The 922746-nt window shown below is 68.7% G+C and carries 743 protein-coding genes, 3 tRNA genes, 1 other RNA gene and 4 pseudogenes (1 of these 751 only partly in view); 388 read left to right on the top strand and 363 right to left on the bottom strand.

The window, feature by feature from the left end; all coding sequences use genetic code 11:
- The 6 genes from SYV04_RS03755 to SYV04_RS03730 all read right to left on the bottom strand — a co-directional run.
- On the bottom strand, window positions 1-738 hold the 5' portion of the coding sequence (locus tag SYV04_RS03755; RefSeq protein ID WP_321544188.1) for an energy transducer TonB. Its footprint begins 42 nt before the window's first position; the window shows 738 of its 780 coding nt (coding positions 1-738); it begins with the start codon at window positions 736-738; its stop codon lies beyond the left edge, outside the window.
- A 181-nt stretch (window positions 739-919) separates the two neighbouring features.
- Window positions 920-1582: a potassium channel family protein gene (locus SYV04_RS03750; protein ID WP_321544187.1), complete on the bottom strand. Its 663-nt coding sequence runs from the start codon at window positions 1580-1582 to the stop codon at window positions 920-922.
- Window positions 1583-1594: 12 nt separating this feature from the next.
- Window positions 1595-3334, bottom strand: a complete 1740-nt coding sequence (locus SYV04_RS03745) for a TrkH family potassium uptake protein (protein ID WP_321544186.1) — start codon at window positions 3332-3334, stop codon at window positions 1595-1597.
- 150 nt (window positions 3335-3484) lie between these two features.
- Window positions 3485-3994: a hypothetical protein gene (locus tag SYV04_RS03740; RefSeq protein ID WP_321544185.1), complete on the bottom strand. Its 510-nt coding sequence runs from the start codon at window positions 3992-3994 to the stop codon at window positions 3485-3487.
- A gap of 81 nt (window positions 3995-4075) precedes the next feature.
- Window positions 4076-6202, bottom strand: coding sequence for a serine hydrolase domain-containing protein (locus tag SYV04_RS03735; protein WP_321544184.1), 2127 nt, complete (start codon window positions 6200-6202; stop codon window positions 4076-4078).
- Window positions 6199-8055, bottom strand: a complete 1857-nt coding sequence (locus tag SYV04_RS03730) for a GDSL-type esterase/lipase family protein (RefSeq protein WP_321544183.1) — start codon at window positions 8053-8055, stop codon at window positions 6199-6201. The genes SYV04_RS03735 and SYV04_RS03730 overlap by 4 nt, the downstream gene beginning before the upstream one ends.
- A 309-nt stretch (window positions 8056-8364) precedes the next feature.
- Between SYV04_RS03730 and SYV04_RS03725 the strand changes: the two genes are divergently transcribed.
- Window positions 8365-10002 carry an ATP-binding protein gene (locus SYV04_RS03725; protein WP_321544182.1) on the top strand — a complete coding sequence of 546 codons (1638 nt, stop codon included), beginning with the start codon at window positions 8365-8367 and terminating at the stop codon, window positions 10000-10002.
- Window positions 10003-10008: 6 nt separating this feature from the next.
- Here the strand turns inward: SYV04_RS03725 and SYV04_RS03720 are convergent, their stop codons facing one another.
- The 11 genes from SYV04_RS03720 to SYV04_RS03670 form a co-directional block, all read right to left on the bottom strand.
- Window positions 10009-11067, bottom strand: a complete 1059-nt coding sequence (locus SYV04_RS03720) for a TauD/TfdA family dioxygenase (RefSeq protein ID WP_321544181.1) — start codon at window positions 11065-11067, stop codon at window positions 10009-10011.
- Between the two features lie 193 nt (window positions 11068-11260).
- Complete coding sequence (locus SYV04_RS03715) at window positions 11261-13177, bottom strand: DUF4129 domain-containing transglutaminase family protein (protein ID WP_321544180.1); 1917 nt, start codon at window positions 13175-13177, stop codon at window positions 11261-11263.
- Window positions 13174-14382, bottom strand: a complete 1209-nt coding sequence (locus SYV04_RS03710) for a DUF58 domain-containing protein (protein ID WP_321544179.1) — start codon at window positions 14380-14382, stop codon at window positions 13174-13176. Before SYV04_RS03710 ends, SYV04_RS03715 begins: the two co-directional genes overlap by 4 nt.
- 9 nt (window positions 14383-14391) lie before the next feature.
- Window positions 14392-15375, bottom strand: a complete 984-nt coding sequence (locus SYV04_RS03705) for an AAA family ATPase (RefSeq protein WP_321544178.1) — start codon at window positions 15373-15375, stop codon at window positions 14392-14394.
- Between the two features lie 23 nt (window positions 15376-15398).
- On the bottom strand, window positions 15399-16241 hold the full coding sequence (locus SYV04_RS03700; RefSeq protein ID WP_321544177.1) for a CheR family methyltransferase: 843 nt from the start codon (window positions 16239-16241) through the stop codon (window positions 15399-15401).
- A 2-nt stretch (window positions 16242-16243) separates the two neighbouring features.
- On the bottom strand, window positions 16244-17350 hold the full coding sequence (locus SYV04_RS03695) for a protein-glutamate methylesterase/protein-glutamine glutaminase (RefSeq protein WP_321544176.1): 1107 nt from the start codon (window positions 17348-17350) through the stop codon (window positions 16244-16246).
- 8 nt (window positions 17351-17358) lie between these two features.
- Window positions 17359-17733: a response regulator gene (locus SYV04_RS03690; RefSeq protein ID WP_321544175.1), complete on the bottom strand. Its 375-nt coding sequence runs from the start codon at window positions 17731-17733 to the stop codon at window positions 17359-17361.
- Window positions 17734-17752: 19 nt separating this feature from the next.
- Window positions 17753-19501 carry a methyl-accepting chemotaxis protein gene (locus SYV04_RS03685; RefSeq protein ID WP_321544174.1) on the bottom strand — a complete coding sequence of 583 codons (1749 nt, stop codon included), beginning with the start codon at window positions 19499-19501 and terminating at the stop codon, window positions 17753-17755.
- A 15-nt stretch (window positions 19502-19516) separates the two neighbouring features.
- Window positions 19517-19960 (bottom strand): chemotaxis protein CheW, encoded by a 444-nt coding sequence (locus tag SYV04_RS03680; protein ID WP_321544173.1) that lies wholly within the window; start codon window positions 19958-19960, stop codon window positions 19517-19519.
- A gap of 3 nt (window positions 19961-19963) precedes the next feature.
- Window positions 19964-22129, bottom strand: a complete 2166-nt coding sequence (locus SYV04_RS03675) for a chemotaxis protein CheW (protein WP_321544172.1) — start codon at window positions 22127-22129, stop codon at window positions 19964-19966.
- Complete coding sequence (locus SYV04_RS03670) at window positions 22113-22502, bottom strand: response regulator (RefSeq protein WP_321544171.1); 390 nt, start codon at window positions 22500-22502, stop codon at window positions 22113-22115. Before SYV04_RS03670 ends, SYV04_RS03675 begins: the two co-directional genes overlap by 17 nt.
- Before the next feature lie 302 nt (window positions 22503-22804).
- On the opposite strand from SYV04_RS03670, the gene SYV04_RS03665 reads away from it, so the two are divergent.
- Window positions 22805-24808: a lysyl oxidase family protein gene (locus SYV04_RS03665; RefSeq protein WP_321544170.1), complete on the top strand. Its 2004-nt coding sequence runs from the start codon at window positions 22805-22807 to the stop codon at window positions 24806-24808.
- Between the two features lie 42 nt (window positions 24809-24850).
- Window positions 24851-25768: an ADP-ribosylglycohydrolase family protein gene (locus SYV04_RS03660; protein WP_321544169.1), complete on the top strand. Its 918-nt coding sequence runs from the start codon at window positions 24851-24853 to the stop codon at window positions 25766-25768.
- A gap of 18 nt (window positions 25769-25786) precedes the next feature.
- Here SYV04_RS03660 and SYV04_RS03655 read toward each other — a convergent pair whose 3' ends face one another.
- Both SYV04_RS03655 and SYV04_RS03650 read right to left on the bottom strand, forming a co-directional pair.
- Complete coding sequence (locus SYV04_RS03655) at window positions 25787-26296, bottom strand: RNA polymerase sigma factor (protein ID WP_321544168.1); 510 nt, start codon at window positions 26294-26296, stop codon at window positions 25787-25789.
- 106 nt (window positions 26297-26402) lie between these two features.
- Window positions 26403-28043 (bottom strand): sigma 54-interacting transcriptional regulator, encoded by a 1641-nt coding sequence (locus SYV04_RS03650; protein ID WP_321544167.1) that lies wholly within the window; start codon window positions 28041-28043, stop codon window positions 26403-26405.
- Between the two features lie 218 nt (window positions 28044-28261).
- Here SYV04_RS03650 and SYV04_RS03645 point away from each other — a divergent pair, with 218 nt between their 5' ends.
- On the top strand, window positions 28262-29914 hold the full coding sequence (locus SYV04_RS03645) for a hybrid sensor histidine kinase/response regulator (protein WP_321544166.1): 1653 nt from the start codon (window positions 28262-28264) through the stop codon (window positions 29912-29914).
- 14 nt (window positions 29915-29928) lie between these two features.
- On the opposite strand, the gene SYV04_RS03640 is transcribed toward SYV04_RS03645, so the two are convergent.
- Genes SYV04_RS03640 through SYV04_RS03625 form a run of 4 tightly spaced genes read right to left on the bottom strand, consistent with a single transcriptional unit; the run spans window position 29929 to window position 32441 of the window.
- Window positions 29929-30654 carry a hypothetical protein gene (locus SYV04_RS03640; RefSeq protein ID WP_321544165.1) on the bottom strand — a complete coding sequence of 242 codons (726 nt, stop codon included), beginning with the start codon at window positions 30652-30654 and terminating at the stop codon, window positions 29929-29931.
- Complete coding sequence (locus tag SYV04_RS03635; RefSeq protein ID WP_321544164.1) at window positions 30651-31541, bottom strand: transporter; 891 nt, start codon at window positions 31539-31541, stop codon at window positions 30651-30653. Before SYV04_RS03635 ends, SYV04_RS03640 begins: the two co-directional genes overlap by 4 nt.
- A gap of 10 nt (window positions 31542-31551) precedes the next feature.
- Window positions 31552-31755, bottom strand: a complete 204-nt coding sequence (locus tag SYV04_RS03630; RefSeq protein WP_321544163.1) for a hypothetical protein — start codon at window positions 31753-31755, stop codon at window positions 31552-31554.
- Window positions 31755-32441 carry a DUF1775 domain-containing protein gene (locus tag SYV04_RS03625; protein WP_321544162.1) on the bottom strand — a complete coding sequence of 229 codons (687 nt, stop codon included), beginning with the start codon at window positions 32439-32441 and terminating at the stop codon, window positions 31755-31757. The genes SYV04_RS03630 and SYV04_RS03625 overlap by 1 nt, the downstream gene beginning before the upstream one ends.
- A gap of 135 nt (window positions 32442-32576) precedes the next feature.
- On the opposite strand from SYV04_RS03625, the gene SYV04_RS03620 reads away from it, so the two are divergent.
- Window positions 32577-32987 (top strand): hypothetical protein, encoded by a 411-nt coding sequence (locus tag SYV04_RS03620; RefSeq protein ID WP_321544161.1) that lies wholly within the window; start codon window positions 32577-32579, stop codon window positions 32985-32987.
- A gap of 9 nt (window positions 32988-32996) precedes the next feature.
- Here SYV04_RS03620 and gspN read toward each other — a convergent pair whose 3' ends face one another.
- From gspN to SYV04_RS03545, 15 genes are all read right to left on the bottom strand, one after another.
- Window positions 32997-34010 (bottom strand): type II secretion system protein GspN, encoded by a 1014-nt coding sequence (gene gspN, locus SYV04_RS03615; RefSeq protein WP_321544160.1) that lies wholly within the window; start codon window positions 34008-34010, stop codon window positions 32997-32999.
- Between the two features lie 4 nt (window positions 34011-34014).
- Window positions 34015-34596, bottom strand: a complete 582-nt coding sequence (gspM, locus tag SYV04_RS03610; protein ID WP_321544159.1) for a type II secretion system protein GspM — start codon at window positions 34594-34596, stop codon at window positions 34015-34017.
- A gap of 3 nt (window positions 34597-34599) precedes the next feature.
- Window positions 34600-36192 (bottom strand): pilus assembly protein PilM, encoded by a 1593-nt coding sequence (gene pilM, locus SYV04_RS03605; RefSeq protein WP_321544158.1) that lies wholly within the window; start codon window positions 36190-36192, stop codon window positions 34600-34602.
- Between the two features lies 1 nt (window position 36193).
- The gene (locus SYV04_RS03600) at window positions 36194-37549 is read right to left on the bottom strand and encodes a type II secretion system minor pseudopilin (RefSeq protein ID WP_321544157.1); all 1356 of its coding nucleotides are present in this window, start codon (window positions 37547-37549) and stop codon (window positions 36194-36196) included.
- Window positions 37549-38223, bottom strand: a complete 675-nt coding sequence (locus SYV04_RS03595; protein WP_321544156.1) for a type II secretion system protein GspJ — start codon at window positions 38221-38223, stop codon at window positions 37549-37551. Before SYV04_RS03595 ends, SYV04_RS03600 begins: the two co-directional genes overlap by 1 nt.
- Window positions 38220-39104 carry a prepilin-type N-terminal cleavage/methylation domain-containing protein gene (locus tag SYV04_RS03590; RefSeq protein ID WP_321544155.1) on the bottom strand — a complete coding sequence of 295 codons (885 nt, stop codon included), beginning with the start codon at window positions 39102-39104 and terminating at the stop codon, window positions 38220-38222. The genes SYV04_RS03595 and SYV04_RS03590 overlap by 4 nt, the downstream gene beginning before the upstream one ends.
- Window positions 39101-39820 carry a pilus assembly FimT family protein gene (locus SYV04_RS03585; RefSeq protein ID WP_321544154.1) on the bottom strand — a complete coding sequence of 240 codons (720 nt, stop codon included), beginning with the start codon at window positions 39818-39820 and terminating at the stop codon, window positions 39101-39103. The genes SYV04_RS03590 and SYV04_RS03585 overlap by 4 nt, the downstream gene beginning before the upstream one ends.
- On the bottom strand, window positions 39817-40248 hold the full coding sequence (locus tag SYV04_RS03580; protein WP_321544153.1) for a type II secretion system protein GspG: 432 nt from the start codon (window positions 40246-40248) through the stop codon (window positions 39817-39819). The genes SYV04_RS03585 and SYV04_RS03580 overlap by 4 nt, the downstream gene beginning before the upstream one ends.
- A gap of 36 nt (window positions 40249-40284) precedes the next feature.
- Complete coding sequence (locus tag SYV04_RS03575; protein ID WP_321544152.1) at window positions 40285-40695, bottom strand: type II secretion system protein GspG; 411 nt, start codon at window positions 40693-40695, stop codon at window positions 40285-40287.
- 55 nt (window positions 40696-40750) lie between these two features.
- Window positions 40751-40903 carry a hypothetical protein gene (locus SYV04_RS03570; RefSeq protein ID WP_321544151.1) on the bottom strand — a complete coding sequence of 51 codons (153 nt, stop codon included), beginning with the start codon at window positions 40901-40903 and terminating at the stop codon, window positions 40751-40753.
- Window positions 40904-40921: 18 nt separating this feature from the next.
- Window positions 40922-42178 carry a type II secretion system inner membrane protein GspF gene (gene gspF / locus SYV04_RS03565; protein ID WP_321544150.1) on the bottom strand — a complete coding sequence of 419 codons (1257 nt, stop codon included), beginning with the start codon at window positions 42176-42178 and terminating at the stop codon, window positions 40922-40924.
- Window positions 42179-42219: 41 nt separating this feature from the next.
- Window positions 42220-44034 carry a type II secretion system ATPase GspE gene (gene gspE / locus SYV04_RS03560; protein ID WP_321544149.1) on the bottom strand — a complete coding sequence of 605 codons (1815 nt, stop codon included), beginning with the start codon at window positions 44032-44034 and terminating at the stop codon, window positions 42220-42222.
- Window positions 44031-46634: a type II secretion system secretin GspD gene (gspD, locus tag SYV04_RS03555; protein ID WP_321544148.1), complete on the bottom strand. Its 2604-nt coding sequence runs from the start codon at window positions 46632-46634 to the stop codon at window positions 44031-44033. The genes gspE and gspD overlap by 4 nt, the downstream gene beginning before the upstream one ends.
- Before the next feature lie 22 nt (window positions 46635-46656).
- A complete protein-coding gene (gene gspC / locus SYV04_RS03550) occupies window positions 46657-47583 on the bottom strand; it encodes a type II secretion system protein GspC (protein ID WP_321544147.1) in 927 nt (308 codons plus the stop codon).
- Window positions 47584-47775: 192 nt separating this feature from the next.
- Window positions 47776-49173 (bottom strand): sigma-54-dependent transcriptional regulator, encoded by a 1398-nt coding sequence (locus tag SYV04_RS03545; RefSeq protein ID WP_321544146.1) that lies wholly within the window; start codon window positions 49171-49173, stop codon window positions 47776-47778.
- 74 nt (window positions 49174-49247) lie between these two features.
- Here SYV04_RS03545 and SYV04_RS03540 point away from each other — a divergent pair, with 74 nt between their 5' ends.
- From SYV04_RS03540 to SYV04_RS03525, 4 genes are read left to right on the top strand one after another with little or no spacing between them, the layout of a single operon-like run.
- Window positions 49248-49673, top strand: coding sequence for a hypothetical protein (locus tag SYV04_RS03540; RefSeq protein ID WP_321544145.1), 426 nt, complete (start codon window positions 49248-49250; stop codon window positions 49671-49673).
- Between the two features lie 3 nt (window positions 49674-49676).
- A complete protein-coding gene (locus SYV04_RS03535; protein WP_321544144.1) occupies window positions 49677-50510 on the top strand; it encodes an alpha/beta fold hydrolase in 834 nt (277 codons plus the stop codon).
- Window positions 50511-50529: 19 nt separating this feature from the next.
- Window positions 50530-51768, top strand: coding sequence for an MFS transporter (locus SYV04_RS03530; protein WP_321544143.1), 1239 nt, complete (start codon window positions 50530-50532; stop codon window positions 51766-51768).
- A complete protein-coding gene (locus SYV04_RS03525; RefSeq protein ID WP_321544142.1) occupies window positions 51765-52145 on the top strand; it encodes a hypothetical protein in 381 nt (126 codons plus the stop codon). The genes SYV04_RS03530 and SYV04_RS03525 overlap by 4 nt, the downstream gene beginning before the upstream one ends.
- A 10-nt stretch (window positions 52146-52155) precedes the next feature.
- Here the strand turns inward: SYV04_RS03525 and SYV04_RS03520 are convergent, their stop codons facing one another.
- Window positions 52156-53970, bottom strand: coding sequence for an amidohydrolase (locus SYV04_RS03520; protein WP_321544141.1), 1815 nt, complete (start codon window positions 53968-53970; stop codon window positions 52156-52158).
- A 102-nt stretch (window positions 53971-54072) separates the two neighbouring features.
- Entirely contained in the window at window positions 54073-54846 is a 774-nt protein-coding gene (locus tag SYV04_RS03515; RefSeq protein WP_321544140.1) for a hydrolase, read from the bottom strand.
- 180 nt (window positions 54847-55026) lie between these two features.
- On the opposite strand from SYV04_RS03515, the gene SYV04_RS03510 reads away from it, so the two are divergent.
- Window positions 55027-56670 (top strand): sigma-54-dependent Fis family transcriptional regulator, encoded by a 1644-nt coding sequence (locus SYV04_RS03510; RefSeq protein ID WP_321544139.1) that lies wholly within the window; start codon window positions 55027-55029, stop codon window positions 56668-56670.
- Here SYV04_RS03510 and SYV04_RS03505 read toward each other — a convergent pair.
- On the bottom strand, window positions 56637-60938 hold the full coding sequence (locus tag SYV04_RS03505; protein WP_321544138.1) for a PAS domain S-box protein: 4302 nt from the start codon (window positions 60936-60938) through the stop codon (window positions 56637-56639). The genes SYV04_RS03510 and SYV04_RS03505 overlap by 34 nt on opposite strands.
- A 137-nt stretch (window positions 60939-61075) precedes the next feature.
- Window positions 61076-62470, bottom strand: coding sequence for an FAD-binding oxidoreductase (locus SYV04_RS03500; RefSeq protein WP_321544137.1), 1395 nt, complete (start codon window positions 62468-62470; stop codon window positions 61076-61078).
- A 212-nt stretch (window positions 62471-62682) separates the two neighbouring features.
- On the opposite strand from SYV04_RS03500, the gene SYV04_RS03495 reads away from it, so the two are divergent.
- Complete coding sequence (locus SYV04_RS03495; RefSeq protein WP_321544136.1) at window positions 62683-63069, top strand: cupin domain-containing protein; 387 nt, start codon at window positions 62683-62685, stop codon at window positions 63067-63069.
- Between the two features lie 162 nt (window positions 63070-63231).
- Window positions 63232-63438: a hypothetical protein gene (locus SYV04_RS03490; RefSeq protein ID WP_321544135.1), complete on the top strand. Its 207-nt coding sequence runs from the start codon at window positions 63232-63234 to the stop codon at window positions 63436-63438.
- 21 nt (window positions 63439-63459) lie between these two features.
- Here the strand turns inward: SYV04_RS03490 and SYV04_RS03485 are convergent, their stop codons facing one another.
- The 5 genes from SYV04_RS03485 to SYV04_RS03465 all read right to left on the bottom strand — a co-directional run bounded on the left by SYV04_RS03485 (window position 63460) and on the right by SYV04_RS03465 (window position 70582).
- Window positions 63460-65121, bottom strand: a complete 1662-nt coding sequence (locus SYV04_RS03485) for a M14 family metallopeptidase (protein WP_321544134.1) — start codon at window positions 65119-65121, stop codon at window positions 63460-63462.
- A gap of 90 nt (window positions 65122-65211) precedes the next feature.
- The gene (locus tag SYV04_RS03480) at window positions 65212-66903 is read right to left on the bottom strand and encodes an outer membrane protein assembly factor BamB family protein (protein WP_321544133.1); all 1692 of its coding nucleotides are present in this window, start codon (window positions 66901-66903) and stop codon (window positions 65212-65214) included.
- 94 nt (window positions 66904-66997) lie between these two features.
- Window positions 66998-68440, bottom strand: a complete 1443-nt coding sequence (locus tag SYV04_RS03475; RefSeq protein WP_321544132.1) for a DUF3526 domain-containing protein — start codon at window positions 68438-68440, stop codon at window positions 66998-67000.
- 11 nt (window positions 68441-68451) lie between these two features.
- Window positions 68452-69867, bottom strand: a complete 1416-nt coding sequence (locus tag SYV04_RS03470) for a DUF3526 domain-containing protein (protein ID WP_321544131.1) — start codon at window positions 69865-69867, stop codon at window positions 68452-68454.
- A 10-nt stretch (window positions 69868-69877) separates the two neighbouring features.
- Window positions 69878-70582, bottom strand: coding sequence for an ABC transporter ATP-binding protein (locus tag SYV04_RS03465; protein WP_321544130.1), 705 nt, complete (start codon window positions 70580-70582; stop codon window positions 69878-69880).
- Between the two features lie 665 nt (window positions 70583-71247).
- Here SYV04_RS03465 and rpmG point away from each other — a divergent pair.
- Genes rpmG through SYV04_RS03450 form a run of 3 tightly spaced genes read left to right on the top strand, consistent with a single transcriptional unit; the run spans window position 71248 to window position 73303 of the window.
- Window positions 71248-71412, top strand: a complete 165-nt coding sequence (rpmG, locus tag SYV04_RS03460) for a 50S ribosomal protein L33 (protein ID WP_321544129.1) — start codon at window positions 71248-71250, stop codon at window positions 71410-71412.
- Entirely contained in the window at window positions 71409-72653 is a 1245-nt protein-coding gene (gene zigA, locus SYV04_RS03455) for a zinc metallochaperone GTPase ZigA (RefSeq protein WP_321544128.1), read from the top strand. Before rpmG ends, zigA begins: the two co-directional genes overlap by 4 nt.
- The gene (locus tag SYV04_RS03450) at window positions 72653-73303 is read left to right on the top strand and encodes a DUF1826 domain-containing protein (RefSeq protein ID WP_321544127.1); all 651 of its coding nucleotides are present in this window, start codon (window positions 72653-72655) and stop codon (window positions 73301-73303) included. The genes zigA and SYV04_RS03450 overlap by 1 nt, the downstream gene beginning before the upstream one ends.
- Window positions 73304-73401: 98 nt before the next feature.
- Here SYV04_RS03450 and SYV04_RS03445 read toward each other — a convergent pair whose 3' ends face one another.
- The 4 genes from SYV04_RS03445 to SYV04_RS03430 all read right to left on the bottom strand — a co-directional run bounded on the left by SYV04_RS03445 (window position 73402) and on the right by SYV04_RS03430 (window position 79056).
- Window positions 73402-74394 (bottom strand): ParB/RepB/Spo0J family partition protein, encoded by a 993-nt coding sequence (locus SYV04_RS03445; protein WP_321544126.1) that lies wholly within the window; start codon window positions 74392-74394, stop codon window positions 73402-73404.
- A 121-nt stretch (window positions 74395-74515) separates the two neighbouring features.
- Window positions 74516-76039, bottom strand: a complete 1524-nt coding sequence (locus SYV04_RS03440; protein WP_321544125.1) for a flavin monoamine oxidase family protein — start codon at window positions 76037-76039, stop codon at window positions 74516-74518.
- 171 nt (window positions 76040-76210) lie between these two features.
- A complete protein-coding gene (locus tag SYV04_RS03435) occupies window positions 76211-77560 on the bottom strand; it encodes a TldD/PmbA family protein (RefSeq protein WP_321544124.1) in 1350 nt (449 codons plus the stop codon).
- Window positions 77561-77571: 11 nt separating this feature from the next.
- Window positions 77572-79056, bottom strand: a complete 1485-nt coding sequence (locus tag SYV04_RS03430) for a TldD/PmbA family protein (protein WP_321544123.1) — start codon at window positions 79054-79056, stop codon at window positions 77572-77574.
- A gap of 171 nt (window positions 79057-79227) precedes the next feature.
- Here SYV04_RS03430 and SYV04_RS03425 point away from each other — a divergent pair, with 171 nt between their 5' ends.
- The 3 genes from SYV04_RS03425 (at window position 79228) to SYV04_RS03415 (ending at window position 83274) form a co-directional block, all read left to right on the top strand.
- Window positions 79228-81357, top strand: coding sequence for an FHA domain-containing protein (locus SYV04_RS03425; protein WP_321544122.1), 2130 nt, complete (start codon window positions 79228-79230; stop codon window positions 81355-81357).
- A gap of 68 nt (window positions 81358-81425) precedes the next feature.
- Window positions 81426-82766, top strand: coding sequence for a cyclic nucleotide-binding domain-containing protein (locus SYV04_RS03420; RefSeq protein ID WP_321544121.1), 1341 nt, complete (start codon window positions 81426-81428; stop codon window positions 82764-82766).
- A gap of 13 nt (window positions 82767-82779) precedes the next feature.
- Window positions 82780-83274 carry a hypothetical protein gene (locus tag SYV04_RS03415; RefSeq protein ID WP_321544120.1) on the top strand — a complete coding sequence of 165 codons (495 nt, stop codon included), beginning with the start codon at window positions 82780-82782 and terminating at the stop codon, window positions 83272-83274.
- Between the two features lie 48 nt (window positions 83275-83322).
- Here SYV04_RS03415 and SYV04_RS03410 read toward each other — a convergent pair whose 3' ends face one another.
- A complete protein-coding gene (locus SYV04_RS03410) occupies window positions 83323-84708 on the bottom strand; it encodes a serine/threonine-protein kinase (protein WP_321544119.1) in 1386 nt (461 codons plus the stop codon).
- Window positions 84709-84904: 196 nt separating this feature from the next.
- Between SYV04_RS03410 and SYV04_RS03405 the strand changes: the two genes are divergently transcribed.
- A complete protein-coding gene (locus SYV04_RS03405) occupies window positions 84905-85297 on the top strand; it encodes a DUSAM domain-containing protein (protein WP_321544118.1) in 393 nt (130 codons plus the stop codon).
- Between the two features lie 9 nt (window positions 85298-85306).
- Here the strand turns inward: SYV04_RS03405 and SYV04_RS03400 are convergent, their stop codons facing one another.
- Window positions 85307-86914 carry a tetratricopeptide repeat protein gene (locus SYV04_RS03400; protein ID WP_321544117.1) on the bottom strand — a complete coding sequence of 536 codons (1608 nt, stop codon included), beginning with the start codon at window positions 86912-86914 and terminating at the stop codon, window positions 85307-85309.
- 146 nt (window positions 86915-87060) lie between these two features.
- Between SYV04_RS03400 and SYV04_RS03395 the strand changes: the two genes are divergently transcribed.
- A complete protein-coding gene (locus SYV04_RS03395) occupies window positions 87061-88032 on the top strand; it encodes a homoserine kinase (protein WP_321544116.1) in 972 nt (323 codons plus the stop codon).
- A gap of 7 nt (window positions 88033-88039) precedes the next feature.
- On the opposite strand, the gene SYV04_RS03390 is transcribed toward SYV04_RS03395, so the two are convergent.
- The 3 genes from SYV04_RS03390 to SYV04_RS03380 form a co-directional block, all read right to left on the bottom strand.
- Entirely contained in the window at window positions 88040-88504 is a 465-nt protein-coding gene (locus SYV04_RS03390; RefSeq protein WP_321544115.1) for a YybH family protein, read from the bottom strand.
- A 69-nt stretch (window positions 88505-88573) separates the two neighbouring features.
- Window positions 88574-89098, bottom strand: a complete 525-nt coding sequence (locus SYV04_RS03385; protein WP_321544114.1) for a hypothetical protein — start codon at window positions 89096-89098, stop codon at window positions 88574-88576.
- 31 nt (window positions 89099-89129) lie between these two features.
- Window positions 89130-91502: a hypothetical protein gene (locus SYV04_RS03380; protein ID WP_321544113.1), complete on the bottom strand. Its 2373-nt coding sequence runs from the start codon at window positions 91500-91502 to the stop codon at window positions 89130-89132.
- Window positions 91503-91527: 25 nt separating this feature from the next.
- On the opposite strand from SYV04_RS03380, the gene SYV04_RS03375 reads away from it, so the two are divergent.
- On the top strand, window positions 91528-91920 hold the full coding sequence (locus tag SYV04_RS03375) for a TIGR02266 family protein (RefSeq protein ID WP_321544112.1): 393 nt from the start codon (window positions 91528-91530) through the stop codon (window positions 91918-91920).
- Window positions 91917-92456 carry a DUF192 domain-containing protein gene (locus SYV04_RS03370; RefSeq protein ID WP_321544111.1) on the top strand — a complete coding sequence of 180 codons (540 nt, stop codon included), beginning with the start codon at window positions 91917-91919 and terminating at the stop codon, window positions 92454-92456. Before SYV04_RS03375 ends, SYV04_RS03370 begins: the two co-directional genes overlap by 4 nt.
- A 9-nt stretch (window positions 92457-92465) precedes the next feature.
- Here the strand turns inward: SYV04_RS03370 and SYV04_RS03365 are convergent, their stop codons facing one another.
- From SYV04_RS03365 to SYV04_RS03350, 4 genes are all read right to left on the bottom strand, one after another.
- Window positions 92466-94265, bottom strand: a complete 1800-nt coding sequence (locus tag SYV04_RS03365) for a hypothetical protein (RefSeq protein WP_321544110.1) — start codon at window positions 94263-94265, stop codon at window positions 92466-92468.
- Window positions 94266-94379: 114 nt separating this feature from the next.
- Complete coding sequence (locus SYV04_RS03360) at window positions 94380-96197, bottom strand: alkaline phosphatase PhoX (RefSeq protein WP_321544109.1); 1818 nt, start codon at window positions 96195-96197, stop codon at window positions 94380-94382.
- A 233-nt stretch (window positions 96198-96430) separates the two neighbouring features.
- A complete protein-coding gene (locus SYV04_RS03355; RefSeq protein WP_321544108.1) occupies window positions 96431-97252 on the bottom strand; it encodes an EAL domain-containing protein in 822 nt (273 codons plus the stop codon).
- Window positions 97253-97402: 150 nt separating this feature from the next.
- A complete protein-coding gene (locus SYV04_RS03350) occupies window positions 97403-98614 on the bottom strand; it encodes a hypothetical protein (protein ID WP_321544107.1) in 1212 nt (403 codons plus the stop codon).
- A 71-nt stretch (window positions 98615-98685) separates the two neighbouring features.
- Between SYV04_RS03350 and SYV04_RS03345 the strand changes: the two genes are divergently transcribed.
- From SYV04_RS03345 to SYV04_RS03330, 4 genes are all read left to right on the top strand, one after another.
- Entirely contained in the window at window positions 98686-99717 is a 1032-nt protein-coding gene (locus SYV04_RS03345) for a zinc-binding dehydrogenase (protein ID WP_321544106.1), read from the top strand.
- A 109-nt stretch (window positions 99718-99826) separates the two neighbouring features.
- Window positions 99827-100453 carry a YfiR family protein gene (locus SYV04_RS03340; protein ID WP_321544105.1) on the top strand — a complete coding sequence of 209 codons (627 nt, stop codon included), beginning with the start codon at window positions 99827-99829 and terminating at the stop codon, window positions 100451-100453.
- Window positions 100454-100455: 2 nt separating this feature from the next.
- The gene (locus SYV04_RS03335; RefSeq protein WP_321544104.1) at window positions 100456-102816 is read left to right on the top strand and encodes an ATP-binding protein; all 2361 of its coding nucleotides are present in this window, start codon (window positions 100456-100458) and stop codon (window positions 102814-102816) included.
- Between the two features lie 5 nt (window positions 102817-102821).
- Window positions 102822-105035 carry a TonB-dependent receptor gene (locus SYV04_RS03330; protein WP_321544103.1) on the top strand — a complete coding sequence of 738 codons (2214 nt, stop codon included), beginning with the start codon at window positions 102822-102824 and terminating at the stop codon, window positions 105033-105035.
- Here SYV04_RS03330 and SYV04_RS03325 read toward each other — a convergent pair.
- The 4 genes from SYV04_RS03325 to purE are packed head-to-tail and all read right to left on the bottom strand — an operon-like array spanning window position 105025 to window position 107522.
- Entirely contained in the window at window positions 105025-105360 is a 336-nt protein-coding gene (locus SYV04_RS03325; protein ID WP_321544102.1) for a protease inhibitor I9 family protein, read from the bottom strand. The genes SYV04_RS03330 and SYV04_RS03325 overlap by 11 nt on opposite strands.
- Before the next feature lie 50 nt (window positions 105361-105410).
- Entirely contained in the window at window positions 105411-105887 is a 477-nt protein-coding gene (ybaK, locus tag SYV04_RS03320) for a Cys-tRNA(Pro) deacylase (protein ID WP_321544101.1), read from the bottom strand.
- Window positions 105888-105891: 4 nt separating this feature from the next.
- Window positions 105892-107028: a 5-(carboxyamino)imidazole ribonucleotide synthase gene (gene purK, locus SYV04_RS03315; RefSeq protein ID WP_321544100.1), complete on the bottom strand. Its 1137-nt coding sequence runs from the start codon at window positions 107026-107028 to the stop codon at window positions 105892-105894.
- Window positions 107025-107522: a 5-(carboxyamino)imidazole ribonucleotide mutase gene (gene purE, locus SYV04_RS03310; RefSeq protein ID WP_321544099.1), complete on the bottom strand. Its 498-nt coding sequence runs from the start codon at window positions 107520-107522 to the stop codon at window positions 107025-107027. Before purE ends, purK begins: the two co-directional genes overlap by 4 nt.
- Window positions 107523-107708: 186 nt before the next feature.
- Here purE and SYV04_RS03305 point away from each other — a divergent pair, with 186 nt between their 5' ends.
- Window positions 107709-108128: a transposase gene (locus tag SYV04_RS03305; protein WP_321544098.1), complete on the top strand. Its 420-nt coding sequence runs from the start codon at window positions 107709-107711 to the stop codon at window positions 108126-108128.
- Window positions 108129-108161: 33 nt separating this feature from the next.
- Here SYV04_RS03305 and SYV04_RS03300 read toward each other — a convergent pair whose 3' ends face one another.
- Window positions 108162-108947, bottom strand: coding sequence for a transposase (locus SYV04_RS03300; protein WP_321544097.1), 786 nt, complete (start codon window positions 108945-108947; stop codon window positions 108162-108164).
- A 362-nt stretch (window positions 108948-109309) separates the two neighbouring features.
- On the opposite strand from SYV04_RS03300, the gene SYV04_RS03295 reads away from it, so the two are divergent.
- From SYV04_RS03295 to SYV04_RS03285, 3 genes are all read left to right on the top strand, one after another.
- Window positions 109310-110602: a hypothetical protein gene (locus tag SYV04_RS03295; RefSeq protein WP_321544096.1), complete on the top strand. Its 1293-nt coding sequence runs from the start codon at window positions 109310-109312 to the stop codon at window positions 110600-110602.
- A gap of 17 nt (window positions 110603-110619) precedes the next feature.
- A complete protein-coding gene (locus SYV04_RS03290; RefSeq protein WP_321544095.1) occupies window positions 110620-111237 on the top strand; it encodes a hypothetical protein in 618 nt (205 codons plus the stop codon).
- 638 nt (window positions 111238-111875) lie between these two features.
- Complete coding sequence (locus SYV04_RS03285) at window positions 111876-112439, top strand: imm11 family protein (RefSeq protein WP_321544094.1); 564 nt, start codon at window positions 111876-111878, stop codon at window positions 112437-112439.
- Window positions 112440-112449: 10 nt separating this feature from the next.
- Here SYV04_RS03285 and SYV04_RS03280 read toward each other — a convergent pair whose 3' ends face one another.
- Both SYV04_RS03280 and cglC read right to left on the bottom strand, forming a co-directional pair.
- Window positions 112450-113898, bottom strand: a complete 1449-nt coding sequence (locus tag SYV04_RS03280; RefSeq protein ID WP_321544093.1) for a vWA domain-containing protein — start codon at window positions 113896-113898, stop codon at window positions 112450-112452.
- Window positions 113899-113982: 84 nt separating this feature from the next.
- A complete protein-coding gene (gene cglC / locus SYV04_RS03275; protein WP_321544092.1) occupies window positions 113983-114483 on the bottom strand; it encodes an adventurous gliding motility lipoprotein CglC in 501 nt (166 codons plus the stop codon).
- Window positions 114484-114734: 251 nt separating this feature from the next.
- Between cglC and SYV04_RS03270 the strand changes: the two genes are divergently transcribed.
- The 7 genes from SYV04_RS03270 to SYV04_RS03240 all read left to right on the top strand — a co-directional run bounded on the left by SYV04_RS03270 (window position 114735) and on the right by SYV04_RS03240 (window position 123496).
- The gene (locus SYV04_RS03270) at window positions 114735-115553 is read left to right on the top strand and encodes an outer membrane beta-barrel domain-containing protein (RefSeq protein ID WP_321544091.1); all 819 of its coding nucleotides are present in this window, start codon (window positions 114735-114737) and stop codon (window positions 115551-115553) included.
- Window positions 115553-116386, top strand: coding sequence for an outer membrane beta-barrel domain-containing protein (locus tag SYV04_RS03265; RefSeq protein WP_321544090.1), 834 nt, complete (start codon window positions 115553-115555; stop codon window positions 116384-116386). Before SYV04_RS03270 ends, SYV04_RS03265 begins: the two co-directional genes overlap by 1 nt.
- The gene (gene gltC, locus SYV04_RS03260; RefSeq protein ID WP_321544089.1) at window positions 116383-118413 is read left to right on the top strand and encodes an adventurous gliding motility protein GltC; all 2031 of its coding nucleotides are present in this window, start codon (window positions 116383-116385) and stop codon (window positions 118411-118413) included. The genes SYV04_RS03265 and gltC overlap by 4 nt, the downstream gene beginning before the upstream one ends.
- A gap of 10 nt (window positions 118414-118423) precedes the next feature.
- On the top strand, window positions 118424-119731 hold the full coding sequence (locus tag SYV04_RS03255) for an MFS transporter (protein ID WP_321544088.1): 1308 nt from the start codon (window positions 118424-118426) through the stop codon (window positions 119729-119731).
- A gap of 9 nt (window positions 119732-119740) precedes the next feature.
- Window positions 119741-120784, top strand: a complete 1044-nt coding sequence (gene plsX / locus SYV04_RS03250) for a phosphate acyltransferase PlsX (RefSeq protein ID WP_321544087.1) — start codon at window positions 119741-119743, stop codon at window positions 120782-120784.
- Window positions 120781-121815 carry a phosphatase domain-containing protein gene (locus SYV04_RS03245; protein WP_321544086.1) on the top strand — a complete coding sequence of 345 codons (1035 nt, stop codon included), beginning with the start codon at window positions 120781-120783 and terminating at the stop codon, window positions 121813-121815. Before plsX ends, SYV04_RS03245 begins: the two co-directional genes overlap by 4 nt.
- Window positions 121816-121990: 175 nt before the next feature.
- Entirely contained in the window at window positions 121991-123496 is a 1506-nt protein-coding gene (locus SYV04_RS03240; RefSeq protein WP_321544085.1) for a sensor histidine kinase, read from the top strand.
- 75 nt (window positions 123497-123571) lie between these two features.
- On the opposite strand, the gene SYV04_RS03235 is transcribed toward SYV04_RS03240, so the two are convergent.
- The 4 genes from SYV04_RS03235 to SYV04_RS03220 all read right to left on the bottom strand — a co-directional run bounded on the left by SYV04_RS03235 (window position 123572) and on the right by SYV04_RS03220 (window position 132742).
- Window positions 123572-128011, bottom strand: a complete 4440-nt coding sequence (locus SYV04_RS03235; protein WP_321544084.1) for a S8 family serine peptidase — start codon at window positions 128009-128011, stop codon at window positions 123572-123574.
- A gap of 252 nt (window positions 128012-128263) precedes the next feature.
- Window positions 128264-129373 carry a hypothetical protein gene (locus SYV04_RS03230; RefSeq protein WP_321544083.1) on the bottom strand — a complete coding sequence of 370 codons (1110 nt, stop codon included), beginning with the start codon at window positions 129371-129373 and terminating at the stop codon, window positions 128264-128266.
- Between the two features lie 18 nt (window positions 129374-129391).
- A complete protein-coding gene (locus tag SYV04_RS03225; protein WP_321544082.1) occupies window positions 129392-131605 on the bottom strand; it encodes a TonB-dependent receptor plug domain-containing protein in 2214 nt (737 codons plus the stop codon).
- Window positions 131606-131728: 123 nt separating this feature from the next.
- Entirely contained in the window at window positions 131729-132742 is a 1014-nt protein-coding gene (locus SYV04_RS03220; RefSeq protein ID WP_321544081.1) for an NAD-dependent epimerase/dehydratase family protein, read from the bottom strand.
- Window positions 132743-132816: 74 nt separating this feature from the next.
- Between SYV04_RS03220 and pcnB the strand changes: the two genes are divergently transcribed.
- Window positions 132817-134538, top strand: a complete 1722-nt coding sequence (gene pcnB / locus SYV04_RS03215; RefSeq protein WP_321544080.1) for a polynucleotide adenylyltransferase PcnB — start codon at window positions 132817-132819, stop codon at window positions 134536-134538.
- Window positions 134539-134612: 74 nt separating this feature from the next.
- Here the strand turns inward: pcnB and SYV04_RS03210 are convergent, their stop codons facing one another.
- Window positions 134613-135515 carry a LysR family transcriptional regulator gene (locus SYV04_RS03210; RefSeq protein ID WP_321544079.1) on the bottom strand — a complete coding sequence of 301 codons (903 nt, stop codon included), beginning with the start codon at window positions 135513-135515 and terminating at the stop codon, window positions 134613-134615.
- A gap of 74 nt (window positions 135516-135589) precedes the next feature.
- On the opposite strand from SYV04_RS03210, the gene SYV04_RS03205 reads away from it, so the two are divergent.
- Window positions 135590-136825: a multidrug effflux MFS transporter gene (locus tag SYV04_RS03205; protein ID WP_321544078.1), complete on the top strand. Its 1236-nt coding sequence runs from the start codon at window positions 135590-135592 to the stop codon at window positions 136823-136825.
- Window positions 136826-137021: 196 nt separating this feature from the next.
- Here the strand turns inward: SYV04_RS03205 and SYV04_RS03200 are convergent, their stop codons facing one another.
- Window positions 137022-138221 carry a DNA polymerase IV gene (locus SYV04_RS03200; RefSeq protein ID WP_321544473.1) on the bottom strand — a complete coding sequence of 400 codons (1200 nt, stop codon included), beginning with the start codon at window positions 138219-138221 and terminating at the stop codon, window positions 137022-137024.
- 42 nt (window positions 138222-138263) lie between these two features.
- Between SYV04_RS03200 and SYV04_RS03195 the strand changes: the two genes are divergently transcribed.
- Window positions 138264-138677 carry a secondary thiamine-phosphate synthase enzyme YjbQ gene (locus tag SYV04_RS03195; protein WP_321544077.1) on the top strand — a complete coding sequence of 138 codons (414 nt, stop codon included), beginning with the start codon at window positions 138264-138266 and terminating at the stop codon, window positions 138675-138677.
- Here SYV04_RS03195 and SYV04_RS03190 read toward each other — a convergent pair.
- Together SYV04_RS03190 and SYV04_RS03185 are read right to left on the bottom strand one after the other, a co-directional pair.
- Window positions 138658-139596, bottom strand: a complete 939-nt coding sequence (locus tag SYV04_RS03190; RefSeq protein WP_321544076.1) for an RluA family pseudouridine synthase — start codon at window positions 139594-139596, stop codon at window positions 138658-138660. The genes SYV04_RS03195 and SYV04_RS03190 overlap by 20 nt on opposite strands.
- On the bottom strand, window positions 139593-140753 hold the full coding sequence (locus SYV04_RS03185) for a serine/threonine-protein kinase (protein WP_321544075.1): 1161 nt from the start codon (window positions 140751-140753) through the stop codon (window positions 139593-139595). The genes SYV04_RS03190 and SYV04_RS03185 overlap by 4 nt, the downstream gene beginning before the upstream one ends.
- A gap of 208 nt (window positions 140754-140961) precedes the next feature.
- Between SYV04_RS03185 and uppS the strand changes: the two genes are divergently transcribed.
- From uppS to moaD, 10 genes are all read left to right on the top strand, one after another.
- Complete coding sequence (gene uppS, locus SYV04_RS03180) at window positions 140962-141750, top strand: polyprenyl diphosphate synthase (RefSeq protein WP_321544074.1); 789 nt, start codon at window positions 140962-140964, stop codon at window positions 141748-141750.
- Window positions 141747-142574, top strand: a complete 828-nt coding sequence (locus tag SYV04_RS03175; protein WP_321544073.1) for a phosphatidate cytidylyltransferase — start codon at window positions 141747-141749, stop codon at window positions 142572-142574. The genes uppS and SYV04_RS03175 overlap by 4 nt, the downstream gene beginning before the upstream one ends.
- A gap of 75 nt (window positions 142575-142649) precedes the next feature.
- Window positions 142650-144266: an RIP metalloprotease RseP gene (rseP, locus tag SYV04_RS03170; protein ID WP_321544072.1), complete on the top strand. Its 1617-nt coding sequence runs from the start codon at window positions 142650-142652 to the stop codon at window positions 144264-144266.
- Window positions 144267-144274: 8 nt separating this feature from the next.
- Window positions 144275-144751, top strand: coding sequence for a septal ring lytic transglycosylase RlpA family protein (locus SYV04_RS03165; protein ID WP_321544071.1), 477 nt, complete (start codon window positions 144275-144277; stop codon window positions 144749-144751).
- A 10-nt stretch (window positions 144752-144761) separates the two neighbouring features.
- Window positions 144762-145496, top strand: coding sequence for a tRNA (adenosine(37)-N6)-threonylcarbamoyltransferase complex dimerization subunit type 1 TsaB (tsaB, locus tag SYV04_RS03160; RefSeq protein ID WP_321544070.1), 735 nt, complete (start codon window positions 144762-144764; stop codon window positions 145494-145496).
- A gap of 52 nt (window positions 145497-145548) precedes the next feature.
- Complete coding sequence (locus SYV04_RS03155; protein WP_321544069.1) at window positions 145549-146577, top strand: aspartate-semialdehyde dehydrogenase; 1029 nt, start codon at window positions 145549-145551, stop codon at window positions 146575-146577.
- Window positions 146578-146703: 126 nt separating this feature from the next.
- A complete protein-coding gene (locus tag SYV04_RS03150; RefSeq protein ID WP_321544068.1) occupies window positions 146704-147567 on the top strand; it encodes an MXAN_2561 family MXYO-CTERM-anchored protein in 864 nt (287 codons plus the stop codon).
- Window positions 147564-148298 (top strand): MXAN_2562 family outer membrane beta-barrel protein, encoded by a 735-nt coding sequence (locus SYV04_RS03145; RefSeq protein ID WP_321544067.1) that lies wholly within the window; start codon window positions 147564-147566, stop codon window positions 148296-148298. The genes SYV04_RS03150 and SYV04_RS03145 overlap by 4 nt, the downstream gene beginning before the upstream one ends.
- Before the next feature lie 9 nt (window positions 148299-148307).
- Window positions 148308-150092 (top strand): PKD domain-containing protein, encoded by a 1785-nt coding sequence (locus tag SYV04_RS03140; RefSeq protein WP_321544066.1) that lies wholly within the window; start codon window positions 148308-148310, stop codon window positions 150090-150092.
- 1 nt (window position 150093) lies between these two features.
- Window positions 150094-150756, top strand: a complete 663-nt coding sequence (gene moaD / locus SYV04_RS03135; RefSeq protein WP_321544065.1) for a molybdopterin converting factor subunit 1 — start codon at window positions 150094-150096, stop codon at window positions 150754-150756.
- 26 nt (window positions 150757-150782) lie between these two features.
- Here moaD and SYV04_RS03130 read toward each other — a convergent pair whose 3' ends face one another.
- A complete protein-coding gene (locus tag SYV04_RS03130) occupies window positions 150783-151694 on the bottom strand; it encodes a hypothetical protein (RefSeq protein ID WP_321544064.1) in 912 nt (303 codons plus the stop codon).
- A gap of 174 nt (window positions 151695-151868) precedes the next feature.
- Here SYV04_RS03130 and SYV04_RS03125 point away from each other — a divergent pair, with 174 nt between their 5' ends.
- Entirely contained in the window at window positions 151869-152618 is a 750-nt protein-coding gene (locus tag SYV04_RS03125) for a dienelactone hydrolase family protein (protein ID WP_321544063.1), read from the top strand.
- A 10-nt stretch (window positions 152619-152628) separates the two neighbouring features.
- Here SYV04_RS03125 and SYV04_RS03120 read toward each other — a convergent pair whose 3' ends face one another.
- Both SYV04_RS03120 and SYV04_RS03115 read right to left on the bottom strand, forming a co-directional pair.
- Complete coding sequence (locus SYV04_RS03120) at window positions 152629-154116, bottom strand: M14 family metallopeptidase (RefSeq protein ID WP_321544062.1); 1488 nt, start codon at window positions 154114-154116, stop codon at window positions 152629-152631.
- Between the two features lie 43 nt (window positions 154117-154159).
- Window positions 154160-155119, bottom strand: a complete 960-nt coding sequence (locus SYV04_RS03115; protein WP_321544061.1) for an AraC family transcriptional regulator — start codon at window positions 155117-155119, stop codon at window positions 154160-154162.
- 55 nt (window positions 155120-155174) lie between these two features.
- Here SYV04_RS03115 and SYV04_RS03110 point away from each other — a divergent pair, with 55 nt between their 5' ends.
- A complete protein-coding gene (locus SYV04_RS03110) occupies window positions 155175-156260 on the top strand; it encodes an alkene reductase (RefSeq protein ID WP_321544060.1) in 1086 nt (361 codons plus the stop codon).
- Window positions 156261-156275: 15 nt separating this feature from the next.
- Here SYV04_RS03110 and SYV04_RS03105 read toward each other — a convergent pair whose 3' ends face one another.
- Together SYV04_RS03105 and SYV04_RS03100 are read right to left on the bottom strand one after the other, a co-directional pair.
- Window positions 156276-156932 (bottom strand): hypothetical protein, encoded by a 657-nt coding sequence (locus SYV04_RS03105; RefSeq protein WP_321544059.1) that lies wholly within the window; start codon window positions 156930-156932, stop codon window positions 156276-156278.
- Window positions 156933-156954: 22 nt separating this feature from the next.
- A complete protein-coding gene (locus SYV04_RS03100; protein WP_321544058.1) occupies window positions 156955-158286 on the bottom strand; it encodes a M50 family metallopeptidase in 1332 nt (443 codons plus the stop codon).
- Between the two features lie 70 nt (window positions 158287-158356).
- On the opposite strand from SYV04_RS03100, the gene SYV04_RS03095 reads away from it, so the two are divergent.
- The 3 genes from SYV04_RS03095 to SYV04_RS03085 all read left to right on the top strand — a co-directional run bounded on the left by SYV04_RS03095 (window position 158357) and on the right by SYV04_RS03085 (window position 161949).
- The gene (locus tag SYV04_RS03095; RefSeq protein ID WP_321544057.1) at window positions 158357-158851 is read left to right on the top strand and encodes a hypothetical protein; all 495 of its coding nucleotides are present in this window, start codon (window positions 158357-158359) and stop codon (window positions 158849-158851) included.
- Window positions 158852-158914: 63 nt separating this feature from the next.
- Window positions 158915-160876, top strand: coding sequence for an acetate--CoA ligase (gene acs, locus SYV04_RS03090; protein ID WP_321544056.1), 1962 nt, complete (start codon window positions 158915-158917; stop codon window positions 160874-160876).
- 176 nt (window positions 160877-161052) lie between these two features.
- On the top strand, window positions 161053-161949 hold the full coding sequence (locus SYV04_RS03085) for a hypothetical protein (RefSeq protein WP_321544055.1): 897 nt from the start codon (window positions 161053-161055) through the stop codon (window positions 161947-161949).
- 19 nt (window positions 161950-161968) lie between these two features.
- Here the strand turns inward: SYV04_RS03085 and SYV04_RS43685 are convergent.
- From SYV04_RS43685 to SYV04_RS03075, 3 genes and pseudogenes are all read right to left on the bottom strand, one after another.
- A pseudogene (locus tag SYV04_RS43685) lies at window positions 161969-162073 on the bottom strand (MopE-related protein); the annotation flags it as partial.
- A 168-nt stretch (window positions 162074-162241) separates the two neighbouring features.
- Window positions 162242-164533 (bottom strand): Kelch repeat-containing protein, encoded by a 2292-nt coding sequence (locus SYV04_RS03080; protein WP_422723905.1) that lies wholly within the window; start codon window positions 164531-164533, stop codon window positions 162242-162244.
- A gap of 177 nt (window positions 164534-164710) precedes the next feature.
- Window positions 164711-167059, bottom strand: coding sequence for a hypothetical protein (locus SYV04_RS03075; protein ID WP_321544053.1), 2349 nt, complete (start codon window positions 167057-167059; stop codon window positions 164711-164713).
- 607 nt (window positions 167060-167666) lie between these two features.
- Between SYV04_RS03075 and SYV04_RS03070 the strand changes: the two genes are divergently transcribed.
- On the top strand, window positions 167667-169712 hold the full coding sequence (locus SYV04_RS03070) for a tandem-95 repeat protein (RefSeq protein ID WP_321544052.1): 2046 nt from the start codon (window positions 167667-167669) through the stop codon (window positions 169710-169712).
- Window positions 169713-169823: 111 nt separating this feature from the next.
- On the opposite strand, the gene SYV04_RS03065 is transcribed toward SYV04_RS03070, so the two are convergent.
- Both SYV04_RS03065 and SYV04_RS03060 read right to left on the bottom strand, forming a co-directional pair.
- Entirely contained in the window at window positions 169824-171203 is a 1380-nt protein-coding gene (locus SYV04_RS03065; protein WP_321544051.1) for a DUF1254 domain-containing protein, read from the bottom strand.
- Between the two features lie 183 nt (window positions 171204-171386).
- Complete coding sequence (locus SYV04_RS03060; RefSeq protein ID WP_321544050.1) at window positions 171387-172619, bottom strand: phospholipase D-like domain-containing protein; 1233 nt, start codon at window positions 172617-172619, stop codon at window positions 171387-171389.
- A 199-nt stretch (window positions 172620-172818) separates the two neighbouring features.
- On the opposite strand from SYV04_RS03060, the gene SYV04_RS03055 reads away from it, so the two are divergent.
- Entirely contained in the window at window positions 172819-173712 is an 894-nt protein-coding gene (locus SYV04_RS03055; protein ID WP_321544049.1) for a VOC family protein, read from the top strand.
- An 829-nt stretch (window positions 173713-174541) separates the two neighbouring features.
- Here the strand turns inward: SYV04_RS03055 and SYV04_RS03050 are convergent.
- From SYV04_RS03050 to SYV04_RS03040, 3 genes and pseudogenes are all read right to left on the bottom strand, one after another.
- The gene (locus SYV04_RS03050) at window positions 174542-176233 is read right to left on the bottom strand and encodes a sulfatase-like hydrolase/transferase (RefSeq protein ID WP_321544048.1); all 1692 of its coding nucleotides are present in this window, start codon (window positions 176231-176233) and stop codon (window positions 174542-174544) included.
- Window positions 176234-176359: 126 nt separating this feature from the next.
- Window positions 176360-176664, bottom strand: a pseudogene (locus SYV04_RS03045) (cold-shock protein).
- Window positions 176665-177197: 533 nt separating this feature from the next.
- A complete protein-coding gene (locus SYV04_RS03040; protein ID WP_321544047.1) occupies window positions 177198-178112 on the bottom strand; it encodes a DUF3396 domain-containing protein in 915 nt (304 codons plus the stop codon).
- A 1542-nt stretch (window positions 178113-179654) separates the two neighbouring features.
- Between SYV04_RS03040 and SYV04_RS03035 the strand changes: the two genes are divergently transcribed.
- Both SYV04_RS03035 and SYV04_RS03030 read left to right on the top strand, forming a co-directional pair.
- The gene (locus tag SYV04_RS03035) at window positions 179655-180011 is read left to right on the top strand and encodes a hypothetical protein (RefSeq protein WP_321544046.1); all 357 of its coding nucleotides are present in this window, start codon (window positions 179655-179657) and stop codon (window positions 180009-180011) included.
- Between the two features lie 211 nt (window positions 180012-180222).
- Window positions 180223-181629 carry a serine/threonine protein kinase gene (locus SYV04_RS03030; RefSeq protein WP_321544045.1) on the top strand — a complete coding sequence of 469 codons (1407 nt, stop codon included), beginning with the start codon at window positions 180223-180225 and terminating at the stop codon, window positions 181627-181629.
- Window positions 181630-181660: 31 nt separating this feature from the next.
- Here SYV04_RS03030 and SYV04_RS03025 read toward each other — a convergent pair whose 3' ends face one another.
- The 3 genes from SYV04_RS03025 to SYV04_RS03015 all read right to left on the bottom strand — a co-directional run bounded on the left by SYV04_RS03025 (window position 181661) and on the right by SYV04_RS03015 (window position 187991).
- Window positions 181661-181969 (bottom strand): hypothetical protein, encoded by a 309-nt coding sequence (locus SYV04_RS03025; RefSeq protein ID WP_321544044.1) that lies wholly within the window; start codon window positions 181967-181969, stop codon window positions 181661-181663.
- Between the two features lie 85 nt (window positions 181970-182054).
- Window positions 182055-187103: an FxSxx-COOH system tetratricopeptide repeat protein gene (gene fxsT / locus SYV04_RS03020; RefSeq protein ID WP_321544043.1), complete on the bottom strand. Its 5049-nt coding sequence runs from the start codon at window positions 187101-187103 to the stop codon at window positions 182055-182057.
- An 87-nt stretch (window positions 187104-187190) separates the two neighbouring features.
- Window positions 187191-187991: a tetratricopeptide repeat protein gene (locus SYV04_RS03015; protein ID WP_321544042.1), complete on the bottom strand. Its 801-nt coding sequence runs from the start codon at window positions 187989-187991 to the stop codon at window positions 187191-187193.
- A gap of 114 nt (window positions 187992-188105) precedes the next feature.
- Here SYV04_RS03015 and SYV04_RS03010 point away from each other — a divergent pair, with 114 nt between their 5' ends.
- Window positions 188106-188432 (top strand): hypothetical protein, encoded by a 327-nt coding sequence (locus SYV04_RS03010; RefSeq protein WP_321544041.1) that lies wholly within the window; start codon window positions 188106-188108, stop codon window positions 188430-188432.
- A gap of 36 nt (window positions 188433-188468) precedes the next feature.
- On the opposite strand, the gene SYV04_RS03005 is transcribed toward SYV04_RS03010, so the two are convergent.
- Window positions 188469-189377, bottom strand: a complete 909-nt coding sequence (locus SYV04_RS03005; RefSeq protein ID WP_321544040.1) for a M12 family metallopeptidase — start codon at window positions 189375-189377, stop codon at window positions 188469-188471.
- A 395-nt stretch (window positions 189378-189772) separates the two neighbouring features.
- Between SYV04_RS03005 and SYV04_RS03000 the strand changes: the two genes are divergently transcribed.
- Window positions 189773-195076: a trifunctional serine/threonine-protein kinase/ATP-binding protein/sensor histidine kinase gene (locus SYV04_RS03000; protein WP_321544039.1), complete on the top strand. Its 5304-nt coding sequence runs from the start codon at window positions 189773-189775 to the stop codon at window positions 195074-195076.
- Between the two features lie 25 nt (window positions 195077-195101).
- On the opposite strand, the gene SYV04_RS02995 is transcribed toward SYV04_RS03000, so the two are convergent.
- The 3 genes from SYV04_RS02995 to SYV04_RS02985 form a co-directional block, all read right to left on the bottom strand.
- Entirely contained in the window at window positions 195102-197336 is a 2235-nt protein-coding gene (locus SYV04_RS02995; RefSeq protein WP_321544038.1) for a hypothetical protein, read from the bottom strand.
- Between the two features lie 142 nt (window positions 197337-197478).
- Complete coding sequence (locus SYV04_RS02990; RefSeq protein ID WP_321544037.1) at window positions 197479-198882, bottom strand: hypothetical protein; 1404 nt, start codon at window positions 198880-198882, stop codon at window positions 197479-197481.
- 23 nt (window positions 198883-198905) lie between these two features.
- The gene (locus tag SYV04_RS02985) at window positions 198906-200576 is read right to left on the bottom strand and encodes a S41 family peptidase (protein ID WP_321544036.1); all 1671 of its coding nucleotides are present in this window, start codon (window positions 200574-200576) and stop codon (window positions 198906-198908) included.
- Between the two features lie 161 nt (window positions 200577-200737).
- On the opposite strand from SYV04_RS02985, the gene SYV04_RS02980 reads away from it, so the two are divergent.
- Window positions 200738-202528 carry a serine/threonine-protein kinase gene (locus tag SYV04_RS02980; protein ID WP_321544035.1) on the top strand — a complete coding sequence of 597 codons (1791 nt, stop codon included), beginning with the start codon at window positions 200738-200740 and terminating at the stop codon, window positions 202526-202528.
- Between the two features lie 34 nt (window positions 202529-202562).
- Here SYV04_RS02980 and SYV04_RS02975 read toward each other — a convergent pair whose 3' ends face one another.
- Entirely contained in the window at window positions 202563-203645 is a 1083-nt protein-coding gene (locus SYV04_RS02975; RefSeq protein ID WP_321544034.1) for a BamA/TamA family outer membrane protein, read from the bottom strand.
- An 18-nt stretch (window positions 203646-203663) separates the two neighbouring features.
- A complete protein-coding gene (locus tag SYV04_RS02970) occupies window positions 203664-205040 on the bottom strand; it encodes an alpha/beta hydrolase family protein (protein ID WP_321544033.1) in 1377 nt (458 codons plus the stop codon).
- A gap of 106 nt (window positions 205041-205146) precedes the next feature.
- On the opposite strand from SYV04_RS02970, the gene SYV04_RS02965 reads away from it, so the two are divergent.
- Window positions 205147-205743, top strand: coding sequence for a TetR/AcrR family transcriptional regulator (locus tag SYV04_RS02965; RefSeq protein WP_321544032.1), 597 nt, complete (start codon window positions 205147-205149; stop codon window positions 205741-205743).
- An 18-nt stretch (window positions 205744-205761) separates the two neighbouring features.
- Here SYV04_RS02965 and SYV04_RS02960 read toward each other — a convergent pair whose 3' ends face one another.
- Entirely contained in the window at window positions 205762-206220 is a 459-nt protein-coding gene (locus SYV04_RS02960; protein WP_321544031.1) for an SRPBCC family protein, read from the bottom strand.
- Window positions 206221-206305: 85 nt separating this feature from the next.
- On the opposite strand from SYV04_RS02960, the gene SYV04_RS02955 reads away from it, so the two are divergent.
- Window positions 206306-206785, top strand: a complete 480-nt coding sequence (locus SYV04_RS02955; protein WP_321544030.1) for an SRPBCC family protein — start codon at window positions 206306-206308, stop codon at window positions 206783-206785.
- Window positions 206786-206797: 12 nt separating this feature from the next.
- Here the strand turns inward: SYV04_RS02955 and SYV04_RS02950 are convergent, their stop codons facing one another.
- Window positions 206798-208549: an amidohydrolase gene (locus tag SYV04_RS02950; protein WP_321544029.1), complete on the bottom strand. Its 1752-nt coding sequence runs from the start codon at window positions 208547-208549 to the stop codon at window positions 206798-206800.
- 202 nt (window positions 208550-208751) lie between these two features.
- On the opposite strand from SYV04_RS02950, the gene SYV04_RS02945 reads away from it, so the two are divergent.
- Complete coding sequence (locus tag SYV04_RS02945) at window positions 208752-210059, top strand: hypothetical protein (RefSeq protein WP_321544028.1); 1308 nt, start codon at window positions 208752-208754, stop codon at window positions 210057-210059.
- A gap of 61 nt (window positions 210060-210120) precedes the next feature.
- Here the strand turns inward: SYV04_RS02945 and rnk are convergent, their stop codons facing one another.
- Window positions 210121-210555, bottom strand: a complete 435-nt coding sequence (gene rnk, locus SYV04_RS02940; protein ID WP_422723904.1) for a nucleoside diphosphate kinase regulator — start codon at window positions 210553-210555, stop codon at window positions 210121-210123.
- A 317-nt stretch (window positions 210556-210872) separates the two neighbouring features.
- A complete protein-coding gene (locus tag SYV04_RS02935; RefSeq protein WP_321544027.1) occupies window positions 210873-211796 on the bottom strand; it encodes a hypothetical protein in 924 nt (307 codons plus the stop codon).
- A 59-nt stretch (window positions 211797-211855) separates the two neighbouring features.
- On the opposite strand from SYV04_RS02935, the gene SYV04_RS02930 reads away from it, so the two are divergent.
- Window positions 211856-213268: a cytochrome P450 gene (locus tag SYV04_RS02930; protein WP_321544026.1), complete on the top strand. Its 1413-nt coding sequence runs from the start codon at window positions 211856-211858 to the stop codon at window positions 213266-213268.
- A 9-nt stretch (window positions 213269-213277) separates the two neighbouring features.
- Here the strand turns inward: SYV04_RS02930 and SYV04_RS02925 are convergent, their stop codons facing one another.
- The 5 genes from SYV04_RS02925 to SYV04_RS02905 all read right to left on the bottom strand — a co-directional run bounded on the left by SYV04_RS02925 (window position 213278) and on the right by SYV04_RS02905 (window position 218574).
- Complete coding sequence (locus tag SYV04_RS02925) at window positions 213278-213907, bottom strand: hypothetical protein (RefSeq protein WP_321544025.1); 630 nt, start codon at window positions 213905-213907, stop codon at window positions 213278-213280.
- On the bottom strand, window positions 213904-214758 hold the full coding sequence (locus tag SYV04_RS02920) for a ribonuclease HII (RefSeq protein WP_321544024.1): 855 nt from the start codon (window positions 214756-214758) through the stop codon (window positions 213904-213906). Before SYV04_RS02920 ends, SYV04_RS02925 begins: the two co-directional genes overlap by 4 nt.
- Window positions 214759-214848: 90 nt before the next feature.
- A complete protein-coding gene (locus tag SYV04_RS02915; protein ID WP_321544023.1) occupies window positions 214849-215232 on the bottom strand; it encodes a carboxypeptidase-like regulatory domain-containing protein in 384 nt (127 codons plus the stop codon).
- A gap of 83 nt (window positions 215233-215315) precedes the next feature.
- A complete protein-coding gene (locus tag SYV04_RS02910) occupies window positions 215316-217085 on the bottom strand; it encodes a M61 family metallopeptidase (RefSeq protein WP_321544022.1) in 1770 nt (589 codons plus the stop codon).
- Window positions 217086-217119: 34 nt separating this feature from the next.
- The gene (locus SYV04_RS02905; RefSeq protein WP_321544021.1) at window positions 217120-218574 is read right to left on the bottom strand and encodes an RsmB/NOP family class I SAM-dependent RNA methyltransferase; all 1455 of its coding nucleotides are present in this window, start codon (window positions 218572-218574) and stop codon (window positions 217120-217122) included.
- A gap of 221 nt (window positions 218575-218795) precedes the next feature.
- On the opposite strand from SYV04_RS02905, the gene SYV04_RS02900 reads away from it, so the two are divergent.
- The gene (locus tag SYV04_RS02900) at window positions 218796-219953 is read left to right on the top strand and encodes an acyltransferase family protein (RefSeq protein WP_321544020.1); all 1158 of its coding nucleotides are present in this window, start codon (window positions 218796-218798) and stop codon (window positions 219951-219953) included.
- Between the two features lie 179 nt (window positions 219954-220132).
- The gene (locus tag SYV04_RS02895; RefSeq protein WP_321544019.1) at window positions 220133-220594 is read left to right on the top strand and encodes a response regulator transcription factor; all 462 of its coding nucleotides are present in this window, start codon (window positions 220133-220135) and stop codon (window positions 220592-220594) included.
- 3 nt (window positions 220595-220597) lie between these two features.
- Here SYV04_RS02895 and SYV04_RS02890 read toward each other — a convergent pair whose 3' ends face one another.
- The 7 genes from SYV04_RS02890 to SYV04_RS02860 all read right to left on the bottom strand — a co-directional run bounded on the left by SYV04_RS02890 (window position 220598) and on the right by SYV04_RS02860 (window position 228315).
- Window positions 220598-222220: a metallophosphoesterase gene (locus SYV04_RS02890; RefSeq protein ID WP_321544018.1), complete on the bottom strand. Its 1623-nt coding sequence runs from the start codon at window positions 222218-222220 to the stop codon at window positions 220598-220600.
- 130 nt (window positions 222221-222350) lie between these two features.
- The gene (locus SYV04_RS02885; protein ID WP_321544017.1) at window positions 222351-223121 is read right to left on the bottom strand and encodes a hypothetical protein; all 771 of its coding nucleotides are present in this window, start codon (window positions 223119-223121) and stop codon (window positions 222351-222353) included.
- Complete coding sequence (locus SYV04_RS02880) at window positions 223118-223819, bottom strand: DUF4956 domain-containing protein (protein WP_321544016.1); 702 nt, start codon at window positions 223817-223819, stop codon at window positions 223118-223120. Before SYV04_RS02880 ends, SYV04_RS02885 begins: the two co-directional genes overlap by 4 nt.
- A gap of 9 nt (window positions 223820-223828) precedes the next feature.
- The gene (gene tmk, locus SYV04_RS02875) at window positions 223829-225523 is read right to left on the bottom strand and encodes a dTMP kinase (RefSeq protein ID WP_321544015.1); all 1695 of its coding nucleotides are present in this window, start codon (window positions 225521-225523) and stop codon (window positions 223829-223831) included.
- A gap of 6 nt (window positions 225524-225529) precedes the next feature.
- Window positions 225530-226246, bottom strand: coding sequence for a VTC domain-containing protein (locus SYV04_RS02870; protein WP_321544014.1), 717 nt, complete (start codon window positions 226244-226246; stop codon window positions 225530-225532).
- Between the two features lie 15 nt (window positions 226247-226261).
- A complete protein-coding gene (locus SYV04_RS02865) occupies window positions 226262-227563 on the bottom strand; it encodes a hypothetical protein (RefSeq protein ID WP_321544013.1) in 1302 nt (433 codons plus the stop codon).
- A 65-nt stretch (window positions 227564-227628) separates the two neighbouring features.
- Window positions 227629-228315, bottom strand: a complete 687-nt coding sequence (locus tag SYV04_RS02860; protein WP_321544012.1) for a hypothetical protein — start codon at window positions 228313-228315, stop codon at window positions 227629-227631.
- A 113-nt stretch (window positions 228316-228428) separates the two neighbouring features.
- Between SYV04_RS02860 and SYV04_RS02855 the strand changes: the two genes are divergently transcribed.
- Window positions 228429-230762, top strand: a complete 2334-nt coding sequence (locus SYV04_RS02855; protein ID WP_321544011.1) for a serine/threonine protein kinase — start codon at window positions 228429-228431, stop codon at window positions 230760-230762.
- Between the two features lie 14 nt (window positions 230763-230776).
- On the opposite strand, the gene SYV04_RS02850 is transcribed toward SYV04_RS02855, so the two are convergent.
- Both SYV04_RS02850 and moeB read right to left on the bottom strand, forming a co-directional pair.
- Entirely contained in the window at window positions 230777-231109 is a 333-nt protein-coding gene (locus tag SYV04_RS02850) for a rhodanese-like domain-containing protein (RefSeq protein WP_321544010.1), read from the bottom strand.
- A 19-nt stretch (window positions 231110-231128) separates the two neighbouring features.
- Window positions 231129-232286 carry a molybdopterin-synthase adenylyltransferase MoeB gene (gene moeB / locus SYV04_RS02845; RefSeq protein WP_321544009.1) on the bottom strand — a complete coding sequence of 386 codons (1158 nt, stop codon included), beginning with the start codon at window positions 232284-232286 and terminating at the stop codon, window positions 231129-231131.
- A gap of 90 nt (window positions 232287-232376) precedes the next feature.
- On the opposite strand from moeB, the gene SYV04_RS02840 reads away from it, so the two are divergent.
- Window positions 232377-232769, top strand: a complete 393-nt coding sequence (locus tag SYV04_RS02840) for a HesB/IscA family protein (RefSeq protein ID WP_321544008.1) — start codon at window positions 232377-232379, stop codon at window positions 232767-232769.
- Window positions 232770-232802: 33 nt separating this feature from the next.
- Here the strand turns inward: SYV04_RS02840 and SYV04_RS02835 are convergent, their stop codons facing one another.
- From SYV04_RS02835 to SYV04_RS02820, 4 genes are all read right to left on the bottom strand, one after another.
- Window positions 232803-233177 carry a DUF488 domain-containing protein gene (locus tag SYV04_RS02835; protein WP_321544007.1) on the bottom strand — a complete coding sequence of 125 codons (375 nt, stop codon included), beginning with the start codon at window positions 233175-233177 and terminating at the stop codon, window positions 232803-232805.
- 42 nt (window positions 233178-233219) lie between these two features.
- The gene (locus SYV04_RS02830; RefSeq protein ID WP_321544006.1) at window positions 233220-236345 is read right to left on the bottom strand and encodes an efflux RND transporter permease subunit; all 3126 of its coding nucleotides are present in this window, start codon (window positions 236343-236345) and stop codon (window positions 233220-233222) included.
- A 9-nt stretch (window positions 236346-236354) separates the two neighbouring features.
- Complete coding sequence (locus SYV04_RS02825; protein ID WP_321544005.1) at window positions 236355-237506, bottom strand: efflux RND transporter periplasmic adaptor subunit; 1152 nt, start codon at window positions 237504-237506, stop codon at window positions 236355-236357.
- Window positions 237507-237694: 188 nt separating this feature from the next.
- Window positions 237695-238210: an acyl-CoA thioesterase gene (locus tag SYV04_RS02820; protein ID WP_321544004.1), complete on the bottom strand. Its 516-nt coding sequence runs from the start codon at window positions 238208-238210 to the stop codon at window positions 237695-237697.
- A 173-nt stretch (window positions 238211-238383) separates the two neighbouring features.
- On the opposite strand from SYV04_RS02820, the gene SYV04_RS02815 reads away from it, so the two are divergent.
- Entirely contained in the window at window positions 238384-238821 is a 438-nt protein-coding gene (locus tag SYV04_RS02815) for a PAS domain-containing protein (RefSeq protein WP_321544003.1), read from the top strand.
- Here the strand turns inward: SYV04_RS02815 and SYV04_RS02810 are convergent, their stop codons facing one another.
- From SYV04_RS02810 to SYV04_RS02800, 3 genes are read right to left on the bottom strand one after another with little or no spacing between them, the layout of a single operon-like run.
- Window positions 238822-239601: a deoxynucleoside kinase gene (locus SYV04_RS02810; protein ID WP_321544002.1), complete on the bottom strand. Its 780-nt coding sequence runs from the start codon at window positions 239599-239601 to the stop codon at window positions 238822-238824.
- Between the two features lie 13 nt (window positions 239602-239614).
- Window positions 239615-240436, bottom strand: coding sequence for a glycerophosphodiester phosphodiesterase family protein (locus SYV04_RS02805; protein ID WP_321544001.1), 822 nt, complete (start codon window positions 240434-240436; stop codon window positions 239615-239617).
- Between the two features lie 13 nt (window positions 240437-240449).
- Window positions 240450-241478: a zinc-binding dehydrogenase gene (locus SYV04_RS02800; protein WP_321544000.1), complete on the bottom strand. Its 1029-nt coding sequence runs from the start codon at window positions 241476-241478 to the stop codon at window positions 240450-240452.
- Window positions 241479-241630: 152 nt separating this feature from the next.
- Here SYV04_RS02800 and SYV04_RS02795 point away from each other — a divergent pair, with 152 nt between their 5' ends.
- From SYV04_RS02795 to SYV04_RS02785, 3 genes are all read left to right on the top strand, one after another.
- Window positions 241631-242710, top strand: coding sequence for a hypothetical protein (locus SYV04_RS02795; RefSeq protein ID WP_321543999.1), 1080 nt, complete (start codon window positions 241631-241633; stop codon window positions 242708-242710).
- A gap of 181 nt (window positions 242711-242891) precedes the next feature.
- Window positions 242892-245282 carry a protein kinase domain-containing protein gene (locus SYV04_RS02790; RefSeq protein WP_321544471.1) on the top strand — a complete coding sequence of 797 codons (2391 nt, stop codon included), beginning with the start codon at window positions 242892-242894 and terminating at the stop codon, window positions 245280-245282.
- Between the two features lie 157 nt (window positions 245283-245439).
- Window positions 245440-246243 carry a hypothetical protein gene (locus SYV04_RS02785; protein WP_321543998.1) on the top strand — a complete coding sequence of 268 codons (804 nt, stop codon included), beginning with the start codon at window positions 245440-245442 and terminating at the stop codon, window positions 246241-246243.
- 21 nt (window positions 246244-246264) lie between these two features.
- On the opposite strand, the gene SYV04_RS02780 is transcribed toward SYV04_RS02785, so the two are convergent.
- On the bottom strand, window positions 246265-247455 hold the full coding sequence (locus SYV04_RS02780; protein WP_321543997.1) for a hypothetical protein: 1191 nt from the start codon (window positions 247453-247455) through the stop codon (window positions 246265-246267).
- Between the two features lie 79 nt (window positions 247456-247534).
- Entirely contained in the window at window positions 247535-249097 is a 1563-nt protein-coding gene (locus tag SYV04_RS02775) for a hypothetical protein (protein WP_321543996.1), read from the bottom strand.
- A 184-nt stretch (window positions 249098-249281) separates the two neighbouring features.
- On the opposite strand from SYV04_RS02775, the gene SYV04_RS02770 reads away from it, so the two are divergent.
- On the top strand, window positions 249282-249647 hold the full coding sequence (locus SYV04_RS02770; protein ID WP_321543995.1) for a metallothionein: 366 nt from the start codon (window positions 249282-249284) through the stop codon (window positions 249645-249647).
- Between the two features lie 27 nt (window positions 249648-249674).
- Here SYV04_RS02770 and SYV04_RS02765 read toward each other — a convergent pair whose 3' ends face one another.
- A complete protein-coding gene (locus SYV04_RS02765; RefSeq protein ID WP_321543994.1) occupies window positions 249675-250277 on the bottom strand; it encodes a zinc ribbon domain-containing protein in 603 nt (200 codons plus the stop codon).
- 93 nt (window positions 250278-250370) lie between these two features.
- On the bottom strand, window positions 250371-251300 hold the full coding sequence (gene nadA, locus SYV04_RS02760; RefSeq protein WP_321543993.1) for a quinolinate synthase NadA: 930 nt from the start codon (window positions 251298-251300) through the stop codon (window positions 250371-250373).
- A 293-nt stretch (window positions 251301-251593) separates the two neighbouring features.
- Between nadA and SYV04_RS02755 the strand changes: the two genes are divergently transcribed.
- The 3 genes from SYV04_RS02755 to SYV04_RS02745 are packed head-to-tail and all read left to right on the top strand — an operon-like array spanning window position 251594 to window position 257732.
- Entirely contained in the window at window positions 251594-254047 is a 2454-nt protein-coding gene (locus SYV04_RS02755; RefSeq protein ID WP_321543992.1) for a PilZ domain-containing protein, read from the top strand.
- Window positions 254044-254835, top strand: a complete 792-nt coding sequence (locus SYV04_RS02750) for a methyltransferase domain-containing protein (protein ID WP_321543991.1) — start codon at window positions 254044-254046, stop codon at window positions 254833-254835. The genes SYV04_RS02755 and SYV04_RS02750 overlap by 4 nt, the downstream gene beginning before the upstream one ends.
- Entirely contained in the window at window positions 254832-257732 is a 2901-nt protein-coding gene (locus SYV04_RS02745; protein WP_422723903.1) for an ATP-binding protein, read from the top strand. Before SYV04_RS02750 ends, SYV04_RS02745 begins: the two co-directional genes overlap by 4 nt.
- 12 nt (window positions 257733-257744) lie before the next feature.
- Here SYV04_RS02745 and SYV04_RS02740 read toward each other — a convergent pair whose 3' ends face one another.
- The gene (locus SYV04_RS02740) at window positions 257745-259199 is read right to left on the bottom strand and encodes a POT family MFS transporter (RefSeq protein ID WP_321543990.1); all 1455 of its coding nucleotides are present in this window, start codon (window positions 259197-259199) and stop codon (window positions 257745-257747) included.
- A gap of 171 nt (window positions 259200-259370) precedes the next feature.
- On the opposite strand from SYV04_RS02740, the gene SYV04_RS02735 reads away from it, so the two are divergent.
- The 3 genes from SYV04_RS02735 (at window position 259371) to SYV04_RS02725 (ending at window position 261469) form a co-directional block, all read left to right on the top strand.
- A complete protein-coding gene (locus tag SYV04_RS02735; protein WP_321543989.1) occupies window positions 259371-259658 on the top strand; it encodes a type II toxin-antitoxin system Phd/YefM family antitoxin in 288 nt (95 codons plus the stop codon).
- Window positions 259655-259993 carry a type II toxin-antitoxin system RelE/ParE family toxin gene (locus tag SYV04_RS02730; protein ID WP_321543988.1) on the top strand — a complete coding sequence of 113 codons (339 nt, stop codon included), beginning with the start codon at window positions 259655-259657 and terminating at the stop codon, window positions 259991-259993. The genes SYV04_RS02735 and SYV04_RS02730 overlap by 4 nt, the downstream gene beginning before the upstream one ends.
- 84 nt (window positions 259994-260077) lie before the next feature.
- Window positions 260078-261469, top strand: coding sequence for a hypothetical protein (locus SYV04_RS02725; RefSeq protein WP_321543987.1), 1392 nt, complete (start codon window positions 260078-260080; stop codon window positions 261467-261469).
- Here SYV04_RS02725 and SYV04_RS02720 read toward each other — a convergent pair.
- Together SYV04_RS02720 and uvrA are read right to left on the bottom strand one after the other, a co-directional pair.
- Complete coding sequence (locus SYV04_RS02720) at window positions 261466-262032, bottom strand: M15 family metallopeptidase (protein WP_321543986.1); 567 nt, start codon at window positions 262030-262032, stop codon at window positions 261466-261468. The genes SYV04_RS02725 and SYV04_RS02720 overlap by 4 nt on opposite strands.
- A gap of 96 nt (window positions 262033-262128) precedes the next feature.
- Entirely contained in the window at window positions 262129-265053 is a 2925-nt protein-coding gene (gene uvrA / locus SYV04_RS02715) for an excinuclease ABC subunit UvrA (protein ID WP_321543985.1), read from the bottom strand.
- A 176-nt stretch (window positions 265054-265229) separates the two neighbouring features.
- Between uvrA and SYV04_RS02710 the strand changes: the two genes are divergently transcribed.
- From SYV04_RS02710 to SYV04_RS02700, 3 genes are all read left to right on the top strand, one after another.
- Window positions 265230-266150, top strand: coding sequence for a DMT family transporter (locus SYV04_RS02710; protein WP_321543984.1), 921 nt, complete (start codon window positions 265230-265232; stop codon window positions 266148-266150).
- A 222-nt stretch (window positions 266151-266372) separates the two neighbouring features.
- Entirely contained in the window at window positions 266373-269342 is a 2970-nt protein-coding gene (locus tag SYV04_RS02705) for a choice-of-anchor D domain-containing protein (RefSeq protein WP_321543983.1), read from the top strand.
- Window positions 269343-269485: 143 nt separating this feature from the next.
- Window positions 269486-270400 carry a metallophosphoesterase family protein gene (locus tag SYV04_RS02700; RefSeq protein ID WP_321543982.1) on the top strand — a complete coding sequence of 305 codons (915 nt, stop codon included), beginning with the start codon at window positions 269486-269488 and terminating at the stop codon, window positions 270398-270400.
- Here the strand turns inward: SYV04_RS02700 and SYV04_RS02695 are convergent.
- The 4 genes from SYV04_RS02695 to SYV04_RS02680 form a co-directional block, all read right to left on the bottom strand.
- Window positions 270397-273570, bottom strand: a complete 3174-nt coding sequence (locus SYV04_RS02695) for a sensor histidine kinase (RefSeq protein WP_321544469.1) — start codon at window positions 273568-273570, stop codon at window positions 270397-270399. The two genes, SYV04_RS02700 and SYV04_RS02695, sit on opposite strands and share 4 nt — an antisense overlap.
- 16 nt (window positions 273571-273586) lie before the next feature.
- Window positions 273587-274486, bottom strand: coding sequence for a metal-dependent hydrolase (locus SYV04_RS02690; RefSeq protein WP_321543981.1), 900 nt, complete (start codon window positions 274484-274486; stop codon window positions 273587-273589).
- A gap of 368 nt (window positions 274487-274854) precedes the next feature.
- Entirely contained in the window at window positions 274855-275397 is a 543-nt protein-coding gene (locus SYV04_RS02685) for a DUF2378 family protein (protein WP_321543980.1), read from the bottom strand.
- Window positions 275397-276293, bottom strand: coding sequence for a phosphatase PAP2 family protein (locus SYV04_RS02680; protein WP_321543979.1), 897 nt, complete (start codon window positions 276291-276293; stop codon window positions 275397-275399). Before SYV04_RS02680 ends, SYV04_RS02685 begins: the two co-directional genes overlap by 1 nt.
- 40 nt (window positions 276294-276333) lie before the next feature.
- On the opposite strand from SYV04_RS02680, the gene SYV04_RS02675 reads away from it, so the two are divergent.
- The 5 genes from SYV04_RS02675 to SYV04_RS02655 all read left to right on the top strand — a co-directional run bounded on the left by SYV04_RS02675 (window position 276334) and on the right by SYV04_RS02655 (window position 286381).
- Complete coding sequence (locus tag SYV04_RS02675; protein ID WP_321543978.1) at window positions 276334-279543, top strand: PD-(D/E)XK nuclease family protein; 3210 nt, start codon at window positions 276334-276336, stop codon at window positions 279541-279543.
- Window positions 279540-283178, top strand: coding sequence for a UvrD-helicase domain-containing protein (locus SYV04_RS02670; RefSeq protein ID WP_321543977.1), 3639 nt, complete (start codon window positions 279540-279542; stop codon window positions 283176-283178). Before SYV04_RS02675 ends, SYV04_RS02670 begins: the two co-directional genes overlap by 4 nt.
- A gap of 9 nt (window positions 283179-283187) precedes the next feature.
- The gene (locus SYV04_RS02665; RefSeq protein ID WP_321543976.1) at window positions 283188-284498 is read left to right on the top strand and encodes an adenylosuccinate synthase; all 1311 of its coding nucleotides are present in this window, start codon (window positions 283188-283190) and stop codon (window positions 284496-284498) included.
- A gap of 12 nt (window positions 284499-284510) precedes the next feature.
- Window positions 284511-285884, top strand: coding sequence for a tetratricopeptide repeat protein (locus tag SYV04_RS02660; RefSeq protein ID WP_321543975.1), 1374 nt, complete (start codon window positions 284511-284513; stop codon window positions 285882-285884).
- A 62-nt stretch (window positions 285885-285946) separates the two neighbouring features.
- Window positions 285947-286381 (top strand): PH domain-containing protein, encoded by a 435-nt coding sequence (locus tag SYV04_RS02655; RefSeq protein WP_422723902.1) that lies wholly within the window; start codon window positions 285947-285949, stop codon window positions 286379-286381.
- A 4-nt stretch (window positions 286382-286385) separates the two neighbouring features.
- Here the strand turns inward: SYV04_RS02655 and SYV04_RS02650 are convergent, their stop codons facing one another.
- Window positions 286386-287189, bottom strand: coding sequence for an FHA domain-containing protein (locus SYV04_RS02650; RefSeq protein WP_321543973.1), 804 nt, complete (start codon window positions 287187-287189; stop codon window positions 286386-286388).
- Between the two features lie 189 nt (window positions 287190-287378).
- Here SYV04_RS02650 and SYV04_RS02645 point away from each other — a divergent pair, with 189 nt between their 5' ends.
- Window positions 287379-288578, top strand: a complete 1200-nt coding sequence (locus SYV04_RS02645; RefSeq protein ID WP_321543972.1) for a carbohydrate-binding family 9-like protein — start codon at window positions 287379-287381, stop codon at window positions 288576-288578.
- A gap of 17 nt (window positions 288579-288595) precedes the next feature.
- On the opposite strand, the gene SYV04_RS02640 is transcribed toward SYV04_RS02645, so the two are convergent.
- Window positions 288596-288850: a hypothetical protein gene (locus tag SYV04_RS02640; RefSeq protein WP_321543971.1), complete on the bottom strand. Its 255-nt coding sequence runs from the start codon at window positions 288848-288850 to the stop codon at window positions 288596-288598.
- Between the two features lie 4 nt (window positions 288851-288854).
- Window positions 288855-291254 carry a DNA internalization-related competence protein ComEC/Rec2 gene (locus tag SYV04_RS02635; protein WP_422723901.1) on the bottom strand — a complete coding sequence of 800 codons (2400 nt, stop codon included), beginning with the start codon at window positions 291252-291254 and terminating at the stop codon, window positions 288855-288857.
- 257 nt (window positions 291255-291511) lie between these two features.
- On the opposite strand from SYV04_RS02635, the gene SYV04_RS02630 reads away from it, so the two are divergent.
- Both SYV04_RS02630 and SYV04_RS02625 read left to right on the top strand, forming a co-directional pair.
- Window positions 291512-292009, top strand: a complete 498-nt coding sequence (locus tag SYV04_RS02630) for a CarD family transcriptional regulator (protein WP_224367340.1) — start codon at window positions 291512-291514, stop codon at window positions 292007-292009.
- Between the two features lie 64 nt (window positions 292010-292073).
- On the top strand, window positions 292074-292745 hold the full coding sequence (locus SYV04_RS02625; RefSeq protein WP_321543969.1) for a hypothetical protein: 672 nt from the start codon (window positions 292074-292076) through the stop codon (window positions 292743-292745).
- Here the strand turns inward: SYV04_RS02625 and SYV04_RS02620 are convergent.
- Together SYV04_RS02620 and SYV04_RS02615 are read right to left on the bottom strand one after the other, a co-directional pair.
- Window positions 292736-293110 (bottom strand): hypothetical protein, encoded by a 375-nt coding sequence (locus SYV04_RS02620; RefSeq protein ID WP_321543968.1) that lies wholly within the window; start codon window positions 293108-293110, stop codon window positions 292736-292738. The genes SYV04_RS02625 and SYV04_RS02620 overlap by 10 nt on opposite strands.
- Before the next feature lie 370 nt (window positions 293111-293480).
- On the bottom strand, window positions 293481-294842 hold the full coding sequence (locus SYV04_RS02615; RefSeq protein WP_321543967.1) for an FHA domain-containing protein: 1362 nt from the start codon (window positions 294840-294842) through the stop codon (window positions 293481-293483).
- A gap of 95 nt (window positions 294843-294937) precedes the next feature.
- Between SYV04_RS02615 and cysS the strand changes: the two genes are divergently transcribed.
- From cysS to SYV04_RS02580, 7 genes are all read left to right on the top strand, one after another.
- Window positions 294938-296416, top strand: a complete 1479-nt coding sequence (gene cysS, locus SYV04_RS02610; RefSeq protein ID WP_321543966.1) for a cysteine--tRNA ligase — start codon at window positions 294938-294940, stop codon at window positions 296414-296416.
- Between the two features lie 7 nt (window positions 296417-296423).
- Window positions 296424-298109 carry a M20/M25/M40 family metallo-hydrolase gene (locus SYV04_RS02605; protein ID WP_321543965.1) on the top strand — a complete coding sequence of 562 codons (1686 nt, stop codon included), beginning with the start codon at window positions 296424-296426 and terminating at the stop codon, window positions 298107-298109.
- A 78-nt stretch (window positions 298110-298187) separates the two neighbouring features.
- The gene (uvrB, locus tag SYV04_RS02600) at window positions 298188-300287 is read left to right on the top strand and encodes an excinuclease ABC subunit UvrB (RefSeq protein WP_321543964.1); all 2100 of its coding nucleotides are present in this window, start codon (window positions 298188-298190) and stop codon (window positions 300285-300287) included.
- Window positions 300288-300295: 8 nt separating this feature from the next.
- Window positions 300296-302236 (top strand): excinuclease ABC subunit UvrC, encoded by a 1941-nt coding sequence (gene uvrC, locus SYV04_RS02595; RefSeq protein WP_321543963.1) that lies wholly within the window; start codon window positions 300296-300298, stop codon window positions 302234-302236.
- A 140-nt stretch (window positions 302237-302376) separates the two neighbouring features.
- Complete coding sequence (locus SYV04_RS02590; protein ID WP_321543962.1) at window positions 302377-302895, top strand: DUF507 family protein; 519 nt, start codon at window positions 302377-302379, stop codon at window positions 302893-302895.
- 54 nt (window positions 302896-302949) lie between these two features.
- Window positions 302950-304569, top strand: a complete 1620-nt coding sequence (locus tag SYV04_RS02585) for an elastin (protein WP_321543961.1) — start codon at window positions 302950-302952, stop codon at window positions 304567-304569.
- A 65-nt stretch (window positions 304570-304634) separates the two neighbouring features.
- The gene (locus tag SYV04_RS02580; protein WP_321543960.1) at window positions 304635-304991 is read left to right on the top strand and encodes a hypothetical protein; all 357 of its coding nucleotides are present in this window, start codon (window positions 304635-304637) and stop codon (window positions 304989-304991) included.
- 2 nt (window positions 304992-304993) lie between these two features.
- Here the strand turns inward: SYV04_RS02580 and SYV04_RS02575 are convergent, their stop codons facing one another.
- From SYV04_RS02575 to SYV04_RS02540, 8 genes are all read right to left on the bottom strand, one after another.
- Window positions 304994-305716 carry a biliverdin-producing heme oxygenase gene (locus tag SYV04_RS02575; RefSeq protein ID WP_321543959.1) on the bottom strand — a complete coding sequence of 241 codons (723 nt, stop codon included), beginning with the start codon at window positions 305714-305716 and terminating at the stop codon, window positions 304994-304996.
- Window positions 305713-305967: a hypothetical protein gene (locus tag SYV04_RS02570; protein WP_321543958.1), complete on the bottom strand. Its 255-nt coding sequence runs from the start codon at window positions 305965-305967 to the stop codon at window positions 305713-305715. The genes SYV04_RS02575 and SYV04_RS02570 overlap by 4 nt, the downstream gene beginning before the upstream one ends.
- Window positions 305968-306081: 114 nt before the next feature.
- Window positions 306082-307404 carry a di-heme oxidoreductase family protein gene (locus SYV04_RS02565; RefSeq protein WP_321543957.1) on the bottom strand — a complete coding sequence of 441 codons (1323 nt, stop codon included), beginning with the start codon at window positions 307402-307404 and terminating at the stop codon, window positions 306082-306084.
- A gap of 19 nt (window positions 307405-307423) precedes the next feature.
- Window positions 307424-308509, bottom strand: a complete 1086-nt coding sequence (locus SYV04_RS02560) for an imelysin family protein (protein ID WP_321543956.1) — start codon at window positions 308507-308509, stop codon at window positions 307424-307426.
- A gap of 12 nt (window positions 308510-308521) precedes the next feature.
- Window positions 308522-309844 carry a hypothetical protein gene (locus tag SYV04_RS02555; RefSeq protein ID WP_321543955.1) on the bottom strand — a complete coding sequence of 441 codons (1323 nt, stop codon included), beginning with the start codon at window positions 309842-309844 and terminating at the stop codon, window positions 308522-308524.
- Window positions 309845-309962: 118 nt separating this feature from the next.
- Window positions 309963-310838 carry a DUF3108 domain-containing protein gene (locus SYV04_RS02550; protein ID WP_321543954.1) on the bottom strand — a complete coding sequence of 292 codons (876 nt, stop codon included), beginning with the start codon at window positions 310836-310838 and terminating at the stop codon, window positions 309963-309965.
- 31 nt (window positions 310839-310869) lie between these two features.
- Window positions 310870-312534 (bottom strand): DUF4091 domain-containing protein, encoded by a 1665-nt coding sequence (locus SYV04_RS02545; protein WP_321543953.1) that lies wholly within the window; start codon window positions 312532-312534, stop codon window positions 310870-310872.
- An 18-nt stretch (window positions 312535-312552) separates the two neighbouring features.
- Window positions 312553-313353 (bottom strand): DUF3108 domain-containing protein, encoded by an 801-nt coding sequence (locus SYV04_RS02540; protein WP_321543952.1) that lies wholly within the window; start codon window positions 313351-313353, stop codon window positions 312553-312555.
- Window positions 313354-313667: 314 nt separating this feature from the next.
- On the opposite strand from SYV04_RS02540, the gene SYV04_RS02535 reads away from it, so the two are divergent.
- Window positions 313668-313883 carry a hypothetical protein gene (locus SYV04_RS02535; RefSeq protein ID WP_321543951.1) on the top strand — a complete coding sequence of 72 codons (216 nt, stop codon included), beginning with the start codon at window positions 313668-313670 and terminating at the stop codon, window positions 313881-313883.
- 15 nt (window positions 313884-313898) lie between these two features.
- Here SYV04_RS02535 and SYV04_RS02530 read toward each other — a convergent pair whose 3' ends face one another.
- Both SYV04_RS02530 and SYV04_RS02525 read right to left on the bottom strand, forming a co-directional pair.
- A complete protein-coding gene (locus SYV04_RS02530; RefSeq protein WP_321543950.1) occupies window positions 313899-314564 on the bottom strand; it encodes a YggS family pyridoxal phosphate-dependent enzyme in 666 nt (221 codons plus the stop codon).
- Window positions 314561-315157, bottom strand: a complete 597-nt coding sequence (locus tag SYV04_RS02525; protein WP_321543949.1) for a Maf family protein — start codon at window positions 315155-315157, stop codon at window positions 314561-314563. Before SYV04_RS02525 ends, SYV04_RS02530 begins: the two co-directional genes overlap by 4 nt.
- 51 nt (window positions 315158-315208) lie before the next feature.
- On the opposite strand from SYV04_RS02525, the gene SYV04_RS02520 reads away from it, so the two are divergent.
- Window positions 315209-316291: a sensor domain-containing diguanylate cyclase gene (locus SYV04_RS02520; protein WP_321543948.1), complete on the top strand. Its 1083-nt coding sequence runs from the start codon at window positions 315209-315211 to the stop codon at window positions 316289-316291.
- 36 nt (window positions 316292-316327) lie between these two features.
- On the opposite strand, the gene SYV04_RS02515 is transcribed toward SYV04_RS02520, so the two are convergent.
- Window positions 316328-317896 carry a peptidylprolyl isomerase gene (locus SYV04_RS02515; protein WP_321543947.1) on the bottom strand — a complete coding sequence of 523 codons (1569 nt, stop codon included), beginning with the start codon at window positions 317894-317896 and terminating at the stop codon, window positions 316328-316330.
- Window positions 317897-318119: 223 nt separating this feature from the next.
- Here SYV04_RS02515 and mreC point away from each other — a divergent pair, with 223 nt between their 5' ends.
- The 4 genes from mreC to rodA are packed head-to-tail and all read left to right on the top strand — an operon-like array spanning window position 318120 to window position 322597.
- Window positions 318120-318971: a rod shape-determining protein MreC gene (gene mreC / locus SYV04_RS02510; protein WP_321543946.1), complete on the top strand. Its 852-nt coding sequence runs from the start codon at window positions 318120-318122 to the stop codon at window positions 318969-318971.
- The gene (locus tag SYV04_RS02505; RefSeq protein ID WP_321543945.1) at window positions 318968-319471 is read left to right on the top strand and encodes a hypothetical protein; all 504 of its coding nucleotides are present in this window, start codon (window positions 318968-318970) and stop codon (window positions 319469-319471) included. Before mreC ends, SYV04_RS02505 begins: the two co-directional genes overlap by 4 nt.
- Window positions 319468-321465, top strand: a complete 1998-nt coding sequence (gene mrdA / locus SYV04_RS02500; RefSeq protein WP_321543944.1) for a penicillin-binding protein 2 — start codon at window positions 319468-319470, stop codon at window positions 321463-321465. Before SYV04_RS02505 ends, mrdA begins: the two co-directional genes overlap by 4 nt.
- 7 nt (window positions 321466-321472) lie before the next feature.
- Window positions 321473-322597, top strand: a complete 1125-nt coding sequence (gene rodA, locus SYV04_RS02495) for a rod shape-determining protein RodA (protein ID WP_321543943.1) — start codon at window positions 321473-321475, stop codon at window positions 322595-322597.
- 10 nt (window positions 322598-322607) lie between these two features.
- Here rodA and mgtE read toward each other — a convergent pair whose 3' ends face one another.
- Window positions 322608-323987, bottom strand: a complete 1380-nt coding sequence (gene mgtE, locus SYV04_RS02490; protein ID WP_321543942.1) for a magnesium transporter — start codon at window positions 323985-323987, stop codon at window positions 322608-322610.
- 37 nt (window positions 323988-324024) lie between these two features.
- Between mgtE and SYV04_RS02485 the strand changes: the two genes are divergently transcribed.
- Window positions 324025-324834 (top strand): PilZ domain-containing protein, encoded by an 810-nt coding sequence (locus SYV04_RS02485; RefSeq protein WP_321543941.1) that lies wholly within the window; start codon window positions 324025-324027, stop codon window positions 324832-324834.
- 9 nt (window positions 324835-324843) lie between these two features.
- Here SYV04_RS02485 and SYV04_RS02480 read toward each other — a convergent pair whose 3' ends face one another.
- Window positions 324844-325179 carry a hypothetical protein gene (locus tag SYV04_RS02480; protein ID WP_321543940.1) on the bottom strand — a complete coding sequence of 112 codons (336 nt, stop codon included), beginning with the start codon at window positions 325177-325179 and terminating at the stop codon, window positions 324844-324846.
- Window positions 325180-325545: 366 nt separating this feature from the next.
- Window positions 325546-325875: a thioredoxin gene (gene trxA / locus SYV04_RS02475; RefSeq protein ID WP_321543939.1), complete on the bottom strand. Its 330-nt coding sequence runs from the start codon at window positions 325873-325875 to the stop codon at window positions 325546-325548.
- 200 nt (window positions 325876-326075) lie between these two features.
- Between trxA and SYV04_RS02470 the strand changes: the two genes are divergently transcribed.
- From SYV04_RS02470 to SYV04_RS02435, 8 genes are read left to right on the top strand one after another with little or no spacing between them, the layout of a single operon-like run.
- The gene (locus SYV04_RS02470; protein WP_321543938.1) at window positions 326076-326444 is read left to right on the top strand and encodes a hypothetical protein; all 369 of its coding nucleotides are present in this window, start codon (window positions 326076-326078) and stop codon (window positions 326442-326444) included.
- Between the two features lie 34 nt (window positions 326445-326478).
- Window positions 326479-327288, top strand: a complete 810-nt coding sequence (locus SYV04_RS02465; protein ID WP_321543937.1) for a cytochrome C assembly family protein — start codon at window positions 326479-326481, stop codon at window positions 327286-327288.
- Between the two features lie 2 nt (window positions 327289-327290).
- Window positions 327291-328607 carry a glutamyl-tRNA reductase gene (gene hemA, locus SYV04_RS02460; protein ID WP_321543936.1) on the top strand — a complete coding sequence of 439 codons (1317 nt, stop codon included), beginning with the start codon at window positions 327291-327293 and terminating at the stop codon, window positions 328605-328607.
- Entirely contained in the window at window positions 328604-329548 is a 945-nt protein-coding gene (gene hemC, locus SYV04_RS02455) for a hydroxymethylbilane synthase (RefSeq protein ID WP_321543935.1), read from the top strand. Before hemA ends, hemC begins: the two co-directional genes overlap by 4 nt.
- Before the next feature lie 11 nt (window positions 329549-329559).
- Window positions 329560-330321, top strand: coding sequence for a uroporphyrinogen-III synthase (locus SYV04_RS02450; protein WP_321543934.1), 762 nt, complete (start codon window positions 329560-329562; stop codon window positions 330319-330321).
- A 10-nt stretch (window positions 330322-330331) separates the two neighbouring features.
- The gene (locus SYV04_RS02445; protein WP_321543933.1) at window positions 330332-330877 is read left to right on the top strand and encodes a hypothetical protein; all 546 of its coding nucleotides are present in this window, start codon (window positions 330332-330334) and stop codon (window positions 330875-330877) included.
- On the top strand, window positions 330874-332658 hold the full coding sequence (locus SYV04_RS02440; RefSeq protein ID WP_321543932.1) for an adhesin: 1785 nt from the start codon (window positions 330874-330876) through the stop codon (window positions 332656-332658). Before SYV04_RS02445 ends, SYV04_RS02440 begins: the two co-directional genes overlap by 4 nt.
- On the top strand, window positions 332643-334466 hold the full coding sequence (locus SYV04_RS02435; RefSeq protein ID WP_321543931.1) for a GspE/PulE family protein: 1824 nt from the start codon (window positions 332643-332645) through the stop codon (window positions 334464-334466). Before SYV04_RS02440 ends, SYV04_RS02435 begins: the two co-directional genes overlap by 16 nt.
- 45 nt (window positions 334467-334511) lie before the next feature.
- Here the strand turns inward: SYV04_RS02435 and SYV04_RS02430 are convergent, their stop codons facing one another.
- The 3 genes from SYV04_RS02430 to SYV04_RS02420 form a co-directional block, all read right to left on the bottom strand.
- Window positions 334512-336041 carry a hypothetical protein gene (locus tag SYV04_RS02430; protein ID WP_321543930.1) on the bottom strand — a complete coding sequence of 510 codons (1530 nt, stop codon included), beginning with the start codon at window positions 336039-336041 and terminating at the stop codon, window positions 334512-334514.
- Between the two features lie 90 nt (window positions 336042-336131).
- Entirely contained in the window at window positions 336132-338210 is a 2079-nt protein-coding gene (locus SYV04_RS02425) for a hypothetical protein (RefSeq protein ID WP_321543929.1), read from the bottom strand.
- On the bottom strand, window positions 338210-340738 hold the full coding sequence (locus SYV04_RS02420; protein ID WP_321543928.1) for a bifunctional metallophosphatase/5'-nucleotidase: 2529 nt from the start codon (window positions 340736-340738) through the stop codon (window positions 338210-338212). Before SYV04_RS02420 ends, SYV04_RS02425 begins: the two co-directional genes overlap by 1 nt.
- 119 nt (window positions 340739-340857) lie before the next feature.
- Here SYV04_RS02420 and SYV04_RS02415 point away from each other — a divergent pair, with 119 nt between their 5' ends.
- The 4 genes from SYV04_RS02415 (at window position 340858) to tesB (ending at window position 345610) form a co-directional block, all read left to right on the top strand.
- Window positions 340858-341529, top strand: a complete 672-nt coding sequence (locus tag SYV04_RS02415; RefSeq protein ID WP_321543927.1) for an NUDIX hydrolase — start codon at window positions 340858-340860, stop codon at window positions 341527-341529.
- An 84-nt stretch (window positions 341530-341613) separates the two neighbouring features.
- Entirely contained in the window at window positions 341614-343077 is a 1464-nt protein-coding gene (locus SYV04_RS02410; RefSeq protein WP_321543926.1) for an MFS transporter, read from the top strand.
- An 86-nt stretch (window positions 343078-343163) separates the two neighbouring features.
- Window positions 343164-344732, top strand: a complete 1569-nt coding sequence (locus tag SYV04_RS02405; RefSeq protein ID WP_321543925.1) for a hypothetical protein — start codon at window positions 343164-343166, stop codon at window positions 344730-344732.
- Window positions 344733-344749: 17 nt separating this feature from the next.
- A complete protein-coding gene (gene tesB, locus SYV04_RS02400; protein WP_321543924.1) occupies window positions 344750-345610 on the top strand; it encodes an acyl-CoA thioesterase II in 861 nt (286 codons plus the stop codon).
- Between the two features lie 4 nt (window positions 345611-345614).
- Here tesB and SYV04_RS02395 read toward each other — a convergent pair whose 3' ends face one another.
- Window positions 345615-346331, bottom strand: coding sequence for an FKBP-type peptidyl-prolyl cis-trans isomerase (locus SYV04_RS02395; RefSeq protein WP_321543923.1), 717 nt, complete (start codon window positions 346329-346331; stop codon window positions 345615-345617).
- A gap of 121 nt (window positions 346332-346452) precedes the next feature.
- Between SYV04_RS02395 and SYV04_RS02390 the strand changes: the two genes are divergently transcribed.
- Window positions 346453-348468, top strand: coding sequence for an amidohydrolase family protein (locus SYV04_RS02390; protein ID WP_321543922.1), 2016 nt, complete (start codon window positions 346453-346455; stop codon window positions 348466-348468).
- Window positions 348469-348477: 9 nt separating this feature from the next.
- Entirely contained in the window at window positions 348478-349791 is a 1314-nt protein-coding gene (locus SYV04_RS02385; RefSeq protein ID WP_321543921.1) for an amidohydrolase, read from the top strand.
- 3 nt (window positions 349792-349794) lie between these two features.
- On the opposite strand, the gene SYV04_RS02380 is transcribed toward SYV04_RS02385, so the two are convergent.
- Both SYV04_RS02380 and SYV04_RS02375 read right to left on the bottom strand, forming a co-directional pair.
- Entirely contained in the window at window positions 349795-351342 is a 1548-nt protein-coding gene (locus SYV04_RS02380; protein WP_321543920.1) for a peptide MFS transporter, read from the bottom strand.
- Between the two features lie 47 nt (window positions 351343-351389).
- On the bottom strand, window positions 351390-352820 hold the full coding sequence (locus SYV04_RS02375; RefSeq protein ID WP_321543919.1) for a cytochrome P450: 1431 nt from the start codon (window positions 352818-352820) through the stop codon (window positions 351390-351392).
- Window positions 352821-352925: 105 nt separating this feature from the next.
- Here SYV04_RS02375 and SYV04_RS02370 point away from each other — a divergent pair, with 105 nt between their 5' ends.
- From SYV04_RS02370 to SYV04_RS02350, 5 genes are all read left to right on the top strand, one after another.
- Window positions 352926-353690 (top strand): HAD family hydrolase, encoded by a 765-nt coding sequence (locus SYV04_RS02370; RefSeq protein ID WP_321543918.1) that lies wholly within the window; start codon window positions 352926-352928, stop codon window positions 353688-353690.
- Between the two features lie 117 nt (window positions 353691-353807).
- Window positions 353808-354929, top strand: a complete 1122-nt coding sequence (pdhA, locus tag SYV04_RS02365) for a pyruvate dehydrogenase (acetyl-transferring) E1 component subunit alpha (protein ID WP_321544468.1) — start codon at window positions 353808-353810, stop codon at window positions 354927-354929.
- A gap of 45 nt (window positions 354930-354974) precedes the next feature.
- Window positions 354975-355961, top strand: a complete 987-nt coding sequence (locus SYV04_RS02360) for a pyruvate dehydrogenase complex E1 component subunit beta (protein ID WP_321543917.1) — start codon at window positions 354975-354977, stop codon at window positions 355959-355961.
- 5 nt (window positions 355962-355966) lie between these two features.
- Window positions 355967-357589 (top strand): pyruvate dehydrogenase complex dihydrolipoamide acetyltransferase, encoded by a 1623-nt coding sequence (locus SYV04_RS02355; RefSeq protein WP_321543916.1) that lies wholly within the window; start codon window positions 355967-355969, stop codon window positions 357587-357589.
- Window positions 357590-357621: 32 nt separating this feature from the next.
- On the top strand, window positions 357622-358251 hold the full coding sequence (locus SYV04_RS02350; protein WP_321543915.1) for a glutathione S-transferase family protein: 630 nt from the start codon (window positions 357622-357624) through the stop codon (window positions 358249-358251).
- 77 nt (window positions 358252-358328) lie between these two features.
- On the opposite strand, the gene SYV04_RS02345 is transcribed toward SYV04_RS02350, so the two are convergent.
- A complete protein-coding gene (locus SYV04_RS02345; protein WP_321543914.1) occupies window positions 358329-358532 on the bottom strand; it encodes a hypothetical protein in 204 nt (67 codons plus the stop codon).
- 201 nt (window positions 358533-358733) lie between these two features.
- Between SYV04_RS02345 and SYV04_RS02340 the strand changes: the two genes are divergently transcribed.
- Together SYV04_RS02340 and SYV04_RS02335 are read left to right on the top strand one after the other, a co-directional pair.
- Complete coding sequence (locus tag SYV04_RS02340; RefSeq protein WP_321543913.1) at window positions 358734-358946, top strand: DUF2795 domain-containing protein; 213 nt, start codon at window positions 358734-358736, stop codon at window positions 358944-358946.
- 204 nt (window positions 358947-359150) lie between these two features.
- On the top strand, window positions 359151-360308 hold the full coding sequence (locus SYV04_RS02335) for a sensor histidine kinase (RefSeq protein ID WP_321543912.1): 1158 nt from the start codon (window positions 359151-359153) through the stop codon (window positions 360306-360308).
- On the opposite strand, the gene SYV04_RS02330 is transcribed toward SYV04_RS02335, so the two are convergent.
- The gene (locus SYV04_RS02330; RefSeq protein WP_321543911.1) at window positions 360286-360855 is read right to left on the bottom strand and encodes a hypothetical protein; all 570 of its coding nucleotides are present in this window, start codon (window positions 360853-360855) and stop codon (window positions 360286-360288) included. The two genes, SYV04_RS02335 and SYV04_RS02330, sit on opposite strands and share 23 nt — an antisense overlap.
- Before the next feature lie 70 nt (window positions 360856-360925).
- Between SYV04_RS02330 and SYV04_RS02325 the strand changes: the two genes are divergently transcribed.
- Window positions 360926-361894 carry a response regulator gene (locus SYV04_RS02325; protein WP_321543910.1) on the top strand — a complete coding sequence of 323 codons (969 nt, stop codon included), beginning with the start codon at window positions 360926-360928 and terminating at the stop codon, window positions 361892-361894.
- Window positions 361895-361987: 93 nt separating this feature from the next.
- On the opposite strand, the gene SYV04_RS02320 is transcribed toward SYV04_RS02325, so the two are convergent.
- The 4 genes from SYV04_RS02320 to gltX all read right to left on the bottom strand — a co-directional run bounded on the left by SYV04_RS02320 (window position 361988) and on the right by gltX (window position 364170).
- A tRNA-Glu gene (locus SYV04_RS02320) sits at window positions 361988-362059 on the bottom strand.
- Between the two features lie 63 nt (window positions 362060-362122).
- Window positions 362123-362193: transfer RNA gene (locus tag SYV04_RS02315), tRNA-Gln, on the bottom strand.
- Between the two features lie 67 nt (window positions 362194-362260).
- Window positions 362261-362650: a hypothetical protein gene (locus SYV04_RS02310; protein WP_321543909.1), complete on the bottom strand. Its 390-nt coding sequence runs from the start codon at window positions 362648-362650 to the stop codon at window positions 362261-362263.
- Between the two features lie 89 nt (window positions 362651-362739).
- Entirely contained in the window at window positions 362740-364170 is a 1431-nt protein-coding gene (gene gltX, locus SYV04_RS02305; protein WP_321543908.1) for a glutamate--tRNA ligase, read from the bottom strand.
- Window positions 364171-364282: 112 nt separating this feature from the next.
- Between gltX and SYV04_RS02300 the strand changes: the two genes are divergently transcribed.
- Genes SYV04_RS02300 through SYV04_RS02290 form a run of 3 tightly spaced genes read left to right on the top strand, consistent with a single transcriptional unit; the run spans window position 364283 to window position 366680 of the window.
- A complete protein-coding gene (locus tag SYV04_RS02300; protein ID WP_321543907.1) occupies window positions 364283-364858 on the top strand; it encodes a hypothetical protein in 576 nt (191 codons plus the stop codon).
- The gene (locus SYV04_RS02295) at window positions 364855-365769 is read left to right on the top strand and encodes a myxosortase-dependent metalloprotease, MXAN_2677/MXAN_2678 family (RefSeq protein ID WP_422723900.1); all 915 of its coding nucleotides are present in this window, start codon (window positions 364855-364857) and stop codon (window positions 365767-365769) included. Before SYV04_RS02300 ends, SYV04_RS02295 begins: the two co-directional genes overlap by 4 nt.
- Window positions 365766-366680 (top strand): myxosortase-dependent metalloprotease, MXAN_2677/MXAN_2678 family, encoded by a 915-nt coding sequence (locus SYV04_RS02290; protein WP_321543906.1) that lies wholly within the window; start codon window positions 365766-365768, stop codon window positions 366678-366680. Before SYV04_RS02295 ends, SYV04_RS02290 begins: the two co-directional genes overlap by 4 nt.
- 15 nt (window positions 366681-366695) lie before the next feature.
- Here the strand turns inward: SYV04_RS02290 and SYV04_RS02285 are convergent, their stop codons facing one another.
- Window positions 366696-368717 (bottom strand): TonB family protein, encoded by a 2022-nt coding sequence (locus SYV04_RS02285; protein ID WP_321543905.1) that lies wholly within the window; start codon window positions 368715-368717, stop codon window positions 366696-366698.
- 238 nt (window positions 368718-368955) lie between these two features.
- On the opposite strand from SYV04_RS02285, the gene SYV04_RS02280 reads away from it, so the two are divergent.
- Genes SYV04_RS02280 through SYV04_RS02255 form a run of 6 tightly spaced genes read left to right on the top strand, consistent with a single transcriptional unit; the run spans window position 368956 to window position 376414 of the window.
- On the top strand, window positions 368956-369522 hold the full coding sequence (locus tag SYV04_RS02280) for a chemotaxis protein CheW (RefSeq protein WP_321543904.1): 567 nt from the start codon (window positions 368956-368958) through the stop codon (window positions 369520-369522).
- Window positions 369519-371147 (top strand): CheR family methyltransferase, encoded by a 1629-nt coding sequence (locus SYV04_RS02275; protein WP_321543903.1) that lies wholly within the window; start codon window positions 369519-369521, stop codon window positions 371145-371147. Before SYV04_RS02280 ends, SYV04_RS02275 begins: the two co-directional genes overlap by 4 nt.
- A gap of 30 nt (window positions 371148-371177) precedes the next feature.
- On the top strand, window positions 371178-372824 hold the full coding sequence (locus SYV04_RS02270; protein WP_321543902.1) for a methyl-accepting chemotaxis protein: 1647 nt from the start codon (window positions 371178-371180) through the stop codon (window positions 372822-372824).
- Complete coding sequence (locus tag SYV04_RS02265) at window positions 372821-373234, top strand: response regulator (protein WP_321543901.1); 414 nt, start codon at window positions 372821-372823, stop codon at window positions 373232-373234. Before SYV04_RS02270 ends, SYV04_RS02265 begins: the two co-directional genes overlap by 4 nt.
- A gap of 9 nt (window positions 373235-373243) precedes the next feature.
- Complete coding sequence (locus SYV04_RS02260) at window positions 373244-373819, top strand: chemotaxis protein CheW (RefSeq protein WP_321543900.1); 576 nt, start codon at window positions 373244-373246, stop codon at window positions 373817-373819.
- A gap of 9 nt (window positions 373820-373828) precedes the next feature.
- Complete coding sequence (locus SYV04_RS02255; RefSeq protein WP_321543899.1) at window positions 373829-376414, top strand: hybrid sensor histidine kinase/response regulator; 2586 nt, start codon at window positions 373829-373831, stop codon at window positions 376412-376414.
- 16 nt (window positions 376415-376430) lie between these two features.
- Here SYV04_RS02255 and SYV04_RS02250 read toward each other — a convergent pair whose 3' ends face one another.
- From SYV04_RS02250 to SYV04_RS02240, 3 genes are all read right to left on the bottom strand, one after another.
- A complete protein-coding gene (locus SYV04_RS02250) occupies window positions 376431-380015 on the bottom strand; it encodes a M1 family aminopeptidase (RefSeq protein ID WP_321543898.1) in 3585 nt (1194 codons plus the stop codon).
- A gap of 11 nt (window positions 380016-380026) precedes the next feature.
- Complete coding sequence (locus tag SYV04_RS02245) at window positions 380027-380935, bottom strand: ABC transporter ATP-binding protein (protein ID WP_321543897.1); 909 nt, start codon at window positions 380933-380935, stop codon at window positions 380027-380029.
- Window positions 380936-381002: 67 nt separating this feature from the next.
- Entirely contained in the window at window positions 381003-381896 is an 894-nt protein-coding gene (locus SYV04_RS02240; protein WP_321543896.1) for a sensor histidine kinase, read from the bottom strand.
- Window positions 381897-382230: 334 nt separating this feature from the next.
- On the opposite strand from SYV04_RS02240, the gene SYV04_RS02235 reads away from it, so the two are divergent.
- The 3 genes from SYV04_RS02235 (at window position 382231) to SYV04_RS02225 (ending at window position 387515) form a co-directional block, all read left to right on the top strand.
- Entirely contained in the window at window positions 382231-384306 is a 2076-nt protein-coding gene (locus tag SYV04_RS02235) for an alginate lyase family protein (protein WP_321543895.1), read from the top strand.
- A gap of 62 nt (window positions 384307-384368) precedes the next feature.
- On the top strand, window positions 384369-385694 hold the full coding sequence (locus SYV04_RS02230) for a nucleotide sugar dehydrogenase (protein WP_321543894.1): 1326 nt from the start codon (window positions 384369-384371) through the stop codon (window positions 385692-385694).
- A gap of 102 nt (window positions 385695-385796) precedes the next feature.
- Window positions 385797-387515 (top strand): TldD/PmbA family protein, encoded by a 1719-nt coding sequence (locus tag SYV04_RS02225; protein WP_321543893.1) that lies wholly within the window; start codon window positions 385797-385799, stop codon window positions 387513-387515.
- Between the two features lie 9 nt (window positions 387516-387524).
- Here the strand turns inward: SYV04_RS02225 and SYV04_RS02220 are convergent, their stop codons facing one another.
- Window positions 387525-388346 (bottom strand): hypothetical protein, encoded by an 822-nt coding sequence (locus SYV04_RS02220; RefSeq protein ID WP_321543892.1) that lies wholly within the window; start codon window positions 388344-388346, stop codon window positions 387525-387527.
- Window positions 388347-388395: 49 nt separating this feature from the next.
- On the bottom strand, window positions 388396-389331 hold the full coding sequence (locus SYV04_RS02215; protein ID WP_321543891.1) for an alkaline phosphatase family protein: 936 nt from the start codon (window positions 389329-389331) through the stop codon (window positions 388396-388398).
- Window positions 389332-389371: 40 nt separating this feature from the next.
- On the opposite strand from SYV04_RS02215, the gene SYV04_RS02210 reads away from it, so the two are divergent.
- Complete coding sequence (locus tag SYV04_RS02210) at window positions 389372-390460, top strand: DUF4388 domain-containing protein (protein WP_321543890.1); 1089 nt, start codon at window positions 389372-389374, stop codon at window positions 390458-390460.
- 5 nt (window positions 390461-390465) lie between these two features.
- On the opposite strand, the gene SYV04_RS02205 is transcribed toward SYV04_RS02210, so the two are convergent.
- The 6 genes from SYV04_RS02205 to SYV04_RS02180 form a co-directional block, all read right to left on the bottom strand.
- Window positions 390466-391617 carry a GTP-binding protein gene (locus SYV04_RS02205; RefSeq protein WP_321543889.1) on the bottom strand — a complete coding sequence of 384 codons (1152 nt, stop codon included), beginning with the start codon at window positions 391615-391617 and terminating at the stop codon, window positions 390466-390468.
- Complete coding sequence (locus tag SYV04_RS02200) at window positions 391614-392768, bottom strand: anhydro-N-acetylmuramic acid kinase (RefSeq protein WP_321543888.1); 1155 nt, start codon at window positions 392766-392768, stop codon at window positions 391614-391616. Before SYV04_RS02200 ends, SYV04_RS02205 begins: the two co-directional genes overlap by 4 nt.
- Window positions 392769-392792: 24 nt before the next feature.
- Window positions 392793-393749: an N-acetylmuramic acid 6-phosphate etherase gene (gene murQ, locus SYV04_RS02195; protein ID WP_321543887.1), complete on the bottom strand. Its 957-nt coding sequence runs from the start codon at window positions 393747-393749 to the stop codon at window positions 392793-392795.
- Between the two features lie 16 nt (window positions 393750-393765).
- Window positions 393766-393957: a 50S ribosomal protein L28 gene (gene rpmB / locus SYV04_RS02190; protein WP_321543886.1), complete on the bottom strand. Its 192-nt coding sequence runs from the start codon at window positions 393955-393957 to the stop codon at window positions 393766-393768.
- Between the two features lie 98 nt (window positions 393958-394055).
- Complete coding sequence (locus tag SYV04_RS02185; protein WP_321543885.1) at window positions 394056-395567, bottom strand: NAD(P)-binding protein; 1512 nt, start codon at window positions 395565-395567, stop codon at window positions 394056-394058.
- An 86-nt stretch (window positions 395568-395653) separates the two neighbouring features.
- Window positions 395654-396190: a GNAT family N-acetyltransferase gene (locus SYV04_RS02180; RefSeq protein WP_321543884.1), complete on the bottom strand. Its 537-nt coding sequence runs from the start codon at window positions 396188-396190 to the stop codon at window positions 395654-395656.
- An 18-nt stretch (window positions 396191-396208) separates the two neighbouring features.
- Here SYV04_RS02180 and SYV04_RS02175 point away from each other — a divergent pair, with 18 nt between their 5' ends.
- A complete protein-coding gene (locus SYV04_RS02175) occupies window positions 396209-396409 on the top strand; it encodes a hypothetical protein (RefSeq protein WP_321543883.1) in 201 nt (66 codons plus the stop codon).
- Between the two features lie 5 nt (window positions 396410-396414).
- Here SYV04_RS02175 and SYV04_RS02170 read toward each other — a convergent pair whose 3' ends face one another.
- From SYV04_RS02170 to purM, 4 genes are all read right to left on the bottom strand, one after another.
- The gene (locus SYV04_RS02170) at window positions 396415-397116 is read right to left on the bottom strand and encodes an HAD family hydrolase (RefSeq protein ID WP_321543882.1); all 702 of its coding nucleotides are present in this window, start codon (window positions 397114-397116) and stop codon (window positions 396415-396417) included.
- A 178-nt stretch (window positions 397117-397294) separates the two neighbouring features.
- Entirely contained in the window at window positions 397295-397783 is a 489-nt protein-coding gene (locus SYV04_RS02165) for a 2-thiouracil desulfurase family protein (protein WP_321543881.1), read from the bottom strand.
- Window positions 397780-398448 carry a phosphoribosylglycinamide formyltransferase gene (gene purN / locus SYV04_RS02160; RefSeq protein ID WP_321543880.1) on the bottom strand — a complete coding sequence of 223 codons (669 nt, stop codon included), beginning with the start codon at window positions 398446-398448 and terminating at the stop codon, window positions 397780-397782. Before purN ends, SYV04_RS02165 begins: the two co-directional genes overlap by 4 nt.
- Complete coding sequence (purM, locus tag SYV04_RS02155) at window positions 398445-399479, bottom strand: phosphoribosylformylglycinamidine cyclo-ligase (RefSeq protein WP_321543879.1); 1035 nt, start codon at window positions 399477-399479, stop codon at window positions 398445-398447. The genes purN and purM overlap by 4 nt, the downstream gene beginning before the upstream one ends.
- A gap of 89 nt (window positions 399480-399568) precedes the next feature.
- On the opposite strand from purM, the gene SYV04_RS02150 reads away from it, so the two are divergent.
- The 12 genes from SYV04_RS02150 to SYV04_RS02095 all read left to right on the top strand — a co-directional run bounded on the left by SYV04_RS02150 (window position 399569) and on the right by SYV04_RS02095 (window position 414798).
- On the top strand, window positions 399569-401929 hold the full coding sequence (locus tag SYV04_RS02150) for a CHASE2 domain-containing protein (protein ID WP_321543878.1): 2361 nt from the start codon (window positions 399569-399571) through the stop codon (window positions 401927-401929).
- Window positions 401930-402001: 72 nt separating this feature from the next.
- Window positions 402002-402652: a Crp/Fnr family transcriptional regulator gene (locus SYV04_RS02145; protein WP_321543877.1), complete on the top strand. Its 651-nt coding sequence runs from the start codon at window positions 402002-402004 to the stop codon at window positions 402650-402652.
- A 1-nt stretch (window position 402653) separates the two neighbouring features.
- The gene (locus tag SYV04_RS02140) at window positions 402654-403409 is read left to right on the top strand and encodes a 3',5'-cyclic-nucleotide phosphodiesterase (RefSeq protein WP_321543876.1); all 756 of its coding nucleotides are present in this window, start codon (window positions 402654-402656) and stop codon (window positions 403407-403409) included.
- A 47-nt stretch (window positions 403410-403456) separates the two neighbouring features.
- A complete protein-coding gene (accD, locus tag SYV04_RS02135) occupies window positions 403457-404305 on the top strand; it encodes an acetyl-CoA carboxylase, carboxyltransferase subunit beta (protein ID WP_321543875.1) in 849 nt (282 codons plus the stop codon).
- Between the two features lie 10 nt (window positions 404306-404315).
- Window positions 404316-405629, top strand: a complete 1314-nt coding sequence (locus SYV04_RS02130; RefSeq protein ID WP_321543874.1) for a bifunctional folylpolyglutamate synthase/dihydrofolate synthase — start codon at window positions 404316-404318, stop codon at window positions 405627-405629.
- A 9-nt stretch (window positions 405630-405638) separates the two neighbouring features.
- Entirely contained in the window at window positions 405639-406922 is a 1284-nt protein-coding gene (locus SYV04_RS02125) for an alpha/beta fold hydrolase (protein ID WP_321543873.1), read from the top strand.
- An 87-nt stretch (window positions 406923-407009) separates the two neighbouring features.
- Window positions 407010-408560 carry an AMIN domain-containing protein gene (locus SYV04_RS02120; RefSeq protein WP_321543872.1) on the top strand — a complete coding sequence of 517 codons (1551 nt, stop codon included), beginning with the start codon at window positions 407010-407012 and terminating at the stop codon, window positions 408558-408560.
- 48 nt (window positions 408561-408608) lie between these two features.
- Window positions 408609-411167 (top strand): LPS-assembly protein LptD, encoded by a 2559-nt coding sequence (locus SYV04_RS02115; RefSeq protein ID WP_321543871.1) that lies wholly within the window; start codon window positions 408609-408611, stop codon window positions 411165-411167.
- Between the two features lie 80 nt (window positions 411168-411247).
- The gene (locus SYV04_RS02110; RefSeq protein WP_321543870.1) at window positions 411248-411598 is read left to right on the top strand and encodes a helix-turn-helix domain-containing protein; all 351 of its coding nucleotides are present in this window, start codon (window positions 411248-411250) and stop codon (window positions 411596-411598) included.
- A 150-nt stretch (window positions 411599-411748) separates the two neighbouring features.
- Window positions 411749-413281 (top strand): hypothetical protein, encoded by a 1533-nt coding sequence (locus SYV04_RS02105; RefSeq protein ID WP_321543869.1) that lies wholly within the window; start codon window positions 411749-411751, stop codon window positions 413279-413281.
- An 84-nt stretch (window positions 413282-413365) separates the two neighbouring features.
- Entirely contained in the window at window positions 413366-414070 is a 705-nt protein-coding gene (locus tag SYV04_RS02100) for a TetR/AcrR family transcriptional regulator (protein ID WP_321543868.1), read from the top strand.
- Window positions 414013-414798 carry an enoyl-CoA hydratase/isomerase family protein gene (locus tag SYV04_RS02095; protein ID WP_321543867.1) on the top strand — a complete coding sequence of 262 codons (786 nt, stop codon included), beginning with the start codon at window positions 414013-414015 and terminating at the stop codon, window positions 414796-414798. The genes SYV04_RS02100 and SYV04_RS02095 overlap by 58 nt, the downstream gene beginning before the upstream one ends.
- Window positions 414799-414816: 18 nt before the next feature.
- Here the strand turns inward: SYV04_RS02095 and SYV04_RS02090 are convergent, their stop codons facing one another.
- Complete coding sequence (locus SYV04_RS02090) at window positions 414817-415818, bottom strand: M23 family metallopeptidase (RefSeq protein ID WP_321543866.1); 1002 nt, start codon at window positions 415816-415818, stop codon at window positions 414817-414819.
- A 176-nt stretch (window positions 415819-415994) separates the two neighbouring features.
- On the opposite strand from SYV04_RS02090, the gene SYV04_RS02085 reads away from it, so the two are divergent.
- The 7 genes from SYV04_RS02085 (at window position 415995) to SYV04_RS02055 (ending at window position 419131) form a co-directional block, all read left to right on the top strand.
- Complete coding sequence (locus tag SYV04_RS02085; protein ID WP_321543865.1) at window positions 415995-416495, top strand: hypothetical protein; 501 nt, start codon at window positions 415995-415997, stop codon at window positions 416493-416495.
- Between the two features lie 12 nt (window positions 416496-416507).
- The gene (locus tag SYV04_RS02080; protein WP_321543864.1) at window positions 416508-417275 is read left to right on the top strand and encodes an endonuclease/exonuclease/phosphatase family protein; all 768 of its coding nucleotides are present in this window, start codon (window positions 416508-416510) and stop codon (window positions 417273-417275) included.
- A gap of 139 nt (window positions 417276-417414) precedes the next feature.
- Window positions 417415-417864, top strand: coding sequence for a phage holin family protein (locus SYV04_RS02075; protein ID WP_321543863.1), 450 nt, complete (start codon window positions 417415-417417; stop codon window positions 417862-417864).
- Window positions 417854-418069 carry a DUF3618 domain-containing protein gene (locus SYV04_RS02070; RefSeq protein WP_321543862.1) on the top strand — a complete coding sequence of 72 codons (216 nt, stop codon included), beginning with the start codon at window positions 417854-417856 and terminating at the stop codon, window positions 418067-418069. The genes SYV04_RS02075 and SYV04_RS02070 overlap by 11 nt, the downstream gene beginning before the upstream one ends.
- Before the next feature lie 55 nt (window positions 418070-418124).
- Window positions 418125-418325: a hypothetical protein gene (locus SYV04_RS02065; protein ID WP_321543861.1), complete on the top strand. Its 201-nt coding sequence runs from the start codon at window positions 418125-418127 to the stop codon at window positions 418323-418325.
- Between the two features lie 30 nt (window positions 418326-418355).
- Entirely contained in the window at window positions 418356-418796 is a 441-nt protein-coding gene (locus SYV04_RS02060) for a hypothetical protein (RefSeq protein ID WP_321543860.1), read from the top strand.
- Window positions 418797-418846: 50 nt separating this feature from the next.
- Window positions 418847-419131, top strand: coding sequence for a hypothetical protein (locus tag SYV04_RS02055; protein ID WP_321543859.1), 285 nt, complete (start codon window positions 418847-418849; stop codon window positions 419129-419131).
- A gap of 95 nt (window positions 419132-419226) precedes the next feature.
- Here the strand turns inward: SYV04_RS02055 and SYV04_RS02050 are convergent, their stop codons facing one another.
- Both SYV04_RS02050 and SYV04_RS02045 read right to left on the bottom strand, forming a co-directional pair.
- Window positions 419227-419994 (bottom strand): hypothetical protein, encoded by a 768-nt coding sequence (locus SYV04_RS02050; RefSeq protein WP_321543858.1) that lies wholly within the window; start codon window positions 419992-419994, stop codon window positions 419227-419229.
- Window positions 419995-420003: 9 nt separating this feature from the next.
- On the bottom strand, window positions 420004-421755 hold the full coding sequence (locus SYV04_RS02045) for a hypothetical protein (RefSeq protein ID WP_321543857.1): 1752 nt from the start codon (window positions 421753-421755) through the stop codon (window positions 420004-420006).
- Between the two features lie 70 nt (window positions 421756-421825).
- On the opposite strand from SYV04_RS02045, the gene SYV04_RS02040 reads away from it, so the two are divergent.
- Together SYV04_RS02040 and SYV04_RS02035 are read left to right on the top strand one after the other, a co-directional pair.
- Complete coding sequence (locus SYV04_RS02040; protein ID WP_321543856.1) at window positions 421826-422941, top strand: hypothetical protein; 1116 nt, start codon at window positions 421826-421828, stop codon at window positions 422939-422941.
- A 206-nt stretch (window positions 422942-423147) separates the two neighbouring features.
- The gene (locus SYV04_RS02035) at window positions 423148-426381 is read left to right on the top strand and encodes a PAS domain-containing sensor histidine kinase (protein ID WP_321543855.1); all 3234 of its coding nucleotides are present in this window, start codon (window positions 423148-423150) and stop codon (window positions 426379-426381) included.
- A gap of 10 nt (window positions 426382-426391) precedes the next feature.
- On the opposite strand, the gene SYV04_RS02030 is transcribed toward SYV04_RS02035, so the two are convergent.
- Window positions 426392-427255, bottom strand: coding sequence for a hypothetical protein (locus SYV04_RS02030; RefSeq protein WP_321543854.1), 864 nt, complete (start codon window positions 427253-427255; stop codon window positions 426392-426394).
- A gap of 97 nt (window positions 427256-427352) precedes the next feature.
- Here SYV04_RS02030 and SYV04_RS02025 point away from each other — a divergent pair, with 97 nt between their 5' ends.
- The 3 genes from SYV04_RS02025 to SYV04_RS02015 are packed head-to-tail and all read left to right on the top strand — an operon-like array spanning window position 427353 to window position 431562.
- The gene (locus SYV04_RS02025) at window positions 427353-429944 is read left to right on the top strand and encodes an adenylate/guanylate cyclase domain-containing protein (RefSeq protein ID WP_321543853.1); all 2592 of its coding nucleotides are present in this window, start codon (window positions 427353-427355) and stop codon (window positions 429942-429944) included.
- The gene (locus tag SYV04_RS02020; protein WP_321543852.1) at window positions 429944-430453 is read left to right on the top strand and encodes a hypothetical protein; all 510 of its coding nucleotides are present in this window, start codon (window positions 429944-429946) and stop codon (window positions 430451-430453) included. Before SYV04_RS02025 ends, SYV04_RS02020 begins: the two co-directional genes overlap by 1 nt.
- Window positions 430450-431562 (top strand): M48 family metalloprotease, encoded by a 1113-nt coding sequence (locus tag SYV04_RS02015; RefSeq protein ID WP_321543851.1) that lies wholly within the window; start codon window positions 430450-430452, stop codon window positions 431560-431562. Before SYV04_RS02020 ends, SYV04_RS02015 begins: the two co-directional genes overlap by 4 nt.
- Before the next feature lie 17 nt (window positions 431563-431579).
- Here SYV04_RS02015 and SYV04_RS02010 read toward each other — a convergent pair whose 3' ends face one another.
- The 6 genes from SYV04_RS02010 to SYV04_RS01985 form a co-directional block, all read right to left on the bottom strand.
- Window positions 431580-431936 (bottom strand): (2Fe-2S) ferredoxin domain-containing protein, encoded by a 357-nt coding sequence (locus SYV04_RS02010; RefSeq protein WP_321543850.1) that lies wholly within the window; start codon window positions 431934-431936, stop codon window positions 431580-431582.
- An 83-nt stretch (window positions 431937-432019) separates the two neighbouring features.
- A complete protein-coding gene (locus SYV04_RS02005) occupies window positions 432020-432751 on the bottom strand; it encodes a NuoI/complex I 23 kDa subunit family protein (protein ID WP_321543849.1) in 732 nt (243 codons plus the stop codon).
- 30 nt (window positions 432752-432781) lie between these two features.
- Window positions 432782-434332 (bottom strand): complex I subunit 1/NuoH family protein, encoded by a 1551-nt coding sequence (locus SYV04_RS02000; protein ID WP_321543848.1) that lies wholly within the window; start codon window positions 434330-434332, stop codon window positions 432782-432784.
- Window positions 434333-436216, bottom strand: coding sequence for an NADH-quinone oxidoreductase subunit G (locus SYV04_RS01995; protein WP_321543847.1), 1884 nt, complete (start codon window positions 436214-436216; stop codon window positions 434333-434335).
- Window positions 436213-437475, bottom strand: a complete 1263-nt coding sequence (locus SYV04_RS01990) for an NADH dehydrogenase (quinone) subunit D (RefSeq protein ID WP_321543846.1) — start codon at window positions 437473-437475, stop codon at window positions 436213-436215. The genes SYV04_RS01995 and SYV04_RS01990 overlap by 4 nt, the downstream gene beginning before the upstream one ends.
- 20 nt (window positions 437476-437495) lie before the next feature.
- Window positions 437496-438014: an NADH-quinone oxidoreductase subunit C gene (locus tag SYV04_RS01985; protein ID WP_321544466.1), complete on the bottom strand. Its 519-nt coding sequence runs from the start codon at window positions 438012-438014 to the stop codon at window positions 437496-437498.
- 270 nt (window positions 438015-438284) lie between these two features.
- Here SYV04_RS01985 and argH point away from each other — a divergent pair, with 270 nt between their 5' ends.
- Genes argH through SYV04_RS01965 form a run of 4 tightly spaced genes read left to right on the top strand, consistent with a single transcriptional unit; the run spans window position 438285 to window position 444816 of the window.
- Window positions 438285-439787, top strand: coding sequence for an argininosuccinate lyase (gene argH / locus SYV04_RS01980; RefSeq protein WP_321543845.1), 1503 nt, complete (start codon window positions 438285-438287; stop codon window positions 439785-439787).
- A 25-nt stretch (window positions 439788-439812) separates the two neighbouring features.
- Complete coding sequence (locus SYV04_RS01975) at window positions 439813-440922, top strand: cysteine synthase family protein (RefSeq protein ID WP_321543844.1); 1110 nt, start codon at window positions 439813-439815, stop codon at window positions 440920-440922.
- A gap of 5 nt (window positions 440923-440927) precedes the next feature.
- Window positions 440928-442163, top strand: a complete 1236-nt coding sequence (locus tag SYV04_RS01970) for an ATP-grasp domain-containing protein (protein WP_321543843.1) — start codon at window positions 440928-440930, stop codon at window positions 442161-442163.
- A 43-nt stretch (window positions 442164-442206) separates the two neighbouring features.
- Complete coding sequence (locus SYV04_RS01965) at window positions 442207-444816, top strand: carbohydrate binding family 9 domain-containing protein (RefSeq protein WP_321543842.1); 2610 nt, start codon at window positions 442207-442209, stop codon at window positions 444814-444816.
- A 3-nt stretch (window positions 444817-444819) separates the two neighbouring features.
- Here SYV04_RS01965 and SYV04_RS01960 read toward each other — a convergent pair whose 3' ends face one another.
- From SYV04_RS01960 to SYV04_RS01940, 5 genes are read right to left on the bottom strand one after another with little or no spacing between them, the layout of a single operon-like run.
- Entirely contained in the window at window positions 444820-446661 is a 1842-nt protein-coding gene (locus SYV04_RS01960; RefSeq protein WP_321543841.1) for an ABC transporter ATP-binding protein/permease, read from the bottom strand.
- Window positions 446658-448964 (bottom strand): M20/M25/M40 family metallo-hydrolase, encoded by a 2307-nt coding sequence (locus SYV04_RS01955; RefSeq protein WP_321543840.1) that lies wholly within the window; start codon window positions 448962-448964, stop codon window positions 446658-446660. The genes SYV04_RS01960 and SYV04_RS01955 overlap by 4 nt, the downstream gene beginning before the upstream one ends.
- 10 nt (window positions 448965-448974) lie before the next feature.
- Window positions 448975-449889 (bottom strand): HTTM domain-containing protein, encoded by a 915-nt coding sequence (locus SYV04_RS01950; protein ID WP_321543839.1) that lies wholly within the window; start codon window positions 449887-449889, stop codon window positions 448975-448977.
- Window positions 449886-450428 carry a hypothetical protein gene (locus SYV04_RS01945; protein ID WP_321543838.1) on the bottom strand — a complete coding sequence of 181 codons (543 nt, stop codon included), beginning with the start codon at window positions 450426-450428 and terminating at the stop codon, window positions 449886-449888. The genes SYV04_RS01950 and SYV04_RS01945 overlap by 4 nt, the downstream gene beginning before the upstream one ends.
- Window positions 450425-457723 carry a non-ribosomal peptide synthetase gene (locus SYV04_RS01940; protein ID WP_321543837.1) on the bottom strand — a complete coding sequence of 2433 codons (7299 nt, stop codon included), beginning with the start codon at window positions 457721-457723 and terminating at the stop codon, window positions 450425-450427. The genes SYV04_RS01945 and SYV04_RS01940 overlap by 4 nt, the downstream gene beginning before the upstream one ends.
- 191 nt (window positions 457724-457914) lie before the next feature.
- Here SYV04_RS01940 and SYV04_RS01935 point away from each other — a divergent pair, with 191 nt between their 5' ends.
- The 3 genes from SYV04_RS01935 to SYV04_RS01925 are packed head-to-tail and all read left to right on the top strand — an operon-like array spanning window position 457915 to window position 472695.
- On the top strand, window positions 457915-463269 hold the full coding sequence (locus tag SYV04_RS01935) for a non-ribosomal peptide synthetase (RefSeq protein ID WP_321543836.1): 5355 nt from the start codon (window positions 457915-457917) through the stop codon (window positions 463267-463269).
- Complete coding sequence (locus tag SYV04_RS01930) at window positions 463253-472000, top strand: non-ribosomal peptide synthetase (RefSeq protein ID WP_321543835.1); 8748 nt, start codon at window positions 463253-463255, stop codon at window positions 471998-472000. Before SYV04_RS01935 ends, SYV04_RS01930 begins: the two co-directional genes overlap by 17 nt.
- A gap of 2 nt (window positions 472001-472002) precedes the next feature.
- Window positions 472003-472695, top strand: coding sequence for a hypothetical protein (locus SYV04_RS01925; protein WP_321543834.1), 693 nt, complete (start codon window positions 472003-472005; stop codon window positions 472693-472695).
- 9 nt (window positions 472696-472704) lie between these two features.
- Here the strand turns inward: SYV04_RS01925 and SYV04_RS01920 are convergent, their stop codons facing one another.
- Genes SYV04_RS01920 through SYV04_RS01895 form a run of 6 tightly spaced genes read right to left on the bottom strand, consistent with a single transcriptional unit; the run spans window position 472705 to window position 478940 of the window.
- Window positions 472705-473490: a GNAT family N-acetyltransferase gene (locus tag SYV04_RS01920; RefSeq protein WP_321543833.1), complete on the bottom strand. Its 786-nt coding sequence runs from the start codon at window positions 473488-473490 to the stop codon at window positions 472705-472707.
- Window positions 473483-474742: a diaminobutyrate--2-oxoglutarate transaminase gene (gene ectB, locus SYV04_RS01915; protein ID WP_321543832.1), complete on the bottom strand. Its 1260-nt coding sequence runs from the start codon at window positions 474740-474742 to the stop codon at window positions 473483-473485. Before ectB ends, SYV04_RS01920 begins: the two co-directional genes overlap by 8 nt.
- A 40-nt stretch (window positions 474743-474782) precedes the next feature.
- Window positions 474783-475601 (bottom strand): thioesterase II family protein, encoded by an 819-nt coding sequence (locus SYV04_RS01910; protein WP_321543831.1) that lies wholly within the window; start codon window positions 475599-475601, stop codon window positions 474783-474785.
- A gap of 10 nt (window positions 475602-475611) precedes the next feature.
- Entirely contained in the window at window positions 475612-477027 is a 1416-nt protein-coding gene (locus SYV04_RS01905) for a Kelch repeat-containing protein (RefSeq protein ID WP_321543830.1), read from the bottom strand.
- A 14-nt stretch (window positions 477028-477041) separates the two neighbouring features.
- Complete coding sequence (locus tag SYV04_RS01900; protein ID WP_321543829.1) at window positions 477042-477713, bottom strand: hypothetical protein; 672 nt, start codon at window positions 477711-477713, stop codon at window positions 477042-477044.
- Window positions 477714-477728: 15 nt separating this feature from the next.
- The gene (locus SYV04_RS01895; protein ID WP_321543828.1) at window positions 477729-478940 is read right to left on the bottom strand and encodes an adenylate/guanylate cyclase domain-containing protein; all 1212 of its coding nucleotides are present in this window, start codon (window positions 478938-478940) and stop codon (window positions 477729-477731) included.
- Between the two features lie 203 nt (window positions 478941-479143).
- On the opposite strand from SYV04_RS01895, the pseudogene SYV04_RS43875 reads away from it, so the two are divergent.
- The 4 genes and pseudogenes from SYV04_RS43875 to SYV04_RS01880 form a co-directional block, all read left to right on the top strand.
- Window positions 479144-479340 (top strand): annotated as a pseudogene (locus SYV04_RS43875) (AHH domain-containing protein); the annotation flags it as partial.
- Between the two features lie 13 nt (window positions 479341-479353).
- On the top strand, window positions 479354-479956 hold the full coding sequence (locus SYV04_RS01890) for a pentapeptide repeat-containing protein (protein WP_321543827.1): 603 nt from the start codon (window positions 479354-479356) through the stop codon (window positions 479954-479956).
- 201 nt (window positions 479957-480157) lie between these two features.
- On the top strand, window positions 480158-482068 hold the full coding sequence (locus tag SYV04_RS01885) for a sulfatase-like hydrolase/transferase (protein WP_321543826.1): 1911 nt from the start codon (window positions 480158-480160) through the stop codon (window positions 482066-482068).
- A gap of 28 nt (window positions 482069-482096) precedes the next feature.
- The gene (locus SYV04_RS01880) at window positions 482097-482567 is read left to right on the top strand and encodes a PaaI family thioesterase (protein WP_321543825.1); all 471 of its coding nucleotides are present in this window, start codon (window positions 482097-482099) and stop codon (window positions 482565-482567) included.
- A 78-nt stretch (window positions 482568-482645) separates the two neighbouring features.
- Here the strand turns inward: SYV04_RS01880 and SYV04_RS01875 are convergent, their stop codons facing one another.
- On the bottom strand, window positions 482646-483209 hold the full coding sequence (locus SYV04_RS01875) for an NADH-quinone oxidoreductase subunit B (RefSeq protein WP_321543824.1): 564 nt from the start codon (window positions 483207-483209) through the stop codon (window positions 482646-482648).
- 7 nt (window positions 483210-483216) lie between these two features.
- Window positions 483217-483585 carry an NADH-quinone oxidoreductase subunit A gene (locus SYV04_RS01870; RefSeq protein WP_321543823.1) on the bottom strand — a complete coding sequence of 123 codons (369 nt, stop codon included), beginning with the start codon at window positions 483583-483585 and terminating at the stop codon, window positions 483217-483219.
- 204 nt (window positions 483586-483789) lie between these two features.
- Here SYV04_RS01870 and SYV04_RS01865 point away from each other — a divergent pair, with 204 nt between their 5' ends.
- Entirely contained in the window at window positions 483790-485340 is a 1551-nt protein-coding gene (locus SYV04_RS01865) for a methyl-accepting chemotaxis protein (protein WP_321543822.1), read from the top strand.
- A 9-nt stretch (window positions 485341-485349) separates the two neighbouring features.
- On the opposite strand, the gene SYV04_RS01860 is transcribed toward SYV04_RS01865, so the two are convergent.
- The 4 genes from SYV04_RS01860 to SYV04_RS01845 all read right to left on the bottom strand — a co-directional run bounded on the left by SYV04_RS01860 (window position 485350) and on the right by SYV04_RS01845 (window position 489393).
- Window positions 485350-485733, bottom strand: coding sequence for a response regulator (locus SYV04_RS01860; RefSeq protein ID WP_321543821.1), 384 nt, complete (start codon window positions 485731-485733; stop codon window positions 485350-485352).
- The gene (locus SYV04_RS01855) at window positions 485730-487307 is read right to left on the bottom strand and encodes an ATPase domain-containing protein (protein WP_321543820.1); all 1578 of its coding nucleotides are present in this window, start codon (window positions 487305-487307) and stop codon (window positions 485730-485732) included. Before SYV04_RS01855 ends, SYV04_RS01860 begins: the two co-directional genes overlap by 4 nt.
- Window positions 487308-487320: 13 nt before the next feature.
- Window positions 487321-488451 (bottom strand): hybrid sensor histidine kinase/response regulator, encoded by a 1131-nt coding sequence (locus SYV04_RS01850; RefSeq protein ID WP_321543819.1) that lies wholly within the window; start codon window positions 488449-488451, stop codon window positions 487321-487323.
- Between the two features lie 123 nt (window positions 488452-488574).
- Window positions 488575-489393: a PHP domain-containing protein gene (locus tag SYV04_RS01845; RefSeq protein WP_321543818.1), complete on the bottom strand. Its 819-nt coding sequence runs from the start codon at window positions 489391-489393 to the stop codon at window positions 488575-488577.
- A 157-nt stretch (window positions 489394-489550) separates the two neighbouring features.
- On the opposite strand from SYV04_RS01845, the gene SYV04_RS01840 reads away from it, so the two are divergent.
- The 4 genes from SYV04_RS01840 (at window position 489551) to SYV04_RS01825 (ending at window position 492225) form a co-directional block, all read left to right on the top strand.
- A complete protein-coding gene (locus SYV04_RS01840) occupies window positions 489551-489823 on the top strand; it encodes a hypothetical protein (RefSeq protein ID WP_321543817.1) in 273 nt (90 codons plus the stop codon).
- Between the two features lie 45 nt (window positions 489824-489868).
- Window positions 489869-491089, top strand: coding sequence for a deoxyhypusine synthase family protein (locus SYV04_RS01835; RefSeq protein ID WP_321543816.1), 1221 nt, complete (start codon window positions 489869-489871; stop codon window positions 491087-491089).
- 24 nt (window positions 491090-491113) lie between these two features.
- Window positions 491114-491560: an OsmC family protein gene (locus SYV04_RS01830; RefSeq protein ID WP_321543815.1), complete on the top strand. Its 447-nt coding sequence runs from the start codon at window positions 491114-491116 to the stop codon at window positions 491558-491560.
- Between the two features lie 143 nt (window positions 491561-491703).
- Window positions 491704-492225 carry a hypothetical protein gene (locus SYV04_RS01825; protein ID WP_321543814.1) on the top strand — a complete coding sequence of 174 codons (522 nt, stop codon included), beginning with the start codon at window positions 491704-491706 and terminating at the stop codon, window positions 492223-492225.
- Between the two features lie 5 nt (window positions 492226-492230).
- On the opposite strand, the gene SYV04_RS01820 is transcribed toward SYV04_RS01825, so the two are convergent.
- Window positions 492231-493031 carry a hypothetical protein gene (locus tag SYV04_RS01820; RefSeq protein ID WP_321543813.1) on the bottom strand — a complete coding sequence of 267 codons (801 nt, stop codon included), beginning with the start codon at window positions 493029-493031 and terminating at the stop codon, window positions 492231-492233.
- 5 nt (window positions 493032-493036) lie between these two features.
- Window positions 493037-495058 (bottom strand): biosynthetic arginine decarboxylase, encoded by a 2022-nt coding sequence (speA, locus tag SYV04_RS01815; RefSeq protein ID WP_321543812.1) that lies wholly within the window; start codon window positions 495056-495058, stop codon window positions 493037-493039.
- Between the two features lie 231 nt (window positions 495059-495289).
- Here speA and clpX point away from each other — a divergent pair, with 231 nt between their 5' ends.
- On the top strand, window positions 495290-496363 hold the full coding sequence (clpX, locus tag SYV04_RS01810; protein ID WP_321543811.1) for an ATP-dependent Clp protease ATP-binding subunit ClpX: 1074 nt from the start codon (window positions 495290-495292) through the stop codon (window positions 496361-496363).
- 16 nt (window positions 496364-496379) lie between these two features.
- Here clpX and SYV04_RS01805 read toward each other — a convergent pair whose 3' ends face one another.
- From SYV04_RS01805 to SYV04_RS01795, 3 genes are read right to left on the bottom strand one after another with little or no spacing between them, the layout of a single operon-like run.
- Window positions 496380-497126, bottom strand: a complete 747-nt coding sequence (locus SYV04_RS01805) for a CvpA family protein (RefSeq protein WP_321543810.1) — start codon at window positions 497124-497126, stop codon at window positions 496380-496382.
- A 32-nt stretch (window positions 497127-497158) separates the two neighbouring features.
- Complete coding sequence (locus SYV04_RS01800; protein WP_321543809.1) at window positions 497159-499075, bottom strand: J domain-containing protein; 1917 nt, start codon at window positions 499073-499075, stop codon at window positions 497159-497161.
- A 21-nt stretch (window positions 499076-499096) separates the two neighbouring features.
- Window positions 499097-500698: an Hsp70 family protein gene (locus SYV04_RS01795; protein WP_321543808.1), complete on the bottom strand. Its 1602-nt coding sequence runs from the start codon at window positions 500696-500698 to the stop codon at window positions 499097-499099.
- A 227-nt stretch (window positions 500699-500925) separates the two neighbouring features.
- On the opposite strand from SYV04_RS01795, the gene SYV04_RS01790 reads away from it, so the two are divergent.
- Window positions 500926-501759, top strand: coding sequence for a class II glutamine amidotransferase (locus SYV04_RS01790; protein ID WP_321543807.1), 834 nt, complete (start codon window positions 500926-500928; stop codon window positions 501757-501759).
- Between the two features lie 139 nt (window positions 501760-501898).
- Entirely contained in the window at window positions 501899-503656 is a 1758-nt protein-coding gene (locus SYV04_RS01785) for an ExeM/NucH family extracellular endonuclease (RefSeq protein WP_321543806.1), read from the top strand.
- Between the two features lie 16 nt (window positions 503657-503672).
- On the opposite strand, the gene SYV04_RS01780 is transcribed toward SYV04_RS01785, so the two are convergent.
- On the bottom strand, window positions 503673-505112 hold the full coding sequence (locus SYV04_RS01780; protein ID WP_321543805.1) for a hypothetical protein: 1440 nt from the start codon (window positions 505110-505112) through the stop codon (window positions 503673-503675).
- 173 nt (window positions 505113-505285) lie between these two features.
- Between SYV04_RS01780 and SYV04_RS01775 the strand changes: the two genes are divergently transcribed.
- The gene (locus tag SYV04_RS01775; protein ID WP_321543804.1) at window positions 505286-506710 is read left to right on the top strand and encodes a serine/threonine-protein kinase; all 1425 of its coding nucleotides are present in this window, start codon (window positions 505286-505288) and stop codon (window positions 506708-506710) included.
- A gap of 20 nt (window positions 506711-506730) precedes the next feature.
- Here the strand turns inward: SYV04_RS01775 and SYV04_RS01770 are convergent, their stop codons facing one another.
- The gene (locus tag SYV04_RS01770; protein WP_321543803.1) at window positions 506731-507399 is read right to left on the bottom strand and encodes a hypothetical protein; all 669 of its coding nucleotides are present in this window, start codon (window positions 507397-507399) and stop codon (window positions 506731-506733) included.
- A gap of 247 nt (window positions 507400-507646) precedes the next feature.
- Here SYV04_RS01770 and SYV04_RS01765 point away from each other — a divergent pair, with 247 nt between their 5' ends.
- Window positions 507647-509074: a serine/threonine-protein kinase gene (locus SYV04_RS01765; protein WP_321543802.1), complete on the top strand. Its 1428-nt coding sequence runs from the start codon at window positions 507647-507649 to the stop codon at window positions 509072-509074.
- Window positions 509075-509101: 27 nt separating this feature from the next.
- Here SYV04_RS01765 and SYV04_RS01760 read toward each other — a convergent pair whose 3' ends face one another.
- The 5 genes from SYV04_RS01760 to polX form a co-directional block, all read right to left on the bottom strand.
- Window positions 509102-509797 (bottom strand): hypothetical protein, encoded by a 696-nt coding sequence (locus tag SYV04_RS01760; protein WP_321543801.1) that lies wholly within the window; start codon window positions 509795-509797, stop codon window positions 509102-509104.
- 14 nt (window positions 509798-509811) lie between these two features.
- Window positions 509812-512991 (bottom strand): TonB-dependent receptor, encoded by a 3180-nt coding sequence (locus SYV04_RS01755; protein WP_321543800.1) that lies wholly within the window; start codon window positions 512989-512991, stop codon window positions 509812-509814.
- Window positions 512992-513112: 121 nt separating this feature from the next.
- Window positions 513113-513835 (bottom strand): myxosortase MrtX, encoded by a 723-nt coding sequence (gene mrtX / locus SYV04_RS01750; RefSeq protein WP_321543799.1) that lies wholly within the window; start codon window positions 513833-513835, stop codon window positions 513113-513115.
- A complete protein-coding gene (locus SYV04_RS01745) occupies window positions 513832-514434 on the bottom strand; it encodes an MXAN_2756 family trypsin-like serine endoprotease (RefSeq protein WP_321543798.1) in 603 nt (200 codons plus the stop codon). The genes mrtX and SYV04_RS01745 overlap by 4 nt, the downstream gene beginning before the upstream one ends.
- A 12-nt stretch (window positions 514435-514446) precedes the next feature.
- Window positions 514447-516192, bottom strand: coding sequence for a DNA polymerase/3'-5' exonuclease PolX (polX, locus tag SYV04_RS01740; RefSeq protein WP_321543797.1), 1746 nt, complete (start codon window positions 516190-516192; stop codon window positions 514447-514449).
- 127 nt (window positions 516193-516319) lie between these two features.
- Here polX and SYV04_RS01735 point away from each other — a divergent pair, with 127 nt between their 5' ends.
- From SYV04_RS01735 to SYV04_RS01715, 5 genes are all read left to right on the top strand, one after another.
- Window positions 516320-516634 (top strand): Rieske (2Fe-2S) protein, encoded by a 315-nt coding sequence (locus SYV04_RS01735; RefSeq protein WP_321543796.1) that lies wholly within the window; start codon window positions 516320-516322, stop codon window positions 516632-516634.
- Window positions 516635-516825: 191 nt separating this feature from the next.
- On the top strand, window positions 516826-517275 hold the full coding sequence (locus SYV04_RS01730) for a MogA/MoaB family molybdenum cofactor biosynthesis protein (RefSeq protein WP_321544465.1): 450 nt from the start codon (window positions 516826-516828) through the stop codon (window positions 517273-517275).
- 192 nt (window positions 517276-517467) lie between these two features.
- Complete coding sequence (locus SYV04_RS01725) at window positions 517468-518397, top strand: acetylxylan esterase (protein WP_321543795.1); 930 nt, start codon at window positions 517468-517470, stop codon at window positions 518395-518397.
- Between the two features lie 332 nt (window positions 518398-518729).
- The gene (locus SYV04_RS01720) at window positions 518730-520148 is read left to right on the top strand and encodes a hypothetical protein (RefSeq protein WP_321543794.1); all 1419 of its coding nucleotides are present in this window, start codon (window positions 518730-518732) and stop codon (window positions 520146-520148) included.
- 120 nt (window positions 520149-520268) lie between these two features.
- On the top strand, window positions 520269-521969 hold the full coding sequence (locus tag SYV04_RS01715) for a Kelch repeat-containing protein (protein ID WP_321543793.1): 1701 nt from the start codon (window positions 520269-520271) through the stop codon (window positions 521967-521969).
- An 11-nt stretch (window positions 521970-521980) separates the two neighbouring features.
- Here the strand turns inward: SYV04_RS01715 and SYV04_RS01710 are convergent, their stop codons facing one another.
- A complete protein-coding gene (locus SYV04_RS01710) occupies window positions 521981-522901 on the bottom strand; it encodes a sigma-70 family RNA polymerase sigma factor (RefSeq protein ID WP_321543792.1) in 921 nt (306 codons plus the stop codon).
- A 110-nt stretch (window positions 522902-523011) separates the two neighbouring features.
- Here SYV04_RS01710 and SYV04_RS01705 point away from each other — a divergent pair, with 110 nt between their 5' ends.
- The 4 genes from SYV04_RS01705 to SYV04_RS01690 all read left to right on the top strand — a co-directional run bounded on the left by SYV04_RS01705 (window position 523012) and on the right by SYV04_RS01690 (window position 532322).
- Window positions 523012-526977, top strand: coding sequence for a bifunctional serine/threonine-protein kinase/formylglycine-generating enzyme family protein (locus tag SYV04_RS01705; RefSeq protein ID WP_321543791.1), 3966 nt, complete (start codon window positions 523012-523014; stop codon window positions 526975-526977).
- Window positions 526978-527126: 149 nt separating this feature from the next.
- Window positions 527127-528125: an ADYC domain-containing protein gene (locus SYV04_RS01700; RefSeq protein ID WP_321543790.1), complete on the top strand. Its 999-nt coding sequence runs from the start codon at window positions 527127-527129 to the stop codon at window positions 528123-528125.
- On the top strand, window positions 528122-531436 hold the full coding sequence (locus SYV04_RS01695) for a CHAT domain-containing tetratricopeptide repeat protein (protein ID WP_321543789.1): 3315 nt from the start codon (window positions 528122-528124) through the stop codon (window positions 531434-531436). The genes SYV04_RS01700 and SYV04_RS01695 overlap by 4 nt, the downstream gene beginning before the upstream one ends.
- Window positions 531437-531914: 478 nt before the next feature.
- Window positions 531915-532322: a hypothetical protein gene (locus SYV04_RS01690; RefSeq protein WP_321543788.1), complete on the top strand. Its 408-nt coding sequence runs from the start codon at window positions 531915-531917 to the stop codon at window positions 532320-532322.
- Between the two features lie 61 nt (window positions 532323-532383).
- Here the strand turns inward: SYV04_RS01690 and SYV04_RS01685 are convergent, their stop codons facing one another.
- The 3 genes from SYV04_RS01685 to SYV04_RS01675 are packed head-to-tail and all read right to left on the bottom strand — an operon-like array spanning window position 532384 to window position 538075.
- Window positions 532384-535515 (bottom strand): efflux RND transporter permease subunit, encoded by a 3132-nt coding sequence (locus SYV04_RS01685; protein ID WP_321543787.1) that lies wholly within the window; start codon window positions 535513-535515, stop codon window positions 532384-532386.
- Entirely contained in the window at window positions 535515-536687 is a 1173-nt protein-coding gene (locus SYV04_RS01680) for an efflux RND transporter periplasmic adaptor subunit (protein ID WP_321544464.1), read from the bottom strand. The genes SYV04_RS01685 and SYV04_RS01680 overlap by 1 nt, the downstream gene beginning before the upstream one ends.
- Window positions 536684-538075 (bottom strand): TolC family protein, encoded by a 1392-nt coding sequence (locus tag SYV04_RS01675; RefSeq protein ID WP_321543786.1) that lies wholly within the window; start codon window positions 538073-538075, stop codon window positions 536684-536686. Before SYV04_RS01675 ends, SYV04_RS01680 begins: the two co-directional genes overlap by 4 nt.
- 163 nt (window positions 538076-538238) lie before the next feature.
- On the opposite strand from SYV04_RS01675, the gene SYV04_RS01670 reads away from it, so the two are divergent.
- A complete protein-coding gene (locus SYV04_RS01670; protein ID WP_321543785.1) occupies window positions 538239-538637 on the top strand; it encodes a MarR family winged helix-turn-helix transcriptional regulator in 399 nt (132 codons plus the stop codon).
- Window positions 538638-538674: 37 nt separating this feature from the next.
- Window positions 538675-539574, top strand: a complete 900-nt coding sequence (locus tag SYV04_RS01665; protein WP_321543784.1) for a TIGR02757 family protein — start codon at window positions 538675-538677, stop codon at window positions 539572-539574.
- 7 nt (window positions 539575-539581) lie between these two features.
- Here SYV04_RS01665 and SYV04_RS01660 read toward each other — a convergent pair whose 3' ends face one another.
- Window positions 539582-542038, bottom strand: coding sequence for a CBM96 family carbohydrate-binding protein (locus SYV04_RS01660; RefSeq protein ID WP_321543783.1), 2457 nt, complete (start codon window positions 542036-542038; stop codon window positions 539582-539584).
- Window positions 542039-542196: 158 nt separating this feature from the next.
- Window positions 542197-543756, bottom strand: coding sequence for a sigma-54-dependent Fis family transcriptional regulator (locus tag SYV04_RS01655; RefSeq protein ID WP_321543782.1), 1560 nt, complete (start codon window positions 543754-543756; stop codon window positions 542197-542199).
- Between the two features lie 218 nt (window positions 543757-543974).
- Between SYV04_RS01655 and SYV04_RS01650 the strand changes: the two genes are divergently transcribed.
- The gene (locus tag SYV04_RS01650) at window positions 543975-544634 is read left to right on the top strand and encodes an FHA domain-containing protein (protein ID WP_321543781.1); all 660 of its coding nucleotides are present in this window, start codon (window positions 543975-543977) and stop codon (window positions 544632-544634) included.
- Window positions 544635-544662: 28 nt separating this feature from the next.
- Here the strand turns inward: SYV04_RS01650 and SYV04_RS01645 are convergent, their stop codons facing one another.
- The gene (locus SYV04_RS01645) at window positions 544663-545457 is read right to left on the bottom strand and encodes an SDR family NAD(P)-dependent oxidoreductase (RefSeq protein ID WP_321543780.1); all 795 of its coding nucleotides are present in this window, start codon (window positions 545455-545457) and stop codon (window positions 544663-544665) included.
- 144 nt (window positions 545458-545601) lie between these two features.
- Between SYV04_RS01645 and SYV04_RS01640 the strand changes: the two genes are divergently transcribed.
- Together SYV04_RS01640 and SYV04_RS01635 are read left to right on the top strand one after the other, a co-directional pair.
- Window positions 545602-546012, top strand: coding sequence for a PaaI family thioesterase (locus tag SYV04_RS01640; protein WP_321543779.1), 411 nt, complete (start codon window positions 545602-545604; stop codon window positions 546010-546012).
- A gap of 1 nt (window position 546013) precedes the next feature.
- Window positions 546014-547216: a metallophosphoesterase gene (locus SYV04_RS01635; protein WP_321543778.1), complete on the top strand. Its 1203-nt coding sequence runs from the start codon at window positions 546014-546016 to the stop codon at window positions 547214-547216.
- 10 nt (window positions 547217-547226) lie between these two features.
- Here SYV04_RS01635 and SYV04_RS01630 read toward each other — a convergent pair whose 3' ends face one another.
- On the bottom strand, window positions 547227-549461 hold the full coding sequence (locus SYV04_RS01630) for an RCC1 domain-containing protein (RefSeq protein WP_321543777.1): 2235 nt from the start codon (window positions 549459-549461) through the stop codon (window positions 547227-547229).
- Window positions 549462-549713: 252 nt separating this feature from the next.
- Between SYV04_RS01630 and SYV04_RS01625 the strand changes: the two genes are divergently transcribed.
- The gene (locus tag SYV04_RS01625) at window positions 549714-551252 is read left to right on the top strand and encodes a phytoene desaturase family protein (protein ID WP_321543776.1); all 1539 of its coding nucleotides are present in this window, start codon (window positions 549714-549716) and stop codon (window positions 551250-551252) included.
- A 2-nt stretch (window positions 551253-551254) separates the two neighbouring features.
- Complete coding sequence (locus SYV04_RS01620) at window positions 551255-552040, top strand: SDR family oxidoreductase (RefSeq protein WP_321543775.1); 786 nt, start codon at window positions 551255-551257, stop codon at window positions 552038-552040.
- An 18-nt stretch (window positions 552041-552058) separates the two neighbouring features.
- On the opposite strand, the gene SYV04_RS01615 is transcribed toward SYV04_RS01620, so the two are convergent.
- Both SYV04_RS01615 and SYV04_RS01610 read right to left on the bottom strand, forming a co-directional pair.
- A complete protein-coding gene (locus SYV04_RS01615; RefSeq protein ID WP_321543774.1) occupies window positions 552059-552469 on the bottom strand; it encodes a hypothetical protein in 411 nt (136 codons plus the stop codon).
- Window positions 552470-552513: 44 nt separating this feature from the next.
- Window positions 552514-553350 carry a peptidoglycan recognition protein family protein gene (locus SYV04_RS01610; RefSeq protein ID WP_321543773.1) on the bottom strand — a complete coding sequence of 279 codons (837 nt, stop codon included), beginning with the start codon at window positions 553348-553350 and terminating at the stop codon, window positions 552514-552516.
- A gap of 207 nt (window positions 553351-553557) precedes the next feature.
- Between SYV04_RS01610 and SYV04_RS01605 the strand changes: the two genes are divergently transcribed.
- Window positions 553558-553794, top strand: a complete 237-nt coding sequence (locus tag SYV04_RS01605; protein ID WP_321543772.1) for a hypothetical protein — start codon at window positions 553558-553560, stop codon at window positions 553792-553794.
- A gap of 25 nt (window positions 553795-553819) precedes the next feature.
- On the opposite strand, the gene SYV04_RS01600 is transcribed toward SYV04_RS01605, so the two are convergent.
- Window positions 553820-554170 (bottom strand): DUF3703 domain-containing protein, encoded by a 351-nt coding sequence (locus tag SYV04_RS01600; RefSeq protein WP_321543771.1) that lies wholly within the window; start codon window positions 554168-554170, stop codon window positions 553820-553822.
- A gap of 288 nt (window positions 554171-554458) precedes the next feature.
- Between SYV04_RS01600 and srmL the strand changes: the two genes are divergently transcribed.
- Both srmL and SYV04_RS01590 read left to right on the top strand, forming a co-directional pair.
- Window positions 554459-555592 (top strand): PheS-related mystery ligase SrmL, encoded by a 1134-nt coding sequence (gene srmL, locus SYV04_RS01595; RefSeq protein ID WP_321543770.1) that lies wholly within the window; start codon window positions 554459-554461, stop codon window positions 555590-555592.
- Between the two features lie 33 nt (window positions 555593-555625).
- Complete coding sequence (locus tag SYV04_RS01590) at window positions 555626-556276, top strand: tetratricopeptide repeat protein (protein WP_321543769.1); 651 nt, start codon at window positions 555626-555628, stop codon at window positions 556274-556276.
- Between the two features lie 199 nt (window positions 556277-556475).
- Here the strand turns inward: SYV04_RS01590 and SYV04_RS01585 are convergent, their stop codons facing one another.
- The 5 genes from SYV04_RS01585 to SYV04_RS01565 form a co-directional block, all read right to left on the bottom strand.
- Window positions 556476-557177 carry a carbonic anhydrase gene (locus SYV04_RS01585; RefSeq protein WP_321543768.1) on the bottom strand — a complete coding sequence of 234 codons (702 nt, stop codon included), beginning with the start codon at window positions 557175-557177 and terminating at the stop codon, window positions 556476-556478.
- Window positions 557174-558718 (bottom strand): SulP family inorganic anion transporter, encoded by a 1545-nt coding sequence (locus tag SYV04_RS01580; RefSeq protein WP_321543767.1) that lies wholly within the window; start codon window positions 558716-558718, stop codon window positions 557174-557176. Before SYV04_RS01580 ends, SYV04_RS01585 begins: the two co-directional genes overlap by 4 nt.
- 194 nt (window positions 558719-558912) lie before the next feature.
- Window positions 558913-560256 carry a sigma-54-dependent transcriptional regulator gene (locus SYV04_RS01575; protein WP_321543766.1) on the bottom strand — a complete coding sequence of 448 codons (1344 nt, stop codon included), beginning with the start codon at window positions 560254-560256 and terminating at the stop codon, window positions 558913-558915.
- A complete protein-coding gene (locus SYV04_RS01570) occupies window positions 560253-561929 on the bottom strand; it encodes an ATP-binding protein (protein ID WP_479691431.1) in 1677 nt (558 codons plus the stop codon). Before SYV04_RS01570 ends, SYV04_RS01575 begins: the two co-directional genes overlap by 4 nt.
- A gap of 3 nt (window positions 561930-561932) precedes the next feature.
- A complete protein-coding gene (locus tag SYV04_RS01565) occupies window positions 561933-562862 on the bottom strand; it encodes an AraC family transcriptional regulator (protein WP_321543764.1) in 930 nt (309 codons plus the stop codon).
- 177 nt (window positions 562863-563039) lie between these two features.
- Here SYV04_RS01565 and SYV04_RS01560 point away from each other — a divergent pair, with 177 nt between their 5' ends.
- Window positions 563040-563777: an SDR family oxidoreductase gene (locus tag SYV04_RS01560; RefSeq protein ID WP_321543763.1), complete on the top strand. Its 738-nt coding sequence runs from the start codon at window positions 563040-563042 to the stop codon at window positions 563775-563777.
- Between the two features lie 12 nt (window positions 563778-563789).
- Here the strand turns inward: SYV04_RS01560 and SYV04_RS01555 are convergent, their stop codons facing one another.
- Window positions 563790-564335 carry a GNAT family N-acetyltransferase gene (locus SYV04_RS01555; RefSeq protein WP_321543762.1) on the bottom strand — a complete coding sequence of 182 codons (546 nt, stop codon included), beginning with the start codon at window positions 564333-564335 and terminating at the stop codon, window positions 563790-563792.
- 115 nt (window positions 564336-564450) lie between these two features.
- Between SYV04_RS01555 and SYV04_RS01550 the strand changes: the two genes are divergently transcribed.
- From SYV04_RS01550 to SYV04_RS01535, 4 genes are all read left to right on the top strand, one after another.
- Window positions 564451-565032, top strand: coding sequence for a DJ-1/PfpI family protein (locus SYV04_RS01550; protein ID WP_321543761.1), 582 nt, complete (start codon window positions 564451-564453; stop codon window positions 565030-565032).
- Between the two features lie 10 nt (window positions 565033-565042).
- The gene (locus SYV04_RS01545; RefSeq protein ID WP_321543760.1) at window positions 565043-566257 is read left to right on the top strand and encodes a J domain-containing protein; all 1215 of its coding nucleotides are present in this window, start codon (window positions 565043-565045) and stop codon (window positions 566255-566257) included.
- Window positions 566258-566390: 133 nt separating this feature from the next.
- Window positions 566391-566861 (top strand): hypothetical protein, encoded by a 471-nt coding sequence (locus SYV04_RS01540; RefSeq protein WP_321543759.1) that lies wholly within the window; start codon window positions 566391-566393, stop codon window positions 566859-566861.
- A gap of 4 nt (window positions 566862-566865) precedes the next feature.
- Window positions 566866-568569, top strand: coding sequence for a type IV pilus twitching motility protein PilT (locus SYV04_RS01535; protein ID WP_321543758.1), 1704 nt, complete (start codon window positions 566866-566868; stop codon window positions 568567-568569).
- A 111-nt stretch (window positions 568570-568680) separates the two neighbouring features.
- On the opposite strand, the gene SYV04_RS01530 is transcribed toward SYV04_RS01535, so the two are convergent.
- On the bottom strand, window positions 568681-569286 hold the full coding sequence (locus SYV04_RS01530) for a biotin transporter BioY (protein ID WP_321543757.1): 606 nt from the start codon (window positions 569284-569286) through the stop codon (window positions 568681-568683).
- 208 nt (window positions 569287-569494) lie between these two features.
- Between SYV04_RS01530 and SYV04_RS01525 the strand changes: the two genes are divergently transcribed.
- The 4 genes from SYV04_RS01525 (at window position 569495) to SYV04_RS01510 (ending at window position 573590) form a co-directional block, all read left to right on the top strand.
- Window positions 569495-570058, top strand: a complete 564-nt coding sequence (locus SYV04_RS01525; protein WP_321543756.1) for an imm11 family protein — start codon at window positions 569495-569497, stop codon at window positions 570056-570058.
- A 286-nt stretch (window positions 570059-570344) separates the two neighbouring features.
- Window positions 570345-571121: a DNA alkylation repair protein gene (locus SYV04_RS01520; protein WP_321543755.1), complete on the top strand. Its 777-nt coding sequence runs from the start codon at window positions 570345-570347 to the stop codon at window positions 571119-571121.
- Window positions 571122-571534: 413 nt separating this feature from the next.
- Window positions 571535-572983, top strand: a complete 1449-nt coding sequence (epsZ, locus tag SYV04_RS01515) for an exopolysaccharide biosynthesis polyisoprenyl-phosphate hexose-1-phosphate transferase EpsZ (RefSeq protein WP_321543754.1) — start codon at window positions 571535-571537, stop codon at window positions 572981-572983.
- A gap of 109 nt (window positions 572984-573092) precedes the next feature.
- Window positions 573093-573590 (top strand): hypothetical protein, encoded by a 498-nt coding sequence (locus tag SYV04_RS01510; protein WP_321543753.1) that lies wholly within the window; start codon window positions 573093-573095, stop codon window positions 573588-573590.
- A 26-nt stretch (window positions 573591-573616) separates the two neighbouring features.
- Here SYV04_RS01510 and SYV04_RS01505 read toward each other — a convergent pair whose 3' ends face one another.
- From SYV04_RS01505 to SYV04_RS01485, 5 genes are all read right to left on the bottom strand, one after another.
- Window positions 573617-574021 (bottom strand): aminotransferase-like domain-containing protein, encoded by a 405-nt coding sequence (locus SYV04_RS01505; protein ID WP_321543752.1) that lies wholly within the window; start codon window positions 574019-574021, stop codon window positions 573617-573619.
- Window positions 574022-574036: 15 nt separating this feature from the next.
- Window positions 574037-575023 carry an aminotransferase-like domain-containing protein gene (locus SYV04_RS01500; RefSeq protein ID WP_321543751.1) on the bottom strand — a complete coding sequence of 329 codons (987 nt, stop codon included), beginning with the start codon at window positions 575021-575023 and terminating at the stop codon, window positions 574037-574039.
- Between the two features lie 147 nt (window positions 575024-575170).
- Complete coding sequence (locus tag SYV04_RS01495; protein ID WP_321543750.1) at window positions 575171-575389, bottom strand: hypothetical protein; 219 nt, start codon at window positions 575387-575389, stop codon at window positions 575171-575173.
- Window positions 575390-575429: 40 nt separating this feature from the next.
- Window positions 575430-575873, bottom strand: a complete 444-nt coding sequence (locus SYV04_RS01490; RefSeq protein WP_321543749.1) for an SRPBCC family protein — start codon at window positions 575871-575873, stop codon at window positions 575430-575432.
- Window positions 575870-576199 carry an ArsR/SmtB family transcription factor gene (locus tag SYV04_RS01485; protein WP_321543748.1) on the bottom strand — a complete coding sequence of 110 codons (330 nt, stop codon included), beginning with the start codon at window positions 576197-576199 and terminating at the stop codon, window positions 575870-575872. The genes SYV04_RS01490 and SYV04_RS01485 overlap by 4 nt, the downstream gene beginning before the upstream one ends.
- Before the next feature lie 146 nt (window positions 576200-576345).
- Here SYV04_RS01485 and SYV04_RS01480 point away from each other — a divergent pair, with 146 nt between their 5' ends.
- Complete coding sequence (locus SYV04_RS01480) at window positions 576346-578184, top strand: RiPP maturation radical SAM C-methyltransferase (protein WP_321543747.1); 1839 nt, start codon at window positions 576346-576348, stop codon at window positions 578182-578184.
- A gap of 25 nt (window positions 578185-578209) precedes the next feature.
- On the top strand, window positions 578210-578689 hold the full coding sequence (locus SYV04_RS01475; protein WP_321543746.1) for a hypothetical protein: 480 nt from the start codon (window positions 578210-578212) through the stop codon (window positions 578687-578689).
- Window positions 578690-578728: 39 nt separating this feature from the next.
- Here the strand turns inward: SYV04_RS01475 and SYV04_RS01470 are convergent, their stop codons facing one another.
- Window positions 578729-579220: a hypothetical protein gene (locus tag SYV04_RS01470; RefSeq protein ID WP_321543745.1), complete on the bottom strand. Its 492-nt coding sequence runs from the start codon at window positions 579218-579220 to the stop codon at window positions 578729-578731.
- Between the two features lie 340 nt (window positions 579221-579560).
- Between SYV04_RS01470 and SYV04_RS43675 the strand changes: the two genes are divergently transcribed.
- Window positions 579561-581237, top strand: a complete 1677-nt coding sequence (locus tag SYV04_RS43675) for a choice-of-anchor A family protein (protein ID WP_422723899.1) — start codon at window positions 579561-579563, stop codon at window positions 581235-581237.
- 129 nt (window positions 581238-581366) lie between these two features.
- Here the strand turns inward: SYV04_RS43675 and SYV04_RS01455 are convergent, their stop codons facing one another.
- The 3 genes from SYV04_RS01455 to SYV04_RS01445 all read right to left on the bottom strand — a co-directional run bounded on the left by SYV04_RS01455 (window position 581367) and on the right by SYV04_RS01445 (window position 586429).
- Window positions 581367-582074: a DUF5953 family protein gene (locus SYV04_RS01455; RefSeq protein ID WP_321544462.1), complete on the bottom strand. Its 708-nt coding sequence runs from the start codon at window positions 582072-582074 to the stop codon at window positions 581367-581369.
- A gap of 52 nt (window positions 582075-582126) precedes the next feature.
- Window positions 582127-582759 carry a DUF6310 domain-containing protein gene (locus SYV04_RS01450; protein WP_321543744.1) on the bottom strand — a complete coding sequence of 211 codons (633 nt, stop codon included), beginning with the start codon at window positions 582757-582759 and terminating at the stop codon, window positions 582127-582129.
- Window positions 582760-582994: 235 nt separating this feature from the next.
- On the bottom strand, window positions 582995-586429 hold the full coding sequence (locus tag SYV04_RS01445; protein ID WP_321543743.1) for an alpha-2-macroglobulin family protein: 3435 nt from the start codon (window positions 586427-586429) through the stop codon (window positions 582995-582997).
- Between the two features lie 54 nt (window positions 586430-586483).
- Here SYV04_RS01445 and SYV04_RS01440 point away from each other — a divergent pair, with 54 nt between their 5' ends.
- Window positions 586484-587047: a hypothetical protein gene (locus tag SYV04_RS01440; RefSeq protein ID WP_321543742.1), complete on the top strand. Its 564-nt coding sequence runs from the start codon at window positions 586484-586486 to the stop codon at window positions 587045-587047.
- 7 nt (window positions 587048-587054) lie between these two features.
- Entirely contained in the window at window positions 587055-587378 is a 324-nt protein-coding gene (locus SYV04_RS01435; protein ID WP_321543741.1) for a hypothetical protein, read from the top strand.
- Between the two features lie 10 nt (window positions 587379-587388).
- On the opposite strand, the gene SYV04_RS01430 is transcribed toward SYV04_RS01435, so the two are convergent.
- From SYV04_RS01430 to SYV04_RS01420, 3 genes are read right to left on the bottom strand one after another with little or no spacing between them, the layout of a single operon-like run.
- Entirely contained in the window at window positions 587389-587784 is a 396-nt protein-coding gene (locus tag SYV04_RS01430) for a hypothetical protein (RefSeq protein WP_321543740.1), read from the bottom strand.
- Entirely contained in the window at window positions 587720-588067 is a 348-nt protein-coding gene (locus SYV04_RS01425; RefSeq protein WP_321543739.1) for a hypothetical protein, read from the bottom strand. The genes SYV04_RS01430 and SYV04_RS01425 overlap by 65 nt, the downstream gene beginning before the upstream one ends.
- A 25-nt stretch (window positions 588068-588092) precedes the next feature.
- Entirely contained in the window at window positions 588093-589403 is a 1311-nt protein-coding gene (locus SYV04_RS01420; protein ID WP_321543738.1) for a serine hydrolase domain-containing protein, read from the bottom strand.
- Window positions 589404-589501: 98 nt separating this feature from the next.
- Here SYV04_RS01420 and SYV04_RS01415 point away from each other — a divergent pair, with 98 nt between their 5' ends.
- Both SYV04_RS01415 and SYV04_RS01410 read left to right on the top strand, forming a co-directional pair.
- Window positions 589502-590014, top strand: coding sequence for a winged helix-turn-helix transcriptional regulator (locus tag SYV04_RS01415; RefSeq protein ID WP_321543737.1), 513 nt, complete (start codon window positions 589502-589504; stop codon window positions 590012-590014).
- A 20-nt stretch (window positions 590015-590034) separates the two neighbouring features.
- Window positions 590035-590841 (top strand): GNAT family N-acetyltransferase, encoded by an 807-nt coding sequence (locus SYV04_RS01410; RefSeq protein ID WP_321543736.1) that lies wholly within the window; start codon window positions 590035-590037, stop codon window positions 590839-590841.
- Window positions 590842-590874: 33 nt separating this feature from the next.
- Here the strand turns inward: SYV04_RS01410 and SYV04_RS01405 are convergent, their stop codons facing one another.
- Window positions 590875-591696, bottom strand: coding sequence for an SDR family NAD(P)-dependent oxidoreductase (locus tag SYV04_RS01405; RefSeq protein ID WP_321543735.1), 822 nt, complete (start codon window positions 591694-591696; stop codon window positions 590875-590877).
- 311 nt (window positions 591697-592007) lie between these two features.
- Here SYV04_RS01405 and SYV04_RS01400 point away from each other — a divergent pair, with 311 nt between their 5' ends.
- Both SYV04_RS01400 and SYV04_RS01395 read left to right on the top strand, forming a co-directional pair.
- Entirely contained in the window at window positions 592008-594467 is a 2460-nt protein-coding gene (locus SYV04_RS01400; protein ID WP_321543734.1) for a tetratricopeptide repeat protein, read from the top strand.
- A 170-nt stretch (window positions 594468-594637) separates the two neighbouring features.
- Window positions 594638-596113, top strand: coding sequence for a serine/threonine-protein kinase (locus tag SYV04_RS01395; RefSeq protein ID WP_321543733.1), 1476 nt, complete (start codon window positions 594638-594640; stop codon window positions 596111-596113).
- Here the strand turns inward: SYV04_RS01395 and SYV04_RS01390 are convergent, their stop codons facing one another.
- From SYV04_RS01390 to SYV04_RS01380, 3 genes are read right to left on the bottom strand one after another with little or no spacing between them, the layout of a single operon-like run.
- Window positions 596114-597046 carry a restriction endonuclease gene (locus SYV04_RS01390; RefSeq protein ID WP_321543732.1) on the bottom strand — a complete coding sequence of 311 codons (933 nt, stop codon included), beginning with the start codon at window positions 597044-597046 and terminating at the stop codon, window positions 596114-596116.
- Window positions 597047-597076: 30 nt separating this feature from the next.
- Complete coding sequence (locus SYV04_RS01385; RefSeq protein WP_321543731.1) at window positions 597077-600538, bottom strand: putative Ig domain-containing protein; 3462 nt, start codon at window positions 600536-600538, stop codon at window positions 597077-597079.
- Window positions 600539-600589: 51 nt separating this feature from the next.
- Window positions 600590-601408: a hypothetical protein gene (locus SYV04_RS01380; RefSeq protein ID WP_321543730.1), complete on the bottom strand. Its 819-nt coding sequence runs from the start codon at window positions 601406-601408 to the stop codon at window positions 600590-600592.
- 107 nt (window positions 601409-601515) lie between these two features.
- Between SYV04_RS01380 and SYV04_RS01375 the strand changes: the two genes are divergently transcribed.
- The 12 genes from SYV04_RS01375 to solA all read left to right on the top strand — a co-directional run bounded on the left by SYV04_RS01375 (window position 601516) and on the right by solA (window position 617440).
- Window positions 601516-602547: an AraC family transcriptional regulator gene (locus tag SYV04_RS01375; protein WP_321543729.1), complete on the top strand. Its 1032-nt coding sequence runs from the start codon at window positions 601516-601518 to the stop codon at window positions 602545-602547.
- Window positions 602548-602564: 17 nt separating this feature from the next.
- Window positions 602565-603014 (top strand): MaoC family dehydratase, encoded by a 450-nt coding sequence (locus SYV04_RS01370; RefSeq protein WP_321543728.1) that lies wholly within the window; start codon window positions 602565-602567, stop codon window positions 603012-603014.
- Between the two features lie 57 nt (window positions 603015-603071).
- Window positions 603072-605747, top strand: a complete 2676-nt coding sequence (locus SYV04_RS01365; RefSeq protein WP_321543727.1) for a putative metal-binding motif-containing protein — start codon at window positions 603072-603074, stop codon at window positions 605745-605747.
- A gap of 131 nt (window positions 605748-605878) precedes the next feature.
- Window positions 605879-607027: an ABC transporter substrate-binding protein gene (locus SYV04_RS01360; protein WP_321543726.1), complete on the top strand. Its 1149-nt coding sequence runs from the start codon at window positions 605879-605881 to the stop codon at window positions 607025-607027.
- Between the two features lie 5 nt (window positions 607028-607032).
- Window positions 607033-608049 carry an ABC transporter ATP-binding protein gene (locus tag SYV04_RS01355; RefSeq protein WP_321543725.1) on the top strand — a complete coding sequence of 339 codons (1017 nt, stop codon included), beginning with the start codon at window positions 607033-607035 and terminating at the stop codon, window positions 608047-608049.
- 2 nt (window positions 608050-608051) lie between these two features.
- The gene (locus SYV04_RS01350) at window positions 608052-608978 is read left to right on the top strand and encodes an ABC transporter permease (RefSeq protein WP_321544461.1); all 927 of its coding nucleotides are present in this window, start codon (window positions 608052-608054) and stop codon (window positions 608976-608978) included.
- Window positions 608968-609795 carry an ABC transporter permease gene (locus SYV04_RS01345; RefSeq protein ID WP_321543724.1) on the top strand — a complete coding sequence of 276 codons (828 nt, stop codon included), beginning with the start codon at window positions 608968-608970 and terminating at the stop codon, window positions 609793-609795. The genes SYV04_RS01350 and SYV04_RS01345 overlap by 11 nt, the downstream gene beginning before the upstream one ends.
- 16 nt (window positions 609796-609811) lie before the next feature.
- Entirely contained in the window at window positions 609812-611236 is a 1425-nt protein-coding gene (locus tag SYV04_RS01340; RefSeq protein ID WP_321543723.1) for a gamma-aminobutyraldehyde dehydrogenase, read from the top strand.
- A 27-nt stretch (window positions 611237-611263) separates the two neighbouring features.
- Window positions 611264-612532 (top strand): 4-aminobutyrate--2-oxoglutarate transaminase, encoded by a 1269-nt coding sequence (gene gabT / locus SYV04_RS01335; RefSeq protein WP_321543722.1) that lies wholly within the window; start codon window positions 611264-611266, stop codon window positions 612530-612532.
- Window positions 612533-612653: 121 nt separating this feature from the next.
- Window positions 612654-614273, top strand: a complete 1620-nt coding sequence (locus tag SYV04_RS01330; RefSeq protein WP_321543721.1) for a flavin monoamine oxidase family protein — start codon at window positions 612654-612656, stop codon at window positions 614271-614273.
- An 82-nt stretch (window positions 614274-614355) separates the two neighbouring features.
- Complete coding sequence (locus tag SYV04_RS01325; RefSeq protein WP_321543720.1) at window positions 614356-616194, top strand: S8 family peptidase; 1839 nt, start codon at window positions 614356-614358, stop codon at window positions 616192-616194.
- A gap of 115 nt (window positions 616195-616309) precedes the next feature.
- On the top strand, window positions 616310-617440 hold the full coding sequence (solA, locus tag SYV04_RS01320) for an N-methyl-L-tryptophan oxidase (RefSeq protein WP_321543719.1): 1131 nt from the start codon (window positions 616310-616312) through the stop codon (window positions 617438-617440).
- A 3-nt stretch (window positions 617441-617443) separates the two neighbouring features.
- Here solA and SYV04_RS01315 read toward each other — a convergent pair whose 3' ends face one another.
- Entirely contained in the window at window positions 617444-618544 is a 1101-nt protein-coding gene (locus SYV04_RS01315) for a DUF2891 domain-containing protein (RefSeq protein WP_321543718.1), read from the bottom strand.
- 88 nt (window positions 618545-618632) lie between these two features.
- Between SYV04_RS01315 and SYV04_RS01310 the strand changes: the two genes are divergently transcribed.
- A complete protein-coding gene (locus SYV04_RS01310) occupies window positions 618633-619184 on the top strand; it encodes a hypothetical protein (protein WP_321543717.1) in 552 nt (183 codons plus the stop codon).
- A gap of 11 nt (window positions 619185-619195) precedes the next feature.
- On the opposite strand, the gene SYV04_RS01305 is transcribed toward SYV04_RS01310, so the two are convergent.
- The 3 genes from SYV04_RS01305 to SYV04_RS01295 all read right to left on the bottom strand — a co-directional run bounded on the left by SYV04_RS01305 (window position 619196) and on the right by SYV04_RS01295 (window position 623292).
- On the bottom strand, window positions 619196-620398 hold the full coding sequence (locus tag SYV04_RS01305) for a hybrid sensor histidine kinase/response regulator (protein WP_321543716.1): 1203 nt from the start codon (window positions 620396-620398) through the stop codon (window positions 619196-619198).
- Complete coding sequence (locus SYV04_RS01300; RefSeq protein ID WP_321543715.1) at window positions 620395-622251, bottom strand: ATP-binding protein; 1857 nt, start codon at window positions 622249-622251, stop codon at window positions 620395-620397. Before SYV04_RS01300 ends, SYV04_RS01305 begins: the two co-directional genes overlap by 4 nt.
- 249 nt (window positions 622252-622500) lie before the next feature.
- Window positions 622501-623292 (bottom strand): glutathione S-transferase family protein, encoded by a 792-nt coding sequence (locus tag SYV04_RS01295; RefSeq protein ID WP_321543714.1) that lies wholly within the window; start codon window positions 623290-623292, stop codon window positions 622501-622503.
- A 169-nt stretch (window positions 623293-623461) separates the two neighbouring features.
- Between SYV04_RS01295 and SYV04_RS01290 the strand changes: the two genes are divergently transcribed.
- Both SYV04_RS01290 and SYV04_RS01285 read left to right on the top strand, forming a co-directional pair.
- Complete coding sequence (locus SYV04_RS01290; protein ID WP_321543713.1) at window positions 623462-624127, top strand: S1 family peptidase; 666 nt, start codon at window positions 623462-623464, stop codon at window positions 624125-624127.
- 47 nt (window positions 624128-624174) lie between these two features.
- Window positions 624175-625194: a metallophosphoesterase gene (locus SYV04_RS01285; protein ID WP_321543712.1), complete on the top strand. Its 1020-nt coding sequence runs from the start codon at window positions 624175-624177 to the stop codon at window positions 625192-625194.
- A gap of 75 nt (window positions 625195-625269) precedes the next feature.
- On the opposite strand, the gene SYV04_RS01280 is transcribed toward SYV04_RS01285, so the two are convergent.
- A complete protein-coding gene (locus SYV04_RS01280; RefSeq protein WP_321543711.1) occupies window positions 625270-626748 on the bottom strand; it encodes a mechanosensitive ion channel family protein in 1479 nt (492 codons plus the stop codon).
- An 82-nt stretch (window positions 626749-626830) separates the two neighbouring features.
- Here SYV04_RS01280 and holB point away from each other — a divergent pair, with 82 nt between their 5' ends.
- Both holB and holA read left to right on the top strand, forming a co-directional pair.
- A complete protein-coding gene (gene holB, locus SYV04_RS01275) occupies window positions 626831-627865 on the top strand; it encodes a DNA polymerase III subunit delta' (protein WP_321543710.1) in 1035 nt (344 codons plus the stop codon).
- Complete coding sequence (gene holA, locus SYV04_RS01270; RefSeq protein WP_321543709.1) at window positions 627862-629181, top strand: DNA polymerase III subunit delta; 1320 nt, start codon at window positions 627862-627864, stop codon at window positions 629179-629181. The genes holB and holA overlap by 4 nt, the downstream gene beginning before the upstream one ends.
- Before the next feature lie 21 nt (window positions 629182-629202).
- On the opposite strand, the gene SYV04_RS01265 is transcribed toward holA, so the two are convergent.
- The 3 genes from SYV04_RS01265 to SYV04_RS01255 all read right to left on the bottom strand — a co-directional run bounded on the left by SYV04_RS01265 (window position 629203) and on the right by SYV04_RS01255 (window position 632774).
- Complete coding sequence (locus tag SYV04_RS01265; RefSeq protein ID WP_321543708.1) at window positions 629203-631332, bottom strand: HEAT repeat domain-containing protein; 2130 nt, start codon at window positions 631330-631332, stop codon at window positions 629203-629205.
- 42 nt (window positions 631333-631374) lie between these two features.
- Window positions 631375-631776 carry a response regulator gene (locus SYV04_RS01260; RefSeq protein WP_321543707.1) on the bottom strand — a complete coding sequence of 134 codons (402 nt, stop codon included), beginning with the start codon at window positions 631774-631776 and terminating at the stop codon, window positions 631375-631377.
- Between the two features lie 200 nt (window positions 631777-631976).
- Window positions 631977-632774: an NRDE family protein gene (locus SYV04_RS01255; RefSeq protein WP_321543706.1), complete on the bottom strand. Its 798-nt coding sequence runs from the start codon at window positions 632772-632774 to the stop codon at window positions 631977-631979.
- A 109-nt stretch (window positions 632775-632883) separates the two neighbouring features.
- Between SYV04_RS01255 and metG the strand changes: the two genes are divergently transcribed.
- From metG to SYV04_RS01240, 3 genes are read left to right on the top strand one after another with little or no spacing between them, the layout of a single operon-like run.
- Window positions 632884-634986, top strand: a complete 2103-nt coding sequence (gene metG, locus SYV04_RS01250; RefSeq protein ID WP_321543705.1) for a methionine--tRNA ligase — start codon at window positions 632884-632886, stop codon at window positions 634984-634986.
- A gap of 5 nt (window positions 634987-634991) precedes the next feature.
- Window positions 634992-635963, top strand: coding sequence for a HEAT repeat domain-containing protein (locus SYV04_RS01245; RefSeq protein ID WP_321543704.1), 972 nt, complete (start codon window positions 634992-634994; stop codon window positions 635961-635963).
- Entirely contained in the window at window positions 635960-636736 is a 777-nt protein-coding gene (locus SYV04_RS01240; protein WP_321543703.1) for a TatD family hydrolase, read from the top strand. Before SYV04_RS01245 ends, SYV04_RS01240 begins: the two co-directional genes overlap by 4 nt.
- Window position 636737: 1 nt before the next feature.
- Here the strand turns inward: SYV04_RS01240 and SYV04_RS01235 are convergent, their stop codons facing one another.
- The 5 genes from SYV04_RS01235 to SYV04_RS01215 form a co-directional block, all read right to left on the bottom strand.
- A complete protein-coding gene (locus tag SYV04_RS01235) occupies window positions 636738-638690 on the bottom strand; it encodes an HD domain-containing phosphohydrolase (RefSeq protein WP_321543702.1) in 1953 nt (650 codons plus the stop codon).
- A 1-nt stretch (window position 638691) separates the two neighbouring features.
- Window positions 638692-640236: a 3'-5' exoribonuclease YhaM family protein gene (locus tag SYV04_RS01230; protein ID WP_321544460.1), complete on the bottom strand. Its 1545-nt coding sequence runs from the start codon at window positions 640234-640236 to the stop codon at window positions 638692-638694.
- A gap of 52 nt (window positions 640237-640288) precedes the next feature.
- Window positions 640289-641431, bottom strand: a complete 1143-nt coding sequence (locus SYV04_RS01225) for a class I SAM-dependent rRNA methyltransferase (RefSeq protein WP_321543701.1) — start codon at window positions 641429-641431, stop codon at window positions 640289-640291.
- Window positions 641432-641559: 128 nt separating this feature from the next.
- Entirely contained in the window at window positions 641560-641919 is a 360-nt protein-coding gene (locus SYV04_RS01220; RefSeq protein ID WP_321543700.1) for a hypothetical protein, read from the bottom strand.
- A 41-nt stretch (window positions 641920-641960) separates the two neighbouring features.
- The gene (locus SYV04_RS01215) at window positions 641961-643556 is read right to left on the bottom strand and encodes an NAD(P)/FAD-dependent oxidoreductase (protein WP_321543699.1); all 1596 of its coding nucleotides are present in this window, start codon (window positions 643554-643556) and stop codon (window positions 641961-641963) included.
- 317 nt (window positions 643557-643873) lie between these two features.
- Between SYV04_RS01215 and SYV04_RS01210 the strand changes: the two genes are divergently transcribed.
- Entirely contained in the window at window positions 643874-644077 is a 204-nt protein-coding gene (locus SYV04_RS01210; RefSeq protein WP_321543698.1) for a hypothetical protein, read from the top strand.
- A gap of 68 nt (window positions 644078-644145) precedes the next feature.
- On the opposite strand, the gene SYV04_RS01205 is transcribed toward SYV04_RS01210, so the two are convergent.
- Complete coding sequence (locus SYV04_RS01205) at window positions 644146-644826, bottom strand: diacylglycerol kinase (RefSeq protein ID WP_321543697.1); 681 nt, start codon at window positions 644824-644826, stop codon at window positions 644146-644148.
- 127 nt (window positions 644827-644953) lie between these two features.
- Here SYV04_RS01205 and SYV04_RS01200 point away from each other — a divergent pair, with 127 nt between their 5' ends.
- From SYV04_RS01200 to SYV04_RS01170, 7 genes are all read left to right on the top strand, one after another.
- Complete coding sequence (locus SYV04_RS01200) at window positions 644954-647758, top strand: golvesin C-terminal-like domain-containing protein (RefSeq protein WP_479691430.1); 2805 nt, start codon at window positions 644954-644956, stop codon at window positions 647756-647758.
- Window positions 647759-647841: 83 nt separating this feature from the next.
- Window positions 647842-648855: a type I glyceraldehyde-3-phosphate dehydrogenase gene (gene gap, locus SYV04_RS01195; RefSeq protein ID WP_321543695.1), complete on the top strand. Its 1014-nt coding sequence runs from the start codon at window positions 647842-647844 to the stop codon at window positions 648853-648855.
- A gap of 42 nt (window positions 648856-648897) precedes the next feature.
- Window positions 648898-650085 carry a phosphoglycerate kinase gene (locus tag SYV04_RS01190; protein ID WP_321543694.1) on the top strand — a complete coding sequence of 396 codons (1188 nt, stop codon included), beginning with the start codon at window positions 648898-648900 and terminating at the stop codon, window positions 650083-650085.
- Window positions 650086-650112: 27 nt separating this feature from the next.
- The gene (gene tpiA / locus SYV04_RS01185) at window positions 650113-650883 is read left to right on the top strand and encodes a triose-phosphate isomerase (RefSeq protein WP_321543693.1); all 771 of its coding nucleotides are present in this window, start codon (window positions 650113-650115) and stop codon (window positions 650881-650883) included.
- 96 nt (window positions 650884-650979) lie between these two features.
- Window positions 650980-651435, top strand: coding sequence for a preprotein translocase subunit SecG (gene secG / locus SYV04_RS01180; protein WP_321543692.1), 456 nt, complete (start codon window positions 650980-650982; stop codon window positions 651433-651435).
- Between the two features lie 79 nt (window positions 651436-651514).
- A tRNA-Leu gene (locus SYV04_RS01175) sits at window positions 651515-651596 on the top strand.
- A 147-nt stretch (window positions 651597-651743) separates the two neighbouring features.
- Entirely contained in the window at window positions 651744-652403 is a 660-nt protein-coding gene (locus SYV04_RS01170; protein ID WP_321543691.1) for a hypothetical protein, read from the top strand.
- A 50-nt stretch (window positions 652404-652453) separates the two neighbouring features.
- Here the strand turns inward: SYV04_RS01170 and SYV04_RS01165 are convergent, their stop codons facing one another.
- Window positions 652454-652870 carry a VOC family protein gene (locus tag SYV04_RS01165; RefSeq protein WP_321543690.1) on the bottom strand — a complete coding sequence of 139 codons (417 nt, stop codon included), beginning with the start codon at window positions 652868-652870 and terminating at the stop codon, window positions 652454-652456.
- Window positions 652871-652960: 90 nt separating this feature from the next.
- A complete protein-coding gene (locus SYV04_RS01160) occupies window positions 652961-653911 on the bottom strand; it encodes a sigma-70 family RNA polymerase sigma factor (protein ID WP_321543689.1) in 951 nt (316 codons plus the stop codon).
- A gap of 96 nt (window positions 653912-654007) precedes the next feature.
- On the opposite strand from SYV04_RS01160, the gene SYV04_RS01155 reads away from it, so the two are divergent.
- The 3 genes from SYV04_RS01155 (at window position 654008) to SYV04_RS01145 (ending at window position 657464) form a co-directional block, all read left to right on the top strand.
- Window positions 654008-654745, top strand: a complete 738-nt coding sequence (locus SYV04_RS01155; RefSeq protein WP_321543688.1) for a 2OG-Fe dioxygenase family protein — start codon at window positions 654008-654010, stop codon at window positions 654743-654745.
- 294 nt (window positions 654746-655039) lie between these two features.
- A complete protein-coding gene (locus SYV04_RS01150; protein WP_321543687.1) occupies window positions 655040-656383 on the top strand; it encodes a hypothetical protein in 1344 nt (447 codons plus the stop codon).
- Window positions 656384-656489: 106 nt separating this feature from the next.
- A complete protein-coding gene (locus SYV04_RS01145) occupies window positions 656490-657464 on the top strand; it encodes a PLP-dependent cysteine synthase family protein (RefSeq protein ID WP_321543686.1) in 975 nt (324 codons plus the stop codon).
- Between the two features lie 83 nt (window positions 657465-657547).
- On the opposite strand, the gene SYV04_RS01140 is transcribed toward SYV04_RS01145, so the two are convergent.
- A complete protein-coding gene (locus SYV04_RS01140) occupies window positions 657548-658579 on the bottom strand; it encodes a hypothetical protein (RefSeq protein WP_321543685.1) in 1032 nt (343 codons plus the stop codon).
- 139 nt (window positions 658580-658718) lie between these two features.
- Here SYV04_RS01140 and SYV04_RS01135 point away from each other — a divergent pair, with 139 nt between their 5' ends.
- From SYV04_RS01135 to SYV04_RS01125, 3 genes are all read left to right on the top strand, one after another.
- Complete coding sequence (locus SYV04_RS01135) at window positions 658719-659357, top strand: RNA polymerase sigma factor (protein ID WP_321544459.1); 639 nt, start codon at window positions 658719-658721, stop codon at window positions 659355-659357.
- Complete coding sequence (locus tag SYV04_RS01130) at window positions 659354-659953, top strand: hypothetical protein (RefSeq protein ID WP_321543684.1); 600 nt, start codon at window positions 659354-659356, stop codon at window positions 659951-659953. The genes SYV04_RS01135 and SYV04_RS01130 overlap by 4 nt, the downstream gene beginning before the upstream one ends.
- Before the next feature lie 445 nt (window positions 659954-660398).
- Window positions 660399-662201 carry a tetratricopeptide repeat protein gene (locus SYV04_RS01125; protein ID WP_321543683.1) on the top strand — a complete coding sequence of 601 codons (1803 nt, stop codon included), beginning with the start codon at window positions 660399-660401 and terminating at the stop codon, window positions 662199-662201.
- 5 nt (window positions 662202-662206) lie between these two features.
- Here SYV04_RS01125 and SYV04_RS01120 read toward each other — a convergent pair whose 3' ends face one another.
- Window positions 662207-663226, bottom strand: a complete 1020-nt coding sequence (locus tag SYV04_RS01120; RefSeq protein ID WP_321543682.1) for an LLM class flavin-dependent oxidoreductase — start codon at window positions 663224-663226, stop codon at window positions 662207-662209.
- 146 nt (window positions 663227-663372) lie between these two features.
- Here SYV04_RS01120 and SYV04_RS01115 point away from each other — a divergent pair, with 146 nt between their 5' ends.
- Window positions 663373-664128, top strand: coding sequence for a YqjF family protein (locus SYV04_RS01115; RefSeq protein ID WP_321543681.1), 756 nt, complete (start codon window positions 663373-663375; stop codon window positions 664126-664128).
- Here SYV04_RS01115 and SYV04_RS01110 read toward each other — a convergent pair.
- The gene (locus tag SYV04_RS01110; RefSeq protein WP_321543680.1) at window positions 664100-664738 is read right to left on the bottom strand and encodes a DUF6992 family protein; all 639 of its coding nucleotides are present in this window, start codon (window positions 664736-664738) and stop codon (window positions 664100-664102) included. The genes SYV04_RS01115 and SYV04_RS01110 overlap by 29 nt on opposite strands.
- A gap of 226 nt (window positions 664739-664964) precedes the next feature.
- Here SYV04_RS01110 and SYV04_RS01105 point away from each other — a divergent pair, with 226 nt between their 5' ends.
- Window positions 664965-667757 carry a DEAD/DEAH box helicase gene (locus SYV04_RS01105; RefSeq protein ID WP_321543679.1) on the top strand — a complete coding sequence of 931 codons (2793 nt, stop codon included), beginning with the start codon at window positions 664965-664967 and terminating at the stop codon, window positions 667755-667757.
- A 100-nt stretch (window positions 667758-667857) separates the two neighbouring features.
- Here the strand turns inward: SYV04_RS01105 and SYV04_RS01100 are convergent, their stop codons facing one another.
- Window positions 667858-668703: an esterase/lipase family protein gene (locus SYV04_RS01100; protein WP_321543678.1), complete on the bottom strand. Its 846-nt coding sequence runs from the start codon at window positions 668701-668703 to the stop codon at window positions 667858-667860.
- A 212-nt stretch (window positions 668704-668915) separates the two neighbouring features.
- Between SYV04_RS01100 and SYV04_RS01095 the strand changes: the two genes are divergently transcribed.
- The 6 genes from SYV04_RS01095 (at window position 668916) to SYV04_RS01070 (ending at window position 674762) form a co-directional block, all read left to right on the top strand.
- Window positions 668916-669581 carry a TetR/AcrR family transcriptional regulator gene (locus tag SYV04_RS01095; protein ID WP_321543677.1) on the top strand — a complete coding sequence of 222 codons (666 nt, stop codon included), beginning with the start codon at window positions 668916-668918 and terminating at the stop codon, window positions 669579-669581.
- Window positions 669578-670378 carry a CoA transferase subunit A gene (locus tag SYV04_RS01090; RefSeq protein WP_321543676.1) on the top strand — a complete coding sequence of 267 codons (801 nt, stop codon included), beginning with the start codon at window positions 669578-669580 and terminating at the stop codon, window positions 670376-670378. Before SYV04_RS01095 ends, SYV04_RS01090 begins: the two co-directional genes overlap by 4 nt.
- Complete coding sequence (locus SYV04_RS01085; RefSeq protein WP_321543675.1) at window positions 670375-671115, top strand: CoA-transferase subunit beta; 741 nt, start codon at window positions 670375-670377, stop codon at window positions 671113-671115. The genes SYV04_RS01090 and SYV04_RS01085 overlap by 4 nt, the downstream gene beginning before the upstream one ends.
- 28 nt (window positions 671116-671143) lie before the next feature.
- A complete protein-coding gene (locus tag SYV04_RS01080; protein ID WP_321543674.1) occupies window positions 671144-672181 on the top strand; it encodes an alcohol dehydrogenase catalytic domain-containing protein in 1038 nt (345 codons plus the stop codon).
- Window positions 672182-672183: 2 nt separating this feature from the next.
- Window positions 672184-673449: a hydroxymethylglutaryl-CoA synthase family protein gene (locus SYV04_RS01075; RefSeq protein ID WP_321543673.1), complete on the top strand. Its 1266-nt coding sequence runs from the start codon at window positions 672184-672186 to the stop codon at window positions 673447-673449.
- A 275-nt stretch (window positions 673450-673724) separates the two neighbouring features.
- On the top strand, window positions 673725-674762 hold the full coding sequence (locus SYV04_RS01070) for a M28 family metallopeptidase (RefSeq protein WP_321543672.1): 1038 nt from the start codon (window positions 673725-673727) through the stop codon (window positions 674760-674762).
- Between the two features lie 17 nt (window positions 674763-674779).
- On the opposite strand, the gene SYV04_RS01065 is transcribed toward SYV04_RS01070, so the two are convergent.
- The 3 genes from SYV04_RS01065 to SYV04_RS01055 form a co-directional block, all read right to left on the bottom strand.
- Window positions 674780-676456 (bottom strand): PAS domain-containing sensor histidine kinase, encoded by a 1677-nt coding sequence (locus tag SYV04_RS01065; RefSeq protein WP_321543671.1) that lies wholly within the window; start codon window positions 676454-676456, stop codon window positions 674780-674782.
- A 52-nt stretch (window positions 676457-676508) separates the two neighbouring features.
- Window positions 676509-676805 carry a hypothetical protein gene (locus tag SYV04_RS01060; RefSeq protein ID WP_321543670.1) on the bottom strand — a complete coding sequence of 99 codons (297 nt, stop codon included), beginning with the start codon at window positions 676803-676805 and terminating at the stop codon, window positions 676509-676511.
- Between the two features lie 173 nt (window positions 676806-676978).
- A complete protein-coding gene (locus tag SYV04_RS01055) occupies window positions 676979-677272 on the bottom strand; it encodes a hypothetical protein (protein ID WP_321543669.1) in 294 nt (97 codons plus the stop codon).
- Between the two features lie 342 nt (window positions 677273-677614).
- On the opposite strand from SYV04_RS01055, the gene SYV04_RS01050 reads away from it, so the two are divergent.
- The 3 genes from SYV04_RS01050 to SYV04_RS01040 all read left to right on the top strand — a co-directional run bounded on the left by SYV04_RS01050 (window position 677615) and on the right by SYV04_RS01040 (window position 679929).
- The gene (locus tag SYV04_RS01050; protein ID WP_321543668.1) at window positions 677615-677872 is read left to right on the top strand and encodes an acyl-CoA-binding protein; all 258 of its coding nucleotides are present in this window, start codon (window positions 677615-677617) and stop codon (window positions 677870-677872) included.
- A gap of 8 nt (window positions 677873-677880) precedes the next feature.
- Window positions 677881-678681: a hypothetical protein gene (locus SYV04_RS01045; RefSeq protein ID WP_321543667.1), complete on the top strand. Its 801-nt coding sequence runs from the start codon at window positions 677881-677883 to the stop codon at window positions 678679-678681.
- A 252-nt stretch (window positions 678682-678933) separates the two neighbouring features.
- A complete protein-coding gene (locus SYV04_RS01040; RefSeq protein WP_321543666.1) occupies window positions 678934-679929 on the top strand; it encodes a PKD domain-containing protein in 996 nt (331 codons plus the stop codon).
- Between the two features lie 9 nt (window positions 679930-679938).
- Here the strand turns inward: SYV04_RS01040 and SYV04_RS01035 are convergent, their stop codons facing one another.
- Together SYV04_RS01035 and SYV04_RS01030 are read right to left on the bottom strand one after the other, a co-directional pair.
- A complete protein-coding gene (locus SYV04_RS01035) occupies window positions 679939-681879 on the bottom strand; it encodes a CocE/NonD family hydrolase (protein WP_321543665.1) in 1941 nt (646 codons plus the stop codon).
- 42 nt (window positions 681880-681921) lie between these two features.
- Complete coding sequence (locus tag SYV04_RS01030) at window positions 681922-683871, bottom strand: gamma-glutamyltransferase family protein (protein ID WP_321543664.1); 1950 nt, start codon at window positions 683869-683871, stop codon at window positions 681922-681924.
- Between the two features lie 86 nt (window positions 683872-683957).
- Here SYV04_RS01030 and SYV04_RS01025 point away from each other — a divergent pair, with 86 nt between their 5' ends.
- From SYV04_RS01025 to SYV04_RS01010, 4 genes are read left to right on the top strand one after another with little or no spacing between them, the layout of a single operon-like run.
- Complete coding sequence (locus tag SYV04_RS01025; RefSeq protein ID WP_321543663.1) at window positions 683958-684173, top strand: hypothetical protein; 216 nt, start codon at window positions 683958-683960, stop codon at window positions 684171-684173.
- A 24-nt stretch (window positions 684174-684197) separates the two neighbouring features.
- On the top strand, window positions 684198-684953 hold the full coding sequence (locus SYV04_RS01020) for a ceramidase domain-containing protein (RefSeq protein WP_321543662.1): 756 nt from the start codon (window positions 684198-684200) through the stop codon (window positions 684951-684953).
- The gene (locus SYV04_RS01015; RefSeq protein ID WP_321543661.1) at window positions 684950-685807 is read left to right on the top strand and encodes a hypothetical protein; all 858 of its coding nucleotides are present in this window, start codon (window positions 684950-684952) and stop codon (window positions 685805-685807) included. The genes SYV04_RS01020 and SYV04_RS01015 overlap by 4 nt, the downstream gene beginning before the upstream one ends.
- A gap of 42 nt (window positions 685808-685849) precedes the next feature.
- Window positions 685850-686251, top strand: coding sequence for a VOC family protein (locus SYV04_RS01010; RefSeq protein WP_321543660.1), 402 nt, complete (start codon window positions 685850-685852; stop codon window positions 686249-686251).
- 3 nt (window positions 686252-686254) lie between these two features.
- On the opposite strand, the gene SYV04_RS01005 is transcribed toward SYV04_RS01010, so the two are convergent.
- From SYV04_RS01005 to SYV04_RS00995, 3 genes are all read right to left on the bottom strand, one after another.
- Window positions 686255-688267: a hybrid sensor histidine kinase/response regulator gene (locus tag SYV04_RS01005; RefSeq protein ID WP_321543659.1), complete on the bottom strand. Its 2013-nt coding sequence runs from the start codon at window positions 688265-688267 to the stop codon at window positions 686255-686257.
- A 267-nt stretch (window positions 688268-688534) separates the two neighbouring features.
- Window positions 688535-692119, bottom strand: coding sequence for an endopeptidase (locus SYV04_RS01000; RefSeq protein ID WP_321543658.1), 3585 nt, complete (start codon window positions 692117-692119; stop codon window positions 688535-688537).
- A gap of 181 nt (window positions 692120-692300) precedes the next feature.
- On the bottom strand, window positions 692301-693803 hold the full coding sequence (locus tag SYV04_RS00995; protein ID WP_321543657.1) for an ArnT family glycosyltransferase: 1503 nt from the start codon (window positions 693801-693803) through the stop codon (window positions 692301-692303).
- A gap of 104 nt (window positions 693804-693907) precedes the next feature.
- Here SYV04_RS00995 and SYV04_RS00990 point away from each other — a divergent pair, with 104 nt between their 5' ends.
- From SYV04_RS00990 to SYV04_RS00940, 11 genes are all read left to right on the top strand, one after another.
- Window positions 693908-695416, top strand: a complete 1509-nt coding sequence (locus tag SYV04_RS00990; protein ID WP_321543656.1) for an FAD-binding oxidoreductase — start codon at window positions 693908-693910, stop codon at window positions 695414-695416.
- Window positions 695417-695596: 180 nt separating this feature from the next.
- Window positions 695597-696613, top strand: a complete 1017-nt coding sequence (locus tag SYV04_RS00985) for a hypothetical protein (RefSeq protein ID WP_321543655.1) — start codon at window positions 695597-695599, stop codon at window positions 696611-696613.
- Window positions 696595-697869, top strand: a complete 1275-nt coding sequence (locus SYV04_RS00980; RefSeq protein ID WP_321543654.1) for a hypothetical protein — start codon at window positions 696595-696597, stop codon at window positions 697867-697869. The genes SYV04_RS00985 and SYV04_RS00980 overlap by 19 nt, the downstream gene beginning before the upstream one ends.
- Window positions 697866-698477 (top strand): methyltransferase family protein, encoded by a 612-nt coding sequence (locus SYV04_RS00975; RefSeq protein ID WP_321543653.1) that lies wholly within the window; start codon window positions 697866-697868, stop codon window positions 698475-698477. Before SYV04_RS00980 ends, SYV04_RS00975 begins: the two co-directional genes overlap by 4 nt.
- A 6-nt stretch (window positions 698478-698483) precedes the next feature.
- On the top strand, window positions 698484-699455 hold the full coding sequence (locus tag SYV04_RS00970) for a fatty acid desaturase family protein (RefSeq protein WP_321543652.1): 972 nt from the start codon (window positions 698484-698486) through the stop codon (window positions 699453-699455).
- Window positions 699452-700681 (top strand): CapA family protein, encoded by a 1230-nt coding sequence (locus SYV04_RS00965; protein WP_321543651.1) that lies wholly within the window; start codon window positions 699452-699454, stop codon window positions 700679-700681. Before SYV04_RS00970 ends, SYV04_RS00965 begins: the two co-directional genes overlap by 4 nt.
- Before the next feature lie 2 nt (window positions 700682-700683).
- Window positions 700684-701292 (top strand): iron-containing redox enzyme family protein, encoded by a 609-nt coding sequence (locus SYV04_RS00960; RefSeq protein WP_321543650.1) that lies wholly within the window; start codon window positions 700684-700686, stop codon window positions 701290-701292.
- 151 nt (window positions 701293-701443) lie between these two features.
- Window positions 701444-702271, top strand: coding sequence for a metal-dependent hydrolase (locus tag SYV04_RS00955; RefSeq protein WP_321543649.1), 828 nt, complete (start codon window positions 701444-701446; stop codon window positions 702269-702271).
- An 86-nt stretch (window positions 702272-702357) separates the two neighbouring features.
- The gene (locus SYV04_RS00950) at window positions 702358-702768 is read left to right on the top strand and encodes an MGMT family protein (RefSeq protein ID WP_321543648.1); all 411 of its coding nucleotides are present in this window, start codon (window positions 702358-702360) and stop codon (window positions 702766-702768) included.
- A gap of 20 nt (window positions 702769-702788) precedes the next feature.
- On the top strand, window positions 702789-703937 hold the full coding sequence (locus tag SYV04_RS00945) for an LOG family protein (RefSeq protein ID WP_321543647.1): 1149 nt from the start codon (window positions 702789-702791) through the stop codon (window positions 703935-703937).
- A 150-nt stretch (window positions 703938-704087) separates the two neighbouring features.
- Window positions 704088-705710 (top strand): right-handed parallel beta-helix repeat-containing protein, encoded by a 1623-nt coding sequence (locus SYV04_RS00940; RefSeq protein ID WP_321543646.1) that lies wholly within the window; start codon window positions 704088-704090, stop codon window positions 705708-705710.
- Here the strand turns inward: SYV04_RS00940 and SYV04_RS00935 are convergent.
- Window positions 705631-707337, bottom strand: a complete 1707-nt coding sequence (locus SYV04_RS00935; protein WP_321543645.1) for a sigma-54-dependent Fis family transcriptional regulator — start codon at window positions 707335-707337, stop codon at window positions 705631-705633. The two genes, SYV04_RS00940 and SYV04_RS00935, sit on opposite strands and share 80 nt — an antisense overlap.
- 164 nt (window positions 707338-707501) lie before the next feature.
- Between SYV04_RS00935 and SYV04_RS00930 the strand changes: the two genes are divergently transcribed.
- Window positions 707502-708692 (top strand): cytochrome P450, encoded by a 1191-nt coding sequence (locus tag SYV04_RS00930; protein WP_321543644.1) that lies wholly within the window; start codon window positions 707502-707504, stop codon window positions 708690-708692.
- A 16-nt stretch (window positions 708693-708708) separates the two neighbouring features.
- A complete protein-coding gene (deoD, locus tag SYV04_RS00925) occupies window positions 708709-709434 on the top strand; it encodes a purine-nucleoside phosphorylase (protein ID WP_321543643.1) in 726 nt (241 codons plus the stop codon).
- Window positions 709435-709438: 4 nt separating this feature from the next.
- On the opposite strand, the gene SYV04_RS00920 is transcribed toward deoD, so the two are convergent.
- Both SYV04_RS00920 and SYV04_RS00915 read right to left on the bottom strand, forming a co-directional pair.
- Window positions 709439-710719 (bottom strand): DNA polymerase beta superfamily protein, encoded by a 1281-nt coding sequence (locus SYV04_RS00920; protein ID WP_321543642.1) that lies wholly within the window; start codon window positions 710717-710719, stop codon window positions 709439-709441.
- Window positions 710720-710768: 49 nt separating this feature from the next.
- The gene (locus tag SYV04_RS00915; protein ID WP_321543641.1) at window positions 710769-711845 is read right to left on the bottom strand and encodes a mechanosensitive ion channel family protein; all 1077 of its coding nucleotides are present in this window, start codon (window positions 711843-711845) and stop codon (window positions 710769-710771) included.
- Window positions 711846-711975: 130 nt separating this feature from the next.
- On the opposite strand from SYV04_RS00915, the gene SYV04_RS00910 reads away from it, so the two are divergent.
- From SYV04_RS00910 to eutB, 3 genes are all read left to right on the top strand, one after another.
- On the top strand, window positions 711976-712896 hold the full coding sequence (locus tag SYV04_RS00910) for a ribose-phosphate diphosphokinase (protein WP_321543640.1): 921 nt from the start codon (window positions 711976-711978) through the stop codon (window positions 712894-712896).
- Between the two features lie 226 nt (window positions 712897-713122).
- Window positions 713123-714256 (top strand): serine/threonine-protein kinase, encoded by a 1134-nt coding sequence (locus tag SYV04_RS00905; RefSeq protein ID WP_321543639.1) that lies wholly within the window; start codon window positions 713123-713125, stop codon window positions 714254-714256.
- 117 nt (window positions 714257-714373) lie between these two features.
- Window positions 714374-716677, top strand: coding sequence for an ethanolamine ammonia-lyase subunit EutB (gene eutB, locus SYV04_RS00900; RefSeq protein WP_321543638.1), 2304 nt, complete (start codon window positions 714374-714376; stop codon window positions 716675-716677).
- Window positions 716678-716681: 4 nt separating this feature from the next.
- Here the strand turns inward: eutB and SYV04_RS00895 are convergent, their stop codons facing one another.
- Both SYV04_RS00895 and SYV04_RS00890 read right to left on the bottom strand, forming a co-directional pair.
- The gene (locus tag SYV04_RS00895) at window positions 716682-717305 is read right to left on the bottom strand and encodes a hypothetical protein (RefSeq protein ID WP_321543637.1); all 624 of its coding nucleotides are present in this window, start codon (window positions 717303-717305) and stop codon (window positions 716682-716684) included.
- Window positions 717306-717392: 87 nt separating this feature from the next.
- The gene (locus SYV04_RS00890; RefSeq protein ID WP_321543636.1) at window positions 717393-718223 is read right to left on the bottom strand and encodes a M28 family peptidase; all 831 of its coding nucleotides are present in this window, start codon (window positions 718221-718223) and stop codon (window positions 717393-717395) included.
- A gap of 262 nt (window positions 718224-718485) precedes the next feature.
- On the opposite strand from SYV04_RS00890, the gene SYV04_RS00885 reads away from it, so the two are divergent.
- The 8 genes from SYV04_RS00885 to SYV04_RS00850 all read left to right on the top strand — a co-directional run bounded on the left by SYV04_RS00885 (window position 718486) and on the right by SYV04_RS00850 (window position 726825).
- A complete protein-coding gene (locus SYV04_RS00885; RefSeq protein ID WP_321543635.1) occupies window positions 718486-719046 on the top strand; it encodes a YqgE/AlgH family protein in 561 nt (186 codons plus the stop codon).
- A 91-nt stretch (window positions 719047-719137) separates the two neighbouring features.
- Window positions 719138-720061, top strand: coding sequence for a DUF6310 domain-containing protein (locus SYV04_RS00880; protein WP_321543634.1), 924 nt, complete (start codon window positions 719138-719140; stop codon window positions 720059-720061).
- A gap of 1 nt (window position 720062) precedes the next feature.
- Window positions 720063-720827: a DUF5953 family protein gene (locus tag SYV04_RS00875; RefSeq protein ID WP_321543633.1), complete on the top strand. Its 765-nt coding sequence runs from the start codon at window positions 720063-720065 to the stop codon at window positions 720825-720827.
- Between the two features lie 1088 nt (window positions 720828-721915).
- Window positions 721916-722284, top strand: a complete 369-nt coding sequence (locus SYV04_RS00870; protein ID WP_321543632.1) for a helix-turn-helix transcriptional regulator — start codon at window positions 721916-721918, stop codon at window positions 722282-722284.
- 115 nt (window positions 722285-722399) lie between these two features.
- Window positions 722400-723374 (top strand): hypothetical protein, encoded by a 975-nt coding sequence (locus SYV04_RS00865; RefSeq protein ID WP_321543631.1) that lies wholly within the window; start codon window positions 722400-722402, stop codon window positions 723372-723374.
- Between the two features lie 555 nt (window positions 723375-723929).
- Complete coding sequence (traA, locus tag SYV04_RS00860; protein ID WP_321543630.1) at window positions 723930-725411, top strand: outer membrane exchange protein TraA family protein; 1482 nt, start codon at window positions 723930-723932, stop codon at window positions 725409-725411.
- Between the two features lie 139 nt (window positions 725412-725550).
- Window positions 725551-726021: a hypothetical protein gene (locus SYV04_RS00855; protein ID WP_321543629.1), complete on the top strand. Its 471-nt coding sequence runs from the start codon at window positions 725551-725553 to the stop codon at window positions 726019-726021.
- A gap of 123 nt (window positions 726022-726144) precedes the next feature.
- Complete coding sequence (locus tag SYV04_RS00850) at window positions 726145-726825, top strand: hypothetical protein (RefSeq protein ID WP_321543628.1); 681 nt, start codon at window positions 726145-726147, stop codon at window positions 726823-726825.
- 22 nt (window positions 726826-726847) lie between these two features.
- On the opposite strand, the gene SYV04_RS00845 is transcribed toward SYV04_RS00850, so the two are convergent.
- Entirely contained in the window at window positions 726848-728011 is a 1164-nt protein-coding gene (locus SYV04_RS00845) for a DUF5011 domain-containing protein (protein WP_321543627.1), read from the bottom strand.
- Between the two features lie 304 nt (window positions 728012-728315).
- On the opposite strand from SYV04_RS00845, the gene SYV04_RS00840 reads away from it, so the two are divergent.
- Window positions 728316-729290 carry an AraC family transcriptional regulator gene (locus SYV04_RS00840; RefSeq protein WP_321543626.1) on the top strand — a complete coding sequence of 325 codons (975 nt, stop codon included), beginning with the start codon at window positions 728316-728318 and terminating at the stop codon, window positions 729288-729290.
- Window positions 729291-729349: 59 nt separating this feature from the next.
- Here SYV04_RS00840 and SYV04_RS00835 read toward each other — a convergent pair whose 3' ends face one another.
- Both SYV04_RS00835 and SYV04_RS00830 read right to left on the bottom strand, forming a co-directional pair.
- Complete coding sequence (locus SYV04_RS00835; RefSeq protein WP_321543625.1) at window positions 729350-729691, bottom strand: VOC family protein; 342 nt, start codon at window positions 729689-729691, stop codon at window positions 729350-729352.
- Between the two features lie 78 nt (window positions 729692-729769).
- Window positions 729770-730474: a DUF3014 domain-containing protein gene (locus SYV04_RS00830; RefSeq protein WP_321543624.1), complete on the bottom strand. Its 705-nt coding sequence runs from the start codon at window positions 730472-730474 to the stop codon at window positions 729770-729772.
- Window positions 730475-730895: 421 nt separating this feature from the next.
- Here SYV04_RS00830 and SYV04_RS00825 point away from each other — a divergent pair, with 421 nt between their 5' ends.
- Window positions 730896-732074 carry a serine hydrolase domain-containing protein gene (locus SYV04_RS00825; RefSeq protein WP_321543623.1) on the top strand — a complete coding sequence of 393 codons (1179 nt, stop codon included), beginning with the start codon at window positions 730896-730898 and terminating at the stop codon, window positions 732072-732074.
- Between the two features lie 36 nt (window positions 732075-732110).
- Here SYV04_RS00825 and SYV04_RS00820 read toward each other — a convergent pair whose 3' ends face one another.
- The 11 genes from SYV04_RS00820 to SYV04_RS00770 all read right to left on the bottom strand — a co-directional run bounded on the left by SYV04_RS00820 (window position 732111) and on the right by SYV04_RS00770 (window position 744948).
- A complete protein-coding gene (locus tag SYV04_RS00820; protein ID WP_321543622.1) occupies window positions 732111-732998 on the bottom strand; it encodes an EamA family transporter in 888 nt (295 codons plus the stop codon).
- A gap of 69 nt (window positions 732999-733067) precedes the next feature.
- A complete protein-coding gene (locus SYV04_RS00815; RefSeq protein WP_321543621.1) occupies window positions 733068-733673 on the bottom strand; it encodes a hypothetical protein in 606 nt (201 codons plus the stop codon).
- A gap of 18 nt (window positions 733674-733691) precedes the next feature.
- Window positions 733692-735461 (bottom strand): sigma 54-interacting transcriptional regulator, encoded by a 1770-nt coding sequence (locus SYV04_RS00810; RefSeq protein ID WP_321543620.1) that lies wholly within the window; start codon window positions 735459-735461, stop codon window positions 733692-733694.
- 79 nt (window positions 735462-735540) lie between these two features.
- Complete coding sequence (locus tag SYV04_RS00805) at window positions 735541-736347, bottom strand: outer membrane protein assembly factor BamD (RefSeq protein WP_321543619.1); 807 nt, start codon at window positions 736345-736347, stop codon at window positions 735541-735543.
- On the bottom strand, window positions 736344-738044 hold the full coding sequence (locus SYV04_RS00800; protein ID WP_321543618.1) for a serine/threonine-protein kinase: 1701 nt from the start codon (window positions 738042-738044) through the stop codon (window positions 736344-736346). Before SYV04_RS00800 ends, SYV04_RS00805 begins: the two co-directional genes overlap by 4 nt.
- Window positions 738045-738130: 86 nt before the next feature.
- On the bottom strand, window positions 738131-740329 hold the full coding sequence (locus SYV04_RS00795) for a LamG-like jellyroll fold domain-containing protein (protein ID WP_321543617.1): 2199 nt from the start codon (window positions 740327-740329) through the stop codon (window positions 738131-738133).
- Between the two features lie 89 nt (window positions 740330-740418).
- Complete coding sequence (locus tag SYV04_RS00790) at window positions 740419-741600, bottom strand: immunoglobulin-like domain-containing protein (RefSeq protein ID WP_321543616.1); 1182 nt, start codon at window positions 741598-741600, stop codon at window positions 740419-740421.
- A gap of 543 nt (window positions 741601-742143) precedes the next feature.
- Window positions 742144-743025: an NAD(P)-dependent oxidoreductase gene (locus SYV04_RS00785; RefSeq protein ID WP_321543615.1), complete on the bottom strand. Its 882-nt coding sequence runs from the start codon at window positions 743023-743025 to the stop codon at window positions 742144-742146.
- Between the two features lie 106 nt (window positions 743026-743131).
- Entirely contained in the window at window positions 743132-743491 is a 360-nt protein-coding gene (locus SYV04_RS00780; RefSeq protein WP_321543614.1) for an iron chaperone, read from the bottom strand.
- Window positions 743492-743596: 105 nt separating this feature from the next.
- The gene (locus SYV04_RS00775; protein ID WP_321543613.1) at window positions 743597-744070 is read right to left on the bottom strand and encodes a carboxymuconolactone decarboxylase family protein; all 474 of its coding nucleotides are present in this window, start codon (window positions 744068-744070) and stop codon (window positions 743597-743599) included.
- Entirely contained in the window at window positions 744067-744948 is an 882-nt protein-coding gene (locus SYV04_RS00770; protein ID WP_321543612.1) for an alpha/beta fold hydrolase, read from the bottom strand. The genes SYV04_RS00775 and SYV04_RS00770 overlap by 4 nt, the downstream gene beginning before the upstream one ends.
- Window positions 744949-745168: 220 nt before the next feature.
- Between SYV04_RS00770 and SYV04_RS00765 the strand changes: the two genes are divergently transcribed.
- Together SYV04_RS00765 and SYV04_RS00760 are read left to right on the top strand one after the other, a co-directional pair.
- Window positions 745169-746230, top strand: a complete 1062-nt coding sequence (locus SYV04_RS00765) for a saccharopine dehydrogenase family protein (protein WP_321543611.1) — start codon at window positions 745169-745171, stop codon at window positions 746228-746230.
- A complete protein-coding gene (locus SYV04_RS00760) occupies window positions 746227-746823 on the top strand; it encodes a TetR/AcrR family transcriptional regulator (protein ID WP_321543610.1) in 597 nt (198 codons plus the stop codon). The genes SYV04_RS00765 and SYV04_RS00760 overlap by 4 nt, the downstream gene beginning before the upstream one ends.
- A 19-nt stretch (window positions 746824-746842) precedes the next feature.
- Here the strand turns inward: SYV04_RS00760 and SYV04_RS00755 are convergent, their stop codons facing one another.
- Together SYV04_RS00755 and SYV04_RS00750 are read right to left on the bottom strand one after the other, a co-directional pair.
- Window positions 746843-748219, bottom strand: coding sequence for a cation:dicarboxylate symporter family transporter (locus SYV04_RS00755; protein WP_321543609.1), 1377 nt, complete (start codon window positions 748217-748219; stop codon window positions 746843-746845).
- Between the two features lie 158 nt (window positions 748220-748377).
- On the bottom strand, window positions 748378-750135 hold the full coding sequence (locus SYV04_RS00750) for a M20/M25/M40 family metallo-hydrolase (protein ID WP_321543608.1): 1758 nt from the start codon (window positions 750133-750135) through the stop codon (window positions 748378-748380).
- 495 nt (window positions 750136-750630) lie between these two features.
- On the opposite strand from SYV04_RS00750, the gene SYV04_RS00745 reads away from it, so the two are divergent.
- From SYV04_RS00745 to SYV04_RS00680, 14 genes are all read left to right on the top strand, one after another.
- The gene (locus SYV04_RS00745; protein ID WP_321543607.1) at window positions 750631-751800 is read left to right on the top strand and encodes an Ig-like domain-containing protein; all 1170 of its coding nucleotides are present in this window, start codon (window positions 750631-750633) and stop codon (window positions 751798-751800) included.
- A gap of 149 nt (window positions 751801-751949) precedes the next feature.
- On the top strand, window positions 751950-752597 hold the full coding sequence (gene pssA / locus SYV04_RS00740) for a CDP-diacylglycerol--serine O-phosphatidyltransferase (RefSeq protein ID WP_321543606.1): 648 nt from the start codon (window positions 751950-751952) through the stop codon (window positions 752595-752597).
- Between the two features lie 218 nt (window positions 752598-752815).
- The gene (locus tag SYV04_RS00735) at window positions 752816-755758 is read left to right on the top strand and encodes a choice-of-anchor D domain-containing protein (protein ID WP_321543605.1); all 2943 of its coding nucleotides are present in this window, start codon (window positions 752816-752818) and stop codon (window positions 755756-755758) included.
- Window positions 755759-755924: 166 nt separating this feature from the next.
- A complete protein-coding gene (locus SYV04_RS00730; protein WP_321543604.1) occupies window positions 755925-756284 on the top strand; it encodes a hypothetical protein in 360 nt (119 codons plus the stop codon).
- Window positions 756285-756397: 113 nt separating this feature from the next.
- Entirely contained in the window at window positions 756398-758626 is a 2229-nt protein-coding gene (locus SYV04_RS00725) for a protein kinase domain-containing protein (protein ID WP_321543603.1), read from the top strand.
- Window positions 758627-758645: 19 nt separating this feature from the next.
- A complete protein-coding gene (locus SYV04_RS00720; RefSeq protein ID WP_321543602.1) occupies window positions 758646-760511 on the top strand; it encodes a serine/threonine protein kinase in 1866 nt (621 codons plus the stop codon).
- Between the two features lie 180 nt (window positions 760512-760691).
- Window positions 760692-761216 (top strand): MerR family transcriptional regulator, encoded by a 525-nt coding sequence (locus SYV04_RS00715; RefSeq protein WP_321543601.1) that lies wholly within the window; start codon window positions 760692-760694, stop codon window positions 761214-761216.
- Between the two features lie 50 nt (window positions 761217-761266).
- Window positions 761267-761758 (top strand): sigma factor-like helix-turn-helix DNA-binding protein, encoded by a 492-nt coding sequence (locus tag SYV04_RS00710; protein WP_321543600.1) that lies wholly within the window; start codon window positions 761267-761269, stop codon window positions 761756-761758.
- Window positions 761759-761872: 114 nt separating this feature from the next.
- Window positions 761873-763417 (top strand): bifunctional phosphoribosylaminoimidazolecarboxamide formyltransferase/IMP cyclohydrolase, encoded by a 1545-nt coding sequence (purH, locus tag SYV04_RS00705; RefSeq protein WP_321543599.1) that lies wholly within the window; start codon window positions 761873-761875, stop codon window positions 763415-763417.
- A gap of 3 nt (window positions 763418-763420) precedes the next feature.
- Entirely contained in the window at window positions 763421-766249 is a 2829-nt protein-coding gene (locus tag SYV04_RS00700) for a tetratricopeptide repeat protein (protein ID WP_321543598.1), read from the top strand.
- A 1-nt stretch (window position 766250) separates the two neighbouring features.
- A complete protein-coding gene (purD, locus tag SYV04_RS00695; protein WP_321543597.1) occupies window positions 766251-767510 on the top strand; it encodes a phosphoribosylamine--glycine ligase in 1260 nt (419 codons plus the stop codon).
- The gene (locus SYV04_RS00690; RefSeq protein ID WP_321543596.1) at window positions 767507-768622 is read left to right on the top strand and encodes an LptF/LptG family permease; all 1116 of its coding nucleotides are present in this window, start codon (window positions 767507-767509) and stop codon (window positions 768620-768622) included. The genes purD and SYV04_RS00690 overlap by 4 nt, the downstream gene beginning before the upstream one ends.
- On the top strand, window positions 768619-769746 hold the full coding sequence (locus SYV04_RS00685) for an LptF/LptG family permease (protein ID WP_321543595.1): 1128 nt from the start codon (window positions 768619-768621) through the stop codon (window positions 769744-769746). The genes SYV04_RS00690 and SYV04_RS00685 overlap by 4 nt, the downstream gene beginning before the upstream one ends.
- Window positions 769747-769808: 62 nt before the next feature.
- Window positions 769809-771035, top strand: coding sequence for an O-antigen ligase family protein (locus SYV04_RS00680; protein WP_321543594.1), 1227 nt, complete (start codon window positions 769809-769811; stop codon window positions 771033-771035).
- A 21-nt stretch (window positions 771036-771056) separates the two neighbouring features.
- Here SYV04_RS00680 and SYV04_RS00675 read toward each other — a convergent pair whose 3' ends face one another.
- On the bottom strand, window positions 771057-771770 hold the full coding sequence (locus tag SYV04_RS00675) for a toxin-antitoxin system YwqK family antitoxin (protein WP_321543593.1): 714 nt from the start codon (window positions 771768-771770) through the stop codon (window positions 771057-771059).
- A gap of 83 nt (window positions 771771-771853) precedes the next feature.
- Complete coding sequence (locus SYV04_RS00670; protein ID WP_321544458.1) at window positions 771854-772921, bottom strand: glycosyltransferase family 4 protein; 1068 nt, start codon at window positions 772919-772921, stop codon at window positions 771854-771856.
- 124 nt (window positions 772922-773045) lie between these two features.
- On the opposite strand from SYV04_RS00670, the gene SYV04_RS00665 reads away from it, so the two are divergent.
- The 3 genes from SYV04_RS00665 to SYV04_RS00655 all read left to right on the top strand — a co-directional run bounded on the left by SYV04_RS00665 (window position 773046) and on the right by SYV04_RS00655 (window position 780540).
- Entirely contained in the window at window positions 773046-774179 is a 1134-nt protein-coding gene (locus tag SYV04_RS00665; protein ID WP_321543592.1) for a glycosyltransferase, read from the top strand.
- A 219-nt stretch (window positions 774180-774398) separates the two neighbouring features.
- Window positions 774399-775793: an undecaprenyl-phosphate glucose phosphotransferase gene (locus tag SYV04_RS00660; protein ID WP_321543591.1), complete on the top strand. Its 1395-nt coding sequence runs from the start codon at window positions 774399-774401 to the stop codon at window positions 775791-775793.
- Window positions 775794-775938: 145 nt separating this feature from the next.
- Entirely contained in the window at window positions 775939-780540 is a 4602-nt protein-coding gene (locus SYV04_RS00655) for a GspE/PulE/PilB domain-containing protein (RefSeq protein WP_321543590.1), read from the top strand.
- 94 nt (window positions 780541-780634) lie between these two features.
- Here SYV04_RS00655 and SYV04_RS00650 read toward each other — a convergent pair whose 3' ends face one another.
- Window positions 780635-783409 carry a vitamin B12-dependent ribonucleotide reductase gene (locus SYV04_RS00650; protein ID WP_321543589.1) on the bottom strand — a complete coding sequence of 925 codons (2775 nt, stop codon included), beginning with the start codon at window positions 783407-783409 and terminating at the stop codon, window positions 780635-780637.
- Window positions 783410-783936: 527 nt separating this feature from the next.
- On the opposite strand from SYV04_RS00650, the gene SYV04_RS00645 reads away from it, so the two are divergent.
- From SYV04_RS00645 to SYV04_RS00640, 3 genes and pseudogenes are all read left to right on the top strand, one after another.
- Complete coding sequence (locus SYV04_RS00645; protein WP_321543588.1) at window positions 783937-784272, top strand: (2Fe-2S) ferredoxin domain-containing protein; 336 nt, start codon at window positions 783937-783939, stop codon at window positions 784270-784272.
- Window positions 784273-784311: 39 nt separating this feature from the next.
- Window positions 784312-784374 (top strand): annotated as a pseudogene (locus tag SYV04_RS43670) (zinc-ribbon domain-containing protein); the annotation flags it as partial.
- 6 nt (window positions 784375-784380) lie between these two features.
- Window positions 784381-784752, top strand: coding sequence for a TM2 domain-containing protein (locus SYV04_RS00640; RefSeq protein WP_321543587.1), 372 nt, complete (start codon window positions 784381-784383; stop codon window positions 784750-784752).
- A 9-nt stretch (window positions 784753-784761) separates the two neighbouring features.
- Here the strand turns inward: SYV04_RS00640 and SYV04_RS00635 are convergent, their stop codons facing one another.
- The 8 genes from SYV04_RS00635 to SYV04_RS00600 all read right to left on the bottom strand — a co-directional run bounded on the left by SYV04_RS00635 (window position 784762) and on the right by SYV04_RS00600 (window position 794958).
- Window positions 784762-785403: a hypothetical protein gene (locus SYV04_RS00635; RefSeq protein ID WP_321543586.1), complete on the bottom strand. Its 642-nt coding sequence runs from the start codon at window positions 785401-785403 to the stop codon at window positions 784762-784764.
- 25 nt (window positions 785404-785428) lie between these two features.
- Window positions 785429-785821: a DUF4150 domain-containing protein gene (locus SYV04_RS00630; RefSeq protein ID WP_321543585.1), complete on the bottom strand. Its 393-nt coding sequence runs from the start codon at window positions 785819-785821 to the stop codon at window positions 785429-785431.
- Window positions 785822-785832: 11 nt separating this feature from the next.
- Entirely contained in the window at window positions 785833-786486 is a 654-nt protein-coding gene (locus SYV04_RS00625; protein ID WP_321543584.1) for a DUF3540 domain-containing protein, read from the bottom strand.
- A gap of 8 nt (window positions 786487-786494) precedes the next feature.
- On the bottom strand, window positions 786495-787541 hold the full coding sequence (locus SYV04_RS00620) for a pentapeptide repeat-containing protein (RefSeq protein WP_321543583.1): 1047 nt from the start codon (window positions 787539-787541) through the stop codon (window positions 786495-786497).
- Complete coding sequence (locus SYV04_RS00615) at window positions 787534-790173, bottom strand: DUF2169 domain-containing protein (protein WP_321543582.1); 2640 nt, start codon at window positions 790171-790173, stop codon at window positions 787534-787536. Before SYV04_RS00615 ends, SYV04_RS00620 begins: the two co-directional genes overlap by 8 nt.
- Complete coding sequence (locus SYV04_RS00610) at window positions 790170-792500, bottom strand: type VI secretion system Vgr family protein (protein ID WP_321543581.1); 2331 nt, start codon at window positions 792498-792500, stop codon at window positions 790170-790172. Before SYV04_RS00610 ends, SYV04_RS00615 begins: the two co-directional genes overlap by 4 nt.
- Window positions 792501-792695: 195 nt before the next feature.
- Complete coding sequence (locus SYV04_RS00605) at window positions 792696-793409, bottom strand: Bax inhibitor-1/YccA family protein (RefSeq protein ID WP_321543580.1); 714 nt, start codon at window positions 793407-793409, stop codon at window positions 792696-792698.
- Between the two features lie 76 nt (window positions 793410-793485).
- The gene (locus SYV04_RS00600) at window positions 793486-794958 is read right to left on the bottom strand and encodes a hypothetical protein (protein WP_321543579.1); all 1473 of its coding nucleotides are present in this window, start codon (window positions 794956-794958) and stop codon (window positions 793486-793488) included.
- 76 nt (window positions 794959-795034) lie between these two features.
- Here SYV04_RS00600 and SYV04_RS00595 point away from each other — a divergent pair, with 76 nt between their 5' ends.
- From SYV04_RS00595 to SYV04_RS00550, 10 genes are all read left to right on the top strand, one after another.
- Complete coding sequence (locus SYV04_RS00595) at window positions 795035-795628, top strand: 2-hydroxychromene-2-carboxylate isomerase (RefSeq protein ID WP_321543578.1); 594 nt, start codon at window positions 795035-795037, stop codon at window positions 795626-795628.
- A gap of 43 nt (window positions 795629-795671) precedes the next feature.
- Window positions 795672-797321, top strand: a complete 1650-nt coding sequence (locus SYV04_RS00590) for a thiamine pyrophosphate-binding protein (protein WP_321543577.1) — start codon at window positions 795672-795674, stop codon at window positions 797319-797321.
- 79 nt (window positions 797322-797400) lie between these two features.
- Window positions 797401-797847, top strand: a complete 447-nt coding sequence (locus SYV04_RS00585) for a hypothetical protein (protein WP_321543576.1) — start codon at window positions 797401-797403, stop codon at window positions 797845-797847.
- A 283-nt stretch (window positions 797848-798130) separates the two neighbouring features.
- Window positions 798131-798616: a hypothetical protein gene (locus SYV04_RS00580; protein WP_321543575.1), complete on the top strand. Its 486-nt coding sequence runs from the start codon at window positions 798131-798133 to the stop codon at window positions 798614-798616.
- Window positions 798617-798627: 11 nt separating this feature from the next.
- A complete protein-coding gene (locus SYV04_RS00575) occupies window positions 798628-799086 on the top strand; it encodes a hypothetical protein (RefSeq protein WP_321543574.1) in 459 nt (152 codons plus the stop codon).
- 107 nt (window positions 799087-799193) lie between these two features.
- Window positions 799194-799571, top strand: coding sequence for a hypothetical protein (locus tag SYV04_RS00570; RefSeq protein ID WP_321543573.1), 378 nt, complete (start codon window positions 799194-799196; stop codon window positions 799569-799571).
- Window positions 799572-799581: 10 nt separating this feature from the next.
- Window positions 799582-800184 carry a hypothetical protein gene (locus SYV04_RS00565; RefSeq protein ID WP_321543572.1) on the top strand — a complete coding sequence of 201 codons (603 nt, stop codon included), beginning with the start codon at window positions 799582-799584 and terminating at the stop codon, window positions 800182-800184.
- Between the two features lie 9 nt (window positions 800185-800193).
- Window positions 800194-801915, top strand: a complete 1722-nt coding sequence (locus SYV04_RS00560) for a hypothetical protein (RefSeq protein WP_321543571.1) — start codon at window positions 800194-800196, stop codon at window positions 801913-801915.
- Complete coding sequence (locus tag SYV04_RS00555; RefSeq protein WP_321543570.1) at window positions 801909-802331, top strand: MerC domain-containing protein; 423 nt, start codon at window positions 801909-801911, stop codon at window positions 802329-802331. Before SYV04_RS00560 ends, SYV04_RS00555 begins: the two co-directional genes overlap by 7 nt.
- 33 nt (window positions 802332-802364) lie before the next feature.
- Entirely contained in the window at window positions 802365-802913 is a 549-nt protein-coding gene (locus tag SYV04_RS00550; RefSeq protein WP_321543569.1) for an isochorismatase family protein, read from the top strand.
- Window positions 802914-802918: 5 nt separating this feature from the next.
- Here the strand turns inward: SYV04_RS00550 and SYV04_RS00545 are convergent, their stop codons facing one another.
- The 6 genes from SYV04_RS00545 to SYV04_RS00520 form a co-directional block, all read right to left on the bottom strand.
- Window positions 802919-803791, bottom strand: a complete 873-nt coding sequence (locus tag SYV04_RS00545) for a metal ABC transporter permease (protein ID WP_321543568.1) — start codon at window positions 803789-803791, stop codon at window positions 802919-802921.
- Window positions 803772-804590, bottom strand: a complete 819-nt coding sequence (locus tag SYV04_RS00540) for a metal ABC transporter ATP-binding protein (RefSeq protein WP_422723898.1) — start codon at window positions 804588-804590, stop codon at window positions 803772-803774. Before SYV04_RS00540 ends, SYV04_RS00545 begins: the two co-directional genes overlap by 20 nt.
- Window positions 804577-805419 (bottom strand): hypothetical protein, encoded by an 843-nt coding sequence (locus SYV04_RS00535; RefSeq protein WP_321543567.1) that lies wholly within the window; start codon window positions 805417-805419, stop codon window positions 804577-804579. Before SYV04_RS00535 ends, SYV04_RS00540 begins: the two co-directional genes overlap by 14 nt.
- A gap of 3 nt (window positions 805420-805422) precedes the next feature.
- Window positions 805423-806346 carry a metal ABC transporter substrate-binding protein gene (locus SYV04_RS00530; RefSeq protein WP_321543566.1) on the bottom strand — a complete coding sequence of 308 codons (924 nt, stop codon included), beginning with the start codon at window positions 806344-806346 and terminating at the stop codon, window positions 805423-805425.
- Between the two features lie 24 nt (window positions 806347-806370).
- Entirely contained in the window at window positions 806371-807687 is a 1317-nt protein-coding gene (locus SYV04_RS00525; RefSeq protein ID WP_321543565.1) for a porin family protein, read from the bottom strand.
- Between the two features lie 66 nt (window positions 807688-807753).
- Window positions 807754-808173, bottom strand: coding sequence for a hypothetical protein (locus SYV04_RS00520; protein ID WP_321543564.1), 420 nt, complete (start codon window positions 808171-808173; stop codon window positions 807754-807756).
- A gap of 72 nt (window positions 808174-808245) precedes the next feature.
- Here SYV04_RS00520 and SYV04_RS00515 point away from each other — a divergent pair, with 72 nt between their 5' ends.
- The 6 genes from SYV04_RS00515 (at window position 808246) to SYV04_RS00490 (ending at window position 814429) form a co-directional block, all read left to right on the top strand.
- Complete coding sequence (locus SYV04_RS00515) at window positions 808246-808590, top strand: Rieske (2Fe-2S) protein (protein ID WP_321543563.1); 345 nt, start codon at window positions 808246-808248, stop codon at window positions 808588-808590.
- Window positions 808591-808684: 94 nt separating this feature from the next.
- Window positions 808685-809242, top strand: coding sequence for a GTP cyclohydrolase I (folE, locus tag SYV04_RS00510; RefSeq protein ID WP_321543562.1), 558 nt, complete (start codon window positions 808685-808687; stop codon window positions 809240-809242).
- Window positions 809239-810675, top strand: coding sequence for an FAD-binding oxidoreductase (locus SYV04_RS00505; protein ID WP_321543561.1), 1437 nt, complete (start codon window positions 809239-809241; stop codon window positions 810673-810675). The genes folE and SYV04_RS00505 overlap by 4 nt, the downstream gene beginning before the upstream one ends.
- 222 nt (window positions 810676-810897) lie before the next feature.
- Window positions 810898-811644 (top strand): sigma-70 family RNA polymerase sigma factor, encoded by a 747-nt coding sequence (locus SYV04_RS00500; RefSeq protein ID WP_321543560.1) that lies wholly within the window; start codon window positions 810898-810900, stop codon window positions 811642-811644.
- Between the two features lie 182 nt (window positions 811645-811826).
- On the top strand, window positions 811827-812567 hold the full coding sequence (locus tag SYV04_RS00495) for a tetratricopeptide repeat protein (RefSeq protein ID WP_321543559.1): 741 nt from the start codon (window positions 811827-811829) through the stop codon (window positions 812565-812567).
- Window positions 812564-814429 (top strand): AMP-dependent synthetase/ligase, encoded by a 1866-nt coding sequence (locus SYV04_RS00490; protein ID WP_321543558.1) that lies wholly within the window; start codon window positions 812564-812566, stop codon window positions 814427-814429. Before SYV04_RS00495 ends, SYV04_RS00490 begins: the two co-directional genes overlap by 4 nt.
- Before the next feature lie 121 nt (window positions 814430-814550).
- Here SYV04_RS00490 and tatA read toward each other — a convergent pair whose 3' ends face one another.
- Both tatA and SYV04_RS00480 read right to left on the bottom strand, forming a co-directional pair.
- The gene (gene tatA / locus SYV04_RS00485) at window positions 814551-814793 is read right to left on the bottom strand and encodes a twin-arginine translocase TatA/TatE family subunit (protein WP_321543557.1); all 243 of its coding nucleotides are present in this window, start codon (window positions 814791-814793) and stop codon (window positions 814551-814553) included.
- 75 nt (window positions 814794-814868) lie between these two features.
- Complete coding sequence (locus SYV04_RS00480; protein ID WP_321543556.1) at window positions 814869-815882, bottom strand: sensor histidine kinase; 1014 nt, start codon at window positions 815880-815882, stop codon at window positions 814869-814871.
- A 193-nt stretch (window positions 815883-816075) separates the two neighbouring features.
- On the opposite strand from SYV04_RS00480, the gene SYV04_RS00475 reads away from it, so the two are divergent.
- From SYV04_RS00475 to SYV04_RS00465, 3 genes are all read left to right on the top strand, one after another.
- On the top strand, window positions 816076-816459 hold the full coding sequence (locus SYV04_RS00475) for a response regulator (protein ID WP_321543555.1): 384 nt from the start codon (window positions 816076-816078) through the stop codon (window positions 816457-816459).
- 65 nt (window positions 816460-816524) lie between these two features.
- Entirely contained in the window at window positions 816525-816851 is a 327-nt protein-coding gene (locus SYV04_RS00470) for an SCP2 sterol-binding domain-containing protein (RefSeq protein ID WP_321543554.1), read from the top strand.
- Window positions 816852-816951: 100 nt separating this feature from the next.
- Window positions 816952-818127, top strand: a complete 1176-nt coding sequence (locus SYV04_RS00465; RefSeq protein ID WP_321543553.1) for a CaiB/BaiF CoA transferase family protein — start codon at window positions 816952-816954, stop codon at window positions 818125-818127.
- 4 nt (window positions 818128-818131) lie between these two features.
- On the opposite strand, the gene SYV04_RS00460 is transcribed toward SYV04_RS00465, so the two are convergent.
- Complete coding sequence (locus tag SYV04_RS00460) at window positions 818132-819223, bottom strand: hypothetical protein (protein WP_321543552.1); 1092 nt, start codon at window positions 819221-819223, stop codon at window positions 818132-818134.
- A gap of 85 nt (window positions 819224-819308) precedes the next feature.
- Here SYV04_RS00460 and SYV04_RS00455 point away from each other — a divergent pair, with 85 nt between their 5' ends.
- Window positions 819309-820448, top strand: coding sequence for an acyl-CoA dehydrogenase family protein (locus SYV04_RS00455; protein ID WP_321543551.1), 1140 nt, complete (start codon window positions 819309-819311; stop codon window positions 820446-820448).
- 5 nt (window positions 820449-820453) lie between these two features.
- On the opposite strand, the gene SYV04_RS00450 is transcribed toward SYV04_RS00455, so the two are convergent.
- Both SYV04_RS00450 and SYV04_RS00445 read right to left on the bottom strand, forming a co-directional pair.
- A complete protein-coding gene (locus SYV04_RS00450) occupies window positions 820454-820741 on the bottom strand; it encodes a hypothetical protein (protein ID WP_321543550.1) in 288 nt (95 codons plus the stop codon).
- 56 nt (window positions 820742-820797) lie between these two features.
- A complete protein-coding gene (locus SYV04_RS00445; RefSeq protein WP_321543549.1) occupies window positions 820798-821214 on the bottom strand; it encodes a hypothetical protein in 417 nt (138 codons plus the stop codon).
- 77 nt (window positions 821215-821291) lie between these two features.
- On the opposite strand from SYV04_RS00445, the gene SYV04_RS00440 reads away from it, so the two are divergent.
- The 3 genes from SYV04_RS00440 (at window position 821292) to SYV04_RS00430 (ending at window position 830715) form a co-directional block, all read left to right on the top strand.
- Entirely contained in the window at window positions 821292-821936 is a 645-nt protein-coding gene (locus tag SYV04_RS00440) for an RlmE family RNA methyltransferase (protein ID WP_321543548.1), read from the top strand.
- A gap of 112 nt (window positions 821937-822048) precedes the next feature.
- Window positions 822049-824616 carry a CARDB domain-containing protein gene (locus tag SYV04_RS00435; RefSeq protein WP_321543547.1) on the top strand — a complete coding sequence of 856 codons (2568 nt, stop codon included), beginning with the start codon at window positions 822049-822051 and terminating at the stop codon, window positions 824614-824616.
- A gap of 48 nt (window positions 824617-824664) precedes the next feature.
- A complete protein-coding gene (locus tag SYV04_RS00430) occupies window positions 824665-830715 on the top strand; it encodes an alpha-2-macroglobulin family protein (RefSeq protein ID WP_321543546.1) in 6051 nt (2016 codons plus the stop codon).
- A gap of 149 nt (window positions 830716-830864) precedes the next feature.
- Here SYV04_RS00430 and SYV04_RS00425 read toward each other — a convergent pair whose 3' ends face one another.
- The 4 genes from SYV04_RS00425 to ssrS form a co-directional block, all read right to left on the bottom strand.
- The gene (locus tag SYV04_RS00425; RefSeq protein WP_321543545.1) at window positions 830865-831902 is read right to left on the bottom strand and encodes an EndoU domain-containing protein; all 1038 of its coding nucleotides are present in this window, start codon (window positions 831900-831902) and stop codon (window positions 830865-830867) included.
- A gap of 103 nt (window positions 831903-832005) precedes the next feature.
- Window positions 832006-833268 (bottom strand): tyrosine--tRNA ligase, encoded by a 1263-nt coding sequence (tyrS, locus tag SYV04_RS00420; RefSeq protein WP_321543544.1) that lies wholly within the window; start codon window positions 833266-833268, stop codon window positions 832006-832008.
- 126 nt (window positions 833269-833394) lie between these two features.
- Window positions 833395-834018: a 5-formyltetrahydrofolate cyclo-ligase gene (locus SYV04_RS00415; protein ID WP_321543543.1), complete on the bottom strand. Its 624-nt coding sequence runs from the start codon at window positions 834016-834018 to the stop codon at window positions 833395-833397.
- A gap of 20 nt (window positions 834019-834038) precedes the next feature.
- A non-coding RNA gene (gene ssrS / locus SYV04_RS00410) (6S RNA) lies at window positions 834039-834232 on the bottom strand.
- A gap of 243 nt (window positions 834233-834475) precedes the next feature.
- On the opposite strand from ssrS, the gene SYV04_RS00405 reads away from it, so the two are divergent.
- The 3 genes from SYV04_RS00405 to SYV04_RS00395 all read left to right on the top strand — a co-directional run bounded on the left by SYV04_RS00405 (window position 834476) and on the right by SYV04_RS00395 (window position 836655).
- Window positions 834476-835411, top strand: a complete 936-nt coding sequence (locus tag SYV04_RS00405; protein WP_321543542.1) for a tetratricopeptide repeat protein — start codon at window positions 834476-834478, stop codon at window positions 835409-835411.
- Complete coding sequence (locus tag SYV04_RS00400) at window positions 835408-836343, top strand: serine/threonine-protein kinase (protein WP_321543541.1); 936 nt, start codon at window positions 835408-835410, stop codon at window positions 836341-836343. The genes SYV04_RS00405 and SYV04_RS00400 overlap by 4 nt, the downstream gene beginning before the upstream one ends.
- 144 nt (window positions 836344-836487) lie before the next feature.
- Window positions 836488-836655, top strand: a complete 168-nt coding sequence (locus tag SYV04_RS00395) for a hypothetical protein (protein WP_321543540.1) — start codon at window positions 836488-836490, stop codon at window positions 836653-836655.
- 1 nt (window position 836656) lies between these two features.
- Here the strand turns inward: SYV04_RS00395 and SYV04_RS00390 are convergent, their stop codons facing one another.
- The 8 genes from SYV04_RS00390 to SYV04_RS00355 form a co-directional block, all read right to left on the bottom strand.
- Entirely contained in the window at window positions 836657-837826 is a 1170-nt protein-coding gene (locus tag SYV04_RS00390; RefSeq protein WP_321543539.1) for an aspartyl protease family protein, read from the bottom strand.
- Window positions 837823-838980 carry a cysteine desulfurase family protein gene (locus SYV04_RS00385; protein WP_321543538.1) on the bottom strand — a complete coding sequence of 386 codons (1158 nt, stop codon included), beginning with the start codon at window positions 838978-838980 and terminating at the stop codon, window positions 837823-837825. Before SYV04_RS00385 ends, SYV04_RS00390 begins: the two co-directional genes overlap by 4 nt.
- A complete protein-coding gene (locus tag SYV04_RS00380) occupies window positions 838977-840092 on the bottom strand; it encodes a DHH family phosphoesterase (RefSeq protein WP_321543537.1) in 1116 nt (371 codons plus the stop codon). The genes SYV04_RS00385 and SYV04_RS00380 overlap by 4 nt, the downstream gene beginning before the upstream one ends.
- Window positions 840093-840104: 12 nt before the next feature.
- Window positions 840105-840938 carry a deoxyribonuclease IV gene (locus SYV04_RS00375; protein ID WP_321543536.1) on the bottom strand — a complete coding sequence of 278 codons (834 nt, stop codon included), beginning with the start codon at window positions 840936-840938 and terminating at the stop codon, window positions 840105-840107.
- Between the two features lie 7 nt (window positions 840939-840945).
- Entirely contained in the window at window positions 840946-841779 is an 834-nt protein-coding gene (locus SYV04_RS00370) for a Fic family protein (protein ID WP_321543535.1), read from the bottom strand.
- 122 nt (window positions 841780-841901) lie between these two features.
- Window positions 841902-843236: an ATP-binding protein gene (locus SYV04_RS00365; RefSeq protein ID WP_321543534.1), complete on the bottom strand. Its 1335-nt coding sequence runs from the start codon at window positions 843234-843236 to the stop codon at window positions 841902-841904.
- Window positions 843237-843313: 77 nt separating this feature from the next.
- The gene (locus tag SYV04_RS00360; protein WP_321543533.1) at window positions 843314-844261 is read right to left on the bottom strand and encodes a branched-chain amino acid transaminase; all 948 of its coding nucleotides are present in this window, start codon (window positions 844259-844261) and stop codon (window positions 843314-843316) included.
- 89 nt (window positions 844262-844350) lie between these two features.
- A complete protein-coding gene (locus SYV04_RS00355; RefSeq protein ID WP_321543532.1) occupies window positions 844351-845292 on the bottom strand; it encodes an AAA family ATPase in 942 nt (313 codons plus the stop codon).
- A gap of 209 nt (window positions 845293-845501) precedes the next feature.
- On the opposite strand from SYV04_RS00355, the gene SYV04_RS00350 reads away from it, so the two are divergent.
- Window positions 845502-845696: a hypothetical protein gene (locus SYV04_RS00350; protein ID WP_321544456.1), complete on the top strand. Its 195-nt coding sequence runs from the start codon at window positions 845502-845504 to the stop codon at window positions 845694-845696.
- A gap of 80 nt (window positions 845697-845776) precedes the next feature.
- On the opposite strand, the gene SYV04_RS00345 is transcribed toward SYV04_RS00350, so the two are convergent.
- Window positions 845777-850018: a response regulator gene (locus SYV04_RS00345; protein WP_321543531.1), complete on the bottom strand. Its 4242-nt coding sequence runs from the start codon at window positions 850016-850018 to the stop codon at window positions 845777-845779.
- 111 nt (window positions 850019-850129) lie between these two features.
- Complete coding sequence (locus tag SYV04_RS00340; protein WP_321543530.1) at window positions 850130-852748, bottom strand: glycosyltransferase family 4 protein; 2619 nt, start codon at window positions 852746-852748, stop codon at window positions 850130-850132.
- A 108-nt stretch (window positions 852749-852856) separates the two neighbouring features.
- Between SYV04_RS00340 and SYV04_RS00335 the strand changes: the two genes are divergently transcribed.
- The 4 genes from SYV04_RS00335 to SYV04_RS00320 all read left to right on the top strand — a co-directional run bounded on the left by SYV04_RS00335 (window position 852857) and on the right by SYV04_RS00320 (window position 858262).
- Window positions 852857-854416 carry a DUF4912 domain-containing protein gene (locus tag SYV04_RS00335; RefSeq protein ID WP_321543529.1) on the top strand — a complete coding sequence of 520 codons (1560 nt, stop codon included), beginning with the start codon at window positions 852857-852859 and terminating at the stop codon, window positions 854414-854416.
- Window positions 854417-854428: 12 nt separating this feature from the next.
- Window positions 854429-856018: a glycoside hydrolase family 57 protein gene (locus SYV04_RS00330; RefSeq protein WP_321543528.1), complete on the top strand. Its 1590-nt coding sequence runs from the start codon at window positions 854429-854431 to the stop codon at window positions 856016-856018.
- A 164-nt stretch (window positions 856019-856182) separates the two neighbouring features.
- Complete coding sequence (locus SYV04_RS00325) at window positions 856183-857634, top strand: trypsin-like peptidase domain-containing protein (RefSeq protein ID WP_321543527.1); 1452 nt, start codon at window positions 856183-856185, stop codon at window positions 857632-857634.
- A gap of 31 nt (window positions 857635-857665) precedes the next feature.
- Window positions 857666-858262 carry an SGNH/GDSL hydrolase family protein gene (locus tag SYV04_RS00320; RefSeq protein WP_321543526.1) on the top strand — a complete coding sequence of 199 codons (597 nt, stop codon included), beginning with the start codon at window positions 857666-857668 and terminating at the stop codon, window positions 858260-858262.
- Window positions 858263-858275: 13 nt separating this feature from the next.
- Here SYV04_RS00320 and SYV04_RS00315 read toward each other — a convergent pair whose 3' ends face one another.
- The gene (locus SYV04_RS00315; protein WP_321543525.1) at window positions 858276-860204 is read right to left on the bottom strand and encodes a GGDEF domain-containing protein; all 1929 of its coding nucleotides are present in this window, start codon (window positions 860202-860204) and stop codon (window positions 858276-858278) included.
- Between the two features lie 170 nt (window positions 860205-860374).
- Between SYV04_RS00315 and pgeF the strand changes: the two genes are divergently transcribed.
- The 8 genes from pgeF (at window position 860375) to SYV04_RS00265 (ending at window position 869123) form a co-directional block, all read left to right on the top strand.
- The gene (gene pgeF, locus SYV04_RS00310; protein ID WP_321543524.1) at window positions 860375-861136 is read left to right on the top strand and encodes a peptidoglycan editing factor PgeF; all 762 of its coding nucleotides are present in this window, start codon (window positions 860375-860377) and stop codon (window positions 861134-861136) included.
- A gap of 62 nt (window positions 861137-861198) precedes the next feature.
- Window positions 861199-862032, top strand: coding sequence for a tetratricopeptide repeat protein (locus tag SYV04_RS00305; RefSeq protein ID WP_422723908.1), 834 nt, complete (start codon window positions 861199-861201; stop codon window positions 862030-862032).
- 22 nt (window positions 862033-862054) lie between these two features.
- Window positions 862055-863296, top strand: a complete 1242-nt coding sequence (locus SYV04_RS00300) for a LysM peptidoglycan-binding domain-containing protein (protein ID WP_321543522.1) — start codon at window positions 862055-862057, stop codon at window positions 863294-863296.
- A 138-nt stretch (window positions 863297-863434) separates the two neighbouring features.
- A complete protein-coding gene (locus SYV04_RS00295; RefSeq protein ID WP_321543521.1) occupies window positions 863435-864556 on the top strand; it encodes a DNA-processing protein DprA in 1122 nt (373 codons plus the stop codon).
- Window positions 864557-864573: 17 nt separating this feature from the next.
- Window positions 864574-867114 (top strand): type I DNA topoisomerase, encoded by a 2541-nt coding sequence (gene topA, locus SYV04_RS00290; protein ID WP_422723897.1) that lies wholly within the window; start codon window positions 864574-864576, stop codon window positions 867112-867114.
- A 155-nt stretch (window positions 867115-867269) separates the two neighbouring features.
- Window positions 867270-868001, top strand: a complete 732-nt coding sequence (locus SYV04_RS00275) for a MotA/TolQ/ExbB proton channel family protein (protein ID WP_321543520.1) — start codon at window positions 867270-867272, stop codon at window positions 867999-868001.
- Between the two features lie 10 nt (window positions 868002-868011).
- Window positions 868012-868533 (top strand): ExbD/TolR family protein, encoded by a 522-nt coding sequence (locus tag SYV04_RS00270; protein ID WP_321543519.1) that lies wholly within the window; start codon window positions 868012-868014, stop codon window positions 868531-868533.
- A gap of 62 nt (window positions 868534-868595) precedes the next feature.
- Window positions 868596-869123 (top strand): ExbD/TolR family protein, encoded by a 528-nt coding sequence (locus SYV04_RS00265; RefSeq protein WP_422723907.1) that lies wholly within the window; start codon window positions 868596-868598, stop codon window positions 869121-869123.
- A 42-nt stretch (window positions 869124-869165) separates the two neighbouring features.
- Here the strand turns inward: SYV04_RS00265 and SYV04_RS00260 are convergent, their stop codons facing one another.
- Window positions 869166-869552: a TraR/DksA family transcriptional regulator gene (locus tag SYV04_RS00260; RefSeq protein ID WP_321543517.1), complete on the bottom strand. Its 387-nt coding sequence runs from the start codon at window positions 869550-869552 to the stop codon at window positions 869166-869168.
- A gap of 266 nt (window positions 869553-869818) precedes the next feature.
- On the opposite strand from SYV04_RS00260, the gene trmFO reads away from it, so the two are divergent.
- The 5 genes from trmFO to SYV04_RS00235 all read left to right on the top strand — a co-directional run bounded on the left by trmFO (window position 869819) and on the right by SYV04_RS00235 (window position 876847).
- On the top strand, window positions 869819-871174 hold the full coding sequence (gene trmFO, locus SYV04_RS00255; RefSeq protein ID WP_321543516.1) for a methylenetetrahydrofolate--tRNA-(uracil(54)-C(5))-methyltransferase (FADH(2)-oxidizing) TrmFO: 1356 nt from the start codon (window positions 869819-869821) through the stop codon (window positions 871172-871174).
- Window positions 871171-872763, top strand: a complete 1593-nt coding sequence (locus tag SYV04_RS00250; protein WP_422723896.1) for a TolB-like translocation protein — start codon at window positions 871171-871173, stop codon at window positions 872761-872763. The genes trmFO and SYV04_RS00250 overlap by 4 nt, the downstream gene beginning before the upstream one ends.
- Window positions 872764-872913: 150 nt before the next feature.
- On the top strand, window positions 872914-873429 hold the full coding sequence (locus tag SYV04_RS00245; protein WP_321543515.1) for a DcrB-related protein: 516 nt from the start codon (window positions 872914-872916) through the stop codon (window positions 873427-873429).
- Between the two features lie 122 nt (window positions 873430-873551).
- Window positions 873552-874991, top strand: coding sequence for an FAD-dependent oxidoreductase (locus tag SYV04_RS00240; RefSeq protein ID WP_340371378.1), 1440 nt, complete (start codon window positions 873552-873554; stop codon window positions 874989-874991).
- Window positions 874992-875458: 467 nt separating this feature from the next.
- Entirely contained in the window at window positions 875459-876847 is a 1389-nt protein-coding gene (locus tag SYV04_RS00235; RefSeq protein WP_321543513.1) for a styrene monooxygenase/indole monooxygenase family protein, read from the top strand.
- 45 nt (window positions 876848-876892) lie between these two features.
- Here SYV04_RS00235 and SYV04_RS00230 read toward each other — a convergent pair whose 3' ends face one another.
- A complete protein-coding gene (locus SYV04_RS00230; protein WP_321543512.1) occupies window positions 876893-877627 on the bottom strand; it encodes a hypothetical protein in 735 nt (244 codons plus the stop codon).
- 186 nt (window positions 877628-877813) lie between these two features.
- Here SYV04_RS00230 and SYV04_RS00225 point away from each other — a divergent pair, with 186 nt between their 5' ends.
- Complete coding sequence (locus tag SYV04_RS00225; RefSeq protein WP_321543511.1) at window positions 877814-878410, top strand: hypothetical protein; 597 nt, start codon at window positions 877814-877816, stop codon at window positions 878408-878410.
- Between the two features lie 61 nt (window positions 878411-878471).
- Here the strand turns inward: SYV04_RS00225 and SYV04_RS00220 are convergent, their stop codons facing one another.
- From SYV04_RS00220 to SYV04_RS00210, 3 genes are all read right to left on the bottom strand, one after another.
- Window positions 878472-878897 carry a hypothetical protein gene (locus tag SYV04_RS00220; RefSeq protein ID WP_321543510.1) on the bottom strand — a complete coding sequence of 142 codons (426 nt, stop codon included), beginning with the start codon at window positions 878895-878897 and terminating at the stop codon, window positions 878472-878474.
- Window positions 878898-878963: 66 nt separating this feature from the next.
- On the bottom strand, window positions 878964-880793 hold the full coding sequence (locus SYV04_RS00215; RefSeq protein WP_321543509.1) for a tryptophan dimethylallyltransferase family protein: 1830 nt from the start codon (window positions 880791-880793) through the stop codon (window positions 878964-878966).
- A gap of 177 nt (window positions 880794-880970) precedes the next feature.
- Window positions 880971-881276: a PilZ domain-containing protein gene (locus tag SYV04_RS00210; RefSeq protein ID WP_321543508.1), complete on the bottom strand. Its 306-nt coding sequence runs from the start codon at window positions 881274-881276 to the stop codon at window positions 880971-880973.
- Window positions 881277-881461: 185 nt separating this feature from the next.
- Between SYV04_RS00210 and SYV04_RS00205 the strand changes: the two genes are divergently transcribed.
- Window positions 881462-882364: a tyrosine recombinase XerC gene (locus SYV04_RS00205; protein WP_321543507.1), complete on the top strand. Its 903-nt coding sequence runs from the start codon at window positions 881462-881464 to the stop codon at window positions 882362-882364.
- Between the two features lie 10 nt (window positions 882365-882374).
- On the opposite strand, the gene SYV04_RS00200 is transcribed toward SYV04_RS00205, so the two are convergent.
- Window positions 882375-882977 carry a CAP domain-containing protein gene (locus SYV04_RS00200; protein ID WP_321543506.1) on the bottom strand — a complete coding sequence of 201 codons (603 nt, stop codon included), beginning with the start codon at window positions 882975-882977 and terminating at the stop codon, window positions 882375-882377.
- A 118-nt stretch (window positions 882978-883095) separates the two neighbouring features.
- Here SYV04_RS00200 and hslV point away from each other — a divergent pair, with 118 nt between their 5' ends.
- Genes hslV through SYV04_RS00180 form a run of 4 tightly spaced genes read left to right on the top strand, consistent with a single transcriptional unit; the run spans window position 883096 to window position 887289 of the window.
- Window positions 883096-883623, top strand: a complete 528-nt coding sequence (gene hslV, locus SYV04_RS00195; protein ID WP_321543505.1) for an ATP-dependent protease subunit HslV — start codon at window positions 883096-883098, stop codon at window positions 883621-883623.
- 12 nt (window positions 883624-883635) lie between these two features.
- Window positions 883636-885030 (top strand): ATP-dependent protease ATPase subunit HslU, encoded by a 1395-nt coding sequence (hslU, locus tag SYV04_RS00190; RefSeq protein ID WP_321543504.1) that lies wholly within the window; start codon window positions 883636-883638, stop codon window positions 885028-885030.
- A 51-nt stretch (window positions 885031-885081) separates the two neighbouring features.
- Window positions 885082-886317 (top strand): acetylornithine transaminase, encoded by a 1236-nt coding sequence (locus SYV04_RS00185; RefSeq protein WP_321544452.1) that lies wholly within the window; start codon window positions 885082-885084, stop codon window positions 886315-886317.
- A 30-nt stretch (window positions 886318-886347) separates the two neighbouring features.
- Complete coding sequence (locus tag SYV04_RS00180) at window positions 886348-887289, top strand: J domain-containing protein (RefSeq protein WP_321543503.1); 942 nt, start codon at window positions 886348-886350, stop codon at window positions 887287-887289.
- Window positions 887290-887298: 9 nt separating this feature from the next.
- On the opposite strand, the gene SYV04_RS00175 is transcribed toward SYV04_RS00180, so the two are convergent.
- From SYV04_RS00175 to SYV04_RS00160, 4 genes are read right to left on the bottom strand one after another with little or no spacing between them, the layout of a single operon-like run.
- Complete coding sequence (locus SYV04_RS00175; protein ID WP_321543502.1) at window positions 887299-888225, bottom strand: hypothetical protein; 927 nt, start codon at window positions 888223-888225, stop codon at window positions 887299-887301.
- Window positions 888222-889403, bottom strand: coding sequence for an SDR family oxidoreductase (locus SYV04_RS00170; protein ID WP_321543501.1), 1182 nt, complete (start codon window positions 889401-889403; stop codon window positions 888222-888224). Before SYV04_RS00170 ends, SYV04_RS00175 begins: the two co-directional genes overlap by 4 nt.
- Before the next feature lie 23 nt (window positions 889404-889426).
- Window positions 889427-890023, bottom strand: a complete 597-nt coding sequence (gene coaE, locus SYV04_RS00165; protein WP_321543500.1) for a dephospho-CoA kinase — start codon at window positions 890021-890023, stop codon at window positions 889427-889429.
- Window positions 890024-890030: 7 nt separating this feature from the next.
- Window positions 890031-890498 (bottom strand): hypothetical protein, encoded by a 468-nt coding sequence (locus SYV04_RS00160; protein WP_321544451.1) that lies wholly within the window; start codon window positions 890496-890498, stop codon window positions 890031-890033.
- A gap of 154 nt (window positions 890499-890652) precedes the next feature.
- Here SYV04_RS00160 and SYV04_RS00155 point away from each other — a divergent pair, with 154 nt between their 5' ends.
- From SYV04_RS00155 to SYV04_RS00130, 6 genes are all read left to right on the top strand, one after another.
- Window positions 890653-891141 (top strand): multiheme c-type cytochrome, encoded by a 489-nt coding sequence (locus SYV04_RS00155; RefSeq protein ID WP_321543499.1) that lies wholly within the window; start codon window positions 890653-890655, stop codon window positions 891139-891141.
- 4 nt (window positions 891142-891145) lie between these two features.
- The gene (yihA, locus tag SYV04_RS00150; protein ID WP_321543498.1) at window positions 891146-891784 is read left to right on the top strand and encodes a ribosome biogenesis GTP-binding protein YihA/YsxC; all 639 of its coding nucleotides are present in this window, start codon (window positions 891146-891148) and stop codon (window positions 891782-891784) included.
- Between the two features lie 67 nt (window positions 891785-891851).
- Complete coding sequence (locus tag SYV04_RS00145) at window positions 891852-893825, top strand: NHL repeat-containing protein (RefSeq protein WP_321543497.1); 1974 nt, start codon at window positions 891852-891854, stop codon at window positions 893823-893825.
- Window positions 893826-893884: 59 nt separating this feature from the next.
- Complete coding sequence (locus SYV04_RS00140) at window positions 893885-895558, top strand: DUF6178 family protein (protein WP_321543496.1); 1674 nt, start codon at window positions 893885-893887, stop codon at window positions 895556-895558.
- 152 nt (window positions 895559-895710) lie between these two features.
- On the top strand, window positions 895711-896997 hold the full coding sequence (locus tag SYV04_RS00135) for an O-antigen ligase family protein (protein ID WP_321543495.1): 1287 nt from the start codon (window positions 895711-895713) through the stop codon (window positions 896995-896997).
- Window positions 896987-898138, top strand: coding sequence for a glycosyltransferase (locus tag SYV04_RS00130; protein ID WP_321543494.1), 1152 nt, complete (start codon window positions 896987-896989; stop codon window positions 898136-898138). The genes SYV04_RS00135 and SYV04_RS00130 overlap by 11 nt, the downstream gene beginning before the upstream one ends.
- A gap of 154 nt (window positions 898139-898292) precedes the next feature.
- Here the strand turns inward: SYV04_RS00130 and SYV04_RS00125 are convergent, their stop codons facing one another.
- Genes SYV04_RS00125 through SYV04_RS00110 form a run of 4 tightly spaced genes read right to left on the bottom strand, consistent with a single transcriptional unit; the run spans window position 898293 to window position 901973 of the window.
- Complete coding sequence (locus SYV04_RS00125; protein ID WP_321543493.1) at window positions 898293-899369, bottom strand: quinone-dependent dihydroorotate dehydrogenase; 1077 nt, start codon at window positions 899367-899369, stop codon at window positions 898293-898295.
- Window positions 899370-899389: 20 nt separating this feature from the next.
- Entirely contained in the window at window positions 899390-900385 is a 996-nt protein-coding gene (locus tag SYV04_RS00120; protein ID WP_321543492.1) for an amidohydrolase family protein, read from the bottom strand.
- Between the two features lie 36 nt (window positions 900386-900421).
- Complete coding sequence (locus tag SYV04_RS00115) at window positions 900422-901114, bottom strand: Smr/MutS family protein (RefSeq protein ID WP_321543491.1); 693 nt, start codon at window positions 901112-901114, stop codon at window positions 900422-900424.
- 49 nt (window positions 901115-901163) lie between these two features.
- A complete protein-coding gene (locus tag SYV04_RS00110; protein WP_321543490.1) occupies window positions 901164-901973 on the bottom strand; it encodes a TerB family tellurite resistance protein in 810 nt (269 codons plus the stop codon).
- A 52-nt stretch (window positions 901974-902025) separates the two neighbouring features.
- Between SYV04_RS00110 and folD the strand changes: the two genes are divergently transcribed.
- The 3 genes from folD (at window position 902026) to SYV04_RS00095 (ending at window position 905244) form a co-directional block, all read left to right on the top strand.
- A complete protein-coding gene (gene folD, locus SYV04_RS00105; protein WP_321543489.1) occupies window positions 902026-902871 on the top strand; it encodes a bifunctional methylenetetrahydrofolate dehydrogenase/methenyltetrahydrofolate cyclohydrolase FolD in 846 nt (281 codons plus the stop codon).
- A 2-nt stretch (window positions 902872-902873) separates the two neighbouring features.
- Window positions 902874-903806 (top strand): ADP-ribosylglycohydrolase family protein, encoded by a 933-nt coding sequence (locus SYV04_RS00100; RefSeq protein ID WP_321543488.1) that lies wholly within the window; start codon window positions 902874-902876, stop codon window positions 903804-903806.
- Between the two features lie 109 nt (window positions 903807-903915).
- A complete protein-coding gene (locus SYV04_RS00095) occupies window positions 903916-905244 on the top strand; it encodes a family 16 glycosylhydrolase (RefSeq protein WP_321543487.1) in 1329 nt (442 codons plus the stop codon).
- A gap of 21 nt (window positions 905245-905265) precedes the next feature.
- On the opposite strand, the gene SYV04_RS00090 is transcribed toward SYV04_RS00095, so the two are convergent.
- From SYV04_RS00090 to SYV04_RS00080, 3 genes are read right to left on the bottom strand one after another with little or no spacing between them, the layout of a single operon-like run.
- On the bottom strand, window positions 905266-905907 hold the full coding sequence (locus SYV04_RS00090; protein ID WP_321543486.1) for a cyclase family protein: 642 nt from the start codon (window positions 905905-905907) through the stop codon (window positions 905266-905268).
- A gap of 23 nt (window positions 905908-905930) precedes the next feature.
- The gene (locus SYV04_RS00085; RefSeq protein ID WP_321543485.1) at window positions 905931-906083 is read right to left on the bottom strand and encodes a hypothetical protein; all 153 of its coding nucleotides are present in this window, start codon (window positions 906081-906083) and stop codon (window positions 905931-905933) included.
- 30 nt (window positions 906084-906113) lie between these two features.
- Window positions 906114-907079: a hypothetical protein gene (locus SYV04_RS00080; protein WP_321543484.1), complete on the bottom strand. Its 966-nt coding sequence runs from the start codon at window positions 907077-907079 to the stop codon at window positions 906114-906116.
- A 316-nt stretch (window positions 907080-907395) separates the two neighbouring features.
- On the opposite strand from SYV04_RS00080, the gene SYV04_RS00075 reads away from it, so the two are divergent.
- On the top strand, window positions 907396-908175 hold the full coding sequence (locus SYV04_RS00075; RefSeq protein ID WP_321543483.1) for a hypothetical protein: 780 nt from the start codon (window positions 907396-907398) through the stop codon (window positions 908173-908175).
- A 15-nt stretch (window positions 908176-908190) separates the two neighbouring features.
- Here SYV04_RS00075 and SYV04_RS00070 read toward each other — a convergent pair whose 3' ends face one another.
- Both SYV04_RS00070 and metF read right to left on the bottom strand, forming a co-directional pair.
- The gene (locus tag SYV04_RS00070) at window positions 908191-908616 is read right to left on the bottom strand and encodes a hypothetical protein (protein WP_321543482.1); all 426 of its coding nucleotides are present in this window, start codon (window positions 908614-908616) and stop codon (window positions 908191-908193) included.
- Window positions 908613-909485 carry a methylenetetrahydrofolate reductase [NAD(P)H] gene (metF, locus tag SYV04_RS00065; protein WP_321543481.1) on the bottom strand — a complete coding sequence of 291 codons (873 nt, stop codon included), beginning with the start codon at window positions 909483-909485 and terminating at the stop codon, window positions 908613-908615. Before metF ends, SYV04_RS00070 begins: the two co-directional genes overlap by 4 nt.
- A gap of 100 nt (window positions 909486-909585) precedes the next feature.
- Between metF and gcvT the strand changes: the two genes are divergently transcribed.
- From gcvT to gcvP, 3 genes are all read left to right on the top strand, one after another.
- Window positions 909586-910677, top strand: coding sequence for a glycine cleavage system aminomethyltransferase GcvT (gcvT, locus tag SYV04_RS00060; RefSeq protein WP_321543480.1), 1092 nt, complete (start codon window positions 909586-909588; stop codon window positions 910675-910677).
- Between the two features lie 25 nt (window positions 910678-910702).
- Window positions 910703-911089 carry a glycine cleavage system protein GcvH gene (gcvH, locus tag SYV04_RS00055; RefSeq protein WP_321543479.1) on the top strand — a complete coding sequence of 129 codons (387 nt, stop codon included), beginning with the start codon at window positions 910703-910705 and terminating at the stop codon, window positions 911087-911089.
- A gap of 81 nt (window positions 911090-911170) precedes the next feature.
- Window positions 911171-914068 (top strand): aminomethyl-transferring glycine dehydrogenase, encoded by a 2898-nt coding sequence (gcvP, locus tag SYV04_RS00050; protein ID WP_321543478.1) that lies wholly within the window; start codon window positions 911171-911173, stop codon window positions 914066-914068.
- An 87-nt stretch (window positions 914069-914155) separates the two neighbouring features.
- Here gcvP and SYV04_RS00045 read toward each other — a convergent pair whose 3' ends face one another.
- Both SYV04_RS00045 and SYV04_RS00040 read right to left on the bottom strand, forming a co-directional pair.
- Window positions 914156-914413: a hypothetical protein gene (locus SYV04_RS00045; RefSeq protein ID WP_321543477.1), complete on the bottom strand. Its 258-nt coding sequence runs from the start codon at window positions 914411-914413 to the stop codon at window positions 914156-914158.
- Between the two features lie 37 nt (window positions 914414-914450).
- Window positions 914451-915188 (bottom strand): EcsC family protein, encoded by a 738-nt coding sequence (locus SYV04_RS00040; protein ID WP_321543476.1) that lies wholly within the window; start codon window positions 915186-915188, stop codon window positions 914451-914453.
- A gap of 157 nt (window positions 915189-915345) precedes the next feature.
- On the opposite strand from SYV04_RS00040, the gene SYV04_RS00035 reads away from it, so the two are divergent.
- Window positions 915346-915816 carry a hypothetical protein gene (locus SYV04_RS00035; protein ID WP_321543475.1) on the top strand — a complete coding sequence of 157 codons (471 nt, stop codon included), beginning with the start codon at window positions 915346-915348 and terminating at the stop codon, window positions 915814-915816.
- A 3-nt stretch (window positions 915817-915819) separates the two neighbouring features.
- Here SYV04_RS00035 and SYV04_RS00030 read toward each other — a convergent pair whose 3' ends face one another.
- The 3 genes from SYV04_RS00030 to SYV04_RS00020 form a co-directional block, all read right to left on the bottom strand.
- A complete protein-coding gene (locus SYV04_RS00030; RefSeq protein WP_321543474.1) occupies window positions 915820-916722 on the bottom strand; it encodes a cation diffusion facilitator family transporter in 903 nt (300 codons plus the stop codon).
- 56 nt (window positions 916723-916778) lie between these two features.
- Window positions 916779-918023 (bottom strand): energy transducer TonB, encoded by a 1245-nt coding sequence (locus SYV04_RS00025; protein ID WP_321543473.1) that lies wholly within the window; start codon window positions 918021-918023, stop codon window positions 916779-916781.
- A 140-nt stretch (window positions 918024-918163) separates the two neighbouring features.
- Window positions 918164-919993, bottom strand: coding sequence for a SpoIID/LytB domain-containing protein (locus SYV04_RS00020; RefSeq protein WP_321543472.1), 1830 nt, complete (start codon window positions 919991-919993; stop codon window positions 918164-918166).
- Between the two features lie 38 nt (window positions 919994-920031).
- Between SYV04_RS00020 and SYV04_RS00015 the strand changes: the two genes are divergently transcribed.
- The 3 genes from SYV04_RS00015 to tnpB all read left to right on the top strand — a co-directional run bounded on the left by SYV04_RS00015 (window position 920032) and on the right by tnpB (window position 922466).
- On the top strand, window positions 920032-921705 hold the full coding sequence (locus SYV04_RS00015; RefSeq protein WP_321543471.1) for a right-handed parallel beta-helix repeat-containing protein: 1674 nt from the start codon (window positions 920032-920034) through the stop codon (window positions 921703-921705).
- 78 nt (window positions 921706-921783) lie between these two features.
- Window positions 921784-922128 carry an IS66 family insertion sequence element accessory protein TnpA gene (gene tnpA / locus SYV04_RS00010; RefSeq protein ID WP_321543470.1) on the top strand — a complete coding sequence of 115 codons (345 nt, stop codon included), beginning with the start codon at window positions 921784-921786 and terminating at the stop codon, window positions 922126-922128.
- Window positions 922125-922466 (top strand): IS66 family insertion sequence element accessory protein TnpB, encoded by a 342-nt coding sequence (gene tnpB, locus SYV04_RS00005; protein WP_321543469.1) that lies wholly within the window; start codon window positions 922125-922127, stop codon window positions 922464-922466. The genes tnpA and tnpB overlap by 4 nt, the downstream gene beginning before the upstream one ends.
- Window positions 922467-922746: the final 280 nt, after the last annotated feature.

Genomic DNA, 922746 nt, shown 5'->3' with positions numbered 1-922746 from the left:
CACCGGGCGGCCGTGACGGCCGAGCGCGGGGGAGAAGCGCCACTGACTGACGGCGGCCGTGGCGGCCGCGTCCAGCTCGGGCACGGAGCGGATGATGCGGGTGTGCTCGGGTTCGACGCGCCCATCGACGCCGACGATGACGCGCACCAGGACCAGCCCCACGATGCGTCGCGAGCGGGCCTGCCGGGGGTATTGAGGAACGACCTGCTTGAGCACTTCAGGGGGCCGTGACACCTGCTTCAGGTCGACGGCCTCGCCGCCCGAGGTGACGCCCAGCCCCGAGCCTTCCCCTGGCTTCGCGGCGGAGCTCACCAGCCCCGCGACGACATTACCCACGGCGCCGGCTCCCAGCACTTCCTCTTCCTCCGCGAAAGCCTCGGGAGCAGGTGCTTCCTCGGGCGGGGCCTCCACCACCTCTTGGGGCACGGGCAGCTTCTCCGGCACCCGCGGCACCACCATCGGGCGGGAAGGACGCGCGCGGGTCCTGGACAGCAGGCGCTGAGGGGCCGTCTCCGGCTGGGCCATGACGGCGGGCGCGGCGGCGGGCGGAGCCACGAAGGTGAGAAGCACCAGCTCCGGCTCCGGGGGCGCTGGAGGCGCCTTCGGCAGGGAGTGGGGGACCGAGAGCGCGGCCATGAGCGCGCCGGCATGGAGGAACGCGGCGATGAGCAGGGCCCATCCCCACCGCTCCCAAGCCCCGGTGCCAGCGGCGCCATCACCCATGCGGAAGAGCCCCACGGAAGGAACCGCCTTTTCCGCGAGGAACCCACTGTCGTCGGAGGGCCCTAGCATTTCGATATTGAGAATCGTTCTCAACTTCATCGGGGCTACAAATATCCCGTGTTCTCAGGCGCGTCAAACCCAGTGGGACGTTCGGGACGCTCGGTATCGCTGGGTATTGCTCGGGGTGAACAACGCCCTAGCTCTTGGGCTCCCAGAGCCGCGCCAGCGCCGCCACGCGCTCCGCCTTGCCCGCCACCAGCAGCACGTCCCCGCCGTTCAGCATGGCCTCGGGGATGGGCTCGTTGAGGAGGCCTCGGTGGTGGATGGCGATGACGTTGAGCCCGTGCGTCTGCCGCAGCCGCAGCTCCTGGAGGCTCTTTCCCGCCGCGTGCTCCGGTACTCGGAGCTCCGCCAACGCGTAGCCGCTGGGCAGCTCCGTGCTGGCCAGCAGGTTGGTGTGCATCAGCATCCGCGCGAGCTGCTCGCCCATCTCCGCCTCCGGGTAGACCACCCGGGAGGCCCCCGCCAGCGAGAGGATCCGCCCCCGCTGCGGGCTGGAGGAGCGCGCCACCACCGTCTTGATGCCCAGCGCCTTGAGCACCGCCGTGCCCAGCACGGCCGCCTCGAAGTCCTCTTCGCCCAGCGACACCACCGCCACCTCCGCCTTGCTCGCCCCCAGCGCGCGCATGGCCTCTTCCGAGGTGCAGTCGGCGCGCATGGCCTGCGCCACCACATCCTTGAGCGCCTCCACGCGCTCCATGGAGCGGTCCACCGCCAGCACCTCGTGTCCGGCCTGGCTCAGCTCCCGCGCCACGCACTCGCCGAACTGCCCCAGGCCCACCACCACGTACGTCTTCATCTGCGCGCCTCGTCAGCCCACGACGATCTTCGTCGAGGGGAAGCTGTAGCTCGAAAGCCCCTTGGACAGCCCCACCGCGAGCGCCAGGGTGAAGGGGCCGAGCCGGCCCACGAACATCTGCGCGCACACCACCAGCTTGCCCGCGGTGGACAGCTGCGGCGTCACCCCCGTGGTCAGCCCCGTCGTGCCGAAGGCGCTCACCGCTTCGAAGAGCACCTCGCGGAAGGGCAGGTGTGGCTCGACGGCGAAGAGCAGGAAGGCCAGGCCGAAGAGCAGGCCCACGCAGATGAGCGTCACCGCGCAGGCCCGGTACACCGTGGCCACCGGCACGCTGCGCCCCATGAGCTCCACGTCGGAGCGGTTGCGCAGCAGCGCTCGGAAGGTGAACACCAGCACCGCCACGGTCGTTGTCTTCACGCCGCCGGCGGTGCCTCCCGGCGAGCCGCCGATGAACATCAGCATCAGGGAGATCAGCATCATCGGCGTGCCCAGGCGCGCGATGTCCACCGAGTTGAAGCCCGCGCTGCGCAAGGAGACGCTCTGGAAGAGGCTGGCCAGGAGCCGCTCTCCGAAAGAGAGCCCGGCCAGGGAGTGGTTCCACTCCAGCACCAGCCACGAGACCGCGCCGCCCACCACCAGCCCCGCGCTGGCGATGAGGGCCACGCGCGTGTGTACGGGCAGGAAGCGCCAGGCTCCTCGCACTCCGCGCGACCGCCACAGCTTCCAATCCAGCAGCGAGGTGACCACCGGGAAGCCCAGGCCCCCAAGCACGACGAGCGCCATCAGCGTGAGGTTGACCGTGGGGTGGCCCACGAAGCGCATCATGTTGTCCGGGTAGAGCCCGAAGCCCGCGTTGCAGAAGGCTGCCACCGAGTGGAAGGCGGCGTAGAAGGCGCGCTCCGAGGCCTCCAGCACCCGCCCATCCGGAGCCAGCCGGAACGAGGGGTAGAGGGCCAGCGCGCCCAGGGCCTCCAGCGTCACCGTGATGAGCATCATGGAATAGAGCAGGCGCTGGAAGCCGTGGACCGTCTCCTCGTCCAGCATCTCCTGCATCGCCCCGCGCGTGCGCGCCGAGAGCTGGCTGCGGAAGGCCAGCGCCAAGGTGGTGGTGATGGTCATGATGCCCAGGCCGCCCACCTGGACGAGGCTCAGGATGACCCAGTGGCCGAAGCCGCTGAAGTAGCTGCCGGTGTCCACCACCGTCAGGCCCGTCACGCACGCGGCGCTGGTGGCCGTGAAGAGGGCCACCATGAAGGGCGCGCCCTGGCCGTCACGCGTGGCGGCCGGGAACATCAGCGCCAGCGTGCCCATCAGGACGGTGAAGAGGACCGAGAGCACCAGCATCGTCAGGGGACGGCGCTGGAGCGCCTCCAGCATCGGCCTCGCGGGGCGCCAGGCCACCGCATCAATGATCTCGCGCGCGAGCAGCCGCAGGACTACCAGCGCCGCCGCGCCCCGGGGGTTGCCCGTGCCCAGAGAGAGCACGACAGGCACCGCGAAGAGCAGGTCCGGCCAGCGGTGGCGCCACAGGCGCAGGCGGAAGGCCCAGGTATCGCGCACCAGCTCGCCGCCGAACGCCGCCACCACGCTCGCGGCCAGGAGCATCGCTACCAGCTCCCGCCAGGGGTGTGCTTGGCCGCGCACGGTGAACTCGAAGAGCACCAGCAGTGCGGCGGTGGCTCGGCTCAGCCCACGTACCCAGTCGCGGCGGCGGCTGCGGCGCCCCGGCCCCTGGGGCGCGGGGGTGAACACGACGGGAGGCTCAGCGGGAGGGGGAGGTGTCGCCTGCGGGCTGGCGGTGGTCATCTCGGAGCGCGGGTTCAGGGCAGAGACCGTAGCCTACCACCCCGGGAGCGCGGCTCGTGGCAGCAAGCCTGCTCGCTTCTCCCCCACGCGGGCTTCTCAGGGATGGCCGCTGCCCCCCGAGGGGAGTCGAATCATGGCGCCCATGATGGCGCGGGGGCGGGGAGAGATCTCCTCCAAGATGGTCCCGAAGACAGGCCACTCATAGGCCTCTTCCTTCACCTGGTCGAAGCGCTCCTGGAACGTAGGGGGCGGCTCCGAGGAGCCTCGCGAGCCCAGGCGCAGCAGCGGCAGGAGGAGGACCCCCACGAAGGCCGCCGCGGTGAGCAGCGCCGAGGCCAGGCGCACCCGGGCGCGGCTGACGCCCACCGGGCAGTCTTTTGTGAGCACCGTGCCGTCCCAGCGGCGGTAGAGCCGCATGCACACCCGACCGGAGGCGCGCGTCACCAACTCTTCGACTTCGGCCTTGTTGAGCTCGCGCACGTTGTAGACGTTGAGCTTGCAGCTCGCGCAGTGGCGCACCCGCTCATCGCCCGTCATGTTCTCCCAGCGCTCGTAGCAGGGAGACGCGATCTGGAGCTGCTGGAGGTCGAACTTCTCGGCCGTCATACACCCTCCCGTCGAACCTCCAGTCTCGCACACCGCGTGAAGGGAGACCATCCACCCACGTGCCGGGGTGTCGTCCACTCACTACGGCGTCGGAGTGCTCTGGAGCATGGCCGGCGGAGGCGGCAGGCCGTTCGCCTGCTCCAGCGCGGCCCGCGCCGCATCCGCGTTGCCCACCTCCTTCTCCCGGGCCGCGAGCGCCTGCCAGAGGGGAGGGGTGTTCGGGTGCAGCTTCACGGCGATGCGCAGCACCTCGAGCGCCGCGGGGTGCTTCTTCGCCCGCGCCAGGAGCTTCTCGGGGGAGAGCGCGTCGGCTCCCGTTGGACGCTCGAAGGCGCGGCGGTACAGCAGCTCCGCGGACTCCGCATCCTCCTCCTGGAGGAGGAACGCGTCCGCCCGGGCGAGCATCGTGGCGACGGAGGCCGGGTGCGTCCGCAGCGCCCAGTCGAGCAGCCGCGTCGTCTCCTCGGGAGGCGTCTTGGGCGATTGCGCCAGCTCGAGCACCTCCTCGGTGAAGTCGGGGTGGAGCGGCACTCCCTGGATCGCGCGCTCGATGGCCTCCAGGCGGGTGTTCATCTCCGGCACCGAGCGGGGCAACACCGGCCGCAGCTCCGGCGCGTTCGCCCTCCGCCAGGGCCCCACGAGTCGGACGATGTCCGCGCGCAGGCCCGGAGAGAACTGGAGCGCCTCCGCGCACTTCTGCTGCTCGCAGGCGCGCAGATAGTCCTCGAAGAAGGGCAGGGCGCCCTCGGCCGGATAGGCGGAGAGGGCCTGGGGGCCGAACGCCGAGGCGATCCGCTCCGCCATGTGCATGCCCACCCGGATGAAGAGGCGCTCGGAGCGCGGGTGGTGGGCCTGCTTCAACTTCTTCTGCGCCGCGCGGGGATCCGCCGCGATCGCCTCGTGCGACAGCAGGGCGGAGGCCTCGGTGAAGGCGCGCGGCAGCGAGCCCGGCTCGGGCGTGAGGCCGTAGCCGGCGCGGTTGAACGTGTAGAAGGCGCGGCCGTACGAGTAGATCCGATAGAGGCCCTCGTGGAGCACCTCGTCCGCCGGGTCCGCCGCATGCACGGCCCGCCGCCGGGTGCCGCCCTCCAGGAGGAACTCGGTGATGGTGGCGATGAGCTCGCGCAGCAGGTCGTCCTGGGCCTCGAGGTTCATCGCCACCGCGATCGCCAGCCGCTCGGCGGGGATGAGCAGCAGGAAGGTGCTCGTCTCGGGCTGCCCGCCCGCGTGCGCGACGATGTAGTGGCCGCGGGTCGGGTAGACGGCGAACCCCATCCCGTAGTCGATGAGCCGGCCGTCCCGCGTCTCCATCGACATCTGCATCATGCGCGTGGTTTCGGGAGTGACGAGCGTGCTGGCCATCACCGCGCGCCCGAACGCCAGCAGGTCCACCACCGACGCACGCGCGCCCCCACCGCCGAAGCGTGACGAGAGGTCCAACCGGTGCGAGCGAGCGATGCCACCGTTCACGGGCCGGTATCCCACGGCGTGCCACCCGTCCCGCGTGCGGTAGTCGTCCATCGCCGCGGTCTTCATGCCGGCGGGCGTGAAGACCCGGCGCGACAGGTATTCGCCGAAGGGCAGGCCCGAGGCCTTCTCGACCGCCGCCCCGAGCAGGTTGTAGCCGTACGTCGTATAGGTGAACTCGGTGCCGGGCTCGACCACCAGCGGCCAGTCCTTGAAGATCGCGATCGCCTCGGCGGTGGTCATCCGCCGCGTGATGCGGCTGTCGTGCGGCGGGTCGCGGTAGTGGCTCACCCCGCCCAGGTGCCCCAGGAGCTGCCGCACCGTGACGGGCCACTGTTTCTCGGGGAAGTCCGGCACCCAGGTGCGGATGTCATCATCCAGGCCCACCGTGCCCGCCTCCACCAGTTGCAGGATGGCGATGGCGGTGAAGCTCTTGGCCACGGAGGCCGTGCGGTACGTCGTCCGAGGCGTGGCCTTGAGCCGCTTCTCGACGTTGCGAAAGCCGAAGCCCGCCGTCCACGCGAAGTCACCCAGGGAGACTCCTACCGAGAGTCCCGCGGGCAGGCGTCCCGCCAGCTGCTCCTGAAGCCGGACCTCCAGGGCGCTCGTCACCTCGGAGGGGAACGCCTCGGTGCCGGGCGGAAGCTGCGGCGGAGGCGCGGCGCGAGCCTTGGGCGCGGCGGAGGCCGTCCACGCCAGGAACACCGTGAGGAGAATCCACGCGCTGCCGCGGAGGCTCACCGAGGGCTCCGGGTCGCCGAGAGCGCGTCATGCCGGACGATCTCCGCCAGCAGCCACGCACCGGCCGCGACGCCCCGGTGCAGCGGATCCTGCAAGTCGGGAGGCAGCGGCGGCAGCGCGACCGGCAGGCACGGCTCCCCGCCGCGCGCCGGGCTGCTCTCGGAGACGAACGTCACGCACCGCTGATCCGCCGGGCCACTCACGGCAATGGGGCGCGGCGGGCTCTGGGAGGCCTCGGCACCGAGCACCACCCATCGCGCCTCCTCGGAGCGCGGGGTCCAGGCCCGGGACGCCGAGAGCACGCGGTGGATGCCGCCCGACAGCGGGTCCTGCGGTGCTTCGGGCAGCAGCAGCGCCACGGGCGGTGCTGAGCGCCACGGGTGGGCCTCATGGGGCAGCAGGTCGCCTCCCACGAGCGTGGCCCAGGCCTCCGCCAGCGCGTAGGGCTGCTCGGTGCGCGGCGTGTCCGACCAGGAGCGCAGGAGCGCCTCCGCCATCAGCTCCCCGAGCAGGTCGAGGCCCTTGCCTCGCGGGTGTACCAGGTCGTCATGCACCAGCCCCCGGGCGTGCATCCGCTGCAGGGAGCCCGTGCCGCCCATGGCCGTGAACATGTCGAAGAACGCGCACCCCTCCTCCTGGGCGATGCGCCGCTCGAGCTCGAGCACCTCGAGCAGATCGGCCCGCTGCTGGAACGGCCGCGATGCATCCGGCCCCAGCACGGCGTCCAGCGGCCCCACCAGCAGACAGGCCGAGCCTGGCGCCGCGGTCTTCACGCGCTGGATGAAGCGATGCAGATCGCGCTCCACCTTCTCGATGGTGGAGCGTCCCCACTGCAGCCGCTTCACCTCGTTGCCTCCGAGCATCATCATCACCAGGGCAGGAGCCCGCGAGCGAAGCTGCTCGGTGACCATCTCCTCGTCCGCCTGGAGGAAGAGGCTGGCGTCCGCCGCGGGCACGCCGAGGGTATCCAGCACGAGCCCCGGGCCACCCCGGTCCAGCGCGACGCCCTGGACGATGGTTCCCTTCCGGTGGGCGATGAGCTCCAGCGCCTTCGCGCCCGGGGGAATCGTCACCTCCGTGCGCTGCTGGCCGCCCGTGTCAGACGGGGTGGTCGTCACCACGAGCTCGCCGTCGATGCGCAGCTCGATCGGGCCCGCGTCCTGGTCCACCCAGTACACCGCGCCCTGGGTCTCTCCTGAGAGCTCGAAGCGCGCGCGGGCCTTCGGCGTGGTGGAGACATGGGAGACCCCCGTCAGCCCCAGCGGCAGGGGCGCCGGCTTGACGTCCCCCACCGTGTACACCTGCCAGCCCGTCGCCGATTGGCTCGACCGCGTGCGGGGGCCGTAGTCGGCGATCCGGTCGACGAGCAGCAGGCCGCGGCCTCCGTCTCCGAACAGGTGGACCAGATCCTCCCGGACGACGTCGACGATGCGGTCCGCGGCGATCAGCGAGTTTCCGAACGCGGAGATCGTCACCCGCGAAGAGCTCGTCCCCGCGCGCAGGCCGTCCAGCGCGGAGAACAGGGGCTCGAGCGCCGTGCGAGCGCAGAAGGGGCCTGCCCACTCGACACACGGGTTCTCCAGCCGCGTGCCGGGAGCGCCCAGCGACGTGGCCAGCTGGTGCAGCTCCTTCTCCCGCTCCGTGCGCTCCGGCAGCCGGCGGGAGGCCGCGGGCGCCAGCGCCCGGACGATCGCCCGCGTCGCGGCGAGTCGCTCCTCGCGGCGATCCTTCGGGGGCGAGGCCACCATGGGCGTGACGTGCTCCGCACCCGGAGTGTGCTCCTCCGAGCGGCGTGGGTGTACGGATACCCAGGCCGTAGCGGCGACGAACAAGCTGATGGCGACAGCGCTCACCCATCCCCCGGGCAGACGCCGCTTGTGAACTCCCGGGCGGGCCGACTCATCCATTGCCGCACGAGTCTACCGGGATGCGCCGCCGGGTCCACCGGGTGGCTCGTTGCTCCGGGAAGGAGGCGCGCACGGGCTCGGTTGCCTGCATGCGATCAGAGCCGCCCATTGCTCTCTGGCCGGGCTGCGACAGAATGCCGATACCAGAATGTTCCGCATGGGCGGCACGCGTCGTGCAACCCTGTTGGGATCGGCCTGCCGGTTCAGGGTCGCCCGGTTCGTTATGATGAGCCGTAACTCGTGAGGTGATCTGCTTTGGGCTACAGGCCTTCTCCCCCTACCTCTCCATCGTCCGACACCGAAGCGCCGAAGAACGAGCTCGTCGGAGGGCAGAACCAGACCGGGAAGCAGCAGGATCCCCAGCTCGAGGCCAGTGTCCGGCTGTTGCGCGCGCTCACCGAGGCGCAGCTCGAGTTCATCCAGGGCAGCAACGCGCGAAAGCTGTTCGATCGACTGCTCGAGGTGCTGCTCGATCTGACGAGCAGTGAGTACGGCTTCATCGGCGAGGTGCTCTACACCGACATGGGGGTGCCGTACCTCAAGACGTACGCCATCACCAACATCGCGTGGACCGATGAGCTGCGCGAGCAGTACCACCGGCTGGCCCCCCAGGGCATGGAGTTCCGCAACCTCAAGACGCTCTTCGGCACCGTGCTCACCACGGGCGAGCACGTCATCTCCAACACCCCGGACGAGGACACGCGCGCCGGCGGCAGGCCCCACGGCCACCCGCCGCTGAAGGCGTTCCTGGGGCTGCCCTTCAAGTCCGGCAAGGAGATGGTGGGCATGGTGGGCATCGCCAACCGCCCCGAGGGCTACGACACCAGCGTCATCGAGTTCCTCCAGCCCTTCCTGGCCACGTGCTGCAGCGTCATTCTCGGCTGGCGCAGCGAGCAGCAGCGCCGCCACGCGGAGGAGATGCTGCTGCACCGCGAGGAGGAGCTGCGGCGCCACCGCGACCACCTGGAGGAGCTGGTCCACATCCGCACCGAGAAGCTGCTCAAGGCCACCCAGGAGCTGGAGAAGCAGCAGGCCCAGCTCATCCTGTCCGAGAAGCTGGCCTCGGTGGGGCAGCTCGCCGCCGGCATCGCCCACGAGATCAACAACCCGCTGGGCTATGTCATGAGCAACCTGTCCACGCTCACCCAGTACGTGGCCACCTTCACGCGGCTGCTCGGCCTCTACCGCGCGTTCGGCACCGAGGTGGGGCCCACGCTGCCGCCCCATCAGGCCGAGGCGCTCGGCCGCATCTGCGCCCTGTGGGAGCAGGAGGGCGTGGGGGAAATCGAGAGCGACGTGAAGGAGCTGCTCAACGACTGTCAGGAGGGCACCCAGCGCGTCAAGGACATCATCCAGAGCCTCAAGTCCTTCATCCGCGAGGAGGCCGGCGAGCCGAGGCTGGTGGACGTGAACAAGGAGCTGATGGGCACGCTGAAGATGATGATGTGGAGCGACCTCAAGCACCGCTGTGAGGTGCGCACCGAGTATGGGGAGATCCCCGCCATCGTCGGCTACCCCACGCAGATCAGCCAGGTGTTCACCAACCTGCTCAGCAACGCCGCCCAGGCCATCGAGGACCGCGGGGAGATCCGCATCTCCACCCAGCAGGAGGGCAACATGGTGGTGGTGCGGATCACCGACTCGGGCGTGGGGATGACGCCCGAGGTGCTCGCCAAGCTCTTCACGCCGTTCTACACCACCAAACCTCCGGGCAAGGGCACGGGGCTGGGGCTGTCGATCAGCTACGGCATCATCTCCCGCCACCAGGGCCGCATCGAGGTGCAGAGCAAGCTGGGCAGCGGCACCACCTTCACCCTGAAGCTGCCGGTCGCGCCCGAGCTGGCGGGCACCCCCGCTTCCAGGGGCACCCCTACCGCGGCCACCGGGAGCTGAGCAGGCTCAGAGGTTGGCCGGGATGTCGAGGACGCGGCGACGGCCCGCCGCGCGGCGCTCGCGCGTGGCCTCCAGCGCGCTGCTGCTCACGTAGGTGAGCAGGCACCAGCGGTCCTTTCCATCGTAGTTGGCGTGGAAGGGCGAGCGCTTGTGCATGCACCGGCGGTTGTCGAACAGGGCCACGTCGCCGGCCTCCAGCTTCACGTGGATGGCCTTGGCCTCCAGCGCGGCGTCCAGCGCGCGCAGGGCCTCGGCGGCCTCCGCGTCGACCGCCCGGTGGATGTCCTGGTCATAGAAGATGTACGGCTGCTCCGCGGTGCCACGCAGCAGCGGCACGTGGTGGGTGCGGTTGCCGCGCTCGTTCACCTCGTCGTAGTCGTACTCCACGCCGTCGGCCAGGAAGCGCGGCTGCGACAGCAGCTCGCGGTGCTTCGGCGACAGCTCGGCCAGCAGATCCTCCAGGCTCGTGAAGGACGTCACCGCCTCGCGCGCCGGATCCGGCCGCAGGCAGGAGATGACGTTGTAGTCCGGCGTCAGCGGCAGGAACGAGCCGTCCGTGTGGAAGAGCAGCTCCGTCTTCGAGCTCTCACCCGACTGCGCCGTCTCGTGCAGTTTCACGGGAGAGTTGTGCTGGATCAGCTCGCCCTCGTTCTGCTGCACCAGCCCGAACGGCTCGCCCAGGGCCTTGGCGATGGCGGCCGACAGCCACTCACCCACCATGAAGCGCTCCATGCGCGGCCGCCGCGAGTCCAGTGGCGTGGGCGGCAGGGACTGCTCCGTCGGCAGCCCCTTGAGGATCAGGAACGGGTAGCGGCTCAGCCCGCTCTTCAGCTCGATGACGGCGCGGCGGAGGGGCTCCGGCAGCGCGTGGAACAGCATCTCCGCTTCCACCAGGAAGCGCTCCGTGTCCGCCAGGGACACCGGCCGGCGCGAGGCGATCGCTTGCTGGATCTGCGCCGCGTAAGGCCGGCAATCCAGGGTAACTCCGGAAGCGCCCTCGGGCGTCGGGACCATCTGAGGAGAGGGGACAACCAGAGGGGAGCGGTATGCGACAGAAGTCGTCATGGCGGAGCCTCGTGGGGATGGTCTACCCCTCAAAGACTTCCATCTATGAAACTCCCGCGCAATGTGTGTTCTCATACTTCCTTGGAGAGCGGGAAATGGCTACTTCTGTAGCATGTTGTGTCATCAAATTCCATCCAACATGAACGCATTTCCAATTTCAATGGAAGCCGTAAAACATGAATAATATCATGTTTCAGGGAATTCGAAGTGCGTGCTCCAGCGCTGTAGCGAGCGCTTCAAGTGCGGACGGGTCCGACACGCCACTTCCAAAGCGCACTTGGCGGTAGAGGGTGAGGAATTGCAAAGCTAAATCCGCGGCGGAATTCCCACGCGCCGCGCGCAGCCTCCGCACCAATTCATCATCGGTTTCTGTGTGGCCTGGAACGAGGCCCGCGTGGCGCTTCATCACGCGGAGGTAGCGCGCGTAGAGCGCGGTCACCGTGGGGTCCGCGCCGCGCATGGCCTGGCGTGGGCGATTCGCGCGCTGGCGCCGTGAGCGGGCCCGCAGCCGCCAGAACGCGAGGGCGGCCACCAGGAGCCACGTCAGCGGAAAGCGGGCCACCGCGCCCAGCGCTTCGAGGGGCGAGGAGAACAGGCGCGAGCTCCAGCGCCGGAAGAAGGAGCCCAAGGCCTGCATCGCGGCGCTGGCGGTGCTCGACCTGCCCGCTTCGATCAGCGCGTCGCGGCTGCGCCACGGCGTCGGATCGAACGCGACGAAGCGCCCCTCGTCCTCCAGGTAAACCTCCACCCAGGCGTGGGCGTCGCGCTCTCGCACGAGGAAGGCATTGGAGAAGGGGTTCTCCTCCTGGGGCACGAAGCCTCCGGCCAGGCGCGCGGGGATGTCCATGCTGCGCAGGAGCGCGGCCATGGCGCTGGCGAAGTAGACGCACCAGGCCGGGCGCTTCTCGCGGATGAGGATGGCCAGGGGGCTGCCCTCGCCGCTCAGGTCCACCGAGAGCGAGTACTGGAAGTTGTCGCGGAACCAGGCCTCCAGCGCCTCGGCTCGGGCGCGAGGGGTGGCCGCGCCGCGGGTGAGCTCCAGGGCCAGGGGGCGCAGCTCCTCGCGCAGCGCCTCGGGCAGTGCGGACAGGGCGGCGTCCGGTGGAGGCTCGGGCGGCAGTTGCTCCCGCTCCGGGTGGCGCAGGGTGAGGGTGGTGCCCTCCTGGCCATCGGCGCGCAGCATCCACCCGCCGAGGACCTGGGGGTAGGCGCCCTCCACGGCGCGGATGCCCGCGGGGGCGGGGAGATAGGGGCGCAGGGACTGCAAGAAGGTGAGCTCGGTGGTGCGAAGCGGCTCGCCCTCGGTCGGCGGCGTCAGCTTCAGCCGCGCTTGATCGAGCGCGCGCGAGGTCGTCCAGCGCGTCCCATCGAAGGTGTCGAGCACCGTCGTCCGCAGCCGCTCGGGGCGCTCTCCCCGCAGCTCCATGAGGAGCCGCACGGTGTTGGGCATGCGCCCTTGCCGCTCGAGGGGAATCTCCGACTGCAGCGCCATGCCCGAGGGCCGGGGTACCTCCTGCATCAGCCGGAACACGGTGTCGGTGAGCACGCCCTCGCTGGCGCGCACGAAGCGCCACATTCCAAAGCTCGTGCCCAGCACCACCAGCGCGTAGAGGCCGAAGCCGAGCCACCCCGCCATGCCGGCCTGGCTCATGCGCCCGCGCGCGAAGGCGACCGCCAGCATGCATACGGCCACGCCCGCCAGCCCCGCGTACACGGCCTCCGAGCCGCGCACGGCGGCGCTGAGCGCCGACAGCAGCAGGGCATAGATGATGGCGTAGTGCCGCCGTCCAGTGATGGCGCTGAATATGGACAGCCCGACCAGCGCCCCGCAGAGCGGGCCCATGATGACCGGAGGGATGGGGGCGGGCTGCGGCCACCTGCCCGACAGCAGGAAGCCCGCGACGCCTCCCACGGCCGCGGCCGCCAGCAGCAGCCGGGGCGAGTAGGGAGGCCGCTTGTCGAGCAGCACGCCCACGAGCAGCAGCACCGCGGCGGGCACGCACAGCAGCCAGCGGTCGTGGGCCAGCGCATGCAGCGCCAGCGCGGCGAACACGGGCAGGCCTTCCACGCCCCGTGCGAGGCGGGAGTCACCCGGCGGAGCTTCGCTCATGGCAATTCCACCACTTCCTCGGGCGCGAGCCCTTGAGGTCGTCTGTCCTGGCGGACCGAGAGCACCCGCACCGCCACCCCGTGCGCCTTCAGCTTGCGGATCAGCTCCGCCCGCGTCTCGTCCCAGTCCATCATCACCAGGATGACGGCCGAGAGTCTCTGGGACTCCGGTAGCAGCGCGGCCTCCAGCGCTCCCACATCCAGCCGGTCCTCCGCCTCCAGGCAGGCGAGGATCTCCAGGATGTGCTCGAAGTGCGCCAGGGCGCGGCCCGCCTGGAAGTGGAACACCTGCGAGCCGGCCGCGAAGATGTCGATGATGTACTCCTGGCGCGCGAGCACGTCGGCGATGCCCGCCGCCAGCGAGAGGCTGCGCTCGAACAGGGCGTCGTCCTTCAGGTCGCGCGACTCCACGTCCAGCACCATGGCGAGGCGGACGAAGTACTCCTCCTGGTACTCCTTCACCACGAGGCGGCCGGTCCTCGCCAGCGAGGGCCAGTGGATGTCGCGCATCCGGTCGCCCTCGCGCCACTCGCGCGTGCCGGCCAGCTCCGTGGACTCGCCCACGCTCGAGGCGATGGGGATGCCGCCCGGCTGGTAGTTGCGACCGTGGGGCACATCGAAGCGCGCCAGGGGTGTGAAGCGCGGGTAGACGAGGAGCCGGTCCTTGCCCGGCGCGCGGCGCGACCACTTCACCAGCGCGGAGGGAAAGAAGCTGGAGGCCTGGAGCCAGGGCAGCTCATAGGCCCCTCGTGTGGGACAGGAGAGCGACAGGCTCACCTCCGCCCGCTCTCCCGGAGCGAGCACCTCCAACACGGGCGGTTCGCCCACGGGCTTGAGCTCCGGCGGCAGGTTGCGCTCCTCCAGCACCACCTTGCGCGCGGGCCGCCGGGTCCGGTTCTCCACCACCACCTGGTAGCGCAGCGTGTCACCGGCGGACACCGGAGGCGGCAGGCGCCGGGCCAGCGAGAGCCGGGGTCGGAAGGGCAGGCCCGCCGTCATTCCCCCCACGAGCGCGGCGGCACAGAAGGAGAAGAAGGCGATTGCCGGCCTCAAGCCCCACAGCATCATCAATGCCGCGGCCCCGGTCGCCCAGAGCATCGCCTGCCCCAAGGGGGTGAGCAGCGCGCGATAGCGATCGCTCAGGTACCGGATGAAGCGATGCTCCTCCGGTGGCATGAAGAAGGACCAGCGACGACGACGGGGCATGTGGGCGGACTAGCGGGGCAGGGGGACGGTGGCCACGATGTCCCGGGTCAGCGCCTGCTTGTCGGTGCCAGCGTACCGTGCGCGAGTATCCAAGACCAGCCGGTGGGTCAGCACGGGCACGGCCAGTGTCTTCAAGTCCTCGGGGAGCACGAAGTCCCGGCCGCTGGCGAGCGCGCGCGCCCGCGCCATGCGGGCGTAGAGCAACGCGCCGCGGGTGGAGACGCCCAGGCGGACGCTGGCGTGGCCTCGCGTCGCGTGGACGAGGCGCAGCAGGTAGTCGGCCACGGACTCCTCCATGCGCACCTCCTCCACGGCGCGCTGCAGCACGACCACCTCTTCCAGGGTACACACCGGCGTGAGCTCGGAGACGGGGGGCGGCCCCTTGCGCTCCAGCAGCAGGGAGCGCTCCTCGGCCTCGGGCGGGTAGCCCAGGGAGAGCTGTGCGGCGAAGCGGTCCAGCGAGGCCTCCGGCAGCGGGTAGGTGCCGTGGAACTCCACCGGGTTCTGGGTGGCGATGCACAGGAAGGGGGCGGGCAGCGAGCGCGTCTCTCCGTCGACCGTCACCTGCTGCTCGGAGAGCCCTTCCAACAGCGCCGACTGGGTGCGCGGCGAGGCGCGGTTGATCTCATCGGCGATCAGCACGTTGGCGAAGATGGGGCCGGGCTTGAACCGGAAGCTGCCGTCCTGCGGGTTGAACAGGGAGGTGCCGACGATGTCGGTGGGCAGCAGATCCGGGGTGAACTGCACGCGCTTGAAGGCCCCACCGATGCTGAGCGCCAGGGCCTTGGCCAGCGTCGTCTTCCCCGTGCCGGGCACGTCCTCCAGCAGCACGTGCCCGCCCGCCGCGACGCAGCACAGCACCAGCTCCAGGGCCTCGCGCTTGCCGCGCAGCGCCTTCTCCAGGTTCCCCAACAGCCGCGCGATGAGGGTACGGGCCTGCGCGGTCTGCTCGGCGTTGGGGGCTGTCGAAACGGGTGCGGGGGCAATGCGCATGGCGGCGCACAGTAGCAGCCTTGCTACCCGCCGCGCTGGGGGGGGCCCCGCCGGCGGTACCAGCTCGACTGATGGAGGTGGACGCGCTCGAAGTCGCTGTCCAGGTGCAGCGTCGTCTCGGCGCCGCCCAGCACCAGGTAGCCGTCGCCGGCGAGCCGGTTCCGCATGCGCCCCAGCACGGCTTTCCGAGTGGGGGTGTCCCAATAGATCATCACATTGCGCAGGAAGATGAGGTCCATCTCCCCGGGCAGCAGGAAGTCCTGCACCAGGTTGAGCGCGCGGAACTCCACCCGGCGGCGGATGTCCTCATGGAGGGTCCACTGCCCACGCTCCTGGCGGAAATACTTCACCAGCAGTCTCGCTGGCAGACCGCGGTTGATCTCCTGTTGCCCGTAGCGTCCCGCGCGCGCGCGGTTCAGCGCCGACTCCGAGAGATCCGTGGCGAGCAGGCGCACCGTCCAGCCCTCGAGCTGGGCCGCTGCTTCCTCCAGGAGCATGGCGATGCTGTACGGCTCCTGGCCGAAGGAGCACGCCGCGCACCAGATGTTCAGCTCCCGTGTCCGCTCCCGCCGCGCCAGCAACTCGGGGAGCACCGTCCCGCGCAGCGCCTCGAACACCGGGAAGTCTCGGAAGAAGGCCGTCTCGTGGTTGGTCAGCGCCTCCAGCACCCGGTGGTGGAACGGGTGGCCCTCCGGTAGGGCGCGCAGCCGCGCCACCAGCTCGCAGGGCTGGGCCAACCCCTCCTGGCGCAGCAGCGGCATGAGGCGCGTCTCCACCAGGTCCCGGGACTGCGGCTCCAGGTGGATCCCCGACAGCCTCTGGACCTGGCGTTGGAGGTAGAGGAAGTCTTCGGCACACAGGGACATGGTCACCCGGCTCCAGAGGGAGCGGTGCCCGGCCGGGGCTGGAGCTCCAGGTCGGGAGCCCGGGAGACCCGTCGGAGGATCTCCGCGCCGAGGCCGTGCAGGGGGACCACCCAGTGCGCCATCCCTGCCTGCATCACCGCCCGGGGCATGCTGCCGACGACGCAGGTCTCGGGCTCCTGGACGAGGATCTGCCCGCCCGCGTCGCTCACGGCCTGGCAGCCCTTCATCCCGTCCTGCCCCATGCCCGTCATCACCACGGCCAGGACGCCCGAGCCATAGACGGCCGCCGCCGAGCGGAACAGCACGTCCACCGCGGGACGGCAGGAGTTCTCCAGCGGGCCCTGGTGGGTCCACAGCCGCGCCCCGCTGCCATCGGCGACCAGCGCCAGGTGGTGGTCTCCCGGGGCGATCCACACCTGACCGGGCAGCACCCGCTCACCGCTCCGGGCCTCCTGAACCCGGAGGGGGCAGAGCGTGTTCAGGCGCTCGGCGAACAGGTGGGTGAAGACCGGAGGCATGTGCTGGGTGACGAGCACGGGGACGGGGAAGTCCGCGGGCAGCGTGGCGAGCACCTCCGCCACCATGTGCGGCCCTCCCGTCGAGGCGCCGATCACCAGGACCGTCACGCGCAGGGGCTTGGGAGGCAGGGGCGTGGGAGTCCGGGCCGGGCTGCTGGGACGCGGCGCGGCCGTGGGGAGCTGGCCGCGCGCATACAGCGCTTTGATCTTCGCGACGAGCTGGGGCTGGACCTGCTCCAGGGAGGACATGCCGTGGAGGGTGGAGGGCTTGGTGAGGTAGTCGTTGGCGCCCAGCGCGAGCGCGTCCAGGGTGAGGTTCCCGGCGCGCTCCGTCAGGGCGCTGAACATCAGCACGGGCAGGTGGGGCGAGTGCTTGCGCACCACCGTGAGCACGTCCAGCCCGTTCATGTCTGGCATCGCCAGATCGAGCAGCAGGACATCCGGCTTGAGCTGCTCGACCTTCTCGATCGCCGTGCGGCCCGTGGGCGCGGTGCCCACCACCAGCAGCTCCGGGTCCCTGCTGAGCATCAGCGCGATCTGCCTCCGGGCGACCGCCGAGTCATCAGCCACGAGGATGCGGATGAGAGCCATGGCGTCACTCAGGAGGGCAGGGAGAAGCCCAGCAGGGCGAGCTTCTCCAGGAGAGCCTCGCGAGTGAACGGCTTCATGACGTACTCATCGACTCCGGCCTGGAGCGCCTGACGGACCTTGTGCATCCCCGTCTCGCTGGTGACCATGAGGATCTTCACCCCCGCGTAGGTTGGGTCCGAGCGGAGCACTTGGACGAAGGCCAGCCCATCCAGCTCGGGCATGTTCCAGTCCACCAGGGCGAGCCCCAGGCCCTCGTGGGCCCGAAGGGCCTCGAGCGCCTGACGGCCGTCGGCCGCCTCCGTCACGGAGAAGCCCAGCTCTCGAAGCAGGCGGCTGATGATCCGGCGCGCCACCCGCGAGTCGTCGACGACGAGCACCTGCACCGTTTTACCTCCTATGCCACTACTTCGCCTTGGCCCGCTCCTGATCGAGGTCCTCGAACTGCAAGACCAGCCGCTGGAGCGCCTGCGCCATGTTCGCCAGATCCACCGCCGCCTTCTGCGTGCTGGTGGCGCCCTCCGTGGTGCTGCTCGCGGCCTGCGCCACCAGGGTGATGTTATCGGTGATCTGCCGGCTGCCCTTGGCCGCTTCGCTCACGTTGCGGAGGATTTCCCCCGCCGTGGCCGTCTGCTCCTCCACGGAGGTGGCGATGGCCGTCTGCAAGTCATTGATGCTGGTGATGGTGGTGCTGATCTCCTCGATGGCCGAGATGACCTCCTCGGTGTCCTTCTGGATGGCGGCGATCTTCTGCCCGATGTCCTCGGTGGCCCGCGCCGTCTCCTTGGCCAGCTCCTTCACCTCGTTGGCCACCACGGCGAAGCCCCGGCCCGCCTCGCCCGCGCGCGCAGCCTCGATGGTGGCGTTGAGCGCCAGCAGGTTCGTCTGCTGGGCGATGGAGGTGATGACCTTGATGACCTTGCCGATCTGCCCGCTGCTGGTGCCCAGCTTGGTGATGGTGCCCGTGGTCTTCTGCGCCACCCCCACCGCCGAGGAGGCCACCTTCGCCGCGCTGTTGGCGTTCTTGGCGATCTCCCGGATGTTGGTGTTCACCTCTTCGATACCGGTGGCCACGCCCTGGACGTTGCGGCTCACCAGCTCGGAGCCGGTGGAGACGTGGTTGGCCTGGTTCGACGTCTCCTGGGCGGTGCCCACCATCTGCTGGCTGATGCTGGACAGCTCCTGCGAGCTGGCGGCCAGCGCCTGCGCGTGGACCGCCACCTCCTTGAGCACGCCGCGCAGCGTCTCCACCAGCGCCTTCTCGCGCTGCTCGGTGGCGATCTTCTCCGTGACGAGCTCCCAGGTGACCATCGGGCCCACGTACCGGCCCTGCTTGTCGTAGATGGCCGTCACCAGGAGCTCCGCCACCTCCGGTCCCAGGCGGATCTTCGTCCGGATGGGCAGATTCTTGTCGCTGGCCAGCAGCCGGCGCTGGTGGCTGGGGTCGCGGTGGAAGACGTCGATGGAGGAGCCCAGCACCTTCTCGGCGGGCACAGGCAGGTGCTTCTCCACCGACTTCAAGAACCGCAGGCAGGCCGGGTTCAGGTAGATGATGTTCAGCGACATGTCCGCCAGCATCACGCTGATGGGGGCGCTCTCGATCATCATCCGCAGCTGCGCCGCCTCGGTCTCGGCCTTCACCTGCTCGGTGACGTTGCTCCATGCCACCACGTAGCCGATGAGCGTGTTGCGTCGGTCGAACACGCCGTTGATGCGCGACTTCAACATGACGCCGCCGAACTCGAACATCGCGTCATGGGGCAGGGCGGTGGGATTGCGCAGCACCTTCTCCACCCGGCTGCTGTTGCGGTGGAAGCGGTGGATGGAGCCGCCGACGACATCGTCCACGCGGATGCCGAAGGAGCTCTCGAGCTCCCTCTCGACGAGCCGCAGCGTCTGGCTGGCCGACTCGTTCATATAGACGATGGTGAAGTCCAGATCGGCCACGAAGAGGTTGGTCTGCGCGTGGTCCAGGATGGCGCGGGCCCCGCTGCCCTCCAGCAGCTCACGGGCCGCGTCCACGACGTTGGGCGCCGAGCCCGGTGCGGGCTTGCGCGCGCGCACCTCGTTGCGAGGCGCCCGGTTGGCGGGGGCTCTCGGGGCGGCGGCCTCGGGGGCGGAGGCGCGGGGAGAGGGTTTGGGCGTGCGAGGCATGGGGCAGGCTCGGGGTCAGGCTTGAGGAAGGGGGGAGATGTCGATGGCGGCGTCCGGCGAGAGCACCAGCAGCAGCGCGTCTTGCAGCTTGTGGACGCCCAGCAGGAGCGCGCGCAGGGGACCGCGCAGGTGCTCGGGCGGTGGCTCGAAGGTCTCGGCGGACACGGTGAGGATATCGCCGATCTCATCCACCAGCAGGCTCACCGCCCCGTCGTCGCCGCGCAGCACGACGTTGGTAGGCTCGGCCTCGGGGGAGCGCTCGGCCATGGCCAGCCGGCGCCGCAGGTCGATGGCGGGGACGATCTGCCCTCGGAGGTTGATCAGGCCCGCCACCTCGGAGGGCGCCAGGGGAATGCGGGCCAGGGGCTGGGCGCGGAGGATCTCCTGCACCCGCTCCAGCTCCACGCCGAAGAGGTTCCCGTCCACGGTGAAGGTACACATCTGGCGGGTGGCGGGCATGGCCTACGCGCTCCTGTCCAGTGGCGCGGCGAGGCCCGCGACCAGCGAGGGGAGGGCGGCGCGCACCAGCCCCTCCACGTCGAGGAACTCGGTGGCGCGACCCTGCACCACCATGGAGCCGAGGACGCCGGCGCGGCGGGAGTGCCGCTGCAGCTCCACCTTCACCTCCACCACGTCCTGGATGGCGTCCACCACCAGCCCCACGTGCGTCTCCCCATGGGCGCAGACGATGACCGAGAACTCTTCCTCCTCCGCGGTGGCTTCTTGGGAGGGATGCCGGGGTTGGCGGCGCCGCTCCTGGAGCATCGCGGCTACCCGCACCAGCGGCAGGAGCTGGCCCCGGTACTGCACCACCTCCATGGCGCCGATGTGCTCCACGCGCGAGGCCGGCAGCTTCTCCAGCCGCGACACCCGTGACAGGAGGATGGCCAGTTGGCCCTCCGGGCCGTTGCGGCACAGGAGGACGCGCTCTCGCTCCTCGCGAGCCTCGGGGGCTGCTGTCCGCTGTCCGACCAGCTGCTCCCGCGCCTCGTTCACCACGCCCACCCGCTGTCCCAGCCCCAGCGCGTCCAGGATGAGCGCGACCCGGCCGTCTCCGAGCACCGTGGCCCCCGCGTAGCAGGTGATGGCCTTGAGCCGCTTCCACAGCGGCTTGACGACGATCTCCTCGGTGTCGTTGATGGCGTCCACGACCAGGCCAAAGGTGCGCTCTCCCGCCTGGAGCACCACGATGGAGACCTCCTCCAGCGCGGCGGGAATCTCGGCGGCGAGCTTCAGCTCCCGGGAGAGCCAGGCCAGCGGCAGCAACCGGTCGCGCAGCCGGAAGACCGGGCTGCCCTGCAGGGAGGTGATGTGGCGCCGAACCTGCTCTCCCTCGAGTCGTACCACCTCCAGCAGGCTGGCCTGGGGAATGGCGAAGCGCTCATTCCGGCAGGTGACGATGAGGGCGGGGATGATGGCCAGGGTGAGCGGAATCTTCAGCTTCACCGTCGTGCCCTGGCCCGGCCGGCTGTGGATGTCCACCGTGCCGCCGATCTTCTCGATGTGGACCTTCACCACATCCATGCCCACGCCGCGCCCGGAGAGGGAGGTGACCCGCTCCGCGGTGCTGAAGCCCGGGGCGAAGAGGAAGGCCAGCGCCTCGCGATCGCTCAGCGTCGCGGCTTGCTCCGCGGTGACCAGTCGGAGCTCCATCGCTCGCTGGAGGATCCGTTGGGGGTCGATGCCGGCGCCGTCGTCGGACAGCTCGACGTTGACCATGCCGCTCTCGTGGTAGGCCTGGAGCGTCACGCAGCCCACGGGCTCCTTGCCCTGAGCCACGCGCTGGGCCGGGGCCTCCAGGCCATGGTCGATGGCGTTGCGCAGCAGGTGGGTGAGCGGATCCATCACCGCCTCGAGCAGCGTCTTGTCCAGCTCGGTGTCCGCGCCCTCCATCTTCAGCCGCACCTGCTTGCCGCAGGCGTGGGCCAGGTCCCGCACCAGGCGCGGGAAGCGGTTCCACACGTTGCCGATGGGCTGGAGCCGCGTCTTCATCACCACCTCCTGCAGCTCGGTGGTGACGAGGCTCAGGCGGTGCGCGCCGGAGGATAGATCGGCGCCGGAGGTGGCCGTGGACAGGCTCTGGAGCAGCTGGTTGCGCGACAGGACCAGCTCGCCCACCAGGTTCATCATCCGGTCCAGCAGCGCGACGTCCACGCGGACCTTCGTCTCCGCCGCCCCCGAGGTGGGGAGCACCAGCTCGGTGGAGGACGGGAGTGGAGAAGCGAGGCCGCCCTTCCGCAGCCGCTGCAGGCGCGCCAGGAGCGACCCGTGTACCGGAGTGCCCTCCGAGCCCGTGGTCTCGATGTGCTGGATGACCTGGCGAGCGGTGTCCACCGTGGCCAGCAGCGTGGCGAGGCACTCGGTGTCCAGCGTGAGCTGGCCCTCTCGCGCGAGCTGCAGCAGGTCCTCGCTGGCGTGCGTGAGCGCCTCCAGGCCCGTGAAGCCGAGGAAGCCACAGGTGCCCTTCACGGTGTGGAGGTTGCGGAACAGGCCGGTGAGCAGCGGCGGCGAGACGGGCTCGGTCTCCAGTCGCAGCAGCCCGGCCTCGAACTGGTCGAGGTTCTCTCGGCTCTCGAGGAGGAACTCCCGGAGGATCTCCTCGCGGGACTCGTCAGCCGGTGGTGCCATGGGCCGCCTCCCGCTGGCCCGCGCCGCTGCGCGACAGAAAGCGCTTCACCACGCCACGCAGCCGCTCTTCGTCGAAGGGCTTGGTGAGATAGAGGGTGCAACCGCTCTCATAACCGCGCGCCACGTCCACCTGAGCGCCCCGGCTGGTGATGAGGATGATCGGAATGTGCCGGGTCGACTCCTGCTGGCGCAGCTGGCGGCAGGCCGAGAACCCGTCCAGGTGCGGCATCTCCACATCCATGAGGATGAGGTCCGGCAGCTCGCGGGTGGCGGTGTCCACGCCCTGGCGGCCGTCCTCGGCCATGAGCAGCTCGAGCTCCTGGCCGCCGAGGATGAACTTCACCGCCGCGCGGATCGTGCTGGAGTCGTCCACGACAAGCACTCTCTTGCCCTGCATGTTCCGACCCCCCGCTGTGCGATCCGTTTCTTCTGTGTTCACTGTGCAACAGCGTATCGCGAGAGCGCTGTCGCGGTGAATGTGGCCTCCAGGGCTGCCTGCTCGTCCGCCCAAGAGTAGCCGAGCGGAGGCACCACGGACCGGAGTCACGCTCGACCCACGAAACCCTCCTCCTCCGGATGGAGGATGTGTGTGATTCTAGCGCTTTCCACTGTGAGTCACATGACAGGGCTGGAGACTGACTCAATGCTTTGTCCAGTCCTTCACGGGGGGTACGCGTGCGCAAGGTCCTGACATGGCTGGGAGCACTCGCGGTATTGGGCATCGCTTGTGTGGATGACGACACGCTCTATTCCGCGACCTGGGTAGAGCCCACCGCTCCCCTGCGCGCGCCGCCGAGCCGTGGAGGAATCGTCTCCCTGTCCCTCAAGAATGAGGGCACCGCCAAGTGGAAGCCGCGCGAGGTGTATGTGATGCCGCGACCCGGTCAGGAGGCGTGGGCCGGTGGCACACTCCACATCTCACAGGATGTAAAGCCCGGCGAGGTGGGCACCTTCCGAGGGGCGCTTGCGGGCCCTGGGGTGGTGGGCCTCCATGAGCTGGAGTGGGGCACCTGGGTCCGAGGCGTCGCCTTCGGAGAATCCCTGAAGACCCAGGTGGAGGTGACCTGCTCCGACGGCACCTTCTGCAATGGTGAGGAGCGCTTCACCAACGGCCAGTGCGTCTCCGGGCCGCCGCCGTGTGATGACGGCGCGGAGTGTACGCAGGACGCGTGTAACGAGGCGACGCGCGCGTGTGAGCACACCCCCACGGGCACCTGTGCGGTCTGCATGGCGAGCTGCGAGCGCGACTGCACCGGCAAGCAGTGCGGTGATGATCGCTGCGGCGGCTCGTGTGGCGCCTGCCCCGCGGGCGAGGCCTGCGCGCAGGGGATCTTCGCGTGCAAGCCCGAGACGCAGCCGGGGACCTGTCGCGCTCCCCTGCCGCTGCTTGCCGAGGGCACGCCGCTGGTGGGCGATCACACCATCGATGGGGACAGCTCCGGAGGGCTCCATCAGGCGGTGCCTTCCTGCAATCGCACCAGCACCGCGGTGGAGACCGTGTACTCCTTCACCCTCACCGAGCGACTGGGGCTGGAGGCGCGCGTCTCCGGCTACGACACGGTGCTGCACCTGCGCAAGAAGCGCGGCGAGGACGGCGCCGCCGACTGCCTGGACAACACGCCCGCGCGGACGATCGCGTGCAGTGATGACTCCTCGCCTCCGGGAGAGTACGGCTCGCGCATCTCCGTGGCGTTGGACCCGGGGACCTACTACCTCATCGTCGACGGCTTCGATGCCAGCAACCTGGGGCCGTTCGCCCTGCAGGTTCGCTTCGCCGCGGAGGGCTGCGTGCCCAAGTGCGATGGCCTGTACTGCGGCGGGAGCGATGGCTGCGGCGGCAACTGTGGCGTCTGTGAGTCCGGCCAGGTCTGTGTTCGGGGCAAGTGCCTACCGAGTCCCTGTACCCCGGTGTGCGATGGCCGGGAGTGCGGTGACGACCAGTGCGGCGGGCAGTGCGGCTTCTGCCCGGATGCGAAGCTGTGCGTGCCGTTGACGGGGAAGTGCGAGACGTTCGCGAAGTGCGACCACCTGCGTCCCACGTGTGAGCCTGGCTGCGGCGAGGGGCAGTTCTGTGGCTCCGACTGCCAGTGCCACGGCGTCAGGGCGCCGCTGCCGGATTTGATGGTCGACGAGGCGCGCCTGAAGGACGAGATCCTCTTCGATACGGTGTTCGTGACCGAGAACTCGTGCGCCAAGGTCGAGGAGTGCGTGTCGGGCACCGGCGCGCGCCGCGTGCTGCGCTTCAGCGTGGAGGCGGTGAACCAGGGCTTCGCCACCCTCACGGTGCCGCAGCCGGCCGAGCGACCGGATCTCTTCACCCTCTCGCCCTGCCACGGCCACTACCACTTCAGCGGCTTTGCCTCCTACGCCCTGCTGGACGGGCAGGGGCGCACGGTGCTCAACGGCCGCAAGCAGGCTTACTGCATGGAGGACACCCAGCGCGTCGCCATGGGGCCCGATGTGCCGTGCTCCAAGCGCTTCAACTGTGACAACCAGGGCATCCAGCGCGGGTGGTCCGACCTGTACGGCAACACGCTCGATTGCCAGTGGCTGGACATCACCGATGTGCCGCCGGGCGACTACCGCCTCCAGGTCACCCTCAACCCCACGCGCGCCTTCCAGGAGCTCACGCTCGACAACAACACCACCAGCGTGCCGGTGACCATTCCGGCGCCATAGTGTCATGTTGACACTTAGTCCTCGGGCATTCGAGAATGCGGTATGACGAACTCGAAGCCCGAGGACTCCTCCGCGCGCATGGAGCGCGCCCTCCTGTCCCTCGACGGTCTGTCCGTGGGGGACGCGTTTGGCGAGCGGTTCTTCCTGCCCGCGCGGGCCGCGATGGAGATGGTGGCGCGGCGGCAGACGGTGCCTCCTCCGTGGAACTACACGGATGACACGGAGATGGCGCTGGGCATCGTCCAGGTGCTGGAGGCACACGGGCGCATCGATCAGGACGCGCTCGCCCAGGTGTTCGGCGTCCGCTACCGCGACAACCGCTACCGGGGTTATGGCGGGACTGCGCACGACATCCTCGAGGCGCTCCACCAGGGCGAGCCCTGGCGCAAGGTCTCCGCGCAGGTCTTCGGCGGCGAAGGCTCCAAGGGCAACGGTGGGGCGATGCGGGTGGCGCCGCTGGGCGCCTACTTCGCCGATGACCTGAACCGAGTGGTGTCCGAGGCCCGGGCTTCGGCGGAGGTGACGCACTTCCATCCCGAGGGGCAGGCGGGAGCCATCTCCATCGCGGTGGCGGCGGCCTGGGCGGCCCAGTGGCCCAAGACGCGTGAGCCCTCCTCGCGGCTCTTCGAGCTCGTGTTGGAGCACACGCCTCGGGGCGCGACACGCCGGGGGGTGGAGAAGGCGCGGGCGCTGCCACTGGAGACTTCGCCCGTGGCGGCGGCGAAGGCGCTGGGCAGCGGGGAGCGGGTCATCTCCGAGGACACGGTGCCGTTCTCGGTGTGGTGCGCGGCCCGGCACCTGGAGAACTACGAGGAGGCGCTCTGGGCCACGGTCTCTGGCCTGGGAGACCGTGACACCACCTGCGCCATCGTGGGGGGCATCGTCGCCCTGAGCGCGGGGCGCGCGTCCATCCCCACGGCATGGTTCGAGGCGCGCGAGCGGCTCAAGCTGCGCGCTTGAGCCGGGCTCGCCGCCGCGTTACGGGCGCTGGCCGCGCTCCTCCAGCACCGCGAGGGCGCGCATCCGCCCGCGGTGCAGCGAGCTCTTCACCGTGCCCTCGGGCACACGCAGCACCTGGGCGATCTCCGGGTAGCTGAAGCCGCGCACCTCGCGCAGCCACAGCACCTGCCGCTGGAGGTCGCTCACCTCCCGCAGCGCGTCTCCGAAGTGCTGCTGCATCTCCTGGCCCACCGCATGCGCCTCGGGGGAGGTGGGCTCCTGCGGCTCGTGGCCCAGGCGTTCGCGGCGCTTGCGCGCACGCAGCCAGTTGATGCTGCTGTTCACCATCACCCGGTGCAGCCAGGTGGTCCACGCCGCGCGCCCGGTGAAGCCCTCGGGCTTGCGCGCCAGCCGGGTGAAGACGTCCTGCACGACATCCTCGGCGTCATCCGCGTCGCCGACGATGCGCCGGGCCACAGCCAGGGCCCGGGTACGATGTTGTCGGTAGAGCTGGGAAATTGGGGGTAACCCGGCGACACCGGCGACCATGAGAAGCCTCCTGAGGGCCCCCGCATAAGGGGCCTACAGGCTTAGACGCCTGAGCCGCCGAAAAGATCTCTGCCCTATGGCGCGGTGCGTGATGTCGGCCCAGGGCCTACTCAGGCTCCTCGTCGGGCTGGGTGATGCCCCAGTCCTTCAGCCGTTTGAAGAGGGTGGAGCGGGCCAATCCCAGCTCCTTGGCGACGCGTCCCCGGTTCTTGTAGCGGCTCAGCGCCGTCTCGATGATCTGCCGCTCCAGCCGCTGCAGCATCTGCTCCAGCGTCATGCCCACAGGCAGCTCCATCGATAGCGCCGAGGAGGGGAGCGGCTCGCGGCTGTACTCCTGATCGAAGGTGATGTCGGTGGCGTCGATGTGGGGGCCCTTGCGCAGCAGCAGCGCGCGGTGAACCACGTTGCGCAGCTCGCGCACGTTGCCGGGCCAGGCGTGCTGCTGAAGCTTGTCCACCGCGGCCGAGGAGAGCTTCACCGTCTGTCCCCGGGGGGAGTAGGTGCGCACGAAGTGCTCGGCCAGCACCGCGATGTCCCCACGCCGGCTGCGCAGGGGCGGCAGCGTCAGGGGGATGACGCAGAGCCGGTAGTACAGATCCTCGCGGAAGCGGCCCTCGCGCACATCGGCCAGCAGGTCCCGGTTCGTCGCCGCCAGCACGCGCACGTCCAGGTGCATGGGACGGCTGGCGCCCACGCGTTTGACCTCTCCGCTCTCCAGGGCGCGCAGCAGCTTGGCCTGCAAGTCCAAGGGCAGCTCGCCAATCTCATCCAGGAACAGCGTGCCGCCGTGGGCCTCCTCGAAGGCGCCCTTGCGCTTCGTGTCCGCGCCGGTGAAGGCACCCCGCTCATGGCCGAAGAGCTCGCTCTCGATTAGCTCCTTGGAGATGGCCGCGCAGTTGATGGGGATGAAGGGCTTGTCCCCGCGCGTGGAGCAATCGTGGAGGGCCTTGGCCACCAGCTCCTTGCCCGTGCCCGACTCGCCCAGGATGGTCACCGCGGCGGTGGAGGGCGCCACCCGCTCGATGAGCTCCACGAGCTGTCGCACGGAAGGATCGCCGCCGATGATGCCGTGGAAGGGTGCCCCCGGCCCGCCCTGGCTCAGCGGCTCGAGGATGAGCTCCGTCTCGCCCACTCGCAGCGTGGTGTGCAGCGGCACCTCGAGCTCGAAGATGCGCGCGTTGCCCAGGAAGGTGCCGTTGGTGGAGTTCAGGTCCACCAGATGGAACACGCCCTCACGCCGAGTCACCTTCAGGTGCCGGCTGGAGATGAACCGATCCTGGACCACCAGCTCATTGGCCGGATCCTTGCCGATGGTGAAGCTCTCGCCGCTGATCTCGTGGATGAGCTCGTTGGAGCCCTGCTTCACCCGCACCTGGGCCGGTGTCCAGCCGTCCTCCGATAACTCCCGCGACTGTACGTCCGTGCGCCGCCCCACGCCGGTGGCGGCCTCGTCCTCGCCGCCGCCGCGCTGCCGGAACACCGCGCGCCACTGGCCCAGGGCGATGTCCGCCCCGTCCGCCAGCTCGCCCTGCGTCATTGGCTTGCCGGCGACGAGGGTCCCCTTGCCCGACAGATCCTCGAGCAAGCAGCGCGTGCCGTCGTACACCAGCGCCAGGTGCTGTCGGCTCACGTCCGGATCGGGAATGACGACGTCGCTCTTCTCCCCGCGGCCCAGCACCACGCGCTCCTGCCCCAGTGCCACCCTGAGCACTTCCTCGCCCCGGCGAAAGAACACCAACTCCGGCATGCCGCCTCCTTCGGATGATGCGCAAGCGATCTAGCATGCCAGAGTGTTGGGTGGGCAACTCAGCAGGTGGGCAGTGCGCTTTCCTCCGGCCTGGGTAGGATGGACTACCTCGGCACGGACCGTGCGTTCATGGGGACAGCAGGACTCCGCGACCGAGGGGCCCCGAATTGACCGTGCCCCGTTGCGATTGCTAAAGCGAAGCGGGCCTGCCCCCTGCAATGACGCCCAGTCCCTCAGCGGATTCTCGTCCTAGCATCTGGATCCTGGACGACAGTCCGACGGAGACGGAGTACATCCGCGCAGCGCTCGCTCGTACCTGCATTATCACCTCCTTCACGGATGGTGAGAGTCTGCTGGAAGCGCTCGGTCAGCAGCCGCTCCCCGATACGTTGGTACTGGATTGGGAGCTGCCCGGCCTCTCCGGCATCGAGGTCTGCCAGTACCTGCGCAACAACCGCGCGACCGAGACGCTGCCCGTGCTCCTGCTGACGGTGCATCACGGGCTGGAGGACGTGGTGAAGGGGCTGGAGGCAGGCGCGAACGACTACGTGTTCAAGCCCTTCCGCCCGCTGGAGCTGGTGGCGCGAGTGCATGCGCTGGTGCGCCGCGAGTGGGTGCGAAAGCGGGCGCTGGCGGATGAGCGTGCGCGGCGAGTCCTGGCGGAGGACTCGCTGACAGCGGTGCAGGAGGCGGAGGAGCGGGCCTGGCGCGCGGAGGCCGAGCGCAGCGAGCTCCTGGCCCGCGAACGGGAGGCCCGGCAAGAGGTGGAGACGCTGGCCCTGGCGCTGCGCGAGAGTGAGGAGCGCCTGCGTTCAGCACTGCAGGCCGCCAACATCGGCACCTGGAGCGTGGACCTGAAGACGGGCCTCGACACGCGAGATGCCGGGGCCAATCGCATCCTCGGACTGGAGGCCGTGGAGACCCGCCAGCCCCTGGAGGACTTCTTCTCCCGGATCCATTCGGAAGATCGGCAGCGAGTCCAGGCGGCCATCCAGCGCGCCATCCATGAGCACCGTGGCTTCGTCGAGGAATACCGCCTCCTCTTGCCGGACGCTGGCACGCGGTGGGTCCGCGATCAGGGCCGCGTCTTGCTGGACGCGCAGGGCCAGCCGACGCACTTCACGGGCGCGATGGTGGACGTCACCGAGCAGAAGCGCCTGGAGGAAGAGACCCGTCAGAGCGCCGAGTTCGAGAGACAGTTGATTGGCATTGTCAGCCATGACCTTCGCAATCCGCTCAGCGCCATCACGCTGACCGTCTCCGCCCTGAAGCGCCAGGCCTTCGACGAGCGGCAGCAGCAACGCATCCACCTCATCCTCCTGGCCGCCGAGCGCGCCACCCGGATGATCCGCGACCTGCTGGACTTCACCCAGGCTCGGCAGGGTGGGGGCATCCGCGTTCAGCGCAAGGCCACGGATCTGCACGAGGTGGCGCGGACGGTGGTGGATGAGGCGCAACTCTCCCGCCCCGATCGAATCATCCAGATCTCGCAGACGGGGAGGGGAGAGGGCGAGTGGGATTCGGACCGGCTGGCGCAGGTCATCTCCAATCTGCTGGGCAATGCGCTCCAATACAGCCCACCGGAGACGCCGGTGCGGGTGGAGACGCGCGGTGAAGAGGATGCCGTGGTGCTGGAGGTCCACAACCGTGGAGCGCCGATCTCTCCGGAGCTGCTCCCCCGGATCTTCGAGCCGCTGGAGCGGGGCACGGCGATCGTGGATCAAGAGAAGGGCAGCATTGGCCTGGGGCTCTATATCGTGCGCCACATCGTGCTCGCCCACGGTGGCACCGTGAATGTTCGCTCCACCGCCACCGAGGGAACGGTCTTCACCGTGAGGCTGCCGCGCAGCCCGCCGGCCGCGCACCCCTAGCCCGGAGGGCAATCTCAGGGCGAGGGAGCCATCGTGACGGAGGCGGCGGCATTGCGCACCGCCTGGGTCGCGGCTTCGGGATCCAGGGGTGAGACTCCATCCAGCCAACGGTCATAGGCCAGGGTGAGGAGCTGGTGTGCCTCGGGCGCTTCTTGAGTGAGGCTGAGCGCCTCGAGCGGCACCTCGGCATTGGCGACCGCGGCGCTCTCCAGCGTGAAGGCCTGCGCGGGCCCACCGCTGGCGGGGACGACGGTGCCCTCCAGCCGCAGGGTCTTCCCCTCCATGCCCAGCTGGATGGGCTCGCCCTCCGCATCCGCGTCCGCCGGCCCGAGTACCAGTCGCGCGCGGCAGTAGGCGGCGGGCGGCGGGTGCAGGGTGCCCAGGGCCAGCGCCTCTCCGTCGGGCCGCTCCAGGCTGATGACATGGGGCGTCCCCAGGCGCCTGGGATGGGACTCGGAGTGGGCATGGGCCGTTCCCACCGGAGAGAGCTGGCGCAACCAGCGCCATGCGCTCAGCGTCGGGCAGGGGATGATCTCCACGCTGCTCACGGTGAGGTACGCGCGGCTCAGGGTGATGTGCTCCCCGCGATCGTTGGTGAACTGGCGCGAGGAGCTCTCTCCCCACGCTCCTTGCTCCGCGTGGAAGGCGAGCCCCAGGTGCAGGCGCAGGCCTTCCTCGCGCGAGCCGCACCCGATGAGGGCAGGGAGCAAGAGCAGGGTGGGCAGGATCGCTGTCTTCATAAGTCGTAGGCCACGGCGGCTTGGAGGATGGGTGTCTGCCGCACGGGGCCGCTCAGCAGGTTGAGGATTGGCGCACGCACCCCAAGCTGGACGACGACATCCGTGGTGGGGCTGTAGAGCACGTCGGGGGAGAGGAAGCCGATGAAGCCTTTTCCGGCGGGATCCGGTACGCCCAGGAGGTCGCTGGCCGCCTCCAGGCGGGTGTCCGCCGCCAGGCGCAAAGCCCAGCGGGGCGTGGGCTGGTACTGCGCCGCCAGCGTGCTCCGCAGGGACGCTCCCCCGCGGAAGCCCATGCGGCCCCGGGTCGGCAGGTAGCCCGTCGCGCTGGCGATGAAGGACCACTCGCCCCGGAACATCGTGTAGGCCAGCCCCGCGAACGGATCCCAAGAGCCAGTGCCGAGCTGGGCATCGAGCGAGAGGGGGCGGCCCTCCGCGTCATGCACCGTGGGCGAGGTTGGCAGCTCGGCGCCCACCAATATGGCGATGAGGTGATCCGGCGAGAACTCCCGATCTCGGAAGACAAAGGCCTTGGCGCTGACCTCCAGGTCGCCGGGCCCCCAAGAGCGTTCGCTCGCCAGGCTCACGTTCCGCACCCCACGGGCCTGCAGCGGGAGCGTGGCGGACAGGAACAGCCACCGCAGGGGCGCGTAGGAGGCCGCCACATCCATGCGCAGCTCACGCAGGGTGACCGCGTCCAGGGTGGCATCTCCCGTTGTCATCCCCCAGGCTCGCATCGTGGCCGCCAGCCGCAGACGGCCGGCGAAGGGCTGCTCGGTGCCCATGGAGGTGAGCGTTGGATCCCCGCAGGCACACGTGGCACAGGCGAAGGCCGCCGGTGCCACGAGGAGCAGGGCCGCCGCGAGGGCGGCCGTACAGGTCTTCACCATTCCAGCGGTCTTACTTCGAGAAGCCGGGAGGCAGCAGCTCGCAGGGCAACTGCCCCGAAGGCGGCCGCGCCAGCGCGTTGGGTTGGTCGAGGCATGCGCTCAAGCCCGGCTTCTCTTCCTCCTCCTTGGGAGGTTCCGGGTCGTCCGAGCACGAGGCCGCCATCAGCGGAACGAGCAGCCACAGCCACCGAGCCTTCATTCGAGCGCGCCGCATCAGTACTTCACCCAGATCTCGTCATTGGCCTGCAGCGAGGTGAGCGCGGTGACGCCCGAGGTCGCCGTCGCCAGCTCCGCGGTGGCCGGGTTGGCGCTGTAGGCCGCGGTCCCCTTCCACACGATCTGCGCGTCGCTGAAATAAACGCTCAGGTCGGAGATAGCCATGGGGACGGTGAACTTGTTCCACCCCGGCTTGCGCGCCGGCAGCACGCGGAGCTCGGGCGCGGGCTCCGCGGCCTGGGACGTCGGCGTGCCGACCCAGTTGGTGGTGGAGATCGTCCCGTCGGCCGCCTTGCAGGTCTGGTAGGTCGGGAAGTACACGGTGGTGAACGGCGCGTTGGGGACCTTGAGCCGAACCGCGAGCTTGTAATAGCTGATGTCCGAGGCGAACACGTCCGCGTCCGCCTTCTGCCAGGTGATGGAGATCACATCTCCCGCCGCGTTCTTCTCGACCGAGACCCGGCCAAAATCACTCTGCATGGGGCGCACCGACGTCACCCCGGCGGGGATCTCCATCTTCACGCTGTACGTGTCGGCCCCCGCGCAGCCGTGGCCCACGTTGAAGGAGAACTCCTGCGTCGAATTGGCGAAGCCCGTTCCCGAGACCGAGATGTGGGCGCTGGCCATTGCCGGCGCGAGGAAGAGTCCCGTTCCCATCATCAGCGCTGCGATTGTCTTGTTCATGCGATAACCCCTCATCGAATTGAGGCCGGGTTATCGCGAGCGGGCTCGCACGTGCCAATGAGTCAAATTGTCGCACGCGGTGGATTCGCGCCTGCCCTAGGCTCGACGGAAATGCGCGACAGAACGAAGAGAGTCTTGGGTTCATGGGCAGCCCTCGGCGGCTGCCTCCTGGTGGTGGCATGTGGCGACTCGACGCCGACTCCTCCCGGGAGCGAGGCGGATGCGGGAGTCCAGGTGCCCGACGCGGGGCCAGGAAACGAGAACCCTTCCACGTGCTCCGTTCCGTCACCCACCAGCTGCCCGGAGCCAGCGCCACGCTATGCGGACGTGGCGCCGATCTTCGAGCGCCGGTGCGTCACCTGCCACGCCGGCACCCCGGGAGGGCCCTGGTCCCTGGCGGACTACGGACACGTCGCGGACTGGCAGGACACGATCCGCACCAACGTGCGCGACTGCTCCATGCCGCCCCCCGACTCCGGAGTCCCCATGACGCTCGAGGAGCGGACCGCGATCCTCACCTGGATCCGCTGCGGCCTCCCGCAGTGAGGGAAGGCCTCAGCGCTTGGGCAGGAAGTTGAGCTTGCCCAGCGAGCCGCTCAGGCGCCCGGCGCGGAACTTCGGGTCGTCCTTGTCCGGAGGGAGGATGGAGAGGCCCAGCCCGGCGGTGCCCAGGTTCTTCACCAGCTCCGGCTCGACGCGCAGCCGCACGTCCATGGCCGGCTCGCTGTACTGCAGGCGCTGCTTGAGCCGCAGCGTGCCCGTGGCCTGAAGCTCCAGCTGGTCGCTGCGCGTACGGAGCGTCTCCACCGTGCCCTGGCCCTTGTCGAAGCGGATGAGCGCCTGCACCTCGCCCATCGGCACGGCGGGCAGGCCGCCCGGGAAGAGCAGGGCGACGGGGCCCGAGCCGGCCACGCCGACGCCCGGCACACTGCCGTTGAGCTTCAGGTTCTGGCCGTCCAGCGAGAACTCGCCGTCGGCCAGCGACAGGTCCGGCTCCCCGGGCTTGCCGTTGGCGCCCGCGGGCCCCGGCGGCAGCGTCAGGTTGATGACGCCGCTCAGGCGGCCCTCCAGGTCCAGCCCGCTGAAGCCCTTGAGGTTGCCCTTCGAGGGGTCCAGGCCGTCCAGGCGCACCTGGAGCTGCTGGGTCTTCAGCCCGCCGGAGACGCCCTTCAGCTCACCCCCCATCACCTCGGCGTGAAAGGCCGCGCCCAGGGGGAAGAGGCTGGGGCGGATGAAGAGCGAGTCGATGATGAGGGGCTCACCCAACTCCGCCGCGCCGATCATCTTCACCTGGTCCGGGTCACCGCTGAGCAGCGCGGCACGCGTCTCCGCGCTGAGCGGCTCGGTCGGCGAGCTGATCTTCACGTTGCGCGCCGTCAGCCCGACGAGGCCAGGCCGTAGCGAGTCGATGCGAACCACATAGCCGGCCTTCAGGCCCTCGGTGGCGATGCGCGCGCGCAGCGCGCCATACGGGAAGGTCAGCAGGAAGCAGGCGATGAGGGCCACCACCGCGAAGGCGCTGTACCCCAATACAACTTTGAAGCCGGAGGTCTTGGTCTGAGTGGCCATGGTGTCACTGCTGCGCCGAAGGCGCCTGCGATTGCTTGAGCTTGTAGGTGGAGACGGTCGTCCACGCCGTCAGGGTGTCGCTGGCCGGGCGCGGCTCCAGGCGCAGGTACTTCACCTTGACGATGCCGGGCCCGCTCTCCACGGACTTGAGGAACTCGGTCAGCTTGCGCAGGTCCACGTCCGTGAAGGTCAGCTCCATGCTGCTCTCCATGATCTTCCCGTCGCCGATGCCCACCTCGCCCTTGGGCGTCATGTTGGGCACCTCGAGCCCGGCGGCCGTGGCCTTGTCCGAGATGTAGGTGAGCAGCGACACGTCATTGCTGGACAGCTGCTGCTCGATGGAGTTCCGCGCCGACGTGGCCTCGTTGTAGCTGGCGGCCAGCTGCTGCACCTCTTGCAGCTTCGCCAGCTTCGTCTGGGTGCGGCTGCGGTAGCCGGCCGCGGTGGTGGTGAAGGTGAACAGGGTGACGAAGAGCGCGAAGGCGATCACCGCGCCGCCGGCCGCCATGAGCAGCCGCTGCTCGCGGCCGCTGAGCTGCTCCCAGCGCGTGCGCAGATCCGTGAAGAGTTGGCGAAAGGTGTTCATGGTCTAGGTCTCCGCGCCAGTCTGCTCGGGGCAGTTCACCTGGATGTCCAGGCGGAAGGTGACGTTCTGTCCGTCGCGCGTCCGCTCCACCTTGCCCTGGTTGACTTCCTTGAAGCAGCGGTGGCCCTTGATGGCCTGCGTCAGCGTGTCGATCTCCTTGGAGCTCTTCGTCTCTCCCTGGAGGATGACGCGCTCCAGATCGATCTGGATGCGGTCCAGCTTCACCGGCACGTCGGCGGGGATGCGCTGCGTGACTTCCGCCAGCAGGTTGACGGCCGAGTTCTTGGGCAGGGCGGCGGCGGGGCTCTCCACACCGCGCAGCATGTTGATGGCGCGGTCGAAGTCCTTCTCACACGAGCCGAGGATGCGCTCGGTCGTCTTGCACAGCACCTGGTCCACCTGCGTCTCCCGGCGGGCGAGCACCGAGTTGCGCACCACGCCACCGGCCACCAGCAGCAACACGAGCGTGGCGGCGAAGGCGGCCAGCAGCCCCACCTTGTCCTTCACGTAGTCGTAGTCGCCCTTGAAGCCGAACTCACCCCGGCGCAGGTTGAAGCGCGGGGCCTTGGCGCCCGAGGCCTGGCCCCGCAGCGCCAGCGAGTACGCCTGGACCGCCGAGGGTTGCGACTCCGAGGGCAGGGTGGAGGCGGCCTCGACCGGCAGCGCCAGCACTCGCGCGGGCATGTGCAGGTCTCGCTCGAGCTGCTCGGCGATGCCCTTGAGGCGCGCGGTGCCGCCGCACAGCACCACGGCGCCCACCTGCCGGCGCGTGCGGGCGGTGAAGGACTTGAAGGTGGGGCGCAGCTCGCGCAGCACTGGCTGCAGGCCGCGCACGAAGGCGGCGGCGGCGCGCTCGGCGTCCGGCCCCTGCGAGGCGGCCACGCTGGCCAGCGCCCCGTACGTCTCCTTCCAGTGGTGCGCCTCCGGCAGCGGCGTCTGGAACTCGGTGGACAACGCCTTGCTCAGATCCTTGCCGCCTCCGGCGAAGGTGCGCGCGAACTCCACGCCCACGCCCGGTCGGCCAATGGCCACCGAGGTGCGCTCGTGGCCGATGTCCACCACCGCCACCGCCGCCATGGCCTCCAGCCCCTCGAAGACGGCGGGCGTCTGCAGGAAGAGGTTCTGGTACGTCACGCCCGGGTGGGTGATGACGCGCGGCTCCAGGTTCAGCTCGGACAGGAGGTCCACCAGCCAGCGCAGCTCCTCCTTGCGCACCACGCCCACCAGCAGATCGCTGCTCACCTTCGGCTTCTGCCCCACCACCTGGTAGTCGAAGACCACCTCGGACAGGTCGAAGGGCAGCTGGCTCTCCACCTCGAAGGGCAGGGCGGCCTCGATGCGCTTCGGATCGACGAAGGGCATCGTGAAGCTGTGCGTGATCAGCGCCGGGCCGGGCAGGGCGACGACGACCTGGTCGGCCTGGAGCGGGTGCTGGGTGAGCAGCTCGCGCACGGCGTTGCGCAGGCTCTCGGTGCGATCGCCCTCGCCCCGGCGCACCTCGGCGTAGGCCTTGGTGGTGTAGCCCCGGATGTTCGACTCGAAGAGCACTCCCTTGACGGAGTAGCTGCCCAGGTCGAGGCCAAGAATGCGGGCCATGTTATTCCTCTCTCCAATACAGGATGCGGCCGAGCTGATCGTCCAGCTTGACCACGGCGGTGATCGTCTTCTGGACGCTGCCCGCCTCACCCACGGACTTGATGGTGAAGGTCTGGCTCTTGTCACCCACGAGCCGGTTGGTGGCCGCGTTGGCCTTGATCGCCGGGTTGATGGCGACGCCCGCGGACTCGACGACGGCGACGAAGTCCTGAACGCTCATGCCCAGAAAGCTGAACATGCGCGCGGAGCGGATGCGGGTGATGAGCTCCTGCATGAACACGGGATCCTGCAGCCGCGGGTCCGGACGCGCTGGGTCCGCCACGGACAGCACGGCCATGAACATCATCATCGGATCGTCCGTGTTGACGTTGGGCCGTGAGTTCACGTCCGGGTAGACGGTGAGCCGGTCCCGGAAGGCGGCCATGAACTGGTCCGTCACGCCGTGGACCCGGTACAGCTCGTCCAGGCTGTCGAAGCGCGCGTTCTTCGCGTCGTAGCGCGGGTCGAAGCGGTCGTAGTGGCCGCCCTCGTCCGAGAAGCCGGAGGCGAACGGGTTGACGGGGTCCGCCAGGTTGATGGCCGACTGCGTCTCGTCCTCGTCCACCCAGTCCTTCAGGGCGATGACCACTTCCTGCGGGGTGACGCGGATGCGGTTGGCGTCGTCGCGGTTGAAGATGAACTCGAAGCGCTTGTCGCCGAACAGGTCCATCAAGCGCGCCGCGGTGGGCAGCGCGTCCGTGGCCAGCGCGGAGAGCCGGTGGATGTTGAGCTTCTCCTCCTCATCCGTGATGGTGGCCAGGAAGCAGCCCTCGAAGCCGCCGAAGGAGCGCTTCATCGGCTGGTCCGACAGCACCGGCGTCTCGCCCTCCTCCATGGTGAAGTTGGAGTCCTGCGCCTGAGCCGGCTCCTCCTCCTTGGCGCTCGCGTCGCTGTTCACCAGCCCCTTGAGCATGTGGCAGTCCACGCGCGCCAGCTTCCAGAGCTGGATGTTGAGCGTGGAGGCCGGCTGCTGGGCGCCGGGAGCCGCCCCCGCTCCGCCGCCCATGAACTGATTCATCATGCCGGCCAGGTTGGGGATGGGCGTGTTGTCCACCTGCTTCTGGAAGCGCAGCAGCAGGCGCCCCAGGCCGATGCCGGAGCGCGCCATGTAGAAGGCCCGCACCTCGTCGCGCTGGTTGGCCGCCAGCTGCAGGTCCACCCGCGTGTTGTAGGCGAACTCGGTGGCCACCACCGTGAGCAGGGTGATGGAGATGACCGCGATGATGAGCGCCACGCCCCGCGCGCGGCGATCCCTCCGCGCCAGGGAGGGCGGGGGAGCGGGCCGGCGACGGGCCGTCTGGGAGAAGAACCTGCGCATCAGAACCTCGGCAGCTCCGTGTTCGACATGATTCGAGCCTGGGTGGTGTAACGCGCTTCCTTGCCGTTCTCGTCCAGCGCATGCACGGTGACGCGCACCCGCGTCGGCAGGATGGACTTCTTCTCGGCCCGGCGCGTGTCCCACTCGTCTTCCCACTCCTTGCGCTCGGAGTCCCAGTACTCGAACTGCACCTTCTTCACGCCCTCGAAGAGCACGTCCGTGGTGCCGCCCCGGTCCATGCGGTCCCCGCCGATGTTGGGGTTGACCCGCCGCTTGAGCTCCTGCCGGCCCTTGGCCCCCTTCTCGGTGGACGTCTCCACGAAGTACTCCACCACCGCCTGGTCGGACTCCTTCGAGTCCGTGTACAGGCGCTGGTGCGCCATCGTGGTGAACATCAGCCGGTCCGCCTCGCCCACGAAGTTGGTGGGCCGATCGTTCTGGTCCCGGTAGCGCTTCGGGTCGTAGCGGTCGCTCACGAAGGCGGAGCCGATCTCGCGCGCCATGCGGTTGAGCGCCACGCGCACCATGCGGTAGTGCCCCGCCTCGCCCTCCACCACTTCCTTGGCGCGGAAGCCCGTCTGGAAGGCCATGGCGACGATGGTGCCGATGAAGCCGGTGATGGCGATCGCCACCATGACCTCCATCAGCGTGAAGCCTCGGAGGGAGCGCCTCATCGCGTATCCTGCTTTCCACGCGGGTTGAAGATGCCGCCACCGGCGCCGCCGCCGCCCAGCGGATTCTGCATGGCCCCGCCGCCGCCGCTGTTCATCCGGTTGAGCCACTCCATGCGGTTGGTGAGCGGCTGGCGCGTCTGCGGGTGCAGCATCTGCCCGTTGGGGCCGGGCACGGGGTTGGGGACGACCGCGCCCGAGGCGTCCACCCACTGGTTGGCCGTCTCCGCGGCCTGCCGGCCCTGGGCCGAGTTGAAGGCGGCGCCGCCGTTGCGGTCCGAGCCCGGGCCGAGCGACACCACGTGCGTCACCACGTCCATGCTCTCCACCAGCGTGCCCTGCTTCCAGGTGACGGTGAGGTGTACCTCTCGCACTGACTGGGTGAGCTGCTCCACCATCTGCGTGAACATGGGCTGCGCCATGCCCGCGGCCATGCCGCCCAGTCCGCCGCCCGCCGGCACGGGGCCGCCGCTGCTCGCGCCGTCCGCGCCGCCGCCGCCGAACATGCTCGCCAGCCCGCCCAGGTCCCCGCCCGAGTCCCCGATGGGCAGGTTGAAGATGGCGCCGATCAGCTGGTCGGGCGACACGCCGTCCGTCTTGGGGGCGATGATCTTCGCGCGCCACTTGAAGTTGGGCCAGCCCTCCTCGGAGAAGTCGCCCGCCTCCTCGTCATCGTCGGCGGGGAAGCCGTCGTCGTAGAGCTGCTGCTCCAGGTCCGTCATCTTCGAGCGGGCCAGCAGCGAGGCCACGGTGAGGTGCTTGGAGTAGACGTGGTTGGAGACAGCGCCGGAGTTGAGATCGAAGATGGCCATCAGCGCCAGCGCCAGGATGGCGAGCGCGATGACCGTCTCCAGCAGCGTGAAGCCTCGTTGGGTGTACTTCATGTGCGAGGCACCTCCAGCTCCTCGGCCACCACCGACACCTTGCCAGTGAGCGGTGACACGGTGAGCGTCCACACGTTGTCCCCCTGGCGCACGTACACCTGGGCCTTCTCCGTGTAGCCCTGGGGGAAGAAGTAGAGGTAGGCCACGCCCTGCTCCACGGCCGTCTTCTGCTGGCGCGTCCACACAGAGAGCGTCACCCCGCCAGGCAGCTCGCGCGGCTCCACCTCCTCGGCGGTGTAGCTGGAGAACTTCGCCGCCTGCTCCACGCGGCCCTGCTCCTGCTCCATCAGCTCCTGCAGGCTGGGCGCGCCGCCGCTGTCGCTGCTGCGGAAGTTGCGCCGCTCGTCACCACCCGAGCGCTTCTCGTCCTCGCGTGAGCGGTTCTCATCCTTGAGGGCCGCCTCCCGGTCCCGCGAGGTCGTCACGCCGCCCGCGGCGCACTCGGCGTGGTACTTCGTCTTGTCCTCGCTCTTGGGGTCCGGAATCTCGAACACCAGCCGGCACGTCTTGCCCGAGAGCGCGGCCGAGTCGTAGAGCGAGCGGATGACGCCCGCCAGCTCTCCGGCGGCTGCCTTGGCCTTGCTGCCGGTGATGGCGCCCACGCTGGTCACCACCGCCGAGAAGAGCACCGCGGCGATCAGCAGCGCGATGCAGATCTCGATGAGCGTCAGGCCGCGCTGGGCCCGCCGCGGGTGAAGGGGAAGAGCACGCCTCATCGCCGAGCCTCCTCGACGCCGCCGCTGGTGATGTCCGCGTCGTCGCCCTGACCGCCGGGCACCCCGTCCGCGCCATAGGAGAGCACGCCGGAGCGCTTGTCGTTGAAGCGGTACACGTACGGGTGGCCCCATGGGTCCACCGGCTCTTTGTCCAGCACGCGCGCCTGCACGAGGATGCCGAAGCCCTCCTGCTCGGTGGGGTAACGCCCCATGAGCCGGTAGAAGGCGCGGAACACGCCGTCCAGCTTGCGGATCTCCGCCCGGGCCTGGCGCTGCTTCTCGCCCAGGGTCTCATCGTTCGTCAGCTGTACCATCACGAAGGCCAGGACCGTGGCGAGCGCGACGACGGCACCGACCACGAGTCGCCCCATCCGGGCCGGACGCGGCGCCATGTCGGGGTTCTGTGGGGTGGTGACGTGCTCGGCCATGGGCTTCTGGGTCCTCGGCTGACGGGAAGAGGGCGACTACTTGGTTCCGCCGGGAGCCGAATCCTTGGAGGAGATGTCGTCCCCACCGCCCGAGGTGCCGTCGGCGCCGTAGGAGGAGACGACGGGCTTGCCGCCCTCGTTCAGGTACACGTACTCGTTGTTCCACGGATCGCGCGGGATCTGCTCCAGCGCCTGCATCTCCACCAGCCCGCGCAGGCCCGTGGCCGTGTCGGGGTAGTTGCCCTTCTTGGTGTAGTAGAGCTTGAGCGCGTTCTGGATGTTCTTGATGTCCAGATGGGCGCGATCGACGCGGGCCTGGTTGAGCTGGGGGATGACCGCCACGCCCACCGCCGCGGCGATGAGGCCGAGGATGGTAATCACCACCATGATCTCGATGAGCGTCATGCCGCGGTTGTGGCGGCGCTGCTGCTTCTTCGTCTTCTCCATGTTCTCCCTCGAGTGACTTTCTGGCAGGGCGATGAGGCCCTGCCGGGACGTTGTGTCAGGGCTCGCCGCGGGTGACTTCCGCCGGAGGTGCACCCGCCTGTGAGTCCGTGGCGTAGAGGACGACGCCCACCGTCAGCAGGGCCGCCGCCAGGGCGACCATCGCCGCCAGGGTGACACGTTGAATCCACCGGTCGAGCGTGTCGTTCATCGCCGCCTCTCTCCTGCGTTACCGGATGACCGAGTTCACCTGCAGAATCGGCATCAGGATCGAGAAGGCTACGAATGCAATCACCGCGCCCATCATCACGATGAGGATGGGCTCGAGCAGCGAGGTGAGGGCGCCGATGCGCACGTTCACCTGCGTCTCGTAGCTGTCGGCCACCGACAGGAGCATCTCCTCCAGCTGGCCGGAGCGCTCACCAATGGCGACCATGTGGTACACGAGCGGCGGGAACTGGCCCGAGCGCTTGAGTGGGTTGGCGATGCTCTCGCCCTCGCGGATGGCATCGCGCGCCTTCTCAATCACGTCCGCCAGCACCGAGTTGGTGATGACCGCCTTGACGATGTCCATGGCGGCCAGCAGCGGCACGCCGCTCTTGAGCAGCGTGGCCAGCGTGCGGGCGAAGCGCGAGATGGCGAGCAGGCGTACCAGGCCGCCGAACACGGGCGCCTTGAGCGCGAACCGGTCCCAGATGGGCTTGCCGGCGGGGCTGCGGAAGTACCAGACGGCGAAGGCGATGGCGCCGAAGAGCGAGGGGAAGATGATGAACCAGTAGTCCTGCAGCGCGTTGCTGAAGCCGATCAGCACCCGCGTGGTGAAGGGCAGGGTGGCGTTCATCGACTCGAAGATCTTCGTCACCTTCGGGACGACGACCGTCATCAGCAGCACGAGGATGCCGCCGCCCACCACCAGCATGATGGCGGGGTAGAGCATGGTGCCGACGATCTTCTGGCGCAGCTTGGCCTGGCTCTCGGTGAAGTCGGCCAGCCGCTGCAGCACCGCGTCCAGGGCGCCCGAGGCCTCGCCGGCGCGCACCATGTTCACGTAGAGCGAGCCGAATATTTTCTGGTGCTGCCCGAGCGCGTCGGCCAGCGATGAGCCCTCGTTCACACGCTGCTTCACGTCCGAGAGCACGCGCTTGAAGCGCTCCTTCTCCACCTGGTCCACCAGCGCGGTGAGCGACTCCACCAGGGTGACGCCCGCGCCCAGCAGCGTGGCGAGCTGCCGGGTGGTGATGGCGATGTCCTCGGTGGTGATGCGGCCGCGCGTGAGCTTGCGCAGGTCGATGTCGCGGGCGGCGAGCTGAGCCCCCGCGCCCTTCATCACCGCCGCGCGGCTGCCCTCGGCCTGGCCGAGCACGTCCGTGAGGAAGATGCCGTCCTTGCGCAGCTGGGCACGCAGCGTCTTGGGCGACTCGGCCTCGAGCAGCCCCTTGACCGTCTTGCCCGCACCGTTGAGACCTCTGTACTCGAAGACCGGCATGGCGATGCACCCCCCAACCCTCCCTCAGGGGAGGGCGGCGGTTAGATGTCCTCCTGCGTGATGCTGAGGACCTCGGCGATGGTCGTCTCTCCCAGGGCTACCTTGCGCGCGCCATCGTCGAGGAGCGTGAGCATGCCCTTGTTGGTGGCGGTCTTCTTGATGGTGGCCGCGTCCACGTTCTTGAGCACCAGCTGGCGCACGTCGTCGTCCACGAGCAGGAACTCGTAGATACCGGTACGGCCGCGGTAGCCGGTGCGGTTGCAGTTGGCGCAGCCGGTGGCCTTGTAGATCTTCTCCACCCCGTAGCGCTGCTTGAAGGAGGCACGCGAGTGCGTCAGCTCCTTGAGCTCGTCGTCCGTGGGGCTGTACTGCACGCGGCAGTCCGGGCACACGCGGCGCACGAGGCGCTGGGCCAGGATGGCCGTGAGCGAGGAGGCCACGAGGAAGGGCTCCACGCCCATGTCCACCAGACGGGTGACGGCGCCCGCCGCGTCGTTGGTGTGGACCGTGGAGAACACCAGGTGGCCCGTGAGCGAGGCCTGGATGGCGATCTCCGCCGTCTCCTTGTCGCGGATCTCGCCCACCATGATGACGTCGGGGTCCTGACGGAGGAAGGCGCGCAGGCCTTGCGCGAAGCTCAGGCCGATCTTCGGGCTGATGGCCATCTGGCCGATGCCCTTGAGCTGGTACTCCACCGGGTCCTCGACGGTGAGGATGTTGAGGTCCGGGGTGTTGATCTTCGACAGGGCGCCGTAGAGCGTCGTCGTCTTTCCGGAGCCGGTGGGGCCCGTCACGAGGATGATGCCGTGCGAGCGCTTGATGACCGACTCCATCCCCTCCAGCGTCGCCTGGCCCATGCCGATCTCGGACAAGTCCAGCAGCGTGGCCGTCTTGTCGAGCAGACGCATGACGATGCGCTCGCCGAACGTGGTGGGGATGGTGGACAGACGGATGTCGATGTCGCGGCCGGCCAGCTTGATGCGGATGCGGCCGTCCTGCGGCAGGCGCTTCTCGGCGATGTTGAGCTGCCCCATCACCTTCACGCGGCTGACGATCGAGTTCTGGTAGCGCTTGGGAGGCTTGATGACCTCCTGCAGCACGCCGTCCACGCGGAAGCGCACCATCAGCTCCCGGTCCATGGGCTCGATGTGGATATCGCTCGCGCGCTCCTTGGCGGCGCGGAAGAGGATGGAGTTGACCAGGCGGATGACGGGCGCCTCGTCGCTGGTGTCATCCAGCAGGTCCTTGGGCTCCTCCAGCTCGTGGGCCAGCGAGTCCAGGTCCGTGGCCTCCAGCTCATCCACGAGCTTCTCGGCCTCGTTGATGGACCGGTCATACACGCTGTTGATGGCGTCCGAGATGGTGGAGGCCAGCGCGATTCGCGGGTTGAGGCTGTAGCCCAGCAGCATGCGCGCGTGGTCCATCGCCGCGGTGTCCAGCGGGTCCGCTACGGCGATGACCACCACGTCGTCCTGCAGGGACAGGGGGATGATCTTCGCCTGCTTGGCGAAGTTGATGGGCACCTTCTTCACCAGCTCCGGGTCCACCTCCTCCAGGAAGATGCGCTGGAGGAAGGGCAGATCGAGCTGGAGCCCGAGCGCCTTGGCCACGTCCTCTTCGGACACGGCCTTGAGCCCGACGAGCACCTCCCCCAGCCGGCCGCCCTTCTCGGCCTGGGCGGTGAGCGCCTCCTCGAGCTTCGCCTCGGAGAGCGAGGTGGTGGCGCGGAGGATCTCCCCGATGGGCCGGCCCGAGAGGAACGCGTGGCTGTGCGCGACGATCTGCGTGGCGTCGTTGCGCGAGGAGGCCTCGGTCGGCAGGGCGGTGGCGGTGGTGGCGTCGGTCGTAAGGCTCATGGGGTTTGCTCTGGCGCTCCCGTGTCCGGCTGGATGCGAAGGCGCTCGGGGGTCTCCGGCGCGGGCACTGATCCATCCGAACCCGGGGGAGGCGGCTGGACTTCCCGCACCTCGGGCTCGGCGCCCATTCCCGGCGGCGGCATGGTCGGCGGCTGCTCACCCGCCGGAGGCACGGGCGCCTGCCCGCCCTGCGAGGGAGCCTCGGAGCCAGGCGTCGCCGCGCTGTTCGGCCGGATGACGCGCTCGCCCGGGCCGCCCGGACCGCCGTTCTCCGCCCGCTGCTGCTCGCGCAGCACCGACTGGTTCATCCGCGACAGCGGGCCCGGCTTGCGGGTGAAGTCGATGGCCACGTCGTAGCCCGGCACCTGCCCGTAGAACTGCTCCACGAACTGCTGCCGCTCCCGCATCTTCCGCTCGAAGATGGTGCGGAAGTCCGTCTGGTCCCGGATGATGTAGGGCGTCAGGAAGAGCAGCAGGTTGGTCTTCGTCTTCTTGCGCGAGGTCTCCCGGAACAGGTGGCCCACGATGGGGATGTCACCCAGCACCGGCACCTTGGCGACCGACTCGATGGTGCGGTCCTGCATGATGCCGCCGATGACCACCGTCTCCTGATCCTTGGCGACCACCGTCGTCTTCGCGCTGCGCTTGGAGGTGGTGGGGCCGAGTACCGGATCGCTGGAGGCGATCTCCTCGGTCTGCTCCGTAATCACCAGGCGGATGAAGTCGCTCTCGTTGATCTGCGGCTTGACGGTGAGCTTCAGCTCCACGTTCTGGCGGGTGATGGGGGCGAACAGCGAGCCCAGGCCGCCCAGACCGCCCAGCAGCGACTGGTTGAGGCCGGTGCCCGTACCGGTGCCCGTGCCCAGGCCGGTGCCCAGCGAGCTGGGCGAGAAGCCCGACTGGAAGGGCACGTTCTGGCCTACGGTGATCTCCGCTTCCTCGTTGTCGCTGGTGAGGATGTGCGGGGTGGAGAGCACGTTCACGTCCGAGCTCTGCTGCAGCGCGTGCAGCACCACGCCGAAGGCGGGGATGTCGATGCCCAGCTTCTGCAGCTCCGGAATCACCGGGCCCTGCAGACCGGCCAGGAAGCCGCCGAAGCCGGCCAGGTTCGCCAGCGAGAAGGAGGGCGGCAGACCCTGCGAGGTGTACTTGGTGCCGAACAGGCCGGGCACCGCTCCCTGGTCCGTGGAGAGCTTGTAGCCGCTGTGGAAGTTGATGCCGAACTCGGAGTTGCGGTCGAGGTTGACCTCCATGATGACGGCCTCGACGAACACCTGGCGGCGCGGGATGTCCAGCTGCTCGATGACCCGGAGGATGTTGCGGTAGTCGGCCTGGCTGGCGACGATGACCAGCGAGTTGGTGGCCTTGTCGGCGGACACCTTCACCTCGCCGGAGAACAGCTCGGCGGCGACAGCGGGAGAGCGGATGTTGCCACCCACGCCCGGAGGAGGCGTGGGGGTGGGGATGCGCGGCCGATTGGCGGTGCCCTGCGCCAGCGTCTGCAGCGTGCTGGCCAGCTCCTCGGCGTCCGCGTTCTCCAGCGGGTAGACGTTGATGCGGCCACCCGCGTCGGTGGGCACGTCCACCTCGCGGATGAGCTGCAGGATGCGATCGAAGGCGGCGGGGCTGGCCACGATGATCAGCTTGTTGGTGCGCTCATCCGGGATGATCTGCGTCAGCGTGACGGAACCCCCGGAGCCCTCCTGGCCGCCAGCGGCGGCGGCATTGGCGGCGGCGATCTCTCCGGGAGAGGCGCCAGGCGAGACGTTGGCGAAGCCGCCCGGGCGCTGGCCGGGGCGCGCCTTGCCCTCGAAGATCTTCTGTACCGTGGCCGCCACCTCCTGCGCGCTGGCGAACTGCACCTGGATGATGCGCAACTCGTCGCTGGAGGCGCGCGTGTCCAGCTGGGCGACGATGCGCTCCAGGCGGTGCATGTTGGAGCCCACGTCGTTGACGATGATGGTGTCCGGCGGGTACGGGATGGTGTCGCCGTCCTTGGACACCAATTGCTGCAGCACCCCGCGCAGCGGCTCCACTTCCACATACCGGATGCGGAAGAGCTTGGTCACCATCTGCTCGTTGGTGGTGTACGGGGTGTTGGCGTCGATGATCGTCGGGATCGGGTTCTGCTTGGCCGAGCGCTTGTCGACGATCTTCAGGAAGCGGCCGTGCGGGTAGACCGACAGGCCGTTGGCATCCAACGACGCGAGGAAGGCGGAGTAGAAGGCGTCCGCGTCGACCTCCACGCGGCCGTTCTCGGGGCCGATGATGGAGATCTTCCCGCGCACGTTCTCCGGGAGGATGAACGTCTTGCAGGTGGCGTCCGAGACGGTCTGCACCAGCTTCTCGATGTCCACCTTGTCGAAGTAGATGCCGTAGCGCGCGCGGCGCCGGGCCTCCTCACAGGTGGGCGTGGTGCGCCCCTCGGGCTTGGGAGCGCCCTCGCCAGTGGCGGTGACGCCCGAGGGCTGCGGGGTGATCTGCCGCTCCCCGGCGGGTGGAGGGGTGTTGCCGGCGGGAGGAGGGCGGCGCTGGGCCCAGGCGGGCGAGGTGGCCAGCGCCAGGCACAGCAGGAGCGACCAGGGCGAGAGCGTCTTCATGGAAGGACTTGCACTGCGGGGGTTAGCGGACGTTGTACGTCTTGCGGATCGGCGCGCCGTTGCGCTCGATCTCGATCTCGATGCGACTGGATTCCTTCAGCTTCGAGTAGACCTCCAGCGCCTTCTCGGGGCTGTTCAAGTCGAAGCCGTTGATGCGGCGGATGACGTCGCCGTTCTGGACGCCGATCTTCGAGTAGATCGAGTCCGGGCGGATGGAGAAGAGCTTGAAGCCCTGCGCCTGCCCATCCTTGAAGGCCGGCACGATGCGGGCCTGCATGGCCACCTCGTTGAGGTTGGCCAGGGTGCGGTCGATCTCTCCACGCGGCACCTCGTACTCGTTCTCGTTGAGGGCGCGGATGCCGTTGCCCAGGCCGCTGTTGGCGGGGCCCGCGGGGCGCGCCTCGGCCACGGGCGGAGGCGTGAAGGTAGGCGCCGGCGCGCTGCCATCGCCGGGCTGCCCGTCGATGAACTCCTTGCGGCCGTTGTTGAGGACGATGACGCGCTCGCGCTGGATGTCGAGCACCTCGGCGCCCTGGATGCGGTCACCCACCATGTACGTCTGCGAGCGCTGGGTGACCATGTCCTGCACGGAGGCGAAGGACCAGAGCTTGTCGGCGGCCACCAGCGTGCCCAGCAGCTTCACCCGCAGGCCGCTCTTGACCGGATCCGCGTTCTCGTCGACCGGCGGCGCGGAGGTGGGCTCCTGCACGGCCACCTCGGGCTCGGGCAGCTTGATGCCAGTGAGCTTCGACAGGCGCACCATGTCGAGCGTCGCCACCTGCTCGGCGGGGCGGGAGCGCTGAGGCGCGCGCGCCGTCGGCTCGGAGACGGGGCCCGGCGCGATGGAGGACTCCACGAACAGGTTCGCTGTTCGCGCCACCATCCAGGCGACGAGCAGGATGAACACCAGGTTCACGGTCCAGAAGTATTTGCGGAAGAAGAGTTCCATCACGCGTCCAGGAAGGCTGCCCAACGGATTGAGCAAGCGAAGTGCCACCCGAGGGCGGCTAAAGAACCCGTGGCTTACGGCCAAGTGCCCGGAATTATTCCGGTACGGGGCAGGTCCCCACGCGAGGGAGCAGGGCGTCGGACGGGCTTGGACAATTTGTCAAAGCCGGGTGGGGGAGGCCGTGACGGGCTGTCATTCGGCGTCCGAGGGGGTGTCCGGTCCCTCCTCCTCACCCGAGGCCTCGCGCTCCAGCTTGCGGTAGATGGTGCGCGCGGCGATGCCCAGCAGGCGGGCCGCCAGCGTCTTGTCGCCCTTGGTGTGGCGCAGGGTCTCGTGGATCACCCGGCGCTCGATCTCCTCCATGGGCGTGCCGATGGGGATGATCAGCTGACCGGCCGAGCCCAGCGGGCCCTTGCGCACACTCTCGGGCAGGTCGCTGGCCTCCAGCACCTCGTTCTTGGCGAGGACGACCGCGCGCTCGACGGCGTGCTCGAGCTCTCGCACGTTTCCCGGCCAGGCGTAGTTCTCCAGAATCTGGAGGGCCTCGGGAGAGAAGCCGCGCAGCGTCTTGCCGTTCTTGGCGGCGAAGCGGCGCAGGAAGGCGTCGGCCAGCAAGGGGATGTCCTCGCGGCGCGAGGCCAGGGCGGGCACGCGCATCTCCACCACGTTGAGGCGGTAATAGAGGTCCTCGCGGAAGCGGCCCTCGGCTACCTCCTTCTGGAGGTCCTTGTTGGTGGCGGCCACCAGCCGCACGTCCACCTTCACCGTCTGGGTGCCGCCCAGCCGCTCGATTTCACCCTCCTGGAGCACGCGCAGCAGCTTCACCTGGGCCGACAGGGGCATCTCGCCCACCTCGTCCAGGAAGAGGGTGCCGCCGTTGGCGCGCTCGAAGCGGCCCTCGCGGCGGGCCACCGCGCCGGTGTAGGCGCCGCGCTCGACGCCGAAGAGCTCCGCTTCGAGGATGCTCTCGGGCAGCGCGGCGCAGTTGACGGCGATGAAGGGGCCCTTGGCGCGGCTGGAGTGCTCGTGGACGGCGCGCGCGGCCAGCTCCTTGCCGGTGCCCGACTCGCCCATCAGCAGCACGGTGGCGGTGGAAGGTGCCGCCTGGCGCAGGGTGTCCATCATCGCCCGGAACGCGGGGGACTGGCCCACCATGGCCTTGCCGCCCGAGGCGCCCATCTCGGCCAGCCGGGCCTTGAGGGACTTGTTCTCGGCGACGAGGGCCTGCTTCTCCAGCGCCTTCTGCACCGACTTGACCAGGGAGTGGCGCTTGAGCGGCTTGGTGATGAAGTCGTAGGCGCCGTCCTTCATGGCCGCCACCGCCGTCTCCACCGTGCCGTAGGCGGTCATCAGCACCACCTCCACGTCCGGGCGGATGGTGCGCGCGGCCTTGAGCAGCTCCTGCCCGTCCATGCCGGGCATCATCAGATCCGTCACCATGACGCTGACCTCCGGCTTGCGCAGGAGCTCGAGCGCCTCGGTGCCGCTGGAGGCGCTCAAGGTGGCGAGCCCCTCGCGCTGGAAGATGCGGGCGACGGAGTCGAGGTTGGCTCGGTCGTCATCGACGACCAGGACCGTGATGGTTGTCATGGGTATGGGGGCCTCTTACCACGGTCCTGCAATCGCTATTCCGGCGCACCGGGGGAAGTAGTAGAACGGAGGGTATGGCACGCGTCGTCCTCTGCTCCACTTTGAGTGTCGTCCTGCTCGCGGCTTGCTACGGGCCCAAAGGCAGCCCCGATGGGACGATCAAGTCGTTCTTCTCTGCGGCCGAGTCCCACAACTGGGAGGACATGGCCGAGATGGTCGACCCGGAGAGCCTGGCGAAGGTGGGCTCCATCCCGGGCGCCGCCGCCTTCTACGAGTCCACCTACGGCAGCAACACCGACATCGACCTCACCATCCTGGAGTTGATCGAGGTCAAGCCGGACGTGGAGGCGGTGGTGAAGTTCAAGTGCCGCGTCACCTTCCGCGAGCTCGGGAAGATGCCGTACTCGGCCGGCTGCTCGGACACCTATACGCTCCGAGCGCACGACGGAAAGTGGTTCATCGTGCTGCCCGAGACGCAGCGCCTGCGGCCCACGCTCTAGGCCATGCCCCACCTGAGCCGCGATGGCTTCGAGCTCTCCTATGACGTGGAGGGCCAGGGCCCTCCCGTATTGATGATCCAGGGAGTGGGCGTCATCGGCGAGGGCTGGCGGCCCCAGGTGCGCGCCCTGTCCCAGGACTTCCAGGTCCTCTGCTTCGATAACCGGGGTTTGGGCAAGAGCGGCTCCGGAAAGGGGCCCCTGAGCATCGAGGCCATGGCGGAGGATGCGCGGGCCCTCATGGATGCCATGGGGTGGAAGTCGGCGCATGTCATGGGCCACTCGATGGGCGGCCTCATCGCCCAGCAGCTCGCGCTGGACTGTCCGGAGCGGGTGCGGAGCCTCTCTCTGATGTGTACGTTCGCCCGGGGCCGGGACGGGGCACGCGTCACGCCGCGGATCCTCTGGATGGGGCTGCGGACCCGGATTGGCACGCGCGGCATGCGGCGGCGGAGTCTGCTCCAGATGCTCATGTCGAAGGCGTACCTGCGGTCCACTCCGGTGGATGCGCTGGCGGACCGGATGGCGCCGCTGATGGGCAGAGACCTCTCGGAGAACCCGCCCATCCTCATGCAGCAACTCCAGGCGATGAGCCGGCACCACGCGCTCGAGCGGCTGGGCGCGTTGGCGCGGATTCCGACGCTGGTGGTGAGCGCGGAGGAGGATCCGATCGCGCTGCCCGCGTTCGGCAAGCAGCTCGCGGCGGCCATTCCCGGAGCGCGCTACGTCGAGATCCCCGATGCCTCACACGCGGTGACGATCCAGAAAGACGGAGAGATCAACGCGCTGCTCCGGCGTTTCCTGGATGAGACAGAGAAGTCCTTGACCCCAGCGGGGTAAGCCCCCGTAATCGCGCGCCATGAAATTCCTGCGAGATCTCCGCTCGGTGATGAACCTCACCGTGCTGGTGGCCGGGCTCGGATACTTCGTCGATCTGTTCGACATCACCTTGTTCGGCGTGGTGCGCTCCGCCTCTCTCAAGGACATCGGGATCACCGACCCGGCCGAGATCCTCCAGAAGGGCATCCTCATCTACAACTGCCAGATGGTCGGCATGATGGTCGGCGGCCTGCTGTGGGGCGTGCTCGGCGACAAGCGGGGCCGCCTCTCGGTGATGTTCGGCTCGATCCTGCTGTACTCGTTCGCCAACATCGGCAACGCGTTCGCCTGGGACGTGACGAGCTATGCGGTCTTCCGCTTCCTGGGCGGCGTGGGCCTCGCGGGTGAGCTCGGGGCGGCGATCACCCTGGTGGCCGAGTCCCTGCCCAAGGACAAGCGCGGTCTGGGCACGACGATCGTCGCGACGCTGGGCATGCTGGGCATCGTCGCGGCGGCGCTCGTGGGCCAGTACCTGCAGTGGAAGACGGCGTACCTGACCGGTGGCGTGATGGGCCTGGCGTTGCTGTTCGCGCGCTTCAAGGTCTCCGAGTCCGAGCTCTTCACCAAGAAGATGGACCCCTCCCGGGCCAACCCCTTCCTGCTGCTGCAGGGCGGGCGCTTCTTCAAATACATCTGCTGCATCCTGATCGGCGTGCCCATCTACTTCACGACGGGCATCCTGTTCACGTTCGCCCCGGAGCTGACCGCGGGCTTGAACGTGCAGGGCACGGTGACGGCGGGCAATGCCATCCTGGCCGGTTCAATCGGTCTGACGATTGGCGACCTGCTGGCGGGTGTCTTCAGCCAGTTGCTCAAGAGCCGCAAGCGCGCCGTGGCGCTGAACCTGTGCGCCGGGTTCGCCCTGATGCTCATGTATGGCCTGGTGCCGGGGCTCACCAGCACCATGGTCTATGTGCTGAGCTTCCTGATCGGCATCACGGTGGGGTACTGGGCGGTGCTGGTCACCATGGCCGCCGAGCAGTACGGGACCAACATCCGCGCCACCGTGGCGACGACGGTGCCCAACTTCGTGCGCGGTTCGGCGGCGATCGCGGCCAGCGGCTTCGGCTTCCTGAAGGGCCACATCGGCGTCTCGAACGCGGCCCTGACGATTGGAAGCATTTGCTTCACCCTGGCGCTGCTGTCGCTCACGCGCATCGAGGAGACGTTCCACCGAGACCTCGACTTCGAGGAGCACGCGAAGGGCGAGGGTCCGTGAAGGGCCGCGCCTCCGTGCCGGGGACCCTGCTGGGAGTCCTCGGCACGGGAGCGTCGGGTGTCGCTGTACTGCCGTTCCTGAGCAACAACCTGACCCGGTCTGGCGAAGGCTTCGCTCTGAGCCTGCTCGTCATCCTCGCGGTGCTGGTGCCCGCCCCCGCGGCCATCCTGGGCGGCTGGATGGGCAAACGGACCTTGCAGCAGGTGGGGGCGGGGTTGATGGGTGTAGTGAGCTTGGGCTGGCTGTCGTTCTCCGCCTGGGCCTTCATCACCGACCCTTTCGGGCTCGGGAACATCAGCCTGATGGTGGGGCTGACCACGCTGGGGATCGGCGCTGTGATGGCGATGAGCACCTTCCTCCTGCGCCCTCGCCAGTAGCCAAGATGACTCAGTTGCGAGGGAGCGACACGGGCGACCAGGCCGGCTGCGCTGGAGCGGCGGCGGGACCCAGCGGGGCGAAGTCTCCCGCCGCGAACACCACCTTGCCACCCACCACCGTGAGTACGGACTCGAGGGACTTGATGTCGTCCTCCGGCACGGACAGGTAGTCGCCGGAGAGGACCGCCAGGTCCGCATACCGCCCCGGCTCCAGCGTGCCCTTCAGCTTCTCCTCTCCGGAGAACCACGCGCTGCCCACGGTCGCCAGCCGCAGCGCCGTCACCCGGTCCAGCCGCGCCTCGGGCGCGTTGAGCGCGGTGCCCCCGAGCGTCTTGCCGGACACCAGCCAGTGCAGCGACAGCCAGAGGTTGTAGCTGGACACGCGCGTGGCATCGGTCCCCAGCCCCACGGGAATCCCCAGCTCCAGCATTCGCTTCACGGGCGGCGTGTGCGAGGCAGCCTCCTTCCCGTACCGGGTGATGAAGTGCTCGCCCTGGAACGCCATGCGGTCCTGCACCGCGATGCCTCCGCCCAGCTTCGCCACCCGCGCCAGGTTGCGCTCGGAGATGGTCTCCGCGTGGTCGATGATGAAGCGCAGGTTCTCCAAGCCCCGCTTCTCCTTCACCCGCTCGATGACATCGAGGATGCGGGAGATGGACTCGTCATAGGTGGCGTGGATGCGGAAGGGCCAGCCCTTCTCCGCGAACAGGGACAAGATCTCCTCCAGCTTCGGCTCCATGCCCGCTTGAAGATCCGGCCTCGGCTCCAGGAAGTTCTCGAAGTCGGCGGCCTCCCAGAGCACGTTCTCGCCAGCGCCCTCCATCTCGTACCCGTTGGGGCGCAGCAGGTCCGCGTTGGTCCCCGGACGCGTCATCGTCGACCACCGCTGGTAGTCCTGCAGCTCCTGGCCTCGCTTCTGCGCGAAGAGGTAGTAGGCGATGCGCAGCGTCAGCTCACCGCGCTTGGCCAGCTCCGTGCCCACCGCGTAGTCGTCCGGGAAGTTCTGCCCGCCGCCGCCCGCGTCGATGGTGCTCGTCACGCCCAGCCGGTTGAGCTCGCGCATGAACTGCCGCGTGGAGTTCACCTGCTCCTCGGGCGAGAGCTTCGGCAAGCGCCCCAGGGTCGAATAGAGGATGAAGGCATCCGGCTTGGCGACCAGCATGCCCGTGGGGTTGCCCTGTGCGTCGCGCTCGATGACCCCGCCCGGAGGGTTCGGCGTGTCCTTGGTGATGCCCAGCACTCGCAGGGCCTCCTGGTTCAGCAGCGCCTTGCCGTACAGGTACAGCACGAACACCGGCGTTTTCGGCGCGGCCGCGTTCAGCTCGGCCACCGTGGGCAGGCGGCGCTCGGCGAACTGGAACTCCGACCAGCCTCCCACCACGCGGACCCACTGTCCGGCAGGTGTGCGGTCCGCCTGGAGACGGACCAACTCCAGCGCCTTGGCGAGGCTCGGGACACCTTCCCAGCGCAGCTCCAGGTTGTAGTTGAGGCCCCCTCGGATGACGTGGATATGAGAGTCGTTCAGCCCGGGGATGACCGTGCGACCGCCCAGGTCGATCACCTGGGTCTCTCCGGTGCGGTACCGCTCGACCTCCGCGTCACTGCCCACCGCGAGGACATTGCCATCCCGGATGGCGATCGCGGAGGCGATCCGGTTCTCCGCATCCAGGGTGACGACCTTGCCATGGTGGAGGATGAGGTCGGCGTGGGTTTCGCCACGGGTCGTGGAAGCGGTGTGGCTGCAGGCTCCGAAGAGGCTGGCGGTGATCGCCAGGACACCGAGTCGATGCGAGGTGCGAGACAGGAGGGTTTTGAGCGAGCGCATGGCGGTTCTCCAAAAAGAAAGCGGGCGCGGAGGCGACGGGGATCCTCGGGAGGGGGGGAAACCCGAGGGAAACCTACCGTCGCTCCGCGCCCAAAGTCCGGGTTACTTGCTGGTGCTCTTGCTGGCGCCGCCCTCGTTGGCGTGCTCACCCAGCATCGTCTTGGCGTAGAAGATGCCCGTGCCGTACGCGCCGCCGTGCTGCTTCGCCAGCGAGGTCACCGCCTCGTAGGTGCCCTGGCGCGCCCAGTCCCGCTGGTACTCGAGCAGCACCTGCATCCAGGTCACCGGGATGGCGCCGGCCTGCACCATGCGCTGCACCGCCATGTCGTGCGCTTCCTTGCTCACGCCGCCCGACGCGTCCGTGACGATGTAGACCTCATAGCCCTCGTCGATGGCCGACAGCGCGGGGCCGATGAGGCACACCTCGGTCCAGAGCGCCGCGATGACCAGCTTCTTGCGGCCCGTCTGCTTCACCGCCTGGATGAAGTTGGCGTCCTCCCACGAGTTCATCGTGGTGCGGTCGATCGGCTTCACGTTCGGGAAGACCGCCGTGATCTCCGGGAACAGAGGGCCGCTGAAGCTCTTCTCCGCCACCGTGGTGAGGATGGTCGGGACATTGAAGATCTTCGCGGTCTTCGCCAGCCCCGTCACGTTGTTGGTGAGCAGCGTGCGGTCGATGGACTGCACCGCGAACGCCATCTGCGGCTGGTGATCGATGAGGATGATGGCCGAGTTCTGCGGGGTGAGCAGGCGCGGGCTGGGCTTGCCCGTGGCCTTCTGCGCGAAAGCGCTCGTTCCCGCTACGAGCATCGTGACGACCAGGGCCGCCAGGGTGGACCGACTGCCGAGGACCTTGAGGCTGTTGCCGACGTTCATTGCTGCTTCTCCTGTGGTCTCGTGCTGAAGCGCACGCACTGTTCCTTATCAAGAGCGATGCCAGTCCTTGGCGGTGCTCAAGTGGCTGAAATTACAAGGGGCCTCAAGGCGCCCTTGCTTCGACACTCCCAAGATGGCATTCCGGCCATACCATTTTGGTGTTGTTGGGAGAGGAAGCACATGCGCTTGGAAGAGCTGGACCTGCGGGAGCTGCTTCAGTTCGAGCCGAAGGGGGGAATCCTTCGCTTCGCGGGCCAGCGGGCCCTCTTGCTCGACGCGGTGGCCCTGGGGCTGCTGCGCAAGCAGCTCATCGACACCCTGGGGCTGGCGGGGGCGCGGGCCCTGCTCACCCGGTTCGGCTATGCCCTGGGCCGACGCACCGCCGAGACGTTGAAGGACTCCTTCCCGTGGGATTCCCCGGACGAGTGGCGGCGCGCGGGAGGTCGCCTGCATCGGCTCCAGGGGCTGGTGATTTTCGAGCCCATCCATCGCGAGGGACCCGTGGAGAATGCCCCTTTCGCCGAGGGGCTCTGGAACGAGTCGTTCGAGGCCGAGCAGCACCTGTTGCACATCGGGCTGTCCGAGGAGCCGGTCTGCTGGACGCTGTGCGGCTTCGCCAGCGGCTACTTGAGCTACGGCCAGGGGCGCCCCATGTACTGCATCGAGGAGCGGTGCCGGGGGAAGGGAGACGCGACCTGCGTCATGGTGGGCCGGCCTCGAGAGGAGTGGGGCGAGGAGGTCGCCGCTCAGCTCGTCTACTTCGAGAAGGATGGTCTCGATGAGACGCTCAGCCGGGTGACCCAGGCCCTGAAGAACACCGAGCGAACGCTGCGGGCAAAGAAGCGGGAGCTGGCTCGGACAGAAGGGGAGGAGGGCCCGAAGGACAGCCTGGGGAAGAGTCCGGCCATGCGGCGCGTGAGAGATCTCGCAGAGCGCGTGGCCCAGGTCGACTCGACGGTCCTCATCACCGGCGAGAGCGGCGTCGGCAAGGAGGTGCTGGCTCGCTTCATCCACGAGCGCTCGGTTCGCGCGGCGGGCCCCTTCGTGGCCATCAACTGTGGGGCGGTGCCCGAGAACCTGCTGGAGAGCGAGCTCTTCGGGCACACGCGGGGTTCGTTCACGGGCGCGACCCAGGACCGGACCGGGCTCTTCGAGGCCGCCCAGGGCGGCACGCTCTTCCTGGACGAGCTCGGAGAGGTGCCGCTCTCGATGCAGGTGAAGATCCTCCGCGCGCTCCAGGAGCGGGAGATCCGCCGCGTGGGGGAGAACACCCACCGCTCCGTCGACGTACGGGTGCTGGCGGCCACCAACAAGGATCTGACCGCGGAGATCCGCGCGGGGCGCTTCCGGCAGGACCTCTACTACCGGCTGCGCGTGGTGGAGATCCGCATCCCTCCGCTTCGAGAGCGGCATGACGACATCCTCGCGCTCGCGCGGATGTTCCTGGCGCGCTCCGCGTCACGGCTCCAGCGGAAGGTGTCCGGGCTCAGCCCCGAGGCCGCCAACCAGCTCCTGCGCCACCCCTGGCCGGGCAACGTGCGGGAGTTGGAGAACACCCTCGAGCGCGCCGTGGTGCTGACCCAGGGCAACTGCATCGAGGTCCAGGACCTGCCCGATGAAATCCGGGGCGCGGTCACTCCGGTCTACACGCCGGACAACCTCCGATCGCTGGAGGAGGTCGAGCGCGACTACATCCTCGCCGTGCTCGAGGCGATGGGGGGCAACAAGCTCAAGGCCGCCGAGAAGTTGAAGATCGGCACGTCCACCCTGTTCCGAAAGCTCAAGCAATATCAGGGCGCCTCGGACGGAACGGGGAGCACCTGAGGTGGGACCCGCCGCAGCTCGGTCACGTCGAAGAAGGAGGTCACCACCATATAGGGCGCCGGCTCTCCCGGCCGTTGGAGCGGCTGGGCGTTGACGATCAGCCACACCCGGGAGCCGTCGGGCCGCTGGACGCCCATGAACACGCTGCGGACAGGTTTGCCGGTGCGCAGCGCCTCCATCGAGGGGTGCTCCGAGCCGGGGAAGTCCGAGCCATCCTCGTGGATGGCTCGCCACCGGGGATCCATCGAGGTGCGGCCCGTCATCTCGTCCACGGACAGCCCGAGGATGTGCTCGGCGCTCGCGTTGGCGGTGAGGATGTTGCCGTCGCGGCTCTGCACGACGATGCCTTCCCAGAGCGCGGTGAGGATGGAGCGGTACAGGGGTTCGCCCTCCGCCCGCGCCAGTGTCTCGGCGGTCGCGGCCTGCTCCAGGCTGGGGCGTGAGCGGGCCCCTCTCCTGAGCGCCTCCGGGGCTTCCACCTCGACGTATCGAGGCAGGTCCACCGTGAAGGTCGAACCCTGCTCCCTCGCGCTGGCCACGCCGATGTGGCCGCCGAACCGGCGAACGATCTGCTGGGTAATCCACAGCCCGAGTCCCAAGCCGCCGTAGTGGCGCTCGGAGACGGCGCGCTCGAAGCGTCCGAAGATGCGCGCCTGGTCCTCGGGGGAGATGCCGATGCCCTCATCCCGCACGCTCAATCGGACCCTGTCCCCGGGCAGGGCCGAGGCGTGGACCTGGATGGGCCGGCTATTGCCGTACTTCGCCGCGTTGGAGAGGAGGTTGGTCAGCACCTGCTCCAGCCGTGAGCGATCCCAGGAGCCCATGAGGGGAGACTCCAGCCTCAGCGACACGGGGCAGCCCGCCAGCTCCAGCTCGGGCCGCAGCCGCGCCACCACCTCCTCCACCAGCGCGGAGAGATCCAGCTCCTCGCACACCAGCGGCATGCGCCCGGAGGTGATCAGCCCCACGTCCAGCAGATCATTCACCAGCCGGCCCAGCCGCTCGCCCTGGCGCTGACAGTGGTTGATCCACTTCGTCAGCCGCTCGTGCTGTCCCACGGCGACGCCCTCCCGCGAGAGGCTCTGCAGCCCGAGCTTCAACGCGGTGAGGGGCGTGCGCAGCTCATGCCCGGCGATGCCGAGGAACTCGTCGCGCAGGGCCACCGCCTCGCGGGCCTCGCGGTAGAGCCTCGCGTTGTCGAGGGCGGAGGCGGCGTGGGCGGCGAACTCCTGGGCGAAGGTGCAGTCATCGCAGGTGTAGGTCCGTTCCGACGAGCCGAGCACCAGCACATTGGTGACGCGCTGTTGAGAGCAGATGGGGATGAGCATGGCGGAGCGCAGGGCGAGCCGCTCGCGGATGAGCCTCCGCTCCGGATCATCCCCGGCTTCACCGAGGCCCGGCTCGTCCAGCGTCGGGATGAGTCGGGGCCTCCCGGTGCGTAGGACCTCGCGGAGGAGCTTCTCATCGGTGGCGCGCAGGTGCTGGCCGCGCCGGACCAGCAGCCTCTCCAGCTCGGGATCCGCATGCGCCGTGGACAGCAGGCCGAGGGTGCCATCGGCCTTGGAGCCGAAGAGCATGGCCATGCTGGCGAGCCCGGGGATGCAGAGCCGGGCCAGCATCTGGAAGGTCTGCTCCTGGTCCAGGGTGGAGGAGAGCGCGGCGCTGCACTCGGCCAGGAAGTGCTGGGCCTCCATGGCGCGCGTGCGGGAGGTGATGTCGAGGAAGCTGGCGATGACGCCGCGAGGCTTGTGCTCCTCGTCGAAGAGGGGGACCGTGGAGGTGAGCAGGGTGAAGCGCCGCCCCCGCAGCTCCACGTCCAGCGTCACGTCGAGCACCTCCTCGCCGGTCGCGGCGGCCCGCTGCATGGGCAGCTCTTCGGCCCGCAGCTCCCGCCCCCTCCGCAGGAACCGCATGCCCTGGACACGTTCGGCCTCGGGTGCGCTGAGCGAGAGGTTGGTGCCCTCGGGGAGGTCCAGCAGTTGCGTGAGCCAGGCATTCGCCTGGATGCGCTGGCACTGGGGCTCCCGAGCGATGGCGATGCCCGCGGGGACGACGTTCAGCAGTGTCTGGAACTCGGCCACCTGGCGCTGAAGCTCGTGGGTGAGCCCGTCTGCACGCCGCTCCGCCTCTTTGCGCAGGGTGTCGTCCGCGGCGATGTAGATGCACCGGCGCTGGCCGCTCGCGTCCACGAGCGAGGAGAGCCAGTACACCACGTCGATGGGTTGCCCCTGCTTGCACAGGTGCCGGCGCTCGCGGGCGGGAGCGCGCTCGCCCCGCGAGGCCGCCCGCAGGTGCGTGAGCAGCTCGTCGCGGGCCTCTGGCGGAGTCGTCGGCAGGAAGTGGCCCACTGCCTCCTCCGCGCTCCAGCCGAAGATGCGGGTGGCCGCGGGGTTCCAGCGGCGGACGGTGCCGTCCCCGTCGAGCACGAGCAGGGCGAGCGGCGCAGCATCGAGGATGGCATCGAGCCCCTGCCAGGCCTGCTCCAGGGACTCGAAGAGGCGGGTACGCTCCAGGGCCTGGGCACACTGGCGGGCCACGGCGAGCGCGAAGGCCTGCTCCGCCTCCGAGAAGTCGCGGGAAGTTTCAAAGCCCAGGGCGAGCACCCCGAGCGCTCGCCCCTCCAGCAGCAACGGCACCGCGCACAAGGCGCCCGGGGGGGCGAACGAAGCACGTCTGGCCAGCATGGGGTACAGGCGCCGGAACGTGGCGGGGGAGTCGAGCCAGATGGACTCCCGCTGCTTCAGGGCGTCGGTGATGGGCGCGGAGAAGTTCAGCGGCAGGCGCACGAAGCACCGAGGGCCCGCCTCGGTGCCGCCTCGGGACGCCAGCATCTCGAGTGCCTGGCCGCTGGGGTCGAGCCGGTACACCACGGCGGTGCGCGCGCAGAGCGCACGGGAGACCTCGCCCATGACCACGTCGGCGACCTGGGAGGGCTGGCGCGCCTCTCCGAGAGCGGCCACCACCCGCTGGAAGTGTTGGATGCGCCCGCGCGACACGTGCTCACCCTGACGCAACTGGTGAACCTCGAAGGCCCAGGCCGCGAGCCCCGCCACGCTCTCGGCGAGCGCCAGCGTGTCCGTGTCGAAGCGCGCGGCCGGGTCCCGCGTGGCGAACGTGAGCACCCCCAGGGTGCGCTCCCCCAGCCGCAGCGGCACCGCCAGGCAGTCCAGGAGCCCGGCCTCCCGAAATGCCAGCAGCCGCGCCTGGTCCGGCGCGAGGGAGGCGGCTACCTGCTCGGAGGGACCGGCGAGCAGCTCCGAGATGCCTGTGAGGGACACCCGCCAGGCCAGGGGCGCGGGCACTTCTCCCGGAGGGCTCGGCGCTGTCCCGCCCGGTTGCCCGAAGGAGGCGACGTGCTCGAGCACCTCGCCGTTCAGCAGGTCCACGTCACACCAGTCCCCGAGCTCGGTGCCCACCAACTGCCCCAGGGCGCGGAGCACGTCCTTCCGCCCGGAGGCCGTGCCCAGTCCCTTGTGGAGCTGACCCAGGAGCGCGACACCCCGGAGACGCTGATCCGCTGCGGGCGGAGGCAGGGCTTGGGTGGACGTGTACCGGCGCTGCGAGGAAGCGAGCCGGTACGTTTCGCACCGCACCGACCGAATGCGTCCCTGGTGGTCGAAGACGGGCGTCAGATGGGCCTGGAAGAGCGTGCTCCCCTCGATGCTGACCGCGTCCAGGGCGGGAAACTCGAACTCGAAGGCCAAGGCCTCCTCCCGCTGGAACACCCGTTGGCACTCCGCACGCCAGAGCTGGACGAGCCTCGAGGGCATGCCGAGCTCCGCGTTCGTCCTGCCGATGAAGAGGGCGGGCGGCAGCCCGGTGACCCCCACCACCCCGCGATTGACATAGAGGTGGCGCTGCTGGCGGTCGAAGTAGGCGACGATGAGGGGAGACTTCGTTGGCTGGAGGGTGGCTTCGGGCGGGCACTCGACCATCCGCCCCCGGAGGCGGCGCTCGTGACCCTGGCGCTTCACCTCCAGGGTGAGCCCGAACACGTGCGAGCGGCCATCCGCCGCGCGGGTGCGGTAGCAGTCCTCGACCTTTACCCCCTTCGCGGCGGCCCGGCACCCGTGGAGGAAGACGTCCTGGTCGGGCGCGAAGACCGTGCGTGCGAGGAATCCCTCCTCGCGCAGCCATCGCTCCCGGGGGAAGCCGAGGCGCCGGGCATGCTCGTCCACCGAGAGGCAGCGCAGGGTCTCCGCGTTCGCCTCCCAGTGGATGGCCACCGGTCTTGTGGGCGGCCCTGCATGGGCGTGGCCAGTCCGCATGATGAACTCCCCCGGGTCCTTTCGTAGCAACCAGGGGGGGCCCTTCACCTAGTCCCCTCTACTTCCCCGCCTGTCGGTGGGGCCGAGAGGCCTCTCAAGCGCTAGGAGCTCCTCGGAGCCCCGCGCCGCGTCCAACCTCAGGCGCCGGAGACCGCCTTCTTGCCCTGCTTCGAGCGCACGTCCACGCAGCGATGGAAGATGTTCTTCGGATCGATCTGCGCCTTGATGGCCGACAGGCGCTCGAGGTTGCCGCCGTAGTAGACCTCCGCCTCCTCGTGCATCGAGAAGTTGAGGTAGCCCTCGGGCATCGCCAGCGGGTGGCTGCTCAGGTGCGCCTTCGCCTTGCGCGTGAAGGCCACCACCTCGGCGTCGATGGCCGGATCCAACCACGTGGGCATCAGGCCGAAGAGCATCTCGGTCTCACGCGGCCAGTAGGCGGTCGCCTGGCGCGGCACGTTGCGGATGGCGCCGCCGTAGAGCTCGATGTTCATCACCGCCATCACCACGCTCGGCGGAACGCTCTTCCACACCTCGAAGTAGGCATCCAGGAAGCTGTTGAAGCCCGCCTCGTTCTCCAGCCCCTTGAGCGAGCCCGAGGTCCAGTAGGCGCGGCGCGGCGAGGGCAGCGAGTGCCAGATGGGGGCGAAGATGCCCTGGAACTGGAAGTAGTCGTACTGCCCCACCGTGTACTGCATGGGAGCCATCTTCTGGATCGGCGCGAAGAGCGCCTCCTTCTCCGCCCGGCTCTGGCTGCCCCAGTGCGCCAGGAAGATGAAGACCACCGGCCCCTGCGGCGTGCGCATCAGGTAGTTGATGCTGACCAGATCATTGTCGTGGCGCAGCTGGTGGATGAAGCGGTTGTACTCGTGGAAGCGGTTCTCCGGGAGGATGATCGAGCCCCCGTAGAACGTGCTCACGTCGAACAGGCGGTGCTCGAACGCGGTGACGATGCCCAGCGTCGCGCCGCCGCCGCGCACCGCCCACCAGAGGTCCGGGTTCTCGGTCTCGCTCACATTGAGGATGCGCCCGTCCGCGGTGACGAGCTCCACGGAGACGAGGTTGTCGATACACAGGCCGTGCTTGCGCGACATGCTGCCGAAGCCGCCGTAGAGCGCGTAGCCCGAGCCCACCGTGTCGGCGAACCCCAGCACGGCCGCCTTCGAGCCCAGCTCGGCATGGGTGAACTTGTCGATGTCGGAGAAGAGGCAGCCCGCCTGCGCCCGTACCGTGCCGCGCTCGCGGTTGATGCTCAGGCCCTTCATGTCCCCCACGTGGATCGTCATGCCCTTGTCCACCAGGGCCTGGCCCGAGGCGGCGTGCCCGCCGGAGCGCACGGAGATGGGCAGCCCTGCCTCCTGGGCATAGCGAAGCGCCTCGGCGACCTCCTCTGGGTTCCGGGGCCAGACCACCATGGCGGGCCGGGCCGACTCGAGGGAGATGTCGAGCTTGGTCGCCTTCTCATAGCCCGCCTCCGCCGGCAGCACGATCCGACCACCAAAGCGCCGCTTGAATGCTTCGAGGCTCGCTTCCATGTTGGAACTCCTAGAGGGTTTGTAATGGAGGGCTGGGAGCCTAGCAGCCCCGCGACGACCCAAGGAACCCGGGGGGGCTTGTCCGGATAGGGGAGGAGAGAGCGGGCAGGGCGGCTTGACAGCCCCTGGCTTCCTCGTAGGGGTGGATCATGGAGTGGGCTGCTCCACGCCGGAGGACGTCCCTAGCTTTCCTTGAATGGAGGGCACACGTCATGAGCCAGCTTGTCACCAAGAAGTTCTCCCAGCCCGATGAGCGACGATCCTTCGTCGAGCACGGCCACGTGGACATCGTCCGTCTCGGCGGACGCACCATGGGGTTGGCTGTCTTCGAGCCGGGGTGGAAGTGGTCGAAGGATGTACAGCCGATCGCGGGGACCTCGAGCTGCCAGGCCGCCCACTCCTGCTACTACGTCTCCGGGAGCATGGAGATCCGCATGGACGACGGCACCCGGAGGACGCTCCACGCGGGGGACGTGGCCTACATTCCCCCCGGGCATGACGCATGGGTGGTCGGCGACGAGCCCTGTGTGTTGGTGGACTTCGAGGGCATGTCGGACTACGCGCAGCGAGAGGAAGAGGCTGCGCCCAGCGTGCAGTGAGCGGTGAAATGCCCAGAACTGGCAACAGCATCGCCCATTCGTGCAGGTCCATCCGGCGGGGGTCGTAGCAACACTTCGCGCATGCCTACGACCAAAGCGCATGCCGAGTGTGGAGAGAGGACCCCTCATCGCCCTGAAGCCCTGGAGCTTCGTGTCGCCGAGATGACGAAGCTCACGCCCGACGTGGCGGACAAGCTCCAGACGGAGGCGCGCTGCTGGCTCATCCAGGCCCAGCGGGATTTTCAGGACGCGCTGTTCGCCCAGGATGGCTCCGACGAGAGCCTCGACCGCTACGCCGAAGCGCGGGCGGAGCTCGATTCGGCGGAGGCCTGGGCGCTGCGCGTGGTCAGGGCCCTGCGCCGTGGGTGACGCAGGGCCCCAGGCCGCCGGTTACTGCACGTTGAAGAAGATGGCGGTGGGCACGCCCCAGTTGCCGCTGGCGTCCTGGCTCTCGACGAAGAGCGTGTGGCGGCCCGGCGTCAGCCCGGAGGTGAAGACGGTGGCCCGCACCGACTCGAGGGTGCTGTTGAAGGCGCCGTCCGTCGGGCTCATCGCGTACGTCGGCGTGCCCGCCACCCACGAGGGCGAGTCGAGGGTGTAGCGCGCCGCGGCGATGGCCTGGGAGGCCTCGGTGCCGCCGTTGGTGCCGTAGCGCGTGTCATTGGCCTGCGCGGTGAGCGTCACCGTCGTGCCAGCCGGCACGGTGGAGGCCGACAGCGTGAGGCTGATCGAGTCCGGGCCCGCCGCCACCTGGTAGGGCCGCCGCGCCGCCTTGAAGGCGTACCAGAGCGCCGGCATGTTCTTGGGGACGATGGTGTTCTCGAAGGTGGTGCAGCTCTCGAAGAACGCCCCGCCCATCTCGAAGGTGTACGAGGCGACGCCCAGCCGCCCGTAGGCGAAGGCGTCCGTGGAGCCCGTGGCCGCGTAAAGGCAGCTGGCCACCTGGCAGGCCTGGTAGCCGTTGAAGTAGTTGAACTTGCGCCCCAGCGTGCGCAACTGCGTGGCGTTCGGCGGCGCCGTGGTGGTCGAGCCCCACGGGTAGAGCACGTAGCCGCCGTAGCTGTGCAGGCTGATCATCAGCCCCGTGGCGTCCGCGGGCGCTGGGTCCGTCGAGTTCGGCCCGCGCTGATCCGGGAAGAGCGAGAGGATGTAGTTCTCCAGCGCCTGCGTCTCCGGCTCCGAGGCGGACGAGCGGCCCCGGTACGTGTCATTGCAGTAGCTGGTGCTCGCGCCCGCGCCGCCCCAGTCGAAGCTGCTGTTGCGGTTGAGGTCCACCCCGTACGTGGTGGTGGTGCAGGAGCCCTGGGTGTTGTTGGTGTTCTTGCGCTTGCTCAGCCCCGTCTCCGCAATGCGGCGGCCGTCCGGGTTGGACTGCACCACCACGTGCAGCTCGTGGTGGTCCAGCAGCCACGTGGCGTCCGCGTCCGTGCCGTATCGGCTCGCCACCTGCTCGGCGAAGCGCGCGGCCAGCTCCGCCGTCGTGTACTCGCGCGCGTGGATGGCGCCCATCAGGAAGAAGCGCGGCTTGGGCCCCGGAATGGACTTGTTCGTCAGCACCAGCACCCGCAGGTCATCGCCGGGGTTGCCGCCCGCCGTCAGCTTGTCCCAGGTGTCGCCGATGTCCTTCCACTCGGCCAGGTTCGGGTAGGTGGCCGCCAGCTGCGCCATGGTGGTGTTCGTCTCGTTCATCGTGCGGTAGCACGCGTAGCCGGAGATGCCCGAGATGGAGAAGTCGGGGCGCGGCGCGTTCATCTGCCGCGTCTGCTCCTCGAGGATCTCCACGCGGCGCCCTTCCTTCACCAGCGCCTGGTACTGCTCGGGCGTGAGCAGCGCCTCCACCGTCTTCTTCTCGTTGTCCACCGCCGCCGTCAGATCCAGCGTCTCCGCCATGCGGTTGAGATCCTCGCGGGAGCGGAACGGCACCCGCGCCACGATGGACGAGGGAAGGACGGAGGCCTCCTCACCCTTGGGAACGGTGGGGCCCGCGTGGGCGGAAAGAGGGGAAAGCGCCAGCGCTGCGACTGCGAGGACACCTGCGGCGGACGACGACATGGGGGAACCTCCTTGGGCTCTTGGCCAGGGGAGGGTTCACACACTAATCCCAGGAATTCTGTTTTATCCAGCTTTCTGCGGGGCGAGTGCTCAGCGCAGGCGCAGGCCGTGGATCCACTGTCCCCGGGTGGCGAGCACCGCCATGTCTCCGAAGATGGCGGGAGAGGCCTCGATGAGGCCGCTGAGCTTCAGCGAGTCCAGCTCCTCGCCGGTGCGCCCGTCGAGCAGGTGGACGGTGCCGAGGATGTCACCCTGGAGGATGAAGGTGTGGCCCTGCTCGTCCTTGCACGCGGTGGGCGAGGACCAGGCGTAGTTGTCCAGGGGCTTGCGCCACACCTCCTCGCCGGTGGCCTTGTCGAGCGCCACCATCAGGCCCTCGGTGAAGCCCGGGCAGCGCGAGAGGGTGAAGAGGACGCGGTCTCCAATGTCGCCCGTGCCCACCAGGGGCGTGGCGAACACGCCGGCGTCCACCTTCTTCGGCGTGCGCGCGCCCTGGCACGGATAGGAGCGCTCCCAGAGGACCTGGCCCGTGAGTCCGTCCAGCTTGCGCAGCCAGGCCTTGCCGCTGGGGCCTGTCTTGTCCACCTCGGTGCCGGTGTAGAGCACGGGGCGGCCCTCTTCGAGCTCCACGGGGATGCTGGCGTCGGTGTCGTCTCCGGCGGGGAAGGCCCACACCGGCTGGAAGGTGCGCAGATCGATCGCCTGCAGCGTGCCGCCGTTGTCGGCGAAGAAGGCCAGGTTGCCCACCACGGAGATGGAGTTCTCGATGCCGTAGTGCGCGCTATCGGTGGGCGTGTAGCGGTAGCGCAGCACCTCGGGGCGCACCTTGAGCGTCAGCTTGATGGCGTCGAAGTTGGTGTTGAGTCGCAGGGCGTAGAACAGCCCGTTCTCACCGCCCAGCAGGTAGCTATCGGTGGCGCGGTTGAGCAGCCCAGAGCTGTCGAAGGCGCCCCAGCGGCGCGGCGAGGCCTTGTCCTTGCCGGACAGGAAGAAGACCTCTTTGTGGGTAATGAGGTTGTAGACGTGCAGCCCGATGGGCTTCTTCTGGGGGATGCCCTGGCCGACGAAGAGCAGCGGGTAGGCGCGAGGGTCCAGCGAGACGCTGCCCTTGATGGGGTTGCCGGTGACGATGGGCGGCCGCGTGGCCCGGCCCGTGCGCAGGTCCAGGAAGTACACCGAGCCATCCAGGGAGCCCTGGATGACCTCGACGAAGCCCTTCTCGAAGCGGCGGCGGCCCAGCTTGCTCATCGAGTGGCGCATGACGTCCGGCCATTGGACGATGACGGGCTGGCCCGTCCATCCCGCGCCGCCACGCCAGGGCGGCTTGCCCGGAGTGGTGTTGGCGGTCCAGACGAGCTCGAGCTTCCGCTCCTTCATGGGGCAGGTGCCCCAGGCGCCGCCGGTGCGGGTGGAGTCTCCGCGGAAGGTGAAGACTCCGGGCGCCTCCGAGTAGCGCTCGGGGAAGACCTGGGCCATCCAGGGAGGAGGCGCGCCGAGCTGCTTGTCCTTGATCGTCACCCGGTAGCTGGCGAGCTGCGTCTCGTTCGCCGCGACGTCGAAGACTCGGGGGGCGGGCCTGGCGGGCGCTACGGGAGCCGGAACTGGCGCGGGAGCAGGGGAGGGCGCGGAGACGACAGGGGGACTGGGGGGCGGAGCGGAGGGAGGCGCGGCCGGAGGCGGCGGAGGCGTGCGGCATGCGACGGCGAGACACAGCACGAGCGCCGCGAGGAGCCCCGTGCGGCGCCGATGATTCCCCGGAGAAGCAATCCGGGCACTTCCCATGCCTTCCGCCACGCGCGCAGCCTAGCCCAGGTGCCCGTTAGGAGCCCGATTCCAGTCAGGGTGGTGGCGGGCAGGGAAGCGAGCAACAGGCGTCTCAGCCGGTAGACGCGGGGAAGCCGGAGCCTCCCACGGGGTAGCGCCGCAGGCGAAGGAGGCCAAAGGTCAGCGCCGCGATCGTGGGTAGCAAGAGGGCGAGCAACCCCACGGCGGCTGCGGAGAGCGCCTCGGCCACCGGCTGTTCCCGCCAGGTGAAGCGTGGCAAGCCGTGATGCGCTTCCGCGCCGAGCACCTGCTGCGCGAAGGCGCGGGGCAGCAGTGCGGAGCGCCAGTCCTCATGGAAGACGCTGACCTGCTGGAGGAAGTGCGCGTGGCGTGAGTGTCCCGTTCCCGCCACGTCCTGCAGCGCTTGCTGGAAAGCCAGCGCAGGGGAGAGGAAACGCAAGGCCCCGAGCATCTGCTGCTGGTGGGTGAGCTGGGTCTGGAAGGATTCGAGGACAGGAGCGGTACGCCGCGCCGCCTCGCTCTGGACGGCCAGGTAGGTGGGAAGGAAGGTGTCGGCCTTGCCGTCCTGGGGAGCCAGCTCTGGGTGATCCTGGTAATAGCGCGCGAGCAGTTGGCTGCCTTCCTTCTCCGCTTCGGCCGCGGCCTGCCGAGCCGCGCCAACCAGTGCCACCCGTGAGGGCACGGGGTAGAGCTGGCTGACGCCCAGCTGTACCGCGGCGGGTATGACCACCACCATCAGGAGCCAGAGGCTCACCAGCAGCAGGGCGTTGGTGGCTGAGCCGCGCCCGAGCGCGTTCACCGCCAGCGCGAGCGCAAACCAGAAGGCACCATAGGCAGCGACCAGCCCCATCCAGGCGAGCAGCCGCGCCATGCCGCCCGAGGCCCCTGTCACGAGGTAGCCCGCGCCTCCCGCCAGCGCGCACAGCCCCAGCACGGTGAGCGCACGCACCACCAGCCGCCCCAGCACCCAGCGGCGCAGGCTGCCGGCCTGGACGAGCACCAGCCTCAGGGTTCCATCCTCGTGCTCGCGTGAGAGCAGATCGAAGGAGAGCGCCAGCACGAACAGCGGCAGCAGGTAGAGGAGCACGAAGGCCAGATCCAGCGAGCCGGTCGAGAGATGCGCGGGGTGATCGAGCGGTTCCTGGCCGAAGTCCGCCACCTGCCCCAGCAGGGAGACCTGGAAGGAGGTGGGCAGCAGATCCAACTGCCCGATGGCGAAGGCGTTCAGCGGGCCGGGAGGCAGGGTGGCCATGGGCTGGACGAGCCGGTTGCCCACGGGGAAGGGACGGGTGGGGCTCTTCCAGGCCGGGATGCTGTCATCCTTCGCTTGGAGGAGGGCCTCTGCCTGATGGGCAAGTTGAGCGCGCCGTGCCGTCTCCTCGGCGGCGATCGCCTCCTGACGGGCGGTCAGCTCATGCGTGAAGCGCCAGCCGTTGTAGAGGCCCAGCACCATCAAGGCCAGCAGGAGCGAGGCGGTAACAATCAGGGTGCGATCGGCCGCGAGCAGGCGCCACTCGTGTCGGAGTAGGGACATGGCATTCCTTCTTAAACAGCGCTCATGCGCGCCCCAGTGCGCAAGGCGAGCACTGCCGTCAGCAGGAGCCAGCCGGCGAGCAGCGCCAGGGAGATGCCCTGATCCTGGAGCGCATGGCTCCAGGGGCGCAGGACGGGTTGGAAGTCCGACACCTCCTGCCAGAGGGCCTTGTTCGCCTTGTAGGTCCAGTCTCCCGTGCGCGAGCGATGAGTGACGGCGTCGTTCATCTGCCGCACCAGGAGCTGTCGGTAGGCCTCCGCCTCGCGGGTGAAGTGGAGGTGGGCCTCCAGGTCCGTGCCGGCCAGCGCCGAGGAAAGGGCGCGCAGGGCCAGCAGCGGCGCCGCGAGTGCGAAGGCGCGGTGCAAACCCTCCTGGCGGCGATACGTCCCCCACAGCTCGCCGAAGTGCAGGGCATGCACGCGGTTGCTGTACTCCTCACCGGCCTGCAACGCCAGACCATCGAAGTTGATGGGCAGCTCTTGCTTGGAGGTCACCCCGTAGCGGGCCAGCACCTCGTTCTCGAGTGCGACTCGCCGTGCGTCCGCCGGATCATGCCCGTTCATGCCCTTCTCGTAGTCCTCGGCGATCCGGCGGCTGAAGCCCTCCACGGAAGGGGCGGGCGCCCACGTGCTCGCCATGTCCGAGGCCAGCCGTGGCACCAGCAGCCCGTTGAGTGCCCAGCATCCCAGCAGGACCACCAGGGACAGGCGCGAGGAGCGGACCGTGGCGCTGACCGCCAGTCCCAGGAAGATGAAGCTGCCCAGGTAGAGCGCGTAGCCCAGCACCAGCACCGCGATGCGGGTGAGCGTGTCCGAGGCGCTGGCTCCCAGCGCGAGCAGCACACCCACCGCCAGCACGAGCAGCGGCACCAGCAAGATCAGCAGCGCCAGCCCCACCCCGAGCGCCTTTCCGAGCACGAGCTGGTGGCGGCGTACCCCCGTGCTCAGCAGCAGCCGTAGCGTGCCGCCCTCACGCTCGGCGGTGAAGGCCGAGAAGGTGAGGAGGATGACGAGCAGCGGGATGAGGAGCTGCAACACGCCCGCTCCGGTGAGTTCGCCAAAACGCGCCGTTGTGGTCGAGTCCATGGCCGGGCGGTATCGCGCCAGGTTCTGCTTGTGCGCTTCCAGGTACACGGCCACCCCGAGGTAGGGCTCCAGCCCTCGGTCGAAAGCGGCCAACGGAGATTCGGGTTTGAAGGCCCACACCCCATAGTGAGCGGCGGAGTGGGGGTTCTTCTCGCCCTGCTCCAGCCACTGCTGGCGTGTGAGGCGGCGACCCTCCTCGCGCTCGGCGCGCGTGGTCTGCAGGTGCCGTGCTCCCGCCACGAGGCCCATGGCGGCCAGGAGTGAGATGAAGACGGCTGCCGCGCGGAAGCGTCCATCCCGGGTGAGATCCACCCATTCCTTGCGTGCGATGGTGAAGATCATTCGGGAGCCCTCACCCACGCATGTGCCGCAAGTAGAGCTGCTCGAGCTCGGCATGCCCCAGCTCTCGCGTGGGTCGGGTCTCCACCAGGCTCCCGGCTTTCATGATGCCCACACGCGTGCCGGACTCCTTGGCCCGGAACAGATCATGCGTGGCCATCATCACCGTCATCCCCTGCCCACTCAGCGCGCGCAGTAGGTCCGACAGCTCGTTCGAAGCCAGCGGGTCCAGCCCGGAGGTGGGCTCGTCCAGGAGCAGCGCTTGAGCGCCCTTGGCCAGGGCGATGGCGATGCCCACCTTCTGCCTCATGCCTTTGGAGTAGGTGCCCACCGGTCGATCCATGGCCTCGGGCGCAAGCCCCGCCCGCGTGAGCCACTCCCCCAGGGTCTCCCTCGGGAGGTTCGGCTGGCCAGCCAGGGCACTGAAGTAGGCCAGGTTCTCCCGTCCCGTCAGCCGAGGGTAGAGCATCACCTGCTCGGGAACGTAGGCCACGCGGCGGCGTACCTCGGCGGCGTTGGCCCGCACCTCCAATCCGCCCACGCGCGCCTCTCCCGCCGTGGGCTCGATGAAGCCCAGGAAGAGGTTGAGGGTGGTGGTCTTCCCAGCGCCGTTGGCGCCCAGCAGGCAGAACACCTCACCTGGCTCGACCTTCAGATCGAGGCCCGCCAGCGCCAGGTGCTCGCCATAGCGCTTGGATAACCCCACTGCCTCAAGCATGGATTACGCCCCTGTCTTTCGGTGAAGGCGGATGGTAGATGCAATTGAGTTGCATGTAAAGAGCGACATCTGGGCTTGATCTGTTTTTGCAACCAGGTTACAGAAAATGGGTCTGATGCGTTCTCCTCTGCTCTCTCTCCAGCGTGCCTGCGCGGCGGCTCTCGCGGTGCTGTGGCTGATGTTGCCGCTGGTGGAGCTCCTCCACGCTGGTGAACACGCGCACCGCTACTGCGCCGAGCACCAGGTGTTCGAGGAGCTGGAGCTCGATGCGCCCAGTGCCCCGACCCCTGCTCAGGGGACCGAGCGTGGGGAGGGGGAGCGGCTCGAAAGCGCGGCGGAGCAGGGGGATGGGCACGAGCGGTGTCCCCTCGCATGGGCAGAGCCGCGGCGAGCCTGGTGTCCGAGCTGCGATATCCCGCTGCGGACTGGCGAGCCTCAGGAGCTCCGCACACTCGCAAGCGCGGCGTGGCATGGCTTTGCCATCCCGCTGCTGGCGCTGGCTCCTAAAGCGTCCCCGCCGAGCCGCTGAGTCTGCTTCGCCGCCACCCCGTAGGTGCCATGCCTTCGGGCAGCCAGGCGCCCGCGGCGGCGTGGCTCGCGCGGCTCACCCCCTGCTTGCTCCCCCCATTCACCGTGCGCGGCGACGCGCACCCGGAGTCACGACCATGCCCAAAGGCAACCGAACCATCATCCATCTCGTCTCCACCGCCGGCACCGGCTACTTCTACACAACGACGAAGAACAAGCGGAAGTCGCAGGACAAGCTCCAGTTCAAGAAGTACGACCCGCGCGTGCGCAAGCACGTGATGTTCGTGGAGGGCAAGCCATGAGTGGCCCCTCCGTGGATCGTCGCCTGCCCACCACCGTCCTCTCCGGTTTCCTGGGGGCCGGGAAGACGACGCTGCTCAACCACGTCCTCAACAACCGCGAGGGCCGGCGCGTCGCCGTCATCGTCAATGACATGAGCGAGGTGAACATCGACGCCCGGCTTGTCCAGGGAGGCGCTTCCCTCAGCCGGGTGGAGGAGAAGCTGGTGGAGCTGTCCAACGGCTGCATCTGCTGCACGCTCCGAGAGGATCTGCTCCAGGAGGTGGGGCGACTGGCCAGGGAAAACCGCTTCGACTATCTGCTCATCGAATCCACTGGCATCTCCGAGCCGTTGCCTGTCGCGGAGACGTTCACCTTCGCCGACGAGTCGGGGCGCAGCCTGTCGGAGGTGGCGCGGCTGGACACGATGGTGACGGTGGTGGACGCCTTCAACTTCCTCGATGACTGGGAGGGCGCGCAGGGGCTCGACGAGCGCGGCCTGGCCGCCGCCGAGGAGGACGAGCGGACCGTGGTGGACCTGCTGGTGGAGCAGGTGGAGTTCGCGGATGTCCTGGTGCTGAACAAGACGGACCTGGTCTCCTCCGAACGGCTCGCCGAGCTCCAGGGAATCCTGCGCAAGCTCAACCCGGAGGCGCGCCTGGTATTGGCGGAGCGTGGGCAGGTGCCGCTCTCGGAAGTGCTCGACACCCGCCGCTTCGACTTCGAGCGCGCGCGCCGGGCGCCGGGCTGGCTCAAGGAGCTGCGAGGCGAGCACGTGCCGGAGACGGAGGAGTACGGCATCCGCAGCTTCGTCTTCCGCAGCCGCCTGCCGCTGCACCCCCAGCGCTTCTGGGACTTCATCCATGGAAGCTGGAAGGGGGTGCTGCGCAGCAAGGGCTTCTTCTGGCTCGCCACGCGTATGGAAGTCACCGGCGTGTGGGCCCAGGCCGGTGGCGCGTGCAGCTTCGAGCCCGCGGGGCTGTGGTGGGCCGCGGTGCCGCGCGAGCAGTGGCCGGAGGAGCCGGAGGTCCGTGCCGAGATCGAGCGCGAGCTGGTGGGGCCCTACGCAGACAGGCGCCAGGAGATCGTCTTCATCACCCGAGATGCCGAACCGGAGGAGATCCGCCGCCAGCTCGAGGCATGCCTGCTGACCCCGAAGGAGCTCGAGCAGGGGCCAGAGGGTTGGAGGGAATGGGAGGACCCCTTCCCGGCCTGGGAGGTGATGCGGACGGACGAAGAGGCTACCGAGGAGCGGAGCGCGTGATGGAGACCGTTCTGCACTCGAGCGTCAGGGAGCCAGCGGTGTGGCAGGGCTCGCACGTCCTCGTCCGGCAGCCCGCGGAGCTCACGGAGATCTACCGCCAGGGGGTCAACCTGTGCGTGTGGCGACGGAGCCTGAGCCCCGCCCTGGGCCCATGGCTGGAGGAGGTCTGCTCCCGGTACACGCTCCATGTCGTCGAGCGGGTGGACGTGAAGCGCGCGGATCTGCGCTCGGCGCTCGCGGAGCTGCCTGACACGCAGGAGCGCGAGGCCTGGAGCGAGGAGCTGCACCTGCTGCTGCAGGTGTACGCGGATCTCTTCGAAGCTCGCTGGCTGGGCGTGCGGCTCACCACGCTGGATCAGGAGATGTGCCCGCGTTTCCACGTGGATCGTGTGGGCGTCCGGCTGCTCTGCACCTATGCCGGGCCCGCCACCGAGTGGGTGGAGAACGCGGACGTGGTGCGCAGCGGCCTGGGGCCGAAGGGCGAAGTGCTGCGCCTGGGAGGACGCGTGCAGCGGCTGGAGCGCTTCGACGTGGCCCTGTTGAAGGGAGAGGCGTGGCCGAAGAACGCGGGCAATGGGGCTGTCCACCGCTCACCCCGTCTTCCGCCGGGCCAGCGCCGCATCATGCTCTCCATCGACGCCGTCGACTGAGGAGCCTTCAGCCTTCTCCCCGGGCGGAGGCATCGCCCGGGGGGGCACTCACCAGAAGCAGTCCTGTCTGACAACTGAACCGGTACGAAACCTCGGGGCTACTCCTCGTCCGGTTCCGCGCCGCCAGCCCCACCCATTCGGGTGATGTCGTCCTTGTTCACCTTCTCCACGTTGAACTTCTGGGCGCTGGCCAGCATCTTCGCCACCGTGGAGTCGAACTCCACCGGGCTGTCGTCCTTCTTGAAGCGCAGGAAGTTGATGCGCGCCACCACGAAGTTGCGCAGGTAGGGGCTCTGCATCCCCTTGTCCTTGAGCGCCGTCACCACCCGCGTCACCGCGTCGTCCAACTCCAGCAGCTTGTCGGCCCGCGCCTCGCGCACCTTCAGCGCCTCGACCATGGGCAGATCCAGGAAGCGCTCCGCCCGCTTCACGAACGGGTGGTACGCACCCGCGGAGAAGCGCGGCCGCTTCTCATAGGCCGCGCCCAGGGTGATGAAGGCCGGCTCCTCGAAGAGGTTGGCGAAGTCCGCCTCTCGCCCCGCCCGCGAGCCCGTCAGCCCCCGGTGCATGCGGATGACCTCCAGCGAGCGCTCCTTGAGGTTGTGCGCCTTCTCCGTGTTCAGCGCGAGGATCTGGTACGCCACGTCCTCCTCGGGCAGCACCAGCGCCACGATGGACTTCGCGCCCAGGAGCCGCGAGGCGTTCAGCCGGTGGTTGCCGTTGGGCGTCCAGTACTTGCCCTCCTTGCGGACGGCGATGACCGGATCCAGGAAGCGATCCAGCCGCTCCATGGCGTTGGCCAGCCGCTTCACGTGCGGCTCGGAGAGGTCGCGCTGGTACGGCGTGGGCTCGACCTTGTCGATGGGCAGCGCCGCGAACACCACCGTGTGGGCGCCCAGCGGATCCCGGTACACGGAGAGCACCTGGCCACCGTCCTCCTGGATGCCTTGGATGAGCTCCGTGGGTTGGGCGGCGGCCTCGCTCGCCACCTCGGCCGCGGACAGCCCCTTGGAGCGGGGCTCTACCTTCTTGCGGCGCGGCTTGCGCGGTGTGGTGCTGCGGGCCTTGGAGGCTGCCTTCTTCGCTGCCATGTCTTCCCCTTGTGAAGCCGTGGACCGCCCGATGCTATGTGAGGCGCAGGGACGGTGCCGCACTTCCTGACTTCACCTCCTGGCCGGCAGTTCACTTCCCACCGGCCAGGAAGAGGGGGCGCTACTTCAGCTCGGCCTGACGCGCGATGATCGACTTCGAGATGTTGAGCGCCGAGACGACGGCGCCTTCCGAGTGGCTGTCGACCGTCGTGTCGCCACCGAAGTAGAGGCGGCCCTGCGGACGGCGCAGGTCATCGGCGAGCGCATCGAAGCGCGAACGCCCGAGCTCCAGGGGCCAGTACGCCACCGCCTGCGGATAGACGAAGATCTCGGAGTACTTGATGTGCTTGCGCACGCCCGGGAAGAGGCCGTCGAGGGCCTCCGCGCTCTTCTCGCGCACCTCATCGAGAGGCAGGTTCATCAGGTTCTGCGCGAACTTCGCGTGCAGCAGCAGGGTGAGCAGCGAGTCCTTCCCCGCGCCCTCGCCCCCCTGCAGATTCGTCACGTCGTAGATGCTGCCCGCCTGGGTGTCCGACAGCATCGTGAGGATGCTCTCGCCGTTCTTGTCGCTCCACAGCGGGACCGCCTCGGGGGCGACGCGGAAGTGGACCTTGATGTAGCTGCCCATCTTCGTCGTGTTGATGGCCTTCCACTTCTCGGCGGTGAGCGCGGGCGAGAACTGGATCCGGCCGATGTGGTTGACGGGGACGGTGACCACGGCCATGCGCCCGGTCACCTCGATGTACTGACGCTCCTTCTCCAGGACGCGCAGCTTCACGCCCGTCGCCGTCTGCTCGATCGCGGTGACGCGGCCCTGCGTCATGATCTGATCCGGGTTCAGGCGGGCGGTGAGCGCCTCGGTGAAGCGGGTGTTGCCGCCGTCGACGTGGTAGTTCTTCTCGCCGAAGCCTTCCGGCGTATCCAGGAAGAGGCGAATCTCATCGATGCCGTCGAGCGCCGCGATCTTGTCCCACTCGATCGCCATCTCCGGCTCGACCGTGGCGCGGATCCACTCGCTGACCTTGCGCGGCAGCTTGTCGCGGCCGATGAACTCCGCGAAGCTGATGCGCAGCAGCTCGGCCAGCTCCGGCGGCAGCGGCTTGCCCTCGTAGTGGCTGGCGTGCAGCTTGGAGTAGATGTCCCAGGCCTTCGCGTTCCACTTGAGGAACGCCGCGCGCTCCTCCGCGTTGAAGATGCCCGCGAGGTACTGATCGCGATCGCCCTCACCCTGGTAGGGGTAGATCTTCCCCTCGAGCCGCACCGTGGAGTGGGCGACGTCCTCGATCAGCGGCAGGTTGAGCTCCTTGAGCAGCGCCACGGCGGGGCTGCGCGCGAAGTACTCCTCCATGTGCGCTTCGGCCGTCATGCCGTCGGCGAAGGTGACCGTCTGGATACGGCCGCCGATGCGAGGGGACGACTCGATGATCAGCGAGTCGATGCCCTTCTTCTTCAGCTCGTAGGCGATGGTGAGCCCCGTCAGGCCGGAGCCAACGATGATGACGGGGGCGTCCTTCTTCGCCGTAACTACCGCGGCCGGTGTTGAGCCGCTGGCGTCGTCGCGCTTCTGTTGAGACCAGCCCGCGCAGCCCTGGAGGGCGAGCATCGCCACCAGCAGGTACGAGAGCCCAAACCACTTCTTCAGCATGTGTTCCTCTCCTCGATTGGTAATACGCGCCGTGAATATAGGAGTGGCACGTAGAGTGCCCCAACAAAGAGAAAGATCTTTGGAGGGGCGCTACGAGGGAGGAGAGGCCATCGCGGCCTGCTGACGTGTCAGCGGGTGCTGCTGACGCGTCAGCGCCAGGATGAAAGCAGCTCAGTCGCCGGAGACGGTGAGCTGCTTGAAGCGGATGGTGGGCGCTCCCGACGAGCCTCGGAACTGCAGGTCGCTACCGATGCCGTCCATGTCCTGCAGCATCTGCAGCAGGTTGCCGGCCACCGTGACTTCCTGGACCGGGTAGGCCAACTCGCCGTTCTCGATCCACAGGCCGTTGGCGCCGCGCGAGTACTCGCCCGTCACCGGATCCGCCCCGCGGCCCAGCATCGCCGTCACGTAGAAGCCGCTCTTCACCTCGCGGATCAGCTCCTCCGGAGGCTTCGTGCCCGGCTCCAGGTACAGGTTGTTGGTGCCGATGTGCGGCAGCGAGTTGTACCCGCGCGCCGCGTTGCCCGTCGTCTTCGCCTTCGCCTTGCGCGCGGTGAAGGCGTCATACAGGTAGCTGCGCAGCACGCCCTTCTCCAGCAGCGGCGTGCGCCGCGTGGCCACGCCCTCGCCGTCGAACGGCGCCGTGCCCAGCCCGCGCTTCAAGAGCCCGTCGTCCACCACCGTCACGTGCTCGGGCGCCAGCTTCTTGCCCAGCTTCGAGACGAAGATGCTCGACTTCTTGTAGATGGCGTTGCCGTCCGCCGCCGCCGCGATGCTGCCCACGAACGAGGAGGCCATCATCGGATCGAAGATGACCGGCACCTGCTGCGACTTCACCCGCTTCGCGCCCAGCATCCGCACCGCGCGCCGAGCCGCCTCCCGGCCCACCTGCTCCGGAGAGTCCAGGTCGCCCAGGAAGCGCTTGTAGTCCATCCAGTAGCTCGTCTGGAGTTGGTCATTCGCCGCGGCCACTGGCGACGCGAACAGGTACACGTACGTGCCCGCGAAGCCCGCCGACAGGCCCTCGCTGGAGGCCACGTACACCTCGGCGACGTAGTCTCCGGCGCCCACGCTGTTGAAGGTGGTGATGCGGGCGTCCACCGCCTTGCCCGCCTTCTCCATCTCCAGCGCTGTCTTGATCTTCCAGTCCCCGGGCAGCTCCGCCACCTTGGGGTCGAAGAGCTCTCCCGTCTCCGACGGCTCGCCCAGCTCCTTCGCCGTGGGCAGCCCGTTGAGCTTGTTGGGCGCCGCCGTTTGCGCCAGCCGCAGCGCCATGTCCACGAAGGTGTCCACCGACGCCGGATCGAAGTCCGACGTGTACGAGAAGCCCAGTCGGTTGTCCTTGGTGATGACCCGCAGGCCCACGCCCTTGCTCGTGGCCTCGGTCAGGTCTTCGATTTCGCCCTCGCGCACGCGGCAGGAGCTCTGCCGCCCCACCTCGAGGAAGGCCTCGGCCTGCTTGGCGCCCTTCTTCTTCGCGCGCTGGACGATCTTCTTCGCGATCTGCTCGTAGTTGTTCACGTGCGATGTCCTCAGGCGACCTTCGTCCCGCCCACCGTCATGTTGTCGATGCGCAGCGTGGGCAGCCCCACGCCCACCGGCACGCTCTGGCCATCCTTGCCGCAGGTACCCAGGCCCGGGTCCGGCATCGGATCACACCCCACGCGCGACACGTTCTTCAGCGCCTCTGGCCCCACGCCGATGAGGATCGCGTTCTTCACCGGCCGGCCCAGCTTGCCGTCCTCGATCTGGTACGCCTCGCTCACCTCGAAGACGAAGTTGCCGTTGGTGATGTCCACCTGCCCGCCGCCGAAGTGCGCGCAGTACAGCCCGCGCTTCACTTCCTTGATGATGTCCTCGGGGTGGTGGTCTCCCGGCGCCAGGTACGTGTTCGTCATGCGCGGCAGCGGCATGTGCTTGAACGACTCACGCCGCCCGCTGCCCGTGGAGCGCTGCCCCATCAGCTTCGCGTTGAAGCTGTCGTACATGTAGCCCTTGAGCACGCCCTTCTCGATGAGGACCTTGCGCTCACCGGCCACGCCTTCGTCATCCACGTTGATGGAGCCGCGGCTGTTGGCCACCGTCCCATCGTCGATGACGGTGACCAGATCCGAGGCCACCTTCTGGCCCACCTTCCCCGCGAACAGCGAGGTGCCCTTGCGGATGAAGTCCGCCTCCAGGCCGTGGCCCACCGCCTCGTGCAGGAGAATCCCGCTCCAGCCCGGCGCCAGCACCACCGTCTGCGGGCCCGCCTGGCACTCGGCCGCGCCCAGCGTGGCGATGGCCTGCCGCGCCGCCTCGCGCCCCACCGACTCCGGCGTGAAGGTGTCGAAGTGGCTGAAGGACACCCGGCCGCCGCCGCCGTAGAAGCCCGTGCGCCGCTCCTTGTTCTTCCCCTCGGCCACCACCTGCACCGAGAGCCGGCACAGGTCCTGCGTGTCCTCGGTGTAGTGGCCCAGCGTGTTGCCCACGGCGATGCGCTTGGTGACGTCCGCGTACGAGCCGTTCACCTGCGTGATCCGCTTGTCGAAGCCGCGCGCCGCCTTGTCCGCCCGCAGCACCAGCTCCGCCTTGCGCGCCACGTCGATGTCCGCCAGCGGCGTGGGGACCTTGTAGTAGCTGGGCGCCGGAGTGCGACTCACCTTATAGCTCTGCTCCGAGCCACCGCCCTGGGCGATCATCGCCGCCGTGCGCGCCGTGCGCAGCAGCGCCGCCTCCTCCAGGTCGTCCGAGTAGGCATAGCCCACCTTGGCCCCGGAGATGACGCGCACCCCAACGCCCTGCGTCAGACCCGTCTGCGCGCTCTTGATTCGCCCCTCTTCCAGCACCACGGCGGTGAGCAGGCCGCGCTCGACATAGACTTCCGCGAAGTCGGCGCCGCGCTCCATGGCGACCGCGAGCAGGCGCTCGAGCTGGGGCTGGGGGAGCAGGGGGGCCGCCGCCACTTGCCGGGTGGCCAAGGGGGCGAGCTGGGCCGGGGTGGGACGCTTCGTCGTCGTCGCCGACGCTCGGGGCATTCGCATTCTCCAGAACACTGTGAGAGGTGGTAGCCACCCTAATGGCGGGGGCTGTCACCCGGCAACGAACAACACACACCGGGTGTTCCAGCCCAACGGCTCTGTCCGCATTCCCCTCGACGGGCGGGCGCTCTAAGATGCCGGCCCGTATCGACTGGCCCCTGTACTCCCATGCCCCCTCGCCGACCGACCTCCTCCCGCGCCAATTCCTCCAGGCCCCCCGCCGGCGCGCCGCAGGGCGATCGCACGGAGCTCAAGCCCTCTCCCTTCGCCAACAAGCAGCCCCGGGGCGAGCCCTCCGCGGAAGAGGAGGACCTGGAGCCCTCCATGGAGAACCCCATGGAGGAGGACTACCACACGTCCAACCACTTCGCGGGCGAGGGCGAGGAGGAGCCCGGTGAGGGCACTCCGGTCGGGGATGATCCCCGGGCCGTCTCCAAGGAGTTCGTCTCCTTGGAGGACCAGGAGCAGGAGGAGGAGCAGACCGAGGAGGACGATGACAACCCGGACGCCACGCGCGCCGGTCCGCCCGTCTCGCTCCACATCATCGAGGGCCCGGACAAGGGCAAGAAGCGGCGCTTCAAGAGCGTGCGCATGGTGCTGGGGCGCGCCAACGGCGTGGACCTGAAGCTGAGCGACCAGTCCGTGTCGCGCCGCCACCTGGAGCTGGTCCACGGGGACACCGGCACGGTGCTGCGGGACCTGGTGAGCGCCTCCGGCACCCGGGTGAATGACGAGCGCGTGGATGAATGCACGCTCAAGCACGGCGACGTCATCTCCATCGGCAAGACGAGCATCCGCTTCGTGGATGAGCTGGAGCAGGTGAAGCAGCTCCGGGCGGAGGCCGAGGCGCGCGAGGCCGAGGCGAAGAAGGCCGAGGAAGAGGCCAAGAAGAAGAAGGAGGAGGAGGCCGCGGCCCGCAAGAAGGCGGCGGCCAATGCCACCGCGGCGAGCAAGGCGGACGTGGATCCGAATGATCCGCGCTTCAACGAGGCCACCAACGCCCGCTTCGTGCCGCCCGAGGGCTTGCGCGACATCCCCACGCGGCGGCCCGGCCGGAGTGGGACGCCGGACACCAAGGTCCTCGTCTATGGCGGCCTGGGCGTGGCGGTGGTGGTGCTGGCGGTGATCATCGTCATCGTCTTCGCCAACAAGGAGCCACCCCCGCCGCCTCCGCCGGATCCGCGCGAGGAGTTGGCCGCCACGAAGATGCAGCGGGCGCGCACGGCCATCCGCGAGGGCAGCTACTCGGACGCGGTGACGCTCATCGAGGAGGCCGAGAAGCTCAAGCCGGGCATCGACGCCGAGGGGCTGGCGAAGACGGCGCAGGCCGAGCAGGCGCTCATCGAGGCGCTCAAGACGGTGCGCGCGCTGATGGCCGAGGAGCGCTACGAGGAGGCGCGCCAGCAGTTGGAGGAGGCGCCCAAGGGCATCACCGCCAAGAGCGACGAGGAGCGCCAGGCGCTGGACAAGGAGCTGAGCACGGCCGAGGCGGGCTTCTACACGAAGCGGCTGGACTCCCTGCTGGAGCAGCGGGACGTGGAGTCGGTGCGCGCGCTCATCGACAAGCTGCCCAGCAACGCCCGGCCGCTCTACCGCGCGAAGCTGGAAGAGCTGGAGATGGCGCTGGCCCAGGAGGCCCAGGACCAGGAGAAGCTGGAGAAGACGAACAAGGTCCTGGCGGCGAAGCGGGCGGCGGAGAAGCGCGCGCAGATCGTCGCCGAGGCCTTCGACGTGGTGGAGCGCAAGTTCGACAACGGCGACTACGAGCGCGCGGTGCTCGAGTGCGACCGCGTCGTCGAGGCGAACAAGGGCGACAACGAGATTCGCGAGCGCGCCCGCAACCTCAAGCGCCTCATTCCCCAGTTCGCCCGCACCTACCAGGACGCCCAGCGCAAGGTGCAGTCGGGCTCGCTGGAGTCGGCGGTGCGGCCGCTGCGCAAGGCCGAGGAGCTCTACACGCAGATCGGTTTCCGGGGCGCGATGCTGGACGCCATCCGCGAGCAGCTGGCCGAGGCCTCGGTGAAGGCGGGCAAAGCCTCGCTGGCGCGCCGGGACATCGCCAGCGCGGGCATCCACTTCCGCGAAGCGCTGCGGCTCAACCCCGGCGACCGGCGCGCCCAGGATGGGCTCGACGGCATGCAGGAAGAGGTGGAGAACCTCTACCAGCGTGCCTACATCGAGCGGGACCGGGATCCTCGGTCGGCAGCGGAAAAATTCAAGATTGTCATCGACACGGCTCCCGAGGGCTCGGAGTTGAGGCGCAAGGCCGAGGTACACCTGAAGGAACTGCAGCCGTGAAGGACTGAGGGTGCGGTAAGGTGCCGCTCCGTTGACGTCCTTCGCTGCACACCTTCGGGAGAGTCGGCATGAGTGAGTCGTCGCTGCGGGAACTCGGGATGGACCTGCTGGAGGAGCGCCAGTTCGAGCGCGGCCTCGCCGTGTTCGCCGAGTCCGTGCGTCGCAGGCCCGCGGATCACCGCTCGCGGCTGCTCGCGGCGCGCTGCCTGGCGGAGTTGGGAGAGCGGGAGCGCGCCGTCACTGCGTACCACGCGTGCGCCGAGGGGTTGCTCAAGCGCGACTACCTGCTGAGCTCGATGACGGCCTGCAAGCTGGCGCTGGAGCTGGCGCCCAACGAGCGCCGGCTGAAGGACACGCTCTCTCGCATCTACGCGCGCGCGTCGCGCAACGCCCCGGGCCGCGCCTCGGTGCCTCCGCCGCTGCCTCCGGATCCCATGTTCGACGGGAAGGTGGAGACGGACCTGATGGAGTTGATGGGCGAGGAGCTGATCGCCCGCGCCATCGAGGTGCTGTCGGCGCCGGACACGGGAGGCGCGGCGGATCCGAACAGCCGGCCGCCGCTGCCGCTCTTCGCGGACCTGGAGCGGGATGCCTTCATGGACCTGGTCCAGCGGATGAGCTGGAAGAGCGTTCCGCCGGGCACCGTCATCAGCCAAGAGGGGGATGCGGGTGACCACCTGAACGTGATCGTCGCCGGCAAGGCGGAGGTGACGCGGCTGGTGGACGGGCAGCGCAAGACGCTGGGCTTCCTGGGCGGCGGCTCCATCTTCGGAGAGCTGTCGCTGATTACGGGCACGCCGCCCACGGCCTCGGTGAGCGCCACGGTGGACACGGAGGTGTTCGAGGTGCGCCGTGAGCACCTCAACGCGGTGGCCCGGACGTATCCGTCGGTGCCGCAGGTGCTGGCGGAGTTCGCCCAGCAGCGCATGGCGCGCAACATGATGGCGACCTCGCCGCTGTTCCAGCAGCTGCCCGAGTCCGAGCGCGCGGCGCTGTTGGGGCGCTTCACGTTCCGGGCGCTGCAGCCGAGGGACAAGGCGCTGACCGAGGGCGAGCTGTCTCCGGGCCTGTTCCTGGTGCTGGCTGGCGAGCTGGTGGTGCAGAAGGACGATCCGACGGGTGGGGTGGTGAGCCTGGGGATCCTCCGCGAGGGCGAGGTGGCGGGGGAGATCTCCCTGCTGACGGGCGTGCCCGCGACGGCCACGGTGGTGGCCACGCGGAAGACGGCCACCGCGTTCATCGACCGCACCGCGTTCGGCGAGCTGGTGAAGGAGTATCCGTCGCTCAAGACGTACCTGGAGCAGCTCTCGGAGCGGCGGCAGAAGATGACGGCCGAGGCGCTGCGGCCCGCGGAGATCATCGACGCGGACGAGCTGGTGATCGAGCCGGACTCGGCAGGAGGGGCCTGAGCGGGCCGGCGCGATGGTGACGCTGACGCGCTCGCGGGCGGTGGGGGTGGTGCTGGCCCTGGTGGTGGGAGGGCTGGTGCTGGCTTTCTGGCCGCGCGAGGAGCCTCCGGTGCAGGAGGCCATTACGCGGAAGATCATCGAGATGACGCGCGCGGCCGAGGCGAAGGACGTGAGCGGGGTGATGGAGGGGGTGTCCGATCGCTTCAAGGGCGGACAGGGGTGGGGCAAGGATCAGGTGAAGGGCGTGATGGTGGCGCAGGTGCTGCGTGGGCAGTGGGTGCGCATCTTCCACACGGGCCTGGAGGTGACCGAGGTGTCACCGACCCAAGGTGACTTCACGGTGAAGTTCATCTTCGCGCGCTCGGAGGCGGAGCAGTTCGAGCAGCTGGCGCAGGAGAGCGTGCTCAACGCCTGGGTGGTGGAGGGCACGTTCGAGAAGGAGCAGGACGGAGAGTGGCGCGTGGTGCAGGCGCGCCACCGCCGGATGGAGCCCACCGAGCTGTTCTGAGTGGAGCGACCGCTGCATCTACCGGGACGAACGGCACTTCAGAGTAGCTCACGGTTCTTCGGATGTTGGCGGACGCTCGCGGACCATGAACGGCCAGTAGCAACGCCCCTCCCACTCGTACCAGTCCCGATCGCATGGAGGTTTGAGTCCGCCGCCATGAACCCAGCAGCCTCCGTTGATCTCCACCAACTCACGAGACTCGCATGGGGCACGCTTCTGTCCCTTGAGTGGACGGCTGGGCACGTCGAGGCTCACAGCGCGTAGTTCGACCGGGCCGACCCCGCCCGGCAGCGCGGAGGCCAGGGCCGTGCTTCCCAGGGCCACGCTGCCTCCATCCCTGCCTGTCTCTAGAGGTTCCTCGCTGGGTTCGCTGAGGGGTTCCCAGGGATGCGGCGCAGGGCGAGAGACGAGGAGTACGACCATCATCCCCAGAAGCGCTACGAGCGGCAGAGGGCGCAGGAGATGGGCCCGCTCGCGGGGAGGTCCTGGACGGGTGGCACGCTCGGTCTCCACCTGGCACGGGTCCGGAATGATCGGCCTGTCGAGGGCTGGCTCTGTGCTCGCCGCAGCCTCTTCCATCTCCTGGGCCAACTGCTCGGCGGTGCCTCGCGCCTCGGGCTCCTCGGAGAGCATGCGCAGGATGAGGCGGTCCAGCACGGGAGCCACCGAAGCCCAGTCACTCGGAGCCAGCAGCCTCGCGGGGAGCGGACGCTTGGGATCATCCGTGCATTCAGGCTCGGTGCGAGGCGGTGGATAGAGTTCAGTCACGAGGCGGTAAGCCATCACCCCCAGGGCATAGATGTCATCCTCGGAGCGGGAGAGGTAGTGAGCCTCGGGGCTTCTACGGAACTTGTAACGGAAGCGCAGCAACTGAGGGCTGCGGTAGAGCTCGGTGCCCGGGGGAATGGCGGTATCGGTGAGGGGGCGGGCACCGGGGTACCCGCAAGCCCCGAAGTCCAGTAGGACGGCATGGCCTTGCTCATTCACTCTGACGTTGTCGCCCTTTACATCCCGATGCACGCCATGCAGATGGGTGACTTGGAGCGCTCGGGCGATTTGGGCCAGCAGGCGCAGCGCCTGGCGCGAGGTGAGCATTCCCTTGGGCGCCCACTCGTAAAGCGTCTTGCCTTCCACCCACTGCAGCACGAGGTAGGGAAAGCGCTGGCCTTGCGCGTCAGTCCACTCCCCCGAGTCCTGAAGCCCAGGCACGTTCGGGTGGTTGAGGCGCGCGAGCAGCTCCTTCTCTCGAGCGAAGCGCTCATCTCCCGGGTAGATGGCCCGCTTCAGGGCGTAGGTACCTGAAGGGAGTCCCTTGGTGTGCTCGACGCGGTAGACCAATCCGTAGCTGCCCTTGTCGACAAATCGGAGCACCCGCCAGGAGCCGATGCGCACTTCCTGCGAAGCAGTGGTGTCCGTGCCAGAGACAGAGGGCATGGGTAGGGCCTCCAGGGTAGGGAGGTCATCCTACCTCATGGGTAGGCGAAAACGCATCCGACATGAGACGTCGCGTGAATCACGCTTTCCGTGACGGCACGGAACTGTCATGACTGCCTCAGAAGATGCGAAGGGCAACACGAATGGCCCATCGCGATGTGCGGTCCCTCCAGGAGCCCAAAGAAGAGGTGAGGTGATGGCGCGCCTGGATGCGGACGTGGATGCGATCTGGAATCAACTCTGGGAGTTGGAGAGCCAGGTCCACCGAGGTGAAACCCTGAAGCTCACGGAGGATGTTCGCGACTTGCTGCGGAGTGCGGCTCCCACGGTGGCTATCCATGCAATGGAGGCCGAGACGGCTCTGGGCAGCACGGAACGCGCCACGGAACTGCTCCGAGAGATTCGGGCACGTGTTCGCGAGGGCTCAAACCGGTTGAGCGATGCCCTGCACCGGATGTACAGCCTTCGTGACGCAGGCGATCTCGATGGCGCGTGCCAACAGATGAGGGACCTCCTCGCTGTCGAGGTGGTCCCCCTGTACCGGGACATTGCCGAGGGACAGTTGGAACGGCTCGCGGAACTCGCGTAACGCTCCCAGTTACTTCAGCAGGGCGTCCGCTTCGGCCTTCCAGGCCTTGGCCATGTTGGCCTGCCCTGCCGTCGTCAGCCGCTTGCTGATGTCCGTCGCCTTGGCCTGGAGTTGATCGAGCGGCACCCCTCGGACGCGGTCGCGGCTCAGCGCGAAGTAGTAGTGCTGGCAGCCCGTCGCGTAGTCGCCCAGGCCGAAGAGCACTTCTCCCATCGCCGCATATGCCTCAGGCACCGGGCCTGCTCCACTGTCCGGCGTCACTTCCGCCAGAACCGCCTGCGCCCCAGGGTAGTCCTTGCGCGCCAGCAGCAACGCGCCCTTGGCGTACTTGGCCCGGGCCAGCGAAGAGCCCTGCACGGTGATGGCCTTGTCATACGCCGCCAGCGCCTCGTCCTGCCGGCCCGCCGCGTCGAGGAGGCCGCCGCGCGCCAGCCAGTAGCGATCATCCCGCTCCAGCGCGCTTACCGTCTTGTCCTCTCCCGCCGACACCTGCACCTCGCGGAAGACGGCCTCGTATGCGTCCAGCAGCGCCAGCGCTCCCGCGTTATCTCCCGCGTGCTGCAGCACCTTCGCGCCCTCCATATAAAGGAGGGGAGCCGTCCGGCGCTTCGCCACCGCCGCCTCGAAGGCCGCACGCGCGCCCGGATCCTTCTTCGCCGCGAGCGCCTTGCCCCGGCCGAAGAGGGCGTAGGGCTCCTCTGGTGCCAGCGCCAGCGCCGCGTCCGCGTCCTTCAGCGCCTCGTCCGCGTTGCCACCCACCAGCGCCAGCTCCGCACGGGCCGCCAGCGCGCGCGCCTTCAGCGACGGCGTCAGCTCGGCCTCGCGTGCCATCACGTCCTGAATCGTGCGCGCCGCCGCATCGTCCGGCTTCTGCTTGAGGTACAGCGAGGCCAGCGCCGCCGTCACCCGTGACTCCAGGTGCTCCGGGTTGGCCGAGGTGGCCCGCCCCAGCGCCTCGCCCGCCTGCGCGAAGAGCCCCTCCTCGAGCAGCGCCTCCCCATAAGCCGTGGAGAAGCGCGGATCCTTCCACGCCGCCTCCGTGGCTTTCGAGTAGGCATGCCTCGCGCCCTGCAAGTTGCCCAGCGCCTGCAGCGTGCGCGCCTGCGCCAGCCACAGCTTCGGGTTGTTCGCTCCGCGATCCCGCAGCGTCTTCAGCGCCTGCTCCGCCTCGGTCGCCTTGCCCTCGGCCAGCAGCACCGAGGCCCGCACCACCTTGGCCCCGTAGCGCTCCACATCCTTGGACTCCAGCGCCTCGGCCCGGGCCAGGTGCTCACGCGCCTTGGCCTCCGCGCCCGGCTGGTGGTGCTCCAGCCACAACTCCGCATGGAGATCCGCGGCCAGCGCATGCGCCCCGTACACGTCCCCATCCACCGTGAAGAGCGCGTCCAGCTCCTGGAGCGCCTTCTGGAGATCCGCTGGGTTGCCGCGCTGTGCCGCCGCCTGGGCCGCCTTCAGCCGCGTGTCCGTCTCCTGGCGTACCCGGCCCCGGTGGACGACGTACGCCACCGCCGCCCCCAGCAGCACCGCCACCAGTCCCACCTGCACCAGCGCGCTGGCGAGGCTCTCCCTCCGCCGGCCCTCCCGCTGCGAGACGCCACCGCCGTCTGCCATGCCCATGCGGACTTTCTCCACCAGAAATTTGAATGGTTTCGGACGTTTATGCCTGATAAGGGAGCCGGGCCTAGATATGTCCGCCCCTGTCGGGTGTCAACGGAGGGGGGCGACGGAGGCTCGGGCGGCTGTCCACTCCGGGAGGATGCGCGATGGCGGTGTACACGGTGCTGAAGCCCGAGGCGTTCGTCCAGGTGGCCGAGGCGTTCGCTCTGGGAGCCGTCAAGGAAGTCGTGCCCATCCCCGAGGGCTCCATCAACACCAACCACCGCGTGGGCACCGAGCGCGGCCGCTTCTTCGTTCGCCACACGACGGTGCGCTCCGCCGAGGATCTCCGCTTCGAGGCGGCGCTGCTCGCTCACCTCACCGAGTCCCACTTTCCCTCGCCCACCCTGGTCCCCACCCAGCAGGGCAAGCCCTTCCTGGAGCTGGAAGGAGGCCGCGTCACCGTCTTCCAGTGGCTGGCGGGCGAGGAGCTCAAGCGCCCCCAGGTGACTCCCGAGCACGCCGAGCGCCTGGGCCTGGAGCTGGCGAAGATGCACCGCATCACCCAGTCCTTCGGCGGCAGCCGGGACAACCCCTACAGCGCCGGGCTGGTGCGCAGCTGGCTGGCGGGGCTGAAGGGCCACTCGGATGACGAGGTGTCCGTCGTCGCCGAGGAGCTGGAGGAGCACCTGCTCCGGGCCGACAAGGAGCGCAACCACGGCCTGGAGCCGCGCGGCGTCATCCACGCGGACCTCTTCACCGACAACGTGAAGTGGCTGGCGGACCGGGTGGGGGCCTTCTTCGACTTCGAGATGGCGTGCCGGGACGCCTACGGGCTGGACGTGGCCATCACCCTGAACGCCTGGTGCTTCGACGGGAAGTACCAGCCGGAGCTGTGCCGCGCCTTCATCCGGGGCTACCAGGACGCGCGACCGCTGGCCGCCGTGGAGCGCGAGAACCTCTTCGGCCACGCGCTCTTCGGGGCGGTGCGCTACACCGCCAGCCGCATCCGCGACTTCCACCTGTCGCCGCTGCCGCCCGAGCAGCTCACCCGCAAGGACTTCCGCACCTACCTGGCGCGGGCGCGGGCGCTGGATGCCATGGGGCCCTCGGGCCTGCGGACGCTGCTGGGGCTCTGAGCGCGGCTCAGATGCCCGAGACGATCTTCCACTCGCCGTCCTGGCGCTGGAAGAGCATCTGCTCCAGCTCGGAGTCGTTCTGGCCCCGGTTGGTCAGCGAGGGCAGCTTCCAGCTCGCGTTCCAGTAGTAGATGGCGGTGGCCTGCTCGTCCTGCACGTCCACCCGGCGGATGCTCAGCTCCACCTTGGGGTTGTCCAGCCGCTGGAAGAGGTTGGACAGGTGCTCGTCCAGGTTCTCGTACGTGAGATCGTCGTCCGTCGTCTCGGTGCCGCCGTCCTCGCGGAAGTTCTTGGACACCAGCGTCTGGATGGCCTTGGCGTCCTTGGCCTCCAGCGCGCTGCGGTAGCGCTCCATCACGGCGAGGATGGCGCGCGTGTCCTCGGTGTCGGCGAGCTCGGTGCCCGGGATGCGCCGGGGAGTGCAAGCCGCAGCCAGCAGCAGGGGAACGATGAGAAGGGCTCGGAAGGTCATGGTCGGTCGCCTCTAAGGGGGCAACCGCCGCGGTGTCAACTCATTCCCCAGCCTTGCCCCATCACCCGCTCAGCCCTTGCGCAGCACCTCGGCGATGAACCGGTTGAGCACCGGCGCCTCGCCATCGAGGATCTTCAAGCCCTCGGCCTGGATGATCTTCTCGCCGATCATCGCCAGCGGCTTCATCAGCAGCGGCAGCTTCAGGGAGATCTCCCCGTCCATGGTGCGCTCGGTCGAACCTCCGATGTCGCGCAGCCGCAGCGTGCCCGTGTTCACCAGCATCTTCGAGATGGCGTTCGAGGTGGGCACGTTGCTGAACGTCAGCTCCTTCTTCTTCCGGTCATACGTCGACGTCTCGATGAAGGCGAAGTACTCGGGCGGCACCTTCTTCGGGCCAATCGCCGCGATGACGGGCTTGGGGCGGTAGCGCACCCGGCGCCGAACCTTGTCGCCCTCGTCCTTGACCTCCAGCGGCTGCACCTCCAGCAGCACCCCGTGGTGCTTGAGCAGGAAGTCGAAGTACCGCGGGTCGAGGATCGCACGCTCTACCTCGTCCACCGTCCCCAGGATCCGCTGCCGCGATTCGAACCGCATACACCCTCCGTGCGCGTTGAAGCGCCTGCGTCTAGCGGAAAGCCTGCCGGGGCACCAGAGGTCCTTGGAAGGCACCATCCTCGAAATCACACCGCGCCATCCACTCCAGGGCCGCCGCCTTGAAGGCAGGTCCAAAATCGGGCAATGCGCCCACCTCATGCCGCACCGCGCCGCAATCTCCGGCGAGGTAGGAGGCCTCCACCAGCGAGCGCAGCGCCTCCCGGCGGATGGGCTCGGGCAGCGTGGGGCCCCCGACTGCGAGCGAGCGGGAGGTGTACTCCACCGCCATCCCGGGCGCCCCGCCCACCTGCTGCACGCGCCGCCCCAGCAAATAGAGGAGGTAGGGCTCCTTGGGGTTCAGCTCCAGCGCGCGAGAGAGCTGCAGCAGGCGCAGCTCGTCGCGGGTGGAGCGGAAGAAGGACTCCACGGCCCTCAGGAGCGAGGGGGACTCCAGCGCCGCCAGCCGGATGTGGGCGCCGCGTGCCAGCTCGGGACTGGGGGCCAGCGCCAGCACCCGCTCCAGGTGGGCGCGGGCCTCGTCCAGCTTCTCCAGGCGCAGCGCCATCTCCGCCTGATCCATGGCCACCTCGGCCTCCATCGCCGGCTGGTCCTTCACCCGCTCGGCCAGGGTGGCGAGCAGCTTGGCGGCGTCGGCGGTGCGGTCCAGCTGGTCCATCGCGGCGGCCTGGCCGATGACGTAGCCGGGCTCCTCGGGCTGGAGCTTCGCGGCGCGCTGGTAGCGCTCGAGCGCATCCTGCGGATCACTCACCAGCGCGTCGCGGGCATCCTCCTGGAGCCGCGCCACCTCACGGGCGCACATGCGCGTGAAGAGGCTGCCGGTGCGGAAGCGCAGGAAGGCCCGGCTGGCCGCGTCCTCGTCCAGCGGCAGCGTGTCCAGGTGGCGCTCCCACTCGGTGACGAGCTCGTCCAGCGAGCGGCCATAGGCCTCCTGGAAGTCCGCGTGCGCGTAGAGCACCCGCACCTTCTCCGCGCCGTAGGTGTCCGCCAGGTAGCGCAGGAAGGAGCCCGCCACCGTGTACGCCCGCGAGGGCGCCGCCTGGTAGAAGCCCTCGGTGCCCATCAGCTTGCGCATGTCCGGGGCCAGCTTGTGGCGGCGCATGCCGGCTGCCCACTGGTGCAGGGTCATCTCGCCCTGGATGGGGTCATCCGCCGCCACCGCGAAGCCTTCAATCACGCCCATCAGTGGCCAGAGCCCGAGGCGGGTGGTGACACGGAAGGGGCCGCTGCCCGCCGGGGCCGCCATGACGTGCGCCAGCTCGTGGTGGAGGCTCGTATGGGGGAAGGGCCGGTCGTTGATGTGCAGCTCGTAGAGCCAGGGCTTGGCGAACTGGGTCCGCCCGGCGCCCACCAGCGCCTGCTTCTCCTCTTCGGTGCGGTACAGGTAGACGCGGATCGTCTCCGAGGGCGCGCCGCCCAGGAAGCGAGAGAGCTGCGCGTGGCGGAACTCCAAGTCGCGCACGGTGCGCTCCACCGCCTCGCGGTCCATGCCGCGCGGGTAGTAGAGGCGGAAGTGGGGGGAGCCGCGCACGCCGCCGAGCTGCTCGGCGAGGTACTCCGCGTTCATCCGCAGCCCCAGGGCGGGGCCGTTCGCCTCGATGAGGACCACCCCTCCCATCAGCAGTGCCACCAACCCCCATGCGCCGAGTCCCAGCTTCGGCCGGGCGAGGCGGCCCTCCGGCACCCTCAGGCTCACCCCGGTGAGCAGCGCCACCAGCCCCGCCAGCAGCAGCGTCTCCAGGCGGAACCAGGCCAGCCGGGGCGTCACCGTCAGCGCCTCGTCATAGAGCGGGCCGGGCAGATGTCCGAGAAAGTGGTTGAAGGCATACACCTGGGGCCCGAAGACGATGGGCCACGCGGTGGGCAGCCCCGAGAGGAGCACCAGGCCGATGTAGGCGAGCACCGCACGCCCGGGCCGCCGGACTCCGAAGCCACAGAGGACGCCCACGGTGGAGGCCAGCAGCGCGGAGGGCAGGGTGAGCAGCGGGTAGAAGCCCACCAGCTCGAACGGATCACACGCCGTGCCCAGGACGGAGAAGAGGGTAGCGCTGAGGAAGGGGGGCACCAGCACCCCCACGTTCAGCAGCAGGGCGGTGCCCAGGGCGAGCGCCAGTGCCTGGGAGGGACGCTCGGGGCGAGGCAGCTCCTTCAGGCGGAGCTCCTCGCCCAGGAGGATGCGGCGCTCCTGCGCGGCGGCGGCGACGCCCACCCCACCTCCCAGGGTGCCCACGGCGATGGAGAGGGCCAGCCCCAGCTCGAAGCCGGGCATCCCGAAGAGGGGCAGGAAGACGAGCGCGGAACCGCCGAGCGCCAGAATTCCTACCACGGTGATCACCGCGGGGCGCCGTACCAGGGTGCGAAGCCGGGATAGCAGGACTTGCCGCATAGGCTCCCCTATACTCCGACCCCGCATGCCCGAACAGAAGACCGGTCCAGAGCAGCGCCAACAGACGCGCGTGCCCATCGAGCTGAAGGTGGACTACAAGAAGCTCAACTCGTTCTTCGCCGACTACACGAAGAACATCTCCAAGGGTGGCACCTTCATCAAGACGAAGAAGCCGCTGCCCATTGGCACGCGCTTCCTCTTCAAACTGACGGTGCCCCAGCGCGAGGAGCCCTTCGAGCTGCTGGGCGAAGTGGTCTGGTCCAAGGGGGATGCCGAGGAGCCGGGCATGGGCATCCGTTTCATCTACAGCAACGACTCGCAGCGCTCCGAGTTCGAGGCCGTCGTCGAGAAGCTGATGGCCGACAGCCTGGGACAGGACCTGACCGAGAAGCTGCTCAACAAGCCCCTCCAATCATGACGCACACCTGCTTTCGCGGCCTGCTGGCCGCGCTGTTGCTCCTGGCCTGCCAGGCACCCGAGGCCGAGGGCAAGCCGCCGGCCGCTCCACGCCCTGCGCCCACGGATGTCACGGACAAGGACTATGAGATGCCGCCGCTGCCGCGAGCGTACGTGCGCCTGAAGGACGCCTTCGGTGGGGTCCACCGGGTGGAGGTGGAGGTGGTCGCCACGCCGCTCTCCCGCCAGCGCGGGCTCATGTGGCGCACGGAGCTGGCCGCCGGCAAGGGCATGCTCTTCCTCTTCCCCGTGGAGGAGGTGCAGAGCTTCTGGATGCGCAACACGCTCATCCCCCTGGACATCCTCTTCATCAACACGAAGAACCAGGTGGTGGGCATCATCGAGCGGGCCGAGCCGAAGACGACCACCCCGCGCTCGGTGGGGATACCCAGCCAGTTCGTGCTGGAGGTACCCGGCGGCTGGTGCCAGTCGGTGGGCATCACCAAGGGCGGCACGGTGGAGTTCGAGGGTGTCTCCGCGATCCCCATCATCCCCTGAGCCGCCGGCTCAGCGCGCGTCCGTGAGCCCCTTGGAGGGCTCCGGCTTGGGACGGGCGAGCAGGCCCGGGTAGGGGCCGAGTTTGCCTTCGCGCGGTCCGGGCAGTGCGTCGCTCACCCCCGTCTCCATTTCGGGGCCGTCTGCGGGCAGCTCACGGTGGACGTTGTCGGCGGGGGCGAGGATGGCATCCCTGCCGCGCGTGAAGCTTTGCTCGCGGACGATCAGCCGGTACGCCTTGTCGAGCTGGATCGCCCGCTCGGGGCTCGGCAGGAGCAGGGTGGAGATGTCCTCGCGGAGCGCCTGCGCGGCCTCGGGGCGGAGCGCGCCGTCCGGGTTGAAGAAGCGCTCGAGTACCTCGGTGTTCGCGCGCAGCTCGTCCCCAGCGCCGTTGTGCTTCAGGTAGTACGCGTATTCGCCGTGGCCGTCGGCGCGCACTGGCTCGCGTACGCCCTCCAGGCCCCGCTGCGACCAGTGGAACCACCCGGCCTGGAACTCGGAGGCGGGGAGCTTGCGGCCAAAGGAGAAGACGCTGTCATCCGTCGCGCCGACGCCGGAGTGGCAGCCGAGGCAGAAGGCGTGCTCCTCACGGCTCTGGGGACGCAGCTGGCCCTGGGCATCCTCGATGAAGCCCTGGAGGCGCCAGCCCGCACCGTTGCCGACGCCCTGCTCGAAGACGCCGCCGAGGGCGCGGGTCTTGTCGGGCGTCTGCTCCGCCTCGCGCGCCTCCCGACTCGCCGCCTGCATGAACGCGCCGTAGCTGATCCAGCCCTTCTTCACCATGTAGCGCAGCTCCTTGAGCCGCGCCGCCATGCGGGGCTTGCCCTCCACCACGTCCAGGTAGCGCACGGTGTGGGCGAACTCCGTGTCCTCGGGGAAGAGGCCCGCAGCGAGGTGAACGGCTTCCTGCTGTTGCAGCGCGCGCGCCCGGCCCACCCAGCTCATGGTGAGCTGAGGGGGCTTCCAGAGGTAGCGCACCTGCTTCGCGGTGGCGAGCTTGCCGTCTCCGTCGAGATCCACCCCGAAGCGCTTCTCCTCGAGGGGCTCGATGGGGACATCCCGGCGCGCCACGAGCGCCTCGAGGATGGCGAGGTTGAGCGTGTACACCGTGACATCCGCCTGGCCGTTCTCATCCTGGCGGAACGCCTCGGGCAGGCGGATCAGCACGTCCCCGAAGGAGCCGTTGGTGGGCCAGAAGGTGCCCGGGAAGGGGTAGTACGCGAACGCGCGCCAGCCGGTGAGGCTCCCATCCGGGCGCACGTCGAAGCCGCGCTCATCGAAGCGGAAGGCGATGTCGGGGCTCCATCCGTCCCAGCGGCCATTGCCATCGAGGTCCCAGTCCTTCGGGACCTTCTGGAGCGTGCGCGCGAGGGCGGGTGCGCCATCCGGGGCGAGGTAGTTGCTCTGGCGGACGTAGGCCAGCAGCTCTGCGTCCGGCATGGCGGCAATGGCCTTGCGGCGGTCCACGAAGAGGTTGGCCCACGGGTTGCGCCGCGCCACCGCGGGGAAGGCGAAGTCGAGCTGCAGGGCCGCGTCATCGATGTAGTTGGGCGCGCGCGACGACTGGTGGCACACGAAGCACGGGTTGTGGATGCGCCCCTGGGCCCCTCGCGTCTTCGTGTAGCACTGCGGAGGAATGTACGGCGTGCGGTGCGAGAGCACGTCGTTGCGCAGGTCCACCCGCGCCTGCGTGGCGGCGTCGGCCGTGGCGCTCGGGGTGCCCGCATCTTTCGAGGACTGGGCCTCCGTGCGGCGGCACGCACTGGCCAGAAGGAGCAGCGAGGAGAGCAGGACAGCGGCGCGCGGCGACATCAGGACAAGACACTCCGGTGAGAAGGAACCGCGGAGGGCCAGGGCCCCCCGCGGAAGGGGTTGCTGCATGGAGCCGAGCCCGGGCCGGCCTGGAGACCGCCCGGGCCCTGGCGCCTACTTCAACGCCGGGAACGGACCGACGACGCCCACCCAGCTCTCACGGCCGGTCGCCTCGGGCTCCGTGAGGCGGTTGGCGTCGCTCTCGCCATAGGGGTGCTGGACGACGGCCGTCAGGTAGCCGTAGCCGTTGATATCCGGGAACCAGCCCGGCGCGGTCGTCTCCGCGCCGAAGGGCGTCGTCATGATGCGCGTGAGCTTGCGGGTGACGGTGTTGAACGACCAGATGGCGTCGTTCTGGTGCCCGGAGCCGGTGTCCTCGCCGATGATCAGCGTGTTGTACCCGCGCAGGTAGGCCAGGTTGTCCGGGTTGGCGAGGCCGTTGACGCTGCACGTGTTGCCCACGTACGGGCTGCCGGCCGTGTAGGTCTGCGGCACGCCCACGAGCACGGGGTACCAGTTCAGGGGCGCGTAGTTGGTCACCACGGTGCCGCTGGCGTTCATCCACGGGCCCACGTTCAGGCCGAAGACACCGCCGCACAGGTTGGTGGCGACGTTGATGTGGTCATCGCCACCCGTCTGCCCGCCCATGCCCTTGGAGATGTCGCTCAGCGCGACGTAGAGCGTGTGGGAGTCGGGGTCATAGGTCATGCCCTCCTCCTTGTTCAGCTCGGTGGTGGCGCCCAGGTAGTTGGCGTAGCGGCGCGTCTCGAGCCGCGAGGCCGCCAGCTCCATGCCCGGCCGCAGCTTGATGCACTCGAGCGTCTCCGAGTTCGCGCCGCGCACCGGCTTGAAGCCCTCCGTCGGGCAGGCGCCCGCGTTCGGCGCCTCCGTCTCGAAGATGTCGGAGAAGGTGATGCGCGGGGTGCCCGCGGGCGGGTGGAGCAGCGCGCGGACCTGGTCGTTCGTCGCGTGGCCGAGGTTGACCCAGTCGACGTCGGCGATGAAGTCCTTACTGCCGGCGGGCGTCGTCTGGTACGCGCGCATGACGTACAGCGTGCCCGCGCTCAGGTCGCCCGCGGTGTCGGCGACGAACATGGAGAGCGTCACGTTGGTGCCGTCATCCGTCAGCAGCACGGTCTTGTTGTCCGGCATCACGAGGGGCAGCTCCATGGAGTGGCGCCCCATGGCGTAGTGCTTCTTGAGCGTGGCCTGGCCGTTCTCGGCCACGGTGGCCTCCACCGCGAAGCCGTAGAAGTAGGGCGAGAACACCGCCTTGAAGTCCGCGATGTCCCCATCCGGGGTGCCGTCCTGGTTGGCGTCCTCGAGGTTCACGCCCCAGTACTGGGCGGCGAGCTTGAACTCGGGGAAGGTGGGCGAGGTGGCCCGGGTGCGCAGGTCGGCCCAGCTGGTGCGCTCCTGCATGAAGCGGGCGTCGACGGGGAACTCCTCGGAGGCCAGGTGCGAGCCCCAGGGCGACTTCGAGCCGGCGCACGAGTACCAGAAGCCATCGATGGGCGAGGTGTCCAGGGCGCGCGTGGCGGTGGCCGAGAGGGCGCCAGTCGCCGGATCCTGCGCGAGGGTGGTCACGAACATCGCGGCGGGGATCGACTCGGTCGAGTTGACCATGAAGATCTTGTCGCCGACCTTCTGCAGGGTGGTGTTGTCGTGGGCGGTGGAGACGACGACCGCGCCCGCGTCATCGCGCAGGGGCTGGCCGGAGGCGGACAGGAGCACGCCCATACAGGTGGCGGGGCTGTTGGCGAGATCACACTGGCGCTCGGGGCGGGAGGGATCCTGGCGACCGCGCAGCAGCGTGGTGAAGCCGATGGAGACCTCGCGACCGTTGACGTTGGCCTTGGTCGAGGCGCGTACCTTGTGCTTCTCGGCGTCGGTGCGGGCAAAGCCCACGTCCTCGAACGAGAGCCACTTCATGCCCTCGCCTTGAGGACCCTGGGGGCCCTGAGGGCCCTCGGTGCCAACGTCTCCGGTGGGCCCCTCCTTGCCAGGGGCGCCCGAGTCGCCTTTGTCACCCGTGCAGGACGTGAGAGCCAGGGCGCCCGCGAACAAGGCAGCCCGTACGGAACGAACCGTTCTAAATGGAGTCATAGGGGATGGGTTCCACTCCCGGGATGGGAGGTGGCCGGAGGTTAGCCGGCATTGAGGGGTCAGGGCGAGATGGGGAGCAGGGTGCGCAGGGCCTCGCGGCGGCGCGCGTCGAACTCTTCCGAGGGACGCGGCGGCGTCAGGGCAGGCCGTGCCACCAGGAAGCCCTGCACGTAGCGGATGCCCAGGGTCATGAGCACGTTCAGCTCTTCCCACGTCTCGATGCCCTCGGCGATCAACGTGGCGCTCACACTCGCGGCGAAATCGACCAGCGCCTTCACCAGGTGCTGGCGGTAGCGATGCTGGTGGATGCCCCGCACCAGCGCCTGGTCCAGCTTGATGAACTGCGGCTCGCTGTGGACCAGCGTCACCAGCCCCGAGTGCCCCGCGCCGAAGTCATCCAGCGCGACGCCGAAGCCGTGCTCCCGCAGCTCCCGTGAGAGCCGCTGCAGTTGCTCCGAGTCGTCGATGACGCTCGTCTCGGTGATCTCCAGCACGAGCTCGCGCGGGTGGATGCCGTGGCGCGCCAGCAGCTCCAGCGTGGAGCCATCCTGGAAGCGTGGATCGCTCAACACGTCTGGACCCACGTTGAAGAAGAAGGGGACGGTTCGGTCCGTCGCCGGCAGCGTGGAGATGCGTCGGAGCGCCGCCGTCCAGCACGCTCGCTCCAGCTCCCAGGTGACGCCCTCCACCCGCGCCCGACCGAAGAGCACCTGGGGAGGAACCTGCGCCGGCCCCAGGCCCCGGGAGAGCACCTCGTATCCGATGGCTGCTCCACTGCGCAGATCCACGATCGGCTGGAAGACGGAGACGATTCGCGGCTCGTCTCCACTCCAGAGCCAGGCGGGTAGGGGGCCTGCAGCGCGGGGCAGAGGAAGGCTCATGACTGGAAGATGTAACGGATCCCTCTGACCCACTCTCTGCCAGGAGAGCAAGCGCCTGGTGCCAAACCCGTGGCGGCGGTGTCACGACCGGGGGCTCGGCTCCCAGAGAGGGAGGCGGGCGGCCTGCCTCGCCTGGGTGTGACAGGGCTGTCAGGACTCCCGCTGGCGCACGGCCGGAGGCGGTGCCTCGGAGCTCTCGGCGATGGGAGCGATGGGGGGCATGGCCTCGGTCTGGGCGAGCGTCGCCTGCGCGGCCACCGCGTCCATCACCTGCCCTTCCTCCATCTGGGCGCTGGAGAGGGCCCGGAAGCGGCGGGACAGCGCCGACAGCTCCGCGGCCTTCAGTTGGGCCTGCCCGCTGCGCAGCGACAGGAGCGCCACGCGGGCCCGGTCCAGTTGCGCCACCTGAGCGCGCAGCCGGGCGAGGATCCGCTCCCGGCGCTGCTTGAGCTCTCCCAGCCGCTCCACCTCCTCGGCCAGCGAGGCGGCGGCGGACTCGAGCTGCCGGCGCGCCACCGCGTCCGTGCTCGCGTGCGCGGCCCGGAGCAGCTCCTCGCGCTCGGCCTGGAGCTCCGACTGCGCGCGCTCCTCGAGCTGGGCCTCCACGCCCGCCCACTCCGAGGCCAGCTCCACGGCGTCCCGCGTCATTCGCGACAGCGTCCGTGCCAGCTCCTCGCGGGCGGGCTCTCGCGGAAGCTGCGCCAGCGACTGGCCGCACTGCCGGTAGATCGTCAGCGCGCGCTGCGCCAGGGTGTGGAAGTCCCCCGAGAGCTGGGGCAGCAGCTCCTCGCAGCGCGCCTCCACCGGATCCGAGGCGAGCGCCAGGTGCGCCGCCACGGAGCTGAGCCCCACGAAGAGGCCGACGATGGCACCGGCCAGCCCCGCCGCCAGCAGCACCGGGGTGGCCCAGTCGGCCAGCCGCGCCACGAGGACGTGGGACACCTCCACGCCTCCCAGGGTGAGCGCGGCGCACAGGCCCGCGCCGAGCACGTAGTTGACGAGGGTGGGGCGCCGCTCGCCCACCTGCCCCTCCTCGCCGCGCTCGTTGAGGTGCGCGCGCACCAGCAGGGCTCCGGCCGCCCCCGCGCTCAGGCCCGCCGTCCACGCGGGCGCCATGCCCAGCGCGTAGGGCAGGGCGGGCAGCAGCACCCCCAGGCCCGACAGCAGCAGCCGGTCCCACTTGTCCCCCTGGGACACGGCCAGCACCGTGCCGGCGATGACCAGGTAGGCCAGGGGCAGGGGCAGTCCCACCGCGCTGGCGCCCAGGTGCAGCAGGCCGGCGCCGGCTCCGGCGGCGAGCGCGCGGCTCACATTCCGCTCGAAGGCTTCACGGTGGTGCAGCTGCAGGACTGTGGCGGACATCGGGCACTCCGACGCGGCGGGAGAGAGAAAGGTTCCCGTGGCAACGCGCGGGCGAATAAAAAGGTCTGTGGATGATGAACTCCGCCCTGCCCGAGACGATGCGCGCGCTGTGCCTCACGGCCTATGACGGCCGGCCGGAGTCCTTGCAGGTCACGGAGATGCCCGTGCCCAAGCCCGCGGCGGGCCAGGTGCTGGTGCGCGTCTCCGCGGCCCCCATCAACCCCGCGGACCTGATGTTCGTTCGTGGACTGTACGGGGTGAAGCGCTCGCTGCCCACGGTGCCGGGCTTCGAGGGCAGCGGCACGGTGGTGGCGGCGGGGAGCGTCGCGGGGCGGCTGCTGGTGGGCCGGAGGGTGGGGTGCATCCCCACGCCGAACATGGACGGCATGTGGGCCGAGTACGTGGTGGTGCCGGCCATGCAATGCCTGCCACTCCTGCCGCGCATCAGCGATGAGCAGGGCTCGAGCATGTTCATCAACCCGTTCTCGGCCTGGGCGATGATGGACCTGGCGCGCCGGGGCAAGCACCTGGCGCTGGCGCAGAGCGCGGCGGCGAGCGCGCTGGGGCGCATGGTGTTGAAATTGTCACTCAAGGAAAACCTTCCACTGGTGAACATCGTTCGCCGCGCGGAGCAGGAGGCGCTGCTGCGCAAGCTGGGCGCCGAGCACGTGGTGAACAGCAGCGAGCCCGAGTTCGAGGAGCGCCTGCGCATCAAATGCCACGAGTTGGGGGTGACGCTGGCCTTCGACGCGGTGGCCGGGCCGATGACGGGCCAGCTGGCCCAGGCGCTGGTCGACGGCGGCACGGTGGTTGTCTATGGCGGGCTGTCCGAGCAGGAGTCCCGTATCCACCCGAAAGAACTCATCTTTCGCCGCAAGAAGATCGAGGGCTTCTGGGTGTCGGACTTCTTCAGCAAGGGCTTCAACAGGGATCAGCTCCGAGCGCTCGTCGGGGTGGCGACGATGGTGGGCAAGGATCTCGAGACGCCCATCCGCGCGAAGCTGCCGCTGGAGTCCGCGGCCGAGGCGCTGCGCATCGCCGCCTCGGACATGACGGCGGGCAAGGTGCTCTTCACGCCCAATGCCTCGACCGATGCGCGTTGAGCCCCCTACGTCATACGTCCATGACTGGGATTGACGCCAAGGTAGCCACACCGCCTGCGTAAGCGGTGCCTTCCTGTTGGGTGTACACTGCCCAAGGGGGGTCACCAACATGGCAACGCACTTTGGGAGCCCGAGGGCTCTGGTGCATGGGCTCCGTCCTCGGCGGGCCTTTGCGCTCATGGTGGGGGTGTGCCTGGCCTCCTCCGCCTTCGCGGAGGAGCTGCCCACGACGCTGCGGGCCTCCATGCTGGTGCGGGTGCTCGCCTACGACCGGAGGATGGGGCAGCAGCCGCCGCCGCTGACCCTCGCCGTCATCCACCGCGAGGGAGATGTGTCCTCGGAGGACCAGGGCCGGGAGCTCAGCGGTGCCCTGGAGACGGTGTCGCGGGGGCGAGTCATCGCCGGGCGCCCCTTGCGCGTGGTGCGCATCGGCTTCACCGACACCCTCCAGTTCCAGGAGAAGCTCTCCCAGGAGCGCGCGGTGGCGCTCTATGTCTGTGATGGGCTGGAGGGAGACTCCGAGCGCATCGCCCAGGTGACGCGACGGCTCTCGGTGCTGTCGATCGCCGGCAGCGAGGCCCAGGTCAACCATGGCCTGGCCATCGGCCTGAGCCGCAAGGGCAACAGCCCCGTCATCCTCGTACACCTGTCGGCGGCGCGCGCCGAGGGCGCCGATCTCGATGCTGGCCTGCTGAGCCTCTCTCGCCTCGTCGAGCCCGAGAAGGAGGTTCACTGACCATGGCGCTCCAGAACCTCTCCCTGAGGGCCCGCCTGGTCCTGCTGGTGGCGCTGCTCTTCGCGGCATTTGCCCTGTTCTTCCTCATCTTCTTCCCGGCGCGCATGGACGAGCAGGCGCGGCACTGGATGCTCGACCGGGCCATGGGGGTGGCCCAGCTCCTGGCGGGCGCGACGGAGCCCGCGCTCGACTTCGGGGATGCGAGCAACGCCCAGCGCCACCTCGAGACGCTGCGCTCCACGCCGGATGCCACCTTCGGCCTGCTGCTGCGGGAGGATGGGACGGTGCTGGCCAGTTGGTATGCGGGGCACGTTCGGCCGATTCCCCGGACGATTCCCGAGGGCGCGTGGATCCTCGGGCAGGAGGCGGTCTCGCGGGTCAACATCCAGACGCGCGGGGGACAGCGGGGCGCGCTGCTGCTGGGCCTCAGCCTCGCCGAGGTGCGGCGGGAGAGTCAGCGCACCCTGCGGCTGGCGGCCATCATCTCCGCGATGATCTTCGGCTTCGGGATGCTGGCGGCCTTCGGCGTGGGCACGGTGCTGGTCCGGCCGCTGGGGCGCGTCACCCAGGTGGCGCTGCGCATCTCCGAGGGAGAGCTTGGCGCCCAGAAGGAATTGGATCTCTCGCGGCGCGACGAGACGGGGACGCTGGCCGCGGCGCTGTCGCGGATGCTCCATCGGTTGTACGAGCAGAAGGCCCTCATCGAGTCGCAGAGCGAGGCTTCCTCCGAGGGCATCCTCACCGTGTCAGGGGAGGGGGCGCTGCTGGCGCACAACCAGCGCTTCCTCCAGCTCTGGCAGCTGCCCCCCGAGCGCCTGGAGGGGCACCACCTGGAAGAGCTCTTCCAGCGCCTCACTCCGTTATTGAGGGAGCCCGAGGTGCTGCGGCGCCTGGCGGACTTCTCGCGGGAGCCTCCTGCCTCGGGCGCGGTGGAGCTGGGGCTGAAGGACGGGCGGACGCTCACCGCCTACCGGGCGCCCATCCAGAGCCAGGAGGGGACGCGCTTTGGCTGGGGGCTCTACTTCCAGGACATCACCGCGCGCCTGGCGCAGGAGCGGGTGCTGGCGCGCAACGCGGAGCTGGAGCAGCGGGTGGCCGAGCGGACCGAGGAGCTGGCCCGGCGACTGACGGAGCTGCGCGAGGCGCAGGAGCAGCTCATCACCGCGGATCGGCGCACCTCCGTGGGCACGCTGGCCGCCGGCGTGGCGCATGAGATCAACAACCCGCTGGCCTACGTCACCTCCAACATCCAGTTCGTCCTGCGGGAGCTGCCCGAGCTGCGGGCGAGCCTCGTGGCGGGTGACTCGGTCCCGGCACGCGAGCCACTGGAGGAGACGTGGCAGGAGGTCGCCGACGCCCTGGCCGAGGCGCGGGAGGGCTGCTCGCGCGTGCAGAACATCGTCCAGGGCCTCAAGTCGTTCTCGCGGGGAGACGACGATACGCGCAAGCCCGTGGACATCTCCCACACCCTGGAGGCGGCCATCGGCATGGCGGCCAACGAGCTGCGCCACCGGGCGAGGCTGGTGCGCGACTACCAGCCGGTGCCGTGCGTCGAGGCCAACGAAGTCCACCTGATCCAGGTCTTCCTCAACTTGCTCATCAACGCCGCCCACGCCATCGAGCCCGGCGCCGCGGACCAGAACGAGGTCCGCATCACCACCTGGAGGGGCGAGGACGGGCAGGTGCGGGTGAGCATCACCGACACTGGCAGTGGCATGTCGCCCGAGGTTCGCGGCCGCCTGTTCACGCCGTTCTTCACCACCAAGCCCGTGGGGGTGGGCACCGGACTGGGCCTGTCCGTCTGTCAGGGCATCATCACCCGCTTGGGTGGGCGCATCGACGTCCACAGCGAGCCGGGGCAGGGCAGCGCCTTCACCGTCGTCATGCCCGCTGCCTCGGTCTCCGCCTCCACGCCCTTCCCGGGGAGCCCCACCGTGAACGTGCATGCCGCGCGGCGCGGGGGGAGGGTGCTGGTGGTGGATGACGATCCGTTCGTGAGAGCCGCGCTGCGGCGGGCGCTCGGGCGGGAGCACGACATCACCCTCGCCGCCAGCGCGCGGGAGGCCCTGGGGCGCATCCTTCAGGGGGGCACCTTCGATCTCATCCTGTGCGATCTGATGATGCCGGAGATGACCGGCATGGAGTTCTTCGCCGAGCTCCAGCGCCTGTGCCCCTCCCAGGCCGAGGAGATCCTCTTCTTCACGGGCGGCGCCTTCACCGAGGCGACTCGCGGCTTCATCGAGACGCAGGCAGGCCGCGTGCTGAACAAGCCCATCGATACCTCGCTCCTGCTCGAGTCGATCCAGGCGCGCCTCGCGCGAAGAGCGCCTTCTGTCGGTTCCCTCGCCGCTCCCATGGTCTGACGCGTATGGCCCCCTCGACCCGTGCTTGCGTGCTGTTGCTGGGAGTGGCCCTGTTCGCGGGCCCTGCCGCTGCCCATCCCCCGGATGCTCCCGAGGAGGCCCCGGTCGACTGGTCCCAGAACCTGTCGCTCGAGGAGTTGCTGCAGATCGAGCTCGCCGCTCCCTCCAAGCAGCGGCAGCTGGCGCGGGAGGCTCCTGGCGCCGCCTCCCTGGTGACCCGCGACCAGATCCGACAGTTCGGCTGGACGAGCCTCAACGACCTCCTCTTCAGCCAGCCCGGCTTCTTCCCCTCGCGCGACTACGAGCGCTCGGTGGTGGGCTCCCGAGGCCTCCACGAGGGGTGGAACAACAACCACCTGCTGCTGCTGGTGGACGGCGTGCCGGTGAACGACCACGACACGGGCGGCGCCTATACGTGGGACGTCACGCCGCTGTTCCTGGTGCGCAGCGTCGAGATCATCCGTGGGCCGGGCTCGGCCCTGTATGGCTCCAGCGCCACGAATGGCGTGGTGGCCATCAACACCATCTCCGCGCCGAAGACCTTGACCGACGACGAGCACCTGGAGGTCAACAGCGAGGCGCGGCTGCGGCTCGGGAACTGGGGGACGGCGAGCGTGGAGGCGGTGGCGGCCACGCGCTCGGAGCACATCTCCGCCGTCCTGGGGTTTCGCTACTACGACTCGGATGGAGTTTCCTATTTGTCCTACGACGGCTCGGAGCGGATCGACGATACGGGCACGCTCCGGCGCTTCCTGGTTCGAGAGCCGCTCGGCAGTCGCTACCTCTACGTGAAGCTGGAGCCCCGCAAGGCGCTGGAGGGGCTGTCCTTGAGCTACCACCAGCAGGCGTGGGAGCAGGGCACCGCGCATGGGTGGTCGTTCTGGGTGCCGGATGCCGAGGAGCCCCTGCGCGAGGGACGCCACCTCGCGGTGCTGCGCTATCACTCGCCGGCCGCGAGCGGGCTCCAGCACGAGTACGTGCTCACGTTCCAGCGGCACGACTACGACCTGGACGTGCGCTTCTATCCGAGCGGGGCGTTCGATGGGTTCTACCCCGCTGGCATGACGGAGAGCCTCCAGACGCGCATGGACGAAGTCTTCGGGCGTGCCCAGCTCTCGGGCGAGCTGGCCGAGCGCCTCTCCCTGCTTGGTGGGGTGGAGTACTCGGTCTTCATGTATGGCGGTGACGAGGCGCATTACAGCAACGTCGACCTGCTCAATACGGGGGCGGGTGCTCCTCCCTCGGATGAGCGGGTGGAGCTCGGCCCGTTCTACGAGGCCATCATCGGCCACCCGGTGAACAACGCGGCGGCCTATGTCCAGCTCGCCTGGAGCCGCTTGTTGGACACACCCCTGTCGCTGACGGCGGGGCTGCGCTACGACCTGAAGTTCTTCGCCTACCGGGACACGACCTCCTTCGACGACCGGGTGAGCCGCAAGGCGTATGAGCAGTTCAGCCCCCGGCTCGCGCTGGTCTACGCCCCCACGGCCACGCTGAGCCTCAAGCTCCAGGCCAGCCGCGCGTTCCGAGCCCCCTCACCCAGCGAGCTCTTCAGCACCAACAGCTGGATGGCGGATACGGATCTCGAAACGATCCTGCCCGAGCGGGTAAGCACCTTCGAGTTCACCGCGGACTGGACGCTGCACCGCCACCTGAGCTGGCGCACCACCGCGTTCCATTCCCGGTTCGAGAACCTGATTGGCTATACCGGCGGCCAGCTGGGCAACCTGTTCTCCCGCCGCTTCGCGGGGGTGGAACTCGAGCTGATGGCGGACGCGGAGCTGGGCGCGCGAGGCCGCCTGATGGGGTTCGGCAACTACAGCTTCGTGCATCTGCTGGGGGAGGTGGATGGCAAGTCCGGCACCACGGAGACCGCCGAGCGCCTGACCTGGGCACCCGCGCATACGGTGAAGGCGGGGGTGAGCTATCGGCTGAGGCGCTTCAGCGCCGCGCTCCAGGGCCGCTACCAGGGCAGCGTCCGGCGTCGGGAGATGGATCGGTTGACGCCGGCCTTCATCGACGCACGGCCCGTGTCCGTGCCGGCCTGGGTGCGCTTCGACTTGAACACGCGGCTCCAGGTCAACGCATGGTCCGCCGTGGGGGTGTCGGTGACGAACCTGCTCAATACCGAGAGCTACCTGGTGCGGACGGGAGATCTTCCCTTCGACTACCGGATGGACGCGCGGCGCTTCCTGATCAGCCTGGAGGTCAATCTGTGAGGCCGAGCCGGGAGTCCTGTTCGATTTGAGACACGGCGGGGTCTCCGGCCAGCGCCTGGGCCTGCGGAGCGGGGAGCGCCTCCACGGTGAACCCGCGGAAGCTGCGCTCGTACACGGAGACCAGCGTCCCGCCGTAGCGCGCGGTCAGCTCGAGGGCCTGGTCACGGACACTGGGGGCCGCGTCCCGGGACGCGGGCTCCCGGAGGCGCACGAGGTAGCGCCCGGAGTGGGGCGCCTCGGTGACAGGCGCGTCGTCCTCCATGGAGGGACCGCAAGCCACGAAACCGAGGCACAGCGAGGCAAGGAGGACCAGGGGGAGCCGCATACGGGCGCGGCTTATAGCTCCAACCGGGGGCGACCTGGCAAGTCGTCTGCTCAGGTCTTGGGGCGGGAGATGGGGCCCGGCTTGCCCTTGGTCACCTTCAGGTAGTCGGCCGGGGCCATGAGGATCTGCGTTCCCCGGACTCCGGCGGACACGGAGATGATGTCGAAGAGCTCCACCGTCTCGTCCACGAAGACGGGGTACTCCTTCTTGCCGCCGATCGCCGTCACGCCTCCACGGATGAAGCCTGTGAGCGGTTGCAGCTCCTTGAGGGGGACCGTGTCCACCTTCCGGTCTCCGCTCAGCCGCGCCAGCGCCTTCAGGTCCAGCTCCGCGTCGCCGGGTACCACCGCCATCAGCACGCCGGTGCGGTCTCCTCGCGCCACGAGCGTCTTGAAGACCTGCTCCGCCGGTAGCCCCACCTTCGCCGCCACCGTCTCGGCGGTCAGGTCGTCGGGATCCACCTCGTACTCGCGCAGCTCGTACTTGATGCCCAGCGTGTCCAGGGCGCGGGCGGCGTTCGTCTTCACGGGCTCAAACCCCCAGGGCCTGGGCGGCGGCCTGCACCCGCGCCAGCGCCTCCTCGGAGGTGGCTCCCACCGCCGACAGGTGTCCCATCTTCCGGCCCTTGCGCGCGTCGCGCTTTCCGTACAGGTGCAGCCGGACTCCTGGCATTGACAGCACCTGCTCGAAGCGCGGTCCGCCCTCGCTCAGCCACAAGTCTCCGAGCAGGTTCACGATGGCCGCCGGGCGCACTACCTCGACGGAACCTAGCGGCAGGTTGCACACCGCGCGCACCGCCTGCTCGAACTGGCTGGTGAGGCAGGCCACCTCCGTGGCGTGGAAGCTGTTGTGGGGGCGGGGCGCCAGCTCGTTCACCAGCAGCCGCCCGTCCTTGAGCAGGAACATCTCCACCACCAGGAGCCCCTCCACCTGCAGGGCATTGGCCATGTCGCGGGCAATCTCCGTGGCCTTCTTCGTCACCTCGGGCGGCAGGGGGCCGGGTAGCAGCGACCACGCGAGGATGCGCTCCTCGTGGTGGTTGAAGGCCGGTGGGTACACCGCCGTCTCTCCGCGCGGGCTGCGCGCCACCAGCACTGACAGCTCGGCTTGCAGCTCCAGCGCTTGTTCCGCCACCACCGCGCGCTCGCCCAGCTCACGCCACGCTTGGGGCGCTTCGGTGGCGGACTTCACAGGCACCTGACCGCGTCCGTCGTAGCCGCCCTCGCAGGACTTCACGAAGCAACGCCCGCCCAGCGCCACCACCGTCGTGCGCAGCGCCTCGGCGTCGTTCACCTCTTGCCAAGGGCCCATGGGAAAGCCGTTCTTCGCCAGCCAGGCCTTCTGACGTCCGCGGTGCTGCACCATCTCCAGCACGGCCGCCGAGGGGCGCAGCGGGGCGTGCTCGGCCGCGGCGTTCAGGGAGGCCAGGGGGATCTTCTCGATCTCCAGCGTCACCACGTCGCACGCGCGGGCCATCTGCGCCGCTGCCCTCGCGTCGCTGAAGTCGGCCGTGTAGCACTGGTCCACCACCCAGCGCGCCGGGCAGGCGGGATCCGGATCCAGCGCCTGCACCTGGAAGCCCAGCGTGCGTGCCGACAGCACCATCATTCGTCCCAGCTGCCCGCCGCCGAGGATACCGATGGTTCCACCAGGGAGGATCGTCTTCATGAGAGCTCCCGATCCCGAAGCACCTCGTCGGTGCGGGCCTTGCGCCAGGAGGCCAGCCGCTCGCGCAGCTCCGGGTATTTGAGGGCGAGGATGGAAGCGGCATGCAGCGCGGCGTTGGCCGCTCCCGGCTTGCCGATGGCCTGCGTGCCCACGGGGACGCCCTTGGGCATCTGGACGATCGACATGAGGGCATCCAGCCCGTTGAGCACCGTGGTGGGCATGGGCACGCCGAGCACGGGCAGCAGCGTCTTGCTCGCCACCATGCCGGGCAGGTGTGCCGCGCCCCCGGCCGCCGCGATGATGACCGACAGGCCTCGCGACTCCGCGGTGGAGGCGTACTCCATCATCCAGTCGGGCGTGCGGTGCGCTGACACGACGCGCACCTCGTGGGGAATGGCCAGCTCGGTGAGGATGTCGATCGCCGGGCGCAGGTACTCCAAGTCACTCTTGCCGCCCATGATGACCCCGACCCAGGGAGTGTCCGCGCTCGCCATGCTGTCTCGCGCCTCCAGTGCGCTCTCCCGCCCAAGGCAGGAAGAACGCGGAGATAGGGCCAGGGGATTCCACCGGTCAACCCAGAATTGGCACAGCGCTAAGAGAGTGCTGATCAGGGGAGCAGGCCCTAGATGTAGTACTCCCTCAGCAGTCTAACGGACACAAGGCTCGTGCATACGGCTAGGATGCCGCCTGTCTGTGCTAATGCTCTAGCAGGTGGGACACGGATTGTCCTACTTACCAAGTTGTCCCATTCTGGCCGCGCGTTCTATAGGCCGGACATAAGCTCTGCTCTCCAGCTTCCTGTTCGACGGGAGTACCACGCGGATTTGACCGACGCGCAGTGGAAATTGGTCGAGCCCTTCGTGCGCGGCAACTCTATCGGTCCACAGCTAATGGTGTATTCGCGGTGCGACGTGGTCAATACCCTGCTCTACGGCTCGCGCACCGGCGTGCAGTGGCGTTACCTGCCGGACGACTCTCCCGACTGGCAGAGCGTGTACTCCTACTTCCGGCCATGGAAGAAGGACGGCACGCTCAAACTCATCCACGGGGTGCTGCGCCGCGCGTCGCGCGTCTGGCCCAGCAGCCTGCTAGGGTCATAGCTCAAGCCAAGCGCTGGGTAGTGGAGCGCACTTTCAGGGGGTTGAGCTCTGAGGCATCCCCTCAAATGACCCCGAAGGCTTGGCGGAAAAGAGGCTGCTGGCTGAGGAGTTGAGCGAATCGCTCGATGAGAGGGCGCAGGCGGTGCTCGGGCATGTTGGGGATGGCTTGGTAGTACATGCCGCCTTGGCGAAACAGTGAGTAGGTGCGACGCTTGTCGGTGTTGGCCTTGAGCTGGCGCGACTCTCACCGGCAGCGCCCAGCAGCGTCAGCAGCGCACAAGCCAAGGCACTGAGCAGCAGCAGTCTGTCCCTGCGCTCAGGCGCTGCGATGCGCACCTGGGACAGTCCCATGCCGAACCTCAGGTCCTTGATGTCCCGGAAGCTCTCCTCGATGGTGAATCTACGGCTGTAGAGCGCCACCAATTCGGCCGCCGAGGCCAAGTGCAGGCTGCTGGCCAGACACCAAGGCTCCTTCATGCCCTTCTTCTTCACGCACACCACCGTGCCCACCTGCGTGCAGTCCGCAGTGACGAGGGCCTGCGGCAGTTTGCGCAGGTGGCCGGCCTTGGGCACCCAGTCTGCCGCCGTGCGCCGCGCGCCCTTGTCGTTGGTGACGGTAATGCACTGACGGAAACGCACCACGTACTCGAAGCCCACCTGTCCCAGTAGGGCGTAGAGCTTCTGGTCGGCGAAGCCTCGGTCCGCCACCAGCGTCACCTTCACCTCGGCGGGGATGGCTTCGCGCAGCCTGAGCACCACGGCGTCTTCCACCTCGTTGCGCAGGCCCCTGAGGGTGGATTTCTGCACGCTCAGCCACACGTAGCATGAGCAGCCTCAGGCAGATTGGCTGGCCGCGTGACCATGGGCATCAACTGTGCTATATGGCACAGTACTGACAGATCCAAATAGGCAGGGGGGCCATGAACCGAATTGTGATCACTCGTGGATACAAACGAGGGTTAAGCGCGGCGAGCCGATATGTCGCCTTCATTTGGGTATTGACATCTGCAGTAGCAGGAGGGCAGGCCCACCCAATTGAATTGGCTGACACGACTCAATCATGTAATAAGTGCCCAACCGTTGCGGTTTCAGATTGGAAAATTGATCTATCGTCTAAGCAAAGCACGGTAACGATTGTCACGGCCAGAGACCCGGTCGACCACAAGCCAGTGGGTTTGGTAATGGCTCCAATCAACTCGTCCGTGGAGTCCGACCTCCTTGGAAGGATTGAACAATCCGGCTGGAATGCCCTCGTGCTCAAGTACCGGTTTGATGCTGTTGGCGGCGGCACTGGACGGTGTGAAACACGCATAACAACAACTGCTCCTCCTAAGATAGAGATCGCCTCCTTTCTTGCCTGGAACTGCCCGGACCCTGAAACGAGGGATAAAGCAATATGCTGGCTTGTGCCCCGATTTCCCGAAGATTTTGTATCAAAGATAGTCAAGGGCTTTACCTACTCAATTGCCGATAGAATTAAATTCTCCATACTTGCCAAGCCCAAGGATAAAGTTCTTGATCCGATAGTCTTCATGCCGCTTGAGTTGGACCCGCCCTCGGACCTTACGAATCCAACACCTAAGGGCTGTGTGGCCAATGGTCGAAATGCCATAGAGGAAGGGATTCAAAACGCAGGGAGACTGCGCTTCCCGTCTCTTCGCGGAACGGCGCTAAGAGTCGCACACCCAGAGTGTCCAGCACTTGGTTCAGTGATGTTCAAATCAGAACTCGCCAAAGACATATACACCATTCCAAGAAAGTCCGCTCAAATTGGTGTTATCGCCTGGAAAGGCACGGGGGAGACGACGATCTCCGCGTCTCATGTCCAGCCCATCTCCCTTTACGCGTCTGATGAGAGCTTCGAGTCCTTTACATTCACCAGCACACTTGGACTGAAGTCACTCAACGTGGACGTCATAGAGGAACCGATGTCGTTCCAGCCTGATGGGGCCGCCAACTCCCTCGTCGTTCATTTCGTCGGCATATCTCCCCAGAGAGACGAAGTAGACGGCGCCTGGAGTTTCATTCCGACTGAACGGGACCACAACGTTGGAATTATTGCAAGACAGGACGATATATTTCAGGAGAAGACATTCGACGAGCAAGAACTGGCGACATGCAAAACAGACCGCACCTGGGCCTACTTTCGAGTTTGCACCAACAGTGCCGGTACGTGCTGCAATCCAACCTCTGTGTTTTTGGCTATCTGCAGGAAGGAAGGCGCGGCTCCTGAATTTTACCCTAGCAAGACTCCTCCTTCCTGGAGCGTTCTACAGCAAGGAAAAGCCTCAAGCGCGGTTGATCGTTGCGACTACGCCGAGTCCGAACCAGATGAGCGCCGCATTCCCAAGAACCGAGTGTGGCTCAAAGTAGCCGAGCAACAATTAGGAAATAAGAGGCGCATCATCTTGGCCTCTGAGTCAGCCCAAGCAACGATCTCACCCGAACAACCTTTTGCTCAGAAGGGGCATTGAATATGAGGGCAGTAGATATGCGAATGGTTACTGCACTAAGCGTGCTCGTCGTAACAACCGCCATGGCACAAACCACTGAGTCCGAGCTCCCTCTTCCCGAGGGTGTCGACCGATTGTGCAGAAAGAAAGGCAACGGAGCAGAGGCTGAGTGCAAAAACGAGCTTGCGCCAATTGTGGAAGTGCGCAGCCTTTCTGCCATGCCAATCTCTCTGCTTATCATTAGAGAAGGCGGCGAAACCCGAATTAGCCCAGCCGCCGGGCTTGAGGTTGGATCTGTATGGTTTACGCCCTTCAGGCCAAGCATCAGTCTGATAGGTAAGGTCGATGATACTCGAATCTATGCACCAAAAACAGGCTTCACCTTGGCTGTCGTGGGATCTGCTGGCGCATTAATTCAGAACGACGAAAAGGAACGCCAACTGACGATTGCCGACCAAGAGATCTCCACCAAGGACACTGCCACAGCGGCATTCTTCAATGTGTCAATTGGCATTCTCGCGGAATGGACATGGAAAGGCGGAGGGCATCTCAATCACGTGGCATTGGGCCTATTAGGTCGCTACGGCTACCTTTTGTCTACACTCGAAAACCGTCCCCAAGTCACTTGGGGGCCGGCTTTGGTCATCGAGCGATGAACATGTAAACAGCTCGCCGCGCCCTGTCCTGACACTGGGCTGACAGGGACAAGGCGCAGGGGCTGAGCAGTGATTTGAATATGTTTCTGCGGAAACGTCACTATGGCCGATTTTGATGGCGTCGAATTCACTACGCCGTAGAGCGAAGTGGGAGCAGTGCTTGAGCACCAACGCCAGGTGCCTCCGCCTAATCCCGGGCCTGATTCAAGGTCCGGAGTTACGGAGCGCATAAGGCGAGTGAGGTCGGGTGCTTGCGCCGCCGAGGTAGTGTCCTGCTGGTGAGCGAGCGTTGCAGGCTGCCGTTCTGAGCGCGCTGGAGGTGTCGTACTCACCGCACGGCGCCTCATTGCCTTCGTGCTCCCGCTCCTATCCTGCTCTGCTCACGTCATCGCAAACGGCCGATTTTGGATCAGGCTTGGGGTAGACGGCGCGGAATGGCAAGCGCACAAGGAGGGGCCAAGCCATGTGCAGCACAGTGCTTGGCGCCATGTGCAGCGATCCTCATGCAGCAATGGCTCATCGCAGCGAATCCACACGATGTAAGGGCGAGCCATGTAGCCGGGGCAAGCCCAATCGCCACACCCGGCACCGAGCTCAACCAACTCGTGACCGTCGGCAAGCCGCGATAGAGAGGCTCGATGCACCCGCGCTTCTTTGAACTGTACGACGATGTCTCTGCCCCGGGGCGCTGGCACCTGGGCAGCCCTACGTCCATGCAGGGCGAAGAGGTGGAAGACTGGCAGTTCACCGATGGGAAGCTGCTTCACATCGAAGGGCGGCTGAAGGTTCCCGTGGAGCATGAGGGCCGGCCCCTGGACTTCTCCGAGACGAACCTGAAGATCCCGGTCGTCCATGTCCGGGTGGCCACCGTGTTCGCGGAGCTTGCCCCCGATGACGTGCAGCTCATCCCCGTGGACATCGAGGGCCAACCGGACCAGTACCTCATCCTGGTGGCCACGCGTCGCGTCCGCTGCATCGATGAAAAGGCGTCCAGAGTGCGGCTCTGGACGCCCGAGGATGGAGTGCCTCACAAGGTCGGGCAGTACCGAGACGTCCGGGACCTGCACATCGACAAGGCTCGGGTCGGGACGACCAAGGTGTTCCGCCCCGAGGGCTGGCTGGGCACCTTGATCATCTCCGAGGACATCAAGGGCGCCCTCGAACGGATGGGCGCCACGGGCGTGAAGTTCGAAGAGGTGTAGGGCAGGGGGCTCAGTACGTCGAGCCCAGGCGACCGAAGTCCTTGAGCGCCTTCGCCTTCGAGCGCTTCACCGCCGAGTTCACCTGCTCGGAGCTCTCCGCCTTCTCGTACTCCTCATATGCCGCCTGCTGCTCGGCCATGTCCGCCGCCACCGCCGGCGCTCCCGCCACCGACGCCGCCTCGTTGAACATCTCCTGGTTCAGCTGGATGAACTGCCGCGCCTCTTCCTTGCGCCCACCCTTCAGCGCCTCCGCCGCCTTCTGGAGATTGGCCGCGCTCCGCGCTCGCACCGCGTACACCGTCGCGTCCTTGTCCTGCCGCGCCAGCACCTCCTCCCGGCGGTCCGTCACCATCGCCGACAGGCTCGCCGCGCTCTCCACCGTCCCATCCTTCATCAGGTCCGTGTACGTCAGCTTCAACCCCGTCACGTTCACCGCTTGGCCCACCGCCCCGCCCGTCACCGTCACCCGCGCCACCACCCGCTCCGTCTGTCCCGCCGAGAAGTCAGGCATCGGCACCCGGACCAGCCGCCCCGCCTGGTGCGCCCGGTACCCCAGCACCTCTCCCAGCGTCACCCCCGCCGGCAGCTCGAACGACAGCTCCACGTTGCGCGCCACCTGCGTCGTCGCCTGCTGCAAGTCCTTCTGGAAGATCGTCGCCAGCTTCCCCGCATCCTCCAGGAAGCCGTACGCCCCCGCCCCGTACTCCCCGAACGCCTGCATCAGGTCCTCGTTGAAGTCCGTCCCCACGCCGATGGAGCTCACCGTCACTCCCTCCGCCCGGATGTCCTTCACCACCCGCTTCAGGCTCTCCTCGTCCGTCACCCCCTCCGTCGGCTGCCCGTCGCTGATCAGGATGATGCGGTTGACCTGGTACGCACGCCGCGCGCTGTTCACCTGGTGCTGTCCCGTCGTCAGCCCCGCGCTGATGTTCGTGCCCCCCTCGTCCCAGATGCCCTCGATGTACTCCAGCATCCGCGCCCGGTTCGACGCCGTCGCCGCCATGCTCGGCAGGCTCTTCACATCCGAGCCGTAGTGGACGATCGCCAGCCGATCCTCGTCCCGCAGCAGCCCCACCAGGTGCCGCGCCGCCTGCTTCGCCTGCTGCAGCTTGTAGCCGCTCATCGAGCCCGACCGGTCAATCACCAGCGCCAGGTTCACCGCGCTGCGTCGCGAGCCCGGCACCTCCGCCCCCGTCACGTCCACCGTGACGAACAGATCCGTGCTGCCCGGGTTGATGTAGGGGTGCGACAGCCGGCTCGTCATCGCCAGCGAGCCATGCGAGGTGCTCGCCGGCGGCTGTGGCGGCAGAGGCGGCTGCGGCGGGGGAGGGGGTGTGGGGACCGGGGTGGCGATGTGGACCGCCGGCGGCCCTGGGGGCGCCACGCGCGGCATGCCCAACACCAGGGCCACCAGCGCGAGTGCTCCGGCCAGGGCCAGGAAGGTGAACGTCTTGTTCATGGCAGGGCTCCTTGAAATCCAGCAGGCCCTGCTAGGACGAACGACGCGCTAAAAAGGTCTAAACGGGCCGCGGGCCCGAGTTTCTCAGCCCTCCGGCAGCGTGGCCAGACCGCCGGCGCAGAAGTACGGAGAATTGTTGTCCCCGAACGTGGCCCGGTACGCCGCCGGGTCCTCCGCGCGCAGCCGCTCCAGCGAGGCCTGGTCCAGCAGCAGCGAGCGGCACTCCATGCGCGCGCGCAATTCCTCCGGAGCGCTCGGCTCCGTCACCTCGCACGCCGTCGCGTCCGCGCCCTCGATGCAGGCCTGGCTGCAGTAGCCCAGGGCCACCGCGTTCTGATCCGGGTTGCGCGGGAAGTCCGCGTCTCGCACGCAGATCAGCTCCACGCAGGACGTCGAGCCGAAGGAGATGAAGTCCTGCCGCGGCGCCACATCCGACTCCAGCACCGGCACCGACAAGATCCCCTGATCCAGCTCCTCTTGAGTGGGCTTCTTCACCAACACGCACTCCTTGCCCAGCTCGGAGGTGACGCTGCACCCGCTGGCCAGCAAGGCGGCGCTCAGGAAGATGACCAGACGCGGAGACATGTCGCATGCACCTCGGGGAAGAGCTGGCGGTGGGCCCGGAAAGCTAGCACACCGGTTCGTCCTGCCAACTCACTCTTGCGGAAGGTGCCCGGAGTGGAATTGTGAAGGAATACCGCAGGGATAGATGCGCAGCAGGCAAGTGCGGATTGGTTGACGGGTAGCGGCGGAGGGCAGATAGGATGCCCTGGCCGTCGACACTCCCGAATACTCGCGAACAGCAGCTCGCCCGCCACCCTACGGAGCCTCCGGAAGTGAATCGCCCTCAGGCTATTTTGCTCGCGCTGTGCCTCTGGCCCGCGCTGGCGCTCGCCCAGACCGACCCAGGAATGGGGCTGGATCTCTCAGAAGACGCCAACAAGACCGAGGAGGAGCAGACGGAAGCTCCTGCCGAGGAGACGGCGCCGCCTCCTGCCCTCTCGACCCCCGCCGCTCCGGCCCCCGAGCCCGAGCCCGTGGTGCCCACGGACATCACTCAGGAGGACCGCGTCAAGAGCGTGCAGCGCAAGGTGTACCTCAAGGCGCGCCGCTTCGAGCTCACCCCCATGGTGAGCTTCTCCATCAATGATCCGTACTACTCCAAGTTCGGCGCCTCGGTGCGCGGCGCCTACTACTTCGCCGACACCCTCTCGGTGGCCGCCCGCGTGTCCGTCATGCAGGTGCTGCCCTCGGATGACGTGAACATCGCCAAGCGCGCCTTCCAGAGCCGCATCTTCCACTCGGTGCCCCAGTGGACCGCGATGGGCGATGTGGAGTGGAGCCCGCTCTACGGCAAGGTGGCCTTCCTCAACTCCATCCTCCACTTTGACGGCTACCTGCTGGGCGGCTTGGGCGCGGTGCGGACGGAGACCTCGGCGCTGCCCAATCGCGGCCTCAACGTGGGCGCTGACCTTGGCCTGGGAATGCGCTTCGTGGCCAAGGACTTCCTGGCCGTCAACGTGGCCCTCATCAACACCTCGTACGTGGATCAGCCCCTGGGTACCAGCAAGGGCGCCATCCAGAACGTCATGACCATCAATGCCGGCATCTCGCTGTTCTTCCCGCTGTCGTCCACGGGACGGGAGGCCGAGTGATGCGCTCCCTCCGACTGATCGCGGCCCTGTGGCTTGCTCCCATGGCGGCGCTGGCCCAGACGGCGCCCGCGCCGGCTCCCGCCTCCGACCCCAAGCCCGCTCCGGCGCCCGCTTCCTCCTCCTCCTCGGAGACCGAGGCGGGTGACGTGTCCGAAGTGGACAAGGACCGGGTGGGCCCGCTGCGCGAGCGCATCCGCCCCGTCTCCGGCCACCTGTTCCTCAAGAAGGGCCGTTTCGAGTTCAGCCCCTCGGCCACCGTGACGCTGCGCGATGCCTTCTTCCGCAAGTACATCTTCGGCGGCACCGTCACCTACCACCCCGCGGAGACGCTGGGCATCAGCCTGCGCGCTGGCTACTCGCTGCCCACGGTGTCCGGCTCGGCGCAGATCTGCAGGTTCGACAACGGCACCGACGGCGACGTGCAGCGCGGCTGCCGCTCGCCTACCTTCGAGCAGCTCGATGGCTCCGCTCCCGGTCAGCTCACCCTGATGGGCGGCTTGGATGTGCAGTGGGCCCCCATCTACGGGAAGATCTCCCTGCTGGCCGAGAGCTTCGCCCACTTCGATCTGTACGGCGTCGGCGGCGTCTCGATGGTGCAGTACAAGGGCCCGCCCGAGAACCCCGCCTCGAGCAGCACCTCGTACACGGCGGTGGGCGGCAACGTCGGCATCGGCCTGCGCTTCTTCCTCAACCGCCACATGACGCTGCGCACGGAGGTGAGGGACCTCATCTACGTGGAGAAGGCCGTGCTGCCGGCCACCACCCTGCGCAACCAGCTGATGTTCGAGCTGGGCTTCTCCTTCTTCTTCCCCACCGCCCTTCCCGAGTCATGATCCGCTCTCTCCGACTGCTCCGCTTCGCGCTCCTCGGGCTCGCGCTGACCTGGGCCATGCCGGCCCCTGCCCAGAGCTTCGAAGGCCTCGATCTGCCTGGCTCTTCGAAGAAGAAGAAGAAGAAGGCCACCCCCAAGAAGAAGAAGACCGCCAAGGGCAAGAAGGGCACGCCCCCGCCGGAGGAGGAGGAGGAGACTCCCGCGGAGAGCTCGCCCCTGGCGACTCCGCCCGCGGCGCCGACGACCACCCCGCCCGCGGCGCCGGCCGGCTCCGGCACCGAGGCGCCCACGCCGTCGCCCGCCGCGCCGCCGGCCGCCGCGCCCGCCGCGGAAGAGCAGGGTGGGCTGGGGTTGGACCTCTCCGGTGACACCAACAAGGGCACCGCGCCGACGATGAGCTTCGATGCGGTGGACGTGTCGGGCAAGACGGCCGACCGCCAGCGCCTGGATGTGGCCATCTCGTTCTTCAAGAACGATGAGTACGAGCAGTCCTCGATGGTCGCCTACGAGATCATCAAGGATCCGAAGCTGGCGGCGCTCCACACCGAGGCCCGCTACGTGGTGGCCAAGGCCCTGTACCGCATGGGCCTGTACCACTCGTCGCTCGGCGAGTTCTCGAAGATCCTCGCCGAAGGTCCGCAGACCAAGTACTTCAAGACCAGCCTCGAGTGGCTCTTCTTCATCAGCCGCAAGACGAAGAACGAGACGGTGATCCTCGATGAGATTGCCCGCTACGCCAACTACGAGTTCCCCGAGAAGTTCCGCAACGAGTTCCGCTACCTGCTGGCGCGCTACCACTTCGTGCGTGGCCGGGCGCTGGATCAGGTGGGCCAGGTGGACGCCGCGGACAAGAGCTTCGAGGAAGTGAAGCGCCTGACGCTGCAGATTCCGCGCACCGACATCTTCTACCCGCGCGCCAAGTACCTCGAGGGCCTGTCGTACTTCCGCAATGGCAGCAAGAACAAGACAGCGGACCAGCGGCGCGGCGACACCAGCATGGTGGCCTCCATCGAGGCGATGAAGGAAGTGGTTCGCCTCACCCGGCCCGGGGGCGTGAAGACGGCGGAGCAGGTGCAGCTCGATCAGTCGCTGCGTGAGCTGGCCTTCATGCAGCTGGCGCGCACGCACTACGGCATGCAGCAGAACCGCTACGCGATCTTCTACTTCAACAAGATCGAGCGCGGCACCAACCAGTGGCTCGAGTCGATGTTCGAGGGCAGCTGGGCCAACTACCGCGTGGGCCAGTACGAGCAGGCGCTGGGCAACCTCATCACCCTGTCCTCGCCCTTCTTCCGCGAGGAGTACTTCCCCGAGGCGCTCATCCTCAAGGCGGTCATCTATTACGAGAACTGCCGCTACCGCGAGTCCTCCCTCATCCTCCAGGACTTCGAGCGCACCTATCTGCCGGTTCACGAGCAGCTGGAACTGCTGGTGAAGAAGGAGATGGACGCCAGCGAGTACTACAGCGTGCTCGCCGAGGTGCAGAAGAAGAACAAGGAGGGGCAGGCGAAGAACGGCACCGACATCATCCTCGAGCGCATCCTCCGCCTGGCGTTGACGGATCAGGACCTGAAGAAGACCAACGACTCCATCCTCGAGCTGGAGTCGGAGATGGATGCCTTCGCGGAGAAGGGCGACACCTTCAAGTACTCCGAGCTCACCAAGGAGCTGCTGGAGGGCCTGAAGGTCCAGCGCACCGGCCTCATCGAGAAGGCGGGCATCATGTCCAAGGGCAAGCTGGAGACGGAGCTCCTGGCGCTCAAGCAGCTGCTGGCCAACGGTCTGCGCATCAAGTTCGAGACGACGACCAAGGAGAAGGAGTTCCTCGAGGAGCAGCTCAAGGCGGGTGGACGCACGGCGATCGTCAAGAAGTACCGCTACTCGGTGGCGGTGGCGGACGATCAGCTCTACTGGCCTTACGAGGGTGAGTACTGGCGAGACGAGCTGGGCACCTACCAGTACACGCTCACCAAGGGCTGCATCGAGCGTGACTCGGCCAACCGCAACGTCGAGACGGCGAGCGAGTAAGCGGGGGGTAATGGAGGAGGTTCCCGGGCGACGCGCCTCGCTGCGCGTCGTCTTTGGCATCGTCGCGCTGGACCTCATCGGGTTCGGCATCCTCATCCCGCAGCTGGGTGTGTACGGGGTGAAGTTCGGGGCCTCGCCGTTCACGGCGGGGCTCCTGGTCTCCGTGTTTTCGCTGATGCAGTTGGTGTTCGCCCCCGTGCTGGGCCGGCTGTCGGACCGCTATGGCCGGCGGCCCGTGCTGCTGCTGAGCCTCACGGGCTCCATGGCGGCCTACCTGCTCTTCGCCTTCGCCCACTCGCTGCCGCTGTTGTTCCTGGCGCGCATCATCGACGGCATGTCCGGGGGCAACATCTCCACCGCGCAGGCCTACGTGGCCGACGTCACCCGCCCGGAGGAGCGCGCCCGGGGCATGGGCCTCATTGGCGCCGCGTTCGGCCTGGGCTTCGTGCTGGGGCCGGCCATCGGCGGCTTCATGGGGGCCTGGGGTGGCAACCTCGCCATCGGCTTGTTCGCCGCGAGCCTGGCCGGGCTGAATCTGGTGCTCACCTTCCTGTTCCTGCCCGAGTCGCGTCGGGTGGACAGCCCCTCCGCCGCCTCCTCCCGCACCCTGCGCGGGGCCGCCCTGGCGCTGCGCATGCCCGTGGTGGGGCACTGCCTGCTGCTCATCCTCCTGTTCACCACCGCCTTCGCGCAGATGGAGGGCACCTTCTCGGTGTACCTGCTGTCGCGCTTCCTCTCCTCCGGGCCCGTGCCCATGGAGGGCGGCCTCTTCTTCCTCTCCGCCCAGGCCAGCCCCGAGGCGCTGGCCCAGGCCAGCCTGCGCACCGGGTGGCTGTTCGCCATGGTGGGCGTGCTGTCGGCCCTCATCCAGGGCGGGTTGATCCGCCGCCTGTTGCCCGCGCGGCGGCAGGAGGAGGGCAACCACCACCCGGGACGCGAGAGCGTGCTGGCCGTGGTGGGCTTCGGGGTGACGGCGCTGGGCCTGGGGCTGCTGCCCCTGGCGCCCTCCTACGGCTGGCTCTTCCCCGCCATGGGGCTGCTCGCGGTGGGCTCGGCCTTCGCCAACCCGGCCATGTCCGCCCTGGCCTCGCTGCACGCTCCGCCCGAGCGCCAGGGCGCGGTGTTGGGTACTTATCAGGCCTTCGGCTCGCTGGGCCGCATCCTCGGCCCCGCCCTGGGCGGGTGGCTCTTCACCGGCTTCGGGCCCGTGGCGCCCTATGGAACGGCCGCCGTGCTCATGGTGGCCGGCCTGGTGCTGGCCCTGTCGCTGGCCTCACGCATGCGATTGCCGGGCGCGAGCGTCGGCCAAAGCTCGTAAGATGGGTTCATGGCGGGCACGCGTGAGGAGATCCAGGACGTCACCATTGCCTTCGATGTGATGGGCAGCGACCACGGGCCCGCCGAGGTGGTGCGGGGCGCCGCGCAGCTCTCCCTCGAAGCACCCCACATCCACGCGCTGCTCGTCGGCGACCGCGAGCAGATCGACGCGGTGCTGGCCGACACCAAGCACCGCGCCGAGCGCATCTCCGTGCAGCACGCCACCGAGGTGGTGGGCATGGACGAGAAGCCCGGCGAGGCGCTGGCGCGAAAGAAGAACGCCTCGGTGGCGGTGGCCGCGCGACTGGTGGCCGAGGGCGAGGCCCACGCCCTGGTCTCCGCCGGCAACACCGGCGCGGGCGTGCTCGCGTGCGCGCGCCACTTCCAGCTCATCCCCGGCGTGCGCCGGGCCGCGCTGGCGGCCGTGTACCCGACGCGCGGCACTCGCGGCGAGAAGGAGGATCCGTTCTCGCTCATCCTCGACGTGGGGGCCACGGTGGAGGCCACCGCCGAGGACCTGGTCACCTTCGCCGTCATGGGCTCGGCGTACGCGCGCATCATCTCGCGCAACGAGCGCCCCAAGGTGGCGCTGCTCTCCAACGGCGTGGAGCCGCAGAAGGGCCCCCCGCGCGTGGTGGAGGCCCACACGCGCCTGTCCTCCATGGGAGGGCTCAACTTCGTCGGCAACGTGGAGGGCGTGGAGATCCCCAAGGGCACCGTGGACGTCATCGTCACCGACGGCTTCGTGGGCAACGTGTGCCTGAAGATGCTCGAGGGCGTCCACGAGACGGTGGTGGAGCTGGCCCGCTACGCCTACAAGGAGAAGCTGCGCTGGCGCGCCGGCCTGGCCATGCTCTCCAGCGGCATCCAGCGGATCAAAGACATCACCGACTGGGAGCAGTACGGCGGGGCCCCCATCCTCGGCTTCGACCGTATCTTCATCAAGGCGCACGGGCGCTCGAAGGCGCGCGCCATCACCAACGCGGGCAAGGTGGCCGCCAAGGCCGTGGCGCACCAGCTGGGCACGGCCATCCAGGAGGGCCTCGCGAAGTGAGCCTGCCGGACCGCATCGATCCCCGGCCTCCCAGGCGCATCTACCGGTGGGATCTCGACAAGACGTACCTGCGCACCGACTTCGACTCGTTCCGGGACCTGGTGCGCACCGCCTTCCAGAAGGCCCACGAGAAGGTGGCCGTGCCGGGCGCCAGCGCGCTCATCCGCGAGCTGGCGGCCAATGGCGACACCCGCCTGTGCATCGTCTCCGGCAGCCCCAAGCAGATGCGCGCCGTGCTGGAGGAGAAGCTCAAGCTCGACGGGGTGAAGTGGGACGAGTTCGTCCTCAAGGACAACGTGGGCAACCTGCTGCGCGGGCGCTTTCGGGCCCTGCGGGGACAAGTGGGCTACAAGCTGCCCGCCATCCTCGACAGCCGCCTGCGCGCCCCCGTCGAGGCCGAGGAGGTGCTCTTCGGAGACGACGCGGAGGCCGACGCCTTCATCTACTCGCTCTACGCGGATCTGATCGCCGGCCGCGTGGACGAGCGCGTGCTCACCCAGGTGCTGGAGGCCGGCGGCGTCTACCCGGATGACGCCGCGCGCGTGCATGCCACGTGGAAGCAGATCCCCGTGTCGGACCCCGTGCGCCGCATCTTCATCCACCTGGACAAGCTCACGCCGCCCGCGCACTTCGCCGCCTACGGCCCGCGCGTGGTGCCCGTCTTCAACTACTTCCAGGCCGCGCTGGTGCTGCTGGCCGACGGGCACCTCACCGCTCCCCAGGTCATCAAAATCGCCGTGGAGATGGTGCAGACGGCCGGCCACAACATCATCACCCTGTCCAACTCGTTCCAGGACCTCATCCGCCGGGGCCTGCCGCTGCAGCAGGCGGCGGTGGCGCTCTCGCAGGCGCTCGAGGGGCCCAACGGGCTGATTCAAGCCATCCGCCCCGTGCCCGACATCATCGCCGCGTTCACCAAGCGCCTGGCCGCGCTGGGCACGCCGCCGCCGCCGCCCAAGGTGCAGGCGGTGGACTATGTGTCCCTCATCTCCCACGCGCTGCCGCGCACCCATAAGGACCGCAAGAAGTAACCGCGGGCCGGGCGCGCTCCGTCTCATTCTCCACAGGTGGGGTTCCTCCCGCTTGGGGCTGGGATTGCTGGGTTGGCCCGGCTGGCACGGCTGTTGTTCAATGCGGGACTGAAAACCATTCCGATTGCCAGGGTACTGCGGGGGGCGGGGACTGGAATGGAGGAGCGCCGGTGCCATGACGATCCGGGGCAAGGTGCTGCTGTTCTCGGCCGTGGCGTTCGCGCTCACCGCGGTGATGGGGGTCGCGCTCATGCGAGGCACCAGCCTGGGCCGGCGCTTTCGGGATCTCTCGGCACAGGCCTATGAGCAGCGCTTCACCTTGAGTCAGCTGCGCGGCGAGTCCCTGGTGTATCTGGACGCCTTGCAGTTGGCGCAGGGGGCTGGGCGGGACACTCGCGCGCTTCGGGCCGCGCAGCTCCGGCGGATCGAGTCCCACTTCGCGCGCTTCCGCATCCTCGCCCAGCAGGAGGAGGCGCTGGAGGGGGTGAGCCGCGAGGAAGAGGAAGAGGAGTTCCAGGAGCTGGAGCAAGAGCTGCTCCTGTGGACCGAGCACTCCGAGGCGCGGTTCCGGCCGCTGCCCGTGCAGCTCGAGCCCCGGGAGAGCCAGCCGCGCGAGGCCATCGACGAGTTCGGCCGCCGCGTGGAGCCGCTGCTGGAGCGGGCGTTGGCGCGAGAGCAGGAGGAGGTCCGACGCCTGGTGCTCAGCTCCGAGCGCGTCGTTCGCTCCGGGCGGATCGCCGCGGTGGCCGTTCCCCTTATGTCCGTGGGGCTGATGTTCGCGTTGGCCTCGACCATTCTGGTGCCGTTGAACCGCCGGCTCCGCTCGCTGCTGGAGGGCGCCGAGCGCATCGGCCGGGGCGAGTTCAACTCCGCCCTGCCCGAGGGCACGCGCGACGAGCTCGGCACCCTGGCCCGGGGCTTCAACCAGATGGCGCGCGAGCTCGAGGCCTCGAATGCGCGGCTGGTGCAGTCGGCCCGCCTCGCCGCCCTGGGGCAGACGGTGGCCAGCGTGGGGCATGAGATCAACAACCCGCTGGCCTATGTCATCAACAACCTCGCCTACGCCCACGAGGAGGTGCGGCAGGGGCGCGAGCCCCGCTCCGAGCAGGAGCGGCAGGCCCTGCTGGAGGCGCTGGCGGATGCGCGCGAGGGGGCCGAGCGGGTGCGCTTCATCGTGCAGGATCTCAAGTCCGTCACCCGCACGGAGGACGCGGGCCACGGCGTGGCGGACGTGGCCGCGGTGGTGCGCACGGTGGCGAAGATGGCCGCCCACGAGCTGCGCGGCCGGGCCCGGCTCGTCTCGGACTGCGAGGGCGTGCCGCCCGTTCAGGGCAATGCCACCCGGTTGGCGCAGGTGTTCCTCAACCTGGTGGTCAACGCCGCCCACGCCATCGCCCCCGGCAGCCCCGAGCGGAACGAGATTCGCGTGGTGGCCCGGCTCAGCGCCCCCGGTCGCGTCACCGTGGACGTGCAGGACACCGGCGCCGGCATTCCTCCGGAGATCCTGGAGCGCATCTTCGAGCCCTTCTTCACCACCAAGCCGGTGGGGGAGGGCACCGGCCTGGGCCTGGCCGTGTGTCGCAACATCATCACCGCCATGGGCGGCACCCTCTCCGTGGAGAGCACGCCTGGCCACGGCACCACCTTCCGCCTCTCGTTGCCCACCGCCTCGGCGGACTGAGGCGCGAAAAGAAGAAGGCGCCGCACCGTTGCTTCCGGTGCGGCGCCTCCTGAACTTCAGGACTTCAGCCGAGCCTTAGCTGTTGCGGCGGCGGCGGCCGAGCAGGCCCATCGCCATCACCAGCAGCGGCAGCATGCCGCCCATGGCGCCGGCGCCAGCGCTGCAGCCGCTGCCGTCCTTGCCATCGACGCCGTCCTTGCCGTCCTTGCCATCCTTGCCGTCGATACCGTCGGCAGGCTCGGCAGGGTTGAACTTCACGCGCTGCACCTCGCTCCAGCCACCGAACAGCTCACCGTCCGTGGCACGCACGCGCCAGGAGTAGGTGTGGTTGTCCTCGAGGTTCTGGTCGCCCTCGCCGTCGGTGATGGTCGCCGAGGTGGTCTCGCCAGCGGCCTGGTCCACCACCACATCGCGCACCTTGGTGCCGAGGCCGGCGTCGGAGAACATCTGGAACTGGTACTTCACGTTGGTCAGGTCGCCCTTGTTGGCCACGTTGCGGGCCAGCAGGACGATCTCGGTGCCCTTGACCTCGTCACCGGAGAGCGGCCCAGCGGCCTCGGCGTTCTGCGGCAGGCGCGGCCCGCCGTTCTCGCTGAGGAACTCGGCCATGTTGCTCACGCCGTCGCCGTCCGTGTCGGCCAGCGAGTCGTCGATGCTCGGGTTCAGGCCGTGCTCCTGCTCCCAGCTGTCGGCGATGCCGTCGTTGTCGGTGTCCGTCCAGCGGGTGAGCAGGGTGATCTGCTTGCTGGCCGAAGCGCCGTCGTCGTCGGTGACGGTGACGGTGATGTTGTACGAGCGGCCGCTGCCATTGGCCTGGTTGCGGCGCGGGGTCCACAGGAGCAGACCGTCGGAGGTGACCGACAGGCCCTCGGGGGCGCCCGTCACGCTGTAGGTGAGCGTGTCGCTGCCCACATCGCTGCCCGCCAGACGCACGGCCAGCAGGCTGCCCGCCTCGACGTTGATGGACGCCGGGGTGTTCAGCGTGGGGGCCACGTTGGTGATGTTCACGTCCAGCTCGGTCTCGGAGTAGCCGTCCTCATCCAGCACGCGCACCTTGGCCTTGTGCGGGCCGTTGGGAGCGTTGTCGCGGTAGATGTTGAGCGCGATCGGCGTGGAGCTGGCGTAGTCGAACGCGCCGTCCCCGTCGAAGTCCCACAGGTAACCGGTGATGGGGTCGGCATCGGCCTGCTCGGCGCCGCTGACGGCGGAGAGGTCGAACGCCACCGCGGACGGCTCCATGCCGCCACCCGAGAGCACGCGGCTCTGGAGCGGGCTGAGCACGGGGTAGGCCTCGGCGATGTTCATGTCGAGCGCCTGCACCTGGGAGACGCTGCCGTCGGCGTCGACGATGCGCAGCGCGTACTTCAGCTCGCCCGCGTCACGCGCGAAGCGGGACAGGGTGATGGCGCCGTCGGTGGCGCGCTCCTCCTCCTCGTCCACGTCGAAGGTGGTGCCGTCGTAGTCGAAGTCCCACTGGATCTTCCAGGGCTTGGAGTTGTCACCGGGGTTGGTGAAGCTGGCGCTGAGGGCCAGCGTGCCACCCTCGACGAGCTCGGTGGTGCCCGCGATGCCGGTGAGCGAGGGGGCCAGGTCGGCCACCGTGACTTCCAGCGTCTGCACGTTGGTGCTCACCACGCCGTTGGCGTCCACCACGCGAGCGGCGACCGTGAAGGTGCCGTCGTTGGCGAAGCCGTGCGTGAGCGAGACGTTGCCCGGCTCGGAGGCGGTGCTGGTGGCGTCCGCGCTGAAGGTGGTGCCGTCGTAGTTGAGGTCCCACTCCACGCGCCACGGCGAGTCCAGGCCCGGGTCGGTGAAGGAGGTGGTCAGGGTGACGCCCTGCTTCTCGTTGGCCGGGCCGGAGACGGCCAGGGCACCGATGGTGGGGGGCACATCCTGGACGTTGATGATCTGCTTCTGCACGGTGGAGCGCACGCCGTTCTTGTCCTGCACGCGCACGGCCACGGTCACCTCGCCGCTGGCGCGGACGATGGCCGAGCCGGAGGCGGTGCCCTGGGAGGCGGCGTTCTGCTCGATGTCCGGGGTGAACCAGCCCGGGAAGTCGGTGTCGATCTGCACCTTCCAGGGGCCGTCGGTGTCACCGTCCGGATCGCTGAAGGTGGCCTCCACGTTCACCGTGTCACCCTCGGTGACGGTGGCGGGGCTGACGGCGATCGCCGTGACGACCGGGGCCTGGCTGGAAGCGGTCATGCTCCACAGGTAGGCGGTGTTGTTGGCCAGCGAGGGGGTGTTGTAGCTGTGCTGAACGGCGGCCGAGCTGCCGACCTGCACGCCCACGGTGGCGCTGGCGCCCTTGTCGAGCGAAGCGCTGCCGACCTCCACGTCCTGGTAGTTGTAGAGGATGTTGGGGCTGCCCTCGAAGAACACCATCTGGAAGCGCAGGGGGTTGGTGCCCGTGCGGGTGTCACGGTGGTGGACGTTGCGCCACTCGATGACCAGCTCGCGGGTGGGCGCCGTGCCCGTCACCGCCCAGAACACGTTCTCGGTGGTGGCGTTGGTGCCCGGGTAGAGGTCATCCCAGTGGATGGCGGCCAGCGTCTGCGAAGCCGCCTGCGGCAGCGCGGCGTTGGTCCAGCTGGGGCTGGCCGACGCGTCGAAGTTGACGAAGCCGTTCATGCCCACGCGCAGCGCGGTGAGGCCGGCGCCACCCGCGAACGGGATGGGGAAGGGCGAGGTGATGGTCGACACGGTGTCGTCGGTCTGCGCCAGGCTGGTGCCGGTGATCTCGCGCCAGACGTAGGGGACCGAGGACTTCACGTACGACTGCACCGCGTTGACGACGAGCGTGTCGCCGCCGGGGAAGGTCAGCGTGTGGCTGCCCGCGGTGCCCGGCTCGAAGTAGCCGGTGTACATGCCGTCGCCCGCGACCTCATCGCCGTACTGGCCGCTGTCGGTCAGGGTCACGGTCTCGCCGCTCGGGGCGACGGTGACCGTGGTGGTGCCCACGGGGTTGGCGCAGTTGACGTTGTAGGCAACCAGCTGCACCGGATCGTACACGCCCACGGACACGGTGTCCGCGATCGGGCGAGCGCGCGTGGCGAAGATCTGGTTGTTGCACGTCATCGAGCCCTTGCCGTCGGTGTCCGCGGCGCGCAGACGCTTACCGGTCAGGGTCTTGGTGGTGTAGGCAGTGCCCGTCACGCCACCGGCGAGCACCAGGTTCTTCAGCTGGCGCCAGTCGCGGCTGGGGTCCTGCGCCTTCAGCAGCGCCACCAGGCCGGACACGTGCGGCGTGGCCATGGAGGTGCCGTCGAAGAAGTCGTAGCCACCGGGGATGCTGCTGAGCACGTCGACGCCAGGAGCGGCGATGTGCACGGTGCGACGGCCGTAGCTGGAGAAGCTGGCCAGCGCGTTGCTCCGGTCATGCGCCGCCACGGCGATGACGTTGGAGACGAAGTAGCCGTTGGGGTAGGCCGTGGTGGTGTCGTTGTTGGCGCCCGCGTTGCCCGCCGCGGCGAGGAAGAGCATGCCGTCGTTGCGGTGCTCGATGATGCCGTCCAGCATCTCCTGGGAGAAGCCGCCGCCGCCCCACGAGTTGCTGGTGGCGATGATGTTGACGGGGTTGTTGGCCCGCGTCTTCATCTCGTGGACGTAGTCGAAGCAGGTGATGGCGTCGGCCAGAGAGCCGCTGCCGCCCGCGTCGAGGAACTTGCAGCCCATGATCTGGGCCGTCCAGTTCACGCCCGCCACGCCCACGCCGTTGTTGCCGTGGCCCGCGATGGTGCCCGAGCAGTGCGAGCCGTGGTCGTTGTCGTCCATCGGGTTACCAGTGCCGGTGATGGCATTGATACCGTGGATGTCGTCGACGTAGCCGTTGTTGTCGTCGTCGACGCCGTTGCCGGCGATCTCACCGGGGTTGGTCCACATGTTCGCCGCCAGATCCGGGTGGGTGTAGTCCACGCCGGTATCGATGACGGTGATGACGCCCGCGGTGCTGCTGCCGGTCGTGATGTCCCACGCCTCGGGGGCGTTGATGTCGGTGTCGGCCACGCCGCCCGACTGACCGGTGTTGTGCATGCCCCAGAGATCGCCCAGGCGGGCGTCGTTGGGCAGCGCGTTGGCATGGGGCGCGCCGACGATGCGGTAGACCCAGTTGGGCTCTACGCGCTCGACGTTCGGGTCCTTCATGTACGCGGAGAGGCCATCCTTCACGGACTCAACGTTCAGCTGGACGAGCTGGAGCTCGGGCTGATTGCGGTAGGTGCGGAGCACCCGGGCGCCAAGGCGCGCGTGCGTCAGGGACGCGGCCAGCGTGCCAGCGCCCTTCTTGAAGCGCACCAGGAACTGGCCCTGCTTGTACTCCGAGCCGTCCTCGGTACGCATCGTTCCCGCGGAGTCCAGCGCGCTGACCAGCTTCGTCGCGGCCGGGGTCTGCTCGGCGGGCTCTTCCTTCTTCGTGCAACCCTGCAACGCCAGGATCGGCCCAAGGACCAGTGCAGCGAAGGTCTTCCGGCCGGGGGCTGCCGGACGGGCGTTCGACTTCACCCAACTCTTCATTAACGGCTCCTGCTTTCTGCTGAGGATGGGAACTACCAGACAGAGGTTTTCTCGGCGGTACCCCTGCCCAACTGGATTACTGATTCAATAATCCAATGTAATTGAGTTCTGTTTAAGCAAAGTTGTCAATAGGACGTAGTTCTTCTTGTCCTGCGAGAATTTTCGCTTCTGGGGATGAGAACAGGGAAAAATTGGAAGCCCAGTGAAACACGTGCGTCACAGCAACTGTGCGGTCCTGGGATTCCCTATTGATTACGGGCAGGAGAAGAGCGCATCGATCGCGGCGGTGGCGGCGGCGACATCCACCGCGGAGGCACTCGCACTGGAAGACTGGGTCCTCAGCACCTCGGCTTGAGAGGCGTTGCGGGCGCGGGCCTCGCGGTCCAGGAAGGGCGCCAGGGTGTTGATGAAGGCCAGGCGCGTCTGCTGATCCTCCTCGGTGCCCTGGGGCAGCTGGGTGAAGCGCTGGCGGAGGACGAGGGCCACGCCGCGCAAGAGCGCGCGGTCGTACTGGGCCATGGCGCGGTTGCGCAGCTCCAGGTTGGAGGCGGCGCCCGTTTCGTTGTCCAGGTTGCGCCAGCAGCGCACCGCCAGCGCCGCGTCATAGGCGCGCTCGTGCGTGGCGGGCCCCACGTCGCGCACGATGGCGGCCAGGCCCACGGGCGTGCCGCGCGCGCTGCCACCCGTGTAGTAGGCCCAGGCGCTGTCGCAGTCCTGCGGCGCGCTGGTGCAGCTGTTCACCTCGGAGTAGGGCGAGATGTAGAAGAACCACAGCAGCGCCGCCTCGATGCGCGCGGCCTGCACGCGGGGCTGCTCGCCGTTGGCGCCCTTGGTGAAGGCGTCGTTGATGATGGGCAGCAGCTTGGACGGGCCCACGCAGCGGTCCGGCGCCGTCTCCGGCACGCCCGCGTCGCGGCACCGCCCGCCGTTGGGGGCCGCCGGGTAGTGGTAGTCCTCGCGGCGCTGCACGCGCGAGGCGATGCCCTCGGGCTGGGTGAACTTGTCCAGCGCCGTCACGAAGTTCTCCTTCGAGGGCGTCTGGCAGTCGCGCCACAGCAGCCCGGCGATCTCGTCGTACGCCGCCGAGCGCGCCACCGTGGAGATGTTCTGGTTGATGGGGTGGTAGGTGTTGTCATCCGAGATGCACGCGGCCCACGCATCCGTGGGGCCGTTGTTCACCTGCGGCTCGCGCGGCCGGTAGTCCGTGGCCGCCGGCTGGCAGCTCGCCACGTCCTCCGTGGTGACGGGGGTCGGCTTGCACTCGAAGGCCGGCGGGTTGACGGGCGGATCGATGGGATCCGACTCGTTGCAGGCGGACATCCACAGCGTCACCGCGGTCAGGCACAGAAGGCGCTTCTTCATGGTGTGGCTCTCCTTTGTTCAGAGGGGGGTGGTTTCCAGGGACAGCAGGACGCCGCGGCCCGGCCCGTTCACGCTCGAGCCGTGGGAGCGGTACGCGGTGTCCGTCACGTTCTCGAGCACGGCGGCGAGGATGAGGCGCGTGCCCAGCCGCCAGGAGGCGCGCACGTCCAGCACCGCGTAGCCCGGCGTGCCTCCCAGGGGGATGCGCGCATCGGAGCGGTCGGCCAGCGCGAGCCGGGTCTGCGGCAGGGCCCAGCGCACGCCGGTGCTCGCCGAGAAGCCCCAGGGGTGGCTCCACGAGAGCTCCGCGGTCCCGTTGAGGGGCGGCACGCGCGAGAGCGGCAGGCGGGGGGCGTAGGGTACCGCGGGGTTGCTGGGGGGCTCGGCGGGGTTGGGGCTCTCTCCCCACGCCCAGGCCACGCCTGTCTGGAGTGTGAGCGTCCAGGGGAGCCTCAGGCGGGCGCTGCCCTCCAGGCCGTAGAGCGAGCTGTCGGACGCCGCGTTGACGAGCTGGAAGCGCGACCACGAGGCGCCGCACTGGGGCGTGGAGGGCGGGCAGTCGGTGACGTTGCGCGGGCGGCGGATGATGGCGCCGTGGAGGCGGGTGGCGAAGCCCCAGCCCTCCAGCGAGAGGTGGCTGGTGCGCAGACGGGCGCCGAGCTCCAGGGTGGTGGCGCGCTCCGGGCCGAGCGCCGCGTTCTCGAACTGGAAGCCCGGGCCGGTCTGCTGGCGCGAGGTGAGATCATCCAGGTTGGGCGCGCGGAAGGAGTGGTCCACGTGCGCCAGCAGCGAGAGGGCCTCGGTGGTGCGCCACTCCAGGCCCGTGTGCCCCACCCACGGCACCCAGGCGCTCTCCACCCGCTGCGTGCCAGACTCGGGGTCCGCCGGGGCGTGCGCCAGCGCCAGGCCCAGTCGCGTGCCCGCGCGGAGGGTGAGGCGCGGTTGGAGTTGCCACGCGCCGTCCGCGAAGAGGCCTCCGGTGAAGTAGCGCGAGCCCTGGAGGTACTGGCCCCGGCTGCGCTGGAGCTCCACGTCCAGCGCGGTGAAGCGGGTGAGGGCCGAGGAGCGCAGGAAGTCCACCGCGCCGTCTCCGCCGAAGGTGAGGTGCAGGGCCCGGCCCGCCAGCGTGAGGGCCCGGGGCGAGAGGCGCACGGTGGTGCCGAGGGTGTCCACGTCGTCCGTGCCTCGGTCCACGACGAAGAAGGCGGGGCGGTTGAAGGTGCGCTGCTCGTGCTGGCGCTGCCAGGAGAGGGTGACGCGCGAGGACGGGCCCTCGGGCTGGGCGCGCTCCCAGGCCACGTAGGCCAGCGTGCGGAACTGCTCTTCGTACCGGAGGCACTCGTCGTAGCGAGAGAAGGGCGGGGCGCACTGGTCCGTGCGGGGGGCGTCGTACTGGCGATAGAGGTACGTGGCGGCGGTGAGGGTGTCCTCCGCCGTGGGGCGCCACACGAGGCGGGCATCGCCGGTGAGCTCGTCGAAGCCGGTTCCGAGCTGGGTGCGTTCGTCGGGCGCGAAGCGGGGGACCTCGGGCAGCTTGCCGTCGCTGGGGTTGAGGACGGTGCCGCCGCTCTCCAGCAGGCCCACGCGCCGGCCTCCGAAGCCCGCGAGGAAGCCGAGCGTCTCGGTAGCGCCCTGGAGCTGGAACCGGCCCCCGCGCTCCTGATCCGCGGTGGCGCCTCGCAGCCGCAGGGTGGGGCGCAGCGGCGTGGGCTTCGTGGGCGGCTCGAGGGGGTGGGCGAGCAGCACCCCGCCCAGTGCGTCCGAGCCGTACGGGGTGGAGGCTCCGCTGCGCAGCACCTCCACCGAGTCCAGGGTGGAGGAGTCGAGGGTGAAGAAGTACTGGTTGGGCCCCTGGCGCCAGGTGCTGGTGTTGAGGCGCACGCCGTCGAAGAGGGCCAGCGTCTGCTGCCCGGTGAGGCCTCGCACGTACGCTGAGCCCTGGGCGTGCGCCGTCTGCTGCACGAAGACGCCGGGCTCCCAGCGCAGCGCGTCCGGGGCGGAGCGCGGCAGGCGGCGCTCGAAGTCCGAGCGGTGGACGGTGCTCGTCGCGCGGCCCTCGGGCGCCTCGGCCGGCTGCGTGGTGTCGGTGACGAGCGTCTCTCGCGCGGGAGGCGGTGCCTCGGCCGCGGGCTCCTGGCCCCAGGCGGCGGTCGCGCCGAGCCACGCCCCGAGCCACACACGGATCAGTGCGAGCAGCGGCAGGCGCGTGATCGAGGGAGGGCTGCGGACCATGGTGAGCGCGGGTGCCGCTCACCTAGCCATGCGCCCGACACCCTGTCCAGAGAGCCACCCCGGCTTCACGGACGCGCGGCGCTTCTCTCGTGGGTTGGGAAGATGGGAATCCCGCGTGCGCGCTCAGGCCTCGGGGGGAGCCAGGGTCTTGTCCAGCGAGAGCATGCCCTCCTGCTGGAACCAGCGCAGGGCCTCGCGGGCGCCCAGGCGCACCGGACGCGGGCGATAGCCCAGCTCGAGCTCGGCCTTCCGCGAGGACACGTAGGCCGGAATCATCAGCGCCTGCAGGAAGGCCGTGTTGATGTACTTGAACAGGTCCGGCGAGAGCCGTCCCACTGTGTCTCCCACGCGCCCCAGAATCCGCACCGCCGTGTCCGGCAGGAAGATGCGCGGCGGAGCCACCCCCGCCTCCTCGGCGATGATCGTCAGCAGCTGGCGGAAGGTGAGGTTCTCTCCGCCCAGGAGGTAGCGCTCACCGGGGCGCCCCTGGCGCATGATGAGCTGGAGCCCTCGCGCCACATCCATCGCGTTCACCACGTTGCAGCCGCCCGTCGGGTACACCGGCGTCAGGCCTCGGGCCACCTGGAGCACGAGCTCGCTCGTGGAGGGCCGCACGTCGTACGGGCCGATGACGAAGCTGGGGTTGCCCGCCAGCACCTCCATCTGAGCATCCGAGTAGGCCAGCGCCAGCTTCTCGGCCTCCAGCTTGGACAGGTGGTAGGGGTTGTCTCCCTCGAAGTTGTAGAGGGAGTCCTCGGTGGCGGGCCTGTCCAGCGTGCCATGTCCCACCGAGGCCACGCTGGAGACCACCACCACGCGCTTCACCCCCGCGGTGCGCGCCGCCTCCATCACATCCCGCGTCCCTTGCGTGTTGGTGCGCGCCACGTCCTTGCGAGAGAACGGGTCGAACCGCACCGTGCCCGCCACGTGGTAGAGGTGGGTGATGCCCTTGAGCGCCGCCCGGAGCGCCGGCGCGTCGAAGAGGTCCCCCCGGGCCTCCTCGTAGACCAGCCCTCGGAGCCCCCGCCGGTCGCTGGCCTCCCGGACGAGCAGGCGTGGTTTCTCACCCTGTGAGCACAGCAGGTGGGCCAGGTTGGCGCCAAGCAAGCCCGTGGCTCCCGTCAACAATGTCTTCATGCGCTACTCCCCTGTAGGGAGGATGCGGTATAGGACGGCTGCCCCGACAGTCCCAATGTCGGGGCCCGAACGCGATGACGCGAGATTCGACCGAAATACCGCCCGCTGGCGAACCTGCACAGCCTGCGCCCGATGACGCGCGCGAGGCCGCCTCTTCCGAGGCACGCACGGCTTCCCAGACCGAGGCCGAGGAGCCCATGTCCGAAGTTGAGTTGGAAACCCAGGCAGAGCCGATGGGCCTGCCCCTCCCGACCGAGCCCGTCGAAGAGCCCCGGGCCGAGTCCGTGGAGAAGTCCCCCGAAGTGCTCGTCCCCGAGCCCGTTCCCCCCGAGGGCGAGCTCGTTGCCCCTACCACCACCCGCACCGGCGAGCCGGCGGAGATCGACCCTCGCGAGCTCGACCCGGACGCCATGAAGGTCGTCCTCCGGCTGCACCAGCATGGCCATCAGGCCTACCTGGTGGGCGGGTGTGTGCGCGACCTGCTGCTCAAGCGCAAGCCGAAGGACTTCGACATCGCCACCAGCGCCCACCCCGGCGAGGTGCGCGCCACGTTCCGCAACTGCCGCCTCATCGGGCGCAGGTTCCGGCTGGCGCACGTCTACTTCAAGGGCGGGAAGATCATCGAGGTCTCCACCTTCCGCGCCAACCCGCTGGAGATGGACGCCAGCCCCGAGGAGGCGCCCTCCGACGAGGGCGGCAATGGCAACGGCAACGGGGGAGATGACCTGCTCATCACCCACGACAACGTCTTCGGCACCGCCGAGCAGGACGCCCGCCGCCGCGACTTCACCATCAACGGCCTGTTCTATGACGTGCCCGAGGGCCGGGTGATTGACTACGTGCGCGGTCGCCGGGACCTGGACGAGCAGTACATCCGCACCATCGGCGACCCGGAGATCCGCATGCGCGAGGATCCGGTGCGCATCCTCCGGGCGGTGCGCTTCGCCAGCAAGCTGGGCTTCGACATCGAGTCGCGCACCTACGCGGCGATGGAGGGCGCGGTGGAGGATCTGCCGCGCTGCGCTCCGGCGCGCCTGCTGGAGGAGACGTTCCGGCTCATCCGCGGCGGCGTGGCGGCTCCCAGCCTCAAGCTGCTGGCGGCGCTGGATGCGCTGAAGATCCTCCTGCCGCCCGTGGACGCCTACTTCAAGCAGCACGGCCGCGAGGGTGAGCGCATCTTCTACGCCTTCGCCGAGGCGCTCGACCGGCGCGTGGCGAAGGGCGAGCCGCTGGATGACGCCATCCTGCTGGCCACGCTGCTGATGCCCATCAGCCGCGCGGCGCCACCCCCGGCGGAGTCCCAGGAGTCCGGGGCCCAGCCTTCGGTGGCGCAGGCCATCGAAGAGCTGCTCGCGGGTTTCGTGCAGAGCGCGCGGCTGCCCCGCCGCATCGCCGAGCGCTGCCGGTTGCTGCTGATGGCCCAGCGCACCCTCACCGGGGAGCGCCGCCGGCGCAGCGTGGCCTTCCGCCGCCACCCGCTCTTCAACGAGGCGATGGTGGTGTTCGAGCTCTCGGTGGAGGCCACCGGGGAGTTCCGCGACGCGCTGCAGGCGTGGAAGAGCGGCGACGTGCCGCCCCAGCGCCCCTCCGAGAGCTCGGCAGGGGAGGGGGAGGGCGTCCGCAAGCGCCGCCGCCGCCGGCGCCGCCGGGGCGGGCGTTCTGGAGGCGCCGAGTCCAATGGAGCGTCCGCCGAGAGCGCTTCGGGAGGCTCCTCGGAAGGTTCTTCCTCCGACTCCGACTCTGACTCCGACGACGCGGGGGACGAGCCCGAGTCCGCTGAGTCGAGCGACGCGTAGTCGCCGCTGTCCCGGGCCGTGGCGCATTGTTTCCTTGTCGGAACAATGCGCCTGCCTTCGGGCGGGTGAGTGCTTCATCCCTCGCGGAACGCCTTGCGGAAGCGCTCGGTCATGAAGTCGATGAACACGCGCGCCTTCCGGGGCAGGTGCTTGCGCTGCAGGTAGACCAGGGAGATGGCGAGTGTGCCTGGCGAGTACGCGTCGAGCACGGTGCGCAGTCGGCCCTCTTTCAGGTCGCCATGCACCAGGGAGCGCGGCAGCCGGGCCAGCCCCACGCCCTCGAGCGTCGCCTCTCGGAGCACGGAGATGTTGTCCACGCTGAGCGTGCCGGAGACGGGAACGACGATGGAGTCCTCGTCTGCCCGGAACACCCACTCGCTGCCCGTCATGCGCAGGCAGTTGTGGCGCAGCAGCTCGTGCGGCTCCTGGAGGGGCGCGTGCCGGGCGAGGTAGCGGGGCGCGCCGCAGATGACGATCCGCTCGGTTCCCAGCCTGCGCACGATGAAGGAGCGGTCCTGGGGATGCTCCCGGATGCGGATCGCCACGTCGAAGCCCTCCGCGAGCAGGTCCGTCTGCCGGTCGGACACGGACAGCTCCACCTGCACACGGGGGTAGCGCTCCGCGAACTCCGCGAGCAGTGCGGCGAGCGGGTGCAGGGCGATTCCCACCGGTGCGGCGACCCGTAGGGTGCCCTCGGGGAGGGGGCTCACGTCCCCGAGGAGATCCGAGGCCTCGTCCGCCAGCGAGAGCAGGTGCGCGCAACGCTCGTAGAGCTGAGCGCCCTCGGCGGTGATGGACAGGCGGCGCGTCGTCCGCTGGATGAGCCGGACACCGAGCCGGCGCTCGAGCGCAGCGACCCGGGTGCTCACCACCGACTTGGAGACGCCGAGTCGGGTCGCTGCTCCCGAGAACGAGTGGGACTCCACCACGCGGGCGAAGACGGTCATCGCGACGAGATCGTCCAGGGAAGCGCTCATGATTGTTCTCCTGGCAGAACAGTGTTTTCGCCCGGCGGCCCTTGGTCAACCCGGAGTTCAACCGTTAGAGAGGTATGATGGTCTCTGCCTCCACTCCTTCCCGGCACTCCGTGCTGATCCTCGCGCTGGGCTCGCTGTGCGCGTTCGCCCCGCTGTCGATCGACATGTACCTGCCGAGCCTCCCCACCATCCAGGGGGCACTGGGGACGAGCGCCTCCGCCGTCCAGCTCACCCTGGCGGCTTTCATCGCCGGGCTGGGCGTGGGCCAGCTCGCCTATGGCCCCCTGTCGGACCGGTTCGGCCGCCGCAAGCCGCTCTTCTTCGGCATCGCGCTCTACATCCTCGCCTCTGTCGCCTGCGCGTTCGCGCCGAGCATCCAATGGCTCATCGCGCTGCGCTTCCTCCAGGCGGTGGGTGGGGCCTCCGGCCCCGTGATTGCCCGGGCCGTGGTGCGTGACCGCTACAGCGGCCGGGACGTCGCGCGCGTGCTCTCCCTGCTCATGCTGGTCATGGGCGTGGCGCCCATCCTCGCGCCCATTCTCGGGGGATGGGTCCTCGAGTTCTCCGGGTGGCGGACCATCTTCGCGGTGCTCTCCCTGCTCGGCGTCGCCACGCTGGTGTTCTCGGTCATCGCCATTCCGCGGGCCGAGACCGCGGCGGGGGCTGCCGCGAACCGTGTGTCCCTGGGGACGAACCTTCGTGCCCTCTTCCAGGACAAGCGGTTCATCGCCGCCACGCTCGCGGGCGGGTTCGCCCAGGCGAGCATGTTTGCCTATATCTCCGGCTCGCCCTTCGTGTTCATGGAGTTCCTCCACGTCTCTCCGAAACACTTCGCGTGGCTCTTCGGGCTCAACGCCATCGGGCTCATTGGGGCGTCGCAGATCAACCGGCGGTTGCTGGCGGTGCGCTCACCCGCGCGCATCACCGTCACGGTGGCGCTCTTCCCGGTCCTGGCGGGCGCCGTCCTCGTGGGGCTCGCGGTCACGGGGACTGGCAGCGTTCCCACCATCGCTCCGGCCCTGTTCGTCTTCCTGTTGAGCCTCGGCTTCGTGTTGCCGAACTCCACCGCGATGGCCCTGGAGGCCCACGGGTCGCGCGCTGGCGTGGCCTCGTCCGTCCTGGGCTCCACGCAGTACGCCATCTCGGCTACGGCCTCGTCTCTCGTGGGGCTGCTCAATGACGGCACCTTGTGGCCCATGGCGGCCGTGATGGGTACGTGCGCCGTGGCGACGTGGGTGACGGCCCTGCTGACGCTCGGCCGCGAGAAGGGCGGGACGCCTGTGCATCAGGATTTGCGGCGGGCCGCCTGAGGTTCACTGGGAGTGTGGCATTAACGCAAGGCACACAGCGTAACAGGCTGAAATTCCTAGAGGCGGATGAGCGCTCACTCCTGGATATCCAGGAGTGAAGTGTGCCTCTGGTCCCAGATATCTGGGAGTGAGCGGCTGGTCCCAGATATCTGGGAGTGAGCGGCTGGTCCCAGATATCTGGGAGTGAGCCCCTTGCTCAGTGCCGGCCCCAGCGGTCGTCATCGTCCGTGGAGTCACCACTCTCCGCGATGTCCGCGGTGGTGATGGCCTTGGAGCCGAAACGCTCGGCGATGCGGTCGAGCGTCGCGTTGAGCTTCGCGCTGCGCGGAGGCGGCGCGTTGGGCGTGGTGAAGAGGCCCAATTGCTGGGGCTCTTGCGCGTCGAACGACTGCACCGACACGCCCGTGAGCCGGATGGGTTTGTTCTCGTGCGAGCGCTCGAGCAGCTCCAGCGCCGCGCGGTAGATCCCCTGCCCGTCATCCGTGGGGGAGGAGAGGGTGGTGCGCCGGGTGATGACGTTGAAGTCCGAGAACTTCACCTTGAGCTGCACCACGCGGCCCTTCACGCCCGCCTTCCGCAACCGCCGGCCCACGCGCAGCGCCTGGGCATGCACGTGCGGTCGCAGGAGGTCCACGCCCGTCAGGTCCTCCTCGAACGTGTCCTCCGCGCCCACGCTCTTGGCGGCCCGGTCTGGCACCACCTCGCGATCATCCAGCCCCTGGGACAGCTCCCAGAGCTGACGCCCGCTCGAGCCCAGGCGTTGCTCCAGCCACGCCACGTCCCGCGCCGCCACGTCGCCGATCGTCTTCAGCCCGGCGCGCTTCAGCTCCTCCTCGGTTTTCGGTCCCACGCCCCACAGGCGCGACACCGGCAGCCCCGCCAGGAACGCCACCGTCTCCTGGGGAGGCACCTCGCGCTGCCCGTTGGGCTTGGCCAGGTCCGAGGCGATCTTCGCCACGAACTTCACCGAGGCAATGCCCGCCGAGGCCGGCAGCTTCAGCTCGTCAGCGATCTCCCGGCGGATGCGCCGAGCGATGTCCGTCGGTGCTCCGAACAATCCCACCGAGGCCGTGACGTCCAGGAAGGCCTCGTCCAGTGAGAGCGGCTCAATGAGCGGCGTGTAGCGCTCGAAGATGGCGAACACCTGCTCGCTCGCCTCCGCGTACGCCGCGAACCGGGGCTTCACCACGATGGCATGTGGCGCTTGCTTCATCGCTCGCGCCATGGGCATCGCGCTGCGCACGCCGAAGGGCCGCACCTCGTAGGAGGCCGCCACCACCACTCCGCGCTGCGCATGCCCACCGACGATGACCGGCTTGCCCTTCAGCGACGGATTGTCCCGCTGCTCCACGGACGCGTAGAAGGCGTCCATGTCGACGTGGATGATGGCGCGCATGGCGGTCATCACTGTAGCGAACCTTCCCGACGGGGCATCGAAATGAAGACCCTCACCGAGTACCTCTGGTTCGAGACGAAGTCGCGGCGCGAGCTCGTCCGCCTCACGGACACCGTGGCGGGGTTGGTGCGCAAGAGTGGCATCCAGGAGGGCATGGTGCTCGTCTCCGCCATGCACATCACCGCCGGGGTCTTCGTCAATGACGACGAGTCCGGGCTTCACGAGGATATCTGGGAGTGGCTCCAGGAGCTCGCGCCCCACGGGCCCGACTACCGCCACCACCGCACCGGAGAGGACAATGGGGACGCGCACCTCAAGTCCCTGCTCGTCCACCATCAGGTGATCATCCCCGTCACCGCGGGGAAGATGGACCTCGGGCCCTGGCAGCAGGTGTTCTACGCCGAGTTCGATGGGCAGCGCCGCAAGCGCGTCATCATCAAGGTGATGGGCGAGTGAGCCCGTGCTGCTGGAGCACCGCGGTAAGGTCCGCAGGCAGAGGGCTCTCCACCTTCACCTGCTTGCCCGTCACCGGGTGCGTGAAGCCCAGCACCTGGGCGTGCAGGAAGAACCGCGTGAGCCCCGGCTCCTCGCGTCCGCCGTAGAGCGTGTCGCCCACCAGCGGCGCTCCCACGCCCGCCATGTGCGCGCGCACCTGGTGCAGCACGCCCGTGAGAATTTGCACCTCCACCAGGCTGTACTCCCCCGCGCGCGCCAGCACCTTGAAGAGCGAGTGGGCCGGGCGCGCTCCCTCCGCGTCCGGCGTGGTGGGCTCCACCCGATCCGGATGCCGGGGGTGGTGGCGCAGGGGCATTTCAATCTCGCCCTCGTCCGCCAGAGGCCCCGTCACCAGCGCCAGGTAGCGCTTGTCCACCTCGCGCCCACCGAACGCCGTGCGCATCGCCTGCCACGCCTCGCGCGTGCGCGCCGCCAGCAGCACGCCCGAGGTTTCAATATCCAGCCGGTGACACAGCCCACCCTCGCGCGAGTCCTCCGAGGCCTGCGCGCACTCGGGAAAGCGCGCCACCAGGGCGTTGGCCACCGTGCCCGTCTCTCCGGGTCGCAGCGGGTGCGAGGGCCGGCCCGCGGGCTTGTCCACCGCCACCAGCGCCGCGTCCTCGTGCAGCACCACCAGCGGGAAGTCCGCGTCCGGCACCGCCTCGCGCGTCTCCTCCTCCCACGCCACGCTGATGCGCTGGCCCACCGTCACCAGCAGGCCCTTCTTCGCGGGGCGCCCGTCCACCCGGACCGCGCCCTCCTCGAAGAGCCGCTTGAGCTTTGCTCGCGACAGGCCCAGCGCCTCGCCCACGAACAGGTCCACCCGCTGGCCCGCCTTCGCGGCCTCCACGTTGAGCGTATGCACCTTCTGTGTACTCACTCGGCCAGTGCCTCGTAGACCTCCTCGGCTGTCTGGAACCGATCATCCGGCTCCTTGCGCAACAGGCGGTGTGCCACCCGCGCCAGCTGAGGGTCGCCCTTCAAATTGATCGCCAGGATTGGCGCCGGCTCCACCTCTAGCACCTGCTGCCACAGCGCGCTCGGAGTCTTCGCGTCGAACGGCGGCCGCCCGCTCAAGAGCTCGTAGAGGATGACGCCCAGGCTGTAGAGGTCCGCGCGCGCATCCAGCGGCTCGCCGAGAATCTGCTCCGGAGACATGTACCGGAACGTGCCCACCATGCGCCCATCCCCGGTGAGGCCTCCGTCATCCGCCAGGAACTTCGCCAACCCGAAGTCCATCAGTCGGACCTGCCGGTCCTCGTCCACCATGATGTTCGAGGGCTTCAGGTCCCGGTGTACCAACCCGTGCCCGTGGATGTACGCCAGCGCCTCGCATACCTGCAGCATCGCATCCTTGAGCCGCCCCAGCCGCTCGGGCCGGTTGAGCTCATCCGTGCGCGCCTCCTGGATGCGCCGCTCCACCAGCTGCACCTTCGGATCCGGCAGGTTGACGGGCACGTCGATGTCCATCGAGCCGCCCGTGTCCGGCTCGTCCACCGCGTCCGCCAGCGCGCGCAGCGACGCCGCGCCCGCGTGTACGCCCACGTCCTCGCTGGGCCCCTCCTCGGCGAAGGCGGACAAGTCGAATGGCGAGGGGCCCGCGTCCTCGTTGGAGTCCTCCGCGTCGTCCTCCGCGGCCGAGTCCCCACCTCCCCATGAGTCGGAGTCGTCCTCCGGCAGGGCGCGCGAGCGCGGCGAGGAGAACGAGCCCGAGGGCGAGCCCATGTCCGTGCCCGCCAGGTCCAGGTAGTTGCGCAGGGTGAGCCCTTCGATGAGCTCCATGACGAGGTAGGGGTAGCCCTGGAAGACGCCCACGTCGAACACCCGCACCACGTTGGGGTGGGCCAGGTCCGCCAGCGTCTCGTACTCGCGCGCGAGCCGGCGCGCCGCGCGCGTGTCCAGCGCGGGCGCCGCCGACAGCAGCTTGACGGCCACGGGATCGTTGGTGCGGCGGTCCAGGGCCCGGTACACGGTCCCGACACCTCCGCTGCCAAGCGTCTCCATGACGCGGTAGGGACCAATCAACTTGGGGGGCATGTGCGGAGACGATCCTACGGAGCAGGTCGCTCCAGGGTCAAACAGCCTCCGGGGCCAGGCGTTGTTCGCCAAAACACCTGTCCTCATGGGTAGCTCCGAGCATGTGCGCCGCTCACCTCCACCCAGCGACCAACCAGGGGCCCGAGGCGACCGTTGGCGCACACTCCCGTGGACGGGGCCCGCCCGTGCCTCTAAGGTGCCACGCTTCATGGAACGCCCCGCTGCCATCAGCGCGCTCGAACAACAGGTCAAGCTCCGTGCGCTGCCCCGCCACGTGGGCATCATCATGGACGGCAATGGGCGGTGGGCGGAGATGCGCGGCCTGCCGCGCCTGGAGGGCCACCGCGAGGGGTCCGCCAGTGTGCGAGAGGTGACGCGCGTCGCACGACGGGTAGGCCTGTCGGCGCTCACCCTGTACGCGTTCTCCTCGCAGAACTGGGCCCGCCCCGCCGAGGAAGTGGCGGGGTTGATGGATCTGCTGCGCGAGTTCCTCGTCAGCGAGTACTCGGAGATCCTCGACAACGGCATCCGCCTCAACGCCATTGGCGAGGTGGACAAGCTGCCGCGCTTCGTGCGCGACCCGCTGGAGCGGCTGCGGGTGGACTCGGCCCACAACCAGGGCATGGTGCTCACACTGGCGCTGTCCTACGGCGGGCGCGAGGAGCTGGTGCATGCCGCGCGGCAGCTCGCCCACGCCGTGGCGCGCGGGGAGGTGGCTCCCGAGCGCATCGCCGAGCAGGACTTCGAGGCTCAGTTGTGGACTCGTGGACTGCCGCCGTTGGATCTCGTGGTGCGCACCAGCGGTGAGTTTCGCATATCGAACTTCCTGCTCTGGCAGATGGCGTATGCCGAGCTCATCTTCGCGGACGTGGCGTGGCCTGACTTCCGCTCGGAGGCGTTCTTGCGTTGCCTGCAGCAGTACCAGCAGCGCGAGCGGCGCTTCGGGCTGACGTCGGCGCAGATCCAGGTCGAGGAAACCCAACGGGCCAAGGCGTGAACGAGAAGAACAAGAACCTCGTCGTCCGAATCGTCTCGGCGGTGGTGCTGCTGCCCGTCGTGCTCTTCCTGTTGTGGAAGGGCGGCGCCTACAGCGCGGGGCTGCTGGGCGTGGCGGCTGCCGCGTGCGCCAGCGAGTACTACACCATCACGATGAAGAAGCTCACCCCGGCCGCATGGGTGGGGCTGGTGCTGGCGGGCCTGGTGCCCCTGGTGCCCCTGCGCAACCCCGAGCACGTGGGGGAGGTGGCCTTCTGGCTCACCGCGGGCGTCTTCTTTTTCGCGTGGACCTACCACCTCATCCGCGGGCCGCTGCCCGAGGCGCCCGTGCGCGCCGCCCACCTCATTACGGGCTTTCTCTACGGCGCGGTGGGGCTCACGGCCCTGTCGGCGGTGCGCCTGCTCGAGAACGGCTTGTCCTGGGTCATCTGCGCGCTGGTGATTACCTGGGCCAATGACACCGCCGCCTACTTCGCGGGCCGCTTCCTGGGCCGCCACAAGCTGTATGTGGAGGTGAGCCCGAACAAGACGTGGGAGGGCTTCTTCGGGGGCATGGTGGGCTCGGTGGGCGGCATGTTCATCGCCCGGGCAGGCTTCTTCCCCCACTTCACCGTGGTCGACTGTGTGGTGATGGGGGTGGTGGGCGGCATCTTCGGCCCCATCGGGGACTTATGCGAGTCGATGCTCAAGCGCGCCTACGGGGTGAAGGACTCGGGCAAGCTCATCCCCGGGCACGGCGGAATCCTGGACCGCATCGACGCGCTGATCTTCAACGCGCCCCTGGTCTTCCTCTACGTGCAGTTCGTCCGGGGCCTGCTGTCGTAGCGGCTGTGTGCTCGGCTGGGCAGTGTGGACGGATGTGCGTTGTCCATCCGGGTCGGCGCGATTAGTGTTGCGCCCATGTTCCAGAGTCTCGGGTTCTTCGCGCTCCTGCTCGGTGTCCTGGTTACGGTCCATGAGCTGGGGCACTTCCTCGTGGCGAAGGCCTGCGGGGTGAAGGTGCTCAAGTTCTCCCTGGGGTTTGGCCCGAAGCTGTTGAGCTTCACCAAAGGGGAGACGGAGTACCAGTTGGCGCTGCTGCCCCTGGGCGGCTACGTGAAGATGGCAGGGGACATTCCTGGCGAGGAGCTGGCTCCGGAAGAGGCCTCGCGGGGCTTCCTGGCCCAGCCGCCCTGGAAGCGCATGGCCATCGTCATCGCCGGCCCGGCCTTCAACCTCATCTTCCCCGTCATCATCTACTTCTTCGTCTTCCTGGGAGACCACCAGGCCGTCTCCACGCGGCTGGGCTACGTCATGCCGGACTCGCCTGCGGCCAAGGCCGGGCTGCACCCGGGAGATGTCGTCGTGGCGGTGGATGGCGAGCGGGTGCGCACCTACGAGGAGATGCGCGACGCGTTCGTGGACCGCTTCGAGCGGCCGATCCCCATCACCGTCGAGCGGGACAAGAACCAGTCCATCATCATGGTGACGCCGATGAAGCGGGTGGAGTCCAGCCCCATCGAGACCATCGAGCGCGGGGTGATGGGGGTGGAGGTCAGCTCCCCCTCGCCCGTGGTGGGCGTGCCTCCCGGCTCGGCGGCGGAGCAGGCGGGGCTGAAGACGTTCGACCGAATTCTCGCCATCAACGGGACGCTCGTTCCGGACGAGGCCACCTTCTACCAGGTGCTGGACAAGCACCAGGGCGCGCTGGAGCTGACGGTGCAGCGCTCCAAGCCAGTGGAGGCGGGCGCGGTGACGGGCCATGTGCCCGAGGTGGTGAAGCTCCGGGTGGAGAAGCAGGCCGACAAGCAGGGGTACGCGGCGCTCGGGGTGGAGACGGCGGAGCTGTACCTGGCGGCGGTGACGCCGGGCAGTCCGGCGGAGAAGGCCGGGTTGCGCTCGGGCGATCGGCTCGTGGCGTTCAATGGCAAGCCGCTGGGCTCCTTCTCGCTGTTCGCCGTGGAGCTCACGGGGCTGGCCGAGAAGCCCTTCGAGCTGACGTGGCGGGGCAAGGAGGGTGAGCGCAAGGAGCAGCTCGCCATGGCGCAGCTCAAGGTGCTGGGCGAGGCGGGGGAGACGCAGCAGCTGGGCCTGGGCGTGCAGGGGTGGATCGCCGAGCGCGCTCCCGCCGAGAAGGTGACGGTGAACATGGGCTGGGGCGAGGCGCTGCAGCAGTCGGCGAAGATCGTCCCCACCATCACCAAGCAGACGGTGAAGGCCATCGCCGGGCTCGTCACCCGAGACGTGCCGCTGAGCTCCGTGGGCGGGCCCATCATGATGTACCAGATGGCCTCTCGGAGCAGCGAGCTGGGCTGGGACTACTTCCTCAACCTGATGGCCATCATCTCCATCAACCTGGGCGTCATGAACCTGCTGCCCATCCCCATCCTGGACGGGTTCCACCTGGTGGCCGCCGGGTGGGAGGCCATCCGCCGCCGCCCCATCCCCGTGCGCGTGCGCGAGGTGGCCAACGTCATCGGACTGGCGATGCTGGTGGCGCTGATGCTGGTGGCGATGTTCAACGACATCACCCGGTGAGCCCAAGCGTGCGGCGGCTCTGGGTGGTGGTGGGGCTTGGAGTGCTGGCGGGCTGCAGCTCGCGCGCCTCCCGGCCCCTGCCTCGGGAGCGTCCCGGGGCCTCCAATCCGAGCACGGGCAAGCCCGAGCCGGAGCCGGATTCGAAGACGTACCTGGGCGAGGGGCTCGCCTCGTACTACGGCCCGGGCCTGCACGGCCGGCCGACGGCGAGCGGCGAGAAGTTCGACCAGGAGGCCATGACGGCGGCCCACCGCAAGCTGCGCTTCGGCACTTGCGTGCGGGTGGTGAACATGGAGAACGGGCGCTCGGTGCAGGTGCGCGTCAACGACCGAGGCCCCTTCAAGGACGAGCGCATCATCGACGTGTCCCTGGGGGCGGCGCGCAAGCTGGACATGGTGAAGAAGGGGCTGGCGCGGGTGCGCCTGTACCGCTGCGAGGAGCCGTCCTCCGCCTTTTCTCCCCCGCGCCAGGCGCTGCCGGGGTAGAGGAGGGGCCGTGCTGCTCGCGCTGGATACCTCGACGCTGTCGCTGTCGCTCGCCCTGGTGGAGCGGGTGGGCGAGGACGTGCGCGCCCTGGAGCACGTGGTGCTCGGGCCGCCGCACAAGCAGAGCGAGGTGCTGCCTGGCGTGGTGGGCGAGCTGCTCGCCCGGCACGGGGTGAAGCTCTCTCAGTTGGAGGGGCTGGCCGTGGGGCTGGGGCCGGGCTCCTTCACGGGGCTGCGCATCGGCCTGGCCACGGTGAAGGCGCTGGCGTACGCGGCGGGGTTGAAGGTGGCCGGAGCCTCCTCCCTGGCGGCGGTGGCGCTGGAGGGGCCCGAGGGCCCGCCGCTCTTCTGCCTCGCGGTGGCGCGCAAGGACGACTTGTACCTGGGGGCCTACCGGCGCAGCGGCAAGAGCGTGGTGGCCTTGGCGCCGGAGACGGCCATGTCCCCCGAGGAGGTGGCCGCGAGGATGGCCGCCGAGCCCGAGGCGCTCGCGCTGGGCCCCGCGCTGGGGGACTACCGCGCCGCCCTGGTGAAGGCGGGTGTCGCGCCCGCTCGGCTGCTGGAGGGGCCCACCTTCCCCTCGGCGGTGGAGGTGGCGCGGCTGGCGCGGCTGCCGGAGTCTCAGCCCCTGGAGGCGCTCTTCGCGCTGGAGCCGCACTACGTGCGCGCCTCCGAGCCGGAGCGCAACCCGAAGTTCCCTCCGCTGCCGGGCCCGGCGCCCACTGCCCGACTCAAGGAAGACTGAGTCCTCCCGCGAGGCTCGCGCGCGGGGCCGGGCTGGCATAAAGGGACGCGCCATGAACGAGAACGCGAGAATCGCCGTGGTGGGGGCCACGGGGCTGGTGGGGCGCGAGGTGCTCTCCGCGCTGTTCGACCAGGGCATTGCCTCCGAGCGCGTGAGCGCGCTGGCCTCGGAGCGCTCCGAGGCGCTGGAGCTGGAGTACGGCGAGGACACGCTGGAGGTGGAGAAGACGACGCCCGAGGCCTTCCGGGGCGTCGGCGTGGCGCTGCTGGCCACCCCCGCGAGCGCCTCCCGCTCCCTGGCGCAGGTGGCGCAGGCGGCGGGGGCGTGGGTGGTGGACGTGAGCCCCGCCTTCCGCGCGGACGGCAACGTGCCGCTGGTGCTGCCCTCCTTCAACCCCGAGGTGCTGGGCGCCGCCTTCAAGGGCCGCATCATCAGCCTGCCCTCGGCGGTGAGCACCGCGCTCGTCTCGGTGCTGGCGCCGCTGCACAAGTCCTTCGGCGTCGTCCGCGCCCAGGTGACGGCGATGATGGGGGTGTCCTCGGCGGGGGTGGGCGGGGTGAGCGAGCTGGAGAAGCAGACGGCTGGGCTGCTGTCGGGGCGCGAGCCGGAGCCGCAGACCTTCCCGCACCGGGTGGGCTTCAACCTGGTGCCACAGGTGGGGGCCTTCCTGGCCAACTCCCCGTGGACGGAGGAGGAGGCCGGCTGGACGCTCGAGGCGGCCCGGCTGTTTGGCGCCCGGGGAGACACGCCCGTCATCGCCGGCACGGCGGTGCAGGTGCCCACCTTCCACGGCCACGGGCTGAGCCTGCACGTGCAGCTCAAGGCGGCGGTGCCGGTGGAGCAGGCCCGCGCCGCGCTCAAGGCTTCCTCGGCCCTCAAAGTGTTGGATGCACCGGCCGAGAAGGTCTACCCCATGCCCATGCTCGTCACCGCGGACCCGACGGTTCACGTCGGGCGCCTGCGCACCTTTCCGCAGGCACCCGAGTGGCTCACCCTCTTCGCGGCGGTGGACAACGCGGGCCGGGGGGCGGCGCTCAACCTGGTAGAGGCCGGCCTCAAGCTGCTCCAGCGCCCCGCCTGACAATTTGGCACAGCCCCCGGGTCCGCCTTGCCCATTTGGCGCGCTCGGGGGGGCTTTCCCGAGGGGAATGCAGGGGGCTGCCCCCCGTTTTCACTGGCCTCCCACTTGCTAGGTTTGCCTTCGTCCATGCGTTACTTGCTGATTGCCCTCACACTCGCCGCGTCCTCCGCCTTCGGCCAGACGGTGGTGCTGACGACTTCCAACAACACCGACTCGCTGCGCGTCCCCAAGGAACCGTGCAATCTGACTCGCACCGTCAACTGGGCCTTCAACGGGGATGCGTCCGCGGTGTGCGAGCCGCTCCGGTTCTGGCTCGTCGCCGGCACCTCGTGCTCGGACGAGCCCAGCGGCACCTTCTATGAGCTGACGAACTACCGGGTGCCCGCCAACGAGCTGCTGACGCGGCGCACCGGCTCGGTCACCTTCGAGGTGAGCAACCTGCCGGACCTCTCGTGCCCCGCGGCGGACACGGAGAAGGAGTACCGGCTGTGTGCCTCCGTCGAGATTTCCAGCGGCCTGTCCGGCTGCAACAACTCCTTCCAGAAGGATGACTTGTCGCTCGTCTACGACGCCAAGCCTCCCTCGGCCCCTTCGATTGGCACCGTGGCGTCGCTGGATCAGGCGCTCTCGGTCCGGGTGAACGCGCCGAGTGACGCCAACCGGCTGAAGCTGACCATCTCTCGGCAGGATGGGAGCGGCTCTCGCTCGGTGACGCAGTCGGTGGACCAGTCGCTCTTCCGCATGGAGAACCTGGAGAACGGCGTCACCTACCGCCTCACGGCGCGGGCGCTGGACGAGGCGGACAACGAGAGCGTGGACTCCGAGTCGAAGGAGGGCACGCCCATCCTCACCCGGGGCTTCATGGATCGCTACGTCGAGGCGAACGGGCAGGAGATGGGCGGGTGCGGGGCGGCGGGGGCAGGTGTCGCGGGCGGCTGGGTGTTGGCCGCCCTGGGATTCTGGCTGTCTTCAAGGAGAAACCGGTCATGAGTCGAGCAGTGGCTCTCGGCGTCGTCGCGCTCCTCGGCGCGCTGCCGAGCCAGGCGCTGGAGGTGTCCGATACGCCCGTGGCGCCCAAGGCGCCCATGCAGTCGCCGCGCACGGGGGCGGTGGAGTTGAAGCTGGGCGGGTACAAGCCGCGCATCGACACCGAGGAGGGGCTGACGGGCCGGCCCTACGCGGACACGTTCGGCGACGAGTCGATGCTGCTCTTCGAGGTGGAGCTGCAGCGCTACTTCTACCAGGGCATCGGCTCGGCGGGCCTGGGCTTCTCGGCCGGCTACGCGGAGAAGTACGCCGACACGCTCACCGAGTCGGGCGAGGTGGCGCTGGAGAAGACGGCCCTCAAGGTGGTGCCGCTGCGGCTCAACGCGCTCTACAAGTTCGACTACCCGGCCTTCCGCTGGCACGTGCCCATCGTCCCCTACGGCAAGTTGGGGCTCGTCTACACGCCGTGGTGGATCAACAAGGGTGACGAGACCCAGCAGGTGGACGGGCGCACGGGCAAGGGTGGCCGGTGGGGCTACGGCCTGACGCTGGGGGCCTCGTTCCTCCTGGACGTGCTGGAGCCGCGGCTGGCGCGCGACTTCGACTCGGACCTGGGTGTCAACCACAGCTACGTGTTCGCCGAGTGGACGTACGCTGAAGTGAACAACTTTGGCAGCTCGGGGCTGGTTCTCTCCAGCCGGCACTGGATGTTCGGGCTGGCGTTGGACTACTAGACCGCTTCTATGAGGTCTTCCTCGTCCCTGTCGCTGAGAGCCCTGCTGTCTGTCCTGTCCGTGGTGGCCGTGGGCTTGTTGAGCCCCGGCTGCCGCCGTGCCGCGAAGCCAGACATGGGGCTGGAGCGCACGGTGGAGGCCGGCGTGCCGGCGGAGTTCGGCTCGGCGCAGGAGGGCGCGCCTTCCGTGAGCTGGGACTTCGGGGATGGCAGCGCCGCGCAGACGGGCGCGCGCGTCTCCCACGCCTTCGCGCGCGGGGGCACGTACACGGTGCGGGCGCTGGATGGCTCGGAGGAGGTGGGCCGCGTGCAGCTCACCGTGGTGCCGCGGCCGGTGCTGCGCGCCATTCCGGCGGATGCCGCCTTCGCCGCCTACATTCCGCAATTGCGCGGGGGCGTGGAGCCGATGCTGGCGCTGATGGGGCGGCTGTTCGGCCCGGACCTGGTGCAGCGCGAGCTGGCGAAGGAGCCGATGCTCCAGCTGGCGGTGGAGAGCGTGCGGGGCAGCTCCCAGGCGGTGGATGCGGAGGAGGGCTTTGGCCTCTTCTCGCTGCCGGACTTCGACGGGGTGGTGGCGATGCTGGGCGTGGCGGATGGCCCGGCGGTGATGGCGGCGGTGCTGAAGGATTTCGAGGCCGATGGCAAGCGGGTGCAGCCGGGCGCGGAGGGCAGCGCGCGCGTGGAGAGCATTACCGGCGAGGAGATGCTGGTGTTCCTCGACCGGGGCTACCTGTACCTGGCCATGCCGGATGCCGAGACGGCGCCGGGCGAGCCGGTGCAGGCGCAGGCGACGGTCGCGATGACGGCGGAGGCGGTGCGCGGGCACATCGCGGGCTTCACGGGCCCGGGGCTCTCCGAGTCCGAGGTGCTGACGCGGCTGCGCGGCCGGGTGCAGGAGGGCAGCCTGTACTTCTACACGGCGGCGCCGAAGCAGGTGACGGCCGAGCGGCTGCCGGTGTCGCTCTCCTCGCTGCGGGTGAAGGAGGACCGGGTGGAACTGGACGGCTTCACGGACTTCGACAAGCCGCTGCCGGAGCTCAAGCCGGGGCCGGTGCCGGCGCTGCTGGAGAAGGCGCCCATGGGGCCGGTGGTGGCGGGGATGCTGTCGGTCCACCCGGGCGAGGTGGCCTCGCGGCTGCTGGGCGAGCCCGGCTCGCCGAAGCGGGCCGAGGTGCTGGCGAAGTGGAGCCAGGAGGGCGTGGACGCCGAGGCGCTGCTGGGCTCGCTGCGGGGAGATGTGACGTTGCTGGTGTACTTCGACGCGCCGGCCTTCTACCGGAACTTCATCACCAACAAGCGGCCGGAGCCTCGGGGCTCGGTGTTGCTGGAGGCGGGGCTGTCGCGGCCCGAGCCGGTGCTGGCGGCGTTGACGAAGACGCTGACCGGGAGCACCTGGACGCAGGAGAAGGCGAAGGGGGTCACGCGCTTCCGGACGCGGATGATGGATCAGCCGGTGGTGTTCACGGTGAGCGCGGACCGGCTGTCGCTGGAGGCGGGCGAGGCGCTGGAGGCGCGGCCTCGGGGAGACGTGGGAGGAGCGCTGCGGCAGCGCTTCGGAGCGAGCGCGTTCGGCCCGAGCCACCTCTCGGTGATGGTGGACGCGGGGCGGCTGCGCGCGGAGCTGGACGCGCCCGAGCAGGTGCCGGGAGTGCCCGCGGCGCAGCTGGGCGCGGCGAAGGCGCTGGGTGGGGCGTTCCTGGATCAACTTCCGCCCGTGGACCATGCCTTCATGGATCTCTCCCTGGAGGAGGGAGGGCTCCGGGTGCGGGGTCGGGTGGTGGTTCGGACGAACTGAGATGGGCTCGGTCACGATTCTGTACTTCGCGGCGGCGCGCGAGCGGGTGGGCACCCAGCGGGAGTCGCTGGAGGTGCCTGGAGGCGTGCGGGTGCGGGAGGTGCTGAGGCTATTGGCCGAGAAGCACCCGAGCCTGGGGCCGCTCTTGCCGCACCTGCGGGTGGCGGTGAACCACGAGTTCATGGACGCGGAGGCGGAGGTGCCAGCGGGAGCGGAGCTGGCGCTGATTCCGCCGGTGGCGGGAGGCTCGGGGCTGTTCTCGGTGGTGGACCGGCCGCTGCGACTGGAGGACGTGGTGGCGGCGGTGTCGGGGGAGGCGTACGGCGGGCTGGTGACGTTCTCGGGTTCGGTGCGCAACCAGACGAAGGGCCGGCGGGTGTTGAAGCTGGAGTACGAGGCCTATCCGCCGATGGCGGAGAAGCGGCTGGCGGCGATCGGCGCGGAGGTCGCGGAGCGCTGGAGCGGCACGCGGCTGGCCATCATGCACCGGGTGGGAACGCTGGTGCCGGGAGAGCTGGCGGTGGTCATCGCCGCGGCGGCGCCTCACCGCAAGGAGGCGTTCTTGGCGTGTGAGCACGCCATCGAGCGGCTCAAGCAGGACGTGCCGATCTGGAAGAAGGAGTTCTTCGAGGACGGCGAGGTCTGGGTGGGGCTGGGGCCGTAGCGCCGCTGCGCTGAAGCCCCAGCCGTTCAACCTTCGACGCCACCGTCCTTGGCCGTGCTGGCCGGGAGCGGCTGCGTGCGCGGCGCACACGGGTAGACCGACTGCCAGGTCTGCGGTGCCGATTCAGCGGGCTGCGCGCTCGGAATCGGAGGGTTGGCGTCTCGCGCGGTACTGTCCAGGGCCACGGTCAGGGGCTTGAGCTGACCGAGCAGGGCGTACTCCAGGCGCTGCTGACAGTCCGCGGGAGGGGTGACGCCGCCCCCGGCGATGAGCTCGCACTGCAACTCGGCGAGGGACTTCGCGGCCTGGAAGCTGGAGGCCAGTGCCTCCGTGAGCTTCTCCCACTGAGCCGCCGTCACCACTTCGGTCCCCCGAGCGAGCGGCTGGGGCGGGCGGGCGAGGGCGCGGCGTGACAGCTCACAGGCGATGGCGACGTGCTTCGGAGCAGGCGTAGGGCCGCGCGCCGCCCGCTGCGAGAACACCGTCAACCCGGCCCCCAGCGCCTCCGTGTCATGCCGGGCCTGCGCCTCCGCGAGCTGACCCCACCAGCCCAGGTGGAGCTCCTGGCACTCGGTAGCGAGCCGGCTGCTCTCGCGTGCCAGATCGGCAATGCCCGTCGACAGATTCACCTGGGCGAACTGGCGCTTGAGGGAACAGACGTCCGAGGTCCAGCGCCTCAGCCCCTCCTGGAGCGACTCCCACTGTCGATCGAAGCGCTTGCCGGACGTCTTGCGCAGCTCCGCGAGGCGCGCTGTCTCCGCGGTGCGCACCGCGGCCTCGATGCACTGCTGCCGGGCCTGAGAGCCCTTCCCCGAGGTCTGCGCGGTCGGGCAGGCCTTGTCGAGCCACGCGCTCAAGACCGTGTCCGAGGCGGCCCAGGTCACCTGGGGAAAGAGCCACACGCAGGCCCACAGGAGTACGGCACAGCGAGCATTCATGGGTTTCGCCATAGAGCGTTCCATCGCTAGGAGCGGTGTACCCAGGGGTCCCCTCCAGAGGAGCGACGAGTCTACCCAAACGCTCACCGTCTCACGTTCGTGCATACCTGTGCGGGGAGTGCCAACGGAGGAGGACGTGCCAGCTCGCGGGGGATGCGTCTAGCATGCCCCCACATGTCGCCTCCCCTGTCCCCCCAAATCCACACCGAGTACCTCGACTACGTCGAGGGCGAGACCGTCTGTCAGGCTTACGTCGCCTACGCCGAGTCGAGTGAAGCGAGGCGTCCCGGCATCCTCGTCGCCCACGCGTGGGATGGGCAGAGCGAGCCCATTCGAGAGCGGGTGGAGCAACTGGCGGGCCTGGGCTACGTGGGCTTCGCCCTGGATGTCTACGGCAAGGGCGTGCGCGGCGGGGTGATGGAGGACAACTCGCACCTCATGGGCCCCTTCATGGCGGACCGGGCCCTGCTCCGCAGACGTCTGCTGGCGGGGCTGGCGGCGGCGAGGCGCCACGAGCGGATCGACCCGGACCGAATCGCGGCGATCGGCTACTGCTTCGGAGGGCTCTGCGCGTTGGATCTCGCCCGCAGTGCCGCGCCGGGGCTCCGAGGCGTGGTGAGCTTCCACGGCTTGTTCCATCCGCCGGCGCTGGGGCCACAGGCGCCCATCCAGGCCAAGGTGCTCATCCTCCACGGTTGGGATGATCCGATGGCGCCGCCGGCGGACGTGCTGGCGGTGACGAAGGAGCTGACGGAAGCAAAAGCCGACTGGCAGCTCCACGCCTACGGCCATGCGATGCACGCCTTCACCTACCCGGGGGCGAACAACCCCCAGGCGGGAATCCAGTACAACGCGGCAGCGGAGCGGCGCTCCTGGATCGCGATGCGCGCCTTCCTGGAAGAGACCCTGAACGAAGGCGCGTGAGGCGACCGCTTCAGCCGCCGATCGGCTCCAGGACGCGCAGGGCCGGGAAGCGCTCCCCGGGCTGGGGCCGGGGGATGATGCCCGAGGCGAAGAGCCCATCATCGCTCTCGGCCTCGCACAGGTACACGGCGATGGCGCCCAGCCGCTGGCCCGTCTCGACGAGCCAGGTGCCAGCGGGGAGGTTCTGGGTGCCGCGCTCATGGCGGGCGCGCACCAGCAGCTCGCCCGCGGCCTCCAGAATGGCGCGGCCATCCGCCTCACGGGCCTCCTCAATCACCGGAACCTCGACAGCGGCGGGTACGGCACGCTCGAGCACACGGGTGCGCAGGCCATGCTGGGCCAGCAGCTTGCCCACGGGTTCCGGCACCGCATACGCCCAGGGCCGATCAACGAAGTGGGTGCCCACGAAGCGCGCGAGATGGGGCAGCGTCTTCTCCACGGGAGCCCCCTCCAGCGTGCGGGGCTCACGGGTGAGAATTCGCGCGGGCGCGGCATGCGGCTCCAGGCGGTAGCGAACAGCGATCCGCTCACGCGGAGTCTCCGCCGCGCGCACCACGGAGCGGATGTCCTCTCCCCGTTCCCCGGCGAGCTGAAGCGCCTCCACGAGCAACTGGTACGTGGTGGCGACACGCTCCTCGAAGGGCAGGTACGCGTAGGCCTCGAAGAGGATGTCGCACCGACCCGTAAGCCCGCGGTAGTTCGAGCCGAAGCGCGGGTGGTGCGTATACGTCATCCACCCCTCGCCGGTGCCGCCCTCGTCCTCGACGAAGTTGCCGTAGAAGAACGTCTCGCGGCCACTGCCAGCGCGGACGCGGCGGGTGAGCTCGGGGAGGAACTGATCCCGCATCAGCTCAATGGGCTCCGGGCGGCAGCTGTCGAAGGGGTGGGGGACGTCGTAGGTGAGGTGGAAGCGGTGAACGGAGCCGTTGGTGGCGTGGCAGTCGATGGTGAGGTCCGGCTCCCAGGGCTGGGCCACGCGGGACTGGAGCAGGCGCATCTCGCCGGCGGACTGGCGCAGGTAGTCGCGGTTCAGGTTGACGCCGGAGGCGTTGGTTCGGGTGCCCACGCCGCGCACGGGGCCGATCTGCCCGTGCAGCTTGGAGATATCCAGCGCGCGGTTCTTCGGGTCGATGCGGTCGTTGCCATCCGGGTTGAACAGGGGCACGACGAGCAGGGTGATGCGCTCGAGCAGGCCGGGGTACTTGCCGTCGAGCAAGTCGCCCACGAGCATGAGGCTGGCCTCCTTGCCCTCCACCTCGCCGGCGTGGATGCCATTGACGACCAGCACGGTGGGCAGCCCGAGGCGGCGCGCGTCCTCGGGGGTCTTCACGCCGTGAGCGGAGAGCACCAGCAGCGGGAGCTCACGGCCCTCGGGGCTCACGCCGAACGAGGTGCGGTGGAGCAAGGGGTGCGAGAGCTGGGAGAGGAAGGCGAGGACGTCAGCGTGGAGGGAGGTCTCGGTCCAGCCACTCGACTCGGCGCGGGTGAGAGGTCTCATGGGGGCGCACACTACAGGCAAACGCCCCCCGAGCCTCGCGTCATCACGCGCTGCGGCGCTGTCGCCGGTACGCACCGGGGGCGACACCCTCCCAGCGCTTGAAGGCGCGGTTGAAGGACGCCTCGCTCTGGTAGCCGACGTGGCCGGCGACTTGGCTGAGGGACAGATCGCTGTCGCGAAGGAACTCGGCGGCCTTCGTCATCCGCCACCGTGCGAGGTACTCCAGCGGAGGCTCGCCGACGAGCGCGCTGAAGCGAGCGGCGAAGCCCGAGCGGGAGAGCCCCACGGTCGCGGCGAGCCCCTCGACGGTCCAGGACTCGGTGGGCCGGTCATGAATGAGCGAGAGCGCCTTGCCGATGTGGGGATCGGCGAGCGCGCGCAGCCCGTTCTCCCGGCAGTCCGTGCTCGCGATGTACGTGCGCAGCGCCTGCACGAGAAGGATGTCCGCGAGCCGGCTCACGACGACGGTGACGCCGGGGCTGCGCGAGGCGCTCTCGGCGATGAACAGCTGCACGGTGGCCGCCAGCGAGGGCGACGCCGCGACCTGCTCGGCGGTGATGTGGATGACGCGTGGCAGCCGCTCGAAGAGCAACGTGCGGGAAGCGGCCCCGAACTGGAAGGCGCCCGAGACCAGGGTGGTGCGGGCCCCGCCGCCCCCCAGGCGAATGGGCTCCGCGAGGCGGGCAAGCGGACACTGGCCATCATCGAGGCGGTGGAGCGGACTGCCCGGGGCATCGCGCAGCGCCTTGATCCCGCCGTGGGGCAGCAGCGCCAGGTCGCCAGCGGAGAGGGAGACGGGGGCCGGAGCCCCTTCAACCTCGAGCAGCGCCCCGCCCCGGGCGACGACGAAGATGTGGGCGGCCTCCCGGTCCGAGGCCTGGATGCCCCATGGCGCGGACAGCTCGAAGCGGCCATACACAAGGGTGGACAGGTGCAGGGTGTTCAGCACGTCGGCGAGGACGTCGGTTGCCTGCTCGTCCTCCGGGCTTGGACGCTCGGTCAATTCTTTTGGACCCAGTGGCATAGCGAGTCCATATCGGCCGGGACACTCAAGAGCCATGGAAAAGCTCTCGAATCTCCTCTCTCCGTTTCGCCTGGGCAGTCTCGAACTGAAGAACCGGATGGTGATGGCGCCGATGACGCGCAGCCGAGCGGTGGAGGGCAATGTCCCGAACCCGCTGGCCACCACCTATTACGTGCAGCGGGCCTCCGCCGGGCTGCTCGTCACCGAGGCTTCGCAAGTGAGCCCTCAAGGTGTGGGCTACATCCGTACACCCGGCCTCCACTCACCGGAGCAGGTGGCGGGCTGGAAGAAGCTGGTGGACGCGGTCCACGAGGCGGGCGGAACGATCTTCGCCCAGCTCTGGCATGTGGGGCGCATGTCCCATCCGGACTTCCACGGGGGAGCGCTGCCCGTGGCGCCATCGGCGATCGCCGCGGACGGCGAGGTGTTCACGCCGCAGGGGAGGACGCGGATGGTGGCGCCGCGAGCGCTGGAGCTGCGCGAGATGCCGGACATCGTCGAGCAGTTCCGGAGCGCGGCCGTGAACGCGAAGGCGGCGGGCTTCGACGGCGTGGAGCTGCACGGCGCCAACGGCTACCTGCTGGACCAGTTCGTGCGTGACGGCTCCAACCGGCGCACGGATGCCTACGGGGGCAGCATCCCGAAGCGCGCGCGGCTGCCGCTCGAGGTGACGGAGGCGGTCATCGGGGTGTGGGGTCCCGAGCGGGTGGGCTACAAGATCGCCCCGTACTTCACCTTGCAGTCGATGTCGGAGAGCGATCCGATCGGGACCTTCACGTACCTGGCCGAGCAGCTCGGGCAGCTGAAGCTCGGCTACCTGCACGTGACGGAGGCGCTCACGGGGATCCTGGCGCCGCCGGCGGGGGCGGAGCGAATCACGCCGATGCTGCGAGAGCGCTTCAAGGGCGCGCTGATCGCGAACGGGAGCTATGACGCGCGCGCGGGCGACGAGGTCATCTCTCGCGGCGTGGCGGATCTCGTCTCCTACGGCGTGCCGTTCGTCTCCAACCCGGACCTGCCCGAGCGCTACAAGAACGGCGCGACGCTCAACGCACCGGATCGCGCGACGTTCTATACGGGCGAGGAGAAGGGCTACACCGACTACCCAGCGCTGGCGTGAGCGCCCTGCACGGAGTCACTGCACGCTGAGGCTGCCCGGCATCTTCTTGAGCGGGGTGCCGCCATCGGACTGCTGCTGCTCCTGAGGAGTCAGGGGCCGCAGCGGCGTGTCGATGCCCAGCGCCTTGCGCCGCGCCGCCTCCTTCTCCCGCGCGGCGGCCAGGGCGCGCGCGTTGCTCTCCTGCATGCGCTCGGGGCTCGGTCCGGCGATGAGGAAGCCCACGGGGGCGCTGAGGAACAGGACGATGACCATCAGCAGCCACCCGAAGTCCCGCAGCCGGAAGCGGGCCACGCGGTCCTTGGCCACCGAGTGCTGGAGGAACAGGTGGAGTTCGCCCTGGGTGAGCCGCAGGGTGGTGCCCTCGGGGAGCTCCACGCTGGCGCGGCCCTCGTGCTGAACGAGCTGGGAGTCGGGTACGGGGTGGAACTCATCCCCGCGCGTACTGCGCTCCAGCTTCGCGGCCGGAGGGACGAAGACGCGGTAGCCGGCCGCGGTGCGCTCGGCCAGGAGGAAAGGCTCCTGGGGCAGGGTGAAACCGTAGAGGGGCAGCGGCGCCTTCTCGTCCGCGGCGGCGTGGACGTGCGACTGATCGGGACCGAAGCTCCAGGCCTCGGACAGGGACTTGCCCCAGTACAGTTCGCAGAAGAGACCGGCGTTCGCTTGAGGTTTCATGGACCGCCCGAGAATAGAGCCTTCACCCCGCGTCGGCAGCGCCCGCGTCGATGGCGGGGCTCCCACCGTCCGGAATTGGTACCAGCCTGGCCGGTGTCCCAGCGTCCGAAGGAGGCACTCCCCCGTCCTGTGGGGAAGGCGACCCTGCGTCTGACACCAGGCCTGGCCCCGCATCAGGCTTGAGCGCCGGAGCGGTCGGCACCCCGGCATCCAGGCCCGGAGTACTCGGCACCCCCGCATCCACCCCCGCGTCCACCCCCGCATCCACTCCCGCATCCAGGGACACCAGGCTCGGGGAACCGCCCGCCGCGCCCGGAGCTTCGGCGGAGGGCAGCGCCCGGCGGACCTCCGCGACGGCCACGGCGAGGATGGCGGCGGTGATGGCCAGGAAGCCAACAGTGTTCGCCACGGTCTCCACGCGGGGCGAGAGGGGCCTGCCACGGGCCGCCTCGATGGCGAGGAACAGGAGGCGGCCGCCATCCAGGCCGGGGACGGGGACGAGGTGCAGCAGCGCCAGCGCCACGGAGATGGCCACGAGCACGCGCAGGAACGAGTCCCGGCCGGTGGAGGCCGCGCCCGAGGACTGGCGCACGACGGCCACGGAACTGGGAGGCTCGGCGGTGAGCTTGGGGCCGGTGACGAGCCCCCAGACGAGGCCCAGGGCCTCTGCGGCCACGCGCTGCGTATGGACCAGCGACTGCGTGAGGGCCTCGCTGGGGCCGTGCTCGCGGTAGACGTACTGCTGGCTCACGCCGATGCGGCCCACGCCGCGCTCATCCGAGCGGGGGCGCACCTGCACCACGCGAGGGTCCCCATGGCGCACCACGACGAGGGTGCGGTCACGGCCGGGGCTCTGGCCGATGATCTCGACGAACTCCGACCAGGTCTTCACCGGCAGCCCATCCACGCTGAGGATGCGGTCGCCGGGGAGCATCTGCGCGCGCGCGGCCTCCGAGCCAGGCGTCACGGTGCCCACGGTGAGCGGCACCACCACGTGGGTGCCCGAGGTGTAGAGCGCGAAGAGGGTGACGAGGGCGAACAGGTAGTTGGAGACCGAGCCCGCCAGGGTGATGACCACCCGCTTCCAGGTCCGCTGGGCCACATAGAGGGTGGGATCGGCGGTGTCCATCCCGGGGACATGGGGGTTGGCGCCGTGGAGGGTGGTCGAGGCGCCGATGGGAATGGCACAGATGACGAACTCGGTGCCGAGCAGCCGGAAGGACAGCAGGGGCGGCCCGAAGCCCAGGGAGAAGCGGGGCACCTTCACTCCGAGCAGGCGCGCGGCGACGAGGTGCCCCAGCTCGTGTAAGGCCAGCAGCAGGCTGAGGGCCAGGAGGGCCAGGAGGGCGTACATCCGCGGGCAGTCTACCCCGGAGCCGCGCGAGGGCACTGCACTCGTGCGTGGGGTTGGTTATGGTGGGCGGGTGCCCACCCGTCGCTCCTTCTCCCTGTCCCTGTTGGCCGCTGCGGGGCTGACCCTCGGCTGTAATGACTTCGTCCAGAACGCGGGCAACTACACGCTGCAGGTCGTCGAGGTGATGCGCGACGACTGCGAGATGCTGAGTTCGCCCGAAGCACCGTGGGACGCCTCAGTGGTCATCACCGGACAGGTGGTGCGCATCAACTTCGCCATCAACCCCGAGCTGCTTGATATGCAACTCGTTGGCCGGTTCCTGGCGGGGGGGGAACGCTTCATGGTGGATGGCACCCGGGGCAATGCCGCGGTCCACGTGCGAGGGCAGGATTGCCTGCTGGACCAGGTGAGCGTTCACCTGGAGGGAACCACGCAGTGCGCCACGGCGTTCGACGGCGCGCTGAGGGTGCGCTACGAGTCCCGGCTCCAGGAGAGCTGCGCGTGTGAGCTGTGGACGCGCTTCGAGGCCGTTCAGGATTCAGCGACGTGCCCTGTTGTTCCTTGAGCGCGGCTCGGGGAGAACCTACAGAATAGGGCTCATCTCGCTGTCACGCTTGAGAGGGAGCCCATGGCTGAGCCGCAGCGTCCATCGCACGAGATCCAATCGGTCCTGACGGAGAACCGCGTCTTTCCTCCACCGGAGGAGTTCTCCCGCCGTGCCCACATCCGGGGAATGGAGGACTACCGCCGGCTGTGGGACGAGGCGGCGAAGGACCCGGAGGCGTACTGGGGAGCGCGAGCGCGCGAGGAGCTGTACTGGAAGGAGCCCTTCCAGACGGTGCTGGAGTGGAAGCCGCCGCACGCGCGCTGGTTCCTCGAGGGCCGCACCAACCTGACCTACAACTGTCTGGATCGGCACCTGCCGAAGCTGAAGGACAAGCCGGCGATCCTCTTCGAGGGAGAGCCGGGAGACAGGCGTCGAATCACGTACGGCGAGCTGGCGGTGCAGGTGAACCGGCTGGCCAACGGGCTGAAGTCGCTGGGGGTGCGCAAGGGAGACCGGGTAGGCATCTACCTGCCGATGGTGCCCGAGGCGGCGGTGGCGATGCTGGCGTGTGCGCGCATTGGGGCGGTGCACTCGGTGGTGTTCGGCGGCTTCTCGGCGGAGGCGCTGCAGGATCGCATGAACGACGCGGGGGCGAAGGTGCTGCTCACCGCGGACGGCGGGTGGCGCAAGGGCGCGGTGGTGCCGCTGAAGAAGAACGTGGACGCGGCGCTGCCGAACATGCGCACGGTGGAGAAGGTGGTGGTGCTGAAGCGGGCGGGAGACGCGGTGCCGATGGGGCCGAAGGACGTGTCCTGGGAGGCACTGGTCGGAGGGCAGAGCGAGACGTGCGAGCCGGAGTGGGTGGAGAGCGAGCACCCGTTGTTCATCCTCTACACGTCGGGTTCGACGGGGAAGCCGAAGGGGGTGCTGCACACGACGGCGGGCTACGCGGTGAGCATCTCGTTGACGACGCGGTGGGTGTTCGACCTGAAGGAGGACGACATCTACTGGTGTACGGCGGACGTGGGCTGGGTGACGGGACACAGCTACGTGGTTTACGGGCCGTTGATGAACGGGGTGACGACGGTCATCTACGAGGGAGCGCCGACGCAGCCGGGGCCGGACCGGTTCTGGGAGATCATCGCGCGCTACAAGGCGACGATCCTCTACACGGCGCCGACGGCGATCCGTGCGTTCATGCGACTGGGGGAGGAGCACCCGCGCAAGCACGACATGAGCTCGCTGCGGCTGTTGGGCTCGGTGGGCGAGCCGATCAACCCGGAGGCGTGGATCTGGTACCGGGACGTGATTGGAGGCGGGCGTTGCCCGGTGGTGGACACGTGGTGGCAGACGGAGACGGGGGGAATCATGATCTCTCCGTTGCCTGGGGCGACGCCGACGAAGCCGGGCTCGGCGACGTTCCCGCTGCCGGGCATCCACGCGGAGATCCTGGACAGGGAGGGCAACCCGGTGCCGAAGGGGCAGGGCGGGTTGCTGTTCGTGACGAAGCCGTGGCCGTCGATGTTGCGCACGGTGTACGGGGATCCGGAGCGGTACGTGAAGACGTACTTCAGCGAGCTACCGGGCAAGTACTTCACGGGAGACGGGGCGCGCACGGACCAGGACGGCTACATCTGGCTGATGGGCCGGGTGGATGATGTGGTGAACGTGGCGGGTCACCGATTGGGCACGGCGGAGGTAGAGAGCGCGCTGGTGGCGCACCCACGAATCGCCGAGGCAGCGGTGGTGGGGCGTCCGGACGACCTGAAGGGCACGGCGCTGGTGGCCTTCGTGACGCTGAAGAAGGGCACACCGCCGTCACCGGAACTGAAGAAGGAACTGGCGACGCACGTGGCGAAGGAGATCGGAGCGATCGCGAGGCCGGACGAGATCCGGTTCGCGGAAGCGCTGCCGAAGACACGCTCGGGCAAGATCATGCGCCGACTGCTTCGAGACGTAGCCGCGGGCAAACAGACAACGGGTGACACGACGACGCTCGAGGACCTCAACGTGCTGGCGACACTGCGCCAGGACGAAGAGTAGCGATCACCCCGGTGAACACGGGCAGGGCGAGTCCTCCACAAGGACTCGCCCGCCCAACACCCGTCGCTCGAGGGCTAGATGACATGCGCTCGCCTTGTGAGCTGTACAGACGGCTGCGGGCTGCGAGAGCCGTACCGGACCCCGAGTTGCGCATCCAACTCGAAGGAGCGTGGGAGGTGCTCGAGCAGGCCTGGCAGCGGCAGGCCGCGCTGGTGAAGTCACTCGCCTCCCGCCGCTGGCGGCACCACTTGCGCCAACGCCCTGAACTGTTGCGCCAGGTACGCGAGCTGGAAGTTCCCCTGGTCGAGGCGCTCACGCATGTGGAACAGCGGCTGGGCAAGGGCGCCTCCCAGCACGTCGCACTGGGGCGACTGATCCACCAACTGGGGGCCCAGCGGGAGAAGCTGGAGACGCTCGTGCTCGAGCGGCGTGGCGGGGTAGGCGAGCGCGGTGAGTCTCTCGCTCAGGCGATCGAGCGGTTGGAGCAGGGATTGCGCGAGCGGCCCGCTGTTACTCATTCCAAGCCCTTTCAGGTCGAGGAAGACAGCCAAGCCACGCGCATCGACTGGCGCGAGCTCCACATGGCGCCTCTTTCCCAGTTCGTCCTCAATGCTCTCTTCACGGGTGCCGTTGCGGGGGGGCTGTTCACGTTCCGCAAGGAAGTCTTGGGGAACGGGATGTGTCTGGCCATCCCGGCGCTGCTCCTGATTGCCTTTCTCACCTTCAATCTGCTGAAGGACCTCGTGAACCGCACCCGAGTCATCGTGACCCGCGACGAACTCACCATCCACAAGACCGCCCTGCCTTGGCCAACCACCCGCAGCCTTTCCAGGAGTCAGCTCGCCCGGCTCGATGTCTATGCGCATAAGACAATCAGCTACGAGAATGGAACCGGAAGCAGAGTCACGACGACCGACTACCAACTGCACGCGGTGGACTGGAAGGGGCGCAGGCAGGATCTGCTCGAGTCATATGACAAGGAGCAAATGGACTGCCTGAAGCGGCTCCTGGATCAGGCGCTGAGGCGCCAGCGGCACAGGAGGGCGCCCCTCGACTGGCGCCTGCGAGGGTGAGGGACAAGCGCCAGCCGAGCTAGGAGTCCAGGGCTGAGAGCTCGGGGGCACAACTCTGGCAGGTGGAGCCGTTGAAGTTGTTGTCCGCCGCGTCGCACACCTCGGGGGCGCCGGGATAGATGGCAGAGCGCTAGTCATTGCCGCGCCCTCTGGAGGGGAGTCACTCATATTGCTGAGTTTCTCGGGATGGAGGCGGCGGGAATCGAACCCACAGCAAGAGGGGCGCAAGACCAGGGGGCGGGTTCACGCAAGCGTCCAACTTGGGCCGAGCCGGCGTGCCGCCAAACCGATCTCAGGGGCTATACAGCTCCGCCGTCGCGTGTGCGAGGGGCCCGATTCCTCCTGTGATGAGGACCTGCCCATCGGGCAGCAACGTCGCCGTGAGCCCGGAACGCGCGGAGGACATCGAGCCTGCGGCAGACCAGGTGCCCGTGGCGGGATCATATATCTCCGCCGTCGAGACCCTGACCGAGCCGCTGAGCCCCCCTGCGACGAGGACCTTGCCGTTGGGCAGCAGCGTTGCGGTATGCCCGTAGCGAGCTGTGGCCAGGGAGCCCGTGGGAGACCAGGTGCCCGTAGCGGGGTCGTATATCTCCGCCGTCTCGTAAGGGGTGAAGCTGAGGCCCTGCCCCCCTGCGACGAGGACCTTGCCGTTGGGCAGCAGCGTCGCTGTGTGGTCGAAGCGAGCTGTGGCCAGGGAGCCTGTGGAGGTCCAAGAACCGGTGTCCGGATCGTAGACCTCCGCCGTCGCGCCAGGGTGGCCGCTAGGCTGTCTCCCTGCGGCGACGAGGACTTTGCCGTTGGGTAGCAGTGTCACCGAGGGCCGATAGCGAGCAGTGCTCAGAGAGCCCGCGGCGCTCCAGGAACTCGTGTCTGGATCGTACAGCTCCGCCTCCGAGATGAAATACCCCCCCACGCCGAGGACCTTGCCGTTGGGCAGCAGCGTCACCTTGAGCTCAGTGCGTGGTGAGACCATGGGGCCCGTGGGGGACCAGGAGCCCGTCGTCGGATCGTACACCTCGACCTCCGAGGGGACGCCTGTGTTGTTGAACCCCATCGTGACGAGGACCTTGCCATTGGGCATGAGGAGGGCCGAGTGCCCCTGGCGATGGGAGGCCATGGAGCCCGTGGCGCTCCAGGTGCCCGTGGCTGGATCGAACACCTCCGCCGCCGGCGTGGGCCAGTCGAAGTAGCCGTATCCCCCCGCCACGAGGACCTTGCCGTTGGGCAGCAGTGTCGCCGTGTGCTCCAAGCGAGGAGAGAGCATGGAGCCCGTGGAGACCCACGTCGCGCATTCCGGCAGCCCGGTGACTTCAAAGGTACGGGTGGTGGACAGGCCATAGGCATTGGTGACGGTGGCTGTCGCGGAGGCAGAGGCACCGGGCACCACGCAGTCGGGGGCGGTCCAGGCAATGCGGCTGACGGTGGCATCGGTCTGCGGTGTACCCAGGGTCCCCGTGCTGGCGCTCCAGGAGAACGTGAGCGAGCTGGCCTGCGGATCCGTCGCCGTCACCTCGAAGGTGAGCTGCTGCGAGGGCAAGGCGGTGAGCGAGGACTGGTACGAGCGGATGAGGGTAGGGGGGAAGCGGTTCGTGGGAGTGGGGGCGACGCACAGGGCGACGGTGCCCGTGGTCTGCCCACCGCGTCCGTCAGAGATGGCGACGATCAGTTGGCAATTGTTGCAGGCGCCCGAGGGGAGCGAGGAGGGCGAGAAGGAGGCAGTGCTGGAGGTGGAGTTCGTCCAGGAGCCAGCGCAAGTCGCGGACCACTGGAAGCTGAGCGCGTCGCCGTCGCTATCGGAGGCAGTGACCGCGACGGTGGTGAATTGGCCCACGTCCAAGCGGGTCTCGGAAGCGGAGAGGGCAGAGACGAGGGGCCAGGAGTTGAAACGAACATCGAGCAAGGCGCTCCCCTCGGAGAGACCATTCACCACGTTGATGGCGAAGGACAGCGAGGAAGAGGCACCCCGCGAATCGCTCACGGTGAGGGTGAGGGTGACCAGGCCCGGGACAGCAGGAGCGGTCCACTGCGTCGAGGGGCTGGAGGCGTTGGAGAAGACGCCATCGGCGGCCGTCCAGGAGTAGGTGATGGAATCGCCCGGATTCGGGTCCTCCGCGGTGGCTTGGAGTGACACGAGAGCGCCAGTCTGGACCGTGGTGGGATTGGCGACGACGGACTGGAGGATGGGGGCTTCGTTGGAGAAGGGCGGGGGAGGATTGACCTCCTGGAGGGTGATGGCGACGAGGGTGGTTTGGTTGTTGCGGATGGTGACGTCGGAGGCAGAGCCCTCGAAGAGCAGGGTATTGCTGGAGTCGAACGCCTGAGCGAGGAATGCGCGCTCCGTTCCGGTGGGGATGTTGCCGATGACGCCACCCCACACGCCATTGGTTGTTACCAGGTCCGTGGTGATGGAGGGGATCCCCGGGCCCGAGGACGTGATGGTGACGCGAGTCACGGACGCGGTGGAGAGCGCTTGGCCCACCGAGACAGCGAACTGAGCAGAGCCCGTCTCCTGTGCCCGGCAACCCAAGCTCCCAAGCGCGAGCCATATGAGGACAAGCGCCAGAAGTCCTGTGAAACGCATGAAGTCACCTCAATGATAGGGTTTGAGGTGACGGTAGAGTTCATTGAGGTGAAGTCAATCTTTCCGCCCCAGGAAGGTGGGCGAACTCCAAACGCAAACACGCTCCATTCAAAGGCATCCAGCACCCTCTCCGCGGGACGGAGAGGGGGCCTTGAAGAGCAACCGGCTTGCGCTCCTTCACTGCAACGGCTTGCGCTCCTTCACACAGGCCTGGATCAGCTCGATCACGCTCATGCTGGTGCCGCCGACGTCGAACTTCTGCTCCTTGAAGTCGGGATACCGGTTCTCCAGGATGCGCCCCTCCGCGACGCAGTCGTTGAGCTGCGCGAGCGCCTCGCTCTTGCGTCCCTTGGAGAGCAGCGCCTTCGCCGAGTCGTAGGCCTTCTTCGGGCCATCGTGGAACCGAAGCTGCACGTCGGCCCGCTTCTGTGGCTCCTGCAGCGTCTCTGCCTTCTGGGCGCACTGAGCCATCACGTCTTGGGGCCGGGTGGGGATGCCGCCCACGAGCACATCGACCGTGGCGAGGCTGGCGTTCCCCTTCACCATCCTGGCGCCTTCCTCCTGGCAGGCCTTGAGCTTCTCCAGCGCGCTCGCGTACAGCTGCTTGCGCTTGCGCAGGTCCGAGGAGGCCGCGGCCGACTCCGACGCCACGCCGGCGGCGGCCAGGGCCTCACCGGTCGTCTTGCGCAGCTCTCGCGCTTGCCGCGCGAACTCGAGCGCCTCCACCATCTTCAGCAACTCGGCGCGCGCCCGCTCCGCGTATGCCGCGTAGCCTGCGTCCTGCTGCTCCAACTCCGCGCGCGTCTCGAAGATCTGCATGACCTCGTCCACGCCCTTCGAGGCCGTCTCGACGTCGCTGTCGGTCGATGAGATGAGCTTCGCGGACTCGAGCTTCTCCTTCGTCATGGCCAGCCGCTCGGCGAGCTGCGCGCGGGCGTCCGCCGCGGACAGGACGATCTTCCGCCGGGTGACGCGATCGCTCAGCTCCGCCATGCGCTCCTTCGTCTCCTTGGCGTACAGCGCATAGTCGCGATCCTTCTTGACGAACTGGGCGCCGGCCTCCAGCACCACGCCGATCTGCTTGATGGCGTTCTCCGCCTCCTGCAGCTGCGCCTCCGAGGGCTTCTCCTTCTGGACCTGGGTGACCAGTGCCGCCGCGTTCTTGCGCGCCTCGTCGACCTTCGCGCGCTGCTGCTGCAGGTCGACTTCGTACCGGCGCCGCTCCATCGTCGCCCGCCCGTCCTTGAGCAGCTGACGCGCTTCGGCGGCGGAGGGGCTGACCGCGGGGTTCTTCGCGTGAACCGTCTCGAGCGTCTTCTCCAGGATGACCAGCGCCGTCTTCGCCTCCTCGAACTGCTCGGGGGTCACGGCCCGCTTCTCGACATTGCGCAAGGCCTGCACGACCTCGGCGCGAGCCGCATCGAGGCTGCGAACCTGGAGCGCCACCTCGACCTCGACGAGCGTGTTCTTCACCTCGGTGAGGTACTGGCTGATCGCCGGGCTCCGCGCGGCCTGCGGCTCGTACTTCTCCACCAGCTTCCGGACGACGAACGCCGCGGTCTTGGCCTCGGCGAGCTGCTCTTGCGTCGGCTTCCTCGCACGGAGCGCCTTGGCGGACGCGACGAGCTCCTCCTGGGCAGGCCCCATCTCCACCTTGACCCGAGAGACACCCGCCTGCACCACGGACTCCTCCATCCGGCGCTTGGCTTGCGTGACTTCGGCGCGGGCCTTCTCCGCCTCCGCGCGATACGCCCGATCGCGCTCCTCGAGCGGCTTGCCCTCGTCGACCTGCTTCTGCAGCGCCGCCACCGCCTTGTCGGTGGCTCCGAACTTCTCGTCCGACCAGGCCTTGTCCAGCTCGGTGAGCGCGGTGGCCAGGGCCTTACGACTCTCGTCCAGGAGCCCTCGCTGCTTCTGGGCCGACAGCTGCAGCCACCGCTCGTCGATCGTCTTCTCGTGACGAGCGACCGTCGCGTCGATCTCGGTGATGTACGTGGCGAACTTCGGATCCTGCTTGGTCAGGGGCCGGCCCTCGTCCGCCAGCTTCTTGAGCGAATCCACCGCGGCCCGAGCCTCGTCCATCGCCTTGGGGCCGGGGTCCTTCTCCGAGAGCTTCGCCATGCGCTCGTTCAGGGGCCCGAGCGCGCCGTCGATGCGCCGGCGGAACTCGTGGATGTGGATCTTGGCTCGGCGCTCGTCGACGTATTCGCGGCGCGTCCGGAGCTCCTTGCGAGCAGCCAGAACGGTCCTGGCGTAGTCGAGATCCGCCGTCTCGAAGCTCGCTCCAGCATTGAGCGCCTCTTTCAGCGCTTCCACCGCCGCGACGGCGGCGTCGAGGTCGGCGTTGCTGGGCGGATCCTTCTCGATCCGTTGAACGGCCGTGGCGAGAGCCGCGCGAGCACTCTCCACGCGCTTCGTTGCCTCCGCGACGGACTTGGCGGCGCCAGCCTCTGGCGGTGCGGCAGAGGCAGCGACGGGGGCGAAGAGGAAGAACCCGATGAGAACCAGGACTGGAGTACGTACCATTTGGGCCAACTTACTACAGCAAGGCTGGGCGCCCCGGCATGTTGTTGACGTCCGTGACGCCCAGGAGAGGCAGGGGCACTGGGCGTGCGAGGGAGCGGCAGGGGAGGGCGGCCGACGGCTCCCCTGCTACCTGTCCGCGCGCCGTGCCCCTCAGGGCACCGGGACGAGTCCTGGGGCCCTGATCATTCGAACCCCGCTGGCATTCGTGGTGCCCGCCACTTGGACGGGGCTGAACTCCCATCGTCCAAGTCTTCATGCCGACCGTTCCCCGTTCTCTCACGATCTAAGTGGAGTTGTGCAGAATCCACTTTCACGGTCATGACAAATTTTCGGCATTCGTGGACGCGAGCATCCGCAGAGGGGGCGGCGCGGCTTCTCCCCTCGCTGGGCTCACTGCTCGCTGTATAAGCACAAGGGCCAATATCCACGGCCTGACCTCTGGGTAGAGGGTGGGGCGCACGCTGGCTGTCTCCAGCGGAGCGCTCAGTGGTGCGGCACGGGGTGCTTGGCGACCGCTCGAACCCGGGCGGCGCCGGCCATCTTTGGGCACGACTTCGCCCACCCCGGAGCTATCTGCCACGCCGTCGGAGCACCTAGAGGAGAGTTCATGTCATGTTTGCTTTCGAGGTGGCTCGCAGCGCCAGCCACCGCATTGCGCGCCGGACTGTTGCTTGGACTGGCTGCGAGCACCCTCGCCGCTTGTAGCGTACCGCCGGAGGCCCAAGACATCACCCGCGAGACGGCGGAAGACACGCCTCTCGAAGTGCATCTGCCGGCCAGCGGCGACGGGACACTCACGTTCAGTATCGTCGACGCGCCGGACCACGGCACGCTGAGTGAGCTCAGCGCTAATGGCGTCGTCACCTACACCCCCGGCGCCGACTACAACGGCGAAGATGCCCTCACCTTCCGCGCCACCAACAGCAAGGGCCAAAGCGCCCAAGCCACGGTGACCATCACCATCACGCCAGTGAACGACACACCCACCCTCTCCTCGGTGGACAACCAGATCATCGCCGAGGACGGCTCGACCGGCGACCTGGCCTTCACCCTGGGCGACGTGGAGACCGCCGCCGACAGCCTCACGGTCACCGCCACTTCCTCCAACACGGCCCTGGTGCCCAACGACCCCAGCAACCTCGTCTTCGGCGGCTCCGGCACCAGCCGCACCCTCAGCGTGGTTCCCGCCGCCAACGCCAACGGCTCCACCACCATCACCCTCTCGGTGAGCGACGGCTCCGCCACCACCTCCACCACCTTCACGGTCGACGTCACCGCGGTGAATGACACGCCCACCCTCTCTTCGGTGGACAACCAGACCATCGCCGAGGACAGCTCGACCGGCGACCTGGCCTTCACCGTGGGCGACGTGGAGACCGCCGCCGACAGTCTCACGGTCACCACCACTTCCTCCAACACGGCCCTGGTGCCCAACGCCCCCGCGAGCCTCGTCCTCGGCGGCTCCGGCACCAGCCGCACCCTCAGTGTGGTCCCCGCCGCCAACGCCAGCGGCTCCACCACCATCACCCTCTCGGTGAGCGACGGCTCCGCCACCACCTCCACCACCTTCACGGTCGACGTCACCGCGGTGAATGACACGCCCACCCTCTCCTCGGTGGACAACCAGACCATCGCCGAGGACAGCTCGACCGGCGACCTGGCCTTCACCGTGGGCGACGTGGAGACCGCCGCCGACAGTCTCACGGTCACCGCCACTTCCTCCAACACGGCCCTGGTGCCCAACGACCCCGCGAGCCTCGTCCTCGGCGGTTCCGGCACCAGCCGCACCCTCAACGTGGTCCCCGCCGCCAACGCCAACGGCTCCACCACCATCACCCTCTCGGTGAGTGACGGCTCCGCCACCACCTCCACCACCTTCGAGGTCGACGTCACCGGTTTTGCGAGCCTCTACTGGATGACTGCCGCCGGCTCGCTGTGGAGGGTGGAGGTGAACGGCACGGATGCTATCGAGCTCAAGACCGGTATCAGCGGGGCATCTTCCGTCGCCACCGACCCGGTAACCCGTACCATCTTCTACAACAGCGGCAGCGCGATCGTTCGAGCGGACAGCGATGGGACGAACCCGGTCGATATCGTGGCGAACGGCGGTTACCCCTCCGGGCTGGCAGTCGATTCGACGAACCGCAAGCTGTACTGGTCCGATTTCAACGGAAGCCGGGTCATGCGCACCGAGCTGGACGGCAGCAATCCAACGCAGGTCGTCGGCGGCATCAATAGCCCGTCTGCCATTGCGTTCGATGTCCCACGCGGCAAGGTGTATGTCATTACCTACAACAACACCAGGCTCGTACGATTCAATCTCGATGGTACCAACCTGGAGACTCTCGCTTCAAACCTGAACGGACTGGGTGTGGGCCTGGCGATCGACTCGAGCGGCGGGAAGGTGTACTACGCGACCCGCGGCGCCAGTATCTATGTCGCCAACCTGGACGGCTCCAACATCACCACCCTGGTGACCAACCAGAACACAGCGCACGGGATTGCCATCGATGTCACGGCCGGGCGGCTGTATTGGGCGGATTGGCTGGGTCAAGCGGTCCGGAGCGCCAATCTGGCCGACGGCAGCGATATCCAAACCGTGAACTCGGGCAGCGCCAGGAACTTGGGCTTGGCCTGGATGCCTGCGCCGTAGCCAGGAGCGGTAACCGGCGGAGCCTTCGTGCAAACGGCACGTTTGTCGAAGGGCTCCGCCGTTCCTGCTGGGCCTACCGGGAATCACGAGCTCGCGCCCGGCGGTCGAGGGTCACTTCGCTCGCGAGATCGGGGGCGGGTGCCAATCTGCGTTGACCGCTTCCTGCTTCGGTGAGTACAGCCGCAGGGTGAGGTTGAACGCGCCCTGCTGGGGGGCTGGCAGCCAGTTCGACCGCCTCGGATCGGTCTCGTCCATGGAGCGCTCGACGTACACCGTCACGGAGCCATCGGAGGGGTCCGGGACCAGGTTGTTTCGCGTGCCCAGCGAGAAGCGGTTGATGGCGTTCGGGACCTGGAATCCCTGCTCGTCGTACATCGTCACGGACCAGAAGGCGTTCACCGGGGGCAGGCTGTTGGCCTCGAAGCGCAACGTGTAACGCATGGCGCTGTCCAGCGGGGTGAGCTTGGAATCCGCGTCCACGTCATTGTAGGCGACCGGGTAGATTGCGTCCTCCGGGAGATTGGCGCCCAGTCCGATCAGGGCAACGATCGCGCGGCGGAGGTAGCTCGTCCCGTAGGTCCCCATCAGCTCGTTCGCGTAGGTCCAGCCATTGGTCAGCGGCGTGATGGAGGTCTGCTTGGCCTTCATCCGGGCGAGGGCGTCGGGGACTGCTTTCTTGAAGGCCGCTTGCACCTCCGCCGGGGCTGCGTTCAGGTCGAACGGCTGGCCCGGGACGAAACCTACCCGCGCCAGCCGTGCGAGGATGGGGTAGTCATTGAAGTGCGCTGGAATCTGGCGCATCAGGTCCGCGCCATAGGCGAAGAACTCCTCGGGCGTCATCTTCTCTACGAGCACCAACGGCTCTTCGCGGCTGATGTCATCGGTGTCTGACCCGATGGGCGGTGGCGGCTGCTGCCCGGCCGCGTAGGCGGAGTAAGGGATGATCTGGAGTCCCTTCTGGAACTCATGCACGCTGGCATAGCTCGATGCACTGCCCGATTCACTGCCGTCGCACTGCGTTCGTCCGATGATCCAGACATACGGCGTCGGCGCGTCGATCCGTTGCAGGTTCAGGGCCGGGTTGATCGTCCCGCTCCACCCCGGACCGACGATGACGAACTCCTGGGCCGCGGTCCCCGTCGTGCGGGGGCCGGGGCAGGAGAAGACGTCCGTCCACATATCGAGCATGGGCAAGAGGTAGTAGCGCCCATCGGCCGGGGGGACCTTGATGACCAGGGGCTCGCGCACGAGATCGAGCCACGCACTCGAATAAAGCGTGTCGAAGTTGGGGCGCACCACGGTGCGGTCTTCCGGCCCCGGGAAGCGCGGGTTGTTCATGAACACGTTGGCCGGGCTTCGCCAGGTGGGGAGGTCGATCTCCTTGACGTTCGTCATCTGCCGGCGCGTCACGTCCATCAACACGAGGGGATAGAGATAGGTGTATCCCTCGCAGCCGATCTCGTATGCGGTCTCGTACAAATCAGCGCTCATCGCCATGGGCTCCTTTTCTTCGAGCGCGGATCGCTCGAAGTTCCATTTGTCGCGAGCGCGGACCCTAATCAGGGTGTCAGGTAATGGATATTGGCCCTAGTGCTTACGCAGCGCGGGCTCAGCCCTGGCCCAGCCGGTCCACGAACCGCACCAGGCCGTGCGGGTGGTGAAGTCGCTCGAGCATCAATTCGAGCGGTCTGCGTGCCTGGCCTTCATCTCTTGGGCGTGTCGCAGATCCTCCAGGAAGAACGCCTCCATCTCCCGTGCGGCCTCCGCGTCCTGAAGCACGAGCGAGCCTTCTTCGAGCAGATTGAAAGACAGCGCATCGTAGTTGATGGAGCCCACCAGCACGAGCTGGTCATCCACCAGCATCGTCTTCGCGTGCATCATGGATGGCTGGTACTCCCAGATGCGCACGCCCGCGGCCAGCAGGGTGTCGTAGGTGGCGCGCTGAAGCACGGTGATGGACTTGTGGTCGTTCTTGTTCCCAGGCGCCAGCACACGCACGTCCACTCCCGCGCGGGCCTGCTCCACCAGCTGCGCGACGAGGGCGCGGTTCGGCGTGAAGTAGGCCTGGGCAATCCACAACCGTTTGCGAGCGGAGCGCACCATCAGCTGCGTCAACCGCTCGGCGTGGGTGACCTCCGGGTTCGCGCTGCTGCCGACAAAGGCCCCCCAGCCCCCCTTCGCCTCGTCCAGGCTGGGCACAGAGGTGGCAAGGCCGGGGAAGTCACTGGCGGGCAACAACTCGCCGGTCGTCTCCTGCCAGTTCTCCGCGAAGGCCTGCTGGAGCTGCGCCACCACGGGGCCCTCGACCCGCGCATTGGTGTCGCGCCACTCCTGCTCGTTGCGTGCCTCCCCCAGCCACTCGTCCTGGATGGCCAGGCCGCCGGTGATGCCCACCCGGCCGTCCACGACGATGACCTTGCGGTGGTTGCGCGCCAGGTTCTCATCCGCGGGCAGCGGGCGGAACAGGTGCGCCTGGCATCCGGCTGCTTCCAGCCTCGGCTTGATCTCCTTCTCGAACGGAGTGCTGCCCATGGGATCCACGAGCACCCGGCAGGCCACGCCAGCCCGGGCGCGCTCGGTGATGACGGAGAGCATCCGCTCCGAAGCGTGTCCAGGGCGCCAGATGAACATGACGATGTTGATGGAGGTGCGTGCGCGGGACAGCTCCTCCTCCATCACGTCGAACACGGCGCCGTTGTTGACCCAGCGCAGATGGTTGCCCGGCACCATGCGCACGTTCACCGTCTGGTAGAGTGCCGTGGCGAACCCTGGGCCACCCGAGTTCACCTCACCGCGCAGGTAGAAGGGTCGTGACTCCTCCTTCGTCTGAGTGCATGCGGTCCCCCCCAACATCACGCTGGCCGCCGCCATGGCCATCGCCCACCGCCGTCCCCGTCCCGTTCTCACCCGAGCCCCCTGAGCCAGCAGATGGCTCTCCGCCGCAAGTCCGTCACCTGTAGGTACACGTGGACTGTCGCGTGGGCGATTGAGGTAAAGCAGGGGCACAGTGGCACGCTGTGGGTTGATCTGCTTGCACGGACTGTCATTGCCGACATCCGCGGCGACACCCGTCGGGGCCCGACCGAGAGTTGGCTAGAGTGTTGGGATGCTCACGCTCCGTGCCGCGCTCTGCGGTGGTGTCCTGTGGATGGTGTTTTCCGGCTGTGCCAGCGCGTCTGCCACGGCGCGCGAGGATGACCTGGAGGCAAAGATGGCGAAGCGAGACAAGGCGGCTCCCTCGACCGTGTCCTGGGTCGATCTGCAGACGCCGGATCCCGGCAAGGCGCGGAAGTTCTACGGCGAGCTGTTCGGCTGGACCTTCGTGGGGGGCGACGATCCCAACACCGGCTTCTACACGATGGCCCAGTTGGGGGGACGCAATGTCGCTGGGCTGGCGAAGCTGCGCGAAGGCTCGCCGTCTCCGCCGATGTGGAGCGTCTATCTGGCCGTCGATGACGCCGACGCGATCGCGCGCAGGGTTACCGAAGCGGGCGGCAAGATCGTCGTTCCGCCCATGGACGTGATGGAGGAGGGCCGGATGGCGTACTTCGCCGATCCGAGCGGGGGGCACTTCGGGGTCTGGCAGGGACGCAAGCACCAGGGCGCCCAGGTCACCGAAGAGCCGGGAGCCATGGTCTGGCACGAGGTGTACACGCGCGATCTGGCCAAGGCGAAGCAGTTCTACATGAGCGTGTTCGGGTTGGGGACGAAGCGCCTGGACGCCGAGGGCATCGACTACTGGACGCTGCAGAAGGGGGAGAGGACCGTCTTCGGGGCGATGCAGATGACGGCGCAATTCCCGCCGGAGGTGCCCTCGCACTGGAACACCTACTTCGCCGTCACCGATACGGACGCGGCGGCGAAGAAGGCCGAAGCGCTCGGCGGCACGGTGATGGCCCCGCCGTTCGACACGCCCTACGGGCGGATGGCTGTGATCGCGGATCCCACCGGCGCGGCTTTCTGCATCATCAAGCCCGACAGGCCACCGGCCGGCTGGTAGGAGCAGGAAGGTTTACAGCTCAGGGTGCCGATCCGGCCTCTCCCAGGTTGCCGGGCGCGCCCAGCTGGCCGGGAGCGGCGCCGACGTGGCAGCCCTGAGACAGCTCCTGGACTGCCCGGAGGCCCAAGCCCTGCTGGGGGATGACATCGACGCTACGTGCTCAAGGGGTAGAGCGCCCGCCGATCTCCGGGAAGCGTTCATAAGTAACCGGGGTGGGCACTCCTCTTCAGGAGCGGGTTGCTCTGTGTGGAATCAGCGGGAATCGAACCCACGCCGGGCGGTGCGAAACCTCTAGCGGAATCGCGCCCTTACCTCGTAGCCGCTCGGAATGATTCGGAGTCGCTATCCCGCCGCGTCCCGTGTCGTCCCATCCCGTTCCGCAGGCTCCTGCGACATACGTGCAACATGGCGGAGCCCGTGGCCTCGTGACGAGCGGCCAGACCGGACACGTCGGGCATGTCGACGCGCGGCCCGTGGCGAGCACTGGGACCTCGTGGCCAGCCTCCAGGCCGGACACATGGACGGGCGCCTCGCGGTGAGCGCTGGGCCTCGCGGTGAGCGTCCACTCGACGAGCCCGCACCTCAACGACGCCCTGAGCCAGCCTGCTTCTGCAGTCTCCTCTCCGAGCACGGCCGCCTCTCATGCCTCGCCGCTCAGCGCGCGGTGGGCAGCCCGCCGCACTAGCGTGGCACGGGGACGATCTGGCGCTGTCTGACGCGCGCGCTCCACCGGCCCGGGCTGAGGAGCCCTCTACGATCGTTTCCAATCCCCCATCACCGGCGAAGGTGAGAACGCCACCGCGCTGCTGATCATTCTGAGAGCCGACGCTTAGCTCGGAATCACGGACGGCGGGGTCGCCGGCCAGCCCGGGGGCGTCGTATTCGTAGCCTGCATCGCGCTCGTGAGAGCCGCATGCATGGCGCTCCAGGTCGCCTGGGTGGCCTGAGAAGAGGCGTAGCCGCCGTCTTGCAGGCCGTTCACCGGAATCTGATTGATGATCTCCGACGGCCACGGGGCATTCTGGCTGGGGTCGTAGCTGAAGTCATAGAGCTCGCATTGCCAGGAGCTCCCATTGTAGCTGGCCACGTACTTGGCGTTGTACTTGTTATCATCGACCAGGGCCCGGATCTCCACGCCGCTGTCATTGGTCGCGAACTGTAGCTGGTGATAGGTGCTCCCCGAGGCGCCGGCCATGATAGCGGGAGCCAGGCTCGTGCCCTGAAGCAGGATGCCTTCGGGGACGCTGAGCTGGCAGATCTCCACCAGGGTCGGCAGCACGTCGATAAGACCCGCCAAGCCGGTGCATACGGCGGCCTGGGGTAGGCCCGGGTTGCTGAACACCATCGGGACCAGCAGCGTCTCGTTGTACGCTTGGTGCTCCTTTTCGATCATGCCGCCCTGGGACATGCCCATCTCGCCATGGTCGGCCAGGCGGATGATCAGCGTGTTCGCCGCCATATCGCCGGTTAGCGCGGATATCATCTCCCCGAGGAGCGCGTCAGAGAGCGTCTCCAGGTAGGCATAGAAGCGAAGGTAATCGAGGGCCGCAGCGCGGCGCTCGGCCTCCTCCGACGCGCCCTGGGCCGCCGTCCAGCGGTAGTTGCCCTGCATGGATGGCTTGTTTGCGAGCTGGTCCGCGCTCAGATCGTAGCTGTCCGGCAGGGTCGTGATGTCCGTGAATGGAGCGACTTGCCAGGGCAGCTTGCCCTTGTTTGGACCGCTCGCAATGGGCAGGTAGCCTGCCGAGGTATAGCCCGCTGGCGACGCGAAGATGTCGTGGGGGTTGAGCAGCGAGACGATGAGGCAAAAGGGGTTGCTCGGGTCGCTCTTGCCGGCCCGCGCCGCGAGCCAGTCTTTGGCGCTGTCGACCGTGCCATTGGGGTTGCTTTCGGTCTTGGTCACGTAGCTTGTGCCCGTCGCGACCCGCGCGTCGTTCCCCCCGTAGCCGGCGCCCATCGTGTTGATCGTGGCTTCGGGGATGGTCACTGGCCCGCTCTTCCATCCGCCGAGATCCATCGCCATGGCGGTGCCGAAGTCCTGCGATGTCCACCCGGGGAAGCCATACGTGGACTGCATGGCGTTATTGTCTGAAAGCTGCTTTGCGCGGTCGGCGTCCTCTTGCTGCTGCGCGAGGGTTTGCCCGCTCTCAAAGCTTTGGTTCAGGTGCCACTTGCCCTTGAAGGCGATATCGTAGGTGATGCCTTTCGGGGCGTAGCTCGCCAGAGCCAACCCCAGGGTGGTCAGGTTGGGATGCGCCTTCATGTTCAGGGTGGCTCCCACACTGTCCACGCCATTGATCATGGGGAAGGTGCCGGTCCAGAGCGTCGCCCGCGAAGGAGAGCAGGCCGTGGTGCTCGTCATCGCGTTGGGGAATTGGACACCGCCTCGCATTAGCGCCCACAAGTTGGGCAGGTTCGTTTTCACCCAGTCCTTTGGCAGGTACTGCGCCGTACGCTGTTGGTCCGTGAGCAAGATCAGCACGTTGGGCTGCTGCTTGAAAGGTCCCCAGAAGCCGTTCATGGTCTCTGCCTTCTTATTCGGGTTACGCGACGAGGGGGCAGTGCGCTTCGGCTGCTCGTCCCTGCGCCCCCCCCGCGTGTTAACTCGCCCCCACGCTACCGCGGTTTCACCGCACGATGGCCGACTTTACTCGTGGCGGCGCTGAGCGCGCTTCAGAAGAAGCCCGAACCGGGGGCGCGGCCCAACCTCACCGTCGGCCGCGCCAACGATTCCCTCGAGCTTGACGGCTGAAAGGGATTTGACGTTAGTCGCTTGAGGGCCGCTCGCGCCTTGCTGGATCTCGAACTCCACCCTCTGGTTCGTGTCCAGGTGACGGTAGCCGCTGCCCACGATGGCTGTGAAGTGGAAAAGACTTCTGGCCCCCCTTCATCTGGCGAGATGAACCCGAAGCCCTTCTCTCCGTGGAACCATTTCACACGACCTTGTGCCATGACTCTTCCGCTCCCTTGCTCGTGCCTGAGCGTCTGAGGGAGTTGAAGCTCAGGGGCCAGGCTGGATATCGCCCTCCTTTCTTCTTTTTGGGGGACTCCCCACTGCGAAGACTCCCTCTCACGGAAGGAGAATCGGAGAGGGGCTTTCGCGAAGGGGAGCCGGTACCGGGGGCGCTCAGAAAGTAACGGTCTCGGGCTCCACGTCGGCCAACACTCGCCGGCTGCCTTCTTTAGCACGCTCAGTTCTTTCGCGGCGTCGTCCCTGCCGAAAGTGCCCCCGAGCCAGCGACGCAGATCCGTCTCCAGCTCTTCGGCTGTCTGGTAGCGGTCGGCGGGCGAGCGCTGAAGGAGCTTGCTCAGCAGGACGCGCAGGCACTGGGGAGCTTTCCCGTTGCCGCTTCGACGTCCTCTTGCGTGTAGGTCGATCAACACCCTCTCAGCAATGGCCCGTCGCCTGCCGCCTCCTCATGGGAAGGCGGCTTGAGCAGGCGTGTACCCTACTTGATTCCACTCGCCCCTACCGAAATAGGCTTTTAGTAGAGAAAGCGCCTCTCCCAGCCGCGGGTGTCTTCCTCGGACTGGCCGAGCATGCGTCCATCTGGATCGCGGAAGAGCCAGGGCTCCAGGACACGGGCCAGTTCCTGGTAGGCTGGCAGCGTATCACCTCGCTCTGTGTCGCCCGCTTCAGGCCATGCGCCTAGGGTGATGAGCACCTTATCCCTGTCCAATTCCTGAACGGTCGTGCCAAGACTGTGGAGCCGTGCGCGCAGCCCCTCGGCGCCACCAAGCTCTCCCAGCACAGGCTGTCCCAGGAACGTGAGCCAAGAGGGGCCTCGCACACGGGTTCCAATGTCCCAGGAGTGATCCGAGGGTGAGTCGTAGACGTCGATGCCCGGATACCGGAGCCAATACCGGGCCACTTGCCGCCGGATGCCCACCAGGGAGTACTCGGCATTAAAGGACAATCCTCCGTGCCCAGAGCAGAGGGGCAAGGGAGCCGCCCACTCCATGGCGAGTTCTCGGACGCGCTCTGGGCCATGCTCCTCCAGGAACTCAGTGGGGAGCCAGAATGTGGCCGCGCAGACCGTGCCCGGATTCTTCGCTACATGAGGAGCTTGGAGATCCTTGCCCCAGTAGTTGAAGCGATACCGGTTATCGTTGTCGGATCCGTCTCTCAGCCGGATGATGGGAAATTGGCGCTCGCGGAGTTCCTTTCGTATGAACTCCCAGCCTCGTTCATTCAGCGGCTGTGGCTCTCCCTCTTCATCTAGGTACCAGCCCAACGCTTGCGGCCCTACGGCACGGACATAGGCCTCCAGCGACTGCAAGATGTTCTCAACGAGTCCCTGATGGGAATGCCGCATGTAGAAGCTGATGCTCAACCCTTCGCGCAGCAGCTCGAAGCCCTCTTGGTCGCGGAGGCGTATCCGAGGGTAATGCTCGGTCATCGGTAAACTCCCAGGTGAGGCTGAACCCGTGCAGGCTCACCACCCAAGGCCTTCTGGTACACCTCTCCCTGGGGCTTGCCAGCATGTGGATTTCCTTCGGGGTACGTTCTCCAATCAGAACGTTTGGAGCTTGATGCACACGGGAACTTGTAGTCGTAAACGTCCTGGACCCGATGAGGTTGTCCTTCGTGGATGACGATGTCGGGCTCGATGGTTCCGCGAAGCTCCGCGCTGCGCCCCTGTCTCAGCAACGTCTCCACCACCTCGCGAGGGAGGTACTCGGCCTTGCCCGTCTCCGGGTCGACTCGATAGCGGGGTTGGATGCTGAAGCCTCCTGGCTTCAACTCGTGGAGCCGTTTCTCGGCACACTGGAGTGCGAGAGCATGCTGCGCTAGGCCCAGTTGCATCGCTCGTGTGATGGGCTGCCCCTTGCTGTCGGTGCCGACGACCTCCTTGCACTCCTCGCGTGTGGGGGAGCGCCCAAAATGTTTGAGCATTACCTCGGAGCGTGCCGCATCCGCACACTCGGCGAGGGCCGCATCAATGCGGGCCCGCGACTCGGAGTCCAGAGAGTGACCCGCGATGACAGCCGCGCCCACCACACTGGTGGCCAACACAGGGACGCTTATCACGGGTAGGGGAGGTGGTCCCGCAGGAGGATTGGGGACCGCTCGGAGTCCTGGCGTGGGCGGGCAGTTGGCCGGGTTCCTGAGGCAGGTGTTCGAAACGGAATCCGGGACCTGAGCATACTGGCTCGGCACTCCGTAGCTGGCTGTGCCACAGGCGGTGAAGAAGAGGACAGCGCTGAGTGCCCTCCACACCGCCCACCCAGATGGATCTTTTCGCTTCATGAAGGGCTTCGTTCCCAAGGTTCTCGCGATTCTACCGAAGTGAGTGCTGCTCCCTCTCCATCCGTTGCGTAGGCCCCCCCGCAGTTGGCGTGGTGTTGAGCCCCAAGCAGCAGGTACTCACAGGCCCAGCCCCTCTGCCATCCCCTCCTGCGAGGACAGCGGCTCAGGCCAGGCGCGGCTCGTGATTTGGTCCCCAAAGCCCCAATTGGGTCCCTACCTGCAGGCGTCATCACTTTTTCATGAGGGTGCAAGACTGGAAGCGGCGGGTTGTTCTGCGTGGAGGCGGCGGCAATCGAACCCGCCGCTCGGAGCTTCTGGCGGGAGCGATCCAACTCTTGGCGGAACTCCGTGGGAGCCCACCGGTAGTGTGTGCCCTGGCGAAGTGTGGCTGGGAAGGGGCAGGTGGGGAAGCACGGAGGGCTCTCCCGACGGAAGGAGCAGGGCGGAACCGAGCTTGCGGCACACGGAAACCAGCCAACCCGCGCGCCAAGGGACCTCGGTCCGCCTGATCGCGGGTCGCGTTTCGGCCCTTCCGTCGTTGCGGCAAAGGGCTGGCGGAGCTCGATACCCCCGTGAAGGTGTGGCTCGATTGCCTTTCCTTCTGCTTGTGGATGACACTGACCTCGTGCCCACTCGCAGCTCCACCTCCCTCTCGTCGCGCCTCGTTGGAATCGGGGGAGTCGCGCTGATCGTGGCCGGCCTCTCCCAGGTCGCCGGGCGCGCCCAGCTGGCCGGGAGCGGTGCCGACGCGGCAGCGCTGCAACAGCTCCTGGACTGCCCGGAGGCTCAGGCCCTGCTGGGAGATGACATCGGCGCTACGTGGTGGGGCCTGTCGTTTGGCACTCACCGGAAGCCTCATGTGGACGAGCGGCGGCCGGGGGTGACTCGGGTCGTGTCCTGGCGGCTGCCGGTCGCGGGAACGACCCGCAGCGGGGTGTTCAAGTTCAAGGGTGTTCTGCGCAGGTATGTCTGGGAGGTCGACGGTACGCTGGAGGTGGGGGGCACCGAGATCCGCACGCGAAGCTGTGAGGTGGTCAGCGGCTCCTGAACGTCAGGCCAGCGCTCATGACGCAGCGCGGACCGCACGGCAGATCTCGCGCACGCATCTGGACGCCTCGATCTGGGTCAGAGCTCGACCATCCTTCGGGGCGGCACGCTGAGCCGAGCGGTCAGCGCTACTTCGCTCTCAAGAGGGGTATGCTCTCTCGAGCATGACCGCGGAGGCGCAGAGGCAGGAGCCCCTCGCCGAGAGGACGCCAATGGCGCCACGCTGGACCGTAGCCGAGTTGGAGCCGAGCTGCCTTCCCCCCGGGACGGAGGTGGGAGCCTGGCGGGTGCTGGAGCTTCGCGGGCGGGGCTCCTATGGAGCCGTCTACCGCGTCGAACGGGTAGGGGAGGGGGAGGCCGGACCCTTCGCGCTGAAGCTGGCCCTGCACCCGGTGGATCCGCGCTTTGGGCGCGAGCTGGAGCTGCTCTCGCGCATTGACCACCCGAATGTGCCCGCGCTGAAGGGCCAGGGGTTGTGGGCTCACCCAGCAGGCCCCTTCCCCTTCATCGTCATGGAGTGGGTAGAGGGAGTACCGCTGTATGACTGGGTTCGTGTGTACAACCCAAGCTGGCGACACTTGATGCGTGTGCTGGCCCAGGTGGCCCGGGCGCTGGATGCCACGCATGGGGTGCATGGGGTGCATCGGGACGTGAAGGGGGCCAACGTGCTGGTGCGGCCTGGGGACGGGAAGGCAGTGCTCCTGGACTTCGGAGCGGGGGATTTCCGAGGGGCACCGACACTCACGAGGGAGGTGCTGCCACCCGGCACGCCGCAGTACCGCAGCCCCGAGGCGCTGCGATACCAGTGGCTCCACTATCGCCACCGTGGCGCGCACTATGCGCCGGGGCCAGCCGATGACATCTATGCGCTGGGGGTAACGACCTACCTCCTCGTCACGTGTACCTACCCACCTCCTGCGATCGATCCAGCGGCGGCGGTGCGTGGCATCCTCGCTCCCAGTCCCAAGCCCAGGTTGCCCGAAGGGGTGGTGAAGGCGTGCCCGGACCTGGCAGGGCTCATAAGTCGGATGCTCTCGGATGACCCCTCTGCGCGGGGCAGTGCAGCGGAAGTAGCGCGGGAACTCGATCGCGCAGCGGAGAGGGCCGGGCGTCAGGCGGATCTGCCCATCACCTGGCGCACCGCCCAGGCGGTTGTCATGCGCACGGACTCCTCGGGCCCACTGCGCTTCGTCCGTGCTCGGGGAGGCGGGCTTGCCCTTGCGGCTGGGATTACCGCTGCCTTGGTTCTCCACGGAGGGTGGAGTGCATGGCGGCAGTGGCAGGAGCCGTCCGAGGCTGAAGTGGCCCGGCAGGCGCATGACGCGGGTGTGGCGGATGCTGGCACCGCGGGCCTCGCGAAGGACGCGCTCACGGCAAGCGTTCGCGTGGAGCCACCCGAGTCCGCCACGAAGGTGTTCAGCGTTGAGGTGCCGAAGGAGCCACTCCCAGGGCAGAAGCGGCCTCCGTGCGATAAGCGCAAGGTAGCGATCAACGGGGGCTGTTGGGGGAAACCAGAAGACTCGAAGCCACCGTGTGCCCAGGGGGACTACGAGTGGAAAGGCGTCTGCTATCAGCCGGTTCTCGCGATGCCAGTGCCAGCCACTTCGGAGCCCCCGTAGCAGACGACGTTGGACACGACGCGGAAGGGCCTCAAGAGCGCCGCAACTCGACGTCTCTGAAAAGAAGCGACCGCGTGCCTGCGTTCGTCTGAAGTGTGACGCTTCGATACTCACCGTCGAGCCCGTTGTCGTGAGCATCCAGCAGCGTGGGAGCGTCCGCGAACGGTCCCTCATCGACCCGATAGTTCAGCACGTTGAGGAAGGCGATTGTGCGCGGCTCGAAGACGTTGTTCTCCCAGTCAACCGGATACATCACCTCGAAATGCAGTTCGTGCGTATCCGCGAGTTCGATGACGCGAAGCAGACGGCAGTCGTGGAAATGGATGTCGCTGAGCTTCAACGTGCCTCCCAACTCGCAGCCGAATGTCCCCGCTACTTTTTCTACTTCAGATCGGCCCACTGCCCTGAATCACACCGAAGCGAGGTCAGCGCTTCAGCTCCGCCAGATCTTGCCGGATCAGAGGGGCCTGGGGGTGCTCGGGCCCCTCGTGTTGCTCGAAGATCGCCAGTGCGCGCTTGAGCTTCTTGATGGCCTCCCGGCCCTTGCCCATCTCCAGGAGGCAGTAGCCGATGTTGGCCACAACCACGGCATATTCGGGGTGCTCTGTCCCATGAGCCTTTGCCGCAAGTGGCAGCGCCCTCTCGAAGTGCAGCATGGCCCGCTTGTGCATTCCCATGTTCATGAGCGAGGACGCCAGGTTCTGATGCAGGTTGCACAAGTGGTCCAAGGGGAGCACATCCAGCCTGGAACTCTCCAGGGCCTTCTCGAAGAACGTGCGTGCTTCCGGCCAACGCTGCAGTTTGAGGAGGATCTCTCCTCGGAGCATGTTCGCCTGGAGTTCCGCCACTCTAGCTTGCGGAGCCTCTCTCTCCTCCGGCGGCATCCGCTCCAGGATCAGCAGCGCGTGCTCGACATGCCGCAACGCGGACGTGGGGGGGACCTCCAGGAGCCGGCACGCGTTGGCCAGCTTCATGTAGTCCTCCGTCAGGCTGAGGGGCGCAGCACTCCTGAGGGATGGATGGAGGCTCACTGCGGACTCGTAGCAGGCGTGGGCTCTGCGAAGCTCCCCCTCCAGCTTGTAGAGGTCCCCCAGCCTGCGGTTGATTTTGCAGAGCGAGAGGGGATCGACGTTCGGCTGCGTCGCCCCGAGCTTCAAGGCTCGAACAAAGACATCCTTTGCTCGCGGGAGATCTTTCTGCTTCTCGAAGATGTCTCCGAGCATGAACAGCGCGCTGAAGAGGTGCCCCTCGCCCAGCTCGGGCTCCGACTCCTGGAGTGACAAGGCCCGCTCCATGCTGGCCTGGGCCTCCTGCAGGGCGCCTGCGCGCCAGTGGATGCCTCCCAGCACGATCAGCGTCTCGGTGAGCTTCTGAGCCGGTGGGGCCTCCTGGGCGGAGTAGATGGACAAGGCTCGCTTGGCATCCGCCTCTGCCTCCGGGAGCTGCCCCGACGAGAACCTCATTTGTGCCAGGAGCTGGAGTACCTCCGCCACCGCGAGACTGGAGGCTCCTCGGAGCCGCTCCCAGATGGCCCGCGCCCGCTCCAATTGGAGGTGCGCCGCGGGCAGGTCTCGCAGATTCAAGAGAACCCGTCCGAGGTTCGCCGCGTACACCGCCACGGCCTGGCTCTCGGGGCCACGAAGGGTCTCGCCGGCCCGCAGGGCCTCCTCGAAGCGGGCCCTTGCCCCACTCAGATTCTCCATCCCCTCCAGGACGAGGCCCAGCTCATTGAGGACGAGATCGGGTCGCTCCAGCTCCACTTCTTCCCTGTGGTCCCAGACCTGATCGAGGAGAGTCCTGGCCCTCTGCCACTCCCGCTCTTGCCGGGTCAATCGTCCCAGCTCGAAACGAGCATGGGACAGCAGGGCCTCGTTTCCTGCCTCCTCCGCGAGGGGAAGGGCCGCCTCGAGGCTCGCCCGGGCCTGCTGCGACTGGTCGAGTTCGCGATAGCAGGCGCCAAGGCTGGTCAGGAGACTACAGAGCAGGGCTGCATCGCGCGTCTCCGCGAGGAGCGCCCGTGCCTGCTCCAGGCAACTGACGGCCTGGGGGTAACTCTCCAGGTGGCGGAGACAGTCCCCGAGCGTCAGCAAGACTGCGATGCGCTGCTGCACGTCCGACTTGAGCTGCTTCTGTAACTGGAGGGCGCGCTCCAGATAGCTCCTGGCTTCCGCCCATTCTCGACGCTGGAAGAGGACCTTGCCCATGAGGATGACACAGGTGAGGACCTCGGACGCGGGGAGCTCGTTGTGGGCGTCATAGATGGACAGGGCTCGCTGGAGTAGCGCACCGCCCTGGTTCTTATCTCCCTGCATGATGAGGGCGGAGGCGAGATTGCTGAGGTCGAGCGCCACCTCGTGGTGGCTCGGACCGTAGAACCTCTCGTCCATGGCAAGCGCACGCTCAAGGTGGCGCATGGCCATGGGGAAATCCTTCATCTCCGTCAGGAGCACGCCCAGGTTGTTGAGCACCCTGGCCACATTGGGATGTTCGGGGCCATGGGTCTGCTCATGGATGGTTAGCGCTCGCTCGAAGCTGGCCCGAGCCGCCTCCCGCTCCCCCTGCTCCTGCTGAACGCGGCCCAGATTGTCCAGCGCTGTCGCCACCTCGGGGTGCATCGGACCAAAGGTCTGCTCGTCCAGTATGAGCGCTCGTTCCAGATAGGCTCTCGCGTTCACGAGATCTCCCTGGTCCTGGAGTACCCCGGCCAGGTCATTTAGATCGACGCCCACGATGTGATGCGCTGGCCCGAGACGCTGCTCGTCGATGCGCAGTGCGTTCTCACAACAGGTGAGCGCCTGCTGCAGGTCACCCAGCCGGCGATGAAGCCCCGCGAGCCCCCTCAAGATGTTGGCGATGATGGGGTGTTCGAGTCCATAGAGCTTCCTGGAGATCTCCAGCGCCTGCTCGAAGCGGGCCCTCGCCTCCCCATAGCCGCCGAGCTCCTCCAGCACCTCGGCGAGATGATAGAGGTCCTCTGCGGTCTTGGGATGGAGGAGGCCAAAGTTCTCCTGGGAGATGCTCAAGGCCCGCTCAGCCTGGGTTCGGGCTTGGTCGAAGCACGCCTGTCGCTGGAGGACGCTGCCCAGGATGGATGCCACCTGACCGATCAACGGGTGGTTGCCAGGTACCGTGGACTCCGCGAGCGCCAGGGCCCGCTCGGCATGTGCTCTCGCCTCGGCGTACTGGCCCCGCTTCATGTCGAGGGCCGCCATGTCGCAGAAGAGGATGGTTGTGGCCGCCTGCCGTTCCTCCTCCTGAGGTGCTTCCTGGACGAGCTTCAGTGCGTGTTCCAGGTGCTCCTGGGCTCCATCGATGCTCCCCAGCTGCAGCGCGACCATGCCTCGGCGATGCCGCAGGTGCGTCTCCTGGGCAGCCTGCGGCGCTGGGGATTCAGCGAGGACTTCCAGTCCCCAGTCGAGCACGTGGCTTGCCATCTCGTACTCCGCTTGCAGCTGCCAGAAGCTACCGACGTGCGCGAGCAGCCCGGGGAGCAACTCCAGGCCGGTTTCCAGCTCCCCGGCCTGACCCGCGACTTCCATGGCATGAGGCAGGAGCACGGAGCACTGGCTCCAGGTCCTCAAGTCATAGGTATCGAAGATGAAGAACCGGTGGATGAGGCCGAGCGCGGTCCTAGCCCAGCGGGCCTGTTCCTCCTCCAAGCGCTCCCTCATCACCACCTGCACCAGCCGGTGGAACAGCAGGTAGTGCTGGTGGACCTGGACGAGGGAGTAGCGCCGAAGCGTGCCGATGACTTCATCCCGCCGCACCTCGTCGGTCACGACTGGGGCCAGTGACTCCGGGAGCAGCGAGGCACCGGCTGCGAGCAGCGCAATGGGGATGGGCGTCGGCGCCAGGAAGGAGCAGAGCGAGAGCAGCGCAGCTCCAGCGGGCTCCTGAGCGTGGACCTGCTCGAAGGAGAGAGACCAAGTGGCGGCGACCGTGTGCGGATAGTCCGGGGGCGCGCCAGGACGGATCAGGAGTTCCTGATGGCGTTGCTTGAAGAGCCGGAGGTAGTCCGTCAGCGACTTCCCCGTCTGCTCGATGTAGGCTGCGGCCTGCTCCAGGGCAAGCGGCAAGCCTCCCAGGGCACCGGTCAGGTGCATGGCGGCGGGTGGATCGTCCTGTCCGGTCCGCTTGCGGAGAAACTCCACAGCTTCCGCGCGGCCGAGCACATCCACCAGCGCGGCCCTGGCCAGCCGGCCCCAGGCAGGGTTCCGCGAGGTAATGAGGACATGGCCCTTGACGGCAGGCGGCAGATAGGACGCCAGCGCGCCGGGCTGCTCCGCATTATCGATGATGAGCAGCCAGCCCTCGTGTCTCTGCAGCCATTGCTGGACGGCCACGATCTTCTGGCGCTGCTCCGGTGCGCTCTTCTCGGGCAGCTCCAGTGTCTCGCTCAAAGCGGCGTAGGAGGTGGCCAGGACGGCAGGGTCGTCGGCACGTACCCAGAGGACATGGGTGTAGTGGCGCTCGTCGAGAGCCTGGCGACAGGCGTACTCCAGCGCGAGCTGGGTCTTGCCCACGCCTCCGAGCCCATGCAAGGCCAGGGGCTGCGGCCGGGCAGGGGCCGCGAGGAAGTGCTCGCGGACCTCCTGGAGTAGGGACTGCCGCCCGGTGAAGTTCGGGTTGCGCGGATAGGGCACGCTCCAGATGACGCCGTGCTCCTCCGTCCGCGGCTCCGGCAGGAGTAGCTCCGCGATGGACGGAGTGAACCGGGAGAGTAGCTCGAAGGCGAAGGCGCTGGCATGCCTCGCGGCCAGCTCCTGTGAGCCGGAGGCATCGGCTTCCGCCTTGGCATCGATGCAATCGGAGATGCCCCGAATCACCAGGGCTTCCACGCGCCTGCGGGCCCGCGTGGCTACCAGGAATCCACGCCCCTCCATCTCCACGGCCAGCGCATCTCCATACTGGGCGCGCAGGAACTGGTAGAGTTCGGAGCGCGTCTCCGCCAGGACTTTCTCACCCGCAGCAATCGGTCCCGCCAGGGTGCGGGGTACCCTGGCGGAAGCAGGGCCGATGATTCGGCGCAGCCAGTCTCCCTTCCGGGCGTTGGCGCGGGCTCGCTGCTCCAAGAGGTAGCTGCTCTCGCCCACATCCGGTCTGGGCTCGAACGCGGTCCGGCTCTTGCCGGACTCGTAGCCATACACCTTCGTGGCAAACACGACGTCACCCAGCGAGACGTCCTTCAGCCCCCCCGCCACGCCGACGAAGAGCGCGACGTGAGGACTGAAGTACTCGAGGGCCCGCTCGGTCTCGCTGGCCGCGCGGAGGTTGCCGGCACCGACTTCCACCAGCAGTACCTCCCAGAGTCCACTCCCCCCGGAGAAGCGGCCTCGCTCATAGATGGTGCCTTCCGGATGAGCCTCCTCCTGGCACTCGCGCAGATGGGCACGCACCGCCTGGAACTCCAGCGGGAGCGCGGTCAGGATCACTGCCCGGTAGGGGGGCGGTCGCGGGTCCCCGTCGATGCGCATGGTCGCATCATCCTCGACCTTCGGGGCGCACGTCACGGGAAGCAGGGAGGGCCACTCGGCCTTCCGGAGCGTGCCCCGCGCCGCGTCCTATTCGCAGTCTCCGGTGATCGGCCCCGCCCTCAAGGGGCCCGCGAGCCAGCCGGAAGCGGGCAGCTCCGCGTTCGCAGGCACCAGCTGCAGCTCGAAGAAGAAGTCCTTGCCCTCATTGAAGTAGTACTTCTCCGTGCTCACCTTCCAGTGTACCGGCTTGCCCTTAGGCGGGGTGAACTCGAGCTGCTCTCCCTTGAGGCCCCACTGACCCGCGGGCTGCTCCTCTCCCGCGGGGCTCAGCTCGGAGATCTTCTTGTCGGGATGCAGGGTGATGCCCACGGGGATTGCGCCAGGCGCATGGAACCACCAGTCGGACGTCTCGCGGAGCACCTTCTCCGTCCCTCCCGCCTCGCCAGCCAGGGCGCCCACCGCCTTGCGCCACTTCACATAGTCCTCCCGGGCCTTGAGCGGCTTGAGCCCCTTCTCGTCCTCGTCGATCTTGGGGAGGATGGCCGCCCGGTTCAGCTCGACGGCCTTCGACAGGTCGGCCAGGGCTCGGAACATCCAGTTGGAGGCGTAGTCACAGGACTCGGCGCTGTCGACCTTGTCCTTGCTCTGGTTCAGCAGGGTGATGGTGCGCGCGCGGTTGAGCCGGGCGTAGGCGTTGTCGGGGTTCTGCTTCAGCGCCTTCTCGAAGAGGCCGTGCGCCTTCTTGTAGTCCCCCTTCTCGTACGCCTTGAAGCCCAGGGCGTTGGAGTCAGTGTCCTTGGCCTGCGCGAGCCCCGGCAGGGCGCTCGCGGCGAGGACGGAGAGCAGGACCAGCAACACACGGGCGGACGGCGGCGGGGAGGAGCGCATACGGGTCGGCTTTGTATCACTCCCCGGCCGCGCCCGTCGGGAGCGCTACCGCAGAAGCGGCCTCCGTGCGAGAAGCGCAAGGGAGCGGTCAACGGAGGCTGTTGGGGAAACCAGATGAGCGAGCGACAAGGGGCCGGCTGGAGCGGCTCGGTCTACGGAAACCACCCTGTTCAAGGTGACGGTCGAGTCGATGGCCACGCCTGGTACTTTCGTGCCAAGTGGGCCGCCTGGAGCATGGAGATCGTGGAGGACACGTCCATCTCCCCCGAGGTGATGCCGGTGGTTGGGCCCGAGCACCCGGGCTGGCTCGTCGAGGAGGATTGGGGCACCTCGCCGGAAGCCAGCCGTATGGATGACGCTACGGCCTGGCAGCTCATCGAACAGACCATCGCCCGCTTCCGGCGCGGAGAACTGCCCTACATCCGACCCGAGCCGCTTTGAGTCCTGCGGCAACGGTGGCAGGGCTCCTTGCCCAGGCTAGCAGCCGTACAGCTTGTGGATCTTCTTGACGTCCAGAGTCGTGAGGCCCGGCTTGTCGTAGGGCTCGGCGAGCTGTGCCCCTCGCTGTTTGGGCACCATGGTGTCTCGGCCATTGTTCGTGAATGCCTGGGCGCCGTAGTGCATGATGGATGAATACTCATAAGGAATATTCTGCGTCGTGCAGTCCTGGCAGACGTCGAACTGGCTCTCCATTCCCCTGACCACGTTCTGGTAGTTCACGGTGAGGTACTGATCGCGATCCGGCCGACTCTGCTCATGATCGAAGCCAAGGGCATGCATGAGTTCATGGACGGCTGTCCCCTTGAACTCACAACCCTGTCCCAGACTGAGTTCCTGAGCGCCTTGCTGGATGGAGCCGATATAAGAGTAGCACCCGTTCCCGAGGATGACGGTGACGAAGTTGGCTTCGGTCGTCTTGGGGACGAAGCGGACACAGGTCTTCGCGTTGTATTCAGCAATCGCGGCATTGAGGGCTGCCCTTTGTGCTGACGGGAGACTGCTGTGGACCTGGTAGGGAACAACGACCTTCCCATTGATCTTGGGCCACTTCTGGTTCGGGTTCCGAATGGCATTCTCCTGGGAGAAGTCACTCATGAGCTGGCTGTACCAGCCAACGACGATGTCTCCCTCGGTGATGGCCAGGTCTCCCCGCTTCACGACGACCATCGGGGACGGCTTGGACGCCCCGGCGCGGATGGCCATGAGGGTCGTGGGCTTCTCATCCCCCATCAATGATTGCCAGGGCGCCAACGGCTTTGACTCGGGCAAGAACTCTGGGGGAGGGGGCATGCCCTTGCCCATGGACTCCTTGGCATGGACCACCATGGCAGGAGCGGCGAGCAGCAGAGCCAAGGCGAGGGGATGAAACAATCGGACTCGTGTCATCGGGTGACTCCGGTAGAGGACATGGGGCTCTTGAAGTGGGGAACGCCCCTCCGCCGGGTAGTGCAACGAGCACGCCAGGAGGCGCTGGAAGCGGGACATGCCGGATGCTCGAGCGCGCTGACACACCCCTGACACGCCGGTGACGTGTCAGCCGCTGGACCCCTTGCGCGAGGTAGGGGCCTCACGAGCGCAGGACGCGCAGTGGGGTTCGTGGGGGGCTGGCCCAGGCCATGACCTCGAAAGGCGGCGGCCTGCTTGCCTCCTCCGTCTCCGAGAGGCAGCGGGTTTACCACCGCAGCAGGCAGTTCAGGCAAGGGAGTACGTCGCGGAGCGGTATAGGCTTCGAGGGGACGAACACGGTTGATACAGCCCGTGTTCTCAATGCGCGCTCAACCATGCTGAACATTCCTGGCTACAAGGTCCTTGGCACGATTCGGGGAACAGGCGCGAACGTGCTCTTTCAGGCGGTGCGTGAAGCCGACGAACTGCCGGTCATCCTCAAGACCCCCATGGCGCCCGCTCCAGGGCCTTCCGAGCGTGAGCGCTACCAGCGGGAGTTCAGGATCCTCCAGCGGCTGGGGGACGTGCGAGGCGTCGCCAGGCCCTACGCCTACGAGCGGATCCTCGAGCGGCCCGTGCTCTTGCTGGAGAAGGTGCAGGGCGAGTCCCTCTCCGAGTGCGTGGGCCAGCCCCTGGCGCTCTCGCGCTTCCTCGTCGTGGCTCACTCCCTGGCCACGACGCTGGCGGAAATTCACAGCCGCAACGTCATCCACAAGGACATCAAGCCCTCCAACATCATCCTCGAGCCTTCCGGGGAGGCCCGCCTCATCGACTTCGGCCTCGCCACGCTCCAGAAGCTCGAGCACCTGGAGGCGGCGCCTGCCCACCTGATCGAGGGCACGCTGGCGTACATGTCCCCGGAGCAGACGGGGCGGATGAACCGGGCGGTGGACTACCGGACCGACTTCTATTCACTGGGGGTCACGCTGTACGAGCTGCTCACGGGCAAGCGGCCCTTCCAGGGCCGGGACGCGCTCGAGTGGTTCCATGCGCACATGGCCCAGGCCCCGGTGCCGCCGCACGAGCTCAACCCCCAGGTGCCGCCGGCCTTGTCCGCCGTGGTGCTGAAGCTGCTCGCCAAGGTGGCGGAGGAGCGCTACCAGAGCGCGGAGGGGCTGAAGGCGGACCTCGAGCGCTTCATGGAGAAGCCGGGCGAGCCCGCGTTGGAGGAGTTCGCCCCTGGCGAGCACGACACACCCAGCCGCTTCCAGCTCCCCCAGCGACTCTACGGACGCGAGCCCCAGGTCGCCGCCCTGCTCGAGGGTTTCAAGCGCGTGAGCCAGGAGGGGAAGCCGGAGCTCTTCCTGGTGAGCGGCTACTCGGGCATTGGCAAGTCCTCGGTGGTGAACGAGCTGCACAAGCCGGTGGTGGGGCAGCGCGGCTTCTTCCTCTCCGGCAAGTTCGATCAGTTCCAGCGAAACATCCCCTTCTCCACCCTGGCGCAGGTGCTGCGCGGGCTGGTGCAGCAACTGCTGGCGGGCAGCGAGGAGGAGCTGGCGAAGTGGCGTGAGCGGCTGACCCAGGCCTGGGAAGGCCAGGGGCAGGCCCTGGTGGAGATGGTCCCTCAGCTCGAGGTGGTGGTGGGCCGCCAGCCCGCGCTCCAGCCCGTGGCGCCCCACGAGGCGCAGCACCGCTTCCAGCGGGTGGTCCGCCAGTTCCTCCAGGTGTTCGCCACCCCCGCGCACCCGCTCGTGGTGTTCCTGGATGATCTGCAGTGGGCGGATCTGGGCAGCCTCCAGCTCATCCAGCAACTGCTCTCCCAGGCGAATCCGCCCCCGGTGCTGTGGCTCGGCGCCTACCGGGACAACGAGGTGAGCCACTCTCATCCGTTGGTGCCCGTGCTGGATCGCATCCGCCAGTCCGGTGCGCGGATGACCGAGCTCAAGCTGGAGCCTTTGAGCCTCCAGCAGAGCGAGCAGCTCGTGACGGATACGCTCCCAGGGGCGACCGCGGAGGTGGTGGCCCCCCTCGCGGCGCTGGTCCATGAGAAGACGGGGGGCAACCCCTTCTTTCTCCTCCAGTTCCTGGGAACCCTGAATCAGGACGGGTTGCTGGTGCGCGCACCCGGGAGCGGGTGGCAGTGGGATGTCGAGAAGGTGCGGGCCAAGAGCTACTCGGACAATGTCGTCGACTTCATGGTGGGCAAGCTGCGCCAGCTCCCCGCCGACACGCAGCACCTGCTGAGGCTGGCGGCGTGCGTGGGCAACTCCTTCCCGCTGAAGATGCTGCGCGCGCTCTCCGGCCAGGAGCACGGGGAAGAGGTGGAGCAGGGACTGGAGCCCGCGCTCCAGGAGGGCATGTTGATGCGCGCGGGCCCGGAGCACTACCGCTTCCTGCACGACCGCATCCAGCAGGCGGCGCACTCCATCAGCTCCGAGGCGGAGCGCCAGGCCATCCACCTGCGCATCGGCCGGTTGATGCTGGCGAGTTTGACCCAGGAGCAGATTCGCGAGGTGATCTTCGAGGTGGTGAGCCAGCTCAACGCGGGGGTGGAGCTGATCGACGAGCCCGCGGAGCGCCACCACCTCGCGCGGCTCAATGCCGAGGCCGGCATGAAGGCCGAGGCCGCGGTGGCGCTCCGTCCCGCGATCACCTACTTCATGGCGGCCTTCGCCCTCATCCCGGGAGACCCCTGGGAGACGGACCATGAGCTGGCCTTCCAGGTGCGACTCGAGCGCGCGCGCTGCGAGATGCTGAACGGTGGATTTCCCCAGGCACGGTCCCTGCTGGAGGAGCTCCTCTCCCGGACGCGGACCCGCGCGGAGACCACGGCCGTCTACTGCGTGAAGAGCCGTCTATGCGTCAACGTGGGCGAGATCCCGGCGGCTACCGCGTGCATGCTGGAGTGCCTGGCGCTGCTGGGCGCGCCGATGCCCGCGCACCTCACCCAGGAGGAGGTGGTCGCCGCTCATGAGGAGGTGGGGAGGTTGCTGGGAGAGCGCTCCATCGCGAGCCTCATCGACCTGCCGCCCATGACCGACCCGGACGTGAAGCTGCAGGTGGAGGCGCTCTCCTCGCTCTTCAGCTCGGCCTATGTTTCCGACGACCGCCTGCTCGTCGTCGTCCTGTGCCGGATGGCCGCCCTCTACCTTCGTCACGGCTTCACGCCAGCGTCCGTGCGGGGACTGGCCTGGCTCGCGGTCATCACGGGCTCCTTCTTCAAGCGATACCGGGAGGGAGAGGCCTGGGGCAGGCTCGCGCTTGCGCTCGTCGATCGCTACGGGCTGGCCCCCTATCGGGCGATAACGCTGATGACCCTGCAGGTCGCCTGCAGCTGGACCCAGCCGCTCCCCGCCTCGCAGGAACTGGGGCTCGGTGCCTTCCATCACGGGCTCCAGACGGGAGACTTCACCACCGCCAGCTTTGATTCCGCGACGATCCTCATGAACCGCCTCGCCATGGGGCACAACCTGGACGAGGTGTACCAGGACACGGTTCGCTACATCGAATTCCTGCGCAAGATCGGGATCCAGGATGCGCTGGACATGGGCCTGTGCAGCCAGCGCTATGTGCAGCAGCTCCGCGGACGATCGCTCTCGTTCGAAACGCTCAGCGGCGATGGCTTCGATGAGCAGGAATTCGAGGCAGTGCTGACGAAGCGTCGCATGAGCTCCACGCGATGCATGTACTGGATCACCAAGCTCCAGTCGCGCTTCATGTGCGGCGCCTATCAGGAGGTGCTCGAGCTAGCGGACAAGGCGGCCGGGCTGCTCTGGTCCATCCATGGCAACCTCCTGGCGAGGGAACTCCACCTCTATCGCGCCCTGGCGCTGGCCGCGTGCATCGAGGGGGCTTCGGCGCGGGAGCGGGAGCAGTCCCTGGCCTCCATTCAGGGGCACCAGCGGCAGCTGGCGGAGTGGGCGGAGGTCTGCCCCGCCAACTTCCGTGCGCCCGAGCGGATGGTGTCAGCGGAGCTGGCCCGGGTGATGGGGCGCTCGGAGGAGGCAACGCGCGCGTATGAGGAGGCCATCGGCGCGGCGCGCGAAAGTGGCGCGACTCACTATGTGGGACTGGCCAGCGAGCTGGCGGCGAACTTCTGGCGCACGCGGCAGGCCCCCATCGTCGCCCATGCCTTCGCGCGAGAGGCCTGGGCGGCGTACCAACAGTGGGGCGCCACTGGCAAGGTCGAGTACCTGGAGACGCGGTGGCCGCAGCTGGCGCCCGCGGAGCCGAAGACGAGCCAGGACACCAGCAGCACGGACTCGATGCGGATCGACGCGCTCACGATCGTCAAGACCCAGCAGGCCATCTCCAGCGAGATCGTCCTGGAGCAGCTGGTCAAGACGCTGCTGCAGGCGGCCATCGAGAACGCAGGGGCTCAGCGGGGGGCCTTGCTGCTGCCGAGCGGGAACACGCTGCAGGTGGTGGCCACCTCGGGGAACTCGACAGGCGGCGTGGCGGTCCAGCCGGACGCGGACGCGCCCCACGAGCTGCCGTGGTCACTGCTCGCCTATGTCCAGCGCACGCGCGAGCATGTGCTCATCGGTGATGTCTCCAAGCCTCATCCCTTCTCGTCCGACGAGCACTTGTCGGGCGGCGGGGCGCGCTCGGTGCTCTGCCTGCCCCTGCTGCGCCAGGAGCAGTTCTCGGGAGCGCTGTACCTGGAGAACAACCTGGCCACCAATGCCTTCAGCCCCTCGCGCCTGATGTTGCTGCGACACATCGCCTCGCAGGCCGCCATCTCCATCGAGAACGCGAGGCTGTTCGCGGACGTGCAGCGCGCCAAGGCGGAGCTGCGCCAGGCCAACGACGCGCTCGAGCAGCGCGTGGAGGAGCGTACGCGGGAGCTCAAGCAGGCCCAGGCCCGGCTGGTGGATACGGCGCGCGAGGTGGGCATGGCGGAGGTGGCCTCCAACGTGCTGCACAACGTGGGCAATGTGCTCACCAGCGCCGTCATCAACCTGGAGATGATGCAGCAAGCGGTGGCCTCCTCCCGCGTCGGCCGGCTGAAGCAGGCGACGACGCTGATCCAGGAGCATCGGGAGGAGCTGGGGAGCTTCCTGGGTAGGGGGGGCCGTGGCGCGAACCTGCCGGACTACCTGGCGGCGCTGTCCGATGAGCTGCTGGGCGAGCAGTCGCGCCTCGGGGAAGACCTGGAGGCGATGGGCCGACACATCGAGCACATCCGCGCCATCGTCCAGGTGCAGCAGACGCACGCCAAGAGCTCCCTGCTGGAGGAGGAGTGTGATCTCACCCAGCTCGTCCAGGACGCGCTGCGCATCCAGCTGGCGAGTCTCCAGCGTCACGGGGTGACGGTCCGCCACGAGCTGGCAGCCGTATCCCGGTTGAAGGTGGACAAGCACAAGGTGCTGCAGATCCTGATCAACCTCATCAGCAACGCGAAGTATGCGTTGGACCCCATTCCCGAGGGGGAGCGGCACCTGGGCGTGCGAATGGTAGTGGACGGGAAGTGGGTGCGGATCCAGGTGGAGGACAATGGGGTGGGGATCGCCCCGGAGACGCGGGAGCAACTCTTCACGCACGGCTTCACCACGCGCGAGAACGGCCACGGCTTTGGCCTGCACTCCAGCGCGCTGGCGGCACAGCTGCTCGGCGGGAAGCTCACGCTGGAGAGCGAGGGCCCTGGCAAGGGCGCCGTGGCCACGCTGGAGCTTCCGCTCGAGAGACACAAGGGGTGAGAAGGGCGTTCGAGTCAGCCCGCGCTCACTGGGACGAAGCGCGGGACCTGCGTGCCAGGAGCAGCAAGTAGAGCAGGAGCGGTACAGCCGCCCCTCCCGCGGAGGAACAGCCCCAGCCCACAGGAGACCGGGGCTCTCTCGTGTCCATGCCGCCGTCGATGACGCCCGGGCCGCCGTCGGTAGTGCCACTGCCGGCGTCAGGGGTGCCAGTCCCAGCGTCAGGAGTGCCAGTCCCAGCGTCAGGAGTCTCGGTGCCGGCGTCAGGGGTACCGGCATCAGGAGTGCCAGTGCCGGCGTCAGGAGTACCGGTGCCGGCGTCGATGCCACCGTCGGTACCGGCGTCAATGCCACCATCCGTGCCGCCGTCGGTACCTGCGTCGATGCCACCGTCGGTGCCGGCGTCGATGCCACCATCCGTGCCGCCGTCGGTGCCGCCATCCGTGCCGCCATCCGTGCCGCCACTCGGTGCGGTGATCAGCACCCCATCCGAGCGACTCGTAACGGTGATCCCATACGGGCTCTGCGCCCGGACGGTGACGTAGTACCGGGTACCGCCTTGAAGGCTCAACCCACCTGAGTAGGCGGAGGTCGAGGTGCCGACCGAGGTGAAGGGCTGTATCAGCTCTGGGGACGAGAGCGTCCCAATGGCCCACTCGTACTTGCCGATCCCCGCGGGATGCGTGAACGAGTTCCAGTTCGCGGAGAGCATGTCGGCGCTGTCCTGCGTGTCGATGTCCGCGTTGGTGATATCGGGCGCCGGACGGTCGTTCACGTTGCCCGCGATGGGCGGAGTGATGTCCGTCAGATTCAAGACCGCTAGGTATCCATCCGGCGCGGTGCTGAGGGTCGGGTCATACGCGGACGCGGCGGGCGATGGGAGCCCCGCGCTCGAGGAGGTCTGTAGAGTCAACAAGAGCCGAGAGGCGTTGAGATGGACGGACGTGACACTGTCCGGGAGATCGCCGCCGAAGAAGGAGACCCATCCCTCTCCTCCGGCGGCGGGGAGCGCCGCCACGAAGCCCTCACGCAAACCAGCCCCGCCTTCCATGATGGCGTCCAACGCGCTGCTGCTCGTCACGGGAAGATCCATCGAGGCCGTCGTCCCACCGAGGTAGGTATTGCCTTGGGCATCGAAGGCAACGCTCACCGCCTCATCGTCGAAGTTCCCCCCCAGCACCCGGGGGCGGGATTGGATCCCATCGGTGGACAGCCACGCGGCGAAGGCGTTCCTTCCCCCAGGAGCGGCCGGCCCACCCAAATCGGTCGAGGTCGTGGTGCCCGCGATGCCGATCTGGTGAGACACGGGTTGCACGGCAATCGCGTTGCCCTCGTCGAGCATCGTGCCACCCACGTAGGTCACCCAGTCCATGGCGCCAGAGGATTGATCCAGCTTCGCCACGAACGCATCGGCGTCGCCGTGGAACGGGATCAGGGGGACGGGCGTGGTGGAGATGAGACTGGAGCGAGTGGTTCCCACCACGAGGAGCTTGTTCGCGTCCACCGCGATGTCGGAGGCCTGGTCCAGCCCTGTGCCGCCGATGATCCGGAAGGGGAGGGGGGACCATGGGAACGTGTCGGGATCGGAGGGGTCCACCTTGAGCACGAAGGCATCACCCGCCCGCTGAGCAATCGAATAGCCGAGGAAGTTGGAGGAGTTCGTGTGTCCGGTGACATAGACGGCGTCGCTCGTGACGGCGACGCCGGTAGCCACCTCGGTGGAGCTTCCATAGAGGTACATGAACCACTCGGGGAACCCGTCCGCGTACGCGATCTTGGCGAGGAAGCCTTCCTCTCCACCCAGCGAGCCTCCGTACACGGGCCCCGCGTTCGTCATGTTCGACGTCTGGGTCGAACCCACGATGTAGATGTCGTTGGTGGGCGTGACGACGATGGCGTTGACCTTGTCGAAGGTGCTGTTGCCGCCATACACGTGTACCCAGACGCGCGAGCCCGTGGAGGTGAAGCGCGCGATGAAATAGTCCTCGGCCGGAATGGTTCCCGCGGCCGGAGGCTCGTTGAGGCTCTGCGAGGTGGTGGTCCCAACGACCAGGATGTCGCCGTTGCTGGCCTGCGCAACGGCGGTGAGGCGATCGGTTCCTAGGCCGCCGACATAGGATCTCCACTGCAGGCTGGCGGCCTTGGGTTGCGCGCCAGCAGCCAGCGGCAGGGCGATGACGAGTGACAGCAGCACCGCGACAGCCAGGCTGGCAAGGGGACCACGGCGAGCAGCAGAAACAGTCCGCGCACGGTCGCTTGCCATGGGCCTCCTCCCTTGCAGGGCTTCACGCTGCTCAGGATGAGGCTGGTCACTGCTGAGTCGGTGGCAAAGGCTCGCGTGAAGCCCTTGCCGTCACGAGCGGAAGGGAGAGAGGGGAGGGAGCGCCAGAACGGGCCGAGCTGGGTCAGCGGGTCAGTGCCTGAACCAACCTGTTCCGATTGAAGGCGTCCGACAAGGTGTCCGTCTTCGTCTGCTCCCGCGCCTCTTCCATGGCCTTCACGAGCTGCTCGGCGTGCTCACGTACCAGCTTGGTGATCTGCTCCTTGTGGGCCTTGAGCTCGACCTCGACCTCGGCCCGAATCTCGGGAGGCAGGGCGGCGATCTCGGCCGCCGAGTACGAGAAGGCCTTCTCCAGATCCACGGCCCACACATCCACGGGCTCGCGGTACCACTCACGCAGGCGCGACTCGAGATCCGTGGAGCGCATGCCGGCGTTGGCGTACTCCCACATCTTCTCCTGCGCCAACGCCTCGCGGATGTCCGGCCCCAGGGGGCCGAAGAACTTGAACTGATGGGTGGAGATGAACGTGTTGAAGATGCGCTCCGTCTTCGACAGGTGGCCGCTCAGGCGGCTGAGCGCGGCCTGGGTGAACTCGCGTGCGCAGGTCTTCTGGGCGGAGGTGACCAGATCCGACTCCCACTTCTCCAGGGCGTCGCGTGAGTCCGAGTAGTACTGCTTGGCCTGCTCGAAGCCGTTGTCCCGGACGAACTCCTCGGCGTCCGCGCGCGTCTGGCTGTAGACCACGAGGACGCCTCGCGAGTGGGTGTCGAGTGAGTTCTTGTACGTCTGCACGCGCTGCTTGAACCAGGGATTCTGCTCGAGCAGGTACTTGATGACCTTCGAGATGCTCCCGAGGACCCTCGAGATCAGCGTGGCGTGCCCGCCGATCCAATCCAGGATGTACTTCTTCGCCATGCCCCCGCCGGGGATCTTCTTGGGCAGGTCGTTGAGGTACACGATGGCCGCGCCCAGGTGCTCGAGGATCTCCCGGCGCGTCGCGGCCACCTGCTTGACCGCCTCGTCCATGGCCTTCTGGGTCTCCTCCAGGATGCGGCGCTCGGCCTCGCTGATGAGGTTGTTCTGGTCGGAGATGGTGCTCCACTTCTTGTTGAGGATCTGGGTGTAGTCCTCGAGGTTCGTCTGGTGGGCGATGAGCATGTCCCGCATGAAGCCGACGTTCTTGGCCTCGAGCCCATTGAGGAACCGGTGCTCCTCGATGAGGACGCGGACGCGGAAGTCCGCCGCGGCGGGGCTGGGCTTCGAGCTGGAGTTGGCGCTGAACACGTCACCGATGTGCTGCACGAGCGCCGCCCGCATCTGCTTGATCTGCTCCTCCCACTGGGACTTCAGGAGATCCAGGCGCGTGTCCTCCAGGATGCGCAGGAGCGCCTCGAGGCCATTGTGGACGGCGTTCGTGTAGTTGCCGATGGCCAGCGGCAGGTACAGGCGCTCCGCTGACTCGAGCTGCTCGTGGATCTCGATGACCTGCCCACCGAGCTCGGTCTTGCGCTGATCGTACAGGCCCATCCCATCACCTCCGGTGTTCGTCCCTACAGACTCTGGACGGAAGAGATTCGCCAGGGTCCTCCATCCAGCCGCTGCAGCTCCCAGGCTGGGCGGACGGCGACCCCGGTGAAGGCGTGGTACTCCCCATCGAACAGGCCGATGTGCTCGACCTGCACGTCCACAGACTCGATGCGAGGCGTGCCCAGGCGCGGGTTCTCGGCGGCGACCAAGCGAACATCCCCCTCCCAGACCACCCGCACATCGCTCACGCGCTGCGAGAGCAGGCGGCAGGAGTGGATCCAGGGCTCGTCCAGCAGGTAGGGGTAGTGGGGGTAGTAGAGCGGTCGGCCATCCTCCAGCGCGCTCGCCCGCCACGTGACGAAGAGCTGCGTCCAGGTGGCCTGGTCCCCAGCCTTGATGGCCGCGATCATCGTCTCGATGACCTGCCGGGGCGAGGCGGTGTCCGGAGGAAGCGCGCTGTGGGTCTTCGTGAGCTCCTCCTCGCCAGCGAACGGGGACTCGCCCTGCTGCTCAATGGTGAGATCGACGAAGGCCTTGTCGCCGAGCGTGGCCGCCACGGGCTCCACGACGAAGCCCGCGACACCCCGGTCCCCAATGATGAGCAGCCGGGGATCGGGCTGGATGCGCCCGATGACGGCATAGTGCTCGGGCAAGCTCGTCGAGACGAGCTTCGTGTAGCGCCGGGCCGCCAGGAGCATTCGTTGGGCCGCTGGGAGGCGGCTCTCGAAGAAGTACCAGGTGTTCCCGATCTGGCTGGTCAGGAAGTTCCGCCCCGCCTCGGAGATCCAGTTCCGGTTCCGGATGACGGGGAGCACCACGTACTTGCCCACCACCGGAGTGCGGTCGTCCAGGAGCGGGTTGAGGCGCAGATCCCCATCCGCCAGGGTCTCCTTCGCCAGGGACTGGAGGAAGCGCTCGCGAGCCTCGCGGGCCCGCTGCTCGATTTGCGCCGCGCGCTGCTCGCCCAGCTCGCGGTAGGCAAGGTCCGCCGGAGTCAGCTCGTAGCGGCGCCCCTCCAGCTTCGTGCGCATGCCCTCCCAGTCCTCGCGGGTGGCCTGCGCGAAGGGCCCTGGGTGGCGCTCGGCCAGGAAGTCCACGCGGGGCTTGGAGGCGAGGTGCTCCTTCAGGGTGTAGCGGCTGTCCATGCTGCGGCTCTGCCAGTTGTCGTCCAACACCTGGGAGCCCTGCTTCTGGAACTTCTCCAGCCAGGCGCTCCAGCTGGTACCGAAGTCGAAGCCGTCATGGGCCATGGAGTCCGGCCCGCCGGAGCCGATCAGTCGCCGCCCCGTGGCGCTGCTGTAGACGCGCTCGGCCCGGATCCGGCCACGAAACTCCAGCGTCTCCCAGCCTTGACCCGGCACGCGCCGCCGGCGGACGGTCAGCGTCACGGGCGTGTCTTCCGTGGCCCCGCGTTCCTCCCAGCGCTTGCTCTCCTGGTACTGGCCCACGAGGGTGGGGCGGAGGCGCTGGAGCTCGCGCAGCTCGGAGGGGAAAGTCACGGGGGTTCCGTCCACCGCGATGATCTGATCCCCCACACGCAGCCCCGTGCCACGGAAGCCGCTGTGCCAGTGGATCCAGCTGACGCGCAGCGCCGGGCTGGAAGGATCCTCGACGGGATGGGTCTCCAGCCCCGTGCTCAGGTTCGCTTGAACGTAGACCTGCTCTCCGGGGGCCGGCGTGGCGGACTCTGACATGGTGGCTCCTTGGGGAGGATAACCCAACCCATACAGGGGGTGAAGCCACGGGACCCGATGGCGCGTCAGCCGGCGGATGCGAGGGCACGCTCCACGTCGGCATGTTGCCGCGCCGCTCCCCGCTTCACGTGGGAGCATCGGGCCGACTACGCTCCTGACCCGTGACTCCCTACACGATGCTGCACCTCGCGCTCGCGGGAGCGTTCTTCGTCCTCGCGATGTTGCATTTCGCGACCTGGGCCGCGGTGAGATCGCAGCGAGTTCAGCTCTGGCTCGCCGCGAGCTTCCTCGGGTTCGCGGTGCTCTCCATCACGACGGGGCTCACCAGCCACGAAGCCAGCGCGATGATCGCCGACACACGGCCCTGGCTCCTGCTCGGCGTCCTGCCGTCGATTCCGCTCCCGTTCACGCTGCTTCGCGTCGCGTGGTCGCTGCTGGATCTGCCGCTCACGCGCTGGCGACGCGTGATGCTGGGAGTGGCCCTCGTGCTCGGTGTGGTGCGGGTGGTCGATGTCTCCTGGTCTCTCTTCACGCTGCCCGAGACCGGGCTGACGGCGGAGGCCCTCTCGCGTGCCACCGCGGGCCTGAGTCTTCCGTTGTTCTGGCTCCTCGCGACGTGCGTGGCAGGGACCTGGGCCGTCGAAGCGGCACGGCTCCTGAAGCGCCGGGGCGCGATGGCGGCTGCCGTGCTCGCCGCGTCCCTGTGCGCGCTCGCGCTCCTCGGCCGTGAGCTCGCTATCGACGCGGGCTGGCTCCAGGGGACCCCGTTCTTCGTGCTCGTGGGGCTTCCCTTCCTGATGCTTGCCTCCACCGCGCTCGCGATCCTCACCGCGCGCTCGCTTCGTGGCGCGGACCTGGGAACCGGCATCCACCGCTACCGCCGGCTCACCCGGCTTGGGCGCGGCGGCATGGGAGAGGTGTGGCTCGCGGTGCGGACCGGGCGCGCGGGGTTTCATCGGCTCGTCGTCCTCAAGCGGATGCTGGATGACGTCCAGGACGACCCGGAGGCCCAGACCCAGCGCTTCATTAGCGAAGCGCGCACCTCCGCGCGGCTCCATCACCCGAACATCGTCTCCGTCTACGATCTCGGGCAGATCGACGGCGCGTGGTTCATCGTCATGGAGTACCTGAGTGGCGTGAACGCGTTCGAGCTCGTCAAGCGCGTCGACGGGGGAGGCACGCTGCCGCCCGAGGTGATCGTCGAGATCGGTCAGCAGTCCCTGCGTGGACTCGCCTACGCGCACGAGCATGGCGTGATCCACCGCGACATCAGCGCGGACAACCTCGTCGTGTCGTTCGACGGCGTGGTGAAGGTCGTCGATTTCGGGATCGCGCATCGCTCCGGCGAGGCCCAGGAGCGCATCATCGCGAAGGTTCCCGTGCCTTCCGAGAAGCGGCTCACGCAGGTTGGCTTCGTCGTTGGAAAGGCCGAGTACATGCCGCCCGAGCGACGCGAAGGCGCTGACGCGACCGCGTCCGGCGATCTCTTCGCGCTCGGCTGTGTCCTCTACGAGCTGCTGTCGGGCGAGCTTCCCGAGATTTCCTCCAGTGGCATCCGGCTTCCGCGCCTGGAGCGAGCCGACGCGCCCCCCGCCTATCAACTGCTCAAGCGGGTCCTCGACGTGGCGCTTCACCTCGAGCCGGGGCAGCGCTATCCCGACGCGAGGGCCTTCCTGCGTGGCCTCGAACCGGTGAGACAGGCGCTCCCGGCGGTCGACCTCACGAGCTGGCTGCGCGAGAACTTCGCGGAGCGATGGACGCGCGAGCGAGGGCTCCTGGAGCTCAGCGATCCCACGCCCGCCGAAGTGGAAGCGCTGCGCACGCGCGAGTCACCCGTGGTGCCCAGCGCGGCGGCAGCGACCACGCAGATCATCGGTGCAGGAGCCACGCCTCCTGTCGATGAACAGAAGACGCGACTCAATCCTCGTGCTCCCGCAGGCCCGCGCCGCTGAGGGAGCACCACCCAGGGGCCCACGGGCGGGAGATTCAGAAGGCCTCGCCTACGTTCAGATAGAACGACAGATCGCTGCCATACGCGACGTCGAGCCGGATGTTGACCGGCACATCCTTCACCGGCGCCAACCGGAGGCCCGCGCCCGCAGCGGGTTTGGGGGCTGACAGCAGCTCCATGTCCAGGCTCCGGCCGACATTGCCGACCGACGCGAACACGACTCCGCCCACGCGCCAGAAGAGGGGAGCCCGGTACTCGGCCTGCAGGGCGAGGTGCTGCCTGTCCCGGAAGCGGCCCTCGAAGTAGCCGCGCATCATCTCGCCGCTGCCGAGCTTGCCCGTGTCGTAGAAGGGAGGCTCGCCGCTGCGCAGCTCGAGGAGCGCGTGCAGCGCGAGGACATGCTGGGCGTAGGGCATCGTCCAATATCCGCGGCTGTCGATGCGCAGCAGGTTGAACTCCGTGGTAGAGCCCAGCGCCGGCTGAGCCGTGCGCAGGTGCGCGCGGACCAGCGCTCCCGTGCGCGGATACAGCGTGCTGTCACGCGTGTCCCACAGCGCCGAGAGGCCGAGCTGAACGGTGGTTCCTCCCCGGGAGCCGGGAACCTCGCCTCGGTCGAGCATGCCTCCGGGAGCCTGGCCCGCCATCCGTGCCACCTGGAGGCGGCCACTCGGGCCTACATAAAAAGCCGGGAAGAGGCGCCACTTCGGGCTGAACTCGAGCTCGTAATAGGTGGGGGTGTAGGGCTCCTTCCCGCTCGCGCTCGTTGCGTTCCCCATCCCGAAGAACTGGTCCGGGAACTTCGCCGCGCTGAGGGTTCCGCCCAGGTGCAGCCGGTCTTCCAGGGCGAAGACGTCGGACGATAGGATTACCGAGAACTGCTTGCGCAGACTCGCGGAGCCCGCGAGGAGAAGCTGCGACTCGCGGAGCCCGCTCTGCTCGGAGGGCTGATGCACGAGCGCGGCCGCGCCGCCGATCAGCCAGCTCGTCTCCGGTTGGTAGGCCGGGAGCGCGAAGGGCACCACGCTGAACCCTCCGTCCTTCGCTTCGCCCTCGGGTGGCTGCTCCTCGGCCCAGGCGGTGGCGCACAGCAGCAGCACGGTGACGATCGTTCCCCTCATGGCAGGCCCCCTCGGCGCTCAGACGTTCTCGTCCAGCCAGTCGAACAGCCGCTGCGACGCGAGCGCGATCGCCCCTGCCTGGCAGTGCAGCGGCGCGGCCTCCTCCTCCGTGAACATCATGAGGTGCTTGGGGCCCTTCAGCGCGTCGTACAGCTTTTGCGATTGTCCCGGCGTCGCGTCCTCCGCGGTGCCCTCCATGATGAGCACGGGGCACGTAATCCGGTCGATGATGGGCTCGTTGTTGAACTCCGAGAGGAGCTGGAAGACGTGCGACGGTGACCTGGCGCCGTGCTTCCACAGCACATCGCGGAGCCAGTACTCCGCCGTCGGCCATCCGCTCGCCAGCCGGTGGATCGCCTGGTCGAACAGCTCGGGCTTCGAGTTCAGCAGGGACATGACGCCTGGCACGAAGCGCTCGAAGTGGCTGGACATCGCCTCCCACCAGCTCAAGACGCCGGGGTTCGCGATGCACAGCGCGATCCGCGAGTCGAACGCCGCGGCACGCGGGGCGAGCGCTCCTCCGAACGACAAGCCCATCAAGAGGATCCGCTTGGGGTCCACGCCCGCCAACCGCTCCGCGACATCGACCACCGGGCTCACCGCGCGTTCCCAATCGGGCCGGAAGGCCAGCCCTTTCTCGCGCAACGCCCTGCCTTGGCCCGGCCCATGGAAGATGAGCGCGTGGTAGCCGCGCTTGTAGGCCCCGTCGTAGACCCACTTCGTCTCCTCGGGCCAGGCGTGCAGCCCCTGGTGGAGCAGGAGGATCGGCGCCGAGGGCTTCGCGTACGGCGAGCGGATGAAGTAGCCGGGGAGGGAAGTTCCTTCGTAAGGGATCTCGATGGGCTGGGCCGGGTAGCCGAGCAGCGAATTCGACTTCTCGAAGGTGGCGGTGGCGCGCCGTGTGGCCTCCAAGAGTCGTGGGTCGCTCCGATCGGTGTAATGCAACGTCGCCGCCCGGTAATAGTTCGCGGCGCGCGCATAGGTCTCTCCCGCGCTCAGCGTATGGCCCTTGCCGTGGGCGGTGTCGGCGACTTTGTGGACGCGCTCGGCCGTCTTGAGCCACTCGTCGAACCAGCTCTTCTCCTCGCCGGCCTGGATTCGTTTCGCCGTCTCGAGGCACTCGCCGATATCGCTCATGCCGCTGGTGGCGTGGCCCAGGTACCAGAGCAGCTGGTTGTCCATGAGCCCGTCGCCGGTGAACCGCAGGTCGTACCAGGCCTCGCTGCGCGGCTTGATCCCTGGAACCTCCTTTGGGGGCTGGGCCACGGCCCGCTGCGTGCCCAGCGCCGCGAGCGCCCCGCCCAGGAACAGTCCGGCCCCGCCGAGCGCCAGTCGCCGCGAGACCCGTGCCGAAGCCTTCCGATCCGCGCTAATCTCACCGCTGCTTGAATCCATGGATTTACTCCGTCGGTTCAATCAACTGATTAAATCAGTAGATCGGACGCGTGGCGGCTGTCAAATCCGCATGGGAAGTTTCAGGAGTTACGGAGGTTTACCCCGCATGGCGGAGAGAAATCAGGCCGTTCGTACCCGCATCCTGCTGGCCGCGGTGACGTGCATCGAGCGGGACGGGTTGGAGGCCACGGGCATCCGGGAGATCGCCCGCGAGGCCGGCGTGAACAGCGCCGCGATCAACTACTACTTCCAGAGCAAGGACAACCTGATCGCCCTGGCGCTGGAGGGCACGCTCGAGGAGGCCTTCGGCGCGTTCCTCAGCGACTTCGACAAGCAGCGGGCCAGCGGGCTCGAGGTGAAGGCAGCACTCGAGAAGGTCCTCGAGGACTACCTCATGCACTCGACGCGGTTTCCTCGCATCGCGCACGCGCACCTGAGGGACGCACTGGTGAAGCAGTCCTACGACGCGATGGCGGTGAAGCGCCTCAACGCGTTCCTTGCGGAGCTCACCCCCCGCATCGCGCCGGCGGTGCCGCACCTATCGGAGACGGCGCTGCGGATCGCGCTCTCGCAGATCTGGGCGGCACTCATGCTCCTGGGGATGCTTCCCGGCCTGTTCCAGGCGTTCGTGCCGCTCAACTTCGACCGCGAGGAGGACCGCCGTGCCTGGGGGCGGCAGATCCTGAAGGTGCTCTTCGGGTAGCAGCGAAAGGAGTACGCGCTAGCCCGCTTCGACGAGCGCCGCGAGTTTGTCGAGAGACATCTGCCAGCCGGTCTCGTTGTCCGCGGGGGGCACGCCAGGCGGTAGCCCGTCGTGTACGGCGAGGACATCGGTGCCACCGTCCGCATCCTCGAGCGTGAACGTGATGGTCATCTCACCTTGCATCGAGGGATCGGTCGTCTCGAACTCGAGCACTTCGACCACCTGCTCGTTCGGTACGAGCTTCACGAAGCGGCCGTGATACGTGTCGGTGTGCGCGGTCGTCTTGCCGGTCGCGGTGGGCGAGTCGTACGTGAGGGAGATCCGGAACGTGCCACCTTCGCGAGCGTCGAACGCATGCACGTGGCTGGTCATGCCGGTCGGCACCATCCACGTCGTGACCGAGCGTGCATCGAGAAGCGCGAGATAGACGCGCGCGCGGGGCGCCTTCACGTGACGACGCAGGCGGGTTGAGCTCATGCCCGAAGCTTAGCACGGGGCACGTAGGGGGTAGGCCCACCGTGCCGGTGCCACTAGAGTCCCGGCTACCTTCATGGGAGGTCGTATGCACGCACGGCGCGGGGAAGAAGTGTCCACGTTCAAGGAGGTCGAGCCAGGCCGTTTCACCTTCTTCCAGCGGGCCACGCTGGGCGCTCCCATCAGCGAGACGTGGCCGACGCTTCGGGACTTCCCTCAGATAGCGAAGATCCTCATTCCCGCCGGGGTCTTTCAATGGGTTGAAGGACACAGCCTTCCGAAGCTCCCAGCGCGCTACCAGCTGACCCTCGGTGACCTGACGCTTCAGGAGGAAATCACCGCCTGCGACGAGCGAGAGCACGCCGTCCGTTACCACCTGCGCAGCCCAGGGCTTGGCATGCAGACGTACTCCGCGGAGATCAAGTTCACCCCCGAGGGGGAAAAGCAGACCGTGGTGGAGTACTCACGAGAGATCACCCTGCAGGCCGGAGCCAGCGTGGAGCCGCTGAAGCAGATCATCGATCAGCAGCTCGTCGCCCTGAAGACGCACTTCTCCAGGCACGCGTAGGCCCTCCAGGACTCAGCAGCACGTGTGTCGTGGCAGGAAGGCCCGGAGGGTTGCTGCTCCCGTATGGGAGGAGAGGCTTCGCTGGGCCTTCGTGGAGAACTCAGGTGCGCGGGGGTAGACGGTGGTTCCACCCTTGATGGTCTCGACCACGCTGATATTTCGCAATGCCTCCGTGGAGACCGTGAGCGGGTTGTCCGACAGCACGACCAGATCCGCCAGCTTGCCCGGCTCCAGGGTGCCTTTGTCCTTCTCCTCGAAGTTCTGGTACGCGGCCCATGCCGTCACCGCCTTGAGCGCCTCCAGCGGCGTCGCGCGCTGCTCGGGTCCCAGCTCCTTCTGGCTGCGCGTGGTGCGTGACACGGCACTCCATACGAGCGGCAGGATGTCTGGAGGCACCACGGGCGAGTCATTGTGGATCGTGTAGAGCATCCCCCGGTTCGCGGTGGAGCGCAGGGGTGAGATGCGCCGTGCTCGCACCAAGCCCAGCGTCTCGTCCCGGTGCCAGTCACCCCAGTAGAAGGTATGCGCCACGAAGAAGGTGGGGATGATGCCCAGGGCCTTCATGGTGTCGAGCTGATCCTCTCGCACCGTCTGCGCATGCACCATGACGGGTCGTCGGTCGGCTGGCCCGAATTTCTGTGTGGCCCGCTCCACGGACTTCAGCATCATGTCCGCCGCCGCATCTCCGTTGCAGTGGATGTGGAGCTGCCGCCCGTTTTTGAAGGCCTTCTCTACCTCCGCGTCCAGCTCCTCCTCACTCAGGATGGGCCGCCCACGGTAGGTAGAGATCTCGCCCGGCGGCGGAATGAGGTAGGGCTCTCGTAGAAACGCCGTCTTGCCCTGGGGCGAGCCATCCTGGGTGATCTTCACGCCGCCCACCTTGAGGTGGCCCACGTAGTTCTCCCGGGGCAGGTTGGGGATCGTGTCGATGTCATCTGCCTCCGTCCACTTCGGAAACATGAGCACGTCGAGGAAGAGCACCTGCTGAGACGCGGCGAGTTGCAATAGCTCGACCGAGCTCTTGCCCGAGATGCCGTCCTCCACGGTGGTGATCCCCAGGCGCGCATAGCGCTGCTGTACCTCGTGCAGCGTCTTCAACAGCCCGGGAATGTCCGGCTCCTGGGGCAACAGTTTATGGAAGGCGTTGACGGCCTCCTCCTCCACCACGCCAGTAGGCTCGCCGTTCTCATCCACCTGGATGACCCCTCCCGGTGGGGCGGACTCAGCACTCACATAGCCCACCGCATTCAGCAGCGGGGTGTTGAACACCGCCAGATGCGCCGAGGTGTGTACGATGCAGATGGGGTGCTTTTCGGAGACTGCATCCAACTCCTCGCGGGTCGGATGCCGCCCCTCCGCCAGCAACGAGTCGTCATACCCACTGGCGAGCACGAGCGTGCCCTCGGGAATGGCTTTCTCCTCGATGTACTTCCGCAGTGCGTTGGCAATGTCCGGGATGCTCTTGATGGTGCCCGCGGGCGGCGGCGACAGATCCGGTGTGCCCCAGTAGAGGATCCAGCCCATGAGGTGCCCGTGCGCGTCGATGAAGCCTGGCATCAGCGTGCGGCCCGCCAGGTCCACCACCTCCGTGTCCGTGCCCTGGAGTTGCTGGAGGTTCTCCCAGGTGCCCACCGCAAGGATGCGCTCGCCCCGGACCGCCAGCGCCTCTACTTCGGGCTGGGCATCGTTCATCGTGAGGATGGTGCCACCCCGGTAGATGCGGTCCGCCATGAGCGGCGTGGAGTCAGCTGTGTGGGTTGTCATGTCTGGCGGTTCCGAGGGATTCGGGGAAGGCCACACCCTACACTGGGAGTCCCTGTCGAAAAGCCCCCGAGTACGCCCCCCTGGCGACAGCTGTGATCAGGCGGAAACAAGAGTTACCAGGGATGCGCCCCTCTAGGCCTTGCCAACCTCTCGGAATCATTGGTGCCTGGCGCTGGCACGGGGCTGGCTATGGGAGGAAGGCATGAACCTGCCCGCCCTGAACAACCGCCCCGTCGTTGCCCGCCTCCCCACCGCCGCCACCGGGAACACGCTCGGTGCTCAGACGCAGAAGGCCTCCGAGCCCAAGAGCGAGAACAAGGCGCTGGGCCACTCCATGAAGGACATGTTCGAGGCGCAGGCCAAGAAGGCGCCCGAGAAGGCCGAGGCGCCCAAGAAGGAGATGCCGGCCGAGTACAAGGAGGCCGTGGCCCGCGCGGACGAGTTCCTCAACCCCAAGTCGGACGAGAAGCGCGGCGAGGACTGGCATGTCACGCACAACGGTCGGGATGGCAAGGCCACGGGCAAGAAGGAGGAGGCCCAGGCCTCCAAGCTGGTGAAGGCCAACGAGAAGCTGGAGAAGGAGGCGCTCTCCAAGCTCTCGGAGGGCGAGCGCAATCAGTACAAGGAGGTGAAGGACGCCATCGCCACCTACCACGACAAGGGCTCGGAGCAGCTGGCGCTGCAGAAGCTGCTCTTCCAGGGCAAGCTGCCCGGAGAGAAGGACCTCAAGGGCGAGGGCACCACGCTGGACCACCTGGCCCGGGCGGCCAAGGGCGATGACCTGGCCAAGGGCGTGCAGCGCGGTGACTTCGCGGGCACGCTGGCCCGGGAGCTGGCCACCCCCAGCTCCATCAACCAGGGCTCCAAGGGCACCTGCGCCCCCACCGCGCTGAGCATCAACCTGGCGGAGAAGAACCCCGCCGAGTACGCGCGCATCTCCGTGGGCCTGGCCAGCAAGGAGGGCAAGGTGGACCTGGCGGACGGAAAGACGACGCTGCACCGCGAGAAGGAGACGTCCTTCAAGGACGACGGCTCCAACCGCTCCATCAACCAGCGCATCCTCGCGCCCGCCCTCATGGAGATGTCCAACCTGGAGCGGGACTACAACGACAAGTCGGGCGATGGCGCCGGGGCCACCTCCGGAGGGCTCGACAAGCTCAACGACGCCATCTCCGGCAAGGACATGAAGTCCTCCGAGTTCGGCGACAAGCAGAAGGACACCGCCATGCGCATCATCGACTCGGAGCTGTCCCAGGACAGAAACGTCATGACGGGCATGCGCTTCGAGGAGCCGGGCAAGCCGCACTCGTTCCACGAGGTGCTCGTCACCGGCACCTCCAAGGACAACGGCAAGGACTTCGTCCACTTCACCAACCCCTGGGGCGACGAGGAGAAGATGTCGCGCGACGACTTCAAGAACCGCGTCTTCTCCGCCAACTACGAGGGGCCGAACCTGGGCGCGCTCGCCCGGGCCACTCAGCTCAACAGCATGCGCCAGGTGACCGTCTGAAGAGGGGCGTCGCACTGGGAGAGAAGAGCGGGGACGGCAAGCGCCCCGCTCCGGTCGAGGGCTACAGGTGGAAGTCGCCAGCCGCCTCGGGCTGGTAGAGGACCGCCACGATGCGCAGCGTGGTGACGCGCCCGTTGGGCAGCGGCCAGTCGATGACGTCGCCCACCCTGAGGCCCAGCACCGCCAGCCCCACCGGCGCGAGGATCGACACCTTCGACTGGGCCATGTCCGCCTCATCCGGGTAGACCAACGTCGCCTCGCGGCGACGCCCCGTCTCCACGTCCTCGAAGAGGATGCGCGACCTCATGGTGACGACATCGGCCGGGATCTGGTGCTGCGGCGTGATGGACGCGCGGTCCAGCTCGAGCTCGAGCAGCTCGGCCGCTTCAGCCCGGGAGCCTTCGAGGTAGCGCTCCACGATGGTGCGCAGGCGGGACATGTCCTCGGTGGTGATGCGCACGGCCGGAGCAGGGGAAAGAAGCGTCATGGAACCCATGGTGAACCTCGACGTTCCGGCCAGGGTGTGGCCGGAAGCGCAATGGTGATGGACGGCTTGGTGGAGGGGGGAGCTGGCTGACGGGCGTGGAGGCGCGCCGTCGACGGGCTGGTTAGGCAGTGACCGTCGAGGCGCGCAAATCAGGGCAGGGCGTCTTCCGGACACACCTCTCCTGAGCGCCGCGCCGAGGCGTCGATGCACTCATGGGAAAGGGAAGTCGGGACAAAAACGCCTCCAAGACAGCTCCGGAACAGATATCCGCGTGGGCGCCGTTCCGCAAGTCCCCGGGAACAGCGCCCTCGGCGGAGAAGCGCGGCTCAGTTGCAGTAGTACGTCGGGGCCAGCTCGAGGACCCGCTGCTCGGCCATGGGAGAGAGCGCGCGCAGGCGGGAGAGGAAGAGGGGCGCCTTCATCCCCATTCCGATGAAGCCCCAGACGTACGAGCGCTCCTGGGCCTCGAGGATCTCCTTCCGCTCGGCCTCCGTGAACTTCCGCTCCGTGGCCTTCTCGAGGGTTTGCACGTCCAGCTCGAGCTGGGCGTTCAAGGTGCCCCGGAGCGCCTGGAGCAGCTCGGCGTACTCGTTCATGGCCGCCTCCACCGTCTCGGGCTCCTGGGCGATGATCTTCTGGGCCTCCAGGAAGTCGAGGCGGGTGTGCTGCGCCTCCTCGAGCCAGTGGTGCTTGAGCATGTTGCAGAACAGGGGATCGAGCTCCTCGCGCTTATTGTCGCGGATGGTCTCGATGTAGTGCTGCTGCGTCATGAGCTCCATGTGGAGGTTGAAGAACAGCACCCCCAGGTTCGACTTCGCCATGATGGCCTTGGCCACCTGGACCTGGTTGTCGAGCAGGGCCGGAGCGACCTTGAAGCCCCGGGCGAACGCGCTGGTGTAGCGCGCGAAGAGCTGCTGGTGCTTGAGCTCTTCCTCGCTGAAGCGCAGCAGCGCGCGCATGTGGGTCGGCTTCCCGTGGAGCTCCAGGCTGGCGCGATGCGCCGCCAGGGCCACCGCGTACTCCTCCAGGAACAGGAACAGGTGGGCGTAGCTGTTGGAGCGGATCTGATTGAGCATCAGCTTCTCCTGATCGCTCAAGCAGCGAATTCCTTCCGTTCCCGTCAGCGCATCCGAGAGGATCCGCCGGCTGAAGTCGATGACAGTGTCCTTGGGCAACAGCTCGTCGATTCGCCAGGACACGCGCTCGGAACTCTGGATGCAGGATTGGTACTCGGAGTCTTGATTGAGCATGCTGGAAGCAGACGACCGTTGCTCAATTCTCGTCAAGGTGTGCTGGAGCGCAGATCCTGATGAAGGGTGCGCGGGCTGTGGCCCGTGATTGGAATCTTATGAACGTCCCGTTCCGTATCGCCACCGGTCCTCGCGGGCTTCCTCTCATCGGAGTCATTCGAGACGTCCGAAAGGACACGCTCGGTTGGCTCATGCGCACCGCCTTGGAGCATGGGCCGGTGGCGCAGTATCGCTTCGGTCCCGGGCGCGCCTATCTGGTCACCCATCCCGAGGGGCTCAAGCACGTGCTGCAGGACCACGTGAAGAACTACACGAAGGACCATTTCAGCTATGCGCTGTTCCGCCGCATCGGGGGCGATGGTCTGATCACCAGCCAGGGCGAGACGTGGCTCAAGCAGCGCAGGCTCGCGCAGCCCGCCTTCCACCGCGCGCGGATTTCGGCGATGGCCGAGCAGATGGTGCGAGCGGCGGCGGAGCTCGCCGAACACTGGAGTGAATCCCAGCGCTCGGGAACGCCGCGCCCCGTGGTGCGGGACATGATGGCGCTCACCTTGCGCATCGTCGGCGAGGCGCTGTTCGGGACGGATGTGCGCGCGGAGGTCGAGGCCGTGTCGGCGGCCTTCAACGTCCTCAGCGAGCAGACGGTGGAGCGGTTCCGCTCGCTTCGGCTCCTCCCTCCGGTGCTGCCCACCGCGTATGATCGAGCCTTCCGCCAGGCCGGCGCCACGCTGAGAGATGTGGTGGGCCGGGTCATCGCGGAGCGCCGAAAGCACCTGGAGGATCGGGGAGACCTGCTCTCCATGTTCATGCTCGCGCGAGACGAAGAGACGGGCGAGCAGATGGATGATGCGCACCTCCAGGCCGAGGTGCTGACGATGATGCTCGCGGGCCATGAGACCACCGCCACGGCGCTCGCGTGGACCTGGGTGTTGCTCGAACAGAACCCGGAGCCGGAGCGGAAGCTCCACGAGGAGCTGGATGCCGTGCTCGGAGGCCGGTTGCCCACGGCCGACGATGTTCCCCGGCTCGTGTACACACGCAGGGTGCTGGATGAGTCGCTGCGCCTCTATCCACCGGTCTACGTCCTGAGCCGCAAGGTGGTGGAGGACGACACGGTCTACGGCTACCAGATACGCGGTGGCGCCTCGCTCGACATGAGCCCCTACGTCACGCAGCGCCTGCCGGAGTTCTGGCCGGAACCCGAGCGCTTCGAACCGGACCGCTTCACGCCCGAGCAGATCGCCGCGAGGCCGAGGTACGCGTACTTCCCGTTCCTCGGCGGCCCGCGTCAGTGCATCGGCAGCAACTTCGCGCTGATGGAAGGCACGCTGATCCTGGCGACGCTCGCCCAGCGCTACCGGCCTCGGATGGTGGCTGGCTACACGCCCAGGCCCGAGCCCCTCATCACGCTGCGGCCGGCCGACGAGCTGCCTTCCCTCATCACCCCTCGAGAGAGAAGCACGACAGCGTGAGGCGCGGGCTCAGCGCTTCAGGTGCTTGATGGCCTCTTCGAGCAACGAAGCGACGCCTCTCTTGGCCACATGCACCACCTTGCGGTTCAACGGGGGCGCCGCGCTCGTGTAGTGCTCGCTCACCTTGTGGTGCAGCTCCGTGGCGCCCCACACCAGCACCAGGTCTCCCCACTCCAGGTCATGCCGGGCCCGGTCCGCCGTGCGGCGCTCCGTGCCGTCCACCATGCGCAGCTCCACCTGACTTCCCAGCCGCGCCTCCAGCTCCTCGCGCACCGCCGGCGAGCCGCCCACCACCACCATGCGCCGCACGCCCTTGCGGCGGCACGCCTCCAGGAACTCCACCACCGCGCGCTGGTTGTCCGAGCCCCCGCACCGCTCGCAGTGCGTCTTCGGCTCCACCAGCAGCGGCTCCCGTCCGCTCGCGTGCGCCACCTGCATGCACGCCGGCGCGCCACACACGCGGAAGAAGCGCTCGGTCAGCAGCGCCTCGGCGCGCTCGAGCTTCTGCTCGCTCATGCGCGCCTTCTTCGGGTTGATGACCTTGGCCTCCACCAGCGCCTCGCGCGCCCGCTCCCGCGAGTCCGGGAGGGTAATCCCTCGCTCGGCCAGCCACTCGTCGATATCGCGGTCGGCGCTCACGGGCGGGGTGGCACAGGCGGCGGCGGGGGGAACATCTCCTCCTGCACGGGCACCAGCCCGAGCGCCTCCCGCACCGGTCCGAAGCTGCGGCGGTGGATGGGTAGCACGCCCTTCTCCTTCATCGCCTGGAAATGCTGCGGCGTCGGGTAGCCCTTGTGCGAGGCCAGCCCGTAGCCCGGGTACTTCGCGTCCAGCTCCTTCATCATCCGATCCCGCGTCGTCTTCGCCAGGATGGAGGCCGCCGCGATGCTCATCGACAGCGCGTCTCCGTGGATGATGCCCTTCTGGGGGCAGGGGCACTCGGGGATCTTGCGCGCGTCCACCAGCGCATAGTCCGGAACCATCCCCAGGCCTTCCACCGCCCGCCGCATGGCCAGCAGCCCCGCGTGGTAGATGTTGATGCGGTCGATCTCCTCTACCTCCGCCACGCCCACGGCCCAGGCCACCACGTCCTTCTTGAGGACGGCGGCCAGCTCCTCGCGGTGCTCCTCATCGAGGATCTTCTTCGAGTCGTCCAACCCCTTGAGTCGGTAGTTCTTCGGCAAAATCGCCGCAGCCGCCACCACCGGGCCTGCCAGGGGCGCCATGCCCGCCTCGTCCACCCCCGCCACCCGCTCCAGGCCCTGCACCCACAATTCCTGCTCGTAGCGCAGCAGGTGGCGAAGCCGCTGACCCTCGGAGCGGTTCTGCTCCTGCCGGGCCCGGATGCGGCGAGCGAGCGAGCGAGCGCCTTGCCGGGAGTCTGCCTCCAGTGCTTCCAGGAGCCCGCGAGGTACCGGTTGGGCTCGCTCGAGGAAACGGTCAGTCAGCTCCGATAGGGGAGTTCGGAGGAGTTCTTCAACGCTCGGCATGACTCCCGAAGGCTAGCGAGCGGAAGATCTCCGGACAACCTATCGTTTCAGGCACGCCCGCCGGACAGCCTACCCTACAGGTCGTGGACTCTACGGGTTGAGCTGCAGTGTCACCGCCCCCGGAATGGGCGAGCAGTGGCAACCATCACACTGCCACTCGACCTCCAGGGGAGGAGAGACCTTGGCTCCGGCCGTGGCGTGGAGCCGCACGGTGCCCGCGCCCAACGACTCGTTCACCGCCCGGCTGATGCCCTCCTCGTTGGTGACTCCGGTGATGCTCTGGTTCGTCTCCAGATGGATGGCGGTGACCGTGGCGCCCTTGACCCGGGCTCCGTCGGCCGTCAACACCTCGACCCGCAGCGTGACGAGCTCCTCCTCGCAGAGGTCCCCCCCATTATCCACCACCGGTCTGTTGTCACACGCCGGCAGGAAGCCGAGGCCGAGGATCACCGCGAGGATGCGCAACCGAAACATGGCCCGAAGGTGGTGCTGCCCCCCTGGCGCGGCAACGTGAACCGTCAGGAAGTCATCGGAAGATGTGCCTGGGCGAAGCGCGCCTAACCCAACGCCTCGTCCCACGCCGCGCCCAGCCAGGCCTGGAAGGCGGTCTTCTGCGCCTCGGAGGGCTTGTCCACCCGGGTGAGGTACACCGCGTCCGCGGGCTTCTGGCCCAGCACCACCGGGAGCTCCATCAGCTTGTCGCGGCGGAACAGCGTCACCCGCACCGTCTCGCCTGGGCGTCGGTCCTCGCACCGGCCCACCAGCCCCGCCCCATCCACCTTGTATCCATCCAGCGCCACCACCTCGTCCTCGGGGTAGAGCCCGGCCTCCATCGCCGGCGAGCCGTCCACCACCATGGACACCGTGGCCTGGCCCCGGGTGGTGAGCCCCAGCCAGCCCTTGGGCTTCACCTCGCCGGTCTTGCGCGCCGGCGGCGTACCGCCCTTGTCCGCGGCCGAGTCGCGCACCCGGAAGCTCACCTCCAGGCCCACGTGCGAGAAGACGGAGTAGTCCAGCTCCTCGGTGGAGCGCACCGCCCGGTCGAAGAAGGACGTCAGGTCCTTGCCCGCCACCTCGTTCACCGCCGCCTCCACGCCTTCCTCCGTCACGCCCGAACCGTCTCCGTAGCGCTGCCACAGCAGGCGCATCACGTCGTCCAGGCCCTTGGCGTTGTCGGTGGCCCGGCGGATCTCCAGGTCCAGCAGGGCGCACACCACTTCGCCCTTGAGATAGTAGGAGATGGCGCTGTTGGGCGAGTTCTCGTCCGGGCGGTAGTGCTTGATCCAGCTCATCAGCGAGGCGTCGGCCAGCGTCTGCACGCGGCGACCCGGCGTGGTGTGCAGGTTGGTGAGCGTCTCGCCCAGGCGCGTGAGGTAGCGCTGGGCGGACATGAGGCCCGCGCGCCGCACGAAGAGGTTGTCGTAGTACGACGTCATCCCCTCGAAGGACCACAGCAGCGTGGTGTAGTTCTCCTGCGAGTAGTCGAAGGGCACCAGGGCGCGCGGCTTGATGCGCTTGACGTTCCACAGGTGGAAGTACTCGTGCGCCGCCAGCGTGAGGAAGTCCTCCCAGCCCCGGCTGCTCTGCAGGCCCGCGCGGGGGAACAGCAGCGCCGTGGAGGCCTGGTGCTCCAGCCCGCCGCGCCCCTTGTCCGACAGGTAGACGAGGAAGAGGTAGCGCCGCATGGGCAGCCCGCCGAACAGCCGCGCCTCGGCCTCGCAGATGCGCTGCAGATCCGAGGTGAGCTTCTCCGCGTCCGCCACCGTGTCGCCCCAGATGACCACCTCGTGGGGCACGCCCGCGGCGGTGAAAGTGTGCGGCGTGTGCGGCCCCACTTCGAAGGGGCTGTCCACCAGTTCGTCATAGTCCGAGGCGATGAAGGCCTCGCCCTGGCGCTCCAGCGCACAGAACGTCCGCCAGCCCTCGGGCTCCTTCACGGTGACGTGGTGGGGCAGGTGGCGCGTGGCCTCCGTATAAAGGAAGAGGGTGGCGCCGTTGAAGTAGCCGTGCGAGCCATCCAGGTGGCTGGTGCGCACCGTCAGCTCGTGGGCGTAGACGCGGTAGCGCAGGCTCACGGCCTTGCCACCCGCGCGGACGCGGAAGGTGCGCTTGTCCACGCGCTGCACGGGGAGTGCCTCGTCGCCCGGGCCCACCGCCGTCACGTCCTGGAGGTGTCGGGCGTACTCGCGGACCAGGTAGCTGCCCGGCGTCCACACCGGAAGCACGGCATCGAGCACCTCGGGCCCCGCCGGGAAGCGCGCCTCCACCTCGAAGAGGTGAGTGTGGGGGCGGGACATGGAGACGCGGTAGTGGACGGCTTCCGACATTGCCAGGGCTCTCCGTTGCGAGGGAGGCCCCAGATTACTTCGCTCGGACCAGGATGGCGCCGAAGAACCCATCCGTTCCGTGGGTGTGGGGCGCCAGCCGCAGGAACGGGCCGCGGCTGACCTTGGCGCCCAGCTCCGCGCCCAGCTCCTCGGCCACCGGGCGCACGGAGAAGTCCGGGTGGCGCGAGAGGAAGTCCTCCACCACCGCCTCGTTCTCCTCGCGGAGGATGCTGCACGTGCCGTAGATGAGCCGGCCGCCCGGCTTCACCATGGCGGAGAAGCGCTCCAGCAGCGCCTTCTGCCGCGCCACCTGGTTCTTCAGCTCCTCGGCGGTGACGCGGTAGCGCGCGTCCGGCTTGCGGCGGTAGGTGCCCGTGCCGCTGCACGGCGCGTCCACCAGCACCCGGTCCGCCTTGTCCTTCAGCGGGGCGATGGCCTCCTCGGCGGGAGCGCCCTCGGGAGGGATGACCTGCGTGCGGGCGTTGTGGACGCCCGCCCGGCGCGCGCGCTTGCGCAGCTCGTCGATGCGGCCCTCGTCCACGTCCAGGGCATGCAGGTCGCCCCGGTTCTTCATCTGCGCCGCGAGCTGCAGCGTCTTGCCCCCGGCGCCCGCGCACGCATCCACCACCCGGGTAGGAGGAGCATCCACCAGCATGCCGAGCAGCTGGCTGCCCTCGTCCTGCAGCTCCAGGAAGCCCTCGCGGAAGCTCTCGAGCGAGAAGACGTTGACGCGCGTCTCCAGCCACAGGCCCAGCGGGGACAGGGGCGTGGGGGTGCTCTCGACGCCCTCCTCGGCCAGGCGCTTCCTCAGGGTTTCGCGGTCGGTCTTCAGCGGGTTGAAGCGCGCGGTGAGCGGCGCCCGCTCGTTCATCGCCTCGGCGGCGCGCACCGCGTCCTCGCCAAACGTCTCCTGGAACTTCGCGGCCAGGAAGTCCGGCAGGGAGGCGGCGATGGGGAAGCGCTTCGCGGCGGGCAGGGCCTCCAGGGCCGCGGCGGCCTCGGGGAGCGCGTTCAGGGCGGCGGCATCCTCGCCCGACAGCGCCGAGTCGCGGGCCACGGTGGGGGTGCTCTCTCCATGGAGGACGCGCGAGGCGGCCAGCCGCAGCACATCCTGGCGAGTGGTCTCCAGCCGCTCGAAGCCGGAGCGCGCGCGGGAGAGCAGGTAGTCCACCGTGCGCTGGCGGCGCAGCAGGGCGTAGACGCGCTCGGACACGGCGCGGCGCTCGGTGGAGTACAGGTGCGCCTTGCGGCGCAGGGTGAAGTCGAGCGCCCGATCCGAGAGGCGGCCCTCGTGACGCACCAGGCCATAGGCCTCCAGGCTGGCCTGCAGCACCAGATCCTCCCGCAGCGGGCGGGTGGAGCGCGCCGAAGCCTCCTCCCGAGGGGCCGCTCGCGAGGGCGCGGGCCGGGAGGCGGACTTCTGGGAAGAAGGCGGGGAGGACCTCTTCGAGGAGGACTTCTTGGAGGCCGGGCGGTGCGGTCGTTTCATGGCGGGCAGTCCGTCGGCCATCGCATCCCGGCTGCCCGGTGGCAAGCACGCAGAAGCACAAGCATGGCCCCCTGGGCAGGCACTTCGAATTGACTGCCTGACTGATTCTTTTTGTCTGGCTTGTAAATCAGTAAATGCCGGAATGCTTGTTCGGAACCCGGGTTGTCTGAATCTCGCAAGTTTTCCTGTTTTCAGTAATAATTGGACCGCAAAGGGGCGGTATGCGCGACAACCGGGAAGACATCCAGAGGCTTTCCAGTGACCTGTACAGCATGCGGGGCATCGGCATCCTGCTTGTCGTGGTCGTGCATGTGCTCGGCGTAGACGCGACCCACGGGGTCCGAAAGCTCTTCGCCGCGGACCGGACCGACCTGCGGGTCGTGGTCGAATTGCTCCACAGCTTCAACATGGCGGTGATGCTGATGGGCTCGGGGGTGGCGGTGGCCGCCTTCGGGCGGGCGGACCTGTCGCTGTTCGACTTCATGCGCAAGAAGGTGAACAAGCTCCTCGTTCCGATGCTGGTGTGGGCGCCGGTCCTGTTCCTCATGCAGGAGCTCACGCGGGGCGCGGTCCACGGGCGCGAGGGCTGGCTGTCGGTGCTACTGCGGATGCCCACCACGTGGTTCCCCGCCTACTCCATCTTCTGGTTCGTGCATGCGCTGGTGGGCTGCACCCTGATGGCGTGGCTGTTCCGCAAGTACGCCGCGTCCGCGCTGGGGCGCTGGAGCGGGGCGGTCTACTTCGGCCTCGCCGTCCTCCTGCACCTGCTGGCGATCCCCTGGAGCGATAGCAGCAACGTGGGCGGCTACGTGGAGATGATCCTGTCCTGGAACCGCTTCTTCGGGCTGGGGCTGCTCGTCTACCCGCTGCTGCCCGCGGTGCGCCAGGCGATCGCCCGGTGGCCGGTGGCGCTCCAGGCGCTGCTGCCCACGGCCTTCTTCGCGCTGATCGTCCTCATCTACGCGGTGTTCCCCGAGGAGCTGTACCCGGTGGTGTGCGGCCTCAACGGTCCCCTGGGCTTCGGCATGCTGTTCTCGCTGATCGTCTTCCTGCGCCAGCGGGTCTCCGAGGGCGGCGCGGCGTGGAAGGAGGCCTGGAGCCGGCTCGTCTTCACGGGCTCCATCAGCATGACGCTCTACCTCTTCCACATCTACTTCGTCTCGGGGATGCGCATCGCGCTGGAGCGCTTGCACCCGGGGATGCCGCTGGCGGTGCATTTCGTGCTCGGGTGCCTCGCGGGCTGCGTGGGCCCCTGGCTCCTCTTCCAGGCCTTCAAGGGCCTGCCGCTGTTCCACTGGAGCGTGGGGCTCACCCTGCGCGTCCCCCGGGTGCGCGCGCCGGAGGGGCAGCCCGCTGAAGGGCTGGCCCAGACTCCGTAGCGGCTCTCGCTTTGAAGTGGAACAGGGCAGGCAGGTGTGGCGGGTGGGTCGTGGCAATCCTCACCACCCGTAGCAATCTGCCACAGCCCCACGGGCTCTCCGCCCTCTGTGCTCGCTCTGAGTGGAGGTTGGCACGGCGCCTGCTCTTCGTTCGGAAAGCCCCAACACGAGGAGGGCCCATGGCGACACATTGGAGGGCGAAGCAGACGGTGCGGAGCAACCCGCTGCGAGCCGAGCAGGCCCACCGGACTCCGCGGCCGCTGCGCGTGCTGCTGGGCGAGGACCAGTCGGGGCTCCGCTCCCTCATCCGCTCCACGCTGATGAGGGACGGCTACGAGGTGCAGGAGGCGGAGGATGGCCCCACGACGCTCCGCGCCCTCGTCGCCGGATTGCTGGAGGAGCAGCCACGCGAGTTGGATCTCCTCATCGCGGATGTCCGGATGCCGGGCTTCCCGAGCCTGGAGCTGCTGGCCCGACTGCGGCGCGAGAACTGGTTCACCCCCGTCATCTTCATCACCTCCTCGGAGGACACGGCGCTGCATGCGGAGGCGGCACGGCTGGGAGCGGCATGCGTACCCGACAAGCCCTTCGAGCTCGCGGACCTGTGGGCACGCATGCGCATGGTGCTGTCACCCGCGTAGGGCTCAGCGCCGCCGGCGGCGCAGCAACCCGGCCAGGGCGAGCGCACCCAGCGGGAGCAACGCGCCCATGGGGACGGTGGCGCACCCGGCGCTGGCGCCGCCCTCATCGGACAGCGGGGGATTCGTCCCCTGCGACGGACCGGGAGAGGGCTGCGGGGTGCCGGTGACGGGAGTTCCTGGCGTGGTCGGCACCTCGCCGGTGTCCGCCTCCGCCACGGCGACCTGGGTGGTGGCCGTGTCGCCGTTGGAGGCTGTCGCCGTCACGGTGTACTGGCCCGGCTCGTTATAGAGGTGCGTCACCTGAGTGCCCTCGGCGCTCTGCCCGTCTCCGAAGTCCCAGCTCACCGTGGTGTCGGAGGAGGGCGGGGTGGCGAGGAAGAAGGCCTGGTGCGGCGCGTTGCCCCGCTCCCCCTCCACGTCGATGCTCAGCTTCGCGGCGGGAGGAGGATCCTCGCGCGGCGCGAGCTGCTTCGTCAGGGTGAAGGAGTCGATCACCCCGCCCTTGGGCGTCCGGAGCTGGGCGGTGAGGGTGCCCTCGATGACGGTGACGTCGAGGAAGCCGAAGTCCGTGTTGTTGCGCTTGGCGCTCCACGCGGGCTGCGAGGCGGAGAATGCGCGCAGGGAGGCGCCGCCGCCGCCCACCACGAGGTAGGGGACGCCACGCTGGCCCGAGGGAGCCCGGTCATTTCCCAGCATGGGGTGGCTGCGCTCGTAGTTGTGGTCATGCCCGGTGAGGACGAGGTCCACGCCGTAGCGCTCGAACAGTGGCCCGAACTCGCGGCGCATGAGCAGCTGCGAGCCGTGCTCGCCGCTCGACCAGGGCGGGTGGTGGAAGTAGACGACCTTCCAGTCGGCGGTGCTGGCCGCGAGATCCGCCTCCACCCACTTCTTCTGCGCCTCCAGGGTACACAGGTCCTTGGAGGCCAGGCCGATGGCGCAGCTCGAGTCCAGCCCCACGAAGTGAACGTGGCCCCAGTCGAACGAGTAGTAGCGCTCGCCGCCGCTGGGGCTGGTGGGCAGGTAGAGGTTGTCCAGGTACGGCTGGGAGGCGTTGGTGACGTACTCGTGGTTGCCGGCCACCGCGAAGAAGGGCACCTCCGCGAGCAGCGCCGCCATGGGGGCGAAGAGATTGTTCTGGATCTCCGCCTCGGTGCCGGACGAGTAGGCGTTGTCACCGAGCGCGACGAAGAGCTCGGGCTGCTGGGTGAGCATGGCGGCGGCCACTTCCTTCTGGCTCTTGCCGCCGGTGCCGAAGTCGCCCACGGCCGCGAAACGCACCTTGCGCGTGCCGGGGACGGGCGCGGTGCTGAAGCGCTTGGGCTCGGTCTTGGCGCCGCAGCCTTCCACCAGGTAGGTGTACTCGGCGCCCGGCGTCAGCCCGGTGAGCACCACGGCATGCACACGCCCGCTTGCTTGCGAGCGGGCGACCAGGTTCGTCGCGCCGTTGATGCCGTAGCGGACCTCGGGCGAGCAGTTGGTGTCCAGCCGGAAGGCCACGGTGGCCGTGTCGGGGCCCACGCGTTGCAGATAGGGCGTACGCGTGAGGGTCGCCGCGTGGGCAGCCCCCGTGGTCAGAGTGAGCGCCAGGGCTAGAGCGCCAAGCGCGGGTACCTTCGCCAGATGCATGAAGCCTCCGACCCAGTGGAGTCTGGGTTCGGAGGCTCAACCGTTCACCGTTGGACCTCCATCCAACCTGGCGACTGGTCAGCAGGCGGACGGAGGAGCCCTCGGGCGGTCGCAATCTCCCGGAGCGGGCCTACTTCTTGATGTCGAAGGAGACGAGCTCCTCGTCGCGCTCGCCCGTCTCCTTCACCTTCCCGATGCCGGGCACGAGCCAGTAGGTGCGGTCTTTGGACTGCTTGTCGAGCCGGCGCCGCTGCAGCTTGATGGCGTTGGTGAAGGTGCCCGCCGGGGTGGACACGGTGTCGTTCACCGCGAGGACGGTCCATTCATAGGTGCGCTCCTTGCTGTCCTGGGAGCCGTCGCCCATGCGGGTCCACTCGGTGATGGTGTCCGCGTGCTTCCAGGTCATCGCCTGCTCACGGGAGATGGACTTCACGGTGGCGGCGGTGCCGCTGGCCGTGGTCCAGGTGGTGGCCCGGATGGGGATGCCGTCCTGGATGTCCTCCTCGCGCAGGCGAACCACGAGGCCGTTGGTCAGCTCCAACTGCCAGGACTGTTCCTCATAGGTCTCGGTGGCGCGTGCCTGGCGGCTGTGGACGAGGACGCCGGTCATCTTCGGCGTGATGTTCGGCACCTCGCTGGGGCCCTTCACCTCCACCGTCTTATGGAAGGTGCCCTGGTTGGGATCGGTGATGAGGTACGTCCAGGTCGAGCCCGTCGTGAGCGGCCAGAGGCTCTGCGTGACGGTGGGCTTGTTCTCCTCTCCAGGCGTCTCCGGGGTGCCCGGCAGCGCCACCGGCCCCCCTGGATTCACGGGCTGTTCTCCGGGCGGCAGGCTGCCCCCGCCACCACACCCCACCAGCCACGCCCCCGCCGCCAACGCGGCCACCACAGCCCTCTTCATACGAGTTCCTCCCGTCCACCTTTGGGGTTCACCGCGGTCCATCGCAGCCCACGCAGGGGCGCGCCCTCCGTCCGGCCCAGCGCCTGGGCGAGGGTCCCGGGTTCCTTCTCTTCCACTTCCAGCTCCAGCCGGCGCCCGTCGAAGTCGAACGCACAGCCCTTCACCAGCACGTTGCGCTCGCCCAGCGCCTTGCGCAGCGAGGCCTCCGCGCCGATGAGGTCATCCGCCTGCGCCGATAGCACCACCCGCTGCTTGGCGACCTTCTCCTCCTTGTTGAAGAAGTCGAGCACCAGCAGCAGCAGGGCGACGAACACCGTGCCCACGCCCGCCAGCCCCAGGCTGCCGTGCCCGCAGGCCATGCCCAGGCCGATCATCAGGAAGAGGATCGCCGCGTCGCGCGGATCCTTGAGCCCCGAGCGGAAGCGCACGAAGCCGCCCAGGCCCACCAACCCGAAGGCCTTGGCCAGGCTGTCGCCGATGACGGCGGTGATGACGGCGGCCGCGGTGCATAGGAGCACCTGGGCCTGGATCATCTCCGACTTGGGCATCGCCCGCCCCATGAGCGGGCGCCAGGGACGCAGCGACAGCACGGCGCCGATGATCACCGCCGCCACCATGCGCGGCAGGATGGCGCCCACGTTCAGCGAGGTGAACTCCTTGCCGACCTCGCTGAACAGCTGCGTGAAGGTAGGTTCCATGGCGCTCACCTAGACCGTGACCCGCGACTCGGTGCTGGCCGCCGGACGCGCCGTGCGCTCGGCCGGGGCCTCGTGCGAGGCGGCGATGACGCCATAGGCGTTGCGCAGGAGCGGCAGTCTGCCGGGCGCGGCGCTCAGGATGCGGACGATGAGCGCCTCGGCGCGTGCCGTCATCGGCAGCCCCTTGAGCGAGGACAGCACCGTGGCCGGCCAGCGCTCCGCGTACTGCTCGCGCAGCTGCCACGCGCGCGGATCATCCAGCCCGTCCAGCGAGTCGATGGCCTCCTTCGTCAGCGGAGCGCCGCGCTCGCGCAGCGCGAAGGCCTCGTCGGTGGTGAGGCCCGTGAGCGAGCGCAGCACCAGCTTGAGCGCCTTGCCCTCGAGCTGCTCGCGCAGGCCGTTGGCGAAGGGCGAGTCCAGGCCGGTGATGCTGCGCAGCACCGAGAGCCGGTCATGGGGCAGCAGCGCCTCGCGGAGCGCGTCCACCCGCTCGCCGCTCAGGCCCGTGAGGCTGCGCGCCACCTCGGCGTACAGCTTCTTCTGCACCCCCAGCTCGCGCACGGACCAGGCCGCCTCTCCGTCCACGCCCGCGAGGCCCAGCAGCACCTCGGCGAGCTTCCGGTCCCTCATGCCGCGCTCGCGCAGGGCCCAGGCCTCGGGGCTGTCGTTGCGCTTGAGACCCGCGAGCACCTCGCCCGGGGCCAGCTCATAGAGCTGCTCGCGCAGCGCCATGGCCCGAGGCGACAGGCTGGTGCCGAGGCTGGCCACCACATCCACCGGCACCACCTTGGCCAGCAGCTCACGCAGCGCCCAGGCGGCCTCGTCCTCCAGCCCCGTGAGGCTGCGCACGGCCAGCCCCGGGAAGCGCTCCACGGCCGCCAGGCGCCGCTGGTGCGCCGCCAGCCCGGGCATGCCGCCCAACATCCACACCGCCAGGGAGGGCTCGCGCACCTCCAGCGAGTCCAGCGCGTGGAAGAAGCGCTCCTCCACGCTGTCCACCGTCACCGGCTCCATCGGCACGGTGTTGGAGGGGGAGATGCGCTGCACCTGGGGCTCGCGCCCCTGCAGCCGCGCCACCACCGCGTCGACGATGCGCTGCTCCAGCACCCACAGCGGCTGCTCGTTGTTCTCGATGATGAGCCAGCGCGACGGATCCTTGCGCGCCATCTCCAGGAAGGACTCGCGCACACGCACCGCCAGCCCCGCGCCCACCAGCCCCTTGCGGCTGTCGCCGTCCGAGCTGCGGCCCTCCTTCAGCTTGCCCAGCCGCTTGCGCAGCCGCGCCAGGTCCGGCTCCACGTCCACGAGGATGACGAGGTCCGGCCAGAGGCCCTTCGAGGCCATGGCGCACGCCGGCGCCAGCTCCTCCATGGGCAGGCCGCGCCCGCCGCCGCTCAGGGCCAGCTGCGAGTACAGGTAGCGATCGCTGATGCACAGCTCGCCTCGGGACAGCGCGGGAGCGATGACCTCCTCGAGCTGCTGCGCGTCGCGCGCCAGGTTGAGGAAGAACTCGGTGCGCGGGCACATCTCCAGGAGCCGCGCGTCGCGCGTCAGCTCCCGGATGCGCCGCGCCGTGGGCGCCTGCAGCTCGCCTCCCTCGCGCGCGTGCGCCACCTTGTAGCCCAGCCGCCGCAGCCGGGCGGCCAGGAGGTTGGAGAGCGTTGTCTTTCCGCTGCCGTCAATGCCTTCGAAGTCGATGAACACGGTGCCCTAGCCCCCAAGAACCCCATCCGCGGCGAAGGCGTGAACCTTCGCCATCCCCTCGGCGAACTTGCTGTACGCCGGCTTCCTGCTCCCCGGGTGGAGCGCCGCCAGCCATGACGGCAGCTCCGCGCCCAGGTGCTTCACTTCCACCACCACGCGCCCGTCCTCGAACAGCGGAGCGCCCAACTGCTCGGGGGTGAGCGTCGTCTCCGACAGCGCCAGCTCGGAGGTGACGTGGTGGAAGCCGATGTCCCGGTCCACCGTCACCCGCCAGGCGTGCGTGGCCTGGTACACATGCCGCCGGTACGTCACCCCCAGCACCGGCAGCAAGCTGCCCCCTGCGATGAGCGGCAGCAAGCGGCTACCCCGCCGAATCACCTGGCGCAGCTCCGAGCGCGGCACCCACACCCGCCGCTTCTGCGTCACCCCGTTGCGCTCGCGCTTCACCTCCAGCACCACGCGCTGCACGCCGCCGGCCCCCATGTCCGGCGAGTACTCCTTGGTACGCACCTTGAGGCAGTCCTCCGGCGTACAGACCGCGCGGTGCGTGAGCGGCAGGCCCGGCTTGTCGAAGTACACGGAGACGATCCGCGTGGGCGGTGGCAGGCACCCGCCCAGCTCCGAGGACAGCCGCGAGCAGAGCTGGAGCGCCTCTTGCGCCTCCAGCACGAGCTTGAACTCACGGCGCAGCTTGGTGACTTCCCCTTCGGCGAACGAGAGCATCTCGAGCCTCCGTCCCTAGAAGCGTGTGGCGAGCTGCAGCGAGTACTCGGTGCCCGGGGCCTCATCCCCCGGACGCAGCGCGCGCTCGGCCTGCAGCTGGGCCTTGAAGGAGTCGGAATAGAGGATGTTGAAACCCCCCACGGCCGCCCAGCCACGCCCCGTCACCTCGCCCCGAAGCTGCAGGGCCTCGCCGCCGAGGAGGGGCTGCACGGCCCACTCCCGCGTCTTGCCCAGCGGCAGCGTGTAGCTCACCAGCCCCATCTGCGCGGTGAAGGGCCCCAGCGCCAACTGCCCGGTGACGGCCTCGCCCGACAGCGCCAGGTTGCCCAGCTCCAGCGTGCCGTCCGCGGCCACCGCGTGCTTCTTCGTGCCCTCGAAGACCTGGGACATGTAGCTGCTGGCCCCCACGGTGAGCGCCTTGAAAGGACGCACGCTCACGCGCGCCGAGGCGTCCTCACTGGTGCGCTGGCCCAGCTCATCCTTCGAGCCCTCGAAGAGGCCGCCGGACACCTTGAGGTTCCACGTCTCCTTCAGGCGCACCTCGCCCATCAGCCCCAGGCGCCGACCGCCCATCGCGTGCGTCTCCGTGAGGTAGTCCTCCACGAGCCCCCGGCGCATGAGCGGCAGGTCCCACGTGGACTCCAGCGTGCGCGCCAGGAAGGGCGCCTTGAACTGGCCACCATAGAGGCGCAGCTGCTTGGCGCTGTCGGACAGCCGCACGAAGGCATCCTTGAGCATCGACTTCGAGGACAGGTCCGCCGTCACCTCGGCCTCGACATATTCGAAGGAGGTCGTCACCCCCAGGCGGGCCGAGGACACCGAGATGGAGCGCGTGAAGTCCTCGCGCTCGTCGGCGCTGGCCCGCGCGAAGACACGCCCGAAGACGCGCAGCTTGCGCTCATGCTTCGCGTCATCCGCCGCGTCCGGGTTCTCACCCAGCGGCTCCACCTTCGCTTCCTTCTTCTTCTTCTTCTTCTTCGGCGCCTCGGGGGTGGCCACGGGCGCCGCCACGTCCACCGCGGGCACCTCGCGCTCCACCGAGGGCAACGCCGTCGTGTCCATCGCCGCCGTCTCGATCGGCGCCTCCTCGGTGGACTCCGGCGCTGCCTCGTCCACTGGCTCCTGCGCCAGCGCCGGTGAACTCAAGAGGACTGCGGCGAGAAGGCCCCGCCAATTCTGATCCGCCCCACGCCCACCCGCCATGCCCGCCTCCACGCCGCAGCCCGCGAGCTTCAGGTGCAACGCGGATGCCCGGCGGCCGAGTGTCCAGCAGGGGACGCGCGGCAGGGCAGGTGCGCCGGTAAGCCCCCGTTCCACGGTCGTTCTCCACCGTGAGAGGGAAGGAATTTTCCCTTCTGGGGTCGGTCGGCTGCCTTACGGACTTACAGCACGGAAGGCTTGTCCGGAGCGGATCCGGTAGAGCTTTCAGCCACCGGCGCGTTCTCGGGAGCGGCGACCGGGGCTTGCGGGCTGGCGTCCGGGGAGGGCGGGGTGGAGGTGGGGACAGGTGCGGCTTCCGCCGCCTGGAGCTCGGCGAGGATCGGGTGGACCTCGGGGGCCTTCTCCTTGCGCAGCAGGCCGCGCACGCCGAACACCAGGGCCAAGAAGGCCGCCAGCCCCAACAGGCTCCAGAGGATGACGCGGGGGATCAGGGTGGGGGCCACGTCGAAGTCCGCGTGCAGCACCTTGAGCCGGGTAGTCCGGAAGCTCACATCCAGCTGGTGGCGGCCATCCCGCTCGGGGATGAACTCGGTGGTCCAGTTGACCGGGCCCTTGGTGAGCGTCCGCACCTGGCCGTGGGTGACGCCGGCCTCGCGCAAGGTGACGGTGATGGGGCCCTCGAAGTCGGCCCCCTCGAAGCTGCCGACGTTCAGCTGGACCTTGAGGGGCTGGCCCTCGCGGGGCACGTCGGGCTGGAGGGCGCCCTGGAGGCGCTCCTCGGTGTCCGACCAGGACAGCTGCAGCACGTTGTTGCGCTTGTCCACGGTGATCTGGTCCGGCTTGCCCAGGGCGACAAGCGGGGTGTCGGCCAGGGCCGTGCCCAGGGCGAGCAGGCTCGCTCCCAGCACCACCCACCGGGCGGCGACGAGACGGCTTTGCCTCCTGGAGTTTCGTAGCCTAAGATGCCGAGCCTCAGCAGCGCCTTCCACTTGAGCTTGCTCCCCCCGGCGAGCAACCCGGGATGAACCCTCAACCCTTCGGCAAATATCAGCTTCTGAAGAAACTCGCCACGGGCGGCATGGCCGAGGTGTGGCTTGCGCGCCAGGCGGGTATCGAGGGCTTCGCCAAGAACGTCGTCATCAAGCGCATCCTTCCGCACCTGGCGGAGGACCGCGAGTTCGTGGAGATGTTCAAGAACGAGGCGCTGATCGCCGCCAACTTCAACCACCCGAACATCGCCCAGGTCTACGAGTTCGGCGAAGCCAACGGCACCTACTTCATCGCCATGGAGTTCATCCACGGCGAGGACCTGGGCCGGGTGATGCGCAAGGCGTGGGGCGCGGGCCAGTGGATCGCCCGCCCGCTGGCCATCCGCATCGTCGCCAGCGCCTGCGAGGGTCTCTACTACGCGCACACGCGCCTGGATGGCGCGGGCCGCCCGCTCAAGGTGGTTCACCGCGACATCTCTCCGCAGAACATCCTGATCAGCTTCGACGGCTCGGTGAAGCTGGTGGACTTCGGCATCGCCAAGGCGGCCGACTCGATGGGCCTGACGAAGTCGGGCGCCATCAAGGGCAAGTTCGCGTACATGGCGCCGGAGCAGGCGGCGGGCAAGGCGCTGGATGCGCGCGCCGACATCTTCGCCATCGGCCTGGTGCTCTACGAGCTGCTCACCGGGGTGCGTCCGCTCAAGCGCGACTCGGAGCTGGCCACGCTGCAGGCGGCGCTCGAGTGCGCCATCCAGGCGCCCTCCGAGGTGGCCGATGTGCCCTCGGAGCTGGACTCGGTGGTGATGAACGCGCTGTCCAAGGCGGCCGATGACCGCTACCGCGACGCGCGGCAGTTCCAGGTGGCCCTCGAGGAGACGCTCGTCGCCCAGCGGTGGGTGGCCAGCTCGGTGCAGATCTCCGAGCTGATGGAGACGCTCTTCGCCGACCGGCTCGAGGAGGAGAAGAAGTCGGGCAACCCGGAGCCCATCGGCGAGGACTCGGTCGCCTCGGCCAACCCGGCGGCGCCCAACCCTCCGTCCGAGCGCATTACGGATCCCGGCTCCAACCCGGGCGGTGGGCGCTCGTCGCCAGCCGCGGACAGGAACTGGGAGGAGCCGCCGGGCGACCCCCAGCGAGGCGAGCGCGGGCGGACCAACGTGGGGGCGCGTCCCAGCACGCGCACCATGTCGCTGGCCGAGGAGATGGCCGAGTACGCGGCGCCCGCCGGTGGCACCTCGGTGGGCCGTCGCCGCACGGGCGAGTCTCCCCGCCGCCCCACCAGCGCCCAGCACACCACCATCGCGCGCACCAACTCGCGCTCGGACATGCGCCAGGCCGACGGAGACGCGCCTCCGCCGCGTCGCACCAATTCGCGCCAGTTGCCCATGGACGAGGACGAGCCGAGGCCCGGGCCCCGGCCCTCGCGCGTGGCGGCGCTCGCCGTCGATGCCCGCGCCCGGTACGACGAGGATCCATACGCCGACCCCGAGCGCACCCGGCTGCCGCCGCGTGAGCGCGAGCGCGAGCGCGACGAGGAGCCCGAGGACTCGTATCCCGACGACATGGAGACGCTGCCGCCGCCGTCTCCGCCGCCGCGTCGCCGCCCCACGGGGCATGTGAGCCGCATCCAGCCGGCCGAGCAGGCCGCGCCACCTCCGCGTCGGCGCACCTCCAGCCGGGTGGACGTGAAGCAGGCGCCGCCTCCCAGGCAGGCCCGGAATGAGGACGACGCGCCAGCACGGGTCATGCAGAAGGCGGAGTCGCGCCTGCCCAAGCTGCGGCTCCCCGCCGAGACCCTGAAGATCGTCTTCTTCGGGTTGGCGGCCGTGGCGGTGGCTGCGCTGATGGTCATCTTCTGGCCCAAGCTGATGCGCAAGCCCATCGACGGCATGGGCGTGTTCGTCTCGGTGGACACCCTGCCGAAGGTGAACGTGAAGGTGCGCCACAGCGACAAGTGCGGCAGCCCCGAGCCCTTCACCGAGCTGGGCCTCACGCCGCTCCGTGCGGTGTCGGGCGCGCACATCCAGGACACCCTCATCCTCGAGAACAAGGAGCAGGGCATCTATGCCGAGGAGGAGGAGGCCCTGCGCTTCGGCGAGCCTGGCGAGACCAAGACCATCAAGCGCGAGTTCCGGCTCGGGCACGTGCGGCTCAAGGTCATCCCCAAGAGCGCGGGGGCGCTGAAGATCACCCGCGACGGGCAGGATCTCGGCCCCTACCTGCCGGGCGGCAAGCTGGAGCTGATGGAGGGCACGCACACGCTGGAGCTGCGTGGCGACAACCTCAAGGAGTCGGTCATGGTCGAGGTCACCGTCAAGGCGAGGGACCTGACCGAGAAGGTCGTGGACGTGTCCGACAAGCTCTGAGGAGAGCGCTTGCCTCAGTAGCGGGGCAGGCGCGGGTCCACGAGCTCTGAGTAGAGATCGATGCCACCGTGGAGCGACACCGCGTCCAGGCCGCGCGCGCGCAGGTATGCCGCGCCATCCAGGCTGCGCACGCCGTGGTGGCAGTAGACGACGACGGGGCGGCCCCGGAGGGCCTCCAGCTCGTCGGCGCGCTCGTCCAGCTCGGGCAGGGGGATGAGCACCGAGCCAGGCAGCGCCACGTAGGCGTGCTCATAGGGAAAGCGCACATCGAGCAGGGCGGGGCGCGTCTCGGCGGGGCCCGCGAGCTGGGCGGCGAGCTCCGCGGGGGCGATCTCCGGGATGGGCATGGGCAGGGGCTCGTGCGGCTCAGGCGGTGGCGCAGAACTGCTCGTAGTCGATGAACTCCACCTTGGCCCCGTCGGCGCACACGGGGCACTTGGGGTCTCGGCGCAGCTTGAGCTCCTGGAAGCGGGTGCCCAGCGCGTCGAAGGTGAGCAGCCGGCCGGTGAGCGGCTGGCCCTTGCCGAGGATGAGCTTGAGCGCCTCGTTGGCCTGCATGAGGCCGATGATGCCGGGCAGCACGCCCAGCACGCCGGCCTCCGCGCACGAGGGCGCCAGCTCCGGTGGGGGCGGGGCAGGGTAGAGGCAGCGGTAGCAGGGGCCCTCGCCGGGGACGAACGTCGTCACCTGGCCCTCGAAGCGGAAGATGGAGCCGTGGATGTTGGGCCGCTTGAGCACCACGCACGCGTCATTGAGCAGGTAGCGGGTGGGGAAGTTGTCCCCGCCGTCGAGGACCATGTCGAAGCCCTCGAGGATGCGCAGCACGTTCTGGGAGGTGAGCCGCTCGGCGAAGGGCACCACCTTCACATCGGGGTTGAGGGCCTCGATGGCGGCCCGGGCGCTCTCCACCTTGGGCTGGCCCTGGCGCTCGCGGGTGTGGATGACCTGGCGCTGGAGGTTGCTCAGGTCCACCACGTCCATGTCGACGATGCCCAGGGTGCCCACGCCCGCCGCGGCCAGGTAGAGCGCCGCCGGCGAGCCGAGCCCGCCCGCGCCCAGCAGCAGCACCCGGGACTTGAGCAGCTTCGTCTGCCCGGCCTCGCCCACCTCGGGGAGGATGAGGTGGCGGCGGTAGCGCTCCTTCTGCTCGGCGGAGAGGACCAGGGGCTTCTCCACGGGGTAGGCGGCGTCGCTCCAGCGGTTGAAGCCGCCGGCCATGGAGGCCACGTTCTCGTAGCCCATGTCCCGCAGGGTGCGGACCGCCAGCGCCGAGCGCGTGCCGCCCGCGCAGTAGACGACGAGCGCCTCGTCCCGGCGGGCCTGCTCCTCGATGCGCAGCTCCAGGTAGCCTCGGGGGATATGGAGCGCTCCAGGCAGCCGGCCAGCCGAGTGCTCGTCTGACTCGCGGACGTCCACGAGCTTCACGGGGGTTCGGGTGTCCAGCAGGCGGCGGACCTCCTCCACGGAGACCTCGCGGATCTCCCGCTTCACGTTGGACAGCAGTTCTCGGAAGGTGGTGGCCATGTGGGTAAGGGTATAACTTGCCGGGAATGGGGGTTCGGTGGCTTTTTGGGTGCCCGGCGTTATAAGGCGCAAGCAAGGAGACAGACATACATGGAAACGACGACGACGACTCCTGCCACTCCCGTGGCCCAGCCTGCCTGGGAGCCCACCCCGCATGTGCCGATGCGGCTGTCCGTGGCGGCGATCAGCCAGGTGAAGGAGGTCATCAAGGCCCAGGGCTTCGAGGGCTACTTCTTCTCGATTCGGGTGGTGCCGGCCGGCTGCAGCGGGCTCGGCTATGACCTGAACCTGGTGAAGGAAGCCAAGCCGAACGACCACATCTGGGAGCAGGACGGGGTGAAGATCACGACCGACGCGCTGAGCAGCAAGTACCTGCTGGGCACGACGGTGGACTACGTGTCGAGCGTGACGGGCGCGGGCTTCAAGTTCGAGAACCCGAACGCCAAGTCGTCCTGCGGCTGCGGCACCTCGTTCACGACCTGATCGCCTCGAAGCGCATGGGGCTGGCCCGCGCCCTCACCGGCGGCGGGCCGCCTCGATGAGCTCGGCGAGAATGGAGCGGTGGCAGGCCGGCTCGAGGATGCAGTCCTTCGAGCAGAGCAGCGTCACCGTCTCCCCTGTGTCCACCCGGGCGGCCAGCTCGGTGATCGTCTCTCGTTGCGCCTCCATCTCGCGAACGTAGCGCTCGCGGTAGGCGTCCAGCGTGATGGGCGTCTGGCCCTTTCCGTGGAAGGCGTCGAACAGCTCGGGGCTGGGCCCCAGGTCGCGCATCCACACGTCCCAGGTCTCCTTGGCCTTGGTCAGCCCGCGCGGCCGGTACCGGCAGATGAGGACGCGGAAGCCGTCATCGGGCTCGGCGGGAACGCACCAGCGCTTGGTCTTGATGGGCATCGTCGCTCAACACTCGAGGGCTCGCATTGATTCACCCCCGCCTCAGGCAGGGCTGTGCTCCCGGCGCTTGAGGACCCGGGAGCGCGCGGACTCCACCAACGTGTACAGCACGGGGATGAAGATGAGGTTCACGAAGGTGGACAGCAGCATGCCACCGAACACCGCCGTGCCCAGCGACTTGCGCGACTGAGCGCCAGCCCCCGAGGCCAGCACCAGCGGCACCACGCCCAGCAGGAACGCGAACGAGGTCATCAGGATGGGCCGCAGGCGCGTCTGTGCCGCGTGGATGGCGGCGTCCACCACGCTCCGGCCCTCGACGCGGAGCTGCTCGGCGAACTCGACGATGAGGATGGCGTTCTTGCTGGAGAGGCCCACCAGCATCACCAGGCCCACCTGGCAGAACACGTCGTTGGAGAGTCCGCGCAGGTTCTGGAGCCCCAGTGCTCCGAGGATGGCCACCGGCACGCCCAGCATCACCACGAGCGGTAGCGCGAAGCTCTCGTATTGCGCGGAGAGCACCAGGAACACGAAGACGATGCCCAGCGCGAAGATGATCAGCACCTTGCCGCTGGCCTCCTTCTGCTCGCGGGACAACCCCGTCCATTCGAAGGCGAAGCCGGAGGGCAGCGACTGCCGGGCCACCTGCTCCATGGCGAGCAGCGCATCCCCGGTGCTGGCCCCGGGCGCCTGCTGGCCGTTGATCGTCGCGGAGCGGAAGAGGTTGTAGTGCTGGATGCTGGCCGCGCTGGTGACGGGCCGCACCGTGACGAGGGACTCCAGGGGCACCATCTGTCCCCCGGCCGAGCGCACATAGAAGGAGCCGATGTCCTTGGGCTCGTTGCGGAAGGGCACCGCCGCCTGCACATAGACGCGGTACACGCGGCTGGCGAAGGTGAAGTCATTGACGTACTGGCTGCCCAGGTACACCGAGAGCGTGGAGTAGATCTCATCCAGCGGCACGCCCAGCGCCTCGGCCTTCTCCCGGTCCACCTGCACATCCAGCAGCGGGGTGCTCGCTGAGTAGGAGGAGAACACCCCGCGCAGCTCCGGGTTGCGGTTGGCCTGGGCCACGAGCCCTTGGGTCACCTGCGCGAGCTGCTCCAGCGACTGGGTGCCCAGCTGGTCCTCCAGGACGAACTCGAAGCCGCCCACGCTGCCTACGCCTCGGATGGTCGGCGGCTGGAAGGGCAGCACGCGCGCCCCACCCACCGAGAGCAACTGCCCGCGCAGCCGATCCACCAGCGCGCCCACGCCCTGCTCCTCCTTCTCTCGCTCGTCCCAAGGCTTGAGGTTGACGAAGAGCGTGCCGGTGTTGCCGCCCGCGCCCAGCAGCGAGAAGCCGCCCACGGTGAAGATGTCGGCCACCTCCGGCTGGCGTCGAAGGACCTCCTCCGTCCGCAGCAGCATCTGGCGGGTGTAGTCCAGGGAGGTGCCCTCCGGTCCCTGCAGCGCGACGATGAGGTAGCCCTGGTCCTCGGCGGGGATGAAGCCGGAGGGGGTGGCCCGGTACAGCAACGCCGTGCCCACCAGGCACACGACGAAGGCCCCCACCACCACCCATCGCAATCGCCCGAGCAGCCGTCCCAGCAGCCGCCCATAGCCATCGCGAAAGGCGTCCAGCGTCTGGTCCACCCAGCGGGCGGCTCGCCACTTCTGGCCCTCGTGCGGCCGCAGCAGCCGCGCCGACAGCGCCGGAGACAGCGTGAGCGCCACCAGCGCCGACAGGGAGATGGAGAAGGCGAGGGTGAGGGCGAACTGCCGGTAGATGGCGCCCGTGGTGCCTGGGAAGAAGGACACCGGGACGAACACCGCCGAGAGCACCAGCGCCATGGCCACCAGCACGCCGGCCACCTGGCGCATGCCCCGCTCGGTGGCCTCGCGCGGGCCCACCTTCTCCTGCGCCATGATGCGCTCGACGTTCTCGATGACGACGATGGCGTCGTCCACCACCAGGCCCGTGGCCAGCGTCAGGCCGAAGAGGGTCAGTGTGTTGATCGAGAAGCCGAACAGGCTGACGAAGGCGAAGGTGCCCACCAGGGACACGGGCAGCGTCGTGGCCACCACCAGCACGCTGCGCCAGCCGTGCAGGAAGACGAACACGACCAGCACCACCAACAGGATGGCCTCCGCCAGCGTGGTGAGTACCTCCTCGATGGAGGACTGCACCGCGCGCGTGGTGTCGAAGGCCGGCTCGTAGGTGAGGCCCGGAGGGAAGGTGGCCTCGAGTCGCTCCATCACCGCCACCACCCCGTCGCGCACCTCCAGCGCGTTGGAGCCCGGGAGCTGGAAGATGCCCAGGCCCACCGCCTCGCGTCCGTTGAAGCGCAGCAACTGCGCGTAGTTCTCCGCGCCCAGCTCCGCCCGGCCCACGTCCCGCAGCCGCACCAGGGAGCCATCCTCCCCGCGCTGCACGACGATGCCGTTGAACTCCTCGGCCGTGGCGAGCTGCCCCAGCGCCCGCACCGTGAACTGGTAGGTCTGCCCCTCGGGAGCCGGCTGCTGTCCCACCTGCCCGGCGCCTACTTGCAGGTTCTGCGCGCGCAGCGCCGCCACCACGTCCTGTGGGGTGAGGTTCCGGCGCGCCAGCTGCGTGGGGTCCAGCCACAGTCGCATGGCGAAGCGCCGCTCGCCGAAGATGCGCACGTCTCCCACGCCCTTCACGCGCAGGAGCGCGTCTCGCAGGTAGACGTCCGCGTAGTTGCTGAGGAAGCCCCGGTCATAGCGGTTCTGCGTGTCGTAGAGGCCAAACGACATCAACAGCTGTGACTGGGTCTTGTTGATGGTGATGCCCAGCGCGTTGACCTGGGCCGGCAGACGCGCGGAGGTGGTGGCCACGCGGTTCTGCACTTCCACCGCGGCGAGGTCCACGTCGTACCCGGGCTCGAAGCTGAGGGTGATGCTGCTGGCGCCTTCATTGGTGCTGTTCGAGGTGATGTAGCGCATGCCCCGCAGGCCGTTGAGCGCGCGCTCCAGCACGGTGGTGACGGCGCTCTCCACCACCTCGGCGGAGGCGCCCAGGTACGTGGCATTCACCGTCACCTGGGGCAGGGAGAGATCCGGGTACTGCTCCACGGGCAGCGCCGGAATGGTGATGGTGCCCACCAGGGTGATGAGGATGGACAGCACGGAGGCGAAGATGGGACGGCGGATGAAGAAGTCGGTGAACATGCGCGCCCCTCACTGCCCCGCGTCCGAAGCTCCGCCCACTCCCGTGCCCTGAGCGCCCTTGGGCTCCGCCGGTTTGGGCACCACGGCCTGGCCGTCCTGCAGCAGCTGCACGCCGCTGACGGCCACCTGAGTACCCGCCTCCAGGCCTTCCAGCAGCTCGAAGGAGTTGCCCTGAACCTGTCCCAGCGTCACGGGCTGGCGCTGCACCACGGTGCCGCCATCTCCCGGGACGACCGTGAAGGCGAAGGACTGGCTGCCGAGCCGCGATACCGCGTAGGTGGGCAGCAGCAGCGCCTGGCGCGTCGCGTACACCACGCGCGCGCGCACGAGCTGTCCGGCGCGCAGGCCCATCGTGTTCTCGAAGGCGGCCTTCACCTCCACCAGCTGGGTGGCTTCCACGGGCGTGGGCGCCACGAAGAAGACCGGGGCGCTCACCAGGAGCTTGTCCTCCCCATCCAGCACCTCCACCGGGGTGTGGCCGGGCTCGATCCGAGCGGCGCGCTCCACCGGCACCTGCACGGACAGCTCCAGCGCCTGGCTCTGGTCCACGCGGGTCAGCTCCGTCTCGGGGGTGACGGAGTCGCCCACCTTCACCGGGATGTCTCCCACCACGCCGGCGAAGGGCGCGCTCACCTGGTGGTAGCCGAGCTGCACCTGCTGCGACTGGATCTCCGCCTCGGCGGCGCGCGCGCTGGCCTCGGCCGAGGAGGCCTGGGCCACGGCCTGCTCATAGTCCTGCCGGCTCAACAGCCCCTCCGCGAGGAGCTGTTCGGCGCGCTGGCGCGTGTTCCGGGCATACTCGCGATTGGCCACGGCCGAGGCGCGTTGGGCCTCCGCCGCGCGCAGCCCCGCGCGCTCGCGCCGGGGGTCCACCACCAGCAGCACCTGGCCCGCCTTCACCTGCTCGCCGGGCCGGACGTGGATGGCTTGCACGTAGCCGCTCACCTGCGGCCGCAGGGTGACGCTGCGGCGGGAGATGAGCTGGCCCAGGTACTCTCCGGTGTCCTGGACTTGCCCGGGCTCCAGCGCCAGCACCTCGACGGGCAGGGCACGGCTGGCGCCCTGCGGCCCCTGCTGTGGGCCCTCCGTGCCCTTGCGGTTCCCACACCCGCTCAGGACCAGGAGCGCAAGCCACGCTCCTCCCACGCTCACCCGTCGCATGCTGCCTCCGCGCCGCTGGGCGTTCATAGGGCGCGCCCAGAGGTAGGAAGCCCCTCGTGTCCCTGCTACGCCCGCCAGGCCCATCCTTCTGAGGGCCGACAGACAGAGTGGGATCGGCTGCTCAGCAGTGGATGGATGGGAGCGGTTTTTCCCAGCTTCCCAAAAAGCAGAGGGCGTTCAGCCTCCGCTCAGTCCAACTCGCCAGGCATGACCTTCAGCCAGGACTGGGACGCGTTGCGGCGCTCGATGCGCTGGGCGCGGCGCTTCTCGGCCTCCTGGAAGGCGACGCGCTCCTCCTCGGTGTCCAGGCGCAACGGCGGCACCATCACCCGCCCACCGTCCTTGTTCAGCGCCACGAATGTCATCAGCGCGCTGGTGGTGAGGGTGCGCTCGCCCGTGAGCGGGTTCTCCGCATGCACCGTCACCCCCACCTCCATGGAGGAGCGGAAGGCGGCCAGCACCCGCGAGCGCAGCAGGGCGATCCACCCCACCCGGATCGGCGCATGGAAGTGAAGGTCGTCCATGGACGCGGTCACCACCACCTGCCGGCAGTGCCGCTGGGCGGCGATGGCCCCGCAGATGTCGATCCACTCCATCACCTTGCCGCCGAAGGCCGCGTTCAGGTTGTTGGCGTCGGGCGGCAGGATCATCTGGGTCATCACCACTTCGGACTGGCGGGCGCTCTTGGCTGCGGTGTCTTCCATCGGACATCTCCTGGGCTCGGTGGGACTCGTGGCCGGCCGGGTATGTTGGGCGGTGGTTGTGCGGATTGCCCTTTTGTACGGGATAGCAGGGTCGGAGGTTGCCCCTGGAGGGAAAGAGCCCTATCCGTCAGAAGATCCTCCTCCTCTTATCCCTGTAGCTGGAGCCCCCCCCAATGGCCTCCGTGACCGCCACTTCGCTCGCTCAAAGCACCCCTGCGTCCACGACTCACGAAGAGCTCTTGCGGCAGGTGGAGCACCTGCCGGAGCGCGAACTGGACACGCTGCCCTTCGGGCTCATCCAGCTCGACCGCACGGGCCGCATCCTCAAGTTCAACCAGACCGAGGCGAAGCTGGCGCGCATCAACCGCGACCGGCAGATCGGCCGCAACTTCTTCGATGAGGTGGCCCCCTGCACCAAGGTGCGTGATTTCTACGGACGCTTCATGCAGGGGCTGCACCAGCGCTCGCTGTACGAGACGTTCGGCTTCGTCTTCAAGTTCGACCACGGCTGGCGCAACGTGGCCATCACCCTGTTCTACAGCGACAAGACGGACTCGGTATGGGTCCTCATCTCGCAGACCTCGGTGACGCCGCCGCCCGGCGGGCGTTAGTCAGTCCAGGAAGGCGGAGACGCGATCGAGGAACTCCTCGCGTCCCTTGCCCCGGCGGATGTCCTGGGTGGAGACATCCAGCACCAGGCAGTCCACGCCGTACTTCTTCTGCAGCACGTGCGGGAAGCTGACGTAGTAGCCGTTGAGGCCGGTGAGGAACTGGCCCTGGATGCCCTTCTCCTCGGCGCGGCCTCGGGTGCGGATGCGGTCGAGCAGCACGTCCACGGAGCCGACCGAGAAGCAGATGACCCGGTCAGGCGGGGCGATGGTGCGCGAGAGGCGCTGGAAGTACTCGTAATAGAGGTCCAGCTCCGCGTTCGTCATGTGCCCCAGGCCGTGCAGGTACTTGGCGAAGATCTCCGGATCCTCGTAGAGGGTGCGGTCCTGCACGCAGCTCTTCTTCACCGAGTGGATGAGCTCGTGGTGCTCCACGCGGCGGATGAGGAACTCGAGCTGGAGCGTGAAGCTCCAGCGGCGCATGTCGGCGTAGTAGTCCTTGAGGAACCGGTTATCGATGACCGGCTCGTCGAAGAGCTCGAAGCCGAAGGCCTGGCTGATCAGCTTGGCGGCCGTCGTCTTGCCCGCGCCGATGTTGCCGGCCAGGGCCACGAAGCGCTTGGCCTTGGGCAGGCGCGCCTTGAGCGCGTTACGGGACTTCGGCGTGGGGGAGGCCACGGCGGCGGGCTCCGGAGTGGACACCGCGGGGGTGGGGGTCGGTGCCGCGGCGGGAGTGGTGGGAGCGGCGGGCGAGGGGCGCTTGCGAGAGACGGTGCGGGGCATGGGCGGGCAGGGGCTAGGGAGCGTGAGGGGAGGCGTCGAGGACCTGCCGCAGCAGATCCGGTCGGTCGGTCATGATGCCGCCGACACCTTCGGCGACGAGGCGGCGCATCTCGTCCGGATCATCCACGGTCCAGACATTGACCCACTTGCCGTGGGCGGCGGTGGCGCGCAGGAAGTCGGCGTCGATGAGCCGCATCTCTCCGAAGTACACGGGCATGTCGATGACGGTGTAGCGCGGATCCACGAAGGGCTGCTCGCCGCTGCGCAGGGCGAGCACGTACTGGACGAGGGCCTCGCGGGGGTAGAAGTGGCAGGCGTCCGGCATGCGGGCGGCCAGGCGCTCGCCCACGGCGTCGTGCTCGCTGCCCATGCAGACCCGCTCCAGCGCTTCTTCCTCGCGCAGCACCCCGTGGAGCACGTCCTCGGTGCCCGGGGTCTCCGGCTTCATCTCCAGGTTGATGCGCAGGCCGGGGAAGGCGCGCAGCACCTCGCGGAGGGTGGGAAGGCGCACGCCCAGGCCTCGGAAGGGAAAGGTGCGGCCCTCGTCGGAGGTGAAGCGGTAGCCGGCATCCAGGCGCTGCAGCTCGGCCAGGGTGAGGGCGGCCAGCGGGCCCGTGCCGTCGGTGCAGCGCTCGAGCGTGGCGTCGTGGGCGACGACGACTTCTCCGTCGCGCGTGAGGTGGACGTCCAGCTCCAGCATCTGCGTGTGGTAGCGCTCCACCGCCATGCGGAAGGCGGTCAGGGTGTTCTCCGGCGCCAGCAAGGCGCCGCCGCGGTGGGCGATGTGGAGGGTGGGCTTCAGGCCCTGGAGGAAGCGGGGGAGGGGGAACGGCATCGGGGGACGGAGCCTACGGGATCAGCACGAGATTTCCGAACTGCGCTCTGTCCTTCATGAGCCGGTGGGCCTGGGCGGCGTCCGCCAGCGGCAGCGTGCGGTCCAGCACCGGCTTGAGCTTGCCCTCCTCGACGAGCTGCAGCACGCGGAAGAGGTCGCCCTTGCTGCCCATGGTGCTGCCCAGCAGGGAGATGCGCTTGTAGAAGAGCACCCGCAGGTCCAGCTTCGCCTCATAGCCCGTCGTCGCCCCGCAGGTGACGAGCCGTCCGCCGTAGGGCAGGCACGCCACGCTCTTCTCGAAGGTGGCGGCGCCCACGTGCTCGAAGACGACATCCACCAGCCGGCGCTGGGTGATGCGCTTCACCTCGTCGAGGAAGTCCTTCTCGACATAGTTGATGGTGTGGTCGGCCCCCAGCTGCCGGGCCCGCTGGAGCTTCGCCTCGGTGGAGGCGGTGGCGATGACCTTGGCCCCCAGCAGCTTGCAGATCTGCACCGCCGCGCTGCCCACCCCGGAGCCCGCCGCGTGGACCAGCACCGTCTCCCCCGGCCGTACCTGGGCGCGGCGCACCAGCATCGTCCACGCGGTGAGGTAGGTGCGGGGCAGACAGGCGGCCTCGGCGAAGGTGATCCGAGCGGGCTTGGGCAGGATGTTCTGTCGGGGCACGGAGACGAACTCCGCGTACCCGCCGCGCACGTGCTCGCCGATGATGCGGTACTGGCGACAGAGGTTGTCCTCTCCGGTGAGGCACCGCTCACACGCCCCACAGGACAGGCCCGGGTTCACCAGCACCTCGGCGCCGGGGGCCAGATCGCCCACCTCCGGGCCCACCCGCTCCACCACGCCCGCGATGTCGCTCCCCAGGATGTGGGGCAGCTCCAGCTTCAGCCCCGGCCAGCCCTGGCGCGTGAAGATGTCCAGGTGGTTGAGCGCCACCGCCTTGACGCGCACGAGCACGTCTCGCGAACCCACCGAAGGCTCGGCGACGTCGGTGTGCTGGAGGACTTGCTCGTCTCCGTGCTGGTGGAACACCACGGCTTTCATGCGCTCCTCCGGATTTCACGTGTGTGTCACAGGAGGGCTGGTGGGCTTCCTTGCCGCCCCGCGCAACCCCCCGGTATAAGGCGCCCCGTATCAGGACGAAGGCTCCGGGACTCTATGGAGCGCTGTGGCGGTAGATCCATAGGAGAAACGCGATGCACCAGCGCAAGATGCTCGTTGCGGCGGCCTGGGTTTCCTTGGCGGGCATCGCCTGTGCTGGCCGCGAGGACCCGGGCACGGAGGACCCGAACGGCTGTACCGGCGTCTGCAACCAGAACGACGGCGGAACGAACAACCCGGACGGGGGGCGCCAGTGCCCCGTGGCCGACAGCCAGGGCCGGGGCCCCATCGGCCAGCTCCGCGCTGACGGGGATCAAGGCCAGCGTGTCCAGCTCTCGGGCCTGGTCGTCACCACGGTGGACAGCTTCTTCCGAGGCAACCAGGGCGATTACATCGCCTACCTCTGGGTCGTGGATCCCTGCTTCCCGAAGGAGGGCATGTACGTCGACAAGTACTTCACCGACCCGGTGACGAACTACCTGCCCGCGGTGGGCGATCAGGTGACCATCGACGGTCTCTTCCGGCGCTACAACTCCACCGGCACGGACGCGGACGACACCACCCGCCACGCCTACCGGCCCGTGCTCAAGAGCGACTTCCGCCTCGGCATCCCCGGCGTCACCGGCAAGCTCAACATCACCAAGACGGGCACCGTCACGGTTCCGGCGGACCTCACCGTGCCCGCCGGCTTCGGCAACGCCACCGGTGGCTCGACGCAGGCCAACCCCGAGTACGGCGGCGCCCGCGTCCACATCCCCGGCCCCATCACCATCACCCACGCCAACCCCGAGGCCCTCAAGCAGCGCCCGGCAGACCCGGCGGACACCACCTACCTGGGCTTCGAGGTGTCCGGAGGTGTACTGGTGAACAACTACAAGACCTTCGGCGAGACCCGCGATGGCGGCTCCACCCGCTGCGACTGGCACGCCCGCGTGCAGGACGGCGGCACCGTCTTCTTCCCCAACGGCATCCGCGGCGTGTGGGACACGTATAGCCACGTGCCCTGTGGGGACGGCGGCTTCAACGCTCCGGATGGAGGCACCTTCTCCAGCTGTAGCTTCGCCGCCCGTGACGCGGGGTACGTGCCTGGCTCGAACCAGCAGTACACCTATGTTCTCTACCCGCAGAACTGCGAGACCGACCTGCCGGGCGTCTTCGACGCGGGGACGCCCTAGGTTGCCCCCACTTCACGCCTCTTGGCTCCCCGAATTACGTGTTTAGGGTAAGCTCCGGAGGCGTCAGGTCCGATCGACCGAACCCACCTTCTTGATCAGCCACGGCGGAATCCCCATTTCCTCCAACTCTCCCCAGACTGCCATCCCCTTTGGCAAGTACCTCCTCATCAAGCGGCTCGCGGTGGGGGGGATGGCGGAGCTCTTTCTCGCGCAGCAGCCCCCCAAGCCGGATCTGGTGGTGCTCAAGCGCATCCTCCCGTACCTCTCGGAGGAGCCGGAGTTCGTCCAGATGTTCCTGGACGAGGCGAAGATCGCCGCGCAGCTGCACCACCCCAACATCGTGCAGGTGTACGAGCTGGGGAAGCTCGACAACACCATCTTCATCGCGATGGAGTTCGTCGAGGGCATCGACCTTCGCCGGGTGGTGCAGGAGGAGCAGAAGTTCAACGCCACCGTGCCCTACGGCGTCGCCGCGGCCATCTGCGCCCAGGTGTCCGCCGGGCTCGACTACGCGCATGCCGCGTGCGCGGTGGACGGCCGCCCGCTGGACCTCATCCACCGGGACATCAGCCCCCAGAACGTGATGATCGCCTACGACGGGCGGGTGAAGCTCGTCGACTTCGGCATCGCCAAGGCGGGCGCCTTCATCGAGGCGCGCAGCAAGCCGGGCGTCATCAAGGGCAAGTTCCTCTACCTCTCCCCGGAGCAGGTGTCCCAGAAGACGCTGGACCACCGCGCCGACATCTTCGCGCTCGGCACGATGATGTACGAGATCACCACCGGGAAGAGCCCCTTCGCCAAGCCCACCACCGAGGGCATCCTCTACGCCATCCGCTCCGAGGATCCGTCGCCTCCGCACCTGCTGCGGGACGACTACCCCACCGAGCTGTCGCGCATCATCATGCGCTGCCTGGTGAAGGACCGGGAGCTGCGCTACCAGCGGGCCGGCGAGGTGCAGGAGGACCTGGAGGCGTTCCTCGCCTCGGGTATCATCCGCCAGAGCACGGACATCTCCGACTACGTCGCGCGGCTGATGGGCGAGGAGGAAGAGCGCACCGTCCTGCACATCCCCATCGCCGCGCCCGCGGGGCGCAAGGACGCGACCCTGCCGATGCCCGCGGGGCGCCGGGAGGGCACCGCGCCGATGGCGGCGGGGCTCACGGCCCGGCCGATGCGTCGGCCCACGGGCGAGGGAGTGGCCGCCCCGCCGGACTATGGCGCCGAGCCGGAGCCGCCCACGCAGATGGCACGGCCTCGGGAACTGCCCGCCTCCCAGACGAGGCCTCCGGCTTCGCGCGATGCGGTCGAGGAGATCCGGCAGGAACTCGAGGAGGAGTTCTCCGAGGAGGACACCGGGGCCGAGCCGGCCCGGGGTCGCGAGGACTTCGAGGATGACGCCGAGGAGAGCACCGCCGTCGGCACCATCCCCGTGGGCTTCCATCGCCCCGAGCCTGGGGAGTCCACCGTGCAGGAGCGCGGCCCGCGGCGCGCTCCCCCGGCTTCATCCGTGGCGGACACGCTGCCGCCGCCTCGCCGCTCCGGCCCTGGGCTGGACCGGGACACGGAGCCGCGCGGCCGGCGGCCCGCGACGCCGCCCTCGCGCCAGGCGCTCGTGGAGGATGAGGAGGATGGCGCCCAGTCCATCTCGCTGACGCAGCCGACGCTCAACCAGCGGCTGCGGCACGACGACGACGAGGGCTCACAGTCCGTCTCCCTGACCCCGGCCACGGTGAACCAGCGGCCGGCCTCCCGCCAGTACGCGAAGCCCGCCCCGGAAGAAGACTCGGTCGTGGACACCGAATCGGGGCTGGGAGAGGGGGAGCACACCGACGCGGCCCACGGCTACGACGAGGATGTGGAGGACGACGAGTCCACCGCCGGTTACGAGAGCGACCTCGAGACCCCCGCGCCGCGAAACAACCGCGGGCTGCTGCTGGCCGTGGCCGCCGTCGTGCTGCTGCTCGTGCTGGGCGGTGGCTTGTTCTGGGCGCTGAACTCCGGCACGTCCGACATGGTGGAAGGGGATGGCCCACCGCCGGCCGTTCCCTTTGCTCCTCCCCAGCCAGGGACACCGACCGATACCGCCCAGGGCAGCGCTCCCCAGCCCGAGCCCGCGCCGCCCGAGGCCGCCGCGCCGCCCGTCGCCGAGGTCGCGCCTTCCGCCGGTACGGGTGAAGAGGGCACCGCCGCGCCCGGCACCGAAGCGGCGCTGGCCAACCCGACAGGTGCTCCGGAGGGGACGGAGACGGGCACCGCCATGGGTGCCGCCGTCGCGGCCACCGGCACGCCGGTTCCGACCGAGGGGACGGGCGCCAACCCCGATCCCATCCCGGAGCCGCCCAAGGGCGTGCAGGTGAAGTTCAAGACCTCCTCGACCACCGCCGTGGTGCAGGTGAACGGCAAGAAGGTGGAGGCGAACAAGGTGCTGACCCTGCCCCCGGGCTCCATCCGCGTGGTGTTCGTCTGCTCCTCGAACAGGAGGCCGAACAAGGGCAGCTTCGTCAAGACCCTGAAGGAGGGAGTGAAGGGCCTACAGGAGTTCTCCATCCCCTGCAAAAAAGGCCAGCGATAACAGGGGGTTGGCCGCGAGTACGGCTCCCTCCCCCAAGGCCGGACAAGTGGGCGGGGGTGCGTTCGAGTGCCCTTAACTCGTTGGAATTCCTAGGTTTTCGCCTTCGGATGTCGCGTTTACACATGTCAGACGGGCTCTTAGAATCCCGCGCTGACCCATGGCGCGCCCGACGAGACAGAAAAACGTAGTCAGGAAGCGGAGTTACCCCGCAGCGCGACTCGCCCGCCAGCAACCGACGGTGCCTGAGCCGAACCGGTTGCTGAAGGTGTGGCGGCGCGTGCTCGAGCGTCGTCTTCGCACGCGTCTGCGCGCGAAGGTGGCGGTCGAGATCCACGACAACACGCACACGATGCTCACCTTCCAGCGCCAACGCGCGATGTTCCGGCTGCGGCTGCACCACATGTTCCTGGCCGCGCCGGACGAGGTGATCCAAGCCCTGGCGGACTTCGTCCGCATGGGTGACGGGGAGGCCAGCACGCGGCTGGACCGGTTCATCGAGCGCAACAAGGCGTACATCCGCCGGGTGTCTCCGGAGCAGATGCGCAAGCGCATCCGGCTGGAGCCGGTGGGGCGGCACCACGACCTGGGCCGGATCTTCGACCGGCTCAACGAGCGCTACTTCCAGAGTCGGATCAGCGCCGCCATCACCTACGGCCCGGCGCCGCGGGTGAAGGGGCCGCGCAAGAGCATCAAGATGGGCTCGTACGCGGCGGACTCGAAGGTGATCCGCATCCACCCGGCGCTGGATCAGCCGGTGGTGCCCCGGTACTTCGTGGAGTGGATCGTCTTCCACGAGATGCTGCACCACGTGTACCGGGCGAGGAAGGGCGAGGATGGACGGCGGTGCGTCCACCCGCCGGAGTTCATGGAGCACGAGCGGCGCTTCCATGACTTCAAGCGGGCCCAGGCCTGGGAGGACGAGAACCTGGACCTGCTGTTGCGCTCGCGCGTCGAGGGGTAGCGCGGCGCGTCGTCCCCGGCCTCAGGGGATGATGAGGCCGCCCGGGCTGCGCCGCTCCGATGGGGCGGCGGGCTCCGGGGCGGCCGGGCGAGAGGCCTGCTGGGGGGTACCGGGCGCGGTGGCGCGCGGGCCGATGAGCAGCAGGGCCTTCTCGAAGAGGAACTCGGCGAAGCGGGAGAAGGGCTCCACGGGCCCGTGGAAGAGTCGGCGGGCCTCGGCGCGCGCCACCTGGGCGGCGCTTGCCCGGCCGCTGCGCTCGAAGAAGTCGGCCATGCGCCACAGCCGCAGGCCATAGCGCTTGCGCACCTCGGGGGTGAAGAAGGCGCGGGCCAGGGAGCGCATCGCCTGCAGCAGCTGCTCCTCGCGCTGGGCCTCGCTGAGCGACAGCGGGCTATGCACCACCTCCTCCACCTTCTGCGTCACCTTGCGCAGCTCCGGCTCGGGGGGCAGCCACTCGGAGATCTCCACTGTCTGGTGCAGGGTGTGGCCCTCGAGGACGCCGCGCACGTCGTCCGGCTCGGGTGGGGGGAGGGTGGGCTCGGAGGTGGCCGGCTGCACGCCATGGTGGCGCAGCGCCGTGTCCAGGTCCTTGGGGAAGGGGGTGCGTGAGCGCAGGTTGAGGGCGGCGGCCTCGGCGAGCAGGGCGGCGCCTTCCTCGCGGGAGAGCTCCACGGCGAGGCCCTTGGAGTCCTTGATGCGCTGGCGGTAGCTGCCGCGCTTCACCTCGGTGAGGGAGAGCTGCATCACGCCGAGCTCATCGGAGAGGACGGCCTGCACCGACTCGATGCCTTCACGCAGGGAGCGGCCGAGCACCAGGGCGCGCCTGCCATCCGTGGTGATGGTGGTGACGAGGGCGGAGAGGGCCTCGGGCTCGGGAGTGCGAGCGGGCTCAGCGGCGGGGCGCGGGGCCTCGGCGACGGCGATGCCCTTGGAGCGCAGGCGGTAGAGGGCCTTCTTGGCCGACTTGGCCAGCGCCTTCACGTTCGAGCGGGAGAGGGCCTCAGGGAGGGCGGTGCTGCCGGCGAGGACGGCGCCCTCGAGGATGGCTTCAGCGAGGGCGGGTGGCAGGGCCTCGACGGAGGCGGAGGGGGCGGCGGCCGGATCCTTCGCGAGGGTGCGGGCCTGCTCCACGGCATCGGGAGCGAGGTTGGGCAGCGGCGCGCCCGAGCGGAGCGCGTCGAACAAGGGACGGGGTTCGAGGGAGGAGGGCATACGGGGTGCTTTCTACTGCACGCCGAGCAAGGAGTGGGGCATGTGCCGTGCTGGCCGCTCACTCTCCCACAGTCGAAGCTCAGCGGCGCCGCACCAGCCAGCTGTCTCCCTCGTGCGCCGCCACGGCCAGCTCCGACTGGAGCCGGGGGCCGAAGATGCGCGAGGGGTGGACGCCTCGCACGAGGAAGTGATCGTAGAAGGTGCCCTGCGAGGCGTAGTCGAAGTCACCCGGCCGCCACTCGGATGGGAAGGTGGGGGGGACCATGTCCCGGTAGCGCAAGGGCGAGTGGGGCGTGAGGGCGAAGCTGAAGTTGGTGACGCCGCCCCGAGCGCGGGCGAGCACCGCGGCGCCATGGAGGAAGACGGGGAAGCGCACCACGCGGGAGCCGGTGTCGTAGATGAGCCCCATCACCCGAGGCTTGGGCGCGGTGGCCGCCACGAGTCCATCCCACTCAGCGGCCTCGCGAGAGAAGGCGCGGAAGCCTCGGCCCAGCACCAGGCCCAGCATCAGCGCGCAGGCAGCGCTCGCCCACAGGAGGTAGCGCTGGAGCGCTGGTGGCGTGAGGGGCACGCTGGCGACGAGCAGCGCGGCGGCCAGGTGCGCGTAGCGCGTGTTGAGATAGTAGATGTACCCGCGGATATCGAAGGGCAGCAGGAAGTAGAGCGCGAGCGCGATCAGCCCCAGCCCCAGCAGCCGGAAGCGCGCCACCGCCCCTTCCGAGCCCGTCACTCGGAACACGAGGCTCAGCCCCAGCCCCGCCAGCGCCACCGCGCCCACGGCATACAGCGCCCACCGATCCGAGCCGTCGTGGAAGAGGTTGGCGAGGACCTGGAACAGCTCCTCCCGGTTCTGCGCGAAGGGCTTGAAGGCGAGGTTCTGCTCGGACAAGAGCGGGCCCCAGGCCTTCCACGGCTGGCCGGGGGCGATGTCCGCGGGCTCGCCGAGCCGCAGCGCTGCCCATCCCAGGAACAGGACCACGCCGGGTGCCACGCCCGCGAGCACGGGGAGGCGAGGCCGCAGCCGCGCGCGCCAGCCCCGCGCCTCGGCGTCCTCGGGCACGCGGGTGGTGAACAGCAGCCAGGGCAGCCCGAGCGCGAGGAAGAAGAAGGCCTGCACGTGGAAGATCAACACGGCGACGAGACACACCGCCAGCCATGCCCCCCACATGCGGCGCCGGGGCACGTGCGTGAGCGTGCGAACGAAGAGGCCGCAGCACAGCAGGGCCAGCGGCAGCGAGGCGCAGTAGTTGACGAAGCCCCACGCGAAGCTGTCGCCATAGGCGAACGGCAGCGCCAGCAGCGAGGGCCACACGGGCCGGTCCAGGGCCCGCAGCAGGAAGGCGAGCGACAGCGGCAGCCCCGCCACGTAGGCGCTGAGGAACAGGCGGTTGGCCGTCTCCAGGGGCAGCAGCCAGTTCAGCGCGCTGACGAGGTAGTAGTAGCCCAGGTACGGGGTGAACGTGTTCCGCGCGTCGAAGAACTGCGGGTAGAGCGTCGTCGGATCATCCAGCCGGTGCAGCACCGAGATGAGGTGCAGGTGCTGGGGCAGGTCCACCATGGGCAACTGCCGCGCCACCCACAGGGGCAGCACTCCCAGCAACAGGGCGGCGGCGTACAGGGCGCGGTCGATTCGGTCGGACACAGGGGCGGGCGGACTGTATGCGCTGCCCCTCCAGGTCGCGAGACAACGACACCGCGCGACTCAGGCGGGTTACAGGTGGGCGGAAGTGTGATAAGGTGCTTGGCAGGAACGGGGTGCTGCGGTATAGGCGCTCGCGTTCGCTGTGTTCAGGCTGTAGCAAGCTGTTGCCCGAAGGAGGATTCAGATGAAGCGCATCGGCATGACGGTGGCTGCCCTGTGGATGGCGGGTGGCGTGCTGCTCGCACCGGGCGTGGGGCACGCTTGCGAGGCCCACGCGAAGAAGGCCCAGGCGGCCACGCCCGAGGTGAAGAAGGACGGCGCGGCCCCGCAGGCGCTCCCGACGCAGAACCCACTGAAGGAAGTGGATGAGCTGCTGAGCGCCAAGTGCCAGTGCGGCAGCAAGGCCGACTGCACCTGCAAGAAGGGCCAGTGCGAGTGCTCCAAGTGCCAGAAGCCCCGGCGCCAGGTGGTGGACGCGCTGCGCGAGTCCACTCCGGCCCTGAAGCTCGAGGACGCGCGCTACGACGCGTCCGCCGGCGTCTTCATCTGATCAGCAGCCACGGCCCTTGAGCCGCTCCTACTCGCCCTCGTCGCTCGCGACGGGGGCGCGTGCGTTTTCGGACACCAGCACCGGCCAGCCGCGGGCCATCGCCTCGCGGAAGAAGGAGGCCAGCTCCTGGCGGCAGTTGTTCACCGCGCCGAGGAACGGGTCCACCAGCGCCTCTTCACCCAGGCTGCGCTGAACGTTGAGCTCCACCGGGTTGCCACACCGCTCGCAGCGGATGGACACCGGGCGCACCAGCGAGACGGGCACGGCGTAGCGGGCAGCGCACTCCGTGCACTTCCACACCAAGGCGCGCTCACCGGCCTCGCGGCGGGCCAGCATCTCCAGCTCGTCCGCCAGGCGCAGCATCGCCGGCAGATCATTCGGAGGCTGGGCGAACACGGCCGACGGGCCGAAGCCCTTGCCGGGCGAGCCCAGCTTGGGCGGCCGATCGCCCTGCAGCAGGGCGCGCAGCCGGTCACGGGCGCGTACGTCGCGGAACTCTGCCCCCGCGAGGGCGCGCTCTACTGCCTCGGGAAGGGGAGGAAGCTCCGGCTCGAGGCGGTCTTCATCCGGCAGCGCGCGAGGGTGCTCGACGACGCGGTGACCGGGCACGGAAAGGAATCGGAATCCCACGCGTGCTCCATCGCACCCTGGCCTTTCGGGCGCAAGAAGCGATTTTCGGGTTGCTGTGAAGGACAACACTCTGTTGTCCGACGACGCCTCGCGTCAGGACCATTCCAACATCCGCTGGAGCGGGGCCCGCGCGGCGTGCTGGAGGTCCGCGGGAAGCACCAGCTCGGGGGTCCGGTCCCGCATGCAGCGGTACAGCTTCTCCATCGTGTTGAGCCGCATGTACGGGCACTCGTTGCACGCGCACCCGTTGTCCGGCGGCGCCGGGATATAGGTCTTCTGCGGCGCCTTGAGCTGCATCTGGTGGATGATGCCGGCCTCTGTCACCACGATGAACTTCTGCTTCGGGCTGGCCACCACGTAGTCGAGGATGCCCTTGGTGGAGCCGATGAAGTCCGCGTGGCGCAGCACCGCCGCCTCGCACTCGGGGTGGGCCACCACCTCGGCCTCTGGGTGCTCCACCTTGAGCTGCACCAGCTTCTTCTCGCTGAAGATCTCATGGACGATGCAGCTGCCCGGCCACAGCACCATGTCCCGGCCTGTCTGCTTCATCACATGTCGGCCCAGGTGCTGATCCGGCGCGAAGAGGATCTGCCGGTCCTTGGGCACCTGGTTGACGATCTTCACCGCGTTGGAGGACGTGCAGATGACGTCGCTCATCGCCTTCACCGCCGCGGAGCTGTTCACGTAGCTCACCACGAACGCGTCGGGGTGCTTGTCCTTGAAGGCCTTGAAGGCCGCGGGAGGGCAACGGTCGGACAGCGAGCAGCCAGCCTTGAGATCCGGCAGCAGCACCTGCTTCGCCGGATTGAGGATCTTCGCCGTCTCCGCCATGAAGTGGACGCCGCAGAAGACGATGACGTCCGCGGTCGTCTTCGCCGCCGCTTGAGCCAGGGCCAGGCTATCGCCCACGAAGTCAGCAACGTCCTGGATTTCACTCTCTTGGTAATAGTGCGCCAGGATGACCGCGTTGAGCGATCGCTTCAGCTCCTGGATTTTTGACTCGTAGTCCGTCTCGGCGCCCATGTCTCCTCCTGCGGAATGATTTAACCGGCCCAGCGGGGAATGGCCAATGCCCGCAAGCGAACCTTTCCCAGCATGCCGGCAAGCCTCAGGTGACTCTGGAATACGTGTCTTTTACGCGAGACAAACAAACCCGACAGGTTTTCCAATGCTCGGAGGAGAACCCATCGGGCCAACTTTTCTTCACTGCGGAAAGCGGCTACGGTTTTGCGTCGCTCCCTTAGCGCCTTGACCACGCCACGGGTGGAGGTCAGGGCGCTCCCTGGCGCGCATGGAGAGGCCGTGATGAGGCAGGCGTGGCAGAGCACCCTTGGCGCGCGCTTCAGGAGGTGTTGATGCTGGCGCATGAGCAGTCGGTGCTCATCGTTCACCCGGACCCGAAGCTGCGTGAGGGTCTGGTAGCAGCGCTAGCTCCTCGGCAGATCATCGCGGTCTCCTCGAGAGATGACGCGGCCCGCACGATGGCGGAGCGCGTGCCGGATGTGGTGCTCGCCGACGCGCTGGAGGCCCGGCGCTTCATCAAGGATCTGGACCGGCTGGCGCCGCGGGCGATGCGAGTGTTCCTGTGTCCGCGCTCGCAGGCCGACGCGATGCGCGAGCTGGTGGACGCCGCGGCCGAGGGGCACGAGTTCCACACGGTGGATCCGACGCTCTCGGTGGACGAGGTGGCGCGAAGCCTCCGCGAGCTGCTGCGCCAGCGCGGCTCCACGCGCGTGCCGGCGGTGGGGCTGGAGGCCTCCTTCTATGTGGACGGTGAGCAGCTGCGCGCCGGCTGCCTGGACGTGGGCAACGAGGGCTTCCTGCTGAAGCTGCCCGTGGACGCGCCCATCGAGCGGCTGCCACCGGGCACGCGCCTGTTCGACTTCCGGCTGGAGCGCGAGGGGCGCGTGGTGCTGCGCACCGGCGGCGGCTTCGTGCGCCACATCGGCCTGGAGCGCGCCCCCGGGGAGGCCTACTTCCGCGTCGGCGTCCAGATCGAGCGCGCGGGGGCCAGCATCGGCTACGTGGAGCTGGCCACCATCGATGACATGGTGCGCGTGGTCGCCGTGCTGCGTCGCGCGCTGCGGCGCCAGCCCACGCTCCAGTGCGCGTTGGTGCAGGGCGTGAGGCGCCGGGAGGACCTCGCCGCCACACTTGTCGAGAACGGCGAGGGCTTCCGCCCGGTGCTGCGGTGCGCGAAGCCGCAGCAATGGTCCGTCGCGGTCGGGGACGTGGTGCAGCTCGTCTTCGACCTGAGCGGCAAGAGCTACCGGGGCTGGGCCAGCGTGCTGCGCCTCGAGCCGGATGCCTTCGTGCTGTCGCTGCCGCGCAACCTGGCCCTGTACCACCGACGCAGCAGCATGCGCTTCCGAGCGGGGGAGGATCAGCCCTTCGCCATCTCGTTCGTGTCGCCGCTGACCGGCGAGCGCATCGAGCACCCGGTGATGGACCTGCACGCGGTGGGGCTGGCGTTCGCCTACGACGCCGCGCGCGAGGTGCTGCCGGTGGGGCTCATCATCGATGACGTCTCGCTGGTGCTGCCCGACGGCACGCGGGCGCCCTGCCACGCGGAGGTGCGCGACAACGCGCCCCTGCTGGACCACACGCCCGGCGACCTGGCGCGCCCCTTCCGCTGCGGCATGCGCCTGCTCAACGTGCTGCCCGAGGCGCGACAGGCGGTCATCAACGCCTTCGTCCAGGCGAGCTGCCCCCAGGTGCGCGACGGGCGCTCCGAGCCCTTCCGCAACATCTGGGGGCTGGTGCAGGCGGTACACCTGTTCCACCCCGACTATCCCTTCGAGGAAGGGCCGCACATGGAGGTGCTGGAGGACACGCACCACAAGCTGGCCACGGTGAACGAGGGGCTGGCGCGCACCTTCGTCTACTACGACGGGCCCAAGCTCATCGGCCACGTGTCCGGGGTACGCACCCACTCGCGCACGTGGATGATGCAGCACCTGATGGTGCTGCCCACGGTGCGCCGGGGCGAGAGCATCTCCCGCGACCTGTCCGCCCTCTGCGTGGACTACGCGGAGGCGCTCGAGGATCTGCAGTACCTGCGCATCTACTGGCGCATCCAGAACAAGTGGCCGGACCGCGTCTTCGGGTGGATCGCCCGCTCCATGCACCGCGAGGGGCTCACCGACCTGCGGACGCTGAACTACACGCGCCTGGCCTTCACCCAGCCGCTGCGGGCGCGCAAGGAGCTGCCCCAGGTGCGGCGGGCCACGGCGGCGGACCTGCAATGGCTGGAGGGCCACATCCGCGCGCGCGGCGACGTGGTGCAACTGCTGGCAGATGACCTGATGGCCCGCGAGGCGGAGCTGCCCACGCTGGCCTCGCGCTACGGCGCCCATGGGCTGAAGCGCGGGCGCTCCCTCTTCGTGGTGGACGGGGACGACGCGCCCATCGCCATGGCGCTGGCCGAGGAGGCCTCGCCGGGCCTGAGCTGGCCGGAGATGACGTCGGCCTTCTCCTACGTCGTGCCGGATCCGCTGCACCCCCGCGCTCCTGAGGCCCGCGAGGCGCTCGCGGTGCGCTGCGTGGACCACTACCGCGAGCAGGGTAAGGGCTCGGCGCTGGCGCTGGTGCAGGATGATGAGGTGGAGAGCCTGGTGTCGCTGGGCTTCCGCTGGCACTGCCGTGTGGCTCAGTGGACGGGACACCGCAGTGTCACGCGCACCTGGCACATGTTGATGGCCGCCGTCTTCGAGCGCCTGCAAGATCGCGCTGCCCGACACATGGGCCGAAACGAGGAGCAAGCAGCTTGAGTGGTTACCTGATGGAGTCGGAGGCGGAGGCTCGGCGGCTCGCGGAGCAGGCGAAGGCGCTGCCAGTACACGGTCACCTGATCACCACGGGCCTGGCCCCGGGCATGAAGGCCCTGGATGCCGGCTGTGGCCCCGGAATCATCTCCGCCGTCATGGGAGAGCGGGTCGGCCCCCAAGGGAGCGTGCTGGGGGTGGATCTGCACCCACAGCGGCTCGCCGAGGCGCGAGCCCACTGTGCCGCGCTGCCCCAGTGCTCGTTCAAGCAGGGCGATGTCCGGAAGATGGATCTGCCCTCCGACACGTTCGACTACGTGTGGTGTCAGTTCGTCCTCGAGTATCTGCCCGACCCGCAGGGTGCGCTGGCGGAGCTCATCCGCGTGACTCGCCCGGGTGGCCGGGTTGTCGTCTCCGATGTGGACGGTATGGGTCAGCTCAACTGGCCTTTCCCTGCGGAGCTCGAGGCGGACGGTCGCAAGTTCGCGGCGGTGGTCGCGGCCGCCGGATTCGATCTCCACGTGGGACGCAAGATGTTCCATTTTTACCGCAAGGCGGGCCTGGAGCAGATCCGAGTACACTTGGCGCCCACGTGGCTCGTGGCGGGCGCGGCGGATGCTCGCTTGCTCGACGACTGGCGCCAGCGCTTCGCGACGCTCGAGCCGCTGATGGTCCCCGCCTTCGGTGGAAAAGAGGCCTACTCGGCCTTCTGTGAGCGGTACCTGGGGCTGCTGTCCGATCCGGATGCCTTGAAGTATTCTGTGCTCCTGATCACGGAAGGACAGAAGCGTTGACGGAAGCAGTACCGCTGAGCCTTCAGCACGAGTTGGAACGGACGCCGGACGATGCTCCTGAGCTGAGCGTCCGCGCGGTGTCCGTGCTGCTGCTCTATTTCCGTCGCGAGTACGGCGAGGATCGCCTGCGCCAGCTCTGGAAGCGCCACAACCTGGGGCTGTCGCTGGAGTACCTGTCGGCGCTGACCAACTTCATCTCCTTCAACTTCCTGCAGCGGCTGGTGGACGCGCTGGTGGCCGAGTCGGGCGATCCAGACTTCACCCGCAAGGCGGGCCGGCTCTGGGCCTCGCCGGAAGCGGCAGGCTTCCTCTTCCACGCGGTGCGCACCTTCGGCACCGCGCGCGCCGTCTACATGAAGAGCGTGGAGATGTCCTCCTCGCTCAACCGTGTGTCCCAGCTCACCATCGAGTCGATGGAGAGTCAGCACATGGTGCTGAGCTACCGCAGCCGCTACCCGGAGCCCAACCGGCACTTGTGCGAGGGGAGGATGGGGCAGTTCGCCTCGGTGCCCACCATCTGGCACCTGCCACCCGCGCAGGTCATGGAGCTGCAGTGCCAGGTGCGCGGCGCCGACTGCTGCCGCTACGAGCTGGCCTGGCATGAGCCGGTGCGCGGCTGGCGCATGGGCGCGGGGCTCCTGGCAGGCGTGGCGGTGGGCACGGGCATGGGGCTCTTGGGGCTGGGGCCGCTGCCGGTGCTGGTGCCCGCGGTGGCGCTGGGCGCGGCCTCCTTCGGAGCGTGGATCGACGCGCGCCAGGAGGTGCGGCGCAAGGACGAGTACCTCGCCGCGCAGAACGAGGGCCTCATCCAGTCGCTGAGGGACCTGGAGCGGCGCTACGACGAGATCTACCAGAGCAACGTGGCGCTGGAGGACCGCGTCGCCGAGCGCACCCGCGAGCTGACCGAGACCAACGCCAAGCTGGAGACGGCGCTCGCCACGCAGAAGGAGCTCATTCGCCTCAAGAGCGAGTTCTTCGACAACGTGAGCCACGAGCTGCGCACGCCGCTCACGCTCATCCTGCTGTCGCTCGAGTCGCTGCTGCAGAAGGACCTGTCCACGCTGCCGGCGCCCATCCGCCAGCACCTGACGACGATGGACCGCAGCGCCCAGCGGCTGCTCAAGCTCATCAACAACCTGCTGGACCTGGCGCAGATGGAGGCCGGCAAGCTGCGGCTGCGCTACCAGCCGGTGGAGCTGCACAGCATGCTGAGCTCGCTGCTGTCGCCCTTCCGGGTGATGGCGGAGAAGAAGGGCATCGCCCTGTCGCTGGAGGGCCGCGCCGTGGGCGCCATCCACGGCGACGCCGAGCGCATCGAGATCGTCTTCCAGAACCTCATCTCCAACGCGCTGAAGTTCACCGAGAAGGGCGCGGTGACGGTGCGCCTGTACGAGGACGAGCTCGCCGTACACGTGGAGGTGGTGGACACGGGCCCGGGCATCGCGCCGCCGGACATTCCGGTCATCTTCGATCGCTTCGCCCAGGCGGACTCCGCCGGCACGCGCCGCTTCGGCGGCTCGGGCATCGGGCTGGCGCTGGTGAAGGAGACGGTGGACCTGCACGCGGGCCGCATCGGCGTGAAGAGCGAGGTGGGCAAGGGCTCCACCTTCCACGTGCAGCTGCCCAAGGGCACGGCCCACATCCGCGAGGACCTGAGGGATCGGCGCGTGGTGGAGCTGCCGGTGCGCCGCGAGCGTCGCTCCTACTCGGGGCTGCCGGCGATCCGCCCGGGGATGAGCGCCTCGGACGTGAACTCACCCGCGCCGACGGCGACGGAGGAGGGGGCTCCCGCGAACGCGCCCCGCATCCTGGTGGTGGAGGACGATCCGGAGATTCGTAGCTTCGTCTCCAGCGTGCTGCGCACGGAGTACCGGGTGCTGGAGGCCGTCAACGGGGACGAGGGGCGCCAGCGCGCCGTCAAGGAGCGGCCGGACATCATCGTCTCGGACGTGATGATGCCCGTCATGTCGGGCCTGCAGATGCTGGGCGTGCTGCGCGAGCTGCCGGAGACGGCGGACATCCCGGTCATCCTGCTGACGGCGCGGCAGGAGGTTTCGGAGAAGGTGGAGGGCCTGACGACCGGGGCGAACGACTACCTGGGCAAGCCCTTCTCGCCGCGAGAGCTGCTGGCGCGCATCGAGGCCCAGCTGCGGCTGCGCGAGGCGGCGGTGCGCGCGGCGGAGAACGAGCGGCTGGCGGCCACGGGCCTGCTCACCTCGGGCTTCGCGCACGAGGTGCGCAACCCGCTCAACGGGCTGATGAACGCCATGCTGCCGCTGCGCGACAGCGTGCTGGGCGAGCGGCCGGATTCCGAGACGGCCAAGGCCATGCTCGAGGTCATCGAGGAGTGCGGCACGCGCATCCGCTACCTCGCCGAGTCCCTGCTGTCCTTCGTACGCTCCAGTGACCGACCGGTGGCGGTGAACCTGGACGCGCTGCTGGACTCCACGCTCAACGTGCTGGCGTGGAAGGTGCCTTCCGGGGTGACGATCGAGCGGGACTACCGGCTGGACATGCCCATCATGGGAGACCCGGGCTCGCTCAATCAGGTGTGGGTGAACCTGCTGGACAACGCGCTGCGCGCGGTGGGCACCAACGGCCGGGTGCGGGTGAGCACCGAGCGCGACGGCGAGACGGCGGTGGTGTGCGTGGCGGACACGGGCGTGGGCATCAAGCCGGAGGACATGGAGCGGCTCTTCCAGCCCTTCTTCTCCACGCGAGCGGCGGGAGAGGGCACGGGGCTGGGGCTGGCGCTCTGCCGGCGCATCGTCCTGCGCCACGGCGGGCACATCCGCATCGCCAGCGAGGTGGGCAAGGGCACCAAGGTCGAGGTGCGCTTGCCGCTGAAGGGCTCGGACACGCTGCTGAGCATGGACCGGCCGCGCCGGCTCGGCTGAGCCGCTGCTCGGTCAGCTGCCCTTGGTAGCCAGGTCCGGAGCGGCGTGCTCGCCCACGGGGATGGGCTTGGCCTCCTGGTAGTAGTCGTGGACCTTGTAGCGGGTGGCCATGAAGGCCATGCCGATGCCGGCCACCACCGCCATGCCCGCGTAGAAGAAGAACTGGGCCGAGCCGGTGAAGATGTTGAGCGCGGCGGCGATGGCCACCGCCACGTTGGCCAGGGTGGTGTTGAGCAGCCACAGGCTCTGCACCACGCTCTTCATCTCGCGCGGGGCCTGCGTGTACGCGAACTCCAGGCCCGTGGTGGACACGAGGATCTCCGCCAGCGTGAGCACGATGTACGGGAGGATCTGCCAGGTGATGTTGAGCGTCGTGCCGCCCTCCATGAGCACCTGGTAGAAGCCGGCGATGACGAACGAGAACGCGCCGATGATGAGCCCCATGGGCATGCGGCGCAGCGGGGTGAGCTCCCAGCCCATCCGCTGGAAGGCGGGGTAGACCACGCCGGTGAGCACGGGGATGAGGATCATCACCAGCGCGGGGTTCACGAACTGCATCTGGCTCGCCTGGAAGGTGAAGTCGCCGACCTTCGGATCCATGGAGCGCGCCTGTACCACCCAGGTGGAGGCCTTCTGGTCGAAGAGCATCCAGAAGAAGGGGATGGTGGGCATCAGCAGCATGTTGATGCGGAAGACGGCGCGCACGCCCTCGATGGACTCCTCGGGGTGCTTCTTGCGCGCGCCGGAGAGCCAGTCCTTGCGGTCCGGTCGCTGGCTGAAGTTGAGGAACGCCGTGCTCATGACCGCGCCGAAGGAGTTCGGGTTGCGGCCGCTGGGCGGGACGACGACGTAGTGGCGCCGGCCGGCCCAGTAGATGATGGTGGCGATGAACATCAGCACGCCGGGAATGCCGAAGGCGACCGAGGGCCCGTAGTTCTTGAGGGTCCAGGGGATGATCAGCGAGGCGAAGAACGAGCCGAAGTTGATGGACCAGTAGAAGATGGCGAAGACCTTCTTCATCAGGTGCTTGTTCTCGGCGGTGAACTGGTCGCCCACCATGGCGGAGACGCACGGCTTGATGCCGCCCGAGCCCAGGGCGATGAGGAACAGGCCCGTGTAGAAGCCGGCGGGGCTGTGCTCGAAGACAGCCAGACAGGCGTGGCCCACGCAGTACAGCAGGCTCAGCCAGAGGATGATGCGGTACTTGCCGAAGAAGCGGTCCGCGAAGTACCCGCCGAAGAGCGGGAAGAAGTAGACCCCGGACATGAAGAGGTGGAAGTACGACTTGGCCATCGCCTCGCGGGCGCCCGGGTCTGGGTTGGCGTTCTTCAGCAGGTAGTCGATGAGGAACACCGTGAGGATGTTCCGCATCCCGTAGAAGCTGAAGCGCTCACACGCCTCGTTGCCGATGATGAAGGGAATCTGCGGCGGGAAGCGATTGCTCGTCGCGGAAGGAGTCTCGGCCATTCGGAGGCGTCTCGGCGGGAGGGTGGGGGTCCAACGGAGCCAACCCTTCGTGACTACCGCACGGGTGAGCCCGGAGACAACCCCACAGCCAGGGGAAGGGGCGAAATCCGTCCGTCCACGGGTAGCGTGGTGCCAGAGTCGGTGCCATCATTGGCACTGGAGGCGCGGCACATGAAGCTGACCGAGGACATCAAGCCGGTGACCTACATGAAGACGCGCGCCGCGGAGCTGCTGCGCGAGGTGAAGCGGTCGCGCCGGCCCGTGGTGATTACCCAACACGGTGAGGCGCAGGCGGTGGTCCTGGATGTCGCGACGTACGAGGCGCTCCGGGACGCCACCTTGCTCCTCCAGCTCACCGCGCAGGGGGAGGAGGATGTCCAGGCAGGCCGCACCGTGCCCCAGGCGGAGGCCTTCGCGCGGGCCCGGAAGCGGCTCGCCCAGCGGGAGCGGCAGGGGTGAGTCCCGAGCGGACCTTCGAGGTCGAGTGGACGCAGGTCGCGCTCACGGACCTGGAAGAGCTGCTGGACTTCATCGCGCAGGACAATCCGGCCGCGGCGGAGGCCGCGCTGGACCGGCTGAGTCAGGCCGCGCAGCGCCTGGAGCAATCCCCCAAGCGAGGGCGGGTCGTGCCCGAGCTCTCCCGGTTCGAGCTGCGGCTCTATCGGGAGCTCATTGTACGGCCCTGGCGCATCATCTATCGCGTGGGACAGCGGCGGGTCTTCGTGCTGGCCGTCCTGGATGGACGACGAGACCTGGAGCAGGTGTTGTTGGCGCGGCTGCTGCGGCGCGAGTGAGCGGCAAGCCCCTTGCCACCAAAGTGGTAATGCCTTCGTTCGCTGCCTGATGCATCACCAGCCCTCGGACCTTGGGGGCTTTTCATGGAAGTGCTGAATCGAATCCTGTCTCGGTTCACGGGCGGCTGGCGGGGGAGGGCCAGCGCGCTCGCCCCGACCGTGGCAAGGCTGACTCCTGCGTCGGGGCCTCGGCCCCTCAACCCCGTGGCGCAGGCCTTCCTCGGAGGGGAAGTCCCGAAGGTGAAGGGCGAGGCGCTCGATGAGGACGAGGCGTGCCTCATCCGCGAGCGCTGGAAGGACCAGGGAGCCTATGCCGTCAGCAACACCGGCAAGCTGCGCATGACGCGCAAGCACTTCTGGTGGCGGCAGCGCGTCGAGGCCCTCCTGGTGCTCCCACCCAAGACGGTCAAGGACAAGGTCGAGGCCTGGCGGCGCTGGCTCGGCGAGTACGAGGCCCACGCGCAGGGGAGGCTCCTCAAGTATGCCGAGCTCCCGAAGGATCCCGGGCCCATTCCCTCCGAGCTGGCCTTGCAGTTGTTCCAGAGCGAGCCCCTCGGAGAGCCGCCCCTCATCGCCTTCCGGTTCATCTTCTCCTACCAGGTCACGTTGCCCGACGGCTCCCAGGTCACCTTCCGCGACGATCCGGTGCAACTGGATGACAAGTATCTGGTCCAGGAGAGCGGTGTCATCAAGACCGGCCTGCCCATCTGTGGCCGCGCGGATGTGGACGAGCTCTTCGACAGCGCGGGCATCACCGATGCCACCGAGCGCAAGGTGATGAAGAAGGTGGCCGAGGGCCTGGGGGGCTTCGAGACGATCAACACCTGTGACCCGGGCTGCGTCTGCGCCGGCTTCGTCCCCCTCATCTCGGGGGAGTCCGGAGAGGGAAGCCTCGCCCAGCTCCTGCGGAGCATGAAGGCCGCGAACCCCTCGGAGTTCGACGTCTGCTTCCGGAGCCTGGGGCTCGATGTCGACAAGCAGGCCCTACGCGTTGTCCAGCCGGACAGCGGCAAGCTGCTTCGGGGCAGGGAGGCCGTGTGCGCCATCGTCGAGGACAAGCGGCTGGCGGCCCTGTTCTACAACGCGGGGAAGAAGTCTCGCGCCTACCAGGTCGCCCAGCTCCGGCTGGCCCGCGAGCTCTATTACCTCGCCCCGCAGGACTTCACGCTCAAGGCCCTGGTGGGCAGCGGCGACAAGGCGGTGTGGGTCACCTTCTCCGGAAAGTACGGTGACGTGCTCCGGTCCGAGGCGGGCAAGGCGGCCCTCATGGATCGCGCCGTCCAGCGGGGAGTCGGCAACGCCCGGCAGACCTTCAAGGAGGCGTGCCTGACCGTCATCCAGGAGAAGGGCCTCTCCTCCGTGGAGGCGCTCGCGCGCTACGAGGTCCTCATCACCCCCGTCCTGCAGAGCCCGGGCAAGGACCGGCTCCGCGTGCTCGAGGACAAGGACCTGAGCCAGCCGGCGGCGATGCCCTAGCTCGGATCGGGCCCGGCCACCGCGGCGGGAGGCTCCGCGGGCTCCAGCGGCTGACCGAGGCAATCCACACCGGGAGCCGGAGCCTGGGTGGCGCGAGGCCGGTACTCCCAGTGCCACGGCTCCGAACTCACCGTGCGCTTGAAGCCGAAACGGCACGCGTTGGCGGCGAGCCACTCATAGGTGGGGGTGCTCTCATCGCCCACCGAGACATCCACCGCCGTGCCGCGCTGGTGATTGGAGCGCCCCGGCCGCGCCGCTCGGGGGCCTAGCCCCTTCCGATAGAGGCGGTACAGGTAGCGCTGTTGGCGCCAGGAGCGGTGGCCGCTGATCACCCACAGCCGGACGCCCTCCGCCCGCGCCTCCGTGTACATCCGCCCGAAGGCCGCCGCCGCGTCATGCCGCAGCCGCTTGCCCCCGGGGATGCGCACCAGCCGCTTCTTCGCGGCGGGCTTCTTGGAGGGCTTGGACGCAGTCCTGCGTTCCGGCTCCGCGGCGAAGGCCGGCGGAGCCAGCAGACAGAAAAAGATGAGGGCGATGCTCCAGCGGAGCAGCGAGAACGACATCTCGACTCCTGACCGTGGGGGCAGGACATTGCTCTCGCGCATTTATTCCGACTTGAGAATGGCCAGGGGAACGCATGCTCCCCTGGCCGGCTGCTCTCAGGACCTCAGGGCCGCGCGCCCCTCTCCCTTGGCAGGAGGGGGAGGGGAGACCACGGACGTCTCCACCCGCTGTCCCACCCGCTGGTGGCGCGCCTTCTTCAGCACGTGCGCCAGGTAGCGCCCGGTGTGGCTCGTCTCCACCTTCGCCACCTCCTCGGGCGTTCCCGTCGCCAGCACTTGGCCACCTCCGGAGCCACCCTCGGGCCCCATGTCGATGATCCAGTCCGAGCTCTTGATGACATCCAAGTTGTGCTCGATGACCAGCACCGAGTTGCCCGCCTCCACCAGCCGGTTGGTCACCAGCAGCAGCTTGCGGATGTCCTCGAAGTGCAGGCCCGTCGTCGGCTCGTCCAGGATGTAGAGCGTGCGCCCCGTGGCCACCCGCGCCAATTCGCGCGCCAGCTTGATGCGCTGGGCCTCGCCGCCCGACAGCGTCGGCGAGCTCTGCCCCAGCCGGATGTAGCCCAGGCCCACGTCCTCCAGCGTCTGGAGCACGCGCATGATGTCCCGGTGCGCGCCGAAGTGGGCGATCGCCTCGCGCACGCTCATGTCGAGCACCTCGGCGATGTTCTTGCCCTTGTAGCGCACCCGCAGCGTCGCCTCGTTGAAGCGCTTGCCCTGGCACACCTCGCACGGCACGTACACGTCCGCCAGGAAGTGCATCTCCACCAACTTCACGCCGTCGCCCTCGCACGACTCGCAGCGCCCGCCCTTGATGTTGAACGAGAAGCGCCCCGCCGTGTACCCGAACGCCCGTGCCTCCGGCGTCATCGCGAACACCTCGCGGATCGAATCGAACACCTTCGTATACGTCGCCGGGTTGCTGCGCGGCGTGCGCCCGATGGGCCGCTGGTCGATGTCGATCACCTTGTCCAGGTGCTCGATGCCGGTGATGGACTTGTGCTTCCCGGGCACCTCGCGGCTCTCATAGAGCTGCCGCGCCAGCGCCGGGTAGAGGATCTCGTTGATCAGCGTGGACTTGCCCGCCCCCGACACGCCGGTGACCGCCACCAGCACCCCGAGCGGAATCTCCACGTCGATGTCCTTGAGGTTGTTCTCCTTGGCCCCTCGGATGACGATCTTCTCCTTGCGTGGAGGGTGCCGCCGGTCGGGCACTTCGATCTCCTTGCGCCCGGAGAGGTACGCGCCCGTGACGCTGTTCTCGTCCTCCATCACCTGGCTCGGCGTGCCCTGCGCCACCACCTGACCGCCCAGCTCGCCCGCCCCGGGACCGAAGTCGACGATCCAGTCCGCCTCCTCCATCGTCTCCTCGTCGTGCTCCACGACGATGACGGAGTTGCCCAAATCGCGCAGGCGCTTGAGCGTGGTGAGCAGCTTGCCGTTGTCGCGCTGGTGCAGGCCGATGGAGGGCTCGTCCAGGATGTAGATGACACCCGTCAGCTCGCTGCCCATCTGCGAGGCCAACCGGATGCGCTGGCTCTCTCCGCCCGACAGCGTCGAGGCGGTCCGGTCCAGCGTCAGGTAGCCCAACCCCACGTCCACCAGGAACGAGAGCCGGCTGCGGATCTCCTTGAGCAGCTCGGTGGCGATCTTCCGCTCGTTCTCCGTCAGCCCCATGTCCGTCAGGAAGCGCAGCGTCTCGGAGATGGTCAGCTTGCTCAGCTCCACCAGTGAGCGCGCGTGGACCTTCACCGCGCGGCTCTCGGGCTTCAGGCGCTCGCCCTTGCACGTGGGGCAGGGCTTGTCGCTGAAGAACTTCTGGTAGTACGTCCGCATCGACTCGGACGTCGTGGTCTTGAAGCTGCGCATCAGCTTGTGGACCAGGCCCTCCCACTCCATCTTGTAGCGGCCGCCCTCGCCCCACTTGACGGTGAACGTCTTACCGTTCGAGCCGTACATGAGCGTCTGCTTCTCGCGCTCGGTCAGCTTGCCGTAGGGCACGTCCAGGTCGATCTTGAACGACTCGGCCAGGCTCTCCACGAAGTCCGCCGTCCAGCCCTCGCCCTTGTTCATGCCGCTGGCCCACGGCTCGATCGCCCCGTCCCGCACCGTGCGCGACGGATCCGGGACGATGCGCTCCGGATCCATCTCCGCCTTGGTGCCCAGGCCGTTGCAGTCGCTGCACATGCCCAGCGGGTTGTTGAACGAGAACGCGGCCGGCGTCAGCTCGCCGAAGGACAGGCCGCACGCGTGGCACGCGTTCAGCTCGCTCATCACCCGGTCCGCGGACACCTCCGCCGTCTCGTCGGTGACGATGAGCGTGCCCTTGCCCTCGCGCAGCGCCGTCTCCACCGAGTCCGTCAAGCGCGTGCGGATGTCCGCCTTGAGCACCAGTCGGTCGATGATGAGCGCGATGTCGTGCTTGGACTTCTTGTCCAGCTCGATGCGCTCCTCGAGGCTCTTCACCTTGCCGTCGATGCGCGCCCGGGAGAAGCCGCGCTTCTGCGCCTCGGTGAGCAGGTCTTTGTGCTCGCCCTTCCGGTTGGTGACGATCGGCGCGAGGATCTGCACCTTGCTGCCCGCGGCCGACTTGAGGATCTCATCGACGATCTGCTGCGCGCTCTGCTTGCCCACCTTGCGCCCGCAGTTGGGGCAGTGCTGCACGCCGATGGAGGCGTAGAGCACGCGCAGGTAGTCGTGGACCTCCGTCACCGTGCCCACCGTGGAGCGCGGGTTGTTGCTCGCCGCCTTCTGCTCGATGGAGATGGTGGGGGAGAGCCCGCGGAGCGTGTCGTACTTGGGCTTCTCCATTTGTCCGAGGAACTGTCGGGCGTAGGCCGACAGGCTCTCCACGTAGCGGCGTTGGCCCTCCGCATAGAGCGTGTCGAAGGCGAGCGAGCTCTTTCCCGAGCCGGACACGCCGGTGAAGACCACGAGCTTCTTCTTCGGGATCTCCAGCGAGACGTTCTTGAGGTTGTGTTCCTTGGCTCCCCGCAGGGTGATGACGTCGGGCTCGGACATGGGCAGGCGGTCTATTACTGAAAAGGTGTTCCGGTACACTTCTTTGTGAAACTTGTGGGTGGAGTGTTCCTGAACACCCGGATTTTCAAGGCGAATCCCTGCCATCAGAAGCAGGCGGGCGACCTTGGGCGCGGCGCTGGGGCGCGGACGCGTTCTGCATTACGGTGCGCGAACCGATGAAGGGTTTCGTCATCCCCGAGCGCTGGCGGGGCACGCCGTTGCTCATGGCCTCCAGCCTGATGTTCGCGTTCATGGCGCTGTTTGCCCGCATGCTCTCGGGCCAGCTGTCCGTGGGGCAGATCGTGTGCGGCCGCTTCGTCGTCGGCCTGCTCTTCCTGGCCGTCTACTACCCAGTCGTGGGGCGCAGGCCTCGCCTCGGTCGCCCCGGCCTCTGGGCCCTGCGCGGCATCTTCGGGGGGGCCTCGGTCTACCTGTACTTCGTCTGCATCGAGCGGCTCGCCGTGGGCCCCGCCGTGCTCCTCAACTCGTGCTGGCCCATCTACGGGGCCATCCTCGGCTTCTTCTTCCTGGAGGAGCGCGTCAGCGGCCACCTCCTGGGCGGGCTGGTGGCGGCCACCCTCGGCGCGGGGCTCGTCATCTGGGCCACCTCCCTGGAGATGACGGCCACCATCTCCTCCTTTGGTATCGGCGCGTGGGCGGGCGTCCTCTCGGCCATGCTCAGCGGCGCGGCCGTCGTCGCCATGCGCGCGCTGCGCAACGAGACGGACGCGGCCACCGTCTTCCTCTCCTTCTGTTCCTTCGGCCTGCTGTTCGGCCTGCCCTTCGCCATCAATGACTGGCGGCCCCTGTCCACCGATACGGTGCTGCTGCTGCTGGGCGTGGGGCTCTTCTCCGCGGTGGCGCAGATGGTGTTCACCTACGCCATGGGCTACGTCACCACCGCCATGGGCGGTGTGGGCTCGCAGATCACCCCCGTCTTCTCCTGGGTGCTGGGCGCGCTCTTCCTCGCCGAGCCCATGGCCCCGCTGGCCATCCTCGGTGCGCTGCTGTGCGTGGGCGGCGTGCTCTGGGGAACGGGGATCCTCGGGCGACTGCTCGTGCCCTCGCCGAAACCCTCGGCGCCCCCCACCCCGTAGCGGCGGGAGCTTTCTCCCGTCCGTTTTCTCGCAATCCGGAAAGAACTTCAGCGCTGCGCCGCCGTGGGCAATCGTCGGGGAGGACTAGGTACCCGTCTTCCACTGCGAGTCCGGATTTTTTCCCTCGGTGACCAGCGCGTTTGCCTCGTTGACTTCTAGGCTGCCTGGCGTGGGCATCCGAGTTGCACAGAGCCTCCCCGTCGGCGTCTTGGGAGGCGGATTATGCGGGGATGGCGGTGGGTGTGGCTGGCGGCGTGGGCGTGCTGGGCGGCGGCGGTAGGTGGGTGTGATCGACCGAGCTCGTACGGCAAGGGCGCGCGTGCTTCCTTCGCCGCCAGGCCTCAGGCGCTCGAGTTCGGTCCGGCGGCGGTGGGCTCCACGAAGACGGTGAAGCTGCGGCTGGCCAACGAGGGGCGCGCGTCCATGCGCGTCGAGAGCGCCGTCTCCAGCGTGCCCAACGTGGAGGTGCCGCCCTTCGAGCCGTTCACCTTGAACGCGGGTGGCGAGCACGAACTGGAGGTGCGCTTCACTCCGGATGTGGAGGGCACCATCCAAGGCATGGTGCTCATCCAGACCGACGCGGATGACGAGGGGAACACCGGCGCCCAGGTGGCCGTCGCCGGCCTGGGCGTCAAGGCGTGGGTCGAGGTGAAGAGCCAGGGGCTCGACTTCGGCAACGTGTCGCTGGACACGGTGGAGGTGCGCGAGCTCAAGGTGCGCAACCCCACCAGCGTGGACAGCCCCCTGCGCCTGGCGGTGGCGGGCGCGGACGCGGATCAGTTCTCCTCCAGCGAGGCCGCGCAGGCGCTGACGTTGAGGGCGGGCGAGGAGCGCACCCTCTCGGTCGCCTTCAAGCCGGGGCGGCTGGGCGCGGCCTCCGCGGCGGTACATGTGGAGGTGTGCCCGGACTGCGAGCCGGCCGTCGTCCCGCTGGTGGGCACGGGCATCGCCTCTCAGCTGGAGATCTCCCCGCTGCGCGTGGACTTCGGCCGCGTGGCCGTGGCCGCCACCGCCGAGCAGAGCGTCATGGTGCGCAACCAGGGCACCGAGCCCATCCATTATACGGGCGCGCAGATCCTCTCGGATCCGACCGGCGTCTTCCGCGTGGTGAGCGCGCCGGCGCCCGCCGGCAACGTGCTGCGGCCCGGTGATGCGGCGGAGGTCCGCGTGGCCTTCACCCCCACGGCGCTGGGGCGCGTGCCCGAGGGGCGCGTGCAGATCCAGGTGCAGACCGTCGGCTCCACGGCCCCCGGCCCCAAGGTGGCCCTGGTGGGCGAGGGCGGCTCCTCTTGCATCTCGGTGCAGCCTCGGGCCATCGACTTCGGTGAGGTGGCCGAGGGCATGTCGGCCACCCGCAAGGTGGAGATCTTCAACCGCTGCCGTGAGCAGGTGATGGTGAGCAACCTGCAGATCGACACCCAGCGCGGCGGCTTCTTCACGCTGGCGCAGGCGCCGGCCAGCACGCCTATTGGTCCCAACCAGGCCACCTCCGTGGGTGTCACCTTCACCCCGCGCCCGGGGGCGGGGCAGGGCGCCGCGCGGCTGGCGGTGACGGTGCGTCAGGGGGGCTCCACCGCGACGGAGGCCGTGACGCTGGCGGGCAAGGGCCGCGTCTTCCAGCCGTGCCAGTACGCGCTCAGCCCGCAGAACGTCGACTTCGGAAGCGTGCCGGTGGGCGCCGAGGTGGCGCTCGCGGTGTCGCTGCGCAACACCGGCACCCACGAGTGCTACCTGGCGGGCCTGCAGCTCGCCGCTGGCTCCGACGCGGCCTTCACCGCCGCGCCAGTGGAGAACCGCGTGCTCGCACCGGGCGGGCGGGCCAACCTGCTCGTGCGGTTCAAGCCTTTGTCGGACGGCTCCTTCGGTGGGCTGGCCGAGGGCTGGGTGAACCACCCGAGCGCCGGCCACCCCACGGTGGCCCTGCAGGGCGCGGGCGTGCAGAGCTGCTTCTCCGTGCAGCCCACCCACCTCGAGTTCGGCCTCACCAAGCTGACGTGCGAGCCGCGCACCCGCGAGCTCGTCGCCTACAACCACTGCTCCACCCCCGTCACGGTGTCGAACCTGGCCGTGGAGCAGCAGACCGAGGAGTTCGTGCTGAGCAACGCGCCCGCGTTCCCGGTGACGATCGCCTCGGGTCAGCAGCTCCGGCTGCGCTCCACCTACGTGCCCGCGGATGACGGAGAGGACGCGGCGGCGCTGCGCTTCCTGCTCGAGGACGGCTCCATGTACACCGCCAGCATGGTGGGCCGGGGCGCCACCCTGGCCGAGCAGACCGACGACTTCATGCAGGAGCCCGAGGCCAAGGTCGACGTGCTCTTCGTCGTGGACAACTCGGGCTCGATGATGGAGGAGCAGCAGAGCCTGGGCGCCAACTTCGCGGCCTTCATGAGCGCGGCGCAGATCGCCGGCGTGGACTACCGCATCGGTGTCACCACCACGGGCCTCGATTCGTCTCCGGGCGGCTGGTCCAACTGCCCCGGTGGCGCCGAGGGCGGCGAGAACGGCCGGCTCTTCCCCGTCGACAACTCCAGCCCGCGCGTGATTACGCGCCAGACGCCCAACGCCGCCGGGGTCTTCGCCAACAACACCCAGGTGGGCGTGTGCCACTGGAACGAGCAGGGCCTGGAGGCCGCCTACCGCGCTCTCTCCGCGCCGCTGCTGCACGGGGTGGATGACCCGCGCACTCCGCAGGTGGACGACGGCAACGGCGATTTCCTGCGCTCCGATGCGCGCCTGGCCATCATCTTCGTCACCGACGAGGAGGACTTCTCCACCCAGGACGTGTCCTTCTATGAGACCTACTTCCGGGCGCTGAAGGACAATGACCCGTCCAAGCTGAGCATCTCCGCCATCGCCGGACCGGAGGACCTGGCCACCTGCTCCACCGCGAGCAGCGCGGGCACCCGCTACATCGAACTGGCCCGCGCCACCGGCGGCGTCGTGGAGAGCATCTGCACCCCGAACTGGGCCGAGTCGCTCGAGAAGCTCTCCTCCACCACCTTCGGCCCCAAGCGCAGCTTCCCGCTGTCCGAGGTGCCCGCGGACACCACGCAGATCGTCGTCACCGTGGATGGGGTGCAGGTGACGCAGGGCTGGACCTATGACGCCAGCACCAACTCCATCCTCTTCGACGTGGGCGCGGCGCCCCCGCCCGGGGCTTATATCGAGGTGACCTACCCTCTGGGTTGTTAGGAAAAACCTGGAAACAGGGTGTTTTTGGGGGCGTCCTGGGTAGGGCGCCCCCAGCGTCTTTTTTGCATTTCACTGTTTCTGTACGGAGTGGGGAAATCTCCCTCGACACGGGCGTTGGGGCGCGGCACCGTGAGGGGACGACCATGCCTCCCGAATCCCTACTTGTTGCAGGAGTGGGAGACATCCATGGGCGCTTCCACCGGGTGGAGGCGTGGATGGATGCGCTTGAGGCGGCGCGCGGTCGTCCCGTGGACCTGGTGCTGGCGGTGGGGGACGTAGAGGCGTTCCGGCAGCCGGATGACCACCGGCGCAAGACGGCCAAGCGGGGCATGCCGGCCGAGTTCGCCGAGTACGCGGACGGGAAGCGGCGGATGAAGCGGCCGCTGTATTTCATCGGCGGCAACAACGAGGACTTCGAGGCGCTGCATGACTCGCCTCAGGGGCTGGAGCTCGCGCCCGACGTGCATTACCTGGGGCGCGCGGGGCTGAGCACTCTGAAGGGGCTGCGCATCGCCTACCTGTCGGGCATCCACGCGCCGCGCTTCTTCGATCAGCCGCTGAAGCGGCCCACCTCACTCGACACGGCGAAGCAGGCCGGCTACTTCCGCACGGCCGAGGTGGAGGGTGTCTCCAGCCTGCGGGACGTGGACATCCTGCTGGTACACGAGTGGCCGCGGGGCATCGTCCAGCGCGCGCGGGACGAGGGGCTGTCGAGCCCACGGCCGTTGCCCTCGTACTGGATCGGCAACCCCATCACCCGCCGGCTGGTGGACACGGTGCGGCCGCGCTGGGTGCTTTGTGGGCACTCGCACAAGGCGTTCGCGATGTCGCTCGGAGGGGAGAGTGGCCGCCCGGTGACGCGCATCGCCTGCCTGGATCAGGCCACCGTGGCGGAAGAGGCGGTGTTCTGGCTGGAGTACGAGGGGCGCGAGGCCGTGCGAGGCGGCTGGGGCGTCTCCGGTCAGGTGGCGTGGAAGGCCGGAGAGCGGTGGAACCTCACGCGCCTGCCCGAGCCGACGGCCTCGGGCTCGACGAAGGAAGGGAGCATGCCTCCCTAGGCAGCCGGGGGCGCGGGAGGCAGCACCACGGAGAAGGTGCTGCCCTGGCCCGGCTCGCTGCGCACCCGGATGTGGCCTCCCATGGCCTGCACATGGGAGTGGCAGACGGACAGTCCCAGCCCGGTGCCCTCGCCCACGGAGCGCGTGGTGAAGAAGGGCTCGAAGATGCGAGACACCACCTCGGGGGCCATGCCCTGGCCGGTGTCACTCACCGCGACCACGGCGTTGCCTTGCGCGTCGGCGCTCGTGGTGACGCGGATCTCGTGCTCCTGGGCGTGGCCCTCGGGAATGGCCTGGGCGGCGTTGATCAGCAGGTTGAGGAAGACCTGGGCCAGGCGGTTCTCGTCCGCGAGCACCGGGGGCGGGGTGCCGTAGTCCTTGTGGATCCGGGCCCGGCGGCGCAGCTCGCCGCTGGCGATGCTCAGCACCCGGTCCAGCACCCGGTGCAGCTCCACCCGCTGGGGGCCCTGGGGCTCGGCGCGGGAGAGGGTCCGCAGCTCCTGGATGATGTGGGTCATCCGCGCGGTGCCCTGCAGGGCCTCGTCGATCGCCTCGGTGATCTCCCCCCAGCCCTCGCGCTCCCCGTCGCGCCGGGCCACCTCGCGCACCTCCGCGGCCACGAAGTGCAGGTTGGCGACGACGGAGGCCAGGGGATTGTTGAGCTCGTGCCCCACGCCCGCCGCCAGCGTCCCCATCGCCGCCATCTTCTCGGCGTGGGCGAGCCGCTCGCGCGCGGTCTGGAGCTCCTGGAGCCGGGCCTGCAGGTCGGCGTTGACGGTGGCCAGCTCGGCGGTGCGCTGGTCGACGCGCTCCTGCAGTCGGCGCTCGCGCACGCGCAGCCGGTGGATGCGGAGCAACACCCCGCCGGCCACGCTCAGCGCCAGGGCCAGCGCGCACGCCACGCGGAAGCCCAGGGTCTGGTGCAGGCGCGGCCTCAGCTCGAGCGTCATCTCCGCGCCCGGCGCCGCTCCTCCGCCATCCAGGTACGCCGCCTCCACGCGGAAGCGGTAACGCCCCGGCGGGAGCTGGGAGTAGTAGGCCACGCGCCGCGACCCGGCCCGCACCCAGCCCTTGTCGAAGCTCTCGAGCTGGTAGCGGAAGCTCAGCCGCTGGGGCGCGCGCAGGCCCGCGGACGTGTAGTGGAACTCGATCTGTCCCTCGCCCACGGGGAGGTTGTCCCACTGGGAATCGGGGACCATGCGCCCGTCCACGAGGAGCCCTTCGATGCGCACCGGAGGAGGCGCCTGGCGCTGCTCCTCCTGGCCTGGGGTGTAGGCCACGGCACCCTGGATGGTGGGGAACCACAGCCTGCCGTTCCGGTCCCGCATCCCCGCGGGAGAGCCCAGGCCGTTGCATTCCGCCGAGCGCATCCCGTCCCCCTCGCCATAGGCCCGGGAGGTGACGCGCGCCCGTTGGCCCTCGGCCACCGCCTCCAGCTCCGCGAGGGCCACGCGGAACACGCCCTTGTTGCAGCTCATCCACAGGTGGCCGCGTCCGTCCGGGAGGATCGCGAAGATGCGATCGTCGAAGAGCCCCTCGGCCGTGGAGAAGTGTCGAAGCTGCCCCTCCTTCCAGCGGTAGAGCCCATCATTGGTGCCGATCCAGAGCACGCCCTGCTCCGCCTCGTGGAGGGCCCGGGGGGCGTGCGGCAACGGCCCCTGCTCGGGTGCCAGCGGGACAGCGCTCCCGTGGAGCAGGTGGACCAGACCTCCGGTGCCCGTGCCGATCCAGAGGCCTCCCACGGCGCTCGGACTCAGCAGGGTGATCTCCGTGCCAGGAAGCCCCTCGGGAGGCGTGAAGGGCTCGAAGCGCTCTCCACTCCACCGGAAGAGGCCCGTCGGGGTGCCAACCCAGAGCGTGCCTCCCGCGTCCACGGCGAGCTGGTACGCCCGCATGTCCCGCAGCCCCTGGTCGGCTCCATAGGAGGTGAAGGCTCCGCCCCGCAGGCGGCTGAGGCCCACCCGCGTCCCGAACCACATGCTGCCGTCCGGCGTCTCGGCGATGGAGCGGACCCGGTCCAGGATGAGCCCGTCACGCGTCGTCCACGTCGTCATCTTCCCGTCGTGCCAGCGGCTCACGCCCCCGCCCACGGTGCCGAACCAGAGGCTGCCGTCACGCGCCTCCAGCAGGGACAGCACCATCTCGTGTGCCAGGCCCTCCGGTGGCCCGTAAGGGGTGAAGGGCGCGTCCTGGAGCTGGTGCAGCCCCCGGGCCTCCGTGCCCACCCAGAGGTTGCCCTCGGCGTCCTCGAACAGCTCGGCCACCAGGCTGCCCGCCAGCGCGTGCCCCGCCGGCAGCACCGAGCGCTCTCCGTTGGCCAGCCGGAGCAGCCCATGGCCCAGGCTGCCCACCCAGAGGCTGCCCGCGCGATCCACGAGGAAGATGGAGTGGGGCGCGCCCGGAGTGCTCGCCTCGGGTACCCGCCGCAAGCTCCCGTTCTGGAGCCGGTAGACGTCTCCCTCCTCGGTGCCGGCCCAGAGCGTGCCTTCACGATCGAACACCACCGCGCGCACCGTCACGTTGGCTTTGCCCTCGAAGGGGAGGGGAGAGGACCACGCGGTGCCGCTCCAGCGCTGCAAGCCGCCCGCGCCTCCGACCCAGATCGCTCCATCCGGGGCCTCGGTGAGCACCTGCAACTGGTCGCTGGCGAGCCCATCGGCCATCCGCCACGTCTGGAAGCGGCCCTCGGAGAGCCTCGCGAGCCCATGCTCCTCCGTGGCGATCCACAAGCTCCCATCGCGGGCAGCCTGGAGATCGGTCGGATCGCCCAGGACCATGCCCTCGGGCGGGTCGATGAGCTGGAAGGTGCCCTCCCGCATGCGGACCAGTCCCTCCTTGAAGCCGATCCACAGCGTCCCGTCCCGAGTGGTCGCCAGGCGGGTGACGGTGCGGCCAGGGAGCCCGGGCGTGTTGCCCTTCTCGAACACGGTGAAGCGCGCCCCGTCGAAGCGCACCAGCCCCTCCCAGGTGCCACCCCAGAGGTAGCCGTCCGGCGTCTGCGCCAGGGCCAGGATGCTGTTCTGCGGCAGCCCGTCCGCCGTCTGCCACGCGTGGTGGGGGAACTGGGACAGCGCCTTGCCCGGCTCCAGGGCCCAGGCGCTCCGGGCCCCCACCAGCACGAGCGCGACGAGCGCCAGGGGCCACAGGCGCGCGAGGGCACCGAGCAGCATCCCGCTCACGCGCGGCTTACTTCGTGGCCTGCTGGCGGAAGACCTCTTCGGCCAGCGCATAGGTGTCGCGCTGGTTGGGATGGAAGCCCGGCCGAAAGTACTCCAGGAAGATGGACACCGCGCGCACCGCCATCCGCGTGGGGCCGAACAGCAGCGTCTTGAGGTCCCTCCACGTGCGCTTGCTCCACAGCACGCCATCCTGCCGAAGCAGCATGACCATGCCCACGCCGATGAAGCCCGCCACCACCAGCGCGCCCAGCAGCGCCCCCAGCATTCGCAGCAGGAAGGAGCCGCTGGTGGCCTTCAGCAGCTCGAAGGCGAGCGCCTTGTGTTCGATCTCCTCGGCCGCGTGCCACTCCCACATCTCCTTCATCACCGGCTCGGCGCTCTCGAGCATGCGGCTCGAGAGGATGATCTCCCCCAGCAGCGCCGTGAGGTGCTCGAAGCCCGCGATGGTGGCCACGCTGATGCGCGAGCCCAGCCTGCGCTCGAACCACTGGCTGAAGATGTGCTCGGAGGCGTTGAGGTAGCCCTCGATCTGGTAGCCCTGGGCCTTGAGGTTCTGCAGGTACTTGGCGTGAACGAAGGAGTGGGTGGACTCCTGCCCCATGAAGCCGCGGATCTGCCGGGCGAAGTCCGGCTCCTCCAGGTTCGGCAGGCGCGCGCGCATCACCCGCGCCATGAAGTCCTCGAAGGAGACGACGAACAGGTTGATGGCGTTGAAGAAGTGGCTCTGCACCGGGCTGCCCGCCAGCCAGTGCTTGGAGATGGAGCTGGGGAAGGAGAACGCCGTGCGCCGGGGCCGCAGCCGCGCCGGATCGAGCGGCCGCGGCTCGAAGCGGGGCATCGCCTGCACGAAGGTGGAGGGAGACCCTGGGCTGAGCCGAGGTGCGACGGCGGCGCTGGAGGCAGTCATGTCGGCTCCTGGATGCGGCGCATGCGGGACTGCGGGGAGACCGAGGCAGAGATCGTGCCGGCCTCAAGTGCTTGAAATATCGAGGGTATTGGCCGAACCGCGCTTCGCGCTTGAATCGACATGGTCGATACTTCCCTGGATCTCGTCCTGCTTCAGGGGACTTGGCGAGTGCTTCGTCCGTGAAGCCCGTTCCTTCAACAGCGAAGGAGGGCGAAGGCGTTACTCCGGGTTCTGTGCCCTGTTGGACAGGGACCAGCCCACGGGAGCAGCCCCGCGGTGCGTGGCAGTTGTAATTCTACGGACACGCTGCAATTTCGTCCAGAGCCTTTGGGGGATTCCCCTGGCTTTCGCGACTTTGGTGCGGAGCGTCATTCCCAGCGGATGTCGAGGTCGAAGTCCTCGGGGCCGTGCCGGATGATGGCGATAGCGCCTCCGTGGACAGCCATGACATCGAAGGCCGAGAGGCACAGGCCCCGGTAGAACTCGGGGGCGATGGGGATGCCGCGGAAGCGCACGCAGTAGTGGCGCGGGCCAAGCTGCTCGGAGGTGCGCTCGCCGAAGTTGCTGTTGCGGCCGATGAACTCGCCGGCCTTGCGCATCAGCCGCTCCGGGCCGACCACGTTGAGCGCGGTGAGCTGGATCTTCCCCAGCAGTGTCTCCCGGTAGCCGTGGAACATGCGCCGGCCCACGGCCTGGAGGCCCTCGGGCAGCGGCTTTTCGGGAAAGAAGCGCCGGGCGAGCCACTCCAGCAGGGCGACATACCGGTCCACCGGCACCTCGGCAGGCATGTCCCGGGTGCCGCCGCACAGCTGGATGACCTCCGCCATCTCCAGGGAGCCGGCCGCCACGCCCACGCCGCGCAGCAGGCCCTCGACGGCACTGTTCTTGAAGGCCCGCGAGTCCTGGCCCATCAGAAGCGTCCCATGAGCACCGCGCCCCGAGGGCCGGCGGATACCCGGAGGGTGGTCTCCTGAGGGCGTGGGTCCTCGCGCCGGCCATGGAGGAGCAGCGGCACGGCCAGGCCGAACGCCGTGCCCATCACCGCGCCGGTGGCCACGTCGGTCAGGTAGTGCTTGTCGGCGCCCATGCGCAGCAGGCCCACGGAGGTGGCCACGGGCAGCCCCACCGCCCAGATCCACCCGCGGTGCTTGTAGCCACGCAGCTCGGCCACGGTGCCCGCCGACACCACCAGCGCGAAGGCGAGGGTGGTGTGCCCGCTATAGAAGGAGAGGTTGTTGTCGGTGGGGTGCGCGGTGAGGCCCTTCTCGTCCTCGGGCAGCACGTGGACGAAGGGGCGCTCGCGGCCGGCGATGAACTTCACCGTCTGGTTGAGCACCGCCGCCAGCACCGCCGACTCGATGATGATGCCCGCGTCCTCGAAGAAGATGCGCCGGTCCGCGCCGCTGCCGTGCGCCAGGGCGTACTGAGCGCCCAGCACGCCCGCCGGGAGCAGGCCGAAGTCGACGATGTTGCTCCAGGTGTCCGCTCGCTTGCGCGCCTCGGGGGTGGAGCCCGCGAGGCCCCGGCCCCAGCGGTCCAGGCGGTTGAGTCGGTCGGTCCCATCGGGCGCCCGGTCGCACCAGCGGCACGTGGCAGGGGCGAGATCGTCCTTGAAGAGGGCCTCGCTGCCGATCCACAGCACGGCCCCCGCGCCGGTGATTAGCCCGTCGCGGGTCCAGTTGAAGCGCAGCTCATGGACCTGGGGTGCGGCCTCGGCCGAGGGGCGCGCCTCCGAGGGCACAGGGGATGCAGCGAGCAGGGAGGCGAGCGCCAGAACACAGTGTGAGGGCAGCACGGAAGGAAGCATAAACGGCCGCACCTCGGACGTTCTACACTCCGCCCACGGAATGTCCCGTCCCAACCGCACCCTCCAGGTCTTCCCCGACGCGAGTCGGCGCCAGCAAGTGCTGCGCGCCGCACGGGAAACGCGCGGCCTGGTGCTGGGAACGGGTTGTCTGACGTGGGACGAATTCGTGAACGCGCTGGGTGGAGCAGGCGAGCTGAACCGGCGCCCGTGTCCGGTCGCGACCTCGCACGTCCTGATGGGCGCGCTGGCGCAGGGGTTGGAGGAGACGCCCTTCGGGGACTTCGTGAACGAGCCGGCCTTCGCGCGTGCGGCGCTGGAGCTGGTGCTCGACATGAAGGCGGGCCGGCTGACGCCGCGCGAGCTGCAGGATGCCATCGAGGTGCTCCCCGTGGAGCGCCGGCCGCGCGCGCGGGTGCTCGCGCGTCTGTATGACGGCTACGAGCGGCGCATGGCGGAGCTGGGCCTGGCGGACCGAGAGGACGTGCTGCGAGGCTCGCGCGAGGCGCTGATGCGGGGCGCGTGGCCCGAGGCCTGGGAGGACGTGGGGGCGCTGGTGCTGCACGGGGTGTACGACGTGCGCCCGTCCGGGCTGGAGCTGCTGCTGAGGCTGGCGACGGTATGCGAGGCGCGGCGCGTCTCGCTGCGGGTGGAGACGCCGGTGGGAGGCTCGCAGGCGGCGGACGCGGCGCTGGCGGCTCTCTTCCGTGCCTTCGAGAACCGCGGCGAGCTCGTGGGCCATGTGGACCTCTTCAAGGCGGACCTCACCTTCGACAAGCGCCCGTTGACCGAGCTGGGGCGACACCTCTTCTCTCCGCGAGTCGCGCGGGGGACGCAGGCGCCGAAGGGCGATGCGCTGCGGATGTGGAGCGTGGCCACGGCACGGGACGAGGCTCGGCAGATCGCCCGCGACGTGCGCCGGCTGGTGTCGGACGGGGTGGCGCCGGACCGGATCGCCGTGGCCTGGCGCGAGCCGGGGCCGGAGGCGCGGTGGATGGCCGAGGCCCTGGAGGAGCTGGGCGTACCGGCGCGCCTGCCCTGGGGTGAGCCGCTGGCACTGGTGGGGCCGGTGCGGCTGGCGCTGGGCCTGCCGCTGCTCGTCGAGGACGGCTTTCCCGCCGAGCGCGTGGCGGAGTTGGTGGCGAGCCGCTACGCCTCGACACTCTCCCGAGGCGCGCCACAGGCACCGGCCACGCTCTTCACGCTGGCGGCGCTGCGGGATGACCGGCTAGGCGCCTCGCGCGGGCGAGGGGCCTACGATGTGCGGCTCGAGAGCCTGGCTCGGCGCATGGTGGCCTCCAAGGACGCGCGTGCTTACTCCGCGCGCCTGCTGCGCGAACGCTGCGTGAAGTTGATCGAGGAGTGCCGCCGCATCCCCACCGAGGCCAGCGCGCTGGAGATGCTCAGTGCCTGGTGGCACGGGGTGCGGCAGCTGGGGCTGATGGACTCGGAGGGCGAGCTGCAGCCGCGCGAGGAGGGCCTGCTGGGCGAGTACGCGCTGGAGGCCCGGGTTCGCGACGATGCCGCGCGCCGGGCCCTTCAGCTCCGGGTGGGCGAGCTGGAGCGGGCGCTGCGCCGGGTGGGAGGAGGCCCGCGCCTGACGCGGCGCACCTTCGGGCGGTGGCTGGCGGACGCGGTGCGGGATGCGCACCTGCCGCCCCGGGGGCCGGCTTCGGGCGCCGTGGAGGTGCTGGACATCCGCGAGCTGCCGGGACGGACCTTCGGCTACCTCTTCCTGGCGGGGATGACGGAAGGGCGCTTCCCGGGCCGCGAGGAGCCGCACCCGCTGCTCGGGGATGCCGATCGCAACGAGCTCAACAAGCACCTGCGGCGCGACGTCTTCCGGCTGACGGGCGGCGAGTTCGACGACCGGGCGCCCTGGCGCCTCACCGAGGATCGGCTGCTCTTCGCCAGCGCGCTGGTGGCGGCCGAGGAGCGGGTGAGCCTGTCCTTCGGGGCGGCGGGGGCGGGAGGGCAGGAGCAGGTGCCCTCGGCCTTCCTGGAGGAGGTGCGGCGGCTCACGGGCTTGAAGTACGAGGCGCGCTCGCTGATGGCGGTGCCGCCGCTGGACGAGGTGCTCACGGAGCCGGAGCTGCGCCAGCGCGTGGCGCTGGAGACGATGGCTCAGCCTCGGCTGCGGGTCACCGAGCCGGATGTGGCGGCGTCGATCCTCAAGCGGCGCTTCGAGGACGAGGTCTGGTACGCCGCCGCGCGAGAGCTGGCGCACGTGGAAGTCGAGCGCCTGCACTTCTTCAGCAATCCCAGCACCCGGGTGGGCCCGCACTCGGGCGCGGTGGAGGGGCTGGATGAGGCGCTGCGGGAGACCTTCCGCTTCGACATCACCCGTCCGCTGTCGGCCTCGGCGCTGGCACGCTTCGGCAACTGTGGCTTCCAGGGCTTCCTGACGTACGGGCTGAAGGTGGCCGAGCCGGAGGAGCCGGGCGAGGAGTTCGACGCGCGCGGGCGCGGCACGTTCTGGCACCGCGTGGTGGAGGAGGTCTTCCAGCGGCTGCAGAAGAAGGGGTTGCTGGGCAAGGGCCTGGAGGAGATCCCGGAGGAGGTGCTGAACGAAGCGCTGGCCGATGCGGTGCGCTACTTCGAGGAGCGCCACCACGTGGGGCACCCGGCGCTGTGGCAGTTGGCCAAGGAGCGGGCGAAGTCGATGGTCCGGCGCATCCTGGCGGACGAGCGGCGGGGCCTGCCCTTCGAGAAGTACGAGCCGCAGGGCTTCGAGCTGAAGTTCGGTCCGGGGGCGGACGAGGACACGTGGCAGAACGTGTTCCTCTACGCGGGCAAGGAGGCCATCTACTTCGAGGGGAAGATCGACCGGCTGGACAAGGGCGCCGAGGACGTGGGCGTCATCGACTACAAGTCGGGCCGGCTGGAGGAGCGCACGCTGCGCAAGCGGCTGCTGTCCTCGGACTTCCAGTTGCCGCTCTACCTCTATGCGGCGCGGGCGAGCGGCCACCAGAAGGCGCGCAAGGCGGCGTGGTTCTCACTGCGCACGGGCGCGGCGGTGCATCTGGACGAGGTGCTTTCACCGCAGGAAGTGGAGGGGATGCTCTCCACGGAGCCGGAGGTGCGCGCGAAGCTGAAGGAGGAGGGTGGCCTCAACCTGGCCAACGCGGTGGAGGACCTGGTGCTCGCGACGCGGGAGGGGAAGTTCGCGATGCGGCCCAAGGACTGCGGAGGGTGCGGCTACCGCGCGGTGTGCCGGATTACGGAGCGGCGGGTGGTGGAGGAGGGGGCATGAGCGAGGTGTCGCCCCTGGCGCTGGAGCGCAACCTCGCATTGATGGCGGGCGCCGGAGCGGGAAAGACGTACAGCCTGGTGACGATGGTGCTGCACCTGCTCGCGGGAGCGCGGCAGGCGGGGCCTCCCGTGAAGCCCGCGCGGCTGTGCATGCTGACGTTCACGGACAAGGCGGCCGCGGAGATGCGCGCGCGCACGCGCTCCCGCCTGGACGCGCTGGCACAGGGCGAGGCGCGGGAGCCGGAGCTGCGCGCCTCGCTGGATCGGCTGGGGCGTCCCTTTCCCTCGCAGGACACGTGGCGCGCGCTGCGCGAGGACCTGGGCGCGGCGACGGTGGGAACGTTCCACTCGCTCTGTGGGCAACTGTTGCGGCGCGCACCGCCCGGACTGGGCATCGATCCCTCCTTCGAGGTGCTCGACGAGCTGGAGGCGCTCGGGCTGGTGCAGGACGTGTGCGAGCGCGTGGTGCTGGACGCGCTGGAGGCGGGCGACGCGCAGGTGCGCGAGCTGTGCCAGGAGCTGACGTTCTCCGGCTCGGGATTCTCCGATGGGCTCGTGGCCTGCTTGCGGCAGGTCTACGGCAAGCTGCGAGAGGAGGGCCTGCGAGCGGCCTCCGCCAGCATCGCCAGCGCGGAGGAGGCCCGCGCGGAGCTGGAGGCGCTCATCCGTGAAGCCTTGGGACACTGCGACGCGGCGCGCGGGCTGGATGCCAAGGGCGAGTGGAGCCGCCTGGTGGGCGCCTTCGAGCGCGCGCTGAAGGGGATGACGCCGGAGAACATCTCCGAGGCGGACCGGCTGTCCTCGCTCAAGGCGGCGTTCCTGGCTGACAACCGCAACTTCGCGCGACTGAGCAAGGGCGCCGCGGGGCCCATCCGGTCGTTGTACTGGCTGACCTTCGGCAAGAGTGATGACTCGGTGCTGCGGCTGGAGGACGCGCTGGCCGCGTGGCGGTCCGCGCCGTTCGAGGCCACCTTCCGGGAGCTGTTGGGCCGAGTGGAGGAGCGCCACGAGGTCGAGTTCTCCCGGCGCAACGTCTTCGACTTCACCGCCCTGCTGGTGAAGGCGCGCGATCTGCTGCGAGACCACCCGCCCTTTCGCCTCCAGGTGCAGCAGCGGATGGGCGCGCTGCTGGTGGATGAGTTCCAGGACACCAACCGGCTGCAATTGGAGCTGGTGCTGCTGCTGGCGGAGCGGCGCGAGGGTGGGCCTCGGCATATCCCCTCGGGCGAGGAACTCCAGAGCGTGCTTCCGCTGGAGCCCGCGTTCCTGTGCGCGGTGGGTGACCGCAAGCAGTCCATCTACGAGTTCCGCGGCGCGGATGTCTCCGTCTTCACTCTGCTGGCGAGGAAGATCGAGTCCGAGGGAGGCGCGCGGGACTTCCTGCGCCACAACCGCCGCTCGGTGCCGGCACTGCTGGACTTCTTCAACCGGGCCTTCGCGGGAGTGCTGGTGGCCAGCGAGCCGCCTCGGCCCTACGAGGTGGAGTACGTCCCGGCGGAGGACGACCTCTCGCCGGTGCGCACCGGGCTGGCGGAAGGGCCCGCCGTGGAGCGGCTGCTCATCGGTGAAGCGGCGTCCACGGCGGAGGCTCGGGATAACGACGCCGAGGCAGTGGCCCGGCGCCTGCGGGTGATGTTGGCCCCGGGCGCGCTTCCGTGCGTGACGAACGAGGACGGGCAGAGCCTGCGCCCTGCTCGGGGTGGAGACGTGGCCCTGCTGCTGCGGACCTTCACGCACCTGGAGGTGTACCGCCAGGCGCTCATTCGCCACGGCGTTCCCCACCGCGTGCTGCGCGGACGCGGCTTCTACGGCGCCCAGGAGGTGCTGGACCTGGCCTCGCTGCTGGCGCTGCTGTCGGACGCGGACGATGCGCTCGCCCTGGCGGCCGTGCTGCGCTCACCGCTGGTGGGCCTGTCGGACGCCTCGCTCTTCCGGCTGACGGGCGAGAACGGGCTGTCGCTGGCGGAGGTACAGAAGCGAGACCTGTCCAAGTTCGAGATTCCCGTGCGCGAGCGGCTCCGGCTGGAGCGCTTCCTGGCGGCGTTGCCATCGCTGCGGCGGGAGCGGGATCGTCTCGGCGTGCGTGCCCTGCTGCAGGTGGCCCTGGACGTGACGGGCTACCGCGAGGCGATGGCGGGCACGCCGTACGCGGAGCAGGTGAGCGCGAACATCGACAAGCTGCTCGCCCTGGCGGGCCGGCGAGACGAGCGGGGCACGGGGGGCTGTGTGGCGTTCGCCCGCGAGCTGCGGATGCTGGCCGACTCGGACCCGACGGAGGCTCAGGCGGATCTGCTGGATGCGGGGGATCCGCGCGCGGTGCAACTGCTCACCATTCACCGGGCCAAGGGGCTCGAGTGGCCGGTGGTGGTGGTGCCCGCGTTGGGAGGCAAGCGCCGCAACACCGGCGCTCGCGCCTACTTCGAGCGGACCCACGGACTGGCCCTGCGGCCGTGGCTGCCGGACACCCTGGCGGACTTCAGCTCCGCCCGCTTCGAGCGGGTGAAGGAGGAGCTCAAGGCCCGCGAACTGGCCGAGTACCGGCGCCTGCTCTACGTGGCGCTCACGCGAGCGCGGGACATGCTCATCCTCTCCGGCTCGGCGGAGCGTGGAGCCTCCGACTCCTGGTGGCACATGCTGGACGGGCGCCTGGACGTGGACTCGGGGCTGCGCGCGCGGGTGGATGATCTGGACGTGGCCAGGCTGCCGCCGCCCGCCGATCCGCTGCCGCCGAGTGAGGAGGCCCTTCAGGAGGCGGAAGGCCGTGTCGAGGCCGCCGTGCAACGTGTCCGGGAGAAGGGCACGCTGCCGGATCCACAGCTTGCCCTCGCCCCGGCTGCGGCGCTCCAGGACTTCATGGCGTGCCCGAGGCGCTATCGCTACGTGCATCAAATGGGGATGCGCGGCCAGCGGCCCTGGGAGCTGCCCGCGCGGAGCATTCCACCCTGGGTCGAGCCCGAGGCCTGGCTGGAGATGCGAGGGCCGGAGCAACTCGTCCCGCTGCTTTTGAAGGACGTGGATCCACGCCTGGCGGAGGCACCGGCCTCGGAGCGTCGCGCGCACTTGGAGACGCTGCTGCGGCGCACGGGCCGGCTCCCGGACGACGAGGGGATGGAGGAGGTGCTGAAGATGGGAGAGCGCTTCCTCGCCACCGCGTTCGCTCGAGGGCTGGCCACGAGCCCGTCCGCGAGCCTCCACCGAGCGCTGCCCTTCGTGCTGGAACTCTCGCCGAAGGGCGCACCGAGCCGGGTGGCGGTGGAAGGCGAAATCGATCTGCTCTGGGAGACCCCGCAGGGGGAGGCCTGGGTGCTGGCATACCGGCCGGGGAAGCGCCACCCGCTGGGTGCGGCGGCGTACGCGCACGAGCTGGTGGCGCAAGGGCTCGCGGCCAGGCGTCTGGTGCGCGACGAAGTGACTGTACGGGTAGGCGTGCTCTTCCTCGGAGAGCCCTCGCCGGAGCCGGAACTGCTCACCATTCCCGGAGGGCTGGAAGAGGCCGCGGGGCGGCTGGAAGAGGCCGTGCGGGCCCTGGCGCGCGGCGATCTCCGGAGGGAGTGGCCAGGGCGGGAGAGGGCAACCTGTCAGGCCCTCCATTGTGGCTTCTCGGAACACTGTCACCCCTCCCCCAGTGCGTGCTAAGGCGGCAGCATGCCGAACGTCGTCGTCGTTGGAGCGCAGTGGGGAGATGAGGGCAAGGGCAAGGTCGTCGACCTGCTCACGGAGCACGCCCAGGTGGTGGTGCGTTTCCAGGGTGGCAACAACGCGGGCCATACCCTGGTGGTGGGCGGGCAGAAGACGGTGTTGCACCTGATCCCCTCGGGCATCCTGCACCCGGGCAAGACCTGCGTGATTGGCAACGGGGTGGTGGTGGATCCGGCGGTGCTCGTCGGGGAGATCGACGCGCTCAAGACGCGCGGCTTCCTGAAGGATGACGCGCACCTGCTCATCTCGGACAACGCGCACGTCATCTTCCCGTGGCACAAGCTGCTGGACACCTACCGGGAGAAGGCTCGCGGGGGCAGCGCCATCGGCACCACGGGGCGCGGCATCGGCCCGGCCTACGAGGACAAGGTGGCCCGCCGCGGTATCCGCGTGAGGGATCTCCTCCAGCCCGCGCGACTGCAGAAGCGCATCGAGGAGCGGCTGCCGGTGGCGTTGGAGGAGCTGCGCGAGCTGTGCCGGCAGGCGAACGAGGCGGTGCCGACGCTGGACGTCGCCACGCTGGCCTCGGACTTCTCCGCGCTGGGCGAGCGGCTGCGGCCCCATGTGGGAGACGCCTCGCTGTTCCTGGCGGGGCAGGTGGCGCGCGGCGCGCGAATCCTCTTCGAGGGCGCGCAGGGCACGCTGCTGGACGTGGACCACGGCACCTACCCGTACGTCACCAGCTCCAACTGCGTGGCGGGCAACGCGGCGGTGGGCTCGGGGCTGGGCCCCACGGCCATCGACAAGGTGATGGGCATCAGCAAGGCCTACACCACGCGCGTGGGCGGCGGCCCGTTCCCCACGGAGCTGACCGACGCGCTGGGCGACCAGCTGCGCAAGGTGGGAGACGAGTTCGGCGCGACGACGGGGCGCCCGCGGCGCTGCGGCTGGCTGGACGGCGTGGTGCTGCGCTACGCGGTGCGCGTCAACGGCCTGGGCAGCCTGGCGCTGACGAAGATGGATGTGCTGTCCGGCATCAAGTCGCTGCAGCTCTGCAACGCGTACGAGCTGGACGGCCAGCGCATCACCGAGCTGCCGGGAGACTACGAGGACCTGGGACGCGTGAAGCCCATCTACGAGACGATGCCGGGCTGGGACGAGAAGCTCGCGGGGGTGCGCACCTTCGATGAGCTGCCCGAGAACGCCAAGCGTTACGTGCGTCGCGTGGAGGAGATCTCCGGCGTGCCGGTGACGTGCATCTCCGTGGGCGCGGATCGCGGCGAGACGGTGCTGCTCCAGAACCCATTCCGCGGCTGACAGGGGGCTGTCATGGTGGCTCGTTGGATCCTCATCGCTTGTGCGACGGCGCTGATGGGCGCGGCGACGCCATCGGCTCCTGCCAAGGCGGCGTTCGAGCAGGGCGAGAAGGCGCTCGCGGCCAACAAGCTGGACCAGGCCGCCGCCGCCTACCGCAAGGCGCTCCAGGAGACGCCGAACTGGGCCCCGGCGCTCAACGGGCTGGGCAGCACCCTCTTCAAGAAGGGCCAGTCGGCGGAGGCCACCGCGCTGTTCAAGTCCGCCACCGAGGCGGACCCGGACTTCAAGCTGGCCTGGTTCAACCTGGGCTACGCCTCGCGCAAGGCGTCGGACTTCACCACCGCGGCGCGGGCCTACGAGCGCTACACCCAGCTCGATCCAAATGATCCGGATGGCTTCTATGGGCTCGGCGAGAGCTACCGCCAGCTCGGCGAGAGCGCCAAGGCCATCACCGCGTACGAGACCTACGTGGCGCGCGAGAAGCGCCCCAGTGAGCAGAAGTGGGTGGAGAGGGCACGTGAGCAGGCAGTGGCCCTGCGCGCGCAGGTGGGAATGCCGGCCGCGACGGCACCGGCGCCCGCCGCGACGCCCACCCCGGCACCCCAAGCTCCCGTGGCACCCGTGGCACCCGTGGCTCCTGTGGCTCCCGCGGTCGTCCAGGCCTCGCCGGGCGTGACGCCCAACACGAACCTCTCCATCACCCGCGGGCGGGATGGCGATGCCCTCATGAAGGAGCGCCGCTACCGCGAGGCGACGTTTGCCTACCTGGACGCGACGCACGCGGATCCGGGCAACGTGGAGGCGCTGTTCAAGCTGGGCAACGCGGAGGCGGTGCTGGGCTACTACGCGCGGGCCATCGAGCACTGGAACCGTGTGGCGCAGCTCACCCCGGATGCCGCCATCCGCCAGAGCGCGCAGGACAACGTGGCCAAGGCCCAGGCCCGGCTGGCGCAGCAGGGTGGCTCTCCGCAGGCGCAGGGCGTGGCGCCGGGCTTCGGCCCGGTGGCGGAGACGACGCGCGCCCAGGCCCGCCGCGCCTACGAGCAGGGCGTGCAGCGCATCCAGGCCCGGGACTACGCGGGGGCGCTCCAGAGCCTCACCCAGGCCATCCAGCTCGAGCCGACGCTCTCGGTGGCCTACACCGCCCGGGGCAGCGCCTACATCGGCCTGCGGCGCTATGCCGAGGCCGCGCTGGACTACGAGTACTCCCTGCGTCTGGCGCCGGAGATGGCCTCCCCACTCTATGGGTTGGGAGAGGCGTACCGGATGCTGGGCCGCAACGCGGAGGCGCGTACCAGCTACGAGCGCTATGCCACCTCCACCGCGCGGGACGTACGAGCGGACCTGCAGGCCGAGGCACGCCAGACCGCCGAGCGCCTGCGTTAAGCCACAGCGAAATTCCCGGCGATCCGGTGGCGCATGTCACCCCGGGTGCTTAGCGTGTCCTTATGGACGGGCACGACTCCGCATCGGGTACTCGGCAGGTTTTTCGTCCTCGGCGTGTCCTGGCGGCGCTGATGGCAGCCGCCGGTATCCTCTGGGTGACAGTGCTGGTGTACCTGTTGCTGAGCTTCGATGACGTTCCGGCGAAGACCTTCTTCGCGGTGATCTTCTTCGTCGTCTTCTTTGGCGTATCGCTGACGTACTACGCGCGCACCCGCATCGTGGTGGATGCGCGGGGCATCACCTATCGGGGCATGGTTCGCACCCGGCGTTTCTCCTTCAAGGAGATCCACAAGGTGGACGTCCTGCCCGGCCCGGTGACGGTCTACGCCATCCGGACCAACGGCGGCTTCGTCAACTTCACGAGCTTCTTCCAGCACCATCGGCGGCTGGCGGCGCTGCTGGTGGAGCGCGCGGGGCTCTCGCCGATGGTCTCCTGAGGCTTCAGCCCACCAGGGCGTAGGTGACGAGCACGCCCGCGAGGGCAGTTGCCGCGCCGAGCCCGATGAACCACCACTCTCCCCGAGGCGTGGGTTCGGGCTCCACCGCGGGCGCCTCCAAGGCCGGTTCGGGAAGCAGAGCGGGCTCCTCTACTTCCACGGGAGCCTGGAAGCGCAGGATCGTCTTCCCCAACTCGATGACGTCCCCCTCCGCGAGATCGGCGGAGCCCTTCACCCGCTGGCCATTGCGGAAGACCCCATTGGGGCTGCCCAGGTCCAGGACGGTGAACGTGGTGCCTTGGCGGAGGATGCGCGCGTGGGAGCGCGAGACGGCGCGGTCGCGCAGGCGGAAGTCCACGCCCGTCCCGCGGCCCAGGTCCGTCTGGGCCTCGGCCAGGACGAAGGTGCGGCCCACGTCCAGTCCGGTGAGACAGGTCAGGGTGGCGGCGCGCGAGGAGGACAGGTCCGCGCCATCGGTGAGCAGGTTCTTGAGCACGGCCATGGTGCCCACGCCGCGCTCGCCACTGTGAGGGGCCTGGAGGACCTTGAGGCGCATCTGCTCGGGCAGCCCCACCACCTCTCCTGGGAGCACCAGCCGAGGAACGCCACGGGGCACGTGTACATCGTTGACGGTGAAGTTCTGCGCGGCGGCCACCGTGAGCCGGACGCCCTCGATGCACAGGGACAGGAAGCCCGGAGGAAGGCCCTCCAGCCGCACCTGGTCCTCGGCGCCCCCTCCAAGCAGGTGCTGTCCTTCCGCGAGTTCAAAAGGAGTGGTGGTGCCCAGGTGCTCGAATTCGAAGCGCATGGCCAGCAGCCAGAGCAATCGGGATGCCGGCTCTCCAGCCCACGACTTTCAAGGGGTTACGGGGCGCTCCCCAGCACGCTCCGCACGGACCATCCACGGGCGTGGACGGACCGTCTCCGCCGCGAGACGGTGGGACTCAGCGGCGGGAACCCAGGGATTCCCGAGTGCCCTGCTAGATTCCCCGGCCCGATGCACCTTGCCCGCCCGTTCCTCTCTCTTCTGCTAGCGCTGACCCTGGGCCTCGTCGCCTGTCGTGACGAACAGGCCGGACCTCGGCCGCGCACCCAGCGCCTGCCACCCCCCACGCAGCTGCGCACCTTGGACGCCGCGCCAGCGGAGCTCACGTTCCGCAGCGGGGCCACCTTGGGTGGAGGAGCGGTGGTGTACCTGGGCTCCCAGGTGACACCCGCGCAGGCCGCGCCCGGCCAACCCGTGCGACTGGCGCACTACTTCCAGGCGCAGCGCGCGCCGCCCCAGGGCTACAGCTTCTTCGCTCATGTCATCGATGCGGCCACCGGGCAGATGCTCATGAACGCCGACCACGAGATTCAGGACGGCATGGCGCCGCTCGCCTCGTGGCCCGTGGGCAAGGTCATCGAGGATGTCCACACCGTGTCGATGCCGGGAGGACCCAGCCGGGTGGTGCTCGGCTTCTGGAGGGGAGATGAGCGCCTCGCCGTGGACGACCCGCGAGCCCAGGACGGCCAGAACCGAATGCTGGGGCCGACGCTGGGCAGTGCCCCCGAGCTACCGGAGTACAAAGTCTCCCGTGCGACGAAGCCGCCAGTCCTCGACGGGGAGCTCGGCGATGAAGCCTGGAAGACGGCCCCGTCGGTGGTGCTGCGCGGCAGCTTCGACGGACAGCCTGCCTCGCTGCGCACCGAGGCGCGGTTGCTCTACGACGACGCGAACCTCTACGTGGCCTTCGCGGTGGTGGACCCGGACGTCTGGGGCACGCTGCGCAAGCGAGACGACCCCATCTACGAGCAGGAGGTGGTGGAGATCTTCCTCGACGCCAACGCGGACGGGCGGACGTACAACGAGCTGCAGGTCTCTCCGCACAACGTCATCTTCGACGCGTACTTCCCGGCCCGGCGCCAGGGAATGGACACGGGCTGGGACTCGGGGATGAAGACGGCGGTGAAGGTGCGAGGGACGCTCGACGACCCCTCCGACCGGGACGACGGCTGGACGGTGGAGATGCAGATCCCCTTCGCCCGGCTGGCGGAGGTGCCCAACGTGCCGCCGAAGAAGGGAGACCGCTGGCGCTTCAACCTGTACCGGCTGGAGCACGTCGAGCGAAGGAACGTGGAAGGACAGGCCTTCTCCCCGCTCTTCATCGGAGATTTCCACGCACTGCCGCGCTTCGGCTGGCTCGCCTTCGAGTAGGGCGAGCGCGCTCCGGGCTACGCGTGCGGAGAGATCTCCCAATGAGAGTCCGCGACGGAGCGCTCGGTGGGATCGCCCAGGAAGCGGAGGAAGCCGCGCAGCTCCAGGGTGTCGATGAGCTCCTCGGCCTCCAGCTCGGAGAAGCCCTTTCGCTCCACGAGGATGTCGCGCATCAGCGATTTGCCACGAAGGTAGCCAACAGGCTCTCCAGGTCCGAGCGAGGCCTTGAGTTCCGCGGTGAGCTGCCTCAGGTCGAGATCGTCTGAAATCATCTCCTCAAGGGTGGGGATGGTGGGCGAGCGGGGCAACTGGGGGGCCAGTGTGAGGCTCCTCGCGCGGAAGGAACCCATGCAGGCGGACATCCTTGCCGTCGCTCTCCAGGGTGACGGCACCGTTCAGATCCGTTCGGAAGCACTCACTCCCCAGCGCTCGATACCGCTCCACGACCTCCGGGTGGGGGAAGCCGAAGCGGTTGCGGCGGCCGACACAGAAGACGACATACCGAGGGCGGGTCCGCGCCAGGAACGGCTCGGTGGAGGAGGTCCGCGAGCCGTGGTGGGGCGCCTTGAGCACCGTCACCGGCCCCACGCGATCGAGCAGCAACTCCTCGCCCGCTTCTTCCACGTCCCCTGTGAGCAGCACGGTGACGTCCCCGTGACGCAGGAGCACCACCACGCTTCGGTCATTCACGCCCTCGATCAGCTCCCGATCCTCGGGCAGCGGAGGCCCCAGCACCTCCAGGGTCGCCTCGCCGAGCACGAAGGCGGGTGAGCCCACCTGGACCTCCTCCACCTTGGCGCCCTGGGCCGCGGCGATGAGCTGTCGAGACAGGGGCCCGTCCGTGCTGCCGGCGGGGAGCCACAGTCGCTCCGTGCGCACCTGTCCCAGCGTGGAGATCAACCCGAGTGCGTGATCCGGGTGGGGGTGGGAGAGGATGGTGAGCGCCAGACGGTCGATGCGTTCGTGGCGCAAGAAGGGGAGGACGAAGCGGGTGCCCGTGTCTCCTCCCTGAGGAACGCCACCTCCGTCCACGAGCGCGTGCTGCCCGCGTGAGCTGAGGACCACCGCGTCTCCCTGGCCCACGGAGAGGAAGGTGATGCGCAGGGGCGCCTGGGGCGTGAGCCACGGTGCGAGGAGCGCCACCGCCACGGCCAGGGGCGTGAGCACGCCCCCCAACCGCCACCGGCCGACCCCGAGCGCCCACGTCGCCAGCCCCAGGGCATAGAGCGCGGAGAGGCCCGCGCCGAAGGGAGGCAGCTCCACCGTGGCCAGCGGCACGGCTGCGAAGAAGCGGGTGAGGACCAGCAGCAGCTCCGAGGCCCAGGCGCCACCCCACAGCACCGGCGTGGCCAGCACCGGAGAGACGGTGAAGAGCGCCGCGCCCCCGGCGGCAAACCCGGTGAGCAGCCCGCACAGCGGCAGACAGACGATGTTGGAGACGAGCCCCGCCAGGCTCGCGCGGCCGAACGTGTTGGCCACGAGTGGCACACTCGCCACCGTCACCGCCGCGCTGGCACAGAAGGTCTCCAGGACGGTCTCCCGCGCGTTCCGGGCCATCCGCACCCATCGGCGCTCCTCGCCCGGCTCGGGGGGCGCGATGGGAAAGGCCCCTCGCAGCGCGGGCGTGAGCAGCAGCAGGCTCAACACGGCGAGGAAGGACAGCTGCAGCGACAGATCCGCGACGCTGGAGGGTGTCCAGATGACGAGCACGATCGCTGCGGCGGCAAGGCTGTTGAGCCCCTCCGCGCGCCGCCACAGGGCCAGGCCCAGCAGCACCACGGTGGCCATCACCGCCGAGCGCACTGCGGGAGTCTGGTTGCCGGTGAACACGACATAGGCCCAGACGAAGGGCACCGAGGCGGGCGCGGCGACCCGGCGCGCATCCATCCCCCGGAAGCGCGCGCCTACGCGAACGAGCAAGCGCCTGAGCAAGGCAAGTGTCATCAGCGCGAGCGCCGCTACATGCAACCCACTCACGCTGAGCACATGGGCCAGCCCGCTGCGAGAGAACGCCTCCTCCAACGCATCATCCAGCGAAGCCCGCTGTCCCGCCGCGAGCGTGAGGAACAGCGCGGCGGAGTCCTCCGAAGGAGCCACCTTCCGCACGGCGTCCGAGAGTCCCTGCTGGGTCCTCGCCACATACCGCCGCCATGCGGGAGCAGGGGAGAGCACCAGCAGCCTTCCCGCCATGACACTCCCACTGAAGACCACCGCCTGTCGTCGCCGCGCCGCCGCGAAGTTCTTCTCACCAGGGTTGGAGGGAGGCTCCAGGGGCTGGAGCTTGGCTTCCACCCGCACCCGCTGATCCGGCAGCAGCGAGGGCCCGCCGCGCAGATACACACTCGCGCGGAACCGCGCCGGGACAGTGGAGTGCGCCGTGCGCCCAGCCCGCGCCACGGCGAGCTGCAGGCGCGTGGAGTCCTCGAACGGATCCACCCGCTCTACCACCCCCTCGAGTACGGCAGGGCCCCCTTGCGCCAGCTCGGGAGGCACCTCCACGCGGCCCTCGAGTCCAGAGAGCCCCGCGCCCATGGCTCCCAGCGCGAACAACACCCCGAGATGGACACCAGGCAGGCGAGCAAGCGCCAGGCCGGCCGTACCCAGGAGAGCCGCGATGATCAGGAATTTCCCGCTGAGGGTGCCCGTTCCTTCGGCGCTAGCAGTAGCGCCAAGCATCACACTCAGTGCAGGAAAGAATAGAGGTCGCGAGCCGAGGTCGCGCCACGCATATCGATCCACACCCCACCCCGCCCGTCCTGTCCCCAGCACCCCACCCACAGCGGAGGGGGGCACACACGAAATCCGACACCGTAGTCGGCTCGTTCAGGAGCGGTCAAGGTCTCGGCAGGGGAAATGTTGCTGATTGGTGTGGTTTGTGGTAGTCATGCCGTGCTTCGTGGCCGGAGCCGGATCATTCAAGGAGGCGGTAACGAGTGCAGACCAGCTTCAAGACTGGTGACAAGGCGGTTTACCCCGGACAGGGTGTAGGCGAGGTGATGGGCATCGAGCACACCGAGGTGGCCGGGCAGCGCCAGTCCTTCTATGTGCTGCGCATCCTGGAGAACGGGATGCGGATCATGATCCCAATCAACAAGGTCGGCTCGGTTGGCCTTCGCGAGATCATCAGCGAGGAGGACGTCAAGCAGGTCTACTCCATCCTCAAGGAGAAGGACATCTCGGTCGACTCCACCACGTGGAACCGTCGCTACCGGGAGTACATGGAGAAGATCAAGACGGGCTCCGTCTTCGAGATCGCCGAGGTGCTGCGTGACCTCTACCTCCTGAAGGGCGACAAGGACCTCTCGTTCGGTGAGCGCAAGATGCTGGACACGGCGCGCTCGCTGCTCATCAAGGAGCTGTCGCTGGCCAAGGACTGCTCCGAGGAAGAGATCGAGTCGGACCTGAAGAAGATCTTCAACATCGCCGCCTAGCACGCACCGCGCCGCTGGCGCATGCTCCGCCCCGGGCTCCCCTCGAGGAACCCGGGGCTTTTTCATGTCCGAAGAACAGCGCATTCGGGAGGAGCGGGAGCAGCGCATCGCGGAGCTGGAGGCCCGGCAGGCCCGGCGCTCGCGCAGCCCGGTGAAGCTGCCGGTGGCGCTGGTGGCCATCGGGGTGAGCGTGGCGCTCTTGTGGATGCAGCGGCTCGAGCTGCTCTACTTCTTCACGCCGCGCACGCCGCTGTCGCTGGGGGCGGAGGGGGACTATCGCTACGAGGCGCTGGTCTCCAACCGTTACGCCCAACTCCACGGCATCCCCACCACGCACGGCGCCTACGAGCGGGATGGGAGCGCCATCTACGTGCTGGTGGGGCTCAAGGAGTCCCCGTTCGTGGTGCGCCGCCCGGTGCTGCCGGGGGAGGACTGGGTGCAGGGCAAGCCCCCGCCGCAGCCGGATCAACGGCCCTTCGCGGTGCGGGGGAGGCTCCTGGTGGAGGAGGATTCGCCGCGCTACCAGGAGGCGTTCGCGCTGCTGCGCTCGAAGGGCGAGGTGCAGCCGGTGGCGGGGCGGCTGTGGATCGTCATCGAAGGGCAGCGGCCGTGGGAGGACTGGGGGCGGGTGCTGGTGGCGCTGGTCCTGGTGCTCTTCATCGGCGCCAATGGGCTGTTCCTTGCCCGAGGCCTACGCCAGGTGGCCTCTCGTCGCCAGCGCGGCCCTCACCAGTAACGGCGGGGAGGCGCGACGGGAGGGGGCGGGGCGACGACCGCCTCGAGCATGCCGCACGCCAGCAGCCGCTCGACGGCCGCTTTGACCTCCTTGGCTGTGGTGCCGCAGCCGTCGAGGTTGCGTGTAGCTTCCGGGAGCGTCCGATCTCCCTCGCTGAACTCCACGAGGAAGAGCCCATCCTCGGCGGTGAGGTTGAAAGGGACTCCCCACGCGGCGCGAGCCGCGTCGAACTGGGCACGCCCCGAGCCCGAGCGGGCCTTCTCGAGCATGAGCTTGTACTCCGTCACGGCCTCGGTGCCCTTCTGGGAGAGCCGGAACTTCTGCGAACGTCCGAAGCGAATCTTCTCCGGGGTCTCGTCGCTCAAGCCACACCTCCGAGGGCAGGTTGCCCCATCCGCTTGAGCCAGCGCACCTGACTCTTCAGTGCCGCGCCCACGCTGTGCCGCGTCCGGTAGCGTACGCCGAGCTCCTGACAGGTCTCTTCGAGCCGCGCCTTGAGATTTTGATGAAAGGGCCCAGCCTCCAGGAACTTCGCCTTCGTTGCTTGCGACAACGTCCACCCGCTCTCACGCCACCGAGGATGCCACCGCTGGAGCCTGGACCCGCGCAGGGCCCATGCCCGCCGCTGCCATCCTCTGTTCAGTGACGCAGGGGTCGTACCACGATGCCTCGGCCGAAAGGAGGCCGGCGACCCCGAACCTGGACAGTGGGTCGCGAAGCTTCATTCCCCGGGAGCTACGGTTGCCCGCCGAGCTGCTGAAGCTCCTTTTTGGCTCGCGCGTTGGACGGGTCGTACTTCAGCGCCGTCTTGAACGACTCTCGGGCGGCGCCCGTGTCCCCGGCTTTCTGCTGGTCCACCCCCGTCAGGGTGTGGAGGTGGCCCAGTTGCTTGCGGAGCTTGCGACCCTGGACGCTCCAGCCCTGGGACAGCTCCTGATCCACGGCGAGGGCGGCGGAGAGGTGCCGCAGGGCGCTGGCGGTGTCCCGAGCGTTGAGGGCCTTCTGGCCCGCCTCCTGCGCGCTCTGGAAGTCGGTGATGCGCGAGGCGAGTGACTCGAGCTGGGCGCTCCGGGCAAGGCTCAGCGCCGTGGCCACGTCTCCCTTCTCATAGAGGGAGATGACGTCCGCGCGCTCCTCTCCAGCGGAGGACTTGGTGCCCTGGGCGCTGGAGCGGGAACCCGACTCCTTCCGGGAGGCGGCGGACTTCGCGCTGATCGACGAGGCGCGGGGGCCCGAGGCCTTGGCGCTGGAAGGCGGTACGATCGGCCTGGCGGCGCGAGATTCTTCTTCGGTCGCACTCGCCGCGCGCTCTTCCTCCGTGGCGGAGGGGGGCGGGACGTAAGCGCCCGACGCACTGTCCGTGGAAGCAGTGCCCTCCGATTCCGGAGAGGTGATCTTCAGGAAGGCGAGGGTGAGCAGGGCCGCCACCGCCGAGCCCACGGCGGCCGCCACGAGCGCCACGCGCGTGAGGCTCATGGCCATGCGCGCGGGCTTCTTGTGGACCGGCAGCGCGGTCAGCGGCACCTTGTCCGACGAGCTGCCCGGCCCCCGCAGCTTCATCAGAGCGTTTCCCAGGGAGATCTCATCCCCGACGCGGATATCGGTATCTCCGGTGAGCTTCACCCGGTTGACGAACGTGCCGTTCTGGCTGCCCAGATCCCGGAGCACGAAGCGCTCGCCCTGCCGCATGAGCTGCGCATGGCGGCGGCTGATGGACGGGTGCTGGAGGCGCAAGTCACACGCCGACGCGCGACCGATGACGAGCGGCCCCTGCTTGACCGGGATGAGCTGGCCCAGGCCGGGGCCGCGCTCCACATAGAGGAAGGCGGGCGAGTGGCCGGGATCCGAGTACTCGTTGGCATCGAACCGGGTGGAGAGCTCGCGGTCCCCCCGGGCATCCCGCCCAGCGCCCGCGCGGCGAGCGGACCGGCGAGGGCCCGCGGGGAACTGGGGCACGCGCTGCGGACGCGGATCATCCTCCTGCAGCGGCGCCACCTCGTCGTCGTCGAATGGCAGCTCCACCTCCTGCTTCTTGGGCGACGGCGCACCCGGAGGGCGGGGAGGGCGAGGCGGTCGCTTGGGGTTGGAGGGGGCCATTCCAAGAACCATTCTCCCAGATTGGTGGCTGACTGTGCCACCTTCAGGAGCCTAGAGTTGTTGCCGTCCGTTGACTGATGAGAGGAACCCTCGCCTTGGCGCAGCCGTCGATCACGCTCTTCAACACGCTGACGATGCAGAAAGAGCCCCTGGAGCCCACCGAACCGGGTGCTGTTCGCGTCTATGTCTGCGGTCCCACGGTCTACAGTTACATACATATCGGGAATGCTCGCACCTTCACCTCCTTCGATGTGGTGGTGAGGTATCTGAGGTATCGGGGCTTCCGGGTGACGTACGTGCGCAACTACACGGACGTCGACGACAAGATCATCAAGGCGGCGCACGAGACGGGGGAGGAGCCGGTGGCGCTGGCGTCCCGCTTCGTGGAGGCGTTCCGGGAGGACGCGCGGGCGCTGCACATGGTGGAGCCGGACGTCTCGCCGAAGGTGAGCGACCACATCCCGGAGATCATCTCCATCATCCAGAAGCTGGTGGACAAGGGCGTGGCGTACGAGTCCCAGGGGGACGTGTACTTCGCGGTGAGCCGCTATCCGGACTACGCGAAGCTGTCCAAGCGCAACCTGGATGACTTGAGGGCGGGCGAGCGAGTGCATCCCGGCGACCAGAAGCGCGAGCCGCTGGACTTCGCGCTTTGGAAGGCGGCCAAGCCGGGAGAGCCGTCGTGGGACAGCCCGTGGGGCAAGGGGCGACCGGGCTGGCACATCGAGTGCTCGGCGATGAGCGCGCGGTACCTGGGCGAGTCGTTCGACATCCACGGGGGCGCGCTGGATCTGATCTTCCCCCACCACGAGAACGAGATCGCCCAGAGCGAGGGCGCTAGCGGCAAGCAGTTCTCGAAGTACTGGATGCACTGCGGCTTCCTGGACATCGAAGGCGCGAAGATGTCGAAGTCGCTCGGCAACGTGGTGCGCCTGAGGGACGCGCTGACGAAGGTGGACGCGGAGGCGCTGCGCTTCTTCTTCCTGTCGACGCACTACCGGCACCCGCTGAACTTCGCGGACAAGGCGATCGCGGATGCCGAGTACCGCATGGAGTACTTCTACGAGACGCTGCGCAAGGTGGACGAGCGCGTGGCGGGCAAGGACTTCGGCAAGGGGCCGCTGCACGGCGAGCCGGGTCGCTTCCTCAAGGAGTTCGAGGCGGCGATGGACGACGACTTCAACGCTCCGAACGGACTCGCGGCGTTGTCGGGCCTGTTCGGGCTGATGAACGAGCTGACGGACAAGCCACCGGTCAAGGACAAGGCGTTGGTGGGCCGCACGCTGCAGGCGCTGCGGGAGGACGTGCGCAAGGTGTCGGGGGTGCTGGGGCTCTTCGAGGATGAGCCGGCGCAGTGGCTGCTTCGGCGGCGCGAGCGGGCGGTGCGGGAGCGAGGCATCGACGTGGCGGAGGTGGATCGGCTGATCGCCGAGCGCAACGAGGCCCGTAAGGCGAAGAACTTCGCGGAGGCGGACCGGCTGCGCACGGAGCTGAAGGCCAAGGGCGTGGAGATCATGGACACGGCGGCTGGCACCACGTGGAAGGTGGCGGCCCCTGCCACCGAGGCCGCCTGATTCGCCCATGATGCGCGCGTGGGCTCTGCTCCTCTGCCTGCTCTGCTTTCCGGCGTTGGCCCAGGGCGTGCCGCTCACCACCTCCTCGGAGAAGACGGCGGCACAGCTCATCGAAGCGCACGTGCTTCGGGGGCACGTGCGCTTCCTCTCGCATGATCTCCTGGAAGGACGAGGGCCGGGGACGCGGGGGGATGCGTTGGCGCAGACGTATATCGCCTCCCAGTTCGAGGTGCTCGGGTTGAAGCCGGCGGGCTCCGATGGGACGTACCTCCAGTCCTTCGAGCTCGTGGGCCTCAACGGTCACCCGGAGACGCTGGCGTTCAGCACTCCGTCGGGACGCGCCGAGCTGAAGTTCCACGAGGAGTTCATCGCCGTCGCCGGGGTGCAGGACTCCGAGGTTCGGCTGCAGGAGTCGGAGCTGGTCTTCGTGGGCTACGGCATCGTCGCCCCCGAGTACGGCTGGGACGACTTCAAGGGCATGGACCTGCGGGGCAAGACGCTCCTCATCCTCAACAGCGATCCGGAGGACGATCCGAACCTCTTCGCGGGCCGGACGCGGCTTCGGTACGGGCGTTGGGACTACAAGTACGAGCAGGCCGCGAAGGTGGGCGCCGCTGGCGCCATCATCCTCCACACCACGCCGAGCGCCGGCTATCCCTGGCAGGTGGTGCAGACCTCGTGGACGGGGGAGCAATTCGAGCTGCCCGCCACTTCGGGCTCGAGCCTCCAGGTGAAGGCATGGACCACGGAGGAGGCGACCCGGCGCGTCGTCCAACTGGGAGGGCAGAACCTGGACACGCTTCGGGCCGCGGCGCAGAAGCGGGAGTTCCGACCGGTGCCGCTGGGCGTGAAGGTCTCCACGCAGTTCCAGAACCAGGTGCGGCGTCGGCCCACCGCCAATGTTCTGGGCCTGTTGCCCGGAAGCGATCCCAGGCTGTCGCGCGAAGTCGTCCTCTACACCGCGCACCATGACCATTTGGGGATGAGGGACAACGCGAAGCCGGGCGAGGACGCCATCTACAACGGCGCCCTGGACAATGCCTCCGGCGTGGCGGCGATGCTCGCGGTGGCCCGGGCCTTCCAGGCCCTGCCCCAGCCGCCCCGTCGGTCCATCCTCTTCGCCGCGGTGGCCGCCGAGGAGCAGGGCCTGCTGGGTTCGCAGTACCTCGCCGAGCACCTGCCGATGCCTCCAGGCCGCATCGCCGCCAACATCAACATCGATGGGGCCAACATCCATGGCCGTACGCGGGATGTCACGGTCATCGGCCTGGGCAAGTCCAGCCTGGATGCCCTCATCACCGGGCTGGCGAAGGCGCAGGGCCGCGTCGTGAAGGCAGACCCGCTCTCCGACCGGGGGTTCTTCTACCGCTCGGACCAGTTCGCCTTCGCCAAGCGCGGTGTGCCGGCGGCGTACTTCGGCAGCGGCATGGACTTCATCGGCAAGCCAGAAGGGTGGGGCAAGCAGCAGCGCGAACTGTACGAGGTCCGCCGCTACCACCAGCCCTCCGATGAGCTGACCCCGGAGTGGGAGCTGAGCGGTGCGGTGGAGGACGTGCGCCTGTTCTTCCTCCTGGGCGCGCATGTGGCGCGGACCCCGGAGATGCCCCGCTGGAACAAGGGCGACGAGTTCGAACTCCCCCGGCAAGAGGCCTTGAAGGCCGTCCAGGAGCAGGAGGCAAGGGGGGCGAAGTAGCCCCGCCTCCGTCCGCTGGCGGGCAAGCGTGCAGGAAGAACCAGCCGGCCATGCGGCCCGGTGTTAAATCACCCGGTCATGCCGGACTTCCAGATCGTCAGTGACCACAAGCCCGAGGGAGACCAGCCGCGCGCCATCGCCGAGCTGACCGAGGGGCTTCTGCGCGGAGATCGCTACCAGACCCTGCTGGGCGTCACGGGGTCGGGCAAGACCTTCACCATGGCGAACGTCATCGCCAACGTACAGCGCCCCACGCTCATCATCGCGCACAACAAGACCCTGGCCGCCCAGCTCTATGGCGAGTTCAAGGAGGTCTTCCCGAACAACGCCGTCGAGTACTTCGTCTCGTACTACGACTATTACCAGCCCGAGGCGTACGTCCCCTCGTCGGACACCTTCATCGAGAAGGACTCGTCCATCAACGACGAGATCGAGCGGATGCGTCACTCGGCCACCCACAGCCTGCGCACGCGCGATGACGTCATCATCGTGGCCAGTGTGTCCTGTATCTACGGCCTGGGTGCGGCGCGCTCCTACGTGGATATGGCCATCAAGGTGGCCATGGGCGAGGACTTGGGCCGCGATGCGCTGATGCGCCGGCTGGTGGAGGCCCAGTATGAGCGCAACGACTTCGACTTCCACCGCGGCACCTTCCGCGCACGTGGCGACACGGTGGAGATCTTCCCCGCCTACGAGGAGGAGCGCGCCGTACGCGTCAGCTTCTTCGGCGACGAGGTGGAGAAGATCACCGAGTTCGACCCGCTGCGAGGTGTCACCCTGGGGTCGCTGGAGAAGATCGTCGTCTTCCCCGCCAGCCACTACGTGACCGAGGTGGACACCCGGAAGCGGGCCCTGCAGACCATCCGCGACGAGCTGTCCGAGCGGCTCCAGCTCTTCCGGAGCGAGGGCAAGCTGTTGGAGGCTCAGCGGCTGGAGCAGCGCACGATGTTCGATCTCGAGATGATCGAGCAGGTGGGCTTCTGCAACGGCATCGAGAACTACTCGCGCCACTTCTCGGGTCGCGCGCCCGGCGAACCGCCGCCGTGCCTCATCGACTATTTCCCGCGCAACATGCTCATCCTCATCGATGAGAGCCACCAGACGATCCCCCAGATCGGCGCCATGTACCGCGGCGACCGCTCGCGCAAGGAGACGCTGGTGGGGTACGGCTTCCGCCTGCCCAGCGCCCTGGACAACCGGCCGCTGAAGTTCAACGAGTTCGAGGAGATGGTGCAGCAGTCCGTCTTCGTCTCCGCCACCCCAGCCGAGTACGAGCTGCAGAAGAGCCGGGGCGTGGTGGTGGAGCAGATCATCCGCCCCACGGGCCTGACGGACCCGGAGGTGGAGGTGCGCCCCGCGGCCAACCAGGTGGACGACCTGCTGGAGGAGGTCCGTGTCCGCATCTCGCGCAAGGAGCGCGTGCTGGTGACGACGCTCACCAAGCGCATGGCGGAGGACCTCACCGAGTACTTCACCGACGTGGGCGTCAAGGTGCGTTACCTGCACTCGGACATCGGCGCCATTGAGCGCACGGCCATCATCCGGGACCTGCGCAAGGGCGTGTTCGACGTGCTGGTGGGCATCAACCTGCTGCGCGAGGGCCTCGACATCCCCGAGGTGTCGCTGGTGGGCATCCTCGACGCGGACAAGGAGGGCTTCCTGCGCAGCCACGTGTCGCTCATCCAGACCATCGGACGCGCGGCGCGAAACCTCCACGGCCACGTCATCATGTATTCGGATCAGATGACGGACTCGATGAAGCTGGCCATCGAGGAGACCAACCGCCGCCGGGAGATCCAGCGCAGCTACAACCAGAAGCACGGAATCACTCCGCGCTCGGTCAAGAGCGCGATCCTGGACTTGTCCGCGCAGTTCTACGACGCCGACCCCTCGGCCCTGCCCATGGCGGCCGACGCCGCCAACGATCTGCTCGAGCCCAAGGAGATCAAGCGCCTCATCGAGGAGTTCACCAAGGACATGCAGCGGGCCGCCGACGAGATGGAGTTCGAGAAGGCCGCCAGCTTCCGTGACCGGATCCTCCTGCTCAAGGACATGGACCTGGGTCTCAAGCCGCCCAGCCGTACGCTCCTGGCCGCTCCCATCAAGCCCGCCGAGGCCAAGGACGAGTCGATGAAGGGACGGCGAGGCCACCCGGCCAAGGGACGCAGGAAGCGCTAGGCACATCCATGGACGCCAAGCTTCAAGAGAAGCTCGACGCACTGCCCACCGAGCCCGGCGTGTACCTGATGAAGGACCGCCGGGGGCAGATCATCTACGTGGGCAAGGCCGTGAACCTGCGCAGCCGGGTGCGCTCGTACTTCAATCGCACCGGGGACACGCGCTTCTTCATCCCCCTGCTCGACACGATGTTGGGCGACATCGAGACGGTGCTCGTCCACAACGAGAAGGAGGCGCTGCTCCTCGAGAACGAGCTCATCAAGAAGCACAAGCCGCGCTTCAACGTGTTGCTCAAGGACGACAAGCAGTTCATCTCCTTGAGGCTCGACAAGACCCACCCGTACCCTCGGCTGGAGGTGGTGCGGAAGTACGACCGGGACGGAGCGCGCTACTTCGGCCCGTACTCGAGCGCGGGCGCCATCCGCGAGACGCTGCGGTTGATCAACCGCTACTTCCACCTGCGCACCTGCACGGACCACGTGCTGGCCAACCGCAAGCGGCCCTGTCTGCTGTACCAGATCGGCCGTTGCCCCGCGCCCTGTGTCTACCCGGTGGCTCCCGAGGAGTACCGCCGCAGCGTGGACGAGGTGGTGATGTTCCTGGAGGGCAAGGCAGGCGAGCTGGTGGACGGCATCAAGGGCCGCATGAAGCGGGCGGCGGGCGAGCTGAAGTTCGAGGAGGCCGCGCGCCTGCGCGACCAGCTCCTGGCCATCGAGCGCAGCCTGGAGCGCCAGAAGGTGGCCACCACCGACTTCAAGGATCAGGACGTGTTCGCCTTCCACCGCGAGGGCGACCGGATCCTCTTCTACGTCCTCTGGGTGCGGCAGGGCCGGCTCAACGGCGGACAGGCCTTCCCCTTCGGCAGCCAGGAGTTCCCCGACGAGGAGCTGCTGCCCTCCTTCGTGAACCTCTATTACGACCAGGGCAGCTTCGTGCCCGAGGAGGTGCTGCTGCCGCTGGAGCCCGAGAGCCTCGAGGCCCTGGAGTCGCTCCTGTCCGAGCGCAAGGGCCAGAAGGTGCGCGTGCTGGTGCCCAAGCGCGGCGAGAAGCACGAGCTGGTGCTCATGGCCGCCAAGAACGCCGAGCAGGCCTTCATCGAGCGCAAGCGCACCAAGGACGAGACGGACCAGGTGCTCTCCCGGCTCCAGCAGAAGCTCAACCTGCGCAACTTCCCGCGCCGCATGGAGTGCTACGACATCTCGCACTTCCAGGGCTCGAGCATCGTCGCCTCACAGGTGGCCGTCACCGACGGTGAGACGGACAAGTCGCGCTACCGCCGCTACAAGATCAAGACCCTGGAGAAGCAGGACGACTTCGCCAGCATGTACGAGGTGCTCAGCCGCCGGCTCAAACGAGGCCTGGAGGAGAAGGACCTGCCCGATCTGTTGGTCATCGACGGTGGCAAGGGCCAGCTCGCCAGCGCCCACGCGGCCATGAAGGACCTGGGCGTGGAGGGGGTGGACGTCGTCGGCCTGGCCAAGAGCCGCGATCAGGAAGTGTTCGACCGGGACGAAGAGAGCGCCCGCAGCCCTGAACGCCTTTTCGTCCTGGGTCGGAAGGACCCCATCGTCCTGCCGCAGAACTCCGCGGAGATCTTCATGCTCACCCGCATGCGGGACGAGGCGCACCGCTTCGCCATCACCTACCAGGCGAAGGACCTGCGCAAGAGCCGGATCCGTTCCGCCCTGGAGGACATCCCGGGTGTTGGCCAGACGCGTCGCAGGCTGTTGCTGCGTCACTTCGGATCACTCAAACGTGTGCAGGATGCGACGATCGAGGAGCTGGCCGAAGTGGTCGGTCCCTCGGTGGCCGAGCGGGTCCATGCCGCCCTCCATGGACATCCCGAGGAGGAGGAAGCAGACCCCGTGCGCGAGGCGTCGTTGGCTGACGCGGACGCCGATTCCGATGAAAAATCCACCGAAGGAGGGTCGCCAGCCGGCTCGGCATGATTAATTTTTCGCTCGGAAATTCAGTGCGAAAAGTGCGCCGGAGCCATGAGGTTCCAGGGGTTTTTCATTGCGGCGTGGCGCGACGCTGTTTTATAGCGATCGCGTTCGACGGCACGCAAAAGAGGGTGAGGGAGCGACACATGAGGCTCTATCCGAAGGTGATCCCGATCATCTCGCGCGAGTGCATCCAGATGTTGATGCAGGACGGGGATATCGAGGTGGAGCCGATGCGGGTGGCGGATGCCGAGATGGACCTGTCGGCGATCATGCGCGAGTACCTGGCGAATGAGGAGCGTGTGAACCAGGCGACGCGCGAGGCGCTGGAGCGTCGCGGGTACGACTACTCCAAGTTCAACCAGGTGAAGCGCGAGATGGCGGACGTTCGCGGCTTCAAGATGGGGGACGAGGGCATCGAGTACGTCATCAACCAGATGATCGAGTTCCTGCTGATCAGCCGGAACGTCGAAGAGGTCTTCGCCCCGGACAACGTCCTGCGCTCGAAGATCCACACGGTGATGAAGAAGCACCTCGATGTGGACGACGAGATCGACAAGGAGGCCCGCTCCCGCCTGAAGCACCTGCAAGAGGGCACCAGCGCCTTCGACATCGAGTACAACAAGACGGTCGAGCAGATTCGCCGCGCGCGGGGCCTGATCTAACGGGGCCTGCCATCCGTCAGCCCGCTGCCTACCTTGTGTGGAAGGGAGGCAGCGATGGCGGGTTCTCTGGTGAGCGTAGTAGTGGCGGGTCTCCTGGCTGCTCCGGCGGCGGGAGACTTTGCATTTGAAGGGCGCGAGGCCAGCGCCCGGACGCGTTCCTCGGTGGGCTTCTTCGCCCAGGGGACGGTGCCGTACCCCAACCAGTACGAGCGCGGTGTGGGCTCGGCGACATTGACCGCCGAGGACCGGCTGGTCGCGCCTGGGGCAACCTACGGAGACAAGGCCCGCCTGGATGCCCGCTTCCGTCTGGGCGCGAGCGAATACCAGGTCGAGCTCACCCAGGCCGGCTTCCCCCCCACTGAGGCCAGCGGCACGGCGCCTGCCAGCCAGCTCCCTCGCCCCGGTCATTCGGTGGAGGGTGGGGTCATTCTTGACCGGGAGCTGAACGGCTTCAGCGGCCTGGGGTGGCCGGCGGCGACCCAGGTCCATGCGGCGGTGGCCGTGTGGGGCGTGGGGCGCGTGCTGCTCAATGGGCAGGTGATCACGGACTCGGCGGTCATCCACGTTTCCGCGCTGTCCCATGGGGCCCAGGCCGACGATGACACCCACCTGCCGCTTCCTCAGGCTCGCGCGGGCGACACGGAGTTGCAGGTGCTCGTGTGGAACCTGCCGCTGAGCGTCGAGCCTCGGGGGTTCATCCAGTTCTCCTTCGACGATGTGGAGATCTCCCTCGCCGATCAGCCCGTGAAGGCCGTGGCCTCGGTGCCCAGCGAGCAGCTGGAGGCGGTGGATGCTCGCCGCACGGCGTCAGTGGGGGGCGCCATCACGGGGGGCACTCCGTTGTCGCCTCCCGCACGTCCTGGAGACGCGGTGGGCGGCAGTGGCTTCGATGCCTCGGCGCCGGCCGTGACGGGGTTGCCGGGTGGGCCGGTCACCCCGGTGAGCCCGGGGCTGCTCAGCGGGCCTGCCTCGCCGGACCCGCTCGTCGTGCCTGGGGTGGTCTTGAGGCCGACGGAGCCTCTGGCGGGAACGGTGACCACCGGTACGCCGGGTGTTTCCAATACGACGATTGCCGGTGCCGTGGGCAGCTCGGTGACGGTGGGGCCGGGGGCGGTGACGCCCGATACGATCAGCGGCACCTTCCCGACCATCGGCGCGCCCACGCCTGCCGCCAACATCTCGGGCCTCATGCCGGGGACTCCGGCTCCGGGTTCGGTGCAGGCCGAGCAGACGCCCATCCCTCCGGGAGCTCCGCCACCGGGAGGCCCCGCCGAGGCCGGCGTGGCGCTGGGGACGTCCGTCCCTCGCGTGTCGGCACAGGGGTCCTTCTCCGTGGTGCCGATCTCCCCGCCGAACTTCAGTGCTTTCGCGGGTACGCCGCAGATGAGCCCGGGCCTCATCGCCACCGTGCCGCCGCTGGGCTCGGATCCGACGACGCCCACGTCGGCGCTGCTGGGCTCGCCCGCGCCGCTCACCGCCGCGCCCGCGCCACCGCTGCTCGGGACGCCCGCACCCCTCAACGCCGCGCCCGCGCCCGCGCTGATCGGCACGCCGGCTCCCGTCAACGCGACGCCGGGGGCGACCACCGCTACGCCCGTGGCTCCTAGCGCGGGAGTTCCTGCGGGCACCGCCGTGACACCGCCAGGCAGCGCGGGTGTCCCGCCGTCCATCTGAAGTGGGTAGCTCCCAGGCCCGGGCGAAAAATTGACCCTTCGCTACGGGCCTGTAGCTTCCTGTGCATGTCGACGTCCGTTGCCGCCTTCGCCGTTCCCGCGACGCCGCGCCACGCGGGTGAAGATCCGCTGCGCGAGGCGATGGAGAACCTGGCGCGGGCACTGCCGGAACGTACAGACGCAGCGGTCCTCGTGGATCTGCTGGAGGATGATCTCCGGGAGGGGCTCGATGCGATGGGCGACCTGGAGTGTCACTTCGCGGATGTCATCGACGCCCTGCGCGTGGAGAAGCCCGCGCCCTTCACGCTGTTGGCCGTGAGCGATGAGCAGCTCGTGCTCCAGCGGCTGGATGCCCTGGTCAGCGTGTTGACGCAGGTGCGACGGCGGCTGTCACAGGCCGCCGGCATGCTCCGCCGCGGTTAGTCTCACACGGACGCGTCCAACATCGCGCCGCCCGTGGTGTCCTCGCGCGAGCTGAGGGTGAGCAGTCGAGGCCGATCCAGCGCCGCGAGGAGTTCACGGAGCATCCCCGTGGCGACTCGCGCCTCTCCCAGGAGCGCGCTGCGGGTGGTGGTATCCAACGACAAGCGATCGAGCGCGTCGAGGATGCGCACCCGACCCACCGTTCCCTCGAGGCCGGAGATGTGGCGGAGGAAGACAGTGCCCGCGCCGCCGCGCAGCCCGAGGCCTCGCGCCACCTCCGCGCCGGCCGCCGCCGCACCGGGGATGTCCAGGACGTAGAGCGCCCAGGCGTGGGCGGCGAGCAACTCGGGCGCCGCGTCACACAGCAGGCCGAGCCGGTCCACCCATGGCATGGCGCTCTGCCGGGGGGCGCGTTCGTACCAGGAGGGGCCGAGCAGGGTGCGCAGATCATCCTGCAGCAGCTCGTTGCGCCACATCTCGGGCAGGCAGAAGGGGGACACCGATGGGTGGCGGTGGTTCCACTCGAGGGACCACTCCAGCTCCGCGTAGAGGGACTGGAGGCAGGACAAGAGCCGCACGTAGCCGTCCCGGTCCACCCGTCCCAGGGAGAGGCGCCGAGCGAAACGCGAGCCCGCCGCCGCTCGAGTCTCCTCCTGGGTGGTGCGCTGGAGCAGCTCCGTCAGCCGGAGCGGCCCCAGGCTCTGGACGTGCCCCCGGCCGCTCATTGCTCCCACTCCCCGGGCGCCCGCCGCCCCGCCGCCGCCGGGTGCGCCACCTCGCTGGTGCTCGGGGTGGGGAGGCTGGCCAGCGATCGCAGCGCGTCTCCCAGCGTGTGCCAGGCCGCGTGCAGCATGTCCTCATCCATGCGGATCGTCACCGGCCCGACGCTCAGGTGGATGTGGCCACAACTGCAGCGCGTCACTTCCGAGGAGGGGCTGCTGGCGAGAACCGTACGTTGGCAGGGGGTGGGTGTCATGGCGGCTCCTTTGAATTGCTATGAATTTGATTCTGATAACCAATTTCAAAATAAGGATGCAGGAAGAAGCGAGGCGGGTCAAGCCGGAGCGGCCCGGCGCCCGCCCTGGAGTGTTCAGAGGGAGTGGAGGAAGCGGACCAGCGCGGCGCGCTCCGAGGCCGAGAGGGTCCGGAAGCGCTCTTTGGCGCGTTCGGCCTCGCCGCCGTGCCAGATGATGGCCTCCTCGAGCGTTCGGGCCCGGCCATCGTGCAGGTAGCCCGCGTAGGGCAGCACGGTCTGCGTCAGTCCCAGGCCCCACAGCGGCGCCGTGCGCCACTCGGTCCCACTGGCGGCCCCATCCGGCCGTCCGTCCGCGAGTCCGGGCCCCATGTCATGCAGCAGGAGATCCGTATAGGGGTGGATGAGCTGCTGGCTCAGCTCCATGAGCGGGTGATCGCCCGTCTCCAGCGTCTCGCGGTGGCAGCTCTCGCAGCCCAGCGAGCGGAAGAGGTCCTCTCCTTTCTGGACCTCCGCGTCATCGAGCGCGGCGCGGGCCGGCACGCCAAGGGTCTGCGCGTAGAAGGCCGCGGCCTCCAGCGTGTCGTGAGACACCTCGTGGGTGCCGTTCGCCTCGGGGAAGAGGGGCGTCGTCAAGCCCATGTCGTTGAAGTAGGCCTCGGCCGACTGCTGGAGCAGGTTGGGGCTGTTGGCCTTCTGCCCGAAGCGCCCCGGAGCCAGTGCGCCGGCTTGAACATCCCAGACCTCGTTGATGCGGCCGGAGATTCCGTCCCCATCGCGATCCCCTGGGTCGGCCAGGGAGTGCAGGGTGGAGGCCTCGACCGCTTCGAGCAGGCCCAGTCCGAAGACGGGGGGCGGCAGGCGCAGCGAGGTCAGCATCCCCGGGGGGAGCGCCGAGCCATCGCTGGGGACGATGGTGACGCGAGGGCTGCGGAGCCGGTAGAGCGTTCCATCGCCATACGCGCTCTCGGTCTCGACCCAATCCAGGGTGACCGAGGCCTCGGGCGTGGAACCGTAGATGGCCTGATCCGCCACCTGGGTTCCCAGCCCGGGCACGGGCACGGAGCCGTTGAGGTGGCTGGGCGTACCCTCGGGCAGGCTGACGCGGACGAGGAGCTGGGTGCGCTGCGGGCCGGAGCCCATCACGGGCATGCCCCGGCCGTTGCGCAGGTGGCAGGCGTTGCAGGAGTTGTTGTTGTAGAGTGGGCCCAGTCCTGGGTTCACCGGGGAGGGGGAGGGGACGAACGCCGCCGCGAAGGCGGCATCCCCCGCGCGGTGGTGTTGGGCGCTCTCGGCGGAGAGGTTGGGTGCCGGTTGGGCATAGGCCAGCGACGTGCGGTCATCGATGGTGGTGGCGCCCCCCGCGCGCGGAGGGGGCTCCGGTTCACCGCAGCCCCAAGTCAGTGTCAGCACCGTCCACAGCGTGAGCGCCCGTCGCATGGTGTCCCCCCGGACCATTCTAGCGCGTCAGGAGCGGCTTGACGTTCGCCTCGAAGGTCTGCTGCAGCTTGCGGATGGCCTCCTGCGCGGCCTCGATCTCTTCCTTGGCATCGGGATTCGTGATGGCGCTGCGGAAGGGCTGGGGAATGGCGGCCAGGGCCGCGATGGAGGCGGCCAGCTCCTGACGGATGCGCGTGTCCAGTGCGGCGTCCTCGCCCTTGACGAAGTCCGTGAGCGCGGGGCCGCGCGCCGTCTCGCCGGGCAGATGGCCCAGGTAGACGTTCTCCACGCTGCGGATGTTGTTGGTGAAGTCGGTGAGCGAGTTGTAGGCGAACTGGCTCTCCACGAGCTCCGGGTCCTTCGCGTCATACGGATCGGCGATCTTCCCGTTGGCGACCTCATCGAGGATGTTGATGATTCCGACCACCATCTCCTGGGCCGCCGTCTCCACGGACGGGTAGGCGGTGTTGGTCGACTGGCCCGCGGTGGTCAGCACATCCCGGTACGGCGGACGGCCGTCCACCGACTGCGTCCAGGCGGATGCCAGTGCGGTGCTCACGCTCTTCAGCTCCGCGGAGATCGCCTTCAGGTACTCGAACTGGCGCGCGTTGAAGTCCCCTACCTGCTTGGTGCGGCCCTCGCCGAACAAGAGGTACTCCACCGTGTGGAAGCCCTTCTGGGTCGTCTGGAGGCTGGCGACGTACGCCGGCGTGAAGTTGTCATTGCTCGCCAGCACCGCGTCCAGGTCCGAGCGGTTCAGCGGCCAGCTGTCCAGGGCCGGATCGTAGCCGAAGGAATCCACCGGCCCGAAGAGAAAGCCCTCGCTCTGCTCCCACGGCTCGCGCGCGGCGATCCATGCGTCCTGCGCCGCGGTGAGCCGGGCGGCGGTCGGCCCGTTCGCGAGTGCCTGCACCGCGACGTCCAGCGTGTTCAGCCGCGTGGCGAGCTGCTGGTACGTGGGGACGACCACGTCATCGGCGAAGTGGACGATGATCTCCTTGTCGAACGAGGACTCGGTGGTGCCCTCGTCATCGGAGCCGCAGGAGGTGAGCGCGAGCGCCGCGGCGAGGACGAGGGTACGGAGCGAAGTAGAGGGCAGGTGCATCAGGATTTTCCTTCAGTAGGAGAAGCCGGTGGAGAGCCGGACGGTGTTTTCCGGCCGGAAGCGAGAGGAGTCGCCGAGGCGGCGGTGGCTGAAGTCGAGCTTCGAGTAGGCCACGCCCGCCAGCGTGTAAGAGGTGCCCACCGTGTAGATGGCGCGGGCGAAGCGTGGGTTGTCGAAGAGTTCGGTGCGCGGGTTGAGCACCGAGTCCGCGTAGTCGAAGCGCACGTAGGGCTCGAGCCGGTGGTCCGTGCTCAGCCCCACGGAGGAGGAGACGTTGAAGCCCAGCTCTGCCCACGCCGCCAGGGCGTGCTCGGCTACCGGGGTGCGAGTCACGTTCAGGAAGTTGGACAGGCGGGCGTTGCGCGCGGAGATGTCATCCGCGTTCTGGAGGTAGCCCCACATGGCCAGCGCCTTGGCGCGCCACGGGCCTCGCTGCGCCGACAGGTGCGCGTCCAGCAGCAGCAGCGGCGCGGAGATGTAGCCGCACGGGGCCACCACCCGGTCATTCGACGCTTCGCACGCCTTCACCAGGTCCGGCTTGGGCCGGTTGCGGGTCGTGTCCCCGTAATAGCCGGAGGCACCGAACACCACTCCCTCGAAGCTCGTGACATCCGCCCGGAGCACCATCGCCAGATCCCTGGCGCGCACCAGCTCGAAGCGGGTCTGGTGCCCCTCGGCCACCCATCGCTGTGAGTTGAAGGCGGTGGAGTCCAGCCCGTTGATCACCTGCGCCGTCAGCTGCACGCTGCCCAGCGACGCCCGACCCTGCACCCCCATCTCATCCCAGGTGTTGGGGATGATGAGCGTCTCCGATTCGGCGCGGATCGTCCCCAGGTAGTCGGTGGGCCGGGAGAACGCGCTCAGCAGCCCCGTCGCCACGTAGAAGCGACCGATCGACAGCGAGAAGCGCTCCCCGAACTCCTTCTTCAGGTAGAGCTCTTCCACCCGCACCTCGCCGCCCTTCTCCACCTCCTGCTCGAACTCGCCGAACTCCTCGTATTCGAGCTCCATCGAGGCGCCGGTGCCTCCGTGCTCGAACTCGACCTCCACCTCGGCCTCCAGCCCGTACTCGGGCATGGAGCCCTCCAGCTCCAGCACCAGCCGCGTCGTGTCGAAAGTCACCCGCGCATCCCGCTGCGCGCCACCCTCGCGGTTCTGGTTCTCGCCGTGGTTGTAGAAGGCGAACTGCAGGTCGGCGTACCCGCCGAACTCGAAGTTGATCTCCGGGCGCTTCTTCTCGGCCTTCTCCTCGTCCTTGTCGTCAGCCCGAGCGGCGGGCGCGGTGAGCAGGGCGGTGGCACACAGCAAGGACAGGAACAGGGAGGGGGAGCGCATCGAACGGCGCGCACCCTACTGGTTTGCAAATGATTTTGCAAACCAGTATCAATTTGAGCACCAAAAAAACTCCCCCGTGCAGGGGGAGTGGGATCGCCTGCTCAGGCGCGGCCGCTGGCTACCACTTGAGGTCTTCCTTGCCCTGGGCGCGCTGGGTCTTCTCGCCGGGGCGAGAATAGGAGGTGAGGGTGGCGCGCACGGCACCCAGGTCGATGGTACCCACGGCCACCAGCGGCAGGCGGCGCGCGTCGTCGGAGATCCACACGTGGACCTCGCGCTTCACCGTGGGCTTGTCGGTGCGCACCGCGGTGCCGGTCAGGTACCAGGCGTCGAACTCGCCGATGGGCAGCGACACATGCTCCCGCTTCATTACCGTGCCCGTCATTCGCCAGAGGCGGCGGATGCCGACCACGTCGAAGCACACGGTCAGGCCCTCCTTCATGGGCAGCTGGCGCAGCAGGTAGATGGCGCCGGCCACGTCCAGGCCGTCCTTGTCATAGGTGTAGTCGTAGCGGCCCGACTTCTTGCCGATGACGTAGTCCACCTTCACGGAGCGGTCCTTGGCGCCGAAGGCCACCTCCACCTTGCGGCGCACCTCGTTCTCGGTGGCGTCCTCGGTGTAGCGCGAGGGCCTCAGCGTCCGCGGGTGCAGGTAGCTCACCGCCAAACCATTCACCCGCCGTACCTTGGAGAAGAAGGTGTTGGTCTTGGCTTCGATCTCCACGGGCAGCGAGCCGTTCTCGGGCCGCTGCACCTTCATGGTCATCTTCCCCGCCTGCGCGCCCAGGGCGTCCAGGTCGAACTCGAGCAGCTCGCCCGGCATGAAGGCGATGGGCGTGCGCAGCTGAGGCAGCGGGTTGGGGCACAGCGGCACGTTCTCCGCGGGCGTGGCGGGCGGCGTGGTGTCCTGTACGTCGCCCTCGGGCACCTGGGCCTGGGCCGCGGTGGCGAGGAGGACGAGGCTGGCCGCGAGAATGGAGCGCATGGAGGTCATCCTTCTTCCAGGAGAGGCGGGGAGGCGGGTTTCACGGTCGGACGCCAGGGCGCTTCGCATATTCGGAATTCTCCCAGCGCTGACGCAGGCGGGTGGTCATGTCCTTGCGGACCTGCTCCCACTTTTCGACATCTTGTTCGATCTCATATCCCGAACGGGCGAGCCTGCGCGCGAGCGCCTGGGCGCCTTGTGGGTCCCCCAGCTTCGCCAGGAGGTGAAGGTACTCATAGTCCTCCAGTCCGTCGCGGATGTGCTTGAGCCGCAGTGACACCACGGGCTGGTGCTCCTTCGTGCCCAGCCGAGAGGGCGTCCCCGGGTAGAAGAGGGTGCCGTCGCCATTGCCTCCGAACTCGAAGATGTCCTTCCACGGATCCTTCGTGTTGTAGGCGAAGACGGTGTCGAAATAGAGCTCGCCATCCACACCGGACAGGAAGGCCAGGGGCCCCATGGCCCGGTTGAGCGTCGCCGGGTGGTCCACCATGTAAGAGGCCCAGCCGGTATAGGCACGCTCCGCCGAGGCGTCCGCGATGGGCCCGCCGTTGCAGCCGTGCGAGTTGCAGCTCTGGTACCACCACACCTTGGAACCCGGAGGGAGCTGCGTGCGCAGCTTGGAGATGGGCATCACCCGGCGGCACGTCTCCGGCCCCGAACGTGGGAAGAAGCAGTTGAGCGTGGGCGTGAGGATGTCCGCGCTTCCACGCAGGGCATCATCCAGCGGCGCGGTGACCAGCACGGGGATGTTGCCGGCCGCGCGGGCCCGCGCGGACTGGGCGCGCACCAGGGGCACGTCCTCCGGCTTCGGCTCGTCCTTCGCGTAGAAGAAGAGCTGCGCGGACCAGCCTTTGCTCCGGAAGTAGTCGGCGAAGGCGCGGAAGTACGCCACCTTCTCCGCGTCGGTGCGCGCCTGCCGGTTGTCGCGAACCTCGGCGGTGGTGAAGCGGGCGCCGGAGGGCAGCAGCCCACCCTCGAAGAAGGGCGCCATCTCCTCCTCGTACGAGCGGAAGTCCACCACCGCGCGGCCCTTCTCGAAGCGCACCGGCGGCCCGGCCATGCTCATGCCGTGCGCGCTGACGCGGTGCTCCAGCAGCGTCCGCGCATAGGTGCGCAGCAGCGAGCGTGCCTCCGGCGACTCCGGGGACAGTCCGTGTCCGCGCGAGACGCTGTAGAGCGAGATGCCGAAGCTCGTCGGCAGCGAGGCCGTCGCCGGCAGCGTGAACGGCTGTACCTCCACCGTGAAGGGGACGGGCGCCACCGCCTTGGCATCCGCCTTCACTTGCAGCTCGCCGCGGTACGTCCCGGGCTCCTGCTCGGCGGGCGCGCACACCTCCACATAGAGCACCGCGGGCAGCGAGCGCTCTCCCGGTGTCTCCACTGGGACCAGCGCGTCCGGCCAGGGACCTGGCTGACCCTGGCTGTTGGACGGCGTCGTGACCTTGAGGAAGGCCTCGCGCCAGAGCGAGGCGGTCAGCGTCGAGCCCGGGCCCTTGAGCGCCAGCGGCTGTGCCGTGACGCGCTCGATATTCCCCGGGAGGACCACCTGCGCGGCCTCACACTCTCCTCGGGCCATGCTCAGCCGGGCCTCGGCGGCACCCTGCACCGCGACGCCCGGTCTGACCTTCACCAGCGGTGACACCACCTTCGGCTCCGGCGATGCGGCCAGCACCGTCGTGAGCACCCACGCCCAACCTGCTCCCATGCCCCCGCCTTTCTCGGCTCAGTTGTCCACGCCCGCCTGGCTCAACGCCACGAGGCGCCCCTGCTTGTACTCGATGAGATCCGCCACGATGGAGCCCAGCACGAAGTCCGCCTCCACGCGCACCGGCACGTGGCTCGGGTCCGTCGTGAAGTACGCGGTGATGTCGCGCTGGGTCTTCAGCTTCTCGGAGAAGTCCGTCTGCAGCTTCAGCCGGAACACTTCCTTCTCGCCGAGCGGCGTCTTCAGCTTCTGCTTGCCCTCCACTTTCGCGCGCATGATGAAGCTGCGCGAGCCGGTGAACACCGGGTAGCTGTACTCCTGGCCCTCGACGAGCCCCCGGTTGCGCAGCGCGAACGTGGCGGCCGCCAGATCCATGGTGCCCGGAGGCAGTTGGTGCGTGGCCTCGCTGGGGGCCGCGCCCTCCTTCTGCCGCACGACGTGAGCAGAGCTGCCGTCGCCCTCGACCTTGATGCGCTGGCGGCGCCGCTTGTTGTTCTCGTCCGCGAAGAAGTCACTGCCCAGCGAGCGCTGGGTGTCCGAGTGCCAGTAGGACACGAACTTGTCCTTGATGGGCCACACGTTGAGGGACGGGTCCGACTTGGCCAGGGAGACGATGGGCCACACCTGCTGGCCCCACTGCTTCATCGGCGCGCCGACGGTGATCTGCGCCGTGCCCGCGGTCACTCCCAGGTACTGGACGCGGTAGAGCGACTGCTCACCGGGCCCGAACGCCTTGTTCGCTTCCTGGGCCAGGGCCGCACCGGACAGCATCATTCCGGACAGCAGTCCCACGAACGCACCCTTGAACCGCTTCTGCATGTGTGTTCCCTCGGGTCCCACCCTCCCGCGTCCGCGGCAGGGCAATGTAGGCAGCACGCCTGGGTCCGCAACCGCCTCACCCAATCACTTCCCACCGGCGTGACATTCCCTGGACGGGGTCTGTCCCCCAGCATTCAACCCCAGCCCCTCTCAAAGGTGGGAGCAGGTAGTAGAGGCGGGCCCCTGCCTGCCTGGTCCCTGGGACCCAGGTGTTTCGGGGAAGCGAATGAGAGCGCGGGTCGGGAACGGCACTGCTAGCCTCGGAGCGCCACGGCGCCCGATGCGCCGCCGCTCAAGTCGAGGAGAGCCCGGTCATGGACAACTTCGATATGGACGATGAGGACAAGGGCAGCAAGAAGGGCAAGGGTGGCGGCAAGGCCATCAAGGAGTTCGACTGCCCGGGCTGCGAGGCCAACAACCCCACCGATGATCCGATCGTCGATGGCTCGGAGGTCCGCTGCAACTACTGCGGCAACGAGTACCAGGTGAAGGTCAACGAGAACGGCCGGCTCAAGTTCAAGGAAGTCTAACGCGCCCGGCGCGGCTCAACCGCGCTCACCGAAGATGGCGGTGCCCACGCGCACCAGGGTGGCGCCCTCTTCGATGGCCAGCTCGAAGTCGTGCGTCGTCCCCATGGACAGGCCCGAGAGCCCGTGCTCGCGGGCCAGCTCGCGCAGCCGCCGGAAGTGGCCGCGCGCCTGCTCCAGGTCCTCCGTGGGAGGCGGGAGCGCCATCAGCCCCTCCAGCCGGAGGCCCGGCAGCGCGCGCACCTCCCGCAGGAATGGCTCGAGTGCCTCCGGGGCCAGCCCGCTCTTGCTCTGCTCGCCACCGATGTTCACCTCGGCGTAGCAGGGCAGGGGTGCCTCGGCTCGGCGCTTGGACAGCTCGCGCGCCACATCCAACCGGTCCAGCGCGTGGAAGGCGTGCGCCACCTTGGCCACGTACTTCACCTTGTTCGTCTGCAGCGGCCCGATGGAGTGCCAGCGCAGCCCCTCCAGCCCGGCCAGCTCCGCGGCCTTGTCCCGTAGCTCCTGCGCGTAGTTCTCCCCGAAGTCGCGCTGTCCGGCCTCGTACGCCTCGCGGATCAGCGCCGCCGGCTTGAGCTTGGACACGGCCACCAGCGTCACCGACTCCACCGGGCGCCCCGCGCGCGCGCACGCCGCGGCCACCCGGGCCTGGATCTCCTTCAGCCGTTGGGCCACCTCGCTCATGTCGCGCTCCAAGGCAGGGGGACGCCCGCGCGCGTGAGCAACTCCAGCGTCTCTCCGAGCGGCAGGCCGATGACGTTGGTGGGGCTGCCCTCCACCGAGGCCACGAGGAACCCGCCGCGCCCCTGCACGGCGTAGGCGCCCGCCTTGTCCAGCGGCTCGCCCGTGCCCACGTACCAGTCGATCTCTCCAGGGGTGAGTGTCCGGAACGTGACGCCCGAGCGCACCACCGTGGAAGCCTCCGTCCGGCCCACGAGGGCTACACCCGTGTAGACGTTGTGGGTGCGGCCGGAGAGCCGTGAGAGCATCTCTCTCGCCTCGGCCCCATCCTTCGGTTTTCCGAGCAGCTCCGGGCCCAGGGCCACGGTGGTGTCCGCCGCCAGCACCCAGGCGGCCGGAAAGCGCGCCGCCACCGCTCGGGCCTTGGCCTGGGCCAGCCGCAGCACATAGGTGTCCGCGGGCTCACCTTCCAGGGGCGTCTCGTCCAGATCCGCCGCGGACACGATGAAGCGCAGCCCCAACTGGGACAGCAGGTCTTTCCGCCGAGGAGAGGCGGAGGCAAGGACGAGGGACGTAGGATCCTCTAGAGTGCGCATGGTGGATGGCTTGGAGCCCTTAGCAGAACCGCGCCTCGGAGTGGACCCCCGATGAACCCCGCTGATCTCCTGTCAGCCATGAAGCGGACGGTGGAGCAGCTCGCTGCGTTCAATGAGATGGCCAAGGCGCTCACCTCCACGCTGGAGCTGAGGGAGGTGCTCAGCCTGGTGATGCAGAAGGTGAGCGACCTGCTGCAGCCGCGCAACTGGTCGCTGATGCTCCAGGACGAGCGCACCGGCAAGCTCTACTTCGAGATCGCCGTGGGCGAGGGAGCCGAGGCCCTCAAGTCGCTCCAGATCTCTCCGGACGAGGGGATCGCCGGCGCGGTGTTCTCCACCGGCAAGGCCCGCCTGGTGGAGGACGTCGGAGGGGACCCGACGTTCGCCCCGCGCTTCGACGAGGCCTCCGCCTTCCGGACGAGCTCCATCCTCGCCGTGCCCCTCATCGCCCGGGAGCGGGTGCTGGGCCTCATCGAGCTGGTGAACGGCCCCAAGGATCCGCCCTTCACCCTGGACGACCTGACGACGCTGACGACCATCGCCGACTACGCGGCCATCGCCATCGAGAACGCGCGCAACTTCCGCCGGATCCAGGAGCTGACGATTACGGACGAGCACACCGGGTGCTTCAACGCCCGGCACCTGCGCGCGCAGCTCGAGCACGAGGTGAAGCGCTCCCAGCGCTTCCACCACCCGCTGTCCCTGGTGTTCCTGGACCTGGACCACTTCAAGAGCGTCAACGACACCCACGGGCACCTGGTGGGCAGCGCGTTGCTCAAGGAAGTAGGGGAGTTGCTGATGAGCTCCAGCCGCCAGCTCGATCTCGTGTTCCGCTACGGCGGCGACGAGTTCGCGCTGCTCCTGGTGGAGACGGCTCCGGAAGGAGCGCTCATCACGGCACGGCGCTTGCGGGATGCGTTCCGCAACAAGCGCTTCATGCAGACCCAGGGGTTGGAGCTTCGACTCACCGCGAGCCTGGGCGTGGCCACCTACCCGGACCACGCGCACTCGGCCACGGACCTCATCCGGGCGGCGGACTTCGCCATGTACGCGGCGAAGGCCCGGGGGAGGGATGACGTCTGCCTCGCGGAGCGGCCCGCCGCTCCGACCAACGAGGCTCCGCCGAACCGCTGAGACGGGGGCGAGAACGCCTCGCCCCCGGGAGTGGACTCAGCTGGCGCCGACCACGCTCTCGATGGCCTCGGTGTTGGTGGACACCTTGCCCGTGTCCTTCAGCGCCTTGAGGAAGGACTGCTCCAGCTCGATCTGCTTGGCGCGCCGGGCCTGCTCACGCAGCTCGTCCTTCTTCTTGGTGAAGTCCTCGTCGCTGGCCTTCTGGCGCTCGGTCACCTGCGCCACCACGAAGCCCTCGCCCACGGGGAACACCTGGTCCAGCACCTGCGGACCCTGTGCCGAGAACGCCGAGGTGATCAGCTGCGGCGCCGGCCCCAGGTAGGGCACCGACTCGCTGCCCGCCGTGAAGCTTCCCGTCTCCACCGCCTCCGGACGCGTCTCCGTCTCGAAGCGCTGGAGCGCCGGCTGGCCCTCCTTCTCCGCCGGGAAGAGCTGCTGCAGCGTCTGGCCACCCTTCGCGGACGCCAGCGCCTTCTCCGCCTCCGCCTTCGCCAGCCCCTTGGCCTGCTCCTGCTTGTAGAGCGTGGTGGCGATCTCGTTCTGCACGTCCTCCAGCTTCTTGTCCGAGGCCGGCTGCTTGATCTCCACCTTCACCAGGTGGATGCCCAGCTTCGTCTCGATGGGCTCCGACACCGTGTTGGGCGCCAGCGCGAACACCGCGTCCGCCAGCGCCGGCTCCAGGCTGGCGCGCTCCACCCAGCCCAGGTCCCCACCGGCCGCCTTCGTGCCCGGATCCTCGCTGCGCTCCTGCGCCACCGCGACGAAGTCCTTGCCGCCGACGATCTCCTGGCGCAGCGCCTGGGCGCGCGCCTTGGCCGCGTCCTTCTGCTCCGCCGTCGCGTCCGGCGCCAGCTTCACCAGGATCTGCCGCACCTTGGCCCGCTCCGGCTGCTGGTACATGAAGCGGTTGGCCTCGTAGTAGTCGGAGACCTTCTTCTCGTTGGCCTTGCGGAACTCCTCGAGCTGCTGCGCCGTCGGCGCCGGCACCTTGTTGGCGTACATCGTCGGCAGGAAGCGCGCGAAGACCACTCGGGCCGTGTTGGCGTCCTTGTCGTAGCGCACGCGCACCTCGTCGTCGGACACCGCCGCGCTGCTGCGCACCACCTCGAGCATCTTCTGCGCCGCCATGTCGCGCCGCAGCTCCTCCTCGAACTGGGGCTCCGTCATCCGGTAGAAGTCGCGCAGCACCCGCTTGTAGCGCTCGAAGTCGAACTGGCCGTTCGTCTGGAAGCTCGGGCTCTTGTGGATGAGCTCGCGCAGCTCCTCATCCGAGGCGACGATGCCGTAGCGCTCGGCTGCCTGGGAGAGCAGCTCGCCGTTGACGAGCTGGTCCATCACCTGCGGCACGATGAACTGGCGCGCCAGGGCCTCGGGGATCGGCCGGCCCTGGTTGCGCAGGGTGTTGATCTGCTGGGTGTAGGCGCGGCTGAACTCCCGAATCGGGATCTCCTTGCCGTTCACCGTCGCGGCGGCGCTGGGCGCCACCGTCGGGTTGCCGCTGCCACCAAAGCCCGTGCTCCCCGGCCCGAACTGCAGCGTGAACACCACTGCAATCCCGACGATGAACACCAGCGAGACGACCTTCCGGAGGTTCAGACCTTCCATGGAACCATTTCTTCGTGCAGGGCGCCGGACAAGCCACTCTCGTGGAAGGACTCGCCGCGCGGGTTTGTTGGATGCCCGGCCGCAGGGTGGTCGATTCGCCACCACCCTCGTTGCAAGGCCTTGACTGCCTAGGACAAGACCCCAGAAAATGCAAGCGATTTACAGTGTTTAGCTGACCCCGACGCTCCCTGCTCCTCTTTCCCTACACGGGCCCTTCCTCCCAGTGCTGTCCCTTCTCAAGCGTTACCGTCAGCTGCTCCTCGTGAGTGGGCTGTTGCTCTACCCCTTGGTCGCCTTCCTGGTGACCGGCCGGCGGGGCCGCGAGCCCAACTTCATCGATCGCACCGTCATCGCGGTTACCTCCCCGGTGCAGTCGGGCCTCAACTGGCTCATCGACGGCGCGGTGGCCTCGGTGCGCGGGTATGTGGATCTGCGCGGCGTGCGCCAGGAGAATGACGCGCTGCGGCTGGAGAACATGCAGCTTCGGGCCTCGGTGCAGGCGCTGGGCGAGGCGCGGGCGGAGAACGAGCGGCTGCGGCAGTTGCTGGCGTGGACGGAGAAGGTGCCAGGGCAGGAGGTCCCCGCGCGGGTGGTGGGGGTGAACCCGGTGGCCAAGCTGCTGTCGGTGCGGATCAGCGCCGGGGAGAACCAGGGCGTCTTCCAGGGCATGTCGGTGGTGACGCCGGACGGCATCGTCGGCCAGGTGATTCGGACCACGGGCAACTACGCGGACGTGGCGCTGGTGACGGATCCGCAGAGCCGGGTGGGCGTGCGGGTTCAGCGCTCGCGAGCGCGGGGCACGGCGGCGGGCTCGGGCAGTGGGCCGCTCAAGCTGGAGAACATGCTGCGCACCGAGGATGTTGAGGACGGCGATCTCATCATCACCGCCGGCACGGACGGGGTGTACCCGCCAGGGCTGGTGGTGGGGCGGGTGGCGAACCTGGAGAAGAAGGAGCACGGCATGTTCCAGGGTGCCGACATCCTCCCCGCGGTGGACACGACCAAGCTGGAGGAGGTGCTCGTGGTGGGCAGTCAGTACCAGGAGGCAGGGCCGGTGGTGGAGGGCACGCGATGAGGTTCCTCGTCTCGGTGGGGCTGGCGCTGCTGCTGCTCACGCTGGAGGCCGTGGTGGTGCAGCGGGCGGGCCTGGTCCTGAGCCGCATCGACGTCACCGTGGTGCTGCTGTCCTTCCTCGCGCTGCGTGCCACGTTGATGGAGGGCGCCTGCTCGGCCTTCGCGGTCGGCTACCTGCTGGACATGATGAGCGGCAAGCCCACGGGCCTGTTCACGTTCCTGGGGGTGTTCACCTTCCTGGTGTGCCGGTTGGTGTCCTCGCTGGTGGACGTGCGCGGCCCGATCGCCTTCGTGCTCTTCACCATGGGCGCTGACGTCGGCCATGGCCTGCTCGCGGCCTTCTTCGGCTGGCTGACGGTGAAGGATGGCTCGGCCACGGCGGTGCTGCCCGGCCTGCCGCTGCAGGTGGCGCTCACCGGTGTCGCGGCGCTCGCGCTCTATCCGCTCCTGCGCAAGTTCGAGGTACGCCAGGAGCGCTCGCAGGTGGGAGGGCTGCTGTGACGCCTCCGACGATTGGAAACACCACCGCTGGCCGCGACCTCAAGCGGCACTTCCTCCTCCTGGGCCTGCTCCTGGTGGGCGGCCTCGTCGTGCTGGCCATGCAGCTCTACCGGCTGCAGATCATCCGGGGCGAGGAGTACTCGGCCAAGTCCGTGGCCAACTTCGTCAAGGAGGTGCGCCTGCGCGCCGATCGCGGCGTCATCAAGGACGCGCGTGGCACCATCCTCGTGGACAGCCGTCCCTCGTTCGACGCCTTCATCACTCCGGCCTTCTGCACCGACTGCTCCACCCATGTGATTCCGAAGCTGGCCGAGCTGCTCGGCTGGGACGCGGAGACGCGCCAGAAGGTGGACGATCAGGTGCGCTCGGCGCGCCGCAACGCTCCGTTTCAGCCGGTGCCTGTGCGCATCGATCTGGCGCGTGACGAGCTGGACCGGCTCAACGCCCGGCGCGACATCCTGGACGGCGTGGAGGTGGTGCCGGTGCCGCACCGCAACTACCGCACCGAGACGGTGCTGTCGCACGTGCTGGGGTACATGAACGAGATCACCCAGGACGAGCTGGACCGGCTCAACGCGGACGGGGCGAAGTACGCCCTGGGCGATTACATCGGTCGGCGCGGCCTGGAGCGCTACTTCGAGTCGCGGCTGCGCGGGGTGGATGGGGTGCGCAAGGAGGTGGTGAACGCGCGCGGACAGACGATCGAGGAGCTCAACGTGAAGCTGGGCGAGCACTCGGTGGTGCCGCCGCAGGCGGGCAGCAACGTGGTGCTCTCCATCGACATGCGGCTGCAGGAGGAGGCCGAGCGCGCGTTTCCGGGTGTCGCTGGCGCGGTGGTGGCCATCGACGTGAACACGGGCTACATCCGCGCCCTCGTGTCGCGGCCGGGCTTCGATCCCAACCTGCTCACCGGCCGTGTCACGCCGGCGCAGATGTCGGCGCTCACCAAGGATCGGCTCCAGCCGATGATCAACCGCGTGGCCGCCGAGCACTACAGCCCGGGCTCCACTTTCAAGGTCGTCACCGCGCTGGCGGCCTACAAGTCGGGCGTGTTCCGGCCGGAGACGACGGTCAACTGCCCGGGTGGCTACAAGCTGGGGGCGCGCACCTGGCGCTGCCACAAGGACGCGGGCCACGGGCCGGTGAATGGGAAGCAGGCGCTCCAGTACTCGTGCGACACCTGGTACTACAAGGTCGCCGACACCCTGGGGCTGGACGCGATCGCCGACATGGGCAAGTCGCTCGGGCTGGGCAGCCCCACCGGCATTGGCGTGGTGGCCGAGGTGCCCGGCATCATGCCCAGCGAGAGCTACCACGACCGGCTCTCGCCCGGTGGCTACACCAAGGGCATGGCGCTCAACAGCGCCATCGGCCAGGGCGATGACAACGTGACGCCGCTGCAGCTGGCCATGGTTTACGCGGCCCTGGCCAATGGCGGCACGCTGCACAAGCCGCAGCTGGTCCAGCGCATCGAGGACCTGGACGGGCGCGTCATGGAGTCGTACGAGCCGCAGGTGGTGCGCAAGGTGGAGATGAACCCCTCGCACCGCAAGTCGATCGTCGACGCGCTGGTGGCGGTGGTGAACGAGCCGGGCGGCACCGCGTACCGTACGCGCCTCAAGGACATCGTGGTGGCGGGCAAGACGGGCACCGCCCAGGTGGCCTCGCTGGGCGCGGTGCGCCTCAAGACGCACCAGATGGAGTTCTTCGCGCGTGACCACGCGTGGTTCGCCTCCTTCGCCCCGGCGGAGAACCCGGAGATCGCCGTGGTGGTGCTCAACGAGCACGGCGGGCACGGTGGCTCGGACGCCGCGCCCACGGGCATGGCTGTCATCCAGAAGTACTTCGACCTGAAGAAGCAGGACGCGAGCTCTCCTCCGCAGCGTTCCAATCAGCCCTACGTCCTGACGTTGCCTCCGGCGCCGAAGCTGGAGGACGTCATGCTCACTCGCGGCGCGCCGCAGGCCCAGACTCCGAATGCAGCTCAGCATTGAAAAGCGCATGGTCCCCCACGTCCCGTGGGGGCTGATCGTCTGTGTCCTGGCCATCGCGTGCCTGGGCATCTGGAACCTCGCCTCGGCGGCACGTGGCTCGCAGTCCGCCTGGACCAGCCAGACGGTCTACCTGGGCATCGGCCTGGGCGCGGCGCTGATGGTGTGCCTGGTGGACTACCGCTGGATCCAGCGGATGACGGTGCCCATCTATGTGCTCAACATCCTGGCGCTCATCGCGCTGCGCTTCATCGGCCACAAGGCCAAGGGCGCTGAGAGCTGGTTCGTGCTCGGCCCCATCCGCGTCCAGCCCGCCGAGTTCATGAAGATCGGCGTCATCCTCATGCTGGCGAAGATCTACCACGACGACTTCCGGCCCAATCAGCCCGCGTATGGGCTGTTGCGGCTGTGGAAGCCGGTGCTGGTGGTGATGGTGCCCTTCGCCATCGTGCTGGTGCAGCCGGACCTGGGCACGGCGATGATGATCGGCCTGTCCTCGATCACCGTCATCCTCTTCGGCAAGGTGCGCTGGTACCTCGTGGCGGTGATGGTGGCGGCCCTGCTGGCGGGCGCGGGCGTCATCTGGAACGACTATGTGCGGGATGCGCCCGAGCCGCGCACCACCATCCTTCGCCACCACTTGAAGAAGCACCAGAGCCAGCGCATCTCCGGGTGGCTGGATCCAGAGGCGGACCTGCGGGGCAGCGGCTACCACGCCGCCCAGTCGAAGATCGCCGTGGGCAGCGGCGGCATGGGCGGCAAGGGCTGGCGCGAGGGCACGCAGACGGGCCTCTCCTTCCTGCCCGAGCAGCACACGGACTTCATCTTCTCCGTGTGGGCCGAGGAGCACGGCTTCCTGATGTGCCTGCTCCTGCTGGCGCTCTATGGAGGACTGTTCTCCCTGGCGCTGGCCGTGGGCTTCAGCGCACGGGACAGGTTCGGCGCCTTCGTGGCCGTGGGCGTCACCGCCATGCTCTTCTGGCAGGTGTTCGAGAACATCGGCATGGTGATCGGCCTGCTGCCAGTGACGGGCATCACCCTGCCGTTGATGAGCTACGGCGGCTCCTCCATGCTGTCGGTGATGCTCAGCATCGGGCTGCTGGTGAACATCAGCATGCGCCGCCACATGTTCTAGCCGGTGGGCGCTAGAAGGCGCGGCCGGCGAGGATGGCGCTGGCCACGGTGAAGTAGATGATGACGCCGGTGACGTCCACCAGCGTGGCCACGAAGGGGGCCGACGCGGTGGCGGGATCCAACCCCAGGCGGCGCAGCAGGAACGGCAGCATCGAACCGCACAGCGTGCCGAACGTCACCACGCCCACCACGCTCAATCCCACCGCCACGCCCACCCATCCGAAGTGGGGGCCGTAGAGCGTCTCGTGCCCGGGCCAGAGGATGATGCGCAACGTGCCCAGCACTCCGAGGAACAACCCCAGGGCGATGCCGCTGACGCTCTCGCGCAGGGCCACGCGCCACCAGTCCACCAGCGAGACATCTCGCACCGCCAGCGCGCGGATGATGAGCGAGGTGGCCTGCGAGCCGGAGTTGCCGCCCGAGGAGATGATGAGCGGCACGAAGGCGCTCAGGAAGACGGCCTGGGCGATGGCGTCCTGGTAGTGGGCCATCGCCGTGGCGGTGAGCATCTGCCCGATGAAGAGCACCGTGAGCCAGCCCACGCGCTTGCGCAGCATGCCGATGATGCCGATGTCCAGGTAGGGCGCCTCGAGGGCCTCCATACCGCCCATGCGCTGGATGTCCTCGGTGGCCTCCTCCTCGGCCACGTCGAGCACGTCGTCCACGGTGATGATGCCCAGCAGCACGCCCTTCGAGTCCGTCACCGGCAGCGCCACCCGATCGTACTTCTCGAAGAAGCTGATGATCTCCTCGCGGTCCGCGGTGGCCGGAATGCTGACGAGCTGGCGATCATGGATGTCGGTGACCGCGGAGTCCGCCTTGGCCAGCACCAGCGAGGCCAGGCGCACGTCATCCAGCAGCCGGCCCTTCTCATCGACGATGTAGAGGACGTTGAGCGTCTCGCGCCCCTGGCCGTGCTTGCGCACGTACTCGAGCGCCGCCGCGGCGGTGAGGTTCCCCGGGATGGTGAGGAACTCCGGCGTCATGTAGCGGCCGGCGCTGCGCTCCGGGTAGCCCAGCAGCTCGCGGGCCACCTTCAGCTCCGCCGGGGCCAGCGTGGTGAGCACCCGCCGGGTGACCTCCGCGGGCAGCTCCTCGAGCAGGCGCGTGCGATCGTCGGGCGCCATCTCGTTGAGCACGTTCTTGAGCTCCTCGTTGCCCAGCGTGCTCACCAGCTCCGATTGCTGGTGCGGCGGCAGGTACTCGAAGGCGAGCGCCGCCATGTCCCGGGGCAGGAGCCGGAAGAGCACGCCGCTGTCCTTGGCGGGCAGATCCTCGATGACCTCGGCCACGTCCGCCGGGTCCATCTCGGTGAAAGCCTCACGCAGCGAGTTCCAGTCCCTGGCGCGGATGAGTTCGTCGAATTCGGGCTTGAGGAGGTTTCCCAGCATCACAATCTCCGCGCGCGGTGGAGCGGGCGCATGGTGTATGAATCGCGCCAGTTCCGGTACGGGATTCTTTCCCAGCGCGGCGGAGGTGACGATGCAGAGCAAGGGTGCCCGGAAGGGCAAAGCTCCCTCCCGTGAGGCGGACACCTCCGCCCCTGCCGCGAAGCCCGAAAAGCCCGAGGCGATCGCAGCTCCAACTTCCCCGCTCGCGGCCAAGGGCGCGGACAAGCCCTCGCTGCCGCGGGTCTCCTTTCCCCGTCCCGAGGAGCGCCGCCCGTCAGGCCGAGGCGAGGAGGCAGGACGTCCGGGAGCCTCGGGTCGCCGAGGCGGCGCGCCCATGCTGGCGCCGATCATCGAGACGCGGGTGGGGGATGAGCCAGAGCACCGGCACTTCCCACGGGCCCGCCTGGCCACGCGCTTCGAGCTGTGGCGAGAGGAGGGAGGAACGCGGACCTTCGCCGCTTCCTTCACCTCGCTGAACGTGAGCGTGAGTGGGGCCTTCCTCGAGAGCACGTTCTTCATGCCCATGGGCACGGAGCTCAACGTGCGCTTCGCGCTGGAGGAGGGGGCAGAACCGGTTCAGGCGCGCGCGCAGATCGTCCGCGAGGAGCGCAACGGCCCCGATGGGCGCAGCGGCTTCGGCATTCGGTTCGTGGAGTTCTCGGGACAGACCGAGGTGTCCCTGGCTCGGCTCTTCCTGGGCATGCGGCTACGGACCTTCGTCGAGGACTATTTGCAGTCCCGGCGCTCCCGCTCTCTGCCCAACGAGCTCGAGCGAGCGGTGGATGTGCTCGCCGCGTGGGAGCTGCTCAAGGCCACCTCGCCGGGAGACCCCTGGCGAGGCGAGTAGGCAGCGCTTTCAAGAAGGCTTCGGCTTATTGTTGGCCGCGAGGTTGCGGCGCCGCTCGGCCTGGTAGTGCGCGGAGCACAGCCCCTTGGAGCGAGACTCGCGCTCACAGCCCGGGACGGTGCAGCGCCGCTCGGGAGGTACGGGCCCCATGAAGACCTTGGGCGGACGTCCACGCTTGCGCATCGGCGCCGCCAGATTTCCGCCCGTGGCTCCCAGGCCACTGTTATGGAGGGCACGAGCCAGCCCTCGACCGATCGCATCCCCGATCGCCTCCGCCCAGGACGCGAGCGCGGGAGGCAGAGCCAGGGCGGGGGAGGAAACGGGACTCTTACGAGGACGAGCCATGACAACTCCTGAAAAACGGAACTCGCGGCTTAAACAAGACAAGCCTACGTGGGCGCTTATTTGGCCTTTGAGGAAAATTCTGTCAACACATGGTTGAAGGATTTGTCCCGACTCGCTCGATCGGTCCCCCCTCTGAGAGGTCAGATCTGTCAAGTGGCCGAGAGAAGGGTTACCTGGCAGGTTCACCCGTGCTGGGGCCATAGACGGTGGAGCGTGACTGGAGCGTGACTGGCGTGACGGGTGAAGGCGAGCTGCGATTCAGGTCTCAAGCGCTTCAGCCCGCGCGAGACGGCGCTGCTCCAACCTTCGTTCACGGCACCTCCGCCGCGCGAGGCATTCGAGCCCCGCGCGGACAGAGGGTGAGGCTTACAGCGACTTGGTGATCTCCGCCTCGATGCGGCCCTTGGGAACCGCGCCGACGATGGTGCCCACCACCTTGCCGCCCTTGAAGACGAGCAGGGTCGGGATGGAGCGGATGCCGTACGTCTGCGCGGTGTCCTGGTTGTCGTCGACGTTGAGCTTGGCGACCTTCACCTTGCCCTTGTACTGCGAGGCCAGCTCCTCGATGGCTGGGGCGATGGCCCGACACGGGGCGCACCAGGTCGCCCAGAAGTCCACGAGCACCGGCGTGTCTGACTTGAGCACTTCCTTGTCGAAATCCCCATCTCCGATGGTCATGATGTCTGCGCCTGCCATGATGTCTCCTTCAGGCCATTGAGAAGCGAGGGCCTGGCTGCTGGCGCGTCTAGTACGCGCCCCGAGGGCCCTGCAAGGCTCGACCAGCCCTTGCCAGCCCCACGCAGGTGAGATGCGGACAGTCTGGGGACGTTTCAAGCAGGCAAGCGCCAAGAGAAGACGGGCCCTTGAAACGGGGCTGATGTAAGCTGGCGGACGTGATGAAGCTCTTTCTGCCTCAGGCTCAGCTCGAGGAGTGGGCGCTGGGGGACAAAGCCGACCTCCGGGACGGAAAGCTGGTGGTGGCGGCGGAGGGTGGCGCCAGCTACCCCACCGTGCCCGCCGTGCATTTCGTGAAGCTGGTCTCCGGAGAGGACACCCACCAGCTGGTGGCCAAGGTGAAGACCGAGCCCCAACTCGCCAGCCTGGGGGCCGACCACCTGGAGACCTCCGTGCTGGTGGGAGAGACCGCCTATGAGGTGGTGCCCGGCTATGTCACCGAGGTGGCCGTGGCCCCTCGCCCGGGAGATAAGAAACCGAACAACGAGACGGACCTTCTGGCCGCCTTCATCTTGAACAAGATGGGCTGACCTGACGGTCGCCCGGGGTTATGTCGCAGCCGCCATGAGTCAATCCCTCGTCTCGCTTGCCTGCCACGCCTACGCCTTCGCGGCGCTGGTGTATCTCGCCTACCTGGTACGCCAGTGGCACGCGCTCGCCCTCGCCGGGCGGGTATTGGTGGGCGGAGGGCTGGCCCTGCATGGCTTGTCCCTGTTCTCGCTGATGGGCGCGCAGGGAGGCATGCCAGTGGGCGCGGCGCAGGGCTTCTCCGCGCTCGCCTTCCTGCTGCTGGCCCTCGGGTTGGTGCTGGATCTGCTCTACCGCAAGCCTGTCATCGGCGCGTTCATCACCCCGCTGGCGGTGGCGGTGCTGCTGCCCGGGTTGTTGCTGCACGGTGGGCAGGCGCCGCTGTCGTCCTCCATGCGCCAGCCGCTGCTGCCGCTGCACATCAGCATCGCGCTGCTGGGCATGGCGGCCTTCGCCGTGGCGGCCGGCGTGGGCGTCATGTACCTGCTGATGGAGCGGCAGGTGAAGGGCAAGCGCTTCGGCCTGCTGTTCTCCCGGCTGCCCTCGCTCGAGTTCCTCGACACCCTCAATCGACGGCTGGTGGTGTGGGGCTTCATCGCGCTGTCCATCACCCTGGCCACCGGCGCCTTCTTCGTCGTGGGCTCCTCACATGGGTTCTCCTGGATGTTGGATGCCAAGGTCCTCGCCACCTTCGTGGCCTGGGGCCTGTTCGCGGCGCTGGCGGGCGCACGCGTCCTGATTGGCTGGCGCGGCCGGCGCGTGGCGCTGCTGACCATGATGGGCTTCGGGTTGGTGCTCGTGTCCTTCCTCTCGTCGTACAACTCCACCATCGGAGGCGGGCGCTAGCCATGGAGCTGCTCTGTATTGGCTTGTCCCACCGGACGGCGCCCCTGAACGTGCGTGAGCGGCTCGCGCTGCCGGAGCCCCGGCAGGTGGAGCTGCTCCAGCGGCTGGCGCAGGCGCCTACCGAGGCGTTCCTCGTCTCCACCTGCAACCGGGTGGAGCTGTACGTGTCATCTCCCGAGATCTCGCAGGCGGGCGTCCGTGCGCGTGAGGCGCTCAGTGAGCTGGGCGGTCCCGAGACGCTGGAGCACCTCTATGAGCACCAGGGCGCCGGGGCGCTGGAGCACTTGTTCCGCGTGGCCTCCAGCCTGGACTCCATGGTGCTGGGCGAGGCGCAGATCCTCGGGCAGGTGAAGGACGCTTTCGAGCTGGGTCAGGGCGCGGGCGCGGTGCGTGGGGTGCTCACTCGCGTGTGCGCCTCGGCCTTCTCGTGCGCCAAGCGCGTGCGCACCGAGACGGCCATCGGTCGGGCGGCCACCTCCATGGCCTCGGCGGCCGTGTCGCTGGCCTCCAAGGTCTTCGATGAGCTGTCGGACAAGACGGTGCTGGTGGTGGGGGCGGGAGAGATGGGCGAGCTGGCCGCGCGGCACCTGAAGCAGGCCAAGGCGGGCCGGGTGTTGATCACCAACCGGACGCTCTCTCGCGCCGAGGCGCTGGCCGCCGAGGTGGGCGGCGTGGCCCGGCCCTTCGAGGAACTGCAGGTGCTGCTCAAGGAGGCCGACGTGGTGGTGTGCTCGACGGCCTCGCCAGTGCCCCTGTTCACCAAGGAGAACGTGGGCGCGGTGGGCAGGGCGCGCCGGTTCCGGCCCCTGTTCATGGTGGACCTGGCCGTGCCGCGCGACATTGCTCCAGAAGTGGCTGAGCTGGACTGGGTAACGGCCTACGACGTGGACGACATCCAGAAGTTCGTCGCCGAGAACGAGGCGGCGCGGGCCGAGGAGGCCCAGAAGGCCGCTGTGCTCGTCATTCAAGAGGTGTCGCGCTTCATGCGCGACCGCGCGGTGCGCGACGGAGTGCCGGTGCTGGCGCGGTTGCGGCAGCGGGCCGAGCAGATCGCCAAGGCCGAGGTGGAGCGCACGCTGGCGGGCATGGGCGAGGGGCTCACCGACAAGCAGCGCAAGAGCATCGAGGCCATGGGGCGCGCCATCGTCAACAAGCTGCTGCACGAGCCCACCGCGAAGCTGCGCGCCGTGGGGCCGGAGCATGAGAGCAACCGGTTGGCGGGCGCCGCCGCCGAGCTGTTCGGTCTCGCCGAGGAGTCGGTGCCCACCGCCGAGGCCGAGAGCGCCGCTCCCACCGCCGCGAGTGGAGGCAAGCGATGAGCCGCGCGGTGCGGATCGCCACGCGTCAGAGCCCGCTGGCGCTCTGGCAGGCCCGTCACGTGGCCGCGCTGCTCGCCTCGCGCCACCCCGGCCTCGAGGTGTCCCTGGTGGAGATGACCACCGAGGGAGATCGCTTCCTCTCGGCTCCCTTGTCCGCCATCGGTGGCAAGGGGCTGTTCGTGAAAGAGATTGAGCAGTCGCTGCTGGATGGGCGCGCGGACATCGCCGTCCACAGCCTCAAGGACATGACGTCGGTGCTGCCCGAGGGGCTGATGCTCGCCGCGGTGCCGGCGCGCGAGGACCCTCGCGACGCGTTCTGCAGCCCCACGGGGCTCACGCTCGATCGGCTGCCCCAGGGCGCCCGGGTGGGCACCTCCTCACTGCGCCGAAGCTGCATCCTGCGATCGCGGCGGCCGGACCTGGAGATCGTCAGCCTGCGCGGCAACGTGCAGACACGGCTGGCGAAGACGAAGGAGCTGGGGCTGGCCGGCGCGATGCTGGCCTATGCGGGCCTCAAGCGCCTGGGGCTGGAGAAGGAGATCACCGAGGTGCTCTCGCCCTCGGTGAGCCTGCCGGCGGTGGGGCAGGGCGTGCTCGCCATTCAGTGCCGCACGGCGGACGCCGAGGTGCGCGGCCTGCTCGCGCCGCTCGAGGATGCGGTGACGCGCGTGGCGGTGATGGCCGAGCGCGCGCTGCTGGCGAAGCTGGAGGGTGGCTGCACGGTTCCCATGGCGGGCCACGCCACCGTGACGGACGGCGAGGTACACCTGAGGGGCTTCGTGGGCCAGCCGGATGGCTCCAAGGTGGTGGCCGGCGAGGTGCGCGGCCCGTCCCAGGAAGCCCACGCCCTGGGGGAGCGGCTCGCCGAGGAGCTGCTCTCTCGTGGCGCACAAGACATCCTTCGCCATTTTGGCAATACCGGCTTCGTTCCAAAGTCCTAGAGTCCGCGCCCGTGGAACGGCGACTCGACGGCAAGCGCGTGCTGGTGACCCGCCCCAAGGAGCGGGTGGAGGAGCTGTGCTTCCTCCTGGAGGATGAAGGCGCGGAGGTGCTCAGCCTCCCCCTGCTGGAGCTCCATCCTCCGGAGGACTCCCGGCCCCTGGCGGCCGCGGCGGAGGCCATCCAACGCTATCGTTGGGTGGTGTTCGCCAGTCCCTCGGCCGTGGAGGCGCTGATGGAGGCGCTTCGCGAGGCCGGCACGGCGGACCGGATGGGCCTCGTGCGGGTGGCGGCGGTGGGACCTCGCACCGCGCGGACCGCCGAAGGCTATGGCCTGAAGGTGGTGGCCGAGCCTCCGGAGGGCACGGGCCTGGGGCTCTACGAAGTCATTCGGGACGATCTGCAGCCGGAGGATGAGGTGCTGCTGCCCGCCGCCGAGGAGGGGCGCCGCGAGCTGGAGCTGGCGCTGCGAGAGCAGGGCGTCCGTGTCACCCGGGTAACGGCCTACCGGAGCACTCCCGCGACGCTGTCTCCGGAGGCGCAGGAGGCGCTGCGGACGGCGCCTCCGGACGTGGTGCTCTTCGCCTCGCCGCGCACGGTGGAGGTGTTCCTGGAGGCCGCTGGCCGGGAGCGACTGGGGCAGGCCCGGGTGGTGGCCATCGGCCCTACCACGGCGGCGGCCCTGGCCCGGCTGGGGGTGGAGGTAGCAGCTGTCGCGGAGCGGCCCACTCCTGAAGGGCTCGTCGACGCCGCCATCCGCGCCGTTCACGGGTAAGCTGCACCCCATGTCTTTCCTTCGCCCCCTGGGGCTGCTGCTCGCCCTGTCGCTGCCCTCGCTCGCCCTGGGCTCGACAGGGCCTCTCCAGACGATCACCGAGCTGGCCCGTGGCTCGGATCGCGTGGTGCTCGCGCGCGTGCTGGACTCACGTGTCCGCGTGCCCGAGGGCAACGTGCGGCAGATGACCACGCTGTTCCGCCTGGAGGTGCTGGAGACGTACCAGGGCAAGGGGCCCGCGGCGGTGGAGCTGGTCCAGGTGGGCGGCAAGAGCGGCTTGTGGGAATCGCGCCTGGCGGGCGATGCCACCGTGACCGTCGGGGAGACGGCGCTGTTCTTCCTGCGGTGCCCGGACCCGAAGGCGGTGGAGCGGTGCGCGCTGGTGGGGTTGGCCGCGGGCAAGCAGACGGTGACATCCGGAGCGGAGGGCGCGCGCCAGGTGCAGCTCAACGGCCGGGTCCAGGGAGGACCCGCGCAGCGTCCGCTCGAAGCGGTGATTGACGAGATCCGGCGGGCGAGTCCGCCTCCGGCGAAGCAGGAGAGGGGCAAGCGATGAACAGGTTGCAATGGACGGTGGTGCTCGCGTGGGTGGCGATCAGCGCCACGGCCTGGGCGGACGAATACCCCTACCTCGGCCACAAGATGCTCAACACGCGGGAGAATCCGTTCTCCTACTACGTGGACAGTCGGAACCAGACTCCCGCGGGCATCTCCCTGAGCTCGGTCATCCAGGCCACCCAGGATGCCTTCCAGGCCTGGGAGAACGTGGGCTGCGCGTACCCGGACTTCAACTACGCGGGGCTCACCAGCCAGAACACGTCCATCAACCCCAACGACGTGGGCAACGCGTTCGACGCATTCAACGTGAGCACCGTCTGGGTCACCAGCAATACCGACCCGTACTACGAGCTGGCGCTCGGTCGAGGGCAGGCGAAGACGGGCTCCATCCCGCTCACCTACGCGGGCTACCTCTACCAGTGCGACATCTTCGTCAACGCGGTGAACTACCTGTGGACGGTGGTGCCGAACACCGACCCGAGCGGCGGACGCACGGACCTTCAGTCGGCGCTGACCCACGAGATCGGCCACTGCCTGGGGTTGGATGACGTCTACAGCCCCACGGAGGCGGTGATGCACGCGGTGCTCCCCGCGGGAGGCAACCGGCGCGCGCTCGACGTGCATGACGAGGAGCACCTGTGCCGTCAGTACCCGGACAACGGCGCGGTGGGCTCGCCCTGTTCGCCGAGCGATCCGTGCAGCAACGGGCTGAACTGCATCCCCTACAACAAGTCGGACGGCGGTCTGCTGTACCGCTACTGCACCAAGAACTGCGCCCTCAACAACCCGGGCGATTGCCCGGATCCCTTCGTCTGTCGGCGCAGCCTGCAGGACGGTGGCACCGCTTGCACCGCCGTGCCCAACGAGGCGATCACCCAGGTGGGCAAGCCCTGCGGCGTCAATGGCGACTGCGGCTCGGCGGTCGGCCTCTGCCAGAATGAGCTGGCGCTGCCCTCCACGGGCATCGCCTGGGAGGACGGCTACTGCCAGGAGTCCTGCTCCCTGGCGCCCAACGACAACTGTCCCGCGGGCTCCCTCTGCACGGCCACCGGCAACGGGAACCGCTGCCTGAAGTCGTGCCGCGTGGGAAGTGGTGACTGCCGCGTGGGCTACACCTGCTCGCCCCTGCCCACGGGCAACGTCTGCGTCCCCAACTGCTACACCGACTCGGACTGCAACGTGGGCAGCAGCAGCCCGACCGCCTTCAGCTGCCGCGTGTGTGACCGGATCTGCTTCGCGAACACGGGGCTCGGGCGCTCCGTGGGCTCGCCGTGCAACCAGACCTCGGAGTGCAGCGCGGGTCAGGTGTGCCTGTTCATCAACAACCAGCCGACGGGGGTCTGCTCGCAGCCCTGCTCCAACGCCGCCTGCGGCTGTCCGGGAGGCTCCACCTGCCGGGCCGTCGGCAACGTGCGCATGTGCATGCGGGACTGCAGCGCGGGCACCTGTGAGCAGCCGCTCGCATGCAACCCGCTGGGGGATGGCTTCGCGTGCCAGCCGGGCTGCCAGAACAACCTCGACTGCCCCTCCGGGTACTTCTGCAGCGGTGGCGGGTGCTTCGATCCCTATGCCCCCACGGACGGGGGTTGCACGCTCTGCGGCAACGACGCTGGCACGCAGCCTCCGCCTCCTCCCCCTCCAACGGATGGCGGCAGCGGAGGAGGGGGCACGCCGGACGGGTGTGGTTGCTCCGGAGGCCCCGCCTCGGCGTTGGTCTTCCTCGCGGCGCTCGTGCTGCTGCTCGGGGTGGGAGGTCGGCGCTCTTGGCAACGCCGCTGAGCACCACGAATCGCAGCCAGGCCGACTTCAGCACGACGTTCGTGCTGGAGGCGTTGGTGGCCCAGGGGCTGCTCGCCCCTCAGCAGGCCCAGGAGGTGCTGGCGCGTGAGCCAGCCGCCCGGGCCCGCGTCCTCAAGTCCAAGGGGCAGGGCAACACCAAGGAGGCGGCACGGTATGACGTGTCGCCGGTGGAGATCGTCGCCGCCTTCCAGGTGCCGCTGCCCGAGGGCCGGGGCGTACTGGATGAGGACCGGGTGACGGAGGCCGCCGCGCGCGCCGCCGGCATGACGTACCGGAAGATCGACCCGCTCAAGCTGGACATGGCGCTGGCCACGCGCACCGTGTCGCGCCCCTTCGCGCAGAAGCACGCGCTGCTGCCGCTGGAGCGTTCGGCGCAGGGGCGGCTCGTGGTGGCGGTGGCCAACCCGTTCGATCGCGAGCTGTTCGAGAACCTCTTCCACCTCACCGGCCTGCCCATCGAGCCGGTGCTGTCCTCCAAGTCGGACATCCTCAAGTCCATCACGGAGATCTACGGCTTCAAGAAGACGCTGGCCCGCGCGGCGGACGACTTCGCCAGCGAGCCGGCGATCGGCAACTTCGAGCAGCTCGTGTCGCTCAGCGGCACGCAGGAGCTGGAGGCCTCGGACAAGCCGGTGGTGCAGGCGGTGGACTACCTGCTGCGCTACGCCTTCGACAACCGCGCCTCGGACATCCACGTCGAGCCCAAGCGTGCCCAGTCCCATGTGCGCCTGCGCATCGACGGTGTGCTGCACACCGTGTACACGCTGCCTGCAGGCGTGCATGCGCCCATCGTCTCGCGCGTGAAGATGCTCTCGCGCATGGACATCTCCGAGAAGCGCCGGCCGCAGGACGGGCGCATCAAGACGGAGCGCGAGGGCCGCGAGGTGGAGTTACGTGTCTCCACGCTGCCCACCGCCTTCGGTGAGAAGGTGGTCATCCGTATCTTCGACCCGGACACGCTGGTGCAGGACATCGCCCAGCTCGGCTTCGAGCCGGACGAGAAGGGCTCCTTCGAGTCGTGGATCGACCAGCCGCACGGGCTCATTCTGGTGACGGGCCCCACGGGCAGCGGCAAGACGACGACGCTCTACTCGGCGCTCAAGGCGGTGGCCGGGCCGGACGTCAACGTCACCACCATCGAGGATCCGATCGAAATGGTGTGGGAGGGCTTCAACCAGGTGCAGGTTCAGCCCAAGGTGGGCTTGGACTTCGCCGGGGCGCTGCGCCACATCCTCCGCCAGGACCCGGACGTCATCATGGTGGGAGAGATCCGCGACGCGGAGACGGCGGAGAACGCCATCCAGTCCGCGCTCACCGGCCACCTGGTGCTCTCCACGCTGCACACCAACGACGCGATCGGCGCGGTGGCTCGCATGAAGGACCTGGAGGTGCCGGCCTTCCTGCTCGCCTCGAGCCTCGTGGGGCTCATGGCCCAGCGCCTGCTGCGGCGCATCTGCGTCCACTGCGCGCAGGAGACGACGCTCACTCCGGACGAGCTGACGGCGCTCCAGGTGCCCATCCCGCTGCTACCCGGCGGGGTGAGGCTGCTCAAGGGAGCAGGGTGCGTGCGCTGCCGCGGCACCGGCTACTTCGGGCGCACCGGCGTCTTCGAGATCGTCAGCATCGGCGCGGAGATGAAGGAGATGATCACCCACGGCGCCTCTCACCATGAGCTGGTGGAGGCGGCACGGCGGGTGGGGATGCGCACGCTGCGCGAGGCGGCGGTGCGCAAGCTGGCCCAGGGGCTCACCACGTTCGATGAAGTGGTGCGCATGACGTCCTCCTGAGCAACACCCCCTCTCCTCGCGGGGGAGAGGGGGAACTCCCGGCGGTTAGAAGCGCGCCTGGAGCAGGGTGTTGAAGCCCAGCGCGTGCGGCTCCTCGAAGCGCGGCTCGGCCACGCCCGTCACGTCGTCCCGGAACGTCGTCCGGTTGTTGTCGTACGTGTAATAGACCTCGCCCACCGCCGCGACCGTCTCCGACAAGTCCCAGCGGAACGTCGCCTTCGCCGAGAGGATCAGGTCCGCCTCGCAGGCCGCGGTGCCGCACGTCTCCGGAAGGATGCTCAGCAGGTTCACGTCCCGCACCACCACGGTGCGCGTGCCCGTCAGGCTCGGCGGCGGGTTGTTGCCACCGCCCGTGAACTCCGGGCTGCGGAAGGAGGCCGGCTGCTGCACACCCACGATGAAGCCCGGGGTGAAGTGCAGGCTCGGCAGGTGGTAGTCCGCGCCCGCCGCGATGAACATCTCCGGGTTGAGCTTCGTGCCCTCCGGGAAGTCACGGTAGGGCGGCAGGCCCGGCACCTCGAACTGGATGAACGACAGGCTGCGGTAGAGCCCCAGCAGGTGGACGCGCAGATAGTTGAACTTCGCCCGCGCCTGCAGCGCCACCGCCGTGGCGTCCTGCGTCACCGTCTGGCCGAAGACGTCCGGGTTCTCCAGCGACTGCGTCAGGAAGCTCCCCTCCAGCGACACCGAGTAGGACAGCCCGCCCGTGTAGATCTCCGGCGCGAAGAAGCGCTGGTACACCTCCGGGTCGTTCCGGTAGAGCCGGAAGTCCACGCTCGTGCCCACCGGCACGCCCACGTGGTACACCGCCTGGCCCGACACGCCCGCCGAGTTCACCGGCGCGCGGATGCCCTGGTTGGCCAGGCCCGGGATGATGCCCTTCTGGAAGTAGCCGCCGCCCGCTTCCAGCCGCAGCGTCTCCAGCAGGTCCACGCCCGCGCCCGCCATCGCGCCGTAGAGCGTCTCCTTCTCGAGGATGAGATCGTTGAGCGCCAGCGCCGTCTTGCCGCCCACGTAGGCGTACCAGCGGTCGCGGGTGATCTGCAGCTTGGCGCCCGGCACGCCCTCGGCCGCGGCGCGGGTGGTGAAGATGCCGCTGCCACCCCAGGAGATGCGGTACGCGTACCCGAGCCGGAAGCGGTCCGCCGACACCGGGAAGCCCGTGAGCGAGATGCCCTCGCGCTCACCCCAGCCCGGCGGCGTGTAGTTCAGCCGGATGTAGCTGGAGTTGTCCCGCAGCGTGACGCCGCCCGAGGGCTGCTCCAGCACGAGGATGGTGAGCGCCGCCTCGGTGGTGAGCCCCTCGAAGAAGGCGGGCATGCGCTTGTAGAGCACCACGTTCGACAGCGTCTCGAAGCCCGAGAAGCGCGTGTTGAAGTTGTCGTAGAACTGGGTGTTCTGGTTGCCCGCGCCGAAGCGCGCGTTGGGGCTGTTGGGCGTCGTCTCGCCCGCCCCCGCCAGGACGTTGTCGTCCGCGAAGACGAAGGACAAGCGGGTGTCGACGAAGTCTCCGGCCCATGCGGGCGCGGACAAGGACAACAGCCCGGTCAGGGCCAGGGTACGCAGCGTTTTCAATTTCCCTCCACGGACGCGGCCGAGCCGACCGCGCCTCCCATGAGCCCCGTTACCGGGGCAAGCTTCTTCGGTGCTGTCTACAGCAAAGCCTTACTCGGCCGGGCACTGCTTGATGGGGCGGGGGCAAGCACCCTCCGGTCCCGGGAAGCAGCAGACATCGTCCGCGTCGCGCGGGCTGATGATCCAGCGCGGCCGGGCGGCGCTCACCTGCCGCAGGTGGCCGGTGATGTTGTAGGTGGCCGTACGCAGCAGCTGGCACTGCTTGGCGGCGTCCGCGTTCGAGTCGTTCTCGTTGCAGTCCACCACCAGGTCCGGCACCGCGTCGCGCGTGACGACGTTGATGCGCGTGCGGCTGTTGAGCGACACGTGGCACTGGCCTCGGTTGATGACGTCACCGTCGGCCAGCACGGCCACGAACTGCTCGGTGCCCGTCATCGTGTGCTCCATGACGGCCTTGGCCGCCAGGGGGACGTCATCGATCGTCGCCCTCACGCTCGCCGTGCCGAACTTCACGCGCACCGGCGTGTCACACCACACGCGCACCTGCGCCGGGCCGTTGACGCCCGTGGTGATCGCCGTCGGGGTGGCGCGCGACTCGAGCGGCGACACGGTGATGACCTGGGTGCGCCGGTCCAGCGAGTCGTCGAAGCCCGCCTCGCGCGGCCCGGGAGCGGCCATCTCCACCACGAACTGGCCGAAGCCATTGTACGTGTTGCGCTCGGCGCAAACCTTCCCCGCGTGCTTGCCCAGCCCGACGATGCAGTTGATGTTGCACGTCCGCTCGGCGATCTCGGCCTGGTTCTCCTCGCCGCAGTACGTGTAGGCGGCGCCGCCGGCGCCGGGGCAGAAGAACGGCACCGAGCCGTCGCCGTTGGTGTCGCAGTTCTCGAAGATCTCGGGCATGCGGACACGGCGCAGCTTCACCAGCGCCGACTCCATGCTCTCCATCTTCAGGTTGCCGTAGCTGTAGCCGCACAGCGAGTCGGTGACGTACGGCGCCACCAGATTGTCCAGGCCGCAGTGGCGCAGGTTGAGCTCCACCACGTTGAGCTGATTGAGGTACTTCTCCCACTCGGCGGGAGGCAGCTCGCGCACCTTCTCGCGGATGATCCACGCCGGGAAGGTCAGCTGCGTGGTGGCCGTGAACTCCTGCACCGAGCCGGAGATGGACCAGAGCAGATCGCCCGGGTACAGCCCCTCGGGGAAGGAGTAGTTGTAGATGTAGATCGAGCCGTAGGTGCCGGGCATGAAGCCCGTGGGCTCGGGGGTGCGGACGTTGGAGCCCGAGCCGGTGTACTCACGCACCTTGCAGGCCGTCAGGTCCGTGACGAAGAAGCCGCCCGGGTCGGTGCCAGTCACCACCAGGGTGGCGAGCTTGCCGTCGTTGGGATCCTTCTTCGACGGATCCCGGGAGTCGTAACCGGGAGGGCAGTTCTGGAGCAGCGGAGTGCCGGACTCGGGCGGCCGGCCCACGGTGAGGAACTGACCGGAGAAGGGCGAGATGCGGTTGTCGTTGTAGACCTCCGGCTCCTGCACGCGCGCCAGCGTGGGCTCCTCGAAGTACACGGGGGCCGTCAGGCCCGTGGCGTAGCTGTGCGTGCCGCTGTCCTGGGGCAGGGAGTTCGGATCGCCGCCGTCCGAGCGGACTCCGCCGTCGGTGTAGCGGATGCCGCCGTCGCTGTATTCGAGCTGGGGCGGCTCGTCCTGCACCCACACGCGAACCTCGCCGTACAGATGCTTCACGCGCACGGTGCCGTCGCCCTGGCCATTCTCGAGCTGCTTCCACCGCGTCTCGTAGGGACCGCTCAGGTTCCCCGGGACGACGCGGAAGGAGACCGGGCCGTTGAAAGAGGTGAGCGGCTCACCGTTGCGATCCAGCGCCGTGATGGCCAGATCGATGTCCATCGCGCTCTTGGGGATGGCGTAGCGGCAGTCCGGAGTGCCGCGCACCGCCACGGGCACCTCGGCCGGAGAGCCGTAGCGCGCGGAGCAGGAGCTCACCACGGACAGCGGCGTGCGGTTGGCGCCGGTGTCGGTGACGGTGTAGATGCCCTTGACCTCGACGCGGAACGAGCCCACGTCGGAGTCGAGGCTCGACCCGTCGATCTTCCCGTCCGTCGAGTAACAGCCAGCCCCCGCGAGGGCCGCCAGGAGGAGCAGTCGCTTCATTACTTCACCCTCCGGCCGATGCGGCCATCCTCGACCACGTTGGCGATTGGCATGGAAGTGGGGTTCTCGCAGAAGTTGCGCAGCTGCGGGGTGAGGGTGCCGCAGGTGGGGTTGTTGCCCGCCAGCGCATCCCGGCAGCCGCAGCGTCCGGTGTAGGGGCCCGGCTCGACGGTGCACAGTTCCTGGATCTTCTCGGCCGACGCGCCGCAGCGCTCGACCGAGTCATCCAGGTCGTCCACGTCGATCTTCTGGGCCGCCGTCAGCTCACCGCAGGTGCAGCTGCCTACGGCCTTGTCCTGCTGGCCCGCGGTGCAGGTGGTCTGGATCGTCTCGGCGGACACGCCACAGCGCTCGACCGTGTCATCGAGGTCGTCCACATCCTCGGTCTTGCCCAGCAGCTCGCGGCAGGTGCAGCTGCCCGCCGTCACTGCCAGGTGCTGCTTGAAAGCCTTCGCCTCGCGGCAGAAGCCACGGGTCTGCTCGTCCACGACCCACTTGCCGTTGACCAGCGTGCCGCAGCGCTCTCCCGTCGAGGACGTCTCGTTGCCGAGGAGGATGTCCTCGCAGGTACACTGGCTCTGCATGTAGCCGATGAGCGAGTCACGCAAGGAGATGCCCGTCTCGATGCGGGTGGTGTTGCGCTTGAGCACCCGGAAGCCCGAGCCGCCCTTGGCGATGTAGTCATTGACGGCGATGCGGTAGGTGCCGTTGGGATCCAGCGGCTTGCCGTTGATCTGGATGTCGATGGCGGGGTTGGCCCAGCAGCGGCTGCCGTCCAGGTCCTCCAGGCACTGCCACGGCGCGTGGCCCTCGCGGCCTTCCTTGGGGCACCACTTCGAGGCGCCGCCGTCGTCCGGATTACAGGCGATGCGCAGCTCGTTGAGCTGCACCTGGGCGCAGTCCATGGTGAAGCGCGCGCCGGAGACCTGGGCCTGGCTGACGCAGCCGCGCTCGGCGGAGCGCTCGGCCACGAAGTCGAACATCTCCTGCACCTCCACGCCGGACAGGTACATGATGTTGATCGTGTTCTCGAAGGGGAACACGTTGAACATCGACTCCTGGGAGACGACGCCCGCGTAGAGGTTGTCGCGGATGCCCAGCGAGTTGGTGATGGCCATCTCCGCCTCGACGCGGCGGCGCTTGCGCATGGAGTCCGCGGCGACGTTGCCCAGGGGCGAGTCACCACCGGTGGAGCTGTTGCGGCGGGCCACGTCCCGGGGCGCGTAAGAGAAGATGGACGTCAGTTGGAGGTTGAAGTCCATGCCCAGGATGTACTCCTGGAGCAGCCCGGTGGTGAACCGGTCCTCCTGGTCCTCGCACTTCTTCATGGCGGCGCGCACGTCAGGCCTCGCGACGAAGGTGCCCGGCTCCCAGAAGACGGAGTCGTCATGGTAGAAGGCGCGCATCGCGTCGTCGCACCAGAGCGCGTCCAGCGGGAAGGCGCGGTAGTCGTGGCTGACGAGCTCCGCCCCGTCCACCGTGGCCTCCTCGGCCTTGGGCACCTTCACCACCACATCCAGGCGGCCCACGTACTTGGAGAAGGCGCCCGAGTGGGTCAGCAGCACCGTGCGGCCGCTCGGATCGATGACGCTCTGCGGCGGGTTGAGCACCACGTGCAGGTGGCCACCGAGGATGATGTCGATGCCGGACACGCCGGGGATCTGCACGCGGACCACGGACTTGAGGTTGCCCTCCTCGCCGGACCACTCGAGGATCTTCCACGGGTTCTTCTCGCGATCGATGAAGGGCTTGGCGCGCTCGTACTCGAAGTAGGCCTCGTAGCCGAGCACCGCGTCCTGGTCCTCGGTGAGGCCCAGGTGGCTGACGACGACGATGAGGTCCGTCACCGGGCGCAGCAGGTCCACGTAGCCGCGCAGGGCCTCGTTCTGCTCCAGCGGCGTCACCTGCAGCGAGTTGCCACCCTCGACGATCGAGTTGAGCGAGGAGAGGTTGGCCATGCCGATGACGCCCACGCGCAGGCCCTTCATCATGCGGATGGTGTAGGGGGCGGTGACGAGCGCGGCGCCGTTGTTGCCAGGATCATTGGGGCTGTCCCAGGCGTAGTTGGCGGCCAGCAGCGGGAACTGGGCGAAGTCGCGCGCCTTCTCCACGAAGTTGAGCGCGCCGGCGTCGAACTCGTGATTGCCCACCACCGCGGCATCCAGCCCGGCGGCGGTGAGGAAGCGGAACTCCGCCTCGCCGTTCTTGAGGTTGAAGATGGGCGCGCCCTGGAAGCAGTCACCCGAGTCCAGGTGCATCACGCGGTCGCCGCGCTGCCGCTCGCGCTTGAGCAGCGCGGCCATGCGGGTGGCGCCTCCGAACGGTCCCGCCTCCGGGATGATCCCCAGATCCGTGTCCGTCTTCAGCGGCGCGAAGTCATAGGGGATGAGCCGGGAGTGGATATCCGACGTATGAAGGATCGTGAGGCGCACTTCCTGACCAGCGAGGTTGTAATCCTCGCCGTCCAGCACCGGCATGCACGAGGTGGAGATCAGGGCGCAGAGGAGGCCGATCAGTGCACGACGCATCAGGTGGTTCCGGGGGCTTTCGTGAAAGGGATGCAGCAGGAGACGGCGCAAGGTACGGGATCAGGGAGTGTCGGGCAAGCGACGAGGGCGGGACGACCCCACCCGCCAAGGAGGCAGGCATGCAGTCAAGCCAGGTGACCGTGACGGATATCGAGATCATCGAGGATTTCTCGTCCACGGCGCGCTGCGACGAAGGATTCCTGCGGATCCGCCGGCTGCGGTGCCAGAACCGCCGCGCGGATGGGTCGGTTTCACCCGTGTACCGGGTGGATGTGGTGGATCGGCCCCGGTTGGACGCGGTGGCGGTGCTCATCTATCGCCGCGGTGCGTCGGGGCTGGAGGTGCTCACGCGCAAGAACCTCCGGCCAGCGGCCTACTTCCGCAGGGGCAAGGAGATGGTGGTGCCGGATCCGAGCAGCTACCTGCTGGTGGAGGAGCTCGTCGCCGGGGTGATGGAGGTGGAGGACAAGGGGGAGGCGGGGGTGCGGCGCCGCGCGGTGGAGGAGGTGCGCGAGGAGGCCGGCTACGAGGTAGGGCCCGAGGAGATCCGGCTGCTGGGTGGGGGCTTCTTCGTGGCGCCGGGGATCATCTCGGAGAAGGTGTTCCCCACGGCGGTGGACGTGACGGGCAAGCAGGCCCGGGAGCCCGAGGGGGACGGCTCTCCTCTAGAGGAGGGCACCCGGCTGCAGTGGCGCCCCATCCAGGAACTGCTGGCGGCGTGCCGACGCGGGGAGGTGCCGGACGCGAAGCTGGAGATCGCCATCACCCGTCTGCTGGCCGAGCAGGCATAGCGCACCACTCAGGTTGGCCGGCGGTACGGGACCGGCTAGGGTGCGCGCCGGTCCTTCTTCTCGCCCCCCGCCGAGGTTCACCGCATGTCGTCGATGCCCTCGTGGCTGCAACAGTTGCTGCCCATCGTCATCCTGCTCGGGGCGATCGCCCTGGTGATCGCGAGCCTGCCCAAGGTCGAACTGGGGCACACGGAGGCCTTCAAGCGCCGGCGCTTCTTCAACTGGTTCCCGCTGGGGATGACGTACGCGTTCCTCTACATGGGGCGCTACAACGTCAACGTGGCCACCAGCGCGATGGGCAGTCGCACGACGAACGAGGACTTCGGCACCATCTTCTTCTGGGGCACCATCGTCTACGGCGTGGCGTTCCTGCTCAACGGCCCGCTGACGGACAAGTGGGGCGGGCGCAGGACGATCCTGATCTCGGCGGCCGGCTCCTCGGTGTGCAACGTGCTGATGGGCGCGGTGGTGTACGCGGTGCTGACGCAGGACTGGCAGCCGCCGGGCGGCTTGGTGGCTACGCTGTCGGTGCTCTACGCGACGAACATGTACTTCCAGAGCTTCGGCGCCGTCTCCATCGTCAAGGTGAACGCGTCGTGGTTCCACGTGCGCGAGCGCGGCGTGCTCGGCGGCGTGTTCGGCATCCTCATCTCGCTGGGCGTCTACTTCGCCTACGACTGGAGCCGGTTCATCACCCAGTCGGCGCCCACCTACTGGGTGTTCTTCATCCCCGCGGTGATCCTCGCGGCCTTCGTGGTGCTGGACTTCTTCGTCATCCGGGACACGCCGGGGCAGGCGGGCCACCGGGACTTCGATACCGCGGATGCCTCCTCGGGAGACCTCGGCCCCCGACTGGGCGTGTTCACCGTGCTGCGCAAGATGCTCAGCAACCCGACCATCGTCGTCATCCTGATGATCGAGTTCTGCAGCGGCTACATGCGCAACGCCATCATGCAGTGGTACCCCAAGTTCGCGAAGTCCACCGGCATCGGTGAGAGCTTCGTCGCGTCCAACTGGGGCATGCTGCTGTGCGTGGCGGGCATCACCGGTGGCATGTTCGCCGGTGTCATCTCCGACAAGGTGTTCGACTCCCGCCGGGGCCCCGTGTCCGCGGTGCTCTATGGCGGTATGACGCTGGGCGCCGTGACCACGCTCTTCCTCATCAACCACGTGATGCTGGGCTGGACGGTCATCTTCATGTCGCTGTGCGTCATCGGCGTGCATGGAATGCTGTCGGGCACGGCGAGCATGGACTTCGGCGGCAAGAAGAACGCGGGCGTGGCCGTGGGCATCATCGACGGCGCGGTGTACGCCGGCACCGCGCTCCAGTCCCTGCTGCTGGGCAAGATCCTCCCCTCGGGGCCGGCGGCCAAGGACCCCAACAACTGGAGCAACTGGCCCATCGCCCTGGTGCCGCTGTCCGTCGTGGGGCTCGTGCTGGCCACCCGGGTGTGGAACGCCCGGCCCCAGCCGAAGGCGGCGCCCCTGCCCACCGCCGCGCCGGTGGCTCCCGCGGACACTTCGCCGCGCACGGGCACCGGCGGATAGGTACTAGGGGGTCAAACTGCGTTCAGGGGCGAACGGCGTTGGGTGGGTGGCTTCATTGTGACAGGAGCGTCACGTAGAATTGAGGCGTGCCACTCGAATCCGCCCCACTGCTGCAGAACCGGTTGGAGGTCCACGATCGGAAGCAGTTCGAGATCAAGCTGGAGTATCAGCCGTCGGGGGCCGACGACGAGACGCGCTATCTCGTCGAGATGTTCCTGTTCCTGCCAGCGAGTCTGAACATCGACGCGGAGACATACCCGCGCGCGGACTTCTACGCGGACATCCACAACTACGTGCGCTTCACCACGCCGGTGATGGGGCTGGATGAGCTGCTGGGCTCGGCGGGCTCGCCGCTGTTGCGCCTGGAGGCGTGGCTGAAGACGGGGATGGGCACCGAGGTGGAGCTCATCTACCAGGCCAAGCTCCTGTGCTGCATCTTCCGTGGGGCGCTGCGCCGCTTCGCCAAGCTGGTGGATGCGCGGTGCGAGCCGGCGGACACCGCGAAGCTGGGAGAGGTCGAGTGGGCCGAGCTGCAGCGCCAGGTGCTGTGCTCGCAGGAGGCGGTGGCCAAGGTGCTGGAGCGCTTCCGCACGTGGACCAAGGAGATCAGCAACCTGCGGTTGCAGGAGAAGACGCGCGCCTCGCTGCGGCTGGTGGACGAGTACATGAGCCTCACCGTGGAGCAGTACTTCCGCAAGGCCGCGGTGGACATGGACTCGCTGCCACGCTCGGGCGTCTACATCGAGCCGCGCAAGGCGCTGATGGCCGCCGTCATCCGCGAGGAGACGTACCGCAAGGAGAACCAGCTTCGCAGCGTGCTGAGCCCCACCGGTGACAACGAGGAGTACATGCACCGGATCGGGTTCCTGAAGAAGTTCTGCATGAACATCCTCTTCCTCTCGGCGCGCCGGAAGCAGAAGCGCCAGGGCTGGGAGGAGGTGCTGTTCGCCATCGCCGCGGGCCTGGCCATGGCGTTCGCCACGGCGGTGGCCATCTGGGCGCAGGCGCGCTTCACCCAGGTGAGCCTCAACTTCTTCATCATCGCCGTGCTGGGCTACATGGTGAAGGACCGCATCAAGGAGGGCCTGCGCCGCATCTTCAGCAAGTTCGCCTCGATGCACCTGCATGACCGCATGGCGGAGATCATCGAGCCGGTGACGAAGAGGAGCCTGGGCACCCTCGAGGAGCGGGTGGACTACGGGCGGGCGGTGAAGGTGCCGGAGGAGGTGGCCGCCATGCGTTGCCTGGACGACTTCATCACCGTGTCGCAGGGCGAGCTGTCGGAGACGGTCATCCGCTACCAGAAGGAGATCGTCCTGGACGCGGAGCTGCTGCCGCGCACGGGGCGGGGGCTGTCGGGCGTTACCGACATCATCCGCTTCAACGTGGAGCGCTTCCTGCGCGACATGGACGATCCGGAGCTGGCGCTGGAGTACGTGGACCTGGAGGACTTCTCGGTGGGCCGGGTCAAGGGCGCCAAGAGCTACCAGGTGGACGTGGCGTTCCGCTTCACCACGGACGAGGCGGACCAGGAGAAGGTCTCGGTGCAGATGGTGCGGCTGGTGCTGGATCGCAACGGCATCAAGCGGATGCTGCGCTTGGGCTCGCGGCCGGATATGCCTCCGCGTCCGGAGCCGTACCGCACTGCCGCCTGAGCTCCTGGGAAGGGAAGATGAGCCGCGTTCTGGAGGATCTGCTGGAGCTCCTCAAGCTGGAGCCCATCGAGGAGAACCTGTTCCGGGGCCGGAGCCAGGATCTCGGCTTCCGGCAGCTGTTCGGGGGACAGGTGCTCGGCCAGTCGCTCTCGGCCGCCAGCCAGACCTTGGGGGCCGAGCGCCACGTCCACTCCATCCACGGCTACTTCCTGCGTCCGGGCGATGCCAGCCTGCCGGTGGTCTACACCGTGGATCGCGTGCGGGACGGGGGCAGCTTCAGCACCCGGCGCGTGGTGGCCATCCAGAAGGGCCAGCCCATCTTCACCATGATGGCCTCCTTCCAGGGGCAGGAGGGCGGCTTCTCCCATCAGGCGAAGATGCCCGAGGTGCCGGGGCCGGAGGGCCTGCCTTCGGACATCGAGCTGCTGCGCCGCCATGCCCACCGCATCCCCGAGCACCTGCGCGAGAAGTTCCTCGGCGACAAGCCGATCGAGATGAGGCCGGTGGCGTACTACGACCCGTTCGAACCCAAGTCGAGCGAGCCCCTCAGGCACGTCTGGTTTCGCGCCAACGGCTCGCTGCCGGAGGACCCGCAGGTCCACCGGTACGTGCTGGCCTATGCCTCCGACTTCAACCTGCTCACGACCGCGATGCAGCCGCATGGCGCGAGCTTCGTGAACCCGAAGATGCAGATTGCCAGCCTCGACCATGCGCTGTGGTTCCACGGGGAGCTGCTCATGAACGAGTGGCTGCTGTACAGCATGGACAGCCCCTGGGCGGGCAACTCGCGGGGCCTGGCGCGGGGGCACGTCTTCACCCGCGACGGGCGCCTGGTGGCCTCGGTGGCCCAGGAAGGGCTGATCCGCGAGCGCGAGTAGCGCGCTACGGCGCCTCCTTGGCGATGTCCAGCAGCTCGATCTCGAAGATGAGGGCGGCGCCACCCGGGACGTCGGGCGGAGCGCCCCGATCGCCGTAGGCGAGATCGGACGGGCACACCAGGCGTGCCTTGCCGCCCACCTTCATGCGCTGCACGCCCTCCGTCCAGCAAGGGATGACGCCGCCGAGGGGGAAGCTGGCGGGCTCGCCGCGCTTGTAGGAGTTGTCGAACTCCTCGCCGTTGATGAGCGTGCCGCGGTAGTGAACCGTCACCTCATCCGAGGCCGTGGGAGAGGTTCCGGTGCCCCCCTTCAACTCCTGGTAGATGAGGCCCGACTCGGTCTTCACCGAGCCGACCTCCTGGGCGACCTTGTCCAGGTAGGCCTTGCTCTTCTCCTTCTCGCCGGAGGCCTTGGTCGACTGGCGGCTCGTGGCGAGCGCCTGGAGCTTCGGCCCGTACTCCTGGATGTCCACGGCGGGCGTCTCGCCCTTCTGCTGCGCATAGATGCCGGCCCGGACGTACTCCAATTCCTCGGGAGTCAGGTTGAAGACCGAGATGCTACGGCCCAGGGTGAGTCCCAGCGCGTACAGCGTCTTCTGGTCCTCGGTCTGCGGCTGACTCGCCGTGGCGGGCGAGCTCTCCGCCGGCTTGGAGGTATCGGACGTGGTGGCGCAGGCCGAGGAGAGCAGCCACACCAAGAGCAGGGGAGAGCGGACGTTCATGCGTCCGACTCTGGCACACGCCGCGCGCGAACTCCCAGGGCGAATGCACGTCCTCAGGAATGCGGCGTTGGCACGCAGGTTCCATAGGATGCGCGAAGCGTATTCACCAGGGAGGGATGAGATGAAGAAGGTACGTGCCTCGGCGCCGTGGGCGCTGGCGGGACTTGGGTTGTTTCTGGCTTCGACCGCGGGGGCGGCGACGGAGCGCACCACGGCGGTGCTCATGGGCAACGTCGCGGGGTACCAACAGGTGGAGTACCTGCCCGACGGCCAGGTGAAGGTCCACTACGAGTTCAACGATCGCGGGCGCGGCCCCTCGCTTGACTCGACGTACCGGGTGAATGCGAACGGGACGCTCGCGGCGGTCGAGACCCAGGGCGCCGACTACCTCAAGGCCCAGGTCAACGAGCGCTACACGGTGAGCGGCACCCAGCACAGCTGGAAGAACTCCGCCGAGGAGGAGCAGCGCGAGGTTCCAGGCGCGGTCTTCTACCTGAGCCTGAACTCTCCGCCCGAGGAGACGGTGCTGTTGATCCGCGCGGCGCTCAAAGCCCCCAACAAGCGCATCGCCTTGTTGCCTACGGGGGAGGCCCAGGTGACTCCCGTGGGGACCTACACCGTCAAGGGCAAGGCTGGCAGCAAGCGAGTGAAGCTCTATGCCCTGACCGGAGTCGATCTGACGCCCAGCTACACCTGGCTCGATGAGGAGCAGCGCTTCTTCGCCTCGGTCTCGGGCTGGATGAAGTTCGTGCGCGAGGGCTTCGAGGATGTGACGCCCCAGTTGGATGGGTTCCAGGAGAAAGAAGAGCGGCGCCTCGCCGAGGCGCGCGCGAAGGAGTTCACGACGAAGCTCGATCGCCCGCTGGCCATCATCAACGCCCGCGTCTTCGATCCGGGCACGCTCGCGGTGGAGGAGGCCCAGACGGTGCTCGTCACGAAGGGCCGCATCACGGCGGTGGGGCCCTCGGCGAAGGTGGCGGTGCCCTCGGGGGCGCGGACGCTGGATGCCCAGGGCAAGTTCCTCATGCCGGGCCTCTGGGACATGCACGTGCATATCAGCAGCGGCGCCGGTGGCCCGCTCGCCATCGCCAGCGGCGTCACCACCGTGCGCGATCTCGCCAACGAGGAGCGCACGCTGAACGATCTCATCTCCGCCGTCGAGGCGGGGCGCGATATCGGGCCGCGGGTGATCCGGGCGGGCTTCATGGACGGGCGCAGCCCCTACTCGGGCCCCACCAAGGTCTTCGTGGACACCGAGGAGGAGGGGCGCAAGGCCATCGAGCACTACGCGAGCAAGGGCTACGAGCAGATCAAGATCTACAGCTCGATCAAGCCGGAGCTCGTCCCGGCGCTGGTGCGGATGGCCCACGAGAAGGGGCTGCGGCTCAGCGGCCACGTGCCGGCGTTCATGACCGCGAAGCAGTTCATCGAGGCCGGCGCGGACGAGATCCAGCACATCAACTTCCTGGCGCTCAACTTCCTGTTCGACAAGGTGCAGGACACGCGCACGCCCGCGCGCTTCACCGCCGTGGGGGAGAATGCCAACGCGCTCGATCTCAGCTCGCCCGCGGTGCGCGAGTTCATCGCGCTGCTGAAGAAGCACAACGTGACGGTGGACCCGACGGTGTCCATCTTCGATGACATGTTCCACAACCATCCGGGCCACTGGAACGCGGGTGCGAGTCCGCTCCTGGGCCGGGTGCCGCCCACCTGGCAGCGGTGGATTCGCGCGGGCGGTGGAGGCCTGCCGGATGTGCCCAAGCACCCCGAGCGCTACCGGGACTCCTTCAATCGTCTGGTCGAATTCGTGGGGCTCCTGCACCGGAGTGGGGTGCATATCGTCGCGGGCACGGACAACCTCTCGGGCCTGTTCCTGGCGCGTGAGCTCGAGCTCTACGTGGCCGCGGGCATTCCGCCCCGCGAGGTGCTGCGCATCGCCACGCTGGGCAACGCCGAGGTCATGAAGCGCGACAAGGAGTACGGGCGCGTGCTGCCCGGCTATGTCGCCGACCTGATCCTGGTGGAGGGCGATCCGACCCTGCTCATGAGCGACCTGCGCAAGGTGCGTCACGTCATCCGTGGCGACCGCATGTTCGAGAGCGCGGCCCTGTTCCGCTCCATGGGGATTGCGCCCTAATCTGGAGGGATGCGTCTCCACCTCCTCCTTGCGCTGCTCCTCGCCGCTCCGGCCCTCGCCCAGTCCGCCCTCTCTCGCGAGGTGGAGCGCCACGCGGCCAGCGTGGAGGCCAAGGTGGTGGGGTGGCGGCGCGACCTCCACGCGCACCCGGAGCTCTCCAACCAGGAGACGCGCACGGCGCAGGTGGTAGCCGAGCACCTGCGTCGCCTGGGCCTGGAGGTCCGCACCGGAGTGGGGGGCACGGGCGTGGTGGGCGTGCTCCGGGGCGCTCGCCCGGGCCCCGTGGTCGCGCTCCGGGCGGACATGGACGCGCTGCCGGTGACCGAGGAGGTGGACCTGCCCTTCAAGTCCACCGTGCGAACCCAGTACAACGGGCAGGAGGTGGGGGTGATGCACGCCTGCGGGCATGACACCCACGTCGCCATGCTCATGGGCGCGGCGGAAGTGCTCGCCAGCATGCGTGCCACGCTGCCGGGCACGGTGAAGTTCATCTTCCAGCCGGCCGAGGAAGCCTCCGGTACGGGCCCGGGTGGAGCGCTGGCGATGCTCCGTGACGGCGTGCTCGAGAACCCCGCGCCCTCCGCCATCTTCGGCCTGCACGTCTTCAGCGGCTACCGCACGGGGGAGGTGGACTACCGGCCGGGCGGGGTGATGGCCAGCTCCGACGGGCTCTCCATCGTCGTGCGTGGCAGCCAGACGCATGGCGCGATGCCGTGGGCGGGGGTGGATCCCATCGTCGTCGCCTCGCAGATCGTGCTCGGGCTGCAGACCGTGGTGAGCCGTCAGGTGGATCTCACCGCCAGCCCCGCCATCGTCACCATTGGCAGCATCACTGGCGGGGTGCGCGGCAACATCATCCCCGACACGGTCACCATGTCAGGCACCATCCGCACCTTCGATCAGGGGATGCGCCAGCAGATCCACGAGCGTGTGCGTCGCGTGGCGGAGGGGATCGCCCAGAGCGCGGGCGCCACGGCGGAGGTGAAGATCTCCCTCGGCAATGGCGTCACCCAAAACGATCCGGCGCTCGTGGAGCGCATGCGCCCCACGGTGCGTCGCGTCGCCGGCAAGGGGATGGTCACCGGTCAGTCCACCACCACGTCCGAGGACTTCTCCGCCTTCCAGGCGCGAATCCCCGGTGTGTTCCTGTTCCTCGGCGTCACGCCCGAGGGCAAGGACCTCAAGCAGGCCGCTCCCAATCACTCGCCGCGCTTCTTCGTGGACGAGCGCGCCCTGCCGGTCGGAGTGCGACTGCTCTCCAACCTGGCGGTGGACTACCTGGAGGGCACGAAGGGACAGGAGCCCACCGCGAAGCCGCGGTAGGGCTCAGCCTTCCGTCTGCGTCTGGGCCATCATCCGGCGGATGGGGATGATGAGCAGGCCGAGCACCACGGCGGAGCCCAGCAGGAACAGCGACGTCTGGGTGAAGAGCGCGGGCATCTCCGCCGGGTTCTCCGGGTTGACGTGGCCTCCCACCAGTCCGGCGATGAGGTTGCCGAGCGCGGTGGCCATGAACCACACGCCCATCATCTGACCCGTGAACTTGCGCGGCGCCAGCTTCGTCATGGAGCTGAGGCCCACCGGGCTCAGGCACAGCTCCCCCATGGTCTGGAAGAAGAAGCTGGTGATGAGCCACCACGGAGACACCCGGATTCCGCCGCCCGCCTGGATGCGCTGCGCCGCGAAGATCATCACCCCGAAGCCGATCGAGGCCAGCAGCAGGCCCAGGGCGAACTTGGTGGGGCTGGAGGGGTTGCCGCCGCGCCGACCGAGCGCGACCCAGAGCGCGGCGAAGACGGGCGCGAAGACGATCACGAAGAAGGAGTTGGCCGACTGGAGCCAGAGCGTGGGCATCTCCCAGCCGAGCACGGTGCGGTCGGTGAAGTCCGCGGCGAAAAGATTGAGGGAGGTGGGCGCCTGCTCGAACGCCGCCCAGAAGATCGTGGCGAAGACGAAGAGGACGAGGATGGCGACCACGCGCTTCTTCTCATCCCCCGTCAGCCCGGCCAGCGTGAAGAGGTAGAGGAAGTAGAGCACGGCCATGGTGGCGATGGCGTAGCCCATGGACTGGCTCACGGCGACCGCGTTGATGTGCAGCATGCCCGCCATTCCCAGCACCACCAGCAGCACCAGCAGGGCCAGGAACACGCCCAGCCCCAGCTTGATCTGCATCTCCTGCCGCGCCTGCACGGCCGGGTCCGGATGGCGGGTGGGCTCGAGGCCGAGCGTACCCAGCCACGGGACGGTGAGCCGGTACTGGATGAGCCCGATGATCATCCCCAGGCCCGCGGCGCCGAAGCCGTAGTGCCAGCCCACCTTCTCACCGAGGAAGCCGGTGACCAGGGGCGCGAGCAGCGCGCCGATGTTGATGCCCATGTAGAAGAGGGAGAAGCCCGCGTCGCGCCGGGCACCGCCCTCGGGGTACAGCTCGCCGACGATGGCGGAGATGTTCGGCTTGAGCAGCCCGGTGCCCAGGACGATGAGGATGAGGCCCGAGAAGAAGGCGGCGCGTCCCAGGAACTCCGACAGGCCGATGCAGATGTGCCCCGCCGCGATGAGACACCCGCCGTACCAGATGGCGCGTTGCAGCCCCAGCAGCCGGTCCGCCACCCAGCCTCCGGGCAGCGAGCCCAGGTACACCGAGGCGGCGTAGATGCCCACGATGGCGGAGGCCTCCGTGCGCGAGAAGCCGAAGCCGCCGCTGGTGATCGCCGCGGCCATGTAGAGCACGAGCAGCGGGCGGATGCCGTAGAAGGAGAAGCGCTCCCACATCTCGGTGAAGAAGAGCGTGGAGAGGCCGCGGGGATGGCCGAAGAAGCGGGTGTCCGCGGCAGCAGCGGGCTGCGTCATCGCGGGAGCGGGAACTCTGTCCATGAAGGGCCGGTGTAGGAGGAGGGCGCACTGTAGCGTGCGCCCCGATGTCAGGTCGAGGCGCGCTGCCGGAAGCGCAGGCGCACGCCGTCGGGCTGCACGGTGAAGGTGTTGACCTCCCGCACGGGAGCGTTGGGGTCTACCACCTCCAGCTCGAAGTGGCGCAGCACCGTACTGGCGACGAGGGCGCACTCGAGCAGGCCGAGGCTGCGCCCCGGGCAGATCCGCGAGCCAGCCCCGAACGGCATCATCAGCCGAGGCGTGTGCGGTAGGGTGTCGGGAGGCGGCTCGGGCAGCCACCGCTCCGGGCGGAAGTGCTCCGCGTCTCCAAACAGGGAGTTGTTCAGGCACGGCGGCCGGGTGAGGCAGAACACCATCGTCCCTGCGGGCACCGCCACCTGATCGATCACCGTGTCCTCGTTGGTCTCCAGGAGGACGGTCGGAACCGGCGAGCGCAGCCGCAGCGCCTCCTGGGTCACCCCTGCCACGTAAGGCAGTCGCTTGAGGTGCGCCGACGTCGGCACGGTCTCCGTGCCCAGCACCGAGTCGACCTCCTGGCGCGCACGGGCCTGCATCTCGGGCATCGAGGCCAAGTAGTGCAGCATCCACGTGATCGTGTTGGCGGTGGTGTCTTCTCCTCCCAGCAGGAGGATCACGACGTTGGCGATGACCTCGTCATCCGTGAGCCGGGCCCCGTCGCTCTCCTCGTCCTGGGCCACGAGCATGGCCTCCAGCAGGGTGCGGGGCTGTTTGGCTCGCTCGGGCTCGCGCTCCATCGCCTTGCGGGCCGAGTCGATGATCTCCAGCATCACCTTGCGGGTCGCCGCCAGGGCTCTGTCCACCGGCCGGGTGCCAGGCAGCAGCTTCCAGTAAGGGAAGGGAGCCACCACGCGATGTTGCAGGGCGGCGAAGATTTGCTCCAGCTGGAGCTGCAGCGTGTCCGAGCCCTTCTCCACTGTGTTCAGATCCAGGCCGAAGCTGACGATGCAGGTGACATCCACCGTGTAGCGCATGATCAACGGAAGGACGTCGACCGTGTGGGCCTCCTTCGCGGCGAGCTCCATTACGCCCCGCAGCCGCTGGGTGATGGTGGACAGCGAGGGGTAGAAGGTCTCCAGGTGCGTGGCCTGGAAGCCGGGGTTGAGCAGCTTGCGCTGGCGGCGCCAGGTCTCACCCTCGGCGGGGAAGACGCCCAGCAGGTTCATGTCCTCCATCACCTTCTCGAGGTTGCGCAGGCGCCGGAAGGTGGCGGGCCGATCGATCAGAACCTTTCGGATTACCTCCGGGTTGGAGAGGACGACGACGGGGCGAGGGCCCATGTGGCAGCGGTAGATCTCCCCGTAGCGCCGGGCCCAGTCCTCGAGGACGAGGTGGAAGGAGGTGGGCTTCATCTCCAGCGTGTTGCCCAGCAAGGGCAGGGGACGGGGGCCGGGCAGGGAGTCCATGCCACGGGGAGTGGAAGGGGTCGCTGTCACTGTCACGGTCGGTCTTTCTTCCGCACCTCAGGGAGAGGGAGGGGGCGGGCAAGCTTCATGATGCCACAGGCGGCAGGTTTCGCTTTCCCGGGCATCCCACGCGCCCGCCGCATGTATCCTCGTAGGGACATGGCCTACGACGACTTCAAGAGCCGCATCCGTGAGGGGTGGCAAGCCACCCTGCAGGGCATCCTGGACCAGGCCCGCTCGCTCGGTGAGCAGGCCGTTCTGGCGTTCGATCTGGACTCCACCCTCTTCGACAACCGCCCACGCCAGGCGCGCATCCTCCGCGAGTTCGGCGCGGCGCGAGGGCTGGCGGGGCTGGACGCGTGTCTGGCTTCACACTGGGACACCGGCTGGGACATGAAGGCCGCCATGCGCAACTGCGGCCTGTCCACCGAGGAGGTGGAGACTGTCTATGACGAGGCCCGCGGCTTCTGGATGGAGCGCTTCTTCACCAGCGAGTACTGCGTGGACGACGCGGCCATCCAGGGGGCGGCGGCTTTCACCCACGCGGTGGTGGCCACTGGCGCCCACCTGGCTTACGTGACGGGCCGCCCCGAGCCCATGCGTGAGGGTTCCGTGGAGGCCATGCGCCGCTGTGGTCTGGCATTGCCCGGCGAGGGCCGCGTCCACCTCATCATGAAGCCCACGGCGCGAGAGAACGACGACGCCTTCAAGCGCGAGGCCCATTCCCAGTTGGGCCGGCTGGGCCGCGTCATCGCCGCCTTCGACAACGAGCCTACCCATGCCAATGACTATCGCCAGAAGTTCCCCGAGGCGACGGTCATCCACCTGGCGACCGACCACTCGGGCCGGCCGGTAAGGCTCCTGGAGGATGTCATCTCCATCCCGCACTTCCTGTTGTTGCCTTGACGCAGTGCGGCCAAGCGTCAGTTTGGCTTTGAAGTCCCCCAGCCGCGCGTTATGAGGCGCACGGCGTTCGACGCTCCGCCGGTAGAGGACGGAGCGACCTCCATGGAGGCTGTCGCGGTGGCCAGCTCGTACTCGAAGGACCTGCTGTTGACGATGTACCGGAAGATGATCCTCATCCGCCGCTTCGAGGAGCGCGCGGGCCAGGCCTATGGCCGAGGGAAGATCGCCGGTTTCTGCCACCTCTACATCGGACAGGAAGCCGTCGCGGTGGGCACCAACGAGGCCATCCGTCCGGATGACTACATGCTCTCGGCGTACCGGGACCATGGCCAGCCGCTGGCGCGTGGCTCGGATGCGGGCATGGTGATGGCGGAGCTGTTCGGCCGCGGCACCGGCTACAGCAAGGGCAAGGGCGGCTCGATGCACATCTTCGACATCGAGCACCACTTCTACGGTGGCTACGGCATCGTCGGCGGGCAGATTCCCCTGGCGGCGGGCATGGCGTTCGCGAGCCGCTACCGCAACGAGGACCGCGTCACGGTGTGCTACTTCGGCGACGCGGCGGCCAACCAGGGCGCGCTGCACGAGACGTTCAACATGGCGGCCAAGTGGAAGCTGCCGGTCATCTACATCTGCGAGAACAACCGCTACGGCATGGGCACGGCCGTCGGCCGCGTTGCCGCGGTGCCGGAGATCTACAAGCGCGCCGCCGCCTACAACATGCGCGGCGAGCCGGTGGACGGCATGGACTGCCTGAAGATGTACGAGACGGTGAAGGACGCCGCCGAGTACTGCCGCGCCGGCAAGGGCCCGGTGCTGCTGGAGGCCAACACCTACCGCTTCCGCGGCCACTCGATGGCCGACCCTGCCAACTACCGCACCAAGCAGGAGGTCGAGGAGGAGCGCAAGAACGACCCGATCCCCAAGATCAAGGAGTTCGCGCTCAAGAAGAAGCTGGGCACCGAGGCGGAGTTCGACGCCATCGATGAAGAGGTGAACACGCAGGTGGAGGCGGCGGTGAAGTTCGCCGACGAGTCGCCGGAGCCCAGCCTGGACGAGCTGTGGCGCGACACCATCGTGGAGGAGGGCGAGGAGGACGTGCGCCCCCGCGAGCGCGTGCTGGGCATGAAGGTGAAGTGGCCTTCGTACCCCTCGGGCCAGGAGCTGAAGGTCACCTGGGATCTGGAGCCGCGTGAGCAGGCCGAGAAGGAAGACAAGAAGGCAGGCCTGATCCGCTAGTGCCCCTCATCCCCACCCTTTACTGAATACGAGCTGGAGCCAACGATGGCCGAGTTGATGTACCGCGAGGCGCTGAACCAGGCGCTCGCCGAGGAGATGGAGCGCGACGCCAACGTCTACCTGATTGGCGAGGAGGTCGGCCGCTACAACGGCGCCTTCAAGGTGTCGCAGGGACTGCTGGATAAGTTCGGGAGCGCGCGCATCATCGATGCGCCGATCTCCGAGCTGGGCTTCACCGGCATGGCGGTGGGCGCGGCGATGGTGGGCCTGCGGCCCGTGGTGGAGATGATGACGTGGAACTTCGCCATCCTGGCGATGGACCAGATCGTCAACAACGCGGCGAAGCTGCGGCACATGTCCGGTGGCCAGCTGCGCTGCCCCATCGTGTTCCGTGGACCGGGCGGCGCTGGCGGCCGGCTCTCCAGCCAGCACAGCCAGGCGCTGGAGGCCAACTACGCCCACTTCCCGGGCCTGAAGGTGATTGCTCCGGCCACCCCGGCGGACGCCAAGGGCCTGCTCAAGTCGGCCATTCGCGATGAGAACCCGGTCATCATGATCGAGGGCGAGCGGCTCTACGCCGTCAAGGGCGAGGTGCCCGAGGGCGAGCACGTGGTGCCCATCGGCAAGGCGGACGTGAAGCGCGAGGGCAAAGACGTCTCCATCATCACGTGGAGCCGCATGTACTACTTCTGCGAGGAGGCCGCGAAGCAGCTCGAGCAGGAGGGCATCTCGGTGGAGATCCTCGACCTGCGCACGCTGCGGCCGCTCGACGAGGAGGCCATCCTGGCCACGGTGCGCAAGACCAACCGCGTGGTGGTGGTGGAGGAGGGGTGGGCGCTGGCGGGTGTGGGCGCCTCGGTGGTGGACATCATCCAGTCCAAGGCGTTCGACGACCTGGACGCGCCGGTGGTGCGAGTTACCGGCCTGGACGTGAACATGTCCTACGCGGCGAACCTGGAGAACGCCACCCAGCCGGACGCCCCGAAGATCATCGAGGCCGTGAAGAAGGTCCTCTACCGAGAGGGAGCCTGAGACGTATGGCCAAGCCCATCGAGATGCCGTCGCTCTCCCCGACGATGAAGGAGGGGAAGATCGTCAAGTGGCTCAAGAAGGTGGGGGACAAGATCTCCTCCGGTGATGCCATCGCCGAGGTGGAGACCGACAAGTCCAACCTCGAGATCGAGGCCTACGACAGCGGCGTGCTGCTGCAGGTCACCGTGGCCGAGGGGGAGATGGCGCAGGTCGGCGCTCCCATTGGGTACATCGGTGCCAAGGGCGAGAAGGTCGAGGCCGGTAAGGCCGCCGCGCCTGCTCCCGCTGCCGCTCCCAAGGCCGAGACGCCCGCTCCCGCGAAGGCCGCCGCGCCCGCTGCTCCTGCTCCTGCTCCTGCGGCTCCGGCCGGCGGTGGCGAGGGCATCGCCGTCGAGATGCCGTCGCTCTCCCCGACGATGAAGGAGGGGAAGATCGTCAAGTGGCTCAAGAAGGTAGGGGACAAGGTCTCCTCCGGCGAGGCCATCGCCGAGGTGGAGACCGACAAGTCCAACCTCGAGATCGAGGCCTACGACAACGGGACGCTCGCGAAGATCGTCGTGGGTGAGGGCGAGATGGCGCAGGTCGGCGCCCCCATCGCGTTCATCGCGGGCAAGGGCGGTAAGGCCGCTGCCTCTGCTCCCGCTGCGGCTCCTGCTCCGAAGGCGGAGGCCCCGAAGGCCGCCGCGCCCGCGCAGAAGGCCGGAGGGCCGTCGGGCGCTCCGCCGCGTCACGAGGAGAAGGGCACCGGTGCGGGAGGTCGCGTCCGTGCCAGCCCGCTCGCCAAGAGGATGGCGCGCGAGCGCGGCCTGGATCTGGCGGCGATGCATGGCTCGGGTCCGCTGGGCCGCATCGTGAAGCGTGACGTCGAGGAGGCGCTGGCCCAGGGCGGGCCCGCGGCTCAGAAGGCTCCGGCCGCTGCTGCCCGTGCCGCTGCGACTCCGGGCGTTCGTCCCGAGCCGCAGGTGGTGCCCATCTCGTCCATGCGCAAGGTGATTGCCCAGCGCATGGCCGAGGTGAAGCCCGGCGTGCCCCACTTCTACCTGACGGTGGACGTGGACATGGAAGCGGCGATGAAGATCCGCGAGGAGGCCAAGGCGCTGGAGTCCAAGGTCTCCGTCAACGACATCATCGTGAAGGCGGCGGCCATCGCGCTGCGTCGCTACCCGAAGGTGAACGTGTCGCTGCAGGGGGATCGCATCCTCCAGTACGGCACGGCGGACGTGGGCATCGCGGTGGCCATCGAGGATGGCCTCATCACGCCCGTCATCCGGGACGCGGACCAGAAGGGCCTGTCGGCCATTTCCGCCGAGTCGCGGGAGCTGGCCGAGCGCGCTCGCAAGAAGGCGCTCAAGCCGGCCGAGTACACGGGGGGCTCGCTCACGGTGAGCAACCTGGGCATGTACGGCATCGACCAGTTCGTCGCCGTCATCAACCCGCCGCAGGCCTCCATCCTCGCGGTGGGCGCGGTGGCGGACAAGGCGGTGGTGCGCGACGGGCAGGTCACGGTGCGCAAGACGCTGACGGTGACGATGTCGTGCGATCACCGCGTCATCGACGGCGCCACCGGCGCGGAGTACCTGCGGGAGTTCAAGACGCTGCTCGAGCACCCGATGCGATTGCTGTTCTAGGCCCGCAACTCACGACGCCCCAGGGAGCCCGCATGACCAGCAGCCGTCACGTTGTCTTCTTCCACGCTCCGAACTCCCGGTCCGCCGGGGTCCGGATCCTGATCGAGGAGCTCAACGCCGAGCACGAGCTGAAGGTGCTCAATATGAAGGCGGGCGAGACGCGCCAGGCGGACTACCTGGCGGTCAACCCGATGGGCAAGGTGCCGGCGATCAAGCACGGGGATGCGCTGGTGACGGAGCAGGCCGCCGTCTACATGTACCTGGCCGAGCTCTACCCGGAGGCGGGGTTGTCGCCCGCCGTCGGTCACCCGCTGCGGGGGCCGTATCTGCGCTGGATGGTGTTCTACGGCTCCTGCTTCGAGCCCGCGCTGGTGGATCGCTCGATGAAGCGCGAGCCCGCCCCGCGTGGGACTTCGCCCTATGGCGACTTCGAGACGGTGATCAGCACGCTGACGCAGCAGCTCGCCAAGGGGCCCTGGCTCCTGGGCGAGACCTTCACCGCGGCTGATGTGCTCTGGGGCTCGGCGCTGACGTGGACCACCGGCTTCAAGCTCGTGCCGGAGCTGCCGGAGATCAAAGCCTACCTCGAGCGGTTCAACGCCCGGCCCGCGGTGGTGCGCGCGCGCGCGAAGGACGCGGAGCTCGCGGCGAAGCAGGCTTGAGCGGGCAAGTTCCCCACGGCCAGTGGGTCTTGGACAGGGTCCCCTAGGGACTGCTTCGCCCTGGGGACCTGTCTTTCTCAGCTCCGTGTCTCGTCCGAGTCCATGTCCTCTTCGAGTTTGCGCTGGGCCTCGGTGACGCTGGCCTGCTGCTCGCGCGGAGTGCCGGTGGGCAATTCCTCCTCATGCTCCTTCGAGCGGCCCTGGATGCCTGGCCATGGCTCCGGCCGGGTCGCTTCCGCGTGCTCGATGTGCTCCACGTAGCCCTTGTCCTTCTTCGCCATGTCGCGCCTCCTGGGAAGTGTCCGTGGCCATAGGGTGGGGTGTGGAGATGGAGGTGGCTATGGCCCCTCCCTGCGCGGGCTCGCTCCCCTGGCTGCTCGGGAGGCGATGAAAAAAGCCCGCATTCGGCCCGTTCGCTGCTTAACTTCCCCCCAATGAACGACGACATGACACGAGCCCAATCCCCCTCTGGATCGGGTGATTTGGAGGCACGTGCGAAGCCGCTCCTCGCGCCGCCCACCTCCGGGTTGCGGGAGGCTTTGCAGGGTGCGGTGTTCCCGCTCTCGGCGCAGCAGCTCACCCGTGTGGCCCAGGAGAATGGGGCTCCCGCCGCGGTCCTCACCCTGCTCGGGGGATTGCCTGGGGGAGAGTTCCGCTCGCTCGAGGCCGTGGAGTCCCACGTCTCGCACGGCTGAGCGCCGAAACCGTTCCCTGTTCGCCCTCCAAGTGGGCGGGCAGGACCCCGCCGGCCTCCCTGAGTAGGCAACGCCTGATGTTGGACGCGATGCGTCAACAGGCTGAGGCGATGGGTGTTTCAGGGGGCGATGAACTGGCGGACTGAAGCGCTATCCTGTGGCCATTCCAGCCGCCGGACACTTCCCTCGGTCTGGATCCTTGCCATGAGCCCGTACGACCTTCCCGCAGTGCTCTATTGCGACGATGACGCCCTGAACCTGAGGGTGTTCGACGCCAACTTCGGGCAGCGCTTCCGCATCTTTCGTTGCTCCTCGCCCACTGAGGCGCTGGCGCTCTTGGAGCAGCGTCGAGGAGAGATCGGCGTCGTTGTCTCCGACCAGCGCATGCCCGGCATGAGCGGCGTGGAGCTGCTGGAGCGCGCCCGCACGCTGGCGCCAGATGCCAAGCGCATGCTCGTCACCGCCTACGCGGACCTGCAGGCGGTGGTGGACGCCGTCAACCGCGGCCAGGTGACGCGCTACTTCGTCAAGCCGTGGGACCGTGCGGAGATGCTCGCCGCGCTCGAGGACGCGCTGAAGATCGCGCGCCTGGAGCTGAAGATCCGCGAGGTCGAGAACCGGATGCTCAAGGCCGAGCGTCTGGCCACGCTGGGGCAGGTGACTGCGGGCATCGCCCACGAGCTGATGGGCCCGGTGGGCTACCTGTCGCAGAACGTGGCCTCGCTGCGCCGGGACATCGAGCAGGTCATCTCCTACGTGAACAAGCACCTGGAGCAGGATCCGGACCGGGGCGTGGGCGAGACGGTGAAGGATCTCCCCTCGCTGATCGGCGACCTGGTGACGGGCACCGAGCACCTGCGCCAGGTGGCGCACGGGCTGAAGGCCCAGGCGCGTGGCGACGAGACAGAGCAGGCCGCCGAGGTGTCCGAAGTCGTCTCCTTCGCGGTGAAGCTGGCGCGCGCCGAGGTGCGCGACCGGGCGCGGCTCAGCAGCAACGGCGAGCCGGTACGGGTGCTGTTCGGCCCGGTGAAGCTCTGCCAGGTGCTGCTCAACCTCGTCGTCAACGCCGCGCAGGCCATGGATGGCATCGGCCGGCCCGGGAAGATCGACGTGAAGTGGGCCACTCAGGACCGCAGCGTCATCATCACCGTCTCGGACAACGGCTGCGGCATTCCCCTGGAACTGCAGGAGAAGGTGTTCCAGCCGCTCTTCACCACCAAGCCGGTGGGCATCGGCACAGGCCTGGGGCTCTCGATCTGCAAGGAGCTGGTGACGCAGTATGGCGGCAAGCTGCGGCTGTCCTCGGTGCCGGGGCAGGGCACGGACATCGAGCTGACGCTCATTCGGGCGCCAATGCCTTGAGCCCGAAGGCGTTGTGGAGCATGCGCCACACCCGATGCAGCGTCTGCGCCTCGCTGGGCCGGGCATGCTCCACCAGCACCGCGCGCCGCTCCTCGTCACCCGCGCGCCAGACCACGAGGATGGCGTAGTGCCCGGAGGAGCGCTCCACCACCTCCACCGCCGTCACGTCATCGAAGGGGATCACCTCCGTGCGCGTGGCCCGGGGGGCCCAGGTCAAGCGCTCCAGGCGGAGCGTCTCGGTATGGAAGTGAAGGACGAAGCGCCGGCGCCCGTGCCGGGCCTCGAGCTGGAACCCGAACCCGAGGAAGGCGGCCGCTCCCAGCGCCAGCACCCCGGGGACAACGTAGGTCCCCGGGACGGCCACCAGCAGTAGAATGCTGCCCAGGCCGCAACAAGCCGCTAGCAGCAGACACAGCTCGGGCAGTACCCGCCGCCCCAGGGGAGGGGGGAGGGACTCTCCGAGCATACGTCCCTCGTCGTAGCGCAGCCGCACGTCTCCCACCCGTGGTGGGATGCGGTTCTCCACGAGTGCGTCGGCGAAGCTCACACCTACAGCATAGGGTGATCGCTCGCCCGGCTCGAAACTCCCTTCGAGCTGTGAGATCCTCCCTCCCGCGATGGATCTGCCGTTCGACACCGAAGAGGAGGAGGGAGAGAGCGGGGCAACACTCGCCTCGACCGTCCTGCTCGTGGACGATGAGACCGTGGTGCTGGATGTCTGCAGCCGGTTGCTCACCCGCGAGCCGGACCTGATGGTCTTGCAAACCACGAGCGCCGAGGAGGCCCTGCCGCTGCTGCAGGACCAACGCGTCGATGTGCTCATCACCGACAAGAACCTGCCTCAGATGAGCGGCATCGAGCTCATCGCCGAGGCCCGGCGCCTCCAGCCGACGCTGGAGGCGATGATGATCACCGGCTACGCGAGCTCCGAGTCCGTCATCGCCGCCTTCGCGGCGGGGGCCAGCGACTACATCCTCAAGCCCTTCGACGACCTGCGCGTGCTGCGCGCCAAGGTGCGCGCGGCGCTCGAGCGACGGGCCGAGCGCGTGAAGGGGCGCGAGATGGCGAGGAGCGTGGCCCGCCAGGCCTCCGCGCTGCTGGAGGCAGGGCAGGATGCTCCGGAGCCCGCCCACCAGGCGCTGGAGATCGAGCTGCGCAACTACGAGCAAGCCGTGAAGAACGGCGCCATGGCGGGACGCGTGGCCGTGGTGGGCAGCCAGCAGGCCGTGGAAGTCCTGCGCGCCGAGGGCTTCCAGGTGGCGGGCCTGCCCGTGAACTCGCCGGACCTGGAGACCGCCGACGTCGTCGTCCTCGAGACGGGCGAGCCGCGGTGGCGGATGCTGGCGGAGATCCTCCAGTCCCGCTCGCCGGACGTGCTGCTGCTGGCCAACCCCCAGGCGGACCTGTCGGACCTGCTCGAGGCCATCGGCCTGCGGCTGGACCTGGTGGGCTTCGGTACCTCCACGGGGACCCAGGCGCTGCCCGAGCGGGTGCGGATGCTGCTGGTGCGTCGCAGCCTCCAGCACGCGCAGAACCGGCTGGCCAGCGCGATGGTCATCTTCCACCGCAGCATCACCCCGCGCTGAAGCAGGGGAGGGCCGAGGCAACTCGGCCCTCTCGGCGGTGCGGACCCGCAAAAGCGAAACGCCCGCTCTCCTTACGAAGAGCGGGCGCCTCAGTGACCCTGCCGGGATTCGAACCCGAGTTTGTGCCGTGAGAGGGCACCGTCCTAACCGCTAGACGACAGGGCCGTTTGTTTTTTCTGCGACCTCAAGTACCGCTTCGGCTTCCTTGCGTCAACCGAAGTTTTCAAGCTGGGGAACTAGGATTCGAACCTAGATAAGCAGAGTCAGAGTCTGCTGTCCTGCCGTTAGACGATTCCCCAAGAACCGCCGTGCTGCGTGCTACCGACGACGCGCTTCCTACTACCACAACTGACAGGGCCTCGTGAACTACCGAGTTTTCTTCCCTGCTTTCGGCTCCGCCTTCTTCACCGGCTTCGGAGGCGGCGCTGCTACGACGACGTAGATGCGAACCTCGTCGTTCGCCTCATAAATGTTCAGCCCCTCGAAATTCTTCCCCGAGGGATTGACGATGTGAACCGCCTTCACGCCCGGCTGGTTCACGACCGACCTGCGAGGGTAGGCCTGAACCGGATACACCGTCCGGTAGTACTTCAGCGTCTCCTCGAAGTCGCCCGCCGCCCGATACCGATTCTCGCCGACCTTCTGCGCGCCATCGGGGATCTGCGCCCCATTCACAACGTCCGCCGCCGCCACCGTCATCCACAGGGAGGCCACCAGCGCCGCCCAGAGCGGGCGCGGCTTATAGAGAGGGCGCATCAGGCTGTCAAGCGCTCGTGCCATGGGCGGACAAGATAGGGCCCTCACCCGGCGGCGTCCACCGCCATCGTGAGGGCCCCAGAAGCACGTCATGCCCGCGACAGCGCGGCGTCCAGGCGGCGCAGCGCCTCGTCCCTGCCCATCAGCAGGAGCGTCTCGCCGATGCCCGGGCTGGTGGTGTTGCCCGTCACCGCCACGCGCACCGGCTGGGCCACCTTGCCCATGCCCACGCTTGCCCGCTCGCTCACGGACTTGATGACGGCATCCAGCGCCGGCACGTTCCAGTCGGTCAGGGCGGCCACGGCCTCGCGCACCTGGCGCACCAGCGGCAGGGACTCCGCCGTGAGGTGCTTGGCGGCCGCCTTCTCGTCCAGCGTCACACCCTGCTTGAGGTAGGGCACGGCCATGTCGGCCATCTCCTCGAGCGTCTTGGCGCGCTCGCGGAAGGCCATCACGAACTGAGGGCCTCGGGGGTCACCCCAGTCGAGGCGGAAGCCGCGACGGTCGAGGAAGGTGGCCAGGCGCGTGGCGATCTGCGCCGGGGGCAGTGTCTTGAAGTACTGCTGGTTGAGCCACTGCAGCTTGTCCGGGTTCCACACGCCCGAGGTGGAGCCCACGTCCTTGAAGTCGAACCACTCCATCATCTGCTGGCGGGTGATGACCTCGTCATTGCCATGGCTCCAGCCCAGGCGGATGACGAAGTTGAGCAGCGCCTCCGGGAGGATGCCGTTGCGCGCGTGCTGCATGACGTCCGCCTCGGGGTGCTTGCGCTTGGAGAGCTTCTCGCGGTCCGCGCCGAGGATGAGCGGCAGGTGGGCGAACCGGGGCGGCTGCCACCCGAGCGACTGGTAGAGCATCAGCTGCGGGAAGGTGGAGTTGACGTGCTCCTGCCCGCGCGACACCAGGGTGATTTCCATCAGGTGGTCATCGATGACGCAGCCGTAGTTGTAGAGCGGGATGCCGTCGGCGCGCAGCATGACCCAGTCATCCAGGTCCGAGTACTCCTTGGAGATCTTCCCCAGCACCAGGTCATCGAACGAGACGGTGCCCTCCTGGGAGGGCATCTTGAAGCGCACCACGGCAGTGCGCCCCTCGGGCACGTCCTTGCGGTCGCGGCAGGTGCCCTCGTACTTGTAGGCGCGGCCTTCCTTCTCGGCCTGGGCGCGGCGCTCGCGGAGCTCCTCCTGGGTGCAGTAGCAGCGGTAGGCCTTGCCCTGGGCGATGAGCTGGTCGGCGTGCTGGCGGTAGGTGTCCAGCCGCTGCGTCTGGAAGTAGGGGGCGTGGGGGCCGTTCTTGTCGGGGCCCTCGTCCCAGTCGATGCCGAGCCACTTGAGGCCATCCAGGATGGCCTTGAGCGACTCAGGGGTGGAGCGCTCCTGGTCCGTGTCCTCGATGCGCAGGATGAAGACGCCGCCGAAGCGCCGCGCATAGAGGTAGTTGAAGAGCGCGGTCCGGGCGCCGCCAATATGGAGGTAGCCGGTGGGAGAGGGTGCGAAGCGTACGCGAGGAACGGAGGCCATAGAGGAGGCGCGGGATAGCAAGGGGCGGGATAGATGGTCAACGCACGTCCAACATGGGCCCGCGCGCGGCTGGGCCCATGGGTTACAATGGACGCATAGGAAGGTACACCCCATGACACTGCGCTCCATGCTCCGCGCGCTCCTGGCCGCCCTGCTGCTGGTAGGGCTGCCCTCGGCCGCCACGACGATGCTCCGGCTCGGCATTACCGAGCTCTCCCAGACCGCCGACACCGTCGTCCACGGGACGGTCCGCCGCGTCGAGAGCCGGTGGAGCGGCGACCGTCGCCGCATCCTCACCGACGTCGAGATCGAGGTCACCGAGGCCCTCAAGGGCAAGCCCGGCAGCACGGTGCTCCTCATCCAGGCGGGGGGACGGGTAGGGGACATCGGGCAGATCGCCCACGGCTCGGCCTCCTTCACGCAGGGCGAGGAGGTGGTGGTCTTCCTGGATCGCCGCGGGGCCTCGGCCTTCCAACTGACCGGCATGGCGCAGGGCAAGTACCAGGTGCGGCATGCTGCGGACACCCGCTCGGCGCTCGCGGTGCCCGAGAACACCCAGGACGTGCTCCTGCTGGACCCGGACACGCGCCAGCCCACCGCTTCCACTCAGCGCACGCTCACGCTGCAGGAGCTGAAGGCCGCCATCCGCACGGCCCTCCAGCAGCCCGCGCAGGAGAAGGCCCAGTGAAGATCGCCGCGTTGATGGTGGCGCTTACGCTGGGGCAGAGCTCGGCTCCCTATGTGCGCAGCCGGGTGGAGGCGGGGGATCCGACCACCCAGTGCCTCTTCTGGACGGTGCCGAAGATTACCTGGTACCAGAACCGCGCCGGCAATGCGGAGACGAAGCCCTCGGGCTCCGAGTTCGATGCCGTGCGCCGCTCCTTCCAGAGCTGGCAGACGCTCTTCGCCGGCTGCGGCAACCTCACCTTCGAGGAGGGGGGCTTGGTGGATGACCGCGACGTTGGCTACGACGTGAAGGCCGATGACAACCGCAACCTCGTGCTCTTCCGCACCAAGCGCTGCTCGGACATCGCCCCGTCCACCGATGCGTGCTGGAAGGAGGACACGTGCGGCAACCTCTACGATTGCTGGAGCAATGACAGCCAGACCATCGCCGTCACCCTCACCACGTACGACGAGAAGTCCGGCATCATCTACGACTCCGACATCGAGCTGAACTCCTTCGGCTTCTACTTCACGACCGCCGACGGCCCCTCCTGTCCTACCGCGCGCGGCGGGCTGAACTGCGTGTCCACCGACGTGCAGAACACCATGACGCACGAGATCGGCCACCTCGTGGGCCTGGACCACACGAACGCGCTGGGCTCGACGATGAACCCGCGGGCTCCCTCGGGGGAGATCTCCAAGCGCAGCATCGACACCGGCTCGCACGACTTCGTGTGTACGACCTACCCGAGGGGCATCGCCAGCCAGGGCTGCATCGCTCCCAACGCCATGGACAGCGATGGCTCCTCTTCGCTCCTGGGGCGCAAGGCGGCCACCGGCTGTGCCAGCACTGGGGCCCAGGCCTGGCTGCCCGCTCTGGCCGGGTGGGCGCTATTGCTGGGGGCCCGCCGTCGCAAGGAGCGCCGAGGGTGATCCGGGCCCTGCCGAGTCTGCTGGTGCTCCTGCTCCTGGCGCCTGTCGCCGGGGCGCAGGGCAACTACCGGCGCACGGTGGTGCCCGGCAAGCCGCTGTGCCTGAACTGGCTCAGCCGCGAGTTCCGCTACCACCAGGACTCCGCCGGCAGCCTGCGCACCCCGCGCGACACCGAGTTCGCCGCCATCGACGCCGCCTTCGAGACCTGGCAGGCGCTGTCCGACTCCTGCAGTGACGTCACCTTCGTCCGGGGCGAGGACGTGAGCCGCCCCGCCGTGGGCTATGTGGTGGGAGCCACGGACAACAAGAACATCATCACCTTCCGGGAGACGTCGTGCCCGGATGTCGTGCCCGAAGAGGACGAGTGCATCTTCGCGGATGACTGCAGCAACGCCTACTCGTGCTGGGATCACGGCGGGGCGACCATCGGGCTGACCACCACCACGTTCAGCTTCAAGAATGGCGTCATCCTGGACGCGGACATCGAGCTCAACGCCTCCCAGCCCCTCGGAGACTTCGGCTTCCTCTTCACCACCGTGAGCTGGCCGCCTTGCGAGGGGTTCTCCTCCCCGGAGTGCGTCGCCACCGACATCCAGAACACCGTCACCCACGAGGTGGGTCACGCCATCGGGCTGGACCATGTGTTCGAGCCGCTGTCCACCATGGAGGCCTCCGCGCCTCCGGGGGAGACGCACAAGCGCATCATCGACTCGGGCTCCGCCGCGGGCTTCTGCGACACGTACCCGCGTGGCTTGCCGCCCACCCAATGCACCGAGACCTCCACCGTGAGCAAGCAGCTCTCCAGCCAGAGCGTCGGCACCGGCTGCGCGGCGGCTCCGGGCTCGCTGCTGCCCGGAGTGCTGCTGCTCGCCTGGGCCCTTCGCTCCCGTCGCGGGCGCCTCGAACCCTGAGACGCCCGCGGTTCCTCAGCGCCGGGGCAGCGCCAGCCGGATGCGGAAGAGGTAGTCCACCGCCACCGGCTGGCCCTGGTAGATGATGGGCTTGTAGACGCGGGACTGGAGGGCCGTGATGACCGCTTGCTCCATGTGCGGCAGCGGCTGGACGACGCGGCAGTTCTGCACGCGGCCTTCCTTGGTGATGGTGCATTTCACCATCATCGTGCCCTGCACCCGCGCGTCGAGCGCCTCACGGGTATAGGTGATCTCCCGGCTCCCCGAGACCTGCTCCGGACGGCTCATGCCCTCGCCGTAGGGCAGGGGCTGGTTCGACGCCGCGGCGAGCACCTTACCCCCCGTCGCGGGCGCCGCGATGCTCCCCGTCTCCGGAGCCTTGGCCGGCTGCGGGGCCGGGGCGTTGGCGGGGGCCGCCGGAGCGATGGGCTCGGCGGGGGAGAGCGAGGTGGGCATCACCGCGGCCGGCTCCAGGTCCGCCGTCCCTCCGGCGAACTCCACCTTCGAGCCACCTCCACCGCCGCCACCACCCCCACCCCCGCCGCGCCGCCTCTGGAGCTTCTGCGAGAGCACCACGTCCCCCGAGCCGCCGGTGATGACGGTCTCGGTCACGTAGCCCTCGAGCGCGAAGGTGATCTCGGCGGTGACGGTGCCGTCCTGCCCTGGGGGAATCTCCAGGACGAACGGCGTCGTGCCGCGCTCCTTGCCCTTGTAGTAGACGCGCGCGCCGGTCGGCTCGCTCATGATCCTCAGGCGGACCATCTGCGGCGCGGCCGGAGCGGGTTGCGGCTCGGGCGTGGCGGGCTTCTCGGGCGGCGGGGCGACCACCGCCGTCGTCGCGGGCGCCACGGGCTTCTCGGGCGGCGGAGCGGTGGGGCGCAGGAAGAGGAACGCCGCCGCCAGGCCGACGATCACCGAGCCGCTACCGAGCCCCACGGCCAGCAGCCGACGCCGGCGCGCCTTGGCCACCGCCTCGGGTACCTCCACGCTGATGTCCAGCGCGAGGGTGGAGGCGTTGGTGTCCTGAGGCGCCGTGTTGGCGAACAGGGGCGAGGGGTGAGGGCCCGTGGTTGCGCCTCCAGCAGGGCGCTTGAACACGCCGCTGTGGCCGCCGGCGGCCATGTTGGCCCCGCGCATCGCCTCCAGCAATTCGTCCATCGACTGGAAGCGGCGCGCGGGCTCCTTCTCCAGGCAGCGCATCACCACCGCTTCGATCTCCGCGGGCACCGGCAGGTACGGCCGCAGCGAGTTGAAGGGCGGGGGTGGCTCCTTGCAGTGGGAGAAGATGAGCTCGAGGTGGTCTCGCGCGATGAACGGCGGGCGCCCCTGCAGCATCTGGTAGAGCACCACGCCCAGCGAGTAGATGTCGCTGCGGGGGTCGGCCACGTTGCGCGCCTGCTCGGGCGCCATGTACTGCGGCGAACCCAGGAAGGTGCCGCTCTGGGTGATCTCCGGGCTGAGCTGCCCCTCGCCCTCGGTCACCGGCGCGATGGACTTCACCAGGCCGAAGTCGAGCACCTTCACCAGATCCTGATCGGACTCGTTGAGCAGGATGATGTTGGCCGGCTTCAGGTCGCGGTGGACGATGCCCAGGCTGTGCGCCTCGCGCAGCGAGCGACAGACCTGTTGCGCGATGTTGATGACCCGGCTCCAGGGCAGTGGCCCCGTCTGGGCGAGCACCTGCGCGAGGGTCCTACCCTCCAGGTACTCCATCGCGATGTAGAAGATGTTGTCCTCGGTCTGCCCATAGTCGATGACCGTCACCGTGTTGGGGTGGCGGAGCTTGGACGTGAGCGAGGCCTCGCGCAGGAAGCGCTGTTGGAAGCCCGGATCCTTCGTGCTGGAGTAGCTCGGGTTGAGGACCTTGAGGGCCACCACGCGATCCAGCGGCGCCTGCATGGCGCGGTACACCTTGCCCATGCCGCCCACACCGATAGGCTCGGTGATGCTGAAGCGGCCATTGAGCGTCCGGCCGATGAGTGGGTCCACTCCAGGGGTTCCCGGCGCTCCGGGGGTCGGGGAGTCACTCTTGATCATTCATGCCCCCTGCCTGCAAACGACATTACGCCTCCATCCACGGTGGCCCAGCGCTCGTATCAAACCACAATCCCCCGTCCTCATGCGATGAGGGCAAGGGCCCACCGTAGCAGGTCGGACCTGTACCCCCAGGCCAGGCAAGGAAGCATCCTGGCGCTGAAGCCCGCATTGACGGTCCTCCGTCCGACAGATTACGTTCTGCACCTGCCCGAGCGTGTGCGCCGGGTGGATCTCCCCGATGGCCGAAATTCCAACAAACCCGGCGGAAGCCCAGGCGCGGCGCGCATCAGTCCAGCAACGGCTGATCAGCCTGGAGAATGAACTGACACGGTTGCGGCGTGAGCTCGCCACCATGTCGGTCGAGCAGCGCCTACCGGGCCTCTTTCTCACCCTCGAGGTGGCGGACACTCACGTGTTGCTGCCCTCCGAAGTGGTGCAGGAAGTGGTCCGACTGGTCGAACTGCAACCCCTGGTGGGCGCTCCCCCACATCTGGCGGGCGTCTTCACCTATCGCGGCGTGACAGCCGTCGTACTGGACCTGGCGGCCCTGCTGGGGGCGCGCCGTGATCCAGGGCTGGATGCGCACCTCGTGGTCTGCAACGGCACCCGTACGGTGGCGCTGCTGGTGGACCACGTGCGTGACATCGTCGAGGCACCGCTGCTGGTCGATGGTGGGACCGAGGCGGAAGCCCGCTCTCCATGGGACACCACGGGCTTGATGGCGGGCCTGTGCCGCACGCAAGAGGGCAGTCTGCGCCCCTTGCTGCGCACCTCCGCCCTGCTCGCGATCCCGGAGGGGACGTGAGCGAGGTGGAGCGAGTCGAAGAACTCGATGAAGCCACGCTCAGCAAGGTCGAGAGCGTGCTGCGCGAGGCGAGTGGGCTGACGCTGGCAACCAGCGTTCGCCGCTCGCTGAGCACGGCACTGCTGCGCGCCGCCGATGCGCGCAAGATGGATGCACAGGCGTTCCTCAAGCAGCTCCTGGCCAAGGAGCCGTCGGTGGTCGCCTCCTTCGTGGAGTACGCCGTCATCGGCGAGACGTACTTCTTCCGCCACCCCGAGCACCTGCACGAGCTGGCCCGCGAGGCCTGCCTGCACAGCGGCCCCTTCCGCGTCTGGAGCGCTGGCTGCGCGACGGGCGAGGAGCCCTACAGCATCTCGATGACGCTGATCGCGGCGGGGCTGTCACTCGACAACATCAAGGTGACGGCCACCGACATCTCCTCCCGGGCGCTGCAGCGGGCGCGCGCCGCCTCCTACAACTCCTGGTCCGTGCGGCGCATCGAGCCGGCCATGGAGCGGCGCTTCCTGTCCGTCCAGGGCGAGGTGGTGACGGTCAGCCCCCAGGCCTGCAAGCCGGTGGAATTCCAGCAGCACAACCTGATGATGGACTCGGCTCCGGTGTCCGAGCAGGACGCCGTCTTCTGCCGCAACGTTCTCATCTACTTCCCTCAAGAGGTGGTGCGCCTGGTGCTGGTGAAGCTCCTGGGCGCCCTCAAGCCCGGCGGGCTGCTCTTCCTGTCCCCCGCGGAGGTGCCCCTCACCAACAACATGGGCCTCGAGGTCATCGAGGTGCAGGGCACGCCCATACTCCGCCTGCCGCGCCACAAGCCCTCCGACGGCGACCGGTCCGGTTCGCGGCGTCCCAAGCTGGATCAGGTGCGCCGGCTGATGTCGTACGCCCCGAAGATGACGCCGCCGCCGGTGCCGCAGCCCGTGGCACCGCCGCCCATGGCGCCGCCGGCCTCGCCGCTGGCGGCCTTCGCCAAGCTCGCCACGCCTCCCACCTCCGGCTCCTCCCTGCCGCCGGTGAGCGCCACGGTGTCCACGCCGCGCTCGGGTTCCGGGCCCATCACTGGCCCTATCTCCAAGCCCATCACCGGCCCCGTTTCCAAGCCCATCACCGGCCCCGTCTCCAAGCCCATCACCGGCCCCATCCCCGCGTCCGTGACCGCGCTGTCGTCCGCCCAGGCAGCCGTGGTGGCACCGCCTCCGGGCTCGCCTGCCCCTCCGCCGGCCGCGCTCACGCCGGATGATGCGCTGCGTCAGGCTCTCGCCGCCGCTCGGGAAGGCAAGTACGATCACGCCGAACTGATGGCGAAGGAGGCCGCGCGCAAGCTCGTTCCAGAGGCCTACCTGTTGTTGGCGATGGTGGCCGAGGCGCGCGGAGACTTGAACGGGGCAGTGGATGCGGTGCGAAAGGCACTGTATCTGGATCCGCAGATGGCGCTGGGCCACGCTACGCTGATGACGCTCTATACGCGGCTGAATCGGCGAGAGGATGCGGATCGGGCGCGGCAGAATGCGCTTCGGGCGTTGGACGGGTTGGATGATGACCACCCCTTGAGGGGAGTCGAGACGGTGACGGCGGGCGGTTTGCGGCAGGCCCTCGCGGCCAGGGGCCGGTCTGGATGGCAGGGGGCGTCGTAAGGCGCATGCCCGCGAGAGTTGGGAGGTAACGTGGAAGTCCAAGGCATCAAGCTGTCCGTACCGGGGCAGGAAGCGGTGGGACGGCTCAGCCTGCGCACCAAGATCCTCTTCATCACGGGCCTGACCGGCGCCCTGGTGGCGGCCATCTTGAGCGTGGTGTTCTCCATCCAGATGCGTGGGGCGCTGCGCAGCGAGCTGGCCACGCGCGCCAAGGTGGTGAGCCTCCAGCTGGCGACCAATCTGGCGGCCGCGACGGTCGGCAACGAGAAGGCCAGCCTGCAGCACGCGGTCGACGCCACGCGGCGCACCATGCCCGAGGTGGCGTACGTCGTGGTGCGCGACCGCAATGACGTGGTGCTGGCGCAGGCGGCCGACGAGGAGTTCGCCAAGGCGGACCCCGTGGCCGCGCCGCCGAAGGACGGCACCGAGAGCCGGGACGTGCGCATCGGCCACCTGCAGGCGCTGGAGAACTCCGAGCCCATCTTCTTCGCTTGGCGCGGGGGCGTCGATCCGGTCGACCCCCAGAAGACGGTGCCCGCGGGCGAGCCGGTCCGGGTGGGCACGGTGCAGGTGGGCATCAAGCTCGACTCGCTCACCTCGGCCGTCCGAAGCGTGGCGTGGCAGGCGCTGGGCCTGTCCCTGCTGGTGCTCGCGGTGTGCCTGGCCGCCGCGTTCCAGGTGTCCCGGCTGTTGACGGTGCCGCTGGAGCGGCTGGCGCATGCGGCGGCGGGCATCGCCGCGGGAGACCTTCGCCAGCAGATCGACGCGCGGGGCAGTGACGAGATCAGCGAGTTGGCGCGCAGCTTCGCCAAGATGGCGGCCACGGTGACGCACCTGCTGACGGACCTGCGCAGCGCCGCGGCGGACATCGAGCGCGAGGCGACCAGCGCGCTGACCACCTCCACCCAGCAGTCGGCCATGGCGCACGAGCAGGCCTCCGCCATCAACGAGACGAGCACCACGGTGGCCGAGATCGCCCAGACGTCGAAGCAGGCGACCACCTACGCCGACTCGGTGATCAGCGGCACCCAGCGCTCCGAGGCCCTGTCCACCGAAGGCCAGAAGGTGGTGTCCGAGAGCGTGGCCGGCATGGAGAAGCTCGGCGAGCAGGTGCGAGCCATCGCGGTGGCCATCGCCGAGCTCAACGAGCGCGCCCTGCAGATCAGCGACATCATCACCACGGTGCGCGACGTGGCCGAGCAGTCCAACCTGCTGGCCCTCAACGCCGCCATCGAGGCGGCCAAGGCGGGGGACCACGGCCGCGGCTTCGCGGTGGTGGCCATGGAGATGCGCGCCCTGGCCGAGCAGTCCAAGGTGGCCGCCAACCAGGTGCGCGCCCTGCTGGGCGAGGTGCAGAAGGGCACCAAGGCGGCCGTGGCCGCCACGGACGAGGGCAGCCGCCGTGCCTCGGCGGCCATGGCGCTGGCGCAGAGCGCTGGCTCCGCCATCCTCGGGCTGGCGGAGGTCATCCGCGAGTCCTCGGCCGCCGCGCGGCAGATTGCGGGCAACACCCGGCAGCAGACGATTGGTGTTGAGCAGATCGCCACCGCAATGAGCGAGCTATCCTCGGCGATGACGGATACCGTCAGCGGCACCCGCCAGATTGAACAGGTCGCGGGCAATCTCACGAATCTATCGAAGCGTTTCTCGGAGCTCGTAGGTAGGTATCAGCTATGAACTTGGCCGGATCGCGCAGCCCGATGAAGGTGTTGATCGTCGAGGACACGAAGACGATCACCAACCTGCTGCAGGTGTACTTGATGGGCTGGGGGCTTCAATTCTTCGACGCGGGCAACGGCGTCCAGGGGTTGGCGAAGGCCCGTGAACTCAAGCCGGATCTCATCATCTCCGACGTGCAGATGCCGGAGATGGACGGCTTCGCGTTGTGCGCGGCGGTGAGGGGCGACCCCTCGCTGCACAGCACGCCCTTCCTGCTGCTGACCTCGCTCAAGGATGAGGCGAGCCGGCAGCGGGGACGGATGGTGGGCGCCAGCGCGTTCCTCAACAAGCCCGTCTCGGTGGACGAGCTGCGCGAGCGGGTGCGCGAGCTGCTGAAGCTGCCCGCCAAGAGCCCGACGGGGCGCTGAGCACGCCAGATGTCCGGTACCGAAGAGAAGGTGGAGATCGACTACTCCGGGCTCATGCGCCGCCTCGACGAGGCGAAGGCGCTGATTGAAGACGCCCAGGTGACTCCGGAGAAGCGCAAGGCCGTGCTGTCCGCACGTGCCCAGGCGCTCGCGGGCTCGCGTGAGGAGGTGCGCCCCGCGGTACTCACGGTGCTCGCCTTCCACGTGGGCGGCGAGCGCTATGCGGTCCCCATCGAGCAGGTGGACCACGTGCTGGAGTCGCGTGGCCTCTGCGGGCTGCCGGGCGCGCCGCGGCATGTGCTGGGTGCGCTCGTCTCCCGGTCTCGGGTGGTGCCGGTGCTGGACCTCCGCCAGCTGCTGGGGCTGGAGGGCGGCGGCATGTCCGACCTGAGCAAGGTGGTGGTGGTGGACGTGGCGGGAGAGGCCTTCGGCATCGCGGCGGAGATGGTGGATGGGCGCCAGGAGCTGTTGCGCTCCTCGCTCTCGCAGCCGCCGCCGGGCCCCTTCCAGTTTCTCACGCCGGACCGGTTGACGGTGCTCGACGTGGTGCAGCTCGGCATCCCCGCCGCCGAGAGGAGAGGGTAGGCACGGCGCATGGATCCGCAGGTGCTCCGCAGCATCTGGCCGATCTTCTCCGCGGAGACGCGTGAGCAGATCCAGGCCATCGGTTCGAAGTTGATGGGGTTGGAGGAGGATCCGACCGGACGCGATCCGGATCTGCTCCCTTCGCTCAAGCGGCTGGTACACAGCCTGAAGGGCTCCGCGGCGAGTCTGGGCCTCTCGGAGATCGAAGAGATCGTCCACGCCATCGAGGATGGGCTGGCGCGCTTCCGCAGCGAGGACCAGCTGCCGCGCCAGGTGGTAGGGGCGACCCTCACCGGGCTGGACGCCATCGAGAGAGCGCTGACGCGCGGGGACGCGGGCGAGGAGCCCGGAATCGAGGACCTGGCGAAGCTGGTGACGGCGCTGCGCTGGGGCGAGACGGCCCAGGCCGCGCCTCGCGCTGGGGCCGAGCGCTTCCGAAAGGAGGCGCTGGAGGCCCTGGACAAGCTGGAGGCCTCGCTGATCCGCCTCGTCTCTCCGAACGTGGAGGACCGGGCCGGCACGGTGCGCGCGGCGGTGGCGCTGGCGCGCTCGCTGAAGACCGGGGCCGAGTCCGCGAAGGAGGCCCGCGTCGTTCCGCTCGCGGAGCTGACGGCGGTGGGCTTCGCGAAGATGGAGGAGCCGGGGGACGTGGCGAGCATCGCCGCCTCGGACCTGTCCGCCATCCTCGTCGACATGCGGCTCATGCTCGCCGCCGCCGAGCCCGAGGCTCCCGCGGCGCCCCCGGAGCCCAAGGCGCACGCCGAGCCGCCTCCGTCTCCGGTGAAGCAGGCCGCCAAGGCGCTGAAGGCGACTTCCGAGGCGGGTTCGGCCTCGAATTCGGCCTCGAGCGCTTCCAAGGGCGCGGACAAGGGCGTGGACCACGCCATCCGCGTCTCGGTGAAGACGCTGGAGTCGCTAGGGCTCCAGGTGGAGCACCTCATCGCGGGGCGCTCGCAGCAGGCGCGCCGCACCGAGTCCCTGAGGGATCTGCTCGAGAATACCCACGACGCGATCGTGAACCTGGAGCGCTCCTCGTCCCAGCTGTCGCTGGCGGGAGGCAGCCCCGCGCTGGAGTCCCTGCGCACCGGAGTGACGGGCCTGCGCGGCATGCAGAAGAAGCTGGTGGAACTCCTGAAGGACTCCACCCGCGAGGGCGAGCAGCTCAACCTAGTAGCCCAGGTGGTGCGCGACGACCTGCGTGACCTGCGCATGGTGCCCTCCAGCCAGGTGCTCGAGCCGCTGCGGCGCACCGTGCGCGAGGTGAGCTCGCGCCTGGACAAGCAAGTGGAGCTCTACGTCACCGGCGGTGATGTGCGGCTGGACCGGCGCATCCTGGACGCCCTGAAGGATCCGCTGCTGCACCTGGTGCGCAATGCCATCGACCATGGCATCGAGTCGCCAGAGGCGCGTCGCGAGGCGGGCAAGTCCGAGGTGGGCCGGCTCTGGGTCCGCGTGGAGGCCCGTGGCACGCGCATCGCCGTGGTGGTGGAGGATGACGGTAGCGGTCTGTCTCCCGCCAAGGTGCGCGCCACCGCCATCAAGCGCGGCCTGCTGACGGCCGAGTCCGCCGCCAAGCTCACCGACGCCCAGGCGGCGCGGCTCATCTTCCAGCCCGGCTTCTCCACCCGTGACGAGGTGACGGCTACCTCTGGACGCGGCGTGGGCCTGGACGTGGTGCTGGCCACGGCGCAGCGCCTCCAGGGCGCGGTCGATATCGGCTACACGGAAGGGCAGGGCACGCGCTTCACCATCGACCTGCCGCTCACGCTCGCCTCCGCGCTGGGGCTGCTGGTTCGCGTGGGCACCACGGTGGTCGCCATCGCCTCCGACGTCGTCGAGCGCGTGTTCCGGCTGGCGCCAGAGGATGTGGGCACGGTGGCCGGGCGTGTCGTGGCGCGCGTGGATGGCGAGCAGCTCACCTTCCTCTCGCTCTCGGAGGCCATTGGCCTGCCCCGGCTGCCGCTGGCGCTGGAGAACGGGCGGATGCAGCCGGTGATGCTGCTGGCGCTCGGCACCGAGCGCGTGGTGTACGCCATCGACGAGGTGACGGGTCAGCAGGAGATCGTCGTCCGCTCGCTCGGCCAGCACCTGCGCGCCGTGTCGCATCTGGCGGGCGCCGCCGTGCTGGATGACGGTCGCCTGGTGCCCGTGCTCAACGCGCCGGAGCTGCTGCGCGCCGCCTCGCCCAGCACGCGCGGGATTGGCACGGGCAGCGAGGTGCGCCGCCCGCGCATCCTCGTGTGCGACGACGCGCTCACCACCCGCTTCGCGATGAAGTCGCTGCTGGAGATCGCCGGCTACCCGGTGGTCACCGCCGCCGACGGCGAGGAGGCCTGGAGCGTGCTGGAGCGGACGCCCTGCCAGCTCGTGGTCAGCGACTGGCAGATGCCGCGGCTGGACGGCGTGGGGCTGGCGCGACGCATCAAGTCCCACCCGACGCTGCAGCGCACGCCCATCATCCTCGTCACCTCGCTCGACAGCCCCGAGGAGCGGGCCGAGGGCCTCGAGGCCGGCGCGGACGGCTACATCGTCAAGCGCGAGGTGGAGCGCGGCAAGCTGCTCGAGCTCGTCCGGCAGCTCCTGCCCTCGCGCTGAGCCGAGGCGCTCGGAGTCAGAGCGCCTCCACCCGCACCGTGTTGTCGTCCGGCTTGCGGTCGATGAGCTTGTAGAGCGGATCCAGCCCGGCCTTGAAGGGCTGCTGGTCCACCACCACGGTGAAGCTCACGTCCTGGGCCTGCACGCGGTGCCGCTCCAGGTAGAGCGGCTTGCCGTCCTTGTCGAGCACGCCCACGTCCACCCAGTCGTCGAGCGAGAGGTCCTTCTCCTCGCCCAGGCCATTGGCCTCCACCTTGCGCGCCTTGGCCGTGAGCTTCACCTCGAACTTGCCGTCCGGCCGCGCGGTGGAGGTGGCCGTGACGGCTCGGTTCTCGTAGAGGGTGATGCGCTCGAAGAGATCCTCGATGAGGTAGCGCAGGTGCTCGGGCGTCACCGCGCGCAGCTCGGCGATCAGCTCGGGCGAGTGGGTGAAGGGCGGCTGCTGGTACGCCGTCTTCTTGAGGAAGGCCGCGAGCGCCTGGTTCACCTTGTCCTCGCCGACGTAGTCCTGCAGCGCGTACATCACCAGGCTGCCCTTGTTGTAGTGGACGTACGCCTGGTTCTCGACGCGCGCCAGGGGCATCTCCTTGTTGCGCTCGATGGCACGGCTGCGCAGGTACCGGTCCAGCTCATGGCGGAGGAAGCGGCCCATGCGCTCGGCGCCGTACTTGCGCTTCATCACCATGAGGGCCGAGTACTGCGACAGCGTCTCCGACAGGAGCGTGGCGCCCTGCACGTTGCCACCGATGACCTGGTGCGCCCACCACTGGTGCGCCACCTCGTGCGCCGTGACGTAGTAGGGGTAGTCCACGTCCTCCGGATCGTCCGGGTCCACCCGCGCGATGAAGCCGATGCTCTCCGAGTAGGGGATGGTGTTGGGGAACGACTGGGCGAAGGTGGCGTAGCGGGGGAACTCGAGGATGCGCACCTGCCGGTGCTGGTATGGGCTGAAGGCCTGCGTGTAGTAGTCCAGCGAGGCCTTCACCGCGTCCACCATCCGCTCCACGTTGTACTCGTGGCCGGGGTGGTAATAGACCTCGATGGCCACGTCGTTCCACTTGTCGCGCCGCACCTGCCAGCGCGCGGAGAGGAACGAGTAGAAGTTCAGGATGGGGCGGTCCATCTTGTAGTGGAAGTAGCGCCGCCCCCCTTCGGTCCACTCCCGCTCCAGGTAGCCGGGCGCCAGCGCGATCTGATCAGGGCTGGTGCTCACCGTGGCCTCGAACGTCACCCAGTCCGAGTCCGAGGTGATGTACGTGTTCATCCGGGCGTTCAGGTCGTTCACGTCCGCCATGCGCTCCTTGTGGGGCAGGCCCATGCGCTTGCGGATGTCCTCATCGCTGAGCTCGGCGCCTTCCGAGTAGCCCAGGTGTGGCAGCAGGTTGCTGTTGAGGAAGCTGCCGTTCTCCACCACCTCGGTGTTCTGAGCGTCGTTCTTGAAGCCACGCGAGGTGTATTCGAGGTCGAAGTGCAGCTCCGCCTTCGCGCCCGGCGGTAGCGGCTCGGACAGGCGGTAGGTGGAGAGGCCGTGCTTCGCGTCCTGCTCGCTCGGCGCCTCCATGCCTGCCACCGAGAGTCGCTTCACGGTGAGCTCCTTGGTGGCGGGGAGCGCCACGTAGATGGCTTTCACCGGCTGGCCTGAGCGGTTCTCCAGGCCGTAGGTACCCTGGAAGTGGACGCGGGCCTCCTGGGGGTAGAGGTCCGTCTGTACCTTCACCGCGACGATGCGCGGCTGAGGCTCCTTTTCGAGGGCCTTGTACTTTCGCTCGTACTCGGCGAGCTCCTCCTGCTCCTCGCGCTCGGTGGTGAAGCGGTTGAGGCGGTTGGTGTTGTGGAAGATGTAGGTACCCACCAGGGCCAAGGCGAGCAGCGACAGCGCCAGTCCGAAGCGCACTGGGTGGGACAGGCGCGCCCGCACGCTCAGGAGCCGCGAGCGCCGGCCCTCCTCCGTACCGCGCACCCAGCCCAGGTGCGCCACCAGCGCGAGCACCACGGCTGTCAGCGCCCAGTACCCCTGGAACCAGTAGAACGGCCGGAGGAACGGCCCATAGCCGTTCATGTCCGAGTACGTATACGGAGGCGTGCCGCCGAACCGGTACAGGTTGTGCTCGAAGCCGAGCTGCGCGGCGAAGGTGCTCACCATCAGGTAGAGCACCATGACGAAGTGCCCCAGGTACTTGTGGTTGACCACCACGTGGATGAACACGGCGAGCACGCACAACAGCCACAGGTCCAGCAGCCGCATGCCGAACAGCTCTTGCAGATAGAGCCCCAGTTCGAACTGGGTGTAGCCCCGCGTGAGCTGGACGAGCATGCCGCAGGCGAGCACCACGAAGGTGAGCAGCACCTGCACGCCCATCAGCGCCAGCAGCTTGGTGACATAGGGCAGCCAGCCGGGAGTGGGCAGCGTGTCCATCAACCCGCTCATGTGCGCGTCGCGCTCCCGCCAGATGAGCTCGCCCGAGTAGAAGGTGATGATGATGACGTGGAAGAGGGAGAAGGTGCCGCCCACCAGCTCCAGCACCATGTACGTCACCGGCCAGGTGTTCGTGCCGTAGATGCTCCCCAGCGCGCGCGAGCTGATGAGGACGAAGAGCACGCCCGCGAGCACCATCACCACGAAGTAGACGTTCTTCACCGTCTCCTTCAGATCGAGCCACGCCAGTCGGGGCAGCAGCCCCAGGAAGGTGGTGGACCGGAAGTCCCGGGTGGCGGGTGGTGGCACGAGAACGGCCGTGGCGGTCTCGGCCTCGCGGGGCGTCTGCTCCTTCGCGCCCTTCAGATCCAGGGCATGGGTGCGCTGGAAGCGCAGGTAGGTGAAGGCGAGGGCGCCCATGCCGATGGCCAGCCACACGAGCCGGTTGACGAGGAACCAGCCCTCCAGGGGCAGGAGCTGCGTGTTCTTCTCGGCCACCGTCCAGTACTCGCTCGCGAAGCCTTGCGCGGACAGGCCGAAGGGATCCACCAGCGCGGCGATCCACTTGGTGTCCAGCTCGGCCAGCAGGTTGCTGCCGACGAGGTAGCCGATGAAGAGCACCACGCTGGCGACGTAGACGGGGAGGATGCGCCGGGTGAGCGTGGCCAGCGCGAAGAAGAGCGAGCCGGTGATGATCAGGTTGGGCAGCACGCTCAGCAGGTACGGCCGCAGGTAGGCGGCGGGCAGGGTGGGCCCCACCAGATGCTTCTGGAGCCAGGGCATGTGGCTGCCCACGAAGGCGCCCAGTCCCAGGCTGCTGAAGATGACGAGCAGGACGAGGAAGGCCCCCAGGAAGCGGCCGAAGAGATACTGGGCCTTGGAGATGGGCGTGGTGAAGAAGAGGGTATGGGTGCCCGCGGCGAAGTCCTGGTAGACGGCCTGCCCCATCATCGCGCCGGTGATGATGACGCCGGTGTAGCCCAGGAAGGCCATCATCATCCCGAGCGAGTGGGGCGAGTTGGCGAGCACCTTGCCGCCGCCTCCCGCGCTGAAGACGACGCCCTCCCAGGCGCCACCCGCCGCGTTCATCGTGATGAAGCCGAGCGCCAGGTAGACGCCGAAGTAGACCCAGGTGGACAGCATCCCCAGCCGGCGACGCAGCTCGAAGAGGGCGATGGCGAGCATGGCGTGCCTCCTCAGCCCTGGGCCTGGAGCGAGGGGGCCGGCGCGTCCCGCACGTGGCCCTTGATGGTGGCGAAGTAGGCGTCCTCGAGATCTGGCTCCACCGGCTCGAAGCCCGCGCCCGGCGCGCTCTCGCTGTAGACGTGGACGCGGGTGCGCCCCGTCACCAGCCGCGTGGAGATGATCTGATACTGGGATTGGAGCGTGGGCAGCTCCGCCTTCTCCACGAAGCGCCGCCAGATGCGGCCGGACAACTGGGAGATGACGGCCTGGGGCTCACCGGTGAGTAGCACCCGGCCCCCGTTCATCACCGCCATCTGCGCGCACAGCTCGTGGACATCCGAGACGATGTGCGTGGAGAGGATGACGATGACGTCGCGGCCGATCTCCGACAGCAGGTTGTGGAAGCGCACGCGCTCCTCGGGATCCAAGCCCGCGGTGGGTTCGTCCACGATGAGCAGGCGCGGGTTGCCCAGGAGCGCCTGGGCGATGCCGAAGCGCTGGCGCATGCCGCCCGAGAAGCTGCCCAGCGGCTTCTTGCGCGCGGCGTGGAGGTTGGTCTGCTGCAAGAGCGCCGCGACCACCTGCTTGCGCTCCTTCGCGTTCCGGATGCCCTTGAGGGTGGCCAGGTGCTCCAGCAGGTCCTCGGCGGCTACCTTCGGGTAGAGGCCGAAGTCCTGGGGCAGGTAGCCCAGCACCTGGCGGACCGCGTCCTTGTCCCGCAGCACGTTGATCTCGCCCAGGGTGGCGCTGCCGCTGTCGGCCTCCTGGAGCGTGGCCAGGGTGCGCATCAGCGTGGACTTGCCGGCGCCGTTGGGGCCCAGCAGCCCGAACATCCCCGGCTTCACGGTGAGCGTTACGTCCGCGAGCGCCTGCGTCCCGTTGGGATAGCGCTTGGACAGGTTCTGGATTCGCAGCTCCATGATGGGCCTCGGCAAAGCGGGGGCCACATCATTGGAACATCCGCGCGCGTGCGTCCACGCCCGTGTATCAGGTCATCGCCGCGGGCAGTTGCAGGGTCAGCTCGAGGCAAGGCGAGAGCCGTACCGCCAGTGTGCCGCCCAGCTTCTGAACCAGCCCGTCCAAGCGCTGCATCATCCTCGCCGGGAGCGGCTGATCCGAAGTCGTGCTCAGGCTCACTCTCCACATCTTCACGGTCTCCCGGGCCTCGATACCGAGGTCCACCTGAGGAGTCCCCGTGGCGGCCAGGCTTCGGGCTAGGGTCCGGGTCAGCAGGAGCAGCTCGGAGTGGAGTCCACGCACCGGCACGGCGGGTGGGGCGCCCTCGGAGCGCAGGGAGAGGTTCTGGGTGCGCGCGAGTCGCTCGAAGGCTCCGCGCAGCAGCGAGAGCAGATCCTCGGGCGCATCGCCGGCCGCGAGGCGCTGCGAGATGAGCGCGCTCATGTCCTGGGTCGCGCCGTGGATGCGCTCCAGGTAGCGCTCCATGGTGGGGGTGAGCTCGCCCGTCATCCCCTTGCGCATCATGTCCACGTAGCCCTTCATGACGAGCAGGGGCGTCCTGAGATCGTGCGAGGCCCGCGAGCGGTTGCGTTCCCGGTACGCCACGGCCTGCTCCAACTGCCGCAGCTCCCGAGACAGGTGTGCCTGTCGAGCCTGGGCCGCCGCTTCCCGTCTCTGGGTAGCCAACAGGGTGCTCGCGAGGCGGGCGAACTTCGCCAACGCTTCCCGCTCCTCCGGACTGCCGCGCTCCGGCACCACCACCAGGGCCGTCCGTTGATCCGGCGCGTGAATCACTTGGAGCGCGCGTGCCTTGGAGAGAGGGGGCGGCTTCAGCCCCGCCTGCGCCACCCGGTCCCGACCCTCATGGAGGGCGATGCCCAGCGCGCCCGTGAGCCGCAGCGCCTCCTGAAGGAGGGCGTCCATCCCCGCCCGCGCCCCCTTCTGAAGCGCTCGCTCGGCTACCGCCGCGAGTACCCCCTCCACCCCCGATGCCCCGGAAACTCCCTGGGCACGCCGCTCGCTCAACGCTCTGACACGCACGCGCCAAGGAATGGGCACGCACCGAGTGCGGCGCAACACTGCCTACCTGAGGTACCGCGCGACATCAGCCAGGGAACGGAACTTCTCATGAGGTCCGCGCGCTACAGCACTTTTTACCGGCCCTCTGGGGCAGCGGTACTCGCGTTCCCAGCAACTTCAAGGGGTTTGCGCTGGCCGGGCGATTGCTAACACAAGTACGGACGGTGGAAGGGGTTGGATGGGAACTCTCGATTACTACACGGCGCTGGTTCGTCTCGCGCCTGCCGCTGTAGCAAAGAGCGCGGTGCGACGGGTTCAGGGCGCGGCTCGGCAGGCGCTCTATCGCCGCCGGTATCCTGTGGATGAGCTGCGGATCCTGCAGGCCTATGGTGCCGCCTCCGCCACGGAGCTGGCGAGCCGGTTCCTGGAGACGCGCCACACCGGCGCGTGGTGCGAGCCTCAGCAGCGTTCGTCCGTGCTCCAGGCGCTCGCGGCCATCCCTGGCGCGAAGGAAAGGGCGCTCGAGCGGGCACAGACGGCGCTCCGCCAGGAGTTCAATGTCTTCGGTACGTGCGTGGCCTTCGGTGAAGGCAAGCCGGTGGACTGGTCCTTGGATGTGTGGAGCGGCTACCGCTTCCCGCTGGAGCCGGTGGAGCAGCTGAAGCTGCAGCGGCACGGCTCGGATCCGAAGTACGCGTGGGAGCTCGGGCGGCTCGACAGCCTGGTGGCGCTCGCGCAGGGCTACTGGGTGGAGCAGGACGAGGCGGCGCGCTCGCGGTTCGCGCGGGCCTTCGTGCTGCAGGTGATCGACTTCCTCCAGGCCAACCCGACGGGCATGGGCGTGCATTGGACCTGCCCCATGGAGGTGGCGCTGCGTGCGGCCAACGTGGCGCAGGCGCTGGCCATGTTCGCCGAGGCGCCCGAGGTGCAGCGGCCCGAGTTCCTCGTGCCCGTGCTGAGCGCGCTCACCGAGCACACCGCGTGGGTGGAGGCGCACCTGGAGGACCGGGGCGCCGTTCCCAACAACCACCTCGTCTCCAACTTCGTGGGCCTGCTGGTGGTGGGCCTGCTCTTCCCGGAGCTGCCGAACGCGCCGAGCCAGGTGGCGCTCGCGGTGAACGGCCTGCGCGCGCAGATGGAGGCGCAGGTACACGCGGAGGGCACTTCCTTCGAGGGCTCCACGCCCTACCACCGGCTCTCGGTGGAGCTGTTCACCCTGGCCTATGTGGTGGGGCTCGGGGCGGGGACCTCCCTGGGCGACAGCTACACGGAGCGGCTGCGGCGGATGTACGGAGCCGCCCGCGCGTGGTGCTCGGAGCAGGGGCTGGCTCCTCAGGTGGGCGACAATGATTCGGGCCGCGTCTTCCCGCTTCGGGACAGGGCCGACCTGGACCATGGCTACCTGGCGCCGCTGGGTGCCGCGCTCTTCTCGGATGGGAGCCTGGCGGGGGGCGAGTTCCCGGACGAGGCAGCCTGGTTGCTCGGTCTGCCGGGGCTGGAGCGCTTCCAGGCGCTTCCTCCCGCACCTCCGCCGGTTTCGGTGTGCTTCCCCGAGGGAGGCTTCCACGTGCTGCGCGGCGCGGGGGCGGTCGTTACCGTCAGCGCGGGCCCTCAGGGGCAGGGCGGGGTAGGCGGACACAACCACAACGACAAGCTCTCCTTCGAGCTGCACCTGGGCGGCGTACCCGTCATCGTGGATCCCGGCACCGGCACGTACACGCGGGATCCGAACGTGCGCAACGCGTTCCGCGGCACCGCCCTGCACAACACGCTCCAGTTGGATGGCGTGGAGCAGGTACCCATCGTGCCGGAGCGCCTCTTCGCGCTGCCCGAGGCGGCGCGCGCGCGGGTGGAGGTGTTCCAGGCCGGGCCGGAGCTGGATCGACTCTCCGTGCGGCACGATGGCTACCGAAGCCTGCCGGCGCCCGTGGGCGTGGAGCGGACCTTCTACCTGGACAAGCGCGAGCGCGTGCTCTCGGTGACGGATCGGCTCGTGGGTACGGGGACGCATGACGTGGTGGGCCGGCTGCACCTGCCGGACACCCATGTGCGGATGCGGGCTCCCTCGCAAGAAGAGTTGCGGAGGGCCTTGCGCGTACCGGAGGCACCGCGCACCTTCGAACCGCTCGGAATGGAGCTGGGGCCGGCGGGTGCGGCCCGGGCGCTGGTGCTCTTCGCGGTGGGGTTGTCACCGCGGCTGGAGCCATCCCGGTACTCGCCAGGGTACGGGCGCGTGGAGCCGGCGATGGCAGTGGTTTACGGGGTGCAGCTGGTGCCCCCCGCGTGGCTGAGGTGGGTTGTCGTTTTCCTGTGAGTTCAAGGTGGTTGGGCTGGGGCTGACCGTGTGGCGCGGCGCCCCTCTGGGAGGGCAAGAAGATGCGAGTGATGGTGAGCCCGCTGGTCGAGATGATTCGCAAGCGGGAGGCGAAGGTGGGGGTGGTGGGGCTGGGCTACGTGGGACTGCCGCTGGGCATGGCGTTCGCGGAGGCCGGCTTCCCGGTGACGGGTCTCGACATCGACAAGCGCAAGATCGAGAAGATCGGCAAGGGGGAGAGCTACATCAAGCACATCCCCAGCGAGCCGCTGGCGAAGCTCAGCAACGAGGGCAAGCTCAAGGCGACGACGGACTTCGCCAAGGCCACGGAGATGGACTGCATCGTCATCTGCGTGCCCACGCCGCTGACGGCCTCGCGTGAGCCGGACATGACGTACATCATTCAGACGGGCGAGGCGCTGGCCCCGTACGTGCGGCGCAACCAGCTCTTCGTGCTGGAGTCCACCACGTACCCGGGCACCACCGAGGAGGTGCTCAAGCCGCTGCTGGAGAAGAACGGCCTGAAGGCGGGCGTGGACTTCCACCTGGCCTTCAGCCCCGAGCGCGAGGACCCGGGCAACAAGAGCTTCAACACGAAGACCATCCCGAAGATCGTCGGCGGCTTCACCCCGGCGTGCCTCGAGGTGGCGCAGGCGCTGTACTCCAGCGCGCTGAAGGAGACGGTGGCGGTGTCCTCCACGCGCGTGGCGGAGCTCTCCAAGCTGCTGGAGAACATCTTCCGCTGCGTGAACATCGCCATGGTCAACGAGATGAAGATGCTCTGCGACCGGATGAACATCGACGTCTGGGAGGTCATCCAGGCGGCGAGCACCAAGCCGTTCGGCTTCATGCCCTTCTTCCCCGGCCCCGGCCTGGGCGGGCACTGCATCCCGATCGACCCGTTCTACCTGACGTGGAAGGCGCGCGAGTACGAGTTCCACACCAAGTTCATCGAGCTGGCCGGCGAGGTGAACACGCAGATGCCGTACTACGTGGTGCAGCGCACCATGGAGGCGCTCAACAAGCACAAGAAGACGCTGAACGGCGCCAAGGTGCTGTGCCTCGGGGCGGCCTACAAGAAGGACATCGATGACATGCGCGAGAGCCCGAGCCTGCGCGTCATCTCGCTGCTCAATGAGAAGGGCGCCGAGGTCAGCTACCACGATCCGTACGTGCCCAAGCTGGAGAAGGGCCACGGCTTCCACTTCGAGATGAGCTCCGTGCCGCTGTCGCCGGAGACCATCGGCGAGTACGACGCGGTGCTGATCCTCACCGACCACTCCTCCATCGACTACGCGATGGTGGTGCAGAAGGCCCAGTGCGTCATCGACACGCGCAACGCCACGAAGATGGTTGGCCCGGGCCGTGAGAAGGTGACGAAGGCCTAGCCTTCCCGGCTGTCAGCCTCCCAGACGAGGGTCCTCGCCGCTCCCACGTGGGGCGGTGAGGACCTTCGATGCATTGCGGGGTGGTTTGGATACAGTGGGCGCGTGAGACTCCGACTCCTCCCCCTGTTGACCGCCTCCGCCGTCCTCCTGGCCGCCGCGCCGCCAGCCGACCCTCGCCAGTCGCTGCTCGAGGCCATGTCGGCGGAGATGACTCGCAACCAGCAGCAGCTCAAGCTCCAGGGCCATGACGCGCCGTACTTCATGAGCTACCAGCTCAAGGACTACGACCAGTCCGTCATCTCCGCCCGCTACGGCGCGCTCTTCCTCGACGACAATTACCGCAACCGCCAGCTCGCCGTGGATGTGCGCGTGGGCTCGTACGACTTCGACAGCTCGGTGCCCGAGGAGATGGACTTCCTGGTCTCCACCAAGGGCACCAGCTACTTCGCCCGGCCGGAGGGCCCCATCGATGACTCGTCGGTGGCGCTGCGCACCTCGCTGTGGCTGATGACGGACGAGAAGTACAAGTCGGCGCTCGTGCAGTTCCTCAAGAAGAAGGGCGAGGACGTCTACACGGTGGAGGACCCCAAGCGCCCGCCGTCCTTCTCGCGCGAGAAGCCGGGCACGCACGTGCAGCCGCCGGTGGCGTTCCCGTTCGACCGCGAGCGGTGGAAGCGCGTGGCGCGCGAGCTGTCGGCCCAGTTCAACGCCCACCCGGAGATCTTCGACTCGGACGTGCGAGTCACCGCCGACAAGATGGTGCGCGTCTTCGTCTCCACCGAGGGCAGCCGCATCGTGACGGAGGAGACGCTGTACGGGTTGCAGATCACCGCCGTGGCACGGGCGGAGGATGGGCAGTTGCTCGATGACGCGCGCATCTTCTACTCGCCCACCGAGGCGGGCCTGCCGAACGAGAAGGAGATGGCGGAGGCGGCGGGCAAGGTCATCTCGGAGCTGCTGGCGCTGCGCAAGGCGCCGGCGATCGATCCGTACACGGGCCCTGCCATCCTGGCGCCCGAGGCGGCGGGGGTGCTCTTCCACGAGACCATCGGGCACCGGCTCGAGGGACACCGGCAGGGGGATGATCGCGAGGGCAAGACGTTCCGCGGGCAGGAGAACAAGCAGATCCTGCCGCCCTTCATCTCCATGTACGACGATCCGACCCTGCGGGCGCTGAAGGGTGATCCGCTCAACGGCTACTACCTCTTCGATGAGGAGGGCGTGAAGGGGCAGAGGGTGACGCTGGTGGAGAAGGGCGTGCTCAAGAGCTATCTGCTGTCGCGCCAGCCGGTGGAGGGCTTCCTGCAGTCGAACGGACACGGGCGCAGCCAGGGCAACCGTCGGCCGGTGGCCCGCATGGCGAACCTGCTCGTGGAGTCCTCGAAGCAGGTGAGCGACGAGCAGCTCAAGAAGATGCTGATCGAGGAGGCGAAGCGGCAGGGCAAGCCCTACGGGCTCATCATCCGCGACATCACCGGGGGCAATACCAACACCTCGGGTTACGGCTACCAGGCCTTCAAGGGCGTGCCGCGCATGGTGTACCGGGTGGATGTGCGGGACGGGAAGGAGTCCCTGGTGCGCGGGGTGGAGATCGTCGGCACGCCGCTGTCCTCGATCAACCGCATCCTGGCCACGGGTGCCAAGCAGGGCATCTTCAACGGCTTCTGCGGCGCGGAGAGCGGCAACGTGCCGGTGTCCACCGTGTCGCCCGCCGTGCTGCTGCAGGAGATCGAGCTGCAGCGCACGATGGAGGGCAAGGACCGTCCGCCCCTGCTCACCAGCCCCTCGGCGGCCGCGGCTCAGCCGGAGGCGAAGAAGTAGAGAACATCGTCACGGGGGAGGCGGAGGCTGCGTGGGTTGTAGCAGTCGCCCCCCCTTGAAGCCCCGCAGGCGGACGTAGCGGCTGAAGTCCCGAAGGAAGAGCTCGGGCTGCAGCCCCACGATCGACGTGAAGGCCACCGGGAAGTCCGGGCCCTTGCTCATCTCCTGAAGGAGCGCGCGCACCCGGTCCTCACCGTACCGGTTCACCAGGAAGGTGAAGGCGTGGTGGGCCGCGCCATAGGCCACGGGCATCTGGTCGGCGTGCAGCTCTTCGGGCCGCAGTAGAGGCTCCCACGTGGGGTGCTCCGCCATGAGGCGGGCCAGCTGCTCCAGCGTGGGCCAGCGGTAGCCCTGGTTGGCCGTGAACGAGGCCATGCCCTCGCGGAACCACGCGGGGATCTTCTTCTGGCGCCACACCCCCTCGTCCGCCGCCTGTTGGTACATCAGGCTGTGCGTCAGCTCGTGGAGCAGCAGTTCATCCATGTCTCGCTGGCTGCCCGCCAGAGGGGTCCAGCTGCCCGGTGCCTGCACGTCCACGGCGTCGTAGCGCGACCAGGCCCTCAGCCAGCGCAGATCGGTGCGCCGCGCCGCCCGCTCCAGGGAGCGGTGATCCGGGTGGATTCGCACCGTGACGGGCTGCTGGAGCATGCCCCAGCGGGTGAGCAGGGGGCTCGCCCGCTCGATGGCCTCGCGGACCATGGCCGCGCTCTTCGTGTCCTGGGGTGGGTACTCCAGGCGGAAGGCGCCCACCGGCGTCTCCAGCGGCTGTTGCTCCTGGAACATCGCCACTCGGGGGAAGGTACACCCTGTCCCCAGCAGCAATGCGAGCATCGCGGCCCACGTCGCTCGCCTGTGGCTCCTGCCCACCGTCACGCGCACCTCACTCCACGTTCAGCCAGCGCAACACCGTGCGGCCCACGTCCGCCACGGTGGCCAGCGCCTCCACCTCCGGCGCCGGCGGGCCGAAGTAGAGCACGGGGACGGGGTTGAGGGTGTGGCTGCGCGTGGAGAGATCCTCCACGTTGCCGTGATCACTACAAATGAGCACTCGGGCCTCCGGCGGGCGTGTGGCCACCACAGCGCGGGCGAAGGCGTCGAATGTGTCCAGGGCCTCCAGGGCCAGCGGGAAGTCCCGCGCGTGGCCCGCCTCGTCCGCGAGGTAGTGCTCGAAGAAGGTGAAGTCCGCGCCCTCAGCCACCCGCCAGAAGACACGCGCGGCCTCCTCGGGCGTGCGCTGGGGCACCTCGAAGCCTCGGGCGCCCGCCTTCGCTCCGGTGATGTCATGCGTGAGGCCCTCTCCCGCGCGTGCGTCGTCCAGCGTGCGCAGCGGCACGCCTCCCGCAGCGAAGGCCAGGGTGGAGGCGGAGGGCTTCAGCCGCCGCAGCGCCGCTGGTGGCAGGACGAACTCGGGGGGCGTGGCGGAGGCGCGGCGGGGCAGCTTCAGCGCGTCCAGGTACGCCGTCGCGTAGCTGTTGGCGAAGGTCGCCGTGCGTCCGGCGGCCACCAATCGCTTGACCAGGGAGCGCTCGGCGAGCAGCGCGCGCAGGGGCGGGTTGGGGTAGCCCAGCACGTGGCCCTGGATGAGGACCGGGGCGGGGTCGCCGGTGAGGATGGCCGTCTGGTTGGAGGCCGACTGGGGGCGGCCCTCCACGCCGAAGGTGGTGTCTACAGGGGTGTAGCTCCCCCCTTCGGGCAAGGGGTTGCCCGGAGCGTCTCCGAAATGGGAGAGCAGGTGGGCCCTGCTGGCAAGTGGGTTCACCGCCGGGTCCTTCCGGCCTACACCCACACCATCGATGAAGAGGAGCGCGACGCGCACGGTCTCTGACTGTATCCTTGAATTTCGGGACCCCGTCACCATGGCCCTCCAAGGCGACCTCTTCAGTTATCCGCTTCCTGAACTCCTGCAGTGGCTGGACGGCTCCCGCAAGACGGGGACGTTGCAGCTCTCGTGGGAGGCAGGCGAGCGAAAGATCTTCGTTCTCTCCGGCCAGGTCATGGCGACCGCCAGCCGGGGGCTTCGCGAGCGCGTGGCCCGGCTGCTGGAGCTGGCCCGGCTGGCCAAGGGCAGCCGCGTGCTGGCGGCCTTCGATGAGACGCAGCGCACACCCGATGTGGAGCAGGCCTTCTCCACGCATGGGGTGGATGTGCGGTTGGTGCGAGAGATCGGTCGCGAGGAGCTGTTCAGCGCGATGATGGACCTGACCATCGCGGGCCGGGGCTCGTTCCACTGGACGGAGGACGCGGACCGCACCGGCGAGGACTGGGTGCCCTCGGACATGAGCATCCGCGAGCTGCTCTTCGAGTCCTTGCGCTGGGTGGACGAGCACGGGGACGTGGACCAGGCCCTGCCCATCGACGCCATGAGCGTGCGCGCCCTGGGGCCGCCGAGCGCGAGCCAGCCGCTGTTGCACCGGGCCATCCTCACGCTGTGCGCCACCCCGCAGAACCTGGGGCGGCTGCGGCTGTCCATGGGTGTGTCGCGCTCCTCGGTCACCCGGCGCGTCTTCGACCTGCTGCGCCTGAAGCTGGTGGAGGTGGAGGGCGCTCCGCAGGTGGAGGCCGATCCGGTGGCGGAGATGCTGGAGAAGGGCGCGGTGCTGGTGCGCGAGGGGCAGTACGACTCGGCGGGCATCATCTGCGCCTCGCTGCTGGCGAGTGACCCCGCGGACCGGCGGGTGCGCGAGTTCGCGCGCATGGTGCAGCGCGAGCACGTGGCGGCGCTCTACGGGGAGCTGCCTCCGGTGGCGGTGCCGGTGCCGGTCCACGACCCGGAGTCCATGTCGCTGCTCAAGCCCGAGGAGCGGCAGATCGCCGGGCTGGTCAACGGGAGCTGGGACGTGTCCACGCTCGTGCTGGCCGTGCCCGCGCGCGAGCTGGACACCCTGCGCACGCTGGCGAAGCTGGTGCGCATGGGCCTGGTGCAGCTCACCATGCCCCTGCGCTGAGGGGGCTACGCCGACTCGGGCAGCCCCACGGCGTTCAGCCGGGTGAAGACCTGCATCAGGAAGTAGAGCGCGAAGGCCGCGTCGTCCACCCGCAGGGCGTCCACCTTGTTGGAGAGCCCCTGCAGCCGGAGCAGATCCGCGCCGTCCACGCGCAGCAGGAAGCCCTGTTGCGCCAGCGAGCCCTCACCCGCGAAGGCCAGCGCCCGGCGCACCGCGTCCATGCAGGCCGTCACGCACGTGCCGTACTGCGCGCCCGCGAAGGCCGCCTCGGCGGCGCGCGCATGGTCGAACAACAGCCCCGGAGCCAGCGCCGTCGCGGGACCCAGCGCGCGCTGCCCGGAGGGAGCTTGCGCGGGCGTGGGCGGAGGCGTCGCCACCGCTGCATCCATCCGTGGCGCCATCGCCGTGGCGCCCGCCACCGCGGACTGCGGGTGCTGGCGCGGCGTCATCGCGGGCGGTTGGATCGCCGCCATCGTCTGCGAGGGCCGCATCGGCAGGTGCTGGCTCAGCTGCGCCTCCAGCCCGGCGCCTGGCGCCACCGGCGTCGGCGTGGGGCGAGGCGCGGGGACGATGCGCTTGGCCCGCAGATCCTTGATGACCAGCCGGGTGATGGCCTTGAGCGCGTCCAGCACGCCCCGGCCGCTGGTGGCCGCCGTCTCGAACTCGGGCACTCCGCGCGTGTTGATCGCAGCGCGGAGTTGCTCCACTGGCAGTACGTTCTCGATGTCCCGCTTGTTCCACTGGATCACCAGCGGGAAGCGGTCCAGGCGGATGCCCTGCTCGAGCAGGTTCTCCTCCAGGTTCTGGAAGGACTCGCGGTTGGAGTCCAACGCCTCCGGCTGCGAGTCCGCCACGAACACCACGCCGTCGGCCCCCTGCAGCACCAGCTTGCGCGTGGCGTTGTAGAAGACCTGCCCGGGCACGGTGTAGAGCGCCAGCCGCACGGAGCAGTCGTTCACCCGCTCCACCTTCACCGGCAGGAAGTCGAAGAAGAGCGTCCGATCTCCCTCGGTGGCGATGGACATCATCTCGCCGCGGTGCGCCGGTCGGACCGTCTCGTAGATCTTCCGGAGGGTCGTCGTCTTGCCCGACAACCCCGGTCCGTAAAAGACGATTTTGGCGGCCACTTCGCGGGCCAACAGGTTCACGCTGCTCACGGTGTAAGCTTACCTAGAACGACTCGGCGCCTTGCGCCAGTCGCCGACGGCACATTGGTGGGGGTCCCCACCAGGTGCTCGGCCGCCAGTAGGGCGAAACAGGCCGCCTCTTTGGCACCTTCCGGGAAACCTAGGGCGTCCAACGTTCTCACCGGCAGCGGGGCCAGCCGCGCCGAGAACCGCTCCATCAGCGTCGGGTTGCGGCTTCCACCTCCAGAGACGTACACCGCCTCCAAGGACCCGTACCGGGGCAGCACATAGGCCTCGTAGGCCCGGGCCGTGGCCTCCACCGTGAAGGCCAGCGCCGTGGTGATGAGGTCCTCGGGCTTGTTCCGGGGCTGCTCCCACAGCCATGTCACCAGCGCCTCGCCGAAGCCCTCGCGGCCGGCGCTGCGCGGCGGTGGCAGCGCGAAGAATGGGTGGGTGAGCAGCTCCGCCAGGATGGAGGGGATGACCGTGCCCTGCCGGGACAGTTGCCCGTCCAAGTCACACTGGAGCTGACCCTGGGTGATGCGGCGCGCCAACCCGTCCAGCACCATGTTCCCCGGCCCGGTGTCGAAGGCGAGGATGTCGTCCAGCCGGTCTCCCACCACGCTCACGTTGGCGATGCCGCCGATGTTCTGGAACGCCCGCACCGCCCCAGGCTTTCGGAACACCACCCAGTCGAAGTAGGGGACCAGCGGCGCGCCTTGCCCTCCCGCGGCCATGTCCCGTGTGCGGAAATCGCTCACCACGGGGATGCCCGTGCGCTCGGCGATGACGGAGGCCTCGCCGATCTGCAGCGTGGAGGGGGTGGCCGAGAGGCTCGAGGGCAGGTGCGCCACCGTCTGCCCATGCGAGCCGATGATGTCCACGTCTCCGGGGCGCAGGCCCGCGTGGGCGATGACCGCCAGGGCCGCCTCGGCGAAGCGCTCGCCCAGCTCGAAGTTGAGCTCGCACAAGGTGCGCGGGTCGCTGACGGAGAGGACGCGCTGGATGAAGTCTGGCGGGAAGGGGCGCGAGAGGTGGGCCACGAGCTTGAGCTGTGCCTGCGCGCCCGTCTCTTCGATTTGACAGAGCACCGCTTCGACCGCGTCCACGCTCGTTCCGGAGAGCAGCCCTACGCACAGGCGCGAGCGACTGGGATCAGCTTTGATGGGACGCCGGCTCATGCTCCGGAGTGTATGCGCTGTGTCTCACGCTCGCTGGGAACGTTTGCGCGAGGGGGCATTCCTTCGGGCCCCTGGCTTCCTGGCATTGACCAGGGTGCGCAGGGTCTGGGTCCTCAGCTTCCCGCGGACCTCCTTCGGCCCCAACCCCGTGAAGTGCATCGCGACCGCCACCTTCACCGAGCCCTCCGCCGCCTCCAGCAGCCGGCGCGCCTCGGGGGCGGGCAGCTCCGTCAGCTCCGCCACCATCCGCGCCGCGCGGGCCTGGAGCTTCGCGTTCGCAGGCCGCACGTCCACCATCCGCCCCCGGTACACCTTGCCCAGGGACACGAAGGCCGCCGTGGTCAGCGCGTTGAGGATCAGCTTGGTGGCCGTGCCCGCCTTCAAGCGGGTGGAGCCCGCCACCAGCTCGGGCCCCGTCGGCGCCAGGATCAGGATTTCCGCCCGCGCACGCTCTCCAGGCGGGTTGCAGCAGACGAGCACCGTCCGCGCCCCACGCTTCCGCGCCTCCTCCAACGCTCCGAGCACGTAGGGCGTGGACGCGCTGGCGGAGATGCCGCACACCACGTCCTTGGGCCCGGCCCGGAAGCGGCGCACCGCCTTGGCTCCGGCGGATTGATCATCCTCCGCGCCCTCCACGGCGCGGGTCAGCGCCCGGCGGCCTCCGGCGATGTGGGCTTGGACTCGAGAGGGTGGGGTGCCAAAGGTGGGGGGGCACTCGCTCGCGTCGAGCACTCCGAGTCGCCCACTGGTGCCGGCGCCCACGTAGAGCAGCCGGCCTCCGACCCGCAACGCATCCGCTACGGCCCGTGCCGCTTCCGCCAGGGAAGGCAGCGCGGTACGGACCGCTCGGACAGCCGCCAGGTCTTCTTGATGCAACCGACGGACGATCGCCTCGATGGAGAGGAGATCCAGATCATCCGCCAGGGGGTGAAGCCGCTCGGTGGGCGGGAGCGCGAGCGAGCTCGGACGCGACTTTCCCACCCTCGAGCGCCCGCGGCTAAGCGGCCTTCACCACCTTGCCCGCTTTGATGCAGCGGGTGCAGGCCAGAACGCGCTCCGTGCGGCCCTCGACGTTGGCCCGAACCTTCTGGAGGTTCGGCAGGGTCCGACGCTTGGTCTTGTTGTTCGCGTGGGAGACGTTGTTGCCCACCAGCGGCCTCTTCCCACAGATGTCACACTTCCACGCCATGACAGCTAACTCCTTGAAAACAGGGGCGATGTAGTCCTAGGCCCGAAAAGAGCGGCGGAACCTACCAGAAATCACCCGAAAATCCAGCCGATCCGCCGCTATCCCTTGAGGGGATTCTTCTTCTTGAGCATCTCCTGCACGAGCCGCGCGGCGCGCATCCCTGAAAGGAGCTCGCCCTCCAGCCCCAGGCCGGGCAGCACCTCGCGGCCGGCGAGGAGGATGTTCTTCGCCGGCGTGCGCTGCTTCAACCCCGTGATCCCCAGGAAGGCTTCCGCCTCGAAGGAGTAGAGCGGATGGGGCATCAGCCGGCTGCCGCGAACCTCCCCGGCGTCCAGGTAAGGGGCCGAGCGCAGCACCCGCTTCTGCTTGGTGAAGGGCATCAGCGCGTCGAGCTGCTCATCGATGCGGTGGGCCAGGGCCTGCATGTGCTCCTCGCCCAGCTCGCGCACGCTGGCGGGCACGAAGGCTCCGGCGCACACCACGCGCAGCGACTCGTCCTCCTTGCCACTGGGCGTGCGGGCCGGGTGTACCTGGACCATGAGCGGCTGCAGCTCCTTGTCTCCGGTCTCCACCAGGAGCAACTCGCCCATGCCTCGGGGCAGGGCTTCCACCGGCACCACCCAGTTCACCGCGAAGAGGATGGACTTGGTGGAGGAAGAGTCCAGTTGCTCCAGCAGGCCGCGGTGCCGCTTGCGGTCCTTGATCAGCCGCCGGATCGCCCCCGAGTCCGTGGCCGCCACCAGGCACGAGGCCCGGTAGAGCACGTCCGAGCGCAGGAGCTTCACTCCGGCGAAGCGGGGCCCATCAAAGGAGAGCTCCTCGACGATGTAGCTGTCGGAGTTCTCTCGGGTGAGCACGTCGCCGCCCAGCTCGGACAGGCGCCTGACGAGCAGCTCGCGCAGGCCATCGTTGCCGCCCGGGTAGCGTTGGGGCGCCTGGAGCGTCTGGGACAGGGGCCGGGTGAGCGCCAGCGGCGAGGAGGGCTCGTCCAGGAAGGTGAGGAAGGGCAGCAGCCCGCGCAGCAGCGCTCCGGGCGGGGTGTTGTTGGACAGCCGGGGGTGCGTCTCCAGGCCCGGGTGCTGGCCGATCTTCTTCTTCAGGCCCCACGTCTCGAAGAAGCCCTCGGGGGGCAGGTGCGGCTGCTCCTTGAAGAAGGCATCGCTCGCCTCGTGCTGGCTGGCGGTGGCGGTGAGCGCGGAGAAGAGGCCCTCGGCCGTCTCTCCGAACTCGCGCGTCAGCTCCCCCCGGCGGCGGGTGGGGTCGGTGTGCAGGTCCACCCGGTGGCGCGGGAGGATCAGCTGCAGCTCGGGGGTGTGGGGGCGCAGGGCGCGCTGCACCGTGGTGGTGATGCCCAGCTCGGTGAACGCCTCCTCCACCACGGGCATCGTCTTGAGGCCCGGGGCAATGGAGGGGACGTAGGGCAGCACGAAGCCGCCGTGCTCGTAGCCGGTGCCCGTGCCGTCGTGATCAATGAGCAGCACCCGGTGGCTGCGCTTGGCCAGGAGCGCGGCCGCGAGCGCCCCACCGACCTGGCTGCCCATGACGATCACGTCGTAGACGTGCCGGGAGGGACCGGAGGGAACCTGGAGTCTGGCTGCTTGCGTCGCCATGCGCCTCGCACACTACACAACGTCCCCGCTTCTGGCGTCTTTCTGATGAGGGGTGTCGGATAGGAGGAGGGCAGGTCGGAGCTGTCTCAGGCCCCCGCACTCGCGGCGAAGTCCAGCCTCCGCAGGCGATAGTACTGGGCGGGAAGCTGCTCGGGCCCTACGCGCCGCACGCCCGCGTCGGTCATCCCCAGGCGGTGGAGGCAGCGCAGGGAAGCGGTGTTGCCGAAGTCGGCCCCTGCCCAGAGTTCCCGCAGTCCCACCTGCTCGAAGGCGAAGCGGAGCACGGCCTGGGCCGCCTCGGTCGCCAGCCCCCGGCCCCAGAAGGCGGGCAGGAGGCCGTAGAGCAACTCGACGTCCTCGCCACCGTCGATGCAGCGGAGCCCGCAGAAGCCCATGAGCGCTCCCGGACGCTCGGCCAGGAAGAGACCGAACTCCCCGAAGCCCCGCTCTCGGAAGTCCTGCTCGCTCACGGTGACCTGCTCCCGGACGACCTCACGGGCGACGGGCTGATCATCCCAGAGGTAGCGGCGCACCTGCGGCTCGTTCCAGAGGTGGAAGAGCGCCTCTTCGTCACTCGTGTGGAAGGGACGGAGCAGAAGGCGAGCCGTGCGGAGTTCCAGCATGGGGGGATCCTCCGGAGGATGGAGTGGGCTCATTCTCGGTGTGACGTGGGGCTGCGTCGACGGAGGACGCAGCGCGCGTTCGAGCTGAACGAGGCGGGGGATGCCGCGAAGGACTGTGCGGCAACCAAGGCAGAGCTGTGCAAGGAGCAGCAGGACCTCGCGAATGCCGCCGTGAAGAAGGCGGCATCCCTGGGGATCAAGATCCCCGCTTCCGCGTGATGGACTCAGGGGCGCCCGGGGGCGTGAGGGCTTGCCCCGAAGAGCCGGGCCTCGAGGTCCGGAGGCAGTGAGGCGAAGTCCGGGGCCGTCCAGTGAGCGCCGGCCTCGCGCAGCACCTCGGCGGGTGTCGTTGAGGTGATGCCCACCGCGAACATGCCAGCCGCGCGCGCCGCGAGGATGCCGTTCACCGCGTCCTCGAAGACCACGCACATCGCGGGCTCCACCTCGAGTGAGCGCGCCGCCGCGAGGAAGATGTCCGGCGCGGGCTTGCCCCGGGTCACCTCCTCGGCGCCGACGACCCGCCGGAAGATCGAGCGGATGCCGAGCCCATCGAGCACCAGCGTGCGGTTGCCGCTAGGCGCGGCGGTGGCCACGGCGAGGCGGATCTCCGTCTCGCGGATCCGGCCCAGGAACGCCTCGGCCCCACGAATGAGCGCCAGATGCGGCTTGTAGAGCGCCCGGTAGTGGGTCTCCTTCTCCTCCGCCAGCTGGGCCAGCTCCTCCGCGGCCAAGGGGCGGCCGAGGAGGATCGGGAGGATCTCCTCGTTCTTCTTGCCGGCGAACTCGCGCTCGAACCGCTCGGCGGTGGCGTTGAGGCCCAGGCGCTGGGAGAGGGCGACCCACGCCTCGGAGTGGAAACGCATGTTGTCGACGAGAGTCCCGTCCATGTCGAAGATGGCGGCGAGCAGAGGAGAAGGCGCGGTCATGGCCCTGGCTTACCGCGTCTGGTTGCCGGATGGGACCGGGAAGTGCCCGGGAGGCTCCTCGCTCGCCTGGGTGCATGGCAAGGCAGCCGGTCCAGAGCCGCTGCCTTGGGCGTGCCTGTTCGGAAATGTCGGGGGTTTTGCGCCTCAAAAGTCCCGACATTTTCGAACAGCCGTTGCCTTACGGCGGGCTCAACTCCTCGTCACTAAGGATGATGAGCCCCTCGGCGTGGAGCAGGGCGGCGGTCACGCCTCGTCCCGCCACCACCTTGTCATCCACGTGGGTGCCCTGGCTGCCGCATGAAGGGCTGCGCTCCTTGAGCACCGCCACCGTTGCTCCGAAGCGTCGCGCCGCCTCCAGCGCCAGCTCCGCGCCGCGCCGGAACGCCTCCGTCCGGTCCTCGCCCGTACCGGCTACCACCGCACGCGCCCGGCCCGCCAGCACCGCCTCGCCCGTGCCGCCGCTGAGCACCACCGCCGGACGGGGGATGCCCAGCCCAGCCCCCGTCTCCGGGCATACGGGCACGACCTCCTTGCCCTCCAGCGCCTGCATCACCCGGCTCGAGCCCTTGGACTTGCCGTCGTACCGGCACGCCTCGCCCAGCAGACAGGCGCTCACCAGTACCACCCGGGCCTCGCGCAGGGCCGCCAGCCGTTCCTCTCGCGTCATTTGGGGGCTCCCGGGCTGCGGAGGCTCTGATCTCCCACTGCGGCTTGCGCGTCCACCCGCGTGCGCGTGCCCTCCAGCGTCACCTTGCCCGTCACCGCCAGCCGCACGGCCAACGGGTACAGCCGGTGCTCCTCCGCGAGGATCCGCGCGCTCAGGCTCGCCTCGGTGTCATCCGGCAGCACCGGCACCGCCGCCTGCGCGATGATCGGGCCCGTGTCCGTGCCCGCGTCCACGAAGTGGACCGTACACCCGGTGATCTTCACCCCGCGCTCCAGCGCCTGACGCTGTGCGTGCAGCCCCGGGAACGCCGGCAGCAGGGCAGGGTGGATGTTCAGCACCCGCCCCGGAAAGCCCGCCAGGAAGTCCGCGCTCAGCAGGCGCATGAAGCCCGCCAGGCACACCCACTCCACGCCCGAAGCGCGCAGCGTCTCTCCCAGCGCCCGCTCGAAGTCGGCCCGCGAGCCGAAGGCCTTGTGGTCCAGCGCCACCGCGCTTACGCCCGCCTTGCGCGCCCGCTCCAGCCCGAACGCAGTGGGCACGTTGGACACGACGCAGGCCACCTCCGCCGGGAAGTCCGCCTGCGCGCACGCATCCAGCAGCGCCTGCAGGTTGCTGCCACTGCCCGAGACGAGCACTCCCAGCCGGGCCCGTCGCGCCGCGCTCATGGCTCGATGACCGCCGTGGCCTCGCCCTGGCCCTGCTCCACGCGCCCCACCTCCGTGGCCTTCACGCCCCTCGCGTTCAGCGTGCTCAGCGCCTGCGCCACGTCCTCTTTCGCCACCACCGCGATGAGTCCCAGGCCCATGTTGAAGGTGGAGAACATCTCGTCGCGTGCCACTCCGCCCAGCCGGGCGATGAGCTCGAAGATGGGAGGCTTCGTCCACGTCTTCTCGCTCAGCACCGCGCGCGTCCCATCCGGCAGGCAGCGCGGCAGGTTGCCCGGAATCCCGCTGCCGGTGATGTGCGCCATGCCCTTCACCTTCACCGCCTTCATCAGCGCCTGCATGTCCCGCACGTAGATGCGCGTGGGCTCCAGCAGCGCGTCCGCCAGCGGCCGGTCCAGGCCCTCGGGTTTCTCCGTCAGCGACAGCTTCCGGTCATCCAGCAGCACCTTGCGCGCCAGCGAGTAGCCGTTGGAGTGCAGCCCCGAGGAGGGCAGGCCGATGAGCACATCCCCCGGGGCGATGGTCCGCCCATCGATGAGCTCCGAGCGCTCCACCACGCCCACGCAGAAGCCGGCCAGATCGTACTCGCCCCGCGAGTAGAAGCCCGGCATCTCCGCCGTCTCGCCGCCCAGCAGCGTACACCCGGCCTGCTCGCAGCCCAGGGCGATGCCCTTGACCACCTCGGAGGCCGCGTCCACCTCCAGCCGCGAGGTGGCGAAGTAGTCCAGGAAGAACAGGGGCTCGGCACCACAGGTGAGGATGTCGTTCACCGACATGGCCACCAGGTCCACGCCCACCGTGTCGTGCCGCCCCGCGAGGAAGGCCACCTTCAGCTTCGTGCCTACCCCGTCCGTCCCCGCCACCAGCACCGGCTCGCGGTACTTGCCCGGCGGCAGGGCGAACAGGCCGCCAAAGCCACCCACGCCGGCCACCACCTCCGGCCGGACCGTGCGCGCCGCGTAGGGCTTGATCCGCTCGACGAAGGCATCCCCCGCGTCGATGTCCACTCCCGCCTGCTTGTAGGTCGTCACGGGCGGCCTTCTACCGGCAAGCCCCCGCCCTTGTCTCGGCCCCCGAAGCGCGGGTGTCGCGTTTGCGGCTACCATGCCCTCCCCGCCGGATGAAAACGTTCCTTTCCCGCCATCGCTTCGAGGTGCTCGCCCTCGGGCTCGCCTCCCTGTTCTGCGCCTTGCATGCCTGGGTGGAGCGCTCGCCCTCCGTCGGTCTCCAGGTGGGCAGCGGCTCGGGGGACAATGTCATCCTCCGTAGCCTGCACATCTTCGAGGGACGCGCCACGGACCTGCAGTTCCGGATTCGAGGCGTGCGCCCGCCCCACCCGGACGTAGTGGTGGTGGCCGTGGACGAGAAGAGCGTCCAGGACTTTGGCCGCTGGCCGTGGCCGCGCCAGCACGTGGCCCGCGCCCTTGATCAGCTCCGCGAGGCCGGGGTGGGCGCTGTCGGCCTGGACATGACCTTCACTGATGAGGTGCGCGACGAGCGCGCCGATGCATTTGCGGATGCGCTGGAGACGCTCGACAGCGCGCTCGCGCAGACGTCCGAGCCGTCTCCCGCGCTCCTGGCGCTCCGAGAGGAGCTGAAGGGCCGCAGCGTGGACAGCGGAGACGCCGCGCTCGCCGCCGCTCTGGCGCGCACTCCCCAGGTCGTCCAGGGCGTCATCGTCTACCCCGACACGGACCTGGAGCAGTTCGCCCTCCAGGCCCAGGAGCGGGAGCCGATGCTCGCAGGCCACCTGGTGCGTCAGTTTCCCGGGAGCGTGCCGGGCTCCCTCCACGAGGTGGACCCTGACACGCTGCGCGTCTGGCGCGGCCACTCCATCCAGGTGCCGCTGCCGGCGTTCGTCCAGGCCGGCAAGCGCCTGGGCCACTTCAACTTCGCCCCGGACTTCGACGGCGCCGTGCGCCGCGTGCCGGTGTTCGCCCTCTTGGAGGGGCCGCGCGGGCTGCTGCCCATGCTGGAGCTCCAGACCGCGGCGGCCTACTTCGGCGCGGAGGTGCAGCCGGAGTACGACGCCGACCTGCGCCAGCTCACCGGCGCCCGTCTGCGCCGCCCGGACGGATCGCTGCTGCCCCTCTATGTGCCCGTGCCCATCAATGATCCGTTCATCCCCGTCAACTACCCGGGCCCGGCGAAGGTGTTCCCCACGCTGAGCCTGTCAGACGTGGTGGAGGGGCGCTTCGACCCGGCGGCGGTGCGAGGCAAGGCGGTGCTGGTGGGCGTGACGCTGGTGGGCAACTTCGACCAGCGCGTTACCCCCTTCAGCGAGCTGGAGCCCGGCGTCTACGTCCACGCCGCCTTCCTCTCCAACATCCTCTCCCAGGACTTCCTCACCCGGCCCCTCGCCGCGCTGCCGCTGGAGATGCTCTTCATGCTCGGCGCGGCCCTGCTGCTCGCCCGCCTGCTGCCCCGGGTCCGCTTCGCCTGGAAGCTGGGCGCCATGGTGTTGTTGGGCGCCGGCTGGCTCGCGGTGGATCAGCTCCTCTTCTCCCGAGGCATTCAGGTGGCCACGGTGCTGCCGCTGTTGAGCCTCGTCGCCTCGGTGTTCGGTGTCGTCTTCCTCGGCTACTTCTCCGTGGACGCGGAGAAGCAGCGGCTGCGCGAGACCTTCCAGCACTACCTGGACGCCAGCGTGATGGAGCAGGTGATCGAGCACCCCGAGAAGCTCAAGCTCGGCGGCGAGCGCAAGGAGCTCACCGTCCTCTTCTCCGACATCCGCGGCTTCACCACGCTCTCCGAGAGCCTGTCGCCCGAGCAGCTCGTCGGCTTCGTCAACGAGTACCTCACGCCGATGACCGACGTCGTCTTCGAGAACGGGGGCACGCTCGACAAGTACATCGGCGACGCCATCATGGCCTTTTGGGGCGCGCCGGTGGATCAGCCCGACCACGCGCTACGGGCCTGTAGCGCCGCCCTGGGCTTCCTGGAGCGCCTCGGAGAGATGCGCGGGCGCTGGCGCAAGGCCGGCCTGCCCGAGGTGGACATCGGCGTGGGCATCAACAGCGGGCCCATGAACGTGGGCCACATGGGCACCGCCAACCGCTTCAACTACACGGTGATGGGCGACGCGGTGAACCTGGGCTCCCGCCTGGAGGGCCTCAACAAGACGTATGACACCCGGATCATCATCTCCGCGGGCACCTACGCCCAGGTTCAGGGCCACGTCACCGCCCGCCGCCTGGGCGTGGTGCGCGTGGTGGGCAAAAGCGCAGTGACTGACATCTATGAGTTGCGCGCGCTGGGGCGGCCCACCGGCATCAACGCCCGGGCCATCCAGGTCTTCGAGGCGGGGGTGGCGCACTTCATCGGCCGGGACTTCACCGCCGCCGAGGCCTCCTTCCGCGAGGTGCTCACCCTCTGGCCCGAGGACGGCCCCAGCCTCCGCTACCTGGAGGAACTCAACACCCTGCGCTGGAAGCGCCCTGGCCCGGAATGGGATGGGGTGTTCACCGCGACCACGAAGTAGGCCCTCACCCTCGATATTTCGGCCCCGCGAAATTTGACCCGGGGGATGGGGGCTGCTTGACTCGGAATTCAGATGGGCGCCGAGGAAACCCTCTTTCAGCGTTTCGGCAAGGAGTTCCCCAAGGGCACGGTCCTCTTCCAGGAGGGCGAGCCTGGCAAGGACATGTTCGTCGTCCAGGCGGGCCGTATCTCCATTTCCAAGAAGGTCCGGGATGTGGAGAAGGTGCTCGCGGTGCTGGGGCCGGGCGAGTTCTTCGGGGAGATGGCCATCATCTCCAACAAGCCGCGCAATGCCACCGCCGCGGTCACCGAGGACGCCAAGCTCCTGGTCATCGACCCGAAGACGTTCGAGGCGATGATCCGCGGCAACTCCGAGATCGCCGTCCGGATGATCAAGAAGCTGGCCGAGCGGCTCTCCGAGGCGGACGCCCAGATCGAGAATCTGCTGCTGGCCGACCCCGCCAGCCGCGTGGTGCATCAGGTGCTCCAGTTCTGCCAGGCGCGCGGCCGGCCCATGGAAGAGGGCATCGAGGTGGACTTCCCCGTGCGCGAGCTGCCTCGGCAGATCGGCGTGGGAGAGCCCGCCATCCGCCACATGCTCGATCGGCTGGAGCGAGCCGGTCTCATCGAGCGCAGCGGTGACAGACTGACCGTGTATGACACGGCCCGGCTGCACGATTTCCTCCAGTACCTGGAGATGAAGTGGAAGTTCGGAGACCTCTAGTGTGAAGCTGCACGTCCTCGGCTGTCACGGCGGCGAGCTGCCCTCGTGTCGGACCACATGCTTCCTCGTGGATGACGTGCTCGCGCTCGACGCGGGCGCGCTCACGAGTACCCTCACGCTGGAGCAGCTCTGTAAGGTGGACGACATTCTCGTCGGCCACAGCCACTTCGACCACGTCAAGGACCTGCCCCTGCTGGCCGACCTGGTGATCGGCCGGCGTGACACGCCCGTCACCATTCACGCCTCGCGCGAGTGTGCCCGCTCCCTGCGCGAGTACATGTTCAACAACGCGCTGTGGCCGGACTTCACCCGCATTCCCACCAAGAAGGACCCGGTGCTGCGCATCAAGGCGTTCCGCGCCGGCAGCACCTTCCAGGTGGGCCGCTACACGGTGCAGTCGATCCCCGTCAGCCACCCGGTGGAGTCCTGCGCGTTCATCGTCTCCAACGGCCAGTCCTCCCTGGCCATGAGCGGTGACACGGGCCCCACGGAAAAGCTCTGGAAGGCGCTCAACCAGGCCAAGAACCTCAAGGCGCTGCTGCTGGAGACGAGCTTCCCGAACGCGTTGCAGCAGCTGGCGGACCTGTCTGGGCACCTTACGCCCCGCACGCTCCAGTCGGAGCTGACCAAGTTCGAGCGCAACGGCACGGATGTGCTGCTCTACCACCTCAAGCCGGCCTTCGTGAGCCAGCTCAAGCGCGAGCTGGCTGAACTGCCAGTGAACATCCTGGAGCTGGGCGACACCTTCGAGTTTTGAGGGTAGGGGTTGACGGCCGGGGCGAGCCGGACTAACCCCGCGCCCCCATGGCCTGGTTCTCCAAAAAGCCCCGTATTGCCACCCGTCAGGAGCCCGCCGAGGAGCAGCCTTCTCGCATGCAGGGCCTGTGGGCCAAGTGCGAGAGCTGTGACGAGATCATCTACCGGCAGGAGCTCGAGAAGAACTTGATGGTGTGTCCGCACTGCGACCACCACCTCCCGTGGACGGCGCGCTCGCGCCTCGCGGGCCTGCTGGATCCCGACAGCTTCGAGGAGTTCGACAAGGAGCTGGAGCCGTTGGATCCGCTCGGGTTCTCCGACTCGAAGAAGTACAAGGACCGGCTGAAGTCCACGCGCAAGAACCTGGGCGAGAACGACGCCTTCATCTCCGGTGTGGGCCGGATTGAAGGCCACCAGGTGTCGGTGGGCTGCTTCGTGTTCGAGTTCATGGGCGGCTCCATGGGCTCGGTGGTGGGCGAGAAGGTGACGCGCGTGTTCGAGCGCGCCTACGAGCTGAAGTGCTCGGCCCTGCTGTTCTCGGCCTCGGGCGGCGCCCGCATGCAGGAGGGCATCTTCTCCCTCATGCAGATGGCCAAGACGTCGGCGGCCATCGCCCGCTTCCGCACCGGCAACAAGCCCTACATCTCCGTCATGCTGCACCCCACCACGGGTGGCGTGGCGGCCTCGTTCGCGTGGCTGGGCGACATCATCCTCGCCGAGCCCAAGGCGCTCATCGGCTTCGCGGGCCCGCGCGTGATTGAACAGACCATTCGCCAGAAGCTGCCAGAGGGCTTCCAGCGCTCCGAGTTCCTCCTGGATCACGGGATGATCGACGCCATCGTCCCGCGCAAGGATCTGCGCGCGAAGCTGGGGCAGGTGCTGGGGCTGGTGGGCTAGCGCTCGGGCCATGGCGCCTCCGCGCACGCCGCAAGAGGCGCTGGCCTTCCTCGCTGGGCTGAACCCCTCCGGCATCAAGCTGGGGCTGGAGCGGGTACACGCGACCTTGGAGGCCCTGGGCCACCCGGAGCGCCGCTACCGGGTGCTCCACGTGGCGGGCACCAACGGCAAGGGCAGCACCTGCGCCTTCGCCGCCTCCGCCTTGCGCGCCGCCGGGCACAAGGTGGGCCTCTACACCTCGCCGCACCTGGAGCGCGTCAACGAGCGCTTCCAGGTGGATGGCGCCGACATCTCCGATGAGGTGCTGGGGTGCCGCATCCTCGAGGTGCTGGAGCGCTGCCCGGACGCAGCCTCCGCCTCCGGGATGCTCACGTACTTCGAGTTCGGCACCGTGGTGGCGCTCTGGCACTTCGCCCAGGAGGCCGTGGACGTGGCCGTGCTGGAGACGGGGCTCGGCGGGCGCCTGGACGCCACCAACGCCACCCAGCCGCTCGTTACCGCCATCACCCCCATCTCCTTCGATCATATGGAGTACCTGGGGCACACCCTGGGGGCCATCGCCGGAGAGAAGGCGGGCATCCTCAAGCCGGGCGTGCCGGTGGTGGTCAGCCGCCAGGAGCCGGAGGCCCTCGACGCCATCTCCCGCGTGGCGGGGCAGGTGGGGGCGCCTCTGTTGCTGGAGGGGCGGGACTTCCATGTGGAGCCTGATCCCGAGGGCGGGTTCGTCTACCGAGGGCCGGAGCGGACCTTGAGGGGCCTGTCCCTCTCGCTGCGCGGACCCCACCAGACGCAGAACGCGGCGGTGGCGCTCGCCGTTCTCGGACAGCTCGACCAACGAGGCATGGCCGTGCCTCCCGAGGCCGCCATCTCGGGGTTGGCCACCGCGCGCTGGCCCGGGCGCATGGAGCAACTGGGCGAGCGGCCAGCCGTGCTGCTCGACGGAGCCCACAATCCTGGCGGCGTGGCCGTGCTGCTCGCCTCCCTGGACGCCCTGTACCCGGGCCGCCGCATCCACGCCGTCTTTGGCGTGGTGGCCGACAAGGACCGCGCGCCGATGATGCGCGCGCTCTTCCCGCGCTGTGCCTCCGTCCACCTCACGCCTCTGGACACTCCGCGCTCCCTGGCCCCCGAGCGCTACCTCGCGGAGGCGCGTGCTCTGTGTGCGGATGCACGTGCGTATGCCACCTTGGACGAGGCCCTGGCAGGCGCAAGGGCTACAGCGGGAGCGGAAGACGTCCTTTTGTGTACGGGCTCCCTGTTCCTGGTGGGAGCGGCCCGCGCCCGATTGTCACGAAACCTTGGCGCATTGCAGCAGCAGCCGTAAATTCTCGGTATGCGCCTCCCGGACGATTGGAGATCCGCGGCTCCCGGCCCGCGAATGCCTACCGTCGATGAAGTCGACTTCCGGGCGCTGTATCAGAAGACGAAGTACGTGGTGGAGACGGCGGACGGCTGGTCGCTGATGATGACGCGCTACCGGCCGGTGAAGCAGCCCTTCCCGCAGCCGCTGTTCGGCGAAGTGCTGCTGCTGGTCCACGGCTTCTCGCAGAACCGGCACGCGTGGACGAGCGGGCAGTTCGTGAAGAACCTGCTCTTCTTCGGCGTGGACATCCACATCCTGGAGCTGCGCGGGCACGGCAAGAGCTCGGTGGCCTTCCAGCGCGAGCGGGCCGCGCGCTTCCGCCGGCCGCTGCCTCCGGACCTGGACTACGGCTGGGACATCGACAGCTACTTCCTCTACGACCTGCCCGCGGCGGTCTCGGGGGTCAAGCGCATCACCCGGCGCGACCGCATCTTCTACTGCGGGCACTCCATGGGCGGGATGCTGGGCTACGGCTACGCCGGCATCCACGACGACTTCGAGGGCCTCATCACCATCGGCTCGCCGGCGGACCTGGGGCGGGGCTTCTTCCTGCTCAAGGCGCTGGCGATGAGCGCTCCGGCGCTGGCCAGCGCCATCGACATGACGCTGGTGGGGCTCAACACCCAGAGTCGGTTGGGGCACCTGGGCCGCTCGCTGCTGTCGCGCGGGGCCCAGGTGGTGAACAAGGAGCTGGGCAAGCGGCTGGCGCCCCAGGAGGATCACCGCGACACCCAGTTCAAGTACGTGCCCGTGGACACGTGGTTGAAGTACGCCGAGAAGCAGCTCGCCCGCGCCGAGGGACACCCGCTCTACGAGCGGCTCGCCGCGCGCATCAACCGACTGAGCAATCCCGCCCGGGTCAGCGCCCAGGACATCCGCTGGCTGTTGCGCGAGGGCGGCGAGCGCGAGCCGCGCAAGGTGCTGGAGCAGTTCGCCCGGTGGATCCGCCGTGGCGAGATGGTCTGTTACCGCACCGACTATGACTTCAAGCGCGGCTTCTCGAAGATCGCCATCCCCATGGCCATCATCTTCGGGGACCTGGATCCGCTGGCTTCGGTCGAGTCCACCCGGAGCGTGTACCGCGCCGCCAAGAGCGAGTACCTGCTGTGGCGACCGGTGAAGGGCAACAGCCACATCGAGCTGACGATGGGGCATGACATCCGGCAGATCTGTTACGACATCAAGAACCTCATGGAGTACGCGAGGACCCACCGCGCCCAGGCTCGGACGCCGGTGCTGCCGCGCATCCGTTAGGCGCCAGGCGGGCACGCCGGGTGGAAAATTGGAGCCAGGGCGGGCTTGCTCTACATTCACGCCCTCTGCAGAAGGAGCGTGGTTTCGATGAAGGCCCTCGCGCTGTGGGTGCTGGGATGGGTGCTGCTGGCGCCCCTCCACGCGCTCGCGCAGGAGAAGGTGGAGCTCAACACCATCACCGCGGTGAAGGTGAGCGGCACCACGGTGGAGATCACCGGCAGCAAGAAGCCGAACTTCACCACCTTCACCATGCCGGATCCGCCGCGGCTGGTCATCGACATCTCCGAGGCGGTGCTCACCCAGGTGCCGGACGAGCTGGCGGTGAACAACGGCTTCATCACCGGCCTGCGCACGGCGAACTACGGCGCGGAGGGCTCGGCCATCGCCCGGGTGCTCATCGGCTATGTGCGCGAGGTGGAGACGGACATCCAGGTGTCCGGCAGCGTGCTGGTGGTGAAGGTGCTGGACCCGGCGGGGGGCACGCGCGTGGCCCAGGCGCCCACCGAGACCTTCCCGACGGACACGAGCCCCCGGCAGACGGAGATCGCCGCCACTGAGGCGGCCCAGGCCGAGCGCGGCGCCCAGCAGCAGGCGGCGGCGGAGGCGGCCACCACGGCCCAGGCGGGGCGTGAGACCCAGGAGCAGGGTGCGGCCACGGCGAAGCTGTCCGAGGAGGAGCGCCGCAAGCAGGAGGAGGCCGCGCGCGCGGAGGCGACCCAGAAGGTCGAGGGCGAGCGCCGCGCGCGAGAGCTGGCCGCCGCCGAGGAGAAGAAGCGCCAGGAGGACGAGGCGCGCGCCACGCTCGAGGCCAAGAAGCTGGCCGAAGCCGAGGAGAAGAAGCGCAAGGCGGACGAGGCCGAGGCCCGTCGCGTGGCCGCCGCCGAGGAGAAGAAGCGCCAGGAAGAAGAGGCGCGTTCCGAGGCCGAGGCCAAGAAGCTGGCCGAGGCGGAGGAGAAGAAGCGCAAGGCGGACGAAGCCGAGGCCCGCCGCTTGGCCGTTGCCGAGGAGAAGAAGCGCCAGGAGGAAGAGGCGCGGCAGCGCAAGGCGGACGAAGTCGAGGCCCGCCGCGTGGCCGCCGCCGAGGAGAAGAGGCGCCGGGAGGACGAGGCGCGTGCCACGGCCGAGGCCAAGAAGGACGCCGAGGCCGAGGAGAAGCGCCGCAGGGCCGCCGAGGCCGAGGCGGCACGGCTGGCCGTGGTGGATGAGCGCAACCGCCGGGAGGCCACGCGCGTGGCCAACGTCGCGCCCCCGTCGCGCCGCGAGGAGCCCGTGAGCGCTCCGTCCTCCGCGGAGGCGAGCATCTCTGTCCGCCGCAAGACGCTGGAGATCGTCGGCTTCCAGCAGCAGGCGGGTGCCTCTCGCGTTTACATTCGCACCAGCGAGCCGGTGCGCTACAAAGTCTCCGAGGGCCGCAACGAGATCGTCCTCGAGCTGGAGAACACGCAGATCGGCAAGGGCAACAACACCCGTGCGCTCGACACGTCCTTCTTCGATACCGCCGTGGCTCGCGTGGACCCCACCGTGGGGCCGGACCGCTCCGTGCGCGTGTCCATCAAGCTCAAGGCGGATGTGCCCGTGCAGACGCGCCAGGAGGGCAACACCATCTCCCTGGACTTCCCCCGCCCGCCTCGTCCCTGAGCCGGGTGCCCGCTCCGGCGCGCTCGCCGCCGCTGAGACGCAAGGGACATGATGCTCCTCCCGGTGACCGTTGCGCTGCTCGTCTCGGCGCAGATCCCCCTGGCCACGCAGATCCAGTTGCCCACCGGCGAGACGGTCGAGCTGGCGGCCGACTACGTCGTCTACGAGCCGGACCAACAGCTGCTCACCGCCCGGGGCCATACCGAACTGCGCACCGCCGAGGTGGTGCTGCGCGCGGATGAAGTCACGTACGACCAGGGCGCGCAGAAGGCCCGGGCCGCCGGCAAGGTGATGTTCGTCAGCGGCCTGTTCGCCGCGGTGGCGGACGAAGTCGACGTGGACATGAAGTCCAACGAGGCCAACGTCAAGGGTGGCCTCTTCATGCAGAAGCGCGGCGTCACCGAGGAGGCGCTGCGCAGCGCGGAGACCCCCGAGCAGCTCCGGCAGATGGGCGAGACGCCCGTGCTCATCAGCGGCACGCGCATCAAGCGCACCGGACCCAACGGCTTCGTGGTGGATGACCTGGCCTTCACCCCGTGCGAGTGCGGCCCCGGTGAGCCCAGCTGGCGCGTGGAGGCCAACGAGGCCTCGGTGGTCATGGGCGAGCGCGCCGTGCTCACCTGGCCGGTCGTCTACGTCCACTCGGTGCCCGTGTTCGCGCTGCCCTGGCTGTACCTGCCCCTGGCCGAGCGGCGCTCCGGCCTGCTCGTGCCGCGCCCCACCTCCTCCGGGCTCAGCGGCTTTGGCATCGAACAGCCCGTCTTCCTCACCCTGGGGCGCAGCTACGACCTCACCTTCACCCCCGGCTACTACACGGGCGGCGGTCAGGAGGACCACAGGCTCTCCGAGGCCGTTACCCGCCGGGAGCCCCGCTTCAACGGCCTGCGCGGGCCGCGCCTGCTCAACGAGTTCCGCTATGTGCCCAGCGAGCGCACCCGCGGCCGGGCGACGCTGGGCCTCGTCTATGACTTGAACCCGCTGCGAGACCCCCGAAGCGGGAACTTCTTCCGAGAGGGTGGGGTGGGGGATGCCCAGGCCCTCGATGTTTCGCGCGGGCTACGGGGAGAGGCCTCCTGGCAGCACGTCCAGGAGATGGGCAGTGGCTTCTACAATCGCATTGACGCCGGCTTCGTCTCGGACGGCTTCTACACGCGCGATCTCACCGCGGACCTCGTCGCCCGAGAGGCCCAGTACCTGCGCAGCACCGGCGTGGTGTACCACCGGGGCGAGGATCACTATGCCGGGCTGGACGTGTCCCTCCGCCAGGACATCCGCTGGGGTTTCCATTTCTTTCGCGATGACCGCGTGCCTGACGCGATCGATGTTCCCGCCGAACAGCGCTCCATCCTCGGTCCCATCACGCTTCAGCGCCTGCCCTCCATCACCTTCGCGCTGCCCGAGCGGCGGATCGCCGGCCGGTGGGCGGCCGCGCTGCGCATGGAGTTCGCCCGCCTGGCGCCGATGACCCGGACCTTTGGAGACGAGGGCGAGGACGGGCTCTTCGATCCCAACCGGGCCCAGGTCATCACCGGCCCGGACGGTCTGCCGCAGGGCGTGCCGGACCCCACCCAGTCCAATGGCATTTTCGACGCCTCGGACCGCGAGGCCCGCAACCGCCTCGACTTCTCACCCCGCCTGTCCACCTCCTTCGGGCTGGGGCCGTTCGTGCGGATGACCCCTTCGCTGGCGCTCCGGCAGGACCTCTATCTCGGCGAGGTCTCCGGGCGCTTCGCGCAGCGCGGCTATCCGCTGGTGGACCTCATGGTGGACTCGGAGCTGGCGCGCACCTACCAGCCTCGCACCACGGGGTATCGCCATACCCTCATCCCCTCCGTGCAGCTGCGGTACGTCCCGGGGGTGTGGGGAGGGGTACCCTCGCCTGGCGCCTCGCCCGATCGCGCGCCGCAGATCTATGACGAGATCGACTCCGCGGTCCCCGTGGGACCCGATGGACGAGGGCAAGGCTTCCTCCACGCGGTGGTAGAGGTGAGCCAGGCCCTCGAAGTCAAAAGGGGAGACCAGCGGAGCGAGGTGTTGCGCCTTCGCTTGGGTCAGGGATTCGACCTGACGCGTCACGCTCCTACCTTCGGCGCGCGTTCCCCAGCGGGGCAGGAAGGACCCGTCCTTCGGGACACCTATGCCCGTCTCAACGCCAGTGCCGGTGTCTTCAATGCCGGAGCCCTGGCACGCTTCGATCCCAATACCTCCAAGATCGCCCAGTTCAGCCTCGATACATGGATTGATAATGGGGAAGGGGAGGCGCTCTATGTCCGTTATGACGACCTGTTGGCAGAGGGTTCGGATCGACTCCGCCGAGGGATTGACGCCCTGGTTGGTCCAGCGGCTGAAAGCCAGGCCCGTGCTCAGTTGCTCGTGACGGGCGTGCGAATGTCGCTCGGAATCGGGCTCGGTCTGCGGTACGAGGCGCTGGTGCAGCCACTCGCTCAGATGCAGTCGCCACTGGCCCAGCAGGTGCTGGGGGTGTCGTACGGTCCGGCGTGTGACTGCTGGCGTATCGAGGGTGTGGCCACGCTGCGCAGAGGCCAGAGTCGTCCTGACTTTGGGCTCAACCTCAGTGTGGCCGGGGTCGGAGCTTTCGGGTCCTAGAAGTTGACGGACAGAGGAATCCCGAGATGCCCCCAGTGGTTGTCTCAAGCCAATTATCTCGCCAGGAGGGCGATATCTTCGTGTCGGAACTCGGAAAACGTATCGGCCAGCGCATCCGCGAGCTTCGCACGCAGCGGCCGGAGCGTTGGACTCAGGAAGAGCTTGCGGAACGGGCTCAAATCAGTGTGTCGTTTCTTTCAATGATCGAGCGAGGGGAGCGCGTCGCCCACGTGGAGACGCTCGCCGCTCTCTCCAATGCCCTGGGCGTAAGCCTGGGTGAGCTGTTCGCAGGTACGGAGCAGTCCCTCGCCCAGACCGAGGATCTGCTCCGGCCGCTGTCGGATTTCGCGCGTGCGCGAGGCCTGACGGCGCGGGATGTAGACCGTCTGCTCGGTGTCGCCCGGGTGATGTTCAACGGGACGCCTGCCTAAGATCGGCGCCGCGGGCCCGCTTACAAGCACCGCGGCGCCGTGGCCTGTCCTTGACTGGACGCAGGGCAGCCCTGGAAGATGGGGAATTGTTGGCTGGGCGTCATCCCCGACGCACGGCCCTGTTCCCTTTCTTTTAAGGAGTGACCTCTGATGCGTCTGGGTCTGGCCTCATGTGTGGTGCTCGCGAGCGCCCTTCTTATGGCGTGCGAGCCCCCGGCCCCCGCAACGCTGGAGTTCGTGGATCAATCTCCCCTTCAGCCGAAGCTGGGAGAGATCACCACGGTGCGCTTCCGGGCGGTCGACAGCCGCGGCATCCCCCAGGCGGGGACCACGGTTATTTTCAGGCTGCAGTCGGAGGTTCCGGGGGTGTTGCTCAACCCCAAGGAAGCCATCACCAATGTGGGTGATGGTGTCGCCTCCACGCAGATCACCGCCACGGGCCGCGTGGCCTCGGTGGTGGTGGTCGCCACCGCGGGCGACAAGGTGGCCCTCAGCCCGGCCGTGAGCTTCGCGGGCGCTGCCGCCAACGCCGAGCAGTTCACCTTCCAGTGCGGCAAGTTCTCGGGCGAGGGCTCGGGCGGTCTGCACGCCATCGGCGCCTACGACGAGACGCGCTACCTGATCGCCGGCGTGAAGGCGAGCTGCATCGCCCACGTGGCCGACCGCAACGGTGACGGCATCGCCGGCGCCCAGGTCTCCTTCATCACCGAGGCGGGCACCATCGGGCCCAGCGCCAGCTCGGTCACCAACGTGATTGGCAACGCGGAGATCCTCTACAAGACGTCCTACCCGCTGCCGGAGGAGACGCAGCCGGGCACCTTCAGCTGGACGACCAACAACGACGCCACGCACACCGGCGAGTACCTGGCCCCGCTGTGGATGCAGCCGTTCTTCTGGACGGAGAACCCGATCCGCGACTACGGCATCCCCATCAACCCGCAGGAGAACCGCCCGGAGCCCCGGCGCGTGGACCCGCTGCGCCCCAACCGCGTGAACAACCCGCGTGACAACCTGGTGGCGATGATCGCCGTCACCACGGGCGAGGAGGGCTACGACGACAACAACAACAACGGCCAGTACGATCCCGGCGAGCCGTTCATCGACCTGACCGAGCCCTTCGTCGACAACAACGACAACGGCACCTGGGACGTGAACGAGCGCTTCGTGGACACCAACGGCAACACCCGCTGGGACGGCAAGAACGGCGTGTTCGACTCCAGCACCCTCATCTGGGTACAGGAGCGCCTGCTGTGGACGGGCTGGCCGCACCCGACCGACCGCACCGAGAGCCCGATCAACCCCACCCCCGTGGTGCGCCAGCTGGACCCCGTGCCGGGCGCGCTCGTCACCATCCTGCACTTCCAGGCCGCCGGCTCCACGTTCCTCCTGGCCGACCCCTGGTACAACCGCATCGCCCAGAACGAGGGCGGCGACGGCTGCTCGGGCGGCGCCATCGGCCCGGTCGTCGTGGAGAACCTGCCCAAGGGCGTGGCCTTCACCTACCCGGCCTTCAACGTGGAGCGCTACCTGTTCCGCGACACGCACGATCCCCAGGGTGACCAGCCCAAGTTCGTGCCGATGATCCCCTTCGAGGTCAACGCTTCCTGCCTCTACACGGCCTCCCAGGAGGGCGGCCACCAGGTGCTGGTGAGCGCTCCGACCATCAAGGGCCAGGTGGAGTAACGCGCAAGGCCATTGACCGGCGGCCTCGCCGTCCGTACCGTCCTCCGCGGCTGATTTCCGAGTCAGTCGGTCGCGGAGGGCGAGTTGAGCCAGCAGCAGAGCAGCAAGACGGCCGAGGCGGGTGCGCGCGAGGGAGACCGACGCCGCACCATCCTTCGTGCCGCCATCGATGTGTTCGCTCGCAAGGGCTACCACGGGTGCCGCATCGCGGACGTGGCGAAAGAGGCGGGCGTGGCCTACGGGCTCGTCTACCACTACTTCAAGAACAAGGACGAGCTGCTCGAGACCGTCTTCGATGCGTGTTGGAGCGGCTTCTTCACGCGCGTGCAGGCGATCTCCGAGGGTGAGGGGACGCTGGCGCAGAAGCTCCAGCGCATCACCGACGTGGTGTTCGAGGCCTTCCGGGTGGATCCCCGGGCGGTCAAGGTGCTGGTGGTCGAGGTGGCGCGTAGCCCCGTGGGCCGGGTGAACCGGCAGACCGCCTTCTCCGACACCCTCAAGCTGTGCTCGGACATGCTCGTGCGGGCCCAGGCCGCGGGCGAGCTGCGCGAGGACGTGGACCCTCGCCTGTCGGCGATGCTGCTCTTCGGCACCATCGAGATGGGCTTCACCTCGCTCGTCATGGGCGTGGTGGACACCAAGGATTCGGACAAGCTGGAGCAGGCCAAGCAGCAGATCGCGAGCTCCTTCCTGCAGGGCGTGCTCACGCAGGAGGCCGTCTCGGAGGTGTCATGGAAGAAGGAACGCGAGAAGTCCGCTACGCGACCCAAGGTCGCCAAGCGCTCGTAACCATCGACCGGCCCCGGGCGCGCAACGCCCTGTCCGCCTCGGTGGTCCAGGAGCTGATGGAGGCCATCTCCCGGGCCGAGGCCGACCCCGAGGCCCGGGTGTTGGTGCTCACCGGCGCCGGGGAGAAGGTGTTCTGCGCGGGCGGAGACCTGGGGCAGATGGGCGAGGGGGGCTTCCTGGGCATGCACGAGGGCCGGCGCGCCTATGCGGCGCTGCTCACGCGCCTCCAGGGTTGCCGCAAGCCCACGGTGGCGCGGGTAAACGGGCACGCGCTGGCCGGAGGGCTGGGCCTGGTGCTGGCGTGTGACCTGGCCGTGGCCGCCGAGTCCGCGGAGTTTGGCACCCCGGAGATCGACGTGGGGCTGTTCCCGATGATGATGATGGCGCTGCTGCAGCGGCACGTGGGCCGCAAGCGCGCGCTGGAGCTCGTCATGACGGGAGACCGGCTGCCCTCGCGCGAGGCGCTGACGCTGGGGCTGGTCAACCGGGTGGTGCCGGCGGCGGAGCTGGACGCGGCCGTGGGCGCGCTGGCCGAGAAGCTCGCCGGCAAGAGTCAGGCGGTGCTGGCCCTGGGCAAGCGGGCCTTCTTCACCGCGGAGGATCTGCCGCTGCCGGCGGCGCTGGAGCTGCTCTCCTCGCAGCTCTCGCTCAACGTGATGGCGGAGGATGCCGCCGAGGGCATCACCGCCTTCCTGGAGAAGCGTCCTCCGAAGTGGAACGACCGCTGAGGCGGACGAGGCCCGCCGTCACGGGCTGGAGGTGAGGGCCGACGCGCCCTCGCCCTGGACGGCGGCGGGCACCGGGGTAGCCGCGGGCTCGCCCGCGGTGGTGGCCAGGCGCGGCTCCGTCGGGGCGAAGAAGTCGAGCTTGAGCAGCGTCAGCCCGTCCACCCAGAGGTCATCCACCTTCACGCCCCAGTGCAGGTGCGGACCGGTGACACGGCCCGTCTTGCCCACCAGGCCCAGCTTCTGGCCCTGCTTCACCTTGGCGCCCTTCTTCACGTCGATCTTCGAGAGGTGGAAGTAGCTGGTGTAGAGCCCGCCGCCGTGGTGGACGATGACGGTGTTGCCCGCGCTGTAGTTCTCGCGCGTCATCACCACCACGCCGTCATTGGCGGCGGTGATGGGGGTGCCCGTGTCGCCGTCGATGTCCACGCCGAAGTGCTGGCTCTGGAGCTTGCCGTTGAAGGAGCGCCGGTCGCCGTAGGGCGCGGTGATGCGATCCTGGCGCGGCCAGGCGAAGTTGCTCTGGAACAGCGGCGCGCGGAAGGACTGGGAGAAGGCGGCGGCGAACGCGGCGCGATCCTCGGCCATACGGGCCTTCACCGACTCGGGCGGCTTGACGTACTTGCCCGCCACCTTGAGCTGGCGCTCGGGGTAGCCCGGCTCCATCACGTCCAGGGTGCCCGCGAGCTCCACCGGGGTGCCCTCGGTCTCGGATTTGCCCACCACCTTCACCTCGGTGGTGCCCACGGGGTGCTCCACGCCGAGCCCGGTGATGGCCTGCCAGACGCCTTCGGCCTGGTAGAAGCGCAGGGCCTTGCCATTGATCGTGCCCGTGGGAGCGCCGCCCAGGCCGCTCACGGTGACGAGCACGGGATCGCCCGGCTTGGCCGTCCCCGGTTGCACGGAGAGGCTCGGGGTGCCGGCCTGGGCGCCGAGGGCCACGAGGCCGAAGGCCAGAAGGGAGAGGCGGGTGAGGGAGAAGGGGGACGAGGTCCGAGAACGGGAGATCGCGGGAGACGCCATTGGGGCGCAGTTGTACACCGGCTTGGTCGCTACTCCGACCCCAAGACGGCAAGGCTCGTTTGGATGGTCGAAGAGCGAACGTCCAAGCGTCAAATGTGGGTGGGTGGCGTTCCGATGGAAGGAGGGGCTGCCTAGCTTCTTGGACGAACTCGCTTCCATCAATGGGGGGATGCTGGATGCCTCGTTCCTATAGCTTCGATCATTTCCAGGTGCCGGCCTCGGAGCCTCGCAGCCGCAGCATGCGGCGCCAGGACAAGCAGCACCTGGCGGACTCGCGCCACTCGCACCCGGAGCAGGACGGGGGCGTCCACTACGGCAAGAGCCACGCGGAGACGGAGGAGATCCTCAAGGCCCGCGCCGCCATGCGCCGCGAGGCCCCAGAGGTCTCGGATGACGTGCTCCCCGAGGAGCCGCCGATCCAGGCCGCGCCTCGCGTGGAGTCGCCCGCGGCCACGCCTCGGCTCAACCGCAACACCCAGCCCATTGGCGCGCTGCCGATGACCGAGGAGCTGCCGCCGCGCGGACGCTTCCAGGACTTGCTGGATGAAGCGTCGCGTCAGCTGGAGGCGATCCAGGGGGGCATCGGCGATGTGACCAAGGCCGCCACGCGCCTGGCCTCGCTGCCGGTCGAGGTGGTGCGGCTGGCCGCCCGTCGCCTGCGTCTCGTCCACGGCTGAGGGCTTGCGGGCGTGGAGCTGACCCTCGTCTCGTACAACATCCACAGCGGCATCGGCACGGACGGGCACTTCGATCTGCAGCGCATCGGAGAGGTGCTCCGGGAGATCGACGCGGACGTCATCGCGCTCCAGGAAGTGGGGGACTTCCGGGGGCAGACGACACGCGAGGATCAACCCGAGCACCTGGCGGATCTGCTGGGCATGCACATGGCCTTCGGGCCGAACGTCGTGCGCCAGGGCCGCCGCTATGGCAACGCCATCCTCACGCGGCTGCCGATCCTCAAGTCGAAGAACTACGACTTGAGCGTGCCCCGCCGCGAGCCTCGCGGCGCGCTGCGGTGCGATCTGGACCTGGGGGCAGGCAAGCAGCTTCACGTCTTCTGCCTGCACCTGGGGCTGTCCATCGGTGAGCGCCGGGCCCAGGAGGAGCTGCTGCTGTCGGCGGACATCCTCCGGGATGCGGTGCGCAAGGATCCGGTGGTGGTGTGCGGCGACTTCAACTACTGGGGCAACAAGCCGGTGCCCTCGCTGGTGCGCCGGGCGATCCACGACGCGGCGCTGGAGCTGCAGTCCCCGGCGCGCACCTACCCCTCGCGGGTGCCCCTGCTGCGGCTGGACCGCATCTTCGTGGACACGGGCGTTCGGCCGCTCTCCATCCGGCCACACCGCTCGGCGCTGGCGGGGGTCGCCTCGGACCATCTGCCCCTGGTGATGCGCTTCGAGGCGCCGGTGCGGGAGGAGTCCCCGGTGGTCTCGGCACCGGTCCAGCTCATCGGCTAGCCTAGGCGCTCCAGCGGCGTTCATTGGCCGACGCTTGCGTCCGCTGGACACTTTCGCCGCGCGATGGGTTGTCGTGGCGGGGACGGGTGCCTAGGTTGGCTCCGTCTGTGGGACAGATGCTGCGCCGGCCGGAGAGCAGATGAACTTGGGGACGGAACAGACGGATCGCGGCATCTCCGCGATCGTCGGACGGATGGCGGATGGATTCAGCCGCCTGGTGTCTCAGCACATCACCCTGGCGCGGATGGAGCTGGCCGAGGATGCGAAGGCCATGGGGCTGGACGTGGCGCGGATCGCCGTGTTCGTGCCCTTCCTGCTGGTGGGCTACTTCTTCATGTGTGGCGCGCTCTCGGTGGCGCTCGCCCCGTGGCTGGGCTACGCCGGCGGGCTGGCGCTGGTGGGGGCCCTCAACCTCGTGGGAGGCATCGTCGGCATCCTGACGGCGCTGTCCCGCATCAAGGCTCGGCAGGTCATGAATGACAGCGCCGAGGAACTTTCGCGCAGCATGGCGGCGCTCACCACGCCGAACGCCATCGCCGCGCCGCCGCAGCCCCGGAACGTGCTCAAGGAGCCCCCTCATGCCCAGTAATGGACAACCCAAGGCCGAGCCTCGTACCCCCGCCGCCGTGCGCGCGGAGATCGAGCGCACCCGCGCGGAGCTGGCCACCTCGGTCAGCGCCCTGCGCCACGAAGTCGCCCAGGCCACCGACTGGCGCGCCTGGGTCCACAAGCGCCCGCTGCTGTGCGTGAGCGCGGCCTTCATGGTCGGCTTTCTGATCGCTCAGCGCCGTTGATCGACCCTTCCTTCACCCAACCAACGTATTTCCCAACCGATAGGAGATGGCCTCGATGGAGATGAATCCGCAGCAGATCCAGGACCGGGCGCGTGAGATCCAGGAGCGTATCGTCCCTCAGATTGAGGAGGCGCGGCGCAACCTGGTGGATCTGAACAGCCGCGCGGTGAGCTTCATCCGCGCCAACCCGGGCACCTGCCTCATCGGCGCCGTGGCCGTGGGCTTCCTCATCGGCAAGATCGCCGCGCGCCGCTAACCCCTTCCTTCGGTCAAACGAGAGACAACCATGGCGAATTATCAGGGCATTCCGAACAACGGCTCGCAGGCCAGCGGCGAGGACGCCGGCTTCGGCCAGCGCGTGGATCAGATCGGCTCGGAAGCGGCGGAGCTGTGGGGCAACGCGCGCAGCGCGGTGAGCGACCTGGGCCAGACGCTGGACATCAAGGGCCGCGTGGATCGCCACCCGTACGGCATGGTGGCGGCCGCGCTCGGCGTGGGCTACGTGCTGGGCGGTGGGCTCTTCACCCCGCTGACGGCGCGCATCCTCCGGCTCGGCGTGCGCCTGGCGGCGCTGCCCTTTGTCAAGGACGAGCTGGTCGGCATGGCCGAGGCGGCGCTCCAGGGTTACCAGGCCGGTGTCGGCAGCCAGAGTGGCGCCGGCGGCCAGACGGGTGCCTCGGGCATCGGAACCTCGCCCCGGACGGGCGGTCCTGGCAACATCAGCTGATCCGTCGCACGCGCACCACAACTTCCCCTCGTAACCCGGAGACCTTCCGCATGTTCAGTACCCGCGACATTCGAGACCTCAAGAAGATGGACAAGGACGATCTGCTCAGCCTGATCGGCCTCGAGACCCGTAAGGGCGCCACCGACCAGCTGCTGCCCGCGCTGGGCGCTTTCACGGTGGGTGTGCTCCTGGGCGTGGGCGTCGGGCTGATGCTCGCTCCCAAGCCTGGCAACGAGCTGCGCAATGATCTGCGCAACCGCATCCAGGGCGGCCAGGACGCGCTCACGGGCGCGGGCACCTCGCGCACGAGCGAGAACGTCTCGCGCAACGTCTGATTCGCCGGGCCACGGGCCGGCATCCTTCGGGCCTCTCTCGGGCGCGGCTTTCGCGCTCGGGCAGAGGCCCGTTGCTTTGCGGGGCGGAGAGGGCGCTACGCGGGCGGGGAGGGGAGTTCCGGGAGCCGGGTGGGCTTGCGGTGGTGCTCGTGATCGTAGAAGCACTCGGGGCCCAGGTGCGCGATGAGCTGGCGCTCACGCGCGGTGGCTTCGGACGTGCCGGCCTGAGCGGGCAGCGCGTAGGGTTGGATCAGGACGGTGTCGTCTCCGAGCTCCTGCCGGGTCTCCGAGGGGAGGGAGGCGAGGCGCTCGCCAAAGAGGCGAACGAAGGGAGGACCGAGGAAGTTACGCCAGGTGAGCCCCACCAGCCCTTCGCTGTAGTCGCGCACGGTGTAGACCTCTGTCGCGGCCAAGCCATCGGGGTCTGGCACGAGGCGCCACTTCTTGCGCTCGTAGTCCGCATCCAGTCCGGCCTGCGCCAGGGGTGAGCCGACGAGCCGCATGAGCGTGAGGACTTGCTGCAGGTGGTTGGACCTCCAGGCGGCTTTCGAGGCCTCCGCAGCGGAGGTGGCCCAGATGAGCTTGCCTGTGTAGGGAGGGTCGATGGGCTTTGCTGGATACAGAATGAGGTAGTCACGATCCGTGCGGGTCGTGACGGTGAGATTGCTTTTCCGCTCGTACAGGTTCACGAGCGCGTCGAAGTCGATGCGGTCAGGATCGAGACGGCCATCGAGAGAGGCCTGCCCGTATTTCATGGGCCGGAACCAGCGGTACGTTTCGAAGGCCCGCTGGAGGATTTCGCGAACCACCGCGCCCGATGGAACACCCGGCGGAAAGGTGATGTAGGTCGTGACGTGCTTCATCGGGCCTGATCAGAGAGGGAAGGAACGTACCGTCGCTTGCCCACGTTCTTCCATTTCACGCAATCGCTTGATGAGGGGGGAAGTCAATCGTGTCGAGCTTTCAGGATGTTTTTTGGAGCGAATCCAGAGTTCGATGGAACCCCCATGCTCGGTCACATAGTCGAGCATGGCTTGAAGGTTCCCCGTGAGCGCCAGCTCCTGACGTCCCTTTACCTCGATGAAATGATAGGGCTGGCCCCACACCAGCTCTCCAGGGGTGGGGTTGCTGGAGACCGCATCCGGGATGAAGCCGCGCTCCGTACCCCCAGGCGGCGGCATCATCAGCGCCCGGTTCTTTTCGTGCCCTCGGGCCTGGAGTACCGACTGCTCGAATGCGGTGCCCTTCTCCTTGTTCTTGAGGATGGTCTCGTACTGCTTGCGCCAGCTCCCGTCGATGTCGAAGCGGAAGCGGGGGTACCGGTCCGGATGGCGGAACTGGTAGTCCACCCACGCCTGCGCCATGTGCTCGGCGCTGCCCGGCTCCAGGCGGATTCCCGCCTCTCCCAGTCGCGAGCCCACCAGCGGCACCTTGCCTCCGCGTCGCAATGCCTCCGCGGCTTCACGCAGGGGAGCCTCCAGCCCCGCCGCCACCCGCCGCAGGAAGGCCACGTCTTCCTCGCTCAGTCGCTGGCCCCGGGCTGCCTGGCGCACCAGCGTCTCCACCTGGGCCGCTTCAGCCGGACTGAGGTGGGAGGCCACCCGCTGCAACACCCGCACCTCGTCCAGGCTCCGGCCCGTCAGCAGCGCAGCCCGCTCCAGCAGCTCCCCTCCACCCGAAAGCGCTCGTCCCGGCACGAAAGGCACCAGCACGCCCACCGCGCACAACAGCCGCTCGTTCGCGTCCAACTCGCGGCCCGTCACGCTGTAGCCCACCAGCAGGCCGGCGGCGTCCGTTACCTCGCCCACGACGGGCAACATGCCGTACAGCAACTCCACCACCAGCTCCTCGGGAGGAGGTCGGTGGTCCTCCGGGGGCGTGTAGTCCAGGTGCGGCGGGGCATACCGTCCCAGCTCCAGCGCCGTGGCCAGGGCACCGCGCCGCGCCAGCAGGTAGAGCGCTACCTCGCTGGGACTCTTACGCACGAAGTCTTCGTCCCTCGTGTGGGTCAACGCCCAGTCCAACACCGCTCCGGTGAGCGCGTCCTGGGACTGGGTGCGCAGCGGATGTTCCGTCAGCAGGTGCCTGGGAGCCACCCGCCGCACTCGCTCTCGGGCCACCTCCGCCCAGCGTCGCTCACCCCACTGGAAGAACTCCTCCAGCTTCGCATCCACCGCTGCCTGGCGCTCCGCTTCATGGCGGTCCTGAAGCTCCCGGGCCACCTTGAACTCCCGGTACACCTCTTCCGGCGTGCGACGCCGCAGCTCCCGGTCGCTCTGGCGCAGCGTCCATAACTGCATCTCCCACAGCACCCGTCGCTCTCGCCTTCTGGGCTCCTCCGCTACCTTGGAGCGCTGCACTTGCTCCTCTCGCTCGCGCAGGAACTCCAGATAGGTCCCCAGCACGGATCTGCCGGGTGTCTTTGCTCCAGAGGTGCCTTCGTTCGGCAGCGTGAGCGCGTCCCTCCTCTGCTGGAGCGTGCGCATCTGCCTCCGGTGGGCCCGTAGCTGCCCGCAGCCCGCGATGAAGCCGCAGCCGTCATCGTACCGGGAGCCCCCCGCGCAGCCCGCTCCCCAGAGGCTCAGCAGCACGAGCGCTATCCGTCGAAGCGTTCGCAGTGTCATGACGCCACGTTACGCAGGCGCGTGCGCGACACTGGAGAACCCAGGGGGTCTCGGGGGTAGACTCCGGGGCATGGCCAAGGACAAGACCTCGAAGCGCCGCTCGGGGTCGGGGAGCAAGTCGAAGTCCGAGACCCGGGCGCCGAAGAAGTCCCCGGCTTCCTCGGGTGGCGTCGTCACCTCCGGACGCAAGAGGACCGTTCCGGGCCCACGCGCCGAGAAGGCGGGGGCATCCGAACAGCCTCAGGCCGGTGAGAGTGATCGCCGGGACACCCCGCGCGATCTGCCCGCCGTCACCGAGGCGCCCACCACGCCGGGCAGCCAGGGACCTCAAGCGCTCCTGGCCCGGATGCGCACCCTGGAGACCCTGGAGACCGCGTACGAGGCCTGGCTGGAGCTGAAGCTGGAGCATGCCGCCGCCCGGTCGCGCTTCCGCGAGGAGCGCGAGCGGCTGGATCAACAGGGCTCCTTCCTCATCGGCGCCGTGCGCGCCGCCGGCGTCGAGCCCAAGCCGAGCACGGACACGGCGCTTGTGCCCGCCTCCCCGGCCGACGGATTCCTGCGCCAGGCCGAGGGGCGCATCTCCCAGTCCCGAGCGGAGCTCGAGCGCAAGGCGGCGGAGTCCGAGGCCCTCTATCAGGAGGCCTTCGGAGAGCTTCGCGCCACCCTGACCGATCGCGTCCGCCGCTACCTCTCGGCCTCGCGCCCCAGCCTCCAACTGCTCCTGCGCAAGGTGGGGGCCACGCGCTCCATCCTCCATATCGCCCGCGTGGGCAGTGATGAGGCCGTGCTGCTCTGTTTCCTGCTCTGTGGCCGGATCCCCTCCCGCTACGGCTTCCTCTTCGATGACTCCACCGAGGACGTCTCGCTGCCGCCCGCGCCCCTCTATGCCGATGAGGGCGTCACCGAGGCGGAGGTTCGTCCCAGCGCCACCGCGCTCGAGGCCCGCGTGCGCGCGCCCAGCCAGGTGCTGCCCCTCAAGGGCTTCCTGCCACTCTTCGTGCCCCGCCCGGAAGGCGGCGAGGACTTCTTCCGGCTGCTGCAGCGCGGGCCGGTGATGGAGGTCGAGGTCGCCGAGGGCTCGGAGTTCCGCAACATCCTCTCGCGCGAGGAGGCAGAGCGTTTCGCGGGCCACCTGCTGCGCCTCAAGCTCGAGGAGAAGATCGAGCTGGAGATCGAAGCAGGGTAGGCGCCGAGCCCGGCTGCTGGCGATCGCCTGCCTGCCGCCCGCGCCCCTCCAGCGTGAGGTCAGCCAGCCACTCGCCGTGACGCCCCTCCAGCCCGCACGCTCCCGGAGGGGCGTCCGCACGATTGCCCCCAACGGCCCCTCGTTGCTGCCCCTTGTCGCGATTGGAACCTTTGACAAGGAGATCTCCACGAGGAGGGAACCGGGTCATGCCGCAGAAGGCCCTAGAGCCCTCGGTCCCATCGCTGGCGATCGAGGACAACACCGAGGCGCCCACCTGGGTGTTTCTGAAGACCATGGCGGCGCTCGCCCCCATGGGGTTGGTCTTCGTGGACCCGCGGCTCCGGATCCTTCACCTCAACGCGACCCTGGCGGGCTACACCGGTATTCCCATCGAGGCTCACCTGGGGCGCGAGGTGAAGGAGGTCATGCCGGACCTCTGGTGCCTGCTGGAATCCCATTACCGCCAGGTCCTGAAGGAGGTGCGGCCGCTCGTCGACCTGGAGTTCCTGGCGGAGATGCCCAAGGCGCCCGGGGTTCGCCGCAACTGGCGCGTCAACTTCTACCCGATACACGACAGGGCAGGGGCCCTGTGTGGAATAGGCACGGTCATCACGGATGTGACCGAGCAGAAGCAGGCGGACGAGGCCCTCAAGGCAAGCGAGCGGCGCTACCGCTCCCTCGTGGAGGCAACGGCCCAGACGGTATGGACGCTCAACGTCCAGGGGGAAATCACCGAGCCTGCTTCGAGTTGGCAGGCCTTCACGGGCCAGACCCAGGCGGAGCAGCGGGGCCAGGGGTGGCTCGCCGCCATCCATCCGGAGGACAAGCCTCGGGTGGTGGCCGAGTGGACCGCTGCCCAGCAGCGGCGCGAGCCCTATCAAGGGGAGTTCCAGCTTCAGCACCATCGCACCCTGTACCGCGACGTCAGCGTCCGCTGTGTCCCGGTCTTCCATGACGATGGCTCCGTGCTCGAGTGGATTGGCGTGGCCGAGGACATCTCCTCCCGCAAGCAGGTCGAGCGGTCGCTGCAGAGGACCACCCAGGCGCTCCGGCTGAGTGAAGAGCACTACCGTACCTTCATCAATCAGAGCACCGAGGGCATCTGGCGCATGGAGCTGACCCCGCCCATCGCCGTGGACCTGCCCGAGGACGAACAGATCGAAGCCATGCTCCGCAGGGGCTACCTCGCCGAGGGCAATGCCGCGATGGCGAGGATGCATGGCCTCCATTCCCCCTCTGCCCTGGTGGGACGCAGGTTGGATCAGGTCTTCGTCCGCACCCGCCCGGCGGACGTCGGGTTCCTGCGAGCCTTCATCCGCAGCGGGTACCGGTTGGAGAACGCGGCCTCGAATGAGCAGGGGCGTGACGGCAAGCTGAAGATGTTCCTCTGCAGCCTGGTCGGGGTGGTGGAGGAGGGCTGTCTCGTTCGTGCGTGGGGAACCCAGCGGGATGTGACGGAGCAGAGCCTCGCCCAGCAGGAGCTGGAGTTCAGCAAGGAGGAGGCCCGCCGGAGCGAGCAGCAGCTGCGCAACATCACCGACGCCCTTCCGGCCCTGGTGAGCTACATCGATCGAGACGAGCGCGTGCTCTTCTGCAATCAGGTTCACGAGACGTGGTTCGGTGTCCCTCCGGAGCAACTCCTGGGCAAGACGGTGCGCGAGATCTTCCGGGAGCGCTATGTGACCGTGAAGGACTGGACCCGCAAGGCTCTCGACGGCGAGACCGTTCGCTACGACACCTCCTACCAGAGGAAGGACGGACAGCGGGTCTGTGTGCAATGCACGTATTCGCCCATTCGCGACGCCCACGGAGAAGTGCAGGGCTTCGTGGCCCACGTCCACGACATCACCGACCGCAAGCAGGCAGAGGCGGAGGTGGAGGCCGAGCGCGCGCGCCTCCAGGACATCCTCATGAGCACGCCTGCCTCCATCAGCATCCTGAGTGGTCCGGAGCAGGTCTTCACCCTGGTCAATCCCATCTTCAGGCGCTTGTCGCATGACAGGGAGCTGCTGGGGCGTTCGCTGGAAGAGGTGTTCTCCGCGACGGGCTCCAACTCCTTCTCCGAGATGGTTCGCCGCGCCTACGAGACGGGAGAACCCATCGTCACCACGGAGGTCGCCTTCAGGGCCAGCCCCCGCCCAGGGACGCAGGAGGAGCGCTTCTTCGACGTCCGCTACCAGCCGTTGCGCGACGCTCAGGGACATGTGGACTCCGTCATGAGCTTCGCGATCGACGTGACCGACAAGGTGCGGACGCGCCAGAAGCTGGAGGAGTGGGCCCACCACCTCGCCAGCCAGGAGGAGTGGCTGCGCTCGGTCCTCGATTTCATGCCCGTCGCGCTGCTGCTGCTGGAGCCGGGGACGGGCCGTGTCCTCTTCGCCAACCAGATCGCCCACCGGATGGCGGGAGGCACCTTCCCCATGGGCGTTCCCACGGAGGAATACGACCGCTTCTACGAGCTGCTGCGCGAGGATGGCACGCCCATGCCCCTCGAGCAGGTGCCGGGGGTTCGCGCCGCGCGGGGAGAGCGCGTCCAGGGAGCGGGGGTGATCTGGAAGACGCCCTCGGGGCGCCACTTCCTCCTCATCGACTCAACGATGATTCCCGCCTCCCATGGTCACCCGGCCACGGCCCTGCTGGTTCTTCAGGACGTGACCCAGCTCAAGCAGATGCAGGCCCAGCTCCAGGCGGCGGTGCGGCTGCGCGACGAGTTCCTCACCGTGGCCTCCCATGAGCTGAAGACCCCCCTGACGCCGCTGCAGATGCGGCTCCACGCGCTGATGCGGGACTCCACGGCCGAGCTGTCGTCCGAGGAGCTCCGCGAGCGGGTGCGCAAGGCGGCGGAGAGCTCGTCCGCGCAGGTCCGCAAGCTCGTCGAGCTCATCAACGATCTGCTCGACGTCGGCAGGCTGACGGAGGGCCGGCTGTCGCTGAGCCTCGAGCCCCTGGACCTGGCCGCCGTCGTGCGCGAGGTGGCCAGGCGCTTCGAGCCTCAGGCCCGCCGCGCCCAGTGCCCCCTCATCGTTCAGGCTCCGGAGGCCGTGGTGGGCGCCTGGGATAGTTCGCGCCTCGAGCAGGTCGTCGCCAACCTGCTCTCCAATGCCATCAAGTACGGGCCTGGCAGGCCGGTGGTGATGCGCGTGGAGCGCCGCGAGGGCCGGGCCCTGCTCAGCGTGGTGGACGAGGGCATCGGCATCGCGCCCGAGAAGCTGGGGCGGGTCTTCGAGAAGTTCGAGCGCGCCGTCTCCCCCCTCAACTACGGAGGGCTGGGCCTGGGGCTCTACATCAGCCGGCAGATCGTCCTGGCCCTGGGAGGCACCATCCAGGTGGAGAGCCAGCCGGGGAGGGGGAGCACCTTCACCATCGAGCTCCCCCTGCTGGGCGCCCACCCCTCGCATGAGGTGGCCGCCAGCGCGGCCTCCCTCGGCTCCGAGGAGTGAGGACGCGCGGCTACTGCGTGCGCACCACGCCCACGTCCGCCGTGCCCGTGAGGATGGCGCTGCCCAGGAAGAGGTTGCTGGACTCGGGGCCGCCCGTGCGCACCGCCTGGAAGGTGACGAGGTACGTCTGCTGCGGATCGGGGAAGGCCGTGCCGGGGATGCTGACGGTCTTCTCCTTCCACTCCGCGGGGAACGCCACGAGCTTGATGAAGTCGAGCGGCGCCGTGGGCACGTTACTGTAGGTGGGCTGTCCCTGCTGGCCGCTGGCGCTCACCGGCACCACGGTGACGAAGCCGATGGTGCGGTCCTGGTTGGAGGGCGGATCAGCGCGATCGAAGGACAGCGGCGTGTTGGCGGAGATGCGCACCACGCCCGAGGCCGGGTGCAGCGCGGCAATGCGCTCCTGCGCGGGCGAGTTCTCCACCACCCCCACATAGCGCTCGCCCGAGCGCTCGGCGGTGAAGGTGTAGGTGGCTCCAGACTGGTAGGTCAGCTTCTCGTCGGTGTTGCTCGAGCGGCTGTAGGCGCCCGCTCCGTCGCTGCTGAGCGAGACGGCCTGGCCGTTCTTGGGCTGCACGGAGACGGTGGCGCCCGTGAGGCCCGAGGGCGTGGAGTTCTCATCCTCGCGCGTGCCCAGGAACAGGAAGGCCACCGTCTGTCCCGGAATCGTCACGGTCGACTGGCCCCCGTCCAGCTGAAAGCCGCCATCCAGGCCCGCCGCGGCCTCGGGAGACAGCGGCACATCCGGGGTGGACAGCAGCGTGCCCACCATCACCGTCTCCGCGGAGATCTGGTCGACGGTCTTCCCCAGGTCGCATGCCAGGGGAACGAGGAAGCAGGTAGCAAGAGCAGAGAGAAGCAGAAGGCGTTTCATCGAATGGAAGTCCTTACCGACAAGGGGCCGGCCCGGCGGAGGAGCATAGCAGTCCGCAGGGGCGGGACCGCGCTGCTCGCGCTATCCTCGCGCCCCCGTGCAAAACCCTCCCGTCCAGTCCTCCGGCCGCCGCTTCCTCAAGCGGCTGGGGTTCGCGCTCCTCCAGGCCATCGTCTTCGGCGCCGTGTTCGGCGGGCTCATGTACGCCCGCGTCCCGCGCACGCAGCTCGAGGTGGAGGGCGCACCCCAGGCCATCCGCGCCCGCCTGGCCGAGTGGATCGAGAGCCCCGAGCGCATCACCTATGACTTCCGCGTCCGCATCCTCGGCGAGCGGCTCCAGCGCCAGCGCGCACGCGAGGCCAAGGCTCCCGATCGGGTGGTGATGGTGACGGTGGATGACGACACCCTGGCCAACGCCCGCGAGAGTGACCATCCCGGCCTGCCGTCCTACCCCTGGCCGCGCGAGATCATCGGCGGCATGACGCGCCGGCTGGTGCAGGAGGGCGCCTCGCTCGTCTTGCTCGATATGGTGTTCCCGGAGCTCAGCCCGCGCGAGTGCTCCACGCGGCAGCTCGCCGCCGAGGGCACCTCCGACGACACGGCCTTCCGCGAGCTGCTCAACCAGGAGCCGGGCCGCACGGTGATGGCCTTCTCCTGGAGCGTGCCTCGCGCCAGCCTGCCCCCGTTCCGGCTGTGGCCGTACCGCGTGCGGCTGGGCATCCACCCCGGACAGCCCCAGGCGCGCGCTCAGGCCCAGACGGTGCTCTCCTCGCAGCGGCCGGCCTTCCTCATCCCCGTTGGCAACAAGGTGGAGGTGTGGGCCGGCGTGGAGGACGAGCGCGAGGGGCAGGTCCTCAGCGCGCAGTTCGGCACGGGCGCGGGGGTGGTGCAGGAGCGCCGCGCCGCCGACGACGCGTGGCGCGTCACCCCGTTGGACCTCTTCGTCTCACTGGCCGAGGTGGAGGTGGAGGGACTGGACCCCACCCGCCTGTTGCAGGTGCGCACCCTCCAGCACCCGGTGGTGCCGCTGCTGGGGCCCCAGAGCCTCTATGGCGCGGTGAGCGGCTTCCCGGATCCGGATGGCGTCAACCGCGGCATGCTCCACCTCGTCAGCTACACGCCGCGCGAGGGCGAGCACCACGTGCTGCCCTCCATGCCGCTGGCCGCGGCGATGAAGGCGGCGGGCACCCGCAAGCTGCGCTACGCCAACGGTCGGCTCCAGGTGGGCGATGCCTACTCCGTCCCCATGGACGAGACGGGCTTCAGCCTCACGCGCTGGGACGCCGGGGACGCGGGGCGCTCGCCGGGCGCCTCGGTGATTCGCTACGTGCGCGCCTGGAACGTCCTGATCAACCTCTTCGACGTGCTCGAGGATCGCCCGCCGCGTTCGGACCATGACCTCGAGGGCCGCACCGTCATCCTCACCAACACCTCCACCTACGCCACGGACTACAAGCCCACGCCCATCGGCAAGGCGACGCCCGGTGGCGCCGTCATCGCCCAGGCGCTGGACAACATCCTCCTGTCCCAGGGCATCACTCGCGCCCCTCCGAAGGTGGATCTGTTCGCGACGGTGATGATGGCCTTCGTGGGCGCCGCCATCGCCCTCATCTTCAGCCGCAACTTCCGCTCCGCCTTCGGCGCCTTCATCTACTTCTCCAGCGGCGCGCTGGCGGGCGTGGGCTACCTCGTGGCGGCCGTCTACGTCTTCGTGCAGGACCAGATGTGGATCGCCGTGGCCGCGCCGCTGCTGGCCATGGTGGGCACCTTCCTGCTGACCACCATCTACGCGGTGCGCACCGAGCGGGAGATCCGCGACTTCGTCAACCACGCGCTCGGTCGCTACGTGAGTCCCGAGGTGGCCCGGCTCGTCACCCGAGACCTCACCTTGCTGGTGCGCCCCGAGCGCCGGCAGATGTCCGTGTACTTCTCCGACATCGAGGGCTTCACCCGGCTCTCGGAGCAGATGGAGCCCGAGCGGCTCGTCCAGTTCCTCAACGAGTACCTCACCGTCATGACCATGGCGGTGCGCTCCTCGGGCGGACAGGTGGACAAGTACATCGGCGACGCGGTGATGGCCTTCTGGGGCGCTCCCGTGCGCACCGACCGCCACGCGCACCTGGCCTGCGAGGCCGCGCTGAAGATGCGCGCGGTGCTGGTGGAGCGCCAGCCGCACTGGGAGAAGACCTACGGCCACCGCATCCAGTTCCGCGCCGGCATCAACAGCGGCGAGGTGGTGGTGGGCGACATGGGCAGCGACCTGAAGTCCAACTACACGGTCATGGGCGACGCTGTGAACCTGGCCTCCCGGCTGGAGGGCGCCAACAAGGCCTATGGCACCTATATGTTGGTGGGCGAGAACACCGCCCAGCTCGCCCGTGACGCCTACGTCTTCCGCGAGGTGGACCGGGTGCTCGTGAAGGGCAAGACGGTGGCCACCCGCATCCACGAGCTGCTCGGGCGCCACGGGGAGATTGCCCCGCGCATGCAGGAGCAACTCGCGGTGTACGAGCAGGCGCTGACGTCCTACCATCAGCGGCGCTTCGACGAGGCGCTCGCGCTGTTCGAGCGCGGTACCTCGGAGTATCAGGACCCCGTGGCGGCAGTTTATGCGGGCCGGTGCCGCCGCTTCCTCGTCACCGCTCCGGCGGAGGACTGGGATGGGGTCTACGCACTGGAGGAGAAGTGATGTTGCCACTCGCGATGACGCTGGGCTTCACGCTGGCCACGGGCGGTGCCGTGAAGCTCGAGCCGCGCACGGTGACCAAGTCGAGCGTCTACCTCGTGAAGTCCCCCAGCTTCCTGTCCCCCCGCGTGTCGCGCGCCGTGCTGCGCGGCGAGCAGGTGCAGGTGGAGCTGCCCGGCCGGGGAAGCTGGTTCGCCGCCCAGGTGGGCGAGGAGCGCGGCTACATCCACGTCACCTACCTCAGCGACAGGCCCGGCGCCTTCAAGGTGACGGGGCAGGCGCTGCAGGGTGAGAGCCTGGTGAACGGCAACTACAACCTCGCGGTGGGAGGCTTCACCGAGGGTGCCGTGAGCGTCTACCGAGGCCAGCACCCGGACGTGGAGGCGGGCTTCCGCCGCCTGGAGGCCTTCATGCCCGCCGAGCCCGGCACGCGCTCGGCCATGCCAGACCCCCAGGCCACCTCGGCGTTCGTCGCCGCGGGCGGCCTGCGCGAGCCGGGAGGTGAGCCGTGAGCTGGCGGCGCGTGGGCGCGGTGGCGGTGCTCGGCGGGATGCTCGGTGCCTGCCATGCGACGGATCGGCCTGCCTTCATCGCCCAGGTGGAGAAGGGCATGGAGGACAATCGGCGGCAGATGAACCGTGACGTGGCCGCGCGCAAGGCGAGCCTCGGCACGCTGACGGCCTCGCTCACCGGCTGCCCCATGGAGCGGCGCCAGGCGTACGAGATGGACGCGGAGCAGGAGTACGCCCTGGGCCGGGCGGTGGCCGCGCGCCAGCTCGCCACGCTCGGGGTGGAGCCGCTGCCCGCCACCGACCCCCTCGCGCGGTACGTGGACCAGGTGGGCCAGTACCTCACGCTGGTGGCGGAGGCAGTGGGCAACTCCAGCGCGCCGGACCGCGCCCACCGCCCCGAGCGCATTCTGGAGAACCGCCCGTGGCCGCTGGCGGGCTACCGCTTCCTGGTGCTGCCCATGGACGAGGCGCGCGCCACGGGGAGCCCCAGCGGCACGGTGATGATCTCCACGGGTTTCCTGCGCAAGCTCCAGAGCGAGGAGGAGCTGGCGGCGGTGCTCGCGCACGAGGTGGCCCACGTGCAGCGTGGCCACGGCGTGGAGGTGCTCAAGGCCTTCATGTGCCACCAGACGGCGCGCCAGGAGTCCTCGGCCGCGCTCCGGGCCTTCGGCCAGCGCATCGAGAGCAACGCCCGGGCGAGCACGGGCGGCAGCGCGCTGCGCAGCTCCAAGGACTCGACGGTGCTCGGCGAGCTGCTGGGCGGCGCGGCGGAAGGGGCGGCCTCGCTGTACCGAGAGGGCTTCCCCAAGGACTTCGAGCTGGAGGCGGACCGCATCAGCGTGAGGCTCCTCGCGGCGGCGGGCTATGACCCGCGCGCGGTCACCTGGCTGCTGCAGCGCATGTCCACCGAGGCCCCTGCGAAGCACGCCTGGGTCCGCACCCATCCGAAGTTCGAGGAGCGGATGGAGACGGTGGGCGAGCGCCTCAAAACGATGGGAGCCGAGCAGCCTCATCCTCCGCAGGAGGCCGTGGCCCAGCGCACGAAGCGCTTCCAGGCGGCCATGGAGCCGCTGAAGGCCCCTCCGGCCGGACAGCAGGCCTCGCGCTGAACAGGGGCGAGCGGGAGCTACTCCTGCTCGTCCGGATCCCCGAAGAACTCGCGCACGGGCTGGTCCTGGGCGATGTGCTCGGCGACCACCCGGCGCATCTTCTCGGGCGTCATGCGCGAGTAGTACACCTCGCCGGGCCAGCCCATGAGCTGGTAGTCCTCACCGGAGAGCGGATCTCGCTTGCGGCCCGTGTCCTCGCGGATGACGACGTTGGGGCCCATGTGGCAGAAGCCATAGCAGCCCCCCCGGTACGCCTCGCAGCGGGGCGCCGCGCCGTGCCGGGCAAGCTCCTCCTTCGCCGCGGCGAACACGGCGTCGGATCCGTTGCCCTTGCAGTCCATGCCTTTGCACACGGACAGGCGGTAGCGCTTCATTCGCGCAACCCTACGGAGTTTGCGCGGGCCTGGGAAGGGCAGGCCCCGCGCGCTCCTTGTTTCTCACTCGCTCAGAAAGCGAGCTACTTGAGCGCCGGAGCGCCCGGCGAGTGGGAGTCGCCCGCGGCCAGCTTCTTGGTGTCGTGGCCGTGGCCCACCTGCGGCGTCTTGAGCTGCACCAGGCCCTCGCCAATGCGCGTGTGGGCCTCCTTGTGTACGTGGTGCGGCTCCTCGGAGCCCTCGCGCTTGTTCCACGGATCCGACGGGTGCGAGACCGGCGCGCCCTTGAGCAGCTTGGGGATGTCGTAGACGAAGCCCTGCCGGTTGTACTCCGGCTTGGTGTGCTCGTTGGTGTCCATGCGGATGGCGTCCTTCGGGCACGCCTCCACGCACAGGCCGCAGACGATGCAGCGCAGCTGGTCGATGACGAACTGGGTGGGGTACTTCTCGATGACGCGCGACTCGCCGTTCGCGTCCACGTGCTCGTACTCACCGGCCTCGATGTAGATGCACTGGGCCGGGCAGATGGTGGCGCACATGTAGCAAGCCACGCAGCGCGGCTTGCCGTCATCTCGAGGAACCAGGCGGTGGAGCCCTCGGTAGCCAGCAGGGTAGGGGACCCGCTCCTCGGGGTACTCCACGGTGGTGACGAGGCTGGTGCCCGTGCGGTCCAGCACCTCTTCCCGCGTGTCGCGCGTGCCGAAGAGGTTGCGCAGGAAGTGGCGGGTGTTGATCGCCAGTCCCTTGAGCAGCTCGGGGAGATAGGACCGCTCGCGGATGTCCGTGCGGGGGTCGTGGCTTGCCTTGTAGGCCATGGGATTCCTTGGTTCGCTTTCTCAGGAAGCCTAGTGAGTGGAGGTGGAGTGCGCACCTGCGTGCGCGCCCGCCGGGGCATGCCCGCCCAGGTTGCTCGTGGCGTGACCGTGCGCCGGAAGCGCGGCGTGGCCGTGAGCCCCCGCCGGCAGCCCGTGCCCGTGGTCGTCGTGACCGGAGCCCAGCGCGCCGTGGCCGTGGCCGTGGCCGCCGCCATGGCCGTGCGACTCCACCGCGCCGCCCTTCGAGGAGAGCGTGAGGGCGATCAGCACGCCGATCTGCAGCAGGCCGAAGAGCGCCAGGTAGCGCAGCGACGGATCCCACAGCACCAGCGCGCCGCTGACGAACACGTTCACCAGGCCCGCGGGCAGCAGCATCTTCCAGCCCAGCGTCTGGATCTGATCGTAGCGGAAGCGCGGGAACGTCCAGCGGATGAGCAGCTGCAGGTAGCAGAGCAGCAGCACCTTGATCCAGAAGAAGGTCCCCAGCGCCGTGGCGTACACCAGCGGGTAGTCGCGCAGCTGGGTGGCCAACCACTCGCCGCCGAAGGGCAGGTGGTAGCCGCCGAAGAAGAGCGCTGCCACCACGCCGGAGAGCACCACCACTTCGACGAACTCCGAGATCATGAACAGGCCGAACTGCATGCCCGAGTACTCGACGAAGTAGCCGATGATCTCCGACTCACCCTCGGGCACGTCGAACGGGGCGCGCTTGGTCTCGGCGAACGCCGCGGCGAAGAAGAGGATGAAGCCCAGCGGCTGCAGGAGGATGCCCCAGGCGGGAAGGCCCAGGTCGAACCCGCCGCCCACGCCCGACCACTGCCACAGGTAGCGCGCCTGGCCCGAGGACTGGCCGGCCTGCACGCCCGCCTGGGCGACCGGCTCGGAGGCCAGGTTGCCGACGATGGTGGGCAGCTGCACCGAGGCGAAGGCGAGCATGATGCCCACCAGCGACAGGCCGAGCGCCACCTCGTAGGAGATCATCTGCGAGGAGGCGCGCACGCCGCCCAGCAGGGCGAACTTGTTGTTGGAGGCCCAGCCGGCCAGCGCCGTGCCGTACACCGCCAGCGAGGCGATGGCGAACAGGTAGAGCAGGCCGAAGTCCGGCGTGGCCACCACCATGTCCACCTTGGCGTCCCACAGCTGCACGCTGGGGCCGGCGGGCACGATGGCGAACAGGGCGAACGCCGGCGCGAAGGCCAGCAGGGGCCCCAGGTTGAAGAGGAACCGGTTGGCCTTCTCCGGAACGAAGGCCTCCTTGGTCAGCATCTTCACGGAGTCGGCCAGCACGAAGGGCAGGCCCGCCAGGTCCATGTTGCGCAGCACCGGCAGGTTGATGCGCGCGCGGTTCGGGCCGATGCGGTCCTGCATCAGCGCGCTCCACTTGCGCTCGGCCAGCGTGAGCAGCGTGGCGATGATCATCACGAAGACGAGCATCAGGAAGATGATGTTCGTCAGCCGGCTGGCCCCGACGAAGAGGTAGTTCTCCGCGAGCGCGCCAACGGCGTAAGCGGAGAGCACCCCGCCGGCGAGCAGGAAGATGATGAGGCCGATGGCGAAGAGAACGGTGAGGACGCGCTTCATTTAGATTCCTCGCACGCGGGGAGCACCGAACTCGCGGTACCCCGGGGGACGACCGTCGGCGCCGGTGGGCAGCGGGTTGATGCCCGGCTTCTCCCGGTCCGGCGGGGACGCCTGATCCCAGTTGAACGAAGCAAGCTCGGCCACCTGCGGGGCCAGCTCACGGAAGACCTCACGCGCGGACGTCCACGCCACCGGGTTGCCCATGGCGCGGCTGAGCTCCGCCACCCAGCGCCAGTGCGACACCGCGTCTCCCTTGGCGGGGTACGCCTTGCGGAAGCGCTGAACGATGCCCTCGGCCTGGACGAAGGTGCCCTCGTCCTCCACGTGGGTGGCCGCCGGCAGCAGCACCGTGGCCTGCGCGGTGACGGGCGACTCGTTGAAGGCCTGCGCCACGAAGACCTCGGCGGCGGCGACGGCCTGAGCGAAGGCCTCCGCGTCACCCGGCACCTCGGTGCCGATGGCGTAGAGCGCCTTCACCTTGCCGTTGTGCAGCGCGGGCGCCAGCTCCTCGAAGGGCTTGAGCGTCAGGCCCAGCCCCTTGGCGATGAACTCCAGGCCCTTGCGGTTGGGGTTCTTGTCCGCCGTCATGAGGTAGTGGTCCGCAGCGCCCTGCGGCCGACCGCCCACGTAGACCGCCTTGGCGCCCAGCATGTTCTTGGCGAAGGACAGGCCCGCCAGCAGGTCCTCGTTGGAGGCCAGCGGCGAGGCCAGCACGGCCAGCTGCGCGGTGTTGGCCACCGGCTGCAGCGCCTGGGCCGCGGCCTTGGCCGCCTCCTGGCGGGTGAGCTCGGGACGGGCCACGTCCTTGCCCTGGGTGGCGCGCCGGCCCACGGAGGCGCTCAGCACGCGGCCCAGGTTCAGGTACTTGTACGAGAGCCGGCCCTGGTCACACATCCAGCTCTTGTTGATCTGCTCGTTCTCGCGCGGGCGGTAGCGGTAGGTGTCCTGCGACATCCAGTCCACGGAGATGTTGCAGCCGCGCGAGCAGCCGGTGCAGACGGACGGGGTGGCCGACAGGAACCACGCGCGCGCCTTGAAGCGGAAGTCGCGGCTGAGCAGCGCGCCCACCGGGCACACGTCCACGGTGTTGAGCGAGTAGTTGCTGTTCAGCTCGTTGCCGGGGAACACGTCGATGCGCTCGTGGCTGCCGCGCCCGAAGACGCCCAGCTGCGGCTCCTTCGGAATCTCGTTCATGAAGCGCACGCAGCGGGTGCAGATGATGCAGCGCTCCTGATCGAGCACCACGTGGGGCCCCAGCACCTTGCGCTTGTTCTTCAGGGCCTTGCCGCCCTCCAGGCGCGAGGGGCGGTAGTCGTACTTCATGTAGTAGTCCTGCAGCTTGCACTCACCGGCCTGGTCGCAGATGGAGCAGTCGACCGGGTGGTTGAGCAGCAGGAACTCCATCACCGCGCGCTGCTGCTCCTTCACCTTGGGCGTGGTGGTCTTCACCACCTGGCCCTCGGCCAGCGGCGTCTGGCACGCCGGCACCAGCTTGGGCGCGTTGGAGGCCTCGATGAGGCAGATGCGGCAGTTGGCCGCGATGGAGAGGCGCGGGTGGTAGCAGTAATAGGGAATGTCCGAGCCGACCTCGCGGGCCGCCTCGATCATGTTCGTCCCCGGCTTGGCCACCACTTCCTTGCCGTCGATGGTGCAGGTGACGAAGCCCGGGTTCTTCGGCGGCGGCGGCTTCGGCGGGCCACCGGCGGGCGGGGGCGGCTTCGGCGGAGTGGTGCTGCTGTGGGCCACCGGCGGGTTGTCCACCTTGGGGCCCGCGGGCGGGTTGGAGGGCTCGGGGCCGATCTTCGCCGCGGGGGTGTCGGTGGGCGCGCCCTTGGGGGGCGGCTGCGCGTCACCGGTCGGCTTCTTGGTGTCGTTGTCGCTCACTGCTCGACCTCGCCGCCGATCATGTTGATCGTGTCAAAGGTGGGAATGAGGTCCGCCAGCATCTTGCCCTCGATGATGTGGGGCACCGCGGACAGGATGGGGAAACCCGGGGCGCGCACGTGGACCTTGTACGGACGGCCGCGCCCGTCGCTCACCAGGTACCAGCCCAGCTCTCCGTTGGAGGCCTCGGTGCAGTCGTAGACCTCACCGGGCGGCACCTGGATGCCCTCCATGACGAGCTTGAAGTGGCTCATCACGCCTTCGATGGTGCCGTACACCTCGGGCTTGGGCGGCAGGGCGATGCGCCAGTCGTCCACGATGATGGGGCCGGCGGGCATCTGCTGCAGGGCCTGGCGGATGATGCTGGTGGACTGACGCATCTCCTCCAGCCGCATGATGTAGCGATCGTAGTTGTCGCCGTGCTCGCCCACCGGCACGTCGAAGTTCAGCCGATCGTAGACCCAGTAGGGCTTCACCTTGCGCACGTCGTAGTCCACGCCGGAGGCGCGCAGGCACGGGCCGGTGTAGCCGAAGTCGATGGCGTCCTCGGCGCTGAGGATGCCGGTGCCCTTCATGCGGTCCACGAAGATGCGGTTGCGCATCAGCAGACCTTCCACCTCGACCAGCAGCTCGGTGATCTTGTCCAGCGACTTGAGGACCTTCTCGCTCCAACCGGTGGGCAGATCGCGGTTGAGGCCGCCCACGCGGCCGTAGCTGGTGGTCAGGCGCGCGCCCGTCAGCTCCGTCACGCGGTCGGTGATGAGCTCGCGGGCCTCGAGCGCCAGGAGGAACGGCGCGAAGCCGCCCAGCTCCAGGCCCGTGGCGCCCACGCACGTGAGGTGATCGTGCATGCGGTGCAGCTCGGAGCCGATGACGCGGATGTACTGGGCGCGCTCGGGGATCTCCAGGCCGATGAGCTTCTCAACAGCGTTGAGAAACCCAAAGTTGTTCATCATCGCCGAGTTGTAGTTGAGCCGGTCCGTATAGGGCAGGCACTGCGTCCAGGTGACGTTCTCGCAGCTCTTCTGGAAGCCTCGGTGGAGGAAGCCGATCTCCGGATCCGCCTTGACGATCGTCTCGCCCTCGAGCTCCACGCGCATGCGCACGGTGCCGTGCATGGCCGGGTGCGAGGGGCCCATGTTGATGTACATCCGCTTCGTCTGGAGGTGCGTCTCCAGCTCCGACTCGTGGGCGTACGCGTCGGTGTCCGGGTTGGGGGCTTCGGGCTGGGGAGCGTGGGGCTTGGAGGGTTCCGACATTGCAGTCCTCAGTGAAGTCCTCAGGCGTGGCCGCTGGTGCCGGGGCCGCGGAAGATGTCCTTGATGGGGCGCTCGGGGATGAGCGGCTGCCGGTCGCGCATGGCGTAGTCCTTGCGCAGCGGGTGGCCCTGGAACTCCTCATAGAGGAGGATGCGCCGCAGGTCCGGGTGGCCCTCGAAGCGGATGCCGTAGAAGTCGAAGGCGAGTCGCTCCCACCAGTTGGCGCCCTTGTAGAGGGGCGTCAGCGAGGGCACCACCGGGTTCGACTCGGTGACGCGCACCTTCAGCCGGACGTGCTCCTTCCGGGTGAGCGAGTAGAGGAAGTAGACGACCTCGAAGCGCGGGTCGTTCTCGGCCAGGTGCAGCCGATCCACGGCATCCACCGAGCCGAAGAGCTTGAAGTTCAGCTCCGGGTCAGTCTTCAGGAACGCCGCCACCTTTGGCAGGTGCTGCGCATGGATGACAGCCCAGGCACCGCCGGCCCGGTCGACGTAGCGCTCCGCGACCGCCTCCGGAAGGTGGGCGGAGACCCTGTCCAACGCGAATGTGCTCAAGGGGGACCCAATGGGAGAAGAATCGGCGGCGTTATAAGGACGCCTCGCCGGGGGCGTCAACGTAAAACCCCCAACCGTGTAGCGCACTTACGCGCGCTAGAAGCACGGATGCACCCCGGGTCCAAACGCACCGGGAGTGGGGGTCCTGGGAGCAGAGGCCCCCTGGTGTTGACCGGGATACCTCCTTCCCCGGTATCCTTTCCATGAAATGAGGAAGTCCTTGAATTACTTCTTTCGGCGCGGGGGGCCGGGCAGATGAGTGCCCAGGCGCTGGGACGGCTGTCGCGCGGGCCCCATCCCGTCCTCTTCCAGCTGCTCTACGAGCCGGGGTTCGCCCAGGATCGCCAGCACGTGCTGCCGCACCTGCTGCGGATCGATGCCGCACATGTCGTGATGTTGGCGCACACCCGCATTCTCCCCAAGGAGACGGCGGCGCAACTGCTGGCGGTGAACCGGGAGCTGGCGGCGCGGCTCGCCGCTGGGGAGTCGCTGTTCGAGCCCCCACCCGTACACCGGGGGCTCTACCTCCTCTATGAGAGCGAGTACATCCAGCGGCTGGGCGGGGAAGTCGGAGGCGCGGCGCATGTGGCTCGCAGCCGGAACGACATCAACGCCACGGTCACTCGCATGCGGCTGCGCGAGGGGCTGCGGGAGGTGCTGGGCGAGGGGCTGCGGCTGGCCGAGGCGCTGCACACGGTGGCGCGCGAGCACTCGCGGACGCTGATGAGCGGCTTTACCCACCAGCAGCCCGCCCAGCCGAGCACCTTCGGCCACTATCTGGCGGGCGTGCTCTCGGAGCTGACGCGCTCGCTGGGGTGGTTGTCGGACACCTGGCCCGGGCTCAACCGCTGCCCCATGGGAGCCGCCGCGGGCGTGGGCACCCACTTCCCCATTGATACGGCTCGGGTGGCGCGGCTGCTCGGCTTCGATGCGCCGGTGGGCAACTCGGTGGACGCGGTGGGCTCGCGCGACTTCGCGGTTCAGGTGCTCAGCGGGCTGTCCCTGCTGGGCACCCTGCTCACGCGCCTGGCCGCCGATCTTCAGTCCTGGGCCAGCACGGCCTATGGCTTCCTCGGCTGGCCGGACGAGCTGGTGAGCACCAGCTCCATCATGCCGCAGAAGCGCAACGCCTTCGTCCTGGAGAACATCCGCGGTCAGGCCACCAAGGCCACCGGCTATCTGATGAACGCGTTGATGGGGCTCAAGAGCGCCCCGTTCACCAACAGCGTCGAGGTCAGCTCCGAGGTGAGCTCCGCGCTGTGGCCGGCCCTGGGCTGCTCGCGCACGGCGCTCACGCTCTCCACGCTGTTGATCTCCCAGGTTCAGGTGAACGCCCCCGCCATGCGCCAGTTCCTGGTGGGCGAGGACACCGTCATGACGGCGCTGGCGGATCACCTGGTGGCCCGCCACGGGCTGGCCTTCCGCTCCGCGCACGAGGTGGTCAGCAAGCTGGCCAGCCGCAAGGTCGAGCCGGATTTGACGCCCGCCACGGCGCGCGCGCTGCTGGAGCCGCTGCTGCGCGAGGTGCTCGGGCGCCCCATCGCGCTCGAGGAGGCGGAGCTGGCGCCCCTGTTGGATCCCGAGGGTTGCATGCGCGCCGCCGCCCATGGCGGGGGGCCTGCTCCCGAGGCCGTGCAAGCACACTTGGAGTCACTCGGAGGCGAGCACGCGCGGTTGCGTGAACGTCTGGCCGGGTGGCAGTCGCAGCTCGGGTCTGCGGACGCCGCGCTGGAAACCGAAAGCGCCGCGTTTCGTTGAAGCTCTCACCCCCCTGGGTACCCTCATGCTCAAGGTCTCGTCCGTCCTGGAATTGATGAAGAACACGCCCCTCGTAGCCCTGAAGGGCCGCGAGGCATCGCGCCCGCGCGCGAGCCTGTGGGCCAAGCTCGAGCTGTCCTTGCCCGGAGCGATGAAGGATCGCGTGGCGCTCAAGGCCGTCGAGGACGCGGAGGCCAGCGGTCGGCTCAAGCCCGGAGGCCTCATCGTGGAGAGCACCTCGGGCACCATGGGCGAGGGGCTCGCGCGCGTGGCCTCGCTCAAGGGCTACGAGCTGATCATCATCACGGATCCGCGCTTGGATCAGTCGTCGGTCAACAAGCTGCGCGCGCTCGGGGCGCGGGTGGACATCGTCGACAACTACCACCCCACGGGCGGGTGGCAGCAGTCGCGCCTGGAGCGGCTGCGCGAGGTGTTGCGCGCCAACCCCGGGGCCTTCTGGCCGCGCCAGTACGACACGCCCTCCAACCCCGAGGCCTACACGTCCGCGGTGGCCACGGAGCTGCTGGAGGCGTTCGGCCCGCGCCTGGGCGCGCTGGTGGGCACGGTGGGCAGCGGCGGCTCGCTGTCGGGCACCGCGGCGGGGCTGCGGAAGCTGTTGCCGGGGCTGCGCGTCGTCGCGGTGGACGCGGTGGGCTCGGTCCAGTTCAACCAGCCCAACCGCCCGCGCCTGCAGAGCGGCCACAGCAACAGCATCATCGCCGGCAACATCAACTACCGCGCCATCGATGAGGTGCATTGGCTGTCGGATGGTGAGGCGTTCGGGGGCTGCTGGGAGCTGGCCCGCCGCGAGGGCATCTTCGGTGGAGGCTCCTCCGGGGCGGCCTACGTCGCGGCGAGCTGGGTGGCCGAGCAGCTCGAGCCGGACCAGCACGTGGTGATCATCATGCCGGACCGGGGCGATCGCTACGGGGAGACCATCTACTCGGAGAGCTTCCTGACCCAGAAGGGCATCGCGGGCGTGCAGGCGGCGGCCCAGCCCATGCGCATCCGCTACGGGGTGGATGTGGCCGAGCGGTGGAGCTATGCGCCCCTGCCGCATGACGGCTCGGTGCCCTACTACGCGTCCACGGTGAAGCGCAGTGTGGACTTGATGCGCGAGTTGGGGTTGGAGTGAGCGGCATGGCCCACGTCGCCTTCGTCGAGAGCAACACCACCGGCACAGGGCGGCTCGTGGTGGAGCGGCTGCTGGCCCGGGGAGACAGGGTGAGCTTCATCACCCATCGGGCGGAGCGCTACCCGTTCCTGCAGCCGCCCCGGCCGCCGAACCTGCACGTCATCACCGCCGACACGAATGACGTGGAGGCGCTGGCGCGGTGCGTGGAGGGGCTCGTGCGCGAGGGGCCCGTGGATGCGCTGCTGACCTTCTCCACCTTCTATGTGCCCACAGTGGCCACGGTGGCGGCCCGCTGCGGGCTGCGCTACCTGCAGCCACGCGCGGCCCATGCCTGTCACCACAAGCACCAGGCGCGCGCCGTGCTGCGCGAGGCGGGGCTGCCGGGGCCGGACTTCCACGTCCTCTCCTCCGAGGAGGAGGCGCGGCACGTGGCGGGGCGGATTCGCTACCCCTGCGTCGTCAAGCCGCCGGCCGAGAGCAGCAGCGCCGGCGTGCGCCGCGTGGAGTCCGCCGACGAGCTGCTCTCCCACTTCCGGGCCCTGCATGGCCGCGCGGTGAACGAGCGCGGGCAGGCGCTCTCCGGCGAGGTGCTGGTGGAGAGCCTGCTGGAGGGCCCCGAGTTCAGCGTGGAGACGATGACGCTCGCGGACGGCTCCACGCGCGTGCTGGGCGTCACCCGCAAGTACCTGTCCCCGCCGCCGCACTTCGTGGAGATGGGGCATGACTTCCCCGCGCCGCTGCCCGAGGCCGAGCGCCAGGCGCTGGAGCAGGCCGTGCTCGCGGCGCTTCGGGCCGTGGGCTTCGACTTCGGGCCGGCCCATACGGAGATCCGTCTTACGCCCACTGGCCCGGTGGTGGTGGAGATCAACCCCCGGCTGGCGGGCGGGATGATCCCCGAGCTGGTGCGTTACGCCACGGGTGTGGACCCGCTGGCCGCCACGCTGGAGCTGGCGATGGGCCAGCCGGTGGACCTGACGCCCACGCGCCGCGAGGTGGCTGCCATCCGCTTCATCACCGCCGAGGTCGCCGGCCAGTTGGTGCGCGTAGAGGGACTCGAAGAGGCCCGGCGTCTGCCCGGGGTTCAGCTCGCCGTGGTGGAGAAGGCCCTGGGCGCGAGCATCCGTCCTCCCGAGAGCGGCATGGATCGGCTTGGCTACGTCATCGCCAGCGGGCCCGTGCGCGAGCAGGTGATCGCCTCGCTGGACGAGGCCCTGGGGCGCATCCGTCTCGTGGTCTCCTGAGCGATGGGCGTGCCCGCCCATGCCGGCTAAGGTGCGCGCCTCGATGAGACAGGTGCTTGGACTGCTCTGGGGCGGGTGGTTGCTGGGGGGCACGGTGGCCGCCGCACAGGAGCCACCAGCCCAAGCGCCCCAGCTTCGCGCGGTGCGGCGCACCTCTTCGGTGAAGCTGGACGGGAAGCTGGATGAGGCCGCCTGGCAGGACGCCCCCGTCTACAGCGAGTTCCGCCAGAGCTTTCCCAACCCGGACACCGCTCCCGGTCAGCGGACCGAGGTGCGCATCCTCCATGATGACGACAGCATCCTCTTCGGCATCATCGCCTATGACACCGAGCCAGCCCTCATCGACCGGCGGCTCGGACGCCGGGATGTGCCGCCCAACTCGGATCTGGTGACGGTCTTCATCGATCCTCGACGCGAGGGGCGCACCGGCCATGCCTTCAGCGTCACCGCCGCGGGCGTGCTCAAGGACAGCCTCATCGTCGAGGACAACCAGTTCGTCGATGACTGGGACGCCGTCTGGGAGGGGGCCGCGGCTCAGCGTCCGGATGGTTGGTCCGCCGAGCTGCGCATCCCCCTGGCGCTGCTGCGCCTGCGAGATACCCCGGTGCAGACGTGGGGCCTGGGCGTGCGCAGGCAGGTGGCGCGCACCCAGGAGATCATCGACTCGACCTTCGTGCCGCTGGGCGCCAATGCGCTGCTGTCCCGTCTGGGGGCCCTCACCGACTTCTCCACGCCGATCCACCCGCAGGTGCTCGAGCTGAGCCCCTATGTGGCCACGCGCCTCATCCGCAGGCCGCAGTTCTCCGATGAGGCCCGGCCCAAGCCTCGGCTGTCGCTGCCCTCGGCGGACGTGGGGCTGGACCTGCGCTGGTCCCCCAGCCGCAGCCTGGACGTGGTGGGGGCTCTCAACCCGGACTTCAGCCAGCTGGAGGCCGATCAGCTCCTGGTCAACCTCAGCAACTTCGAGGTCTTCTTCCCCGAGCGGCGCCCCTTCTTCACCCAGGGTATGGAGCTCTTCCACCCGGTGATGAACAACGAGGGGCGCACCCGGCAGCTCCTCTTCTACTCGCGGCGCATCGGCCTGGACACGCCCATCCTCGGCGCGGTGAAGGTGACCGGCTCGGTGGGGGACAACGTTGTCTTCGGCGTCCTCGACTCGCTGGTGGCGGGCGTGGCCGATCCGCTGAAGCAGGAGGCCTTGAGCCGGGGCGAGTCGCCGGATGAGGAGAACCCCAACCGCGACCTGTACTTCCACCCTCGGCGTCCGCTGCACCTGGGGTTAGGGGAGGAGCTGCCGGCCGAGGAGCCCATCACTCGGAACTTCCTGGCAGCCGTGGGGCGCGGGCGCTTCGGTGGCATTGCCTCGGTGGGGCTGTCCTTCGCGTCGTCCTCGCCCTTCGCGTCGCAGGCCTGTCCCTCCGAGGGCCCCTCGACTCCCGAGGAGGTCTCGCGCTGCCGCCCCACCGGCGGGCATGCCGCCGCGCTCGACTGGACGGTGGGCACCGCTTCTGGAGAGTGGCGCGTGCTGGGGCAGCTCACGGGCTCGCAGGTGACGGGAGGCAGTCCGGATGGAGATCCGCTGCCCGATGGCACCCTGTTGCGCGCGGGGGATCGCGGCCTGGGCACTTTTGTGCGCGCGGGCCTGCTGGGCGGTGAGCCCTTCCGCTTCTCCGTGGGCCACACCTATGCCTCGCCCCGCTTGGAGCTCAACCGCACCGGCTACCTCCAGGCGCAGAACGAGCAGACGGCGGACGTACAGCTCGGGTTCGTCCAGAGCGCGGGCGTCGGGCCCTTCGAGGCGCTCGAGTCGCAGCTCACCCTATTCACGCGGTGGACCACGGACGGGCGCGAAGTGCCGCTGGCCACCCGCGCCATCAACACCTTGGACGTGACGCTGCCGGGCTACCACGCGCTCTCCTTCACCTCGGGCTATGAGACGAAGCGCCAGGACGTGCGGGAGATCTCGGGCACTGGCATCCCCGTGGAGCTGCCTTCGCACCTGTACCTCGCGCTTACCGGCAGCTCGGATCCCCGGCGCGGGGTGGTGGTGGGGTTCGACAGCTTCTACGAGCGCTTTTTCTCGCGCGGGCCCAGTCCCTCGCAGGGCGGTGCTGGCGCGGAGCTGTCCCTCACGGTGACGGCGCACCCCCAGCTGGAGTCCTTCCTGGCGGTGAGCCTCAGCCGCCCCGCCGAGGGCTCGCGCTACCTCGAAACGCTGGGGGAGGGGCGCTTTCTCTTCGGAGAGCTGGAGCCACAGTACTTCTCCCTCACCCTGCGCCAGCTCTGGGTCATCACCCCTCGGCTGACGTTGCAGGGGTATGGCCAGCTCTTCCACGGCTCGGTGCGGGCGAGCGCCTTCTACGAGGCCACGCCCGAGCCGGGCCAGTCCGTGCGACTGGCGGACCTGGTGCGCACCGAGCCGGAGCTGGATCCGGACTTCGACTTCTCGGGCGTCAACCTCAACCTGGTGCTGCGCTGGGAGTACCGGCCAGGGGCCAGTTTCTACGCCGTCTACTCGCGCACCCAGAACGGCCTGCCCACCGACGCGGGCGAGCTGTCGCTGAGCCCCCGCGTGCTGCCCGATGGGCGGCTGTGGCAGGGGCCGGCCACCGACCTCTTCATGCTCAAGTTCTCCTACTGGTGGGACGCCTGAGCCTCAGTCCAGGCGCCAGCGCATCCACCGGGAGACGCCCACGAAGCTCAGGGCCGTGACGACGGCCAGCACCGCCACGTCCAGCAGGAAGCGGGAGCCCGTCTGCCCATCCAGCGCCAGCCGCAGCGCCTCGGCCGCGTAGGTGGGGGGCAGCACCTGGCCTAGCAACTGGAGCGGTCGAGGCAGCGACTCCATGGGGATGAACACGGGCGCGGCCAGCAGCAGCACGGAGATGATGGCGTTGGTGATCGTCACCACCAGGTCCAGATCGCGGATGAGCGAGCCCAGCGCCATTCCCAGCGCGGAGAAGGACAGCGCGCTGAGCGGCACCAGCACCGCCAGCCAGGGGCTGATCTCCAGCCGGATACCGTACAGCAGCCAGCCCGCGAGGATGGGCGTGAGGATGCCGGGGAAGATGATGAGCACCCGGGAGAGGATGATGGAGGAGACGAAGGAGCTCTGGTTGATGGGCAGCGAGGCGTAATAGATGAGCCGCCCGTCCTGCCGCATGAGGCCCACGCGCTGCGCGGTGGTGAGCAGGCCTTCGGTGGCCACGGAGAACACCGCCGCCCCGCTCACGATGTAGAGCAGGCTCGTCCGGTCCTCCAGGCCGCTGCCGATACGCGACAGGCCGAACACCATCGCCACCGGCATGAGGATCGAGAAGACGGTGTTCCACACCCAGGTGTGGCGCACCTCCAGCAGGTGCTCCAGGAACAGGTACTTGAGCGCCACCGCGAAGCGCCGCCAGGACGGGGTGGTGGGCCCAGGCGGTGGCGCCGGAACGGGAGGCAGGGACTCGGGCGCGGCGGGCGTCTCGGCGCGGGTGCGGTCCAGCTCCAGGTAGACCTCTTCCAGCGAGGGGCGGGCCAGGCGCAGGCTCTCGACTCGCTCTCCCAGCTCCTGGAGCACGGCCGCGCTCGTGGGGCCGGAGCGCTCCGGGGCGAGCTGGAGGCGGTAGTGCTGGGGACGCACCTCGCTCAGCGCGCCATAGGCCGCGAGCCGCTCCTGCTCCTCGGCGGTGAGCCGGGCATCTTCCTTGAGCTGGAGCTCCAGCCGCAGGCGCCCGCCCGCCTGGTGCTTGATCTCCTCGGGCGTGCCCAGGGCGATGATGCGGCCCTTGTCCATCACCGCCAGCCGCTGGATGACCTGCTCGGCCTCGAGCACGTTGTGCGTCACCAGCAGGCAGGTGACCCCCTGCTCCCGGTTGAGCCGCTGGATGTAGTCCCAGACGAGTCGGCGGCGGTGCGGATCCAGCTCGTTGGTGGGCTCGTCCAGCACCAGCAGGCGGGGCCGCCCCATCAGCGCCATGCCGAAGCCCACCAGCCTCGCCATGCCGCCGCTCAGCAGGTTGACGAACTGGTTGCGGTAGTCGCCCAGGCCCAGCTCCTCGATGAGCTGTTTCGCCTGGAGGATGGCGTCCTGCTCACCCTGGCCTCGCAACCGGCCGGTGTAGTGCAGCGCGCGCTCCACCTCGACGTAGTTCAGCGCCAGCCCGCCCTGTGGCAGGAAGCCGATCAGCTCCTTGGCGGCCTGCGGATCGCGCACCACGTCCACGTGCTCCAACTGGAGGTGCCCGGAGGTGGGCGGCAGCAGTCCCATGAGCTGCATCACCAGCGTCGTCTTGCCCGCCCCGTTGGGCCCGAGCAGCCCGAAGATCTCGCCACGGCGGATGTCGAAGGACAGCCGATCATTGGCCACCACCGGCTCCTGGCGCGCGCCACGGGCGGGGTAGCGCTTCACCAGCTCTCGCACCACCACCGCGGGGGGAGCGAGCCCGGCCGAAGGCAGGGGAGTGGGAGCCTGGGTGGGCCGCGAACGCGCCTCTTCCGCGATGGCGCTCATAGGGTTTCCGTCTTGGTCACGACCGTCGTGTCCGTGAAGCCGTAGCCGTAGGGGGCGGGCATCAGCTGGGGTGGGCGCTTCAGCCCGTCCGGCAGGGTGGGCAGTTCGAGCGACACGGCGCCGATGCGCAGGCTCCCCGGGTTCGTGCCCCGGAGCCGGAGGGTGAGGGGCACGCCCTCGGGAGGCACCTGCCAGAGGTCCAGCGAGAAGCCCTCGGCGCCAGGCACCAGGGCCTCGGCCGGGACGGGACGGCCCCACACCGTCGCGCCCAGCACCTGGACCGGAGCAGCGAGCTTCACCTGCAGTAGCGCCGCTCCCGGAGGCGGCTCCAGGTGCAGCGTGAGTTCGCGCACCTCTCCATCTTGACGCTCCGAGTCGCGGCGTACGCGGGGGGCCTCCAACGCCAGGGGCGGCACCTCGTGGTGGAGCAGCTCTTCGTCCACCCAGGGCAGTGCCTCCTGGAAGCGGCGCGAGCCAGGAGCGTCCCCCAGCAGCTTCAGGGGCCATTCGCCGTCCACCCGCGCGTCGGCGAGCCAGTAGGCCTTGTGCTGATCCTCGTCCTGCCAGAAGGCGAGGCCATCGGGCCAGGGGTGCTCCGTCGAGGCGCCCACGTGTACCGAGCCCAGCAGCAACAGCACGGCTCCGGCCAGTCCGCTGCCGGCGGCGAAGGGGCGCCAGCGCGCCTGGGCGAGCCAGGAGAACGCTGGCTGCAACAGGCCGAAGAGGAGGACGGCGGGCAGCACCGCGACGCCCACCAGCGTCAACCCGAGCGCGGTGGCCAGCGGGTAGAACGTCGAGGTGGCGATGAGGAGCGCGCCTCCGCCGCACGCGACACGCAGCAGCCAGCCACCCCAGGTGTCACGGCTCGCCTTGGCCCAGGTCCAGGCCAGGGGGGCGGTGAGCAGCAGCAGCCAGGCGAAGAGGTAGCTGCCGCCCGGGAGCAGCCCGGCCGAGGCCAGCGTCAACAGCAGCCAGGGCCACCGGGCTCCCAGCACCCGCTCCTCCTCCTGAAGGCGGCTGGCTCCTATCCGCCAGGAGAGCCCGAAGAGGGCGAGCGTCAGCAGGCCCAGGCCCGCGAGGAACAGCGTGGCCTGATGGGCGTGGTGGTGGGGGAAGGCCTCCAGGCCCGTGAGGGCGCGCAGGGCGAGCCACACCCCGGAGGTGAGCGCCACCGCCACCACGCCGGTGCCCAGCATGAGGCCGGCCGCCAGCGCCACGTTTCCCAGCCGCACCCGACGGGCGCGCACCGCCGCGCTCAGGACGAGAACCTCCGCCACGGCCAGTAGCAGCGCGAAGGGCAGGGCCCACGTCTGGGGGTAACGGAACATCACCGAGCCGACGGGGTTGAAGAAGATGGCCGCCGTGTCTTTGTCAGCGGGGGGCAGGGGCTCGTTCGCCAGCACGCGCACCAGGGCGAGCATGTTCTCCCCGTGGTGCTGGAGGCTCCCACGGTCGAGCGTCTCCAGGCTGTCTCGCCGCGTGTGGTAGTCGAGGAAGCCGTCGATGAAGGCGAAGTTCATCACCGCGCGTCCGGCGCGCCGGAAGACGGTGAGGTCCGTGTCATTGGGCAGGTAGTGGTAGATGGCACTGGCCAGCGAGTTGCCGATGGGGTGGGGCGCGGTCTCCAGGAAGCGCTGGACCAGCCACCCATCGGGAGTGCTCGTCTCGAACAGGATCGACGGGCCGCCCGAGCCACGCGCCTCGAAGTTGAGGGCCACCGTCACATTCTTGAAGAGAGGGTGTTCGCGGAACGCCTCGGCGCCGAGCAGGCCCACCTCCTCCGCATCGGTGAAGAGGAAGAGGACGTCCTGCGCCAGGGGAGGGCCCGCGCGCAGGGCCCGTAGCGTCTCCAGCATCGCAGCCACCGCGGCGCCATTGTCCGCCGCTCCAGGCCCGGTGGGCACCGAGTCATAGTGCCCCGCTACGAGGATGGCCCGGCTGCTGTCGGTGCCGGGCAGGCGCGCGAGGACGTTGGACACGGTGGCGGCGGTGGCCTGCCCAGGCCCATCCGCGCGCACCACCTGCGTCTGCTGCACCTCGGGAGTGACCCCGAGCGCGGTGAGACGGGCGAGCAGCTCCTCGCGCACCTGACGCAGGCGTGCGGAGCCCACGGGTCGGGGCTCGGCGGCTACCCAGCGCAGGTGCTCGTCCGCGCGCGCGGCGGAGAACTCCGTGGGCGGAGCATCGAGTCCCCGCGCGGGAGGCGGGCGGTGGGTGGCCACCGCGAGCACCACCGCCGCCAGCAGGTGTACCACCAGGCTGCCGCGCCGCACGCTACCCACGAGGAGGGAGGAAGAGGTCATGGGCTTCAGCTCAGGCCGCCGTCGCGGGCCGGGCGTCGGGCTCGGTCAGCGGGGCTGGCTGCTTCGCGGGCAGCGCTTGGTAGAGGAACAGCGCGGGGTAGAGGAGGAAGAGGTGCCAGAAGGACACCTTCATCGTCAGGCCGACCCCCACGTGGAACAGAATGGCCATCAGCGCCATCGGCCGGGGGACACGGCCCAGCAGCAGCGTCGCGGGAAGGAAACCGAACTCCAGCACGCCGGCGTAGAGGTTGAAGGCGGTGAAGAGCTCGGGCACTCGCGTCAGCTGCATGCCGAACTCCGTGCCGACCTGCGCCGTCTGGATGAGCGGCGTCTGGCCGAGGATGAACCACACGAAGCCGCTGTTGAGCACCTTGGAGAGGCCGGCCTGGAAGTAGAGCACCGCGATGTAGAGCTGCATGAAGGCCATGCCGAAGGAGGCCAGCTGCCGCTCGCTCAGCTCGGAGCCGGGCGCCGTGGAGCGCCGCCGGGCATCCAGCGACCAGCGCGCCCCGGCTGGGCAGAAGCAGAGCGCCCACAGGAAGAAGTTGAGGTGCGTGTTGTAGACCCACGTGGGCCGGCTGAAGCAGGCGACGTAGTAGTTCCACACCGCGAAGAGCACCGAGAAGGCGATCGCCGCCGCCCGGGTGCGGTAGCCGAGCGTGAACAGGATGCCGGCCACCACGGTGGCGCCCTCCAGCACCCACAGCCCTGTGCGGTCCAGCGGGGGGACGAAGGCGAAGAGCGGGCTGGGCGAGTAGAGCAGCTCGCGCGTGTCCAGGAGGAAGCGGTGGTAGGGCTCGAGCACCACGTAGGCGACGGTGACGAGCCCCAGGGCGATGCGCATCAGCGCCAGCCGCGTGAGGGGCTCGTTCTGCTCGAAGAGGGCGCGGTGGACGTGCGCGCGCAGGCGGTGCGTGAGGCTCATGGCGAAGGCGTGCCGCTCTCGCGGTAGGAATAGAGGAGGCGCGTGCCCTCCGGCGGCAGGGGCTCTCCGTAGCGGTACTTGCGGTAGTCCAGTTGATCGACGGTGACGTCGAGCCCCACGAAGCGCGCGCCGGGCGAGGGCTGGGCCGCGGGGTAGAACTCATCGAACTCGGGCCAGGGCTCGCCGTTGGTCCACTTCAGGATGAGCTGGGCGAAGCGCTCCTGCCGGTCGTGCAGGTCTCCCTCGGGCAGGTAGATGCGGGCCATCACATCCACGGCCACCCAGTAGTCCAGTGGGACGGCGTTCCAGACGTAGACCTCCGTCTTCTTCCCGGTGTCCTCGTGGAGCACCACCCGCATCACCTCCTGGTCCCAGGAGGCGACGTAGTTGAAGAAGGCGTTGTCGGCGAAGGGCCAGTTGGACTCGCGCAGCGCCACCGTGTGGAAGAACTGGATGAGCATGAAGGCGGTGAGCAGCGCCACCAGCGCGCCCTTCACCTTCGGGCTCAGGCCGGCTCCCGTCTGGGTGCCGCCGCTCATGCGGCCTCCTGCCCGCTCGGAGACGGCGGGGCCCGCAGGGCGATGATGCGCTTCTCCATGCCCCGGATGGTGCGCTCGCGCAGCAGATCCTTGAGCGCGACACTCACTCCGAATGCTTCATTCACCTTCGCCAGCAGCTGGATGGCCCGGATGGAGTGGCCGCCCAGCTCGAAGAAGTCGTCCGTGATGCCGATGCGCTCCAGCTCCAGCACCTTGCACCAGAGGCCCGCGAGCCGGTGCTGCAGCTCGGTCTGCGGAGGCACATGCTCGTGGTGTACGGGGCCGAGCGGCAGCTCCGGCAGCGCGCGCTCATCCACCTTGCCGCTCTCGGTGAGAGGCAGGGTGGGCAGGAAGCGGTAGTGCTCGGGGATCATGTACTCGGGGAGGAACTCGCGCAGGCCCAGGCGCAGCGCCTGTCCGTCCACGGGGCTCCAGGTGTATTCCTCCGGGGGCGAGTGCGGGTGCTCCATCCACACGCTCGGATCGTGGTACTCGCCCACGCCCGCCTCCACGTCGATGCGCACCGGCAGCAGCGCCTCGCGCACGGGGTGGTTCCCGGAGGCGGTGAAGCTCTGCCCGGACCAGCGCTGCCAGTCCGCCAGGGGGGCGACGACGTGCTGCGAGCGCGGCTCCACGCGGAGGATTCGCGCACCGAGCCGCTCGTGGGTGCGCAGCCAGTTGTCGCGCAGCAGCCCGTCCTCGCGCCGCTGGTGGCAGTACACCTCCAGATCCAGCTCCGGGTGCTCCACCTTGCCCACCGGCCGCACCGCCACCACCAGCCGCTCCAGCTTGTGGACGTGGCCGAGGTTCTTCAGCGCGCGCAGCATGAGGGCGCTCAGGCCCTGGCCGTGGACCCCCTGCGCCACCACCACGGTGAGCATCAGCAGGGTGTTGGGCCGGGCCTCGCGTCCGGAGTGCGAGAAAGCCCGCTCCAGCGCCTCATCCCAACCCCGGGGCAGGCCCTCGGGAGAGCCGTCCCAGGCGAAGGGGATGGCGTTGCCGACGCCCACCACGGCGCCCTGCTCGTTCACGAGGGCGAGCTGGTAGTCGGGGAACTCGGTGGCCAGGCGCGGCCACAGCTCGCGCACGGCGCGGTTGGCCAGGAAGTACTCCGGCCAGCTGTCGGCGTGCAGCGCATCCATGGGCCGCCGCAGCTCGGGGCGCTGGGCCAGGGTGTAGAGGCGGTGGGCGGTGTCTCCGCGCAGGCGGCTGAAGCGCTCGCGCAGCTCCACGTAGGCCACCAGCGTGTCGCCCCCGCCAGGAAGTGGCTGGTGCCGCACCACGCCGCGCGCCACGGGCGGCAGCGCGGTGAGCCGGCTCTCCACTTCCTCCAGCTCCACGCGGTTGCCGCGCACCTTCACTTGTTTGTCCACGCGCGCCACGAAGTGCAGCGTGCCTTCGTCCGAGTACCGCCCCAGGTCGCCCGTGCGGTACATGCGCGAGCCCGGCACGGTGGCGTACGGATCCGGGATGAACTGGAGCGCCGTGCGCACCGGATCCCCCGAATAGCCGCGGGCCAGGCCCGGAGAGCTGACGAACAGCTCGCCCTTCACCCCTGGCGGCACGGGCTGCAGGTGCTCGTCGAGCACCCGTACCTGGGTGTTGGCCAGCGGCCGACCGATGGGGACGATCTCCGCGTCCACGGGCTCGGCGCAGTCGAAGCGCGTGGCGTCCACCGTCACCTCGGTGGGCCCGTAGTGGTTGACCAGCCGGCACGGGAACGTGGCGCGGAAGCGATCACGCAGCTCGCGCGTGAGGTAGGCCCCGCCGCAGATCACCACGCGGAGCGAGGGCAGGGGAGGCAGCCCGCCCGCGCGCTGGGCCTTCACGAGCGCGTCGAGCATCAGCGGCACCGTCTGGAACACCGTTACGCCGTGGCGCGCCACCCGTGCCGCCAGCCGCTCGGGAGACTTGCCCTCGCCCGCTTGTGGCAGCACCACCCGCGCGCCCACCGAGAGCGGCCAGAAGAGATCCAGGATCGAGGCGTCGAAGTCGAACGGGGTGATGAACAGCACCGCGTCCTTGGCGCCCAGGTCGTAGTCCCGCTGGGTGGAGTCCAGCAGGTTGTGCAGGCCTCGGTGAGCGATCTCGATGCCCTTGGGCGTGCCCGTCGTTCCGGACGTATAAAGGATGTAGGCGAGCTGGTCCGCCAGCACCTCGCGCGCGGGTGTACCCGTCGGGAGCTTCGCCACCTCCGCCGCGTGTACCTCCATGCGCACCACGCCCTCGCGCCCCTGGAGCACCGGGGCGTCGAGCGCGCCGTGGGTGAGCAGCAGTCTCGCGCCGGAGCGCTCGAAGACGTGGGCCTGCCGCTCCGCCGGGTGATCCGGATGGAGCGGTACATAGGTGGCCCCAGCCTTGAGCACCGCGAGCATGGCGGTGACCATCTCCACCGAGGGCTCGAACAGCAGCGCCACCCGCTCCTCGGCGCGCACGCCGCGAGCGATCAGCCAGTGCGCCCAGCGGTCCGAGGTCTCCTCGAGCTGACGGTAGGTGACCTGGCCGTGCTCGGACTCCAGCGCCACCGCGTCCGGGGTGCGCCGGGCCTGCGCGGACAGGCGCGTGTGGATTCCGCCCGGCTCCGGGGCCAGGGGCAGCTCCGGGCCCGCGAGGCGCCGCAGCGCCTGTTGCCCGTCCTGTTCGGACAGCATCCGGTAGGCCCACAGCGGCTTGCCGGGCTCGCGTACCACCTGGTCGGTCAGCGAGAAGAACTGCTCCAGCATCCGCTCCGCGCTCGCGCGCAGGAACAGGTCCTTGTTGTAGTTGAGCTGCACCAGCGTGTCTTCGCCGAGCTGGTCGACGACGTAGGTGAGATCGAAGCGCGCGTTCTGGAACTCGGGAGATTCGAAGTTCGTGAAGCGCAGCGCCAGCTCCCCGAAGGACAGCTGGGACATGAGCCGCGTCTTGTTGTTCTGCACCCCGTACATCACCGAGAACAGTCGGTTGCGCGACAGGTCCAGCTGGGGGTTGACCTCCTGGATGGCCAGGACGCTCGGGTACAGGTGGTTCTCGTACGCGTCGATCGAGGCCTCGCGCGTGTACTGGAGCAGCTCCAGGAAGCTCAGCTCCCGCTCCAGCCGGCAGCGCATGGGCATGGCGGTGGCGAACAGGCCAAGCATGGGCTCCATCGCCGCGTCGTCCCGGTTGGCGATGGGCGTGCCGATGACGAAGTCCCGCTGCCGCGACAGCCGGTGCAGCTGAAGGTTGAGCACCGCCAGGTAGAAGATGAACGGGGTGACGTTGTGCTCGGCCAGGAAGGGCGCCAGACGCGCCATCGTGGCGGCCGGGACCTGGCTGGAGACGGTGTCTCCGTTGAAGGTCTGCAGGTGCGGGCGCGGGAAGTCCGTGGGCAGATCCAGCGCCGGAGGCACCGGGGTGAGCTGTTTCAGCCAGTACTGGCGCTGCGGCTCCAGCCGCCCGCTGGCCAGGGCGCCCTGGAGCCAGTGCGCATAGTCCGTGTACTCGACCTTCAGCTCGGGCAGCTCCGGCTCACGGCCGCTCGTATAGGCGCGGTACAGCTCGGCGAGCTCGCGCGCCATGTTCATCGTCGACACCTCGTCCCAGACGATGTGGTGGGTGACGAAGACGAACTGGAAGCGCTTGCCGGGGAACTCCAGCAGCTTCAGCCGGAAGACGGGGGCGCGCTTGAGGTCGAACGGCGCGTTGTTCAGCTCGGAGACGCGGCGCTCCAGCTCCGCGTCGACTTGCTCCTCGGGCACGTGCCGGCAGTCGACGTAGATGTCCTCCCGGGTGATGTCGAGCCGGGGCAGCACGCGCTGCACGGGCTTGCCATCCACGTAGCCGAACCAGGTGCGCAGCGCGGAGTGGCGGGCGATCAGCGTCTGCCAGGCGCGCACGAAGGCCGCCACATCCACCTCGCCCACGAGCTGCACGTCGCTGACGTTGACGTTGTAGAGCGCGCTCTGCGGCTCCAGCTCGAACATGTACCACTCGGGCAGCTGCACCGTGGACAGCGGGGCGTGCTCCTGGGGCGGCAGGCGCACCAGCGGGTGCTCCAGGAAGAGCGCGCTGCCAGGGCGATTGCTGCGCGCGTCGATGCGCCCGGCCACCTGCGCCACCGTGGGGCCCTCGAAGACCTCGCGGATGCTCAGCTCCACGCCCAGCGCGGTGCGCAGCCGGGAGATGAGCTGGATGGCGGCGAGGGAGTGGCCTCCCAGATCGAAGAAGTTGTCGTCCGCACCCACCCGGTTCACCCCGAGCAGCTCCTGCCAGAGCGCGGCCACCTGTTGCTCCGTGGGCGTGCTCGGCGCGAGGTAGGCGCGGGCGGGCGCGGCCTGATCACCGGAAGGGGCGGGCAGGGCCTTGCGGTCCACCTTGCCGTTGAGCGTCAGCGGCAGCGCCTCCAACTGCACGAAGGCCGACGGCACCATGGCCGTCGAGAGCTGGGCCTTGAGGAACTCGGCCAGCTCGTGCGGCGCGGCGGGCGGCTGCCCCTCGCGCGGGGTGACGTAGGCGACGAGCCGCTTCTCCTGCCCGCCATCCTGGCGCGCCAGCACCACGCAGGTGCCCACCCCGAGGTGCTTGCGCAGCGCGGATTCGATCTCGCCGATCTCAATCCGGATGCCTCGGATCTTCACCTGGTGATCGCTGCGGCCGAGGAACTCGATCGTGCCGTCGTTGCGGTAGCGCACCACGTCACCGGTGCGGTACAGGCGCGCCCCCGGCTCGGTGGAGAACGGATCCGGTACGTAGATGGTGGCCGTGCGGCCGGGATCTCCCAGGTAGCCACGGCCCACGCCCACGCCGCCCACGCACAGCTCGCCGATGACGCCCACCGGTACCGGGCGCTGCCACGGATCCAGCACGTAGATGCGCAGGTTGGGCAGGGTGCCGTTGATGGGCATCCACGGGTAGCGCGTGGGCGGCGACACCAGCATCTTGTAGTGGGTGACGTCGTCCGAGCACTCGGTGGGCCCGTAGGCGTTCACCATGGGGATGTGCGGGTAGAGCTGGAACCAGCGCACGCACAGATCCGAAGGCAGCGCCTCGCCATTGAGGAAGAACCAGCGCAGCGCGGACAGGTCATACGAGGCCTTGCGCGCCTCCAGCTCCTCCACGATGAGCTTCATGTGGGAGGGCACCGTCTCCAGCAGCGTGACGCCGTCCTGTGCCATCTGCCGCAGCAGCTGCACGGGCTCCCAGGCCTTCTCGTCCCGGAAGACGGCGGTACACCCACCGACCAGCAGCGCGCACAGGAACTGCCAGATGGAGACGTCGAAGCTCTGCACCGCCACCTGTGCCACCACATCCTGGGGGCCGAGGGCCAGGTCGTCCACCTTGGCCAGCAGGTGGTTCTTCATGCCCCGGTGCTCGATCATCGCGCCCTTGGGCAGGCCCGTGGAGCCCGAGGTGAAGATGACGTAGGCGAGCCCCTTCGGATCCACCCGGTGCTCTGGATTGCGCGTGGGATGGCCGGCGCCCAGCAGCGCCGCCACGTCCAGCACCGGGCTCGCTGGGGTTAGCTCGGTCGCTCGGGCCAGGTACTTCTGCTCGGTGAGCACCCACCCGCAGCCGCTCTGCTGGACGATGGTGGCCAGGCGCGGGTTCGGCAGCGCCGGATCGAGCGGCACGTACACCGCGCCCGCCTTGAGGATGCCCAGCAGGCTGATGAGGTACTCGTTGCCGCGATCCTGCAGCACGCCGACGATGCGCTCGGGCCCGGCTCCCTGGGCCTGGAGGGCGTGCGCCACCTGGTTGGCTCGGGCGTTGAGCTCGGCGTAGGTGAGCGCCTGGCCCTCGCACACCACGGCGCGAGCCTCGGGCGTGCGCGCCACCTGGGCCTCGAACAGCTCGCAGAACAGGCCTTCCTGTTCCGAGGGCCGCTGCGTCTGGTTCCAATCGACCACGAGCTGCTGCTGCTCGGGGGCGGTGAGCAGGGGCAGGGCGGACAGCCGCGTCTGCGGCTGGGTAACGGCGCCGGAGAGCAGCACCTCGAAGTGGCCCACCATCCGCGCGATCGTCTCCGCGTCGAACAGGTGCGCGTCGTACTCGACCGTACCCTTCAGGCCGTGCGCGCCTTCCTCCATCGTGAAGAGCAGATCGAACTTCGCCGTGCCCGTCTCCAGGTCGGCCAGCTCCAGCGCCACGCCCGGCAGTTGCAGGGCCTGATCCGGCGAGGGCTGCAGCTCGAACATCACCTGGAACAGGGGGCTGCGCGTCAAATCCCGCTCGGGCTGCACGGCCTCGACGACGCGATCGAAAGGCGTGTCCTGGTGGGCATAGGCCTCCACCGTACCCTTGCGCACGCGCTCCAGCAGCTCGGTGAAAGGCACGTCTCCCGTCAGGTCCGTGCGCAGCGCCAGCGTGTTGACGAAGAAGCCGATGAGCCCCTCGAGCTCCGGCCGGTTGCGGTTGGCCACACTGGTGCCCACCACGATGTCGTCCTGCCGGGTGTAGCGCCACAGCAGGGCCTTGAAGCCCGCCAGCAACGTCATGAACAGCGTGGCCCCGCGCCGCCGGCCCAGCGCGCGAAGCCCCTCGGTCAGCTCGCGCGACAGCCGCAGGTGGTGGCGTGCTCCGCGCGAGCCCTGGGCTCCGCGCGGCCGGTCCGTCTTCAGGTCCAGCGGCTCCACGCCCGAGAGCCGCTGCTTCCAGAAGCGCAGGTGCTTCTCGAGCGCCTCGCCCTGCAGCCACTTCCGCTGCCAGGCGGCATAGTCCACGTACTGGATGGGCAGCGGCTTGAGCGGCGAGGGCCGCCCCTGGCTGAAGGCTCCGTACAGCGCCGCCAGCTCCTTGAAGAACACCCCCACCGACCAGCCATCCGAGGCGATGTGGTGCATGGTGAGCAGCAGCACGTGCTCGGTGGGGCTCAGGCGCAGGAGCTGCGCGCGCATCAGCGGGCCCTGGGCCAGGTCGAAGCCTCGCCGCGCCTCCTGGCCACCCAGTCGCTGCACCTCGTGCTCGCGCGCCTCGGGCTCCAGGTTCGACAGGTCCACTACCGGAAGGGGGAGCTGCGCGGTGGGGGCGATGAGCTGCATCGGCACCCCCTGCTCCAGGGTGAAGGTGCTGCGCAGGGCCTCGTGGCGGGCGATGATCTCGTTGAGGCTGCGCTCGAGGGCCGCCACGTCCAGGCGCCCCCGCATGCGCAGCGCGCCCGAGACGTTGTAGAGCGGGCTGCCAGGCTCGAACTGATCCAGCACCCACAGTCGCTGTTGCCCGAAGGAGAGGGGGAAGCTCGTCCGTTTCCGCTTGGCGGGTGGGGCGGTCTGCTCCCCTGGCCGAGGGTCCTGGCCCTGCCGCGGCTGCGCCTCGTTCCCGTCTCGTCGCTGAGTCATTTCGGGGCGGCATCCTCCCTACCGGCCTTTCCCTCGTCAACGCGCCCCGAGTGTTTGGAGACCGAGGAGGCAAGGCTAGGCAGCCTTGGGAGGGGCCGCTATCATCCCGCGCCGCCTCAACCCCTCTGACAGACGCCGCCGCGGGGCTCCAGTTCCGGGTGTCCGCCGCTTTGCCTGTGCGCCATCACCCCATGTCCAACGCCTCGCCCGCCTCGCTTCGAGCTGCCCCTGCCACGCCCTCCACGCTGATCGCGCTCGCGCGAGAGCGGGCGGCCCGTTCCCCCGAGGGGCTGCTGTACACCTTCCTGGAGGAGGGGAGCTGGGAGGAACAGCGGCTCACCTACGGCGAGCTGGATCGGCGGGCGCGGGCCATCGCGGGTCGCCTGCAGGCCGAGGGGGCGGCCGGTGAGCGCGCGGTGCTGCTCTATCCGCCGGGGCTCGACTACATCACCGCCTTCTTCGGGTGTCTCTACGCTGGGGTGGTTGCGGTGCCGGCCTATCCGCCGGATCCGACGCGGTTGCAGCGCATGTTGCCCCGGTTGCAGGCGATCGCCTCGGACGCGGGGGCGCGCTACGTGCTCACCAACTCCTTCATCGCCTCCATGGCCGAGGGCCTCTTCGAGCAGGCGCCGGACATGCGCGCCATGCGCTGGCTGGCCACGGACGCGCTGGAGGCGGGCGTGGAGGACAGCTGGCGCGAGCCCGCGGTCCGCCGCGAGGACCTGGCCTTCCTGCAGTACACCTCGGGCTCCACCGGGACGCCCAAGGGGGTGATGCTCAGCCACGGGCACCTGCTGCACAACTCGGAGCTCATCGCCCGCGCCTTCGAGACGAGCGAGGAGTCCGTGGGCGTCATCTGGCTGCCGCCCTACCACGACATGGGGCTCATCGGCGGCATCCTCCAGCCGCTGTACCGGGGCTTCCCGGTGGTGTTGATGTCGCCGCTGGACTTCCTGTCACGGCCGGTGCGCTGGGTGCAGGCCATCTCCCGCTACGGCGCCACGGTGAGCGGCGGGCCGAACTTCGCCTTCGACTTGTGCGTGCGGAAGTCCACCGCCGAGGAGCGCGCCGCGCTGGACCTGCGCCAGTGGCGGCTGGCCTTCAGTGGCGCCGAGCCGGTGAGCTCCGCCACCGTCGAGCGCTTCTGCGAGGCCTTCGGCGCCGCCGGCTTCCGCCGCCAGGCCTTCTACCCGTGCTACGGGCTGGCCGAGGCGACCCTGCTGGTGAGTGGTGGGGAGCTGAGCGAGGAGCCCGTCTCGCGCACCTTCGACGCCGAGGCGCTCGGGCACCGCCGGGCGGAGTCGGCGCGGGAAGGGGAGGGCCGGTTGCTGGTGGGCTGTGGCCGGGCGCGCGAGGGCCTGGAGGTGGCCATCGTTCACCCAGAGCGGCAGACGCCCTGCGCGCCGGGTGAAGTGGGGGAGATCTGGATCGCCGGAGGCAGCGTGGCGGCGGGCTACTGGCGCCGTCCGGAGGAGACGCAGCGCCAGTTCCAGGCGCGGCTGCCGGAGGGCAGCGGGCCCTACCTGCGTTCGGGGGATCTGGGCTTCCTCGACGGGCGCGAGCTCTACATCGCCGGCCGACTCAAGGATCTGATCATCATTCGCGGGCGCAACCACTACCCGCAGGACCTCGAGCGCACGGTGGAGCGCAGCCACGCCGCGCTGCGCCCGGGCTGCTGCGCGGCCTTCTCCGTGACGGAGGGGGATGAGGAGCGGCTGGTGGTGGTGCAGGAGGTGGATGTCCGCCGCGCCCCGGATTTGGAGGAGGTGGCCGGAGCCATCCGCAGCGCCGTGCAGGCGGAGCACGAGCTGCACGCGCACGCCGTCGTCCTGCTCGGGCCCGGCGCCATTCCGAAGACGACGAGCGGGAAGATCCAGCGCCATGCCAGCCGCCAGGGCTTCCTGGAGGGGACGCTGGAGGAACTGAGCCGCAGCACCTTCCGTCCGGTGTCCGCCTCCGCGCCGGTACGCAGCGTGAGCGCCGCGCAGGTGCGCGAGGCGAGCGGCCCCGAGCGCGTGGAGCGGTTGGCTGCCCACCTGCGGGGTCTGGTGGCGCGAGCGCTCGAGGTTCCCGAGGAGGGGGTGGAGCTGGAGCGGCCCGTTCACAGCTTCGGCCTCGACTCGCTCATGGCGGTGGAGGTGGTACACGCGCTCGAGCACGGGCTGGGGCTCGTCGTGCCGATGACGGGCCTGCTGGCGGAGAGCTCGCTGCGTCAGCTCGCCGAGCGGCTCTCACCTCAGATCGACGCGCCCGCGGCGGCTGTGTCGGGCGCGCTGTCGCAGCCCACGCGCGTCATGTCTCACGGGCAGGAGGCCCTCTGGTTCCTCCAGCAGGTGGCTCCCGAGAGCGCTGCCTATAACGTCTCCTGCGCGGCGCGGATCCTCGCCGCTGTGGATGTGGGCGCGCTGCGTGCCGCTTTCGAGGCGCTGGTGCGGCGCCACCCCGTGCTGAGGACCGTCTACCCGGTGCGTGGCGGAATGCCCGCGCCCGAGGTGCGAGAGGAGCCCGTGAGCTTCGAGCTCGTGGACGCTGCCGGTCTCGGGGATGCCGCGTTGGAGCAGCGCGTCTCGGAGGAGGTGCACCGCCCGTTTGACCTGGCGCGTGGGCCCATCTTCCGCGTCCGGCTCTTCTCGCGTGCGCCGGGAGAGCATGTGCTGCTGCTGGTGGTGCATCACATCGCCGCGGATCTCTGGTCCATGGTGCTGCTGCTGTCCGAGCTGCGCCAGCTCTACCCGGCCTTGCGCGCGGGGCAGCCGTCACCGTTGCCGCCGTCTTCCCGTTCGTATGGAGACTTCGTCGCGTGGCAGGAGCGGCTCCTGGCCAGCGAGCAGGGGGAGAAGCAGCACGCGTACTGGCGCCAGCAGCTCTCCGGGCCCCTGCCCGTGCTCGCGGTGCCGTTCGACAAGCCCGCGCCGACGGTGCTCGGCTCCGCTGGTGCAGGCGTGCGCTTCCGCTTGAGCGCGGAGCTCACCGGCGGCCTCAAGGCGCTGGCGCGCGCGGAGGGCACCACGCTCTACACGGTGCTGCTCGGAGCGTTCCAACTGCTCCTGTCGCGGCTGAGCGGACAGCCGGAGGTGTTGGTGGGCAGCCCGGTGGCGGGCCGTGCGCGGGCCGGTTTCGAGCCGGTGGTGGGTTACTTCGTCAACCCGCTGGTGTTGCGCGCGGACCTCTCGGGTGTGCCCTCGTTCCGGGACTTCCTCGGGCAGGTGCGCCGGCGGGTGCTCGACGCGCTCGATCACCCGGACTTTCCCTTCTACCTGCTGGCCAAGGAACTCCAGGCCCACCGTGAGCCGGGCCGCTCACCGGTGGTGCAGGCCATGTTCGTCCTCCAGCGCCCGCATGCGCGCGGCGAGGAGGAACTCGCGGGCTTCGTGCTGGGCGAGCCGGGGGCCACCCTGCCTCTGGGTGAGCTGTCCCTGGAGTCCTTCCCCCTCACTCCGCGCACGGCGCCCTTCGAGCTGAGCCTGATGATGGTGGAGGCCGACGGCGGGCTCTCCGGCCAGTTCCAATACAGCACCGAGTTGTTCGAGCCCGCGCGCCTGGAGGCGATGGCGCGGCAGTGGGAGACGCTGCTGACGCAGGTGGCAGCGCGGCCGGGTGAGCGCGTCGATCGGCTGAAGCTGATGCGGCCTGCGGAAGGGGAAGAGGTGCTGGCGCAGGGCCGTGGCGCGCCGCGCGACTACCCCCGAGAGGCCAGCATCGGCGAGGTGTTCGCACAGCAGGCGCGGGCCACGCCCCAGGCTGTCGCGCTGGTGTGTGGGAAGGAGCGGGTGAGCTACGCCGAGTTGGACGCGCGGGCCAACGGGCTGGCGCACTGGCTGCGCGAGCGGGGAGTCGGGCCCGAGGACGTCGTGGGCCTGGCCGTGGAGCGGAGCGTAGAGCTGGTGGTGGGGATGCTGGGCGCGCTGAAGGTGGGCGCGGCCTACATGCCCCTGGATCTCGGGCTGCCGCGCGAGCGGCTGCGCTTCATGCTGGGGGAGACGCGTCCGCGCCTCGTGCTGGCGCCGGCGGCGCGCCTGGGCGAGCTGGAGGGACTGCCAGCGGTCGCGGTGGAGGAGGTGTGTCGGCTGAGCGCGGCGGAACCCCCGCGCGTGGCGGTACACGCGGAGAGCGTGGCGAACATCCTGTTCACCTCGGGCTCCACGGGGCGCCCCAAGGGCGTGGCCGTGACCCACCGGGGCGTGCTCCACCTGGCGTTCAACCACTACGCGAGCCTGTCCCCGCGCGAGGTGATGCTGCAGTTGAACACCCCGCTGTTCGACGCCTCCACCATGGAGACGTGGGGCCCGCTGCTCAATGGGGCCCGGGTGGTGGTGAGCCCGCCGGGCGTCGCCTCGCTGGAGGAGCTGAGCCGCCTCATCGCCTCCGAGGGCGTGACCACGGTGCTGATGACCGCGGCGCTCTTGCGCCAGATGGTGGACCACCAGCTCGAGGGCCTGCGCCCGCTGCGGCAGGTGATGGCGGGCGGTGACGCGATGCCGCCCGCGCACGCTCGACGGCTGCTGGACGCGCTGCCGGATACCACGCTCATCAATGTGTACGGACCCACGGAGAACGCGTGCATCACCAGCAGCTACACGCTGCCGCGCGACTCGGATCCGCGGCGCACCGTGCCGCTCGGGGCTCCGCTGGATGACACGGATGTGTACGTGCTGGACGGGAACCTGGAGCCGGTGCCGCCGGGTGTGGTGGGCGAGCTGTACACGGGTGGGGACGGGCTGGCGCGCGGGTACGTGGGGCGACCGGAGCTGACGGCCGAGCGCTTCGTGCCGCACCCGTTCTCCCAGAAGCCCGGAGCCCGGCTGTACCGTACGGGCGATCTGGCCCGCTACCGCCTGGACGGCAACCTGGAGTTCCTGGGCCGCGCGGACGCGCAGGTGAAGGTACGCGGCTACCGCATCGAGCTGGAGGAGATCGAAGCGGTGCTGGCCGAGCACCCCGCGGTGAAGGAAGCGGCGGTGCTGGTGCAGGGCGCGACGGTGGAGGACAAGCGACTGGTGGCCTTCGTCGTGGCCCGGCAGGGAGGATCACCGCAGCCGCAGGAGCTGCGTGCGCACCTGGGGCGGTTGCTGCCCGAGTACATGGTGCCCTCCGCCTTCGTCTCGCTGGAGGCGTTGCCGCTCAATTCCAACGGCAAGCTCGATCGCAAGGCGTTGCTGTCTCTCGCGCCCCAGCAGATGTCGCAGCGCACGGAGTACGTGGCCCCGCGCACGCCCACCGAGGAGCGGCTCGCCGAGGTGCTGGCGGAGGTGCTCTCCGTCCCTCGGGTGGGCGTCCATGACGACTTCTTCGCGCTGGGCGGGCACTCGTTGATGGCCACTCGCGCGGCGGCCCGTATCCACGAGGTGCTCGGTGTGAGCCTGCCCATCCGGGCCTTCTTCGAGGCACCCACCCTCGAGAAGCTGGCCGAGCGCCTTGCCTCGGCCTCGGCTCCCGCCGCCCAGCCCACCATCCAACGGGTGTCGCGCACCGCGCACCGCATGAAGCTCTCCCAGCTTGCTCCGACCGCGCCCGCTCCGGGGCGTGACGATGAGCCCAACCCCTGAGATTCGCCCCAGCCCTCTCGCCATGACACAGCGCCCGGCCGTGGACTCGCAGCAGCAGCAGCAATTCGATCCGGATGAAGTCTTCGTCTTCCCGATGTCCTTCGGGCAGCGGCGGCTGTGGCTGGCCGAGCAGCTCTCTCCCGGCAGCGCCGTGTACCACCTGCCGGTGGCCATCCGGTTGACGGGCCCGCTCCAGGCCTCCGCGCTGGAGCAGGCGCTGCGGCACATCGTCGAGCGCCACGAGACGCTGCGCACCACCTTTGCCACGGTGGAGGACCAGCCGGTCCAGGTCATCCACCCCGCGCGCGAGCACACGCTGGAGCGCGAGGACCTGAGCACGCTGCCCGCCGCCGAGCGGGAGCGCGCCCTCGAGGCGCTGGCGGAGCGCGAGGGGCTGCGCCCCTTCGAGCTGGGCCGGGGTCCGCTGCTGCGCACCCGTCTGGTTCGCTTGTCGGACACCGAGCACGTGCTGCTGCTGGCGATGCACCACCTCATCGCCGATGGGTGGTCCGCGCTGGTGCTGGTGCGCGAGCTGGGCGCGCTCTACGGAGCGCTCGCCCGGGGACAGGCGCCGACCCTGCCCGAGCTGCCCATCCAGTACGCGGACTTCACCGCGTGGCAGGCGGAGCGGCTTACGGGGGAGGCGCTGGAGAAGCTGGTGGGGTACTGGCGCCAGCGGCTGACCGGTAGCCCCGCGCTGCTCGCGCTGCCGACGGATCTTCCCCGCCCGGCGGTGCGCGGCCACCTGGGAGCCAGCCAGCCGGTGGCGTTGCCCAAGCGGTTGATCGAGGCGCTCCGGGTCTTGGCCCGCGAGGAGGGCTGCTCTCTCTATATGGTGTTGCTGGCCGCCTTCCAGACGCTGCTCTACCGCCAGTCGGGGCAGAGCGACATCGTGGTCGGCAGCCCCATGGCCCACCGTCAGGCGCCGGGCACCGAGGGGCTCATCGGCTACTTCGTGGACATGCTGCCCCTGCGGGTAGACCTGTCCGGCAACCCCACCTTCCGCGCGCTGCTGCGGCGCGTGCGGGAGGTGGCGCTGGAGGCCTACTCGCACCAGGAACTGCCGCTGGAGAAGGTGCTGGAGGCGGTGGCGCCCCGGCGCGGCGCCGGCCACACGCCGCTGTTCCAGGCCATCCTCGCGCTCACCGAGGCCGCGGGCGAGCAGCTCTCCCTGGCGGGGCTCGACATCCGCATCTCCGAGCTCGACACCCGCACGGCCAAGTTCGATCTCAGTCTGCTGTTGGAGGAAGGACGCGAGGGCATTCGCGGCCGGCTGGAGTACAGCACGGAGCTGTTCGCGTCCTGGCGCATGGAGGCGCTGGTCCAACAGTGGGTGGCGCTGCTCGAGGACGCGGCTGCGCGGCCGGACGCGCGGATCGATCGGCTCCAGATGATGGGAGCCGAGGAGCGGCAGCGGGTGCTCGCGCTGGGGCGCGGCGCGGCGAGCCCGTATCCTCGGGAGGCCACGCTGGGGCAGTTGTTCGAGCAGCAGGCGCGCGCCACGCCGGATGCGGTGGCGGTGGAGTTCGGCGAGGAGCGGGTGAGCTACGCGGAGCTGGACGCGCGGGCCAACGCCCTGGCGCACCGGCTACGCGAGCGCGGGGTAGGGCCGGAGGTGGTGGTGGCGCTCGCTGCGCAGCGCTCGGTGGAGTTCGTGGTGGGGATGCTCGGCATCCTCAAGGCGGGGGGCGCCTACCTGCCGGTGGATCCGGCCACGCCGGAGCGGCGGCTGCGCTTCATGCTGGAGGAGGCCGGGGCGCGCGGGGTGCTCGCCCAGCGGCGTTGGCTTGAGCGGCTGCCGGAGGTGAGCGCTCCGGTGTGGGTGCTGGAGGACGAGGCGCGAGAGCGTCGCGCGGAGGCTCCCGCCCGGGCGGACGGTGCCGAGCACCTGGCCTACGTCATGTTCACCTCGGGCTCCACGGGGAAGCCCAAGGGCGTGGCGGTCAACCACCGTGGCGTCATCCGGCTCGTACGCGGCTCGGACTGCCTGGAGTTCTCGTCCTCCGAGCGCATCCTCCTGTTCTCGGCGGTCGCCTTCGACGCGTCCACCTTGGAGATCTGGGGCGCACTGCTCAATGGCGGGACGCTGGTCGTCGCGCCCCCGCACCTGCTCGGCTTCTCGGAGCTGGCCGCGCTGCTGGAGCGCGCGCGCATCTCCACCCTCTGGCTCACCGCCGGGCTCTTCCACCAGATGGTGGACGCGCACCCGGAGGCCCTGGTCGGGGTGCGCCAGCTGATCGCGGGCGGTGACGCGCTGTCGCCGCCGCACGTGAAGCGGCTGCTGGAGCTGCGGCGCGGCGGCGCGCTCATCAATGGCTACGGGCCCACGGAGAACACCACCTTCACCAGTTGCCATCGGATGGAGCCCGGCGCGAGCGTCGGCGCCTCGGTGCCGCTCGGCAGGCCCATCGCCCAGACGGACCTCTTCATCCTGGACGGCAACCTGGAGCCGGTGCCGCTGGGCGTGGTGGGCGAGCTGTACACGAGCGGAGACGGGCTGGCGCGTGGGTACGTGGGACGGCCGGAGCTGACGGCCGAGCGCTTCGTGCCGCACCCGTTCTCCCAGAAGCCCGGGGACCGGCTGTACCGCACGGGGGACCTGGCGCGCCTGCGGCCCGACGGCGTAGTGGAGTTCTTCGGCCGCGCCGATACCCAGGTGAAGCTGCGTGGCTTCCGCATCGAGACGGGCGAGATCGAAGCGGTGCTCTGCCAGCACCCGGCGGTGAAGGAGGCCGTGGTCGGAGTGCGCGGGGCAGGGGAGGACAAGCGGCTGGTGGCCTACTTCACCTCGGAGGCCCGGCCCGCTCCGGACGCGGCGGTGCTCAAGGCGTGGCTCGCGTCGCAGTTGCCCGAGTACATGGTGCCCACGGCCTTCGTGGGCCTGGAGGCGCTGCCGCTCAACGCCAGCGGCAAGGTGGACCGGGCCGCGCTGCCCGAGCCCACGGGGGTGGTGCTACAGGGGGAACGGGTGGCTCCCCGCACACCGGTGGAGGAGCGGCTGGCGGAGCTGTGGCGCGCCCTCCTGGGCATCCAGGAAGTGGGCGTCCACGACAACTTCTTCGAGCTGGGAGGCCACTCGCTGCTGGCCACGCAGCTCGGCTCCCGCATCCGCCAGGTCTTCTCGGTGGAGTTGCCCCTGCGGGCCCTCTTCGAGGCGCCCACCATCGCCGAGCAGGCCGCGCGCGTGCAGGTCTCCAGCCCTGAGGCTTCGGGCCCCGCGCTGCCGCCGCTCGTCCCCGTGTCGCGCGAGCAGGATCTGCCGCCGTCCTTCGCCCAGCAGCGCCTGTGGTTGTTGGATCAACTCGATCCAGGCAGCCCGCTCTACAACATCGCCGGCGCGGTGCGGATGAGCGGTCGGCTGGATGTGGAGGCGCTCACGCTCAGCCTGGGCGGGGTGGTGGCACGCCATGAGGCGCTGCGCACCAGCTTCGTCTCACGCGCGGGAGAGCCCTTCCTGAAGCTCCACCCGCCCATGCCCCTGCCGCTGGTCACGCGAGACTTGAGCGCACTGCCCGAGGCGGAGCGGCTCGCGGAGGCCCGGCGCCAGGCAGCCGAGTGGGCCCAGCTCCCGTTCGATCTCTCGCGCCCGCCGCTGCTGCGTGCCCTGCTGCTGCGGCTCGGGGCGGAGGAGCACCGGCTGGTGCTCTCGGTACACCACATCGTGTCCGACGGTTGGTCCCTGGGCGTGCTGATCCAGGAGGTGGCCACCCTCTATGGGGCCGTCCTCTCCGGGCAGCCGGCGGCGCTGGCCCCGCTGCCGTTCCAGTACGCGGACTTTGCCCAGTGGCAGCGCTCCTGGCTCCAGGGAGAGCGGCTCCAGCAGCTGCTGGCCTACTGGAAGCAGCAGCTCATCGGGGCTCCGGACGCGACGGACCTGCCGCTGGATCGGCCTCGCCCGGCGGTGCAGTCCTTCAAGGGCGAGCTGCTCCTGTTCACCCTGTCGCCGCGTCTCACCGATTCCCTCCGGGCGCTCAGCCAGCGCCAGGGCGCCACGCTGTTCATGACGCTCTTCTCGGCGTTCAACGTCCTGCTGTCCCGCTACACGGGCCAGGAGGACCTGGTGGTCGGCACGACGATCGCCCACCGCACGCGCGCCGAGCTGGAGGGCCTCATCGGCTTCTTCGTCAACACGTTGGCCATCCGCACGGACCTGTCGGGCGCGCCGCGCTTCGTGGACCTGCTGGGGCGGGTGAAGCAGACGCTGCTGGCGGCCTACGCGCACCAGGACGCGCCCTTCGATCAGGTGGTGGACGCCCTGCAGCCCGTGCGCGACCTGAGCCGCACGCCGCTCTTCCAGGTGATGTTCGATCTCATCAACACGCCCCGGCGCGAGCTGGCCCTGCCGGAGCTGACCCTGCGCGCCGAGCAGGCGGAGACAGGCACCTCCAAGTTCGACTTCAGCGTGCAGATGGAGGAAGTGGACGGCGGCCTGCTGGGCACCGTGGAGTACAACACCGAGCTGTTCGAGCGCGGCACCATGGAGCGCATGGTGAGGCACTTCGAGCACGTGCTGGAGGAGTTGCTCGCCACGCCTGAGGCGCCGGTGGCTCACCTCTCACTGCTCACTCCTCAGGAGTGGAACCAGCAGATCATCGAGTGGAACCGCACCGAGCACGAGTGGGAGTCGCTGGAGCCCTTCCCGGTGCTCTTCGAGCGTCAGGTGGACCGGACGCCGGAAGCCATCGCCGTCACCTGCGCCGGCCGGGCACTCACCTACGCCCAGCTGGATGGCCTGGCCAACCGCGTGGCCCACGTGCTGCGCGCGCGGGGCGTCGGCCCCGAGGACATCGTCGCCGTCCTGCAGGAGCGGGACATCGAATACCTCGTCTGCATGCTGGGCATCTTCAAGGCGGGCGCGGCCTACGTGCCGCTGGACCCGGTGGTGCCCAAGCCGCGCCTGGCCTCCATCGTGGAGCAGAGCCGCTGTCGCCTGGTGCTGACGGAGGCGCGCTACCGGGAGCTGGCACAGGCGCTCCAGCCGGACGGAGTGCTAGACATCCGCGAGGTGCTGCAGGCCGGGCCCGCTGAGCGGCTGCCGTGCCTCATCAGCGGGCGCCACATGGCGTACCTGCTGTTCACCTCGGGCTCCACCGGCACCCCCAAGGGGGCCATGCTGGAGCACGAGGGAATGCTCAACCACGCGCTGGCCATGGCGCGGCAGATGGATGTCACCGCCGCTGATGGCATGGCGCAGAGCGCGCGCCAGAGCTTCGATGTGTCCGTGTGGCAGTTCCTGGCCACCCTGCTGGCGGGAGGGCGCATCTGCATCCTCCAGGACCACGTCGTCCTGGATCCGGACCTGTTGCTGGAGCGCATCGTCTCCGACCGGGTCACCCTCATCGAGCTGGTGCCCACGCAGTTGAACATGCTGCTGGGCTCGATCGAGGCCCAGGGCGCGCAGGCGCGCGTCGCCTCGGTGCTGCGGTGGATGGTCTCCACTGGCGAGGCGCTGATGCCGGAGCTGGCCAGCCGCTGGTTCCGCAGCTTCCCGAACCTGCCGCTGCTCAACGCCTACGGGCCCACCGAGTGCTCGGACGACGTCACCTGCAACAAGGTGTACGAGCCGCCCGCGCGCACCTGGGCGGCGGTGCCCATCCACGGCACCCTGGAGAACCTGCGCGTCTACGTACTCGACGCGGGGCTGCGACCGCTGCCCATCGGCGCGGCGGGTGAGCTGTGCATCGGAGGCCTGGGCGTGGGCCGTGGCTACATGGCCGATCCGGCGAAGACGGCCAACGTCTTCGTGCCGGACCCCTTCAGCGAAGAGCCCGGCATGCGCCTGTACCGCACGGGAGATCGGGTGCGCTACCTGCCCAACGGGGCCATCGAGTACCTGGGCCGGGTGGATCATCAGGTGAAGATCCGCGGGGTGCGCATCGAGACGGGAGAGATCGAGAGCGTGCTCGCCACGCATCCTCGCGTCCACGAGTGCGTGGTGATGGCGCGCACGGACACGCCGGGAGAGAAGCAGCTGGTGGGCTACGTGTCGCCCCGCGGAGAGGGCGTGCCGGACGAGCGCGAGCTGCGACGCTTCCTGAAGGATCGGCTGCCCCCGCAGATGGTGCCCGCGGCGATCGTCATCCTCGAGGCGCTGCCGCTGCTGCCCAACGGCAAGGTGAACCGCCGCGCGCTGCCGGCCCCCACGGGAGAGCGCTCCAGGCTGGTGGGCTCGGTAGCCCCCCGCACTCCTGTGGAGCAGAAGCTGGCCGCCATCTGGGCGCAGGTGCTGCGCCTGGAGAGCGTGGGCGTGGAGGACAACTTCTTCGAGCTGGGCGGCCACTCGCTGATGGCCACCCAGGTCATCTCGCGGGCGCGCGAGGCGCTGGGCGTGGAGCTGCCGGTGCGCTCCCTCTTCGAGAGCCCCACCGTGGCGGGGCTCGCCCAGCGCGCGCAGCAGTTGCTGTCCCAGGGCGGGCCGGTGGGTGTACCTCCCCCGGTGACGCCCGTGCCCCGCGAGGGCACGCTGCCGCTCTCGTACGCGCAGGTACGGCTCTGGGTGCTGGAGCAGTTCGAGCCGGGCAGCGCCGTCTACAACATCCCCGGCGCGCTGCGCATGCGCGGGCAGCTGGACGTGGACGCGCTCGAGCGCAGCTTCAACGAAATCCTCGCCCGCCACGAGTCCCTGCGGTGCGTCTTCCGCGAGGAGCAGGGCGCGCCGGTCCAGGTGGTCATCCCCTCGCTCCACCTGCCGCTGCCGGTGGTGGAGCTGTCCGATCTGGACGCCGAGGTGCGGGAGCAGGAGGTGCAGCGGCTGGGCACGGAGGAGGCCCAGCGCGGCTTCGAGCTCTCCCAGGGCCCGCTGGTGCGTGCGCGGCTCTTGCGCCTGGGGCCCACCGAGCACGTGCTGCTGCTCACGATGCACCACATCGTCTCGGATGGCTGGTCGGTGGGCGTGTTCCTCAAGGAACTGGGGGCGCTGTACGAGGCCTTCAGCCAGGGCAAGCCCTCGCCGCTGCCGCCGCTGCCCATCCAGTACATGGACTACGCCGTGTGGCAGCGGAAGTGGCTGCAGGGCGAGACGCTGGACACGTTGATGCGCTTCTGGAAGCAGCGGCTCACAGGCGTGGAGCCGTTGGACCTGAAGACGGACAGGCCCCGCAGCGCGGCGCAGGGGGCCAACGGCATGCAGCGCTCGTCCCGGCTCTCGCGCGAGCTGACCGAGGGGCTGCGCGCGTTGAGCCAGAAGCGGGGAGCCACGCTGTTCATGACGCTGCTGGCGGGCTTCAAGGTGCTCCTGTGGCGCTACACCCGACAGGAGGACCTCACGGTGGGTACGCCCGTGGCCAACCGCAACCGGGCGGAGGTGGAGGGGCTCATCGGCTTCTTCATCAACACGCTGGTGCTGCGCAACGAGGTGTCCGGCGAAGAGCCCTTCACCGAGCTGCTGGACCGGGTGCGCCTCGGCACGGTGGAGGCCTACGCCCACCAGGAGGCACCGTTCGACCGCGTCGTCGAGGCGGTGCAGCCCGAGCGCGACCTGACTCGGACGCCGCTCTTCCAGGTGATGTTCGAGCTGCAGAACATCCCGGACGAGACCCACGGCGTGCGCCTGCCCGGCCTGGAGTTGGTGGCGCAGGAGCTAGGCACGGGGACGGCGAAGTTCGATCTGATGTTCACCCTGAGCGAGGCGCCCGAGGGGCTCACCGTCGGCGTGGAGTACGACGCGGACCTGTTCGATGCGGAGACGATCGAGCGGATGGTGCGGCACTTCGAGGTGCTGCTGTCGGGCATCGTCGCCCGGCCCGAGGTGCGGCTGTCCGACTTGCCGCTGTTGCGCGAGGCCGAGGAGCACGCGCTGAGGGCATCCTGGGCCCGGCCGGAGCGTGACACCGGGCTGGAGCGCTTCCCCGAGCTCCAGATGGCTGCCCGCAAGCAGGGGGTGGCGCCTCGGGCGTACGTGCTCGATGCGTGGCTGCGGCCCGTGCCTCCGGGTGTGCCCGGAGAGCTGTGCCTGGGAGGGTGGCCCGCGGGAGCCAGCGTCGGCTCCGAGGACGCGGCGCGCACGGCGGACACCTTCGTGCCGGATCCGCTCTCGACGGAGCCCGAGGCGCGCATGGTGCGCACGGGCGAGCTGGTGCGCGAAGGGCCTCAGGGGGAGCTCGAGTTCCTGGGCAAGGTCCAGCCGCCAGCGCGGCGGCGCAGCAGCCGGCTCGACATCGGCGAGGGCGAGGCGCTGCTGCGGGAGCACCCGGCGGTGGCTGACTGCGTGCTGGTGTCCCGAACGGTGGGCCTGGAGCAGCACATCGTGGCCTACGTGGTGGGCCGCGAGGGCCAGCCGAAGCCGAGCCCGGAGGCGCTGGAGGGCTACCTGGCCAGCCGCCTCCCCCGGGAGCGGGTGCCGGCCAGCTACATGCTGCTGGACACGTTGCCGCGCACTCCCGACGGCAAGGTGGATCGCACGGCGCTGCCCGTGCCCGAGGGCGAGCTGGACGACGGGTACACCGCGCCGAGGACTCCCACCGAGGAGCGCCTGGCCACGCTGTGGCAGGAGCTGTTGGGCGTGTCGCGCGTCGGCGTCTACGACAACTTCTTCGATCTCGGCGGACACTCGCTGGTGGCGGTGCAGATCCTCTCGCGCATCCGCAAGGAGTTCCAGGCGGAGCTGCCAGTGACGTCGCTCTTCGAGGACGCCACGGTGGCGGGGCTCGCGGCCCGGCTGGAGGCCGCTGGACAAAGTGGGCCGGAGTTTGAGCCGCCGCCGCTGGTGGCCATCTCCCGCTACGAGGAGTGATCGTGCCCGGGGGGGGACCCATCGAAGAGGGCAGGAGGCCGTTACTGGCCCGCGCCGCCGCATGGCTTCGCGGTGGGCGGGCGGAGGCCACGCGAGATCGGGCCCGCCGGGCATGGACCTGCTTCACGGGGCTGTACGCGTACGAGCCGCGCCTGCTGAGCTGGGCACGGGAGGTGCCTGGAGCGGAGCGCCTGTACCTGCTCCTCACCTTCAGCGACGCCTTCCTGCGCCGCTACAGCGGCCACGAGGTCGTCCTCTTCAACGACACGGAGTTCCTCTACTACTGGCTGCCCGGCGCGAAGCCGAACGCGACGGGATACGTGAAGCCGGGGCGCTATGCGCTGCTGCTCCACACCCGGACGGAGGGGCGCCGGCTGCGGCTGGAGCTGGAGAAGAGCGAGGACGGAGCCTTTACCGCGCACGAACTGGAACTCACCTCCGAGACGAGCCTGCCGGGGCATACGTCGTTGCAGCCGCGCTCGCTCGACTATGGCCAGTACTTCGTGCCCGAGCTGGAGGCGCTCGTGCTGGCGTGGCTCACCGGGTATGCCCAGGCGCTGCATCTGGGCTGGGTGCGGCCCTCCGCCGAGGAGTCCACGAAGCTGGCAACCCAGGTCGAGCCTTGCCGAGAGATGGAGCCGCTCGTGCGCATCCGAGCAGGCGAGCTGCTCTCTCGCCTGCGGCACACGGGCTGAGCACCGCGCTCACGCCTTCGGCGGCACCTTGAGGAACGTGTAGAGGCGGCCGATGCGCTCGAAGCCGAGCCGCCCATAGAATTCCTTGGGCCAGTCCTCCTCGTCCGTGGAGAGGAAACTGGGGGCCAGACCCTGCTCGCGCGCGGTCCGCAGCACGCCCTGCAGCATCGCTCGGGCGTACCCCTTCCCACGGTGCTCCTCCAGGGTGTCCACGTCCTGGATGTCCGACAGGCCCTCGCCAGGGTAGAGGTCGCACGCGCTGACCAGCCGCCCGTCCACCCGGATCCCGAAGTGCTGGACGGACAGCCTCCGCCCGAGCACGAGGTTGCGCGTGGCGAGCTGCCGCGCCGTCTCCTCGCTGCGCACGTGCTCCATGCGCCGGAAGAGTTCCTCCCAGAAGGGGAACACCTCCTCGTCGGACAGGCGGCTCACGGACAGCCCCTCCGTCACCTCGGGGCTCGTCCCCCGATGGACCATGATCCACTCGCGCCCCACGCCCCAGCCCAGAGCCTCGAAGCCGGGCGCCAGCGCCTCGCCGGTGGCCTCGTCTCCCACCCAGAGGCGGCGGTGGGCCTGCCCCTGCGCCGAGTGCAGTGCGTCCGCCTGGGCGGCAAGCGCCTCGGCCGTCACCGCTCCAGGAGGCGCCTCCACCCGCAGGAAGTTGTGCGTCCACGAGTCGGGGAACTGCTCGTGGAAGAACGCCGTGCCTCCGGGGAAGGGGACGGCGCGCGAGCCCGAGCGCTCCTGGAGCCCTCGGAGGAAGCGCAGGTAGCGCGAGAGTTCGGTCTCAGGCATGACGGATGCTGTCGATGAGGATCTCGCAGCCCTTCATGAGCTGCTCCTCGGTGGTGGTCAGCGGCGGCATGACCTTGAGCACGGTGTCCTCGCGTCCGCACTGCTCCATGATGAGGCCGTGCTGGAAGGCCCGCTGCTGGATGCGCCGCGCCCGCTCGTAGCCGCCCGCCTTGATCATGTCGATGCCGAACGCCATGCCGATCCCGCGCAGGTCCAGCTCGCCCTCCAGGCCCGGCAGCGCGTCGCCGAACACCCCGCGCAGCAGCTGCTCCTTGTTCTTGATGCTCTTCTCGAACGCCGGCTCCTGCCAGTACCCGAGCGCCTCCGTGGCGGCGATGAAGGACAGCTGCAGTCCACGGAAGGTGCCCGTGTGCTCACCGGGCTTCCACTGATCCAGATCGCGGCGCATCAACAGCAGCGCCATGGGCAGGCCGTAGCCGCTGATCGACTTGGACAGCGTCACCAGATCCGGCTGGATGCCCGCCCGCTCGAAGGAGAAGAACCGCCCCGTGCGGCCGCAGCCCGCCTGGATGTCGTCGCAGATGAGCAGGATGCCGTGCTGATCACACAGTGTCCGCAGCTCCTTCAGCCACTCGGCGGAGGCGATGTAGATGCCGCCATCCATCTGCACCGTCTCGAGGATCATCGCCGCGGGTACGTCCACGCCGGAGTGGCTGTCCTCGAGCAGGTTGCGCAGGTAGCTCAGCGAGTCGAAGTTCCCTCGGGGCCCGACGGGATACGGAATGAAGGTGGTGTGGGCCGTGGGCACGCCGGCCGAGGCGCGCACGCTCCGGCCGGAGGTGACGGACATGCTCCCCAGGGACATTCCGTGATAGCCGCCGCTGAAGGCGAACACGCCGGTGCGCTTGGTCACCTTGCGCGCCAGCTTCAGGGCCGCCTCCACCGCGTTGGTGCCGGTGGGGCCGCAGAACTGCACCTTGTAGTCCAGGCCCCGAGGCTGCAGGACGACGTCCCGGAAGCGGGTGAGGAACTCCTGCTTGGCGGTGGTGGACGCGTCGAGCGCGTGGATGATGCCGTCCGACTCCAGATAGGAGATCAGCCGGCGCTTCATCCGCTCCTCGTTGTGGCCGTAGTTGAGGGTGCCCGCCCCCGAGAAGAAGTCGAGGTACTCCTTGCCGCTCGTGTCGTAGATCACCGAGCCCCGGGCGCGCTGGAAGATCGCCGGGAAGGAGCGCGAGTAGCTGCGGACGTTGGACTCGAACTGCTCGAAGACGCTGGGAGCTTGGGACATGGCGGGACCGGGCGAGGTTTAGACCTGCATAACAAGTATATCAGGGATCTCTCGCCAGATAGCCGGTGAGCTCCGAATGCAGCGCCGCCAGGAGTGCGTCCCGGTGGGTCCTCAGGAAGAAGTGTCGGCCTGGGAAGCGGCGGATGCGGAACTCCCCGGCGCTCAGCTCCCGCCAGCGCTCGAGCTCCTCGGAGGAGACGTGCGGGTCCTCCAGCCCACCCCAGACGGACATGGGACAGCGCACCGGCGTGGTGGGGAGCACGGTGTCGGACAGCGCGAAGTCGGCGCGCAGCACGGGGAGCAGCAGCTCCATCAGCTCGCGGTGGGCGAGCACCTCGGGAGGCGTGCCCTCGTAGTTGCGCAGCAGCTCGAGGAAGCGCGCGTCATCGAGCGACTCGCGGGAGGGACGGGAGACGTGCGGCGCGGCGGCCGCGCACATCACCAGCCCTTGGGGTTGGGGACCGCCTCGCTCCTGCCAGCGCTGGGTGAGCGCCAGCGCGATCCGCGTGCCCATGCTGTAGCCGAGCAGGACGAAGGGCTTGTCCAGCAGCGGCAGCAGGACTGGCTCCAGGGCATCCAGCAGCTCGGGGAGCCGGCGGAAGGGGCGCTCCATCAGGCGCCGCTCGCGGCCGGGGGGCTGGACGGCGCAGAGCTCCACGCCCTCGGGGAGCGCCTCGCTCCAGCCCTGGAATGCGGAGACGCTGCCGCCCGCGTACGGGAAGCAGAACAGGCGAAGGCGCGGCGCGGCGAGGGGCTTTCGGTTGGGCAGCCAGGGCGTCAGGGCTTCTGCTCCTTCGTCTTCGTGGGCCGCCGTGAGAGCGGCCGACCCGCTGTCGCACGGGCCACGAAAGCGAGTCAAGTCACGAGCCTCAAGGCCCGTACAGCTCGCTGATCGACTCCTGATCGTTGCCACCTACCAGGAGCACCTTGCCCGAACGCAGCAGCGTCGCGGTGTGCCCCGCGCGCCCGAAGAGCAGTCGCTCGTTGGGCTGAAAACCCTGGTACTGCATCTGGTAGGGGGCGGCGGTCTGGGCCACCGCGAACTGGGGCTCGAGGAAGCCGCCCGTCACCAGCACCCTTCCTGAAGGCAGGAGGGTGGCCGCGTGTCGCCGGACGTTGGCGGTCGCGGCGGGGCCGAGGATCCACGCTTCCACGATGGGGTCCCAGCGCTCGCCGCCCCAGGGGCTGCCGGTGGGAGGCGGGTAGACGCCTCCGGCGACGAACACCGCGCCCGAGGGCAGCAGGGTGGCCGTGTGGCCGCTGCGGGGCTCGAACATGCGCGGGGCGGCGACCCAGCGGTTCGTCTCGGGCTCATAGAACTCGCAGGAGGAGAGGTCTCCGGCCAGGGAGCTGCTCGTGCCACCCGCCACCAGCACCTTTCCCGAAGGCAGCAGGGTGGCCGTGTGGAGCAGGCGCGGGGTGGCCATGCTGGCCGCGGGGCTCCAGGTGTTCGTCTCCGGATCGTAGATCTCGGCGGCGGCCAGGCTGTCGCTGGGGCCCGTGGCCGTGCCGCCCGTGATCAGCACCTTTCCGGAGGGCAACCGCGTGGCCGTGTGGAACAGGCGCGGGGAGGCCATGCTGCCGGCGGGGCTCCAGGTATTCGTCTGGGGGTCGAACCGCTCGGCGGTGGCGAGCAGTCCCTGGCCGCTGTCTCCGCCCACCACGAGCACCTGCCCCTGAGGCAGCAGGGTGGCGGTGGCCTCCGAGCGAGGGCTGGCCATGGGGGGCATGGGGGTGAAGCGCTCCGGGGTGGGCTCGTACAGCTCCACCTCGGCGGTGGGAGCGAAGCCTCCAGGCCCGAGCACGGTGCCGCCGGCGATGAGCACCTTGTTCGCGTACAGATCGGTGGCCGTGTGGAAGCGGCGCGGCGAGGACAGGCGGCCCGTCCACTTTCGCGGCTCGAAGGGGGTCGGGCTCTGCATGGGGAGGTCGATGGTGTGCGTCCTGCCGGCCTCGATGAAGGTGAGCTCCGAGGCGTTCTGGAAGAGCAGGAAGCCGCTGGCGTCGAACGCCTTGACGTGGAACGAGGTGAGCTGGCCGGTGCTCAGGGGGCCGAAGGTGCCCGTCCACTGGGAGTCGGTGAACTCGAGCGGCACGGGCTCGCGGGTCGCGCTGGGAACCTGGACCGCGGCCGTCACGCGGGCGATGTCGATGGGGGACAGGGCGGGAGGCTGGACGACGAGCTGCACGGAGCCGAAGCCTTCTTCTTCCTGGCAGGCGCAGACGGACAGCAGCAGCGCCACCGCGAGCCACGGGCCTGGCCTCTCGGGGATGGGGAAGTGCATGGGCGCAGTATCGGCTACTTGGAGGTGAACGCCTTCACCAGGGCCTTGCTCCGGCGGTGGGAGCGCAGCATCACCAGCTTCGCATCCGCCGTGTGCGGAGGCAGGGGGACCCAGGTCATGTAGTGGAACTCCTGTCCCTCGCGCTTCTGGGTGGAGGCCACATACTGCGTGCCGCCCTCGTAGATCTCGATCCAAGGCATGCACGAGTTGAGGTTCGCCTGGCGGGCCGTCTCGTCCTTGAGCTCGGTGAGCGCCATGCAGGGGAACTCCTTGCAGTCCATGGAGACCAGCTCCATGGCGCCCATGGGGCACTCTTTCAAGGCGTGCTCCAGGTGCTGCTTGAAGCCCTCCGGCGTGAATGGCTCGGTCACATCTTTTGGGAAGGGGAGCGGCTGGAACTGATCGGCGCCGGGCTTGCTCGCGCGGAACGCGGGAGGCGGAGGTGGCGGAGGCGGAGTGTTGGCGGTGGGCGCGGGAGCAGGAGGGGCGGCGAGTTCGGCGAGGGGCGGTAGGGCGGGAGGGGGCGTCACCGCCGGCATGGGGGGAAGGGGCAGCGGGGGATTGTTGTGGAGGAACAGGGAGGGGGGCAGCGTGACCGGCTTGGGCCGTGTGAGGGTCATCGCGAGCCGCGCCCCCATCACCAGGACGAACAGGAGGCCGATGTACTGGACGGGGCGGAGCTTCACGGAGGACTCCCTGAGTCAGGCGGCTGCGGGGGTCCCCCCGGGGACGGTGGAACTCCCCGCCTCGGGGATGAAGATCGCCACCGGTTGGCTCTTGCCCGGGACCGTGGCGGGAGGCGCCTCGCGCCAGTGGAAGGACTCACCCGCCTGCTCTCGGGTGCTGCGGGAGACCAGGACGGGGAGGCCCACCAGCTTCGTCAGCCGCTCGATGCGGCTGGCCAGGTTCACCGTGTCGCCGATGGCCGTGTACTCCAGTCGGCGGGTGGCCGAGCCGATGTTGCCCAGCACCACCGGTCCGGTGTGGACGCCCACGCCCATGCGCAGCCCTGGCTCGCCCCGGACGGCGCGCTCGGCGTTGACGGCCTCCAGCTCGCTCACCATGTCCAGCGCGCACTGCACGCCGCGCCGCGCGTGCTCCGCATCGGCGATGGGGGCGCCGAAGTACACCATGAGCGAGTCGCCGATGAACTTGTCCAGCGTGCCCCCGTGGCGGAACACCACCTCCACCATGCGGCCGTAGTACTCGTTGAGGATGGAGACCACCTGCTCGGGCGGCAGCCGCTCGCTCAGGGCGGTGAAGTCCCGGATGTCCGCGAACAGCATCGTCACGTCGCGCAGCTCCGGCGCCGTCTCGGAGGTGCCCAGGTCCTGCAGGCGCTCGGCCACCGCCGGGGAGAAGTAGCGGCCGAGCCGCGCGCGCTTGAGCTCCTCGCGCGTCACCGCCGTCAGCAGCGTGCGGATGCGCAGCACCAGGTGGTTGGCACCCGCGGCGCTCGCCGCCAGCACCACCACCGCGGTGATCTGCGCTCCCACGCCGATGCCGGCCTGTTGTTGCAGCAGCACCTCCGCGAGGGCCGCGCACGCCGTCACCGCCACCGTCACCACGCGGCGCAGGGAGAGGGTGGAGAGCAGCACCAGCGTCACGTAGATGCCCAGCGTGAAGCCGGCCACGCCTCCGGGCGAGGGCGACAGGGGCAGGGCCAGCGTCTGCAGCCAGAAGATGGCGGGCACGTCCATCACGGCCAGCGAGAGGCCGCCGAGGGGCGCCGCCTGCTTGAAGCGGTAGGCGGCCGCCAGCGCGAGCGCGGTGACCGTCCAGTACGCGGCGAAGGGGGTGGTGTAGATGGCCCAGTCGGCCAGAGCGCGCAGGAAGCCCAGGTAGAGGGTGACGCCGAAGATGGCGGACACCGCCAGGAAGCGCACCCAGGAGAGGCGGAGGACGTTACGCACTCGCTCCGAGCGGAGCGCCCGGGCGAGGGTCTCCTCCGTGCTGTGTCCTGTCCCGTGGTTCATCGCGCCAGGGCGCCCTCGTGCCGTGGGTCAACCGCGGCTGCACAGTCTGGCACGCCTGAGCGCCAATCGCACGTCACAGGTCGGGTGCGGTCGCTTGCCCGGCTGGGTGGGGGGCCCCGGCGGGGGGCGCGGTACGGAAAACCAACGCAGAGCGCGAAGCCATCCGTGAGGCTGGTAGGCAGGGCAAAGACTGGTTGTCGCTACTTCTGGAGCGTCAAGCGCGAGGGCGCTTCGTGGAGAATGCGCTCAGGGAGAGGTGCTTTCCGGTACGGACTCGAACCTGGCCCTGCACGGTCGGCGTCTGGCCGAAGAGTTCTTTCGCCTCATCATGTTCTGAGGGGAGCAGTGGATTGAGCCAGGTCAATCTCGAGAATGCGGAACTGGTGAATGAACGCATCGAGATCGGGCCCGATGTCGTCTATTTCCTCGGGCCGAATCTCACGCTTCGTGACTGCACCCTCGTGCTGAGGGGCGCCGCGCGAAACCTGATCATTCCCCAGGCGCGATTCATTGATTGCACCTTCGAGGCCCGGCGGGAGCTGAAGAACTTCCAGTGGCGTCATGCCCACTTGAAAGGATGCCGATTCACCGGGCGCTTCAGGGGCAACGACTTCGGCGAGTGGCCGTCCTCCCCGGGCGAGGCAAGCGTCGAGGGGTGCGACTTCGGTGAGGCGCAACTGGACGGGTGCCGGTTCTTGGGTGGAGACGTTCGCACGCTCCGCCTTCCGCGCTGGCCGTGCTTCACCCTCTTCGATCCTGTGCGCAGGTGGCGCGAGCTAAGCGCTCTGCAATGGCCTGGGGACATCGGTTCCATCGTGGTGGAAGGCTTCGCGGAGGAGCCTCCCTCGACCATGGCGCTTACGTTTTTCGCCCCGGAGCTCGCGAAGCGGCGCGGTACCACGCCGGAATCCATCAAGGCCGTGCTGGAGCAGTTGGACGGCGTGCATTACTAGGCAGGGGCGCTCTTAGGGCACAGGGGCCCTTGGGTGGTAGGCCGAGGTGGAACTCCGTAGGCTCGGGTAGGGCCCGAGGCATGGCGGGCGGGAGCGTTTTCGGGTACACGCCCGCGCGTGGCCATCTCCCCCAGGGCCCTTGCCGGGCTGCTCCGCGGGTCGCTGCTCGTTTCCCTCCTGGGGGTCGGGCTTGGGCTCGCATTGTTCGCCCTGGAGACCTGGCGGCTGCTCACCACCGGGGCCGTGGGCGTCGGCGTGGACGTGGAGGGCCCCTACGCGGCGCTCATGAACGCCATCCGGCCGCTGCTGCCAGGCCTGCTCACGCGTGTGGCGGTGGCCTACGCGGCCGCGGGCGCGGTGCTGGCGCTGGGCGCGGGCCTGCTGGCACGGGCCTGGGGACGCAAGGCGCTCGGGTGGGTGGTGCCGCACTGGCTCGTGCTGCTGGCGCTGTTGGCGTGGGACCGTGCCATCGCTCGCCCCGCGCTCTTCGATGATCTTCCCGCCTTGCGGCCCGTGCTGGGCTTTCTCGTGGACCATGGGCAACCCTGGCACCCGCGCGTCGCGGCGGGCCTGTGGCTCGCGCTGCACCTGGGCTTGCTCGCATGGCGCGCGCGCGAGCACCGGCGCGCCTTGGGAATGGCCGTGGGCGCAGCGGCGGCGGTGGGGCTGCTCGCGGCGTGGGGAGCCCGGCCACCGGCGGACGGAGAGAAGCATCCGCTCGTCGTCCTCATCGGAGTGGATGCCTTCCGCCCGGATCGGCTCCGTGCCCTCGGTGGAACGCGGGAAGTCGCCCCGCACCTCGAGCGCTTCGTGGAGGAGGGCGCCACGCTCTTCACCCGCGCGTACACGCCCATCGCCCAGACGGAGCCCGCGTGGCGCTCCCTGCTCACCGGGCGCTGGCCCCACCGCACTGGGGTGCGCTACTCGCTCACGGCCGAGTCGCGCTGGCAACAGGTGCCCACCTTCCCTCGACACTTCTCGGACGCGGGCTGGCACACCGTGTTCGCCACCGACTGCTCGCGCTTCCACGCGGAGGGGCCCGACTCCGGCTTCACCACGCGCCTCCAGCCACCGCGCGGCGCGGTGAACTTCCTGCTGGAGAAGCTGCGCTACCGCGCGCTGGGCCTCTTCGCGGACCACGCGCTGGGCGCCGCCTGGCTGCCCGAGTTCATCGACAACCGCGCCCTGGCCGGTCTGCATGATCCGGTGGGTTACGCCGACAGGCTCGCGGCGCGGCTCGTCACCGAGGCCCGGCAGGGGCCCACGCTGTTCGCCTTCCACGCCACCGCGGCGCACTTCCCAGGCGATCCCGTCTACCCCCACTACCGGCGCTTCGTGGCGCCCTCCGAGCCGCTCGAGCGCCGGCTGCGCATGCACTTCTCCCCCGTGTCGGCGGGGAGCACGGGCGGTTGGAACCGCGCCGGCGCCGAGGCGCTCTATGACGAGCTGCTCGCCCAGGCGGACGCGCAGGTGGGCCAGCTCTTCGACGCGCTGAAGCGTGCCGGGCGCTACGACGACGCGCTCATCGTCCTCTTCTCGGACCATGGCGAGAGCTTCCACGCCGACCGTCCGGACCTGGCGGGAGCGACGCCCGTCCACGGCGCCCGGCTCTCGGAGGAGGAGTACCGCGTGCTGCTGGCCGTGAAGCCCCCTCGCGGCACCTCCGCGCCCGCCCGGGTGGACACGCTGGTGCGGCTGGTGGACGTGGGGCCTACGCTGCTGGAGCTGTCCGGACTGCCCGCCCTGCCTGCCGACACGGACGGCGTGTCACTGGCACCGCTCCTGCGAGGCGAGCCCCTGCAGCCCCCTCCTTTATATGCGGAGACAGGCTTCACCCACGTGAGCCCGGAGGTGTTCGACGCGGAGCATTGGCCGGGCGCGCCCCGGGCCTTCGACACCTACCGCATCCGCGTCGACGGGGTGGTGGAGGTGGATGCCTCCGCGCACGACGCCATGGTGCGAGAGAAGGACCGAGGCGCCTTCGACGGGAAGCGCTGGCTGGTGGATCGCCCCCGCGCCGACGGCAGCGTGCAGCGCACCTGCGCGGGAGACTGCGCGGATGTCTCCTCGCTGGCAGCGTGGCTGGACGCGGTGCTGGCCCGGGCCCCGTGAGGCGTCGGCTGGGGTAGGGTGCGTCGCCATGACGACGAACTCCCAGAGCCTCCAGGAACGCTACGCCCCGCACAACTCCTGCTTCGGCTGCGGCCCCTCCAACTCCCAGGGCCTGCGCATCCGCAGCTGCGTGGAGGGAGACCTCGTGGTGGCCGAGTGGACGCCCGCCGAGCACCACCAGGCCTTCCCGGGCGTGCTCAACGGCGGAATCATCGGCGCGCTGCTGGACTGTCACTGCAACTGGACGGCGGCCTGGCACCTGATGAAGCAGAGCGGGCAGGACACGCCGCCCTGCACCGTCACCGCCGACTACAGCATCCAGCTCAAGCGCCCCACGCCCATGACCGGCCCGGTGCGCCTGGAGGCCCGGCCCGTGGAGATGAAGGAGGACCGCGCCGTCATCGAGGGCACGCTCACCGCCGGCGGCAAGGTGACGGCCACGTGCCGGGGCACCTTCGTGGCCGTGAAGCCGGGCCACCCCGCCTACCACCGCTGGTAGCCGCTCAAAACCGAGGGCCCCGGCGCCTCCACAGCGGGAGGCACGCGGGGCCCTTGGGGACTTCGCGCGTGGGGCGCGCTACTTGTTCATCGAGGCCAGCAGGTCGTGGTGGGCCGCGGTGGGGTTGGGCTGGCCCTTGTCGGCGATCTTGTGGACCTGACCGCCGATCTTCTCCTGCAGCATCATCAGACCGTCCAGCACCTGCTCGGGGCGCGGGGGGCAGCCGGGGATGTACACATCCACGGGGAGGATGCGGTCGATGCCCTGCAGCACCGCGTAGTTGTCGTAGAAGCCGCCCGAGGAGGCGCACACGCCGAAGGAGACCACCCACTTGGGCTCGGTCATCTGCTCGTAGACGCGCTTGAGGATGGGGGCCTGCTTCAGGTTGATGGTGCCCACCACCAGCAGCAGGTCCGCCTGGCGCGGCGAGAAGCGGGGGAACTCGGCGCCGAAGCGGGCGATGTCGTGCCGGCTGGCGGCCACGGACATGTACTCCATGCCGCAGCACGCGGTGGCGTAGGGGTAGGAGAACAGGGAGTACTTGCGAGCCCAGCCCAGGCCCTTGGACACCACGCGCTGCAGCCAGCTCATGGTCTCGTCGCGGCGGGTGGCGATTACGGGAGTGATGTCGGATTCAGCCATGGTGTTTTCAGCTCTCCCAGTCGAGAGCGCCCTTCTTCCACACGTAGATAAGGCCAACCACGAGCGTCGCCGCGAAAACCAGCATCTCCACGTAGCCGAACCAGCCGAGCGCCTGGAAGTTCACCGCCCAGGGGTACAGGAACACCGCTTCGACGTCGAACACGATGAAGAGCAGGGCGACCACGTAGAACTTCACCGCGAAGCGCTGGCGCGCCAGACCGCTCGACTCGGAGCCGGCCTCGAAGTTCATCGACTTCACGGCGCTCGGCCGCCGGGGGCCCAGCAGGCCAGCGAGCGTCGGGATGATCAGCGCGAGGACGCCGGACAGCAGCAGCACCACGGCCAGCGGCAGATAGGGCGTGAGGGGAGTGCTCATCGGCGGCGGACCATAGGGACAGGGCCCCGCGCTGTCAAAGGGAAACTCCGCCCGCTCCAAGGCTAACCCTTTGAGAAGACAGTAGAAAGACAGCGGGGGACAGGCCGCCGGCACAGGGAGCGCACAAGCACGCACGGCGCGTTTGACGCTCTTGGCTCCCGGGGCCTACCGTCGCACCCGTCTTATCTACGTCTGGAGCGCAGAATGTGGGGTCGGCTCAGTCTACGGTGGCAAGTGGCGCTGGCGGTGCTGGTGCCCACCATCGTCATTTCCGTCCTCAGCAATCTGTACTTCCCTCCGCGTCAGGCGGCGCTCGGACTGGAGCGGCTCAAGACCCAGGGCCGGGCCGTGGCGGTGTTGGCCCGGGATCAGGCGGACCGCCTCCTGGAGCCACCCTTGGAGCAATCCTCCGAGGGGGAGCGGGCCGAGAAGCTGCAGCAGTTCTTCGCCCAGGTGGAGACCGGCGGGAGCCTGGCGTTCCAGGCCGTGCTCGAGCCCAGCGGCACCCCGTTGGTCCACCGCGGCGCGGTGCCCCAGGGGCTCGGCATGGTGAAGGCCGACCCGGGGTGTGACGCGAAGCTCACCCCGGGCATGGTCCTGGTGCGCTGCGCCATGAAGGGTGGGCGCAGCTACGTGCTCGGCTATGAGACGGCGACCATCCACCAGGAGGTGCGCACCTTCCTGATGCCGAGCATCACCCTCGGCGTGGCGGTGGCGCTCCTGGGGCTGCTGCTGGCCTTCTTCATCGGCCGGGCCATCACCGAGCCGGTCTCGAAGATGACGGAGGCGGCGCGCGAGGTGGCCAAGGGCGACGTGTCCCGCAGCCAGCTGGATGTGTCCGCGGCGGGCGAGGTTCACCTGATGGCGCAGTCCTTCAGCGAGATGCTCAACACGCTGCGGGGCACCGTGGCCGAGCTCGTCTCGCGCACCGAGCAGCTCTCCAGCGCCTCGCGCGGGCTGACCGGAGCCTCGGCGGACCAGGAGCACGTCATCAGCCAGCAGGCCGCGTACGCGCAGCAGATCGCCGCGACGTTCGAGGAGCTGAGCCGCACCGCCGAGCAGATCTCCAGCTCCACCGAGGTGGTGGAGTCCAGCGCCCGGCGCACGCACGAGGCGGTGGCCGAGGCCATGGCCGTGGTGGCGCAGGTGGTGGCCGGCATCAACGACATCCGCATCGAGTCCAAGGGCGTGGCCGACGCCATCGTCGGGCTGAACCAGGACTTGCAGCAGGTGTCGAAGATCGCCCAGGTCATCAACCAGGTGGCGGAGCGCTCGGACCTGCTGGCGCTCAACGCGGCGCTGGAGGGCACCAAGGCGGGCGAGGTGGGCCGCGGCTTCTCGCTGGTGGCCGCGGAGATGCGCAAGCTGGCCGAGAACGTGTCGGCCTCGGCGCGGGACATCGCCCGCATCGTCGAGAAGGTGCAGGACTCGGGCGAGGAGGCCGCCAGCAAGGCCCGCGTGGGCATGGCCACCTCGGACCGCGGGGTGGAGGTGGCCGAGCAGGCCTCCTCGGTATTCGAACGGATCGTCGAGCTGGCGCGTGGCACCAGCGAGGCGGCGCGGCAGATCACCATCGCCACGCGCCAGCAGCGCCAGTCCAGCGAGCAGGCTGTGCAGGGGGCGCGCAACGTGGCCGAGCTGGTGAAGCAGGGCGTGGATGCCACTGGCCGCACTACCCGCATCGCCCAGGACCTGCAGGCGGTGGCCGAGGGGCTCACCGCGGTGACGGGCCGCTTCAAGGTCGCGCGCGATTAACTCGCGGCCTTACGGCTCCGGGCCCTCCTGATCCTTGTCCTTCGGCGCCAGCTGGTGGACCTTGGCCAGCAGCTCGGTGAGGGAGAAGGGCTTCTTGAGGAAGCCCTCCCAGGAGAAGTCCTTGCTCTTCACCGCCGGGGGGATCGCGCTCATGACGAGGATGGGCAACCGGGCGAACGTGTCCTGCTGGCGAATGGCCTTGATGGTCTCGTAGCCATTCATCACCGGCATCATGATGTCCACGATGGCCAGGTCCGGCCGGGTCTCCCGCAGGGACTTGAGGGCCTCACGGCCATTGGGACAGGTGAGGACCTTGTATCGCTCCTCCTCGAGGATGGCCTTCACCGCCTCGGCGATGTCCATCTCGTCATCCACCACGAGCACGGTCTTCATGACCGCCTCCGGCGCAGGAACCCGCCCTTCTTGGACTTCTTCTTCTTCTTGTCCTCTTCGCCCATGGGGGGAGAGAGGTTTTCCCCGGCCTTGTTCCCCGTCACGCGGGCGTGGCCGGTGAGGATGGCCTCGGCGCTCTCGAAGGTGTCGGCGACGTTGATGCCGTCGTCGGTGATGGAGAACTCGCGGATGCCGCTGTCGTACTGGCTCTCTCGCATCTTCATGATGGAGATGAGCCGGTAGAGCTGCGAGCGCAGCTCGACGTAGCGCAGCAGGATGATGTTCTCCACGTGGGCGGCCGCATCCGGCAGCGGGGCGTCCACACCCGGGCTGAGCAGGGGCGTCTCGTCCGAGTAGAGCGTGGTGGCGTCCAGCATGCGCAGCTGGTGCGAGAGGGCGGAGAAGAAGCGGCCGATGCGGTCCGGGTAGACGGCCGCGGACCGGAAGCCCGAGACACCGTCGATGAAGAGCCGCAGCCGCTGCACCTTGCGCTCATGGAGCCGCTCCAGCAGCCGCTCGGCCAGCGAGTCCATGTTGTGCTCCAGCGGGGGCTGCCATTGGATCTCGATGAGGCCCTTGGCCACGTACTTCTCGAGGTCGCCCATGCCCACGCCCTGGGCCTTCTCCATCAGCCGGGGCGGCGTCTCGTAGAAGCCGAAGTAGACGCCCGGCTGACCCTCTCGGGCGCCCTGGAGCAGGAAGTGGAGCCCCAGCAGCGTCTTGCCGGTGCCCGGGCTGCCCAGGAGCATGGTGGTGGAGCCCGAGAGCAGTCCACCGCGGAGCGAATCATCCAGGCGGGGAACGCCAAAGGGCATGCGGATGCGATCCTCGCGCCCCTTGGCCTCGGGGTTGGCGAACTGCACCTCCGTGCGCGGGTGGATGACGATGCCCCTGTCGGAGATCTCCACCTCGTGCCTGCCCAGCAGCGAGTCGCTGCCGCGGAACTTCAGCGCGACGAGCTCGCGCACCGCGCGCGGCCCCGACAGCCAGAGCGACAGCTCGAAGACGCCGTCCACCGCGGTGTTCTCCGGGTGGACCTCGCCCTCATGGTGCGGGGACAGGAGGATGGTGGTGCAGCCCAGGATGCTGATGAACGTCTGCAAGTCCTGCAGGAAGCGCTTGAAGGTCAGATCCGAGCGGGCGTACTCCTTCGCCACGTCCATGCCGTCGATGATGAGCAGGCTGGCTTCATGGCGCTGGGCGGTGCGCCGCACCAGGTCCAGCAGGCCCTTGAGGCCGTCGCGCTCCAGATCGGAGTAGCCGCTGACGTAGTGCAGCTTGTCGGGGATGACGCTCGCATCGAAGAACTGCATCTCCTCGAGGTTGGCGAGCATCCGCGCGTGGGACTCCGACAGGAGCGTGACGTAGAGCGCCCGGCCGCCGCGGTGGACATGGTTGAAGGCGATCTGGTTGGCCAGCACCGTCTTGCCCGAGCCGGGAGGGCCAATGACCGCGTAGGAGGCCCCCTTCAGCAGGCCGCCCTTGGTGATGAAGTCCAGGCGCGGCACGTTGGTGATCAGCCGCTCCTGGCCGCTCTTGCGCTCCTTGCCGCCCTCGCCGCTTCCCTTCGCCACGGAGTTCTCTCCCTTAGTACCGCTCGGTCCGGCGCAGGGGCAGGTTTACCTGGAAGGTTGTCCCGTGCCCCAGCTCGCTCATGACGGTGATGGAGCCGCCATGTGCGGTAATGATTTCCTTCGCGATATACAAACCCAGCCCCAGGCTGTCGGACTGTCGGGTACTGGTCGCTCTCTCGAAGCGGCCGAAGATGCGGGCCTGATCCTCCGGAGCGATGCCGATGCCCTGGTCCTGCACGGTGAGCGCCGCCATGTCCGCCTGCTCCTCGACGCGCAGCCGCACGGGCTTGCCGCCGCCGTACTTGATGGCGTTGGTCAGCAGGTTGTTGAGCACCTGCTCCAGCCGCAGGCGGTCTCCGAAGAGGACGACTGGCTCCCGAGGCGCTTCGAGCACCAGCTCCACGCCCGAGGCCCTGGCGTGGGGCTCGAGGCGCAGGGCGACGTCCCGCGCCAGATCCATCAGCTCCACGGTGCCGACTTCCAGGTTCAGCCGCTGGCGGCTCAGGCGCGACACGTCCAGCAGCGCGTCGAGCAACTGCCGCATCCGATCGAGCTGGCGGACCGCCGGCTTGAGGGCCTTGTCGATGGTGGCCTTGGGCAGGGTGTCTCCCGTGCCACGCGCGGTGAGGTAGAGGGCGCGCTCGAGGTTGAGCCGCAGCGCCGTGAGCGGAGTCTTCAGCTCATGGGCCGCGATGGAGAGGAAGTCATCGCGCACGCGGATGGCCTCCTGGGCCCGGCGCTGCAGCCGCAGCAGCGCCTCGATGTTGGCCAGCAACTCCTCGTCCTCGATAGGCGTCGTCCAATAGGCGTCGGCGCCATAGGCCAGGCCGCGGATGCGGTCCTCGCGCTGGACGGAGACGGCCGACAGGTGGGCGATGAGCAGGCCGCTTGTCTCCTCCTGCGCGCGCAGGCGACGGCACACCTCGTAACCGTCCAGGTCGGGCAGGTGAACGTCGAGCAGGACGAGATCCGGCTTGCCGGCGGCGATGGCCATGCCCTCGCGTCCCGTGGAGGCCTCCAGCACCTGGTAGCCCGCGAGACGCAGCGTCTGGCTGACGAGGTAGAGGGTTGCGGGGTGGTCGTTGACGTTGAGGATGGTGGCCTTGGATTGGAGCCGCTCACCCGTTTGTCCAAGTACGTTCACAAGTCTTCCTGACAGGAAGAGTGGGGACCCTGATGCGGAAGCGGAATCCCGGCCGGTCGCTTCTCAGGCACGAAGTTTGCCATTCCCAGGGGAGAATGTTGGCTTCTCGCCAGAGGGGGTATGTCACGCCTGGGCCCGCGCGCGTAGCTTCTCGAACAGCTCGGGGGCCATGGAGGCGGTGCCCAGGTGGCGGCCCGGCGCCACCTTCTCGCCGTGGAAGTCGCTGCCGGCGGTGGGCACCAGGTCGAACTCCCTGGCCAGCGCCAGGTACTTCTCCCGCACGCTGGGGTTGTGGTCCGAGTGGTTGACCTCCAGCCCGGAGAGGCCCGCCCGGGCGAGGGTTTGAATCTCCATGCGGTTCATCTTCGAGGTGCCGGGGTGGGCGAGGGTGGCGGTGCCGCCCGCGTTGCGGATGAGCTGGATGGCATCCGCTCCGTCCAGCCGGAAGCGGTCCACCCAGGCGGGGCGCCCGTCCCCGAGGAACCGGTCGAAGGCCTCCTTCGTGTCCACGCACCAGCCCTTCTCCACCAGCACGCGCGCCAGGTGGGGACGGCCCAGGTGGGCCTTGTCGGCGATGGCATACACGTCCTGCATCCCCACCGGGAAGCCCAGCTTGCGCATCTTCTCGACCATCTGCTCCATGCGCTGCTCGCGCTCGGTGCGCAGGGTGTCTGCGAAGCGGGAGATGTCCGGGTCCTCGGGGCGCAGGAAGTGGCCGAGGATGTGGGCCTCCCGGCCCAGGACGAAGGCCGACAGCTCGATGCCGGGCACCAGCTCGAGGCCCCGCGCGAGCGCGGCTTGCTGGGCGGCGGCCAGCCCCGCCACGGTGTCGTGGTCCGTGACGGCCAGCACCTTCACCCCCGCGGCGGCGGCCATGGCCAGCAGCTCCTCGGGCGGGTGCTGTCCATCGCTCGCGGTGGTGTGGGAGTGGAGATCAATCACTGCGTGCTCCGGGGGTGGGGTGCGGGGACTGCCTTCCACCTTTCTACCCGAAGCTTTGTCCGGCGGGCACAACACCGGATCGACTGGCCAGCACTGAACCGTGAACTTCCGGAGTCTCGCCCCGGCGGGCGAGCCGGGCGTAGAGTCCGGGACACCTATGGCCAAGACGGACGACACCATCGAGAACCGGGTCTATCTCTTCGAGTCGCTGGCGAGCAGCTATGTGGCCGCCGCCTCCGAGCAGCTCAGCTCCGACGACGAGCAGACACGCCAGCGGGCGCTGCGGGCGCTGGCGGAGCTGGCATATGTCTCCTGTGTCGTCGCGGACACCCAGCGCCTGTCGCCGGAGCAGGTGCGGGAGCGTGTGCTGGGCTCCTTCGAGCCGGAGCAGCCCCCGGAGGCCCGCCCCGGGCGCGGCAAGCGCCGCTAAGGCAGTGCTCCCCACGGCGCGTGGCCAGTGCTATAGCCGCGCGCCATGGCCAAGACCTCGAACCCCAAGAAGTCGCTGCGCGCCGCCTACTCGGGCGCGCGCAAGGCGGATCCGCGTCCCATCACCGGCAAGGAGAAGCCGGCCGAACTGCTCGCTCACGCCTTCAGCGCCTACGTCGGTCGCCAGGAGCGCACCGCCTTCGAGCTGATGACGAAGTCCGTCGAGCAGGACGCCTCCATCTTCCTCACGCTCTCGGGCGCCATGACGCCGGCGGGCCTGCACCAGAGCTGCCTGATTCCCCTCATCGAGAAGGGCGTCATCTCCGCGCTCACCACCACGGGCGCCAACCTCTACCACGACGCCCACCGCATCATCGGCCACGCCATCCGCGAGGTGAACCCCAACGCGGGCGACCTCCAGTACCGGCTGGCGCGCATCATCCGCATCTACGATCTCGGCTTCTGGGAGGAGGCGCTGCTGGACACGGATCGGCTCTTCTCGGCCATCATCCGCGGCCCCGAGTTCCAGAAGAAGATGACCACGCCCGAGTTCCACTACCTGCTGGGCAAGGCTGTGTACGGGATTGAGAAGCAGCTTGGGGTGAAGCAGCCCTCGCTGCTGAGCACCTGCTACAAGCACGCGGTGCCCATCTGGGTGGGCGCGGTGCAGGACGGCTCGATCTTCCTCAACGTCGTGAAGCTCAAGCGGCTGCTGGGCGCCGAGTTCAAGTTCGAGCTCGACATCAACGACGACGTGTACTCGATGGCGGCGATGCAGCACTTCTGCCGCCACAACGGCTCGAAGAAGCTGGCCATCTGGATCCTCGGCGGCGGCGTGCCCAAGAACTACACGCTGCAGGGCGAGCCGCTCCTGGACCAGATCCTCAACGTGCCCACCACGGGCTTCGACATCGACGTGCAGTTCTGCGTGGACCCGGTGGACAACGGGGCGCTGTCGAGCTGCCCGGCCGGCGAGGGCCACACCTGGGGCAAGGTGTCCGTGGAGGCGGTGGAGACGGGCTCGGTGTACGTCCACTGCGACGTGACGGCCGTCTTCCCGTGGCTCACGCACGCGCTGCTGTCCGAGCCGAAGAACAAGCGCAAGCCGATGCGGCTGATGGACAAGATGGGCGAGGCCATCGGCTTCCTGGACGCGGACGTGAAGAAGCGCCACAAGTCGCTGATGAAGACCCTGGACTGGAGCATCCAGGACGCGGAGCCCTCGTCGCCCGAGGACGCCGAGAAGCACGAGGCCTACGTTCGCTAGCGCGACCCACACAGGAGCACCGCCATGAGCCAGCCCTCTCAGCCCACCGGCGTGGTGATGAACGCCGCCACGGCCCCCGCCTTCAAGACCACGCTCGAGCACGGGCCCTCTGGCTCGCGCATCGCCACCGAGGCGCCCAAGGACAACGGGGGCACGGGCGCGTCGTTCTCCCCCACGGACCTGGTGGGGGCGGCGATCGCCTCGTGCGCGCTCACCACCATGTCCCTGGTGGCCTCGCGCGAGGGGCTGCCCTTTGGCGAGGCCCGGGCCAGCGTGGAGAAGCGGATGACGCCGCCGCCGCGCCGCATCGGCGAGCTGGTGCTGCGCATCGAGATGCCCGCGGGCCTGTCGCGGGCGCACCGGACCCGGCTGGAGCAGGCGGCCCATGAGTGCCCGGTGGCACGCAGCCTCCACCCGGATGTGAAGCTGCCCATCACCTTCCAGTATCCGGACGAGCCCCGCGAGGGCTGACGCGGCGATGGGCGAAGGGCCGGCGCGGTTGCGCTGGCCTCGCCCGCCTGCCTGTCCTCCAGGCGCGGGGGCCGGGTGTCGTGCGCCGTGTCCGGGGAATGCCGACCCTCGTGAGTGACGCTCGCTCGTGAGGGAGGCCATCCGTGGACGTGAAGCTGCTGGGCATCTACTTGAAGGACCATCTGGCCGGCTCGCGCTCGGGCATCGAGCTGGCCCGCCGCGCCGAGAGGGAGAACCAGGGCAACCCGGTCGGAGAGTACCTGGCGACGTTCCTGATGGAGCTGGAGCAGGATCGCTCGGTGCTGGAGCAGGTGGCGCGGGGCCTGGGCGTGTCCCGCGACATCCTCAAGGAGAGCGCGGCCTGGGTCATGGAGCGTGCGTCGCGGCTGAAGCTCAATGGCCGGCTGGTGAGCTACTCCCCGCTGAGCCGCATGATGGAGCTGGAGGGGCTGTGCATCGCGTCCCAGGGGCGGCTGTGCCTGTGGCGCGAGCTGGAGCGCCTGTCCCGGACGGAGCGGCGGTTGGCGGGCTTCGACTTCGCGGCCCTCATTGCCCGGACGGAGGCGCACATCAAGGCCCTGGACCGGCTACGGCTCCATGCGGCGGACGCGGCGTTCTCCAGCGCTCCGGTGCCGGACGACACCTCTCACGCCACTGTCCACTGAGCTCCCTAGGGAGCCCGGCGCCCCGAGGCGAGGTCGGCCTTGCAGGCCTCATCGAACTGCAGGCTCACCGCCTCGCCCCCGAGCAGCTCGCGCGCCACCTTGTCCAGGGACGAGGAGGTGTCGAAGGCCCAGAACATGACGCAGCGCTCGTTGCCGTCATGGCCGGGGTGCTCGGCGCTCTCGTGCGGCGCGGTCATGGCCAGCCCGGTGTTCACCAGCCCGAGCAGGTGGCCCAGCTCGTGGACCCACACGCCCTGCTCGACGGCCTCGCACACGCGGTCCCCCAGCGTGGCGCCGAGCCCGGAGCGGCACTGGCGCTCGATGGTCTCCTTGAACACGACCAGGTGCGTGCTGTCCCACGCCAGCCCCAGCACGGTGCCGCCCTTGTACTGCCCGTCGAGGAAGAGCACGTGCATCCGGATGTCGCCCGCCTCGCGACGCACGGAGAACGTGTTGCCGGCGAGCAGTCGGAGCTCGCTCTCGGTCCACTCGTAAGTGGAGCCCTTGCGCGGCAGCGCCAGCTGGTCGCGCGTCACGACGACACCCTGGGGCTTGTCCACCTCCGCCTTCAGGGTGGCCACCACGGCGCTCTCCACCGCGGTGCGAGGGGCGAACCCCTCGGTGGCGTCCACCTCGATGACGAGCCGCGTGTAGGGGCTCGCCTGGAGGTAGGCGGGGATGCGCGCGGCGCCCGTGGGCTCCGTGGGCGGCCCCGAGTTGGGACCGCCCGAACCGGAAGTCCCATCGCACGCCGTGAGGCTCAGCGCGGCGGCACTCAGGACGGAGCACAGGTGTCGCCGCGTCATGGCGCTCAGGTCCCCGTGGGGGGAGGGGTGATGCGCGGGGGCGCGCCCGCCTCGTGGGGAGGCACCAGCCGGAGCTGCCCCGGGTTGGCGGCGGCGAACTTCGCGTCCACGTCGCGCTCCAGGTACGTGTAGCCGGACAGGCCCTCCTCGTACATGCGCAGCAGCGTGCGCGACTCGTCCAGGCTGATGCGGCCCTGGCGCAGCGCCACCTCGGTGAACTTGCGCAGCCGCGCCACGAGATCGTCCTTGTTGTAGCTCACGTAGTGGAGCACCTCGGTGACGGTGTCACCCTCCACCACGTGGTCGATCAGGTAGCCCCCGTTGGGCGCCAGCGACACCTGCACGGCGTGCGTGTCGCCGAACAGGTTGTGCAGGTCCCCGAGGATCTCCTGGTAGGCGCCCACCAGGAAGATGCCCAGGTAGTAGTCCTCGTCGTTGAGCGGGTGCAGCTCGAGGGCGTCCTTCACCTCGCGCTTGTCGATGAAGTGCTCGATCTTCCCGTCCGAGTCGCAGGTGATGTCGGCCAGCACCGCGCGCCGGGTGGGCTTCTCGTTGTGCCGGTGGATGGGGATGACCGGGAAGAGCTGGTCGATGGCCCACGAGTCCGGCAGCGACTGGAACACGGAGAAGTTGCAGAAGTACGTGTCCGACAGCTGCTTCTCCAGCGAGTCGAGTTCCTCGGGGATCTCTCCCTGCTCCCGGGCGATCCGCATGATCTTGTGGCAGATGGCCCAGTAGATGTTCTCGGCCGCCACGCGCTGCTCCAGCGACAGGTGGCCCAGCGAGAACAGGGTGAGGCTCTCCTCCTTGGCGTCCTGCGCGTCGTGCCAGGACTCCAGCAGGTTCTTGTTCGTCACGTCCCGGAAGGTGCTCACCAGGTTGCGCACCACGGACTGAGACTTCTCGTCCACCTTGTCGGGCACCTGGGCCGGGTCGAACTCGCTGGTGCCCAGCACGTCCACCACCAGCACCGCGTGGTGCGCCACCACCGCGCGCCCCGACTCGGACACCAGCGTGGGGTGCGGCACGCCCGCGCGGTCACACGCCTCCATGACGCCGAACACCACGTCGTTGGCGTACTCCTCGGTGGTGTAGTTCATCGAGGAGGTGAAGTTGGTCTGCGAGCCGTCGTAGTCCACGCCCAGGCCGCCGCCCACGTCCAGGTACTTCAGCGCCGCGCCCTGGCGGGCCACCTCGACGTAGAAGCAGCCCACCTCGCGCAGCGCGTTCTTCACGTTGCGGATGTTGGAGATCTGGCTTCCCAGGTGGAAGTGCAGCAGCTCGAAGTGGGGCAGCAGCCCCGTCTCGCGCATGAAGCCGATGCAGTTCATCAGCTCCGAGGAGGTGAGCCCGAACTTGGAGCGGTCTCCGCCCGAGGCCTCCCACTTGCCCGCGCCGCGCGTGGACAGCTTCACCCGCACGCCCAGCCGGGGAGCGATGCCCGTCTTGCGGGCCACCTCGGCGATCAGCGGCAGCTCGCTGGGCTTCTCCACCACCAGGATGACCTTGCGGCCCAGGCGGGAGAAGAACAGCGCCGTCTCCACGTACTCCTCGTCCTTGTAGCCGTTGCAGATGACGAGCGCTTCCTCGCTGTCCTGCAGCGCCATGACGGCGAGCAGCTCCGGCTTGCTGCCGGCCTCCAGGCCGTAGTCGTAGTTCTTGCCCGTCTCGACGATGGTCTCCACCACGTACCGGTGCTGGTTCACCTTGATGGGGTACACGCCCCGGTACTGGCCCTTGTAGTTGTGCTCGGTGATGGCCTTCTTGAAGGCCTCATTGAGGTGGATGACGCGGTTGCGCAGCACGTCCGTGAAGCGGATCAGCAGGGGCAGGCCGATGCCGCGGCGCCGCACCTCGTCCACCAGCTCCTTCAGGTCCATGCTGGAACCCTGCGGCCCTTCCGGGTGGACGCACACATTGCCCTTCTCGTTGATGCCGAAGTAGGGGTTTCCCCAGTTGCGGATGCCGTACGTCTCGAGGGCGTCGGCGAGGGTCCAGCGGGACTGCGGTGGGGTGGTGATGGCCATCGGCTTCTCGGGGCCTCCAGGAGAGGGGGGTACGGTGCGGTTGATGCGCGTTCAACCGAGGGAACGCGCGCAACTATAAGGAAAGCGTCCCAGGTTCAACAGTCGACTGTTGGGAGAGCGACCAGGCAGGCGAGGCCTCGGCTCGCGAGGACGAATAGGTGGGCTCGGTGTCGGTTCATTCCTACCCTTCTGTCGACCACAGGAGGATGCGTGGACCGAAGGGGAGGGTACATGGAGTCGTCCGCACGCCGGGAAGACGGGCCGCTGCTCACGCCACGGCAGATCTTCGAGCGGTTGGATCGCTATGTCATCGGCCAGGAAGAGGCCAAGCGGGCGGTGGCCATCGCCGCCCACAACCACCTCAAGCGCGTCCAGGCCCGGCGCCTGCGCCGCACGTCGCTCATCAAGAAGTCGAACATCCTGCTCATCGGGCCCACGGGCAGCGGAAAGACGCACATCGCCCGGAACCTGGCGGAGATCCTCTCGGTGCCGTTCACCACGGTGGACGCCACCGAGTACACGGAGGCCGGCTACTACGGCAAGGACGTGGAGGTGATGGTCTCGGACCTGCTCTTCAAGGCCAACCACTCCATCGAGGACACCCAGCGGGGCATCATCTTCATCGACGAGGTGGACAAGATCGCCCGTCGCTCGCAGGGGGCGCGCAACGGCGCGGGCAGCCGGGACATCGGCGGCGAGGGCGTGCAGCAGGCGCTGCTCAAGCTCTTGGAGGGGCGCGAGGTGTTCGTGCCCATGAACGTCACCCAGGCATGGAACAAGAGCGACTTCGTGCAGGTGGACACGAAGGACATCCTCTTCATCTGCGCGGGCACGTTCTCGGACCTGCACGAGTACGGCGAGGGCGGCGGCCGGCCGGTGGGCTTCGGGGCCGAGGAGCTGGCCCGGAAGGTCCAGCGGCGCATCAGCGTCAAGCAGCTGGTGGACTTCGGCATGATGGCGGAGTTCCTCGGGCGCCTGCCGGTGATGGTGCAGCTGCAGGCGCTGGGAGAGAACGACCTGCTGCGCGTGCTGAGCGAGCCGCCGGACTCCATCCTGCGCGAGTTCCGCGAGCTGCTCTCCTACGACGAGATCGAGCTGGACTTCGCGGAGGAGGGGCTGCGCGAGGTGGTGCGCTTCTCGGTGGAGAAGGGGCTGGGGGCCCGTGGCCTGCGCTCCATCCTGGAGTTCGTGATGGCGGACGTGATGTTCGAGGCGCCCGAGCGCCGCCGCCGCCACCTGCGCGTGGACGCCGACTTCGTGCGCGCCCGGCTGCGCGGGCTGGACGCGGCCCAGCTCCACGCCTGAGCCACGGGGTGGAGGCCTAGCGGTCCGAGGCCCGGGAGGCGGCGCCCAGCCGGGCGGCGAAGGCCGGGTCCTGGATGAGCTGGAGGATGAGATCGCTCCGCAGCAGGGCGCGGCTGTCGCCCTGCTCGAGCGCCCTGCGGAGCGAGTCATCCTTGAGCGCGCGCTGGAAGCGCGGGTCCTGCCGCAGCGCCTTGTAGGCCGGGTCGTTCTGCAGCTGCGCGGCCCGGTTCGGGTCCGTGCTGGCCTGCACCACCCGGACGAAGTCCTTGATCGGCGCGAACTGCGTCATCTCGAAGAGGTTGTGGTTGCGCGCGAAGCCGAAGGCCCGCGAGTCCTTGGGCGACACGCCCACCCGCTTGCCCGCCACCACCACGTGCTGCTCCAGGAACGTCATCGCGCTCAGCAGCACGTAGGAGATGATGGCCACCTTCGCCCCGCCGATCACAAAGCCGATGACCTGGTCCGGTCCCCGGTTGTTCGGGTCCTTGCCAGTCATGAACCGCTGGAGCAGGGCCCCCACGGCGTAGCGCACCACCACCAGCGTGACGATGAAGAGCAGCACCGTGCCGAGCAGCACCCCGATGAGCTGGGGCGTGCCGAGCGATTCGGCGAGCTTCGGGCCTACCACCGAGCCCAGCTTCCGCGACACGAAGTAGGCCAGCGCCAGCCCCACCAGGTGGGCGATCTGCCGGGCCGCCCCGGTGATGGCGCCCACCACCGCGAAGAACAGCACCAGGCCGAGGATGACGAGATCGATGACCACTGCGGGGACCCCCTCCTACCGCGCGCTGCGTGTCACTTGATCTTGAAGCCCTCGCCCTTGGCCTTGGTCTCCTCGTTGATCTTCTTCTGAGCCTCGAGGAGCTTCTCCTTGTAGCGGGCGTTGGAGGGCTCGTACGTCATCGCCATCTTCAGGTTGCGCTCGGCCGAGGACCAGCGGCCGGCCTCCAGATCGGCGTGACCGAGCTGGTAGAACTGGCGCCCCTTGGGGTGGGTGCCGATCTGCTCCTCCTGCTCCTTCTTCACGGCCGCCTTGGTCTCGGCCTCGGAGGCGTCGGTGAAGCGCAGCTTCTGGGCGCGCTCCGGGCTGGCGATGTCCACCAGGTACTTCTTGCGCTTCGTGTCGTCGCGCAGGACGTAGTAGGCCTCGGTGACGCGCTTGTAGAGCTCGTTCACCTGATCCTTCAGCGCCTTGGACTCGAGCTGGTAGAAGCGATCGGGGTGGTAGGCGCGGCTGTCGCGGTAGAAGGCCTTCTTGATGTCCGACGGCGTGGCCTCGCGCGGGAGCTGGAGCACCTCGAAGTAGTCGAGCTGGTCCAGCTTCGCGCAGCGGGCCTCCAGCTCCGCGAGCTGGGTCGCGTCCATCGTGCCACGGCTCGCCGCCGCGGGTGGAGGAGGCGGGGTCGCCGCTGCCGGGGGCGCGGGGGGACGCTGGGCTGGAGGCGCGACACGCGCTCCACCGGGAACCGCCGGGGCCACGGGAGGCACTCCAGGGGCCATCGCGGCCGCGGGAGGCCGTGGGGGCGCGACCGGAGGCGCCATGGGCGCCACGCTTGGCGCCACGCCCTGAAGCGGGACCCTCGGGGCCGCCACGCCCGGAGGAGCCACTGGGACGGAGGGAATGGCGGGGATGCCCGAGCGCGAGGGGCGCTGGGCAGGCACCGGTGGCGCCGATGGGACGGAGGGAATGGCGGGGATGCCCGAGCGCGAGGGGCGCTGGGCCGCCACCGAGGGCGGAGCGGGAGGCACGCCCGGTGCGCCAGGGCGCTGGGCTCTGGGAGGCGTTCCCGGAGCGGGAGGGCGGGGCCCGGTGGGCGGCGTGGTGGCCAGCGCCGGCAGGGAGGACGTGGGCCGCACCAGGGGCCGCTGCTGAGCGGGCATGGCCTGCACGGGCGGCGGCGGAGGCTGCCCCATGGCGAGCACGGGCGGCGGGCGGGGCGGAGCGCCGGCGACTCCAGGAGGCGGAGCGCCCGTGGCCCCAGGAGGCGGCGTGCCAGGAGCCCCGGGAGGCGGCGTCGCGGGCCGAGGCGGCGCGGCCGGCGGCCCTCCGGCGACGGACACCGGGACGATGCCGGGGATGGTGGGCCGGTGAGCGGGGGCGGCGGGCGAGTTGGGGGTGGGCGCGCTCAGCGAGACGCCGGGGCCCGGCTGCGGCGTCACCGAGATGGGGGTGATGCCCTGGATCGTCGGCCGGCTGGCGACGGCGGGAGGCGGCGCGGGGGCCGCGACACCGGGCTGATAGGCCGCGGCGGGGATGGGGGGCATGCCGGGAACGGTGGGGCGCTCGGAGGCGGGGATCGCGGCGGGGACTCCGGCCACGGTGGGGCGGGAGCCCACGGGAATGACGCCGGGGCGAGCGCCCGGAGGTACCTGCCCCGGGGCAGGGGGAGGTTGGGCGATGGGCGCGCCAGGGACCTGGCGCGGCGCGGCCACTCCCGGCGGCGGAGGCGGGCGCGGCGCGGGGACAGGTGGCGCGGAGGGCGCACGTGGCGTGGCACCCACGGCGGGAATGGGCTGAGCGACGGGCACGGGGCGCTGCGGAGGGGCTCCGGGAGGCGCAGCGGCTCCGGGCGGCATGGCACGCGGCGGCACCGCGCCGGGCGTTCCGGGCGCGGGGGGCCGGGGCGCGGCGGCGGGAGCACCCGGACGCGCGGCCGCGGGGGCCACGGGCGGTCCAGGGGGCTTGCCGGTCTGATCAGGGGGTTGGGACATCGGCGGTGCCTGCTAGTCCTCTCAAGCCACGGAAGGGAGGTCGGCGCTGTGGCCGGAGAGCTGGATCTGCCGGGTGGCGTCGATCGAGCGCTGGATGTCGGCCTCCGACATGCCCGAGGACAGGGTGAGGGTGGTGGTCGTCTTCTGGCCCGTCTCCACGTCGCACGCGGACACGTTCACCATGCCGTTGGTGTCGATCTCGAACGTCACCTCGATCTTCACCTCGCCGCGGTAGCCGATGCGGAAGCCGGAGAACTCGAACTCGCCCAGCATCTCGCACTCGTCGGCGCGGTTGGACTCGCCCTGGTACACGCGGATCTTCACCTTCTCCTGGCCGTCGCGGCTGGTGGTGAACGTCTTCGAGCGGTCGATGGGCACCGGCGTGTTCTTGTCGATGACCTTCTCGGTGTAGCCGCCCACCGTGCCGATGCGCAGCGACAGCGGGGTGACGTCCACCAGGAACGTCTCGCCTCCGGCCTCCAGCAGCGCGTGCGCCTGCAGGCTGGCCCCGAGGGCCACCACCTGGTCCGGGTCCACGCCCTCCATGGGCTCCTTCTGGAAGTAGTGGCGCACGGAGTTGCGGATGATGGGCAGGCGCGTGGGGCCACCCACCAGAATCACCGCGTCGATGTCCGAGGCCGTCAGGCGCGCGCTCTGCAGCGCCTCGTCGCACACCTTGAAGGTGCGCTGCACCAGGTCCATCACCATGCGGTTGAACTGGTCCTGGTTGAGCTGCATCCGCAGGTCCATCACGTTGCCGTTGGCGTCCTGGCAGATGCCCTGGCAGAGGATCTCCGCGGTGCCGTACTGGCCCACGTCGATCTTCGCCCGCTCGGCGGAGTCCTTGAGCATCTGCAGGCAGTATTTGTTCTGGCGCAGATCCAGCCGCGTCTTGGCCAGGAAGTCCTCGGCCATCCACGTCATGATGCGGTCGTCGAAGTCATCGCCGCCCAGGTACGTGTCGCCCGCGGTGGAGAGCACCTCGAACACGTCCTTGCCGATCTCCAGGATGGAGACATCGAAGGTACCGCCGCCGAGGTCATAGACGACGACGCGCTGGTTGACGTCGCGCCCGAAGCCGTAGGCGAGCGCCGCGGCGGTGGGCTCGTTGAGGATGCGCAGGACTTCCATGCCGGCGATGCGGCCGGCGTCCTTGGTGGCCTGGCGCTGGTTGTCGTTGAAGTACGCGGGCACGGTGATGACCGCCTTGGTCACCTCGCGGCCCATGTACGTCTCGGCCACCGCCTTCATCTCCTTGAGCACCAGCGCGGAGATCTCCGGCAGCGAGTAGGTGTGGCCGCGCGCCTCGATGCGCACCGAGTTGTTGTCGCCCTCGACGATGCGGTAGGGCATCACCGCCTGGGCCTTCTTCACCTCGTCGGAGAAGAAATAGCGGCCGATGAGCCGCTTGGCCGAGTACACCGTGGCCTCGGGCGCGGCGATGATGTTCTTCTTGGCGGCGTTGCCCACCAGCACCGAGCCGTCGTCGAGGAACGACACGCACGAGGCATGGGTCATCTCTCCCCACTCGTTGGGGATGACCACCGGCTGACCGTCCTGGACCACAGCGACACATGAATACGAGGTGCCGAGGTCGATGCCGATCGCGATCTCGTCCGACATTCCGTCTCCGGTGAAGTCCTGCAGAAGCGCAGGGGCTCTCAAGCCCGTAAAGCGCGAGGATGTTACGCACCTCGTCGTGGGCCTGTCAAACCTTCTATCCTGCTAAATCCGAGCCATTTCAAGGGCTTAGCGAGGGGGCAAGGGACCTGGGGAACCTTGGTTGAGGGGGGGGGAAGCCGTCCTTATCTATTGGAGGGGCCACGGGGCTCATCAGGGGGTCGTCTTCCATGTCCGTTGTCCTGGCGGTGCTCTCATCCGATCCGAACCTGCTGCGGTGCGAGCTGACGCGGCTGAAGGGGCAGGTGGCCCTTCAGGGCGAGCCGCGGGCCAACGCGGTGGGGGTGGGCACCTACGCGGACGGGGAGGTGCTGCTGCGGCGCCTGGCGAGCGACGCGGGGTTGACCTTGGACTCGCTGCCCCCACCGCACGAGTCCGCGGCGCTGATCTTCCATGAGGGGCGGCTGCCGGTGGGCATGTCGCTGGAGGAGAACACGCAGCCCTTCCGGTCGAGGAACTGGCTGTTCGCGCACCAGGGGACCTTGAATGAGTTCGAGCGGCTGCGGGCCTCGCTGCTCTCGGAGCTGCCCGAGCACCTGCGGTGGCAGGTGAAGGGGGCAACGGACAGCGAGGTGGCGTTCGCGCACTTCCTGAAGCTGCTGCGGGACAAGGGGCGTACGGAGGACCCACGCTTGGAGGCGGAGGTGGCCGGAGCGCTCCTGGCGGAGACGGCGAGGGAACTGGAGCGCGCGGCGGCACGGGAGGGGGCGGCGCGGACCTCCACGCTGAACTTCGTGGCGACCAACGGGCACATCCTGGTGGCCACGCGCTCCGGCGAGGCCCCGCTCTTCTATACGCGGCTGGAGGGCACCGATCACTGCGAGGCGTGCGGCGTTACGCCGTCGATGCCGGAGACGCACCCGATGCTGATCGCCCACCGGCGCCACCGTGGGGTGGTGGTGGCCAGCCATGTGAAGCGGACGGCGGGCTGGGTGGAGCTGCCGCACGGCACGACGCTGGCGGTGAGCGAGGACTTGCAGGTGAGGCACCTGTCGGCGGTGTGAGAAGCGCCCGAGCACACGGAGGTGTCCCCTCGTTCGCCCGTCAATTCTCCCGAGGACGGCCCGTGCTCAGTGTACGGCACTGAAGGGCAGGGGCATCGGGGGCGTGATGAAGATGCGGATGGAGGAGCGGGGAGCCGCCATGAGGCGGCGTGTGGCCGTCAGCTCGGCGCTGTCTCTGGTGCTCGGGCTGCTGGCCTCTGGGACGGTCTCGGCGGCGCAGGCCGACGGCTCCTGCCCGGATGGGGTGACCCTTACGGACATCTCGGCCATCCAGGGCGCGGGGGCCGCCAGCCCGCTGGCTGGGAGCCTGCTCACCACCGAGGGCGTCGTCGTGGGGGACTTCCAGCCTGCGGAACTGCAGAGCGGCTTTTTCCTCCAGGATGAGCAGGGGGACGGCAACCCCGCCACGAGTGAGGGCCTCTTCGTCTTCGTGCCCCAGGGCAACCCCCTGTCGAGCATCGACGTGCGGCCGGGCGATCGGGTCCGCGTGAGCGGCACCGTGAAGGAATTCCGCACAGGCAGCGGCACCCTCACCGAGCTCGACACCGTCACCGCGCTCAGCGTCTGCTCTAGCGGTGCGGCGCTCGCGCCCACCTCGGTGGCGCTGCCCGTGAGTGCCGTGACGGACCTCGAGGCGTACGAGGGCATGCTCGTCACCTTCTCGCAGGCGCTCACGGTTACGGACACGTTCAACCTCGGCCGCTTCGGCGAATTGGTGCTCTCCAGTGGGGGCCGCATCTTCAACCCCACCAACGGACAGGGTGGCACTCCCGAGGAGAATGTCCTGCGGCGCATCCTGCTTGATGACGGCAGCACGCGGCAGAACCCCAGCTCCATTCCGTTCCTGTCCGAGCCTGGCGTGGAGGGCACTCGCCGCGTCGGTGATTCGGTGAGCGGACTCACGGGCGTGCTCACCTTCAACTTCAGCGAGTACCGCATCCATCCCACCGTCGCGCCAGTCTTCTCCAACTCCAACCCGCGCACCGCCGCGCCCGCGCCGATCGCGGGCGGCGTGAAGGTCGCCAGCTTCAACGTGCTCAACTACTTCACGACGCTTGGCGCGCGGGGCGCCGACACGCCCGAGGAGTTCTTGCGCCAGAAGGCGAAGACCGTGGCGGCGCTGAAGGCCCTCGATGCGGACATCGTCGGCCTCATCGAGTTGGAGAACAATGGCACGACAGCGATTCTGGACCTGGTGGATGCGCTCAACGTCGCATATGGGCAGGCCGTCTATGCTGCGGTGCCCGATCCGGTCTCGGGAACCGGGAGCGACGAGATCAAGGTCGCCTTCATCTACAAGCCGGGGACGGTCAGCCTCGTCGGGGAGTCCCTCAGCTCTCCGGATCCCATCTTCGACCGCTTCCCCGTCGCGCAGACCTTCCGGGAGAACAGCGGCTACGGCGGCGACTTCACCGTGGTCATCAACCACTTCAAGTCCAAGGGCTCGTGCCCCCCGAGTGGGGATGTGGAGCAGGGCCAGGGCTGCTGGAACCTCAAGCGCATCGCGCAGGCTCAGAAGCTCCTCGAGTTCATCGGGGAGCTTCAGGGAAGCTCGAATGATCCGGATGTGCTCGTCATCGGCGACCTGAACGCCCACGCCGAGGAGGATCCGGTGGATACCCTGAGGGAGGGCGGGCTGGATCACCTGAGCCTGCGAATCCCGGCCGCACAGCGCTACAGCTTCGTGTTCGATGGGCAATCGGGAGAGCTCGACCACGCGCTGGCCACGCCGAGCCTGGCGGCGCAGGTGCGCGATATCACCGTGTGGCACATCAACTCGGATGAGCCGCCGGTGCTCGATTACAACACCGAGTTCAAGACCGATGATCGCTTCGCTCCCACGCCGTTTCGGTCGAGCGATCACGATCCGGTCATCATCGGGCTCGACCTGGAGTGAAGGGCGCCCGCCTCGGTCAGCCGCGCAGCTGCGCGAGCCGCCGTAGCTGGTCGGCGTCCACGGTCCCCTGCGAGAAGGGAGGCGGAGGCGTCTCCCGGGGAGACTTCTTGCCGGTGATGGACTCGGCGATGCGCTTCAGCTGCGCCATCGGGTCGTAGTTGATGTCCGCCAGGCGCGACTCGAACTCCTCGCGGGGCATGCGCTCCTCGCGGCCCCAGGGGTTGATGTACGTGACGTACTCCTGGCCATCGACCACCTCGGTGCCGGTGACGAGCACCTTGTGGTAGCCGTCGCCCCAGGAGAGGGCCACCGGCACGTTGCGGCCGGCCTCCAGCTGGGTGTCGATGATGTCCATGGCGGCGGCGCGCTCCTCATCGGTGCGCAGGCGCTTGTCCGACATGGGGCGGCCCCACAGCGCCTCGTAGAGGACGTCCAGGTCGTTGGACCAGGCGCCATCCCCCTCCTCGGTGGCGTTGTCGTAGTTGCGGTCGCCGTTGGCCATCTCCATGAAGGCCGAGCCCATCAGCCGCTGCACGTTGGAGCGACCCTTGCCGTCATCCATCACCGTGCCCGGCTCGCGCTCCAGCGTCTGCCCACCGGCCAGCTCCACCTTGCCCTCGGGGCTGGCCAGCCCCAGCGCGATGCGCGCGTACTCGGCGGGGTTGCGCATCGCCAGGTCGATGGCGAGGGTCGTGGGCGCGCAGGTGCCCACGCTGCCCTGGTTGATGGCGCTCGGGGTGGCGATCTCCTGCACCAGGTCGCAGAGGAAGGCGCCACGATCCAGGCCCTCCACCATGGGGGTGTTGGGGTCGGCCGCGGCGGCCAACTGATCGAGCAGCGTTCCCCCGCCCACGAGGGCCTCCTCGCCGGGCAGCTTCCCCTGGAAGAGCAGCTTCTGGAGCGAGAGCGCCGCGACCGGGTCTCCCTCCGCCAGACAGGCCTCCTTCACGGCTTCGTACTGGGCGCGCTCCTCGGGGGACAGCTTCGCCAGGTGCTCCTGCTCCAGCGCGGCGTTGGCCTCGAGCTGGGCTTCGGCTGCCTCCTTGCGGCTCTCGGTCTTGGGCTTGAAGGGGCCGAGATCGATGTCCAGCCCCTTGCCCTTGAGCCCACCGAGGCTCACCGGGTTCCGGGTGTCGCGCGGGTCATGCACGTTCGGCGCGTCGCGCACCACCGTGGCGCCATTGGCCTGGGTGGAGGTCTCGGGCCCGAGCAGCAGCGCATCCATGTCCGAGAGTGCATCCTCGGTGGTGCGCTGGCCGCCGCTCGTCTGGGGCAGGGAGAAGTCGCCGATCAGCTGCTTCACCGGCGCCTTGATTGTCTTGAACGTCTCCATCCGGTCCTTCATCCGCTCCGAGGCGGACTGGGACTCCACGGGCCGAGTGGGGGTCTGCGCCCGCTCCGTCTGGGGAGTCGAGGCGACGCGGGAGGTAGCGGCCGGCGGGATTCGGAAGGTCATGGGGTGGTCCAGGTAGGGAGACGTCTGCCTGGATTATCGAGACCCAAGAAGGGGAGTTGCGGTGTGTCGTGTTCGTCCAGAGGAGGACCTACCGAATAGAGCGGGCTGACCTGGACCTACTTGTGGAGTAGGGTGCTCACGCGGAGGGGCGAGGCCTCTCCGTGAGGAGCTTCATGGAATCGGTACACGCACCAGGGCTGGGCCCGGCCTCGCTGCCCAAGGACACTGTGTTGGGACGCTGGCGCGTGGTGGCGCGGAGCGGTCGAGGTGCCTATGGCGCCGTCTACCGCGCTGTCAGGCTGGGACAGGAGCAGGGCCCGCCCGCCGCGCTGAAGATCTCCATGCAGCCGCGGGAGCCCCGCTTCCACCGGGAGGTGGAATTGCTCTCCCGCATCCGTCACCCGGGCGTGCCAGCGCTGGAGGACAGCGGGTGGTGGACGGATGAGGAGGGACACTTCTATCCCTATCTCGTCATGGGGTGGGCGGAGGGCGTATCCCTGTACGAGTGGGCCAGCGCGAGGCGGTTCACCTCTCGCCAGGTGCTGCGCCTGCTGGGGCAGGTGGCGCGGGCGCTGGAGGCCACGCACGCGCAAGGGTGTGTGCATCGGGACGTGAAGGGCGACAACGTGTTGGTGAGCCCCGAGGGTCGCGCCTTCCTCACCGACTTTGGATGCGGGTGGTATCCGGAGGCCAAGCCGCTTACGGATGGCACTGTGCCGCCCGGCACGCCGCAGTACCGTAGCCCTCAAGCGCTGCGCTTCCAGTTCCAGTTCCGACGCGACCTGGAGGCGCACTACGTCTATCCGCCGGCGGATGACGTGTACGCGCTAGGGGTCACGGCCTATCGGATGGTAACGGGGCGGTATCCTCCTCGGGGAGCCGACCCGGAGTGCGAGATGGAGTCCGAGCGTCCGCAGCCGCCTTCGTTGTTGCCTCCGCGCGAGCTGTCCACCATCAGCCCGGGGCTCGACGCGCTCATTCTGCGCATGCTCTCCGAGGCAAGAGAGGAGCGCGGCACGGCGGGCGAGCTGGCCCGGGCTTTTGAGGCGGCGGCGGAGGGCTCTGGGCCCGAGGAGGACGCTCCGGTGGGGCCCACTCCCTCGATGGCACCCACGGTTCGCACTTCCAAGCCTGGGCCGCGCCCGTGGTGGGCGCGTGCCATCGCGCGACTGGTACCCTGGCTCGCGGTGGCCACGGTGGTTGGCGGCATGATCTGTGTTTGGGAGCTGGCTTCCCTCCACGCGCGCGTGGAGTTCGAAGAAGAACTTCCGAGGGAGGTAGCACGAGGGGAGACGCAGGACGCCGGGGTGGACGGAGGCGTCGTCGGGCTGGGGGAAGGCGTGCTCACCGCGCCGGTGCAGGTCTCCGCGCCGGTGCTATCGCGGACCGGTGTGGCGCTGGATATTCCCAAGGAACCCTTCAAGGGACAGCGTCGACCGCCGTGTCATCCCGAAGGTGAAGTGGAGATCCGCGGTGGGTGCTGGGTTCAGTACGGCAAGGCCGAGGCACCTTGCGGCGATGCGGGCTTCGAGTGGGACGGCCGCTGTTACCTGCCCATCTTCGCGACGCCGCGCCAGCCAACCTCCGATAACCCGTGAGGGTAGCTGGCGTCCGAGGTTCAGTTCGAACCATTGGGAGCGGAGTAGTCCTGAATGAACTCCTGGGTAGGCGTCAATTGCATGTTGGTGAACCCATGCTGGGTCACGAACTGCTCGAAGCGTTGGGAGACGACGAACCTTCCCGTCGAGCCTCTTGGACGGAAGATGTCATCCCCGTTCCAGCTCCCTTCCTCCAAAGCAAAGCCATACATGGCGTCCACGCCGACGGCACGACAGTAGGTGCATGAGAAGGGCTCTGAACGCCGGATGCGGCTCCGAGTTTCATCCACCGCCGCGCTCAAGAACGCAGGCGAGACGCAGAGGTATTTCGGTGGCACAGGAGGCTTGTTCCTCTGGCCCCGTTTGCGAACGCGCACAATTTCCACGGGGTGGAAACCGCTCAAGCCCTTGAGGCCTTCTCGCTGAAAGGCTTCAGCCATTCGCTCGTTCATGAGGAGTTCATTGCCTGGAGCCCTGACGAGGTCGCCGAAGCTCTCCCCATGCAATTCCAACTCACCGCGATAGGGCGGGAGCCAGGACAGCATGCCAAGAACGGCACTGCATCGCGGACACCGCGGCGCCTCTCCGACGTTGTGATCACCGCCGTCAGAAAATTCGGTGTCGTAATTTCCTGGAGCAGGCACTTTCAAGACGAAGAACTGCGGGGATGAAGAGGGTTCAGAATCCATTGGGGGACCTCTCGAGCATCTCGGGCCGGCAGTACACCTTGCGCAGGTAGCGTTCGAATGGCCGCGAAGTATCGGGTGGTCCTTCAGCTTGGCGGCAATCTTTTTGAGCTGACATGACCGGTAGAGGGAGTTGCGGTGTGACGGGTTCGTCCAGAGGAGGACCTACCGAATAGAGCGGGCTGACCTGGACTTACTTGTGGAGTAGGGTGCTCACGCGGAGGGGAGAGGCCTCTCCGTGAGGAGCTTCATGGAATCGGTACACGCACCAGGGCTGGGCCCGGCCTCGCTGCCCAAGGACACTGTGTTGGGACGCTGGCGCGTGGTGGCGCGGAGCGGTCGAGGTGCCTATGGCGCCGTCTACCGCGCTGTCAGGCTGGGACAGGAGCAGGGCCCGCCCGCCGCGCTGAAGATCTCCATGCAGCCGCGGGAGCCCCGCTTCCACCGGGAGGTGGAACTGCTCTCGCGCATCCGTCACCCGGGCGTGCCGGCCTTGGAGGACAGCGGTTGGTGGACGGATGAGGAGGGACACTTCTTTCCCTACCTCGTTATGGGCTGGGTGGAGGGCGTGTCCCTGTACGAGTGGGCCAGCGCGAGGCGGTTCACGTCCCGGCAGGTACTGCGACTGCTGGGGCAGGTGGCGCGGGCGCTGGAGGCCACGCACGCGCAAGGGTGTGTGCATCGGGACGTGAAGGGCGACAACGTGTTGGTGAGCCCCGAGGGCCGCGCCTTCCTCACCGACTTTGGATGCGGGTGGTACCCGGAGGCCAAGCCGCTCACGGATGGCACGGTTCCGCCCGGTACGCCGCAGTACCGCAGCCCCCAGGCGTTGCGCTTCCAGTTCCAGTTCCGACGCGACCTGGAGGCGCACTACATCTATCCGCCGACGGATGACGTGTACGCGCTAGGGGTCACGGCCTATCGGATGGTGACGGGGCGGTATCCTCCTCGGGGAGCCGACCCGGAGTGCGAGATGGAGTCCGAGCGTCCGCAGCCGCCTCCGTTGTTGCCTGCGCGCGAGCTGGCCACCATCAGCCCGAGGCTCGACGCGCTCATCCTGCGCATGCTCTCTGAGGCAAGAGAGGAGCGCGGCACGGCGGGTGAGCTGGCCCGGGCTTTTGAAGAGGCGGCGGCAGGCGGCGGGTCCGAGGAGGACGTTCCGGTGTTGCCCACTGCCTCGATGGCACCCACGGTTCGTACCTCCAAGCCTGGGCCGCGCCCGTGGTGGGCGCGTGCCATCGCGCGACTGACTCCCTGGCTTGTCGGTGCCACGGTGCTCGGAGTTCTAATCTGTGTTTGGCTGCTGTCGTCCCGACCCTCGCGCGTGGAGTTCGAAGAAGAACTTCCGAGAGAGGTGGCACGAGGGGAGGAGCAGGACGCCGGGGTGGATGGAGGCGTCGTTGGGCTGGGGGAAGGCGTGCTCACCGCGCCACTTCCGCTCAACTCTCCGGTGTTACCAGGGCGGGCGGGGATTGCGCTCGACATGCCCAAGGAACCCTTCAAGGGACAGCGACGCCCGCCGTGTCATCCTCGCGGTGAGGTAGAACTTCATGGAGGGTGTTGGGTACAAATCGGTACGACCAAGGCTCCCTGCGGTGATGCTGGATACGAGTGGGACGGTAGCTGCTACCTGCCCATCTTCTCTGCTCCGCGCCAGCCAACCTCCGATAACCCGTGAGGGTGGCTGGTGTCTTGGGAGGCGCTCCTACGGCTGGGCAATCAGTGAAGGCGGCTCACCGGCCAGCACGCACAGGTTCGTGGTCTCTTCACAGAACGTCGGGAAGGCCGGGTCGATGGACAGGCCGGGCCGTGGCTGCTGGCAGATGCTCGGGTCTCGCTCCACCGTGTTCCCCACGGTGCGCACGCACTGAATCGCCGGGAACATGCCCACCGCCTGGTACGTCGCGGAGCACTCACCCTCCGAGTAGACGAGATCCGCCGTCCACTGCGTCCCCGGAATCGCAGCGGAACCCTGCACCCGGACGTTGCTCCACTGGTAGCGCAGGTCCTTCGTCGTCCCGTCGCCCTGCGCCACGAGCTGCCGGGCCTCGGAGAAGTCGGGGGCCGCGCACACCTCGTTGTCTCCCGGGTACTCGGTGGTGAAATCTCCCGAGGCCGTGACGGAGTTCGCCGTGTCGCGCCCTTCATTGGCCGCCAGGGGCGACGGCTTGAGGACCAGGGTGGGCGGAATGCCCGAACCCGGAGTGCGGAAGATCTGCGCTCCCACCTTCTCGGCGCGCTTGGTGGCGCACGCGCCACTGCCGCTCACCAGGGTGTAGCGCACGGCGTGCTCGCCACGGCCAATCGTGCATTGCGGCAGGGGCTGCTCGACGTCGCACGCGCCCAACAGGGTGGCGCAGCCGAGCGGGAGGATCCAAGCGAAGGCTCGTCGTGTCTTCATGGGGTGGGCTCCGCTTAGAAGGACAGCCGCGCGCCGAACCGGAGGCTGCGGGGCGACTGGTAGGAGGTGGGCTTGCCGTAGTTGGGGTTCACGACGACGGTCCGGTCGGTGCCGCGCGCCTTCAGGTTCGCCAGGTCCGCCTGCGTGCCGCCGATGATGGCATCCACCGTCTCCGACGTGTAGCGCTGGTCCACGCTGGTGGCCGACTGGAAGTTGAAGAGGTTGAACACATCCACGCTCACGCTCGCCACCATGTTCCCGGTGAGCCGGTAGTTGGCGCTCAGGCGCGTGTCGATGTTGTGGACGAAGGGCAGCCGGCCCCCCGATCCGCGCGGGAGGATGAAGGTGAATTCCGGACCGTAGATGTAGTGCGCGCCCGTGACGTTGAGCGGCGTGCCCGAGTTGCCTCGGTAAGACATGCCCAGGTTCAGGCTGAGCTTGCTCGACAGCGGGAACTCCTTGGCTCCGTTGAGCTTCACCGCGTGGGTGCGGTCCAGCAGCAGCAGGCCCATCCGGTTCTCGGTGAGCGAGATGAGATCGAAGTCCGAGGTGACGTTGGGCGCAAGCTGCAGGTTCTCCGGGCGGAACAGGCCAGAGTAATTCCCCCACAGGCGCGACCAGGTGTAGCTGGCCTGCACCAGCCACAAGTCCGCGAACACCTTGTTGAAGTACAGGGTGACGGCGTCGTAGTTGCGCACCGGCTCGGGGAACTCGGAGGCGATGCCCCGGCTCGGGTTGCCGATGAAGTAGTTGGTCGCCTCGTTGCGAGACATGTCCTCGATGACCGCGTTCATGTCCCGGTGCGTGTAGGTCATGCCCACCGTGGCGCTCGGCAACACCTCGTACTCACCGCCCACCACCCACTCGTCCGAGGACTGCGGCTCCAGCTCCGGATCCACCGGGCTGTTGATGGCGAACGTCTGGCTGTAGAGCCGGCTGACCGTCTCGGGGCTGCCCGAGGGAATCACGTTGGCGGGGTCCCGGCACTCCAGGTAGGGCGAGGCCTGCTGCAGCGGATCGCACCCGGGGCCGGCGCCCAGGGGCGCGCGCCGACGGTTGGCCTGGATGCGGGTGGTGTTCGAGAACTGCGAGTTCACCATGGCCAGCACCGCGTTCTGGTAGTAGCGCGCGTAGCTGGCGAAGAGCTTGGAGCGGCCCTGCTGGGTGAAGTCGTAGATGAGGCCCACGCGTGGGGAGAGCTGGTGGGGCAGGTTGAAGGCCACGTCCCCGCCGTTGCCGTAGATGGTCTGCGTGTCGTAGCGCAGGCCCATGTTCAGGGTGACCTTGTCCATCACGCTCCAGGAGTCCTGGAGGAAGCCGCCCACGGCGGCGGCGCGGGTGGAGGTGTTCACCACGGGCTGGATGACGACGTCGTCCGGCCCCACCAGGTAGCCGAAGGCGCGGAAGTCCTGGAAGGAGGCGCCGTTGACGTTCTCGCGGTAGAGCACCTGGCCCGAGTAGGCGCGCGCGTCCTTGTTGGTCATTATCTCCGCGTCGAAGCCGGCCTTGATGACGTGGTGGCCCAGGGCGGTGAGCAGCAGCGTGCCCACCACGTTGCCCTGGTAGCGGTCCACGGTGCGGTCTATCAGCAAGCCGGGGCCGCCCAGCAGGTAGTTGGTCACCGGGCAGCGCGTGGCGTTGACGGTTCCGGACGGATCACACACCGACGGATCCGGCAGCAGCTCGAAGTCATTGATGGAGTAGAAGGCGGGCAGGCTCCGGCCGGGGTTGTCGGGATCCGGGCGGGTGGAGCGCTGCATCTCGAACTGGGGCACGCCGGACAGGCCCTCGGCGTTGCCGATGCCGCTGCCATCCGAGGGGAGGCTGGAGTCGAGCTGGTGGTGCCAGCCCACCGTGGCGTCCAGCAGCACGCGCTTGTCCAGGAAGGACGAGGCCAGCTTCAGGGACAAGTCCCGCGAGTCCACCTTGTTGGTGTGGGCGTAGGCGGAGTAGTCCCCGGCGATGTTCTCCACCTCCACGGCGTTGTCCTCCACGCGGTAGGCGAAGCGGCCATCGCCGCCGGAGCGGGTGGGGGCGCCGAAGACGGAGAAGGTGAGCGTGTGGTCCGTGTGGGCCTGCCACGTGAGCTTGCCCAGGTACTGCACGGTGCGCTGGTCGGCGAAGTAGTTCGTGGTGGTGCCGGGGATGCGCTCGGTGCGGGAGAAGCCGTTCTCGTCGCGGACGCGGTTGCCGCTGTCATCGAGCACGAAGGAGTTGAGGTTGCGCTCGAGCTGACGGCGGGTGAAGGAGGGCGCCACGCCCACGTAGAACCAGAGCTTGTCCTTGATGATGGGGCCGCCCAGGTCTCCGCCGAAGTCTCCCAGGTTCCACAGCCGCTGCGCCGTGGTGATGGTGCTGCCCTCGCGGGGGATGAGGGTGGGGTTCGCCTCCAGGGCGCCGGGGGTGAGGTTGGTGAAGAGCGAGCCGTGGAACTCGTTGGAGCCCGACTTGGTGACGGCGGTGATGACGCCACCGGTGGAGCGGCCGAACTCGGGCATGAAGCCGCCGGTGATGACGTTCACCTCCTGGATGAACTCGACGGAGATGGGCGAGCCGAGCACGCCGATGGCCGGGTTGCCCGTGGACAGGCCGTCTACCAGGAAGCCGTTCTCCGGGGAGGTGGTGCCGTTGAGGGAGACGCCGTAGGCATCCGAGGTGGCGCCCGGGGCGAGCTCCGCGAGGCTCTCGAAGGAGCGGGCCGCGGCGCCCTTGGAGCCGGGGCGCACCACCGCGATGTTGCGCACCAGGTCCGTGTCCACGCTCAGGCCCGTGCGGCTCGAGCCCACGTCGACGGCGGGCGGGGTGCCGGAGATCTCCAGCGTCGTCTGGAACGTATCCGGCAGCAGCTGGGCGTTGAGTCGGATGGTGCGGTTGAGGCGCAGGGTGACATCCGCGCGCGAGTAGGGCTGGAAGCTCTCCTTCTCGAAGCGCAGCGTGTACACGCCCGGAGGCAGCTGGGGCAGCCGGTAGGTGCCCGTGGCGTCCGTGACGGAGACCTCTTCTCCTTGGAGCGCGGGAGAGGAGGCCGTGACGGTGACGTCCGCGATGGGCTGCTGGTTGCTGGCATCCACCACCGTGCCGGTGATGACGGAAGCGTTCTGCTGGGCCAGGGCGGAGGGCGCCCAGACGACCACGCTCAGCCCGAGCACCATGGCCCAGGCGAGTGCCGGACTTCTCTGCGGACGACGATTCACCGGAAAGCCCCTTCGGATGGGCGCCGCCCGCTTCGTGCAGGGGCGCAGCCAGAGGCTAGCTATAGCCTATTCCCGGGACTCAAAGTGAATCCAAGCAAACCGCGCGTGGATGCGAGCCTCGTCACCCGAAGAAGGAGACCTCGAGGAAGCGCACGTAGAGGTTGCAGGCGGCGTGGAACAGGGCTGCTCCCAGGACGGTGCCGGAGCGCTCGCGCATCCAGCCGAACAGCAGCGCGGGGAAGAACACCGACAGGCGCCAGACCTGGAAGATGGCCAGGTGTCCCAGGGCAAAGAGCACGGCCGTGAGCCAGAAGGCAGGCCCCAGCCGCGCGCCGAACACCTTGCGTCCGCCGGGCCACGCGTCGCGCAGCCGCGTCTGCATGTAGCCCCGGTAGAAGAACTCCTCGGGCAGCGCGACGACGAAGAGTTGGTCGATGACCCACTCGCCGAAGCGCGGGGGCAGCCGGGGCGAGAAGTGCGCCGGGCCGATGTGCGGGGTGAGGTGCCGGGCCAGCGCTTGAGGCAGGTGGGGCACCAGCTCCGCCCAGGCGTAGAAGCCCAGGAAGAACAGCGGGCCCACCACCAGGCTCAGCCCGAGGAACAGCTTCACGTCCTGGCGCCAGGCGCGCAGGGACAGGCCGTAGTCGCGGTAGTCCTCCTCGCGCCAGCGCATGGGGATGAGCGGCAGGTAGAGGAAGCCCACGGTGGCCACGAGCTTGGGGATGCTGGAGCCGCCGAAGAACAGGAACGCGATGACGATGCCCAGGAAGCCCACGGCCCAGAGGGCCAGCACCTCCTGAACAGCGGACAGGCGCCAGGGAGGTCCCGAGGGTGACGGGCTCATGGACTCCCCGCCGTGGAGGCGAGCTGGAGCTTCACGGACTCCAGCGGCAGCGCCCGACAGCCGCCCGCGCGCCGTTGCACGACCACCGCCGCCAGGCGCCCCTGCACATCGAAGAGGGGCGTACCCGGCGCCAGCGGCAGGTCCACGTCCACGAAGGGCTCTTTCGTGCGCCGCGCCACGGCGGTGAACGGGTGCGAGGCTTGCTTGCCGCGGCCCGGGGCGACGCCGATGAGCCACTTTCCGTCGAGGTCCTCGGGCTGCGCCTTCACGGGCACGGAGGGGTAGCTGCCCTGAGGCGCGGCGACGACGGCGATCTTGAGGTACGCGTTGGCGAGCACCACCGCGCCGGGCAGGCGCTTTCCGCCGAACTCTACCTCCGCGGCCTCCAGGCTCACGTGCTCCACGGAGGTGAGCACCTGGCCCGCGCTGCCGACGATGACGCCGGGACCCGCACGACGAGGCCCGTGGACGCGCACCACCGAGCGCTCATGGAGTTCCAGCGCCCGCTGCAGGTCGGCGCGGGAGGGCCGCTCGGGCCCGGAGGCGTGGGCCGCGAGAGCGAAGCAGAAGAGCAGGGGGGCAAGGAGGCGAGGCGTCACCGCGCCACGAGGTTAGCACCGGAGGCCCTTGAGGGTGGAGATGAACCGGTCCGCGGGCAGGGTGTTGAGCACCTCTCCCTTGCGCGCCCAGCCCCGGCGCGCGGTGGCCACGGCGAAGACCAGGTGGTTGAGATCCTCCCGGCGGTGTGCGTCCGCGCTCACCACCAGCTTCACTCCCCGCTGGACGGCCTGCCGCACGTGCTCGGCCTTCAGGTCCAGGCGAGCCGGCTTGCCGTTCACTTCCATCACCACGCCGCGCGCGGCCGCCTTGTCCAGCACCGCCTCCATGCGCACCGGGTACGGCTCCCGCTCGTGGATGAGGCGCCCGGTGGGGTGCCCGATGATGTTCAGGTGCGGGTTGTCCATGGCGTTGAGCAGCCGCTGCGTCATCTGCTCCTCGTTCATGCTGTGCCGGATGTGGACCGAGCCGATGACCAGCTCGCACCGCTCCAGCACGCTGTCGCGGTAGTCGAGCGCCCCCGACTCCAGGATGTCCACCTCGATGCCCTTGAGCAGCCGCAGGCCCGGCACCGCCGCGTTCACCCGGTCGATCTCGTCCCACTGGCGCTTGAGATCGTCCTCCTTGAGGCCTCCCGCGTAGACGGCCGCCTGGCTGTGCTCGGTGACCGTGAGGTACTTCAGCCCCAGGGCCTGCGCCGCTCGCGCCATCTCCTCCAGCGAGTTCTTCCCGTCCGACCAGGTGCTGTGGCAATGCACCACGCCCAGCACGTCCTCAAGGGACACCAGATCCTCGGGCAGCCGGCCCTCCAGCGCCGCCTCGATCTCACCGCTGTCCTCGCGCAGCTCGGGCGGGACGTACTGCATCCCCAGCAGCCGGTAGATGTCCGCCTCGTCCCGGATGGGCAGCTTGGTGCCGTCCTCCTGGTGGACACCCCACTCGGAGATCTTCAGCCCCTTGTCCTGGCCCATGCCGCGCAGGCGCACATGGTGGGCCTTGGAGCCGGTGAAGTGGTGCAGCGCCGTGGCGAAGTCCTCGTCCGGCAGCACGCGCAGATCCACCTGCAGGTCTGCCTCCGTCATTCGCACCGAGCACTTGCTCTCGCCCTTGCCGATCAGCACCGCCACTCCCGGCGCGTTGGCCAGCACGTCCAGCACTGGCCCCGCCTGGGGCGCCGAGGCCAGCAGGTCTACATCTCCCACCGTCTCGGCACGGCGGCGCACACTGCCCGCCGGGCTGACGCGCACCACGCCGGGCGCGGCCCGGAGCAGCTCCAGGAGGCCCTCGACCGTGGGCAGCACGTCTCCCAGGAGCTTGCGCTTGCCCTGCGCCCGCTGGTGCAGGGCGATGCCTTCGAGGATCTTCGCCTCGCTCTTGGCCCCAAAGCCCTTGAGCGCGCGCACCCGGCCCTCGCGGCAGGCCCGCTCCAGGTCCGCCACGCTGCCCACCTGCAGCTCGCGCCACAGCGCCATCGCCTTCTTGGGCCCCATGTCCGGCAGCTGGAGCATCTCCAGGAGGCCCGGAGGGAACTCGGCCTTGAGCTCCTCGTGGAAGCCAAGCTTCCCCGTGCTCACCAGCTCGGAGATCTTCTCGGCCAGCCCCTGGCCGATCCCTGGGAGCTCTTGCAGGCGACCTTCCCGTACCAGGGCGCCCAGGTCCTGGGTCATCCCCAGGATCCGGTCCGCGGCGGTGTCATAGGCGCGGACCTTGAAGGCGTTCTCCCCCTTGAGCTGGAGCAGCAGGGAGAGCTCCCGGAGGATCTTGGCGACGGCGGCTTTGTCGAGGGTGTTCGGGTTCACGGTAGGGAAGGTAACCCGAAGGGAGCGAGCGCGCAGGCGTGAGTGGAGCCTCAGGAAGCACTCCCTCAGTCCAGCGGGGCAGGGTAGAAGGAGTGCCAACCTGTCATCTAGAGGAAGAACGAAGCCGATGAAGATCAAGCTCGGACCAGCGGATTTCGCCGAGAAGGAGCTGCGGGGCTACGAGGTAGGCAAGCGCAATGTGTGCGTGGCCAAGGTCAACGGGCGCTACAAGGGGCTCGATGACTGGTGCAACCACGCCGGCTGCCTGCTGTCGGGTGGGCGCATCGAGGACAACCTGGTCGTCTGCCCCTGCCACGAGGTCGGCTTCGACATGGACACCGGGCAGAACGTGACCTCTCCCGGCATCGCCGATGACCAGCCGGTGGTGAAGGTCGAAGTGGAGAACGGGCAGCTCGTCATTGACGAGACCTTCTCCAAGTAGCGCACCGTTCAAGCGGGAGGGCATCCATGGGACACGACGGCCACGACCACGACCACGACCACGACCATGACCACGATCATGGTCACAAGCACCACCATCACCACCACCACCATCACCCGCACGCCGACCACGGCCACTCGCACGCGGCCGAGGAGCACAAGTCGCACGCGCCGGCGCAGGTGAGCGCGTTCGTGGTGACGTGCTCGGACAGCCGGGACGAGGCGAAGGACGAGAGCGGCAAGGCGCTGCGCGGCGGGCTGGAGGCCGCGGGGCACACGCTGTGCGGTTACAAGGTGGTGAAGGACGATCCGGAGGCGATCCGAGCCGCGCTGGCCGAGGCGGCGGGTGCGGGCGCGCGGGCGGTGCTCTTCAACGGGGGCACGGGGATTGGCCGGCGGGACTCCACGGTGGAGACGCTGCGCGGCCTGTTCGAGAAGGAGCTGCCGGGCTTCGGGGAGATCTTCCGGATGCTCTCGTACGAGCAGATCGGCAGCCCGGCGATGCTCTCGCGCGCCACGGCGGGCACGTACCAGGGGATGATCGTCTTCGCGATGCCGGGCTCGCCTCAGGCGGTGAAGCTGGCGCTGGAGGCGCTCATCCTTCCGGAGCTGGGGCACGCCGTACGCGAGCTGACGCGCTGAGCCTGGCACTGTCCGTTTCTGGGAGGCCCGGGTCCCGGAGGTGAACGCAGGGCTCACGGAGTCACGCGTCTCCTTCGGGCGCCGAGCGTGTGCCCGAGTGGTGGCACGCGGCCTGCTTGGTCGGTGAGTGGCGCCCCGCACTCTCGCGGTGAGCGCCCCCTGCCCGGATCGCGGCAGGGCCCGGAGGCTCCCATGACCCGCACCACGCTGCTCGCGCTCTCGTTGTTGTTCGCTCCCACCCTCGCTGTCGCGTCCGCGCCCAAGCCGTCCGTTGCCTCGGACGAGGAGCGCGCTCTGTTCGCGTACGACCGCGCTGCTCCTCTCGATCTGAAGACGGAGCGGCTGTCGGTGGAGGATGGCGTGGAGGTGTATGAGATGTCCTTCGCGAGTCCGAAGGGAGGTCGCGCCACCGGGCGGATCCTCGTCCCGCAGCGGGAGGGGAAGAAGGCGGGCATCGTGATGATGCACGGCGCGCCCGGCAGCGCGGCCCAGCTCCACCCCCGGGCGCTCCCGTTCGCGCGCCGGGGCGCGGTGGTGGTGTCGGTGGACGCGCCTTTTGCCCGGCGAAACGCCTCTGCGGTGACCTTCACGGCGGCGGACCGCGCGGACCAGGTGCAGCTCATCGTGGACCTGCAGCGCGCGGTGGACCTGTTGCTCGCGCGGCCGGACGTGGACCCCGCTCGCATCGCCTTCGTGGGGGGCAGCTACGGTGGGGCGGTGGGAGCGCTCTTCGCGGGCGTGGACGCGCGTCCCGCCACCTATATCCTGTACGTCGCGGACGGCGGTTTCGTCTCGCACTTCACCTCGCTCGATGGCACGCCCCAGGGGCCTCTCGCGGAGCTGTCCCCCGAGGAGCGGGAGTCCTGGATCGCCACCTTGGGGCCCGTGGGGGGCATGAATTGGGTGGGCCGGGCCCGTTCCGGCAGCATCCTCTTCCAGAACGGCCGAGAGGACCCGCTCGTGCCGCCCGCCAAGGCCGAGGCCTTGCACCGTGCCGCGGGCTCTTCTCACACGGTGCGTTGGTACGAGTCGGGCCACAAGCTGCCGGACCAGGCCTGGCAGGACATGTTCCGCTGGCTCCACGAGCGTGTGGGGACGGACGCCCCTGCCACTCGAGGCTGAAACCCTGGGCCGTGGGCCCTATGCTCCGCCGGCACACCGTTGCCCGACGAGGAGCCATGTCGTTCGTTTGCGAGCGCTGCGCCAAGAAGAATGAGCAGGAGGACCAGGAGCCCCGGGTCTGCACCTTCTGTGGACACACCCAGGCTGGTGGCTCCCAGTCCGCAAAGCGCTTCGTAGGTGTTGGAAGCAGCTCATCGATGGTGGGCCTCAGGGATTCCAAAGCCATCGAGGAGGCCCGGCAGAAGGCAGTCAAGAGCCGGGAGGACGCTCAGAAGCGGCGAATGACTGCCCGGAAGACGCGCCCCTCGCACTTGGAGCTCCCTGCGCCGTCGATGTTCTTCTCCTCGAGCAAGAGGCGCGTTTCCTCGAGCAGCTTCGTGCATGGCCGTCTGCCCATCGTCCTGGGCTCGGAGAAGAACCTGCTCGACCTGAAGCGTCTCATCGAGCGGCACGGGAGACAGCGAGTCGTGCTGTTGGGGGACATGTTCGAGCAGTTGCTCGATTCCTCAGTGCTCGAGGGCCTCGAGATGGCCGAGGCGGAGAACACCTCCGTGATGCAACTCCCGGCCAACGTGAAGCAGCACATCTCCTCGCTCCCTCAGAACACCCAGAGTTCCTTCCTCGTTTATTACGAGGAGTCGAACACCTGTGATCTCGTCGTCGGGTGGGAGAGCTTCGCGCAGGTGCGGCTCATCGAGGGCAAGTACCTGCTCGACTGCCTGGGGACGAACAAGCGGAAGTTCTACACGCTTCGTGTCACGGCCCAGGGCGGTGTCTTCACCTGGGAGGGCGCCATGAAGCCCGACGGCATCATCGACTCGGACTACCAGGTCTACGACATCCTCAAGAAGGCCCCGGTGCAGCGCATTCTCACCTACGGCACATCGAACTGCTCGCTTGGCGTCACCTACTCGGTGAGCGAGCTCGAGCAGGGCAAGCCCGACGTCATCATCTTCACCCACCTGGATTCCGACTCGGTGGTGCCGCTGAAGACCTTGCTCACGAAGGTGCATCTGCAAGCCAGGGAACTCGACGAGTTCTGCACGCTGGTCACCGTCTATCCCATCCCCGAGATCTTCGACAAATACGCCCCAGGCGCCATCTTCCCGAGCATGACGTCGGGTAAGGTGCTCGTGCTGCCCCGAGCCCAGGGGATCTGGGCGCTCGGTGAGTCGGGTGCGCCCAGCAACTGTTTCGAGTCGTTCTGCATCGACCTCTCCGGCAGACCCCACATCGCCGCCATCTACGGCTTCAACGACAACGACACGGGCGTGTACGCCACGTTCCTGAAGGGTTTCTTCAAGGCGTATTCGGAGCGCACCAAGCTGCCGCTCATCGACGAGTCGTCCTTCCTCGGCTCGCTCGTGTCCTCCTTGATGAAGAAGCCGAGCACCACCACCACCACCACTCACAGGATGGACTGGGTGGAGCTGCTCAGTCGCTTCCGCACGGGGCTCTACGGCTTCGTCACGTTGAATCACCTCGTGCTCAACCAGCTTGCGCAGGCGCAGGCGCAGAAGCCGTTCGACATGCTCTCGACGGGCGAGCAACTGGAGCTCTTCCGGAGCTTCGTCCACGCCATCGCCACCGGCTCCATCAACGACCATCCGAGCATCGTCGAGCCTGTCCGCACCGCCATCCTCCAAGGGCACGTCTTCGTCACGATGCACCCGTTGGGCACAGCCCTCTTCGACAGCCTGGGGACCTTCGGTTGCACCCTGGCGGAGTTCCGCAAGCACTTCATCCAGTAGTGCGCGCTGCCAGAGTTCGAGTTCCAGCAATTCTCACTGGGACTTTGAATCTAAAGGTTTTCTCTGCCGTCAGGCGCGGACGGCCCCCCTCTGGCTGCCCCAACACGGTTCTTACATTTTATGAATACAAGATTCACCCCTCTCCTCCTGGCGCTCGCCCTGGCGCTCTTCTCGGGCGACGCTTCCGCCGCGAACACCAGCTCGGCCCAGTTCACCATCTCGGTGCCCCCGTCTCCTGGCGCTCCCGTCTCCCGCGTGACTGTCGTCGCCAGCGCCACGGACTTCTCCTCTCTCTCCCTGGACCTGACTGCTACCGGCGACACGTGGAGCGGCACCCTCGACGACATTCCCTCCGGTGCCCAGCGCTCCTTCCAAGTCCGGGCCTTCGATGCCGCCAACAACCTGATCGCCGAGGACTCCGTTTCCGGCATCAACCTCACCGCGAACAAGACCAAGCGCATCACCCTCGAGCTGGAGCAGGTCACGCCTCCGCCCGCTGTCCAGGCTCCGCCCATTCAGCGCTCGCCTCCCCGCATCACCCAATCCTCTCAGTCCACGATGAACGTCAGGCCGGGCGGCAAGGTCACCTTCAAGGTGGCCGCCAAGGACCCTGAGCGGTCCGAGCTCACCTTCATCTGGAGCGCCAGCGCTGGGACGCCAGGTACGTCCGATAGCGGCGCCAACCGCAGCCGCGCGACCTGGAGCGCGCCCGCCTGTGCCGTACTGGGCACGCCCACGACCGTCACCGCCACCGTCACCAATGCCTTCGGCCTGACCGACAGCAAGGTCTTCACCCTCAAGGGACTGCCGGCCTGCTCCGCGAAGTGGACCGCGACGGGCTCCATGGCCACGGCGCGCGGCAGCCTCGCGGCGGTCTTGCTGTCCAACGGCAAGGTGCTCGTCTCGGGGGGCAGGGAAGACAAGCGCCACGCTTCGGCGGAGCTGTATGATCCGGCCACGGGGACCTGGAGCGCCACGGGCCCCATGGTCGAGCCGCGCGACCACCACCCGCTGCTCCTGCTGCCCGACGGCAAGGTGCTCGTCGCGGGGGGCACGGGGAAGACCGGCTACTCGGTGAACACGTCGGAGCTGTACGACCCGGTCACGGGAGCCTGGAGTTCCGTGGGCGAGCTGGCCTTGACCCGGCCCACCGACCATACGGCGATCCTGTTGCCCAACGGCAAGGTGCTCATCGCGACGGGCACGAGTTACCCGATGTCGGAGTTGTACGACCCCGCCACGAGAACCTGGAGCGCCACGGGACGCATGGGCACGGAGCGCCACTCCGCCACGGTGACGCTGCTGCCCAATGGCAAGGTGCTCGTCGCGGGAGGCTTTGGAAGCTCCACCCCCGGCAACCCCTCGTCGGCGGAGCTGTACGACCCGGCGACGGCGGCCTGGAGCGCTACGGGCTCCATGGACTCGGCGCGCCATCAGCATACGGCGACGGTGCTGTCCAATAGCCAGGTGCTCGTCGTGGGAGGCAGCAATGGAACCAAGGCCCTCGCGTCGGCGGAGCTGTACGACCCGGCTACGGGGACCTGGCGCATGACGAGGCCCATGGCCACGGTGCGCGAGCACCACACGGCGACGCTGCTGCCCAATGGTCAGGTGCTCATCGCGGGGGGCTTCAATGAGGCGGGCCCCATCGCGTCGGTGGAGGTGTACGACCCAGCCACGGGAAATTGGAGCACCACGGCCCCCCTGAGCATGGCGCGTGGCACCCATACGGCGACGCTGTTGCCCAATGGCCAGGTGCTCATCGCGGGGGGCTACAATCGTGGACAAGCCCTCACGTCGGCGGAGCTGTTCACGCCCTGAACGCCCTGGAGCTACTTCTTCTCCGGCTCGTCGTCCTGAAGGATCTGACTGAAGCTCAGATCCAGATGGCTGTCGATGGCGGCCGTGAGGCTCTCGAACTCGCGCGAGGACAAGCGGAGGCGCCCTTTGAGCAGGCGCTTCGTGTCCTCGTAGACGGCCTGCCGCGCCGCCTTGATCCAGCGCGAGACCGTTGACTGGTCCACGCCGAACAACGGCGCCATCCGAGTCGTCGGCAGCCGATCCACGAAGTGGAGCCGGAGCAGGTGGCGCTGCTCGCTCGAGAGCGCGTCGAAGGCCTCTCGGATGGCCTGGAGGAACATGGGGCGGTAGCGACGCTTGATGAGATCGAGCTCCGCATCCGGGTCGGGGGACTGCAGGCTCTCCAGGGCCGCGAGGACGTTCTCATCGGGGGTCTCCCGAGCCTGAGGGCCCAGCCTGAGGGCCATGCGCGCGGCGATGACCCGCATCCAGCTCAGCAGCGCTCCGCGGCCTGTGTAGTCGGCCAGCCGTGGCCCGGACTCCGAGGTGCCGAGCAGGAGATGGATGCGGACCATCTGGCACAGATCCTCGAGGAGAGGAGAGGGGAGCCTGAGGTACGCGAGCACTGCCGGCAGTCTGGCCAGGTAGTTGCGCTCGAGGACATCGGTCGCGTCCGGCACGCCGTGAACACAGGCACATGCCAGATAGAGGTCTTCGAGTGTCAGTTGTCCGAGCGTCTCCGAGAGCGAGGGCGCATCGCTGACCTCGGGCAGGAGCCTGGCCAGGTGTCGCACGAAGACTTCGGCGGGCACGAGCACCCCAGGCCACGGGCTCTGGCCCGTCTCCCATGCGCCACGAAGCAGGTTCTCGAACTCGGCGAGGTGGCTCGGCGTGCTCGGTCGTCCCGGTGCATGCTCGAAGAAGGTGGTGGCGAGCTTTAACGGCACTTCCATGGGTTCCAGCCTACCTCTGTCGTCTCACGCCTTCCGCCCGCCGTGCCAGATGAGATTAGGCTAGTGTCGCGGGCGTTCCAACCCGATTCGCAGTCCCTGTCGGAGCGTTGATGGCGCGTGACTCAGATCAGGCTGGGTCGGCATGTCTGACGGATGAGCTCCTTGCGCGGCTCATCGATGGACAGCTCGTCACGGACGAGCTGGAGCCGATCCATCGCCACGTCGCGGGGTGCCAGCACTGCCATGCCCTCTTCGTCACGGTCGTGCGCGGTGACCTGCGCGTGGCGGGAGGGCTCGTGGCGCAGAGCCCCGTGGACGGAGAGGGATTCTCAAGTAATGAGACGGCTCCCCGGGCACCGGCCGCTAGTTGGGTGCCTCCCACCGAGTTCGACGAGTTCCAGCTCGAGCGTCTGCTGGGGCGCGGGGCCATGGGGCTTGTCTATCTCGCACACGATCGCTTCCTGGATCGGCGGGTGGCGGTGAAGTTCATCGCGGCGCAGCAGCCCAACGCGCGCATCCGCTCGCGCTTCCATAACGAGGCACGCGCCATCGCGCGATTGCAGCACCCCAACGTCGTCACCCTGTTTCGCGTGGGCGAGGTGGGGGGGCACCCTTATCTCGTCTCCGAGTACCTTGTCGGGCAGAGCCTCGCGAACCTGCCTCTGCCCCTGCCATGGCGGCGCGTCCTCAGGCTGGGGCAGGGGTTGGCCCGAGGGCTCGCGGCGGCACATCGCCAGGGCGTGCTGCACCGGGACCTCAAGCCATCCAACGTCTTCCTCACCGAGGAAGGCGAGGTCAAGCTGCTCGACTTCGGGCTGGCCGAGCTCGTGGATGCGAGTGCGCCCGTGGGACCGAGCGGTGCTCGTGCGGCGGGCACGCCGCGCTACATGGCACCCGAGCTCTTCCATGGAGGGGCGGCGACGCCGCAGAGCGATCTCTATGCCCTCGGGCTGGTGCTCTATGAGCTCTGTACAGGCACGCTTCCTCCGATCGGAGAGACAGAGCGACAGGTGCCTGGGAGCAGCCCTTCGTTCACGGCCGCTGTGCCAGATGTCGATCTCGACTTCGCGGCGCTCGTGGAGCGATGCCTCGCCGTCGATCCGAGCGTGCGCTTCATCTCGGCTGACGCGCTCGGCGCTGAGCTCGAGCGGCTGGGAGGGAGCCGCGAGCCGGACGTCCTTCCCTCCGCGAATCCCTACCGGGGCCTGGCGCCTTTCGAAGCCGAGCACCGCTCGCTCTTCTTCGGGCGCGATGCCGAGATCCTCGCCGTGCTCGAGCGCTTGCGCCGTCAGCCGCTGGTCCTCGTGGCTGGAGACTCGGGCGTGGGCAAGTCCTCGCTCTGTCGCGCGGGCGTCCTCCCTCGCGTCGAGCAAGGAGCGCTCGGCGAGTATCGCGAGTTCTCCACGCTGACGCTGGGGCCTGGCCGCCGGCCGCTGGCGAGGCTCGCGGCGGCACTGGCCCCCGTGCTGGGCCGCACGGAGGCGGAGCTGGGGCGCTGGCTCACCGAAGCACCCGAGCATCTGGGGCCCGCCTTGCGAGCGGCTCACCAGGAGGGGCGCGGTCTGCTCCTCTTCATCGACCAGCTCGAGGAGCTGGTCACCCTGAGCGAGCCCGAGCAGGCGGTGCGCTTCGCCAGTCTCCTCGGGGAGCTCGCCTTGCCAGCGGTGGGCGTGCGCGTGCTCCTCGCGGTGCGGGGCGACTTCCTCGCGCGTGTCGGGGTGCTGTCGGGCCTGGACGACGTGGTCGAGCAGGCGCTGTACCTGCTCAAGCCCCTCTCCTCTGAGCGCGTGCGAGAGGCCATCGTCGGGCCGGCCCGCCGCAGGGGCGTGGTCTTCGAATCCGAGGCCCTGGTGCAGACCCTCGTCCAGGCCACGGCGCGAGGCGCGGGCAGCCTGCCCCTGCTCCAGTTCGCGCTGGCCGAACTCTGGGAGCGCCGCGATACGGCCAGGGGCTGCATCACCCAGGCGTCACTCGACGAGATGGGCGGCGTGGCCGGCGCGCTGTCGCGCCATGCGGACCGGGTGCTCGCGAACCTTGGCCAGGCCGAGCAGCAGGCCGCGCGTCGCTTGCTTGGGCGCCTCATCACCGCGGAGGGCACCCGCAGTGAGCGCGGCGAGGAGGAGCTCATCGCGGCGTCGTCCGAGGCGCGCACCGCCATGAGAGCGCTCGTCGAGGGGCGCCTGTTGCATGTGCGCAAGGTTGGAGATCGCGCGAGCTATGAGATCGCTCACGAGGCGCTCATCGCGAGCTGGGGCACGTTGCACCAATGGCTCAACGAGGATGCCGGTCAGAGCGCGCTTCGTCAGCGTATCGAGTCCGCCGGGACGGAGTGGGAGCGCCTGGGACGCGTCGAGGATCTCCTGTGGCGAGAGCGTCAGCTGGACGAGGCGAGCGCGCTCGATCCCACGACCCTGGGGGCCCGAGAGCAGGACTTCCTCCGCGCCTCCTGGCGCGCCGTGCGTCGCCGGAGCCAACGTCGCTGGCTCGCCGCGCTGGCCCTCGTGCTCGTCGTGGGGGGCTTCTATGGCGTGATGCGCCTGAAGCAGCACCAGGAACTCCAGAGCTTCGTGAGCGCGCGGATGGCGGACGCCAGGGTGGCGCTCGCCGAGGCGAATGAGTTGGGGCAGCGCGCCAGCAAGGGGCGCACGGAAGCGATGGCACTCTTCACGGGCCAGCCTCCGGGTGGCCCGGGGATACCGCTGGACCCACAGGAGCGGTGGCTCCTCGCCCAGGAGATATGGGGGCAGGTCACCGAAGAACTCAGGCAGTCCGGCGCCTCCTATGCAGAGGCGGAGCGCGCCATCGAAGAGGTCCTCGATCGCGCCCGCGATCAAGAGGACGCACGCCAGCTACTCATCCAGCTCATCCATGAGCGGATCCTGCTGGCCGAGCGCTTCTACCAAAGGGAGGAGCTCACCCGGCTCGTGCAGCGCTTCCGGAGGTTGACTGTCGCGGGCGATGCGCTCCGAAAGGAGTTCGACGCCCCAGCGGAGCTCGTGCTGGTGACCGAGCCGCCGGGCGCGAGCATCGAGATCACGCGCTACGTGGACGACCAGGGGAGACGGAGACGCGAGCCCGTGCCTCTTCTGGAGCCTCTCGGTTCGACGCCGATGGAGTGGCGGAGCGTGCCACCGGGCTCCTACCAGCTCCACATCACGCGGGAGGGATATGCGCCGGTCGAGCTCCCCCTTCTGCTCGAGCGAGGGACGCGCGAGAGCATCACCCTCGAGCTCCCCAAGAAGGTGCCCGAGGGCTATGTCTACATCCCCTCTGGATGCAGCCTCGAAGGGAGCGCGGATGTAGAGGAGCTGAGAGCGATGCTGGAGAGTGCGCCTCTGCATTCGAGCTGCCTCGAACAGGGCTATCTCATCGGGCGGACCGAGGTGACGCTGGGCGATTGGCTGACGTACCTGGACACCTTGCCCGGGAACGCACCCGAGAGGCTCATCCTCGAGAAGCCGAACTTCAACGGCAACAGCGCGGTGACGCTGCGGCGACTGCCTGATGGCGCCTGGAGCTTCTCCCTCTATCTCGTGAGCGGAGCCGTCCTCACGGCCCAGGCTGGCGAACCCATTCGCTACCCGGGTCGGAAGTCTCGCGCTGAACAGGACTGGCGACGCTTTCCCCTGGTGGGTGTCTCGGCCGACGATCTCGTGGGCTACCTCTCGTGGCTCGATCGGACGCAGCGGTTGCCGGGCGCCCGCCTGTGCAGTGAGCTCGAGTGGACGCGTGCGGCGAGAGGGGCGGACGATCGCCGGTTTCCGCATGGCAACCGGCTCCAGAAGGACGACGCCAACATCGATGCGACGTACGCCTTTCGGCCAGATGCCTACGGGCCGGATGAGGTGGGATCGCATCGCGCCTCCCTCAGTCCCTTCGGCCTCGAGGACATGGCTGGCAATGCCTTCGAGATGACCCGGCCCACGCAGAGCGGTTTCGGAGAGATCGTTCTGCGTGGGGGGGCCTGGTACTACGGCGACATCGGCGCCCTGGTGGCCAGTCGCCAGGCCAGCACCTCCAGCCACCGCGATGCTCGGATTGGCGTGCGCCTGTGTGCCTCTCTTCCAGGCGAGTGAGGCGGGTCGCGATGGCGACTTGTTGCATAGCTTGGCGGCACCTCGCCTCTTCTCAGTGAGACGGCGCACCGACTGCGTCGCCGATAGCGAGGACATCCAGGATGAGACACCTTCTGATGCTGTCATGTGTCGTGGTCGCTGAGGTCGCGGTGGCTTCCACTCCCACGCCAGAGCGAGCGCCCGCGGTCGCCCAGCCCAAGGCGCGTGTGTCCGTGCCGCCCTGTCAGCCCCAGACTCCCGAGCGCAAGGTCTGGCCGCAGGGCACGCTGTTGTGGGGCACGAGCCGCAAGGACTCGCAGCGCGAGACGAGCAGCATTCTGGCCTCGGTCGAGCTGGGCCGTGTGCGGCTCGGTGCCGCCACCGTGAGCGGTGTGCGGTTGGAGCAGGGGCGGCTGGTGGCCGCGTCGCGTGAGCCCAAGGCGCTGGTCTCCGCGGTGATGCAGGGCAGGGCGAGTGACGGTGCGCCCGTGGAGGTGGCGCTGTGTGGGGCGGAGGCGGCCGCCGAGGATCCCTCGGTGATGTGGTACCAGATCCAGGTATGGGACGCCGAGCGCGAGGCCTGGGAGAACCCGTGCGTGGCGACCCACCGCGTACCGTCGCCCCGCGCCCTGGCCGTGCCCGGCGTATGGGATGAGAAGGGCGCGAGGCATGAGGAGGCAGGGCGGTTCACCTTCGCATGTGAGAACGGGGTGATCGCCAAGTGCATCCAGTGGGGTTACAAGCCCTGGGGCGAGAAGGCAGGGTATTCGCTCGAAGCGCTGCATCAGGCCTGCACGCGGATGGCGCGAGCGGACTACTGCGGAGACGGACGCAGCCACACGCGCGAAGACATGCCCATCGACATGTACGACGGGTTGGCGGTGCTGACGCGCACGAAGGAGGCGGCGGGGGGCTGGGAGCCGGCGCTGGCCTCCTTCGAGGCGGCGTGGACGGCTGACGGAGCGTGGTGCCTCTCCCGCACGCGGGATGGGAGCGCGGTGGAGCGCATCCTGGAGGAATGTCCCGCTCGCTTCGAAGTAGGGGAGAAGGATCTCGGGGAGGGTGACCGCTGCAAGGTGCTCCGCAAGGGGGAGCATGCCGAGGCGGTGCTGCTGCGAAACCGCTCCTACGAGAAGGGCGCTCCTCTCCGTGCAGGACAAAGGCCATGAAGAGCGGCATTCAGCGAACCCTGGTGCGGGCAGCGTTGGTGCTCTTGAGCGGTGTGGCGTGCGCCACGGTGGACCCGGGCGGGCGAGACCCACGCTTGACCGAGGCAAGACAGGCCTATGAGCAAGGGCAGCAGCAGAAGGCCGCGGGACACTACGCGGAGGCGGTGCCGTTGCTCGAGCACGCGCTGGAGTTGAGGGAGGCCGTGCTGGGAGACACGCATCCCGAGGTCGCCCAATGCCTCAACCTGCTCGGTGCCGTTCAGGTGTTGCAGGGGAGTCTTGCCCGGGCCGAGCTGCTGCTTCAACGCGCGCTCGCGATCCGTGAAGCAGCCTTCGGAGAGCGCCACCCCGAAGTCGCCGAATCGCTCCACACGCTCGCGACTGTCTACTTGAAGCAGGGGCAGCCTGCGCGGGCGGAGCAGCTGTATGGGCGTGCGTTGGAGATCCGGGAGGAAGTGCTCGGCAAGGACCACCCTGACGTCGCCTCCACGCTGAACAATCTGGGCAACCTCTATTTGCAGCAGGGGCAGTTCGCGCGGTCCGAGGCGCTCCATGAGCGCGCGCTCGCGGTGCGGGAGAAGAGCCTCCCCAGGAATCATCCGGATATCGCCTTCTCACTCAACAACCTCGCCAGCGTCCACATGAAGCAGGGGCATTACGCGCGGGCCGAGTCGTTGTATGGGCGTGCGATCGCGATCAAGGAAGAAACTCTCGGCAAGAACCATCCTGACGTCGCTCAGTCGCTCAACAACCTCGCCAATGCCTACGTGCATCAGGGGAAGTACCCGCGGGCCGAGGCGCTTTATCAGCGCGCCATCGCGATCTGGACAGCGGCGTTCGGTGACAAGCACCCCTACATCGCCGACGCGCTCTACAACCTCGCCAACCTCATCTTCTATCAGGGTCGTTACGCACAGTCAGAGTCGCTGTACCAACGCGTGCTGGCGATCCAGGAAGAAGCCCTCGGCAAGGGCCACTCCGATCTGGTCGATGTGCTCCATGGACTCTCCCTGCTCTACATGGCTCAGGGCCAATACGAGCGGGGAATTCCGTTCGCGATGCGGGCCATCGAGATCTCCAAGGCGACGCTTGGAGAGCGTCATCCCAACGTCGCCCTCGCGCTCGACGGCCTTGCCAACCTCTACTCCTCGCAGGGCGGGTACGCGCAGGCCGAGCCCTTGTATGAGCAGGCCGTGGCAGTCCGGGAGCAGGCCTTCGGGAGGGACCATCCCGATGTCGCCGAGTCGCTCGGCAACCTCGCCAGTGCCTACGTGAGCCAGGGACACTTCGCGCGAGCAGAGCCGCTGCATCTGCGGGCCCTGGCCATTCGCGAACAGGCGCTTGGCAAGAATCACCCCAACGTCGCCCGCTCGCTCCACCATCTCGCGTTGCTCTATTTCAACCAGGGGCAGTACTCGCGGGCCGAGCCGTTGCATCAACGGGCGTTGGAGATTCGGGAGACGGTCCTCGGTGAAGCGCACCCGGACGTCGCCACCTCGCTCCATGACCTGGCCCTGCTCCGCGTCGCGCAGCAGCGTCTCGCCGAGGCGCTGCCACTCTTCGAGAGAGCCTTGGCTGTCTCCGAGGCGGACCTGCGCCAGGAGGTCTTCGGTTTCTCCGAGCGAGGGTTGGAGAGCTTCCTCCGCCTGCTCCGCAAGAGTGAGGAGCAACTCTATGCGCTCGCGCGTGCCTACCCGGACGATGCCCGTGTCCGGCGCCTGGCGCTGACGGCTGCCCTTCTTCGCAAGGGCCGCTCCGTCGAGGAGATCGCCGATACCTCTCAGATCATCTCTCGGAGCCTGGGGCCTGAGGATCGCGAGGCCTTCGAGCACCTGCGCGCCTTGCGCACCCGCATCGCGGAGGCGTCTCTCGCGGGGCCGGGTACACGCCCGCCGACCGAGTATCAACAGCTCCTCAAGGACCTCGCGGCCCAGAGCGACACTCTCGAGGCCGACCTCGCCCGGCGCTCGGCGTCCCTGCGTGCGCATGCCACACGGCCACGTCCCGCCGAGCTCGTTGACCGCGTCGCGGCCTCCCTTCCCAAGGACAGCGTGCTCGTTGAGTTCGTGGCCTACGAGAGTCATGCGGCTCCGGCCTTGCCAGACTTGGGCGGGCCTCGCTACCTCGCGCTCCTGCTCTTCGCGGATGGCAGCACGCAGGCCGTGGATCTCGGACTTGCCGATCCTCTGGACCGAGCCTCCTTGCAGTTGCATCGCGTGCTGGCGCGCCACGTGAGCGCCTACGCGTCAGCCGCCAGGGAACTCTACAAGCTGGCCTTTCGACCCCTGGTGCCACGGCTTGGCAAGGTTCGGCGCTTGTTCCTCTCCACGGATGGACAGCTCTCCCTCGTGCCCTTCGGTGTGCTGAACGATGGTCGCCACATGCTCGAGGATGGCTTCGAGCTCGCCTATCTCACCTCGGGAAGGGATCTCCTGCCTCGCATCGAGGAGGTGGCGCCCGAGCGCTCGGTCGTCGTCTTGGCGGACCCCGACTTCGATGCTCCACCCGCTGTGTCCCCAGAGAGGGGGGACGCCGGCGCTAGGGAGCGCTCCGGGGCCCTCGAGCGCTTCTTCTCCGCCATGCGCGCTCCTGGGGTGGATCAGCCCTTCCCTCCGCTGCCTGGGACTCGCAAGGAGGCGGAGGCCATTCAGCGCATGTTCCCCCAGGCACAACTGTTCCTGGGCCGCGCCGCGACCAAGGAGGCGCTGCTGAAGGTGCGCACACCCGGCATCCTCCATATCGCCACCCACGGCTTCTTCCGAGAGGATGCTCCCACCGGAGTGGGCACGCGCGCCGTGGGGGCATGCTGCGCCCTCGGAGAGGAGGACAGGTCGCAGCGTCTTCCGGACCCGCTGCTTCGCTCGTATCTGGTGCTGGCGGGAGCCCATGCCTCGGCCGCACAGCCAGGAGGCGCGCGCCGAGAGGATTCCCTGGTGACGGCCTTGGAGCTGGCGGGGCTCGACTTGTGGGGCACCCAGCTGGTGGTGCTGTCGGCCTGCGACACGGGGCTGGGCGACATCAAGCAGGGCCAGGGGGTCTACGGCCTGCGCCGGGCGTTCGTGGTGGCTGGGGCGGAGGCGGTCGTGGCCAGCCTGTGGAGCGTCAACGACGAGAAGACGCAGGAGTTCATGGAGAGCTACTACCGGAACCTGCTGGCGGGGCAGGGCCGCGTCACGGCCCTGCGCGAGGCGATGCGGACATTTCGCCGGAAGCATCCGCATCCCTACTTCTGGGCGCCCTTCATCGCCATGGGCCAGGACACACCGCTGCGCGGGTTGGTGCCGCGCACCGAGCCTCGGCCAGCGCCCTGAGCGGCGCCAACGCAGGTTTCCGCCTCGAGCGAAAAGCGGAAGCGTTCTGCATAGCCCGCTCGCACCATGTCTCTTTGATTTTGAGCGCGTCGTGCGCCTTCTCAGGAGAGAGCTGATGGCCAGATATTCGTGGATCGTTCCCGTGTTGCTCACCCTCCCAGCCTTGGGTTGCGGAGGCATTCCGGAGGCCCCTGTCGAGCAGGCAGACAAGGAGACCCTTGAACAGCTCGGCGAGGCCAAGCAGGCGCTCGTCAGGTATTGCGTGAGGAATGAGGACTGCAACGAGCCCGCGGGATGTGACTGCATCAACGGCATCTGCCAGCCCGATGGTTTCGGGCCGCCTCCAGAGGGCGACACCTGCAGCACCCCCCCGAGGCGCGCATGCACGACCGACGCGAACTGTCACTCGGGTTGCGCCTGCCAAGGGGGATACTGTGCGGACCCCTGGGGTCCTCCCATCGAGGGCGATTACTGTGCCATGCATGCGCCGGATGCGTACGAGAGCGACAACACCGCGACGACCGCCAAGGCCTACGTGGGCACGCCGCAGACAGGCCACACCTTCCACGAGGTCGGAGACGTGGACTGGGTCGTCGTCTACGTCCCCAATGCCGCGCAGGCGACGTTCGAGACCTACAACATCCAGGGCTCGGACACGATCCTGGATCTCTATGCCTACAACGCCAGCACTGGCGCTCAGGGCAGTCTCCTGGCCACGAACGACAACAAATGCACCGTGGTGACCGACGTGAACTGCAGGGGGTCCAAGATCGTCCGCAGTGTCCCGGCGCAATCCGCCTTCTTCGTCCGCGTCCGGAACAAGGCAGGCTATGGCCCGAACCCGTACGAACCGACCGCACCTGGCTACAGCCTGAGGATCTTCTGACCGTGTAGTCCCTCGAGAGGGGCCCCGGTCGTCAGGGGCCCCCTCTTCGAGAGCGGGTGGCTCAGTGGGATGGAGCGACCGCCTCTTCGTCCTCCTGAGTCCGTCGCACGTCTCCCCTCAGCTTCTGCACCAGCACGTACAGCCCGGGGATGAAGATGAGGTTCACCACGGTGGACACGAACATTCCGCCGAAGATCGCCGTGCCCAAGGAGTTGCGGGCCGCGGAGCCCGCGCCCTCGGCCAGCATCAGCGGCACCACGCCCAGCAGGAAGGCGATGGACGTCATGAGGATGGGCCGCAGGCGCACCTCGGCCGCCGCGATCGCCGCCTCCACCGCGCTCTTGCCCTGCTCGCGCAGCTGCTCGGCGAACTCCACGATGAGGATGGCGTTCTTGCTCGCGAGGCCCACCAGCATCACCAGCCCCACCTGACAGAACACGTCATTGGCCAGCCCGCGCGCGAACTGCAGCCCCAGGGCCCCCAGGATGGCCAGTGGCACCGAGAGGATGATGACGAAGGGCAGGGTGAAGCTCTCGTACTGGGCCGCCAGCACCAGGAACACGAAGAGCAGGCCCATGGAGAAGATGATCAGCGTCTGCCCGCCGCTCTCCTTCTGCTCGAGGCTGATGCCCGTCCACTCTCCGGCCATGCCTTGTGGCAGCTGGGCCGCCTGCGCCTCCATGGCCTCCAGCGCCTGACCGGAGGACACGCCCGGTGCGCCCTGGCCGTTGATCTCCGCGGAGCGGAAGAGGTTGTAGTGGCGGATCGTCTGCGCGGAGGTGGTGGGCGTCACCTTCACCAGCGCCTCCAGCGGAATCATGTCCCCGCTGTCGCTGCGCACGTAGAAGGCGCCGATGTCCGAGGGGCTGTCGCGGAACTGCTGCTCGGCCTGCAGGTACACCCGGTAGGTCCGGCTCGCGTAGTTGAAGTCGTTGACGTACTGGCTGCCCATGTAGAGCTGCAGGGTGCCGAACACCTGCTCGATGGGCACGCCCAGCGCCTTGGCCTTCTGCCGATCCACCTCCACGTCCAGCAGCGGGGTGTCCGCGGTGAAGGCGGTGAAGACGCCGCGCAGGCGGCCCTCCTCATTGCCCCGCGCCACCAGCTCCTGCACGGCGCTGGCCAGGCCGTCCAGCGAGCCGCTGCCCGAGGTGTCCTCGACGATGTACTGGAACCCACCCACCGTGCCCACGCCGCGGATGGCGGGAGGCTGGAAGGGCAGCACGCGCGCTCCGCCGATGCGGCTCAGCGGCCCACGCAGCCGTTCCACCAGGCCGGCCACCGAGTGCTCACGGCCCGGTCGCTCTTCCCACGGCTTGAGCATGACGAAGGCCGTGGAGAGGTTGGCGCCGTTGCCGCCGAAGGAGAAGCCGCCGATGGCGAACATTCCCGTCACCTCCTCCTGGGCACGCAGCACCTCCTCCGCCTCGCGCAGCACCTTCTCCGTCTGCGCCAGCGACATGCCCTCGGGCCCCTGTATGGAGACGATGATGTAGCCCTGGTCCTCGTCGGGGATGAAGCCCGTGGGCACCACGCGGAAGAGCGCCACCGTGCCACCCACGCACACGAGGAAGGCCAGCAGCACCAGCACCGGGTGCTTCAGCAGCTTGCCCAGCACCCGCCCATAGCCGCTGCGCGCCCAGTCGAGCGCCTGGTCGATCTTCCGGAAGACGATCCACTTGGGCCCATGGCCGTGGCGCAGCAGCAGCGCGCTCAGCGCCGGGGTGAGCGTCAGCGCGCAGAAGGTCGACAGGGCCACCGAGGCGGCGATGGTGAGCGCGAACTGCCGGTAGATGGCGCCCGTGGTGCCCGGGAAGAAGGCCACCGGGACGAACACCGCCACCAGCACGATGGAGATGGCCACCACCGCGCCGGACACCTCCTTCATGCTCTCTCGGGCCGCCTGCCGCGCCTTCAGGCCCTTCTCGGCCATCAAGCGTTCGATGTTCTCGATGACCACGATGGCGTCATCCACCACCAGACCCGTGGCCAGCGTCAGTCCGAAGAGGGTGAGGGTGTTGATGGAGAAGTTGAACAGCTTGACGAAGGCGAAGGTGCCTATCAGCGAGACGGGCAGGGTGAGCGCGGTGATGAGCACGCTGCGCCAGCCGTGCAGGAACAGGAAGATGACGAGAATCACGAGCGCGATAGCCTCCGCCAGCGTGCGCAGCACCTCGCTGATGGAGGCGCGCACCGCCAGCGTGGTGTCGGTGCCCACGCGATACTCCAGCCCCGGAGGGAACTGCTTGGACAGCCGCTCCATCTCCTTCACCGCTCCGTCGCGCACGTCCAGCGCGTTGGCGGTCGGAAGCTGGAAGATGCCCAGGCCCACGCCCATCTTCCCGTTGAAGCGCATCAGCGTGCCGTAGTTCTCCGCGCCCAGCTCCGCGCGGCCCACGTCCTTCACGCGCACCAGCTTCCCGTCCGGGGTGCGCTGCACGACGATCTCCCCGAACTCCTCGGGCTCGATGAGCCGGCCGCGCGCACGCACCGCCAGCTGGTAGGGCTGGTCGTCCCGCGAGGGCGCCTGGCCCACCTGGCCCGCCGCCACCTGCAGGTTCTGCTCCTGCAGCGCGCGTGTCACGTCCTGAGGGGTGAGCTTGCGGCGCGCCAGCTCCGTCGGATCCAGCCACAGGCGCATGGAGAACTTGCGCTCGCCGAAGATGCGCACCTCGCCCACGCCGCGCACGCGCTTGATCGCGTCTCGCAGGTTCACGTCCGCGTAGTTGCTGAGGAACTTCGAGTCGTAGCGCTCGTCGGAGCTGTAGAGGCCGAAGCTCATCAAGAGCTGGCTGGAGGCCTTGTTGACGACGATGCCCGCCTGGTTCACCTGCGCGGGCAGGCGCGAGGCGGCGCGGCTGACGCGGTTCTGCACGTCGACGGCGGCCACCTCGAGGTCTCGCGTGGGCTCGAAGGTGATGGTGATCTGGCTGATGCCGTCGTTGCTGCTGGCGGAGGCGATGTAGCGCATACCCTCCACCCCGTTGAGCTCCTGCTCGAGCGGGATGGTGACGGCGGACTCCACCACCTCGGCGCTCGCGCCCACGTAGGAGGCGGTGACGGTCACCTGGGGCGGAGCGAGGTCCGGGTACTGAGCGATGGGCAGCGTGGGAATGGCCAGCACGCCCACCAGCGTCAGCAGAATGGAGCAGACGGCGGCGAAGATCGGCCGCCGGATGAAGAACTCAACCATTAGCGGCTGCCCCCGGTGGTACCGCCGCCACCGCTCCCACTGCCTCCAGCGTCGGGCCTGACTTTCGCCATCGAGGACGGCGCGGGCTTGGGCTTGACCGCTGCCCCATCGCGCAGCGCCTGCAGCGAGGAGACCGCGACCTGATCTCCCTCACGCAGGCCGCTCTCCACCACGTAGGCCTGCTCTCCGAGAGGCCCCAGGGTGATGGGGCGGCGCTCCACCACCTTCTGCTCGCCCTTGGCCTGCACCACGAAGGCGAAGGGCTGGCCGCTCTGGCGCACCACCGCGAGCGCCGGAAGCTGCAGGGCGTTGCGGGCGGAGTAGACGACGCGGGCGCGCACCAGCTCGTTGGGGCGCAGGCCCACCGTGTTGCGGAAGGCGGCCTTCACCTCCACCAGCTGGGTGCGCGGGTCCGCCTGCGGGGCGACGAAGAAGACGGGGCTGGTGATCAGCACCTGGCCCTGGCTGTCGAGCACCTCCAGCGGCGTGTTCGGCTGCAGCGCGCGGGCGCGCGTGGACGGCACCGACACGCTCACCTCGAGCACGTCCGCCTGGGCCACGCTGGTCAGCGGCGTAGTGGCCCCCACGTAGTCGCCCAGGCGCACCAGCACGTCACCCACCGTGCCAGCGAAGGGGGCGCGCACCACGTAGAACTGGAGCTGTACCTGGCGCTGCTGAACCTGCGCGGAGGCGGAGCGGGAGGCGGCCTCGGCGGTCTCCGCCTGCGAGCGGGCCCGCTCCAGCTCCTGCGCGCTCACCAGCCCCTCCTTATAGAGGGCCTCGGTGCGCTCGCGCGTCTGTCGCGCCAGTTCGAGGTTCGCCGAGGCGGAGCTGTGCTGCGCCTGGGCGTTCTCCAGCGCGGCGGACTCGGTGCGCGCGTCCACCTCGAGCAGCGGCGTGCCGGCCTCCACCTTCTGGCCCGGGCTCACGTGGATGCGGCGCACCTGGCCCGCCACCTGCGGCAGCACGTTGACGCTCTGGCGCGACAGCAGCGTGCCCAGGTACTCACCCGTGTCACGCGTCTCGCTGGGCGCCAGCGTCAGCACCTCCACCTCACGCGGAGGCGGCGCGCTCTTCGGCGCTGCCTGGCTGCCGCAGCCCACCGCTCCGGCCGCGAGGGTCATTCCAAACAGTCCTGTCACCAGCGCCTTCAGGGGGCGCACCCGTCTCACCAGTCGCACCGGGCCTCCGTCAAGAATGCATCCAGGCGTGCCTGGACAAGCTCGAACTCACGCAGCGCCAGGGCCAATTCCGCCTGGCGTAGGGCCGCCGCGCTCTGCACCAGCTCGAGGCTGTTGCTGCGGCCAATTTCAAAGGAGCGACGGGTGAGCTGGTCCGTCTGCTCGGCGAGCGCGCGGCCTTCGGTCGCCGTCTTCACCAGCGACTCGGCCACCTCGACACCTCGCCGGGTGCGCGCCACTTCCAGCTCCACGTCGCGCCGGGTGCGCTCCAGGGACTCTTCCGCCTGCCGCTCGATGCCGGCGCGCTCGCGCACCAGGCCTCCGCGCAGGCCGCCTTCCCAGATGGGCACCGACAGCACCGCGGCGATGCTCCAGGTGGGTACCCGCCCCAGGCCGGGGTCGGTGGTGAAGGCGGAGACGTTGCTCGTGAGCCCCAGCGTGGGCAGGTAGCCCGCGGAGGCCTGTCGGCGGCTGTCTCGCGCCGATTCCACCTGGGCCCGCGCGGCCTGCAGATCCGCGCGCTCGCCCACGGCCTGCAGCGGTGCGCAGCTCGTCTGCGTCTGGGCCACCAGCCCCTGGAGCTGGAAGCCCGGGTTGACGCCCACCGCGTGCTCGAAGCCCAGCGCCAGCCCGAGCGCTTCACGGGCCCGGCGCAGTTGTTCGTCTCCGGAGATCAGCGACTGGCGCGCCAGCTCCACGTCCTGGCGCGTGCGGGCCAGGTCCAATTGGGTGGCCGCGCCCAGCTCGAGCGTGCGCTGGACGAGGGCGGCGCGCTCCAGCGCCTGGCGCAGTCCCAGCCGGTTGAGCTCGGCGGCGCGCTCGGCGGCAACCACGGCCACCAGGGTCCGCGCGAGCCCCTGGGTGAGGCGGCGCTGCACGTCATGAAGGCTCGCCTCGGCCCCGTCCCGAGCGGCTTCGGCCGAGGACAGGCCTCGCCAAGCGCCCACGTCCACCAGCGACTGGTTCAGGGACACCGCGCCGGAGAGGAGGGGCGTGGTGGGTTGGCCCCCGCTGCCCGGAAGCTGTCCGGCGAACAGGGGCGAGCCGGAGAACAACACCGGGGTGTCCGGGTGGAGCACGTCTATCGCCGTCCCACCCGTGAGGCGCGCGCTGGGCAGCAGCGCGGCCAGCGCCTGACGCCAGCGGCCCTCGGCGCGCTCGACACCGGCCTGCGCGGTCCCCAGGTCCGTGGAGCGCTCTCGCGTCAGGGTGAGCGCCTCTTCCCAGCTCTGGACCCGCCTCGGCGCGGGAGCGACGGGGGCGAGCATCGGGTCCTCCACCTTCGGCTGGAAGGGGGTCGGTGGGGGCAGGGGCTCGGGGGGAGCGGCCAGCGCCGTGGCGGCGAAGAGTCCGAGGACGGTAGCGAGGAGGGTCGGCATGCCTGGAGGCGGGACGGGGGAGCTTTGCTGTCCGGAACTCACCTCGAGGACGGACATTCCAAACGGTGTAGTTGACAATAGTTGTATGCCGCAAGCATTAATACGTCCAATGACTCTTGCGGAGCAAGTTGCATCGGTTCGCCGCTCCGTGCTGCGACTGCTCATGCGTCGTCTGAGCAGGCAGACGGACAGGCCCTTTACCCAGTTGTTGGCCCTCAAGGTCATCGACAAGGGAGAGGTGCGCAGTCAGGCGGCACTGGCCGAGCAGTTGGTGGTGGACGCGCCGGCGGTGAGCCGGCTGGTCGACCGGCTGGTGGACGACGGACTGCTGAAGCGCTGCCCGGGAGAGGATCGCCGCTGCGTGCGCCTGGAGGTGACGGATGAGGGGCGGGCGGAACTGCCCGCCCTTCGTGCCGCGTCACAGTGGCTGGAGGACGAGGTGCGTAAGCACCTGACGGCGCAGGAGTTGAAGACGCTCCAGCAACTCCTGGACAAGCTGCAGGAGGGGTTGGTGAAGACGGGGGAGGCCCTGTCCGCTCAGGAGGGGCAGAAGGCGGAGTAGAGGCGTGAGAGGCCGTCCACGTTCACAGAGCACGGGGTTGTCACCGAAGGCGGCTGAGCGCCTGCGCCCGCTGCTGGACTCCTTCCTGGCGTCGACGGATGCGCGGGCGCGCATCGGGTTCGATCCCGTGGAGTTCCCGCACTGGTACACCGACCCGCGAGACATCGAGGTGAGCGCCCTGCTCGCGGCGGCGCTCGCGTATGGCCGGGCGGACCTGTTCCGGCCCAAGGTGGACGCGCTGCTGCGGCAAATGGGCCCCTCTCCGGCCGCCTACGTGCGAGCGCTGGAGCCCGAGGGAGCACGTGCGCTGCTGCATGGGTTTGTCTACCGCTTCAACGTGGGCACGGATGTGGCGGTGCTGCTGCTGGGCATGGGGCGGGCGCTGCGCGAGCTCGGGAGCCTGGAGGCGCTCTTCGTCCAGGGCTGGCAGGCCCACGGCTCGATGCATGGGGCGCTGAGTGACTTCACCACGGGCTTGAGGGACGTGCCCATGGGCGAGCTGCGGCGGGTGCTCGGCCCGGAGCGCGGACTGCACCACCTGCTGCCCTCGCCCCTGGGGCCCGGGGCGGCCAAGCGGCTCAACCTCTACCTGCGGTGGATGGTGCGCGGGCCGGACGCGGTGGACTTCGGCATCTGGAAGCGGGTGCCGGCCTCGGCGCTGGTGATTCCGCTGGATACCCACATCGGCCGCATCGCCCGGCACCTGGGGCTGACGAAGCGCACGGACTTGAGCTGGCGCACCGCGGAGGAGGTGACGGCCTCCCTGCGGCGGCTGGATGCGGAGGATCCCGTCCGCTACGACTTCGCGCTGTGCCACTACGGCATGAGCGGGGTGTGCCCGGCCAAGCCCGTGGTGGACCACTGCGCCCGGTGCGTGTTGCTGCACGCGTGCGCCGTGGGCCCTCGGGTCCTCTCCGCCGCGAAGCGCCGCTCCTGAGTGAGGCTCAGGGCTGGAGGCGCAGGTAGAGCAGGTCCATGTCTCCCGCCGAGGTGAGTGTGTACCCGTCCATCTCGATGGGCTGGACGTGCGTGCCTCCCAGCACCAGCCCTCCATCGGGAGTCGGGACGGGAAGGAGCGGCCCCGCGAAGTCCTGGTCGAGCGTCCGCGACCAGAGGTGAGCGCCCGTCGCGGAGTAGCGCACCACGAAGGGCAGGGAGCCGATCGTCTGCGGTGAACCCAGGGTGCTTCCTCCGAGGTCGAACGTCCCCAGGGCCGAGCCGATGAGGGTCACCGCGCCCTCGGGACCCACGGAGAGCTGGAAGAGGTCGATCTGGGGCAGCGGGCGGATCCACGCGTCCGCGCCCGTGGCGCTCAGCGTGCCGGCGAAGTCCAGGAAGGGAGACTCCGGCGTGTGCGAGTCCTCGCTGTGATAGGTGACGCCACCGAAGGTGAAGCTGCCTCGCAAGTCCCCGCTGAAGGCGACCGCGCTCGTGCCCACCGCGCGCACGTTCATCCGCCAGGCACGGGCCCCGCTGAAGACGCGCTTCCAGAGCAGGCCTCCCGCGGCGCTGTATTTCGCCACGAAGGCGGCGCGTTCGCCCAGTGGCCCATCTCCCAGGTTCGAGCGGGCCGCGGCCATGCCGCCCACGAAGATCTGCCCCTGCGCGTCCGTGGACACCGTCGACAGCCGGGCGATGTGGCTCTCGTTGTCCGTCGAGAAGGCCCGCGACCAGAGGTGCTGACCCTGCCAGGAGAACTTCGCCAGGAAGCCCGCCTCGGTCGAGAAGATGGGCGGAGAGGGATTGTCCGGGTTCGCCACGAGCGGTCCTCCGCCCAGGTCCATGCGCCCCTCGAAGGAGCCCACGAGGACGAGGCTGCCCTGGGCATCGGTGGCGATCGCCTCGGGGTACACGGGGCGATAGCTGCCGTCCGCGAGGCGAGGGGAGAAGGCGCGCACCCAGACCGTTGCCCCGGCGGGGGAGAACTTGGCGATGAAGAGCCCCGGCGCGTAGTCCCACCCATCCGGGACCGCTGGCAGGGGCCCGGTGCCCAGGTCCGGAGTGCCCTCGTAGTTGCCCGCCGCGAGGATGTTGCCCTCCGGTGTGATGGCCAGCGCGCGGACCCGGACATCATCGGTTGCCACCACACGCGTCCATTGGGGCTGGCCCTCCGCGGTGTAGCGCGCCAGCGCGAAGCCCTCGCTCTCGGGGAAGCTCGCGGAGCCGAAGAGCCCCGCCGCGACGAAGCCGCCCGAGGCGTCGCTGGCCATCGCATCCAGCCGCTCGAAGCCCCCGCCGCCATACCGCTTCAGAAAGTGAGTGAGGCCGCCTCCCGAGCCCCGGTAGGAGCAGTAGGGATCCGTCTGCAGCGTGAACTCCAGCTTGGGACCGCGCGAGTACTCGAAGTCCTGCAGCGAGGAGAACACCACGCCATCGCCCGACTCGGGAATGAGGCCGAAGCTGTAGGCCCCCTCGCTCGTCACCACGCTCCGCAAGTCATACGTCACCTGCGAGCCGGCGCTGATCGCACCCAGGTTGCCGATGGGAGCGCCGGAGAGGAGAGGGCGCGTGTTCCAGGTCATGCTCTCGCTCCAGCCGGACTGCGTCCGGTAGAGCGCCGGGCCGTTCGAGGTGGAGTCCGAGGCATGGAGCACCAGTCGGGCGTCGGCGATGGACAGGCCCTCGTTCAGGACGAAGTAGCGCAGGTAGGCCTCCATGCGGGGCTCACCATCCACGCGCAGCGCCGGATCCAGGCCGAAGCTCCGGTCAGGCTCGCTCTGGGAGACGAACGTATCCGCGAGAGGGGAGTACGTCCGCGGATAGCGCTCCTGGCGCGGCAGGCAGCTGGCGGGCATGGCTGTCCCCAGCGTCACCACGAGCTGGGGGCGCAGCGCCGTCTGGCTGCTCTCGCGGGAGTAGAAGGTGGCGCCATTGCTCGAGGCGGGCACGAGCGCGAAGTGGAATTCGCCATTGCCGCTGACCGCGCTCGTCACGTCGTACTCCACCCAGGTGCCGCTGGCGATCTCCCCCACGTCACTCAGCGGGCTGGCCGGCAGCGCGGGCCGGTTGTTCCAGGTGAGGCCGCTCTCGCTCCAGCTCCCGCTCGTGAGGAACACCCGAGGCCCGTCCGTGGTGCCGTCGGAGGCGTACAGCCGCAGCGTCGCCCGTGTGACCGCGCCGCTCACGCCGCTGACGGAGAAGCGCAGGTAGCTCTCCCCTTGAGGGGAGAGATCCGCGAGCAGGGTGCTCGAGCTGCCCAGGTTCTGCGTGGGCGCGGAAGCCTCCACGCGGGCATCCGCGCTCGCGCCGAAGGTGAGCGTGGTCGCAAGGCCCTGTGCTTCCTCCTCCACCACCCCGGTGAGGGCTTGCTCGTCCGCTTCCCCACCTCCGCCACAGTGGGCCAGCATTGCCAGCGCGACCAGCCCCATCAGCCCTCTTCCCAGCACCCTTCCACGGTTCACGCCCAGCCCCCCTTGCTCGCCGCCAAGGTCTGCACCCGGTATGCCGGTGTGCGTTTGTCCAGGAGGCGAACTCCGGGGCTGGCCCGCGCCCCTTTCGAGGAAGGACCTGGGTACGGCTGGGGCCCAGGGTGGGAAAGGCGCTGCCTACCGTGGGCGGCTCACTCGATGCCGAACTTCTTCATCAGCCCCTTGAAGGTGTTGAGGGCGATGCCGAGCTCCTGCGCGGCCCGTGTCTTCGTTCCGCCGTGCTTGTCGAAGGCGTCTCGGACCTCCTGCTCGGACAAGTCTCCAGGCCGCTTGCGCACGGCGGGAAGCGCCATGGAATGCCGGGCCGGAGGCGCGGCCACCGAGGCACCAAACCCCATGCGCCGCTGCGACAGGTACACCTTCACGGCCTCCAGGGTGATCATCATCCGGGACGAGCCCACGCCGTCGATGGCCCGGGCCGCCACCTCGCGCGCCACCACTGCCTTCACCGTGGCCTCCAGCTCGCGAATCTCCCCAGGCCAGTCCACCTGCTGCAGGTAGGCGATCGCGTCGCTGGTGAACTCCGCGTCGTACTGCTGCTCGGTCTTCAGGCGGTGGAGGAAGGTCTCCACCAGATTGGGGATGTCCTCCCGCCGCTCCTCCAGCGCCGGCAGGACAATCACATCCCCGGTGGCGAGCCGCTGGGCCAGATCGGGCCGCAGCCGCGTCTGCTGCAAGGGCGTCTTCGAGGCCGAGATGAGCCGGAAGCGCGGCGGGGGCTCGCGCGAGTCCGGAGATGCTCCCAGGGGTGCCAGGCTGCCCGTGCCCTCCAGGATGTCGACGAGGAAGTCCTGCGCGGCGGGAGGCAGGAACTCCACCTCGTCCAGGAACAGCGTGCCGCCATTGGCGACGTAGAACTTGCCCACCCGTGAGAAGGCCGCGCCCGTGAAGGCCCCCTTCACATGCCCGAGCAGATCGCTGTGCAGCATGCTCGCGTCCTGCGGCAGCCGCCCGCAGTTGAGGATGACGAAGTTGCCGTCCAGCCGGCTGCGGCTGTGGATCTCCCGGGCGATGAACGTCTTTCCCGTGCCGGACCTGCCGAGGATGAAGACCGGTAGTTGGTGGCGCGCGCAGATGTTGATGGAGCGCTCCAACTGGACCGCCGCCACCGAGCCACCCACCCGGGGGCGTGGGCCCGCCACCATCCCCGCGGGGACCTCGGCCAGCAGGGTGATGCGGCTGCGGCCGTTGCCCAGCAGGATGATGTTGCCCGGCTCGACCACCCAGTCCTGCGAGGCGCTCATCGCCTGGAAGTACTCGCGCTCATCGCCCTCGAACGGCAGCTCCACCTTGCCCAGGAAGCTGTGGTTGCGCGAGTTGAGATCCCGGTACACCCAGCGATGGTCCTCTCGGAACGACAGGCGCCCGTGCTGGCGCGAGACGGCGTCATGCGGGAAGACGACCGTGGACTCCGGGGCCCGCCCGAACACATAGGAGCGATCCGGGTACAGCGGGACGATCAGATCCGGCACGCCCTCGCGGTGGACGCGCAGCGCCTTGGGCTCGCGGTAGGGCTCCGCGTCCACGCTGGCGAGCAGCTCCCGAGGTATCCGCTCCCGGCGCGTCGGCGTGGGGCTCGCCGGCGGCTCCTGGATGGAGGGCGGCAGGGGAATGGTGGTGGTCCGGTTGAGCGAGGGCCCGTTGTGGCCCTCTTCCTCCTCACCCGCCTTTGCTTCGGTCTCGCGCGTCATCCGTTCCCCGGGGTGGCACCGTTGCCTGTCAATTCTGACAGCAATCTTGACGGTTTGATGTCTGGTTTCGCCGCACCGTTGTCCGACTGTTTTCCAAGATATTGAAATAACTGGGGCCGCGAGGGTGCAACAGGCCGGCACAAGTCGTGCTCTGACAGAGCGGGGGGGATGCCTCCAGCCCGTTTCCCCGGGCCGGACACCTAACGACGGGAGTACACGTGTTCACCATCACGGTGGGGTTGAGCGGGACGCGACGGACGGTGAAGGAGACGCTGGCGAGTCGGGAGATCTTCGTTGGCCGCTCCAAGAAGTGCCAGGTGGTGCTGCCGGAGGAGACCGTGTCCGGCGTGCATTGCCGGCTGGTCGCCATCGAGGGCGGCGCGCTCGTGCTGGATGAGGGCTCCACCAACGGCACCTGGCTCAACGGCCTGCCGGTGGTGCGGCCCATGCTGGTGACCGCGGAGGACGAGCTGCGCGTGGGCCCCTACCTGCTGACGGTCCAGTCCCTCATCGGGGGAGTGCAGGCCGCCCGCCCGAAGCGCAACGAGGAGTACCCGTGGCCCAGCGAGGACTCCGTGGACGGCGAGCCGATTCCTTCCGCGCCACGTCCCCAGACGAACGAGGCCCCCACGGATGTGCAGGTCCCTCAGGCGCTGCTCTTCTGGCGGCTCCTGGGCTTCCAGGAGGGCGCCACGCTGGAGGAGGCCCGCGCCGCGTACCAGACGCTGGCCGCGCAGCACCACCCGGACCGGGTGGCCCAGCTCAACCCCCAGCTGCGCGCCGAAGCCGAGCAGCGCCTGCGGGAGATCGAGTTCGCCTGGCAGTACATCCAGCGGCTCTGCCAGAAGGCCCAGCAGGAGCGCGAGGCCGCCGCCTGAGCGGCCCCGCCGTCCGCCGCCCGCACTCCTACAGGATGGCCCGCACCACGCCGCCGTCCACGCGCAGGGCGGCGCCGTTGGTGGCCGAGGAGCGCTGGCTGCTCACGTAGACGATCAGGTTCGCCACCTCCTCCGAAGAGGCGAAGCGCTTGAGAATGGAGGTGGGCCGCGCGTGGGTGAAGAAGTCACGCTCGGCCGTCTTCGCGTCCACTCCCTGCGTCTTGCCCAGGTCGGAGACGAACTGCTCCACGCCCTCGGAGAACGTGGGGCCCGGCAGCACCGTGTTCACCGTCACCCCCGTGCCCGTCGTCAGCTCCGCGAGGCCGCGCGCCACCGCCACCTGCGCCGTCTTCGTCATGCCGTAGTGGATCATCTCCGTGGGGATCTGCACCGCCGACTCGCTGGAGACGAAGATGATGCGGCCCCAGTTCTTCGCGCGCATCTTCGGGAAGTAGAAGCGGCTGAGCCGGATTCCGCTCATCACGTTCACCTCGAAGAAGCGCAGCCAGTCCTCATCGGGGATCTGCTCGAACGCCTTGGGCTCGAAGATGCCCACGTTGTTCACCAGCACGTCCACCTCGGGGAAGGCCTTCGTCACCGCCTCGGCGCCCTGGGCGGAGGCGAAGTCCGCCGCCACGCCCGACACCTTCGCGCCGGGCACAGCCTGGAGGAGCTGTTCCCGGGCGCGCTTCACCCGCTCCTCGCTGCGACCGTTGAGGACGACGTGCGCTCCCTCGCGTGCCAGCCCCACGGCCGTGGCCAGGCCAATGCCCGCCGTCGAGCCCGTCACCAGCGCTGTCTTCCCTGTGAGTCCCAAGTCCATGTGTGTGTCGCTCCTTGTTTGCGCAGGGATGCTCCAGCCCTCGGAAGGTTTCCCGCCTGCTCAGCTTCGGGCCTTGGGGGGCTCCCAGGCCGGGCTCCAAGGTAGGAGAGCATCACGCCCGGCCGACGGTTATGGTGCGGCGGCATGAATGACAAGCTGAAGGAGCGCCTGGGGCACTTCGGGCAGGGCGGGTATGACGCCTCGCTGGTGGGAATGGACGTGCTCGAGGTGGAGGGCGGCAAGGCCCGGGTTCGGCTGCCCGTCGGCGAGGCGGTGCAGAACCTCCACGGCGCGCTGCACGGCGGCGCGGTGGCCACGCTGGTGGACGTGGTGGGCACGCTGGCCATCATGAGCGCGGACCGGGAAGGCCGGCCCGGCGTGTCCACGGACCTCAACGTGTCCTGGTTCTCCCCGGCGCCGGGAGGTTCCACCGTGCTGGTGGAGGCCACCGCGCTCAAGTCCGGGCGCACCCTGGCCTTCGTTCAGGTGGACGTGCGACGCGAGCGCGATGGGGTGCTCGTCGCGCAGGGCCGGATGACCAAGTTCCTGGGCTGACATGAGCATGTGGATCGGTCGAATTCTCGCCCTCGTGGTGGTGAACCTGCTGGGCTACCTGGTGCTGAAGCGGCTGTGGCCGGGGCTGCTCAACGCGCGGCGCGTGGGCGTGTTCCTGGCCCTGACACTCCTGTCGCTGGTGGCCTGGACCCTGCTCGTGGCGCTGGGGCTTGGGCCTCAAGGTCAGGTGCCCGGCCTGACCGCGCCGCTGAAGCTCTTCTTCGTGGGGTGGACCGTCGCGGCGATGATCGTTGCGGTGTTCGGGCTGCCCTTCCTGCTCGTGCGCTGGTGGCGGGGACGTCGCGCTCCCGCGCTGGCGGTGGACCCGGTCAGCGGCGCCGTGGACCTGGAACGCCGCAGCCTGCTCGTGAACGCGGGGCGCGCCGTCCCGTTCCTGGCCATGGGGACGAGCTCGGCGGGCATCGCCACCGGCATCTCCGGCTTCGAGGTCCTTGAAGTCGAGGTGCGGATGAAGGATCTGCCCCCCGCGCTGGAGGGCTTCCGGATCGGCCAGATCACCGACGTCCACGTGGGCACCTTCATCAGCCCGGAGTACGTCCGCCAGGCCGTGGCGGCGATGAACGAGGCTGGGGTACACCTGCAGGTGATGACGGGGGATCTGATCGATGATCTCACCCAGCTCGACGAGACGATGGAGGCGCTCGCCGGGTGCCGCGCGCAGCACGGGATGGTCGCCATCCTGGGCAACCACGAGTACTGGCGCGGCATCGGGCCCATCCTCGAAGGGTACAAGGGCCTCGAGAAGCGGGGGGCTCCGGTCCGCCTGCTGGTGGACGCCTCGCATGTCCTCGAGCACGGGGGGCAGCGGCTGCGAGTGGTAGGCGTGGACTACCCCATGAGGAGCCGACGCGTCGGCTCGAAGGCCGAGGGTTTCCGGCGCTCGTCGGAGACCGCCTTCCAGGGCACGTCTCCCGAGGAACTGGTGCTGTGCCTGACGCACCACCCCTCGTTCTTTCCGTACGCGGCGGAGCGGGGGGCCCACCTTACGCTGGCGGGCCACACCCACGGAGGGCAGGTGGCGCTGCTGGGCATGCCCCTGTTCTGGTTCGCCTTCGAGTTCATGCTCGGGCGCTACCGGTGGAAGGATCGTCACCTCTACGTCTCGGGCGGCACGGGGCACTGGCTCCCGTTCCGGATCGGCGTTCCCCCCGAGGTGACGATCCTCACGCTGCGCGCGGCGTAGGCCCGCGCGGTCAGGGCACCGCCTTCCGCAGGCGGGGCAGCGGCACGCGGGTGGGCGTGAGGTGCAGTGAGGAGATGCCATCTCCGATCGAGTTGCTGAGATTGTTGCCCCAGCTCATCGCGGTGCCATTGGCGCGGAGGGCTAGCACGCGCGGAGCCATGGGAGGCACCGAGAGGGACACTGCGTCCGTCAGCCCTGGCACCTGGATCCAATCCTGAGCCATGGTCTCGCCTGCCACCCCAAGCACTCCGCTGCTGTTGTAGCCCTTGCTCCAGACGGTGCCATCGTCGCGCACCACGAGGACAGCGCCCGACTCGGTATGGGCTACCGCCACCACATGGGGCATGCCCGCCACCGGGGTGGGGAGCGCGGAGCCGGTTCCGGCCTTGAACCACTCCCAGAGGGTTCCGTCCTCAGCGAGGGCATAGGAGTGGGTCCAGGCCACGCTCACGGCGCGGATGTTTTCCAGCCCTTCGACCTTGCGTGGCACGAGCATGTTCTCCAGCGTCGCGCCGTTGGCGCCCCAGGCCCACACGCTGCCGTCACCGCGCAGCGCCACGGAGGAGTACCAGGAGGAGGCGATGGAGGTGACATCGTCGATTCCTTGCACCTGCGCTGGCGTGGAGCGGTCTTCCATCGTTCCATCCCCCAGCTGGCCGAAGGAATTGCTGCCCCAGGCCCACACCGTGCCGTCCTGCTTCAGCGCCAGCGAGTGCATAGCACCCCCCGCTACGGCTACCGCACCCGTGAGCCCCACGGCCTGCACCGGCGTGGAGCCCCCCTCGGTCCCACCTGTGCCGAGCTGGCCGTAGGCGTTACTCCCCCAGCCCCACACGGTGCCGTCGGCGCGGACCGCCAGCGCGTGCGCATCCCCAGCGCCGACGGCCACCATGTTCGTCAGCCCCGCGACGGGCGCGGGCGTCGCGTGCGCTGGCCGCACGAGCCACCCCTCGGCGTCCCCCCACCGCCAGACAGAGCCATCTCCGAGCACCGCCAGGGCATGTCCGTAGCCCACGGCGCTTGCCTGCGCATTCGTCAGCCCCAGCACCGGGACGGGCGAGAGCCGGCGATCCGTGCCCGTGCCGAGCGCGCCAAGCTCGTTGGCTCCCCAGCCCCAGAGCGTCCCATCGCGCTTCAGGACCAGGGAGTGACGGTGGCCCGCGGCCACCGCCTCTACGCCATGCAGCCCCGGCACCGGCCCTGGGGTGAGCCTCGTGGTCTGGCTTCCATCGCCCAACTGCCCCGAGGAGTTCAGGCCCCAAGCCCACACCGTGCCGTTCTTCTTCAGCGCCAGCGCGTGCATGTCGCTCACGGAGAGCGCCTCCACGTTGTCCAGCCCGGCAATGGGGGCCGCGGTGGAGCGCGAGGGCGCACTGCCGCCGAACAGTCCCTGGGCGTTGTTGCCCCAACCCCACACGGTACCGTTCTCCCTCAGCGCGAAGGACATGGACCACGCCGAGGCGAGCGCCATCACCTTCGTCAGCCCCAGGACCTTCACCGGCGTGGTGCGGCGCTCCTTCGTGCCGTCCCCGAGCTCACCAGCGCCATTGCTCCCCCAAGCTGACACCGTGCCGTCCGCGTGCAGCGCCAGCGAGTGGGTGAGAGACGCCGAGACGGACACCACGTTGGAGAGCCCAGGCACCTGTACCGGCACGAGCCGCCGCTGGGTGGTGCCATCTCCGAGCTGGCCGGAACTGTTGAGGCCCCAGGCCCACACCGTGCCATCCGCGCGCACGGCCAGCGAGTGGTTGGTCCCCGCGGAGAGGGACACCACATGGGTCAGTCCAAGCACCTGGACACGCGTGAGCGGTGACTCCGTCGTGCCGTTGCCGAGCTGGCCGGAATGATTGAGCCCCCAGGCCTGCACGGTGCCGTCCTTCATCAGCGCCAGGGAGAAGTACCCCTCTCTGAGAGAGGAGATCGACACCGCGCCGCTCATACCGGGCATCCGCACCGGCGTGGCCTGACCCAGCTCGATCTGCGGCAAGGTCCCCGCGCGCTCGCCCGAGATGCCACCCCAGACCCAGAGAGCGCCTCTCTCCCCGATGACCATCGAGTGGTTGATCGTGGTGACGAGGAGGTTGCGCTGGGGCTTGCGCTTCTTGGCGGGAGAATGGGTGTCCTCCTTCTCGAAGGTGTCGGGCTCGAGAGAAGGCTCGGCGCGTGCTCCAGGACTCCACAGCGAGAAGGCGAGCACCGCCGTCATCCACAGCATGCGAGGTGTGTAGGGTTGTACCTGTGTCATGGGGCTCCTCATCGGGTTGGCGGCCCCACGAGACACACGCCTCCTGCACGGAGCGGGGGCTCCGTTGGGAGAACAGGACGTGTGAGGGGGACCGTGCCGTGGCCCAAAGCAGTGCCCGTGCCAGCCCTCGGGTCAGTCTAGACCCGCGAAATCAGGGGGAGACCCGTGCGCGGCAGGACGGGGAGTGCCAATTTTCGGCGCTCCAAGTGACACAACGCGCGAGAAGGCCGGGAGGTCGTTATCCCTGGGGCCATGTCGGAGTCCTGGTACGACGCGGTGGTGGTGGGAGCGGGCTTCGGCGGGATGGCCACGGCGCTCGACCTGGTGCAGCGGGGCGCCCGGGTGGCGCTATGTGAGGCGCTCAACTACCCCGGCGGTTGTGCCAGCACCTTCCGGCGGGATGGCTACGCCTTCGAGGCGGGCGCCACCCTGTTCTCCGGGCTGGGCGAGGAGCAGCTCTTCGGCCAGTGGGTGCGCCGCCATGGGCTCAAGGTCGAGGTGGACTGGTTGGATCCCCTCGTGGAGCTGCGCACCCCCTCGCTGCGGCTGAGCGTCTACCGGGATCGCCAGCGCTTCCTGGGGCAGCTCTTCGGCCTGCCAGGCGCTCCGGTTCGAGGGCTCCAGGGCTTCTTCGCGCACCAGCGCCAGGTGGCCGATGCCCTGTGGTCCCTCTTCGATGAGCCGGGACTGCTGCCGCCCCTGGATGCGCGCTCCCTGCTGCGCCATGCGGCCCGCGTGCCTCGCTATATGTCCCTGCTGCGCTGGTTGGGCCGCCCGCTCGGTGCGGTGCTGGAGCACTTCGGCCTGCTGCGCTTCACCCCGCTGAAGACGTACCTCGACGGGCTGTGCCAGATCACCGTGCAGTGCAGCGCCGCCGAGGCGGAGGCCCCCATCGCCATGGCGGCCATGGACTACTACTGGCGCGGGACGGGGCATGTGCGCGGCGGCATCGGCCGGCTGGCGGAGGCGCTCGTGGAGGCCATCACCCGCGGCGGCGGAGAGGTGCTGCTGGCCAACCGGGTGAAGTCGCTGGCGCCCGAGTCAGGAGGGTGGCGGGTGGTGACACGCCGGGGAGAGCTGCGGGCCCGGCACGTGGCCGCCAACGTGCTGCCCCAGGGGCTGCTGCGTCTGCTGGGCCCGTCTTCCGAACAACTGCCCCGGTTGGTGGAGCTGGGCGAGCGCGTGGCGGAAGGGTGGGGCGCGGCCATGCTGTACCGGGTGGTGCGAGCTCCGGAGGGCGCTCCGGCCAAGGCCTGCCACCTGGAGCTCGTGCAGGACGAGGCGAGCCCGTTCGTGGAGGGCAATCACCTCTTCGTCTCCATCAGCGGCGAGGCGGACGTGGGCCGGGCGCCTCCAGGGCACCGCACGCTCACCGTCTCCACGCATGTGCCGCTGCGCACGCTGGCTGGGGCCGCTCCCGAGGAGCAGGGCCGGTACCTGGCCGGAATCCAGGCTCGGATGCGAGAGGGGCTCACGCGGCTCGCACCCGAGTGGGCTCGAGATGTGCGGCATGAGCTGACGGCCTCGCCGCGCACCTTCGAGCGCTTCACCCGAAGGGAGGGAGGGGCGGTGGGAGGCGTGCCGCGCCGGGCCGGGCTGCACCAGTACCGTGAGCTGAGCCCTCGGCCGGTGATGGACGGGCTGTGGCTCGTGGGGGACTCCGTCTTCCCGGGGCAGAGCACCTTGGCCACCGCGCTCGGTGGCGTGAGAACCGCGGCTCGAATCGCCGCCAACCGCTGGAGCCTGGGTATCCTGCGAGGCAGGGGCTCGGGGAGAGGAGAGGCTGAGTGAACATGCAGGGAGCGGTCCTGGTCACGGGGGGCAATCGCGGCATCGGGCTCGAGGTCTGTCGACAGCTCGGCCGGAGCGGGAGGCGGGTGCTGCTGACGGCGAAGGACCCGGCCGCCGGTCAGGAGGCCACCGCCGCGCTGCGCGCCCAGGGGCTGGAGGTGAGCTTCGAGCCGCTGGATGTGGCCTCCGCCGAGAGCATCGACGCGCTGACGGTGCGCCTGGAGCGCCAGGATCAGCGGCTCTCGGGGCTCGTGAACAACGCGGCCCTCACCCTGGAGGGCTTCGACGTGAACGTCGCCGAGCGCACCCTCGCGGTGAACTTCTTCGGCCCGCTGCGCCTGACGGAGCGCCTGCAGCCGCTGCTCGAGCCGAACGCGCGCATCGTCATGGTGTCGAGCGGCTCGGGGGCGCTGGACAACCTCTCACCAGAGATTCGCCGCCGCTTCGAGCCGCCGCCGCCCACGAAGGAGGCGCTGGCCGCGCTGGCGCGCGAGTTCATCGAGGACGTGCGGAGCGGGCAGTACGCGCGCAAGGGCTGGCCCCGCTCGGCCTACGCCGTCTCGAAGGCGGCGCTCAACGCGCTCACGCGCCTGCTGGCCGAGGAGCTGAAGGGCCAGTCCCAGCGGGTGAACGCGGTCTGCCCGGGCTGGGTGCGCACGCGCATGGGCGGGGCCCATGCGCCTCGGAGCGTGGAGGAGGGCGCCGACACCATCGTCTGGGCGGCGACGCTCCCGCTCAACGGGCCCATGGGTGGGTTCTTCCGAGACCGCAAGCCCATCCCCTGGTAGCCGGGAGGGGAGGGCACCTCACACCAGCGCCGAGGGCTCGCCCACCTCGCGCAGGAGCACCTCCGCGGCCCGAGCATCCTTCGGCACACCGAAGCGCTGACGCGAGCACGCCAGGAGCTGCCCCGCATACACACTGTCCTCCAGCCCCGCCTGGAGCTGGCCGTGTTGCACCAGGAGCCGCGCCCGCTCATCCACCAGGCGGGCGAGGATGCGTGCCTGCTCCGCGTGGGTGAACAGGCCGACGACCGAGGCGGCGTCGAAGCGCGTCAGCGTGTCGAACTCCATGCCCAGCGTGGCCACGCTCGCCTCGCGGAGGCACCGCAGGCCCTCCTCCAGGGGCGCACTCTCCCGCGCGCGGGAGAGGAACGAGGAGAACCGGCCGAGCTCACGTACGGCGTAGAGGGTGAAGGCGTGGCGCAGGACAGGCATGAACAGGGCTCAAACTGCCTGAGCGCCCCGAAATCATCCAGGGGCTAGGCGATGCCCTTGCGCAGCCGGTTCCAGTCGAAGTTGGCGGCCGGGTCGCTCTTGCGGCCCTTGGGTACCGCCACGTCCTTGTGGCCCAGGATGTTCTCCGCCGGCACCTTGTGCTCCTGCTTCAGGTAGCCGACGAGCTGGGTGAGCGCCTTGTACTGCGCGTCCGTGAAGGGCGTCTTGCCGCTGCCGTCGTTGACGATCTCGATGCCGATGGAGCGCCCGTTCACGTCCGTGGGCACGCCGTGCAGCTCGCCCTTGCCCGCGTGCCAGGCGCGCTTCTCGTCACCCACCAGCTGGTAGATCTTCCCGTCGGTGTCGAGCATGTAGTGCGCCGACACCTTCGAGTTGGCGTTGCGCATGTGGGCCAGATCCCCCGCGCCGTTGTTGGTGCCGGTGTGGTGCAGGACGATGGTGTCGATGTCCGCGCCGTTGCGCGAGTCCTGGTTGGGCGAGGGCGCGTTGATGACCGCCGGCTTCTTGAAGACGCCCGGCTTGGTGGGCTCGGTCGGCTTGGCCGGGCCGCTCGCCTTGGCCAGCTCCTTCTTCAGGGCCGCCTGCGTCAGGTCTCCGTAGTAGCCGGTGGTGGGCAGCTTCTGGTCCGCCTGGAACTTCTTGACCGCCGCCTCCGTCTGCGCGCCGAACACGCCCGGGCCCGTCTTCACCTGCGCCGCGGTCAGGTACTTGAGCTTCACCAGCGCGTCCTGCAGCTGCTTCACCTGCGGGCCCTCATCACCCTTGCGGATGCCCGCGGGCGGCGCCGTCACGGTGCTCGCGGCGGTGGCGGTGGTGCGGGTGGCGGTGGACGGAGCAGCGCGGTTGACGTTGATGGCCATGGAGGAGTTCTCGGCAGCGAGGTGGTGTAGGAAAACCTGCCCCAGTTATCGGGAAGAGCGTCTTACGGTTGCGTGGAAGTGCCGCTTTTTCCACCTGGGGCGGAGTATTCCAGGAACTGCACTCCAGGTAAACAGGGGGCCCAATTGGTCTTCCGGATTCTCAGAATTTTCATAGGCTCCGGGTTCCCTTCAACTGGAGGTACCCGAATGCGTCTGTTGGCTCTCGTAGGTCTGGTGGGTCTGCTCAGCGGCTGTGGCGCCGGTGTCGAGGAGACGGTAGCCCCCGAGCAGGCTCCGGCGGCGGTGGACGAGCGGACCCAGCAGGGGCCGCCCGAGTCCTGGTGCCGCAGCTACACCACCCAGCAGTACTGTCCGTCCGTCTGTGCCTGGTACAGCTACCCGGCTCCGGGCTACTGCAGCCTGAAGGCCACGTCCGCGCAGTAGCGCCGGCGAGGAGCCCTGGGCCCGCTCAGTCACGGAGCAGGGCCTGAAGGTCCTCGGGAATCGGCATGGGCGTGAAGATTCCCACGCTTGTGCCGCCCGTGTTGCCCCGGGGCGCGCGCCCCAGGAGGGAGCCGGGGCCCGCCAGCAGGAGGCGGGGAAGCTGGCCGAGGAGCTCGCGGTAATTCTGCGTCCGCCAGGCGAAGGTGAACATCCTCCAATGCACGCGGATATGCGGACCGGCGTGGGCCTGGCTGAGGATGTGCGCGCGCTCGAGGTACCGCCACGCGGCCTCGCGCTCGCCGTGGGCCTCGGCCTCCTGGGCCTGACGGAGTTCGGCCTCGAAGTGTGAGGACAACCTGGGGCTCATGGTGCTCATGGGGGTTCTCTAGCGGCCTCTTGCCAACGGCGCGAGGCGCGGTTAACCATGACGGCATGCTTCACGTGGTGTGCGCTCGTCGATTTAGCAGCCCACCGGCTCCCTCTGGGCGTCGGGAGGTCGTGCTGCCGTAGCGCGCACTCCTCTCGGAAGCGGATCGCCACCTCGGCGTGATGCGCTCGCCCGGACTCGCCGGGGGGGCATTCGAGGCCGGTAGCGCCAGGCGGCCCGTCCGCCGGTGCCTCCGGAATGTCCGCTGAGCTTCCCTTCCGATCCGAGAGGTTTCCCATGCTGTCGTCTGTGTCCCTGCTGAGCGCCGAGGATGTTCGGCGCGCCCTGTCCGTCCGCGATCTCACCGACCCCGCCCATGGCCCCCATGCCTTGCAGCAGCTCATCGCCTCCGCGTTGGAGGCGCTGCGCGGAGCGTGGGGCTGCCAAGTTCGCATCCACCGCCAGAGCCCCATCGTCTCCATCGCCGACAATTACGATCACCTTCACTACCCACCCGAGGGAGCCGCGCGAGACGCGCGCTACACGCGCTACATCTGTGACACGGCGCTGCTGCGCACGCAGACCTCGGCCATGATTCCGGGGTTGCTGCGGCGGCTGGCGGCGGCTCCGGCCGAGGATGTGCTGCTGGCCTGTCCCGGGCTCGTGTACCGGCGCGACTGCATCGACCGGCTGCACACTGGCGAGCCGCACCAGATGGACCTGTGGCGCATTCGCCGGGGGCCTCCGCTGAGCGTGGCGGAGCTGCGCGAGATGATCGAGACGCTCGTCCACGCCGTGCTGCCAGGGCGAGAGCTGCGCATGGAACCCGCTCGGCACCCGTACACGACGGATGGGCTGCAGATCGACGTGCGTGAGGGCTCGCAATGGGTGGAGATCGGCGAGTGCGGTCTGGCCTTGCCGGCGCTGCTGGCGGAGAACGGGCTGGAGCCCGGGCGCACCACGGGCCTGGCGATGGGGCTGGGGCTCGATCGCATCCTGATGTTGCGCAAGGGGTTGGACGACATCCGGCTGCTGCGCTCGGAGGAGCCCCGCATCGCCTCGCAGATGCTGGACCTGTCGCCCTACCGCCCCGTGTCGTCGATGCCAGAGGTGCGGAGGGATCTGTCCCTCGTGCTCGGGGAGGAGGAGACGCCCGAGGAGCTGGGAGACGCGGTCCGGGCCGCACTCGGCGAGCGGGCGCACATGGTGGAGAGCGTGGAGGTCCGCGCGGAGACTCCCTACAACGCGCTGCCGCCGGCGGCCGTGACGCGGTTGGGGATTTCGCCAGGGCAGAAAAATGTGCTGCTCCGGGTGGTGCTGCGCGCGCTGGACCGCACGCTGACACACGAGGAGTGCAACATTCTGCGTGACGACATCTACGCGGCGCTGCATCAGGGCACTGCGTGGGAGTGGGCGGCGCGAGCCCACTGAGTCCATGGGGCGGCGGTATGATGACGACCGCCCATGCTCTTCCGACAGAAAGCGCCGCCGACTCGCTCCGAGTTGATCACCCATGCGGATGTCGCCCGGTCCAAGGGCCGGCTCAAGAAGGCCATCGCCGGGTATCGCAAGGCCTTGGAGCTGGAGCCGCAGGACCCCGTCGTCCACGGCAAGCTGGCGCCGCTGCTGGCGCGAACGAATGAGCCCGAGGCCGCGCTGGGGAGCTTCCACGCGGCGGCCAAGGGCCACCTGGACAAGGGCTTCGCCGACAAGGCCCTGGCTGTCTACACGCAGGCGGCGGAGACGTTTCCGCAGCGCATCAGCCTGTGGCAGCAGGTGGCGAAGATGAACATGGAGAAGGGGCGCCGCCCGGATGCGGTGCGGATGCTCCTGCGCGGCCGGCTCTACCTGAACCGCAAGGAGGAGCGCCGCGAGGCCATCACCCTGCTGAAGGAGGCGCTCACGCTCGACCCGGATCTCTTCGAGCCGAAGCTGGACCTGGCGCGACTGCTGGCCCGTCAGGGACAGCGTGCCGAGGCGATGGCCTTGCTCGATCCGATGGTGAAGGGGCTGACGGGAAAGCTGCTGAGGCGGGTGCGCTGGGCGCAGGCGCGCGTCTCGCCGGGCCTGGGTGCGTACTGGCGCTGGCTGCGCGCCGCGACACGGGGGTTCTGAGCGTAACCCACGCCTCGCGCGGTGGGCGTCCGCACCTGCGGTACGGCTCGCCCATCCGCGCGAAGAACATCTCATCCCGCTGAAGGTCGTCGCGAGCGCGTCCGGAGCTGCCCGCGTCGTGACGGCCTACAATGGGATGATCATGGGCCTGCGACGCTCCGCGTACCACTTCGGAGTGTCGCAGGAGCTGCCTGGCCTCTCAGGCAGCTGAAGTGGAGGACTTCTCCACCTCACTGTGTCGCAGCTCCGCGAGCATCTGCTCTCCCTCGACCTCGTCGATGGGGACGAAGCGCTCGCGGCCGGGGCGGTAGGCATGGACCTGCGCATTGCCGATGTCGAACCACCAGCCGTGCAGCCGCAGGGTGCCGGCCTCCAGGCGCTGGCGCACCAGCGGGTAGCTGCGCAGGTGCTTGATCTGCTGGAGCACGTTGAGCTGGCTGAGCTGATCCGCCGGCGGCAGCCCCTGGCCCACCAGCCCGCCGTGCTCCAGGGACTGCAGCGCGGAGCGGCCCAGGTTCAGCCAGTCCCCGAGGTTGGGGGAGCGCTCATCGGCATTGCCCGCCAGCAGCGCCTTCATGGCACCGCAGCTGGAGTGGCCGCACACCACGATGTCCTCCACCGGCAGGTGCAGCAGCGAGTATTCCAGCGCCGCCGCCTCGGAGCGGTCTCCCGTGGACTGGCCCGCATCATCCGCGGGCGACACCATGTTGCCCACGTTGCGGATGACGAACAGATCGCCCGGATCCATGGACACCAGGAGGTTGGGCACCACGCGGCTGTCGGCGCAGGTGATGAACAGGCAGTCGGGAGACTGCCCCTTGGCCAGCCGCGCGAACGTGGCGCGGTAGGGAGGCAGGCTGTGACGCTGGAAGTCGAGCAGACCAGTAATGAGCTTCTTCATCGGGCACCTTCCGCGGAGAGAGAATTCGGGGGGGAAACAGCAGAGTCCTTGGGGGCGGCGCTGCCGCCCTTTCGCTTCCAGATGTCCTCGAGCGGCTCCATCCACACCTTGCCGCCCGTCTTGCGATGCGTCTGGCACCAGCTCTCGAGAGCCTCGTAGCCAGAGTGGTCCAACGTCTCGACCGCGACGTCCAGCTCCACCTGCGCGCCCACGGGCACGCTGGCCAGCGCGGCCGACAGCCGGGGCACGCCGACGAAGGTCAGGGCGCCGTCCACGCGCACCTGGTGAACCTCACCGGCCTGCTTCACCTGGACGTTCACCCGGCCCAGCCGCCACAGCAGCCGACCCACGGCCACCACCAGGCCCAGGCCAATGCCGGCCAGCAGGTTGATGCCCACCACGCCAGCCACCGTCACCACGTACACGGACAGCTCGCCGCGGCGGCGCAGCTCCTGGATGTGGTGCGTGTTCACCAGCTTCGCCCCCACGAAGACGAGCAGGCCCGCCAGCACGGTGAGGGGCACCAGCCCCAGCATCGAGCCCAGCAGGGTGACGAAGAGCAGCATCCACACGCCGTGCAGGATGGCGGACACGCGCGACTTGGCCCCCGCGGCGATGTTGGCGGCGCTGCGGACGATGACGCCGGTGATGGGCAGGCCGCCCGCCAGACCCGACAGGGTGTTGGCCATGCCCTGCGCGAACAGCTCGCGGTCCAGGTTGGAGCGCGGGCCGGTGTGCAGCTTGTCGGTGGCCACCGCGCTCAGCAGCGACTCGGCGCTGGCCACCAGGGCCAGGGAGAGCACCGCGGTGATGAAGGCGCCCCAGTTGCCCTGAGGCAGCGAGGGAAGCTGCAGGCTGCTGAAGAGGTCACCCGCGAGCTCCACCTTCTTCACGTCCGCGCCCCAGATGGCCGCGGCCGCCGAGGCACCCAGCACCGCCACCAGCGGCCCGGGCACCTGCTTGAGGCGGCTGTTGGGCATGACCTGCCACAGCACCAGCAGGCCGATGGTGACCAGGCCGAGGATCGTCGCGGGCCCATGCAGATCCGCCAGCTGGGCCGGCAGCTCACGCAGGTTCGCCCAGGCGTTGGACTGCGGCGCTCCGCCCAGGACGATGTGCAGCTGCCCCAGGACGATGAGGATGCCGATGCCCGCGAGCATGCCGTGAATGACGGCCGGGGAGATGCCCAGCGAGGCGCGCGCCACCTTCAGGCCGCCCAGCGCCATCTGCACCAGGCCCGCGGCCGCCACCGCGGCGCAGGTCGTCGCGAAGCCCAGCTCCTGGATGAAGCCGAACACCATCACCGCCAACCCCGCCGCCGGGCCACTCACCAGCAGCGGTGCGCCACCGAAGGAGCCGACGATCAGTCCGCCCACCACGCCGGCGATGAGGCCAGACATGATGGGAGCGCCCGATGCCAGGGCGATGCCCATGCACAAGGGCAGGGCCACAAGGAAGACCACAAAGGAGGCGGGTACATCTTTCGCCAGCACGTCCCGGAACGAACCGGTGGAGCCAGCCTTCTCCACGCCAGACTTCATTTCTCAGCCTCCACGCTGTCCAAGGCGCCGTGCCTCCGCTCGGAAGCACTGCGCGCGTTCGGCACTCACCTCGCAAGGTGCGTGCCAGGGGCGTGGAGCCCGGCTCCGCTCTGAAGTCAGCGGAGGGGATGAAAGGAGGGCTTCAAAAAATTTGAAGTGCCGCCGACGCGAATGAAAAAGCCTTGAATACCTGCTTACTCCTCACCCAGCCGGCGCAGGAAGGTGGGATAGGAGATTCCCAAAACCCGAGAAGCGTCCATGCGGCGCCCCTCCATGCGATCGAGTACGTGCCGCACGTACAGGCGCTCCACCTCGTCCAACGGGCGGGGAGGGCCCGACACCACGAAGGCGGTCGGGTCCACCGTGGAAGAGGGACTCTGCGAGCCCGGTGAGAGCGACTCAAGCTCCAGAGTAGGGCCGCTCTCGAGCACCAGGGCGCGCTCGATGACGTTGCGCAGCTCGCGCACATTGCCGGGGAAGGGGTAGCGCTCGAGTCGCGCGCGGGCCGCGGCCGACAGCGCCACGGGGCGGTGACCCAGCTCCGCGCACAGCTCGGCCACCAGCGACTCGGCCAGTGGCAGCACGTCCTCTCGCCGCGCGCGCAAGGGAGGCACCTCCACCTTGAAGACGCTCAGGCGGAAGTAGAGATCCTCCCGGAAGCGGCCGGCGGACACCTCCTGGGTGAGGTCCCGGTTGGTGGCGGCCACCACGCGCGCGCTGCTGGTCAGCTCGCTGCTGCCGCCAAGCCGCCGGAAGGCGCCCTTGTCCAGGAAGGTGAGCAGCTTGGCCTGCAGCGCCAGCGGCAACTCGCCCACCTCGTCCAGGAAGAGCAGGCCGCCATTGGCCACCTCCACCAGGCCGCGCCGGGCGGTGCGCGCGTCGGTGAAGGAGCCTCGCTCGTGGCCGAACAGCTCGCTCTCCACCAGCGTGTCCGGCAGGGCGGCGCAGTTGACGTGGACAAAGGGCCCCTGCTCCGCGCGCAACAGGTGCAGCTGGCGGGCGAGCACCTCCTTGCCCGCGCCCGTCTCTCCTTGAATCAGCACGGGGCTGCGGGGCGAGGTGGCGATGCGCTCGAGCATCTGCATCGTGCTCTGCATCACCGGCGAGCGCGGTGCCAGCAGGCGCCGGCGGCCCTCCAGCGCGCTCTCCGCCCGGCGCAGGCGCTCCTGCAACTGCACGTCCTGGGCGGCGCGGCGCGCGCGCAGCACCAGGTCATCCAGCTCCACGGGCTTGGCCAGGTAGTCGCGCGCGCCCGCCTTGATGGCCTCCACCGCGCTGGCGATGTCTCCGTGCGCCGTCACCATCAACACCACGGTGCCGGGCAACTGGGCGCGCAGCTCGGGCAGGAAGGAGAGCCCGTCTCCATCCGGCAAGCGGCGATCGAGGATGACCAGGTCCGGGGCCTCGCGGGCGAGCGCCGCGCGCGTCTCGTGCAGCGAGCGGGCGGTGCGCACCTGGAAGCCCTCCTGCGAGAGGACCGAAGCGGCGAGCGAAGAGAAGGTGCGATCGTCGTCCACCAGGAGCAGGGAGGTGCTCATGCGTCGCTCTCCAGGGGTAGGCGAAGGCTGAAACGGCTGCCCTCGGGCAGACGAGTATAGGTGAGGCTTCCTCCGTGAGCCTCCACGGCGGCACGCGCCATGGGCAGCCCCAGCCCCACGCCCTTGGCGCGCGCGGTGGCGAAGGGCTCCCACAGGCGCGGCTCCAGGTCCGGATCCACTCCGCCCGCGTTGTCCTCCACCAGCAGCACGGCCTCGCCGGACTCACTGGCCAGGCTCACCCGCACCCAGGGGCTGGGGCGCAGGCCGGTGTCGCGCGCCACCGCGCCCGCCTCCACCGCGTTGCGCAGCAGGTTGTCGATGGCGGCCACCAGCAGCGCCGGATCGGCGTGAACGATGAGGCCCTCTTTCAGCGACACGCCCAAGGGCACGTCCTCGGCCTCGGGCAGGATGCGCACCGACTGCAGCGCCTCCTCCACCAGCAGGCTGAGCTGGCAGGGGCGACGCTGGGCGGCCCGCGGCGCGCCAAAGGACAGCAGCGAGCGCGCCAGGTGTCCCAGCCGCTGCACCTGGGCGCGCAGGGCGGGCAGGGCCACCTCGCCACTGCTGGTGGCAGGCCGCAGCAGCGAGAGGGCCGCCTGGATGCCATTGAGGGCGTTCTTCACCTCGTGGGCGATGAGCTGGCTGGCCGAGCCCAGCGCCGCCATCGTCTCCTGGTGCCGCAGCCGGTCCTCGGCGGCGAGCAGCGAGCGGTACGAGCGCCGCAACAACAGGGTGAAGAGCACCAGGGTGCCGCCCAGCAGGGCGCTGTGGAAGAAGAGCTGCCCGAGGAAGCGGCGCCGCAGCACCGCGGTGTCCCGCTCCTCATCCTCCAGCACGGCCAGCAGCATGCCGTTGACCCCCTCCGGTACGGGGACTGGGGCCGCCGCGCCCAGCATGTTCTTGCCCAGCAGGCAGATGAGCCCGGGCTGCTCGGCCAGCGCGAACACGCGCGAGGCGAGCTCCGAAGTCCAGGCCAGGGTCGACGGGGGCATGGGCAGGAGCAGCTTCCCGTTCTTCGCCATGAGTAGCGAGACGTTCGTGCCCTTCGCCCGCACTCCCGGCAGCGGGCGTGCGCTCCCTCGCAGCTCGCCCACCAGCAGGCCCACCACCTGCCCCTCACGCACGATGGGCACCGCCACCACCAGGGGCCCGTCGTCCCGCTCCAGCAGATCGATGTCCGAGACAGCCTTGTCCAGCACCCTTCGGAACCAGGGGCGGGTGCTCAAGGGGGAGTCCCCCAGCGACATCTGGGGTGGATCGCTCCACACGCGGCGCCCCGAGGCGGAGAGCAGGGCCACGCCCTCGGAGAAGAGCTGGGTGTGGTGCAGGGCGTTGTCCAGCACGGTCACCTCCGGGCCGGAGGGACCCTCATTGAGGGTGAGCTTCGGGTTCTCGGCCAGGCGCCGCAGCTCCGCCTCCAGCAGCCCCAGGTGTACCCCTAACGCCTCGGCCTGCACCTGGGCCAGGGAGGAGAGGTGCTCGAGCACCTCTTCGCGGGCGTTCTGGACGTCCTCTTGGTAGGCGAGCAGGGGGCTGCCCAGGGAGACCAGGCCCAGCATGGCCAGCCCCACGAGGGCGGAGCGGCCCGCGCGTCGCTGGGTGCGGGCGAACTCCCCCAGGGCCGGGGCCGGCGAGGGGACCGGTAGAGAGGGCGGTCGCGACATGGAAGGCATTCTCTAGCCTGGATGGGCGCGGCGAGAACCAGGAGAAATTCCTGGATTCTGCATCAGGGTGCGCAGGTCCAACCCGGGGGGCCTCCCGAACAACCGGCGGTACTCTCGGCCGAATTGGGAGGGGCTCTCGTAGCCCACGCGGAAGCCGGCGGTGGCCACGTCGACGTCCTCGCTGAGCAGGAGGCGGCGAGCCTCCTGGAGCCGCAGCTGCTTCTGGTACTGCAACGGGCTCATGGCGGTGACGGCCTTGAAGTGGTGGTGTAGCGAGGAGGGACTCATGTGTACCGCTCGCGCGAGGTCTTCGATGCGCAGCGGCTCCGCGAAGTGGGTCTTGAGCCAGCCAAGGGTCTTGGCGATGCGCTGGGCCTGGCTGTTGGCCGTGGCGATCTGGCTCAGCTTCCAGCCGTGCTCCCCCTTGAGCAGGCGGTAGAGGATCTCGCGCATGGCCAGGGGCGCCAGCGCGGGGATGTCCTCGGGCGCATCCAGCAGGCGCACCAGCCGGAGCACGGCCTCGAGCAGCAACGGCGAGGTCTGGCTGAGGAACATGCCTCGGGAAGAGCCTCGCTGTGTGGGTGGGGGCAGGTTCGCCTTCAGGATCAGGTCAGCGAGCTCGGCGGGGTCCAGGTCGAGGCGGAAGCAGAGATAAGGCGTCTTGGGCGTGGCACGTGTCACCTGGCCTGTGACGGGAAGGTCCACGGAGACCACGAGGCATTGCGAGGCGTCATACGGGTACACCTCCTCGCCCAGCATCACCTGCTTGCTCCCCTGGGCGATGACACACAGGGCGGGTTGATGAAGGGCGTGGAGCGGCTCACCGGGACGCGAGGCGCGGATGAGTGCCATGCGCTCGATGGCAGTTGGATGCACGCCGTCACGAGGGGTGAAGCGATCGATCCATGCGGCCAGCTCAGGCAGGAGTGTGTTCGTCGCCATGGAGCATCAGACTACCGCGTCCAGAGTGGCGTGCCCCCCGTATCTCGGAGGGCTTGCAGGATTGGGCAAGAGCACGCCAGGAACGGTCTACCGGCGGTCATGCGAGGGCTCTTAGTTTTGTCTCGGTCCCGAGGCGCACGTGCCACGGGCTCCTGAACGAACCACTGAGGAGAATCCATGTCCGGAATCAAGGGGAAGGTCATCGTCATCACCGGGGCCAGCAGCGGAATTGGAGAGGCGGCGGCGCGCCTGCTCGCCAGGCACGGCGCTCACGTGGTGCTGGGCGCCAGGCGCACCGACAAGCTCGAGGCGATCGCGGGCGCCATCACCGCCGAGGGAGGCTCGGCCCGGTACCGCGCGCTGGACGTGTCCAAACGCGAGGACATGGAGGCCTTCGTGGACTTCGCGCTGAGCACGTTCGGGCGCGTGGATGTGATCATCAACAACGCGGGCGTCATGCCGCTGTCCAAGCTGGAGGCGCTGAAGGTTGACGAGTGGAACCGGATGATTGATGTGAACATCCGGGGCGTGCTGCACGGCATCGCCGCCGGGCTGCCGCTGATGAAGAAGCAGGGGAGCGGGCAGTTCATCAACCTCTCGTCCATTGGTGGCCACGCGGTGTCTCCCACGGCGGCCGTGTACTGCGCGACCAAGTTCGCTGTCATGGCCATCTCCGAGGGGCTCCGCCAGGAAGTCGGTGGCGACATCCGGGTGACGGTGATCTCGCCAGGAGTCACCGAGTCGGAGCTCGCCGACAGCATCAGCGATCCTTTGGCGAAGGAGGGGATGAAGGAGTTCCGCCGGATCTCCATTCCCGCCGAGGCCATTGCCAGGGCCATTGCTTTCGCCGTCGAGCAGCCCGCCGACGTCGACGTCAGCGAAATCATCGTGCGGCCCACGGCGAGTCCCTACTGACAGGCCGTGTGCCTACGCTCGGCTGTCTCGCGTGGCGCGCAGCAGCAGCTCCGGCCCATCGGGCGTCGTGACGAGGCCGACGTCTCGGAAGCCCACCTTGCGGTAGCACGCAATGGCGCGTGCGTTGTCGGGGCTCGGGTCGGTCTGGACGGTGGTGACGCGAGGGTCCTCGAAGAGGAACTGGAGGAAGGCGCGCAGCAGGCGCGTGCCCAGCCCCTGGCCGAGGCGATCGGGCAGGCCGATGAATTGGTCGATTCCCAAGGCACACGGGTCGGTCTCGTCCTGCCACCAGCCCTCGTGCTGATGGGCCATCACTCGGTAGGCCTGCACGAAGGCGAAGGGTACGTCGCCCTCATAGGCGAGGTACTGCACCACGCCCGCTCGGGCGTCGAGCGGGCGCACGTCCTGGGGCGCGAGCCGTGGCAGGTAGTCTTCGCGTACCTCCTCGAAGGTCGGGGTGGGCTCCCACCACTCGGCCACATGCGGCCGCGAGAGCCAGTCGTGTAGCAGGGGAAGGTCTGCCTCGGAGAGGGCTCGGAAGGTGATGGGGGCTGCCATGGCCACAGCATACCCCCGAACATCGGGTGGCAGGCTCGGTCCTCGGTGCGCCTTTCGTGCGTGGGCGGAGGAGGGGACGTACCATGCGCGAGCCGCACGACCCGGAGGAGGTTCCATGGCTGGCAAGAAGCTGCTGATGCTGGTGGGCGACTACGTGGAGGACTACGAGGTGATGGTGCCGTTCCAGGCCCTGCAGGCGGTAGGGCACACGGTCCACGCAGTCTGTCCGGACAAGAAGGCCGGGGAGACGATCCGCACCGCCGTGCATGACTTCGATGGGGCCCAGACGTACAGCGAGAAGCCGGGCCACAACTTCACCGTCAACGCGACCTTCGCCGAAATCAATGCCTCGGGGTACGACGGGCTGGTGGTTCCGGGAGGCCGGGCGCCGGAGTACCTGCGGCTCGACCCGAAGGTGCTCCAGGTGGTCCGCCACTTCGCCGAGGCGCGCAAGCCCATCGCCGCCATCTGCCACGGGCTGCAGCTCCTCGCGGCCGCGGGGGTGCTCGAGGGCAAGCGCTGCACGGCGTATCCAGCCTGTGGCCCGGAGGTGACGCTGGCCCGGGGAACCTACGTCCAAGTTCCGGTGGATGAGGCGGTGGTGGACGGCAACCTGGTGACCGCTCCCGCCTGGCCGGCGCACCCTCGCTGGATCGCCGGCTTCCTCCAGGTATTGGGCACGCGCATCCAGCACTGAGGAAGAACGCATGTCCGCGTGCCCGTGCTGCTTGGAAGTCCTGAAGCCCGCCCTCCTGGGGCTTGGCGGTCGCCGCCTCGCGGGGAACTGCGAGCTCTGTGGTGACGCCGTGTGCCAGGACTGCCTGCACTCGGGCTCGCCGGACGTGGAGGCGCTCTTCCAGCGCCGGGCCCCCGATGGAGTTCCCTCGCCGCGAGCCTCCCGAAGGCAGGCTTGCGGCAGCTGTCTGTGGGAGTCGTTCGAGGCCCGAGGAGTGGCGCCGTCCTTCCCCGAGCCGTCGGGCCATCGCAAGCGTGCGGCCCAGGCCGCCTGCGCGCACCTCCACGCGGTGCGGTGGATGCGGTGCTGCCCCACGTGCGGCGTCGAGATGGCCTGGAAGGCCGAGCACGACAACCCCATGTGCGACGCGTGCGGAGCACCCTCGCACCTCGAGTTCAATTGTTGCTGGGCCTGTGGCGAGTCCTTCGAGGAAGAGAACGAGGCCACGGACACCGCCGAGGGCTATGCGCTCGACTTCGACTGCCGCTCCCGCACATGCGAGGGCCGGGTGGCGTGGCTCATGCCGTACTGCCCCTGGTGTGCGACGGCGCAGCGCTGGCAACCCTCCGAAGAGGAGGATGCGCCCTCGTGCGTGGGATGCGAAGCGAAGCTCGATCCCACGTGGACCTTCTGTGCTTCGTGCGGCGAAGAGGCACCGCTGCCCGAGGATTGCTTCACCTGCGGAACAGCCCTCGATGAGGCGGACTGTGCCGCGCGTTGTGAGCACTGCCGGCGGATGGTGTGTGGCGAATGCTTCGGCGACTACACGCTGCCAGAGTCGCGCGCCGGGCAAGGCGAGGCGAAGGAGGGCAGCCCAGGCGTCCGTGAGACGCTGTTGTGTCCTCCATGTGCGGAGGAACTCGGAGCCTCTCCACTCCAGGACGAGGAAGAAGAAGAAGAGGCCCCCGAGCCAGAGTCCCGCGCGGACGAAGAGGAGGAGGGCGGAGACGACCCTCCCGCGGCCCAGGCCGCTGCTCCCAGCAGCCCGTGGGAAGTGCTCGGTGTGGCCCCGGGCACGCCCCTGACCGAGGTGAAGCGGGCCTACATCGCCCTCATCACCCAGTACCATCCGGACAAGGTGGCGCAGCTGGGGCCGAAGCTCCAAGCGCTGGCGGCGGAAGAAACGCGCCGGCTCAACCAGGCGTGGAGCGAGCTACGTCAACGGGGCGGTCAAGGGCCTACCTGACATGCGCTCCTGCCCTTGCGGGATGGCAAGCGCTCGATAGGATGCGCTCTGGATTCAGGTTCCGCTTGGCGCGTGACCTACGGCCATCCACCCGCACAGGAGGGCGTGGCCTCAGTGTGAGGAGGCAGGTTCCTTGGAAGAGTTTCGAGTTCCGAAACGCCCCATCATCGTCCAGGTGATCCTCCCTGGCGGTGAGGCGCGAGAGGTGTCTGTCTTTCTCTCGGCGGGAGTCCCAGACTACAGCGAGAACGAGCGGCTGTCGGACCTCCTCAACAGAGAGGCGCGGTTCATTCCCGCTCAGGACGTGGCAACGGGGATGGTCACCTTCTTCAACAGCGTCGCCATCGCGGTAGCCCGGACCGACCTCGAGCACGAGCTCCGCGAGGAGGACAGGCTCACCATCCTGACCGAGCATGAAGTAGAGATCCGGCTGGTGGACGGACAGCGGCTGCAGGGGCTTATCATCTATATGCAGCCCGAGGGCCGCACCCGGCTCAATGATTATCTCAACGACGCCCCCCAATTTATTCGTCTCATCCAGGACAAGCGCGTAGCGCTCGTCAATAAACGTCACGTCGCTTACGTGGAACCCCTCTCCCGCTGAGATCATGGCCAGACTTGATTACATCATCGAGAAGTTGCTCAAAGACTCTAGTCTGGAAATCGTCATGGAGACCGGCAGTGGGGTGAGCATCCGCACCACCACCGGGCTGTTGCCAGTCCTGAAGCAACAGCTCACGACGCAGCAGATCATCGGTGCGATCGCGGAGCTGGTGCCTTCGGATCAGCGCGCGTCCTTTCCGGCCGGAGGGCTCACCCTGTTTCCCTACGCTTCACCCGCGGGCGCGGTGCAGGTGAAGTTCGAGCTGGAGAAGGACCGTGCGCGGGTGACGATGGTGCCCTTCGCCCCGCACACCATGTATGGCACGGTCGATCTGGAAGAGGAGAGCCCCCAGTTCGCCTCGCCTTCCGAGCCGCTGGAGATGGCCACCCCGCCCAGCCCTCCGGCGGCTCCTGCGGCTCCCGTCGTGGCGCCTCGCCCCGCTGCCACGGCTCGCGGGTCCCAGCCGGCCGTTCCGGTACTCTCCGCGAAGGTGGCGGCTCCGGCGGCCAAGCCGCCAGCGGAGCCCCCCCCGCCTGCTCCTGCCCCCGTCGCCTCCCTGGAACTGGTCGACAGAAGCCGGGAGCGGACGGAAGAGGGCGCGGCGCAGATGATTGCCCTCCTGGAGGAGATGCTGACCCGCCGGGCCTCGGACCTCCATCTGTCCAGCGATACGGTGCCGCACATGCGCATCGATGGCGACATGGTGCCGATATCGGAGCACGGCACGATGACTTCGGCGCGCCTCAAGTCGATGGTCTTCAGCATCGCTCCAGACAAGAACAAGGAGCAGTGGGAGAAGAAGCACGATACGGACTTTGCGTATGAGCTGCCGGCAGCACGTTTCCGCGTCAACGTCTTCGCGGACCGGAAGGGCATTGGCGCCGTGATGCGGCAGATCCCCAACACCATCCGCAGCGCGGAGGAGATGGGGCTGTCCAAGCAGATTCTGGACCTGTGCTTCCTCACCAAGGGGTTGGTGCTTGTCACCGGTCCCACGGGCTCGGGCAAGTCGACCACGCTGGCGTCGATGGTCGACTACATCAACCGGCACCGCGAGGACCACATCATCACCATCGAGGACCCCATCGAGTTCGTTCACCCGAACAAGAAGTGCCTGGTGAACCAGCGAGAGATCGGCGTCCACACCGACTCCTTCAAGGACGCGCTGCGCGCGGCGCTGCGCGAGGATCCGGACGTGGTGCTGGTGGGTGAGATGCGAGACCTGGAGACCATTGCCATCGCCATCGAGACGGCGGAGACGGGGCACCTGGTGTTCGGGACGCTGCACACGAACACGGCGGCCTCCACGGTGGATCGCATCATCGACCAGTTCCCGGCGGACCGTCAGGCGCAGATTCGCATGATGTTGTCCGAGTCGCTCAAGGGCGTCATTTCACAGACGCTGTGCAAGCGCATTGGCGGTGGTCGCGTGGCGGCGCAAGAGGTGCTGCTGTGCACCAGCTCGGTGTCCAACCTGATCCGCGAGGGAAAGACGTTCCAGATCGCCTCGGTGATGCAGACCGGACGCGGGCACGGAATGATGATGCTCAACGACGCTTTGTTGGAGCTGGTCAAGAAGAAGCTGGTGGCCCCGGTCGAGGCGCTCAACAAGGCGGTGGCCCGCAACGAGATGAGGACCATGCTGGAGCGCGCGGGCTACAAAGTGGACCCTCCGGCGGAGGCGGCTCCCCCTCCTGCCCAGAAGTGAGCAGGGCTTCTCGAGAGGGAGGCGGCGGGAATCGAACCCACAACAAGGCGAGCGCAATCCCCTAAGCAGGTCGCGCTGTTACCGGCTGCTGCCTCGTTCCCTCCTGGGCGCTCACCCGCTGGTTCTGGAAGGTGCGCCAAGCCTGCGCCAGGCGAGGGGCACCCCCAGGCCGGCGATGGTGGCCTTGAGCAACATGCCAGGGAGGAAGGGCAGGAAACCCTTCTGAAGGGCCGTGGTGAAGGGGAGCGGGGCCACCACGGAGAGCCAGGAAGCGCCAAGGGCGAGGATGACGAGCTGGCCGAGGAGGAAGAGGGGCAGCGCCTTCCACGGCTGCCTGTCAAAGCCGTGCCGCGCCGCCAGGCCCACGAGGAAGGCCGCGGGAAGGAAGCCCACGAGGTAGCCGCCAGTGGGCCCCAGCACGTGCCCGAAGCCACTGGCAGCCTTCGCATAGAACGGCAGTCCCACCGCCCCGAGCAGGAGGTAGGCGAGCTGCCCGGCCATGCCCCGCACGGGCCCGAGCACGGCAGCGGTGAGGACGACCGCGAGCGTCTGTCCCGTGATGGGCACCGGGGAGCCGGGCACCGGGAGGGAGACCTGGGCGAGCAGCGCGGTGAAGAGCGCCGCGCCGAGCACGAGCGCCCCTTCGTGGGCACGCGTGCGGACGAAGGCATCGGCCAGGACGCGAGGAGGTGGCCGGGTGGCCGGGGTGCCTGTCATGAGTGTTCCCTCCGGGGCATGGGCGGCTCGGTGCCTCCCGCAGCGGGCGCAGGGCCCGAAGCCTGTCATACGCGCGAGGTGCATGCACCCGCGCCGCTACCGGCACGCGCCTGAGCCGTGCTCGAACGCGCCGTCGGAAACGACGGCAACCGCTCACGGCACTGCGCTCACCGCCGGCGCAGCGTCACAACCGCGCTAGATGGAGCCCATGTCCCAGCGTTTCTTCAAGCTAGCCGACGATGTGAATGTCCCGCACCGCTGGCACTTGGCAATGCCAAGGAACAGTCAGGGCCTCAAAGTGGACGACGCACAGTTCACGGACGGGAAACCCCTCCAGATCCAAGAGCGCTTGAGAATCCCCGTCGAGATCGCGGGCGAGCCACTGGACTTCACGGAAGCGGGGATCGGCATCCCGGTGGTCCATGTCCGGGTTGCGTCCATGTTCGCGGAACTGGCCCCGGGTGATGTGCAACTGCTCCCCGTGAATGTGGAGGGCCAGCCAGATCAGTATCTCATCCTCGTGGCTACACGCCTCATCCGCTGCATCGACGAACAGGCATCCCGGATCCGGCTTTGGACTCACGAAGACGGAGCCCCGTATATGGTTGGTCGCTATGCCTCTGTGCGTGACATGCGCATCGACAAGGTCAAGGTGGGAAGCGCGAAGGTGTTGCGCTGCGAGGGCTGGGAGGGCCCGCTGCTCGTCTCCGGGGAGATCAAGGACGCATTGGATCGTCTAGGGGCCACAGGCACGAGGTTCGAGGAGGTTTAGTCCGGGCCCGGAGGGTACGGCGGCTGCGTCTGCGCGGTGGGCAGTTCGGTGCCGTGTCTTTCATCCAGTTCTTGGGCTCGGCCCTGCAACTCGCTGGTGCCAGACCAAGCGCACTCGCTGCAGCAGCGCCTGCGCTGGATGCGCGCGCGAAGCTGAGCACCTGGGGGAGAACCACTGTCTCCCCCGCGACGAGGGACCCTGCGAGACCTTGAGCTCTTTGGAGTCAATGGGGCGCAAAGTCCTGTTGTATTAGTATCGGCGCGCTGGACACGCCTGAGGATCCCCGATGTCGAAAGCGATGACGAAGTCCGAGGTGATGAAGCAGCTCGAGCGCCAAGGCGATGAGAAGGTGCGAGCGCGCTACGTCCGCGATGGCGCGGGCGACAAGGTCTATGGCGTGCTCATGGGGAAGATCCGCGCCCTGGCGCAGACCGTCGGCACGAACCACCCGCTCGGGCTGGAGCTGTGGGCCACCGGCAACCACGAGGCGCGACTCCTGGCGTGCATGATCCTGGATCCGAAGGCGCTGACCGAGAAGGAGGCGCGCGGGATGCTCGAGCCGCTCGCCCACCCGATGCTGGCGGACGAGCTGATCCTTCGCGCGCTCGTCTATTCGCCCATCGCCGAGACCCTCCAGACGCGGTGGGTGAACGGGACCGATGAACTGATGCGAAGGTCCGGGTGGAGGCTCCTCGCGGAACGCATCGCGAAACGGAAAGTGAAGGGCCTGGACGTCGGCGCCACCCTCGCCCGCATCGAGCGGGAACTGCCCTCCGCACCCTACGTGGTCAAGGAAGGCCTCAACTGGTGCCTGTGTTACATCGGCGTCCACCTCCCCGAGCACACGGCGGAGGCCATCGCAGTGGGCAAGCGCCTCGGCCGCTGGGACACAAGGCCCGTGTCGCCGGGCTGCACGTCGAGCTACCCGCCCGAGTGGATCCCCGCGGCGCTCGCCCTTCGAAAGGGCGAAAAGACCGAGGCGCGGAAGGCGATGGAGGCGAAGAAGACCTCCAAGGCGAAGGCCGTCCCCGCCCGCGCCAAGACCGCGACGCGCGCGCGCTGACGGAAGGTCGGCGGTAGGCTCGGAGAACCTGGTGCTCAGCGAGTGGAGGCGGCGGGAATCGAACCTACCGGGTACGGTGGGTGCTGATGTAGGCGACGGGACCGCTCTCGGACTTGGGGCTCGCATCCTCGCGGCCCTGGGCATCCCTTGAAGACTTCTTGAGTCCGCGGGTCAATTTCACCCCAAGCGGCTCGAAGGACCCGGAGCGCGCGCGGCGTTGTGGCAGTCCTTGCGTCCAATCCTGACGCCGACGCGTCGATCCAGACGCTGACATGTCAGGTCTGGAGCGTTTCGGCCTGAGAGATGGGAGCGGCCCGCGGAATTCCACGCACGGAGAACCGTGGCACGCATGCTGCTCTGTCTCCGGAACGCGCCTGCATCCCTCCGGATCGACACCACGAAAGGCCGTGCTGATGGACCCCCTGAAGCGCCTCCCTCCGCCTGGGCCCTCCCGAAGCACCCTGCAACACTCCAACCTGGGCGTACTTTTCCCGGGATTCGCGGCGAAGCTGAACCTGCTGGTGGACTTGCTGCTCGTCATGAGCGCCCTGCTGGGCTCCACGGTACTGATGGGGTACCCGCATCAGCTGGGTCATCTGGACCTGTGGCTGATGCTGGGTGTCGCTGGGCTGGTGTGGCTGCTCGTGGGCAGCGCGCTGTGCCTGTACGACCCGCGCGTCTCGGACCGGGCACCGATGGATGACCTGGCGCTGGTGTCCATCACGGTGGTGTCCCTCACGGGTGTGCTCTCCGTGCAGCGGGTGCTGCTCGGCGGGGAACTGCCGGTAATGGCGCTGAGCGTCTTCCCACTGCTCTTGTGGACGAGCGTGCTGGCCGCGCGGCAGCTGGTGTTCCGCCGGTTGGCGGCGCGCGAGGCCCCCGTGGACGAGGCGCTCATCCTCGGCGTGGGCGCCATGGGGCGGTTGACGGGCGAGGACCTGCTCAAGCACGGCCGCCGCCGCATCGCGGGCTACCTGGCCTTCCACTCCGAGCAGGCGTCATCCGAGGTGCCCGGCCCCGTGCTGGGGCAGGTGGAGCAGCTCGAAGCGACGCTGTGTCAGGTGCCGGTGGACCTCGTCTACATCGCGGGCAACGTGCAGAAGCACGGCGCGGAGATGCAGGCGGCCATCAAGCTGTGCGAGCGCTTCGGTATTCCGTTCGCCCTGCCGGCTCACCCCTTCCGCATGGACCGCGCCCGCCCCGAGGCCAGCCACGTGGTGGCCGACGGCTACCTGCACTTCGTCACGCACGCACCCGCCCCGCATCAGATGGCCATCAAGCGCCTGTTCGACATCATCTCCTCGGCCGCGGCGCTGCTGGTGCTCTCGCCGCTGCTGTTGACGGTGGCGCTGCTCATCAAGCTCACCTCGCGCGGCCCCATCTTCTTCAAGCAGCAGCGCGTGGGCCTGCACGGCAAGCCGTTCGACATGCTCAAGTTCCGCTCCATGGTGGTCAACGCCGAGGAGTTGAAGGCCAAGCTGGAGGCGCTCAACGAGCAAACCGGTCCGGTGTTCAAGATCAGGAACGACCCGCGCATCACCCCCATCGGGCGCTTCATCCGCAAGTACTCCATCGACGAGCTGCCCCAGCTGATCAACGTGCTGCGCGGGGAGATGAGCGTGGTAGGGCCGCGCCCGCCACTACCCAAGGAGGTGGAGAAGTACGCGGCCTGGCAGCGCCGCCGTCTGTCGGTGCGACCCGGCCTTACCTGCATCTGGCAGGTCTCGGGCCGCAACCAGATCTCCTTCGAGGAGTGGATGTACCTGGACATGCAGTACATCGACAACTGGACCCTGCTGACGGACCTGAGGCTTATCGTGAAGACGGTGCCCGTGGTCCTCACGGGCAATGGCGCCAGCTGATACCCGAACTCCCACCCGAGAACTGGATGAGCCTATGCACGAGCCAATGGACAATTCCGGCGCGGGACGTTCTGGGCCTCGGTCCGCGGTACAGAGCCGACTGACTCCTGTGCCCCTCGCACGGGAAGAGCCCTCGTTCCCGAACGAGCTGACCCCGGCCAGCGCGGAGCCTGTTCCCAACGAGCTGCTGCACCTGTGGACGCTGCTCACTCAGCGGGAGCGGTGGTCCTCGCTGGTGGTGGTGCCCGCCCAGCCGGGGACCTCGGGCCTGGCAACCGGGCGCGCCATCGTCGCGGTGGGCAACCAGTACCGCCAGAGGCCCCTGCGGCTGATCGACGCCGAGGGCCTGCGGCCTGGAGCCGCTCCCCGTCTGGTGCATGACCTCCGCTCCTCCGTGGAGCAGGGGGGGATGAGCGTCATCTGCATCGACTCGGTCATCACCAACCCAGTGGGCCTCGAGGTGGCGCTGGCCGCCGAGCGCGCGCTGTTGTGCGTCCCACTGGACTCCACGCACTTCTCAGCGGCCAGGCACACGCTGGAGATGATCGGCAAGGCCCGATTTCTGGGCAGCGTGACGCTGCGGCAAGGGGACAGAAGCGCGCAGTGAGCAACGAGGCTCTGGGGTCGTCGCCCCTACGCACTCTTGCCGAGCAGCGTGACCGCGGCATCCAGTTCCCGTGGTTCCAGCGCGGCGTATCCAGCGCGAAAGCCCTGCCGCGCCAGCCGCTCCCCTCCATGCGCACTGCCGGGCGTGAAGAGGAGTCCCTGCGCGGCGGCGCGGCGGCTCCACGCCTCCACGTCTATCCCGTCCCTGGCCCTCAGCCAGAGGGCCAGTCCTCCCGAGGGCACATCGAACTCGAGCAGCTCCCGCAGGTGCCGCTGGGTCCGCAGGCGTGACACCAGGTGATCCCGGCGCCCCTCGTACACCCGACGTGCCTTGAGCGCGTGCCGTTGAAGCTCGCCGTCCTCGAGAAGCTCCGCGACGGCGCGCTCCAGCGCGGGCTCTCCCTGCCGGTCCACCGTCGCCCGCGCCTCCACCGCCTTCTCGAGGAGCTACTCGTTCGCCACGAGGTATCCGACTCGGATGCCCGGCGCGAGCAGCTTCGAGAGCGAGCCGATGTACACCACGCTCCGGAGTTCGTCGGTGCTCGCCATGGGCAGGAGCGGACGTGACGCGTAGTAGTACTCGTAGTCGTAATCGTCCTCGATGATGGTGAAGCCGTGCTTCGCCGCGAGAGACAGGAGCGCTAGGCGCCGCGCCGCGGAGAGAGAGACGGTCGTGGGGTACTGGTGGTGGGGCGTCGTGTAGACCGCGCGAACCCGCCCACGCGCGAGCACCCGCTCCAGTGCGTCGATCCGCAATCCCTCGTGGTCCACGGGGACAGGGCACAGCTCCGCGCCCACGAACCGAAACGCATCCCAGGCTGGCGTGTAGCCGGGGGACTCCACGGCGACGAGCTCGCCCGGGCGGACGAGCGCCTTGCCCGCGAGCAGCAGCGCCATCTGGCTGCCTCGGGTGATGACGAGCTGCTCCGGCCGGCTCGAGAGCCCTCGGGCCTGGTTCAGGAACGAGGAGAGGACTTCCCGCAGCACCGCGTCACCCCGTGCGTCTCCATACCCGAGGCCCTTGCGTGAGAGTCGGAGCAGGGCTCTGCGATACGCCCGCGCCAGGGCTTCCAGGGGCGCAAGGCGTGCATCCGGGGAACCATCGTTCAAGGTGAGGACAGCGGGCCTTGCTCCCACGGGCCCCTGACGTACGTCCGCCCGCCTGGGCTCGGCGTCGGCGACCGCATGGGCTGGAAGGGCAGGGGAGACGAAGGTTCCGCGCGCGGGCTGCGAGACCAGCCACCCCTGGGAGACGAGCTCATCGAGCGCGGTGACGACCACCTTGCGCGTGATGCCCAGCTCCTCCGCGAGCGTGCGAGTACCGGGCAGAGCATCCCCCGGGCGCAGCCTTCCTCGGCGGATGTCGCGGGCGATGGCCTGGACGAGCTGACGGTAGAGCGGCGTGGAGCTGGCGGGCTCCAGCGGCAGATCCACCCGCCACGGTCTTGCAACTGGACCCCTTGTCATATGGAAACCGGCTCCCACGCTCGAAGTGCTTCGCGCGTAGCGGCCGCACGGGGAGTCACACTGGACCTTCCGCCTTGACACTCCGCTTCCTCAGGCGAGGGAAGGGCCGCGCGTTCAGCTGGTGCGTCGCCCGCTGCGCCACCTGGCGGCATACGGCAGCACGAACAAGTACAGCCCGGTGAACAGCAGAAAGATGAGCGGGGGCAGTGCCAGGAAGCCCACCCAGACGGCAGGCTCCTCCTGTCCCATGGCGATGAGGTTGGCGATGACGGCCACCGTGAAGACAAGGGACAGCCAGCGGTGGATCTGCCGAATCCAATGCGTCCAGTTCAATGGGTTCTCCTCTGAAGACGAGGCCGAAGCCTCGAGCGACTCAAGAAATCTTCGCGAGCAGGTCGACGAGCTTCCCGCCCATCATCTTCCAGCCGTAGCGCGCGCCACCAAAGTTCTGCTTCTGGTCCGGCTTGAAGCCCGACTGCACGAGGGAAAGGCGGGTGCCCGAGGTCGTGGGCGTGAGCGTGAAGGTCACGACGGTGTCCAACATGTCGCCGACGACCCACGTGTAGCTGAGCTTCTTCTGCGCTTCGCTCTCGAGCACCCGGCAGTTCACGCTGCCGTCCCAGCCAGGGTACGGCTGCGTCTTGAATTTGAACGCGGCCCCCGGCTCGAGCTTGAACTCGAAGACGGGCAGGAGCCACTCGGTGAGCAGCTCGGGGTCGGTGAGCGCGCGCCACACCTTCGCCGGCGAATGATTCAAATCGAATTCAAATGAAATCGATTCGGTTTGCGATGGGGCGGTCTTGTCGGTGAGGTTCATTCGTCCATTTTCTCCAGCAGTTCTTCAAGGCGATCGACGTGCTCCGTCCAGAAGGCGCGGTAGTGCGCGATCCAGTCGATGAGCGGCTTCAGTCCGCGCGGCTCCACCCGGTAGTAGACACAGCGCCCTTCGCGCCGGCCGTTCACCAGGCCGGCCTCTTTCAAGGTGGCGAGGTGCTGCGAGACCGCGGGCTGCGAGATGTCGAAGCGCGCCGTGAGGTCCTTCACCGCCGCTTCGCCCCGCGTGAGCGACTCGAAGATCGCCCGGCGGCTGGGGTCCGCCAGCGCCTGGAAGATCTTGTCCTCGGCCACGACCGCGCTCTGCATGCACTATTCATAAGTTTGCGCTTATTGATTGTCAAGCACGCGGATCGGGCCGCCCGGGAAATCGGGTGGCTCCCCTCAAGTTCATTGCGGCGGGTACAAGGGGTTCCTAGGCTCGGTGTCCGCTAATGAAAACTGCCCTGGTGGTCATGCCCCTCGCCGCAGTGAATCGCCCCAGCCTCGCCGCGGGGCTGCTCCAGGCGGCCGTGAAGCAGCGGGGCATCGCGTGCGACACCAAGTACTTCAACGTCCTGCTGTGGAAGCTGCTCGGCGCCGAGGCCTACTCCTTCTTCACCTCGGAGGCGCCGATGACGGCGCTGGCCGGAGAGTGGGCCTTTGCCCAGGCCTTCCATGGGCGCCGGGGCTCGGCCCGCGAGGCCTACGCCCGCGAGGTGCTGGACCACCCCGTGTGGGGCCTGTCGCCCGAGCAGCGCGGCCCCATCTGGGCCCTGGAGGAGCTGGCGCCCCAGTTCCTCCGCCTGGCCTTCGAGGCCTGTGATTGGGGGCAGTACTCGCTGGTGGGCTTCACCAGCACCTTCGAGCAGACGATGCCCTCGCTCGCCCTGGCGCGGATGATTCGCGAGCGCTACCCGCACGTGAAGCTGGTGGCCGGCGGCGCCAACTTCGAGGCCGCCATGGGCCGCCAGTACATGGAGCACTTCGAGTTCCTCGACTACGTGGCCACCAGCGAGGCGGATGTCTCCTTCCCCCAGCTCTGCGAGAACCTGCGCGACGGCCGCCCCGAGGTGCCTCCGGGCTTTCTCTACCGGGAGGGTGGGGTGATTCGCGAGGCCCCGCGCGGCAAGGGCTCGGACTCGGCGCTGCTCGATGCGCTGCGGACCCCGGACTACGAGGACTACTTCCGCGTCATGCGCACCAGCGCGCCCCAGCTCGCCCACGGCATGTGGCTGCCCGTGGAGGGCTCTCGCGGCTGCTGGTGGGGGGCGCGCTCGCACTGCACCTTCTGCGGCCTGAATGGCGAGACGATGGGCTTCCGCCGCAAGAGCCCCCAGCGGGTGCTGGAGGAGACCGACGAGCTGGCGCGTCGCCACGGCCCCTTCCCGCTGCAGTTCGCCGACAACATCCTGGGCATGGACGCCTTCAAGGATTTGCTCCCCCTGTGGGAGGAGCGGCCGGCGCGCACGGATAAGTTCTTCGAGATCAAGTCCAACCTGAAGCGCCGCCAGGTGCGGCAGCTGCGCGAGGCCGGCGTCACCCACGTGCAGGCCGGCGTGGAGAGCCTGGCGGATGGCACGCTGCGGGTGATGCGCAAGGGCGTCTCCGGCGCGCAGAACGTGGCGCTGCTGCGCTGGTGCCAGGAGCTCGGCGTGGAGGCGCTCTGGAACGTCCTCTATGGGTTCCCCCAGGAGGACCTGGACGACTACGAGCGCACGCTCTCGCTGCTGCGCAAGCTGGTGCACCTGCGCCCGCCCGATGCGGTCTCTCCGATTCGGATGGACCGCTTCAGCCCCAACCACGCGCGCTGGCGGGAGCACGGGTTCACCCGCATCATGCCCATGGCCGCGTACCGGCACGTGTTCCCCCTCCCGGAGGAGACGCTGGAGGCGCTGGCCTACTACTTCGATTACGAGCACCCCCAGTTCGGGCAGGTGATCGAACGCGGCGCCGCGATTGGCGCGTTCTGCCAGGAGTGGAAGGAGCGGCATCGGCGGCGCGAGTGTGGCGAGCTCGCCGTGCGGCCACACTGGCAGGGCGGCTTCGTCCTGGTGGACAGCCGCTTCACCCGCTCTCGCTCCAGTGAGCGGCTGTCGGAGGAGGCGCTGGCCCTGCTGCTGGCGTGCGATGCGCCCACCTCGCGCGAGCAGGTGCTGCGGGCCGTGGCCGAGAGCACCCCAGGCCCGGCGCCCGAGGTGACGCTCCAGCGGTTCATCGATCAGAGCGTCATCGCCAGCATCGGCGCGCTGCTCGTCACGGTGGCGATGCTGCCGGACGGGCTGCGAACGGAGAAGTTGTCGAGGTCCAACTGAAGTGAAGTCACCCCAGGGAGAAGAGATGTCGAACCAGACGAAGTATCTGCTCACCGTCGACACGACGACGGGCGCGGCAGTGAAGCTGGAGCGGTTGGGAGAGGCGGGAGATCTCACCGAGGTTCCCGTGAGCATGCTCGGCGGGTTCCAGGCCACGGGCTCGGTTTCAGCGCAGGCTCCGGCCCAGCCGACGGTCGTGAACATCTATGTGGGCGGCGCGGCCCAGAGTGGTGTGACCTTCTCCGTCCAGCCGATGCCCGGTGCGCAGCCGGTGCTCACCGAGGCTCGGGACGGCTCCGGGCGCAATGGGCCGGGGGCCTCCGTGACGGGCCCTGGTGGCCCTGGCGGCCCGGGGGGGCCGGGTGTCAGCCTGGTGGGCCCGGGTGGTCCGGGTGGTCCGGGTGGCCCGGGCGTCAGTCTTTCCACCCCTGCGGGTCCGGGTGGCCCGGGTGGCCCGGGTGGTCCGGGTGGTCCGGGCGCCTCTCGCTCCAACCTGACGCAGTAGGCGGGCAGGGATGGCACCGCGCCCGCGCCCGGCAGGCCGTCAACGCTGGCAGCCGCGTGTGGAGGCGAGGATCAGAGGCGGCCAGACAGGGGCAAAGCAGTTGAACAACTCGAAGGTGGTTCCATCTCGCTGACTCTGGACAGTCATGCTGGTCTGACCTACGGCGATGATCTGCCACACATCCTGGAACCCCGTCGGGCTGCTCAGGGTGATCTGCTGGTTGTTCACCGTGAAGAGGGCGGTGAACGCCTGCATCGATTGCCATCCGAGCGACCCGATGCGCTGCCACGTACGGATCTCGACCGTCCGCTGGCCTGCTGCCTCGATCTGGGTGAAGTCATACGTCGCCGCCGTGAAGTCAGAGGTCGGCACGATCCACCCTTGAAGCAAGAACGCGGGCGGCTCACCTCCAGAGCGCCTCTCATCGCCGCCTCCACCGTCATCACCCTCGCTGCTCTCATCGTCGCCGCCACATCCTCCCAAGAAGAGGAACAGCGTCATCGCAAGCGCGGAAAGCGAGCGGATCTTCATGGCACACCTCCAAGGCTGGTCGAGCCCAAGGTGGGATGCACTCCTCTGAGCAACCATCACCTGATCGGGAGGTGAAGTTCTCAGGGCATGACGATGGTGGCTGCCTGCTCGCGAGCTTTCGAGCAAGCAGCGATGGCCGCCGCGCACGGTGTGCGTGAGCAGGTGCTCCCCGTGGGCAAGTGTGGCCGCAAGGTGTTGGCACCACTGGAAAAAGCGGGGCTGACTGTGCGCTCCCGAGAGTTCAACGGCGCTCGACTTCTTTCTCACCACCCCAGATCCGGAAAACACGCTATCCCTCAATACATCGTGAACCTCTATTAGTCGGAGTGGGAGACACCGCATGCGTACCCATCTTGTTCGGCCATTGGCTGCCGTCCTCTTGTCGCTCGCCGCCTGCGGGCCCGTGGACTCCTCTGAGAGTCCGCAGGGTGCGGGGGCACGTGCTCGCAACCTCAATCAATCGAGCGTGGTGCGAAAGCTCATCGGCGACATCGACGGCTTCGGCATCTCCCCCGCCGGGAAGGTTCGTGCCTCGGGCGCTCCGCACACCCAGCCCGCGGATGTCGACGGCGACGGCCGCATCGAGCCCGGAGAGTACCTGCCCGACTGGAACCGCAACGGCTCCACCGCGGTCGGCAGCAACGACGACTTCGACTTCCGCTCCGCCGCCGAGCGCGCGGCAACGAACGGGGCGCAGCTCACCGACCGCTCGCTTACGGAAGCGGGCGCCGCGGATGGCAAATCCTTCATCTTTGACTTCACCGTGCCCGTCCCCGGTGACATCGACTACGGCGTGGACCACTACATCAACCTGGTCTTTGGCGACTACGACGTGACGCCCGCGAGCATCCGGGTCGATGGCGTGGTGCGGACGCTGACGCTCCAGGGTGGCAACCAGGACGGCCTCGTGCAGATGGCCTACGGCATCGTCCCGTGGTCCGCCATGACGGACGGCCGGGTGGTCATCACCATCATCGCTCCCAACGAGCCCTACCTCGCCTTCGACTACGCGCTGCTCGACACCGATCAGATCGCCGACTGCGACAGTGACGGCATCCCCGACAACCTCGACAACTGCCGCTGCGTCTCCAACCCCGGCCAGGAGGACCTCGACTCCGACGGCATCGGCGACGCGTGCGATCCCGGCTGCCACGTCAACGCGGACTGCGACGACGGCAACGCATGCACGGTGGACACCTGCAATGGCGAAGACGGCACCTGCTACCACGACTCCTCGGGCGGGCTTCAGATCCGCCTCAATGACTACAACCTCTTCCTGCTCGGGGACTACACCGAGGGCACGGACGTGGAGGGCAAGGTGGCGGCCGGTGGCAACATCACCATGAACCACTTCTCGGTGGGCCACGAGATGCCGGACACGAACATCTCCAACGTGCTGGTGGCCGGCGGCAACCTGACGCTCAGCAACGGTGGCGTTTGGGGTGAGGCCTGGCACGGAGGCAGCTACAGCGCCGACCAGAGCGTGATCTACCCGCGGGGCAGCGTGGCTCAGGGTACGCCCATCGACTTCGCCGCACGCGGCGCGGAGCTGCGCAACCTGTCCTCGCAGCTGGCCAGCCTGCCTGTCAACGGCACGACGACGCGCGAGTCCTGGGGCGGCCTCATGCTGCGCGGCACGGATGGCCACCTGAACGTCTTCCAGGTGAGCGCCAGCGACTTCACCGGCGCCAAGCTGCTGTCGATCGAGGCGCCGGCCGGCTCGCTGGCGGTGCTCAACATCCAGGGCATCTCGGCCACCTTCGCGGGCTTCGGCCAGTCGTTCGCTGGCGGCATTGATCAGCGTGGGGTGCTCTTCAACTTCGGGGATGCCACGAGCATCAACGCCCAGGGCTACGGCTTCTGGGGCACGGTGCTGGCCCCGTACGCTCACATCACGTTCCACAACGGGAGCTTCGATGGCGGCATCTATGCCCAGTCGCTGACGGGCAACGCGGAGGGCCACGTCAATCCGCTGCAGGACCACGACCTCTGCGAGCTCCCCGGCGACAACCATTAGCCGGCGGAGGAGTCCCAGAGGGGAGTCAGTCAGAGGGGTGACCGCCCGCGCGTTCATAGGAGCGAGACGCGCGGGCAAAAGCCTCGACCCATTGCTAGCACCCGCCCAGGGACGCACCGCGCAGAGACTTCACGGCGCTGAGCGCCCGCCGATTTCCGGGAAGCGCTCATAGGCCCGCAGGAGAGCGTCCAGGTGGGCGGGGTTGTCGAGCTCGAGCGGTGCGTCCGTGAGCTGCACTACCCACCCGCCCGACGGCGTGCGCCGCGCCCGTGCGAGCAGTTCGGCGTCGCACGCGGGGGCTGGGAACCCGAGGGCTCGCGCGGTAGCGGCCGACCAGTAGTTCAGCCACCCGAGGTAATGCGGAATCTCAGGCGCGGAGATGTCCCGTGAGTGCTTGAGCCAAGGCAGCCCATGAGGTGGCACGGGGCGCTCATCCCCCAGGTGGTGATACTGCTGCGCCACGGCATCGGCAACGCTAGACGGCAGCACGTGCCCCCAGAACGCGCGTGCGCCCTCCGCTGCGGCTTCCAGCGCATCCGCTGCCGCTGCGATTCCGGCTACATCGTGTGGCAGCGTCGCATGGACTTCAAAATGAGGCGGCCCCCCTGCGGCAAGGCCCGTCGCGTTTTCCCACCCGGTAAGCGTCACGACGCGATGGTCGTCATCATTGCAAAGGAAGGGAAAGCCGTTGTCTGTCCTATCTGTCGCGACCCACTCATCGCGGTGCGGCAATGGAATGAGGTCGTCTTTCTCAGAAGTCGTCCACCCCAGCCGCAGTCCAGGAATGGCACGCTCCATCCCATGTACGATAGCGAGAGGTCGCCCATCGTTACGCACCAGCGCAGGCGCGTAGACTGTGAGGTGTAGAGAACTCTGTGCGGATGACACGTCAGCACCAGTCCATGACGACAATGTCGAGTTTGGGGTCTAGTCGGAGCAAGGCGGCTTTGTGCGCTGCGCTTCGCACGCCAACGGCGAAGTTATACCCACATGCTTCCGCGAGTCTTTTCTCGCGCTGAATTTCCGGCAACTTTACTTTGGCGAAGAACGCTTGTGAGCGAGGAGAGTGTATATCGAAATTATCAGTCTTGACCTCCCATAGCGTGCGTGTAGCAAGAACCAGCGCATCGAAGTGCTTGCCGTTGACGAACACAGGTGGGAGCCAATCCTTACCCAGCGGGGACCCTTCCGGCTTGGGCTTTCGGTTCGCGACGGTTTCCTGCTCGTTGGATGGCTGTGCTTGGGGCTTGGGCTTCCCACTCTCGCGGGATGCGTTTCGCTGATACGCATCCAGTTCCTCTTTGATGACTACTGCCACCCCCACGACACCAACAACAATCACTGCCCCGACGACGATTTCAGGCGCCGCAAAGATACAGAGCCCCACGCCCACGGCAGCCGCACCTGCTGAGGCAACAGCGCACCTTCCTGTGATATCGCGGAACTTGACCCGATCACGGTCAAGAGCGTGGTAGCACCTCTCTGCCAAGACCGGCCACTCGTTGACGGATTCTCGCGCCACGCAGTGCCCGTCATCTGTCCAAGGGTACTGAGCCGCCCGCTGAAGATTGGCAACCCTCGCCTTCGGAACGCCCGGCATTGTCGGGCTCGGCTCCATTGTTGCGCAGGCCGAAAGAAGTAACAGAAGTGTGATGCAAGCCCGGTGCAGCATGAACGCTACCTCACGAAAGAGGTTCTGCCTGCGGCGCATAAACAAGTGGAGGCGGCGACAATCGAACCCGCTGTTGCCACGTGTGTTATCCGATCAGATCCTTGATCCCCTTGAAGACGCGCTGTGCCAGCCCGCTGGGGCCGGAGGCGGTGAGCCGGTGGACGGACACGGGGATCTGGCCGAAGCCCTTCCCCCGCTTCTCGTCGTACATGTTGCGGATGCAGACGGCGAAGTGCTGGCGGCCCGGGCCTCCGTTGCTATCCAGCGTCAGGCCCGTGGCGGCCAGGGGGACTCGGAGCTCGCTCTCGCCCTTCATGTCCATGGAGAAGCGCTTGACCTGACCACCTCCGTGTACCCAGGAGAGCGCATCCGGCAGGAAGACGTGAACCAGATCGCCCTCCTGGTATTGGCTCTGCAGAGAGATGACCAACTCCACCGAGTCTCCGGGAACCAGGTGGGAGGATTTCCGGCCTTTGTGCATCAGGGACACCTGGGCCTTCATGCCATCGTCCAGCGCCGTGTAGTCCTCCTCCACCAGGCGGTTCACCTGCACCTGGACATGGCCCTCCACGGACTCTACCCGGCGGCTGCTCGAGCGGGAGAGGGCCTCGGCGAGCGTCAGCTCCTGCCCATCTACGCGGATCCGCCCCTGTGGCCCTATCGCGACTCGGGCGTTGCGCAGGGCCGCGAGCAGGGTGATGGCGGCCACCGAGTCCAGCGTGGAGTAGAGGCTGCCATTCTCCTGGATGGCGCCCAACACCGTGTTGGCCAGCGCCAACCCATGGGGCAGGTGCTGCCTTCCGGCTTCGATCAGGGTCGCCGCCCCGAAGGCGGTCTCCGAGCGGATCATCGCTGGGTTGTTTGGGTACGCCCCAGGGAGCATCGCTGGCGCCTTGAACTTGAGGATGGCCTTGCTCTGGTTCTGCCACGGCTCGATGCGCTCTCGGATGAAGGCGGCCATCCGCTCTCGGTCCTCGGGGAACTTCGAGGAGCGGCCATAGGCCTCCCGGGCCGACTGCGGCTTCACGGGGGCGGGATCGATTCGATGGGCCTTCGCCGCATCCCGTGCCATCTCCAGGCAGCGGTCCACGGACCTCGCCAGCTCCGCGTCCAAGGGGAAGGCCTTCACCATGTCCATCTGGAGCAGGTTGAAGGTGGCCCCGGGGGAGTAACCGGAGACCTCGGGTGGGCTGTGCGGATAGCTCTTGAAGCCCTTCCCAGGCAGGTGCATGGACTCCTCGCGAGCGATGCAGGCCCGCATGTGCGCCGCCGCCGAGCGCTTCATGTCCTCGTCCTGGGCCGTCAGCCAGGCGGCGGTGGCCGCCAACAGCACGGCGCTCGTCTGCTCGCAGCAGGCGTGCTCGTAGGCGCGAAGGCCTCCCACCATCCGATCGAAGGCTTTGTCCAGAGAGGGGAGGACCTTGAGGGCCAGGCCTCCCGGCTCCTGATCCAGATCCACGACTTCTCCCGGCGCCAGCATCCGGAGCGCTTGCTGCAGCCAGAGCAGCTTGCCGGGCTCCTCCACCTTGCCCTCGGAGCGATCCACGAGGGACTCGCCCCGGACCTCCGCCTGGTAGCGGCCGGCCTGGGCGGGGAAGCGCACCACCTGGCCGGGCGCCGCGAGGGTCAGCCGCTCTCCGCTCTCATTCGTGCAGAACAGGCGCACGGGCTGGCCCTCTCGCAGGACCGTGACGGTGGCCAGTCCCGAGGCCACTCGGACGTGCAGCACGCCTTCGGCATGGTCCCCCGCGGCCACGAAGCGCGGCAGCACCAGCTCGCCGAAGACTTCCTTCGACACCAGAAGCTCCGCGCTGGCTACCGCCCAGTCCTCGCGTGTCACCGCGAAGGCCTCCACGGCCAGGGTTCCCATTCCATCTCCCAGCTTCACGGGAACGCTTGCCTTCCCCTCTCCATCCAGTCGCACCAGCCGTGCCAGCATGACGTCAGGGAAGGAGCTACGGGTCGGACCTTCCCGCGGCTGCTCACGCGCCGGGGCCTCCTCTTCCGCTGGGTCCATGTCCTCCATCATCAAAGGGGCCGCGCTGGGTAGCGACATCGCCGCCGATGGGACGGGAAGATCGTCCATGAAGAAGCCGGCTCCCGACTCCAAAAGCATTCCCCCTGGCGGCATCGGAGGAGGGGGCTGCGGGAGAATGTCCTCCAATGTCTGAGTGCATGTGCCGTCGGTGACGCGCCTCAGTCCATGCTCGAGCTGCCTGCGCAGGGACGCCGCGGTCGTGGACCCAGGCGTGTCAGCCACCTGCAGGCGCTGATCCTTGACGAGCAGGAAGGCGCTGGCACCCGGCGCCCCCTGCAGCTCCACCATCACCTCTTCGCCCGGGCCCGCGACCTTCGGGGCCCGCACCTGCATCGTCTTGCCGGGGAGGACGATGGCCGCTCGGCCTTCCCAGCAATGGCCCAGGTAGGAGAGCCCCACGAGCACCAGAGACCACGTGCCGGTCACGGGCAGGTTCACCTTCGTTCCCGCCTCGGCGGGACCGCCGGACAGTTCCTGGAACGAGCCATGGTGGACATCCACCACCACCACTCGCCAGGCCTCGATATCGGCCCGGAAGCGCACCCAGGCCTTTCCGGCCTCCTCCTCCAAATAGAGGGGCGTGCTCTTGTTCTCGCTGCCAGCGCCGATCCACAGCCCGCGATGCTCGGTCGCACCCTGAAAGGGCACCAGTCGGGCCAGCCTTCGCTTGCCCCACACGGAGAGCTCCAGCTCCTCGCGCTCTTCCTTGCGTGAGCCGGGCAGGGGCAGGGTGGCCGTCTTCATCGCATCCCGCGTGGCCTGCACCTGCAGCGCGAAGGGGCCCGAGCCCGAGAGCGCCAGGGAACCCTCGAGGTGTCCCGTGGCATCGGCCTCGAGCGCCAGGGTCGCCTTGTGGGAGGGCGGATGGCTGCCCATATCCACCAGCGTCACCTTCACCCCGCCGGTCAGCGGAGCTCCATAGGTCTCCAGCCGTGCGGAGAAGTGCAGCGTCTCCGAGCCTTTTCTGCCTTCGATGCGTACCTGCTCCAGCCGGCCCGTGAGGGGCGCGAGCTTGTAGGCCGCGACGGTGAAGGAGGTCTTCGCGTCTCCCAGCTCCACGGTGTAGTCGCCGGCGACGGGATCTCTCAGCTCGAACAGGCCCAGGCCGTTGTCATCCAGGCCCACCTGGACACGGGTCAGCTCCGTACCGTTGAGCTGGAGCAGGAGCGTGACCGCGCCGTGCATCCGGGGCGCGTACACCATCAGCCGTACCGTGTCGTTCCCTTCGCGGTACAGCATCTTGTCCGAGCTCACGGCCATCAGCTCGGGGAAGCCGATGCTCTCTGGCTGGATCCGCACCGGGTTGTCTGCCTGGCCCACCGTGCCTGGGCTTCCCAGGAAGAGCACGGACTTCGCGGGAGCAGGCCCCTGGCCCTTGTAGAAGGCAAAGGAATTGCCAACCACCCAGTCCGAGAACCCCTGGCGGCGAAGGTCGGAATCGAACGTCAGGGTACAGAAGGAGTGCTGGAAGGAAGAGGTCATCACGGGCTCCGGCGAGCAGCCGAGCATACACAAGGGCTATCATCGCGTGACGTCATGAAGATCTCCCCTCTGTCCCGGTGCGTTGCCCTCGTTCTGCTCTCGCTCTGTCTGTCTGGCGCAGACTGTGACGGCACGCCTCCATCGGATCCCGACGTCATCGATCCGATCGGCGACGCCGAGTGCTCGTACTACAACCCGAACAGCTACTCGAAGGCCTCCGGACGCTTCGAAGCCACGGTGGATGGCCGCTCCGTCGGGACGTGGAGGCTCGCCGTCTCTGTCGTGCCGCATCCCGGAGGTGCTCATGACGTCTGGTTCTCCGCATGCATTCTGGCGGGGGGCGGCATCGAGACCTGGCGCTACTCCTCCATCTCCTTCCTCTCGGGGCCGGTGAGCGGGACGCCCGTGAAGCTGCCGGCTCCTGGGAGCCGTGCCCCTGGGTTCACGGGAGGCCTGCTCGACATCCTGGGCAACCGGGAGCACCACTTCTACGTTCATGGCGGCGGAGAACTCGAGGTGCAGGAGTTCGACCCGGTCGCCCGCCGCTTCGTGGCGCGAGGCGAGATGTACCCCGAGCAAGGTGGCACTGTGTCCCTCTCATGGGACGTGACGTGGTGAGGCTCCAGTGCTCCTTTTAAGTCTGGCGACGCTCGTCGTATCGGCGCTGATGGTGGTGGCGCTCTTCGTGTCCCTCTTCGTCTCGCAGCGCTCCCTCACCAAACCCACGTTCGTGGTGGGCGTGGGAGATCTGCTCGTCGCCGGCTTCATGATGGCCTCGGGCGACGAGTCGACCAGGATGACCGCGACGCTTCCGGGGATCGCGGGCGTGCTGGTCCTCTTCATCGCCCTCCTCATCTATGTTGGCGAGTCCATGTTGGGCTCGCAGAAGGAGAAGCGGACTCCTCCCTCCAAGCCGCCACGCCGGCCGTCGGTGCGCGACTTCGACTGAACCGTGTTCTTTACTTACGCCGGACCGCGAGCATGAGGAGTCCGCCCAGTCCCAGCACGACGACGGTGAGCAGGACACGCCCCGGCGTGCTCAAGAAGAGCATCGCGAACACGATCGGCATCCCCCGGAACAGCTTGATCGCGGGGCCGGGCTCCGACAGGTTGCCCGCGAGGTCCACGCTCCGAAGAGCCACCTCCGCTCCTCGCTCCTTGGCGATGTCGAAGTTGTAGATGCACGACCCTTTGCCCATGTACTGCTGTCCGGGAGGCAGCAGTGCCAACATGCGCTCGGGCGCTTTCGCCGAGACCACCACGACGGCCAGTTGATCACTGCTCGCGCGGTCATCCGCGGCCCCCGAGGTCCGCACGGTGTAGCCCTCGCGCTCGGCCTCGCAGCTGCTCCACATCGATCGCCAGCAAGTAGCGCTTGCCCTCCTCGAGCGGTGAGCCGGGAAGGAGCCGCACCAGCCGGTAGCCCAGCGTCTCCTGGCGGAACGGCACCTGTGTCCCCTCCGTGTCCAGGAGCAGCAGCTTCTGCGAGTCCAGCTTCCCCACGAGGAAGGTGACGTTCGGAGGCACGGTGCCCTCTGGCGGAAAGACCTCCGGCCCATCCGCGCAGCTGCATGCGTGGGAGACAGCGGGCCGCAGGAGTCCGAGGAGAAGGCTCAGGAGCAGGAGGAGGCGCCACATGAAGCCCATTTGAGCTGAAGCTCCCTCAGGCCGCGAGCGCCTCGTAGGCCGAGCGCCAGAAGTCCACGAAAGCCGGTGGCGCGGTCGGAGAGTCCATCATCCGCTGAGTCAGCAGGATGCCGATCAACCCGGTCTCCGGATCCCAGTAGCAGGAGGTGCCGTAGCCGCCGTCCCAGCCGAACCCGCGAGGCTCCCCAGGTTCATGCTTGTGGACGATGGAGAGGGCATAGCCCCATCCACGCTTGTCCCAGAAGCCTGGGCTGAAGAGCGACACCGCCTTCTGCTCGGGAGTGATGTGATCGGTGGTCATGAGCTCGATCGAGCGCTCCGAGAGGAGGCGTTTGCCCCCGTGCTCACCCCGGTTCAGCATCATCTGGGCGAAGGCCAGATAGTCGTCGGCCGTCGAGATCAGGCCGCCGGACGCGGAGGGGAAACCCGGAGGGTGGCTGAACTGGCTGTCTCGACCGGCGGCGTCGAAGACCTCGAGCTTCTCCGCTCCAGGCGGGCGCACGTAGCTGGCGGGGAGTCGGTCGAGCTTCTCGGCCGGAACGCTGAAGCGGGTGTCCTTCATCCCCAGCGGCTCGAAGATGCGCTCCCGCATGAAGTCCTCGAGGGGCTGGCCAGCGGCGCGTCCGAGCAGCACGCCCAGGACGGTGAGGCCCGTGTCATACAGCCACGCTTCGCCCGGCTGCCGCATCAGCGGCAAGGAGCCCAGGGCGCGGATCCACGCATCCGGACTCGGTGCCTTCGGCAGCCAGGGACCGACCGCGACGCCCTGCGCGGTCATGGCCTGGACGATGGGATACTCGCCCGGCGCCATGATCGCACCCATGCCCATGCGCAGCGTGAGCAGATCGCTGACGAGGATCGGGCGATTGGCGGGCACGGTGTCGTCCAGTGGCCCGTCGAGGCGCTTGAGCACCCTGCGATTTGCGAGCTCGGGCAGCAAGCGATCCACCGGCTCGTCGAGGCGGAGCTTCCCTTCCTCCACCAGCATCATCGTCGCCACACCCGAGACCGGCTTGGTCATCGAGGCGATGCGGAAGAGGGTGTCGCGCCGCATCGGCGCTGTGCCGCCAAAGGTCTGCATGCCGAGCGCGTTCACGTGGACCTCTCCGCCTCGGCTGAGCAGCGTCACGACGCCCGGCAGTTCTCCGCGTTCGATATGGGCCGCCATTGCCGCGTGCAGGCGATCGAGCCCCTCCTGGGTGAGCCCCGCGGGTGCTGTCGGCTTCCGCACTTCCGCCTGGGTGCAGCCCCACGTCGCCCCGAGTGCCGCGGCACCCCAGAGTACGCTCCGGCGGCTGAGCCCTGCGCCGTTCCCTTGACGTTGCATCGTTCGGTCCTCCCACCCCAGACTGGTTGCAGAATACAACTGGTTGCAGGGTAGGGGCGCTGGTGCGAGAATGCAACCGGTTTTCTGGGAGCAGAAGGATGAATGCCGCACACCGCTCAGGTTGCCCGATCAATCTCTCGCTCGAGGTCTTCGGGGACCGTTGGAGCCTGATCATCCTGCGGGACATGACGTTCGGTGGGAGGCGGCACTTCCGCGAGCTGCTGACGCAGTCGGAAGAAGGCATCTCGTCCAACATCCTGGCCGACCGCCTGAAGATGCTGCTGGAGGAGGGGATGATCACCAAGGCCGACGATCCCAGCCACAAGCAGAAGGGCATCTACAGCCTGACGGAGAAATCCATCGCGCTCGTCCCCATCTTCGCGCACCTGGGCGCTTGGGGGCGCCGGTACCTGCCGGTCACCGAGGAGCTCAGCATCCGTGCGCAGCTCCTGGAGGAGGGCGGCCCGGCGCTGTGGAGCCAGTTCATGGCCGAGCTGCGTGAGGTGCATCTCGGGATCCCGGCGAAACGCGCGGGGCCTTCTGTCGCCGAGCAGTTGCAGGCCGCCTACGAAGAAGTCCGCGCTCGGAGGACACCGAAAACCCGGCGGTGAGGGTGCCCTGGAATTTGCCAATGGAACTCACTGCTGCCTCGGAGCTCTCCCTTCGGGAGCTCTCCACGCTCTTCGCTCGCTCCTTCGAGGGCTACTTCGTCACCATTCCGGATGCACCGCTGCTGTTCGACGCTCGGGTGCGCGGCGAGCACATCTCGCTGGCGGACAGCCGCGTGGCACGGGTGGAGGGAGTGCCGGTAGGGCTGGTGCTGATGGCGCGGCGAGGGCGGGTGAGCCGGGTCGCGGGGATGGGGATCGTCCCCGCCTACCGCCACCGCAAGCTGGGCGGCGCCATGCTGAGTCCCCTGATGGAGGAGGCGCGGGCTCGTGGGGACACCCGGATGCTGCTGGAGGTCATCGAGCAGAACACTCCAGCGGTGAAGCTCTATGAGCGCCTGGGGTTCCAGCGGGTGCGCCGGTTGGTGGGCTTCGTGGGGACGCCGACGCCGGAGCCCGCCGAGCTCGAGGAAGTGGAGCCCGTGGACTGTGCGCGGCTGCTGCCCGAGGGGCTGCCGTGGCAGCTGGCGCCGGCCACCGTGGCGGGCCTGGCACTCCCGGCTCGCGCATTCCGACTCGGGCCCGCGGTGGCGGTGCTCGGAGACGTCTCCGCCCCTACGCTCGTGGTGCGGGCCATCGCCGTGGAGCCCGAGGCGCGTGGCAAGGGAGCAGGGCGCAGGCTCCTACGGGCACTGGCCGCCGCATACCCTGGCAAGTCCCTCGCTGTGAGCGCCATTGTCCCGGAGGGCCTGTGTGACCGCTTCTTCCTCGGCGCGGGCTTCAACCCTTCGCAGCTCACACAGCTCGAGTTCGCCCTCGGCCCCTGGTAAGGGGCACCGTGGGTCACCCTCCGTGCAGGGGGCTCAGGCGTCGTGTGGCACGGAGTCGGGCTCGCTCATCCGGCGGTGCATGGCTGCCTTCACGCGCTCTGGGAGGAAGCGCCCGGCGAGACCGAAGAGCTTGTTCTTCGAAGAGCCGGCCAGCACCTTCTCTCTGCCTGCCATCAGGGCCTTGAACCCCTGACGCGCCACCCGGGCGGGATCGTCCTTTTCCTGCCTGCCGACCCGCGTGTCGTCCATGCCGGCGCGGTGGAAGAAGTTCGTCTCCGTGGGGCCTGGCATCAGCGCCGTCACGGTGATGCCCACGTCCTTGAGCTCGTTCCGGAGCGACTCCGAGAACGACTGCACGAAAGCCTTGGAGGCACCGTAGACAGCCTCGAATGGTGAGGGCAGGAAGGATGCGATGGAGGACGTGAAGAGGATTCGCCCGCTCTTCTGCCGAATCATGTCCTTCGCTACGAGCTTGGCGAGGTGGACGGTGGAGGTGACGTTGAGCTGGATGAGCCGGAGCTCCTCCGCGAGCGAAGTCTGGCGGGTGAAGTCTCCGCCGACGCCTACCCCCGCGTTGAGCGCGATCGCGTCGATGGGGCGGCCCGCGGATTGGATTCTCGCGTAGAGCGCTTCCACGCCTTCGGTGAGGGCGAGGTCTGCTTGGATGAACTCGACGCGGCCGCTGCCCACCTGCCGAAGGCGTGAAGCGGCAGCCTCGATGCCGGTGTCCTCCGCCGTGATGAGCACATCGAAGCCGTTCTGCAGGAACTCGCGCGCGAGTTCGAAGCCGATACCGCTCGAGGCCCCGGTCACGACGGCGAACGGACGATGGGAGGAACTCTGCGCGTGGGACATGGGGCGCTCCGGAAGTCGGGTTTGCTCCCAAAGGTCAGGCTCACCTTGAAGGAGCGCCACCTGCCGGGCCGCTTTCGTCTGCCAGGCGAGCGTCCAGACGGCCAAGCAACGCCGCGTCCATGAGCCGCGACGCCGCTCACGCTTCGGTGACTGGTGGCGTTGACGGCGGCGACCTGGTTCAAACCAGTGTGTCCACTGGATGACAGTGAACGCGGTTGCTTGGACTCAGGGGCTCTTCAAGCACGGTACGAGGCGCGCATCAGGTGGGCAAGACGCGTGGAGCGTCCTGCTCATGCACTGGGGGCCCTCGCATGTCTGAAGCTCACCGAATCGCGGCACTGCGGAGCGTGGGGCTCTGCGTCTTCCTCGGGTTGCTGGGGGCATGTGCCACGGGGCGGCAGGAGGTCTCGTCACCCCAGGCCACCTCCCATCAGGCGGAAGAGCGCGTCGCGGAAGAGCGCGTCGCGGAAGAGCACGTCAAGGAGGATTGCACGGGAGGCCCTGCGCAGAGGTGTCTGGACCTCGGCCTGCGCTACCTGAATGGCAGCGGGGTGCCTCAGGACCAGGCTTGGGCCGCGGCGCTGTTCGAGAAGGCCTGCGAAGGCGGGTCAGTCCTTGGCTGCAACAATCTTGGTGTGTGCTACGCGGATGGGCTCGGCGTGGCTCAGGACGAGGGCCGCGCCGCCAAGCTGTATGAGCAGGCCTGCGAGGGCGGCAATGCCCCGAGCTGCAGCAACCTCGGCGCGTTCTATGCGAAGGGCCTCGGAGTGGCCCAAGACGCGCGCCGCGCCGTCGCGCTGTATGAGAAGGCGTGCGAGGGCGGAGCGGCCGCGGGCTGCCTCAACCTGGGCTTGAGTTACGACAGCGGCCTCGGAGTGGCCAAGGACGCGCGTCGCGCCGCCGCGTTGTTCGAGAAGGCGTGCGAGGGCGGAAATGCCGCGGGCTGCTTCAACCTGGGCGTGAGCTACGACAGCGGCCTCGGAGTGGCGCAGGACGTGCGCCGCGCCGCCGCGCTGTATGAGAAGGCGTGCGAGGGGAAGATGGCCGCGGGGTGCTTCAACCTGGGCGTGAACTACGCGCAGGGCAACGGAGTCCCGCGGGATGAGGGCCGTGCCGCCGCGTTGTATGAGAAGGCCTGCGAGGGCGGAGATGCCAAGGGTTGCAACAATCTCGGCGGGAGATACGCGAGGGGCCTTGGAGTGGCCCAGGATGAGCGCCGCGCCGCCGCGCTGTATGAGAAGGCGTGCGAGGGCGGCAGTGCCACGGGTTGCAACAATCTGGGCTTGAACTACGACAACGGCCAAGGGGTCACCTATGACGCGCGCCGCGCCGTCGCGCTGTTCGAGAAGGCCTGTGAGGGCGGGGAGGCCAAGGGGTGCTCCAACCTCGGCCTGAGCTACGCGAGGGGTACCGGAGTCCCTCAGGACGCGCGCCGCGCCGCCGCGCTGTTCGAGAAGGCCTGTGAGGGCGGGGTGGCCTTCGGGTGCGCATACCTTGGCTCGAGCTATGCGGAGGGCCTCGGAGTGGCGCAGGACGCGCGCCGCGCCGCCAAGCTGTATGAGAAGGCCTGCGAGGGCGGAGCGGCCATGGGGTGCTTCAACCTCGGCGTGAGCTACACGAAGGGCAGCGGAGTCCCGAAGGACGCGAGCCGCGCCGCCAAGCTGTATGAGAAGGCGTGCGAGGGCGGGGATGCCCTGGGCTGCAACAACCTCGGCAGCAGCTACGCGAAGGGCAACGGAGTCCCGAAGGACGCGAGCCGCGCCGCCAAGCTGTATGAGAAGGCCTGCGAGGGCGGAGATGCCCTGGCCTGCAACAACCTCGGCGGGAGCTATGAGCAGGGCAACGGAGTCCCGAAGGACGCGCGCCGTGCCCTCGCGCTGTATGAGAAGGCCTGCGAGGACGGGTTGGCCCAGGGGTGCGTCAACTTGGGTGTGAGCTACGCGAAGGGCAGCGGAGTCCCTCAGGAGCTGCGCCGTGCCGCTGAAATGTGCGAGGGCGGACTCGCACAGAGTTGCAACCACCTTGGCGTCAGCTACGCGAAGGGCAGCGGAGTCCCCGAGGACTCGCGCCGCGCCGCTGCGCTGTATGAGAAAGCCTGCGAGGGGAGAGATGCTACGGGCTGCGCCAACCTGGGCGGGATCTATGAGAACGGCCTTGGAGTTCCACGGGACGCGCGTCGCGCCGTCGAGTTGTACGAGAAGGCCTGCCAGGGCGGGGCGGCCGTGGGCTGCCACAACCTCGGCGTCAGCTACTCGAATGGTTTCGGCGTTCCCCGGGACGCGCGCCGTGCCGCCGAGATGTATGAGAAGGCCTGCGCGGGCGGAGATGCCTCGGGTTGCTACAACCTCGGCGTGAGCTACGAGAAGGGCACCGGAGTCCCTCAGGATGCGCGCCGCGTCGCCGAGATGTATGAGAAGGCCTGCGCGGGCGGGCTCGCCCGGGGGTGCGTCCATCTTGGTTATAGCTACGTGAAGGGCAGCGGAGTCCCGAAGGACATGCGCCGCGCCGCCGCGTTGTTCGAGAAGGGGTGCGAGGGCGGGTATGCTCGGGGCTGCGCCAACCTGGGCGTGAACTACGCGAATGGCGACGGAGTCCCGAAGGACATGCGCCGCGCCCTCGAACTGTTCCAGAAGTCCTGCGACGACGGGGCGGCCGAGGGCTGCCGCCACCTCTCCTTGAGCTACGAGCAGGGCATCGGAGTCGCCCAGGACGAGGTTCGGGCCTATGTGCTGAGGAAACGGGCCGCTGAGCTGGAAGCCCGCGCTGAGTAAACGGTGGACTGGTTGGAGGCGACCCCCAGACCTCCAACTGGTTGGAGGTGCCCCCTCAGGGCTCTAACTGGTTGGAGGCAGCCGGGTGGGGAGCAGGAGGCGCCTTGAGGACCCATGAGGTAGGGTAGGGCTACTGGGCGGTGGCGCGCCGTCCTGGCTGGAGAATGCCCATGGGAACGAAGCGACCCTCGCAGGAAGTGGATCCGCTCAGCCTTCCTGTGGGGATGCGGGTGGGGCCGTGGCGGATAGCGGCCTGGGGAGGCCGAGGCGCTTACGGCACGCTCTACCGTGTGGAGCGTGAAGGCCTCGAAGCCTCCGGCCCGCTCGCGCTCAAGCTAGCCATCCACCCGCGAGATGAGCGCTTCGCCCGCGAGGCGTGGTTGCTGTCGCACGTCCACAGTCCCCACGTTCCCCAGTTGCATGGCAATGGCGTATGGGAGCACTCCTCAGGAGCCTTTCCTTATCTGGTGATGGAGTGGGTGGAAGGCGAGCCGCTGTATGAGTGGGCCTCGCGGCGAAATCCCACCTCGCGGCAAGTCCTGCAAGTGCTGGCGCAGGTGGCGAGGGCCTTGGAGGCCACGCACGCAGTGGGTGGAGTCCATCGGGACGTCAAGGGCTCCAACGTGCTGGTACGGCCTGGAGATGGCCGGGTCTTCCTCACGGACTTCGGGGCGGGACACTACCGGGGCGCGGCCACGCTCACCTGGCGGCTGCTGCCTCCGGGTACTCCTGCTTATCGCAGCCCCGAGGCGCAGGCTTTTCTCCGCGTCTTTCTTCGTCACCCCACGGCGCATTACCCAGCCAGTGCGTGTGATGACCTCTTCGCATTGGGCGTGACGGCGTGGCGGTTGGTCACAGATGAGTATCCGCCCACGGACGAGGAAGGAGCCGAGGTGTGGCGCGAGGGTGGACCCGAGCCGCGTCTACCGCGAGAGCTCAACCCTCGCGTGAGTCCGGAGTTGGAGTCCCTCATCCTTCGCCTGCTGGATTTGGCTCCAGTGGAGCGTTTTGGGGGCAGGGCAGCGGCGGCGGCCGAAGCGCTGGAGCAGGCGGCCCGAGGTGCTGGGCCCGAGGGGGAGTGTCCGCTGTTCTGCTGGGGAAACGAGCCCAACCCTCGTTGGCGTTTCCCGGAGCGGGTAGGGCAGGTCGTGGAGCAGGATGCGGCCGCGAGGGAGGAACTGGCGCTGCGTGAGACAGCGTCGCGAGCACGGCAGAGTCGGCATCGGGGTGTCGTCCCCTGGTGGGGAGCGGAGCTGGCGGTGGCCATTCTTGCACTGCTGCTTACGGGGCTCACCGTGGCGTGGTTGCACCGAGCGCAGGAGACGGCTCCTGTTGCTTCAGAAGTGAGGTCCCAAGAGGAGGGCAGTGTAGCGGTGGCCGACAGCGCCGCTCTCACCTCGACACTCGCCACCGTGCTCACGGAAAGAAAGGTGTCGGCGGTGGGACTCCCGCTGCCCGAGAGCCCCTTTCCCGGTCAGCGCAGGCCTCCATGCACCAAGAATGGCGAGGTGGAGCTTCGTGGAGGGTGCTGGTACGAACTGGCCCGCGCCACGCTTCCATGCCGAGAGGATGCATACGAGTGGAAGGGGGCCTGTTACCTGCCTTCCTTTCCTCCCCGGCGCCAGCCCACGGCGCACCCACCGTGATTACTCCTCGGAGAAGAAGTCCGAGTCGACGCGCTTGAGTTCGTAAGAACCCACGGAGTTGACGCCGATGCTGAAGTCGAACATCAGCCCGGCCAACTGGACGCCATCAATGAGGACGATCTTCTTGTCGATGCGCGCGACGTACTCGCGGGCTTCCCGAGAGAAGGTCGAGGTGGTGAGGAAGACACCCTTGCGGGCTCGCTCTCCCTCGAGTGTTCCCGCGAAGCCTTGGACCTCGGGTCGGCCTACGGTGTTCTGCCAGCGTTTGGCTTGGACGTAGATGACATCTAGGCCGAGCGGGTCTTCCTTGATCATCCCATCCACCCCTCCGTCATGGCTGCGGCCCAGCGCCTTTCCGGCATCCTCGAGGGTACCGCCGTAGCCCATCTTCACGAGCAACTCGACCACCAGGCGCTCGAAGAAGCGGGGACTGGCCTGGAGCACCGCGGTCAGGAGTTCTCCTTCTGTCTTCTTGCGGAGCGCTTTGTAGGCGTTCTCGAGCGCTTCTTCGGGCGTGGCGGTGGGGGAGTCCGCCCGAGCGGTGGCTTCCTCCTCCTCGCGCTCCGCCGCCTGGGCGGGCTTCTCGTTGCTGCGCTCGACGAAGTCCTTGAACTCCTGGTAGCCGGCCAGGGTCGCATTGCTGATGCGGGAAGGCTTCTGCGCGAGCAGTTTCTGACCGCGCTCGGTGATCTGGTACACGCCACGCTTGACGGTGCGCAGAAGCCCCGCGCGTTCCATGTAGGTCTTCGCCCAACCCAAGCGGTTGTCGAAGATGGACTGGTTCCCGCTGGGAAGCAGCTCGGCCCGGTCCTTGTCTGTCAGGCCCACATCGGCGGCGACCCGCTCGCGCATGTCCTTGAGGAGGTACTCCTGTCCGTCGCCCAGCTGGCGGAGGAACGGGAGCATGAGGGACTGGTAGTCAGGAACGGGCATTCCTCTACTCTACCGGCAGACAGCGGCACGTTAGAACGGTGAGCCGTTCGCGCGCCGCCCCGGGGTGGACCAGAACCCGCTGATGTCCCAATGCAGGACGAAGCCTGAGCTCGGATCTCCATCCACCTGGCGGTTGAAGGACACGTTGTCCTGGGTGCTCGAGTAGACGCTCTCGCTGGCGATCTGTCCGGAGGCGTCCCGAAGGGTGACGTACTCCGTGCCGCTGTTGTTGAGCGCCAGCCGCCCGCTGGAGGCTGCCTCCGTGTTCGGCGTGCCCGGCGTGAACGCGGAGGGGCCTCCGAACACCACCCACGCCTTGCCGGGCTGCAACACCGTGCCGGCATCGAACACGTGGCGTGCCGGCACGTCGGGGAAGCCATCCCAGATGCTCCAGCCGGACAGGTCCACCGGCTCGGTGCCGCCGTTGACGATCTCCACGAACTCGTAGTCCGTGAGCGCGCCGACGCCGCCATCCGGCAGCGTGCCGGAGGGCTCGTTGGGCAGGTACTCATTGATGAAGACCGCGGCCGGCGGAGGCAGGGCGACGAACGTCAGCGGCACGTCGCTGGTGTCTCGCGGCCAGGACGCGTACAGCGGGACGATGCCCAGGAACACGCCCGTGCTGTCCACGTTCGGCACCGTCCACGTGTAGCTGCCCGGGCCCTCTTCGAAGATGTAGGTCAGGAAGTTCCACGTCACTCCGAAGTCCAGGGAGTACGACAGCACCAGGGTGCCGAGGCCCGGCGAGGCCTCCCAGGTGATGACCAGCGGGCTGCCAGCCGAGTACGTGCCGCCCGTAGGGCCAGTGAGGGTGAGCGTGGGCGGCGTGGGAGTGGCTCCGAAGTCATACTGGCTGACCACCGGGTAGTGGTCGCTGGTGGTGCCCGCGTAGTCGGGGATCCACGTCGGACGCAGCACCTGGACCGTCTGCGGGAGGTAGTGCGCCATCACCTCGTTCGTGGCCAGCGTGTGGTCGATCATGTCCGGGAAGTCCGTGGTGGAGCTCTCGCCCGCGTACGACAGCACCTCGGTGACGAAGGTGTAGTCGGTGCCGTCGTTGACGAAGCTCTGGTACGGGCTGGGCAGCGGGATGCCCGCCTCGCGGGTGATGGACTCGTCCACGTCGTCATTCCAGTCGCCCACCACGAACACCCGGCTGGAGGGCATCGCGTCGAGGTAGTTCTTCAACGCCAGGCCCGCGCGCTGGCGTCTGTCATAGGAGGCCTGATCCTCGAAGGCCTTCATGTGGAGCACGATGAGCGTGAGCGGTGACTCCACGCCTTGGATGGGCGTGAGGAAGTCCACCCGCATGGGAGGCCGGCCGCCGAAGTCGTTGGAGGCGCTGGTGAGGATGAGCTCGGCGCTCTGGAAGGTGAGGCGGCTGTCGTAGAGCACGCCCAGCTTCTGCCCGGTGGGGCTGTAGTACGAGGAGCCCCACTGGACGCGCGGATCATTGGACAGGAAGCCGTCGTAGCCGGGCAGCTGAGCCTTGAGCGCATCGAAGTCCGCGTTGTCGACGATCTCCACCAGGCCCCAGAGGTTGATGCCGTAGCTCGTCAGCACCTCGCGCACGTTGGCGAACTGGACGGCGTCCACCGGGCCTCCCGGCGGCGTGGAGCGGGGTGGGCCCTGGGTGTCGCTGCCGAACCACTCGATGTTCCAGTGGGCCACACGGAAGGGCACCCCCGCGTCAGGGCCGGAGCCGCCATCCGGCGTGCCGCCATCCGGTGTGCCGCCATCGGTCCCCGAGCCGCCATCCGGCGTACCGCCATCGGTCCCCGAGCCGCCATCCGGCGTACCCCCATCGGAAGGAAGGGTGCGCACGGTGAGCGAGAACACCCGCGAGTCCACGCCTCCCATCGAGTCCTCGAGAGTGACGGTGAAGGACCAGATGCCCGTGGCGCTGGGCGTGCCGCGCACGGAGCCATCCGAGCCGAAGGAGAGGCCGGGAGGCAGGGTGCCGGAGTAGCCCCAGGTCAGGGTTCCTTGCCCACCCGTGTAGCCGAGGACGTGGACATAGGAGGTGTTGAGGGTGGCGTCCGGCAGGTCCGTCGTGGTGATGCGAGGCGGATGGCGGACGAAGAGGCTGACCGTCTGCGTGCTGGAGCGGTCATTGGCATCGGTGACGCGCACGGTGAAGGAGGCGCTCCCGCCCGCCTGCGGCGTGCCGGAGACGACGCCCGAGGAGAGCTGGAGGCCCGGGGGCAGGTCGCCGGACACCTGCGCGAAAGAGTAGGCCGGCTTGCCACCCGACACGGGGAGGGGCTGCGAGTAGGCGGTCCCCACGCGGGCCTCTGGCAGCGTGGCGGGGAGCGTCGGCAGGGCGTAGACCGAGAGCGCGAGGGTGCGTGCGCTGGTGCGACCGCTGGTGTCGCGCACCGTCACCTCGAAGGAGGCGGTACCCGACGCCGTGGGCGTGCCGGAGAGGACACCATTGCTCGCGAGGGACAGGCCCGGAGGCAATTCGCCCTGGGAGAGCATGAAGTGATACGGCGGCTTGCCGTTCGTGCCGGGGATGGTGGTGGTGTAGGGCTCGGAGACGTACCCGTCGCCGAGCGTGACCGCGGGGATGGAGGGCGGCTCGTAGACGGTGACGGAGAGTGTCCGCGTGGCCGTGCTGCCCAGGCTATCGGTGAGCTGAACGGTGAAGGTGAAGGTGCCGGGCGTGGTGGGTGTGCCGGAGAGGACTCCTTCGTTGCCAAGCGTCGTGCCCGGAGGCCACGTGCCGGAGAGCTGCGACCAGCGATAGGGAAGGACGCCTCCGGAGCCCGTGAAGGTGATGGAGAGAGGACTGCCTCGGTAGGAGTCGCTGAGGGGCGGGGGGTTGATGCTGAGCGGTGGGGGACGCACCTCGAGGGTAAAGGGCGCACGCTTCACGACGCCGTGGGCATCGGTGACGACGAACGCGACGGCGGAGGTGCCGTGGGTGGAAGGGGTGCCACGGATGGCGCCGGAGGGCTCCAGGACGAGCCCCGGCGGCAGGGGATCACCGCTGATGGCATAGGTGAGGGGTGGCTTCCCCCCCGTGGCCTCGAGCTGGGTGAAGTAGGGCGCTTCAGCGAACCCCACCGGCAGGGCCGAGGTGACGAACCGGGGAGCCTCGAAGACGACCAGCGCGTAGCGCTCCTGGTCCCCGAGGCCGGCGCTGTCGCTGACGGAGAGGTCGAACTCGAAGCTCCCGGCGGTGCTGGGAGAGCCGGAGAGCGTGCCTGTCTGGGCGTCGAGCGTAATGCCCTCGGGAAGCCCCTGGGCGGAGTAGGTGAGGGGCGGGGTGCCGCCCGTGGCGCCCAGGTTGCGCCCGAAGACCGCGCCGACGGTGCTCTCCCCCAGTGTGGTGGAGGGGAGGACCGGGGCGGGAGTGGAGGGCGTGCCGCTGTCGCCCGCGTCTCCCGGCTGGGGCCCCGCGTCGGAGGGCCCCTCGGGACCGCCTCCCGAACAGGCGGTCAGCGTGCAAAGCAGCAGAAGAACGGTGAGGAGACGACCGGGAGACATAGCGCCACTCCGTGAGAGGGCGCCCACTCTAGAAGGTCGAGCCCTCCCGGGTCAGCCCCTCCGCCCGTTCGATGCGGTCGAGGAAGCAGGCAGGCCCAGCACGTACGTCACTGGCGGCTTACCGGGCTTGTGCGCCACGCCCACCTCCCAGGTGTAACCCTCGCGGGTGAGCGACTGTGTCATGCGCCGCAGCTCCTCGGGCCGGTGGGCGCGCAGCGTGGAGACGAGCCCATCCCAGAAGATGGCCAGGGGCAGGAGGGGCACCGCATAGGTGAAGAAGAGCCGGGGCAGGGTGAGGGGGCGCAGCATGGGCGTGAAGGCCAGGACGAGCAGGGGGATGAACAGGGAGCTGATCACCCCCTTGGGCGAGCGCTCCACCACCTCGAACACGCCGATGGGGACTCCCCGCGCCTGGGCATCGGCAAGCACCGCCCGCGCCTCTTCCGGGCGGAAGTGGTGGAGGGCGTTGAACATCGTCCGCATGCCTCGAAGCTCGGCGGGGACCCGCATCGCGTCCACGGGCTGCTCCAGGTACTCCGCGCCCGTGGCGGTCGCTCGCTGCCGTGCCTGCTCGTTCGGGAACAAGTCACTCTGCAGCACCCGGACACGCCGGCCCTGCTCTCGCTCCAGGCTGTCGCACAGCCGGGGCAGCGGCCCGCCTCCTCCCGAGCCCAGGTCGACCACCGTGTCGGTGCCACCCGCCTCCAGGCCTCGGAGCAGCAGGGGAGCGACCGCGTCGAAGATGCCCATCCGCTGGGCGATGGTGGCGAGGTAGTTGGTGCAGTGGTCCCGCAGGGGGGCGGGGTACCACCGCTGATCGAGCAACTCGAAGAGATGGAGGCGCGGCCACCAGGTACGAGAGGGCGTCATCGTGGTTTCCATGCCCCGAGGATGGCTCCGGAGCCGGGGCCGCGCACTGACACCGGACGCCAGAACGGTTTGCCGGGCGCGCCACGGAGCCGCTAGACATACGGGGCATGCCCTCCTCGGCCGTCGCCGCCCTCGGCTCCCGAAGCGTCCGTCATGCCATGCAGGTGTTGGACGCCCTGAAGCTGCCAGGCGTCACCTCCGAGCGACTGTGCCGGGAGTTCGGCCTGTCGCTCTCCGCGCTGGAAGACCCGGAGTACCGCATCCCCTACGCCACGCTGGACGCGCTGCTGGAGCGGGCGGTGGAGCTCAGCGGGGATGACAACCTGGGGCTGCACATGGCCAACCTGCCGGTGGTGGACCCGGACGACATGGCCTCGGCCGTGATCGCCACCAGCCCCAACCTGCACGAGTCCTTCGAGCGGGGCGTGCGCTACCAGCGGGTGTGGGGGGATGGGGAGCGCCTCAAGCTGGAGGAGACGGAGCGAGGCATTCGGGTGCGCTACACCCCCGTGGGCGCGTGGCGGCCGGCGCACCGGCACCTGTCGGAGATGGCGATGGCGCAGTTCATCCAGGGCGCACGCCTGCTCACCGGGCAGAACGTCACCCCGCTGTGCGTGCGCTTCGTGCATCCAGAGCCGGCCGACGCACGCGAGCACCGGGAGCGCTACGGCTGTCCCATCGTCTTCAGGGCTCCCACCAACGACATCGAGTTCTCCCGCGAGGACGCGGCCCTCCCGTTCCTCCACGCCGACGCGCTGGTCCACGCCATCTTCGAGCGCCAGGTGCAGCGGGAGCTGAGCCAGCTACCGGAGGCGCCCGGGGTGGTGGCGCGGGTCCGGGCCTACCTGCAGCGCTCGCTGGGCGGCGGGGACTACACCTTCGCGGCCGTGGCGCGAGCGCTCCACCTGCCGGCGCGCACGCTCCAGCGTCGGCTGGCCGAGGAGGGGCAGAGCTACGCGGCCATCCTCGAGGAGCTGCGCCGCGAGCGCGCCTCGGACTTCCTGCAGCGGCGGGTGTCCATCGCCGAGGTGTCCTTTCTGCTGGGCTACAGCGATCCGAGCGTCTTCCACCGCGCCTTCAAGCGCTGGTGGGGCATGAGCCCGGAGGCATTTCGGCAGCGTCACGGCGCCAGCCGCTGAGGCATACTGCCGCGCGAATGCGCTACTTCGATGACTTCCAGGTGGGCGAGACGTTCGAGACACGCTCCTATTTGGTGACCCGCGAGGAGATCCTGACCTTCGCCCGGCAGTACGATCCCCAGCCTTTCCACATCGACGAAGAGGCGGCCCGTCACTCCATCTTTGGAGGCATCATCGCCAGCGGCTGGAACACCGCCTCCATCTGCCACCGGCTGGTGGTGGAGAACATCCTGGGCAACACCGCGAGCATGGGCTCTCCGGGACTGGACGAGCTGCGCTGGCTGCGCCCGGTGCGGCCCGGGGACGAACTCTCGGTGCGGGTCGAGGTGCTCTCGCTGGCGCCCTCCCGGAGCAAGCCGGATCGGGGCGCCATCAAGTTCCGCTTCGAGGTGCGCAACCAGACGGGCGAGCCAGTGATGACCGAGATCGCCACGGCCCTGTTCAGCCGGCGTCCGGGCGCCTCCTGAGCCATACCACTGAAGTGGTGGTCGATACCTGACCACCTGGGAGTATGATGGAGGGCCATGAAGCGTGGCCTTCTTTTGTCCCTGGTGGCGCTGTTCGTCGGCTGTGGCGATTCCCTGCCGGATGAGCGGCAGGCCGCCGTTCATGTCGACGTCTCCTTCGACTTCAACGCGGGCTGCATCGTCGTGCTGGCGCGCGACAAGTCGGCCCCCGAGAAGCAGCAGAGCAAGCAGGCCCTGGTGTTCAGCCGCCCGGTGCGGTCCGCGGACTTCGCCGTCTTTCGCGGGAGCGACTGGGGGCGCACGCTGGAGGTCTTCGTCACCGCTCATGAGCGGGAGTGCGGGGGGCAGGAGGTGGCCCGCGAGACGCGGGAGTTCACCCTCGACAAGCCGGGCACGCAGGAGGTGCTCGTCGCGCTGAGCGCGCCGGACGTGGACAACGACGGCTACGTGGCCGCTCCCAGGGGAACGGACTGCAACGACGCCCAGGTGGGCAACTTCCAGCAGGATTTCTTCCGCGATCAGGACGGCGATGGCGTGGGCGCGGGCACCTCCGCGGCGAAGGGCTGCACGGCGCCAGCGGGTCTCGTGGCCTCCAGCAACGACTGCAATGACGCGGACAACACCATCGCTCCGGGCAAGACCGAGCTGTGCGACGGCAAGGACAACAACTGCGTCAACGGCATGGATGAGGGGCTGACCCTCACGGGCTACTACCTCGATGGCGATGGCGATGGCGCCGGGGCGGGCCCGGCCGTGATGGCTTGTGCGCAGCCGGCCGGCCACGTCATCTCCGGCAATGACTGCGACGACACCAACGCCCAGCGCACGCCGGGCAAGGCCGAGGTGTGCGATGGCGTGGACAACAACTGCGTCAGCGGCGTCGATGAAGGGCTGCCCCTGACGGACTATTTCCGGGACAACGACGGCGACGGCGTGGGCGGGGGCGCGGCCGTGAAGGCTTGCATGCAGCCGGCCGGTCTCGTCACCACGGGCAACGACTGCGACGACACCAACGCCCAGGTCACGCCGGGCAAGGCCGAGGTGTGTGACGAGGTGGATAACAACTGCGTCGGTGGCGTGGACGAAGGGCTGCCGACGACCGCGTATTACCGCGACGCGGACGGCGACAGCTTTGGTGCCCAGGCAAGCATGGTGCAGAGGTGCCGCATGCCCACGGGTTACGTCACCGCGGGCTCAGGCTTCGACTGCGATGACACCAATGCGAACGTGAAGCCGGGCGCCACCGAGGTGTGCAACAACATCGACGACAACTGCGTGGGCGGCAGCGACGAGGGCTTCAACAAGAACTGGTACCGTGACGCGGACAACGACACCTACGGGCTTCAGAGCGACGTGGTGGTGAACTGCGTGCAGCCTGGCGGCCGAGTGGCTCCCACGGCCCAGTTCGACTGCGACGACACGCGCAACACGGTGTTTCCGGGGGCCACCGAGACGTGCAACAGCCGGGACGACGACTGCGACAACAGCACCGACGAGACGTTCGCTGACAAGGGGAATGCCTGCACGAACGACACCTGCACGGGCACGCGTCAGTGCAAGGCGGACGAGACCGGCACCGAGTGCAACGCGCAGCCTCCCGTGAACTACTACCCGGACGCGGACGCGGACACGGCGGGCGCGACAGCCGGCCCCGTGGCCAAGGTGTGCGCGTCCCAGTCGCCTCCCGCGAACCACGTCTTGAACGACTACGATTGTGATGACACGGACCCCCACAACCGTGGCGGTGGGACCGAGGTCTGTGACGATCGGGACAACAACTGCTTCGGAGGGAAGGACGAAGAGAACGTCTGTGGTGGCAAGATTTGGAAGCCGCTGAATGATGCGACGCTGACGGCCCGGAACTGGAACACCGTGGCGGTGGGGGATGGCGGGTATCCGGTCTGGGTCGCGGGAGATGCGGGCGCGCTGGCCTTCCGAGCTACGGCGGGTGCTGCCTTCACCTCCCGGTTCGCGCTGTGTGGCGCTGTCAACTGGAGAGCCGTGTGGGTTCAGCCGGGCACCGGTCAGGTATTCATGGCGGGAGACGGTGGCAACCTGGCGACGCTCTCATTGCCGGGCGCGTCGTGCGCCACGGGCAGCACCGTGAACGCCACCGGAGGGACCACGTCCAACCGGCCGCTGACGGGCATCATCGGCTTCGGTTCGAGCACCACCGTCTACGTGGTGAATGATGTCGGGCAAGTGTACGAGTGGACTTACGGCAACCACCCCGTCTTCAAGAAGACCTCCGGGGAGAGCTTCCAGGACATCCATGGGGCGTCGGCCTCCAAGCTTCTCGCCGTCGGAAATATCGATCCGCAGAACGACAGCGACATCTTGGGCTACGACGCTGTCGCGAACAGCAATCTCGTCGACCACTCGTTCAGCTCGAGCAGCACCGACCGAGCCCTGCGGGGAGTCTGGGCCTGGGACAACACCCATGCCTACGCCGTGGGCGCGCTGGGAACCCTGTGGTGGTGGGATGGGAACACCACCTGGCACTCCGCCAGCCAGGACACCTCCGTGACGACACGGTTCAACAGCGTGGTGGCCTTCGACATCTCCTCCGCGTACATCGCCTGCGAGGACGGAAAGATCCGCCGGGGCAGGGTGGGGGGTTGGACGGAGCACTACTCCGGCAGCACCGCCCTCAAGGACATCGCCGCGGCCTCGACGCAGGACATCTGGGCCGTGGGCAACGGCGTCGTCGTCCACTTCCCGGAAGCCCCGTAGTCCGCGCACCACATCCATTGAGTAGGGCCGCTGCCTCCTCTAGAGTCCTCCCGGGCTCCACGGGGGGGCAGCGCCGTTTGGCGGCTCGCCATGCCCGCGTGAACCCTTCCTCACTCCAAGGAGCGACGCGGATGCTGAACCTGAAGCCGTTGGCGATGGGTCTGGTGGTAGCTGCTGCGGGCCAGGCCCTGGCGGCCCCTCCGAAGCAACTCGGCAAGCCCGAGGGCAAGCTCAACATCATCGCCTGGCCGGGCTATATCGAGCGCGGCGAGACCGACAAGAAGTACGACTGGGTCACCCAGTTCGAGAAGGACTCCGGCTGCAAGGTCAACGTGAAGACGGCGGCCACCTCGGACGAGATGGTGAGCCTGATGAACCAGGGCGGCTATGACCTGGTGACGGCCTCCGGTGACGCCAGCCTGCGCCTGGTCCACGGCAAGAAGGTGCAGGAGATCAACTTGGAGCTCATCCCCTCGTGGAAGACGGTGGACGAGCGGCTGAAGAACGCGCCCTGGCACACGGTGGAGGGCAAGCACTACGGCGTGCCCTACCAGTGGGGCCCCAACGTGCTCATGTACAACACCAACGTCTTCAAGGAGGCGCCCACCTCCTGGTCCGTGGTGTTCGAGCCGCAGAACCTGCCGGACGGCAAGCCCAACAAGGGCCGCGTCCAGGCCTATGACGGCCCCATCTACGTGGCCGACGCGGCGCTGTACCTCATGAAGAAGAAGCCGGAGCTCGGCATCAAGGACCCCTACGAGCTCAACGACAAGCAGTACGCCGAGGTGCTCAAGGTGCTGCGCGCCCAGAAGCAGCTCACGCACCGCTATTGGCACGACGTCACCGTGCAGATGAACGACTTCAAGAACGAGGGCGTCGCCGCCTCGAGCGCCTGGCCCTACCAGGTCAACGCGCTCAAGGCCGAGAAGCAGCCCATCAACTCCACCATCCCCACCGAGGGCTCCACGGGCTGGGCGGACACCACCATGCTGCACACCAACGCCCAGAACCCGGTGTGCGCCTACAAGTGGATGGAGTGGTCGCTCAACAAGAACCTCCAGTCGGCGCTGGCCGAGTGGTTTGGCGCCAACCCCGTGGTGCCCGAGGCCTGTAAGACGGCGGCCCCCGGTGGCGGGGATTTCTGTAAGACGAACGGCTTCGAGCGCTTCGAGCAGGTCCACTTCTGGAAGACGCCGGTGGCCAAATGCGCTAGCCAGGGCACATGCGTCCCCTACAGCAAGTGGACTCAGGACTACATCGGCGTGATGGGCGGCCGCTGAGCACCGTGAGTCAGGCCGTCGAGCTCAAGCAGATCAGTCGGCACTACGGCTCCGTGCGGGCCGTGGATTCCGTCTCCCTGTCCATCCAGGACGGGGAGTTCTTCTCGTTGCTGGGTCCCTCCGGCTCGGGGAAGACGACGTGCCTGCGCCTGATCGCCGGCTTCGAGCAGCCCACCACCGGCAGCCTCCTGCTCCATGGGAAGGAGGCCGCCGGGGTTCCCCCCTACGCGCGTGACGTCAACACCGTGTTCCAGGACTACGCGCTCTTCCCGCATATGACCGTGCGGGACAACGTGGCCTACGGGCTCATGGTGAAGGGGGTGGACAAGCAGCGCCGCTACGCCGAGGCCGATGCCGCGCTGGAGATGGTGGCGCTCAAGGGCTTCGGCCAGCGCCGTCCGGCCGAGCTGTCCGGAGGCCAGCGCCAGCGCGTGGCCCTGGCGCGCGCCCTGGTGAACAAGCCCCGCGTGCTGCTGCTGGATGAGCCGCTGGGCGCGCTGGACCTGCGGTTGCGCGAGCAGATGCAGACGGAGCTCAAGTCGCTCCAGCGGCGGCTGGGCATCACCTTCATCTACGTCACCCACGACCAGGGCGAGGCCCTGTCCATGTCGGACCGGGTGGCCGTCTTCAACCAGGGGAAGATCGAACAGGTGGACACGCCCAAGGGGCTGTACACCAAGCCCCGTACCGTGTTCGTCGCTCGCTTCGTGGGCTCCTCGAACGTGCTGGAGGGCGAGCTGGCGCGCCAGCTCACCGGGGCGGAGCGGCCCTTCTCCGTGCGCCCGGAGCACATCCGCTTCGTGCGCGAGGTGGACTCGGAGCGGCTGGGCGTGGACGGCAAGCTGGTGGACGTGCAGTACCACGGGGCCTCCAGCCGCTACACGGTGGAGGTGCGTGGCGGGCCGCTGCTCGCGGTGAACGTGCCCAACACCGAGGAGACGGTGGGCCAGCCCGCGGTGGGAGACACGGTGCGGGTCGCCTGGTCACGGCAGGCCATGGTGGAGCTGGAGCCGGGGGCGTGAGCATGGCGAGCGCGAGCGCCGGAGTGGGGCGACAGCTCTCCAATCTGCTCTACCGCCGGAGCACGCTGCGCCTGTTCCTGCTGCTCACCCCGCCATTGCTGTGGTTCGGGGTGGTGTACCTGGGCTCGCTGCTGGCGCTGCTGGCCCAGAGCTTCTACACCTTCGACGACTTCACCATGGCGGTGACGCCGGAGTTCACCTGGGTGAACTACCAGGCGCTCGTCGAGGACACCAACCTCGACATCGTCCTGCGCACGGTGGGCATGGCCGCCTCGGTGACGGTGGCCTCGGCGGTGCTGGCCTTTCCGATCGCCTACTACGTAGCGCGCTACACACAGGGGCTCGCCAAGGGGCTGCTCTACGTCGCCATCATGCTGCCCATGTGGGCCAGCTACATCGTCAAGGCCTATGCCTGGACGGTCATCCTCACCAAGGGCGGCATCATCTACTGGTTCATCGGCAAGCTGGGGCTGACGGGCGCGCTGGAGTGGCTGCTGGAGCAGCCCATCGTGGGAGGCACCTCGCTGTCCACCTCCAACCTGGGCCGCTTCCTGGTGTTCACCTATGTGTGGCTGCCGTTCATGATCCTGCCCATCCAGGCGGCCATCGAGCGGGTGCCTCCGGCGCTGCTCCAGGCCTCGGCGGACCTGGGGGCGAAGCCGGCGCAGACCTTCCGCACCGTCATCCTCCCGTTGTCCTTCCCGGGCGTGGTGGCGGGCTCCATCTTCACCTTCTCGCTCACGCTGGGCGACTACATCATCCCGCAGCTGGTGGGCCCGCCGGGCCTCTTCATCGGCTCCATGGTGTACACGCTGCAGGGCTCGGTGGGGAACCTACCCCTGGCGGCCTCCTTCACCGTGGTGCCCATCCTCCTGGTGGGCGCGTACCTGGCCATGGCCAGGCGACTGGGGGCCTTCGATGCGCTCTGAGTCCGTGGGGGCCGAAGGGCCCCGCGCTCCCCTGTGGCTGAAGCTGCTGGCCTGGGGTGGGCTGGTGTTCATGCACTTCCCCATCCTGGTGGTGTGCCTCTACGCCTTCAACACCGAGGAGAGCGCCTTCAGCTTCCCGCTCCAGGGCTTCACCCTGCGCTGGTTCGAGGTGGCCTTCGAGCGCGAGGACGTGCTGGCGGCCATCGGCCTGTCGCTGAAGGTGGCGGTGGCGGCCACGGCGATGTCCCTGGTGCTGGGCACGATGGCGGCGCTGGTGCTCGCCCGGCGCCAGTTCTTCGGCCGCGAGGCGCTCACGCTGATGTTCGCGCTGCCGATTGCGCTTCCGGGCATCATCACCGGCATCGCCCTGCTGTCGGCGTTCCGGCTGTCCGAGGTGGAGATGGGCTTCTGGACCATCGCCGCTGGGCACGGCACCTTCTGTCTGGTGGTGGTCTACAACAACGTGGTGGCCCGCCTGCGCCGCATGCCCACCTCGCTGGTGGAGGCCTCCATGGACCTGGGGGCCGACGGGCTGCAGACGTTCCGCTATGTGCTGCTGCCGCAGATGGCCACGGCGCTGCTGGCTGGCGGCATCCTCGCCTTCGCGCTGAGCTTCGATGAGATCATCGTCACCACCTTCACCGCGGGCCACGAGCGCACGCTGCCCATCTGGATGCTCAACCAGCTCGGGCGCCCGAGGGACGTGCCGGTGACGAACGTGGTGGCGATGCTGGTGATGATCATCACCGCGATTCCCCTCTTGCTGGCCTGGCGCCTCACCCGAGGCACCGAGCAGGTGGCCGGCAGCAGCAAGTGACACAAGGAGACGACCCATGGATGGCAAGCAGTTCATCGACGGGCAGTTCGTGGCGGGTGAGGGCGCGGTAGAGGAGATCCTTGCTCCGGCCACCGGCGAGGTGCTGGCGCGTGTCCCCGAGGCCTCGCCCGCGCAGATCCAGGCGGCGGTGAAGGCGGCGGAGAAGGCCTTCCCGGGCTGGTCGCGCACGCCGCCGAAGGATCGGGCCACGCTGCTGCTCAAGCTGGCGGACGCCATCGAGGCCAAGGCGGCGGACTTCGCCCGGCTGGAGTCTCGCAACTGCGGCAAGCCGTACGCGGCGGCGCTCAATGACGAGATCCCCGCCATCGCGGACGTGTTCCGCTTCTTCGCGGGCGCGGCGCGGTGCATGACGGGCATGGCCACCGGTGAGTACGCGGCGGGCTACACCAGCATGATCCGCAGGGATCCGCTGGGCGTGGTGGCCTCGATTGCTCCGTGGAACTACCCGCTGATGATGGCGGCGTGGAAGCTGGGCCCGGCGGTGGCGGCGGGCAACACGGTGGTGCTCAAGCCCTCCGAGCAGACGCCGCTCACGGCGCTGAAGCTGGGCGAGCTGATCGCCGGCCTCTTCCCGCCGGGCGTCATCAACATCGTGACGGGGCGGGGCGAGAGCGTGGGCGCCAAGCTCGTCACCCAGCCGCAGGTCCGCATGGTGTCGGTGACGGGGGATGTCTCCACCGGGCAGAAGATCCTCCAGGCGGCCTCCGAGGGTCTGAAGCGCACGCACCTGGAGCTGGGCGGCAAGGCGCCGGTCATCGTGTTCGACGACGCGGACCTGCAGTCGGTGGTGTCCGGCATCCGCACGTTCGGCTTCTACAACGCGGGCCAGGACTGCACGGCGGCGTGCCGCGTGTACGCGGGGGCCAAGGTGTATGACCGGCTGGTCTCGGACCTGACGAGCGCGGCGGCGTCCATCAACGTGGGCGGGCCGGACGGGCAGGGCGTGGAGATGGGGCCGCTCATCTCCGAGCGGCAGCGCCAGCGGGTGGCGGGCTTCGTGGAGCGGGCCTCGCAGCAGAAGCACATCGAGATCACCACGGGAGGCAAGCCAGGCAGCGGTGGGGGCTTCTTCTACGCGCCCACGGTGGTGGCGGGCGCGAGGCAGGACGATGAGATCGTCCGCCGCGAGGTGTTCGGTCCGGTGGTGTCGGTGACGCGCTTCGAGGATCCGGAGGAGGCGATCTCCTGGGCGAACGACTCGGAGTACGGCCTGGCCAGCTCGGTATGGTCGAAGGACATCGGCAAGGCGATGCGGGTGGCGGCGGAGCTGCAGTACGGCTGCACGTGGATCAACTCGCACTTCATGCTGGTGAGCGAGATGCCGCACGGAGGCATGAAGCGCTCGGGCTACGGCAAGGACCTGTCGATGTACGCACTGGAGGACTACACGACGGTGCGCCACGTGATGGTGAAGTACTGAGCCCGTGCCGCCGATAAGGAGCGCTCCATGAAAGACAACGCCAGCCTGCTGCGCCGCAAGGATGCCGCCACTCCCCGAGGCGTCGGGGTGATGGCGCCCTTCTTCGTCTCTCGCGCGGAGAACGCGGAGCTGTGGGACGTCGAGGGCCGCCGCTTCATCGACTTCGCGGGTGGCATCGCGGTGCTCAACACGGGGCACCGCCACCCGAAGGTCGTCGCGGCGGTGAAGGCGCAGCTGGATGCCTTCACCCACAGCGCCTACCAGGTGGTGCCCTACGAGGGCTACGTGGCGCTGGCCGAGCGCCTCAATCGGCTCACCCCGGGCGCGTTCCCGAAGAAGACGACGTTCTTCTCCACGGGCGCGGAGGCCATCGAGAACGCGGTGAAGATCGCCCGCGCGGCCACGGGGCGCAGCGGCGTCATCGCCTTCAGCGGCGCCTTCCACGGGCGCACGATGATGGGCATGGCGCTCACGGGAAAGGTGGTGCCGTACAAGACGGGCTTCGGGCCGTTCCCGCCCGAGGTCTACCACGTGCCTTTCCCCACGGCGCTGCACGGGGTGAGCGTGGAGGACACGCTCAAGGCGCTGCAGCTCCTCTTCAAGGCGGACATCGAGCCGAAGCGGGTGGCCGCCATCCTCATCGAGCCGGTGCAGGGGGAGGGTGGCTTCTACGTGGCTCCGCCCGAGCTGATGCGGGCGCTGCGGCGCCTGTGTGACGAGCACGGAATCCTGCTCATCGCCGACGAGATCCAGACGGGCTTCGCGCGCACGGGGAAGTGGTTCGCCATGGACCACCACGAAGTGGCGCCGGACCTCATGACGACGGCGAAGTCGCTGGCGGGAGGCTTCCCGCTGTCGGCCGTCACGGGCCGGGCGGAGGTGATGGACGCGCCGGCCCCGGGCGGGCTCGGGGGCACCTACGCGGGCAACCCGATGTCCATCGCGGCGGCTCACGCGGTGTTGGACGTGATCGAAGAAGAGGGCCTGGTGCAGCGGGCCAATCAGCTCGGTGAGCGGATGCGCGGCCGACTGGAAGCGCTCAAGACCCGAGTGCCCCAAATGGCAGAGGTGCGCGGGCTGGGCGCGATGCTGGCGGTGGAGTTCTGCGCGCCCGGTGGCCACACCCCGGACCCGGACTTCACCCGCGCGGTGCAGGCTCGGGCTCTCGAGCGCGGGCTGATGCTGCTCACCTGCGGCGTCTACGCCAACGTCCTCCGCTTCCTCTTCCCGCTCACCATCCCCGAGCCTGTCTTCGCCGAAGGGCTGTCGCTCCTGGAGAGCGCGCTGACCGGGTAGGAAACGCCATCCCCTGGGGCGTCAACTTTCGGACGATTATCTGGTCTTGCTGGAATTTCTCAATTTCGGCAAAAATCAGAATGTCGCCTCGTAGCGCCTCTACCCCCCAGGAGGATGGACCATGGCCCGTACCCCGCTCTTCGAGCTGTTCCGGCAGACCACCCGCGTTGCTCTGGCCTCGGAGCGGGAGGGCATCCCCAGCCGCGAGGCGGCCGAGGCGATGCGCGTGTCCCGGCGCTCGCTGCTCAAGGGGGCCACGGTGTTGGGGGCGGGGCTGGCCTCGGGGATGGGCTCCGAGGCCTGGGCCGCGCAGTCCAACAAGCGGACGGGACCGCTGAACGTGGGCATCATCGGCGCGGGCCTGGCGGGTCTGGCGTGCGCGTATGACCTGAAGCGCGCGGGCATCACCGCGACGCTCCACGAGACAAACGATCGCCCGGGCGGGCGCATCTTCTCGATGGGTGGGGCGTTCCCGGGGCCGGTGAGCTTCCCCGGTCAGGTGGTGGAGCGCGGCGGAGAGTTCATCGACACCGGGCACAAGACGATGCTCGGCTACGCGCAGGAGTTCAGCCTCCCCAAGGAGGACGTCACCAGGCCCGCCGGCGAGGTGTTCTACTACTTCGGCGGCGTGCGCTACCCGGAGTCGGTCATCGTCGACGAGTACCGCGCCTTCGTGGCGGCGATGCGCCCGGACTTGCAGCAGCTTTCGGGGGAGCCATCGGCGGACCTCCACACGGCGGCGGACCGGGCCCTCGATCAGATGGATCTGCGTACGTACCTGGAGACGCGGGGCGCGGGGCCAGTGCTGAAGGCGGCCATCAGCGCCGCCTATGAGGCGGAGTACGGGCTGGCGATCCACGAGCAGAGCAGCCTCAACTTCCTCTTCTTCATCCGCGCCAACCGGCGCTCGCGCTTCGAGCCGTTCGGAGTGAGCGACGAGCGCTACCACCTGGTGGGAGGCAACCAGCAGATTCCCCGGGAGCTCGCCGCGCGGCTGCCGGGACAGGTGCGCTACGGCGAGCGGCTCGAGGCGGTGCGCAGGACGGCGGCGGGCTCCATCGAGCTGTCCTTGAAGCGCGGCGCCACCTCGCTCACCGCCACGTACGACGCGGTGGTGCTCGCCGTTCCCTTCACCGTGCTGCGCAACGTGTCGCTGGACGTGTCGCTGGCGCTGCCGGCCTGGAAGACGCTGGCCATCCAGCAGCTGGGCTACGGCAACAACGCGAAGATGATGGTGGGCTTCCGAGGGCCCTTCTGGGCGGAGCAGGGCAGCAACGGCGCCTCCTACTCGAACCTGCCCAACCACCAGGCGACGTGGGAGACGAACCCTACGAAGGCCACGTCCCAGAGCGCGGTGCTCACTGACTACTCCAGCGCGGCCCGCGCGGCGGCGTTGGATCCGCGCAACGTGGCGCGAGAGGCCGAGCGCTTCGTGGCGGACCTCAACAAGGTGTACCCGGGCGCCTCCACGAAGGTGATGCGCGACTCCAGCGGGAAGATCCTCGCGCACCTGGAGCACTGGCCGTCCAACCCCAACACGCTGGGCAGCTACACCTGTTACCGGCCGGGGCAGTTCACCTCCATCTGCGGCAACGAGGGCAAGGCGGTGGGCAACCTCTTCTTCGCCGGCGAGCACACCAACTCCTTCTACTGGTGGCAGGGCTTCATGGAAGGAGCCGCCCTGTCCGGCAAGGACGCCGCGGCGGCGATTCTCGCCAAGGTGAAGTCCGGCGAGCTGTAAGGTTCTTTACGGGATTCCCCGTATAGATGCTTAACCAGTAAATCCTGTATGGACGCACGGCAATTTTCCGAAAGGACCGTGCGTGAAGACCTTGCAAGCCGGAGTCATCTCTACCTGTCTGTCGCTGACGATGTTCGGCGCCGGGAGCGCGGAGGCCAGCGCTCCCGAGGCCAAGCTGCTGCGTGCCCAGGAGCCCATCGCGGGGCGCTACATCGTGGTGCTCGCGGAGCCCGGGCCCGGCGTGGCGGCGGTGAACGTGTCCTCGGCGGCCAGCGGGCTGACGCAGCGCCACGGCGGTCGGGTGGCGCAGACGTACCAGCGCGCGCTGCGGGGCTTCGTGGTGGACGGGCTCACCGAGGAGCAGGCCCAGCGCCTGGCCGAGGATCCCTCGGTGAAGTACGTGGAGCAGGACGGTATCGCTCGCATCAACCTCACCACGCAGACGCCGACGCCCTCGTGGGGTCTGGATCGCGTGGATCAGCGCAACCTGCCGCTGGACTCGAAGTACAACTACCACGCCACCGCGAGCAACGTTCACGCCTACATCATCGACACGGGCATCCGGACGACGCACACGGACTTTGGCGGTCGTGCCACCGGTGACTTCACCTCCATTACCGACGGGCTGGGCGCCGAGGACTGTAACGGCCACGGTACCCACGTGGCCGGCACGGTCGGCGGCGGGACGTACGGCGTAGCCAAGTCGGTGCGGCTGCACGCGGTCCGCGTGCTGGGCTGCAGCGGCTCCGGCTCGTGGTCCGGCGTCATCGCCGGCGTGGACTGGGTGACGGCCAACCACGTCAAGCCGGCGGTGGCCAACATGAGCCTGGGCGGCGGGGCGACGCAGGCGGTGGACGATGCGGTGCGCAACTCCATCGCCGCGGGCGTCACCTACGCCATCGCCGCGGGCAACGGCTACGCGTCGGACGCGTGCCTCAGCTCGCCCGCGCGCGTCGCCGAGGCGCTCACGGTCGGCTCCACGGACAGCAGCGACACGCGCTCGAACTTCTCGAACATCGGCTCGTGCATGGACATCTACGCGCCGGGCCGCGACATCGTCTCCGCGTGGAGCACGGCGGATGACGCCACCAACACCATCAGCGGCACCTCCATGGCCTCGCCGCACGTGGCGGGCGTGGCGGCGCTGTATCTGTCGGTCCACACCACCGCCACTCCGGCGGAGGTGGGCGCCGCCATCATCAACAACTCCACGTCGGGCGTGGTGGGGGACGCGGGGCTCAACTCGCCCAACAAGCTGCTCTACAGCGGCTTCGTGGGCTCGCAGCTGACCAACGGCTTCTTCGCCACGGACAGCGCCCCGACGGGCAACGTGAAGTACTTCGCGGTGAACGTGCCGGCGGGGATGAACACCCTGGACTTCCACCTCGAGGGAGGCACCGGGGACGCGGACATGTATGTGAAGTTCGGAGGGCTGCCGACGACGACGGTCTTCGACTGCCGCCCGTACCTGGGGGGCAATAACGAGCGGTGTACCTTCAACAGCCCTGCCTCGGGCACTTGGTACATCATGCTCCGCGGCTGGAGCGCCTACGCGGACACCAACCTGCGGGCCGTCGCCAGCCAGGCGCTCACCGCGGGCGTGGCGAAGACGGGCCTGTCGGCGTCCTGGACCAACTGGAAGTACTTCACGCTGAACGTGCCGGCGGGGCAGCAGAACCTGACGTTCTCCACCACGGGCGGCTCGGGGGATGTGGACATGCAGGTGCATTACGGCGCGGCGCCGGGCGACACCGCTACCTGCTCCTCGGCGCTCAACGGGAATGAGGAGCGATGCACCATCACCGCTCCGGCGGCGGGCACCTGGTACGTGCTGCTGGTGCCGAAGCTCCGCTTCACGTTCCCGGGCGGCATCAAGTTCTCCTACTCCAACGTGAGCCTGACGGGCACCTACGCCCCGTAGTCCCCAAGTGAGGTGAGGGGCCTCGCACCCTCACCTCGTTCCCCGCGAGTCGCATCCATGCCACGATTCGCGGGGCACGAGGGGAGCGACAGTCGGCTCCCCACCGAGGTGGAGCATGGCACGCATCGCGGTGCTGGGAGCCGGCGGAGTGGGCAGCGCGACGGCGCGGTTCCTGGCGCGAGAGGGGCACGACGTCACGGTGGTGGAGCAGTTCTCGCCCGACCATGACCGGGGCAGCTCGTACGGCACCTCGCGCATCATCCGGAAGACGTACACGGATGGCTTCTACACGGCGTTGATGGGCGAGGCGTATCCGCTCTGGGATGAGCTGGAGCGGGAGGCCGGTGAGTCGCTGTTCGCACGGACCGGCGGGCTGTTCTTCGGTCCAGCGGAGCACCCGGAGTTGGTGGCCATCCGGCGCGCGCTGAGCGACAACGGCGTGCCGTTCGAGGAACTGAACCCGGCCGCCTGTGCGCGGCGGTTCCCCCGGCTCCGGCTGCTGGCGGGAGAGTCGGGGGTGTTCGAGCGGGAGGCGGGCTTCCTCCGAGCCTCCGCGTGCGTGCGCGCCAACCTCCGGCTGGCGACGGCGCACGGAGCCCGGCTGCGCACGGGTGTCTCGGTCGAGGGCCTCGAGCCCCACGCGGGAGGCATCCGGCTCGCGCTGGCGGGAGGCGAGTCCCTCGAGGTCGACCGGGTGGTCATCGCGGCGGGGCCGTGGACCGCGCGCCTGTTGTCGCGCTTCGTCTCGCTGCCGTTCACGGTGACGCGGCAGGTGTACTGCCACTTCGAGCCCCAGGAGCAGGTACCCGTCGCCGGGTATGGCGCGGAGCGCTTCCCGGTGTGGATCGACTTCGCCACGGACTTCTACGGCTTCCCGCACGATGGGCAGGCGCCGGGGGTGAAGCTGGCGTGGCACCACTTCGGCACGCCGACGGATCCAGACCGCGTGGATCGGGAGATCCACGAGTCGGACCGCGAGCCCCTGCGCAGCTACTGCGCCGAGCACCTGCCGGAGCTGTCCTCCCGGGTGAGCCTGGAGAAGGTCTGCCTCTACACGGTGACGCCGGACAAGGACTTCGTGGTGGACCACCTGCCCGGCGAGCCGCGGGTGACGCTCGTTGGCGGCCTGAGCGGGCACGGCTTCAAGTTCACCGTGCTGCTGGGCCGCATCGCCGCCTGGATGGCGACGGAGCGGAAGGTGCCATGGGAGCTCTCGCGCTTCTCCCTGGCCCGCTTCACCCGGTGAGCCTCAGGGCTTGCGCGGTGGAGGCAGGCCCCGGCCCGTGGTGAGGTACACGGCGAAGCTGCCCAGCCAGTGGCCTCCTTCATAGTGCGCGCCGGTGACGGCCTTCAGCCCTGCCTCCCGGTGGCGCTGCGCCGCGGCCCGCAGCGCGCCCAGCCGCTTGTCGGCGGGCGGCAGGCCCGAGGCGATGCCCTCCAGCATCCACGCGCGACTGAGGTTCAGCCCGTCCAGGTGCGCCAGCTTGGGGTCGCTCGGATCCGACACCACCGCCGGCTCCAGCCAGGCGCCGGAGCCATTCGCGGGCAGCTCCGGCATGAAGTCGCGCAGCCAGGTGGCGAAGCGCGCCGGCGGCAGCACGCGCCGCATCAGGTCCGCCTCGGCGATGCACGGCGAGAGGAAGTCCTGTCCGCCCGGCTCATACGCCAGCGGGCAGCGGCGATCCTTGCCGTAATACGCCTCCACCCGCTGCGTGAGCAGTTGCTCCATCTCGCGCTCGCCGCTCAGCCGCGCCCAGTCGAGGATGAGGCCGAAGGCGAAGGCCGTCTGATCATGCTCCCCCACGCGGATGGGGCGGGTGAGCTTGGGCAGCCACTGCTGGATTCGCCCGGCCGACGCCGCCTCGAGCGGCTTGAGCGCGGCGGCCCACTCGCGGGCCTGGGGATCGTCCCACTCGCGCAGCTCCGCCGCGAGCTGGAGCAGCCACGCCAGCCCGTACGGACGCTCGAAGGACACCCGGCCCGGGCCGTTGATGTAGCGCACCTCGACCTCGATGTTCGCGGGCGTGAGGCTCCGGGCCAGCGCCGCGCGGGCGCGAGGGGTGAAGGGGGCCTCCGGGAAGGTGCGCGCCAGCCGCGCCAGCAGCCAGTGCCCATGCACGGCCGAGTGCCAGTCGTAGCAGCCATAGAAGGCCGGAGTGAGCTCGCGCGGAGGCCGCGCGTCCGCGTCGCTGCTCAGCACGTGGGCGATCTTGTTCGGGTACTCCTTGTGGACACAGCCGAGCGCCAGCTCCGCGAAGCGCGTGGCGGCCTCGGCGGTGAAGTCCGACGGCGGGGGAGGACTGGCGGTGGTGACCATGGCCGAGAAGCTCAGCACGAGCAGGAGTGTCATGCTCGAAGGGAAACAGGGTAGGTTTGGAATTTCCAGCAAAACAGGAGCGGCTCCGAAAGGCGTGGCTCCGGGCTGTGGAGGCCCCGGTATGGAAGTCAAAGGTGTCGCTTTCCTGGCGCGGCAGCAGATGATGGTGCAGTCGCACGGGGAGGCGACATGGCGGAGCTTCCTGGAGGAGTTCGCGCGCCGGGAGCCCCGCTTCGCTCAGCCGGTGATGCCGGTGACGCGCCTGCCGGTGGACGCCTTCCTGCGCCTCAACGATGCGCTGGTGCAGCGCTTCTACAACGGGGACGTGAAGGCCTGGTGGCAGTTCGGGGTGAAGTCAGCCGAGTACGCGCTGGGCCAGGGCCAGCTCAAGACGATGTTCAGCCCGAATGACTTCCGCCGCTTCCTGCTCTTCACCCCCGGCATCTGGAAGGGCTACTTCACCGAGGGCGAGCTGCAGGTGAAGCCGGAGAGCAGCTACACGGAGCTGCGCATCATCAGCGTGCCCCGGCCCCACCTCTACTTCGAGCTGTCGGTGATGGGCTTCGCCCACGGAGGGCTGACGTACCTGGGGGCGAGGAACCTCCAGTACGAGGTGCTCAAGGGCTTCTCCAAGGGCAACAACGAGGTTCACTACCGCTTCCACATCACCTGAGGCGCCCGCGCTCAGGCGGGCGGGAGCTGGATGCGGAAGGTGGTGCCCCGGCCCGGCGCGCTGTCCACGGAGATCTGCCCGCCGAACCCGGTGACGATGCCACGGCAGATGGACAGGCCCAGGCCCGAGCCCACCCCCATCGGCTTGGTGGTGAAGAAGGGCTCGAAGATGCGGCTGAGGTGCTCCGGGTCGATGCCGCTGCCGTTGTCCTGCACCTCGATGAGGACGCCCCGCTCCTGAGGGTGCGTGGCGACGCGAATCCACGGCTCGGGGTGGGCCTCGGGCATCGCCTGAGCGGCGTTGATGATCAGGTGGAGGAAGACCTGGCCCAACCCCTGCTCACTGGCGTGGACGAGCGGCACGGCCTGGAGCTCCTTCACCAACCGGACGCGGGCGCCCAGCGCCTCTCCCGCCTCGGAGAGGGACTGCTCCATCACCTTGCGCACGTCCACGGGGGCGGTGGGCTGGGGCTCCACGCGGGCGAGGACCTTCACGTCCTGGACGATGCGCTTGAGGCGCTCGGTGCCCATGAGCGCGTCCCGGCACGCCTCGAGCAGCTCCTCGGGCTCCTCCAGCGGCTGGCCCGCGACCTTCTTCTCCAGCGCCAGGCGCAGGTGGTTCAGGTTGGTGCTGACGAAGCCCAGCGGGCTGCTGGCCTCGTTGGCCATGCCCGCCGCCAGCCGCCCCAGCGCCTCCAGCCGCTGCTGGTGGGCGCGGCCCTGGCGCGCCAGCTCCCACTTCTCCGCGAGCGCGTGCGCCATCTGGCGCACCTCGATGTTGTCGAAGGGCTTGCGGAGGATGAGCAGCCGCTGGCTGATTCCCAGCCGCTGCGCCACCTCCTCCCACGAGTAGTCCGCGTAGGCGGAGCAGAGCACCACCTGGAGGTCCTCATCCTCCTTCCACAGCTGCTCGGTGGTCTCCACCCCGTCGATGCCGGGAGGCATGCGGATGTCCACGAAGGCCACGGCGTAGGGCTGTCCCTCTCGGCGCGCGGTGCGCACGCGCTGGATGCCCTCCTCGCCCTGGGAGGCGGTGTCCACCTGGAACAGGTACGGCCCGGTACGAGCCTGGGGTGCTCCGAAGAGGGCCGACTCCAGCGCGTCCAGCGTGGTGCTGCCCTCGGCGGGGGCGAGGATCTTCTGGAAGTCCTCGTGGATGGCCGGGTTGTCGTCGATGACCAGGAGGCGGCGGGGCGTGGGATCGGGGGAACTCATGTACGAACAGGCTCGCCGGTGAGGGGGAGTTCGATGGCGAAGGTGGCTCCCTGATCGCGACCGGCGCTCGCGCAGGTGAGGCTGCCCTTCATCTCGGCCGCCGCCAGGGCACTGGCGTGCAGCCCGAAGCCATGTCCGCTCTTCTTGGTGGTGAAGCCCTGGGTGAAGAGCCGGGCGAGGTTCTCCGAGGAGATGCCGACCCCGTTGTCGGCCACCTCGATGCGCAGCCGCTCCTGGGGCACGGGGAGGACGCGCAGGGTGAGCTGCTTGTCGGTGCGCTCGCTCTCCAGCAGCGCGTGCCGCGCGTTGCTCAGCAGGTTGACGAGGATCTGCAGCAGGCGGTGTCGATCCACCAGGACCGCGGGCACCTCCGCGTAGTCGCGGCGGACGTGGATGCCCAGCCGATCGAAGGAGGTGGCGTGCAGCCGCAGCGCGTCATCGATGAGCTCGGGCAGCGTCACGTGCTCCATCAGGCCGGAGAACTTCGCGTGCTCCTGCTGCATTCCCACCACGGACTTGATGTGCTCGACGTTCTTGGTGAGCGACTGGACCTCGGTGAGCATCACCTGTTGTTCTTGCACCAGCTGCCGGGAGGCGGACAAGAAATACTCTGGCAGCAGGCGGCCTTTCTCGTCCTGGGTGAGGAAGGTGCCCAGCTCCTGCGTGTGCGCTTGAAGCATCTCCGCGGCCCGCGCCAGGCCCGTGACGCGCGAGCCGCGCAGGCGCTCCGCGATGAGGGTCGCCGAGACGTTGACGCTGTTGAGCGTGTTGCCCACGTTGTGGAGCACGCCGGTGGCGATCTCCGCCATGCCCGCCTTGCGCGAGGCCTCCATCAGGCTGCGATGCAGCTCGCCCAGGCGGGTCTCGGCATCGAGGCGTGCGCTGATGTCGCGCCCGAAGATCGTCACCCCCGCGGGCCGGCCATCCTCTCCGGGGATGGGCGTGAGGGAGAAGTCCAGCGCCAGGGTGTACTCCGCCAGCGAGTAGGTCACCTCGGCGCGCACGGACTCGCCACGCAGGACTCGGGTGAGGCTGAGCGGCCAGTCGGGGTGCTGCTGGAGGAAGAGGGGGGTGTCGATGGGCTCGCCCAGCAGGGGCTCCTGCCCGAAGAGCCGCGAGAACCACTTCTTCATCGCCGCGTTGGCGGTGAGCAGGCGGCCCTGTGAGTCCAGGGAGCAGACGACGTCGTCCGTACACTCCACGAGGCTGGACAGCTTGCGCTCGCTCTCGCCCAGCCCGCGCAGGGTCCGCTCGAGCGCCGCCTGCGCATCATCCCGGGCCCGACTGTGGACATAGACCAGCCCCCACACCCCCAGGATGCAGAGGGCGGCGAAGAGGTTGCCCGCCAACTCCAAGGTCCCGCTGAACAGCGGGCTCGAGACATCGAACCCGGCGAGGTAGAGGGGGTGGATGAGGGTCGCGTACAGGGCCATCAGCGCGGCGAAGAAGAAGCTGCCCCGGGCCCCCATGAGGAAGAAGGCCAGCAGGGGAATGAGGGTGCTGGCAATGTGCGCCCCCGTGTTCGGCCCCCCCAGGCGGAGGCCCGCGGAGACATAGGAGCCCGCCATGATGGAGCACAACAGCAGGCCCGGAGGCCAGGGCGCGGTGCTGGTGCGCACGAACAGCAGCGTACACACGTAGCCCACGATGCAGCTGGTGGCGAGCACCGTCTGGAAGGGGTCCGCGAGCTTCAGCGCGCCGAGCAGGTAGAAGGTGCTCAGCCCCGTGAGCAGGCTCGCGGTGGCGAGGATGACGCGGTAGCGGCTGACATCGTCCGGAGGCGCACGGCGCTGGTCCTCCCGCAGGAAGAAATCCAGTCGTTGGAGGAACCAGGCGTATGGGCCTCGGCGCATGGGTACTCCGCTCGGAGGTGCATCCCGGGTCCGAGCGCCCGGTGGGGCTGATTCTGGGGGAACCCGGATAACCCCCCGTCCGGGATGCTTGTTGGTCTACCTTGTTGACGGGGGCACGTGCAGCCCCCCTCCACACACTGTGTGGTCTCCAACACCCATCCTGGCAGAGGGGACGAGGGGTGGGGACCAGATTCGGGCTTTCCAGCAGGCGCGGAGGTGAGAAGGGGTAAGGTGTCTCCTTACCGAGGCTTACGCCGCGCTCTGGAGGGAGGCGGGGCGGAGGCGATCCTGCTCGTAGCGGCGCAGCACCCACTGGCCGGCGGGCCGGTCTCGCAAGGCCTTGCGCATCTCGACCATGGCCTTGGGAGTCTCCGCGTCCGGGCGGGGCGGGTAGGGGGAGTTGTCCGGAGCCACCAGCGGGGAGTAGAGCGCGGCGGCGGTGATGTCGGCGATGGTCAGAGAGGAGCCGACGAGGTAGCGCGAGGGGTCTCCGCCAATCTCACGCTCCAGACGGTCCAACCCTTCGAGCAGCTTGAGCCGCGACTCCTCCACCTTGGGAGGGTGGATGCGGTACTGGCGCCGGAGGACGACCTTGATGAGCGGAACCATCATGCGGCCCAGCCAGCGCTGGGGGGCGGGGTAGGGCCCGAACATCATGTCCCCGAGCGGGGCACCGCCGCCGATGATGTGGCCATAGGCCCAGCGGCGCACGTGGACGCCCGCGACGTGGTCGAAGTAGTCCTCCAACTCGAGGACGCGGTCGCGCTCCGGGCCCGGGGGAGGTAGCAGGGCGGGGGAAGGGTAGGTGCGCTCCAGGTAGAGGGCGATCTCGGTGGAGTCGCCCAGCGCGGTGCCATTGTCCACGAGTACGGGCACGCTGCCCTGGCTGCCTTGGGCCAGGCGCTTCGTCACGCGGCGGTGCGCGCCGGGCATGAGGTTGGTGAGGGTGTAGGCCAGACCCTTGGCGTCCAGGAGCCAGCGTGCCTTCTCGCAGTAGTGGGAGATGGGGAACTGGTAGAGGGTCCGTTCAGGGCTGGGCATGAGGTCCGCATCCTACGAAGCGAGCCCTGGAATGCTGAAGCCCTGAGTACCGGTCGAGTGCCTGCTCGTGGGGCGGCCCTGCTCCGGGCGCCGGCCGCGTGTGTGCGCATCCTTTCTCCAGTGGACATTCCCGGTCCCCGCTCCGTCGGCGGACATGAGGAGGGGAACGATGCGAGCGAAGCGGCTCTCCTTGTACTTGTACGCAGGCATCCTCATTGGAGCTGTGGGAGTGGGTTGCGGCGCCGCGCAGGAGTCGCCGGACGCGCAGGTGCTGCGGGAGGCCACGGTGACGCTGGTCCCCGGCCACTGCATGGGCGTGGTCGTCGAGGACGGCCTCCACGTCATGACGGCGGCGCACTGTGTGGATGCGGGGCAGGTGAACATCCCGATCGAGCTGTCCGATGGAGAGCGGCTGACGGGCACCCAGATGCTCGTGGATGAAGGACAGGACATCGCGGTCTACCGGCTCGACACGGTGGCGCGTGTGCCGGCCCTGGAGATCGCGCCGGAGCTGCCAAGGCCCGGAGAGGGGCTCCTGTTCGCGAGTCGGAGCGACCTGGCGAGTGAACCGCAGGAGGTCTGGCTGGAGCGGTTGGGTCGGTGTCCCTCGTTGCCCGGAGTGCCGCAGGCCCTCTTCACCACCCTGCGCGGGGTGAAGGGGGACTCCGGCTCGCCGGTGGTGGACCTCGACATGCGTGTGGTGGGGCTGGTTCACGGAGGAGCCGCCTGCAGCATCGCGGCTCCGACCGCCGCGTTCGCGCCCGTGGTGCGGCAGCTCGCGGAGGAAGCCCAGTCCACGGAGATGGCTCGGAAGGAGCCCGCCCGCGTCAGGTGAAACAGAACGGATTCACGGCCAGGGGAACCCGGTGTAGGGAGGAGACCATGCGCTCCTCTCTTCCGTCCTGTCCTGCCCTGCGTGTCGTCGGGGTGCTTCTGCTGACACCGTGGCTCTGGGCCGCCACTCCCGAGGCTCAGCCGCGTCTGGAGGATGCGGTGCCAGACACCTTCGAGGGCGTGGAGCGCGTGGTCGCGGTGGGGGATGTACACGGCGACGTGGACGCGCTGGCGGAAGTGCTGCGGATGGCCGGGGTCATCGACGCGAAGGGAAAGTGGACCGGCGGCAAGGCGCACCTGGTGCAGACCGGAGACATCGCCGATCGTGGCGCCAAGACCCGAGACGCCTACGAACTCCTGATGCGCTTGGAGCGCGAGGCCGCCGCCGCTGGAGGCCGCGTCCACGTGCTCCTTGGCAACCACGAGGTGATGAACATGCTCGGGGACCGGCGCTATGTGACGCCCGAGGAGCTTGCCTCGTACGCGGACCAGAGCCCCACGCCGGACGCGCCCGGAACGCCCCGAGGGCTCGCTGGCCACCGCGTGGCCTTCAGCTCCGAGGGCCGCTACGGCCGGTGGCTGCGCGCGCGTCCGGCGGTGCTGCGCATCGACGGCACCCTCTTCATGCACGGAGGGCTCCAGCCGGAGGTGCCAGCGAAGACGCTCGCGGAGCTCAACCGCTGGGTGCGGCAGGATCTCTTCCAGGGCCAACCGCCGGGCGGTGGTACCCATCCTCTGGGCCCGCTGTGGTTCCGGGGCTATGCGCTGGAGTCGGAGGCGCAGTGGGGCGAGCGCCTCGATGAAGTGTTGAAGCGCTTCGGCGCGAAGCGGATGGTGATGGGACACACCACCACGGAGGATGGCCGAATCCGGATCCGGTTCGGCGGGCGGACGGTGTTCATCGACACGGGGCTGAGCACAGGTTACGGCAGACACCTCGCGGCCCTGGAGATTCGCGGTGATCGACTCACGGCGATCTATCCCGAGGGACGAGTGGATCTGCTGACGCCCGCCGTGAAGAGCACTCCCACGAAGGCTCCCGCAGGCAAAGCAGCCCAGGGGAAGTAAGCGTCAACCCCTGACCTCAGGTGCGGACAAGGGGGCGCTGACCTCAGAGGAGCACGAGGAGCGGGTGCATACGCCTCAGTCGTGCGAGAGGCCGAAGATCTGCCTCAGCCGGCCGAGGATGCGTCCCTCCTCGGGCGCGGCATCCGCGCCTCCGCCACCCGCCTCCGCCACCGCGCGCAGCTGGGTGCGCCGCTGGGCCAGCAGCGCCGAGAGCTGTCGCGCCAGTCCCGGGTTGCTCGAGAACATGTTCCCGAACGCCGACCGGTCCAGCTCCAACAACACCGAGTCCTCCAGCGCCACCACCGTCGCCGCGCGCGGCTCGCCCGTCAGCAGCGACATCTCGCCGAAGTAGCAGCCCCGCGTCAGCCGCGTCACCTCCTGCCCCTTGCCCGTGCGCACCGACACCTCGCCCGAGGCCACCAGGTAGAAGGTGTGACCCTGCTCGCCCTCCTGGATGATGCGCTCGTTCCTGCCGAAGCGCCGCGCCACCAGCGTGTGCCGGAGTTGGTCCAGTTCCGCCTCGCCGAACAGCGCGAAGAGGTCCACCGCGCGCAGCAACTCCAGCACCGTGTCCGAGGCGAACTCGGACCGGGCCGCCTCCTCGCGCATATGCACCACGCGCCGCGGGAAGGGAGGCTCCAGCCCCTCGCGCCGCAGCCGGTACCACAGCCGCGAGTAGATCTCCTCCATGGCGTTGTCCGCGTGGGCGAAGCTCGCCACCCAGTAGCGGATCTGGTAACGCACCGAAGACTCCTCGTACGCCCACGTGCGGCACATCGGCCTCGGCTCGGGGACGACGTTGGGCACCTCTCGCAGCACCTCCAGCACCGCCGCCTTCACCCGGTTGGGCGGCGCCTCGTACGAGAGCTTCAGCTCGATGTCGATCGCCACCGGTTCGTAGCCATAGGAGAAGTTCTTCACCACCTCCTTGGCCACCTTGCTGTTGGGCAGCGTCACGCTCTCGCGGCGGAAGGTGATGATGCGCGTGGCGCGCCAGCCGATCTGCACCACGCGCCCCGTGTACTCGCCGATGCGGATGAAGTCGCCTACCTGATAAGGCCGCTCCAACTGCAGCGACAGGCCCGCAAACAGGTTGCCCAGCGTCTCCTGGAGCGCCAGACCGATGACCACCGACAGCACTGCGGAGGTGGCCAGCAGTCCCCCCAGGTCCAGGTTGAGCTGCGTCTGGAGGATGGGCAGGGCCGCCAGCCCGTACAGCGAGAAGTCGATGACGTCCCTAAGGATCTTCGGCACCGCATCCGGCGAGCGCAGCCGGACGATCTTCAGCGCCAGTGACACTCCGGCGCGGATGACACCGAAGGTGAAGGCGAGCATCCAGGCGACCTGGATGAACTTGTGTACCGAGCTCGGCGCGTTCTCCGGAACCGCCCACGCCGCGAGGCGGAAGATCAGGAACGCGGTGAGGAAGCGGAACGCGCCCCGCAGGTCCCGCCGGAAGTCCTTGTCCGCGCTGGCCGCACGGGCCGCGAACAGGAGGACGACCAGCACCGCCCCGATGACCAGGGACACATTGCTCTGCAGGAAGGGAAGCAAGACGCGGAAACTCTGACTGAGCCGATCCGTGAGGGTCAAGCAGGCGGTTGACGCCCGGGGCCCAAGCGGACATACACGCACCATGACGCTGGCCTCGGTGATTGGACAGCCGCGCGCGATTGATTCACTCCAAGCGGCACTGCGCGGGGGCGTGGTCCACCACGCTTACTTGTTTGCTGGGCCAGAGGGCGTGGGCAAGGAGCTGGCCGCGGTGGGGCTTGCCCAGGCGCTCACCTGTCCGGAGCAACCCAACGTGGGGTGCGGCACCTGCGCCAGCTGCGTGCGCATCGCCAAGGGGCTGCACCCGGACGTGACGTGGCTGATGCCGGACGAGGAGCGGGTGTCGCGGGGACTCGCGGGGCGCTCGGACTTCACGGGGACGCCCAGCCGGGACATCCGCGTGGAGCAGATCCGCGGCCTGCAGGAGCGCCTCGCCCTGCACGGCCTGGAGTCGCGGCGCAAGGTGGCCCTCATCGTCTCCGCCCAGCGGATGAACGAGTCGGCGCAGAACGCCTTCCTCAAGACGTTGGAGGAGCCCCCCTCGGACACCACGATGATCCTCATCGCCTCGGCGATGGACCGGCTGCTGCCCACCATCCGCAGCCGCTGCAGCAAGGTGCATTTCGGCCCGCTGCCGGTGGACCTCGTCGCCCAGCGCGTGCAGCAGGAGCGCAAGCTGGATCCGCCGACGGCCGCCCTGGCCGCGGTGATGGCGGGAGGCAGCCTGGGGCGCGCGCTGCGCCTGGATCTGGAGGGGCTCGCTCGGCGCAAGGAGGTCATCACCCGCTACGAGGCGCTCAAGCCGGATGACGCGCTGGCGGTGCTGCGCTTCGCGGAGGAGTACGGCAGCTCGCGCGAGGAGGCCGAGCAGGCGCTCGCGCTCCTGTCGCTCTGGCTGCGAGACGTGGCCCGGGCAAAGGTGGGCGCGGAGGGGCTGGCGAACATGGATCTGGCGGCGTTGGCGCACGAGGCGTCGGTGCGCACGCACGAGGCGGAGCTGCACCGCCGCCACTCTCTGATCGAACGCGCGCAGGGAGCCATCGGGCAGCGCAACGGCTCGCCGCGGCTCCAGCTCGAGCGGATGCTGCTGGAGATGTTCATGCGGGAGGTCCGGTGAGCGCGGAGATGGACGACGTGCTGGTGGAGGTGAAGGCGGGCAAGGTGGCGCCGCTGTACCTGCTGTGGGGCGAGGAGTACCTGGTCCGCAAGGGCGCCGACGAGCTGGTGAAGGCGCTGGTGCCGGATGCCTCCATGGGGCTGAACTTCGCGGTGCTGGACGCGGGCTCGCCGCGCGAGGTGGCTCAAGAGCTGGCGACGATGCCGCTCTTCCCGGGGCGCAAGGTGGTGCTGGTGCGAGACCCCGAGTTCCTCGCGCCCAAGAAGGGGCGTGGCGACGCGCTGGGCAAGGCGCGCGAGGCGTGGAAGGCGGGCAAGCGCAAGGAAGGCGCGCGTCGGCTGCTGGCGCTGGCGGCGCGGGCGGGATGGGGCGTGGATCAGCTCGATCCGACGGCTCCGGGCGCGCCCTCGGCGGAGGCGTGGAAGGAAGAGCTGGATGTGGATCTGGCCGAGATGGACCTCGCCTTCCTCAAGGAGGCGGCCGCGTTCTGCCGCGAGGAGCGCGTGAGCGCGCCCGAGGGAGATGCCTCGGCGCTGCTGGAGCTGCTCCAGAAGGGCCTGCCGAAGGGGCACGCGCTGGTGCTGGCCGCCACGGACGTGGACGCCAAGAGCCCGCTGCTCAAGTTCGCCAAGGACTCTGGCTGGCTCGTCGAGCGCAAGGTGGCCGCGCGCCACAAGGACCTGGACTTGTCGGAGATCGCCCAGGAGTTCCTGGCGCCCTTCAAGAAGAAGCTGGGCCCCGGAGCGCTGGAGCAGCTCAAGGAGCGCATCGGCGGCAACATCCGCCTGCTGCAGTCGGAGCTGGAGAAGCTGGCCATCTACGCGGAAGGGTCCACCATCCCCGTGGCGGACGTGGCGCTGCTGGTCCACCACGCGCGCGAGGAGGAGTTCTTCGAGCTGTCCGAGGCGCTCCAGAAGCGGGACCTGAAGGGCGCGCTGGGCTACGCCGAGGACGCGATGGGGCAGGGGACCGCCGCGCTGCAACTGTTGGGAGCGGTGGCCTCCATCGTGCGCGGGTTGCTGGAGAACCACGAGCGGCTGAACCACTACGCGAAGGGCTCACCGCCGCGCGGCTTCGATGACTTCAAGTCGCGCATCTTCCCGAAGATCGAGCAGGAGACGAAGGCGGCCAAGGGGCGCGTGCCGCACCCCTACGCGGCGTTCCTGAGCATGCAGGCCGCGGCGCGCTACGAGCGGCGGGAGTTGCTGCGGGCGCTGGTGTCCTGCGCGGAGGCGGACCTGGAGCTCAAGTCCTCCGCCAGCGGAAAGCTCGTCATCGAGCGCCTGCTGTGGACCGTCTGCGCCCGCCCGGCATGAGGTGCCGGGCGAGCGGCGGGCCTACCCGGGCTCGTCCTCGTCCTCGGGCGGCGCGCCCTCATCGCCTTCGCCTTCGAGGAGCCATCCCAGGGCCGCATGGCGCCCATGGGAGAGCCCGAGCAGCAGGGCCAGCGTCCCCTCATCCATTTCCGCCAGGCGCTTGCCCTGGAACATGAGCCCCTCACCGGGCTTTCCAGCCAGCAGCCCTTCCTTCTGGAGCTCGGTGACGAGGAAGCGGCCCCAGAAGCGCAGCCCCTCCACGGCGGCCCGGACCGGGCCGTGCTTGGCTTCCACCGCGCTCCGATCGAAGCCCTCGTTCTCGGCCGAGTCGAGCACTCGCTCCAATTCGGGATCCCCTTCGGCGAGCGACGGCTCGGCCTGGATGCCCCGGGCGAACGACTCATAGCGGGCGCAGTCCAGCATCACCTCCCAGCGATCGCGCTGGGCCTCCACCTCTTCGAGAGAACGCCGCTCGGCGGCATCCAGGAAGGGCTGTGGCTCCTTCAGCAGGGGCAGCTTCTCCAGCAGCGGAGCGGCCTCCACGCGGGCCTCCGAGGGCGGCAGCTTTCCCTGCTTCAGGGCCCAGAGCAGCAACTGCAGCTCCTCCGAGATCCAGGCCACGGTCTGCCGATCCTCCTCGGACCAGGCGCCGGGCTCCGCCTCGAACAACTCCAGGCCCGTGGCCCCCAGCGGCGAGAACAGCTCCTCTTCGTCCACCCATCGCTGGAGCCGTTGGATCTCTTCCTTCGCGGACGGATCCTTGCCCCGAGCGAGGCGCTCTTCCAGCACCAGGCGCCGCAGCATCGCTCCCACGGCCAGGATGCGCTGGGCCACGACATCGGCCTCGGGAGGCGCGGTGGCCGGCCACGCCTCGTCCTCCTCTTCTTCCTCGGAGAACTCCTCGGGCAGCTCGAACTCCATCGTCGGGCTCGCGGGCGGCTCCTCGACGGCATGCATCTCCCGCGTGACGGTGGCCGGGGAGGGGACCTTCACCGCGGGCATCTCGCGCGTCACGGAGGCTCCGGACTCTTCTTCCTCCTCCGGGATCTCCTGCTCCTGAGTCATGCTCGCTTCGGCCAGACCCTCGAAGCGCTCGCCGAAGGGGCTCTCGCTCAGGGTCTCCCCCAGCGCCGTGAGCGTCTCGTCCTCACCGCGGGTGTTCTCCAACGCCTCGCGCACCGTCTCCAGCACTTCCTCGCGGACCGACTCCTCGAGCGCCACCAGCGTGGGGATGGAGATCTCGGGCAGCAGGGTGGCGATCGCCAGGAAGATGGCGCCTCGCTCACCGGGCTCCTGCTCGGACAGGAGCTGTGCCACATCCTTCCCCAGGTCCGCGGGCGGGCGCTGGGCGAGGAACTGCACCAGATCGTCGACGAGCTCCGGGACGAGGTGCTGGTGGCGGCCCAGCAGGGCGAGCAGGTCCGACCAGAGTCCCTCCGTGGCCTCGGCGCCCAGCAGCAGCTCCATGCCGGACAGGCGCAACGCGTTGGCCAGGTGCTCGGCCAGCGAGGGCTCATCTCCCTCGGTGGCGTCGAGTTCCTCCTGGGGCAGCTCCGCCAGGAGCCGCAGCAGCTCGCGAATGGCGCCCGGCTCCCGCATGAAAGGAGCGACGCCCACCGCGTCACGGCGGCTCTCGGGCGAGCCCAGCGTGCCGCGCCACAGCAGGAACGCGTCGGCATCCCCCAGCGCATACAGCAGCCCCGCGGCCCAGGCCCGGCTGCTCTCGTCTTCCGTGTCGAGCATCGGGCGCAGCAGGGGACGCAGGGGCGCTGTCTCCTGAAGGGAGAGCAGGGCCTCGGCGGCATCGTGCCGAGCATCCAGCGGGGGCTCCTTCAGGAACTGGATCAGACGATCGATCGCGGGCCGCTCACCCAGGCGTGCCAGGCCGAGCGCGGCCTGGATCCGCACGGAAGGCGCCGGATCCTTCTCCATCGTGCGGCGCAGGGCCGGCACATCCTCCGCGCGGCCCAGCTTCGCCAGCCCATGGGCGCTCCACCGGCGCACGGGCTCCGCCGAGTCCCCCAGGGCGCGCACGAGCAGAGAGGCCGCCTTCGGGTCCGCGAGCTCCACCAGCTCCAGCACGGCGGATTCGCGCTCGTACGGATCCTCGGAGGAGAGCTGCCGGGCCAGCTCCTTGAGGGCATCTGTCATAGGCGGGGCACTCTACCCGGGCTCTGGCCGGGAGATTCCACCTCAGGGATTCGAGGCGGAGGGCTCCTGCTCACCCAGCAGCGTGCGCACACGGGCCACCAGGTGGTCGTCGTCCCACGGCTTGCTGATGAAGTGGGAGACGGCCTGGGCGGCGGAGGTGGGGGCGCTGCTCCACAGATCCGCGTGACCGGACAGCAGAATCCTGACGGCCCGCGGCGAGACGCGCAGCACCTTCTCCAACAGCTCGGCGCCGTTCATCCCCTTCATCCGGAAGTCGGAGATGACCAGGTCCGCGTCGAACGTCGTCAGCTTCTGGAGGGCCTCGTCCCCGTTGAGCGCCACCTCTACGGCAAACCCCTCGCGCCGGAACAGCCGCCGAAGCGCGCTGGCCACCTGCACTTCGTCATCGACGATGAGGATCTTCGCCATGAGAGAGGGACCCACCGTTTCTTCTAGCAATCCACACGCCAACACGCCTCCCTAGGAAAACCAGGGAAAATCGTGGGTCAACCGGGACTCGTGAGTCTTTTCAGCCTCTAAGGGGATTGCGGCTTTTCTCTCGGCGGACTGTAACCGAGCATTCCTGCCAAAAATCGACTCGTGTGTCACGGATGACCCTCCTCACGTGAGGGGAACAGGTCTCCTCACTGTGGGGAGAGAAGACCCCCGAAGTCACGAAAATCCTGCTGGCAGGGGGGCTTATCTGACACCAGGAAGTGCCCCACTCGGCCTGGGGCAAGCGCCAACAGGGCGGAAGAGCGCGTCCCATAGGCGGGGGTGTGGATGCACAGGGCCTGGTACTGGCGGGCCTGCTCCCGGGAGAAGGCGGCCTCGGGCGGGGGCTCGGGGCTCTGCTCCTCGGGAGGGAGGACATGGTCGGCCATGACCCCCTGGAGCGCACGGGCCAGCTCGGGCCAGGGCCTCCGGGTGTACTCGGCCGCGAGCATTCGGGCTCGCTCCACCTTGGGTAGCTCCGGGCTGTCGAGCACGTCATTGGGCAGCACATGGATGCCGGCGGGGACGTCCTCCCGAACCACCCGGGGGATGGAGGGGCGGGCGTAGGCCACGCGCAGGGTGTGCGCATCGCCATAGAGCAGGTTGAAGGCGTTGAAACCAGCGGGCTCCAACGTGTCCAGGTAACGCTCGATGGCGTCGATATTCCCGGTACCCAGGGCCGAGAGCACCACCTCGCCCCGTGAGCGGGGCGCCAGGCCCTGGGCCTGCGAGCCGCGCTGGTTCGTCAGCCCGACAAAGAGTCCCCCTTCGGTTACACCCATCCAGCTACCGCCACGCACTCCGTCCAGGCCCGGGACGAGGATGCGCGGCGAGCCAGCGAGGACCTGGGGGCCGGTGGTGGGGCGCGCGTACAGCTCATCGCGGTTGGAGGCGAGGATGAGCGGCCACTCGGGGTGGACGTGGCGGAGGATCAGAAGGGTACACATCGTATCGAGTCCATAACACCCGGGGGCGGTGGCGCGCAGCGACCCCTCACCAGCACCGATGACCGCGGGCATTCGAGCGGCTACAGTCCGCCGCCCTTCAGGAGAGTCCATGGCGGAGAAGATCCTCGTCACCAGCGCGCTTCCGTACGCGAACGGCCCCATCCACATCGGCCACGCCGTCGAGTACATCCAGACCGACGTCTACGTCCGCTTCCTCAAGTCGTGCGGCAAGGACGTCGTCTACTTCTGCGCGGACGACACGCACGGCACGCCCATCGAGCTGAACGCCGCGAAGCAGGGCCTGAAGCCCGAGGAGTTCGTGGCCCGCTTCTACGAGCAGCACAAGAAGGACTTCCAGGACCTGGATATCTCCGTCGACTGGTTTCACTCCACGCACTCGCCCGAGAACCGGCACTACTCCGAGCTCATCTACGGGCGGCTGAAGGAGAAGGGCGACATCGAGCGCCGTGACATCGAGCAGACCTACTGCGAGAAGGACAAGCGCTTCCTGCCGGACCGCTTCATCAGGGGCACCTGCCCCAACTGCAAGGCGGCCGACCAGTACGGGGACGCGTGCGAGAAGTGCGGCAAGGCCTACAGCCCCACGGACCTGATCGATCCCAAGTGCTCGCTGTGCGGCACGCCCCCGGTGCGCAAGCACTCGGCGCACCTGTTCTTCAAGCTGTCGCGCCACGCGGACTTCCTGCAGCAGGTGCTCAAGCGGCCGGGCTTCATCCACGCGGGGCTGGCCAATCAGCTCCAGAGCTTCTTCGAGAAGGGGCTGGCCGACTGGGACATCAGCCGTGATGGGCCCTACTTCGGCTTCGCCATCCCGGGTGAGACGGACAAGTACTTCTACGTCTGGCTGGATGCGCCCATCGGGTACATCGCCACCACGGAGAAGTGGGCGAAGGAGACGGGCAAGGCCCAGAGCGCGCTCGACTACTGGGCCCCGGACGCCAAGACCCGCATCGTCCACTTCATCGGCAAGGACATCGTCTACTTCCACGCGCTGTTCTGGCCCGCGGTGCTCAACGTGGCGAACCTGCACGTGCCCACCGAGCTGAAGATCCACGGACACCTCACGGTGAACGGCGAGAAGATGTCCAAGAGCCGGGGCACCCTGGTGGCCGCGCGCACGTACCTGGACAACCTGGATCCGAGCTACCTGCGCTTCTTCTACGCGGCGAACCTGGGCCCGGGTCCCGAGGACTTCGACCTGAACCTCAAGGACTTCCGTCTGCGGGTGAACGGCGAGCTGGTCAACAACGTGTGCAACCTGGCCAACCGCGCGCTCACCATCCTCTCCGGATCGCTGGAGAAGCGGCTGGCGCCGGGCAAGGACGGGCAGGGCAAGGCGCTGGTGGAGGCCGCGCTGGCCCGCGTCCCCGAGGTGCGCGAGGCCTTCGAGAAGCTGGAGTACCGCAACGCCATCAAGGCGATCGTCGAGATCGCCCAGACGGCCAACGCCTTCCTCCAGACGCAGGCGCCGTGGGCCAAGCAGAAGACGGATGTGGAGGGCGCGCGCGCGGACCTCTCGGACGTGGCGGACGTCGTCTACCTGCTGGGCGCGCTGCTGGCGCCGGTGACGCCTCGGTTGACGGAGAAGCTCTTCGCGCAGCTCGGCGCGGAGCCGCTCACCTTCCAGGCGCTGGAGCGTGCGCGCTACCCGCTGCTGGATCGCAGCCGCCCCATCGGCACCCCGGAGCCGCTGCTCCCACGGCTCGAGGAGACGCAGGTGAATGCCCTCATCCCGCCGTCCCCCACGGAGCCCGTGAAGGAGGCTCCCAAGAAGGCGGAGAAGAAGGCCGAGAAGAAGCCGGCCGAGCAGCCCACCCCGCAGGCCTCGCCTGGGGCCGGAGCGGGAGCACCGGCGGCAACGCCTGGGGACATCGAGTACGACGACTTCGCCAAGGTGGTGCTCAAGGTGGGGAAGATCGTCGCCGCCGAGAAGGTGGCCAACGCGGACAAGCTGCTGAAGCTCACGGTGGACGTGGGCGAGGAGGCGCCGCGCACCATCGTGTCGGGCATCGCCCAGGCGTACACGCCGGAGCAGGTGTCGGGCCGCCGGGTGGTGGTGGTGATGAACCTCAAGCCGCGCAAGCTCAAGGGCATCGAGTCGCGAGGGATGCTCCTGACCGCGGGCCCCGGGGGTAAGGACCTGTCGCTGCTGGATCCGGGGGACATGCCGCCCGGCTCCGAGGTGAAGTGAGCGCCATGGACTGGCGGGCCGAGCGAGAGCGGGCGTTGCTCGCGCTGGAGCGGGAGCAGCGTCCCCAGGCCCGCGCCGAGGCCGCGGATCTGCTCTATCAGATCGCGTCCGAGGACCCGTCGCGCGCGCCCGAGTTCGCCGAGGTGCTCGTGCGGCTGCTCGCTGACGCGCAGGGCGAGGTGCGCCGCTCGGGCCTCGGGCTGGCCACGCTGGTGCTGTCTCCCGAGGAGCTGCCCGACACGCTCACCGCCCGGTTGTCGGACGCCGATCTCGGCGTGCGCCTGGAGGCCACCGGACGCATCGCCGATCTCGCGCGGCCCGAGCTGCGTGGCGCCCTCGCGCGCATGCTGGAGGACCCCATCCCGGAGATACGCTTCGAGGCGGCGCGGGGCATGGCCGCGCTGAAGCACAGCTCGGGGATGGAGATCCTCGTGGAGGCGCTGGACAACGACCGCCTGCGCTTCCGGGCCCTGGGAGCGCTGGCGGAGTTGGAGGATCCCCGCGCGCTGCCCTCCATCAAACGCCTGTTCCGCCGCTGGCTGCTGCCGGGCTTCGAGCGCACCCAGGCCGCGGGGGTGCTGGCGCGGCTGGGAGACTCGGAAGGGGTGGAGTGGCTCCTGAAGCGCACCCAGAAGCGCTGGAGCACGGATCGGGCGCTCGCCCTGGAGCTGTGTGGCGAGGTGAAGGTGCCGGGCGCATTGGAGCGGCTGCGCACCATCGTGGAAGACCCGAAGGACCCCTGCCGGGGTGCCGCCGCGCGGGGGCTTGGGAGGCTGGGAGCCGCCGAGGCGCTGCCGTGGCTGCTGGCCCTGCTGGAGGACACCCGCGCCCCCGAGGACTTCCGGTTGGATGCGGCCGAGGGGGTGTGGCGATTGGGATCGCCCGAGGGGCAGGCGCGCGTGCGAGCCGCCATTCCCTCCTTCTCTTCGCCCGAGGCGCGGTCCGAGCTCACCGAACTGTTGCAGGAGACGCCATGAAGCTCATCGACGCCCACTGTCACCTCGAGTCCGCCGACTACGCGCAGCTCGGCGCAGTGCTGGATCGCGCCCGCGCCGCCGGCCTGGTCCACGCCGTGGTGGTGGGGCAGTTCCAGGGCCCCGGGGACTGGGGCAACGCGCTGGAGGTGGCCGCGGCGCACCCGGACTTCCTGTCGCCCACGCTGGGCATCCACCCGCACGAGGCCGCGCGCGCCACCGAGGAAGACTTCGCCACCCTGGAGCGCACCTGCGCCCGGCCCGAGGTGCGCGCGGTGGGTGAGGCGGGTCTGGACTACTACTACGACCGCTCTCCCCGCGATGTGCAGGCCGAGGTGTTCCGGCGCCAGTGCCTCCTGGCGCGCACGCTGGACAAGCCGCTGGTGGTGCATGTGCGCGACGCGCATGAGGACTGCGAGGCCATCCTGAAAGAGGTGGGTCTGCGCCGTGGCGTCATCCACTGCTTCACGGGAGACACCACCGCCGCGCGGCGCTACCTGGACCTGGGCTTCCACATCTCCCTGTCGGGCGTCGTCACCTACAAGAAGACGGAGGCGCTCCAGGACGCCGTGCGCTTCACGCCGCTGGACCGGCTGATGGTGGAGACGGACAGCCCCTTCCTGGCGCCAGTGCCGCACCGGGGCCGCAAGAACGAGCCCGCGCACGTGGTGGAGACGGCGCGCAAGGTGGCCGAGCTCAAGGGCGTGTCTCTGGAAGAGCTGGCGGCGGTGACAACGGCCACGGCCTCGGGCCTGTTCGGGCTGCGCGTGGCGTGAGCTACGCGGTGGCCGAGCGGCGAACGCCCAGCTCCTTCACCACCTGATCCAGGTCCTTGTCGAGGTGGGGGAGTTCCAGCAGCAGCGAGTCGGGATCGTACTGGAAGTCCGCCTGCTTCATCTGGAGCAGCGCCTGCATCGCGGACTCGCCGGTCTGCCCTGCGTAGGAGGCGTAGACGACCTTGCCATGCTCCAGGTGCAGGTAGCCCTCGAGCGAGTGGTGGCGCAGGTGGAGCCGCCCGGACTTACGCCCCGCGGCCAGCGTCTTGAGCAGCTCCGTCAGGGGCAGCTCGTCGTAGCTGCCACGCACCACGCGCGCCGGGCCGTTGTGGAGGATGCGGTCCTCGTAGAGCTGCTTCACCATCGCGGCGGCCTTGTCGGTGTCGGAAGGAGCCGTCACCGCCGAGGCGCCCGCCATGAGCAGCCGGTCCCGGGAGGAATTGTCCGGCTCCCCGAGGACGAGGATGGGCAGCCCCGAGCTCTCCGGCGACGTGCGCGCGTACTGGAGCAAGGCCGTCACATCGGCGATCCCGAAGCGCAGGCTCAGCACCAGCACGTCGCAGTCCTGCTGCGCCAGTGCGTCGAGCGCTCCCTCCAGCGTGGAGAAGGCGTGGACCACCAAGCCCAGGCGTAGCACCGACTCCAGCATGTCCGTGCGCGTGGCCTCGTCCGACTCGGCGATGAGCACCTGGCGCCCGTCCTGGACGATGCGGTGGCGCAGCAGCTCGCCGCTCTGCACCTGCCCGACGATGTCCGCCACCACCGGGTCATAGAGCGCCCCCGCGTTCTTCCGCAGGTGGTCCAGCGCCTGGGCCTTGGACAAGGCCTTCCCGTGAGCGTTGGAGGGGTTCTTCGTCAGGTCGAGGAAGCTGTCCACCGTGGAGAGGATGCGGGCGCCGAGGCTGATCTCCTCGCCCTTGGTGCCCTGGGGTGTGCCCGAGCCGTCATAGGCCTCGTAGAGCTGGGCGAGGATGGTGTTCACCGCCACCGGCAGATGCACGGCCTCGAAGAGACGGGTGGGCGCGCGGGCCAGGCGCTTGGCTTCGGACTTCCAGTCGGCGTTGGCGGCGTTGCTGGCCAGGGTGTAGTGGCGCTCGGCGGGCTTGCCCAGATCGTGCAGGTAGGCGGCCATGGCCAGCGAGGCCAGCTCCCGAGGCGCCATGCCCATGCGCCGGCCGACGATGGTGGCCTGCCGCGCCAATTGTGCGGAGTGGCCACGGTGGTGGGGACGCTCCTGCTCCAGCAGGCCCACCAGGATGTTGATCGTCTCGATGAAGTCGCTCTCGGCCACGCCCGAGCGCGAGCCGCTCAGCGCCTCGCGCATCTGCGTGGGCAGGCGCGCCTGGGTGCCCGAGCGGTGGGTCCTCAGGCGCGGATCCGTCTCGATGCGGAGCTGGAGGCTGGGGGCGCTGCCCCTGCCGCTGCCCGAGGTGTCGGAGTTGGGCTGGGCGGACGCGTCCGCGCGAGGGGCCTGGATGCCTCCCGACTCCAGCGTAGCGAAGGCGGTGGGGTCGCCGTAGTAGTGCTTGCGGATGGCCGCCGCGATGGCGCTGCGCAGGCCGATGTACGCGTAGACCTCCGAGACGCCCGTGACGAGGGCGATCTCGTCCAGCAGCGACTTGTTCTGCGGCTCGGCGGCGACGATGGACAGCAGCTTGCGGTCCGAGTCGTACGCCAGCGGCAGCACGTTCTGCGCCTCGGCCATGCGCACCGGCAGCTTGTCCAGCACGTCGGAGGGCAGCTTCGCCTTGGCCAGCTTGTCGGCGGTCACGAAGCGCGTCTGGAACTCCGCCGCCAGGAAGCGCAGCAGCGCCGCCTCCTGGAGCAGGCCCAGGTCCACCAGACAGTCGCCCAGCTTGTGGCCGGTGATCTTCTGGTGGTCGAGGGCCTTCTCCACGGCCTCGGTGGTGACGAGGCCGGCTTCGACCAGTCGCTCTCCGAGACGCTTGGCCATGTCAGCTTTCCGAGGAGCCCTCACCTTCGCCCTCGGGCTTCGACGTGGAGCCGGACGGCGCCAGCGTGGTCAGCGCGCTGAAGGGCTTGAAGGTCAGCTCCTGGGGCAGGGAGTTGGGGTCACGCGGCGGGCGGGGTGGGCGCTCCTCACGGGGCGGACGGTCCTCACGCGGCGGACGGTCCTCGCGGGGCGGACGGTCCTCACGCGGCGGGCGTGCCTCCTTGGGCGGGCGGCCTTCCTTGGGCGGACGGTTCTCCTTGGGCGGGCGCTCCTTGCGCGGCGCGCCGGCGGGAGCCTCACCACCCGAGGCCTGGGCCTGCGGGGCGCCTCCGTGCTGGCCCTTGCCCTTCTTGCGCTCCTCGCGCGAGCGGCGGCGGCCCTCGACGGGGGACTTGCCTCGGGAGGTGGGAGAGGGACCCTTCCAGAGCTGGCGCTCGTAGAGCTTGAGGGTCTCGGTCCACTTCTCGTTCGGGTCGCGCGACATGGCCTCCAGCCACGAGGCGATGCGCGAGTCGAGCGAGTCCAGGGCGTGGACGATGAACGCCTCGATCGTCACGGGCAGCCGGGGCGAGCCGTACTCCAGCTTGCCGTGGTGCGCGAGCACGAGGTGGGTGAGGTGCTGCTCGAGCAGCGGCGGGAAGCCGGGGATGGCCAGGGTCTTCTCGCGGATCTTCTGCGCGGTCATCACCAGGTGGCCAACGAGCTTGCCCTCGTCGGTGTACTCGAAGCCCTTCTCCGGGGAGATCTCCGCCACCTTCATCACGTCATGGAGCAGGGCGCCCGCCAGCAGCAGGTCCCGGTCCGCCATGGGGTAGTGGTCCGCCACGCGCAGCGTCAGCCGGATGACCGACAGCAGGTGCTCGGCCAGCCCGCCACGGTAGGCGTGGTGGATGCCCTTGGCGGCCGGAGCGTGCGGCAGGCCCGCGGCGATCTGCGGGTCATCCAGGAACGCCAGCAGCAGCTGCTTCACGTGCGCATCATTGACGCGCTCGGTGATGATCTCGCGGATCTGTCCCACGGCGCGGGCGCCGGAGGTGGGGCCGCCCTCCTCGCGAGCGGGGCGCTGGGAGCCAGCCTCCTCGCGCTTCTCCTGGGGCTGGGCCTGCTGCGGCTGCTCCTGGGCGCTGTCCTGCGCCGCGGGGGACTCGGCGGCCGCCGGGGGCGGAGCCGGAGGCGGCTCGAATTCCGTGAGGTCCAGCGGGCCCGGGTCCAGGCGCTCGAGGGCCTCGACCACGACCTGCGTCTTGCCGTGGAAGTTGATGACATGGCCCTGGACCAGGACGTGGTCCCCGGGAACGAAGGCAGGCTCGAGCGCATCCACCTTGTCGAAGATGCGCGCATCCACCTCGCCGGTCTTGTCCGCGAGCACGAGCGCCAGGAACACCTTGCCGCTGCGCGCGCTCACCTTGTTCTTCTGGGTGACGCGGAAGACGGTCTGGACGCGGTCCTTTTCGCGCAGGTCCTTGACGTACACCTTGCGCACGGTCTCGACGGAGCCGCCCTCGGCGGCGGGCGATGGAGTCTCGGACGGGTTGTCGGTCGTCATCGTAGCGGTCGACACTACCACCCCCAGCCGTCGGGGGAACGTTTGGATGAGGTCAATTCACTTCAAGTGCGACCGCGTCCAGGTAGTCGGCCCCGGGGGTGTTCACGGGGGAGGGGTGGTCCGGAGGCAGGCCCAGCCGGGCCAGCCGGAAGGCCACGCGTTGCTCGCGCTCGCAGGCCTCGGCCACCAGCTCCTCGAAGGCACCCAGGGCCAGGGGCGGGTGGTAGCCGGTCAGCAGCAGCCGGCCGCCATGGCGGGTGCGCCGCAACCCCAGGCGAACGAACTCGATGAAGCCCTCGGAGGAGTCCGCCTCGCGGGTGTCGAGCAGCACCAGGTCGAAGGTGTCCGTCTGGCCCTTGAGGACGGCCAGGGTGGAGCCTGTCTCTACCCGGACCCGGCCGAGCAGCCCGTTGGCCTCGGCGTTCTCGCGCGCCAGGTCCGCGGCGTCCGCGTCTCCGTCGAAGGCCAGCAACTGCCGCGCTCCATGGAGGCCCGCGTGGATGAAGAGGCCTCCCACGTTGCAGCACGGGTCCAGCACCCGGGCGTCGCGGGCCAGGCGCGCGATGAAGCGGCGCAGCTCGCGGTGGTCATAGTGGTAGCCGGTGTTGAGCCCGTAGGTGAGGTCCACGGTGAAGCGCGCGCCCAGCTCCAGCACGCGGCACCAGCGGGGCGGGGTGCCGTACAGCACGTGGGGGCGCTGCGGGGCGAGCCCCATCTGCCGACGGCGGTGCGAGTCGTTGCGCAGGAGCACCGAGCCGGCGCCGGCCACCTCCACGATGGCGCGGGTGAGCTCTTCGATGCGCGCGTCCATGGCCCGGGTGAGGGTCTGGATGACGAAGTGCGTGTCGTACCGGTCCACGATGAGGCCGGGCAGCCCGTCCCCGTCATCGTTCACCAGTCGACAGAAGCGCGGATCGTCGACGAGGTGGGCCCTCCGCTCGAGGGCATGGCGGACGTGGCGGGGGATGAGGCCTTCGGCGGCCTCTTCGGGCAGACCCAGGCGGCGGATGGCATAGGAGGAGGACTCGAGGTCCACGTCTCCCAGTCCGAGCACCTGCCCATCCTCATCGCGGAGTTGGACGGGCTCGCCCGCGTTGGGGGTGCCGTCCATGGAGAGAATGTCCTCCCGGCGCAGCCAGAAGGCACCGTGACGGAGCTTCTGCGCCGCCTCTCGGGACAGGTAGGTGTTGAACAAGGGTGTCCTCCCTTCTCCGCGTTGCCGCGGTCCCCGGGCCAACGGGCCCGCCAGGGGAGAACATGGGGCCCCCCACGGCCTCTGTCGGCAGGCGCTGGGCCGCCGCGCTGGAGAGCAGGGGAGAGAGCTCAGCGAGGAGGGGGGCGCCGAAACGCCTTGATCACCACTCGCGAGAGGATGGAGATGACGAGGATGGCGAGCGCGAACACCCACAGCAGGTTCGCCCCCGTGGAGAGCAGGTAGAGGGCGATGCCTCCCAGCGCCACCGCCGCCAGCACGGTCAACGTCTGGGCACGTCCGCCCGCCGCAGTTGAGGCGCGGCGGGCCCGGACCAGCGAAGGCAGGCTCTCCGCCTTGCGCCAGAGCGTGGCGCCCTCCTCGAGCACCTCGTCCTGGGGAGCGACGAGCCCCTGCATATAGGCCTGCTCCACATCCCGGAGGCTCGGGTATTCCAGCTCACCTTCCGGGGTGCGTACGCGGTAACGCATGGGCTCCTCCCATCGCCAGGAGAGCATCCTGGCGAGCCAGCTCAGGCCAGCTCCCCCGCAATCTGTTCAGCGATGCGGAGGCCATCAATAGCCGAGGAGACGATCCCGCCCGCGTAGCCACACCCCTCGCCGCCGGGGTACAGCCCCCGGAGCGACACGGACTGGAGGTCCTCGCCCCGAGTAATACGCAGCGGAGAGCTGGTGCGGCTCTCGATGCCGATGAGCTTGCCCTCCTCGCTGATGAAGCCGCGCATCTTGCGGTCGAAGCCGCGCAGGGCCTGCTTGATGGACTGCGTGAGCCGCTCGGGGAAGAGGCGGTTGAGGTCCGCGTGAACGAGGCCGGGCCGGTAGCTGGTGCCGCCCGGCTCCTTCTTCACGCGGCCGGCGAGGTAGTCGGGGATGGTCTGCGCCGGGGCGAAGAAGCGGCCTCCGCCCAGCTCATACGCCTTCTTCTCCCAGTGGCGCTGGAACTCCAGGCCCGCCAGCGGCCCCCGGAAGCCCTCCTTCTCGAAGTCCTGCACGGACACGGTGACGACGATGCCGGCGTTGGCGTACTTCGCGTTGCGGCGCGAGTTGCTCATGCCGTTGGTGCATTGCAGGCCCTCTTCGGTGGGCGTGGGCACGACGATGCCGCCAGGGCACATGCAGAACGAGTAGATGCCGCGCACCTCGCCATCCACCTCGAGGTTCTCCGCCAGCTTGTAGTCGGCCGGGGGCAGCTTCGGGTTCTTCGCCGCGTTGCCGTACTGGATGCTGTTGATGAGTCCCTGCGGGTGCTCGGCGCGGAAGCCGATGGCGAAGGGCTTGGCCTCGACGCTCACGCGCCCGTCGGTGGCGAAGCGCTCGTACAGCTCACGGGCCGAGTTGCCCGGCGCCAGCACCACCCGATCGCTCTCCAGGGTGCGCCCATCCGCCATCCGGACGCCCGCCACGTGGCCATCGCGGTAGAGCAGATCCTCCACCCGCTGCTCGAAATGCACCTGGCAGCCGCCGGCGATGAGCATGTCCCGGATGCGCGCCACCGCGCCCGGCAGCAGGTCCGAGCCGATGTGCGGCTTGCCATCCACGAGGATGTGGTCCGGCGCGCCGTACTGCGCGAACGTCTCGATGACCTTGCGCACCATGGGGTGGTTGATGCGCGTGGACAGCTTGCCGTCCGTATAGGCCCCGGCGCCGCCCTCGCCGAAGTTCATGTTGCTCTCCGGGTGCAGCGAGCCGTCGCGCATCAGCTTCGCCACATCCTTGCGGCGCGTCACCACCTCGCGGCCTCGCTCCAGGAGGATGCTGCGCACCCCGCGCTCCAGCAGCCCCAGGGCGCAGAACAGGCCCGCGGGGCCGGTGCCGATGATGAGCGGCCAGCGCTCCGGCTCCTTCACGCGCGGCAGCGGCTCGGGCGGCGGTGGCGCCTCGCTCACGTCTGGCGGCAGGCGCACGGCGGTGCGGCCCGGGGCCAGCGTGACTTCCAGCGTATAGATGTAGCGGGGGCTGCCCTTCTTGCGCGCGTCCAGCACCGAGCGCACCACGCGCACCGATGCCAGGTCGGACCGGGTCACCCCCAGCTTCTCGGCTGCTCGCTGGCCGAGCAGCTCCTCCGGCTCGTCCAGCCACAGCCCGATGTTGTTCACCCGGTACGCCATGTGTGCTCGTCTCCTGCGTTGGGGGCGGCTATCTGTCTTGTCCACGAGGTGGATTGCAAGTCCCTGAAAACACGGGGCTCCCCAGGGCTAGGGTGTGTACCCCGTTATGCACCCTCGGGCCGCGTTCCCTGGGGGCCGGAGCGGAGTGCGAAGGCTGCTTCGCAGTCGTCCGCTGCCCGGCGGAGCCTCCGGTATCTCATAACCCGCCGCAGATCATGAGGAATCCGTCTCAACGCCAGCGGTTGGCATGGGGGTTGAATCCTGTAGCGCTCAACGGAGCGCAGTCACCCCACCTCTCTCTTGCTGGAGATACTTCCTTGAGCACCGACCAAAAGGGTCCCCGAATCCTGGCGCGCACTTTCTACACGCAGCTGCGCGCGAGCGGCTACACGCCGCAGCAGGTCATCGGTATCGCCACGGAGCTGCTCGACCTGGTGGCGGACGACATGAAGGCGGGAGACAAGGGAGAAGTTACCCAGGTGACACCCGAGCAGGCGGCCGGCTGGCAGCCCCGGGTCTAGCCCTTTAGAGTGGCGCTACAACCCTAGCGGGCGGACGGGCTCCGGACTGGTTTCGGGGCTCTCGCCCTCTAGGCGCGATGGGAAACCGGCGAGGCGCCGGTTTTTTTTTGCCCGAGCATCCGCCGCCGCTCCCGTGCCGCCGCGCCAGCCACCACGAGCAGGCCCGCGGTGAGCGCGGTGAACACCGAGCTGGCGGTGCGCATCGCCAGAAGCACCATCAGCACGACGCCGCCCACGAAGGCGAGCCCATCCACCCACGCGGGGCGAGCGCGGGGCAGCACCAGCAGGGTGATGCACGCGGTGAAGGGCACTCCCAGCACCACCTGCCGGGCAATCTGCGGGCCGCTGTTGAGCACCGTCTCCCAGTTGTGGACGAGCAGGGCGGCGAAGATGACGACGGTGCCCAGCGCCAGCACCATGACTCCGGCGGCGGCGGCGTCCTTGGCCAGCCGCGCCTTCTCGTCGAACTGCTGGATGGCGAGGTCCACCAGGTGCTCGAGCGCGCTGTTGAGGATCTCCGCGAAGAAGATGAGCATCACGCAGAAGATGAGCGTCACCTTCTCGGCCAGCCCCAGCCAGATGCCGCTTCCCACCAGCCCCACGAGCACGGCGGAGACGAGGTGGACGCGCATGTTGCGCTGGTGGACGACGGTGTGGATGAGGCCGGTCCACGCATAGCGGAACGATGCGAGCAGACCGGAACCGCCACGGGAGGGGAAGCGGGGCGGAGGTAGGGCAGGGTCGTTCATTCGAAGGAGGAGGGCAGGCTAGCACCCGCGAGGCGAATTGCGGCGTTCGCGTCGTGCTCGCATGAGGGGGGGCGGGGGCCTATGGTCCGCTCCCTCTATGGCACGCTCCCTACTGCTCGCTGGCCTCGTGTCGATCCTGGTCCTGCCGTCGCTCGCATGGGCGGACGGCCCCTTCGAGGAGCCCCTGGACTGTGGGCTGGAGCCTCCCGGCGCGGTGTACGTCCCGGCGCCAGGCCCCAAGCCTTATGAGGTGACTCCCTGGAGCGCCGCCGAACCGCCGCTCGTCCGTCGGGAGCTGCGAGATGGGGCGACGCTCTCGGCCCAGTCGGGCCTGCCGCAGACGCGCATTCGCGTCGGGGCGCTGTCCGGGAAGACCGTCTACCTGAGCCCGGGGCACGGCTTCTACCGCAGCCCCACGCTGAGGCGCTGGGCGACGCAGCGGCCCAACACGTTCGATGTCGTCGAGGATCTGATCTCCGCGGAGACGCTCAACCAGTACCTGATGCCCATGTTGATGAGCGCGGGGGCCATGGTGGTGCCGCTGCGTGAGCCGGACCTCAACGCGCGGATGGTCATCGTCAACAACGGTGATCCGAACTACGCGGAGGTCGGGCCCGCGGCGCTCTTCAGCACGGCCACGGTGCCGGGTTGGGGCCCGCCGCCCACGACCATGGGCAACAACGTGCGGCCCTTCGATCTGGGAGGCAGCCGGCTGATGACCGCCGAGGCCACCGCCACCGCTTCGGCCACCTGGGTCCCGCGCGTCCCCGCCGACGGCAACTACCACGTCTACATCGCCTACTCCGCGGCGGCCTCGCGGGTGTCGAACGCGCACTTCGTGGTGAAGCACGCGGGCGGCGAGAGCCACTTCCGCGTCAACCAGCGCCGCCACGGGAGCACGTGGGTGCTGCTGGGGCGCTTCTACTTCAAGGCCGGCGAGAGCCCGGAGAAGGGGGCGGTGGTGGCGCTCAACGACTCCACGGAGCAGGGCACCGTCTCCCTGGACGCGGTGCGTATCGGTGGTGGCACTGGCTTCATCGGCGACGCGACGATGGGGTCCTCGACCCGGCCGCGCTACGAGGAGTGCGCGCGGTATCACACGCAGTTCAACGGGGCGCCGGCCTCGGTGTTCGCCCCCTCGGGAGTGAACGCGATCGGTAACGAGCGAAACGACGACGTCACTGGGCGCTCGCGCTTCGCGGCGTGGGACCACGAGCAGGGCGAGGACGCCGTGTACGTGGCCTGGCACACCAACGCCTCGGGCGCGAACGTCCTCGGCACGGAGGGCTATGTCTACGGTCCCAACCCGGTGAACGGCCGGCTCGAGTTCACGGGGGTTCCCGGCAGTGACGTGATGGGCCGCGCGCTGCTCGCGGAGCTGAATCGAGACCTCAGGGCCACGGTGGACCCGAACTGGAGGACAGCGTCTCTGCGCTCAGCCAACTTCGGTGAGGTGAACCCGGCCCACAACCCGGAGATGCCCTCGATCCTGCTGGAGATCGCCTACCACGACGCGGAGGTGGACGCGGTGCGCCTGCGGGAGCCCAACTTCCGGTACGTGGCGGCGCGCGCCATCCTCCAGGGCCTGGTGAAGTACTTCGCCACGCGGGATGGCCAGGAGGTGCATCTGCCTCCGGAGCCACCCTCCGCCGTCGCCGCGCGCAACGTGGCGGGCGGAGTGGAGGTGCGCTGGGCGGCGCCCGCGACGGACGCCATTGACCTGGGAGGCCACGCGGCCACCTCCTATCGCGTCTACCAGAGCGAGGATGGGCTGAGCTGGGACGAGGGCACCGAGACGGCCGACACGTCGCTCAACTTCCCGCTGGCCACGGGCACCACGCGCTACTTCCGCGTGGCGGCGCTCAACGCGGGCGGCGAGTCCTTCCCCTCGGACACGGTGGGGGCGCGGGTGGGCACGGCGCCGCAGGTGCTCATCGTCAACGCCTTCGACCGGCTGGACGCGACCATGAACCTCCGAGAGGACCTGGCGCGCTTCGATCTCGGCACTCCGCATCGCGTTCTGCTGGAGGCCATGAACGACGGCTCCTCGGTGCGCCGTCATGGGGCCGCGGTGGCCCGTCACGAGGTGGCCTTCGACAGCGCGACGAGCGAGGCGATCGCCGCCGGGCTGGCGAGCTTCACGGGCTATGGGCTGATCGATTGGTTCACTGGCCGCGGAGGTGTGGGCGGAGCGGGGCCGACCCGCGCGGAGCAGGTCGCGCTGACCACCTTCGTCACCGGGGGAGGGCACCTGCTCTTCTCTGGCAGCAACGTGGCCTCTCGGCTCGCGGCTGGAGACACGGACGATCAAGCGTTCCTCGCCAACATCCTCCGCGCGGCGGTGGGCAACGGCACGTCCTCGCTCCTCGTGGAGGGCCAGCCAGGCGACTGGCTCGAGGCCGCCACGGGGCTGGTGCTGGAGGATGGGACAAGAGGAGGGCTCGCGGTGGGCTCGCCGGATGTCCTCGCCCCGGCGGCCGGGGCCACCTCCGTGCTGCGCTACACCGGTACGGAGCTGTCCGCCGGAGTCTCCTCGGCTCCGGGAGGCCAGGTGCTCTTCCTGACCGTGCCCCTGGAGGGAGTCGTCAGCCCGCTGCGGCGCGAGTACGTGCTGGGCACCTTCCTGGCGCGCGCGGGCCTGCTCGCCGCGGCTCCCAGCGCTCCGGGGGACGAGCCTCCGCCGCCGGATCCGGGGCCCGCCAACCAGTGGACCGCCGCCACGGGCAATGACCTGCGGCCGCCGGACCCCCCGCCGCCTCCGCCGCCTCCCGTGACTTATGTGGTGGAGCAACTACCTCAGTTCTACGAGCAGGGAGAGTCGGGCTGCGGATGTGGAGCGGGCGCCGGTTCAACGGCCGTGACGTGGCTGGTGCTGCTCGTTACTGTTCAGCTCCGGCGGCCTCGCGGGCGCGCACCGCTTTCCAAGCGTTGACTCGGGTGCGGCGCGTGCCTACGGTCGGCCGCCCTTTACCCGCTACGTGGGCACGACGCCCACCTCAAGGAGACTGACAGACCATGGCCACGAAGATCGCCATCAACGGCTTCGGCCGCATCGGACGTTGTGTCCTTCGCGCGATTCTCAGCCGCAAGGAGAAGGACCTCGAGGTCGTCGCCATCAACGATCTCGACAAGCCCACGGCGCTGGCCCACCTGTTCAAGTACGACTCGGTACACCGCACGTGGCCGGGCGAGGTGAAGGCGCAGGACAAGGCCATCATCATCGACGGGCACACCATCGCGGTCACCGCGGAGAAGGACCCCTCGGTGCTGCCCTGGAAGTCCATGACGGCGGACATCGTGCTGGAGTGCACGGGCCGCTTCACGGCGCGCGAGGGTGCGGAGAAGCACCTGGCCGCGGGCGCCAAGAAGGTCATCGTCTCCGCGCCGGCCAAGGGCCCGGACCTGACGATCGCCTACGGCATCAACCACGACCAGTACGACCCGAAGAAGCACCACATCCTGTCCAACGCCTCCTGCACCACCAACTGTCTGGCGCCGGTGGCCAAGACGCTGCTGGACACCTTCGGCATCGAGAAGGGCCTGATGACGACGGTGCACAGCTACACCAACGACCAGCGCGTGCTGGACCTGTCGCACGAGGACATGCGCCGCGCCCGCGCCGCCGCCCTGTCGATGATCCCCACCAGCACCGGTGCGGCGAAGGCGATCGGCGAGGTGCTGCCGTCGCTCAAGGGCAAGATGCACGGCGTGTCCATCCGCGTGCCGACCCCGAACGTGTCTCTGGTGGACCTGACGGTGGTGACGAGCAAGACGACCACGCAGGAGGCGGTGATCGACGCGTTCCGCAAGGCCTCCGAGGGCTCGCTCAAGGGCATCATGCAGTTCAGCGACGAGCAGACGGTGTCGGTGGACTACAACGGCAACCCGCACTCGGCGATCTTCGACGCCACCAACGCCTACGTCATGGGTGACAACCTGGTGAAGGTGATGGCCTGGTACGACAACGAGTGGGGCTTCTCCAACCGCATGGTGGACACCAGCAAGTTCCTGGCGTCCAAGGGCTTCTAGTCGCGGGCCACACCGACAGGGCGTACCGAGAGGGAGACCGAGATGATCCGCTACATCGATGACCTGCAGATGACCGGCAAGCGCGTCTTCATCCGCGTGGACTTCAACGTCCCGCTGGAGGGAAAGCGCGTCACGGACGACACCCGCATCCGAGAGGCGCTGCCGACCATCCGCCGCGCGCTGGAGATGGGTGGCAAGGTCATCCTGGCCTCCCACCTCGGGCGCCCCAAGGGGCCCGACCCGAAGCTGTCGCTGGAGCCGGCCGCCTCGCGGCTGGCGGACCTGCTGGGCCCCAAGCACGAGGTCATCCTGGCGGATGACTGCGTGGGTGACGGGGTGAAGAAGCAGGTGAAGGAGCTGAAGGACGGGCAGGTGCTGGTGCTGGAGAACCTGCGCTTCCACAAGGAGGAGGAGGCCAACGACGAGGCCTTCGCGCGCGAGCTGGCGGCGTTGGCGGACGTGTACGTCAATGACGCGTTCGGCACGGCGCACCGCGCCCACGCCTCCACGGCGGGCATGGTGCCCTTCGTGAAGGAGAAGGCGGCGGGCCTGCTGATGAAGAAGGAGATCGAGTACCTGGGCCGTGTGGTGAAGAACCCGGAGAAGCCCTTCATCGCGATCCTGGGCGGCGCCAAGGTGAGCGACAAGATCAAGGTGATCGAGAACCTGCTGCCCAAGGTGGACGCGCTGCTGATCGGCGGCGCCATGGCGTACACCTTCCTGAAGGCGCAGGGCATCGAGGTGGGCAAGAGCCGGGTGGAGGAGGACAAGCTGTCCCTGGCCACGAAGATCCTGGATGCGGCGCAGCGGCTGAAGACGTCGATCGTCCTGCCGGTGGACCACGTGGTGGGCACCGAGCCGTCGGACAAGAGCGACAAGCGCGAGACGCCGGACCGGGCGATTCCGGGCGACGCGATGGGCCTGGACATCGGGCCGAAGACGCGGGCGCAGTTCACCCAGCACATCCGCAACGCGAAGACGGTGGTGTGGAACGGTCCCATGGGGCTGTTCGAGGTGGAGAAGTTCGCGGAAGGCACGCGCGTGGTTGCGGATGCGATGGCGAACAACCGCGCGGCGGTGACGGTGATCGGCGGCGGCGACAGCGCGGCGGCGGTGCAGCAGATGGGCTACGGGGACAAGATGAGCCACGTGTCCACGGGCGGCGGCGCCTCGCTGGAGTTCCTCGAGGGAATCACGCTGCCGGGCATCAAGGCGCTGGAGACGAAGTAGCTCCGCACACACGGACTGGGAGGCAGTATGGCCGCCGAGGCGCGCCGGAAGATCGTCGCTGGCAACTGGAAGATGAACAAGACCGTCCCGGAGGCGCTCGCGCTGGTGCGGGAGCTGCGGGGCATGGTGTCGATGCTGCGCGACAAGGTGGAGATCGTCATCGCTCCGCCGTTCGTGGCGCTGCACCCGGTGGCCAAGGCCATCGAGGACTCGAACCTGAAGCTGGCGGCGCAGAACTGCCACTGGGAGGCCTCGGGGGCGTTCACGGGCGAGGTGTCCGCGCCGATGCTGAAGGAGCTGGGGTGTGCCTACGTCATCGTTGGGCACTCCGAGCGCCGGCAGTTCTTCGGGGAGACGGACGAGACGGTGAACAAGCGCTCCCAGGCGGTGCTGAAGGCGGGCATGCTGCCGATCATCTGCGTGGGCGAGACGCTGGCCGAGCGTGAGTCGGGACGGACGCTGGAGGTGGTGGAGCGCCAGGTGAAGGGGGCGCTGGCGGGGTTCGGGGCTGGGGACGTGGCGAAGTTCGTGCTCGCGTATGAGCCGGTGTGGGCGATCGGCACGGGGCGTACGGCCACGAGCGCGCAGGCGCAGGAGGTCCACGCGGCCATCCGTTCGCAGCTCTCCCGGTTGTACGACGGAGGGACGGCCGGGCAGGTGCGCATCCAGTACGGCGGCAGCGTGAAGGCGGACAACGCCGCGGAATTGCTGGGCCAGGCGGACGTGGACGGGGCGCTCGTCGGCGGGGCGAGCTTGAAGGCGGGCGACTTCGCGGCGATCGCGAAGGCGGGGGCCTGAAGTAGAGAAGGGCGGGGTGTCGCGAAGGAGTTGTCACCCCGCTGTCAGGTTGTGTAGGGTGCGCGTCCTTTCCACTGAGCGTTTGAAAGAGAAGCCATGCTGACCTTTGTCACGATCGTGCACGTCATCCTCTGCGTGTTCATGATCTTCGTCATCCTGCTGCAGCCCGGTAAGGACGCGGGCATGGGCGCCGCCCTGGGGGGTGGTGCCGCCACGAGCGCGTTCGGCGGCCGCGGCGCGGTGACGTTCCTGAGCAAGCTGACCGGCATCTGTGCGGCGCTGTTCTTCCTGACGTCGCTGGGCCTGTCCTTCGTGGGTCTGAAGACCTCGGTGGCGGCGGGCTCGGTGGCGGCGCCGGCTCCGGGGGCCACGGCTCCGGCGACGGCGGGGCAGCCGGGTGGTGCGGCGGCGCCTGCTGGTACGCCTGCCGCTCCTGCGAGCATGGAGCAGCCTCGGGACACCCCGGCGGCTCCGGCCGCTCCGGCGGGCGAGGGTGCGAACCCGACGGGCGCTGCCCCGACGACCCCGGCGCCGACGCCGGCTCCGCAGTAGTCGGAAGAAAGAGCGAAGCGCGACGGTTGAAAACCGTTGCGTGACACAGCGCGGTTCGGATACATGAGCCGCGCAGCTTGCCCAGGTGGTGGAACTGGTAGACACACCATCTTGAGGGGGTGGCGCCGAAAGGTGTGCGGGTTCGAATCCCGCCCTGGGCACTCCGAAGAAGCCTCCGAGTCCAAGTGACTCGGGGGCTTTTTTCGTTCCAGGGCTGCGCCTGCTGGCGAGGCATTCTTTGCTTCACTCTCGGTGAGACTACCATTCACCCGTTGGGCAGCCTGCCGCGCAGCCCACGGGAGATCACCTTGAAGACGATGAAGTGCTTGATGCTGACCTGTCTGCTCTTCGGTTGCTCGGACTCGGAGAACACGACGGGCGGGAGCGGACAGTTCAAGCTGGAGGCCTGGGCCGACAACTGGTTCGCCATGTACCTGGGCGAGCAACTCATCGTGGAGGACTCCGTGTCGATCACCACCGAGCGCTCGTTCAACGCCGAGACCTTCAGCTTCGATGCCGCGTACCCGCTCCACCTGAACTTCGTTCTCAAGGACTACAAGCAGAACGACACGGGGCTGGAGTACATCGGAGCGGCCAACCAGCAGATGGGAGATGGAGGCTTCATCGCCCAGATCACCGACACCTCGACCGGCGAGATCGTCGGTGTCTCCAGCTCGGCCTGGAAGTGCTCCGTCATCCACAAGGCACCCACCAACAAGTCTTGTGAGAAGGACACGAATCCAGGGCAGACATGCCTCTCCCAGATCACGGCGGAGCCGTCAGGCTGGAAAGGCACGGACTACGACGACAGCTCCTGGGCGCGTGCCACCGAGTACTCGGCGTCCACGGTCAGTCCCAAGGACGGGTACACGAAGATCTCCTGGGACGCGTCGGCCAAGCTGATTTGGAGCTCGGATCTCGAGACGGACAACACGCTGCTGTGCAGGCACACGATCAGCGCCCCCTGAGTGAAGTGACTCGGGGGCGCTTTCGGTTCTGGGCTACGCGGGGTGCTCTTTCACTTCTGGATCTGCGCCGGGTCCATCCACGCCACTTCCCAGTGGTGACCGTCGAGATCGTAGAAGCTCCAGCCGTACATGAAGCCGTGGTCCACCGGCTCGGACGCGTGCGTGCCTCCCGCGGCGATCGCGGTCTTGACCAGCTCATCGACCTCGGCCCGGCTCTCGGCCGAGAGCGCGAAGATGCCCTCGGAGCCCGTGCGGGTGTCGCTGATCTGCTTCTTGGTGAAGGTCTTGAAGTACGACTCGACGAGGAGCATCACGAACGCCTCCTCGCTGACGATCATGCAGGTCGCATTGTTGTCGGTGAACTGCGGGTTGAACGAGAAGCCGAGCTTGGTGAAGAACTCGATCGACCGCTTCAGGTCCTTGACCGGCAGGTTGACGAAGAGCTTGCGGGAACGGTTGGCAGCCATTTGAGCCTCCAGAAGGGGTTTGGGCGTATAGACCCCACCGCGCGGGAAAACTCATCGGTCTCTTCGAGAAAAAGTGACCGGGCCTCGCTTCTAGGAGGCGAGTTCCAGGGGAAGACCGAAACGCGGGAATAACGCCTCGGTGTCCAGGAAGGAGTTCATCCCCGCGATACGGTCACCCGAGAGCTCGAGCACAATCAGCGCCCACGGCTGATGGCGGCCCCCGGGCCCACTGGGCCGGTACTGCCCGAACGCGGGAGAGCCGCAGGCGGAAGTCGGTATCAGCCGAGACCCTCGACAGCCAGAACCCCGTCCCAGCAACCAGTCGCGGATCGGTTCATGACCGCGAAGCCACAGAGCGTAGGGCGGCATCGAGAGCGTCGCGTCCTGGTGGAGCAATTGGGTGAGCGCATCCACGTCGTACCGCTCGAAGGCGTGGACGTAGCGGTCGAGCAGCGTGGACTGCGCGTCGGACAGCGGCGCGCGGCCCTGGGTGAGATCGTGGGCGGCGAGTGTCGCCCGAGCACGCTGGAGAGCGCTGTTGACCGCGGCCACCGAGGTGTCGAGGCTGTCCGCGACCTCGGCGGCGGACCAGCCGAGGACCTCGGTCAGGAGCAGCACCGCGCGCTGCCGTGGGGGAAGGTGCTGGAGCGCTGCCACGAACGCGAGGCGGACGCTCTGGCGAAGCACCACGAGCTCGGACGGATCGGCGTCCGAGGGCAGGGCGTGGGCGTCGGGGATGGGCTCGATCCAGCGAGATCCCGGCAGGGTGGTGAGCGTGTCGTCGACCGAGCCAACAGGACCCAGCTCCATCGGGCGCGCGCGGCGTGACTCATCGGTCAGCGCGTCGAGGCACACGCGGGTGGCGATCCGGTACAGCCAGGTGCGCAGCGACGCGCGCTCCTCGAAGCGGTCCAGGTTGCGCCACGCGCGCACCATCGTCTCCTGGACGGCGTCGTCGGCTTCGGCGGCCGAGCCCAGCATGCGGTAGCAGTGGCCGGTCAGCGCGGCGCGGTGCTCTTCGAGGTTGTAGGCGGTGGCCATCGCCCCCGAAATTTATGTGCCGCCTGGGAACGGTGTGGACAATTTTGTTCACCGCCTGCGGTACAACGACGCGAACTTCAACCTCCCGCCAAGTCCATGAGCCTCGCGCCTCCTGTTACTCCGTTTTCCCAGGTCTCCGCCGTGCTGCGCGACCGTGGCTACGCCGTCCTCAGCCGCGAGGGGTTGTGTGAACTGGTGGGCATCGCGCCTGCCGCGCTCGACGCCCTGCGTTCGACCTGGGAGGCACTGCCGCCCGATGCCTATCTGCGCGACGGCGGACACTATCGCTCGCGCAGGCACTCCTGCTTCGTCGTCGAGGGGGAGGGGGTCCGTTCGGTGCCTCCTCGCCCGCACTGGCAGCCTGTCGAGTACAACGCGCTGCACGGCGGGCTGGAGCGCTGGTTCGAGCCGATGACCCCGGACATCGTCGCGCAGCCCGTCTGGTCGAGGCTGCTGAGCGGGCTCGGGGAGTGCTGCTCCGCGCTGAAGGGGCCGCAGCCATGGTTCGTCGAGGCGCACCAGTTCCGCATCGACACGACGGATGGCATCGGCCGGCCGACGCCCGAGGGGGCGCACCGCGACGGCGTGGATTTCGTCGCCGTTCTGCTCGTCGGGCGCGAGGGCATCAAGGGCGGCGAGACGCGCGTGTTCGAGGCCGAGGGTCCGCACGGCATTCGCTTCACGCTGACCGAGCCGTGGTCCGCGTTGCTGCTGGACGACGAGCGCGTCATCCACGAGAGCACGCCGATCCAGCCGCTGGCCGATTTTGGACACCGCGACACGCTGGTGCTGACGTTCCGCGCGAAGGGATTCCAGGGCCCCGCCGCCTCGTGACGCCAGCCGCCCCGACTCTGGGCACTCGATTTTCTTCGTCCATTTCTCCGCCCCCGCGCACTTCACTTCAGGAAGCACGCGAGGGGGAGATTCAGCATGCGGATGTGTTCGTGGGCGGAGCCGGGTGGGGGCAGGGCGGGGCGGTCGGTGAGCGGGAGTGGGCGATATGGGTGGGCCCTGCTCGCACTGGCGCTCGTGGCGTGTGGGGAGGGGGAGTCTCCTGAGCAGACAAGAGGGAGCCACCACCTGGCGGCTTCGGATGGACTGGCACTTTCCTCCACGGGCACCCAGGGGGTGACACCCCTCTGGGTGCGCACCCAGGGCGCCAGTGGCTACGACGAGTTGGGGACGGTGACCACCGACGCCACGGGCAATGCGGTGATGAGCTTCATGTACACCGGGCAGGCGGATGCCTCGGGGACACCCCTTCCGTGGAACGGGGCCACGTATGACCTGCACGCGGGAGTCGTGAAGTACCGGCCCGATGGCAGCGTGGCATGGGCTCAGAGCTTCGTGCCTCCCTTCTTGAGCGTCCCCCATGACGAGAACCATGTCCGGGTGAGGGCCCTGACGACGGATGCACCCGGAGAGGTGTTCGTCGGGGGGAGCGCGTACCTGGGCGCCACCGTGGCGGGGAGAACGCTGCCGCCCGGGGCCTTCCTCGCCAAGCTCGAGGGCGCGACGGGGCAGGTGCGCTGGACCCTTCCCGTGCAGCCTCCGCCCAACACGGAGCTCTACTTCGAGGACTTCGAGGCCACTCCCGACGGGGACTTCGTGGCGCTCGCGCGCCTGGACGTCTTCACCCCGAGTGGCGGCTACGAGGGTTCCTGGGCGATGGTCCTCAAGTATCGCGGCTCGGATGGTGACCTCCTGTGGAGTCTCCTCATCCACCACACCTCCTGGGATGACATGGTGCATGCCAGCGATCTCTCCGTGGATGACGTGGGCAACGTCTACGTCTGCGGCAGCTTCCGGGGCACGATGAACTTCGGTCCGTTGAAGTTCTCCTCGCCCGTGTCCCCGGGCGGGGAGTCCCTCGGTGCGGGCTACCTCGTGGCGCTGAATGGCTCGGGGGAGCACCGCTGGTCACGCCTCGTGTTGGGTGCTCCGGACGTGGCCCCCAAGAGTGTCAGCGCCTTCCGCCACCGGGTGCTCCTCACGGCGACAGGGAGCCCGACGTTCCAGGGCCAGAACCTGCCTCGGGGCCAGTACGTGATGGGCTACTACAGCGAGAACGGGGAGGAGCGCTGGGCGCGTCAGCTCAGTCCGATCGTCAGCGCCGGGGATCGGGTCTTCGTGCGAACCTCCGGCGAGGAGGCGGTGGTGTTGGTCCAGAACGACGCCTCCCTGCTGGGCGTGCCGCGCTCTCGCCTCGTGGACCCGGATTACTTCGTGCCGAAACAGACCTTCTTCGTCGCCCGGTTCTGGCGCACCAATGGCCACTTCCTTGGGGCGCGTAACTTCGAGGAGGTGGTTCCGGCCCTTGGTGGGGTGCTGCCAGCGACCGTGGCCATCAGCCCCGTCGATGCGCAGGTCCTGGTGACGGGGCACTTCAACGGCGTCATGGACTTCGGTACCGGTGGGGTCGTGACGCCTCGCGGCAGAGCGGACGCCTTCCTCCTTCGCCTGGCGCGCTGAGGAACGCCGCGTCATGGAGGAGAGGGGGCAGGGGGGCTGGCGCTATGGACCGCCCCCCGCCCCCCGCGCCGCTTTTTCGGATATGAGGCGTCGTCGGAGGTTCTCCATGCTCACGCCCCGCTCGTCCTGCCGTCCCCTGCCCGCTGATGGGCGCTTCCTCCAGCAGATCGGCCCTACGCCGCTGGTGCCCGTGCGCCTGGAGACGGACGGTCCCACCATCTGGTGCAAGCTCGAGTTCCTCAACCCGAGCGGCTCCACCAAGGACCGCATCGCCCGCTACATGCTGGAGAAGGCGTGGCGGCTGGGCCAGCTGTGCCCCGGCGGCGAGGTCATCGAGGCCTCCAGCGGCTCCACCTCCATCGCGCTCGCGCTCGCCAGTGCGCAGATGGGCGTGCGCTTCACCGCTGTCATGCCCGAGGGTGTCACCCATGAGCGTGTGCTCACCATCCGTGCCTACGGTGCGGACGTGTTGCTCACCCCACGCGCGGAGGGCATGGCCGGCGCGATGGCCCGCGCGGCCGCCGAGGCCAAGAAGCGCGGGGCCTTCGCCACGCTCCAGTTCGAGAACACGGACAATGCCGAGGCCCACCGGGTGTGGACGGGCCAGGAGATCCTCAGCCAGGTGCCCGGCGGTCTGGTGCATGCGGTGGTGAGCGGCGTGGGCACCGGCGGCACCATCGTGGGGCTCTACCAGGCCTTCCGCGAGGCGGGCTGTCCGGTGACGCCCGTGGTGGCGCGCCCCATCAAGGGCCTGACGGGCTGCGATCTCGAGTGCTGCAGCTTCAGCGCTCGGGTGCCCGGCGTGGTGGAGGGCATGAGCAAGCTCTATCGCGAGGATCAGCTCGAAGGGCTGCAGGTGCTCAACATCCAGGACGAGGTGGCCGTCTGCACCGCGCGCGCCCTCATCAAGCGAGGCTTTCCGGTGGGTCCCTCCAGCGGACTGAACTACGCGGCCGCGGTCGAGGCGGCGCGGAGGCTCGGTCCGCACGCCCAGGTGGTGACCGTGTTCCCGGACCGCATGGAGCGCTACTTCTCCACCGAGCTCATCCAGAGCCAGGAGCCGGGGCGCCCGGCGGCGTGAGGTGGCCCGGACAGCTCTGCCGCGGTTGGGCCGGGGGAGAGCAGGACGGCAGAGCCGCCGGGCCGTAAGTGCTCACGCGAGCTTCAGCGGCCTCCCTTCCGGCCGTGCTCGGGCAACGTCACCGCGGCGCCATCGAGCGTCGCCGTGCCGCAGTCCGGACCGAAGACGAGCGTGTGGCTCTGTCCATCGGCGGAGGCGCGCGTCAGCGTCCCGGACGTCGGCCACTGGCACACGTTCCTCGGTGCCCGCACGATGTTCTCGAGCGTCACGGTGCCCTGCGTGCCGTCGAGGAACGTCTCGGTGTACGAGCCGTTGACGGTCCGCACGGGCGGTGTGTCGCTGGAGAACTCGACGTTCATGGAGCCGGTCAGATGCACCGAGCTCACCACCGTGCCCGACGCGTCGGTGCGCGTCCGGGTCACGTCCGCCTGGGTCGACTTCTGCTGCGGCGGAGCGCCCGCGACGAGCTGCGCGCTCGAGGTCGTGGTGCCCTGCACCGTCGAGACGTCACCCTCCTCTCCCGTGCGAGAGATCTGGAAGGTCACCGACTGGTCCTGCTTCACGGAGCCAGAGCAGTCCTCGGCGGCCCCGTACGTATAGGTGATGTCCACCTTCCCGCTGGAGGGGCCGAAGCTCGGCCCGCAGGCGCCACCCTTGCCACCGGCCGGGGGCGCATCACCGCTGGTGCCTTCCGGAGGAGGCTGGCCGCCGCCCCCGCGCCCACCCCCGCCCCCCAGCGAGACCGCGCCGCCGATGGTGCCGCCGACAGGCGCGCCTCCGCCGTGCCCGCCACCTCCTCGCCGCTCGGGCGCCGCGCAGTCCGTCCATTCGAGGTGGACGGTGGCCGGGAGGTTCTGGCCACAGACCTCGATGTACGTGATGTCCGGGCTGGCGTCACAGTGGAAGCCCTCTACCGCCTCCGAACGCAGCGCGTTCATCCCGCGCATCAGGCTCGAGACCTCCACCGCATCACTCGAGTCCGAGGCGGTTTCCACCGTTTGAGACACCATCTCCGTGGCGTTCTCCTCCGTGGTCCCCGAGCTGCAACCGCTCGTCAGCGCCCCGGCGACGAGTGCGAACGCTCCGAGCCATTGACTGCCCTTGTTCTTGTGCATCGTGGTGCTCCCTTGTGTTTCGGTTCCGGCCCGCTTCCGACTTCGCCCCGTGGGACGAGAAGGGTGAATTTCGTGTTCCCGACTCCGTCGCCGCGTTCTTGCGAAAGGGCGGGTTCCGGCAGCTAAACTGGGCGCCTTGGTGGAGAACGACGAGCTGCGCGCATTGATCACCGAGGCCCAGGACGGCAGCGTCCGGGCCTTCGAGATCCTGGTGTCTTCCCACCTCTCTCAGGTGCGGCGCTTCGCGCGCGCGTTCGCGCGATCGGATGCGGACGCGGATGACCTTGCCCAGGAGGCGCTGGTGAAGGTCTACAAGAGCCTGCGCTCGTTCCGCTTTCAGTCCGCCTTCAAGACGTGGCTCTACGCCCTGGTCCGCAACGTGTTCATCGACGCGGCCCGCAGTCGCGTGGGCCGCGAGCGCTCCTTGGAGGAGCCGCTCCCCGTGGACCACTCCCGGGTCCCCTCCAGCGCGGAGCCCGCCGACGAGGGGCTTGCCCGCGCCGAGGTGCGTCAACGCATGTGGTATGCCCTGCGCGAGCTGCCGACGGAGTTCCGCACGGCGGTGGTGCTCTTCGACGTCGAAGGGCACACGTATGACGAGGTGGCAGCCATCGAAGGGGTGCCCGTGGGCACCGTGAAATCGCGCCTTTCCCGGGGGCGGACGTTGCTGCGGACTCTCCTGGCGGGCGAGCGCATGCCCGACTCTCCGAGCCGGGGAGGCGCGGAGGGAACATCCGATAGCGCTGTTTCGTCCCATGTTCGCGGGAGCGAGAAATGAGTGACCCTGGCGACACCGAAGAGCGCGCGCTGCGAGAGCAGCTGGGAGCGCTGCGGGATGACCCGCCCGAGCTCGGCTTCCAGGCCGCGCTCCACCGGCGGCTGGTCGCGGCCGGCCCGCCGGAGCCTGCTCCAGGGTGGGATCGGGTGCGGTGGTTCCTGCGCCGGAGCGCTCCCGTGCTCTGGCCGTCGCTGGGCGTGGCGGCCGGGGTGGCCGCGTTCCTCGTGATGAGCGCCACGCAACAGCCTCCCGTTCCGCCATCGAAGGCTGTTCAGGCTTCGCGCCCGCTCGAGGCTCCGGGCACTGTCGTGCCGGCCAGCAAGGTGGCGATCATCAAGTTGGACTTCACCGCCGACGTGGCGGTGGAGCAGGCGGACTTCCAGGTGAGCCTGCCCGAGGGCCTGGCGTTCTGGGCGGACGGTGAGGAGCTGCCGCAGCGCTCCTTCACATGGACCCAGCCGCTGAGCGAGGGCAGTAACGTCATCCCCATCGCGGTTCGTGGGCGCAAGGCGGGCCGTTACCTCGTCACGGCCATGGCGCGCGCGGGCGATCAGCGGATAGAGCACGATGTGGTGCTCGAGGTGACGGACGGATGAATCGCTGCAAGGCACAACTCTCAGCGGTCCTCGCGGTGCTCGTGCTGCTCGTGGCCGGGAGCGCTCGGGCGCAGGCGCCGGCGGCACCGCCGAAGGCCGAGACCGGGGCGGTACGCGCGCCGGAGGCTCCACCCCCCGCTCCACCCGAGGCGACGAACACGCAGCCGCGTGCCCACGTGCGCAGCTCGCATACCGTGGATGTCATTGCTCCGGGCGAGAAGGTCGATACGATCCTGGGCCGGATGCGCACGGAGCGCCCGGCGCCGCCTCCTCGGGACGGCGCCGTCCGGCCTCCGCAGGGTCCGGATTCCCAGAAGCCACCTCAGGGACCAGGCCGCTCAGGCCCTCCACGTCCGGGTGAGGGTGGGCGTGGTCCGCCTCCCTCTCCCCGGACCGATGGCACTCAGCCTCCTCCTTCTTCTCAGCCGCCGCCGCCACCGCCGCGATGATGGTGGTCCCAGCGCTTGCGCTCGCGGCGATGCTGGCCGTGGGGGATCCGCTCGCAGAGGCTCAGCAGGCGTTCGCCCAAGGGAACTACGAGGGCGCGGAGCAACTCGCGCTGCAAGCCGCACAGCCTCCGCGTCTTGGCGCCGCGCTCTATTTGGTGGGCCTGGCGCGCTTTCGTGCCGGGCGACCGGCTGATGCGCTGGAGGCGTTCGACGCCGCCGGGCGGGCCGAGGATGCACCCGAGCGCGCCCAGTGGAGCTTCAACCGAGGGGCATGCCTCTATGCGTTGGCGCGCTTCGATGAGGCAGAACAAGCCTTCCTCGAGGCCACGGCGGATGAAGCCCTCGCACAGGTGGCTTGGGTGAACGCCGGGTTCGCCGCGCTGGATGCGGGCGCACCCGAGCGTGCAGCGCAGTGGGCAGCGCGAGCGAAGGCGGGTGCATCCGAACGAGAGCTGGCGTTGGTGGAGGATCTGCTCTCCGGGATCGCGGGCGCGCAGGGACGCAGCGAGAGCGAGGGAGACGAGGCATACCGCCAGGGCCTCGTGTCCTTCGACGCGGGCCGCTTCGAGGAGGCGCGTGCGCAGTTCCTCCGGGCCGCGAAGCTGGAGCCGTCCTCGGGGCGTGCATGGCTCATGGCTGGGGCCTCGGCCTACCGGATGGATGATCGAGCCGCGGCGCGAGAGGACGTCACGTCCGCGCTCGCGCTGCCACTGGAGCCGCGAGACCAGGAGATCGCTCGCGACTACCTGGACCGACTCTCCTTCGGATTGCGTGCGAATGGTCGGGGACCGGCGGCGTCTGTCGCCACGGGAGGTGGGTTCGACAGCAACGTGCTGCAGATCGGCGTGGCTCAGCGCGACGTTTTGACGGGGACGGAGACGGGAAGTGCCTTCGCGGAGGTTGGGCTCGGGCTCGTTGCTCGCTTCCGGCTCTCGGACTCGGTTTTCGCTGAGCTCTCGTACGGTGGATCGCAGCGAGCGTATGCACTGGCCTCGGTACGAGATTACTCGCTGCAACTGCACCGCGCGGACGCGGCCGTGGAACTGGACGTCACTCGTCGCTTCCGGCTGGGCGTTTCGTCCGGGGGAGACCTGTTCTTCACGGGCACGTCGGCCTTTCGCGGGCTGCAGGCCTCGGCGGGGGCCTCAGCGTGGTTCGTGCTGGACGAGAGCGACGTGACGAGTACGCGGCTCGATGTGTCCATCGCGCGCAAGGTCGGACTTGTCAGCGAGTTCAGCTACCTCACCGGCGGGCGTCTGGATGCGACGCTGTCCCAGTCGGTCCGACTGCGTTCCCTGGGGATGACAGCGTGGTACCGCTACCGTGAAGACCGCATCGGCACGTTGGTGCAGCAGGCCTCGTCCGGGGACACGTCGGGCACGTCGCAAGAGTACGTCATCCCCTTCGCCTGGACGGGACACGCGGCAGGGGCGTCAGCGCGCTGGGAGCTGGGAGAGCGGTGGGAAGCAAGCCTCTCCGCAGGCGTGGAGTGGCGCAACTACCTGAGCGAGAGCTCCCTACGAAACCAGGCGGCGGATGGGAGCGTGGAGGAGTGGGGACGCCGTCGGCGCAAGGATGTGCGCTTCGTGCTTGGTCCCGCCGTGAGCGCCCGGTTGACGGAGCATCTCCAGCTCACCGTGCGGTACGACCTCCTGGTGAATGAGTCCAACGTGGACACGCGGCTCGCCGATCCCGCCAATGCATGCACGGCGCCGGAGTATTCGTGCCACCGTTATGACTACACGAACGGGAACTACCACAAGCACCTGCCCATGCTGGAGCTGGGTGCCACGTGGTGAGTGGGCTACTTCGCCGAAGCGCTCTGCTCGACTTGGGCGAGGGCTTCACGCGCCTGCGCCGTGATCTCATAGGAGCGCAGGCGCGCGGCATGGTCGAAGATCTGTGACGTGACCATGAGTTCGTCGGCGCCGGTGCGGGCGAGGAAGTCCTGCAGCCCACACCGGACGGTCTCGGGTGAGCCGATGACCGAACAGGACAGCGCCTGGTCGAGACCTGCTCGGTCCAGTGCGGTCAGCTGGCTCTCGTAACCATCGACTGGCGGCTGGAGGGGACCCGGCCGGCCACGGCGAAGGTTGACGAACGCCTGCTGCAGAGAGCTCATCAGCCGACGGGCTTCCTCATCCGTATCGGCGGCGAAGACATTGATGCCCAACATGAGATGAGGGTGCGCCAGCTGCTCCGAGGGCCGGAACCGGCTGCGGTAGAGTTCGATTGCCTGCATCATCTGAGCTGGCGCGAAGTGGGAGGCAAAGGCGTAGGGCAGGCCCAGCGCCGCCGCGAGCTGCGCGCCGAAGAGGCTGGAGCCCAGGATCCAGACGGGCACGTTCAATCCGGCTCCGGGTACGGCCTGGACCCGCTGGCCGGGCTCGGCGGGGCGAAAGTAGCCCATCAGCTCGAGGACATCCTGTGGGAAGGAGTCGGCGTCGCCGGCCAGGGTGCGCCTCAGCGCCCCGGCGGTGAGCTGATCCGTGCCCGGAGCGCGCCCCAGGCCCAGATCGATGCGCCCGCGATAGAGCGCCTCCAGGGTGCCGAATTGCTCGGCGATCACCAGCGGCGCATGGTTGGGCAACATGATCCCGCCCGCGCCCACGCGGATCGTCGAGGTGCCGCCAGCCACATACCCGATGACGACCGAGGTCGCCGCGCTGGCCACGCCGGGCATGTTGTGGTGCTCGGCCAGCCAGTAGCGGCGATAGCCCCACCGCTCCGCATGCCGGGCGAGGTCCAGCGTGTTACGGAGAGCCTGGGAAGCGTCGCTGCCGTCGACGATGGGCGAGAGGTCGAGAACGGAGAAGGGAACCATTCCTGCCATATAAGGCGTTCGCGCCAGGAGACCACTGTTTCGGCAGGGAAGAGTGCCTCCCCTGCCATGGCTCGCTTATGTCCGCCATGTGCCAGGGAGGCTGGATGACCTTGGAGCGTCCGGGCAGGCGCTGAGGAGAAGCACGGATGTCGACATCCCCTTTTCTGCCGCGCCCCAGGAGTGGCCCGCTCGATGTGACGACGGACCTGCTCGACTTCGCCATCGTCACCTATGCCGTGGAGCCCGAGGCGCTCGCGCGCCACCTGCCGCCGGACTTCGAGCCCGAGACGTTCACGCTGGCCGATGGGCGTCGCGTCGCCTTCGTGTCCGCGGTGCCCTTTCGAGACAAGAACTTCCGGTTCGGGTGGGCTCCCTTCTTCCGCTTTGACATGGGGCAGACCAACTACCGCGCCTACGTCCGCCATCGTGGAGAGCGGGCGGTGTGGTTCTTTGGGACCTCGCTGGACTCGCCGTGGGTGTGGATCCCTCGCTTCGTCTGGAAGCTCCCGTGGCACCCGGCGCGCATGCGCTTCGAGGCAGCCTGGACTGGCGAGCGCTGTGAGCAGTACCGCCTCGCGACCGAAGGGGAGTGGGGTGGGGCGGAGCTGGAACTCTCAGGCACGGAGACGCCCATGGGGTGCCTGGATGGCTTCCGGGACGAGGAGGAGTGCGCCGTCGTCCTGACCCATCCGCTGCAGGGCTTCTACTTCCGCAGGGACGGCAGGCTCGGCACGTACTCCATCTGGCATGCACGCCTCCAGCTTCAGCGCGCCAATGTCCGCAAGGCCCGGTTCCAGGTCTTCGAGAGCCTGGGACTGACGACCTCCGAGAGCGTGCCGCACTCCGTGCTGGTACAGCGCAGCACGGAGTTCATCATCTTCCTTCCGCCCAGGCCGCTATGAAGGACGTGGAGTAGGAAGGCTCGGGGGGGACATTCTTCGTCACCACCACCTGGCCCGAAGAGGTGCGGCCCAGCTCCGCGACCCTGCGGTGGTGCTGGGCATTCCTCCAGAACAGGCCCGCGTCGAAGATGAGCAGCGCTCCGCCGTGTAGCAGGAGCGAGGCGCCTGCGCCTTCACGCCATGCGGTGTGGCCTCGCCGCTGGAGGAGCAGCATGGCCCCGAGTGCGGCCGTGGCCACGTCGAGCCCCAGGCCCACCCAGAGCAGGCGCTGGAGCAGGCTGCTGCGGCGCAGCGTCGTCCTCAGTCCGAGCCTCGGCAGCTCCTGTGCCTTGACGGCCCTTCCACCCAACAGCGCCGTGCCGAGGACGAACACGTGTACGCTGGCAGCGGCCTGGAAGAAGGCGCGTGTGCGCATGCGCGCGGCGGCCGTTGCACCCAGTCCTCCCACCGTGGCTCCCAGTGTGCATACCGCGCCGAGGAGCTTCAGCACCCGGGCGTCTTCGCTCAGTCGCTGGGAGTTGAGCCTGCGCAGGTCCGGAGATGGGGGCGGTCCTCGCGGTGCCGAAGGCGGCGGGAGGCGCGGGGTAGGGGAAGCCAGGGACAAGCGCATGCTTGGGCTCTCCGGTAGGACAGGACTCCCCAGGAAGATGGGCACGCGGGGCAAGCGCGGCATAAGGCTTCTCCCTCCGGAGCAGGCAGGCGAGCATGGGAGTGGTGGGTGAAGCTGCTCGGCGACGGACGGGAGGGTCGAGGAGGTGACGTCTGGGGGCTCCTCGTCGGAGGGAGGTCGCGCTTGCGCTTCCGTGCAGGCCGCTCTCATGCGTGGATGACCTGACGTGCGCACTCCGACCGATCGTTTTCTCCCTCCCGACCACGACGCCTTCGTCTCCGCCGAGCCGGCGACAGGGCGTGTCATCGTCATCGCCCCTACGCGTGCCGCATGCGAGACCATCGAGCTCGCCATCGGGCTTCGTCTCGAAACCTACCTCGAGAAGCACCACGGGCCCCGGCTGCGCGAGCTGGCGCGTGCGGGGAAGGGCTTTGGCATCGTGGCTGGCACTGGGACCGGGAAGACGCTCGCCATCCGACTCATCGCGGAGGAGATTGTCGGCACCCCGCTCCGAGTCGGTGTGGTGAACCGCGAGCGTGAAGCGACGCCGGAGACCCCTACCTGGAACGTCATCATCGTGACGACCGGCATCGCGCGGCGCTGGTTCCAGAACGGCGACATCCTCCCGCACGACACGCTCATCATCGATGAGATCCACCAGACTTCGGCGGAGCTGGAGCTGTGCCTGGCGCTCGGCAAGCGCGTGGGCTGCCGCTTCATCTGGCTCTCGGCCACGGTCGACCCGACGCTCTACGCGCGCTACCTGAACAGCGCCGATGTGCTCGAGGTCCAGGCGTTCGACCCGAAGAAGGTGGCCACCGTCGTGGTCGAGCGCAGGGCGCCGCTCGCGTTCCTCGATGAGGCGTTCCTGCGCGCCGTGGAGGAGGACCAGCGCGGGGTGGGGATCTTCCTGCCCACGCGGGCGGCGGTCGAGCAGGTGGCCTCGCACGTGCGCAACCACTGGTCGGGTATCAACGCGGCCTACTACCACGGCGGGGAGCCGATTCGCGCCATCCGGCCGTTCCTCGAAGGAACGGAGCCCAAGCCCTTCCTCCTCGCCATGACCGCTGCGGGGCAGAGCGCGCTCAACGTGCAGGGGCTCGACACGGTCGTCATCGATGACACGCGCTTCGCCAACCTCGTCGAGCGCGGACGCAATGTGCTCACGCGTGTCCACCTGGGAAGCAATGAGCTCCTCCAGATGGCGGGGCGCGTGCATGGCCGCGTGGAGGGTGGGCGCGTCTTCATCCTGAGCGACCGCGTCATCGACTTCTTCTCGCTCCGCCCGACGGAGCCCGAGTTCCAGCTCGCGGGCGACTCGGAGCGCGTGGCGCTGACCGCTGCCGCTCTTGGCGTGCGGGCCGATGCGTTGGACCTTCCGGTGCCGCTCGACCGCATTGCCTACCGCCGCGTGCTCCAGCGACTGCAGGACCGCAACATCGTCGACGCGCAAGGCAAGCTCTCGCAGTACGGGCGCGCGGTCGAGGCGCTCCCCGTGGAGCGTGCGTGGGCGGAGTTGATCGTCAACGGCGAGGACGCGCTGCTGCCCTTCCTCTCCGTGTGCAGCGCCATCGAGTCGCTCCACCGCATGACGCGCGAGGAGCGCGACCTGGAGGGCGTGCTGGTCCCCGGCAGCGATCACCTCACGGCCTACAACCTCTACGCCGACGCCTACCGGGAGGCGGGCTACATCGGCGAGGTGTACGGGCTCCCTCGTCACCTGTTCCAGCCGGAGAAGATGGCGCGCTGGGCCGAGCAGCGTGGCGTGCTGGTGAAGGCCGTCGAGGACGCGGCCCTGGCGATGGCGAGCGTCTACCGGAGCGTGGGCGTCAGCCTGCCGTCGCGCATGCCATTCGCGGGGGACCGGGTGCATCGCCGCTTCGCGGACCTGCTTGCGCGCTTCATGCCGTTCGATCTCGTCATCGACGAGCAGACCTCCTGGGGCGACCAGGCGCGCGTCTCGAAGACGAGCGTGTGCGGGAGCTTTGGCGCGGTGGCGGGCTCGCTTCGCTATTTCGCCGATCGCTACGGCAACACGAACGCCGCCATCGAGGGCACACAGATCCCGCTCGACATGCTGCGGAAGTACGCGCGGCGCCGCGAGCCGGAGCTCTCCTACGACACGTGGCACGCGTCGCTCGTGCTCGACTGGAGCGTGGAGCACTCAGGCTTCGAGCTGGAGCGCGAGCTCGAGGTGCTTCGAGCGTGGGAGTCGGAGCTGGCCGACCGCGCGCGCCGCATGCTCGCCGAGGCCCTGGCGCGTGGGGACGCACAGCACGCGGCGGTGCGCCGCAATCAGCCGGCCATCGACGAGGTGCGCGAGCTGTGGCGGCGCTCAGGAGGGCGCACGGCGAAGCTCGGAGTTCCGGAGCTGACGGCCCGCTATGAGGCGCGGCTCGAGGGGGTGAGCAGCATGGACGAGTTCCATGCTCGCCCGCTGGATCTCGACCTGGAGACGCTGGTGCCTCCCGAGACGCGCGAGGCGCTCCTGGCGTTGCCGGGAGTGGTGAGCATTCGCGAGCAGGAGGTGGAGCTGGGCTACGAGGTGGAACAGGAGCCGGGTGAGAAGGCGGTAGGTGTGGTGCGGCTCCATCTTCCCGAGAAGCTCGCGCGCACGCTCGTGGAGGAGGAGCTTCCGGTGTTCGATCGGCCCGTGCGCTTCATGGTGGGCCGCGGCCGGCGTGGAGCCCTGCGCGCTGACACGCTGCTCGAGCTGCAGGAACTGCTCGACATGCCATGGATGCCCGAAGAACTCGAGGCGGCGCGGGATGACCGCCGTCGAAGCGAGAGCGGGCGCCCGGCGGTGCGGTACGCGCAGCACGACTCACGCCCGGTGAGTCCAGCGCCGCGTCGGCCGGGACGTCATGGGGCAGGAGCGTCCGGAGGCAGGCCAGGAGGAAGCCCCGGCGGCGGCGGGCGGCGCGGCGCGGGCGGCGGTGGCAAGGGGCATGGCAGTGCCTCGGGGCGGGGTGGACGGCCGGGGGCTGGCAGGGGGACTCGGCGCCCGAAGCGACGATGAAGGCCACCCAGGGGCGTCTGGCTACGACGCTCACACGGGCAAGCCCGCCAGCAGCCCTCGCCGAGTCACGGACCCGCTCTCTTGTCCCTGAACCAGTGCTTCAGTCCTTGTTCACCTCGCAGTAGGCGAAGGCAATCGCGCTCGCGTGGGTGGGAACGACGAGGTGTTGCACCTTGGAGAGCATGCAGGAGGTCGCGTTCGGATCCACGGTGTAGTTGGGGCGGCGGCAGTCGAGGTTGGCGCCGCTGACGGCATCCGGGTTGCTCAGGAAGTAGCTGCCACACCAGGGCGGCACCACGGTATCTCCGTCGCTCACCACGGCCGCGTAATGCACCGGTCCCGTCGCGGTGGCCCCAGGTGTCTCGTCGTTGGATCCGTCTCCATAGGGCAGCACCCCGTTGAGCTTCTTCATCAGTGCGCTGTTGGGGCAGTCCTCGGGGTTCACCCCGGGGCAGTTGCTCACCAGGGTGCAGTTGGTGATGCCGTTGTTCGGAGCGCTCATCACCACCAGGTCATCCACGGACCGGTTGGCCAGGAATCGCGCGTAGTAGCGCGCCACCACGCCGCCCTGCGAGTGCGTCACCAGATCCACTGCCGGACAGACGCCTCCAGGACAGGGCACCTTCGTATCGATGAAGTTCGCCAGACACCGCGCGTAGCTCTCGTTGACGAACGAGGCCGAGTACCCCGGCAGCGTGGAACAGAAGGTATTGGCGCCGCAGTCGCGCGTCATGTCGAAGCGGAAGAGGTTGACGCCCTCGGTGTAGCCCCGCGCCGTCCAGTTCGACACGAGCGTGTCCCAGCGCGCCGCCGTGTCATTTCGGCCATGCACCAGGATGACGGGGTGCTTCGGCGCGACGGTGGCGCACGTGGTGGCGCACTGGGCCTCGGCCCTTGCTCCCAGCAGGAACAGCATCCCGGCCGCGGCAACAATCCATCCCTTCATGTCGTGTCCCTCCCAATGCGAATGCAGGGAGGAGCCTAGAGGGGCTTTGTCTCGTTAATCAAGAATTGAATTTTGATAATCCGGGAAAACTACACGTGGCATCCGTTCGTCGTGGCGAATGGGAACCGTTGACCCTTTGCGTCAACTCGTGTTACCGACCGGTCGGTAGGTCAATGGCCCAGTGGCCAGGCCTGCATCACAAGGAGCGGTTCATGACTGTGGGGCGGAAGCCGGATGACGAGCGGTACCAGGCCATCCTGGAGACGGCGGCCCGGCTGATTTGCGAGCGCGGCTACGAGGGCACCTCCATGCAGGAGATCGCCGCGGCGTGTCGGCTGACGAAGGCGGGGCTCTACCACCACATCCAGAACAAGGAGCAGCTGCTCTTCGCCATCATGAACTACGGGATGGACCTGTTCGAGCAGCAGGTCCTCGCCCGGGTGCGGGACATCGCGGACCCCGTCGAGCGGCTGCGCGCCTGCATGCGGCACAACATCGCCCTGGTGACGCACGGCACGAGCAAGGAGGTCGTCATCATCCTCCACGAGCACGCCACGCTCACGGGTGAGGCGCGCGAGTACATCGACCGGCGCAAGAAGGCCTACGTGCGCTTCATCGAGGCCACCTTCGCCGAGGCCGTGCGCCTGGGGCAGCTGCGGCCCATCGATCCGACCATCGTGGCCTTCTCGTTCCTGGGCATGGTGCTGTGGGTCTACAAGTGGTTCAAGCCGGATGGGCGACTGACTGATACGCAGATCGCCGACGGCATGGTGGACCTGTTCTTCTCGGGGCTGGCGTCTCCGGGAGCCGTGAGCACGTCCTCCGAGGCGCCGGTGCTCTCGCTGGTGCCTCCGTCGGCGGTGGGTGAGAAGTCATGATGCCGAGGCGCTGGCGCCCGCTGGGGGAGGCCGTGGCCTCCATCCCGGACGGCGCGTGGCTGGCCACCGGTGGCTTCATGCTGGGCCGGGCGCCCATGGCGCTGGTGCTGGAGCTCATCGCCCAGGGCCGGAAGGACTTGCGGCTCATCTCCCTGCCGAACCCGCTGCCCGCCGAGTTCCTGGTGGCGGGCGGATGTCTGTCGCGGGTGGAGCTGCCCTTTGGCGCGCTGAACCTGGAGGGCCGGGTGCGGCCCATGCCCTGCCTCAAGCGGGCCATCGAGCAGGGGCGCCTGTCCTGGCGCGAGCATGACGGCTACCGCATCGTCCAGCGGTTGCGCGCCGCAGCCATGGGGCTCCCGTTCCTGCCCGCGCCGGACACGGACGTGTCCGAGCTGGCCCAGGCCGAGCCTCCGCTCAGCGTGGTGGACCCGTTCACCGGCAGGAGCGTCCCCGTCGAGCCCGCCTTCTACCCGGACGTAGCGCTGGTACACGCGCGCGCCGCGGACGAGCGCGGCAACCTCTATATCGAGGACCCGACGACGGACCTGCTCGTGGTGGGCGCGGCCCGTCGAGTCATCGCCACCGCCGAGGAGCGCGTGGCGCAACTCCCGCGCGTCACGGTGCCGGGCTTCCAGGTGGAGAGCGTCTCGTTGGCGCCGGGTGGGGCGCTGCCCACCGGCTGCGTGGGGCTGTACCCGCACGATGACGCGATGCTGGCGCGCTACCTGTCGCTGGCGGAGGCCGGCCGCGAGGCGGAGTTCCTGCACGGCCTGCTGGAAGCCCGGAGGGCGGCATGAGCGCCTCGGTCCAGGCCACGCCGGCGGAGACGGTGGTCGCGCTGCTGGCGCGGGAGATCGACGACGGCGCCGTGGTGGCCACGGGAGTGGCCTCGCCGCTGGCCATCCTCGCCATCGCCGTGGCGCGGGCCACGCACGCGCCCGGGCTCACGTACCTCGCGTGCGTGGGCTCGCTGGATCCGGAACTGCCCACGCTGCTGCCCTCTTCGGAGGATCTCGGCTACCTGAACGGGCGCACGGCGGAGATCACCATCCCGGATCTATTCGACCACGCGCGGCGCGGGCGGGTGGACACCGTCTTCTTCGGAGCGGCGGAGGTGGATGGCCGAGGGCGGACGAACATGACGGCCTCGGGCAGCCTGGAGCAGCCCCGCACCAAGTTCCCTGGAGTGGCGGGAGCGGCCACGTTGCGGCAGTGGGTCCGCCGGCCGGTGCTGGTGGTGCCCCGTCAGTCGCGCCGCAACCTGGTGCCCCAGGTGCAGGTGGCGACCACTCAGGATCCACGCCGGACGGTACGCCTCATCTCGGATCTGGGCGTCTTCGAGCTCGGAGTGGAGGGCGCCTGGCTGAAGTCCCTGCACCCCTGGACCACGGTGGAGCAGGTCTCCGAGCGCACCGGCTTCTCCTTCTCGGTGGAGGAGCAGTTGCCCATCACCCCGCTGCCGGATGAGCGCACGCTGGCGGCGATCCGAGCCATCGATTCTCACTGCCTCCGCGATCAACTCGTGGGGGCCTGACGTCGTAGCCCATCAGGAGTCACCTGGAATGAAGGCTGTCGTTCTTCGGGAGTTTGGCGCCGCGAGCAACCTGCGGATGGAGAGCGTCCCCATGCCTCGCCCCGGCCGTGGCGAGGTGCTCGTTCACGTGCGGGCCTGCGGAGTCTGCTACCACGACGTGATCAACCGCCGGGGCAACCTGCCTCGCACGCATGTGCCCGCCATCCTCGGCCACGAGGCGGCTGGCGAGGTGGTGGAGGTGGGCCCGGACACTCCGGGGTGGAAGATCGGAGACCGGGTGGCCACGCTGCAGCGGCTCTCGTGCGGGGAGTGCGCGCTGTGTCGCAGCGGGCGCAACAGCCTGTGCCGCAAGGACAACCGCTTCTTCGGCGAAGAGCTGCCCGGTGGCTACGCGCAGTTCATGGTGGCGCCGGTGGCGGGACTGGGGCGCGTCCCGGACAACATGGCCTGGGAGGTGGCGGCCACGGCCTGCTGCACCACGGGCACGGCGGTCCACACCGTGCGGACGCGCGGTCAGGTGAAGCCCGGAGAGACGGTGCTCATCACCGGCGCCAGCGGAGGCGTGGGGCTGTCGGCGGTCCAGCTGGCCAAGGAGGATGGGGCGCGCGTCATCGCCGTGACCTCCAGCGAGGCCAAGGTGCAGGCCCTGCATGAGGCGGGGGCCGCGGAGGTCATCGTCTCGCGAGGGCTGGACTTCGCCGCCGAGGTGCGTCGCCGCACAGCGGGCGAGGGCGTCAACGTGGCCGTGGAGATCGTCGGCAGCGCGACCTTCGAGCAGTCGCTCAAGTCGATGGCGCCGGGTGGACGCGTGGTGGTGGTGGGCAACCTGGAGTCGGGCGTGGTGAACCTCAACCCGGGCCTGGTCATCGTCAAGGAGCTGGAGATCCTCGGTGCCTACGCGACGACGCTCGGCGAGCTGGACGAGGCGCTGCGGTTGACGGCCTCGGGGAAGATTCGCCCGTTCGTGTCCGAGGCGATGGCGCTGGCCGAAGCGGGCCGGTCGCACTTCCGCCTGGAGAACCGCGAGGTGGCGGGCCGCCTCGTCCTCATTCCCCCCGAGGCATAGTCATGAAGAGACAACAGGTTGGAATCGAAGCGTTGGCCATCGCCGTCCCCCGTCGCTACGTGGACCTTGCGGAGCTCGCGCGCGCGCGCGGAGTGGACCCGGCCAAGTACACCTCGGGCCTCGGAGCGCGAGAGATGGCGGTGTACGACCCGGGCGAGGACACGGTGGCACTGGCGGCCTCGGCGGTCTCCCGGCTGCTGCGCACGCACCAGGTGGACGCCTCGCGCATCGGCATGCTGGTGGTGGGCACCGAGACGGGTGTGGACCACTCCAAGCCGGTGGCCTCGCACGTCCAGGGCCTGCTGAAGCTGCCGCGCACCATGCGCGTGTATGACACCCAGCACGCCTGCTACGGCGGCACGGCGGGGCTCATGGCGGCGGCGGAGTGGATTGCCTCGGGTGCGGCGGCCGGGCGCAGCGCGGTGGTGGTGTGCTCGGACATTGCCCGCTATGGGTTGAATACGGCGGGCGAGCCCACGCAGGGCGCGGGCGCGGTGGCGCTGCTGGTGAGCGAGCAGCCGGACCTGCTGGCGCTAGACGTGGGGCTGAACGGCTCGTGCAGCATGGACGTGTACGACTTCTGGCGTCCGCTGGGCCGGCGCGAGGCGGTGGTAGACGGGCACTACTCCATCCAGTGCTACCTGGAGGCGCTCTCGGGAGCATACCGAGGCTGGCGTGAGCGGGCGCTGGCGCACGAGGTGGTGCGCTGGGGCTCCACGACTCCGGGCGAGCAGCTGGCGCGAATCCTCTACCACGTGCCCTTCTGCAAGATGGCGCGCAAGGCGCACACCCAGCTGCGGCTGTGCGACTTGGAGGACGCGCCCAACGCGGCCAACACGACGGCCGAGGCGCGAGAGGAGCTGGCCAAGTCGAGCGCCAGCTACGAGGCACAGGTGGCCTCCTCGCTGAGCCTCAACGCGCGCGTGGGCAACGTGTACACCGCCTCGCTGTACCTGGCGCTGGCGGGCCTGCTGCACGCCGAGAGCGGGACGCTGGCCGGGCAGCGGCTGGGCCTGCTGTCCTACGGCAGTGGCTGCGCCTCGGAGTTCTTCTCCGGCGTGGTGGGAGCGCAGGCGGCCCAGCGCATGGCGCGCACGGACGTGGAGGCGGTGATGGCGCGGCGCGAGCGCGTCTCCGTGGAGGAGTACGAGCGCCTCATGAAGCTGCCGGGCGATGGGCCGGAAGTGCTGGCCCCCGCGCCGGGAGAGTTCCGACTGGCGGAGATTCGAGACCACAAGCGCCACTACGTCGAAGGCGCCGCGAGCTGAGGAGAGGTTCACCCCCCCGTGCCGGATTCAAAATCCCCCCTGGCATTTCGAGTCAGTCTCCAGGTCTCCATGACCTGGGGGCGTTCTTCTTTCAATGTGGTGCCCGCGCTCCCCCAGTCCCTGGGGGCTCGGCAGGAGGTGGAGGCGCTCCCAGAGGAGTCGCGTTCCACGAGGAGAGCTTCCGCCTCACGCAGGAGGAGAGGCGCGAGCGCTGGGAGGCCCAAGCGGGCAGGGCGCTGATCAGCCACGAAGAAGTGTGAGATAGAGTGCTCTCCATGAAGACCCTCCGAAGCTTCATCGAGAGCCTCTGCTCGGATCGGTGTGCGGGACGAGCCCCTGGAACCCGCGGGAGCCTCGCGGCCCGCTCCCTCGTGGTGGAGGCGTTCCGAGAGGCCGGCCTCGAGCCCGTGGAGCAGCCTGTTCCCGGGTGCGAGGGGGCGAACGTGCTCGCCTCGCTTCGAGGAGAGCAGGACCGCTGGGTGCTCCTAGCGGCCCACTATGACCACCTGGGGCAGGAGGGCCATCACACCTACCACGGCGCGGATGACAACGCGGCGGCGGTGGCGATCCTCCTGGATGTCGCCCGGGCCCTGCGGCGCAATCCACCCAAGGGGCGAGGCATCCTCTTCGCCGCGTTCGATGGAGAGGAGCCCCCGTACTTCCTCACCGAGGCGATGGGCTCGGAGCACTTCGTCCGCCACCCCACCGTGCCCCTGGACACCATCGATCTGATGGTCTGCATGGATCTGGTCGGTCACGCCGTGGGGCCCGATGCGGCTCCCGCCGAGGTCCGCCAGTCGGTGTTCGCGCTCGGGGCGGAGCGGAGCGAGGGCACGGGCGCGCTGGTGGATCGATTGGTCCGCGCCGAACCGGGGGCCGTCATCCGACGGATGGATGCCGAGACCATCCCGCCGCTCTCGGACTACTGGGGCTTCTGGCGCCGTCGCGTGCCGTTCCTCTTCCTGACCAACGGGCGCTGGCGCCACTACCACACGCCGGAGGACACGCCGGACAAGCTCGACTATCCCAAGATCGAGGCCACGGCGCGTTGGCTGGAGCGGCTCACCCGGGAGGCGTGCGCCCGTCCCGAGCCACAGGTCCGCTTCCTCCCGGAGGTGCGCGATGACGCATCGACCTTGCGCTCCCTCATTGCCCTCACCCGGGCCCTGGAGCCCCTGTCGCCCATGGCCTCGGCGGGCCGCTCAGCGGCCGAGGATCTCCTGGGCAGGTGTGACGCGACAGGGCGCCTCTCGGATGCGGAGCGCCCCATGCTCCAGATGCTCGTGGCTCGGCTCGAAAGCTCGCTGGCCTGAGCAGGCAGTGACGCCGCTCAGCCCTCCGTCACGGGCAGGCGGATGATGAAGGTCGTCCCCTTGCCCGGCTCGCTCTGGACTTCGATGAGGCCCTTGTGGCGGGCGATGATGCTGTAGCTGATGGAGAGCCCCAGGCCCGTGCCCTGGCCTCGGGGCTTGGTGGTGAAGAAGGGCGTGAAGAGCCTGGCGCGCGTCTCCGGCGTCATTCCCTTGCCCGTGTCCGCGATCCGCACCACCACCTCGTGCCCCTCGTGCCGGGTCTGGATGTGGATCGTCCCCATCTCCTCGATGGCCTGCGCGGCGTTGATGAGCAGGTTGGTGAAGACCTGGGCCAGCTGGGTGGGGTGGCAGCGGATGAGCGGCAGCGTCCCGAAGTCCCGCCTCACCTCGCACTTGTACTTGAGCTCGTTCCACACGATCTTCAGCGTGGATTCCAGCTCCGCGTTCAGGTCCGTCGGCTGGGGCTCTCCCGAGTCCTCGCGGGTGAACAGCCGCAGGTTCTGGGCGAGTTCCTTGATGCGCTGCGCCCCCCACAGCGACTCCTGGAGGAGCTCGGGGGCATCCACGAGGATCGAGTCCACGTCCTCCTCCTGCCACGACTCGCGCAGGCGGGAGAGCAGCTCCTCCCGTGAGGCCTCGGCGGGCTGGCCCTTCATGGCCAGCAGCTCGCGCTGCAACTGCAGCAGCGGCATCAGGGCCGAGACGTACCGTGAGAGCGTGTTCAGGTTGCTCATGATGTAGCCCATCGGGCTGCTGATCTCATGAGCGATGCCCGCCGCCATCTGTCCTAGCGAGGCCATCTTCTCGGACTGGATGAGCTGGGCCTGTCGCTCCTCCAGCTCGCGCGTGGTCTGGCGCAGCTTCTCGGTGCGGCTCTGCACCAGCTCCTCCAGTCGCGCGTGATGGCGCCGCAGCTCCTCCTCGTGTTGGCGCAGCCGCTGCTCCGCCAGCTTGCGCTCGGTGATGTCGCGGATGATGGTCACACCCTCGTCAGGCCCGCTGCGGACGGTCCGCGACTCGAAGTGCTGTGGACCCTGAGCGCCCTCCACCTCGTATTCGAAGATCTCCACCGTGCCCTGGCGGATGGCGAGCTCCAGGTGCTTGAGCGCCTTGTCGACCAGCGACTGCGGCAACCCAGCCTGGCGGAGGTTGCTGCCAATGATGTTGTCGTGCGGTGTCAGCATGTCCGCATTGGGTTTGACGTCGAGAAAGGTGCCGTCCGCCCGCGTGCGGAAGATGAGGTCCGGAATGGCCTGGAGCAGGCCCCTCATGCGCTCCTCGCTGAGCTTCCGGGCGGTGATGTCCAGGTTGGTGCCGACTACCCGCAGCACCTTTCCCTGCTCATCGCGCGCCACCGCCCGGGCTTGATCCAGGATCCAGGCCCACTGCCCGTCCTTGCGCCGCAGCCGGTACTCCTGCACGAAGTGCGGGGTTTGGCCCTGCATGTGCTCCTCGAAGCGCCGCTCGGTCTCGGCGACATCGTCGGGATGCAACAGGCCCCTCCAGCCAGCGGTATTGGGCTCCAGGTCCTCTTCTTCGTAGCCCAAGGCTTGGAGCCAGTGGCGGTTGACCAACAGATGATCGGTGCGCGCGTCCCAGACCCAGACGCTGTCGGTGAAGCTGTCCACCAACAAGCGCAGCTGCTCGAGGCTCAGCTCCAGGAAGGGATTCGATGCCGCTCGCGCGGGAGCCATGGAGAGAACCTCGAGGGAGCGAGAGGGCGCCCCCAGAGGTTCAATCTACCACTCAGGCGTGCAGATCGACGGCCGCGGAACGACCGGCCTCGAACTGGGGCGCCTTGCGCAGCCGCTCCAGAACGCGCTCCTGGCAGCGCAGCGTGACCATGGGAAGGGAGCCCGGCTCGCTGACCCACTTCACCGCGCCCATCAGCTTCTGGCTCTGCAGATAGTTCAGCACCGAGTCGCGGAAGCGCAGGCTCTCGTCACAGCCGGACTGGTACACCGCACGGCGGTCGCGCTGAGGCGAAGGGCGCCAGGTCGCCTTCGAGTCCTCCCGGGGCATGACGATCGCCTCGATCCACATCTGCACAACCCTCCGGTTCACGCATGCGGAAACTAGCAAGGCGGATCCGGGTTGCATCCCTCGCACGGTTGTATCTTGGCGCCGAATGGTTGCGCTCAGGCGACATGTGCGACTCTCTGGCAAAACCAGAGAAACGCGAATGATGGCCTAAGCTCTGGAGATAACAGGGTTTTTCAGAAGCCCATCTGGACAGCAGCCGAGCGACCAGCCTCGAACTGGGGCACCTGACGCAGCTGCTCCAGCACACCCTCGTGGCAGTGCAGCGTGACCATGGGGAGGGAGCCCGGCTCGCTGACCCACTTCACCGCGCCCATTAGCTTCTGGCTCTGCAGGTAGTTCAGCACCGAGTCGCGGAAGCGCAGGCTCTCGTCACAACCGGACTGGTACACGGCACGGCGGTCGCGCTGGGGCGAAGGGCGGTAGGGCTTGGAGTCTTCCCGGGGCATGACGATCGCCTCGATCCACATGTTCAGCCCTCCGCGTGATGGGCAAGCGAACCAGCTACAGGGGTTATCGTACGGTCCCAGACCATAGTTGCGTCTAGATGCAAAACGACATGAAGAGAAAAATCCTGAACCGCGAGAACAGGCAGGCGTAAGCACGCGCCAGATCACGCGTTTTTCCGCCCGCTCGAGCGTTTTGGCGGGTCGCGTCGAACCTTCGTGCGTACCGGTTTCTCATGATTCGAGTGGATTCCGATTCTCGTCCCGCGAGATCCGGCGAAGGCCTGGACCTGGCAGGGGAGGAGCGCGAGCGCGACCCGTCACGTCCGCCAATCGGGTATCTTCGCGCGCCCAGGAGGCTTCCCCATGGCACTGGCCGAGGACTTCAAGGCCGCGCAGGAGCGGGTCAAGACGCTGTCCACCCGTCCATCGAATGACACGCTGCTGGAGCTGTACGCGCTCTTCAAGCAGGGCACGGAGGGTGATGTGCAGGGCAAGCGGCCCGGGATGTTGGATTTGAAGGGCCGCGCCAAGTACGACGCCTGGGCCGGCCGCAAGGGGCTGAGCCGCGACGCGGCGATGCAGCAGTACGTACAGCTCGTGGACCGGCTGCTGAAGGGCTGAGGCGCTCCATGGACCGCACCGCTCGAAACGCGCTCGTCGCGCTGGTCCTGTTGTTGGCCGTGACGCCCGTGGCGCACGCCGATGGGCTCGGCACCATCTCCTACGGAGACACCTGCTGGGGAACCGGCGCGGATGCTGACCGCGACGGGCTCAACGACGACTGCGAGTACCAGCTCGCCTACTGGTTCATGCCGCTGTTGTGGTTCGACAGCGGCGAGAGCGGCTTCGAGCGGCGCCCGTACTTCTCGGTGAGGAACCACAGCTTCTCCACGCGCACGCTGCAGATCTTCTACCTGGACACCTTCTTCGAGGACAGCGGCGTCACCACCGGGCACGACGGAGACCCGGAGTTCCAGCTGCTCGAGGTCCATTACTCGGGTGGCCGGTGGTACCTGGACTGGGCCTATCTGTCGGCGCACCGCAAGAGCAGCTGCGACTCGTCGGCGTGGTACGCGTACGACCAGCTCGAGTACGACACCGCCATCGACTCGCGCAACGCGTACCGGGGTTGGCCCACGCTGTACGTGGCCGAGGACAAGCACGCCACGTACAACAACCTGAGCAACTGCGACAAAGGCTGCCTGCTGCAGGACTACTGCAGCCGCACCACGTACCAGTACCTCGACACCTCGGCGAAGCTCGTCTCCCGGAACGTGGGCTCGACGACGGTGCAGCTCATCAACCAGGTGGTCCTCAACGGCAAGACGGAGCGCCTGCTGGATGACGTGGACTTCAAGGGCTGGGATGACCAGTGGTACCGGCCCAACTCGCAGGGCTACCGCCGCCACCTGAACGAGTTCGGGTTCTAATCGTCCGTGGGAGACGCGCGGCTTCGCTGGACGCTCGGGGTCGCCGTGGTTCTGGCGGTCGTGGGGCTCGCGTTGTGGCCCCGGGGAGAGAGGCAGGCTCCAGCTCCTCTCAGCGTCGAGAGCGTGAGTCCTCCTGTGGCGACGGTGGTCGAGCCTCCTCCGCCTCTCGTTCCACCTCCTCCGCCTTCCTCTGCTGCGCCCGCCATCGCGGGCCCGAGTAGGGAGGTGCTCGCTTCGGCTCTCCGAGAGGAGATGGTGCCGCTGACATCCAGCGTGGTGGTCGATGCGATTGAGACCGACCGCTCCTGGGTCTGCGAGGGCGAGCCACTGGGGCTGTCCGCGCGATTCGGTGGTGTCGCGGAGCCAGGGGCCGTGTACCGGTGGGTCTGGCTCACCGAGCGCGGAGAGGCGGAGCTTCATCCCGGACCGACGCTCTCGTGGAAGGCACCCGATAGGGCAGGGCGGTACGCCGTGCGCTTCCAGGTCTGCAAGGATCTCGGAGGGCGGCGAGTCGGGGTATTGGCCGAGCGGCTCATCGAGATCGACGTGCGTTCCTGTGGCCGAGGGGAGCGCCAGGAGTACGAGCCGCTGCGGTTGGCGGTCACCCAGCGCGGGCAAGGGGCCTTTTCGTTCCAGGCGAGCTACCAGGGCAGTGAGCGCGTCGAAGCCTACGTCTGGGAGTTTGGTGACGGCTCGACCACGACCACGAGCGAGCCCCAGGTCGAGCACGCCTATGCGGTCCAGGGGATGGGGGCACAGGAGACCCGGAGCTTCACCGTGAAGCTGTCCGCTCGCCTGTCTCGTGGAGGACCCCTCTCGGCGACGGCGTTCGTGCAGACCCGCGGGCAGCCCGCGAGCGATGAGCTCCACCCGGTAGTGCTCGAGGTCTCGCGGTGGCGTCCGATGCCGGAGGGCGGCTGGCGCAGCGAGGTGGTGGCGCGAAGTGTCTCGAGCGACATCACCTGGGATCGCCTCGAGCGCGTCACCCAACGCTGGGATGGTGGCGTGGACGTCACCACCCGGAAGTGGAGCGAGGTGGTCCGCGTGGACGAGGGGCTCGAGCGGGGCGGCTTCCGGGGGCATGTGCGGGTGAGCCCCTCGGAGGCGCCCCCGGGCACCAAGCAGATCCTCGACTTCCTGTATGGCTACGACGCCACCGGCCAGGAGGTGGTGGTGTCGTGGAGCTCCTTCAAGAGCGAGGCGCCCCCCGAGCCTCCCAAGGCCGTGGAGCCGCCGCCCCGGAAGTGAGCTCGGGCTTCACTCGTCCGCTGAGGGCAGCACGTTCACCTTGAGGAAGCTGGGGTTCGCGGGCGAGCGGTACACGCGGTGCGTCGCTCGCACGAAGTCCTCCTCCTTCGCCTCGAAGATGTTCGGGACGTACGTCTGCGGGTTGCGATCGATGAAGGGGAACCAGCTCGACTGCACCTGGATCATCACCCGATGCCCCCGCTGGAAGGTGTGGAAGACGTCATTGATGACGAAGCGCACCTTCGTCGGCTCTCCCGGCTTGAAGGGCTTGGGCTCGGAGTAGCTCTCGCGGAAGCGGCCGCGGAACGGCTCGCCACGCACGAGCGTCTGCTGGGAGCCCTGGTTGCGCTTCCCCGCCTCGTCGTCCGCTCGCGTCCAGCCCGGCATCTTCCCCGGGTTGACGTCGACCAGCTTCACCACCCAGTCCGCATCCGTACCCGTGGTGGACACCCACAGCTCCGCCTCCAGCGGCCCCGCCAGCGTCAGATCCTTCTCCAGCGGCTCCGTCTGGAAGACGAGCACGTCGGGCCGGCGTGAGGCGAAGCGCTGGTCCTCCGTCATGTAGTTCTTCGCCCAGCCCGGGGTGATCTCCGCCGTGTAGGGCACGGGCCGCGATGGATCGCTCGGGTACTCATCGAAGAGGTGCCCCGTGCCCGTGGGCGGCTTGAACGCCAGGCCTCCCTTGGGCTGGAAGTAGAGCTTCTCCTCGCGCACACCCTTGGGCGGCCAGGACTCGAAGCCGCGCCAGCGGTTGGCTCCCGTCTCGAACACCAGCGCCTCGGGCAGGGCCGGCTTGGGCCCCTCCTTGAGGTGGTGCTTGAAGAAGGCGAGTGACAGCTCCAGGTAGGTGTTGCTCGTGGGGAAGCCGAAGTCCACGTCGCCCAGCGAGAGGCCCTCCGTGCGCTGCCAGCCGCCGTGCGGCCATGGGCCCATGACCAGCATGTTCTGGGTGCCCGGGTTCTGCTTCTCGATGGCGGCGTAGGTGTGCAGCGGCCCGTAGAGATCCTCAGTGTCGTACCAGCCACCCACCACCATCACCGCGGCCTTGATGTTGCGCAGGTGCGGCAGGATGCTCCGCGCCTTCCAGAACGCGTCGTAGTTGGGGTGCGCCACGACGTCCTTCCAGAACGCGATGTCTCCCTTGAAGTAGCGCGCGTCCGCGTTGCTCAGCGGCCCCATCTCCAGGAAGAACTGGTAGCCGTCTGGCGTGCCGTGCTCGAAGTGCTCCCAGTCCTCGGGGGCGATGGGCTGGGGACGGGGCTTGCCGAACCCCGAGAAGAAGTTGAACGCCAGCGCCAGGTTGAAGGCGCCGTGCCGGTGCATGTCATCCCAGAACCAGTCGGCGATGGGCGCCTGCGGAGACACCGCCTTGAGCGCCGGGTGCGAGTCGATGGCGCCCGCCGAGGTGTAGAAGCCGGGATAGGAGATGCCGTACATCCCCACGCGGTTGTTGTTGTTCGGCACGTTCTTCACCAGCCACTGGATGGTGTCGTACGCGTCGGTGCTCTCGTCGATGTCCTTCGGCCCGCGCTTCGTCGCCACCTGCGGGCGCACGTCCATGAAGGTGCCCTCGGACATGTTCCGGCCGCGCACGTCCTGGAAGACGAAGATGAAGCCCTCCTTCTCGTACGCCTCGCTGGGGCCGAGCGCCCGCTTGTAGCGCTCCGCTCCATAGGGCGCGACCGTGTACGGCGTGCGCGTGAACAGGATGGGGTAGCGCTTGCCGGCGCTCGCTTCGTTGGGGACGTAGACGGACGTGAACAGCCGCACGCCGTCCCGCATGGGGATGCGGTACTCGAACTTGCTGTAGCGCGAGCGGATGTACTCGGCGCGCTGCTCCGCCTGCTCTTCCTTGGGCGACTTCGGAGGCTTCGCGGGCGCCTGCGCCCACGCTGGCAGGGCGAAGGCGATCAGCGCGAGCGCTACGAGAGAACGGGGTAGGGAGGACATGGACTCTCTCCTGAGGATGGGAAGGTCTTCGAGGGGACGCGTCTACCAGGCGATGCCGTAGTCTTCGCCGTGATGGCTGGAGCCACCCCAGAAGGTGCCATTCTTGTGGTCGAAGTAGATGGCGTTGATGGGACCCGAGGTGCGTGGCTCGAAGCTCATCTCGTAGCCCATGCGCTTGAGTTCGGAGCGCACCCAGGGCGGCACGTCCTGGTGCAGCAGCACCCGGCCTGGCTTCGCCGCGTGGTCTCCGAACGAGGTGCGCATCTGGAAGCTGTTGATGTTGGCCGCCTCGGACGCCTCCTGCACCGTCATCCCGAACTCCACCACGTTCAGGAAGAACTGCAGCAGGTTCTGGTCCTGGCTGTCTCCGCCCTGCACCGCGAAGGAGAGGTACGGCTTGCCGTCCTTCAGCGCCAGGCTCGGCGTCAGCGTCGCGCGGGGGCGCTTGCCCGGCTCCAGCACATTGAACGGGCTCTCCGCCGCGTCCATCACGAAGCTCTGCATCCGCTGGCTCAGTCCCACTCCCGTGCGTCCGGCGATGACGGCGGGCACCCAGCCGCCGCTGGGCGTCACCGACACCACCCATCCCTTCTCATCCGCGGCCTGGATGGAGGTCGTCCCCGCGAAGAAGGCGCGCTCGAAGTCCTCCAGGCTCGCCTGTTGGGAGCCCGGCTGCGGCGCGCCCGTGGGCGGTGTAGCGGGCTGCGGCGCTCCGGGAGGCTGGGTGAAGGGCTGGGGCGCATTCGGGTTCGCGCCAGGCGCCGGAGCGGGAGGCCACTGCTCCAGCAGCTTCACGTACGGGTTGCTCTCTCCCTGGAAGGCGTAGGGGTCTCCCGGCTTGATGTTCGGGTCGTTCTTCTCCCAGTTGATGAGCTTCGCTCGCGCTTTGGCGTACTCCTTGGAGAGCAGCCCTCGTACTGGCTCGGCCGGAGGGAAGTACGGGTCTCCGTAGTAGAAGTCCCGGTCCGCGAAGGCCAGGTTCATCGCCTGGTACAGCGCGTGGATGTAGCGAGCGCTGTTGTAGCCCATCGACTTCAGATCCTGCGTCTCCAGGATGTTGAGCGCCTGGAGCAGCACCGGCCCTTGCACCCACGTGGTCAGCTTGTAGACCTCGACGCCCTTGTAGGTCGTCTTCACGGGCTCCTCGATGTGGACCTTCCAGCGCGCCAGGTCCTCCAGGGTGATGAGGCCGCCTTCCTCCTGCACGCCCCGCACCAGCTCGCGGGCGATGTCTCCCCGGTAGAAGCGGTCATAGGCGGCCTGGATCGCCTGCTTGCGGTTCTTGCCCGCCGCGAGTGCCTTCTGCTCCGCCTCCACCAGCTTCTTCAGCGTGGCCGCCAGGTCCTTCTGCCGGAACACCTCGCCAGGGTGGGGTGCCTCTCGGGCCTGCCCGGCGTGCGGCAGCATCACCTCGCGCGAGTAGCGCCACTGTTTGAGCTTGTCCTTGTTCTTCTCGATGCTGTTCGCGGTCTGGGCCTCGATGGGGTAGCCCTCGTCGGCCATCTGGATGGCGGGCCCGAGCACCTCTTTCAGCGAGAGCGTCCCGTACTCCGACAGCATCACCATCAGGCCGCCTGGTGTGCCCGGGGTGACGGCGGCCAGCGGGCCGAACTCGGGCGGGTACTTCATGTTCTTCTTCTGGAAGAACTCCACGGTGGCGCCCGTGGGAGCCACGCCGAGCGCGTTGATGCCCACCACCTTGCGCGCGCGCGGGTCATAGATGAGGGCCTGCGTCTCTCCGCCCCAGCTCAGCACGTCCCACATGGTGGAGGTGGCGGCGAGCATCGCGCACGCGGAGTCCACCGCGTTGCCGCCCTTCTGGAACATCATGGCCCCCGCCGTGGCCGCGAGCGGCTTGCCGGTGATGGCCACCCAGTGTTTGCCGTGGAGCACGGGCTTGGCGGTCTGCTGCGCGTGGAGCCGCGTAGGCGCGAGGCCTATTCCGAGGAGCAGGCCGCACACGGCCCAGCGGCACATCCTTGCAGTGTTCATGGCTTCTCCGGTGCGAGGCGGGCGCAGAGCCTAGGCCCCCGCTGGGTGTCGTGCAGCTTCGGAGTGTGGATTCACCCCGCGTCCGGGTGCGGCCACGCCTCGGGGGGGCCCTCCACAGCGAGACCCGGATTCCGATAAAGGAGGGGCGCGGCACCGAGGACTTCCTGCCGCGCCAGGGTATGCCCAAGGCGCAGGACCGGGCCCTGCTGGAGCGCTTCGCCGAGAAGCAGGGGCTCACCGTGGAGTTCATCCGACTCATCCCCATGCTGCGCGCCAGCTACGTGGAGCTGGTGCCCCACTGATGAGGTCTAGGGCAGACTCCCAACATGGGGAGCATGCCGATTGGCGCGAAGCTCATGGGCCCGGGGTGTCCCTGGTGGGACATGCGGGTCGCCTGGGGTGAGCCGAACATCAAGTGGTGTGAGGCAACCCTCTGCACCTGGGTGAACGAGCCCGCGAACGCCTGGTCCAACCTGGCCTACTTCGCGGTAGCGCTGTGGTGTTGGCGGCATTGGCTGCTTACCCGCAGCCGCGCCATGGGGCGCTTCGCGTGGGTCACGTTGCTCGTGGGAATGCTCTCCTTCGCCTACCACGCGACGAACAACTTCGGCACCCAGCTGCTGGACTTCGTGGGGATGTATGTCCTGGTCTTCCTCTTGGTTGCGGTGAACCTGCACCGGCTGGGCGTATTGCGAAAAGAGCAGGTGGGACGGGTGCATTGGGGGCTGACGGTGGGGGCCACCTTGCTCGTGCCTGTCATGAAGCAGGTCCACGTCCCGTATCAGCTCGTGATTCTGTTCGCGGTGCTGGTCATCGTGGGGACCGAGCTGCGCCTGGCTCGACAGGAGAAGCACCGGGAAGTGTCGCGAGACTTTCGGTGGGCAGTGGGGCTGCTGGCGGTAGGGGCCGCGTGCCTGGTGATGGACCTCACACGGGTGTGGTGCGACCCGGACAATCATTGGCTGCAAGGACACGCGGCCTGGCATGTCTGGAGTGCGCTCGCGTTGCTGTTCGCGGCGCGGCACTATTCCCGGCTCATGGAGAGGTCTGGTCGTGAAGAAGCCCGGGAGGGAGGCCCATGACAGACCCACGTTCCATCAAAGGCCCCACGGCGCGAGACCAGGAGCTGCACGCGGCTGGAGCCCCTCCGCCCTCGCGGACGCTGCTGGCGCCGGGCGGCGAGGCGCTCGCGATGCTCGTGCGCCGGGGGTTCCAGCCGACCGTGGCCCCGCTGGATCTACCTTTTCCTCAAGAGCTCGATGAGGCCATGGCCGAGCGGGTGGCCGAGCGGCTCGGGCACTACGCCTTCCGCCTCTTCCTGCGTGGCGCCATCTTGCAGCAGGGCAGTTTCTCGCCTCCCGACGCCACGCGCTACGTGGAGGCCACCCAAGCCGGCGAGATGGCCGAGGAGCTGGTGGCGCTGGACCTCGCCGTCAGGGAGGAGGGCGGACGCTACCGGCTGCGCTACCCCGTCCGGAGCTTCGGCGGCACGCTCGAGTGGTACGTGGCGCGCGAGCTCCGGGGCCGCCTGGGCTTCGACGTGGCCGCCGGGGTGAAGTTCCACGCTCCCGACGTGGGCGGCGATCTCGACGTGGTGGCCGCGGCCGAGGGCAAGCTCCTCTACCTCGAGATGAAGTCCTCGCCGCCCAAGCACCTGGCTCCCGACGAGGTGGGGGCGTTCTTCCGGCGCGTCCGGGCGTTGCGGCCCCACCTGGCCATCTTCGTCATGGACACCGCCCTGCGCCTGTCCGACAAGGTCCTGCCCCTGCTCCAGACGGAGCTGAGCCCTCCCGCCCCCGAGCCCCGACGCGTGCTGCGCGAGGTGTGGGCCCTGACTCCGCACCTCTATGTGGTGAATGCCCGACAGGACTTGATGACCAATGTCGGCATCGCCATTGCCGAGGGATTCCGGGCGCTGTCTCCTCCGCCTCCCTGAAGGCCCTTGCCTTCACCGACGCACCCAGAAGGGAGCCGTATCATGGAGCTGCACCGAGGCCGGCTGTTCGATCACGTCCACCTGCGCGTTCGGGATCTCGAGGCGAGCAAGAAGTTCTACCGCGCGGTGCTCGAGTCGCTGGGCGTCCCGTTCGGAGGCGAGTTCCCCGGCGCCTTCTGGGCCGATGAGTTCTACGTCAGCGCGGACGCGCCCCCGACGGAGAAGATGCACCTAGCCTTCCAGGCACCCGACAAGGACACCGTCCATCGCTTCCACGCGGCGGCGGTCGCCGCGGGCGGCCGCGACAATGGTGGGCCCGGCGAGCGCCACTACCACCCGGGCTACTACGCCGCCTTCGTGCTCGACCCCGATGGGAACAACATCGAGGCCGTGTTCCACGGCCCGGCGAAGCGCTCGGCCGCCTCGGTCGTCGTCAGCTTCTGAGGCTCAGGTTCCGGTCCGTGACGGGGACTGGGCGATGAGCTGGCGGATGAGCGCCGGCTCGAAGGGCTTGTCGATCCGGGGCGTGGGCACCGTCTGAAGGAACGTTCGGGCGCGCTCGGTGAAGCCGCCCCCGGTCATGAAGACGAAGCGCTCCAGGCAGTCCGGGTGCCACTGCGCCAGCGCCTCGTACACGTCCATGCCCGTCAGGTCCGGCATCATCAAGTCACAGAAGATGCGGTCGAAGGCATCGTCCTGCTCCAGCAGGGCGAGCGCCTCGCGGCCGCTCTGGACCACCACCACCTCGTGGAGCCGGCCGATGATGCGCCGGAACACCGCGGCGATGCCGGGCTCGTCGTCCACGACCAGCACCCGCTTGCGCTCGTGCGCCGCGACCACCGTCATCGGCGTGGAGTTCCGCGCCAGCTCCTTGGCCGGCGGTAGGACGACCCGGAAGGTGCTCCCGATGCCCAGCCGGCTGGTCGCGCTCAGCTCTCCCTTCATTCCCTGCACCAGCCCCAGGCAGATGGAGAGCCCCAGCCCCGTCCCCGCCCCCACCGTCTTGGTGGTGAAGAAGGGCTCGAAGGCGCGCTCCAGCACCTCCGGCGTCATCCCCCGGCCCGTGTCGCTCACCTCCACCACCACCCGCTCATTCTCCATCCGCGTGCTGAGGGTGATGCGGTGGCGGGCCACGTCTCCCTCGGGGATGGCATCGGCCGCGTTGACCAGCAGGTTGAGGAACACCTGCCCCAGCTTCGCCTCGTTCGCCAGCACCTTGGGCACCGGGCTGAAGCGCCGCTCCACCTGCGCCCGGTGGCGGATGTGGGGCAGGGCCATGGAGAGGCTGAACTCCAGCGCCTCCCACACGTCCACCGGACCCATGTGCGACTCGTCCGCCCGGGCGAAGCGCTTCAGGTCCATGACGATTCCTCGGATGCGCTCGGCGCCCACGCTCGCCTCGCGCAGCGCGTCCAGGGACTCATGGTAGCCCTGGCTCGACAGCAGCTCGGGCGGGAGGGTCGCCAGCTGCTCCAGGGCGAAGTGGATGTTGCCGATCACGAAGGACAGCGGGTTGTTGATTTCATGCCCCACGCCCGCGGCGAGCTGGCCCGCCACGGCGAGCTTCTCCGACTGCACGAGCTTCTCCTGCGCCGCCAGCAGCTCCCGCGCGCGCTGCTGGGCGAGCGCCTCCGCCTCCAGTCGTGCCGAGTGCTCACGCGCCAGCAGCGCGTCCCGTTCGTTCTCCAGGTGCTTCTGCTCGCGGATCTCCCGGAAGAAGATGGAGATGCCTCGCCCCGAGGGATAGGCCTGTACCTCGTAGTAGTGGTCCGGCGGGAGCGGGTGCTCGAAGCGCACCATGACGCGCTCTCGCATCACCCGCTGGAAGTTCTGCTCGTACACCGTCCCGAGCATCTCCGGCCAGGCCTTCCAGAGGCTGTTGCCCAGCATGGGCTCGCGCTCCTTGCCGGAGATCTCCTGGGTGTTCGCGTTGATGTAGCTGAAGTTCCAGTTCTCATCGACGCTGCAGAAGGCATCGGGAGTCCCCTCGAGGATCTCCACCATGCGGTTGCGCGTCTCCTCCAGCGCCGAGGCCGTGCGCCGGGCCGGGGTGACGTTGCGGAAGCGCGCGAGGATGAAGCGCCGCATCTTCATCGCGGTGCAGTGGAACCAATTGCCGAGCTCGATGCCCGCGCGGCTGTCGGGCAGGTCCGCCGACACGGGCTGTCCCGAGGCCTCCACCGAGCAGAGCAGGGCGAACCAGCCGCCCAGGTCCCGCTCCGGCAGCACCTTGCGCAGCTGCCGCCCCGTCAGCTTCGCCTCGGTCGCTCCCAGCAACTCCTGGGCCGCGGGGTTGCCGTAATGGCACTCGAAGTCCGTGAGGGAGCCCGCCGCGTCCAGCACGACGCCCAGGAGCAGGCAGCCCTCCGGGTTGTCGCGCTCCACTTCCATGAGCTCGCGCAGCAGCGAGTCTTCCTCCAGAGGAGCCGAGGTTCCCCGCGGCTCGGACACAGCGCTCATCGCGGAACTCCTGACTGCGATGGTTCTCGGCCCTGCGTGATCGTGGCAACCTCCTGAGTGCCTGCGCCGCCACGCTGGGGAGAGCGTAGCCCACCCACGGAGAGACGGCAGGGGTGGAGATGCGCATGGTTCGAGATGGGGCTGCTTGCTCCCTCGACAGTCAGCCTCTCCGTGAAGCGGAACCTGGAGACACACAGGCCCGCAGTGAAGAAGGGCTCCCGGTGTGTGCCGGGAGCCCTTGTCTACTTCTTCCTCTTCAGGCGGGGCTTAGCGCGCCGCCGTCTTGCGACCCTGCGTCGGAGGCGTCGTGGTGGACGCCTTCTGGGCAATCGCGGTCGACACGGTGAAGGCCAGGTCGTCGCGATCGTCGTAGCCGCCGGTCGTACACGTCCCCGCCGTGGTGCTGTAGCGGAAGTTCGCGCGCACCGCCTGCTGGCCCGTGGCCGAGGCGTTCAGGTTGAACGTCCGGGTGAAGGTGTAGAAGCCGCGCGCGGACGGGCAGGCCAGCCCCGTGGCCAGCGCGGTCCACGTCGGCGAGGCCGCGGTGGGGTTGGTCGTGTAGTACAGGTCCAGCTTGTCCGAGGAGCTGTAGCAGTGGACCTTCACGTCCAGCGTCACCGCCTTGCCCGGGGCCAGGGTGCCCTGGTCCACGGTCTTCAGGGTGATCTGCTCGACGCTCTCGTCGGTCTGGTAGGTGCCGGAGTTGCCGTCGGCGCAGGTGCCGCCCAGGGTGTTGGGACGGTTGGTCTCGTTGCCGCTGGTCATCGTGCCACGGCCCTTGATGGCGGTGGCGCCGGTGTCACAGCCGCAGGCGGCGGTGCAGCTCGGGACCTTGAGCGTGGCGCTGTAGGCGGCCAGCTGCGGCGAGCAGACGTTCGCCGTGGTGAAGCTGGAGCCGGCGCTGTAGGCGCTCGCGCCGCACGAGTCCTTCGCGCGGGCCCGCCAGTAGTAGGTGGTGTTGGCGTTCAGGGCCGGGGACACCGTCCAGGCGCTGGCCGCCAGCGCGGTGTTCGAGCGGGCCACGTTGGCGAAGGCGGCGTCGGTGGCCACCTGCACCTCGTAGCCGGTGGCACCCGCCACGTCGCTGAAGTCCAGGTCGGCGGAAGCGCCCACGCCGGTGGCGCCGTTGGCCGGGCTGGACAGGGTGGGAGCCGCCAGCACGGTGCAGCCGCGCGTGGTGAAGGTCCGGCCGCTGGACCAGGCGCTGGAGCCGCCGCAGCTGTTGGCGGAGCGCACGCGCCAGTAATAGGTGGTGTTGGCGTTCAGCGCCGGGGAGGTGGTCCAGGCGCTGGTGGACAGGCCCGAGGCCGAGGCCACCACGTTGCCGAAGGTCGGGTCGGTGGACACCTGCACGTCATAGGTGGTGCCCGTCACGTCGTTCCAGTCGAGCGCCGCGGCGAAGTCCACGCCGGTGGCGCCGGAAGCCGGGCTGACCTGGGCCGGGGTGGTGGGCGAGGCGCAGCTGGGCGTCGTGCAGACGCAGGTGCTGCCCGGGCTGTAGCAGGCGGCGCTGGAGCCGGCGGCGACGACCGAGTAGCAGTACTGGCGGCCATTGGCCACCTCGCCGTCCGTGTAGCTGGTGCCCGTCACGGTGGCGACCTTCGCCTTGCCGAAGTTGCAGCCGGCGAAGCCCTCCGTCTTCATCACCCAGTACGAGGAGGCGCCCGCGGAGGCGGTCCAGTTCAGGGCCACCTGGCCATCGCCCGGGGTGGCGGTGGCGGAAGGCGCGGTGGAGGGGCCAGCGGCGCAGCCGCTGTTGACGGGGGCCGGCGTGGCGCAGGCGATGTTGTGGCGGTTGAAGGCCGCGTAGATGGCCGACATGTGCGGGGTGCCGTCGCTCAGGTTGCCGTTGTCGTCATCCGCCGCGAGCCAGGACATGTAGCCGTTGGTGGCGCCGCAGCCGTTGGAGGTGCCGGCGGTGCAGTCGCAGGCGTGCCACGTGCCGATGTTGCCGCTGCCCTGGTAGAAGACCTTGTTGGCGACGATGAAGGCGGTGTTCGAGTCGTAGTTGAACGGCGCGCCACGCAGATCGCGGGAGACCAGGTCCCAGGCGGCCTGACGCGAGGGGGCGGCGGCGCAGTGCACCTGACGGCCGCAGGGGCCGGTGCTGGCGGTGCAGCGCGGGCACACGTGGTTCTGCGGGGTGTCCGGCGTGTTGTCCGAGTGCTTGGCCCAGTCGGCGTCACGCACGCCCGAGCAGTTGGTGGCGCAGTGCGCCGTGCCCGTCTGCGCCTCGTTCACGTTGACGCCCGTGCCGTCCGCCGTCATGCCGCAGCCCTTGTCCGGGCTCTGGAAGAAGCCGTGGCCCACGCACGAGGTCTGCAGGCGGTAGATGGCCGCGATGTCCGCGTAGCCCTCGCTGGAGTTGGACAGCGTGCCGTTGGCATCGAAGTCATCCATGCCGTGGCCCCACTCGTGGTCGAACACGGCGCCGATCTCGCCGGTGTTCCGGCAGCCGCCGCCGCTGCGGTAGAAGTTGACGCTCGAGCCGTTCCAGAAGGCGTTGCAGGTGCTGTTGATGTTGACGTTGGAGGTGAGCTGCCCGGTGAGCCAGGAGTTGGTGGGCAGCCAGCCGCGGGCCTGCTCGGCCAGCTTGTTGAGCTCGTAGAACGCCGAGCGCGCCGCCGCGGTGTTGCCCGCGCCGCCGCCGCCGGTGGTGCAGTCATGGTTGCCATTGACGCCGCCCATGTTGATGCTGCCGGTGGCGGAGCTGAAGCTCACCGCGCCGCAGCTGTCGCTGATGCGCACGTACTTGCCGGCCAGGGTGGTGGTGGCGGTGCCGGAGGCGTAGTTGTAGACGCCGGCGCCATCAGCGAAGTTGTTGGGCGAGGCGAAGCCGGTGTTGGCCCACGGCATCGGCGAGTTCGGCTGCATGGTGCCGCACGTCTCGTTGTTGGGGCAGATCTCCGTGTTGGTGGAGGGGTACACGCCGCCGGTGATGTTGGCGTCCAGGTAGTGGTTGGCGTCCTCGAGCGCGAGCACCTCGCCGGTGTGCGCGTCCACCGTCACCTTCCAGCGCTCATGCTCTCCGGGGCGCTGGAAGCCGTAGGTGTAGACCAGCTGGTGGCTGTAGCCCACGCCGAAGGTGCCGATGAAGCTCTGCCCGTTCTGGGAGCCCGCCTGCGCCAGGGGGGCGATCTCCAGGGTGGGCTGCTGCCACAGGGCGGTCGGCGTCTCGTACAGGCCCAGGTGGTCCCCGCCGAAGGCGACCGCCTGCTCGGGGGCGATGGCCGGCTTGGTGTCCACGTTCGGCTTGGCCCACGCCTCGGTGCCCAGGAGGACGAGGTTGCCGTGGCTGATGACGGCCGCCACGCGGGCGTGACGCACGCTCACGCCGTTGACCTGCTGCGGGATGTGGACCATCCACAGGTGCTCGGACACCTGCGTCACGCGCTCCTCGCCCAGCTGCGACGGGTCCACGCCGAGGGCCGCCGAGTTGTCCATGATGAACTTGGTGATCAGGTCGCCGACGACCGCCGCGTTCACCTGGGTCACCGCGCGCCCGAGCGACTGGCCCATGCTGCTGAGCGTGACCTTGTTGTTCACGCCATTGCCGGGGATGAGCGGAATCACGCCCTGGATGGAGGTGGCCGAGCCGGTGCGCGGATCCAGGTAGACATTGAAGTCCTTGCCGTTGCGCATGAAGAAGTCATCCCACGCGCTGGTGCCTCGCGCCGACAGCTGCGGCCGAGCCTCCGTGAGCGGCACGTTGGTGACGGGGATGTACAGCTCCGGCTTGAAGAAGGCCCGGCTCGACAGCGAGCTGGGACCAGACTCGGGGGGGACGATGGCCCAGCTCGCGCTCGACAGACACAACGCGAGACAGGCGGTCAGTTTTGCTACTCGGCGCATACGGCTCTCCTCGTGGGGGACCGCGGAACGGACGGGGATGCAGGGGGGCAAGGAGGGCAGCGCTGGGAGGGGTCGAAGAAGAAAGGCCGCCGAAACCTTGATTCCAAGGCAGGCTCTCTAAACCAGACTGTTAGGATATACAAGGACCCACAGTGCGTCTGTTCAATGCTTCAAGTACGGGTCAACTTTTCGGCCAGATCTGTACCCAGTCGTCCTGGATGAGCTTGCCGCGGACCTGGTCGGTGCTGCCGCTGGCGTGGAAGTTCCGGGGCTCGCCGGCCGCGTGTACTCCGGCCTCGAGCCAGAAGAGGAGGAGGGCCGCGGCGGCGAGGACGGGCAGCCGGCGCTCCAGGGCAGGGCGGCGCGAGGCGAGCGCCATCGCGGGCAGCAGCAGCAGCGGCAGGAGTGCGGGGTAGAGAACGAACAGCCCGCGCGCGTAGCCGAAGAAGGCCAGGGTGATGAGCGCGCGGTGCAGTATCACGAGGGTGAACAGGCTGAAGGCGCGGTAGGGCGCGCGCAGGGAGAGGCCCGCCCCGAGCAGCAGCAGCAGCGTGAGCGGCCACTTGAGCCAGGTGGACTCGGGGACGAAGAGGTCCACGGGAGGCCGGGCGCCGCGCAGCCCCGAGGGCCAGTCCGACACGCCGAAGCCCAGGCCGAGGCCGTCCTGCCAGCGCTCCAGCTTGTCGATCATCAGTCCCGCCGCGTCGCCGGGGTGCTCGGCCATCCAGCGCAGGCCCTCGGCGTAGCCGTGCAGCAGCAGGTGGCGCTGGGCGGGGTTGGCCACGTCGAGGTTGCCCCCCTTGCCCAGCTCGTTGACGAGGTCCGGCGTGAAGCCGCCCGTGGCCCGGGGGTGGTTGGCCATGGCGAAGTTGATGGGGCCGTAGGCGGTGACGAGCGTCAGCTCCGGGAGCGGCTTGAGCGCGGGGGTGCGCGCGTTGAGTTCCCGGAGGACGCGCGCGTTGCGGACGCTCCACGGCGCCAGCACCGCGAAGCATACGGCCACCGCGACCGCCCAGCGGGCCAGCTGGGGTTTCCACGGCACCTGGCGATCGCGGTGGAAGGCGACATAGGCGAGCAGGAAGGGCCAGAGGTACAGGTGCTCGGCCCGGGTGAGGGAGCCCAACCCCATCACCGCGCCGAGCAGCGCGGCGGCCCACCACGCCAGCCCCTGTCGGGACTGGAGCACCAGCCAGCACGTGGCGGACAGGAAGAGCACGTACAGCACCTCGTTGCTGTACGTCGTCGAGAGCACCAGCCACCCGAAGCTGGCGGAGAAGAGCGCGGCGGCGAGCAGGCTCCAGCCCGTGCCGAGCACCCGGCGCCACCAGACCCAGGTGAAGGCCACCGTGGCGGAGTTCAGCAGTGCGAGGCTGAGCTTGTAGGGGAACGCGCTGCCGCGTGGCTCTCCCAGCAGTTGGTACAGCAGCCCGAGGAAGGCGGGGAACAGCGGCGGGTGGTAGGGCAGGGTCGCCTCCACGGGCTTGCCCCGGGCCAGGTCCAGGGCGTAGCCGTGGAAGAAGCGAGTGTCTCCATAGAAGAAGATGGAGAAGGGCCAGTCCCGGTCCAGCGAGGCCTGGAGGTACAGCAGGCGCAGCAGCAGGCTGAGCAGGAACGTGCCGAGGACGCCCAGCGCCACGGGGTGCCGCGTGTGGAACGCTCGCGCGCTGTGGAGGAGCCGGCGCATGGATCGTGCGGCACCTTACATGGAAGTGTTCGCTCGCGTCCGACAGCCTGTGGCACCGGAGGGCAGATGCCCCCGGCCGCTCCAGATGGGGCAGGATTTCCGCCATGACCTCTACCTCTCAGCAGTTCTTCTCCTCGCTGCGTGAGCGCCTCGGCCCCGAGGCGGTGGACACGGCGCCCGAGACCCTGGCGCGCTACGGCGCCAACCTGCTCCCAGGGGGGGATCGGCTCCCCTCGGGCGTCGTCTACCCGGGCTCGACGGAGGAGGTGCAGACCGTGGTGCGGGCGGCCAATACCCACGGTGTGAAGCTCTGGCCCCTGAGCACGGGCGAGAACCGGGGCCTGGGGTACAAGTCGCCGGTGCGCCCGGGGCAGGTGGTGGTGGATCTGGGGCGGCGGATGAACCGCATCGTCGAGATCAACGAGTCGCTCGCCTACGCCGTGGTGGAGCCCGGTGTCACCTACGCCCAGATGTACGAGGAGCTGGGCCGGCGTGGCCACAAGCTGATGATGGACACCACCTCGGGGCCTCCGGAGGGAGGCATCCTGGGCAACACGCTCGAGAAGGGCGCGGGCTACAGCCCCTACTTCGATCACTTCGGCATGAGCTGTGGTTACGAGGTGGTGCTGCCCACGGGGGAGGTGGTGCGGACCTCCGACGGCGCCCTGCCGGGCTCCCAGACGCAGTACCTGTCCAAGTATGGCTACGGTCCGTTCCTCGACGGGCTCTTCATCCAGTCGAACCTGGGCATCGTCACGCGCATGGGCGTCTGGTTGATGCCCCGGCCGCCGGTGGTCCGCTCCTTCTTCTTCTCGTTCCCGGATGATGAAGACTTAGGGGACATCTTCGAGCTGGTCCGGCCGATCAAGCTCAACAACGTGGTGCCCACGCTCCTCAAGGTGACAGGGGACCTCTACGCGGTCGGCACGGAGGAGACCTATCCCTTTGGCCGGACGGGAGGCCGGACGCCGCTGTCCGCCGAGCTGCGCAAGGAGTTGCGGGAGAAGCACGGGCTTGGCGCGTGGATTGTCTCCGGCGCCTTCTACGGCGCGACGGAGGAGGCGGTGCAGCCGCTGATCGAGCGGGTGAAGGCCCACTTCCTCAAGTCCGGCAAGGCCCGTTACATCTCCCATGCCGAGGCGGAGAAGAGTCGGATCCTGAAGATCCACATCGACACGTTCAGCGGACAGCCCACGCGGGACGAGCTCGGCTTGCTCCGCTGGCGGCCGGGAGGCGGAGCCGCCTGGTTCCTGCCGGCCACTCCCATGGTGGGGCGGGTCGCCAACGAGCACCAGGCGCTGTCGCGGCGCATCCTGGCCGAGCACGGCTTCGACCTGATCCTCGAATACGCCTGTGGCCCGCGCATGAGCCGGGCGCTGCACCTCCTCATCTTCAACCGTCAGGAGTCCGAGGAGCGACAGCGCGCGGGACGTTGTATGCGGGCGCTCATCCAGGCCTATGCCGATGCGGGCTACCCCGTCGCGCGCGCTCCGATCGACGTTCAGGATGAGGTGATGGCGCGCCTGCAGGGGGTGCCCGAGGTGCTCTCGCGGATCAAGAAGGCCCTGGACCCGCAAGGCATCCTCGCCCCGGGCAAGTACGGCATCGAGTGACGCGGGCCGGAGGTGGCTGCTTGTGCATGGCGTGGAGGAGTAGCCGTGCATGAGGTTACACAGTGTGAGTGAGGGTCTGCGCAAGCGCGGACCCTCGGGGAGCGGCGTCGCGAGGGCTTTCGGACTGGCCCCAAGGGTGCATTGCCCTGGGGCATGGGCCGGGACTGCACTGCTTCATTGTTGGACGATCTCCGAGTCGCGAATCCCACCGAGAGTTCGCGCTGGCTGAGCGAGGGCGACGAGCCCGCCTTTCGCGCGCTCCTCCAGGCGCGTTATGGCGACAGCTACTCCTATCCCTTCCTCTATGAGCCGGGGGGAGCCTCGCGCCTCTGGAGCGCTGGCAGGCTGATCAGCCTGGGACAGTTCGACGCGCGGGGGACGCTGCTCTCGCACACGGGGCTCTGGGTCACGCCGGGCCGAGACTCCGTCGACTCGGGACTCTCCCTGAGCCGGCCTTCTCGTCGCGTGGCTGGGGACCGCGCCGAGCACGCTCACGCGTGGGAGTACGTGCTCGACAGGCTGAAGAACCACGTGGGCTTCCTGCACCAGAACACCTCCACCCTCCACCTGATGGCGCAGCGGTACGCCTCTCGGTTCATGCGTGCCGTGCCCGTGGGACTGGTCGTCGACTACACGCGTGGCGAGAGGCTGATCGGAGTGGAGGGCTCTGGTGTCCCCATGCAAGCCCTGGCCATGACGACCCTCCTCGGAGGGCCGCTCGAGCGCACGCGCTACCTGCCCTCGGGAGCCTGGGGCGACTGGCTGCTGTCCATCCTCGCGGGCCTGGGGCTCTCGGACACCGCGGTTCAGGTTCCGATGGAGCGTGGTCACGGGGGCACTGAGCGCTACGTGCTGCGTCCGCTCGACTGGAATGAATCGCTGCAGCTCGAACGGCGCCTGTTCGTCGGACGGGGAGGAGGAGAGCCAGGGTTGAAGTCCTCTCGTGCGCGGGTGGATCTCGTTCATCTGCCCATGGGCGAGGCTGGCCTGGTGTCCGAGGGCACCTCCGCGCTGCTGGCGGCGGGATACCGGCCGACGGGGATTCGCCTGCGCCACCACGAGCCGGACGAGATCGTTTTCCAGCACATCGCGGATGCTCAGGTGGCGTGCGCAGCGGTGGGGCAGGCCCGGCTGGCAGGGCAGGACGCCCAGCTTCTCTTCTCCGGGTGGAGCGATCGATGCGCGCGAACTTCGTAGACACGCTCATGGCGCGCCTGGACGGCGAGGTGGCCACCATCTGGGCCACGGTGTTGCTGCGCCTCGAGGAGCGGCCGGACGTGGCGGCCCTGCGACAGGGGCTGCGTGCGCTGGTGCGTGAGAGCGAGCGCCTCAACGTGGCCTGGGACGATGCCCGGTGTGAGTGGGTGCCCGTCGCGAGGCCCTCCGCCGAGGTGGATGCGGCCGTGCTCGAAACCTCCGAGCCGCTGGACGAGCAGGAGGCCGTGGCACGGGTGATCAACACGCGGATGGACCTGGCGCGGGAGCTGCCGCTCCGGTTTCACCTCCATCCCATGAAGGACGCTTCACAGGGAGCGTGGATGCTGGGCGTCCAGCTCCACCACGCCATCGGGGATGCCAAGGCGCTCGGGCACCTGCTGGAGCGGCTCTGGCTGCACTGCGCTGGGCGCGCGTCCGAGTCCAGTCCGCTCGCTCCCTCGCGGCTCACGGATGGAAGGGTGCTGCTCGCGGCGCTCCGACGGCCCGAACAGCTCCTCGGCCTGGCGAGCCCCCGGCGGCGGTTGCTGGCGCCGCGGGGGATGGGATTGAAGCGCAGCGGGGATGTCGCGGGCCCCTCGCTCATGACCACGGTTCGGTTGCGCATCCCGGCTGGCCGCTCGGATCTGGTTCCGTCCGATGTCTTCTTCGCGGCCCTGCTCGCCGGGGTAGCACTGCACGAGCCTCGGAAGGAGGGGAGGGTACGCCTGCGCATGCCCGTGGACCTGCGACGCTCCCTGGGCCTGGGGCGGATCCTGGGGAATGGTTGCTCCGCCGTGCCCATCGAGCTTCCCTTGAGCGAGGTACGTGCCCGCTTGGAGGATCCCCAAGGGTTGATCCAACTGGCGCGCTCGGAGATCCAGCGCGTGCTCGACGCGGGCATCCACTGGACCACGGCGCTGGAGTGCATGGCGGTGGCACGACTCGCCCCAAGTCAGGTGCTCCGGCGGAACGCGCGTCCCGGCCTGCTCGCCGAGCCGCGCACCAACACCCTGGTGGTGACCTATCTGGGCCGGCTGGACCGGCACTTCGAGCAGTCGCCGCTTCGCATCCGCTCCTTGCGCAGCCACACGCCTACCTGGGGCGCTACCGGCTTCTCCTTTGGAGAGACGCTCTGCATCAACCCGGCGACTTTCGAGGGACTCTGGAGTCGAGACGCGCTGCGAGGCTTCACCGAGCGCCTGGCGGGCTGGGCCTCCTCGGCGCTGAGCCTGCCCGTGGAGGTGGTCGGGCCATGAAGGCGATCCACGAGGCGCCCGGGCTCTACCTGGGCTTCATCTCGCTCCACCTGCTGTTGGGGCACCTGGGGTCGAGTCTTCTCTACCGCCTGCGCTTCGGGAGGAGCCCGCTGGCCTACCGGAGCACCGAGGCGGACCCCTCCCACACACGTGTTACCCGGCTCATCAGCGGCGCCTCGCTCGTCTGGGCCGGCTCCATCATCGCCGCCGCGCTCTGGCCCGCGTGGTGGACCTCGCCGTGGGGAAGGCCGCTGTTCTCCCTGCCTCCGCTCGCGGGCTGGCTCCTCGGTGGGGTAGGGCTTCTGGGCATGCTCTGCGCTCAGTACGGCATGGGCCCGGCGTTTCGTATCGGCGTCGATGCCGGCGAGCAGCAGCCCTCCCTGCACGAGCGCGGCCTCCACCGGTACTCGCGCAACCCCATCTACGTGTTCTCCTATCTGTACCTCGTGGGGGCCTCGCTCTGGGCTCCCTCGCTGCTCACCCTCGGGGCTCTCGCCGCCCTCGGAGGGCTGTTCCATGCGCTGGTCCTCCAGGAGGAGCGCTACCTCTCCACCCGGCTCGGCGAGCCCTATGGGCGCTACCTCCAGCGCGTGCCCCGCTACCTCTGACGAGCCATGTCGAACACCCTCTCTCCTGTTTCCTCCGTGCCCGTCGGGCTGGGCCTGTCTCGCCCCGAACTCGTGGAGCTGCTCCGCATCCGCCCCGCTCGGGCCGTAGGCATGGGGGTTCTCCACGGGGGCGTGTGGCTCCTGGCGGCCCTGGCCCTCGTCCAGGTCGAGAGCCTGTGGGCGAAGGTGCCGCTGTGGTTGCTGGCGGGTGGGGCGGTGATGGGCCTCATCCAGCTCGACCACGATGCCTGGCACGAGAACCTCTTTCCCAAGTCCTGGCAGAACCGCCTCTTCGGCAACCTGCTCAGCCTGCTCGTGGGCATCGCCTACGAGCCGATGCGGCATGACCACCTCGCCCACCACCGGTGGAACCGCACCGAGAAGGACCCGGATGCCTACAACGCCGGGCGCCGCTCGCTCGGGCTGAGCGCGCTCTATTACGCCACTGTGCTGTTCGGCATTCCGCTCAGCCTCGTCTACTTCAACGTCCTCTATCCCGTGCAGCACTTCGACCGGGCTCGCCTGCGCCGCCATGTCTGCGTGCTGCTGGGGTACGCCGTCTTCTACACGGGCCTCTTCTGGCTTCTGGCGGACCATGGGCTCGTCCGCGTGGCGGTGGAGTGCTGGCTCGTGCCCGTGCTCTTCGCCAGCCCCCTGAACGGCCTCAAGTCCATCTCCGACCACCACGCCAACGTCTGGCGCGGAGGCCGCTTCCACACCGCCACCACGGTGCGCAGCACCCGCCTCGTCACGTTCCTCTGGAACGGGCTGAACCATCACCTCGACCACCACCTCTTCCCCCGCGTGCCCGGCTACAACCTGGCGAGGCTCCACGCGCGCCTGCGCCCCGTCCTGCTCGCGCAAGGTGCCCCCGTCTTCGACAGCTACCTCCAGGTCATGTGGAGCGCCCTTCGCGCCGGCCCCTCCCTGGTGGACGAGGACGTCCGGCTGGTCACCCTGGAGCGAAAGAACCCATGAGCCCTCTGCGCCACCTTTATACGGACATCCGCTACGAGGACGGCCGCTGGCCCCTGTCCCGGTGGGACCTCAACCTCCGCTACATCACCAAGAGCCTGCTGCATGTGCCCGAGCCCCGCCGGGCCGAGGACGCGGAGCACTTCGCGAGGGTCGCGCGCCACCGGGCCTCGGGGAGCTGGCGGCACGCCGCCGACCCCATGCTCCACCTCCGTGCCGTGGGGGACGTGATGTGGATCCGCAGTGGCTTCCACCGTGCGCTTTCACCGGGAGTCCGCTCGCTCCTGGCGGGAGCCGATGTGGCCTTCGCCAATCTGGAGACCCCCGTGGACCCGACCCGCCCGGTGCCCCGCTGGGTCTACGAGACGCTCCACTACAACGCGCCGCCCGCGTACCTGGATGCCTGGGAGGGTACGGCGCGCCACCGGGTCTTCTCCCTCTGCAATAACCACGCGCTCGACCAGGGCCCCGAGGGGCTCGCGAAGACCCGTGAGAGCGTGCTGGCTCGGCCAGAGCACCGCTGTGTGGGCGGGAGCGCGCCGGAGGATGCGGTGGCCTCTCTGGAGGTCGCCGGGGTCCGCATCGGCATCGCCGCCGTGACGTATGACATCAACCACCTCGCGGGCCCGCCGCCCGCCGGGGTGCCGGTGGCACGCCTGGGCAGTCCCCGACACTCCCCGGACTGGGAGCGGCTGGGCGCGCTGATCGATGCCGCCCGCGCGGTGGGGCCGGATCTGGTGGTCCTCATGCCTCACTGGGGCTTCGAGTACGAGTACTGGCCCGAGGCGCCCCAGCGCGAGCACGCCCGGTGGCTCATCGAGCGCGGAGCGGACATCATCCTGGGCACCTCGCCTCACGTGCTCCAGCCCATCGAGTGGGTGTCCATCGACGGGGCCGACCCCACTTGTCCCACGCAGGCGCGCCGAGGCGGGCCCTCGCGCATGGGCCTCATCGCGTATTCGCTGGGCAACTTCCTGAGCATCATGCCCACGCGGGCCTGTCAGACGGGGGCCGTGCTGAAGCTCGCGCTTGCGCGCGATGCGCGGGGACAGCTCCAGCCCGTGGACCTGAGCGCGGTGCCCACCGTGTGCGGCCGGGGCCTGCGCGGCGAGGGCTTCCTCGACGCCGGAGTGGTGACCCTGGACGAGCTGGAGCCCGAGCGTGCCGCGCTCCACCTCGCCCACGCGCGGCGGACCCTGGGAGCGCTGATTCCGGATCGGAGGAGCTGAAGATGTCGTCGACCTTGGATGCGCTGGAAGAACTCACCGTTGGCATGGCGCGGCGGGTTCAGGAGTGGCTGCCCGCCGTCACGACCGAGCGGTACGTGGCCTTCCTGGACATGATGTACCACTACACCTCGCGCAGCGGAGACCGGCTGCGGCTGGCGGCCAGCCGCGCCACGCTCCCCGAGCTGAAGTCCTTCTTCGCGGAGCTGGCGAGCGACGAGCAGGAGCACTACCGCCTGGCCAAGGCCGACCTCGCCGCGTTCGGGCGCACCCCCTCCGCAGGGACGCCCCTCGAGGTGGCGGACTTCCATGCGTTCTGGGAGGCCATTGGGGCGGAGCGTCAACTCGCGTTCCTCGGCGCGCTGATCGTCCTGGAGGGGGTGGCGCGCCACCTCCAGGGTGGGGCGCGGCAAGCCCTGGGGCAGCTCGGCCTGCAGCGGGGCCAGTCGCGCTTCATCCTCGTCCACCTCGACGCGGACCTGGAGCACGGCGCCCGGGCGCGCGCTCTCTGCCAGCAATTGGGGCAGGGACAGGCCGAGGTGCTGCTGGAGGGCGCGCGCAGGGCCGCGGACTTCTGGGTGATCATCCACCAGAAGGCACTCGCGGTGGCTTGAGCTGCACTCTTGTGTCCGATAAGGATGATCCGCGGGCCCAGGCGCTGCCTCCGTGTCATCCCGGTGGTAGGCTCGGATCAGCTCGTACGCGCCACCTTCACCGTAGAGGCACGCATTGGGGCAGCCAACGTCCTCTGTGTTTGTAAAGCCCATGCCCCGCTTCGAGCATCGTCCGCTCGATCCGGACAACGTACGCCCTCGGCGCACGGCGTTCTCGTTCCCACACTCCATTCCCAGGCACTGGCTGGCGGGTAATCCCGTCCGCACCCACTTCTTCAACGCCATCAACCTGTTCGTGGTGTCCTTCGAGGACTTCATGGGGCGGGTGATGCGCAGCCGCCTGTCCCACCTGAAGGATCCGGACTTCGAGCGGCAGATCCGCGGCTTCATGGGCCAGGAGGCGACGCACTCGTTCGTCCACGCCAAGTACCTGCAGAACCTCCGGGAGCAGGGCTACCAGATCGATCGCTACCTCAATGTCTGCGAGCACATCTTCAGCCACTGGTTCGAGCGGCGGCTGGGAATGCTCCTGTGCGTGGCCACCATCGCCGGCTTCGAGCACCTCACGGCGCTGCTGGCGGAGATCATCCTCTCCGGGAAGATGATGCGGGGCGCCGAGCCCTCCATGGCCGAGGCCTGGGAGTGGCACGCGGCCGAGGAGATCGAGCACAAGTCGCTCGCGTTCGATCTGCTGATGGCCACCCGCCGTTCCTACCTGCTGCGTATGGTGGGGGCCCTGCTGGGCGCCCTGGTGGTGGCCGGCTTCATCGGCGTGGGGTTGGTGATGCTGCTGCGGCAGGAGGGCCTGCTGTGGCGCAAGCAAACCTGGAAGGATCTCAAGGAGTTGCTGTTCGGGCCCAACCGCATGGCCGTTCGGGCCGTGGCCATCTTCGTGGAGTACTTCCGTCCAGGCTTCCACCCCTCGCAGCGCGACACCTACGCGCTGGCCGAGGAGGTGTTCGGCGCCTCTCGGGGTTGACACCCAACCCAGGTGGTAGTGTGCTAGAGGCACAACCCACTACCACCCATCCGGCCGGGGCCTGCCTCCGGCCGAGAGGAGCCGTCATGCAGCCCCAGGACGAGCGCCACTACGAGCGCATCTACCAGGTCATCTCTCAGGTCCCCAAAGGCAAGGTCGCCACCTATGGGGACGTCGCCACCATCGTTGGGGATGGCTGTGAGGCCGCCACCGTGGGCCAGGCGCTGGGGGCGCTGGGGCCCCGCTCGGTGCAGGTCCCCTGGCAGCGCGTCATCGGGCGCAGGGGGGACAAGGGGCGCGTCACCACCTCGGGGCTGCACCAGCGCGACAAGCTGGAGGCCGAGGGCGTCGAGTTCGATGATCGCGGCCTCGTGGACCTGGGCAAGTTCCGCTGGACCGGGCCGAGCGAGGACTGGGCCCGCTCCCATGGCTTCCAGATGCTCCCCAAGGAGGAGGGGGCCCCCGCGGTCCCAGATTCCCAGTTGCGCCTCTTCTGAGGCGCCGGGACAATCCGCGCATGACCGAGATCGAATCCATTGAGGCATTCGAGCGGCACCTGCGCGGTGGCAAGCCCTTCTCCAACGTGGTCATCCAGGGGTTGGACCTGCGGCACTTCACCCGGGAGCTGAGCGTCGCTCCGCTCGCGGGGTGCGCCTTCATGGGCTGCCAGCTCGAGCAGGAGGCCCTGCAGGCGGCGCTCTCCCATGGGGCCATGGTCTTCCCGCCCTTCATGGGGCTGCCCTATGTGCCGTACCGGGGCAGCCTCTACACGCCGGAGGAGCTCTACGCGGGCTTCGAGTTCGCCCGGCCCGAGAGCTACGCCCAGACGCTGGATGCGCGCATCTACGCGCACTGGAAGGACCACGGGGGCTCCAACCCTCCGTCCATCCTGGAGACGCTGGCGCAGCGGCTGCATGACCACGCCGTCACCGACGCGATGGAGGAGCTGCTGGCGAACGAGGGTGGGCCGCGCAAGGTGGTGGCCATCATGGGGGGCCACTCCATGCTCCGGGGACAGCCCGACTACCACTCGGTGGCGGTGCTCTCCCGCGAGCTGACCCGGCGCGGCTTCTTCATGGTGAGCGGCGGCGGACCGGGCGCCATGGAGGCCACCCACGTGGGCGCGTGGTTCGCCCGCCGTACCGAGGCGGAGCTGCACGCCGGCATCGACCTGCTCGCCAAGGCTCCCAGCTACAAGGACCGCGAGTGGCTCGCCCAGGCCTTCGTGGTGCGCGAGGCGTTCCCGCTGGCCTCGGAGGATCGCCCCGCCTGCGCCAGCCTGGGCATTCCCACCTGGCACTACGGGCACGAGCCGCCCAATGCCTTCGCCACCCACGTGGCCAAGTACTTCGCCAACAGTGTCCGGGAGGATGGCCTGCTCACCATCGCTCGCGGCGGCATCGTCTATTCCCCTGGCAGTGCGGGCACCATCCAGGAGGTCTTCCAGGACGCCTGTCAGAATCACTACAACTCCGTGGGCGTGATCAGCCCGATGATCTTCCTGGGCCGCGAGTTCTGGACGCACACCCGCCCGGTCTACCCGCTGCTGGAGCAGCTCGCCCGGGGCCAGGATTACGCGCGTTACCTGCGGCTCACCGACTCGCTGGAGGAGATCATCCAGCTCCTGGAGGACTATGACCGCGCGCAAGCCGTACGCCCGGTCTAGGGTGCGTGTGGCATGGGCGCTCAGAGTAGGTGCGGAGTGTCGCATGTAGCCTGATGCGCCACCTTCAGTGCCCCGTGTGCCCCTTGTTGCCCGGGTCCCTCATGGCGAGCTTTGGCGCCCTGTAGGGGACTCAGGCGGGAGGGGGACAGGGTGAAGCGAGGAGCGATCGCGAAGCAAAGTCTCACCGGCGCATGTGGAGTGTTCACCTGCTTGCTCATGGTGGCCTGTGAGCAGGGGCTGCCGGCGGGGGAGCTGACTTCCGAGGTGAACTCCCCGCGAGCGGTGCAGTCTCCGTCGTGGGAAGCGCCCACGCAGCCCGTGCCGGTGGCACAGCCTCCGCTGGTGTCGCAGCCTGGGCCGGAGGCCGAGGCTCCAGAGGCCGAGGCTCCGGAGGCCGCACCGCCTGCTCAAGCGCCACAGCCGCCTCCGCCGGCGTCGCAACCGCCAGCGCCGCCTCCGCCGACGCAGCCCCAGGCTCCGGAGCCCACGGGGCAGAGCTGGTTCGTGAGCCCGAGTGGCTCCCAGGGTGGGCGGGGCACGCGCGCGTCACCGCTGAAGACCCTCAGCCAGGCCGTGGCGGCCGCGAGACCGGGCGACACCATTCGGGTGCTCCCGGGCGTGTACTCGGAGCAGCTCACCCTCGAATCTCGCGGTGCCAACGCCGCCGCCATCACCATTCGCGGAGAGGGCACGCCGCTGCCCACGATCGTTCCGAGCAGTACCCGGCGCAGCGCGGTCATCATCGCCCGGGGGCGCTACCACCTGGAGAACCTGCACATCGATCTCGGGGGCGCGGCGATGGCCGCCGTCGTCTTCGAGCGCACGGCCAGCAACTCCCGGCTGATCGGCAGCGAGCTGCACGGCGGGACGGCCGGCGCGGGCGTGCTCGTGAGTGGCGCGGCGAACATCACCATCGAGAACAACACCATCCACCACTTCATCAAGCCGCGGGATGACTCCCACGGCGTGCTGGTGGTGGGCCCGTCGCGCAAGGTCACCATCCGGGGCAATGACATCCACGACAACTCGGGCGACTCGGTCCAGTGCCAGGCCTCGGGAGACCAGCCCGCCGACGAGGTGATGATCGAGGGCAACACGCTGCACGACGAGGGTGAGAACGCGGTGGACATCAAGCGGTGCCATCGCGTCACCGTGCGCAACAACGAGATGTCGGGGTTCCCCAACACGGCGCGCCGGCCGGGGGGCAGCTCCGCCGGCGAGGCGGTGGTCATCCACGAAGCCGCGCGCACCATCGTCATCCAGGGCAACCTCATCTCCCAGGCGGGTCGTGGCGTGTCCGTGGTGGGCGGGAGCGCCATTCCCGAGGACTTGCGGATCCTCGGCAACACCATCCAGGACATCCGCAACGTCCCGGCGGGCAACGGCCAGGGCATCCGCATCGAGGTTGCCCGGAACGTGCAGGTGGCGGACAACGTCATCCAGGACACGGCCAGCTACGGCCTGATGGTGGCCGCCGACGGCAAGGTCGTCTCCGGGCTCACGGTTCGTTACAACACCCTGCGGGGCGGCCCGCAGCAGCTCCTGCTCCGGCTGGGGCACGAGCTGCACCGGCCGGGGAGCCTCCTGCGCGGAAACCGTTATCGCCGGGGCGGCATCCTGAAGGGCGATGGCGTGGCGGAGAAGCTCGGTGGGGTCCATGCCCCGTATCGGGGGAAGTTCTCCGGAGAGCAGCTCACCCTCTCTTCCTCGGAGAAGCTCGAGGCGTGGCGGAGTGTGCTCGGGGTGGACCAGGACTCCTGGTTGCAGGACTGAGCGCGCGATCTCGCGCCAGCGCGCCATAGCGCTTGAGCTTGCGGTACAGGGTGGCGGCGCCGATGCCGAGCTGGCGCGCCGTCACCGTCTGGTTTCCCGCGTTGGCCTCCAGCGCGGCCAGGATGTAGTCCCGCTCGAGGGACTCCAGGGTGCGGATGCCTCCCGTGATGACGGGAGCGGGCAGGGCCCCTCGGACGTCCTCGGGCAGGTCCTCCCGATCGATGCGCCGGCCCTGAGCCAGGGCGATGGCGCGCTCCATGGCGTTCTCCAGCTCGCGCACGTTGCCGGGCCAGGTGTGCCGGACGAGCTGGTCGGCGGCGCGGGGCGTGAGCGAGGGAGCAGGGCGCTCCATTCTTCGCGCCGCGGCCGTGAGCAGCCAGCGGGCCAGGGGCAGGATGTCCTCGCGCCGCTCGCGCAGCGGGGGCACCGGGAGCTCGACGACCCGCAGCCGGTAATAGAGATCCTTCCGGAAGTGGCCTGCTTCCACCTCGCGGGCCAGCTCCTGGTTGGTGGCGGCCAGCACACGGACACGGATGGGCCGATCGCGGTTCTCTCCGACGCGCCGGATCTGCCGCTCCTGCAGGGCGCGCAGGAGTTTGACTTGGACGGACGGGGGTAGCTCTCCCACTTCATCGAGGAACAGCGTCCCGCCGCTCGCGGCCTCCAGCAGTCCTGGCCGGTCCCGCACCGCTCCGGTGAAGGCACCGCGCGCATGGCCGAAGAGCTCGCTCTCCAGCAGCGTCTCCGTGAGGGCCGCGCAGTTGATGGCCAGGAAGGGACCGGAGGCTCGGGTGGAGGATTCATGGATGAGCCGGGCCACCCGCTCCTTGCCGACGCCGCTCTCGCCGGTGATGAGCACGGTGGAGTCCACCTGTGCCACCCGCCGTGCGAGCTCCAGCACACGGCGCATGCCTTGGCTGCGCGCCACGAGGCCGGACGGGTCCTCGCGTTCGCTGTCGACCTGGGCTGGGGCGTGCGTGCGTGCGGCGTGCTGGCGCTCGGCGTGCGCGAGCTTCGCAGTGGCCTGGCGCAGAGCCACATCGAGCCCCTCCTGCTCGAAGAAGGGCAGGTGGGGCTCCAGCTCCGTGCCCCATTCCTCCCGCGTCCTCGCGCGGAAGTGGCACGTCTCATCCCCGCGACCGATGCAGCGGTCCTCCAGGACGTAGATGCGTGTGCCCTCCGTGCGGCTGAGGTATCCGCTCGCGAAGCCGCAGAGCGTCCAGCAGACCGGCGCTTCGGCGCGGCCCATGTGCAGGCGGTGCTGCTCCGCTTCGTAGGAGGCTTCCATCGTGGCCCCTTCGGCGGAGAACGGATCCGAAGCCTCGGGCGCCAGGCGGATGAGGCCCTGGAGCCTGTGGATGAGCCCTCCCGCGTCGCGCCAGTCCCGGACGCTGTCCCAGACGAACTCCGAGCACAGGGCCTCGGCCATGCGCCAGCCGTGGGCGAACGCGAAGCGGGTGAAGACGGCCCGGGCCGCCGCGGGGCCCAGGGAGTCCACGAGCTGCTTGCGCAGCAGCCCCATGGCCACCGCGTCCAGGATGAGCGCTCGCTGACCGGCGAAGCGGACGGTGCCTTCCTCCGAATCGATCTCCAGCAGCTCGCGGATGTCGAGGTCCTCCAGGCGCATGCAGGGACTCCTTCAAATTGAAGGAACCCCTACATCGCTTTGACTGAATCCCGCAGGAGGGCTGCGCCGAGACGCTCGGTAACCAACGGAAACCACGAGGGGCCCAGGGTTGGCGCGGGACTTGTTGTGGAGAGCCCCGACCCTTCACCCCGAGGAGTACGCCAATGTCACGAGCTCTGGACCTGATGAGCCCCGAGACGCGCGCCAACCCGTACCCGCTCTATGCCGAGCTTCGACAGGCGGGCATCCGTCCGATCGAGCCAGGAGGCATGTGGGCCGTCAGCCGCTATGACGACGTGGTGGCGGTGCTGAAGGACTCCCGGCGCTTCTCCTCCGAGGGGCTGGGACAGGGGTTCCTTCCTCCCTGGCTCCCGCGCAACCCGGTCACCCAGTCGCTGGTGATGAAGGATCCCCCGCAGCACACACGGCTGCGAGGCCGGGTCAGCCGGGCGTTCGGGCCCGCGGCGCTGGCCGTGCTTGAGCCGCGCATTCGCGCCATTGCCGAGGAACTCGCCGAGCGGCTCGTCCGCCGCGAGGGTGAGGTGGACTTCATGGCGGAGTTCTCCCTGCAACTGCCCGTGCGTGTCCTCGGCCTGCTGTTCGGCCTGGAGCCCGCGCAGTACCCGAGGCTGAAGGAGTGGGCGGACGATCTGGTCAGCCTGCCCGCGGGGCGACACCCTCCCGAGGAGCAGGCGCGGCTTCGCGAGAGCCTCGCGAGCCTGGAGCGCTGCTTCGAGGGGCTCATCGAGGCCCGGCGCGCGGCGCTGGGGGACGATCTCGTGAGCGAGCTGATCCGCCCGGACGCGGATGGCTCCGTCCTGTCCCACGACGAGCTCATCAGCTTCCTCTTCTCGCTGCTGCCCGCGGGGGTGGAGACCACCGTGTACCTGCTCGCGAACACGATGGTCGTCCTCTCCGAGCACCCGGAGGAGCGGGCGCGGGTCTTGGCCGACCGCGGCCTCATCCCTCGCCTCATCGAAGAGGTCCTCCGCTACGAGCCTTCCGGACACTCCAGCCTCCGGCTCGTGACGGAGGACACGGAGCTGTCCGGGGTGCGCCTGCCACGCGGCGCCATGGTCGTGGTCCTGTTGGCCTCCGCGCTGCGGGACGAGCGGCAGTTCCCCCAGGCGGACCGCTTCCTGCTCGACCGGGAGAAGCCGAGCCACCTGGCCTTCGGCCACGGAATCCACTACTGCCTGGGAGCGCTGCTGGCCCGCCTTGAAGCGCGCCTCGGCCTGGAGGCCCTCTTCTCACGGCTCCAGGACTTCTCCCGGACCGGCTCCGAGCTCCAGTGGTCTCCGTCGCTGATTGCCCGGGGGCCCCTCGCGCTGCCGCTTCGACTGACTCCGGCCTGAGCTATGGTGCGCCGCCATGCCAACCCCCCATATCTCCGCTGCCCCTGGAGACTTCGCCGAGGTGGTGCTGATGCCCGGCGATCCGCTGCGGGCGCGCTACATCTCCGAGAAGTTCCTTGTAGGTGCCCGCCAGGTCACCGCCGTTCGAAACATGTTCGGCTATACGGGCACCCACCAAGGCCGCCGCATCTCGGTGATGGGCCACGGCATGGGCGTCCCCTCCCTGTCCATCTACGCCACCGAGCTCATCAAGGCCTACGGTGCCAAGGTGCTCATCCGGGTCGGCAGCTGCGGTGCCATCCGGCGGGACGTGCCGCTGCGCAGCATCATCATCGCGGCCGGTGCGGGCACGGACTCGAAGGTCAATCGCATCCGGTTGCTGGACCACGACTTCCCGGCGGTGGCGGACTTCTCGCTGGTGCGGCGCGCGGTCGAGGCGGCCGAACGGCGCTCGCGCCTGGTGCGGGTGGGCTCCGTCTTCACCTCGGACCTGTTCTACCACCCGCAGGAAGCCCTCTGGGACGCGGCCGAGCGCATGGGCCTGCTCGCCGTGGAGATGGAGGTTGCCGGGCTCTATGGCGTGGCCGCGGAGTTCGGCGCCCGCGCGCTCTCGCTGCTCACCGTGTCGGACCACATCCGCACGGGCGAGGCGCTCTCGCCAGAGGATCGCCAGCTGACCTTCGACGAGATGATCGAGCTGGCCCTGGACGTGGCCGCCGCCGAGAGCCCCGCCGGCGCCTGAGCCCTCAGGGCTCTTCGCTCGGGGAGTCGCTTTCGGCGTAGGCCGGGGCCTCGGGCGCGTCCTTTCCCCAGGCTCCCGGCTCCTTCAGGACCCAGCGCCGCGCCAGCTCCTCACCCGCGCGGCGCAGCAGCCGGTCGGCACGGGCGTAATCTGGGTGCTCCGGCAAGGGGCTCGTGTCCCGGGCGGCCTCGAGTTCCGGGGCGAGCGCCTCGGCGTCCCGGAGCACCTCGTCCAGGGCGACCCGGCCGTGCTTGATGTCGAGCAGGCGCTCGCGCAGCGCGCCCGTGGCCTCGAAGACGGGGGTGCCGTCGCGCAGCCAGCCCGTGGCCAGGGCGATGAGCCGCAGGAGGTTGTAGGCGTTCTTGGGCCGCAGCTCCCGCGCGTCGGGTGGGCGCCGGCCACCGCCGCGCGCGTAGCGGGTGAGGGCGGCGAAGTCATTGGCCTCGATCAGCCCCTGATCGGACATCGAGCGGTAGAGCTGCTTGATGTACGTCTTGGCCGCGAGGATGCCGTCCTCCTGCGTGGGCGCCTGGCGCGGGGAGCGCTTCGCCAGCCGGTGGGCCACCTCGTCCAGATCGGGCGCGGGCTCCTCGCACAGCCAGTCGAGGACGAGGTCACGGTGCTCGGCCAGCCGCTGCGAGCTGGACAGCTTGTGGAGCTGGCTGAGCGCGTAGCGGCCGAAGCTGCCGAAGATGTTGCGCGACACGAAGGCCTCGCGCTCGGCCAGCAGCCACTCTCCGAGCACGTCCCGGGCGCGGGCGGAGGGGACGAAAAGCAGCTCCAGCGTGTTGGGGTCCGCGCGGAGCGCCTGGTCGATGGCCTTGCGGAACTCCCAGTAGGTGGTGCTGCCATCGGCGCTGACGAGATCCCTCGGCGCCTCGCCCAGGCCCCAGGTCCACGACTGAGGCAGGGCGAAGACGCCGCGCGCATCCGTGTCCGAGCCCTCATGCGCGAGCCCCCAGGCGCGCGAGCCCACGGTGGCTTCCAGCACGACGCAGGGCTGGAGCGACTCCCAGGCGGCGGCGCGGCGCAGGGCGAACTGCACCTGGCCCGGCTTGCGAGGGACCAGCTCTTCGCGCGCGTACCAGAGCTCTCCCACACCGACGATCTGCACATCGAGCCCGCCGTCTCGCGCGCGGACGACGCGGCCCACCATGCCCTGGGGCACGCGGCGCTCTCCGGCCACGCGCGCGACGCGGGTGATGACCTCTGTGCCGTGGGGAAGGGGAACGGACAGAGGGTCGACGCTCTCGAGACCCCGGATGCGGTGCTGGCCCTGGCTCATGGTGCCCGGAGGATACACCGCGTGCTCGGAGAGGACGGAGCCGGCCCGTTCAGCGCGGGCGCACCGCGGGAACGATGGCCGTGGAGCCCGCCTCGGCGCTCAGGGCGGGCACCGCGCCCTCGCGCAAGGCGATGCCCTCGGTCTGGCAGCCGCGGAAGAGCGCCTTCAACAGATCGGACTCGATGTCGTCGTGGCGGCCGAAGTCATCGATCCAGATCTTGACGACGTAGCGCTGGAACAAGGGCGTCATGCCCACGAGCCAGACCTTGGGGGCGGGCTCCTTGCGGATCTCGGCGCGCGACTCGCAGGCTTGCCGAGCGACCCGCTCGACCACCTCGGGCGAGGCGTCCAGCCGCACGAGGAACTCCACGTTGCGCGCGCAGACCTTGTCGGGGGCATAGAAGTTCTGCAGGCGCGCCTTGGCGATGATCGAGTTGGGGACGACGACGACATCCCACGAGAAGGTGCGCAGGTGGGTGGAGCGCCAGCCCATGGAGACGACCTGGCCCTCCAGCCCATCCACGAGGATCCAATCGCCGGGGCCAAAAGGTTTCTCCACGTGGAGCGCCAGGCCCGCGAACAGGTTGCCCAGGGTGTCCTGGAGCGCCAGGCCCAGCACCACCGTCACCACGGTGGAGGTGGCGAGCACCGGGATGACGTTGATGCCCGTGACGGAGCCGACGATCGACAGGACGACGACCGTGTAGACGACCAGCAGCAACAGGTGCCGAACGACCTCGGGCACCTCGATGCCCTTGCGCTCCCCCAGCCAGTAGTGGAGGACGAAGGTCTCCAGCGCCTCGATGATGAGGTAGGCGACGAGCAGCAGCTCGACGATGGAGACGGCGGTGCGGACGACCTCGTTCTCGATGCCGCGCAGCGCCAGGAAGGCGTGGAAGGCGATGAACAGGTGCAGCACGCGCGCGGGCAGCCGCATCCGCCGCACGAGCAGGTCATCGAGCTGCGTCTGCGTCCGCTGGGAGAAGCGGTGCAGCGCGGAGAAGACGAACCGATAGGTCAACTCGCCCAGCACGATGATGGAGGTGACGACCCCCAGCACGAAGGGCCACGAGGCCGGCATCCCGATGTGTTTGGCCCAGAATGCCGTCAACCACTCGTGACTCACGTCTTGGCTCCTCTCTCGGTGCGGTTCAGGGGATGATGTCAGGCGTTGGCGGCGCCCGCGAGGATCAACGTGATCGAACCGCGTCGGGACGGCACAATGCCGAGCCTGCAGTCCTGCTCCGGGAGTCTCCATGCGCGTCACCCTGATGTCCGGTTCATCCCACCCTGCGCTGGGCGAGGCCGTCGCGAAGGTGCTCGGTCTGGAGCTCGGGCGCTGCGTCGTCGACCGCTTCCCGGACGGAGAGCACCACGTCGAGGTGGCCGAGGAGGTGCGGGGCTGTGACGTCTACCTGCTCCAGCCCCTGGGGCCGCCCGTGGACTCGCACCTGATGGAGCTGCTCCTCCTGGTGGACGCGTGCCGGCGCCGGGGGGCCGCGCGGGTGACGGCCGTGGTGCCCTACCTCGCCTATGCCCGGCATGATCGCCGGGAGACGGGGCGTGAGCCGCTGGGCGCGCGGCTGGTGGCGGACATGATCCGGGCCGCGGGCGTGGACCGGCTCATCTCGGTGGACCTGCACAGCCCGGCCGTGGAGGGCTGCTTCAACATCCCCGTCGAGCACCTGAGCGCCATGCCGCTCCTGGCGGAGCACCTGCGCGGCACGGCGGCTCCCCGCTCGGTCATCGTCTCTCCGGACCTGGGGGCGGTGAAGCGCGCGGAGCGCTACGCGGCGCACCTGAAGCTGCCGGTGGCCGTGGTGCACAAGCGCCGCATGAGCGGCTCCGAGGTGCAGGCCCACAACATCACCGGCGAGGTGAAGGGCTGCGCGCCCATCCTCGTGGACGATATGATCTCCACCGCCGGCACCATCGAGGCGGCGGTGCAGGCCCTGCTGGAGGCGGGATGCGCCCCGGACGTCACCGTGGTGGCCAGCCATGCGCTGCTGGTGGGCCCCGCGATCGAGCGGCTCCAGCGCCTCTCCTTGCGCCGCCTGCTCACCACCGACAGCGTCCCCAGGCCCGAGCGGCTCCCTGTGCCGGTAGAGGTGGTGTCGATCGCTCCTCTGCTGGCTCGCGCCATCGAGTCGTTGCACTCGGGCGCGCAGGGCCGCTGAGACAGCTCTGTCTTTGGTGACAGGGAATCCCCGAGCCCCTGAAAACCACGGGATCTTCTGGGCAGTCCGCCTTCCACGCGGAGTGAGTGTAACCCAGCGACCAGAAGGGAAGTATGAGGGGGCGTCCCGTCGTTAAGTGCCCTATAAGAGCGGGTAGGTTGGGTGGACCTGATAGGTCTGATACAATACATAGAATTTCAGCCACCTGGGGTTCCCGACAATGGACATGGTGTTCTCCCCCATACGCCCAGATGAGCTGACGCCTGGGACGCTGGTGGGGAACTGGCGCATCCTCCAGCAACTGGGCCGGTGGGGCCACGGCGCCATCTACCGGGTGGAGGACGTGCGCAACCCGGGCCACCCTCTGGCCTTGAAGATGTCGCTGCGCGAGTCCGAGGGCCACTTTGATGAGTGGACGGCGCGGCTCAAGGCTTCCCATCCCAACGTGGTGAGGCTGCACGCGTGTGGGCGCTGGCCGCGCTCGCGCGAAGGCTTCTTCTTCGTCGTCCGGGACTACATCCGAGGCCAGGCCCTTCCGGGGTGGGCGGAGAAGGTCAACCCCACCTTCCTGCAGGTGGTCGCGCTGATGAGCCGGCTGGCCTTCGCGATCGACCACATCCACGGCGGGGACACCTGGCACCGCGACATCCGCCCGGACAACATCCGGGTGCGGGACGAGGATGGGGAGCCGGTGCTGCTGGACCTGCGGGCGGGCGGTAACGAGGGGGCGGACACCCTCACGCAGATGCCCCTGCCGCCGGAGACGCTGGTGTTCCGCAGCCCCGAGGCGCTGCGCTTCCTGCGGGTGAACTGGGGGCGGCGCGGCCTGCGCTATTACTTCCGGCCCTCCGATGATCTGTACGCCCTGGGGGCCACCGCTTACTGGCTGGTGACGGGGCACTCGCCGTTCTCTCCGAGCCTGTCGTTGGATCAGCTCCACCGGGAAGCCGAGCTGCGGATGCCGCCGGCTCCCTGGGAGATCAACCCAAGGGTGCCCCGGGGTCTGGGCACCGTCATCCTTCGGCTGCTGTCGAAGATCCCGGACGAGCGCCCGCGAAGCGGGGGAGCGCTGAGCGCGGAGCTGATGGCGACGATGTCCGCTGGCAACCGCATGGTCTGGGCGTCGCGGGCCTTCGCCTGGGAGCAAAGCGAGGGAGGGCAGGCGTCGCGTCGCATCCTCGTGCCGGAGCCACCCCGCTTCTATTCGGTGGATGGGCCCAGGTTGCCCCAAGTCGTCCACTTCAACCCGCCCGCCAACCGGGCGGCCCAGCTCACCACGCCGAGCCCCCGGAGGGCGCGTCCCCCCCGGCATCTGGACGAGTCCCAGGAGCTCATGGGGCCCTGGTCCCGCATGATGTAGGGAGAAGCGCCGGGAATTCCTTGAGTTCAGTAGTGGCTGCTTGGAGGAGAGGCAGCCATGGCGGCCCGCCGTCCCCCTCATTAACCTGCCGGGGACTCAGCGGTTGAAGGGGTCTCCATGACTCAGCCTCAGCGATCCGCACCCGAGCTCTCTACCCCCAGCCTTCCCGCCGATGAGGCCGCGCTTCCCAAGCGCGGCGCGGTGGAGCGTGGGGTCTCCATCCCCGAGGTCCGCCCCGAGGAGGATGTGTTCGGCTACCTCCAGCGCGTCCGGGGGGCTTTCGAGCCGCGGCTGTACCAGCAGCTGCTGGGAGCGGCCAACGCATATAAAGAGGGGGACGAGGCCATCGGCGTGGCGGCGGCGGATGAGGTGTCCCGCGCCAACGCCCGGGCCCTGCTCTCGCGCACCCGACTGGGAGATCTCCATGCGCACCCACCGCTGGAGGATCGGCTGTACGCCTTCATGCTGGAGGCGATCGACGCCGAGGCTCGCGCGTCCACGGCGAGTTGGACGGTGGGGCAGCTGAAGGACTTCCTGCTCTCGGCGCGGGAGGAGGAGATCAAGGCGGCCTGCCGCGGGCTGGGCAGTGACGCCATCGCCTGCGTCGTCAAGCTGATGAGCGACGCGGAGCTCACCCACGTGGGGAGCAAGGTGTTCCACCCGCTGCCGGGCAGCCACCTGGGAGCGCGGGGCTACCTGGGGGCGCGCATCCAGCCCAACTCGCCCACGGATCACCCCGAGGACATCCGCTGGCAGGTGTTCAACGGCTGGTCCTTCGCGCTGGGGGACGTGGTGCTGGGCACCAACCCGGTGTCGTCTTCGCCCGAGTCGGTGGGAGCGGTGGAGGCCGCGCTGCACGACATCCTCGTCACCTTCGGGCTGGAAGAGGTGATGCCCCACTGCGTGCTGTCGCACATCGACATCCAGGCGCGGGTGGAGGAACTGCAGCCGGGCACCACGGGCATCTGGTTCCAGAGCATCGCGGGCACCGAGGCGGCCAACCGCACCTTCGACGTCACCCTGGAGCGGATGGTGGAGCACGCGGCCCGGCGCACGGGCCGATTTGGGCTCTACTTCGAGACGGGGCAGGGGGCGGACGCGACCAACGGGCAGCACGCCGGCTGCGACATGGTGTTGCTGGAGTCGCGCAAGTACGGCTTCGCCCGGGCGCTGAAGCGGCGCGTGGCGCTGGCGCAGATGGGGGCGGGGAAGGTGGCGGCGCCCTGGGTCCACGTCAACGACGTGGCGGGCTTCATCGGTCCGGAGGTGTTCCGCTCGAAGGAGCAGCTGGTGCGCTGCTGCCTCGAGGACATCGTCATGGGCAAGCTGCACGGGCTGATGATCGGCCTGGACATCTGCTCCACGCTGCACATGGACGTGTCGCTGGATGACCTGGGCTGGTGCCAGGAGCAGATCGCCCCGGCGAGCCCCGGCTATCTGATGGCGCTGCCGACGCGCAATGATCCGATGCTCAGCTACCTGACGACGGCGTTCCAGGACCACGTGCGCCTGCGCGAGCGCTTCGGCCTGAAGGTGGATGACCGGATGTGGGCCTTCTTCCAGGAGCTGGGCGTCATCGACGCGCAGGGCAAGCCCACGGAGCACTTCGGAGACCCGCGCTGGGTCTATGCACAGTACCGGCGGCGCAAGGGAGACACGCGCCCGGAGGCGGAGCTGCTGGCGGAGGCCGAGCGGCAGATGGCCGAGGTGCGCGCGCGCGGCGTAGCGCTGGCGACGGGGTATGGCGAGCACCCGTGGGACCTGGAGCCCGGGCTCGATCGCGAGGTGCGCGGCCACTACGAGGACGCCAAGCGGGGCATCTGGACGGAGCTGTCGGCCGCCTTCATCGAGACGATTCCCCAGGCGGTGCGGCTGCGCACCCAGGCGGCGGATCGCCGCGACTACATCCTCCATCCGGTGTCGGGCGAGCGGCTGGCGGTGGAGTCGGTGAGCGAGGTGCAGGCGCTGCGCTCTGGCCGGGATGGAAAGTGGGACGTGCAGCTCGTCATCTCGGACGGGCTGGATCCGCGCTCGCTCATGGATGCGGGGCACCTGGCACCGTTCCTGGAGTCGCTGCGCCGCGAGCTGGAGGCGGCCAACTACCGCGTGGCATCCGAGCACCTGGTGGTGCGCTACGGGCGCGTGCGAGCGGGCTACCAGATCGGCGAGCTGCTCTTCGGAGACGCGGCGGACACGTTGCCGAGGGCCCTGATCCACGTGGTGGGCGAGCGCCCGGGCTCGGGGCACCACAGCTATTCGGCGTACCTCACCGCGCCCACGGGGCAGGGGTGGGCGGGCAAGGAGCGCCCGGTGGATCACGATCTCACCCGGGTCATCGCTGGCATCTCGGACACGAGCGTTCGGCCCGAGGCGGCGGCGCGGGAGGCGGTGCGCATCCTCGGAGAACTCTGCCGGGGCTGAGGCCCTACTTGCCCAGCGGCTTGCTGTTGGTGATGGTGATGCCCCCTTCGGTGGCGGTGGCGAAGACCTCGCTGCCGGCGGGGATGTCGAGCTGGCTGCGCACCATCTTGGTGCCGAGCACGAACTTCACCTCGATGGTGTGCTCACCCGGGGGGAGGTCGCGTACGACGACGAGCTGAGACTGGCCCGCGCCTTTGCGCGCGCCATCCACGGACACGGTGCATTGCTTGGGGCAGCGCATGGTGAGCACGGAGGGGGTGGTGCCAGTGACCTTGGCCTCCTTCTCCTCGGTGAGGGGCTTGCTCTCGGTGATGGTGAGCCGGTTGCTGCTGCTGATCTGCGCCATCACCCGCATGCCCGCGGGCACGTCGGCGTAGCCGTTGTAGAGGGAGCGGTTGAGGAAGCCACCCGTGGCCTCCACCCGCCGCTGGCCGGGGGCGACGTCCTTGAACTCCCAGGTGCGCGGGTCCTTGCGCATGCCGGCCTTGCCATCCAACCGCACGGAGCAGTCATCCATGCAGCGCACGGTGATGGTGGAGTTGGCGCCCGCCTTGGCCTGCGCGGAGGGAGTCCCCTGGGCGAGGGCGGAGCTGGCGGCAAGGGTCAGCAGGACGATGGCGAGACGCATGGGAGCGGAGGCCTTTCGAGGAACAGGGAAGCGGCCCTGCCCCCTATCGTTCCGTGCGGTTGCGCGTCAACCGGGGTGCCCCGCGGTTCAGGGTCGGGTCAGCTCCCGCACGGCGCAATGCACGCCCTGGATGACCTGGGCCATGCGCGCGTAGTCCAGGGTGTCCCAGGTGTCGGTGGGCTCGTGGTAGCGCGGGTTCCGGAAGAAGGCGGTGTCGGTGACCATGGCGGCGCGGTAGCCTTCGGCCTGGTAGCTGGCGTGGTCGGAGAAGTCGATGCCCTCGAGGCTGGCGGGAGCGTTGAGGAACTCGACGGGCAGGGGGCCACCCGCGCGCATCGCCGTGGCGACCTGGCGAACGAGGCCGCCATCGTTCAGCTCACCCACGACGGCGATGAAGTTTCCGGTGGAGGGGTAGTGCCACCGGAGCTGAGGGATGGGGTAGTGCTGGCTATCCGGGGCGTCCGTGAAGGTGCCGATGGTCTCCAGCGAGAGCATGGCGCGAACCTTCACCCCGGCCTGGCGCAGGGATTTGGCGTGAACCCGGCTGCCCATGTGCTCGGTGCGGAAGTAGGGCGGCTCCTCCAGCGTGAAGCCCACGAGCTCCACGCGCACCGGTGGTGGGTGCTGGCCCAGGAGGTTGGCCAGCTCGAGCAGGCCGGCGACTCCGCTGGCATTGTCGTCCGCGCCCGGCAGCGGCCCTGCGGTGTCGTAGTGGGCGCCGATGACGAGGCGTTCCGCCGATTCGGGACCGAAGCGAGCAATGACGTTGCGGTAGCGGGTGTCGCCCACGCGGTAGGTCTGGGAGTCCACTTGACCACCGGCCCGGGAGAGGTGCTCGCTGAGATAGGTCGCGGCTCGTTCCAGGTTCTCCGGGTGGAGGGAGTCCCGAGGGTGGAACGTCTCGGACAGAGCACGCACGTGGGCTTTCAGGCGTTCAGGGTCCACCGTGCCGGGCTCACAAGGAGGTGGCGCCGACAGCGGCCGGAGCCACCAAGCGAGCCCGGCTGCGAGAGCCACAGCGCCGACCGCCAGCATGCCCAGTCCCCACCGAAGCCATCGCCGACCCATACGCTCCTCCGCAGGCGCCGAATGAAGCACCCTCAGGGCCGGAGGGAACATAGCGGACCCGGACTTCTTCCCGGAGCAGGGGAGTGCCCGTCACGGTGCTACGTTTCCGGGCGTGAGGCCGCCCTCCCCAAGGCTCTTGTTCACCCTGGTGGTCGTCGCCGCGCTGCTGATGCTCGGCGTCCTGCCCAGGGTGTTCGACTGGCTTCAGGAGCAGGAGCGCGCCTCGCGTCCGCCACGTGCAGGCCTGTTCCTCGTAGCGCGACCGGGCCGGGTGGACCGCAACTTCGACAAGACGGTGGTGCTCTTGATCGAGGTAGGTCCGGATCGGACGTGGGGGCTGGTGCTCAACCGGCTGCGGACGCCTCAAGACACGCCGCTACCCGCGGACGTGATGCGCTGGGGAGGCCCGGTGACGCCCGAGCGCCGCACGACGCTGATTCGGGCGCGAGAGAACCCAGAAGGGGCGCGGCGGATTTTGGAGGGGCTCTCCTGGCGCGAGGGAGTGGCACTGGAAGGCGATACGCTCACCTTTGCAGGTGTAGCGGGATGGCGACCGGGACAGCTCGAACAGGAGCTTGCTCGAGGAGGCTGGGTGTTGATGGATGCAAGTGCCGAGCAGGTGTTCTCTGAGCCTGGTGTGTTGTGGGCCGAGTGCATCGCTCGGCATTTCTGAGGATCTGGCGCTCCAAGGGGGCGTGCTGCCAAACTCGGGCGCACTCGCTGTCGAACGACGCAGGCAGAATCCCTTCCGTGAGGTCGCGACCATGCTGCACCGAGCCTGCATCGCACTTCTGTTACTTCTTTCGGCCTGCGCAACGATGGAGCCGAGCCCGACAGTGCCACTCGCCCAGGACGCGAGGATCGCCAACCTTCAGCGGGCGGCGCAGTACCCCTGGACGGATGATGGGCACTGCGTGGTGCAAGAAGCCTCCAACGAATGGTCGAGCCTGGTAGAGAAGTGCTACCACGCTCTCGACCGTGATCGGGTCAAGTTCCGCGATGTCACAGGAAGGTGCGCTGTCGCCTCCGCAGGGGCAGCTGCCGTGGGCATGGGGCTCTGTGTCTTTGCGGCACCTGAGATCGTCGTCGGAGCAGTGATTGTTGTTGGCGTGGTGGCGGTGGCAGTCGCCATAAAAGAGGAACTGGATGCGCATGAGCGGAACGCCTCCCGCGAGCGTGGGAAGCCCAAGACCCAAGCACAGCCATCCAACGAGCAGGAATCCGTCGCGAATCGAAAGGCCAAGCGGGAAGGGTCCCCGTTGGGTAGGGATTGGTTTCCCCCAGACCCGCCAGTCTCCTCGGATCCTCATGATCGTCGCCCCGAATGCATGCCCAAGCGGGCTTCGCATCGGGGCGGCAATGATCCGCACAACGAATGCGCCGACCCAATTCCGCAGAACAGCTTTCCCGGCTGGGATGTGCTCGTCAATGGCAAGCACTTTGACGCGCTACAACTGGCCACGCGCACGCTGTGGGAGGTCAAGACCGACAATTTCGACACGTACCCGCCCGACCTTCGAGCCATTGTGGTCGAGAGTCAGGTAGAGAAGTTGCGGCATGAGCGCGCTCTCGCTCTGGCTTGTGGATTTGACTTCCGGGTTGGCGTGCGGAGCCTCGCGCACAAAGCCGCTCTGGAACTCGCGGCCCCGGATCTCGATGGAATCATCGAAGTCATGAAGTGGTGCTGAGATGCCAGCTACACAAGAGAATGAACTTGCCATTATCGTCTACGCGCCCGCCCTCGTGGGCAATGATGGCCGCCCGTTGGCAGTTGTTCAGGGAATGGAGCGCGCACTTCCTGGCTTGCGCCTGGAGTGGACGATTTCTAGTGACGGGCAGCGCGTCCCAGTGCCGCAGCGAGAAGCATGGCTCGCCCGAGGAAGGCCAAACGGGCGTGGATTTCCACTCCTCCGCAACGGGGATGATGACTTCCGAGTTACGGTGACTGGGTTGGAACTACCTGCGGGCCACTCGCCGGGTGGCCAAGCCCAGCTTGATATTCATGCGGTGTTGCCCCTGACCGGAGACGGCATCGCGGCGGCTGCCGAGGTGCTGGTGAGCATCGCGGAAGGTGCTAGCGCATTTTGGGGGCATGCGACGCCGTTCAGTGCGGGAGTGGATATCGCGCGCCAGACGAAAAACTGGGCGACGAATCCGCAACCCCCACCGCGCGGGCTGCCAGCGCTCAAGCTCCCAGAGAAAATCCGAGCGCCAGAGATTCCGCACCGCCTCGGATGGGTGAATTACTGGTCGGCTGCTGCCGCAGAAGCCATCGGTTTCCCGGACCCCGCACGCGACGCCGAGCTGCTGGCGCGCTCGCTGCGCACCGCGACGAGCGGGTGGGTTGTCCGGCTCACGAATGCGCCGCTCGATCTCGACAAGCCCGCTCATTTGGAAACGCTTCTGCGGGCCTACGAGCGCTTCCCCGAGATCGGCGGGCGCTCTACCCCTTGATCGAGGTGAGAGCGCGATTTCGCTAGAGGTTTCGCACCGCCCGGAGCGGGTTCGATTGCCGCCGCTTCGATTCACCCTCCGACGCGCGCGGGCTACCGGCGCAGCAGGCGAGCCTCGACGCGGGCGCCGCGCTCCCTCGCGGGCGCATTTCGCATTCACGCCCGCGCGCCATTCTCGTAAATGCACTTTGATAAGCTTGGTGTGCTCGTGGTTCTGGCATTGCACACTCTCTGCTGATTGATGGTGGCCGGTGAATCTTGCCTTACGCTACCCTGCTGCGCCGTCACACCCACAACGGAGGCACTAAAAATGAGGCTGTCCCTTGTCGTCCTCGCACTGAACGTGGCTGCATGCGGTGGCGTCGAAGATCCTGAGCAGGCCAATGATGTCTCTGCGCAGCGACATCATCCCGCGATTTGCGGACCTGACGTGTGTGGAGAGGGCGAAATCTGCTGCGAGGTTACTGAGAGATCTCTCTTCTGCACTCCGGCCACCCATTGCTTCATTTCGGCTGACGGCGCTGTGAAGTCCCCTGCTCAGGACACCAGCACGGCTCGGGACTGATCGTCGCCGCGTCCTGCTCGGGCCGGTGGCGCCCACGTCGGACAGCTCCAGCTCGGCCCCGTGGCGCGCGCCAGGACGGCAGCCATCGCCGCCGCTTCCAGCTCGGCCGCGGCGCTAACGCCCTCGTCGCGACGGGGGGCGGCGAACTGATACGGATCGGCTTGCCTCTGACCTTGGAGGGGGGACAGACCGATCCCATCGAAGCGCGCGCCACTGGCCACACGATGGATCGGCGTGGCCAGTGCGAAGCGACTGGGGGCGCCCTGCATCCTGGGGGCGCCCCTGGTCGCGGCAGTTCACCGCGCCCGGTGAGCTGATCGGCTGCCTGCCTCTCTCCCTGCCATGCGCACCCGGCTTGGGTGTTTCGTGCTGGCGCGGCGCGCGAGGTTCCCGCGATGAAAGGTCACCAGACAGCACGGCTCGCAGAGGCCCTCGCTCGGCGCAAGGCCCGCAGTCGCCGTCCCCTGCTTCCTCGGGACGCGAAGCGCCAAGAGCAACGGCTCGGGGCAACGCTCGGAAGGGCATTGCGAGCGGCGCGGATGCGCGCGGGGTTCACCCAGGCCGACCTTGCCGCGAGCATCGGCAAGGCTCCGGAGGTCTACGGGCGGCTAGAGCGCGGGAAGATGCTTCCCAGCGTGCCCACGCTGTTCCGGCTGTGCGTGGCCCTGCGAAGTGGCCCTCACGAGCTGATGGGCTTTGCCCCCGTGGCCAGTCTGCCGCAAGCGGCACAGCTCGAAGTACCGCCCGAGCTGGCGCACTCGCCGGAAGTGCGGCGCCTCCTGCGCCTACTGGGACGGCTTCAAGGTCTACAGCTCAAGCTGATCTTGCGCCTCGTGCTGGCCTTCCTAGCTGAGCCCAAGCGCCCCCGGCGCCAGAGGAGAGATCGGAGATGAGCACGCCCACGCAGCAAGACGCCCGACGATGTTCTATCCCCTCAACACATGATGGGAGGGCCACTTTATGTTAGAAACCGGGCTAGCGTTCGACGGTGTAACATGAGGAGGCGGCATGGCCGGCGAGTGGAAGCAAAGTTTCAGGAAGATCCCGGATTCGATTGTGCGAGCGATCACTGACTTGGCCGACGATGAATTCCAGGTTGCGTGTGTGCTCTGGGTTAAGAGGTCGGAACTTGCGGAGGGGATGTATTCGCACCTCGGGATCACGCTCACGCCGAAGGGGTTGAAGGTGCTCGACGACGTCCTGCCCTCCCCTGAAAACGGCAAAGCGTCGCGCATCAACCTTGATGGTGAAGAGATTGTTCGGAAAGACCTGCCGAAAATCGAGAAGACAGCGACGTGGGAGGCCCCGAGTTGGGGTTCCTACTACCGAACGCACACCATGACCCGGAGCTACAAAGCCTACCAGAGAGAGTTCATCCCGGCGCGTGGACACACGATCGCGGTCGAAGTGCTGAGCGAACGCCAACGCGAGCAACTGGAATGGCAGATCAAGTTTGCTGTGTCCCAGGTGTTTCGCCGGAAGAACACCGACCCAGATGAACTTCTGTTCGCGCTCAATCTGCTCCAAGAAAATGTGGGAGACGTGGATGTAGTCTCAACGACCGCGAGCTACAAGGACTTTACGGCCTCAGTGAAGGTCGATTGGGAGATCTTGCCACCAGGAACGCGTGACCAATTGGTGAAAGCGTTCTTCAAGGGCAAGACACCCGAGCCCGCTGAAGAAAAGCGCTTTTTTGAGCGCTTTCAGGTTCTCAAGAAGCTGGATCCGAAGAACTGGCTCCGTGGCACGTCGGGCTTCCTCCGGTACTTCGGCGCGCAGTTCGCGGATGATCTCGTGGTCTTTGAATGCCTCAATTATGGGAACGCAGCCTACGTAATGTACGAGGACTGGGAGACCCTGAGCGCCAAGAGTCGCCTAGAACTGCTCAAAGGCAACGAGGGGGACTTTGATCGCGTCATCCATATCAAGGGCTGGGAAGCACGGATCGAAGAACTTGTTCGTGCACGCCGTGCACGCCGGTAAGGTTTTCGCCAAGAAGGCATTCGTCCCCTTTCGGCACAGCACTCAAGGCGCGCTTTCCAAGGGGACATCCGCCTGAAAACCCATGGAATCACGAGGTTCAGTAGGGGCGAAATGCTCCTGCTCCACCGCCCTGTGTTACCCCGTTCAACCGTAGGACGATCAGATCGGGTAACGGGCCTGGGGACCAAAAAAGGACCAAATCCACTGGACCCGTGCGGACGCGTGTGGACGCTTCGAGGGGCCGATCTTCAGAGGGAAACCGAGGGGGGCGCCGTTTTTCAGAGCGGGCCGGTTTACCCCCTACACGGCTTCGATTCCCGCCGCCTCCAAGCAGAACACCCCCTAGCTCTCAATCGCTCTCCCTTTGAGAAATGGGGCGAGGGACAGGGCACTGTTGCGTGCGAGGGAGGGGCATGGAGCGGCAGTGTCAAGCAGAGCGACGAGAGCGCCGGCTCCTGGCCACAAGTGCGCGAGACTCAACTTCGGCTGAGAGAGCGGAAGGATGGGGACGCGACCGACGGGAGTCCTCCCATCAAGTGATGATAGGAGGCAGCCATGCTCCTGTCGTCAGCCTTCCGCGTGTCCCTGTTCGTCCTTGTCGCCTTGGGGGGAGGGTTGGCGCCTGACTCCGCTCAGGCCCAGCCGATCCAGGTCGTCCTCACTGGGGATCCCATCGCACCGCTGCCAAACCAGCAGGGGACGGGGCTCTGCTCTGCCTCGAGCAGCTCCCAGAATCCCGCAGCCGATTTTCCCCAGAACGCAGCGGCCTATAACGCGGGCATCAACGCCTTCATGGAGACGCAGGCGGGATCTCGGCTCACCAGTGTTCTCCGCACGCCGCTGGACCTGTCGAACAACAACAGCTCGGGGATGCAGGCGAGCTACGGCGACTTCACCAACGCGGTACCAGGTTGTGGCGTTGGCGGTTGTGGCTTCGCTTACAACGGCACCACCACCTCCTTCGCCACGCGCCTGCGTGGATTGCTTGCCGTGCCGAACGACTGGGTGAGCCAGCCGGTGCATTTGGGCTTCTACACGGATGATTCCGTCAGCCTGACGCTCTTCGACAGGAACCAGACGGCCTACGCGGTCATCACCCGGCCACCGCAGATTGGATTCTCCGCCTGGCGAACCACGAACAGCGTGGTCTTCAACCAGCCGGGGCTCTACGGTATCGAGGTGCTCTACACCGAGAATTACGAGCATGCCGCGCTCGAGATGTCGTTCCTCAAGGGCGCGTTCACGGACTTCGAGCGCCCGGCACAGCAGGCGCCCGTCATCAATCTCAGGGACCAGGGCTTCGTGCTCTTCGCGCCCGAGCTGTTCTATCAGACCGAGCGAGGACACCCCTCGTCGATCGATCTCACGCAATGCACGCAGTGCGAGCGGCAGTTCGTCAACGCGCCAGGAAGCAGCGGCTGTGCTCCGGGCACCCATTGCAACAGCGCGGCGCTGTGCTCGCCCTGCAACACGGAACTCTACTGCGGAGCCGCATGCACCCCCTGCCAGGCGGCGACGCCCTTCTGTGTGAACCAGAATGGCGAGTTCGCCTGCGCGCAGTGCCGGCAGGACTCGGACTGCCCACCTCCCGATGCGTGCCACACCGTGGCCTGTAGCCCGATGGGGACGTGTACCTTCCCCTCCGTGGCGGATGGCACCGCCTGCCCAGGAGGCACTTGCCAGGACGGCTCGTGCGTTGCTGTCGATGCGGGGACGCCGGATGCCGGTTCGTCACCGGATGGGGGCGCGGGAGCGGATGCGGGCAGCTCTGGGCCCGACGCGGGAGGCTCGGATGAGGACGGAGGGACGACGCCGGGAAACCCGGATGGCTCGGTCTCCGGCCCGGACGGAGGCCCGAGCGAGGGCACGCCCGACTCCGGGACGAGCGCCGACGCGGGCACGAGGCCTGGAGGCGGGGACGAGACGGCGGAGGGGGGCTGCGGCTGTGGCAGCGGCATGTCGGCTCTGGCCCCTCTGGCGCTACTGGGCCTACCCCTGGTGCTGCGGCGGTTGCGGCGCAGGCAAGGGGCTCGGTGAGGCTTGGTATCTCCTAACGTCGAGCCAAGAGCGCACCCAGCAGCTGCGCTATTCTGGCCCCATGACCGAGCGCGACCCCTCGCCCGTGCCCCTCGCTCCCCGTGAAGCGCTGTCACGGGAGGTGGAACGGCTCCAGGAAATGCTCGAATCCGACGAGAGTTGGGAGCGGCTCGAGGTCAGGCTGCTGCCCACCCCCGAGCTGGAGGCTGGCGCGGAGCTGACGCCGGTGCTCAATGCGTTCCTCTCCGAGCTGGAGCTGTTCACCCTGGGCCCGGACTGGAGCCAGACGGGGTGGCACGAGCTGACCCATGAGGAGGCGGTGCGTACGCTGACCTACCTGTTGTCCGAGACCATGGCCTATGCCCAGCCCAAGCGAGAGCGCCTCCACGCTCGGGAGTGCGCACTCGCGTTTCTGGCACTCTTCGGCCCCTCGCGCCGTCTGCTGAGCAACTCTGACCTGCACACCGTGCTGCTGCCGGACGGTTCGCCACCCAAGACCGGTTGGGGCTACGGCAGCGGCAGGGCCCTGACTCCGGCCACCTTCGAGGGCGGCATCGTCGTCGTGGGCGCGGGCCGCATTGGCCTGCTTTGGGTCACTGACGAGGACTGAGGGCAGGGAGAGCGCAGTCTGCTGCGCTGTGGAATGCCGAAGCCGACGATGCGCCTCGGCTCCCGGGCTGAGTACACTGGGACCATGTCCTCCACACGGGATGAACCTGGACGCGTCGAGAGAATGGGGTTGCCACCCTCGGGCGGACTGCGCGAGCTGGGGTGCATTCGCGCGAAGGGCCCGTTTCTTGAACTCCTGGGGGCGCCGCAGCAGGAAGAAGCTCCGGAGACGGCCGTGGGGGAGGAGGGCATGCCGCCCGCCCCCGGACGTCAGTGGTGGCTGCGCGCGAGCTGCGGCCTCGAGTTCGTGCTCTGGCAGAACTTCGTCACGGAGGACCTCTTGCTGGTCGGTGACGAGACCGCAGAGCTCGCGCACATCGTCGCTCACCTGCCTTTCGACTGTGAGGTGCTCTCGCGCTTCCCGCCCGTGGCCGAGGAAGAGGCCCGCCGAGCGGGAAGAGGAGGCTGGCAGCTGTGGCGGATTGATGACCGGGGGAACCGGTTCGACCTGGAGCGCTTCTCGCGGGAGAACTCGGCGCGGTGCTACGCCTCGCTGCTGGAAGCGCGGGGGCACAAGCAGTCGTACTTCTTCGAGCAGAAGGGCCCGCTGCCCGCGCTACCTCCGACGGAGTTGGAGCCGCATCGGTGGGCGCTCGTCCGCCAGGACGATCATGGCCGCCGCTATCTGGTGACACGGGGGGCTTCACGGGTGGCGCTGGAGTTCCTCGCCGAGAGATTCAACCGTGAGCCCCGGCACAAGCAGCTCTTCGTCGTTGAGCGCTACGAGCCACAGGCCACGACTTGAAGCCGCGGGCGGGCGGAGCGGGCTACCAGGGACAGTTGACGACGTCCACGATGCGCTTCTGGAGGTTGGACCGGCGGCCGCCCGGATCCCTCGCCTCGTAGGTCAGCGTGTACCGACCCGCCGCCCACCCGTTCACATTGCCTGAGACCTGCACGGAGTAGGACACGTTGCCGTAGCAGGAGTCGTCGGCCCTGTACCCCGGCTCCACCCAGGCACTGCCACACGTGTGCCTCATGTACATCTCGCCCTGGAGCCGGAGCGTGGGCGGCACGGTGTCCCGCACGGTCACCGTGCGCAGGGCGCTCGTCGTCCCCTGACCGTTCCAGGCGAGGTACTGCACCGTGTAGTTCCCCTCGACGCTCGTGTTGGGGCCTGGGCCGTACTCATCATGGCCCGAGTTGTAGGACTGCACCGTCACCGCGCCACACGCGTCCGCGGCCAGCGCACCCGGATCGTTCCAGGCATTGCGGCCGCACTCCAGCGTCTCCTGGCTGTGGCCTTGGAGCGCGAGCACCGGCCCGGCGAGCTGCTCCGTGCAGGAGTCCTGGGGTAGCACCGTCACCAGACGCGTGCGTCGGGTGACATGCCCGGCCCGGTCCGACAGGGTGTAGGTGATGGGGTAGGTGCCTGGCATGTGGGGGTCGACCGAGCCAGAGATCCGAATGGGATAGTTGGCACCATAGATATCGCAGGAGTCATTGCCGGTGGCGCCCTGCTCCACGTACGGGGAGCCATAGGGCAGGAGCAGCTGCGCCGGGCCCCGCAGGGTGATGCTCGGGGGCTGGGTATCGATGATGCTCCAGCTCGTCGAGCAGCCGGCGGAGTTGCCCGCCATGTCCTGCGCCGAGACGCCGGTCCGATAGGTGCCCGCGCCGGGCGTATTGACGGGGTCTCTGTTCACATAGCCGATCCCGCAGTTGTCGCGCGGGAGGGAGGAGAGGTCGGACTCTTGGATGATGTACCCGTAGCCGAGGCACTCCCGGGTGCCGGCCTCGGGCTGGCAAAAAATCACCGGAGGCGTCACGTCGGGAGAGCAGCTGTCCAGCTCGGAGGAGAGGGTGCTCAGGTCCGCCACCTCCTCGGGAGGCAGCTCACCGCCGCAAGCCACGGCCAGCAGCAGGCTCCCCCCCATCAGCGCACGGGGCAACCAGCCAAGCCCATGATTCGGATGCAGTCCAAGACGCATGGTGTTCGTTCTCCGAGGGCACACGAGACACTCAGGTGTGCGGGTGTCTCAGTGTGAAGGGAAGGGTGAGGAGCATGAGCGGGATGCTCCGCTCCGCACCGGTGAGGCGAGCGCCAATCTGCCAGGGCGAGGCCGAGCCCACATTGACCGGGGCCGCCAGAAGACTGGCATGCTTCGCCACCGTGCTGAGCCTGTGCTGAGCCTGTCTCCCATGGATTCGTGTTCCTCGAACTCGTCTCGAAGCTTCCGCTCTGGGCGCGAGCCCCTGGCAGCCCAACCCACGGCATCCATGGTGTTCGTACGGATGCTTGCCCAGGCAGCGGCGGCGCGCGGCGCACGGGTTGACGATCTCCTGGCCCGCCATGGCGTCGAGCCAGCGCTCCTCGAGGTGCTCGATGCCCGGGTGCCTCATGCCCTCCTCGTCGACCTGTGGGAGCACGTCCCCCGCCGGCTCGGTGACGCCTCGCTGGGCCTCCGCCTGGCGCAGGTGGTGCCGCTCGGGACCTTCGAGCTGGTCGAGTACTGCATGCGCAACAGCGCCGACCTCGCCACGTGCTACCAGAAGCTGATCCGTTGGCAGCGCCTGCTGCACGACGCGGCCGGCTATCACTTCGAGCTCAAGGGCGACGTGGCGCGCCTCTCCCACCGGCCCGCACCCTCGCTTGAGGTTCCACCCCAGGCGACCGGCTTCATCCTGGCGAAGCTGGTGACGATCGGCCGGCAGCTGACGGGAGTGGCCTTCATGCCGCGCACCGTCTCCCTCTCGTACCCGCGCCCGGTGGATGACACCGAGCACACGAAGGTGTTCGGCACGGGCGTGCGGTTCAGCCAGCCCGAGGTGTACTTCGAGTTCGATCGGGCCGTGTTCGACCTGCGCATCCAGGGGATGGACCCCCAGCTCTCCGCGCTCCTGGAGCGGTATGCGCAGCGCAGGCTGGAGGAGATTCCACAGGCTGTGGACTGGGTGGACGATCTGGCCCACCGCATTCGGCAAGCCCTGCGCGGCAGTGTGCCGGACGCGGCGACGCTGGCGCGCCAACTGGGCATGAGCACGCGCACGCTGTCACGCCGGCTCCATGAGCGCGGGCTCACCTTCCAAGAGGTGGTTGACCAGGCGCGGAAGGAGCTCGCGCTGCGGCAGCTCCTCAACAAGGACCTCAAGGTGCTAGAGGTCGCCTTCCAGCTGGGCTTCTCGGAGGTCAGCACCTTCTACCGGGCGTTCCGTCGCTGGACCGGCACCACGCCCGCTGCTTACCGGCGCGAGGCCATGGGGACGTAGGCGTCCATGCGCACCGGATGCTTTCGCTGTCGAGTTGGGCGGCGCTTCGCCATTCGCGGCTAGATCGGCCAGCCGACTCTCACGAGCGTGCCGCTCGGATCCGAGACAGCGAACTCCCGGAGACCCCAAGGTTTGTGCTGTGCCTCGAGACCGAAGCGGGCGGCAAGCACGTCGACATTCTCGGCGTAGAAGTAGACGCCGTAGGAATTGCGCTCGGGAACGACCCAGCCAGGGACCGTGCCGGTCAGATGAATGCTCGCGCCACGCGAGTCCCGCAGGATCCGATAACCGTGGGTGGGGTAGATCGACTCCACCTCGAAGCCGAGGCGTTCATAGAAGGCCTGGCTCTCATCGAGGTCATTGCAGGGAATGATGGGGACGAGGCGATGCTGCGGGTCCATGGGCGAAGCTCCTTCGCGCCGCAAGCCAGCTCTGGGCCGTGGCACGCTGTCGAGCTTGCCACGGAAGAGGGCCTCTGCTCAGCGCCGGGCCAGCTTCAACTCGAGCGCGCTGGACAGCTCGCGCAGCTTGTCCTGAATCCGTGCGACGTTCTGGGGACCCATGCGCAGCAGGTGCTTCTGGGCGGGGTTGAGTGCCTCGAGCGAGGCGTCCTTGTACGCCCACACCGCGCCGCGGGGCACCACCTCCACCTCGCCGCGCACCACGGGCACCTCCAGCATGCTCTGGATGGAGCTTTGGAGCGCCTGGTCGAAGCGAGCCCCCGGGCGAGCCAGGGTGGCGAAGGTCGCGGAGAGCGACGGGCGCAGGGTGGCATAGACGCCCGCGACCGCTTGCGCATCCAGAGAGCAGAACACGCGGGTCACTCCGTCATAGCGCGCATGACTCGCGGGGGAGATGAAGGTCCCCGTCTTGCGCTCGCTCACCGTGAATGCACCCTGGGGAGCGAGGAAGGAGAGCGGCTCGCGGGGGCTGTTGCCCTCGGCAACGGCGGCCACCGCCGCGACGACGCGCTCGACAAGCCCAGCCTCCTGCAGCCAACGCGCGAACCCGGGGTCGGAGGAGAGGGAGTCGAGTGCCACGCGGGGAGGCGGGACGTGGCCCAGCTCACCCTTCTCCTGTGGCACCGCGACCGCGGAAGACACGGGCGCGGGCTGGGGGCCGCGCTCGGTAGGGCGGGTGCTCGGCTGGATCCACCATGCCGCGCCCGCGATCAGGCTCGCCACGAGGAGTCCCAACCCTGCCAGGGTCAGGCCTCGAGAGGACGAGGAGGGGGCGGGGGCAGGCTGTGAAGGAGGGCGCGGCGAAGAGTCGTTCATCTGGGATACCTCTCGAAGGGCAAGGGGGTGGGCAACACCGCCACGGACGAGAGAAGCATTTGGCGTGCCGTCCCCGGGTTCGACCCGCTGGCCGAATCCGGTGGTGGCTCGAGTCCGAGGGAGCGCACTCCTCCCTGGAGCACGCTCGCCTGCTCTCGTGCGGACGCGTCGGACACCCGCCACCGTGGCAACACGCGTGGGTGGACTGGCGTCCTGCCACGGTTGTAGTGGCCGAGGGCCGCGCGGGACGGTTGATAGGCAGCAGGGAAAGGCGTTAAGCGCGCTCCCAGCGTTGCTGGCGAACCAGTACCGGTCGGGAGCCGAGCTCATGAACACGCTGCGTGCCTGGAGTCTGTGTGTGCTGTTCGCCAGCGGTTGCGCCACGGCGCCGGTTCCCCGAGAGGTGCCACCCGTCCCCGGCATGGCCGAGCTGGATGCCGAAGTGGAGCGCGCGATGGCCGCGACCGGCGCGAAGGGGCTGGCGCTCGCGGTGATCGACAACGGGCGTGTGGTGGCGGCCAGGGCTTACGGGGCACGCAATGCGAAGGGCGATCCGCTGAGGACGGACACGGTGATGTACGGCGCTTCGATCACCAAGACGGTCTTCGCCTACCTGGTGATGCAGCTGGCGGACGAGGGGCGCCTCGACCTCGACGCCTCGATCGCGCGGTACCTGGACAGGCCGCTGCCCGACTATGCGGACGAAGACCGGTACTCGACCTGGTCGCACCTGGCCGACGACGACCGCTGGAGGGCCATCACGCCGCGGATCCTGCTCACCCACAGCGCGGGCTTCGCCAACTTCGGCTTCCTCGAGCCCGACGGCAGGCTGCGCATCCACTTCAATCCTGGCAGCCGCTACGCGTACTCCGGTGACGGGATCATCCTGCTGCAGTTCGTGCTCGAACGCGGGCTCGGGCTGGACGTAGGAGCCGAGCTGCAGCGGCGCGTGTTCGACCGCTTCGGCATGCGCAATACCAGCCTGAGGTGGCGGCCGGACTTCGCGCGCAACCTGGCCGACGGTTGGAAGACCGACGGTAGCGTGGAGCCGCACGACGAACGCAGCACCGTACGCGCGGCGGGTTCGATGGACACCACGATCCAGGACCTGGCGCTCTTCGCGGCAGCGCTGGCGCGAGGCGAAGGTTTGTCGCCTCGGGCCTTGGCCGAGATGACCGAGCCGCGGCTGCGGATCACCACCCGGAGCCAGTTTCCCACCCTGCAGGACGAACTGCCGCAGGAACAGCAGCGCTGGGATCTGGCAGCGGGCCTGGGCGTGGTGGTGTTCGACGGGCCACAGGGGCGCGGGTTCTTCAAGGGCGGCCACAACGACAGCACGGGCAATACCCTCGTGTGCCTGCCGCGCGGGCGCCGCTGCGTGCTGATCCTGGCCAACGATGTGCGTGCCGAGGCCGCGTTTCCGCGGCTGACCAGCTTTGTGCTGGGTGAAGCGGGCGTGCCCTGGAAGTGGGAGTACGGCGATAAGGCATTCTGGACCGGACGTTGATCGCGGCCTGGACGCGACAGCCAGCGACACGGCTGCTCATGCGTCCACTGGCGGAGGCACGCGGCGCGCGGTGAGAGCGGCCCCCGCGGACGCGGCGCTCACGAATACCAGCGCGAGCCACTGTGTCACGGTGAGCCGCTCGCGCAGGAATACCAGCCCCGAGAGGGCCGCGGCCGCGGGCTCCAGGCTCATCAGGATGCCGAAGGTGCGGCTCGAGAGCACACGCAGCGCCATCATCTCGAGGGTGAAGGGGATCGCACCGGAGAGGAGCGCGACGGCCAGGCCCCCCGCGAACAGTGGAGGCGTCAGGCGTGCCGCGAGTCCCTCCGCGAACGAGAAGGGGAGGACCGTCAGGGCCGCGAACAGCATTCCCGTCGCGACGCTCTGCCCGCCCAGGAACACCTTGGAGACGCGCCCGCCGAGCACGATGTATGCGGCCCAGAATCCCCCCGCGAGGAGCGCCAGCAGCACCCCCAGCAGATCGAGCGAGCCGACTCCACCCCGCCACGGTGTAATGAGAGCAATGCCGGCCGCCGCGAGGACCACCCACAGGAAGTCCGAGGCGCGCCTCGACCCGAACACCGCGAGCGCCAGGGGCCCCGCGAACTCCAGCGTGACGGCGAGCCCCAGCGGGATGCGCTCGAGCGCCATGTAGAAGCTCAGGTTCATCGCGCCGAGCACGACCCCATACGGGATGACCGCGCCCCACTGCGCACGTGTGAGCCGCGTGAGCGGTGGTCGGAACACCGCGAACAGCAGGATCGCGGACAACCCGATGCGCATGCCCGCCGTGCCCGCCGCCCCGAGTGCCGGGAAGAGCTCCTTCGCGAAGGCGGCGCCGCCCTGCACGCTGATGACAGCCAGGAGCACCGCGGGGATGGGGGGCAGGGTCCACGGAGGACGACCCGAGGGGGCCTCATTCATGCGCGTGACCCTAGCCATTCCCCGAGGACATTGCTCCCACCGTCAGCGCGGAGGGACGCCGCGGTTGCGTCAGGGCGGCGGCGGGCAGTCGAGCCACAGCCTCCCGGGCCAAGTGCCATTCCGGCTGGACAGGTCGGTCTTGCGCCAGCCCCCGTGCTCTCCATAGGTCCGGGGCGGCGTGAGGACGTAGGTCTCGTCCGTGGGCCGGTGGTGGAAGAGCGTCACGGGGTGACCCTCATTCCAGTCCATGGCGCGCTCCACCTCGCCCCGAGCCCAGCGCGAGTCCAATGCCTGCAGCAGCCGCGAATACTCCTCCGGGGAGGGTGACTCATGAGGACAGAGCGGCCCGAGCAGGGGTTTGTTCGACCGGGTCCGGGACATGGCGCGCTGTTGCCGGAAGAAGTAGCCGTCCTGAGGCTTGTCCACGGGCTCCCAGAGTCCCGGTGCGGGGAACTCGGGCGCCACGTAGCGGTACACCACGCCCGAGGTCGGCTCGCGGTACCACTCCTCTGGAAACGTCGCCAAGGCCCGTTTGCCCACCTGGATGCGCTCCAGCGCGCCGCGCTCCACTTCGGCCTTCAGCTGGCGCTCGAGCCGCTCCACCTCGCCGCTCGTGTAGAACTGACGCTGGGGGTGCAGCCTCTCGAAGATGTTGTCGGATCGGGACGGGCTCATGTTGGCGCAGGGGAGACGCTACTCGGGCTTCTTCACGCCCAGCACCTTCAGCCGATACGACAACGTCCGTACCGCCATGCCCAGCTTCTTCGCGGCTTCCGCCCGATTCCATCCGGTCGAGGCGAGGGCCTCCTGGAGCATCCTGGCCTCGAACTGCTGCACCTTTCCGCGGGCCTGATCTGGCTCCGGGCCCACTGGAGCGGAGGCCTTGCTCGGACCGGCTTCGGGGCGGTGCTCCCCTGTGCGCACTCGCGCGGGCAGGTGTTCCGGCCCGATCAGCACGCCCTGAGTGACGACCACCGCGCGTTCGATCACATTGCGCAGCTCGCGGACATTTCCGGGCCATGCGTAGGCTTTGAGGAGCGCGAGTGTCTCCGGAGAAATGCTCTCGACCCGGCGGTTATTGGCCTTGTTGGCCGCGTTCAGGAACTTTCGTGTCAGTGGCTCGATCTCATCCCGGCGTTCACGCAGCGGCGGGATCTCGATGACCACGCCGCTGAGCCGGTAATAGAGATCGGACCGGAACGTGCCCGCCTCCGCCATGGCCTCGAGGTCGCGATGCGTGGCCGCCACGATGCGCACGTCCACTTCGATCTCGCGGTTCGAACCCACGCGGTTGAAGGCACCCACCTCGAGGACGCGCAGCAGCGAGGCTTGCGCCGCGGGTGGGAGCTCGCCGATCTCGTCCAGGAAGACCGTGCCGCCATCGGCCTCCTCGAACACGCCCTTCTGCTGTTGCTGGGCGCCGGTGAAGGCCCCTCGCTCGTGCCCGAAGAGGGTGCTTTCGACCAGATCCTTGGGGATCGCCCCGCAGTTGACGCGGACGATGCGCCGGCCCTTTCGCGGGCCGCTCTCGTGGATCAACTGTGCCAACACCTCTTTGCCCGTACCGGTCTCGCCCTGCAGGATGACCGGGATGCGCGAGGTGGCAACACTCGCCACCGTCTCGAGCACCGGCCGCATCACCTCGCCAGCGATGAGCGCTCCTTCCGGGCTCTCGCCCTGGGCGAGCAATGCCGCCGGGCCGCCCTCCACGGGGTGCTCGGTCGAGGCCCGATGGGCGGCCTCTCGAGCCGCTTCGAACAGCGCGTCCGCGGTGCTACCGGAGGCCGGGTAGAGGGCAAGGCCCACGAGCAGCTGGCCGCCTCCGCCGATGCGCGAGGCCGCGATGGCGCGGGCGATTCGATGGACCTCCTCGGCGCCGGTCTCCGGCAGCAACACCTCGAGCGCGCTGGAGCCGTAGAGCGCCATGAGATCGACCGGGCGGAGGTGACTGCGTACGGCCTCGATCCAGGAGCCATCTTCCCGCTCTGCCGTGGCGCCTCCTCCCCTGGACAGCACTCGCACCAGGAGCAGACCGAAGGGGCGGCGAAACTGCTGGGCGCGGGTGAGTTCCTCCTCCAGGTGGTGCCGGATCAGCTCTTCCCGGACGATGCCAAGAGAGTCCCCCGTGGCTCCAAGGGCCTGCACCTGAAGGGCGACGCCACCCAGGACGATCTCATCGCCGATCGTGAGCTCGATGCGGGCGACACGGCTGCCGGCGAAGAAGGTGCCGTTCTTCGAGCCGAGATCCTCCACCAGCACCCGCGAGCCGGAGAGGAGGAACCGGGCGTGCTCCCGCGACAGGTTCTGGTCCTCGATGCGGAGCCCCGCCTCTGGAGCGCGTCCTACAATGAGCGGAGTGTCCGGCGAGAGCAGGCGCGACACCTTGGCCCCCGCGCTGTTGGCGATCAACGCGACGCGCAGCCGGACAGGTGGCAGGTACGCACGAACCAGGAGCCCCTCCATGCTCGCGGTCTCTTGGGCGTCGCCCTGCGCTGATGGGTCCCTCGGCATGAACTCACCTCCAGTCGAGGCAGGGCTCCTGTCACGGCAGGCGTAGATCGAAGCCGAGCCCTGCATGGGCCGTGACGGCGAAGCGCTGGAGATCGTCCCGGCGGGTGAAGAAGTAATCGGCTCCCAGATCTACCACGCCCACGAGGCCGGCTGGCAGCGCGATGCGCCCACCGAGCACGGGCCCTACGCCATAGGTCTGCTGCCCGGGCAGCAGGCTGGCTCGCAAGCCCAGGAAGGGTCTCAAGACTCCGTAGCCCGGGAGCACGCCGCCTTGCACCTGGAAGAGCGGGGGATGGCCCAGCATCATGCGGATGCTGCCTTCCAGGGAGCCGTGCTGGAAGGTGAGTCCCACCCCCAAGGTCCACCGACGATCCACGGCTTCGAAGAGGCCAAGCGCCTCGGGTCTCAGCGTGCTGGAAACCGCAAGGACGGCTCGCCGCTGCGCTTTCTCTCGCGCCTTCTGAAGCGCGGCCTCTTGGATGGCGAGCTGTCGCCCGGACTCGACCTGCTGGCGGATGAGCTCGGCGAGTGACACCAGCTCTGGCGGGAAGCGCACGGGATCCACCCGCACCTCGGGGTGCTCACGCGCGAGCACCTCCAGCGGTTTCCGAGCCTCCTTCTCCTGCCCCAGGGCGTACAGGGCGGCCGCCAGGTAGATGCGGGTCAGCGCCCGGCTCTCGGAGGGCAGTTGAGGATCGGCCAGCTCCTGCTCGAACCGCCGGGCCGCTGCCTCGAAGTTCCCATACTCGTAGTGCTCGATTCCCGTCGTCTGCGCCGAGGCGGAACCTGAAACCAGCAGGAGCGCCACCACCATGAACAGCCCAGGGCGGAGCTTCATGGCGAGTGGGAGGAAGCCTCGGCGCTCAGGTCAGCGATGTGTTGCAGCTTGCCGCCGGCGGGGATGACGAGTGTGCGCCGATAGTTCGCGAAGGCCGGGTTGCGGAGCTCGAGCTCATGCGCACCCGCGGACAGCGTGTAGCTGTGGGTGGGGGGCACGCGTCCGAGCTTCTGCCCATCCACCCAGACATCCGCCCAGGTCCCCTTCATCACGAGGTGGAGGATCCCGGTCGCCGCTGGCTGCGGAGCAGGCTCGGGAGGGGCGGGCTCGGGTAGCGCGGGCACGGGAGGTGCGGACACGGGCTGGACCGAAGCAGCGAGAGCGTCGGCGGGCGGAGGCACCACGGGCGCCTTCCGCCTGGCGGGGGAGGGCGCGGCCTCTCGACGCCTGACTGTCGCCGTGGGTACGGGAGCGGGAGCGAGGGCCTGGATCGGTTCCGGCTCGGAGCGCGGCGGCTGGAGCACCACCTGGGTGAGGGAGGGGCTCGTCGCGGGCTGCGCCACGAGAGACGGAGCGGGGATGAGTGGGGCCGGCGGATGGGACTCGCGAGTCATGACCGCGCCCAGCCCGAAGACCAGTGTCAGGACGCCACCTGCCGCCGCGCTCCACCCCCAGAGCGACCTTCGCTTGGGAGGTGTGGCCTTGGGGCTCGGAATGCCCGGAGCAGGTTGCAGTGTCGCCGTGGGAGGTGTGGCCGGTGGATGCTCGACGGCGGTGAGCGCACGGGCGCTCCGAGGCCCTGAGTGCAGGCCGGAGCCTTCCCGAGACGGGAGCAGCTTCCTGAGCTGGCTCGCCACCTCGCTGGCCGAGCCTGGACGCCGCTGGGGCTCCTTGGCGAGCAGCTGAAGGACGAGCGCATCGAGCTCGGGGGGCAGCTCCACGAGCAACGAGGGCGCGGGCGGAGGCGTCTTCAGGTGGTGGGCGACGATCTCCATGGGAGAGCGGCCGGTGAAGGGCCGCTGCCCCGTGAGCAGCTCGAAGGCGATGACACCCACCGCATAGAGATCCGTCTGGGGGCTCACCGCCTCGCAGAGGGCCTGCTCTGGCGACATGTACTGGGGCGTGCCGACGACGACGTCCGAGTGCGTCTGCGGGATGGTGCCCTGGGGGGTGGTGCTGCGCTTGGCGAGCCCGAAGTCGAGCACCTTGATGGACTCGGTCCCGTTGGATTGCCGGGCAACGAAGATATTGCTCGGCTTGAGGTCCCGATGGATGACGCCCACGGCGTGCGCGGCGGAGAGCGCGTCGAGCACCTCGCAGAGCAGCGCGACGGCCTCGGTAAGGGGCAGGGGCGTGTGGGCCTGGAGGCGCTCATTGAGGGGGCTGCCCTCCAGGTACTCCATGACGAGATACTGGCCGACACCCGGCTGCTGACCGAAGCCGAAGATGTCGATGATCCCGTGGTGGCGGATGGCGCTGGCCGCGCGGGCCTCGGCCAGCAGCCCGCGGGCATGGGCCCCCTGGGATTGCTCTTCGCGGATGAGCTTGATGGCGACCTTGCGGCCGATGGTGAGGTGCTCACCCTCGTAGACAATGCCCATGCCCCCGCTGCCGATATGCCGGCGCACCACGTACTCGCCGAGGTGCTGGCCCAACATCGCGTCAGGGACGAGCGTTCCATCGTGAGGGCACACCATCGCTCCCACGGGCACTGAGTTGCCACAGGTGCTGCAGGAGAGGGAGGCGCGTGCGCTCATGACGTGAAGAGAGCCTCTTCACGTCATATCACGACACGGTACACCCGGACGGATGGGTGGCAGCCTGTCCGCCAGCCATTACCGCCTCAATGTAATGGAGCGCGATGCGGCGGACGAGGGCGCGGCCTCAGGAGCCCGAGCAGCAGCAGGGCCCATGGCCAGGAGCCCTGCCATGAGGTGGAGCCGGCAGCGCAGCCCAAGGCGTAGGCGCTGCGCCGTGAGGTGGCGAAGTGTACCTCGGGGAGAAGGGGACCGATGTTGCCAGCCTTGTCGGTGGCTTTGGCGGAGACGCGGTGCGCTCCCCAGGGAAGAGAAGCCTCGGGCAGGCTCCTCCAGACGCCTTGATCGTCTGCTCGAACCGAGCCGGCCTCAACGCCGTCGATGAGGAGCGTCACGCTCGTGCCGGGCTCGGCGGTGCCGGAGAAGCCAGGCTTTGCCGTGAAGAGTTCCTGCCCCGGAGCTGGCTCCAGGAGAGCGGGCTCCAGAGGCGCCACGGTATCCACCATCCAGGCATGCTGGGCTGCATCGGGGTCCACATTGCCTACCTCGTCGCGCGCTCGGACGGCGAGCCGATGTTCGCCATCGTCCAGCGCAGGGAAGACGCCAGGGCATTCGGTGAAGGCCGCTCCGTCCAGGCTGCACTCGAAGGTGATGCGGGACTCGTTGGAGGTGAACGAGAAGGTGGGGTTTCGCAAACGGGTAGCAGGCTCGGGAGTCGAGGCGAAGCCCGTCTCGGGAGGCGTCTTGTCCACTCTCCAGGAGTAGGTGGTGGGCGAGGGCTCGATGTTGCCCATCGTGTCGCGCGCCTGGACCCGAAAGGTATGTGAGCCGTCGCTGAGGGACGGGGGGACGAACGGAGATGTGCAGGGCTGGAAGAGGGCCTCATCCACGCTGCACTGGTAGCGGAGGTCCTGCACGTTGGCGTTGAAGACGAAAGGGGTGGCGTCCTGGCTGGTGGGGTTGGCGGGTCCTTCGCTGATGGTTGTCGCCAGCACTCGCGGGAGATCCCCCGCGTTGAAGTGGGCAGCGATGCGGCTCGGTGACAGGACCGTCCGGTAGATGCGGAGCTCCGAGATGGCACCCTTGAAGAAGGGGGTCAGCGGATCCAGCGAGCGGCCCAACCAGGCGTTCGGGGTGGCGCCCAGGCTGGCCGGGGTGAGCGCCGTGCTCCCGCGTGCCACCTCCAGGCCATTGACATACAAGCGGGTGATCCTTTCCGTATGGTCCATGGTCACCACCAGATGGGTGAGCTCTTCCCACGGGTACTGGGAGTGGCTCGCGACCATCATCGCCTCGCGCTCACGCGGGGCAGTGATGCCAAAGAGGAGCTTCGAGTACTGGGTCGAGGCCAGGTACATGGAAAGCTGCGTGTTGTCGTTGAAGTCGAAGATGCGCCCCCAGAGCGGCGCCTCGGAATGGCTCCACTTCACCCAGATTTCGAAGGTCGCATCCTGGAGTTTGGAGAGGGTTCCGCCGATGGGCAGGTGTACGTAGGCGCCCTCTCCGGGCAGGACCACCTCGCCGTTGGCAATCGTGGCGCCACCCTCGAGGGTGCCATGCGCGCCGCCCACGGAGTCTTCACCGCTGGTGGTGAAGCCATAGCGGTGGACCAGCTCTGGCTCGCGCTCCGGAGCCGACCGCAAGTTGAGCCGCAAGCGGTTCTCACGGGCGCCGATGCCGCCGCAGTAGCCACCGCCCGTGAGGTTGACGATCTGAGTGCCGCTGAAGGTAGCGGAGCCCGCGGGTTCGTTTCCACCGAGCACGAACTGATCGAGCACGATGTCGAAGGGGGTGCCCCTCAGGTCGATGTTGCCCCGGCCGGTCACGGACCCGAAAGTCACGCAGTCGCTCGCGCCCCCCAGCGGGTTGACGTAGATATACAATTCTCCGAATTGCATCCAGCCCTCGCTCGTGGAGAAGGTGGTGTCGTCGAGCAGGAGCGTGAGTGTCGCGGGGTTGAAGCGCACCTTGGTGAACCACGTCGTCTGACCGGTAGGAGACGTGTTATCGCTAACACCGTAGTGCGTGTAGTTGAAGGCGCTCCCGGTATTGGGCAGCGTCAGGTATTCCCGCGGCGTGCCAGCCATGTCGTGGCAGAACACATCCACCGGCTGGCCGCCGAGCCCGAGCGTGTAGGTCGAGTCCCCGGCAATGGGATTCCCCGCGCGAATCTCGGCGCAAGAGGCGACCGCGTGGCTGCTGCCGGGCAGGAGCAGCGTGGCTGCCGAGGCCAATGCCAGCCAGAGGGGCTTGCGATGTAGGGAGGAGCGCGCGCGGGGTGTCATGTCTGGGAGTCCTTGGGAACAAGCCAGCAGCGGGCCGAGTTTAGCCCGCTGCAACACGGATGCCTTTACCCGGGTGGCTGTACCGGGACTCACCAGGGACAGTCGACGACGTCCACGGTGCGCGTCACGGGGGCGGCGCTGTTCCCGCCGCTGTCCGTCAGCGTGTACGTCACCGTGTACTGGCCCGCGGCCCAGCCGTTCACCTCACCCGAGCGCTCCACCTGGGACGTCAGGTTTCCGTAGCATGCATCCGTCGCGCTCGCGCCCGGGTCCACCCACGGGCTGCCACACGTATGCACGCTGTGCCCGGGCCCGTTGAGCGTGAGCGTCGGAGCCGTCCGGTCCTCCACGTTCACGGTCCGGAGGGCGCTCACCGTGTGTCCCTGCGCATCCCACGCCGCATACGAGACCGAGTACGAGCCCTCGGCGCTCGTGTTGGGGCCCGGCCCGGACGCGTCCGTCCCCGTGTTGTAGGCATGCACCTGAATCGGATTGCCGCACCCATCGAATGCCTGTGCACCCGGATCGCTGTAAGGAGCCGAGCCGCACTCCAGCGTCAGCTCCGGGTAGCCATTGAGCACGATGCTGGGCTCACCCGAATCACACGGCTCCGGCGGAGCGGACCGCCAGGCGAGCCGCAGCTGGTTGTTGCCGGTGCCGATGCCGCCGCAGTAGCCACCGCCCGTGAGGTTGACGATCTGGGGGCCGCTGAAGGTGGCCGAGCCCGCCGCCACGTTCCCTTCGATCCGGAACTGGCCAGGCACGATGTCGAAGGGTGTGCCCGTCAGATCGACGTTGCCCCGGCCGGTCTGGGAATAGGTGTTCACGCAGTCGCCCGCGCCCGCCAGCGCGCTGCTGTAGACGTAGGTGTTACCGAAGCGCTTCCAGCCCTCGCTCGTGGCGAAGGTGGTGTCATCGAGCGTGAGCGCGAGCGCCGCGGGGTCGAAGCGCGCCTTGGTGTACCAGGTCGTCTGCCCGCCAGGCGCCGTGTTCGGCCCTCTGCCGTAATAGGAGTAGTTGGTGGTGCTGCCGGTACTGGGCAGCGTCAGGTACTCCCGCGGCGTGCCGGCCATGTCGTGGCAATGCACCGCTACCTGCTGGCCGCCGAGCGTGAGGGAGTAGGTTCCATCCCCGGCCGAGGGGTTCTGCGCGCGCACCTCGGCGCAGGTCGTGGCCGCGTGACTGGTGCCCGGCAGGAGCAGCGGGGCTGTGGCAGCCAGCGCCAGCCAGAGGGGCTTCCAGTCGGGTAATGCGCGAGCAAGGGAGGGCATGTCGGAAGAGTCCTTGAGAACCGGCCCACATGATGCGGGCCTGTGCTCCTTCCAAAGCATCCTTCGTGCCGGCTGCCTGACGAGTGTGGCGGTGGTGCCCCGGCGGCAAGTTCTTGCCCGCCGGCAAGCGCTCCCGGGCAACTTCTTGCCGTGCGTGATGCTACGGCCCCAGGCTCACGGCAGGTGATGAACGACGATGCATCAGATGGGCACGGAGTTGCAGTCGATCCCTCGCACGGAGATTCCGAAGTGGTGGCCGATGCCCCTGACCATAGACGCGGAGGTAAGCGCCCCGGTCCATGCCGCTCGACCGGGAGCACTCGAAGGGTTCATCCATCCGTGGGCCGCCGTTCAAGGCCATGATGGGGGTCTTGAGCTGAGCCCGCGAGCCGCGAGGTCCATCGCACATGGAGTGCGCTGGAGGGCTCTTCCCCACGAAGGCACAGGATGCCGTGCTGGCTGCGGCGGTGAGCGTGATCGCAAGAAGGGTGCGTGGGCGGGAACTCATGGTGAGCCCTCGGAGTGATCCATTGTCCACGCGCGTCAATCCTGCATCAGGGTACGGAACACAGCTGGCAATTCCTGGCCACCCAAGCCTGCGCTGATGGCTCGCTTGTAATTGTCGAGCAGCTCGTTCGGGAAGCGCGCGCTGATGCTGGCATCCCTGCTCAGCCGGACGATGTGCTCGATGGCAGCGACGTGGGTATTGAGACTGCACTGGTCACCCGAAAAATCGTTGCGATCGATCATTCCCTGCGCGGCATCGGCGGTGACGGAGATCAAACCGAGGAAGGAGTTCTTGTGGGAGAAAAAGGTCTTCGGGTCGAGACCTTCAGCCTTGCACATCGCCGCGGCATGGAGGAGCGCCAGCGAGCTCCCGTAGTAAGACCCGAGAATCGCGCAGTCGAGAGTCGCGGCGGACCCGATCTTTTCATCGACGTAGACCGAATTCTTGGCGATCGCCTGGAGGGTTTCGAGGTGCCGGTCGAAGACCGAGCGCGAGCCGGCGTAGAAAACCGTCGCGTAATCGGTGGCGACGAAGCTCGGGTAGGCGAGGATCGCGGCGTCCAGGTAGTCCACGCCGTTTGCCGTTGCCCACGTCAGCGCCTCGCGAGCGTCCGCGGGTGAGCCGCTGGTGAGCTGAACGAGGGTCTTTCCGGCCAGTGCCGAGGAGACTCCCTCCGAAGAGAACAGCTCGGAGCAGGCGGCATAGTTGGACAAAGAGACGACGACGAGCTCTCGTCCCGATACGGCCTCGATCAGGTTCTCGAACGCGAGAGTTCCACCGCCTACGTTCTTGGCTTTGCCTGGAGTCCTGTTCCAAACAGCGACTTCGTGACCCGCCACTGCGAAGGCTCGCGCCAGTGCGCTCCCCATGAGACCACTGCCGATGACTACAATCTTCGTGGGACTCGTGACGGCCATCTTCAATCTCCGATTCGCTTCCAGGGTGGCGTGCCTCCGAACCGTTCGCTCAGGAAGGGCAGGAGGGCACGGACCTTCGAAGGTATCAGGCGCCCCGGGAGATGGCCTATGTCGCCGCACCTCGCTGCTTCACGAGGTGGGCGACGACCCGCTCGATGAGGTCGTAGGGGACCGGCTTGTTCAGCGGAAACTTGAGGGTGTCCTTCGCGTCGCGATAGGGCGCGAGTTCCTCCTCTATGGGAGCGTTGGAGCGGTAGATCGGGTAGAGACCGATATGGCGTTTCCAGGCAGCGAAATACACCGCATGCCGGTCGTCGAGCATGAGCGCCGGCATCCCGTACTTGATCTTCTCGTCGGCTGTAGGCAGCACCTTCCGGATCGACTGCCGGACCTTCTTGAGGATGACCTGGACGTCTTTGGGGCATGCGCGGATGTAGTCATCGATGCTCGCGAACTTCTCTGCCATGGCACTCCCTTGGGTAGTGGGCTCCTGCGTGAGCCTTGCCCCATGGACTCCCGCGCTCCGCCAAACTCATCGGTCGCTCTCCGAAAAAGAAGTGACGCAGAGCGGCTAGGGCTTCTTCGGGGAGTACGTCCCCGGGGTGTATCCACCGGGGACCGTGCGGCTGGAGATGACGATCCGGTTCCACGCGTTGATGGTGGCCACGGCCAGCGTCAGGTCGGCCAGTTCCTTCTCGGAGAAGTGGGGCTTCACGGCCTCGTAGACGGAGTCCGGCACGTGCCCCGGTGCCAGCTTCGTGACGGACTCGGTCCACCGCAGCGCTGCCCGCTCACGCTCGGTGTAGTACGGGCTCTCCTCCCAGGCATCCAGCCCGTACAGCCGCTGCTCTGTCTCCCCCAGGGCCCGCGCATCCTTCCAGTGCATGTCGATGCAGTAAGCGCAGCCGTTGAGCTGTGAGGCGCGGAGCTTGATGAGCAGCAGCAACGGCTCCCCCAGGCCGCACCCATGCAGGTAGTTCTCCAAACCCAGCATGGCCTGGAATGCCCCAGGTGCCACGGTTGCCATGTTCATTCGCTGCTTCATGACGCTCTCCTTTCGAAAAATTCAGACAGAATGGGCAACAGGATCTTGGCATCAACCATATGGTCTTGCTTGGGTACTCGGCAAAGAATGGAGCCGGCAATGGCGTTCGCGAGTTGGTTCGAGACACCGTGCATGCTCTCGGGGCTCTTCTCGCCGTAGGTGATCTGGATGGGGATCTTCACCTGCTTCGCTCGATCCAAAGGCGGCAAATCACGTGTCAAAGCGATGTCGTACATAAGGGTCGGCGCCAAGCCTTTGATCTGTTTCCATCCCGGCATGAGGGGGATCAGGTAGGCGAAGGCTTTCGGCATACCGATTCCAATCAGGAACCGCTTGACCGCTTGTCCATTCTTGCTCTGACGCAGAAGACTCGAAACCTCTCGTTCCAAGCCGGTGTATTGCTCTCTTTCCTCCTCGCGATGAAGGTAGGCGGCGTCATAAAGGAAAACCTTCGCGACCTTATGGGGGATCCGTAAAGCCGCCTCGAGAGCCAACACCGCCCCAGAGGAATGGCCGTAGACAAAGGCGGATCCTCCTGCCGCATCGATAATGGCTTCAAGGTCCTCGATCTCCCGCTCGAGGGAGTAAGGTTGAGTGTCTTCGCTGTCGCCGCGCCCCCGGCGGTCGTAAGTGTAAACCTTGAATTTTTCAGCGAATATTTTGGCGTCTTTCACGATGGGAAAGAACCGCCGGAAACAGGTCGCACCCGTCACGTAGACAAGTGCAGGGCCCTGGCCCGAAACGTCATACGCCAACCTCGTCCCGTCTTTGGATTTCGCGATATTCATTTCACTCTCGTTGTTCAGGACGCTGAAGCGCATTCCCGGTTGGGGACCGGGAGCGAGCCCGTGGACACCTGAATCCTCCTTCCCCGCCACTCTGTGGAAGTGCTCCTCATGGGTCAACGGTCTCCGCAGGCCTGTTGTGCGAGGAACCGCGACGCCTCGACTCGTCACTCCGGGGAGGGGGGAGGGAGGGCCTTCTTGCCCCTTCGGGTCTCGGGTCCTTGCGAAAATAGGTCAAATGACCTAAATGAGGCTCATGGATACTCGAGAAGCCGGCACATCGGATTCGCCGCGGTGGTCCCCAGAGGGACCCGTGGTGCTCGTCGGGGGATATGGCGTGGTGGGCAGCGAGGTGGCTCGGCTGCTTCGAGCCCGTCACTCCGCGCTATCACTGGCGCTCGCCGGAAGGACGCCCGGCCGGGGCGAGGCTCTGGCGCGGGAGGTGGAGGCGGAGCTTCTCACGGTGGATCTCTCCAGCTCGGCTCCTCTCGACTTCTCCGCGCGGGCAGTCGTCGCCCTGGTGAACGACCCAACGGACCGCCTGCTGCGCGCGTGCGTGCGCGCGGGCATTCCCTATGTGGACATCACCCGCTGGACGGCGCGCATGCAGCAGGCGCTCGCGCTGATGGCGGTGGAGCCTCCCCGGGCCCCTGTCGTCCTGGCCTCGGGATGGATGGGTGGAGTTGTTCCGTTGGTGGGCGCGGCGCTGGCCCGGGAACTCGGGGGCGCCACCTCGGTGGAGACCTCCATCCTGTATGATCTCGCGGACCGCGCGGGCGAGGACTCCATCGAGTTCATGGACCGCATGGGGCTCCCGTTCGAGATCGTGGAGGAAGGACGGCGCCGCCTTGTCGAGCCGCTGACCGGAGCGCGAAGGCCCGAGCTCGCGGGCCGCCCGCGCCGGGTGCTTCGGCTCGACACCCCCGAGCAGCTCACGTTGCCCTTGGTGCTCGGTGCCCGGACGGTCTCCACGCGCATCGGGTTGACGGATGAGTCGGCGACGATCGCCCTTCAGGTCCTTCAGGGGCTGGGTCTCTTCCATCTCTTCCGAGGCGAGCGCTTCCAGAACCTGCGCCGGGCCCTGCTCCGTGGCTCCGGCAAGGGGGGAAAGGCGGTGATCCGCGTCGAGGTCTCCCACGGTTCGGAGTCGCGCGATGCCACGCTCGTGGATGAACGAGGCCAGGCACACCTGACGGCCGTGGGAGCGACCCTGGCCCTGGAGCGGGCGCTCGGCCTGGATGGCGCCCCGCCCCCGGTGGGAGTCGCCTTCCCGGAGCAAGTGCCCGCTCCGGAGCGAGTGCTCGCGGCGCTGCGCTCTTGCGGCGTGGAGTTCGAGGTGCGTCCCGAGCAGAACGCCCTGGTGCAGGCGGCATGAGCACGCGCGGTGCGTCCCGCAAGGGCCAGGAGCGGAGCGAGGCGATCCTCGATGCCGCCGAGAAGCTGCTCGTGGAGGAGGGACACGCGGCCCTTACCCTGCGTGGGGTCGCCCAGCGGGCCGGCATCCGCCTGGGCAATCTGCAGTACTACTTCGCCACCCGCGAGGCGTTGGTGCGCGCCTTGCTCGCGCGGGTCCTGGAGCGGGCAACGGCCCGGGTCGAGGCGCGGGTCGGGGGAGCGACAGGCTCAGCTCGGACGCTCGAAGTGGCGCTGGAGCCCCTCCTGGAAGACCAGAAGGATCCGAACAGCTACCGGCTCTTCTACGACTTGTGGGCGATGGCGGCACGAGAGCCCGCTATCGCCGCGGAGCTGCGCGCCTTCTATGTGCGCTATGTCGACGCGGTGGCCCAGTGGCTGCGCGAGGCCTCGCCGGGACTGAGCCGTGCCGAGGCCCATGCACGCGCGGAGCTCCTGGTCGCCCTGCTCGAAGGGCTCTCGCTCTTTCGATCCGGGACAGTGGGGGAGCCGGACAAGAGGGTGGAGGCGACCCTACGCCGCGTGACGGCGTGGCTCCGTGAGTCCCCGCCATAGCCATCCCTCTATCCGGTGGCTAATGGCTCCCAACGGGAGCGTGCGCGTGGGCGTCGGTGGCATCGTGCTGGTGTTCATCGAACGGGAGCTGGCCCGTGAGCACCTGCTCTGCCCGGCCCTTGTCGAGCTCCCGGGTCCACGCTCCGATGAGCACGGTGGCGACCGCGTTGCCGGCGAAGTTCGTGAGCGCCCGGGCCTCCGACATGAAGCGGTCGATGCCGATAATGAACCCCACGCCATCCACGAGGTCCGGCCGGTGTGACTGCAGGCCGCCCGCCAGGGTGGCGATGCCGGCTCCCGTCACCCCCGCGGCTCCCTTCGACGCGATGATCATGAACACCAGCAGGGAGATCTGCTCGCCCAGCGCCAGGGGCTTGCCGAGCGCCTCGGCGATGAACAGCGAGGCCATCGTGAGATAGATGGCCGTGCCGTCGAGGTTGAACGAGTAGCCCGTCGGCACGACGACACCCACGACGGGGCGAGAGACGCCCAGGTGCTCCATCTTCGCGATGAGTCGAGGCAGCGCCGTCTCGGAGGACGACGTCGAGAGGATGAGCAGGAACTCGCGACCCAGGTAGCGCAGCAGCCGGAAGATCGACATGCCCGTAGCCACCCGCAGTACCACTCCCAGCACCACGAACACGAAGATGGCGCACGTCACATAGAAGCCCACCATGATGACCGCCAGGCTCTTGAGCGCGTCGATACCCGTCGCGCCGACGACGGCCGCCATGGCACCGAACGCCCCCAGGGGTGCCACCCACATGATCATCGCGAGCACCTTGAAGACCAGGCGTTGGAAGTAGCCGATCGTCCGAAGGATGGGAGTGCCGGACTCGCCCATTCCCTGGACCGCGAAGCCGACGAGCAGCGCCACGAGCAGCGCCTGGAGCACCTCCCCGGAGGCGAGCGGGGAGACGAGCGTCGTGGGGATGATGCCCAGGACGAAGTCGGCCGTCCCCTTGGCCTCGCCGCTGCTCGCCTTGGCGCCCGAGCCGCGCAGGGCCTCGGTGAACTGCAAGTCCGAGCCAGGGTGGAGCAGGTTGCCTACCACGAGCCCGATCGCGAGGGCGAACGTGGACATGGTCACGAAGTAACCCAGCGCGAGCCCGCCGACGTGCCCGACCTTCGCCGCCTGCCGCACCGAGCCGACGCCCAGCACGATGGTGCAGAAGATGATCGGGCTGATCATCATCTTCACGAGGCCAACGAAACCGCTGCCCAGCGGCTTGAGCGACTTGGCGAACTCAGGCGCCGCGAGGCCGACGATGACGCCCGCGATGGCCGCCACGATGACGGCCATGTACAGGTGGTGGGACTTGAGCCAACGCTTCCCTTGGGGCCCTGGCCCAGGCGCCCCCGGAGCCTCGTGCCCGCTGCGGATCTCGGTCCCCATCGCGTCCTTTCAAGGTGGTGCGGTCGCCACGATATACACAGTTGCGCACTCGCTCGAGAACCCCGGGCCACGGCATCCTCCGCCGTGGCTCCGGGGCGGGACTTCACCCGGGGTGACGTGTCACCTCCACCCCGGTCCTCTCCCGAAGGGGAGGGGGCTTACTGCACCGCGAAGATCAGGTCGTCGTGGTCGTCATACGCGCCCGTGCTGCAGGAGGACGCGCTGCCCTGGTAGCGGAAGTTGGCGCGGATGGCCTGCAGGCTCCCGGTGGGCAGGGTGTACGTGGCGCTGATCGTCCGCGCCCCGGTGCCGCTCGGGCTGAAGGTGCCGATGAGCGTCCACACCGGGCTGTTGGCGTTGGCCGCGTAGTAAAGGTCCAGCTTGTCCGAGGTGGTGGAGTAGGCCCACACCGTGGCCTCGACCGTCACCTGCTGGCCGGCGGCCAGGTTCCCTCCGCTCGTCGTGCTCACCTTCAGGCGGTCATTCGACTCGTCCGAGTGGTAGGTGCCCGAGGTGCCGTCCGCGCAGGTGGCGCCGATGGTGTTGGGCTTGTTCACCTCGGGGCCCAGGGCCGCGCGGCCCGTGAGCAGCGTGCCCGAGTCACAGCCCGCGCTCACCGTGGCGCATTTGGGCGCCTTCAGCGTCGTGTCGAAGGTGGCGGTGTTGATGGGACCTCCTCCCGTCGGCGGAGGCGTGTTGCCGGTGGTCGCGCCCTTGGCAACTTCGCCCAGGAAGGCCACGCCGAGCTTGGCGAACTTCACCGAGTTGTTCGCGTTGCCAGACGTCACCGACAGGGTGTCGTTCGCGGTGTGGATGTTCGGGTTGTCCGTGCTCATCGTCGCCTCGAAGGGCATCGTGGCCGGGAAGCCCGCGCTGTTCCACGAGGCGTGGTCCGAGCAGCCGTAGCCGCAGGTGATGTTGGTGTAGGTCGTCCCCGGCAGATACCTGGCCATGAGGCTGGTGGTGAAGCTGTTCAGCGTGGCGTTGGTGTTGTCCGTCACCATGCCGAAGTCGTAGGTGGAGCCCTTGTAGTTGGTCATGTCCAGTTGCAGCACGCCCACCACGTTCACCGCGTTGGTCTTGTGCCAGTTCGCGATGGCCTGCGAGCCATACAGGCCCGCCTCCTCGGCCGCATAACCGATGAACTTCACCGTGCGCGCCGGCTTGTAGCCATTGGCCATGGCCACTCGGAAGACCTCGGTGATGGAGGCGATGCCCGAGGCGTCGTCATCCGCGCCTGGCGCGGCGGCGGTGGAGCTACTCCCGTTGATGGAGTCCAGGTGCCCGCCGAGCACCACGACCTCGTTGGGCAGCGTGGTTCCCTGGATGGTGGCAATGACGGACGGCTGCAGCCAGGTATGGGTGAAGAACGCGACGGATACGTCGGTGCGTCCGTTGGCCAGGATCGTCCACTGGTCCTTCAACCACGTGGCCGCATCCTTGCCGGACTGCACGTTGTAGCGGCGCGTCGTCCAGTTGGTCGACAGCGAATTGATGGTGTTGCGGATGTTGAGTTCCTGCACTCCGCTCAGCATCGCGTTGACCGACGGGCCATTGTTGATGGTGTAGGTGGCCAGCGTCCCGAGGGACTGCTGCGGCGCGCTGGCGCGCTCCACCTCGGCCAGGGCCTTGGTTTGAGAGTCATGAGCGATGAAGCCGGCGCACCGGTTGAGCTTGTCGTGCATCACGCCCGCGAGCTTGTCGATCTGCGACTCGCTGAGGCGCAGCGCCGCCACGCCTCCCTTCTCACGCGCCGGGGCCAGCAGCTCCAGCCCCTGTGCCCGGAACGACTCGCGCACCATCGGCAGTGCATCCGTGCCGATGGTGATCCACACGTCCTTCTCCTGCTGGGGGGCCTGCGCGAATGCGGGCGTGGCACACGCGAGCCACGCAGCGAGCGCTCCAAACTGATTCATCCTCATGGGCTTCTCCGCGGCGCAGGTGCTTCTTCGTGGGGGATTCCTCGAATCCGACTTCTCAGCTTTTCTGAAAAGTCAGAACCTCGCGCCAACCCGCGAAACTATTGGAAGCCCGGTGCAGAGAATAGGCGGATACGTGGAATAAAACGTTTCGTGTTCAAACTTGTCAGGAGCACCTGATCGGACTCCGCCGCTGATACTCCTCGGGCTGGATGTTCACGTATGGCATTGGCTCCTTCCTGGCGCGATGTATGGGAAAAGGCCCAAGCCGCGAAGAGGCTCGCCGACGGTGACCTCGTGCGATAGTCGCGGGCTCCAGGCGCCAGAGGAGGCCTGAGAGCAAGGACGAACATGCACGCGGCTCATTCCACCCGGTGGCTCCCGAGAACCTCTCTTCATGCGGTACTGCTCCTGAGCCTGGGTTGGATCGCGTGTCAGTCGGGAGGGGATGAGGACGCCGAGGTCCCGACGAATGTCCGGGTGACGGGTGGCGTGGCAGCGGGGGAGAGCGTTACCGGCGCTCGGACGCTCCAGGCGACCGCCGAGGATGACTCCGGGACGGTGGCCAAGGTGGAGTTCTCCGTCTCCGGCAAGCCCGCCTGCGCGGATGAGGTCGCCAAGGACTCCGGAGCGACCTTCTCATGCACCTGGGATTCCTCCACCACCCTGGCGGGAAGCCACCAGCTCACCGCCAGGGCCTACGACGCCGCTGGCAACGCCACCCGCTCCGAGCCACTCTCCTTCACCGTCCCCGCCAATTCCGTCCCCACCGTCAGTGGGGTGACTGCCACGCGCTCGGCCCTCGACGAGGGCTCGAGCACCACCCTCTCAGTGGTTGCCAGTGACCCCGATGGGGATTCCCTGACCTATACCTGGACGCAGTCTCCCCTCATCCCCTCGGGGACCTTCGAAGGCGAAGCCGGCGCAACTCGCACGTGGAAGGCGCCCATCCTCTCTCGCAACACACGCTTCATCTTGAAGGTGACGGTCTCGGACCGACGCGGGGGCACGGCCGAGGCAACGACGGCCGTCGACGTGGCGAACGTCGCCGCCCTCAATCGTGCTCCCATCCTGGATGAGAACGTCACCGCTCCCACCACGCGGCTGATCGCGGGTGACGCCGTCACGCTCTTCATCGGCGCCACCGACCTGGATGGAGACCCGCTCTCCTATTCCTGGACGACGATCCCCGCGGGCAGGGGAAGCTTCACGAGCACCGAGGCGTCCGTCGTGCAGTGGCGCTCCCCCGATCTCCGCGAGGACACGACCTACTCCTTCCAGGTCACGGTGTCCGATGGCACTGCGTCCGAGACACGGTCGGTGCAGGTGCCGGTACACCTTCCCACGTACTCCGCGGACATCCAGCCCATCTGGAGCCCGACGTGTACGACGTGCCACACCGGCGCCGGGCCTTCCGGAAGTCTGAATCTGCAAGAGGCCAACTCCTACGCCTCCCTCGTCAACAGGAATGGCAGCGCGGCGTGTGGCACCTTCGCGCGGGTGCTGCCCGGGGAGCCCGACGAGTCCCTTCTGGTACTCAAGATCAGCGGTGACGGTTGTGGCGGCAGGATGCCGCAGCTCGACACCAGCTACTTCGATACCAACCCCGGCGAGCTCATCCGAATCCGCTCCTGGATCCTCGCCGGAGCCCCCAACAACTGACGTCCGTGGGCGGGCCGAAGCGGCGGTCTTGGTGAAATCTGGACAGCCGCGCTCGCTGAGCGTGCCAGAAAAGCGTGGTGCCGCCGCGCGATCCCGGGGATGGTTTGCCCTCAAGGGAGACCGTCCTCGGAGACGGGAGGAGAGTCCGAATGACGACTGAGTCCCACGAGAAACCACCCCGCCGCCACTTCTCGATGATCCGCACCTTCGTGCTCGCGGACTTCGTCACGCTGGGCAACGGCTTCTCGGGCTCGGGGGCAATCCTGTCGGCGATGCAATACCTGGCCTCGGGCGAGCTGCACTGGCTGTGGATCGCCTTCGCGCTGATGCCGCTGGCGCTGGTGCTGGACTTCGCCGATGGCCGCATCGCCCGCTGGCGCTTCAAGTCCTCGCCGCTGGGCGCGGACCTGGACTCGCTGGCCGACGTCATCTCCTTTGGAATGGCCCCGGCGGCGCTCGCCTTCGCGGTGGGGATGCGGGGGGCGCTGGACGTGATGGTGCTCCTCTATTTCGTGGCCTGCGGCATCAGCCGGCTGGCGCGCTTCAACGTGACGGCGGCGGAGCTGAGCGACGGCACCGGCAAGGTGAAGTACTTCGAGGGCACGCCCATTCCCACCAGCCTCGGCCTGGTGGCGGTGCTGGCAGTGGCCACCTGGATGGGCCGCATCGGCCCGGGTCAGGAGATGCTGGGCGGGCAATGGAACCTGGGGCCGTTGACGCTGCACCCCTTGGTGCTGCTGTATGCCCTGAGCGGCAGCGCGATGATCAGTAAGACACTGCGCATTCCGAAGTTCTGATCGGCCCGCGAGGCGTTCGCTGGCGGACACCTGCCCCAGGGCAACTGCCGCGCCTTCGACTTCCCGGCAACTCCACCCCCGTACCCATGGGTGTGTGCTTGCTCGGCTCTGGGTAGGTGCCTAGCTTCGCCACCTGATCCTCTGGGATTCCCATGGTGGGTTCTGGGAACGCCTGGTTGGCCGGATGGGGTGATGGTGTGGGGGTGGGGATGGGTGCCATGAGTGGGCGCTGGGGCCTGTGGGCCCTCGTGGTGGGGTTGTTGGCCGGGTGTGCGGATCGGGAGCGTGCTTCCACGGCGGACGGGCGGTTGACGGCGACGCCGGCGGGGATCGACTTCCAGCGCGTGGCAGTGTTCGACGGGCGCGAGGCGCAGGTGACGCTGCGCAACGTGGGCCGCGCGCGAATCACGGTGGATGAGGTCTGGGTCGAGGGGCCGGACGGCACCTACCTGGCGTCCTTCACCCATGAAGGGCCGCACAGCCTGCTGCCCGGGAGCGAGTGCGGGCTGAAGGTGCGCTTCGCTCCGCTGGAGCCTGGGGCGCTGCCGGCCACGCTCGTCATCCACTCGGACGCGAAGTTGGAGCCCATCCTGCGCATTCCGCTGCAGGGCGCGGGCGTGGACGCCTGGGCACGCGTGTCGCCGCACAAGCTGGACTTCGGCCGCATCGAGGCGGACTCCTCCAAGACGCTGGGCGTCCGGGTGGAGAACCCCACGGACATGCCGGTGGAGGTGTCCACGCGGCTGCTGGGCGCGGACCAGGGCGAGTTCGCCATCGAGCCGGTGACACTCGGGCCGGGGGAGACGCGGGAGCTGCCGCTGACGTTCAACCCGGTGAAGGTGGGCCGCAAGAGCGTGGCGCTGGCGGTGACGCCGTGCCGGGGCTGCGCGGACGTGCCGGTACACGTGGCCGCCGAGGCGCTGGACCGGGCGGTGGTGGCCGAGCCGACGGAGCTGGACTACGGCGGGGTGCCCATCGACAAGGACAAGAAGCTGGTGTCGCGCATCCGCAACATCAGCACCGAGCCGATGCAGGTGACGCGCTTGGAGCTGGAGGGGCGCGATGTCTCGTTCAGCCACGCCATCAACGACTTTCCGCTGGTGCTCCAGCCGGGAGAGGCGCGCGAGTGGGAGCTGCGCTACAGCCCTGGCCACATGGGCCCCGCGGAGGACGTCGCGCACTACCACGTGGTGAGCCGGCGCAACCCCACCACCTCGGTGCCGCTCAAGGGCCACGGCGGCGCGGCGGAGCTGTGCATCTCTCCGGTGGAGCATGACTTCGGCGCTCGGCCGCTGGGCTCCAAGACGTCGATCGTCGTCAACGTGAAGAACTGCGGCTCGGCGAACGGCGGGCCGCTGAAGATCTCCAGCATGGACTTCCAGCCGGATCCTGCCGGCCCGTCGCAGTTCAACCACTCGCCGCTGCCGGTGCCGCACACGCTGGGCCCCGGTGAGGAGGTCAACTTCAAGGTCTTCTTCGAGCCCACGCGCGAGGGCGCCGCCACTGGGGCGTTGATGCTGGCGACCAACGCGTTCAACGCGGGCGTGGTGCGGCTCGACTTCAAGGGTCTCTCCGAGCGTCACGCGCCGTGCCAGCTGGCCGTTACTCCGGCCGCGCTGAACTTCGGCACGGTGCCTCCCCGCCGGGGGGCGATCCTCGCCTTGAAGCTGCAGAACGTCGGCACGGATCTGTGCCCGGTGAAGAACATCCGGCTGAGGGATGACGGGGGCGGGGTGTTCCGCATGCCCGGTGGCGAGCTGGACGGCGTCGTCATGTACCCGAACGACTGGTTCGCCTTCCAGGTGGCCTTCAACGCGCCGGCCACGGGCGGCTCGTTCCTGGGCACGGTGCAGGTCGAGCAGGGCGACCCGGCCAACCCGCTGGTCCTGGTGCCGCTCCAGGCTCACTCGCAGGAGGCATGCCTGGTGCCCACGCCGCGCTTCGTGGACTTCGGCGTCGCCCGCAAGGACTGCCCGCCGGCGCCGCGCCAGGTGAACTATCTCAACGCGTGCTCCGCGCCGATCACCGTGTCGGACGTGCGCCTGGGGCCGGGCACCACGGACGTGGAGTTCTCCCTGCGCTCGGCGCCCACGCCCCGGCCCTTCACGCTGCAGCCGGGCGAGGCCTTCTCGGCCGAGGTGGAGTACTTCGCCCAGGTCAGCGGCATGAACGTGTCGCCGCTCTTCGTGGACGTGGGCGATCTGCCCCAGCCGCTGCTCGTGCCGCTGCTGGGTGAGTCCTCCAAGCGCGTGGAGAAGACGGACACCTTCGTGCAGCAGGACGGCTCCAAGGTCGACGTGCTCTTCGTGGTGGACAACACCGCCTCCATGGTCGAGGAGCAGCCGCGCTTCGTGAACGCGCTGCCGGACTTCGTGAACACGGCGCTGACCAAGAACGTGGATCTGCGCGTGGCGGTGACGACCACGGGCATCGCCCCGGAGTCCAACATGTGCCCAGGTGGCGCGGATGGTGGCGAGGCCGGCCGCTTCTTCCCGGTGGATGGCAGCCGCACGCGCATCCTCAACCACCGGATGCCCGACCTGGCCACGCGCCTGCAGGGCAACTCCCAGGTGGGCCAGTGCGCCTCGGTGGAGCAGGGCTTCGAGGCCGTGCGCCGGGCGCTGTCCGAGCCGCTCGTGAGCAGCGCGGATGATCCGCGCACCCCGATGCCCAATGACGGCAACGCGGGCTTCCTGCGGGACGAGGCGGCGCTGGTGGTGGTCTTCGTGGGCGATGAGGACGACCACTCGCCCGACAGCGTGGACACCTACGTGCGCTTCTTCCAGGCGAAGAAGGGCGAGTTCCAGCCGCAGCGCATGACGATCTACGCCATCGCCCCCACGGGCGTGGCCTGCTCCACGGCGGGCGGCGAGGGCACGCGCTACGCCGAGGCCGCGACGCGCACGGGCGGCGAGGTGCTCTCCGTGTGCGCTCCGGACTACGCGCCGCTGCTGCGCAATGTGGCCAACAAGGCCTTCTCCCCGCAGGACCGCTTCCCGCTGAGCGAGCTGCCGGATCCGGGCTCGGTGTCGGTGCGCGTCAACGGCACGCCCGCCACCAGCGGCTGGAGCTACGAGGCCGCCACCAACACGGTCGTCTTCTCTCCGAGCCCCTCGCCGGGCGCTCGAGTGCAGATCTCCTACCGTCGCGCCTGCCAGTAGGCGCGGCGGGGCAGGGCAGGGCGGGGCCGATTTTCCGGCTCCGCACAGGGATGTCGGCCCCAGGTGCTACAGGGCTGCATCTACCTGTGCGGATGACCAGAAAGTTGGAGGACCCCACGTGCTGAGTACCCTGAGCCCGTCCCCGTCGCAGCCGAGGAGGCGTCCGGTGAGTACCCGTCAGCCCAAGCAAGCGGTGCCTTCCACGCCCGCCCCCTCATCGTCGCGCGGCGCCGCGCCCGGCCTGCGCGTCATTCGTGGAGAGGGCCAGCGCCGCCCGGATGAGCCGCTCACCTCGCGTGATGCCGTGGCCCGCGTGCTGATGGAGGCCGGCGCCGATCTGCTGCTGCGGCGCATCTCTCCCACCCGGGCCGAGGAGATCGAGCGCCGGGTGGACCGCGTCCTGGAGCTCTTCGACCGGGTGGACGACACCCCGCTGCTGATGCCGGTGCTGCGCCGCCACGTGGAAGAGCTGGAAGCGCTCATGCGTGAGACGCGGGAGCAGCGCCCGGTGCGTCGGGGCGGGTAGGGGCCCGTTCGCTCGGTTGCTCCCTGTCCTGTCTCGATTTCTTGAAAGCGAATCAGGGGTTTGACCCCCCTGGCGGTGGGGCTTACGCTCGGGATCTTTGTAAGCCGCGCACTGTGTCGCTCGAAAACTACGGCAACTACCAGCTAGTGAAGAAGCTCGCCATGGGCGGGATGGCGCAGATCTACCTTGCGCGCCGCAAGGTGGCCGAGCCCTCCGACGAGCTGGTGGTGGTCAAGCGCATCCTTCCGCATCTGGCGGAGAACGTGGACTTCATCCGGATGTTCCTGGACGAGGCCCGTATCGCCGCGCGGCTGGCCCACCCCAACATCGTGCAGATCCACGACCTGGGGGCGCAGGACGACAGCTTCTTCCTGGCCATGGAGTACATCCACGGCGAGGACGTGCGGCGCATGTGCAAGCGGGCCGATTCGCAGGGGCGACCGCTGCCCGTGTCCCTGGCCTGTCGCATCATCATCGATGCGTGCGCCGGCCTGGACTACGCGCACAAGAAGACGGACCCCTCGGGCAAGCCGCTGAACATCGTCCACCGGGACGTGTCGCCGCAGAACATCCTGGTGTCCTTCGCTGGCGCGGTGAAGGTGGTGGACTTCGGCATCGCCAAGGCGGCTGACCAGGCCACCGTCACGCGCTCGGGGGTGCTCAAGGGCAAGTACTCGTACATGTCCCCGGAGCAGGCCGCCGGTCAGCGTGTGGACTGCCGCAGCGACGTGTTCGCGCTGGGGGTGGTGCTCTACGAGCTGGTCACCGGCATGCGCCTCTTCAAGCGCTCCAGCGACATGCAGACGCTGTCGGCGGTGTCGGAGTGCCAGGTGACGCCGCCCTCCCAGGTCAGCCCACGCGTGCCGCCGGAGCTGAGCGCCATCGTCATGAAGGCGCTCGCCAAGGAGCCGGAGGCCCGCTACGCCGAGGCGCTCCAGCTGCAGGTGGCGCTCGAGGGGTGGCTGGGCGCCCAGAAGCACCCGGCGACCTCGACAGAGCTCTCGGCCTTCATGCGTGAGCTGTACGCGGAGCGGCTCGCGCGGGAGGCACGTGCTGGCACGGTGGTGGTGGACGAGGATCCTCCCGCCACGGGCCAGCGGGCCGCTGTCGAGGGGCAGCGCCGCTCCGGCATCATGCCGGGTCCCTCCACCAAGGAGGTGACCCGGGCCGAGCGCGGGGAGCTGGTGCCCGCCGCTTCCTTCACCGCGCCCGCGACCGGGCCGGTTCCCCTCGATCCGGCCGAGGTGACCGATCGCACCGTTCAGCGTCCCTCGCGGGCCATGAAGAGCGTCGAGGCGCGGCGCGATTCCGACGCGGAGCGGCCCCGCGCGGAGCGGCGCCCCACGCCCCGGCAGACGGCGGACGTTCGCCGCCAGGAGCCGGAGCCCCGCCTGGCGACGCGCCCCGAGCTGGAGGCCCCGTCTCGCACGGACATGACGGCGCCGACGAGCGTGAGCACGCGGCGCTGGATCGCCGCCATCGCCGCGACCGTGTCGGCCGTGGCGGTGGCGCTCCTCCTCTGGGTCTACCTGCGGCCCGCGGCGCTGCCTCAGGCCACGGTGCGGCTGGAGACGGTGCCTCCGGGCGCCAAGGTGGTGTTCGACGGCAGGCTGCTGCCCGGCGCGACGCCGCTGGTGTTGCCCGGCATGGCCCAGGGCAACTACCCCGTGACGCTCTCCCGGGAGGGTTATCAGGAGCTGCGTGCCACGGTGGAGATCCCCGCCACCGGTACGGTGACGGCTCCGGTGCTGAAGCTCTCGCCCGTTCCGCCGCCGGTGAAGGCGCCGCCGCCCGTGGTGGAGAAGCCGCCGCCGCCCATGGTGGAGAAGCCGCCGCCGGCTCCCGTGCAGGTACAGCTCACCCTGGAGACCGAGCCCGCTCAGGCGACGATCTTCGTGGATGGGGTGGAGCGCGGCGCGGGCCCTCTGGTGGTGCAGGCCAAGGCCGAGCAGGAGCTGGAGGTGCGGGTGAACGCCGCGCAGTACCGCCCGCTCTCGCGCAAGGTGAAGGTAGGCGCGGGCCCCGCGCAGCGGGAGCGCTTCGAGCTCGAGCCGCTGCCCAAGCCGGCTCCTCCTGTCGCCGCGGGGACGATCAAGCAGACGCGCGGAGAGCCGCCCAAGCCTCCTCCGGATGCGCCCCGGGCGATGGTGCGCTTCGCGGTGACGCCGTGGGCGGAGGTCTCCTGCGGCGGTCGCAACCTCGGCACTACGCCCTTCGAGGCGGTGTCGCTGCCCGTGGGCGTGTACCAGTGCAAGTTCCACAACCCCGACCTGGGCCGGACGCTCACCCAGCGGGTGGAAGTGAAGGCCACCGGCTTGAACAAAGTCGTGGTGAAGTTCTAGCCATGCTTCGGACTCTCCCTTGACGCTCGCCGCCGGTACCCAGATTGGCAAGTACATCGTTCGCAGCAAGCTCGCCGAGGGCGGGATGGCGGAGATCTACCTGGCCAACTCCCATGGCGCCGAGGGCTTCGAGAAGGAAGTCGTCATCAAGCGGATCCGCTCGTTCCTGGCGACCGATCCCGGCTTCGTGGACATGTTCATCGCCGAGGCGCGGGTGGCCTCGCGGCTCAACCACGCCAACGTGGTGCAGATCTTCGACTTCGAGAAGCACGAGGACACGTACTACCTGGCCATGGAGTACGTGCGCGGCTGCTCGCTCGCGGACCTGCGCAAGAAGTGCAAGGAGACCCTGGAGTCGATGCCGCCGGTGCTGGTGGCGCACATCGGCGCGGAGGTGGCGCGCGGGCTGCACTACGCCCACCGGCTCAAGGTCAACGGCGAGCCGCTGTTCCTCGTCCACCGCGACGTCACCCCGCACAACGTGCTCATCTCCTTCGATGGGGCGGTGAAGCTCACCGACTTCGGCATCGCCAAGGCGGGCAACAAGCTCACCTCGCCGGGCATGCTCAAGGGCAAGTTCGCGTACATGTCCCCCGAGCAGTCCCGCGGCGAGGCCGTGGACGCGCGCACGGACGTGTTCGCCCTGGGCATCGTCCTCTGGGAGATGCTCACCGGAGGCCGGCTGTTCGACGGGGACTCGGAGTTGGCAGTGCTGCGCGCGGTGCAGCAGAGCGTCATCCCCAACCCGGCTCGCCTCAACCCGGACGTCCCCGAGGACCTGGACGCTGTGGTGATGAAGGCGCTGGAGCGGGACCTCGACGGGCGGTACCAGACGGCCGGCGAGCTCGAGCGGGCGCTCATCCAGTGCGTGTTCAACCACGCCCAGACCGCGGATGACACGGACGTGTCCTCCTTCGTGCGCCGCGTCTATATCGGAGGTGTGCCCTCCGCGGTGGCGCTGACGGCGCTGCCGGATCGCACGCAGAAGACAGGCGGCGCCAAGCCCTCCGAGTCGGAGGCGGAGCCTTCGCGCCGTGAGCCCACCGCCGTGATGCCCGGGGCCAAGGGCCGCAAGGGCTCGACGTCTCCGGGAGTGGAGGGGGGCCGCTCTGGCCTCTCGCCGGACGAGGACGCCCACGCCTCCACCCACTTGCTGGGGCGCCAGGCGGAGGGCTCGGCCTCCAAGAAGTCGTCGCTTCCCCCTCGGGTGAACACTCCCGGCAAGCCCCTGCCAGCCGTGCAGCCCGCCGAGGTGGAGCCCGAGGCTCCTCGGTATGAGCCGACCGTGTCGCTACCGACGCCCGCTCCCTCGCCCATGCCCACGGAGGCCGCGCCCCGGCGCGTCGGGCTGTGGGTGGGGCTGGGCGTGCTGGTGCTCGTGGCCATGGTGGGCGTCGCGGCCCTGGTCCGAGCGCGGACGCAGGGGCCGCAGCCTGTTCCGGGCGCCACCTCGGGTCCTGAGCCGGTGGCCGAGGCGAAGCTGAACCCGCCGCCTGCGGCTCCCCCGAAGAGCGAGCCGGTGGCCGAGGTGGCTCCTCCCGCTCCCGCGCCGGCTACGGAGGCCCCTCCCGTGGCTGAGGCTTCCCCGGACGCGGGCACCGCGGATGCCGGAGCGCTCGCTGTCACGCCCACCCCTGTGCCCGCCCCGGCGGACACCCGCCCCGCCGCGCCTGCTTCCGCAAAGGGCACGCTCGTGGTCAAGGCCATGCCCTACGCCACCGTCCTGGTGAACGGAAAGCAGCTCGGCGATGTCTCGGGCCAGGGCTCCTTCAAGCTGACTCCGGGCAAGCACCAGCTCACCGTTCGGCACCCGAAGGGCGAGAAGGTGGAGACCATCACCATCGAGCCCAACGGCAGGCTGGTCCGCGAGTTCCGCTTTTTCTGAGCGCCTACCGCCTTTGATTCCCCACCGCTGAGCGCACGTCCCGCCAGGCCCCAGGCCTGCTCGGGCACCCGCGTTCCGGGTTCCGTTCACTTTTGAACAACCCACCTCCGGGCCTTTCCGGCTTGACAGTCCACGCTCGATTCTGGCATTCAATGGAATCTCTTCAGTACCTTCTACTGAATGGAAGACATGGAATTGCTGGGGCCCGAGGAGATTGACCGGATCGAGCGCGACTTCGCCGGAGGCCTTCCGGCGAGCGCGATCCTGGAGATCTTCCGCCCTCGCGGCGTGCAGCTCTCGGAGGCCACCTTCCGCAAGTACGTGCAGGCGGGCCTGCTGCCGCGCAGCCGACGGGTCGGCCGCAAGGGCAAGCACCAGGGCAGCCTGGGCCTCTACCCGGTGGAGGCCGTACGGCGTATCAACGCCATCAAGAAGATGATGGCCGAGGGACACACGCTCGAGGACATCAAGCGCTCGTTCCTCTTCCATCGAAACCACATCGACCAGCTCGAGCGAGACCTGGCCGAGGTGCTCAACGGGTTTCAGTCAGAGCTGGGAGGGCGTCCATTCGGTGGAGAGCACCGCCAGGCGCTCGAGGAGCAGTTGGCAACCCTGCGGCGTCGCGCGCAGGATCTGGTTCGGGACGTGGCACGTCTGGGCAGCGCCGTCACGGCACGCGGAGACGAAACGCCCGGTTCGCAATAGGATGCAACCGGCCAGGACAACCGGATAGATTGGAAACATCTGGAGGGGACATGTCGGAAGTGAAGCAACTTCAGGGCGAGGAGGGGGGCGCGGAGGAGGAGAAGCCGGCGGAGCGCCGCCGCTCCAAGACCATGTCGCGCAAGGAGATGGCCAGGGATCTGCGCCGTCGGCGGCTGGCCGGGCAGGTGGATCCCGAGGAGGGCGATCTCCTCAACCTCATCGAGGACCAGCGGCCTCGCACCCGGGCCGACTGCATCAACGGGCCTCGGCCGTGCTTGTTCGTCTCCTGCAAGCACAACCTGTATCTGGATGTGAACCCGGAGACGGGCTCCATCAAGCTCAACTTCCCGGACAAGGAGATCTGGGAGCTGGAGCACACCTGCGCCCTGGACGTGGCGGAGAAGGGCGGCATCACGCTCGAGGAGGTGGGGGAGATCATGAACCTCACCCGCGAGCGCATCCGCCAGGTGGAGACGCGCGGGCTGATGAAGCTGCGCGAGGCCACCGAGGCCGAGCCTCCGGTTTCGGCCCGCAAGCCCTGAGTCGCGGGGGCCTGTGACGGGAAGGACACGGCCCACGCGGCGCGTTGACACCCTGGGGGGCGGTTGCTAACACCGCCGCCTTCCTCCCCTCTCACCGCGAGGCGCGCAACCCCAGTGCTGGCTCTCCTCAGCGTTTCCGACAAGCGCGGCCTGGTCCCCTTCGCGCAGGGCTTGGTCCAGCGTGGCTTCCGGTTGTTGTCCACCGGTGGCACCCTCGCGGCGCTCCAGGCCGCGGGCGTGCCCGCCACCAAGGTCTCCGAGCACACGCAGAGCCCGGAGATCCTCGGCGGTCGGGTGAAGACGCTCCACCCCCGCATCCACGGCGGCCTGCTCGGGCGGCTGGATGTGGAGAGCGACCGGTTGGAGATGTCCCAGCACGGGATTACGCCCATCTCCCTCGTCGCGGTGAACCTCTATCCCTTCCGGCAGACGGTGGCCTCGGGCGCCGGTGAGGCCGACGTCATCGAGCAGATCGACATTGGCGGTCCGGCCATGGTCCGCGCGGCGGCGAAGAACTACCGCCATGTGAGCGTGGTGGTGGACCCGGACGACTACGGGGCGGTGCTGGAGGAGTTGGAGAAGTCGGGCGGGGTGGGGGAGGAGACGCGGCGCCGGCTGATGCGCAAGGCGTTCTCGCATACGGCGGCCTATGACGCGGCCATCGCCGGGTGGCTCTCCGGGCAGGCCCAGGAGCCCTTCCCCGCGGAACTGTCGCTGCCCTTCCAGAAGGTGCAGGGCCTTCGCTACGGCGAGAACCCCCACCAGCGCGGCGCCTTCTATCGCGAGTACACCACGCCCTCCGAGCCCACGGTGGCCTTCTCCAAGGTCCTCCAGGGCAAGGAGCTGTCCTACAACAACCTGCTGGACCTGGATGCGGCGCTCGGGCTCGTCCTGGAGTTCCCCGAGCAGCCCTGCGCCGTCATCATCAAGCACAACACCCCTTGCGGCGTGGCGTTGGATGAGGCGCTGGTGCGCGCCTACCGCACGGCGCGCGCGGCGGATGAGGTGTCCGCCTTTGGCGGCATCGTCGCGCTCAACCGCGAGGTGGATGAGGCGTGCGCCCAGGCGCTGGCGGAGACGTTCCTGGAGGCGGTCATCGCTCCCTCCTACTCGGCCGCCGCGCTTCAGGTGCTGGCCGCGAAGAAGAACCTGCGGCTGCTGGAGGCAGGCCCCGCGCTCGCCTCCGCCGAGGCTCGGCCCCGCGTCCAGCTGGAGGCCCGGAGCGTGTCCGGTGGCCTGCTCCTCCAGGACAAGGATGCGGCCGAGCCCCCGCTCGAGTGGAAGGTCGTTACCCAGCGGAAGCCCACCGCCGAGGAGGAGCGGGCTCTTCGCTTCGCCTGGAGGGTGTGCAAGCATGTGAAGAGCAACGCGATCGTCTTCTCCTCCGCGGACCGGCTGTTGGCGGCCGGAGGGGGGCAGACCAGTCGCGTGGATTCAGTGAAGATTGCCGCAGCGCGTGGTGGGGAGGCCCTCAAGGGCAGCGCCGTGGCCTCGGATGCCTTCTTCCCCTTCCGGGATGGGTTGGACGAGGTGGCCCGGGCGGGCGCTACCTGCGTCATCCAGCCTGGTGGCTCGGTTCGCGACGCGGAGCTCATCGCCGCCGCCGATGAACATGGTGTGGCGATGGTCCTTACAGGAGTGCGACACTTTCGCCACTGAACCATGCGGATCGTCTGCCAGAAATGTGCGGCTGCCTACGCGATCGATGACCGGCTGATCTCGCCGAAGGGCGTTCGTGCGCAATGCCCCCGGTGTCGGCATCTCCAGCTCGTCAAGCGAGACGCGGCGGCCCCCGCCGAAGCCTCTTCTCCCGCGCCCCAGAGCGCACCGCCCGGGGCCGCGCCTCGCCCCATGCCCACGCCCTCTTCCAGCTCGGTGTCGGCGGCGGATCTCTTCAACGATCTCGACGCGGTGCCGGGCGACGCGTCGGCGCAGCCGGATCCGCTGTTCGACGGGATCGACGTGGCCGCGCCGTCCGCGCCCCGGGCCGCTCCGGCGGCGGCGGCTCGGCCGGGGCCGCCCGTGCCCAGCCAGGCGGCTGACCCGCTGCTCGACTTTCTCGGGCCTCCGCCCGAGGCGCCGCCTCCCCCGGTGGCGCCAGCTCCGCGTCGTCCCGCTGGGGCTGCCGCCGCGCCCGGGGCTCCAGCCACCGCCGCGCCGGGGGCGCGACCGCAGTCCACGCCCGCCGCTACGGTGGGTTGCCGCGAGTGCAACAAGCCGCTCACCGATCCCTTCGATCAGGCGATCGGCACGTGCGAGGACTGTCGCCAGAAGGTGGAGCGCGCCTCTCAGGCCGCCACCGCCGTCACCGGCGTCACCGGGAGCAAGCCGGCCGGCACGGTGGATTTCGACCTGCCTCCACTCGAGTCCATCGACATGTCGGGGGTGTCCAGCGCGCCCGGACTGACGCCCGAGCCTCGCAGTGGGGCGCGCGCGGCCGTGGGCGCTCCGGCCTTGTCGGCCGAGCCTCGCAGCGGGGTGCGCTCCTCGCCTCCCCGGCCCTATGTGCCGCAGCAGATGGCGCCGATGAACGCGGCCCGCAGTGGCGGCGGTCGGGGCGCTCTCGTGGGCGTCTTCCTGGCGCTGCTGCTGCTCGGCGGCGGTGGCGCCGCGTACTACTACTTCGTGGTCCTCAAGCCCCAGCGGCCGGATCCCGCCCTCGCCGCACAGCCGCCCCCGCAGCCTCCCATTCCCGCGGCGATCCAGGCCGTGCTGCCGCGCTGGGAGTTGCAGTACGTGGACCTGAGCGGCAGCAGCATGGCTCGGCTCGAAGAGGGCGCCCTGCACCTGTCGCGGGATCAGCGCTCCGCCTATTCGGAGGCGGAGGAGGCCTTCCAGCAGGCGTTGCTGCTCGATCCTCGCAGCGACGCGGCCATCGCCGGCTATGTCCAGGCGCTGGCGCTCGGGCGGGGCACCTCCATCGACAAGGGCACCTTCGACGAGGCGCGCTCGCTCATCGAGGCCTCCGAGGAGCGCGCGGGCCGCACGCCGCTGCTGCTGCTGGCGCACGCCAACCTCCTGCTGTGCCGGCCCAACCAGCCCGAGGCGGTCGAGCAGGCGCGTCAGCTCGCCGAGGAGGCCCTGAAGAGCGGCACGGATATGGAGAAGGCCGAGGCGCACCTGGTGCTGGGCCGGGCTTTCCTCCAGACGTCCATGGGGCTGGCCAACCAGCACTTCGATTCGGCGCAGGCGCTGGCTCCCAACCTCCAGCGCGTCCACTACCACCGGGCGCTGGCCCACGAGGCGGCGGGCTCCTACTCGCTGGCGATCGAGGCGCTCAAGGGACGGCTCGAGAAGGATCCGGAGCACTGGGACAGCCTGGCGACCATGGCCCGCATCTACCTGGAGGTCGGCGAGGTGGAGCAGGCACGCAAGCTCTATGAGTCGCGCGCCAAGGGCCAATCGGGTGATGTTCGCGCGCTCGTGCCGCTGGCGGTGCTGCGCTACCAGGTGGACGGCAACGCGGGAGCGGCCATCCGCGAGCTGCGCGCGCTGCTCAAGAATCGCTCCCGGTACATGGATCGGGATGTCGCCGAGATGCTGGTACACCTCGCGACCGCCGAGCGCATGGCGGGCAGCGTGGATGCCGGGGTGAAGGCGGCCGAGGAGGCCCTGGGCGTCGTCAAGGACCTGCCGGCGGCTCACCTGCAGTTGTTCCTGGCGGCGATCGGGCGAGGGGATGTGGCGAAGGCGGCCAAGCACCTGACCGGGTTCCAGGGCAAGCTCGAGGACCCCGCGCTGGACAAGCTGCTCGCGGGCCGGCTGCGGCTGGCCGAGAAGAAGCCCGCCGAGGCGCTAGAGTTCTTCCAGGAGGCGGTGCGGCTCGACTCCCGGCGCGAGGATGCGCTGCTGCTGGCGGGCATCGCCGCCGCGGGCGCGGGCCGCAGGGATGATGCCTTCCGCCTCTTCTTCCAGGCGCTGCAGTCGGATCCCATGCGGCTCACGCCGCGGCCGGTGATGACCCTGGAGTTCCTGCGCCCCGGCGAGACGCTGGCGGGGATGGAGGGCTCCATCCTGGCGCTGGCCAGCGGGAGCGTGGAGGTGGCGGCCCCGCTGTATGAGGGCGTGCTGCTCTACCACATGGGGGATCGCTCGGGCGCCGAGCGGCTGTTCCAGCAGGCGCTGGACCTGGATCCGAACAACTCGGGCGCGGCGGCTTATCTGTCGCTGTTGGCGCTCCAGCGGGGCGATGGGGCCAAGGCGCGCAGCCTGGGCGCGAGGGCTGTGGCGGCGGGACGGCAGCAGCCCATCGCGCACCTGGCCAACGGGCTGGCGCTGGCGGAGGGCAAGCAGTTGGAGCCCGCCAAGCGCTCCCTGCGTGACGCGCTGGCGCTGGCGCCTTCGCTGCTGTCGGCGGAGGTGAAGCTGGCGGAGCTGGAGATGTCCACCAACCGCGACTCCGCGCGGGATCGGCTGGTGAAGGTGGCGGGGCTGGATGGCTCGTACCTCGCCGCCAAGCGCCTGCTGTTCACGACGGATAAGCGGGGGTGATGTGAGGGTCCTTCTCCTGGGCTCCGGGGGGCGCGAGCACGCGCTCGCATGGAAGCTGGCGCGTAGCCCGAAGCTCTCGGCCCTGCTGTGTGGCCCGGGCAACCCGGGCACGGCTCGGCTGGGGACCAACGTCCCGGTGAAGGCGGACGACCCCCGCGCCGTGGCCGAGCTGGCGCGCCGGGAGAAGGTGGACCTGGTGGTGGTCGGGCCCGAGGCGCCGCTGGTGGCGGGCGTGGTGGACGCGCTGGAGGCCGAGGGCATCGCCTGCTTCGGTCCGGTGGCGGCGGCCGCGAAGCTGGAGGGCTCCAAGGCCTTCGCCAAGGAGGTGATGGCGGAGGCCGGTGTGCCCACCGCGGACTTCCAGGTCTTCACCGACGTGGCGGCGGCCGAGGCCTATGCCGTGGCGCAGGGGAAGATCGTCGTCAAGGCGGATGGGCTGGCGGCGGGCAAGGGTGTCATCGTCGCGCCGGATGCGGAGTCGGCCCGGCAGGCGGTGCGCACGGTGGGGGCGATGGGCGAGGCGGGCCAGCGCATGGTTCTGGAGGAGTTGCTGGAGGGCGAGGAGGTCTCCGTCATCGCCCTGTGTGACGGCGAGCGGTACGTGCTGCTGCCCCCGGCACAGGACCACAAGCGGGTGGGGGAGGGCGACACCGGCCCCAACACGGGCGGCATGGGCGCGTACTGTCCGGCGCCGTTCCTCACACCCGAGGCGCTGGCCCACGTGGGTGAGAGCGTCATCGCTCCGATGTTGAAGGTGATGCGTCGACGGGGCGCACCGTTCAAGGGCGCGCTCTACGCGGGGCTGATGCTGACCCGGAGCGGGCCCAAGGTGCTCGAGTTCAACGCGCGCTTCGGGGATCCGGAGACGCAGGTGCTGATGCTCCAGCTCGGCGAGGATCTGCTGCCGCTGCTGGATGCCTGCGCTCGGGGTCGGCTGGAGTCTCGGCCGCTGGTGCTGGAGCCGGGCGCTTCGGTCGGCGTGGTGCTGGCGGCGGAGAACTATCCGGACACGCCTCGGCGCGGCCAGCGCATCGAAGGGCTGGAGGCTGCTTCCGCCGACGCTCCGGTCTTCCTGGCCGGCGTGGAGGCGAAGGACGGGGCGCTGGTGACGGCGGGCGGTCGCGTGTTGACGGTGTGCGCGCGCGGTCAGGACTTGTCGGAGGCACGGACCCGCGCTTACGCCACGGTGGCGGGGATTCGCTTCGAGGGCATGCACTTCCGGCGTGACATCGGCGCCCGAGGGCTGCGCGCGACGTCGTGAAGCTGCTCGCGCGTTACCTGCTGAAGGAGCTGCTCGTCCCCCTGGTGGTGTGGGTGGCGTTCCTGTTCCTGCTGCTGTTCGTCATGCAGTTCCTGCGGGGCACGGACGTACTGCTGGGCTCGGCGGTGACGCTGGTGGACGTCGGCCGGCTCATCCTCTACCTGGCGCCCCACTTCCTGGTGATGGCGCTGCCCATCGCGTTCCTGCTGGCCATCCTGCTGGGGCTGGGACGGCTGAGCGAGGACCGGGAGCTGACGGCGCTCCAGGCGCTGGGGATCAGCCCGACGCAGTTGCTGGCGGGGCCGGCGGTCATTGGCGTGCTGCTGGGTGGGTTGATGCTGCTCCTGTCCTTCACGGGTGAGCCGTGGGGGCTCACGGGAGTGAAGGAGCTGGTCAGCGAGGTCATCAAGAAGAACGTGGCGGGCGACGTGAAGTCCGGCGTCTTCTACGAGGACCTGAGTGACTTGACGCTTTACGCCGAGCGCGTCTCCCGGGAGGGCGGTCAGTGGACGCATGTGCTCCTGCACGATGACCGGGAGCCCTCCTCGCCGCTGCTGGTGCTGGCGCAGACGGGCCGGGTGAACACGAGCGTGGGGGATGAGGCGGCGCTGCGGCTGGTGCTGGACGTGGGCGAGGTGCATCGCGCCAACCGCTCCACGACGGACTACAGCCTGCTGCGCTTCGAGCAGGGGGAGATCTCGGTGGGGTTGGGCACCTCGCTCACCCGCAAGAACCGGTTCCGCTCCCCGAAGGAGGAGATGACTCCGGGCGAGCTGCTCATGGCGGCGGAAGAGGCGGAGAAGAGCGGCGGAGACTCTCGGCCGTTCCTCATGGCGCTGCACAGCCGGCTGGGCAACGCGGTGGCGCCCCTGTCCTTCGCGCTGCTGGGCACGCCGCTGGCCATCGGGCGGCGGCAGTCGGGCAGGGCGTGGGGCTACTTGCTGACCTTGAGCGGCTACGTGCTGTTCTACCTGCTGAGCCGGGCCTTCGAGCACATGGGCAACCAGGGCAAGCTGCCGGTGGTGCTGGCGGGACAGCTGACCAACCTCATCTTCATCGCCCTGGGCATCTTCGCCATGTGGCGGGTGAGCCGCTCGGGGACGGTGCGGTGAGGGCGACGCTCTTCTTCTATGTGATGCGCACCTATGTGCGCTTCGCGGTGGGCATCTTCGCCGCCGTGCTGACCGTGTTCCTCGTGGTGGACTTCGTGGACCGGGCGCGGATGTACACGGGCGAGGGGTGGGTGTGGGACGTGATGCGGCTGTACGCGAACAAGGCGCTGGTGGCCAGCCAGCAGCTCGGCCCGGCGGCGCTGCTGCTCGCGGCCGGGGCGACGGTGTCCACGCTGCGCAAGCGCGGTGAGGTGACCGCGCTGCGGGCGCTTACCTTCGGCCCCGCGTCGCTCTACCTGCCCATCGGGTTGTGCGCGCTGCTGGCGTGCGCGGGGCTCATCGCCTTCGATGAGACGGTGGTGGTGAAGGCGAGCCGGCGCGTGGATGAGATCAGCACCCAGCGCTTCAACCGGTGGGGAGACTGGCGGCTCTATTACACGCCGAAGCAGTGGTTCCGGCGCGGCGAGCACGTCTTCTTCCTGCGTGCGGGCAGCGCGGAGCAGGGCTTCCAGGACGTGGCGATCCTCACGCTGACGCCCGACTTCAAGCTCTCGCGCCGGTTGGACGCGGAGGCCATGTACCCGCTGGACGGGACACGCTGGCGGCTGACGGGCGTGGTGGAGCGCTCGTTCTCGCCGGAGGGCCGCACCTCGGTGAAGACGCTGGAGGAGGGGGAGTACGACCTGGGCGTGCCCTCCCGCTCGTTCCGCATCCGCCCCGGGCGCCCCGAGCAGCTGCAGGTGGCGGAGCTGCGGGAGCAGGTCGCCGCGCGCACCGAGGTGGGGCTGGCCTCTCGGCAATACGAGCTGGCGCTGCAGAACCGGTTCGCCTACCCGATGGCGGGATTTCCGGCGGCCCTGCTGGCGATCGGCCTGGCGCTGCGGCAGAACCGGCGAGGCCACCTCACGGCGGCCATCGTCGAGGGGCTGCTCATCGCGGTGGCGATGTGGGGCTTGATGGTGGTGAGCCGGACGCTGGTGATGACGGAGCGGATGGCTCCCGCGCTGGCGGCCTGGCTGCCCTCGGTCGTTCTGATCGTAGCGGCGCTGGCGCTCTGGCTGCGGCGCGAGGGCTTTCTGCACCTGCCCCAGCGCCGGGCGCCGCCGAGCGGACGAAGTCGGTAAGCCGGAAGTCATTCCCAGGGGCTTCCGGACGCTTATGATGCCCGGCCTCCCCAGGAGACGTCGTGCGCCGCGCTGTCACCCTCATCCTCGCCGTGTGGGCCGTCGGGGTTGTCCTCGCGGAGGTGGTGCAGCAGATCGCCGCGGGGGCCGCCGTGCTCGGGGCGCTCGTGCTGGCCTTCCGCAAGGAGCTGCGCCTCGAGCCGGATGTCCGCGCCTATATAAGGATGACGCTGGCGCTGGCCGCGTGGCAGCTCGTCTCGCCCGCCCTCGCGCTCGCGACGGGAGCGGCGGAGCGATGGCCTCGGAGCGCACGCTACGGGCAGGTGCTGGACTCGGTGGCGGGCGCCGCCGTGGCCGCGATCGGCACCGTGGGTGTGCCCTGGGCACTGCTCGCGGGGCTCCTGGCGGGCGGATGGCTGGTGGCCTCGGCGCTGGGCCTGTTCCAGCACTTCGTCCTCTGGACCTGGGAGCCGCCCGCGTTGCTCAAGCTGAACCTGTCCCGGCTGCAGGAGAACTTCGGCACCGAGGAGCACCCCCGCTACGCGGCCGGAGGCTTCCTCTTCCACCGACTGCGCTTCTCGCACAGCGCCATCGCCACCCTGGGGCCGGCGCTCGCGCTCCTGGCCCGGGGCAGGGGAGTGTGGCAGCGGGCCCTCGCGGGAGCCGTCGTCTGCGCCGTGCTGCTCGCGCCTTTCGCGGCGTTCGCCCGTGCTGCCCTCCTGACCGGCTTCATCGTGTGCGTGCTGGCGTTGCTGCTCTTGAGCCGAGGCACGATCCGCAAGACGGGGCTCGCGGTGGCCGCGGCGCTGGCGGTGCTCGTGGCGGTGACTCCCGCCTGGCGCGAGCGCCTGGGCAAGGCGGCGGAGAACCTCTTCGGTGGTGAGCGTACGCACGCCATGTCCGTGGGCTGGCGGCTCGTGAAGGAGCACCCGCTGGTGGGCGTGGGCTTCGGCAACCACAAGCCCGCCGCGCTGGCCACTCAGACCGAGACAGGCATCACGGATCTCCTCGCCACGGACGCCCACAACCTGTGGCTGACGACCTGGGCGGAGACGGGCCTGGTGGGGCTACTGCTCCTGGCGGCGGTACACGGGTTGTTGGCCCGGGCGCTCATCCGCAGGCACCGCGCGGGCTCCGTCGCGGCGACGGGCGCGCTGCTGTCCTTCGTGGGCTTCCACATCCTCTCGCTAGTGCACTACCTGCCATTCCACTCCAGCGTGCATCTGTCCTTCATGTTCATCTGGGGACTGGGCCTCTGCGCGCGGAGCGAGGACCTCACGCGCCAGTAACCCCTGGCGCGCGCGGGAGGCTCAGATGCTCTTTCCCGTGGGGCCGATCATCTCGACGGACTTGCCGTTCTCGTAGCGCGTCGCGCTGGCCGGGTAGCCGTCGTCCTCCCACTGCTTGCTCCAGCCCTGGAGCAGTCCGGACTGGTACTCGGCCTGCCGCACGATGGTGCCGTTGGGGGCGTAGTAGGTGTGGAGGCCGTTCTCCCGGTCCACCTTGGGCTTCACGTTGTCGTACTGACCCTCGGACTCGCGCCCCCCGGTGTGGTGGTACGTGATGGCCCAGCGCAGCAGCCCGTGCTCGTAGTAGCGCTGGCCCTTCAGCCGACCCGTGGACTTGTAGAACCACAGCGTCAGCCCGTGCCGCTCCGGAATGCCTCCCTTGGGGGTAGGGATGCGGCACTCCAGCGAGTCCTTGTCCGGGAACACCTTCGCTCCCGCAGGGCACTGCATCAGCTCCTCCAGCACCATCGCTCGGGTCTGCGTGTCGGAGATCCACGTGGGCAGTCGCGCGCGAGGCGCCGGCGTGAAGAAGGCCCGCATCTCCTCGGTCAGCTTGGGGCGGATGAGGCGGTTCTTCTCGTTGGCCTCCTCGACCATGCGCTGCATGCGCCGCGCGCCCTCCACCGACTCGATCTGCTGATCCACGAGCCGCTGCATGTCGGGCGGCGCGTTGGCGCGGGTGGCCATGAGTTCGGCGATGGAGGCCTCGAGTTCCTGATCACGTGTCGATGACATGGCTGCCCCGGAGAATACCTGGGGCGCTGACACGCCGGGGCGCCCATCGCATGTGTGTACCCCTGGCGGGGGGTGGGAGTCCGTCACCTCGCGGCAGGGGCTCTGTCCAGCACCCGGCGGTACACCGCCAGGGTCTTCCGCGCGCAGTCGTCCCAGGTGTAGCGAGCGGCTCGCTCCCGGCCCTTCTCCACCAGGGACTGTCGCAGCTTCTCGTCCCGGAGCAGGCGCAGCGTCGCCTCTCTCCAGGCGTCGAGGTCTTCCGGCGGCAGCAGCAGGGCCGCCTCGCCCGTGACCTCCGGCAGCGCCGAGACATTCGAGGAAAGCACCGGGCAGCCCGCCGCCATGGCCTCCAGCACCGGCAGGCCGAAGCCTTCGTAACGGGAGGGCAACAGCAGCGCCGCCGCCGCACCATAGAAGAGGGGCATCTCCGCTTCCGGCAACTCCGTCAGCTCCAGCGTGGAGGCGGGAAAGCCCAGCTCCTTGGCCGCGCCCTTGCCCGCCAACAGGACGATGGGGACGGGCAGCTCCGGCGCGAGCTTCGCGAGCAGCGCGAGGTTCTTGTGCGCCTTCGTGTTGCCCACCGTGGCGAGGTAGCGCGCCGGCAGTTGGTGCCGCTGGAGGAAGGCCCGGAGCTCGGAAGGCGGAGCGGGCTGGTAGCGCTCGTCCACGCCGGGAGTGATGACCTGGAAGCGGTAGGGCGTCAGGTTCAGGTGCCGGGCCAGCTCCTCGCGCGAGAACTCGGACACCGTGAGCAGCGCCGAGGCCCGCTTCGAGCGCGGGCCGACGATGAGCCGGTAGTAGAGCGTGTGGACCGGGCTGTAGTTCTCCGGCAGCGCCAGGTGGTTGGCGTCATGCAGCGTGGCCACCAGCCGGCCGTTCCACAGCCCCGGCAGCGAGAACGAGGTGGCGTGGAAGAGGTCCGGCGAGAGCCGCAGCAGATCCGCCAGCAGCGTGGGCTGCTCCAGCAGGGGCGCCAGGAAGCCCGCGCGGGCGCGGTGCAGGGGAATCGACGGGGTCAGCGCTCCCAGATCCGAGGGGAGCCCTTCGGGCGCCGTGAGCCCCATGAAGCGCAGATCCGGCGCGAGCGCGGGCAGCCGCCGCGCCAGCTCCAGGGCATAGCGCGCGATGCCGTGCAGTCGGCCTCGGACCATGCGCAAGTCGATGAGGATGCTCGCCACGCCTCCGAAGTAGCACACACGGCGCCTGGGTGGGGACCCTCGAATCCGCGGCCACGGCCGGTGGCGCTCGCCCGTCCGAGTGCTAGAAGGTCGCCCCGTGAAGGTCGCCCTCGTCCATGACTGGCTCGTCACCCTGCGCGGCGGTGAGCGCGTCCTCGAAGCGCTGTGCGAGCTGTTCCCCGAGGCGGACATCTACACCCTCATCCACCAGCCCGGGACGATGCCGCCCGTCATCGAGGACCGGCGCATCTACACCTCGTTTCTCCAGCGGATCCCGGGCATCCACTCCCGCTACCGACACTTCCTGCCGCTCTTCCCGCGCGCCATCGAGTCCTTCCACCTCCAGGGCTACGACTTGGTGCTCTCCTCCAGCCACTGTGTGGCCAAGGGCATCCGCAAGCCACCGGGCGCCAGGCACCTGGGCTACGTCCACGCGCCCATGCGGTACATGTGGGATCTCTTCGATGACTACTTCGGGCCGGGGCGCACCTCGCGGCCCGTGCGCACGGCCGCGCTCGCCGTGCGGCCCTGGCTCCAGCGCTGGGACCGGGAGAGCTCCGCTGGCGTGGACCGCTTCATCGCCAACAGCCGCAACATCGCCGGGAAGATCCAGCGCTTCTGGGGACGCGAGGCCGGCGTCGTCCACCCACCCGTGGACCTGGAGCGCTTCTGCGCCGAGCCCACCGAGGGGACAGGGCAGGGCGGCTACTTCCTCTGGCTCGGCGCCTTTGCTCCCTACAAGCGGCTCGACATCGCCCTGGAGGCCTTCCGCACCCTGGACACGCCCCTGTGGGTCGTCGGCACCGGACAGGAGGCCTCGCGGCTCACCTCCGGCCCGCTGCCACCCCACATCCGCTTCCTGGGCAACGTGCCGGACGCCGAGCTGCCCGGGCTCTACCGCAACGCGCGCGCGCTGCTCTTCACCGGCGAGGAGGACTTCGGCATCACTCCCCTGGAGTCCCAGGCGACAGGTAGGCCCGTGATTGCCTACGCCAAGGGTGGGGTGCTGGAGACCGTCACCTCGCGCACTGGCCTCTTCTTCTCCGAGCAGACCCCCAGCGCGCTCGCCGCCGCGGTGCGCCAATTCGATGCGTGGGAGGCCCACTACCGTCCCGACGAGGCCCGCGCCCAGGCCCGGCGCTTCAGCAAGGCCGCGTTCCAACAAGGGATCATGGCCGAAGTGGAGGCGCTCCTCGGTTCGCCTGCCTCCTCCCGCGCCGGGCAGCCCTGACAGCCGCGCCAGAGGGGCCTCCGCTTTCCGCACAGTGCCGCGCCGCACGGGCGTCCATGTGTCCAGCGGTGCGCGGGGCAACCCCTTGGTTTCACGGGTCTTTCCGTGCTAGGACGCCCCCGCGCCTTCCGGAGTTCGCGGCCCGTCCGCGAGTGAAGGGGGGCGTGGGAATTGCAGCGACGGGGCCGATCGTTCGGCGGGCCACACAGGAGTCCTGGCGTGTTCAGTCGTCTCCAGCGTTTCTACACGTCCATCAAGGTCGCCACCGACCTGCTCATGCTCGCCGTGGCGTTCGGTCTCGCCTACGCCACGCGCTTCATCGGCGTCATCCCCGTCACCGATGGCATCCCGCCGCTGGACGAGACGCTCGTCTCCCTGGGGATGTCGCTGTTCATCTTCCCCTTCACCTTCCACCAGTCGAACCTCTACACCACCAACCGCTCGCGTACGCACATTGGAGAGCTGTTCGCGGTCTTCAAGGCCTCCATCACCGCGACGCTCATCCTGGTGGCGCTCACCTACTTCACCCGCGAGCGCTACTCGCGCCTCACCCTGGCGCTCTTCCTCGGCTACGCGCTGGTGCTCGTGTCGGTGACGCGCTTGGTACTCCGGCTCGCCCTGGCCGAGGTGCGTCGTCGCGGCTTCAACCTGAAGACCATCCTCGTCATCGGCGAGGGCGAGCTCGGCCGGCGCGTCATTGAGACCGTGCGCGACCACCGCGAGCTGGGCTTCCGCGTGGTGGGCGTGCTGGCGCTGGATCCGGAGCGGGTAGGGCGGCGCGTGCGAGGCGCTCCCGTGGTGGGCGAGGTGAAGGACGTCGAGCGGGTGCTGGACGAGCAGCCCGTCGATCAGGTCGTCATCGCCCTGCCGCTCGAGCAGCAGCCGGTGGTCAAGCAGCTCATGGAGCAGCTGGCCCTGCGCACCGTGGACGTGAAGGTGGTGCCGGACCTCTACCAGTACATCACCCTCTATGGCGGCCTGGAGGAGTTCGGCGGCCTGCCCATCATCAGCCTCCAGGGCGACCCGATGGATGGGTGGAGCCGGGTGGCCAAGCGCGCCTTCGACATCGTCTTCTCGCTGGTGGCCATCGCGCTGACGGCGCCCATCATGCTGGTGACGGCGCTGATGGTGAAGCTCACCAGCCGAGGCCCCATCCTCTACAACCAGGAGCGCATGGGGATGGACGGGGAGACCTTCCACATCCTCAAGTTCCGCACCATGCGCACGGACGCCGAGGTGGCGGGCGCGCAGATGGCCAGCGCGGGAGACACGCGCCGCACGCCCATCGGCACCTTCCTGCGCAAGTACTCCGTCGATGAGCTGCCCCAGTTCTTCAACGTGCTGGTGGGCGACATGAGCCTGGTGGGCCCGCGCCCCGAGCGCCCCGTCTTCATCGAGGAGTTCAAGCGGCAGATCCCCCGCTACCACCTGCGCCACAAGGTCAAGGCGGGCATCACCGGGTGGGCGCAGATCAACGGCCTGCGCGGCCAGACTTCCATCCAGAAGCGCATCGAATACGACCTGTACTACATCGAGAACTGGTCGCTCCTGATGGACCTGAAGATCCTCGTGCGCACCGCGCTCGGCGGCTTCCTCTCGAAGAACGCCTACTGACGTTCCCGCGTACGGCCAGCGCCGCCAGCCCCGACAGGCCGTGAAGTGCCATCGGGCCTGAAAGATTCGGGTCTGGCTGGAGATTGCTGGAACACGAACGAGTAGCCGCGCAACGTCATGGAAGCCGTCTAGAATCGACGGCCTCATGGCGGAAAAGCTCGGCGCGATCCTGGTCCGAAAGGGCCTCATCAACCAAGGTCAGCTCGACGAGGGCCTCAAGGCCCAGATGATCTATGGCGGCCGGTTGGGGACCAACCTGGTCGAGTTGGAGTACCTGGACATCGAGACGCTGGGCGTGGTGCTCGCGGAGCAGACGCGCTCCCCCCAGGCGACGATCCAGGAGTTCGAGTCGGTCACCTCGGCGACGCTGGCCCTGATCCCGACGGCGCTGGCCGAGAAGCACTTCGTGTTCCCGCTGTCGTTGGATGGCAAGCGCCTGAAGGTGGCGATGGCCAGCCCCTCCGACATGGCGGCGGTGGATGAGCTGTCGTTCATCACCGGCTTCCGAATCGTGGCGTGCGTGGTGCCGGAGCTGCGGCTCTACCTGTACCTGGAGAAGCGCTACGGCATCACCCGTCCCGAGCGCTACATCAAGCTGGACCCCGAGGCGACCCGCTCGGGAGCAGGGGCACGGGACGCGGGTGGAGCGCCCGTTACCAAGCCCGCGGGAGTGGGTGGGGCGCCTGCGCCGCGTCCTCCTCCCGCGGCCTCGCCCGAGAAGCAGGGCATGTTCGGAGGGCTCCAGCCCGGGCAGTTCCTGAGTGATGACTCGGGGGATGGACAGCCCGAGGCCGCGGATGCACCCCTCGAGATGCCGGCGGAGGAGTCCGGTGGCCCGGGGCGCGAGGCGTTCGGTGGGTTCGAGCTGGGCGAGTACCTGAGCGCGGAGGAGGATGATCAGGCGCAGGCTCCTGTGGCGCCTCCTGCTCCTCGCGCCGCGCCTCCCATGCCTCAGGCCAGCAGCGCGCCTGCCCCGGCGCAGCCAGCGCAGCCAGCGCAGCCGGCGGGTTCGCGGCCCACCATGCCTCCGTCCGCCTGGGCCAACATGGCCAATGCTCCGCAGCCGGCCACTGCCGCTCCGGTCCCTGGAGCCGGGAGCCCGCAGCAGGGGGCCGCCGCGCCACATCCGGCGGCCCCGGGCGTGCCTGGGCCCTCGGCGCCAGTCCTTGCGCCCTCCGCGCCTCCTGTCGATCCTCGGGCCCAGGCGGCTCAAGCCGCTCAGGGCCGGCCGGCGGCGCCTCCGCCGCAGTTGACCCCGCAGGCCTCTCCCACGCTGCCGGGCGTGCCCTCCGGAGGGCCTCCGGTGCTGGCTCAGCCTCATGCCGGGACGCCCGTGGCGGGCACCACGGTTCCGGGAGCCATGCCGCCGGCTGCTCAGGCACCGCGTCCTGGCCCCGCGACGATGGCGGGCGTGCCGGGGCTTCCGCCCACGGGACCGCAAGCTCCAGCGGGGGCGGCGCCGCAGCGGCCTCCTTCGGGAGTCATGCCGGCGATGCCTCCGCAACCTGTCGCTGGTGCCCCACGGCCCGCGGCGCCTCCGCCCGGACCCGGGCAGCACCTCACGGTTCCGCCGGTTCCCCAGGGCGCGCGCCCGCCCCAGCCCATGCCCGGCGCCCAGGTTCCCCCGCAGACACGGCCGACCATGCCGGGGGTACCGGGAGCGGCGATGCCCTCGGGCGCTCACCCGGCACCGATGCCCCCGGGTGCCCCCCCGGCACCGATGCCTCCGGGGGCTCACCCCGCGCAGATGCCCTCGGGCGCTCATCCCGCGCCGAGCCCTTCAGGGGCTCACCCCGCGCACCCGGGTGGCGCCCCGGTTCCTCAAATGCCGCCTGGGGCCACTCGGCCGCCGATTCCCGCGGGTGTTCCCGCTGGGGCACCTCAGGCCGCCCAGGCAGCGCCGCATCCTTCTCAGGCGATGGCCCCTGGGATGGCGCCTCGACCCCAGGGCCCTGCGCAGCCGCCAGGAGTCGCGGCGGCGAGGCCCCTGACCCAGGTGCCCATTCCGTCCCAGGTGCCACCTGGGGCCGCGCCTGTACCTCCCGCGCGCCAGACCTCGGCGGGAATGCAGGCTGTTCAGCCGCCGCCCGGTGTCGCTGGAGCACCAGCAGCGCCCGTGCCTCCCGCACGCCAGACCTCCGCCGGGATGCAGGCCATCCCAGCGCCTCCCGTCGCGCCGGGGGCTCCCGTCGCGCCGATTCCTCCCGCGCGCCAGACTTCCTCGGGGATGCCCGCCGCGCCGATGCCGCCCCCCGCGGCGGCCATGCCTCCGGTTCCCCCGGGGATGACCCGACCGCCGGTGCCTGGGATGTCACCCGGCGTCGCCGCTCCGGCCTCGGCTCCGGTGCCAGGGCGTCCGCCGGGAGCACCTCCCGCCGGCCCCGTTGCTCGCAGGGATCCCCAGAGCAACGCCGCGCTGCCCGCCGTGGGGGCTCCGCCTGCGGGGGCGTCCGCGCCACCCGTGGCGCATCCGACCGCGCCGCCCGTGGCGCATCCCCCGGCAGGTCCCGCGCAGGCCCATGCGGCGCCCGTGCCTGGGGCGACGCGTCCTCCCATCCCGGGGCCTGCCCCTTCCGTCGCGGCTCCTCGTCCGACGCAAGCGCCGATCCCCGGGCAGCCTCCTCCCGTCGCAGGGCCGCCTGTCCCCTCGATTCCGCCTGGCATGGTCCCCCTGGGCTCGTCGGCGCAGAGACCCGGACCGCCGGTACCTTCCCTCTCCGATTCGCCGGGAGTCGCCGCGCCCGCCGCCATGAGCGCCCCGCCCGGTATCGCGGCGGCGGCTGTCCCGAGCGTTCCTTCCGGGGCGCCGGGAGTCGCCGCGCCTGCCGCCCTGAGCGCTCCTCCGTCGGTGCCGCCCGCTGCTCCGTCGGTGCCGAAGACGATGCCCCCCGTGGCAGCGAGCGCTCCCGGGGTGCCGGTGCCTCCTCCTGCCGCCGCGCCTGTTCCCCTGCCTCCTGGCGCGTCCCTCGAGGTGGTTGCGCGCGTCCCACCGCAGGTGGGTGAGGTCGCGGCCGCGAAGCCCCAAGCGCCCGCGGCGCCCATTCCCGTACCGTCGAAGCCCGCGCCCGAACTCGCGGGATCGAAGCCCTCCTGGTCTCAGGAGGAGGTGCTGGTTCCCGCCGAGGAAACCGACGGCATCGACGTCGACGATGTCTTGGAGCCCGAGCCCGAGCTGGAAGGGGAGGCCCTCGAAGAGGAGCAGGCCGCCGCTCCCGCCGAGCCCGTGGCGGAGCTGGAGGCACAGCCCGCGGAAGAGGAGCAGGCCTCCGTCCCCGTCGAGCTCGAGCCAGAGTTGGAAGCGGAGCCCGCGGAAGAGGAACAGGCCGCCGCACCCGCCGAGCCCGTGGCGGAGCTGGAGGCGGAGCCTGCGAAGGAAGCCGCCGCACCCGCCGAGCCCGTAGCGGAGCTGGAGGCAGAGCCCGCGGAAGAGGAACAGGCCGCCGTTCCCGTCGAGCTCGAGCCGGAGTTGGATGCGGAGCCCGAGGAGGAGGAGCCATCCGCTGCTCCATCCGAGCTCGCGGCCGCGTCGGTGTCCGAAGAGGCGCCCACGCTGGAGCTGTTGGAGACGGAGTCCGAGAAGACGCCCACGCTGGAGTTGCTGGAGCCGGAGCCAGAGAAGGCGCCCACGCTGGAGCTGGTCAAGCCAGAGCCCACCAAGCCCGCAGCCCTGGAGCTGGTCGAGCCGGAGCCCGAGGAAGCTCCCGCGCTGGAAGCCTCCGAGCCCGAGCCCGAGCCCGTGAAGGTCTTGGCCCCGCCAGCCCCCGAGCGCAAGCCCGAGGCGGTCGCCGCCAAGGAGTTGTCCGAGCCCGAGCCCGTAAAGGCGCCACCCCAGGAGGAGACCACACGGTCGGGGGTCTGGACGCTGCAAGGGGCGCCTGCGCCGACGCCGGCGGAGGAAGCACCGGCGCCAGAGCCGGTGGCCGAGGTCAAGCCGAGGGTGCCCGTGGATCTGGGCGAGCTGCCGCCCGCGCCCGAGGAGCCGATGCAGCTCGCGGCCACCTGGGAGTTCGTGGGCATGGCCGAAGCGCACGCTGGGCACGCCGCTGCTTCCACCTCCGAGGACCGAGGCCTGGCGCTGGAGACCGAGGCGCCCCACGTGGCGGACACCGACGGCGCGCCAGGGGACGAAGTGGCGCTGGCCTCGGCGTGGGACTTCGTGCCGCAGTGGCAGCCTGGAGCGCCCGCGGCGCCGAAGGAGACTCCCGCGCCGCCCAGCCCGCCCGCGAGCCCGCAGGCCCAAGCGGTGCCGATCACCACGGCCAAGTACGGGACCCTCGCTCCGGAGCCCGCGGCCCCGGAGACGCACGAGCTTGGCGCCACGGAGCCAGCGCTCACGGGCAAGTACGGCATCGGGCTCACGCCGCCCAAGGCGCCCGAGGCTCCCCCAAGCAAGCCCGAGGCTCCTCCTCCCGCTGCCGAGCAGGAGAGCGCGGAGCTGGTGACCACGGGCAAGTACGGGGTCGGACTGCCCGAGCGCAGCAGCACGGGGAGGTACGGGCTCGGAAAGGGTGATCCCGAGGTAATCGCCACGCCGCAGGAGGCGAAGAGCGAGCCAGGGTGGGATCAGATGTTCCCAGCCGAGGAGTCCGCCGCGCCGAAGACTCCCGAGGCGCCGGCGGCGGAACCCGAGCCGGATCCCTTCACGGAGTTCGCGGAGGAAGCGGCGCGCACGAGCCCCACCGCTCCCGCCTCGGAGGCGCAGCCCAAGCGCGTCCCGCCGGCGAAGCCGCAGGGCGAGGGCTCCTGAAGCCCTGGCCCGCTGAATCCCCAGCGGGCCCCCTGAAAACAAAAGCCCCGGAGGAGTTCTCCGGGGCTTCGTGCGTCACCCGCTCAGGCGGGGCTCAGCTGCACCCGCTCGTGGCGCCGCAGTTGGAGCATTTGTAGCAAGCGCCGCTGCGCACCATGATCGCCCCGCAGGTGTGGCAGGGCGGGGCGTCCGCCTGGTTGAGCCAGGTGTCGCGCTTCGGAGAGGCCGGCAGCCGGATCGCCACGGTCTGCTGCGCGGGCTGCGGCTCGGGGGCGGCCTTCACCTCGACCGCCGTCACCTCGGCCTCCGCCGGCTGCTCGCTGGGCAGGAACTTCAGCGACAGCCACCGGAAGATGTAGTCGGTGATCGACTTGGCGATGGGGATGGCGGGGTTGCCGGTGAAGCCGCTCGGCTCGAAGCGGGTGTGGCAGAACTTGTCGGCCAGCACCTGCAGCGGCACGCCGTACTGGAGCGCCAGGGACACCGAGGTGGCGAAGCTGTCCATCAACCCGCTCACCACCGAGCCCTCCTTGGCCATGACGACGAAGAGCTCGCCCGGGGTGCCGTCCTCGTACATCCCCACGGTGAGGTAGCCCTCGTGGCCGCCGATCGAGAACTTGTGGGTGATGGACCGGCGCTCATCCGGCAGGCGCCGCCGCATGGCCTTGGGCTCGGGCTTGATCAGCGGCTCGGGCTCCACGGCCGCCGCCTTCGTGTCCTTCACCGTGCTCTTGGAGGTGTTCAGCGGCTGCGTGCGCTTGCACCCGTCGCGGTACACGGCGATGGCCTTGAGCCCTCGCTTCCACGCCTCGAGGTACGCCTTCTCGATGTCCTCCACGGTGGCGTTGGCGGGCATGTTCACCGTCTTGGAGATGGCGCCCGAGAGGAACGGCTGGCACGCCTCCATCATCTGGATGTGCCCCATCCAGTGGATGCTGCGCTCGCCGCGCGCGGGCTTGAAGGCGCAGTCGAACACCGGCAGGTGCTCGGGCTTGAGGTGCGGAGCGCCCTCGATCGTCTCGTGCTTGTCCAGGTGGCTGACGATGTCCTGGGCCTGCGTCTGCGGGTAGCCCAGCTTCTCCAGCGCCAGCGGCACCGTCTGGTTGACGATCTTCAGCATGCCGCCGCCCACCAGCTTCTTGTACTTGATGAGCGCGATGTCGGGCTCGATGCCCGTGGTGTCGCAGTCCATCATGAAGCCGATGGTCCCCGTGGGGGCCAGCACCGTGACCTGGCTGTTGCGGTAGCCGTGCTCGGCGCCCTGGGCCAGCGCATCGTCCCAGGCGGCCTTCTGCGCCTCGAACAGCTCGGCGCCCACGCCCTCGGCCTGGATGTTGTAGGCCGCCTTGCGGTGCTTGCGGATGACGCCCAGCATCGGCTCGGCGTTCTTCGCGTAGCCGGCGAAGGGCCCCATGCGCTCGGCCAGCCGGGCGCTCATGGAGTAGGCCTGCCCGCACATGAGCGAGGTGATGGCCGCCGCGCAGTTGCGCCCCTCCGCCGAGTCATAGGGCCGCCCGCTGGCCATCAGCAGCGCGCCCAGGTTGGCGTAGCCCAGCCCCAGCGGCCGGTAGTCATGGCTGTTCTGGGCGATCTTCTCGGTGGGGTAGCGCGAGAAGCCGACGATGATCTCCATCGCCAGCAGCAGCACGTCCACCGCGTGCCGGAAGGCGGTGACGTCGAAGTCGCCGTCGATGGTGCGGAAGTGCATCAGGTTCAGCGACGCCAGGTTGCAGGCCGAGTCATCCAGGAACATGTACTCGGAGCACGGGTTGGAGGCGTTGATGCGCGCCGTGCCCGAGCAGGTGTGCCAGGCGTTCACCGTGCTGTCGAACTGCATGCCAGGGTCGCCGCACAGGTGCGCCGCCTCGGCGATCTCGCGGAACAGCTCGCGGGCCTTGATCGTGTCCATGGGCCGCCCGTCGCGCACCGCGCGCGTGGTCCACGTGCCGTCGGCCACCACCGCCTTCATGAAGTCGTCGGTGGCGCGCACCGAGTTGTTCGAGTTCTGGAAGAAGACGGAGGAGTACGCCTCGCCGTTGAAGGAGGCGTCGTAGCCGGACTCGATGAGCGCCCAGGCCTTCTTCTCCTCCTGCACCTTGCAGCGGATGAAGTCGAGGATGTCCGGGTGCTCGGCGTTGAGGATGACCATCTTCGCCGCGCGCCGCGTCTTGCCGCCGCTCTTGATGACACCCGCGAACGCGTCGAAGCCCTTCATGAAGGACACGGGCCCGGAGGCGGTGCCACCGCCAGCGAGCAGCTCCTTGCTGGCGCGCAGGGAGGACAGGTTGCTGCCGGTGCCCGAGCCGTACTTGAAGAGCATGGCCTCCGTCTTGGCCAGCGTGAGGATGGACTCCATGGAGTCCTCCACGGAGTTGATGAAGCACGCCGAGCACTGCGGGTGGGCCTCGACGCCCACGTTGAACCAGACGGGCGAGTTGAAGGACGCCTTCTGCCGCAGCAGCAGGTGCGTCAGCTCCGCGTGGAAGGTGTCGCGGTCCGTGTCGGTGGCGAAGTAGCCGCCCTCCACGCCCCAGCGGGTGAGGGTGTCCACCACGCGCGCCACCAGCTTGCGCACGCTGGTCTCCCGCTCGGGGGTGCCCGGCGTGCCGCGGAAATACTTCGAGGCCACGACGTTGGTGGCCAGCATCGACCACGTCTTGGGCACCTCGATGTTCTTCTGCTCGAAGACGGCGCGCCCGTCCTCCCCGGTGATGCTCGCGCTGCGGTACTCCCAGGCCAGCTCGTCGGCCGGATCCACCCCCGGCGTGGTGAAGAAGCGCTTCACCGTCAGCCCCGGTGCGGGGCTCTTGGCCTTCTTGCCGGCCTTCTTCCCGTTCACCACCGGCTTCGCACTCAGCTCTTTCTCCATGACGGGTCTCCCGGGAAATTCACTCGTGGTATGGATGCAAAATTTTGCGGAACTTCGAGCCCGTGAGATTTCACGGGGATGGCTGATCAGCGGTGAACAGGGCCTGGCGGATACGGGGCGGGCACTAAGAGCAGGCAGGCGAGGCAGGACGCGCTCGGCGGGAGCCTCTCCGAAAGATTCCTACTCCGCCCCATATCGTGTGTCCCTCGTTCTCCCACACCCTAGGGATGGGGGTGCCTGCGGGTGCTGACGCCCGGAACCGCTCGACAGGCCTGTAGCCAGCCGTAGCGGCGGGGGCGGGTTTTTAGGGCCAAAAACGGGGTAGATCAACAGTGCCTCGCATCAAGAGTCGGTATGTGGCGTTGCATGTATGGTCACTGGCGGGACGGTTGTGATCACTGGCAGATATTTGCTGTGAGTCTGCGCACGGATCTCCGGGCTGCCTAGTGCCCCCGGCCGGATCGGGGAGGGGGCAAGTGTGCGCGGTGGTCGCTTTCGGACAGGGGGTGGGTTAGGAAAAAGACACCATGGCTCCCCCGTTCCAGCGCCACATCTTCGTCTGCACCAACCGCCGTCCTGACGGGCACCCCAAGGGGTGCTGCGCCACCAAGGGAGCCGAGGAGGTGCGAGCCGCCTTCAAGGCCGAATTGGAGAAGCGCGGCATCAAGGGGCAGATGAGGGCCAACGCGGCGGGGTGCCTGGACACGTGCGCCTTCGGCGTCTCGGTCGTCGTCTACCCGGAAGGCGTCTGGTACGGTGGGGTGAAGGTGGAGGATGTACCGGCCATCGTCGAGGAGCACTTGATCGGCGGCAAGCCGGTGGAGCGGCTCTTCATGCCGCTGATGAAGAAGGCGGGGAGCTGAGGCCCCGCGGTTCATCTCCACCTCTCGAGGAGCGCTCGCGTGTTCTGTAACCAGTGCGGTAGCCAGGTAGCGTCCGGGGCCAGCTTTTGTACGGTGTGCGGAGCGCGGATGAGTGCGCCCACGTCGCAGCCGTCGCCGACGGTGTCCCAGACGCTCGTGCGACCGACGCAGGAGCCGCGGCTGGGGCAGCCGCTCACCGCGTCGACGTTCAGCGGGGCGGCGCCCTATGGCATCGACCCCAAGACGGGGCTGCCCTTCTCGCACCGGAGCAAGATCGTCGCCGGGGTGCTGCAGATCTGCCTGGGAGGCCTGGGCATTGGCCGCTTCTACACGGGCCACGTGGGCATCGCGATCGCGCAGATCGCGGTGACGTTCCTCACCTGCGGCCTCGGGGCGCTCTGGCCGCTGATCGACGGCATCATGATCCTCGTCGGCGAGTCGCCGAAGGACGCGGAAGGCAAGCCGCTGCGCAACAGCTGAGCCGCTGGCTCAGCGCGCGGAGCGGGAGTCCACGTAGTCCTTGGCTTCCTTCAGGCTCGCGCCGGTGAGCTGCCGGTAGAGCTTGATCGCCTCGATGGCCTTGCCCTCGGCCGCGAGGGCATCGACCTTCTTGAGATCCTCCGCGGACGCCGCTTCCGGCAGGGGCTTGCCCGCGACCCGGGCGCGGTTGCTCCGGCTCGACGCGCCTAGCATCTCCACCAGCCGCACGGCCTCTTCCTGGGGAGCGCCCGCGCGCGACACCAGGAGCTTCACGGCCTGCTCGCGCTCGGACTTGTCCATGTGCGCCTTCACGTCGCACGCGAGCTCGACGGTGAGGGCCTCTCCGAAGGACAAGTGGCCCTCCTGGATGGCCTGGAACGTCTGGACGTACGCATGCGCGTCCACGTTCGAGATGCCCGCCACTTCATTGAGCAGCTTCACCGCGAGCAGGGGCGTGTTCTCCTGGACGAGCTTGCGGGCCTGCTTCACCGCGGACTGCGGCACGTTCTTCAGGGCCTGGGCCTCCTTCTCGGAGCGCTGGGCCTTGCCCCCTCCATCGGAGAACAGGATGAAGAGGGTGACCCCTGCCGCGATGGCGATGCAGAGCCACGGTCCCCGGAAGATGGCCTCGACCCAATTCGGGATGTCCACGCGCGCGGCTCCTTCTCCAAGGCCCTCAGGGGGCGAGGATGAGCACCTTGGTCTGGCTCGGGACGATCCGCATGCCCGGGCAGTTGGTCGAGTTCTGCAGGGCCACGCTCGTCAGGCGCGTGGCGGGCATGCCGCCCACCAGCACGGTGAAGGCTCCCGTCAGGTGGCGCGCCGGCCCCATCACGGTGCCCGAGGCGACGCCCATGGCCACGCCGGCGTTGTCTCCGTTCGTCAGCGGGACCATGGTGCCCAGGTTGTGGGCGGGCGTACACATGAACAGGATGTGATAGGCGGCCGGCACGCCCATGGGCCCCATGGCGATGTTGGGGTAGGGGATGGGCGTCGGCGCGGGTATGGGCGTCAGACAGACGTCCGGAAAGCCCATGTCCATCCCCATCATCTGCGTGTTCGCGAACATGGTGGCGCTCCCTATCCGAGGTGGATCTGCTCGCCGTCGACCTTGATCAGGTCCTTGGCGGTGATCAGCGTGTTCTCGCCGCGCAGGCTGGCGTTGTTCTGGGCCACGTAGTCGATCTGCGCCGCGCGTACCTGATCGTGCTCCTCGACGAAGCGGTAGGAGCGCTTCACCCGCTGCAGCATCCGGTCGAACACCGAATCACAGCTCTCGGCCATGACCTTGATGCGGTCGAACTCGGCGCGCACGAATGCGCCGAGCACGGAGAGCTGGCGGACCACGACGTTGCCCTCGGTCGCGTGTACGCGGACCCCGCCGGCCGTGACGGAGACCTCCTGGGCGGAGACGAGGTCCACGCCCTCCTGGGCCGCGACCACGAAGCGCCCGCGCGGCAGCCGGACCTCGAGGTTTCCCTCCGAGACCAGCCGCGCCGGAGCATCCGACTCGCGCTCCAGCACCGCGAGCACGTAGCACTGCCCGCCAGGCAGCCCGCTCAGCAGGACGACGTCTCCCACCATGGGCTCCACCAGACAACTGAAGGCCCGGCGCGCACCGTACATGCCCGACTCGGTGCGCACCGTGAGCGCGCCCCCGTCGCCCGTCTCCATGACGGTGCCCGACTCCTGGAACGCCTCTTTCTGCTCCCGCACCCTCGCGAGCTGTCGCATACGTCCTCTCAGTATCTCGGCTTCCAACGTTCGGCTTCGGCCAGCTCCGGATCGTCTCCCAACGCCCCTCGCCCCTTGTTCAGTGTGCCCTCTTCCTTCGTCCGGTGGAACTTCGCCCGGGTGACGGTGGCGCCCGTGAAGTGCGCCCCCGACACGTCCGCCGAGGAGAAGTCCGCGTAGGTGAGGTCGGCGTTGGTGAAGCGCACCACCAGGCAGGCGGCCCGGTGAAGGATGCACTGCTGCATCTGGGCGCCGGTGCAATCGGCCTGCGTCAGGTCGGCGTCCATGAAGATCGATTGGAACAGCTGCGTCCCGCGCAGGCTCGCCCGCTTGAGCTTCGCCCCCACGAACAGGGCGTTGGGAGCCTGGGCACCGTCCAGCTTCGCGCCCTCCAGCAGGGCGTCCTTGAAGTTGCACTGGGTGAGGTTCGCCTCGCGCAGGTCGCACCCCGTGAGGTCTGCGCCGGTGAACTGGGTCAGCGTGAAGTCGCCGCCGCGCAGGTCCAGGCCGGCCAGCTTGCTCTCCACCAGCACAGCCAGCTCGAACTTCGCCCCACCGAGCTTCGCCTGGCGCAGGTCGGCCTGGTACAGCGTCGTCTGCTTCAGCCTCGCGCCCGTGAGGTCCACGCCCGCCGTCTTGGACTCGACCACGGCGGCCCGGTCCATGTCCGCCCCCGCGAAGGAGGCACCGGACAAGTCCACGCGCAGCAGCGCCGCCTGCTGCATCTTCGTCCCGCTCAGGTCCGCGGAGACGAGCTGGGACTGGATGAACTGCGTGAGCACCAGCGAGGCCTTGGCCAGCACCGCGCCCTTCAGGTTTCCCTCCTGCACCACGGCGTGTTGGAGCTGGACTCCGCCCATCCGCGCACCGGAGAAGTCACACTGGATGAACGTGGACTCGCGCAGATCCGCGCCGGTCAGGTCCGCGCCCTGGAAGCGGACCTTCTCGAAGATGGCGCCCGACAGATCGGCGCCCGCGAAGGCCGCGCCGGACAGATCCAGATCCGTGACGGGCTCACCGCGTTCGATCCAGGCGCGCAGCTCGGCCCTATCCATGGGGGCTCCGGGGGAGGATGCGCACCTGCTTGACGTTGGCGTCCTGGAGGCTCTTGGCCGAGCCACGCACGCGGGCGAAGTCCACCCGGAAGAGGTTGGCGCCCCGGAAGTCCGCGCCCTGGATGCGGGCCTTCTGGAGGATGCCTTGCATGAGGTTGCAGGACACCAGGTGGGCGTCCGTCAGGTCCGCCTTCATGAAGCGCGCCTCGGGAGCCACCGCCCGGTAGAAGCGGGCCCGCTGCAGGTTGCTCTCGCTGAGGTCCGCGCCCTTGAGCGTGGCCTGGCTGAAGTCGGACTCCTCCAGGCGGGTGGAGCGTAGGTTGGCGCCCTGGAGGTTGGCCTCCCGGAAGTCCACCTTGGCGAAGGAGCAGTCCTTGACCAGGCGCAGGTTGTCGAGCTGGGCCTTGTAGAAGCACGCCCCGTCCCCCTTGCAGGTGACGAAGACGGCGCCGGTGAGGGTGGCGCCGGTGAAGTCCACGCCGGCCACCGTCACCTCGATGAAGTTGCTCTTGCGCAGGTCTGCGCCCGCCAGCTTGATGCCGGACAGATCGGTCCGCAGCAGCGTGAGCTCGCGCGCCACCACGCCTCCCAGGTCCGCGCCAGCCACCACGGCCTCCGAGAGATCCACGCCCTCCATGCGCGCCCCGCGCAGGCTCGCCCGGGTGAGGTCCGCGCGGGCGAGGATGACGCGCGACAGGTCTCCCGGCTCGGCCATTCGCGCCTTCACGAGGCGGGCCTGGCCCAGATTGGCGCCCGCGAAGACGGTGCCGGACAGGTTCGCCTCGGACAGGTCCGCCCGCGCGAGCACCGCGCCGGTGAAGTCCGCTCCGCTCAAGTCGGCGCCGCTGAGGTTCACGCTCTCCATCAGCGCGCCGCGGAAGTTGGCCCCCGGCAGCTCCAGGCGAGACAGGTCGGCGCCCGTCAGGTCCCGGCCCTCGAAGCTCTCGCCCGCCTTGAAGAGCGCGAGCACCTGCTGACGAACCCGCGCCGCCTCCTCTGGAGGGAGCCGCGAGGCCGCTGGCTGGTGGTGCGCGCTGATGCGGTAGCTCAACAGCAGCGCCGCCTCCGTCTTGCGCAGCTTCTCCTCCAGGGCTGGATCCTGGACCTGCGCCTCCACGTTGGGCAGGTTGACACCGAGCGCCTTGAGGTCGGCGACCGACTGCTTCATGCGCGCCAGCTCCGCGTCGGCGGAGTAGGCGGGAGGGCCGCCCTGCTTGCTCTGGTGCTTGGCCACCACCTGGTCGTAGTCCAGCCCGAGCTGCTTGCAGATCGCTCGGGCCTCCTGCTCGGCCTTCGTGCGGTTCGCCTCCGCCTGGCGCAGTTGCTCGTCCGCCGTGGCCATGGCGGTCTGGATGACGGCGCCCAGCTCCTCCAGCTTTGGCGGCGGAGGCTCCGGCGGCAGCGCCTTGGGCACGTGCTTGTCCGGGTCGAGCCCCTGTGCGCGGATCTCCTGCCGGATCCGCTCCATCTCGAGCTCCGCGCGCTTGCGCAGGTTCTTCTCCAGCCGCTTCTCCGGAGCCGGGGGCAGGTCCGGCAGCTCGGCCCACGCGGGCTTCGCGCCTTCGGCCGCGGGCGGCATCAAATCACTGTCCCGGAGGGCGGCCAGGTACCCCTTCTCCCGGTCGAGCCGCTCGGCGAGCACCCCGCGATAGTGCGCCAGCGGTCGAGGGGCATCCGGTGCCTCGCAGGCCACCATGAGCTGCAGCACGTCCGCGGCGTCGTCCTCGGTCACCTGGGTGACGGCGCGGAACACGAGCACGCCGCGCTCCGCATGCGGGAACAGGTGGACCGTGTCGAGTCGCGTGGACAGCTCGCGGAACTCCTCGCCCTTGTCCGTCTTCTGATTGATGAACGCCCGCGCCTTGAGGTGGGGCAGCCGTCCCTGGAGGACCGGCTTGGCCGGGTGCATGTTCTCCAGCGTGAAGGGCTCATCACCCTGGAGATAGCCGTCGAACTGCTGATCCTCCGGCGCGGTGTTGAAGAAGGTCCAGTCGATGTCCTTGGCGAAGCCCGGGAAGCGCTCCTTCATCCACTTCTCGTCGTACGTCCCCGTCTTCGAGAAGCGCTGGGGCCAGGTGAGATCGTACGGGCCGAACCCGGCCGGCATCCGCTTGTCCTTCGGGGTGCTGACGAGCTGCTTGGGGTTCTCGATGTTGGGCAGCGGGTGCAGCTCGCCCTGGGGCGTGCGCACGGGCGCGAAGCCCTTGCCGAGCGGGTTCTGCGGGTAGCCCGCTCCGCCGTACGCGTTCGCGTAGGTGATGGGCAGCTCCTTGAAGGGCAGGGGCTGCGTGGGCACGCCGCCCTTCCAGAAGCGGTCTCCCACCGCGTAGAGCGTCTTGTCCACCTTGCCCAGCCGCAGCCGCACCGGACAGGCTCCCTGGCCCTTGCTGCCGGCAGGGTAGGCCTTGGCCGTGAGCAGCACCTCGGCGTGGGCCTTGGGCATGCCCATGTCCAGGGCCGCGTCCTTGCCCAGCTCCTTCGGGAGGAACTTCCACAGCTCCACCTCGGAGAGCAGCTGGGAGGGCGCCTCGAACGAGAAGAAGGCCAGCACGCTGACCGCGAAGTGGAACACCCCTTCGTGCTCGAAGGGCCGCGTGAGGATGCCCAGTCGCTGGGGCTTGATGCCTTTCATGGAAAGATCGTGATGGCTCTGCAGGCGATCTCGAGGGCCGCGTTGCCGATGCGGGGACCGGTGGTGTTCTTCACCTCCAGGTCGATGGCGGACAGGCTGATGCCGCGCTTGCCGAGCTTGAGGACCGAGGTGACCTCGATGGACGGGCCCAGGTGCGTGGCCACCTTCAGGCCGATGATGGCCTCGATCGCCGAGCCGAGCACCGAGTCGATCTTCGACACTATGATGTTCTCGTTCTTCACCCCGAGCACGGTCTCCGAGGTCGCGGAGATCTTGAAGGAGGCCTCCGCCCCCACGATGCTCTCCTTCTTGTCGGCCACGTAGCTGACGGTGGCCGAGCCCACCACGGTGTGCGTGAGGTTGGCCGAGTGCGTCTGGGTGACGTTGCCCGTCACCGTCTGCATGACGTTGCCGGTGATGGTCTCGGTCTGGTTGCCGGTGACGGTGTTCTTCTGATTGCCCGTCACGGTGGTTTCCTGGTTGCCGGTGACCTTGACGGTCTGGTTGCCGGTGACCTTCACCTCGTCGTTGCCGCCGACCTCGTGCTTCTGGTTGCTCGTCACCTTCACTTCACGGTTGGACAGGACCTCGGTCTTCTGGTTGCCGTGGACCTTGTAGTCCTCCTTGCCCTTGACCTCGACCTTGTGGTCGGAGTCCACCGTGGTGTCCCGCTTGGCCTTGTAGTGCTCGCGGACGTCGAGGGTGACCTCCTCCGTCTGATGCCCGTCCACCCGGATGTCCAGGTCGCCGCCGAACTCCACCAGCCCCTTGCCCATGGAGGACAGGTGGACGTTGTAGCCGGCCCCATCCGGGGCGCCCAGGTGGAGGAGGGTCGACTCGGGCGGCGTGGTGATCTTCAGGTACTGCGCGCCGTCGTTGTCCTCGATCTCCATCCGGGTGCCGCCGCCGGTGAGGATGACGTTGTGGGTGGCGTTGTCCACCGTGACGGGGCTGGGCGTGTGCGTGTTGGGCACCACGCCGGCGATCACCGGCCGGTCCGGGTCTCCCCCCAGGAACACCAGCATCACCTCGGTGTTCTTGCGCAGCGGGAAGTGGAAGCCCTCGTTCGGTCCACCGTGCGGCTGCAGCATGCGCAGCCACATGGAGGCCTTGCCGTTGCGCGGATCGTTCTCGTCGAAGAAGACCTGCACCTTGTAGCGGCCGTGGCTGTCGATCTGCGCGTAGGTGCTGTCCTGCTCCCCGTCCACCACGCCCATCTCCGTGCCGTAGATGCGCGGAATGGGCGTGAGGCGGCGCGGCCGGAACTGCACGGTGGCGGGGATGGCCTCCATCCGGACGAGGTAGGTGGGCGCTTGCGGCTCCTGCTGGGGGCCTTCGCCGAGCACGCCCTGGGTGCCCTCGTGCGTCACCGCCACGGCCAGGTACGACACGTTGAAGGAGGGGCGCGGGTGCGCCGTCACGTCGAAGGTGTAGCCCGGGCGCACGTCGTAGGTGAGGCCATGGCCCTCGAACACCACCTCGCGCGACTTGAGCTCCTCGGAGCGCACCTTGGCCAACCGCTGGCCCTCGCCCGGGGTGCTGTAGTTCTCGTCATGGCTGACCACGTCCCCGTCGCCGTTCTGCACCACGGGGTCCGTCTTCATCAGATCCATGGTCGGCCGCAGGTAGTCGTACTCCCGCAGCTTCACCTGCTTGGGGCGGATCTGGTGCCGGCACACGAAGGCGTGGAGCGCCTCGGTGCCCATGGTCTCGCTCGAGCCCTGAGGGAAATAGCGCACCGAGCCGCTGGCGGTGTGCTTGTCCTGGGCGTCGGTGATGATGAGCTTCTCGCCGGCGTCCAACTGCTCGAAGAAGTAGTAGAGGCCGTCCCGCTCCAGGCGCCGCGACAGGAAGTCCAGGTCGCTCTCCCGGTACTGGGACACGTGCGGCATCTTCTCGTACTTGGTGGGCCCCAGCCGGAACTCGAAGTCCTTCTTCTCCTTGAGACCGTTGGACAGGAGCACGTCCATGGCGATGTCCTTGACGGTCTTGTCCACGAAGACGTTGCTGTGAACGCTCAGGCCCAGCCGCCACAGGCGCGGCACCAGCGTCACCCGGTAGATGGCGTTGTCGGCCACCTCCTGTACCCAGTCCACGGTGGAGAGGATGCCGTGGAAGGTGCCGCGCCGCGTGCCGTTTCCCTCGTGGATGTCCAGGGTGGCCGCGGTGTTGATGGCCTCCCCCATGTCGAAGGACAGGCCCTCGTCTCCAGGCATCACCAGGTCGAGCGTGAAGCTGTAGAGCCGGGACAGCCCCTCGTGGCCGGACACCCGCATGACTCGCGTCTCGGTGGGGAGCTTGTCACACGTCAGCGTGAAGACGTCCATCTCGGGGCACCCACTCGCGGCGCGGCCCGTGCGGAGGCGCGGGCACGGTTGGAGATCCCACAACCGTATGTCAGCTGGCTGACACCATCAACCGCGAGCGATGCGTCCGACTCCCTGGGTAGGGAGTCGGAGCCCGACGGGGAGGTCGCCTTCACCACGGGTCCGTGAAGGGACCTCCCAGGGCGTGGATCCGCGTTAGCGGCGGCGACCGAGCAGCCGCAGCAGGGCGAGGAACAGGTTGATGAAGTCCAGGTACAGGGTGAGCGCGCCGACGATGCTCACGCTGGCGGCGCTGCTGTAGCCGGTGGTGGCGTGCATCTCGCGCAGCTTCTGGGTGTCATAGGCGGTCAGGCCCGCGAAGACGACCACGGAGGCACAAGCGACGACGAAGGACATCGCGTCGCTGCGCAGGAAGAGGTTCACCAGACCGGCCAGCACCACGCCCACCAGGCCCATGAAGAGGAAGGAGCCCCAGGCGCTCAGGTCCTTCTTGGTGAGCGTGCCGTAGAGGCTCAGCGCGCCGAAGACGCCGGCGGTGAGCAGGAAGGCCTGGCCGATGGAGCCCGCGGTGTAGATGAGGAAGTAGATGGACAGCGTCATCCCCGTGAGCGCCGAGTAGGCCAGGAACATCAACCCGGCCACCGGGCCGGACAGCCGGGGCGCCATCAGCGAGAGCAGGAAGACCAGGCCCAGCTCCGCCAGCAGCAGCGGGATGCGCCACGCGACGGCTACATTCAGCAGCTGCTGGTTGCTGACGGTGAAGAGCGCCACCAGGCCGGTGACCATGAGGCCGGCGAACATCCAGCCGTACACGCGCGACATGAACGCGCGCCGCGACTCCTGTACGAGGGCGGCGTTGACCTCCGACGAGGCGGAGGCGGACTGCCATCCCGAGGTTTCCCAGGCCATTCGAAGCTCTTCCTTTCCAGCGCCGGAGGAGCCCGGCGGCAAGCGCTACCTTATATAGCGCGATCTCTCTCGCGCTTCAGATGGCCTTCCAGGCCATGAGCAGCTTGTGGGCGACCTCGGTGGTGATGAGCGGCAACACGCCGCCGCCGCCCACGATGTTGACGATCTCTCCCATGGAGCCGCGGCACACGCCGCCCCAGGCTGGCTGCCTGGCCAGCCCGACCGAGGCATAGGCGGAGTAGTCCACGAAGAACGAGGTGGGCAGCGCGCCGGTGTCGGTGCAGACCAGATGTTCCTCGGGCGTCGTCTCCACCACCTCCTGCACCACGTAGCCGCCGCCGGTCGGGTCCGAGACTGCTCGCTCGCACAGCTCGGCCCAGGTCAGGGGCCCTCCATAGAGGGCCTGTGCGCGCTCGTTGTACGGCACGCTGCCCACCGAGCGGCCGAGGAACACGGCCTTGCCGCCGTAGTCCCAGGAGCGCTTGAGCACGAAGCGGCGAGGCTCGGCGGCCACCGCGGCCACCAGATCGTCCAGCGCCTCGCCTCCGGGCCCTGTCGCGGGGCCGCTCCGAAAGCGCCGCGTCCAGGGGACGGAGACGCGGATGGCCTCCAGCTCGGAGGCGTCCAGGCCCGCGCCCTCCGCGAGCGCCGGATCGGTCACGGCCTGCGAGAGCAGGGCGAAGGTCGCCTTCACCTCCATCTGCGAGGTGGGCGGGTTGAGGAAGACGGCCTTCTTGCCCGGCACGACGCCCAGGAACTCCTCCACCCAGGGCGAGGGCGTCTCCTCCAGGCGCCGGATGAAGAGGTGGCGATAGACGAGCTCGTACTTCTTGCCGTTCACGATGAAGGCGTCGTCGCCGGACACCTCATCCGGGTGGACCACGTCCGCGTCCGCGCCGAACTCGCGGAAGCGCTCGCACAGGTAGCGCAGCTCGGTGATCTGCGCGTCGTTGCGGCGGCAGAGCAGGGCGATGGTGTCCGGCAACTTCCCGTCGCGCTCGGCGGCGTACCCGTCCAGCAGGGCGCGGTAGAGCGCCATCGCGTTGCTGCCGTTGAGCGTCAGCAGCGCGTGGATGGCGCGCTCCGGGTAGTTGAAGTGCCGGGCCACCACCTCGAGGAACGAGCGCGCGGCGATGTCCGAGTAGCCCTGCATCGCGGGGATGGTGGTGTTGATCTCCAGGGCGCGTGCCTGGTTGCCGGTGTCCACGAAGAAGTCCACGCGCGTGGTGGCCAGCCGGGCGACGTGGCTGAAGGTGCGCTCGGCGATGGAGCGCTCCAGGGGCGAGAGCGCGCCGAGGAGGACTTCGCGGGAGCCACCGTTGAGCACCGCCTCGGCCATCTTGTGCGTGGCGGAGGACAGCTTCGTGGCCAGCTCAGCGCGGCGGCGGATCTCCGCGGCGTCGAGGATGACGGGCGTGGCGGTGATGGGGATGGGGCGGGTGGTGCCGTCCTTCTGGGTCACCGCCAAGCCGCGCTGGTATGCGGTGCGGGACAACTCCGCGCCAAACTTGGGGGCTTGGAACCGCAGGACTTCTAAAAGTTCATTCACGGGGATAAACCTTCTTCGCGATACTTCCAGACATGCCACCTGGCACCGCGCCAGGTGTCCCGGGTGGAGCCGCTCGATGGCCAAGACGCTCGAGTTCTTCTTCGATTACGCCAGTCCGTATTCCTACCTCGCCTCCCAGCAAGTGGAAGCCGTCGCGCAGCGTACGGGTGCGGAGCTGCGCTGGCGCCCCTTTCTCCTGGGTGCCGTATTCAAGGCCACGGGGAACGTGCCACCGGTCACTAACGCGCACAAGGCCGCTTATCTCGGCAAAGACCTTCAGGACTGGGCGCGCCACCTGGGGCTGCCGGAGTTTCGGCTTCCGGAGAGCTTCCCCATCAACTCCTTGAAGGCCAACCGGCTCGGGCTGGTGGCGACGGAGCAGGGGCGCATCGCCCCCTTTACCCACGCTGCTTATCGGGTCGCCTTCGTCGAGGGCCGGGACCTGAACGATCCGAAGGTGCTCGCGGAGGTGGCGAATGCGGCGGGCCTCGTGGCGGAGACGGCGATGGCGCGCGCGGAGAGCCAGGAGATCAAGGACGCCCTGCGCCGCAACACGGATGAGGCCGTGGCCCGGGGCTCCTTCGGCGCCCCCACGTTCTTCGTGGGGGAGGACATGTATTTCGGCAATGATCGACTGATGTTCGTGGAGCGGGCCCTGCGGGGGGCCTGAGCTTCACGAAGAGCTTTCAACGACTCACGGGAGGAGGCACGGCATGTCGGTGACAGGCGGGCAGCTCGTCGCGAAGATGCTCAAGAAGGAGGGCGTCCGGCACATCTTCACCCTCTCGGGGTTGCATGTAGCCCCCATTTACGCGGGCTGCGTGGAGGAGGGCATCCAGGTCATCGACACCCGGCATGAGCAGGCCGCCGCGCACGCCGCGGATGCCTATGCCCGGGTGACGCGAGGCATTGGCGTGGCGGTGGTGACGGCGGGTCCCGGCGTGACGGACGCGCTGACCGGCGTGGCCAACGCCCACGCGGCCAGCTCGCCGATGATCCTCCTGGGCGGCGCGGCACCCATCTTCAACCAGAGCCGCGGCTCGCTGCAGGAGATGGAGCAGGTGGACCTGTTCCACCGCATCTCCAAGTGGTCGGATCGCATCCCCACGCCAGATCTGGTGCCGTCGTATCTGGCCAAGGCGTTTCGCGTGGCGCTGTCCGGTCGGCCGGGGCCCGTCTTCCTGGAGCTGGCGTGGGATGTGCTCTGCAACGGCGCGGACGAAGCCGCCCTGCAACTGCCGGAGCGCTACCGTACGGATGCGCGACAGCCGCCGGATCCGCGCAAGGTGGACGAGGCCATGGCGCTGCTGAAGTCCGCCGAGCGCCCGGCCATCATCGCCGGCTCTTCCGTGTACTGGGACGGCGCGTGGGATGCGCTGCGCCGCTTCTGCGAGACGGCGCAGGTGCCCGTCTACCTCAACGGCGCGGGGCGTGGCTGTCTGCCGGCGAGCCACCCGCTCTTCTTCCAGCACACGCGCAAGGATGCCTTGAGCGGCGCGGACGTGGTGTTCGTCATCGGCACTCCGTTCGACTTCCGCCTCAACTATGGCGCGGAGCCCACCTTCAGCGCGGAGTCGAAGATCGTCCAGGTGGACATCGATCCGACGGAGATCGGCCGCAACCGGCGGGTGGAGGTGGGCATCATCGCCGACAGCTTCAGCGCGCTCACCGCGTTCGCGGACGCGACGCCGCGCACCGAGCGCACCTCGTTCCTCTCGGGCCTGCGTGCCCGCGAGAACAAGAAGCTGAAGGACCTGGAGGCGTGGACGAAGGACGACAGCGCCCCCATCCACCACTACCGGTTGGCCAAGGAGATGTCCGACGTGGCCAACTCGGCGGGGCAGGACCCGGTGTTCATCGCGGACGGTGGCAACTGGGTGGCCATGGCCGCCAAGGTGATCGAGCTGCGCCAGCCGGGTCGCTGGCTGGATCCGGGACCGCTGGGGTGCCTGGGCGTGGGCGCGCCGTTCGCCATCGCCTCCAAGACGCTGCACCCCAACCGCACGCACTGGGTCATCCAGGGCGACGGCTCGTTCGGTCTCAACGGCATGGACTTCGAGACGGCGGTGCGCTTCAAGCTGCCCATGGTGTGCGTGGTGGGCAATGACGCGGCCTGGGGGCAGATTCGCCTGCCGCAGGTGGGCATGTTCGGCGAGGACAAGTCGCCGGGCACGCTGCTGGCACCTACCCGCTACGACAAGGTGGTGGAGGCGCTGGGCGGCCACGGGGAACTCGTCACCGAGCCCGCGCAGATCCGCCCGGCGCTGGAGCGCGCGGTGGCCAGCGGCACGGTGGCCTGCGTGAACGTCATGCTCGATCCGGACGCGCCGACGAAGGCGGGCGCGATGGGGTACGCCGTCTGAGTCGATGCTTCGACTGGCTTGCACCCGGCAAGGGACTGGCTTACAAATGCAACTGCTGTTCACTTAGCACTCGACTGACGTGAGCCACTCCAACCGCCATTCGCCTGGAAGCTTCCACCGGCCGCGCCTGCTGGCGCTGCCGCTCGTGGTGCTCTGTGCGCTGGCGTACCTGGGGGACATGGCGCACTTCACCCTGGTTCAGCACACCACGTGTCTGGAGCACGGTGAGGTCATCCACGTTGGCGAGGAAGGGCTGCATGAGCAGCCGGCGGGGGTGGTGCTCGCCTCCTCCGACGCCGAGGTGAGCATCTCTCGGGCGGGACCGGCTGCCATGGCGTCGCACGACGCCGAGGCGCACTGCGCCCATACCTTCTTCCGCCGGGAGACTCTGACGCCCGCAGTTGAAACGCTGCTCACCGTGGAGGCGCTGGCCGTATCCAGTCCGGCCCCCATGCTGGAGCAGGTCCACCCGGAGCCTGTCGCTCGGCTCCGGCTGGCACCCAAGTCATCTCCTCCGCTGTCCTGAGCTTGTCGGAGCGCGTCTTCCTGCGCGGCGCCTGCGTGCCGTGCGGGAGTGGGGTGCTTTCCGCCGTCCCACGTCCGTTGGCTGTTTCCAGCCATGAGTCGTGCGGCGTGCGGGGCGTCTCCCTGCTGACGTAGGGCTCCGCCCGCGAAGGCTTCCCTGTGCCTGGCGCGGGAGCTTCCTCCGCACACCCTGCCGCGTGTCCCTCACCGTGCCGCTCTCTCGGGAGCACGGGGCTGGGGCGTCGCGCGGCTTTTCCGCAGTACCCACCCGTGGAGTCACACACATGAACCTGAAGCTGTTGTCCGCTGCCCTGCTGTCCACCGCGCTGCTCATCGGCTGTGGTGACGAGGAAGAGAACATTGACGTCGAGGGGTGCGAGCACCTCAAGGAAGGGCCCTCCTCGACGGTCAACGCCTCCGCCACCACCACCAACCTGTCGCAGGTGAAGGATGACCACCGCCGCTACGACATCTCGCTCGTCGATGTGACGGGTGGGAAGGGTGGCTCGGTCTCCTTCTCCGCTACGGAGGAGGCGGACTACGTCCTCTTCACCGGTGCCGACGTGCAGGTGGCCATCAAGGACGCGAATGGCCAGACCGTGGCCATCGAGGACAGCAAGACCAGCTCCTCCGAGTGCGCCGAGATCAAGGGGCGCCACACGATCCCGATGAAGGTGGGCCTGCACACCCTCACCTTTGGTCCCACCCCGCAGGCCTCCGTCTCGGTCGTCATCGAGGCGGCGGCGCATGACGACGGCCACGAGCACTGAGGGCCATGACCATGCGAAAGCTCATTCTGACGTTGGGAGTGCTGGGACTCGTCGCGTGTGCGAAGGCGCCGTCGGCGACCCACCCGGAGCTGGCCTCCGCGCACGAGAAGATGGAGGCCGACCACCGCGCGATGGAGTCGGCCCACGAGAAGATGGAGGCCGACCACCGCGCCTGGGTCGAGGCGCATGACAAGGCGAAGGGCTCCGCGGCGGATGCGGAGCATGACGCGCTGGAGGCCAGGCACCAGGAGCTGCTCTCCCGGCATGGCTCCGTGGTGGAGAGCCACAAGACGCTGATCGAACAGCATGGGCAGCTCGAGGCCACGCACGGCGACGCGGCAGCGGGGGTTGGCTCCGAGCATGAGCGCATGCAGTCCGAGCACGAGCGGATGCGCTCCGAGCACGAGTCCATGGTCACCGAGCACGATCAGATGCGCGAGGACCACCAGCGGATGTTGGGCGGCCACTGAGGCCTGCCCTGTGAGTCGAGCGGGAGGCGCCTCATTCACCTCCCGCTCTTGAACTTGGGGCCGGCGCACACCGGCCCCTCTTTTCCGACGTTCCCCAGGAGATGACGATGGGTACCTTTCAGCAGTTCCTCACCGACAAGCAGCTCGACATCACCACGATCGCGCGGCGCTCCGCCCAGCTCGAGGCCCACGACGACGCGGATCGCACCCTGGCCCAGAAGCGCTGGGAGAAGCGGCGCGACAAGGACGCGCAGGGCAAGTCCTACGCCGAACTCGACATCGGCAAGCCCCCGAGTGGACGCGGGGTGAGCGCACAGCAGCTCCAGGCGGCGCTCAAGGACCAGGCGCTGACGCCACGCGTGCGCGGGAAGATCGTGCGCGCCATCAACGCCCTGATCACCCAGAAGGGTGGGGAGCCCGTCGCCCCGGCGGCGCTCTTTGGCGAAATCAAGCCTCGCCGCGGCCCCAAGGCGAAGGCGAGCTGAGGCGCTTCCCATGGCCACGGCCCTGCCCCCTACGCTCCCCATGGACCTCCGGCGTGACGCGGAGCGCATATTCGATCTCTCCCTGTGGTGCCTCGGGAGGGATGTGTTGTGCCCGGAGGGCAACCTCCTGCTGCGTCGCGGGCTCACCCGCGAGCGTCCACCGGGGGAGCAGGGCCACAGCGTGTACACCGTCCCGCTGCCCGGAGGCGGGATCCTCAAGCTGTGGGGCTTCGGGGTGCTCTGGGATGCCGGCGCCGAGGCCGTCTACCTCGCTCGCGATGGCTTTACCCCGCGCATGGTGGACGTGGCGAGCGTGAGCTGGCCCGTCTTCCAGGTGGAGGGGCTGGGCGCCATGAACGAGCCCCGCACCTTCGAAGCGCGGCGCGACACCCGGGTCGCCGTGGTGACGATGGCCGAGTGGTTCGCCCGGCATGAGGAGTGGGTGGCGACCCACGTGGGACACGCCTGGCGGGAGGCGTGTTTCGCGGAGCGCCGCAAGGCCCCGCCCGTTCACGCGGACGAGTTGGCCGCCGCGTGGTGGCGGCTGGCGGTGCGCGTCCGCGCCCTGGAATTCGTTGTGAACGACTGCACTGCCCCCACTGTCGGGGCCTGAGAGGACACCATGCTGGCGCGACTGCTTCGAGCCGAGGAACCCTCCCTCTTCTCCCGTGGGCTCTGGGACGACGTCCCGGACTCCGCTCTCCCTACGCCTCCGCTATACGAGGGGCTGGGGCAGGCGCACCTTCCGGTGAGCACGGACCACCCTCGGGCCCAGGCGTACTTCGACCAAGGGCTGCGCCTGCTGCACATCGGTTGGGGCTCCGAGGCGCGACGGGCCTTCGCCGAGGCGGCGCGGTTGGATCCGGACCTGGCGATGGCTTGGTGGGGGTTGGCCCTCACGAGGGGGGCGGGCGCCCGGTTCGCGGGGGAGCGTGCCGAGGCCATCCAGCAGGCGCTCGCGCGATGCGAGGCCGCGACGGACCGGGAGCAGCGCTACATCGTCGCGGCGAGCCAACTGGCCGACAAGGGGCCCGCCAACGGTCGCCATGCCTTCGTGCGTGAGCTGGAGTACCTCATCGATCGCTACCCGGAGGACGCGGAGGCGCGGCTGCTGCTCGCGGGCTTTCTGATGGACGGGTATGAGTCGGATGGTCGGCCTTGCGCGGGGTTGCCCTACGCACAGTCCCTGCTGCGGGAGTTGCTGCGCACGCAGCCCCACCATGAAGGCGTCCACTACGCTTGGGTATGCGCCATGGTGGACAGCGGACGCCCCGAGGCGGCGCGGGACAGTGCGCTGCGGCTGCTGGCGCTGGCGACGCGAGCCAGCCCCTACCTGCTGAGCGCGGGGCGCCTGCTCCAGCGGATGGGGCTCACGGAGCAGGCCAGCGAGGCTTTCCAGCGGGCGGTGGAGGCCGATGACGCCTACCTGGCCCGCGAGGGGCTACCCGCGAACGCGGCGCCCTGTGCGGAGCTGGCGCTCCGGCAGTTGGTTTCCACCTGCGCCGAAGCAGGGCAGTACACCGAGGGCCAGGCCTGGGCACGACGCCTCCGGCACCGCGTGGAGCGGGTGAGCGATGGGCAGGCGATGGTGCTCGCGGCTTGCACGCTCGCGGGCCTGCACCTGCGCTTCGGCTTCTGGCGCGCGGCGGCGGATATCCACCTGGAGCTGGGCGCGGAGGCCACCGTCGCGGAGAGAGGCCTGCTCGATGGGCTGCGCTTGTACACCCAGGGGCTGAAGGCGCTAAAGGCGGGCCGGCTCACGGAGGCGCAGCGCGCGTGCGAGGGGCTCGATGCCCTGCACCCGGTGCTGGGCGAGGAGCGTCGCTCCGAGGGGCGAGTCCTCTGTCCCCGCGATGTGGCCCGAGTGGTGGAGGTGGCCTCGCACGAGCTGCTCGGGGCGCTGGAGGCACGGCGGGGAGACGCCGCACGGGCGGAGGCGGCCCTCGTCCGCGCCGTACGCCTGGAGCGCCGGGTGCGGCCCTCGGGACCCGCGCCCTACTCACGCTCCGCGCGCGAAACGCTGGCCCGCTCGCGGCTCCGCTTCGAGCGAGAGGCCAAGGCGCTGGAGCTGGCCCTGGAGCTGGCGGCGGAGCGTCCGGGCAGCGGTCACGCGCGCCTGCTCGTCGCGGAGGCACGGGTCGCGCTCGGGACCTTCCCCGAGGCGGTGCTGGACTTCTCCACCTTCCTGGAGCGCTGGCATCAGGCCGACTCGCAACTGCCCGAGCTGAAGCGGGCCCGTGCCTTCATGGCGGTGCGCGGGCGCTACCTTCGAATCGTCGGAGCCGAGCAGGTGGCCGTCGCCGAGCCCATGGCCTTCGAGGCCAGGGAGAAGGTCTCGTGTTGATCTCCGCGCGTCCCTCCGCCTCTTGGGATTGGGTAGGGCAGGCGCTCTCAGCGCTTTGCATCGTGCATTGTGTGGCGCTTCCCTTGATGTGGGGCCTGCTTCCTTCCGCTGCCGCCGAAATGCTGGAAGGGGAATGGCTTCATCAGGCCCTGATCGGGTTCGTGGGGATCACCGCCCTGGCCGCCTTCGTGCCGGGGTTCTTCCTTCACCGGCGTGTATCCGTGCCTGGGCTCGCGGTGCTGGCGCTGGTGTTGCTGTTCGGCGCGGCGTTCCTGCTCCCGGAGGAGCACGAGGGGTTCGAGGCGTTCGAGACGGGACTCACCCTCGGAGGTGGAGCGTTGATGACGTGTGCGCACTGGCGTAACCGGATGCTGTGCCGGGAGTGCTGTGCGCCGCCGGCCCCACCCACCTCTTGACGGCGGAGGGTGGGTTCGACCATGGAGGAACCCATGTCCTCCTTCCGTCTTTCCTCCAGTCAGGCCTCGCTGCTCGTCGTGGACATCCAGGAGCGCCTATGCGCGGCCATGGAGCCAGAAGCCCTCGAGCGCCTGCTCAAGCGGACGGGCGCCGCCATCGAGGGGGCCAAGGCGCTGAAGCTGCCCATCCTCGTCACCGAGCAGTACCCCAAGGGCCTGGGGCCCACGCACGCGCGGGTGCGCGAGCGGCTCGGGGAGCACAAGTCGATGGAGAAGTTGGAGTTCAGTGGCGCGGTGCCGGACGTACTCGCCGCGCTCCAGGGGCGCAAGCAGGTGCTCCTTGCTGGAATGGAGACGCACATCTGTGTCTTCCAGACGGCGCGCGATCTGGTGGAGAAGGGCTTCGAGGTCTGGCTGCTCGCGGACGCCGTGCTCTCCCGCTCAGCGGAGGATCGGCGCGTGGGCTTCGAGCTCTGCAAGGAGGTCGGCGCGCGCGTCACCACGGTGGAGTCGGCCCTCTTCGACATGCTCGGGCGCGCGGGCTCCCCCGAGTTCAAGGCGATCTCCGCCGCCGTCCGGTAGGGCTCTCAGCGCGCCGGTCGGACCAGTCCGCGCAGGGCGCGCAGGAGCACGGCCACTACCACCAGTGCGCTCGAAAGGACCGTCTGCGAGCCGCCCACGGGGAAGTCGTAGAAGAAGGCGAACAGGTAGCCGCCCACGCCGGAGATGCACCCGGCGAGGGTGGCCAGCAGGAAGGTCCAGCCCAGCCGCAGGTCCAGCACGAGCGCGGCGATGGCCGACAAGGTGGAGAAGGCGAAGACGGGCAGCGCGCCGAGCGCCCGTGCCGATACGCCCACCATCACGCCGATGGAGATCATCAGCACCGAATCCAGGAGCCGCACGGGCAGCCCCTGCACGCGGGCACCCACCCGGTCGAAGCTGGCGAAGGTGAGGCCTCGGAACCACCAGAGCTGGATGAACAGGACGGCGGCGCCGACGATGGCCACGGCGGCGAGCTGCTCCTCGGTCACCAGCACCGCGGTTCCGAAGAGGATGCCCTGGATGTCATGGGCCTCCTGCGCGATGCGGTCGCCCACCAGCACGGCCGCGCCGCCGGCGAACGCGAAGGCGAGGCCCAGCATGCTCTCCCGAGTGAGCTTCAACCGGGCCGGGTCCGCCATGAGCAACAGGGTGGCCAGCAGGGACAGGCCGGTGGCGCCCAGCATGGGGTCCACGTGCGTGCCCAGGTGGATCTCCGCGAAGAAGGCGAGCGCCACGCCGAGGCCGGCCGAGTGGGTGACCGCGGCGCTGACGAACACCATGCGCCGCAGCACCACGTAGACGCTGAGGAAGCCCAGGACGCCCCCGGCGATCAGCGCGCACAGGACGGGATCTCGGAACAGGTCGAAGCTGGCCTGGAACTGCTCCCACTTCGAGGGTTCAAGGAGGGACGGGTCCAAGTCGGGATCCTGAGGAGGCGCGAGCGCAGTACTCGTCGCCGTACTGGTGGCGGAAGGCCGGGTGGCAGAAGACGGTGGGGGCATCCCCGACGACGACGGCGGGGCCCTCGCGATCGAGGAAGAGCAGGGTGTCGGCGTGCTCGGCGGCCATCGTCAGGTCGTGGCTCACCACCACCACGGCGATGCGCCGCTCGTGCGCCAGCCCCGCCAGGCGCTGCATCGTCTCGCGCTCGGCCACCGCGTCCATGGCGGCGGTGGGCTCGTCCAGCAGCACGAGGTCCGCTTCGCTGGCGAGCACGCGGGCCAGCAGCGTGCGCTGCTTCTGGCCCTCGGACAGCTCGCGGTAGGGGCGCTGGGCGAACGCGCGCGCTCCCGCGGTGTCGAGCGCCGCCTCCGCCACCCGCCGGTCCTCCCGGCTGGGAAAGGGGTTGAGGAAGTTCCAGCCCGACATCCGGCCCCAGAGGACCATCTCCTTGGGGCGCACCGGGAGGATGGCGTCGATGCCCGCCGTCTGCGGCACGTACGCGCTCTTCATGCCCGGGCGCCCCTTGAGGATGCGGCCGGACACCGGGGACTGCAGCCCGAGCAGCGTCTTGAACCAGGTGCTCTTGCCCGAGCCATTGCGGCCCACCACCGCCACGAAGTCGCCGCGCCGGACCTGAAGGTCGATGGGCGGCAGCAGGGGCTTGCCCCCGAAGCCGATGACGAGGCGCTCGCAGGACAGGAGCAACTCCGCCGCCTCGGTCCGTGAGGAAGCGCCGACCTGTCCCGAGGCGAAGTCCTGTTCATCGGTCTTCACGCGTCACCTCCGCCGTCGGCTTCACTCCCGACAGGTATTCGAGGATCTCTGCGCGGGCCGCGGCGTTGGCCTCGGCTCCCAGATCCACGGTGCCGTCCGCGCCCGGCGTGGTGGCCGCCCAATCCACCTCGTCGAAGATTCGGGACGGGATGTCGAGCTGGAGGTGCATGAGGACGCGCGGCGCGTGCTCCCGATCGGAGGGCACGTCCAGGTCCCCTTCGAGCACCGCGACGGGCGAGGCCGTGCCCGTGGTGGCGAGTTCCAGCTGGAACAAACGGTTCCCCGGAAAGCGAGGCGTGGTGAGCGAATCACGCACGGTGCCCGCCAGTCGCAGCGTCGTCACGGCCCAGCGCGCGCGAGTGACTTCGGTGCGAGGCAGCTCGCAGTCGGGCTCGCAGCCCAGGGTGCGCGGCACGGGCGCCAGCAGGTTCAGCTCGCCCACGGGCAGGGTGGCCACTGGGGTCGCCGTGGCGCCACCTCCACTCAGCTCCGCCTCGATGTCCTCGTAGGGGATGAGCGCGCCGTCGTCGCGGTGGCAGTGGCCGCCGTGGCACAGGGTATAGCCCGGGGGAGGGTTGGCCGGATCGAAGCGCGAGGGCCCGGTGCTGGCGGCGCGGCCAATGAGCTCGATGCGCTCCAGCTGCATCGTCGCTCCGGTCACCTGGATCTGGTAGCTGGACGCGAGCTGTTGATAGCCGAGCCCTCGCTCACGAGACCCCTCGGGGGCGTACTTGGCGTTCATCGTGGCCTCGAGCGCGGCGAAGCCCGCACCGGGCTCCCAGGCGCAGCCGGCCAGCATCAGCACGGGAAGCAGCAGGGGGGCGCGCATGGCTCAGCCTCCCTTGCCCGCGAGGGCCTGCTCGAGCCGCTTCACCAGCTGCTCCATGTTCTGGAGGTACGTCTCCCCGCCGCGGAAGTCCGTGCCGCCCGGCAGGAGCACCAGCGGCGCGGGGATCTTCGAGGCCACGAGTCGCGAGGTGGCGTCCGGGTAGAAGTCCTCCTGGAGGACGAAGCGCACCTTCTGCTGTCGCCCCTGCGTCAGCACCTTGGCCACGTGCGAGGGGTTGGGAGGAATGCCCGGCTTCGGCTCGAGGAAGGCCGTCGAGGAGAAGCCCAGCCAGTCAGCCAGATAGATGGTTGTCTTGTGGTACGAGATGACCGGCACGCCGCGCAGCCCCGCCAGGCGCTTCTCCCAGTCGGCGCGGGTCTTCTCCAACTCGGTGGAGAACTTCTCCAGGTTGGCCCGGTAGGTGGCGGCGTTCTTCGGATCGAGCTGCTCCATGCGCCCGGCGATACCCTGGGCCACGGCGAGGGCCGCGCGCGGGTCATAGAGGTAGTGCGGGTTGCCCCGGGGGTGGACATCGCCCTGGCTCCGGTCCACCGCGCCGGCGGGCACATCGAGCACCTTCACGAACTGCGAGGCATCCAGGAAGCCGGGGTTGCCGGACTGGATGCGGGCATTGCGCGCGCCGAGCTGGAGCGTGGGCAGCCACCCGAGCTCCAGCTCCAGGCCCACCGCGATGAGCAGGTCGGCGCGGTTGAGCGTGAGGGCGAGGTTGGGCTTGGCGTCGACGAAGTGGGGATCCTGCGTGGGCAGGGACAGGGAGGTGACGGTGGCCTTGTCACCGCCCACGGCCTTGGCCAGGGCGGCGAGGTCCGGCACGGTGGTGACGACGTTCAGGTCGGCGCGGGCCGGCAGGGACAGGAGGCAGAGGAGGGCGGCGCTCAGCGCCGTGAAGAAGCGAAGGGTTCTCATCGGAAGGCTCCGGAGAAGAAGGGTTCAGAAGGCGTGGGCGCCGTGGGCACCCATCACTGCTTCGAGAGTGAGGAAGGCGGAGTAGTCCGGCTCCGAGCGCCAGCCGACACGGTCGGTGGCGGCCTGCAGGCGCAGCCGGGAGAACTCCGTGGGCCAGAAGGTGACGTTGGCGGAGATGCGCTGGCGCGTGGCGGTCCACTCCGGATCGAGCGGATCCTCCGCGAGGCGGCCGTCCTGGTCGCGGGCGGCGGTGCCGAACTCGTAGCGTCCGCTGGTGGCCCAGCGCCTCGAGAAGCGCCAGAGGACCTGGGCGTATCCGCCCCAGTCGGAGAGCAGATCGTCGGGCACCTGCCGGCGGCGGTAGAGCAGCTCCGCCTGCAGGGAGACCACGTTGGCGTCGGCCGCCGAGGTGGGCCGGTACTTCAGATAGAGGTCCGTGCCGTAGACATCGCTGCGGTTGCGGTAGCCCGAGGCGTTGGGGCCCGTCGCGGCGGACAGGCCCCACAGCAGCGACAGATCATCGCCGAAGGGGAAGAACTGCTTCACCGCGCCGGTGAACTGGAAGTCGAACGGAGACACCACCCGGCTGCTCTCGGCGCCGAAGAAGCTGCGCGCGGTGCTCTCGCCCGTGGCGTCGGTGCCCGAGCCCACCACCTCCAGGTACCAGGGCAGCGGCGAGAGCCAGGACACCTCCAGGCCCAGGCCCCGGTTGCCCTCGCCGCCGAAGACGCGGCTGAAGACGAAGGGCTGGTCCGCGAAGTCCCAGGCGTGGGGGTGCGTGTTGTTGAGGCGACCGAAGCGGGTGAGGAACTGGCCCGCGCGCACCTGCAGGTTGGCGGGCAGGTCCAGCGAGGTGACGTAGGCCTCTTCGACTTCCACCCCGAACTGGCTGAAGACGATGTTGCCGTTGAAGCGCAGGTACGGGTCCACCACGCTGCTGATGGACAGCTCCAACTGCTGGAAGGTGAACCCGTTGTCCAAAGGATCGTGCGCGCCGCCTTGCAGGGGTTCCTCGGCGGTGAAGGCTGCGAGCGCCACGTCGAGCACGAAGCTCAGCTCGAGGAACTGCGAGGACAGGATCTGCGGCACCGGGAGCGGAGCCGAAGCGCCAGAGGTGGGGGCGGACTCGGCGGGAGCCTGGGGCTCGGCCTTCGTGTCCTTACCGATGGCGGCCTCGATCTCCGCCTGCTCCTCGGGGCTCAGCTCCTGGCCAGAGCCCTCCTCGGCTGGCGGAGAGGCGGCGGGCTGCGTCTCCTGGGCCCGAGCGGACAGGGCGGAGAGCGAAAGAATGCTTATAAGGACAACAGGTATGCCGGTGAACCGGCGTGACGGGGATGACACTCGGGAACTCCTCGGAACCGGACGCCCGATGGACGGACGTCGACCCACGGCCTCTCGCTTCGGACGCTAGGCGCGTGCGGGTGGCGAGGACTTGGGAGCGGTCGCGAGGATGGGAATCGAGGAGAGCGGCCGAGGAGGCGCCGTCGCGGGGCGGCTGACGGCCAGGCAGGCCGACACCACCACATGCATCTCCAGGGTGAGCGCCTCATCCCGCGGGCTGGTCGTCAGCAGCGGGCAGGACTCGTGGGCCATGCGGTCCGCGCCCTGCGTGGAGGCGGGCATGGCCATGAGCCGAGACGTGGCCTCGGCGGCCAGGGACACCGTCGCCCCGCCGCTGCGCGCCATGTCCTCGAAGGTCTGATGTTCCTGGCAGTAGCGGTGCGCGTGCTCTTCGGAGTGCCCCAGCGCCACCAGCAGGGGCAAGCCCCACAGCACGACGAGCAGTGTCGCGGTGTAGCGTCGGAAGGTGGCGGCGCGATTGAGCATCGAAGGCAGGGGACTCGGGTGCTCTACTGTCGTGCTTCAGAGGTGTCAAGGCGGAGGACGGAGGTCCAACCCGTGGACGGAAGAGCCACCGAGCCATTCATTCCCGTCGCCCGGCTCTCCGACCTGGATGAGCGCGGGCGCCTCGTCGTGCGGGTGGAGGGCACCCCGGTGGCCATCCTAAGGATAGCGGGTCAGCTCTACGCCATGCAGGACACCTGCCCGCACCGGGGAGGGCCGCTCTCGGAAGGGGATGTGGACGGCTACCTCGTCCACTGCCCCCTGCACGCCTGGCCCTTCGATGTGCGGACGGGCGCCTGTCCGAGCAACGCGGGCGTGCGGCTGCGCATCTATGCGGTCCGCGTGGTGGGCGAGGAGATTCAGGTCGCTCCGTTCTCGGATAGGGTCTCGGCCCCCTGACGTCGGCCACCAAGGAGCACTCTCAGTGGGAAACCCCCGAGCCCCCCGTCGTTCCCTTCGCGGCGCCACCCCCGTTGTCCCAGACCCGGCCGCCATGGCCGCGGCGATCAAGGACTTCCTGCGCGCCGCGGGCCTGCCGCTCACGGACCCCAACCTGACCGAGACGCCGGAGCGCGTGGCCGAGGCCTGGACGAGCGAGTTCCTCGATGGCTACGGCCGCACCGCCGAGGAGGCGCTGGGGGAGACCTTCCCGGCCCCACCGGACTCCTCGGGCGAGCTGGTGGTGGTGACGGACCTGCGCTTCCACTCCATGTGTCCGCACCACCTGCTTCCTTATGAAGGCCGCGCGCACGTGGCCTATGTGCCGGGCAAGCAGGTGGTGGGCTTCGGACGCCTGTCCGCGCTGGTGGACTGCTTCGCCCACCGCCTCATCCTTCAGGAAGACCTGGCGCGCCACGTGGCCAGCTCGCTAGCGCGAGTGCTCGGCAGCCCCGCCACCGCGTGCATCCTCGAGGCGAAGCAGGCGTGTCTGCGCATGCGAGGCGACAAGCAGCGGGATGCCGTCACCCACGCGGAGGCCTACGAGGGGCGTCTGCGGCGGGATGGGCCGCTGCGCCGAGAGCTGTGGACACGGCTGGGGATGCAACGATGACGGCGCCGTTGCCGTTCGAGAAGACCTTCCCGCGCGTGGAGCCCGAGCGCCTGGAGCGTGCCTTCACCGCGCTCACCGAGGTGCTCTCCCCGGGCCAGGTGCGCCGCGACGAGGACACCCGCCAGCAATATTCCCGCGACGAGTCCGACAGCGGCGTCTTCCCGCCGGACCTGATTGTCTTTCCGGAGAGCGCCGAGCAGGTGTCCGCCGTCTTCAAGACGTGCCAGGCGCTGGGCGTGCCCTTCACCCCGTGCGGCGCGCGCAGCGGCAAGAGTGGCGGCTCGCTGCCCCTGCGAGGCGGCGTGGCGGTGAGCCTGGAGCGGATGAACCGCATCCGCTCCATCTCCGTGGAGGACCTGACGGCCGTGGTGGAGCCCGGCGTGATTACGGGCGACCTGATGAAGGCCGTGGAGGCGGTGGGCCTCTTCTATCCACCGGATCCCAACTCGTGGCAGTTCTGCACGATGGGCGGCAACATCGCCGAGAACGCGGGAGGTCCCCGAGCGCTCAAGTACGGGGTGACGCGCGACTACGTCATCGGCCTGGAGTGGGTGACGCCGACCGGGGAGATCCTCCAGGTGGGCAGGCGCACCATCAAGGGTGTGGCGGGCTACGATCTCGTCGGCCTCTTCGTGGGCTCGGAGGGCACGCTGGGGGTCGCCACGGAGATCACCCTCCAGCTCATCCCCAAACCCAAGCATGTGATGACGGCGCTCATCATCTTCGACTCGGTGCTTACCGCCGCGCGCGCCGTCTCCGCGGTGCTTGCCGCGGGCGTACTGCCCCGCACCCTGGAGCTCATCGACGACGTAGCCCTGCGCGCGGTGGACGGCAAGGCGTTCCACTTCCCGGCGGGCGCGGGCTCGGCCGTCATCCTCGAGGTGGACGGCAACGTGGAAGAGGGGCTGCTGGCCGAGCTGGCCCAGGCGGGAGAGATCTGCGAGCGGCTGGGCGCCACTCAGACGCTCGTCGCGCAGAACGAGGAGCAGCGCGAGAAGCTCTGGTCCGCTCGGCGCGGAGTCTCCACCGCCCTGCGCACGCTCAAGCCTTACAAGCTCTCCGAAGACATCGCCGTACCTCGCTCACGTATTCCCGAAATCATCGAAAAGTTGAAGGCGATGGGAACTGAGCTCGGCCTGATGGTTGCCACCTATGGCCACGCCGGAGACGGCAACCTCCACGCCAACATCCTCTACGAGGGGCCGCACCAGCGTGCCCTCGTGGAGACGGCCATCCGACGCATGCTCGAAATGACGGTGCAGATGGGTGGCACGATTACTGGCGAGCATGGAGTGGGACACGCCAAGCGTGACTACCTGGCGATGGAGCAGTCCCCGGCCGTGCTCGAATTGCAGCGCCGGTTGAAGACCTTCTTCGACCCAGCAGGTCTCCTCAATCCCGAGAAAATGTTTCCCGATCCCAAGCGTTTCTAAAGACGCAGCGGCATTGGAAACGCGCGTGCCGCTTCGCCCGTACGGCCTCTCAAGTGTTGAGAGAAACGCGGGCGTGACGGGCCTGTCACATCCCGATGCGTGGCGAAAAATTCCCCGCATCGGAATGCGAAACCCTTTGGCCCGTTGCGCGTCTTAGTAACAAGCCGGTGCGGAGAGGGTCGGAATCGCGCCGCGATTTATCTCGGAACGGAGATCAGGATCATGGCCAACACGACGAAGTATGCGGCAGAGGGCTTGTCGCACTACCTGCGTCACCTGGGTGGTCACCAGCAGCTGACGCGTGAGCAGGAGTACGAACTGGCCAAGCGGGCGCGCAAAGGCGACGAGTCCGCTCGGCAGACCCTTGCGACCTCCAACCTGGCTTTCGTGGTGGCGGTGGCCAAGAAGTTCGCCAACCGGGGCGCTCGCCTGGACGACCTCATTCAAGAGGGCAACGTCGGGCTGATGAAGGCGATCGAGCACTTCGATCCCAAGAAGAACGTGCGCTTCGCCACCTATGCCGTGTGGTGGATTCGCGCCTACATCACCCGCTACCTGAAGGACAACCGCAGCCAGGTACGCGGAGGTGAGTCCGAGCGCGGCAGCATGGTGGACTTCTCCCTGGATGCCACCATCGATGAGGAGGGCGAGACGACCTTCCTGGACCGCATCGAGGACAACGGTCCCTCGCCGGCCGAGGTGTACCTGTCACGCGAGCAGGACGACGAGGTACAGGAGGCGCTGGCCAAGGTGCGCAAGCGCATTGGCGACCTGGGCTGGGACATCCTCCAGGAGCGGCTCACCCAGGACAAGCCGCTGACGCTGGAGGAGCTGGGCCAGCGCTGGGGCGTGTCGCGCGAGCGCGTGCGGCAGGTGGAGCTGAAGACGAAGAGCTTCCTCGAGCGCTACCTCTCCGCGTTCAACCAGGACGAGGAGAACAACGAGAACGTGGCGGCGGACGCGGCCTGAAGTCGCGACGCGATCTCCTCCGAGGTCATGTAGAGCCGAGAAGGGCGGTGCGATGGGGCCAGGGCTCCGTCGGCCGCCCTTCTTGTTTTTCCCGGGTTGCTTGAGATCACCCGCGACAAAGCCTACCTGTCGGGGCTGGTCGGGTTGCTGGGGAGCGAGTGCGCGTGCTAACACCGCCCGCCATGCGCCTGATTTTGCTCGCCCTTTCGTTGCTGCTGGCCTTACCGGCCTCGGCGGCGACGCCGGAGTTGTTGGCATCGCTGGATGCACTCCACGCGCGTCGCTCGGAGGAGGCGGCGATCAAGGAGCAGGAAGAGACGCTGAAGAAGGAGCTGCAGGCCGCGCCGGAGGACTACGAGCTGCTGTGGCGGCAGGCCCGGCTGCTGGTGTGGCAGGCCGACGGGGCCAGTGACGCGCGCCAGAAGAAGGTGCTCGGCAAGCAGGCGTGGGATGTGTGCGAGCGCGGAGTGAAGCTCGCCCCCCAACGTGTGGAGTGCCAGTACTTCGCCGCGGGTGGCATCGGCACTTACTCCCAGGCGGTCGGAATCATGAAGGCGCTCAAGGATGGCTTGGAGGGCAAGTTCAACGAGCGGTTGGACGCCGCCATCAAGATCGATCCTACCTTTGACATGGGGGCTCCCTGGCTGGCGAAGGGCCGCTACCACTACGAGCTGCCGTGGCCCAAGCGCGACCTGGGTGAATCCGCGAAGCTGTACGAGAAGGCGCTGGCGAAGTTTCCGAACAACCTGCGCGCGAACTACTACCTGGCCGAGACGCTGCTGGCGGACGACGAGGCGAAGAAGGCGCGTGAGGCGATCCTCAAGGTGAAGCAGGGCAACGTTGCGTACGATCCGCCGGAAGGTCGGCGGGTCCAAGAGTGGGCCAAGAAGGTCGAAGCCGACATCGAGGAGGAGCTCAAATGAGGGCAGAGCGTCAGATGGTGGAGTCGGCCCCTGCCACGGGGGCGGGAGCCAAGAACCTGGTGGAGTTGTTGATCCAGCGGGCGCAAGAGGCCTCCAAGGTCTCCATTACCCACAAGAAGGACGGCAAGTGGCAGGAGATGACCTGGGGCCAGGTGCTCCAGGAGGTCAAGGTGCTCTCGTCGGCCCTGATCGCCCAGGGCGTGAAGCCGGGAGACCGCGTCGCCATCTTCTCCGGCACGGGCCCGCAGTGGGTGGTGTGCGATCTGGCCATCTCGGCGGCGCAGGCCGTCACCGTGCCGATCTACTCGTCCAATACGCCGGATGAGTGCCGCTACATCCTCAACCACTCGGAGACGACGCTCGTCTTCGTGGACAACGACGAGAAGGACGCCAAGCAGGCCGGGCGACTTTCCCGAATTCGCCAGCGGCTCGGCGAGTGTCCCAGCGTACAGAAGGTCGTCGTGTTCGACGGCGCCGTCTCGGGCGACAAGGAGATGTCGCTCAAGGACCTGATGGCCAAGGGCGAGGCGGAGGAGAAGGCGCATCCCCATGCCTTCGAGGAGCGCGCCCGCGCGGTGAAGCCGGACGATGTCTGGGGCTTCATCTACACCTCGGGCACCACGGGTGACCCGAAGGGCGTCATCCTCACGCACGGCAACTGGGCGTACCAGGCCGAGGCGACGCGCGCCAACGGGCTGATGGCGCCCAATGACTCGGTGATGCTGTTCCTGCCGCTGGCGCACTCGTTCGCGCAGGTGGTGAAGGCGGCGTGGCTGGGCATGAGCTTCCGGCTCATCTTCGCCGAGTCGGTGGAGAAGCTGCTGCCCAACCTGGTGGAGACCAAGCCCTCGGTGCTGCCGGCGGTGCCGCGCGTCTTCGAGAAGGTCTACAACAACGTGGTAGCCAACGGCTCGGCGGCGCCGGGCGTGAAGGGCAAGCTGTTCCGCTGGGCCTTCAAGCTCTTCGACGAGTACGCCGAGGCGAAGATGCAGGGCCGCGAGTACAACTCGCTGGGCTTCTCGGTGGCGCGCGCGCTGGTGTTCAACAAGGTACGCGCCACGCTGGACGAGAAGCTGGGCGGCAACATGCGCCTGTTCATCTCGGGCGGCGCGCCGCTGTCGCGCAAGATCGCCTACTTCTTCGATCTGCTCGGCTTCCAGGTGCTCGAGGGCTACGGCCTCACGGAGACTTCGGCGCCCTGCAACGCCAACGTGCCCAACAAGATCAAGATCGGCACGGTGGGCCCGGCCATGCCCGGCACCGAGATCAAGATCGCCCCGGACGGAGAGATTCTCGTGCGTGGCCCCTGCGTCATGAAGGGCTACTACAAGAACCCCACCGCCACCTCCGAGGCCCTGGAGCCGGACGGCTGGTTCCACACCGGTGACATCGGCGAGGTGGACGCGGACGGGTACCTGCGCATCACCGACCGCAAGAAGGACATCATCGTCACCGCGGGCGGCAAGAACGTGGCGCCGCAGAACATCGAGAACACGCTGAAGACCTTCCCGCTCATCAGCCAGGCGATGGTCTACGGCGACCAGCGGCCCTACCTCGTGGTGCTCATCGCCGTGATGGAGGACTCAGCGCGCAAGCTGCTGACGGACAAGGGTGTCCAGGTGGCCTCTTACGCGGAGCTGGGCAAGCGGCCGGAGATCCGCGCCGCCGTGCAGGACATCATCAACAAGGTGAACGAGGACCAGCCGCCCTACAGCACGCTCAAGAAGTTCGAGATCATGGACGCGGACTTCACCCAGGAGAGCGGCGAGCTGACGCCGACGCTCAAGGTGAAGCGCAAGTTCTGCAGCCAGAAGTACGCGGCCTCGATCGGCAAGCTCTACGAGGGCAAGAGCGCCGACTGAGTCACGGCGCGGGGCGCGGGGGAGGCGCCTTCCCCCCGCCCGCCGGAAATGACGACGCCCGGCCACGCCTCGAGAGCTCGGGGCGGGTCGGGCGTTTGACTTGGCGAAGAAGCGGTAAGGCTCAGCCCTGGTGGCTGGTCGCCTTGGCGGAGGCGTTCTGCTCCACCGAGGTGTTGCTGGCCAGCGAGCCCGGCTGAGCAGACTTCTTCTGCTCGGACTCCGACTCATCCTCGCCGCCGAAGCCGCGCTTGAAGTTGCGGATGGCGCTTCCCAGGGAAGAGCCGAGCTGGGGCAGCCGCGTCGCCCCGAAGAGCAGCAGCAGCACCGCCATGATCAGCAGAATCTCAGTCCACTTCAGACCCATCGCACCACTCCTGGAAGTCAGCGCGCCGAGCATACCGGCCAGAGGCGCTGGCCGCCAGTGACACGAGCACCTCCCTCACGTCTGCAAGGAGGCAGGGGGGGCAAGTTCCTGGGAAAGCTCGAGGGGGAGGGTGAAGAACAGGGTCGTCCCGGCTCGATCCGTCTCCACCCCAACACTGCCGCCGTGGACCTCGACCTCCTGGCGGGCGAGGTTGACGCGCAGCGCATCCTCCAGCTTCTTCTCCCGGAAGGCGCGCTCCTGGTGGGCGAAGACGAGGCCCGCCTCCTCCTCGGACAGGGGGACTCCCTCGCGCCGCACCTCCACGCGCAGGCCGCCCGGGACGGGCAGGGCGCGCACATGGATGACCTCGCCCGGCTGCGAGCGGGCCATCAGGTGCTGCACCAGGGCCTCCACCGCGTGCTGGATGCGCCCCGCATCCACGTTCACCAGGGGCAGGGGGATATGGCCATCGAGCATCAGCACCACGCCGGCCGTCCGGGCAGCCGCCTGGTGACGCTCCACGGCGGCGGCGAGCAGGGGCTCGAGCGCCTGTCGCTCTCGCTCGAAGGCGAGCGAGCCCAGGTCCGCGCGGGTCGAATCGAAGTAGTCCTGCGAGAAGGACAGCGCCCGGTCCGCGTTGCGCAGGATGGTCTCCAGCCCGCGCTGCACCTTGGGCTCCAGGGGGATGCGCCCATTGAGCAGCAGCGCCGCGTAGGAGCGGATGTTGGCCAGCGCGCCTCGCAGGTCATGCGAGGCCAGCCCCAGGTAGCGCACCCGGTGGTGGGTGTCCTCCGCGTCGCCGTCGTTCAGGGGCCAGGTCCACACCAGCCGGGCCCCATCCTCCAGCACGCTCTCTCCGGCGCGGACGGCCTGGCCGTCACGCTCCCAGACATCCTCCGCGTCGGCGCGGGGCTGGAAGCCCGCCAGCGCCATCAAGTCACCCACCGACTCGATGAACGGGGGGAGCGCCTCCAGCCCCAGGTGCTCGAGGAGCAGGCGACCCAACAAGCGGGGGGCTCCCTGCCTTGGCAGGAAGGCCAATCCGGGAGCGTTCGTTGCACCACCTGAGAGTTGCTCCCCCTGAGCCATCGCGCCTCCTGCCTTGTGTGCAACGGTTCCGATGGAAGGGTGGGGAGCGACTGTCCGTTTTGCAACGGGCCCCCCCGGGTAAGGGGCTACCCCCATTTTCTTGCGCCCCAAGCGCCTGGATTGGTGGAGAATCCCGGGCGCGTTTCTACAGGAGAAGATTCTGGCTTCGACCGCACAGCCCAATGGTTCGACCGTGATCCTGGTCGTGGACGACGATCCCGACATCCTGGAAGCCCTGTCGGAGATCCTGGAAGCGGAGGGCTTCGAGATCCGCAGAGCGCGCAATGGCAAGGAGGCGCTGGATCGTCTGGAGCCGGATCCGCCCCAACTCATCCTCCTGGACCTGATGATGCCGGTGATGGACGGGTGGGAGTTCGCCCAGCGCATGCGGCAGCGGCCGCCCGCGATCTCGGGCATTCCGCTGATCGTCTTGAGCGCCGATCGCAACGTGGGCAGCAAGGCGCTGGACATCGGCGCCGTGGGCCACCTGGCCAAGCCCTTCGAGCTCAATGATCTGCTGGAGATGGTGCGCCGCGCGCTCAAGGGCGGCAAGCCTCCCGAGACTCCTCGCGCTTGACCCGTCGGGGGCTGGCCACTACGGTCCGCCCGACGTTGATTCACCAATCAAACCAGGAGGGACCCATGACGTCGCAGGACATTCTCGAGAAGGAGATTCCCGCCGTCCTCGCGCAGAAGCCGGAGCTGGGCAAGGACATCAACTCGATCATCCACTTCGACATCACGGGTGATAACGGGGGGAAGTGGACGCTGGACCTGACCAAGTCCTCGGACTGGGTGTCGAAGGGCGCCACGGGCGAGCCGAAGATGACCATCACGGTGAGCAACGACGACTTCGTGAAGATCCGTCAGAAGACGCTCAACGCGCAGATGGCGGCCATGCAGGGCAAGCTCAAGTTCAAGCCGATGGACATGGGCCTGGCGATGAAGCTGGCCAAGCTGCTGTCGTAAGCGAACCCTTCTGTCGTGGCGCCCGTGAGCGGGTGCCTTTCACCGCGGCGCGTGCTCCCTTGGGGGCCGCGCCGCTGTCGTCTCCGGTGCTCTGGCTCCCATGAACACGCTGCCGCTCGCTGGTCTCAAGGTGTTGGATCTCTCCCGGTTGTTGCCGGGCCCGTACGCCACGCTCGTCCTCGCGGACCTGGGCGCCACCGTGGACAAGCTGGAGGAGCCCGAGGGCGGGGACTACATCCGGCAGATGCCGCCGATGCGCGAGGAGGAGAGCGCGCTCTTCTACGGGCTGAACCGGAACAAGCGCTCGGTGACGCTGAACCTCAAGACGCCCGAGGGGCGCGAGGCGCTCAAGCGGCTGGTGCGCGGCTATGACGTGCTGGTGGAGAGCTTCCGGCCCGGGGTGATGGACAAGCTGGGGGTGGGGGAGGCGGCGCTGCGCAAGGAGAACCCGCGCCTCATCTACTGCGCCATCTCGGGGTACGGGCAGACGGGGCCGGACCGGCTCAAGGCGGGGCATGACATCAACTACGTGGCGCGGGCGGGAGTGCTCGCGTACGGCGGTGAGGCGGGCGGAGCGCCGGCCTTTCCCGGGGTGCAGATCGGCGACATCGGCGGCGGGAGCCTGTTCGCGCTGGTGGGCATCCTGGCGGCGCTGCACGAGCGCGAGCGGACGGGGCAGGGCCGCTTCGTGGACGTGTCGATGACGGAAGGGGCGATGGCGTTCGTCCACATGCACCTGGCGGCGCGGCTGGCGATGGGCGCGCAGGGGCAGGCGCTGCAGCGCGGGCGCGAGGCGCTCAACGGCGGCTACGCGTGTTACGGGCTCTACCGCACGAAGGATGACCGGTGGCTGGCGGTGGGCTCGCTGGAGCCCAAGTTCTTCTCGGGCCTGTGTGAGCGGCTGGGGCGGATGGATCTGTTCACGGACGGCTACGACCTGAACGGAGGCGCGGAGCGGGTGAAGGCGGAGCTGGCGCGCCTGTTCGCCGTGTACCCGCTGGCGCACTGGCAGCAGCTCTTCGCGGGCACGGACCTGTGCATCGAGCCGGTGCTGGAGGGCGATGAGGTGCTGGCCGATCCGCAGCACCGGGCGCGAGGGCTCTTCGTGGAGGCGGAGGACGCGCAGCGCGGGCGCAAGGTGACGCACCTGCTCACGCCGCTGCGGATGGGTGAGACGCCGCTGCGTCCTCCTCCGGGGCTGGGGCAGCACTCCCGAGAGATTCTCCAGGAGGCGGGCTTCTCCGCCGAGGAGATCGCGCGCCTCGGAGGAGGGTGAGCGCTCAGCGTTTCTTGGCGGGCGCCCAGAGCGCGAGCCCGTGGGCCGCGTGGCACGCATCGCCCACGAGATCCAGGTAGAGCTGAGGCCGCTCGCGCGACAGCGTCTCCATCTGTTGGAAGGCGCCTGATTCCCCGAGCCGGCGGACGGTGGCTTCGAGGAGCTGGTGCGCCCGGGTCACCGCCTGTTGCTGCGCGGGCGTGGGCTGCCACCCATTCTCCTGCCGGTAGCGCCCGAGCGTCTCCAGGAAGTGACCATAGAACTTCAGGGACTGGGAGAGCAGGGGCAGCCGCTGTTGGGGTGAGGAGGCCAACGCGGCCTCGTACTGGCGGGCCTCCGAGCCCAGGCGGTAGACGAGCACCTCCACCTGCGCCTCCATCCTCCCGCCCCACGCCTTGCGCACGGTTGGGTGGCGGGCCCAGCTCGCCACGGCTTGGAAGAAGTGCAGCCCTCCGCACGGGTGCGTGTAGATGCCCTGCTTCTGCTTGGGGACCTGCGCCAGCCCGGTCTCCATGCCCTCGGCCAGCTCCGCGTGCGCGCGCTCCAGCGTGACGAGCGCCTCGTCCATCACCGCGTCGAACCGCACCGTCTCTCCTGCGCCGTTCCGGAAGCTCGCTCCGGGCGCCAGCACATGGCCCAGCGCATCCAGTGCCCAGGCACCATCAGGCGAGCGGGACAGGTCCACGCGGAAGTCGCGTTGCAGGTCCTCCACGAGCGCTCCCACCGTCACCGTCCCCCCAGCCGCCTGGAACTTTCGGCTCAGGGGAAAGCCCGCCAGCACCAGCGTCTTCACCTGCAACGCCGGGTGTGGCTCCACCGGCGTGCCGTCTTCGGCGAAGGGTTCGAAGTACAGCCCTCGGCCCTGGGGCGTGCTGTCGCGGCGCAGGAAGTCCCCCAGGATGACCTCGGCCGCCAGCCGCCCGTCCCGTGCCCGGAACCCTCGCCCCTCGAGCGTGATGCCATGGGCCAGCGCCCACGGATTCCGAGGGTCTGAGGCTTGAGCGGTACACACCGCGCGCAACTGCTCGGCGGTCGAGGGAGTGGCCGGTGGCGTCGCGGTGATGAAGCTCAGGAGGACGAGGGAGGCGGAGAGCATGGAAGTTCTGGGAGGAGGGATGCTTGTTCACTCGCGGGGCGCCTGCTATTGACTGATGAGTCAATCTCTTTTGCGAGGAGCGACGATGATCAACCCCTTCACCGCCGAGCATGAGGCCTTTCGCAAGTCGGTGCGCGCCTGGGTCGAGAAGGAGCTGACGCCGCACTCCCTGGAGTGGGATCGGGCAGGCATCTTCCCCCGGGAGGTTTTCAAGCAGGCCGGCGAGCTGGGCTTCCTGGGCATCAACCACGACCCGAAGTACGGCGGCAGCGGCCTGGACTACTGGTTCGTCACCGCGTTCAGCGAGGAGCTGACGCGCAGCCAGAACGCGGGCGTGAACATGGCCCTGCTGGTGCAGAGCCAGATGGCCACGCCCATCATCAACGAGCTGGGCACGGACGAGCAGAAGCGCGAGTTCCTCGAGCCCGCGCTCAAGGGCGAGAAGATCGCCGCCCTGGGCGTGAGCGAGCCCGGCGCCGGCTCGGACGTGGCCAACATGAAGACGACGGCGCGCCTGGACGGCGACGACTACGTCATCAACGGCTCGAAGATGTGGATCACCAACGGCACCCGGGCCGACTTCATCACCCTAGGCGTGCGCACGGGCGAGGCGGGCTACGGCGGCATCTCCCTGGTCACGTTCCCCACGGACGTGAAGGGCTTCAGCGTGTCCAAGAAGCTCGACAAGGTGGGCAACCTCGCCTCGGACACGGCCATCCTCTACTTCGAGGATTGCCGCATCCCGCGCCGCTACGTCATCGGCGAGGAGAACGAGGGCTTCTACCACATCATGACCAACTTCCAGGGCGAGCGCCTGGTGGGCGCCATCACCACGGTGGCGGGCATGGAGCGCATGGTGGAGGACTCCATTCGCTACGGCAACGAGCGCCAGGCCTTCGGCAAGCCGCTCATCAAGTTCCAGGTGTGGCGCCACAAGTTCGTCGAGCACCTCACGGCCATCGAGGCGGCCAAGCGGCTCACCTACCACGCCGTGGCGCTCTACGACGCCAAGGAGAACCCGGTGAAGGAGATCTCCATGGCGAAGCTGTTCGCCGGAGATCTCGCGCAGAAGGTGGCCTACGACTGCCAGCAGTTCTTCGGCGGCATGGGCTACATCGAGGAGACGCCGATCGCCCGCGCCTGGCGCGACGTGCGCCTCATCACCATCGGCGGCGGCACCTCCGAGATCATGAAGGAGATCATCTCGAAGCTCTACGGCTTCTGAGCCGCTCACTTCTTGCGGAACAGGGCCTCGGCGGCCGAGAGCTGTTGTTCACGGCTCTCCTTGGCCGTCAGGCCGCCCTCGCCAATCTGGAAGAACTCGCAGAAGTTGGCCGAGTCCTTGTCCGAGGGCACCTCCGCGAAGGGCTCCTTGCACTCCTTGGCCACGGAGAGGTCGAAGTGCCGGCAGTTGCGGCAGGAATGCACCTCCTCGCCGCAGTGCGGGCACGTGTCGCGCCGCCCTACCTGGTTTCCGACGATGTCGAGCGGGCGTCCGCAGTGCGCGCAGCCGGGCATGGCACCTCCGAAAGAGGGCGCCATCTTGCCAGTGTGAGACGGGATGGGGCGAGCGCTCAGCGGTGCGGGCTGGCCACGAGCCCGCGTGAAGTATCCGAGGGGGCACTGCTCGTCATGGACTCGGAAGGCGCCTCGGCGGCCGCGTCATCCAACTGCGAGTCCAGCCGCCGGAGCAGGTAGAGCATGTACGCCACCAGGGCCGAGATGGCCGCGGCCATCACCCCGAGCATTTGACCGCGCTGCCAGAGGTGCGCGCGCTCCATCACCTCGCGCCGCGCGGCGAACGTCTTGAGCTGGGCGTCGGCCACCGCGTTGTCCAGGCGCTGGGCGTACTCGACGGCCTGCGCGTTGCCGCGCTCCAGCAGCCACCGTGCCTCGCCGTGCAGGGCCTGGGAGCGGGTGTAGCAGTAGCCGGCACATCCCAACGAAAGGAGGGAGACGCTCACAGCCACAACCACGCTTCGGGTACCCATGGACCCCTCCATGCTACACCCAATCACGGGTATCCGACACCCGCTGCCGCCCAAGCCTTCCCCGGAGACAGTGCGGGATGGTAGGCACCCCCCCCGTTATGGGCAAGCCCTACCGGCCGAAAGACCACTATTTCCAGAAAGCCAAGCAAGAAGGGCTGAGAGCCCGCTCGGCGTTCAAGCTGGATGAAATCCTCAAGCGCTTCCCCATCGCCAAGAAGGGCGGGGCGGTGCTGGACCTCGGGGCGGCGCCGGGGGGCTTCCTGCAGATCCTCGCGGACTCGGTGGGCACCTCGGGCCGTGTCATCGGCGTGGACATCGTCGCCATCCGGCCCTTCACGCAGAAGCATGTCAGCACGGCGGTGCTGGACGTGCTGGCGGACGACTTCGACGCCAAGCTGCTGGCGATGTACGACGGGCCGTTCGACGCGGTCATCTCGGACATGGCGCCGAAGACCAGCGGCATCAAGGCCACGGACGAGGCGCGCAGCCTGCGGCTCGCGGGCAAGGCGCTGGAGGTGGCGGTGGCGCGGAGCCGGCCCGGCTCGAGCTTCGTGGCCAAGCTGTTCATGGGCGGCGACTTCGAGGAGTTCCGCGCCCAGGTCCGCTCGCACTACGAAGAGGTGAAGGTGGTGCGCCCCGAGGCCACGCGCGGGGCGAGCATGGAGGTGTACCTGGTGGGCCTGCGCCTCAAGGCCGCGGCGCCCGCCTCGGCGACACCCTGAGCGCTCCGGTCATCTCGGCTGATGAGGTGACTGGCAGCCTCGTTCGGGGCACGTTGCACGCTTCACAAGGAACGCCTGGCATCTCCGTCCTCCATGAGGAGGAGCACCTGCCATGGCCGACGTCTTCCTGAGGTTGTCCAAGCGCCCCCTGTTCGTGGGTTCGTATCTCAAGGTCCCCGTACGCATCGACCCGAAGTCCGGTCTCCTGATGGAGGACCTCGACTTCATCGTGCGGGAGGGGCCCCCAGGAGGCCGGGTCTCGGTCTCCCAGGAGCGGCAGACCCAGGAAAAAGCTCCGAGCATCATGCTCCTGGTCGGCTACCGGCCCGGGGACTATGCCCTGCAGGCGCTGAAGAAGGGCACCACCACCGTGGTGGGAGAGGCGCGCTTCCGCGTCGATGCGCTCTGGCCGAGTGAGGAGGTGGGGCCTCCGCGCTGGTTCGACGGGCAGGGGACCGGTTTCGCCTCGGGGGCGGCGTGGGGCGGGGGCCCCGCGGGCCCTCAGAACATCAACGTGGTCCCGGCGACGGGGACTCGCCGCATCGCCATCCTGCTGGTGGACACGAGCAGCCAGCGCTTCACCACCGACGCCGCGACGCTGCAGGCCCACCGCGATCGCTGGCTCAACGAAGTGGTCAACGGGGTGACGGACGGCGGAGTGACGCGCAGCACGCGGCAGTTCTACCAGGAGGTCTCCTACGGAGCGTTCACGCTCTCGGCGGAGGTCTTCGGCCCGGTCGAGCTCCCCGGCAGCTACGACGACTACTTCAACGCGGACAATTCACCCAAGGGCACCTACTACCAGGCCTGCTTCACGGCGGGCGATGGGCTGATCAACTACAACAACTTCGACACCCTGCTGTGCGTATCGCAGCCGGTGACGGGGGCCACGCCCCGGGCCGCCTGGCCCTATGCCTCCATCGGCAACTGGGGGCCTTACACGACGGCCGAGGGGAACAAGAACTACGGAGTCATCTCCATGCCCAACGAGTGGGGCGTGACGGATACCCGGGAGATCCACGAGACCCTGGCGCACGAGCTGGGGCACAACCTCGGGCTCGGCGATCAGTACGCGCCCTCGGTGCCCGGCAGGAACCCGGGGGCCTGGGAGATGATGGACGCCGATGACCCGCTCCCCCACTTCTCGCTCTCCCATCGGATGATGCTGGGCTGGGTGCCGGCTGCGGCGGTGCAGAGTTTCAACTTCGTCTCCATGGGCGTGCCGGTGGATCAGACCATCACCCTGCACCCAGCCGAGGCACAGACGCTGCCGGCGGGGCGCAAGCGGGGTATCGAGGTGCGCCTGGCCGATGGCTGGAACTACTACTTCGAGTACCGCGCCGGTCAGGTCACCCAGATCGCGGACCGGAACCTTCCGACCGACAGCCGGGTGCTGGGCACGGATGTGGTGTCGGGGCCCTTCTCGCCGCCCATCGCCCGCCCGGCCATCCTGCTGCTGAACAACGACGGGGACGGGGATGGCAGCGTGCTGGGCAACGGTCAGGACTACGAGGAGACGGACACGACGGACCCCGTCTTCCCCACGGACTTCCGCGTGGACGTGAGCGGCGAGGACGGCACCAAAGCCGAAGTGCGCATCCGCTACGGGGTGAACAGCCGGCCAGACCCCTCCATCCGCCCCTGGCCCGCGAGCCCGGACCGGCAGTGGCAGAGCCCGGACATCGAGGTGCGCAACGTGCGCAATCAGGCGAACCCCGCCTGGTTCAATGTTCCGTGGGAGGGCAACACCAACACGGTGATCGCCCGAGTGAAGAACAACGGCTCGCTGGATGCGCCCGGCGTGCGGGTCAACTTCTTCGTGAAGAACTACAACATCGGAGGTACTCCGGAGACCTTCCTGGGCACGGATGTGCGCGACGTGGCAGCGGGCGCCACGGTTGAGTTCTCCACCACGTGGACGCCTCCCAACCAGGGGCACTTCTGCGTCATCGCCCGCATCCCCCTGTACCAGAACCCCACCAACCCCTCCGTGGTGGAGATGACCGAGCTCAACAACCTGGCGCAGTCGAACTACGACCGGTTCATCTCCCGCACCGCCTCGCCCGCCACGCGGGAGGTGAGCTTCATGGAGGTCGGCAATCCGTACCCGCTGCGGACCCGCATCTTCATCGTCGCCGGGCAGAACAATCCCGCCTACCGCACCTACTTGGAGACGGCGTGGTTGACGTTAAATCCGGGAGAGACGCGCCGGGTGAAGGTGATGTACGAGTTCGCCTTCGATCCTCGCCAGCCATCGAAGGAGCAGCAGGAGCGCCGCATCTTCCGGGAGTTCGGGGGCAAGCCCAACAACGTGGGCCTGACGGCGTTCATCGAGGATCCCCGCGACACTCCCCGCCATGCCATCCAGGTGCTGGGCGGGGCGCAGGCGCAGGTGGCCACCGGACGCGCCACGCGGTTCGAGGACTTCGAGGTACGGGACGGAGTCGTTCGAGGCACCATCGTCACCGTCGATGACGGCAAGCCCGTGCGAGGCGGGAAGGTCATCCTCAGCGTGACCACGGGCCGCGGAAAGAAGCAGGAGAAGAAGTACCAGACCCTCGAGGTGGCCAAGGGCCGGTTCCAGGCCCAGATCCCCCAGGTGGCGGGGGGCACCGTGGAGGCCTATTACGTGCCACCGGAGGGGCTCGCGGATTGCTCCAGAGAACCCGTGCGCCTTTAACGCGGGTTCTTCGCAACACGGGAGGGCCGAGCGCATAGAGTGCCGCCCATGGCACTGCTCCACCGGTTCTTGGCCTCTGCCCTCCCGCTGTTCCTCCTCGCCTCGCTGAGCCTCGCCGTCCCCGCGCACGCGCAGGCCAAGGCGCCGCCTTCGTGGAAGGAGATCGACCAGCTCATCAACGAGCAGAAGTTCGAGGCGGCGGCGCAAGGTGCCGAGGCACGGCTGACTCAGGCCCGGGCGAAGTCGGACGAGGACGAGTGGGCGCGGGCCCTCGTCCGCACGGTGCAGATTCGCACGGCGCTGCACGGGTATGAGACGTCGGTGCGCTTCCTGCGCGAGCAGCCGTGGCCGAAGGGGAGCGTTCCCCGCACGGTGCTGCAGCTCTTCTATGCCCAGACCCTGAGCATCTACGCGAATGCCTACGGGTGGGAGATGCGTCAGCGCGAGCGCGTCGTCTCCTCGGGGCCGGTGGATCTCAAGTCGTGGACGTACGATCAGATCATCACCGAGGCCCACCGCGCCTTCGCCGAGGTGTGGAAGGACCGCGAGCGGCTGGGCAACGCGCCCGTCCAGTCCCTCTCCGAGTACATCCAGCCGAACACCTACCCGGCGGGCATCCGGAGCACGATGCGGGACGCCGTCGCCTACCTATGGGTGGGCCTGCTGGTGGACAGTTCGGCATGGCGACCGGAGCAGTCGCACGAGCTCTATCAGCTCAAACTGGACGCGCTGCTCTCGGGTATCCCCTCGGTGGAGCTGACCGATCCGGCGGTCCACCCGTTGATGAAGATGGCCGTCGTCCTCGGGGACCTGGAGGCCTGGCACCGCGGTGGCAAGCGGCGCGAGGCGGAGCTGGAGGCGCGGCTGGCGCGCTACCAGCGGCTCCACACCGCCTTCTCGGAGGAAGAGGATCGCGCGCGCATCCGTCAGCACCTCGTCGCGCACCTGGAGGGCTTCCGCAACGTGCCGTGGTGGGCGATGGGGCAGGGCCTGCTGGCGGAGCTGGAGCGAGACTCAGGCCACCTGATTCGTGCGCACACGGTGGCGAAGGCGGGAGTGGCGGCCTACCCGAACAGCCTGGGTGCGCAGCGCTGCGACTCGCTGGTGAGCATGCTGGAGGCGCCGCAGTTCTCCCTGCAGGGCATGTCCTCGGACGGCCCGCGCAAGCGTTCGCTCGAGGTGATGCACCGAAACCTGCCGACCCTGTACTTCCGCGCCTACGCCTATGACTTGGAGAAGCGCATCTCCAGCGCGGATGAGTATGACCTGATGCCCAACGGGGCCGCGCTGCAGCGGCTCGTCCGGCAGGAGAAGCCCGAGGCCTCCTGGAGCGCGGCGCTGCCGGCGACGACGGACTTCCGGGAGCACCGCACGTTCGTCACTCCGCCGCTCACGCAGCCGGGCCTCTACTTCATCGTCGCCTCCGCGCGTGAGGACTTCGCGGAGCAGGGCAACCACGTGCGCGGGGTGTTCATGACCGTGACGCCGCTGACCGCCATCGTCCGGAGCGATCAGGGCAACCGCATCGAGGTCCGGGTGGTGGGTGGCGACAAGGGCCGGCCTGTTCCCGGAGCCGAGGTCCGCCTCTTCCTGACGGACTACCAGCGTGGCCACAAGGAGGCGCAGCGCGCGAAGACCGATGCCCAGGGCATGGTGACCTTCCAGCGCCAGCAGGAGAAGGGCTACCAGGCCTTCATCGTCGTGGTGGGGCGAGGGCGCGACGCGCTGCTGCTGCCGTCGCAGGTGTCCTTCTACGAGCCCTACAAGGAGCCGGATTCGTCCCAGACGCTGGTCTTCACCGATCGGAGCATCTACCGGCCGCTGCAGAAGATCCTCTGGAAGGTGGTGGCCTTCCAGGGCAGCCGGCAGCAGGCGCGCTACAAGACGCAGGAGAACCTGCCGGTGACGGTGTCGCTGTATGACCCGAACAACCAGGTCGTCGAGCAGCGCAAGGTGCGCACCAACTCCTTCGGCACGGTGGCGGGCGAGTTCACCATCCCCCCGGGCCGGGTGCTCGGGAACTGGCGCGTGGGGACCGAGCCGCAAGGCAGCGCCGATGTGCAGGTGGAGGAGTACAAGCGGCCCACCTTCGAGGTGACGCTGAAGGATTCGGACTCCCCGCTGCGCCTCAACCGGCCGGCCACGTTCCGGGGCGAGGCCCGCTACTACTTCGGGCTGCCGGTGGTGAGTGGCTCGGTGCGCTGGCGCGTGTCCCGCGAGCCAGTGCTGCCGTGGTGGTGGTGGCATGGAGGACCGATGCGTGGACGTATCGGTGGGGCTCGGCAGGTGGTGGCCACGGGCACGTCCCCGCTGACGGAGGATGGCTCCTTCCAGCTCACCTTCACCCCCGAGGCGGACGAGCGCGCCGCGAAGACTCCCGAGGTGAGCTGGCGCTACCGCGTGGAGGCGGACGCGACGGACGAGGGCGGAGAGACGCGCTCGGCGAGCCGGGCGTTCCGCCTGGGCTTCGTCGCGGTGGAGGCGCGCGTGGAGACGGACCTGGGCTTCTTCCGCGAGGGAACGCCTGCGGAGGTCCGGCTGGTGCGCTCCAACCTGGACGGAGTGCCTCAGCCGGGCAAGGGCAGCTGGTCGCTCGTGGCGCTCCAGCAGCCCTCGCAGCCGCTGCTCCCCTCGGAGGAGCCGATCGAGCCGAGCCCGGGAGCACCGCCCCAGGAGGAGGGCGCCATCACCACGGAGGGCGACAAGCTCCGGCCGAGGTGGACCGAGGACGCCTCTCCCGACCGGAGCCTGCGCGCCTGGGGAGACGGGGCGGAGCAGGTGAAGGGCACGGCGGAGCATGACGCGCAAGGGCTGGCGCGGGTAACGCTGCCCGCGCTGAAGCCGGGCGCATACCGCCTGCGGTACGAGACGGTGGATGCCTTCGGCCAGAAGTTCACCACCACGCGCGAGTTCCTCGTGGCCGGAGCGACGGCGCCCATCGCGCTGCCCGCGATGCTGAAGCTCGAGCGGGAGCTGGTGCGGGTGGGGGAGAAGGCGCGCCTGCTCGCGTTCTCCGGCTTCGAGGGGCAGATGCTGTTCCTGGAGTTGTACCGGGGAGAGCAGCGCATCCATCGGCAGGTGCTCACGCGCGGCAAGGATTCGCCGCTCGTCGAGCTGCCGGTGACGGAGCAGATGCGCGGCGGCTTCACCGTGGTGCTGGTGGGCGTGCGCGACTACCAGTTCCTGCGCTTCGCCCAGCCGGTCCACGTGCCGTACGACGACAAGGAGCTGAGCCTCGAGTTCACGACGTTCCGGGACCGCATGCGCCCCGGCGCGAAGGAGACATGGCGGGTGACGGTGAAGGGCCCCAAGGGCGCGAAGGTGGAGGCGGGGGCCGCCGAGCTGCTCGCGTACATGTACGATCAGTCGCTGGATCTCTTCGCCCCCCATGTGCCGCCCTCGGTGGTCGGGCTCTACCCCTCCCAGGCGAGCGGCGTGGACCTGCGCTCCTCGATTGGGGTGGGCGTCATGCGCTGGGTCTACGGTCAGGGTCTGGGCGAGGTGCGCCATTGGAGCGCGCCGGTGGAAGACAGCCTCCGCTTCCAGGAGGGGTACGCCATCGGCGGTCCAGGGAGGCGTCGCGTCCTCCATCAGAATATGGCGCGTGCGGAGGCACTCCCGTCGGCAGCAGCCCCCATGGCGCCACCGCCACCGCCACCGCCCGGCAGCCCGCCGACGGAGACCCTCGCGGGGAACGTGCAGCCCATCCAGAGCGAGCTCGATTCGGCCTTCGGGTTGCTGGGGGGGAAGGCGGCTCCACCCGCCGAGAAGGCAGCCCAGGAGCCGCCGCGCTCGAACTTCGCGGAGACGGCCTTCTGGATTCCCCAGCTGCTGATGGGCAAGGACGGCTCGGCGACGCTGGAGTTCACCGTGCCGGACTCGGTGACGGCCTGGAGCTCCTGGGTCCACGCGGTGACGCGCGACTTGAAGGGCGGCGCGGTGCAGCGCACGGCGCGCAGCGTGAAGGAGCTGATGGTGCGGCCCTACGTCCCGCGCTTCCTGCGCGAGGGCGACAAGGCGGTGCTGGAGGTGGTGGTCAACAACGCCAGCGAGCAGCGGCAGCAGGGCACCCTCACGCTGGACATCCTCGACACCGTGACGGAGAAGAGCGTGCTCTCCAGCTTCGGTGTCTCCACGGCCAGCCAGTCCTTCACGGTGGAGCCGGGCAAGGGGACCTCGCTGCGCTTCCCGCTGTCGACGCCGTCGAAGGTGGGCTCGGTGGCCTTCCGCGTCACCGCGCGCGCCGGCAACCTGGGAGACGGAGAGCTGCGCCCGCTGCCCGTGCTGCCCGGACGCATGCACCTGGCGCAGTCGCGCTTCGTCACCCTGCGCGGCAAGGACCGCAAGGTGATGAGCTTCGAGGACCTCAAGCGCAATGACGACCCAAGCCGCATCAACGAGCAGCTCGTCGTCACCGTGGACGCGCAGCTCTTCTACTCGGCGCTCCAGGCGCTGCCGTACCTGGTGGACTACCCGTACGAGTGTACGGAGCAGACGCTCAACCGCTTCGTCTCCACGGGCATCGTCTCCAGCCTCTATGGCCAGTACCCGGCGGTGGCGAAGATGGCCAAGGACATGAGCGCGCGGCCCACGCGCTTCGAGACGTGGGACGCGGCCGATCCGAACCGGAAGATGAGCCTGGAGGAGACGCCCTGGCTGCAGGAGGCGCAGGGCGGGGCCGATACGGGGCTCCCGCTGGTGAAGGTGCTGGACCCGGCGGTGGCGAAGGCCGAGCGCGAGGCCTCCCTGGCGAAGCTGCGCAAGGCCCAGACGTCGAGCGGCGGCTTCCCCTGGTGGCCGGGGGGCCCTCCGTCTCCTTATATGACGCTCTACATCACCCACGGATTGGCGCGGGCGGCCGAGTACAAGGTGGAGGTGCCCACCGACATGGTGCGGCAGGCGTGGAGCTACCTCGCGCGCCACTACCGCGAGGAGTACGCCAACAAGATGATGAAGGAGGACCGGGGCTGGGAGTTCCTCACCTTCCTCAACTACGTGGCCTCCAGCTTCCCGGACAACAGCTACACGGGCGAGGCGCTCAGCACGGAGGAGCGCAAGCGCATCCTCGAGTTCTCCTTCAAGCATTGGAAGAAGCACTCGCCATACCTCAAGGGCTACCTGGCGCTGACGCTCAAGCGGGCGGGGCGCACGCAGGACGCGGAGCGGGTGTGGGAGAGCGTGATGGACTCGGCGAAGACGAGCCCGGAGCTGGGCACGTACTGGGCGGCCGAGGACCGGAGCTGGCTCTGGTACAACGACACCACGGAGACGCATGCCTTCGCGCTGCGCACGCTCACCGAGCTCAAGCCCAAGGATGCGCGGCGGGACGGGCTGGTGCAGTGGCTGCTGCTGGACAAGAAGCTCAACCACTGGAAGTCCACGCGGGCCACGGCGGAGTCCATCTACGCGCTGGTGAAGTACCTGGAGCAGGAGGGGGCGCTGGGCGTCCGCGAGGACGCGAAGGTGACAGTGGGGGACAAGTCGGTGGAGTTCGTCTTCGAGCCGGACAAGTACACGGGCAAGAAGAACCAGGTCCTCATCCCCGGACCCGAGGTGGATCCGGTGAAGAGCAGCACGGTGGTGGTGGAGAAGACGACGAAGGGCTTCGCGTTCGCCTCGGCGACGTGGCACTTCTCCACGGAGAAGCTGCCCACGGAGGACCGCGGGGACTTCTTCCAGGTGTCGCGGCGCTACTTCCTGCGCGTGCGCGAGGGGAAGGAGGCGGTGCTCCAGCCGCTGGCGGAAGGGGCGAAGCTGAGTCCGGGCGACGAGGTCGAGGTGCAACTCTCGCTGCGCACGAAGCACGCGGCCGAGTACGTGCATCTGAGAGATCCCCGCGCGGCGGGACTGGAGCCGGAGAGCGCGGTGTCCCGGCACAAGTGGGATCTGGGGATCGTCTGGTACGAGGAGACGCGGGACTCGGGGACGAACTTCTTCTTCGAGTGGCTGCCGGTGGGTGAGTACACGTTCAAGTACCGGCTGAGGGCGAACATGGCGGGCACGTTCCGCGTGGGTCCCGCGACGGTGCAGTCCATGTACGCACCGGAGTTCACCGCCTACTCGACGGGCGCGGTGCTCACCGTGGGCAGCGCCCGCTAGAAGCGAGACAGGCTCGTGGCCCACGCCGTGAGGGCAAGGGCCACGAGCCCCAGTCCTCCGAGCAGGAGTGCGCGACGTCCGGGGTGCAGGCCCTCCTTGCGAAGCAGGAGGACGCTCGCGCAGAGGGGCACGAGCACTCCGAGTTCAATCTACTCGGAGCAGGTGGGGCGATCGGTGGTGGGGTAGAGCGTGGCGATGCCGTAGGTACCGTTGCGCGTGCCGCAGTAGACCTGCCACGAAGTGCCGCCAAGGTCCTTCGCGGAGTAGACGCCGCCCTCCTTCTTGGCCCCATCCCGCGCGCAGCAGCGCACGAAGGCCCGGGTGCCGATGGCCGCGATGCTCACCGCGTCCTCGGAGCGCGGGAAGCCGCCGATCTTCTTTTCGCCGCAGGACCACGGCGCCACGCCGCGGAAGGTGATGAGGTACTGGTCACCCTTCAGCGCTTCACCGCCGCGCGCCGGGCCGTCGTAGCAAAGCTTCCCCTCGGCCTCGAGCTGCGCGTAGCGGGGCAGGAAGTGCAGCCCGCCGATGGGCCCCTTCTGCCAGTCGTCGCCGCAGAAGACGTGCGTGAAGGCGTTGCGCGGTCCCGTGCTCACCCACAGGCTCGTGAGCCACTCGATGTTGGCCTGCTTCGAGCCGGAGCCCTGGCGCGTGCGTCCGGCCGCCGCCAGCGCCCGCTGGATGCGCGCATCGTCATAGTGCTTGGAGAAGAAGCGCTGCACGTCCCCCGCGCTCACCGACACGTCCGGGCGCGCCGGGCAGAGCGCGAGGACCTCCCGGTCCAGCGCCGATAGGGCAGGGGGCTTCGAGAAGAGAGGAGGCCTGTTGCACGTCGTCGCGCAACCCGAGGCGGCGCGCGCCACCGCTGGCACCGCCTCGACCTTCACTTGCTTGTCCGCCGCCGCGAGCGCCACCGCGCTCGGCTGCGCCGACACCGCTGTCTCCTCCGCGCCGTCGCAGAGTACCCAGCCCTCGGCCGTGGTGCCTTTCAGCTTGCACCACTTGCGCCCAGGCCCGCCCTTCTTGAGGAGCGGGTAGGACGTGTCCGGCTCCACGGTGAAGACGACCTTCTTCGACTCCGGCTGGTCCACCGCCTCGACTCGGGTGGAGGAGACGAAGGCCCCTGGGCCCGCCAGCGCGGAGAGGGGAAGGGAGAGGGTCAGCAGCAGGGCAAGGAGACGCAGCATGGCGCGCGGGAGCATACCTTGGGAGGGCTGAAGCCTTGAGCCACGGGCTCGGATGCTTGGACCGCATCCGGCCTGGCTTATTCACCCGCGCGAGGCCGCGCCGCTACGCCAGCTTCACCTTCGCCGCCTTCAGCTTGCCCACTTGCACGAGGTACTCGCCCGGCCCCAGCTCTGCCTTCGGGTCCGTCACCTTCTCCCCGTTCACCCGCACGCCGCCCTGGGCCATCAGCTTGCGCGCCTCCGTCGCCGAGGCCACCAGCTTCGTCTCCGGCAGCACCTTCGTGACGAGCACCTTCGCCGCGCCCGCCATCGCCACCTCCACCAGTGACAGGCTCTCCGTGTCGAGCTGCTTGTTCGCGAAGCGCGCCTCGAAGGCCTCCGCCGCCTTCTTCCCGGCCTCCTCTCCCTGGAAGCGCGCGGCGATCTCCTGTGCGAACGCCACCTTCGCCGCCTTCGGGTGCGTCTGCCCCGACTGCACCGCCGCCTTCATCTCCTGGAGCTCCTTCAGCGGCTTGCGCGACAGCAGCTCGTAGTAGCGCCACATCAAGTCGTCCGTGATGCTCATCAGCTTGCCGAAGATCTGCTCGGCCGACTCACTGACGCCCACGTAGTTGTCCAGGCTCTTGGACATCTTGTCGCCGAAGATCTTCCCGTCGACCAGCTTCGCGTCCAGGCCCTCCAGGATCGGCCCCGTCATGATGACCTGGGGCTCCATGTTCTGCTCCTTCATCAACTGCCGACCCACCAGCAGGTTGAAGAGCTGATCCGTCGCGCCCAGCTCCACGTCCGACTTGAGCGCCACCGAGTCGTAGCCCTGCAGCAGCGGGTACAGGAACTCATGGATCGCGATGGAGCGGTTGTCCCGGAAGCGCTTCTTGAAGTCGTCGCGCTCCAGCATGCGCTGCACCGAGTAGCGCGACGCGAGCCGGATCATCCCCTCGGTGCCCAGCGTGTCGAGCCACTCGGAGTTGAAGCGCACCACCGTGCGGTGCGAGTCCAGCACCTTGAAGACCTGCTCCTTGTACGTCTCCGCGTTCACCTTCACCTCTTCGCGGGTGAGGGGAGGCCGCGTGACGTTCTTGCCCGAGGGATCACCAATCAGCGCCGTGAAGTCGCCAATCAGGAACACCACCGTGTGCCCGAAGTCCTGGAAGCGCCGCATGCGCGTGAGCAGCAGCGAGTGCCCCAGGTGCAGGTCCGGCCGGCTCGGATCGAACCCCGCCTTGATGATGAGGGGCTTGCCCTCCCGGTACGAGCGCTCGAGCTTCTTCTTCAGCTCTTCGGCCACCTGGAGATCCACGGTGCCGCGAGTCACTTCGTCGAACTGCTCTTCGGGAGTCGCCTTACGCAGCAGGTCCTGGGTCATGACGCGTCGCACCTTACCCGAAAGCCAGGTCAGGGCGGCGTCCTTCTGCCTGCCAAAAGAGAAGGGGTGAGCCGCCAGCAACACTGGCCTGCCCACCCCATCTCAGAAGACAACAGAAGCCTCTGGCTACGTGTCCAGGAAGTCCCAATCGCGGTACGTGCCGCGCAGGGACTCGGACTCCGTCACCACCAGATCCATGTCCACGTCGTCCCCGTTCGTCGGCAACCAGGAGACGATCTGATCATTGAACGCCAGGCCGATGCGCCGGCTGCGCGCCGAGGCCGCTCTCAAGGTGGCGTCGTAGTAGCCACCTCCGCGTCCCAGCCGCTTGCCGTCCCGCGTGAAGCCCAGCCCGGGCACCACGAAGAGATCGATCTGGTCGACCGGGATGAGATCCGAGGAGTTGGAGGGCTCGCGCACCCCCAGCCGTCCCGGCTCCAGCTCGGCCTCCGATTTGATGGCTCGGAAGGAGAGGATGCGCCCATGGACATGTGACAGCGGGTAGCAGACGACCTTCTCGTCTTGCAGCGCCGCTATCAGGATGTCTCGTGTAGGCACTTCTCCGCGGATGGGCGCATACAGCGCCACCGTCCTGGCCTTGTGATAGTACGGCGATGCCAGGAACCGAGACTGCACCTTCAACCCACGCCCGTCGATGAGGTCTGGCGTCATTGCCTTGCGCCGCGCGGTCAACTCTTCGCGCAGGCCCTGCTTTTTCGCCGCCTCGTCTGTCGCCACCGTCTCGCTCACCGCCTGCCGCTCCACAGAAAAAGTCCCCCGCCGCATGGCCGTGTGCCTAGCGTCCATTGAACCCTAAAAAGCCAGGTGGGGACCAAAGTCATGGCTCCGTAGGCTTCCCTCTGCCCCGCGAGGGGGAGGGCTTGCGCATGGAACCCGAAACGGACCCCGTGATGGACGTATCGGTTCGAATTTCTGCTGGGCATCACGCGCCCCGCAGGGGACAGCCTTTGTACAACCTGAAAATAAGGTCTCTTAAACCCTCGAACTTGCTGGAGAAACCCTGCAATACGCAGGAGAAATGATAAGGACGGGGCCCGGCCGGGTCAAGGTGTCCCGCGCGCGTTTACAACGCGGGTGGCTGCCACCTATGATGCGCCGGCCCTACCTCCCGATGGCGCCCGTATCATTCATAACCGCGCTCGCGGTGGTCTTTTTCCTGGCGCCTGCCCTGGCCCAAGCCGGGCCGATGCTCTCTGGAAGCCATCGTGTCGAGGCGTCCGGCTCGCTGGAGCTGGTCTCCGAGGGCGACCGGCTCACCGGCACGGCGGGAGAGGGCTGGGACTGTCGGCTTGACGCGCCGCGTCGGGTGCTGGAGGGTGACTTCCAGGGGCCGGTGCTGGTGGGGCGGCTGACGGTGTGCCAGACGGGCCCCCAGTGTCCGGAGGTGCAGACCTACCCCCTCCTGGCCTTCTACAACGAGGAGGACCGGGCGCTCGTGGCGCATGTGCGCCTGCGCGAGGGCTGCGAGTCCCCGGTGGTGAAGGAGGGGCGGTTCATCCTGCAGCCGGCGGGCAAGGCGGCCCCGGAGGAGATGGTCGCCGCCCCACCTGCGCCCAGCGCGGGCAGCACTCCCGTCGCGGTCACCAGCCCCAGCGCGGGCGGCAGCTCCGCGTCGGCGCTGGCCAACAAGCGCGGTGGGCGCAACGCCGAGGCGGCGAAGCAGGCCAGCGAGCTGGGCGAGAAGCTCTATAAGGAGAAGAACTACGTCCAGGCGGCGCAGCAGTTCGAGATCAGCCTGGCGCACGATCCCGGGGACAAGAACTGGCCGGCGTACATGGGGCGGGGCTCGAGCCGGCTCATGCTGGGCCAGGTGAAGGAGGCCATCCAGGATCTGGAGCGCTCGCGCGTGGCCAACGCGAAGGTCTCTTCCACCCGGCACGCGGGGCTGTTCTACGTGCTCGGGTGCGCCCACGCGCAGAACGGCGACAAGAAGCGGGCGATGGAGTTCATGCGTCAGGCCGTGAAGGCCAACTATCCGCTCCACGATGTCGTCGAGGTGGACCCGATCCCGAAGAAGCTCCTGGGCGAGCTGCCGGAGTTCCAGGAGCTGCTGAAGAAGTCGCGTGATAAGGCGGCCGCTCAAACCCGTGGAACGGTAGGCCCTGGAACCCAGAAGCCGTGAGCACGCCTCTGACGCCGCGTACGACTCGGGTCTTCGGTAACTACGAGCTCCTGTCGCCGCTCGGCAAGGGAGGCATGGCCGAGGTGTTCCGGGCGCGCGTGCTCTCCGGGAAGTACGAGGGCTGGGACGTGGCCGTGAAGCGGCTGCTGCCCTCGCTCACGGGGGACCCCGCCTCGGTCGAGTGCTTCATCCGCGAGGCGGACCTGTCCACGCAGCTGGACCACCCCAACATCGTCAAGGTGTTGGACGTGGGCATCGCCGAGGGCACCTACTACATCGTGATGGAGCTGGTGGACGGCAAGGACCTGGCGCAGATCCTCCGCCGCTGCAAGCAGCGGGGCATCCCCCTGCCCATCGACTTCGCCGTGTACCTGGCCAAGGTGTTGTTGGAGTCGCTGGCGTACGCGCACACCGCCTCCGGCTCGAGCGGAGACGCGCTGGGCATCGTCCACTGTGATGTGTCGCCCTCCAACCTGTTCATCTCCCGGCTCGGGGAGATCAAGCTGGGCGACTTTGGCGTGGCGCGGGTGTTCTTCGATGGCTCGCGCGATGGCGGCGAGGTGCTCGGCAAGCCGTACTACCTGTCGCCCGAGTCGCTCCGGGGCATCGTCACGCCGGAGGCGGACCTGTGGGCCGCCACGGTGGTGCTCTACGAGCTGCTGACGCTGGAGCGCCCCTTCACCGGGAACACGCCGGAGGAGGTGTTCTTCAACATCCGCCACCGCCGCTACCGGCCCATCCACGCGCTGCGTCCCGAGGTCCCCGAGTTGCTGGAGGAGCTCGTGGCGCGGGGCTTCGCCGCGCACATCAAGGATCGCTTCCCCACGGCGGAGTCCTACGCCCAGTCGCTCACGCCGCACTACGACGAGCTGGTGGGCACGCCGTTGGCCATCGCTGCTGTCGTCCGCGGGCTCTTCGGCACCAGCGACTGACGCTCCGTTGGCTGCCTGGCGGGGAGGAGATGGAGCCCCTTGCCGGTAGCGCCTCCTGCCGTCGGGCGTGGAGGACCGCGAGCCTGCCCCGCACCGGGTGCCGAGCTTTCTTCGTGGCTGTCCCACACGCGAACGGAGGATGCGATGGCGACCGACCCGAAGGAGCGCAAGCAGGAGCAGGAGCGGCCCCGTGAGGCCGGCGCGGAGCGCGAGAAGCCCGCTGAAAACGCGGACAAGGCCAAGGAGGGGATGCCGGGGTACGGCCAGCCTCCCGGCGAGGTCCGCAAGCCCCTGCCGGACCAGGGCTGGTAGCTCAGGGCGGATCCGGGAGCAGGTCGCGCACCTCGAGGGTGACGGTGCGCGTCTGCCCGGCTCGCTCCAGCGTCACCTGCACCGAGGTTCCCGGTGGTGCCCACGGAGAGGGCGCCTGGGCGATGGGTGTGTCATCCACCGCCACCAAGATGTCTCCGGCCTCGATGCCTGCCTCTCGGGCGGGGGAGGGGGACAGGAAGCCCTCGACGCGCAGTCCTAGGGGCGAGTCGCTCGGCTGGAAGACCAGGCCAACGCCCACGTAGTCGCGCTGCCAGTGGTCCTGTGCTTCCAGGCGGGACAGGCCCAGCGTGCGGGCCTCGCTCGCGGAAGCGCCTCCCGTGAGCCCTACCCGGAACTCGCGCAGGAAGCTCCAGCCCAGGAAACCGTCCAGCGCGCGAGGCTTGCAGCCCTCGCCACACGCGGCGGTCATCTCGGCCTCCAGCCGGTCCAATTGCGCGTCCACGGCCGAGGCGAACAGCAGGGGCGTGCCGTGTGTCTCGGCCGCGCCGACCGACAGCGAGCGCGCGCGCACAGCGGAGGCCTGGGTCAGCCCCGCGAAGCCCGTCTGCAGGCGGATTCCCTCCAGGCGGGCACGGGAGGACAAGGCCTCCGTTCGCGAGGAGCGAAGGAAGGTCCCCGTCGCCCCCGTGTCGAGCACGAAGGTGGCCGCTTCGCCTTCCACCGTCCCGCTCACGAGCAGGAGCGGCAGGCTCTTGTCCTGGCAGCGCGGGGGCGTGACGACATCCAGCGGGGTTCCGGCGGCGTCGGGCGCGAAGGCCGGGTGCAGCACCACCTCGCGGCGGCGCGGCTCGAAGGAGAGGGGGAGCCGGGAGAGCACATCCGCGCCCACGATGCCCTGGAGCCCGAGCGGCGCGAGCAGTGGCTCCACCCTGAAGGGACCGGCTCGCACGGGGCCAAGCTCCAGTCTGGCGCGGGTGTTGTCCTGCCCCGCCAGCGTGGAGATCGAGAGGGAGGTGCGAGGAAACCCCGTGTCCAGCAGCAGCGGCACCTCACGCTCGCCCACGCGCGTCAACACCGTACCCGGAGGCGCGTCGGCCACCCAGGGCAGGGAAGTGGAGGCCGAAGGCAACGTCACCGGTACGGCAGGACACTCGGGATCGCCGCACGCCCCCATCGCCAGCGCGGCGAGCAGGGCGGCGGCACGCCTCACGCCAGCTCCTGCGCCGCGAGCGCCCGGGCGCGAGGCACGTGGGTACAGAGCGCCTCCACGACGCGCTCTACCTCGGCCTCGGTGGTGCCCGGGCCCAGCGAGAAGCGCAGCGAGCCGTGGGCCTGCGCGGGCGTGAGCCCCATGGCGGTGAGCACATGCGACGGCGTCAGGGTGCCCGAGGCACACGCCGAGCCTGAGGAGACGCAGATGCCCTCCAGATCCAGCGCGATGAGGAGCGCCTCGCCATCGGCGCCCTGGAAGCGCAGGTTGCTGGTGTTCGGCACACGGAGCACGCCACCGCCATTCACGGTGACATCCGGGATGCGCGAGAGGACCGCGCGCTCGAACGCGTCGCGGAGCGCGCCCACCCGGGCGGAGGAGGCCTCCTGTTCCGCCTGGGCCAGCTCCAGCGCCAGGGCAAAGGCCTCCGCGTAGGGGACGTTCTGCGTTCCCCCTCGGCGCCCGGCCTCCTGATGCCCCGGGGTGAGCGCCAACACGTCCACGCCCTTGCGCACCACCAGCACGCCCACGCCCGTGGGACCGCCGAACTTGTATGCCGAGAGCGCCAGCAGGTCCGCGTCCACCTCGCGCAGGCTCAGCGACAGCTTCCCCGCTGCCTGCACCGCGTCCGTGTGGAAGAGGATGCCGCGCTGGCGGCAGGCCCGCGCCACCTCCGCCGCCGGCTGCACCACGCCCGTCTCGTTGTTGGCCCACATCAGCGAGCAGAGCGCCGTGGCCGGCGTGAGCGCGTCCAGCACGGCCTCCGCGCGCACGCGCCCGTCCTCACCGGGGCGCACCCGCACCACCTCCGCGCCCTGCTTCTCCAACTGCGTCAGCGCGGCGAGCACCGCTGGGTGCTCGATGGACGAGGAGACGATGCGCCGTCGGTTCGGATCCGGCCGCGCGAGGAAGGCGCCCTTGAGCGCCAGCGCGTCCGCCTCGGAGCCGGAGCCGGTGAAGCACACCTCCTTCGGCTCGCAGCCCAGCACTCGCGCCACCCGGGCCCGCGCCGCATCCAGCCGCCCGCGGGCCTCACGGCCGGCGCGGTGGACGCTGGACGGGTTGCCGAAGCCGCCCTCCGTCAGCGCGCGGGCCAGCGCCTGCGCCACCTCCGGACGCAGCGGCGTGGCCGCGTTGTAGTCCCAGTAGATCACGCGTCCTGCGCGGTCAGCAGCGAGACCGGCCGCTCATCCTCGACGCCGAACGCCTCCAGGAACCGGTTCACCAGCTCGCGCTTGAGCGCCTTGCGCTGGTTGGCTCGGCCCGACAGCGGCAGCCGAGCGCCCGCCATGCTGCCATGGCCGCCCGAGGAGCCGCCGAAGTCCTCGCAGATGTCCCGGATCAGTTTGCCTGCGTTCATCCGGCGGTCCTTCACCCGCAGGGACACGAAGAGCTGATTGCGGTACGTGGCATACGCCAGCGACCACTTCATGCCCTCGAGGAACATCATCCGCTCGGCCACCTCGGCCACCATGTCCGGGGTGTAGACCTCTTCCAGGTCCGTGACGATGGCGGTGCCGTACACCTTGGCCCGCTCGATCGCCGTGTGGTGCAACTGGAAGTAGCGCGCGGGCAGCTCCGGGTGCTCGATCTGCCCCAGCAGATGCTTGTCACAGCGCGGGAAGAGCCACAGGTAGCTGTCGATGTCCGTCTGCGTCGTCTCGCGGCCGAGATCTCTCGTGTCCGCCTTGATGCCGTAGAAGAGCGCCGTGGCCACCTCCACCGAGGGCTCCAGGCGCGCGGCGCGCAGGTACTCCACCACCATCGTCGAGGTGGCGCCGAAGTCACCGCCCACGTCCGCGAACGGCGCCTGCAGGCTCTCGTCGCGCAGCGGGTGGTGGTCGATCACGATGTCCGCGGGCAACCGTGATGGCAGCGAGTGGTTGCCCACGGGAGGCTGTGTGTCCACCAGTCCGAAGAGATCGAAGTCGTCGAAGTCCAGCTGCGAGACGTGGGAGACGGGCAGCCGCAGCACCTTCACGAAGGCGATGTTCTCCGCGCGGCCGACGATGCCCCCGTACCCTACCCGGGCCTCCATGCCCACCCGACGCTCCAGGATGTGAGCGAGCGTGACCGCGGCGGCGAGGGAGTCGGGATCCGGGTTGTCGTGGGTGAGAATGAGCGCCTTCTTCTTCCCTCGGGCCACACGCAGCAGGCGCTCGAGCTTGTCGCGAGCGGGCAGCTGGGCGATGCGTGGTGCAGGAGGTTCCGCGGACTCCCCGGTAGATGAGGCTCGTCGGGTGTGGGCGGAGGGTGTGCCTGGCATGGGGTCTCTTCTTTACCGAGTCCGGCGGAGGGATTCGAGGAGCCGGATGCTCTCCCCATAACGTTCCGGAAACGGCGTCTCCAGTACTCCAATGGTGTTGACGAAGCGCGGATCGTTCACGAGGCAGCGGAAGGCCGTACGCCCGATTGTCCCCTTGCCCACCTCCTCGTGCCGGTCCACCCGGCAGCCGAGCGGCTTCTTACAGTCATTGAGGTGGAAGCAGCCTACCCGCTCCAGGCCCACGGTGGTGTCGCATTCGGCCATCACCGCCTCGTAGCCCTGCTCCGTGGACACGTCATACCCGGCGGCGAACAGGTGACAGGTGTCCAGGCAAATGCTGATCCGGTCCTCCCGCTTCACCTGGGAGAGGATCTCCGCCAGGTGCCAGAAGCGCCAGCCGAGGCAGTTGCCCTGGCCCGCGGTGATCTCCAGGCACAGGCGAGCGCGGAAGCGCGGGGTGCGTTGGTGGATCTCGTCGATGCCGGCGGCGATCAGCGAGAGCCCCTTCCGCTCGTCCGGATGCGCGCCCGGGTGGATGACGAGGTAGGTGATGCCCAGCCGCTCGCAGCGCGTGAGCTCCTCCGTCACGCACGCCAGCGACTTCTCGCGCAGCGTCGCGTCTTCAGAGCCCAGGTTCACCAGGTAGCTGCCATGGGCGACGGAGGGGAGGCCGGTGCGCCGGGCCTCGGCGCGGAAGGCGCGGCGCTCCTGCTCGGTGAGCGCCGGCGCGCTCCAGCCGCGCGCGTTCTTCGTGAAGATCTGCAGGCTGCGAGCGCCGTGCTCCTCGGCGCGCGCGAAGGCGTGGCTCACGCCTCCGGCGATGGACTCGTGAGCTCCAATCAACACGGCGGCGCTAGTTGATGGCCTTGTACCGCCGGTTGAGGTCCTTGAAGTACTTGATGCCGTTGTCGAGCGAGTTCTCGATGGCGTCCATCAGCAGCGTGCGGAAGCCCGACACCGGGCCGCGGAAGGACTCGTAGTACTTCTGCCGATCGATCGAGTGGATGACCGCCGGCATGTAGTTGTTGCGCAGCAGAATCAGGTTCGTACACATCCTGCCCACCTTCCCGCTGTGCTCGGTGAAGGGGAAGATCTGCAGGAACATGTGCTGCACCGTGGCCGCCTGCTTGATCGGGTGGAACTCCCGGAACTCGGCGCTCGCGGTGTAGTCCACCAGCTTCTCCAGCGCGGGCTGGATCTTCGCCGGCTGGGAGATGTCGTGGAAGTACGTGCGGTGCAGCGGCATGTCCTTGCGGAAGCCGGCGCGCTCGCGCTCCTTGGCCAGCTCCTTCTCCGTGCGCTCCCGACGCTCGGTGGCCGCACGCGCCTGCTGTGCCTCGGGCGTGTTGCCGATGAACAGGTCGTGCATGCGCTTGATCTGCGTGAGCGTGATCTGCGCGTTCTTCTTGCTGGAGGCGGCCTCCTCGCGGATGTATTCGCAGACCGCCTTGTGGTTTCGAACCTCGAGCACCACCGGCATCATCGAGGCCTCGGCAGGCAGGCGGCCCGGATACAGCGCCGCCGTCAGCTCCTGCTGCGTGTACACCACGCCCTCGAGCGCTGCGTCGTGGTAGATCCACGACATCTCGAAGCGGTCGATGAACTCGCGCGCCTTCTCCTTGAAGATGCCAAGGTAGTCACGCAGCGTCTCGTTCTTCTCGTCGATCTCTTGGTAGCGTTCCTTCACGGACCTACGGCTCCTTCGTACCCGCTCCTGAAGCGCCAGGGTGGACCGGGTGGTCGGCCGACGTCTGCAACTCGGCCGTGATTCTAGAAATTCCGAGCGCTTAGGACAACGAAAAGCCCGCTCTACAAATCGACGAGGAAGACCTCGCACGCCTGGTCGAGCAGATCCTTCGACAAAGCCGGGGGGATTTGCCGGTAGCGCGCCGCGTCCTTGATGAGGGCCACCAGGTCTCGGGGGTGGCAGGCGCGCAGTTGCATGTTTCGCGGCTTGTAATAGCCCTCAATCAGGTACGTGACAGCCTGATCCACATAGGGAATTCCCGCTGCCTCGCACACTCTCTCGAAGATTTCCCGGAAGGTGTCTTGTTCCGGGTTCTTCACTTCAATCTTGTACTTGATGCGCCGCAGGAAGGCCTCGTCCACCAGCTCCTTGGGGTCGAGGTTGGTGGAGAACACCAGCAGCTGCTCGAAGGGGATCTCGAACTTCTTGCCCGTGTGCAGGGTGAGGAAGTCGATGCGCTTCTCCAGCGGGACGATCCACCGGTTGAGCAGGTCCGTGGGGTGGACCTTCTGCCGGCCGAAGTCGTCGATGAGGAGCATGCCGCCGTTGGCCTTCACCTGGAACGGGGCCTCGTAGAAGCGGGCGCTCTCCGAGTAGATGAGGTCCAACGTCTCCAGCGTCAGCTCACCGCCGACGATGACCGCGGGCCGGCGGCAGAGCTGCCAGCGGTTGTCCATTTCGAAGGTCTGCCGACGGCCCGAGCTGTCGCGGCCGATCTCCAGCGGGACAGGGGCGTGGTTGAGGTTGTCGAAGACCTTGATGATCTGATTGTCGATCTCGAGGCAGTAGGGGATGTACGCCTCGCCGCCGAACATGCGCGAGATGGCCTCGGCGAGGCTCGTCTTCCCGTTGCCCGGAGGCCCGTGGAGGAACAGCGAGCGGCCCGAGTTCACCGCCGGGCCCAGCTTGTCGAGCAGATCCTCGGTGACGGTGAGGTGCGAGAGCCCCATCAGCAGCTCTTCGCGGCTGACAACGGGGTTCTCTTCGATCTGGCTGGTGATGAGCGCGTTGTACTGCTCGATGGGCACCGGGGCCGGGCCCACGTAGGTGGTGCGCGTGAGCGCGTCACGCGCGTACTCGCGCCCCTTCTCCGTGAGCACGAACTCCACCGAGGCGCGGCCGAAGCCCTTGCCGCCGCGCAGGTCCACCAGCTTCTCCGCGGCGACGAAGTCCACCACGCGCTCGATGACGCCGGTCCACGGCAGGCACAGCTCGTCCGCGATCGACATGCCCGTGCCCGTACCCGAGTAGTACAGGTACTTCAGGGCGATGTCCGAGAGCAGGCCCATCTTGAGACCCGTCTCCTCCAGCGACTTCGGCTCCGGCGGAGCGATGTCGAGGATGGACGGGTTCTCGAGATTGAAGGGGTTGTTGTCCGCGTAGCCGGGCTGGCGCATCTCCGGGAGGTTTTAACCCATCTGGAGAAACCCGGCATGAATGTGCCGGGCGGCCAGGCAACCCGGGCCTTGTCCCACTAGATGTAGGTCAACCACTCCGCGTAGCGCGGCTCCTGGCCCCGGACCGTGCGGAAGTACGTCTCCTGCACGAACTGCGTCACCGGGCCGGGCTTGCCGTCGCCGACCATCCGGTTGTCCACCTCGCGCACCGGGGTGATCTCCGCCGCCGTGCCGGTGAAGAAGATCTCGTTGCCGATGTAGAGCGCGTCACGGGTGAACGTCACCTCTTCCACGTAGCGCCCGCTGTCGCGCAGGAGCTTCAGCACCGTGTCGCGGGTGATGCCATCCAGGATGGGCGAGGAGAGGGGAGGGGTCTTGATGACGCCCTTCTTGTTCACCATGAAGATGTTCTCGCCGGAGGCCTCGGCCACGAAGCCGCTGATGTCCAGCAGGATGGCCTCGTCATAGCCGGCGAGCACCGCCTCGCGCTTGGCGAGGATGGAGTTCACGTACTGGCCGGAGATCTTCCCGCGCACCATGTTCACGTTCACGTGCATGCGGGTAAAGGAGCTGACCTTGCCGCGGATGCCCTCGCGGATGCCCTTCTCGCCCAGGTATGCGCCCCAGTCCCAGGCGGTGATCGCCACGCGCGTGGGGTTCACCGCGCCCAGGCCCATGGCGCCGTCGCCCATGAAGGCGATGGGCCGCAGGTAGGCGCCGTTGGCGAAGATGTCCTTCTGCTTGCGCAGCAACTCGACGCACGCCTCCACCAGCTCATCGGTGGTGTACGGCAGCTTCAGCATGCAGATGTGCGCCGAGTCCACCAGCCGCTGGATGTGCTCGCGCAGGCGGAAGACGGCGATGCGCCCGTCATGGGTGCGGTAGGCGCGGATTCCCTCGAAGACGCCCAGGCCGTAGTGCAGCGCGTGCGTCATCACGTGCATCTGGCCCTCGTCCCATTTCATGAACTGGCCATCCATCCAGATCTGATTGGCGCGCAGCGTGGCGGACGAGGTGGAGCTCATGGTCGTTCCTTATTCGGAATGGGGGAGAGTCGCGCGGGTCTTCTTTCACATGCCGCTGGACCCGTCAAAGCGGCAATTCTCGACTTTTCTCAGGCCTGGGCGATCTGCGAGAGGTTGGCCTTCGCCTTCTCGATATCGCCCTCGTACTTGAGGACCAGGTTCAGTGTGGAGGCGACCAGATCCGCCGTCAGCGACTCCGCGTTGAGCAGCGCCAGGCTCTGCGCCCAGTCCAGCGTCTCGCTGATGGAGGGGGCCTTCTTCAGATCCAGCTTGCGGATGGCCGCCACCGCTTCGACCACCTGCTCGGCCAGCGTCTGGGCCACCTGGGGCAGCCGCGAGCGGACGATGCGCAGCTCGCGCTCGCGGTCCGGGAAATCGATGTGCAGGTGCAGGCAGCGCCGCTTGAGCGCGTCCGACAGCTCGCGCGCGTTGTTCGAGGTGAGGATCACCCGAGGCACGTGCTTCGCCTTGAACGTCCCCAGCTCCGGAATCGTCACCGCGTTGTCCGAGAGCACCTCCAGCAGGAAGGCCTCGAACTCGGGATCCGCCTTGTCGATCTCGTCCACGAGCAGCACCGACGGCTGCGCGGACAGCAGCGCCTTGAGAATGGGCCGCGGCAGCAGGAAGCGCTCGGAGAAGAACACCGCGTCGCCCGAGGCCAGCCGGTCGGCGGCCTCCGCCAGCGAGCGCGCATCGCCCACCATCTCGCCGATCTTGTCCTGGAGGAGCTGGGTGTAGAGCAGCTGCTTGGCGTACTCCCACTCGTAGAGCGCCTTGGCCTCGTCCAGCCCCTCGTAGCACTGCAGGCGGATGAACTCCCGGCCCAGCGCCTGCGCCAGCGCCTTGGACAGCTCCGTCTTGCCCACCCCCGCCGGGCCCTCCACCAGGATGGGCTTGTCCATCCGGTCCGCCAGGAAGCACGCCGTGGCGATCTCCGGCGAGGACAGGTAGCCGACCTGCTCCAGGCGGGTCTCCGCGTCCTCCACGCTGGCGAAGGGACGGCCCTGCGGGGATGTCGTAGGTGCGCTCACGAACGGAACTTAACCGATGCGATCGGTGCCGACTGCGGCAAAAATGCCAGGGTTCCCGACGTGTCGGCGACGCGTCGACAGCCTGCTCCGTATGCAACCTGCTGGAAACACGGTGGGAAGTTTTCTGCGCACCCTGGGCATGCGACGTGCATCCAAAACGGGCATTCCGGTCTTCGTTGAGGTGCGTCGTCATGTGGGTGTGGTTGAGGATGGTTCTGGCGCTGGTGGTGTTCCTCCTCCCGGGTGGGTTCCCGATGGTGCTCGGTTATGTGACCGCGCGGACCCTGCTGGCGCGGTGGCGGCAGGCCCAGGCGCAGGCCAACGGTAGGGTAGTGGCCCTGCGGGACGTGGTGGCCACGCTGCACTTCCGGGATCTGGTGAGAGAGGCCCGAGCCGCTTTCTGAGGCATCCACAGACCCTGAAAACACGAGGAGCGCGGCCCGAGAGGACCGCGCTCCTTGTTTTTGGGCGCTAGCCGCGCCGACTACTTGTCCAGCTCATCCACGAGGGCGGACCAGGGGTCGTCCTCCTTCTTCATGGTGGCGAGCGGCACCATCACGGTGCGGTCGGCCGGGTCCATGTCGTCGCCCAACGCGGGCGCGGCGGCCGGAGCGGGTGCGGCCTGGACCGGCGCCGGAGGGGCCTTCTTCCCCATGGTCTGGACCGCGGCCGGGCGCGCGCCCGTCGCGGGCTTGGCCGCAGCGGGCTTGGCCGGTGCGGCGGGAGCCGCGGGAGCGGCCACCGTGTTGACCTGGGTCTTCACGGCGTCCTCTTCCTCGTCTCCGACGGGAGTCTTGGCGGCGGCGGGCTTGGCGGCCCCGGCGGCGGCGGGAGACTTGCTCTTGTAGCGAGCCAGCTCCAGCTCGGCGACCTTGAGCGCCTTGCTCTTCTCCTGCACGGACTGCTGCAGGCGCGCCACCTCCTGGGCCTTGATGGCGTCGCGGCGCTCCAGCTCCGCCTTCTGCTTGGCGTTGAGGTCCTCGATCTCCTTGAGCTGCTTGCCCTCCAGCTCCTTGCGCTCGCGCTGGGCGGCGGCCAGCTTGGTGGCGGCCTCGTTGGCCTTGGTCTCGGCGGCGGCGACCTTGGCGTTCAGCTCCTTCTCCGCGCGGCCCTTGGCGCTGGCGGCGTTCTCCAACGCCAGCTCCAGCTCCTGGATCTTCCGGGTGCGGGTGGTGAGCTGGCCCTGGACCTCCTTGACCTTGGCTTCGGCCTCGGCGGCGCGCTGCTGGGCCTCCTGGGTGAGCTGGGCGATGCGCGCCTCGGCGGCGGCCACCTTCTTGGCGAGATCGTCCGAGGTGCGCTTGGCTTCGGCGCGCTCGGCCGTCTGGACCTGGGTGAGCTGCTGCAGCCGGCCCTCGGCCTGCTGGAGCTGACCGGCCACGGCATCGCGGTCGGCCATGAGCTTCGCCTGGGCGTTGCCCGCCTGGCGCAGCTGATCGTCGCGGCCGGCGATCTCCTTGCGTGCCCCGTCCAGGTCCCCGGTGAGCCCCGCGACCTGCTGCTGGAGCGCCTGGGCCTGCTTCTGGGCATCGGCCTGCTGCTGCTGCAGCTTGGCCTCGAGCGCCTTGAGCTGCTCGGTCTTGGCGGTGACGTCGCGGGTGAGGGCCTCGGCCTGGCGCTGCTTCTCCTGGGTGACGGTGGTGAGCTTGCGGAGCGTGTCGGACAGCTCCTTGCTCTTGCCGGCCAGGTCGTTCTGCAGCAGCTCCTCGCGGCGCTGGGACTCCTCGGTGAGCGTGTGGAGCTTGTCCTCGAGGATGTGGCGGGTGTTCTCGGCGTCCGCCAGCTGCGAGGTGAGCTGCGTTAGCTCGGCCACGCGCTCGCCCAGCTCCTGCTTGGTGGCGGCCAGCTGCTCGGCCAGATCCTGGCCATGGTCGCGCGCGTCGTTGAGCTGCGCTTCCAGGTTCGCCTGAGTCTGCGCGGCCTGCTGCTGGGTGGCCTCGTGCGCGGCCTGCTCGCGCGCGAGCGTGTCCCGCGTCTGCGCCAGCGTGCCCTGCGTGGAGGTCAGGTCCTCGATGGTGCTGTCCAGCTCGCGGCGCAGCCCCTCGCGCTCGCCCGTGAGGGCCTGGATCTGCGCGGTGGTCTCCTCGGCGAGCTTGTGGTGGGCGGCGCGCTCGGCCTCGTAGTTGCCCTGCGTCTCGGACAGCTCCGCGCGCAGCTCGCCGATCTGACCGGTGAGCTCCGCTTCCTGGGCAGCCTTGGCCTGCTCGGTGTCACGCAGCTCGCCGGTGAGCCGGTCGATGTCCCCGCGCGCCGTCTTCAGCTCGCCCTCACGCGTGGAGAGCGTCTGCGCGGTGCGGGACAGCTCGCCCTGCGTGTGCTCCAGCGTGGCCTTCGTGTCGGACAGCTCGCTGTCCAGCTCGTCGCGGATGGCCGTGGTGGAGGCCAGCTGCGCCTTGGTCTGCTCCAGCGTGTTCTGCGTCTCGGAGAGCGTCTGGGAGGTGGCCTCCAGCTCGCCCCGGGTGCTGGCCAGCGTCTCCTCGGTGCGGGCCAGCGTGCCCTGCGTCTCGGAGAGCGTCTGGGAGGTGGCCTCCAGCTCGCCACGCGTGGTGGCCAGCGTCTCCTCGGTGCGGGTGAGCGTGCCCTGCGTCTCGGAGAGCGTCTGGGAGGTGGCCTCCAGCTCGCCGGTCACGTCGGCGATGCGGCTGTCACGCTCGGACACGTCCGTGCGCAGGCCCTCGATGGTCTGGTCGCGCTGGGCGACGGTGTCCTCGAGGGAGACGATGTTCGCCTGGAGCTTCTCGCCGTGGGCCTGCGACGCCTCGAGCTGGCCGTTGAGGTCCGCCTCCATGGCGGCCTTGGCCTGCTCCAGCGCCTGGATCTGACCGGTGAGGTCCGCCTCCAGGGTGTTCTTGGCGATGTTGAGCGCCTGGAGCTGGCCGGTGAGGTCGGCTTCCAGGGTGTCCTTGGCCTGGTTGAGCGCCTCGAGCTGGCCCTTGAGGTCCGCCTCCAGGGTGTCCTTGGCCGTCTGCAGCGCGTGGAGCCGGTCGGTGAGGTCCGTCTCCAGCGCATCCTTGGCCTGGTTGAGGGCCTCCAGCTCGCCAGTGAGCTCGTTCTCACGGTCGGCCAGGTGTGCCTTGAGGGCCTCGACTTCGCCCTCCAGCTCGCCGATGCGCTCCAGGTGCTGCTGGATGGAGGAGTTGAGCTCCGCCTCGTGCTGCTCGTTGCGCGCGATGGTCTCGGCCAGCTCGCGCTCGAGGCCGGAGATCTTCGTGTCGCGCTCTTCGATGCGCTGGGTGAGGTCCTGCTCCTGCGCGTCCTTGTCGGAGCTGAGCTGGTCGCGCTCGCCGATGGTCCGGGCAAGGTCCGCTTCCAGGTCGGCGATCTGCTGGTTGAGCCGGGCTTCGAGCGCCACGCGCTCGGCCTTCAGCCGCTCGATCTCCGCGTCGGACTGGGCGCCGTGCTCCTCGGCGGCGGTGGCGCGCTGCTCCAGGGCGCGCACCGTGGCGTCGCGCTCCTGCTCGGTCTGCTGCAGCCGCTCCTGGAGGGCCTGAATCTCGCCGTCCAGCTCCGCGTAGCGCTGGTCGCGATCGCTGACCGTCTGCGCCAGGGTGGCGTCCAGCTCGTCGCCGCGGCGGCGCAGCTGGGAGATCTCCGTCTCGTGCCCGCGGATGGTGTCGTGGAGCTTCTGCTCGCGGACCTCGGACTCCAGCGTGGAGGTGTTGAACTGCTTCTCCAGCTTGTCGTACTCGTTCCGGGCGTTCTCCAGCTCCGAGGCGCGGCGGCTCAGGTCCTCGTCGCGGTTCTTGACCTCCTTCTTGAGGACATTGATGTCCTTTTCCTTGGAGGCGACGACCTCGATGAGGTCCTTCTCGGCCGAGAACTTCTGCAGGAGCAGGTCGTCGACCGTGGCGCCGTGCTCACGCTCCTTCTGGAGCATGGCCGTCTGCGCCTCGTTGAAGCGGCGCAGCAGGTCGTCCACCTGCATCTTCAGGCCCTGCAGCTCCACGTCCTTCTCGTGGAGCCGGTCCTCGACGGACAGGAGCTCGCGCTCGCGCACGCTCCAGATCTCGGAGATGCGGGCCAGCTGCGCCTCGCGCACCTTCAGCTCGTCTCGGAGGACCTGGATCTTGCCCTCGGGCGTGCCCATCAGCTCGCGCTTGGGCGGGGTGCGCTTGACCTGACGCGACTCGGCCAGCAGCTCCGCCTTGCGGTCCGCGATGGACTGGAAGGCGCGATCGAGGAAGGTACGGTCCTCGTCGTTGATGGCGCTGCGGCGCTCACGCTTGGGCAGCTTGGGCGGACCTCCCGCGGGGGCGGTGCGCAGCGGCGGCGGAATGGCCGGCGGCGCCTCGCGCGGGTTTCCGGCCAGCGCCGAGTCGAGCGACGCGTCCGTCTCCGAGTCCTCCGGGGTGCCGGGCGGCACGATGTTGGAGCTGAGCGAGGCCAGCTCCCCCATCTCGAAGGGGATGACCAGGTAGCCATCCGCGGCGGCCGGCGTCTGCCGGTGCTGGTTGAGCCCATCCACCCCTGTGTCCGAAGAGAGGAGCAGAACCTTCAGGTTCTGGCCCCACTTTCCCTTCTTGATTTGACCACAGAGGGTGAAGCCGGATTGGTCTGGAAGCTCCGCCCGGAGGACCACGAGGTCCGGCCGGCGCTTCTCCATCTCCCGTTGTGCTTCAACGGAGGAGTTGGCCATGGCCGTGGTGTACCCCGCGCTGCGGAGGACAGTGGCCATGCTGAGGGCGAATTCGTTCTGGCTTTCGACGATGAGGACCCGACGCTCCATGAAGTCCTTCGGTAGTCGCGATGGCTCGCGAAAAGTGCAGTGAAAACCGGAGCATCCTATTCCACCGGCCGCAAGGCAGGAAAGTTTCCGGGGCGTGCTCGGTTGGCTGGTCTACGACGATTTGCCGCGCGGCGCTCCCTGGGCCAGCGAGGGAGGAGGCGGGACCCGAGACGGATCCGTCGTGTCCTCGTCCCGGCCCGGGAAGGTGGTGGGCGGGGTGTGCCGGGCGAACTGTGCTCCCTCGGGGGGGCAGTAGCCGTGGGCCAGCTGCGCAAACCATGGATCCAAGGCCGAGTTAGGCGGCGCGGGCTCCGGGGTGTCCTCGGGCTCGGCCTCGGCTTCCGGCACGGCGGCCTCGGCCGCTTTGATCGGATCAGCCTCGGCCTCCGGGACGGCGTCTTCGACCGGCTCGACGTGATCATCCACCGCCTCGACGGCGTCCGCGTCCCCGGTCTCCTGGACCTCGTCGCTGCTGATCTCCTCGGGCTCCTCCAGCCGTGGGTGGGGGTGGGGAGGGGTGGGTGCCGCGTCCAGCTCGGCCTCGTCGGAGATATCCTGGGCCTCGTCGGAGATGTCCTCGGGCTCGTCGGACACGTCCTCGGCGACATCTTCCGGCAGCTCCTCGGGCTCTTCCTCGACGACGGCGACCACGGGAGGCGGAGCGGGGCGCGGGGGCGGAGGGCTCGCGGGCGTCGTGAGGGGCGGCGGGGTCCGGGTGCCCGTGGGAGGCGTCTTCGGGAGCGCGGGCGGAAGCGAGCGGCTCTTCTCGGCGGGCTCCTGCTGCGCGCGCACGGGCTCGGGCGGTGCCTTGACGGGTTCGGGAGGTGACTTGATGAGCTCGGGCGGTGCCTTGACGGGCTCCGGCGGCGGCTTGATTGGGGTCAGCACGGGAGGGCGGCTGGGAGGGGGCTCTGGCCGGGAGGAGCGGCTCGGGCCAAGCGTCTTCATCTGAACGATTGGCGTGGGCGCGGGAGGCTCCTCGCGCACGGGCTCTGGCGGCAGGCGGACCACCGGAGTGGGCGTCGGGGGCGTGGCCTCGCGACGAGGGACCGGAGGAGGGGAGAGGACCGGGGTCGGCGGCTCCTCCTCGGGGGGCTCCTCGCGCAGCCCCGCTGGCGGCTTCACGATGGGCGTGGGCGCCGGGGGCTCCTCGCGCAATGAGGCGGGCGGTCGGACGATGGGCGTGGGCGCCGGGGGCTCTTCGACCGACAGGCTGGAGACGCTCGGAGCCGCCTTCTCGCGCAGCGGCAGGCCCATCACCACCGGAGGCTCGTTGGGGCGCACGTCGGGCTCGGTCTTGATGAGGCGCGTGTCGACGTTCTCGTCGAGCACCTGGCCCACCACCAGCGGCAGGTCCTCGCGGGACGGCTCCTTGTGAGGAGGGACGGGGGCGGAGGCCGCGGGTTTGGCCGGCTCGGAGGCGGCGAGCGCGGAGTTCTTCCGATTCTCGGACGACGTGAGCTGGGGAATCCGGTTGGTCGGCGTGCCCGTCATCGTCGGCATGGGCAGCTCGGTCGGAGCGCTCACGGGCGCCTGCGGCCCGAGCAGCTCATCATAGAGGTCCAGCAGCTTGCCGCGGACGATGCCCGCGTCGAGCTCCTGCTCGGCGAAGGCCCGGGCCTCCTGCCCCATCGCCACCCGCCGAGGCACGTCCCTCGCCAGCTCGATGATTCGCTCGGCCAGGGCCCGCGCATCCCCCGGCGGATGGAAGAGGACGGTGGACTCGGGGATGAGCTCGCGCGTCACCGGGAGGTCCGCGGCGATCACCGGTCGGCCGGCGGCCAGGTACTCGGAGACCTTGGCGAGCGGGCCTCCCTGGAGCCGGTTGCGGTCCACGTCATCCAGAGGAATGACGCCCACGTCCGCCAGCGCCAGCACCTTCACGAGATCGTCGTGGAGGACCGGGGGCTGGAACTCCACGTGCGCCTGGATGCCCAGCTCCTTGGACAGATCCTCCAGGTGCGGCTGCCAGTCCGGGTGACGCGCGCCCACCAGCGTGAGCTTCGCCTCGGCGCCCTTCTCCAGGGCGATGGCGAGCGCACGGAACAGGGTGGGCAGGCCCTGCCAGCCGGACTGACTGCCCAGGTACATCAGCCGCATGGGGCGGCTGTCGGGCGCTCCCAGCACGTCCGGCGTGTAGGGCGTCAGGTCCACCGGCGCTCGCAGCAGCCGGATCTGCTCCGTGCTGGCACCGAGCGATTGAATGTACGACTGGGTGGCCTGCGAGCCGGTGACGACCCTGTCGGCGTTCATCAGGCAGAACAGCTCCTGCCGCCGTATCTTGGCCAGGAAGCGCTTGTCGCCCTCCGTCTGAGGGTGGGTGTAGCGCAGCTCTTGCGAGGGGAAGGTCTGCGCCTCATAGATGAGGCGGTAGCCGTAGTCGCCCTTCAGCTCGCACAGGGCATAGCCGCCGAACGGATCGGTGAAGTGGGCGAGGGCGTATTCCTCACTCTCGAGCTGGCGCCGCACGGCGCGCTCGAAGGCCTGGATTCGGGAGGCCAGATCGCCCGAGCCCACGGGGACGCGCAGCAGGCGTGCGCCCTGGTACTTCTCGATGTGGGAATGGTCCGGCGTCTTCGCGGACAACACCACCACATGGAACCGATCGGGTAGCGCCTTGAGGTACTCGGTCAGACGGCGCGACGAACCCGACGGGCCGGGGATGACGTCGAAGCTGCACAGCAGGAGTCTGGGCAGGTCGCTCAAGCGGGAGCAGGATAACCGTTCCATTTCCAAGGTGTCATCGGCTGTGACATGGGGAGTGCGGTCGTGCGACGAACAGAAAAAAACACAGCCTCGTTGACCCTCGGGGGCCGGCGGCCTAAAGGCGACCCGGGTATGGACGAACTCAAGAGCGTCACCGTGAGCTATCTGCGTGACCTGGCGCGCAAGTACCTGGGCCCCGGCCACAGCAAGCTGAACAAGCAGCAGCTCATCGCCGCGCTCGCCCAGTTCGTCCCCGCGCTGAAGAAGCTGGCGAAGCTCGCCGGCATCGCGCTGCCCACCCCCGCCAAGGCCGCGCCCAAGGGCGCCGCCACCGCGTCCCGGACGTTCCGCGGTGTCCAGGCCATGGACAAGAAGCCCAAGGGCAAGAAGGCCTCCTCCGAGAAGAAGGGGGCCGAGCGGACGAAGGAGCCCGAGCGCAAGAAGGCTCCGGAGAAGAAGGCGGAGGCGAAGAAGGCCCCGGAGAAGAAAGCGGAGGCGAAGAAGGCCCCGGAGAAGAAGGCGGAGGCGAAGAAGGCCCCGGAGAAGAAGGAGCCGGAGAAGAAGGCCTCCCCGGCTCCGGCGCGCAAGAGCGCCCCTTCACGCGCCGCCCCGGCGCAGCCCGAGGACACGGCTCCGCTGCCCCAGCCCGCACAAGTAGTGAACTTCCCCCCTCGCCCACGGTCCTACAGGTCCGCCGAGAGGGCAGGGCGGGAGGCCGCGTCCGAGGCGTCCAGCGCGCCGCCCGAGACTGTCCACGCGCGCCCCGCGGAGCCGCTGCTGGAGGGCTTCTTCGTGGCCCGGGTGGTGGGGGAGCGCGAGCTACGGCGCCACCATATGACCGAGGACCAGGCTCCGCGCGCGGTGCAGGTCCAGGCGACCGGCGACGACGAGAACCTGGGCGAGCTGCCGCTGGACTACGGAAACGATCTCGCGATGGCGCTGGCCCGGGATCCGCACACCCTCTTCATCTCCTGGGACTTCAGCCCCGCCGCCCGCGCCCGGGCCATCGAGGGGCTCGACGATCCCCGGGCCGTGTTGCGCGTGTACGACGGCGACAAGCTGGTCCGCATGGAGGAGTTCGTCCTCGAGTCGCGCAGCTTCTACATCCACGGCCTGCCGCCGGGACGCGCCTATCGGGTGGAGGCGCACTTCGTGGGCCGCGATGGCCGCTCGCGCCGGATCGGTTACTCCTCCCATCCGGTGAACCTGCCGCAGTCGGGGCTGTCGCATGACACCTCGGTGCGCTTCATGCGGATGCCCCCGCCGCCGCCTCCCACCGTGAGCGCGGTGCCGCAGCCCGTGCCCACGCCCGAGCTGGTGCCCGCCCCGCCCGTGCTGGAGGCGCCCCTGGACGAGCGCGAGTACTTCACCTGGGAGCGCGTGGCGCTGCCGGGCAGCGCGGACATGGCGGATGTGCTTCAGATTCGTCGGGAGCTCATCGCCCGCGAGGCCGGCGGCCCCGAGCTGACCCTGGGCGCCGTGCCCGAGCACATGCTGGTTCCCTCGCGTCCGCCCGGCTCCTCCGAGCAGTCCGCCGCGATGGGTGGCCGCGCGCCCAAGGGCGTCTTCGAGCCGCTGTTCCGAGGGGGCATTCGGGGCGGGTCCTCCGAGCTGTCCCTGGGAGGCGGGGCGCGGGGAGGATCCTCCGAGCAGATCCACTGGACACCGCCGCATTCGGGGCGGGGACGATAGGGCACGTCACCTATGAGTCAGGGCTCGCTGGCGCTGGTACTCCACGCGCACCTGCCGTTCGTGCGCCATCCGGAGCACGAGGACTTCCTGGAGGAGGACTGGCTCTACGAGGCCATCTCCGAGACGTACCTGCCGCTGCTGCTCGTGTTCGACCGGTTGGCGGAGGAGGGCGTGCCCTTCCGGGTGACGATGTCGCTCACCCCCACGCTCGTCACCATGCTGCGCGACGAGCTGCTGATGGGACGCTACGCGCGCAAGCTGGACCGGCTCTGCGAGCTGGGCGCGCTCGAGGTCCATCGCACCCGGAATGACGCCACCTTCGGTCCGCTGGCGCGCTTCTATCGCGAGCACTTCGAGTCGCTGCGCGAGGCCTGGCACGGGCGCTACCGGGGCGATCTGGTGAGCGCGTTCCGGCGCCTGCAGGACGCGGGGCACCTGGAGATCGTCACCTGCTGTGCCACCCATGGCTTCCTGCCGCTGATGCAGGAGACGCCCGAGGCGGTGCGGGCGCAGATCACCGTGGCGGCCAACCACTACCGGCTGACGTTCGGCCGGGACGCGCCGGGCATCTGGCTGGCCGAGTGTGGCTACTACCCCGGGGTGGAGCGCTTCCTGGCCTCCGAGCGCATCCGCTACTTCTTCGTGGACACGCACGGGCTGACGGACGCCACGCCGCGCCCGCTGTACGGCCCCTTCGCGCCCATCTACACGGAGGCGGGCGTGGCGGTGTATGCGCGCGATCCGGAGAGCTCGCAGCAGGTGTGGAGCTCCGAGAGCGGCTACCCGGGAGACCCGCTGTACCGCGAGTTCTACCGGGACATCGGGTGGGATCTGGACCTGGACTACATCCGGCCCTTCATCCAGCCCACCGGAGACCGGAAGAACACCGGCTACAAGTACTTCCGCATCACCGGCAAGACGCAGGAGAAGCAGCCCTACGATCCCGAGGCCGCGCGCGCCCGGGCCATCGAGCACGCGGGCAACTTCCTGTTCAACCGCGAGAAGCAGATCGAATACCTGGCCACCCGCATGGGCGGCCGCAAGCCGGTGGTGGTGGCCCCGTACGACGCGGAGCTCTTCGGGCACTGGTGGTTCGAGGGCCCGTTGTTCCTCGAGGCCCTCATCCGCCAGGTGGCCCGCGACCAGGAGACGTTCCGGCTGGTGTCGCCGTTCGATGATCTGCGCGAGCACCCGGAGAACCAGGTGTCCACGCCGCCGCTGAGTTCGTGGGGCTCGGGGGGCTACGCCCATATGTGGCTGGATGGCTCCAACGATTGGATCTACCGGCACCTGCACCACTGTGCCCAGCAGATGGTGGCGCTGGCGCGGGACTTCCCCGAGACGTCGGATCTACAGCGCCGGGCCCTCAACCAGGCCGCGCGCGAGCTGCTGCTCGCCCAGTCCTCCGATTGGGCCTTCATCATGAAGACGGGCACCATGGTGGACTACGCCGTGCGTCGCACGAAGGAGCACGTCCTGCGCTTCCTGCGCCTGCACGACCAGGTGCGGGGAGGGAATATCGACGAGCCCTGGTTGTCCCAGATCGAATCGCGCAACAACATCTTCCCGGAGATCGACTACCGAGTTTACCGCCCTGCCTGAGGCCGCTGGAAGCCTGTCCTGCTGTTGAGGTGCGGACAACAGAACAGCGGGCGGGCCTCCCGGCGAAAGCTCGGGAAGAGGAAGGGCGGCGCAGTGTTCTCCCCAGGCGCCCGGGACGTGGTTTCGCTTGCCGACCCCGGATACCGCTTTAGCTTGGGGTAACTATGAGACAGCCAAAATTCGTTCTTCGGAGCACCGCGGTAGCAGGGCTCGTCGCTGTGCTCTCCGTTCCAGCGCTGGCCCAGCAGCCGGCTCCGGCTCAGCCGCCCACCACGGGCAACGTTCAGCCCGCCACGCGAGAGGCGCAGGCGCTGCCCTCGCTTGCTCCCCTGGTCGACTCCGTGAAGTCCGCCGTCGTGAACGTGGACGTGACGGCCAAGATGGGAGGCCAGCGCGGCATGGGGCAGGGCCCCCTGGACCGCTTCTTCGGGGGCGGCCGCATGGATGGGCGTGAGCCCGTTCGCCAGGGCGCCGGCTCCGGTTTCATCATCGACCCCAAGGGCGTGGTGGTCACCAACAACCACGTCGTCGAGGACGCGGTCTCCATCATGATCCGCATGGACGACGGGCGCTCCTTCCCCGCCGAGGTGGTGGGGCGGGACCCACTCACGGACGTGGCCGTGCTCAAGCTCAAGAGCAAGGTGGCCAACCTGCCCTCGGTGGGGCTGGGCGACTCGGACGACACGCGCGTGGGGGACTGGGTGCTGGCCATCGGCAACCCGTTCGGTCTGGCCTCCAGCGTGAGCCTGGGCATCCTCTCGGCCAAGGCGCGTGACATCCAGGCGGGCCCCTATGACGACTTCCTTCAGACCGACGCGGCCATCAACCCGGGCAACTCCGGCGGTCCGCTCTTCAACATGAAGGGCGAGGTGATCGGCATGAACACCGCCATCGTGGGTGGGGGCACGGGCATTGGCTTCTCGGTGCCCAGCAACCTCATCCGCGCGCTGCTGCCCCAACTCGAGAAGGAGGGTGTCGTCACCCGTGGCTTCCTGGGCATTGGAATCCAGGATCTGAAGCCGGAGATCGCCAAGGCGCTCAGCCTCCCCGTCAACGAGGGCGCCATCGTGAACGACGTGCGCCCGGGGGCTCCTGGGGCGAAGGCGGGCCTGAAGCTGGATGACGTGATTATCGCCCTGGACGGGCAGAAGATCGGCTCCGGCAGCGCGCTGACCCGCACGGTGGCGCTCAAGCGGCCGGGCAGCACCTCCACCCTCACCATCTACCGCAACGGGAAGAAGGAAGATGTGAAGGTGACGCTGGGCACGCGGCCGGACCTCGAGGGCATCGGCAAGAACACGCCGCGCGAGGAGGAGGAGAGCTCCAAGGCGCGCGTGGGTGTGTCGCTGAGCGACATGGACTCGCGCATCGCGCGGCAGGCGGGCTTCAAGCAGGACCAGGGGGCGCTGATCACCGACGTGGTGCCCGGCTCTCCCGCGGAGCGCGCGGAGCTGTCGCCCGGCATGCTGGTGGTGGAGGCCAACCGCAAGCCCGTGCGCAACGCGGAGCAGCTGGCCGAGGCCATCCGCGCCACGCCCGCGGGTGGCACCTTGCTGCTGCGCGTGGTGATGCCCGGCGGTAGCAGCCGGCTGCTGCGCGCGCTCCAGATGCCCTGAGCATCCCTGTACGCGATGTGAGGAGACAGGCTTGAGCGTCAGCTACGTGGCTCTCGGGGATAGCTCGGCGGTGGGGGTGGGGGCGAGTCGTGGTGGGGGCTATCCCGAGCGCCTCGCCTCGCGCCTGCGACAGGGCGGGCTTCCGGTGGGGCTCACCAACCTCGGTATGAGCGGCGCGGTCATCCGGGATGTGGTGAGCTCCCAGCTCAAGCGTGCCGTGTCCACGCAGCCGACGCTGGTGACGATCGGCATCGGCATCAACGACTTGTGGCGCGGCACCTCGGTGGAGGACTTCCGGGACGATCTCGATCGGGTCGCCCGGAGGCTGAAGCCGACGGGGGCCTCGCTGGTGGTGGTGAACCTGCCGGACATGGCGCTGGCGCCGGTGGCGCGCCTGGTGCCCAGCCACCTCTACGAGGGCCGCATCGAGCCCTTCAATGAGGCCATCTCCACCGTGGCCCGCGCGCACGGGGTCCACGTGGTGGACATGTACTCGGCCAGCCGCGAGTTCATCCCCGCGCGCCCGGACTTCTTCAGCGGAGACGGCTTCCACCCCTCGGACGCTGGCTACGAGCAGTGGGCGGATCTGATGCTGCCCACGGTACGGCCGCTGGTCGGCGGGCGCTGAGCGCGCGGGACGCTCAGGCCTTGGCCACGCCTGGAGGGGGCAGGGGACGAGCGGGCTCGTTCGCCGGCCGAGAGGAATGGGGTCCGCGCTCACGGCCCGGGTGGATCTCCATGCCAGGCTCGTACGGCGTCACCTTGTTGCGGCCGCCGCGCTTGCTGCCGTAGAGCGCCGAGTCCGCGCAGTCCACCAGGGTGTCCTGATCGGTGGCGTCCACCGGGAAGCTGGACACGCCGATGGAGATGGTGATGTGGCCGCCCGGCTGGGTGGCGGAGGCCAGGCTGGTCGCCTCCAGCACCGCGCGCCGCAGCTTCTCGCCCACCTCCACCGCGGCCGCCTTGTCCGTCTGTGGCAGCAGGACCATGAACTCCTCGCCGCCGTAGCGCGCCAGCGTGTCCACCTTGCGCACACGCGAGCGCAGCACATCGCACACCTTGCGCAGCGCCTCGTCGCCAGTGCGGTGGCCCGCCCCGTCGTTGAGCTTCTTGAAGTGGTCCACGTCCACCATGAGGACGGACAGCGGGTTGCCGTAGCGCTCGGCGCGCGCCAGCTCGAGCTCCAGCCGGCTGAAGAGGTGGCGACGGTTGGGCGCCCCGGTGAGCGGATCCGTCATGGTGAGCTGCACCGTCTCCGCGTGCAGCCGGGCGTTCTTTACCGCCGTGGCCGCTTGATCCGCCACCGCCGTGAGCAGCTCCAGCTCCTCCGGGGAGAAGCCGGCCACCTCCGGGCGCTGGAAGTTCATCACCCCCAGCAGCGTGTCCATGTGAACCATGGGCACCGCCAGCAGCGAGCCATGGTCGGTGCCACCCACGAGGTTGCGCCGGGCGAACCCGCTGCCGCGATCCTCCACGTCCGGTAGGTACACCGCCCGGAGGCTCTCGGCGGCGCGGCCGCACGCGCCCTCGCCCATGGCGAAGGTGAGCCCCTCGTTGCCCCGGTGTTGCGGCCAGGCGCTCTTGATCTCTAGCAGCCCGTCCGCGTTGACCAGCATGACGGAGAAGTTGGGGATCTTCAGCCGCTCCACCACCAGCCGGGTGACACGCTCGAACAGCTCCGACAGCTCCAGCGTGGAGTTGAGCGAGTGGGCGATGTCGAAGAGCAGCGACAGCTCGGTGATGCGCTCCTCGAGCTTCTCCTTGAGGGCGAGCTTGTCCTTGGTGATCGCCAGGTCGCGGTGGGTGTCGATCTCCTCCACCTTCATGGAGGTGAGGCGCGCCAGCATCTGGTTGAAGGCCGCGCTCAGCCGCGAGAGCTCATCGGTGCCGCGTGTCTCCGCGCGCACCAGGAACTCTCCCTCCTCCGCGCGCCGCATGAGGTTGGTGAGCCGGCGCAGCGGGCGGGTGAGGAAGAAGTGGAGCGCGAACGCAGTGGCCAGCGTCAGCAGGCCTCCAAACAGCAGCGTGGCCACCAGCGTGACGTGGAAGACGCCCGAGAGCTGGCGGCTGAGCAGCGGCTCGGACAGGCGCACCTGAAGCGTCCCCATCCGATAGGCCGCCTCGCCGGTATGGCACCCCGTACACTCGGCGCCTCCCAGGGGGCGCACCACCTCGGTGCCCTCTCGGCCCGAGCGGGCCCGCTCCGGCGTGGGCGTCGTCAGCCGCGCGCTCTCCGGGTGGACCGAGCCCTCCTCGCCGCGCCGCCGAGACCAGCGGATGCGCCCATCCGGCGTCAGCACCCGAAGCTCCGCCACCGAGCGCAGCAGCCGGCTGTCCTGCGCGAGCACCTCCGCCACCGCGCCATGCGGGTGGGCGCGATCGGCCTGGGGCAGGGTGAAGGTGGAGGCGACGAACTCGGCCAGCGCCAGCGCCTCTCGGTGGGCCGCGTCCTGTACGGCGCGCCGCATCTCCCGGAAGAAGTAGCCCGCACCCAACAACGCGATGATGAGGCCGGGCAGGGCAATGCTCCACAGGAGCTTCCTGCCGACGGTGTGAGGACCCAGGGCCATGTTCTCGGAGGTGGGTCCGTCGGAATCTTTTCCGCCGGACCTGCAGGGTTGGAATTGTCAGGTGGACGACTTGGGGCTGTCAAACGTTCCCGGAAGAAAATTCCTCCTGGGATGAGGATCCCTCAGACGGGTGCCGTTCGGGGGTGGGGTGGGCTAGCGTGGAGGGCGATATGAGCCCGCCGTTCATCACATCCGCACTGCTGCCCGTGCCTCATGGCTTCGCCACGCGCGCGGGAGGCGTGTCCGAGGGACGCTTCGCCTCGCTCAACCTGGGCTTCACCGTGGGAGACGTGCGCGAGCGCGTGGAGGAGAACTACCGCCGCCTGGCCGCCGCCGCCGCCGCTCCGCTCGGGGCCCTGCACCTCGTGAAGCAGGTGCATGGGGACCGCGTGCTGCACGTCACCGGAGGCCAGGCCACCGCCATGTTGCAGCCGCACCGGGGCGAGGCCGACGCGCTGTGGACGGATCAACCCGGCGAGTGGGTGGGCGTGTCCACGGCCGACTGCGTGCCGGTGCTGCTGGTGGATCCGGACGGCAAGCGCGTGGCGGCGGTGCATTCGGGGTGGCGTGGCACGGACGCGGACGTCTCCGCGCGCGCGGTGGAAACGCTGGTGGCCAGCGGCGCTAAACCGGAGCGGCTGTTGGTAGCGGTGGGGCCGGCGATCCAGCAGTGCTGCTATGTCGTCTCCGAGGAGCTCGCGAGGCACTTCGCCACGCGCTTCGGGCCGGACGTGGTGGTGGCGCGCGGCGACGAGTTCCGGTTGGATCTCTCTCGCGCGGTGGTGCTGACGCTGCGGCGCACCGGCGTGAAGGTCGCCAACATGGACGTGCTACAGGACTGTACGTCCTGTGACTCCACGCGCTTCTTCTCCCACCGGAGGGACCATGGGCGCACTGGGCGTCACATCAACTTCGTGGTCCACCGCTTCTGAGTCCGGGCCGTTTTCTTGACCGGTTCCAGAGCCGCTCCCTATCCTCCGGGAGGATACCCGTGCTGAAGCGCCTCCCCATTCTTCGACGGCTGCTGGCCGTCGCACCTCTGTGTACGCTCGCCGCGTGCGCCACCGACTCCGCCATGCAGACGGAGATGGCCGCGCTGCGCTCCGAGCTGCGCACCATGCGCGAGCAGCAGAGCCGCCTGGGCGATCGCCTGGAGCGCCTGGAGCGCAGCACCTCGGTGATCCGCGCCCGCTCCGCGCCGCAGGGGGCTCAGGCTTCCTCGGGCAAGGCCGCTCCGGCACCCACCCCCGCGGCGCCCGCGCCGGCTCCGCAGCTCGAGGTGCCGGATCTCACGGTGGTGAAGCTCAAGCCGAAGAACGAGCCCGCGCCGTCGCTGTCCACCCGCGTGGCCGTGGTGGAGCCGGACGAGGAGCAGGCGGAGGTATTCGTCAGTGGCTCGTCCGAGTCCGACTCGGGCAGCGCCCCCGCCGCCAGCGCGCCGGTGAACACGGCCGCCCTGGACTCGGAGTTCGAGCAGGCGCTGTCGGTGCTGCGCACCGGCAACACGGAGCTGGGGGTGGTGAAGCTGCGGGCCTTCGCCGAGCAGAACCCCCGCCACTCGCGCGCCGACAACGCGCTGTACTTCAGCGGGCTGGGGATGATCGGCCTGAACGATCATTCCAGCGCGGCCTCGCTCTTCGAGCGCCTGATCCAGACCTACCCCGCCGGGGACGCCGTGCTCGACGGCATGCTCCGGCTCGCCGAGTGCCGGCTGAAGCTCAAGCAGCCGGAGGACGCTCGCGCCCTCTACACCCGCGTCATTACCCAGTTCCCGGGAACGGCCGCCGCGACACAAGCGGAGCAGCGGCTCGCGTCCCTGTCGCCCTAGTAGCCCGAAAGGAAGTCTCCCGATGCGCTCGCGGATCCTCACCTCGTTCCTCATGACCCTTGCCGTCGCTCCGGCGGGGGTGGCCCGCGCCCAGGCGATTGACATCACGGGTGGCAATGAAGAGGAGGCGCAGCAGGGCGGCGAGACGGAAGGCGCCGAGGTGGCCGACGAGGGCGGGCAGCCCAGCGGCTCTCCCAATGTGCCCAACGTCCAGGGCGCCCGCGAGACGGCGCCGGGCGAGGTCCACACCGTCAACCGGGGCGACACGCTGTGGGACCTGTCCCAGCAGTACCTGGGCAGCCCGTGGTACTGGCCCAAGGTCTGGTCCTACAACCCGGAGATCGCCAACCCGCACTGGATCTACCCGGGCAACCGGGTGCGCTTCTTCCCGGCGGGTGAGGAGGTTCCCTCGCGCGTGGAGACGGGCACCGGGCCCGCCGAGCCGATGGGAGACGAGGGTGGGCTCGAGGCCGCCACCGAGATCGGTCCCGCCAACGGCGCGGACCTGGTGTCGGTGACCGGGAAGATCGGCTTCCAGCCCCAGGGCAACACGCTGGTGATGACGCAGGGCTTCGTCACCTCGAAGGAAGTGGACGAGGCGGGCAAGATCGACAGCTCCTTCTCCGAGGCGGAGATGATGTCCTTCCCGGACACCGTCTACGTGCGCTTCAAGCGCAAGATCGAGGCGAAGGTGGGCGAGCGCTTCCTGGTCTTCCGCACCGTGCAGGAGGTGAAGCACCCGACGAAGCAGAACTCGCGGGTGGGCTATCTCACGGAGCTGGCGGGCACCCTGCGCGTGCTGAACGTGAGCGACAAGTACGTCACCGCGCAGATCACCGAGACCTGGCAGCCCATCGTGCGCGGTGACCTGGTGGGCCCCTATGGCGAGCGCTTGATGGACCGCATCGCCGTCAAGCCCAACACCAAGGAGCTCAAGGGCAACGTCGTCATCCCCATGGTGCCGTACCTGACCATGACCGGCGAGCACAGCATGCTCATCGTCGACAAGGGCAGCAGCGAAGGGGTGGAGGTGGGCAACACCTTCACCGTGCTGCGCAAGGGCGACACCACGGGCGACAAGTTGCTGAGCACCGAAGTCACGGCGAAGGACCGGGCGCTGCCGGATGAGGCCATCGGCGTGTGCCTCGTGACGGAGGTCAAGGAGCGCACCTCCAACTGCCTCCTGACCCAGTCCCTGCGCGAGATTCTCCCCGGCGACCGCATCGAAATGCGTGTAGGGAACAAGCCTACCGCAAGCCGCTGAACGGCTCGAAACGTGCATTCCGCCTGCCGGCGGAGGGACTGGCCGCTTGACCGCTGCCAGTCCGGTGTTTATGTGTCGCGCCCCCTTCCGTCGGGCCCATCATCTATATAGGTGGGCAGCCAACGGGGGGGGATGGGTATGGCGGACACCTTTGCGCACACTCTAACGCCGGAACAGCGCGCCACCCTGGCGCTGTGGGCGGTTCCTGGCCTGGGGCCGAAGACCCTGGAGGCGCTGCGTGCCTTCGCGGGCGGCCACCTGGAGTCGCTGGCCGCCCGTCCGGTGCGGGAGTGGCTGGCCCAGGCCCCCATGTCGCCCCAGGTGCGCAAGCGCCTGGCGATGGTGACGGAGCTGGGGCTGGTGGCGGACCGTGTCCTGGAGCGCTGCGAGGCCTCGGGCATGGAGCTGGCCTTCGCTGGGGGGCAGGCCTTCCCCGAGCGCCTGGCCGGGGTGCCGGACGCGCCGCCGCTGCTCTTCTACAAGGGCCACGTGGGCCCGCCGCGACGCCGGGTGGCCATGGTGGGCAGCCGGCACCCGGATCAGGGCTTCCTTCCTTTTGCCCGCACCTTCGCGCGGCAGGTGGCCGAGGGCGGGGTGGGGGTGGTGTCCGGGGCGGCCATGGGCGTGGACCGGGCATGCCACTGGGGCGCCATGGACGCGGGCGGAGAAACGTGGGCCTTCCTGGGCTCGGCGCTGGACGAGCTGGATGAGCCCCAGGCCCGCATGCTGCCCTCCTTTCTGGAGCGGGGCGGGGTGTACTTCAGCGAGCTGCCGCCAGGGGTTCGGGCGAGCCGCTCCACCTTCCCCCGGCGAAACAGACTCATCGCTGGCGCGTCGGATGCCGTGCTGGTGCTGCGGGCCGGGGTGAAGTCCGGCGCGCTGTACACGGCCGAGGCCGGGCAGGCGATGGGGCGCCCGGTGCTCGCCCTGCCGGGCGACGTGCGCAACGAGGCCGCGGCGGGCTGCAATGCCTGGATTCGGAGCGGGCTGGCGCGTGCCTGCCTGTCCGTGGACGAGGTCTGGGAGAACGTGGGGGCGCGCCCGGTGCTGGCGGTGCCTCCCGGCGCGGGAGAGCCGTGGCGGGCGCTCTCGACGGAAGCGCGGGGCACCTACCGGGTGTTGGATCGGGTCCCCCGCACATTTGAAGAGGTGCTGGCTGGCAGCCAGCTCTCACCCGCGACCCTCACGGGCGCGCTGGTGGAGTTGGAACTATCGGGGCTGGTGATCCAGCACCCGGGCAAGCTGTACGAGCGGATTTGAGCAGGAGCGGAGAGGTCATGGCCACGCGGAAGAAGAAGGAAGACGTCGAGGTGGAGGCCGAGGAGAAGAAGGCCCCCAAGAAGACGGCGGCCAAGAAGCCGGCGGCGAAGAAGGCCGCCGCGAAGAAGAAGACGGCCACGAAGGCCAAGGCCAAGAAGGCCAAGGGCGAGCTGGCCTCGGTCGAGGTGTCCGCCGAGGAGGAGGAGGAGGCCACTCCGCGCGGCAAGGGGCCGCACTTCCTGGTGGTCGTCGAGTCGCCCGCCAAGGCGAAGACGATCAAGAAGTACCTGGGCTCGGGCTACACGGTGAAGGCCTCGGTGGGCCACATCAAGGATCTGCCCAAGAGCAAGATCGGCGTGGACGTCGAGCACGACTTCCAGCCCGAGTACTCGGTCATCAAGGGCAAGGAGAAGGTCCTCAACGAGCTGAAGAAGGTGGCCAAGAACGTGGACCGGGTCTTCCTGGCCACGGACCCCGACCGCGAGGGCGAGGCCATCGCCTGGCACATCTTCGAGGAGCTGGGCCACAAGGACGCCCAGCGGGTGCTCTTCAACGAGATCACCAAGAAGGCCATCCAGGAGGCCATCGCCCACCCGCGCCAGCTCAACCAGGAGAGCTACGACTCGCAGCAGACGCGGCGAATCCTCGACCGGCTGGTGGGCTATCAAATCTCTCCGCTGCTCTGGAAGAAGATACGCCGGGGCCTGTCCGCCGGCCGCGTGCAGTCGGTGGCGGTGCGGCTGATCTGCGAGCGCGAGGCGGAGATCAAGGCCTTCCTGCCGCAGGAGTACTGGACCGTCGACGCGCTGCTCGAGGGGCCCAGCGGCCCGCCGCCCTTCAAGTCCAAGCTGTCCAAGGTGGACGGCAAGAAGGCGGACCTGAAGGACCGCGCCACCTCCGAGGGGCTGGTGGCCGAGCTGCAGGCCGCCGACTACGTCGTCTCCAAGGTGGACCGCCGCGAGCGCCGCCGCAACGCGCCCGCGCCGTTCATCACCTCCAAGCTGCAGCAGGAGTCGGCCAACCGGCTGGGCTTCACCGCCAAGAAGACGATGACGCTGGCCCAGCGCCTCTACGAAGGCGTGATGCTGGGTGAGGAGGGCCAGACGGCGCTCATCACCTATATGCGTACGGACTCCACGCGTCTTTCGGACGACGCGGTGAAGCAGGTGCGCGAGTTCATCGGCACCCAGTACGGCGGCGAGTTCCTGCCGGAAGAGGCGCTGGTGTACCGCAGCAAGAAGAGCGCCCAGGACGCGCACGAGGCCATCCGCCCCGTGTCGCTGGAGTACCCGCCCGAGCGCGTGCGGCCCTTCTTCGAGCAGATCGGCGAGCAGGACATGTACCGGCTCTACGAGCTGATCTGGAACCGCTTCGTTGCGTGCCAGATGAAGCCGGCCGTGTATGACCAGACGAGCGCGGACATCACCGCGGGCCGGGCCACGTTCCGGGCCTCGGGCTCCACGCTGAAGTTCGCTGGCTACCTCAAGGTGTACGGCGCGGGCCTCACCCCGGAGGAGGAGGCCGAGAAGGAGAAGGCCAAGGCCGCCGGCGAGGATGGCGCCGAGGCGGAGGACGGCACGGGCGAGCTGCCCCTGCTCAACGAGGGTGACAAGGTGCGCCTGCAGAAGTTGCTGCCCGAGCAGCACTTCACCCAGCCGCCGCCGCGCTTCTCCGAAGCCACCCTGGTGAAGGAGCTGGAGGAGCAGGGCATCGGCCGGCCCTCCACCTACGCGGCGATTCTCTCCACCATCCAGGACAAGAAGTACGTGGAGAAGCTCGAGGGACGCTTCCGCCCCACGGACCTGGGCGGCATGACCAACGAGATGCTGGTCAAGCACTTCCCCAAGGAGATGGACGTCGCCTTCACCGCCAACCTCGAGGAGAAGCTGGACCAGATCTCCGAGGGCGGGGCCAACTGGAAGACCGTGCTGCACGACTTCTACGGGCCCTTCAAGGAGACGCTCGAGAAGGCCGAAGCGGAGATGCGCGACGTCAAGCGCGAGGAGATCAAGACCGACATCGCCTGCGAGAAGTGCGGCAACCCGCTGGTGATCAAGTTCGGGAAGATGGGCCACTTCCTGGCCTGCTCCAACTACCCCGACTGCAAGAACACCAAGGACTTCAAGCGCGACGCCGAGGGCAAGATCGTCATCGTGGAGGAGGAGACCACGGACGAGAAGTGCGAGAACTGCGGCAAGCCCATGGTGATTAAACGCGGCCGGTTCGGGCGCTTCATGGCGTGCTCGGGCTACCCGGAGTGCAAGACGTCCAAGCCCATCTCCATCGGGGTGAACTGCCCGGACTGCAAGCAGGGCTATCTCACCGAGCGCCGCAGCGGGCGGGGGAAGATCTTCTTCGGCTGCAACCGCTACCCGGACTGCAAGTTCGCCGCGTGGGACCGGCCTCTGGCGGAGACGTGCCCCCACTGCCAGTCGCCCTACCTGCTGCAGAAGTTCTCCAAGCGGGATGGCGCCTACATCGCCTGCCCGAACAAGGAGTGCGACTACCGGCGGGAGCTGCAGCAGCCAGGCGAAGTAGGCGCCCCCTCGGCTGCCTGAAACCCCTAACGATTCCGCGAGGGTAGCCTGCCGGTGCCTTGACACCCCTGGCAGGCGCCCTCTAAAAATCGACGGCCCGTCGCTCCTTTCTGGGAGCGCCCCGCCCGCTCTGACGGGTGAGCCTGGCCGCGGGCGTCGAAAGGATTCGCAGCGCAATGATGCCCATGGTGAGCGAACTGCTGGACGGGGTGCTGCTGGCTGCCACTCCCGAAAAGCTGGGCCTGATTGATTCCACCGTGAAGTTCTTCAAGGACGGTGGCCCCTTCATGTTCGTGAACCTGTTCTGGTTCGCCGCCTCGCTGGCGGTGGCCTTCGAGCGGATCTTCACGCTGATGTTCCGCTACAACCTCAACGCCCCGCCCTTCATGGAGCAGATCTCCAAGCTGGTGATGACGGGCAACGTGGACCGCGCCGTGAAGCTGTGCAGCGCCGCCCCGCACGCGCCGCTGGCCAAGGTGATTCGCGCCGGGCTCACCCGCGCCAACCGCGGTGAGATCGAAGTGGCCAAGGCCGTGGAAGAGGCCATCGTCGAGCAGACGCCCCCGGTGAGCGCGCGCATCCCCTGGCTGTGGTCCTTGGCCAACATCGCCACCCTGGTCGGGCTGGTCGGTACCATCTTCGGCCTCATCGGCACGTTCCAGGCGCTCGGCAACGTGCCCGCGGAGCAGAAGCAGACCCTGCTCTCGGACGGTATCTCCAAGGCCATGAACAACACCGCGTTCGCGCTCTCGATCGCGGTGATGTGCATCGTCTTCCACCTGATCCTCACCTCGTACTCCAAGCACATGGTGGAGAGCGTGGAGCTCAACGCGCTCAAGCTGGAGAACCTGCTGTCGCGGCGCCACGCGGGTGACACCCACGTGGATTCCGAGTCTCGCGCGGCCTGAGAGGCGCCACATGGCGTTCTATTTCTCGCGGCGGAAGCTGAAGCCTCGTGAGGAAGAGGAGATGGGGGAACTGAACATCGTTCCCTATCTCGACATCCTCATGAACCTCATCATCTTCATGCTGCTGTCGATCACGGGCCTGGCCTCGTTCGGCATCCTCAACGTGAGCGCGCCTAACTACGGCGGGCCCTCGGCTGGGGTGCAGCAGGACAACGCGGATCAGCCCAAGCTGACGCTCAGCGTGCTGATCTCCAAGAAGGGCCACTTCGTCAACAGCGAGAACGCGATCCTCGGCGAGGGCAGCGCGCCCACCATCCCCCTCAAGGCGGATGGCACCTACAACTACGCCGAGCTCAACGCGCAGATGATGAAGATCAAGGGCGCGTTCCCCTCCGAGACCAAGGTCATCATCGCCGCCGACGCGGACGTGCAGTACGACGCGCTCATCCAGACGATGGATGCGTGCCGCGAGACGCAAGGAAGCGGTGAGCGGCGCATCCTCTTCCCGGACGTCACCCTGGGAGCCATCTAGCCATGACCGAGGAGACGATCCCCGCGCCGCTGTCGCCCGCGGAGGAGGAGCAGGTCCAGCGGATGCGCTTCCGCAAGGCGCTGGCGCGCAAGAAGCGCAAGGAGCGCGAGGCGGCCGGCGAGATCAAGGAGCTGAACATCACCGCGATGATGGACATGATGACCATCCTCCTGGTGTTCCTGCTCAAGTCCTTCGCCTCGTCCTCGGCGGCCATCACCGCCTCGGAGGATGTGCGGCCTCCCGTGTCCTCCACGCGGGCCTCTCCCAAGGACACCGTGGCCGTCACCGTCACCCCCAAGAACATCATGGTGGGAGACAAGGAAGTGGTGCGGCTGGAGAACGGGCAGGTGCCGGCCGCGCAGCTCCAGGGGCGGCTGGTGCTGGGGCTGGACGCTCAGCTCAAGAAGGAAGTGGAGAAGCTGAAGTACATCGCCGACCGCAACCCGGCGGCCCCCTTCAGCAAGGAGCTGTCCGTCATCGGCGACAAGAAGGTCCCGTATGACTTGCTGCTCACCGTCCTCTACACCGCGGGCCAGAACGAGCTGGAGAACTACCGCTTCGTGGTCCTCCAGAAAGAGGGCGGGGAGTAGGCGGGGCGCCAGCCGGGCTGGCGCTCCCAGGGTACGGCGAAGCTAGAGGGACGGCGTGGCGGCATGCCCCCCGCGCGTCTCCAGCTCGTGGCGGGTGGCGTCCTCCTCGCAGCGGATGGCGAAGGGCAGGGCCTCCAGGCGGTCGAGGGGAATCTCGAAGCCGCAGTCCACGCACTCCCCGAAGACGCCCATGTCCATGCGACGCAGCGCGGCGTCGATGAGCATGATCTCCCGCCGCTGGGCCTCCATCAGGCTGGAGAGGGTGTAGTCGGCCAGCTCGGTCTGGGCATTCTCCTCGTACTCCGGATCGCGCTCCTGATTCTTGAGGGCGGAGAGCTCACGGTGAGCGCCCATGTTGGCGTGGAGGATGTCCCGGCGGCGCTTCTGGAGGAGCTCCCGGATCTTCAGAAGGTCGGTGGATCGATTCATGGCCTGGTGTGGCTCCGGCATAGGTGGGACTGCGCTCGCCCGGGCTCAGCTTTCCGAGCGGATGACGCGAGAAACGTAGGGGTGCCCCCCAGGTAGGGAAACCGGAGCCCCTTTGTGACGGCTCAACTGGGCTGTAGGGCAGGCGGCCAGGCACGTTCAGGCAGCCAACGGGCTGGCTCCCCGTCCCTCTTTCCTTTCTGGGAAAGGGCCGGCCAGTCCTGCTAACAGTTTTCGCGACAGGCCCCGGTGGGCCCATGGAGCGTGTGATGGCGGACGAAAAGCCGCGAGTGACGGTGGTGGGAGGAGGGCTGGCGGGCAGTGAGTGCGCCTGGCAGCTCGCCCGGCGGGGCGTGCCGGTGACGCTGCGGGAGATGAAGCCCGTCAAGCGCTCGCCCGCGCACAAGTCGGACCAGCTCGCGGAGCTGGTGTGCTCCAACTCGATGCGCTCGGACAACCCGGAGAGTGCCATCGGGTTGCTGCACGCCGAGCTGCGCGCCGTGGGCTCGTTGATTCTGGGGACCGCGGACACGCACCGGGTGCCGGCCGGCGACGCGCTGGCGGTGGACCGGGAGAAGTTCTCCGATGGGGTGACGCAGGCGGTGCGCGAGCACCCGCTGGTGCAGGTGGTCCCCGGCGAGGTGGAGGCGCTGCCGGAGGAGGGCCTGGTGGTGGTGGCCACGGGGCCGCTCACCTCGGAGGCGCTCACCCGGGAGCTCGAGCGGCACGTGGGGCAGAAGCTCTATTTCTATGACTCCATCGCGCCCATCGTCTCGGGGGACTCCATCGACATGGAGATCGCCTTCCGCCAGAGCCGCTACGGCAAGGGCGAGGGGGACGACTACCTCAACCTGCCGATGAACCGGGAGGAGTACTACCGCTTCATCGCCGAGGTGAAGGCGGGGCAGAAGCTCACGCCGCACGCTTTCGAGGAACCTAAGTACTTCGAGGGCTGTCTGCCGATTGAAGTCATGGCGGAGCGCGGAGACGACACGCTGGCCTTCGGGCCGATGAAGCCGGTGGGGCTGATGGATCCCCGGACGGGGCAGTCGCCGCACGCGGTGGTGCAGCTGCGCATGGAGGACCGCGCGGGCACCTCGTGGAACATGGTGGGCTTCCAGACGCGGCTCACCTGGGGCGAGCAGAAGCGCATCTTCACCACTTGCATCCCCGGCCTGCAGAACGCGGAGTTCCTGCGGATGGGGCAGATCCACCGCAACACCTTCATCGACTCGCCGCGCCTCTTGGACAAGGACCTGTCGCTCAAGGCCGAGCGGCGGCTGTTCTTCGCCGGGCAGATCACCGGGGTGGAGGGCTACGTGGAGTCCACGGCGTGCGGCTACCTGGTGGCGCTCGCGGCGTACGCGCGGCTGACGGGCGGCGAGTTCGTCCCGCCTCCGGCGACCACGGCCATGGGCTCGCTGTACCGGCACGTGACGGGAGAGGCCCATCCGCCGGACTACCCGCACCAGCCCTCGAACGTCATCTTCGGCCTGTTCCCGCCGCTGCCCGGGCGAGTGAAGAAGGCCGACAAGCGGGCGCGCTATTCGGCGCGGGCCCAGGAAGAATTCGCCGCGTGGCTGCCCTCGGTGGCCGTCCCGCAGTCCCTTCAGAGGAGCGCATGATGCAGCTTCGGCGACTCGTGGTGGTGGGCGCGCTGGTGGCGCTCGGTGTGGTGGGGTGCAAGCGCGAGGAGTCCAAGGGGGGCGGGGCAGGGGGCAGCGGCAAGGGCGCGCTGGTGGGCGGCATGGGGACGTTGCTGGCCGCGGGCCAGGCGGCGGACCTACGGGTGACTCCGGATGGCCAGTTCGTCACCTACCTGCTCGAGGCGAAGAAGCCGCGGCTGGACGGGGTGCCGCCGCAGATGGTGCTGGGCGAGCTGTACTTCGTCCCGGTGGCGGGCGGCGCGCCGCGCAAGGTGGGCGAGGGCGTCACCAACGTGCCGGGCGGCCAGCTCATCAGCAAGGACTCGCGCTACCTGCTCTTCCTCAACGGCTACAACCCGGCGAGCCAGTCCGGGGCGCTGCAGGTGGTGTCGCTGACGGAGCCCTCGGCGGACCCGGTGCGGCTGGGCGAGGCGGTGACGTACATGCTGCCCAGCCCCGACGGGAAGCTGCTGGCCTTCGTGGAGGGTGGGGTGCTGAAGCTGGGCGCGCTGCCGGCGGGGCCGTTCCGGGACGTGGGCGGCGAGGTGTCCACGGTGCAGTTCACCCCGGACAGCAAGCTGCTGCTCTTCAAGCGCAAGCTGGCGGCCGCGGGCGGCCTGGCGGCGGTGGCCGTGGACAAGCCCGAGGCCCCGCGCAAGCTGGGCGACTACGTGGGGGACTACGAGGTGGCCCCGGACGGCCAGCGCGTGGCGTGGCAGGCGCGCAGCGAGGCCGAGCGCGGCATGTATGACTTGTTCATCGCCGACCTGGCGGACCTGAAGCCTCGCAAGGTGTCCACGGGCACCAAGTCCTTCGACTTCTCGCCCGACGGCAAGTGGCTGGCGCGCACGGAGAACGGCAAGCCCGAGGTGCTGGGAGACCTCTACGTGGGCCCCGGAGACGGCAGCCCCGGGCGCAAGGTGGGCGAGCGGGTGGAGGAGTTCGCTTTCTCTCCGGACTCGCAGGCGCTGGGCTTCCTGGAGAAGTACGACCCGTCGGCGCGCGCGGGGTTGATGAGCGTGGTGCAACTGCCGGACGGCGAGACGCGGCGGGTGGGGGACCGGGTGCCCAACTTCACCTGGGGCGCGGATGGGCGGTACGTGGCGTTCCTCTCGCGCTTCCTCAAGCCCATCTACTCGGTGGACCTGATGCTCTACCCGCTGGGCGCCGAGAAGGCCGAGAAGGTCCACGCGGGCGTCTTCGGCTACGGCTTCACCCCCGGCAACTCCGAGGTCATCTTCCGCGCCAACTGCATCCGCGAGGGCCGCGCCTGTGACTTCAAGGCCCTGCCGCTGCCCAAGGCCCAGCCCGAGCCGGCCACCTGGGTGCAGGGCATCTTCAGCTACAAGCTCTCCGGCGACGGCCAGCGCGTCCTCGTCACCTACGCCCGCATGGACTCGGACACCTATGACGTCGGCGTCTACAACCCGAAGACCCAGGCGCGGAAGACGCTCGACCAGCGCGTGCAGATCCCCGCCTACTTCGCGGGACCCGGCGACTCGCACGTCGTCTACCTCGTCGCCCAGGGCGCCAAGCCCGGTGTCTACATCGCTCCCGCGAATCCGTAGGGAATTGTGGGTGCATGTACTCCAGATTTCTTCCCTCCTAAAAAGTGGGGTGGGAGGAAACCTTGGAATACATGGTGCGATAATGTGGATGTAAGCCCGTCACGAAGCGACGAGCGGGCTTGCAGGACGCTGGTACCCGAGGTGATGGCGATGAGCCCGCGAACGATGCAGTACGGCAACCTTCGGATGACGCTTCCCGAGGGCTGGTCGGACGGGACGCAGATCGTCGCCACGGGTCCGGCGGAGCAGGGTTTTCGCAGCAGCCTGGCGGTGTCGTCCGAGCCGGCGCGTCCCCGTGAGACGGTGACGGAGTACGCCGCGCGGGTGGCGGGGATGCTGAGCAAGGTGACGGAGCAGTTCGAGCTCGTCTCCGAGCGCCCGGCCACCTACGGCAGCGTGAGCGGCTTCATGCGCGAGTACACCCACGTCGCACGTGGCGTGAAGCTGGCGCAGATCCAGTTCTACGTGCTGCGCGAGGGTGTGGTGCACACGTTCACGTATACGCAGCGCGCCGAGCGCATCAACGTCAGCCGCCACGTGGCGGAGCGGCTGTTTGCCTCGGTGAACCTGGCGCCGGTCTCGGCTCCGGGGGCGAGCGCGGCGCCGGTGATGCGGGCTCGGGCGCGCTACGTCGAGCCGCGCTTCCGCCGCATCATCGCCGCTTGAGACACACAACCCGTTGAATCCCTGGTGCCTACCCCCCCCTCATAGGTCATTTTCCGAAGCGGGGTGTCTGGCAATGGAGCCGTCAGTTCAGTGACAATGCGCCCCACGCAGAGGGGTGCGCCATGGGGATGCAGCGAAGAGAGGCGAAGGCTTTTGGTCAACATGCCGTGGTGATTGGTGCCAGCATGGCGGGGCTTTTGAGTGCCCGCGCGTTGGCCGATCACTTCACGTCCGTGACGATCATCGAACGGGATCAACTGCCCGACGCACCCGGACCTCGCAAAGGGGTGCCCCAGAGCCGCCAGACGCACGCGATCCTGGAGCGAGGAGCTCAAATCATCGCCGGCTTCTTCCCGGGCTTCTGGGAGGAGATGTTGGTGGAGGGCTCCGTGCCCCTGGACTCCGGGCAGGACATGGCCTGGTTCCACCATGGCGCGTGGAAGGCCCGGTTGGCGGGGGGGCCCACGACGTACGGGCAGAGCCGGACCCTGCTCGAGTTCCACGTGCGCCGGCGGCTCCTGAAGGACTGTGCCCACGTGCGGGTGCTTCGCGGCGATGTGGCGGGCCTGCTGCACGACGCGACGAACCAGCAGATCACCGGCGTGCGGGTGAACGGCGAGGACGGCAACGTCGCGCCCCTGGAGGCGGAGCTGGTGGTGGATGCCAGCGGCCGTGGCACGCGCGCCCCCCGCTGGCTGGAGGAGCTGGGCTATGGCCGCCCTCCGATGGCGCAGGTGCGCATCGACGTCTGCTATGCCAGCCGGATCGTCGAGCCCCCGCCGGGGGCGCGCGACTGGAAGGCCATGATGGTCTACGGCAAGGCCCCGCACGAGAAGCGCATGGGCTTCATCTTCCCCATCGAGGGGGGACGCTGGAACCTCACCGTGGCCGGCTACCACGGCGACCACCCGACGGCGGACGAAGAGGGCTTCCTGGAGTTCGCGCGCTCCGTCCATCACCCGGACTACTTCGCGGCGATGCAGGACGCTCGCCCCATCTCGCCCATCGCCATGCACAAGGTCCCCACGGACCAGCGCTACTACTACGAGCGCATGGCGCGCTTCCCGGACGGGTTCATCACGGTGGGGGATGCCATCTGCAGCTTCAACCCGCTCTTTGGCCAGGGGATGACCACGGCCTCCCTGGGGGCGCTGACCCTCAGCGAGTGCCTGGCCGAGCGCGCCCCGGGGCAGGGCAAGGGGCTCTCGCGCGACTTCCAGAAGCGCACCACCCGCTACAACGACGCGGCCTGGGCCCAGGTGACCGGCGAGGACTTCCGCTTCTCCGAGACGGAGGGGGAGCGGCCCCCGATGATCAAGGTCCTCCACTGGTACACGCGGCAGATCATGGAGCTGTGCTCGGTGGATGCCAGCGTCCAGCGGCGCATGCTGCCGGTGACCCACATGCAGGCCGGCATGGAGGTGATCCTCAGCCCCAGCATGATGGTCAAAGCCCTGATGTGGGGAGTGGGCCTACGGGGCAACCGCGCCCTCGTCGTCTCCCATCCCCCCCCCATCCGGTTCCAATCGCCCCCCAACGAGGTCCGAGTGGCCGGGGCCTAAGGGGAAGGTCCCCCGTCCCTGCGCACACCGACACCTGGGTCAGGGATGTCCCAGTTAAATGAGGGCCCGTGCCCCGTTCGCCCTCTCAGGTTGGGCTTTCTGCCCCACCCGGACGGGTCACCCACGACCCGTAGTGCCAGAAAGACCCCCCACGAGAAAGTAGGTTAAACGGGGATAACGACGTTCATCTGCCTTCCGTTGAGGTCTAGCTGTGCCGGAAATTCTATTTTCCCAATGGAATTGGATCTTTCCGGCTCACGGAACCGCCTGAAGGGAGGCCCCTTCCGGGGGGCGTGCAGTCTGCCTGTATCGGAAAATTCGAAGGAAACGAGCAAGCAGTAGGGGGAAATGTACCCCGTGTGTCGCATCCGGGGGGTAGGGCATAACCGTTGCAAAGTCTCCGGCTCAGGCGCGCAAGCCGCATCCGCCACTCTTCCCCGAGCCAGCATCTCCCCTAGGAGGGCAACATGCGCAGCATTGCCATTATCGGTTCCGGTCAGGCTGGGCTTCTCGCTGCACATGCGCTGTTGAAGTGGGGTTACCAGGTCACGCTGTACTCGGACCGGACTCCGGAGCAGTGGCTCAACGAGAGCCGGCCCACGGGGACGGCGCAGCGCTTCGATATCGCGCTCCAGTTCGAGTACGAGCTGGGCCTCAACTCCTGGGAGAACGACGCGCCCTGGGGCGAGGGTGCCCACATCACGATGTGCCCGGTGCCCGGCAACCGCATGCTCACCCTGGCGGGGCGCCTTCGCCGGCCGTTCCTCGGCATCGACCTGCGGCTGCAGAGCCACGCGTGGATGCACGAGCTGACCAAGCGCGGTGGCCGTATCGTCATCGAGTCGGTGGACGTCGCGCGGCTGGATCAGATCGCCGCCGAGAACGACTTGACCATCGTCGCCACGGGCCGCGCGGACCTGTGCAAGCTCTTCGAGCGGGACGCGGCGCGCAGCATCTACGACAAGCCGCAGCGCCACCTGGCCATGGTGTGCATCAAGGGCATCCCCTACGGCTTCGACGGCATCCCGTTCACGCCGGTGAAGCAGAACATCATCGGCCCCGCGGGTGAGATCTTCTTCGGGCCCTACTACCACAAGGATGCGGGCCCGAGCTGGGCGGCCGTCCTCGAGGCCAAGCCGGGCGGCCCGATGGATCGCTTCGAGGGCATGAAGCAGGGCGATCAGGTGCTGGAGACCGCCAAGAAGGTCGTCCAGGAGTTCGCCCCCTGGGACTACGAGTGGATCAAGAACGCCGAGCTGTCGGACCCCCTGGGCTGGCTGGTGGGCAAGTTCGCCCCCACCGTGCGCAACCCCGTGGGGAAGCTGCCCTCGGGCCGGCTGGTGACGTGCGTGGGTGACACGGCCATGGCGCTGGACCCCATCGGCGGCCAGGGCGCCAACAACGGCAACAAGATGGTGCGCAACCTCGTCGAGTGCGTCCTCTCCCAGGAGGATCGCCCCTTCGACGCCCAGTGGATGACGGAGACGTTCGAGCGCTTCTACGCGCGGCACGGGCGCGACACGTACGCCTTCAACCACAGCCTGCTGGAGCCGCCGACCCCGGCGGCGTTCGACTTCCTCCTCGCGCAGTACGGCAGCGACGGGCGCTTCGACAACAGCAGCGGCCCGCAGCTGCTGGCCAACGCCTTCGTCGAGAACGCCAATGATCCGGGGCTGCTCACGCCGCTGCTCACGGACCGGCGCCGGATGCACCAGTTCATCGAGAAGGTGACGGGCCGCTCGTGGATGCGCGCGGTGGCCGGTGGCGCGATGGGCGTGGCCCGCGAGGAGTTCCGCCAGCTGCGCGGGCAGCAGCCGCGTCACCCGGTGGTGGCCGAGTACAAGATCGCCGCCTGATGATGCTGGAGCGGGGCCTTGGCCCCGCTCCTTTCGCTTCGGGGACTAGCCCGCCTTGGGCGGGTTGAGGGGCCAGAAGGGCCCGGCCTCGCGCGCCTTGAGCAGGTAGGCCAGCAGCTCGGCGCCCATGGCGGTGAAGCAGGCGCTGACCTGGTCCACGTGGCGCAGGGCCACCTTCTCTTCCTCGGGCGTCCACGTGTGGGCGGTGATGAGCCCGCGGATGCTCTTGGCGCCCATGGCCTCGTGCTCATCCTCGACGTCCTGGTGGCTCTGGCCGAAGTAGATGAGCTTCTTGCCCGTCTTGGCGGCGATCTCCTGGCCCACCTGGCGGAACTTGCTGAAGCCCACGTCCGCGGCCACCTCGATGGCCTCCAGGGTGACCAGGCGGATGATGGGCGTGGCGCCGCGCGCCAGCGCCATGGTGGTGTAGATGAGGTTGCGCGTCTGCCCGCAGTGCTTGCCCCAGAGCTGCTCCAAGGCCCCCGAGAAGTTCATGGGCGCGTTCATGCCCAGCGTCTCCAGGTCCTGCAGCAGGTAGCGCCAGTGCTGGTCGTCCACGACGGTGTGCGCGTTGAGCGTCTGCTGATCGGGATCCTTCGAATCGACGTCGCGCAGGCCGTAGACCATGAGGTCCGCGAAGCCCATGGTCATGGGCGCCAGGCACGGCGCGAAGCTCAGGCGCTGCCACGGATCAATGGAGCGGTCCTGAACGAAGAGGATGAAGGGCAGCTGCTCCAGCTCCTGCCGTTTCTGCTCGAGGTACTCCAGAACTCGGTTCATGCGGGCAGTCTAGTCGCTCGCGCTCCTGGTTTTCATCTCTCCCGGGGCTCGATCGCGGCCAGGAGGCAGCCAGGCGTGACGGGCGCGAAATGACACAACCTTGATACCTTCGACCCTACGTGCTGGAGTAACCGAAGGCCGCGCAGTGTGACGACCTGATACAAGGCCGCCGCGGAGAGGAAGCCAATGTGGAACAGGGATGATCTCAAGCAGTTTCAGGTACTGGGCGCGAACCTGCAGAACATCATGGGTGGCTTTGGTTCGTTCACCCTGATCGCCAGCAAGTTCCTTCTGGAGGGTGGGATTGGGACTCCGGATGACACGATGATGGCGCAGTTCGAGCCGGCCAGGTGGTACCCGCTCGACCGCTTCCTGCGCATCTTCGATCGCATCCACGCGGAGTTCGGCAACTTCACGTTGCGCCAGGTGGGTCTGCACGTCATCAAGGCCGCGCAGCTGCCGCCGCACATCAACGACATCAACGCCATGTTCGGCAGCATGGACGTGGCCTATCACCTCAACCACGCCCTGAACGAACAGTCCATGTTCGACCTGGCGACCATGAAGATGTCGGAGGGCATTGGCCACTACAAGCCCCTCATCACCCCGGGGACCAACAAGATCACCGTGGTGGCCGACACTCCCTACCCGTGCCCCTTCGATGAGGGCGTGGTGGCGGGCGCGGCGCAGAAGTTCAAGCCCGCGGCCACCATCGTGCATGACCGGGCCGCGTGCCGCGCCCGCAATGCCCCGAGCTGCACGTATCACGTGAGCTGGAAGTAGCGCGCTCGTTGGGCTTGAAGGCCGGTGGGAGGTGAGCCGGCGCCGCGAGGCGCGCTCCCTCCTACCAGCCGGCGAAGCGGCGCAGCAGGAAGCCGGCGAACAGCACCCCGAAGCCCCCCACCTCGGCGACGATCAGCATGGGCATCACCACCCGCGTCGCGTCGAGGGGGAGCTTGTACTGGTTGTCCGTCTCGTTGCTCCGCGCGAGTGACAGGTAGCGACCGATCGCCACCGCGAAGAAGAGCAGCGGCGCCGCGGCAGCCGTCGTGTTCACCCACGAGGGGAACGGGCTGAACTCGATGAACTTCAGCAGCACCAGCGAGGCGAACGCGTAGAGCAGCGAGGCGCGGTGGGCGATGTCCACGTAAGTGGGCGCCATGCGGGACGCGTTCGTCATCATCGCGCTGTGCTTCCAGATGCCGGTCAGCAGGCCCGTGAGGAAGAAGAGGCCGCAGGCAACGAGGGTAAGCGTGGTGGCGGTTTCCATTCGCTTCGACAGTCCCGCGAACCGCTTGCCGCGTCAATCCGTTGTGCGCGTCCGCTCCCGGGGCATTCAGGCGGCGCTGCTGAGCTGGAAGACCTGGGCGCCTGGCACCTCGGAGGCGTACTCCCAGCTGGTCGCCTGGTTGCGCGGGGCCACGAAGCCGTAGGCCTCGGCGGCCAGGTAGAAGGTGGCGCGCACGGCACCGCCCTCGCGGCGCATCGAGGCCCACTGGATCAGCCCCACGCCCTCGTCGAGCCGCCGGCCGGTCTGGTTGGCCAGCGCCCAGGCGGTCCGGTCCAGCACCGCGTGGCTCTTGGGGTCCAGCACCGTGCGGATGCGGCGCAGCGCGTCCCGGTCGTTGTCGGCGTAGCAGCGGATGGGGCAGTGCAGCGTCACGCTGTAGGGCTTGTCGTCGTCGTCCGAGGTGAAGGCCCAGCACGTCAGCGTCGAGCGCTGCGCGGTGAACTCGCCCTGGATGGACTCGCAGAAGGCGCGCGCCTCGCCCTGCTTGTACTCCTTGGCCAGGGACATGGCGGCCTCGATGTCCTCGAAGGCCGCGTCGCGGTGGGCCACGTAGATCTTCACGCGGGAGACGGCCTGGCCCGAGAGGTCCAACGAGAAGTAGAGCGGCTGATCCAAGGCGCCCCGGCGCATGACGACCTCGGAGAGGAAGCGCCAGGCGTTGGCGAAGCCCAGGCGCGCCAGCGCCTCCTTCACCAGGGTGTTGGCGTGCTCCGGGCCGCGCGCCAGCGGGTTGAGGTAGACCTTGATCTCCGCGCGCCCGTCCGGCTTGAGGCAGAAGGCGTGCCAGAGCGAGAAGCGCGCCTCGGGGTTCTTCGGCTCGAACAGGTCCTTGACCGTGTTGAAGCTGTCGAGCGGAACGCCGAGCTCCTTGTTCAGGCGCTCGTTGATGGCCAGGCCATCATCCCAGCTCGTCTGCAGGGAGGTGGGGCTGTTCTGCGCCTCGATCAGGAAGCGGATCTCGGGGCGGTCGGCCTCCAGCGCGATGGAGAGCTCGAACGGGGTGTGGTCATCCGAGATGTCGGACTTCCAGGGCGAGGCCTCGCCGATGAGGCGCGTGTTCCACGACTTCGTCATGAAGTCGAAGTAGCGCTGCACCTTCTCGGTGTCGGCGGAGCTGAAGCCCGAGGAGCGGCACAGGGCCTCGATGCGCGCGAAGCCGAACTCCTGGAAGCTCTGCGCGGCGATCCAGTCGGAGATGGAGGGCGGCCGCGAGGGCTTCTCCTGGTTCTCGAACCAGCGCATGACGTAGTCGAGCAGGTGGTCGGCCACGTGGCCCGTCATGGCGAAGACTTCATCGATGATGGCCAGCGACTCCTGCTCCATCTCCGGCAGCAGATCCATCTCGACGGTGGCGTCGCGCAGGGGACGCAGGTCGAAGAGAGAGCGCATCGAGCGGATGCAGGACAGCTGCTTGCGGGTGCTGGCCTCGAACTCGCGCGCTACCTGCTCCAGCGCGCCCAGACACTCGTTGCCGACGGCCTCCAGGGCCAGCAGCAGCACCTGGCGGCGTACGGGGTTGGCGTCCGTGGCCAGCGAGATGATGTCGTAGAGCGTCTCGCGGACGGGGCCACAGTCCTCGCCCCACAGGAGCTGCAGCATCGAGTTGACGTTGGCCACCGAGTGCAGGTCCAACGCCTGCAGGTCCTTGAGGAACGGCGCCCAGTGCGGGCTCTCGAGGAAGGACTGCTGCGGGGCGGGCTCCTCGCCGCGGAGGCTGGCGCCCAGCTCGCTGGAGCCCATGACCAGCGGTGCCACCGAGGGCAGGAAGCGCAGGCGGACCTGCGGAGAGAACGATGAGTCTCGGAGGAAGGTCACGAAGGGCGATACGGCGAAGGTCTCTTTCTGCGCCTTCAGATGCTCCATGACCCGTGTCATCTTGCTTCCTCTCAATCGTTCTTGGCGTCGGCCTGAGTGGTGTCGGTTACTTCCCCCCGGCTGCGCGGCTCTTGTCAGGGGGACTTGCGATCCCTGACAGCCCTCAACAGATTCAACCCGTACCGCAATTATTCGATGATCCTGAGCGGGAGTTCAACGCCCGCGATTACTGAATTCTTACTTTTCGGAAAGCTGACTGATGGAAGGCTCGTCGGCCATCATCGCGTCGAAGCACGTGGCCACCATGAAGCCGGTGGGCGTCGGCTCGCTGCGGAGCACCTTGAGGCGGGCGCGGGGCAGCATCATCTCGGGGATGCTCACCTCGAGCAGCTCGCCGGCGTCCAGCGGCGCGGCCATCAACAACAGGCAGCCACTCACCGAGGCGTTGATGATGTCGGCGCTCAGCTCATCGCTGCCGCGGTGAACCTTGATGGCCAGGCGCAGGGGGTAGCGTCGGTGACGGCGCCGTTCGTGTTCAGACACGGTGTGCTCTCCTGGGTTGCCCACGGCCCTGGGCAACGGCCGGTGCTGGAGAGGCAGTGTACTGTGTCTGTTAAGAACCGTCACTCCTGGAAATTCGAATTAAAGCTGAATTCCACGGGTCCTACCTGAACGTCACAGGTGGGGAAAGTTGGTAGGGTGGACGGGGACGTCTACGCTGAGGGGCCATGGAGGAGCTCTCACCGCTGCTACAGAAGTTCCGCTCCCACCTCGAGGACGAGAAGGGGGCGTCGCCGCACACGGTGCGTAACTACCTGATCGATCTGCTCGACTTCGAGCGGTACCTGGTGGGGACGATGAAGCTGACGCTGCTTGCGGGCACGCACGCGGCGATTCGAGGCTACCTGGGCACGTTGGCGGTGGATCACGCCGCGTCGAGCCGGGGGCGGCGGCTGGCGAGCATCAAGTCCTTCTACAAGTACCTGGTGCGGCAGAAGCTGCTGTCGGCGAGCCCCGCCAAGCTGGTGAAGAGCCCCAAGCTGCCCAAGAGCCTGCCCAAGGTGCTGCCGGTGGATGAGGTGTTCGCCATCCTGGAGATGCCGTCGCTCAAGACGGTGCTGGGGCTGAGGGACCGGGCCATCCTGGAGATGCTGTACGGCGGCGGCCTGCGCATCAGCGAGCTGTGCGGGCTGAACCTGCTGGAGGTGGACCGGAGCGGGCGCATCGTCCGGGTGATGGGCAAGGGGAGCAAGGAGCGACTCGTTCCGGTGAACGCGCAGGCCATCCGCGCGCTGGAGGCGTACCTGGTGCGGCGCGGGGAGCTGCTGGCCACGCAGAGGGCGGGGCAGGACCCGGATGCGCTGTTCCTCAACTACAAGGGCGGGCGACTGACTCCGCGCAGCATCGCGCGGCACCTGGACGCGTACGTGGTGCGGCTCGCGCTGGCGCGCAAGGTGAGCCCGCACGCGCTTCGCCACTCGTTCGCCACGCACCTGCTGGGAGGCGGGGCGGACATCCGCAGCATCCAGGAGCTGCTGGGGCACGCGAGCCTGTCCACCACGCAGCGCTATACGCACGTGACGGTGGAGCAGCTGCAGCAGATCTACGACGCGGCCCACCCGAGGGCGTAGGCCGCCGCGCTCAGTAGGGCTTCTGCTTCACGAAGTTGCCCGGTGGCGCGTAGTTGCAGACCCAGAACTCCCAGGTGGGGAACTCCTTGCCGAACGGCGAGTTCTTCGTGCAGGTCTTCTTGGCGCAGCCCACGTGGGTGGTGTTGCGCCACACCAGCTGCGTGTAGTGGCCGCACACCTTGCCGGGCGCGCAGCTGTTCTTGGAGAGGTTGTAGTGGGCGGCCTCGGCGTTCCAGTCCTTCACCACGTCCTGCGTCTTCCAGGCGCCCGGGCTGGCGGCGGCCAGGTTCTCGCCCAGGGTGCCCCGGTGGGGGTTGTGCTCGAAGGTGCATTGGGCGGCATAGGCCTCCGCCGTCTTCGCGGCCTCCGCGGACCACTGGAGCGGGGGGAGGGCGGGCTTGGGCGTGGGCTTCGCGGCGGCGCGCGCCTGGTTGTGCGCCTCGATCATGTCCCGCGCGAACGCATCGGGAGGCGGCGTGCTCCGGGGAGGGGCGGCGGTCTTGGCGGGGGTGGAGGGTGCCGGGGGGCGCTTCTCCTTGGCTCCGGCGGTACATGCGACGAGGCATCCGGTGAGGCAGGCCAGGGCCAGATGGCGGTACGAGGAGACAGACATGGAGCCATCATTTCCACGGGCCGGCCGGAATTCAGCGCAATCGTCAAAGGTAGGAGGGCGGACAACCGGGCGCTCTCCCTTGGAAACCCGCTCTCCGCCTTGTTAAACCCCCGGAACCATGTTCCACGGAACCACCATCCTCTGTGTGCGTCGCGAGGGAAAAGTCGTCATCGCTGGCGACGGGCAGGTCAGCCTCGACAAGACGATCATGAAGAACACGGCCAAGAAGGTGCGCCGTATCGGCGATGGCAACGTGCTCGCCGGCTTCGCGGGTAGCACCGCCGACGCCTTCACCCTCTTCGAGCGCTTCGAGGCCAAGCTCAAGGAGCACCAGAAGAACCTCGCTCGCGCCTGCGTCGAGCTGGGGAAGGACTGGCGCACCGATCGCTTCCTGCGCCGCCTGGAGGCCCTGCTCATCGTCGCCGACCGGGACAAGACCTTCATCCTCTCGGGAGCGGGTGACGTGATCGAGCCCGATCACGGCATTGCCTCCGTGGGCAGCGGCGGCCACTACGCGCTGGCCGCGGCCCGGGCCCTCATGTCCCACACGAACCTGTCCGCCCGCGAGGTCGCCACGCACGCCATGGGCATCGCCGCGGACATCTGCGTCTACACCAACTCCCACGTCACCTTCGAAGAGCTCTAGGAGCCCCGCCCCGTGGCCGAGACCCGAAAGATGCCCGCCTTCACGCCCCGAGAGGTGGTCAGCGAACTGGACCGCTACATCGTCGGGCAGAACGCCGCCAAGCGCGCGGTGGCCATCGCCCTGCGCAACCGCTGGCGCCGCCATCGCGTCGCCGACGATCTGCGCGAGGAGATCCACCCGAAGAACATCATCATGATCGGCCCCACCGGCGTGGGGAAGACGGAGATCGCCCGCCGGCTGGCGAAGCTGGCCCAGGCGCCGTTCGTGAAGGTGGAGGCCTCCAAGTTCACCGAGGTGGGCTACGTGGGCCGCGACGTCGAGTCCATGGTGCGCGACCTGGTCGAGGCCGCCATCGCCCTGGTGCGCGAGGAGGAGACGGAGAAGGTCAAGCCCCGCGCCTTGGAGCAGGCCGAGGACCGGCTGATGGAGCTGCTCTCCGGCAACGCGCCCAAGCAGCCCTCTTCGCCGCCGCCATTTGGCTTCGCTCCGCCCCCGGCGCAGCAGCCCTCGCGGCTGGGGGACCACGAGCGCGAGAAGCTGCGCGCCCAGCTGCGCGCCGGCACGCTGGATGACCAGTACGTGGAGGTGGAGATGAGCGACAGCAACCCCACCTTCCTGCGCAACTTCACCGGCCATGGCATGGAGGAGGTCGGCGTCAACCTGCAGGACCTCTTCAAGAACCTGCCGGGCATGAACCGCACCAAGCGGCGCAAGGTGCGGGTGCCCGAGGCGCTGCAGCTGCTCCAGCAGGAGGAGGCCGGCAAGCTGGTGGACAACGAGCGGGTGACGCGCGAGGCGCTGGTCCGCGCCGAGTCCGCGGGCATCATCTTCATCGACGAGATCGACAAGATCGCCAGCCGCGAGGGTGGTAAGGGGCAGGGGCCGGATGTGTCCCGCGAGGGCGTGCAGCGCGACATCCTGCCCATCGTCGAGGGCTCCACCATCAACACCAAGTACGGCCAGGTGAAGACGGACCACATGCTCTTCATCGCCGCGGGCGCCTTCCACGTCTCCAAGCCCAGCGATCTCATCCCCGAGCTGCAGGGCCGCTTCCCCATCCGCGTGGAGCTGGAGCCGCTGAGCGGGCAGGACCTGGTGCGCATCCTTCGCGAGCCGAAGAACTCGCTCATCCGCCAGTACACGGCGCTCCTGTCCACCGAGGGCGTGGAGCTGAACTTCACCGAGGATGCGACGGCGGAGATCGCCCGCATCGCCCAGGTGGCCAACGAGCGCACGCAGAACATCGGCGCCCGGCGGCTGCACACGGTGCTGGAGCGCTTGCTGGACGAGGTGTCCTTCACCGCCAGCGAGATGGGGCCCAAAACCCTGAACATCGACGCCGCCTACGTGCGCGAGCGGCTGTCCGCCATCGTTCAGGACGAAGACCTGTCCCGCTACATCTTGTAGCCTGCCGACTTTCCCCGAGAGGTAAGAGCCTTGCAGACGCCCACCACGCCCATGAGCCCGACCCAGACCGAGGCCGCCCCCGCCACCCCGCGCACGCAGACCGAGGCCTGGATCGAGAAGGCCAAGGCGCACCTGCTGCAGAACTACAAGCAGCAGCCGATCGTCCTGGTGCGCGGCAAGGGCTGCCGCGTCTGGGACGCCGACGGGCGTGAGTACCTGGATCTGCTGGGCGGCATCGCCACGTGCGCGCTCGGCCACTGTCACCCCGAGGTGGTGGCCGCCGCCAAGGCGCAGCTCGAGACGCTCTGGCATGTCTCCAACGTCTTCTACTCGGAGCCGCAGATCGAGCTGGCCGCGCAGCTCACCGCGCTCTCCGGCCTGCCGCGCGCCTTCTTCTGCAACTCGGGCGCGGAGGCCAACGAGGCCCTGCTCAAGCTGGCCCGCAAGGTGATGAAGGACCGGGGCACCCCCGAGCGCTTCGAGGTCATCACCTTCGAGAACTCGTTCCACGGCCGCACCCTGGCCACCGTCACCGCCACCGGTCAGCCGAAGTACCACAAGGGCTTCGAGCCGCTGCCCGCGGGCTTCCTCCACGTTCCCTATGGAGACCTGGAGGCGGTACGCAAGGCGGTAGGCCCCAGCACCGCCGCCATCCTGGTGGAGCCCATCCAGGGCGAGGGCGGGGTGCGCACGGCGCCCGCGGGCTTCCTCAAGGGCCTGCGCGAGCTGTGTGACGCCAACGGGCTGCTGCTGCTCGTGGACGAGGTGCAGACGGGCATGGGTCGCACCGGCAAGCCCTTCGCCTTCCAGCACGAGGGCATCCAGCCGGACGCCATCAGCCTGGCCAAGGCGCTCGGCAACGGCCTGCCCATCGGCGCCATGCTGTGCTCGGAGGCGGCCGGCAAGAGCCTGACCTCGGGCACCCACGGCTCCACCTTCGGAGGCAACCTCGTGTCCGCCACCGCCGCCAACGTCGTGGTCCGCTACATCCGCGACCCGCAGGTGCTGCGCGACATCCAGGAGAAGGGCGAGTACTTCAGCGCCCGCGCCCGCGAGCTCCAGGCGCGGCTGCCCACCCTCATCAAAGACGTGCGCGGCCGGGGCCTGCTCATGGGCATCGAGCTGCAGCAGGACGCGGCGCCGATCATCGCCCGCTGCCGTGAGCAGGGCCTGCTGGTCAACTCCGCCGGAGAGAAGACCGTGCGCTTCGCGCCCGCTTACGTCGTCACCCGCGAGGAGCTGGACGAGGGCCTGCGTATTCTGGAGCGCGTCCTCACCCCCGCGTGAGCGGCACTTCGTGAGCAAGGATGATTTCGCATGCCTGAGTTGGTTGACCTCACGCCCGAGCAACAGAAGGAAATCATCGAGCTGGAGCGAGTGCAGGAAGGGCAGGATCACTTCGCCCTGCTCGGGGTACGGCCGGGGGCGTCCGCCGAGGAGGTGAAGCAGGCGTTCCACGACTTCTCCAAGCGCTACCACCCGGATCGCTTCGCCGACAGGAACCTGGGCACCTTCCGGGCGCGGATCGAGCGCATCTACCGGCGCGTGTCGGAGGCCTACTCCGTCCTATCCAATCCCGAGCGCCGCGAGGCGTACCTCAAGGCCCATGCCGCCAAGCGGCCTCCCACGCCGGCGCCGGGCGTGTCCCAGGCTCCGATTCCGGACGTGCCGCTGAAGGGGGACGAGGAGCGGCGGCCCGAGCGGCAGGCGCGGCTCGCTCGCCACCCGTACCTGGCGCACACCCATCGGCTCACCGACCTGCTGGCGCGAGGCAAGGCGGCCATGTCCAAGGGAGACTTCGAGCGCGCCTACGCGGATCTGAACCAGGTGGTGAACCTGGATCCGAAGAACCGCGAGGCCACCACGATGCTCGCCGAGGTCCGCAGGAAGCACGACGAGCAGCGCGGCAAGCTGGAGTTCGAGCGCGGCCTGGAGCTCGAGAAGCAGCACGACATCGCCAAGGCCCTGGAGTCGTACCGGAAGGCCTGCACGCTGGATCCGCAGAACGGGGAGGCGGCCTTCCGGGCGGCGCGGGCCGCCAAGGTGCTCGGCCTGGACTGGAACGAGGTGCGCATGCACGCGCAGCGCGCCGTGGACCTTGCGCCGGACAAGGTGCCGCAGCGCCTGTTCCTTGCTCAGGTGCTCCTGGATGGGAAGGCCGGCAACCTCGCCAAGCGCCACCTGCAGGAGGTGCTGAAGCTGGATCCGAAGAACGTCGAGGCCAACGCGCTGCTGCGCAAGTCGCGCTGGCCCTTCTGAGCCGGCGGCTCAGTCCGTGAAGAAGTTGAAGGCGTAGCTGCCCTCGTTGCCTTGAGGGGAGTACACGACGAGGAAGGCGGTGCCGTCGGCGGGCAGGTTGAAGTCGACGGTGGCGTTCTGTGCGGTGAAGAGCGGCTGGCGCAGATCGTTGCCCATGTAGACGGCCACGGCGGGCAGCGAGCGGTTGGGATCGAAGGAGAGGCGGTAGTTGCGGCTCCGGCTCCCCGAGAAGGTGAACCAGTCATCGTCGCGCGGGTACTCGAAGCGCCCGTTGTTGCTGGTCGGGGTGGTGGCGTTGAAGGGGTCGGCGTAGATGCGGGTCGCGTCCTCGGCGAAGTCGCCGTGGTCCTCCTGTCCCAGCGAGGCGAAGGTGAGCGAATAGCCCCCGGTGGCCACGGAGGGATCCACAGGGGAGTGGCTCACGCGGGCGAAGTAGTTCGCGGTGCTGTGCGCCTTGAAGTAGAGGTCCGTCCGGTTCGGGGCCTCGGAGGCGGCGAGCCACACACCGCCCTGGTCGAACACGTCCACTCGGGGCATCAGCGAGCCTTCCGCGCGCACGATGAGCGAGTAGACGTGGCCGGAGGTGCCGGCGAACTGGAAGAAGTCGTAGTCGCCGATGGGATCGATCGTCTGCTGGCGGGCAGGCCCGCTGTCGATGATCCGGGCACGCACCTGGCAATCATCCGGCTCGGCCAGGTCGCCCCCGTGCTCGGCGCAGTTGGTGGCGCTCACGGGCTCGCAGGCGCCATTGGGCCGCGCCAGGAAGCCCGCGTCACACAGGCAGCGGGCCTCACCGGCCTCCTCCACGCAGACGCTCTTGTTGGCGTCCTTGCACGGGCTGGGATCGCAAGGGTTGTCATCCCTCGAATTGACGGTACACGCGACCCCGTAGAGGGCCGAGGCGAGGACGAGCAGGGACGAGAGCGGGCGTTTCATGGCTGGCGCGAGGGACGGGTGTGGGAGGAGGTTTCTTCACTGCTGTGCGCGGGGGCGTGGTCGAGCGGATCCTCCACCTCGGTGCTCTCGCGCCGCTTGCGGTACTGCTCGCGCACGTACGCCACGAGCTGGTCCAGGTACGAGGACAGGGGAGGGCAGCGGATGCCCGTGCCGTCCAGCAGCTCCAGCGTGTTGTAGCAATTGTAGATGGCCAGGTGGTTGACGTAGCTGATGGCGGCGCGCTGGGGCCGGGCGAGCTTCTCCAGCACCGGCAGGCGCAGCATGACGTCCGCCGCCCGGGCCGAGAGGTTGAAGCGGGGCAGCTTCCGGTTGGCCTTCTCGGCGATGAGCTCGTACACCCGGCGGGCGCTCATCGGGTTGGGGTCCACGAGGTGGAAGGTGCGGCCCGCGCCGCGCGGATCCCTCGACAGGCTCCACACGGCGGCGACGAGGTAGTCCACCGGCACCACGTTGAGCGGCGCCACGCCGTTGCCCGGCAGCGGCAGCGGCACTCCCATGGGAGACGTGACGAGGAGGATGCCCAGGTAGTAGGGGCCCTCGAAGCGATCGATCTCCCCCGTGCGCGAGTCGCCCACCACCGAGCAGGGGCGGTAGATGGTGACGGGCATGGAGGCGCCCGCGCGCTGGACGATCTTCTCCGCCTGGTACTTCGTCTCCTCGTAGGGGTTGCGGAAGCCCTGGCCGCGGTCCAGCTCGTCCTCGGCGATGACGCCCACGCGGTCGCCCGAGACGTAGCAGGAGGAGAAGTAGTTGAAGCGACGCAGCCTGGTGCAGTCGCGCGCCAACTCCAGCATGTTGCGCGTGCCGTCCACGTTCACCCGCCACGCCGTCTCCTTCGGCGCGCTCAGGTGAGAGATGGCCGCCAGGTGGAAGACGTCCGTCACCCGCTCACAGAGCTGCTGGTACTCCTCGCCGGACAGGCCCAGGTGCATGTCCACCACGTCGCCGGTGAGCAGCTCCAGCTTCGCGCCCTTCACCCGCGCCGAGTGCTTCTGCGCCTCCTTGAGCATCTTGGGCTGCACCAGGGCGTAGATGTGGCCCTGGGGATCCTCGCGGGCGATGTGCTCCACCAGCCGCTTGCCGATGAACCCCGGGTACCCGGTGATGAAGTACGTGCCGGGGCTGGCGCCCTCCGCCTTCTTGCGCTTCTCGCTCATGGGCGGCGGAGCATACCCGGCAGTCAGCCGCGCGCGAGCATGGCCCGCCAGACTTCCTCCACCTGGGCCCGGGTGGAGGCCAGCTCCCCGGTGTTGTCGACAATCCAGGTGGCGTGCTTCCGCTTCTCCTCCAGGGGGAGCTGGGCAGCCAGCCGGGCTTCCGCCGCCTGGGCCTCCAGCCCATCCCGGACCATCAGCCGCTCCTTCTGGAGGGCGCGGGGCACCCACACCAGCACCACCCCGTCCATGCCGGCGTGCAGCCCGTTCTCGATGAGCAGCGGTGCGTCATAGAGGGCGCGCTCCACGCCCTGCTCCATGAGGGCCTGGGTCTTCTGGAGGAAGGCCTGGCCGATACGGGGGTGGAGCAGGGCGTTGAGGGCGGCGCGCTCGGTGGGGTCCGCGAACACACGCGCCCCCAGCTTCGCCCGGTCCAACCGGCCATCGGGGCCCAGGACGCCGGGGAAGCGGGAGGCCACCTCGGCCAGCCCGGGGGTGCCGGGCTCGACCACCTCGCGGGCGATGACGTCCGCGTCCAGCACGTGAGCGCCCAGCTCCCGGAACATCCGGCTCACGGTGCTCTTGCCGGAGGCAATGCCGCCGGTCAGCCCATAGAGGCGCACGGGCGGGCTACTTCGCCGCCTTCAGCGTGGTGAAGATGAACGAATGCACCGTCTTGCCATCCTCGTTGAAGAAGATGGCCAGCCCCAGCTTCTGGTAGAGGAAGTAGGTGCGGAACTCGTCCGTCATCTTCTTCACGTAGCAGGGGTTGGCGGGCTGGGGGCCGGAGGGGCAGGCCGGCCCGTAGCTGTTCTCGATGGTCTCCTTGTCGATGACCGGACCGGGGAACACATCGATGCGCTCGACGAGCTTGGTGGTCGGGTCCACCCGGAACTGGGCCTGGGTGGTGCCCTTGATGGCGCCCACGCCGAAGTAGGCGATGACCTCCTTGTTGTCCGTGGTGACGACACGGGAGGGCTCTTTGAACTTCTGGATCACCTCATCTCGCTTGGAGACTCCAGGCTCGATGCCCTGCCACGGCTTGGCGGCGGCAGGAATGGCGGTGACGAGCACGGCGAAGATGGCGAGGTTACGCAGCAGCACGATACGGCCTCCTACCTACCTGTCGGTTCCCTGACTCACGAATGGAGCTCGCGGTGGGGGCTCAAGCTACCTCATATAGGACGCTGGCAGGAGGGCTGCATTCAAGATGCCTTGCCCCGCCTGGGGGCCTCTGCTAGTTCCGCTCTCGATGCGCGCCCTTGGCTTCTGGCTCCTGCCCCTCCTGGTCGTGTCCGGCGTGGCCGGGGCCGCTGACTTCGTCGGCCCCGAGAGCTGTAAGGGCTGCCACCCCGCGGCCTACACCGCCTGGCAGCAGTCCAAGCATGCTCGCGCCGCCGACTCGCTCACCGAGTCGCAGAAGAAGGACGCGCGCTGCCTGTCCTGCCACGCGCCCGACCAGGCCCAGCAGAACGTGGCCAGTGTCACCTGTGAGACGTGCCACGGTGGTGGCCAGTACTACTCGCCCGGGTATGTGATGAAGGACCCGGAGCTCTCGCGCCTGGTGGGCCTCGTGGACCCCTCCGAGAAGATGTGCCGCACCTGCCACGACGCCTCCTCTCCCTCCCTGCGCCCGTTCAACTTCGTGGAGTCGCTCAAGGCCATCGACCACTGGTCGGCCGAGCGCGCCAAGAAGTCCACGCGCGCGGAGGCTCCCTCGCCGCCTCCGGCGAAGAAATAGTCGCGTGATCAAGTTCATCGACGCCCAGTTCGTCATCACCGCCGTCGAGCCCAAGGGCTATCCCCCCGGGCACTCCGCCGAGGTGGCCTTCGTTGGTCGCTCCAACGTGGGCAAGTCCTCGATGATCAACGCCCTCACCGGGCGGCGGAAACTGGTGCGCGTCTCCAACACCCCCGGGCGCACGCGCACGCTCAACTTCTTCGACGTGGACCTGGAGCGCGACGGCGAGCGCCACCGCGTGCGGCTGGCGGACCTGCCCGGTTACGGCTTCGCCAAGGCGAGCAAGGGCGAGCGCGCCTCGTGGGAGAAGATGATTACCACCTACCTCGAGAAGCGCGACCGGCTCGAGGCCGTGGTGAGCATCATCGACGCGGAGGTGGGACCCACCCCCGAGGATCTCCTCACGCTCGACTACCTGCAGGATAAGAAGCGGCGCGTGCTCGTCGTCGCCACCAAGATCGACCGGTTGACCAAGGCCAAGCGCAAGCCTCGCCTCCAGGCCCTCGCGCAGCAGCTGTCCCTGCCCCTCGAGGCAGTGCTGCCGTTCTCCGCCACCGAGAAGATCGGCGTGGAGGAAGTGTGGGAGACGCTGCTGAAGACTTTTAAGGGCGTCACCCGGCTGGGAGTTGACCCCGTCCGGTGATCCGCTGTTTCCTGGGTTCCGCGAGGGGATTGCCCACGCGGGCTGTCCGGGCGTTGGAGATATGCGTATGCGTCAGTACCTGCTCTTTGTGGCCTTTGCCGCGACCATCTACAGCGGCTGCAAGTGCTCGGATCCTCCGGGCGTGAAGCCGCCGTGGCAAGAGGGTCTCGGAAGCACTGACGGCGGGACGGACGGTGGCGGTGGCGGCGGCGGCAGGGATGGCGGTGGCGGCGGCGGTGAGCCGTACAACCCGGATTCCGGCACGAGCGTGGGGGTGGACCCCGGCGACTTCAACCTGGATGGCGACGGCGGCCTGCCCGGTGGAGGCAGCGAGAACGTCCAGACCGATCCCGAGGGCAACATCGTGCTGGGCGGTGGCCGCACGGAGCTGTCCTTCGCGTGGATCGCCAACAACGACAACAACACCGTGTCCAAGTTCGACACGCGCCCGTTCACGCTGTCCGATGGCGGCGTCATCCTCCGCGAGGTGGGGCGCTACCACGCGGCCATTCCCCTCGACGGCCGCCCGCGAGATGACGGCGGCGTCGGCTACCCCAACGGCCTGCGCGGCAATGACGGCAACAACCCGAGCCGCACCGCCGTGGACCTCTTCGGCGACGTGTGGGTGGCCAACCGCGCCCAGACGACCACGGGCTCGGTGACGAAGATCGCCAACAGCAAGCTCTTCTGCACGGAGCGCAATGGGGTTCCGGGCATCCAGACGAGCGAGGACAAGAACGGCGACGGCGTCATCAGCACCAATCCGGCCCAGGGGGAGATGATCATCCCCACGGACTGGAACGATCCGACGCAGTACGACGAGTGCATCAGCTTCAGCACGCCGGTGGGGCCGCCGGGCACGGGTGACGTCAAGGCGCGCGCCATGGCCATCTCCGAGGGCATCGAGGGCAGCGCCGGCGACATCTGGGTGGGCGTCCACATCGACCGCTCCATCATCAAGCTGGATGCGATCACCGGGCAGCAGGTGCCGCTGAACAGCTCCGGGTTGTTGAAGCTCACCCTGCCTTTCGGCCCCTATGGCGCGGCCATCGACAGCCAGCAGCGGCTGTGGGTGGTGTCCTCCAGCCTGGGGCAGGCGCGCCTGGCGCTCATCGATACGACCACGGGCTCGCTGGTGCGGGCCGACATCATTCCCCCGGGAACCTCCGGCTCCTACGGCATCGCCGTGGACGGCAGTGACCGCGTGTGGGTGGCCGGGTGGACCGCGGGCGTGAAGGCCTTCCGGTACACGCACCCGGTGGGAGTGGGCGCCACGCTGGGCACGTGGACGGAGTTCGACTTCACCAACGCCGTCAGCCAGATCAACACGAAGATGAAGCGCCCCCGCGGCATCGCCGCCGACGACCAGGGCTTCGTCTGGATGAGCTCGGACGTCAACAGCGCCAACGGCAGCGCCGCCCAGATCCTCGCCTTCAACGGCAACACCGGCGAGCTCAAGCGGTTCAACTACCCGGGTATGCCCACCCCGGTGGACTTCATCGACGCGACGCTGCCCTCGGGCGCCAACCGGACCCAGGAGGCCATCGGCGTGGGGCTCGACACGGACGGCCACGTGCTGATGAACAACCGCTCCGGCAACATGGTGCGCATCCACCGCGAGACCGGAGAGATCCTCCGCACGGGCCAGCAGAACGCGGGCCTCTATACGTACTCGGACTTCACCGGCTACCAGCTGCGCAACTTCACCGCGCCCCAGGGCAGCTACCGGCAGGTGTTCAGTGCGCCCGACTGCGGCATCGACGCCATCTGGCGCTACGTGGTGTGGGATGCCGTCGTTCCGCCCAGCACGTCGATCCAGCTCTTCGTCTCCGCCAGCAACGACATCAACGAGCTGACCAACCCGGCGCTGCGCAAGGGGCCGTTCACCACCTCTCCGGCGGACCTGCGCGCCGCGGGCGTGCCCAAGGGCCGCTACCTGCGCGTCGAGTTCGTCCTCAAGTCGGATGACCGCCAGTCCCAGGCCACGCCGAAGCTCAAGTCGTTCGACGTGAACTACGAGTGCGAGATCATCATCCAGTAGCCATCCATGCCGGGCGCGTTCCCCTCCCTGCCCGGGAGGGGGTGTGGTAGGCACGCGCCGTGTCCGAGAACGGCAAGGCAGAAGGCAAGGGTAACGGTAAGGACGCGCAGCTCGCCCGCAAGGAGCTGCGCCAGCGCCTCTCTCCGCTTCCACCCCGGAAGCGGATGGATGCGCTCATCGAGTCCCCCGAGGCACGCGCCCTGGTGCGCTCGCTGCCTCCCGAGGAGCTCTACACGACGATCCAGGAGGTGGGGCTGGCCGATGCCACCGAGCTCGTCCAGCTCGCCTCGCCCTCCCAGTTCCGCACCTTCGTGGACCTCGGGGGCTGGAAGCGGGACCGGATCGAGCCCCACGCGGTGCTCACCTGGATTCGCGCCGCGCGCGGGGACGAGCCCGAGGAGTTCATGCGCAAGGTCCACGGCATGGATCTCGAGGTGCTCGAGTTCATGCTGCGCGAGTTCACCCAGGTCTATGACCGAGAGGAGAACCCGGACGTCAACCCGGAGGGGGTGACGCTGGAGACGCCCGAGGGGCGCTACCTCGTGGAGCTCAAGGTGGAGGGGGTGGAGCAGGCCGCGCTGAGGGCGCTGCTCAACGACTTGATCGCCGAGAACCCCTTCGAGTCGGTGCGCCTGCTGGAGGCGGTGCGCTGGGAGATCCCCAGCGAGATGGAGGAGACCGCCCACCAGTTCCGCATGGCCCGGCTGCAGGACCTGGGCTTCCCCACGCTCGACTCCGCGATGAGCCTGTTCAGCCGCGTGGACACGGGGCCCGCGCCGGCGCGCGGCGCGCAGACGGCCCTGGCTCCCACCACGGGCCACGTGGACTACCTGGAGGCCGCCTTCCGCGCGCTGTCCGACGTGGAGCGGGAGAACGCCGAAGACGAGCTGCGAGGGGTGGCCAACGCCGCCCTGGTGGTCGAGCTGGCGGACCCCGGAGACCTGGACGCCGTGCGCCGGGTGGGGGAGATGGTGCGCGACTACCTGTCGCTCGGCCTGGAGCACCTCTCCGGAGGCGAGCCGGCTCGCGCCGCGGAGGTGGTGCGCGACACGCCTCTGAGGCGCGTCTTCCAGGTGGGCTTCTCGCTGACGCTGGCGCTGAAGTTCCGCGCCGATCGGCTGGTGAAGGCGCCGCTGCTCCGGCTGGATGACACGCTCCTGCTGCTGCCGGAGGAGGCGAGCGCCCTCGAGGCGCTGCGCCTCAAGCGTCCCCGCCGGGCGCTGCGAGTCCAGGGCGCCGAGCCGGTGCCGTTCCGCTCGCTTCGGGAGATCGCCGTCAGCGAGGCCCAGCTCGCGCGGGCGGAGGCGCAAGGCGAAGTCTTCCGAGGGCTGCTGGGGGGCACCGAGGCGACGGCGCGCGAGGTGTTGGCGCGCTTCGGCGTGGCGCTGCCCATGCTCGGAGTGGAGCGCCTCTTCACCGCCGCGGTGGCCATGGCCGTCCTCGAGGGCCGCGTGGACGTGCGTCCCGTGCCCCAGGGGCGCACGGTGGAGCTGGGCGAGCGGCTCTTCGAGGGCACCGCCCAGGCCCCGCGCCTGCGCTCCAGCGCCGCCGAGCGCGCCCTGGCCGCGCTGGAGCCCGGGGTGGCGCCTCAGGCTCACCCAGAGCTGCGTCGCATGGTGAACGCCGCCCTGGAGCGGCTGCTGGCCGAGCTCGGCGCGCCGTACCTCCAGGAGGGGCGCTTCGATCCCACCCTCGCGGTGATCCTGCCCATGGAGGGAGTTCCCACACCGTAAATTTTCCAGCCTCCCGCCCCTGAAAGGGCCCGGGGGTCCTCTGCAAAGCAGCGGATTTCCGGGCTTTTGCCCACGAGGATGACTGGCATGTCACCTGCTACGGCCCTAGGCGCACGCGTCTGTTTCGACGCGGAAGGATCCGGGAGGAAGGTATGGGTGTGGGCGAGCAGGGGGAGCAGCGGGACATCCTGGCGTTCTACGCGCTGACGGCCTTCGCGGCGGTGATGTACGCGGTGCCGGGCGAGTGGATCCCCGTGTTTGAACCGCTGCGGCTCGCGCTGCTGACGTCGGGGGTGGCTGCGGGGTTGATGGCGCTGCGCAGGCTGGGGCGCGCCGAGCCGCTTTACTTCGATGGCGCGCGAGGCCTGGCGCTGCTGATCTTCTCGGGGCTCGCGTTCGCCTCCATCGCTTGGTCCGTCCATCCCGATGTGACGCGCACCACGGGCATGGAGCTGCTCAAGCTCACCGCCATCTACCTGACCATCATCAACGTCATCACCACCGGCAGGCGTCTGGCGGTGATGTGCATCGCGATGGTGCTCGCCTCGATCGTGACGTCCATCGGCGTCATCGACTGGTACCGGGAAGGCGTGGATCTGGTGGAGGGCTTCCGCTCGCGCTGGGTGGGCGTCTACGCGGACCCCAACCACATGGCGATGAACATGGCGATGGTGGTGCCGCTGGCGGTGGCGTTCCTCGCGCGCAAGGAGTCCGGCTGGGTGCTGCGCGCCGCGTGCGGCCTGGCGGCCATCCTGGCGGTGGTGTCCATTGTTCTGAGCCACTCGCGCGGCGGCTTCATCGGCCTGTCGGTGGCGATGGCGGTGTGGGCCATCCGCGAGAAGCGGCGGCTGCAGGCCATCGTGGTGGGCGCCATGCTGGTGCTGGGCCTGGTGATGTTCGCACCCGAGAGCTTCTGGAAGCGCAATGAGACGGTGACCTCGTTCCACGAGGACGCCTCGGCCATGGGCCGCGTCTACGCGTGGCAGGTGGCTTCGCGCATCAGCCTGGACAAGCCGCTCCTGGGCGTGGGCGCTGGCAGCTTCCGCTTCGCGTGGCCGCTCTATGCGCCGCCCGAGGCGACGCGCGCCTACGTGGCGCACAACGTTTTCTTGGACGTCATCGGTGAGCTGGGCTTCGTGGGCCTGCTCCTGTTCCTCGTGTTCGCCGGAGGTGCCACGGGTGGCGCCTTCGAGGCCTCGAAGGACAAGGAGATGGGGTGGCTGGCGAGAGCCTTGGCGGCGTCGATGGCGGGTTACCTCGTGTGTGATCTCTTCTCGGGCTACATCCTGTCTGCGCACCTCTACGTGCTGTTCGGCCTGGCGGCGAGCGCGCATCGGATCGCCCGGGCACGAGTGGAGACGTCGATGGTGGTGCAACGGATGCCGACGACGGGCAAGGGCCCGACGACGGCTTGGGAGGGGTCAGGGCATGCGGCGTGAGGCGGAGGTAATGGGCGAGGCGCCCATTCGCCTGGTGCAGTTCACCCGGTCGTTCCACATTGGGGGCACTGAGGTTCAGGTGCTGGAGTTGTTGAGAGGCCTGCCGTCGAACTATCGGCTTCAGGTCTCGGTGCTGCAGGACGCGGGTCCGCTGGTGGGCACGCTCCGGCAGTTGGGGTTCACTCCGGAGGAGTTCCCGCTCAACGGTTCGTTGATGCGGCTCAACACGGGCAAGCAGATCCTCCGGTTGGCGCGCTGGTTCCGGCACAACCGGGTGGAGCTGGTGCATGTGCACGACTTCTACTCGACGATGCTGGTGGTGCCGGCGGCGAAGATCGCGGGCACGAAGGTCATCGTCGGCCGGTTGGACCTGGCGCACTGGCACGGCCCGGCGAGGCGTGAGGTACACGCGCAGTTCACCCGCATGGCCGACCACGTGGTGGCCAACGCGGAGGCCATCCGCCGGATGCTGGTGGAAGAGGAGGGCGTACCGGCGGATCGGGTGAGCGTCATCCACAACGGGTTGGACCTGCCGCGCTTCGATGCGCGGGCGCGCCAGGGGCTACAGGGGCCGGTGCCGGACACGGGCGGAGCGCCGGTGGTGCTGCACGTGGCCAACATGAACCACCCGGTGAAGCGGCAGGAGGACCTGCTGATGGCGCTGGCCACGCTGCGCCAGGAGGGGCAGCCGCTGCACGCCTTCCTGGTGGGAGACGGGCCACGCCGGCCGGAGCTGGAGCGCCGGGCGGCGGAGCTGGGCGTGGCGGACATCGCCCACTTCCTGGGGCATCGCGCGGACGTGCCGGCCCTCTACTCGCGGGCGACGATGGGGGTGCTCTGCTCGTCGGCCGAGGGCATGTCCAACGCGGTCATGGAGGGCATGGCCGCGGGGTTGCCCATGGTGGTGACGGCGGTGGGCGGCAACACGGACCTCATCACCGACGGGGAGCGCGGGCTGGTGGTGCGCCCCGAGCGCCCCGCCGAGATGGTGCAGGCCTTCCGGCGGTTGCTGGCCGAGCCCGACAAGGCCCGGGAGATGGGGGCCGCCGCGCGCGAGTTCGTGCGCCGCGAGCTGTCCCTGGAGCGCATGGTGCAGCGGCATGACGCGCTGTACCAGCACGTGCTCCGGCCCACGCAATAGGGTGGACGCGGGGACGTAATGTTCACGTGGAAGGCGTGGGCGGGAATAACTTCGGATTCAAATTAATTCTGAGCTAACGCAGAAGGGAGCGGTTTCCTCAGGACCGTGACCCGGGGCGCTCGCTGGTCAAACTCCAAGGGGCCAGCGAGCGCCCTCATTTTTTATGGTCCGCGCCCACCGCCTCGTGGACGGAGCGGAAACCATCGCGGGCCAGCAGCGGCCCCAGCTCGGCCAGGATGCGGCGCACCATCGCCGGACCCGCGTAGATGAAGCCGGTGTAGACCTGGACCAGGGTGGCTCCGGCACGCAGCTTCTCGTACACGTCCTGCGCGGTGAATACACCGCCCACGCCGATGATGGGCAGGGAGCCCCGGCTGCGCTGCCAGGCGCGGCGGATGACGGCGTTGGACAGCTCGCGCACCGGCGCGCCCGACAAGCCTCCCGCCTCCTTCGCCAGCGGGTGCTCGAAGGGGCGGGTCACCGTGGTGTTGGTGGCGATGAGCCCGGACACGCCGCACGCCAGGGCCACGTCCACCACCTCGTCCACGGCCTCCGGGGAGAGATCCGGGGCGATCTTCAGGAACAGGGGCTTGCCGGGCGCCACCTTCGCCATGCGCTGGGTGACTGACAGCAGCAGCCCGCGAAGCTGCTCCGGCTCCTGGAGCTGGCGCAGGCCAGGGGTGTTGGGCGAGCTGGCGTTGACGACGACGTAGTCCCCGTGCGGGGCCAGCGCGTCCACGCCCTGCACGTAGTCCTCCACCGCGTGCTCCAGCGGTGTGTCCTTGTTCTTGCCCAGGTTGACGCCCAGCGGGCCGGCGTACCACGTGCGCCGGCGAAGGCGTGAGGCGGCCTCCTGCGCACCGTGGTTGTTGAAGCCCATGCGGTTGATGAGGGCGCGCTGCTCGGGCAGGCGGAAGAGGCGCGGCTGCGGATTTCCCGGCTGGCCCCGCGGGGTGACAGTGCCGATCTCCACCGCGGAGAAGCCGCAGGAGAACAGGCCGTCCACCGCCTCGGCGTCCTTGTCCAGGCCGGCCGCCAGCGCCACGGGGTGCTCGAAGCGCAGGCCCGCCAGCTCCACCGAGAGGTCCATCGTGGCCCCGCGCAGGGCGCGGGAGCGCAGGGCGGCGCACAGCGCGGGGAAGGCACCGAGCAGCCGCAGCGCGAACATGCCCAGGCGGTGCGCGCGCTCCGGAGTCAGCAGGAAGAGCAGCGCGCGGATGAGTCCGTACATAAGGAGGAGGGCAGGGGGCTTCAGCCGGAGATGAACGAGTACTGCCGTGCCCAGGCCAGGGTCTGGTCCACCTGCTCGGGCGTGAGGATGCCGTTGCGCTCCACCAGCTCGATCTCCCGGCGCATGTCCGTCTCGAGCAGGTAGGGGCCATCCGTGTTGATGGTGAACTTCACCCGGCGGTCCCAGAACGTCTTGATGATGTGCCGCATCTCGTCCAGCCCCTCCACCGCCTTGGTGTGCAGGTTGGACGTCGGGCACAGCTCCAGCACCACATCGCGATCGCGCAGGACCTTCATCGCCTCTTCGTCATAGGCGGCCCGGATGCCGTGGCCGATGCGGTTCGGCTTGAGCCGCTCCACCACGGACATGACGCCCTCGGCGCCCGTGCCCCGCGTCTCACCGGTGTGGACCGTACACTTGAGGCCCCCGCGCCGCGCCTTCTCGAAGAGGTCCTCGTACTGGGCCACCACCTCGGGCCGCAGCTCCATGGCGTTCTTCTCGGTGCCGGCCAGGTCGATGCCGTACACCCCGCGCGTACGGTACTTGATGGCCTTCTCCACCAGGATGCTGTTGAGCGCGTGGTCGAACTCGCGCGCCAGGCAGAAGATCAGCCCCACCTTCACCCCGTACTCGAGCATCGCCCGGTCCATGCCGCGCAGCGCCGCGTGGATGATGTGGTCCAGGTCCAGCTCGGAGCTCAGGTTGCGCTTCATCGGGTTGAAGCGCAGCTCCATCTGCGTCACCCGGCTGCCGCGGTACTCCTTGCCGATGACCTCGTACACCGAGCGCTCGATGGCGCTGGGCGACGATTGGATCTTCTCCGTCCAGGTGTGGAGGATCTTCAGGTAGTCGTCCAGGCTGCCGACCTTGCCGGGCCTGGAGGTGATGAGCTCCACGAAGTCGAAGTAGTTCTTGACCGGGAGCTTGAAGCCCTGCTGGTGCGCGATGGACCAGAGGATGTGAGGTGCTACCGCGCCACCCACGTGGATGTGCAGATCGATGAGGTCGCGAGCCATGGCGGCATGTATGCACAGTGCCGCCCGGGCGTCCAGCTACCTGCGAAGCAGCACGTAGACGGCGCCCGCTCCCCCGTCTTGGGGCCGTGCGGAGGCGAAGGCCAGCACCTGCGGGCCGATGCGCTTCTGGCTCAGCCACCCCTTGAGCTGCTCCTTGAGCACGGGGATCTGGTCATTGGAGTGCAAACCTCGGCCGTGGACGATGAGCACGCAGCGCCGCTTGGCGCGGCGGCTCTCGGTGATGAACTTCTCCACGGCTCCCTTGGCCTCCACCGCCGTCATGCCGTGCAGGTCCAGCTTGCCCTGGAGGGAGAAGTCGCCCCGGCGCAGCGCCCGCAGGAGGTTTCGGTCCGTGCCGGGAGAGGCCCCCTCGATGAACTCGGTGGAGTCGGAGATGTCGAAGTCCCCGCTGCCGGCGACGAGCTCGGAGAGCTGGGCGAGCGCCTCGGCGTTCTCGTCGATGATCTCCGGCAGGCGCGGGTTGGGCGCGGGGGCCTCGCCGCGGTTGGTGATCTGCTGGACCCCATCCATGGCCGAGTAGAAGAGGGCGGCATCGTCCTCCTCCTGGACGGCCTTCTTCTTGGGGGGCGGTGGAGGCGGGGCCTTGGCCTTGGCCTGGGCCTGGGCGGGCTCGGCGGGCTTCTTCTGGATGGCCTTGATGGCGTCCTTGAAGGGGTTGTTGTGGAACGCCTCATCCTTCTTCTTGGGGGGGCCGTTGCGTTGGCTCATAGACACCAGTGCTCCCGAGCAGTACGGGGTTTCAGGGTTTAACGGCCCGCTACAATCCGCGCAGGCGTCGGATCTCCTCATATGCGTCCTGAATCTCCTGGAAGCGACGGGTGGCCTGCTCGACCGCCCCGGTGCCCAGGTGGGAGACGCGATCCGGATGATGGGTGGTGGCCAGTTGGCGGTAGGCGCGCTTCACCTCCGCGTCCGAAGCCTCCGGGTCGAGGCCGAGCCGGGCGTACTGGGCCTGGCCCGTGCCCAGGTAGCGGGCCGCCACCGCGCGCCGGTCCTCCTCCGTGAGGCCCAGCCCCTTGGCGATCAGGCGCAAGGCCTCCTGCTCGGAGCGCTTCAGGTCCCCGTCCACGAGGGCCAGCTCGTAGAGCGCGTCGATGAGCAGCAGGCGATCGCCGGTGGGCAGCTCGTCGCGGCATGCCGCGATGGACGCCTCCAGGGCGGGAGGCTTCTGGATGAACTCCTTGAGGTAGAGGCGGACCATGTCCAGCGCCTCGGGGCCGTACTTGAGCTGCTCCTGGAAGTACTCGCGCACCACGCGGACCTCGTCCCGCTTCACGTCGCCATCCACCCGAGCCACCTCGATGAAGAGGGCGCACAGGTGGTGGGCGAAGTGCTCCTGGGCCTGCTCGTCGAGGGCCTCCTGCGTAAGGGGCTCCGGGGCGGGGTTCCGGAAGGGGCCGGTCTCGAGCGCCTCGGCGGGATTCTCGGGAGGCGCGGCGGTGGCGTTGTCGTAGAAGTGTCCCGCCACCGCGCCCGCGAAGGTGAGCAGGATGATGGCCAGGGGGCCTCCGATCCAGAGGCCCAGCATCAACCCGACGATTGCACCGAGAACTTTTCCTGGGGCCACCGCTGCGTCACTCCCTTGCTGGGACCTAGTTTCGCATAGAGTCCGCCAGCCCATGGCTCAGTTGATCGATGGCAAGGCAATCGCGGCCCAGGTTCGGGCCGAGGTGAAGGCGGATGTCGAGCGGCTCAAGGCGGAGCGGGGGCTCGTCCCCGGGCTCGCCGTGGTCCGGGTAGGGGAGGATCCCGCCTCGAAGGTCTACGTCACCGGCAAGAAGAAGGCGGCCGGGGAGGTGGGCTTCAACTCCTGGGAGCACCACCGGGACGCGAGCATCACCCAGGACGAGCTGCTGGCCCTGGTGCGCCAGCTCAACGAGGACCCAGCGGTCCACGGCATCCTCGTGCAGCTCCCGCTGCCCAAGCACATCGACGCGGAGCTGGTCATCTCCACGGTGAAGCCCGAGAAGGACGTGGACGGCTTCCACCCGATCAGCGCGGGCAACCTGTCACTGGGCCGGCCGGGGCTGAGGCCCTGCACGCCGTTCGGGGTGATGCGGCTGCTGAAGGAGGCGGGCTGCAACCCGGCGGGGAAGCGGGCCGTGGTGGTGGGGCGCAGCAACATCGTCGGCAAGCCCATGGCGCTGATGCTGCTGCAGGCGGACGCCACGGTGACGATCTGCCACCGCAAGAGCGATCTGCCCCGCGAGGTGGGCATGGCGGACATCCTCGTGGTCGCGGTGGGCGTGGCCGAGCTGGTGAAGGGCGAGTGGATCAAGCCGGGCGCCGTGGTCATCGACGTGGGCATGAACCGCAAGGCGGACGGGAAGCTGGTGGGAGACGTGGAGTTTCAGGCGGCCTCCGAGCGCGCCTCGGCCATCACCCCGGTGCCCGGGGGCGTGGGGCCGATGACGATCGCCATGCTGATGCGCAACACCTTCATCGCCGCGACCGGTGGGGTGTAGCGATGCCCACCCGGGAGGAGCGGATCGCCGGGGGACTCTACGGGCTGCTCATCGGGGACGCGCTGGGAGTCCCGTATGAGTTCCACCCGCCCGAGCAGATTCCCCCGAGGGAGCAGATCGAGTTCGAGCCTCCCGTGGGCTTCCGTCGGGCGCATGCGCGCGTGCCTCCCGGGACGTGGTCCGATGACGGCGCGCACGCGCTGTGCCTCCTCGCATCGCTGCTCTACAAGGGGCACCTGGATCCGGAGGACCTCGGGCGCAGGCTCTGGAACTGGTACGAGCTGGGCTACATGGCCGTGGACCACGAGGTCTTCGACGTGGGCATCCAGACCTCGAACGCGCTGGCGATCTTCCGGGCGGGAACGCCCGCGCTGAAGTCAGGCCCCAAGGGCGAGATGGACAATGGGAACGGCTCGTTGATGCGGGTGCTGCCGCTGGCGCTCTGGCACACGGGGACCGACCAGGCGCTCGTGTACGACGCCATGAGGCAGTCCCTGGTGACGCACGGCCACCTGCGCTCCCAGGTCTGCTGTGCGCTGTACTGCCTCTGGGCGCGGCGGACGTTGGAGGGCGCGGCGGACCCCTGGGCCGAGGCCGTGGCCACCTTCCACCAGCTCTACCCCGAGGGCATGGAGGCCCACACGGAGCTGGAGTCCCACATTCGCCCGAACGCGCCGGACCTGGGGCGAGGCACCGGCTACGTCGTGGACTGCCTGCGCTCGGCGCGTGACTGCGTGCGGGCGGAGGCGAGCTACGAAGGCGTCGTGAAGGCCGCCGTGGCGCTGGGCAAGGACACGGACACCACGGCTTGCGTGGCGGGCGGCATCGCGGGGATCCGCGAGGGGCTCCAGGCCATTCCCGCGCGGTGGCGCAAGACGCTGCGGGGCCAGGAACTCGTGGAGCCCCTGCTCAAGCAGTTGATTGACAGGTCCTGAACTAAAGCCAAAACAGAAAAAGCTGGATAAGGCGTCATTCCTTGTGTATTGAAAGCGCTTTCAGATCCCTGGCGGTCCCGCCAGGAGCGCGAACCACAAGGAGCGTCGAGTGACTTTGAGGATCCTGAAGGCGGTGCGGAGCGGTCGTGGTCTCCTGGCGGTGGGACTTGGAGGGCTTCTGCTGGGAGCCCCGGCCTGTTCACCCGAGAGCCCGAGCGCTCCGGAGGCGACGGAGTCGGTAGCGCAGGCGGCGGTCGCGGCCCCGATCGGGCAGACGATCTGGTTGAAGTCCTGCCTCACCCAGAAGTTCGTCTCGGCGGACGGGAACCTCGGAGCGAACGCGCCCCTGGTGGCGGACCGCGCGGCGGCGGCGGGCTGGGAGCAGTTCCAGATCATCGACGGGGGTAACGGCACCATCGCGCTGCGCGTCGCCGAGACCCAGAAGTACGTCTCGGCCGACACGAACCTGGGCGGGCGGCTCGTCGCCGACCGGACGGCCATTGGCGACTGGGAGCGCTTCACGTGGGTGGACTTCAACAACGGCACCATCGGCCTGCTCGCCAAGAGCACCGGCAAGTACGTGTCGACCGATACGAACCGCGGCGGGAACGCGCCGCTGTACGCCGATCGCGCGACGGCCGGGTGCTGGGAGGCGTTCTCGTGGGCGGCGGTGGGCGGCGGTGGCGGCGGCGGGAGCTGGAAGCAGATCTGGAGTGACGAGTTCAACGGCACCAGCGTGGATGCCAGCAACTGGAGCTACGTCACGAACATCCACGTCAACAACGAGCAGCAGCAGTACACGACGTCGTCCAACAACGTGCAGGTGAACAACGGGACGCTGAAGCTCATCGCCCGCCGGGAGACGAACAACGGCTACCCGTTCACCTCGGGCCGGCTGGAGAGCGCGGGCAAGCGGGAGTTCCGTCACGGCGCCGTCGAGGCGCGGCTGAAGATGCCCGTGGGGCCTGGCCTGTGGCCGGCGTTCTGGATGCTGGGCAATGACATCAACACGATTGGCTGGCCGGCCTGCGGCGAGCTCGACATCATGGAGAACGTGGGCTACGGCAACTGGACGTCCGCCGCGCTGCACGGCCCTGGGTACTCGGGCAATACGCCCATCAACGGCCAGTTCACCGTGGACTCGGTCGCCAACTGGCACGTGTACCGCACCGAGTACTCCCCGACGGAGATCAAGTGGTTCGTCGATGGGACGCTGGTGAAGACGACGACCAAGGCGGAGGTCCAGCGCTACGGCAACTGGGTCTACGACAAGCCGCTCTACATCATCCTGAACCTGGCGGTCGGTGGCGGCTACCCGTTCGGCATGAACGGAGCGACGACGCCGTACTACGGCGTGCCGCAGTCGACGGCGGACCTGATCGGCCGGACGCCGCAAACGTTCGAGATCGACTGGGTGCGCGTCTATCAGTGGCAGTAGCGCCCGGCATTTCACCGGTTCTCAGCCTGGATGGGGCCTCAGCACCGCTCGCGCGGGGGCTCCATCTCCCCCCTCGATGCGCAGGGGGAGGCAGATCAGCTCGTACGCTCCGGCTCGGACCGACGAGAGGTTGAGACCCTCGATGACCCAGATGCCGGCCTGGAGCAGGGCCAGGTGCGTCTCCTCGGCATCCTCCCGGAACCCGCCTACGGACAGGTAGTCCACGCCGACGGTCCGCACGCGACGCTCGGCGAGGTAGGCGGCCGCGTCCCGGGAGATGAAGACGAAGTCCTCGATGAAGGCATCGGTCTGCCAGCAGCGCTCCGAGTTGCGGGTGCGAAACAGCACCCGCTCTCCGGGCTGGAGGCTGGCGGCTTCGAGCTCCGCGCGCTTGATGGACACCGAGTCCTGGATCTCGATCACCCGGGCGAGCCCCAGCGTCGCATCGAGGGGCATCCGGTCGATGCCCACGCCCCCGCGCTGGAAGTGCGCGGGCGCGTCCATATGCGTGCCGGTATGGACCCCCATGGCCATCGACGAGACCGAGGCGACATCGCCCCGCTCCAGATCCATCACCCGCTCGATCTTCACCGGCGGGTTGTCTGGCCAATGCACCATGCCGGTGCGCAGGGGGACCGAGACGTCAATCCAGTCAGTGCTCATGGTGTCGGGGGACTCCTGGGGGGCTACTTCCGGTTGCCGCGCATCCTCGGCGGCGGATTCTCCACGAGGAAGGGGTTGGAAGGCTTGCCTGCCTTGGGGAGTTTCTTGGCGGCCGCGGGCTTCTCCTTGGAGGTCGTGGCCTTCTTGGTCGTGCTCTTCTTGTCGTGGGTGGGCATGGGGTCTCCTGAGGTTGGGTGGGGCGGTGACTACGCGGCGGGCTTCTCTTTGTGAGAGCGCCAGATGAACGAGTAGACGTCCATCAGGTCGCGAGGTTGGTGTCCGGCGGCCACCAGTCGCTCCGACGTCTTCCGCGCCACTTCCAGGAAGCGCTCATAGGAGGCGCCGGTCACGGGCGCATGCTTGTCCGCCGTGAGGTTCAAGATGAGCGCCTGCTGCTCGAAGACAGTGGGCTTCACGAAGGTGTGCTGCGTGGGGGCGTACAGCGCCTGCAGCAGCGTGGCCAGGGGCCAGGTGACCTTGCGGCCCTGTCCCTCCGCGTCCCAGATACGGATGGAACTGGCGAGCTTCTCGAAGCGCGGCCCGTGCGCGCCCTCGCCGTGCAGTAGCTCGCCCAGCGCCGCCACGAATCCGGCTCGGTCTTCCTCCTTCATGGTGGAAAAGGGGATGGGGCCCTCCATGGGGAAGACGAGGTTGGTGAATCCCAACAGCTTGTTGCAGACGGTGAAGGTCTCCTCCGGCGTGGCGCTCGCCAGTTTCTCGGGCGAGAGCTGCTCCTGGGCGAGCTTGATGGCGGCGGTCTTGTACCCCTTCTTGCCCTTGGCCTCGGGGGCTCCTCGCTCCTCGGAGACGAACTTCTCCCCCGCGAAGCCGCCGGGGAAGAACGTCTCGAACCAGCGCACCTGGGCCTCGAAGGAAGGGAACACGGCCAGGAGCGAGCGCGCCCCCGCGGACTTGGTCTTTGCCTTGGCGGCCTTCTTCGCCGCGCCGACTCGGGGATGCTTTCCTCGCAGTCGGGCATCGAGCGCCCGGGCTTCGTCCTCGCTCAGCTCGGCTTCCTGGAGCCCCTTCACCTGGGACTTGATGAAGACCCGCCGCCCCCCGTGCTCGAAGAAGAGGGTGAGCTTGCCGTCCTTGTCGTCCAGCAGGGTCGCGCGACCCCAATCGGGTTGGCCCTCTAGCGTGTAGAGGGTCGGGGTGGCAGGGGTGGGCATGCGGTTCTCCCAGGTGCTGCGTTCTGCCCGCCGCGTCCGCGACGGGCTCGTCGCGGTGTCGCTCTTCGGCAGGCTCCCCCGTGGCGGGGGCCACCCAAGATACGTCGGGGACGGAGAAGACTTTGCCCGGACAGCGATCGTGTCGGCGCTTGGCCGCTTCGAGTGTTTGCCCCGAGACGGCTGGGGGCCCCAGGCGCTCCAGGGCTCTCGCAGGGGAAGGGGCCTGCTGGAAGCGCTTGCCTTGTCACAAGCCCGGGCAGGGCCCTCCAACCCTGGGAGTTTCGCTTCGGGGCCCTGCGCCCCCAGGAGGTGTCCCTTGGTTCGGTCCTTCATTCACTGCGCGGCTGTGATTGTGGCGCTGCAGGCCCTCGGCGCCGCGGCGGCCCCTGGGAAGCAGCGCGTCCAGGAGCCGCAGGGCGGCTGCCCCTATTCGAGCGTGTTGGCCCGCGTCCAGAGCACCATGGAGGACTCCTGGAAGCGGGGGATGACCGTCAGCCTTGGGCAGAGCTTCCGCGTGGGAGGCCTCGACACCCAGGGCAAGCTCGCCGAGCAGACGGCGGTGGACATCTCCATCCGCGACGCCGCGGGAGGTCCGGAGCGGCCGGTCAGCAACGGACAAGCCGTGGTGCCCCCCAAAGCAGGGGAGTACGTGGTCACCGTTCGCTGCGGAGACCAGGCGGATACCGCGCGCGTGACGGTGGCCGCCTGCACCCAGGACGACTGGGAGGCGAGCACGAACCGCGTGCTACCGGCGCGGACGATCGCCTCCTATCGCGACGAGTCCTCCTGGCGCGGATCCGCCTGGCCGACCACCCACCGGCGCAAGTGCGAGCGTCCGCAAGAGGCACTGCACCTGTACTGGATTCACCCCTTCGCCTCGGACCCCTCCCACCGGGACCAGCTCCGCCTGCGCTATGTCGGCTCGAACCCGGACTGCGCGCGAGCGGTCTCGGAGCGTGGTGGGGCCTTGGAGTACCTGAGCGACGGGAAGGGCGCGAACAACGTCCACGTGGTGGGGCGCGGTCCCTATCTGCGCGTCGCCCTGAACGGCAAGTGCCTCACCGAGGCCAGCAGCTTCATGCTCGTGTGGCCCTGAAGCCCTGGCGTCTCCTCACGGCTCGAAGGACTTGCGTACCTCGGGACGGCTGAGGATGAAGAGCAGCCAGCAGGTGACGGGAATGCCGATGCAGGCGGTGGGCGATAGGCAGAAGGCCGCGGCGATGGCGCCCACCGTGGCGAGGCCATAGCCGCGCAGCTTCATGGCGCTCATCGCCCCCCACACGGACAGGGCGCCGCAGGTGACTCCGGCCAGGATGGTGAGCACCAGGGCCGGGGTGACCTCCAGCACCGCGGGAGGCTGATCCGGCGGAGGCGGGAAGGGGGAGGGGACCTTCAGCAGGGCCAGGATCAGCCCCACGGTGTTGAACAGGATGGCCAGCACGCCCACGCACAGCAGGAAGAAGGCGGGCGGGCGCACCATGCGCAGCGCGACCGCGCGCGGATCCGACGCCGGCAGGTTCAGTCCCGGGCCGCTCATGAGCGGGCCCTCAAGGCGCCCACGATCATCCGCGTCGCCGGGGACTTGTTGAGCGTATAGAAGTGGATGCCGGGCACGCCGCGCGAGAGCAACTCCATGCACTGCACGGTGGCGTGCGCCACGCCGAGCTGCACCACGGCGTCCGGCTGGTCCTTCACGCGCTCGAGCTGGAGCGCCAGCCGCATGGGCACCGTCGCGCCGCACAGGCGCGTGAAGCGCTGCACCTGCTCATAGTTGGTGATGGGCATGATCCCCGGGACGATGGGAACGTTGATGCCCGCGCGGCGGGCCCGCTCCACGAAGTCGAAGTAGAAGGCGTTGTCGAAGAACAGCTGGGTGATGAGGAAGTCCAACCCCGCGTCCACCTTGGCCTTCAGGTGCTTGAGGTCGTCGTCCCTGGAGTGCGTCTCCACGTGGCCTTCCGGATAGCACGCGCTGCCGAGGCAGAAGTTGAAATCCTCTTCTCGGATGAATTGCACCAGCTCCGAGGCGTAGCGGAAGCCGCCCGGCGTGGGGACGAACTCCGTCTGCCCCTGGGGCGGATCGCCGCGCAGCGCCAGCACGTTGTCCAACTTTGCCGCGGCCAGACGACGCAGCACGTCACGCAGCTCCTCCCGCGTGTGCCCCACGCACGTGAGGTGCGCCATCGCCTCGATGCCGGTGGTCTGCTTGATGCGCGTGACGAGCTCCACCGTCCGGTCTCGCGTGCTGCCGCCCGCTCCGTACGTCACCGAGACGAAGCCGGGATCCAACGGCGCCAGCTCCTCCAGCGTCTTGAGCAGGTTCGCCGTGCCCTCGTCCGTCTTCGGCGGGAAGAACTCGAAGGAGAAGCAAGGATTGGATGGATTCAGCCGATTACGAATCTTCATGTCTCACTCAGTGTAGACGGTCCGCGACAGCCTTGATTGGAAGAGGTGCGTGGGTATAGTCCGCCCGCTTTCGCCCCCCCACCCCCCAGAGGAGAGAACCATGGCCCGGCGCACGCCCCTCAACGAGGCCCATCGCAAGTTGGGCGCTCGAATGGTCGACTTCGCGGGCTGGGACATGCCCGTCCAGTACTCTTCCATCCTCGGCGAGCACGAGACCGTGCGCACCGCCGTGGGGCTCTTCGACGTGTCCCATATGGGCGAGATCGAGTTCTCCGGTCCCGGCGCCCTGGAGGCGGCCAACCGGCTCATCTCCAATGATCTCGCCCGGTGCAAGGACGGGCAGGCGGTCTACGCGGGGTTGCTCAACGAGCAGGGCACCTTCGTGGACGACGTCGTCGCCTACCGCTTCTCCCCTGAGCGCATCTTCATCTGCGTCAACTCCTCCAACCGCGAGAAGGACTTCGCCTGGATGCGCGAGCACGCCCAGGGCGTGAAGCCCGTGGACCGGGGAGACGACTACGCGCAGATCGCCGTGCAGGGCCCCAAGGCCGAGGGCCTGGTGCAGCGCCTGACGAAGACGAACGTGTCCAAGGCCCAGGTGGACACCTACCGCTTCACCGAGGGCGAGGTGGCGGGCGTCAAGTGCATCATCTCCCGCACCGGCTACACCGGCGAGGACGGGTTCGAGCTGTACTGCGCGCCCAACGACGCGGAGAAGCTCTGGAACGCACTGCTGGAGGGAGGCCAGGCGGACGGCGTGAAGCCGTGCGGCCTGGGCGCCCGCGACAGCCTGCGCACGGAGATGAAGTACGCGCTCTATGGCAACGACATCGACGATGCCCATACCGCGTTGGAGGCGGGTCTGGGCTGGATCGTCAAACTCGACAAGCCCGGCGGCTTCATCGGCAAGCAGGCCCTGGAGAAGCAGAAGGCCGAGGGCCTCAAGCGCAAGCTGGTGGGCTTCGAGCTGACGGGCAGCGGCATTCCGCGCCATGGCTACCCCATCCTCAAGGATGGGCAGCGGGTGGGCGAGGTGACCAGCGGCACGATGGGCCCCTCGGTGAAGAAGCCGATTGGCATGGGCTACGTGCCCACCGAGCTGGCGGCCGAGGGCTCCACCTTCGAGGTGGAGATCCGTGGCCGCTCCGTGGCCGCCCAGGTCGTGAAGACCCCTTTCTGGAAAAAGCCGTAGGCCCCTGGCCTGAGGAGCAAACGCTATGTCCGACATCCCCAAGGACCTGAAGTACACCAAGGACCACGAGTGGGCCCGCCAGCAGGGCAACACGGTCATCATCGGCGTCACCGCTCACGCGCAGGAGGCGCTGGGGGACGTGGTGTACGTGGAGCTGCCCAAGGTGGGCTCCACCCTCACGGCGGGTAAGCAGTTCGGCGTCATCGAGTCCACCAAGGCGGTGTCCGAGCTGTTCGCACCCCTCAGCGGCAAGGTGGTGAAGGTGAACGACGTGCTTTCCGACAACCCGCAGACGGTGAACGCGGACCCCTACGGCAGCGGCTGGATCGTCGAGATCGAGCCCTCGGATGCCCAGCAGCTGGGCGAGCTCATGGACGCCGCGGCCTACGAAACCCTGGTCAAGAAGGCCTAGTGCCGAACCCAGGCTGAATCCGCGCGCGCCGGTTGTTACGCACGGCCTTTGAATTCTCTCGCACGCGAGCGCTCGAACATCATGTCCCTTAACTGGAAGTATCAGGAGTCCTTCGCCGGTCGTCACATCGGGCCGGATGACCATGAGCTGAAGGCCATGCTGGCCGTGCTGGATGCCAGCTCTCTGGACGCGTTCATCGACCGGACGATCCCCCAGGCCATCCGCTCCAAGGAGCCGCTGCGGCTGCCGGCGGGGCAGGGTGAGCACGAGCTGCTGGCGGCGCTCGAGGGCATCGCGGCGAAGAACCGGGTCTTCAAGAGCTTCATCGGCATGGGCTACTCCGGTACCCACACGCCGAACGTCATCCTGCGCAACATCTTCCAGAACCCGGGCTGGTACACGCAGTACACGCCCTACCAGGCGGAGATCGCCCAAGGTCGTCTGGAGGCGCTGCTCAACTACCAGACGATGGTGATGGAGCTGACGGGCCTGGAGGTGGCCAACGCCTCGCTGCTCGATGAGGGCACCGCCGCGGCCGAGGCCATGGGCCTGGCGCTGCACGTGAAGGGCGACCTCCAGGACGGGGCCTTCTTCGTCTCCGAGGCGTGCCATCCGCAGACGATCGACGTGGTGCGCACTCGCGCCCTCCCGCTGGGCGTGGAGGTAGTAGTGGGTGACCACCGCACGGTGGATCTGGGCTCGAAGAAGTTCTTCGGCGCGCTGCTGCAGTACCCGGCCACCGACGGCGTGGTGCAGGACTACCGCGCCTTCGCGGAGAAGGTACACGCGGCGGGCGGCATGGTGGTGATGGCCACGGATCTGCTGGCGCTCACGCTGCTGACGCCTCCGGGCGAGCTGGGGGCGGATGTGGCGGTGGGCAGCGCCCAGCGCTTCGGTGTGCCCATGGGCTACGGCGGTCCGCACGCGGGCTTCTTCGCGACGAAGAACGCCTACACGCGGCTGATGCCGGGCCGCCTCATCGGCGTGTCCGAGGACGCGCAGGGTCGGCGCGCGCTGCGCATGGCGCTGCAGACGCGCGAGCAGCACATCCGCCGCGAGAAGGCCACGAGCAACATCTGCACCGCGCAGGTGCTGCTGGCGGTCATCGCCGGCATGTACGCGGTCTACCATGGGCCCCAGGGGCTCAAGGCCATCGCGGAGCGCGTCCACGGCCTCACGGTGCTGCTGGCCCAGGGGCTGACGAAGCTGGGCCTCAAGCCTCGGCACGAGCAGTTCTTCGACACGCTGCGGGTGGAGCTGTCGGCGGAGCAGGTGCGCGCGGTGCTCGCGGGCGCCGAGGCGAAGGGGATGAACTTCCGCCGCATCGACGAGCGCTCCATTGGCGTGTCGCTGGACGAGACGACGCGCGCCTCGGACGTGGAGGCCATCCTCTCGGTGTTCGGCGCGGGCAAGGCGCTGGGCGCCACCTTGGAGCAGCTGGGCGCGAACCGCTCCTCGCCGGTGGAGGCGGGGCTGCGGCGCCAGAGCGCGTTCCTCACGCACCAGGTCTTCAACAGCTACCACTCCGAGACGGAGATGCTGCGCTACATCCGGCGGCTCGAGTCGCGTGACCTGTCGCTCACGCACTCGATGATTCCGCTGGGCTCCTGCACCATGAAGCTCAACGCCACCGCGGAGATGATCCCGGTGACGTGGCCGCAGTTCGGCGCGCTGCATCCGTTCGCGCCTCCCGCGCAGGCGGCGGGCTACAAGGTCATCTTCGAGCAGCTGGAGAACATGCTGTCGGAGGTGACGGGGTTCGCGGGCTGCTCATTGCAGCCGAACGCGGGCAGCCAGGGCGAGTACGCGGGCCTGCTGGTCATCCGCGCCTACCACCAGAGCCGGGGCCAGGGGCACCGGGACGTGTGCCTCATCCCGTCCTCGGCGCACGGCACCAACCCGGCTTCGGCGGTGATGGCGGGCTACCACGTGGTCGTCACCAAGTGTGATGACCAGGGCAACATCGACATCGCGGATCTGCGCGCTCGGGCGGACGAGTACAAGGACCGGCTCGCGGCGCTGATGGTGACGTACCCGTCCACGCACGGCGTGTTCGAGGAGGGCATCAAGGAGATCACCTCCCTCATCCACGAGCGCGGCGGTCAGGTGTACATGGACGGCGCGAACCTGAACGCGCAGGTGGGGTTGATGAAGCCGGGGCAGCTCGGCGCGGACGTGTGCCACATCAACCTGCACAAGACGTTCTGCATCCCGCACGGCGGTGGCGGCCCGGGCATGGGCCCCATCTGCGTGGCGTCGCACCTGGTGAAGTTCCTGCCGGGGCACCCGGTCATCGCCACGGGTGGCGGGGAGGCCATTGGTGCCATCTCGGCGGCCCCGTGGGGCAGCGCGAGCATCCTGCTCATCTCGTGGATGTACATCTCGATGATGGGCGGCGAGGGCCTGACGCGGGCGACGAAGATGGCGATCCTCAACGCCAACTACATCGCTCGGCGGCTGGACGCGCACTACCCGGTGCTCTACCGAGGCAAGACGGGTGGGGTGGCGCACGAGTGCATCGTGGACCTGCGGCAGCTGAAGAAGACAACGGGCGTCGAGGTGGAGGACGTGGCCAAGCGGTTGATGGACTACGGCTTCCACGCGCCGACGGTGTCGTTCCCGGTGGCGGGCACGCTGATGATCGAGCCGACGGAGAGCGAGTCCAAGGCGGAGCTGGACCGGTTCTGCGACGCAATGATCGCCATCCGCGAGGAGATCCGCGAGATCGAGGAGGGCAAGGCGCCCAAGGACAACAACGTCCTGAAGAACGCGCCGCACACGGCTCGGGTGATTACCGCGCCGGAGTGGAACCGGCCCTACTCGCGTGAGAAGGCGGCGTTCCCGACGAAGTGGGTGGTGGAGAGCAAGTTCTGGCCGGCGGTGGGTCGCCTGAACAACGTGCTGGGTGACCGCAAGCTCGTCTGCTCCTGCCCTCCGACGGAGGAGTACATGACGCCGGTGCCGCCGAAGGCGGCGTAGTCCCCGCGTCTGTGGCTTCGTGAAGCACAAAGGCCGTCTCTCCCGAGTGGGGAGACGGCCTTCGTCTTTGGAAAGAAGCGCGGCGGGCTACTTGGGCTGGGCTTCGGGGGGCGGGGGCATCGGCTCGCCGGGGCCCCACATGGCGTGCTCCTCATTGGCATAGAGCTGATCGCGCTGCGCCATCATGGACTGGGCCACCGCATACGCCCACCGCGCGAGCTCCGCGTGGTTGTGGGCGGCGGCCGCCGTCATCTCCGGGCTCGCGAGCCGTCCGGCGAGCGCCTGGCCCGCGAACCAGTCGCGCAGCGTCATGCCTTCGACTGTGAACATGGACTGGATGGTCATCGGTGTCTCCTCATTCGGTACTGCAGGGGCGAGGGAATCAACTCGCCTTCTTCTTCTTCTTGGGCTTGCGGACCTTGGCCTCCACCACTTCCTCGGCCGGTGCCTGCTCCTTCGCGAACTGACGCCGCACCTTGAGGTCCTGCATGCAGCGCTCGCCCACGCGGCCAGTGAGCACCTTGTTCATCGAGGAGCCCACGGCGATGCCCACCAGCGGCAGCGCGCGCAGCAGGCTCTTGGAGAGCTGCATCAAGGCGATCTTGGTGAACACGCTCACCAGCATCTTCGACACTTCGCGGGGCGCGTACTTCCAGATGGCGATGCTCTCGGCGTGCGCCACATCCACGAAGAAGTTACGGCCGCTCTTGGCGTTGTAGGTGCTCACGGACGCCATGAGGAAGGCGAGCTGGCGCTCCTTGTCCTGGGTGATGTCGAAGCCGTAGAGGTGGCTGAGCACCAGCGCCATCTCCACCTCGTACTTGAGCACCATGCCCATGTCCGCCAGCGTGCCGCCCGCGGCCGCCAGCAGGGTGCCCGCGCCGGGGATGAGCGCTGGGGCCGCCGCCAGGCCACCGGTGATGGCGGTGCGGTTGGAGAAGTGACGGACCACCTCCAGCGCCGCCGCCTCGATCGTGGCCAGCTCGTCGTCCAGCTTCTGCTGCTGGGCGCGGCGCAGGTGCTCCTGGGAGAGCGCGATCAGGCTGTCCGTGTCGGCGATGATGCGCTCAACCACGGTTAGCAGCTTGCGCCCCTGGCTCTGGTCCTCGACTTCCTTCATGTGCCCCCCTCGTGGCGGCCCCAGGCGTCATGTCCCGGGGATGCACGGGACGCTGGTCGACCGCCCCCAGGCCTGTCAAGCGCCGGACATGCCGGTTGCTCGGCCCCTTGGCGCTCCAAGGAGGGCTTCACATCGTCCTTCGCGGGGAGGTGGACGGGTGGCGAGGCTCAACGGTCGGCAGTGGGGGCTGGTGTTGATTATCGCGGGGAGTCCGGTGGTCCTCGCGTGTCTGCTGGGCGTGCTTCAGCCCACGTTGCTGCGGCCCGTACTGGGCACGGCGGTGGGTGGGATGAGCTGGGGGCTGGCGTGCCTGCTGGGATGGGTGGGCGGGCTGCTCTTCGCGCGCGGCCTCGCCAAACTGCAGCGCTCGCCCGGCTTCGCTTCGCCGGTCCGGCGCAGCTTCGGGCTGGTGCTCGCGGCGCTGCCTCCCCTGGGGCTGTGCATCGTCCCGGCGGTGGTGTTGCTCCTGGGCGGGCCCGTCTACGCGACGTCCCTGTCCTACCGCGAGAATATCGGGCAGCGGACGGTCACCTCGCTCCACTCCGCCGCCTCCGACTTCGCCAACAACGTGCGGCGCAACCTGCCGCGCCAGCTTCCGAGGCTGCCGAGCCCTTCGCCTCAGTGGTGAGCGTCAGCCCGCCGCGCGCGCGGGCTCCACATGCACCACCACATCCACCACCTGTGGGAAGGCGGAGTGGAGCTTCTGCTCCACCTGGTCCGCCACGTCGTGGGCCTGGGCCGTGGTGAGGTTCGGGTCCACTTCGATCTTCAGGTCCACGTAGACGCTGTCCTCCATGCCTCGGCTGCGGACGTCCCGGCACGAGCGCACGCCTGGCACGCTGATGGTGAGCTCCGAGACCTTCGTCGGATCCAGGCGCGCCGTGTCCGAGAGGATGCCCACCGCCTGCCGGACGATGCCGTAGGCCACCCAGGCCACGAAGACCATCACCAGCAGGGCGATCACCCCGTCCGCGCGCGGGTAGCCCATCCACACCAGCAGCAGGGACAACAGCACCGCCAGCGTGACGAACACGTCCGAGAGGGTGTGGTTGGCATCCGCCAGCAGCAGTGAGCTCTTGAGCTTCTGGCCGTAGGAGCGCTCCACGCGGGTGACGGCGAGGTTCACCACGAGGGTACACAGCATCACCCCCGCCATGATGGGTGTCACCGTGGGGTGCCGGTCATGCAGCAGCGAGTCGAGCGCCATGCGCCCCAGCTCCAGCATGCCGATGCCGATCATCGCCCCGATGCCCAGCGAGGCGATCGCCTCGAACTTGCCGTGGCCGTAGGGGTGGTCCTCATCGGCGGGGCGGGCCGCCGCCGTCATGGCCACCAGGCCGATGATGTTGGAGCTGCCGTCGATGAAGGAGTGCAGGCCGTCCGCTGTCACCGAGGCCGACTGGTGGAGCAGGCCGAAGCCGAGCTTGGCGATGGCCACGGCCCAGTTGGCGGCGAGGATGGCCGCGAGCACCCGGCGGACCTTCCGGTTGCGCTCCGTGTAGGCATCGAGAGGGGTTGAGATGGAGGCTTCCACGGAGGTGGAACCCTAATGTCCCCGCGCTCCGGCCGCGAGCCTCCCGTGCGCTTCTGTCAATTGGACTGCCGGAAGAGGCGCATCCGCGGGCCGCCACCCATCTCCAGGAAGAAGCCGAAGGAGAAGCGCACCTTGGAGTCGTCCTCCAGCAGCCCGGGCGGCGGGTTGGGGAAGGGCTGCGCGCGCTGGAAGGAGTCCACGGCCTCCAGGTCCAGGAAGTCCAGGCCGCTGCTCTTCTCCACGCGGATGTCCTCGACCAGGCCCCGCTCGTTCAGCGTCACGTTGACCAGCGTGTACCGGTCCTTGCCGCTGTAGATGGCGCCGGTCGGGTCCCTGCGGCGGAGCAGGGAGTTGGGGTTCCAGTACATCCCCACGCTCTGCTTCACCCGGTTGAAGAAGCTGGCGTACTTCCACTCGCGGGTGTTGAGCAGGGTGCCCTCGCCCTCGTCCACGTCCCGGAGGTGATCGTTGGGCGCCGCGCCGATGAGCTTGTCCATCACCGCCTGCGAGGGCATCAGTGTAGCCACTCCGGGCAGGCCCACGCGCCCCATGGAGCCCTGGTTCTCGTCCGCGCCGGTGCCGTTGTTGACGCGCAGCCGCTTGGAGTTGCCCGCGATCTCATCGCTCTCGTTGCGGTTGTTCACTTCCATGCCCGGCCCCGGCGAGCTCGGGTCCGTCTTCAGCGCGATCTCCTGCTTCTTGCGCGCATCGGGAAGCTCGAAGCGGGGCTTGGTCTCGCCTCCGCTCATGGGGAGCTCGTCCTGGCCCAGCCCGTTGTTGCCAGCGACCTGGGGCTGCTCCACGGCCTGCTGGCCATCGCCCTGGCGCGACTGCGGCGCCGTCTGCTGAGGCATGGCGTTGCGGTAGTGGGCCGTCTGCTCGCGGGCCTTCGTCTCCTTGGCCACCTTGTTGTCCCGCTCGGCGATGTACTTCGCGTCCGGGGCTTCCTGCTCGTTGCCCCGCTGCACGTCCACCACCTGGCCGTCGGGCCGCTTCCGGTCCTTCTTCTCTTCCTTCTTCTCCTCGAGGCGGGGGCGTTCGGTCGTCTGGCTCTTCGAGGGCTTGGACTCGCCGCGGTTCTTCGCCCACTGGTCCGCGGTCAGCGGCCGCACGGCGACGGCGCTGGGCTTGCGGGTCAGCTGCTTGTCGCCTCCCGGCAGGTTCACCTGGATGTAGGACAGGAGGATGATTCCTCCTACGAAGGCCACATGCGCCAGCAGGGCGAGCAGGAACGCCAGGAGGAGCCGTCCAGGCCCCTCCTTTCTCCGCCTGCGCCTGTCTGCCGGTGTGTGTGTGACCACGTCTTGAATGATAACCCTCGAAGCGCCTTGCTACTCCCAAGCCGTCGCCAGGAGAACAGGAGAGCGGCTGTATTTTCCCAGGAATCGTCTCTGGACACCGCCGGCCCCGTCCCGGGGTCCTCTCCTGGCGGGAGGGGGAGCTAGTAGATGGGGGCTACCTCGGCTCCGTTGTAGTAGTGGTGGAGGATGTCCCGGTAGCGCTGGCCCGCCTCCGCTCGACCGATGGCCCCCGTCTGGCACATTCCGACCCCGTGGCCCCAGCCGCCGCCCCGGAACACCCAACTGGTAATGCGGCCCTCGGCGTCTCGCTCGGCCCTCACCACCGCCATGCTGCTGTTGAGCATCCCGAAGAGCCGGCGAATGTTCAGCTCTCCGCGAATCTGCGTGGCGCCGCGCTCTCCGGAGATCATCAGCAGCCGGGCCCGGCCCGAGACGCCCCGCTCCTCGAGCGTCATCGCCTGCACGGGGCCGACGCCCAGCTTCTCCGTGAAGGCGTTCACCTGCGCCGCCGAGAAGCGCTTCTCCCAGCGGAACTTGCTCGGCTGCGCGAAGCTGGACAGCCGGCACGCGGCCGGCAGGTCCGTGGCCTTCAGGAACTCCTCGAGATTGGAAGGGGAGGGTGCCCCGGCGGGAGGCTCCAGCAGGTCCGGCCGTCCGCGCAGGCTGGGGTCCGGCGGATCTCCCCAGACGATCTCGTTGTCCTCCGTGTGGCCGCCACACATGGCGCTGTAGACCGAGTCCACCAGCCGCCCGTCCTGGGAGAAGAGCGCCTCGCCCCGGGTGGCCTCCACCGCCGCGCTGGTGCTGGCCGCTTCGCCCGTGCGGCCCCGGTACACGGCGCAGTGCTGCTCGGAGCACAGCAGGTACGGGTCCGCCAGGTGCTTCACGCCCACCTTGGCCAGCACCTCGCCCCGAGCCGTCACCGCCTGGGCCTTGAGGGCCTCCATGTGCGCGCGGGCGTAGATCTCCGAGGGCACCAGGCCCTTGAGCAGCTCCTCCAGCTTCACCCCGTTCACCACCGCCAGCGTGCCGAAGCGATCCACCGCGAGCTGCAGCGTGCCCCGGAAGCTGCGGTCCTCGAAGCCGTGGTTGTCGTAGCCGACGTTGTGCTCCACCTGCCGCACGTCGAAGCCCGCTCCATCCAGCGTCTCCGCCATGAGCGTGTCCTGGGCCAGGCCCACCACGCCGCCGGTCCTGTCGCGCACCTCGAGGATGCCGCGCGCCGGGGTGCGCACCTCCTCGAAGAGCGTCGTCCGCGTTCCGAACTGGCGAAGCAGCTCCGCCTGCCGCGCGACGGCCTCCTCGTGCGTGAGCTCTTCGTCCACCAGCAGCAGGTAGCGCCGGTTGTCGATGACCTTGCCGGCGATGCCATAGAGGGCCCCCAGGACATGGGTGCGCACGGACAGGCCTCGGGCCTGCCACTCCTCCTGCGCTGTCGCCAAGCCCGTCTTGTCCGCGAACCGGAACTCCTCGAGCTGCACTCGGGAGCTGAGCACCGCGGGCTCGCCCTGGGTGACGCGGACCTTCCACACGGTGCCGGCGGGGGCCTCGAGCACCTTGTCCTCGGGGCCGCCGAAGCGCAGCCGCATCCGCCCTCGGGGAGAGAACGTCACTTGTGGCCGGCCCTCCATCAACCGGATGGGGACCTGCGGCTCGCCGCCGCGAAAGTCGAGCCGCTTCACGTCCGTGGGGGCCGTCAGCCGCTGGGACAGCGGATCCTCCTCGGGCAGGGGAGGAACGCTCACGTCCGTGGGCGCGGCAGGACGCGCCGCGGGCGCCGTGTCGCTGGGCCCGGGAGACGGAGCCGGAGACGGAGTGGCGCAGGCGGCGAGCAGCAGCGCAAGCAGGGTGGTGGCGGCCTTGAGCACGGCGTAAGGACCGTAGCCGTGTCGAGCACCGGCCGCCACTTCGAGCGCTTGCTGGGACGCATGCTCAGGAGACTCCAGGACGAATAGGTGGCCCGGGGCCATGCGTTGGCCATGCTCACCCACCTTTTAGGAGGCAACTGATGCGGAAGTCCCTGGCGGCCTGGATGGCCGCTTGCCTGCTCTCGACCGGCCTATGGGCCTGTCAGCCCGGAGATACGGGCTCGGTGGACGAGGCCCCGGCGGCCTCGAATGCGACCGCGGGTGTACCTCGCGCAGCCACGCCGAACGTGGGCGCGTCCCCGACGCCTACCCCCACTCCGGGGGACTCTGAGTCCACTACGGCCATGGGCCAGCCGGTTCCTGTCGGCGCGCAGCCCGTTCCGAATACCCCGGTGGCGGACCTGCCGGCGCACGAGGGCCATACGCCCATCGCACTCCAGCCGGGAGAGCAGACCTCCGCGCCCGAGACGACCGCCAAGCCGCCGGTGCGGGAGTGGGTGGTGAGCGCTTCGGGCAGCGATACCGCGGCGGGCAGCGCCGCGCAGCCCTTCCGGACCATCGGCAAGGCGCTGAGCGTGGTGGGGCCGGGCGAGATCATCCGCGTCCTGCCGGGCACCTATGCCGAGACCCTCGCCCTGGGGCAGAACGTGAAGGCGGGAACGGCCGATGCGAAGATCACCCTCCAGGGCGAGGGCAAGCCGCGCATCATCCCCAGCGGGGGCAGTGGCGCGCTGGTGCAGGTGAGCCGGCCGAACTGGATCATCGACGGCTTCGAGATCGACGTGCAGGGAGAGGCGCGGTTTGGCGTCACCTTCGAGGGAGACGTGCGCGGCTCGGTGCTGGCCAACTCGGAGCTGCACCACGGCGCGGGGGGCGCGGGCGTGACGACCTATGGCAAGGCCACGGGCGCGGTCATCGAGAACAACCACATCCACGACTTCGTGAAGAAGACGGGCAACCAGGACTCGCACGGCGTGGTGGTGCAGCCCTCGTCGGTCGACATCACGGTGCGCAACAACGACATCCACGACAACTCGGGTGACTCGGTGCAGTGCCTGGGGCCCGAGGGGTTCAGCAGCCTGCCGCCGGCGAAGGGGCTGGTGGTGGAGAACAACCACTTCTACGCCAACCGTGAGAACGCGGTGGATATCAAGACCTGCCACGACGTGGTGATCCGCAACAACCGGATGCACCGCTTCAAGCCGTCGTCGACGGCGAAGGGCGACGCGGTGGTGGTGCATTACTCGGCGCGCAACGTGCTCATCGAGAACAACGATGTGTACGACTCGGGCAAGGGCATCTCGGTGGGAGGCAATCGCGAGGGTCCCGTGCCGAGCGGTGTGATCATCCGGCGCAACCGCGTCTATGACATCACCAACCAGAACGGGGGCGAGGGCTCTGGCATCCGCCTGGAGAACTCCGAGGGCACGGTGGTGGTGAACAACACCATCACGCGCGTGGCGGCGGCGGCGCTGGTGCTGGGGCATGGCACGGGAGGCCCGACGAGCAACGTCACCGTGGAGAACAACATCATCGACGCCGCGCTGGCGGTGAACCTGGGCGGTCAGCGTCCGGGGATGAAGATGGGGTTCAACCTCTTCCCGACGAACGCCCAGTTCAAGGCGGGGGGCTCGGAGGTGGGGCTGGATCTGTTCAAGGAGACAACGGGCGATCTCACCTCGACGTCGGCGGACCCGCAGCTGTCGGCGGAGTTCCAGCCCCAGGCGGCCCCGGCGGTGGACCAGGGCACGAACGTGGGCCTGCCGTTCTGCGGTGGAGCGCCGGACATCGGCGCGGTCGAGACCGGCTGCTAATCAGCACGGTCCACGCCGCGTATCCGCTGCATGAGCCCCGTCTGGAGTAGCTGAGCCAGAGCGAGCAAGGTGGGGCGCATGGCAGACATCGAGGTGTGGAAGAAGCGGGTGGAGGACTGGCGCGCCAGCGGTCAGAGCGCCGGGGAGTACTGCAAGGGCCAGGAGTTTACGGCCGGCACGCTCTACCGGTGGTCGAGTCGACTGGCGGAGCCAGCACGAGAGGAAGGAGCAATGCCCCTGGTGAGGTTGGTGGGTGGCCCTCAGCCGCCAGCCCCGCAGCCGGCTGAGGCCGCGGCGCGGTCGGTGGCGGTCATCATCGAAGTGCAGGGAGCCCGAGTGCTGGTGCCGGCTGGAGCGCAGGTGGCCACCGTGGGGGTGGCGCTGGAGGCGCTCGGGGCCAGCAGAGGGAGCCTGGCGCGATGATTCCGCACGGCGTGGAGATATTCGTTGGGCTGGAGCCCATTGACTTGCGCTGGGGATTCGAGCGGCTGGCTGGGTTGGTGGAGACACGACTGGAGCGCCCGGCGCGCAGCGGAGCTTTGTTCGTGTTCTTCGGCAAGCGGCGTACGGCGCTCAAGGTGCTCTTCTACGATGGGACGGGGCTGTGCCTGTTCTACAAGCGGCTGGACCAGGGCTGCTTCCAGGTACCGCAAGGGCTGGAGCAAGGAGCCGCCCACCTGGTGGTGGAGGAGCACGTGCTGGAGGAGTTGCTGGACGGGCTGCGAGTGGAGGCGCCGCGTCGAGGAGCTCGTCCGCATTGAGGACGGTGTGGAGCGGGCTGCACGCGCTGGTCGCCTACCTATGAGGTAGGTATCGACAGCGCGGAGGTGAGGGGTTACAAGGCCGAGGTGCCCCTGCAGGAGCCCACTGCCGCGACGCTGGCGCGCATCGCCGAGCTTGAAGCGCTGCTGAGCGCTGAGCGCTGAGCGGCAGCGCAGCGCTCAGTTGGAGAGCGAGCGGGACGTGCTGCGTGCTTCGCATGAGCGGCTACGGCTGGAGTTGGAGCTGCTCAAGCGTCGCCTGTTCGTTGCCAAGGCCGAG

The organism is Hyalangium ruber (assembly GCF_034259325.1).
Classification (GTDB): domain Bacteria; phylum Myxococcota; class Myxococcia; order Myxococcales; family Myxococcaceae; genus Hyalangium_A; species Hyalangium_A rubrum.
The sequence above is the reverse complement of the archived record's forward strand: the minus strand, read 5'-3'. Positions and strand labels throughout refer to the sequence as shown.

Excerpts from the sequence above, each read along its gene's own strand:
- SYV04_RS02650 (WP_321543973.1), bottom strand. The coding sequence starts at position 287,189 with ATGCGCTTCGAATTCGAGCACCTGGGCACCACCACTCCTTTTGAACTC.
- rpmG (WP_321544129.1), top strand. The coding sequence starts at position 71,248 with ATGCCCAAAGGCAACCGAACCATCATCCATCTCGTCTCCACCGCCGGC.
- uvrB (WP_321543964.1), top strand. The coding sequence starts at position 298,188 with ATGCCGGACTTCCAGATCGTCAGTGACCACAAGCCCGAGGGAGACCAG.
- SYV04_RS00225 (WP_321543511.1), top strand. The coding sequence starts at position 877,814 with ATGTGGAACAGGGATGATCTCAAGCAGTTTCAGGTACTGGGCGCGAAC.
- SYV04_RS00125 (WP_321543493.1), bottom strand. The coding sequence starts at position 899,369 with ATGTACGGACTCATCCGCGCGCTGCTCTTCCTGCTGACTCCGGAGCGC.
- SYV04_RS01835 (WP_321543816.1), top strand. The coding sequence starts at position 489,869 with ATGGCCAAGACCTCGAACCCCAAGAAGTCGCTGCGCGCCGCCTACTCG.
- metF (WP_321543481.1), bottom strand. The coding sequence starts at position 909,485 with ATGAAGATTCGTAATCGGCTGAATCCATCCAATCCTTGCTTCTCCTTC.
- SYV04_RS02210 (WP_321543890.1), top strand. The coding sequence starts at position 389,372 with ATGGCCCTCCAAGGCGACCTCTTCAGTTATCCGCTTCCTGAACTCCTG.
- SYV04_RS02385 (WP_321543921.1), top strand. The coding sequence starts at position 348,478 with ATGCGTCTCCACCTCCTCCTTGCGCTGCTCCTCGCCGCTCCGGCCCTC.
- SYV04_RS02560 (WP_321543956.1), bottom strand. The coding sequence starts at position 308,509 with ATGCACCTGCCCTCTACTTCGCTCCGTACCCTCGTCCTCGCCGCGGCG.
- SYV04_RS03055 (WP_321544049.1), top strand. The coding sequence starts at position 172,819 with ATGCTCACGCTCCGTGCCGCGCTCTGCGGTGGTGTCCTGTGGATGGTG.
- SYV04_RS02480 (WP_321543940.1), bottom strand. The coding sequence starts at position 325,179 with ATGGCTCGTCCTCGTAAGAGTCCCGTTTCCTCCCCCGCCCTGGCTCTG.
- SYV04_RS01600 (WP_321543771.1), bottom strand. The coding sequence starts at position 554,170 with ATGAGCACCATGAGCCCCAGGTTGTCCTCACACTTCGAGGCCGAACTC.
- SYV04_RS02705 (WP_321543983.1), top strand. The coding sequence starts at position 266,373 with ATGCGGGGATGGCGGTGGGTGTGGCTGGCGGCGTGGGCGTGCTGGGCG.
- SYV04_RS00340 (WP_321543530.1), bottom strand. The coding sequence starts at position 852,748 with ATGGAACGGTTATCCTGCTCCCGCTTGAGCGACCTGCCCAGACTCCTG.
- SYV04_RS00670 (WP_321544458.1), bottom strand. The coding sequence starts at position 772,921 with ATGGTCCGAGGCCGACTGCACGGCATCGCGCGCTATGCCCTGGAGCTG.
- SYV04_RS03065 (WP_321544051.1), bottom strand. The coding sequence starts at position 171,203 with ATGAGCGCTGATTTGTACGAGACCGCATACGAGATCGGCTGCGAGGGA.
- SYV04_RS03545 (WP_321544146.1), bottom strand. The coding sequence starts at position 49,173 with ATGACAACCATCACGGTCCTGGTCGTCGATGACGACCGAGCCAACCTC.
- SYV04_RS00810 (WP_321543620.1), bottom strand. The coding sequence starts at position 735,461 with ATGGAGGGGCTCCTGGTTCGTGCGTACCTGCCACCTGTCCGGCTGCGC.
- SYV04_RS00200 (WP_321543506.1), bottom strand. The coding sequence starts at position 882,977 with ATGTCTGTCTCCTCGTACCGCCATCTGGCCCTGGCCTGCCTCACCGGA.
- SYV04_RS01630 (WP_321543777.1), bottom strand. The coding sequence starts at position 549,461 with ATGACACAGGTACAACCCTACACACCTCGCATGCTGTGGATGACGGCG.
- SYV04_RS00170 (WP_321543501.1), bottom strand. The coding sequence starts at position 889,403 with ATGAGCGAGAAGCGCAAGAAGGCGGAGGGCGCCAGCCCCGGCACGTAC.
- SYV04_RS02645 (WP_321543972.1), top strand. The coding sequence starts at position 287,379 with ATGCACCTTGCCCGCCCGTTCCTCTCTCTTCTGCTAGCGCTGACCCTG.
- SYV04_RS02020 (WP_321543852.1), top strand. The coding sequence starts at position 429,944 with ATGTTGCCACTCGCGATGACGCTGGGCTTCACGCTGGCCACGGGCGGT.
- SYV04_RS02840 (WP_321544008.1), top strand. The coding sequence starts at position 232,377 with ATGGAAACGACGACGACGACTCCTGCCACTCCCGTGGCCCAGCCTGCC.
- SYV04_RS02890 (WP_321544018.1), bottom strand. The coding sequence starts at position 222,220 with ATGCATCTGGCGAAGGTACCCGCGCTTGGCGCTCTAGCCCTGGCGCTC.
- SYV04_RS00365 (WP_321543534.1), bottom strand. The coding sequence starts at position 843,236 with ATGCGCCAGCCCGGCTACGCGGACAACAACCCCTTCAATCTCGAGAAC.
- SYV04_RS02355 (WP_321543916.1), top strand. The coding sequence starts at position 355,967 with ATGGCCAAGCCCATCGAGATGCCGTCGCTCTCCCCGACGATGAAGGAG.
- SYV04_RS02805 (WP_321544001.1), bottom strand. The coding sequence starts at position 240,436 with ATGCCGTTCCCCCTCCCCCGCTTCCTCCAGGGCCTGAAGCCCACCCTC.
- mrtX (WP_321543799.1), bottom strand. The coding sequence starts at position 513,835 with ATGAGCCCGTCACCCTCGGGACCTCCCTGGCGCCTGTCCGCTGTTCAG.
- SYV04_RS00455 (WP_321543551.1), top strand. The coding sequence starts at position 819,309 with ATGATCAACCCCTTCACCGCCGAGCATGAGGCCTTTCGCAAGTCGGTG.
- SYV04_RS03385 (WP_321544114.1), bottom strand. The coding sequence starts at position 89,098 with ATGCGGTTCGAATCGCGGCAGCGGATCCTGGGGACGGTGGACGAGGTA.
- SYV04_RS00930 (WP_321543644.1), top strand. The coding sequence starts at position 707,502 with ATGTCACGAGCTCTGGACCTGATGAGCCCCGAGACGCGCGCCAACCCG.
- SYV04_RS03500 (WP_321544137.1), bottom strand. The coding sequence starts at position 62,470 with ATGGAAGCGAGCCTCGAAGCATTCAAGCGGCGCTTTGGTGGTCGGATC.
- SYV04_RS00835 (WP_321543625.1), bottom strand. The coding sequence starts at position 729,691 with ATGGACCCGCAGCATCGCCTCGTCCCCATCATTCCCTGCAATGACCTC.
- SYV04_RS01340 (WP_321543723.1), top strand. The coding sequence starts at position 609,812 with ATGGATGGCAAGCAGTTCATCGACGGGCAGTTCGTGGCGGGTGAGGGC.
- uppS (WP_321544074.1), top strand. The coding sequence starts at position 140,962 with ATGGAACGCCCCGCTGCCATCAGCGCGCTCGAACAACAGGTCAAGCTC.
- SYV04_RS00460 (WP_321543552.1), bottom strand. The coding sequence starts at position 819,223 with ATGCTCTCCGCCTCCCTCGTCCTCCTGAGCTTCATCACCGCGACGCCA.
- SYV04_RS03720 (WP_321544181.1), bottom strand. The coding sequence starts at position 11,067 with ATGACGACTTCTGTCGCATACCGCTCCCCTCTGGTTGTCCCCTCTCCT.
- SYV04_RS01265 (WP_321543708.1), bottom strand. The coding sequence starts at position 631,332 with ATGACAGATGCCCTCAAGGAGCTGGCCCGGCAGCTCTCCTCCGAGGAT.
- SYV04_RS02720 (WP_321543986.1), bottom strand. The coding sequence starts at position 262,032 with ATGTCGTTCTCGCTGCTCCGCTGGAGCATCGCCCTCATCTTTTTCTGT.
- SYV04_RS01690 (WP_321543788.1), top strand. The coding sequence starts at position 531,915 with ATGCATGCGCCGGATGCGTACGAGAGCGACAACACCGCGACGACCGCC.
- SYV04_RS03685 (WP_321544174.1), bottom strand. The coding sequence starts at position 19,501 with ATGCCTCGCACGCCCAAACCCTCTCCCCGCGCCTCCGCCCCCGAGGCC.
- SYV04_RS02920 (WP_321544024.1), bottom strand. The coding sequence starts at position 214,758 with ATGCCGAGCGTTGAAGAACTCCTCCGAACTCCCCTATCGGAGCTGACT.
- SYV04_RS03210 (WP_321544079.1), bottom strand. The coding sequence starts at position 135,515 with ATGAGCGCTTCCCTGGACGATCTCGTCGCGATGACCGTCTTCGCCCGC.
- deoD (WP_321543643.1), top strand. The coding sequence starts at position 708,709 with ATGCCAACCCCCCATATCTCCGCTGCCCCTGGAGACTTCGCCGAGGTG.
- SYV04_RS00100 (WP_321543488.1), top strand. The coding sequence starts at position 902,874 with ATGCCCACCCGGGAGGAGCGGATCGCCGGGGGACTCTACGGGCTGCTC.
- SYV04_RS03740 (WP_321544185.1), bottom strand. The coding sequence starts at position 3,994 with ATGACGGCCGAGAAGTTCGACCTCCAGCAGCTCCAGATCGCGTCTCCC.
- SYV04_RS00495 (WP_321543559.1), top strand. The coding sequence starts at position 811,827 with ATGCGCCTGATTTTGCTCGCCCTTTCGTTGCTGCTGGCCTTACCGGCC.
- SYV04_RS01790 (WP_321543807.1), top strand. The coding sequence starts at position 500,926 with ATGTCCGTTGTCCTGGCGGTGCTCTCATCCGATCCGAACCTGCTGCGG.
- SYV04_RS03660 (WP_321544169.1), top strand. The coding sequence starts at position 24,851 with ATGACGAACTCGAAGCCCGAGGACTCCTCCGCGCGCATGGAGCGCGCC.
- hemC (WP_321543935.1), top strand. The coding sequence starts at position 328,604 with ATGAGCCGCGCGGTGCGGATCGCCACGCGTCAGAGCCCGCTGGCGCTC.
- fxsT (WP_321544043.1), bottom strand. The coding sequence starts at position 187,103 with ATGCGCATCGACGGGGACCCGCGACCGCCCCCCTACCGGGCAGTGATC.
- SYV04_RS02675 (WP_321543978.1), top strand. The coding sequence starts at position 276,334 with ATGTCCCGTCCCAACCGCACCCTCCAGGTCTTCCCCGACGCGAGTCGG.
- SYV04_RS00235 (WP_321543513.1), top strand. The coding sequence starts at position 875,459 with ATGCGCAGCATTGCCATTATCGGTTCCGGTCAGGCTGGGCTTCTCGCT.
- SYV04_RS02525 (WP_321543949.1), bottom strand. The coding sequence starts at position 315,157 with ATGCGCACTCTAGAGGATCCTACGTCCCTCGTCCTTGCCTCCGCCTCT.
- gcvH (WP_321543479.1), top strand. The coding sequence starts at position 910,703 with ATGTCCGACATCCCCAAGGACCTGAAGTACACCAAGGACCACGAGTGG.
- SYV04_RS00970 (WP_321543652.1), top strand. The coding sequence starts at position 698,484 with ATGTCGAACACCCTCTCTCCTGTTTCCTCCGTGCCCGTCGGGCTGGGC.
- SYV04_RS01205 (WP_321543697.1), bottom strand. The coding sequence starts at position 644,826 with ATGAACGACCCTGCCCTACCTCCGCCCCGCTTCCCCTCCCGTGGCGGT.
- SYV04_RS00825 (WP_321543623.1), top strand. The coding sequence starts at position 730,896 with ATGAACACGCTGCGTGCCTGGAGTCTGTGTGTGCTGTTCGCCAGCGGT.
- SYV04_RS02680 (WP_321543979.1), bottom strand. The coding sequence starts at position 276,293 with ATGCTTCCTTCCGTGCTGCCCTCACACTGTGTTCTGGCGCTCGCCTCC.
- SYV04_RS01345 (WP_321543724.1), top strand. The coding sequence starts at position 608,968 with ATGCGCTCTGAGTCCGTGGGGGCCGAAGGGCCCCGCGCTCCCCTGTGG.
- SYV04_RS02420 (WP_321543928.1), bottom strand. The coding sequence starts at position 340,738 with ATGCGTCGTGCACTGATCGGCCTCCTCTGCGCCCTGATCTCCACCTCG.
- SYV04_RS02055 (WP_321543859.1), top strand. The coding sequence starts at position 418,847 with ATGTTCAGTACCCGCGACATTCGAGACCTCAAGAAGATGGACAAGGAC.
- topA (WP_422723897.1), top strand. The coding sequence starts at position 864,574 with ATGGCCACGCGGAAGAAGAAGGAAGACGTCGAGGTGGAGGCCGAGGAG.
- SYV04_RS01520 (WP_321543755.1), top strand. The coding sequence starts at position 570,345 with ATGTCGAAAGCGATGACGAAGTCCGAGGTGATGAAGCAGCTCGAGCGC.
- SYV04_RS00795 (WP_321543617.1), bottom strand. The coding sequence starts at position 740,329 with ATGACACCCCGCGCGCGCTCCTCCCTACATCGCAAGCCCCTCTGGCTG.
- SYV04_RS02105 (WP_321543869.1), top strand. The coding sequence starts at position 411,749 with ATGCGTCTGGGTCTGGCCTCATGTGTGGTGCTCGCGAGCGCCCTTCTT.
- SYV04_RS00300 (WP_321543522.1), top strand. The coding sequence starts at position 862,055 with ATGCGCTCGCGGATCCTCACCTCGTTCCTCATGACCCTTGCCGTCGCT.
- SYV04_RS03080 (WP_422723905.1), bottom strand. The coding sequence starts at position 164,533 with ATGCGTTTCACAGGACTTCTGGCGCTTGTCCTCATATGGCTCGCGCTT.
- SYV04_RS00260 (WP_321543517.1), bottom strand. The coding sequence starts at position 869,552 with ATGAATCGATCCACCGACCTTCTGAAGATCCGGGAGCTCCTCCAGAAG.
- SYV04_RS00755 (WP_321543609.1), bottom strand. The coding sequence starts at position 748,219 with ATGGGGACCGAGATCCGCAGCGGGCACGAGGCTCCGGGGGCGCCTGGG.
- SYV04_RS01725 (WP_321543795.1), top strand. The coding sequence starts at position 517,468 with ATGACCCGCACCACGCTGCTCGCGCTCTCGTTGTTGTTCGCTCCCACC.
- SYV04_RS03285 (WP_321544094.1), top strand. The coding sequence starts at position 111,876 with ATGCACCCGCGCTTCTTTGAACTGTACGACGATGTCTCTGCCCCGGGG.
- SYV04_RS03540 (WP_321544145.1), top strand. The coding sequence starts at position 49,248 with ATGGCACGCGTCGTCCTCTGCTCCACTTTGAGTGTCGTCCTGCTCGCG.
- SYV04_RS03155 (WP_321544069.1), top strand. The coding sequence starts at position 145,549 with ATGAACGAGAACGCGAGAATCGCCGTGGTGGGGGCCACGGGGCTGGTG.
- SYV04_RS00360 (WP_321543533.1), bottom strand. The coding sequence starts at position 844,261 with ATGAGCTCCACCTCGTCCGCCACGCTGCGCGCCAATCAGATCTGGATG.
- SYV04_RS00895 (WP_321543637.1), bottom strand. The coding sequence starts at position 717,305 with ATGCGTCTCGCCATCGTCCTGCTGACCCTTGCCGCCAGCTCCGCCCTC.
- SYV04_RS00250 (WP_422723896.1), top strand. The coding sequence starts at position 871,171 with ATGATGCAGCTTCGGCGACTCGTGGTGGTGGGCGCGCTGGTGGCGCTC.
- SYV04_RS01840 (WP_321543817.1), top strand. The coding sequence starts at position 489,551 with ATGGCCAAGACGGACGACACCATCGAGAACCGGGTCTATCTCTTCGAG.
- SYV04_RS03075 (WP_321544053.1), bottom strand. The coding sequence starts at position 167,059 with ATGGTACGTACTCCAGTCCTGGTTCTCATCGGGTTCTTCCTCTTCGCC.
- SYV04_RS02380 (WP_321543920.1), bottom strand. The coding sequence starts at position 351,342 with ATGGACAGAGTTCCCGCTCCCGCGATGACGCAGCCCGCTGCTGCCGCG.
- SYV04_RS00865 (WP_321543631.1), top strand. The coding sequence starts at position 722,400 with ATGGCCGGCGAGTGGAAGCAAAGTTTCAGGAAGATCCCGGATTCGATT.
- SYV04_RS03535 (WP_321544144.1), top strand. The coding sequence starts at position 49,677 with ATGCCCCACCTGAGCCGCGATGGCTTCGAGCTCTCCTATGACGTGGAG.
- SYV04_RS01555 (WP_321543762.1), bottom strand. The coding sequence starts at position 564,335 with ATGGCAGCCCCCATCACCTTCCGAGCCCTCTCCGAGGCAGACCTTCCC.
- SYV04_RS03040 (WP_321544047.1), bottom strand. The coding sequence starts at position 178,112 with ATGACCGAGCATTACCCTCGGATACGCCTCCGCGACCAAGAGGGCTTC.
- SYV04_RS02540 (WP_321543952.1), bottom strand. The coding sequence starts at position 313,353 with ATGCAGAAGCGGTTCAAGGGTGCGTTCGTGGGACTGCTGTCCGGAATG.
- gcvP (WP_321543478.1), top strand. The coding sequence starts at position 911,171 with ATGTCCCTTAACTGGAAGTATCAGGAGTCCTTCGCCGGTCGTCACATC.
- pilM (WP_321544158.1), bottom strand. The coding sequence starts at position 36,192 with ATGGCCCGCATTCTTGGCCTCGACCTGGGCAGCTACTCCGTCAAGGGA.
- SYV04_RS00440 (WP_321543548.1), top strand. The coding sequence starts at position 821,292 with ATGGTAGGCACCCCCCCCGTTATGGGCAAGCCCTACCGGCCGAAAGAC.
- SYV04_RS02280 (WP_321543904.1), top strand. The coding sequence starts at position 368,956 with ATGGCCGAAATTCCAACAAACCCGGCGGAAGCCCAGGCGCGGCGCGCA.
- SYV04_RS03370 (WP_321544111.1), top strand. The coding sequence starts at position 91,917 with ATGACGCACACCTGCTTTCGCGGCCTGCTGGCCGCGCTGTTGCTCCTG.
- SYV04_RS00505 (WP_321543561.1), top strand. The coding sequence starts at position 809,239 with ATGACGGCGCCGTTGCCGTTCGAGAAGACCTTCCCGCGCGTGGAGCCC.
- SYV04_RS03420 (WP_321544121.1), top strand. The coding sequence starts at position 81,426 with ATGAGTGAGTCGTCGCTGCGGGAACTCGGGATGGACCTGCTGGAGGAG.
- trmFO (WP_321543516.1), top strand. The coding sequence starts at position 869,819 with ATGGCGGACGAAAAGCCGCGAGTGACGGTGGTGGGAGGAGGGCTGGCG.
- SYV04_RS00980 (WP_321543654.1), top strand. The coding sequence starts at position 696,595 with ATGCGCGCGAACTTCGTAGACACGCTCATGGCGCGCCTGGACGGCGAG.
- SYV04_RS01040 (WP_321543666.1), top strand. The coding sequence starts at position 678,934 with ATGGTGCCGCTGACATCCAGCGTGGTGGTCGATGCGATTGAGACCGAC.
- SYV04_RS03485 (WP_321544134.1), bottom strand. The coding sequence starts at position 65,121 with ATGTCGTCGTCCGCCGCAGGTGTCCTCGCAGTCGCAGCGCTGGCGCTT.
- SYV04_RS00350 (WP_321544456.1), top strand. The coding sequence starts at position 845,502 with ATGGTTCTGGCGCTGGTGGTGTTCCTCCTCCCGGGTGGGTTCCCGATG.
- SYV04_RS02835 (WP_321544007.1), bottom strand. The coding sequence starts at position 233,177 with ATGCCCATCAAGACCAAGCGCTGGTGCGTTCCCGCCGAGCCCGATGAC.
- SYV04_RS00910 (WP_321543640.1), top strand. The coding sequence starts at position 711,976 with ATGCGCGTCACCCTGATGTCCGGTTCATCCCACCCTGCGCTGGGCGAG.
- SYV04_RS01145 (WP_321543686.1), top strand. The coding sequence starts at position 656,490 with ATGCTCACGCCCCGCTCGTCCTGCCGTCCCCTGCCCGCTGATGGGCGC.
- SYV04_RS01535 (WP_321543758.1), top strand. The coding sequence starts at position 566,866 with ATGGCCAGACTTGATTACATCATCGAGAAGTTGCTCAAAGACTCTAGT.
- SYV04_RS01560 (WP_321543763.1), top strand. The coding sequence starts at position 563,040 with ATGTCCGGAATCAAGGGGAAGGTCATCGTCATCACCGGGGCCAGCAGC.
- SYV04_RS01420 (WP_321543738.1), bottom strand. The coding sequence starts at position 589,403 with ATGCAACGTCAAGGGAACGGCGCAGGGCTCAGCCGCCGGAGCGTACTC.
- SYV04_RS02985 (WP_321544036.1), bottom strand. The coding sequence starts at position 200,576 with ATGTCAGAGTCCGCCACGCCGGCCCCCGGAGAGCAGGTCTACGTTCAA.
- SYV04_RS02780 (WP_321543997.1), bottom strand. The coding sequence starts at position 247,455 with ATGCCCTCCTCCCTCGAACCCCGTCCCTTGTTCGACGCGCTCCGCTCG.
- purK (WP_321544100.1), bottom strand. The coding sequence starts at position 107,028 with ATGAAGACGATCCTCCCTGGTGGAACCATCGGTATCCTCGGCGGCGGG.
- SYV04_RS01785 (WP_321543806.1), top strand. The coding sequence starts at position 501,899 with ATGAGGCGGCGTGTGGCCGTCAGCTCGGCGCTGTCTCTGGTGCTCGGG.
- SYV04_RS00480 (WP_321543556.1), bottom strand. The coding sequence starts at position 815,882 with ATGGCTCAGGGGGAGCAACTCTCAGGTGGTGCAACGAACGCTCCCGGA.
- SYV04_RS03645 (WP_321544166.1), top strand. The coding sequence starts at position 28,262 with ATGACGCCCAGTCCCTCAGCGGATTCTCGTCCTAGCATCTGGATCCTG.
- SYV04_RS03225 (WP_321544082.1), bottom strand. The coding sequence starts at position 131,605 with ATGGTCCGCAGCCCTCCCTCGATCACGCGCCTGCCGCTGCTCGCACTG.
- SYV04_RS01580 (WP_321543767.1), bottom strand. The coding sequence starts at position 558,718 with ATGAAGTCTGGCGTGGAGAAGGCTGGCTCCACCGGTTCGTTCCGGGAC.
- SYV04_RS01030 (WP_321543664.1), bottom strand. The coding sequence starts at position 683,871 with ATGAACACTGCAAGGATGTGCCGCTGGGCCGTGTGCGGCCTGCTCCTC.
- SYV04_RS01070 (WP_321543672.1), top strand. The coding sequence starts at position 673,725 with ATGAAGACCCTCCGAAGCTTCATCGAGAGCCTCTGCTCGGATCGGTGT.
- SYV04_RS02895 (WP_321544019.1), top strand. The coding sequence starts at position 220,133 with ATGGCGACACATTGGAGGGCGAAGCAGACGGTGCGGAGCAACCCGCTG.
- SYV04_RS03100 (WP_321544058.1), bottom strand. The coding sequence starts at position 158,286 with ATGTACGCCCTCCTGGCCCTCCTGGCCCTCAGCCTGCTGCTGGCCTTA.
- SYV04_RS00760 (WP_321543610.1), top strand. The coding sequence starts at position 746,227 with ATGAGCACGCGCGGTGCGTCCCGCAAGGGCCAGGAGCGGAGCGAGGCG.
- SYV04_RS03255 (WP_321544088.1), top strand. The coding sequence starts at position 118,424 with ATGGAGGAGGTTCCCGGGCGACGCGCCTCGCTGCGCGTCGTCTTTGGC.
- SYV04_RS02965 (WP_321544032.1), top strand. The coding sequence starts at position 205,147 with ATGGCGGAGAGAAATCAGGCCGTTCGTACCCGCATCCTGCTGGCCGCG.
- SYV04_RS00605 (WP_321543580.1), bottom strand. The coding sequence starts at position 793,409 with ATGGCCTGGGAAACCTCGGGATGGCAGTCCGCCTCCGCCTCGTCGGAG.
- SYV04_RS03380 (WP_321544113.1), bottom strand. The coding sequence starts at position 91,502 with ATGCGGCAAGTCCTGCTATCCCGGCTTCGCACCCTGGTACGGCGCCCC.
- SYV04_RS01470 (WP_321543745.1), bottom strand. The coding sequence starts at position 579,220 with ATGAAGATCCGCTCGCTTTCCGCGCTTGCGATGACGCTGTTCCTCTTC.
- SYV04_RS01970 (WP_321543843.1), top strand. The coding sequence starts at position 440,928 with ATGGCCCACGTCGCCTTCGTCGAGAGCAACACCACCGGCACAGGGCGG.
- SYV04_RS03305 (WP_321544098.1), top strand. The coding sequence starts at position 107,709 with ATGCCGCCTGTCTGTGCTAATGCTCTAGCAGGTGGGACACGGATTGTC.
- gspE (WP_321544149.1), bottom strand. The coding sequence starts at position 44,034 with ATGAGCCTTACGACCGACGCCACCACCGCCACCGCCCTGCCGACCGAG.
- SYV04_RS02070 (WP_321543862.1), top strand. The coding sequence starts at position 417,854 with ATGCCCAGTAATGGACAACCCAAGGCCGAGCCTCGTACCCCCGCCGCC.
- SYV04_RS00715 (WP_321543601.1), top strand. The coding sequence starts at position 760,692 with ATGGAAGACATGGAATTGCTGGGGCCCGAGGAGATTGACCGGATCGAG.
- SYV04_RS02935 (WP_321544027.1), bottom strand. The coding sequence starts at position 211,796 with ATGCTCAATCAAGACTCCGAGTACCAATCCTGCATCCAGAGTTCCGAG.
- SYV04_RS00995 (WP_321543657.1), bottom strand. The coding sequence starts at position 693,803 with ATGCGCCGGCTCCTCCACAGCGCGCGAGCGTTCCACACGCGGCACCCC.
- SYV04_RS01330 (WP_321543721.1), top strand. The coding sequence starts at position 612,654 with ATGGCCCGTACCCCGCTCTTCGAGCTGTTCCGGCAGACCACCCGCGTT.
- SYV04_RS02040 (WP_321543856.1), top strand. The coding sequence starts at position 421,826 with ATGGCCAAGGACAAGACCTCGAAGCGCCGCTCGGGGTCGGGGAGCAAG.
- SYV04_RS03340 (WP_321544105.1), top strand. The coding sequence starts at position 99,827 with ATGGCAACGCACTTTGGGAGCCCGAGGGCTCTGGTGCATGGGCTCCGT.
- SYV04_RS00135 (WP_321543495.1), top strand. The coding sequence starts at position 895,711 with ATGGGTGTGGGCGAGCAGGGGGAGCAGCGGGACATCCTGGCGTTCTAC.
- SYV04_RS02950 (WP_321544029.1), bottom strand. The coding sequence starts at position 208,549 with ATGACAACCCACACAGCTGACTCCACGCCGCTCATGGCGGACCGCATC.
- SYV04_RS01605 (WP_321543772.1), top strand. The coding sequence starts at position 553,558 with ATGCGTCTGTTGGCTCTCGTAGGTCTGGTGGGTCTGCTCAGCGGCTGT.
- SYV04_RS01870 (WP_321543823.1), bottom strand. The coding sequence starts at position 483,585 with ATGAGCACTCCCCTCACGCCCTATCTGCCGCTGGCCGTGGTGCTGCTG.
- SYV04_RS02470 (WP_321543938.1), top strand. The coding sequence starts at position 326,076 with ATGAAGCTCTTTCTGCCTCAGGCTCAGCTCGAGGAGTGGGCGCTGGGG.
- SYV04_RS03580 (WP_321544153.1), bottom strand. The coding sequence starts at position 40,248 with ATGGCCGAGCACGTCACCACCCCACAGAACCCCGACATGGCGCCGCGT.
- gltX (WP_321543908.1), bottom strand. The coding sequence starts at position 364,170 with ATGGCCTCCGTTCCTCGCGTACGCTTCGCACCCTCTCCCACCGGCTAC.
- SYV04_RS03405 (WP_321544118.1), top strand. The coding sequence starts at position 84,905 with ATGGCGCGCCTGGATGCGGACGTGGATGCGATCTGGAATCAACTCTGG.
- SYV04_RS03530 (WP_321544143.1), top strand. The coding sequence starts at position 50,530 with ATGAAATTCCTGCGAGATCTCCGCTCGGTGATGAACCTCACCGTGCTG.
- SYV04_RS02825 (WP_321544005.1), bottom strand. The coding sequence starts at position 237,506 with ATGCGACGGGTGAGCGTGGGAGGAGCGTGGCTTGCGCTCCTGGTCCTG.
- SYV04_RS03110 (WP_321544060.1), top strand. The coding sequence starts at position 155,175 with ATGGAAAAGCTCTCGAATCTCCTCTCTCCGTTTCGCCTGGGCAGTCTC.
- SYV04_RS01285 (WP_321543712.1), top strand. The coding sequence starts at position 624,175 with ATGCGCTCCTCTCTTCCGTCCTGTCCTGCCCTGCGTGTCGTCGGGGTG.
- SYV04_RS00045 (WP_321543477.1), bottom strand. The coding sequence starts at position 914,413 with ATGACCATCCAGTCCATGTTCACAGTCGAAGGCATGACGCTGCGCGAC.
- secG (WP_321543692.1), top strand. The coding sequence starts at position 650,980 with ATGCTGACCTTTGTCACGATCGTGCACGTCATCCTCTGCGTGTTCATG.
- SYV04_RS01305 (WP_321543716.1), bottom strand. The coding sequence starts at position 620,398 with ATGAGTTCCCCCGATCCCACGCCCCGCCGCCTCCTGGTCATCGACGAC.
- SYV04_RS00270 (WP_321543519.1), top strand. The coding sequence starts at position 868,012 with ATGGCGTTCTATTTCTCGCGGCGGAAGCTGAAGCCTCGTGAGGAAGAG.
- SYV04_RS01120 (WP_321543682.1), bottom strand. The coding sequence starts at position 663,226 with ATGGTTCCCTTCTCCGTTCTCGACCTCTCGCCCATCGTCGACGGCAGC.
- SYV04_RS02740 (WP_321543990.1), bottom strand. The coding sequence starts at position 259,199 with ATGGCCGAGACTCCTTCCGCGACGAGCAATCGCTTCCCGCCGCAGATT.
- SYV04_RS01940 (WP_321543837.1), bottom strand. The coding sequence starts at position 457,723 with ATGACTCAGCGACGAGACGGGAACGAGGCGCAGCCGCGGCAGGGCCAG.
- uvrA (WP_321543985.1), bottom strand. The coding sequence starts at position 265,053 with ATGTCCGAGCCCGACGTCATCACCCTGCGGGGAGCCAAGGAACACAAC.
- SYV04_RS01715 (WP_321543793.1), top strand. The coding sequence starts at position 520,269 with ATGAATACAAGATTCACCCCTCTCCTCCTGGCGCTCGCCCTGGCGCTC.
- SYV04_RS03655 (WP_321544168.1), bottom strand. The coding sequence starts at position 26,296 with ATGGTCGCCGGTGTCGCCGGGTTACCCCCAATTTCCCAGCTCTACCGA.
- uvrC (WP_321543963.1), top strand. The coding sequence starts at position 300,296 with ATGGACGCCAAGCTTCAAGAGAAGCTCGACGCACTGCCCACCGAGCCC.
- SYV04_RS02370 (WP_321543918.1), top strand. The coding sequence starts at position 352,926 with ATGTATCCTCGTAGGGACATGGCCTACGACGACTTCAAGAGCCGCATC.
- SYV04_RS03715 (WP_321544180.1), bottom strand. The coding sequence starts at position 13,177 with ATGAGCGAAGCTCCGCCGGGTGACTCCCGCCTCGCACGGGGCGTGGAA.
- SYV04_RS01490 (WP_321543749.1), bottom strand. The coding sequence starts at position 575,873 with ATGAACCTCACCGACAAGACCGCCCCATCGCAAACCGAATCGATTTCA.
- SYV04_RS03205 (WP_321544078.1), top strand. The coding sequence starts at position 135,590 with ATGATGGTCTCTGCCTCCACTCCTTCCCGGCACTCCGTGCTGATCCTC.
- SYV04_RS02050 (WP_321543858.1), bottom strand. The coding sequence starts at position 419,994 with ATGAAGCACGTCACGACCTACATCACCTTTCCGCCGGGTGTTCCATCG.
- SYV04_RS00845 (WP_321543627.1), bottom strand. The coding sequence starts at position 728,011 with ATGCGTCTTGGACTGCATCCGAATCATGGGCTTGGCTGGTTGCCCCGT.
- nadA (WP_321543993.1), bottom strand. The coding sequence starts at position 251,300 with ATGGGCGCCGAGACGGACTACGAGTCAAAAATCCAGGAGCTGAAGCGA.
- gspF (WP_321544150.1), bottom strand. The coding sequence starts at position 42,178 with ATGCCGGTCTTCGAGTACAGAGGTCTCAACGGTGCGGGCAAGACGGTC.
- SYV04_RS03480 (WP_321544133.1), bottom strand. The coding sequence starts at position 66,903 with ATGGGAAGTGCCCGGATTGCTTCTCCGGGGAATCATCGGCGCCGCACG.
- tnpB (WP_321543469.1), top strand. The coding sequence starts at position 922,125 with ATGATTCCGCACGGCGTGGAGATATTCGTTGGGCTGGAGCCCATTGAC.
- SYV04_RS03570 (WP_321544151.1), bottom strand. The coding sequence starts at position 40,903 with ATGAACGACACGCTCGACCGGTGGATTCAACGTGTCACCCTGGCGGCG.
- SYV04_RS02725 (WP_321543987.1), top strand. The coding sequence starts at position 260,078 with ATGGAAGTGCTGAATCGAATCCTGTCTCGGTTCACGGGCGGCTGGCGG.
- SYV04_RS01575 (WP_321543766.1), bottom strand. The coding sequence starts at position 560,256 with ATGAGCACCTCCCTGCTCCTGGTGGACGACGATCGCACCTTCTCTTCG.
- SYV04_RS02390 (WP_321543922.1), top strand. The coding sequence starts at position 346,453 with ATGAAGAAGGTACGTGCCTCGGCGCCGTGGGCGCTGGCGGGACTTGGG.
- SYV04_RS02300 (WP_321543907.1), top strand. The coding sequence starts at position 364,283 with ATGACACTGCGCTCCATGCTCCGCGCGCTCCTGGCCGCCCTGCTGCTG.
- SYV04_RS01255 (WP_321543706.1), bottom strand. The coding sequence starts at position 632,774 with ATGTGTACCCTTCTGATCCTCCGCCACGTCCACCCCGAGTGGCCGCTC.
- SYV04_RS02000 (WP_321543848.1), bottom strand. The coding sequence starts at position 434,332 with ATGAAGCGCGTCCTCACCGTTCTCTTCGCCATCGGCCTCATCATCTTC.
- epsZ (WP_321543754.1), top strand. The coding sequence starts at position 571,535 with ATGGACCCCCTGAAGCGCCTCCCTCCGCCTGGGCCCTCCCGAAGCACC.
- SYV04_RS00405 (WP_321543542.1), top strand. The coding sequence starts at position 834,476 with ATGCTCTCTGGAAGCCATCGTGTCGAGGCGTCCGGCTCGCTGGAGCTG.
- SYV04_RS01905 (WP_321543830.1), bottom strand. The coding sequence starts at position 477,027 with ATGCACTTCCCCATCCCCGAGAGGCCAGGCCCGTGGCTCGCGGTGGCG.
- SYV04_RS00935 (WP_321543645.1), bottom strand. The coding sequence starts at position 707,337 with ATGCGCCTGGAGGACCTCGACATCCGCGAGCTGCTGGAGATCGATTCG.
- holB (WP_321543710.1), top strand. The coding sequence starts at position 626,831 with ATGACGCTGGCCTCGGTGATTGGACAGCCGCGCGCGATTGATTCACTC.
- SYV04_RS02820 (WP_321544004.1), bottom strand. The coding sequence starts at position 238,210 with ATGGAAGACACCGCAGCCAAGAGCGCCCGCCAGTCCGAAGTGGTGATG.
- SYV04_RS02975 (WP_321544034.1), bottom strand. The coding sequence starts at position 203,645 with ATGAGGGGAACGATCGTCACCGTGCTGCTGCTGTGCGCCACCGCCTGG.
- SYV04_RS02990 (WP_321544037.1), bottom strand. The coding sequence starts at position 198,882 with ATGGGCCTGTACGATCAGCGCAAGACCGAGCTCGGTGGGCAGGTCATC.
- SYV04_RS01865 (WP_321543822.1), top strand. The coding sequence starts at position 483,790 with ATGTGGGGTCGGCTCAGTCTACGGTGGCAAGTGGCGCTGGCGGTGCTG.
- SYV04_RS01385 (WP_321543731.1), bottom strand. The coding sequence starts at position 600,538 with ATGTCTCCCGGTCGTCTCCTCACCGTTCTTCTGCTGCTTTGCACGCTG.
- SYV04_RS01655 (WP_321543782.1), bottom strand. The coding sequence starts at position 543,756 with ATGACGCGCGAGACCGAAGCAAAGGCGGGTGAGGAGGAAGAGGGCCAC.
- SYV04_RS03395 (WP_321544116.1), top strand. The coding sequence starts at position 87,061 with ATGGCGGTGTACACGGTGCTGAAGCCCGAGGCGTTCGTCCAGGTGGCC.
- SYV04_RS02665 (WP_321543976.1), top strand. The coding sequence starts at position 283,188 with ATGCCGAACGTCGTCGTCGTTGGAGCGCAGTGGGGAGATGAGGGCAAG.
- SYV04_RS03120 (WP_321544062.1), bottom strand. The coding sequence starts at position 154,116 with ATGAGACCTCTCACCCGCGCCGAGTCGAGTGGCTGGACCGAGACCTCC.
- SYV04_RS01095 (WP_321543677.1), top strand. The coding sequence starts at position 668,916 with ATGACTGTGGGGCGGAAGCCGGATGACGAGCGGTACCAGGCCATCCTG.
- SYV04_RS02010 (WP_321543850.1), bottom strand. The coding sequence starts at position 431,936 with ATGAAGCGCTACCGCCTGTCCGTGTGCAAAGGCATGGACTGCAAGGGC.
- SYV04_RS01800 (WP_321543809.1), bottom strand. The coding sequence starts at position 499,075 with ATGTCCCAACCCCCTGATCAGACCGGCAAGCCCCCTGGACCGCCCGTG.
- SYV04_RS03005 (WP_321544040.1), bottom strand. The coding sequence starts at position 189,377 with ATGACACGAGTCCGATTGTTTCATCCCCTCGCCTTGGCTCTGCTGCTC.
- SYV04_RS01930 (WP_321543835.1), top strand. The coding sequence starts at position 463,253 with ATGAGCCCAACCCCTGAGATTCGCCCCAGCCCTCTCGCCATGACACAG.
- SYV04_RS02285 (WP_321543905.1), bottom strand. The coding sequence starts at position 368,717 with ATGATCAAGAGTGACTCCCCGACCCCCGGAGCGCCGGGAACCCCTGGA.
- SYV04_RS02615 (WP_321543967.1), bottom strand. The coding sequence starts at position 294,842 with ATGGCCCCCTCCAACCCCAAGCGACCGCCTCGCCCTCCCCGCCCTCCG.
- SYV04_RS00080 (WP_321543484.1), bottom strand. The coding sequence starts at position 907,079 with ATGCCCACCCCTGCCACCCCGACCCTCTACACGCTAGAGGGCCAACCC.
- SYV04_RS02635 (WP_422723901.1), bottom strand. The coding sequence starts at position 291,254 with ATGCTTGGCGCTACTGCTAGCGCCGAAGGAACGGGCACCCTCAGCGGG.
- SYV04_RS01635 (WP_321543778.1), top strand. The coding sequence starts at position 546,014 with ATGAGCATGTGGATCGGTCGAATTCTCGCCCTCGTGGTGGTGAACCTG.
- SYV04_RS01060 (WP_321543670.1), bottom strand. The coding sequence starts at position 676,805 with ATGTGGATCGAGGCGATCGTCATGCCCCGGGAGGACTCGAAGGCGACC.
- SYV04_RS02870 (WP_321544014.1), bottom strand. The coding sequence starts at position 226,246 with ATGCTCTCGTTCGCCGAAGGGGAAGTCACCAAGCTGCGCCGTGAGTTC.
- SYV04_RS01625 (WP_321543776.1), top strand. The coding sequence starts at position 549,714 with ATGTCGGAGTCCTGGTACGACGCGGTGGTGGTGGGAGCGGGCTTCGGC.
- SYV04_RS01075 (WP_321543673.1), top strand. The coding sequence starts at position 672,184 with ATGAAGAGACAACAGGTTGGAATCGAAGCGTTGGCCATCGCCGTCCCC.
- SYV04_RS03640 (WP_321544165.1), bottom strand. The coding sequence starts at position 30,654 with ATGAAGACAGCGATCCTGCCCACCCTGCTCTTGCTCCCTGCCCTCATC.
- SYV04_RS02855 (WP_321544011.1), top strand. The coding sequence starts at position 228,429 with ATGAACCCTCAACCCTTCGGCAAATATCAGCTTCTGAAGAAACTCGCC.
- SYV04_RS02520 (WP_321543948.1), top strand. The coding sequence starts at position 315,209 with ATGAACCCCGCTGATCTCCTGTCAGCCATGAAGCGGACGGTGGAGCAG.
- tatA (WP_321543557.1), bottom strand. The coding sequence starts at position 814,793 with ATGGGTCTGAAGTGGACTGAGATTCTGCTGATCATGGCGGTGCTGCTG.
- SYV04_RS02915 (WP_321544023.1), bottom strand. The coding sequence starts at position 215,232 with ATGTTTCGGTTGCGCATCCTCGCGGTGATCCTCGGCCTCGGCTTCCTG.
- SYV04_RS02350 (WP_321543915.1), top strand. The coding sequence starts at position 357,622 with ATGACCAGCAGCCGTCACGTTGTCTTCTTCCACGCTCCGAACTCCCGG.
- SYV04_RS00295 (WP_321543521.1), top strand. The coding sequence starts at position 863,435 with ATGGCGGACACCTTTGCGCACACTCTAACGCCGGAACAGCGCGCCACC.
- SYV04_RS02640 (WP_321543971.1), bottom strand. The coding sequence starts at position 288,850 with ATGATTTCAGACGATCTCGACCTGAGGCAGCTCACCGCGGAACTCAAG.
- SYV04_RS01480 (WP_321543747.1), top strand. The coding sequence starts at position 576,346 with ATGCCCCTCGCCGCAGTGAATCGCCCCAGCCTCGCCGCGGGGCTGCTC.
- trxA (WP_321543939.1), bottom strand. The coding sequence starts at position 325,875 with ATGGCAGGCGCAGACATCATGACCATCGGAGATGGGGATTTCGACAAG.
- tnpA (WP_321543470.1), top strand. The coding sequence starts at position 921,784 with ATGGCAGACATCGAGGTGTGGAAGAAGCGGGTGGAGGACTGGCGCGCC.
- SYV04_RS02310 (WP_321543909.1), bottom strand. The coding sequence starts at position 362,650 with ATGCGCCCTCTCTATAAGCCGCGCCCGCTCTGGGCGGCGCTGGTGGCC.
- SYV04_RS02230 (WP_321543894.1), top strand. The coding sequence starts at position 384,369 with ATGCGAGTGATGGTGAGCCCGCTGGTCGAGATGATTCGCAAGCGGGAG.
- SYV04_RS02485 (WP_321543941.1), top strand. The coding sequence starts at position 324,025 with ATGAATCGCGCCAGTTCCGGTACGGGATTCTTTCCCAGCGCGGCGGAG.
- SYV04_RS02185 (WP_321543885.1), bottom strand. The coding sequence starts at position 395,567 with ATGGCGACGCAAGCAGCCAGACTCCAGGTTCCCTCCGGTCCCTCCCGG.
- SYV04_RS00535 (WP_321543567.1), bottom strand. The coding sequence starts at position 805,419 with ATGCGCGCCCCCCTGCTGCTTCCCGTGCTGATGCTGGCCGGCTGCGCC.
- SYV04_RS03130 (WP_321544064.1), bottom strand. The coding sequence starts at position 151,694 with ATGAATGCTCGCTGTGCCGTACTCCTGTGGGCCTGCGTGTGGCTCTTT.
- SYV04_RS03695 (WP_321544176.1), bottom strand. The coding sequence starts at position 17,350 with ATGGCTCTCATCCGCATCCTCGTGGCTGATGACTCGGCGGTCGCCCGG.
- SYV04_RS00215 (WP_321543509.1), bottom strand. The coding sequence starts at position 880,793 with ATGACACGGGTCATGGAGCATCTGAAGGCGCAGAAAGAGACCTTCGCC.
- purE (WP_321544099.1), bottom strand. The coding sequence starts at position 107,522 with ATGGCGAGCGCGGACACTCCCTGGGTCGGGGTCATCATGGGCGGCAAG.
- SYV04_RS03015 (WP_321544042.1), bottom strand. The coding sequence starts at position 187,991 with ATGCGCTCCTCCCCGCCGCCGTCCGCCCGTGTGTTGCTGGTCCTGCTC.
- SYV04_RS03360 (WP_321544109.1), bottom strand. The coding sequence starts at position 96,197 with ATGAAGTGGCTCTCGTTCGAGGACGTGGGCTTTGCCCGCACCGACGCC.
- SYV04_RS01140 (WP_321543685.1), bottom strand. The coding sequence starts at position 658,579 with ATGCACAAGAACAAGGGCAGTCAATGGCTCGGAGCGTTCGCACTCGTC.
- SYV04_RS03680 (WP_321544173.1), bottom strand. The coding sequence starts at position 19,960 with ATGCCCGCCACCCGCCAGATGTGTACCTTCACCGTGGACGGGAACCTC.
- SYV04_RS02260 (WP_321543900.1), top strand. The coding sequence starts at position 373,244 with ATGTCCGGTACCGAAGAGAAGGTGGAGATCGACTACTCCGGGCTCATG.
- SYV04_RS01965 (WP_321543842.1), top strand. The coding sequence starts at position 442,207 with ATGAGACAGGTGCTTGGACTGCTCTGGGGCGGGTGGTTGCTGGGGGGC.
- gcvT (WP_321543480.1), top strand. The coding sequence starts at position 909,586 with ATGGCCCGGCGCACGCCCCTCAACGAGGCCCATCGCAAGTTGGGCGCT.
- SYV04_RS01860 (WP_321543821.1), bottom strand. The coding sequence starts at position 485,733 with ATGAAGACCGTGCTCGTGGTGGATGACGAGATGGACATCGCCGAGGCG.
- SYV04_RS03470 (WP_321544131.1), bottom strand. The coding sequence starts at position 69,867 with ATGATCTTCACCATCGCACGCAAGGAATGGGTGGATCTCACCCGGGAT.
- SYV04_RS02785 (WP_321543998.1), top strand. The coding sequence starts at position 245,440 with ATGGCGCGCCCGACGAGACAGAAAAACGTAGTCAGGAAGCGGAGTTAC.
- SYV04_RS02955 (WP_321544030.1), top strand. The coding sequence starts at position 206,306 with ATGCACGCACGGCGCGGGGAAGAAGTGTCCACGTTCAAGGAGGTCGAG.
- rpmB (WP_321543886.1), bottom strand. The coding sequence starts at position 393,957 with ATGGCGTGGAAGTGTGACATCTGTGGGAAGAGGCCGCTGGTGGGCAAC.
- SYV04_RS03400 (WP_321544117.1), bottom strand. The coding sequence starts at position 86,914 with ATGGGCATGGCAGACGGCGGTGGCGTCTCGCAGCGGGAGGGCCGGCGG.
- SYV04_RS02345 (WP_321543914.1), bottom strand. The coding sequence starts at position 358,532 with ATGGCGAAGAAGGACAAGGGCTACGTGGAGCACATCGAGCACGCGGAA.
- SYV04_RS01620 (WP_321543775.1), top strand. The coding sequence starts at position 551,255 with ATGCAGGGAGCGGTCCTGGTCACGGGGGGCAATCGCGGCATCGGGCTC.
- SYV04_RS03050 (WP_321544048.1), bottom strand. The coding sequence starts at position 176,233 with ATGAACGGCTTCTGGGGACCTTTCAAGCAGCAGCCCAACGTGCTGATC.
- SYV04_RS02515 (WP_321543947.1), bottom strand. The coding sequence starts at position 317,896 with ATGGAAGGTCTGAACCTCCGGAAGGTCGTCTCGCTGGTGTTCATCGTC.
- SYV04_RS00345 (WP_321543531.1), bottom strand. The coding sequence starts at position 850,018 with ATGGAGCGTCGGGTCCTCATCGTCGAAAGCCAGAACGAATTCGCCCTC.
- SYV04_RS00115 (WP_321543491.1), bottom strand. The coding sequence starts at position 901,114 with ATGAGCCAACGCAACGGCCCCCCCAAGAAGAAGGATGAGGCGTTCCAC.
- SYV04_RS00975 (WP_321543653.1), top strand. The coding sequence starts at position 697,866 with ATGAAGGCGATCCACGAGGCGCCCGGGCTCTACCTGGGCTTCATCTCG.
- SYV04_RS03495 (WP_321544136.1), top strand. The coding sequence starts at position 62,683 with ATGAGCCAGCTTGTCACCAAGAAGTTCTCCCAGCCCGATGAGCGACGA.
- SYV04_RS01795 (WP_321543808.1), bottom strand. The coding sequence starts at position 500,698 with ATGTCGGACGAGATCGCGATCGGCATCGACCTCGGCACCTCGTATTCA.
- SYV04_RS00395 (WP_321543540.1), top strand. The coding sequence starts at position 836,488 with ATGGCGACCGACCCGAAGGAGCGCAAGCAGGAGCAGGAGCGGCCCCGT.
- SYV04_RS00785 (WP_321543615.1), bottom strand. The coding sequence starts at position 743,025 with ATGGCCGTCACGAGTCCCACGAAGATTGTAGTCATCGGCAGTGGTCTC.
- SYV04_RS00085 (WP_321543485.1), bottom strand. The coding sequence starts at position 906,083 with ATGCCCACCCACGACAAGAAGAGCACGACCAAGAAGGCCACGACCTCC.
- SYV04_RS03445 (WP_321544126.1), bottom strand. The coding sequence starts at position 74,394 with ATGGCAGCGAAGAAGGCAGCCTCCAAGGCCCGCAGCACCACACCGCGC.
- metG (WP_321543705.1), top strand. The coding sequence starts at position 632,884 with ATGGCGGAGAAGATCCTCGTCACCAGCGCGCTTCCGTACGCGAACGGC.
- SYV04_RS02995 (WP_321544038.1), bottom strand. The coding sequence starts at position 197,336 with ATGGCAAGCGACCGTGCGCGGACTGTTTCTGCTGCTCGCCGTGGTCCC.
- SYV04_RS01215 (WP_321543699.1), bottom strand. The coding sequence starts at position 643,556 with ATGGCGTACCGGGTGAACAACATCGGGCTGTGGCTGGACGAGCCGGAG.
- SYV04_RS02555 (WP_321543955.1), bottom strand. The coding sequence starts at position 309,844 with ATGCGCTCCCCCTCCCTGTTCCTGTCCTTGCTGTGTGCCACCGCCCTG.
- SYV04_RS03330 (WP_321544103.1), top strand. The coding sequence starts at position 102,822 with ATGGCCCCCTCGACCCGTGCTTGCGTGCTGTTGCTGGGAGTGGCCCTG.
- SYV04_RS00790 (WP_321543616.1), bottom strand. The coding sequence starts at position 741,600 with ATGCCCTCCCTTGCTCGCGCATTACCCGACTGGAAGCCCCTCTGGCTG.
- SYV04_RS00565 (WP_321543572.1), top strand. The coding sequence starts at position 799,582 with ATGGCCACGGCCCTGCCCCCTACGCTCCCCATGGACCTCCGGCGTGAC.
- SYV04_RS01610 (WP_321543773.1), bottom strand. The coding sequence starts at position 553,350 with ATGGCCATCAACGTCAACCGCGCTGCTCCGTCCACCGCCACCCGCACC.
- SYV04_RS03705 (WP_321544178.1), bottom strand. The coding sequence starts at position 15,375 with ATGCGCATTGCCCCCGCACCCGTTTCGACAGCCCCCAACGCCGAGCAG.
- moeB (WP_321544009.1), bottom strand. The coding sequence starts at position 232,286 with ATGGCCACCACCTTCCGAGAACTGCTGTCCAACGTGAAGCGGGAGATC.
- SYV04_RS03465 (WP_321544130.1), bottom strand. The coding sequence starts at position 70,582 with ATGCTTGAGGCAGTGGGGTTATCCAAGCGCTATGGCGAGCACCTGGCG.
- SYV04_RS00015 (WP_321543471.1), top strand. The coding sequence starts at position 920,032 with ATGCGGAAGTCCCTGGCGGCCTGGATGGCCGCTTGCCTGCTCTCGACC.
- SYV04_RS02045 (WP_321543857.1), bottom strand. The coding sequence starts at position 421,755 with ATGACACTGCGAACGCTTCGACGGATAGCGCTCGTGCTGCTGAGCCTC.
- SYV04_RS00230 (WP_321543512.1), bottom strand. The coding sequence starts at position 877,627 with ATGAACCGAGTTCTGGAGTACCTCGAGCAGAAACGGCAGGAGCTGGAG.
- SYV04_RS01975 (WP_321543844.1), top strand. The coding sequence starts at position 439,813 with ATGCTCAAGGTCTCGTCCGTCCTGGAATTGATGAAGAACACGCCCCTC.
- SYV04_RS02220 (WP_321543892.1), bottom strand. The coding sequence starts at position 388,346 with ATGCTCGCATTGCTGCTGGGGACAGGGTGTACCTTCCCCCGAGTGGCG.
- SYV04_RS01955 (WP_321543840.1), bottom strand. The coding sequence starts at position 448,964 with ATGACCTCTTCCTCCCTCCTCGTGGGTAGCGTGCGGCGCGGCAGCCTG.
- SYV04_RS01130 (WP_321543684.1), top strand. The coding sequence starts at position 659,354 with ATGAGTGACCCTGGCGACACCGAAGAGCGCGCGCTGCGAGAGCAGCTG.
- SYV04_RS00520 (WP_321543564.1), bottom strand. The coding sequence starts at position 808,173 with ATGCTCAATCGCGCCGCCACCTTCCGACGCTACACCGCGACACTGCTC.
- purN (WP_321543880.1), bottom strand. The coding sequence starts at position 398,448 with ATGAGCGCGGCGCGACGGGCCCGGCTGGGAGTGCTCGTCTCGGGCAGT.
- SYV04_RS02250 (WP_321543898.1), bottom strand. The coding sequence starts at position 380,015 with ATGCTCGCCATCGCCCTCTTCGAGCTGCGTCGCCGGCTGGGGATGCTG.
- SYV04_RS01365 (WP_321543727.1), top strand. The coding sequence starts at position 603,072 with ATGAAGCGTGGCCTTCTTTTGTCCCTGGTGGCGCTGTTCGTCGGCTGT.
- SYV04_RS00960 (WP_321543650.1), top strand. The coding sequence starts at position 700,684 with ATGTCGTCGACCTTGGATGCGCTGGAAGAACTCACCGTTGGCATGGCG.
- SYV04_RS00265 (WP_422723907.1), top strand. The coding sequence starts at position 868,596 with ATGCGCTTCCGCAAGGCGCTGGCGCGCAAGAAGCGCAAGGAGCGCGAG.
- SYV04_RS02165 (WP_321543881.1), bottom strand. The coding sequence starts at position 397,783 with ATGACGCGAGAGGAACGGCTGGCGGCCCTGCGCGAGGCCCGGGTGGTA.
- clpX (WP_321543811.1), top strand. The coding sequence starts at position 495,290 with ATGGAGTCGTCCGCACGCCGGGAAGACGGGCCGCTGCTCACGCCACGG.
- SYV04_RS02880 (WP_321544016.1), bottom strand. The coding sequence starts at position 223,819 with ATGGAACCTACCTTCACGCAGCTGTTCAGCGAGGTCGGCAAGGAGTTC.
- SYV04_RS02035 (WP_321543855.1), top strand. The coding sequence starts at position 423,148 with ATGCCGCAGAAGGCCCTAGAGCCCTCGGTCCCATCGCTGGCGATCGAG.
- SYV04_RS02505 (WP_321543945.1), top strand. The coding sequence starts at position 318,968 with ATGAGGTTCCTCGTCTCGGTGGGGCTGGCGCTGCTGCTGCTCACGCTG.
- SYV04_RS03230 (WP_321544083.1), bottom strand. The coding sequence starts at position 129,373 with ATGAAGAAGCGCCTTCTGTGCCTGACCGCGGTGACGCTGTGGATGTCC.
- SYV04_RS00205 (WP_321543507.1), top strand. The coding sequence starts at position 881,462 with ATGGAGGAGCTCTCACCGCTGCTACAGAAGTTCCGCTCCCACCTCGAG.
- moaD (WP_321544065.1), top strand. The coding sequence starts at position 150,094 with ATGGGCTCGGTCACGATTCTGTACTTCGCGGCGGCGCGCGAGCGGGTG.
- SYV04_RS00145 (WP_321543497.1), top strand. The coding sequence starts at position 891,852 with ATGCGTCAGTACCTGCTCTTTGTGGCCTTTGCCGCGACCATCTACAGC.
- SYV04_RS03475 (WP_321544132.1), bottom strand. The coding sequence starts at position 68,440 with ATGTCCCTACTCCGACACGAGTGGCGCCTGCTCGCGGCCGATCGCACC.
- ectB (WP_321543832.1), bottom strand. The coding sequence starts at position 474,742 with ATGTCCCAAGCTCCCAGCGTCTTCGAGCAGTTCGAGTCCAACGTCCGC.
- SYV04_RS02255 (WP_321543899.1), top strand. The coding sequence starts at position 373,829 with ATGGATCCGCAGGTGCTCCGCAGCATCTGGCCGATCTTCTCCGCGGAG.
- SYV04_RS00610 (WP_321543581.1), bottom strand. The coding sequence starts at position 792,500 with ATGGACGTCTTCACGCTGACGTGTGACAAGCTCCCCACCGAGACGCGA.
- folD (WP_321543489.1), top strand. The coding sequence starts at position 902,026 with ATGGCTCAGTTGATCGATGGCAAGGCAATCGCGGCCCAGGTTCGGGCC.
- SYV04_RS02415 (WP_321543927.1), top strand. The coding sequence starts at position 340,858 with ATGCAGTCAAGCCAGGTGACCGTGACGGATATCGAGATCATCGAGGAT.
- SYV04_RS00640 (WP_321543587.1), top strand. The coding sequence starts at position 784,381 with ATGAGTGCGCCCACGTCGCAGCCGTCGCCGACGGTGTCCCAGACGCTC.
- SYV04_RS02125 (WP_321543873.1), top strand. The coding sequence starts at position 405,639 with ATGCGCCTCCCGGACGATTGGAGATCCGCGGCTCCCGGCCCGCGAATG.
- SYV04_RS03375 (WP_321544112.1), top strand. The coding sequence starts at position 91,528 with ATGCCCGAACAGAAGACCGGTCCAGAGCAGCGCCAACAGACGCGCGTG.
- gap (WP_321543695.1), top strand. The coding sequence starts at position 647,842 with ATGGCCACGAAGATCGCCATCAACGGCTTCGGCCGCATCGGACGTTGT.
- pssA (WP_321543606.1), top strand. The coding sequence starts at position 751,950 with ATGACGACTGAGTCCCACGAGAAACCACCCCGCCGCCACTTCTCGATG.
- SYV04_RS01080 (WP_321543674.1), top strand. The coding sequence starts at position 671,144 with ATGAAGGCTGTCGTTCTTCGGGAGTTTGGCGCCGCGAGCAACCTGCGG.
- SYV04_RS02530 (WP_321543950.1), bottom strand. The coding sequence starts at position 314,564 with ATGAGCGAGGTGGCCCAACGGCTGAAGGAGATCCAGGCCCGGGTGGCC.
- SYV04_RS03240 (WP_321544085.1), top strand. The coding sequence starts at position 121,991 with ATGACGATCCGGGGCAAGGTGCTGCTGTTCTCGGCCGTGGCGTTCGCG.
- SYV04_RS01300 (WP_321543715.1), bottom strand. The coding sequence starts at position 622,251 with ATGCGCCGAGGCCCATACGCCTGGTTCCTCCAACGACTGGATTTCTTC.
- SYV04_RS00920 (WP_321543642.1), bottom strand. The coding sequence starts at position 710,719 with ATGAGCCAGGGCCAGCACCGCATCCGGGGTCTCGAGAGCGTCGACCCT.
- SYV04_RS00710 (WP_321543600.1), top strand. The coding sequence starts at position 761,267 with ATGTCGGAAGTGAAGCAACTTCAGGGCGAGGAGGGGGGCGCGGAGGAG.
- SYV04_RS01550 (WP_321543761.1), top strand. The coding sequence starts at position 564,451 with ATGGCTGGCAAGAAGCTGCTGATGCTGGTGGGCGACTACGTGGAGGAC.
- SYV04_RS02545 (WP_321543953.1), bottom strand. The coding sequence starts at position 312,534 with ATGGGAGCAGGTTGGGCGTGGGTGCTCACGACGGTGCTGGCCGCATCG.
- SYV04_RS03710 (WP_321544179.1), bottom strand. The coding sequence starts at position 14,382 with ATGCCCCGTCGTCGTCGCTGGTCCTTCTTCATGCCACCGGAGGAGCAT.
- SYV04_RS02145 (WP_321543877.1), top strand. The coding sequence starts at position 402,002 with ATGGGCGCCGAGGAAACCCTCTTTCAGCGTTTCGGCAAGGAGTTCCCC.
- hemA (WP_321543936.1), top strand. The coding sequence starts at position 327,291 with ATGGAGCTGCTCTGTATTGGCTTGTCCCACCGGACGGCGCCCCTGAAC.
- SYV04_RS01880 (WP_321543825.1), top strand. The coding sequence starts at position 482,097 with ATGACGACGAACTCCCAGAGCCTCCAGGAACGCTACGCCCCGCACAAC.
- SYV04_RS01440 (WP_321543742.1), top strand. The coding sequence starts at position 586,484 with ATGAAGATCTCCCCTCTGTCCCGGTGCGTTGCCCTCGTTCTGCTCTCG.
- SYV04_RS01685 (WP_321543787.1), bottom strand. The coding sequence starts at position 535,515 with ATGGTTGAGTTCTTCATCCGGCGGCCGATCTTCGCCGCCGTCTGCTCC.
- SYV04_RS00500 (WP_321543560.1), top strand. The coding sequence starts at position 810,898 with ATGGCCAACACGACGAAGTATGCGGCAGAGGGCTTGTCGCACTACCTG.
- SYV04_RS02830 (WP_321544006.1), bottom strand. The coding sequence starts at position 236,345 with ATGTTCACCGACTTCTTCATCCGCCGTCCCATCTTCGCCTCCGTGCTG.
- SYV04_RS01395 (WP_321543733.1), top strand. The coding sequence starts at position 594,638 with ATGGGAACGAAGCGACCCTCGCAGGAAGTGGATCCGCTCAGCCTTCCT.
- SYV04_RS00435 (WP_321543547.1), top strand. The coding sequence starts at position 822,049 with ATGGCCGACGTCTTCCTGAGGTTGTCCAAGCGCCCCCTGTTCGTGGGT.
- SYV04_RS01035 (WP_321543665.1), bottom strand. The coding sequence starts at position 681,879 with ATGTCCTCCCTACCCCGTTCTCTCGTAGCGCTCGCGCTGATCGCCTTC.
- zigA (WP_321544128.1), top strand. The coding sequence starts at position 71,409 with ATGAGTGGCCCCTCCGTGGATCGTCGCCTGCCCACCACCGTCCTCTCC.
- hslV (WP_321543505.1), top strand. The coding sequence starts at position 883,096 with ATGTTCCACGGAACCACCATCCTCTGTGTGCGTCGCGAGGGAAAAGTC.
- tesB (WP_321543924.1), top strand. The coding sequence starts at position 344,750 with ATGAGCCGCGTTCTGGAGGATCTGCTGGAGCTCCTCAAGCTGGAGCCC.
- SYV04_RS02690 (WP_321543981.1), bottom strand. The coding sequence starts at position 274,486 with ATGACTGCCTCCAGCGCCGCCGTCGCACCTCGGCTCAGCCCAGGGTCT.
- SYV04_RS02670 (WP_321543977.1), top strand. The coding sequence starts at position 279,540 with ATGAGCGAGGTGTCGCCCCTGGCGCTGGAGCGCAACCTCGCATTGATG.
- SYV04_RS00945 (WP_321543647.1), top strand. The coding sequence starts at position 702,789 with ATGACCGAGATCGAATCCATTGAGGCATTCGAGCGGCACCTGCGCGGT.
- SYV04_RS01235 (WP_321543702.1), bottom strand. The coding sequence starts at position 638,690 with ATGGCCAAGCGTCTCGGAGAGCGACTGGTCGAAGCCGGCCTCGTCACC.
- SYV04_RS02565 (WP_321543957.1), bottom strand. The coding sequence starts at position 307,404 with ATGCGACGGGCGCTCACGCTGTGGACGGTGCTGACACTGACTTGGGGC.
- SYV04_RS01290 (WP_321543713.1), top strand. The coding sequence starts at position 623,462 with ATGCGAGCGAAGCGGCTCTCCTTGTACTTGTACGCAGGCATCCTCATT.
- SYV04_RS01065 (WP_321543671.1), bottom strand. The coding sequence starts at position 676,456 with ATGGCTCCCGCGCGAGCGGCATCGAATCCCTTCCTGGAGCTGAGCCTC.
- SYV04_RS03365 (WP_321544110.1), bottom strand. The coding sequence starts at position 94,265 with ATGTCGCCGCGCGCCGCTGTCCTGCTCTCCTCGCTGCTCCTTCTGGCC.
- SYV04_RS02115 (WP_321543871.1), top strand. The coding sequence starts at position 408,609 with ATGATGCTCCTCCCGGTGACCGTTGCGCTGCTCGTCTCGGCGCAGATC.
- SYV04_RS01710 (WP_321543792.1), bottom strand. The coding sequence starts at position 522,901 with ATGGAAGTGCCGTTAAAGCTCGCCACCACCTTCTTCGAGCATGCACCG.
- SYV04_RS01415 (WP_321543737.1), top strand. The coding sequence starts at position 589,502 with ATGAATGCCGCACACCGCTCAGGTTGCCCGATCAATCTCTCGCTCGAG.
- SYV04_RS00575 (WP_321543574.1), top strand. The coding sequence starts at position 798,628 with ATGCGAAAGCTCATTCTGACGTTGGGAGTGCTGGGACTCGTCGCGTGT.
- SYV04_RS00465 (WP_321543553.1), top strand. The coding sequence starts at position 816,952 with ATGAACACGCTGCCGCTCGCTGGTCTCAAGGTGTTGGATCTCTCCCGG.
- SYV04_RS02535 (WP_321543951.1), top strand. The coding sequence starts at position 313,668 with ATGGACAACTTCGATATGGACGATGAGGACAAGGGCAGCAAGAAGGGC.
- SYV04_RS02170 (WP_321543882.1), bottom strand. The coding sequence starts at position 397,116 with ATGACCGCGCCTTCTCCTCTGCTCGCCGCCATCTTCGACATGGACGGG.
- SYV04_RS03030 (WP_321544045.1), top strand. The coding sequence starts at position 180,223 with ATGGCGCCACGCTGGACCGTAGCCGAGTTGGAGCCGAGCTGCCTTCCC.
- SYV04_RS01405 (WP_321543735.1), bottom strand. The coding sequence starts at position 591,696 with ATGTCCCACGCGCAGAGTTCCTCCCATCGTCCGTTCGCCGTCGTGACC.
- SYV04_RS01390 (WP_321543732.1), bottom strand. The coding sequence starts at position 597,046 with ATGCCCGTTCCTGACTACCAGTCCCTCATGCTCCCGTTCCTCCGCCAG.
- SYV04_RS00450 (WP_321543550.1), bottom strand. The coding sequence starts at position 820,741 with ATGCCCGGCTGCGCGCACTGCGGACGCCCGCTCGACATCGTCGGAAAC.
- tyrS (WP_321543544.1), bottom strand. The coding sequence starts at position 833,268 with ATGACCCAGGACCTGCTGCGTAAGGCGACTCCCGAAGAGCAGTTCGAC.
- SYV04_RS00180 (WP_321543503.1), top strand. The coding sequence starts at position 886,348 with ATGCCTGAGTTGGTTGACCTCACGCCCGAGCAACAGAAGGAAATCATC.
- SYV04_RS00990 (WP_321543656.1), top strand. The coding sequence starts at position 693,908 with ATGACCTCTACCTCTCAGCAGTTCTTCTCCTCGCTGCGTGAGCGCCTC.
- SYV04_RS00020 (WP_321543472.1), bottom strand. The coding sequence starts at position 919,993 with ATGGCCCCGGGCCACCTATTCGTCCTGGAGTCTCCTGAGCATGCGTCC.
- SYV04_RS00645 (WP_321543588.1), top strand. The coding sequence starts at position 783,937 with ATGGCTCCCCCGTTCCAGCGCCACATCTTCGTCTGCACCAACCGCCGT.
- SYV04_RS03070 (WP_321544052.1), top strand. The coding sequence starts at position 167,667 with ATGTCATGTTTGCTTTCGAGGTGGCTCGCAGCGCCAGCCACCGCATTG.
- plsX (WP_321544087.1), top strand. The coding sequence starts at position 119,741 with ATGGCGGGCACGCGTGAGGAGATCCAGGACGTCACCATTGCCTTCGAT.
- SYV04_RS01050 (WP_321543668.1), top strand. The coding sequence starts at position 677,615 with ATGGCACTGGCCGAGGACTTCAAGGCCGCGCAGGAGCGGGTCAAGACG.
- SYV04_RS01350 (WP_321544461.1), top strand. The coding sequence starts at position 608,052 with ATGGCGAGCGCGAGCGCCGGAGTGGGGCGACAGCTCTCCAATCTGCTC.
- SYV04_RS03235 (WP_321544084.1), bottom strand. The coding sequence starts at position 128,011 with ATGAAGAGTTGGGTGAAGTCGAACGCCCGTCCGGCAGCCCCCGGCCGG.
- SYV04_RS01670 (WP_321543785.1), top strand. The coding sequence starts at position 538,239 with ATGCGTCGTCTGAGCAGGCAGACGGACAGGCCCTTTACCCAGTTGTTG.
- tpiA (WP_321543693.1), top strand. The coding sequence starts at position 650,113 with ATGGCCGCCGAGGCGCGCCGGAAGATCGTCGCTGGCAACTGGAAGATG.
- SYV04_RS00590 (WP_321543577.1), top strand. The coding sequence starts at position 795,672 with ATGTCGGTGACAGGCGGGCAGCTCGTCGCGAAGATGCTCAAGAAGGAG.
- SYV04_RS01935 (WP_321543836.1), top strand. The coding sequence starts at position 457,915 with ATGTCCAACGCCTCGCCCGCCTCGCTTCGAGCTGCCCCTGCCACGCCC.
- SYV04_RS01085 (WP_321543675.1), top strand. The coding sequence starts at position 670,375 with ATGAGCGCCTCGGTCCAGGCCACGCCGGCGGAGACGGTGGTCGCGCTG.
- SYV04_RS00820 (WP_321543622.1), bottom strand. The coding sequence starts at position 732,998 with ATGAATGAGGCCCCCTCGGGTCGTCCTCCGTGGACCCTGCCCCCCATC.
- SYV04_RS01775 (WP_321543804.1), top strand. The coding sequence starts at position 505,286 with ATGGAATCGGTACACGCACCAGGGCTGGGCCCGGCCTCGCTGCCCAAG.
- SYV04_RS01430 (WP_321543740.1), bottom strand. The coding sequence starts at position 587,784 with ATGTGGAGCAGCTGCGAGGCCGAGCGCGAGGGCTACACCGTGCGGACC.
- SYV04_RS02900 (WP_321544020.1), top strand. The coding sequence starts at position 218,796 with ATGCGCGACAACCGGGAAGACATCCAGAGGCTTTCCAGTGACCTGTAC.
- SYV04_RS03280 (WP_321544093.1), bottom strand. The coding sequence starts at position 113,898 with ATGAACAAGACGTTCACCTTCCTGGCCCTGGCCGGAGCACTCGCGCTG.
- SYV04_RS02590 (WP_321543962.1), top strand. The coding sequence starts at position 302,377 with ATGAGGCTCTATCCGAAGGTGATCCCGATCATCTCGCGCGAGTGCATC.
- SYV04_RS00175 (WP_321543502.1), bottom strand. The coding sequence starts at position 888,225 with ATGAAACGCCCGCTCTCGTCCCTGCTCGTCCTCGCCTCGGCCCTCTAC.
- SYV04_RS02095 (WP_321543867.1), top strand. The coding sequence starts at position 414,013 with ATGGAAGAAGGAACGCGAGAAGTCCGCTACGCGACCCAAGGTCGCCAA.
- SYV04_RS01735 (WP_321543796.1), top strand. The coding sequence starts at position 516,320 with ATGAAGATCAAGCTCGGACCAGCGGATTTCGCCGAGAAGGAGCTGCGG.
- SYV04_RS01720 (WP_321543794.1), top strand. The coding sequence starts at position 518,730 with ATGTTCTTCTCCTCGAGCAAGAGGCGCGTTTCCTCGAGCAGCTTCGTG.
- SYV04_RS02810 (WP_321544002.1), bottom strand. The coding sequence starts at position 239,601 with ATGCCCCGCACCGTCTCTCGCAAGCGCCCCTCGCCCGCCGCTCCCACC.
- SYV04_RS03105 (WP_321544059.1), bottom strand. The coding sequence starts at position 156,932 with ATGAAACCTCAAGCGAACGCCGGTCTCTTCTGCGAACTGTACTGGGGC.
- SYV04_RS01100 (WP_321543678.1), bottom strand. The coding sequence starts at position 668,703 with ATGAAGGGATGGATTGTTGCCGCGGCCGGGATGCTGTTCCTGCTGGGA.
- SYV04_RS03265 (WP_321544090.1), top strand. The coding sequence starts at position 115,553 with ATGCGCTCCCTCCGACTGATCGCGGCCCTGTGGCTTGCTCCCATGGCG.
- SYV04_RS01315 (WP_321543718.1), bottom strand. The coding sequence starts at position 618,544 with ATGACACTCCTGCTCGTGCTGAGCTTCTCGGCCATGGTCACCACCGCC.
- SYV04_RS02395 (WP_321543923.1), bottom strand. The coding sequence starts at position 346,331 with ATGAACGTCCGCTCTCCCCTGCTCTTGGTGTGGCTGCTCTCCTCGGCC.
- SYV04_RS03585 (WP_321544154.1), bottom strand. The coding sequence starts at position 39,820 with ATGAGGCGTGCTCTTCCCCTTCACCCGCGGCGGGCCCAGCGCGGCCTG.
- SYV04_RS01190 (WP_321543694.1), top strand. The coding sequence starts at position 648,898 with ATGATCCGCTACATCGATGACCTGCAGATGACCGGCAAGCGCGTCTTC.
- SYV04_RS03410 (WP_321544119.1), bottom strand. The coding sequence starts at position 84,708 with ATGCCCTCTGTCTCTGGCACGGACACCACTGCTTCGCAGGAAGTGCGC.
- SYV04_RS02235 (WP_321543895.1), top strand. The coding sequence starts at position 382,231 with ATGGGAACTCTCGATTACTACACGGCGCTGGTTCGTCTCGCGCCTGCC.
- SYV04_RS02685 (WP_321543980.1), bottom strand. The coding sequence starts at position 275,397 with ATGGGCCAGGACTCGCGGGCCTTCAAGAACAGTGCCGTCGAGGGCCTG.
- SYV04_RS02075 (WP_321543863.1), top strand. The coding sequence starts at position 417,415 with ATGAACTTGGGGACGGAACAGACGGATCGCGGCATCTCCGCGATCGTC.
- SYV04_RS01110 (WP_321543680.1), bottom strand. The coding sequence starts at position 664,738 with ATGCGCTTGTCCCTGGCTTCCCCTACCCCGCGCCTCCCGCCGCCTTCG.
- SYV04_RS02085 (WP_321543865.1), top strand. The coding sequence starts at position 415,995 with ATGCCTCGTTCCTATAGCTTCGATCATTTCCAGGTGCCGGCCTCGGAG.
- rseP (WP_321544072.1), top strand. The coding sequence starts at position 142,650 with ATGTTCCAGAGTCTCGGGTTCTTCGCGCTCCTGCTCGGTGTCCTGGTT.
- SYV04_RS03520 (WP_321544141.1), bottom strand. The coding sequence starts at position 53,970 with ATGCGCTCGCTCAAAACCCTCCTGTCTCGCACCTCGCATCGACTCGGT.
- SYV04_RS01380 (WP_321543730.1), bottom strand. The coding sequence starts at position 601,408 with ATGACGCCCTCTCGTACCTGGTGGCCGCGCCTCCATCTCTTCGAGTTG.
- SYV04_RS03195 (WP_321544077.1), top strand. The coding sequence starts at position 138,264 with ATGAAGACCCTCACCGAGTACCTCTGGTTCGAGACGAAGTCGCGGCGC.
- SYV04_RS01875 (WP_321543824.1), bottom strand. The coding sequence starts at position 483,209 with ATGGCTGAATCCGACATCACTCCCGTAATCGCCACCCGCCGCGACGAG.
- mgtE (WP_321543942.1), bottom strand. The coding sequence starts at position 323,987 with ATGCTGGGAAACCTCCTCAAGCCCGAATTCGACGAACTCATCCGCGCC.
- SYV04_RS00430 (WP_321543546.1), top strand. The coding sequence starts at position 824,665 with ATGGCACTGCTCCACCGGTTCTTGGCCTCTGCCCTCCCGCTGTTCCTC.
- SYV04_RS01760 (WP_321543801.1), bottom strand. The coding sequence starts at position 509,797 with ATGAAGACACGACGAGCCTTCGCTTGGATCCTCCCGCTCGGCTGCGCC.
- SYV04_RS01295 (WP_321543714.1), bottom strand. The coding sequence starts at position 623,292 with ATGCCCAGCCCTGAACGGACCCTCTACCAGTTCCCCATCTCCCACTAC.
- SYV04_RS02585 (WP_321543961.1), top strand. The coding sequence starts at position 302,950 with ATGGCGGGTTCTCTGGTGAGCGTAGTAGTGGCGGGTCTCCTGGCTGCT.
- SYV04_RS01445 (WP_321543743.1), bottom strand. The coding sequence starts at position 586,429 with ATGACCTCTTCCTTCCAGCACTCCTTCTGTACCCTGACGTTCGATTCC.
- SYV04_RS02945 (WP_321544028.1), top strand. The coding sequence starts at position 208,752 with ATGAACCTGCCCGCCCTGAACAACCGCCCCGTCGTTGCCCGCCTCCCC.
- SYV04_RS02570 (WP_321543958.1), bottom strand. The coding sequence starts at position 305,967 with ATGACACCCACCCCCTGCCAACGTACGGTTCTCGCCAGCAGCCCCTCC.
- SYV04_RS01000 (WP_321543658.1), bottom strand. The coding sequence starts at position 692,119 with ATGCGCCGAGTAGCAAAACTGACCGCCTGTCTCGCGTTGTGTCTGTCG.
- SYV04_RS01960 (WP_321543841.1), bottom strand. The coding sequence starts at position 446,661 with ATGAGCGCCATCGCGGAAGAGGCGCGTTCGCGGCCCACCCAGGCTCCC.
- SYV04_RS00840 (WP_321543626.1), top strand. The coding sequence starts at position 728,316 with ATGCTTGCCCAGGCAGCGGCGGCGCGCGGCGCACGGGTTGACGATCTC.
- SYV04_RS00615 (WP_321543582.1), bottom strand. The coding sequence starts at position 790,173 with ATGAAAGGCATCAAGCCCCAGCGACTGGGCATCCTCACGCGGCCCTTC.
- SYV04_RS02180 (WP_321543884.1), bottom strand. The coding sequence starts at position 396,190 with ATGCTGGAACTCCGCACGGCTCGCCTTCTGCTCCGTCCCTTCCACACG.
- SYV04_RS01780 (WP_321543805.1), bottom strand. The coding sequence starts at position 505,112 with ATGACCTTCCGAATCCCGCCGGCCGCTACCTCCCGCGTCGCCTCGACT.
- SYV04_RS00630 (WP_321543585.1), bottom strand. The coding sequence starts at position 785,821 with ATGTTCGCGAACACGCAGATGATGGGGATGGACATGGGCTTTCCGGAC.
- SYV04_RS03595 (WP_321544156.1), bottom strand. The coding sequence starts at position 38,223 with ATGAGGCGCTCCCTCCGAGGCTTCACGCTGATGGAGGTCATGGTGGCG.
- SYV04_RS03000 (WP_321544039.1), top strand. The coding sequence starts at position 189,773 with ATGCTGAACATTCCTGGCTACAAGGTCCTTGGCACGATTCGGGGAACA.
- SYV04_RS00380 (WP_321543537.1), bottom strand. The coding sequence starts at position 840,092 with ATGCCAGGCACACCCTCCGCCCACACCCGACGAGCCTCATCTACCGGG.
- SYV04_RS01125 (WP_321543683.1), top strand. The coding sequence starts at position 660,399 with ATGATGGTGGTCCCAGCGCTTGCGCTCGCGGCGATGCTGGCCGTGGGG.
- SYV04_RS00595 (WP_321543578.1), top strand. The coding sequence starts at position 795,035 with ATGGCCAAGACGCTCGAGTTCTTCTTCGATTACGCCAGTCCGTATTCC.
- SYV04_RS00155 (WP_321543499.1), top strand. The coding sequence starts at position 890,653 with ATGCGCGCCCTTGGCTTCTGGCTCCTGCCCCTCCTGGTCGTGTCCGGC.
- SYV04_RS03510 (WP_321544139.1), top strand. The coding sequence starts at position 55,027 with ATGCGCTTGGAAGAGCTGGACCTGCGGGAGCTGCTTCAGTTCGAGCCG.
- SYV04_RS03140 (WP_321544066.1), top strand. The coding sequence starts at position 148,308 with ATGAGGTCTTCCTCGTCCCTGTCGCTGAGAGCCCTGCTGTCTGTCCTG.
- SYV04_RS02245 (WP_321543897.1), bottom strand. The coding sequence starts at position 380,935 with ATGGAGCTGCGAATCCAGAACCTGTCCAAGCGCTATCCCAACGGGACG.
- SYV04_RS02800 (WP_321544000.1), bottom strand. The coding sequence starts at position 241,478 with ATGAAAGCCGTGGTGTTCCACCAGCACGGAGACGAGCAAGTCCTCCAG.
- SYV04_RS00130 (WP_321543494.1), top strand. The coding sequence starts at position 896,987 with ATGCGGCGTGAGGCGGAGGTAATGGGCGAGGCGCCCATTCGCCTGGTG.
- SYV04_RS02550 (WP_321543954.1), bottom strand. The coding sequence starts at position 310,838 with ATGACCTCCATGCGCTCCATTCTCGCGGCCAGCCTCGTCCTCCTCGCC.
- SYV04_RS02200 (WP_321543888.1), bottom strand. The coding sequence starts at position 392,768 with ATGAGCCGGCGTCCCATCAAAGCTGATCCCAGTCGCTCGCGCCTGTGC.
- SYV04_RS00185 (WP_321544452.1), top strand. The coding sequence starts at position 885,082 with ATGAGCCCGACCCAGACCGAGGCCGCCCCCGCCACCCCGCGCACGCAG.
- pcnB (WP_321544080.1), top strand. The coding sequence starts at position 132,817 with ATGACGCGAGATTCGACCGAAATACCGCCCGCTGGCGAACCTGCACAG.
- SYV04_RS01115 (WP_321543681.1), top strand. The coding sequence starts at position 663,373 with ATGTCGACATCCCCTTTTCTGCCGCGCCCCAGGAGTGGCCCGCTCGAT.
- SYV04_RS02770 (WP_321543995.1), top strand. The coding sequence starts at position 249,282 with ATGAAGCGCATCGGCATGACGGTGGCTGCCCTGTGGATGGCGGGTGGC.
- SYV04_RS03350 (WP_321544107.1), bottom strand. The coding sequence starts at position 98,614 with ATGTCCGCCACAGTCCTGCAGCTGCACCACCGTGAAGCCTTCGAGCGG.
- SYV04_RS03390 (WP_321544115.1), bottom strand. The coding sequence starts at position 88,504 with ATGACCTTCCGAGCCCTTCTCATCGTTCCCCTGCTGCTGGCTGCGGCT.
- SYV04_RS00855 (WP_321543629.1), top strand. The coding sequence starts at position 725,551 with ATGCTCGAATCCGACGAGAGTTGGGAGCGGCTCGAGGTCAGGCTGCTG.
- SYV04_RS00735 (WP_321543605.1), top strand. The coding sequence starts at position 752,816 with ATGAGTGGGCGCTGGGGCCTGTGGGCCCTCGTGGTGGGGTTGTTGGCC.
- SYV04_RS02445 (WP_321543933.1), top strand. The coding sequence starts at position 330,332 with ATGTCTTTCCTTCGCCCCCTGGGGCTGCTGCTCGCCCTGTCGCTGCCC.
- acs (WP_321544056.1), top strand. The coding sequence starts at position 158,915 with ATGGCTGAGCCGCAGCGTCCATCGCACGAGATCCAATCGGTCCTGACG.
- SYV04_RS01920 (WP_321543833.1), bottom strand. The coding sequence starts at position 473,490 with ATGCCTGAGACCGAACTCTCGCGCTACCTGCGCTTCCTCCGAGGGCTC.
- SYV04_RS00090 (WP_321543486.1), bottom strand. The coding sequence starts at position 905,907 with ATGAGCACTGACTGGATTGACGTCTCGGTCCCCCTGCGCACCGGCATG.
- SYV04_RS01525 (WP_321543756.1), top strand. The coding sequence starts at position 569,495 with ATGTCCCAGCGTTTCTTCAAGCTAGCCGACGATGTGAATGTCCCGCAC.
- SYV04_RS01400 (WP_321543734.1), top strand. The coding sequence starts at position 592,008 with ATGTCTGAAGCTCACCGAATCGCGGCACTGCGGAGCGTGGGGCTCTGC.
- rnk (WP_422723904.1), bottom strand. The coding sequence starts at position 210,555 with ATGGGTTCCATGACGCTTCTTTCCCCTGCTCCGGCCGTGCGCATCACC.
- SYV04_RS00620 (WP_321543583.1), bottom strand. The coding sequence starts at position 787,541 with ATGGATAGGGCCGAGCTGCGCGCCTGGATCGAACGCGGTGAGCCCGTC.
- SYV04_RS00700 (WP_321543598.1), top strand. The coding sequence starts at position 763,421 with ATGCGGATCGTCTGCCAGAAATGTGCGGCTGCCTACGCGATCGATGAC.
- SYV04_RS00580 (WP_321543575.1), top strand. The coding sequence starts at position 798,131 with ATGAACCTGAAGCTGTTGTCCGCTGCCCTGCTGTCCACCGCGCTGCTC.
- SYV04_RS01360 (WP_321543726.1), top strand. The coding sequence starts at position 605,879 with ATGCTGAACCTGAAGCCGTTGGCGATGGGTCTGGTGGTAGCTGCTGCG.
- SYV04_RS03430 (WP_321544123.1), bottom strand. The coding sequence starts at position 79,056 with ATGCCCCGAGCGTCGGCGACGACGACGAAGCGTCCCACCCCGGCCCAG.
- SYV04_RS00325 (WP_321543527.1), top strand. The coding sequence starts at position 856,183 with ATGAGACAGCCAAAATTCGTTCTTCGGAGCACCGCGGTAGCAGGGCTC.
- accD (WP_321543875.1), top strand. The coding sequence starts at position 403,457 with ATGGCCTGGTTCTCCAAAAAGCCCCGTATTGCCACCCGTCAGGAGCCC.
- SYV04_RS02360 (WP_321543917.1), top strand. The coding sequence starts at position 354,975 with ATGGCCGAGTTGATGTACCGCGAGGCGCTGAACCAGGCGCTCGCCGAG.
- SYV04_RS00445 (WP_321543549.1), bottom strand. The coding sequence starts at position 821,214 with ATGGGTACCCGAAGCGTGGTTGTGGCTGTGAGCGTCTCCCTCCTTTCG.
- SYV04_RS02700 (WP_321543982.1), top strand. The coding sequence starts at position 269,486 with ATGCCTCCCGAATCCCTACTTGTTGCAGGAGTGGGAGACATCCATGGG.
- SYV04_RS02030 (WP_321543854.1), bottom strand. The coding sequence starts at position 427,255 with ATGAAACGCCTTCTGCTTCTCTCTGCTCTTGCTACCTGCTTCCTCGTT.
- SYV04_RS00550 (WP_321543569.1), top strand. The coding sequence starts at position 802,365 with ATGTCCTCCTTCCGTCTTTCCTCCAGTCAGGCCTCGCTGCTCGTCGTG.
- SYV04_RS01695 (WP_321543789.1), top strand. The coding sequence starts at position 528,122 with ATGAAGAGCGGCATTCAGCGAACCCTGGTGCGGGCAGCGTTGGTGCTC.
- gspM (WP_321544159.1), bottom strand. The coding sequence starts at position 34,596 with ATGAACACCTTTCGCCAACTCTTCACGGATCTGCGCACGCGCTGGGAG.
- SYV04_RS00955 (WP_321543649.1), top strand. The coding sequence starts at position 701,444 with ATGCCCCGCTTCGAGCATCGTCCGCTCGATCCGGACAACGTACGCCCT.
- SYV04_RS00530 (WP_321543566.1), bottom strand. The coding sequence starts at position 806,346 with ATGAGAACCCTTCGCTTCTTCACGGCGCTGAGCGCCGCCCTCCTCTGC.
- SYV04_RS01640 (WP_321543779.1), top strand. The coding sequence starts at position 545,602 with ATGAATGACAAGCTGAAGGAGCGCCTGGGGCACTTCGGGCAGGGCGGG.
- SYV04_RS01485 (WP_321543748.1), bottom strand. The coding sequence starts at position 576,199 with ATGCAGAGCGCGGTCGTGGCCGAGGACAAGATCTTCCAGGCGCTGGCG.
- SYV04_RS00650 (WP_321543589.1), bottom strand. The coding sequence starts at position 783,409 with ATGGAGAAAGAGCTGAGTGCGAAGCCGGTGGTGAACGGGAAGAAGGCC.
- SYV04_RS01705 (WP_321543791.1), top strand. The coding sequence starts at position 523,012 with ATGGCGCGTGACTCAGATCAGGCTGGGTCGGCATGTCTGACGGATGAG.
- gltC (WP_321544089.1), top strand. The coding sequence starts at position 116,383 with ATGATCCGCTCTCTCCGACTGCTCCGCTTCGCGCTCCTCGGGCTCGCG.
- SYV04_RS01230 (WP_321544460.1), bottom strand. The coding sequence starts at position 640,236 with ATGACGACCGACAACCCGTCCGAGACTCCATCGCCCGCCGCCGAGGGC.
- SYV04_RS03675 (WP_321544172.1), bottom strand. The coding sequence starts at position 22,129 with ATGGCACCACCGGCTGACGAGTCCCGCGAGGAGATCCTCCGGGAGTTC.
- SYV04_RS01165 (WP_321543690.1), bottom strand. The coding sequence starts at position 652,870 with ATGGCTGCCAACCGTTCCCGCAAGCTCTTCGTCAACCTGCCGGTCAAG.
- SYV04_RS03200 (WP_321544473.1), bottom strand. The coding sequence starts at position 138,221 with ATGCGCGCCATCATCCACGTCGACATGGACGCCTTCTACGCGTCCGTG.
- SYV04_RS02930 (WP_321544026.1), top strand. The coding sequence starts at position 211,856 with ATGAAGGGTGCGCGGGCTGTGGCCCGTGATTGGAATCTTATGAACGTC.
- argH (WP_321543845.1), top strand. The coding sequence starts at position 438,285 with ATGAGTGCCCAGGCGCTGGGACGGCTGTCGCGCGGGCCCCATCCCGTC.
- SYV04_RS00965 (WP_321543651.1), top strand. The coding sequence starts at position 699,452 with ATGAGCCCTCTGCGCCACCTTTATACGGACATCCGCTACGAGGACGGC.
- SYV04_RS02060 (WP_321543860.1), top strand. The coding sequence starts at position 418,356 with ATGGCGAATTATCAGGGCATTCCGAACAACGGCTCGCAGGCCAGCGGC.
- SYV04_RS01160 (WP_321543689.1), bottom strand. The coding sequence starts at position 653,911 with ATGGCCACCGCCTACAACCTCGAAGAGCACCGCGCCGCGCTGACCGGC.
- SYV04_RS03220 (WP_321544081.1), bottom strand. The coding sequence starts at position 132,742 with ATGAAGACATTGTTGACGGGAGCCACGGGCTTGCTTGGCGCCAACCTG.
- SYV04_RS01425 (WP_321543739.1), bottom strand. The coding sequence starts at position 588,067 with ATGTGGCGCCTCCTCCTGCTCCTGAGCCTTCTCCTCGGACTCCTGCGG.
- SYV04_RS01090 (WP_321543676.1), top strand. The coding sequence starts at position 669,578 with ATGATGCCGAGGCGCTGGCGCCCGCTGGGGGAGGCCGTGGCCTCCATC.
- SYV04_RS00780 (WP_321543614.1), bottom strand. The coding sequence starts at position 743,491 with ATGGCAGAGAAGTTCGCGAGCATCGATGACTACATCCGCGCATGCCCC.
- SYV04_RS01020 (WP_321543662.1), top strand. The coding sequence starts at position 684,198 with ATGGGGAGCATGCCGATTGGCGCGAAGCTCATGGGCCCGGGGTGTCCC.
- SYV04_RS02240 (WP_321543896.1), bottom strand. The coding sequence starts at position 381,896 with ATGGACGCCCTCCTTCAGGAGGCGCTGCGGCTCACGGGCGCGCTGGGC.
- SYV04_RS02605 (WP_321543965.1), top strand. The coding sequence starts at position 296,424 with ATGATGCGCGCGTGGGCTCTGCTCCTCTGCCTGCTCTGCTTTCCGGCG.
- SYV04_RS00880 (WP_321543634.1), top strand. The coding sequence starts at position 719,138 with ATGCTGCACCGAGCCTGCATCGCACTTCTGTTACTTCTTTCGGCCTGC.
- SYV04_RS00905 (WP_321543639.1), top strand. The coding sequence starts at position 713,123 with ATGGTGTTCTCCCCCATACGCCCAGATGAGCTGACGCCTGGGACGCTG.
- SYV04_RS00750 (WP_321543608.1), bottom strand. The coding sequence starts at position 750,135 with ATGAATCAGTTTGGAGCGCTCGCTGCGTGGCTCGCGTGTGCCACGCCC.
- SYV04_RS00775 (WP_321543613.1), bottom strand. The coding sequence starts at position 744,070 with ATGAAGCAGCGAATGAACATGGCAACCGTGGCACCTGGGGCATTCCAG.
- SYV04_RS01375 (WP_321543729.1), top strand. The coding sequence starts at position 601,516 with ATGCCCTCCTCGGCCGTCGCCGCCCTCGGCTCCCGAAGCGTCCGTCAT.
- SYV04_RS01675 (WP_321543786.1), bottom strand. The coding sequence starts at position 538,075 with ATGCCGACCCTCCTCGCTACCGTCCTCGGACTCTTCGCCGCCACGGCG.
- SYV04_RS03600 (WP_321544157.1), bottom strand. The coding sequence starts at position 37,549 with ATGCGCAGGTTCTTCTCCCAGACGGCCCGTCGCCGGCCCGCTCCCCCG.
- SYV04_RS00070 (WP_321543482.1), bottom strand. The coding sequence starts at position 908,616 with ATGAGCGGCCCGGGACTGAACCTGCCGGCGTCGGATCCGCGCGCGGTC.
- SYV04_RS01570 (WP_479691431.1), bottom strand. The coding sequence starts at position 561,929 with ATGCCTTCCATGTCGCGACCGCCCTCTCTACCGGTCCCCTCGCCGGCC.
- gspC (WP_321544147.1), bottom strand. The coding sequence starts at position 47,583 with ATGGAACTCTTCTTCCGCAAATACTTCTGGACCGTGAACCTGGTGTTC.
- SYV04_RS02580 (WP_321543960.1), top strand. The coding sequence starts at position 304,635 with ATGTCGACGTCCGTTGCCGCCTTCGCCGTTCCCGCGACGCCGCGCCAC.
- rodA (WP_321543943.1), top strand. The coding sequence starts at position 321,473 with ATGGTCCCCCACGTCCCGTGGGGGCTGATCGTCTGTGTCCTGGCCATC.
- SYV04_RS01220 (WP_321543700.1), bottom strand. The coding sequence starts at position 641,919 with ATGCGTTACCGCGTACGCACCCCGGAAGGTGAGCTGGAATACCCGAGC.
- SYV04_RS03125 (WP_321544063.1), top strand. The coding sequence starts at position 151,869 with ATGTCGCCTCCCCTGTCCCCCCAAATCCACACCGAGTACCTCGACTAC.
- SYV04_RS00240 (WP_340371378.1), top strand. The coding sequence starts at position 873,552 with ATGGGGATGCAGCGAAGAGAGGCGAAGGCTTTTGGTCAACATGCCGTG.
- SYV04_RS01590 (WP_321543769.1), top strand. The coding sequence starts at position 555,626 with ATGCTCTTCCGACAGAAAGCGCCGCCGACTCGCTCCGAGTTGATCACC.
- SYV04_RS00220 (WP_321543510.1), bottom strand. The coding sequence starts at position 878,897 with ATGGAAACCGCCACCACGCTTACCCTCGTTGCCTGCGGCCTCTTCTTC.
- SYV04_RS02850 (WP_321544010.1), bottom strand. The coding sequence starts at position 231,109 with ATGCCCATCCCGGAGATCGCCCCCGCGGAGCTCGCCGCCCAGCTCGCG.
- SYV04_RS00120 (WP_321543492.1), bottom strand. The coding sequence starts at position 900,385 with ATGGCTCGCGACCTCATCGATCTGCACATCCACGTGGGTGGCGCGGTA.
- eutB (WP_321543638.1), top strand. The coding sequence starts at position 714,374 with ATGACTCAGCCTCAGCGATCCGCACCCGAGCTCTCTACCCCCAGCCTT.
- speA (WP_321543812.1), bottom strand. The coding sequence starts at position 495,058 with ATGGCCATCACCACCCCACCGCAGTCCCGCTGGACCCTCGCCGACGCC.
- SYV04_RS02910 (WP_321544022.1), bottom strand. The coding sequence starts at position 217,085 with ATGTCGGAAGCCGTCCACTACCGCGTCTCCATGTCCCGCCCCCACACT.
- SYV04_RS02905 (WP_321544021.1), bottom strand. The coding sequence starts at position 218,574 with ATGAAACGACCGCACCGCCCGGCCTCCAAGAAGTCCTCCTCGAAGAGG.
- SYV04_RS02735 (WP_321543989.1), top strand. The coding sequence starts at position 259,371 with ATGAAGCTGACCGAGGACATCAAGCCGGTGACCTACATGAAGACGCGC.
- SYV04_RS01950 (WP_321543839.1), bottom strand. The coding sequence starts at position 449,889 with ATGAGCCTCACGCACCGCCTGCGCGCGCACGTCCACCGCGCCCTCTTC.
- SYV04_RS02130 (WP_321543874.1), top strand. The coding sequence starts at position 404,316 with ATGGCGCCTCCGCGCACGCCGCAAGAGGCGCTGGCCTTCCTCGCTGGG.
- SYV04_RS03425 (WP_321544122.1), top strand. The coding sequence starts at position 79,228 with ATGCCCCCTCGCCGACCGACCTCCTCCCGCGCCAATTCCTCCAGGCCC.
- SYV04_RS00490 (WP_321543558.1), top strand. The coding sequence starts at position 812,564 with ATGAGGGCAGAGCGTCAGATGGTGGAGTCGGCCCCTGCCACGGGGGCG.
- SYV04_RS02325 (WP_321543910.1), top strand. The coding sequence starts at position 360,926 with ATGGATCTGCCGTTCGACACCGAAGAGGAGGAGGGAGAGAGCGGGGCA.
- SYV04_RS03295 (WP_321544096.1), top strand. The coding sequence starts at position 109,310 with ATGGCTCCAATCAACTCGTCCGTGGAGTCCGACCTCCTTGGAAGGATT.
- SYV04_RS00425 (WP_321543545.1), bottom strand. The coding sequence starts at position 831,902 with ATGCTGCGTCTCCTTGCCCTGCTGCTGACCCTCTCCCTTCCCCTCTCC.
- SYV04_RS03700 (WP_321544177.1), bottom strand. The coding sequence starts at position 16,241 with ATGTCCCTGTGTGCCGAAGACTTCCTCTACCTCCAACGCCAGGTCCAG.
- SYV04_RS03625 (WP_321544162.1), bottom strand. The coding sequence starts at position 32,441 with ATGAACAAGACAATCGCAGCGCTGATGATGGGAACGGGACTCTTCCTC.
- SYV04_RS03750 (WP_321544187.1), bottom strand. The coding sequence starts at position 1,582 with ATGAAGACGTACGTGGTGGTGGGCCTGGGGCAGTTCGGCGAGTGCGTG.
- SYV04_RS03490 (WP_321544135.1), top strand. The coding sequence starts at position 63,232 with ATGACGAAGCTCACGCCCGACGTGGCGGACAAGCTCCAGACGGAGGCG.
- SYV04_RS00040 (WP_321543476.1), bottom strand. The coding sequence starts at position 915,188 with ATGAAGGAAGTCGAGGACCAGAGCCAGGGGCGCAAGCTGCTAACCGTG.
- SYV04_RS00330 (WP_321543528.1), top strand. The coding sequence starts at position 854,429 with ATGAGTCAGGGCTCGCTGGCGCTGGTACTCCACGCGCACCTGCCGTTC.
- SYV04_RS03505 (WP_321544138.1), bottom strand. The coding sequence starts at position 60,938 with ATGCGGACTGGCCACGCCCATGCAGGGCCGCCCACAAGACCGGTGGCC.
- SYV04_RS01645 (WP_321543780.1), bottom strand. The coding sequence starts at position 545,457 with ATGGACTTGGGACTCACAGGGAAGACAGCGCTGGTGACGGGCTCGACG.
- SYV04_RS01565 (WP_321543764.1), bottom strand. The coding sequence starts at position 562,862 with ATGGCGACGAACACACTCCTGCCTGAGCTGGCCGCATGGATCGATCGC.
- gabT (WP_321543722.1), top strand. The coding sequence starts at position 611,264 with ATGAAAGACAACGCCAGCCTGCTGCGCCGCAAGGATGCCGCCACTCCC.
- SYV04_RS02150 (WP_321543878.1), top strand. The coding sequence starts at position 399,569 with ATGAAAACGTTCCTTTCCCGCCATCGCTTCGAGGTGCTCGCCCTCGGG.
- SYV04_RS00245 (WP_321543515.1), top strand. The coding sequence starts at position 872,914 with ATGAGCCCGCGAACGATGCAGTACGGCAACCTTCGGATGACGCTTCCC.
- SYV04_RS03345 (WP_321544106.1), top strand. The coding sequence starts at position 98,686 with ATGATGAACTCCGCCCTGCCCGAGACGATGCGCGCGCTGTGCCTCACG.
- SYV04_RS00335 (WP_321543529.1), top strand. The coding sequence starts at position 852,857 with ATGGACGAACTCAAGAGCGTCACCGTGAGCTATCTGCGTGACCTGGCG.
- SYV04_RS02710 (WP_321543984.1), top strand. The coding sequence starts at position 265,230 with ATGAAGGGTTTCGTCATCCCCGAGCGCTGGCGGGGCACGCCGTTGCTC.
- SYV04_RS01155 (WP_321543688.1), top strand. The coding sequence starts at position 654,008 with ATGAGCCTCGCGCCTCCTGTTACTCCGTTTTCCCAGGTCTCCGCCGTG.
- SYV04_RS00560 (WP_321543571.1), top strand. The coding sequence starts at position 800,194 with ATGCTGGCGCGACTGCTTCGAGCCGAGGAACCCTCCCTCTTCTCCCGT.
- cglC (WP_321544092.1), bottom strand. The coding sequence starts at position 114,483 with ATGTCTCCGCGTCTGGTCATCTTCCTGAGCGCCGCCTTGCTGGCCAGC.
- SYV04_RS01830 (WP_321543815.1), top strand. The coding sequence starts at position 491,114 with ATGAGCCAGCCCTCTCAGCCCACCGGCGTGGTGATGAACGCCGCCACG.
- SYV04_RS03630 (WP_321544163.1), bottom strand. The coding sequence starts at position 31,755 with ATGCGGCGCGCTCGAATGAAGGCTCGGTGGCTGTGGCTGCTCGTTCCG.
- SYV04_RS02655 (WP_422723902.1), top strand. The coding sequence starts at position 285,947 with ATGGACGGGCACGACTCCGCATCGGGTACTCGGCAGGTTTTTCGTCCT.
- SYV04_RS01010 (WP_321543660.1), top strand. The coding sequence starts at position 685,850 with ATGGAGCTGCACCGAGGCCGGCTGTTCGATCACGTCCACCTGCGCGTT.
- SYV04_RS00800 (WP_321543618.1), bottom strand. The coding sequence starts at position 738,044 with ATGAGCGCACGCGCCTCCCTCTCCTGCAGCACCTGTGGCAACTCAGTG.
- SYV04_RS02175 (WP_321543883.1), top strand. The coding sequence starts at position 396,209 with ATGGAGTGGGCTCATTCTCGGTGTGACGTGGGGCTGCGTCGACGGAGG.
- SYV04_RS01545 (WP_321543760.1), top strand. The coding sequence starts at position 565,043 with ATGTCCGCGTGCCCGTGCTGCTTGGAAGTCCTGAAGCCCGCCCTCCTG.
- gspD (WP_321544148.1), bottom strand. The coding sequence starts at position 46,634 with ATGAAGACGCTCTCGCCCTGGTCGCTCCTGCTGTGCCTGGCGCTGGCC.
- SYV04_RS00875 (WP_321543633.1), top strand. The coding sequence starts at position 720,063 with ATGCCAGCTACACAAGAGAATGAACTTGCCATTATCGTCTACGCGCCC.
- SYV04_RS01475 (WP_321543746.1), top strand. The coding sequence starts at position 578,210 with ATGTCGAACCAGACGAAGTATCTGCTCACCGTCGACACGACGACGGGC.
- SYV04_RS02960 (WP_321544031.1), bottom strand. The coding sequence starts at position 206,220 with ATGAGCTCAACCCGCCTGCGTCGTCACGTGAAGGCGCCCCGCGCGCGC.
- SYV04_RS03150 (WP_321544068.1), top strand. The coding sequence starts at position 146,704 with ATGCGTTACTTGCTGATTGCCCTCACACTCGCCGCGTCCTCCGCCTTC.
- SYV04_RS00570 (WP_321543573.1), top strand. The coding sequence starts at position 799,194 with ATGGGTACCTTTCAGCAGTTCCTCACCGACAAGCAGCTCGACATCACC.
- pgeF (WP_321543524.1), top strand. The coding sequence starts at position 860,375 with ATGAGCCCGCCGTTCATCACATCCGCACTGCTGCCCGTGCCTCATGGC.
- SYV04_RS03010 (WP_321544041.1), top strand. The coding sequence starts at position 188,106 with ATGAGCGAGCGACAAGGGGCCGGCTGGAGCGGCTCGGTCTACGGAAAC.
- SYV04_RS03650 (WP_321544167.1), bottom strand. The coding sequence starts at position 28,043 with ATGCCGGAGTTGGTGTTCTTTCGCCGGGGCGAGGAAGTGCTCAGGGTG.
- SYV04_RS02660 (WP_321543975.1), top strand. The coding sequence starts at position 284,511 with ATGGTGGCTCGTTGGATCCTCATCGCTTGTGCGACGGCGCTGATGGGC.
- solA (WP_321543719.1), top strand. The coding sequence starts at position 616,310 with ATGGCACGCATCGCGGTGCTGGGAGCCGGCGGAGTGGGCAGCGCGACG.
- SYV04_RS00805 (WP_321543619.1), bottom strand. The coding sequence starts at position 736,347 with ATGAAGCTCCGCCCTGGGCTGTTCATGGTGGTGGCGCTCCTGCTGGTT.
- SYV04_RS03145 (WP_321544067.1), top strand. The coding sequence starts at position 147,564 with ATGAGTCGAGCAGTGGCTCTCGGCGTCGTCGCGCTCCTCGGCGCGCTG.
- SYV04_RS00815 (WP_321543621.1), bottom strand. The coding sequence starts at position 733,673 with ATGAGCCCGTCCCGATCCGACAACATCTTCGAGAGGCTGCACCCCCAG.
- SYV04_RS02575 (WP_321543959.1), bottom strand. The coding sequence starts at position 305,716 with ATGAGCGGCCGGGGGCACGTCCAGAGCCTGGGGCCGCTCCGGCTGACG.
- SYV04_RS03515 (WP_321544140.1), bottom strand. The coding sequence starts at position 54,846 with ATGAACGTCGGCAACAGCCTCAAGGTCCTCGGCAGTCGGTCCACCCTG.
- SYV04_RS03415 (WP_321544120.1), top strand. The coding sequence starts at position 82,780 with ATGGTGACGCTGACGCGCTCGCGGGCGGTGGGGGTGGTGCTGGCCCTG.
- SYV04_RS00655 (WP_321543590.1), top strand. The coding sequence starts at position 775,939 with ATGGCGGAAAAGCTCGGCGCGATCCTGGTCCGAAAGGGCCTCATCAAC.
- SYV04_RS01005 (WP_321543659.1), bottom strand. The coding sequence starts at position 688,267 with ATGAGCGCTGTGTCCGAGCCGCGGGGAACCTCGGCTCCTCTGGAGGAA.
- SYV04_RS01015 (WP_321543661.1), top strand. The coding sequence starts at position 684,950 with ATGACAGACCCACGTTCCATCAAAGGCCCCACGGCGCGAGACCAGGAG.
- SYV04_RS02465 (WP_321543937.1), top strand. The coding sequence starts at position 326,479 with ATGAGTCAATCCCTCGTCTCGCTTGCCTGCCACGCCTACGCCTTCGCG.
- SYV04_RS00675 (WP_321543593.1), bottom strand. The coding sequence starts at position 771,770 with ATGTCATCGACACGTGATCAGGAACTCGAGGCCTCCATCGCCGAACTC.
- SYV04_RS03290 (WP_321544095.1), top strand. The coding sequence starts at position 110,620 with ATGCGAATGGTTACTGCACTAAGCGTGCTCGTCGTAACAACCGCCATG.
- SYV04_RS00315 (WP_321543525.1), bottom strand. The coding sequence starts at position 860,204 with ATGGCCCTGGGTCCTCACACCGTCGGCAGGAAGCTCCTGTGGAGCATT.
- SYV04_RS03450 (WP_321544127.1), top strand. The coding sequence starts at position 72,653 with ATGGAGACCGTTCTGCACTCGAGCGTCAGGGAGCCAGCGGTGTGGCAG.
- SYV04_RS01530 (WP_321543757.1), bottom strand. The coding sequence starts at position 569,286 with ATGACAGGCACCCCGGCCACCCGGCCACCTCCTCGCGTCCTGGCCGAT.
- gspN (WP_321544160.1), bottom strand. The coding sequence starts at position 34,010 with ATGGCCACTCAGACCAAGACCTCCGGCTTCAAAGTTGTATTGGGGTAC.
- SYV04_RS02425 (WP_321543929.1), bottom strand. The coding sequence starts at position 338,210 with ATGAAGCGACTGCTCCTCCTGGCGGCCCTCGCGGGGGCTGGCTGTTAC.
- SYV04_RS01410 (WP_321543736.1), top strand. The coding sequence starts at position 590,035 with ATGGAACTCACTGCTGCCTCGGAGCTCTCCCTTCGGGAGCTCTCCACG.
- srmL (WP_321543770.1), top strand. The coding sequence starts at position 554,459 with ATGCTGTCGTCTGTGTCCCTGCTGAGCGCCGAGGATGTTCGGCGCGCC.
- SYV04_RS01615 (WP_321543774.1), bottom strand. The coding sequence starts at position 552,469 with ATGCCTGTCCTGCGCCACGCCTTCACCCTCTACGCCGTACGTGAGCTC.
- SYV04_RS03635 (WP_321544164.1), bottom strand. The coding sequence starts at position 31,541 with ATGGTGAAGACCTGTACGGCCGCCCTCGCGGCGGCCCTGCTCCTCGTG.
- SYV04_RS00850 (WP_321543628.1), top strand. The coding sequence starts at position 726,145 with ATGGGGTTGCCACCCTCGGGCGGACTGCGCGAGCTGGGGTGCATTCGC.
- SYV04_RS02335 (WP_321543912.1), top strand. The coding sequence starts at position 359,151 with ATGAGCCCGTACGACCTTCCCGCAGTGCTCTATTGCGACGATGACGCC.
- SYV04_RS03575 (WP_321544152.1), bottom strand. The coding sequence starts at position 40,695 with ATGGAGAAGACGAAGAAGCAGCAGCGCCGCCACAACCGCGGCATGACG.
- SYV04_RS01310 (WP_321543717.1), top strand. The coding sequence starts at position 618,633 with ATGGAAGTCAAAGGTGTCGCTTTCCTGGCGCGGCAGCAGATGATGGTG.
- SYV04_RS01820 (WP_321543813.1), bottom strand. The coding sequence starts at position 493,031 with ATGACGCGGCGACACCTGTGCTCCGTCCTGAGTGCCGCCGCGCTGAGC.
- SYV04_RS03355 (WP_321544108.1), bottom strand. The coding sequence starts at position 97,252 with ATGAGCCTTCCTCTGCCCCGCGCTGCAGGCCCCCTACCCGCCTGGCTC.
- SYV04_RS01990 (WP_321543846.1), bottom strand. The coding sequence starts at position 437,475 with ATGTCGGAACCCTCCAAGCCCCACGCTCCCCAGCCCGAAGCCCCCAAC.
- SYV04_RS00275 (WP_321543520.1), top strand. The coding sequence starts at position 867,270 with ATGATGCCCATGGTGAGCGAACTGCTGGACGGGGTGCTGCTGGCTGCC.
- SYV04_RS02005 (WP_321543849.1), bottom strand. The coding sequence starts at position 432,751 with ATGGCCTACAAGGCAAGCCACGACCCCCGCACGGACATCCGCGAGCGG.
- SYV04_RS01370 (WP_321543728.1), top strand. The coding sequence starts at position 602,565 with ATGCGCTACTTCGATGACTTCCAGGTGGGCGAGACGTTCGAGACACGC.
- SYV04_RS03440 (WP_321544125.1), bottom strand. The coding sequence starts at position 76,039 with ATGCTGAAGAAGTGGTTTGGGCTCTCGTACCTGCTGGTGGCGATGCTC.
- SYV04_RS01945 (WP_321543838.1), bottom strand. The coding sequence starts at position 450,428 with ATGAGCGGCGGCACCCAGACGGGAGCCGGCCTGAGCCCGAAGGTGAAG.
- SYV04_RS02970 (WP_321544033.1), bottom strand. The coding sequence starts at position 205,040 with ATGGATTCAAGCAGCGGTGAGATTAGCGCGGATCGGAAGGCTTCGGCA.
- SYV04_RS00625 (WP_321543584.1), bottom strand. The coding sequence starts at position 786,486 with ATGCGACAGCTCGCGAGGGTGCGGGAGCAGAAAGAGGCGTTCCAGGAG.
- SYV04_RS00950 (WP_321543648.1), top strand. The coding sequence starts at position 702,358 with ATGCAGCCCCAGGACGAGCGCCACTACGAGCGCATCTACCAGGTCATC.
- SYV04_RS02795 (WP_321543999.1), top strand. The coding sequence starts at position 241,631 with ATGCACCAGCGCAAGATGCTCGTTGCGGCGGCCTGGGTTTCCTTGGCG.
- SYV04_RS03325 (WP_321544102.1), bottom strand. The coding sequence starts at position 105,360 with ATGCGGCTCCCCCTGGTCCTCCTTGCCTCGCTGTGCCTCGGTTTCGTG.
- SYV04_RS02410 (WP_321543926.1), top strand. The coding sequence starts at position 341,614 with ATGTCGTCGATGCCCTCGTGGCTGCAACAGTTGCTGCCCATCGTCATC.
- SYV04_RS01240 (WP_321543703.1), top strand. The coding sequence starts at position 635,960 with ATGAAGCTCATCGACGCCCACTGTCACCTCGAGTCCGCCGACTACGCG.
- traA (WP_321543630.1), top strand. The coding sequence starts at position 723,930 with ATGCTCCTGTCGTCAGCCTTCCGCGTGTCCCTGTTCGTCCTTGTCGCC.
- SYV04_RS02065 (WP_321543861.1), top strand. The coding sequence starts at position 418,125 with ATGGAGATGAATCCGCAGCAGATCCAGGACCGGGCGCGTGAGATCCAG.
- folE (WP_321543562.1), top strand. The coding sequence starts at position 808,685 with ATGGCCGCGGCGATCAAGGACTTCCTGCGCGCCGCGGGCCTGCCGCTC.
- SYV04_RS01055 (WP_321543669.1), bottom strand. The coding sequence starts at position 677,272 with ATGTGGATCGAGGCGATCGTCATGCCCCGGGAAGACTCCAAGCCCTAC.
- SYV04_RS02625 (WP_321543969.1), top strand. The coding sequence starts at position 292,074 with ATGTCCGAAGAACAGCGCATTCGGGAGGAGCGGGAGCAGCGCATCGCG.
- SYV04_RS02695 (WP_321544469.1), bottom strand. The coding sequence starts at position 273,570 with ATGCTGCTCGGTGCCCTCGCGCGCCTGTGGCCCCTGGCGCTCGTCGCG.
- SYV04_RS01765 (WP_321543802.1), top strand. The coding sequence starts at position 507,647 with ATGGAATCGGTACACGCACCAGGGCTGGGCCCGGCCTCGCTGCCCAAG.
- SYV04_RS02120 (WP_321543872.1), top strand. The coding sequence starts at position 407,010 with ATGAAGGCCCTCGCGCTGTGGGTGCTGGGATGGGTGCTGCTGGCGCCC.
- SYV04_RS00470 (WP_321543554.1), top strand. The coding sequence starts at position 816,525 with ATGACGTCGCAGGACATTCTCGAGAAGGAGATTCCCGCCGTCCTCGCG.
- SYV04_RS43675 (WP_422723899.1), top strand. The coding sequence starts at position 579,561 with ATGCGTACCCATCTTGTTCGGCCATTGGCTGCCGTCCTCTTGTCGCTC.
- SYV04_RS03335 (WP_321544104.1), top strand. The coding sequence starts at position 100,456 with ATGGCGCTCCAGAACCTCTCCCTGAGGGCCCGCCTGGTCCTGCTGGTG.
- SYV04_RS01245 (WP_321543704.1), top strand. The coding sequence starts at position 634,992 with ATGGACTGGCGGGCCGAGCGAGAGCGGGCGTTGCTCGCGCTGGAGCGG.
- SYV04_RS02815 (WP_321544003.1), top strand. The coding sequence starts at position 238,384 with ATGGCCTCCGTGACCGCCACTTCGCTCGCTCAAAGCACCCCTGCGTCC.
- SYV04_RS02440 (WP_321543932.1), top strand. The coding sequence starts at position 330,874 with ATGAACAGGTTGCAATGGACGGTGGTGCTCGCGTGGGTGGCGATCAGC.
- SYV04_RS02265 (WP_321543901.1), top strand. The coding sequence starts at position 372,821 with ATGAACTTGGCCGGATCGCGCAGCCCGATGAAGGTGTTGATCGTCGAG.
- SYV04_RS01770 (WP_321543803.1), bottom strand. The coding sequence starts at position 507,399 with ATGGATTCTGAACCCTCTTCATCCCCGCAGTTCTTCGTCTTGAAAGTG.
- SYV04_RS01045 (WP_321543667.1), top strand. The coding sequence starts at position 677,881 with ATGGACCGCACCGCTCGAAACGCGCTCGTCGCGCTGGTCCTGTTGTTG.
- SYV04_RS01585 (WP_321543768.1), bottom strand. The coding sequence starts at position 557,177 with ATGAAGAAGCTCATTACTGGTCTGCTCGACTTCCAGCGTCACAGCCTG.
- SYV04_RS03590 (WP_321544155.1), bottom strand. The coding sequence starts at position 39,104 with ATGAAGTACACCCAACGAGGCTTCACGCTGCTGGAGACGGTCATCGCG.
- SYV04_RS03185 (WP_321544075.1), bottom strand. The coding sequence starts at position 140,753 with ATGCCCCCCAAGTTGATTGGTCCCTACCGCGTCATGGAGACGCTTGGC.
- SYV04_RS02885 (WP_321544017.1), bottom strand. The coding sequence starts at position 223,121 with ATGAAGAGGGCTGTGGTGGCCGCGTTGGCGGCGGGGGCGTGGCTGGTG.
- SYV04_RS02090 (WP_321543866.1), bottom strand. The coding sequence starts at position 415,818 with ATGGCGTCTCCCGCGATCTCCCGTTCTCGGACCTCGTCCCCCTTCTCC.